At 39.4% G+C, this 922,746-nt stretch carries 869 protein-coding genes, 13 tRNA genes, 11 pseudogenes, 1 riboswitch and 2 other annotated features (2 of these 896 only partly in view); of the genes and pseudogenes, 358 read left to right on the top strand and 535 right to left on the bottom strand.

What is annotated here, in order from left to right; translation table 11 throughout:
- Together P3L40_RS11335 and ydeE are read left to right on the top strand one after the other, a co-directional pair.
- Positions 1–882 carry the 3' portion of an iron-containing alcohol dehydrogenase gene (locus P3L40_RS11335; protein WP_136134949.1) on the top strand. The gene continues 276 nt to the left of window position 1, outside the view, so the window shows 882 of its 1,158 coding nt (coding positions 277–1,158); its start codon lies beyond the left edge, outside the window; its stop codon occupies positions 880–882.
- A 303-nt stretch (positions 883–1,185) separates the two neighbouring features.
- Entirely contained in the window at positions 1,186–2,376 is a 1,191-nt protein-coding gene (ydeE, locus tag P3L40_RS11340; RefSeq protein ID WP_136134950.1) for an efflux MFS transporter YdeE, read from the top strand.
- A 48-nt stretch (positions 2,377–2,424) separates the two neighbouring features.
- Here the strand turns inward: ydeE and P3L40_RS11345 are convergent, their stop codons facing one another.
- On the bottom strand, positions 2,425–3,576 hold the full coding sequence (locus P3L40_RS11345) for an MFS transporter (protein ID WP_210852502.1): 1,152 nt from the start codon (positions 3,574–3,576) through the stop codon (positions 2,425–2,427).
- Between the two features lie 527 nt (positions 3,577–4,103).
- Between P3L40_RS11345 and P3L40_RS11350 the strand changes: the two genes are divergently transcribed.
- Positions 4,104–5,351, top strand: coding sequence for an MFS transporter (locus P3L40_RS11350; protein ID WP_136134951.1), 1,248 nt, complete (start codon positions 4,104–4,106; stop codon positions 5,349–5,351).
- Between the two features lie 112 nt (positions 5,352–5,463).
- On the opposite strand, the gene ada is transcribed toward P3L40_RS11350, so the two are convergent.
- Positions 5,464–6,540, bottom strand: coding sequence for a bifunctional DNA-binding transcriptional regulator/O6-methylguanine-DNA methyltransferase Ada (gene ada / locus P3L40_RS11355; protein WP_036957739.1), 1,077 nt, complete (start codon positions 6,538–6,540; stop codon positions 5,464–5,466).
- Positions 6,541–6,717: 177 nt separating this feature from the next.
- A complete protein-coding gene (locus P3L40_RS11360) occupies positions 6,718–7,638 on the bottom strand; it encodes a helix-turn-helix domain-containing protein (RefSeq protein ID WP_228677015.1) in 921 nt (306 codons plus the stop codon).
- Positions 7,639–7,726: 88 nt separating this feature from the next.
- Between P3L40_RS11360 and P3L40_RS11365 the strand changes: the two genes are divergently transcribed.
- The 3 genes from P3L40_RS11365 to P3L40_RS11375 all read left to right on the top strand — a co-directional run bounded on the left by P3L40_RS11365 (position 7,727) and on the right by P3L40_RS11375 (position 10,878).
- The gene (locus P3L40_RS11365; RefSeq protein WP_196731505.1) at positions 7,727–8,269 is read left to right on the top strand and encodes a GNAT family N-acetyltransferase; all 543 of its coding nucleotides are present in this window, start codon (positions 7,727–7,729) and stop codon (positions 8,267–8,269) included.
- A 176-nt stretch (positions 8,270–8,445) separates the two neighbouring features.
- Positions 8,446–9,873, top strand: coding sequence for a Na+/H+ antiporter NhaC family protein (locus tag P3L40_RS11370; protein WP_004254427.1), 1,428 nt, complete (start codon positions 8,446–8,448; stop codon positions 9,871–9,873).
- 15 nt (positions 9,874–9,888) lie between these two features.
- The gene (locus tag P3L40_RS11375) at positions 9,889–10,878 is read left to right on the top strand and encodes a D-cysteine desulfhydrase (protein WP_004254429.1); all 990 of its coding nucleotides are present in this window, start codon (positions 9,889–9,891) and stop codon (positions 10,876–10,878) included.
- 85 nt (positions 10,879–10,963) lie between these two features.
- On the opposite strand, the gene yqfB is transcribed toward P3L40_RS11375, so the two are convergent.
- Positions 10,964–11,293, bottom strand: a complete 330-nt coding sequence (yqfB, locus tag P3L40_RS11380) for a N(4)-acetylcytidine aminohydrolase (protein WP_004254432.1) — start codon at positions 11,291–11,293, stop codon at positions 10,964–10,966.
- A 184-nt stretch (positions 11,294–11,477) separates the two neighbouring features.
- Between yqfB and P3L40_RS11385 the strand changes: the two genes are divergently transcribed.
- Positions 11,478–12,260 carry a GNAT family N-acetyltransferase gene (locus P3L40_RS11385; RefSeq protein WP_210852500.1) on the top strand — a complete coding sequence of 261 codons (783 nt, stop codon included), beginning with the start codon at positions 11,478–11,480 and terminating at the stop codon, positions 12,258–12,260.
- Between the two features lie 137 nt (positions 12,261–12,397).
- Here P3L40_RS11385 and P3L40_RS11390 read toward each other — a convergent pair whose 3' ends face one another.
- Complete coding sequence (locus P3L40_RS11390; RefSeq protein WP_136134957.1) at positions 12,398–13,321, bottom strand: alpha/beta hydrolase; 924 nt, start codon at positions 13,319–13,321, stop codon at positions 12,398–12,400.
- Between the two features lie 145 nt (positions 13,322–13,466).
- Between P3L40_RS11390 and P3L40_RS11395 the strand changes: the two are divergent.
- The 5 genes and pseudogenes from P3L40_RS11395 to P3L40_RS11415 form a co-directional block, all read left to right on the top strand.
- Positions 13,467–13,733 (top strand): annotated as a pseudogene (locus P3L40_RS11395) (inositol monophosphatase family protein); the annotation flags it as partial.
- Positions 13,734–13,746: 13 nt separating this feature from the next.
- Positions 13,747–14,907 carry an MFS transporter gene (locus P3L40_RS11400; protein ID WP_004254467.1) on the top strand — a complete coding sequence of 387 codons (1,161 nt, stop codon included), beginning with the start codon at positions 13,747–13,749 and terminating at the stop codon, positions 14,905–14,907.
- Positions 14,908–15,093: 186 nt separating this feature from the next.
- Positions 15,094–15,282 carry an FAD-binding oxidoreductase gene (locus tag P3L40_RS11405; RefSeq protein ID WP_247605792.1) on the top strand — a complete coding sequence of 63 codons (189 nt, stop codon included), beginning with the start codon at positions 15,094–15,096 and terminating at the stop codon, positions 15,280–15,282.
- A 3-nt stretch (positions 15,283–15,285) separates the two neighbouring features.
- Positions 15,286–16,059 (top strand): GNAT family N-acetyltransferase, encoded by a 774-nt coding sequence (locus P3L40_RS11410; RefSeq protein ID WP_112307091.1) that lies wholly within the window; start codon positions 15,286–15,288, stop codon positions 16,057–16,059.
- A 117-nt stretch (positions 16,060–16,176) separates the two neighbouring features.
- Positions 16,177–16,728, top strand: coding sequence for an adenylate kinase (locus tag P3L40_RS11415; protein WP_196731508.1), 552 nt, complete (start codon positions 16,177–16,179; stop codon positions 16,726–16,728).
- A 47-nt stretch (positions 16,729–16,775) separates the two neighbouring features.
- Here P3L40_RS11415 and ddlA read toward each other — a convergent pair whose 3' ends face one another.
- Together ddlA and P3L40_RS11425 are read right to left on the bottom strand one after the other, a co-directional pair.
- Positions 16,776–17,879 carry a D-alanine--D-alanine ligase gene (ddlA, locus tag P3L40_RS11420; RefSeq protein WP_036957745.1) on the bottom strand — a complete coding sequence of 368 codons (1,104 nt, stop codon included), beginning with the start codon at positions 17,877–17,879 and terminating at the stop codon, positions 16,776–16,778.
- Positions 17,880–18,012: 133 nt separating this feature from the next.
- Entirely contained in the window at positions 18,013–18,897 is an 885-nt protein-coding gene (locus P3L40_RS11425; protein ID WP_136134960.1) for a LysR substrate-binding domain-containing protein, read from the bottom strand.
- A 149-nt stretch (positions 18,898–19,046) separates the two neighbouring features.
- On the opposite strand from P3L40_RS11425, the gene P3L40_RS11430 reads away from it, so the two are divergent.
- On the top strand, positions 19,047–19,661 hold the full coding sequence (locus tag P3L40_RS11430; RefSeq protein WP_136134961.1) for a LysE family translocator: 615 nt from the start codon (positions 19,047–19,049) through the stop codon (positions 19,659–19,661).
- A gap of 29 nt (positions 19,662–19,690) precedes the next feature.
- Here the strand turns inward: P3L40_RS11430 and P3L40_RS11435 are convergent, their stop codons facing one another.
- Entirely contained in the window at positions 19,691–20,164 is a 474-nt protein-coding gene (locus tag P3L40_RS11435; protein WP_036957747.1) for an NUDIX hydrolase, read from the bottom strand.
- Between the two features lie 351 nt (positions 20,165–20,515).
- Positions 20,516–21,157, bottom strand: a complete 642-nt coding sequence (gene leuE / locus P3L40_RS11440; protein ID WP_272693255.1) for a leucine efflux protein LeuE — start codon at positions 21,155–21,157, stop codon at positions 20,516–20,518.
- 473 nt (positions 21,158–21,630) lie between these two features.
- Here leuE and P3L40_RS11445 point away from each other — a divergent pair, with 473 nt between their 5' ends.
- The 5 genes from P3L40_RS11445 to P3L40_RS11465 all read left to right on the top strand — a co-directional run bounded on the left by P3L40_RS11445 (position 21,631) and on the right by P3L40_RS11465 (position 24,303).
- Positions 21,631–22,332, top strand: a complete 702-nt coding sequence (locus tag P3L40_RS11445; RefSeq protein WP_004254495.1) for an AzlC family ABC transporter permease — start codon at positions 21,631–21,633, stop codon at positions 22,330–22,332.
- Positions 22,329–22,643, top strand: a complete 315-nt coding sequence (locus tag P3L40_RS11450; RefSeq protein WP_004254498.1) for an AzlD domain-containing protein — start codon at positions 22,329–22,331, stop codon at positions 22,641–22,643. The genes P3L40_RS11445 and P3L40_RS11450 overlap by 4 nt, the downstream gene beginning before the upstream one ends.
- 187 nt (positions 22,644–22,830) lie before the next feature.
- A complete protein-coding gene (locus P3L40_RS11455; RefSeq protein ID WP_036957750.1) occupies positions 22,831–23,298 on the top strand; it encodes a DUF1456 family protein in 468 nt (155 codons plus the stop codon).
- Between the two features lie 88 nt (positions 23,299–23,386).
- Positions 23,387–23,848, top strand: coding sequence for an antitoxin Xre-like helix-turn-helix domain-containing protein (locus tag P3L40_RS11460; protein WP_004254502.1), 462 nt, complete (start codon positions 23,387–23,389; stop codon positions 23,846–23,848).
- Positions 23,845–24,303 carry an RES family NAD+ phosphorylase gene (locus P3L40_RS11465; RefSeq protein ID WP_110591697.1) on the top strand — a complete coding sequence of 153 codons (459 nt, stop codon included), beginning with the start codon at positions 23,845–23,847 and terminating at the stop codon, positions 24,301–24,303. Before P3L40_RS11460 ends, P3L40_RS11465 begins: the two co-directional genes overlap by 4 nt.
- On the opposite strand, the gene P3L40_RS11470 is transcribed toward P3L40_RS11465, so the two are convergent.
- The 6 genes from P3L40_RS11470 to P3L40_RS11495 form a co-directional block, all read right to left on the bottom strand.
- Positions 24,304–25,194, bottom strand: coding sequence for a LysR family transcriptional regulator (locus P3L40_RS11470; protein ID WP_136134963.1), 891 nt, complete (start codon positions 25,192–25,194; stop codon positions 24,304–24,306).
- A 45-nt stretch (positions 25,195–25,239) separates the two neighbouring features.
- Entirely contained in the window at positions 25,240–26,199 is a 960-nt protein-coding gene (gene accA, locus P3L40_RS11475; RefSeq protein WP_094960599.1) for an acetyl-CoA carboxylase carboxyl transferase subunit alpha, read from the bottom strand.
- A 105-nt stretch (positions 26,200–26,304) separates the two neighbouring features.
- On the bottom strand, positions 26,305–26,727 hold the full coding sequence (locus P3L40_RS11480) for a helix-turn-helix domain-containing protein (protein WP_210852494.1): 423 nt from the start codon (positions 26,725–26,727) through the stop codon (positions 26,305–26,307).
- Positions 26,728–26,757: 30 nt separating this feature from the next.
- Entirely contained in the window at positions 26,758–27,321 is a 564-nt protein-coding gene (locus tag P3L40_RS11485) for a GNAT family N-acetyltransferase (RefSeq protein WP_004254518.1), read from the bottom strand.
- A complete protein-coding gene (locus tag P3L40_RS11490) occupies positions 27,302–28,762 on the bottom strand; it encodes an AMP nucleosidase (protein WP_409373457.1) in 1,461 nt (486 codons plus the stop codon). The genes P3L40_RS11485 and P3L40_RS11490 overlap by 20 nt, the downstream gene beginning before the upstream one ends.
- Before the next feature lie 104 nt (positions 28,763–28,866).
- Positions 28,867–29,775: an AEC family transporter gene (locus tag P3L40_RS11495; RefSeq protein WP_094960602.1), complete on the bottom strand. Its 909-nt coding sequence runs from the start codon at positions 29,773–29,775 to the stop codon at positions 28,867–28,869.
- A gap of 298 nt (positions 29,776–30,073) precedes the next feature.
- Between P3L40_RS11495 and P3L40_RS11500 the strand changes: the two genes are divergently transcribed.
- The 4 genes from P3L40_RS11500 (at position 30,074) to P3L40_RS11515 (ending at position 33,019) form a co-directional block, all read left to right on the top strand.
- Positions 30,074–30,841 carry a basic amino acid ABC transporter substrate-binding protein gene (locus P3L40_RS11500; protein WP_004254527.1) on the top strand — a complete coding sequence of 256 codons (768 nt, stop codon included), beginning with the start codon at positions 30,074–30,076 and terminating at the stop codon, positions 30,839–30,841.
- Positions 30,842–30,906: 65 nt separating this feature from the next.
- Complete coding sequence (locus tag P3L40_RS11505) at positions 30,907–31,671, top strand: amino acid ABC transporter permease (protein ID WP_004254530.1); 765 nt, start codon at positions 30,907–30,909, stop codon at positions 31,669–31,671.
- The gene (locus P3L40_RS11510) at positions 31,658–32,380 is read left to right on the top strand and encodes an amino acid ABC transporter ATP-binding protein (protein ID WP_004254533.1); all 723 of its coding nucleotides are present in this window, start codon (positions 31,658–31,660) and stop codon (positions 32,378–32,380) included. Before P3L40_RS11505 ends, P3L40_RS11510 begins: the two co-directional genes overlap by 14 nt.
- 99 nt (positions 32,381–32,479) lie before the next feature.
- Complete coding sequence (locus tag P3L40_RS11515) at positions 32,480–33,019, top strand: NADAR family protein (protein ID WP_094960603.1); 540 nt, start codon at positions 32,480–32,482, stop codon at positions 33,017–33,019.
- A 105-nt stretch (positions 33,020–33,124) separates the two neighbouring features.
- On the opposite strand, the gene P3L40_RS11520 is transcribed toward P3L40_RS11515, so the two are convergent.
- Entirely contained in the window at positions 33,125–33,583 is a 459-nt protein-coding gene (locus tag P3L40_RS11520; RefSeq protein WP_094960604.1) for a GNAT family N-acetyltransferase, read from the bottom strand.
- 103 nt (positions 33,584–33,686) lie between these two features.
- Here P3L40_RS11520 and P3L40_RS11525 point away from each other — a divergent pair, with 103 nt between their 5' ends.
- Positions 33,687–35,174 carry a PLP-dependent aminotransferase family protein gene (locus P3L40_RS11525; RefSeq protein ID WP_210852490.1) on the top strand — a complete coding sequence of 496 codons (1,488 nt, stop codon included), beginning with the start codon at positions 33,687–33,689 and terminating at the stop codon, positions 35,172–35,174.
- Positions 35,175–35,267: 93 nt separating this feature from the next.
- Positions 35,268–35,849, top strand: a complete 582-nt coding sequence (locus P3L40_RS11530) for a YebB family permuted papain-like enzyme (protein WP_136134968.1) — start codon at positions 35,268–35,270, stop codon at positions 35,847–35,849.
- Positions 35,850–36,046: 197 nt separating this feature from the next.
- Here P3L40_RS11530 and yajD read toward each other — a convergent pair whose 3' ends face one another.
- From yajD to P3L40_RS11575, 9 genes are all read right to left on the bottom strand, one after another.
- Positions 36,047–36,394 (bottom strand): HNH nuclease YajD, encoded by a 348-nt coding sequence (gene yajD, locus P3L40_RS11535; protein ID WP_004254555.1) that lies wholly within the window; start codon positions 36,392–36,394, stop codon positions 36,047–36,049.
- Positions 36,395–36,566: 172 nt separating this feature from the next.
- Positions 36,567–37,598 carry a methionine synthase gene (locus tag P3L40_RS11540; RefSeq protein WP_004254558.1) on the bottom strand — a complete coding sequence of 344 codons (1,032 nt, stop codon included), beginning with the start codon at positions 37,596–37,598 and terminating at the stop codon, positions 36,567–36,569.
- Between the two features lie 29 nt (positions 37,599–37,627).
- Positions 37,628–38,605, bottom strand: a complete 978-nt coding sequence (locus tag P3L40_RS11545; RefSeq protein WP_136134969.1) for a DUF1852 domain-containing protein — start codon at positions 38,603–38,605, stop codon at positions 37,628–37,630.
- A 502-nt stretch (positions 38,606–39,107) separates the two neighbouring features.
- Positions 39,108–40,682, bottom strand: a complete 1,575-nt coding sequence (ahpF, locus tag P3L40_RS11550; RefSeq protein WP_210852489.1) for an alkyl hydroperoxide reductase subunit F — start codon at positions 40,680–40,682, stop codon at positions 39,108–39,110.
- Positions 40,683–40,799: 117 nt separating this feature from the next.
- Complete coding sequence (gene ahpC, locus P3L40_RS11555; protein WP_004254784.1) at positions 40,800–41,363, bottom strand: alkyl hydroperoxide reductase subunit C; 564 nt, start codon at positions 41,361–41,363, stop codon at positions 40,800–40,802.
- Between the two features lie 189 nt (positions 41,364–41,552).
- On the bottom strand, positions 41,553–42,677 hold the full coding sequence (locus P3L40_RS11560; protein ID WP_187710820.1) for an ABC transporter permease: 1,125 nt from the start codon (positions 42,675–42,677) through the stop codon (positions 41,553–41,555).
- Positions 42,678–42,682: 5 nt separating this feature from the next.
- The gene (gene rbbA / locus P3L40_RS11565) at positions 42,683–45,439 is read right to left on the bottom strand and encodes a ribosome-associated ATPase/putative transporter RbbA (protein WP_096863711.1); all 2,757 of its coding nucleotides are present in this window, start codon (positions 45,437–45,439) and stop codon (positions 42,683–42,685) included.
- Entirely contained in the window at positions 45,436–46,506 is a 1,071-nt protein-coding gene (locus P3L40_RS11570; protein ID WP_036957769.1) for an HlyD family secretion protein, read from the bottom strand. Before P3L40_RS11570 ends, rbbA begins: the two co-directional genes overlap by 4 nt.
- A gap of 370 nt (positions 46,507–46,876) precedes the next feature.
- Positions 46,877–47,353 (bottom strand): GNAT family N-acetyltransferase, encoded by a 477-nt coding sequence (locus tag P3L40_RS11575; protein WP_036957770.1) that lies wholly within the window; start codon positions 47,351–47,353, stop codon positions 46,877–46,879.
- A gap of 412 nt (positions 47,354–47,765) precedes the next feature.
- Between P3L40_RS11575 and P3L40_RS11580 the strand changes: the two genes are divergently transcribed.
- Positions 47,766–49,511, top strand: a complete 1,746-nt coding sequence (locus tag P3L40_RS11580) for an ABC-F family ATP-binding cassette domain-containing protein (protein WP_210852488.1) — start codon at positions 47,766–47,768, stop codon at positions 49,509–49,511.
- Positions 49,512–49,735: 224 nt separating this feature from the next.
- Here the strand turns inward: P3L40_RS11580 and P3L40_RS11585 are convergent, their stop codons facing one another.
- The 5 genes from P3L40_RS11585 to P3L40_RS11605 all read right to left on the bottom strand — a co-directional run bounded on the left by P3L40_RS11585 (position 49,736) and on the right by P3L40_RS11605 (position 55,347).
- Entirely contained in the window at positions 49,736–49,939 is a 204-nt protein-coding gene (locus P3L40_RS11585) for a hypothetical protein (protein ID WP_004254804.1), read from the bottom strand.
- A complete protein-coding gene (locus P3L40_RS11590) occupies positions 49,932–50,483 on the bottom strand; it encodes a PadR family transcriptional regulator (RefSeq protein WP_004254808.1) in 552 nt (183 codons plus the stop codon). The genes P3L40_RS11585 and P3L40_RS11590 overlap by 8 nt, the downstream gene beginning before the upstream one ends.
- 279 nt (positions 50,484–50,762) lie before the next feature.
- On the bottom strand, positions 50,763–51,911 hold the full coding sequence (gene tyrP, locus P3L40_RS11595) for a tyrosine transporter TyrP (RefSeq protein ID WP_310889348.1): 1,149 nt from the start codon (positions 51,909–51,911) through the stop codon (positions 50,763–50,765).
- A gap of 80 nt (positions 51,912–51,991) precedes the next feature.
- Positions 51,992–53,932, bottom strand: coding sequence for a pyridoxal phosphate-dependent decarboxylase family protein (locus P3L40_RS11600; protein ID WP_210852546.1), 1,941 nt, complete (start codon positions 53,930–53,932; stop codon positions 51,992–51,994).
- Positions 53,933–54,336: 404 nt separating this feature from the next.
- Positions 54,337–55,347, bottom strand: coding sequence for an NAD(P)H-quinone oxidoreductase (locus P3L40_RS11605; protein ID WP_210852487.1), 1,011 nt, complete (start codon positions 55,345–55,347; stop codon positions 54,337–54,339).
- Between the two features lie 364 nt (positions 55,348–55,711).
- Between P3L40_RS11605 and P3L40_RS11610 the strand changes: the two genes are divergently transcribed.
- Both P3L40_RS11610 and uspE read left to right on the top strand, forming a co-directional pair.
- Positions 55,712–56,467, top strand: a complete 756-nt coding sequence (locus P3L40_RS11610; protein WP_004254821.1) for an FNR family transcription factor — start codon at positions 55,712–55,714, stop codon at positions 56,465–56,467.
- A gap of 125 nt (positions 56,468–56,592) precedes the next feature.
- The gene (gene uspE / locus P3L40_RS11615) at positions 56,593–57,540 is read left to right on the top strand and encodes a universal stress protein UspE (RefSeq protein ID WP_136134974.1); all 948 of its coding nucleotides are present in this window, start codon (positions 56,593–56,595) and stop codon (positions 57,538–57,540) included.
- Positions 57,541–57,603: 63 nt separating this feature from the next.
- Here uspE and P3L40_RS11620 read toward each other — a convergent pair whose 3' ends face one another.
- Positions 57,604–58,227 carry a TetR/AcrR family transcriptional regulator gene (locus tag P3L40_RS11620; protein WP_136134975.1) on the bottom strand — a complete coding sequence of 208 codons (624 nt, stop codon included), beginning with the start codon at positions 58,225–58,227 and terminating at the stop codon, positions 57,604–57,606.
- A gap of 169 nt (positions 58,228–58,396) precedes the next feature.
- Between P3L40_RS11620 and P3L40_RS11625 the strand changes: the two genes are divergently transcribed.
- On the top strand, positions 58,397–59,593 hold the full coding sequence (locus P3L40_RS11625) for an MFS transporter (protein ID WP_004254829.1): 1,197 nt from the start codon (positions 58,397–58,399) through the stop codon (positions 59,591–59,593).
- Between the two features lie 131 nt (positions 59,594–59,724).
- On the opposite strand, the gene pntB is transcribed toward P3L40_RS11625, so the two are convergent.
- Both pntB and pntA read right to left on the bottom strand, forming a co-directional pair.
- Complete coding sequence (pntB, locus tag P3L40_RS11630) at positions 59,725–61,113, bottom strand: Re/Si-specific NAD(P)(+) transhydrogenase subunit beta (protein WP_094960629.1); 1,389 nt, start codon at positions 61,111–61,113, stop codon at positions 59,725–59,727.
- Positions 61,114–61,126: 13 nt separating this feature from the next.
- Positions 61,127–62,656: a Re/Si-specific NAD(P)(+) transhydrogenase subunit alpha gene (gene pntA / locus P3L40_RS11635; protein ID WP_004254837.1), complete on the bottom strand. Its 1,530-nt coding sequence runs from the start codon at positions 62,654–62,656 to the stop codon at positions 61,127–61,129.
- A gap of 385 nt (positions 62,657–63,041) precedes the next feature.
- Between pntA and ydgH the strand changes: the two genes are divergently transcribed.
- On the top strand, positions 63,042–63,992 hold the full coding sequence (ydgH, locus tag P3L40_RS11640; protein WP_004254841.1) for a DUF1471 family protein YdgH: 951 nt from the start codon (positions 63,042–63,044) through the stop codon (positions 63,990–63,992).
- Positions 63,993–64,344: 352 nt separating this feature from the next.
- On the top strand, positions 64,345–65,685 hold the full coding sequence (locus P3L40_RS11645) for a basic amino acid/polyamine antiporter (protein WP_004254844.1): 1,341 nt from the start codon (positions 64,345–64,347) through the stop codon (positions 65,683–65,685).
- Positions 65,686–65,963: 278 nt separating this feature from the next.
- Here P3L40_RS11645 and hrpA read toward each other — a convergent pair whose 3' ends face one another.
- A complete protein-coding gene (gene hrpA / locus P3L40_RS11650; protein WP_136134977.1) occupies positions 65,964–69,863 on the bottom strand; it encodes an ATP-dependent RNA helicase HrpA in 3,900 nt (1,299 codons plus the stop codon).
- A 215-nt stretch (positions 69,864–70,078) separates the two neighbouring features.
- Here hrpA and P3L40_RS11655 point away from each other — a divergent pair, with 215 nt between their 5' ends.
- Positions 70,079–70,678 carry an FMN-dependent NADH-azoreductase gene (locus tag P3L40_RS11655; protein ID WP_136134978.1) on the top strand — a complete coding sequence of 200 codons (600 nt, stop codon included), beginning with the start codon at positions 70,079–70,081 and terminating at the stop codon, positions 70,676–70,678.
- A gap of 79 nt (positions 70,679–70,757) precedes the next feature.
- Here P3L40_RS11655 and P3L40_RS11660 read toward each other — a convergent pair whose 3' ends face one another.
- The 3 genes from P3L40_RS11660 to P3L40_RS11670 are packed head-to-tail and all read right to left on the bottom strand — an operon-like array spanning position 70,758 to position 73,905.
- Positions 70,758–71,087: a YdbL family protein gene (locus P3L40_RS11660; RefSeq protein WP_210852486.1), complete on the bottom strand. Its 330-nt coding sequence runs from the start codon at positions 71,085–71,087 to the stop codon at positions 70,758–70,760.
- Positions 71,084–71,296 carry a YnbE family lipoprotein gene (locus P3L40_RS11665; protein WP_050763751.1) on the bottom strand — a complete coding sequence of 71 codons (213 nt, stop codon included), beginning with the start codon at positions 71,294–71,296 and terminating at the stop codon, positions 71,084–71,086. The genes P3L40_RS11660 and P3L40_RS11665 overlap by 4 nt, the downstream gene beginning before the upstream one ends.
- Positions 71,297–71,307: 11 nt before the next feature.
- Entirely contained in the window at positions 71,308–73,905 is a 2,598-nt protein-coding gene (locus P3L40_RS11670) for a YdbH family protein (protein WP_228677019.1), read from the bottom strand.
- Between the two features lie 234 nt (positions 73,906–74,139).
- Here P3L40_RS11670 and P3L40_RS11675 point away from each other — a divergent pair, with 234 nt between their 5' ends.
- Positions 74,140–75,138: a 2-hydroxyacid dehydrogenase gene (locus P3L40_RS11675; RefSeq protein WP_094963091.1), complete on the top strand. Its 999-nt coding sequence runs from the start codon at positions 74,140–74,142 to the stop codon at positions 75,136–75,138.
- A gap of 14 nt (positions 75,139–75,152) precedes the next feature.
- Positions 75,153–75,590 (top strand): META domain-containing protein, encoded by a 438-nt coding sequence (locus tag P3L40_RS11680; RefSeq protein WP_094963074.1) that lies wholly within the window; start codon positions 75,153–75,155, stop codon positions 75,588–75,590.
- Positions 75,591–75,667: 77 nt separating this feature from the next.
- Here the strand turns inward: P3L40_RS11680 and grxB are convergent, their stop codons facing one another.
- Positions 75,668–76,306, bottom strand: coding sequence for a glutaredoxin 2 (gene grxB / locus P3L40_RS11685; protein WP_136134979.1), 639 nt, complete (start codon positions 76,304–76,306; stop codon positions 75,668–75,670).
- 688 nt (positions 76,307–76,994) lie between these two features.
- Between grxB and P3L40_RS11690 the strand changes: the two genes are divergently transcribed.
- The gene (locus P3L40_RS11690; protein ID WP_004254881.1) at positions 76,995–77,306 is read left to right on the top strand and encodes a helix-turn-helix domain-containing protein; all 312 of its coding nucleotides are present in this window, start codon (positions 76,995–76,997) and stop codon (positions 77,304–77,306) included.
- A 191-nt stretch (positions 77,307–77,497) separates the two neighbouring features.
- Here P3L40_RS11690 and P3L40_RS11695 read toward each other — a convergent pair whose 3' ends face one another.
- The 4 genes from P3L40_RS11695 to P3L40_RS11710 form a co-directional block, all read right to left on the bottom strand.
- Positions 77,498–78,493, bottom strand: coding sequence for a fimbrial protein (locus P3L40_RS11695; RefSeq protein ID WP_096863701.1), 996 nt, complete (start codon positions 78,491–78,493; stop codon positions 77,498–77,500).
- Positions 78,484–80,967 carry a fimbria/pilus outer membrane usher protein gene (locus P3L40_RS11700; protein WP_096863700.1) on the bottom strand — a complete coding sequence of 828 codons (2,484 nt, stop codon included), beginning with the start codon at positions 80,965–80,967 and terminating at the stop codon, positions 78,484–78,486. Before P3L40_RS11700 ends, P3L40_RS11695 begins: the two co-directional genes overlap by 10 nt.
- A 9-nt stretch (positions 80,968–80,976) precedes the next feature.
- Complete coding sequence (locus tag P3L40_RS11705) at positions 80,977–81,678, bottom strand: molecular chaperone (RefSeq protein WP_004254911.1); 702 nt, start codon at positions 81,676–81,678, stop codon at positions 80,977–80,979.
- A 119-nt stretch (positions 81,679–81,797) separates the two neighbouring features.
- Positions 81,798–82,418 (bottom strand): fimbrial protein, encoded by a 621-nt coding sequence (locus tag P3L40_RS11710; RefSeq protein ID WP_036957782.1) that lies wholly within the window; start codon positions 82,416–82,418, stop codon positions 81,798–81,800.
- Positions 82,419–83,214: 796 nt separating this feature from the next.
- Here P3L40_RS11710 and P3L40_RS11715 point away from each other — a divergent pair.
- On the top strand, positions 83,215–83,352 hold the full coding sequence (locus tag P3L40_RS11715; RefSeq protein ID WP_164561036.1) for a hypothetical protein: 138 nt from the start codon (positions 83,215–83,217) through the stop codon (positions 83,350–83,352).
- A gap of 671 nt (positions 83,353–84,023) precedes the next feature.
- On the opposite strand, the gene P3L40_RS11720 is transcribed toward P3L40_RS11715, so the two are convergent.
- The 7 genes from P3L40_RS11720 to P3L40_RS11750 form a co-directional block, all read right to left on the bottom strand.
- The gene (locus P3L40_RS11720) at positions 84,024–84,257 is read right to left on the bottom strand and encodes a DUF333 domain-containing protein (RefSeq protein WP_094963079.1); all 234 of its coding nucleotides are present in this window, start codon (positions 84,255–84,257) and stop codon (positions 84,024–84,026) included.
- Positions 84,258–84,564: 307 nt separating this feature from the next.
- The gene (locus P3L40_RS11725) at positions 84,565–84,774 is read right to left on the bottom strand and encodes a hypothetical protein (RefSeq protein ID WP_094963080.1); all 210 of its coding nucleotides are present in this window, start codon (positions 84,772–84,774) and stop codon (positions 84,565–84,567) included.
- 324 nt (positions 84,775–85,098) lie between these two features.
- A complete protein-coding gene (locus P3L40_RS11730; protein WP_004254926.1) occupies positions 85,099–85,221 on the bottom strand; it encodes a hypothetical protein in 123 nt (40 codons plus the stop codon).
- Between the two features lie 30 nt (positions 85,222–85,251).
- Positions 85,252–85,692 (bottom strand): YcgN family cysteine cluster protein, encoded by a 441-nt coding sequence (locus P3L40_RS11735; RefSeq protein WP_096863699.1) that lies wholly within the window; start codon positions 85,690–85,692, stop codon positions 85,252–85,254.
- 20 nt (positions 85,693–85,712) lie between these two features.
- Positions 85,713–86,369, bottom strand: a complete 657-nt coding sequence (locus tag P3L40_RS11740; protein ID WP_110591685.1) for a fumarylacetoacetate hydrolase family protein — start codon at positions 86,367–86,369, stop codon at positions 85,713–85,715.
- A 19-nt stretch (positions 86,370–86,388) separates the two neighbouring features.
- Positions 86,389–87,477, bottom strand: coding sequence for a lytic transglycosylase domain-containing protein (locus tag P3L40_RS11745; RefSeq protein ID WP_196731518.1), 1,089 nt, complete (start codon positions 87,475–87,477; stop codon positions 86,389–86,391).
- Between the two features lie 48 nt (positions 87,478–87,525).
- The gene (locus P3L40_RS11750) at positions 87,526–87,795 is read right to left on the bottom strand and encodes a YcgL domain-containing protein (RefSeq protein WP_004254941.1); all 270 of its coding nucleotides are present in this window, start codon (positions 87,793–87,795) and stop codon (positions 87,526–87,528) included.
- A gap of 129 nt (positions 87,796–87,924) precedes the next feature.
- Here P3L40_RS11750 and minC point away from each other — a divergent pair, with 129 nt between their 5' ends.
- From minC to minE, 3 genes are read left to right on the top strand one after another with little or no spacing between them, the layout of a single operon-like run.
- The gene (minC, locus tag P3L40_RS11755) at positions 87,925–88,626 is read left to right on the top strand and encodes a septum site-determining protein MinC (RefSeq protein WP_136134786.1); all 702 of its coding nucleotides are present in this window, start codon (positions 87,925–87,927) and stop codon (positions 88,624–88,626) included.
- Positions 88,627–88,649: 23 nt separating this feature from the next.
- Positions 88,650–89,465, top strand: a complete 816-nt coding sequence (gene minD / locus P3L40_RS11760; RefSeq protein ID WP_004254944.1) for a septum site-determining protein MinD — start codon at positions 88,650–88,652, stop codon at positions 89,463–89,465.
- Positions 89,466–89,468: 3 nt separating this feature from the next.
- Positions 89,469–89,750 (top strand): cell division topological specificity factor MinE, encoded by a 282-nt coding sequence (gene minE / locus P3L40_RS11765; RefSeq protein ID WP_004254951.1) that lies wholly within the window; start codon positions 89,469–89,471, stop codon positions 89,748–89,750.
- A gap of 125 nt (positions 89,751–89,875) precedes the next feature.
- Here minE and P3L40_RS11770 read toward each other — a convergent pair whose 3' ends face one another.
- From P3L40_RS11770 to P3L40_RS11810, 9 genes are all read right to left on the bottom strand, one after another.
- Entirely contained in the window at positions 89,876–90,649 is a 774-nt protein-coding gene (locus P3L40_RS11770) for a TonB family protein (RefSeq protein WP_210852485.1), read from the bottom strand.
- Positions 90,650–90,714: 65 nt separating this feature from the next.
- Complete coding sequence (locus P3L40_RS11775; RefSeq protein WP_172767230.1) at positions 90,715–93,726, bottom strand: TonB-dependent receptor domain-containing protein; 3,012 nt, start codon at positions 93,724–93,726, stop codon at positions 90,715–90,717.
- A gap of 18 nt (positions 93,727–93,744) precedes the next feature.
- Positions 93,745–95,157, bottom strand: coding sequence for a surface lipoprotein assembly modifier (locus tag P3L40_RS11780; RefSeq protein WP_094963086.1), 1,413 nt, complete (start codon positions 95,155–95,157; stop codon positions 93,745–93,747).
- Positions 95,158–95,244: 87 nt separating this feature from the next.
- On the bottom strand, positions 95,245–95,988 hold the full coding sequence (locus P3L40_RS11785; RefSeq protein WP_196731519.1) for a Slam-dependent surface lipoprotein: 744 nt from the start codon (positions 95,986–95,988) through the stop codon (positions 95,245–95,247).
- Between the two features lie 442 nt (positions 95,989–96,430).
- Positions 96,431–97,552, bottom strand: coding sequence for a ribonuclease D (gene rnd / locus P3L40_RS11790; protein WP_210852484.1), 1,122 nt, complete (start codon positions 97,550–97,552; stop codon positions 96,431–96,433).
- Positions 97,553–97,636: 84 nt separating this feature from the next.
- Positions 97,637–99,325 (bottom strand): long-chain-fatty-acid--CoA ligase FadD, encoded by a 1,689-nt coding sequence (gene fadD, locus P3L40_RS11795; RefSeq protein WP_210852482.1) that lies wholly within the window; start codon positions 99,323–99,325, stop codon positions 97,637–97,639.
- A 430-nt stretch (positions 99,326–99,755) separates the two neighbouring features.
- A complete protein-coding gene (locus P3L40_RS11800; protein ID WP_004254971.1) occupies positions 99,756–100,358 on the bottom strand; it encodes a Slp family lipoprotein in 603 nt (200 codons plus the stop codon).
- A 245-nt stretch (positions 100,359–100,603) separates the two neighbouring features.
- A complete protein-coding gene (gene tsaB, locus P3L40_RS11805; protein WP_272693254.1) occupies positions 100,604–101,302 on the bottom strand; it encodes a tRNA (adenosine(37)-N6)-threonylcarbamoyltransferase complex dimerization subunit type 1 TsaB in 699 nt (232 codons plus the stop codon).
- Between the two features lie 94 nt (positions 101,303–101,396).
- Positions 101,397–103,322 carry an ATP-dependent DNA helicase gene (locus P3L40_RS11810; RefSeq protein ID WP_196731522.1) on the bottom strand — a complete coding sequence of 642 codons (1,926 nt, stop codon included), beginning with the start codon at positions 103,320–103,322 and terminating at the stop codon, positions 101,397–101,399.
- A 149-nt stretch (positions 103,323–103,471) separates the two neighbouring features.
- On the opposite strand from P3L40_RS11810, the gene P3L40_RS11815 reads away from it, so the two are divergent.
- A complete protein-coding gene (locus tag P3L40_RS11815; protein WP_004254978.1) occupies positions 103,472–103,819 on the top strand; it encodes a RidA family protein in 348 nt (115 codons plus the stop codon).
- 304 nt (positions 103,820–104,123) lie between these two features.
- On the opposite strand, the gene mdtI is transcribed toward P3L40_RS11815, so the two are convergent.
- The gene (gene mdtI, locus P3L40_RS11820) at positions 104,124–104,456 is read right to left on the bottom strand and encodes a multidrug/spermidine efflux SMR transporter subunit MdtI (protein WP_004254980.1); all 333 of its coding nucleotides are present in this window, start codon (positions 104,454–104,456) and stop codon (positions 104,124–104,126) included.
- A 1-nt stretch (position 104,457) separates the two neighbouring features.
- A complete protein-coding gene (gene mdtJ, locus P3L40_RS11825; protein ID WP_004254982.1) occupies positions 104,458–104,886 on the bottom strand; it encodes a multidrug/spermidine efflux SMR transporter subunit MdtJ in 429 nt (142 codons plus the stop codon).
- Positions 104,887–105,520: 634 nt separating this feature from the next.
- Here mdtJ and pdxK point away from each other — a divergent pair.
- On the top strand, positions 105,521–106,369 hold the full coding sequence (gene pdxK / locus P3L40_RS11830; protein ID WP_004254983.1) for a pyridoxine/pyridoxal/pyridoxamine kinase: 849 nt from the start codon (positions 105,521–105,523) through the stop codon (positions 106,367–106,369).
- Positions 106,370–106,474: 105 nt separating this feature from the next.
- Here pdxK and zwf read toward each other — a convergent pair whose 3' ends face one another.
- Positions 106,475–107,950, bottom strand: coding sequence for a glucose-6-phosphate dehydrogenase (zwf, locus tag P3L40_RS11835; protein WP_004254987.1), 1,476 nt, complete (start codon positions 107,948–107,950; stop codon positions 106,475–106,477).
- 472 nt (positions 107,951–108,422) lie between these two features.
- On the opposite strand from zwf, the gene P3L40_RS11840 reads away from it, so the two are divergent.
- Complete coding sequence (locus P3L40_RS11840; protein WP_004254990.1) at positions 108,423–109,268, top strand: MurR/RpiR family transcriptional regulator; 846 nt, start codon at positions 108,423–108,425, stop codon at positions 109,266–109,268.
- Positions 109,269–109,468: 200 nt separating this feature from the next.
- Positions 109,469–110,911, top strand: a complete 1,443-nt coding sequence (pyk, locus tag P3L40_RS11845) for a pyruvate kinase (protein WP_094962974.1) — start codon at positions 109,469–109,471, stop codon at positions 110,909–110,911.
- 128 nt (positions 110,912–111,039) lie between these two features.
- Here pyk and P3L40_RS11850 read toward each other — a convergent pair whose 3' ends face one another.
- The 8 genes from P3L40_RS11850 to znuA all read right to left on the bottom strand — a co-directional run bounded on the left by P3L40_RS11850 (position 111,040) and on the right by znuA (position 120,654).
- Positions 111,040–112,056 carry a fimbrial protein gene (locus tag P3L40_RS11850; protein WP_196731523.1) on the bottom strand — a complete coding sequence of 339 codons (1,017 nt, stop codon included), beginning with the start codon at positions 112,054–112,056 and terminating at the stop codon, positions 111,040–111,042.
- 8 nt (positions 112,057–112,064) lie between these two features.
- Entirely contained in the window at positions 112,065–114,551 is a 2,487-nt protein-coding gene (locus P3L40_RS11855; RefSeq protein WP_210852481.1) for a fimbria/pilus outer membrane usher protein, read from the bottom strand.
- 11 nt (positions 114,552–114,562) lie between these two features.
- Complete coding sequence (locus P3L40_RS11860; RefSeq protein ID WP_112307022.1) at positions 114,563–115,225, bottom strand: molecular chaperone; 663 nt, start codon at positions 115,223–115,225, stop codon at positions 114,563–114,565.
- Between the two features lie 57 nt (positions 115,226–115,282).
- The gene (locus P3L40_RS11865; protein WP_094962970.1) at positions 115,283–115,804 is read right to left on the bottom strand and encodes a fimbrial protein; all 522 of its coding nucleotides are present in this window, start codon (positions 115,802–115,804) and stop codon (positions 115,283–115,285) included.
- A 186-nt stretch (positions 115,805–115,990) separates the two neighbouring features.
- Positions 115,991–116,848 (bottom strand): LysR family transcriptional regulator, encoded by an 858-nt coding sequence (locus P3L40_RS11870; RefSeq protein ID WP_210852479.1) that lies wholly within the window; start codon positions 116,846–116,848, stop codon positions 115,991–115,993.
- A 393-nt stretch (positions 116,849–117,241) separates the two neighbouring features.
- The gene (lpxM, locus tag P3L40_RS11875; RefSeq protein WP_136134777.1) at positions 117,242–118,216 is read right to left on the bottom strand and encodes a lauroyl-Kdo(2)-lipid IV(A) myristoyltransferase; all 975 of its coding nucleotides are present in this window, start codon (positions 118,214–118,216) and stop codon (positions 117,242–117,244) included.
- A gap of 117 nt (positions 118,217–118,333) precedes the next feature.
- On the bottom strand, positions 118,334–119,674 hold the full coding sequence (gene mepM / locus P3L40_RS11880) for a murein DD-endopeptidase MepM (protein WP_094962968.1): 1,341 nt from the start codon (positions 119,672–119,674) through the stop codon (positions 118,334–118,336).
- Positions 119,675–119,694: 20 nt separating this feature from the next.
- Positions 119,695–120,654 (bottom strand): zinc ABC transporter substrate-binding protein ZnuA, encoded by a 960-nt coding sequence (gene znuA / locus P3L40_RS11885; protein ID WP_110591670.1) that lies wholly within the window; start codon positions 120,652–120,654, stop codon positions 119,695–119,697.
- A 76-nt stretch (positions 120,655–120,730) separates the two neighbouring features.
- Between znuA and znuC the strand changes: the two genes are divergently transcribed.
- Positions 120,731–121,498 (top strand): zinc ABC transporter ATP-binding protein ZnuC, encoded by a 768-nt coding sequence (gene znuC, locus P3L40_RS11890; RefSeq protein WP_004255015.1) that lies wholly within the window; start codon positions 120,731–120,733, stop codon positions 121,496–121,498.
- Positions 121,491–122,276 carry a zinc ABC transporter permease subunit ZnuB gene (gene znuB / locus P3L40_RS11895; RefSeq protein ID WP_094962966.1) on the top strand — a complete coding sequence of 262 codons (786 nt, stop codon included), beginning with the start codon at positions 121,491–121,493 and terminating at the stop codon, positions 122,274–122,276. The genes znuC and znuB overlap by 8 nt, the downstream gene beginning before the upstream one ends.
- Before the next feature lie 104 nt (positions 122,277–122,380).
- Here the strand turns inward: znuB and ruvB are convergent, their stop codons facing one another.
- The 6 genes and pseudogenes from ruvB to aspS all read right to left on the bottom strand — a co-directional run bounded on the left by ruvB (position 122,381) and on the right by aspS (position 127,958).
- Positions 122,381–123,391, bottom strand: a complete 1,011-nt coding sequence (gene ruvB / locus P3L40_RS11900; protein WP_004255021.1) for a Holliday junction branch migration DNA helicase RuvB — start codon at positions 123,389–123,391, stop codon at positions 122,381–122,383.
- 16 nt (positions 123,392–123,407) lie between these two features.
- Positions 123,408–124,025 (bottom strand): Holliday junction branch migration protein RuvA, encoded by a 618-nt coding sequence (ruvA, locus tag P3L40_RS11905; protein ID WP_004255023.1) that lies wholly within the window; start codon positions 124,023–124,025, stop codon positions 123,408–123,410.
- A 162-nt stretch (positions 124,026–124,187) separates the two neighbouring features.
- On the bottom strand, positions 124,188–124,709 hold the full coding sequence (gene ruvC, locus P3L40_RS11910; protein ID WP_136134776.1) for a crossover junction endodeoxyribonuclease RuvC: 522 nt from the start codon (positions 124,707–124,709) through the stop codon (positions 124,188–124,190).
- Between the two features lie 268 nt (positions 124,710–124,977).
- Entirely contained in the window at positions 124,978–125,721 is a 744-nt protein-coding gene (locus P3L40_RS11915) for a YebC/PmpR family DNA-binding transcriptional regulator (RefSeq protein ID WP_004255032.1), read from the bottom strand.
- 30 nt (positions 125,722–125,751) lie between these two features.
- Positions 125,752–126,183 (bottom strand): annotated as a pseudogene (nudB, locus tag P3L40_RS11920) (dihydroneopterin triphosphate diphosphatase).
- Between the two features lie 5 nt (positions 126,184–126,188).
- Positions 126,189–127,958, bottom strand: coding sequence for an aspartate--tRNA ligase (gene aspS, locus P3L40_RS11925; RefSeq protein WP_004255040.1), 1,770 nt, complete (start codon positions 127,956–127,958; stop codon positions 126,189–126,191).
- Between the two features lie 512 nt (positions 127,959–128,470).
- On the opposite strand from aspS, the gene P3L40_RS11930 reads away from it, so the two are divergent.
- The 5 genes from P3L40_RS11930 to cmoB all read left to right on the top strand — a co-directional run bounded on the left by P3L40_RS11930 (position 128,471) and on the right by cmoB (position 131,710).
- Positions 128,471–128,794, top strand: a complete 324-nt coding sequence (locus tag P3L40_RS11930; protein WP_004255044.1) for a DUF4377 domain-containing protein — start codon at positions 128,471–128,473, stop codon at positions 128,792–128,794.
- Positions 128,795–128,901: 107 nt separating this feature from the next.
- Complete coding sequence (locus P3L40_RS11935) at positions 128,902–129,306, top strand: NUDIX hydrolase (protein WP_004255045.1); 405 nt, start codon at positions 128,902–128,904, stop codon at positions 129,304–129,306.
- 150 nt (positions 129,307–129,456) lie between these two features.
- Entirely contained in the window at positions 129,457–129,855 is a 399-nt protein-coding gene (locus tag P3L40_RS11940; protein ID WP_004255048.1) for an MAPEG family protein, read from the top strand.
- Positions 129,856–129,986: 131 nt separating this feature from the next.
- Positions 129,987–130,736 carry a carboxy-S-adenosyl-L-methionine synthase CmoA gene (gene cmoA / locus P3L40_RS11945; RefSeq protein WP_004255051.1) on the top strand — a complete coding sequence of 250 codons (750 nt, stop codon included), beginning with the start codon at positions 129,987–129,989 and terminating at the stop codon, positions 130,734–130,736.
- Between the two features lie 2 nt (positions 130,737–130,738).
- Positions 130,739–131,710, top strand: a complete 972-nt coding sequence (gene cmoB / locus P3L40_RS11950; protein WP_096864852.1) for a tRNA 5-methoxyuridine(34)/uridine 5-oxyacetic acid(34) synthase CmoB — start codon at positions 130,739–130,741, stop codon at positions 131,708–131,710.
- A gap of 55 nt (positions 131,711–131,765) precedes the next feature.
- Here the strand turns inward: cmoB and P3L40_RS11955 are convergent, their stop codons facing one another.
- The 5 genes from P3L40_RS11955 to P3L40_RS11975 all read right to left on the bottom strand — a co-directional run bounded on the left by P3L40_RS11955 (position 131,766) and on the right by P3L40_RS11975 (position 137,405).
- Positions 131,766–132,542: a dimethyl sulfoxide reductase anchor subunit family protein gene (locus P3L40_RS11955; RefSeq protein WP_136134774.1), complete on the bottom strand. Its 777-nt coding sequence runs from the start codon at positions 132,540–132,542 to the stop codon at positions 131,766–131,768.
- A gap of 1 nt (position 132,543) precedes the next feature.
- Positions 132,544–133,161, bottom strand: a complete 618-nt coding sequence (locus tag P3L40_RS11960; protein WP_096864850.1) for a DMSO/selenate family reductase complex B subunit — start codon at positions 133,159–133,161, stop codon at positions 132,544–132,546.
- 10 nt (positions 133,162–133,171) lie between these two features.
- Complete coding sequence (locus tag P3L40_RS11965) at positions 133,172–135,595, bottom strand: DMSO/selenate family reductase complex A subunit (RefSeq protein ID WP_136134773.1); 2,424 nt, start codon at positions 135,593–135,595, stop codon at positions 133,172–133,174.
- A gap of 312 nt (positions 135,596–135,907) precedes the next feature.
- A complete protein-coding gene (gene cutC / locus P3L40_RS11970; protein ID WP_004255070.1) occupies positions 135,908–136,669 on the bottom strand; it encodes a copper homeostasis protein CutC in 762 nt (253 codons plus the stop codon).
- A 181-nt stretch (positions 136,670–136,850) separates the two neighbouring features.
- Positions 136,851–137,405, bottom strand: coding sequence for a VOC family protein (locus P3L40_RS11975; RefSeq protein ID WP_136134771.1), 555 nt, complete (start codon positions 137,403–137,405; stop codon positions 136,851–136,853).
- Between the two features lie 165 nt (positions 137,406–137,570).
- Here P3L40_RS11975 and argS point away from each other — a divergent pair, with 165 nt between their 5' ends.
- Positions 137,571–139,301 (top strand): arginine--tRNA ligase, encoded by a 1,731-nt coding sequence (gene argS / locus P3L40_RS11980; RefSeq protein WP_004255076.1) that lies wholly within the window; start codon positions 137,571–137,573, stop codon positions 139,299–139,301.
- A gap of 20 nt (positions 139,302–139,321) precedes the next feature.
- Here the strand turns inward: argS and P3L40_RS11985 are convergent, their stop codons facing one another.
- From P3L40_RS11985 to rimJ, 4 genes are all read right to left on the bottom strand, one after another.
- Positions 139,322–139,894: a helix-turn-helix transcriptional regulator gene (locus tag P3L40_RS11985; protein ID WP_004255079.1), complete on the bottom strand. Its 573-nt coding sequence runs from the start codon at positions 139,892–139,894 to the stop codon at positions 139,322–139,324.
- Positions 139,895–139,937: 43 nt separating this feature from the next.
- Positions 139,938–140,174 (bottom strand): hypothetical protein, encoded by a 237-nt coding sequence (locus tag P3L40_RS11990; protein WP_136134770.1) that lies wholly within the window; start codon positions 140,172–140,174, stop codon positions 139,938–139,940.
- Between the two features lie 360 nt (positions 140,175–140,534).
- On the bottom strand, positions 140,535–142,073 hold the full coding sequence (murJ, locus tag P3L40_RS11995; RefSeq protein ID WP_094962954.1) for a murein biosynthesis integral membrane protein MurJ: 1,539 nt from the start codon (positions 142,071–142,073) through the stop codon (positions 140,535–140,537).
- Between the two features lie 83 nt (positions 142,074–142,156).
- A complete protein-coding gene (gene rimJ, locus P3L40_RS12000) occupies positions 142,157–142,744 on the bottom strand; it encodes a ribosomal protein S5-alanine N-acetyltransferase (RefSeq protein ID WP_094962953.1) in 588 nt (195 codons plus the stop codon).
- 835 nt (positions 142,745–143,579) lie between these two features.
- On the opposite strand from rimJ, the gene mdtH reads away from it, so the two are divergent.
- Both mdtH and P3L40_RS12010 read left to right on the top strand, forming a co-directional pair.
- Positions 143,580–144,785: a multidrug efflux MFS transporter MdtH gene (gene mdtH / locus P3L40_RS12005; RefSeq protein WP_004255096.1), complete on the top strand. Its 1,206-nt coding sequence runs from the start codon at positions 143,580–143,582 to the stop codon at positions 144,783–144,785.
- Between the two features lie 38 nt (positions 144,786–144,823).
- The gene (locus tag P3L40_RS12010; protein ID WP_094962528.1) at positions 144,824–145,384 is read left to right on the top strand and encodes a lipoprotein; all 561 of its coding nucleotides are present in this window, start codon (positions 144,824–144,826) and stop codon (positions 145,382–145,384) included.
- Positions 145,385–145,538: 154 nt separating this feature from the next.
- Here P3L40_RS12010 and P3L40_RS12015 read toward each other — a convergent pair whose 3' ends face one another.
- A complete protein-coding gene (locus tag P3L40_RS12015) occupies positions 145,539–146,090 on the bottom strand; it encodes a molecular chaperone (RefSeq protein ID WP_096864844.1) in 552 nt (183 codons plus the stop codon).
- 137 nt (positions 146,091–146,227) lie between these two features.
- Entirely contained in the window at positions 146,228–147,169 is a 942-nt protein-coding gene (ghrA, locus tag P3L40_RS12020) for a glyoxylate/hydroxypyruvate reductase GhrA (protein ID WP_136134769.1), read from the bottom strand.
- A 337-nt stretch (positions 147,170–147,506) separates the two neighbouring features.
- Here ghrA and P3L40_RS12025 point away from each other — a divergent pair.
- Positions 147,507–147,594, top strand: a tRNA-Ser gene (locus P3L40_RS12025).
- Between the two features lie 8 nt (positions 147,595–147,602).
- Here the strand turns inward: P3L40_RS12025 and P3L40_RS12030 are convergent.
- The 5 genes from P3L40_RS12030 to P3L40_RS12050 form a co-directional block, all read right to left on the bottom strand.
- Entirely contained in the window at positions 147,603–149,123 is a 1,521-nt protein-coding gene (locus tag P3L40_RS12030) for an alanine/glycine:cation symporter family protein (RefSeq protein WP_210852589.1), read from the bottom strand.
- Positions 149,124–149,211: 88 nt separating this feature from the next.
- Positions 149,212–150,696: an aldehyde dehydrogenase gene (locus P3L40_RS12035; RefSeq protein WP_136134768.1), complete on the bottom strand. Its 1,485-nt coding sequence runs from the start codon at positions 150,694–150,696 to the stop codon at positions 149,212–149,214.
- A gap of 8 nt (positions 150,697–150,704) precedes the next feature.
- A complete protein-coding gene (dapA, locus tag P3L40_RS12040; protein ID WP_136134767.1) occupies positions 150,705–151,571 on the bottom strand; it encodes a 4-hydroxy-tetrahydrodipicolinate synthase in 867 nt (288 codons plus the stop codon).
- Between the two features lie 17 nt (positions 151,572–151,588).
- Positions 151,589–152,836: an NAD(P)/FAD-dependent oxidoreductase gene (locus P3L40_RS12045; protein WP_210852588.1), complete on the bottom strand. Its 1,248-nt coding sequence runs from the start codon at positions 152,834–152,836 to the stop codon at positions 151,589–151,591.
- A gap of 9 nt (positions 152,837–152,845) precedes the next feature.
- Positions 152,846–153,796 (bottom strand): 4-hydroxyproline epimerase, encoded by a 951-nt coding sequence (locus tag P3L40_RS12050; protein ID WP_004255115.1) that lies wholly within the window; start codon positions 153,794–153,796, stop codon positions 152,846–152,848.
- A 153-nt stretch (positions 153,797–153,949) separates the two neighbouring features.
- Between P3L40_RS12050 and P3L40_RS12055 the strand changes: the two genes are divergently transcribed.
- The 6 genes from P3L40_RS12055 (at position 153,950) to dauA (ending at position 161,338) form a co-directional block, all read left to right on the top strand.
- Positions 153,950–154,753 (top strand): helix-turn-helix domain-containing protein, encoded by an 804-nt coding sequence (locus P3L40_RS12055; protein ID WP_094962522.1) that lies wholly within the window; start codon positions 153,950–153,952, stop codon positions 154,751–154,753.
- A 239-nt stretch (positions 154,754–154,992) separates the two neighbouring features.
- Positions 154,993–155,616: a CDP-alcohol phosphatidyltransferase family protein gene (locus P3L40_RS12060; protein ID WP_153673470.1), complete on the top strand. Its 624-nt coding sequence runs from the start codon at positions 154,993–154,995 to the stop codon at positions 155,614–155,616.
- A gap of 9 nt (positions 155,617–155,625) precedes the next feature.
- A complete protein-coding gene (locus P3L40_RS12065; RefSeq protein ID WP_210852587.1) occupies positions 155,626–157,392 on the top strand; it encodes a bifunctional alpha/beta hydrolase/class I SAM-dependent methyltransferase in 1,767 nt (588 codons plus the stop codon).
- A gap of 180 nt (positions 157,393–157,572) precedes the next feature.
- The gene (locus P3L40_RS12070; RefSeq protein ID WP_210852585.1) at positions 157,573–158,916 is read left to right on the top strand and encodes a phosphatase PAP2/dual specificity phosphatase family protein; all 1,344 of its coding nucleotides are present in this window, start codon (positions 157,573–157,575) and stop codon (positions 158,914–158,916) included.
- An 8-nt stretch (positions 158,917–158,924) separates the two neighbouring features.
- Entirely contained in the window at positions 158,925–159,314 is a 390-nt protein-coding gene (locus tag P3L40_RS12075) for a hypothetical protein (RefSeq protein ID WP_247605797.1), read from the top strand.
- A gap of 290 nt (positions 159,315–159,604) precedes the next feature.
- Complete coding sequence (dauA, locus tag P3L40_RS12080; RefSeq protein ID WP_210852581.1) at positions 159,605–161,338, top strand: C4-dicarboxylic acid transporter DauA; 1,734 nt, start codon at positions 159,605–159,607, stop codon at positions 161,336–161,338.
- A gap of 50 nt (positions 161,339–161,388) precedes the next feature.
- Here the strand turns inward: dauA and P3L40_RS12085 are convergent, their stop codons facing one another.
- Genes P3L40_RS12085 through hemA form a run of 7 tightly spaced genes read right to left on the bottom strand, consistent with a single transcriptional unit; the run spans position 161,389 to position 168,000 of the window.
- Entirely contained in the window at positions 161,389–162,123 is a 735-nt protein-coding gene (locus P3L40_RS12085) for a tetratricopeptide repeat protein (protein ID WP_210852579.1), read from the bottom strand.
- 20 nt (positions 162,124–162,143) lie between these two features.
- Complete coding sequence (locus P3L40_RS12090; RefSeq protein ID WP_094962515.1) at positions 162,144–163,046, bottom strand: TIGR01212 family radical SAM protein; 903 nt, start codon at positions 163,044–163,046, stop codon at positions 162,144–162,146.
- Between the two features lie 12 nt (positions 163,047–163,058).
- Positions 163,059–163,913, bottom strand: a complete 855-nt coding sequence (kdsA, locus tag P3L40_RS12095) for a 3-deoxy-8-phosphooctulonate synthase (RefSeq protein WP_004255137.1) — start codon at positions 163,911–163,913, stop codon at positions 163,059–163,061.
- A gap of 45 nt (positions 163,914–163,958) precedes the next feature.
- Positions 163,959–164,768, bottom strand: a complete 810-nt coding sequence (sirB1, locus tag P3L40_RS12100; protein ID WP_036958727.1) for an invasion regulator SirB1 — start codon at positions 164,766–164,768, stop codon at positions 163,959–163,961.
- A gap of 22 nt (positions 164,769–164,790) precedes the next feature.
- Positions 164,791–165,624, bottom strand: a complete 834-nt coding sequence (prmC, locus tag P3L40_RS12105; RefSeq protein WP_004264138.1) for a peptide chain release factor N(5)-glutamine methyltransferase — start codon at positions 165,622–165,624, stop codon at positions 164,791–164,793.
- Positions 165,624–166,706: a peptide chain release factor 1 gene (prfA, locus tag P3L40_RS12110; RefSeq protein WP_004264135.1), complete on the bottom strand. Its 1,083-nt coding sequence runs from the start codon at positions 166,704–166,706 to the stop codon at positions 165,624–165,626. Before prfA ends, prmC begins: the two co-directional genes overlap by 1 nt.
- A gap of 31 nt (positions 166,707–166,737) precedes the next feature.
- Entirely contained in the window at positions 166,738–168,000 is a 1,263-nt protein-coding gene (gene hemA, locus P3L40_RS12115; RefSeq protein WP_110591650.1) for a glutamyl-tRNA reductase, read from the bottom strand.
- A 623-nt stretch (positions 168,001–168,623) separates the two neighbouring features.
- Between hemA and lolB the strand changes: the two genes are divergently transcribed.
- From lolB to prs, 3 genes are read left to right on the top strand one after another with little or no spacing between them, the layout of a single operon-like run.
- On the top strand, positions 168,624–169,280 hold the full coding sequence (lolB, locus tag P3L40_RS12120; RefSeq protein WP_004264131.1) for a lipoprotein insertase outer membrane protein LolB: 657 nt from the start codon (positions 168,624–168,626) through the stop codon (positions 169,278–169,280).
- Positions 169,277–170,152 carry a 4-(cytidine 5'-diphospho)-2-C-methyl-D-erythritol kinase gene (gene ispE, locus P3L40_RS12125; RefSeq protein ID WP_136134760.1) on the top strand — a complete coding sequence of 292 codons (876 nt, stop codon included), beginning with the start codon at positions 169,277–169,279 and terminating at the stop codon, positions 170,150–170,152. The genes lolB and ispE overlap by 4 nt, the downstream gene beginning before the upstream one ends.
- Before the next feature lie 56 nt (positions 170,153–170,208).
- Positions 170,209–171,156: a ribose-phosphate diphosphokinase gene (prs, locus tag P3L40_RS12130; RefSeq protein WP_004910604.1), complete on the top strand. Its 948-nt coding sequence runs from the start codon at positions 170,209–170,211 to the stop codon at positions 171,154–171,156.
- A 303-nt stretch (positions 171,157–171,459) separates the two neighbouring features.
- On the opposite strand, the gene ychH is transcribed toward prs, so the two are convergent.
- Positions 171,460–171,732 (bottom strand): stress-induced protein YchH, encoded by a 273-nt coding sequence (gene ychH / locus P3L40_RS12135; protein ID WP_136134759.1) that lies wholly within the window; start codon positions 171,730–171,732, stop codon positions 171,460–171,462.
- 300 nt (positions 171,733–172,032) lie between these two features.
- Between ychH and pth the strand changes: the two genes are divergently transcribed.
- From pth to P3L40_RS12185, 10 genes are all read left to right on the top strand, one after another.
- Positions 172,033–172,623: an aminoacyl-tRNA hydrolase gene (pth, locus tag P3L40_RS12140; RefSeq protein ID WP_094962512.1), complete on the top strand. Its 591-nt coding sequence runs from the start codon at positions 172,033–172,035 to the stop codon at positions 172,621–172,623.
- Between the two features lie 102 nt (positions 172,624–172,725).
- A complete protein-coding gene (ychF, locus tag P3L40_RS12145) occupies positions 172,726–173,817 on the top strand; it encodes a redox-regulated ATPase YchF (RefSeq protein WP_094962511.1) in 1,092 nt (363 codons plus the stop codon).
- Positions 173,818–174,759: 942 nt separating this feature from the next.
- Positions 174,760–175,098, top strand: a complete 339-nt coding sequence (locus P3L40_RS12150; RefSeq protein ID WP_004264112.1) for a helix-turn-helix domain-containing protein — start codon at positions 174,760–174,762, stop codon at positions 175,096–175,098.
- A 92-nt stretch (positions 175,099–175,190) separates the two neighbouring features.
- Complete coding sequence (locus tag P3L40_RS12155) at positions 175,191–175,724, top strand: fimbrial protein (protein ID WP_004264109.1); 534 nt, start codon at positions 175,191–175,193, stop codon at positions 175,722–175,724.
- 72 nt (positions 175,725–175,796) lie between these two features.
- Positions 175,797–176,327, top strand: coding sequence for a fimbrial protein (locus tag P3L40_RS12160; protein ID WP_136135201.1), 531 nt, complete (start codon positions 175,797–175,799; stop codon positions 176,325–176,327).
- Positions 176,328–176,365: 38 nt separating this feature from the next.
- Positions 176,366–178,891, top strand: a complete 2,526-nt coding sequence (locus tag P3L40_RS12165; protein WP_004264101.1) for an outer membrane usher protein — start codon at positions 176,366–176,368, stop codon at positions 178,889–178,891.
- A 46-nt stretch (positions 178,892–178,937) separates the two neighbouring features.
- Complete coding sequence (locus tag P3L40_RS12170; RefSeq protein ID WP_231135957.1) at positions 178,938–179,681, top strand: fimbria/pilus periplasmic chaperone; 744 nt, start codon at positions 178,938–178,940, stop codon at positions 179,679–179,681.
- Positions 179,682–179,714: 33 nt separating this feature from the next.
- Positions 179,715–180,338 carry a fimbrial protein gene (locus P3L40_RS12175; protein ID WP_196731556.1) on the top strand — a complete coding sequence of 208 codons (624 nt, stop codon included), beginning with the start codon at positions 179,715–179,717 and terminating at the stop codon, positions 180,336–180,338.
- Positions 180,339–180,387: 49 nt separating this feature from the next.
- A complete protein-coding gene (locus tag P3L40_RS12180; RefSeq protein WP_004264095.1) occupies positions 180,388–181,287 on the top strand; it encodes a hypothetical protein in 900 nt (299 codons plus the stop codon).
- A 63-nt stretch (positions 181,288–181,350) separates the two neighbouring features.
- Positions 181,351–181,881 (top strand): fimbrial protein, encoded by a 531-nt coding sequence (locus P3L40_RS12185; protein WP_004264094.1) that lies wholly within the window; start codon positions 181,351–181,353, stop codon positions 181,879–181,881.
- 439 nt (positions 181,882–182,320) lie between these two features.
- On the opposite strand, the gene P3L40_RS12190 is transcribed toward P3L40_RS12185, so the two are convergent.
- Positions 182,321–183,934, bottom strand: a complete 1,614-nt coding sequence (locus P3L40_RS12190; protein WP_196731557.1) for a GMC family oxidoreductase — start codon at positions 183,932–183,934, stop codon at positions 182,321–182,323.
- A 266-nt stretch (positions 183,935–184,200) separates the two neighbouring features.
- Entirely contained in the window at positions 184,201–185,097 is an 897-nt protein-coding gene (locus P3L40_RS12195) for a LysR family transcriptional regulator (RefSeq protein ID WP_196731558.1), read from the bottom strand.
- A gap of 125 nt (positions 185,098–185,222) precedes the next feature.
- On the opposite strand from P3L40_RS12195, the gene P3L40_RS12200 reads away from it, so the two are divergent.
- Positions 185,223–186,872 (top strand): alpha-keto acid decarboxylase family protein, encoded by a 1,650-nt coding sequence (locus P3L40_RS12200; RefSeq protein WP_196731599.1) that lies wholly within the window; start codon positions 185,223–185,225, stop codon positions 186,870–186,872.
- A 38-nt stretch (positions 186,873–186,910) separates the two neighbouring features.
- Here P3L40_RS12200 and P3L40_RS12205 read toward each other — a convergent pair whose 3' ends face one another.
- Positions 186,911–187,891, bottom strand: coding sequence for a Gfo/Idh/MocA family protein (locus P3L40_RS12205; protein WP_196731559.1), 981 nt, complete (start codon positions 187,889–187,891; stop codon positions 186,911–186,913).
- A gap of 465 nt (positions 187,892–188,356) precedes the next feature.
- Between P3L40_RS12205 and P3L40_RS12210 the strand changes: the two genes are divergently transcribed.
- Genes P3L40_RS12210 through P3L40_RS12220 form a run of 3 tightly spaced genes read left to right on the top strand, consistent with a single transcriptional unit; the run spans position 188,357 to position 192,345 of the window.
- Positions 188,357–189,079 carry an IclR family transcriptional regulator gene (locus P3L40_RS12210; RefSeq protein ID WP_153673480.1) on the top strand — a complete coding sequence of 241 codons (723 nt, stop codon included), beginning with the start codon at positions 188,357–188,359 and terminating at the stop codon, positions 189,077–189,079.
- A gap of 25 nt (positions 189,080–189,104) precedes the next feature.
- The gene (locus P3L40_RS12215; RefSeq protein WP_050763789.1) at positions 189,105–190,520 is read left to right on the top strand and encodes a YfcC family protein; all 1,416 of its coding nucleotides are present in this window, start codon (positions 189,105–189,107) and stop codon (positions 190,518–190,520) included.
- A 4-nt stretch (positions 190,521–190,524) separates the two neighbouring features.
- Entirely contained in the window at positions 190,525–192,345 is a 1,821-nt protein-coding gene (locus tag P3L40_RS12220) for a CocE/NonD family hydrolase (protein WP_196731560.1), read from the top strand.
- Positions 192,346–192,420: 75 nt separating this feature from the next.
- Here P3L40_RS12220 and P3L40_RS12225 read toward each other — a convergent pair whose 3' ends face one another.
- From P3L40_RS12225 to P3L40_RS12260, 8 genes are all read right to left on the bottom strand, one after another.
- Positions 192,421–193,563, bottom strand: coding sequence for an ABC transporter substrate-binding protein (locus P3L40_RS12225; protein ID WP_196731600.1), 1,143 nt, complete (start codon positions 193,561–193,563; stop codon positions 192,421–192,423).
- 21 nt (positions 193,564–193,584) lie between these two features.
- On the bottom strand, positions 193,585–195,708 hold the full coding sequence (locus tag P3L40_RS12230) for a TonB-dependent receptor family protein (protein WP_196731561.1): 2,124 nt from the start codon (positions 195,706–195,708) through the stop codon (positions 193,585–193,587).
- A 237-nt stretch (positions 195,709–195,945) separates the two neighbouring features.
- The gene (locus tag P3L40_RS12235; RefSeq protein ID WP_110591637.1) at positions 195,946–196,800 is read right to left on the bottom strand and encodes a dimethyl sulfoxide reductase anchor subunit family protein; all 855 of its coding nucleotides are present in this window, start codon (positions 196,798–196,800) and stop codon (positions 195,946–195,948) included.
- 11 nt (positions 196,801–196,811) lie between these two features.
- Entirely contained in the window at positions 196,812–197,354 is a 543-nt protein-coding gene (locus P3L40_RS12240; RefSeq protein WP_004264054.1) for a DMSO/selenate family reductase complex B subunit, read from the bottom strand.
- Between the two features lie 13 nt (positions 197,355–197,367).
- Complete coding sequence (locus tag P3L40_RS12245; RefSeq protein ID WP_210852577.1) at positions 197,368–199,950, bottom strand: molybdopterin-dependent oxidoreductase; 2,583 nt, start codon at positions 199,948–199,950, stop codon at positions 197,368–197,370.
- Positions 199,951–199,979: 29 nt separating this feature from the next.
- Complete coding sequence (locus P3L40_RS12250; protein WP_210852575.1) at positions 199,980–200,669, bottom strand: molecular chaperone; 690 nt, start codon at positions 200,667–200,669, stop codon at positions 199,980–199,982.
- Positions 200,670–200,679: 10 nt separating this feature from the next.
- Complete coding sequence (locus P3L40_RS12255) at positions 200,680–202,023, bottom strand: radical SAM protein (protein WP_110591634.1); 1,344 nt, start codon at positions 202,021–202,023, stop codon at positions 200,680–200,682.
- 658 nt (positions 202,024–202,681) lie between these two features.
- The gene (locus P3L40_RS12260) at positions 202,682–203,161 is read right to left on the bottom strand and encodes an Lrp/AsnC family transcriptional regulator (protein WP_004264035.1); all 480 of its coding nucleotides are present in this window, start codon (positions 203,159–203,161) and stop codon (positions 202,682–202,684) included.
- Between the two features lie 155 nt (positions 203,162–203,316).
- Here P3L40_RS12260 and P3L40_RS12265 point away from each other — a divergent pair, with 155 nt between their 5' ends.
- Positions 203,317–203,928, top strand: a complete 612-nt coding sequence (locus P3L40_RS12265) for a LysE family translocator (RefSeq protein WP_094962493.1) — start codon at positions 203,317–203,319, stop codon at positions 203,926–203,928.
- Here P3L40_RS12265 and P3L40_RS12270 read toward each other — a convergent pair.
- Together P3L40_RS12270 and P3L40_RS12275 are read right to left on the bottom strand one after the other, a co-directional pair.
- Positions 203,925–204,491 carry a HutD family protein gene (locus tag P3L40_RS12270; RefSeq protein WP_226616984.1) on the bottom strand — a complete coding sequence of 189 codons (567 nt, stop codon included), beginning with the start codon at positions 204,489–204,491 and terminating at the stop codon, positions 203,925–203,927. The two genes, P3L40_RS12265 and P3L40_RS12270, sit on opposite strands and share 4 nt — an antisense overlap.
- 95 nt (positions 204,492–204,586) lie before the next feature.
- A complete protein-coding gene (locus tag P3L40_RS12275) occupies positions 204,587–206,011 on the bottom strand; it encodes a PLP-dependent aminotransferase family protein (protein ID WP_004264022.1) in 1,425 nt (474 codons plus the stop codon).
- Positions 206,012–206,258: 247 nt separating this feature from the next.
- On the opposite strand from P3L40_RS12275, the gene P3L40_RS12280 reads away from it, so the two are divergent.
- The 5 genes from P3L40_RS12280 (at position 206,259) to zinT (ending at position 210,648) form a co-directional block, all read left to right on the top strand.
- A complete protein-coding gene (locus P3L40_RS12280; RefSeq protein ID WP_140170537.1) occupies positions 206,259–207,596 on the top strand; it encodes a cytochrome ubiquinol oxidase subunit I in 1,338 nt (445 codons plus the stop codon).
- Positions 207,586–208,596, top strand: a complete 1,011-nt coding sequence (gene cydB / locus P3L40_RS12285; RefSeq protein ID WP_210852573.1) for a cytochrome d ubiquinol oxidase subunit II — start codon at positions 207,586–207,588, stop codon at positions 208,594–208,596. Before P3L40_RS12280 ends, cydB begins: the two co-directional genes overlap by 11 nt.
- A complete protein-coding gene (locus P3L40_RS12290) occupies positions 208,553–208,732 on the top strand; it encodes a DUF2474 domain-containing protein (protein ID WP_050763788.1) in 180 nt (59 codons plus the stop codon). The genes cydB and P3L40_RS12290 overlap by 44 nt, the downstream gene beginning before the upstream one ends.
- Before the next feature lie 214 nt (positions 208,733–208,946).
- Positions 208,947–209,786 (top strand): siderophore-interacting protein, encoded by an 840-nt coding sequence (locus P3L40_RS12295; protein WP_094962487.1) that lies wholly within the window; start codon positions 208,947–208,949, stop codon positions 209,784–209,786.
- 217 nt (positions 209,787–210,003) lie between these two features.
- On the top strand, positions 210,004–210,648 hold the full coding sequence (zinT, locus tag P3L40_RS12300) for a metal-binding protein ZinT (RefSeq protein WP_136135202.1): 645 nt from the start codon (positions 210,004–210,006) through the stop codon (positions 210,646–210,648).
- Between the two features lie 74 nt (positions 210,649–210,722).
- Here zinT and phoH read toward each other — a convergent pair whose 3' ends face one another.
- The 4 genes from phoH to P3L40_RS12320 all read right to left on the bottom strand — a co-directional run bounded on the left by phoH (position 210,723) and on the right by P3L40_RS12320 (position 214,528).
- Complete coding sequence (gene phoH, locus P3L40_RS12305; RefSeq protein ID WP_094962486.1) at positions 210,723–211,508, bottom strand: phosphate starvation-inducible protein PhoH; 786 nt, start codon at positions 211,506–211,508, stop codon at positions 210,723–210,725.
- 494 nt (positions 211,509–212,002) lie between these two features.
- Positions 212,003–212,956: an endonuclease gene (locus P3L40_RS12310; RefSeq protein ID WP_226616991.1), complete on the bottom strand. Its 954-nt coding sequence runs from the start codon at positions 212,954–212,956 to the stop codon at positions 212,003–212,005.
- A gap of 298 nt (positions 212,957–213,254) precedes the next feature.
- A complete protein-coding gene (locus P3L40_RS12315; RefSeq protein WP_112307410.1) occupies positions 213,255–213,725 on the bottom strand; it encodes a threonine/serine exporter in 471 nt (156 codons plus the stop codon).
- Positions 213,716–214,528, bottom strand: a complete 813-nt coding sequence (locus P3L40_RS12320; protein ID WP_004263992.1) for a threonine/serine exporter ThrE family protein — start codon at positions 214,526–214,528, stop codon at positions 213,716–213,718. The genes P3L40_RS12315 and P3L40_RS12320 overlap by 10 nt, the downstream gene beginning before the upstream one ends.
- A gap of 198 nt (positions 214,529–214,726) precedes the next feature.
- On the opposite strand from P3L40_RS12320, the gene P3L40_RS12325 reads away from it, so the two are divergent.
- Positions 214,727–215,368, top strand: a complete 642-nt coding sequence (locus P3L40_RS12325) for a TetR/AcrR family transcriptional regulator (protein ID WP_094962483.1) — start codon at positions 214,727–214,729, stop codon at positions 215,366–215,368.
- On the opposite strand, the gene P3L40_RS12330 is transcribed toward P3L40_RS12325, so the two are convergent.
- Positions 215,365–215,766, bottom strand: a complete 402-nt coding sequence (locus tag P3L40_RS12330; RefSeq protein ID WP_050763787.1) for a hypothetical protein — start codon at positions 215,764–215,766, stop codon at positions 215,365–215,367. The two genes, P3L40_RS12325 and P3L40_RS12330, sit on opposite strands and share 4 nt — an antisense overlap.
- 243 nt (positions 215,767–216,009) lie before the next feature.
- Between P3L40_RS12330 and P3L40_RS12335 the strand changes: the two genes are divergently transcribed.
- Positions 216,010–216,303 (top strand): DUF5339 family protein, encoded by a 294-nt coding sequence (locus P3L40_RS12335; protein WP_036958707.1) that lies wholly within the window; start codon positions 216,010–216,012, stop codon positions 216,301–216,303.
- A 53-nt stretch (positions 216,304–216,356) separates the two neighbouring features.
- On the opposite strand, the gene P3L40_RS12340 is transcribed toward P3L40_RS12335, so the two are convergent.
- From P3L40_RS12340 to P3L40_RS12375, 8 genes are all read right to left on the bottom strand, one after another.
- A complete protein-coding gene (locus P3L40_RS12340) occupies positions 216,357–216,794 on the bottom strand; it encodes a universal stress protein (protein ID WP_004263984.1) in 438 nt (145 codons plus the stop codon).
- 168 nt (positions 216,795–216,962) lie between these two features.
- Positions 216,963–217,298 carry a hypothetical protein gene (locus P3L40_RS12345; protein WP_004263981.1) on the bottom strand — a complete coding sequence of 112 codons (336 nt, stop codon included), beginning with the start codon at positions 217,296–217,298 and terminating at the stop codon, positions 216,963–216,965.
- A 125-nt stretch (positions 217,299–217,423) separates the two neighbouring features.
- The gene (locus tag P3L40_RS12350) at positions 217,424–217,852 is read right to left on the bottom strand and encodes a universal stress protein (RefSeq protein WP_004263978.1); all 429 of its coding nucleotides are present in this window, start codon (positions 217,850–217,852) and stop codon (positions 217,424–217,426) included.
- A gap of 114 nt (positions 217,853–217,966) precedes the next feature.
- Positions 217,967–218,404 (bottom strand): hypothetical protein, encoded by a 438-nt coding sequence (locus P3L40_RS12355; protein ID WP_004263976.1) that lies wholly within the window; start codon positions 218,402–218,404, stop codon positions 217,967–217,969.
- A gap of 80 nt (positions 218,405–218,484) precedes the next feature.
- Positions 218,485–219,414: a Gfo/Idh/MocA family protein gene (locus P3L40_RS12360; protein ID WP_140170545.1), complete on the bottom strand. Its 930-nt coding sequence runs from the start codon at positions 219,412–219,414 to the stop codon at positions 218,485–218,487.
- Between the two features lie 330 nt (positions 219,415–219,744).
- Entirely contained in the window at positions 219,745–220,524 is a 780-nt protein-coding gene (locus P3L40_RS12365; RefSeq protein WP_136135188.1) for a YaeF family permuted papain-like enzyme, read from the bottom strand.
- Between the two features lie 221 nt (positions 220,525–220,745).
- Positions 220,746–220,934: a stationary-phase-induced ribosome-associated protein gene (gene sra / locus P3L40_RS12370; RefSeq protein WP_004263968.1), complete on the bottom strand. Its 189-nt coding sequence runs from the start codon at positions 220,932–220,934 to the stop codon at positions 220,746–220,748.
- 254 nt (positions 220,935–221,188) lie between these two features.
- A complete protein-coding gene (locus P3L40_RS12375; RefSeq protein WP_175427121.1) occupies positions 221,189–221,530 on the bottom strand; it encodes a hypothetical protein in 342 nt (113 codons plus the stop codon).
- Between the two features lie 356 nt (positions 221,531–221,886).
- On the opposite strand from P3L40_RS12375, the gene P3L40_RS12380 reads away from it, so the two are divergent.
- The 3 genes from P3L40_RS12380 to catA all read left to right on the top strand — a co-directional run bounded on the left by P3L40_RS12380 (position 221,887) and on the right by catA (position 223,981).
- Positions 221,887–222,582, top strand: a complete 696-nt coding sequence (locus tag P3L40_RS12380; protein ID WP_112307412.1) for an aspartate/glutamate racemase family protein — start codon at positions 221,887–221,889, stop codon at positions 222,580–222,582.
- A 324-nt stretch (positions 222,583–222,906) separates the two neighbouring features.
- Entirely contained in the window at positions 222,907–223,149 is a 243-nt protein-coding gene (locus P3L40_RS12385) for a helix-turn-helix domain-containing protein (protein ID WP_004263957.1), read from the top strand.
- Between the two features lie 190 nt (positions 223,150–223,339).
- Complete coding sequence (gene catA / locus P3L40_RS12390) at positions 223,340–223,981, top strand: type A chloramphenicol O-acetyltransferase (protein WP_136135187.1); 642 nt, start codon at positions 223,340–223,342, stop codon at positions 223,979–223,981.
- Between the two features lie 85 nt (positions 223,982–224,066).
- Here the strand turns inward: catA and P3L40_RS12395 are convergent, their stop codons facing one another.
- The 3 genes from P3L40_RS12395 to P3L40_RS12405 all read right to left on the bottom strand — a co-directional run bounded on the left by P3L40_RS12395 (position 224,067) and on the right by P3L40_RS12405 (position 226,570).
- On the bottom strand, positions 224,067–224,207 hold the full coding sequence (locus tag P3L40_RS12395; protein WP_004263953.1) for a hypothetical protein: 141 nt from the start codon (positions 224,205–224,207) through the stop codon (positions 224,067–224,069).
- Positions 224,208–224,435: 228 nt separating this feature from the next.
- Positions 224,436–225,359 (bottom strand): nucleoside hydrolase, encoded by a 924-nt coding sequence (locus P3L40_RS12400; RefSeq protein WP_004263951.1) that lies wholly within the window; start codon positions 225,357–225,359, stop codon positions 224,436–224,438.
- A 23-nt stretch (positions 225,360–225,382) separates the two neighbouring features.
- The gene (locus P3L40_RS12405) at positions 225,383–226,570 is read right to left on the bottom strand and encodes a NupC/NupG family nucleoside CNT transporter (RefSeq protein WP_240704992.1); all 1,188 of its coding nucleotides are present in this window, start codon (positions 226,568–226,570) and stop codon (positions 225,383–225,385) included.
- A gap of 1,233 nt (positions 226,571–227,803) precedes the next feature.
- Here P3L40_RS12405 and ttcA point away from each other — a divergent pair.
- Positions 227,804–228,718, top strand: coding sequence for a tRNA 2-thiocytidine(32) synthetase TtcA (gene ttcA / locus P3L40_RS12410; RefSeq protein WP_004263945.1), 915 nt, complete (start codon positions 227,804–227,806; stop codon positions 228,716–228,718).
- Positions 228,719–228,978: 260 nt separating this feature from the next.
- Here ttcA and zntB read toward each other — a convergent pair whose 3' ends face one another.
- Both zntB and P3L40_RS12420 read right to left on the bottom strand, forming a co-directional pair.
- Complete coding sequence (gene zntB, locus P3L40_RS12415) at positions 228,979–229,962, bottom strand: zinc transporter ZntB (protein ID WP_004263941.1); 984 nt, start codon at positions 229,960–229,962, stop codon at positions 228,979–228,981.
- A 346-nt stretch (positions 229,963–230,308) separates the two neighbouring features.
- On the bottom strand, positions 230,309–231,931 hold the full coding sequence (locus P3L40_RS12420) for an ABC transporter substrate-binding protein (protein WP_136135394.1): 1,623 nt from the start codon (positions 231,929–231,931) through the stop codon (positions 230,309–230,311).
- A gap of 722 nt (positions 231,932–232,653) precedes the next feature.
- Between P3L40_RS12420 and tpx the strand changes: the two genes are divergently transcribed.
- Complete coding sequence (gene tpx / locus P3L40_RS12425) at positions 232,654–233,157, top strand: thiol peroxidase (RefSeq protein WP_004263934.1); 504 nt, start codon at positions 232,654–232,656, stop codon at positions 233,155–233,157.
- Between the two features lie 79 nt (positions 233,158–233,236).
- On the opposite strand, the gene P3L40_RS12430 is transcribed toward tpx, so the two are convergent.
- The 7 genes from P3L40_RS12430 to pspA all read right to left on the bottom strand — a co-directional run bounded on the left by P3L40_RS12430 (position 233,237) and on the right by pspA (position 239,862).
- Entirely contained in the window at positions 233,237–233,611 is a 375-nt protein-coding gene (locus P3L40_RS12430; protein ID WP_136135395.1) for an ATP-binding protein, read from the bottom strand.
- 325 nt (positions 233,612–233,936) lie between these two features.
- Entirely contained in the window at positions 233,937–235,496 is a 1,560-nt protein-coding gene (tyrR, locus tag P3L40_RS12435; RefSeq protein WP_004263923.1) for a transcriptional regulator TyrR, read from the bottom strand.
- A gap of 239 nt (positions 235,497–235,735) precedes the next feature.
- Positions 235,736–236,791 (bottom strand): YcjF family protein, encoded by a 1,056-nt coding sequence (locus P3L40_RS12440; RefSeq protein WP_094961775.1) that lies wholly within the window; start codon positions 236,789–236,791, stop codon positions 235,736–235,738.
- Positions 236,788–238,185 (bottom strand): YcjX family protein, encoded by a 1,398-nt coding sequence (locus P3L40_RS12445; protein ID WP_110591624.1) that lies wholly within the window; start codon positions 238,183–238,185, stop codon positions 236,788–236,790. The genes P3L40_RS12440 and P3L40_RS12445 overlap by 4 nt, the downstream gene beginning before the upstream one ends.
- Positions 238,186–238,529: 344 nt before the next feature.
- Positions 238,530–238,886, bottom strand: a complete 357-nt coding sequence (gene pspC, locus P3L40_RS12450; protein ID WP_004263899.1) for an envelope stress response membrane protein PspC — start codon at positions 238,884–238,886, stop codon at positions 238,530–238,532.
- Positions 238,886–239,116, bottom strand: a complete 231-nt coding sequence (gene pspB, locus P3L40_RS12455) for an envelope stress response membrane protein PspB (RefSeq protein WP_004263897.1) — start codon at positions 239,114–239,116, stop codon at positions 238,886–238,888. Before pspB ends, pspC begins: the two co-directional genes overlap by 1 nt.
- An 80-nt stretch (positions 239,117–239,196) precedes the next feature.
- Positions 239,197–239,862: a phage shock protein PspA gene (gene pspA / locus P3L40_RS12460; protein WP_004263893.1), complete on the bottom strand. Its 666-nt coding sequence runs from the start codon at positions 239,860–239,862 to the stop codon at positions 239,197–239,199.
- A gap of 278 nt (positions 239,863–240,140) precedes the next feature.
- Between pspA and pspF the strand changes: the two genes are divergently transcribed.
- The 7 genes from pspF (at position 240,141) to sapF (ending at position 247,940) form a co-directional block, all read left to right on the top strand.
- Positions 240,141–241,157 carry a phage shock protein operon transcriptional activator gene (gene pspF / locus P3L40_RS12465; protein WP_004263890.1) on the top strand — a complete coding sequence of 339 codons (1,017 nt, stop codon included), beginning with the start codon at positions 240,141–240,143 and terminating at the stop codon, positions 241,155–241,157.
- A 488-nt stretch (positions 241,158–241,645) separates the two neighbouring features.
- The gene (locus P3L40_RS12470; protein WP_004263883.1) at positions 241,646–242,251 is read left to right on the top strand and encodes a hypothetical protein; all 606 of its coding nucleotides are present in this window, start codon (positions 241,646–241,648) and stop codon (positions 242,249–242,251) included.
- A 365-nt stretch (positions 242,252–242,616) separates the two neighbouring features.
- Positions 242,617–244,302, top strand: a complete 1,686-nt coding sequence (gene sapA, locus P3L40_RS12475) for an ABC transporter substrate-binding protein SapA (protein ID WP_094961772.1) — start codon at positions 242,617–242,619, stop codon at positions 244,300–244,302.
- Positions 244,299–245,264, top strand: a complete 966-nt coding sequence (gene sapB / locus P3L40_RS12480) for a putrescine export ABC transporter permease SapB (protein ID WP_094961771.1) — start codon at positions 244,299–244,301, stop codon at positions 245,262–245,264. Before sapA ends, sapB begins: the two co-directional genes overlap by 4 nt.
- On the top strand, positions 245,251–246,141 hold the full coding sequence (sapC, locus tag P3L40_RS12485) for a putrescine export ABC transporter permease SapC (RefSeq protein ID WP_094961770.1): 891 nt from the start codon (positions 245,251–245,253) through the stop codon (positions 246,139–246,141). The genes sapB and sapC overlap by 14 nt, the downstream gene beginning before the upstream one ends.
- Positions 246,141–247,136, top strand: a complete 996-nt coding sequence (sapD, locus tag P3L40_RS12490) for a putrescine export ABC transporter ATP-binding protein SapD (RefSeq protein ID WP_094961769.1) — start codon at positions 246,141–246,143, stop codon at positions 247,134–247,136. Before sapC ends, sapD begins: the two co-directional genes overlap by 1 nt.
- A complete protein-coding gene (gene sapF / locus P3L40_RS12495) occupies positions 247,137–247,940 on the top strand; it encodes a putrescine export ABC transporter ATP-binding protein SapF (protein WP_004263864.1) in 804 nt (267 codons plus the stop codon).
- A gap of 58 nt (positions 247,941–247,998) precedes the next feature.
- Here sapF and P3L40_RS12500 read toward each other — a convergent pair whose 3' ends face one another.
- A complete protein-coding gene (locus tag P3L40_RS12500; protein WP_136135398.1) occupies positions 247,999–248,865 on the bottom strand; it encodes a DUF817 domain-containing protein in 867 nt (288 codons plus the stop codon).
- Between the two features lie 306 nt (positions 248,866–249,171).
- On the opposite strand from P3L40_RS12500, the gene gstA reads away from it, so the two are divergent.
- Complete coding sequence (gene gstA, locus P3L40_RS12505) at positions 249,172–249,777, top strand: glutathione transferase GstA (RefSeq protein WP_136135400.1); 606 nt, start codon at positions 249,172–249,174, stop codon at positions 249,775–249,777.
- Between the two features lie 115 nt (positions 249,778–249,892).
- Here gstA and pdxY read toward each other — a convergent pair whose 3' ends face one another.
- From pdxY to anmK, 4 genes are all read right to left on the bottom strand, one after another.
- Positions 249,893–250,756 carry a pyridoxal kinase PdxY gene (gene pdxY, locus P3L40_RS12510; protein ID WP_112307414.1) on the bottom strand — a complete coding sequence of 288 codons (864 nt, stop codon included), beginning with the start codon at positions 250,754–250,756 and terminating at the stop codon, positions 249,893–249,895.
- Positions 250,757–250,990: 234 nt separating this feature from the next.
- Complete coding sequence (gene tyrS / locus P3L40_RS12515) at positions 250,991–252,265, bottom strand: tyrosine--tRNA ligase (RefSeq protein WP_094961766.1); 1,275 nt, start codon at positions 252,263–252,265, stop codon at positions 250,991–250,993.
- 161 nt (positions 252,266–252,426) lie between these two features.
- Positions 252,427–253,080: a pyridoxamine 5'-phosphate oxidase gene (gene pdxH / locus P3L40_RS12520; protein ID WP_036958675.1), complete on the bottom strand. Its 654-nt coding sequence runs from the start codon at positions 253,078–253,080 to the stop codon at positions 252,427–252,429.
- A gap of 20 nt (positions 253,081–253,100) precedes the next feature.
- On the bottom strand, positions 253,101–254,222 hold the full coding sequence (anmK, locus tag P3L40_RS12525) for an anhydro-N-acetylmuramic acid kinase (protein ID WP_153673491.1): 1,122 nt from the start codon (positions 254,220–254,222) through the stop codon (positions 253,101–253,103).
- Between the two features lie 531 nt (positions 254,223–254,753).
- On the opposite strand from anmK, the gene P3L40_RS12530 reads away from it, so the two are divergent.
- Positions 254,754–255,221, top strand: a complete 468-nt coding sequence (locus P3L40_RS12530; protein WP_036958672.1) for a glycine zipper 2TM domain-containing protein — start codon at positions 254,754–254,756, stop codon at positions 255,219–255,221.
- Positions 255,222–255,658: 437 nt separating this feature from the next.
- Here P3L40_RS12530 and slyA read toward each other — a convergent pair whose 3' ends face one another.
- Both slyA and P3L40_RS12540 read right to left on the bottom strand, forming a co-directional pair.
- Positions 255,659–256,093, bottom strand: a complete 435-nt coding sequence (slyA, locus tag P3L40_RS12535; RefSeq protein WP_094961765.1) for a transcriptional regulator SlyA — start codon at positions 256,091–256,093, stop codon at positions 255,659–255,661.
- 535 nt (positions 256,094–256,628) lie between these two features.
- Complete coding sequence (locus P3L40_RS12540) at positions 256,629–256,868, bottom strand: DUF1289 domain-containing protein (RefSeq protein ID WP_004263835.1); 240 nt, start codon at positions 256,866–256,868, stop codon at positions 256,629–256,631.
- Positions 256,869–257,036: 168 nt separating this feature from the next.
- Here P3L40_RS12540 and gloA point away from each other — a divergent pair, with 168 nt between their 5' ends.
- Both gloA and rnt read left to right on the top strand, forming a co-directional pair.
- Positions 257,037–257,444, top strand: a complete 408-nt coding sequence (gene gloA, locus P3L40_RS12545; protein WP_036958666.1) for a lactoylglutathione lyase — start codon at positions 257,037–257,039, stop codon at positions 257,442–257,444.
- A 144-nt stretch (positions 257,445–257,588) separates the two neighbouring features.
- Entirely contained in the window at positions 257,589–258,233 is a 645-nt protein-coding gene (rnt, locus tag P3L40_RS12550) for a ribonuclease T (RefSeq protein WP_004263830.1), read from the top strand.
- Between the two features lie 100 nt (positions 258,234–258,333).
- Here rnt and P3L40_RS12555 read toward each other — a convergent pair whose 3' ends face one another.
- Positions 258,334–258,681: a Grx4 family monothiol glutaredoxin gene (locus P3L40_RS12555; protein ID WP_004263827.1), complete on the bottom strand. Its 348-nt coding sequence runs from the start codon at positions 258,679–258,681 to the stop codon at positions 258,334–258,336.
- A 481-nt stretch (positions 258,682–259,162) separates the two neighbouring features.
- On the opposite strand from P3L40_RS12555, the gene sodB reads away from it, so the two are divergent.
- On the top strand, positions 259,163–259,741 hold the full coding sequence (gene sodB / locus P3L40_RS12560; protein ID WP_004263823.1) for a superoxide dismutase [Fe]: 579 nt from the start codon (positions 259,163–259,165) through the stop codon (positions 259,739–259,741).
- Between the two features lie 441 nt (positions 259,742–260,182).
- Entirely contained in the window at positions 260,183–261,208 is a 1,026-nt protein-coding gene (gene purR / locus P3L40_RS12565; protein ID WP_004263819.1) for an HTH-type transcriptional repressor PurR, read from the top strand.
- A gap of 9 nt (positions 261,209–261,217) precedes the next feature.
- On the opposite strand, the gene punR is transcribed toward purR, so the two are convergent.
- Positions 261,218–262,123 (bottom strand): DNA-binding transcriptional activator PunR, encoded by a 906-nt coding sequence (gene punR, locus P3L40_RS12570; protein WP_210852569.1) that lies wholly within the window; start codon positions 262,121–262,123, stop codon positions 261,218–261,220.
- Between the two features lie 123 nt (positions 262,124–262,246).
- Here punR and punC point away from each other — a divergent pair, with 123 nt between their 5' ends.
- From punC to P3L40_RS12585, 3 genes are all read left to right on the top strand, one after another.
- Positions 262,247–263,473 carry a purine nucleoside transporter PunC gene (punC, locus tag P3L40_RS12575; RefSeq protein WP_094961763.1) on the top strand — a complete coding sequence of 409 codons (1,227 nt, stop codon included), beginning with the start codon at positions 262,247–262,249 and terminating at the stop codon, positions 263,471–263,473.
- 316 nt (positions 263,474–263,789) lie between these two features.
- Entirely contained in the window at positions 263,790–264,548 is a 759-nt protein-coding gene (locus P3L40_RS12580; RefSeq protein ID WP_004263811.1) for a helix-turn-helix transcriptional regulator, read from the top strand.
- 24 nt (positions 264,549–264,572) lie between these two features.
- Positions 264,573–264,845: a putative quinol monooxygenase gene (locus tag P3L40_RS12585; RefSeq protein WP_004263806.1), complete on the top strand. Its 273-nt coding sequence runs from the start codon at positions 264,573–264,575 to the stop codon at positions 264,843–264,845.
- A 213-nt stretch (positions 264,846–265,058) separates the two neighbouring features.
- On the opposite strand, the gene P3L40_RS12590 is transcribed toward P3L40_RS12585, so the two are convergent.
- Positions 265,059–265,724: a riboflavin synthase gene (locus P3L40_RS12590; RefSeq protein ID WP_004263802.1), complete on the bottom strand. Its 666-nt coding sequence runs from the start codon at positions 265,722–265,724 to the stop codon at positions 265,059–265,061.
- Between the two features lie 274 nt (positions 265,725–265,998).
- Here P3L40_RS12590 and P3L40_RS12595 point away from each other — a divergent pair, with 274 nt between their 5' ends.
- From P3L40_RS12595 to P3L40_RS12620, 6 genes are all read left to right on the top strand, one after another.
- On the top strand, positions 265,999–267,372 hold the full coding sequence (locus P3L40_RS12595; protein WP_094961762.1) for an MATE family efflux transporter: 1,374 nt from the start codon (positions 265,999–266,001) through the stop codon (positions 267,370–267,372).
- Positions 267,373–267,530: 158 nt separating this feature from the next.
- A tRNA-Val gene (locus P3L40_RS12600) sits at positions 267,531–267,607 on the top strand.
- Positions 267,608–267,637: 30 nt separating this feature from the next.
- A tRNA-Val gene (locus P3L40_RS12605) sits at positions 267,638–267,714 on the top strand.
- A 30-nt stretch (positions 267,715–267,744) separates the two neighbouring features.
- Positions 267,745–267,821, top strand: a tRNA-Val gene (locus P3L40_RS12610).
- Positions 267,822–268,239: 418 nt separating this feature from the next.
- Positions 268,240–269,652: a pyruvate kinase PykF gene (gene pykF / locus P3L40_RS12615; RefSeq protein ID WP_110591618.1), complete on the top strand. Its 1,413-nt coding sequence runs from the start codon at positions 268,240–268,242 to the stop codon at positions 269,650–269,652.
- 425 nt (positions 269,653–270,077) lie between these two features.
- Positions 270,078–270,314, top strand: coding sequence for a major outer membrane lipoprotein (locus P3L40_RS12620; RefSeq protein WP_004263789.1), 237 nt, complete (start codon positions 270,078–270,080; stop codon positions 270,312–270,314).
- 96 nt (positions 270,315–270,410) lie between these two features.
- Here the strand turns inward: P3L40_RS12620 and P3L40_RS12625 are convergent, their stop codons facing one another.
- The 9 genes from P3L40_RS12625 to P3L40_RS12665 form a co-directional block, all read right to left on the bottom strand.
- Entirely contained in the window at positions 270,411–271,475 is a 1,065-nt protein-coding gene (locus P3L40_RS12625) for a L,D-transpeptidase family protein (protein ID WP_094961761.1), read from the bottom strand.
- A 228-nt stretch (positions 271,476–271,703) separates the two neighbouring features.
- Positions 271,704–272,120: a cysteine desulfuration protein SufE gene (gene sufE, locus P3L40_RS12630; RefSeq protein WP_096863970.1), complete on the bottom strand. Its 417-nt coding sequence runs from the start codon at positions 272,118–272,120 to the stop codon at positions 271,704–271,706.
- Positions 272,121–272,153: 33 nt separating this feature from the next.
- Positions 272,154–273,392: a cysteine desulfurase SufS gene (sufS, locus tag P3L40_RS12635; protein ID WP_094961760.1), complete on the bottom strand. Its 1,239-nt coding sequence runs from the start codon at positions 273,390–273,392 to the stop codon at positions 272,154–272,156.
- A gap of 5 nt (positions 273,393–273,397) precedes the next feature.
- Entirely contained in the window at positions 273,398–274,705 is a 1,308-nt protein-coding gene (sufD, locus tag P3L40_RS12640) for a Fe-S cluster assembly protein SufD (protein ID WP_110591616.1), read from the bottom strand.
- Positions 274,680–275,426 carry a Fe-S cluster assembly ATPase SufC gene (sufC, locus tag P3L40_RS12645; protein WP_196731572.1) on the bottom strand — a complete coding sequence of 249 codons (747 nt, stop codon included), beginning with the start codon at positions 275,424–275,426 and terminating at the stop codon, positions 274,680–274,682. Before sufC ends, sufD begins: the two co-directional genes overlap by 26 nt.
- 45 nt (positions 275,427–275,471) lie before the next feature.
- The gene (gene sufB / locus P3L40_RS12650) at positions 275,472–276,971 is read right to left on the bottom strand and encodes a Fe-S cluster assembly protein SufB (RefSeq protein ID WP_004263774.1); all 1,500 of its coding nucleotides are present in this window, start codon (positions 276,969–276,971) and stop codon (positions 275,472–275,474) included.
- Positions 276,972–276,987: 16 nt separating this feature from the next.
- Entirely contained in the window at positions 276,988–277,356 is a 369-nt protein-coding gene (sufA, locus tag P3L40_RS12655) for a Fe-S cluster assembly scaffold SufA (protein WP_004263773.1), read from the bottom strand.
- Positions 277,357–277,766: 410 nt separating this feature from the next.
- Entirely contained in the window at positions 277,767–278,183 is a 417-nt protein-coding gene (menI, locus tag P3L40_RS12660) for a 1,4-dihydroxy-2-naphthoyl-CoA hydrolase (protein ID WP_004263771.1), read from the bottom strand.
- Entirely contained in the window at positions 278,183–281,236 is a 3,054-nt protein-coding gene (locus P3L40_RS12665) for an FAD-binding and (Fe-S)-binding domain-containing protein (RefSeq protein ID WP_004263769.1), read from the bottom strand. Before P3L40_RS12665 ends, menI begins: the two co-directional genes overlap by 1 nt.
- Positions 281,237–281,492: 256 nt before the next feature.
- On the opposite strand from P3L40_RS12665, the gene ydiK reads away from it, so the two are divergent.
- Positions 281,493–282,608 (top strand): AI-2E family transporter YdiK, encoded by a 1,116-nt coding sequence (gene ydiK, locus P3L40_RS12670; protein WP_004263767.1) that lies wholly within the window; start codon positions 281,493–281,495, stop codon positions 282,606–282,608.
- A 707-nt stretch (positions 282,609–283,315) separates the two neighbouring features.
- Here the strand turns inward: ydiK and ppsA are convergent.
- Positions 283,316–285,694, bottom strand: a complete 2,379-nt coding sequence (ppsA, locus tag P3L40_RS12675; protein WP_004263765.1) for a phosphoenolpyruvate synthase — start codon at positions 285,692–285,694, stop codon at positions 283,316–283,318.
- Positions 285,695–285,955: 261 nt separating this feature from the next.
- Between ppsA and P3L40_RS12680 the strand changes: the two genes are divergently transcribed.
- The 5 genes from P3L40_RS12680 to P3L40_RS12700 all read left to right on the top strand — a co-directional run bounded on the left by P3L40_RS12680 (position 285,956) and on the right by P3L40_RS12700 (position 292,658).
- Positions 285,956–286,819: a pyruvate, water dikinase regulatory protein gene (locus P3L40_RS12680; RefSeq protein ID WP_004263762.1), complete on the top strand. Its 864-nt coding sequence runs from the start codon at positions 285,956–285,958 to the stop codon at positions 286,817–286,819.
- A 123-nt stretch (positions 286,820–286,942) separates the two neighbouring features.
- Entirely contained in the window at positions 286,943–287,992 is a 1,050-nt protein-coding gene (locus P3L40_RS12685; RefSeq protein WP_004263759.1) for a 3-deoxy-7-phosphoheptulonate synthase, read from the top strand.
- 367 nt (positions 287,993–288,359) lie between these two features.
- Positions 288,360–290,504, top strand: a complete 2,145-nt coding sequence (locus tag P3L40_RS12690) for a TonB-dependent receptor domain-containing protein (RefSeq protein ID WP_210852567.1) — start codon at positions 288,360–288,362, stop codon at positions 290,502–290,504.
- A 115-nt stretch (positions 290,505–290,619) separates the two neighbouring features.
- Positions 290,620–291,669, top strand: a complete 1,050-nt coding sequence (locus P3L40_RS12695) for a hemin-degrading factor (protein WP_210852565.1) — start codon at positions 290,620–290,622, stop codon at positions 291,667–291,669.
- A 617-nt stretch (positions 291,670–292,286) separates the two neighbouring features.
- Positions 292,287–292,658: a helix-turn-helix domain-containing protein gene (locus tag P3L40_RS12700; protein ID WP_004910390.1), complete on the top strand. Its 372-nt coding sequence runs from the start codon at positions 292,287–292,289 to the stop codon at positions 292,656–292,658.
- A 78-nt stretch (positions 292,659–292,736) separates the two neighbouring features.
- Here P3L40_RS12700 and P3L40_RS12705 read toward each other — a convergent pair whose 3' ends face one another.
- From P3L40_RS12705 to btuC, 11 genes are all read right to left on the bottom strand, one after another.
- Complete coding sequence (locus P3L40_RS12705) at positions 292,737–293,753, bottom strand: lipoate--protein ligase A (RefSeq protein ID WP_136134755.1); 1,017 nt, start codon at positions 293,751–293,753, stop codon at positions 292,737–292,739.
- Between the two features lie 63 nt (positions 293,754–293,816).
- The gene (locus P3L40_RS12710) at positions 293,817–294,302 is read right to left on the bottom strand and encodes a C40 family peptidase (protein ID WP_036958662.1); all 486 of its coding nucleotides are present in this window, start codon (positions 294,300–294,302) and stop codon (positions 293,817–293,819) included.
- A gap of 82 nt (positions 294,303–294,384) precedes the next feature.
- A complete protein-coding gene (gene arnF, locus P3L40_RS12715) occupies positions 294,385–294,792 on the bottom strand; it encodes a 4-amino-4-deoxy-L-arabinose-phosphoundecaprenol flippase subunit ArnF (RefSeq protein WP_210852563.1) in 408 nt (135 codons plus the stop codon).
- On the bottom strand, positions 294,789–295,136 hold the full coding sequence (gene arnE, locus P3L40_RS12720; RefSeq protein WP_004263742.1) for a 4-amino-4-deoxy-L-arabinose-phosphoundecaprenol flippase subunit ArnE: 348 nt from the start codon (positions 295,134–295,136) through the stop codon (positions 294,789–294,791). The genes arnF and arnE overlap by 4 nt, the downstream gene beginning before the upstream one ends.
- Positions 295,133–296,791 carry a lipid IV(A) 4-amino-4-deoxy-L-arabinosyltransferase gene (arnT, locus tag P3L40_RS12725; protein WP_181489627.1) on the bottom strand — a complete coding sequence of 553 codons (1,659 nt, stop codon included), beginning with the start codon at positions 296,789–296,791 and terminating at the stop codon, positions 295,133–295,135. The genes arnE and arnT overlap by 4 nt, the downstream gene beginning before the upstream one ends.
- A 7-nt stretch (positions 296,792–296,798) precedes the next feature.
- A complete protein-coding gene (gene arnD, locus P3L40_RS12730) occupies positions 296,799–297,692 on the bottom strand; it encodes a 4-deoxy-4-formamido-L-arabinose-phosphoundecaprenol deformylase (protein WP_004263737.1) in 894 nt (297 codons plus the stop codon).
- Positions 297,692–299,677, bottom strand: a complete 1,986-nt coding sequence (gene arnA / locus P3L40_RS12735) for a bifunctional UDP-4-amino-4-deoxy-L-arabinose formyltransferase/UDP-glucuronic acid oxidase ArnA (protein WP_096863958.1) — start codon at positions 299,675–299,677, stop codon at positions 297,692–297,694. The genes arnD and arnA overlap by 1 nt, the downstream gene beginning before the upstream one ends.
- Positions 299,677–300,669 (bottom strand): undecaprenyl-phosphate 4-deoxy-4-formamido-L-arabinose transferase, encoded by a 993-nt coding sequence (gene arnC, locus P3L40_RS12740; protein WP_004263733.1) that lies wholly within the window; start codon positions 300,667–300,669, stop codon positions 299,677–299,679. Before arnC ends, arnA begins: the two co-directional genes overlap by 1 nt.
- Positions 300,669–301,814, bottom strand: a complete 1,146-nt coding sequence (gene arnB / locus P3L40_RS12745) for a UDP-4-amino-4-deoxy-L-arabinose aminotransferase (RefSeq protein WP_136134753.1) — start codon at positions 301,812–301,814, stop codon at positions 300,669–300,671. Before arnB ends, arnC begins: the two co-directional genes overlap by 1 nt.
- 119 nt (positions 301,815–301,933) lie before the next feature.
- Positions 301,934–302,710: an ATP-binding cassette domain-containing protein gene (locus tag P3L40_RS12750; RefSeq protein WP_096863956.1), complete on the bottom strand. Its 777-nt coding sequence runs from the start codon at positions 302,708–302,710 to the stop codon at positions 301,934–301,936.
- A 2-nt stretch (positions 302,711–302,712) separates the two neighbouring features.
- Positions 302,713–303,717 carry a vitamin B12 ABC transporter permease BtuC gene (gene btuC / locus P3L40_RS12755; protein ID WP_176489292.1) on the bottom strand — a complete coding sequence of 335 codons (1,005 nt, stop codon included), beginning with the start codon at positions 303,715–303,717 and terminating at the stop codon, positions 302,713–302,715.
- A gap of 108 nt (positions 303,718–303,825) precedes the next feature.
- Between btuC and P3L40_RS12760 the strand changes: the two genes are divergently transcribed.
- Positions 303,826–304,938: a RhoGAP domain-containing protein gene (locus P3L40_RS12760; protein WP_136134752.1), complete on the top strand. Its 1,113-nt coding sequence runs from the start codon at positions 303,826–303,828 to the stop codon at positions 304,936–304,938.
- A gap of 51 nt (positions 304,939–304,989) precedes the next feature.
- Here P3L40_RS12760 and ihfA read toward each other — a convergent pair whose 3' ends face one another.
- The 13 genes from ihfA to fos all read right to left on the bottom strand — a co-directional run bounded on the left by ihfA (position 304,990) and on the right by fos (position 315,545).
- Positions 304,990–305,286 (bottom strand): integration host factor subunit alpha, encoded by a 297-nt coding sequence (gene ihfA / locus P3L40_RS12765; RefSeq protein WP_004263721.1) that lies wholly within the window; start codon positions 305,284–305,286, stop codon positions 304,990–304,992.
- A 4-nt stretch (positions 305,287–305,290) separates the two neighbouring features.
- Complete coding sequence (gene pheT, locus P3L40_RS12770) at positions 305,291–307,678, bottom strand: phenylalanine--tRNA ligase subunit beta (RefSeq protein ID WP_136134751.1); 2,388 nt, start codon at positions 307,676–307,678, stop codon at positions 305,291–305,293.
- 14 nt (positions 307,679–307,692) lie between these two features.
- Positions 307,693–308,676 carry a phenylalanine--tRNA ligase subunit alpha gene (gene pheS, locus P3L40_RS12775; RefSeq protein ID WP_136134750.1) on the bottom strand — a complete coding sequence of 328 codons (984 nt, stop codon included), beginning with the start codon at positions 308,674–308,676 and terminating at the stop codon, positions 307,693–307,695.
- Between the two features lie 123 nt (positions 308,677–308,799).
- Positions 308,800–308,929, bottom strand: a sequence feature (Phe leader region).
- Complete coding sequence (gene pheM, locus P3L40_RS25145) at positions 308,879–308,923, bottom strand: pheST operon leader peptide PheM (protein WP_136134757.1); 45 nt, start codon at positions 308,921–308,923, stop codon at positions 308,879–308,881. (Overlaps the previous feature by 45 nt.)
- Positions 308,930–309,018: 89 nt before the next feature.
- On the bottom strand, positions 309,019–309,375 hold the full coding sequence (gene rplT / locus P3L40_RS12780; protein WP_004263714.1) for a 50S ribosomal protein L20: 357 nt from the start codon (positions 309,373–309,375) through the stop codon (positions 309,019–309,021).
- A 46-nt stretch (positions 309,376–309,421) separates the two neighbouring features.
- Positions 309,422–309,619: a 50S ribosomal protein L35 gene (rpmI, locus tag P3L40_RS12785; RefSeq protein WP_004263702.1), complete on the bottom strand. Its 198-nt coding sequence runs from the start codon at positions 309,617–309,619 to the stop codon at positions 309,422–309,424.
- A 95-nt stretch (positions 309,620–309,714) separates the two neighbouring features.
- On the bottom strand, positions 309,715–310,254 hold the full coding sequence (gene infC, locus P3L40_RS12790) for a translation initiation factor IF-3 (protein ID WP_071524539.1): 540 nt from the start codon (positions 310,252–310,254) through the stop codon (positions 309,715–309,717).
- 420 nt (positions 310,255–310,674) lie between these two features.
- On the bottom strand, positions 310,675–311,214 hold the full coding sequence (infC, locus tag P3L40_RS12795; RefSeq protein WP_071524538.1) for a translation initiation factor IF-3: 540 nt from the start codon (positions 311,212–311,214) through the stop codon (positions 310,675–310,677).
- Between the two features lie 3 nt (positions 311,215–311,217).
- The gene (gene thrS, locus P3L40_RS12800) at positions 311,218–313,146 is read right to left on the bottom strand and encodes a threonine--tRNA ligase (protein ID WP_004910357.1); all 1,929 of its coding nucleotides are present in this window, start codon (positions 313,144–313,146) and stop codon (positions 311,218–311,220) included.
- A 257-nt stretch (positions 313,147–313,403) separates the two neighbouring features.
- A complete protein-coding gene (locus tag P3L40_RS12805; RefSeq protein WP_136134749.1) occupies positions 313,404–313,991 on the bottom strand; it encodes a hypothetical protein in 588 nt (195 codons plus the stop codon).
- A gap of 85 nt (positions 313,992–314,076) precedes the next feature.
- Entirely contained in the window at positions 314,077–314,526 is a 450-nt protein-coding gene (locus P3L40_RS12810; RefSeq protein ID WP_096863950.1) for a methyltransferase family protein, read from the bottom strand.
- Positions 314,527–314,629: 103 nt separating this feature from the next.
- The gene (locus P3L40_RS12815; protein WP_094961745.1) at positions 314,630–315,028 is read right to left on the bottom strand and encodes a hypothetical protein; all 399 of its coding nucleotides are present in this window, start codon (positions 315,026–315,028) and stop codon (positions 314,630–314,632) included.
- A gap of 103 nt (positions 315,029–315,131) precedes the next feature.
- On the bottom strand, positions 315,132–315,545 hold the full coding sequence (fos, locus tag P3L40_RS12820) for a fosfomycin resistance glutathione transferase (RefSeq protein WP_004263671.1): 414 nt from the start codon (positions 315,543–315,545) through the stop codon (positions 315,132–315,134).
- 466 nt (positions 315,546–316,011) lie between these two features.
- On the opposite strand from fos, the gene P3L40_RS12825 reads away from it, so the two are divergent.
- On the top strand, positions 316,012–316,716 hold the full coding sequence (locus P3L40_RS12825; RefSeq protein ID WP_004263665.1) for a MarC family NAAT transporter: 705 nt from the start codon (positions 316,012–316,014) through the stop codon (positions 316,714–316,716).
- On the opposite strand, the gene P3L40_RS12830 is transcribed toward P3L40_RS12825, so the two are convergent.
- Positions 316,710–317,336: a transglycosylase SLT domain-containing protein gene (locus P3L40_RS12830; protein ID WP_153673696.1), complete on the bottom strand. Its 627-nt coding sequence runs from the start codon at positions 317,334–317,336 to the stop codon at positions 316,710–316,712. The genes P3L40_RS12825 and P3L40_RS12830 overlap by 7 nt on opposite strands.
- A 309-nt stretch (positions 317,337–317,645) precedes the next feature.
- Here P3L40_RS12830 and P3L40_RS12835 point away from each other — a divergent pair, with 309 nt between their 5' ends.
- Genes P3L40_RS12835 through P3L40_RS12850 form a run of 4 tightly spaced genes read left to right on the top strand, consistent with a single transcriptional unit; the run spans position 317,646 to position 321,195 of the window.
- Positions 317,646–318,557 carry a metal ABC transporter substrate-binding protein gene (locus tag P3L40_RS12835; protein WP_144140122.1) on the top strand — a complete coding sequence of 304 codons (912 nt, stop codon included), beginning with the start codon at positions 317,646–317,648 and terminating at the stop codon, positions 318,555–318,557.
- A 1-nt stretch (position 318,558) separates the two neighbouring features.
- Positions 318,559–319,449 (top strand): manganese/iron ABC transporter ATP-binding protein, encoded by an 891-nt coding sequence (locus tag P3L40_RS12840; RefSeq protein WP_109911242.1) that lies wholly within the window; start codon positions 318,559–318,561, stop codon positions 319,447–319,449.
- Positions 319,446–320,336 carry a metal ABC transporter permease gene (locus tag P3L40_RS12845; protein WP_004263652.1) on the top strand — a complete coding sequence of 297 codons (891 nt, stop codon included), beginning with the start codon at positions 319,446–319,448 and terminating at the stop codon, positions 320,334–320,336. The genes P3L40_RS12840 and P3L40_RS12845 overlap by 4 nt, the downstream gene beginning before the upstream one ends.
- A complete protein-coding gene (locus tag P3L40_RS12850; RefSeq protein WP_004263651.1) occupies positions 320,329–321,195 on the top strand; it encodes a metal ABC transporter permease in 867 nt (288 codons plus the stop codon). The genes P3L40_RS12845 and P3L40_RS12850 overlap by 8 nt, the downstream gene beginning before the upstream one ends.
- A 123-nt stretch (positions 321,196–321,318) precedes the next feature.
- Here P3L40_RS12850 and P3L40_RS12855 read toward each other — a convergent pair whose 3' ends face one another.
- Genes P3L40_RS12855 through P3L40_RS12870 form a run of 4 tightly spaced genes read right to left on the bottom strand, consistent with a single transcriptional unit; the run spans position 321,319 to position 331,459 of the window.
- On the bottom strand, positions 321,319–322,671 hold the full coding sequence (locus P3L40_RS12855) for a hypothetical protein (protein WP_136134745.1): 1,353 nt from the start codon (positions 322,669–322,671) through the stop codon (positions 321,319–321,321).
- The gene (locus P3L40_RS12860; protein ID WP_210852559.1) at positions 322,668–328,976 is read right to left on the bottom strand and encodes a protein kinase domain-containing protein; all 6,309 of its coding nucleotides are present in this window, start codon (positions 328,974–328,976) and stop codon (positions 322,668–322,670) included. The genes P3L40_RS12855 and P3L40_RS12860 overlap by 4 nt, the downstream gene beginning before the upstream one ends.
- Before the next feature lie 16 nt (positions 328,977–328,992).
- Positions 328,993–329,625 carry a 4Fe-4S single cluster domain-containing protein gene (locus P3L40_RS12865; RefSeq protein WP_197701515.1) on the bottom strand — a complete coding sequence of 211 codons (633 nt, stop codon included), beginning with the start codon at positions 329,623–329,625 and terminating at the stop codon, positions 328,993–328,995.
- Between the two features lies 1 nt (position 329,626).
- Complete coding sequence (locus P3L40_RS12870; RefSeq protein ID WP_272693250.1) at positions 329,627–331,459, bottom strand: AAA family ATPase; 1,833 nt, start codon at positions 331,457–331,459, stop codon at positions 329,627–329,629.
- Between the two features lie 277 nt (positions 331,460–331,736).
- On the opposite strand from P3L40_RS12870, the gene P3L40_RS12875 reads away from it, so the two are divergent.
- Complete coding sequence (locus P3L40_RS12875) at positions 331,737–332,606, top strand: fructosamine kinase family protein (RefSeq protein WP_004263637.1); 870 nt, start codon at positions 331,737–331,739, stop codon at positions 332,604–332,606.
- Positions 332,607–332,903: 297 nt separating this feature from the next.
- Here P3L40_RS12875 and P3L40_RS12880 read toward each other — a convergent pair whose 3' ends face one another.
- Complete coding sequence (locus tag P3L40_RS12880; RefSeq protein WP_110591598.1) at positions 332,904–333,443, bottom strand: YniB family protein; 540 nt, start codon at positions 333,441–333,443, stop codon at positions 332,904–332,906.
- Positions 333,444–333,738: 295 nt separating this feature from the next.
- On the opposite strand from P3L40_RS12880, the gene hxpB reads away from it, so the two are divergent.
- The 4 genes from hxpB (at position 333,739) to P3L40_RS12900 (ending at position 337,381) form a co-directional block, all read left to right on the top strand.
- Positions 333,739–334,404 carry a hexitol phosphatase HxpB gene (hxpB, locus tag P3L40_RS12885; RefSeq protein WP_004263628.1) on the top strand — a complete coding sequence of 222 codons (666 nt, stop codon included), beginning with the start codon at positions 333,739–333,741 and terminating at the stop codon, positions 334,402–334,404.
- Positions 334,405–334,596: 192 nt separating this feature from the next.
- Positions 334,597–335,172 (top strand): metal-dependent hydrolase, encoded by a 576-nt coding sequence (locus tag P3L40_RS12890; RefSeq protein WP_210852557.1) that lies wholly within the window; start codon positions 334,597–334,599, stop codon positions 335,170–335,172.
- Positions 335,173–335,353: 181 nt separating this feature from the next.
- On the top strand, positions 335,354–336,745 hold the full coding sequence (locus tag P3L40_RS12895; protein ID WP_004263624.1) for an L-cystine transporter: 1,392 nt from the start codon (positions 335,354–335,356) through the stop codon (positions 336,743–336,745).
- Positions 336,746–336,991: 246 nt separating this feature from the next.
- A complete protein-coding gene (locus P3L40_RS12900) occupies positions 336,992–337,381 on the top strand; it encodes a YkgJ family cysteine cluster protein (RefSeq protein ID WP_094961737.1) in 390 nt (129 codons plus the stop codon).
- A 95-nt stretch (positions 337,382–337,476) separates the two neighbouring features.
- Here P3L40_RS12900 and P3L40_RS12905 read toward each other — a convergent pair whose 3' ends face one another.
- Complete coding sequence (locus tag P3L40_RS12905) at positions 337,477–338,481, bottom strand: luciferase-like monooxygenase (RefSeq protein ID WP_110591596.1); 1,005 nt, start codon at positions 338,479–338,481, stop codon at positions 337,477–337,479.
- Between the two features lie 179 nt (positions 338,482–338,660).
- Between P3L40_RS12905 and P3L40_RS12910 the strand changes: the two genes are divergently transcribed.
- From P3L40_RS12910 to P3L40_RS12925, 4 genes are all read left to right on the top strand, one after another.
- The gene (locus tag P3L40_RS12910; RefSeq protein WP_153673505.1) at positions 338,661–339,056 is read left to right on the top strand and encodes a hypothetical protein; all 396 of its coding nucleotides are present in this window, start codon (positions 338,661–338,663) and stop codon (positions 339,054–339,056) included.
- A gap of 608 nt (positions 339,057–339,664) precedes the next feature.
- Positions 339,665–339,943, top strand: a complete 279-nt coding sequence (locus P3L40_RS12915) for a DinI-like family protein (RefSeq protein ID WP_272693249.1) — start codon at positions 339,665–339,667, stop codon at positions 339,941–339,943.
- A 127-nt stretch (positions 339,944–340,070) separates the two neighbouring features.
- Complete coding sequence (locus P3L40_RS12920; RefSeq protein ID WP_272685896.1) at positions 340,071–340,298, top strand: DNA polymerase III subunit theta; 228 nt, start codon at positions 340,071–340,073, stop codon at positions 340,296–340,298.
- A 29-nt stretch (positions 340,299–340,327) separates the two neighbouring features.
- The gene (locus P3L40_RS12925; protein ID WP_272693248.1) at positions 340,328–340,828 is read left to right on the top strand and encodes a hypothetical protein; all 501 of its coding nucleotides are present in this window, start codon (positions 340,328–340,330) and stop codon (positions 340,826–340,828) included.
- 33 nt (positions 340,829–340,861) lie between these two features.
- Here P3L40_RS12925 and P3L40_RS12930 read toward each other — a convergent pair whose 3' ends face one another.
- The 46 genes and pseudogenes from P3L40_RS12930 to P3L40_RS13155 form a co-directional block, all read right to left on the bottom strand.
- Positions 340,862–342,352, bottom strand: coding sequence for a hypothetical protein (locus tag P3L40_RS12930; RefSeq protein WP_272693247.1), 1,491 nt, complete (start codon positions 342,350–342,352; stop codon positions 340,862–340,864).
- A 231-nt stretch (positions 342,353–342,583) separates the two neighbouring features.
- Positions 342,584–343,675 (bottom strand): hypothetical protein, encoded by a 1,092-nt coding sequence (locus P3L40_RS12935; RefSeq protein ID WP_272693246.1) that lies wholly within the window; start codon positions 343,673–343,675, stop codon positions 342,584–342,586.
- Positions 343,672–348,387: a DUF1983 domain-containing protein gene (locus P3L40_RS12940; protein ID WP_272693245.1), complete on the bottom strand. Its 4,716-nt coding sequence runs from the start codon at positions 348,385–348,387 to the stop codon at positions 343,672–343,674. Before P3L40_RS12940 ends, P3L40_RS12935 begins: the two co-directional genes overlap by 4 nt.
- A 59-nt stretch (positions 348,388–348,446) precedes the next feature.
- A complete protein-coding gene (locus P3L40_RS12945; RefSeq protein WP_272691161.1) occupies positions 348,447–349,043 on the bottom strand; it encodes a tail assembly protein in 597 nt (198 codons plus the stop codon).
- The gene (locus tag P3L40_RS12950) at positions 349,040–349,750 is read right to left on the bottom strand and encodes a C40 family peptidase (RefSeq protein WP_272693244.1); all 711 of its coding nucleotides are present in this window, start codon (positions 349,748–349,750) and stop codon (positions 349,040–349,042) included. Before P3L40_RS12950 ends, P3L40_RS12945 begins: the two co-directional genes overlap by 4 nt.
- Complete coding sequence (locus P3L40_RS12955; protein ID WP_272693243.1) at positions 349,747–350,490, bottom strand: phage minor tail protein L; 744 nt, start codon at positions 350,488–350,490, stop codon at positions 349,747–349,749. The genes P3L40_RS12950 and P3L40_RS12955 overlap by 4 nt, the downstream gene beginning before the upstream one ends.
- A complete protein-coding gene (locus P3L40_RS12960; protein WP_110591993.1) occupies positions 350,487–350,828 on the bottom strand; it encodes a phage tail protein in 342 nt (113 codons plus the stop codon). Before P3L40_RS12960 ends, P3L40_RS12955 begins: the two co-directional genes overlap by 4 nt.
- A gap of 44 nt (positions 350,829–350,872) precedes the next feature.
- Positions 350,873–354,400: a phage tail tape measure protein gene (locus P3L40_RS12965; protein WP_272693242.1), complete on the bottom strand. Its 3,528-nt coding sequence runs from the start codon at positions 354,398–354,400 to the stop codon at positions 350,873–350,875.
- Positions 354,401–354,460: 60 nt separating this feature from the next.
- On the bottom strand, positions 354,461–354,919 hold the full coding sequence (locus P3L40_RS12970) for a hypothetical protein (RefSeq protein ID WP_110591995.1): 459 nt from the start codon (positions 354,917–354,919) through the stop codon (positions 354,461–354,463).
- Between the two features lie 107 nt (positions 354,920–355,026).
- Positions 355,027–356,292 (bottom strand): translesion error-prone DNA polymerase V subunit UmuC, encoded by a 1,266-nt coding sequence (gene umuC, locus P3L40_RS12975; protein WP_110591996.1) that lies wholly within the window; start codon positions 356,290–356,292, stop codon positions 355,027–355,029.
- Positions 356,292–356,705: a translesion error-prone DNA polymerase V autoproteolytic subunit gene (umuD, locus tag P3L40_RS12980; RefSeq protein ID WP_110591997.1), complete on the bottom strand. Its 414-nt coding sequence runs from the start codon at positions 356,703–356,705 to the stop codon at positions 356,292–356,294. Before umuD ends, umuC begins: the two co-directional genes overlap by 1 nt.
- A 140-nt stretch (positions 356,706–356,845) precedes the next feature.
- A complete protein-coding gene (locus tag P3L40_RS12985; RefSeq protein ID WP_181420508.1) occupies positions 356,846–357,082 on the bottom strand; it encodes a DUF1799 domain-containing protein in 237 nt (78 codons plus the stop codon).
- 50 nt (positions 357,083–357,132) lie between these two features.
- Complete coding sequence (locus P3L40_RS12990) at positions 357,133–357,447, bottom strand: phage tail assembly chaperone (protein ID WP_164528721.1); 315 nt, start codon at positions 357,445–357,447, stop codon at positions 357,133–357,135.
- On the bottom strand, positions 357,440–357,646 hold the full coding sequence (locus tag P3L40_RS12995; protein WP_316927973.1) for an Ig domain-containing protein: 207 nt from the start codon (positions 357,644–357,646) through the stop codon (positions 357,440–357,442). Before P3L40_RS12995 ends, P3L40_RS12990 begins: the two co-directional genes overlap by 8 nt.
- 56 nt (positions 357,647–357,702) lie before the next feature.
- The gene (locus P3L40_RS13000; protein WP_110592001.1) at positions 357,703–358,362 is read right to left on the bottom strand and encodes a phage tail tube protein; all 660 of its coding nucleotides are present in this window, start codon (positions 358,360–358,362) and stop codon (positions 357,703–357,705) included.
- A gap of 46 nt (positions 358,363–358,408) precedes the next feature.
- The gene (locus tag P3L40_RS13005; RefSeq protein ID WP_272693241.1) at positions 358,409–358,810 is read right to left on the bottom strand and encodes a phage tail terminator-like protein; all 402 of its coding nucleotides are present in this window, start codon (positions 358,808–358,810) and stop codon (positions 358,409–358,411) included.
- Positions 358,807–359,388 carry a hypothetical protein gene (locus P3L40_RS13010; RefSeq protein WP_272693240.1) on the bottom strand — a complete coding sequence of 194 codons (582 nt, stop codon included), beginning with the start codon at positions 359,386–359,388 and terminating at the stop codon, positions 358,807–358,809. The genes P3L40_RS13005 and P3L40_RS13010 overlap by 4 nt, the downstream gene beginning before the upstream one ends.
- A gap of 1 nt (position 359,389) precedes the next feature.
- Complete coding sequence (locus tag P3L40_RS13015; protein WP_272693253.1) at positions 359,390–359,704, bottom strand: hypothetical protein; 315 nt, start codon at positions 359,702–359,704, stop codon at positions 359,390–359,392.
- A gap of 41 nt (positions 359,705–359,745) precedes the next feature.
- Complete coding sequence (locus P3L40_RS13020) at positions 359,746–360,225, bottom strand: DnaT-like ssDNA-binding protein (RefSeq protein ID WP_196718800.1); 480 nt, start codon at positions 360,223–360,225, stop codon at positions 359,746–359,748.
- A gap of 41 nt (positions 360,226–360,266) precedes the next feature.
- Positions 360,267–360,509: an Ig-like domain-containing protein gene (locus P3L40_RS13025; protein ID WP_316927974.1), complete on the bottom strand. Its 243-nt coding sequence runs from the start codon at positions 360,507–360,509 to the stop codon at positions 360,267–360,269.
- Positions 360,510–360,556: 47 nt separating this feature from the next.
- The gene (locus tag P3L40_RS13030) at positions 360,557–361,510 is read right to left on the bottom strand and encodes a major capsid protein (protein WP_164528715.1); all 954 of its coding nucleotides are present in this window, start codon (positions 361,508–361,510) and stop codon (positions 360,557–360,559) included.
- Between the two features lie 12 nt (positions 361,511–361,522).
- Complete coding sequence (locus tag P3L40_RS13035) at positions 361,523–362,287, bottom strand: hypothetical protein (RefSeq protein ID WP_164528714.1); 765 nt, start codon at positions 362,285–362,287, stop codon at positions 361,523–361,525.
- Between the two features lie 110 nt (positions 362,288–362,397).
- Entirely contained in the window at positions 362,398–363,519 is a 1,122-nt protein-coding gene (locus P3L40_RS13040) for a hypothetical protein (RefSeq protein WP_272693239.1), read from the bottom strand.
- Positions 363,516–364,886 (bottom strand): DUF4055 domain-containing protein, encoded by a 1,371-nt coding sequence (locus tag P3L40_RS13045; protein WP_272693238.1) that lies wholly within the window; start codon positions 364,884–364,886, stop codon positions 363,516–363,518. Before P3L40_RS13045 ends, P3L40_RS13040 begins: the two co-directional genes overlap by 4 nt.
- Positions 364,886–366,460, bottom strand: coding sequence for a terminase (locus P3L40_RS13050; protein WP_272693237.1), 1,575 nt, complete (start codon positions 366,458–366,460; stop codon positions 364,886–364,888). The genes P3L40_RS13045 and P3L40_RS13050 overlap by 1 nt, the downstream gene beginning before the upstream one ends.
- Positions 366,457–366,945 carry a DUF2280 domain-containing protein gene (locus P3L40_RS13055; RefSeq protein ID WP_272693236.1) on the bottom strand — a complete coding sequence of 163 codons (489 nt, stop codon included), beginning with the start codon at positions 366,943–366,945 and terminating at the stop codon, positions 366,457–366,459. Before P3L40_RS13055 ends, P3L40_RS13050 begins: the two co-directional genes overlap by 4 nt.
- 30 nt (positions 366,946–366,975) lie before the next feature.
- Positions 366,976–367,605 (bottom strand): putative metallopeptidase, encoded by a 630-nt coding sequence (locus P3L40_RS13060; RefSeq protein WP_272693235.1) that lies wholly within the window; start codon positions 367,603–367,605, stop codon positions 366,976–366,978.
- 126 nt (positions 367,606–367,731) lie between these two features.
- Positions 367,732–368,298 (bottom strand): hypothetical protein, encoded by a 567-nt coding sequence (locus P3L40_RS13065; RefSeq protein ID WP_272693234.1) that lies wholly within the window; start codon positions 368,296–368,298, stop codon positions 367,732–367,734.
- 30 nt (positions 368,299–368,328) lie between these two features.
- Positions 368,329–368,490: a hypothetical protein gene (locus P3L40_RS13070; RefSeq protein WP_272693233.1), complete on the bottom strand. Its 162-nt coding sequence runs from the start codon at positions 368,488–368,490 to the stop codon at positions 368,329–368,331.
- Between the two features lie 11 nt (positions 368,491–368,501).
- Positions 368,502–368,972, bottom strand: coding sequence for a lysis protein (locus P3L40_RS13075; RefSeq protein WP_272693232.1), 471 nt, complete (start codon positions 368,970–368,972; stop codon positions 368,502–368,504).
- A 1-nt stretch (position 368,973) separates the two neighbouring features.
- Complete coding sequence (locus tag P3L40_RS13080; RefSeq protein ID WP_164565498.1) at positions 368,974–369,456, bottom strand: TIGR02594 family protein; 483 nt, start codon at positions 369,454–369,456, stop codon at positions 368,974–368,976.
- Positions 369,453–369,821 carry a hypothetical protein gene (locus P3L40_RS13085; RefSeq protein ID WP_262960376.1) on the bottom strand — a complete coding sequence of 123 codons (369 nt, stop codon included), beginning with the start codon at positions 369,819–369,821 and terminating at the stop codon, positions 369,453–369,455. Before P3L40_RS13085 ends, P3L40_RS13080 begins: the two co-directional genes overlap by 4 nt.
- Positions 369,821–370,234, bottom strand: coding sequence for a putative holin (locus P3L40_RS13090; RefSeq protein ID WP_147675574.1), 414 nt, complete (start codon positions 370,232–370,234; stop codon positions 369,821–369,823). Before P3L40_RS13090 ends, P3L40_RS13085 begins: the two co-directional genes overlap by 1 nt.
- Before the next feature lie 133 nt (positions 370,235–370,367).
- On the bottom strand, positions 370,368–371,549 hold the full coding sequence (locus P3L40_RS13095; RefSeq protein ID WP_272693231.1) for a hypothetical protein: 1,182 nt from the start codon (positions 371,547–371,549) through the stop codon (positions 370,368–370,370).
- A 140-nt stretch (positions 371,550–371,689) separates the two neighbouring features.
- Positions 371,690–373,093, bottom strand: coding sequence for an AAA family ATPase (locus P3L40_RS13100; protein WP_206276644.1), 1,404 nt, complete (start codon positions 373,091–373,093; stop codon positions 371,690–371,692).
- 112 nt (positions 373,094–373,205) lie between these two features.
- Complete coding sequence (locus P3L40_RS13105; RefSeq protein WP_272693230.1) at positions 373,206–373,886, bottom strand: bacteriophage antitermination protein Q; 681 nt, start codon at positions 373,884–373,886, stop codon at positions 373,206–373,208.
- A 32-nt stretch (positions 373,887–373,918) separates the two neighbouring features.
- A pseudogene (locus P3L40_RS13110) lies at positions 373,919–374,257 on the bottom strand (DUF968 domain-containing protein); the annotation flags it as partial.
- A gap of 197 nt (positions 374,258–374,454) precedes the next feature.
- The gene (locus P3L40_RS13115) at positions 374,455–374,841 is read right to left on the bottom strand and encodes a RusA family crossover junction endodeoxyribonuclease (protein WP_110592026.1); all 387 of its coding nucleotides are present in this window, start codon (positions 374,839–374,841) and stop codon (positions 374,455–374,457) included.
- Positions 374,826–375,230, bottom strand: a complete 405-nt coding sequence (locus tag P3L40_RS13120; protein ID WP_110592027.1) for a hypothetical protein — start codon at positions 375,228–375,230, stop codon at positions 374,826–374,828. Before P3L40_RS13120 ends, P3L40_RS13115 begins: the two co-directional genes overlap by 16 nt.
- Positions 375,231–375,401: 171 nt before the next feature.
- The gene (locus P3L40_RS13125) at positions 375,402–375,725 is read right to left on the bottom strand and encodes a hypothetical protein (protein ID WP_272693229.1); all 324 of its coding nucleotides are present in this window, start codon (positions 375,723–375,725) and stop codon (positions 375,402–375,404) included.
- Positions 375,722–377,683 (bottom strand): phage N-6-adenine-methyltransferase, encoded by a 1,962-nt coding sequence (locus tag P3L40_RS13130; protein WP_272693228.1) that lies wholly within the window; start codon positions 377,681–377,683, stop codon positions 375,722–375,724. Before P3L40_RS13130 ends, P3L40_RS13125 begins: the two co-directional genes overlap by 4 nt.
- Complete coding sequence (locus P3L40_RS13135) at positions 377,683–377,931, bottom strand: hypothetical protein (RefSeq protein WP_226616963.1); 249 nt, start codon at positions 377,929–377,931, stop codon at positions 377,683–377,685. The genes P3L40_RS13130 and P3L40_RS13135 overlap by 1 nt, the downstream gene beginning before the upstream one ends.
- Entirely contained in the window at positions 377,928–379,061 is a 1,134-nt protein-coding gene (locus P3L40_RS13140; protein WP_272693227.1) for a replication protein 15, read from the bottom strand. Before P3L40_RS13140 ends, P3L40_RS13135 begins: the two co-directional genes overlap by 4 nt.
- Positions 379,062–379,075: 14 nt before the next feature.
- Positions 379,076–379,258: a DUF4222 domain-containing protein gene (locus P3L40_RS13145; protein WP_048608719.1), complete on the bottom strand. Its 183-nt coding sequence runs from the start codon at positions 379,256–379,258 to the stop codon at positions 379,076–379,078.
- Between the two features lie 282 nt (positions 379,259–379,540).
- Positions 379,541–379,999, bottom strand: coding sequence for a YmfL family putative regulatory protein (locus P3L40_RS13150; protein ID WP_125892341.1), 459 nt, complete (start codon positions 379,997–379,999; stop codon positions 379,541–379,543).
- 76 nt (positions 380,000–380,075) lie between these two features.
- Entirely contained in the window at positions 380,076–380,312 is a 237-nt protein-coding gene (locus tag P3L40_RS13155; protein WP_096865218.1) for a transcriptional regulator, read from the bottom strand.
- Between the two features lie 120 nt (positions 380,313–380,432).
- Between P3L40_RS13155 and P3L40_RS13160 the strand changes: the two genes are divergently transcribed.
- Complete coding sequence (locus P3L40_RS13160; RefSeq protein ID WP_272693251.1) at positions 380,433–381,122, top strand: XRE family transcriptional regulator; 690 nt, start codon at positions 380,433–380,435, stop codon at positions 381,120–381,122.
- On the opposite strand, the gene P3L40_RS13165 is transcribed toward P3L40_RS13160, so the two are convergent.
- Positions 381,108–381,992, bottom strand: a complete 885-nt coding sequence (locus P3L40_RS13165; RefSeq protein WP_272693226.1) for a BRCT domain-containing protein — start codon at positions 381,990–381,992, stop codon at positions 381,108–381,110. The genes P3L40_RS13160 and P3L40_RS13165 overlap by 15 nt on opposite strands.
- Positions 381,993–382,147: 155 nt before the next feature.
- Here P3L40_RS13165 and P3L40_RS13170 point away from each other — a divergent pair, with 155 nt between their 5' ends.
- The 5 genes and pseudogenes from P3L40_RS13170 (at position 382,148) to P3L40_RS13190 (ending at position 385,179) form a co-directional block, all read left to right on the top strand.
- Positions 382,148–382,357, top strand: coding sequence for a hypothetical protein (locus P3L40_RS13170; protein WP_272693225.1), 210 nt, complete (start codon positions 382,148–382,150; stop codon positions 382,355–382,357).
- 34 nt (positions 382,358–382,391) lie between these two features.
- Positions 382,392–382,580, top strand: coding sequence for a carbon storage regulator CsrA (gene csrA / locus P3L40_RS13175; RefSeq protein WP_071548870.1), 189 nt, complete (start codon positions 382,392–382,394; stop codon positions 382,578–382,580).
- 147 nt (positions 382,581–382,727) lie between these two features.
- Positions 382,728–383,642 (top strand): annotated as a pseudogene (rdgC, locus tag P3L40_RS13180) (recombination-associated protein RdgC).
- A gap of 84 nt (positions 383,643–383,726) precedes the next feature.
- The gene (locus tag P3L40_RS13185) at positions 383,727–384,203 is read left to right on the top strand and encodes a hypothetical protein (protein ID WP_272693224.1); all 477 of its coding nucleotides are present in this window, start codon (positions 383,727–383,729) and stop codon (positions 384,201–384,203) included.
- A gap of 760 nt (positions 384,204–384,963) precedes the next feature.
- Positions 384,964–385,179, top strand: coding sequence for a hypothetical protein (locus tag P3L40_RS13190; protein ID WP_196719043.1), 216 nt, complete (start codon positions 384,964–384,966; stop codon positions 385,177–385,179).
- Here P3L40_RS13190 and P3L40_RS13195 read toward each other — a convergent pair.
- The gene (locus P3L40_RS13195; RefSeq protein ID WP_272693223.1) at positions 385,148–386,356 is read right to left on the bottom strand and encodes a tyrosine-type recombinase/integrase; all 1,209 of its coding nucleotides are present in this window, start codon (positions 386,354–386,356) and stop codon (positions 385,148–385,150) included. The genes P3L40_RS13190 and P3L40_RS13195 overlap by 32 nt on opposite strands.
- 182 nt (positions 386,357–386,538) lie before the next feature.
- On the opposite strand from P3L40_RS13195, the gene P3L40_RS13200 reads away from it, so the two are divergent.
- Positions 386,539–386,727, top strand: coding sequence for a YegP family protein (locus P3L40_RS13200; RefSeq protein ID WP_094961253.1), 189 nt, complete (start codon positions 386,539–386,541; stop codon positions 386,725–386,727).
- Positions 386,728–386,871: 144 nt separating this feature from the next.
- Here P3L40_RS13200 and P3L40_RS13205 read toward each other — a convergent pair whose 3' ends face one another.
- Both P3L40_RS13205 and P3L40_RS13210 read right to left on the bottom strand, forming a co-directional pair.
- On the bottom strand, positions 386,872–387,189 hold the full coding sequence (locus tag P3L40_RS13205) for an AzlD domain-containing protein (protein WP_172767286.1): 318 nt from the start codon (positions 387,187–387,189) through the stop codon (positions 386,872–386,874).
- 2 nt (positions 387,190–387,191) lie between these two features.
- Positions 387,192–387,857 (bottom strand): AzlC family ABC transporter permease, encoded by a 666-nt coding sequence (locus P3L40_RS13210; RefSeq protein WP_094961251.1) that lies wholly within the window; start codon positions 387,855–387,857, stop codon positions 387,192–387,194.
- 82 nt (positions 387,858–387,939) lie between these two features.
- Here P3L40_RS13210 and P3L40_RS13215 point away from each other — a divergent pair, with 82 nt between their 5' ends.
- Both P3L40_RS13215 and P3L40_RS13220 read left to right on the top strand, forming a co-directional pair.
- On the top strand, positions 387,940–388,500 hold the full coding sequence (locus P3L40_RS13215; protein ID WP_136134741.1) for a helix-turn-helix domain-containing protein: 561 nt from the start codon (positions 387,940–387,942) through the stop codon (positions 388,498–388,500).
- Between the two features lie 67 nt (positions 388,501–388,567).
- Positions 388,568–388,744 carry a DUF2526 family protein gene (locus P3L40_RS13220; RefSeq protein ID WP_180311999.1) on the top strand — a complete coding sequence of 59 codons (177 nt, stop codon included), beginning with the start codon at positions 388,568–388,570 and terminating at the stop codon, positions 388,742–388,744.
- A 127-nt stretch (positions 388,745–388,871) separates the two neighbouring features.
- Here the strand turns inward: P3L40_RS13220 and P3L40_RS13225 are convergent, their stop codons facing one another.
- The 6 genes from P3L40_RS13225 to dalD form a co-directional block, all read right to left on the bottom strand.
- Positions 388,872–390,056, bottom strand: a complete 1,185-nt coding sequence (locus P3L40_RS13225) for an amidohydrolase (protein WP_180312000.1) — start codon at positions 390,054–390,056, stop codon at positions 388,872–388,874.
- A gap of 56 nt (positions 390,057–390,112) precedes the next feature.
- On the bottom strand, positions 390,113–391,348 hold the full coding sequence (locus tag P3L40_RS13230; protein WP_136134739.1) for a Zn-dependent hydrolase: 1,236 nt from the start codon (positions 391,346–391,348) through the stop codon (positions 390,113–390,115).
- A 6-nt stretch (positions 391,349–391,354) separates the two neighbouring features.
- On the bottom strand, positions 391,355–392,578 hold the full coding sequence (locus P3L40_RS13235; RefSeq protein ID WP_004263585.1) for a hypothetical protein: 1,224 nt from the start codon (positions 392,576–392,578) through the stop codon (positions 391,355–391,357).
- A 640-nt stretch (positions 392,579–393,218) separates the two neighbouring features.
- Entirely contained in the window at positions 393,219–394,508 is a 1,290-nt protein-coding gene (locus tag P3L40_RS13240) for an MFS transporter (RefSeq protein WP_004263579.1), read from the bottom strand.
- Positions 394,509–394,598: 90 nt separating this feature from the next.
- Positions 394,599–396,068, bottom strand: a complete 1,470-nt coding sequence (gene xylB / locus P3L40_RS13245) for a xylulokinase (protein ID WP_144140106.1) — start codon at positions 396,066–396,068, stop codon at positions 394,599–394,601.
- 11 nt (positions 396,069–396,079) lie between these two features.
- Positions 396,080–397,468, bottom strand: a complete 1,389-nt coding sequence (gene dalD, locus P3L40_RS13250) for a D-arabinitol 4-dehydrogenase (protein ID WP_094961246.1) — start codon at positions 397,466–397,468, stop codon at positions 396,080–396,082.
- A gap of 177 nt (positions 397,469–397,645) precedes the next feature.
- Between dalD and P3L40_RS13255 the strand changes: the two genes are divergently transcribed.
- The gene (locus P3L40_RS13255; protein WP_112307453.1) at positions 397,646–398,596 is read left to right on the top strand and encodes a sugar-binding transcriptional regulator; all 951 of its coding nucleotides are present in this window, start codon (positions 397,646–397,648) and stop codon (positions 398,594–398,596) included.
- A 1-nt stretch (position 398,597) separates the two neighbouring features.
- Here the strand turns inward: P3L40_RS13255 and crcB (P3L40_RS13260) are convergent, their stop codons facing one another.
- From crcB (P3L40_RS13260) to P3L40_RS13285, 6 genes are all read right to left on the bottom strand, one after another.
- Positions 398,598–398,978: a fluoride efflux transporter CrcB gene (crcB, locus tag P3L40_RS13260; protein WP_004910278.1), complete on the bottom strand. Its 381-nt coding sequence runs from the start codon at positions 398,976–398,978 to the stop codon at positions 398,598–398,600.
- A gap of 133 nt (positions 398,979–399,111) precedes the next feature.
- Positions 399,112–399,182: riboswitch (Fluoride riboswitch) on the bottom strand.
- A 382-nt stretch (positions 399,183–399,564) separates the two neighbouring features.
- A complete protein-coding gene (locus P3L40_RS13265; protein WP_004263559.1) occupies positions 399,565–400,527 on the bottom strand; it encodes a sugar-binding transcriptional regulator in 963 nt (320 codons plus the stop codon).
- 159 nt (positions 400,528–400,686) lie between these two features.
- The gene (gene dhaL, locus P3L40_RS13270) at positions 400,687–401,340 is read right to left on the bottom strand and encodes a dihydroxyacetone kinase subunit DhaL (protein ID WP_136135527.1); all 654 of its coding nucleotides are present in this window, start codon (positions 401,338–401,340) and stop codon (positions 400,687–400,689) included.
- A gap of 10 nt (positions 401,341–401,350) precedes the next feature.
- Complete coding sequence (locus P3L40_RS13275; protein ID WP_094961242.1) at positions 401,351–402,352, bottom strand: dihydroxyacetone kinase subunit DhaK; 1,002 nt, start codon at positions 402,350–402,352, stop codon at positions 401,351–401,353.
- 11 nt (positions 402,353–402,363) lie between these two features.
- The gene (locus P3L40_RS13280) at positions 402,364–403,635 is read right to left on the bottom strand and encodes an MFS transporter (RefSeq protein ID WP_004263544.1); all 1,272 of its coding nucleotides are present in this window, start codon (positions 403,633–403,635) and stop codon (positions 402,364–402,366) included.
- Positions 403,636–403,764: 129 nt separating this feature from the next.
- A complete protein-coding gene (locus tag P3L40_RS13285) occupies positions 403,765–404,877 on the bottom strand; it encodes an MDR/zinc-dependent alcohol dehydrogenase-like family protein (RefSeq protein WP_036958649.1) in 1,113 nt (370 codons plus the stop codon).
- A 323-nt stretch (positions 404,878–405,200) separates the two neighbouring features.
- Between P3L40_RS13285 and rpiB the strand changes: the two genes are divergently transcribed.
- Together rpiB and tkt are read left to right on the top strand one after the other, a co-directional pair.
- Positions 405,201–405,653, top strand: coding sequence for a ribose 5-phosphate isomerase B (gene rpiB, locus P3L40_RS13290; RefSeq protein ID WP_004263541.1), 453 nt, complete (start codon positions 405,201–405,203; stop codon positions 405,651–405,653).
- A 36-nt stretch (positions 405,654–405,689) separates the two neighbouring features.
- The gene (gene tkt / locus P3L40_RS13295; RefSeq protein WP_136135526.1) at positions 405,690–407,699 is read left to right on the top strand and encodes a transketolase; all 2,010 of its coding nucleotides are present in this window, start codon (positions 405,690–405,692) and stop codon (positions 407,697–407,699) included.
- Positions 407,700–407,861: 162 nt separating this feature from the next.
- Here tkt and P3L40_RS13300 read toward each other — a convergent pair whose 3' ends face one another.
- Positions 407,862–408,623 carry an SDR family oxidoreductase gene (locus P3L40_RS13300; RefSeq protein ID WP_136135525.1) on the bottom strand — a complete coding sequence of 254 codons (762 nt, stop codon included), beginning with the start codon at positions 408,621–408,623 and terminating at the stop codon, positions 407,862–407,864.
- A 466-nt stretch (positions 408,624–409,089) separates the two neighbouring features.
- Between P3L40_RS13300 and fetA the strand changes: the two genes are divergently transcribed.
- Both fetA and fetB read left to right on the top strand, forming a co-directional pair.
- Positions 409,090–409,743 (top strand): iron efflux ABC transporter ATP-binding subunit FetA, encoded by a 654-nt coding sequence (fetA, locus tag P3L40_RS13305; RefSeq protein WP_136135524.1) that lies wholly within the window; start codon positions 409,090–409,092, stop codon positions 409,741–409,743.
- Positions 409,744–409,752: 9 nt separating this feature from the next.
- Complete coding sequence (gene fetB / locus P3L40_RS13310; RefSeq protein WP_094961238.1) at positions 409,753–410,532, top strand: iron efflux ABC transporter permease subunit FetB; 780 nt, start codon at positions 409,753–409,755, stop codon at positions 410,530–410,532.
- A 48-nt stretch (positions 410,533–410,580) separates the two neighbouring features.
- Here the strand turns inward: fetB and P3L40_RS13315 are convergent, their stop codons facing one another.
- Complete coding sequence (locus tag P3L40_RS13315; RefSeq protein WP_112307457.1) at positions 410,581–411,615, bottom strand: substrate-binding domain-containing protein; 1,035 nt, start codon at positions 411,613–411,615, stop codon at positions 410,581–410,583.
- Positions 411,616–411,849: 234 nt separating this feature from the next.
- Here P3L40_RS13315 and P3L40_RS13320 point away from each other — a divergent pair, with 234 nt between their 5' ends.
- Positions 411,850–412,578 carry an SDR family oxidoreductase gene (locus tag P3L40_RS13320; protein WP_014657463.1) on the top strand — a complete coding sequence of 243 codons (729 nt, stop codon included), beginning with the start codon at positions 411,850–411,852 and terminating at the stop codon, positions 412,576–412,578.
- Between the two features lie 44 nt (positions 412,579–412,622).
- A complete protein-coding gene (locus P3L40_RS13325; RefSeq protein WP_004263510.1) occupies positions 412,623–414,251 on the top strand; it encodes an FGGY-family carbohydrate kinase in 1,629 nt (542 codons plus the stop codon).
- Between the two features lie 124 nt (positions 414,252–414,375).
- Here the strand turns inward: P3L40_RS13325 and P3L40_RS13330 are convergent, their stop codons facing one another.
- Positions 414,376–414,765: a hypothetical protein gene (locus tag P3L40_RS13330; protein WP_004263505.1), complete on the bottom strand. Its 390-nt coding sequence runs from the start codon at positions 414,763–414,765 to the stop codon at positions 414,376–414,378.
- Between the two features lie 1,057 nt (positions 414,766–415,822).
- On the opposite strand from P3L40_RS13330, the gene P3L40_RS13335 reads away from it, so the two are divergent.
- Positions 415,823–416,110 (top strand): hypothetical protein, encoded by a 288-nt coding sequence (locus P3L40_RS13335; protein ID WP_004263500.1) that lies wholly within the window; start codon positions 415,823–415,825, stop codon positions 416,108–416,110.
- Between the two features lie 70 nt (positions 416,111–416,180).
- On the opposite strand, the gene P3L40_RS13340 is transcribed toward P3L40_RS13335, so the two are convergent.
- A complete protein-coding gene (locus tag P3L40_RS13340) occupies positions 416,181–417,074 on the bottom strand; it encodes an endonuclease/exonuclease/phosphatase family protein (RefSeq protein WP_136135004.1) in 894 nt (297 codons plus the stop codon).
- Between the two features lie 260 nt (positions 417,075–417,334).
- A complete protein-coding gene (locus P3L40_RS13345) occupies positions 417,335–418,369 on the bottom strand; it encodes a LacI family DNA-binding transcriptional regulator (protein ID WP_004263493.1) in 1,035 nt (344 codons plus the stop codon).
- A gap of 371 nt (positions 418,370–418,740) precedes the next feature.
- On the opposite strand from P3L40_RS13345, the gene P3L40_RS13350 reads away from it, so the two are divergent.
- Genes P3L40_RS13350 through P3L40_RS13360 form a run of 3 tightly spaced genes read left to right on the top strand, consistent with a single transcriptional unit; the run spans position 418,741 to position 420,765 of the window.
- A complete protein-coding gene (locus tag P3L40_RS13350; protein WP_004263485.1) occupies positions 418,741–419,187 on the top strand; it encodes a PTS sugar transporter subunit IIA in 447 nt (148 codons plus the stop codon).
- Between the two features lie 22 nt (positions 419,188–419,209).
- Complete coding sequence (locus P3L40_RS13355; protein WP_004263481.1) at positions 419,210–419,497, top strand: PTS sugar transporter subunit IIB; 288 nt, start codon at positions 419,210–419,212, stop codon at positions 419,495–419,497.
- 11 nt (positions 419,498–419,508) lie between these two features.
- Positions 419,509–420,765, top strand: a complete 1,257-nt coding sequence (locus P3L40_RS13360) for a PTS ascorbate transporter subunit IIC (RefSeq protein WP_036958647.1) — start codon at positions 419,509–419,511, stop codon at positions 420,763–420,765.
- A gap of 52 nt (positions 420,766–420,817) precedes the next feature.
- Here P3L40_RS13360 and P3L40_RS13365 read toward each other — a convergent pair whose 3' ends face one another.
- Together P3L40_RS13365 and P3L40_RS13370 are read right to left on the bottom strand one after the other, a co-directional pair.
- Positions 420,818–421,624, bottom strand: coding sequence for a DUF4239 domain-containing protein (locus P3L40_RS13365; protein ID WP_004263474.1), 807 nt, complete (start codon positions 421,622–421,624; stop codon positions 420,818–420,820).
- Positions 421,625–421,979: 355 nt separating this feature from the next.
- Positions 421,980–422,924 (bottom strand): SPFH domain-containing protein, encoded by a 945-nt coding sequence (locus P3L40_RS13370; protein WP_004263460.1) that lies wholly within the window; start codon positions 422,922–422,924, stop codon positions 421,980–421,982.
- A gap of 429 nt (positions 422,925–423,353) precedes the next feature.
- On the opposite strand from P3L40_RS13370, the gene P3L40_RS13375 reads away from it, so the two are divergent.
- The 5 genes from P3L40_RS13375 (at position 423,354) to P3L40_RS13395 (ending at position 427,883) form a co-directional block, all read left to right on the top strand.
- On the top strand, positions 423,354–424,307 hold the full coding sequence (locus P3L40_RS13375) for a 2-keto-3-deoxygluconate permease 1 (protein ID WP_094961229.1): 954 nt from the start codon (positions 423,354–423,356) through the stop codon (positions 424,305–424,307).
- Positions 424,308–424,317: 10 nt separating this feature from the next.
- Entirely contained in the window at positions 424,318–425,592 is a 1,275-nt protein-coding gene (gene dtnK, locus P3L40_RS13380) for a D-threonate kinase (RefSeq protein ID WP_004263457.1), read from the top strand.
- 16 nt (positions 425,593–425,608) lie between these two features.
- Entirely contained in the window at positions 425,609–426,565 is a 957-nt protein-coding gene (locus tag P3L40_RS13385; RefSeq protein ID WP_036958696.1) for a D-threonate 4-phosphate dehydrogenase, read from the top strand.
- Positions 426,566–426,568: 3 nt separating this feature from the next.
- Positions 426,569–427,345 carry a DeoR/GlpR family DNA-binding transcription regulator gene (locus tag P3L40_RS13390; protein WP_036958646.1) on the top strand — a complete coding sequence of 259 codons (777 nt, stop codon included), beginning with the start codon at positions 426,569–426,571 and terminating at the stop codon, positions 427,343–427,345.
- Positions 427,346–427,451: 106 nt separating this feature from the next.
- Positions 427,452–427,883 (top strand): carboxymuconolactone decarboxylase family protein, encoded by a 432-nt coding sequence (locus P3L40_RS13395; protein ID WP_004263450.1) that lies wholly within the window; start codon positions 427,452–427,454, stop codon positions 427,881–427,883.
- Between the two features lie 66 nt (positions 427,884–427,949).
- On the opposite strand, the gene map is transcribed toward P3L40_RS13395, so the two are convergent.
- Together map and P3L40_RS13405 are read right to left on the bottom strand one after the other, a co-directional pair.
- Positions 427,950–428,720, bottom strand: coding sequence for a type I methionyl aminopeptidase (map, locus tag P3L40_RS13400; protein ID WP_209101374.1), 771 nt, complete (start codon positions 428,718–428,720; stop codon positions 427,950–427,952).
- Positions 428,713–428,919, bottom strand: a complete 207-nt coding sequence (locus P3L40_RS13405) for a ParD-like family protein (RefSeq protein ID WP_036958645.1) — start codon at positions 428,917–428,919, stop codon at positions 428,713–428,715. The genes map and P3L40_RS13405 overlap by 8 nt, the downstream gene beginning before the upstream one ends.
- Positions 428,920–429,244: 325 nt before the next feature.
- Here P3L40_RS13405 and P3L40_RS13410 point away from each other — a divergent pair, with 325 nt between their 5' ends.
- A complete protein-coding gene (locus tag P3L40_RS13410) occupies positions 429,245–429,670 on the top strand; it encodes a universal stress protein (RefSeq protein WP_004263436.1) in 426 nt (141 codons plus the stop codon).
- Positions 429,671–429,802: 132 nt separating this feature from the next.
- Complete coding sequence (locus P3L40_RS13415) at positions 429,803–430,234, top strand: hypothetical protein (protein WP_094961226.1); 432 nt, start codon at positions 429,803–429,805, stop codon at positions 430,232–430,234.
- Between the two features lie 5 nt (positions 430,235–430,239).
- On the opposite strand, the gene P3L40_RS13420 is transcribed toward P3L40_RS13415, so the two are convergent.
- Positions 430,240–431,013, bottom strand: a complete 774-nt coding sequence (locus P3L40_RS13420; RefSeq protein ID WP_210852554.1) for a nucleotidyltransferase domain-containing protein — start codon at positions 431,011–431,013, stop codon at positions 430,240–430,242.
- A gap of 6 nt (positions 431,014–431,019) precedes the next feature.
- The gene (locus P3L40_RS13425; protein ID WP_210852553.1) at positions 431,020–432,225 is read right to left on the bottom strand and encodes a nicotinamide mononucleotide deamidase-related protein YfaY; all 1,206 of its coding nucleotides are present in this window, start codon (positions 432,223–432,225) and stop codon (positions 431,020–431,022) included.
- Positions 432,226–432,447: 222 nt separating this feature from the next.
- Between P3L40_RS13425 and P3L40_RS13430 the strand changes: the two genes are divergently transcribed.
- On the top strand, positions 432,448–433,005 hold the full coding sequence (locus P3L40_RS13430; RefSeq protein WP_196731601.1) for a toxin-antitoxin system YwqK family antitoxin: 558 nt from the start codon (positions 432,448–432,450) through the stop codon (positions 433,003–433,005).
- A 106-nt stretch (positions 433,006–433,111) separates the two neighbouring features.
- On the opposite strand, the gene fabV is transcribed toward P3L40_RS13430, so the two are convergent.
- From fabV to P3L40_RS13515, 17 genes are all read right to left on the bottom strand, one after another.
- Positions 433,112–434,311 (bottom strand): enoyl-ACP reductase FabV, encoded by a 1,200-nt coding sequence (gene fabV, locus P3L40_RS13435; protein WP_004263421.1) that lies wholly within the window; start codon positions 434,309–434,311, stop codon positions 433,112–433,114.
- A 476-nt stretch (positions 434,312–434,787) separates the two neighbouring features.
- Positions 434,788–435,348, bottom strand: a complete 561-nt coding sequence (locus tag P3L40_RS13440) for a hypothetical protein (RefSeq protein ID WP_004263412.1) — start codon at positions 435,346–435,348, stop codon at positions 434,788–434,790.
- 124 nt (positions 435,349–435,472) lie between these two features.
- A complete protein-coding gene (locus P3L40_RS13445; RefSeq protein ID WP_036958643.1) occupies positions 435,473–435,625 on the bottom strand; it encodes a hypothetical protein in 153 nt (50 codons plus the stop codon).
- 270 nt (positions 435,626–435,895) lie between these two features.
- Positions 435,896–435,982, bottom strand: a tRNA-Leu gene (locus P3L40_RS13450).
- A gap of 126 nt (positions 435,983–436,108) precedes the next feature.
- Positions 436,109–436,195 (bottom strand) — tRNA-Leu (locus P3L40_RS13455).
- 7 nt (positions 436,196–436,202) lie between these two features.
- A tRNA-Cys gene (locus P3L40_RS13460) sits at positions 436,203–436,276 on the bottom strand.
- Between the two features lie 23 nt (positions 436,277–436,299).
- Positions 436,300–436,375: transfer RNA gene (locus tag P3L40_RS13465), tRNA-Gly, on the bottom strand.
- Positions 436,376–436,541: 166 nt separating this feature from the next.
- A complete protein-coding gene (pgsA, locus tag P3L40_RS13470; protein ID WP_004263394.1) occupies positions 436,542–437,090 on the bottom strand; it encodes a CDP-diacylglycerol--glycerol-3-phosphate 3-phosphatidyltransferase in 549 nt (182 codons plus the stop codon).
- A gap of 57 nt (positions 437,091–437,147) precedes the next feature.
- Positions 437,148–438,980: an excinuclease ABC subunit UvrC gene (gene uvrC, locus P3L40_RS13475; protein WP_004263390.1), complete on the bottom strand. Its 1,833-nt coding sequence runs from the start codon at positions 438,978–438,980 to the stop codon at positions 437,148–437,150.
- Positions 438,947–439,633, bottom strand: a complete 687-nt coding sequence (locus P3L40_RS13480; protein WP_210852551.1) for a LuxR C-terminal-related transcriptional regulator — start codon at positions 439,631–439,633, stop codon at positions 438,947–438,949. Before P3L40_RS13480 ends, uvrC begins: the two co-directional genes overlap by 34 nt.
- A gap of 176 nt (positions 439,634–439,809) precedes the next feature.
- On the bottom strand, positions 439,810–441,060 hold the full coding sequence (gene pepT, locus P3L40_RS13485) for a peptidase T (RefSeq protein ID WP_196731587.1): 1,251 nt from the start codon (positions 441,058–441,060) through the stop codon (positions 439,810–439,812).
- Positions 441,061–441,123: 63 nt separating this feature from the next.
- On the bottom strand, positions 441,124–442,677 hold the full coding sequence (locus P3L40_RS13490) for an AbgT family transporter (RefSeq protein WP_004263378.1): 1,554 nt from the start codon (positions 442,675–442,677) through the stop codon (positions 441,124–441,126).
- Positions 442,678–442,971: 294 nt separating this feature from the next.
- Complete coding sequence (psiE, locus tag P3L40_RS13495) at positions 442,972–443,379, bottom strand: phosphate-starvation-inducible protein PsiE (protein WP_172412229.1); 408 nt, start codon at positions 443,377–443,379, stop codon at positions 442,972–442,974.
- Between the two features lie 183 nt (positions 443,380–443,562).
- On the bottom strand, positions 443,563–443,976 hold the full coding sequence (locus P3L40_RS13500; RefSeq protein ID WP_094961219.1) for a GFA family protein: 414 nt from the start codon (positions 443,974–443,976) through the stop codon (positions 443,563–443,565).
- A 74-nt stretch (positions 443,977–444,050) separates the two neighbouring features.
- Positions 444,051–444,320, bottom strand: coding sequence for a hypothetical protein (locus P3L40_RS13505; RefSeq protein ID WP_094961218.1), 270 nt, complete (start codon positions 444,318–444,320; stop codon positions 444,051–444,053).
- A gap of 167 nt (positions 444,321–444,487) precedes the next feature.
- Positions 444,488–445,975, bottom strand: a complete 1,488-nt coding sequence (locus tag P3L40_RS13510) for a DUF3999 family protein (protein ID WP_004263365.1) — start codon at positions 445,973–445,975, stop codon at positions 444,488–444,490.
- Entirely contained in the window at positions 445,972–448,845 is a 2,874-nt protein-coding gene (locus tag P3L40_RS13515; protein WP_196731590.1) for a DUF2339 domain-containing protein, read from the bottom strand. Before P3L40_RS13515 ends, P3L40_RS13510 begins: the two co-directional genes overlap by 4 nt.
- A 584-nt stretch (positions 448,846–449,429) precedes the next feature.
- Between P3L40_RS13515 and P3L40_RS13520 the strand changes: the two genes are divergently transcribed.
- Both P3L40_RS13520 and glpX read left to right on the top strand, forming a co-directional pair.
- Positions 449,430–450,353, top strand: coding sequence for an AEC family transporter (locus tag P3L40_RS13520; protein WP_004263353.1), 924 nt, complete (start codon positions 449,430–449,432; stop codon positions 450,351–450,353).
- Positions 450,354–450,515: 162 nt separating this feature from the next.
- Positions 450,516–451,493 (top strand): class II fructose-bisphosphatase, encoded by a 978-nt coding sequence (glpX, locus tag P3L40_RS13525; protein WP_377145956.1) that lies wholly within the window; start codon positions 450,516–450,518, stop codon positions 451,491–451,493.
- 75 nt (positions 451,494–451,568) lie between these two features.
- Here glpX and dtpA read toward each other — a convergent pair whose 3' ends face one another.
- Positions 451,569–453,035 carry a dipeptide/tripeptide permease DtpA gene (gene dtpA, locus P3L40_RS13530; protein WP_094961215.1) on the bottom strand — a complete coding sequence of 489 codons (1,467 nt, stop codon included), beginning with the start codon at positions 453,033–453,035 and terminating at the stop codon, positions 451,569–451,571.
- Positions 453,036–453,982: 947 nt separating this feature from the next.
- On the opposite strand from dtpA, the gene P3L40_RS13535 reads away from it, so the two are divergent.
- Positions 453,983–455,011 (top strand): tetratricopeptide repeat protein, encoded by a 1,029-nt coding sequence (locus tag P3L40_RS13535; protein WP_196731591.1) that lies wholly within the window; start codon positions 453,983–453,985, stop codon positions 455,009–455,011.
- 113 nt (positions 455,012–455,124) lie between these two features.
- On the opposite strand, the gene dpiA is transcribed toward P3L40_RS13535, so the two are convergent.
- Positions 455,125–455,805, bottom strand: coding sequence for a two-component response regulator DpiA (gene dpiA / locus P3L40_RS13540; RefSeq protein ID WP_004263346.1), 681 nt, complete (start codon positions 455,803–455,805; stop codon positions 455,125–455,127).
- Position 455,806: 1 nt separating this feature from the next.
- Positions 455,807–457,435 carry a sensor histidine kinase DpiB gene (dpiB, locus tag P3L40_RS13545; RefSeq protein ID WP_094961213.1) on the bottom strand — a complete coding sequence of 543 codons (1,629 nt, stop codon included), beginning with the start codon at positions 457,433–457,435 and terminating at the stop codon, positions 455,807–455,809.
- Positions 457,436–457,803: 368 nt separating this feature from the next.
- Here dpiB and citC point away from each other — a divergent pair, with 368 nt between their 5' ends.
- From citC to P3L40_RS13585, 8 genes are all read left to right on the top strand, one after another.
- Positions 457,804–458,880 carry a [citrate (pro-3S)-lyase] ligase gene (gene citC / locus P3L40_RS13550; protein WP_164560979.1) on the top strand — a complete coding sequence of 359 codons (1,077 nt, stop codon included), beginning with the start codon at positions 457,804–457,806 and terminating at the stop codon, positions 458,878–458,880.
- The gene (gene citD / locus P3L40_RS13555; RefSeq protein WP_004255457.1) at positions 458,877–459,173 is read left to right on the top strand and encodes a citrate lyase acyl carrier protein; all 297 of its coding nucleotides are present in this window, start codon (positions 458,877–458,879) and stop codon (positions 459,171–459,173) included. Before citC ends, citD begins: the two co-directional genes overlap by 4 nt.
- On the top strand, positions 459,173–460,069 hold the full coding sequence (gene citE, locus P3L40_RS13560) for a citrate (pro-3S)-lyase subunit beta (protein WP_210852549.1): 897 nt from the start codon (positions 459,173–459,175) through the stop codon (positions 460,067–460,069). The genes citD and citE overlap by 1 nt, the downstream gene beginning before the upstream one ends.
- 10 nt (positions 460,070–460,079) lie before the next feature.
- Positions 460,080–461,606, top strand: a complete 1,527-nt coding sequence (citF, locus tag P3L40_RS13565; protein WP_096865105.1) for a citrate lyase subunit alpha — start codon at positions 460,080–460,082, stop codon at positions 461,604–461,606.
- Between the two features lie 2 nt (positions 461,607–461,608).
- Entirely contained in the window at positions 461,609–462,148 is a 540-nt protein-coding gene (gene citX / locus P3L40_RS13570) for a citrate lyase holo-[acyl-carrier protein] synthase (RefSeq protein ID WP_110591571.1), read from the top strand.
- Positions 462,135–463,016, top strand: coding sequence for a triphosphoribosyl-dephospho-CoA synthase CitG (citG, locus tag P3L40_RS13575; RefSeq protein ID WP_094961209.1), 882 nt, complete (start codon positions 462,135–462,137; stop codon positions 463,014–463,016). Before citX ends, citG begins: the two co-directional genes overlap by 14 nt.
- Before the next feature lie 256 nt (positions 463,017–463,272).
- Positions 463,273–464,706 (top strand): anion permease, encoded by a 1,434-nt coding sequence (locus P3L40_RS13580; RefSeq protein ID WP_094961208.1) that lies wholly within the window; start codon positions 463,273–463,275, stop codon positions 464,704–464,706.
- A gap of 1,109 nt (positions 464,707–465,815) precedes the next feature.
- Complete coding sequence (locus P3L40_RS13585) at positions 465,816–466,868, top strand: 4-oxalomesaconate tautomerase (RefSeq protein ID WP_136134987.1); 1,053 nt, start codon at positions 465,816–465,818, stop codon at positions 466,866–466,868.
- 46 nt (positions 466,869–466,914) lie between these two features.
- Here P3L40_RS13585 and P3L40_RS13590 read toward each other — a convergent pair whose 3' ends face one another.
- The 4 genes from P3L40_RS13590 to P3L40_RS13605 all read right to left on the bottom strand — a co-directional run bounded on the left by P3L40_RS13590 (position 466,915) and on the right by P3L40_RS13605 (position 471,376).
- Complete coding sequence (locus tag P3L40_RS13590) at positions 466,915–468,054, bottom strand: AAA family ATPase (protein ID WP_210852661.1); 1,140 nt, start codon at positions 468,052–468,054, stop codon at positions 466,915–466,917.
- Positions 468,051–468,761 carry an RNA ligase family protein gene (locus tag P3L40_RS13595; RefSeq protein ID WP_210852675.1) on the bottom strand — a complete coding sequence of 237 codons (711 nt, stop codon included), beginning with the start codon at positions 468,759–468,761 and terminating at the stop codon, positions 468,051–468,053. The genes P3L40_RS13590 and P3L40_RS13595 overlap by 4 nt, the downstream gene beginning before the upstream one ends.
- A gap of 226 nt (positions 468,762–468,987) precedes the next feature.
- Complete coding sequence (locus P3L40_RS13600) at positions 468,988–469,842, bottom strand: VanW family protein (protein WP_228677028.1); 855 nt, start codon at positions 469,840–469,842, stop codon at positions 468,988–468,990.
- A gap of 217 nt (positions 469,843–470,059) precedes the next feature.
- Positions 470,060–471,376 carry a CitMHS family transporter gene (locus tag P3L40_RS13605; protein ID WP_112308153.1) on the bottom strand — a complete coding sequence of 439 codons (1,317 nt, stop codon included), beginning with the start codon at positions 471,374–471,376 and terminating at the stop codon, positions 470,060–470,062.
- Between the two features lie 542 nt (positions 471,377–471,918).
- On the opposite strand from P3L40_RS13605, the gene P3L40_RS13610 reads away from it, so the two are divergent.
- On the top strand, positions 471,919–473,010 hold the full coding sequence (locus P3L40_RS13610) for an NADH:flavin oxidoreductase/NADH oxidase (RefSeq protein ID WP_004255488.1): 1,092 nt from the start codon (positions 471,919–471,921) through the stop codon (positions 473,008–473,010).
- Positions 473,011–473,068: 58 nt separating this feature from the next.
- Here P3L40_RS13610 and P3L40_RS13615 read toward each other — a convergent pair whose 3' ends face one another.
- Both P3L40_RS13615 and P3L40_RS13620 read right to left on the bottom strand, forming a co-directional pair.
- Positions 473,069–473,389, bottom strand: a complete 321-nt coding sequence (locus P3L40_RS13615) for a hypothetical protein (protein ID WP_004255491.1) — start codon at positions 473,387–473,389, stop codon at positions 473,069–473,071.
- A 230-nt stretch (positions 473,390–473,619) separates the two neighbouring features.
- Positions 473,620–474,492 carry a DMT family transporter gene (locus P3L40_RS13620; protein ID WP_036957835.1) on the bottom strand — a complete coding sequence of 291 codons (873 nt, stop codon included), beginning with the start codon at positions 474,490–474,492 and terminating at the stop codon, positions 473,620–473,622.
- Between the two features lie 332 nt (positions 474,493–474,824).
- Here P3L40_RS13620 and P3L40_RS13625 point away from each other — a divergent pair, with 332 nt between their 5' ends.
- On the top strand, positions 474,825–475,031 hold the full coding sequence (locus tag P3L40_RS13625) for a 3-oxoacyl-ACP synthase (RefSeq protein WP_226617192.1): 207 nt from the start codon (positions 474,825–474,827) through the stop codon (positions 475,029–475,031).
- A gap of 87 nt (positions 475,032–475,118) precedes the next feature.
- On the opposite strand, the gene P3L40_RS13630 is transcribed toward P3L40_RS13625, so the two are convergent.
- Complete coding sequence (locus tag P3L40_RS13630) at positions 475,119–476,591, bottom strand: anion permease (protein WP_210852660.1); 1,473 nt, start codon at positions 476,589–476,591, stop codon at positions 475,119–475,121.
- A gap of 636 nt (positions 476,592–477,227) precedes the next feature.
- Here P3L40_RS13630 and cutA point away from each other — a divergent pair.
- Positions 477,228–477,575 carry a divalent-cation tolerance protein CutA gene (gene cutA / locus P3L40_RS13635; protein WP_094961204.1) on the top strand — a complete coding sequence of 116 codons (348 nt, stop codon included), beginning with the start codon at positions 477,228–477,230 and terminating at the stop codon, positions 477,573–477,575.
- A gap of 337 nt (positions 477,576–477,912) precedes the next feature.
- On the opposite strand, the gene betA is transcribed toward cutA, so the two are convergent.
- Genes betA through betI form a run of 3 tightly spaced genes read right to left on the bottom strand, consistent with a single transcriptional unit; the run spans position 477,913 to position 481,735 of the window.
- Positions 477,913–479,592 (bottom strand): choline dehydrogenase, encoded by a 1,680-nt coding sequence (betA, locus tag P3L40_RS13640; protein ID WP_210852657.1) that lies wholly within the window; start codon positions 479,590–479,592, stop codon positions 477,913–477,915.
- A 39-nt stretch (positions 479,593–479,631) separates the two neighbouring features.
- Positions 479,632–481,110 carry a betaine-aldehyde dehydrogenase gene (betB, locus tag P3L40_RS13645; protein WP_210852656.1) on the bottom strand — a complete coding sequence of 493 codons (1,479 nt, stop codon included), beginning with the start codon at positions 481,108–481,110 and terminating at the stop codon, positions 479,632–479,634.
- A gap of 22 nt (positions 481,111–481,132) precedes the next feature.
- Positions 481,133–481,735 (bottom strand): transcriptional regulator BetI, encoded by a 603-nt coding sequence (gene betI / locus P3L40_RS13650; RefSeq protein WP_094961277.1) that lies wholly within the window; start codon positions 481,733–481,735, stop codon positions 481,133–481,135.
- A 209-nt stretch (positions 481,736–481,944) separates the two neighbouring features.
- Here betI and P3L40_RS13655 point away from each other — a divergent pair, with 209 nt between their 5' ends.
- A complete protein-coding gene (locus tag P3L40_RS13655) occupies positions 481,945–483,987 on the top strand; it encodes a choline transporter (protein WP_004255510.1) in 2,043 nt (680 codons plus the stop codon).
- A 52-nt stretch (positions 483,988–484,039) separates the two neighbouring features.
- On the opposite strand, the gene P3L40_RS13660 is transcribed toward P3L40_RS13655, so the two are convergent.
- Together P3L40_RS13660 and kdgR are read right to left on the bottom strand one after the other, a co-directional pair.
- On the bottom strand, positions 484,040–484,399 hold the full coding sequence (locus tag P3L40_RS13660) for a hypothetical protein (RefSeq protein ID WP_228677026.1): 360 nt from the start codon (positions 484,397–484,399) through the stop codon (positions 484,040–484,042).
- Between the two features lie 176 nt (positions 484,400–484,575).
- Positions 484,576–485,358 carry a DNA-binding transcriptional regulator KdgR gene (gene kdgR / locus P3L40_RS13665; protein WP_004255519.1) on the bottom strand — a complete coding sequence of 261 codons (783 nt, stop codon included), beginning with the start codon at positions 485,356–485,358 and terminating at the stop codon, positions 484,576–484,578.
- Positions 485,359–485,560: 202 nt separating this feature from the next.
- Between kdgR and P3L40_RS13670 the strand changes: the two genes are divergently transcribed.
- Both P3L40_RS13670 and P3L40_RS13675 read left to right on the top strand, forming a co-directional pair.
- A complete protein-coding gene (locus P3L40_RS13670; RefSeq protein ID WP_136134982.1) occupies positions 485,561–486,520 on the top strand; it encodes a sugar kinase in 960 nt (319 codons plus the stop codon).
- A 12-nt stretch (positions 486,521–486,532) separates the two neighbouring features.
- Positions 486,533–487,150 (top strand): bifunctional 4-hydroxy-2-oxoglutarate aldolase/2-dehydro-3-deoxy-phosphogluconate aldolase, encoded by a 618-nt coding sequence (locus tag P3L40_RS13675; RefSeq protein WP_094961198.1) that lies wholly within the window; start codon positions 486,533–486,535, stop codon positions 487,148–487,150.
- Between the two features lie 298 nt (positions 487,151–487,448).
- On the opposite strand, the gene P3L40_RS13680 is transcribed toward P3L40_RS13675, so the two are convergent.
- From P3L40_RS13680 to cbpA, 8 genes are all read right to left on the bottom strand, one after another.
- Positions 487,449–487,955: a contact-dependent growth inhibition system immunity protein gene (locus P3L40_RS13680; RefSeq protein ID WP_210852652.1), complete on the bottom strand. Its 507-nt coding sequence runs from the start codon at positions 487,953–487,955 to the stop codon at positions 487,449–487,451.
- Positions 487,956–488,396, bottom strand: a complete 441-nt coding sequence (locus tag P3L40_RS13685; RefSeq protein WP_210852650.1) for a hypothetical protein — start codon at positions 488,394–488,396, stop codon at positions 487,956–487,958.
- Positions 488,375–488,881: a contact-dependent growth inhibition system immunity protein gene (locus P3L40_RS13690; protein ID WP_210852648.1), complete on the bottom strand. Its 507-nt coding sequence runs from the start codon at positions 488,879–488,881 to the stop codon at positions 488,375–488,377. Before P3L40_RS13690 ends, P3L40_RS13685 begins: the two co-directional genes overlap by 22 nt.
- Before the next feature lie 10 nt (positions 488,882–488,891).
- A complete protein-coding gene (locus tag P3L40_RS13695) occupies positions 488,892–489,326 on the bottom strand; it encodes a hypothetical protein (RefSeq protein WP_210852646.1) in 435 nt (144 codons plus the stop codon).
- Positions 489,305–489,811 carry a contact-dependent growth inhibition system immunity protein gene (locus P3L40_RS13700; RefSeq protein ID WP_210852643.1) on the bottom strand — a complete coding sequence of 169 codons (507 nt, stop codon included), beginning with the start codon at positions 489,809–489,811 and terminating at the stop codon, positions 489,305–489,307. Before P3L40_RS13700 ends, P3L40_RS13695 begins: the two co-directional genes overlap by 22 nt.
- A gap of 9 nt (positions 489,812–489,820) precedes the next feature.
- A complete protein-coding gene (locus P3L40_RS13705) occupies positions 489,821–495,472 on the bottom strand; it encodes a DUF637 domain-containing protein (protein WP_210852641.1) in 5,652 nt (1,883 codons plus the stop codon).
- A gap of 559 nt (positions 495,473–496,031) precedes the next feature.
- Positions 496,032–496,325, bottom strand: a complete 294-nt coding sequence (locus tag P3L40_RS13710) for a chaperone modulator CbpM (RefSeq protein ID WP_004255543.1) — start codon at positions 496,323–496,325, stop codon at positions 496,032–496,034.
- A complete protein-coding gene (gene cbpA / locus P3L40_RS13715) occupies positions 496,325–497,263 on the bottom strand; it encodes a curved DNA-binding protein (protein WP_094961196.1) in 939 nt (312 codons plus the stop codon). The genes P3L40_RS13710 and cbpA overlap by 1 nt, the downstream gene beginning before the upstream one ends.
- A gap of 209 nt (positions 497,264–497,472) precedes the next feature.
- Here cbpA and P3L40_RS13720 point away from each other — a divergent pair, with 209 nt between their 5' ends.
- On the top strand, positions 497,473–497,922 hold the full coding sequence (locus tag P3L40_RS13720) for a GNAT family N-acetyltransferase (protein WP_004255552.1): 450 nt from the start codon (positions 497,473–497,475) through the stop codon (positions 497,920–497,922).
- A gap of 254 nt (positions 497,923–498,176) precedes the next feature.
- Here the strand turns inward: P3L40_RS13720 and P3L40_RS13725 are convergent, their stop codons facing one another.
- Positions 498,177–498,890 (bottom strand): RNA polymerase sigma factor FliA, encoded by a 714-nt coding sequence (locus P3L40_RS13725; protein WP_080544464.1) that lies wholly within the window; start codon positions 498,888–498,890, stop codon positions 498,177–498,179.
- A gap of 618 nt (positions 498,891–499,508) precedes the next feature.
- Between P3L40_RS13725 and P3L40_RS13730 the strand changes: the two genes are divergently transcribed.
- Positions 499,509–500,687, top strand: coding sequence for an MFS transporter (locus P3L40_RS13730; RefSeq protein ID WP_210852638.1), 1,179 nt, complete (start codon positions 499,509–499,511; stop codon positions 500,685–500,687).
- 184 nt (positions 500,688–500,871) lie between these two features.
- Here the strand turns inward: P3L40_RS13730 and P3L40_RS13735 are convergent, their stop codons facing one another.
- Positions 500,872–501,978, bottom strand: coding sequence for a FliC/FljB family flagellin (locus P3L40_RS13735; RefSeq protein WP_136135511.1), 1,107 nt, complete (start codon positions 501,976–501,978; stop codon positions 500,872–500,874).
- A gap of 367 nt (positions 501,979–502,345) precedes the next feature.
- On the opposite strand from P3L40_RS13735, the gene fliD reads away from it, so the two are divergent.
- Genes fliD through fliT form a run of 3 tightly spaced genes read left to right on the top strand, consistent with a single transcriptional unit; the run spans position 502,346 to position 504,582 of the window.
- On the top strand, positions 502,346–503,782 hold the full coding sequence (gene fliD, locus P3L40_RS13740) for a flagellar filament capping protein FliD (RefSeq protein ID WP_004255559.1): 1,437 nt from the start codon (positions 502,346–502,348) through the stop codon (positions 503,780–503,782).
- 22 nt (positions 503,783–503,804) lie between these two features.
- The gene (gene fliS / locus P3L40_RS13745; protein WP_004909969.1) at positions 503,805–504,203 is read left to right on the top strand and encodes a flagellar export chaperone FliS; all 399 of its coding nucleotides are present in this window, start codon (positions 503,805–503,807) and stop codon (positions 504,201–504,203) included.
- Positions 504,193–504,582, top strand: coding sequence for a flagellar protein FliT (gene fliT / locus P3L40_RS13750; protein WP_136135512.1), 390 nt, complete (start codon positions 504,193–504,195; stop codon positions 504,580–504,582). Before fliS ends, fliT begins: the two co-directional genes overlap by 11 nt.
- Positions 504,583–504,635: 53 nt before the next feature.
- Here fliT and def read toward each other — a convergent pair whose 3' ends face one another.
- Entirely contained in the window at positions 504,636–505,145 is a 510-nt protein-coding gene (def, locus tag P3L40_RS13755) for a peptide deformylase (RefSeq protein WP_004255567.1), read from the bottom strand.
- A gap of 698 nt (positions 505,146–505,843) precedes the next feature.
- Here def and P3L40_RS13760 point away from each other — a divergent pair.
- Positions 505,844–506,779 carry a YadA C-terminal domain-containing protein gene (locus P3L40_RS13760; RefSeq protein ID WP_228677244.1) on the top strand — a complete coding sequence of 312 codons (936 nt, stop codon included), beginning with the start codon at positions 505,844–505,846 and terminating at the stop codon, positions 506,777–506,779.
- Between the two features lie 135 nt (positions 506,780–506,914).
- Here P3L40_RS13760 and P3L40_RS13765 read toward each other — a convergent pair whose 3' ends face one another.
- Positions 506,915–507,415: a hypothetical protein gene (locus P3L40_RS13765; RefSeq protein WP_136135513.1), complete on the bottom strand. Its 501-nt coding sequence runs from the start codon at positions 507,413–507,415 to the stop codon at positions 506,915–506,917.
- A gap of 460 nt (positions 507,416–507,875) precedes the next feature.
- On the opposite strand from P3L40_RS13765, the gene P3L40_RS13770 reads away from it, so the two are divergent.
- The 3 genes from P3L40_RS13770 to aes all read left to right on the top strand — a co-directional run bounded on the left by P3L40_RS13770 (position 507,876) and on the right by aes (position 510,211).
- Entirely contained in the window at positions 507,876–508,343 is a 468-nt protein-coding gene (locus P3L40_RS13770; protein WP_196731677.1) for a DUF1097 domain-containing protein, read from the top strand.
- Between the two features lie 551 nt (positions 508,344–508,894).
- Positions 508,895–509,026: an entericidin A/B family lipoprotein gene (locus tag P3L40_RS13775; protein WP_004255580.1), complete on the top strand. Its 132-nt coding sequence runs from the start codon at positions 508,895–508,897 to the stop codon at positions 509,024–509,026.
- Between the two features lie 219 nt (positions 509,027–509,245).
- Positions 509,246–510,211, top strand: coding sequence for an acetyl esterase (gene aes / locus P3L40_RS13780; RefSeq protein WP_136135206.1), 966 nt, complete (start codon positions 509,246–509,248; stop codon positions 510,209–510,211).
- A gap of 93 nt (positions 510,212–510,304) precedes the next feature.
- Here the strand turns inward: aes and cspA are convergent, their stop codons facing one another.
- From cspA to fliE, 3 genes are all read right to left on the bottom strand, one after another.
- Complete coding sequence (gene cspA / locus P3L40_RS13785) at positions 510,305–510,517, bottom strand: RNA chaperone/antiterminator CspA (protein WP_036957846.1); 213 nt, start codon at positions 510,515–510,517, stop codon at positions 510,305–510,307.
- Positions 510,518–510,798: 281 nt separating this feature from the next.
- Entirely contained in the window at positions 510,799–511,011 is a 213-nt protein-coding gene (locus P3L40_RS13790) for an AAA family ATPase (RefSeq protein WP_071585855.1), read from the bottom strand.
- A 455-nt stretch (positions 511,012–511,466) separates the two neighbouring features.
- The gene (gene fliE, locus P3L40_RS13795; protein ID WP_004255594.1) at positions 511,467–511,778 is read right to left on the bottom strand and encodes a flagellar hook-basal body complex protein FliE; all 312 of its coding nucleotides are present in this window, start codon (positions 511,776–511,778) and stop codon (positions 511,467–511,469) included.
- A 247-nt stretch (positions 511,779–512,025) separates the two neighbouring features.
- On the opposite strand from fliE, the gene fliF reads away from it, so the two are divergent.
- The 13 genes from fliF to fliR all read left to right on the top strand — a co-directional run bounded on the left by fliF (position 512,026) and on the right by fliR (position 522,980).
- Positions 512,026–513,711, top strand: a complete 1,686-nt coding sequence (fliF, locus tag P3L40_RS13800; protein WP_136135207.1) for a flagellar basal-body MS-ring/collar protein FliF — start codon at positions 512,026–512,028, stop codon at positions 513,709–513,711.
- Positions 513,708–514,700 (top strand): flagellar motor switch protein FliG, encoded by a 993-nt coding sequence (fliG, locus tag P3L40_RS13805; RefSeq protein WP_004255600.1) that lies wholly within the window; start codon positions 513,708–513,710, stop codon positions 514,698–514,700. The genes fliF and fliG overlap by 4 nt, the downstream gene beginning before the upstream one ends.
- On the top strand, positions 514,693–515,421 hold the full coding sequence (fliH, locus tag P3L40_RS13810; protein ID WP_136135208.1) for a flagellar assembly protein FliH: 729 nt from the start codon (positions 514,693–514,695) through the stop codon (positions 515,419–515,421). Before fliG ends, fliH begins: the two co-directional genes overlap by 8 nt.
- Positions 515,418–516,782 carry a flagellar protein export ATPase FliI gene (fliI, locus tag P3L40_RS13815; protein WP_094961183.1) on the top strand — a complete coding sequence of 455 codons (1,365 nt, stop codon included), beginning with the start codon at positions 515,418–515,420 and terminating at the stop codon, positions 516,780–516,782. The genes fliH and fliI overlap by 4 nt, the downstream gene beginning before the upstream one ends.
- A gap of 11 nt (positions 516,783–516,793) precedes the next feature.
- The gene (fliJ, locus tag P3L40_RS13820) at positions 516,794–517,237 is read left to right on the top strand and encodes a flagellar export protein FliJ (RefSeq protein WP_094961182.1); all 444 of its coding nucleotides are present in this window, start codon (positions 516,794–516,796) and stop codon (positions 517,235–517,237) included.
- Positions 517,238–518,605, top strand: coding sequence for a flagellar hook-length control protein FliK (locus P3L40_RS13825; protein WP_136135210.1), 1,368 nt, complete (start codon positions 517,238–517,240; stop codon positions 518,603–518,605).
- Between the two features lie 162 nt (positions 518,606–518,767).
- Entirely contained in the window at positions 518,768–519,247 is a 480-nt protein-coding gene (gene fliL, locus P3L40_RS13830; protein ID WP_136135211.1) for a flagellar basal body-associated protein FliL, read from the top strand.
- Between the two features lie 5 nt (positions 519,248–519,252).
- Positions 519,253–520,260, top strand: coding sequence for a flagellar motor switch protein FliM (gene fliM, locus P3L40_RS13835; protein ID WP_004909898.1), 1,008 nt, complete (start codon positions 519,253–519,255; stop codon positions 520,258–520,260).
- Positions 520,253–520,669 carry a flagellar motor switch protein FliN gene (gene fliN, locus P3L40_RS13840; protein ID WP_004255621.1) on the top strand — a complete coding sequence of 139 codons (417 nt, stop codon included), beginning with the start codon at positions 520,253–520,255 and terminating at the stop codon, positions 520,667–520,669. The genes fliM and fliN overlap by 8 nt, the downstream gene beginning before the upstream one ends.
- A gap of 22 nt (positions 520,670–520,691) precedes the next feature.
- Complete coding sequence (gene fliO, locus P3L40_RS13845) at positions 520,692–521,150, top strand: flagellar biosynthetic protein FliO (protein WP_196731681.1); 459 nt, start codon at positions 520,692–520,694, stop codon at positions 521,148–521,150.
- 12 nt (positions 521,151–521,162) lie between these two features.
- A complete protein-coding gene (gene fliP / locus P3L40_RS13850; protein WP_180312019.1) occupies positions 521,163–521,906 on the top strand; it encodes a flagellar type III secretion system pore protein FliP in 744 nt (247 codons plus the stop codon).
- Positions 521,907–521,928: 22 nt separating this feature from the next.
- Complete coding sequence (fliQ, locus tag P3L40_RS13855) at positions 521,929–522,198, top strand: flagellar biosynthesis protein FliQ (RefSeq protein ID WP_004255630.1); 270 nt, start codon at positions 521,929–521,931, stop codon at positions 522,196–522,198.
- A 2-nt stretch (positions 522,199–522,200) separates the two neighbouring features.
- Entirely contained in the window at positions 522,201–522,980 is a 780-nt protein-coding gene (fliR, locus tag P3L40_RS13860) for a flagellar biosynthetic protein FliR (RefSeq protein ID WP_136135213.1), read from the top strand.
- 141 nt (positions 522,981–523,121) lie between these two features.
- Here fliR and P3L40_RS13865 read toward each other — a convergent pair whose 3' ends face one another.
- The 16 genes from P3L40_RS13865 to flgB form a co-directional block, all read right to left on the bottom strand.
- Positions 523,122–525,278 (bottom strand): peptidase domain-containing ABC transporter, encoded by a 2,157-nt coding sequence (locus P3L40_RS13865; RefSeq protein ID WP_210852636.1) that lies wholly within the window; start codon positions 525,276–525,278, stop codon positions 523,122–523,124.
- A gap of 16 nt (positions 525,279–525,294) precedes the next feature.
- Positions 525,295–526,254 (bottom strand): HlyD family secretion protein, encoded by a 960-nt coding sequence (locus tag P3L40_RS13870; protein ID WP_316927975.1) that lies wholly within the window; start codon positions 526,252–526,254, stop codon positions 525,295–525,297.
- A gap of 230 nt (positions 526,255–526,484) precedes the next feature.
- Positions 526,485–527,327 carry a hypothetical protein gene (locus tag P3L40_RS13875; RefSeq protein ID WP_136135215.1) on the bottom strand — a complete coding sequence of 281 codons (843 nt, stop codon included), beginning with the start codon at positions 527,325–527,327 and terminating at the stop codon, positions 526,485–526,487.
- Entirely contained in the window at positions 527,320–528,501 is a 1,182-nt protein-coding gene (gene xyeB / locus P3L40_RS13880) for a cyclophane-forming radical SAM/SPASM peptide maturase XyeB (protein ID WP_210852632.1), read from the bottom strand. Before xyeB ends, P3L40_RS13875 begins: the two co-directional genes overlap by 8 nt.
- Before the next feature lie 54 nt (positions 528,502–528,555).
- Positions 528,556–528,708 (bottom strand): hypothetical protein, encoded by a 153-nt coding sequence (locus P3L40_RS13885; protein ID WP_210852630.1) that lies wholly within the window; start codon positions 528,706–528,708, stop codon positions 528,556–528,558.
- Between the two features lie 415 nt (positions 528,709–529,123).
- Positions 529,124–530,059 carry a flagellar hook-associated protein FlgL gene (gene flgL / locus P3L40_RS13890; RefSeq protein ID WP_036957851.1) on the bottom strand — a complete coding sequence of 312 codons (936 nt, stop codon included), beginning with the start codon at positions 530,057–530,059 and terminating at the stop codon, positions 529,124–529,126.
- 28 nt (positions 530,060–530,087) lie between these two features.
- On the bottom strand, positions 530,088–531,731 hold the full coding sequence (gene flgK / locus P3L40_RS13895) for a flagellar hook-associated protein FlgK (RefSeq protein ID WP_094961176.1): 1,644 nt from the start codon (positions 531,729–531,731) through the stop codon (positions 530,088–530,090).
- A gap of 141 nt (positions 531,732–531,872) precedes the next feature.
- The gene (gene flgJ, locus P3L40_RS13900; RefSeq protein WP_094961175.1) at positions 531,873–532,853 is read right to left on the bottom strand and encodes a flagellar assembly peptidoglycan hydrolase FlgJ; all 981 of its coding nucleotides are present in this window, start codon (positions 532,851–532,853) and stop codon (positions 531,873–531,875) included.
- Positions 532,853–533,956 carry a flagellar basal body P-ring protein FlgI gene (locus P3L40_RS13905; protein WP_210852628.1) on the bottom strand — a complete coding sequence of 368 codons (1,104 nt, stop codon included), beginning with the start codon at positions 533,954–533,956 and terminating at the stop codon, positions 532,853–532,855. The genes flgJ and P3L40_RS13905 overlap by 1 nt, the downstream gene beginning before the upstream one ends.
- A gap of 35 nt (positions 533,957–533,991) precedes the next feature.
- Positions 533,992–534,774: a flagellar basal body L-ring protein FlgH gene (locus P3L40_RS13910; protein ID WP_375373117.1), complete on the bottom strand. Its 783-nt coding sequence runs from the start codon at positions 534,772–534,774 to the stop codon at positions 533,992–533,994.
- 69 nt (positions 534,775–534,843) lie between these two features.
- A complete protein-coding gene (gene flgG, locus P3L40_RS13915; RefSeq protein ID WP_004255657.1) occupies positions 534,844–535,626 on the bottom strand; it encodes a flagellar basal-body rod protein FlgG in 783 nt (260 codons plus the stop codon).
- An 18-nt stretch (positions 535,627–535,644) separates the two neighbouring features.
- Positions 535,645–536,400, bottom strand: a complete 756-nt coding sequence (locus P3L40_RS13920) for a flagellar basal body rod protein FlgF (RefSeq protein ID WP_109911160.1) — start codon at positions 536,398–536,400, stop codon at positions 535,645–535,647.
- A 15-nt stretch (positions 536,401–536,415) separates the two neighbouring features.
- Positions 536,416–537,675 (bottom strand): flagellar hook protein FlgE, encoded by a 1,260-nt coding sequence (flgE, locus tag P3L40_RS13925; RefSeq protein ID WP_210852626.1) that lies wholly within the window; start codon positions 537,673–537,675, stop codon positions 536,416–536,418.
- Positions 537,676–537,702: 27 nt separating this feature from the next.
- The gene (locus P3L40_RS13930) at positions 537,703–538,560 is read right to left on the bottom strand and encodes a flagellar hook assembly protein FlgD (RefSeq protein ID WP_094961172.1); all 858 of its coding nucleotides are present in this window, start codon (positions 538,558–538,560) and stop codon (positions 537,703–537,705) included.
- 12 nt (positions 538,561–538,572) lie between these two features.
- Entirely contained in the window at positions 538,573–538,977 is a 405-nt protein-coding gene (gene flgC / locus P3L40_RS13935; protein WP_096864712.1) for a flagellar basal body rod protein FlgC, read from the bottom strand.
- A 5-nt stretch (positions 538,978–538,982) separates the two neighbouring features.
- Positions 538,983–539,396: a flagellar basal body rod protein FlgB gene (gene flgB / locus P3L40_RS13940; RefSeq protein WP_004255669.1), complete on the bottom strand. Its 414-nt coding sequence runs from the start codon at positions 539,394–539,396 to the stop codon at positions 538,983–538,985.
- A gap of 237 nt (positions 539,397–539,633) precedes the next feature.
- Between flgB and flgA the strand changes: the two genes are divergently transcribed.
- The 3 genes from flgA (at position 539,634) to P3L40_RS13955 (ending at position 541,338) form a co-directional block, all read left to right on the top strand.
- A complete protein-coding gene (flgA, locus tag P3L40_RS13945; RefSeq protein WP_210852673.1) occupies positions 539,634–540,272 on the top strand; it encodes a flagellar basal body P-ring formation chaperone FlgA in 639 nt (212 codons plus the stop codon).
- Between the two features lie 313 nt (positions 540,273–540,585).
- Positions 540,586–540,888, top strand: coding sequence for a flagellar biosynthesis anti-sigma factor FlgM (gene flgM / locus P3L40_RS13950; protein WP_210852625.1), 303 nt, complete (start codon positions 540,586–540,588; stop codon positions 540,886–540,888).
- A gap of 9 nt (positions 540,889–540,897) precedes the next feature.
- A complete protein-coding gene (locus P3L40_RS13955) occupies positions 540,898–541,338 on the top strand; it encodes a flagella synthesis protein FlgN (protein WP_004255682.1) in 441 nt (146 codons plus the stop codon).
- Positions 541,339–541,384: 46 nt separating this feature from the next.
- Here the strand turns inward: P3L40_RS13955 and P3L40_RS13960 are convergent, their stop codons facing one another.
- The 3 genes from P3L40_RS13960 to flhB all read right to left on the bottom strand — a co-directional run bounded on the left by P3L40_RS13960 (position 541,385) and on the right by flhB (position 545,139).
- Positions 541,385–541,663 (bottom strand): helix-turn-helix domain-containing protein, encoded by a 279-nt coding sequence (locus tag P3L40_RS13960; RefSeq protein ID WP_210852623.1) that lies wholly within the window; start codon positions 541,661–541,663, stop codon positions 541,385–541,387.
- A gap of 232 nt (positions 541,664–541,895) precedes the next feature.
- Positions 541,896–543,995, bottom strand: a complete 2,100-nt coding sequence (gene flhA / locus P3L40_RS13965) for a flagellar biosynthesis protein FlhA (protein ID WP_004255687.1) — start codon at positions 543,993–543,995, stop codon at positions 541,896–541,898.
- Positions 543,988–545,139: a flagellar biosynthesis protein FlhB gene (flhB, locus tag P3L40_RS13970; protein WP_165879716.1), complete on the bottom strand. Its 1,152-nt coding sequence runs from the start codon at positions 545,137–545,139 to the stop codon at positions 543,988–543,990. Before flhB ends, flhA begins: the two co-directional genes overlap by 8 nt.
- A gap of 263 nt (positions 545,140–545,402) precedes the next feature.
- On the opposite strand from flhB, the gene P3L40_RS13975 reads away from it, so the two are divergent.
- The 3 genes from P3L40_RS13975 to P3L40_RS13985 are packed head-to-tail and all read left to right on the top strand — an operon-like array spanning position 545,403 to position 546,511.
- Positions 545,403–545,630, top strand: a complete 228-nt coding sequence (locus tag P3L40_RS13975) for a type II toxin-antitoxin system CcdA family antitoxin (protein WP_004255691.1) — start codon at positions 545,403–545,405, stop codon at positions 545,628–545,630.
- Entirely contained in the window at positions 545,630–545,938 is a 309-nt protein-coding gene (locus P3L40_RS13980; RefSeq protein ID WP_004255694.1) for a CcdB family protein, read from the top strand. Before P3L40_RS13975 ends, P3L40_RS13980 begins: the two co-directional genes overlap by 1 nt.
- Positions 545,939–545,953: 15 nt before the next feature.
- On the top strand, positions 545,954–546,511 hold the full coding sequence (locus P3L40_RS13985; RefSeq protein ID WP_210852622.1) for a hypothetical protein: 558 nt from the start codon (positions 545,954–545,956) through the stop codon (positions 546,509–546,511).
- 42 nt (positions 546,512–546,553) lie between these two features.
- On the opposite strand, the gene P3L40_RS13990 is transcribed toward P3L40_RS13985, so the two are convergent.
- From P3L40_RS13990 to flhD, 13 genes are all read right to left on the bottom strand, one after another.
- On the bottom strand, positions 546,554–546,871 hold the full coding sequence (locus P3L40_RS13990) for a helix-turn-helix transcriptional regulator (protein WP_004255698.1): 318 nt from the start codon (positions 546,869–546,871) through the stop codon (positions 546,554–546,556).
- A gap of 86 nt (positions 546,872–546,957) precedes the next feature.
- Positions 546,958–547,596, bottom strand: a complete 639-nt coding sequence (locus P3L40_RS13995; RefSeq protein ID WP_094961165.1) for a protein phosphatase CheZ — start codon at positions 547,594–547,596, stop codon at positions 546,958–546,960.
- Between the two features lie 24 nt (positions 547,597–547,620).
- Complete coding sequence (gene cheY, locus P3L40_RS14000) at positions 547,621–548,013, bottom strand: chemotaxis response regulator CheY (protein WP_004255705.1); 393 nt, start codon at positions 548,011–548,013, stop codon at positions 547,621–547,623.
- Positions 548,014–548,054: 41 nt separating this feature from the next.
- Complete coding sequence (locus P3L40_RS14005; protein WP_094961164.1) at positions 548,055–549,122, bottom strand: chemotaxis response regulator protein-glutamate methylesterase; 1,068 nt, start codon at positions 549,120–549,122, stop codon at positions 548,055–548,057.
- On the bottom strand, positions 549,122–549,958 hold the full coding sequence (locus tag P3L40_RS14010; RefSeq protein WP_094961163.1) for a CheR family methyltransferase: 837 nt from the start codon (positions 549,956–549,958) through the stop codon (positions 549,122–549,124). The genes P3L40_RS14005 and P3L40_RS14010 overlap by 1 nt, the downstream gene beginning before the upstream one ends.
- A gap of 133 nt (positions 549,959–550,091) precedes the next feature.
- Positions 550,092–551,660: a methyl-accepting chemotaxis protein gene (locus P3L40_RS14015; protein ID WP_136135228.1), complete on the bottom strand. Its 1,569-nt coding sequence runs from the start codon at positions 551,658–551,660 to the stop codon at positions 550,092–550,094.
- A gap of 116 nt (positions 551,661–551,776) precedes the next feature.
- Positions 551,777–553,462: a methyl-accepting chemotaxis protein gene (locus tag P3L40_RS14020; RefSeq protein WP_136135229.1), complete on the bottom strand. Its 1,686-nt coding sequence runs from the start codon at positions 553,460–553,462 to the stop codon at positions 551,777–551,779.
- 104 nt (positions 553,463–553,566) lie between these two features.
- Entirely contained in the window at positions 553,567–554,064 is a 498-nt protein-coding gene (gene cheW / locus P3L40_RS14025; RefSeq protein WP_004909833.1) for a chemotaxis protein CheW, read from the bottom strand.
- A gap of 16 nt (positions 554,065–554,080) precedes the next feature.
- A complete protein-coding gene (cheA, locus tag P3L40_RS14030; RefSeq protein WP_136135230.1) occupies positions 554,081–556,138 on the bottom strand; it encodes a chemotaxis protein CheA in 2,058 nt (685 codons plus the stop codon).
- A gap of 103 nt (positions 556,139–556,241) precedes the next feature.
- Positions 556,242–557,159 carry a flagellar motor protein MotB gene (motB, locus tag P3L40_RS14035; protein WP_210852621.1) on the bottom strand — a complete coding sequence of 306 codons (918 nt, stop codon included), beginning with the start codon at positions 557,157–557,159 and terminating at the stop codon, positions 556,242–556,244.
- Between the two features lie 7 nt (positions 557,160–557,166).
- On the bottom strand, positions 557,167–558,054 hold the full coding sequence (gene motA, locus P3L40_RS14040; protein WP_036957858.1) for a flagellar motor stator protein MotA: 888 nt from the start codon (positions 558,052–558,054) through the stop codon (positions 557,167–557,169).
- A 97-nt stretch (positions 558,055–558,151) separates the two neighbouring features.
- Positions 558,152–558,742 (bottom strand): flagellar transcriptional regulator FlhC, encoded by a 591-nt coding sequence (flhC, locus tag P3L40_RS14045; protein ID WP_004255732.1) that lies wholly within the window; start codon positions 558,740–558,742, stop codon positions 558,152–558,154.
- Positions 558,739–559,089: a flagellar transcriptional regulator FlhD gene (flhD, locus tag P3L40_RS14050; RefSeq protein ID WP_036957860.1), complete on the bottom strand. Its 351-nt coding sequence runs from the start codon at positions 559,087–559,089 to the stop codon at positions 558,739–558,741. Before flhD ends, flhC begins: the two co-directional genes overlap by 4 nt.
- A 1,648-nt stretch (positions 559,090–560,737) precedes the next feature.
- On the opposite strand from flhD, the gene P3L40_RS14055 reads away from it, so the two are divergent.
- Both P3L40_RS14055 and P3L40_RS14060 read left to right on the top strand, forming a co-directional pair.
- Positions 560,738–561,175 carry an antitoxin HicB gene (locus P3L40_RS14055; RefSeq protein WP_004255743.1) on the top strand — a complete coding sequence of 146 codons (438 nt, stop codon included), beginning with the start codon at positions 560,738–560,740 and terminating at the stop codon, positions 561,173–561,175.
- A gap of 557 nt (positions 561,176–561,732) precedes the next feature.
- Positions 561,733–562,731, top strand: a complete 999-nt coding sequence (locus P3L40_RS14060) for an acetyltransferase (protein WP_136135481.1) — start codon at positions 561,733–561,735, stop codon at positions 562,729–562,731.
- A gap of 186 nt (positions 562,732–562,917) precedes the next feature.
- Here P3L40_RS14060 and P3L40_RS14065 read toward each other — a convergent pair.
- Positions 562,918–562,993, bottom strand: a tRNA-Lys gene (locus P3L40_RS14065).
- Between the two features lie 255 nt (positions 562,994–563,248).
- Here P3L40_RS14065 and cycA point away from each other — a divergent pair.
- Positions 563,249–564,649 (top strand): D-serine/D-alanine/glycine transporter, encoded by a 1,401-nt coding sequence (gene cycA, locus P3L40_RS14070; RefSeq protein WP_096864671.1) that lies wholly within the window; start codon positions 563,249–563,251, stop codon positions 564,647–564,649.
- A gap of 75 nt (positions 564,650–564,724) precedes the next feature.
- On the opposite strand, the gene putP is transcribed toward cycA, so the two are convergent.
- Complete coding sequence (putP, locus tag P3L40_RS14075; RefSeq protein WP_004255751.1) at positions 564,725–566,209, bottom strand: sodium/proline symporter PutP; 1,485 nt, start codon at positions 566,207–566,209, stop codon at positions 564,725–564,727.
- 499 nt (positions 566,210–566,708) lie between these two features.
- Here putP and putA point away from each other — a divergent pair, with 499 nt between their 5' ends.
- Positions 566,709–570,692: a trifunctional transcriptional regulator/proline dehydrogenase/L-glutamate gamma-semialdehyde dehydrogenase gene (putA, locus tag P3L40_RS14080; protein WP_136135480.1), complete on the top strand. Its 3,984-nt coding sequence runs from the start codon at positions 566,709–566,711 to the stop codon at positions 570,690–570,692.
- A 220-nt stretch (positions 570,693–570,912) separates the two neighbouring features.
- Here putA and fliZ read toward each other — a convergent pair whose 3' ends face one another.
- Positions 570,913–571,431 carry a flagella biosynthesis regulatory protein FliZ gene (gene fliZ, locus P3L40_RS14085; protein WP_004255757.1) on the bottom strand — a complete coding sequence of 173 codons (519 nt, stop codon included), beginning with the start codon at positions 571,429–571,431 and terminating at the stop codon, positions 570,913–570,915.
- Positions 571,432–572,478: 1,047 nt separating this feature from the next.
- Here fliZ and P3L40_RS14090 point away from each other — a divergent pair.
- Positions 572,479–572,790, top strand: coding sequence for a DUF5339 domain-containing protein (locus P3L40_RS14090; protein ID WP_004255760.1), 312 nt, complete (start codon positions 572,479–572,481; stop codon positions 572,788–572,790).
- 159 nt (positions 572,791–572,949) lie between these two features.
- Here the strand turns inward: P3L40_RS14090 and mgtA are convergent, their stop codons facing one another.
- The 4 genes from mgtA to cspE form a co-directional block, all read right to left on the bottom strand.
- Complete coding sequence (gene mgtA, locus P3L40_RS14095; RefSeq protein WP_110591504.1) at positions 572,950–575,652, bottom strand: magnesium-translocating P-type ATPase; 2,703 nt, start codon at positions 575,650–575,652, stop codon at positions 572,950–572,952.
- Between the two features lie 149 nt (positions 575,653–575,801).
- On the bottom strand, positions 575,802–576,500 hold the full coding sequence (locus P3L40_RS14100) for an MgtC family protein (protein ID WP_004255789.1): 699 nt from the start codon (positions 576,498–576,500) through the stop codon (positions 575,802–575,804).
- Between the two features lie 393 nt (positions 576,501–576,893).
- Entirely contained in the window at positions 576,894–577,085 is a 192-nt protein-coding gene (gene dsrB / locus P3L40_RS14105; protein WP_004255792.1) for a protein DsrB, read from the bottom strand.
- Between the two features lie 102 nt (positions 577,086–577,187).
- The gene (gene cspE, locus P3L40_RS14110; RefSeq protein WP_004909801.1) at positions 577,188–577,400 is read right to left on the bottom strand and encodes a transcription antiterminator/RNA stability regulator CspE; all 213 of its coding nucleotides are present in this window, start codon (positions 577,398–577,400) and stop codon (positions 577,188–577,190) included.
- A gap of 479 nt (positions 577,401–577,879) precedes the next feature.
- Between cspE and P3L40_RS14115 the strand changes: the two genes are divergently transcribed.
- The 3 genes from P3L40_RS14115 to P3L40_RS14125 all read left to right on the top strand — a co-directional run bounded on the left by P3L40_RS14115 (position 577,880) and on the right by P3L40_RS14125 (position 578,925).
- Positions 577,880–578,383: a YlaC family protein gene (locus P3L40_RS14115; protein WP_004265669.1), complete on the top strand. Its 504-nt coding sequence runs from the start codon at positions 577,880–577,882 to the stop codon at positions 578,381–578,383.
- Between the two features lie 135 nt (positions 578,384–578,518).
- Positions 578,519–578,594, top strand: a tRNA-Asn gene (locus P3L40_RS14120).
- Positions 578,595–578,849: 255 nt separating this feature from the next.
- Positions 578,850–578,925: transfer RNA gene (locus P3L40_RS14125), tRNA-Asn, on the top strand.
- Between the two features lie 111 nt (positions 578,926–579,036).
- Here the strand turns inward: P3L40_RS14125 and P3L40_RS14130 are convergent.
- Positions 579,037–579,522 carry a LysR substrate-binding domain-containing protein gene (locus P3L40_RS14130; RefSeq protein WP_228677251.1) on the bottom strand — a complete coding sequence of 162 codons (486 nt, stop codon included), beginning with the start codon at positions 579,520–579,522 and terminating at the stop codon, positions 579,037–579,039.
- Positions 579,523–579,816: 294 nt separating this feature from the next.
- On the opposite strand from P3L40_RS14130, the gene P3L40_RS14135 reads away from it, so the two are divergent.
- The 4 genes from P3L40_RS14135 (at position 579,817) to P3L40_RS14150 (ending at position 582,432) form a co-directional block, all read left to right on the top strand.
- Positions 579,817–579,892, top strand: a tRNA-Asn gene (locus P3L40_RS14135).
- Positions 579,893–580,104: 212 nt separating this feature from the next.
- On the top strand, positions 580,105–581,154 hold the full coding sequence (pyrC, locus tag P3L40_RS14140) for a dihydroorotase (protein ID WP_136135479.1): 1,050 nt from the start codon (positions 580,105–580,107) through the stop codon (positions 581,152–581,154).
- Positions 581,155–581,374: 220 nt separating this feature from the next.
- Positions 581,375–581,629, top strand: a complete 255-nt coding sequence (bssS, locus tag P3L40_RS14145) for a biofilm formation regulator BssS (RefSeq protein ID WP_004255804.1) — start codon at positions 581,375–581,377, stop codon at positions 581,627–581,629.
- A gap of 209 nt (positions 581,630–581,838) precedes the next feature.
- Positions 581,839–582,432, top strand: a complete 594-nt coding sequence (locus P3L40_RS14150) for a LuxR C-terminal-related transcriptional regulator (RefSeq protein WP_153673605.1) — start codon at positions 581,839–581,841, stop codon at positions 582,430–582,432.
- Positions 582,433–582,579: 147 nt separating this feature from the next.
- On the opposite strand, the gene P3L40_RS14155 is transcribed toward P3L40_RS14150, so the two are convergent.
- Together P3L40_RS14155 and P3L40_RS14160 are read right to left on the bottom strand one after the other, a co-directional pair.
- Entirely contained in the window at positions 582,580–583,038 is a 459-nt protein-coding gene (locus tag P3L40_RS14155; protein WP_036957864.1) for an Hsp20 family protein, read from the bottom strand.
- A 328-nt stretch (positions 583,039–583,366) separates the two neighbouring features.
- Positions 583,367–584,413: a rhodanese-related sulfurtransferase gene (locus P3L40_RS14160; RefSeq protein WP_004255839.1), complete on the bottom strand. Its 1,047-nt coding sequence runs from the start codon at positions 584,411–584,413 to the stop codon at positions 583,367–583,369.
- Between the two features lie 253 nt (positions 584,414–584,666).
- Between P3L40_RS14160 and P3L40_RS14165 the strand changes: the two genes are divergently transcribed.
- Together P3L40_RS14165 and P3L40_RS14170 are read left to right on the top strand one after the other, a co-directional pair.
- Positions 584,667–585,302 carry a DUF1007 family protein gene (locus tag P3L40_RS14165; protein WP_210852620.1) on the top strand — a complete coding sequence of 212 codons (636 nt, stop codon included), beginning with the start codon at positions 584,667–584,669 and terminating at the stop codon, positions 585,300–585,302.
- Positions 585,293–586,300 (top strand): nickel/cobalt transporter, encoded by a 1,008-nt coding sequence (locus tag P3L40_RS14170; RefSeq protein WP_247605803.1) that lies wholly within the window; start codon positions 585,293–585,295, stop codon positions 586,298–586,300. The genes P3L40_RS14165 and P3L40_RS14170 overlap by 10 nt, the downstream gene beginning before the upstream one ends.
- Before the next feature lie 168 nt (positions 586,301–586,468).
- Here P3L40_RS14170 and ttrA read toward each other — a convergent pair whose 3' ends face one another.
- The 3 genes from ttrA to ttrB are packed head-to-tail and all read right to left on the bottom strand — an operon-like array spanning position 586,469 to position 591,301.
- Positions 586,469–589,543, bottom strand: a complete 3,075-nt coding sequence (gene ttrA, locus P3L40_RS14175) for a tetrathionate reductase subunit TtrA (protein ID WP_136135475.1) — start codon at positions 589,541–589,543, stop codon at positions 586,469–586,471.
- Complete coding sequence (ttrC, locus tag P3L40_RS14180) at positions 589,536–590,564, bottom strand: tetrathionate reductase subunit TtrC (protein ID WP_206077559.1); 1,029 nt, start codon at positions 590,562–590,564, stop codon at positions 589,536–589,538. The genes ttrA and ttrC overlap by 8 nt, the downstream gene beginning before the upstream one ends.
- On the bottom strand, positions 590,564–591,301 hold the full coding sequence (gene ttrB / locus P3L40_RS14185) for a tetrathionate reductase subunit TtrB (RefSeq protein ID WP_036957869.1): 738 nt from the start codon (positions 591,299–591,301) through the stop codon (positions 590,564–590,566). The genes ttrC and ttrB overlap by 1 nt, the downstream gene beginning before the upstream one ends.
- Positions 591,302–591,555: 254 nt before the next feature.
- Between ttrB and ttrS the strand changes: the two genes are divergently transcribed.
- The 11 genes from ttrS to P3L40_RS14240 all read left to right on the top strand — a co-directional run bounded on the left by ttrS (position 591,556) and on the right by P3L40_RS14240 (position 603,879).
- Positions 591,556–593,313 (top strand): tetrathionate respiration histidine kinase TtrS, encoded by a 1,758-nt coding sequence (ttrS, locus tag P3L40_RS14190; RefSeq protein ID WP_036957871.1) that lies wholly within the window; start codon positions 591,556–591,558, stop codon positions 593,311–593,313.
- 125 nt (positions 593,314–593,438) lie between these two features.
- On the top strand, positions 593,439–594,035 hold the full coding sequence (ttrR, locus tag P3L40_RS14195) for a tetrathionate respiration response regulator TtrR (RefSeq protein WP_004255863.1): 597 nt from the start codon (positions 593,439–593,441) through the stop codon (positions 594,033–594,035).
- Between the two features lie 58 nt (positions 594,036–594,093).
- A complete protein-coding gene (locus tag P3L40_RS14200) occupies positions 594,094–595,038 on the top strand; it encodes a Kdo(2)-lipid IV(A) acyltransferase (protein WP_004255866.1) in 945 nt (314 codons plus the stop codon).
- 263 nt (positions 595,039–595,301) lie between these two features.
- Positions 595,302–596,528, top strand: coding sequence for a multidrug efflux MFS transporter MdtG (mdtG, locus tag P3L40_RS14205; RefSeq protein WP_140170737.1), 1,227 nt, complete (start codon positions 595,302–595,304; stop codon positions 596,526–596,528).
- A 383-nt stretch (positions 596,529–596,911) separates the two neighbouring features.
- A complete protein-coding gene (locus P3L40_RS14210) occupies positions 596,912–598,441 on the top strand; it encodes a peptide MFS transporter (protein ID WP_004255871.1) in 1,530 nt (509 codons plus the stop codon).
- 153 nt (positions 598,442–598,594) lie between these two features.
- Positions 598,595–599,383 carry a PhzF family phenazine biosynthesis protein gene (locus P3L40_RS14215; protein WP_247605802.1) on the top strand — a complete coding sequence of 263 codons (789 nt, stop codon included), beginning with the start codon at positions 598,595–598,597 and terminating at the stop codon, positions 599,381–599,383.
- A gap of 274 nt (positions 599,384–599,657) precedes the next feature.
- Positions 599,658–601,076 carry an NAD(P)/FAD-dependent oxidoreductase gene (locus P3L40_RS14220; RefSeq protein ID WP_004255876.1) on the top strand — a complete coding sequence of 473 codons (1,419 nt, stop codon included), beginning with the start codon at positions 599,658–599,660 and terminating at the stop codon, positions 601,074–601,076.
- 110 nt (positions 601,077–601,186) lie between these two features.
- A complete protein-coding gene (locus P3L40_RS14225; protein WP_094960759.1) occupies positions 601,187–601,543 on the top strand; it encodes a hypothetical protein in 357 nt (118 codons plus the stop codon).
- Between the two features lie 207 nt (positions 601,544–601,750).
- Complete coding sequence (locus P3L40_RS14230) at positions 601,751–602,158, top strand: acyl-CoA thioesterase (protein ID WP_004255881.1); 408 nt, start codon at positions 601,751–601,753, stop codon at positions 602,156–602,158.
- A 514-nt stretch (positions 602,159–602,672) separates the two neighbouring features.
- Positions 602,673–603,242 carry a tetratricopeptide repeat protein gene (locus P3L40_RS14235; RefSeq protein ID WP_004255883.1) on the top strand — a complete coding sequence of 190 codons (570 nt, stop codon included), beginning with the start codon at positions 602,673–602,675 and terminating at the stop codon, positions 603,240–603,242.
- A gap of 199 nt (positions 603,243–603,441) precedes the next feature.
- The gene (locus P3L40_RS14240) at positions 603,442–603,879 is read left to right on the top strand and encodes a universal stress protein (protein ID WP_004255887.1); all 438 of its coding nucleotides are present in this window, start codon (positions 603,442–603,444) and stop codon (positions 603,877–603,879) included.
- Positions 603,880–604,073: 194 nt separating this feature from the next.
- On the opposite strand, the gene P3L40_RS14245 is transcribed toward P3L40_RS14240, so the two are convergent.
- Together P3L40_RS14245 and agp are read right to left on the bottom strand one after the other, a co-directional pair.
- Positions 604,074–604,568 (bottom strand): GNAT family N-acetyltransferase, encoded by a 495-nt coding sequence (locus tag P3L40_RS14245; RefSeq protein ID WP_226617109.1) that lies wholly within the window; start codon positions 604,566–604,568, stop codon positions 604,074–604,076.
- 90 nt (positions 604,569–604,658) lie between these two features.
- Entirely contained in the window at positions 604,659–605,912 is a 1,254-nt protein-coding gene (gene agp, locus P3L40_RS14250) for a bifunctional glucose-1-phosphatase/inositol phosphatase (protein WP_210852618.1), read from the bottom strand.
- 221 nt (positions 605,913–606,133) lie between these two features.
- Between agp and P3L40_RS14255 the strand changes: the two genes are divergently transcribed.
- Both P3L40_RS14255 and P3L40_RS14260 read left to right on the top strand, forming a co-directional pair.
- Positions 606,134–606,580, top strand: coding sequence for a GNAT family N-acetyltransferase (locus P3L40_RS14255; protein WP_210852617.1), 447 nt, complete (start codon positions 606,134–606,136; stop codon positions 606,578–606,580).
- Complete coding sequence (locus P3L40_RS14260; protein ID WP_096864194.1) at positions 606,577–607,143, top strand: GNAT family N-acetyltransferase; 567 nt, start codon at positions 606,577–606,579, stop codon at positions 607,141–607,143. Before P3L40_RS14255 ends, P3L40_RS14260 begins: the two co-directional genes overlap by 4 nt.
- A gap of 79 nt (positions 607,144–607,222) precedes the next feature.
- On the opposite strand, the gene fdnI is transcribed toward P3L40_RS14260, so the two are convergent.
- From fdnI to P3L40_RS14285, 5 genes are all read right to left on the bottom strand, one after another.
- A complete protein-coding gene (gene fdnI / locus P3L40_RS14265) occupies positions 607,223–607,879 on the bottom strand; it encodes a formate dehydrogenase-N subunit gamma (protein WP_004255903.1) in 657 nt (218 codons plus the stop codon).
- Positions 607,872–608,759, bottom strand: a complete 888-nt coding sequence (gene fdxH / locus P3L40_RS14270; protein ID WP_187367838.1) for a formate dehydrogenase subunit beta — start codon at positions 608,757–608,759, stop codon at positions 607,872–607,874. Before fdxH ends, fdnI begins: the two co-directional genes overlap by 8 nt.
- Before the next feature lie 10 nt (positions 608,760–608,769).
- On the bottom strand, positions 608,770–611,817 hold the full coding sequence (gene fdnG, locus P3L40_RS14275) for a formate dehydrogenase-N subunit alpha (protein ID WP_117162065.1): 3,048 nt from the start codon (positions 611,815–611,817) through the stop codon (positions 608,770–608,772).
- A 411-nt stretch (positions 611,818–612,228) separates the two neighbouring features.
- A complete protein-coding gene (locus P3L40_RS14280) occupies positions 612,229–612,552 on the bottom strand; it encodes a YnfA family protein (RefSeq protein ID WP_196731691.1) in 324 nt (107 codons plus the stop codon).
- A 63-nt stretch (positions 612,553–612,615) separates the two neighbouring features.
- Positions 612,616–612,882: a DUF2798 domain-containing protein gene (locus tag P3L40_RS14285; protein WP_004255963.1), complete on the bottom strand. Its 267-nt coding sequence runs from the start codon at positions 612,880–612,882 to the stop codon at positions 612,616–612,618.
- Positions 612,883–613,117: 235 nt separating this feature from the next.
- Between P3L40_RS14285 and P3L40_RS14290 the strand changes: the two genes are divergently transcribed.
- From P3L40_RS14290 to P3L40_RS14305, 4 genes and pseudogenes are all read left to right on the top strand, one after another.
- Positions 613,118–613,654, top strand: a complete 537-nt coding sequence (locus tag P3L40_RS14290; RefSeq protein WP_210852615.1) for a dihydrofolate reductase family protein — start codon at positions 613,118–613,120, stop codon at positions 613,652–613,654.
- A complete protein-coding gene (locus P3L40_RS14295) occupies positions 613,651–614,250 on the top strand; it encodes a TetR/AcrR family transcriptional regulator (RefSeq protein WP_210852614.1) in 600 nt (199 codons plus the stop codon). The genes P3L40_RS14290 and P3L40_RS14295 overlap by 4 nt, the downstream gene beginning before the upstream one ends.
- Positions 614,251–614,358: 108 nt before the next feature.
- Entirely contained in the window at positions 614,359–614,490 is a 132-nt protein-coding gene (locus P3L40_RS14300) for a LysR family transcriptional regulator (RefSeq protein WP_369100239.1), read from the top strand.
- A gap of 60 nt (positions 614,491–614,550) precedes the next feature.
- Positions 614,551–614,974, top strand: a pseudogene (locus tag P3L40_RS14305) (NAD(P)H-dependent oxidoreductase); the annotation flags it as partial.
- Positions 614,975–615,039: 65 nt separating this feature from the next.
- On the opposite strand, the gene P3L40_RS14310 reads toward P3L40_RS14305, so the two are convergent.
- Positions 615,040–615,330, bottom strand: a complete 291-nt coding sequence (locus P3L40_RS14310) for a putative quinol monooxygenase (protein ID WP_004255970.1) — start codon at positions 615,328–615,330, stop codon at positions 615,040–615,042.
- Positions 615,331–615,641: 311 nt separating this feature from the next.
- Positions 615,642–616,670 (bottom strand): adenosine deaminase, encoded by a 1,029-nt coding sequence (gene add / locus P3L40_RS14315; RefSeq protein ID WP_196731692.1) that lies wholly within the window; start codon positions 616,668–616,670, stop codon positions 615,642–615,644.
- Positions 616,671–616,805: 135 nt separating this feature from the next.
- Here add and P3L40_RS14320 point away from each other — a divergent pair, with 135 nt between their 5' ends.
- Entirely contained in the window at positions 616,806–617,474 is a 669-nt protein-coding gene (locus P3L40_RS14320) for a Crp/Fnr family transcriptional regulator (protein ID WP_181489573.1), read from the top strand.
- A gap of 50 nt (positions 617,475–617,524) precedes the next feature.
- Here the strand turns inward: P3L40_RS14320 and P3L40_RS14325 are convergent, their stop codons facing one another.
- From P3L40_RS14325 to P3L40_RS14345, 5 genes are all read right to left on the bottom strand, one after another.
- Positions 617,525–617,953 carry a molybdopterin-binding protein gene (locus tag P3L40_RS14325; RefSeq protein ID WP_004255976.1) on the bottom strand — a complete coding sequence of 143 codons (429 nt, stop codon included), beginning with the start codon at positions 617,951–617,953 and terminating at the stop codon, positions 617,525–617,527.
- Positions 617,954–617,969: 16 nt separating this feature from the next.
- Entirely contained in the window at positions 617,970–618,728 is a 759-nt protein-coding gene (locus tag P3L40_RS14330; protein ID WP_110591491.1) for a YnfC family lipoprotein, read from the bottom strand.
- 191 nt (positions 618,729–618,919) lie between these two features.
- A complete protein-coding gene (locus P3L40_RS14335) occupies positions 618,920–619,813 on the bottom strand; it encodes a pirin family protein (protein WP_096864199.1) in 894 nt (297 codons plus the stop codon).
- A 27-nt stretch (positions 619,814–619,840) separates the two neighbouring features.
- Positions 619,841–620,119 carry a GNAT family N-acetyltransferase gene (locus P3L40_RS14340; RefSeq protein ID WP_409373453.1) on the bottom strand — a complete coding sequence of 93 codons (279 nt, stop codon included), beginning with the start codon at positions 620,117–620,119 and terminating at the stop codon, positions 619,841–619,843.
- 204 nt (positions 620,120–620,323) lie between these two features.
- Positions 620,324–621,007 (bottom strand): hypothetical protein, encoded by a 684-nt coding sequence (locus P3L40_RS14345; RefSeq protein ID WP_187367839.1) that lies wholly within the window; start codon positions 621,005–621,007, stop codon positions 620,324–620,326.
- A 1,044-nt stretch (positions 621,008–622,051) separates the two neighbouring features.
- Here P3L40_RS14345 and tssB point away from each other — a divergent pair.
- Genes tssB through P3L40_RS14425 form a run of 16 tightly spaced genes read left to right on the top strand, consistent with a single transcriptional unit; the run spans position 622,052 to position 643,391 of the window.
- Entirely contained in the window at positions 622,052–622,552 is a 501-nt protein-coding gene (gene tssB / locus P3L40_RS14350) for a type VI secretion system contractile sheath small subunit (RefSeq protein WP_004908059.1), read from the top strand.
- A gap of 20 nt (positions 622,553–622,572) precedes the next feature.
- The gene (tssC, locus tag P3L40_RS14355; RefSeq protein WP_210852613.1) at positions 622,573–624,051 is read left to right on the top strand and encodes a type VI secretion system contractile sheath large subunit; all 1,479 of its coding nucleotides are present in this window, start codon (positions 622,573–622,575) and stop codon (positions 624,049–624,051) included.
- A 5-nt stretch (positions 624,052–624,056) separates the two neighbouring features.
- The gene (tssE, locus tag P3L40_RS14360; protein WP_004255990.1) at positions 624,057–624,488 is read left to right on the top strand and encodes a type VI secretion system baseplate subunit TssE; all 432 of its coding nucleotides are present in this window, start codon (positions 624,057–624,059) and stop codon (positions 624,486–624,488) included.
- Between the two features lie 7 nt (positions 624,489–624,495).
- On the top strand, positions 624,496–626,271 hold the full coding sequence (gene tssF, locus P3L40_RS14365) for a type VI secretion system baseplate subunit TssF (RefSeq protein WP_004255992.1): 1,776 nt from the start codon (positions 624,496–624,498) through the stop codon (positions 626,269–626,271).
- Entirely contained in the window at positions 626,235–627,272 is a 1,038-nt protein-coding gene (gene tssG, locus P3L40_RS14370; RefSeq protein WP_036957881.1) for a type VI secretion system baseplate subunit TssG, read from the top strand. The genes tssF and tssG overlap by 37 nt, the downstream gene beginning before the upstream one ends.
- A 5-nt stretch (positions 627,273–627,277) precedes the next feature.
- The gene (tagH, locus tag P3L40_RS14375) at positions 627,278–628,543 is read left to right on the top strand and encodes a type VI secretion system-associated FHA domain protein TagH (protein WP_004908049.1); all 1,266 of its coding nucleotides are present in this window, start codon (positions 627,278–627,280) and stop codon (positions 628,541–628,543) included.
- A gap of 1 nt (position 628,544) precedes the next feature.
- Positions 628,545–629,096, top strand: coding sequence for a type VI secretion system lipoprotein TssJ (gene tssJ / locus P3L40_RS14380; protein ID WP_004908047.1), 552 nt, complete (start codon positions 628,545–628,547; stop codon positions 629,094–629,096).
- A 1-nt stretch (position 629,097) separates the two neighbouring features.
- A complete protein-coding gene (gene tssK, locus P3L40_RS14385; protein ID WP_004908045.1) occupies positions 629,098–630,456 on the top strand; it encodes a type VI secretion system baseplate subunit TssK in 1,359 nt (452 codons plus the stop codon).
- The gene (icmH, locus tag P3L40_RS14390) at positions 630,449–631,204 is read left to right on the top strand and encodes a type IVB secretion system protein IcmH/DotU (RefSeq protein ID WP_004256004.1); all 756 of its coding nucleotides are present in this window, start codon (positions 630,449–630,451) and stop codon (positions 631,202–631,204) included. Before tssK ends, icmH begins: the two co-directional genes overlap by 8 nt.
- Positions 631,205–631,212: 8 nt before the next feature.
- Positions 631,213–633,834 (top strand): type VI secretion system ATPase TssH, encoded by a 2,622-nt coding sequence (gene tssH / locus P3L40_RS14395; RefSeq protein WP_210852612.1) that lies wholly within the window; start codon positions 631,213–631,215, stop codon positions 633,832–633,834.
- Positions 633,831–634,619 (top strand): helix-turn-helix domain-containing protein, encoded by a 789-nt coding sequence (locus P3L40_RS14400; protein WP_004256008.1) that lies wholly within the window; start codon positions 633,831–633,833, stop codon positions 634,617–634,619. The genes tssH and P3L40_RS14400 overlap by 4 nt, the downstream gene beginning before the upstream one ends.
- A gap of 1 nt (position 634,620) precedes the next feature.
- Positions 634,621–635,271: a type VI secretion system-associated protein VasI gene (gene vasI, locus P3L40_RS14405; RefSeq protein ID WP_210852611.1), complete on the top strand. Its 651-nt coding sequence runs from the start codon at positions 634,621–634,623 to the stop codon at positions 635,269–635,271.
- Positions 635,272–635,276: 5 nt separating this feature from the next.
- Positions 635,277–636,725 carry a type VI secretion system protein TssA gene (gene tssA / locus P3L40_RS14410; RefSeq protein ID WP_210852610.1) on the top strand — a complete coding sequence of 483 codons (1,449 nt, stop codon included), beginning with the start codon at positions 635,277–635,279 and terminating at the stop codon, positions 636,723–636,725.
- Complete coding sequence (tssM, locus tag P3L40_RS14415) at positions 636,725–640,273, top strand: type VI secretion system membrane subunit TssM (RefSeq protein ID WP_247605801.1); 3,549 nt, start codon at positions 636,725–636,727, stop codon at positions 640,271–640,273. Before tssA ends, tssM begins: the two co-directional genes overlap by 1 nt.
- 45 nt (positions 640,274–640,318) lie before the next feature.
- A complete protein-coding gene (locus P3L40_RS14420) occupies positions 640,319–641,662 on the top strand; it encodes a VasL domain-containing protein (RefSeq protein ID WP_247605800.1) in 1,344 nt (447 codons plus the stop codon).
- The gene (locus P3L40_RS14425) at positions 641,655–643,391 is read left to right on the top strand and encodes a type VI secretion system baseplate subunit TssF (RefSeq protein ID WP_094960745.1); all 1,737 of its coding nucleotides are present in this window, start codon (positions 641,655–641,657) and stop codon (positions 643,389–643,391) included. Before P3L40_RS14420 ends, P3L40_RS14425 begins: the two co-directional genes overlap by 8 nt.
- 501 nt (positions 643,392–643,892) lie before the next feature.
- Here P3L40_RS14425 and P3L40_RS14430 read toward each other — a convergent pair.
- The 11 genes from P3L40_RS14430 to P3L40_RS14480 all read right to left on the bottom strand — a co-directional run bounded on the left by P3L40_RS14430 (position 643,893) and on the right by P3L40_RS14480 (position 654,474).
- Positions 643,893–644,072 (bottom strand): GAD-like domain-containing protein, encoded by a 180-nt coding sequence (locus P3L40_RS14430; protein ID WP_144140139.1) that lies wholly within the window; start codon positions 644,070–644,072, stop codon positions 643,893–643,895.
- A gap of 18 nt (positions 644,073–644,090) precedes the next feature.
- Positions 644,091–644,720, bottom strand: coding sequence for a GAD-like domain-containing protein (locus P3L40_RS14435; protein ID WP_210852609.1), 630 nt, complete (start codon positions 644,718–644,720; stop codon positions 644,091–644,093).
- A 94-nt stretch (positions 644,721–644,814) separates the two neighbouring features.
- Entirely contained in the window at positions 644,815–645,207 is a 393-nt protein-coding gene (locus P3L40_RS14440; protein ID WP_210852607.1) for a thioredoxin family protein, read from the bottom strand.
- Positions 645,200–646,489 carry a HEAT repeat domain-containing protein gene (locus P3L40_RS14445; protein WP_096864296.1) on the bottom strand — a complete coding sequence of 430 codons (1,290 nt, stop codon included), beginning with the start codon at positions 646,487–646,489 and terminating at the stop codon, positions 645,200–645,202. The genes P3L40_RS14440 and P3L40_RS14445 overlap by 8 nt, the downstream gene beginning before the upstream one ends.
- Before the next feature lie 25 nt (positions 646,490–646,514).
- Positions 646,515–647,477 carry a hypothetical protein gene (locus P3L40_RS14450; protein ID WP_094960741.1) on the bottom strand — a complete coding sequence of 321 codons (963 nt, stop codon included), beginning with the start codon at positions 647,475–647,477 and terminating at the stop codon, positions 646,515–646,517.
- A complete protein-coding gene (locus P3L40_RS14455) occupies positions 647,477–649,060 on the bottom strand; it encodes a PAAR-like domain-containing protein (protein ID WP_140170760.1) in 1,584 nt (527 codons plus the stop codon). The genes P3L40_RS14450 and P3L40_RS14455 overlap by 1 nt, the downstream gene beginning before the upstream one ends.
- Positions 649,061–650,080, bottom strand: a complete 1,020-nt coding sequence (locus P3L40_RS14460; RefSeq protein WP_196731695.1) for a 3-oxoacyl-ACP synthase — start codon at positions 650,078–650,080, stop codon at positions 649,061–649,063.
- Position 650,081: 1 nt separating this feature from the next.
- Positions 650,082–651,134 carry a DUF2169 domain-containing protein gene (locus P3L40_RS14465; protein WP_210852605.1) on the bottom strand — a complete coding sequence of 351 codons (1,053 nt, stop codon included), beginning with the start codon at positions 651,132–651,134 and terminating at the stop codon, positions 650,082–650,084.
- 14 nt (positions 651,135–651,148) lie between these two features.
- Positions 651,149–651,679, bottom strand: coding sequence for a DUF6484 domain-containing protein (locus tag P3L40_RS14470; RefSeq protein ID WP_094960737.1), 531 nt, complete (start codon positions 651,677–651,679; stop codon positions 651,149–651,151).
- A gap of 2 nt (positions 651,680–651,681) precedes the next feature.
- The gene (locus tag P3L40_RS14475) at positions 651,682–653,871 is read right to left on the bottom strand and encodes a type VI secretion system Vgr family protein (protein WP_210852603.1); all 2,190 of its coding nucleotides are present in this window, start codon (positions 653,869–653,871) and stop codon (positions 651,682–651,684) included.
- 84 nt (positions 653,872–653,955) lie between these two features.
- A complete protein-coding gene (locus tag P3L40_RS14480; protein ID WP_004250011.1) occupies positions 653,956–654,474 on the bottom strand; it encodes an Hcp family type VI secretion system effector in 519 nt (172 codons plus the stop codon).
- A 794-nt stretch (positions 654,475–655,268) separates the two neighbouring features.
- Here P3L40_RS14480 and P3L40_RS14485 point away from each other — a divergent pair.
- Positions 655,269–656,279: an FUSC family protein gene (locus P3L40_RS14485; RefSeq protein WP_210852601.1), complete on the top strand. Its 1,011-nt coding sequence runs from the start codon at positions 655,269–655,271 to the stop codon at positions 656,277–656,279.
- A gap of 407 nt (positions 656,280–656,686) precedes the next feature.
- Here P3L40_RS14485 and P3L40_RS14490 read toward each other — a convergent pair whose 3' ends face one another.
- From P3L40_RS14490 to P3L40_RS14580, 19 genes and pseudogenes are all read right to left on the bottom strand, one after another.
- Positions 656,687–657,064, bottom strand: coding sequence for a CrcB family protein (locus tag P3L40_RS14490; protein ID WP_110591474.1), 378 nt, complete (start codon positions 657,062–657,064; stop codon positions 656,687–656,689).
- Positions 657,065–657,076: 12 nt separating this feature from the next.
- On the bottom strand, positions 657,077–657,457 hold the full coding sequence (crcB, locus tag P3L40_RS14495; protein WP_004256057.1) for a fluoride efflux transporter CrcB: 381 nt from the start codon (positions 657,455–657,457) through the stop codon (positions 657,077–657,079).
- A 149-nt stretch (positions 657,458–657,606) separates the two neighbouring features.
- Positions 657,607–658,206 carry an ATP-binding cassette domain-containing protein gene (locus P3L40_RS14500; protein WP_004256058.1) on the bottom strand — a complete coding sequence of 200 codons (600 nt, stop codon included), beginning with the start codon at positions 658,204–658,206 and terminating at the stop codon, positions 657,607–657,609.
- A gap of 18 nt (positions 658,207–658,224) precedes the next feature.
- On the bottom strand, positions 658,225–659,460 hold the full coding sequence (locus P3L40_RS14505) for an SLC13 family permease (protein ID WP_110591473.1): 1,236 nt from the start codon (positions 659,458–659,460) through the stop codon (positions 658,225–658,227).
- A gap of 100 nt (positions 659,461–659,560) precedes the next feature.
- Positions 659,561–660,736, bottom strand: a complete 1,176-nt coding sequence (locus P3L40_RS14510) for an ion channel (RefSeq protein WP_004256060.1) — start codon at positions 660,734–660,736, stop codon at positions 659,561–659,563.
- 30 nt (positions 660,737–660,766) lie between these two features.
- Positions 660,767–661,756, bottom strand: a complete 990-nt coding sequence (gene yut / locus P3L40_RS14515; protein ID WP_004256061.1) for an urea transporter — start codon at positions 661,754–661,756, stop codon at positions 660,767–660,769.
- 170 nt (positions 661,757–661,926) lie between these two features.
- Entirely contained in the window at positions 661,927–662,892 is a 966-nt protein-coding gene (locus tag P3L40_RS14520) for an urease accessory protein UreD (protein ID WP_004256062.1), read from the bottom strand.
- A 2-nt stretch (positions 662,893–662,894) separates the two neighbouring features.
- Positions 662,895–663,527, bottom strand: a complete 633-nt coding sequence (gene ureG, locus P3L40_RS14525; RefSeq protein ID WP_036957900.1) for an urease accessory protein UreG — start codon at positions 663,525–663,527, stop codon at positions 662,895–662,897.
- Between the two features lie 29 nt (positions 663,528–663,556).
- The gene (locus P3L40_RS14530) at positions 663,557–664,243 is read right to left on the bottom strand and encodes an urease accessory protein UreF (RefSeq protein ID WP_210852599.1); all 687 of its coding nucleotides are present in this window, start codon (positions 664,241–664,243) and stop codon (positions 663,557–663,559) included.
- A gap of 29 nt (positions 664,244–664,272) precedes the next feature.
- Entirely contained in the window at positions 664,273–664,935 is a 663-nt protein-coding gene (gene ureE, locus P3L40_RS14535; RefSeq protein ID WP_196731699.1) for an urease accessory protein UreE, read from the bottom strand.
- A gap of 68 nt (positions 664,936–665,003) precedes the next feature.
- Positions 665,004–666,722, bottom strand: coding sequence for an urease subunit alpha (locus tag P3L40_RS14540; RefSeq protein WP_004256069.1), 1,719 nt, complete (start codon positions 666,720–666,722; stop codon positions 665,004–665,006).
- Between the two features lie 61 nt (positions 666,723–666,783).
- Positions 666,784–667,209, bottom strand: coding sequence for an urease subunit beta (locus tag P3L40_RS14545; protein WP_004256072.1), 426 nt, complete (start codon positions 667,207–667,209; stop codon positions 666,784–666,786).
- Positions 667,210–667,227: 18 nt separating this feature from the next.
- Positions 667,228–667,530 carry an urease subunit gamma gene (locus P3L40_RS14550; protein WP_004256079.1) on the bottom strand — a complete coding sequence of 101 codons (303 nt, stop codon included), beginning with the start codon at positions 667,528–667,530 and terminating at the stop codon, positions 667,228–667,230.
- A 205-nt stretch (positions 667,531–667,735) separates the two neighbouring features.
- Positions 667,736–668,521: an ATP-binding cassette domain-containing protein gene (locus P3L40_RS14555; protein ID WP_004256080.1), complete on the bottom strand. Its 786-nt coding sequence runs from the start codon at positions 668,519–668,521 to the stop codon at positions 667,736–667,738.
- Entirely contained in the window at positions 668,521–669,327 is an 807-nt protein-coding gene (locus P3L40_RS14560; RefSeq protein ID WP_004256081.1) for an ABC transporter permease, read from the bottom strand. Before P3L40_RS14560 ends, P3L40_RS14555 begins: the two co-directional genes overlap by 1 nt.
- Complete coding sequence (locus tag P3L40_RS14565; RefSeq protein ID WP_210852597.1) at positions 669,324–670,292, bottom strand: ABC transporter permease; 969 nt, start codon at positions 670,290–670,292, stop codon at positions 669,324–669,326. The genes P3L40_RS14560 and P3L40_RS14565 overlap by 4 nt, the downstream gene beginning before the upstream one ends.
- Entirely contained in the window at positions 670,292–671,881 is a 1,590-nt protein-coding gene (locus tag P3L40_RS14570) for an ABC transporter substrate-binding protein (protein WP_004256085.1), read from the bottom strand. Before P3L40_RS14570 ends, P3L40_RS14565 begins: the two co-directional genes overlap by 1 nt.
- A gap of 103 nt (positions 671,882–671,984) precedes the next feature.
- Entirely contained in the window at positions 671,985–673,229 is a 1,245-nt protein-coding gene (locus tag P3L40_RS14575; RefSeq protein ID WP_125892694.1) for an ammonium transporter, read from the bottom strand.
- A gap of 966 nt (positions 673,230–674,195) precedes the next feature.
- Positions 674,196–674,387, bottom strand: a pseudogene (locus P3L40_RS14580) (IS3 family transposase); the annotation flags it as partial.
- Positions 674,388–674,718: 331 nt separating this feature from the next.
- On the opposite strand from P3L40_RS14580, the gene P3L40_RS14585 reads away from it, so the two are divergent.
- Positions 674,719–675,912, top strand: a complete 1,194-nt coding sequence (locus tag P3L40_RS14585) for a tyrosine-type recombinase/integrase (protein WP_272693220.1) — start codon at positions 674,719–674,721, stop codon at positions 675,910–675,912.
- 42 nt (positions 675,913–675,954) lie between these two features.
- Here P3L40_RS14585 and P3L40_RS14590 read toward each other — a convergent pair whose 3' ends face one another.
- The 6 genes from P3L40_RS14590 to P3L40_RS14615 all read right to left on the bottom strand — a co-directional run bounded on the left by P3L40_RS14590 (position 675,955) and on the right by P3L40_RS14615 (position 681,353).
- Entirely contained in the window at positions 675,955–676,293 is a 339-nt protein-coding gene (locus P3L40_RS14590) for a hypothetical protein (protein WP_272693219.1), read from the bottom strand.
- A gap of 250 nt (positions 676,294–676,543) precedes the next feature.
- Positions 676,544–676,672: a transposase gene (locus P3L40_RS14595; protein WP_272693218.1), complete on the bottom strand. Its 129-nt coding sequence runs from the start codon at positions 676,670–676,672 to the stop codon at positions 676,544–676,546.
- Between the two features lie 455 nt (positions 676,673–677,127).
- Positions 677,128–677,991: a reverse transcriptase family protein gene (locus P3L40_RS14600; protein WP_272693217.1), complete on the bottom strand. Its 864-nt coding sequence runs from the start codon at positions 677,989–677,991 to the stop codon at positions 677,128–677,130.
- Positions 677,992–678,636: 645 nt separating this feature from the next.
- Entirely contained in the window at positions 678,637–679,308 is a 672-nt protein-coding gene (locus P3L40_RS14605) for an inovirus Gp2 family protein (RefSeq protein WP_272693216.1), read from the bottom strand.
- A 303-nt stretch (positions 679,309–679,611) separates the two neighbouring features.
- Positions 679,612–681,105, bottom strand: a complete 1,494-nt coding sequence (locus P3L40_RS14610) for a YfjI family protein (protein WP_272693215.1) — start codon at positions 681,103–681,105, stop codon at positions 679,612–679,614.
- Positions 681,106–681,122: 17 nt separating this feature from the next.
- Positions 681,123–681,353 (bottom strand): helix-turn-helix transcriptional regulator, encoded by a 231-nt coding sequence (locus P3L40_RS14615; RefSeq protein ID WP_272693214.1) that lies wholly within the window; start codon positions 681,351–681,353, stop codon positions 681,123–681,125.
- A gap of 98 nt (positions 681,354–681,451) precedes the next feature.
- On the opposite strand from P3L40_RS14615, the gene P3L40_RS14620 reads away from it, so the two are divergent.
- Positions 681,452–683,458 (top strand): hypothetical protein, encoded by a 2,007-nt coding sequence (locus P3L40_RS14620; RefSeq protein ID WP_272693213.1) that lies wholly within the window; start codon positions 681,452–681,454, stop codon positions 683,456–683,458.
- Between the two features lie 159 nt (positions 683,459–683,617).
- Here the strand turns inward: P3L40_RS14620 and P3L40_RS14625 are convergent, their stop codons facing one another.
- The 10 genes and pseudogenes from P3L40_RS14625 to P3L40_RS14670 form a co-directional block, all read right to left on the bottom strand.
- Positions 683,618–683,851: a lysis system i-spanin subunit Rz gene (locus P3L40_RS14625; RefSeq protein ID WP_161729449.1), complete on the bottom strand. Its 234-nt coding sequence runs from the start codon at positions 683,849–683,851 to the stop codon at positions 683,618–683,620.
- Between the two features lie 34 nt (positions 683,852–683,885).
- Positions 683,886–684,073: pseudogene (locus P3L40_RS25150) on the bottom strand (hypothetical protein); the annotation flags it as partial.
- Positions 684,074–684,287: 214 nt separating this feature from the next.
- A complete protein-coding gene (locus tag P3L40_RS14630) occupies positions 684,288–687,323 on the bottom strand; it encodes a type I restriction endonuclease subunit R (RefSeq protein WP_272693212.1) in 3,036 nt (1,011 codons plus the stop codon).
- Positions 687,316–689,262, bottom strand: coding sequence for a DUF262 domain-containing protein (locus P3L40_RS14635; protein WP_272693211.1), 1,947 nt, complete (start codon positions 689,260–689,262; stop codon positions 687,316–687,318). The genes P3L40_RS14630 and P3L40_RS14635 overlap by 8 nt, the downstream gene beginning before the upstream one ends.
- Complete coding sequence (locus P3L40_RS14640; protein WP_272693210.1) at positions 689,259–690,635, bottom strand: DUF262 domain-containing protein; 1,377 nt, start codon at positions 690,633–690,635, stop codon at positions 689,259–689,261. Before P3L40_RS14640 ends, P3L40_RS14635 begins: the two co-directional genes overlap by 4 nt.
- Before the next feature lie 49 nt (positions 690,636–690,684).
- Positions 690,685–691,215 (bottom strand): annotated as a pseudogene (locus tag P3L40_RS14645) (hypothetical protein); the annotation flags it as partial.
- A gap of 9 nt (positions 691,216–691,224) precedes the next feature.
- The gene (locus P3L40_RS14650; protein ID WP_272693209.1) at positions 691,225–692,637 is read right to left on the bottom strand and encodes a restriction endonuclease subunit S; all 1,413 of its coding nucleotides are present in this window, start codon (positions 692,635–692,637) and stop codon (positions 691,225–691,227) included.
- Positions 692,637–695,072: a class I SAM-dependent DNA methyltransferase gene (locus P3L40_RS14655; protein ID WP_272693208.1), complete on the bottom strand. Its 2,436-nt coding sequence runs from the start codon at positions 695,070–695,072 to the stop codon at positions 692,637–692,639. The genes P3L40_RS14650 and P3L40_RS14655 overlap by 1 nt, the downstream gene beginning before the upstream one ends.
- A 113-nt stretch (positions 695,073–695,185) precedes the next feature.
- A complete protein-coding gene (locus P3L40_RS14660; protein WP_272693207.1) occupies positions 695,186–696,109 on the bottom strand; it encodes a WYL domain-containing protein in 924 nt (307 codons plus the stop codon).
- Between the two features lie 388 nt (positions 696,110–696,497).
- A pseudogene (locus tag P3L40_RS14670) lies at positions 696,498–697,565 on the bottom strand (IS3 family transposase); the annotation flags it as partial.
- Positions 697,566–697,779: 214 nt separating this feature from the next.
- On the opposite strand from P3L40_RS14670, the pseudogene P3L40_RS14675 reads away from it, so the two are divergent.
- Positions 697,780–697,920, top strand: a pseudogene (locus P3L40_RS14675) (YgjP-like metallopeptidase domain-containing protein); the annotation flags it as partial.
- A 201-nt stretch (positions 697,921–698,121) separates the two neighbouring features.
- On the opposite strand, the gene P3L40_RS14680 reads toward P3L40_RS14675, so the two are convergent.
- From P3L40_RS14680 to P3L40_RS14705, 6 genes are all read right to left on the bottom strand, one after another.
- Positions 698,122–698,397: a YkgJ family cysteine cluster protein gene (locus tag P3L40_RS14680; RefSeq protein ID WP_272693206.1), complete on the bottom strand. Its 276-nt coding sequence runs from the start codon at positions 698,395–698,397 to the stop codon at positions 698,122–698,124.
- Positions 698,394–699,965 carry a cobalamin adenosyltransferase gene (locus tag P3L40_RS14685; RefSeq protein ID WP_272693205.1) on the bottom strand — a complete coding sequence of 524 codons (1,572 nt, stop codon included), beginning with the start codon at positions 699,963–699,965 and terminating at the stop codon, positions 698,394–698,396. The genes P3L40_RS14680 and P3L40_RS14685 overlap by 4 nt, the downstream gene beginning before the upstream one ends.
- Before the next feature lie 70 nt (positions 699,966–700,035).
- Positions 700,036–701,118 carry a chemotaxis protein gene (locus tag P3L40_RS14690; RefSeq protein ID WP_272693204.1) on the bottom strand — a complete coding sequence of 361 codons (1,083 nt, stop codon included), beginning with the start codon at positions 701,116–701,118 and terminating at the stop codon, positions 700,036–700,038.
- Between the two features lie 37 nt (positions 701,119–701,155).
- The gene (locus P3L40_RS14695) at positions 701,156–702,016 is read right to left on the bottom strand and encodes a helix-turn-helix transcriptional regulator (protein WP_272693203.1); all 861 of its coding nucleotides are present in this window, start codon (positions 702,014–702,016) and stop codon (positions 701,156–701,158) included.
- Positions 702,017–703,129: 1,113 nt separating this feature from the next.
- On the bottom strand, positions 703,130–704,152 hold the full coding sequence (locus tag P3L40_RS14700; RefSeq protein ID WP_272693202.1) for a Kiwa anti-phage protein KwaB-like domain-containing protein: 1,023 nt from the start codon (positions 704,150–704,152) through the stop codon (positions 703,130–703,132).
- A gap of 2 nt (positions 704,153–704,154) precedes the next feature.
- A complete protein-coding gene (locus P3L40_RS14705) occupies positions 704,155–704,769 on the bottom strand; it encodes a hypothetical protein (protein ID WP_272693201.1) in 615 nt (204 codons plus the stop codon).
- Between the two features lie 346 nt (positions 704,770–705,115).
- Between P3L40_RS14705 and P3L40_RS14710 the strand changes: the two genes are divergently transcribed.
- The 8 genes from P3L40_RS14710 to P3L40_RS14745 all read left to right on the top strand — a co-directional run bounded on the left by P3L40_RS14710 (position 705,116) and on the right by P3L40_RS14745 (position 710,514).
- Complete coding sequence (locus tag P3L40_RS14710; protein WP_272693200.1) at positions 705,116–705,988, top strand: GTPase family protein; 873 nt, start codon at positions 705,116–705,118, stop codon at positions 705,986–705,988.
- Between the two features lie 91 nt (positions 705,989–706,079).
- Complete coding sequence (locus tag P3L40_RS14715; protein WP_272693199.1) at positions 706,080–706,505, top strand: antirestriction protein; 426 nt, start codon at positions 706,080–706,082, stop codon at positions 706,503–706,505.
- Between the two features lie 61 nt (positions 706,506–706,566).
- On the top strand, positions 706,567–707,403 hold the full coding sequence (locus P3L40_RS14720) for a DUF932 domain-containing protein (RefSeq protein ID WP_272693198.1): 837 nt from the start codon (positions 706,567–706,569) through the stop codon (positions 707,401–707,403).
- A gap of 40 nt (positions 707,404–707,443) precedes the next feature.
- Positions 707,444–707,632, top strand: coding sequence for a hypothetical protein (locus P3L40_RS14725; RefSeq protein ID WP_154598322.1), 189 nt, complete (start codon positions 707,444–707,446; stop codon positions 707,630–707,632).
- 397 nt (positions 707,633–708,029) lie between these two features.
- Positions 708,030–708,764, top strand: coding sequence for an outer membrane protein (locus P3L40_RS14730; RefSeq protein ID WP_272693197.1), 735 nt, complete (start codon positions 708,030–708,032; stop codon positions 708,762–708,764).
- Between the two features lie 142 nt (positions 708,765–708,906).
- A complete protein-coding gene (locus P3L40_RS14735) occupies positions 708,907–709,770 on the top strand; it encodes a hypothetical protein (RefSeq protein WP_272693196.1) in 864 nt (287 codons plus the stop codon).
- Entirely contained in the window at positions 709,763–710,155 is a 393-nt protein-coding gene (locus P3L40_RS14740) for a hypothetical protein (RefSeq protein ID WP_036967295.1), read from the top strand. Before P3L40_RS14735 ends, P3L40_RS14740 begins: the two co-directional genes overlap by 8 nt.
- Positions 710,152–710,514, top strand: a complete 363-nt coding sequence (locus P3L40_RS14745; protein WP_214208557.1) for a hypothetical protein — start codon at positions 710,152–710,154, stop codon at positions 710,512–710,514. Before P3L40_RS14740 ends, P3L40_RS14745 begins: the two co-directional genes overlap by 4 nt.
- Positions 710,515–710,732: 218 nt before the next feature.
- Here P3L40_RS14745 and P3L40_RS14750 read toward each other — a convergent pair.
- Positions 710,733–710,820: transfer RNA gene (locus P3L40_RS14750), tRNA-Ser, on the bottom strand.
- A gap of 182 nt (positions 710,821–711,002) precedes the next feature.
- Between P3L40_RS14750 and P3L40_RS14755 the strand changes: the two genes are divergently transcribed.
- The gene (locus P3L40_RS14755; RefSeq protein ID WP_004256090.1) at positions 711,003–711,332 is read left to right on the top strand and encodes a TusE/DsrC/DsvC family sulfur relay protein; all 330 of its coding nucleotides are present in this window, start codon (positions 711,003–711,005) and stop codon (positions 711,330–711,332) included.
- Between the two features lie 7 nt (positions 711,333–711,339).
- On the opposite strand, the gene P3L40_RS14760 is transcribed toward P3L40_RS14755, so the two are convergent.
- Positions 711,340–711,618: an acylphosphatase gene (locus tag P3L40_RS14760; protein WP_004256093.1), complete on the bottom strand. Its 279-nt coding sequence runs from the start codon at positions 711,616–711,618 to the stop codon at positions 711,340–711,342.
- Positions 711,619–711,838: 220 nt separating this feature from the next.
- Between P3L40_RS14760 and hspQ the strand changes: the two genes are divergently transcribed.
- Positions 711,839–712,159, top strand: a complete 321-nt coding sequence (gene hspQ, locus P3L40_RS14765) for a heat shock protein HspQ (RefSeq protein WP_004256095.1) — start codon at positions 711,839–711,841, stop codon at positions 712,157–712,159.
- Positions 712,160–712,242: 83 nt separating this feature from the next.
- Here the strand turns inward: hspQ and P3L40_RS14770 are convergent, their stop codons facing one another.
- The gene (locus tag P3L40_RS14770; protein WP_004256099.1) at positions 712,243–712,656 is read right to left on the bottom strand and encodes a CoA-binding protein; all 414 of its coding nucleotides are present in this window, start codon (positions 712,654–712,656) and stop codon (positions 712,243–712,245) included.
- Between the two features lie 114 nt (positions 712,657–712,770).
- Between P3L40_RS14770 and P3L40_RS14775 the strand changes: the two genes are divergently transcribed.
- Positions 712,771–713,229 carry a methylglyoxal synthase gene (locus tag P3L40_RS14775; RefSeq protein WP_110591470.1) on the top strand — a complete coding sequence of 153 codons (459 nt, stop codon included), beginning with the start codon at positions 712,771–712,773 and terminating at the stop codon, positions 713,227–713,229.
- A gap of 56 nt (positions 713,230–713,285) precedes the next feature.
- Here the strand turns inward: P3L40_RS14775 and helD are convergent, their stop codons facing one another.
- Positions 713,286–715,337 carry a DNA helicase IV gene (gene helD / locus P3L40_RS14780; RefSeq protein WP_136134711.1) on the bottom strand — a complete coding sequence of 684 codons (2,052 nt, stop codon included), beginning with the start codon at positions 715,335–715,337 and terminating at the stop codon, positions 713,286–713,288.
- Positions 715,338–715,459: 122 nt separating this feature from the next.
- Between helD and yccS the strand changes: the two genes are divergently transcribed.
- Positions 715,460–717,610, top strand: a complete 2,151-nt coding sequence (gene yccS / locus P3L40_RS14785; protein ID WP_172767335.1) for a YccS family putative transporter — start codon at positions 715,460–715,462, stop codon at positions 717,608–717,610.
- A 98-nt stretch (positions 717,611–717,708) separates the two neighbouring features.
- Here yccS and P3L40_RS14790 read toward each other — a convergent pair whose 3' ends face one another.
- Positions 717,709–718,323 (bottom strand): TfoX/Sxy family DNA transformation protein, encoded by a 615-nt coding sequence (locus P3L40_RS14790; RefSeq protein WP_136134709.1) that lies wholly within the window; start codon positions 718,321–718,323, stop codon positions 717,709–717,711.
- 231 nt (positions 718,324–718,554) lie between these two features.
- Here P3L40_RS14790 and sulA point away from each other — a divergent pair, with 231 nt between their 5' ends.
- Together sulA and ompA are read left to right on the top strand one after the other, a co-directional pair.
- Positions 718,555–719,076: an SOS-induced cell division inhibitor SulA gene (sulA, locus tag P3L40_RS14795; protein ID WP_036957904.1), complete on the top strand. Its 522-nt coding sequence runs from the start codon at positions 718,555–718,557 to the stop codon at positions 719,074–719,076.
- A 354-nt stretch (positions 719,077–719,430) separates the two neighbouring features.
- The gene (gene ompA, locus P3L40_RS14800) at positions 719,431–720,522 is read left to right on the top strand and encodes a porin OmpA (protein ID WP_004256113.1); all 1,092 of its coding nucleotides are present in this window, start codon (positions 719,431–719,433) and stop codon (positions 720,520–720,522) included.
- 171 nt (positions 720,523–720,693) lie between these two features.
- Here ompA and matP read toward each other — a convergent pair whose 3' ends face one another.
- The gene (gene matP, locus P3L40_RS14805; protein WP_004256123.1) at positions 720,694–721,161 is read right to left on the bottom strand and encodes a macrodomain Ter protein MatP; all 468 of its coding nucleotides are present in this window, start codon (positions 721,159–721,161) and stop codon (positions 720,694–720,696) included.
- Between the two features lie 173 nt (positions 721,162–721,334).
- Between matP and P3L40_RS14810 the strand changes: the two genes are divergently transcribed.
- The 3 genes from P3L40_RS14810 (at position 721,335) to fabA (ending at position 724,071) form a co-directional block, all read left to right on the top strand.
- A complete protein-coding gene (locus P3L40_RS14810; RefSeq protein ID WP_071585857.1) occupies positions 721,335–721,511 on the top strand; it encodes a GhoT/OrtT family toxin in 177 nt (58 codons plus the stop codon).
- A gap of 208 nt (positions 721,512–721,719) precedes the next feature.
- Entirely contained in the window at positions 721,720–723,456 is a 1,737-nt protein-coding gene (locus P3L40_RS14815; protein WP_136134707.1) for a Lon protease family protein, read from the top strand.
- Between the two features lie 96 nt (positions 723,457–723,552).
- Positions 723,553–724,071, top strand: a complete 519-nt coding sequence (gene fabA / locus P3L40_RS14820) for a bifunctional 3-hydroxydecanoyl-ACP dehydratase/trans-2-decenoyl-ACP isomerase (protein ID WP_004256129.1) — start codon at positions 723,553–723,555, stop codon at positions 724,069–724,071.
- Between the two features lie 130 nt (positions 724,072–724,201).
- Here the strand turns inward: fabA and rmf are convergent, their stop codons facing one another.
- The 6 genes from rmf to rlmKL all read right to left on the bottom strand — a co-directional run bounded on the left by rmf (position 724,202) and on the right by rlmKL (position 732,255).
- A complete protein-coding gene (gene rmf, locus P3L40_RS14825) occupies positions 724,202–724,372 on the bottom strand; it encodes a ribosome modulation factor (RefSeq protein WP_004256131.1) in 171 nt (56 codons plus the stop codon).
- Positions 724,373–724,722: 350 nt separating this feature from the next.
- Positions 724,723–725,277 carry a membrane integrity-associated transporter subunit PqiC gene (gene pqiC, locus P3L40_RS14830; RefSeq protein ID WP_004256133.1) on the bottom strand — a complete coding sequence of 185 codons (555 nt, stop codon included), beginning with the start codon at positions 725,275–725,277 and terminating at the stop codon, positions 724,723–724,725.
- On the bottom strand, positions 725,277–726,926 hold the full coding sequence (gene pqiB, locus P3L40_RS14835) for an intermembrane transport protein PqiB (RefSeq protein WP_004256135.1): 1,650 nt from the start codon (positions 726,924–726,926) through the stop codon (positions 725,277–725,279). Before pqiB ends, pqiC begins: the two co-directional genes overlap by 1 nt.
- Positions 726,923–728,149 (bottom strand): membrane integrity-associated transporter subunit PqiA, encoded by a 1,227-nt coding sequence (gene pqiA, locus P3L40_RS14840; RefSeq protein WP_004256137.1) that lies wholly within the window; start codon positions 728,147–728,149, stop codon positions 726,923–726,925. The genes pqiB and pqiA overlap by 4 nt, the downstream gene beginning before the upstream one ends.
- 78 nt (positions 728,150–728,227) lie before the next feature.
- Positions 728,228–730,135: an ABC transporter ATP-binding protein gene (locus tag P3L40_RS14845; RefSeq protein WP_004256139.1), complete on the bottom strand. Its 1,908-nt coding sequence runs from the start codon at positions 730,133–730,135 to the stop codon at positions 728,228–728,230.
- Positions 730,136–730,146: 11 nt separating this feature from the next.
- Positions 730,147–732,255 carry a bifunctional 23S rRNA (guanine(2069)-N(7))-methyltransferase RlmK/23S rRNA (guanine(2445)-N(2))-methyltransferase RlmL gene (gene rlmKL / locus P3L40_RS14850; RefSeq protein ID WP_210852595.1) on the bottom strand — a complete coding sequence of 703 codons (2,109 nt, stop codon included), beginning with the start codon at positions 732,253–732,255 and terminating at the stop codon, positions 730,147–730,149.
- A gap of 98 nt (positions 732,256–732,353) precedes the next feature.
- Here rlmKL and P3L40_RS14855 point away from each other — a divergent pair, with 98 nt between their 5' ends.
- The gene (locus P3L40_RS14855) at positions 732,354–733,469 is read left to right on the top strand and encodes a YcbX family protein (RefSeq protein ID WP_036957909.1); all 1,116 of its coding nucleotides are present in this window, start codon (positions 732,354–732,356) and stop codon (positions 733,467–733,469) included.
- A gap of 124 nt (positions 733,470–733,593) precedes the next feature.
- Here P3L40_RS14855 and P3L40_RS14860 read toward each other — a convergent pair whose 3' ends face one another.
- The 3 genes from P3L40_RS14860 to pepN all read right to left on the bottom strand — a co-directional run bounded on the left by P3L40_RS14860 (position 733,594) and on the right by pepN (position 738,365).
- Positions 733,594–734,139, bottom strand: a complete 546-nt coding sequence (locus P3L40_RS14860; RefSeq protein ID WP_004256145.1) for a cell division protein ZapC — start codon at positions 734,137–734,139, stop codon at positions 733,594–733,596.
- Positions 734,140–734,410: 271 nt separating this feature from the next.
- Positions 734,411–735,421, bottom strand: a complete 1,011-nt coding sequence (gene pyrD, locus P3L40_RS14865; protein WP_036958164.1) for a quinone-dependent dihydroorotate dehydrogenase — start codon at positions 735,419–735,421, stop codon at positions 734,411–734,413.
- 325 nt (positions 735,422–735,746) lie between these two features.
- Positions 735,747–738,365 carry an aminopeptidase N gene (gene pepN, locus P3L40_RS14870; RefSeq protein ID WP_210852593.1) on the bottom strand — a complete coding sequence of 873 codons (2,619 nt, stop codon included), beginning with the start codon at positions 738,363–738,365 and terminating at the stop codon, positions 735,747–735,749.
- A gap of 544 nt (positions 738,366–738,909) precedes the next feature.
- On the opposite strand from pepN, the gene pncB reads away from it, so the two are divergent.
- The 4 genes from pncB (at position 738,910) to P3L40_RS14890 (ending at position 745,295) form a co-directional block, all read left to right on the top strand.
- Positions 738,910–740,124, top strand: a complete 1,215-nt coding sequence (pncB, locus tag P3L40_RS14875) for a nicotinate phosphoribosyltransferase (RefSeq protein ID WP_136134705.1) — start codon at positions 738,910–738,912, stop codon at positions 740,122–740,124.
- Positions 740,125–740,614: 490 nt separating this feature from the next.
- On the top strand, positions 740,615–742,015 hold the full coding sequence (asnS, locus tag P3L40_RS14880) for an asparagine--tRNA ligase (protein ID WP_036957910.1): 1,401 nt from the start codon (positions 740,615–740,617) through the stop codon (positions 742,013–742,015).
- 568 nt (positions 742,016–742,583) lie between these two features.
- Positions 742,584–743,693: a porin gene (locus P3L40_RS14885; RefSeq protein WP_272515372.1), complete on the top strand. Its 1,110-nt coding sequence runs from the start codon at positions 742,584–742,586 to the stop codon at positions 743,691–743,693.
- A 411-nt stretch (positions 743,694–744,104) separates the two neighbouring features.
- Positions 744,105–745,295 (top strand): amino acid aminotransferase, encoded by a 1,191-nt coding sequence (locus P3L40_RS14890; protein ID WP_094960698.1) that lies wholly within the window; start codon positions 744,105–744,107, stop codon positions 745,293–745,295.
- Positions 745,296–745,396: 101 nt separating this feature from the next.
- On the opposite strand, the gene P3L40_RS14895 is transcribed toward P3L40_RS14890, so the two are convergent.
- The 8 genes from P3L40_RS14895 to cmoM form a co-directional block, all read right to left on the bottom strand.
- Positions 745,397–752,635 (bottom strand): anthrax toxin-like adenylyl cyclase domain-containing protein, encoded by a 7,239-nt coding sequence (locus tag P3L40_RS14895; RefSeq protein ID WP_247605799.1) that lies wholly within the window; start codon positions 752,633–752,635, stop codon positions 745,397–745,399.
- 356 nt (positions 752,636–752,991) lie between these two features.
- Positions 752,992–753,639, bottom strand: a complete 648-nt coding sequence (locus P3L40_RS14900) for an MBL fold metallo-hydrolase (protein WP_196731706.1) — start codon at positions 753,637–753,639, stop codon at positions 752,992–752,994.
- A 39-nt stretch (positions 753,640–753,678) separates the two neighbouring features.
- Positions 753,679–754,227 (bottom strand): YcbK family protein, encoded by a 549-nt coding sequence (locus P3L40_RS14905; protein WP_004256173.1) that lies wholly within the window; start codon positions 754,225–754,227, stop codon positions 753,679–753,681.
- Positions 754,228–754,616: 389 nt separating this feature from the next.
- Entirely contained in the window at positions 754,617–756,368 is a 1,752-nt protein-coding gene (gene ldtD / locus P3L40_RS14910) for a L,D-transpeptidase (protein WP_136134702.1), read from the bottom strand.
- A gap of 413 nt (positions 756,369–756,781) precedes the next feature.
- On the bottom strand, positions 756,782–761,224 hold the full coding sequence (gene mukB, locus P3L40_RS14915; protein ID WP_210852592.1) for a chromosome partition protein MukB: 4,443 nt from the start codon (positions 761,222–761,224) through the stop codon (positions 756,782–756,784).
- Positions 761,224–761,949: a chromosome partition protein MukE gene (mukE, locus tag P3L40_RS14920; RefSeq protein ID WP_004256187.1), complete on the bottom strand. Its 726-nt coding sequence runs from the start codon at positions 761,947–761,949 to the stop codon at positions 761,224–761,226. Before mukE ends, mukB begins: the two co-directional genes overlap by 1 nt.
- Positions 761,930–763,255: a chromosome partition protein MukF gene (gene mukF, locus P3L40_RS14925; RefSeq protein WP_136134700.1), complete on the bottom strand. Its 1,326-nt coding sequence runs from the start codon at positions 763,253–763,255 to the stop codon at positions 761,930–761,932. The genes mukE and mukF overlap by 20 nt, the downstream gene beginning before the upstream one ends.
- On the bottom strand, positions 763,252–764,040 hold the full coding sequence (gene cmoM / locus P3L40_RS14930; protein WP_210852591.1) for a tRNA uridine 5-oxyacetic acid(34) methyltransferase CmoM: 789 nt from the start codon (positions 764,038–764,040) through the stop codon (positions 763,252–763,254). The genes mukF and cmoM overlap by 4 nt, the downstream gene beginning before the upstream one ends.
- 354 nt (positions 764,041–764,394) lie before the next feature.
- Between cmoM and elyC the strand changes: the two genes are divergently transcribed.
- Positions 764,395–765,222: an envelope biogenesis factor ElyC gene (gene elyC / locus P3L40_RS14935; protein WP_210852590.1), complete on the top strand. Its 828-nt coding sequence runs from the start codon at positions 764,395–764,397 to the stop codon at positions 765,220–765,222.
- Positions 765,223–765,309: 87 nt separating this feature from the next.
- Here elyC and kdsB read toward each other — a convergent pair whose 3' ends face one another.
- The 14 genes from kdsB to seqA form a co-directional block, all read right to left on the bottom strand.
- Positions 765,310–766,056, bottom strand: coding sequence for a 3-deoxy-manno-octulosonate cytidylyltransferase (gene kdsB / locus P3L40_RS14940; protein WP_136134699.1), 747 nt, complete (start codon positions 766,054–766,056; stop codon positions 765,310–765,312).
- Positions 766,057–766,061: 5 nt separating this feature from the next.
- Positions 766,062–766,241, bottom strand: a complete 180-nt coding sequence (locus P3L40_RS14945) for a Trm112 family protein (protein ID WP_136134698.1) — start codon at positions 766,239–766,241, stop codon at positions 766,062–766,064.
- A 139-nt stretch (positions 766,242–766,380) separates the two neighbouring features.
- A complete protein-coding gene (locus P3L40_RS14950) occupies positions 766,381–766,596 on the bottom strand; it encodes a cold-shock protein (RefSeq protein ID WP_004256206.1) in 216 nt (71 codons plus the stop codon).
- A gap of 402 nt (positions 766,597–766,998) precedes the next feature.
- Positions 766,999–767,997, bottom strand: a complete 999-nt coding sequence (lpxK, locus tag P3L40_RS14955) for a tetraacyldisaccharide 4'-kinase (RefSeq protein WP_004256210.1) — start codon at positions 767,995–767,997, stop codon at positions 766,999–767,001.
- Positions 767,994–769,739, bottom strand: coding sequence for a lipid A ABC transporter ATP-binding protein/permease MsbA (msbA, locus tag P3L40_RS14960; RefSeq protein ID WP_004256213.1), 1,746 nt, complete (start codon positions 769,737–769,739; stop codon positions 767,994–767,996). Before msbA ends, lpxK begins: the two co-directional genes overlap by 4 nt.
- Positions 769,740–769,775: 36 nt before the next feature.
- Complete coding sequence (locus P3L40_RS14965; protein WP_247605798.1) at positions 769,776–772,169, bottom strand: DNA internalization-related competence protein ComEC/Rec2; 2,394 nt, start codon at positions 772,167–772,169, stop codon at positions 769,776–769,778.
- 188 nt (positions 772,170–772,357) lie between these two features.
- Positions 772,358–772,573, bottom strand: a complete 216-nt coding sequence (locus P3L40_RS14970; RefSeq protein ID WP_316927977.1) for a hypothetical protein — start codon at positions 772,571–772,573, stop codon at positions 772,358–772,360.
- Between the two features lie 34 nt (positions 772,574–772,607).
- On the bottom strand, positions 772,608–772,895 hold the full coding sequence (ihfB, locus tag P3L40_RS14975) for an integration host factor subunit beta (protein ID WP_004256221.1): 288 nt from the start codon (positions 772,893–772,895) through the stop codon (positions 772,608–772,610).
- Between the two features lie 56 nt (positions 772,896–772,951).
- Entirely contained in the window at positions 772,952–774,625 is a 1,674-nt protein-coding gene (gene rpsA, locus P3L40_RS14980; RefSeq protein WP_004909559.1) for a 30S ribosomal protein S1, read from the bottom strand.
- A 173-nt stretch (positions 774,626–774,798) separates the two neighbouring features.
- Entirely contained in the window at positions 774,799–775,482 is a 684-nt protein-coding gene (gene cmk / locus P3L40_RS14985) for a (d)CMP kinase (RefSeq protein WP_094960688.1), read from the bottom strand.
- Between the two features lie 187 nt (positions 775,483–775,669).
- A complete protein-coding gene (gene aroA, locus P3L40_RS14990) occupies positions 775,670–776,947 on the bottom strand; it encodes a 3-phosphoshikimate 1-carboxyvinyltransferase (RefSeq protein ID WP_112308211.1) in 1,278 nt (425 codons plus the stop codon).
- Positions 776,948–777,068: 121 nt separating this feature from the next.
- Entirely contained in the window at positions 777,069–778,160 is a 1,092-nt protein-coding gene (gene serC / locus P3L40_RS14995; protein ID WP_036957913.1) for a 3-phosphoserine/phosphohydroxythreonine transaminase, read from the bottom strand.
- A 287-nt stretch (positions 778,161–778,447) separates the two neighbouring features.
- Positions 778,448–780,082, bottom strand: a complete 1,635-nt coding sequence (pgm, locus tag P3L40_RS15000) for a phosphoglucomutase (alpha-D-glucose-1,6-bisphosphate-dependent) (protein WP_136135518.1) — start codon at positions 780,080–780,082, stop codon at positions 778,448–778,450.
- Positions 780,083–780,138: 56 nt separating this feature from the next.
- Positions 780,139–780,684 carry a replication initiation negative regulator SeqA gene (gene seqA / locus P3L40_RS15005; RefSeq protein ID WP_004256238.1) on the bottom strand — a complete coding sequence of 182 codons (546 nt, stop codon included), beginning with the start codon at positions 780,682–780,684 and terminating at the stop codon, positions 780,139–780,141.
- A 325-nt stretch (positions 780,685–781,009) separates the two neighbouring features.
- On the opposite strand from seqA, the gene ybfF reads away from it, so the two are divergent.
- From ybfF to P3L40_RS15040, 7 genes are all read left to right on the top strand, one after another.
- Positions 781,010–781,786 carry an esterase gene (gene ybfF, locus P3L40_RS15010; RefSeq protein WP_136135519.1) on the top strand — a complete coding sequence of 259 codons (777 nt, stop codon included), beginning with the start codon at positions 781,010–781,012 and terminating at the stop codon, positions 781,784–781,786.
- A 242-nt stretch (positions 781,787–782,028) separates the two neighbouring features.
- Positions 782,029–784,134 (top strand): peptidase domain-containing ABC transporter, encoded by a 2,106-nt coding sequence (locus tag P3L40_RS15015; RefSeq protein ID WP_210853561.1) that lies wholly within the window; start codon positions 782,029–782,031, stop codon positions 784,132–784,134.
- Entirely contained in the window at positions 784,131–785,459 is a 1,329-nt protein-coding gene (locus P3L40_RS15020; RefSeq protein ID WP_140170792.1) for an HlyD family type I secretion periplasmic adaptor subunit, read from the top strand. Before P3L40_RS15015 ends, P3L40_RS15020 begins: the two co-directional genes overlap by 4 nt.
- Before the next feature lie 3 nt (positions 785,460–785,462).
- Positions 785,463–787,394 (top strand): type I secretion system permease/ATPase, encoded by a 1,932-nt coding sequence (locus P3L40_RS15025; protein ID WP_196732988.1) that lies wholly within the window; start codon positions 785,463–785,465, stop codon positions 787,392–787,394.
- 197 nt (positions 787,395–787,591) lie between these two features.
- On the top strand, positions 787,592–787,861 hold the full coding sequence (locus P3L40_RS15030) for a hypothetical protein (protein WP_210853619.1): 270 nt from the start codon (positions 787,592–787,594) through the stop codon (positions 787,859–787,861).
- Positions 787,839–788,051, top strand: a complete 213-nt coding sequence (locus P3L40_RS15035) for a helix-turn-helix domain-containing protein (RefSeq protein ID WP_210853563.1) — start codon at positions 787,839–787,841, stop codon at positions 788,049–788,051. Before P3L40_RS15030 ends, P3L40_RS15035 begins: the two co-directional genes overlap by 23 nt.
- Positions 788,052–788,171: 120 nt before the next feature.
- Positions 788,172–788,402: a DNA polymerase III subunit theta gene (locus P3L40_RS15040; protein WP_210853615.1), complete on the top strand. Its 231-nt coding sequence runs from the start codon at positions 788,172–788,174 to the stop codon at positions 788,400–788,402.
- A gap of 27 nt (positions 788,403–788,429) precedes the next feature.
- On the opposite strand, the gene P3L40_RS15045 is transcribed toward P3L40_RS15040, so the two are convergent.
- The 5 genes from P3L40_RS15045 to P3L40_RS15065 all read right to left on the bottom strand — a co-directional run bounded on the left by P3L40_RS15045 (position 788,430) and on the right by P3L40_RS15065 (position 791,143).
- Positions 788,430–788,831: a type II toxin-antitoxin system death-on-curing family toxin gene (locus P3L40_RS15045; RefSeq protein ID WP_210853565.1), complete on the bottom strand. Its 402-nt coding sequence runs from the start codon at positions 788,829–788,831 to the stop codon at positions 788,430–788,432.
- A 6-nt stretch (positions 788,832–788,837) separates the two neighbouring features.
- Positions 788,838–789,050: a hypothetical protein gene (locus tag P3L40_RS15050; RefSeq protein ID WP_210853567.1), complete on the bottom strand. Its 213-nt coding sequence runs from the start codon at positions 789,048–789,050 to the stop codon at positions 788,838–788,840.
- Positions 789,051–789,133: 83 nt separating this feature from the next.
- Positions 789,134–790,186, bottom strand: a complete 1,053-nt coding sequence (locus tag P3L40_RS15055; protein ID WP_210853569.1) for a KilA-N domain-containing protein — start codon at positions 790,184–790,186, stop codon at positions 789,134–789,136.
- A complete protein-coding gene (locus tag P3L40_RS15060) occupies positions 790,183–790,995 on the bottom strand; it encodes a phage antirepressor KilAC domain-containing protein (RefSeq protein ID WP_247605852.1) in 813 nt (270 codons plus the stop codon). The genes P3L40_RS15055 and P3L40_RS15060 overlap by 4 nt, the downstream gene beginning before the upstream one ends.
- Positions 790,973–791,143: an Arc family DNA-binding protein gene (locus P3L40_RS15065; protein ID WP_006661955.1), complete on the bottom strand. Its 171-nt coding sequence runs from the start codon at positions 791,141–791,143 to the stop codon at positions 790,973–790,975. Before P3L40_RS15065 ends, P3L40_RS15060 begins: the two co-directional genes overlap by 23 nt.
- 112 nt (positions 791,144–791,255) lie before the next feature.
- Between P3L40_RS15065 and P3L40_RS15070 the strand changes: the two genes are divergently transcribed.
- Positions 791,256–791,693 carry an Arc family DNA-binding protein gene (locus P3L40_RS15070; protein WP_210853572.1) on the top strand — a complete coding sequence of 146 codons (438 nt, stop codon included), beginning with the start codon at positions 791,256–791,258 and terminating at the stop codon, positions 791,691–791,693.
- Between the two features lie 180 nt (positions 791,694–791,873).
- Positions 791,874–792,434 (top strand): serine O-acetyltransferase, encoded by a 561-nt coding sequence (locus P3L40_RS15075; RefSeq protein WP_210853574.1) that lies wholly within the window; start codon positions 791,874–791,876, stop codon positions 792,432–792,434.
- A gap of 34 nt (positions 792,435–792,468) precedes the next feature.
- Here P3L40_RS15075 and P3L40_RS15080 read toward each other — a convergent pair whose 3' ends face one another.
- Complete coding sequence (locus tag P3L40_RS15080; protein ID WP_210853576.1) at positions 792,469–794,625, bottom strand: hypothetical protein; 2,157 nt, start codon at positions 794,623–794,625, stop codon at positions 792,469–792,471.
- Positions 794,626–794,840: 215 nt separating this feature from the next.
- Here P3L40_RS15080 and P3L40_RS15085 point away from each other — a divergent pair, with 215 nt between their 5' ends.
- Entirely contained in the window at positions 794,841–795,278 is a 438-nt protein-coding gene (locus P3L40_RS15085) for a hypothetical protein (RefSeq protein WP_210853578.1), read from the top strand.
- Between the two features lie 71 nt (positions 795,279–795,349).
- Here the strand turns inward: P3L40_RS15085 and P3L40_RS15090 are convergent, their stop codons facing one another.
- The 8 genes from P3L40_RS15090 to P3L40_RS15125 form a co-directional block, all read right to left on the bottom strand.
- Positions 795,350–795,976 (bottom strand): hypothetical protein, encoded by a 627-nt coding sequence (locus P3L40_RS15090; RefSeq protein ID WP_210853580.1) that lies wholly within the window; start codon positions 795,974–795,976, stop codon positions 795,350–795,352.
- Between the two features lie 2 nt (positions 795,977–795,978).
- On the bottom strand, positions 795,979–796,803 hold the full coding sequence (locus P3L40_RS15095) for a hypothetical protein (protein ID WP_210853582.1): 825 nt from the start codon (positions 796,801–796,803) through the stop codon (positions 795,979–795,981).
- Positions 796,804–796,805: 2 nt separating this feature from the next.
- Entirely contained in the window at positions 796,806–797,120 is a 315-nt protein-coding gene (locus P3L40_RS15100) for a hypothetical protein (RefSeq protein ID WP_210853584.1), read from the bottom strand.
- 156 nt (positions 797,121–797,276) lie between these two features.
- Entirely contained in the window at positions 797,277–799,751 is a 2,475-nt protein-coding gene (locus P3L40_RS15105; protein ID WP_210853586.1) for a host specificity factor TipJ family phage tail protein, read from the bottom strand.
- On the bottom strand, positions 799,738–800,130 hold the full coding sequence (locus P3L40_RS15110; RefSeq protein ID WP_210853588.1) for an NlpC/P60 family protein: 393 nt from the start codon (positions 800,128–800,130) through the stop codon (positions 799,738–799,740). Before P3L40_RS15110 ends, P3L40_RS15105 begins: the two co-directional genes overlap by 14 nt.
- Positions 800,130–800,597, bottom strand: coding sequence for a DUF1833 family protein (locus P3L40_RS15115; RefSeq protein ID WP_210853591.1), 468 nt, complete (start codon positions 800,595–800,597; stop codon positions 800,130–800,132). The genes P3L40_RS15110 and P3L40_RS15115 overlap by 1 nt, the downstream gene beginning before the upstream one ends.
- Positions 800,594–801,076: a hypothetical protein gene (locus P3L40_RS15120; protein ID WP_006661951.1), complete on the bottom strand. Its 483-nt coding sequence runs from the start codon at positions 801,074–801,076 to the stop codon at positions 800,594–800,596. Before P3L40_RS15120 ends, P3L40_RS15115 begins: the two co-directional genes overlap by 4 nt.
- A gap of 9 nt (positions 801,077–801,085) precedes the next feature.
- Entirely contained in the window at positions 801,086–804,313 is a 3,228-nt protein-coding gene (locus P3L40_RS15125; protein WP_272515379.1) for a tape measure protein, read from the bottom strand.
- A 122-nt stretch (positions 804,314–804,435) separates the two neighbouring features.
- On the opposite strand from P3L40_RS15125, the gene P3L40_RS15130 reads away from it, so the two are divergent.
- A complete protein-coding gene (locus tag P3L40_RS15130; RefSeq protein WP_210853598.1) occupies positions 804,436–804,822 on the top strand; it encodes a hypothetical protein in 387 nt (128 codons plus the stop codon).
- 1 nt (position 804,823) lies between these two features.
- Here the strand turns inward: P3L40_RS15130 and P3L40_RS15135 are convergent, their stop codons facing one another.
- From P3L40_RS15135 to P3L40_RS15295, 33 genes are all read right to left on the bottom strand, one after another.
- The gene (locus tag P3L40_RS15135; RefSeq protein WP_210853600.1) at positions 804,824–805,510 is read right to left on the bottom strand and encodes a DUF6246 family protein; all 687 of its coding nucleotides are present in this window, start codon (positions 805,508–805,510) and stop codon (positions 804,824–804,826) included.
- A gap of 49 nt (positions 805,511–805,559) precedes the next feature.
- Positions 805,560–806,315, bottom strand: a complete 756-nt coding sequence (locus P3L40_RS15140; protein WP_210853602.1) for a phage tail tube protein — start codon at positions 806,313–806,315, stop codon at positions 805,560–805,562.
- 68 nt (positions 806,316–806,383) lie between these two features.
- Positions 806,384–806,752 (bottom strand): hypothetical protein, encoded by a 369-nt coding sequence (locus P3L40_RS15145; RefSeq protein WP_210853604.1) that lies wholly within the window; start codon positions 806,750–806,752, stop codon positions 806,384–806,386.
- Positions 806,749–807,186, bottom strand: coding sequence for an HK97 gp10 family phage protein (locus tag P3L40_RS15150; RefSeq protein ID WP_117162099.1), 438 nt, complete (start codon positions 807,184–807,186; stop codon positions 806,749–806,751). Before P3L40_RS15150 ends, P3L40_RS15145 begins: the two co-directional genes overlap by 4 nt.
- A 1-nt stretch (position 807,187) precedes the next feature.
- Positions 807,188–807,556 carry a hypothetical protein gene (locus P3L40_RS15155; RefSeq protein ID WP_210853607.1) on the bottom strand — a complete coding sequence of 123 codons (369 nt, stop codon included), beginning with the start codon at positions 807,554–807,556 and terminating at the stop codon, positions 807,188–807,190.
- Positions 807,553–807,861: a hypothetical protein gene (locus P3L40_RS15160; RefSeq protein WP_210853609.1), complete on the bottom strand. Its 309-nt coding sequence runs from the start codon at positions 807,859–807,861 to the stop codon at positions 807,553–807,555. Before P3L40_RS15160 ends, P3L40_RS15155 begins: the two co-directional genes overlap by 4 nt.
- The gene (locus tag P3L40_RS15165; RefSeq protein ID WP_210853611.1) at positions 807,858–808,229 is read right to left on the bottom strand and encodes a hypothetical protein; all 372 of its coding nucleotides are present in this window, start codon (positions 808,227–808,229) and stop codon (positions 807,858–807,860) included. Before P3L40_RS15165 ends, P3L40_RS15160 begins: the two co-directional genes overlap by 4 nt.
- Complete coding sequence (locus P3L40_RS15170) at positions 808,213–808,422, bottom strand: hypothetical protein (RefSeq protein ID WP_210853613.1); 210 nt, start codon at positions 808,420–808,422, stop codon at positions 808,213–808,215. Before P3L40_RS15170 ends, P3L40_RS15165 begins: the two co-directional genes overlap by 17 nt.
- An 8-nt stretch (positions 808,423–808,430) precedes the next feature.
- Positions 808,431–809,507 carry a major capsid protein gene (locus P3L40_RS15175; protein ID WP_272515380.1) on the bottom strand — a complete coding sequence of 359 codons (1,077 nt, stop codon included), beginning with the start codon at positions 809,505–809,507 and terminating at the stop codon, positions 808,431–808,433.
- Positions 809,508–809,517: 10 nt separating this feature from the next.
- Complete coding sequence (locus tag P3L40_RS15180; protein WP_117162104.1) at positions 809,518–809,958, bottom strand: hypothetical protein; 441 nt, start codon at positions 809,956–809,958, stop codon at positions 809,518–809,520.
- 3 nt (positions 809,959–809,961) lie between these two features.
- Positions 809,962–811,353: a DUF2213 domain-containing protein gene (locus P3L40_RS15185; RefSeq protein WP_272515381.1), complete on the bottom strand. Its 1,392-nt coding sequence runs from the start codon at positions 811,351–811,353 to the stop codon at positions 809,962–809,964.
- A gap of 12 nt (positions 811,354–811,365) precedes the next feature.
- Positions 811,366–812,376, bottom strand: a complete 1,011-nt coding sequence (locus P3L40_RS15190) for a phage minor head protein (RefSeq protein WP_272515382.1) — start codon at positions 812,374–812,376, stop codon at positions 811,366–811,368.
- Positions 812,330–813,772, bottom strand: coding sequence for an anti-CBASS protein Acb1 family protein (locus P3L40_RS15195; RefSeq protein WP_272515383.1), 1,443 nt, complete (start codon positions 813,770–813,772; stop codon positions 812,330–812,332). Before P3L40_RS15195 ends, P3L40_RS15190 begins: the two co-directional genes overlap by 47 nt.
- 11 nt (positions 813,773–813,783) lie before the next feature.
- Positions 813,784–815,259 (bottom strand): DNA-packaging protein, encoded by a 1,476-nt coding sequence (locus tag P3L40_RS15200; protein WP_210852807.1) that lies wholly within the window; start codon positions 815,257–815,259, stop codon positions 813,784–813,786.
- The gene (locus P3L40_RS15205; protein WP_210852809.1) at positions 815,243–815,815 is read right to left on the bottom strand and encodes a terminase small subunit; all 573 of its coding nucleotides are present in this window, start codon (positions 815,813–815,815) and stop codon (positions 815,243–815,245) included. The genes P3L40_RS15200 and P3L40_RS15205 overlap by 17 nt, the downstream gene beginning before the upstream one ends.
- Positions 815,816–815,869: 54 nt before the next feature.
- Positions 815,870–816,061, bottom strand: a complete 192-nt coding sequence (locus P3L40_RS15210) for a hypothetical protein (protein WP_272515384.1) — start codon at positions 816,059–816,061, stop codon at positions 815,870–815,872.
- A gap of 166 nt (positions 816,062–816,227) precedes the next feature.
- Positions 816,228–816,419 (bottom strand): hypothetical protein, encoded by a 192-nt coding sequence (locus tag P3L40_RS15215; RefSeq protein WP_272693268.1) that lies wholly within the window; start codon positions 816,417–816,419, stop codon positions 816,228–816,230.
- Between the two features lie 32 nt (positions 816,420–816,451).
- The gene (locus P3L40_RS15220) at positions 816,452–816,982 is read right to left on the bottom strand and encodes a Rha family transcriptional regulator (protein ID WP_210852815.1); all 531 of its coding nucleotides are present in this window, start codon (positions 816,980–816,982) and stop codon (positions 816,452–816,454) included.
- Positions 816,983–817,892: 910 nt separating this feature from the next.
- Positions 817,893–818,270: a hypothetical protein gene (locus P3L40_RS15225; RefSeq protein ID WP_247605814.1), complete on the bottom strand. Its 378-nt coding sequence runs from the start codon at positions 818,268–818,270 to the stop codon at positions 817,893–817,895.
- Position 818,271: 1 nt separating this feature from the next.
- Positions 818,272–818,754, bottom strand: a complete 483-nt coding sequence (locus P3L40_RS15230) for a TIGR02594 family protein (protein ID WP_210852817.1) — start codon at positions 818,752–818,754, stop codon at positions 818,272–818,274.
- Positions 818,747–819,076 carry a phage holin, lambda family gene (locus P3L40_RS15235; protein WP_210852819.1) on the bottom strand — a complete coding sequence of 110 codons (330 nt, stop codon included), beginning with the start codon at positions 819,074–819,076 and terminating at the stop codon, positions 818,747–818,749. Before P3L40_RS15235 ends, P3L40_RS15230 begins: the two co-directional genes overlap by 8 nt.
- Before the next feature lie 190 nt (positions 819,077–819,266).
- The gene (locus tag P3L40_RS15240; protein WP_210852821.1) at positions 819,267–819,650 is read right to left on the bottom strand and encodes an antiterminator Q family protein; all 384 of its coding nucleotides are present in this window, start codon (positions 819,648–819,650) and stop codon (positions 819,267–819,269) included.
- A 3-nt stretch (positions 819,651–819,653) separates the two neighbouring features.
- Complete coding sequence (locus P3L40_RS15245) at positions 819,654–819,938, bottom strand: hypothetical protein (RefSeq protein ID WP_210852823.1); 285 nt, start codon at positions 819,936–819,938, stop codon at positions 819,654–819,656.
- Positions 819,935–820,393 carry a hypothetical protein gene (locus tag P3L40_RS15250; protein WP_210852825.1) on the bottom strand — a complete coding sequence of 153 codons (459 nt, stop codon included), beginning with the start codon at positions 820,391–820,393 and terminating at the stop codon, positions 819,935–819,937. Before P3L40_RS15250 ends, P3L40_RS15245 begins: the two co-directional genes overlap by 4 nt.
- A 68-nt stretch (positions 820,394–820,461) precedes the next feature.
- Positions 820,462–820,836 carry a hypothetical protein gene (locus tag P3L40_RS15255; protein ID WP_210852827.1) on the bottom strand — a complete coding sequence of 125 codons (375 nt, stop codon included), beginning with the start codon at positions 820,834–820,836 and terminating at the stop codon, positions 820,462–820,464.
- 145 nt (positions 820,837–820,981) lie between these two features.
- On the bottom strand, positions 820,982–821,428 hold the full coding sequence (locus P3L40_RS15260) for a recombination protein NinB (protein ID WP_210852830.1): 447 nt from the start codon (positions 821,426–821,428) through the stop codon (positions 820,982–820,984).
- 249 nt (positions 821,429–821,677) lie between these two features.
- A complete protein-coding gene (locus P3L40_RS15265; RefSeq protein ID WP_210852832.1) occupies positions 821,678–821,863 on the bottom strand; it encodes a hypothetical protein in 186 nt (61 codons plus the stop codon).
- A complete protein-coding gene (locus P3L40_RS15270) occupies positions 821,863–822,072 on the bottom strand; it encodes a DUF551 domain-containing protein (RefSeq protein WP_210852834.1) in 210 nt (69 codons plus the stop codon). The genes P3L40_RS15265 and P3L40_RS15270 overlap by 1 nt, the downstream gene beginning before the upstream one ends.
- Before the next feature lie 34 nt (positions 822,073–822,106).
- On the bottom strand, positions 822,107–822,394 hold the full coding sequence (locus tag P3L40_RS15275; protein ID WP_210852836.1) for a hypothetical protein: 288 nt from the start codon (positions 822,392–822,394) through the stop codon (positions 822,107–822,109).
- Between the two features lie 230 nt (positions 822,395–822,624).
- Positions 822,625–823,299 (bottom strand): replication protein P, encoded by a 675-nt coding sequence (locus tag P3L40_RS15280; protein WP_210852838.1) that lies wholly within the window; start codon positions 823,297–823,299, stop codon positions 822,625–822,627.
- A complete protein-coding gene (locus tag P3L40_RS15285) occupies positions 823,296–824,237 on the bottom strand; it encodes a replication protein (protein WP_247605815.1) in 942 nt (313 codons plus the stop codon). Before P3L40_RS15285 ends, P3L40_RS15280 begins: the two co-directional genes overlap by 4 nt.
- Positions 824,238–824,305: 68 nt before the next feature.
- Entirely contained in the window at positions 824,306–824,650 is a 345-nt protein-coding gene (locus P3L40_RS15290) for a hypothetical protein (protein ID WP_210852842.1), read from the bottom strand.
- A gap of 105 nt (positions 824,651–824,755) precedes the next feature.
- Positions 824,756–824,965 carry a helix-turn-helix transcriptional regulator gene (locus P3L40_RS15295; RefSeq protein ID WP_006657610.1) on the bottom strand — a complete coding sequence of 70 codons (210 nt, stop codon included), beginning with the start codon at positions 824,963–824,965 and terminating at the stop codon, positions 824,756–824,758.
- Between the two features lie 107 nt (positions 824,966–825,072).
- Between P3L40_RS15295 and P3L40_RS15300 the strand changes: the two genes are divergently transcribed.
- From P3L40_RS15300 to P3L40_RS15315, 4 genes are all read left to right on the top strand, one after another.
- Complete coding sequence (locus tag P3L40_RS15300; protein WP_210852844.1) at positions 825,073–825,717, top strand: LexA family protein; 645 nt, start codon at positions 825,073–825,075, stop codon at positions 825,715–825,717.
- A gap of 339 nt (positions 825,718–826,056) precedes the next feature.
- Entirely contained in the window at positions 826,057–826,902 is an 846-nt protein-coding gene (locus P3L40_RS15305; protein WP_210852846.1) for a BRO family protein, read from the top strand.
- Positions 826,903–827,291: 389 nt separating this feature from the next.
- Positions 827,292–827,606, top strand: coding sequence for a hypothetical protein (locus tag P3L40_RS15310; protein ID WP_239407253.1), 315 nt, complete (start codon positions 827,292–827,294; stop codon positions 827,604–827,606).
- A gap of 14 nt (positions 827,607–827,620) precedes the next feature.
- Positions 827,621–827,752, top strand: coding sequence for a hypothetical protein (locus P3L40_RS15315; RefSeq protein WP_272515385.1), 132 nt, complete (start codon positions 827,621–827,623; stop codon positions 827,750–827,752).
- 21 nt (positions 827,753–827,773) lie between these two features.
- Here P3L40_RS15315 and P3L40_RS15320 read toward each other — a convergent pair whose 3' ends face one another.
- The gene (locus P3L40_RS15320) at positions 827,774–828,277 is read right to left on the bottom strand and encodes a hypothetical protein (RefSeq protein ID WP_210852848.1); all 504 of its coding nucleotides are present in this window, start codon (positions 828,275–828,277) and stop codon (positions 827,774–827,776) included.
- 424 nt (positions 828,278–828,701) lie between these two features.
- Between P3L40_RS15320 and P3L40_RS15325 the strand changes: the two genes are divergently transcribed.
- The 23 genes and pseudogenes from P3L40_RS15325 (at position 828,702) to P3L40_RS15435 (ending at position 840,679) form a co-directional block, all read left to right on the top strand.
- Complete coding sequence (locus P3L40_RS15325; RefSeq protein ID WP_210852850.1) at positions 828,702–828,905, top strand: hypothetical protein; 204 nt, start codon at positions 828,702–828,704, stop codon at positions 828,903–828,905.
- 231 nt (positions 828,906–829,136) lie between these two features.
- Complete coding sequence (locus P3L40_RS15330) at positions 829,137–829,376, top strand: hypothetical protein (protein ID WP_210852851.1); 240 nt, start codon at positions 829,137–829,139, stop codon at positions 829,374–829,376.
- A 220-nt stretch (positions 829,377–829,596) separates the two neighbouring features.
- Entirely contained in the window at positions 829,597–829,911 is a 315-nt protein-coding gene (locus P3L40_RS15335) for a hypothetical protein (protein ID WP_210852852.1), read from the top strand.
- A 79-nt stretch (positions 829,912–829,990) separates the two neighbouring features.
- Positions 829,991–830,173 carry a hypothetical protein gene (locus P3L40_RS15340; RefSeq protein ID WP_272515386.1) on the top strand — a complete coding sequence of 61 codons (183 nt, stop codon included), beginning with the start codon at positions 829,991–829,993 and terminating at the stop codon, positions 830,171–830,173.
- A gap of 127 nt (positions 830,174–830,300) precedes the next feature.
- On the top strand, positions 830,301–830,453 hold the full coding sequence (locus P3L40_RS15345) for a hypothetical protein (protein WP_210852854.1): 153 nt from the start codon (positions 830,301–830,303) through the stop codon (positions 830,451–830,453).
- Positions 830,446–830,799 (top strand): hypothetical protein, encoded by a 354-nt coding sequence (locus P3L40_RS15350; protein ID WP_210852855.1) that lies wholly within the window; start codon positions 830,446–830,448, stop codon positions 830,797–830,799. The genes P3L40_RS15345 and P3L40_RS15350 overlap by 8 nt, the downstream gene beginning before the upstream one ends.
- Positions 830,800–830,814: 15 nt before the next feature.
- A complete protein-coding gene (locus P3L40_RS15355; RefSeq protein ID WP_210852856.1) occupies positions 830,815–831,687 on the top strand; it encodes an ATP-binding protein in 873 nt (290 codons plus the stop codon).
- Positions 831,688–832,140 carry a single-stranded DNA-binding protein gene (locus tag P3L40_RS15360; RefSeq protein ID WP_210852857.1) on the top strand — a complete coding sequence of 151 codons (453 nt, stop codon included), beginning with the start codon at positions 831,688–831,690 and terminating at the stop codon, positions 832,138–832,140.
- A gap of 35 nt (positions 832,141–832,175) precedes the next feature.
- Positions 832,176–832,304, top strand: a complete 129-nt coding sequence (locus P3L40_RS15365) for a hypothetical protein (protein ID WP_272515387.1) — start codon at positions 832,176–832,178, stop codon at positions 832,302–832,304.
- Between the two features lie 45 nt (positions 832,305–832,349).
- Entirely contained in the window at positions 832,350–833,204 is an 855-nt protein-coding gene (locus tag P3L40_RS15370; RefSeq protein WP_210852858.1) for a hypothetical protein, read from the top strand.
- Positions 833,205–833,244: 40 nt separating this feature from the next.
- Entirely contained in the window at positions 833,245–833,505 is a 261-nt protein-coding gene (locus P3L40_RS15375; RefSeq protein ID WP_210852859.1) for an antitoxin, read from the top strand.
- Between the two features lie 410 nt (positions 833,506–833,915).
- Positions 833,916–834,236, top strand: coding sequence for a hypothetical protein (locus P3L40_RS15380; protein ID WP_210852860.1), 321 nt, complete (start codon positions 833,916–833,918; stop codon positions 834,234–834,236).
- Complete coding sequence (locus P3L40_RS15385; RefSeq protein ID WP_210852861.1) at positions 834,236–834,496, top strand: hypothetical protein; 261 nt, start codon at positions 834,236–834,238, stop codon at positions 834,494–834,496. Before P3L40_RS15380 ends, P3L40_RS15385 begins: the two co-directional genes overlap by 1 nt.
- Before the next feature lie 261 nt (positions 834,497–834,757).
- On the top strand, positions 834,758–835,009 hold the full coding sequence (locus P3L40_RS15390) for a hypothetical protein (protein WP_210852863.1): 252 nt from the start codon (positions 834,758–834,760) through the stop codon (positions 835,007–835,009).
- 343 nt (positions 835,010–835,352) lie between these two features.
- Positions 835,353–835,898: a phage N-6-adenine-methyltransferase gene (locus tag P3L40_RS15395; RefSeq protein WP_196731842.1), complete on the top strand. Its 546-nt coding sequence runs from the start codon at positions 835,353–835,355 to the stop codon at positions 835,896–835,898.
- A 7-nt stretch (positions 835,899–835,905) separates the two neighbouring features.
- Positions 835,906–836,130: a hypothetical protein gene (locus P3L40_RS15400; protein ID WP_196731841.1), complete on the top strand. Its 225-nt coding sequence runs from the start codon at positions 835,906–835,908 to the stop codon at positions 836,128–836,130.
- The gene (locus tag P3L40_RS15405; RefSeq protein ID WP_165568275.1) at positions 836,123–836,431 is read left to right on the top strand and encodes a hypothetical protein; all 309 of its coding nucleotides are present in this window, start codon (positions 836,123–836,125) and stop codon (positions 836,429–836,431) included. Before P3L40_RS15400 ends, P3L40_RS15405 begins: the two co-directional genes overlap by 8 nt.
- Positions 836,335–837,381 (top strand): tyrosine-type recombinase/integrase, encoded by a 1,047-nt coding sequence (locus tag P3L40_RS15410; protein ID WP_125892492.1) that lies wholly within the window; start codon positions 836,335–836,337, stop codon positions 837,379–837,381. The genes P3L40_RS15405 and P3L40_RS15410 overlap by 97 nt, the downstream gene beginning before the upstream one ends.
- A 39-nt stretch (positions 837,382–837,420) precedes the next feature.
- Positions 837,421–837,645, top strand: a pseudogene (locus tag P3L40_RS15415) (type I secretion system permease/ATPase); the annotation flags it as partial.
- A gap of 169 nt (positions 837,646–837,814) precedes the next feature.
- A complete protein-coding gene (gene ybfE, locus P3L40_RS15420; RefSeq protein WP_004256256.1) occupies positions 837,815–838,108 on the top strand; it encodes a LexA regulated protein in 294 nt (97 codons plus the stop codon).
- A gap of 154 nt (positions 838,109–838,262) precedes the next feature.
- Positions 838,263–838,790, top strand: a complete 528-nt coding sequence (gene fldA / locus P3L40_RS15425; RefSeq protein WP_004256261.1) for a flavodoxin FldA — start codon at positions 838,263–838,265, stop codon at positions 838,788–838,790.
- Positions 838,791–839,059: 269 nt separating this feature from the next.
- A complete protein-coding gene (gene fur, locus P3L40_RS15430) occupies positions 839,060–839,509 on the top strand; it encodes a ferric iron uptake transcriptional regulator (RefSeq protein WP_004256285.1) in 450 nt (149 codons plus the stop codon).
- A 636-nt stretch (positions 839,510–840,145) separates the two neighbouring features.
- On the top strand, positions 840,146–840,679 hold the full coding sequence (locus P3L40_RS15435; protein ID WP_226616972.1) for a polymer-forming cytoskeletal protein: 534 nt from the start codon (positions 840,146–840,148) through the stop codon (positions 840,677–840,679).
- A gap of 175 nt (positions 840,680–840,854) precedes the next feature.
- On the opposite strand, the gene chiP is transcribed toward P3L40_RS15435, so the two are convergent.
- Both chiP and ansB read right to left on the bottom strand, forming a co-directional pair.
- Positions 840,855–842,252, bottom strand: a complete 1,398-nt coding sequence (chiP, locus tag P3L40_RS15440) for a chitoporin ChiP (protein ID WP_136134456.1) — start codon at positions 842,250–842,252, stop codon at positions 840,855–840,857.
- A gap of 537 nt (positions 842,253–842,789) precedes the next feature.
- Positions 842,790–843,833: an L-asparaginase 2 gene (gene ansB, locus P3L40_RS15445; RefSeq protein ID WP_136134455.1), complete on the bottom strand. Its 1,044-nt coding sequence runs from the start codon at positions 843,831–843,833 to the stop codon at positions 842,790–842,792.
- A gap of 194 nt (positions 843,834–844,027) precedes the next feature.
- Between ansB and ycaO the strand changes: the two genes are divergently transcribed.
- The gene (ycaO, locus tag P3L40_RS15450; RefSeq protein ID WP_210852864.1) at positions 844,028–845,782 is read left to right on the top strand and encodes a 30S ribosomal protein S12 methylthiotransferase accessory factor YcaO; all 1,755 of its coding nucleotides are present in this window, start codon (positions 844,028–844,030) and stop codon (positions 845,780–845,782) included.
- A 67-nt stretch (positions 845,783–845,849) separates the two neighbouring features.
- On the opposite strand, the gene P3L40_RS15455 is transcribed toward ycaO, so the two are convergent.
- From P3L40_RS15455 to P3L40_RS15465, 3 genes are read right to left on the bottom strand one after another with little or no spacing between them, the layout of a single operon-like run.
- Positions 845,850–847,445, bottom strand: a complete 1,596-nt coding sequence (locus tag P3L40_RS15455) for a UxaA family hydrolase (protein ID WP_136134454.1) — start codon at positions 847,443–847,445, stop codon at positions 845,850–845,852.
- Positions 847,446–847,469: 24 nt separating this feature from the next.
- A complete protein-coding gene (locus P3L40_RS15460) occupies positions 847,470–848,783 on the bottom strand; it encodes an MFS transporter (protein ID WP_004256294.1) in 1,314 nt (437 codons plus the stop codon).
- A 51-nt stretch (positions 848,784–848,834) separates the two neighbouring features.
- The gene (locus P3L40_RS15465) at positions 848,835–849,728 is read right to left on the bottom strand and encodes a dihydrodipicolinate synthase family protein (RefSeq protein WP_112308220.1); all 894 of its coding nucleotides are present in this window, start codon (positions 849,726–849,728) and stop codon (positions 848,835–848,837) included.
- Between the two features lie 345 nt (positions 849,729–850,073).
- Between P3L40_RS15465 and P3L40_RS15470 the strand changes: the two genes are divergently transcribed.
- From P3L40_RS15470 to pflA, 4 genes are all read left to right on the top strand, one after another.
- On the top strand, positions 850,074–850,847 hold the full coding sequence (locus tag P3L40_RS15470) for an IclR family transcriptional regulator (protein ID WP_094960677.1): 774 nt from the start codon (positions 850,074–850,076) through the stop codon (positions 850,845–850,847).
- Between the two features lie 462 nt (positions 850,848–851,309).
- Positions 851,310–852,167, top strand: coding sequence for a formate transporter FocA (gene focA / locus P3L40_RS15475; RefSeq protein WP_004256299.1), 858 nt, complete (start codon positions 851,310–851,312; stop codon positions 852,165–852,167).
- 70 nt (positions 852,168–852,237) lie between these two features.
- The gene (gene pflB / locus P3L40_RS15480; RefSeq protein ID WP_004256301.1) at positions 852,238–854,520 is read left to right on the top strand and encodes a formate C-acetyltransferase; all 2,283 of its coding nucleotides are present in this window, start codon (positions 852,238–852,240) and stop codon (positions 854,518–854,520) included.
- Positions 854,521–854,804: 284 nt separating this feature from the next.
- Complete coding sequence (gene pflA, locus P3L40_RS15485; protein WP_004256303.1) at positions 854,805–855,602, top strand: pyruvate formate lyase 1-activating protein; 798 nt, start codon at positions 854,805–854,807, stop codon at positions 855,600–855,602.
- Positions 855,603–855,649: 47 nt separating this feature from the next.
- Here pflA and P3L40_RS15490 read toward each other — a convergent pair whose 3' ends face one another.
- Positions 855,650–856,072 (bottom strand): DUF2000 domain-containing protein, encoded by a 423-nt coding sequence (locus P3L40_RS15490; protein ID WP_136134452.1) that lies wholly within the window; start codon positions 856,070–856,072, stop codon positions 855,650–855,652.
- A gap of 149 nt (positions 856,073–856,221) precedes the next feature.
- Between P3L40_RS15490 and P3L40_RS15495 the strand changes: the two genes are divergently transcribed.
- The 3 genes from P3L40_RS15495 (at position 856,222) to P3L40_RS15505 (ending at position 858,892) form a co-directional block, all read left to right on the top strand.
- Positions 856,222–856,689, top strand: a complete 468-nt coding sequence (locus tag P3L40_RS15495) for an Lrp/AsnC family transcriptional regulator (RefSeq protein ID WP_004256307.1) — start codon at positions 856,222–856,224, stop codon at positions 856,687–856,689.
- Between the two features lie 346 nt (positions 856,690–857,035).
- Complete coding sequence (locus tag P3L40_RS15500; RefSeq protein ID WP_004256309.1) at positions 857,036–857,842, top strand: BPSS1780 family membrane protein; 807 nt, start codon at positions 857,036–857,038, stop codon at positions 857,840–857,842.
- A 156-nt stretch (positions 857,843–857,998) separates the two neighbouring features.
- On the top strand, positions 857,999–858,892 hold the full coding sequence (locus P3L40_RS15505; protein ID WP_210852865.1) for a LysR substrate-binding domain-containing protein: 894 nt from the start codon (positions 857,999–858,001) through the stop codon (positions 858,890–858,892).
- Here P3L40_RS15505 and P3L40_RS15510 read toward each other — a convergent pair.
- The 6 genes from P3L40_RS15510 to lrp form a co-directional block, all read right to left on the bottom strand.
- Positions 858,878–859,606, bottom strand: coding sequence for a sulfite exporter TauE/SafE family protein (locus P3L40_RS15510; protein ID WP_094960675.1), 729 nt, complete (start codon positions 859,604–859,606; stop codon positions 858,878–858,880). The genes P3L40_RS15505 and P3L40_RS15510 overlap by 15 nt on opposite strands.
- A 183-nt stretch (positions 859,607–859,789) precedes the next feature.
- Positions 859,790–861,082, bottom strand: coding sequence for a serine--tRNA ligase (gene serS, locus P3L40_RS15515; protein ID WP_004256329.1), 1,293 nt, complete (start codon positions 861,080–861,082; stop codon positions 859,790–859,792).
- 108 nt (positions 861,083–861,190) lie between these two features.
- The gene (locus P3L40_RS15520; RefSeq protein WP_196731837.1) at positions 861,191–862,534 is read right to left on the bottom strand and encodes a replication-associated recombination protein A; all 1,344 of its coding nucleotides are present in this window, start codon (positions 862,532–862,534) and stop codon (positions 861,191–861,193) included.
- An 86-nt stretch (positions 862,535–862,620) separates the two neighbouring features.
- A complete protein-coding gene (lolA, locus tag P3L40_RS15525; RefSeq protein ID WP_004256331.1) occupies positions 862,621–863,241 on the bottom strand; it encodes an outer membrane lipoprotein chaperone LolA in 621 nt (206 codons plus the stop codon).
- 88 nt (positions 863,242–863,329) lie between these two features.
- Positions 863,330–866,959 carry a DNA translocase FtsK 4TM domain-containing protein gene (locus tag P3L40_RS15530; RefSeq protein ID WP_316927979.1) on the bottom strand — a complete coding sequence of 1,210 codons (3,630 nt, stop codon included), beginning with the start codon at positions 866,957–866,959 and terminating at the stop codon, positions 863,330–863,332.
- Positions 866,960–867,383: 424 nt separating this feature from the next.
- On the bottom strand, positions 867,384–867,878 hold the full coding sequence (lrp, locus tag P3L40_RS15535) for a leucine-responsive transcriptional regulator Lrp (protein WP_004256338.1): 495 nt from the start codon (positions 867,876–867,878) through the stop codon (positions 867,384–867,386).
- 535 nt (positions 867,879–868,413) lie between these two features.
- Between lrp and trxB the strand changes: the two genes are divergently transcribed.
- The 7 genes from trxB (at position 868,414) to infA (ending at position 876,228) form a co-directional block, all read left to right on the top strand.
- A complete protein-coding gene (gene trxB, locus P3L40_RS15540) occupies positions 868,414–869,373 on the top strand; it encodes a thioredoxin-disulfide reductase (protein ID WP_004256339.1) in 960 nt (319 codons plus the stop codon).
- Between the two features lie 182 nt (positions 869,374–869,555).
- Positions 869,556–870,233, top strand: a complete 678-nt coding sequence (locus P3L40_RS15545) for a hypothetical protein (RefSeq protein WP_247605816.1) — start codon at positions 869,556–869,558, stop codon at positions 870,231–870,233.
- A gap of 83 nt (positions 870,234–870,316) precedes the next feature.
- Complete coding sequence (locus P3L40_RS15550) at positions 870,317–871,234, top strand: DUF4153 domain-containing protein (RefSeq protein ID WP_410482063.1); 918 nt, start codon at positions 870,317–870,319, stop codon at positions 871,232–871,234.
- 413 nt (positions 871,235–871,647) lie between these two features.
- Positions 871,648–873,414: a heme ABC transporter permease/ATP-binding protein CydD gene (gene cydD / locus P3L40_RS15555; protein WP_210852867.1), complete on the top strand. Its 1,767-nt coding sequence runs from the start codon at positions 871,648–871,650 to the stop codon at positions 873,412–873,414.
- Between the two features lie 2 nt (positions 873,415–873,416).
- Positions 873,417–875,159, top strand: a complete 1,743-nt coding sequence (cydC, locus tag P3L40_RS15560; RefSeq protein ID WP_004256352.1) for a heme ABC transporter ATP-binding protein/permease CydC — start codon at positions 873,417–873,419, stop codon at positions 875,157–875,159.
- A 7-nt stretch (positions 875,160–875,166) separates the two neighbouring features.
- Positions 875,167–875,868, top strand: a complete 702-nt coding sequence (gene aat / locus P3L40_RS15565; protein WP_004256353.1) for a leucyl/phenylalanyl-tRNA--protein transferase — start codon at positions 875,167–875,169, stop codon at positions 875,866–875,868.
- Between the two features lie 141 nt (positions 875,869–876,009).
- On the top strand, positions 876,010–876,228 hold the full coding sequence (infA, locus tag P3L40_RS15570; protein ID WP_004244560.1) for a translation initiation factor IF-1: 219 nt from the start codon (positions 876,010–876,012) through the stop codon (positions 876,226–876,228).
- A gap of 60 nt (positions 876,229–876,288) precedes the next feature.
- Here the strand turns inward: infA and clpA are convergent, their stop codons facing one another.
- Complete coding sequence (clpA, locus tag P3L40_RS15575; protein ID WP_210852868.1) at positions 876,289–878,571, bottom strand: ATP-dependent Clp protease ATP-binding subunit ClpA; 2,283 nt, start codon at positions 878,569–878,571, stop codon at positions 876,289–876,291.
- A 31-nt stretch (positions 878,572–878,602) separates the two neighbouring features.
- Positions 878,603–878,938, bottom strand: coding sequence for an ATP-dependent Clp protease adapter ClpS (clpS, locus tag P3L40_RS15580; protein ID WP_377145624.1), 336 nt, complete (start codon positions 878,936–878,938; stop codon positions 878,603–878,605).
- Positions 878,939–879,316: 378 nt separating this feature from the next.
- Here clpS and cspD point away from each other — a divergent pair, with 378 nt between their 5' ends.
- Positions 879,317–879,562: a cold shock domain-containing protein CspD gene (cspD, locus tag P3L40_RS15585; RefSeq protein WP_004256359.1), complete on the top strand. Its 246-nt coding sequence runs from the start codon at positions 879,317–879,319 to the stop codon at positions 879,560–879,562.
- Positions 879,563–879,635: 73 nt separating this feature from the next.
- On the opposite strand, the gene P3L40_RS15590 is transcribed toward cspD, so the two are convergent.
- From P3L40_RS15590 to P3L40_RS15610, 5 genes are all read right to left on the bottom strand, one after another.
- Positions 879,636–880,586 (bottom strand): DUF1177 domain-containing protein, encoded by a 951-nt coding sequence (locus P3L40_RS15590; RefSeq protein ID WP_094960668.1) that lies wholly within the window; start codon positions 880,584–880,586, stop codon positions 879,636–879,638.
- A gap of 251 nt (positions 880,587–880,837) precedes the next feature.
- Positions 880,838–881,590, bottom strand: a complete 753-nt coding sequence (locus P3L40_RS15595; RefSeq protein ID WP_004256362.1) for an IclR family transcriptional regulator — start codon at positions 881,588–881,590, stop codon at positions 880,838–880,840.
- A complete protein-coding gene (locus tag P3L40_RS15600; RefSeq protein ID WP_004256366.1) occupies positions 881,587–882,420 on the bottom strand; it encodes a nitrilase-related carbon-nitrogen hydrolase in 834 nt (277 codons plus the stop codon). Before P3L40_RS15600 ends, P3L40_RS15595 begins: the two co-directional genes overlap by 4 nt.
- A gap of 10 nt (positions 882,421–882,430) precedes the next feature.
- Complete coding sequence (locus tag P3L40_RS15605; protein WP_004256368.1) at positions 882,431–883,777, bottom strand: purine-cytosine permease family protein; 1,347 nt, start codon at positions 883,775–883,777, stop codon at positions 882,431–882,433.
- A gap of 436 nt (positions 883,778–884,213) precedes the next feature.
- Entirely contained in the window at positions 884,214–884,909 is a 696-nt protein-coding gene (locus P3L40_RS15610; protein WP_036957917.1) for a FadR/GntR family transcriptional regulator, read from the bottom strand.
- A 201-nt stretch (positions 884,910–885,110) separates the two neighbouring features.
- Here P3L40_RS15610 and P3L40_RS15615 point away from each other — a divergent pair, with 201 nt between their 5' ends.
- From P3L40_RS15615 to P3L40_RS15625, 3 genes are all read left to right on the top strand, one after another.
- Positions 885,111–885,794: an RraA family protein gene (locus tag P3L40_RS15615; RefSeq protein ID WP_004256386.1), complete on the top strand. Its 684-nt coding sequence runs from the start codon at positions 885,111–885,113 to the stop codon at positions 885,792–885,794.
- 67 nt (positions 885,795–885,861) lie between these two features.
- Complete coding sequence (locus tag P3L40_RS15620; RefSeq protein WP_004256389.1) at positions 885,862–887,124, top strand: MFS transporter; 1,263 nt, start codon at positions 885,862–885,864, stop codon at positions 887,122–887,124.
- A gap of 29 nt (positions 887,125–887,153) precedes the next feature.
- Positions 887,154–888,218 carry a mannonate dehydratase gene (locus tag P3L40_RS15625; protein WP_004256393.1) on the top strand — a complete coding sequence of 355 codons (1,065 nt, stop codon included), beginning with the start codon at positions 887,154–887,156 and terminating at the stop codon, positions 888,216–888,218.
- Between the two features lie 63 nt (positions 888,219–888,281).
- On the opposite strand, the gene macB is transcribed toward P3L40_RS15625, so the two are convergent.
- The 3 genes from macB to P3L40_RS15640 form a co-directional block, all read right to left on the bottom strand.
- A complete protein-coding gene (gene macB, locus P3L40_RS15630) occupies positions 888,282–890,225 on the bottom strand; it encodes a macrolide ABC transporter ATP-binding protein/permease MacB (protein ID WP_004256395.1) in 1,944 nt (647 codons plus the stop codon).
- 2 nt (positions 890,226–890,227) lie between these two features.
- On the bottom strand, positions 890,228–891,334 hold the full coding sequence (gene macA, locus P3L40_RS15635; protein ID WP_004256397.1) for a macrolide transporter subunit MacA: 1,107 nt from the start codon (positions 891,332–891,334) through the stop codon (positions 890,228–890,230).
- Between the two features lie 214 nt (positions 891,335–891,548).
- Positions 891,549–893,213 carry a DUF2813 domain-containing protein gene (locus P3L40_RS15640; RefSeq protein WP_004256400.1) on the bottom strand — a complete coding sequence of 555 codons (1,665 nt, stop codon included), beginning with the start codon at positions 893,211–893,213 and terminating at the stop codon, positions 891,549–891,551.
- A gap of 402 nt (positions 893,214–893,615) precedes the next feature.
- On the opposite strand from P3L40_RS15640, the gene P3L40_RS15645 reads away from it, so the two are divergent.
- The 6 genes from P3L40_RS15645 (at position 893,616) to artM (ending at position 899,055) form a co-directional block, all read left to right on the top strand.
- The gene (locus tag P3L40_RS15645) at positions 893,616–894,515 is read left to right on the top strand and encodes a lysine exporter LysO family protein (RefSeq protein WP_004256402.1); all 900 of its coding nucleotides are present in this window, start codon (positions 893,616–893,618) and stop codon (positions 894,513–894,515) included.
- Between the two features lie 51 nt (positions 894,516–894,566).
- Positions 894,567–896,048 carry a DUF2867 domain-containing protein gene (locus P3L40_RS15650; protein ID WP_004256403.1) on the top strand — a complete coding sequence of 494 codons (1,482 nt, stop codon included), beginning with the start codon at positions 894,567–894,569 and terminating at the stop codon, positions 896,046–896,048.
- Between the two features lie 98 nt (positions 896,049–896,146).
- Positions 896,147–896,875 carry an arginine ABC transporter ATP-binding protein ArtP gene (artP, locus tag P3L40_RS15655; RefSeq protein ID WP_004256404.1) on the top strand — a complete coding sequence of 243 codons (729 nt, stop codon included), beginning with the start codon at positions 896,147–896,149 and terminating at the stop codon, positions 896,873–896,875.
- A gap of 18 nt (positions 896,876–896,893) precedes the next feature.
- Complete coding sequence (artJ, locus tag P3L40_RS15660) at positions 896,894–897,637, top strand: arginine ABC transporter substrate-binding protein (RefSeq protein WP_004256405.1); 744 nt, start codon at positions 896,894–896,896, stop codon at positions 897,635–897,637.
- 12 nt (positions 897,638–897,649) lie between these two features.
- Positions 897,650–898,390: an arginine ABC transporter permease ArtQ gene (gene artQ / locus P3L40_RS15665; RefSeq protein WP_004256406.1), complete on the top strand. Its 741-nt coding sequence runs from the start codon at positions 897,650–897,652 to the stop codon at positions 898,388–898,390.
- Complete coding sequence (artM, locus tag P3L40_RS15670; protein WP_136134444.1) at positions 898,387–899,055, top strand: arginine ABC transporter permease ArtM; 669 nt, start codon at positions 898,387–898,389, stop codon at positions 899,053–899,055. Before artQ ends, artM begins: the two co-directional genes overlap by 4 nt.
- A gap of 59 nt (positions 899,056–899,114) precedes the next feature.
- On the opposite strand, the gene rlmC is transcribed toward artM, so the two are convergent.
- From rlmC to P3L40_RS15685, 3 genes are all read right to left on the bottom strand, one after another.
- Positions 899,115–900,248 (bottom strand): 23S rRNA (uracil(747)-C(5))-methyltransferase RlmC, encoded by a 1,134-nt coding sequence (rlmC, locus tag P3L40_RS15675; RefSeq protein WP_136134443.1) that lies wholly within the window; start codon positions 900,246–900,248, stop codon positions 899,115–899,117.
- Between the two features lie 9 nt (positions 900,249–900,257).
- The gene (locus P3L40_RS15680; protein WP_096864157.1) at positions 900,258–900,773 is read right to left on the bottom strand and encodes a YbjN domain-containing protein; all 516 of its coding nucleotides are present in this window, start codon (positions 900,771–900,773) and stop codon (positions 900,258–900,260) included.
- Positions 900,774–900,912: 139 nt separating this feature from the next.
- Positions 900,913–901,239 carry a YbjC family protein gene (locus tag P3L40_RS15685; protein ID WP_004256421.1) on the bottom strand — a complete coding sequence of 109 codons (327 nt, stop codon included), beginning with the start codon at positions 901,237–901,239 and terminating at the stop codon, positions 900,913–900,915.
- A gap of 160 nt (positions 901,240–901,399) precedes the next feature.
- On the opposite strand from P3L40_RS15685, the gene P3L40_RS15690 reads away from it, so the two are divergent.
- Complete coding sequence (locus P3L40_RS15690) at positions 901,400–901,663, top strand: GrxA family glutaredoxin (protein WP_210852870.1); 264 nt, start codon at positions 901,400–901,402, stop codon at positions 901,661–901,663.
- Positions 901,664–901,910: 247 nt separating this feature from the next.
- On the opposite strand, the gene P3L40_RS15695 is transcribed toward P3L40_RS15690, so the two are convergent.
- Entirely contained in the window at positions 901,911–902,339 is a 429-nt protein-coding gene (locus P3L40_RS15695; protein WP_094960656.1) for a secondary thiamine-phosphate synthase enzyme YjbQ, read from the bottom strand.
- Between the two features lie 197 nt (positions 902,340–902,536).
- Between P3L40_RS15695 and ybjG the strand changes: the two genes are divergently transcribed.
- From ybjG to P3L40_RS15710, 3 genes are all read left to right on the top strand, one after another.
- Positions 902,537–903,145 carry an undecaprenyl-diphosphate phosphatase gene (gene ybjG, locus P3L40_RS15700; protein ID WP_136134442.1) on the top strand — a complete coding sequence of 203 codons (609 nt, stop codon included), beginning with the start codon at positions 902,537–902,539 and terminating at the stop codon, positions 903,143–903,145.
- Positions 903,146–903,996: 851 nt separating this feature from the next.
- Positions 903,997–905,313, top strand: coding sequence for a serine/threonine transporter (locus P3L40_RS15705; protein WP_004256437.1), 1,317 nt, complete (start codon positions 903,997–903,999; stop codon positions 905,311–905,313).
- Positions 905,314–905,388: 75 nt separating this feature from the next.
- Positions 905,389–906,756, top strand: coding sequence for an L-serine ammonia-lyase (locus tag P3L40_RS15710; RefSeq protein WP_210852873.1), 1,368 nt, complete (start codon positions 905,389–905,391; stop codon positions 906,754–906,756).
- Between the two features lie 80 nt (positions 906,757–906,836).
- Here the strand turns inward: P3L40_RS15710 and P3L40_RS15715 are convergent, their stop codons facing one another.
- A complete protein-coding gene (locus P3L40_RS15715; protein WP_094960653.1) occupies positions 906,837–908,042 on the bottom strand; it encodes a serine hydrolase in 1,206 nt (401 codons plus the stop codon).
- 219 nt (positions 908,043–908,261) lie between these two features.
- On the opposite strand from P3L40_RS15715, the gene P3L40_RS15720 reads away from it, so the two are divergent.
- Positions 908,262–908,885, top strand: coding sequence for a glutathione S-transferase family protein (locus P3L40_RS15720; RefSeq protein ID WP_136134441.1), 624 nt, complete (start codon positions 908,262–908,264; stop codon positions 908,883–908,885).
- Here P3L40_RS15720 and P3L40_RS15725 read toward each other — a convergent pair whose 3' ends face one another.
- Complete coding sequence (locus P3L40_RS15725) at positions 908,886–909,713, bottom strand: SDR family oxidoreductase (protein WP_112307694.1); 828 nt, start codon at positions 909,711–909,713, stop codon at positions 908,886–908,888.
- Between the two features lie 268 nt (positions 909,714–909,981).
- Positions 909,982–910,109: a sequence feature (His leader region), on the top strand.
- Positions 910,110–910,163: 54 nt separating this feature from the next.
- Between P3L40_RS15725 and hisG the strand changes: the two genes are divergently transcribed.
- The 8 genes from hisG to hisIE are packed head-to-tail and all read left to right on the top strand — an operon-like array spanning position 910,164 to position 917,240.
- Complete coding sequence (hisG, locus tag P3L40_RS15730; RefSeq protein WP_004256451.1) at positions 910,164–911,063, top strand: ATP phosphoribosyltransferase; 900 nt, start codon at positions 910,164–910,166, stop codon at positions 911,061–911,063.
- 6 nt (positions 911,064–911,069) lie between these two features.
- Complete coding sequence (gene hisD / locus P3L40_RS15735) at positions 911,070–912,386, top strand: histidinol dehydrogenase (protein ID WP_196724526.1); 1,317 nt, start codon at positions 911,070–911,072, stop codon at positions 912,384–912,386.
- A 3-nt stretch (positions 912,387–912,389) separates the two neighbouring features.
- A complete protein-coding gene (gene hisC / locus P3L40_RS15740) occupies positions 912,390–913,460 on the top strand; it encodes a histidinol-phosphate transaminase (RefSeq protein ID WP_094960650.1) in 1,071 nt (356 codons plus the stop codon).
- A 13-nt stretch (positions 913,461–913,473) separates the two neighbouring features.
- A complete protein-coding gene (gene hisB / locus P3L40_RS15745) occupies positions 913,474–914,541 on the top strand; it encodes a bifunctional histidinol-phosphatase/imidazoleglycerol-phosphate dehydratase HisB (RefSeq protein WP_210852875.1) in 1,068 nt (355 codons plus the stop codon).
- Positions 914,541–915,134: an imidazole glycerol phosphate synthase subunit HisH gene (gene hisH, locus P3L40_RS15750; protein WP_110591383.1), complete on the top strand. Its 594-nt coding sequence runs from the start codon at positions 914,541–914,543 to the stop codon at positions 915,132–915,134. Before hisB ends, hisH begins: the two co-directional genes overlap by 1 nt.
- Positions 915,135–915,139: 5 nt before the next feature.
- The gene (gene hisA / locus P3L40_RS15755; protein ID WP_136134438.1) at positions 915,140–915,877 is read left to right on the top strand and encodes a 1-(5-phosphoribosyl)-5-[(5-phosphoribosylamino)methylideneamino]imidazole-4-carboxamide isomerase; all 738 of its coding nucleotides are present in this window, start codon (positions 915,140–915,142) and stop codon (positions 915,875–915,877) included.
- A complete protein-coding gene (gene hisF, locus P3L40_RS15760) occupies positions 915,859–916,635 on the top strand; it encodes an imidazole glycerol phosphate synthase subunit HisF (protein ID WP_136134437.1) in 777 nt (258 codons plus the stop codon). The genes hisA and hisF overlap by 19 nt, the downstream gene beginning before the upstream one ends.
- Positions 916,629–917,240, top strand: a complete 612-nt coding sequence (hisIE, locus tag P3L40_RS15765; RefSeq protein ID WP_136134436.1) for a bifunctional phosphoribosyl-AMP cyclohydrolase/phosphoribosyl-ATP diphosphatase HisIE — start codon at positions 916,629–916,631, stop codon at positions 917,238–917,240. The genes hisF and hisIE overlap by 7 nt, the downstream gene beginning before the upstream one ends.
- 34 nt (positions 917,241–917,274) lie before the next feature.
- Here the strand turns inward: hisIE and P3L40_RS15770 are convergent, their stop codons facing one another.
- Together P3L40_RS15770 and P3L40_RS15775 are read right to left on the bottom strand one after the other, a co-directional pair.
- Positions 917,275–918,249 carry an ABC transporter substrate-binding protein gene (locus P3L40_RS15770; RefSeq protein WP_409373454.1) on the bottom strand — a complete coding sequence of 325 codons (975 nt, stop codon included), beginning with the start codon at positions 918,247–918,249 and terminating at the stop codon, positions 917,275–917,277.
- Between the two features lie 67 nt (positions 918,250–918,316).
- On the bottom strand, positions 918,317–920,494 hold the full coding sequence (locus tag P3L40_RS15775) for a TonB-dependent receptor (protein WP_210852877.1): 2,178 nt from the start codon (positions 920,492–920,494) through the stop codon (positions 918,317–918,319).
- A 349-nt stretch (positions 920,495–920,843) separates the two neighbouring features.
- Between P3L40_RS15775 and P3L40_RS15780 the strand changes: the two genes are divergently transcribed.
- Positions 920,844–921,320 carry a YbaK/prolyl-tRNA synthetase associated domain-containing protein gene (locus tag P3L40_RS15780; protein WP_210852934.1) on the top strand — a complete coding sequence of 159 codons (477 nt, stop codon included), beginning with the start codon at positions 920,844–920,846 and terminating at the stop codon, positions 921,318–921,320.
- A 49-nt stretch (positions 921,321–921,369) separates the two neighbouring features.
- Here the strand turns inward: P3L40_RS15780 and P3L40_RS15785 are convergent, their stop codons facing one another.
- Positions 921,370–922,011 carry a CatB-related O-acetyltransferase gene (locus P3L40_RS15785; RefSeq protein ID WP_136134434.1) on the bottom strand — a complete coding sequence of 214 codons (642 nt, stop codon included), beginning with the start codon at positions 922,009–922,011 and terminating at the stop codon, positions 921,370–921,372.
- A gap of 301 nt (positions 922,012–922,312) precedes the next feature.
- On the opposite strand from P3L40_RS15785, the gene P3L40_RS15790 reads away from it, so the two are divergent.
- On the top strand, positions 922,313–922,746 hold the beginning of the coding sequence (locus P3L40_RS15790; protein ID WP_210852879.1) for a M66 family metalloprotease. Its footprint extends 2,716 nt past the window's final position; the window shows 434 of its 3,150 coding nt (coding positions 1–434); it begins with the start codon at positions 922,313–922,315; its stop codon lies beyond the right edge, outside the window.

Raw genomic sequence — 922,746 nt, forward strand, 5'->3', positions numbered from 1 at the left:
GGTGGTGGGTCCGTCATTGATGGTGTTAAATTTATCGCGGCAGCGGTAAATTACCCAGGCGATAAATGGGAGGTGGTCACAAATAGAGGCACTACTATAAAAACGGCGCTGCCCTTCGGTACAGTGTTAACATTACCTGCTACTGGTTCCGAAATGAACAAGGGTTCTGTAATTACTCGTGAAGAACTGCATTCTAAACTTGCTTTTATGAGTGACCATGTATTTCCTCAATTCTCTATTCTTGACCCAGTAAAAACCTATACTTTACCGACTCGCCAAATAAGTAATGGTGTTGTTGACGCTTTCGTTCATGTTATTGAACAATATTTGACTTACCCAGTGAATGCTTACGTACAAGATGCATTCGCAGAAGGCTTATTGAAAACATTAATAGAGATTGGACCTAAAGCGCTTGAGACTCCAAAAGATTATGATATTAGAGCCAATTTAATGTGGACAGCCACCTTGGCTTTAAATGGTTTAATTGGTGTTGGGGTACCACAAGACTGGTCTACTCACATGTTAGGCCATGAAATCACTGTGCTGTATGGTTTGGATCATGCACAAACACTCGCTATTGTTCTACCATCCATGCTGACGGAAAAATTAGCCCAAAAACAGGCCAAATTAGTGCAATATGCAGAACGAGTTTGGGGAATTACGTCAGGTTCTGACCAAGAGAAAGCATTAAATGCCATTGAGTTAACTCGAGAGTTCTTTGAAAAAATGCAAGTAGGTACTCGTTTTAGTGACTACCAACTGACCCAAGAGGTTATTGAACCATTAGTTAATAGTTTAGCTGCACATAATATGGTGAAATTAGGTGAGCACCAAGATATTAGCTTAGATATTAGTCGTCGAGTTTATACGGCCGCTTTATAATCTCCACCTCTCTCGAAAAGGTGCATACTTGCACCTTTTTCTTTTTTATCACCCAAAGTCCTTTTCCTTATAACTCATTTAAATTTATCGGTTATTATAACAGCATATAACGTTTAATTGGCTAGATTGTATTTCATATTGCCAGATTTTTAATTGATAATGGCACATTAGCATCAGCAAAATATTGTTTTCAATTTTGAGCATTAATCACCATATCTCACCACTGTAAATTTAGGTATTTTATAGCTTACAGATAGTCCGAAACAAATATATAACAACAATTAATAAGTTAGGTTGTGAGCCATGTTATCTAGATTTAATATATCAAACAGTGCATTACTTGCATCGTCTCTGCTCTTAACGATTGGGCGTGGTGCAACATTGCCCTTCATGGCTATTTACCTAACCCGTGAATATAAAATGGCTATTGATATTGTCGGTGTTGCAATGTCAATGGCTATGGTGGTTGGTGTTTTATTTAGTATGGGCTTTGGTATGTTAGCAGACCGCGTTGATAAAAAACGCTGTATGCTATTCGCAGTTATCGCCTTTATTTGTGGGTTTATTGCGATACCTATCGTTAATAATGCTATTTTAGTCATTATTTTCTTTTCGTTAATAAATTGCTCTTATTCCGTGTTCTCAACGGTACTAAAAGCCTATTTTGCAGATACCCTTACGGTTGCATTAAAAGCAAAAATATTTTCCTTAAATTATACCTTCATTAATATAGGCTGGACTGTTGGTCCTCCCATTGGCACCTGGTTATTAATGTATAGTATTAACTTACCATTCTATTTAGCTGCAATTTCAGCCGCTTTTCCAATCTTTTTTATACAACGGTTTGTACAGAGCATAAAACCGATACCATTAGAAGAAGACCAGACCCGCAAATGGAACCCTGTCTCTATGCTACGAGACCAAGTGCTGGCATGGTTTATTTTATCAACTTTCTTAGGTTCATTAGTTTTTGGAACTTTTACCACTTGGATATCCCAATATGCCATCACCGTTGCTAACAGTGATTTTGCCCAAGTAGTTATCGGTGTTATTTTGCCCGTAAATGCTATTGTCGTAGTGACGTTACAATATACAGTCGGCAAACGTATCACTCCAGATAACTTAAGAAAATTGATGACATTAGGTAGTCTATTTTTTATTTTAGGGTTGGCAACCTTTATGTATGCCCATGAAAACTTATACCTATGGGCTCTTGGCGCCTTTATTTTCACTTTAGGTGAGTTAATCTACGCCCCTGGCGAATACATGTTAATTGATAGTATTGCCCCAGACGGAATGAAGGCCAGTTATTTTTCGGCTCAATCTTTAGGGCTACTTGGCGGTGCATTTAATCCGATGTTAACAGGAGTTGTATTAACTGAACTTCCCCCCTATTTTATTTTCATTATTCTTATGTTTATTACATTTTTAGCCTGGCTATCCATGCTAAATGGAATGCGTCTAAGAAAAAAACAATTATTAGTTACCCAATAGCATTTTTTCTCCACTGAAAAACATTTTCGGTGGAGAAAAATGACCAATCTACTGCCTTTTTATTCTCTGTCTTATCGGTAAAACTAAACAAATAGCTGAACTCAATAATACAATAGTCATGATTATAGAAACCTTAAGATAATTTTTCGAAATGAGTAAAGAAAATATTGGTAATGCAGATAATAAAATCAAGTTGTTAACACTCTCGGATATAGACAAGACAAAACCTTTATTCTCTGCACTTTGCCTTGCTAACATTGCGGTGCTTATCGGAGAGGCCAATCCTAACATCCCACCAATAACAGTTAAGCATAATCCATGACCAATTAACGAAAGCCATCCACTAAGAAATAAGATAATCGTTACTATGATTATTAAAATAATAACCACGAGTTTTGTATTATTTGATACTTTAATTTTTTCAATTTTTGCAACTAAGCCATTGCCAAATAATAATCCCATCCCAAATAATCCCATTAAGCTACCAACCTCCGCACTTTCTAAGTGGGATCGTTGCCTTAATATTTCACCTGCAAGCAAGAATATACAAACTGATACCCCATTCCATAAACCTTTCGCTAATATGAGTCTGGTAATACCTACATGTTTAATCGCTTTAAAAGATAATTTTTTTCCGACAGTTTTTTGAGAGTGCGGCAGTGTAAATAGCCCTATAATGAATACGACTAAGCACCCTATCGCAGTATAAATAAAAGGGGCGTACCAAGCAAAATACTGGACTAATATCCCTGCAATAATTGGCCCCGTAATAATACCGACAGTCATTCCCACCATAATACTCCCCATTGCTGTAGCTTGTTTACTTTCACTAATTACATCAGCAATAAGTGCGAAGATAACGGGAACAAGTGCAGCAGAAGCCAATCCTCCTAAGCCCCTTAAAACAAGTGCAGTCAATAGATTAGGTGAAAAAATAATGACTAAACTATCGAGTGATAATAGCAAAAGAGCCATAAGCACAATTTTTCGTCTATCAATTCTATCTGATAAAAAACCAATAATAGGAGCTGCCAAGGTATAGGCCAACGCATAAGCCGATACCAACCACGTAATTTGGTCAGCTTGAACATGAAATACCGTTGCTAACGGCGATAAAATAGCCGACAACATAAATTCTGCGGTACCAACAAGGTATACCGCTACTGCCGACAAAAGCAGTAAGTAATGAGTAGAAGTCATAGTTTTCTCGTTTTGATATATATTGCATTATCCAATCAGTGCTTATGATTGGTATCGATATGGTTTGATTTTAAAAAAATTAGGGAAGTTTTTTGGCAGTGAGTAGCTAGTTGTAAGTAACGTTTAAATACTGGAAGTATTGAGATGATTAATTAAGGTAACAAACTGGAAGATAAGAGCGAATAGAGGTCTATTAAATCTTAATTTTTAATTAAATTCAAGAGATTCCTGCAAAGTTAAATATATATTAACAAATATTCCATCATCTTAAATTTAGCAAAAATAATTACTACCTGATTTCCTTGTTCCTATGCATTTAATACGTAATATTACCCATTCAAATACACTAATTCCTGCTATTAATCGACTATTAGCCACTTCTATGTCAAAAAAAACTCTCATTATCTATTTTATAATGTACAAACAATAACATGATAGTTGCTTCCATATTTGGTTATTAAATCAATAGAATAGTTTATTTAATAATCACATTAAAGCATGTTTAGGCTAACGGAAGGTATATAAACATGAATATTATCACTCGGCTTAAATTCGTTTCATTTCTACAATTTTTTATCTGGGGATCATGGCTAGTTACTTTTGCATCTTACCTCTTCAATACATTACATTTCAAAGGCGGTGAAATCGGCTTAATTTTTAGTACATTAGGTATCTCAGCCTTATGCTCACCGATTATCATCGGATTTATTGCAGATAAAATTAATAACAGAAAACTTGTATACACTACGTCACATATCATTTCTGCTGTATTTCTAATCGTAATGGCTCATAGTGATTCAATAACCCTACTATTTATTGTGACATTAGTTCATCTAATGTTTTATATGCCGACTATTTCTGTTTGTAATAGTATTGTTTTTGAAATGTTGAGCGCTGAAAAGCTCGATTCTGATGTTTATTTTCCTAAAATACGCGTTTACGGTACCTTAGGCTTTATTGTCGCTATGTGGACAATTAGCTTATTAAAATTGGAAATGAGTTTTTATCAATTATATATTGGTGCTATTGCATCGATTGTACTCAGTATTTTTTCTATTTTCTTTATTTCAACACAGAGCTGTAAAATTGAGAGAAAAGAAGAAAAACCCAGTTTTAGTTGTCAAAATATTATTTTTCTCTTTAAAAAAGGACGAGTTGCAGTATTTCTATTCTTTGCCATGTTATTAGGCTCTGTTTTACAAATTACCAATACCTTTGGCGTTCCCTTTTTACAAGATATGGCATTAATGCCTGAAGCTAGAGGCTCGGTTTTTTCTGAATATCCCACAATCTTTTTATCAATATCGCAATTTTCAGAAATTATATTTATTTTGCTTTTACCGCTATTACTCAAAAAATTCAAAATTGAAGCTATCCTATTTATGAGTATGATCGCGTGGATTTTACGATTAGGTTTATTTGCTTACGGTGATTTCACTGTGATTGGTACTATCGCTTTATTTTTATCCATGGTTGTATACGGCTGTGCATTTGATTTCTTTAATATCGCGGGAGCACTATTCTTAGAAAAAGAAATTGCCCCCGAATTTCGTTCAACAGCACAAGGTGTATTCACCACATTAGTGAACGGTTTTGGCACATTTTTAGGCGCGGTATTATGTGGATGGGTTATCGAACTTAATACGGTCAATGGTGTGGTGGATTGGAAAACTTTCTGGATGATCTTTACCGGCTACACTGCGAGTTTTACACTTCTCTATGTCATTTACTTGTTCTATCCTAAAAATAGTCAACCGAAAACTGCCATTCAATGACTCGTATTCCCCTTATTCATGAGTCATATATACAGAATAAGGGGGTTATATTATTTCAAATGTGTGATTTTGAAATAATCATATTAGGGTTACTCTTCATTTTTAGTGCAATTTAATTATTATCTGCCTTATACTTCGCCTCTTTTAGCAATAACGCTTGTTTTCGGTCAATACCCCAACGGTAACCAGAAAGATCACCATTACTCCTAACAACACGGTGGCACGGTATTGCTACCGCTAACATATTTGCACCACAGGCATTAGCTACCGCTCTGACTGCACTAGGCTGGCCAATTTTTTCTGCAATATCACTGTAACTCTTTGTTTCCCCAACTGGGATATTACGTAAAGCTTGCCAGACGCGTTGTTGAAATGCAGTACCTTGAATGTCTAATGGTAAATTTAAACCAATTTCAGGCGCCTCAATAAAACCCACCACTTGAGCGACTAGTTGTTCAAAGTCGTCATTTCCTCCAATGAGCTCTGCGTTCGGGAATTTATCCTGTAAATTATTCAATAACTGCTCAGGGTCATCCCCTAACAAAATGGCGCAAACCCCTATCGGACTTTGTGCAACTAATAATGTTCCCAACGAGCAAACCGCAAGAGCAAAATAAATTTTACTGCCTCTTCCTCCTGATTTCCATTCACTCGGCGTCATGCCTAGTCGTTGAGATGAGGCTTCATAAAAGCGACTATTTGATTGATAACCTGCATCATAAATAGCATCCGTAATTCGTTTTTTTTCTTGAAGCTGTTGCTGCAATGTTTTATGGCGAAATGCATCCGCATATGCCTTTGGTGTTAACCCTGTCTGTGCTTTAAATAAACGGTGTAAATGATAGCGACTCATACCAATATAATCAGCTAACTCTGCCAAGCTCACCGTTTGTTCCTGCTGCTCAATATAACGACAAGCCTTTTCAATTTGTTCTTGATAAAATTGGGTTAATTGTGACGTTTCTGTCCGAAAGCGTTTTCCAGCACAGTAGCCTTGTTCAATAGCTTGCTGTTCATTATCGAAAAACTCAACATTATCTCTATTTGGTAAACGCCCCGCCGCAGATGGATGGCAATAAATAGCAGAGGTTCTTACACCGTAAACAAAATGACCATCTGCGGATTTATTCCTTTCAACCACCGCTTGCCACCTCTGTTCTGGCGTTTTCCACAAATTTTTAGTTATCATCATGTCGCCCTTCGCTGGTTAATTACATTAATTATGACAAACTTCAGCCCTAAAAAACTCCGAACATTGCTTTTTAATTCTAGCTTTATCCGTCCAGCACAATGCCATAATTACATGAATTCCAATGTGTTATTGCGTTTATAAAAAGTACTCAACAAAAATTGAATCGCATTAGTATTATTTGTTTTTCAGCTCTTTTTGTGCAATGCGTTTTTTAAATCCTGTTAACGTCATTCCTGTATGCCGTTTAAAGTAACGGCATAAATAAGATGTATCTTCAAAATTTAATTCATCAGCAATTTGCTTAATGGATAAATTACCAATTTCTAATAATGCTTTTATTTCTAAAATAACTTGCCTATCTATTAATACTTTTGGTGGGTCATTAAAAAAATTTTGACTAATTTTGGACAAGTAGAATGGTGTAATAGACAATTGTTCAGCATAAAATTTCACTTCTTTATGCTGCTTACAGTGAGTTGTAATTAAGTCCCAAAAACGCCAACACAGCTGCTCTTGGCGGCTTTTATTTTCTGTTTTTATAGAAATGTGTTGTGCATGATTACTGATTTCTAAAAATAAATTTTGTAAATGGTTTTTTAATTGTAATACCCCATATTTAGCCCAATTAGACACTATAGCTAAAAGAATATATCTCCAGCTTTCAAACAATGCGACTTTTTCTAATGGCATTGAAATAACAGGAAAATCATTAAAAAAAGCAAATAATTGATTTGGTAATACATAGGCAATTTCTGTTGCTAGATTTTTATCAATCAACCAATATTCCAAACGAAATTTACGTGATTTGGCTTGCAGCATTGCAAAAGAATCATCGTATAAAATGATAATATCGTTTTTGCGTATCAGATGCCGTTTGAAATTAATATTGAAGACTCCATATCCTTGCTTGCATACACAAACCGCCACATAAGACGTTTTAATCGGTTTAAATTGCATCTCATCCATATTACTTTCACCAATCCGAATGGCTTCAGGTAAATCAATTTGATAATTTTTTAAATGCTGCATGATTGTTGTGTTTTGATTTGCTTCATATAACGCAATCATAACAAAAAAGTTGTCATAAGTACCCATAATGTACAAGTTATGCCCTTATTCTATTTTCATAAATACCTAAAATAGCCTTCAAATTAAGGGATACCATAACGGGGGAGATTAGAAAATGGTACTTGCAACAAATAGGTTAGTATTGCGTCCTTGGCAAGAAACAGATGCCGCTGATTTATATTTCTATGCAAAAGATGAAAGAATTGGCCCTATCGCAGGTTGGCCTGCTCACAAAAATGTAGAAGAGAGTCTTTCTATCATCAAGAATATTTTTATGCGAGATGAAATTTACGCGGTAACGTTAAAAAATGAAAACCAAGCTATTGGCCTGATTGGATTATCATTTAGCCATGAAAGTAATTTTCCCATTGGGGAAAATGATGCAGAAGTCAGTTATTGGATTGGTGTACCGTTCTGGGGTAAAGGCCTTATACCAGAGTCAATTAACGCCATCATGTACCATGCATTCACTAATTTGAAATTAGATAATTTATGGTGTGGTTACTTTCAAGGTAACGAGCAATCTAAAATTGCCCAAGAAAAATGCGGCTTCAAATACTATGCAACTCTTGAACCACAATTTATTGAATTAATTGGTGAAACTAAGACAGAAGATATTAGTAAAATAACCGCTAAAGAGTGGCAGGCTCGACAGTAATATTTGATTCTATCTATACATGTGGCCAGCATTTATCTGTTTGGCCTTTTTCTTATTAATTTATTGTCACAACTCATTTCAATGATGAATAAAATTATTCTACCGTGTTCCTATTAATGCTATGATTTTTCAATAATTATAAAATTCATACTTTCACTAGGATCACAGGTAAACACATGCAGGACTATGGTATTTGGACCGTTATCACTCCCATTGTGACTATAATTTTGGCGATATTAACTCGCCAAGTCATGCTTTCATTAATGCTAGGAATATTCGTTGGTTTTACTGTCATTAACGATCACAACCTATTATTAGGTGTGCAAGGTACCGTTGATGGTATTATTGATACATTTTCATCTGCAGGGAATACGCGAACAATTGTCTTTATGGTCATGATCGGAGGGATAATGAGGCTTGTTGTTGTGACAGGCGGAGTTCGAGCATTAGTTCAGCTACTAACCAATAAGACAAAACTGATTAAAAACCGTAAATCTACCCAGTTTCTTGCCATTATCATTACTTCTCTTATTTTTATTGAAAGCTCAATTAACCAATTAGTCGCTGGCGCCTCAACTAAAAATCTAGCACGACAATATGGTGTTGCTCCTGAAAAAATGTCCTATATTATCCAAACAGCATGTGTTTCTGTTTGTTCCTCCGCCATCATCAATGGTTGGGGTGCAGTAATAATGGGATTAATCGGGGTACAAATTTCCCAAGGTCTGATTCAAGGCGAGCCCTTTGATATTTTAATTACTTCGATTGGTTACAATTTAATGGCATGGTTATCTATTATAACTATCCTATTCTATGTATTTACCAATATTTCATGGGGTCCCATGAAAAAAGCTGAAGATAAATATCAACAAAATTTTATTGAGGGGAATATTTCCCAGTTACAAAGCCAAGATAATGAAGAAGAGATTATTGATCACCCTAACGCTCATTCTTCATTAAACTTCTTTATTCCTATTTTATCTACGGTGTTAATGGTCCCTATCGCACTATATATCACTGGTGACGGTGACTTTAGCAAAGGAAGTGGTTCGACATCCGTATATTGGGGAGTCATGTTTGGTACTGTGGTATCTTTCTGTTGGTTTATCGGTCGGCGGTTACTAAATATTGATGAATTCTTTAAAGAATTATTTATCGGCTACGCCAATATGCTAAAAATCAGCTCAATTATGATCTTAGCGTTCTTGATGGGAAATGTCTCTGCTGAGTTAAACACGGGAGCCTATATTGCTGAAGTCACTCAAGGAGTTATGGCCCCAGGTTTTTCTATTGGATTTATCTTTATAATTAGCGCCATTATGTCTTTAGCAACAGGCACCTCTTGGGGAACTTTCGCGATAATGATACCTATCGGGGTTCAATTAGGTTTATCTGTAGGAATGCCTGTTGAATATATGATTGGTGCAGCAATTTCTGGCTCAATATTTGGCGATATGACCTCCCCAATTTCTGCGGATGCTATTGTTGCTTCAATGGCGACAGACTGCGAACATATTGAGCATATTCGTACTCAAATGCCTTATGCGTTAGTAACTGCCAGTATTGTTCTTGCTATTTACCTTTACCTTGGTTTTTCTTATTAATTATTGGGAGTTTAGATGTCTATCCAACAACAACTAACACAGTACGCAAAAATAGATTTACTTAACTCGTCAACTCCACTTAATCGATTGAATAATTTATCGCATAAGTTTGGTCGTGAGATTTATATAAAACGTGATGATATGACTCCCCTTGCTATGGGGGGAAATAAACTGCGTAAACTAGAATTTTTAATGGCTGATGCATTAGCCAAAAAAGCAAAAATTATTGTTACCGCGGGGGCAATTCAATCAAACCATGTCCGCCAAACTGCAGCTGTTGCTGCCATGTATGGGCTTGAATGCGTTGCGTTATTAGAAAATCCAATTAAAAGTGATAACCCTAACTTTCTGCATAATGGTAATAAATTATTAACTGACTTATTTGCCACCCGTTGTGTGATGTGTGATGAATTAACCGACCCACAATCCCAAATGGAAGCGCTAATTAAAACACTTTCTCTTAAAGATGCCTATATTGTCCCTGTGGGTGGGTCAAATACATTAGGTGCTTTAGGCTATGTCCAATGCGCTATTGAGATAGCTCAACAGAAACCAGAACATATTGAATTTGATAAAATTATTGTTGCTTCAGGAAGTGCTGGAACCCATGCAGGGCTTGCCATTGGTTTACAAGAATTACTACCACAGAGCCAAGTAATTGGCGTGACAGTGTCACGAAAGCAACAAGACCAAGCCCCTAAAGTTGAAAAATTGCAATCCGAACTGGCTCAATGGTTGGGTCTAGCTAAAACACCTGAAGTACAATTATGGGATAACTTTTTTGCTCCCATGTATGGAATGCCAAACCAAAAAGGCCTCGCCGCAATCAACTTATTAGCGCGGCAAGAAGGTATTTTATTAGACCCAGTTTATACCGGTAAAGCCATGGCTGGGTTAATTGACTACTTGGAAAGCTCTGAAGAAAAAACTCCCGTTCTGTTTATTCATACGGGTGGAGCCCAAGCATTATTTGCTTACTCAGATATTAGCCAAACAATTAAGTAATCATCATCAGATAAAAGGGCCAGATTGCCCTTTTATCTTCCTTTGTAAAGCTAAAATACTCGACTTCCCTCTTTATTATTGTTGATTAGTCTGTACTATCCAATAATTGGTAAGTGATCACGTATAAATATTGCTCGTTTGGGTAAATCTCTTTGATAAGCGCTTTCAACGTCTCTAGGCTCATGGCTTCTTGTTTAGCATGGTATTCAGAAATGTCATCATAAGAAATGGGCTCTACCGACAATATTTTAATATCAGTATAATATTCACCTGTTTCCAGCGCGTATACCTTCACAATACTCCCAGGAACATAATGGCTCTCGCTTTTATCACGAATAGTGATAATTTTTTTACCGGAAACCACCAATGGAAGTAAACGCTCAAAAAAGGTTATCGTGTCTGGTGCGTTATTCATAATAATTCTCTTATTTTTATACAATCTCTTTTCTAGGAAGACCTATTTTCTTATAAATCCAATAAATTGCAATAAAATGGTTCTTTTTGTGCTTTCAATTATACGAACACTATAGCGATCATTCCGTTTTATATACAATCAGGCCATAAAAAGATTATCTACGTCTATAAACTGAGTACACATAATGGATAACAATGAAAATTTGTTCTATCAACAAGAATACTATTTTTGGTCTGCGATATGTGCAAATACGGTGAAAATTAGCAACCAAACTAGTGCTTATTTTTCTGAGCTACCATTGCCTATATTTAATTATATTTACCTCCACCAAGGCACACTCATTTCAGATTACGAGAAGGCCGAAGCGCTATTCAAACAACAAGCTAAGCCTTATGCACTGGTTGTTCATGACCAAATACTTTCACTATTTGAGTCAAAAATAATAACACGGAGATTAGTCTTTGATGGTGAATCAACCGCAATGATTTTGCCACAAGGGGCTCTGTCTCAATACAATTCACCACCACCGCTTAATACTGATTTTCAGATAATACAGAGTAATGATCGACTCGAAGATTGGGCTCAGCCGTTAATTACAGCATTCCATGTCGATTCTGATACAGATGAAAGTGACTCAACTGTTACTGACGAGTATATTCGTTATCACCAAAGAGCACTTGATAAACAAACTAATATGGTGCATTTAGTCTTATTTGCAGATCAGCAACCAGTCTCAACCTTAACTATGACATTTAATAATGAAACAGCTCGACTTGATGATATTGGTACTGATATTCAATACCAAGGTAAAGGGCTCGCGACTTCACTTATTAAACATGCGCTATACCTTTGCCATCAACAAGGGATTAAACAGTGTGTATTGGAGTCATCCAGTGAAGGGTTATCTATCTACAAAAAACTGGGTTTTGAACCTATTTTTAATTACTACAGCTATATTTCGGAGTGATTTTATTGAATGCATCTTAATAATCAAGATGCATTTTACTTTACCTAAAAAAATAAGGTTTAATGTAATCACTAATCGCAAAACTACACCTAGTGACACAATCATGGGGATTAATATAATGATAACTCCCAGTATATTTATTTTGTCACCGTTTGGTACCAATGCTGAATATCTGTCACAATTTGTTCAGTGTGCAACTGCCCATCTTTATCTTTGAAATAATGGTCTAAATCTTCATAAGAACGGTAACTAACATGGGTATTACGAACTTGTTTCATCATATTATCTGTACCATGAGCATCCACGTTGGTATCCGCCATCGTTTGTATCACCAAATGTGGGGTTTTAACTGACTGGATAAGTTTTAAATTGTCAATGGTGAGCATCTCATACCACCATTTCGAGCCATGGCCGCTGACAAATTGGTCGTTATTTAATTGCTTTTGTTTTACCGCTTCTGCAAATTGTTTAAAACCTTCCTTTGAGTTAGCAATTTCTTCTTTTTTAGGTGTATTATTTTCAATACTATATAGAACATCATTAATGAAGTATTGGCCGCCAACATTCAATGCAAAGGATGCGGTAATAAAGTTTTCTTGTGCAACAATTAAATTAGTTACCAGCGCACCTTCACTTCCGCCTAATAGCACTATGTGTTGGTAATCATTTTTTAATTGCTTTAATACTGCTACATAATTATTGGCGCGTTCTAATGGCGAGTCTTTCGACATGTAGTCAACAGGACATTCTTCTTCTGAAGCTTCTTCGCCATTAACCCCCACTTGGCTGTTTAATCCTGTTTTTTCAACTAATAAAATATCATTATGAGGAAATACAACCCCGAAATTTTTCAACATATTGGGGTTATTAATGACGCTTTTACAATCTGAGCCTTGTAATAAAACTAATAAATCCTTTGATTTTTTGGCTTGTTTTTGGATTAAATAATAATTTATATCTTTGCCTGCAAAGTGCATAGTTTGCATACTCACAGGTAAATTCTGTGCAAATACACTTAATGGATAAATTGAAAACAACAAAGGCGTAATTTTTAGTTTCATTGCACACTCATCATGTTCTATAAGGACCTTTCGACAATATTATATTGAGTTTTTTATAACAAATAGCGCCTAAAATTCCCTCGTAAAACAAGATTAAATATAGATATACGGTTTAGACCTGTACAATTTTTTTATGGCGCTTGAGAAACAAGTATTAATGACTCGCTATGGGGGAGAATGCTATGCAATGGCAATGTTAGCAGCGGGTAAAATCGATATTTGTGTCGAATTCGCACTGGAACCTTATGATATTGTTCCATTAATCCCTATTATAGAACGTGCTATTGGCAAAGTGACTACATTAGATGGTTGCTGAGCTGAAATTGGTGGTACGGTTGTAGCAACAGGCTACCCAAACCTTCATGAACAAATTCTGGCTATCTTAATACAGGTAGTTAATTTTATCTTTTAAGAAGTATTATAAAATGCAATCTACTCAACAAGTTAATAGTCATGTTTCCTTTATGCCTGCGAAAAGGGAACAAGTTTCTACTCGAATTATTTTTTTTATTGCCGGTTTTGTTACCGCGGCCTGGGCAGCCATTGTTCCTTATGTCAAACTTAACACAGGGGCAAATGATGCCACCCTTGGCATGCTACTATTATGTTTCGGTGGAGGAGCACTTATTGCTATGCCAGTAACTGGTGCATTAGCTGCCAAATTTGGTTGCCGCCGTTTAATGGTGTTTTCTACCATCGCCTTTAGTTTGTTATTCCCCATTTTATCCTCTTTATCGCAAATTAACTTTATTATCATTGCCTTATTATTATTTGGAATTTTCATTGGCTTAACAGATTGCGCGATGAATGTTCAAGCGGTGATTGTTGAAAAATCATCTGATAAGCCAATTATGTCCGGCTTTCATGGTTTTTATAGTGTCGGGGGGATAGCTGGTGCAGGTACCATGAGTTTGATCTTGTTGCTTGGTGTTTCCGCGACAATGGCATCAATCATCGTTTCAGTTATTGCCGTAGTTTTATTAGCTATTTGCTATAACGGTTTAATCCCTTACGCTAACACCCCAACAGGCCCTCTTATCGCTATACCGAAAGGCATTGTTTTGGTTATTGGGGTTGTTTGTTTTGCCGTTTTTCTTGCTGAAGGTGCAGTTCTTGACTGGGGAGCTGTATTTTTAATTGAACACCATGGATTAGAAGAAACTTTAGGCGGCTTAGGATTTGCTGCTTTTGCCACAACTATGACGATTGGCCGATTACTAGGCGACAAAATTGTTATGCGAGTCGGTTCCTCTCGCGTCGTATTTTTAGGTGCTTTACTCGCTTGCCTCGGTTTTGTTATTGCTGTTTTATCTCCTCATCTTATATTTGCCATCATGGGTTTTGCATTAGTCGGTGCAGGTTCATCTAATATAGTACCGGTGATGTTTTCTGCTGTAGGGAAGCAAAAAACGATGCCAGAGGCCCTTGCCGTACCTGCAATTTCAACTTTAGGCTATTTAGGTATTTTGGCGGGACCTGCAGCTATTGGTTTTGTTGCTTTTCAACTGTCCCTGGCAACTGCATTATTATTAATTTCTGCATTATTAGTTATTATTGCTTTTGTGACTCGTTTTATCCGTGTGTGATTTTTTGAATCTCATAAGGCAGCCCTTGCAGGTTCAGGTAAAATACTCTGTGTTGAAGATTATATTGATGATAAGCCTGAACACAACGCGTTAGCTATCGCACAAAACGCCCTTACAACAATTAAAAATTCATTTATAGGTAGTAACACGCTAAATCTTGAAAACGCTTTCACAGGAATGCGACCTATGCCTAAAGATGAGATGCCAATTGTCGGAAAAGTTGCTGAATTCGAAGGTTTATATATTATCAGTATGCACGCTGCGATTACGCTAGCGCCTTTGATATGCCAATTGGCTCAAGATGAAATCTTGCATGGGATAGAACAAGCCGCATTAGGTCCATATCGATTAACTCGTTTTGTATCAGGTAACTGACAAATGAATATTCCGTTGTACTATTTAAGACATTATCAATCAATTGAAAAAACATTCTGGACATCTATTTGTGAACATAGTATCCAGATTGCACAACACACAATTTGCTATTTAACGCCCCTTAATTCGCCAGCGTTTAACTTCATTTATTTGCAGCCTGACTCAACCAGTCACGCCTTTATGCAGGCTCACAACCTGTTTGTTTCACAGAAGAAAAACCATACCTTAGTGATCCCCGAAGAGATGCTCCAGCAGGTGGTAACTGAGGCTGAGTCATTAGGGTATAAACGTGACAGCGTCACGACTGCAATGGCACTGACCTTAGTAAAGCAAAATGAAGTTGAACTGCCTGATAACCAAGTCGATATCGTCTTAGCCAATCACGATTTGTCTTTGTGGGCAAAGCCACTGGTTTCTGCGTTTTACCTGTCTGAAGAGCACGATCAGGTTATTCAGGAATATGTGCGTTATCATGAGGATGCATTACAACAAGGCGCCCCGCAGTTTCACCTTGTGTTACTCGTTAATGGTGAACCAGCGACCTCCATGACTGTGACGATCGAAGGTACGTTAGCGCGTTTTGATGATATTGGTACCGAGCCAAGCCATCAAGGTAATGGTTACGCTTCACAACTTATTGATTATGCGTTAGCATTTTGCCGCCAACAAGGTGTAGAACACTGTTTCCTAGATGCGTCTGAAGCGGGATTTGATTTGTATAAAAAATTTGGATTTGAACCTCTCTTTCGCTATATCAATTATGTTTGGTGCAAATAATTTATAACCATAATGTTATTTGTAGAGCTATCTGAAGTGGGATCATTGTTCACACAATGGTTCCAAGCTCAGTCATTCCAGATTAATCATAATGACAAAATTATCTAATATTTACATATGAAAATTAATATTATTGGCACTAGTGGTAGCGGTAAAAGTACCCTTTGCCAACAACTTTCGCTGTTGTTAAACGTCCCTTCTATCGAATTGGATAGCTTATATTGGTTAGCGAATTGGCAAGGTTCTTCGGATGATTCGCTTAACCAGAAACTCACCACTGCATTAGATAAAGCGGTATCTGGATGGGTTCTTGATGGAAACTATACTCGAACCCAACCCATTAAATGGAAAGAGGTTGATATGGTGGTATGGCTGGATTACTCCTTACCAAGAACGCTTTATCAGTCGATTACGCGCACATTGTCGCGCATTCGTTCAGGGCAAGAGTTGTGGGCAAATACAGGTAATAAAGAACGTTGGAAAAATGCTTTTTTCAGCCGTGATTCGATAATTCTGTGGCTATTAAAGACTTACTATCCAAATAAGAAAAGAAATCTAAGTCATATGGCAAATATCAACTTACGCCATATTCAGTTTGTTCGACTCACCTCACCAAAAGAAACAAACTTATTTTTACAACAAATGAAAGCTCAAGTTCAGGGTAAATAAACATCTCGGTAGCCATAAAAACTACCGAGATAGTATTTTTTCAGCAATTAAAGCTCATCACATGCCGTTTTCAACATCGCAGTTTGTTGGAATTTTTCAATTCCTAACTCAATCAAGCGGCTGATTAATTGCGGGTATGTCATACCCGCTTGTTGCCATAATTTGGGGTACATACTGATGTTCGTAAAGCCAGGCAATGTGTTGATTTCATTGATGACCACGTCGTTGTTTTCCGTTAAAAAAACATCCACACGGGACATTCCACTGCAATTTAATGCGCGATACGCGGATAAGGCAATCTCGCGTATTTTATCACTCACCGCAGCATCTAACTGTGCAGGAGCCACGACAGAGGCGCCATTTTCATCAATATACTTAGTGTGGTACGCATAGAAACTATCGTGTAATACGATTTCACCACAAGGGCTGGCAAGAGGTTCTTCATTACCCAGTACGGCGCATTCAATCTCACGCCCTTTTACTGCACTTTCAATAAGGACTTTCATATCAAATAAGAAAGCAAAGTCCAGTGCTGCGTAAAATTCTGATTCAGTGCTGACTTTACTGATCCCGACAGATGAACCTTGATTTGCTGGTTTAATAAAAAGTGGTAAACCTAATTGCGCCACGGTCGCTTCATATTCAGTTGTTGCGCGCTCATTTTTGAGCACTGTTATAAACGGAGCAATATTTAAGCCTGCATCTCTAAGTAATCTTTTGGTAACGTCTTTATCCATACAGGCAGAGGAACCTAAAACCCCCGGACCGACAAATGGTAAATTCGCCATGCGCAATAAACCTTGTAACGAGCCGTCTTCACCTAAGTTACCGTGAACAATAGGGAAAATAACATCGATTTGTGGCAATGGCTTAGCATCTTCTAACGAAATAAACTGTTCGCTTGTTTTACCTGGAACAAGTGCGATAGCTCGCTTAGGCGTATTCAACGCAATACGAGAGGGATCATCACCATGCAATAAAAAATCAGATTCGTTATATTCATGCCATTGCCCTTCTTTATTAATCCCTAAAAGGCATACATCAAATTTATTGCGATCTAACCCATTGATAATATTTTTAGCAGACTGTAGTGAAACTTCATGTTCTGTTGATCGGCCACCAAAAATAACACCGACTCGTATTTTGCTCATTATTTGCTCCGACATAAAACACCAAACCTAGCCGAGAAATATAGCACGCAAAGAAAAGGTTATGGCATAAATTATTTATTTTTCATTAAGATTAGCTGGCTTTATGACCAAACCTTCTTTTTTTGATAGCTAATTATCTTTTATCTATCAGAGTTTCAATACTGATATTCACCTGTTCAATTAGCCACTGCGTAAAAATAGCCGCTGCACTGCCTTGCTCTACAGGTTTAGATGACAATAAATAATATGCTGAATTATCTTCAATAAAGCCATATGGCGCGGTTAATTGTTTCGATTTTACTTCATCCGCAACCATCAAAAATGACGCAAGCGCCGCCCCTTGCCCAGCCAAAGCCGCTTGTATACACAAATAAAAGTGTTCATATGTAATAGTTTTACTATTTTGAAACACTATTTCTTTTATATTTTGCCAAGTTTCCCATGCAGTTGGCCTAGATAGAGTTGACAGTAGCGTTATATGACTAAAGTTTTCTTTAAAATCAAGTTCAGGCCGAACCACGATGCCCATACGTTCTGAGCACACTTTCACCGCGCAAAGGTTGTCATTCCATTTGAAATCATTACGCCTCAATGCTAAATCAACATTCGTTTTTGTGAAATCGATAACACCACCTGCCGCCACTAAATGCACTGTAATATGGGGATATTGTTGATAAAAATGTGTAAGCCGAGGAATTAACCACTTCATTGCGATTGTAGGTTCACAAGACAAACTAACAACATCAGGAAAGGTACTGTTTTTTATCTTTTCAACACCCTCCTTGAGCTGTTCAAATATTGCACTGGTTGTTTGTAACAATATTCGTCCATTCGCCGTTAAAAATACAGCACGGTTCCTTCGTTCGAATAGCTCAACACCAAGGTGTTCTTCTAATAAACGAATTTGTCGGCTAATCGCACTATGAGTCACATTCAGCTCTTGAGCCGCTTGCACAAAGCTACCTGCTTTCGCAGCAGTGTCAAAAAAACGTAATGACGTTAACGGTGGTAGTTTCATATATAGGTAATAAAAACTGACAGATTTATGTCAGGATAAATCGCTTTTTAGTTTTATTCAATCTATTGATAATAAAAACAATAAATGAACAAACAATTTCAGAATAAATCTGTTTTTGGTCTGTTTTCATTACCTTTTAGGAAATTAATATGAATGAAATTATTGCAGTTGCAACTATTACCATTTTAGCAGTCATTAGTCCGGGGCCAGACTTTGCTATGGTAACTCGTAATAGTTATACCTATGGCATTAAAACAGGCTTACTGTGTGCGCTAGGTATTGCTATTGGTGTGCAGGTTCATGTGTTTTATACCATTTTTGGCATCACTTTGGTCATTATGAGTTTACCCGCATTATTCTTAATCGTTAAACTTATTGGGGTGTTTTACTTGGTATACATCGGATTTAAATCATTGACCAATAAAGTAAAAATATCCTCAGATAAAGCCGTATCAAAGCCATTATCGGCCCTAAACGCGTTTAAAAATGGTTTTCTGACAAATGCATTAAACCCAAAAACCATGTTTTTTGTGGTTTCTGTGTATAGCCAAGTTATCAGTACACAGAACTCAATTTGGCTAAATTTGAGTTATGGCCTATTTATTTCTTTCACTCATTGGCTTTGGTTTAGTCTAATTGCTATTTTCTTTGCAACGCCGGCAGTCAGAAACAAAATTCTTAACTACCAATTTATTATGGACCGAACGATTGGAATTCTACTGATTTTATTGGGATTATCTCTACTATTCTTTAATATAAACTAACTCCACATTCACATTCACATTCATGGTAGTTATTTACCCTGCAATCGATAATATTCATTGACCACTTTCGCCAACTCAACCACATCGGTTGGAATATTGAGTTTGGCGAGTTGGTCAAATGGCACCCATTCAAATGGGGCAAAAGGCGATTGTGATGAGGGTAATAGCTCACATAAGTAAATCATATCAATATGCCAATGGTTCCCTTTCTTTTTATCCGCAATAAATTCTTTCAAGATAGCGATGGGCAACGGTAATACTTGTGTATGGGATGAATCCTGCACTTGCGATACAAAGGGGAAACCGCAACTGACCACTTGGCACTCTAATCCAGTTTCTTCAAGAACCTCTCGGAAAACAGCATGTTGTGGTTCTTCATTTGCTTCAATGTGACCGCCTGGAGGTAACCAAAAACCAAGTTTTTGATGTTCGTGTAATAAAAACTCACCATGCTCATTACGGATCATTGCTGTTGCCGTAAAATGTTTAACTTCCTCTCTCATCTCACCACATCCCTTTTTTATTTTGTTATTCTTACATTGTATTTCTGGTGTTGAGCCTAACACCTTGTTGCCTTCCAGTCACGGTAACCATTTCAACTTACATGAGGCATTTAAAGCGCAGTCAGCGGAAAGAAATTATCATATGCTTAGCTGATGGCGATTGGTTATTAACTCAGGTGGTTAAATTGAAAAAAGAATTTGATTTTTATAAGCAACAAGCTATGAACTTTGAGAATGGGGAACAAAATAAAAACCCATGAGATTTGTTATTGTTCATCATAAAGATGCGCAATAAATTGAACAAATTAGAGGAATAGCCAGCACATAGACTGGCTATTTCTGATAAAACCATTACGCGGTTAATGCAAGTTTTGCTCCAAACATCAAGAATACAGCACCAATACAGCTATTAGAGAACTTCGAAAGCTTTTTATTATGTTTAACCATATTCGTTACGGCAACAGCACCAAAAATTAGCAGTGATAAATAAATCATACTACAAGTTTCTAAAATTAGGCCAAGTATGAAAAATGGCACACCTGCACTTGGGTAAGCTGGGTCAATAAATTGGATAAAAAATGAAACATAGAAAATGATCATCTTAGGATTTAGTAAACTTAAAAAAACGGCTTTCTTATAGGTGCCCTTGGTTTCTAAGATAATTGAATCAACATCACCTGTATTTTCTTTCTTATGCAATACGCTATACAGGGTTTTAATCCCTAAATAAAATAAATAAGCCGCCCCTACGTATTTTATAACACTAAAAAAGATAGGTGATGTTTTTACTAAAGATGCAACGCCTAAAAATGATAGAAAAATGAGCACAGCATCCCCGGTAAAGACACCTAATGCGGCTTTATAACCTTTTTTCACACCATATTTTGCACTGCTAGTTAAAACAAATAAAGAATTAGGGCCTGGTACCAATGTAATAAAAATAACACCGATAAGATAAGTCCATAAGTTTGTAATACCAAGATTTTCAAGCATAGGAAACCCGCTAACTCAATAAAAGTTATAACAAAAAATTCACATCATTTATTTATGACTATATGATACAGGCTTTACATTACTTATAAAAGATATCACCACATAATAATGCCAATATGAAATATAAATCCAAATAATATTAAAACACCAGATAAACAACAATGAATGAAGATCAAAAAACAGAATAACAAACCAAAACAAGCGCCTTAGTTAGAAGTTAACTATAAATAGCTAATCAAGTAGCTATAAATGCCAATATAAACAATCAAGTCAGCATTTAATTTTATAGAATAAATAAAAGTAGTAGTAGTGATTTGATTAAGGTTTCGCGTTATAACATAAAAGTTCGTGCTATTTAAAAGTAAAATTGGATAAAACCTGTATAAAGCTAAAATAGCTCATTACTAATATTTCATCTCTTTAAAATCAATCAAGTTATATAAGTGTTCAAAATTACAATAAGGTTAGCGTAAATGGTGTCACAACAAAGTAATCAATGGCAAAAAGCAATGATGGCAGGCGCTGTTCATACCGCTCCTCTTAATCTTGCTGTTATTCCTTGGGGAGTTTTAGCAGGTTCAATGGCGGTCGAAACTGGTCTCGATTTCTGGCAAAGCGTGGCGATGTCCGCGATGGTATTTGCAGGTGCGGCACAATTAGTCACTCTTGGGTTGCTTAACTCGGGTGCTGGCTATATCACGATTGTTATTTCTGTTTTTTTTATCACTTCCCAGCATTTACTTTATGGACTGACATTACGCCCCCAAGTTAAAGACTTTACAACTCCTCAGCGCCTTAGTATCGGTTTCTTATTAACAGATGAATTATTTGCGATTAGCGCTGCTAAACGTCAGAGTTTAAGCTTTCCTTATTTGTTTGGTGCGGGGTTTAGTTTTTATCTCGTTTGGTTAATTACTAGTCTTTGTGGGATTGCAATGGCCAATATTGTGGGCGATTTGAGCCGCTTACATCTCGACTTTTCTGTCGTGGCAACTTTGCTTGCAATCGTCGTTCCATTAACAAAAAAAATAAGTACGTTGTGTGGCGTGATCTTTTCACTCGTTGTCGCTATCGTACTTTCAATGTACTCCTTCAGTAGTGCTATTGTTATCGCAGGTGTGGGTGGGATGTTTGTTTCGGTAGCCGTTTCACGTTTATTGAAGGAGGAAAAATGATTTGGCTTTTAATTATTACCTTAACAGCGGTTGTTTTTACTCTACGTTATATTTTTCTAATACCACAGTTGCCAATACGCCTTCCTCTTGTGGTTCGTCAAGCACTAGGGTATTCAGCACCTTGTTTATTAACCGCAATTTGTGCCCCTGTTATCCTATTAGAAAACCATGAATTGCGATCCTTCCCTGATAATCCTTATTTATGGGGGGCGCTATTCTGTGTCATCGTGGCTTCTGTATTAAAAAACATGCTGCTAACTGTCGGCCTTACCTTAGTATTTTTCTATTCTCTTATTTATTTTATCGGTTAACTTATTATTTAAGATAAAGCATCGTTCAGCGCTTTGCTTTATCTTGGTTAATCCCTCATAATATGGCCCTCTCAAAATACATTCCTTTTCAATTTCACCCTGTCATTGATTGTCATAGTGAATACTTTATTGGCCTTACTCAATAAATAGCCAATTAACCTTTATAGATAATGGATAATACAATACCATGCTTAATAATTATGTTTTACGCAGCGTTCGCTATATGTTGGACTTAAGCGACGCCCAAATGGTTAAAATCGTAAAACTCGCAGATTTGGCTGTAACAAAAGAAGAAATGGTGGCTTGGTTAAAAAAAGATAATGAACCTGAATATGTTGAATGTAACGATAATGTAATGGGTCATTTTCTAAATGGCTTAATCTATCACCGCCGTGGTAAAGATGAAAACCACCCCGCTCCCGAAGTCGATAGCCGACTTAATAACAATATTATGCTCAAAAAATTACGCGTGGCTTTTGAATTAAAAGATACGGATATGATTGAAATTTATCAGCTTGTTGATTTTCGTGTATCCAAGCCTGAGCTTAACGCAGTTTTCCGTAAACCTGGGCATAAAAACTATCGCGAATGTGGAGACCAATTACTGCGTTACTTCCTAAAAGGCCTGACAATTCGCCTACGTGGTGATAAATAACCGTTATTTTTGTTTGTTTTTTATTCATTAATTTTGCATTCTCCTGACATTTGTCTATAATAGAAGTGACAAATGTCAGGAGGTTCAAATGAGAAACTATATCCCCACAACCCCACTTCAACCGACTGCTTCATCCTTTAAACCACTGTGGCGCCATGTAGGGTTACCCGCAGAACGTGGTATTGAGTTAACTCATTTCTTGCGTCAAGGCCTATCTGTCTCTGTCTTAGACAATATCCAAGAATGGTCAGGAATGAGCAAAACTGAATTATTGCGAATATCCGGCATTAATGAGCGCAATATTGCTCGACGTAAAAATGCTGGCCAGCCCCTTAATGCTGATGAAAGTGAGAGAATTGCTCGTCTAGTGCGGGTATTCGATGCTGCGGTGCGTTTATTTAATGGAGATAAGCACGCGGCTAGTGATTGGCTTAACCACCCAGTTAAAGGGTTAGGACATTTACGCCCTATTGAGCTTATTGCGACAGAAAGCGGAGCCATTGAAGTGATTGATTTGATTGGCCGTATTGAACATGGCGTATTCTCATGATTTTATATCGATTGGTTAAATCCAATTTTGCGCATGATGCATGGTCGGGCCAAGGAGCTATGCTCTACGGCGGGCGTTGGAATCATAAAGGGACTCCTGCTGTTTATACTTCAACGAGTATTTCATTAGCGACCCTTGAAGTACTCGTTCACATCAATCAAGACATACTATTGAGCCAGTTCAGCTTACTATCCATAGATATCAATGATAAGTACGTGATGAAATTGTCGTTAGATCACCTTCCGACAGATTGGCAACAAGACCCCGCACCAACCTCCACCATGGATATTGGCACTATATGGCTTAATAACCAAGATAGTCTAGCATTATTAATTCCCTCTTGTATTGTTCCCTATGAATACAACGCAATTATTAACCCGTTACATCCGCAATTTCAAAAAGCTTTACATACCGTTAAACCACTAGATTTTAGTGTTGACCCGCGCTTAGCATAATTAGATATTTGCTAATAAATACTGTAAAAAAGCATCTATTTTCGGTGATAATGCACTACGGCTCGCATAAACCGCGCGAAGTTCTATAGGCGCTGGCGATACTTCATCGAATGCTATCCGCACTAATTTCTTCTGTTTAATCTGTTCTTCGCATGCATCTAACGCCAAAATAGCATAACCTACCCCATTCACTGCAGCAGTATGAGCCAAAATACCACTATTCACTCGGTAGCTGCTGTCAATTATCACTTTTTTCTGTAAGCCAGATGAATCAATAAATATCCACGGTTGCCCCTGTAATGCACTCAAGCTCGAAATGCACGGCATATTGGCTAAGTCAGAGTATGAACACGGTTTTCCTACTTTTTCAATTAATTGGGGTGATGCAACAACAACGCTTTGCCATGATTTGATCAGACGTGAGTGATAGCTACTGTCTTCAAGATGACCACGATGAAAAGTGAGTAACAAATCAATATCATCACTAATAACATCTTGAGGTATTAATTGTGTATCACAGTGAATATTCAATTGTGGGTGAGATAATGCAAACTTCGCTAATAAATCTGCTAATAATAAACTACCGGATTCACTGGGAATAGTTAGCCTTAACGTGCCTGTAATTTGTTGTGGATGACATATTTGCACTACAACTTGCTCTAATTCACTGACTAGTTTTTGGCTTTGTTCAAATAAAATATTTCCTGTTTCCGTTAGCCGCATTTGCCGGGTTGTACGTTCAATTAACTGGCTGTTAAGTTGTTGTTCCAACTGTTTAATATAACGACTCACATTCGATGTTGGCATTGAAAGTAACTTTGCCGCATTAACAAAATTTCCTTGTGTCGCGACGGCAATAAACACTTTCAATAAATTCAGGTCAACAGCCATTTCTAATTCCTATAGTTCACGCGCTATTAACTTGCACTAATAGCATTAGCAGTAACCAAAATCCATTATTTTTTGATACCGCTGTGCCAGTAATACGTCTATGTCTAATTGAGTTAGCTCATTTAAATCAGTGAGTAACTGTTGTTTTAATTGTTGTGCAGCTAACTGATAGTCGCAGTGAGCCCCACCCAAAGGCTCAGAAATAATGGTATCGATAATACCTAACTCTTTTAACCGTGGAGCGGTCATTCCCATTACTTCCGCTGCAATTTGTGCCTTCTGGGAATCTTTCCATAAAATAGAGGCACAACCTTCTGGAGATATCGCCGCATAAGTACTGTATTCCAACATATTAATACGATCCCCCACACCAATCCCTAATGCACCACCAGAACAACCTTCACCTGTAATGACACAAATAATAGGGGTTTTTAAATGAGACATTTCTATAATATTGCGTGCAATAGCTTCTGCTTGCCCGCGCTCTTCAGCACCAACACCGGGGTAAGCCCCAGCAGAATCAATAAATACCATCACTGGTAAGTGGAAACGTTCCGCCATTTTCATTAAACGAAGTGCTTTACGGTAGCCTTCTGGCGATGGCATCCCAAAATTACGCATAACTTTCTCTTTTGTTGTCCGCCCTTTTTGTTGCCCAAGCACCATAACCGGCCTACCATCTAAACGAGCAAGGCCACCCACCAGCGCTTTGTCATCAGCAAAAGCTCTGTCACCCGCTAATTCCTGAAACTCAGTAAATATTAATGGAATATAATCAAGGGGATAAGGCCTTAATGGGTGTCTCGCTAATTGGACAATCTCCCATGCCCCAAGCGATGCAAATATGGTTTTCGTAAGCGAATGACTCTTTTTTCTCAAGAGCTGGATTTCTTCTTCTAATTTAATCTCTGATGGATGTCCTTTTTGCTTGAAGGCAATAAGCGCTTCAATTTTGTCATTGAGTTCAACGATAGGTTTCTCAAATGCAAGAAAATGATTAGTCATAACGTTCCTAAAATGGTAACAGCAATCTTAGGAGTGTAATCAGAGAATAAATCCCATTCTATGCTTAAAAATAGGATTAATTGTTATCAAGAATGGGATAATGTTTTAACGCTGACTTTTCTTTAGCAAATTTGATTTTAAGCTGTTTTCCATAATCTTTTGAAAATTAGAGCATAAAAAGTGATTTTCTTCAGGGCAATTCGCAATATGCAAAATACCCTTTTTTAAGGCTAATAACCCCTGTATGGTTTGCTCAATTTCTTCTGCTTTTTCAAGTAGGCTCGCACGTTCAATATTAGGGCCATCCTTATGGTTGAGCATGCTAGCAATTTCATCGAGTGAAAATTTAGCTTCTTGCCCCAATGCAATTAAAGACAAACGGGTTATTACGTCTTTCCCGTGATAAACCCGTTTTAACCCTTTACGCCCTATCGGCTTAATCAGCCCTCTCTCTTCATAATAACGTAGGGTTGATGCTGCTAAACCTGATAATTGGCTAACTTGAGAAATATCTAACTCATCATACATGAAATACTAACCCGCTATAATACTCGCTAATCAGGCTAATTGTTGGCGCAGTAACACCGTAATCGTGCCATTCATAAAAATTTCACGGTCAACAACGTAACCTAACTTTTCAGCCACACGTAAAGAAGCTAAGTTCCTCGGTTCAATAAAACAAATAGATTGCCGATACTTATTTTCTTTCGTCAGCCAAGACAGTGCAGCCTGCATAGCCTCTGTTGCATAGCCTTTTCCTTGATGTTCAGGTGCAATGACCCAACCCGCTTCTGGAATGCCTTTAACATGGGGTTCGACCATACGATGAAAATCCGCGAAACCTAAATCACCAATATATTGACCACTCGCTTTTTCACGGACAGCCCAATAGCCAAAGCCTAATAATGGCCATAAACCACCATAAGCTAACATTCTCATCCATGATTCGCGCTCACTAGAAGGCATACCACCAATGTAACGAACCATTGACTCAGTCGCCCATAACTTCGCAAGTGCAGGAAAATCACTTACTTGGTGTTTATTTAATATCAGTCTATCTGTTTCAAGTTCAGGTATTACAGCCATTGATTGCTTCTCCTTGCTATCTAAATGGGGGTTCATCGAACGTTCTTAATTTCCTTGAATGCAATTTATCCCCTTCTTTCCTCAATAAATCAATAGCACGAATACCTATTTGCAAATGTTCTGAGATTGCACCTTCATAAAAACTGTTTGCTTGACCGGGCAATTTAATTTCACCATGCAGAGGCTTATCAGAAACACATAACAGCGTGCCATAAGGAACCCTGAAGCGATACCCCTGAGCTGCAATTGTGGCACTTTCCATATCCACGGCAACCGCGCGGCTTAAACTAAAACGGCGAGCCGTTGCAAAAAAACGTAATTCCCAATTTCTGTCATCTGTTGTAACAACGGTTCCAGTTCGTAGACGTTGTTTTACCAATTCCCCAGGCATATTGCTAACTTGTTTTGTAGCGTCATATAGCGCACGCTGGACTTCCGCAATACTTGGAATAGGAATATCTGGCGGTAATACATCATCAAGAATATGGTCATCACGCAAATAAGCATGGGCCAGAACATAATCGCCAATTTTTTGGCTTTCTCTTAACCCGCCACAATGGCCAATCATCAACCAAGCATGTGGTCGTAAAACGGCTAAATGATCGCAAATATTCTTTGCATTTGAAGGCCCAACACCGATATTTACTAAAGTAATTCCTGCCCCATCTCTAGCGATTAGATGATAGGCAGGCATTTGAAATCTTTTCCATGTCAAATCTGATGTCGCTATTTGTGGGTCTGCATTCTCAGCGGTTAAATAATTATGTCCAACACAAGATAATGCAATATAACGACTTTCAGGATCACGTACCTGTTCACATGCCCAATTCACAAATTCATCGACATAACGGTTATAATTAGTGAAAAGAATGTACGGTTGAACATGTTCAGGTGGGGTTCCTGTATAATGCTTTAATCGCGCTAATGAAAAATCCACACGTAATGCATCAAAATGAGACAGCGGCATTTCATCCGTAGCAGAGTTCAAACCATCTGTAATATCATCACTGATATGAGATAAATCGGTTATCGGAAAATGTGCAGCTAAATTACTGCTCATACTCCTATCTAATGCTAAATCTGAACCATCAATGACAAAAGGATAAGGAATTTCAATTTTTGAAGGGCGAACGGAAAAAGTGACATCATAATCCTGTTGTAGGATAGATAATTGCTCAACTAAATAAGCACGGAATAGTTCTGGCTGAGTCACCGTAATGGTGTAATCACCCCGTTTAACAAAACGTGCATAAGCACGGGTTTTTTCGCAATGATCAACTTTGCCTTCCCATGTAACACACAGTTCGGGATAAGCAAATAACCCATTTTCCCTTTCTGTAATATCGGGTATGCGGCCTTCTTTTACATAAATAGCGATAGCATCTCTTAATGAATCAATCGCATTGCTATATAACAACGAAAGTTTATCTAAAACATCTTCAATAGATAAGTTTTCATATTTCTGGCATTTTTCCAAAGACACACACAACTCCTTATCATCAGATAAAATTATCTCCGATAACATAGAGTATCAATGTGACAGTTGCAAAATATATCGCGATTAACGTACTTATATCACAGTTAATGTACTACAAAGGATAAAACAATTGGTAATGTGAATACCGCAGCCACGGTTTGTAATGTAATTATACCTGCCATTAGTTGGCTGTCCCCATTTAACTGACGCGTTAAAATATAAGCGGTTGGCGCAGTAGGAATAGCAAAAAATAGTACTAATAGAATTGTTTCAAGGTTTGGCAAAGAAAATAAGCCCGCCACTGTTAATGCTAAAATAGGCATAAGAAGTAAACGTAACAATGTTGACGCCATAATAGGCTTAAATTCATTTCTTAGTGTTGAGGTTTGTAATGCGGCTCCAATACAGATTAAGCCTAATGGTAAGCTGGCAGCTGCGAGTAGTTTTAAAAATTGGTCCGAGCCAAAGGGTAATCCCACTGGGGATATATTCAATAACACGCCAACGACACAGGAAATGATCAATGGGTTTTTTATGATTGGTAATAAAATTTGCTTAGCTGAAACCTTTTGTCCTGAAGATAACGAAAGCACAGCAATGACATTACAGCTTGGTACTAAAACAGCCATAATTACCGCAGCAATAGCGATCCCTTCTTTGCCAAATAAATCAGCAACAATAGCCAACCCTAAATAAGTATTAAAACGCGTGATTCCTTGGATATGCGCGCCAAATCTCGGGATAGGTATTTTGAATAAATATTTACAACCTAGAACTAGCACAGAACTAATTGCTAAAACACAAAGGATGGCGCTCGCTAAATAGGGTAATTTAGGGTTGTCCAAAGGTGCAGTTGCGAGACTGTTAATTAATAATGCAGGAAACAAAATAAAATAGTTTAATTTTTCAGCACTCGGCCAAAAATCAGTGGTGAATATTGTCGAGCGACGCAATACAAATCCCATTGCAATCAGAGCAAATAATGGCCACAAAACTAATAGAATCTTATCCATGAGAACGTAATCTGTTTTTATTTGAGCATTAAGTGAGTTTGTTAATCAGTCTATCGTTAAATTTTTGTAGCTGATAGGTAAAAAAAGCGCTATTCCTATGTTTTGCTTTTCTTAGCTTATTTTCGATTAAATCGAGATTGCATCGACTTTCTCTTATTTATATTTAAATAATATATTTTTCCGCCCTTAAAACACAAGCTCCTAAACTTATCTCACTTCGACATATAAAAATCATTTGCTTAGGAGTTCAATATTATGTATTTTTATTCATTATAAATGCATAATTAAAGAGGTTAGTATGTTTAAAAAATTAGTTTTTGCTGGCTGTATGTCATTGGCAGCCTTCGCCGGGAATGTTTACGCAAAAGAAAGCTATACCGTTGGTGCTGGTGGGACTTACCGTCCGTTTGAATATGAAAATAGCCAAAAACAGCTCGAAGGCTTTGATATTGACATCATTAAAGCAATTGCAGAAGCAGAAGGTTTTGACGTTAAACTTGTCAATACCCCTTGGGAAGGAATTTTTGCGACCTTATCGTCTGGTGATAGAGATATTTTAATTTCGGGGATCACAATTACAGATAAACGCAAAAATATGGTTGATTTCTCTAACCCCTATTTCCCGGCTGAGCAAGCGATCGTCATCAGTGAAACATCTGATGTTAAAGACTTAAATAGCTTAAAAGACCTGAATGTAGGTGTTGTGAACTCCAGCACTGGTGATATTGTTGTTTCTGATGTAATAGGTAAAAACAGTACAGCAATCAAACGTTTTGACAATACTCCTCTTTTATTACAAGAACTATTCGAAGATGGCATTGACGCTGCAGTTGGTGATGTCGGCGTAATTAAATATTATATAAAAACGCACCCTGAGAAAAAATTTAAACTGATTTACGATAACCATTTCGAAAAACAATATTTTGGTATTGCTGTCGCTAAAGGAAATAGTGAATTACAGCAAAAAATAAATAATGGCTTAGATAAGATTATTGCAGACGGTACATACAATAAAATTTACCAAAAATGGTTTGATGAAAATGTTCCTCAATTACCAAAACAATAATTAAATTTAACTTAAAGCCATCTATGGATGGCTTTTTCACGTTTTAAATCAGGGTGAAAATTAAGATGTCTGCGTTTCGTTGGGAAATAATTGAAGAGTATGCTCCATTATTTGCTGAAGGCGCAATGATGACGATAAAAGCAACCATCATTTGCGTTATTTTAGGCTCACTATGGGGATTAACCCTCGGTTTAGGCAGAACGGCCAAAGCTGAACAAGGGATTTGGAAACCTATTTTACACTATTTTGTACAGTGGCCAGTTCGCTTCTATGTCAGTGCCTTTCGTGGTACTCCACTATTTGTTCAAATAATGGTTGTTCACTTTGCCTTAGTGCCACTGTTTATTAACCCTCGTGATGGCTTATTTGTTACATCAGGGTTAATGTCTGTTGATACCGCTAAAATGCTCCGCTCCGATTACGGTGCTTTTCTATCTTGCGTCATTGCAATTACTTTAAACTCAGGAGCTTATGTCTCTGAAATATTCCGTGCGGGTATTCAATCCATTGATAAAGGGCAAATGGAAGCCTCTCGTGCGCTTGGTATGAGTTGGGCAAAAACAATGCGCAAGGTGATTCTTCCGCAAGCTTTTCGGCGCATTCTTCCCCCATTGGGAAATAATGCCATCGCAATTGTCAAGGACTCCTCCCTCGCTTCCGCAATTGGTTTGGCCGATCTCGCCTATGCAGCAAGAACAGTCTCCGGCGCTTACGCAACTTACTGGGAACCCTACTTAACAATATCTGTGATTTATTGGATGCTGACATTTATACTTGCTCAGTTGGTGCAATATATGGAAAGAAGGTTGGGCAGAAGTGATTTACGTTAATAATTTACAAAAAAAATTTGGTGATGCTCATGTACTTAGAGGCATTTCTTGTGAAGTTAAACCTCAAGAAGTGATTTGTGTCATTGGCCCTTCTGGTTCAGGAAAAAGTACCTTTTTACGTTGTTTGAATGCGCTAGAACGCCCTGACGGGGGCGAAATTCAAGTCAATGGTTTTAACGTTCATGATCCTAAAACTGATTTAAATAAAATGAGAGAAAATGTGGGGATGGTGTTTCAGCGTTTTAACCTATTCCCCCATATGACCGTGTTAGAAAACTTGATGATGGCGCCAACCTTAGTGAAAGGAATAAAAAAGGAATTGGCACTTAAACAAGCAGAACAACTTCTGATCAAGGTAGGGTTGTTAGATAAAATTGATGCATGGCCAGCCAGTTTATCCGGTGGGCAGCAACAACGAGTCGCTATTGCTAGAGCGTTAGCCATGCAACCATCCATTTTGTTATTTGATGAGCCGACATCTGCACTTGACCCCGAATTAGTTGGTGAGGTTCTTTCAGTGATGAAAACCCTTGCAAATGAAGGTATGACAATGGTTATCGTCACCCATGAAATGGGGTTTGCACGTGAAGTTGCCGACCGAGTCTTGTTTATTGACCAAGGTATTATTCAAGAAGAAGGCACGCCAGAACAACTCTTTACTGCACCTAAAAACCCACGGACTGCGGAGTTTCTAAGTAAAGTACTTTAATTTTATAGCCTGCTTAGTATGCTAAGCAGGTTTTTCTGATAGCCAGGTCTTTTTATTATCGATACGCTAAGAATATTCGCTCTTAATAAAGATTAATTTATGGATATCAAAAGCCTCTGCAAACAATACCGCTCAGGGAAAAAATTTAAATATGTTTTCTTCTGGGGCCACCAAACCAAACAAAATCAAATTACAAAAAGCTGCTTCAGCCAATGGTACCCTTCCCCATTTATTGTTAATAACCACCGCTTTGCCAGTGCAGAACATTTCATGATGGCCGAAAAAGCACGCTTATTTGGTGATTTAGAAACATTGGATAAAATCATTCATGCACCAAATCCCGGAGCGGCTAAAGCATTTGGTCGTGAAGTTCGTGGGTTTAAGCAAGATGTTTGGGATGAAAACCGTTTTGCTATTGTTGTCAGCGCTAATATGGCAAAATTCTCTCAACATGAAGAATTAAAACAGTTTTTACTCTCCACAAACGAACGTGTTCTAGTTGAAGCTAGCCCCGTCGATAAAATTTGGGGAATAGGCCTTGCCGAAGATAGTGAAAATATTGAAAACCCATTAACATGGAAAGGGTTAAACCTTCTCGGTTTCGCATTAATGGATGTTAGAAGTCATCTAGCCAATTAACTCTCTAATTTTTGCTTATTTTCTGATAAAATGAAAAACCCGTTGTTATTAAACAGCGGGCCCGTCATTATTTTATCAAAATATAGAATATACTACTGAGCTTTATTATAAAGGCATTCTGTATTCAATTACCCCAGGCTTTTCTGCCACCCAGTTATACAATTTTTGGCCTCGCAAATTGGTTTCTTGTGTATGCCAATATAGACGGCCACATTGTTTCTCTTGCGCTTGTGCGTGTACAAATTCAATTAATTGTTTTCCTACATGACGTCCTCTCATTTCTGGCGTCACATATAAATCTTCAAGGTAACAAAAATCATTTTCAGCCCATGTTGAGCGGTGAAATAAATAATTCACAAAACCAACAACTTTTCCATTTTCCAACGCAACAGCACAGTACATCGGCTCACTCTCATCAAAAAAGCGCTCCCATGCTTTTAAGGTAATTTCTTCACTTAAATCTACCTGATAAAATTTCTGATACTCTAACCAATACACTAACCACTCTGGGTAATGTTCTGGCGCAACAAATTCCACTGTAACTGGTAATGCTGTTTTATTCATAATAACCCTTCCATTTGTAGACATATTACATAATGGCGCTATAGTACCTAGCAATCTGGCTCTATATAAGAGACACTTTTGTTATTTATTTAGGATCCACTTTATGCGACGCCAACAGCATGCCCAGTTCCCATTACTATTACTTGAAAAAGGTTACATTAAAGAAAATGTTTATCACACAATACGTAATGCCATCTTAGATGGACGTATTGCTGCTGGAATTAAACTTCCTTCCTCTAGAGCATTAGCAGAAATGATGGCGATCTCACGAAATTCGGTAATTGCTGGGTTTGAACGACTAATTGATGAAGGATACCTTTATTCCCAAAAAGGCTCAGGGACTTATGTTTCCCCCCATATTCCTGATGAGTTAATTGGTGCCATAAGTAGCACTAAACAGGGTGACCAATCTGGATATCCTGCATTAAATCTGAATCCTAGAGTTTCCACTTTATCGAATTTATGGGAAAAATCACGTCCAAATACCAACAAACACCAAATGTTTAATATCGGTATTGGTTGTGTGGACCAATTCCCGCATGAATTATGGGGAAGATTATTAGGTCGAGTTTGGCGTAAGTCCAAACAAATTATTACGCATTTTAATCACCCTGATGGGTATACACCACTAAAAGACTTATTGGTAGATTACGTCCGTTCGACTCGGGGAGTTCATTGTAAACAGCAGCAAATTATTATTGTTAATGGAACACAGCAAGCCATTAATTTAGCGGCAAAAGTCTTATTACAGCAAGGGGATAAAGTATGGTTAGATGACCCTGGCTATGATAGTGCGAGAGCTATTTTAACCGCTGCTGGTGCTGATATTGACGCTATTCCATCCGACAAAGAAGGAATGGATATTATATATGGTGCGAAACACCATAAAACAGCAAAATTAATTTATACCACGCCTTCTCACCAGTTCCCTCTGGGCACAACTCTCAGCTTACCTCGGCGTTTAGCATTATTGGATTGGGCGCAACAAAATAACGCATGGATTTTTGAGGATGACTACAATAGTGAATTTCGCTTTTTATCAAAGCCAATTCAAGCATTGCAAGGCTTAGATAATCATCAACGTGTTATTTATGCAGGGACATTTTCTAAAATGATGTACCCCGGCTTTCGTTTAGGTTTTTTAATAGTGCCAGAAATTCTGAGTGAGGCATTCACCATGATGAAATATTATAGTGATAGCCACTGTGGTTATTTAGAACAGGCCGCTTTAGCTCAGTTTATCCAAGAAGGCCACTATGCACGCCATGTCAGAAAAATACGGAAGATATGTTACGAGAGGCAAAATACTTTTATCAGTGCCATCAATCACTATCTCCCTCACCTATTTAATGTACAGATGACGGATTCAGGCATTCATACTGTTTGTTGGGTGAAAGACGGTTATGATATTAACGTGATCCTTAACCAATGCCGTCTGTTGGGCTTTGGCGCACAACCGTTATCACGCTACTGTATTCAAAGTACTCACCAAAATGCAATTCTATTTGGCTATGCTGCCCATTGTGAAAACGAGATAATTAGCAATATAAAATTACTCAGTGAACAATTGAGTAATATATACCCTAGCTAAACAAAAATGATTTTCAGCGTTTATCCGATAGCGAGAATTTTTCTAATCTTTATAACTGTACCTTAATAGCATTGTTTATATTGAGGTGCTTTTATGACAAAAATAAATTATCCCCATGAGTACGAAGTTGGCGATGTTGTCTTTACCAGTATTGGGACTGAGCTATTTCGCCAAATAGCCTCGGCATCTTTATGCTGGAGTAACCATGTTGGCATGATTGTAGGTCATAATGGTGAAGATTATTTAGTTGCAGAAAGCCGCGTTCCCCTTTCAACAACCACGACCTTATCGCGGTTTATTGCCCGTTCGTCTGACAATCGTTACAGTGTACGCCGATTTTCCCATACATTAACAAGTGAACAAAAATCCGCATTAGTCGCCGAAGTTCCTGCTCGTTTAAATAAGTTTTATCACACGGGATTTAATTATGAGTCTTCTAGGCAGTTTTGTTCAAAGTTTGTTTTCGATATTTATCAATCTGCGTTATCAGTTCAAATAGGGGAATTAGAAACCTTCAAGGAATTATTAACTAAAAACCCGAATGCAAAATTAATTTTTTGGAAGTTATGGTTTATTGGACAAATTCCATGGGAACGTAAAACAGTTACTCCTGCAAGTTTATGGCATCACCCTGAATTATCATTAATTTATCGCAGCCATGATGACATTCATTAATTAGCGATATTGATATTTGACTAAGCCACTCAACGTTTATAAGAGTGGCTTAACATGATGCCTTAATCTTTATCAATCAATAAGCATTACATCACCATTAAGCAAATTTGCTGTAATAGCCAGTTATTATAGTAAAGCCTCTTCTATTAGAGACTTTACTTTGCTTACCTGTACCGGAATTGCGTGGGTTATCGCGATTATTTTTTCTTATTTAGCATCGATTTCAAGTCAGCAAACGGGTTATAAGTTGCTGCTTCAATATCATTTTGTGCATCTTCCCCTGCCACGACATTAGTGCCATACATTTCAGCTTCTGTGTACTTCGAATGCTCATGATCATGGCAAAATAAACACAATAGCTCCCAATTGCTGCCATCTTCAGGGTTATTGGTATGATCATGGTCGATATGATGCACAGTCAATTCACGTAAATTTGAATACACAAATTCACGAGTACAGCGTCCACAAACCCATGGGTAAATTTTAAGTGCTTTTTCACGATAGCCACTTTCTAATCGCGCATAGTTTTTAGGGATCAAAGCCATTGCCGATATTCCTATTAAAAATAGTAATTTTGAGATAATACGCCTAATATACCTCAATTCAGAGCAAAAAAAGAAACTCAAAACAACAAAAAACCCAGATATGATGACATCGCCAACTTTATAGGGCATGTCATCAACTCCAGGCTAATTTATTAGTTAGTTTTTACTTAGATTACTTATTCAACAATTCTCTACGGATAATCTCAGCCCCTGCACTTAATGCATTAAGTTTACCCGTTGCGACCCGTCGAGATAATGGTGCCATACCACAGTTTGTTGATGGATAAAGTTTATCAGCATCCACAAATTGCAGCGCTTTTCGTAACGTATTGGCGACTTCTTCTGGTGTTTCGATGATATTGCTAGCCACATCAATCGCCCCCACCATCACTTTTTTACCGCGAATAAGCTCAATTAAATCCATAGGAACATGGGAGTTATGGCATTCTAAGGAGATAATATCAATATTCGAGGTTTGCAGTTTTGGGAAAGCCTCTTCATATTGCCGCCACTCAGAACCCAGTGTCTTTTTCCAGTCAGTATTAGCTTTGATGCCGTATCCATAACAGATGTGAACTGCTGTCTCACATTTCAGCCCTTCAATGGCTCTTTCTAACGCAGCCACCCCCCAATCGTTTACTTCATCAAAAAACACATTAAAAGCCGGCTCATCAAACTGAATAATATCAACGCCCGCGGCTTCAAGCTCTTTTGCTTCTTGATTCAATATTTTAGCGAACTCCCATGCCAGTTTTTCACGACTTTTATAATGGTTATCATACAGTGTATCAATCATCGTCATCGGCCCAGGAAGCGCCCATTTAATCGGCTGTTTTGTTAGCTTACGTAAAAATTTAGCATCTTCCACAAAAACAGGTTTTTGGCGTTCAACCGCTCCAACTACCGTCGGCACGCTCGCATCATAACGATCACGAATTTTAACCACTTCACGCTTTGCAAAATCAACACCACTGAGGTGTTCAATAAATGTCGTCACAAAATGCTGGCGTGTTTGCTCGCCATCGCTAACAATATCAATCCCAGCACGTAGTTGATCTTCAAGGGATAAGCGCAATGCGTCTTGTTTTCCCTCGATGAGTTCTTCATTTTGCAGCTTCCAAGGAGACCAAAGCGTCTCAGGTTCAGCAAGCCAAGAAGGTTTTGGTAAGCTGCCCGCGGTAGATGTTGGTAATAATGTTTTCATAATAATTGACCTTAAATTTTTATAATTAATCAAAGCGCGTAGTTAGCAGACCATTGCTCTAGAATATGCTTATAGGGTTCAATAAAGTGTTCTTCCGTATATTTCCCTTGCTCAATAGCCAATCGGCTACGTTCTTCGCGGTCATAAACAATTTTTGTTAATGAATAATCTTGGTTCGTCAAACTCGGTTGATAGCATGGTCCCGCAACGGAGTTCGCATTGTAAATCTCTGGCCGATAAATCTTCTGGAATGTTTCCATCGTGCTAATTGTGCTAATTAATTCAATATTGCTGTAATCGCTCAGCAGATCTCCCGTAAAATAAAATGCCAGCGGTGCAACACTATTTTGAGGCATGAAATAACGAACCTGTAATCCCATCTTTTTAAAATATTGATCCGTTAATGAAGCCCCATTTTGCTGATATTCAATACCCAATATAGGATGTTGATTCCCAGTTCGGTGATAAATGTCTTTATTGGAGACGCTTAAACATATTACTGGCGCCTTACTAAAATGCGCTTTATATTCGCTAGAATTCACAAAATATTTAAAGATATTCCCATGCAAGTCACCAAAGTTTTCTGGAATACTAAAGCTTACTTGGTTCTTATTGTGGTCTAACAATAAAACACTAAAATCATAATCACGCACATAAGATGAAAAGTTATTTCCGACAATACCCTCAGTTCGTTCACCTGTTTTATGATCAATAATATTGGTTTTTAATATTTCAATCACAGGGAACCTATTACTATTTTCCTCAACACTCATCTCGACAGAAATAATTTCCAACTCGATTGAATAACGGTCGCTTTTAGGGTTATCCCAATAGGCTAATGTATTGAAACGGTTGTTCATCATGACAAGCGTGTTACGCAAATTTTCTTGGCGATTTTTCCCTCTGGCTAAATTAGCAAAGTTAGTTGTAATACGTGTATTTTCAGAAGGATTATAATTTTCATCAAAAAGACTACTTTTAATCGTAAATGTAAAATTTTTGTTCATTGTCTCGTCACACCCTAAATTCCAAGATGGAAACTCAATTGACTTCTTGATTTTCTAGAAGTTTTAGTTGTCCATTCATCAATCTTTATGTTGTAAATACGTTAATTCGTTTGCGTTATCTAATTTATGCCAGAGCTATTGATTGAGTGAAAGCGACTTAATTTCATTTCGAACATGAACGATTTTCATGATCATCTATTTCACTTATTTTAATTATGCGACAAAGAACCAAGAAATATTATTTTTCATTATAATTCATAATGTTAAGTGCATTATATGGACAATTTCCAAGAAGGGATGAATATTCGACTCGAAGACTTAAACATTGGTTAGTGAAATAAATTTATTTAGTACATATAGAAAACACTAGGTCATACAGTCAAAGTCATTAACTAAAATTAACTGCAATAATAAAAAGTGGCGCAGTATTATGCACAAAAAAAAGGCACTCGCCCCCGAGTGCCTTTTGACTACAACTCACTGAATATAAAGTAAATTACACCTATTCAGCGGTTCTGGTACTTGTGCGGATCAGGTAATCAAATGCGCTAAGTGCGGCTTTGGCCCCTTCTCCAGCTGAAATAATAATTTGTTTGTATGGTACCGTTGTACAGTCACCGGCAGCAAAAATACCTTTAATACTGGTTTCGTTACGTGCATCAATCTCGATTTCCCCCATACGGTTTCTAGCGACTGTGTCGCCTAACCAATTGGTATTAGGCAATAAACCGATTTGCACGAATGCTCCCGCCACTTCTAATAAATGTACGCTATCATCAGTGCGGTCTTTATATTCAAGACCCGTCATTTTACTGCCATCGCCTTTTACTTCTAAGGTTTGCGCATTGACGATAATATCAACATTCTTTAGGCTACGTGCTTTTTGCTGTAATACAGAATCTGCTTTCAGTTCCGGAGCAAACTCCAGAACGGTCACATGCTCAACGACACCGGCTAAGTCAATAGCCGCTTCAATACCCGAGTTACCACCACCAATAACGGCAACACGTTTACCTTTAAATAACGGACCATCACAGTGTGGGCAGAATGTTACACCCTTAGTACGATATTCTTGTTCCCCCGGAACACCCATATTTCTCCAGCGAGCACCTGTTGAAATAATAATACTGCGTGATTTTAAGATCCCACCCGATGCAGTTTCGATTTGGTGTAATCCACCTTCTTCTGCCGCAGGGATCAGTTTTGCAACTGATTGGCCATCAATGACATCAACATCATAGCTGTCCACGTGGTTCTTCAATGCGCCTGCAAAAATAGCCCCTTCCGTTTTGATAACTGAAATATAGTTTTCAATATCAACCGTGTCCATAACTTGGCCACCAAAACGCTCGCCAATTACGCCAGTACGGATCCCTTTACGTGCGGTATAGATTGCTGCTGAAGCTCCTGCTGGGCCACTACCAATAACAAGGACTTCAAAAGGCTCACGCTCTGTGAGTGATTTCGCTGCACGCGCATCTGCGTTGGTATCAACTTTGCTAACAATTTCACTTAACGTCATACGCCCTTGGCCAAACTCTTTTCCATTCAGGAAAACCGCAGGAACGCCCATCACATTACGTTCATCAATCTCATTTTGGAAAAGCGCACCATCAATAGCCGTATGGCTAATATTTGGATTTAAAACTGCCATTAAGTTCAACGCCTGAACAACATCTGGGCAGTTATGGCAAGATAAAGAATAATAAGTCTCAAAGTGGAATTCGCCTTCAAGGCCTTTAACCTGCTCTAATAACTCTTGCGCTTCTTTAGATGGATGACCACCGATTTGCAATAATGCCAGCACAAGAGAGGTAAATTCATGTCCCAAAGGTGAGCCTGCAAAACGCAAACCACTATCTGTACCTGGGTTAGTAATTAAAAAAGACGGTGTTCTTAGTGCGCTATTGCGCTCTTCACGTACAGTGACTTTATCTGACAGAGATGCAATTTGTTCTAACAGCTGCCTGATTTCATTTGATTTTTGGCTGTCATCTATATTAGCAACTAATTCAACGGGTTTAGTTAAACGTTCTAAGTAGGCTTTCAACTGTGCCTGTAAATTATTGTCGAGCATGTAATCCCCTTTAATTTTTATCATAAAATCGGGTACATATACCCGTCATGATCCAAGTTGCAGGCCTAAACACCTGCAACCTGAATTATTCAGTGTTAATCAATTGGGTTAGATTAATTAGATTTTGCCGACTAAGTCCAAAGATGGAGACAGTGTTGCATCACCTTCTTTCCATTTAGCTGGGCAAACTTCACCTGGGTGGCTTGCAACATATTGTGCTGCTTTAACTTTACGTAACAGGTCAGCTGCATCACGACCGATACCTTCAGCAGTAATTTCGATTGCCTGAATGATACCTTGTGGGTCAACAACGAAAGTGCCGCGGTCTGCTAAGCCTTCGTTTTCACGCATATTTTCAAAGTTACGTGTTAATGCGCCAGTTGGGTCACCGATCATGGCATATTTGATTTTACCGATAGTTTCTGAACTTGCATGCCATGCTTTATGGGTAAAATGTGTGTCAGTAGAAACAGAGAAAATTTCAACACCTAATTTTTGGAATTCTTCATAATGGTCAGCAATATCACCCAGTTCAGTTGGGCAAACAAAGGTAAAGTCAGCTGGATAGAAGAAGAAAACGCTCCATTTACCTGCAACATCTTTTTCAGAAACTTCGATGAACTGGCCATCTTTAAATGCTTGGTTAGTAAATGGTTTGATTTGAGTATTAATTAATGACATATGATGTTCTCCTGTTTGGTTGCCTATTAAGTTACTGTTTTACAGCAGCTTAATCCAATCATTACCCACTATCGATTTGATAGGCGCAACCTAATCATGTGCCAATAATTAATAGGTGAAGCATTAGAACGCTTACTGAAAAATTCAGCAAGCGTTTTATGCATTAATGGATGTTTTATGTACAGTAGGTTATGCCATGGTGGCAATCGTTTTGCGAAAACGAATGAGTGCGAGAGAAAAGAATACAGCACCAATAACAACAAGAACCGCAAATTGAGGCCAAACAATTTGGAAGCCAGCTCCGCGATATAAAATCGCTTGAGCAAGGCTAACAAAGTGCGTTGTCGGCATGGTTAACATAATGTCTTGAACAAGCTGAGGCATACTTTCTCGCGCTGTCATCCCGCCAGAAAGCATATTTAATGGCAATAACACTAAGATCATCAACAAACCAAACTGAGGCATGGAACGTGCAATCGTCCCCATAAAAATACCAATCGACGTTGTCGCAAATAAACTCAAAGCCACCCCACACATAAACAATAAGATAGAGCCTTCGATTGGTACTTGTAGCAATGTTTTTACGACCAAAATTAAGGAAACACCAGATGCAATCAATACCACCAGCCCCATTGACCATATTTTCGACATCATAATTTCAAATGGCGTTAGTGGCATGACCATCAAATGTTCGACTGTACCGTGTTCCCGTTCGCGGATTAGTGCAGCCCCCGTTAAAACAATCGATAACATCGTAATATTATTAATGATTGCCATAACAGAACCAAACCAGGACTGTGTCAAGTTAGGGTTAAAGCGCATCCTCACTTCCAAATCAACAGGTAAACTCGAATTACTACGGTATTTTGCTAAAAATTCATTCACTTCCCCTAAGGTAATATTTTGAATATAACTATTTCCTAAGAAAGCTTGGCTCATCCTTGTTGCATCAATATTTACCTGAATTTCTGGGTGCCGTCCGGCAAGCACATCACGTTGAAAATTAGGCGGAATATCTAGCGCAAAAGTATATGAACCACGATTTAACAAACCATCAATTTGATCTGGTGTGATATCCGCGGGTGGTAAAAAATAAGGCGCATAAAAGCTATTGATTATCCGATTTGATAACTGTGACTTATCTTGGTCAGCAATCGCAATGGGCGCATTATGTAAAGAGCCGGGAGTCACCGTTGCCGACGAATAAATCGATACCGTAAAAGCAAAGACAATCAACGCTAGCATTGCTTTATCGCGGCCTAAACTGCGTAACTCTTTGACTCCTAGGTTAAAAATATTCTGAATTTTACGTATCATCGCTATGCCTCCTGCTTTTTCAGGAATAAAACACTGAGCCCAATAACCAATGGAACAGTGATCAGTAATGGGATAAACGATGACTGTAAATCGAATAAATTTAGTCCCTTAGAGAAGGTTCCTCGCGTGATAGTTAAAAAGTGTGATGTTGGATAAACCATCCCAACCCAGCGGCCAATACCTTCCAATGATGAAACTGGGTCAATCATTCCTGAAAATTGTGTTGCTGGTATCAGAGTGATGATAGAAGTACCAAAAATTGCTGCAATTTGGCTTTTCATAAAGCATGAAATTAATAACCCCATTCCTGTTGCAATACTGATATACAAAAATGCGGCCAAGGTTAACGTCAGAAAACTACCTTTAAATTCAACACCAAATATATAGACGGACAGTATGCAAAGTAATACAAAGTTAAACATGCCTAATAAAATATAAGGGAGCTGCTTTCCAAGTAAAAACTCTAATTTGGTGATCGGGGTGACATAAAGATTGATAATCGAACCAAGCTCTTTTTCCCGAACAACACTCAACGCGCTAAGCATTGCGGGGATCATCATTAATAATAATGGAATAACTGCGGGAACAATCGCCGGTAAACTACGAACATCAGGGTTATAACGATATCGGGTTTCAATGTCGATAGCTGGCATACCAGCAACGCCAACGGGTTGGCGAGCAGCCATCGTACTTAGCCATGCTAAGTGCATCGCTTGCACATAGCCACGCACAGTTTCAGCGCGGTTTGGCATCGCACCATCAATCCACACGCCAATTTTAACGTTATTGCCGCGTGCAACGTCCCTTGCGAAGTTAGGCGGAATTTCAATCGCAACGGTAATCTTACCGCTACGCATACCAGCCTCTAAATCATCATAATCCTTGATTGGTGGTTGTTCGATAAAGTAACGTGAACCTGCTAAGTTCAGTGTATATCCCTGACTTAACCCTGTTTGGTCGCGATCTAGTACGGAAAAACGTAAATTTTCGACATCCATACTAATACCGTAACCCATAATAAACATAAGAATTACAGTCCCTAATAACGCGAGTGTTGAACGCACTGGGTCACGACGTAATTCCATCCCTTCTCGAATGGAATAACTGAATAACCGGCGTAAACTAAAACGTTTTTTTAACGCTTCGGTCGCTTGTTCTTTCAGTTCAGGGTCAACATGGAACTCAGGGGCAGTTTCTTGCCCTTGTCCTGCATCCCCCACAGCATCTTGTAAATAGGCAATAAAGGTTTCTTCAAGCGTGCCAAGGCCTCTTTTTTTGGTCAGGTTAGCAGGGGTATCACAATCTAAGACTTTACCTGCATGCATGAGTGAAATACGGTCACAGCGCTCTGCTTCATTCATAAAGTGCGTAGAAATAAAAATTGTGACACCGTCACGTCTTGATAGATCGACCATCAAATTCCAGAACATATCTCTGGCAACGGGGTCTACTCCCGAAGTTGGCTCATCGAGGATTAACATTTCAGGTTCATGAATAACTGCGACAGCTAAAGATAACCGTTGCCGGATCCCCAAAGGTAAATCGTCAGGCATTACGTCTCGCACATCATCAAGTTCAAAACGCTGGCACATTTCGTCCACTCGCTGGGGAATTTTGTCCTCAGCTATATGAAAAAGCTTGGCGTGAAGTACGAGATTTTGCTCAACACTCAATTCACTATATAGTGAAAATGCTTGCGACATGTAGCCGACACGCTTGCGTGTTTCGATATCTTTCGGATCTATTTCTTGACCAAATAGCCATGCTTGCCCTTCACTGGCTTGTAATAAACCCGTCAACATTTTCATAGTGGTTGATTTACCACAGCCATTAGACCCTAAGAAACCAAAAATCTCCCCTTTTGGGATCTTAAAATTCACATGGTCAACAGCGACGAAGTTACCAAAACGCATAGTGAGGTCTTGGGCTTCAATAGCAATAATATTGTCTTCTGTGGTATCACGTGGAGGGATCACGACTTTTTTGTGGCCACTGCGTTTTTCTTCAGGTAGTAATTCAATAAACGCAGCTTCAAGATCATCACATTGAGTTTGGGCTTTTAATTCAGATGCATGACCTGTAGCGAGCACCTTGCCATCATCCATTGCCACTAACCAATCAAAGCGTTCGGCCTCTTCCATATAAGCCGTTGCGACCAAAACGCTCATATTGGTTTGTCGCAAACGAATGCGGTCAATTAAATCCCAAAATTGCGCACGAGATAACGGGTCAACCCCTGTAGTAGGTTCATCCAAAATTAATAAATCGGGATCATGAATTAGCGCACAGCATAACCCAAGCTTTTGTTTCATCCCTCCTGATAACTTGCCTGCTGGACGGTCTTTAAATGGCGCAAGCCCTGTACTTTCAAGCAAATCCTGAATCCGATATTCACGCTCAGCTTTTGATTGGCCAAATAAGCGGCCAAAAAAGTCGACGTTTTCATAAACAGATAACGTATGGTAGAGGTTCTTCCCTAAACCTTGCGGCATGTAGGCGATGCGAGGGCAAACAGCTCTACGATGCTCAATATCACTCATATCACCATCAAGTACCGTTATTTGGCCTTGTTGAATCACTCTTGCCCCTGCAATCAGGGAGATCAGGCTTGATTTTCCTACACCATCAGGGCCAATCAACCCAACCATTTTTCTTGCTGGGATGGAAAGTACAATGTCATCCAACGCACAATTGTCACCATAATGTTGGCTGACATGTTGTATATCGATAATCACATCATCCATCAGTTTATTGGTCATTGTGGTAATCTCACCTCTAATTCAGCAGGCCAAGATTCATTAGGGTCTAAACGCACATAAGCTTTTCCGGGCAGCCCTGTTTTCACATATTCTAGATGTTGCTCTAATAATTCAGGCGAAATTCGTGCACGCACTCTGAACATTAATTTTAGGCGTTCATTTTGTGTTTCTACGGTTTTCGGTGTGAATTGAGCAACACTCGCCACGAAAGTGGTTTTGGCTGGGATCACGATATTTGGTGCAGCGTCAAGTATGATGTGAACATCACTGCCTAAGGCAACTTTTCCTGCATCTTCAGTCGGTAAGAAAAATGTCATATACACATCACTTAAATCGACCATGTTCAAGACTCGTCCGCCAGCGCCAAGTACCTCTCCAGGCTCAGCGACACGATATTGAATACGCCCGTTTCTTGGCGCTTTTAGAATACTGTCATCTAAGTCCGCAATAATACGGCGTTCCGTTGCTGTCGCTGCATCAACACGGTTTTTCGCTTGGACTATACCAGCGCTTGCAGAATCAATGGCTGATGTCGCGGCGGCAACTTGAGCTTTTGACGCTTCCAGTGCTGCACGAGAGCCTTGCATCTGTGCTGTATCATCATCGACTTGTTGCTGAGATACGGCGTTGGTTCTCACCAAAGCTCTAGAACGATTTAACCGTTTTTGCGCTGCGTCTAACTCCGCTTCACGTTGACGAACAACAGCCTGGGCTGCAACTTTTTCGCTTTTACGTTGCGCTAAAGCAGACTCGGCAGTGGTCACTGCACTGATGGCTTGGCGTAATTGTGCCTGTACTTCATGGAGTTGCTCTTGGAGTGCTCGCGTATCCATGCGAGCAAGTTCTTGCCCTTCTTTAACAAAATCCCCTTCTTTTACATTAATCGTTTCAATACGTCCTGCCGTCTTAGTGGCAATATCAATTTCTGTTGCTTCTATACGGCCGTTACTTTGAGCGAATCCAGCGGGTAGACCACCTGAATTAACATTCCAGTAATAGAAACCACCCGCAACAATAATTAATATTAAAATGATGTAAAAAGATACTTTTTGTTTATTTATTTTCATACCATCCCTTTCCATTAAATGAGAAAACAAGGAACAACAATTATTTTGATTATTAACCTGGTGATTATTAATAAAATGACATAACTGTCTCTATACGAAATAAATACCCTTAAAACTAAAAATATTATTTTTATTTAAAACTTGGCCAAGTAAGTGTTAGCACTACCATTAAATTGGCTATCTATTTAATTTAATGGCATTTTATCAACATTTGGTTTAAGTTTAGTTGCCTTATGTCACAAAAAAACAGAATAAACTCACAAAAATCAGGATAAGGCATTAATTGTACATATTTAATTCAAAATAAAAAAATAAAGCCAGCAACTTAATTTACTGGCTTTATTTAACGATGTTTGAATATGAATAAATATTAGCTTGCGAATGCAGCAATCACTTTTTCATCCATTCGGTAACGAACCCATTCATCTTGCGGTTCTGCGCCAATACTTTTATAAAAATCAATTGCTGGCTGGTTCCAATCTAAAACACTCCATTCCAGCCGTTGGCACTTTCGTTCTACGGCTAACACTGCAATATGCTTGAGTAGCTTCTTTCCTGCACCCGCGCCACGAAAATCTGGGGAGACATACAAATCTTCTAAATAAATACCATTATTCCCTAACCATGTTGAATAACTCGTAAAAAATACGGCATACCCTGCTGGCTGACCATCCACATAACAGATTAAGGCTTCTGTGCTTGAATTCGCTCCAAATAAGGAATTTTCAATATCAGCTACCGTGGCTTTAACTTCGTGACGTGCTTTTTCATAATCTGCCAATTCAATGATCATATCTAATATCAAAGCAGCGTCATCACATGTTGCGGGTTTTATTTCTACGTTCATTTGGGGCTCTCTTGTTTTTTGAATCATGATTTTAAACGCTACATAGCAAGAACCCAATTCACAGCAATATTATTCATTTCTTCGCGCATGATATAAGTAACATTTATACCTGTATATGCTTTTTCCTATAATAATCAGAGAGCGCATTTTCGGACCTTGTTGGTTAAATAACATATTAGCTATAATTCTCTCATCGATTAACTAAATGAATATTAAGGAGGCTAATTTATGTTGTTGTGTGATCTTATTGAATATTCACACTTCTTTGGTAATCGCCAGAGCTCAGGCTTTCACAGTTTTATACTGCGATAACCCTGCCTGAGCGAAGCCACTAAAGAAAATCTTCCCTCAGCTTACTGGGTTGTCGTTACGACTATACCCTGGCGTTTTTCGCCTAAAATTTGAGTAAGCTATGAGCACTTTATTAACTGTAAAATCATTAAATTACGATACTTCAACCTCTACCTTATTAAGCGATATTTCTTTTACCATCCAACAAGGTGACCGCATTGGTTTAATTGGCCATAACGGGAGTGGAAAAAGTACATTATTGAAGCTAATAACCCAACAACTGTTTCCTAATAGTGGCAGTATTACCTATGCAAATCATTGTGTTACTGCTTATATTGAACAACATTTACCCGATGAAATCGCTTGTTTGACTCTGATTGATGCGCTTGTTCAAAAACTCCCTGAACAAGATAAAGTCACTGAGCGCTGGCGGGCTGAAGTTTTATTATCAGAATTAGGTTTTACACCTGAACAATGGGAACAAAAAGCGAATGCCATCAGTGGAGGACAACATACACGTTTGCTGCTGGGGCGTGCTTTAATTGAACAACCCGATTTACTGTTACTCGATGAACCTAGTAATCATTTAGATTTGCCCACACTGATTTGGTTAGGTAATTTCTTACAGTCATGGAAAGGGAGTTTTGTGCTAGTTTCCCATGACCAATCGTTATTAGATAAAGTCAGTAACTGTACTTGGATTTTACGAGATAAATCATTACATTTTTATCGGTTACCTTGCAGTGCAGCACGGCAAGCATTAAGTGAAAAAGACATCACTGATGCACGCCGTAATCAAGCAGAGCAAAAAGAAATTGACCGTATTGCATCAAGTGCCAAGCGTTTAGCGATTTGGGGGCATGTGTATGACAATGAAGCCTTATCACGCAAAGCCAAACAGATGGAAAAACATATTGACCGTCTTAAAGATGCCCAAACCGAATTAACTGAAGGCTATCAATGGAAGCTTGCTTTAAATGGCAAAGCTATTCCTGCAGATAGAGTTTTAGAGTTGGAAAACACCGTTGTTTCAACACCGAATGGAAATCAGTTATTTAAAACGGCATTTCATCAAGTGAAAAGTGGTGATCGTATCGCTATCATGGGAGCCAATGGCTGTGGTAAATCAACACTATTACGTCTACTTTGGCAACATTATCAACAAAATTTACGCTATAGCTCACAATTGAAGTTTCATCCAGCAATTCGTGCTGGTTATTATGACCAACAATTAGAGCAGTTAAATGATAATGATAGCCTATTAGATGCACTACGTCATTTTTCACCTTTAACCGATGAACAACGAAAAATGGCATTGATTGGAGCGGGGTTTGCCTATAATCGTCACCAACAGAAAGTGGCAACACTGAGCGGTGGTGAACGCGCTAGATTATTGTTTATTGGTTTAAGTTTAGCTCAGTATGAGTTGATTTTATTGGACGAACCTACCAATCACCTTGATCTAGAAGGCAAGGAAGCACTTTGTGAACAAATTAGCTTATTTTCTGGGGCATTATTGGTTGTAAGCCATGATAAATGGCTCATTGAAAATAGCTGCCAACGCTTCTGGTTTATCGATGATAATCGGCTAGAGGAATACCTTAATGCTGATGATATTTATCATAAAATCGAGCAGCAATCCCAGCAAGTGTTAACGTCTACGCTTGGGGAAAATGCCCCTTCTAAATCAACGATTGAAATTCTCAGTAAGGAAGCTACTCATGAAGATGAGTTGTTAGAAACATTGCTGATATTGGAGCAAAAGCTACTTGCGGATCAAAAACGCAAATTAAGCCACCAAAAACCGCAATTACAGCAGCAGTGGATCAACGAAATAGCCCAAATACACGCTAAATTGGGCTTGTAACCGATACCCCTGGTTACGTTAAGTGATCAGGGGATTTTTTATGAAGTTATATATTGATATAGGATCATAGCTAAAGTTTACAAAATAATTATATGCACCCTAAAATTTACCTTATTGATGGAATAATAGAAGACTGAGTCGCGTTATTCATCAATAAGAAAATAAATAAGGTTTATTCTTTATGTCTTTTAAGTAAATAAAGATTTTGTAAACTATCTAATTGGTTATTTTATTTTTTGTTTCTTTGCTCGCTTAAAATATGAAGTTGGCACATTAGGGCATACAACCTCTTTAAATTTAACGTCTTTATTCGTCTTCACAGACGGTTCATTTTCAGATGAAACCGGGGCGTTGCTCTGTGGTATTTTGCTTGTCTCTTTCATATATAAACGCTCTTTTGCTTGTATAATATCATTCGTTTTAGCCATTTGATTTTCCCTCTGCCACTAACACTGCATTGACTTGCTCAATACGTTCCACTGCTCGGTTAATGATCTCAACGACTCTTGTTGTCTCTTCTTTCGTCAACTGTTGTATCACGATTTGGTGTCTCAACAATGACTTAAATTTATCTACAGCGCATTCAATTTCATTAGCGAATTGATTACCTGCTTTTAATTCCTGAGCATATTTTAATTTTAGTTGAACTTCTGCCAATATTTCAGCTTTGAGTAATAAAAAACAGCGACCTTCTGGCGTTATGACATAACACTTACGCCCTTTTCCATTATCTTTACCCGCCGAAATAAACCCTAACTCCTCTAATAACGTCAGAGTTGGATATATCACACCTGGGCTTGGGCAATAAAAACCTGCCGTTTCTTCTGCAATTTTTTTTATTAGCTCATAACCGTAATTAATTCCCCCTGTCAGTAAATGTAGGATATAAATCCTTAACTGTTTAGGGTTAAACATACGACTGACACTTTTACCGTTGCACAAACACGGCTCGAGTTGTTGTTCATTTGCCATTAAAATTCTCAGTGGTTATTTATATAAAAACCGATATATCTAATATGATAGTTACTTTTACAGAAAATGCCAGCTTTAGATATATCTATTTTTATGCATAACGTGCTAATGATAATCATTCTTATATGGATTATACCGACTAAATGTCGACACAACAGTAAAAAATGTGCGGTAAATTGTCTAACTGAGTAAAGTTGGCAATAGATATGAAATTAACCTATTTTTGAAGTGATAAAGCCAGCCGTCGGTATGTTGGCTGGCTATAGAAGCGAAGTACAATTACCCAATATTAGGTAATATGTTGAAAACAATCCCTAACTGAACACCAATGACTATAATTCCACAAATAAATACTAATGAAAGACCTAATCCACCGCCTAACACTTGATATTTCCGTTGGTTTAATGTTCTTGATTTAAATGCCATAGCACTAGGTAATAATAAAGCCAGTATTGAAAGTGCGATTGCGGCATACCCTAACGCCATCACAAACCCTTTAGGATAAAATAAAGCAAAAACTAGTGGTGGTCCAAAGGTGAGCAAACCTGTTTGTAGACGCCCTGACGCATTATCTTGACGTTTAAATAAATCCGCTAGAAAGTCAAATAACCCCAAAGCAACACCAAGGAAAGATGTCGCAAGCGCCAAACTCATAAACATTTGTGCAATTAACTCTGTTTTTCCTGATTGAGCCACATCTTTAATTGCATCTAATAATCCATTAAGCCCTGCGTTTTCCGCCAAAATACCAACAAATGTGGTTGTACCAATACTCCCTAATGTTGCGATTTGCCATAAAATATAAGCAATCAACGGGATAGCACTTCCGATAATAAAAATAACCCGCAATTTTTTGACATCTCCCCCCATGTATTTAACGATACTTGGGACGCTACCATGAAAACCAAAGGAGGTAAAAAACACCGGTATAGCAGATAAAATAAGTACTTTTTCAGTTGGGGCAGCTAATAAATTTTGTTGCTCAACATGCGGCATCATTAATGCCAATATAATGACTAAGAAAACAATTTTTGCAGCAAATAAAATACGGTTGATAAAATCTACGGATGAAGTCCCGAAACATACAACTCCCCCACCAATGACGGTAAATACAACAATTCCCATCCAATCTGCCATTTCAATAGCAAAACTACTTTTCAAATTTGATGTAATGATTTCCCCTGCTCCACTGACATAAGCTGCTGTCAATGCATACATCAGGAACATCATACTAAAACCCGTAATAAATTTGCCACTAGAGCCTAAGTACCGTTGTGCAACACTACCGATCCCAGTTTCGTGAGATTCATGTTGATAAACTTCAACCAAAAGTAACGCCGTGTAGCACATCAATGCCCACAACACTAATAACATAGCGAGGCTCACTAAGAAACCATTACCCGCGGCAGCGATAGGCATGGCTAACATACCTGCGCCAATCGTAGTACCTGCAACAATAAATACACTACCAAGTGTGCGATTTTTCATATTGAGATCCTAACAATCAATTAAATATTAATTTTATAATTAGAGTGATTTAACTTATTTTCTTCATTAATGAGTTGTTGTAATTTGTCTTCAAAAATATTTTTTAACTCTGCCCAATAGGTTTCAAAATGTGCCCTATCACGCAGGCAATGTGTCATGACTGCCGCCCGTAGCACATAAATCGACCGTACTTTATGCCATTCACTATCAGAGAATTGTGCATCTCGACATAGATTCAATGGGTTATCGCCATATTCTTCATAAGTTAGCGAGGTTGATGAGGTGAGAAAATCATTAGAATAACTCCGGCCTGCCGCATAAGAGCATAATTCATATAACCGTTTATTTAATTGATTTTGTTTCTCTAAAGAGGTGTTGCCAATTTCACGAAACATAAAGTTAATCATGTGAAAATCGGGCGTTGGCATCGCTATAATTGAAAATTGACGTTCCTCAATAATAAAAGACTCACATTGATTAATTTTATCAATCATCCAATTGGCAGTGATGACCCCAGCCGCAATCACTTTTCCATACCCTAAAACATTTAACGGAACTAAGCGATGTGCAGCCCATACCGCTGCTGCGGTTGCGCCCGCTTTTGACCCTTCCATAATAGATGAGCCCAATAATACATTTTGTGTTTTTTCTGTTTTACGCTGCTTTTCTTGAACCTCTTCAAATACATAAGCGGCATGGTAAGAAACTAAATCCACAATCCGCTTATCTTTCATACAAATTGCACCTGCCGCATAAGGAATAAACCCCACCTTATGAGGGTCAACGGTAATCGAGTCCGCTTGGCTTAATGCTTTAAAGCTTTCATAAACATCACGTTTTGGCCACAACATATTTTCAGGAAAAATCCCTTCACTATGATAGCGTTGGAGTAAATTCTCATACTCCATAAATTGGTTTTCTTCATCGCGAAACATCGCACAAGCGTATCCCGCGTAAGCAGCATCGATATGCACATAAAAAGAAACCCCAAAACGTTGCTCGCATTCACGTCGTAGCTCAATAACTTCTCTGACATTGTCTATTGCGCCAGTTTCTGTGGTACCAACAACGGCAACTACCGCTAAAATTGGCTCCCCTTGCTCAATTAATGTAAATACCGTTTCACGCATTTTACGTACATCTGTTCGATAACTTGCATCAACGGGTAATTGCACAATATTCTGTTGGCCTAAACCAAGAATATCCATCGCTTTCATCCATGAATAGTGTTTAGACTGCGGTACCAATAACTTACCGAGTTTTCCTTGTTCTATTCCAACACCACGGCAGGTTAAATCACGAATTTCCTCAAAAATTTGTTGTTTCTTTAACTCGTCAATTAAATCTAGAACCGCGGAAACTGAGAGATTGAGTAACTCTTTTTCAGTTTTATCCTTTAGCAAGTATTGGGATTTTGGATGCTGCATAATCGCTAACGGCAACGTTTTAATATTTCTAGCTACCCATAAACCTTCGTAGTTAGCAACCGTTCCACCAGATGTAATATGTCCCCAAGCATGTTGTACGTCATAACCAAACATGGCACATAAATCTAACCCGGCTTCTATTTCTAAAACTGTTGTCGTTGGTGAAGATTCTTGTGCACAATTATTGGGGTTGTACATCATCGCCATGACATAAGCCAAATTAGAAATCATTAGTGTATCTGCATTCATATGCCCCATATAACGGGGGGAGAACCATGGAACCGATGTTGTTTTTAATTTTGAAGAGAGTTGATTAAGAATGCCTTCAGTACGATAAAGCGTATCTCGGTACTCGGGAGCATAACGGTCAACAGTAGAGATAAGATCAGGATCTTCAGGATGATAGCTGGAACGCCAATGCATATGTTCACTAACTGAATACTCCATCATTTCTTTGAAAAAGACAGCATTTTCAGATTTAGGACCTAAAAATAATGCATCTACATTTATTTTTGAATTTTTAAAATTATTTATCATTACTACACCTTCAAACTACAATTAACGGGTGCTAATTGCACTTAAGTTACTTAACTTAATATCATTGGAAAGTGCATAACGGGCTGTGTTTATATAAAAGATATCAATATATTAATGATATACATTTAAAAATATCATTTAAGCATTAATTATTGATAAACAAACCGTTAATGGCCAACTTATTTATAGATATAATCTATTTCTATTAAATTATTAATAAACTAATGGGAATTTCATTCTGATTTGTGGACAAGCACAAAAAAACAAAATTTATTCAACTGTAAAGAGATTTTTACGCTGAAAAAGCTTGAACATGTAAAAAATTTGTTATAGATGGTGCGATTTTCACTGCTCTTAAAGAACTAAAGTGAAATAGTGAAAACCGCAGAAAGTAAATCCAATTAACTGTTTAGCAAAACAATTTTCCCAACAAGATCACCTGATTCCATATATTCATGGGCACTCCGCACCTGAGACAAGTGATATGTTTTGTTAATAATAGGTTTTATTTCACCATTTTGTAACAATTCCCAGACTTGCTTCTTTAGTTCTTGGGCAATCACTGCTTTTTCCTCAATAGTTCGAGAACGCATTGTTGATCCCGTATGAGTTAATCTTTTTACCATTAAAGGCATCATATTTAACTCTTTAGGGTTACCTTTCATCATACCAATTTGAATTATTCGTCCAAATTTAGCAGCAACTTGATAATTTTTCGCAACATAATCACCACCGATAATATCTACGACCATATCAACACCTCGAGAAGAGGTATAATTGAGTGTTGCTTCAACAAAATCATCGTTTCTGTAGTTAATAACACAATTTGCGCCTAACGATTTTGCAACTTGAACTTTGTCTTCTGAACCAACAGTAGTAATCACTGTTGCGCCAAAGGCTTTTGCTAACATAATCGCCACGCTACCAATTCCCGATGTTCCACCGTGAATAAGTACCGTTTCGTCTTTTTTAAGTTTGCCTATTTGAAAAACATTTGCCCAAACAGTGAAAAAGTTTTCAGGTATCGCTGCACCCTCGATAAAAGATAAATTCCCTAACGGTAAGGCTATGTTTTTATGCACTAAACAATATTCTGCATAACCTCCCCCGGCAACCAGTCCACAAACTTTGTCTCCGAGCTGCCATTCCTCTACATCATCCGCCTTGGCAACTATAGTTCCTGCAATTTCAAGCCCCATAATCGGAGAAGCATCTGCCGGTGGAGGATAAGACCCCTTACGCTGAAAAATATCAGGGCGATTAACCCCCGCAGCTTCCACCTTAACGAGCAAATACCCTGCAGAAATTCTAGGTAACGGTATATCAATTAATCGCAGCTTTTCTGGTCCACCAGGTTCTATAATGTCTACAACTGTCATCGAGGTGGGTAAAGACTGTTGGATAAGTGCCATTATATTCTCCTTTTTGAGGTTAATTTGAAAAATTGATATTCCTAAATTTATTTTTGTGTTAAATTAATGCTAATTAGTTTAATATTTCGTGCTTAATTACGACAGTTTAGAGTAGTAACTACTATGATGATGTAAGTCATCTTTTTATCGTTTAGAGGCTAAAATTTAATCTATATCAAATTATATACTTAGTAATCTTCTTTAATTTAGCATGAATATCTAAATTCACTAATTTCTCACATGCCTTCTGATTGGCTTTTTTGTTTATTAAGTCGATTCTGTCATACATTACTACTTACTAGTTGCATTATCTTATGTTAAAATTGACTCATATCAATAATTTTAACTTGATTGAGCCTTAAATATGATCCCAGAAAAAAGAGTTGTTCGTCGCATCCAGTCTGGTGGTTGTGCTATTCATTGTCAGGATTGCAGTATTAGCCAGCTTTGCATTCCTTTTACGCTGAATGAACATGAACTGGATCAACTTGATAATATCATCGAACGCAAAAAACCAATTCAAAAAGGCCAAGCTTTATTTAAAGCAGGCGATGAATTGCGTTCATTATATGCCATCCGCTCAGGTACAATAAAAAGCTATACAATAACCGAAGAAGGCGATGAGCAAATTACTGGTTTTCACTTAGCAGGAGACCTTGTTGGCTTTGATGCTATCATTCATACACAGCACCCAAGTTTTGCACAAGCACTTGAAACCTCAATGGTTTGTGAAATACCTTTTGAAACCTTAGACGACTTATCAGGCAAAATGCCTAATTTACGTCAGCAAATTATGCGTTTAATGAGCGGTGAAATTAAAGGTGATCAAGAAATGATCCTTTTATTATCTAAGAAAAATGCGGAAGAGCGTTTAGCTGCATTTATTCTTAACCTCTCTCACCGCTTTGCGGAACGTGGTTTTTCACCAAGAGAATTTAGATTAACCATGACTCGTGGAGATATCGGTAATTATCTTGGCTTAACAGTTGAAACCATTAGTCGCCTTTTAGGACGTTTCCAAAAAAGTGGCATGCTAAGTGTTAAAGGTAAGTACATCACTATCGAGGATATGGCTAAACTGACTGATATCGCTGGTAAAGTTTCAGCAATTACATGCTAATATCCCTAAACGGATCACGTTATCAGTGATCCGTTTTCATTTTTTTCTCCAGATTTCTTGCCTATTTAATCTCAATATCATAGTTTATCTATATGGAAATATCCGTGTATCGAGAGGATTTCAATATGGCAAACTATAAAAACCTGCTAGTTGCAATTGACCCAAATCAGGATGATCAACCTGCATTAAGACGTGCTGTCTACATCGTGCAGCGTAATGGTGGACGGATAAAAGCGTTTTTGCCTATCTACGACCTTTCCTATGACATGACAACCTTACTTTCTCCTGAAGAACGTAATGCCATGCGCAAAGGTGTAATAAGCCAAAAAGCAGCGTGGATCAAACAACAAGCTCATTTCTATCTTGAAGCGGGCATTGATATTGAAATTAAAGTTATTTGGCATAACAAGCCATATGAGGCCATTATTCAGGAAGTAATAAATGGTGAACATGACCTGTTACTGAAAATGGCGCATCAAACCGATAATTTTGAGTCGATTATTTTTACCCCACTAGACTGGCATTTACTCCGAAAATGCCCTGCTCCCGTTTGGATGGTAAAAGACAAAGTATGGCCTGATCACGGTTCAGTGGTTGTAGCCGTTAACTTATCAAATGAGGAATCTTATCACGATGACCTCAATATCAAATTGGTCGAAAAAACAAAAGATTTAGCAACTCGCATTATTAAGGAACAGGAAATCCATTTAGTGAGTGCATATCCTGTTGCTCCTATGAATATTGCCATAGAGTTACCTGATTTCGACCCGAGCCTATATAACAACGCACTACGCGGCCAACATTTAATTGCTATGAAAGAGTTGCGGCAAAAATTTGGGATTGATGAAAAATATACCCATGTCCGTGAAGGCTTACCTGAAAAAATTATTCCAGATATGTGTGAAGAATTGCACGCTGGGGTTGTGGTACTGGGTATTTTGGGCCGTACAGGCATTTCAGCGGCTTTTTTGGGGAATACCGCGGAGCATGTCATCGATAAGCTAAAATGTGATTTATTAGCGATTAAACCTGACGGTTTTGTTTGTCCTATCAGCCCTACCGATGATGATTAGCTAATCATCTAAAACTTATTAAGCCCAATAACATTTATGTTATTGGGCTTAATTTAATCATGGCTAAGTTATTGCTGAACTTTGACTAACTATCGGCCAAGCTTGCATAGCATTAAAAATAACTTGATTAAGTCTTTCAAGATCAATTCCATCACAAGCTTGTATGGTAAAACCATCAATTACCGTTATATAAAAATCAACGATAGCTTCAATCGGCGCATCTGGAGCAACATCACCATCATCAATGCCTTTACGCATACGTGCCAGTAGAATTTCCTGATAACTTTTCCGTTTTTCTTGGACGTTTAATTGCACATCTTCGATTTGCTTTGACCCATTCATTGTCGCTGTAATCAGCATACAACCTGCAGGCTTGTTTGGCTGAATTAGCCTTTTAGCGCTTTCATACATCAGCAATTCAATTGCAATTTTCGCTGTTTTGGCTTGCTTTACAATAGACAAAATAGGACAAGCTTCATTCATCAAATAATAATCAATACATTGATTAAACAACGATGCTTTATCACCAAAAGCACAGTAAAGGCTAGGCGCTGTGATACCTAGCTCTTGAGTTAAATCGCTAATTGAGGTTGCAACATAGCCATTTCGCCAAAACAATAGCATGGCTTTAGCTAGTGCATCTTGTTGGTCAAAGCCTTTAGGCCGCCCGCGTTTTATTTGATTCATATTCTCACTTTACTCGCAGTCAATTCACTATACCACAACTATTTTATAGTGATCATTATAAAAATAATTGACAACGTCTAAATTCACATAAACAATAGCGCCATGATTTTATAGCGGTCACTATAAAATCATTCTTTTTTGTAAACTACTTAACTTTCACGGAAAGCGCATGACAACAACTCATATTTCTTCGCACAATGGTAACTGGCTTTCACTATTATCTGCAACTTTTGCTTGCTTCATTATTGTTACTGGTGAGTTTTTAGCCATTAGTGTGCTAAATAACATCGCTTATGATTTTCAAATATCAACAGGTACCGCAGGACTTACAGTCACTGTCACATCTATCGCAGGTATGGCATCCTCCCTATTTGTCCCCATTTATGCAAAGAATATCGATAGACGCCAAGTTTTACTTTTCTTAGTTGCTCTCATGATATTAGCTAATGCAATTACGGCTTTCGCGTCTAATTTTAGTTTGGTTTTATTAGGTCGATTCGCATTAGGAATTGCACTAGGGGGTTTTTGGGGAGTTGCAGCAGGCTTAGTGATACGTCTAGCACCTAAAAATATGTCAATAACCACATCCGTAACAATATTCTTTTCAGCCGTCACATTAGTCACCGTGCTCGGAGTACCTCTAGGCGCTTGGTTATCTGATAATTATGGTTGGAGAATGCCTTATATTGCGCTGGTTATTGCAGGTGCTGTCGCGTTTTTAATGCAGTATTTCTCTTTACCATCATTAAAACCTTCTTCGTCTATGCAATGGAAGGAATTGTTATTGATGCCATCGCACCCTATTGCGCGTAAAGGGTTAATTATATTCACACTGATTTTTTTAGCACATTTCTCTGCGTATAATTATTTTACGGTGTTCTTTAAACAAACCGCAGGTTTTATCGAAGGACAAATTTCAGCATTATTGCTCTTTTTTGGGGTGGCCAGCGTAGTTGGCAATATACTGGCGGGTTATGTCGGAAAATATAATGTTCGTTATAATTTCGCGATTAGTGCACTTTTATTAGCCTTAGCTTTTCTCGCATTATCTGTTTTAGATTTTAATTGGGCGACCAGTATCATATTTGTTTTTTCATGGGGGATCGCTGCGGGTATGGTTCCTGCAACAATCAATATGTGGATGCACGTTCATGTTCCGGAATTAACTGAGAAAGGTTCCGCCCTTATTACCTTTATGTTTTTAATTCTAATTACTATTGGCAGTCTAGTAGGAGGATACGTCATGGACCATTTCAATGGCGGAGTTCTCATGATGAGCATGCTCATAATATCAACACTAGCATTTTTATTAGTGTTTACCTTTGCTCGAGGGCTAACCAATTGCGCTCGATTTTGCCTCAAATGATGCGTTTATAAGGCTGCATCACATAAACTGATTTAACTCTCAAATATCAAGAAGGGGTGACTGGAATTAACCAATCACCCCTTCTTATTTACTTTACTAATTATTTTGAAATGAATTAGTAACTCATTAAATTACAATGCACGTAAGATTGCATCAACGCTATCTTTCGCATCACCAAACAACATCTGTGTATTTTCTTTGAAGAATAATGGGTTTTGTACCCCAGCATAGCCTGTATTCATTGAACGTTTAAATACAATGACATTGCTTGCTTTCCAAACTTCAAGAACTGGCATACCTGCAATTGGGCTGTTTGGATCTTCTTGAGCCGCTGGGTTAACCGTATCGTTAGCACCAATAACAAGAACGGTATCGGTATCAGAGAAATCATCATTAATTTCATCCATTTCCAATACGATATCATAAGGTACTTTAGCTTCGGCTAATAATACGTTCATATGGCCAGGTAAACGCCCAGCTACAGGGTGAATACCAAAACGCACATTAATACCACGTTCGCGTAATTTAGTGGTGATATCCGCAACAGGGTATTGTGCTTGTGCTACCGCCATACCATACCCTGGAGTGATAATTACTGATGTTGAGTTTTTCAACATTTCAGCGACTTCCTCTGCGGTGCTTTCGCGATACTCACCCATTTCTTCTTCTGTGCCTGTTGAAGAGCCATCTGTACCGAAGCCTCCTGCAATAACACTGATAAACGAACGGTTCATCGCCTTACACATAATATAGGACAGAATCGCACCTGAAGAACCGACCAATGCCCCTGTGACAATCAGCAAGTCATTGCTTAACATAAAACCTGCCGCTGCAGCAGCCCAACCTGAATACGAATTCAGCATTGAAACGACCACTGGCATGTCCGCTCCACCAATTGAAGCGACTAAATGCCAGCCAAAAGCCAAAGCTATCGCGGTCATAATTAGCATCAAGAAGACTTGCAAGCCGACACTTTCTGTTTTAACAAAAATCACTAACAGAATAAATGAAACCACTAACGCCGCTAAATTCAGTTTATGGCGATTAGGTAACATCATCGGTTTTGATGACATTTTCCCTGATAATTTACCATAAGCGACTACTGAACCGGTGAAGGTAACTGCACCAATGAAGATCCCTAAGAAAACTTCAGTTAAGTGAATGTTTTCCATCACAACATCAGCGTGCCCTTCACTTGCGATAAAGCTGTTAAAACCAACCAGCACTGCAGCTAAACCGACGAAACTATGTAAAATAGCCACCAGCTCAGGCATTTCTGTCATTTCAACTTTTTTCGCTAAGCGAATACCAATGACAGCACCAATGACCATCGCAACGATCATCCAGCCCACATTAGCACTGTGAGGACCTAAAATAGTGGCTATCAAGGCGATAGCCATCCCGATAATGCCATAAGTATTCCCACGTTGGGAACTTTCATGACGGGATAGCCCCGCAAGGCTGAAAATAAATAGGATAGCAGCAACTATGTAAGCTGCTGTCACAATTCCACTCGACAACATAAGTTACCCCTTACCCTTTACGAAACATTTTTAACATGCGTTGAGTTACAGTGAACCCACCGAAAATATTGATACTCGCGATCAATATGGCGATAAAGGATAAGAAGCTTACCCAGCCACCGCTGCCAATCTGGAGCAAGGCGCCCACGACGATGATCCCTGAAATAGCGTTAGTGACTGACATTAACGGTGTATGCAATGCATGAGTCACATTCCACACCACGTAATAACCAACCACACAAGCTAAAGCAAATACAGTAAAGTGCGATAAAAACTCTTTTGGTGCTGAATTAGCAAACCAACCAAACAAGATGATAGCTAATGCCATCAAGCCATATTTTACCGTCGGTGACATCTTTTTCTCAGGTGCTTTAACTTTTTCCACCGCTTGCGGTTTCGCCTGCGGCTGAGCAGATACCTGAATTGGGGGCGCTGGCCAAGTGATTTCACCTTGTTTAATCACAGTGACCCCTCGAATTACCAGATCTTCAAAATCAATATCTATTTCACCATTTTTCTCTTTGCACAATAACTTCATCAAGTTAACGAGGTTTGTTCCATATAACTGTGATGACTGTGTTGGTAAACGGCTTGGTAAGTCGGTATAACCAATGATTTTTACACCATTGTCAGTCACAACCAGCTTGTCAGCTTGGGTTAACTCACAGTTCCCCCCAGTTTGCGCCGCTAAGTCAACAATCACACTCCCCGGCTTCATTGATTCAACCATTTCCTTGGTAATCAATTTAGGTGCAGGCTTACCTGGAATCAGTGCCGTAGTTACAATGATATCGACTTCTTTCGCTTGTGCAGCGAACAGTTCCATCTCAGCTTTAATAAATGCTTCTGACATTACTTTGGCGTAGCCATCGCCACTACCGGCCTCTTCTTTGAAATCTAATTCAAGGAATTCAGCCCCCATACTCTGAACTTGCTCTTTCACCTCAGGACGAGTGTCAAAGGCACGCACAATGGCACCTAAACTACCAGCAGCGCCAATCGCAGCAAGGCCTGCAACCCCAGCCCCGATGATCATGACTTTCGCTGGAGGAACTTTACCTGCGGCCGTAATTTGCCCCGTAAAGAAACGACCAAATTCGTGAGCAGCTTCAACAATTGCACGGTAGCCGGCAATATTCGCCATTGAGCTAAGCGCATCAAGTGATTGAGCACGTGAAATGCGTGGTACCGCATCCATCGCCATCACGTTAATTTTCCTAGCTTTTAAAGCTTCCATTAGCTCAGCATTCTGTGCTGGCCAAATGAAACTCACCAGAGTCGCTCCTTCTTTTAATAGAGGAATTTCATCATCCAGTGGCGCGTTGACTTTAAAAACGATATCCGCAGCAAATGCAGTATCACGATCAACGATTTCCGCCCCCGCTTGTTCGTATGCTACATCGTCAAAACTGGCTAAATGACCCGCATTTTGTTCTACACAGACAGAAAAACCTAACTTAAGAAGTTGAGTTACTGTAGATGGTGTAGCTGCAACACGCGCTTCATTGGCAAGTCGTTCTCTTGGTATACCAATACGCATAATGTTCCCTTTTTAATGCCTAACGTAATGTTGTTAATAGAGTGTTTGCTAAAATAATGACTGTCATCACAGAGAAAAGTCTTATTTTGTGCCTAAACAGATTTTTAATGTTCTAATAACCTACTGAAAATAAGCTTCTTGATCCATAATTGATCACGATTCTTAGACAGTAAATGGAATTCGCAGTGAAAATCTTAGTTTTAGGTCAATAAAATACTGGATACTTTAAAAAATCTGGTAAATTTAACTAGTCAATAATTATTTATTTCTCATAAAAATAAAATCATGAGACAACAGGTTCCGTTACGTGTAATAATCACGTACATGTGATACAACTAAGATTCAGCATGTTTATAATAAATTGCGCAAGGCGGAAGGATTTTGTATGAAGCTGAAAACTACGGTCATCGCAGCCGCGGTGTTATCATTAACTAGTATAACTGCTACTCAGGCGGCTGTTGAATTGACGCCAAAACAGGCTACTGAATTAAAACCTTATGAGCGTATAACAGTCACCGGGCGCTTTAATGCTATTTATGAAGCATCCGATGCAGTCTCCCGTAGGGCTGATAAAATGGGGGCATATGCCTTTTACATTCAAAGCCTTGATGATGTAGGTGATAGCGGCAACATGCGTGTTGTTGCTGATGTCTACGCAAAAGATGCACCACAAGTTGATACACCAAAACGTCGTGTATTCGGTGGTGTTGAGGAAATGTCAAAAACTGACGCAACAGAATATGAGCCTTTTGATACTGTTACTGTAAGCGGTTTTTACCCTTCTCAACCAGACCTATATGAGGCTATCGCCAAAAAAGCACTTGAGAAAAATGCTGCCTCGTTCTATGTGGTTCGTAATATCGCAATGAATGATGGTGGAAATACATTAGCAACTGCTTATATCTATAAGAAAGATGCACCGAAACGACAAGTTCTTAATGAAGACGCAGTGGTTCCTGCCGATTCTGACGCTGGTCGTGCTCTATTAGCAGAGGGCGGTGAAGCGGCTAAAAAAGTTCGCATTCCTGGTGTTGCATCTTCTGAAGAACCAACAACCGCAGTCGGACGCTTCTTTGAAACCTCTAGCAGTCAACCGGGTCGTACTAGTGTGACTCTGCCAAGTGGTTATGTTATCGAAGAGGTCAACAAAACAGCAGCTGCACAAATGGTCCCATTTGACTCTATTACATTCTCTGGATATTACACCAATACGCCTGAAGTACGTTACCAAATAGCAAAACGTGCGGAAGCGAAAGGGGCTAAATATTTTCATATTACAAGAGAATGGCAATCTAATGGTGGCAGTGTCACTATCAGTGCTGACTTGTTTAAATAGTCCTAATTTATGTGATGTTAAAACCAGCCTACTCGGCTGGTTTTTTTATTTTTAGACTCTCACTTTAGGTTATATCTCGTCTTTGACTCTATTCATCCTCACTCTTTTGAAAAAGTGCATAAAACATCTTAAAAAATGCATACATTACCATTGCATATCTGTCATTTCGTTCGTAGAATCCACACTCTGAAAACATGCAGTCATTCTATCTGCTTTTTTAATGGCTACTAGTTAAACTCATTATTGTAATGGCACTTTAACGTCATTTTAACTTTTGATTTCTGAACGTTCAGGATTTACTTTGAAAAATACTTTGAGTCTTACCGCACTAACTGCGCTAGTTCTTAGCTCAATGGTTGGCGCCGGTGTTTTTAGTCTCCCTCAAAATATGGCTGAAGTGGCTAGCCCTCTCGCATTAATAATCGGTTGGTCAATTACTGGTGTGGGCATCCTTTTTTTAGCATTTGCCTTATTGTTGCTTTCTCGCATACGACCTGACCTTGACGGTGGGATATTTACTTACGCCAAAGTCGGCTTCGGGGAATTAATTGGTTTTTGCTCGGCGTGGGGTTATTGGCTATGTGCGGTAGTTGCCAATGTGTCTTATCTTGTTATCGTATTCGCAGCAATCAGTTTTTTTACAGATACTCCTGACAACATTATTTTTGGTGATGGGAATACATGGCAAGCCCTAGTCGGAGAATCAATACTCCTCTGGTTTGTTCACTATTTAGTTCTTCGTGGAGTACAAACAGCCGCTGGGATTAATAAACTTGCTACAATGGCAAAACTGGTTCCTCTTGGCTTATTTATTGTATTGGCTTTTTTTGCGTTTAAACTTGATATTTTCAATGCAGATTTTAGTGGTATCGAATTTGGTGTTCCTGTTTGGGAGCAAGTCAAAGATACCATGCTGATTACACTATGGGTATTTATTGGTATCGAAGGTGCCGTTGTCGTCTCTGCACGAGCGAAAAACCGCCGCGATGTTGGCTTAGCAACAATTTTCGCTGTAAGTTCTGCTTTAATTATCTATATTCTAGTGACCTTACTTTCTTTAGGTATTATGCCTAGAGCTGAACTTGCAGAAATAAAAAATCCATCCATGGCCCCACTCATGATAAGTTTAATTGGTTCGAGTGGTGATATTATTATTGCAGCGGGCCTAATTATTTCTGTTTGTGGAGCTTACCTAAGTTGGACTATTATGGCCGCTGAAGTACCTTATATTGCAGCCCAATACCAATCATTTCCTAAAATATTCAATAAATTAAATAAGAATGATGCCCCATCATCTTCTTTATGGCTCACTAATGGTGCAGTACAGCTATCTTTAGTTCTTATTTGGCTTAGTGGGAGTAATTACAATACATTGCTTACCATTGCCTCTGAAATGATTTTAGTCCCCTATTTCCTTGTTGGTGCATTTTTAGTAAAAGTAGCTTTTGAACGTCATAATAAGGCATTACTTGCCGTTGGAGCTATTGCCAGTCTTTATGGTCTATGGTTGCTTTATGCATCAGGGTTAATCAATTTACTATTATCCGTCGTTTTATATGCCCCTGGTATTTTGGTATTTTTCTATGCTCGCCAGCAGCAAACCAACCAAATGCCATTAAAAGCGATTGAAAAAATCATGGCATATGCCATTGCTATCGGCGCTATCCCAGCGCTCTATTATTTGGTTGCCTAGTTTTAGAAACGAGGGCTTAATTTTAACCCATAAATTTAAGCCTTCATTTACTGCAACATCCTGTTTTTTTGATTACTAAATCACTCCATAATTTTCTAGTCGTAATTTCCTTTACAATTTCCCCTCTCCTTTGCTGGTTAAAATTTCTGTTGTATGAGCTTCGATGCTTATATTTTTATCATTCATTAGTATGTTGTAACTAAATGATTAAGGCCAACTAAAAATGAAAAGCGCTTCATATACAGAATACGTGAAGCGCTAATTAGTCAAAATAAAGCTTACAGTTGTTGAGATAACTGTTCCATCGCCTGCATAATTCGCTTATCCGAAATTGGATATGGCGTTCCAAGCTGCTGGGCAAACAGACTGACTCTCAGTTCTTCAATCATCCAGCGAATTTCTTGGACTTCTGGCATATTTCTCTGAACTGGAGATAATTTTACTAACCATTGCTGCCACATATTCTGAACATGCTCTACTTTACTCAGTTGTGCACGATCTCGGTTAGGATCAATAGCTAGTTTTTCTAATCGCCGCTCTATTCCATTTAAATAACGAAGAATATCAGGTAAGCGTTTCCAACCATGAGTAGTCACAAAACCTTTAAACACTAAGTTCGACATTTGTGTTTTTATATCCGATAACGCTATTGCCATCGAAAAATCAACCCGCCCTTTTAGACGTTTATTGATTGCAAACACCACCGTTAATATTTGTTCAACTTGCTTAGCAATATTAACAACCACATCATTTAATTCTGCCCGTGCAAGCTCTTTCAGTTTTTCAAACTGTTCTTCATTCCATACCGCGCCACCAAAATCAGAGATTATTTGGTCGACACCACAAGCAATACAATCATCTATTAACTCCAATACCTTGCCATAGGGGTTAAAGTACAAACCCAATTTTGATTTATTGGGTAGTTTTTCATGTAAATACTTAATTGGCGATGGAATATTTAACAGTAATAATCGACGCACACCAGCCCACATTGCTTGCTGCTGTTCTAATTCTGTTTCAAACACCTTGATACCAACACTATTTCTTTCATCGACTAATGCAGGATAAGCTTTAACGGAATATCCGCCTCTCTTTTGCTCATAGCGTTGAGGTAATTCACCAAAACTCCAAATATGTAACCCATGTTGCTCAATACCGTCATCTACAACTTCAGACAACGTTTCTTGCACTTTTTCTTTTAGGCTATTTTTTAGCTCATCAAGATTTTGCCCTTCCGCAACGGTTTTATTTTTGTCGCCTACAACACGATATGTCATTTTTAAATGAGCGGGAAGTTGCTCTAATTGCCATGATTCACGTTCAACAGTGACGCCTGTCATACGGCGTAATTCACGTTCAAGTTTATCCAATACACTCCCCTCAGGCTCAGGGACTCGTTCTAAAAATGCAGAAGCATAGTTAGGTGCAGGAACAAAATTTCGCCTAATTGGTTTAGGTAATGATTTAATTAAAGCAACGATCAACTCATGACGCAGTCCCGGAACTTGCCAATCAAAGCCAATATTCTGAACCTGATTCAATATCGCAAGTGGTACATGGACAGTCACTCCATCTGCATCAGTTCCTGGCTCAAATTGATAACTCAACCGAAATTTCAAATCCCCTTGATACCAATAGTTTGGGTAATCAAGAGCCGAAACATTACTCGCATCCTCCTTGATCAGCATACTTTTTTCAAAGCTTAACAAGTCAGATTGTTGCTTAGATGCCTTTTTCCACCAATTATCAAAATGACGAGAGGAAATCACATCATTCGGGATCCGTTGGTCATAAAATGCAAATAACGTTTCATCATCAACTAAAATGTCACGCCGACGTGATTTATGCTCCAAATCTTCGACTTCAGATAGTAATTTCAGATTTTCTTTAAAGAATGCGTGGCGTGTGACCCAATCCCCTTCAACCAATGCATGCCGAATAAATAATTCACGGCATAATAACGGGTCAATATTCCCATAATTAACCTGCCTTGATGCAACAATGGGTAGCCCATATAAAGTCACTTTTTCTGACGCCATTACCGCGCCTTCAGATTTTGACCAATGAGGCTCACTATAGCTATGTTTAGTCAAATGTTCTGCTAAGGGTTCAACCCACTCAACATCGATTGATGCGGCAATTCTTCCCCATAATTTCGACGTTTCAACAAGTTCCGCAACCATTGCCCATTTCGGTGGTTTTTTAAATAAACCCGACCCAGGAAAAATAGTAAAACGTGCATTTCTAGCCCCAGTAAACTCGTGTTTATCTGCATCTTTTTGTCCAATATGTGAAAGCAGCCCAGCCAATAACGAAACGTGAATGCTCCGAAAATCAGCCTCCGCACTATTAATGGCAAAACCTTGCTCTTTTACCACTTGCCTCAATTGGGTATACAAATCTTGCCATTCCCGAATACGCAAATAATTAAGAAAATCTTGGCGACACATTTTTCTAAATTGAGCGTTAGAAAGCTGTGTTTGTTGTTCTTTTAAGTAATCCCAAAGATTTAAAAAAGCTAAGAAATCTGATTGCTTATCATGGAAACGACGATGTTTTTCATCGGCAGCTTGCTGTTTGTCTAAAGGTCTCTCCCTTGGGTCTTGAATTGATAATGCAGAAACAATCACCATTGCTTCACGTACTGCCCCGTGTTTACGTGCTTCAATCACCATACGAGCAAGTCTTGGGTCAACAGGAAGCTGGGCTAGTTGTCTACCCGTATCCGTTAGTTGATACCCTTTATCCGCCTGTTTATGGGACTTAATTGCACCTAGCTCCTCCAGTAATTTCACACCATCTTGGATATTGCGTTTATCTGGAGCCTCCACAAATGGAAATGCAGAAATATCACCAAGACCAATAGAAGTCATTTGTAATATAACTGACGCTAAATTCGTCCGTAAAATTTCAGGGTCCGTGAACTCTGGGCGTGATAAGAAGTCATCTTCTGAGTATAAACGAATACAAATCCCGTCAGAAACACGGCCACAGCGCCCCTTACGTTGGTTAGCTGAAGCTTGAGAAATGGCTTCAACAGGAAGACGTTGTACTTTGGTACGGTAACTATAACGACTGATTCGCGCATAACCGGTATCAATGACATATTTTATACCCGGTACAGTTAATGATGTTTCTGCTACGTTTGTTGCAAGAATGATCCGCCGTCCCCCATGAGGATGGAAGATACGATTTTGCTCACTATTCGAGAGCCTTGCGAAAAGAGGTAAGATTTCAGTGTGGCGTAAAGAAAGTTTTGATAACGCATCGGCGGTATCACGAATTTCCCGCTCACCGCTCATAAAAATCAATATATCGCCATTACCTTCAACCGATAGTTCATTTACCGCATCAATTATCCCATCAATTTGGTCACGGTCACTATCGTTCTGGTCTCCCATGATAGGACGATAACGAACTTCAACAGGATAGGTACGCCCAGACACTTCAACAATTGGGGCATGACTAAAGTGCTTCGAAAAACGCTCAGGGTCAATGGTTGCTGATGTAATAATAACTTTTAAATCAGGACGTTTTGGTAATAATTGACGTAAATAACCTAAAATAAAGTCGATATTCAGGCTTCTTTCGTGAGCCTCATCGATAATAATAGTGTCATATTGCAGCAGCAATTTGTCATTTTGTAGTTCTGCAAGCAAGATACCATCAGTCATCAATTTGACTTGAGTCGTTTCACTCACTTGGTCACTAAAGCGTACTTTATAACCAACATTTGTACCTAATTCACATTCAAGTTCTTGAGCTAAGCGTGACGCAACTGAGCGCGCGGCTAAACGTCTTGGTTGAGTGTGACCAATAAACCCTAGAACCCCTCTGCCAAGTTCAAGACAAATTTTGGGGATTTGCGTTGTTTTACCTGACCCAGTTTCACCAGCAATAATAACAACTTGATGTTTTTTAATGGCATCTAAAATGACATCTTTCTTCAGGCTGACCGGTAAATTATCCGGATACACAATTTTAGGCGCATTTAATCGTTTAATTTCAACCTTTTGCTTTGCCTTTTCAATATCTATTTTGATAGCATCAAGTACCGCAGAGCGCGATTTTTCGTTCTGGATCTTTGCAATACCTTGCACTCTTTTTTTCAGTAACCATTGGTCACGTAATGAAGTTTGTCCAATATCAGCGGTTAATGCTGTCAGTATGGATTTCACCTGTTGAATCCTTATCTTTAATAAATTTCAATACACGATAGCCAATCAGCTTCGCAATTTGTGAGGGCTAAATTTCGCTTTTATTTTTAATTGTTGTTATCACATAAAAATACCATCAATTTTTTTGAAGAAAGCTATCTAATATTTTTCCTATCAATCAGTTACACATCACGTATTATTACCAATAAAGTTTTACCTAAAAAATAGAGGAACACATGAGTAAAGTATTACTATTGAAATCAAGTATTCTGGCTGACTATTCACAAAGCAATAAAATGGCAGATTACTTTATTCAACAATGGCAGGAAAAACACTCAGCAGATACAGTAACTGTACGAGATTTAGTCAAAGAGCCAATTCCAGCGATTGACGGTGAAATTTTAGCAGCTTTTGGTCCAAGTGACACGAAAACAGCACAACAACAAGCACATTTAGACCTGTCAAATGCGTTGATTGAGGAAATTAAAGCTCACGATGTGATTGTTATTGCAGCTCCGATGTATAACTTTACGATTTCTTCTCATTTAAAACACTATTTCGACTTTATCGCTCGCTCAGGGCACACGTTTAAATATACAGAACAAGGTTCTGTTGGCTTATTAAAAGACAAGCGCGCATATGTATTAACGAGCCGAGGCGGTATTTATAAAGACACACCAACAGATACCATGGTGCCTTATTTAACACTATTTCTAAATTTCATTGGTATTACCGACGTTGAGTTCGTTTTTGCTGAAGGCACGTCGTTAGGCCAAGAATCAGTCGAAAAGGCACATCAACAAGCACAAAGCCATATAAATACCATTGTCGCTTAAAATATATCCATTTAAGCAAGATATTATTAAAACCCAAAGCTACCATTGTTAAATTTTGCGCACTTTCTGAGTGCGCTTTTTATTTCTTTTGTAACCATTGACCATTAATTCCACGCACAAACTCCCCAGGACTAGCCCGCTCTACAAGTTTTTGTCCTGCTATCCTTGCGATATCATTTGTTTTTAGGTTATTTTTTGCAGCAATTTCGCTGTATCTTTTTTCCCGTTCTTGGTTGATTTGTGCCGCTAGTTTAGTGGCCTCTAGATTACTCGTATTAATTGGAGCTAAATACCCCGATAACGTTTCCCCTAATAGACCTGTTTCTTTGGCCTCATCAACCGTTATTGCTATAGCCTGAAAGGCAGTCAATAACGAACACAGGGCAAATACTTTGATTATTCGATTCATTTTGGGTTTACCTCACCGAACAAATCACTATTTTCTTTCAATAATTCTTCTACTTGCCTATCCGCTTTTATTTGGATTTCATGTTCAATTTTTACATTCATATTAATATTGATGGGCTTATCCGGTGTTGCGACCTCAACTCGCAAGCAAGCTGATAACAGCAACACAATCGATATAGCTGTAGTGAATTTTAATATTTTCACGTTCATTCTTATGCTCATTATAAATTTTTTTCCAACCACTCTTCTAAAGAGCTACCAAATCGTAAACTACGCCATAATTGAAAGATATTTTCTTCATGTTGATAATGCAAATGAACTTCGCGTTTTTTCTTTTCTTGCGTGTTATACCCTTCAAGGATTGTTGTCATCTTTAACAGCCCTAAATTTGTGACATTAACATCTGTACGGCTGCGTTTTATTTCCAAATATTGTAACCACCCCATTGCGGATCCCGCAGATATATTATCTTCTCGAATAGAGTCAACAAATTGGGTATCTAATCGTAATGTTAATGGCCCACTATTTTCTAACCACCCATCTTTAACTATCCATTCTGGGTTATTTAAATAAAAAGGTAATTCTCCATTAACTTTACCAGAGACAGCAAATTGCGACACTTTTAGTATGGTAAATAACTGGCTAAGTTCAATCTGCTTTAATTTTATCGTAGAGGCTTGAGTTTGTGGCCAGCGCAGTAAATCCATCGATATTTCACCTCCTAATGTTTTAAAGCCTACATTAGTCAGTTTTAATGGCGAATTTTCCGTTGGCGGATAAGAACCAGAGAGATCAGCTTTAATATCCGTTAATTCAAATAAATTATTGAGCTGTTTAATACGCAACTCAACGGGTGCTTTTCCCCCCAAAGTCCAGGTACTTTGTTTTAAACGCCACGGTAAAACAAAATCTAATCCTGATAATTCGCCATCTTTTAACCAAAGGCTAGTATTCTCGACACGCCAATGTCCTCCAGCAATAAAACCCTCTTCCGGTGTTATTGAAAAAGCGGCTTGAGAAAATAATTTGCCTTGTTTTAATTCAATTCCAAGGTCAGCAGGAATTAACGTTTGAAAAGCTGTGACCGACTGTTCAGGCCAACGAGCCTCCCCTCTTAATCTTTCACCGTCCCAGCGCCCAAAGATGACTATTGGCCCGACATCTTTAGTACTTAAATCGCCTTTAAGTTGAAACTCAGCAGGAGATTTTCCCCTAAGATCTGCGTTTAATGTGATCCTTGGCAGATAACTTTCAGTGCCGAATTGCATCCGTTCACTGGTAAGCTGTAATTTTCCATTAAAACTGGCTTTATTCTGATCACGTTGCCAAATCAATGGGTTACTTAGCTGTAAACGTGGAGCCCTCATCGATAAAAGCCCATATTGTATTTGGTCAAACCCTGTATTTAAGCTATTTAATGTAATTAAAGTGTCCTGCCAACTCCCATTTCCCTTAATATCCCAATTAGCTGATAATGAGGGTAAATTGGCATTTCCCCAATAATTCCAAAACCATTTTCCCTTATCTAAGGTAAATTTATTAGCTTTGCCATCCAAATGAATATCAAAACTCCCCCAATATTGCTCTTTAATTTTTAGAATAGCTTGTAAACGTCCTGAAATACCCTCTTCACCTAACGATGTTCCTGCAAGTGGTAATCTAGCTTCATTAAGAACCAGTGTTTCCGAAAGACGGCCATAAGCTCTTAATAATGAACTGGATAAAAAAGAAATTTTGGGGGCAGCTAACTGGCCTGAAACCTTTGCAGGCAAATTAATATCCAGCACCATATCATCATATTTAACTTGGCCATGTAACCTAAAATTAATATCAGCATTGAGTAAATTTATCTGAGTAGATGGCACAGCTAAGACAATATTGGCTTTCCCTTTCTTTGCTTGTGTGAGCATATTAATACGCCCAGAAAATACCATTTCACTTAATGTATTATCCCAGTTATCAACTTGAAAGCTGATACCGCCTTGTAAAGGGATATCTGCTTCTTTCCATTGCCACTTACCTTGCGCTATTTGTATTCGAGAAGGCGATAGTGACCATGGTAAATAAAGCAATTCTTTCTTTGTGTCTGTATCCATGACGCTAAAGACACCTTGGTCATTCAACCAACTGAATTTAGCTTGTAAGAATTTTTCTGGGTTGATTAACTTAAAATAAGCATTCAACTCCCCTTTTTCTGGAAGCTGATTTGCCATTAAGGGAAGCTGCACATCACCAAATAATTCTATTGTTTGCTTTTGTTCTGGTAGAAATGCTAAAAAATTTTGAATGACTAATTGGTGTTCCGTATTAATTAAAGATGACAACCTTAAATTGTCGCCCCTAAAATCAAATTCTAGAGGGTTAACCTGATTTTTACGCAACCAAATACTGCCTTGGTAATCACTCCATGGCTGTATATTGGTATTATTGATAACTAATGAAAAAACCGGAATATTATCGATAAGTTCTGCAATATTAATCGGTTCATTATCCATTTCATTCGTTGGCTCAAGAGCACTCAAACATTCAGTTTTAACATCAAGGTCATCCACAATAGCGTGTAAGGGAAAGATAGAAAGTCTTGTGCTATTCAACTGAACTAATGTGCAATTATTTGCTGTTATACTGATATTTGCTATATCCAACTGGCCATGGCTAATTCTTGGTTCTGAAAACGACAGTTTAAATGGCTTAGGAAGATAGTGTGATGCAACAACTGGAGCCCAATGGGATATCGTTATCCATAAAAGTATTAAGAGAGCAATGCTTCCACCCAAAAAGCAGAGTAATATTCTGAATGCTCTTTTCATTAACTGCATTACTACGTCCCTTGTTTGAATTGTTCTATAGCGCAAGTGATAAATTTCAACAAAATTTCCTCATTAAACACGATACTAACAAAGATAAACCACATTCAATCGTAAACAGATACCTATTTTCTTAATTTATAGGTGATTTACAAACTTAATTGTCTTATTCTGAGTTTATATTTTGTAGGTACACCTTTTTACCTACTCTTTTCTAATTGGTTCCTAAAAATTGGAGTCTTCATGATGAAAATTGTTTCTTATAGTACCAAACAGTATGACCGCAAGCACATGGAACAAGTTAATCAAAATTCTGGATTTAATTTTAGTATTGAATATTTTGATTTTCCATTGACCGTTCAGACAGCTAAAAATGCTGTTGGTGCAGATGCTATCTGTATTTTCGTTAACGACGAAGCTAATCGTGCTGTTTTAGAAGAACTTGCCGCACTCAATATTCGAATTTTAGCTTTACGTTGCGCTGGTTTTAACAATGTTGATTTACAAGCTGCTAAAGAATTAGGTATTCAAGTTGTCCGAGTTCCCGCTTATTCTCCTGAAGCCGTTGCCGAACATACTGTTGGTATGATGCTCTGCCTTAACCGTAGGATCCATCGAGCATACCAACGTACTCGAGATGCAAATTTTTCTCTCGAAGGATTAACAGGTTTTAATATGCATAACCGCACTGCTGGAATTATTGGTACCGGAAAAATTGGCCAAGCGACGCTACGTATTTTAAAGGGATTTGGAATGCGCTTACTCGCACACGACCCATACCCGAACCAAGCTGTTTTAGATATGGGCGCTGAATACGTTGACTTGGATACTTTATATGAACAATCAGATATTATTTCCCTTCATTGTCCATTAACACCTGAGAATCATCACCTACTCGATGAAAATGCATTCAAAAAGATGAAAAATGGGGTCATGATCATCAATACAAGCCGAGGCGCGTTAGTCGATTCTGTTGCAGCAATCAATGCACTAAAATTACAGAAAATTGGCGCTTTAGGTATGGATGTATATGAAAATGAACGTGATTTATTTTTCGAAGATAAATCTAATGATGTAATTCAAGATGATGTTTTTCGTCGTCTTTCTTCTTGTCACAATGTGTTATTTACCGGGCATCAAGCGTTTTTAACGGAAGAAGCATTAACAAGTATCAGTCAAACTACGCTTAATAATATCCGTCAAATTAGTCATGGGGAAACTTGCCCTAATATTGTTAACGCATAGTTGGATCGGGAACTATGAAACGCCTAATTCCACTTACTATTTTGGGTTTATTGCTAGCAGCATGCCAAACTCATCAAGTCAATGCGCGTAATGATGACCAAGCACTTGAAAATAAGTTGATGCATCATCGTTTTATTTTAACTGAAGTGAATGGTAAGACGATTAGTAGCAAGCAAACTGTACCTTCCCTTGCTTTTGGCGAGAAAATGTTTGTTTCTGCATCAATGTGTAATGATTTTAACGGATTTGGCAATATCAAAAACGCAAAAATCACCGTAAAAAACTTAAGTAAAACTGAACTCGAATGTGTTGATGAAGATTTATCTAAATGGGATTCAATGATAAATCGAGTACTGTCTGATGGCGCAGTTATTTCATTAAACAACAACCAGCTAGTATTAATTCAAGGTCATTACAAATTAGTTTATACACTACGTGACTACGTCCATTAATGAATTATCCTGTACAACCGCCTCTTTTAGAGGCGGTATACGTTTGCCATAACCCACTGAACTGGCAGCCAAATAAGCTATTTCGCCTGATCAAATAGCAAGTTAATATTCGAGGTTTTTGCAATTCGCTCCATATAATCCCGAATATTTGTGCTAAACGATAAGTGCTCAACTATGCTCAAACTACGTAAGGTTGGAAAAATAATAAAATCATTAATATCAATGTGTTCACCACGTGTTTCTAACCACGCATCTAATAAAGACAATTGGGGCTCTAATTCAACTAGCAACGTATGAGTTTCTTTTTTAAACTCGTTTAAGTCACCATAAGATTTTGATGTTCTAGCGATATATGCCGCCCTCGCTTCTGCTGTACTAATTTCAGGGAAATCAGTTTGTGTAAAACGTGGTGTCACAAGCTTATATACCACAGCAGAAACCGCTTTAGACCAAGACTCTACTTCAGGGGTTATGTTTCCTCCTGCATATTTAGGTTCATTAATGCTATCTACATAATGAACAATATCTAAGCTTTCAGGTAAATAACTTCCATCGTCTTTTTGTAAGATAGGTAACATTTTTCGACCTATCATTTTTTTTGGCGTTTCTATGTCATCATCGAATAAAACGATTTGCTCTACTGCTAACTTTTTTAAACCAAAAATCATTCTAGCTCTAACACAAAATGGGCAGTGGTCATAAATATACAATTTCATTGTGGACCTCACTAATTTGGTAATGAAAGTGCCAATAGGTTTTATACAGTATACTTGAGTACCCACATTTATGCCTTATCACGCTTGTAAAAATTTGTTTAGCGCGAGGAAAAATATATATAATAAAGTGCACAATATCTCAATAATAAAATCTAGGTCGTGGCATAATATGTCTGATGAAGATGTTCCATTAACAGAGTAATCATTTAAGATGATTTAAGCATTGAGTTAATATCAATTAAATTAATATGTCATAAATATCATTGATTTATTTTTTACCTTTAATTTTAATAACTAAATACTTTAAGTAAAAATTAAGTAAAAAAACAAAAAGTTAACATTCCGTAACGATATATTAACTTTGCTTCCTGATAATTTTATCACAACAACAAGGATGCAATAATTTGATTTTAAAGAAAAATAAAACAAAATAACTATAAAGGAAATTTAAAATTTATATTTTTCGCTATGAAAAGTAGTAACGATAGATATTTTTACTTATTCAACAACAATAACCACATTAAAAGTAATGCTATCTTATTGCAAATAACCAAACTAAAAATAGCGATTTTCATCATAATTATGTTCATTAAAACTTTTAAATCTATTTATTTTTTAATATACTATGAAACGTAATTTGAATTAAGTGCATTAAATAACAACTTTTCATATAAATTGAGGATGTCATATGGACATTCATACTATAATTGGTATAAAAATAAAAAACCGGAGAAAAGAGCTCGGTCTATCAGGTGCGAATTTAGCTGATAAATTAAATTTAAGTCAACAGCAAATATCTCGTTATGAAAATGGTATTAACAAAATTCCAATTAATCATTTAGTGGATATTGCTGAAGCATTAAATTGCCCTATTGAATGGTTTTTCCAAGGTTATGTAAGCAATTCAAAATCAAATAAAAATGAACCATCTAATGAACTCAACCAAGAGCTAATATATACAGCTGAAAGTGTCATTGCCCCCTCTAAAGATAACTTTTAATGTAAATAAAAAATTAATTTATATAAATAAAATGCAAGTAACATAGACATTTCTATCCCGTGTTATTTGTACTTCACTTTCTTTAGAACTATAAAAGTAAAAAGGCTAATCCTCTATATGAAGATTAGCCATACATTTAAATTTCATAAAATTAACTAATGGTTTTAGCAATAAATTTTATATATAATATTTTAATCATAGGTAATATTGAAAACCATTTTAGAATTCACTTCTCCAGCAGAGATTGTTCGTTCATACTGGTAATAACGAGCTTTATAATTTAAGTCAAGATATTTTGTTTGCCGGTCAACTAAATTTCCAACTTTATATTTTTCATTAAACATAAGTGATTTATTAGTCTTACGCTCTAAAACTTGTATACCAACTCCCGCAGCTCCACTGGTGGATTTATTTTGATTAACCAAAACACCTTGTCGATTATTCATGTTTTTTGGAATATCACCACTAAAAGTCATATTAACATTTGCAAAACCAGAAATACTGACACCACCGCTGCATATTAAGCGAATATCAAAATCTTTTTCACCTGCCGTTGTTCCAATACCATTTAATTGTGAACGTTTAATTGGATCAAGATAAACATTTTTTTCGCTTCCCCCTTCAATTTGGCAAGACGGAGAAACTATTGTTATCGCTTCAGCATCTAATTTAGTGATCAAAAATGGGTTATTATTTGGAATGTACCCATAAGATGTATAAAGGCCACTAGCTATAGTTCCTGAGCCTGTAACAGGAGCGGTTTTCACTAAAGTTAAAATAAACTTTGATCCCGCAAGATAATAATTACTTGATCTAGGGGCATAAAATGTATCCGGATACGTCATTCTCACTGCACCTTCACGGTGGAATTTCATGCCAATTCCAGGAACGTTTGTCTGGTAAACCTTATTTCCTACTGGAACTAAACTTGGCATAGTAACCGAAGCCGTTATCGGTGTATTTCTTGTACAATATGCATATATTGCACTTGAATTTTCCCGCATATCCCAAGTTTGCTCCGCAATAGTATCCCCAACCTTTAAGTTAGGGTCTACCACGACCCTCCCCATCTGCATATTTAATACATATGTCCGAGTTGAGGTTCTATCACAATACGCAGAAACGTAACTAGCGGTAAGAAACACACCAACTCCGATATACAAGCGAATTTGTTTCGTTATTGACATAAAATTTCCTTACTATTGCTAGCTTCTAAAGAAAATGAACACTGCCCATTATCCCATTTTATAATTGCAACGTTTGCAGTTTCACTACTAATAAATACGGTTCCACCTTGACCAACGATACCTATGGATTCACCATTTATATCAGTAACGTTAGCCCCAAATGGCAATGGTTTATTTCCAGGCCTTACAACATTAAATGCAATATTTTTTTCGACTTTAGTACTAAATTTAACCTTAACGATACTTCCTTCATAAGGAACGACTTGTGTGGCCGTATTTTCAAAAACAATATCTTCAGGACTTCCTTTCGGATCAATTTCTACATTATTAATACGATAAGCCCTAACATAAGGAGCAACAGCATAACCATTTCCATCGATACGAGTTCCAGGTGCACCCATGATTGATGCGCCTTCCGCTCCTTTCGCTTCGATCAGAGCTATCGTTGTTGAAGTATTCGGTGTTAATGTTACGCCCTCAGAATGCACAATAACCGAACCATTTGCGCCAAGACCGAACTGACGATATCCCTGACCTTGGCTATAATTCGCATTCGTATTAACAAATGGTGTACGGTAACCTGTGTTCAAACCAATATTCTTCTGTCCACCGTTTGCAACAGAGGTATTTACGCCATAAGTCCAATTATTATCCCTATCGAATGCACCACTCGCACCGATTTGGCTAGAGCCAAATTTTTCATTATTGAATGTCGTATTTGAGGTCAGTGTTGCACTCTGACTTTCGCCAAAATACAGTGGGTAACTAAAGTTTATGTTAATGCGATCATCTTTTTTATTATTCGTATTATCTGCATAAACTCTCATAAATGCGACACCATAAGAAAGACGGTTAAAGTTATTGTTATAACTTAATTGATATTGCTTTTCTGTCCCCGACTTATCCCAATAATTAGAAATACGTCCCGTAAAATAAATCCCACCGTAACCATCAGGAAGATTTTGATTTACTGTATAGCTGAAACCATTTTTCTCACGTCCTAAAGTATTCTCTACGCCACGCTTATCATTATCTATCGCATATAATGCATTGCTGACGTTATAGTAATCCTTCGTTGAATACCTATAAGCAGCTAGCACTAAGTTAGTATCAGTTTGAGTAAATAAACGACTAAAAGTTAAACGGTAGCTTTGCCCATTTTCTGTTTTATATTTGAATGCCGTTCTCGACTGAGTTAAATCTACAGCAATTGCACCAAACCCTGTGTTAACACCGGTACCTACTAAGTAGGCTTGATAATCATCAAATGCAGTGACGCCGCCATATAGCGTAAATGTATTATTTAAACCATGCTGAATAGTACCCTGCATAATAAATGGACGATTTCTCAGTCCATCCGCATCCGCTTTACCACCAGAAACTTGATAACGTGTAAAACCAGGACGTAATAACTGTGCTAATGAAGAATATGGCACGCTAAAGCTGCTTTCACTTCCATCAGCTTCTTTTACCGTTACAACTAAATCATTTCCGTAACCTGATGGATAGACATCCGTTAAGCTGAAAGGTCCTGGCGCCACTGTTGTTTGATAAATAATAGAATTATTTTGCGTTACCGTTACTAAAGCATTACTTTGTGCTATTCCCCTAATCTCAGGCGCGTATGTTGACATTCCATCAGGATACATATTGTCATCTGTTGCTATTTTTGCGCCCCGTAAACTAATACTGTCAAAGAGATCACCATCTGTATAAAACTGTCCTGCTGTCGCTTTTGACTTTAGTTCGGTTATTGGTTTTTGCAGATATGTTTGATTACTATTCCAATTCGTTCCATCGTGACGTTGCCAGTTAAGATTTCCAATATGTTTAAGCAACCATCCATCAAAGCTTAGACCAGCATTCAGCCCCAAATAAGCACTGGCGTTATTAGTTCCTTTTGAACCACTAGTATGGTTATCATAATAGTTAGCCATATAACCGATATTTAGTGCAGGAATTCCCGTTTCCCAAAATTGGGGAGAAACATAACCACGGGAAATTCTCTGTTCATATATTTGCGGAACAGAAATATCTAAACGCAATGTAGAAGAATGAAATGTATCAACGACGTCTTTTTGGTCATTCCAGTCTTTTAATGGTAAACAAGCATTACTATCTTTACTAACTGTAGGGTTTAGTTTTTCAATATTAATACCAAAATCAGATAGCATTTGTGGTGTATAACAGACTACTAATTGACCACTTTTCTCTTCTTCAAAATTAAGGTCGTAGCGTCCCTTCCAATTGTTATTTGTATATACGTCAACTGAATATTTTCCGGGACTGATCCCTGAAGAATTGAAACGTGTTAAATCAACATCTTCTTTACTACCTATAATAAAACCACTATTAAATTCATAGGTTGTATCTTCTTCACCCCAAGCATAAAACGTAGGCACTATGCATGCAGTGACAAAGCAAGTCACAGAGAGCGTATTGCTATATTTATTTATTAACTCTCGCTGTTTCATTATATATTCCTATTTAACGGTGGTTTTCACCGAAATATCTGAACCATAATCATTAATATTATTAATTACGATATGACTTCCTGACCTTACGACTTGTTTTAATTCAACTATCATTTGAGATTTCGGTTCTAATAAAATTGTTTTTTCATTCAACCCAGATTTACCATCCGTTGAAATTTTTGTAATAGTAATATAATAAGGTGTCGGATTATCTATAATAATACTCTTCCCATTTGCTTTTATAACAAGTTGCTCTGGCGCTAATTCACGGCTACTCAGGCCTGTTGGCCGATAAAAGAATTTAAATCTAGAGCGGATCGCTAATTGCAATACATTCTGACTATCGCCTTCTTTAGCTTTAGCCATAGGAGGAATATCTAATATATTCAACCACCATAAGCTTTCGCGATCCTGAGGAATGCTTCCTTTATCCATTAATTTAATTCGTAAAGTTTGTCCACCTTTAGCTTCTACACGAGAGATTGGCGGTGTAATCTGAAATGGTGTTTTTATCGTATCCGGTGTTTCTGACGCATCACCTGTATCAAGCCACGCCTGTGCAATTGCAGGACGGTCGGCAGTGTTATTTAATTGCACGGTAATTTCTTTTTCATTTCCAGGATAAATAAACCGTGTACCATTAACGATAATATTATTAGCAAATGAATGCGTACTGAAAATGAAGCAGAAGATAAATACTATTGCTTTCATTTGATCCTCAAAATAAAAGCGGCAGTATACCTACCGCTTATCATAGTAAAGCTGATTAAGTTAATATTTAAAGATTACTTACGTAACTAAAACTAATAAGAAATTAGCTTATTAAGTTATTATTGGTAAGTGATTTCATAAGTTGCATAACTTTTAACTTCACCTGTTGTTACATCTTTAGGTGTAGAAGTTGCGTAACCAACGTAATATTGGAAACGAGCCCCATTTTCAACTTTAGTCAAATCACCTTTAACTTTTTTCTGAGATGGATTGCCAGGAATAATTTTACCTGACAAGTCAGAGCTATCATCAGTTGAAAGTGCTAATTGAATATTTTTAGCACCTGTAGTTTCAGTATTTGCTAAGTAGCCTTCTGAATTACCTGATGCACCTTGCAGTAAGTTACCACCAGTCCAGTTAACGTTTAATAGTGTTTTATCAATAGCGGAGTCATTAGCAACATCTTTAACATCTGCTGCAACACAGTTTGTTACGTCAATAACAAAAGATTTCGGTTTTAACAATGCATCTGCACCACCGTCACGTACTTCTGTTAATGATACTGGTGCTAAGTAAACACTAGCATCACTACCTTGTCCATCAACAGAAACAGTACAAGAAACATCCGTTACTTTACCGTGAAAGTTAACTTGGCCGCCACCAACGTTGGTGCTTGCAGCGTTAGCTGTTGATAACCCAATAATAGTTGTTGCAACTGCAGTCAGTAGTACTTTCTTCATTTTCATTTCCTAATATGAGGGTAATTATTTTTTACATTAAAAAGAACTGATTAAGTTTTTGTTTTATTGTTAGGTAAAAAATACAAACAAAAGCCTAATCATACATGGAGTATGACTTATGGCTTACGTTTCACTTTGAACCATTCGTTTAATGCAAATAAATATATTTCTTAATTAGTCCTATTTAGAATTTATAACCATATGCTCTATATGATTTCGAAGAGAGGATACATAATAACTTAAGTTTTATTAAATCGTTTTTTTCATCGCTAATTTATTTTTTGATAGTTACAGACTATTAAATAACAAGCATTGATTGAGTATTTTGATTTTCAATATTCACTAATTTACTCGTGAAAAGCCTAAGATTTAGTTTTTAATATCTAATTTTTTTTAAATATAAAATTAAAAACCAACAAAACTCAAAAATACAGATTATCAAAAACAGCAAAATTCATTATATTTAGATTTAATATATGTTTTCATTTACATTTTGACACTTTATCTCACATTATCACTATAAAATTAATCCATTACAGAGTATCTAATTAGGGCAAAATCATTAATTAAATTAATGATTATTGATCTGTAAAGATATGTCACTCCAAACAATTAAAAATATTGAATTCCGAATTATTATGCTTGAATATCAATTTCACTCATTATGAGTGTATAGATATTCTTTTATATCAACAATCAACTTTAGTCATTATTTTAATTTTAAAATATGTTTTTAAGCGAGGTAAATATCGATTTTAATCTAAATTAAAAAATAAATGGAGTGATGGAAATAAATATGAAAGAAGAAATAGTGATAAAATCGCAATATAATCCTTTATTCATTCAACTTCTTATTGAAGTAAAAAATAGAATGTCAAATCATTTAGTCGAACCTATGTTAAAAAAAATTATCATTATTTTTGATATAGAATAAGAAAACATGATTAACTGTACAAACTATAGCCTGTGTTATGTCAATTTTCTCATTTTCTAACCATATGAAAATAAGAGTGTTTTCTTAAAACGAACACTCTATGAAAATGTGATCTATACGGCAAATTTTAACATTAAGAATATTCCTAAATCACTCACTATGAGTGTTAAAGTGTGATCTAAACCAAAAAGCCATCGATAAAAGGCGCTTTATCTGCCTATTATTTTTCTATTCACGGACAGTTTAGCGCCGTTTTAGTAAATCAATCGCTCTAATAAGCCTAATTTATTTAGCAATTACATAACATAAGGTAGCTGTTTCTATTTTAGTACCACAAATTATCGATTATGAGACATTAATAGATAAAAATATTTTATATCAATAATTTGCCATAAAAATATGATGACACCCTTACAAAATCCATATAAGGCCATCAAAATATGCCCCCCCCCCGCATAATGTGTCTACGAAGAATTTCACGTGTACATAAACATAGGTATCTAGTTGATCAGCTGATAAAAGCACATATATTGCAGGTAGTAATATCGGCTAATTTCAAGAAATGATTAAGCTAAAATAGAAAAATTGTTGGATTGGGACTGTTAGATTGGAGCCACAGCAAAAATCTTGCAAAAGATTTTTGCTGTGGTAATCAAGAAGTGAATGATTGATTAGTGTTTTTTCTGACGGTATAGAGCCCATTCTTCAACTTTTTCACCTGATGGTAAAATACAGTAACCTACCTGCCCTTGTGCTGTATCTACAATTTCCAGAGTCCCTCCAATTTGTTCGCAATATACTGATGCTGGATTTGCCATGCCTACAGCCTTAGGCTCTATTTCGGTTTTATTGGAAACACATCCAGAAATGAGCACTAAACTAGCTAATACAAGTACTTTCTTCATAAGAAATATTTTTTAGGTCAGTTTGGAATGTTTGTTTATTATAACGGAATGAAACTAATATAAACTGTTTTTTATTCATAAATAAAACAACATCGCATTTAATGTTCAAAACTTCATCAACAGCAGTCAATAAATTACTTTAGTCTATCAGCATTATTACTTAAAATTTCAACTGTCAGCCTGCCATGTTTACCTCTAAGAGTAATTATTGGCATCTTACTTATATCTATCAATATCTGGATTATATCAAATAATACTAGCTAACATTTTATGACTATATATCTATTTGTAAGCCATAAAGCCTATTTTACTTCCGTCTTTTATTGTCAAATAGGACAATTAAAACACCACAAAATGCGACTAACAAACTACCAATAATATAATTCTGTCTATCAAATGCCAGGCCCATATCTTTCACACTTTCCCCATAAACAATAGGAATGCTTACATCCATATTGTAAGAAATAATCGCAGTAACGAGGCCAATAATTGTGAGTACCACACCGAATGTTTTCATTTCCATCCCCCTACATTTGTATTTACTAAAAATAGATTAGCGAAGTATCTTGAGAAAGGCAAAATGAGAGGTCACAAATTACAATATTTTCTTAAATAAAAAATATTGTAATTTAAGCCATAGCGGGAAAATACTGGTTAATGATCAATTATAAAGATAATTTTTTATGCACTTAAAGTTTTAAGTCAGAAAAACTCGTAATTAGATGTAATATGAAGTATTAATTATAAGTATTCTTATTATTAATAGGATAAATAATCACACCCAGTTTTAACATGATGATTATTACTGTCTACTTTTATTCAAAGCACTATAATACATTGATTAAAACGTATAAAACATCATCAATGCCGCTTGGCTAAATTTTTCAAAAAAAGAAATCATCGCAGGCAAAATAGCAATATTTAGAATGGCAGCTAAGCCTACTGTTAGTAACGAAATTTCCATAATAATTTATTGTATATTGAGGATTTATTACTATCCCTTACCCATAGGCCTATTCATTATGTGTTCTTCCCAGTCCACCACATCAATTTCTCTGACAGCAATATGGCGAACGGACACACCTTCATTATGCATAGCCGCTTTGGACCCTGTTTTTAATGGATGCCAAGCTGGGAGACTTTTCCCTTCTAATAACAAACGGTAAGCACAAGTACTTGGCAACCATCCAAACGTTTCTAAGTTATAGCGATTAAGCTTTATGCAATCCGCTTCATAACTGAAGCGGTCTTCATAATGCTTACACTGGCAAGTTTTTAGATTTAGCTGATTACAAGCGACATTAGTGAAATAGATTTCATCAGTATCTTCATCCATTAACTTGTGCAAACAGCACTGCCCACAACCATCACAAAGAGATTCCCATTCTTCATCCGTCATTTCATCTAAAGTTTTAACTTGCCAGAACTGCGACATAATACTTATTAATCCTATACTTAAATAACCCGAGTAGTCAGCGAGTGATCATTAATTGATAATTTTAGCATATCACCAGAAGCTAATGGGCCAACACCTTCAGGTGTTCCCGTTAAAATAACGTCCCCTGCACGCAATGTGAAAAAACGGGACATATAGCTAATCAGTGGTAAAATTGGGGTGATCATATCACGCGTCGAGCCCTCTTGGCGAACTTCACCATTAATTTCTAAAGAAAGCTGAATATTTTGTAAATCATTCGGGCTACTAACAGGAATAAAACCCGAAATTGGGCATGACCCGTCAAATGATTTGCTTTTTTCCCATGGCTGACCAGCTTTTTTAAATTTAGCTTGTAAATCACGTAAGGTTAAATCCAATGCAACTGCATAACCTGCGATAGAGCGTGATACACGGTCTTCATCCGCATTTTTTAATGGCATACCAATTAAAATTGCCATCTCAATTTCATGATGAACAGAACCAAAGTCTTTTGGAATAACAATTGATTGAGTAATGTCACACAAAGCAGTTTCTGGTTTAATAAAAATAACGGGCTCTTCCGGTGTAGCAGACCCCATTTCTTTTATATGCTTTGCATAATTACTACCAACACAAACAACTTTATTTGCAGGAAAATCAAGTAACGCACCTTGCCAGTCACGATGTTGATACATAATAGTACTCCTATTATCGTTATTTTATTTTATTAGCGATACCATCTGCCATCATGCATACGCTCAATGCAAAATAATATGAGCGGTTCCAATGCATAATGGTACGGAAATTTTCAGTCACTAAAAATGCCCTGCCTTCAGGGTCATCAGGGATAACCACCCACGTTTTTACGTCTGAAGGTAACTGAGCAAATGCAGGTAATGCCACGCCTAGTTCCTGCCATTCACTGACAGATTTCCCTTGTTCCGCTTTTACGCCTTCCAACGTTTTATTAAAATCTGCAGGTAAATTAACTTGGTAACCCCATGGCAATTGTGCTTGCCAACCTTCTGTTGACAAATAATTAGCGATGGATGCAAATACATCAGATTTATTATTCCAGATGTCCATTTTTCCATCACCATCACCGTCCGCTGCGTAGGACAAATAGGAGGTTGGCATAAATTGACTTTGGCCCATAGCACCAGCCCATGAACCTTTAAGTTGTTGATCTTCTGGAATATAGCCTTTATCCATTATCTCAAGCACAGCTAAAAGTTGTTTGCTAAAAAGCGCTTCTCTTCGCCCCTCAAAAGATAATGTCGCAAGTGCTGAAACCACATCCTCTTTACCCTGTGAACGTCCAAAACCACTTTCTAGTCCCCATAACGAAACAATGAACTGAGGTGGAACGCCATATTTATCACTGATAGCATCTAGAATGGATTTGTTTTCTAAATATTTGTCATAGCCCGCATTGATACGTGATTGTGGGAGTACATTTTTTAAATAGCTTGCTAATGTAACCGTCGCCCTTTTCTCTGGTTGGCCTTTATCTGCTTTCACAACACGCTCAATAAAATGAACATTAGCAAAAGCACGTTCAATGGTGTCTGGCTTAATCCCCTGAGTAATAGCATGTTCTTTCAGTAATTCCACATAAGCAGGAAATTGTGACGGTTCACGTTGTTCAATAGGGAATGCTTTGTCTAAAGCAACGACTTCTTGGGCTATAGCCGCATTTTGTTCTACTGTAATCGGTTGAGTAACAACTGATTCGTTCTGCGTTGCAGAACAACTTGTTAAAAACAAACCAGCGACTAATGTATATAATAACGTTGGTTTCATTCGTCTCCTCCAGAGTGTTATTGCTTTTCAGGATTTTCTTAATTTGCTCTAGTTATTCAGTTCTTTGTGTTCTGAAAGCAAATTTTCCACCGGAGGTGGGAATTGTAGGTAATAACCAACCTCTATGAGATCAGATTTAACCTTTGCCAAGTCAGCATTGGCAAGCTTTTCACGCTTATCTAATGAGACGAGCATAGCAAATTGAGGTGTTCCAAATTGGGCTAATAATTCATCAGGAACACGTGAAAAATCATCTTTCTTCTCAATATAAAGATAAGTTTGGTCACGCTTAGGGCTTCTATAAATTGCACAAATCATTATATTTAACTCTTTTTCTTAGTTCATTAGCTTGCTTGAAGTATGCAGTAACTATAACATGCTATTGTTTTACAGAATATCTTCACCCGAGGATTGTTTCGGAAATTTTAATTTGCTGAGTCTGGATAGATGCCACAATCGCCAATAGAACTTAAAGGCAGCAGTTTTACTCTTTCAGTTATTCACTTATACAGTGAAGAGCCTAAACTCATCAAAAAATCGCTGCAAGATAAAGTAAATCAGGCTCCTGATTTCTTTAAAAATGCTCCTGTCGTGATTAACATCGCTGAATTATCCCCAAATGCAGATTTACAGAGTATTCATAAATCTGTTATTTCTGCGGGATTACGTATTGTTGGTATCAGTGGGTGCACTGACCCACAAATGCGACAAAAAGCAAACGATGCGGGTTTACCAATATTAAGCGAAGGTAAAAGCCAAAAACCTGTTGAAATTCAGCCTGCCCCCCCGGCTGCTGTAGTTCAAGCTGAACCTTTATATCGTAAAACTCGTATTATCAATACCCCTGTTCGTTCTGGACAACGTATTTATGCACCAAATAGTGATCTGATCGTCACAAGCAATGTTAGTGCAGGTGCAGAACTATTAGCAGATGGTAATATCCATATTTATGGCGTGATGCGAGGCCGTGCATTAGCTGGAGCCTCCGGCGATATTGAAAGTCAGATTTATTGTACTCATTTGCAAGCTGAGCTGGTTTCAATTGCAGGTGAATATTGGCTGAGCGATCAAATCCCTGCTGAATTTCTCGCCAAAGCAGCTAAACTTTGTTTAGTTGATAACAAACTTAACATCGAATATTTAAATTAGACCTTATTTACAAGGAATTATTCATGGCACGCATAATTGTAGTGACTTCAGGTAAAGGTGGCGTTGGTAAAACCACTTCAAGCGCGGCCATAGCTACTGGCCTGGCACAAAAAGGGAACAAAACTGTAGTGATCGATTTTGATATCGGCCTACGTAACCTTGACCTTATCATGGGGTGTGAACGTCGAGTAGTCTATGACTTCGTAAACGTTATCCAAGGTGATGCAACCCTTAATCAGGCTTTAATCAAAGATAAGCGCACCGAGAATTTATTTATTTTACCTGCTTCGCAAACACGCGATAAAGACGCATTAACTCGTGAAGGCGTTGGCAAAATTCTTGACGAATTAAGTGACGATCTTGGTTTTGATTTTATTGTTTGTGATTCCCCCGCAGGTATTGAAAGTGGCGCCTTAATGGCACTATATTTTGCTGACGAAGCTATTATTACTACCAACCCAGAAGTTTCTTCTGTTCGCGACTCAGACCGTATTTTGGGTATTTTAGCGTCAAAATCACGCCGCGCAGAAAAAGGTGAAGCACCAATTAAAGAACACTTATTGCTAACACGCTATAACCCAGGCCGTGTAACGCGTGGTGATATGCTAAGCATGGAAGATGTTCTGGAAATTCTGCGTATTCCTTTGATCGGTGTTATTCCTGAAGACCAATCTGTACTGCGCTCTTCCAACCAAGGCGAACCCGTTATTCTGGATACAGAGTCTGATGCAGGCCAAGCCTATGATGATTGTGTTGCACGTATTTTAGGTGAAGATCGCCCTATCCGTTTCATTGAAGAAGAGAAAAAAGGTTTCTTAAAACGCCTATTTGGGGGGTAAATAATGGCTTTATTGGATTTCTTTCTGTCGAGAAAAAAAACGACAGCGAATATCGCAAAAGAGCGATTACAGATCATCGTTGCAGAACGCCGCCGTGGTGATAGCGAGCCCCCATATCTTGCAGATATGAAAAGAGATATTTTGCAGGTTATCTGTAAGTATGTCCAAGTTGACCCTGAGATGTTATCAGTGCAATTTGAGCAAAAAGGGGATGATATTTCTGTTCTTGAACTAAACGTTACGTTGCCAGAAGGTGACGACATAAAAACGACAACAGAAAAATAATTCGTGAAAGAAAGCCGCTGTCTAACTTTTGTTTCATGCAATAGCTTGCGGCTTACTTTTTATGATTTAGCCCAATTAATCAAATGGTTACATGATGATTTCGCTAAAGGAAAAACCTATTCCTTTTATAATTCAAATTTAATTTCCATTGTTATCAGTTTTTTTAAACCTTCTGGCGGTGCTCCTACTGAGCGGCTTTTCTGTACAGCTGATAACGCAGCTTGGTCGAGCGTATTATGTGTTGAGGAATTAACTATACGCACCATCGTAATTTCCCCTAATGAGGAAAGTTGAAAACTTACTTTTACAACTCCTTGGATATTGGTATTTCTCGCTTTTCTTGGGTAACGTTTATGTCGTTCAATTTCACTACGTAATTTATCAATATAGCTTTGATAAGTTGAATCTATTGCATTTCCTACCGAGGTCGTCCTTTGTGCTCCCTTCTGGCCTGCCGCATTAGATTGATTATCGTTTTTCCCCACATGCTGCTCTTGTTTTACATCATCATTTTTTTCACTTTTTTGTTGCGGCTCTTTCTGCTGAGTAACCTTTTTATTAGTTTGTTTTTCCTCTTTCTGTTTGATGACTTTTTTCTGATCATCAGAAATTTTATTTTCATCGCTATGTGAACTTTTTTTATTAGCAACTTTAATTACTGCATTTTCATTTTGTTGTGATTCAGCAAGTAAGCCCCCTGATAGCTTATTATTTAATATTATATCGTTTACTTGCTTTTCAATTACATTTTGCATCAATGAAACAGAAACAATAGCTGCTTGTATTGGTGTATAAATTTGTGCAGAACGTGTTTTTTCTATACTTAAACAATAAAAAACGATGCCAAAATGGAATAATAAAGAAACCATAACAGCAAAATTAAAACGTAGAGTAAGCATTTTAATATCCCTAACAACCCTTCGCCAATACCAAAATACAGCGGCATCAGCGAAGGGGATCCCTTTTAGAAGCGACTTGTTACATTGAAACGCACAGTCCTACCCGGTGCAGGCATCATACTGCGGGTTAATGGGTCTATATAATATTCATCAAATAAGTTTGTGGCTAATAATTCAAATGATAGGTCTTTATTAAACTGATAATTAACATAAGCATCAGCGGTAAAAACGGCATTCCAACTCATCGGGTCATTGTTTAATGGCGCATACTGGTTCGGGTATTTATCCATCATTTCCGCTTCATCTTCATTTTTTGCTTTGCTGTGATAACGCATGCGGCTACCCACTTCTAAACGTTCATCTAAGAAGCGCAAACCTAGGTTGGCATGAATGCTGTACTTAGGTTGCAATTGAGTACGCAAATAGCCGCCAGGGAACCCTGCTGTTGTACACTCTGAGCCACCAAATTGGTTATAGGGATCCATTACCATCAATGAAACTTCATCACAAACCTCATTTTTTAAGCGGTAATCCACACCTAAGTCACCGAATACCCAGCCATTATCATAACGCGCCAACAGTTCCAAACCGGCCGTGTTATGTTTATCAACCTGCGTAAAGACTAACCTGTAGTTCCTATCAAATGCGTTTGTAACAACCGTGTTATAGTAGTTTATGCGTAAATCAGCATGGTTTTCTGCCGCGACGAGACCTTGGAAATTACGCACATATCCCAGTTCTATCGTATGGCTGCGTTCTGGCAAATAAACAGGTGGCGTGTAATTCGGCTCTCTTCCCCCCGAAAAACCAATAGTGTCTTCAAAGATACTTGGCATCCTAACGGTTTCTAAATAACGCCCAAATATTCGATCGTTCTCTGTTAAATAAATTGTTGCCCCTAATGCCGGAGCCCAAGCTGATTCTTCATTTCTTTTTGGCGCTTTAAATTTTTGTTTATTGGAATACTTCACTTCATCATACCCGTTATTAGTAATATCTGCTTTTCGGTATTTTTTTGCTTTTAAGCCTGTTACGGGGTCAATTATTTCTTCTTTTAAATCAATCTCGCCATTATAGAATGGATTATTTTTTCGTATAAACCGGTTATTTTCATCCACCTTCCATTTTACTATATTGTTTCTTTCTGTAATTCTAAACTCAAATTTTTTTTTATTTACATCCATTCGATAGTGAGCATACATTAATGAATCTGCTTTCATATTTAGTGCTTTTCCGATAAAGATTCGCCTTTCATAAGATCTTTCTGCTGTATCTTTAAATGTCTTCCCTTTATCATCAACATACTCTTGTATGACTTGGTACTCTTTCTCACTTAATACACGAGAGAGTCGAAAATTTCTCGCCGTTATATGGCTATAAGGTGCATAATTTATATCTTTAGCCGCAATACGTCTCTCTTTTAATAAATCCCTTGACCAGTAGCTAATATATTGAGCCCCCGCATTCAGACTTAACCAATCAGTAGGCTGCCAATCAAAGCGAATAGTCCCATTATATTCTCGACGCTTACCTTCCCTTGGGATAGCTCGGAACATGTTACCCTTTGGGCTAGAGTCCGAATTAAAGATATCTTCACGGCTACCAATAGTTTCATCAATTAAGCTTCCCATTAAAGTCACTTTAAATTCAGGTGTAATTTGAAATTTATTGGATAATGAAACACCATAGCGATCGTTTAGTTGGTTTAATTTAATCCCATCAACTAAGGTGCCATTGATAGCAGGATTTTTAGCTACATTTTTATCTCGACCAAATTCATAATTCCAATCCCTTTCCACTGGTTCCCTAGGTTGGCCACCTGCGGTATTTGAGTTTAAATTAGTTTTTGTCAACCAATAGCCTAATCGAAAGTCAATCCAACCAATGGATTCGGGTTTGAACGAATAATTGGCGTAAAAAGTATTTAACGCCAAGTTAGCTAAAGGCCATTGTGGAATTTTTCCCTCTAAATCATGATAACGAATTTGCGATGGCATGATTTCGCCATAATGACTTGATGTATGCATATAACCAAGGGATAAGTCCTGTGAATTAGGTAGCATTAAATTTAATTTAGCTAACCATGTCGACATTTCATTTGATGTATTCGCCACCTCTTTATTTGGCCCATAAATCCTAGCTACGAAGGGCATATATGGGTCTATCGCTTTATTTGAGTTATTAGGGTCATAAGTAATGATGTCGTCATAAAATTTACCCGCCCCTCGGCGCCCAGCAAAATAATTACCTTGGTTGCGATAGCTGTATGCTAGCATCAAATCAAACTTTTCTTGCCGTGTCCCAACGGCAATACGCGCTGCGTTATCTTGCAGATTAAAGAAATTAGCGTTACCTTTACTGCGAGGATCAACAAGCATTTCGTGATCTTTAAAATAAATCCCACGAAACTTCTGCATGTCTAACGTATTCAATAGCCGCTTATCATCACGGTAATCTATACCGTGGCTTAATTGATTAACCCTCGGTTTTGTCGAGTTACTCGATGTTTCTAATTTAATATCAAAACCAAACTTGTCGTATTTATCCACAACGTCATCAATGCCTAGCGTTGTTATAGCAACTCCTCCCCCCGTCGATGTACGCACATTGCGGTCTAGCGTTGCACTTTTCATTACCTTAATGCTACTAATCATATTCGGGTCGATATAATTACGATTATTCGCCCCATTATAACCACGCCAAACAGTGATAGCTTGCTCTGTACCGTCTACAGTCACCGGGACACGCCCTTGCCCCTGTATACCCCGAACATTGGGGTCTATTGCCCCGCTATTACGGGCATCTCCACTATATACCCCTACCGCATGGTTAATAGTGTCTGCGGGGTTAGTACCTTTATAACGATCAATTTCTTCTTTACTAATGTAAATATTTGATTCATCTTTATCATATTGGTCATCCGCCCCTTTTCTATCACGCTCTTTGATTGTGGCCGCTTTATCATTTACCACAATAGAACCGATGTTTTCACTTTGTTGTGCATAGACTAAGTTTGTAATATTGCCAATAGATAACCCTGTTGCGATATTAATGGCTATCACTGTTTTGATTTTCATTATCTGTTCCGGTGAAAATTAAAATTTCTTGGTGAAATTGACACCGACTTCACTTTGCTTAAAAGAATAAATAATATCTGCAGTACTTTTATTCACTTGGCTATTAAAATAAATAGAAGGCGTAAAAGTTAATATTTTATTTTTATCAAATGTTAATTGGGTATTTAAATACCCATTATGATCTTTTCTTTTTACATTCAAAAATGCATCAAACTGTTCAAAATTTGTTTGCTTATAACCTATCGCAACAAGTAGATCACACAGTTCGGTTACTTTTAGAAAACCCGCCCTAACCCCATACTGTACATAGCTATCACTATCGTATTGCTTTTTTCTATTGGCTCCATAAAAACTGCCAAAAACCATTAATCGAGGGTTCATTAAATAGGTACCAGTAACTGAATAAACCCATTTATCGCCGTTATTAAAACTATACTTATAAGGGTAAGTTTTATTTTTATATTCAATATTACCTAACAAGGTTACTCGATGATTTAACATGTATTCTGTCGCTATTTTTCCTCCTAGGCTTAAATTATAGTATTGGTTATCGTGCCATTTAGCCTCAAGGGTGGGCTGTATATGGAACGTTGTATTCGCGTTATCAAATTGATACCCCCCAGTAACATATATATTCGTTTTTCTAGCCGTGACTGTTTTCATTGGCTCCACCCCAACCACACCTAATGAGAGTACCGTTGAGTGGTTTCCTACTAGAGGAAAACGCTTTGATAGTTTAGTATAATAATGCCACTTTCCACCAGCGATAGACTGGTTACTACTATTCATACATTTACTACGAAAACAGTACATCTCACGGCTATTTGATGCTTCATTTAAATTAAAATCATAACTTGAGCCTAACTTAATCGTACCTTGCCAACGATTTTTATTTTCTAAATCTATTATTTGACTTTTAATAAATTTAGTTAACCCATTGGATATTCTTTCTTTATATTTAACTTTGATATTTTGATATATTGATAATGCTGATTCATAGTGCTTAACATAAGTCAGTGCTTGTGCAAGTTTTAACTCAACCAATAACATATTAGGCTTGTGAATTAAAATCTCATTATATAGGCTAATTGCTAAATCATACTGTTTATTTAAAACTGCCCTTTCTGAATGAATATATTTAACCAATTCTTTATCGTGGTCTTTATGGTCAACGTAATTACCAATAATTTCATTTATTTTGTCAAAATCTTGTCTCTGAATGAGATCATAAAGAATAAAACCAAGTTCGTCGATATTTTTTTCACTATATTTAACATTATTTATTTCTGATTGATGTTTTTTGTTACTATAATCTTTTAAATTACCGATAACTCCTCCTTTTAGCTCTTGAGCTGACAATACCGAAGGGAGAGAAAAAAGTAATAATAAACTCAAATATATTAAATGTGTTTTTTTATTAAAAAATAACATGATTAGGCTACCATTTTAATGACAAAAATAAAAAAGTAGACAAAATCACTTTTGCCTACTTTTTTTAGCTAATTATATGTTCAGTAATTATTCGTCTTTCTGGCCACCAAATGCCGTGTCTAACTCACGGTTATTCTCATAAGAGAGAATACCTGCCACTTGTTCTGCATTATCACCAAAGAGTTGCCCCATACTATCACCTTGGTGTATTCCATTGGCAATGGCAGTACCACTAAATTTACCGTCTTCTTCAATAGCCCCTTCCATGGAGTGGCTATTCGTTCCTTCTAATGCACCTGTATATGATTTATCCGCGAAGTCAGCATTAAACCAACCTGCCTGTTTTTCTTCTCCTGCAAACTGGTTAATACCCGCTATAGTATAAGTTGCTTGGCCACTGGTTGGCACTTCTGTCGTTGCATTCTCACCAGAGAAATAAACCGTGTGCATTGCATCATCAGTTTCCCCAGTTTGTGACCAATCACCGAAATATACCTCGGCATCTGCAACCTGGCTAAATTGGAACTTACCCATTCCACCGTGCGGGCTACCGCCACTTTCCAAAACATACACGTTGTTTGGTTTTTGCGTGACTAAGTTTTTTAAGCCTGAAAACGATATCATCATTCCCCCCATTTTATGTCGAGAACCGATACCCGGTGCACCAATACTACCACCGTGTGGCCCCATGGTTGATTGGGTTTTACCAACAATAATATTTGTTAGGCCATCACTATAATCTAAACTCTGATTTGATACCGTTTCTGCCATAACACCAACAGAAAATATAGACAAAGATACTGCGACTGTAATTAGTGATAATTTTTTCATTTATTCATCCTCTTCAATAGAAGTTTGAATTAGATTGGTTTATTAACGAAACACATTAAATAAAAGATTATTCTTTCCTTTAATGTTCGAGATTCAGTATATGAAAATTATTTTTATTTACAAATTTAAGGAATATAATTCAATTTTTTATTATTAAACCATAAAAATAAAATAATCTTTTATTTTTTAGCTGGTTAATTAAAGACCCTATAATGGATAGTTTTATTTATTGCGTTTTACATTAAAGATTAATTGAATTTTTAAGAGTAATTACAAATTTTGAGTTAAAACAAGATAAATATACCCATAAATATATGTGACGTATATTTTTATAAGTTTATTGAATGGATAATAAATAAAAATGAAGATAAGATTGAGGGTTATAAATAAGCTAAGCTATTTAAATAAGGTACAAGAAACTCTCTTCTTGTACCTTAATATATTACCCGTTTGCTAATAACTTTGTAATGGGCTCGGCGAGTAATCGCCCTCTCCACCCCGACAACAGCTCAGGAGGTGTAACCGAAGATTTTAACCCCCAATGAATCGACAGTAATTGGTTAATTTGCCGCCTAGAAGCCAATAGTTCAGCATTAAATTTTTCATTTTCAGCAATATCTTTGACCACCGCTTTAATTTCTTTAAATAAGCTTTTGTATTGGCTCTGTTCAGTAATATTCGCTACAGGTGTTGGGTATTGGCTTTCATCAAGTTGCTTTGCTTGCTCGACAATGGCTAACAAGCGCTTGCCATGGCAACGAATTTCCTGCCCAGTTAAGCCAAGTACATCAAGTTCACCCAGAGAGCCCGGTAAATAACGAGCCACTTTCCACAGGTGCTCTTCTTTTACTACAAAGTTAACGGCCATATCGCGGGCTTTAGCTTGGTTTAAACGCCATTCGGCTAATAATTGCAAACAAGCGAGCTGTTCATCACGTAGCTGCCATGCATTATGGATATTCATGTAGGCTTTTTCTGGCTTTAAGGCTTTTTGCCGACGAGCCACAACACGTTGACACTCATCTTTGGCATCTTCCAAGTAGCCCGCTTCAGTCACTTTTTCCATTAGAATTTCAGCTAATGGCAGCAAATACAGTACATCTGCGGCTGCATAATCGCATTGTTTTTCACTCAGAGGACGCGCAAGCCAGTCTGTTCGTGATTCACTTTTGTCTAGTTCAATACCTAAATGTTCAGCAACCAATGATGCAAAACCACAAGAAATTGGATAACCTAAAAATGCTGCCACAACTTGCGTGTCGATCATCGGCTCAGGGACACAATCAAAATCATGCATAAACACTTCTAAGTCTTCACTACCTGCATGTAAAAATTTAAGTTGCTCAGGATTCGTTAAAAGTGCTTTGAACGGGCTAAAATCCGTCATTAATAATGGGTCAATTAACGAAACTTGCTTTCCATCATATAGCTGTAGCAAACCTAGTTGTGGGTAATATGTTCGGGTACGAACAAACTCGGTATCCAAAGCGAGCCATGGTGCATTACTCGCCTCTTGGCATACTTGGGCTAATTCGCTATCTGTAGTTACTAAACGATAATTCAAAACAAGTTTCTCTTTGTTATTTTCATCACAATGACGCCGGCTAAAACCGGCGTCATCTATTTATAATTTAAAACTAAACCACAATCATACTTGTGATTTTTCTCTTTGCAATTTTTCTTCATCACGTAGGTCTTTACGTAAAATTTTACCCACGTTAGATTTTGGTAATTCATCACGAAATTCAAATATCTTAGGGACTTTATACGCGGTTAATGAACGGCGGCAAAAGGTTTTTAGCTCATCACCCGCTAAATTCGCATTTTTCGTTACAACGAAAACTTTAACCGCTTCGCCTGTACTTTCACTAGGTACACCAATTGCAGCGCATTCTATCACGTCCGGATGTGCAGAAATGACATCTTCAATTTCATTTGGATAGACGTTAAAACCTGAAACGATGATCATATCTTTTTTACGATCAACAATACGAATATACCCTTCGCTATCAATTTCAGCGATATCCCCTGTCGCTAACCAACCATCCACTATCGTATCCGCGGTAGAATCAGGCCGGTTCCAATACCCTTTCATGACTTGCGGGCCTTTTACCCACATTTCGCCAGGCTCACCAATAGCGACTTCGTTGCCATCGTCATCAAGGAATTTAACATCTGTTGACGGAACAGGTAAACCAATACTTCCGCTATAACTGGTTAAATTATAAGGGTTACCTGTAACTAGTGGCGCACATTCCGTTAACCCATACCCTTCGAGTAAATGTTTCCCTGTAAGCTTTTGCCATTTTTCTGCAACGGCTTTTTGAACGGGCATCCCCCCACCAACCGAAAGACGTAAACGTGAAAAATCCAACTTTTTGAACTCTTCATTATGCAGCCACGCATTAAATAACGTGTTAACACCAGTAATTGACGTAACGGGATAACGTCCTAGTTGTTTTACGGTGTCAAGTACATCTCTAGGGTTGGTAATCAATAAGTTAACGCCCCCTACAGTGATAAACAGTAAGCAGTTTACTGTCAATGCAAAAACATGGTACAGCGGTAAAGCGGTGACAACAAATTCAGCACCAAATTTCAGTACAGGCCCGTAAGCTGCCCTTGCCTGCTCAATATTTGCTAACATATTGCGATGAGTTAACATCGCCCCTTTAGCAACACCGGTGGTTCCACCTGTATATTGCAAAAAGGCCAAGTCATCACCAGTAATGTTAGGTTTAATATATTGCATACGATAGCCATAATGCATGGCACGGCGAAAGGAGATGGCGTCTGGTAAGTTATATTTAGGGACTAAACGTTTTACATATTTGACAACAAAATCAACAATCGTGGCTTTAGGACGTGAAAGCTGGTCACCCATACGAGTTAAAATGACGTGTTTCACTTTGGTATTGAAAACAATTTTTTCCAGTGTATGTGCAAAATTCGACACAATTACAATTGCGGTTGCACCGCTATCATTCAATTGGTGCTCTAGTTCTCTCGGGGTATAAAGTGGGTTGACGTTGACTACCACCATACCTGCTCGCAATATCCCAAACAGGGCAATCGGATACTGTAATAGGTTTGGCATCATTAATGCGACACGATCCCCTTTTTTAAGACCAAGTCCATTTTGTAAGTAGGCGGCAAAAGCGCGACTTCTCTCTTCAAGTTTCCGATAAGTCATCACTGCTCCCATATTAATGAATGCAGGTTGGTCGGCAAATTGAGAGACCGCATCTTCAAGTAACTCTGCTAGAGAAGCGAAGCTATCAGGATTGATTTCTTCCGGCACATCAGCAGGGTAATTTTTTAGCCAGATTTTTTCCAAAATGTTACTCCTGAATTTAGTGAAGTTATTATACTCAACATCTCTTTTAACAAATTATTAACTCAGCGTACCAGTTTGAAAAACAGACAATGTCAAGGTTGAGAGGTCTATCACTAAATAAATTTTGTTCCTTCAAGAAAAAACTAGGCGGACTAAGCCGCCTAGTTTGTCTTAAATTCGTTAAACAGATGTAAATCTATACAAGATTGCCTGATTATACATGATTTTACGCTATTTTTGGAAAGGTTATCTCGCACTTAAGAAGGGATTTAATCTATTACATTAACCAAAGTCACTTTTGCTGGGATTAAATTTTAGCTAATACTTTTATTAAACACTCTTATTTATTAGCTCTTATTTAGATAATCTTTTTATGGAAAACAAAAAGGCCCCGCAATAATCGGGGCCTTTAAATAAAGAAAAATAATCGTTATTCTGTTAGATAAGTTTGTACGGGTACTGGGCCTCCTGGATAACCGTACCCATAACCATAACCCCATGGGTGGTTATAAAAATACGGGTCGCCATAATAACCATAACCCCAAGGGCCAGACGGCGGGATCATAACACTTTGTGCGACATTCCAGCGTTGGAAACCTGTTACATCTAACGTGACATACTTATAAGGAACTTGCCCTACTTTCCCTTGCTGTTCCCCCGTGATTTTCCCCACCACAGTGATATAACGGTTAGTAAAATCACTTGGCTCACGAAAACCATTTAAGTACGCATAAATGCGGCCAATTGAAGGGGAATTAAGCTCTGGTGCTGCATCATATTTATTCAATGCCATCACCGCAATTTCTAAACGTGTTCTTGCTGCTTCGTTTTCAACTGCAAGGACTTTCCCACCAAAACGCGCCTCTTGGCCAATATACATTTCAGGAGCATTTTGTACCGATGTTAAGTTATCTGTTGGGTTTTGAACCGAGCCTTGAATTGAAGCAGGTATTGAAACACACCCTGTCAGCGCTAATACGCTTGCAATAAAAAGACCTTTAAGTGCATTACGGCAGTTTAATTCAATATTCATAGACCACCTCCGATTAGCGATATTATAAATTCAGGTAATACAATTTTAAATAGCATTTAGTAAACAAAACACGATATGTTAAAAGTAGCCATAAGAATTATCTTACCACCTAATAATATCCTAAATTATTGAATGATTCGATTTGTATTTTTATTATTCAATATTTGATTTGTTTTGTGTGTAATATAAAAAATTGGCCATATCACCTGATATAGCCAATTCAACATCAATTAATTTTCTGTGTATTATTCACGACCAGGCAATTTTTTCCATGTAACTTCATTACGCAGGTAAGTAGGTTCAACATTTTCAACGGCAACCACTTTTCCCTGTTGCCATAATTGAGCAGCAATGGGTAACATATCTTGCGCATCAGGCAGCGTAATATGACTGTTAGCTAATGTAATTGATGCATTCAACAATGAGGGATATGCCTCCCACCCAGTACCTGCATAACCCCACAGCCCTGAAAGCCCTGTCACTTTGCCCTTAAAATCGTCGGGAAGTAGAACTGCTTCAGTTTCTTCACCTAACCATTGGCCTGCGGATGTTCGCTGATATTGGGCACAATAGATTTCTGACATCCGTGCATCAATAGCCACTAATACCTGATGATGCCCCATTATACGAAAGGCGCCTTCAGCAAGTGTCATTAAAGAGGAAACGCCAATCATGGGCAAATTAGCCCCTAGTGCTAACCCTTGTGCAATACCAACACCAATACGAACCCCCGTAAAACTACCAGGACCACGCCCGAAAGCCAATGCATCTAACTGGTTCAACCCCATCCCAGCTTCTGCAAGAACTTCCTCAACCATCGGTAAAATTTTTTGTGTGTGCTCTCGAGGAGAAATCGCGAAACGCGAAATAATGTCACCTTCACACCAAAGTGCGACTGAACAGGCTTCTGTTGCTGTATCAACAGCAAGAATACGACTCGACATGCCTAAACTCCGGCAAATTAATAGTTTCTGATTAAAAGATGCCGATTATATTAACATAAACGGCCGTAGGAATAGCAGAAAAACAAGGTGGGATTTACCTCACTCTATTAACTTCTTGCCTTTTCTCTTCAAGAAATGCAATTGCTTTTTGTATACTTCTTGTTCGTGGTGATGGCGGAAGGCTACGTAAAAAAACCTCACCATAAGGGCGAGTCACTAAACGGTTATCACAAATAACGATGACACCATAATCACTAGTGTCTCGAATTAGCCGCCCTACACCTTGCTTTAAAGTAATAACTGCATCTGGTAATTGGACATCCGAGAATGGATCTCCACCCCGTAATTCACAATCTTCGATGCGCGCTTTTAATAGCGGGTCATCAGGGGCAGTAAATGGGAGTTTATCGATAATGACACAAGTTAATTCATCACCTCGCACATCAACCCCCTCCCAAAAGCTACTAGTGGCAACTAAAACAGCATTCCCCGCAGCAATAAACTGAGATAACAGTTTGTTTTTACTGCTTTCCCCTTGCATTAGAACTGGTAATGTCAATGAAGATTTAAATTCCTCGGCCAATTCACGCATCATCAGGTGTGATGTACATAAAAAGAAGCAACGTCCCTGATTTTTTTCAATCATAGGTCGTAGCATGGTTGCCAATTTTTGCGCGAGGCCTCGTTGATTGAGTTCAGGTAAAAAACGCGGAACGCATAATAAAGTTTGGCTTTGATAATCAAATGGGCTGGCTAATAATAGTGTTTTTGCTGTGGATAACCCTAAACGGTCAGTGAAGTGACTTAGTTTTTCATTTACCGACAAAGTTGCTGATGTAAATACCCAACTGGCTGGCGTACTTGCGATCATTTCGCTGAATTTATCTGCAACCGTTAATGGCGTTAGTGCCAGTAAAAAATGGCGACCATAACTTTCAAACCAATAGCTGTAGCCTGCAATTGTCACATCTTTTAAACGGTTCAAACGATTTCGGTAAATAGTAACACGCTCAAAAATAGAGTCTAAGCTCTGTGAACGGCCCAAAGTGGTTTTGATCACTTCATAACAAAGTTCAAGAGAATCATCAAGTAATGTCAATGCCCTTTGTACTTCAGGGCGCTTTAGTAAATCACGTAAATTGCCACGAAAACTGTTTTCCCCCAAATTGAGCCGGAAATCTAGCGTACTTTGAGTGAGCCTATCTGCACTTTTTTGCAGTTGCACTTGGTCTTTTAACTCAGTTCGATAGGCCATAATCATATCACGTGCCAGATCAAGCAATTGGCGACTACTTAGTTGCTGACCAAAATATTGGCTGGCTATATCAGGAATTTGGTGCGCTTCATCAAAAATCATGACCTCTGCTTGGGGAATTAATTCTCCAAAACCTGTATCTTTCACGACTCTATCAGCCATAAATAAATGGTGATTCACAACGACAATATCCGCTTCTAAAGCTTTACGTCGTGCTTTTAAGACAAAACATTCTTGATAACGTGGGCAATCACTTCCAAGACAATTATCATTGGTGCTAGTCACTAACGGCCAAACAGGGCTGTCCTCCGCAATATCATGACAAGTGCTCGTATCACCTAGCTCAGATTCAATGGACCAACTGCGTAACCTCACAACAGCGGACAATATTTCCGGCTCAAGACTACCACCACCAAGGGATTGTTGGTCTAATCGCTCTAAACATAAATAATTCGAACGCCCTTTTAATAACGCGGTCCGTCCAGTGTAATTCATCGCATCAATAATTGTCGGTAAGTCTCGGTGATACAGTTGATCTTGTAAGGCTTTTGATCCCGTTGAAACAATGACTTTTTTTCCACTACGCAATGCAGGAACTAAATAAGCATATGTTTTTCCTGTTCCAGTACCCGCTTCCGCCACCAGCACATGCTGCTGCTCAATCGACTCGGTTACTGCATTCGACATCGTAACTTGTGCTTCTCGAGGCTGAAAACCAGGAATTGTTCTGGCTAAAAAGCCATCCGCAGAAAAATCGTCGTGCACTACATGACCTATTTATTAGGAATAATGAGGGCACACTTTACCATGAGTTTCTTAACCCTGCTTAGGTAATTATTACTTCGTTGAACAACTGATTTTCATCCAGCCTGCAAACTGTTATTCTTGAGCCACATGTATAATAAGGAATAATTATGACTATCAAACGTATTGACCCTGATAATCGTTGGTCTGAAGCTGTTATTCACAATAATGTCATTTACTACACCAGTGTGCCTGAAAACCTTGACGCTGATATTGTTGCTCAAACAGCAAACACGCTCGCGGCAATTGATGTGATGCTTGAACGTGTTGGTTCAGACAAAAGTAAAATTCTTGATGCCACCATTTTTCTTGCTGATAAAGCCGATTTTGCTGGTATGAACCAAGCATGGGATGCTTGGGTTGTTGCTGGAAGTGCGCCTGTCCGCTGTACTGTCCAAGCATTGTTGATGAAGCCAGAATATAAAGTTGAAATTAAGATTGTTGCAGCAATTGATTGATTAAACAGGTTTTGCTTTGCATAAAAATGGGCGCCAATTATTAGCGCCCATCCATGTTCTAAATAGTTTGTGATGTCGCTAGGCAGCAAGTGAGTTAATCCCTTGGGGCATACAAAAGTATGTGACTAGGGTTAACGAATGCAGCCAACAACGCGACAGTGCTAAATATGACGTTCACTCATGCTCTAAATAGTTTGCAGTGTCGCTAGGCGGCAAGTGAGTTAATCCCTTGGAGCATACATAAGTATGTGACTAGGGTTAACGAATGTAGCCAACAACGCGACAGTGCAAAATGTGACGAGCATTACGACATCTTGATGAGAACCATTCCTAGTAGCAATAACACAATCCCTCCCCAGCCTTTATAATTTAGCCGTTGATTGAAAAGTATCCAACCTGCTGCTACTGTCGCGATAATCCCGAATGCTCCCCATAATGCATAGGCAATTGAAAGTTCAATTCCTTTTACTGCTTGCGCTAATGCACTGAAGGCTCCGAGTACCGCAATTAGGGAGAGAATACCTATCCAATATCGTTTAAATCCATTCGACATTTTTAACAAAATGTTGGCTGCGATTTCTAATATGACTGCTAGGATCAAAAACGCAGCATGCCACCATTCAAAATGACTGGCCATATTACGCCTCCGACTTAGCTTCGCGTCCAACTAAAGCATTTGTTTTGGCTGCATTGACCGCGTTTTGTGTAACTTGTTTTACTTTTTGTGCAGATTGACGAACGGTGGTTTTCTTGGTGCCTGATTTAATCAGTCCAATACCGGTGATCAGTAATACTAACCCCCCAATTTTCATCGGTGATAGCGTTTCTCCAAACCACATGACACTAAATGTTGTGATAAAAAGGATACCGATACCCTCCCATAGTGCATAGGCGACACCTAATGCCACTTTTTTAACTGCAACAGCAAGTAAAATGTATGATGTTGCTATCATCACATACATCACGACCATACCAGTAAAATCTCCACTGACGCTGGCATGTTTCATTGATAGTGTACCGATAACTTCAGTTACGATAGCTAATACTAAAAATATCCAGTAAATCATTATAATATCTCTCTATATACAGCCACGTAATAGTCTATTTTTTGTACAGATAAAAAATACAGATTACTATTGCGTAGTTGTTGAAAATTCAAATAAATAACAACGTGTTGCTGAGTTTATTCAGCGAAATGAATAATCGAGAGAGACGCTATAATGCACCACACCAGTAGTGTTCACTGGAAAGGATAGCTGAAAGGAAAAGCCTGTGTGTCGTTCTTTTTTGGGACTTGCTGATCTTGCCGCTAGTTGAGCTAAGCATGATATCTTATTCTTTTCATCAGGTAGACATCTACCCAATTTACTCCGAACCCTCATGTTGATAGTTAATTTCAGTTTATTTTTAACATGCCAAATTTATTAAGTCAATGAATATAAACATTTTTTGTATTGAATAAAAATATGCATAACTATTCATTAATATGCTAATCAACCCTTGAGCTATCAACTATTGCGCGAATAAACAAGCGATGATGATAAATTTTTCACTGGAATTATTTTATAAAAAAATCTCTTTTTTCCACTTTTTATACTCTCATCACGCCTTAATTAAGCTATTCGATTTTTAGCATTGACAACCTGATTGAACAAGCTTCTTATAGTAGCTATATGATTGTAATATGCCGAAGAGAGAGCCATGAACGCCTTTAGTCTTACCTCCAATAGTTTCCAAAATTCCACTGATGCAACACCATTACCTTATGATGTTGTTTCAATTCAGTCGCAAGTTATTTATGGCAGTGTTGGAAATAGTATTGCCGTTCCAGCCCTGACAAAACAAGGTTTACGTGTTGCGGCAGTACCTACTGTAGTACTCAGTAATACGCCTCATTATACAACTTGCTATGGTGGTGAGTTGCCTGGTGAGTGGTTTCGTGGTTATTTAAACGGTTTTGTTGAGCGGGGTAGCTTAAATTCTGTGAGAGCTATTTTGACTGGTTATCTAGGTTCCCCAGAAAAAGCCCAAGACTTAGCAAACTGGTTAACTCTAGTTCGTAAAGAAAGAACGGCACTACCGGTTATTGTTGACCCAGTCATGGGAGATGAAGACAGCGGTTTTTATATTCCACCCGAAATTGCCGAGGTATACCGAGATAAAGTCATTCCTTTAGCTACAGGTATTATTCCAAACAAATTCGAGCTCATGACGTTAAGTGGCAAACAAGTCCATAACTTGGATGATGCTACGGCTGCAGCCCGTAGCTTATTAAAGGGAAATACACAGTGGGTAATCATCACAAGTGCTTTCCAGCCTGATGACGACAACATTGAAGTCGTTTGTGTTACCCAAGATAACGTGGCCGTAATCCGCCACAAACGTTACCCTGTCACACCAAAAGGAACGGGGGATTTATTTGGCGCTGAACTCACCGCTCAGTTATTAGCGGGACTATCCGTTCCTGATGCCGCTAAAATGGCATGTTTACGCATCGAGCAAGCGATTATTCATATGGCAGCGACAGGACGTAGCGAATTAATCCTTTAATATCCTATGTAGCCATACCTAACAATATGATAAGCATAGATAAATGGCGGGATTACCCCGCCATTTTAGTCAATATACTACCTAATATTTCAAATATTGATAATATTATTCAAACTCATTCCATGAACGGCCATCGCGTGCGATCATCGCAACAGATGCAATCGGCCCCCAAGTCCCTGCTTGATATGGCTTAGGCGCTTCATTGTCCATTGCCCATGCATCTATAATAGAATCAACAAATTTCCATGCTTCTTCTACTTCATCGCGGCGAACAAACAGTGCTTGAATGCCACGCATGGCTTCAAGTAATAAACGCTCATAAGCATCTGCAAGGTGAGTCTGGTTGAAAGTTTCAGAGAAACTTAAATCCAATTTAGTGGTTTGTAAACGGTGTTTATGATCAAGGCCTGGTGCCTTATTCATAATTTCAATATCAATCCCTTCGTCTGGCTGCAAACGAATAGTTAATTTATTCTGAGGCAGGTCTTGATAACTTTCAGAGAAAATATTCAATGCTGGTTTTTTAAAATAAACAACAACTTCAGAACATTTTGCAGGTAGGCGCTTACCCGTACGTAAATAGAAAGGTACACCTGCCCAACGCCAATCATCGATATCAACACGCAAAGCAACGAATGACTCGGTCATACTTTGCTTGTTCGCACCCTCTTCTTCTAAATATCCAGGGACTTTTTTACCTTGAACAAAACCAGAGGTATATTGCCCTCGTACTGCCTTTTCACGCACATTTGTATGGTCGATACGACGTAAAGAACGTAAGACTTTCACTTTTTCATCGCGAATACGGTCAGTGGTTAAATCTGCCGGTGGTGACATGGCAATCATCGTTAAGATTTGCAATAAGTGGTTTTGTACCATATCACGCATTTGGCCTGCTTGGTCGAAATATCCCCAACGACCTTCGATTCCTACTTCTTCTGCAACCGTGATTTGGACATGATCAATAGTGCGGTTGTCCCAGTTATTGATAAATAACGAGTTTGCAAAACGCAATGCGAGTAAGTTTAAAACGGTTTCTTTACCAAGATAGTGGTCAATACGATAGACTTGGCTTTCATCAAAATACTTAGCCACTTCATTATTAATTTCTTGTGACGACGCTAAATCCGTTCCCAGTGGTTTTTCCATGACAACGCGATTTGGCTTTTTATTTAATTTAGCATGACCCAACCCTTGACACATAGCACCAAAAGTACTCGGTGGCATAGCAAAGTAATGGATAGCGGGTTGTGCATCTTGTTTTAACATTTCAGCTAAACGCACAAAACTTTCAGTCTGGTTAACGTCTAAGTTACAAAAATCCAAGCGAGCGCTTAGTTTTTCCCACAATGCTGAATCGAGATCTTCTTTTAAGAACTTATCTAACGCTTCTTTGACAAAGTGGACATAATCATCTTGACTCCATTCAGCACGACCAACACCAATAATGCGCGTGTCTGGATGAATGTAACCTGCTTTTTCTAACTGATAAAGCGATGGCAGCAGCTTACGACGAGCGAGGTCTCCCTTGGTGCCAAAAATAATTAAGTCACAAGCTTGAGCAGCATTATGTACCGCCATATTGGTTCTCCTCAATTTGCGGAATGTAAGACCTAACTAGGATAGGCCTTATTGTAATTTTGTTAAAATTAGCCCTAATTCCGCTAATGTACCCTGTTGCTAGTGCCCAGTAAATGTTCATGATACCGATCACAGTTTTTATGATGAAAAAAACAACATATTGTCTGTTTAATCTTATGTTACACACTGAATAATTTTTAGTGTATTAAAAAGATGCGATTTAACTGAATGGAGACAGCTTCCGTAAAAAAATAACAAAATAAGTAGGATGTTTACTATTCTGAAAATTAGATACGGGTCAAAGTTTCATAAAAAGCTGCTACTTATCACCTGTATTCAGATAGCTTACATATCATACATAGTATATTTTCACTCTCTATTACGACATCACAGCAAGAAATTTAAAATCAATAATAGGATAACGTGATGACTCAAAAATTTCTCCTTTCGATGAAATAGGCGCTTTTGCTATATGAATATTTTAGAACAAATGAAGACAAGTCTCGATTTTTTAAGTAAATCAGAAAAAAAGGTGGCTGAGGTTATTCTAGGTATGCCACAAAATGCCATTCATCTCAGTATCGCCACACTCGCGCAATTAGCTGATGTTAGCGAGCCAACAGTAAACCGATTTTGTCGAAAAATGGATACGAAAGGATTCCCTGATTTTAAATTACGATTAGCACAAAACTTAGCCAACGGCACCCCCTATATTAACCGCCATATAGAAGAAACCGATACAGTAAATACCTATACTCATAAGATTTTTGAATCTGCTATGGCAGGATTAGATAATGTAAAACACACGTTAGATATCAGTGCAATAAATCGTGCTGTTGATTTATTAACTCAAGCTCGGAAAATCAGTTTTTTTGGCTTTGGAGCCTCTGCAGCTGTTGCGCACGACGCAATGAATAAGTTTTTCCGCTTTAATATTCCTGTCATATACTTCGATGATATTGTCATGCAACGTATGAGTTGTATCAATAGCAATGAAGGAGATGTTATCGTGCTCATTTCCCATACAGGAAGAACCAAAGCATTAGTTGATATGGCACGTTTAGCACGGGAAAATGACGCGACTATAATTGCAATTACCTCAGAAAACTCACCTCTCTCTCAAGCCGCTTCCTTATCTATCATTATTGATGTTCCTGAAGATACTGATATCTATATGCCAATGGTATCAAGAATGGCGCAGCTCGCTGTCATTGATGTACTAACAACGGGTTTTACGTTAAGAAGAGGTGAAAAATTTAGAGATAACTTGAAGCGCGTCAAAGAAGCATTACGTGATTCGCGGTTTGATAGCATCTAAAGGCAATAAATTGGCTGTATAAATGCTTTTCTTTGCTTTTCAGGCTTTAATAGTTTTACAGACCTGATAGCATTAAGAAATTGGCTGTATATAATAGCTGTGCTCGTGTCAGCATCCCTATTTGCAGTAAACAGGTTTCGAAATGGAGTGAAATGGTTTCACTCTTTTATCAACACCATTACAGGTCAACGGAGTAATACATGTCTAGACGGCTTAGAAGAACTAAAATTGTTACAACTCTTGGTCCAGCTACAGATCGCGATAATAACCTTGAAAAAATTATCAACGCTGGCGCCAACGTTGTTCGCCTTAACTTCTCCCACGGAACTCCAGAAGACCATCTATTACGTGCGAACAAAGTACGTGAGATTGCCGCTCGTTTAGGACGTCACGTTGCGATCCTCGGTGATTTGCAAGGTCCTAAAATTCGTGTTTCCACTTTTAAAGATGGCAAAGTTTTCCTAAATATTGGCGATAAATTCATTCTTGATGCCAATTTAGGTAAAGGTGAAGGCTGCCAAGAGAAAGTAGGTATCGACTATAAAGGCTTACCTGCCGATGTCGTCCCAGGTGATATTTTGCTTCTTGATGATGGTCGAGTACAATTGAAAGTCCTTGAAGTCAAAGGGTTACAGGTATTTACAGAAGTTACTGTTGGTGGCCAACTATCTAACAATAAAGGTATTAATAAACTCGGTGGCGGTCTTTCAGCTGAAGCATTAACAGAAAAAGACAAAGAAGATATAAAAACTGCTGCAAAAATTAATGTTGATTACTTAGCTGTTTCATTCCCTCGCTCAGGTGAAGATTTAGATTATGCACGCCGATTAGCTCGTGATGCGGGCTGTGAATGCCAAATTGTTGCTAAAGTAGAACGTGCAGAAGCCGTTGCCAATGATGAAGTGATGGATGAAGTTATTCTCGCTTCTGATGTCGTTATGGTTGCTCGTGGTGACCTCGGAGTGGAAATTGGCGACCCTGAATTAGTCGCTGTCCAGAAAAAATTGATCCGCCGCTCTCGCCAATTAAACCGTGTTGTTATAACCGCAACACAAATGATGGAATCGATGATCACTAACCCAATGCCAACGCGAGCCGAAGTCATGGACGTTGCGAATGCGGTGTTGGATGGCACTGATGCCGTTATGCTTTCTGCTGAAACTGCTGCAGGCCAGTACCCAGCAGAAACGGTAGCCGCGATGGCGCAGGTTTGTTTTGGCGCAGAAAAAATGCCGGGCCTAAATGTGTCTAAACACCGTTTAGATGCGGAGTTTAATAGCCCTGAAGAAGCAATTGCAATGTCAACAATGTATGCTGCTAACCATCTTAAAGGGGTTAAAGCTATCATAGCAATGACTGAGTCTGGCCGTACTGCTCGCATGATGTCTCGGATCAGCTCTGGTTTACCTATTTTTGCCATGTCTCGTCATGAAAAAACCCTTAATCAATGTTCTCTCTATCGTGGTGTTACACCTGTTTTCTGTAGCACCCATACAGATGGTATTGCGGCTGCCAATGAAGCTGTCACGCGTTTACGTGATAACGGCTATTTAATGAGTGGTGACGTGGTTCTTGTCACCCAAGGTGACTTAATGGGCACTGTAGGTAGCACGAATACTTGTCGTATTCTAGAAGTTGAATAATCTTTTAGCCCTCGCCTATGGGTGGGGGCTTTCCTTTATATTGAAACGCTATCTAACTTAAAAAAGAATTAACACAAGAAAGTATAGCTCTGCATCACTTGCGTAAAATAATAAAGAGAAAATAGCATTTAATGATATTGTAGGTTAAATTGTAGCGTACCATTCGCTTTCCCAGCTGTCGTTGCAGATTGAGTTTGGATATACGCGGCTTCCAACGGAATGTTGTATTGCCCTATGTCATTTTTATTGGCGAGCGGTATTAATTGATTAAGCTTAATGAGTATACCGTTGTGCTTTACTTGGATGGCATAACCTTTCGCTGTATTTTCATCGGCTAAATTATTAAGTGCGATTGCCCCTGGTGTTTGACTTGAATCTTGAGTTCCAATAAACGTAATTTTTATCGGAGATATAGGGTCACAATCTAATTCAATTTGAAAATTTTGCTTGCTCTCAGAACTCGTTGAACCAACACCTGTAAATGACAATTTACTAACGTTACCGAATGGTACGTCTATTGATTTATTTTTGACTTCACAACCACTCGAAATAACATTGATTGGCCCCATATTTACTTTGGGTTCGAACCTCCCATATAAATCTGTAGTAATGAAACCATTGTGGAATAAAATCAACATCGCAGCATTAGATATTGGTAAAGTTTGGCTTTTAACATTATTACCAACTTTATAAAAATCCGCCCTTAATTTTACAGTATACGTTGCTGAAGATGCATTAGAGCCACATATAAATCTATTATTATTATTTCCATCTTTCGTATTTACCCCATCAACATATGCAAAACCAGAGCAAGGGCTCATTACTGTACCATGCAAAGTATAACCAACGCCTGAACTATTAATTTCTCTAACATAACCTATACCCGGAATATACCTTGAATTTCCTGGTTCGATTGGTACGTAAATTCCAACTTCTGTATTACCCGTCACATTCCACCACGTCCATGGAGAGTGGGTTCCTAAATCAATAGAACCAATAAAGGTACCTGCTGGTAAAGTTCGTGATACATAAAGTGTTTTATTCGGATTAACTAATTGGCTGGTAAATTCAGCCCTAAATTCAGCAGCCCCGAATTGTGAATATAAAAGGAACGAAATGCCTATTTTTAGACCTAAATTTTTCATGATAACTCCTATTCACAAACTCGTTCTATAAACTGAATTTTTTCATTCTCTAATGATAATAAAAGTAGAACTGTACATTGTTGATTATTACCGTTGCCCCATTTCACTATTATCTTGCTTTGCTCTGGAACGCCACTTAAATAAACTTCCCCATCATTTGCAACAATACCGCCTGTAACTTGTTCCTCACTTTCCATAACAGAAACTTGTGTACCAAATGCAATTGCTTTTCCCGCATACTTGAGTTTTAATAAAACTCTAGCACCCCGTTTTGCTTGGAAATTAGCTAATACAATCGCACCTTGAGTAGGAACGACTGTCGTTGTATTAATCGCAACATCATTATTGCCACTTAATGTTGCAGTATCGACACTAATTTTATTTCGTTCATAACGAGTCACTGTGGGAATTACTGCATAACCTGACGAATTAGTGTAAAGTGATTGCGCGTTATTTACTTTTAAATTGTCTATATCTTCTGCTTTAACGAGCACTGCAGAATCATAGATAGTACGAGAGGTCGTTAACCCGCCAGAATGCAATAATAGTGCTCCCGTTGCACTGAAATCGATAGCATGATATTTAGGGTCATAGTTATAACCCAAACTGTATTCTCCTGATGAAACTATATAGTTTGCACTAACGGAACTGCTAAATTCATTACGGCTATGGTTATATCTTTGCGTAAGGTTATACTGCAAATTATTATCTACTAATTGCATACCATTAAAACTTAATGAGCTAATCGAATCTCCATTTTTGCTGGTACTATAGCTATAGTTAGCCCAATTATTTTTTCGACCCAAATCAAAAGGAATACTCAAATTGAATGACAGCATTTGGTCATTTGTTTTTGAATAGTCTTGTTTAATATAAGAATAAGCAACGCTGTAATTCAATGAATTATAATTAGAGCTAAAACTCATTGTTAAACTTTTATCAGAACCACTTTTGTCCCAATAATATTGCTGGTAACCATTCACCGATAAATAACCGATTTCGTCAAGTGACTGAGAGACTGATGCTTGAAACTGTTGTTTTTTTCGCCCCATATTATAAAGATAATTATTCGAATCAGAAAAATCATAATAGTTTTTTGTTGAGTAACGATATGACGCTAAAGAAAAAGAAGTGCCTGTATTTGGAATGTATTTGGAATATTGAATTCGATACGCTTGCCCTTTCGCACTCTTTTTATCAATCAATTGTACCGATGCTTCTGTAATATCTGTTGATATCGCGCCAATATTACCTAAATTTACTCCAGCACCTATTGTGTAGGCTTGATAGTCTTGAGAAACTAAGAAACCTCCATAAGCGGATAAGTTATATGGCAAGCCGTAAATTGCTGATGCTTGCGCAAAATTAGGTTTACGTCGTGCACCATCAACATTATATTTACCAATATCTACGCTATATTTTAATGTGCCGGCTCTTTGCATCATTGGCACTGCAGAGAAAGGCTGAATAAAAGACCTTACCGTGCCATTAGCTTCTTCAATTGTGACCTCAAGATCACCACTATATGACGTTGGATACAAATCATTAATCGCAAACCTACCCGGCGGCACGGTGGTTTGATAAATCACGTTGCCATTTTGGCTGATAGTAACAATCGCGTTTGATTGTACAAGACCAGTCACTGTAGGTGCAAAACCCCTTTCACTTTGAGGTAACATACTTTCATCAGATACTAGCTTCACTCCAAGATAAGGGGTGCTCTCTATTACGCCATTATCAGAGGATATTTCACCAATCGTTAAGCGGCTTTTTAAGCTACGAATATCACGTTCTACATAAGTTTGTAGATTATTCCAATTCGTTTCATATGTCGTTTTACTGTAGGTACTATGATTACGGAAACGCCAAGCGCCCATATTAATACCACTTCTTAAACCTAAGAACGAGTCATCTCTATTATTCTTATTTTGGTACCAATGTTTATTAAACCGAACTGTGTAGTTAACAAATGTAGCGGTGATTCCATCGTCCCATTCCTTTGGTTCAATATAGCCTCTACTCGTATTTTCTAATCCAATTTGTGGGATACTAATTTGTAATTGTTGGGTTTCAAATCTGTATTGATAATTAGCACTGGGAATAATTTTACTAATGTCATTCAAATATTCGTCCTCTCCACTTGCTGAAAACTTTTCACTTGCTGAGTTTTTCACGCCCCAGTTTAGCAGCATTTTTTTTGTTATTTCAGGAGATAATTTTTTAGCTTTATCATCAAATAAAAACCTTATATTCTTGTTATCAACCAATTTATCATTTATATAGATATCAACAAAATAATCTCCTGGCAATTGCCCTCCCGCAGATGATAGGTAGCCTAAACTATTTATATCTGCGACTTGGTTTTCCATTCCGGAATTAATTGCATTAATATCAAAAATATCTTTAGCAATTGTATTATTGATATAAAATATTAAGCTAATCGCAGTAAAAACATTAGAATACATAAGCGTATTTTTTTTACAAAAAACTGGCATCTTAGAGACTCTTATTTGGTTTTTTTCTCTATAATAGCGCCATAGTCATTGATAAATTGAACAACTATTGAGTCACCATTATTTATTTTTTTCTTAATGATATAGTCATTTTTGAATGGATATATTAAACTAGCACCGTCAATGACCCTGCCATTGTCAAGGATATTTTTGATTGATAAGTGATATGGAGTTTGGTTATCAATCATAATCCCATCTGGTTTCTCAACTAAAAAAATTTTTTTAAAGTCGAATGGCTCTATATCTTTCGACCTTAAAAATAATTTAAACTGTGAATTTATGATTATCTGTAGTTCATTCTCAATACTATTATTTTTTGGTGGTATTGATTTGATATTAAGCAAATAAATTTGTTCAGTATTTGAACCGATAGGCTCACCTATATAAGAAATTCTAGCTGAACCATTTGTATCTGGCTCAATACGAAATAATGGTGGTATGGCAATAAATGGTGCTTTCCCCTCTCCGCCAAATGGTGATACCCAGCTTTGAATTAAAAAAGGTTTTTCTTTATCACTATTGAAAATAGGAATATCAATTTCACGTTTATTTTCTTCATAGACAAAACGTGTTCCACCTACACTAATCCCTGAGGCTTGAGAGGTGTTAGCTATAGAAAAAAAACATATACAGATTGAAAAAAATATTTTTTTCATAAAACAACCATTATATTGAAATAAGAAGGAGAGTAACCATTGTCACTCTCCAATTAGTTAATGATATTGAATACTGTATACTGCACTGCTATTAGCAGGCCCTGCAGTTACTACACCAGTCGCTTTATAACGAGCAACATAGTCTAAGTCTACTGTTGTACCATCGAATTCAATTTGTTTTGAATCTTCAAACAACTTAATTTGCGTTATTGCATCTTTTTCAAATAAAGCAACACCGACATTATTTGCAACGCCTACAGCTTGGTTAATTGCAAGAATATCGTTGTCTGCGGTATCACGTGTGCCACCGAAACGTACAGTTACTTTGGAGTTTGTTGGACAATCAACAAGTTTAATAGTGAAGTCTTTTAAACCCGCCACTTCTCCTTGTGCAGCTAAACTTTTAGCTGATACCTTTCCAAGGTCAACATTTAAATTTTTTGAGTTGCTATCAACTGTACAAGCTATATCAGTTATTTCCCCAGTAAAGTTAATTGTACCTGAAGCAAAAACAGTTGGCGTAGATGTTACAGCTAAAGTAACCCCTATTACAGTTAGGGATTTTTTTAGAATACTCATAATAGTTCCTATAATATAGATTTTTAATTATTAATTACTACATAAACAAATAAATCACTCATATTTTTAGTTCATAAGAAATATATCATCTACCTTTAGTTAAGTTAACCAATGGATACATTGAATTTTTTAAAATTGCATCTAAAATATTAATGTTTTGTTTTTATCATTTATGAACTGGCTCTTTTATTTAGATTTTTTATTAGCAATTAGATAGTTTTTTAAAACTTCATTTGCCATTGAACTTTTATTAATATACATATAAAAATTATAGAACGACTTTTTATTTACTGTTTTCAGCTCTTTTAATGAATTATTATTTAATTCTTTCTGGATTAAATTTTTCGGCAACCATAAATAACCAACCGAATTTTCGGCTAATTTAATTGCTAATTCCACATTAGAAATATGGATAGTTTGGATGCTTTTGATCCCATTCATACCTGTAAGCTTCAAAGAAATTGAGGCTGTTTTCTCCATTATTTTCAGTATATTGTCAACTGAACAATGTTGCAGCTTATGATTTGGGTTGGTTACAAGCACCGCTTCAACCTGTTCAAGAAATATGGGATTTAACGACTCAATGTAATGATGAGTAATTAGTAAATCATAATTTTTAATTGTAAAAATATCTGATTTTCTTAGTGAAATCTTCTTAAGATCAATATCATGATCCTTTCTAGAGCAGCTTAGCTCTCCAATTTTTTTAAGTATTTCATCACTTTGATATAGCGAATCTATAACTATATTAATTTTATTATTTCCCTCATAATTTAATGACTTGGCAACCTCTTCTAATGAAATCGCTTTATTTGTTATTTCTCTTGATAACGCTAATAACTGTTCTCCTTGTTTAGTTAATACTGCACGACGTTTTTCTAAAGAAAATATTTCAATTTCTAACGTTTGCTCTAATTTACTGATGGTATAACTAATTGATGATTGTGTTCTATGCAAGATTTCAGCTGCTTGAGCAAAACCACCGTAGTCAACCACCGCTTGTAGGGTTATCCATTGGTCTAACGTAGTTCGGGTTTTAACCATAGAGTCTCCAAATTATTAACCTGGGAGATATATTTTATTTATCGTTAATAAATACTTTTACATACCATTCCTTATTTACTCATATATTTAAAAGTTTTTAAGTTATTTATTTTGATATATCGATAATCATTTTTAATAGGGGATATTTTTTTATGTAAAGCTATCAGTTCTCTTATACTCTCGAAAAGATCAATACAAGGAACTAAAAACAGCCTAATAATAAAACCAAGAAATATAAAAATAAATTAAATAACTATACACCATTAATAATGGTACCCAGCTTTTCAAAATTATGGGGATTAAGTGTATATTTCTATGATGAGCACACTTTTAGACAAAAAAAGCCATTACTCAAAAGGTAATGGCTCAAAAATTATTCTGTAGATCTGGACACTAACGGTAAAGATCTTTTCGCTGATAAGGTTCTATTTCTCCCTCTTTTCGCGTTTTTAATAGCTTTAGTATCCATGTGTATTGTTCTAAGTTCGGGGAAACCAGATATTCCAGCTCCTCATTCATTCTTCGTGCAATATACTTATCGTCCTTACCATCGATATCATCCATTGGTTCACGGATAAAAATATGCAATTGATGCGTTTTATGGTCATAAACGGGAAATAGTGGCACAACTTTCGCTTTACAAACTTTCATTAACCTACCGATTGCAGGTAATGTTGCCTTATATGTACCAAAAAAATCAACAAATTCGCTATGCTCCTCACCATGATCTTGGTCTGGAAGATAAAACCCCCAATATCCTTGTCTAACAGAAGCAATAAAAGGCTTAATACCCGCTTCTCTTGAATGCAAGCGCCCCCCGAAATGGTATCTCGCTTTATTCCATAAATAATCTGCAACTGGGTTCTTTTGGTGATGAAACATTGCAGCCATTTTCTGGCCTTTTGCTGCTAATAACATCGCTGGTGCATCAACGGCCCAGCCATGAGGAACCATAAAAATAACATTGCTTTGCTGCTGTTTTAAGCGCTCTATAATTTCTTGATTATGCCAATGCGTTCTAGCTAGCGTTTTACTTGCACCACGAAGACATAGCTCTGCCAACATAACAAAAGACTGTGGTGCGGTTTCAAACATACGATCAACTAATTCTTCTCGTTGTTGTTCTGTCAATTTAGGAAAACAATAAAGTAAGTTAATTTTGGCACGACGACGGCTACTTTTAGCCAATCGCCCAACCCATTTTCCTATTTTAGCGAGTAAAGGGTCACGGATTTTAACCGGAATGAAAGCCAATCCTGCCAAAATACCCGCTCCTAACCATACCCCCCAATATTTAGGTAATAGATAAGAACGGTGAAAAGTTGGCACATAGCCTTTTTTACTATCAGTGTCTTGATCTTTATTCATGCTGTACTCAAGTGAATATTAGCTATCTCTCTATAGCTTATAATAATAGTTTACGGGAGCATTACAAAGAAAACTGGCAGATACAAGTACCTGCCAGCGATAAAATAGAAACTTAAGTTACTGTAGTTTAAGTTGTGGTTTCGTTTCTTTTACTAGCGCTAAATATTCTTTACGCTCTTTTCCTGTTAAACCACCAGAACTTGGTAATTTCGCAGTAAGTGGATTTACTGCTTGTTGATTCACCCACATTTCAAAATGTAGATGAGGCCCGGTCGAACGCCCAGTATTACCTGATAGCGCAATTCTATCACCACGCTTAACTTTTTGCCCAGGCTTAACTAATAATTGGCGTAAGTGCATGTAACGAGTGGTATATTGACGCCCATGACGTATAGCAATAAAGTTGCCTGCAGCACCGCTGTATTTTGAAACAATCACTTCACCATCACCAACAGCAAGTACTGGCGTGCCAACAGGCATTGCGAAGTCCACGCCTTTATGTGGTGCTACACGCCCAGTAACTGGGTTAACTCGGCGAGGATTGAATTGTGAAGACACTCTAAACTGCTTAGCGGTTGGAAAACGTAAGAAACCGCGTTCTAAGCCATTCCCTTCGCTATCATAATAGCGCCCATCTTCAGCACGAAAAGCATAATAGCTTTTTCCATTAGTTTGCAGACGAACACCAATGAGTTGGCTCTGCTCACTGCGCCCGTTAAGCATTTCCCTGCTCATTAACACACTGAATTTATCGCCTTTTTTCAATTTTTTGAAATCAACCTGCCATTGTAAAGCTTTAATCACCTCACGGCCTTCATTACGTGTTAAGCCCGCTTTGTTTGTACTTTGTGCAAATGAACCGTCAACCGTACCTTTTAAAACACTGTTAGTCCATTCACCTTCGCGAATTTGCTTAGTTTCTTCAAATTTATTTGTCGTTCCTACGCGGGTAAAAATACGGGTCTCACGGCGAGAAACATCCCAAGTCAATGATTCTAACTCACCCTGTTCTGTTAAAGACCAATTTAAGGATTGGCCTATTTTAAGGTTTCTCAATGACTTATGTTGGTTAGATAGCGTTGCAACATCCCCAGCTTCAATACCGAATTGAGTTAAAATAGTCGTTAAGTTATCACCACTTGCAACAACATATTCATGGGGGAGAGGCGCAGCTTCTCCCCCTGTCTCTATTGCTTCAGCTTCGGTATCAGCAAGGCCTTCATCAGGTAGCTGTTCACTACTGTCTTGAATTATATCGTCGGTAGCATCACTTGCAGGTAATAATGAGAGCGGTATGATGGTATCCGGTGTGCCATCATTTTCAGTTGTCGTTGGTACATGAACTGGCCGCCAAATTGCGACGGCCATAGTCGCTACAGTGAGCGTACTTAATACAATTTTATGTGTCCTAGACAGGCTACCGTATACCTGAGCCAGACTTTTGGCCATTTGCTGCACTTAAACAATTCCTTCTATTTTTAATCCAGGCAGCTGGCGTATTGCTCTGATAATTGAGTCAAAAACTGCATGTAGCTATCTGGCCCTATCGCCAGCCCAATTCCTAGTGGGTCGAGAGTTCCCATTTTCACCCCCGTATTTCGTGCTACACTTTCAATCACAGCAGGCCTGAATTGTGGCTCAGCAAAAACACATTGCGCTTTGTGCTCAACCAATTGTGTTCGTATTTGATGTAATTTCTGCGCGCCAGGTTGTATTTCTGGGTTTATCGTAAAGTGCCCTAATGGAGCTAATTGATAGTGTTTTTCAAAGTAACCGTAAGCGTCGTGAAAAACAAAATAACCCTTATTTTTAGCTGGCTGCAAAATATTAGCAATTTTCTGATCATTTTGCGTCATATTTTCTTTGAATTTACGAAGGTTTACGTCTAGCTTATTTTTTTGTTCAGGATAAAGCTCTACTAAACGCTCATAAATGTCTTGCGCAGCGTAATTTGCAATTTCTGGGGATAACCAGATATGCATATTATACTCACCATGATGATGATGTTCGTGATCGTTGTCATGGTTAGCTTCATCTCCATGTTCGTGATCATGTTCATCTTCATGTGACTCCGCCATAAGTAGTGGCTTAATGTTTTTCTGCTCAGCCAATGCTAGGCGTTTATTCTGTGGTAATGTATTGATTGGCTTCTGTAAAAACATTTCCATATCAGGTCCAACCCATACGAATAGATCAGCCTGTTTAATTTTTTTCAAATCAGAGGGTTTAAGTGCATAATCATGAGGTGAAGCACCATCTGGTAATAAAACTTGTGTCTCAGTGACACCGTCTGCAATCCCTGCGGCAATAAAGGCCAGAGGGCGAATTGACGTTACAACATCAGCATTAGCAGTTGATACCATAGTTGCACTTAATACGGAGGTCGCCACCGCCCCGAAAAGAAATTTGCAGGCAATGTTTTTCGATTTATGTATCATAGCAGTCTTTTTCCGTGATTTTGATTTTGAAATGTTATAATATAACACAAAATGAATTCTGCAAGATGTTTTTCATATGCAACCATTACTGACTTTAAATAAAATTTCTGTTTCATTTGGTGAAAAACAGGTCCTTAACGATGTTACCTTTGAACTGAATAAAGGTGATATCGTAACCCTTTTAGGCCCAAATGGCGCTGGAAAATCAACTATTGTACGTGTTGTACTCGGGTTACTTGCCCCTACATCAGGTACCATTACGCGTCCCTCTTCTCTTGCTATTGGCTATGTTCCACAAAAACTTCATCTGGATACCACGCTACCTCTTACTGTTAAACGTTTTATGTTATTAAAGCTCGGTGCTCGTAAAGAGCATTTGTTACCTGCACTCGAAAGAGTCAAAGCAACGCATTTACTCGAGCAACCGATGCAAAAATTATCAGGCGGTGAAACTCAACGTGTTTTACTGGCTCGCGCCCTACTCAATAAACCTGACCTGTTAGTGCTCGATGAACCCGCTCAAGGTGTTGATATTACAGGCCAAGTTGCACTATATGATTTAATTAATCAATTAAGAACTGAGCTTAATTGTGCTGTATTAATGGTTTCCCATGACTTACATCTCGTGATGGCAAAAACAGATAAAGTACTTTGCATTAACGGCCATATTTGCTGTTCTGGCGCGCCAGACGTTGTTTCAAACCACCCTGAGTTTGTAGCAATGTTTGGTTATCGCGGTGCTCAACAACTCGGTGTATACCGTCATCAACATAATCATCAACATGATTTAGAAGGCAATATTATTGTTGGTCACCAACACAGCAAGGACTGCAAACATGATTGAGTTACTATTACCCGGCTGGGTAGCAGGCATGCTACTTGCCATTGCGGCAGGTCCGTTAGGTTCTTTTGTTGTGTGGCGCCGAATGTCCTATTTTGGCGACACATTAGCTCATGCTTCATTGTTAGGTGTCGCATTTGGGCTACTATTAAATATCAACCCATTCTATGCCGTTATTGCTGTAACTTTGCTATTAGCCTTGATCTTAGTTTGGCTAGAAAAGCGTCCACAACTTGCCGTTGATACTTTACTGGGTATTATGGCGCACAGTTCACTGTCTTTAGGTTTAGTCGTTGTTAGCTTGATGGCTAATGTCCGTGTTGACCTAATGGCTTACTTATTTGGTGACTTACTCTCAGTCAGCTATGAAGATATTATAACGATTTTTATTGGCGTTATTGTCGTTTGCGGGTTGCTTTTTTATCGTTGGCGGGCACTTTTGTCCATAACGGTTAGCCCTGAACTTGCTTTTGTTGATGGCATTAATATTCAAAGACTGCGTTTATTACTAATGTTAGTTACCGCACTAACAATTGGCATTGCAATGAAGTTTGTCGGGGCGTTAATTATTACGTCTTTATTGATTATACCCGCGGCAACGGCTAGGCGTTTTGCTCGAACACCTGAGCAAATGGCCTTTATCGCTATCTTAATTGGTATGATTGCTGTAACTGGTGGATTAACACTTTCTGCTTTCTACGATACCCCTGCTGGGCCGTCTGTCGTATTGGTATCGGCTGTTCTATTCGTACTTAGCTTAACAATAAAAGCGAAAAATTAATTTAAGCTTTAAGCTATGCATTTTAGTCATCACGCGCTGTTTTTAGCACAGATGGCCCCAATATTGATAACAATATTGGGGCCATACTTATTTATTTTATATAATCAAATTTCTTTAGGGGTTAAACCAAAGTGGTTATATGCATGAACTGTCGCCATACGGCCTCGAGGGGTGCGCTGAATAAAACCTTGCTGGATAAGGTAAGGCTCTAATACATCTTCTATGGTTTCACGCTCTTCCCCGATAGCTGCTGCAAGGTTATCAACCCCAACTGGGCCACCCATAAATTTATCAATAATAGCAACTAAAAGCTTTCTATCTAAATAATCGAAACCAGCAGCATCCACATTTAACATGTCTAAAGCTTGGTTAGCTATTAGCCCATCAATTGAACCATCACCTTTCACTTGAGCAAAATCCCGCACACGACGTAACAAACGGTTGGTGATACGTGGAGTTCCCCTCGAACGCATAGCAACCTGTAAAGCCCCTTCTTCGGTGATATCTAACCCCATGTATTGGGCACTACGTTTGACAATATGTTGTAAATCGTCAACTTGATAAAATTCTAAACGTTGCACAATACCAAACCGGTCACGTAATGGTGATGTGAGCGACCCTGCCCGAGTCGTTGCACCAATTAACGTGAAAGGCGGGAGATCAATTTTAATAGAGCGCGCTGCGGGCCCTTCGCCTATCATGATATCTAGCTGATAATCTTCCATTGCGGGATAAAGTATTTCCTCAACAACTGGGGATAATCGATGAATTTCATCAATAAATAGGACATCATGGGGCTCTAAATTAGTTAACATGGCAGCTAAATCGCCAGCCTTTTCTAATACAGGCCCTGAGGTTGTACGTAGATTAACGCCTAATTCATTCGCAACAATCCCTGCCAACGTTGTTTTACCTAACCCTGGAGGGCCAAAAATGAGTAGATGATCAAGTGCATCGCCTCGCATTTTCGCTGCCTGAATAAATATTTCCATTTGGTCTTTAACCTGAGGCTGACCAATATACTCATTCAATAGCTTTGGCCTGATCGCACGGTCAATAGCTTCTTCATCTGACTGTAATACTTCAGCAGTTATTAGGCGATCGGCTTCAATCATATTAAAAATCTCTCAATCAAAGTGCTGCACGAAGGGCATCACGGATCAGTGTTTCAGAGTCACTATCCGGTTTTGCGACTTTACTCACCATACGGCTTGCTTCTTGTGGTTTATACCCTAAAGCAATCAGTGCGGCGGCGGCTTCCGCTTCAATATCAGCCATATTTGGTACTTTGCTATTTACACTTGGCAGATTAATATCGCTATTTTGATTAAATAAATCCCCATTAAGGCCTTTGAAGCGGTCTTTCATTTCGACCACTAAACGTTCTGCAGTTTTCTTACCAATTCCAGGTAATTTAACCAGTGATGCAATAGCTTCTTGTTCAATAGCAGACACAAATTGTTGAGCAGACATACCGGATAAAATTGCGAGGGCTAATTTGGGGCCAACACCATTTACTTTGATCAGCTCTTTAAATAGCGCCCTTTCTTGCTTATCATTAAACCCATATAGTAATTGAGCATCTTCACGAACAACAAAGTGAGTAAACACAATTGCTTCTTGACCAATTTCGGGCAACTCATAGAAACAAGTCATTGGCATATGGACTTCATAACCAACACCTTGTAGTTCTAATAATACGATTGGAGGTTGCTTTTCTAAAACAATACCACGTAAACGACCTATCACATTGAAGCCCTCTATTGCTATCTAAACCCTGAACATACTATCTAAACCCTGAACAGGTTGATTTATTATCATTAATACCGTTGTTTATACCATAAAAAATGCTGGATGCATATCCAGCTGCGCGCTATTTATTAATAAGCAATTCTGTTTAAGATAAACTCGCTATCTTAAACGACCGCGAGTTAAAACTAACCGTGGGTCGCCAACTTTTAAAAGGTTTTGATTGAAATGGCAATGTGTTATCGCAATTGCCAAAGCATCTGCTGCATCAGATTGTGGGCTCGCTGACAACTTCAGAATCGATTTAACCATATGTTGTACTTGGCTTTTTTCTGCGGCTCCTGTGCCTACCACCGTTTGTTTGACCTGACGTGCTGCATATTCAAATACGGGTATATTCATGTTTGCAGCGGCGACAATCGCAACTCCCCGAGCTTGCCCAAGTTTTAATGCTGAATCCGCATTCTTCGCCATAAAGACTTGTTCAATGGATAATACATCCGGTTGATATTGAGTGATAATTTCCGAGACGCCCGCGTAAATTCGTTGCAGACGACTTGGTAAATCATCAATTTGAGTACGAATACATCCACTGCCTAAATACAGTAGTTGTCGGCCTTGTTGGCGAATAACACCGTATCCCGTAACACGAGAGCCAGGGTCAATACCTAAAATAATCGCCATATAAATTTACTTATGCCTCTTTATATTAATCATGTTGTTCTAATAAGCTTCATAATACTATCAATTTCAATCAAATAGCTATTTGAATATCAAATCCAACATTCAGAATAGTGATAATAAAGGCGAGTTATGGCACTGATACTTAGCCAAGTATAGCGAATAAAAGGAAGGAAAGCATCGAAGGCGTTAGAGAAAACAGGCTGCATCAGCCCGCTTTCTCTACGCGGATTATGCTAAATGACTAGGCCGCCATTTAGTGCCTCACAACTTACAGTGTGGCAGCGACTTCGTCAGAAATATCACCATTGTGGTAAACTTCCTGAACGTCGTCTGAATCTTCTAACATATCGATAAGACGTAACAATTTAGGCGCTGTTTCTGCATCTAACTCGGCTTTAGTTGATGGGATCATTGAGACTTCTGCAGCTTCACTGGTGAAACCCGCAGCATCTAATGCATCTTTCACTTCACCAAAAGTTTCTGGCGTTGTGTAAACATCGATTGCGCCATCATCATAAGTTTCAACATCATCAGCACCCGCTTCTAATGCCGCTTCCATGATCGCATCTTCATCAACACCAGGCGCATAGGTGATTACGCCGCGTTTAGTAAATAAGTAAGAAACAGAGCCGTCTGTACCCAAGTTACCACCCGTTTTAGTGAATGCATGACGCACCTCAGAAACAGTACGGTTACGGTTATCACTTAAACATTCAACCATAACAGCCGTTCCGCCCGGGCCATAACCTTCATAAATGATGGTTTCCATATTATCGTTATCATCATTACCAACACCACGAGCGATAGCACGGTTTAAGGTGTCACGAGTCATGTTGTTAGATAATGCTTTATCTACCGCTGCACGTAAACGTGGGTTTGTTGCGGGATCACCACCACCTAAACGCGCTGCAGTCACTAATTCACGGATAATTTTAGTGAAAATTTTACCGCGCTTAGCATCTTGTGCCGCTTTACGGTGTTTGGTGTTGGCCCATTTACTATGACCTGCCATGAAATATCTCCAAAAAACGTCAATAAATAATTAAACAGCAAATTCTAAAATAGCCTGACTGTTGCTCCAGGATTTCGTTAAGCTCGCCGCTTCATCTGGTGCTAGCCAACGATATTCGCTGTGTTACGTCAGTAATGGCATTTTTTCTTCACTTTGCACCATTTTAAACCAATGTTCTTTGCAATGCGTAACATCGGGTGCATAACGATGCCTGAAATGTGGGAAAATTTCAAAGATGATACTGTGCGACAAATCTTGCAGCTGGTTCTGTTCAACCTCAAAACCTGTTTCTTCTTTAATTTCACGACACGCCGTTTCATACGGTTTTTCATCAGGCTCCAAACTTCCAGTCACTGATTGCCAAAAGTCTGGGTCGTCTTTACGTCGTAACATAAGCACCCGTCCACTATTTTGAGCCACAATAATGACTAATACTGATTCCGGGCGCTTATATTTTTTCATTGAACTTACTCTTCGTCTTTCGCAACTACAGCGATAGCAAGTTCCGTTAATGCATCCGGGTTAGCATGGCTCGGTGCATTCGTCATTAGACACGCGGCCGCTGTTGTTTTCGGGAAAGCAATAACATCACGAATATTATCAGTTCCTGTTAACAGCATCACTAAACGGTCAAGACCAAATGCTAAGCCTGCATGTGGTGGTGTACCATATTTCAATGCATCTAATAAGAAGCCAAATTTTTCGCGTTGGTCTTCTTCATTAATACCTAAAATACTAAATACTGTTTGTTGCATTTCGTTGCGGTGAATACGGACTGAACCACCGCCAACTTCGTAGCCATTGATGACCATATCATACGCATTAGCAACGGCTTCTTCAGGTTTACTCGCCAGTTCTTCAGGTGAGAAATCTTTAGGAGACGTAAATGGATGGTGCATCGCAGTTAACCCGCCTTCACCATTATCTTCAAACATTGGGAAATCAATCACCCACAGTGGCTGCCAGCTATTTAAATCGGTTAATTCAAAGTCACGACCGACTTTCAAGCGTAGCGCACCCATTGAATCGGTCACCACATTTTTCGCGCCCGCGCCGAATAACAAGATATCGCCATCAACGGCACCAGTACGGTCTAATAACTGGTTAATCACGTCTTCACTCAAGAATTTTGCAACTGGACTTTGAATACCGTCAAGGCCTTTAGCTCGCTCGTTGACTTTCATCCAAGCCAAGCCTTTCGCACCATAAATACCAACAAATTGACCATATTCGTCGATTTGTTTACGGGTCATAGCTGCGCCACCGGGGACTTTCAGAGCCGCAACACGACCTTTCGGATCGTTTGCTGGGCCTGAGAACACCGCAAATTCAACATCTTTTACGATATCCGCAACATCCACCAGCTCCATTGGGTTACGTAAGTCTGGTTTATCTGAACCATAACGACGCATAGCTTCCGCAAAGGTCATGATTGGGAAGTTGCCTAAATCAACCCCTTTTACCTCTAACCATAAATTACGGATCATACGTTCCATAATTTCACGCACTTGCTCTGCGGTCATGAACGAGGTTTCAACATCGATTTGGGTGAATTCAGGTTGACGGTCCGCACGTAGGTCTTCATCACGGAAGCATTTTACGATTTGATAATAACGGTCAAAACCTGACATCATCAGCAATTGTTTAAATAATTGTGGTGATTGTGGTAATGCGTAAAATTTACCTTTATGAACACGGCTTGGTACTAAATAGTCACGAGCACCTTCTGGCGTTGCTTTGGTTAGCATTGGCGTTTCAACGTCCAAGAACCCTTCTTTATCCATAAAGTTACGAACAAAGCTGGTGATTTTAGCACGCGTACGCAGACGGTCAGACATCTCTGGGCGACGTAAATCTAAATAACGATATTTTAAACGACGCTCTTCTGTATTTGTTTGGTTGCTATCTAACGGCAGTGGCTCTGACTTATTAAAAACATTCAGTTCTTCAGCAAAAACTTCAATTTCGCCCGTTGCCATGTCTTTATTTTTTTGGCTATCTGGACGTGCGCGTACTGTCCCTGTGATTTGGATACAGAACTCATTACGCAGCTCTGACGCTTTTTCAAATATGTCTTTACGATCGGGATCGAAGAAAACTTGCACGATACCTTCACGGTCACGCATATCGATAAAAATCAAACCACCTAAATCGCGGCGGCGGTTTACCCATCCACTAAGAGTGACCTTTTGGCCTTCGTGAGCGATGTTTAACTGCCCACAATAATTAGTACGCATACAATATCCTTTTACTCAGCTGTTGTGCTTTTGCTTGCTGCGGGATTTTGGCATTTTGCTGAACCCTATTTATTTGCGAAACACGGGCTGAAAATTCAGAATGTCAAAAAGGCAGACATTATACAGGAAATTCTGTTAGACAAATAGTTACGTATTCTACATAACGCGTAAACCATTTTGTTTTTAATCATATTTTCATCAATTATTGTTTTACTAATCAACAATAATAAAATTGAATAGCGAGATAGACGTCTATCACGATGATCCTATCGATTTTAAGGGACTATCCGCACCATGTACATATTGCAGCAAAGGTTTATTTCATCAGTTTGAAGCCTTTTTGAGCAAAAAAATCACCACTTAATGCATTCCAATTCAATTATTGATTAATAAATACCTCTTTAATCATTAATCTTTCTATTTCAGAATCGTTACCTTTTTCAGTTTGCTATAATCAAAAATATATAGATATAACGCTGAATTAATCATCATCTGCAGTTTAAGGATTGCCCATGAAAAAATTTTTACTTGCCACTTCCATGTTCGTACTACTCGCTGGATGCCAAAACATGAAACCCGCAGAGACTGATAATACAAAAACTTTTTATATTGATTCTTCACTTGCTGATTGTATGGGCGTTGCCCCAATGAAGTGTATGAAAGTGAAAGAAAACCCAAGTGATGACTGGCAACTTTTTTATAGCTCAATTCAAGGCTTCGAATATCAACCAGGCTTCTCTTATACTGTACAAGTGAAGCAATTCGATGTACCTAACCCACCGGCTGATGCCCCAAGTATTCGTTATGAATTGATAAAAATCGTTGAAAAGAAATAGCATTTAAAAATTTAATTTAAGTCATTAAGTAATTTTATCAGTTTACTTAATGACTCACTTATAACCATAATTATTTTATCATCAGTAAATAATAGAGTGACCCTATTATGAGTGTTAAAATCATCGATAAGCTTGGGTTAATCACCCTATCAGATCACAAAATTGCGATGGTGCGTTCCCATAATAAAAGTTTGTTTTATATACCCGGTGGAAAACGCGAACAAGGTGAGACGGATGTACAAGCACTCTGCCGTGAGATTGCCGAAGAATTAAAACTCGACTTAGTTATCAGTTCTATCCGGTTTTATGGCGAGTTTATTGGCCCTGCTGATGGAAAATCAGATGGAACGCAAGTCCGTATTCGTTGCTACTTTGCGGACTATAGAGGCGAACCCCATCCTGCTGCTGAGATTGCCGAATTGGATTGGTTTAGCATTAACGATTTACCTCGCTGCTCAAGCACGGCAGTGACCATTCTGTCACAATTAAAAAAAGACGGATTAATTCAATAAAGCATATATGATTACTTAAAAAAGTTGTGATTTCATTTGTCGAACGGCTTTTTAGGATTTACAATTCACCAAATATTGTTAATACCCATTACTATAACTTATATTTTTAGGTGTTTTCATAGTTTGATTCGTTTTATGGTGGAGTAAAAAATGGTCAGCTCTTTGTACGCTGTACTGGGTGCCTTACTGCTGCTTAGATTATCCTTAAATGTTGTGAAGCTGCGTAATCAATACCGTATAGCTTATGGTGATGGCGGTTTTTATGAGTTGCAAACCGCAATCCGCGTTCATGGTAATGCCATCGAATACATTCCCATCTCTTTAATTTTATTGCTTTTAATGGAAATGAATGGCGCACAAGTGTGGATGATTCATATTTGTGGCTTGATCTTAATTGCAGGGCGAATACTGCACTCTTATGGTTTAAAAAATCACGACTACTCATATCGCCGTTCAGGCATGGTAGCAACTTACCTTGCTATGGCGCTGATGGTTATCGCCAATACTTATTACCTACCTTGGCTACAAATCGTTTCATTTAATCTTTAGCTTTTATTCTCTGTAACGGCACGAATTATTAATGTGCCGCTCATTATTTCATTGCTTATGGATTGATTTTCAGTAGACTGCCTTTCTGATACAATCCTTCCCTACTTTTGTTTTTGATTAATACAGAACTTATGTCAAACTCGGATCCAACCTCAAAAGACCGCCTTTTCTCTGCGCCTATCGCTAACCTTGGTGACTGGCAATTCGATGAAAAAGTTGCTGAAGTATTCCCTGATATGATCCAACGCTCCGTGCCAGGGTACTCTAATATTATTACGATGATTGGCATGCTAGCGGGTCGCTTTGTCAAACCCAACAGCCATGTTTACGATTTAGGCTGCTCTTTAGGTGCAGCAACCTTATCGATAAGGCGTAATATTACAGTAGAAAAAAGCAAAATTATTGCTGTTGATAACTCCCCTGCAATGGTTGAACGTTGCCGCCGCCATATTGATGCCTATCGTGCTGACACACCGGTTGAAGTTATAGAAGGTGATATTCGTGATGTAAATATTGAAAACGCCTCTATGGTTGTGCTCAATTTTACTTTGCAGTTTCTCAACCCAGAAGATCGCCAATTATTACTCAGTAAAATTTATCAAGGGCTACAACCCGGCGGTATTTTAGTCCTTTCTGAGAAATTTAACTTCGAAGATAAAGAAATCGGTGAGTTATTATTCAATATGCATCACGACTTCAAACGGGCGAATGGCTATAGCGAATTAGAAATCAGCCAAAAACGTAGCATGTTAGAAAACGTGATGCTCACAGATTCTGTTGAAGCACATAAAGCGCGTTTAAAAAATGCAGGTTTTACTCACTGTGAAGTTTGGTTCCAGTGTTTTAATTTTGGTTCACTGTTAGCGGTTAAAGAGGCCTAAGCATGATTGATTTTGGTCGTTTTTACCAACAAATTGCGGTTGGCCCCCTAAGTCATTGGCTTGAAACGCTTCCGGCACAACTTTCAGCATGGAAAAAACAAGGGTTACACGGTGGTTTTTCTTCATGGGAAAAAATGCTAGATAACCTGCCAGTAATGGTCCCTACTGATTTGGATTTACGCAACAGCGTGACTGCTACACGTGAACCCGAGCTCACAGCCGGTGAAACTCGGCGCCTGAATAATATTCTTGAACAATTAATGCCATGGCGTAAAGGCCCTTTTTCTCTCTATGGTGTGAATATTGATACCGAATGGCGCTCTGACTGGAAATGGGATCGCGTATTACCCCATATTTCATCACTAAAGGACCGTTATGTCTTAGATGTCGGTTGCGGCAGTGGCTATCACATGTGGCGTATGTTAGGGCAAGATGCCAAATTTGTTGTCGGTATCGACCCAACTGAATTATTTTTATGCCAATTTGAGGCGGTGAGAAAATTATTGGGCGATGACCAACGTGCGCACTTATTGCCTTTAGGTATCGAACAACTGCCAGAGTTAAAGGCATTTGATACTGTGTTTTCAATGGGTGTACTTTATCACCGCCGTTCACCTCTTGACCATTTGTGGCAACTTAAGAACCAATTAGTGAGCGAAGGTGAATTGGTTTTAGAGAGTCTAGTTATTGAGGGGGATGAATTTCAGTGTTTGATCCCCGGTGACCGTTATGCTCAAATGCGTAATGTCTATTTTATTCCCTCCGCTAAAATGCTCAAAGTTTGGTTAGAAAAATGTGGTTTTGTTGATGTCCGGATTGTTGACCAAGAAGTGACCTCTTTGGAAGAGCAACGCCGCACACAATGGATGAAAACAGATTCATTGGCTGAATTTTTAGACCCTAATGATAAAACCAAAACTATCGAGGGCTACCCTGCACCATTACGCGCTATTTTAGTTGCTCGTAAACCATAAAAAAATGCCTATGGCAATTACGTCGTAGGCATTTTATTTCATTTTTATCAAGATATTACATTGTTATTTGCCATAAATTATAGAAGGCAATTCGGCCAGCTAACTCCGCTAAAATAACGGCTAGCGCACATAAGCCTAATATTACAGATGAGTTTCTTCCGCGATATAATAGAGCCGGATAAACGAACAGCATCACCGCTAATACGACTAACTGGAAGCTCCAAAAACCAGCTTGTTCAGCGCTAATCTCTGGTCCTGTTTCGCCTAAAAATGACACATAAGCGGCACGAGTGGCAAAAATAATAATTGAACCAATCAAAAATGTCATCGCCCCTAACCGCTGAGCACCGAATAGAATAGCCAATGCGCCACCAGCAACTAACAGAGTCATCCACATTTGTACGGTTGTGAAAACAGTAAACCAATTGGCTACCGTCGCAATATTATACACTTGAGGAATTGACCAGACGAATGCCAAACCAAAAATAACCGTGGCAACATTGCACAGTTCACTTAGCGCTTTATTTTTAATAAACAAGGTGAATAATAAAGTTGCAGCCCCAAAAGCAACAAAAATACCACTAAGCAAAGCTTCATTACTCATTGGTGAACGGCCTACACCTAAAAGCATATTAAAGAAGCGCAGAGGCTGCCCAACGTGTAGCCCACCGATGACTAGCGCAATGATCATAATGACAAATGCCGCTATATTGGCATGACGCAATTGGGTTTCGCTCAACATGCCCAGTTTTCGGCTCGCATATACCAATAAATATAAACCTGCTGCCGACTGCCCCAATACGGTGAAAAAAACGAGTGGAAGTTCGTGCATGTTATACCTCTGCTGGGTTTTGTAATTTACCGCTCTTGTCACCACAAGGTTTAGCATCCTTGTGCGGCTTAATGACAATATTAGGATTAGTAAGAGCTGGGTTTGGCATGGGGGCAATCCCACTAATATTGCCATGGCGCTCGCGAAGAATGTTGATATCGTCAAAGTCCAATGCGCGTTGTGGACAAGATTCAACACAAACAGGTTTCATCCCTTTTTCGACCCGCTCATAGCACCCATCGCATTTACTCATCAATTTTTTCTTTTCGTCATACTGTGGTGCGCCGTATGGACAACGTAGTTCGCAGTAACGGCACCCGACACAAATGGTTTGGTCTACTACTACTAACCCATCTTGTTCACGTTTATGCATTGCACCGGTTGGGCAACCTGCAACACAGGTAGGGTTAGAACAATGATTACAAGAAATTGATAGATAGTAACTATAAACATTCTGTTGCCATATCCCCTCTTGCTGTTGCCAACTTCCACCACCAAACTCGTATACCCGACGGAATTTAGGCCCTAAATCAAGGTCCTTTTCATCCTTACAACTCACCTGACACGTTTTACAACCTGTGCATTTTGTTGAGTCAAAATAAAAACCATACTGTTTCATTCGTCACTCCTTATGCACGTTTCACGTCAACTAAGTTAGTATGTTGCGGATTTCCTTTAACGAGAGCGGAAGGCTGCTGTGTGGTGAGTGTATTAATACAGCCACCAATATCGACCCCCTCTTCATTGACTTCTCGCCAAGCACCTTGCGGAACTGCAATCACACCGGGTAATACGCGTTCTGTCACTTTTGCTTTAATATGCATACATCCACGGTCATTGAAAATTTCAGTCACATCACCATCTTGAATACCACGAGCAGACGCATCAATTGGGTTAATCCAATACTGGTGCGGAACGGCTTCGCGTAGCATCGCAATATTAAAATATGAAGAATGCGCATGGCCTTTATCGTGATAGCCAGTCATTTGCAGCGGGTATTTTTGTTTAGCTTGCTTGTTTTCGACGCCTTCAGTATTTACACAATATTCAGGCACAGCAGGTATTCGCTGGTCAGCAGGGTAATCCCACTCTTTCGCTATCTTAGCGAGCCTTTCTGAATAAATTTCAATTTTACCCGATGGTGTTGGTAATGGTGAGGTTTCAGGTGAATCTCTGAATGGTTTTAAAGCAATATAATCTGCACTATTCGCCAATTTTCTATCAACAATTCCCATGTCATTCGTTTCTTCGAACGTTGGCAAATGTGGATTTTTTTCTCGCATCAAGTTATAGCAATGTTCTATCCACTGCTCATGTGTACGGCCTTCGGTAAATTGGTCTTTAATACCCAGTTTTTCAGCGATATCAGTTAAAACATCATAAGATTGGCGACATTCCCATAATGGCGTAATCGCATTTTGTAGGCGGATAGCATAATGGTAAGCACCACTGGCATACGAGTTATTAATTAAATCATTCGATTCAACACTGGTCACATCAGGTAAAATTAAATCCGCATATTTAGTCGATGGCGTCATATGCGTATCCCAAACCAAAATAAATTCACATAGGGACTCATCCGTTAGAATTTTGTGGGTTTTATTTAAGTCAGAATGTTGGTTACCCGTGACATTACTCGCATAGTGCCATAAAAACTTCACATTGGTTTCAAGTCGTTCTTTACCGAGCAGTGTCGAGTTTGTCGCGGTCATTTCGGTACCGCGCGCTATCGCATCTGTCCACATAAAACACGGAATTTTGGTTTTAACTGGGTTTGGAATAGCAAAACCTGGCACAGAATACGCCACGTTTCCTCCCCATCCTCCGGCATTCGTTCCTGGGCGTCCAATATGTCCCGTGACAATGGGTAACATCATCACAGCCCGTGCAGCTTGTTCACCTGATGCCGTTCTTTGTAACCCCCAACCTTGAGAAATCCACGCGGCTTTTGCATTACCCAGCTCACGAGCCAGTTGAATAATACGAGCTGGTGAGACGCCTGTAATTTGGCTAGCCCACTGCGGCGTTTTTTCAATACCATCATCACCGAGCCCTAAAATATAATCCTTATAGGAACCATTTTTTGGTGCGGACTCAGGGAGTGTCTGACTATCCCAACCCACACAGTATTGAGCTAAAAAGGCTTCATCCGTTAATTGTTCTTTAATTAATGTATGGATAATCGCAGCGACAAGCGCACCGTCAGTGCCCGGATAAATCGGGATCCATTCAGCACCTAGTGTTGTCACGCTATCAGTACGACGTGGGTCAATAATAATGACTTTAGCTTGGCTTTTTTCCAACGCTTTTAAGGTTTCGTAGAATTGCCCACCACCGGACATCCGTGTTTCCGCGATATTATGGCCAAACATGACGACTAAATCGCTATTGGCTATTTCAGATAACAGCGAATCATCCAACTTGCCATAAACATACGGAATAACACCGTTTATTTGTGCGGTTGAGTAGGTTCCATGTTGGTCAAGAAACCCACCTAATTGGCTTAATAACCGCTTGCAAGCATTACGTCCTTGTAAATTAGCACCGGTAGATCCTGAACCATACTGATAATAAATCGCTTCATTGCCATATGTATCAATAGTTGAGCGCAATTTTTGTGCCACTATCGTCGTCGCTTCATCCCAACTGATCCGTTTAAACTTGCCTTCTCCCCGTTTACCTGTACGTAATAATGGGTATTTCAAGCGGTCTGGGTTATAGGTTTTCCAGCGAACAGAGCGCCCTCTCAAACAAGGACGTATTTGATGTAAACCAAACTGAGTGTCGTCATACATGGTTTCATTCGATATACGAGTAATGACGTCATCTTTCACATGTACTTTAAGTGGGCAACGACTGCCACAATTAACTAAGCATGCGCTGTATTTGATTTTTTCACTGACTTCATCTGGTTGAATTGTGATGGTTGGTGTTGCTTGAGCGGAAAAAGGTAGTGAGATGGAGCTGGCGATAGCCGTTGTTGTAGCGATAGAGGCAGAAGTTTGGATAAACTGTCGCCTACTCAGCGCTTTTTCCCTGATTTTATTGATCATTACATTGCTACCTTATTAATTATTATAAATTGAATTACTTAGTATTCTTATAGTAATTAGATAGTAGCCTTATAAAAAAAGTGGTTAATTGACATGCATCAACACAAGCAATAATTAAGCTATTAATGATAAATAAATCATATTATTAGTATTTCTATCGACTATTTTAGCAATAATTAACTGCATGGTAGCTAATAAACACTAAGAAAAACCAACTAATTGATTTTCCTTAGTGAATAACAATCTATTTAAAATTTCCATATCAAAGCCGTGCAGGTAAATAGTAAAGCTGCGTATTATGGCTAGCGGCAATTAAACGGAAACTTTTTCTGTAATAGAAATAAAGTCCTTCATCGCTTCTACTGTAGGGCCATCCACACAATAGTGAGTAAATTCATCGGTTTCGCTATTAGAAGCCATTGTAACGCCTACTTTGCGGTAACTCATGGTTGATGGTACCGTTTTCCCTGCGGAACTGTGTACCTCAGATAAACCGATTTCCATGAATTTACTGAGGTTAGCTAAACGTACGCCCGCACCCGCCATAATTTGTGGGCCATTGATTTGCTGGCTTTTTTCATGTAACTCTTTCAAGAGAGGTAAGCCCAACTCCGCGCTTTGTTGCTGCCCAGAAGTTAAAATGCGAGCCACGCCGAGTTCCTTTAATTGTTCTAAAGCTAACGATGGGTTAATACACATATCAAATGCGCGGTGGAAAGTAATATTCATCCCTTGAGCTATTTCCATCAACGTTTGCATCCTGTTGATATCAATACGCCCTTCGCTATCCAATATACCGATAACGGCACCTGAAAAGCCCATTTCCTTAATCATGATTAAATCTTCACGGATCACATCAAACTCACTGATGTTATAGCAAAAATCGCCACCACGAGGACGAATAATAGGATGAACTGGAATATGTAGTTTCTCTTTCGCTAATTTCAGGTAACCATAACTGGGTGTCAGACCACCATCAGCGGCGCCAGAGCACAGTTCGATACGATCTGCACCATATTCTTGAGCCACTTGGGCACATTCAATTCCGAAACAACAGATTTCCAGTTTTGCCATGACAACCTCCGAAATAGAGCAATAAAACACTGGCTTTATGTGCCCAAAAAATAATGAAAGATTTAATGTTAAACGTTAACAATTCGCCTAATAATGCCATTTATCAAAAAATGTTATCGGATAGATATCACACCGCCAAAAGTTAACGGGTACTATTGATCAATAACGTTAATTACATCACTTATTTTTCACTTTCAATTATCTTTTTTAGCGGGAATGGATGGTATTTAACTGTTATCTCACCATTTGACACTGCTAATGTTGGATTTGGCAACCTTTCTTGCTGCCCTTTGGGTTGGCTCATTTTAATGCTATACCCTTGGGGTAAAGGTTCAGGTAACAACTGCAATGCTGCGGTTTCTAGCTGATTCGGCTCAACATCTATTACCATTTCGATGTGTTCCCAACTTTCTTTCGAGTAAATTTTGTCCTTTGGAAAAGGCAACTCAATGATAAATACATCTTGACCCGCGATATTTAATGGCTCACTTAGCTCATATAAACGAATCGGTCGGCCATTAATTATATTATCAGATAAAAGTTGGGCACATTGCATTAACCCTTGGTGCCAACGTTCTGCAGTTGTAATATGATGACAACGCACTGAAATATGGTCAATCGGAAAGGATGACAATAATACGTTTATCTCTTGCGCCATCTGTTGTAATTTACCTATGAATATAGGTAGGTCATCCCATAAATCTTGTAATTGCGAAATTTTGCTAAACTGTGGCACTTAACGCCCCCTTTACAAAAACTTATCTGCTAAACAGTGGCGCAGACTGTAGCATGAGAGCCCCAAAATGTGGTATAAAACCTGCCGATTTTTCTCTTCCACCTTTTAGTTATGCGCATGTGATGGCACAATGCGGTAACTATGTTCGTAATTTAAGGTAATTCGGTGAATATTCAGGCGATTCTTTCAGATAAAATTAGTGCTGCGATGTTAGCAGCGGGTGCTCCAGAAGACAGTGATGCACTTGTGCGTCAATCCGCTAAAGCTCAGTTTGGTGATTACCAAGCCAATGGAGTGATGGGCGCTGCTAAAAAGATGGGGATAGCTCCGCGACAACTGGCTGAACAGCTTGTTAATCACTTAGATTTGGAAGGGATTGCCAGCAAAGTTGAAATTGCAGGCCCCGGCTTTATTAATATTTTCCTTGAGCCGGCTTGGGTTGAAAAGCATGTTGAAGAGGCATTGGCTTCCCAGCGCTTAGGCATCGCGCCCGTCAAGCCTGAAACGATTGTCATTGACTATTCTGCGCCTAATGTCGCGAAACAAATGCACGTAGGCCACTTACGCTCCACCATTATTGGTGATGCTGCGGCACGCACTCAAGAATTTATTGGTCATAAAGTCATCCGTGCCAACCACGTCGGTGATTGGGGTACGCAATTTGGTATGTTAATTGCCTATCTTGAGAAAGTTCAAAATGAAGATGCCACAGATATGGCACTTGCCGACCTCGAAGAATTTTATCGCGAAGCCAAAAAACACTACGACGAAGATGAAGAATTCGCAGTCCGCGCTCGTGGCTACGTTGTGAAACTGCAATCCGGTGATGAATATTGTCGTCAAATGTGGCGCAAATTAGTGGATATCACTATGCAGCAAAACCAAGAAACCTATCGCCGTTTAAATGTCACTTTAACCGAAGATGACGTGATGGGCGAAAGCTTATATAACAGTATGCTACCCGGTATTGTTGCAGACTTAAAAGCCAAAGGTTTAGCTGTCGAGAGTGAAGGCGCGACGGTTGTTTTTCTCGACGAATTTAAAAATAAAGAAGGCGAACCAATGGGCGTGATCGTCCAGAAAAAAGATGGTGGCTTCTTGTACACAACAACTGATATTGCCTGTGCGAAATACCGTTATGAAACCCTTCATGCTGACCGCTCACTTTACTATATTGACTCTCGCCAACATCAACATTTAATGCAAGCATGGACCATCGTCCGTAAAGCAGGTTATATCCCTGAATCAATGGCACTTGAGCACCACATGTTCGGTATGATGCTAGGTAAAGATGGCAAACCATTTAAGACTCGTACAGGTGGTACCGTTCGTTTATCAGACTTACTGGATGAAGCGGTTGAACGTGCTCAAGCGCTGATCCGTGAGAAAAACCCAGATATGCCTGAAGATGAATTGCTCAATGTCGCAAATGTTGTCGGTATTGGTGCCGTTAAATACGCTGACTTGTCCAAAAACAGAACGACAGATTATATTTTCGATTGGGACAACATGTTAGCTTTCGAAGGAAATACCGCTCCGTATATGCAGTATGCGTATACTCGAGTGGCTTCTATTTTCAAGAAAGCCAATTTAACCCATGCAGACTTAACTCTGCCTATTTCATTACAAGACCCACGTGAAATTGCGCTTGCGACACGTTTGTTACAGTTTGAAGAAACCATTCTAACTGTTGCTCGTGATGGTACACCTCATGTGATGTGTGCTTATTTATATGAACTAGCTGGTTTATTCTCAGGCTTTTATGAGCACTGCCCTATCTTGTCAGCCGATGACGAAGCTCAGCGCCAAAGCCGCTTGAAATTGGCTGCATTAACGCAAAAAACACTAAAAACGGGCTTAGATACTCTAGGTATTGAAACCGTTGAAAGAATGTAATCAAATCAATAAATAGTCTATTAACGGTTCACTTTGGTGAGCCGTTTTTGTTTGCGCTGTTTCGCTAATTTTGTTGTTCGTTTTTGTAATTCATCGATATATTCATTTGCGCAATTACGGAGTACTAAGTTCCATTTACAAAGTATTTTTGCTTGTTCATAAAGTTCAGGGTTATTCGACAAACGGTTATTCTGTTGTAGCCAATCAGCAACACTCGCCCAGTCCCATAACGGGGATGTCCCTTTCAAACGTTGTACGGGTGTAGGGAAATGGCCTTTACCTCGAGCCCCATCTTTCAGCAAAGCCACTGCTTGACGGGTTAGCCCTGTCAATTCTGCAATATCACTTAACCCAACCAAAGCGGAATCAATAGATTCCACTTTTATATTCAGCGATGTACTTTCAACATCTGTAATCGCAGTTTCAATTGCAAGATCAAAAGATTCCGCTTCCCTATCAAATTCTAAATAAACCGATTTACCATAAAAGCACACCAATGCATCGCAACAGCCTGCGGCGAATAAGGTATCAACTAAGCCTTCCGTATCAGCAGTCACACCCGATAGTGTTAATGTGAAAGTAAATAGCGCCATAATTTCCCCATCTTACATAAATAAGCGGCCTAAGCCGCTTGGATTAACCTAAAAGAGCAATGCAGTGATTCACTTTACGTATTATCTGTTTAGCATGCACTTCCATAACTTTTGGCGTTGACCAGACAGTCATCATATGTGTTTTGTGTTCACCCACTGCGTTACCACAGCGTAACTTGCAGAAAGTATGTGATGAGTTTCCTGCTGTAACCCAGACCCAGCCATTTTCTATCGCATATTCAATAGCTGCCTGAACATGCTTATTTGGGTGTTTTTTCATCGACCTCCTTGATACATAACATAGCCATTCCGTTGACATCAGTCAACAAATAATATTCAATAAATTGAATACTCCCCTGAAATTAATTGCTGTCACAACAACCCAGTAAATATACCCCAGAAATAGAGCCGGATATTATTTTTATCAATGAAAACAATTAATTGAAATTTCATGAAATAATTTTGAAATTAATAATTCAGTTATAAAGAGAATAAATTTGAGTAGATAATTAGAAATTGAAGGGAAAGGATTTATGCCTGCTGGCACCTTAACTACGTAGATTACAGAGATAAAAAAGCCCAATTTTATGAGCTCTCCTCATTAAAATTGGGCTTTTAAGGTCATTGACATACTTATTAATTAGGCAATACTGCGTTTCATAAAATCACGAGGGCGGAACCCGAGCACGTATAAAGCAACAAAATAACTTCCCGCACCAACAATCACGACGCCTATCAAACGTAGCATACGCATCAGCATATTACCTTCTTGCCAAGACGGCATAAAATGTAAGACACCAAATAGCACGGCACCCATTACAATTAACGCTATCAATAGTTTAACGATAAACCCTTTCCAGCCCGCTAAAGGCTGAAAAATATCTTGCTTGCGCAATTGCCAATAGAGAACTCCCGCATTAAAACAGGCAGCTAACCCAATGGATAAAGCTAAACCTGCATGTTGTAATGGCCCGATAAAGGCTAAGTTCATCAGTTGCGTTAAGATTAACGTGACAATCGCAATTTTCACTGGGGTACGAATATCTTGGCGTGAATAAAAACCTGGTGCCAAAATTTTCACCAAAATCATCCCAGTTAACCCAACACAATAGGCAATTAAGGCATATTGTGTCATAAGTGAGTCATGCGCCGTAAAATTACCGTATTGGAATAAAGATACGGTTAATGCTTCAGAGAGTATCGCCAACCCTAACGCACAAGGTAGTGCCAGTAGCAGACAAAGGCGTAACCCCCAATCCATCAAGTGACGATATTCGTTTTGGTTGCCACTCGTAAAGCTTTTCGCAAGTGATGGCAATAAAATCGTTCCAAGAGCTACTCCAAGTACCCCTGATGGTAACTCCATTAGCCTATCGGCGTAGTACATCCATGATACTGAACCAGATTGTAAAAAAGAGGCAAATATCGTATTGATAATCAAAGAAATTTGCGCGACAGAAACCCCGATAATAGCGGGACCCATCATTTTCATTACACGCCAAACCCCACTATCACGAAATGATAAGCGCGGTAGCACTAACATGCCCACCTTTTTAAGGTGTGGTAGCTGATAGACCAGTTGCAAAACACCGCCAACCAGCACTGCCCATGCTAATGACATTATGGGTGGATTAAAGTATGGGGCTGCGAAAGCGGCAAAAATGATCATACTGACATTGAGCAATGTTGGCGCGAATGCAGGGACTGAGAAACGGTTCCAAGTATTCAGGATAGCCCCAGCGAGAGAGGCCAGAGAGATCAGAAAAATATAAGGGAATGTGACTCGTAAAAGATCTGTCGTCAGCGCAAATTTGTCAGCATCGTCAGTAAATCCAGGTGCAGTAACATAAATGATCCAAGGGGCGGCAATCATACCAAGGATAGTTACGATCGCTAAAGCGAGGGTTAGCATCCCAGCAATATAAGCGACGAATGTACGAGTGGCCTCTTCTCCCTGCTGATTTTTGTATTCCGCCAGTATTGGGACAAAAGCTTGTGAAAATGCACCTTCGGCAAAAATTCGACGTAAAAGATTCGGTAGCTTAAATGCGACAAAAAAGGCGTCCGCCGCGGCTCCTGCACCAAAAACTCGAGCGATAATGGCGTCGCGAATAAACCCAAGCACACGAGACATCATGGTCATGGAGCTTACTGCCGCCAACGATTTTAATAAATTCATGATTGATAGACTAAAAGAATACAATCGCATCAGTTTAACAGCGAGCGCTGCAACTGACTACGATTGAAAAGTAAATTAGGAATTTAGGCTTTATTCAGCGCCCAAGTGTTATCTGTCAATGCCGTCAATACATGGTCACGCCACTCACCATTAATTTGTAAGTATTGCTTTGCATAGCCTTCACGTTCAAAGCCAAGCTTAGTCAATAAATGACCACTACGCATATTATGAGGCATATAATTTGCCATAATTCGGTGCATTTTTTGGTGTTGTTGCATATAACGAATCGCTTGGGTTAGCGCTTCATACATTAGACCTTGTCCTTGCCATTTTTCACCTAGTGAATAGCCTAAGTAACAGGCATAAAATGAGCCGCGCAATACATTACTAAAGTTCGCTACCCCCATAACTTCGTTTTCTTCTTTATCTAATAGTAAGAAATGGAAAGCACTTCCTTCTCGATGCATTTCATTCATGACTTGTAACCGATTATGCCAGCCAGCGGGCTGGTAATGAGAGTTGTCCCTGATGGGTTCCCACGGAATTAAAAAGTCTTTATTCAGACTGTAATAATCAGCTAGTCGATAATTATCACGTTCGTAAGTCAAACGAATAACCATTCTATCAGTGACAAGACGCACTTTCGGTACATTTGAACGATAACCAAACATCGTTAACCCTTAATTAATAAAAAGCCAGATATTTTCTTTAGTTCTAAGCCAATAACTTAGAACGTTAAAGTGTAGCTTACAATTCATTCACGAAAAATATGTTACGTAAATTAAAATATGAATACATCACTAGATGCCTTCATTGTGAAGCATACTCAAGTATGTGACCCAAGGAGCCAAACGCAGTCAACACCGTCACAAAGTGAAGTATGGCCCCCTATCAATATTCTAAATAATTCGCTCTGTGACTAGGCGACCAGAGAGGATAGCTTGGGGAGCATACTCAAGTATGTGACCCAAGGAGCCGAACGCAGTCAACACCGTCACAAAGTGAAGTATGGCCCCCTATCAATATTCTAAATAATTCGCTCTGTGACTAGGCGACCAGAGAGGATAGATTGGGGAGCATACACTAGTATGTGACCCAAGGAGCCGAACGCAGTCAACACCGTCACAAAGTGAAGTATGGCCCCCTATCAATATTCTAAATAATTCGCTCTGTGACTAGGCGACCAGAGAGGATAGCTTGGGGAGCATACTCAAGTATGTGACCCAAGGAGCCGAACGCAGTCAACACCGTCACAAAGTGAAGTATGGCCCCCTATCAATATTCTAAATAATTCGCTCTGTGACTAGGCGACCAGAGAGGATAGCTTGGGGAGCATACTCAAGTATGTGACCCAAGGAGCCGAACGCAGTCAACACCGTCACAGAGTGAAGTATGACGAATATTTATCGATAAAAAAATATCATCTATCAAACCTCAATATACTGATATTATTAATAACTAATTTTAAGCATCATTCCCTCTTTGCTATTTTTCTGATGGTGTCTCATGGCGCAGGTGTCACGGGCAAGAAGCCTTGGTAAGTATTTCCTTTTGCTTGACAACATGTTGGTTGTCCTCGGCTTTTTTGTTGTTTTTCCACTTATTTCCATTCGTTTTGTTGATCAACTGGGTTGGGCCGCCGTGGTGGTGGGCTTTGCCTTAGGACTTCGTCAGTTTGTTCAACAGGGTTTAGGTATCTTTGGCGGTGCTATCGCTGACCGGTTTGGTGCGAAACCCATGATTGTTATTGGAATGCTATTACGTGCCAGTGGTTTTGCGGTGATGGCAGTGGCCCATGACCCTTGGGTTTTATGGTTATCTTGCGTCCTTTCAGCACTGGGTGGAACCTTGTTTGATCCCCCACGAACCGCATTAGTTATTAAATTAACTCGCCCTTATGAACGCGGCCGTTTTTATTCTTTACTCTTAATGCAAGACAGTGCTGGAGCCGTTATTGGCGCGTTGATTGGTAGTTGGTTATTACAATATGACTTCCATTATGTCTGCTGGGTTGGCGCTGCTGTTTTTATTATTGCTGCTATCTGTAATGCTTGGTTGTTACCTGCTTATCGAATATCAACCATCAGAACCCCTATTAAAGAAGGTATGGGTCGCGTACTAAAAGACAAACGCTTTGTGACTTATGTAGTCACTTTAGCTGGCTATTTTATGTTGTCAGTACAAGTGATGCTTATGTTTCCTATTGTTGTCAACGAGTTAGCGGGTACGCCAACTGCCGTCAAATGGATGTATGCGATTGAAGCAGCGATATCCTTAACATTGCTTTACCCTATTGCACGTTGGAGCGAAAAACATTTTCGCCTTGAGCAACGGCTCATGGCCGGGCTATTTTTAATGAGTCTCAGCATGTTTCCAATTGGCATGACAACCTCACTCAACACGCTATTTGCCCTTATTTGCCTATTTTATTTAGGTACTGTGACTGCCGACCCCGCTAGAGAAACACTAAGCGCATCACTTGCTGACCCAAGAGCCAGAGGGAGCTATATGGGCTTTAGCCGCTTAGGCCTTGCTTTAGGCGGAGCTGTCGGTTACACCGGTGGCGGCTGGATGTACGATATTGGCCACCAATGGAATATGCCACAATTACCTTGGTTCTTATTAGGGATCATCGGTTTTATCACTTTATGGGCACTGCATAAGCAATTTAACCGTAAAAAAATTGAAACAGTCATGTTGAGTGGGCAGTAATGCGCTAAACTAGCGGTATTACTGTAAAAGGAGTCTTTATGAAGAAGTTTATAATCGCCGCTATGGTGGGCTTTCTCACTCTCTTATCGGGTTGTAGTCAATTATCTGAGTTTAGTATTAGTGAATCACAAATTAATGATTATCTTGCTAATAAAGTAAAATATGACCACAAGGTCGGCATTACTGGCTTTGCTGATGCGGATATTCAACTCGCTAATTTAAAATCAGAAATCGGCCGCAGTGAGCCTGGAAAAGTCGCGTTGACAGGGGATGCAAGCGTTAAATTAGACTCGCTGATTGGTAAAGCAGAAGCACAAATTAACCTGACCCTCACTGCTCGTCCTTATTTTGACGCCAAAACCGGCTCAATTTACTTAAAAGAATTAAATATTAGCAGTTACAAGGTAACACCCGAAAATATGGATACGGCTATGTCAGCTGTTATTCCTTACTTAAATAGTTCCCTTGAAACTTTCTTTGAAACTCAGCCTGTTTATGTGTTAAATCCAGATAATGGTGCTGCTGAAGCAACCGCAAAGAAATTGGCTAAAGGGCTTGAAATCAAACCGGGCAAACTTGTCATTCCATTAGTTGATTAATTTTAACCATAAATTATTTCGATTGATAAAAGCATGAAAGGCAACAAAAAATCTGTTGCCTTTCTAGCTTATTCAATCTTCAAACAAAATTATTAATCAATACCGCTGACTAAAACATAAGTAACATCATCATAAAAAAGTGACGGCGTCACAACTATTCGGTTTCTGAGTCAAGCTCATCACGCAGAGCAATAACTGCATCACGCGTAATTTGGGCTAAAGTACGATAAAACGTGGTTGTAGCATGCGCTTCAACTTTACCTAAAAAGCTGCCATACCAGCTAAGAATATAGCTATCAAATAATTCTTCTTGGGCGGCTGTTTCATCTTCTGCCGCTTGGTCTTCCAACCAAGAAGCCGCGAGTAGTAACGCACCAAAAGCATCCGCAGGTGCATTCGTCAGGGACATTCCTCTCACAGTTAAAAATTCGCGAACTTCTGCTTCTGTAATTTCAGAATCGTAATCATTCGCTAGCATTGAAACTGCTGGGGATTCACCTACAAACAGGGCTTGGTAATCCGCATTAACCGCATTGATATCGAGATCTTTTGCCATGCGCGACCATAATTCATCTTGCTCCAATGGCCATGATCCTTTTAATTTATCTTGAGCAATCATATCAATAAGCGGCTTTACGAGGCTATCAGAGGGACTACGTTGAAATAGTGTCCCCAAAATACGGCAGACGATTGAAAATTCGTTCATATATTATCCTATTTTTCAGATTCAGTAGTCACACCTCGTGACCGAAGCAGTTACTTTCAGTATATCGAAAAAATAGGAAAGATATTAGGGGTGATGATTGCGAGTGTTCATAAAGACCACTCGCAACAAAGAAGTGACTAATAACCGCGTTGCATATCAACCACACCAATAGGAGCTTGGCCAGCTTCGATGCGCTGGATATTACTGACAATCATATCCATGGCTTCTTTCGGTTTTGTAAAGGCGGCAACATGGGGCGTGATAGCGATGCGTGGATGCGTCCAGAACGGGTGCATTTGCGATAACGGTTCACTCGCAAAAACATCAAGCGCAGCACCTGCAACTTGCCCTGATTCAAGCGCTAAAAGCAAATCTTGCTCAATCAGATGAGCACCACGTGCAAGGTTGATAACATATGCCCCTTGCTCTAATTGGCTAAATAGTTGCTGGTTTAAAATTCCCACCGTTTCTGGCGTGCTTGGCAGAAGATTAATAATCACACGGGTTCCAGAAAGAAAGCTAGCTAATTGGTCATTACCAAAATAGCTTTTTACGTTATCAAGTTGTTTTTCAGAGCGACTCCATGTTCTTACATGAAAACCAAAGCTGACTAAGCGTTTTGCAACCGCTTGCCCTAATGCCCCTGCTCCCATAACACCAATGACAAAATCTTCGTGTTGGTAGGCTGGTAATTGCTTCCATTGTCGCTGTGATTGTAATTGCCGGTATTCATCCATGCGACGAAAGTAGCTTAACACTTTTGCACAAGCGTATTCTTCCATTTGAATCGCCATTCCAGTGTCTTCCAAACGCATTACAGGAACGCCTGCCGGTAAGGTCCCAGGTTTGTCTTGCTCTTGCTTTAAAATAGCATCCACACCCGCACCTAACGCGAAAATACCTTTTAAATCACTGCGACCAGCGAGACATTCATAAGGCGGTAACCAAACCATAGCGTAATCTGCACTTTGGTTATCCCCTTTTTCCCATTGGCGAATATTCACTTGGGGTAATCGCACTTTCATGCCCTCAATCCACTGTTTTGAATCAAAAAATGGATGGTAAAATAAAATATTCATGGCAACTCCTCTTTAGTTTCTAACAGAGTGTGCCGAATGGCATTTCTTTTCAAGTTAATCAAGCCGATACACTGTATTCAATCAGAATTTTGTTAACTAGCTAACGCTTTTTATCTTCACGACTTGCCGTTTCAAATTAACATTAAACGTATTATTTACCTTAGCTGATAACATTTAAGATTAGATAATAATCAAATTGTTTTTTATTTAGCTAAACAGCAACAAAAGTCGGAAAAAGGATAAATAGGGAGTTGACGTTAGACGCTATTTTCCCTATAGTAGCGCCCCGTTGCAGAGCAGGTTTTTATTCCCTACTCCACAACAGATTTAGAAAAACGGTGAGGTGTCCGAGAGGCTGAAGGAGCACGCCTGGAAAGTGTGTATACGGCAACGTATCGAGGGTTCGAATCCCTCCCTCACCGCCATTTTTCTTCTAGTTTTTCCTCTCTTCTTCTTGATATGCCATCCCTTGATTTTTTTTCTCTTTCGGTTCTATACCAATTTCTTGTTCGTGATATTCGCGGCTTATATCTTCCCAGAGTTCTGCATTTTCTATCCCAGCGACTTTCGGGTCAAACACCGGATCAACGCCTAGTTTTTCCTGCCGCTCAAAGTCACGCAGTGCTCGTAATGCAGGTTTTGACAGGAAGACTATGGCAATAAGATTAAGGTAACTCATACTACCGAACCCAATATCGCCAAGGCTCCACATTAAGCTCACTGACTGGACGCTTCCCATGAAAACAATAATCAGAAATACAAACTTAAGTATCAATTTCAAAATGGGGTAACGCAATTTTCTATCGAGATAAACAATCGTGGTTTCTGCAATATAGTAATAGGCCATCAAGGTTGTGAAAGCGAATAAAAATACGGCGATTGAGACAAATCCCGACCCTGCAGAAGTGAAGACTGTTGATACCGCCATTTGTGTCCATGCGGTCCCCGCGGCAACCCCGGGAACATATTCGACTAAGGCAGTCGCCGAACCATCTGGAAAAACGTTATACATATTGGTGACAAGGATCATCAAACCTGATGCTGTACACACAACGACAGTATCGATATAAATAGAAAACGCTTGAATTAACCCTTGTTTTACAGGGTGGCTTACCTCGGCCGCCGCAGAACTAAATGTGGCTTCACCCGCACCTGCCACGTTGGAAAAAACGGCACGGCGCACACCCCATGAGACAGCCGTACCAACAATACCACCGAATACAGCGTCCATTCCCATCGCACTACGGAAAATTAAACTGAACATACCCGGCACTTGTTCGTAATGGCTACCCAAGATGATCACCATCATGACGATATATGCCAATGCCATAATTGGCACGATCTTGTCTGCTGCACTCGCAATACGTTTTACACCACCAAAGATTAACCATGCCATCAGCACTGTCACAATGCCGCCTGTCGCAATTGGGGGTAAGTTAAATGCAGTTTGAAAGGAATCAGCAATGGTATTGGCTTGAATACCCGGAACCAGTACTCCATAAGATAGGCAAATAACCGCAGCCACTACAATGGCAAATGGTTTCAGTTTTAACCCTTTCTCGATATAGTAAGGGGAGCCTCCGCGGTATTGGCCATCAGAGCGCTGTTTGTATACTTGAGCAAGTGTGGATTCGATAAATGCGCTTGCTCCTCCCAATAGCCCCATGACAACCATCCAGAAGATTGCACCGGGGCCGCCTGCGGCAATGGCTGTCGCCACCCCCGCGATATTACCTACCCCTACACGCCCTGATAATGCTAAACAGAATGCTTGGAAGGAGGAAATTCCTTCTTTTGACGCTTTATTTTCCTTTAACAAACATACCATTTTAATGAGATAGCGAAACTGTACACCGCGAGTCGCTAATGTAAAATAGAGCCCAACACCTAGCGATAACACCACTAATGCATTACCCCAGATGTAACCAACGATTGTATTAACGATGGCTTCCATTTTGTACTCCTTCGTTATTGTAATTGTTTATTTGTATTTGCAGGGTAAAAAAAAACCTGAGTCCAATAAGGTACTCAGGTCAACGTTTTTATTGATGAATAAACCAGATAACCTTGGTTTGAGTGTATTGTTCAAATGCCTCTAAACCGTTGTCTTTACCGCCAAAGCCTGATTGACGAAAGCCACCAAACGGCGTTGTAATATTGCCTTCACTAAAACCATTGACTGAAACGGTACCTGCATTAATGCGCTGTGCAATTTGCATGGCTCGGTGAATATTTTGGCTATAAAATGAAGCCGCTAAACCATATTGAGTGTTATTGGCCAAAGCGACCGCTTCATCATCAGTTTTAAAAGACGTAACGGCTAAAATAGGGCCGAAAACTTCATGCTTAAATAGTGACATTTCAGGAGTGACTTCATCAAAAATTGTCGGTTCGATATACCATCCAGCACCCAATTCATGATGGATCTTCCCTCCAGCAATGAGTTTTCCGCCCTCCTTTAATGTGGCATCTAAAAATGATTTCACTTTCTCAAAGTGAGCTTGTTCGACCATTGGCCCAATTGAAATATCCGCATGCCTTGGGTCGCCGACTTTCCATTCTTTAACGGCGACGGCAAGTTTCTCTAATAGTGTTTTTTTGATGCTTTCGTGCACAATTAAGCGAGAACCGCAGCTGCAATTTTCACTCATATTCCAAAAGGCAGCCGCCATAATATGCGGAATTGCCGCCTCAATATTGGCATCTTCAAACACCACTTGAGGGCTTTTTCCCCCACATTCGAGTACAATTTCTTTTAAGTTACTTTCTGCTGAATATTTTAAGAATAAACGCCCTACCTCTGTTGAACCGGTGAATGACACAACATCCACATCATGATGGCGGCCAAGGGCTTCCCCGACTTTTTCACCTAACCCACAGACTAGACTTAATGCGCCTTTAGGGACTCCTGCCTCATAGGCCAGTTCCACCATACGATAAGCACTTAATGAGGTTAATTCGGCAGGTTTCACAATCACCGAGTTGCCTACCGCGAGAGCGGGTGCCACTTTCCATGCAAACATCTGAGCAGGGAAATTCCACGGCAACACTGCACCAACCACGCCAATAGGCTCATGCACTATCAACCCCAATTCTTGATGGCTTGTTGGTGCAATTTTACCAAACAGTTTGTCAATCGCTTCGGCATACCAATAAAAGGTGTCAATCGTTGCGGGTAAATCCGTATTTAAGCATTCAGTGATAGGCTTACCTGCATCAATACAATCTAGCGCAGCAAGTTCTTCACTGTGTTTTTCAATGAGATGAGCCCATTTAAGCATGATAACTTTACGTTCTTGAGGCGATAATCCGCGCCATTCACCTTGATTAAATGTGTTACGCGCTACCTGTACCGCGGCATTAATATCGTTCGCATCACCGTCAGCAATAAAACCAATAACACTATTATCGATTGGGGTACGGTTTTTTAATTTATTTTGCTGTTCTGGGTGCCCTGCAATCAAATTGCCTGCCCACAGTTTTCCTTGTTTCGCACGTTCAAACACCTGCTGTTGGGTCATGGTCATATTTCCCCCTAGCGTTTAATTAATTTAATGAATTCATCGCGTTCTTGAGACGCTAGATTTGACAGAGGCAAACGAACCGGGCCAACATTGAACGTTCCATTCAAGCAACCCGCCTTAGCTTTTTGGTTATAGTTCCCTGACTCCATTGAGTAAATTGCAGGATAGATTTCAGTCATAATTTGCTTCGCTTGTTGCCAGTCACCTGCCTGTGCTGCATTAAAAATAGCAACTTGCTCTGCTGGGAATACGTTCCCCGCCCCCGCTATCCAACTTTTCGAACCCCAAAAGAAGAAATCCACAGGTTGGTCATCACAGCCACAAATAACCTCGAAATTTTTGAATGGTGTTTGTAATAGATGCAATGCTCGGCTAAAGCTACCGCTGCTTTCTTTGATGGCGACAATATTGTCAATTTCAGCTAACTTAATGACCGTTTCAATGTCGATTTCAATACCAATCCGAGCGGGAAAATTGTACATAATAATGGGTAATGGTGTTGATTTTGCGACTTTTTCATAGTGGGCATACACCCCTTGCTGGTCCGGCAGACTATACGGCGGAGGCGATAACATTAACCCTTCATAACCGAGCTCTTGAGCTTGTTTCGCGCGTGCGATTGCCCCCTCGGTTGATAAGTCGTTAATGCCCGCAATTAATGTCACTCGCCCTTTTGCAATCTTGCAAACGGTAGATAACACGGTTTTACGTTCATCTTCATTTAATGCGTAATATTCCCCTGTTGTTCCACAAACTACTAAACCGGTAACACCTCGCTCAATAATTTTTTCAGTTAATTCAGCAAGTGCACTGACATTTAGTGTTAAATCATCATGAAACGGGGTCACTAAAGGAACAAGAATGCCATGGAAATTCATTTGAATTCTCCTCAAAATTAAAGAAATCGTTCAATGGAAAAAGGGGTACAGTCGATACTTGTCGGCTTCTGATGTATAAAACTATTTACAATATCTGCGGTGATCGCCGCTTGGGTTAACCCCAAGTGTTGGTGACCAAATGCAAAAATATAGGGACCTTTGTGGTCTAAAACTGGCAATGAGTCTGATGTGGATGGGCGAAACCCCATCCATGATGTCGATTGTTGGCTGTTTAATGTTTCCTTGAGCATTGGTTGTGCTAACGGAAGAAAATGTTGAGCACGCTGCATATTTGCGGGGCGCTTTAGCCCTGCGTATTCCACGGTTCCTGCAAGGCGTAACCCTTGAGACATTGGCGTCATAATAAAACGCCTATCCATACTTGATACAGGTATTGATAAACGGCTTAATTCATTAGGCAACATCAGGTGATAACCACGCTCTGTTTCAAGTGGCACTTTGATGCGGCTGACCATTTTGACTAATGATTTAGAGAATGCGCCACCTGCAATAACAATTTTTTGTCCTGTGAACTGCCCTTGGGTCGTTGTCAATACGGCTTGTTGATTCGATGTTGATGTAATTTCTGTTACTTCACAGTGGGTTAATGCCTGCCCACCCGCTTGTAAAAACGCCTCGGTCAACTTTAGGTGTAATGCACATAAATCCACAACATGGCCTGTATCTGGATAAAAAATGCCCCCGATTTGGCTTTCAGATAAAGCAGGTTCGCGTGTGAGTAGCGCATTTTGACCAATCAATTGATTTGTCACACCAATACTTTGTAGGTACTCACTGTGATGACTTAACTTATCGAGAGTTTCTTTTTTCTCAGCCACCAACAGTGACCCCTTCATTTTGACAAGGTCACTTAATTGCCATTTTTGAATAAATGCTTGCCATGAATCAAAAGCGGCACTATTTAATGTCGTCAAAGTGTGATGAATATGGGTAAAAGGCTTATGGCGCATATTACCCAATAATTTTATTAACCAAGGGGTTAAGGGTAATAGATAACGCCAATCCAAGCGCAAAGGCCCTAATGGGTCAAGTAGCATTTTCGGAAGTGATTTTAAGACACTCGGGTCAGCAATCGGAAAAACTTGTTCTGTCGCAATATGCCCTGCGTTGCCAAATGAGGCGCCTTGGCCAATTTCATGTTTATCAAGCAACAATACGTTTGACCCATTAGCTTGAACTGTCAGCGCAATACTCAGGCCAATAATACCGCCACCCACTACAATCACTGGATATTTGCGTTCCATTTCATTCCCCTATGCCACCGAAATTCCAAACCGAAATGGGTCTTGTTCATCTATCAATAAGGTATTTTTCCCACTGATATAGGCATGTCCGCGAATAGTAGGAATAATGCCGTTTTCATCTGCCTGCTGAAAACTGGCTTGAAATTGGCTACCAATAACACTGGCTTGATGCCAGATTTCACCAGCTGCCAGTTTTTTATCTGCCGCTAAGCAGGCAAGTTTGGCGCTGGTTCCTGTTCCACAAGGCGAGCGGTCATAAGCGCCACCAGGGCACAAAACAAAACTTTGGCTATTAGCATTGGGGTGTGAACCGAATAATTCGATATGGTCAATTTCTTGGTCATCTTTACCGCAAACACCTTGATCAGCTAAGGCTTGTTTAATCTTTAAACTAATTTCTGTCAGTACTTTAATGTTTTGGTAATCAATGGCGACTGGTGACTGTTCAACAAGAAAAAACCAATTTCCACCCCAAGCAATATCCCCAGTAATGGGGCCGAGATCTGGGACATTAACTTGTACCGCTTTGCGATAACGATATGAATAAACATTCTGAATGCTCACGCTACCATCTTGGTGTAGTTGCGCCGTCACATCTCCTACCGGAGTTTCAATAAGATGTTTGCCATAAGTGATATGACCGAGAAAATGCAACGAGGCCACTAAACCGATAGTGCCGTGGCCACACATTCCCAGATAACCTTGATTGTTAAAAAAAATCACACCGGCTGTTGCCGCTGGGTTTTGTGGTTTGCAGAGTAATGCGCCAACAAGAATGTCATTGCCACGTGGCTCTAAAATGGTGGTTTTACGCCATACATCATGTTGCTTGCGTAATTGCTCCAATCTCGATGCCATGCTTTGTTGCCCTAAATCAGGGAATCCATCAATGACTAGCCGAGTTGGCTCGCCTGCGGTATGGGAATCGATAACTTCAATTTTGGTATATTGAGATTGCATCAGTTAGCATCCTATTTATTATCATTGTTAATAGAATGCTTGATTTTTGTTAACAACTCTTGATATCTTTCTAACAAACTTATGCGGTTTTCTGCACAATCTCAAAATATTTAACAGAATTAGTAAGATTAATTTAATATTTCGGAGCGCAGCATGATCAATCTAAATAAATTGCTATTGATTAGCCAGGAAAATATGCTGTTTCCCGTTGATAATATTGACGTTTTATTAAATCATTTAGGTTTAATCATGCCTCTAATTAATACCTTGCCTAATGTGACTTTTTTTATAAAAGACCATAATGCAAAGTATTTATTGGCTAATGATAATCTAGCTACTCGTTGTAAAATCGACAGTGTTAATCATCTTGTTGGTAAAGGCGCTGAGGATATTTTTCATTCGGAACTCGGCCAAACTTATAGTTCTCAGGACTATTTAGTGATGGAAAAGAAAATTAGCGTCATTAATAAACTAGAGCTTCACCTGTATAAAGCGGGTTTGTTGGGATGGTGCTTAACGACTAAGGTTCCTATTTTTAATACACGTAACCAGGTTATTGGGGTTGCAGGAATTTCAGTGGATTTACAAGATGTAAAATCTGTCAGTCCTAAGCTGAACAACCAGCTTAGCCGTGTTGAACGCCATATTAGTGAACATTTTGATACCGCTATAAAAATGACAACTCTTGCTGAAATATCTGGCCTCTCCCTTTCCCAATTAAACCGCCAGTTTAAAGCTATTTTTTTGATAACCCCTCAGCAATATATTCAAAAAATGCGGCTTGAACATGCTATTGAACTGCTCGAAGATGATTTTTCAATCACTGAGATTTCCAGTAAATGTGCCTACGCTGATCACAGCGCTTTTTGCCGTAAATTCAAAGAAATGACCACAATGACACCCAGCCAATTTAAACGAATGCGTTCAAAAATCGATAAACAAAAGATATTGACGTGATCGGGTATCATATTGTTAATCTGTTTTCCTCAACGTGAATAAATCCATTTCATTTAATTTCATTAAATATTTTTAGTTAATTATTCAAATAGTTAGAATAATTTTTTTACTAAAATAACACGGCTATATTCCTTGGTTATTTTCTAACTTAAGATAGCTCTTATTGCAGACATCAATCAATCGGGTATTGATATATCCCAAAGCTGCATCATTGTGCAGTGACGAGAAAGGAACACTCAATGACCATTTACGATCTGAAACCTAAATTTCAAGATCTGCTTCGTCCAATTGTTCATAAGTTATTTAGTGTGGGAGTTACCGCCAACCAAGTCACCTTGGCGGCTTTACTTTTATCCGTGATCAGCGGAATGCTATTACTGTTCATTCCAAATCCGCACCTGTTTATTTTATTACCTTTCGTTCTGTTTATTCGTATGGCACTCAATGCGATTGATGGCATGTTAGCAAGAGAACACAACCAGAAAAGCCATCTGGGTGCAATATTAAATGAGCTTGGTGATGTCATTTCAGATGTCGCACTCTACTCACCATTTGCCGTTATTTTCCCTCAAGCATTTTGGCTTATTTTATTAATTCTATTTCTTGCGCTACTCACTGAGTTTATTGGCGTTATCGCTCAATCAATTGGTGCATCTCGGCGCTATGACGGCCCTATTGGTAAAAGTGATCGAGCCTTTATTTTTGGTACGCTAGGACTGCTCGTTAGCATTTTTCCACAGATTATCTTTTCTAGTTGGGTAAATTATCTGTTTATCCTTTTAACTTTGTTGCTGTTTTATACTTGCTATAACCGTATTCGCCGTGCTCTTTGTGAATTATCTACACCTGCGAATAATAATTAAGGAAGAATTATGAACGTTCAGACAGATTATCTGACGCAACGTCCCGTTATTGAGTCCCAATTTACCACCAGTGACCATACTTCTCTTTTTTATCGACATTGGCCAACAGAAACGCCGACCAACAAAGCGATTATTTTATTTCATCGAGGCCATGAACATTCCGGCCGAGTCGCCCATTTAGTCGATGAACTCAATTTACCTGACTATGCTATGTTTGCATGGGATGCCCGTGGCCATGGTAGAAATGATGGCCCTCGAGGTTATAGCCCTTCACTAAGCACATCCATCAATGATGTCGATGAGTTTGTGCGTTACATTTCCGCTGAATATAATATTCCGTTAGAAAATATCATTGTCATTGGGCAAAGTGTTGGTGCCGTTCTTGTCTCCGCTTGGGTTCATGACTACGCCCCCAAAATTCGAGGAATGGTACTCGCCTCCCCTGCATTTAAAGTTAAATTGTATGTTCCATTTGCCCGAACAGGGCTTGCTTTAATGCAAAAGGCTCGAGGCTTGTTCTATGTAAATTCGTATGTTAAAGCTAAATTTCTCACTCACGATGCACAACGAATTGATTCGTTTAATCGCGACCCATTGATCACTCGCCCTATTGCCGTCAATATTTTACTTGAGCTGTATAAAACGGCTGATCGCATCGTTGCTGATGCGGGTGCAATTACTTTGCCCACTCAACTATTTATTTCGGGTAGCGACCACGTTGTTCACCACCGGCCTCAACATCAGTTTTTTGAAAAATTAAACACCCCAATAAAAGAAAAGCATATATTACCCGGTTTTTATCATGACACTTTAGGTGAAAAAGAACGCCATATCCCACTTGAGAAAATCCGTGAGTTTATTGGCAAATTATTCGCCTTACCGTGCTACCAACATAATTATCAATATGAAGATACGTGGAGTGTCAGCGCTGAAAAATATCGTTCACTCATGACTCCATTACCTAAATGGTGCCCCAAAAATCTTGCTTATAAAATTATGAGCAAATCAATGAGCACACTTGGCAAAGCTTCTGAAGGTATTCGTATTGGTTATGATAAAGGGTTTGATTCAGGTTCGACCCTTGATTACGTATATCGGGATAAAGCGCAGGGGAAAGGCTTGTTTGGCCGTGTGATTGATAGGCAATATCTCAACAGTATTGGCTGGCAAGGAATACGCCAACGCAAAGTCAATATTGAAAACATCATTCGGCAGGCTATTCGTGACCTAACAGAGAAAGGGACTCCCGTGCGAATTATGGATATTGCCGCAGGCCAAGGTCGTTATATTTTTGATGCGATTAATGACTATGGAAAAGTCGAGTCCGTCCGGCTAAGAGACTATAGCCCTATCAATGTTGAGCAAGGGCGATTACATATAAAAGAACGTTACCTTGAAGACAAAATCCAATTTACTGAAGGTAATGCTTTTGATGCCGATGATCTAGCTGCGGTTTCACCATCGCCAACAATTGGCATCGTCAGTGGTTTGTATGAGCTGTTCCCCAATAATGAAATGATAAAGGCTTCATTAAATGGGATTTCTCGGGCAATTCCATCTGGCGGGCTATTAATTTATACCTGTCAACCATGGCACCCTCAAGTTGAAATGATTGCCCGGGTACTCCCAAGCCACCAAGGTGGGCAAGCATGGGTTATGCGTTGCCGTAGCCAAGGCGAAATGGATGCTTTAGTTGAAGAAGCGGGCTTTGAAAAACTAAACCAATCAATTGATAACTGGGGCATATTCAGCGTATCTATAGCTAGACGGCGTTAATCTAGTTATCCTCCAGAGTGATTGGTGACACATTATTGCCATCAATCACTTACTTCAACTTTAGATGATAGCCGTTGTTTATTGTTAGCAAAGCACCTATGCTGCTTAGCGTTATTTGTTTTCCCAATCATTTACTAATATCACCACCAGTTCGTTGACATTTAAGGAATAGGATAAAGGATGATAACTGCAACCCGCGAACCTCAACAGGTTGTACCTCGACGCAAAATAATACTGTCTGGTTTGCTATGGTTAGTTTTTCTAGCACCTTTTTTCTTCTTAACTTATGGCCAAGTCAATACCTATACCGCAACGTTAGACCAGGTTCCCTCTATCGTTTTTTCTTGGGAAACACATATCCCATTTCTTCCTTGGACTATCATTCCCTATTGGAGCATTGACTTATTCTATGGGTTATCATTATTTATTTGCACGACCCGTAAAGAACAAACCATCCACGGCTTACGGCTGATCACGGCTTCTCTTGTTGCTTGTATTGGTTTTTTACTATTTCCACTAAAGTTTAGTTTCCCTCGACCAAGCACTGATGGCCTATTTGGCTGGATGTTTAACAGCCTAGAGCTATTTGATCTCCCCTTTAACCAAGCCCCTTCATTACATATTATTTTATTGTGGATCCTATGGTTACGTTTTCGAGCACATACACCAACAAAATGGCGCTGGTTGCTTCATAGTTGGTCTGTTTTAATTTTAATTTCAGTTCTAACCACATGGCAACACCACTTTATTGATGTCATCACTGGCTTTGTCGTTGGCCTATTAATTAGCTATTTACTTCCTATACAAACCCATTGGCAATGGCATTACACAGGTTCTCCTCGCAGTTTTAAAATGAGTAAAAACTATGGAACCAGTTCTCTTGCTTGTTTTATTCTTGCTTTTACCTTCCAAGGGTTCGCTTGGTTACTATTATGGCCTGCTATTGCTCTCTTTTTTATTACCCTTGGCTACTTAGGAGCCGGAGCCAGCGTTTTCCAAAAAACACCGGAAGGTAATATTTCCCCTTCAGCTGCTATTTTATTACTGCCATACCGGCTGATTGCTTGGGGAACCTATCATTACTTCGCTAAGCACTGCGCACAACCCAGTATTGTCAGTAAACATATTGTTTTGGGAGGGCGCCCGCTTTACGCTTTGCAAACTCAAGCTGTTTTAGATATGACTTGCGAATGGCCTCGCAATTCTTACAGTAAAGGGCTGAAATATTGTAGCCAACCGCAAATTGATTTGTTACCTCTAAGCGCGGAAGATATCGAAAAGTCAGTCCATACTATGGATGAGTTGGTAAAACAGGGTGCGGTATATATTCATTGCAAATTAGGTTACTCACGAAGTGCGACTGTGGCTGTTGCATGGCTGGTACATCATGGTGATGCTAAAAATATAGAAGGGGCCGTAGTATTAGTTGAGCAAACTCGCCCACAAGTGATTTTAAATACAGCAACGATAGAGCAGCTGAATTATTGGTATACCCATTACCACCTAAACCGAGTGAAAAAATGAATACATTGATGAATAAACAACAAGGTGAAGTCATCACTATTTTGACTCATAGTTGGCGTTATTTCGCTGTAGGGTCTGTATTAGCATTATTTTGCCAATTAAGTTTATTTTTGGGTTCTAATTACCCTAAATATATTTTATTCGTCAATGTGATTATATTTATAATTTGCCAGTATTATATATATCGCCTATGGCTAGATAATCATTTCTTTAAAATTATCTACACACATAATGAAACAGAACATTTTGATAATGCTTTAAATTTTTTATTTCCAAGCAAAATTAAACATTGTACGATGCAGCAAAGGTGGTCTGGGACTAAACGTCTTTTCATACGTGCTCTTGGGCTAGTACTACTGCAATGGATAGGATTATTGGTAGCAATCATAACAATCTAGCCATTATACGTGTTGACTAATTATTTATTTATAATGATTTATAATTACTACTTAAAAAATAAAATTACGATTACATCATTCACATATACAGTCTAAAAAAGAAAAATAGCCATATAAAATGTACTCTAACTATTTTTCTTTATAATATAACGGTTTTTTACTTTTGTTACTGAAAACGTTATGATAATTGCAGATTCATTGATACATAACAGATTTTTTTTAGATTGCTAAGCGTATCCTTATAGGTACATCTTTCGTTTATTTTTCACCCTGTTATTTGGTAGGGTATAATGAGTACAAAAAAAATTAATAGGTTGCGCCCTTTTAGTGCGCTAATAGATTCTTGTTGGAAAGAAAAATATACGGCTACCCGCCTTATTAAGGATTTAATCGCGGGTATTACCGTGGGTATTATCGCTATCCCCCTCGCAATGGCTTTGGCTATCGCTAGCGGTGTTCCGCCTCAATATGGGCTTTATACTGCCGCGATTGCTGGGATCGTCATCGCGGTAACTGGTGGGTCACGCTATAGCGTTTCAGGCCCCACAGCGGCTTTTGTGGTGATCCTCTACCCTGTCTCTCAACAATTTGGGTTAAGTGGGTTATTAGTCGCCACATTGATGTCAGGTGTTATACTTCTTGCGATGGGGTTTGCTCGCTTTGGTAAGTTTATTGAATACATACCCGTTTCTGTCACCTTAGGCTTTACTTCGGGAATTGCTATCACCATTGCTACCATGCAAATTAAAGATTTCTTTGGCTTGCAAATGGCGCATGTCCCAGAAAACTATGTTGATAAGCTCATTGCTATTGGCAATACCTTCCCCACTTTTCAGTACAGTGACACACTAATTGGTCTTTCAACCCTTTTGGTGCTTATCTTCTGGCCTAAACTAAAATTAAAACTTCCCGGCCATTTGCCAGCCCTTATTGTCGGGACTTTCGTCATGTGGGTACTTTCATTATTTGGTATGGAAGTCGCGACTATCGGTTCTGAATTTAGCTATTTATTGCCTGATGGTACTGAAGGTAATGGTATTCCCCCTATCCTACCGCAGTTTATTTTGCCATGGGAACTCCCCGGAAGTGCGCCAATCAACTGGGCGATGATCACCGCATTAATGCCTGCAGCATTTTCTATGGCGGTACTTGGCGCAATTGAGTCACTGTTATGTGCTGTAGTATTGGACAACATGACAGGAACCAAGCACCATTCCAATAGTGAACTTATTGGCCAAGGTGTGGGGAACATTGCGGCGCCTTTTTTTGGTGGGATCACAGCAACCGCTGCAATAGCACGCTCTGCAGCTAACGTCCGTGCAGGTGCTACATCCCCCATTTCTGCGATTATTCACTCAATACTGGTGATACTTACATTATTAGTTCTTGCACCAATGCTCTCTTATCTGCCATTAGCCGCAATGTCTGCATTACTATTGATTGTGGCTTGGAACATGAGTGCTGCGGGCAAAGTCGTTTACCTGATTAAACGTGCGCCAAAAGATGACATTATTGTATTAGTACTATGTATGTCTCTAACTGTTCTATTTGATATGGTTATTGCTATCACTGTCGGGATTGTTCTCGCGTCGTTATTGTTCATGCGGCGTATTGCCAATATGACCCGTTCAACACAACTCGCAGAAACAGACGAAGAGCGAAGCCGCTTAGTCGTAAGAATAAATGGCCCATTATTTTTCGCAGCTGCTGAACGTATTTTTGATGAATTGCGCGTCAAAAGCGCAGGTTATGAAACCATTATTATGCAATGGGACGCAGTGCCGGTTTTAGATGCAGGTGGTTTAGAAGCTTTCGAAAAATTCATAGATGCCGTACGCAAAGATACCCATGTCTTAGTTTGTGACATTCCGTTCCAGCCATTAAAAACTTTGGCAAGAGCGAAAGTGACACCTATTGAAGGCGTATTGAGCTTTTATAATTCAATGGATCATGCACTTGAAGCCGTTAAAGCTATCGAACAGGCAAGTTCTATCGACACAGAAAAACCAACAACAACGCCTTAACTTAGGTATCAAAGCAAACCGCCATGCTATTTCACATGGCGGTTTAGCTATCACTCACTAAAACAAAACATCTCATTCCCTGCATTTTTTCCTTTTTCGCAGGCTATTTCCCTTAATTTTTTTGCTTTAACTTGGTCGATGGTCACCGTTCCTGTGTTATCTTCAGAAAATCTAAACGCAGCCATCCACTCTGCATAGCCTGGATAAGTCATCTCATTTGCTTTATCAAACCATTGCTGTGCTTGCTTTTCGTCTTTTGCAACGCCTTTGCCATCTAAATAAATAACACCAAGCAAAATTGGAGCAATAAAATAATCCGGGTTATTTAACGCATTAACTTCATTAAGAAGTTCTATAGATTGTTGATAATCCGTTTTGCCTGCAATTGGGTTTATCAATGACTCTGCCAAACTGATTTTTCCTCGCGTACTGCCCATTTCAACCGCTTTTGTCGCGTATTTACGGGCATCAGCCAATTCCTGCGAAAAGTAACTATCACTTAATAGATTGATATCCGCCAATAATGCATAACCATCCGCATTACCGTTTTTTGCCGCTTCATTTGCCCATAAACGCGCACTATTAAAATTTTGTAGGACACCTAAACCGGAAAAATACATTTGAGCAAGTTGGTACTGAGCAAGGGCATCTTTCTTGACTGCTTTTTGGTGAGTTTGTACAAATTTTTGTTTATCTCCAGGAGTAATATCAAGTTGAGCGGCAGCTTGAAAAGAAAACGTAATTAAAGATGAAACGATAATAGCTTTATAAAAATTTGATTTCATAGTTGTTCTCATTAAAGAAGTCAAAGCGCGGAGCCTTGCCCTCCCCATTTTAAGAAATATTGATATAAATTATTCATTCCCACCCAATGATTTTCACACCAGTTCGGGGCGAGCAAAGTTGGCTTTCTTGCACTAGCACTGATACGGTGGTAGACAATGTCAGTCGGAGTATGACGTACCATTTCACCAGCAGTTTGGGTATATTCATCAAGAGAAAGCGTTGCCAAGCGCCCTGCTCGCCAACTTTTGGCCATCACACTGCCTTCAACAATATGTAACGGATGTAATTTGATACCATCCGTTCCGCATTCAAGCACTTTATCAAGTGTTTCCATGTTCATTTGGCCATTTTCCCCGGGTAATCCACAAATCAAATGCGTACACACTTTTAATCCAAGGCTACGGGCTTTTTGCGTTGTTTGTCGGTATGCATCAAAACCATGGCCACGATTAATACGATGTAGTGTTTTATCATGAGCACTTTGTAAACCTAGCTCAAGCCATATTTCATAGCCTTTCTGTTGATACTGGCCTAACAAAGACAAAACGGATTCAGGGACACAGTCAGGGCGAGTTCCTACGCATAAACCAACAATATCGGCTTGCAGTAAGGCTTCTTCATAAAGTTGTTTTAATAGGCTTACTTCGGCATAAGTGCTGGTATAGGCTTGAAAATAAGCTAAATAACGTTTTGCGCGGGAAATTCGGGTGATCTGTTGGTGAATTTGTTCACTAATAGTTTGAGATGACTGACTTTCATCAGCAAAAGAGGCCACATTACAAAAAGTGCAGCCTCCTCGCCCAAGGGTGCCATCACGGTTCGGGCAATTAAAGCCACCATGTAAGGTGATTTTATAGATTTTTTCACCATATCGGCGCTGTAAATCAGCGCCGAACATAGAAACGACTTCAGTGAGTTGCATAAACCGCCTAACTTAGCGACTTGTATCTAACTCTGGGAAGCTTTTTACAACTTCGTCAATTGCTTTCATTTGTTTCAGGAATGGTTCCAGCTTATCTAATGGCAGTGCTGATGGGCCATCGCAACGTGCGTTGTCTGGGTCTGGATGCGCTTCAAGGAATAAACCTGCTATTCCAACCGCCATTCCAGCTCTTGCCAACTCAGCAACTTGGCCACGACGGCCACCAGATGCTGCACCGAACGGGTCGCGGCATTGCAGTGCATGGGTTACGTCGAAAATGACAGGACAGCCTTTTGATGCTTGGACCATGACATTAAAGCCAAGCATATCAACCACTAGATTGTCATAACCAAAGTTCGCACCGCGGTCGCAAAGAATAATTTTATCATTACCGCCTTCGATAAATTTCTCGACGATATTCCCCATTTGCCCTGGGCTGATAAACTGTGGTTTTTTAATATTAATTACTGCATCTGTTTTAGCCATTGCCGCAACTAAATCTGTTTGGCGTGCTAAGAACGCAGGTAATTGGATAACATCAACGACTTCAGCAACAGGGGCGGCCTGTGCTGGCTCATGAACATCCGTAATGATTTTTACGCCAAATGTTTGTTTCAACTCTTGGAATATTTTCATTCCTTCTTCAAGACCAGGGCCACGATAAGAGTGGATTGATGAGCGATTTGCTTTATCAAATGACGCTTTAAAAACATAAGGAATTCCCAGCTTTTGTGTCACCGTGACATAATGCTCACACACTTTCATCGCCATATCGCGGGATTCTAATACATTCATTCCACCAAATAACACAAACGGCAAGTCGTTCGCGACATTGATATCACCAATATTGACTACTTTCTGTTGCATACTCTTACCTTAAATATTAAAACAGGGGATAGGCCTGTATGTTAATTAATGTAATACGACCGGATGGTTATCCAGCGAATAAATTTGTATTTTAATCATTTCAGAAACAGGGTCTTCTGGGCAATGCTCAATAAAATAATTGAGATCGCTCAATGCCACATGATTACAGTCTAAATGTGCCAGAATTAACCCTCGGTCACGAATTTCGTAAGGGTCTTCAGGGTCAAGAGTCAGAAGCGTTTCACAAACCCGCAACGCTAATTCCATCTTTTTCTCTTCCATTAATGACGCTTTTAATGTGTCAAAAATTTTACGAATGACAACGCTGTTTTCTGCTACATCCAGTTGGTCATGGTAAAATTCAGAAAAAGGATCAACTGTTCCTTTGAGCCATAAATTTAATGTGTGTAATGATAAAGACTCGCCATTAACAGGGTTAATTACCCATTGGCTGCCATCATTTCTTTCACTGATAAATAATAATTGCGTAGGAAAAATAGCGGGATAAATCGCAATACCAAGGCGTTCGGCAACATACAAGAAGATAGCACCGAGTGTCACTGGCGTGCCTTGCTTAGATGACAATACTTTATCTAACCACAGCATATCCGATAACAAATAAATTCCTTCAGCTGGACCAAACGACCATTCTTGGTAGAAAAGTGAAGTCAATTGCTGAATTTTTGTTTCATTATCAGCAGTTAAATCGATACAAGACTTGGCTGATGATACTAAGCTATCTAACTGAGCTTGCACTTTCATCAGCGGGAAATCATGACGGATACATTGTGACACAGTCATGATCCCTTCACTTAAAGGGAGTTGATTAAACTCTATATTCGCTATGGTTTTCATTACATTCCCACTGCTACGCCACTTAACCATTCCATTGACCGAGTGAAATTCGCTCTCTTCCACCATAATCAAGACAAGTCTCAATTTTGGTGTACCCATGTACTTTAAATAAATCACGCACCGCAAGACCTTGTGTCCAGCCATGCTCAAGAAGCAACCACCCTTGATTTTTAAGATACTTTTTAGATTCTTTAATGATATGCATTAAATCAGCTAAGCCTTCATCCTTCGCCACTAGAGCGGTTAACGGCTCAAATCGCACATCACCTTCACTGAGGTGCATATCATTTTCATCAATATAGGGTGGATTACTGATAATCATATCAAATTGTTGAATTGATAGTGAAGAAAACCAATTACTTTGTATAAATTTGACATTTGAAATATTCAAACGCTGCTGATTTCGTTGTGCTAAAGCAACTGCATCAGGGTTAAAATCAACACCAATAACCTGACTTTGTTGCATCTCTGACGCCAAAGCCAATGCAATCGCCCCTGTCCCAGTGCCTAAATCTAAAATTTGATTTTTTTGCTCTGTTAGCCTAGATAAGGCTTGTTCAACAATGCATTCGGTATCTGGCCTAGGTATTAGTGTTGCAGGAGAGACATAAAGAGGAAGAGACCAGAACTCACGTTCACCGATAATATAGGCGATAGGCTCACCTTTCTCACGGCGTTGTAAAAGTAATTCAGCTTGTTGGAATTCTTCGGCTTTGAGTTCTGTTTCACCAAAAGCAAAAAGATAGGTACGACTGCGGCCTGTGACATGTTCCAGTAAAATTTCAGCATCTCGCTTCGCACTGTCACTTGCAGACAGCCGATTCGCTGCCTGCTTGACCCATTCGATATATTGCATTATTCCTGCTCAGACAACGCAGAAAGTTGGTCTGCTTGGTATTCATTGATGATAGGTTGGATAAGTGAATCCAGCTTTCCTTCCATTACTTCATCCAAACGGTATAACGTTAAGTTGATACGGTGGTCAGTCACTCGGCCTTGAGGGAAATTATAGGTACGAATACGGTCAGAACGGTCACCAGAACCCAACAGGTTACGACGTTCAGAGGCTTCCGCGGCTTGGCGTTTATCCATTTCTGCTTGGCGAATACGCGCACCTAACACAGACATCGCTTTCGCTTTGTTTTTATGTTGTGAACGTTCATCTTGGCACTCAACAACGATACCTGTTGGAATATGGGTAATACGAATTGCAGAATCTGTGGTGTTAACGTGCTGACCACCCGCTCCCGATGAACGGAAGGTATCAATACGTAAGTCCGCAGGGCTGATTTCAGGTAACTCAGCTTCTGGCAGTTCAGGTAAAATAGCCACAGTACAAGCAGAAGTGTGGATACGGCCTTGAGATTCAGTTTCAGGGACACGTTGAACACGATGACCGCCTGACTCAAACTTTAAGCGACCATAAACGCTATCACCGGAAATTTTCGCGATAACTTCTTTAAAACCGCCATGTTCACCATCACTCGTGCTCATTAATTCAACGCGCCAGCGGTTGTTTTCTGCATAGCGGCTATACATACGGAATAAATCACCCGCAAAAATTGCCGCTTCGTCTCCCCCTGCTCCCGCACGGATTTCAACGAAGCAGTTATATTCATCATCAGGATCTTTCGGAAGCAATAACAATTGTAATTGCTGTTCGAGCTCTTCATTGCGCGCTTTGGCTTCTTTAAGCTCTTCTTGAGCCATTTCTTTCATTTCAGGATCGTCTAACAACATTTCAGCTGTTTCGATGTCATCCTGTACTGTGCGCCATGCGCTAAAGCATTTAGCGACATCAGACAATTGAGCATATTCTTTTGATAAAGCACGAAAACGGTCTTGATCGGCAATTACACCTGCATCAGCAAGGTGCGCTTCAATTTCTTCGTAGCGTTCTTGTAATGCTTCTAGTTTTGCGACAATAGAAGGCTTCATTCGTTATATAAGACCTATGATTAAAATGTGGTTATTGATGGTCCAGCCCTAAGCTGTCCCTAAGTAGATTTAGACGCTCTACATCCCCATTTCCTGCAGCTTGCTGCAAAGACTTGGTTGGAGCGTGAATAAGGCGGTTGGTTAATTGTTGCGATAATTGCATGATCACTTGCTCAGGGTCTGCACCTTGACGGATAGCCGTCAACGCTTTTTCAGTCATATTTGCCCGAATGGCCTCAGCTTGTTCTCTGTAATCGCGAATTGTAGACACTGCCGCTTGTGAGCGCAACCAATCCATAAAGTGGCTACTTTCTTGCTCAACAATGTATTCAGCTTCAACGGCTGCGGCTTTTCGCTGAGCAAGGTTCTGTGCAATGATAGATTCCAAATCATCCACAGTATAGAGATAAACATCTCTTAATTTTTCAACATCTTGTTCGATATCACGAGGAACGGCAATATCAATTAACAACATCGGCTTACTACGACGTACTTTCATTGCACGCTCGACCATCCCTTTCCCTATAATGGGTAAAGGACTCGCCGTTGAACTAATGACAATATCCGCTTCAGCTAAACGGTTATCAATATCCGATAACGAAATAACTTGTGCATTGACCTCATTGGCCAATAGTTCCGCCCGTTCACGTGTTCGGTTAGCTATCATCATTTTTTGTACGCCGTGTTCGCGCAAATGACGAGCCACAAGTTCAATAGTTTCCCCTGCGCCAACTAACAAAATATTTAAATGCTTAAGTGATTCAAATATTTGACGAGCAAGTGTACAAGCAGCAAATGCCACAGAAACTGCATTCGCTCCTATATCGGTTTCTGTACGCACACGTTTTGCAACAGAAAATGATTTTTGGAAAAGACGCTCAAGTTCGCTTGATAACGAATGGTTACCTTGCGAAAGTGCAAACGCCTTTTTTACTTGCCCTAATATTTGTGGCTCCCCCAAAACTAATGAATCCAAGCCACTCGCCACACGCATTAGGTGGCTCACCGCTCGGTCGTCTTGGTGCCAATATAAACTTGGCTGTAAATCTTTTTGGGTTATACCATGAAAATCACACAACCATTTTACTAGCTGTTCTTGAGCTCGTTCTTGTGATTCAAGGCTCAAGTAAAGCTCAGTTCTATTACAGGTAGACAGCACAACGCCACCATTCACTTGAGGCTGTTTGAGAAGTTCCTCAAGTGCATGGTCAATTTTTTCAGGACCAAATGTCACCCGCTCACGCAGGGCTACTGGTGCTGTTTTATGGTTGATGCCTAAGGCTAATAAGGTCATTGTGCTTTACGACTTACTCACATTGCTTACAGTGCTAATTATTTTCAGTAATGCTCGATGGGTATTCCCCATCAATTTAGCAATACTGTTATTTATATTGTTCTATTGTAGATGATCCGCGTCTCTCTTTCTACGGTTTGCATAAGGCTATCCTTCAGAAAGATGACCCACGCCAAAAAATAAACCGAAAAAAACAGACGTAATGGTTATTTTACCAATCACAGCTGATCGTAATTTTATCGTTTATTTATGCTATATGAAACTGATTATCAGCCATATCATTATTTACAATGATAAATTAACTACAATAAGATGCATAGAGAATGCAATTATTTCGCACAGAAAGCAAATGGTGACTGGTGAGGTTTATCCTGATAACTTAACGACACATGAACCCAAACTGGATTGGACTAATAACATTTTTAGGGAACCATTTTCCCTGTCAATACACTATGTTATTTGTATACAAACGGTAAATCACTTACAGATTTTTATCCGCAAGGTATATCATCTAGTGTAATAGATGACTCTGATGGCCTTAACGCGCTAAACTGAACTTCTTTAAATGCAAGTAACTCAATTAGAGACTGCTATCAGCGCCCAATACAACTTTGAGATTTGATATGCAATTAACTCAAACTTTGCCCTTTATGCACATAAATAAGCATTTTTTTCGCCTATTGCCACTTTCATGCGTCTTGCTAACCGCATGCGTGACAACGTCACAAACGACCACAAAAGGAACCAGCTCCGCATCCGATGCGAAATGGAAAGCACATCAACAGGAATTAAGTCAGTTACGTGACTACCAAACCCGTGGATCATTTGCCTATAACGGCGGAGAAACAAAAACGTATGCTAAGTTTTTCTGGCAACAATATACACCTGAAAAGTACCGTTTGTTGCTGACCAACCCATTAGGTAGCCGCGAACTTGAGCTTACCGTTGAACCTGATTTAGCTCGGTTAACCACTAAAGATGGCCAAACCCATATGAGTGACGTTCCAAGCGAGCTTATCTATCAACTTACTGGTATGGAAATTCCAATTGATGACCTAACTGCATGGTTAACAGGCTCACCGGGACGTGCAACAGACTTTACCTTAGATGAAAACCACCTGCTGAAAAGTGTCACGTTTAAAAGCAATGGTGAAACTTGGCAGCTCAACTACATTTCGTATGACAGCAAAACGGTACCTATGCTGCCAAACTACCTAGAGCTACGCCAAGGGGACAGGCTTATCAAATTAAAAATGGATAGTTGGACACTGAAGAAATGACGTTAACATGGCCATCTCCGGCAAAATTAAATCTTTTTTTGTACATCACAGGCCAACGCTCTGATGGCTACCATGAATTACAAACTCTATTTCAATTTGTTGATTATGGCGATGAAATCACCATTACAGCACGTGATGACGACCAACTGAATTTATTGACTGACATGCAAGGGGTTCCCCCCGAAAAAAACCTAATTTTACGGGCAGCTAAATTATTACAATCCTATTGCCGCGATACCTTACAGCACGATGGCCCATTAGGGGCTGATATTTGTATTCATAAAGTATTGCCCATGGGCGGTGGTATTGGTGGGGGCTCATCAAACGCAGCAACAACCTTAATTGCGCTTAACGAACATTGGAAAACACAGGTTTCTGATGAAGTCCTTGCAGAATTAGGTGCATCATTAGGTGCTGATGTTCCAGTGTTTGTTCGTGGACATGCCGCTTTCGCTGAAGGGATTGGTGATATTTTAACCAAAGCTTCCCCTGAAGAGAAATGGTATCTCGTCGCTCATCCCGGAATTGAAATATCAACCCCGATGATCTTCACAGATCCACAATTAAATCGAAATTCTCCAAAACGCTCCCTAGCCGCATTATTACTGGCTCCGTACGCAAATGACTGTGAACCAATCGCAAGAAAACGTTTTCGTGAGGTTGAACAGCTTGTTTCTTGGCTGTTAGAATATGCTCCGTCTCGCCTTACAGGAACAGGCGCATGTGTTTTTTCTGAATTTGAAACACAAGCGGATGCCCTGCAGGTGTTAAATAAAGCCCCATCGTGGGTGCAAGGGTTCGTCGCTCAAGGCGTTAACGTTTCCCCACTGCACAAGTTCCGCGCTGGGATAACCCGTGTATTGCACCAATAAGCCTTGTCGCTATTGGTCAACAATATCTCTCTGGACGCAAGCCTGAGGTTTTTCTCGTGCCCGATATGAAGCTTTTTGCTGGTAACGCTACACCGGAACTAGCACAACGTGTTGCTAACCGCCTTTACACTAATCTTGGAGACGCGGCTGTTGGTCGTTTTAGCGACGGCGAAGTCAGTGTTCAAATTAATGAAAATGTTCGCGGTGGTGATATTTTTATCATCCAGTCAACTTGTGCACCAACCAATGATAACCTGATGGAACTGGTTGTTATGGTCGATGCGCTACGCCGTGCATCTGCTGGTCGTATTACCGCTGTTATCCCTTACTTCGGTTATGCAAGACAGGATCGTCGCGTACGTTCTGCCCGTGTACCAATCACCGCTAAAGTTGTTGCCGATTTTCTGTCAAGTGTAGGTGTAGACCGTGTGCTCACTGTCGATTTACACGCAGAGCAGATCCAGGGCTTCTTTGATGTTCCTGTGGATAATGTATTTGGTAGCCCTATTCTTCTGGAAGATATGTTACAGAAGAATTTGGAAAACCCAATCGTTGTATCTCCAGACATCGGCGGCGTGGTACGTGCTAGAGCTATCGCAAAACTCCTGAATGACACTGATATGGCCATTATTGACAAACGTCGCCCACGTGCGAACGTTTCTCAAGTTATGCATATCATTGGTGATGTTTCAGGTCGTGATTGCATCTTAGTGGACGATATGATTGATACCGGTGGTACTCTGTGTAAAGCAGCTGAAGCACTGAAAGAACGTGGTGCTAAACGTGTATTTGCATACGCAACACACCCGATTTTCTCAGGTAATGCTGTAGACAACATCAAAAATTCAGTCATTGATGAAGTCATTGTTTGTGACACTATTCCTCTTTCTCCTGAAATCAAAGCGCTGAGCAATGTTCGCACCTTAACGCTTTCAGGTATGTTAGCTGAAGCTATCCGTCGTATCAGCAACGAAGAGTCAATTTCAGCAATGTTTGAGCACTAATTCTCCAATATTGGGTTTTAGCGTTCAACCATAATGAAAAAGTCACAATAAAAAATATAAGCCCCTGCAATGTAATTTGCAGGGGCTTTATGATTTTGGCAGGAAAGAAACCATCGATGCCTATGTTTATATTCTATCGCCAATCATAGTGGTGATTTCACGTAATAAAACGATAAAAATAGCCATCTAAAATAACTCACAATCTTCACGACAAAAGAGCAAAATTCTTTGGAATTTCACTCTTCTTAATGCCTAATTATCAAACTTGTTCACCATTATCAGCAATTAATTGCTCTAGGCTATTTATGGATAGTGGTGATTATCTCTGCGTGAATGATATTGTTGTTTTAACTGCCAGTAACGGTCTGCAACTTTTTCACGGCCGCCGATCCTTGCACCGACTAACCATACCATCGCACCGATAAAAATGCCGAATAAGGAACCATTGGTAATAAGTTCTGAAAGGCCTAAGTTAACAATATGAGAGAATAAGTTGACACCAATACTCCCGATCATCAACACCATTCCGATTCCCATGAAGACATTACCAAGAAGATGAGCGCTTTTCCGTTTCATATATACCTCCAGTACCAGTAAACTGATAAGCAAGCATGTGTAAATAAATTCGGTCATACTTTATATTTATGTAATGATTATAGTGCATTAAGTAAAATTTTTTGCGATAGACATCACAAGGAAGGAAGTTAGCAAGAATATCTGTACAAAAAGTGCTTTTTATCAAAAACCCAGAAAATCCGAATAGTTTATTCGGCAATTATAATCATAGTGACTTTTATCTATCACAATTTTGTACATCCTGTATTTCACAAGGTAAACTAAGGCATTATTTTCATAACTGATAGTGAAATCATCGCCGTGAGCAAAATTAAGTTAATTGTTGGACTTGCCAATCCAGGTGCTGAATATGCACAAACGCGCCATAATGCAGGTGCATGGTATGTTGATTTACTGGCTGAGCGCCATAATCAGCCATTGAAAGAAGAAGCTAAATTTTTTGGTTATACCGCTCGCATTAATATGAATGGTAACGATATCCGTCTGCTGGTTCCAACCACCTTTATGAATCTAAGTGGTAAATCTGTTGCCGCTATAGCTAATTTTTATCGCATCAATCTCGATGAGATCTTAGTCGCCCATGATGAGCTCGATTTACCACCAGGTGTGGCTAAAATGAAGTTAGGTGGCAGTAATGGCGGGCACAATGGGTTGAAAGATATTCAAAGCAAATTCGCCAATAACCCGAATTTTTATCGTTTACGCATTGGTATTGGTCATCCGGGTGATAAAAATAAAGTTGTTGGTTTTGTTTTGGGCAAACCGCCTTTATCTGAACAAAAGCTCATTGATGATGCGATTGATGAAGCAGCTAGGTGCACAGATATTCTCCTGGCTGATGGGATGGACAAAGCCATCAATCGTTTACATGGTTTTAAAGCAACTTCATAAGAGTTCATTTCATCCGAATCAACTTTTTGTGTATAATCAGCGCCAATTTCTAAACATTGGGTGCAGCGTGAGGCTGCCCCTTGCTATTAAGGTGAGAAACATATGGGTTTTAAATGCGGTATCGTTGGTCTGCCTAACGTGGGTAAATCCACCCTATTTAATGCATTGACCAAAGCCGGCATCGAAGCAGCCAACTTCCCTTTCTGTACAATTGAACCAAACACGGGTGTTGTGCCAATGCCAGACCCACGTCTTGATCAATTAGCTGAAATTGTGAAGCCACAGCGTATATTACCAACGACTATGGAATTCGTTGATATCGCGGGCTTAGTGAAAGGTGCATCCAAAGGTGAAGGCCTAGGTAACCAATTTTTAACGAATATCCGTGAAACCGAAGCCATTGGTCATGTTGTTCGTTGTTTTGAAAACGACAATATCATTCACGTTGCAGGCCAAGTTGACCCTGCCGCAGATATTGAAGTCATTAATACTGAATTAGCACTTGCTGACCTTGATACTTGTGAGCGCGCTATTCATCGTGTCCAAAAACGTGCAAAAGGCGGCGATAAAGACGCAAAAGCGGAATTAGAAGCATTAGAGAAATGTTTGCCGCACTTAGAGCAAGCAGGCATGTTACGCACATTAGATTTATCTAATGAAGATAAAGCGGCTATCCGCTACTTGAGCTTCTTAACATTAAAGCCAACCATGTACATTGCTAACGTTAATGAAGATGGTTTTGAAAATAACCCGTTCTTAGATGTGGTGTATAAAATCGCAGAAGCCGAAGGCTCTGTAGTTGTTCCTGTCTGCGCAGCGATTGAGTCTGATATCGCAGAACTTGAAGACGAAGAACGCGATGAATTTATGGCGGATTTAGGTATTGAAGAGCCGGGTCTTAACCGTGTTATTCGTGCTGGATATCAGTTATTAAACCTGCAAACCTATTTTACTGCCGGTGTTAAAGAAGTGCGTGCGTGGACTATCCCTGTTGGTGCAACTGCGCCACAAGCTGCGGGTAAAATCCATACTGACTTCGAAAAAGGCTTTATTCGCGCGCAAACTATTGCATTTGATGACTTTATCCAATACCGTGGCGAACAAGGTGCTAAAGAAGCAGGTAAAATGCGCGCAGAAGGAAAAGATTACATCGTGAAAGACGGCGATGTGCTCAACTTCCTGTTTAATGTGTAAGCCTATATTTTAGATTTGCACCCAACTAAAAAGTATCATTAATCAAAAACAGCATAATATTTAATTTATAAATATAATACTATGCTGTTTTCCCTCCTGTTATATCATAAAAACTCACTATTGGTTCTCCTTCTCTTTCTAAATAAATAGAATCTAGCTTACTTTCATAACAATTTGAATTTACAGGCTAACAAAGCCAAGTTAAAAAATATCAGACTAATGACCGCCCTAAGTCATATCTTAAAATAAAACATTATGGTAAAAAACGACACATATCCGTACTTGTTTACTACTCTGCAGTAACTCTCTTACTAGATATGAAATAAGCTAGAAGAGCCCGTAACAAAAAATTTAAGCAGATAGAACCCTATAGTGTCTCGGCTATGGAGGTATAAATATTTAGATAAGTAAGGCTATTGATGTAATGATAAGAAGCCACACATCATCTCTGCTAGCTACTATAATGATTTAATTGTATTTTTTTGTAGATTTTTACTCCAAATGAGAGTATTAATTAATCACTTGATTTTACTGTCTTTTTTCTAAAGTCTTTCGTTTTTCAAATTACATAATCACTCCTTATGTGTGTGTTTTTGATTGAAATCAAGTTATTTTGTTACAATCTAAGAGGATTTATTAAAATTTGTTAATTTCAGATAAAAATACTTTTTTTTATGTCAAACCAAGCCTAATAAACTAACAAGCTAACTTCTAAATTTGATTTTAAAAAAATTGTTAAAAACTTTAAATGTTTATAACTTATTGTTAGATAAGAAAAACAACTGAATTGTAAAAAGTGTAAATATAGCCAATTAAATAGACTCTATTCTTTTTCGTGGTTTGATTTAAAAAATACTACTCATTATAATTGTAAGCACTTAAAGGGAATATATAAGAGCACAACAAATTATAAATTATTAAACTGAGACCTTGTTATTAATTATGAGTAAAGTTAATAGAGTCATATCCAAATATGAAACACAAGATAATCTATTTTCTATTTACTGTGGATTAGTTATAAGAAAAATACGTAAAGAGAATGGTATTTCTGCTTGTGAACTAGCAAAACAAGTAAATGTTTCACAGCAACAAATGTCACGTTATGAACGTGGAATAAATAAAATTAGTATTGATATGTTATTTAATTTAAGCGTAGCACTCGATTGTCCATTTGAAAGAGTCATTAAGCTTATTATTGCTGAAGTTCAAAAATCCCCTTCGGATGATGTAATTTCTTTAAAAAATAAGATATCAGCCTCTGATACAATTTATTTTTATTAGTCCATTTAAATATATTTTATTTAAATATTTTTTATTAAAAAAATGCATATAAATATTTATATGTATATCTATACTTATCGTTTGAGGAAAAAATGAAAAAAATTATTTTAGCAACTATGATTTCTGGTTTAATGAGTACATCTGCTTTAGCTGTTGATGCAGGGAGTGGTACGGTAACATTTTCTGGTTCTATTATTGAAGCGCCATGCTCTATTGCTCCTGGTGAAGAGAATCAAGAAGTTCCATTAGGCCAAGTATCTAATGTGACTTTAGATAACGGTGGTGAATCATCAGCACAACCATTTCAGATTAAATTAGAAGGCTGTAACCTAAAAGGTGATAATCAAGTTGCGGTAACTTTCAAGGGAACTGAAGCGGGGAAAGATACAGGTTATTTACAGATTACAGGTGATGCTACTGGTGCCGCAGTGAAGATTATGAATTCATCGGGTACTCAAATTAAAGTTAACTCTGGCGCAAAACAAAATTATGTTGAAGGGAATAACACATTAAAATTCCAAGCATCATTAATTGGACTTCAGCTAGTTGATTCGCAAAGCAAAGTTATTCCAGTAACACCAGGGAAATTCCAAGCAGTTACTAATTTTACATTAGCATATAATTAAATAAATTTTTATAAGATGCTATCTCACCACGGGGTTGATAGACCTCGTGGTGTATATTTTAATGGTTATAATATGATAACAAAGAAAAAAGAAGTTATTTTATCATTGTGTTTTTTTTTACTATTACCTTTTTTAAAAAGTGCTTCTGCAAATAACTCAATGGATCTGATAATGCAAGGTAGCATTATGGATACGGCATGTAGTATTGATACTGGTTCTTATGAACAATCCATTGATATGGGAATTTTACCACTATCATTAATACAGCAAAAAGGACAAGGACAAGCACATGATTTTTTTATTACATTAATTGGTTGCAAACTAACATCTTATACAGGTGAACCATGGAAAACATTTGAAGTTTCATTTGATGGGCCTGTTAATGGGGATTTTTTTTCAGTATCGGGGTCAGCACAAGGTATAGCACTATTATTAACTGATTCGAAAGGAGTACATATTTACCCAGGAAAAAAAACACTACCGAACGATATAAAAGCTGGGAAATATATTTTGAATTATCAGTTAAAAGTTATTTCAGATAAAACACCTTTACGTGCTGGGCAGTATCAAACATCACTGCGTTTTAAACTAGATTATTACTAAATAATAAATAAATTATTGTTAGATTTTAGGAATGTTTTATGTCTTCGTTACCTATTTATACACCAAAATTAAAATGGTTAAGTATTCTTATTGGATTAACAATCAGTTGTGTGACTTTAACTATCAATGCAGATAATCATATTGAATTCAATACTGATGTTTTAGATTTAGAAGACAAAAATAACATTGATTTAAACCAATTCTCTCGTGCGGGTTATATTATGCCCGGAGTTTATAACTTTACGCTAAAAATCAATAACGAACAAATATCTGACATTAGCATCCCCTATTATTCTGGTGAGTATGATCCTGATAATAGTCAGCCTTGTTTATCTCCAGAAATAGTTAAGCTACTCGGGCTTACTTCTGAGTCGCAAAAAAAATTAACATGGTGGCATGAAGGGCAATGCCTTAATGAAAACAGCTTGCCAGGATTATTGCTGCGCGGTGATTTAGCTACGTCATCTCTATATGTCAGTATTCCACAAGCGTACCTAGAGTACACATCAGAAAACTGGGATCCCCCTTCTCGCTGGGACAATGGAATATCAGCATTACTTATTGATTATAATGTGAATGCTAATGCCACTAATTCCTATAATGGAGGAGCAAATTCATCCTCAGTAAATAGTAATGGTGTTGCAGGTATCAATTTAGGTGCTTGGCGATTTAGAGCTGATTGGCAAAGCCGCTATAACCACACAACAGGAAGCCAAGGACGTGACCAATCTGATTTCACATGGAACCGTTTTTATGCATACCGAGCTCTATCTGAATTAAAGGCTAAACTCGTACTGGGTGAAGACTATTTGGCTTCAAATATTTTTGATGGCTTTAGATTTATTGGTGCAAGCTTGCAATCTGAATTAAGCATGATGCCACCAAACTTGCGTGGATATGCCCCTGAAATAACAGGGATAGCACAAAGTAATGCTACAGTGACGGTCATGCAACAAGGACGGATACTGTATGAAACACAAGTTGCGCCGGGTCCCTTTCGTATCCAAAATTTAAGTGATGCCATAACAGGAACTTTAAATGTTGCCATTAAAGAGCAAGATGGTTCAATTCAAGAGTTTCAAGTTGATACCGCAAATTTGCCATATTTAACAAGACCTGGGCAAGTTCAATATAAACTTGCGCTAGGCCAGCCAACGAATACCGAGCGCCAAAGTGAAGGAGAAAATTTCATTACAGGTGAATTTTCTTGGGGTATTAGTAATGGTTGGTCTTTAATTGGCGGTAGTTTGAATAGCCAAAATTATAATGCGCTATCAATGGGATTTGGGCGGGATTTACTCGCATTCGGTGCACTTTCATTTGATGTTACTCAGTCTATCGCCCGTTTATCCGGTGAAGGGACATTAAGTGGGAGCTCATACCGAGTTAACTATTCTAAACGATTTGAAGAGTTCGATAGCCAGATACAATTTGCAGGTTATCGTTTTTCAGAACGAAGTTATATGAGCATGAGTGATTTCTTAAATACCCAACGAACAGGGCTACGCAATTATGGAAGCAAAGAGCTATACACTATATCTGTAAATAAGAATTTCCAGGATATAGGGTTATCATTATATTTAAATTATAACCATCAGACGTATTGGGATAAAAAAGATAATGATTATTACAGTTTAATGCTATCGAAATATATGGATATCGGTCCAATAAAAAATATGAGTATTAGCTTATCTGCAAATCGTAGTTTTTATAATGGTGTGACCGATGATAGCGCTTATGTATCATTATCTTTCCCACTAAGTAATGGGGCAAATGTTGGTTATTCGATGAATACAAGCCGCTATGATACGACTAATCGTGTTTCTTATTATGACCGATTGGATGATAGAACAAATTATCAGGTAAGTGCAGGTGCAAATCGAAAAGGTGGAACCGCAAGTGCTTTTATTTCACATCAAGGGGATAATGCTCGTTGGTCAGCCAATGCGAATCATATAAATAACCAATATAGTGCTTTTGGCCTTTCCACTTCAGGTGGCTTGACCTTAACAGGAAAAGGTACGGTTGCACATAGAATAAATAATCTCGGGGGAGCACGCATATTAGTTGATACTGATGATGTTCCAAATATTACGATTCGTGGTATTGGTGTTCCTGTTGAATCAAACCGATTTGGGAAAGCAGTTATTTCAGATGTCAGTAGCTACTATCGAAATAAAGCGCAAATTGATTTAAATAAGCTACCTGATGATATAGATGCCCAACAATCTGTTATTCAAGCAACATTAACTGAAGGTGCTGTTGGATATCGTTCATTTTCGGTTATTTCAGGTCAGAAAATTATGGCTGTTATCGTACTTACTGATGGTACTCATCCACCATTAGGAGCTCAAGTAACAAATCATAAAAAGCAAAACGTAGGGATTGTAGGTGATTTAGGTAATACTTATATAAGCGGTGTTCATCCTTCAGAAATAATGAATGTCACATGGGGTAAAAATATGTCATGTGAAATAATTTTCCCCTCTGAATTAATGAATCGAGAAATTCAAGATAATTTATTACTTCCATGCAACGAGGTAGTAAAAGCAATAGTCAAATGATTATTTAGTTTAAATAGATAAAAGTAATATGAAAGGTAATAACAAAATGAATATCAAAAAGACATTAATGAGTATTTTTTTAGGGCCTTTAACCCTAAGTGCTTTTTCAGAGGCTGCGGTATCATTAGATAGAACAAGAGTCATCTTTGATGGAGAGAACAAGTCAATCTCTTTAAACATTAACAATAATAATAAGCAACTTCCTTACCTTGCTCAAGGTTGGATTGAAAATGAAGAAAGTAAAAAAATAACATCACCATTAATTGTATTACCACCAGTTCAACGATTAGAACCAGGAAAATCTAGTCAAATGAAAATTGAAGCTCTACCTGATGTAAAAAAATTACCTCAGGATAGAGAGTCTTTATTCTATTTTAATATGCGTGAGATTCCACCTAAGAGTGATAAACCAAATACTTTACAGATTGCATTACAAACAAAAATAAAATTATTTTATCGTCCAGAAGCAATTGCACCACAGCAAAACAGTGCGCCATGGCAAGAAAAAATGCAGCTTGAAAAGAAAGGAAATCTTGTTTTTGCCAAAAACCCAACACCTTATTACATCACAATAATTAATGCAGGGGCCCATGCAAATACAGATGCGAAAGAATTTAATCCAATTATGATTGCGCCCTTTAGTGAGATCAATATTGGAATGACAAATGAGCAATTAGGTAATACCCCCGTGATTACTTATATTAATGATTATGGTGGTCGCCCCAAATTAACCTTTGATTGTAAAAATACAATCTGCTCTGTTATTACAAAAAATTCATTAAATAAATAGTAAAGGAATATAAAGCTAAATGGGGACATATTTATGAGCTCAAAAATATATCGTTGGTTACGTTCAAAATATATGGTCATTTCACTTTGCTTAGCCACAGTATTGCCGGCTGTTGCTGACAATAATAATCTATTCAGGCCTACAGATGGTTGGGAGGTTGATGGCCAGCATGGGGTTATCCATGTTTCAGGCTCTTTAACTGAAAACCCATGCGAATTAGCTATGAAATCTAGTAATCAATCCGTTTCGCTAGGAAATTTATCATTTAGTGATCTAAATTCTTCTGAGCAAGTGATGCAACCTATTCCATTCCAAATTGAGTTGTTAAATTGCTTGCAAGTTCAAACTGAACTTCAAAATTTCCAAACTGGAAAAACAGTATGGAGTAGCACACAGCCTGCGGTCAAAATCAAATTTTTAGCGGCAAGTGAACCTGAACATTCAAATATTATTCAAGTCAATGGGGCATACGGCTTTGGGTTGCAAGTAGCAAATTCAGCAGGAGAAATATTACCAATAGGTAAAGAAAGTAACCCAACGTTAATTGCATCGGGCCAAAATAGCCTAATTTATTATGTCTCAGCTATAAGAACGTCCGGTCCACTCATACCTGGTGCTTTTTCTGCTTTAATTGCTTTTGAAATGCTATATGATTAACGTCATAGCATCACGATAATAATTTATAAAATTGATAGGTAATAGCGTAATGCTAAAAAGTAAAAATATTTATTTTTTTAAAATAATGATGCTAGCTTTACTATTTATAATTAATAATAAAACTAGTGCAAGTCCATTAAATCCTAACAGTATATACACCACAAGTAAGTTACATAATCTTATTAATGATGCATACTATACTATACCAAAAACGTTAGGCCCTTATTTTTTATATATTCCAGATGAGATAAAAAACAGCACGAATACTGAGTGTAATATTACAGTTATTGCGACTGGACGCTCATCGACAGGCTCTATAACCTCTATGGCAACACCAAGTATTTCTCTACTAGTTGGATTTAGTAGTATATATAATGTAGGTGTTGTTAAATACTATTCAGTTACACGAAACACACCTAAGCACTGTAGTGAAGTATTACCCGACTTCGGCGTTAAGTTTGGGCAGTTTGATGTTAGATATATAAATTTCTTCGATTACCATGCATCAGCAACAGGTTATGCTGATACATGCTTACAAATAATTGTGAATGGAAAAGATGTAGGAACAACCTGTTCAGTTAATGTCCCTGAGATCCCAGTATTGCCTTCTTGCAATGTATCTATGCCATTGACGATATCTCATGGCAATGTCAACTCAAATAATATAAATGGAAATATAGCAAAAATTAATGGGGATATATCGTGTACTGGCGATATGAGTGCCACATTTCAATTTTTACCTGAAAATGAAGTTGATTTATTACATGGTGTAAAAAGTCAATTAGATGTATGTGTCTCAGGAAAATGTATGTTGAATAATTTAGTTCAAGCGGATATTAAAAAAAATACAAACTTAACCTTTTCCGTTAGTTCAACTCTATCTTCATTAGGAAATCCCGAGCCAGGTTCGAGGGTAGGAAATGCTATTTTATCTATTGTAATTAATTAAAAAATTAAATCTAAGTTACTTGAAATTAATTTATTTGATTTATCGATTGGAGTATAAATCATTATGATATTTTTAACTCAAATAATAAAAAAAAGATTACTTTTACTATTTGTAACTCTCACTAATATACTGATTATTTTTTTTAGTAGCTTTTGCCTTGCCGAAACCTATACATTAACAATTAAAGTGGATGTGATTGAAAGTACTTGTGATGTGTATGGTGAAAATGGCCCTGGACAACCTATTGAAGTCTCATTTGGTGAAATAAATCTACACAGATTTACCAGTGAACGTTATACAAAAAACATTGACTATCATTTGGATTGCGGAAGTAAATCATCCAGTAATCCAAATCTTAAATTAAAGCTTGAAAGCTCTAGTGCAAGCTTTAATACGGATTTGCTTGAAACATCTAACCCTAATTTAGGACTAAAAATTCAAGCAGATAATACGCCTTTATTACCTAATGAATATCGTAATTTTACTTACTATGCACAGCCAGTATTAACGGTGTCCCCAGTTTTTCATGAAGGGAAAGAAATTGAACTAGGTTTATTTACCGCTTCTGGAATATTGAAAGTGGAATATCAGTAATAGTTTGTTTAGCTTTCAAATGATTATGCACGGTCGAAATTTTTATCGTGAAGGTAAGGTTTATCTACATCATCCCAAGCCAATCAAGTCAGCTTCACCTATAACGCTCTTTGGCATATTATCCAAAAAAGGGAAATACGACTTTATGTCACTTTATAGTAGTCATTGAGAAGTAAATTTATTGTATGAAATTATTTAACTTTAATAAAAGTACGCTATTTTATTTGATGGATTTAATTAAATGAATATACCGCGAGTACAAAATAAACCATTAAATATAAAAATACTATAAATCAATAAAGCAAAATAACGGTTTAATATATAACACCACAACTTAATGTTAGATCGTTCTAAGTACCGTAAGATTATTGAAACAGCATAAAGTTTGGGTGGTTGCCTTGATTTTATGCTGTTTTTCTATTATTACCTTATCGCAAGGCTAATTTGCGTTCCTATCTTCTATAATCATCGCTGCTGCGCGTTCTGCAATCATGATCGTTGGGGCATTTGTGTTTCCACTTGGAATTTCAGGCATCACAGAACAGTCCACGACACGTAAGTTTTCAATACCATGTACACGTAACCGCAAGTCAGTCACTGATGTTGTAGTATCCGTTCCCATACGGCAAGTTCCCACAGGATGGTAAACCGTTTTACAAAAATTTCGGACAAACTCTTCAAGTTGAGCTTCATCATGGCGCACCGACGCTGGCGGCATTAGAATTTCTTTGCTTAATACTTGTAATGAAGGGCAATCCAATACTTCCAGTCCAAATTTAACTGCCCGTTTGCAACCTTCCATATCTTCAGGTGACGCAAGATAATTAGCATGTATCTTTAGTGGTGCTTGTGGGTCTGCGCTGCGCAATAAAACTTCACCACGGGACTTAGGTTGCAGGTACCCGACCTTTAAAGAAAAGCCGTGGGCGGCGGGTAGAGGTTCGCCAGGAACATCATCCCAACTATCTAAAATAGGTAAAAAATGAATTTGTACATCAGGACGACCTTGGCTGCAACTGTCTTTAAATGCAGCGCCTTCTAAAACATTAGAGGTGAGCAGTCCACTGCGAAATGCTATGCACTCTACCCCGTGTTTAATCGCATTTAGACCTTGGTCTGCGCCGAATAAGCTAATTGGTTGCTTAGTCGTGACGTTAATTGACATATGTAGGTGGTCGTGAAAATTTTGGCCAACAGGCAGATTCACATGAGTATCAATCCCCAACGAAGATAGGTGCTCCTCTGGCCCGATTCCTGACAGCATCAATAATTTTGCAGAGCCCATCGCACCAGAACAAACCAATACTTCGCAACTAGCGAATGCCTCAACTTCATGGCCATTTTTCCCTTGATAAGCAACACCAATCGCGCGGCCATCGCGAATTATAATACGGTTCACTTGAGTACCAAGCTTTAATGTCAACTTATCACTCTTTTCCACTGATTTTAAATAAGTTCTTGATGTACTAGCTCTTTCTCCATTATGCGTTGTCGTCTGGTAAAAGCTTGTTCCTTGCTGGCTTTCCCCATTAAGGTCATTGACATAAGGAAGACCATGCTCTTGTGCTGCACGAATAAATGCCATTGATAATGGGTGCCGGTATCTATTTTCACTGACAGGAAGTGGGCCTTCTGTTCCATGATATTCCCCTGTCAGGCTTTCATTGTTCTCTGCTTTTTTAAACCATGGCAATACATCCGCATATCCCCAACCTTCACAACCATAGTTTAGAGCCCAATTATCATAATCTTGTTTCTGTCCTCGGATATAAATCATTCCATTGACAGAACTACTTCCCCCCAATACTTTCCCTTGGGCAATTTGCATTTTACGGTTATTAGCATGAGGCTCTGGCTCAGTTTCATAAGGCCAGCTCTTTTGGGCGATAATTTTCGCTACACCTGCAGGCATACGAATAAACAAATGGTTATCGCTATCGCCCGCTTCGATAAGTAATACTCTAGATTGCGTTTCTTGGATCAACCGAGCAGCAAGAACACAACCGGCAGAACCCGCACCTACAATAATATAATCATATTTTACTGCGCTCATTTGTCACCCCGCTAAATAAAATAAACAATTTATTTTCATTTGGTTAACAATAGCGCTTTTAATTCATTAATGTATGAACAATATTCCGCATATGTGATTTAAATCAAAAATAATTTCTTATGTAATTATTTTATAATCTCAATAGATTCTGTTTATTAAAGAAAATTTTTAATTAAGATAAATATTTAAACCTTAGCAATATTCATTAATAAATGAATATTTCTGGGAAGTTTAATGCAAGACTTAGCAATACAGGACTAACTGCCTCATCTTGCCCTATTGGCCTTTAATATAGTTAACGCCAAATCATGCCATGCTTTGGCACGATGGCTTTGGTGGTGGTTTTTTACTGTCGCTAAAGCAATATCGTAAGCCAATATTGGCTCAATAACTGGAATAACGGATAATCCCACTGAACTGGTATTCTGCCACATACTATCTGGCAGTAGCGTTACCCCTACCCCAGCTCTTACCATGGCAGTTACCAAATCTAAATGACTACTGCGTCCGGAAATAGTGGGCTTTTTGCCATAAACACCGCAAGCGCTGGCAACCAGTTCATTAATTAGAAAATCATCAGAAAAGAAAATAAAAGGCTCATCGACTATTTCACTAAATTTAACAAATTCACGGATTGCGAGTGGATGTTGTTTGCTGACTAATAGCATTAATCGGTCCGTTGAAAAGGGGTGTACTTCAAAGCGGTCATCAGCAAAAGGTAACATCACAGCGGCAGTTTCAACTTCACCATTTAACATTGCCTCACGCATTTTTCGGGTACCTAACTCAAGAATTTTCAGTTCCACCTGTGGGTAACGTTGGCTAAAAGCCATAATAATGTCAGCAAAATAGGTCGATGCTATCACGGGGGGTAGCCCCACAGGTAGCACACCAGATATAGGACCCGACCTTTCCTGTAACGCTTTCTTCATACAGCCAAACTGTGAAAGAATTTGCTTCGCATGAGCCAATAAAATGTCCCCTTCCTCCGTTAATTTAACGCCATCGACTTCCCTAATCAGCAATGTATATCCAAGCTCATCTTCTAATTTTTTAATACTGCGGCTAATCGCCGGTTGCGTTACAAATAAACTGTCTGCCGCACGACTAAAACCATTGAGCTGTACGACTTCAACAAAATAACGTAATGAACGAATGTCCATTCCCCCCCCCTATGATTTTTAGTTATAGATAGAATGAGTTTAAGTGATTTCCTTTAAAGCACAATAAACGATAAAAATAATTCAATTTAGAATTATTAGCTAAGCAATTAATGGAGATCAGCATGATGAATAAGACGGTTATCGAATACGTATTGGACAGACTTTACCAAATCGGTATTCACGATATTTTTGGTGTTGCTGGTGACTATGCATTCCCTATTGAAGATGCAGTATGTGAAAGTGAAAAAATGCGCTGGATTGGCAACTGCAATGAACTTAATGCCTCATATGCTGCGGATGGCTACGCTCGCGTAAAAGGTGTAGCAGCATTATCGACGACTTTTGGTGTCGGCGAACTCAGTGCTTTAAATGGTATTGCAGGCGCTTATGCTGAACATCTTCCCATTTTTCACCTTGTTGGTATGCCAGCAAGTGGGGTACAAAAAAACCACCGCTTAGTTCACCACACTCTTGGAAATGGTGATTTCGATGTGTTTTATCAAATGAGCCAACACTTAAGCTGTGCTCACGCTATTTTAACGCCTGAAAACTGTATTGCCGAAACAGAACGTTTAATTACAACCGCTTTACAAGAATCTCGACCCGTTTATTTAGGTTTCCCTTCTGACTACGCTGTTATGCCAATTAAAGCAGATAAAACATCTGAAACTATCACTATAAATAAAAGTCATAGCGAGTCATTATCAGCTGCCGTTACAGCTATTGTCGAAAAGCTCACATCGAGTACAAAAGCCTGCATTATTCCTGGAATTTTAACAGCACGTTTCGGCTTAACGACTGATGTTGAGGCTATTATTCAGAAAACTGGCCTACCCTATGCCACTATGTTTATGGATAAAGGGATCTTAAGCGAATCTAACTCTCGATATATGGGTATTTATAACGGAAAACTAATGAATCCTGAAGTGAGAGAATTTGTCGAGAGTTGTGACTGTGTTATGGGGATCGGTGCAGTATTAACGGACTTCAACTCCGGCAGCTTCACGGCAGCTATTGCCCCTGAAAGCTGTATTAACATTCTTTCTGACCACGTGAAAGTGGGCTCTGCTATCTATCCAAATGTATTGATGAAAGATGTGTTACATAAATTAAAAGAACTTGTGCCCTCACTGAACCATGTTGGGATCAAAGCCCAAGATTTAGGATCTCCACAACAAGGTGAAAATGGCCAAATTACTGCCTCATATTTGTACCCTCGCCTAGAAAAAATGTTCCGTAAGGACGATATTATTATTGCAGAAACGGGAACTGCATCCATGGGGTTAGGTTTTGCTTTATTACCTGAAAATGCACAGTTTCATAACCAAACCTTGTGGGGCTCTATCGGTTGGGCCACTCCTGCTGCATTTGGTGCAGCAATAGCTGAGCCACACAAACGGGTGATTTTAGTAACTGGAGAAGGTTCTCACCAACTCACTGCCCAAGAGATTAGCCAGTTTGCCCGTTTTGGCTTAAAACCCATTATTTTTGTCCTAAATAATGACGGCTATTTAATTGAGCGGCTTTTGTGTAAAAACCCTGAAGCCTATTACAACGACTTACCCCAGTGGAATTATGCACAGCTTCCCGCGGCATTAGGCTGTAAAGATTGGTATTGTCAGCGTGTTACCAACTGTATTGAATTAGACAATGCGATTAAACAAGCCGAGCTATCGAACCATGCGGCCTATATTGAAGTGGTCATGGATAGATATGCGGCATCTGAGCTTGCTGAAAAGCTAGGTAAATCAGTAGCATCTTTATATTCATTTTAAATTGACAAATTATGGCAGCCATAGCGCTGCCAATGTATTTATGATTCAAATACCAGCCCTACATCGTCCCGTGATTGATGCAATATTTTTGAAACAATTAATGCTAATTCAAGCAATTCATTACATTTAGCATAGCTTTTAGTGCCAATTTGCTCACGAAAGAATGCAAACTCATAGACCATATGATTGATTGTTGTATCCCGAGATACGCTGGATATTTCCCCGTCAATGCAAACCTCGACTGACTGGCAAAGACTTGGAGCCCCCTTGATACAAATATACCCTTTGGTACCTTGAATAATAAAGTAACCAGGGCTCGCCGAATCTTTCGCTCCCACGCACGATGCAACTGAACGCCCAAAATGGGCGGTTAATATCCCTGATGTATCAATTCCATTAAACCCTTTATTACAAATATAATGGCTACTATCGGGTGCTCCCATCAAGGCCGATAACAAATAAATGTTATATAGATTAATATCATAGAGTGCACCGCCTGCTTGCTGTGGGTCAAAAGCGGCATGAATACGGCCTTGTAAATAGTCATTGTATCGACTTGAATATTGGGAGTAATTACCGTGAATCACTTTGATTTCACCAATTTTATCAATATGTTGTTTGATAAAATGAAATTCAGGAGTATGAATAGACGTAATGGCTTCAAACAAAAAAAGCCCTCTAGTCTGTGAAATGGAAATTAACACCTGCAATTGTTGCCAATTTGGTGTAAACGGTTTTTCGCATACCACATGTTTGTCGGCCATCAATGCATCAAAGGTATACTGAAAGTGCAAATGATTTGGCAAACCTATGTATATCACCTCAACATCAGGGTCTTGCAGGAGTTCTTGATAATCAGTATACAACTTTGCTATACCAAATTGTTGGCAAATAACCTGCCCCTTTTCAATACTTTCCGCCCGAACACACAGTGCAACTAGCTCTATCCCCTGCACCTGTATTAAAGCATCAAGAGCCGACATGATTATTTTTCCAGAACCAACTAGCGCGAGTTTCATCTCTGTTATCCATTAAAGAAAGTGAATTTCATTCTGCCATAAGGCTCATTATTTAAGAAATGCCTTCGATGCTTTTTTGATAACCTCTGCCATTTCCGAATTTTCCCCTTAAAAAATCAATAAAAGTGACGCATTTTTTCGCTGAAGGTTCTTTTATTTATTGCTGGTGTACGAATCAATTTCACTAGGTGAACCAAATAACCGCCATAAATGACGATTAGCTTCCCATTTACAATCATTTCTATTCGCGTTGTCATCAAAATTTTCTTATTTTACATTTCCTATAACCAATTGTTTTATATTAAAAATACTCCACTTTCATTTTTATCACTGAAAAATACCTTTTTAAAACCCTAACTCACCTCACAATTTATTAACAACTTTCTTGAATCATTTTTTATTATTCTCCATGCTAATTTTATTAAATAAACCAATGGTTTACTGTATGAACCAGTCGAGGTTGATATGAAAGAAAATATTGTCACTGCCGTTGATGATGCTTTATTGTTATTGATGCTATTAGGTGAAAAAAACAATCTTGGGTTAAGTGAACTTGCACGCTTATCTGGCATGAATAAATCCAAGGTATACCGCTTATTATGCACACTGGAAAATCGCCATTTCGTACAAAAAAACGAAAATCCGGTTACTTATCATTTAGGCCATCAATTATTAAGCTTGGGGAATTGCGCTCGCCAACAAATTAACTATATCCAAGTCGCAGAAGTTGAAGCAGAGCAACTACGTCAACGTTTTGATGAAAATATTCAAATGCGTATACGTGACAACGATGAAATTTTACAAGTTCTTCATAAGCCATCAGGACAATCACTTCAAGTGCGCAGTGAAGCTGGTAATCGCCGACCGTTAGGATCTGGGGCTTCAGGCAGAGTGCTATTGGCTTACTCACCTAAAGATGTTCAAGCACATTTTATTGAAAAGAACCCCTCTATTGAAAAATCTATTGTAACCATACGCTCACAAGGTTTTGCAATTACCCGAGGTGAATTAACCGCAGGTATTGGTGCGATCGCCGTACCTATCTTTTCACAACATGGGGAATGCATTGCTTCACTGAGTATTAGCTTACCTCTAAGCCGTTTTTCTGATGAAAAAGAACAAGATATGACTGAGCAACTGCTTCTGTCTGCTTTACGTATATCGAGGCAGCTCGGTTACGACTCATAATTAATACAATAAAAGAGACAACATCATGCAACCAACAAACAGCACAATACAAAGCCCATCTTCACCACCAGGCTGGCAAATGAACCCGGTTTTAGTAATGTTAACTATAGTTATCATTGCCTTTTTAATGACTTATTTTGTTAATTCAGGCCAATATGAGCGTGATGGCAAAAAAGTTATTCCTGATTCTTACCAAACTATCACTAAAGACATTACGTTAGAGCAATTATTAGGCACTGAGAAATCGGAGGAAGGTACTGCCGCTCCTGTCAGTTTGCCTCAACTATTTAAAGCGATCCCCGAAGGAATTGTTAAGCAATCGCCACTTATATATATGGTGCTATTCATCGGAGGAATGTTTGGTATTCTCAATAAAACAGGGGCTATAGAATCAGGGCTAGAGCGATTGCTCCATGTTACCCGAGGCAATATCTACTTGTTAATCCCTTTCTTAATGATTGTATTTTCTATGGGAAGTACCTTTATGGGGTTGGCCAAAGAGTATCTTTTGGTTATTCCCATGGTTATAGCCTTAGTGAAACGCGTTGGGTTGAATGAACTTATTGGGCTTGCCATTGTAGCTATTGCGGTTAAGGTAGGATACCTCGCCTCCATCACCAACCCATATGCACTTTCTATCGCACAACCGCTTGTTGGTTTACCCGTGTTTAGTGGTTTAAGTATGCGAATTGCGGCGTACCTTATTTTTATTACACTCGGTATTTTATTCGTTTTCTATAGCATTCGTAAAACGACGCTCACAAACTATGTGGTTGAAGAACATAATCAAACCACACAATTAACCCATCGCCATAAACTTATGTTAATTGTCTTAGCTATCGGTGTTGCATTTTTAGTCTATGCCTCTAATCGCTGGCATTGGAAAAATAATGATTTATCTGCTTACTATTTATTCTTAAGTGTTATTTTAACTTGTTGTAGTGGTTTGACCGCAAGTGCCGCCGCTAATGCATTTGTCAGTGGAATGAAAAAAGTCCTCATCGCAGGGGTGTTAATTGGGTTAGCGACTGCTGTCGAAATTATTCTTTCTCAAGGTAAAATTCTTGATACCATTATTCATCAATTAGTTGGGCTTGTCGGTAATCACGGTCCTTATGTTTCATCATATAGCATGTTTATTTCCCAACTATTATTAGACATTGCTATTCCATCTACTTCTGGGCAAGCCGCTGTCACAATGCCAATTTTAGGCCCCGTTGGTGAAATTTCTGGTGTTTCCCCTCAAACAACGGTTTTTGCATTTTTAATGGGTAATGGGCTAACCAATATGATCACACCAACATCTAGTGGGTTATTGATCTTTTTAGCTACAGCCGGTGTCAGTTGGACCACCTGGGCAAAATATATTTTACCGCTTTTTATCATTTTTATGGCAATCAGCATTGGTTTACTGAGCGTCGCCGTTACCATAGGGTATTAGTAAGATGGATATGAAGAATTACCGAATAGAAATGCGTGATGGAATAATGCTATCAACCGATATTTACTTTCCACAAACTCAATCAACTGCATCTTTTCCCGTTATTATAGAGCGAACCCCCTATGATAAAACCGCACCTTCTCGTTCGGAAAAAACGGTATCAGGCCAGCAAATAACACGCCAAGAAATGGCGAAATACTTCAATAAACATGGTTTTATTGTCGTGTATCAGGATTGCCGCGGGCGTTATGAGTCCGAAGGAAAGTTCACAAAATATATTAATGAAGCTGAAGATGGTTTTGATACATTACAATGGATTATGGAACAACCCTGGTGTAATGGCAAAATAGGCTCAATGGGTCTCTCTTATGCCGCTCATACACAATTAGCAATGGCGTGTTTAAATCCACCAGGTTTACAGACGATGGTGCTGGATTCTGGCGGTTTTGCCAACGCCTACCAATGCGGGATCCGTCAAGGGGGGGCTTTTGAACTCAAACAAGCCACTTGGGCGTTTAAGCAAGCTAAACTAAGCCCACTCGCCCAGCAATCTCCCGAAATTTTAGCCGCACTCGAACAAGAAAATATCCATGAGTGGTTTACGACAATGCCATGGCATCAAGGACAAACATTACTTAAACATGTTCCTGAATATGAATCGTATTTATTTGAACAATGGGAAGAAGAGTGTTTTTCCGATTATTGGCAGAAAATAGGCATTTATGCCGAAGGCTATTATGACCAAATACCGGATATCCCAGTGTTATTTATGTCTAGTTGGTACGATGCCTATGTCAGTTCAACATTAGATAACTACTATGCATTTGTTACCAAAAAACAATCACCGCAAAAATTAATCATGGGGCCTTGGCTACATGGTGACCGTAATATCACGCATAGTGGTGATGCAGAGTTTGGTGATATCGCAGCATTTGACCACAATGTTAGTGAAAGTTGGTTATCTTGCCGTTTAAATTGGTTTGAAACTCACTTAAAGGATAAGAGCGCCAAAAACCATCGTGACGAAGTAACAATATTCATGATGGGTGGTGGAAGTGGTAAACGCAACCAACAAGGACGTATAGAGCATGGGGGAAAATGGCTTAGCCACCATCAGTGGCCTTTGCCAAATACTGAGAAAACTGCGTATTATCTGTGGCCAGATAACAAATTACATCATCAGCCCTACACTAAAACAACCACAATATCCTATTGTTATGACCCTAAGAATCCAGTGCCTACCATTGGCGGTGCCTTAACCTCAGGTCAGCCTATATTTTGGGGTGGGGCTTTCAATCAATGTGAATTACCCCAGTTTTTTGGTAGTAAACAAAATAACTTACCCCTTTCTGCCCGTTGTGATGTATTAGTTTTCGAAACCGAGGAATTACAAGCAGATGTCTGTTTAGCAGGTGAAATTGAAGTGTCGCTTTGGATAAGCAGTGATGCATTAGATACAGATTTCACCGCAAAACTTATTGATGTTTACCCTCCCAGTGCCGATTACCCTCAAGGCTATGCCATGAATATTACTGATGGCATCATACGTTGCCGTTTTCGGCATTGTTATGAACGGAAGGAATTATTAACCCCAAATGAAATTGTCGAAGTAAAAATTAAGCCGTTTGCCTGTGCAAACCGTTTCGCAAAAGGACATCGTATACGATTAGATATTTCTAGTAGCAATTTCCCTAAATATGACTTCAATACAAATACAGGTAAAACTATCGCGGGTGATAGAACCTGGAAAATAGCTTGTAATAGCCTACATATTTCTAGCGAATACCCGTCAAAAATCATTTTGCCCGTGCTCAACGAAACTTAAAAATAATATAATTAACCAATAAATTTGCCCGCTTTAACTGCCAACACCACTAAAGCGGGCTATATGAGAAGATAATTATTCCGCTTGAACCCAAAACACACCATCCCCCTCTAGGGCAGTGAAAGTTTTGTGTAAGTAATCGCTATCTGCTTGCGGATCAAGGTCTGCAAACAACTCTGGGTGGATAAATTTTGCAATCGCTTCCACCGCAATAATGTTAAATGGCGTATCGTAGTATTGCTGGTATAACGCTAATACTTGCTTGTTTTTGTAAGCAGATAATGAACGAAACTTAGGGCGATCCATTAGCTTACTCAAGCGGGCTAAAGACTTTTGTTTATCCCCCGTATAACCTAACGGCACAGAAGCACTACCTTTACGGGTACTATCCCAATCAGCTGCGGTCATTAAATAATAATCAGGGTTGCTGTGAATCAATTGTTCTTCACTGATTTCCCCACCCATTCCAATACTAAACCATTGTGAACCAAGGTTATTCCCGCCTGCCGTTTCAACAAATTCGCCAAAATTACCATTACCGAACGTTTTACAGCAATAATCTTCCCCTTGGATACCAGCAGCTCGTTCAATGAATACGCTTGGACGCTGCTCTTTGCTAAGTTTAGCCACTCTTGAACGGATTAAGTCTAACTTTTGTTGATAAAACTGATTAAATGCTTGTGCTTGTTGTTCCTCACCGAATACTTGGCCAAGTAATGCCATACTCGGCATGGTATTTTTTAATGGATATTGCCTAAAGTCGATAAAAATAACGGGTAAACCACTTTTTTCCAATAACGATAAGGTGCCACTTTCAGCAAGCTTACTTTTTAAGCCAATATCAAAAATTAACAAATCAGGTTGAGCTACTAAGGCCTTTTCAACACTAAAATCTGTCGTATAAGGGTTGGGAAAAACAGGTATTTGACTGAGTTGTGGAAATTTTTTGCTGTACGCAACACTCAAATCAGGCGCTTTTTTAATTAACGCATCATCCCAAGCAATAATCCCTTTTAATGGGTCTTGCGGATGTAATATATTTAACGCAACTAAAACACGGCTGTCCGCCAGCATCACTCGAGATACAGGGGCATTAACCGTCACATCCCTACCCGCAATATCCGTCACAGTGATAGGTGCCGCCAAACTATTAGTTGAAAATAGTAGGCTAACAGCACTAAGAATCAGCACGAATGCATTGATAAGTTTTCTCATCATCATTGTTCTGCCTTATTTTTATTAAAATTTTACGGATGCTTGAACATAGTAAGTTCTTGGCTGCCCCACATAGATACCATAATTGTTATCCGTAGAACGTGTAAAATAAGTTTGATCAAAAAGATTTTTAATACCAGCAGATAGCGTTAAATCAGACAAACTTTTTCCAAAATGGTACTCGCCTCGTGCGTCCCACACCATATAACCGGGGATTGTTCCGTATCGGCCATCAGCACTTGGTTTTGTTATATAATGGCTTGATGTTCCTGGCGATTCTTGGGTAGATTGTGCATAAGTATTTAAGTTCCATACCCAATTACCAATTTCATAACGGCTACCTGCGGTAAAGACTTGCCGTGAATAAAACGGTAAATCCTTATGAGCGAAATCCCCTTTTTTACTTACCGCTTTAGTGTAGGTATAAGTACTATACACACTTATACCATCCAATTTATCGCTCAGCTCAGACAGGTTATACCTTGCCGCCAATTCCACACCTTGATGAGTTGTGGCTCCCAAATTTGTCCAACCCGTTGTATTTTCAACGTAAAGTAATTGGTCATCGAAATCGATATAAAATAATGTCGCTTCAAGAGATAGCGCAGTATTATCGTATTTAGTCCCCACTTCATAGTTATGTGCTTTTTCTGCACTTAACCCATTTGCGGGTGAATTCCCTACCCCTTTCGTATTCAACTGAAAATACTGCAAACTGCCAAATGACGTACTGGCATTGGCAAATAGTTTCCATTCATCATCAATGTGATAGATCACCGCTAGCGCAGGAAGCGGTTCGCTATATCGCTTACTTCTGTTTTGGTTTTTAAAACTGTCATTTAAATGAATATTAATGTTCTCATAGCGGATCCCTGGGATCACCGTCCAATTACCAACATCAATGGTGTCATCAAGGTAAATAGCATGGGCTTCTGTTCCACCTGATGTGTGTTGGTAATAATCATTAGTACTCGGCCGCGAACTTTGAGTGCCGGCTTGGTACCAATTTGAACGGTAAGCTTTTTCGTCTGCGGTTTCATTTAAATAACGGTATCCCACCGTCACTTCATGTGAAATATCATTAAAACGGAATAATTGTGAATAACTCGGTTCAATTGCATACGCGGTATAGTGACGAGGGTAAGAAACTAACCGTCTTTCATTCGCTTTATCTTTATGGTCACTTTCTATATAACTCCCCCGATAACTTTTACTAAACCATGTCATTAACTCAAATTGTTTATCATCTTCTTCATGTTTATATTTCAATGACATGTCTTGTCGATTTCCTTCAAAACGGTCATAAGGCCGTGTTGATTGGAATGGGTCAGCCTTATATTGCGCTTGAGTTAGCCCACCTGGCATACCTGACATTGCATGATAATAATGAAAATTAGCCAGTAACTCATCGTTATCGGTTATGGCATAACGTGTTTTTAAAATCAGGTCATCAATATCTGTATTATCATTGCTTTTACGGTAGCCCTGCCCATGTAACCCTGAATACAGCAGTATCGCTCCCGCAGAGTCATCGGCTTTTGAGCCCCCCACGGACGCATCGACTAGGGTTTTGAGCCCTCCTGTTTTAGCCCCTTGGGTTTGTAACGAAACACCACCAGAAAAGTCTTTCGGGATAGGTTTTGTCACAAAGTTAATGACGCCACCCACATTTTGTGGCCCATAACGTACGGAAGCTCCTCCGCGGATCACATCAATAGATTCAATACTCCCTAGTGATAATGGCGACATCGACAGCTGAGGTTGGCCATAAGGAGCTGCCGCTAGTGGCATACCATCGAGTAAAATCGTTGAGCGGGGTGAAAGGCGTGAGGTTAACCCACGAACCCCAACATTCAAGGAAACATCGCTCCCACCTGTCCCGTTACTTTCTCGTACCTGCACACCGGGTATCCCTTTCAATGCATCAGCAATGGTTTCACTGCCTGATTCTTTAATTTGTTGTTGCGTTTTTACCGTTCGAGCACCTGGGTGATTAAATACCACCTCACCATCTTCAGTATTTTCAAGCCAATTGCCTGTAACTGTAATCTGATCATTTTTTGGATTATCAACAGCAAATACATGATAAGGCGCTAATGCCGCTGAAATAGCTAATGATATGAGTAGCTTGCTAGTTTTTAAATTCATAAGGAATAAGCAATAAAGGAGATTAAGAGAGATAATGATAATTATAATCATTACAGACAATCAACTTAATTTACTATTTATTTTGAAATTATTCTGTTTTAATTCCTTATTATATAAAGGGTTATTGACTCATTGAGAGTGAAGAGAACTAAAAAAACCGAGGGAGCTTCCCCTCGGTTAACATTATTGGTAAACATGATATAATTAGAGGTAAATATCATTTTGCCTCTAAAGGCATTAACCACCCAGTGAGAAAAATACCACTCGGCCAACCCCTTCTCCGACAAAAATACAGAGTGTTGCCAGTGACATAACGAATGTTGCATTCACATTGCGCCCATTTTTTTGGCACAGTAAACGGCCAACAAACAAGACTCCTAATGCAATAAGTATGACTCTAACAATGCTTAAGTTCACTAAACCCTCAGGTAGTTCACGCGGCGTCATTCCCATATAAATAGGCTCCCCGATATTTCCGAGTAGAGATAATGCGCCCAGCAGCATAAGTAAGATCCCAATAACACCAATACCAAGTGTAATTTTAACCACGCGCTTTAATTGCTCTTCTTTATCATTGCGACGTAAAGAACCTACCAGTAATAATGCCGCTATCACGCCACCAACCAGTAATACCGCCCCAAAGAAACTGGCGTAGGTAAATAAGCCATTCCAGAGATTAAACAAGGTGTTAGCATACAATGCTGACATTGCGTACATATAGATAATACCTGCTAACGCACTAAGCAACAGTAGCAGCGCGTTCGCTTTTTGTTTCAGCAATAGCAGCGCGACACTGAAAAATAATAGCGCCATATAAATTGCAGTCGCCCACACTTCGCGACTCATCCATGAGGTCGATACATGCAACATGGTATAAAACATGTGTAGCGGGTTACCCATATGAAATAATGAACCCAATAACCCAACACAGCCCAGAACAAAACTAGCTAGAACAGGCAGTTTAATAAACTGGACGCTTTGTAGGTTATTTCCGCCTTCAAGCACACGAAAATAGCATACTAATGAAACTAACAAGCACCCCACAGAAGCTTGCATAAATAAGGTGAAAATCACCAACGGAAATTCATGCATGATAATTCTCCTTATCCTTTTGTACCGACAACTAGGTTCGGTTTGGTAATACTTGAGCTAGGTAGCCCGGCAATATCTGCATTCGAGCCATATTTTTTACGTAATTCGCTAATTAGACCGAACTCAATCGCACGCATAGGGCAAGAATCAACACACATTGGATTTCCTCCTTTTTCACGGAGATCAAGACAAGTGTCGCACTTAGTCATCATTCCAATACTGGCATCAAACTGAGGTGCTTCATATGGACAAGCCCACGTACAATAGCGGCAACCCACACATTTATCATGGTCGACTAAGACAACGCCATCTTCCTCTCGTTTGTGCATTGCGGTGGTAGGACAATGACTTACACATTGCGGATCATCACAATGGTTACAGGCAATAGACAAATGCCAAGTCCGAGGACGTGGATACTCCCCCACTTCAATATCATACACACGGCGAAAGTTGCGCCCGACTTCAAGGTCATTTTTGTCTTTACATGCAACAACACAGGTCTTACAACCAATGCAAGTGGCAACATTAATATAAAATCCGACTTGTTTATCCATTTCTTATTGCCCCCTAAAATATAATACGCTGTGGAATTGCTGCATCTGGAACTAACTGGTCACCATGCCATTTTTCGATATTACATAGCATCGTGTTCCACCCTGATGTACCAAGCCCTGTAGGGACTTGAATGGTTAGCGTATTGTCGGCCCCCGCCATATCTATCCCTGTTTTTTCGTCAACATCGATCCAACTGCCATGGGGTAGTGCGACCACACCCGGCTTCATCGTTTGTGTCACCAATGCAGGGCGCACAATCTTCCCTTGTGGGCTCGTTATCAACACAGTTTCACCGTGTTTAATACCTAAACGTTTCGCATCAGACGCATTGATATAAATTGGGCTTGGCCACTGCTCACGTAACCAAGGCACATTATCAAGCGTGCTGTGAGAGCGGCGTAAATAGTGTGGATTATAGATTTGGAATGGGTAATCCCCTTTCTCCTTCTTCGAGAAATCGCTAAAGCTAGCCTCGTAACCACTTGCAGACGGAATATACTCAGGAATTGGTGGTAATTTAGTCCAGCCACACTCATCGGCTTTTTCGACTAATGTTTGGCAGTAAATTTCAAATTTGCCACTTGGTGTTGGTCGTGGATTGGCCTGTGGGTCGCGAATGAAATCTTCATAGGCAATATAGCCATAGTTATCACCAGCAGTCCGTTTTACTTGGTATTTCCCAACAGTAAGAAATTCATTGAGGGTAATTCGCCCCTGTTGTGGCTTGCCTGTTACTTGCCATTCATCAATATCCGCTTGAGTGATTGTGATTAATGGTTCTGTTGTCTTACCATCTTCACCAATGATTGTTGCACCATTGAGTTTATTGAAAAATTGTTGTTTTTCCGAAACAGGAAAAACTTCATCGACATTAATACCTAGACGCTTACCTATTTCTTTGGCGATCCATTGGTCACTTCTCGCTTCATAAAGTGGTGGCGTTACATTCACCGCAGCTATCATAACTTCACGGTTACTTGGATTTAATATGGTTCCTTCACGCTCCCATTCAGTCGTCACCGGTAAGACAATATCCGAATATTTGGCGCAAGTATGCGGAACATACGCTGCGGTCACAACCAATTCCACATCTTTACGGTAGGCCTCAACGCTTTGCGAAATATTGGCTCGTGTTTGTAACGTGGCATTGAATGGATGAATGATCATTTGGATATTTGCATCGACATCTCCCACACCACGTTGGCGGAATTTTTTCTCTAATAATGCACGGTTAAGCTCATTGTGATTGATTTTTAAACTGACTGGGTTTGGTACTGAAGGTAGCCCACTTGCTCCCGCCATAACGAGCCGCGTGCCATTATTTCCAGCAGCGAAATGGCAACTAACCCCTGTCATCCGGCCAGGCCTTCCCATATGGCCAGTCATAAAGCCTAAGGTTGAGAATGCTTGCACCCACCCTTCACCATTATGAATTCGAGCAGGTGCCCAACCTGTAAGCAATGCGACTCGGTTAGTGCCACCGATTTCACGTGCCAAAGTGCGAATATCACTCACTGACAGCCCACAAATATTAGAGGCCCACTCAGGTGTTTTTGGCTCTCCCGTATAGGTGCCTAATAGATAATCTTTGAAGTTCCCTTTCGGGTCTGCGCCTGCGGGCATATTACTTTCATCAAAACCAACTGTGCAACGGCGTAAAAAATCCCAGTCAATCAACGGACTGTCAGGGCTATCCATTTCTAATAGTGCGTACATAATACCCAGTGCTAATGCATGGTCAGTACCCGGATTGATGGGGTACCAATCTGCATCCATTAACTCTGCCGTCGTCGTATAACTTGGGTCAATGCTAATGAAGCGAGCCCCAGCTTTTTTTGCCTGATAATAATTATAGGTTGGGCTACCCGGGCTACTCCACGCTGGGTTTGCCCCCCACATCACGATCAACTGGGAGTTACGCATATCAAAACGGTCATTGGTACCAAAGGTATAAAATCCTTCAAGTAATCCTAAATGGGCTGGTGTTTCAAACCATGCTCCCCACGAAGTTGTTCCCCAATCCCCAACAAAACCCCCCGCTTTGGCGTAAACGTTTTGGATATCAACACCGTTACCACCCGTGATCCAAATAGACTCGTTACCATATTTTTCTTTAATACGTTTCGACTCTGATGCCACAATATCTAATGCTTCATCCCAACTGATGCGCACCCATTGGTCCCGTCCTCGTAAGCTTTTGTCCCCACCACCCGGGGCCCAGCCTTTACGCTTCATGGGGTATTTCAGACGATCCGCCCCAAAAACTTGTTTACGTTGTGAACGACCACGTAAACAACCTCGCTGTTGTGGGAAATCAGGAGAATCTGCAACCACATCATCTGTTTTTTGTCTAACAACGACACCATCGACCACCAATGCTTTATTAACACAGCGGCCACCACAGTTATGCCAACAGGCTACGGGTTTCCATTTCCCTTGAGTCACTGCATCAGTGGCTTGTGCAACTGCTTTTTCCTCCTCTGGTGTTGCCGCATATAATTGCTTACTCAGCGGTAACGTAGCCATTACTGATGCCGCTGATGTCCAAGCTATAAATGAACGGCGACTTAAGGCTATTTTCTGTCTTTCTGACATTGCTCTTACCTCTTCATTTTGTTTTATTATTATAAATTGACTAATTCATTGATTTTTTTAATATCATTGCGTAAAAAAAGTTCAAGTAATGAACTTAATTGACGATAAAATACGGTTTCTGCATGGTTATGCATTGAGCGGCAAAATAGCGTAATAAAAGCCAATAAATGGGTATTCAGGAATGTCGCAGACCCGAGCAATAATGCGTTTACTTTAGTCCAATCAACATTTTCAGTTTCTCTATCAATAACTTCAGTAATACGCAGACTTAAATGCCACATAAAATCTAACTCATAACCAATATGGTCAGCGGCTTCCATATCACCTTCTGGCAAGTGAACGCCATACTGTTCATAAAAAGACTTCACTGCTAAGGTACTTTCTTGAAATAACAATTTGTCACGAGAAACATACGTTGATTCCCATGGCGCTGCCGGCGGGGCTTCTGGGCCAATAAATAAGCGAGTAAAATCCCAATGCAAATTTTCGAAATCTTCGTTATTGGCTTGTATCCGCCTATTGTTTAAGTCTTTATGCATCTCATTTATCGCATTTTTCATTGCAGGTAATGCTTCATCACAGGGGAATAACAACAACCCTGAATCACTTAAATAACTTAATAATTCTGGCGTCGGTTCTTCCATAAACAAGCGCCGTAATACGTCATAAGCAAATTGACGCGCATAAAGAAAATCTAAAATTTGGTCATCATTGGTCATAAATGTTTCCCTACAGGTCAGTCAATAAAAATTCAGTGGGTGTGGTGAGTTCAACTCGCACTTCTTTAATTAAAGGATTGCCCTGTTCATCGGGCTCAATAATGTGGGAAGTCAATGCAATAGGTAGTTTGGCTAGCGGGGTTAATAAGCAAATTGCTTCAGGATTAAACTGCAAAAATCCATGCAACAATTCTTGATGATAAGAAACGCCTGCGTTTTTCAATAAAACCGCCACTTTTTCACAATCGTCACCAAAAACTTTGGCGCTTTTAAAAAAATAATCCCGAGAGGAAAAAATATAATGCTTTCCTATTATTTGTTCGTTGTGTTCAAAAAAAGCATTGCTTTGGTACACTTGCCCAGTATGCTTATTTTCTAAAGAGCAGTAGTGCACTCCAATAGATAACTGATTTTCTAGTGCAAATTTAAGAACACGGAGGCAGGCTAGTTCACTCTGTGCGACAGCTAATCCACCTGCATACCAATAGTTGTAATACACCTCATAAGGTGGGTTTTTAAGCATGAACCCGCGAGTTTGATAAGCCTCGCTATTTGTTAGTGGAAAGCAAAACTCTAATAAATTGATACCATCAATACCAATATCATCAAGCTGAGTAAGTAATTGATACATCTGCGGTTCTGTACCGGGGATCACGGGCATTTCCACCATTACAGTTGGAAAAATTTCGCGAGCTAAAGTAATGCGATGTAAAACTTTAGTAATTCGTTCTTTAGGATCATCAATTTTGATACTAAAGCGGATTTCTTGTAGACCAGCTTTAGCTAGAGCTAATGCCGTATTACGGTCTAATGGATCACCTGCTGTATATAAACGGCTATGAGCTAAAGGTAATTTCTGTTGGACTGCTTGGAAAAACGCAATGCTTTCTTGGCGAAAAAGTAAAGGTTCCCCTCCTGTTAATGCGATATGGGTAAGTGGATAGCCTTGTTCTGCTATCGCATCAACTTCACCAATAGCATCACGCATTTCCTCTTGAAATTCCTGATAATTTTCTTGATTTGGGTTAAAGCAAAAGTAACAATCGCGGTGGCATTTTAAGGACAAAAATGTCGTGTGGCTCCCTTCCCCTGTACGGCATTGTACACAAGCACTTGATAACCAATTACAATGTATACTCTTTCCATTATTCGCAAAAATTGCGCCTTTACTTTTTATATCTAGTTTGAGTTGTTCAATCTCATGTTGCTGTGCAAAAGGGTCTTCAAAATTAAGTCCATATTCGATAATTGCCTGCTGTGTTTGCTGTTCAATATCCAAATAGCGAATAGCATAACGCTTAAACTTTTGGTTATTTACTGTAGAGATTGTTCTATCTGTAATAGGATAGATCATAAATTTACCTTCAATTTATGAGCAAATAGTTCCTATTATTCGTTGAATTTTCAATTGGACTCAGATCGCAAATAATCAATTAATAGACGGGTATGACAATACCTGTGACAATTAGAAAAATGCTTATAAAGACTCACATCATTACCGATTAAATTGAAAATATTTTTTAAATAAGAAATATTCGCATTATTTTATTTTGATTTAGTATTAATGGCAGTATAAGTTAGTGGCATTATATGATGTTGCGCAAGATCAAAAAAACTTTCCTTTCATTATTTATATATCAACCAATTAGCTGATACTGCCAGCATAGCCAAATTATTACTCAGCAACGTTCTCATTATATGAGAATAATCTCATCAAATAAGTCGCTATATAAAAACTAAATAGCCAATTAGACAACACTTAAAAATAAAATAAAACTAACCTGTTAACATTAAAATAATCATAATAATATTTCAATTTGTAAAATTAAAATTCAAAAAATGTTCATCTATTCATTTTTGTATTATTATTTATTTTTATCTTATAAAAATAAATCTCCCCAACAAATAAAGCATAGTGACTATTTATCCTTTTTATCATATTTAATTTATATAATTAAAATTAATCGTTAAGCATTTTCAATTTGTCACTATCGTTCTATTAGCTATTATCATCAAAGTGGTAAAGCATAAGTAACCTTAACCGTTTCCATTGGTACCTCCGTCTTAATACTTTGAATACTACTAATTTGTGTTAAATGATCCGCATGGAAACGACGATATGAAGCTAAGTCTTCCGTCACAATACGGATCAGTGCATCACATTCCCCAGCCATTAGATGGCATTCGACGACTTCAGGCATCTGTTTAATGTCTTCAACGAATTGGTTGATGGTTTTAGCATCCTGTGTTTTAAACCAAATACGAGCAAATAAAGAAAGGCCAGCTCCAATTTTACTGCCATCCAACACCGCTACATAACGTTTGATAACCCCAGCCTCTTCAAGTAATTTCACGCGACGTAGGCAAGGTGACGGGGAAAGCCCCACTTCTTTAGCTAATTCAATATTCTGAATTTTTCCATCTCTTTGTAATACTTGTAAGATATGCCTATCAATGGCATCCAGTTTTAGTCTACTTTCCTTCATTGGCATTCCACCTCAATTTTATATTAATTAATGATATTAAATACCAATTTTTGTTTGTTTTAAAGCAATAAAAAAATCCAATATCATTGGATTATCGCTATAATTTTATCGCTACTGGCCAGTTGCGTGAAAATAACAATGAACAATAATGAGGAATTGAAATGGAGTTACAGAACTTACTCTTATTTAGCGCAACCGTGATCCCTTTAGTCTGCACACCAGGCCCAGACATTCTATTTATTTCCGCACAAGGATTATCAGGAGGAACCTCAGCGGCCTTGAAAGCGAATTTGGGTATTATATTGGGTTATGTGGCACATGCGATTCTGGCTGCACTTGGTTTAGCGGCGATTGTTGCAGCTTCACCCATGATTTTCCACACCATTAAATGGGTTGGGGTCGCTTATGTCACTTACCTTGCTATTCGCATGGTGTTATCTGCAATGAAAGCCGGAGACTTAAGAATTCAAACTGTGTCAACAAAGGCGGTCGTGGGTAAAGCATTTTTAACTAGCTTTCTTAACCCCAAGGGGTTACTGGTGTATTTTGCTATTTTACCGAATTTCATTAAGCTAACAGAAAGTGTCGCTGTCCAATCCTTGATACTTTCAGCCACTTTTATACTTTCGTGTGTCTTGATCTACGGCGTAATAGGTGCATTATTTGCATCCATGCATAATAAACAAGCTTATAATGATAAAAAACGTCGTATAACCGAAGGTGTTGCAGGTGGAATGCTAACGCTAGCCGCTATCGGTTTAGCAACCAGTTAGCGGGGTAATAACTCAATCCAGATTAACTTGCTATCGGTGCTAAGTGGTTTTATATCTCCTTCACCGATATCAGGTAACCACCACGCTCCCTGTCCTTGCGCCATATGATGGCAATTTGCCCCTGAAATTTCCCATTCGCCATTGAGCACGTAGACTAACCCCGCTTGGTTGGCGGGTAATCTACAATCTTCAGTGATGAAATAGTTTATAGCCACCCACCTATCATCTCGAAAAATAAAATTCATTAACTTAACTGATGGCTCTGAGACTTTTACCGCGCAAAATTGCTGAGCTGAAAATTGGGCGTGATCACCTGCGCGCTCTAGGCGATGCTCAAACGCTTTGGTATCGGTTAAAAGAAGCGGCTGGTCATTCAACAATACCACCAGCCTTTCCCCTTCTGCATAGCGCTTTAAATAGCTATCTTGGTTAATGGTTGCAATGCTTGCGCGTAATGAATAATCCGATGCAACCGGCCAGCAAAACACTTCTTGGCTGGCCCCCGCACCATCATTCCAATCAAGGATAGGTAATTCCATTATGTCAAAACATTTTATTTTCACATTACCTCCCGTCTGTTGCTGCTAACACATTTAGATTTATACCTAGATTGGCAAAGTTAATCTTTCAGGGCAATGAATTAACGATGATAATGTGACTAATCACGCCTCTCATTGATTAAAAAGTGACATAAACGACCTAAAGTTTTCATTGCTTCCTCCACCCTCTCATTCCATGTAAACGATGCATTAAGACGAAATGCATGATTAAACTGGTCACTTGTGGAAAACATGCTCCCCGGCGCGATACTGATACCTTCTTTTAGTGCGAGTTGATACAACCGAATTGCATTAAACGGCGGTTCAAACTCTAGCCATAAAAAATACCCACCTTTTGGTGTATTAACTTTTACTGACTGAGGCATGTATTTTGCTATTGCACTCAACATTTGGTGCTGACGCTGTTCCATCGTTAAACGCAGTTTACGAAGGTGGCTGTCATATCCCCCTAATGATAAGTACTCCGCAATAGCTAATTGCGTGGGAACGCTGGCAGAAACGGTACTCATCATTTGTAAATGTTGAATTTTTGTCGCGTGTTGGCCTGCAGCCACCCAACCCACACGATACCCCGGTGCTAAACATTTCGAAAATGAAGAACAATGAAAGAAATTACCTTTAGTATCAAGTGCCTTTGCGGGTATTGGCTGTTTGCTACCAAAATAAAGTTCCCCATAAACATCGTCCTCAATTAAAGTAATTTGATGCTTATTAAGGATATCGACCAGACGTCTTTTGTTTGTTTGCGGCATCGTTCCGCCTAACGGATTTTGATAATGCGTCATTAGCCAACAGGCTTTAATTGGATATTTGCTCGCAATATCCTCTAATGCGTCAAGATCAATACCAAATAACGGGTCTGTTTTAATGGCAATGGCCTTAAGTTTTAACCGCTCAATTGCCTGAAGTGAACCATAGAATGCAGGAGATTCGATAACGACCCAATCCCCGGGCTGAGTCACCGATTGTAAACTCAAAACTAAAGATTCCATTGCCCCTGCTGTAATCACGATTTCATCCGGAGCGACATGGATCCCTTGGGTTGCATAACGCTGAGCAATGTTACGACGCAGTTGTTCATTACCAGGAGGCAAATTAGCCGGGGTATTAAATTTCGATAAGCGCCTAGCAACAGACGCAAGAGACTTCGCGAGTTTTGGATCATCCAATAAGGCGGGTTCTGGAAATGCAGAGCCAAATGGGATAATATTCGGGTCCTTACAAGCTTGTAGGACACCAAAAATAGAGGCATTAATCTCTACATTTTCATTCAAATGTAGCCCTTTTCCTCCTTTTGCGGCAGCAAATGCATTATTGCGGTTTGCCACGTAATACCCTGATTGCGGCCGAGCAACGACCCATCCTTGGCTTTCAAGTAACTGATATGCTTGCACAACAGTCATTAAACTTAAACCAGACTGTTTAACACTTTCCCTCAATGAAGGTAATCTGTCGCCCACTTGCCAGATATTGTCTTCAATTTGCTGACGAATTTGCGCTGCTAATTGTTCGTATCTCGTCATAGCCGCCTCAACTGTTATAGTTAATATCCCAATAATTGTTACTATTATAGTTTATCGTCTCATGTTCTACTTATCCACACATTCACCTGACTTTTTTTTAACTATAAGCACAAAAAATTTTTCGTTGAATTGCGGTTATTTTGCATTCAGGTGTGAGCAATTCCTTTTGCTAGGGATTAGCGCCTCAATTGCTCTCATCAAAACGTTAAATATTGCGTGCCATTAACATATCCACTCAGGGGTCAATATGTTTGGACTAACTGCGCTGGAACTTGCCCGTATACAATTTGCTTTTACGGTCTCGTTTCATATTATTTTTCCAGCCATTACTATTGGGCTAGCAAGTTACCTTGCGGTGCTACAAGGTCTATGGCTTAAAACTCGTGACGAGGACTATATAAAACTGTTCCATTTTTGGTCGAAAGTTTTTGCGGTTAATTTCGGAATGGGCGTTGTTTCTGGATTGGTGATGGCATACCAATTTGGTACCAACTGGAGTTTCTTTTCAGATTTTGCGGGTGGAATTACCGGCCCATTGCTCACGTATGAGGTATTAACCGCGTTCTTTCTTGAAGCCGGTTTCCTTGGTGTCATGCTGTTTGGCATGAACCGAGTGGGTGAAAAACTGCACTTTTTTGCCACCTGCATGGTTGCATTAGGTACCATCATTTCCACTTTCTGGATTTTGGCATCTAACAGTTTTATGCAAACACCGCAAGGTTTCGAAATCATCGATGGTCGTATCGTCCCCGTTGATTGGTTGGCCGTCATTTTCAACCCATCGTTTCCATACCGTTTATTGCACATGACCACGGCTGCTTTCCTTGCTGCGGCATTCTTTATTGGTGCTTCTGCGGCATGGCATTTACTCAAAGGCAATAAATCCAGTGCCATGAAAAAAATGTTTTCCATGTCCCTGTGGTTGATTTTAGTGTTAGCCCCTGTCCAAGCTTTAATCGGTGATGCTCACGGCCTAAACACACTTAAACATCAACCAGTTAAAGTTGCCGCAATGGAAGGTCACTGGGAAAACAAACCCGGAGAAGCCACCCCGCTAATCTTGTTTGGTATTCCAAACCAAGAGAAAGAAAAAACCGAATATGCCATCGAAATTCCGTATCTTGCGAGCCTGATATTAACCCATAGTATTGATAAACAAGTGCCTGCATTAAAAGAATACGCGCCAGAAGACAGGCCGAACGTGTTTATGGTGTTCTGGTCGTTCCGTGTAATGGTCGGGCTGGGCTTATTAATGATAGCGGCTGGAGTCTGGGGTTTATGGCTGCGTTATCGTAAAAATCTGTATGAATCCAAAACCTTCCTGCGCTTTATGTTCGTCATGGCACCTTCTGGGCTGATAGCCATCCTTGCAGGTTGGTTTACAACAGAAATTGGCCGCCAGCCATGGGTTGTTTATGGGCTACAACGAACCTCTGATGCGGTCAGTGCACATGGTGAAATGCACATGAGCATCAGTTTAATCGCCTTTTTTGTCGTTTATGGCGGTGTTTTCGGGATTGGCTATATGTACATGATGAAATTAATTCGTAAAGGTATCGCGGAGGACGCAGCTCATGGGCATTGATTTACCTCTCATTTGGTTTGTCATCATCGTATTTAGTATGTTGATGTATATTGTTATGGATGGTTTCGATTTGGGGATCGGTATTCTCTATCCAGCCCTAAAAGATAGCCAAGACCGTGATCTGATGATGAATAGCGTTGCCCCTGTGTGGGATGGCAATGAAACTTGGTTGGTTTTAGGTGGGGCCGCTTTATTTGGCGCCTTTCCTCTCGCTTATGCGATTGTCCTTGATGCCCTGTCAATTCCGTTAACTTTCATGTTATTGGCCTTGATTTTCCGTGGCGTCGCCTTTGAGTTTCGCTTTAGAGCGGACGAATCACACCGCCACCATTGGGATCACGCCTTTATTTGGGGTTCAATTTTTGCCACCTTTGTTCAAGGTGTGGTAGTTGGTGCCTTTATCCAAGGCTTCCATGTGGAAAACCGTGTTTACATGGGGGGTTACTTCGATTGGTTCGCACCTTTCCCACTATTTTGCGGATTTGGCCTCGTGGTCGCTTATGCACTACTAGCTTGTGGCTGGTTAATCATGAAAACTGAAGGCCACTTACGTAGCACAATGTATCGCGTTCTAAAACCATTAACATTACTGATGTTAGCGGTCATTGCGGTAATCAGCTTCTGGACCCCAATGTTAAATGAGGCAATCTTTGAGCGTTGGTTCTCACTGCCGAACCTGTTCTTCTTTTTACCTGTTCCGCTACTGGTATTAGCCTGTACTTGGTTGATCCTAAAAAACGCTAAGCGCCAACAACATGACAGCGTGCCATTCTTAGCGGCTTTAATGTTAATTTTCCTTGGGTTTACTGGTCTAGGTATCAGCATCTGGCCAACGCTCATTCCACCTGCAATAAGTTTCCGTGATGCCGCAGGCCCATCCGAAAGTTTAGGCTTTATGTTAGTGGGTGCGTTATTCATTATTCCTGTTATTTTGGTTTATACCTATTGGAGTTACTATGTCTTCAGAGGAAAAATTACCCCAGAACAAGGCTACCACTGATAACGTGGCAGCCTCCCCTTGGTGGAAAAAACTCGGTTGGATGGCCATTATCTGGTTCGGAAGTGTACTTGCTTTATTTGCATTTTCGTCAGTGTTTAAATTGATGATGACAGCCGCTGGAATGAAAGTGAAGTAATTTACCGTTCGATATGCCGTATGCTAAAAATCATACGGCATTTTTATTAAAATTAACGATTCATCACCGTGAATTGCCCTCTCTACTGCTGAGAATCTCTCTATATAAATATCCGCCCCCAATCATCCGCTAGCGGTTGCAACTTGCAAGTTTATTCATGATAATGATAATAATTACCATATAATAAAATTATCATTAATAAAGGAGATCGTCCGTGGCCACTGAACAACCTGTTGAAAAAAACATCTACCGCCCGGCTCCACCACAGCTCATTCAAGTCAAATCCATAACCGATATCAGCCCATCTATTCGTAGTATTACTTTCACCGGTGAAAGACTCAATACATACCCAACAGATTGTGAAGGTGGGCACCTGAAAATATTTTTAGCCCCTGATTTAATCAGCCAGCCCGCACTCCCTATCCTAAGTAAAGAAGGCCGTAGCTGGCCAGAAGACAAACCTCGCCCATTTGTTCGTACCTATACCGTCAGAGCCATCCGTCCAGAAGTTAGCGAGATAGATATTGAATTTGCTATGCATGATGGCGCAACTGGTCCTGCATATCTATTTGCTCGGGATGCAAAACCAGGAAATTGGATGGGAATTACCAACCCAGGTGGCCCAGACCCATTATTACCTGCCAGACAACATTACTTCATGGCTGGTGATTCAAGTTCCCTACCCGCTATCGCCGCATTATTAGAAAAAATGCCAGCGAATGCCCAAGGCAAAGTTGTACTACGATTAGATAACCCAAAAGACGTAAGAGAACTAAAAAAACCTGAACAAGTTGAGGTGATTTGGGTTTGTGGTGATATCACCAAAACCGCTGAATTAATTAGCACATTTAAGTCTTGGGACATCCCAAGCAGCGACTGCGCTTTCTGGATTGCGGGTGAAGACCAAATTATTCGTGATTTGCGTCGTTATATTCGTCGTGAAAAAGGTTTTGGTCGTGATGATATCTATGCGATCCCTTACTGGCGATATGGCTATGATGAGGAAGGTTACCATCATGAGCGCCATGCTGTAATGGATAATCCTGACGATTAACTTCACTTCAAATATTTAGTTCGCTTATTGGTTTATAAATTCTAATAAGCGAACTTATTTCCTGATCTTGCCTGTCTTCATCAAGTTGTTAGCCATTATATTCCTCAACAATAAACGCCCTAAAATACTTTTCATACCCATTAATGTTATGTTATAACGTAATGGTTTTTATGGTCGTTATATTCACTACAAAAATAGGAAAACCACTGTGTACAAAATGGCAATTTTAAAAACTAGTCTTTATATTGCATTAGCTCTCACTAGCTATACTGCTGTTGCTCATGGCTCACATAGTCACTCCCATCCACAATCAGAGAAAGCGCTACAAGCTTCAAAAGGGATTTTTGAAGATACTGACGTCAAAGACAGATCTCTTAGTGACTGGCAAGGCATCTGGGAATCTGTTAATCCATTACTATTAAATGGAAAACTTGATGAGGTTCTAGAAAGTAAAGCGAAGAAAAATAAAGACAAAACTGTTGAAGAGTATCGTGAATATTATAAAAAAGGTTATGCCACTGATGTTGACAGTATTGGTATTGAAAACGATGTTATTGAGTTTACTCAAAATGGTACTGTAAGTAGCTGTAAATATGACTACGCCGGTTACAAAATTCTTCATTATACTTCAGGAAAAAAAGGCGTTCGTTACTTATTTGAATGCAAAGATACAAACTCAAAAGCGCCTAAATTTATCCAGTTTAGTGACCATATTATTGAACCACAAGCCTCGGGGCATTTTCACCTATATATGGGAAATGAATCTCAGGAAAAATTATTAAGTCAGCTAGAAAATTGGCCAACTTATTACCCATATACCCTCACAGATGAGCAAATCGTACATGAGATGCTCTATCACTAATCGGCTTCCTATATAGGAGTCTAACCTATGCCCCGTGGGTAAATCGCGGGGCATATAGTTAATAGCAATGCTAATTAGTGGTTATAAGCCAATAATGCCTTATGGCATAATTGTGATCTCACACAATCCTCTATAGTAAAATTCACCATTGAAACCATTTCATCACTACTAAAACGTTGTAATGCATCAGCTAACCCTGAAGACACACCTTCTGGTAAATCACACTGGGTCACATCACCATTGACTATCACCGTCACATTTTCACCAAGCCGAGTTAAAAACATTTTCATTTGAGTGACTGTGACATTCTGAGCCTCATCTAATATCACGACGGCATTTTCAAATGTTCGGCCTCGCATATAAGCAAATGGGGCTATTTCCACTTTAGCAATTTCGGGACGCAAACAATATTGCAAAAAAGATGCGCCGAGCCTTTTCACCAAGACGTCATAGACTGGGCGAAAGTAAGGCGCAAACTTTTCTGACATATCCCCCGGTAAAAAACCGAGATCTTCCTCCGCTTGAAGAACGGGCCTTGTCACAATGATCTTATTGATATCTTTATGAATTAACGCATCAGCCGCAAGTGCAGTACTGATGTAAGTTTTACCACATCCCGCTTCACCATTCGCAAAAATTAATTGCTTATGTTTAATGGAATTAATATAGAGTTTTTGAGCTTCATTTCTGGGCAATATAGGGGATTCATCACGCCGTTCTTTTGCCATACCGATAGCTTCAATGCCAGTAAATTCAGCAAATGATGCGACGTTATTGATATCAAAACGACCTGAGCGATCTTTGCGTGATGAACGTTTCATTTCACGGCGTGCCTTTGTTGCAGCTTTCTGTCTACTCATAGTATTAACCCTTCCAGGTATCAGTGATGTCAATTCAAATGACGGACTATTCAAAACAGAGGCGAGCTCCCTTCAAGCTCAAAGTTAATATCAAATATCTATTATGTGGCTGTAACTCCATGCCATAACTCGGCTAATAAAAAAACCGGTTACCAATCTCACCATGGAAATCTCATGATGGAGTGGTAACCGGCTTTGTATTCTCGTGTACAAACACTTATTTCCCATTAGTTTCTCCTGTAACAGCGATACTTTTAAACTAATGAATCTATGTGACAGTAATATGACGAACTGCAATATTTTTTGTGCCTCAATGAGTCCATGTTTTTATTGCAGTTTTCACTGCTTTAAATATAGCGTCATTTTTTTTGATAAAGCAACATTTTTCTAACAAAATTTTGGGCGTTTATTAAATTTTTCGTTATCACACATAAAAACAAAAAAAGTAAAACCACAATAATCAGTTAGTTAACTATTGTGGTTTGAAAGGATAATTAGCGTATTTTACAATTTCCCGCTAACTCAAAACCTGCGGCTTTAGCCGATTGTTCGTCAGTGAAGATGACGGCATTTTTATCAGCGATGGTATTGAAGCTAGCGCAATGTGAAAAATGATATTTTTTAGAATTACGATTACCTTTAATTTCAACCGCATCTGATACAATAGATTTATCTTCTATTACTTGAGGCTGATTTAAGGGTGAGACTGGTGAAATATTAACTCCCTCTGCACTATTTTTATGATTTAAATTCCATTTTTTCTCCCCTGTCACAAATGGGTTATGATGCCCCATTACCTTAGCGATTCGATTATCTCGCTTGATTTCCCAAGAGGTTGGAGGATATTTATTATCCCAAGCCATCAATAACTGTTGTTGTTGACGTGACATAGACAAGTTATAGCGGTCATGCATATAAAAATATACTCGGGCTACCTGCCCTTTGGCTTCATCTCTTGGCTCAAAGACTTTTTGTTTAAAATCAACTCGGCTACGGCACATTCCGTATGGATACGGTGTATTAGTGGATAATTGCCCAAAACTAAAATTGCTTCTATCACCATTCACTTCACCAATAGAAGGCGCTAAATTATGCATATCTGCTTCCATTCGGCCAAAAATAGGGTCACTAGACACACAGTTTTTCCGCCCCCCTTTTTGCCAGCATTGCCTTTGATGACCAAACACCCATGCTGGAACAATATGCTCCCATTCAATACGCTCAGCTCGGTTCTGTTGTTTACGCACTTGGTAGCCACAAGAGGCTAAGTCAACCTTTCCCCCGCTTTTTCCTACCCATTCCCACTGGCAACCACAATATATTGTTCCCTCTCCTTGATGATTTTGATCTGCATAAACCTGCGTTTTACTTAGCACTTTAGCTTCTGTAAACGAATTTGGTGCGGAAAATGAAAAAGCAGAGAAAAGAAATAATAGAATCGAAAAAATGAATTGATAATATTTGGACAAGCTAAATTGTTTCAAAATAACACCACTAATAAGAATATATGCGAAGAATTAATATAAATGCATTAGTTTTTCCTCTAACACATTAATGCATAAGAAGAAATATCACATATTCTAATCAAATAGTAGCATAAATGATATCAGAGATGACCCAATTTTATGGCTCACCATCCATATCGGAATTTATGCAGCTTTAATAGGATATCTAAGTCTTATTAGTAAAAAGTAAAGTATGACTTACTCACATAACGAGAATGCCAGTAAGCCACGCCATTAAAAATTACACGCTTGGTCTTTTGCGATATAACCATAAACCAGGTAAAGAAATACCAATAGACAAGGCTCCAACAATGAAAGAGGCTTTTAAGAAATTAGTCACTAGAACTTCAACTAATTCAGGGTCATAGCCAAATTGCGATATTTTAACGACTGAAATCATTGCAATATAGGCACTAATACCTGGAAACATTGGGATCACGGCAGCAACAGTAAACACTTTAGGATGAGCTAACCACCAACGCGACCACTGAATACCGATAATACCGATTAAAATTGCAGCAAGAAAACTTGCCCACTCAATTTGCAATCCTAATGTCATCAGTATCATTCTAAAGCCATAGCCAATAGCACCCAATAAGGCACAATATTTCAATGCCCTTACAGGCACATTAAATACCATAGCAAACCCTGCAGCCGGTATAGCGGCTAATAGCATTTTCTCACATAAAGAGAATAGAAATTCTATGCCCATTCTTTTAAACCCCAGATTGTCATTGCTAACACAACCCCAATACAGGTAGCCAAAGTGAGAAGGCTCGCCATTGTCCAACGCGCTAATCCTGTATTAACATGCCCTTTAAACATATCAGCGACTGCATTAATTAATGGAAAGCCGGGAACTAAAAGCAATACACTGGCAGCCATCGAAATTGTTTCAGTCACAGCCAAATACGGTATTTTCAATAATAAACCTGAGACCGTGGTAGCAACAAAGGCAGTAATACAAAAATTAATTAACGGATTCATTTGATGGGAAGTTAACACTTGCCGCACATACATTGCACAACCGCTGGCTAAAAATGTAATTAACGCACTCTCCCATCCACCTCCATTCAACCTACTAAAACAAGCACAAGATAGTGCCACCATCAGCACCATTAACCATCGAGGATAACGCAACGGTTTAATTGATAATAATTTCTTTTTTAATTGTTTTCGGTCTAACAAATGATGTTCGACTAGGATGACTGCATGCTGAACTTCAGTAACAACATGCATATTTATACCGCGGTCAATAATGCGTCGTGTTGACGTTAAGCAGCGACCATCAATTATAGTGGTTAAAACTAATGAATTAGATGAAATAGCACTATCGACTTGGCTTGCTCCAAGTGCAATACCCAAACGGGTCGTCAATTGTTCAACGAGCATACTTTCAGCGCCATGTTGCAATAACAATAAACCACACTCAATACATAGCCGAGTTACCTCACGTTGCTGATTAACAGGATCATCTTGGTCTGTTTTTTGCTCATTTAATACATGCTCTGTCATCTTGCCCCCAACATTGTGACAACCATTCAGATATCTACCTAAACATGTTAATCTTTATAAATATCATAAAGACAAATATCAGCTTAAATGATGATCTCTTTCAGGTAAATCTGTGATTGAGGTAACGTGATTTAAACTATTTCGTAAAATTTGTTATGTTATTTTCTTATTGAAGACAAATTGTAGGATTAACCATTCATGAATAGCCCTCTAACAGCTAAAACCCCAAAAGGCCAACGTCGGCATCAGGCGTTGATCACTGCAGCAACTGAAATTTTTCTGCAGTATGGGTTTGAAGGCGCAACTCTGGATATGATTATTGAACGTGCTGGGGGCTCTCGCTCAACCTTATATAAAAATTTTGGTGATAAAGAAGGGTTATTTGCTGCGGTTATTGCATCAATGATTGATGATATTTTTCAAGAGCCCGACGAAAAAACACCACCACTGGATACGATTGAGTCCATACTTTCTTTTTATGGTTCTCGATTTTTATTGAATGTGCTTAAGCCTGAATCCATTGGGTTATACCGGTTAATTTTAGGTGAATACAACCGTTTCCCAGAAATAACTCACGCATTTTTTGAGCAAGGTCCAGTAAAAAGCTATCGTCTGTTGACACAAAAATTGGCTTTGCTTCCTGACGTTAAAGTGGATGAAAAAACATTGTTAAGCATTTCTTCACGCTACCTAGAAATGCTAAAAGCAGATGTGTTTATCACCACTTTCTGTATTGCTGATTTCAAGCCCAGCGATGAATTTATTCAACAGCAAATTGCTATGTCTGTCGATATCATCGCTAGTTATATCCGTAAAATCAGTAAAACCACAGCCGACTAAGCTAGAACTGATTGGGCTTGTTCTTTGGCTGCCATGGAATTATTTGCGATTAAAACTTGAGGGCCGTACAACGCAGACAGCATGGGTGCCATTCGTTCCATTTCTTCTTGATCTCGCCCGTCAGGTTGTAGGGTAACAACCAGAGCACGACAATGTTGCTCCATCGCTTCTTTTGCATCTTTTAACCAACGACGTATATATTTCATGCTTTCCATATCTTCTAAGGATGGTTTTTCTTTTTTAACCACCGGAGGATATATCAATACAAACTCATTTCTTCTTGCCAATAGCATATCCATTTCCTCTAACCATAAACGGGTTTCATCCATCGTTGAAGGAAATACATTCATCTCACAGATTGGCCAGCTTTCTGTTTTTATCATCTTTTTGTTCATCATAATCATCTCTTTTGTCATCATTACTCAAAGTGTACTCAAATGTACACTTTTACATTGAACACAGTCAAGAATGATTATCATTTGTGTTTTGCAAATTATGCTATTACCGCGAGTTACTAACAGTAATACTCTCAATATGCAGTAAAAATTTATCAATTAAAAACATTCACGTGTTCGAGTGATGCGTTTTTGAATATGGGATGTTATTCTGACGATATTATGAATTTTAAAAGCGAAAATATGATGAAAAAAACTCTTCCAATTGCATTTAGCCTTTTAATGGCTTTCACTGCATTTAATGCAAATGCAGGTGCTACCTGTGATACTTATTTCAAAGAAATGAACGACCTGGTTAAGCAAGCTGAAGAACAATATAAAGATGAAGCCAATGCAGGTGAACAAATTGCATTAATGAAGTCACAATTAGAGGAAGCGAAAAAAGCCCTTGCTAGCTACCCTGATGATGCACAAGAGCAAGCTTGTAGCCAAGCACTTAAAGCAATTGAGCAAGCCAAAGAAGCGGTTAAAACACCCTAGATTTGTTCGCTTTTAATAGACAAAAAATAGCCTGCTAAGCAGGCTATTTTATCTTATCGAACCACAAGAACTGAAATCTTAGCATAGGAAACAATCCCAGAGGCATTTGAACCTAATAAATGCGTTGAAATACTTGGATTGCGTGAGCCGATAACAATAAGATCAGCATCAATAGCTTCAGCTTCTGATAAAACTTTGTCTCTTGGTGAACCAAACTCAACCTTATAAGAGATTTTGTCTGACGGATAATCAATTTTTTCAATGATTTCTTTTAACTGTTCTTCTGAACGTTCAAGTGCTTTTTTAGCAAATGAGGACAATAAATCATAATGATAACTGTAGCTCATTGAAAATCTTGAAACATCCGGAACTGAGTGAAATAAGTGAATTTTCGCATCTGAAATTTTTGCTAAATAAATAGCATGTTTTAATGCATTATCTGTTAGTACATCTTCAGATATATCCACAGGAACCAAAATTGTTTTATACATATGATGCCCCTTATTAGTTATGTTTACATTTTTATTCAAGCTGTATTGTTGTGTATTTTTACAACTTGGTTATTAGGCGTAGCGGGTGAATATTGTCCTTTTAGTCTTCTAAGTATAGTCTTACTACACTAAAAAAAGCTGTGAAGCCCCTTACTATTACAACAAAAATTATTCTTCTAAATGCCATTTATGCAAAACGCGATGAATAAAAGGAGTTACGATTAATCCAATACTGATAATAAAAACGCTTTGTAAAAATAGACCATAAATAGCAATAAAGAAACGACCTCCTCGTGTAATAGGAGCCGGCTCAATAGCTTGTCCACTCAACATAGACAACGCATTAAGCATTGACTCAACAACTGAGTGACCTTCAATAAAATAAAAACCAACTATACCTGGTAATAAGCCAAGAAAAAAAATCAAAAGTGCGAGTAAATAAAAACGCAAAACTCTCAGAACAAAGTGTTCAACACGCAGTAATTCTTGCGAAAACTTTTCCATATTGACTCAAACTCACCTTGTTATAAGTAAGATCAATTAACTTGAGTACTAAAATTAATTAAATTGGCAATATAAATAATCAAATAACAAAGAACCCACCCGATAAGCAGGTTCTTCTCTAATTATTAACGTACAACCAGTACTGATGTTTCCGCGTAGCGCACTATTCCCGCGGCTGTTGACCCTAAAAGATGAGTTGTAATATTTGGACGACGAGAACCAATAACAATAATATCTGCATTAATGTCTTTTGCTGTATTAATCACTTCATCTCGCGGGGAACCAAACGTTATAGTATAACTAACATCATCATGAGGTAAATCAATTGAATCCATTAACATTTTCATGTCTTCTTCCGCTTTCACCGTCGCACGGTCTTTGATTTCCATGTAACCTAAGGCGTACGCATTAATAATTGCTGAAGAAATGGGTAAAACATGAATAAGATGAATTTTAGCACCGGATTGCTTTGCAAGATTAACCGCGTGACGGACTGCTTTACTGGTTAATTCATCTTCTGTTAAGTCGATAGGGACCAGAATCGTTTTATACATAACCCCTCCTAAAATAGTTAAAATGAAGTTCTACAACAAAATTATAAACAATTACTAATAAATGTCTCTTATCCACAAAGATAAATGAGATCTCTAACTACAAATAAAAACAAGCTATTCCCTTAGCCATGGCGTTACGGTTAAACCAACTAACATACCTTCAGGACTTAATAACCTTGTGACTGTTTGCCCCCAAGGTTCCATTCGGTTATTAACTAATAAGACATAACCTTCTTTAAGGCAAATTTTTGTAATTTTTTCAATGTCTGAAACCTCAAACTCCATCCAGCTTTGCGGAGTAGGTATGTTTTTAGGCCATTCACCTTGACCAAAACACGATTGAGCGGCTTGCTCTATAGGCCAAAGTGCAAAATGTTTGACACCTTCTAGCCCTTCTTGCTCACAAGTTAAATATTGGCTCCCTTCTTCAATTGGTTTTAAAGGTAGCTTTAACAACTCAAGATAAAAAGAGTGACTTTTTTTATAATCTGTAACTATTGGTCCAAATCCTGCAACAAACAATACATCAGAACTATCTTGTAAATGTATCATCTCGCGTTCCTATAAAGTAATGAGATACTAAAAATTTACTGCTTAATAAAATAGATAATGACTTTTAACATAGAAGATAATTAATCACTGATTGTATTCGCTGTAGATATCATCTTTTCAACCATTCTTTGAGCCTTCAAGCCCTCTTCGCCACTGACCAACGGTTGAGTTTGATTTGAAACAGAATCAATAAAATGGCGAATTGCACCATCAAAGCCGCGTTGAACTAAAATCGAATCCCAATTAGCCGGTTTTCTCTCGCTAATCCCAATGGCATTTTCGTTCCACCAATGGTTCATATTGGTTATTTGGTGAATACTGTCTTCAGCCACCACAATAAGTTGCTCTTGTTGGCTTCCTGCTTTGCGATGCATCGATGTTGTTAACCAACTTTGGCCAGCTTGCATATGGTGCTCTGCATAAAATAGCTCACCAGCATTTGTGTTATGAATACTACCACTGATTAATTCTACATTTTTTTGCGCTATCCACATTACAGTATCAACAACATGCAAATAATCATCTAATAACGTAAATCTAGCGTCATTCGGCCCTACGCTGTTCATACGGTGCTTATCCATACGAATAGACGTGATATTTTTAATATCCTGTTTAACTGCCAAATAAAATGGCGAGAAGCGGCGGTTAAACCCAACCATTAACATTTTCTGGCGTCGCGCTGCAAACTCAATTAATTGCTCGGATTGTTCAATTAATTCAGTCAATGGCTTATCAACATAGATATGGACGTTTGCCTCTAATAGCCGCTTGATTACTTCAAAATGGCTTTTCGTCGCACTATGAACAAAAATAGCATCACATTGCTGTGCTAGTGCGTCAATATTGCTAAACAGGGGGATTCGATAACTATCACAAACTAATTTTGCCTTTGATTGATTAGGAGAAAAAGCGCCAACTAACTCCCAATTTTCTTCTTTCGTTAAAACCGGTAAATACGCTTTTTGTGCAATAGAACCTAAGCCAACTACACCTAACTTTAATTTTCGCATCGTAAACACGCCTATTAATGATTAATCTGAGCAAGAATAATCTCATTAATATCAATTAAAAAATTTTTTTTTGGGTAATAACGTAATTTTAATTAGAAATAAATATACAACATTTTGTTTTTTATAAATAAAAAACAAAATCAAGTGAAGAATGAGAATGAGTAACTACATAAAAAAAAGGGTTGATTTCTTAAATGAGAATGGTTATCTTTTACCTCGTGAATACTTGAGTAAATCACTCAGGTTTATCACAAACGACATTGCTCACATTGCTTCCAGTTTAGCAGGCCAACTTTATATGTTGGCCTTTTTTTTGTTTAAAATTACACACTATTTTCTGCGTATTGCACTACTAAAGCTCCATGATTTCAAATGCCCAACATACGCTAGACGCTGGGTTGGCATGAAAGTTGGCACATCACCTGTACGCATATGTAATATATCCGCAGGTGTTATCCACGATGAGTTACCTTCAAATAAGGGAATACCTGCATATTTATAAGCATCGAGGACAAACTGTGAACAAAAGAAACCATTAGCTTGGTCTATATCATCGCCTAATTGAACTTTAGCTAAGGTTTTTAAGCAAAAATTACGTATCGTTTCACCAATTAATGGAAGCTCACATACCCTTTTTGTGATCATCCAAGGCGCTATCATCACAATACCTTTATAATTATATTTATTTCCATTATTTTGAACTGAAAACTCGCGTAATTTTTCTGCATGCAATGATGTTAAGCCTGTTTGCCTCAGCACTACCATGTTGTTAGAGTCTCTCACTGCTTGGTCTAATGTAATGATCCTAACGCCACTTCCAACAGACTCAGCTACTTCCCCCAAACCCAAGTAAATAGATGCGTGGCTTACCCCACTAATACTAAATAACCGAATTCCCCATGAATTTAACCCTGTAGCAGAAGATAAAAGAATATCGCCTGGCAACATGTCAGAAACCGCCAACGGCTCAACAGAATCCTTGATAGGAATCGTGTTTGCGTGTTGAATATTAAACTTTAAGCGATTAGTTTCTTCATCTGATTTGAATTGAGTTGAACACCCTGAAAGAGAAAAACAAAATAAAAATAGCAGGAAACAATAAAATTTCATTCAATAACACCCGATAGTCATCTTTCTTTTTAGTTTTTAATTAATGAGATAATATCGCTTAATCTATTTTATGACTACTGTTTATTTCTATAATAGAAGAGTTAGAATATTACTCATATGAGTGGTGCATATTGAAATGAGCTAACGTAATCTAATGAAAATTAGTTTTAACAACTTAAATTTAACCCTCTAGTAAACACTAGAGGGTTACATACATTCAATTAACTAATAACATATTCTGGGTAAAAAACGGTTACTGAATGATATGTCTTCTTTTCTGTCGCTTTATTCTTTTGTACTGCAACTGTAGTATTATCTTTAGAACCAAGCGAAACACGTATGTTTTTTTTAGAGCGACTTAATTTATAAGGCATACCTAATAAACGACGTGCATTATTATTACTAACCATTATCGACTCCTTAAACTACTAAATTAAAATTCATTAAAAAATGAACATCAAAAAATATAGTCATCGTTGACCACAAAGGCTTTTTGTTTCATAAAATGACAAAACAAAATGTAACTCTTTTAGTATAGCACTAAATCACCAATATATAATCCAGTTTTATTTATTAATTTCCATCAGTTATCATTTTGCTGGTTACAGCTCTTCATAAAACAATCAAATTATAGTGCGTTAAAAATATTAGCATACGTCGTTCCCTACTCTAGTGGTGAAGCAGGACTCGAGCATTTATCTTTCCAAATTTGGTTAACCTGTTCAGGCAATAATATTTCATGTCCTCCATCAATAAATGGAATTGAAATATCCATGCGACCTTCATCATTAGTATAAGCTTTAACAATAAAACGCTTAAATCCGTCAGGCTTATCATTTTTATATCGATAAACCTCCCCACAAACATAACCTACCTTACCATTATCTGCAGTGTAACGAGAAAAATGATATTCAATATTTCTAAACTTTGCTGCTTGTGGGTACGCTAGAACGTCATAAACATTCTTTTTCACTTGCTCAACTAAACTTAATTGAGTTGGTTTCATATATAGTGCTCCTAACAAAAATGCAGCACCAAAAATGAGTATCGCAATGATTACTTTGAAGAAATTCATTTTTATTCTCGCCATATATGACCAACTTTTTAGAAATAATATTTTTTACGATGATAACCAGATATCAATTAAAATCCATCTTTAAAACGTAAATGTTCTTATATTTATCCTTTTTTAATTTAAAATATGTTAAATATAAAAACCCTTCAAAAAGTAATGTTAAGTTGTGTTTAATATTACAACTGTTTTTTACTTTTAATCATCTAGAAAATTTTTCTCATACTATTGTGTTCTTTTAGAAACTATCAGTATAGTAAGGAAAACATTACAATAATAGGAACTAAAAAATGAAAACAATAGGCCTTATTGGCGGCATGAGTTGGGAATCAACGTTACTTTACTATCAACAGCTTAACGAAGGTATCAAACAACAACTAGGTGGCCTGCATTCGGCTAAAATTGTTTTATATAGCGTTGATTTTTCTGAAATAGAACAATATCAATCTAGCGGGCGATGGGATTTAGCCGGCCAGTGTTTAGCTGATGCAGGAGAGAGTTTAAAGCTTGCAGGTGCTGATTTCCTTGTTCTTTGCACAAATACCATGCATAAAGTTGCACCACAAATTGAATCTCAAACAGGTCTTCCTTTATTACATATTGCTGATGCGACGGGTGAACGCATTATACAATCAGGTATAAAAAAAATTGGACTCCTAGGTACCGCTTTTACTATGGAGCAACCCTTCTATAAGCAAAGATTAATTGAAAAATTTAACGTGGATGTACTAATACCTAACCAGCAAGATAGGAAAATAGTTCATGATATTATCTATAATGAACTATGTTTAGGGGTAATAAATGACAAATCTAAAAAAGAATATCAGCGTATAATGGCATCCCTTGTAGAAAACGGGGCTGAAGGTATTATTTTAGGCTGTACCGAGATAACATTACTAGTTAATCAGAATGATACGACCGTAGGAATATTTGATACTACTGCCATTCATGCTCAAAAAACAGTAGAAGTCGCACTATCTGTTTAACCAACATTAAATCCTTTCTTTAGTAACTATTGTTAAATATAGCCATTGTTAAAGAATAGTATCAAAATTAACATATTATCTAGTGCAAAATTTCATTTAATACTATTAAAAAGAATTTTGCACCCATTAAACTTCATATTTAGATCATAATGTATAATAATATCTTTCCCTGTTGTTAATTATACTTGAGCTAATCTTATAAATATCATTTATACTTATTCACCTTACTTCATCTATCTTAAATTTACAGATTATTACCCATTGAATATTAATTTTCATCTAAGATAATAAAAAAATTTATTATCGAATTGACAATGGATCACTATGAATAAAAATAATGTTGGTAATGCCGTGTTGGGCAAATTTATTAAACAAAAACGTATAGAGCATCAAATTACGACAAAAAAAATGGCAGAATTAATATCTATCTCTGAAAAGTCATACATAAAATATGAAGATGGGAGTCTTTCCATATTCATTGAACATCTTATGGTAATATCTAACACATTGAATGTAGATGTTAAAACATTATTTGATACCTACGTCAACGCACAACCATGTACATAAGTATATTTCACTATCGTGCAAATTATGTTTTACATTGAAAGAGTAAGGTATAGGCCTCGACAAGCAAAAATAAGCTAGATAACATACAAACATAACTTCAACACGAGATAAGAAATCACTATGAGCCAATCAAAAGCGGAGAAACCTCCCTTCTAATAACAGTAACATTAACTTATTAGAAGGGAAAATTATGAATTATACTAAATTTAATATAGAGACATGGTTACGTAGAGAACATTACAATATTTACGAAAAAACCATAAATTGTGGGTTTAGTTTAACAACTAAGATAGATATCACAAACCTAAAAAAATATATAAATTCAAATGGTTATGAATTTCATCCATCAGTGATTTATTTATTATCACGGGTAGTTAATACCTATAAAGAATTTAGGTTTGCAAAAAAAAATGATGAACTAATTTTATGGGATGAAGTGCACCCTAGTTTTACTATCTTCCACAAAGATACCGAAACTTTTTCTTCATTATGGTGCAAGTATTCTTCAGAAATAACAACATTTATGGAGAACTACCACCAGCAATTAACGTTGCATAAAGATAATCTCGATTTGCACCCTCAACCACAGCAAGTTGAAAATGTCTTCTATGTGTCATCTTTGCCTTGGGTTTCATTCGACAGTTTTAATCTAAATATTGCAGATATTACTAATGTTTTTACCCCGATTTTCACTATGGGAAAATACTATAGTGAGAATAATAAAATGTGGCTTCCTCTAGCTGTACAAGTGCATCATGCAGTTTGTGATGGCTTCCATGTAGGTCAGTTTTTAACTACTTTACAAAAGCTATGTGACGAATTAACCCATTAGCCTAGATTACTCTCAGTCATGAAGGAAGCTAGCCTTCCTTCATTTATAGGAAATTAACCTCGTTAAATGGATACTCTCATCATCTTTAATTCAAAAATAATAAGCTTATGTAAATGGCATCCCCAATAGCGTCACTTTGAATAAGATATTCCGTTGGAGTAATCACCATTTTAATGGTGTTGGCGAGTAAAGAAAAAATCAATTCAATAGGATCAGTTGCAGGCATGTTTCCTCCATATTTTTCTATACATTAAGTTCTCATTGGCGCTTATACAATAAGATAAAGGCTATAGCGAAGACACTATCCCCTAACAGATTTTCATCTTTTGATAAATCTCACTGATTAAAATTTAAGCATAGAATAATCATAACTTAAAAAACTGGGTCATTACCTATGGTAAGCTCCATTATATTAAATAATTATCAACCGAGGCTCTAGTTGGTACTCTTTACCTCAAAGATTTATAATACGTTCTGTAATTAAAGATATTAATTTCGATGTATCAACGTCAGTAATAATTTTGCATTTAGCTTCATTATACTTAGCTTTTGGGTCATGATTAATGGAGGTAGATGTGTAAGCAAAACTATGACCGAATAATTTATTAGACTCATATTCGATAGTAATTGAACCGTCAATACCTGAAAAAATTTCAGGTTTAATGAGGTATGCAATAACGCAGGGATCATGGAGAAATGGGTCAAACTCTGCATATCTTCGACACATTTCTGCAACAGTCTGAGCGATAAGGCCACCTTTTTCCAAAGGACTACACAAACCAGCCCTTATATCAGCCTTACTTGTTACATCCAAACCAAGCATAGTAATATGGCGTGCACTATCAAAAACGATATGAGCAGCATGAGGATCCACATAAAAATTAAACTCAGCAGCTGGCGTTATATTCCCCTGTGTAAATGCAGCTCCGCCCATGACTACAATGTCTTTTACATTATCAACTAATTTTGGTTCTTTGATGATAGCGACTGCGATATTAGTAAGAGATGCTATTGTGCATAATGTTATTTCACCTGGATTTGACATTACCGTATCAATAATAAAATCTACGGCGTGACCAGAATAATTTGGATAATCTGATGCGGGAAGCAATACTCCAGCTAGACCATCAGTACCATGAACATGAGTTTTACTCCCACTTTTGGACATTAGTGGACGCTCACAACCTTTCGCTAGAGGAATATCCTGCCTATTTGCTAACGCAAGTAATTGTCGTGCATTATTGTGAACCTTTTCTAATTCTACATTACCTGCAACTGTGGTTATGCCTATTAATTCTATTTCTGGAGAAGCTAAGGCTAAAAAAATAGCCACAGCATCATCTACACCAGGGTCACAATCAATTATTATTTTGTTCATTCTATTACTCCTTGATTTATATGTTATACAAAAATACCAACAATAGTCGCTGATAAACAACTGACTAAAGTTGAGCCAACAATCAATCTAAAACTATTTGATGCAATCATTTTTCCATGTTCTCGGCTTATACTTGTAACGCAACCGATAATCATTCCGATAGAGCCAAAATTTGCAAATGATATTAAAAATACGGACATAATTGCATCCGTTCGTGGTGTAATGCTTGTTAATTTCATATAGTCAATCATAGCAACAAACTCATTCGATAAAATTTTAGTCGCAATAATTGTTCCAAAAGTAACACTTTCATCCCATGAACTACCCAAAATGAAAGCTAAAGGTGAAAAAATATAACCAAGAATTCCTTGAAAACTAATTCCTAAAATATTTAAAAAAACATCATTCAGCATACTAATTAAGGCGACAAAACCGATAATTATGGGAACAATTGCAAGAATAAGCTTAAAGGCATCCTGCATGTGATCTGTCAACACCTCAAAAAATGAACCCCTTTCACCTTTATTTGCCCCCAAAGGACAAGTTGTGATATTTGTGGGTTCATTTGGATTAATAATAGAAACAATAATAAAAGTACTAAAAAAATTGAGACTAACACCAATAAAAACATAGCGTGGCTCTATCATTTGTGTATATGCGCCTAGCAATGCAATATCTACTGTTGAGATAGTACATGCAGCAATAGTATACATCTGTGCTTTAGATAGCCTTGGAATGTAATCTTTAATTGATACATAAGCAGGCATCATTCCCACTATCACAGCACTAATAGCGGCGAAAGACTCTAATTTTCCAACTTTAGATATTTTGTTAATTAGAAATCCTATAGTATTAATAATTAAATCTAGCGCACCGATATATTTAAATATTCCAATTATAGAGCAAATAAAAATCAAAGGTAAAAGAGCTACAACAACAAAAACCATAGAAGTTTTACTGCTTATATCTCCAAAAACAAAATCAATCCCCTTATTAGCATAATTAATTATATAATGAATACCTGATGCTATACCGTCAAGAGTAGCAAGCCCAATGGTAGTATTTAGCATGGTAGACGCGACAATAATCTCCATTGTTAACAATGTTAGTATCGATGGAAGTTTATGCTTTATGTTTTTTTTACTAAAACTAAGCAAATATGCTATAAGAAAAACAAAAATTAGACTAAAAAAGAATATAAGGTATTTCATAAATATCACCATGTTAATAGATTTTAATTATGATTAGTTAATTTAATGTCTCCTTAACCCACTAATTAAAAGCAAAAAAAATAATTTTTAATTTCAATATATATGACCTTGCTTAAAAGGTACGATTTTAAGCATTTACATTCAATTTATAATTATATTTATAGTTCAAGCGCCAAACACCCAGGAACATAATAATTCAAATAAACTCTCTTAGTTTGTATTTTTAAACATATAATTCTTAAAATGTGAATCATGTCGCACTTGTAAGCTATACTTTAAATAAAGCTTTTTCTTTTCACAAATAACTCAGAGCGTTAGTTACCTTATAATTTTTTTCAATATCTTATTGTTATTAAGAGTTAATTTCGAATGGTCCTGCAATTATACATTCACTCTATCTCGCTCTCTTTACCACTGCACTGGAAAACTGGCTAAGTTTAAATAGATGAATATATTCTATCTAAATATTATAAATATAGGCTTTATAATGCCCATATAATTCTTACCGTGATTAACAATTTATTAAGTTACTAAAATTTCTAGTGACTACTAAAAATATAAAATAGCTAGTGGGATAAATATTTATTACTTATTTACCCTGCTTATACTAAATAAGAATAAGAAAGACTCAATACAGCTATATTATTTTAGCTCAAAAATAGATACTTTAGCCCCCAAAAAATGGAAAGTAATAATTGAAAAATTTATTGGTTCTGTATCTAGGCATAAAAACAATAGTATTGTTAACTCACATCTGAATAAGGCAGCTATAATTAGATTTTCTGACCTAAAATTTGCAGATGTCATGATGAAAAAGCTCAAATACTCAAGGGGCATTAGGTTTCATGCACGAAAATTTATATTGCAGTAAATACGTTAAAACACTCAATATTATTAATGAAGAAACACACGAATGCTTAGCGCATTTTGGTTGATACATCATTGCAGGCTAAAATATCATCAGAGCACTTGAAAGTTTAAATCAGCTTCCACCGGAGGCATATCGTCAACAGTTAGAAAACTCTAAGTTTGTGTGTCTCTATTAAAGTAGGATGGACACCAATTTTCACCTATTTTATCGAACTGGTATCACTCTTCCCTCATGTTCTGCTATCATGAGCCTCTTTTTATAACTCTCGCTGATTAGGCTTTAAGCATAAAACAATAATAATTTAAAAACCAAATGTACAATTATCCATCAGCAACATAAACCCCAGTAGCAGAACCTATAGAATGACGACCAATAAAGAACAGTACAACTTAAATAAGTTGCAAAAAAGAATTCGCCGCGATGTTGGCCAAGCAATCGCTGACTTTAATATGATTGAAGACGGTGACCGGATAATGGTTTGCTTATCTGGAGGTAAAGATAGTTACACACTACTTTCCATCCTGCAAAGCTTGCAAAAAAGTGCCCCAATCCAGTTCTCATTAATTGCGGTTAATTTAGATCAAAAGCAACCCGGGTTCCCTGAGCATATCTTACCTGCATACCTTGATAAACTTGGTGTAGAGTACAAAATTGTTGAAGAAAATACCTATGGGATCGTAAAAGAAAAAATTCCTGAAGGGAAAACAACTTGCTCATTGTGCTCTCGTTTACGACGTGGAATTCTGTATCGTACAGCAACTGAATTAGGTGCAACTAAAATTGCACTTGGTCACCACCGTGATGATATTTTACAGACCATGTTCCTAAATATGTTTTATGGCGGTAAGTTAAAAGGCATGCCTCCTAAATTAATGAGCGATGACGGAAAACACATTGTTATCCGCCCACTCGCTTACTGCCGAGAAAAAGATATTGAGCGCTTTGCGCAGGCTAAAGATTTTCCAATTATTCCATGTAACCTATGTGGTTCTCAACCAAACCTGCAACGTCAAGTTATTAAAGAGATGCTACGTGATTGGGATAAGCGCTATCCCGGCCGTATCGAAACAATGTTCCGTGCTACTCAAAATATTGTACCGTCTCATTTATGTGATACCGAATTATTTGACTTCAAAAATATTTCTCATGGAGATGAAGTTATCAATGGCGGAGATCTTGCGTTTGACAAAGAGGAGCTACCGCTTCAACCTTTTATAGATGAAGATGATAAGCCCGACTTTACAGCAGAACGCCTTGATATTATTGAAGTTAAATAAACATTTATTGATAACCTCCTCGTATGGAGGTTATTTTTGCTCGGATTAGATGCAAAAAAAAGCCGATGTAAAATACATCGGCATTACAGTGGTCAATTATTCTGTATAAGAACTCAATATGAGAAAAACTACAATTATGGAGCACAACGTTCATCGCTCAACGTTGCATTCACCTGCAGGACTAATACTGCACTAAAACCTCAGTAGTTTTATTGATTTATCTCAAACTAGGTCCGGTTATCGCAAATAAGTCATCAATATTAGAGCCATCGGCTTTTTCTTAACCACCACAAAACGGTTCCAATTAAAACGGCTAATAAAACACAAAATACACTAAAGGCAAAACGGAACTCATTACCAGGGATCCCGCCTAAATTCACACCAAACAGCCCCGTTAAAAAAGTTGTTGGTAGGAATATCATGGCCATTAATGACATTGTATAAATGCGCCGATTCATCATCTCAGTCATCATATTCGTTATCTCGTCAGAAATAATCGCTGTACGTGCAATAAAACCATCGAGATCTTCAATACAACGTCCTAATCGGTCAGAAATCTCTTGAATTCGACGACGATTGGTTTCATCTAACCAAAGCAATTTTTCTGTTGTTAAACGGGAAAACATATCTCGCTGTGGAGCCATATAACGGCGTATCACAATAATTTGTTTACGAAGTAATGCTAATTCCCCTCTCTCAGGAATTTGGCTATTTAATATGAAATCTTCCATATCAATTAAACGCTCATGCAAAGAATCCGTAAAATCACTTATTTCATCTGTAATAGAATCAGCAACCTCAACTAACCAGTCACCTGTACTTTGGGCCCCGACTCCCTGCTTTAAATCATCAATAATAGAATCTAAGGAATTTACTTTTCGATGACGACTAGAAATAATTATCCGATTATTAATAAATACCCTAAACGCAACTAATTGCTCAGGCCGCTGGCCAGCATTGGTATTTAATGTTTGCAATGTTAATAAAATACCATCGCCAACACGAATCAATCGCCAACGTCCTGAATGCCCAGATAAAGCAGACTTAACTTGGTCATTAAAGAGATCTGATTGCTGAATCCAATTAAAACTTTGTGGGTCCTTATAATCATAATGAAGCCAAAACGGTGATTGCTGGTTTGCGCTAGCATTCACGTCAATAGGAAGTAACCCACCGTCTCCATTTAACTGAAATGCATGTACAGGATTTGAATTTTGGAATAAAGAACCATAAATCAGTCCCATGCAATATCTCCCTTTTATAATCAATACGGTATTTTTAGTCGAATAGTGACATATTTGTCATTATTTCAAGAATCGTTCTCACGATACATAAAATAACAAAAAAAAGATTGAGATTAATATCTCATAAAAACAGACAATTTCCCATAAATCACAAAATATCGCCATTTTTGCTAAATAACACTACATAATTGACACAAACGAGCAATAAAGTTCATGATGATTTTTTTATTATGAAAAGGTAGTGTTTATTCCTTTTTTGGTCCTCCTTCCCATTCTCCAGAGGAAGGAGCTTTTTTTCTTTCCTTTAGAAAAAGCAGCCCGTACCTTGCACAGGCTGTATCCTATTTTAATGTTTAATGATATAAAAACTGTGGCTATAAGCGACATCTTCGGGGTTGTTTATCGGGTACCCCTTCAGCCAAGGCTTAATTAAGCGTGCATTGGTATATTGGTAAATAGGCGCGATTGGAGCTTCTTTTGCAATGATTGCTTCCGCATTATTATAATAACGGTTGCGTAATTGTGCATTCGTTTCAATACTCGCCGACTCAATAACGCTATCATATGCAGGGTTATTAAATTTTGGTATATTGCCAGTATGTTGAGATGTAAGCAGAGACAAGAATGTTGAAGGCTCATTAAAATCACCTATCCATGATGCACGTATAACATCAAAATTTCCTGTATTGCGGCTATCTATATAAGTTTTCCATTCTTGATTAACTAATTTGACTTCAGCGCCTAATTTTTTCTTCCACATAGAAGCAATTGCAATCGCAATTTTCTGATGATTTTCTGAACTGTTGTACAACAATGTTAATTCTAATGGGTGATTTGGACCAAAACCTGCTTGCTGTAATAACACTTTTGCTTGCTGGTCTAATTCTTTTTGTGTGTAGCTATTGTAAAGCCCTTTTTCAGGTTTAAAGCCATCGGTGACATCGGGAGTAAAATAATTTGCAGGTTTTTCCCCTGTACCTAATACTTTATTAGCAATTAATTGGCGGTCAATCGCCATGGATAAGGCTTTTCTAACACGAACGTCATCCGTCGGTGCGCGTTGGGTATTAAATGCATAGTAATAGGTCCCTAATTGGTCTGGTGTAAAGACTTCATTAGGAATATCTTTCAATAATTTTTGATAGCGTTGTTTTGGAAATGATTCGGTAATATCCAAGTCTCCCGCTAAATAACGATTAGTTGCATGAGACTCTTGGTTAATCGGGACAAAAGTGACTTTAGTTATCACTGTATTTTGATGATCCCAATAATTTTTGTTTGGAACTAAAACAATTTTTTCATTAACCACTCTGTCAGATAAAACAAAAGCGCCATTTCCGACTAAATTACCTACTTTTATCCAGTCATTACCAAACTTTTCAACGGTTCCTTGGTGAACAGGAAATAAACTAAAATTAGCTGCTAATGAAGGGAAATAAGGTACTGGTTTATTTAAAGTAATCTTTAATGTATGCGCATCAACCGCTTCAACACCTAGCTGTTCAACAGGCAGTTTTCCATCAATAATAGCTTGCGCATTGTTAATACCTGCTAATGCTGCAAACCAAGCAAATGGTGATGATGTTACCGGTGAAACCAGTCGTTGCCAGCTATAAACAAAATCTTGAGCCGTGACAGGGTCACCATTCGACCAACGAGCATCAGTCCTCAGTGTAAATGTCCAAATCCGGTTATCTGTTGTATTCCAATTTTGGGCTACACCTGGGATAGGCTTTCCATGGTCATCCTGGTTAACAAGCCCTTCAAATAAATCACGCATGACTTGCGCTTCCGTTAACCCCACTGACTTTACCGGGTCCAAAGAAGCCGGCTCGTCTTTTAAATGACGCGTAACTTCTTGGTTTTCAGCTAAAACTGTGCCAGTGGGTATCACCGCACTAATAGCTTGTGTAGTAAAAATAACTGAAGAAATCAAAACAGCTAAAGATGTGAATGAATGTTTATGCATTTTATTTTCTATCTTGTTAGTATAAATAAAGTTAACTAAAAGCCTAGTTAAATGATTTCAAGTGAAGGTGCTATTGTTAGCAATATTACTGCATTTACGTCTTAAGTTTCATTTAGGTAAATTAATTATTGAAACATATTTCCGTATATCCATAAAAAACAATAGATTATAGAGCAAAAACTCACTCAGTTTAGATAATATCAAACAGCGATACACTTGAGTTATTCTGTAGTTTATCTTAATTTATCATATGCTGTCATATTTCAGAAATCTACATTTCTCTTGTAATCAATTGATTTACCTATCTAAATATACATAAACTAATACTCGCATTATACAATAATAGCTATGCCCATATCCTTGTCATTTTTCTGATCAGTAAATAATGACTAAAGAAATCAATACAGACAGATTTCCTTTTGTTACACTCCATAAGGCAATTTAAAAAGGTGCATAACAGAAAACGCAAGCATTGAAAAAGCTTAGCTGTTATATAATGATAATGCACCATACCCTAATAAAAAGTATGTAATATTACCTTACTTTGCCCCATGTAGAACTCAAAGTAAGTGATAAGGTTTCTGTATGAAATTTGGTCATTAGTAGAATGTAAAACTCAGCACTGTATAACTACTCATTAAAAAACCTTTAATCGCAAAGATTTTTTATTAGAAGTTAGATTAAGTTAACAGTGAATCACTTTATGAACGGGAGAAAAATTCATGTCGCAAACAGTTAAATTAAAAGGTAATGACATCACAGTTAATGGTGTTTTTTTACAAGCGGGTTCAAAAGCTAAGCCCCTTACCCTTGTCACCAAAGATCTCAGCGAAGCAACGCTGGAAACTTATGAAGGTAAAAGAAAAGTTTTAAATATTTTTCCAAGTGTAGACACTGGCGTATGCGCGGCATCAGTTCGCAAATTTAATAAGCTCGCAAACGAATTGGACAACACGGTTGTGTTATGCATTTCTGCTGACCTGCCTTTCGCACAAGCACGTTTTTGTGGTGCAGAAGGTTTAGATAATGTCGTTATGCTATCTTCTTTCCGTAGTGATTCATTTGCTAATGACTATGGTGTTGCTATCGCTAGTGGTCCATTAAAAGGCTTAAATGCACGTTCCGTTGTTGTCTTAGATGAAAATAATAACGTTATTTATAGCCAATTAGTTTCTGAAACTACTGAAGAACCTGATTACGACAGTGCATTAAACAGCCTTAAATAAGCTTTTTATATCATTTAACTCACTGTAATTAATAATGAAGCGGGAATTTCCCGCTTCATTACTCAATATAAAAACCACACTAATCTACGTGAGCCCAGTACAATGGCTGGTGGTTCTTCGCATTAACAACATTCGCAAATAACTTATTGTCACTCATTATAGAGATCAAAGTATGAGAAAGCGTACTCAATATTTTTAAGGCTTGATCCTGAGTGACAGGGCAACAAGATGTCAAAATATCAATAATAAGGTCTCGAGGCTTATAACCATTTTTCACCAATGCCTCCCACGTGAAACGATTTTTCTTCGTTAAATATTTTACTGCGGCTTTATTCATCAGATAAAGTTCGGCAGCTGAGGCAGCAGACTCAAACATATCATTTTTATAATGACTCTGGCTCATGTATTCGCGTAGCTTACGATTTACAATGAAATTAATAGTGAATTGGTCCATGGCAACTCCTTGTAGGCTGAAATCCATCAGATGAGATTACGATACCCTAAAACAGTAGCTGTCTTTGTTATATAGCAGGAAAATTCACCAATTAGCAATAGTATTAGTAAGGTTTTGCCATACTAAACACGAGCTAAAAAAGGTACGTCTTTAAAATAACATTGAATTAGTGCCCTATTCTCATAGATTTTACCGACTGTTCGTACTACAACATCTCGGCAATACTTATTCAAACCGTGGGTCGGTATTGTCGTTGCAATGTCAGAACCACTAAAAAACAAACCTATTGCTGTTAACACATAGGTTATTGTTTTGTTCATTTAAATTAGTTTTGCTCTTTTTTCGTATTGAGACCATATTCTCTCAATTTATTGGCAATTGCCGTATGAGAAATATCCAAGCGTTTAGCTAATTTACGGGTGCTCGGGTAATCACGATACAAGCGCGCTAATACTGACGCTTCATAGCGTTTAGTAATTTCATCTAGCGAACCATTGAGCGAATCTAAAGCCAGTGCGGGAGGATTTACTACATCAGGTAATTGGATATTCTCTGCTTCCAATATATTGCCATTAAGTTGAGTTAACCCTTGATAAAGGGCATTTCTCAGTTGCCTTACATTACCCGGCCAATAATAACTGCTTAAAAATTCGATTAGCGAAGGCGCCAATTTAGGCTCTGCAATATGAAGCTCTTTGGAAAAACTGGCTACAAATGTCTTGGTTAGCGGTAGAATATCTTCTTTACGTTCACGTAATGGAGGGATGGTTAATGTGAGTACATTTAAACGATAATAAAGGTCCTCTCTGAATTTTTTTTCTGCCACCAATTCAGGTAGATTTTTCTGTGTTGCACAAATTACACGGACATTAACCTTAACTTCTCGTTCCTCGCCAACACGCCTAAATGTTCCATCATTTAAAAAACGTAATAACTTAATTTGCATTTGAGGTGACATTTCAGCAATTTCATCAAGCAATACTGTTCCGCCATTTGCTTGTTCAAAAAAACCTTTTTTACCTTCAACTGCATTTGGATACGCCCCTGCTGCATAACCAAATAATTCACTTTCTACGACATCATCCGGCATCGAAGCACAATTTAAACCTAAAAACGGTTCTTTTCCTCGCGCACTATGCAAATGACAAGCTTTCGCTAAGATATCCTTCCCGGTCCCTGTTTCACCAACGAGTAATAATGGCTCATCCAGCATCGCAACACGTTTAGCCCGTTCAACTACATTTGCCATGACAGGGCTAACAGCAATAATTTGTTCAAAACCACTGCCATCTACCTCAATAACTTGTTTACGTTGCTTATCTAAAATTTCAGCCGATTTTAACAGCAACACAGCTCCTGTACAATGGAGTTTACCATTTTCATCTGCCAAAATAATAGGAGTCACTTGCATCAAATAGTCTTGGCCTTTAATGACGACTTTCTCTGTATAAGCTTCTGGTGACTCTCGTTCAAACCAACGTACCAGCCCTTGGCTACTGACTAACTGAGAAAAGGTTTTTTCTCGAATTTTTGCCTCATCATAACCAAATAATTGCAATGTCATTGGGTTAACCAACTCAATATTTAGCTTATTATCAATGGACAAAACAGGTTCTGGAAATGAGTTTAATAGCGCCCAAACAGCTTTATGCTCTCTTTCTGAAGGCATAAAATAAATTCGGCGAACATCAATAACACCATTGATACGCCGTATTTCTGCCATCAATGTGCTGAATACCTGAAAATCTACAGGTGTAAAATTTAGGTAAATCCTACGTTGAGGAGATATTTCAATACCTTTTAAATCAATATTTTGTAGGACTAAAAGATCAAGTAATTCACGCGTTAAACCGATACGGTCTTGGCAGGTCACTTCGAGGCGCATGGATAGGAACCTTCATCAAAAAAGCCGAGAGAATAAAGGTATTTTAGCCTTAAACATTAAGGGAATACAGTGTTTGTGTCACAAATTGTTGACAGCTTGTAAGCTTCATAGGTATTAACAAATAAAATCACTGCTTTCCTTAATTTTTTAAGGCTTGAAATAACAATAAGCATATTAATCAACAAATGATGCTGCTGAGTGAGTGAAAACTGTCAACTCACTCTGCCAGCGATATTTCTTTACGCTTTATCTTTTTTACTGGGAATAACATTCTTTAATTGGCCAATTAGCTGATGACGAAAATCGGCTAAACGAGGCTTGTTTTCAATCCAAGGTAGTGGTCGGCATAATTCCATCGCCTTAATACCTAAACGTGCAGTTAACAAACCCGCACCAATACCTTGTGCTGCACGTGTTGATAACCGTGCGGTAATGTCTTGAGATAACCAATCCATCCCCACTTCACGAATTAATTCAGATGCACCTGCAAAGGCAATATTAATGAGCACCATACGAAATAGCCGAATTCGGCTGTAATAACCGAGTTCAATACCATAGATTGCCGCGATCCGATTAATTAGACGAATATTTCGCCAAGCAATAAATGCCATATCCACCAGTGCTAACGGGCTCACTGCAATCATAATGGCCGATTCAGCAGAACAACGACTAATTTCTTTACGAGCTTGTTCATCAAGAATGGGCTGAACCATTCGACTATATAATTCAACAACTTCTCTATCATTATGAGAATCATGGAGAGTGGCTTGCCAATTAACAATCGCAGGATGTTGCATTGATAACGCAGATTGTTTTGCCAATTTTTCACAAAAAACCTTTCCTTGCCCCATTCCATGACTGTGCAATAATTCGCGAGCAAAGTCTCGTTCCTCTGCTCGTTCTCTTAAGCGATACAACCGCCGCCATTCACCAACGACTGACCCTACACCCGCCACAACTATTAAACCACCCGCAGCAGCAACACCTAACGCAGTCCAATCTTGTGTTACCCATGATTGATGGATCCAAACGCCCAATTGAGCAACGACACTGACCCCAAAAATCCCTGCTGCAGCGCCAACTAACTTTCTCCAAAAACTCCGTTTTGGTTTTAACGCTTCGTTAATCAGGCTTTCAACCTCACCCTCTTGGCTATCTTGTTCTGCTTCCAAAGAAACTGGAGTGAATTTTTCGAGTTCTCGTTCATCAAAAACTTGGGCTTTTTTTAGCGATTCTTTCGTATCATTTTCACTACTTTCAGCGAAATCTAAACGCTGTTTTAAAGGTTCATTCATTTCAGTTTATCTCCCAACAAAAATTCAAGCGCACTGTCCATACGAATATGTGGCAATGGTTGATCCATTGGCGTTGGCCTTGGTCTGAAATCTTCAAATTGAAAACCTTGAGTTTGCCAGAATTGCTCATTTGGCAACCGTTTTGGGACTTCACCAGGATAAAACATTAGCGGTTGTCCATCACTTAACCGATTCCCTTTTAACGCAGGTAATTTTTCACCTTTATAATCCACAAGGCCACTTTCGGTTGCTTGTATTGATGCTAAACCAACACAATCCATGCTGATCCCTTCAAATGCAGCATGCTGCCATGCCTCTTGCACTAATTGTTGCAATAAAGCCACTAAATTTGCATGCTGATCTGGTGTTACATGGTCTGACTTGCTCGCCGCAAAGAGTAATTTATCAATACAAGGTGAAAATAAACGCCTCAATAATGTGCGTTTACCATAATGAAAACTACGCATTAATTGAGTTAACGCCATTCTCATATCATTAAATGCATCAACACCACTATTTAACGGTTGCAAACAATCAACTAAAACAATTTGTCGGTCAAAACGTTGGAAATAATCACGATAAAAACCCTTTACAACATGCTCACAATAATATTGATAGCGTTGCTGTAATGCGCCAATATTGGTGTTTTTTCCTGCCTGTGCGAGCTTTTTATCACCATATTTGGCTACATTTGGCCATGGGAAAAATTGGAGTGCGGGTGCTCCTGCTAATTCAGCCGGTAAAACGAAACGACCTGGTTGAATAAAATGTTGCCCTTGGGCCTTGCATTCAACTAAATACTGGGTGTAGGCAGCAGCAATTTCAGCCAGCAAATTTTCGTCAACAGGCGCTAAAGGGTCACATTTTTCACACAATGTCAGCCATGGTTGGGCTAAATGTGCACGCTCTCCCTTTATTAAGGTGTTCATTTGTTCAGACCATGCTAGATAATTTAAATCTAGCATGGGTAAATCCAACAACCATTCGCCGGGATAATCCACAATCTCTAAATATAATGATGAGTTATCGACAAAATGGCGCAAAAAAGAGTCTTCTGAACGGTAATGCAATTTAAGGCGTATTTCACTGACACCCCGTGTTGGTGTTGGCCATTGCGGTGGTTCCCCATAAAGGGATGCAATACCTTCATCATACGCAAAGCGTGGTACTGACAAATCACGGTGAGGTATCCGTTTCACCCCTAACAACCGCTTATCACGCGCGGCAGAAAATAAAGGGAGCCGTGCGCCCGCATTCACATTCAATAATTGGTTCACCAGTGAAGTAATAAATGCGGTTTTTCCACTACGGCTAAGCCCTGTTACTGCGAGCCTAACATGACGATCAACACTTCTATTCATCAAATCAGTTAATTCACTGTGCAGTCGTTTCATGCTCCTCCCAAGACTTATCCTTTCAATTTAAACTCATTTTACGTCATATTGCGTTCTATAATTTAGCATAAAACAAATTGTATTAGGTTAACCGTTTAATTAGTACATTAAGCAACCATTTACTTGTCAATAACTTAATAAGTTTACCTATGAACCCTGCTGGGCCATACGTCATAAGCAACACTGCGGCGAATCGAATACCTTTTCGTAGCAAAAGTTTCTTTGCAAATTTTTTAATTCGATAACGAACGTTGTTTGCCATATTTCACTCACTTTTTTATCAAAAACAAAAGGGATTTGGTTTTGAAACCTAATCCCTTATCATGTGATGGTGATGCGATTTATTATAGATTTCGAAATTTACTGTTCACTGTATAAGTATCTGACGTAACGTATCTTTCAATCTGGCGTAGCTTCATTTCACCTGATTTTAATTGTGTATCGATTTGGTTAATAAGACTACTGACTTCTGGGCCAATATCTTGCTGTGAACGGTAGCCACTTGGTGCCGTTTCTACGACAAAGCACATCACGATATACAAAATCAAAGTAATACCAAAACTGACAAATAGAGCCAATACGGCTAATGCTCTAACCAAAGCAACTGGAAGTTCTAAATACTCAGCAATACCCGAACACACACCACCGAACACACGTCTATCCGTTAAACGGTAAAGTTTGCGGTTGCGAAATTGAGTCATTATTTTTGCCTCCAATTTGGGTGTTCTGCATCCAAAATATCTTCAAGCGTTTTAATGCGTTGCTGCATCTGTGATGCTTGTTCTGCTAATTGCATCAAACGTTGTACTTCATTTTCAGTTAGCTGACTCCCCTGCCCACTGTTTTTTTTGCTGTAATGTAGCCACAACCAAATAGGCAGAATAAAAATGAGAAAAATGATTAATACGAGAGACAGAAAAACGTAGCCCATCACATATCCTTATACATATGGTTAACCTATCTATGGCACTGATACGATATTACTAACGTACCAGTGCATCAAAATAACTGTTACTGATCTTTATTGATTTTAGCTTTAAGTGCCGCTAATTGCGCACTTATTTCGTCGTCTGCTTTTAACTCTGCAAACTGTTGATCCAGTGATTTTTGTTTCCCAATACCATAACTTTGGGCTTCACCTTCCATATGGTCTATACGGCGCTCAAACTGTTCAAAACGCGCCATTGCTTCATCCAGTTTGCCGCTATCCAGCTGACGACGTACATTACGACTAGATTGTGCGGCTTCCATACGAACAACCATTGATTGCTGTTTCGCACGAGTTTCTTGCAGTTTGTTTTCTAATTCAGTGATTTCACCTTTCAAACGAGTCAAGGTTTCATCAACAATAATCAGCTCGTGTTTTAAGGTATCGACCATTGCACTCACTTTTTGCTTTTCAATCAGTGCCGCACGCGCTAAATCTTCTTTATCTTTCACCAGCGCTAATTCTGCTTTTTCTTGCCAATCAGCAACTTGTTTTTCGCCCATCTCAATGCGACGTTCTAAACCTTTCTTTTCTGCTAAAGTACGTGCTGATGTTGACCGGATTTCAACTAACATATCTTCCATTTCTTGAATCATCAGACGGATCATTTTTTGCGGATCTTCTGCTTTGTCTAACAAAGAAGCGATGTTTGCATTAATGATATCGGCAAAACGTGAAAAAATACCCATTGTTTATATCCCCTTGATGGATTTAATCATTCTGTAGCGCCTCGACCTGATTTGGCTTCCAACCCATACCTGACGCTCCGTAAGTCTAACAACAATTCGCATGTTGCTGTATTTAGCTATTGCTATTACATATTTTAAATAGCAATTCGCGTGCCAACTTTTAAATTAATTCATATTGATATGATTTTAAAGAGAATAATTATAAGCTTCCCCTGAAAATCATTTTAGTCTATAGTTCAAATATCGGCATTTTAAACCAACTATTGGTGAAAAAAACCATGAAAGAAACCAATGAACCTATTCTTGGCGTTTCAAGTAACTTTCTCGATGTACTCGAACAAGCCTCTGAACTCGCACAACTCAATAAACCTGTTTTAGTTATCGGTGAACGCGGCACGGGTAAAGAGCTTATCGCAGATAGACTCCATTATCTTTCCCCTCGCTGGCAAGAAGCTTTTATCTCTCTCAATTGCAGCGGACTCAATGAGAATTTGCTGGATTCTGAATTATTTGGACATGAAGCGGGGTCTTTTACGGGAGCCCAAAAACGCCATCAAGGGCGCTTTGAACGAGCTGACAAAGGTTCTCTTTTTCTTGACGAACTCGCGACTGCACCTATGTCAGTTCAAGAGAAACTCCTGCGTGTCATTGAATATGGCGAGCTTGAACGTGTCGGTGGAAGCCAAGCTTTACACGTAGATGTGCGTTTAATCTGTGCCACAAATGCCAATTTACCCGAACTCGCCAAACAAGGTCGTTTTCGAGCCGACCTCTTAGATAGACTGGCTTTTGATGTTATTCGCCTTCCCCCATTACGTGAACGGCAACCTGATATATTATTATTAGCAGAGCATTTTGCTATTTTAATGTGTGGTGAATTAAAACGTTCGCACTTTACAGGTTTTACACGACATGCCCAACAAGCCCTGCAAAACTACCCATGGCCAGGTAATGTACGCGAATTAAAAAATGTCATTGAGCGTTCAATATACCGCCATGGAAACCATGCTGAACCCGTTGATAATATTATTTTCAATCCATTTGGTGAAAAACTTGCTGAGCTACATGAATCACCAAGCCCCCAACCCATACAGCCTTCCCAACAAGCAAATACCATTTTACCTTCACTACCTTGTGACTTACGTCAGTGGCAACAGCAATCTGAAAAAGCACTATTAGAACAAGCGCTAGCAGATTGTCATTTTAATCAGCGTAAAGCAGCACAACGGTTATCTCTAAGTTATGACCAACTGCGTGGTTTAATTAAAAAACATCAAATAAATATTGAAATTTAATAGTCATTAGTTCAAACAATCCAAATTTATTGTTTGAACTAATGCAATATACTTAGAGATAAAAAGTTTAAATTTGAAAATCGTGGGCTTTATTATTACTAAATGTTTCCAATTTCACATTGCACTTTTAAATATTACTTATCACTTAATTACTAACAGCATCAGTAAAAAACCAAATAAAATAAAAACAATAAATAACAATTAGTTAAAAGATAACTTCATCATAAAAAATTAAGCCAAATTACACTAAAAACCATTTTGACACCCCCAAAAAAAGTGATAATTAGTAATTTCCACTAGCTATTATATAAAAAATATAATTTTCTTTAGCACGTTTAGTTAATTATATATAGATAGATAATTCTATTTTAATATGATTAATGCTGTTTTATTATTTGTATTTACACCTTGTCATATTTAACTACTGTGCGAAATATATTTATATGATATCTCTATTAATATAATTCTTATTATATGAGGAGCCTATTATGAAAAATATAAATGTACTAGCGATCACCTTTTTTCTTCTAGGGTTATCTCCTACGGTTAATGCGCAATCATTGATGAAAACATTTTCTTACTGTGATGCCGCTTTCTTCAAGAAAATAAAAGATGACCCTGTTTTAAACGATATTTCTAATGCATTGAAAAATAACCAATTAGGGACCAATGAACACGTTTCTGTTAATCTCAATTTTTCACCAACCGGTATTGTGACTTTTAACCGTTTTTTTGTTAGTCATAGTAATTTTGATAAATATGATGGCTTCGCCTATTTAGGCTTGCGTGGTCAATACTATTTTTGGGGATTTGAAACAACACAAAGCCTTGAAGAGGTTGTCCGCTATACGTCATCAAGAATTGCGATTATAAAGGTAGGAAATACTTATATCTACTCACCGATGATCCGCCATAATTTGCAAAGTAAATGGGTATTTAACGAACACGCAACGCAAGATTACAACTTGGAACCAAATGCTGCTGAAAAAATGCTGATTATTGAAAAAGATGAGCAAAGAGGTGTTGTTCGTTTCTTATGTACCCTTCAAGGCAACGTAACCGATGAAGACTTACACTATGTGGGTTTAAAATAATAGCTAGAAATTAAGCTAAACAAGCTCATCTATTTCTCCATAAAAAAAAGCCAGCACCCAAGCTGGCTATCAAATAAAACACTGGAAGCAATGTGAGCAATGTCATGCCTTGTCTACATAAGCACTCGGCTTAAGTGACAAAACGAATGATAATCGTTATCAGTGTCATTTGTAAAGCTTTTTAATGAGATTTTTTCTCATTAAGACATACTTCAATGATTAATATAATAATTTAAGTTAATTATTATATTTACATCATCCCTTTTAGCTTAATTTTCATACGTTATGAGGCTAAATTTTGCTTATACCCTGTATCCCCATTTTTACGCTACAATAGGTCAATTCTCGTTAACGATGTCAGTGGTATGCGCCTATTAACTGTTTGGTTTTTATTTATCATTTCTGTGTCTGCACAAGCGCTTAATAACCAAGAGCGCTTTACCGATATTGTGGCTAACGAGGTCCCTGCAGATATACGCCAAAAAGGCTTTATTTACTGTGTAAATGGGGTCGTTACCACGTTTAACCCACAATTAGTTAGTAGTGGGCTAATTGTCGACCCTCTCGGTGCTCAAATTTATGATCGGCTATTAGATGTTGATCCGTTCACTTATCGCTTGGTTCCTGAACTGGCTGCTAGATGGGAAGTTTTAGATAACGGTGCAACTTACCGTTTATACTTGCGTAAAGATGTAAAATTCCAAAATACAACTTGGTTTACACCTACACGCAATATGAATGCTGATGATGTTGTGTTCAGCTTTTCCCGCATGTTTGAGGTGAATCACCCCTATCACTACATCAATGGGGGGCATTATCCTTATTTCGATAGCTTACAGTTCGCCAACAGCGTACAAAGTATACGTAAAATTAATAACCATACAGTGGAGTTTCGTTTGAACTCTCCTGATGCGTCTTTTTTATGGCATTTGGCGACACATTATGCTCCTATTCTTTCATCCGAATATGCCGATTTCCTTTCAAGCATAAATCGCCAAGAGCTGATCGATTGGCGGCCAATTGGTACGGGGCCATTTCATTTAGATGACTACCAAGCAGGGCAATTCGTTAGACTTCTTAGAAATGACAATTATTGGAAGGGCTTGCCTCGTATGGAAGAAGTGGTTGTTGACATGGGAGCAGGTGGAACTGGCCGTATTTCAAAATTACTCACTGGGGAATGTGACGTTTTAGCTTACCCTGCCGCAAGCCAGTTAAAGGTATTACGCGATGACCCGCGTTTACGAATTTCTATGCGTTCTGGGATGAATATTGCCTACCTCGCATTTAACACCAGCAAGCCGCCATTAGATAAGCTAAAAGTACGCCAAGCAATTGCGTATGCAATTAATAATGAACGTCTAATGCAATCAATTTATTACGGCACGGCAGAAACAGCTGCATCTATTTTACCAAGAGCATCATGGGCTTATGACAATCAAGCAAAGATCACCGATTATAATCCCGAACTTTCTAAGCAAATGCTCAAAGAGATGGGATTAGAAAATCTAAAACTAGATTTATGGGTACCAATCGCCTCCCAATCATATAACCCAAGCCCACTTAAGATGGCAGAGCTTATCCAAGCTGATTTAGCGCAGGTCGGTATTGTGATGAATATCCGTTCTGTCGAAGGCCGTTTCCAAGAAAACCAATTAATGGATAGAAGCCATGATATGACATTAGCGGGTTGGACAACTGACAGTAATGACCCAGACAGTTTTTTCCGTCCGCTACTGAGTTGTGCAGCAATTGGTTCCCAAACCAATTTAAGCCATTGGTGTAACCCTGCCTTTGATGAAATCTTACATAAGGCACTATTGACACAGCAATTAGCCGCACGTATAGATTATTACCACCAAGCACAGCAAATTTTAGGGGAAGATTTACCCGTCTTACCCCTCGCCTATTCTTTACGTTTACAGGCCTACCGCTATGATATAAAAGGCCTAATGATCAGTGCGTTTGGTAATACCTCATTTGCTGGCGTGTATCGTGAAATGGAGCAGCCTGAAAAAGTTTCTCCGAAAAAACAGAGGCAGAAACCATGATTATTTATTCACTGCGTCGTTTTTTACTTTTATTAGTCACGGTGTTCTTCTTATCGCTAGTCAGCTTTAGTTTAAGCTATTTTACGCCTAATGCACCTCTGAGCGGCGCATCACTTATCGATGCCTATATTTTTTATTTTGAAGGCTTACTCCATTTTGATTTTGGTGTTTCAAGTATCAACGGGGAACCCATAACAGAACAATTAAGGGACACATTCCCTGCAACCATGGAGTTATGCATTTTAGCGTTTATTTTTGCTTTAACGACAGGTATACCACTCGGCATCATTGCTGCATTTTGGCGTAACAAGCCTGCAGATATTGCTATCAGTGTCTTTGCTTTATTAGGATTTTCTGTCCCTGTATTTGTACTTGCACTGGTTTTAACTCTCTTTTTCTCATTACATCTAGGATGGCTTCCTGTATCTGGCCGAATTGACCTATTATATAATTTAAAAACGGTGACTGGCTTTGCCTTGGTTGATGCATGGCTTTCTGACTCCCCCTATCGTAAAGATATGATTATCAATGTACTTGAGCACATGGTATTACCTGTCCTCACTTTAGCACTCGCACCAACAACCGAGGTTATTCGGTTAGTACGTAATAGCACCGAAGAAATCGCCAGTGAAAATTATATCAAAGCAGCCGCTATTCGAGGGCTTTCACGGATTAAAATCATTCGCCGCCATATTTTTCATAATGCTATTCCACCGATTATTCCTAAGCTTGGCTTACAGTTTTCTACGATGTTAACACTGACCATGGTCACTGAACTCGTTTTTAACTGGCCGGGGCTTGGTCGTTGGTTGGTTACAGCAATCCGCCAAGAAGACTACTCTGCGATTTCTGCTGGGGTGATGCTAATTGGTGCGCTCGTGATTACTGTAAATGTGCTGTCTGATATTTTAGGTGCCATGATGGACCCATTAAAACATAAGGATTGGTATGTCCTCAGATAATTTTTATCGTGAACAAAAAATGCCATCCCCAACTCGAGTGGTATGGAATATCTTCTCATCAGATGTGACCTCTATGGTGGGGTTTGTTGGTGTGTTGGTTTTATTAATTTTATGTTTTGTTGGCTCTTATCTAGCACCTTATGCACTAGATCAACAGTTTCTAGGTTACCAATTAACGCCGCCGTCTTGGTCTCATTATGGTGAAGTGGCATTCTTCTTTGGTACAGACGATCTGGGCCGTGATATTCTAAGTCGGCTATTGATTGGTACTAAATCGACATTTGGTGCCGCTATTTTAGTCACACTGATTGCGACACTTATTGGATTAGTTCTCGGCTGCTTAGCTGGGATGACTCGCGGGTTAAAATCTGCAATTTTTAACCATATACTCGATACGTTACTGTCAATTCCTTCCTTATTACTGGCAATTATTGTTGTCGCCTTTATGGGCGCTAGCCTACAAAATGCAATGTTAGCTATTTGCCTTGCATTAATTCCACGAATGGTAAGAACTATCTATGTCGCTGTACATGATGAGTTAGATAAAGAATACATCGTTGCCGCACGCCTTGATGGCGCTTCAAACATTTTTATTTTATGGTATACCGTACTTCCTAACATTACCCCTATTCTCGTCACTGAACTGACTCGAGCACTTTCTATCGCTATTTTAGATATTGCTGCTTTAGGTTTTCTTGATTTAGGTGCGCAACTTCCCTCTTCTGAATGGGGTGCAATGCTAGGTGATACTTTAGAGCTTATCTATGTGGCTCCTTGGACGGTTATCTTGCCAGGTGCTGCCATCATGATAAGCGTGCTTTTTGTTAACCTTTTAGGTGACGGGTTACATCGTGCCATCAACGCGGGGGTTGAATAATGCCACTTCTAGACATCCGCAATTTAACTATCGAATTTATGACTGCAAATGGCCCCGTCAAAGCGGTTGACCGCGTTTCAATGACGCTATCTGAGGGGGAAATAAGAGGTTTAGTTGGCGAATCAGGTTCCGGAAAAAGCCTTATTGCAAAAGCTATCTGTGGCGTGACTAAAGATAATATTCGAGTAAAAGCTGACCGTTTTCGCTTTCAAGACATTGACTTACTAAAACTCAGCCCACGTAAACGCCGCAAACTAATTGGCCATAATATCTCGATGATATTTCAAGAGCCACAATCTTGTCTCGATCCAGCTGCTGATATTGGTAAACAGCTTATCCAAGCTATCCCAGGGTGGACTTATAAAGGCCGCTGGTGGCAACGTTTTAATTGGCGTAAACGTCGTGCGATAGAGCTATTGCACCGTGTGGGGATAAAAGATCATAAAGATATCATGCGCAGTTATCCTTATGAATTAACCGATGGTGAATGTCAAAAAGTCATGATAGCGATTGCCATCGCTAACCAACCCCGGTTATTAATCGCTGATGAACCCACCAATGCGATGGAGTCAACTACTCAGGCTCAAATTTTCCGTTTATTGGATAAATTAAACCAAAACAATAATATGGGAATTTTACTCATTAGTCATGATATGGAAATGATGTCGAAACTTGTTGATCGCATCAATGTACTCTATTGCGGGCAAACAGTGGAAAGCGCAACTCCTGAAGATATTCTACAACGGCCACGCCACCCTTATACTCAAGCACTAATCCGCTCAATCCCTGATTTTGAAAGCCCTCTTCCCCATAAAGGGCGGTTAAATACGTTACCTGGTGCAATTCCTTCACTTGAACATTTGCCCATTGGTTGTCGCCTTGGACCTCGTTGCCCCTATGCACAACGAACTTGCATCAACGCGCCACAATTACGTAATATTAAAGGCCATCTCGTTGCTTGCCATTACCCGCTAAACACCGAGGAACAACCCTAAATGGAAACCTTACTTGAAGTCCGTAATCTCACAAAAACCTTCCGTTTTCGTGAAGGGTTATTTCATCGACACGAATTACAAGCCGTCAAACCCGTTAGCTTTAACTTACAGGCAGGCCAAACATTAGCTATTATTGGCGCCAATGGCTCAGGAAAATCAACCCTTGCGCGAATGTTATCAGGCGTTGTAGAACCCACCAGCGGCGATATTTTCATTCGTGGACAACGCCTGAATTTTGGCGATTATAGCTACCGTTGCCAGCGTATTCGCATGATTTTCCAAGATCCAAGTACATCCCTAAACCCAAGGCAGCGTATTGGTCAAACGCTTGAGCTCCCTTTAAAATTAAACACTGACTTAACTGGAATAGAACGTGAAAGGCGTATTATTCAAACGCTTCGCCAAGTCGGGTTACTCGCCGACCACGCTGAATATTATCCACACATGTTAGCATCTGGGCAAAAACAACGTATTGCATTGGCAAGAGCACTTATTCTACAACCCGAAATTATTATTGCTGATGAAGCGTTAGCTTCGTTAGACATGTCCATGCGCTCGCAAATCATCAACTTAATGTTAGATTTACAAGCAAAACAAGATATTGCATTTATCTATGTTACCCAGCACTTGGGGATGATGAAACACGTCAGCGATAAAATGCTTGTCATGGATAAAGGCGAAGTTGTTGAGCGTGGTAATACCGCAGAGGTTTTAGCTGCCCCTCTTCACGACGTTACCCGCCGGTTAATTGAAAGTCACTTTGGTGAACCCCTGTCGATTGATGCTTGGCGACAAGACTTGTAACTGTTATTCAGTTGTCTGTGGGTAAACACCTTCACAGACAACAAATTAAACATCTTATTTAACGTGCTATCGTCACATTGGCTTTAATATGTTTAAGGTGAACGACTATCGTAAATGTGACAATCACCAACAGTGACCATGCTCCCCACTTACCTGCATGTACCATTGACCAAGCACCAATTTGGTTTGGATACTGCCAAACACCAAAAAATGTCCCAAAATTCTCAGCTAGCCAAATAAAAAAACCAATTAGCATAAATGCAAGTAATAATGGCATTTTTCGCTCTTTATCTAGCGGAGTGTAAAAAACCATACTGCGCGCATACAACCCCATAATAAACGTCGCTAAATACCAACGATAATCATCAATATAATGGTGGCTAAAAAAATTAATATAAATAGCCAGTGCGACTAGTGTCGCCATCCAATAAGGTGGATAGTGTTCAATTCTTACTTTAAAAAATCGCCAAGATTGAATGATATAGCTCCCTACGGCGGCATACATAAAACCAGTAAATAGAGGAACTCCCCAAAGCTTCGTATAGGCCTCATCGGGATATTGCCAAGAACCTATCGTTGCTGAAGTTTTAAATAGCTCCATCATAAAACCGACTAAATGGAAAACACAAATAGCCTTTAATTCATCCCAAGTTTCTAACTTTGACCACACTAACAAAGCTTGAAAAGCAACGGCAAAAATTAGTAACAGGTCATAGCGAGGGATACCTATTAATCCTTTAGCTGGGACTAAGAATAGTGCCAAAAAGAAAAAACCAGCAAATAAACAAGAACGAGCATTAATTAAACCGAAAAACCAAAACTCTAATAGAAAGCGTTTAATTCCATGGCTATTATTCGGCCGGTGAGCCATTAAAATTTGGTCTAACTTTCCTAAAAAATTCAATTTCTGACACAAACTGGTCATCTATTCACTCACCTATTCTTTTATTATTCGGTTTGTTTTCTTTCCGAAGATTATGCGAGGAGTTTAGCAAAATCGAATTACTCTACATAAGGTAACTATCTTAAATTTATGCATTTTTATTATTAATAGCTTTAATCACTAGATTTACACTACCTATTAATATTGACGATACTTTCCATCCAATTATTGGTTTTATTGTTTAACTCGCACCTGATGGCAATTCGTTAATAGAAAGTAATGATATACTTAAGCAATATGTGTTTATTTGCTATATGAATGCCAACTCAACAATTTAGGAGTTTTATGATGAAATTATATTACGCTCCCGGTGCTTGCTCACTTTCTCCTCACATCATTCTGCGTGAAACAGGTTTAGATTTCAGTATTGAACGAGTAAATATAAAAGAGAAAAAAACCGAGAAAGGTGAAGACTTTTTAGCAATAAACCCAAAAGGACAAGTACCCACTTTAGTGTTAGATAATGGCGAACAACTCACAGAAGGTGCTGTTATTGTCCAATATATTGCGGACCAAAAACCGGATCGTAACCTAATCGCACTTCCAGGTTCGATGAAACGTTATCACCAATTAGAAACTTTAAACTTTATTTCGACAGAACTACATAAAAATTTCTCACCTTTATTCACTCCAGGAACACCAGAAGAGTATAAAGATACTGTCCGTAATGTATTGTTTAATAAGTTTGCGTATGTTGATAACGTGCTCGCTAAACAGGCTTTCTTTGCTGGAGATACTTTTAGTGTCGCAGATGCCTATTTATTCACTGTGAGTAATTGGGCAAAACACGTTGGGCTCGATTTGACTAGCCTGACCCACCTGCAAGATTACAGTGCTAAAATAGCTAAACGCCCTAATGTTCAAGATGCATTAAAAGCGGAAGGACTAATCTAATCTGTAAAATAGCACGCTTTCAGTAGTGCGCTGTAAGGTTGTTGATAAAGCGGGATAAAACATAGTTTTTCCCGCTTTATGTTATCAACTAAAATTTTATCAGCTGAAAAGCAGCTTAATCTAATTGTGTTGCACAGAAGTTATGTTCTGGGTTAACCATTTTGTCTTGAGCAGCGACGAGTTGTAATTCGTACTCCCCCATCTCTTTGGTTTTTATCATCACTTCATATACTGCAGCAGCAACGTGCTCTAACCCTTTATCTAAAGGCTCACCTTTCAATAAGTTAACCAACATTAAACCACTGGTCAAGTCACCGACACCTACAGGTTGTTTTTCACCAAAGTCAACAAGAGGACGGCTAACATGCCAACTGTGCTCTGCTGTTACAAGGATCATTTCAAAACGATCTGCGCGATACCCTGCTCGGCTTAAATGTTTAACAAGAACGATTTTAGGGCCTTTGTGACACAATTCACGTGCAGCTTGGGTAGATTCTTCAACATTTTTAATTGTTCTACCCGTTAATGTTTCTAATTCTAGTAAATTTGGTGCGATAACATCACTCGCGGCCAATGCACGCTCACAAAGGAATTCAGCAACTCCCGGAGCAACAATACAGCCTTTCTCCGGATGCCCCATTACTGGATCACAAAAATAGAGGGCTTGCGGATTAGCTACTTTGACCCTTTCCACGATAGCAAGAATATCATTTCCTTGCTCAGCTGAACCGATATAACCGCTTAATACAGCATCACAAATTTCTAATTTATGGATTTTAGCTAAACCATCGACGATGTCGGTTAAGTGTTGTGCGGGAAAAACACTTCCGGTCCATTGTGAATACTGTGTATGATTCGAAAACTGTACGGTATTGAGTGGCCACACATCTACGCCCATTCGGCACATAGGAAATGCGGCAGCACTGTTTCCTGCATGGCCGAAAACAACATGGGATTGAATTGATAATACGCTTTTCATTGAAAACCCAAAGAATTGTTATGTCGAATGAAGAGAAATCAGTGATTATCCGTTGCTAATATGGATATACTCCAAATAATCCTAATTACATGTAAGCGGCTTGAGAAAATAGCTCGAATTATATACATCGATATATAATTCGAAGAGCATAGCACAATTAACACCCATGCAACTTGAAGTATGACGAGTATAGCCCGGAAAATTCCGGGCTGATATTACAAAGGTTAGTCAGAGCTATTTCCAATTAATTAAACAGTCGTTTTTCTTACCACGACGGATCAAGGTATAACGACCAAACAAGCGATCTGCGTCAGAGAACACATACATTGGCTCTGTTTGTTTTTGGCCATTAATTGATACCGCATTAGAACTAATTGCCGTTCTTGCTTGCCCACGAGAAGGCACTAACTCTGAATCAACTAAAGCTTGCTGTAAATCCGCACCTGCTTCCAAAGTGATACAAGGCATGCCATCTTGAGCCAATTGCTCAAAATCAGCTTCAGTTAAATCAGATACTGCACCAGAGAATAAGCTTTCTGTAATACGTTTCGCTGCTGCTAACCCTTCTTCGCCATGTACCAGTTTAGTGACTAATTCCGCTAATACATATTGAGCTCGAGGTGCCTTTCCACTGTTTTTATCTTCTTCTTCTAGCGCATTGATTTCATCTAGTTCCATGAATGTGAAGAATTTTAAGAAGCGATAAACATCCGCATCTGCAGTGTTGATCCAGAACTGATAGAATTTATACTGGCTGGTTTTCTTGGAGTCTAACCAAACTGCACCACCTTCAGTTTTACCGAATTTAGTGCCATCTGCTTTAGTAATCAAAGGAACCGTCATACCAAATACTTGGTTTTGGTGTAAGCGACGTGTTAAATCGATACCGGAAGTAATGTTACCCCATTGGTCAGAGCCACCAATTTGCAGCTCTACACCCATCTCTTTGTTCATATTTGCGAAGTCATAACCTTGTAAAAGGTTATAAGCAAACTCAGTAAAAGAGATACCAACGTCATCACGATTTAAACGTTGCTTAACAGACTCACGGTTAATCATTTGGTTAACCGAAAAATGTTTACCAATATCGCGCAAGAAAGTCAGCACATCCATTTTGCCAAACCAATCATAGTTATTAGCAAGGCGTGCACTGTTATCACCACAATCAAAGCTTAAAAACGGTGAAACTTGGTTACGGATTTTTTCTACCCACTCTTGAACGGTTTCTGTGGTGTTTAATTTACGCTCAGTAGCTTTAAAGCTCGGGTCGCCAATAAGGCCCGTTGCACCACCGACCAACGCCACAGGCTTGTGCCCGGCTAGTTGGAATCGTTTTAAACACAGCAAAGGAACCAGATGTCCCAAATGCAAGCTATCAGCGGTAGGATCGAAGCCACAATAGAGAGAGATAGGGCCCTGCGCCAGTCTCTCTGCTAACGCATCCTCATCCGTTACCTGGGCAACGAGGCCCCGCTCTTGCAATTGTTTAATCAGGTTATTGCTAGACATCAATGACTCCATCAGTTGTATTTTGTCTATCTATTTTGGTTTGAATGACCAGTAAGTTTGAGAGGCTTATCAAAAACTCACCAGTGTAATTTGTCAATTTACTTAAATGAGGCTATAGCATAAAGCGCATATCAATTAAGTGCCAGCTAAAAAACATGATCCTAAGGGGCTAATCTATCAATTTTCCAGCCATCACCTTCTCGCTGGTATAAAAAACGGTCGTGCAAACGGTGTGCACCGCCTTGCCAAAATTCAACACTATTAAATACCACTCGATATCCCCCCCAAAAACTAGGCAATGGGACGTCACCGTTCTTAAATTTTTGTTTTAGTTCTAAAAATTTCCCTTCTAAAATACCACGCGCTGAAATTTTAGAAGACTGTGCTGATGCCCATGCTGCAATTTGGCTATCTTTCGGCCTACTATGAAAATATTTTACAACTTCAATAGGGTTCAAACGCTCAGCAACCCCAGTGAAATTGACTTGGCGCTCTAATGGGTACCATGGGAAATGTAGACTAATTTTATTATTTTTTTCTAAATGCTGTGCTTTTCGGCTACCTAAATTGGTATAAAATACAAGGCCTTTATCATCAAAATGTTTTAAAAGTACAATACGCTGGTAGGGTTGCCCGGTTTCATCCACAGTAGCAACACACATTGCTGTTGGGTCACTCAAGCGAGCTTCACACGCCTGCTTCATCCAGAGTTCGAAAAGCGTCAGTGGGTTTGGCGTTAAGTCATTACGTCTTAACCCACCTTTTGTGTATTCACGACGTACCGATGCAAGATCTATTTCACCTAGCTCGTTCATTTTTATGTCCTTTACCACAGTTATTTTTTATCGGTATTTTTAGGGTATATTGCCCCAAGCACAGTCTCTTTACTTGCCCCAGTAACAGAGGCTAAATTTCCAGGAAGACCAGATACCGTTCTAGCAGCTAGCCATGCAAAAGCCAAGGCTTCCATGTCATCACCACTTAAACCAAATTTATCACTTGGTGCCACTTCAATTCCCGGAAGCAAGGCTGCCATCCGTTGCATTAGAAAAGTATTCTTTGCCCCTCCACCACATACTATTAAGCGCTCACAACCGCCACACAGTAATACTTGTTCTGCGATAGAAGCTGCGGTTAATTCGCACAGAGTGGCTTGAACATCGTCAGCTGAAATTGATGGAAAATGAACTAAATGCTGCTCTAACCATTGTGTGTTGAAATACTCACGCCCCGTACTTTTCGGTGATGAACGTCTAAAGTATGGGTCACTTAGCATCGCTTTTAGTAATGCATGATCAACTTGACCTCGACTTGCCCATTCACCGTCTTTATCATATGCCTGTTGCTTTATACGCCAGCTCCATGTATCCATTAACATATTTCCCGGCCCTGTGTCATACCCCTTAACATAGGCACCAGGTAATAAAGCTGTGACATTAGCTATTCCACCAATATTTAGTACAATTCGTTTTTCTGTAGGGTGCCCTAAAACAGCTAAGTGAAATGCAGGAACTAAAGGTGCTCCCTGCCCCCCATAAGCCATATCTCTTCTGCGAAAATCACCTACCGTCGTGATCCCTGTTAAAGCGGCAATACGGTTGTTGTCGCCTAACTGCATAGTAAAAGGCTGTTCGCCATCGGGCTCATGCCAAACAGTTTGCCCATGGCAACCGATAGCAATGATATCTTCAGATGTTAAACCAGTTTGAATAAGAAGTTGGTTTACCGCATCTGCATATAAAGAGCCTAACTCTCGATCAATTTTACCAACCTCTGATAGCGTTGTTGTTTGCCCTTGGCATATATCTAAAATTCTTTTTTTTAATTCAATGGGAAATGCAACACTCAAACTGGATTGCTCTGCGACAAATTTGTCACTAATTGCGGCAAGAACGACATCAACACCATCTAGGCTAGTTCCTGACATAACCCCTATGTAACGACCTGATTTCATCATTATTCTTGTTCCTTTAGAGTGCACATTAACTTTACAACGCTCAGCTACAAAAGATTGTGCTTTGATGATAAATTTTGTCAACAATTCGATGCAATTTCTCGGAGCGCTTCGCAGGAATAATAAATAAATGCACTAAAACTAAAAATTGCTAGACAACCTAACTAAAAAAGACGTTTTGTAATATCTGAAACTTTCATTTTCAATATAATGATACATAATACATTTATCAGCTCAGCATTACTGTTTAGTATTTCAGCTAAAGTTTTAACGACTATTCTTTTAGCAACTGGTGCGAAATGATGCTCATAAGCTGACTACCCTATATGAATATTTAACAAAGAGTGCCTTATTGAATGAAATCATTTCGAATTTGAGATATTTTACCTAGTGTTTACACTCTATTTAAATCAAAATCGGTAATCTAACCATCGCTTTTTAATATCATTATTTTGATACTTGTTGTGTTTATGGTGAAAACAAATATACGATGCTATGTTAGTGCCACAGACAGCAAATCTCATAGGAGTTCTTATGCTTAAGAAAGTTTTTGTAGGTGTTGTAGCAGTTGCAGCTTTATCAGGCTGTGTCAATACCAGTACGCTTTCTGGTGATACTATTTCAGCCAAGGATGCGAAACAGGTACAGACTGTGACTTATGGTACTGTTCTGAATGCTCGCCCTGTGACTATTCAAGCTGGTGAAGACGGTAACGTGATTGGTGCAATTGGTGGTGCTGTTCTTGGTGGGTTATTAGGTAACACCATCGGTGGTGGTACAGGTAACACATTAGCAACTGCCGCAGGTGCTATTGCAGGTGGTTTAGCTGGTCAGGAAGCTCAAGGCGCATTAAATAGAAGCCAAGGTGTTCAATTAGAAATCCGCCTCGATAGCGGTAAAAACATTGTTGTTGTTCAAAAACAAGACCCAAGCACCTTCCGTAATGGCCAACGTGTTATGATTGCGAATAGCGGAAATACTGTTACTGTGTCTCCTCGGTAATCATACAGTACTAAATTAGGCATGCTCACCGGCCATGGCCGGTGAGCATTACTTACAAATAGTATTGCTGAATGATATCGTTACTTTATGGTAGATAATCATATTTTTTATTTATTGTGCATGGCTTTTGAATGACACAATTTCTTGTTTACATATAAATGCCTTGCATTCAAATCAATAAATTTATTTTAGCCTATCTCCTTTAATAAAGTATTTATTAGTATCTACCGATAAATTAGCTAGCTAACAATTAAAAATGAAGGTATCACAGCGAAAAAAATAATTAATAGCCTTAACTATATTTCATAATAATAATGATTTAATGAAAATTATAACCAAGTGTAATTACTATTTCATTAAAAAATCATATACTAAATTATTTTAAACACAAATTTAATAATTAATATGTCATTCATTAGCTAGGCATATTTTTTACATCAAGAGTCATTTTGTAGCCTCAAGATATTTTTTTCAAGTTTCATAAGTAACTGTGATAGTTGGTAAAGTTCATCTTTACTAATGTTGTTCAATATTTCTATACGCGTATTATTTATGACTTGGTCTACCGTTTTAATAAAGGGTTCAGACTCTTCCGTTAATTTTATTCTTTTAGCTCTCCTATCATTTGTACAAGTATGTCTAGAAATCAATTTTTTTTCCTCTAATTGATCTAGAGTCCTTACTAATGAAGGCTGTTCAATACCAATCGCTTTCGCTAACTGTATTTGAGATTGCTCAGGTGGTAGTTGACTTATATTATGCAATGTAACCCAATGTGTCTGTGTAAGCTTAAGAGGCTTCAAACGATAGTCGATTAATGCTCTCCACATGCGAACAACACGTGATAACTCTGTCCCAATTTGTGATTCCAATTTACCCTCCTTTATATAATTATAATGTCTAAAAAATATACCGTCCTCATATTATTTTTTGAATTATATATTAATTTCCTTTTATATTTACAGCTTTTTATTTATACATTAGCTATTAAATACCTATTCCTAGTTATAGTAGCTGTTTTATTATGCGATATATCTCTAATTAATACATCACTGATTCATCCATTATCTCAATCTAGGATTAATCAGATAACCTATCAATTATCTTATTAATAAGAATAGCCGCACTCTCCTTTTTGATCTATCTATTTTAGCTCTTATAGTAGCCATGAATAACAATAAAAAAAGTAACGCCAAATAACTCTTTAAAAAACAAATAAATATAGTTAATCTTAAAATCATGTTAATTACAGTCATTTTGATTCAACCTATACCTATTTTGAATAAATAAAATTTTATTGAAATATAAACCAAGAAATAAATATTTTGCTAATAATTCAACCTGAATTAGTTTACATTAGAAATAAAACATTTGATTTATTTTTATGATTATATTTAAAACTGTGAACTAAAATAGTTGTTGTTGTGTATCTATGATTTTTTCTTGTTCTGTTTTTTTATTTAATATTCTTAAATAACGTTGACGACATAAACGAAGTACATTTCGTTTTTCAGTATCAGAGAATTTTAGCCAATTAAAACGCTCATCACGAGTGCGATAGCAACCTCGACAATAGCCTTGTTCATTACTTTGGCAAATACCACGGCAAGGGCTGGGGATCTCAAAAAATTCAAGTTGTTCCGCCATAAGTTTCCCCTTCAAAAGAAAAAATCACTGATAAATGTATGATATACTCCTGAAAATGAGTATTACCATTATTTGTTCAAAAAACAAACTGTAATCATTGTATTTATTAATTTAAGCACGTTATATTAATAAGTAAATCGATTCAGGCTGATTCTAAGAGGTTTAAAAATGCGCTTACTCCATACTATGTTACGTGTTACTGATATGCAGCGTTCTATTGATTTTTACACGAAAGTGTTAGGCATGCGTTTATTAAGAACTAGTGAAAATACAGAGTATAAATATTCTCTCGCATTTGTTGGCTACAGCGATGAAAGTGAAGGCGCTGTAATCGAGTTGACCTATAACTGGGGGGTTGACCAATACGATATGGGTAACGCATATGGTCATATCGCTTTGGGCGTCGATGATGTTGCAAAAACATGCGATGATATACGTAGTGCAGGAGGTAACGTAACACGTGAAGCCGGCCCGGTTAAAGGTGGAACAACAGTGATTGCTTTTGTTGAAGACCCTGATGGCTATAAGATTGAGTTGATCGAAAACAAAAGCGCAAGTAAAGGGTTAGGCCATTAATTAACTATATAATTTAAAAGTACTATATTATTTAAAGTTTAGGTGCCAAATCTAGCGCCTAAACTTTTATCACTGTTTACCTGCAAATTTTTACTGGTTTTGGCATAATGTTACCTAACCAGAAAACTAAAATTGAAAGTCCTAATGTCTGAAAAAAACAATCCAAATGCCCTAGTGAACCGTTTCAGGGGATACTATCCTGTCGTTATTGATGTTGAAACAGGCGGGTTCAATGCTAAAACTGACGGCCTATTAGAAATTGCTGCCATCACCTTAAAAATGGATAAAGACGGCTGGCTCTCCATGGATGAAACATTACATTTTCATGTAGAACCTTTTGAAGGTGCTAATCTTGAGCCATCTGCTCTTGCCTTCACAGGGATTGATCCAACAAACCCTCTACGCGGTGCTGTTAGTGAATATGAGGCTCTTCATGCGATATTCAAAGTCATTCGCAAAGGAATGAAAAATACAGATTGCAATCGTGCAATTATTGTCGCTCATAATGCAAATTTTGATCACAGTTTTGTGATGAATGCAGCCGAACGAGCAGGTTTAAAACGTAATCCTTTCCATCCATTTGCAACCTTCGATACTGCGGCACTGAGCGGCTTAGTATTCGGTCAAACAATTCTAGCAAAAGCTTGTGTTTCCGCAGGTATTCCATTTGATGGTAAACAAGCTCATGGCGCACTGTATGACACCAATCGAACGGCTCTGCTATTTTGTGAGATCGTTAATAAATGGAAAAAGCTGGGTGGTTGGCCAATTATTGAAGAATCCCAATAATTTTTTAATTAATCGCTATTACATAAAAAAACCGTGTTTGATAAAAAGTAATAAGTGCTTTCATCAAATACGGTTTTTACGTTTTTATTTATGGCTTAATTTAGTCTGTGCTAGCTTCATCTGCTGGACGATACTTATCAGCAGTTTCTTTAATTAGAGATTGGAGCTCACCACGCTGGAACATTTCCATGATGATATCACAGCCACCGACCAGCTCACCGTCAACCCATAGTTGAGGAAACGTTGGCCAATTTGCGTATTTTGGCAATTCAGCGCGGATATCTGGGTTTTGTAAGATATCGACATATGCAAAACGCTCACCACAAGAAGACAGAGCTTGTACTGCTTGAGCAGAAAAACCACAGCTCGGAAGTTTAGGAGAGCCTTTCATATATAATAAAATTGGGTTTTCTTTAATTTGGCGCTCAATTCTTTCAATAGTTGTCATTTTTTAACTTCCTTAAAACAAAGATGCAGGTTTTGCAGTCAGCCGGTAACTGAGAGTCTACCGCAACTTAACAGAATACATTGACTGATATAATAGGAAACTGAATTGTTTCATACAATATGCCAGTTTTATAGGGGCATTACTATAGCATTCCAAAAAACAAAAAGGCACCTTTTCTATCTTCTCTCTACTTAAGTCAAACAAGTAGCTATTTCTAGATAAAAACCGAAACTTAATATCTTTAGATTTTTCGATTACAATATCTATATGATTTTTATGTGTAATATCTCTATTTATTTGTTAACATCTTAGTAACACTATTACCTTTATCTTTGTATGGTTTATCGTGTTATCATTAATGTATTAAGTATCATATCGCCAATAGGCGAAACTGTAATGATAAGCTGTCACATATTATTTCGCTCATTTTAAGAGCAAACACCCTAAGTATATTGATATAAAAGCAATCAAGGAGTACGCAATGTCATTTGAACTACCCGCTTTACCGTATGCAAAAGATGCTTTAGAACCTTATATCTCTGCTGAAACCTTAGAATATCACTATGGTAAGCACCACAACACTTACGTTGTTAACTTGAACAACCTCATCAAAGGCACTAACTTTGAAGGAAAATCTTTAGAAGAAATCATTAAAACTTCTGAAGCAGGCGTTTTTAACAACGCGGCACAAGTTTGGAATCACACTTTCTATTGGAATTGCTTAGCACCAAACGCTGGTGGCGAGCCAACAGGTAAAGTCGCTGAAGCTATCAATAAGGCATTCGGTTCTTTTGCTGAATTTAAAGCTCAATTTACTGATGCAGCAACCAAAAACTTCGGTGCGGGCTGGACTTGGTTAGTGAAAAAAGCAGATGGTAACCTTGCTATTGTAAATACTTCCAATGCTGCAACACCTATTTCTGGTGATGATAAGCCTGTGTTAACTGTCGATATTTGGGAACATGCTTATTATATCGATTACCGTAACGCTCGCCCTAAATATTTAGAAAATTTCTGGGCGCTAGTTAACTGGAAATTTGTGGAAGAAAATTTAGCATAACAATTTCTGCTTATTGCTAGGTATAGATACAATAAGGGCGAGATATTCTCGCCCTTATTAAATTCACCCTATTCGAGGCTGAAATAAAATCAGAAAATATGTGCAGCAAGAAATATAATCAATGCTAATGAGCCCAACGCAGCAAGCAAACCATATTTAACATCTGTATCCATGAGTTCCTCTCATCCAAACGTAGTTAAACAACTAAATAACCATACAAAAATCAATGTTATTCAGTATACATATCTAAAAAAGTAAAACTAGTGTCTATATCACATGTTATAACATCAATTATTTCTTTCGTTTTTGCGCTAGATCAGACAAAATCGACAACAAATCGCTAAATTATTGCCAGCAAAGGATCAATGCATCAATATGCAGGTAATTTTTTAACAAGAATTCTTATAGAGACCGGTTATTGGTCAGGAGTTTTTTTCCCCCATGGCAACGATTAAAGATGTGGCGAAACGCGCTGGCGTATCTACCACAACCGTATCCCATGTTATTAATAAAACGCGCTTTGTAGCTGATGACACTAAAGCTGCGGTTTGGGCTGCAATTAAAGAGCTCAATTATTCGCCAAGTGCGGTTGCCCGTAGTCTAAAAGTTAACAACACAAAGTCGATTGGGTTGTTGGCAACCTCATGTGAAGCTCCTTACTTCGCAGAGGTAATTGAATCAGTTGAAAATAGCTGTTATGAAAAAGGTTATACGCTAATCCTTTGTAATTCTCATAATAATTTGGGAAAACAAAAAGCGTATTTGCAGATGCTGGCACAAAAGCGTGTTGATGGTTTACTCGTAATGTGCTCCGAATATCCTGACCCCTTAATCAGTATGCTGGAAGATTACCGCAATATCCCAATGGTAGTGATGGACTGGGGAACTTCCCGTGGCGATTTTACCGATAGTATTATTGATAACTCATTCCACGGTGGCTATCTTGCAGGACGTTATTTGATTGATAGAGGGCATCGTGACATCGGAGCCATCCCTGGCTCTCTTGAAAGAAATACGGGTATTGGTCGATTAACTGGCTTTAAAAAAGCGATGGAAGAGGCCAAAATCACCATAAAAGATGAATGGATTGTTCAAGGGGACTTCGAGCCAGAATCTGGCTATAAGGCAATGATGCAAATTTTAAGCCATAAGCAACGCCCTACTGCCGTTTTCTGTGGCGGTGATATTATGGCAATGGGGGCAATTTGCGCCGCTGATGAGATGGGATTGCGTGTCCCACAAGACATTTCAATCATTGGCTATGATAACGTGCGAAATGCGCGCTATTTTACCCCGGCATTGACCACAATTCACCAACCAAAAGAGCGTTTAGGCCAAATGGCTTTCACAATGCTGCTCGATCGTATTGTAAATAAGCGCGAAGATGCTCAAACAATTGAAGTCCACCCTCGCCTTGTAGAACGCCGTTCCGTTGCTGACGGCCCATTTATCGATTATCGTCGATAATACGCATAATTAGTTTGAAAGCCACTCGGCATTGAGCGTTTCGTTATCGCTAAGGTAATCCAATAACCAATTCAACGCTGGTGATGTATTATTTTCCACCCAAGTTAGACAACAAGGACTGGGTGGAAATGGCTGTGCTAATGCTAGTTCAACTAATAAGCCTTTTTCGCAAAACGAAGCCGCACGATGCTCTGGCACCATTCCGACACACAACCCGTTAACCAAACAAGCTAGACCATTTTCCCAAGAAGGTACAACAAGACGACGTTGATTATCAAGAGCCCATGTATCACGTTTTGGTAGATTACGAGAAGTGTCTTCGAGACATAAACTTGGAAACTCGCGCATTTGGTCGTCTGTTAGCTTGCCGCTTATATTCGCTAATGGGTGTTTAGGGCTCGCCACACACATCCATGACATAAAACCCATATCACGGAAACTGTATCTTTCACCAATCGGTGAGGCTCGAGTAGCTCCAATAGCAACATCTACACGCCCATCAGCAAGTGCATCCCAAACACCATTAAATACCTCAGGATGAATGAAAAGTTCAATATCTGGAAAGTGACGATAAAAATCCAGTATCAATTGCTCTGCTCTCTGTGGTTTTACAATGCAATCAACAGCAATACTAAATTGCCCCCGCCAACCATTAGCAACCTGCTGGCATTGATGCCTTGTATCTGTCATTTTTTTGATAACAGAACGACTTTCCTTAATAAATATCGTTCCAGCTTCTGTAAGAACAACATCGCGATGTCGACGCTCAAATAGGGGAACCGCAAGCCATTCTTCAACTTGCTTGACGGTATAACTGATTGCAGAAGGTACACGGTGTAACTCTTCAGCAGCACCACTAAAGCTCCCAGTTCGGGCAACAGCATCAATCACTTCGAGTGCATGCGCAGACCACATAACCTCTCCTTTCAAAAATTTTGATAGCAAGATCCAAATATTACCGTTTCACAACCTAAAAAAATAGCCTATACAATGGCATCATCATTAACATTTTTTTTAAATATCAGATAAGTAATAATTATGTCGAATACTGTGAAAAAAAATTCCCCTGGATTTATGGTTTACCTTGCAGGACTTAGCATGCTGGGGTTTTTAGCTATTGATATGTATTTACCTGCATTCGGTGCTATGCAAGACACCCTGCATACATCAGAAGGCGCTATCAGTGCTTCTCTCAGTATATTTTTAGCCGGTTTTGCCTTCGCTCAATTGTTATGGGGGCCATTGTCAGACAAACTTGGCCGTAAGCCTGTGCTCATTGTGGGCTTAACTATTTTCATTATCAGTAGCTTAGCTATTTATTGGGTGGAAACCGCAACACAGTTATTAACACTACGATTTTTACAGGCTGTTGGTGTCTGCTCCGCTGCAGTTTTATGGCAAGCTCTTGTTATCGACCGCTATGATGAAGCAAATACCCAAAAAGTTTTTGCTTCTATTATGCCGTTAGTTGCGCTATCCCCTGCTTTAGCACCATTATTAGGAGCATGGGTACTAGAACACCAAACATGGGAAGCAATTTTCCTGATCCTAATGGCTGTGGGTATATTACTTTTATTGCCAACACTCTTTTTGAAAAATGTTTCAGTTAAAACAATAATTGATGACAGCCAACCACAAGCTAAGATTTCTTTCTCAAACTTACTCAGTTCGCCAGTTTTCAGCGGTAATGTGCTCGTTTACGCTTCATGCAGTGCGGGTTTTTTCGCTTGGCTAACCGGCTCGCCTTTTATCTTACGTAATATGGGTTTCAACCCTGCGGATATCGGTTTGAGTTATATTCCACAAACTTTAGCCTTTATTGTTGGTGGGTATGGCTGCCGTATTTTATTAGCAAAAGTCCGAGCAGAAACAATATTTCCATTGTTACTTGTTGGTTATGCAGTAAGCATGTCTATTTTATTCATCATGGCTATTTATACCACACCATCATTAACTATGATCTTGATCCCATTCTGCTTTATGGCAGCTATGAACGGAGCCTCTTACCCAATTGCAGTATCCAAAGCACTAAATGCATTTCCTAGCGCCAGTGGTAAAGCTGCCGCATTACAAAATGCCTTACAACTAGGTTTATGTTTTTTAGCCAGTCTACTTGTTTCTGCTCTTACTTTCGACCCATTGTTAGCAACAACTGGGGTGATGGCAGTAACGATCATTCCAATGGCCATTGGCTATTTTATGCAACGCTGTGCAAGCAAAAATAACCAAACTATTAAGCAGGTTGATTGCCAAACGAATTCATAAAGTATAGCTTACCGACTCAATCATGCCGAATCTTATCGGCATGATTTTTATTTTAGCAAATTCATAAAAATTTCCTTCAGTGTATAGCACTAGTGACCATACGGTAATATATGTTCAGTATTTTGCTATATAACCAATAGCCGATTATTCTTGGCTGGTAAAACCTTACCTTTCTCATCAATTTTCTTAATTCAAAGCGGATTTCACTAAAAATTAAAGTTTTAATTTTGTCATCTACTAAGATATAGATATTTCATGGTTAATTTTCTTGTTAAAAAACGTTATCATTGCGACATTAAATAATGAGTGCTCAAGAATGATGTTAAAACAGTACTATCCACCAGATGAATTAAAATCCTTTGTTAGTTCTATTTTGATAATCAAAGAGTTTACAGAAGCAATTAAAATTTTCCCTGGAACAGGTGCTGAAATCTGGGTTTCATCAGATGCATTTCGCATGACAACTGATAACGATTCAATAACAGACCCTTACCAGCTGATTATTCCTAGGGTTAATACATTTACTGCTAGCCCTAATCATTCAAAAGTCATGGTATTACGTATTCGTCATGATGCCTTACGTTTTCTACTGCCTCAAAGAACATTAAACTATACTGACACCCCAATCGCACTAAATGAGATATGGAAAGACCGCTGGTTTGAAGCTTTAGCTAATTCTTCATTTAAAGAGTTGTTAGATTGCTTTAATAGGACTAAAGCTAAGAAAAAGCCTCACTTCATTGATGAAGTTTTAGAATTACTGTATCGAAATCCAACAAAAAAAATCACAGAAATTGCTGAAGAGACAGGATTACACGTCCGAGTCATTCAAAAAGAGTTTTTGAAAGAATACGGCATTACACCAAAAAGGTACCAGATCAATTGCCGCTTAGAACATGTTTTAAAAAGTATGGTAGTAGAACAAGACACCTACCGTTGGTTTGAAACAGGGTATTATGATCAATCCCACTTTTACCGTGATTTTAAAAGATACTTTACTATGACGCCGTCGGCATTTTTAAAATCGAGTTATTCGCTTTTTTACAATACAAAAACTAAGTACCCATTAAGATAGTTCTTAATACATAAGGAGAACGGAATGAGTATTGTTGTGTATGCCCAAATTACAACAGAAAGGACAGATGGGTATTTAACGAAAGAAATCGTTCGCGACTTAGCAAAACTGAGCCGCCGAGAGAAAGGATGCATTCAATATGATCTTATGGCTAAAGAAAATGGTTATATTGTTTTTGAGGAATGGGAAGACACTCAAGCATTAGAGATGCATAAAAATAGTCCGCATTTCAGGCGATTAGTTGAAGCAATTGAACGTGATAACGCCAGCTTCTCTGTCAACTTCAGTGAAAAATGATCTATTAATATTGAAAACCGGAACTAGTCATATTTTTTGATAATGTTAATTTTCATTATTTAATAGAACTTCATGACAGACATTCAATAAACAAAGACTAACCATATTTTATTTAGGCTATAGCATAAATCATTATAGCTATAGCCTACTTGGCTGTTTCTTCTGCTATTTTTCTTTAAAGTAAATAACGCGGTTATCACCTTTTACGTCTGTTTACTCTGTTTTCGCTATGTCCGCCATCTCTTCTGCTTGCTGTAGTAATTTTTCTTGTTCTTTTTGATTTAAAACACGCTCAACGGTATCAACAATAGCCTGAGTTTGAGGGTCTATCTCAATATTTATTTTATCACCCAACCGTTTTTTACCTAATGTTGTTCTCTCTAATGTTTCAGGGATGAGATGTACGCAGAACCGATTGTTGATTACATCTCCGACCGTTAAACTGATACCGTCAATCGCGACAAAGCCTTTATGCAAAATATATTTCATCAAAGATTTATCACGAATTGATAACCAAATCTGGTGGTTATCTTCAGATGTGAAGATCTTACTAATTTCAGCTGTTGTCATAATATGACCTGAAACAACATGGCCACCGATTTCGTCACCATATTTTGCAGCCCGTTCGATATTAACAACATCACCTTCTTGTAATTCCCCCAAGTTAGTTAATCTCAGGGTTTCTTTAATTAGATCAAAACTAACTCTTTCACCATCAATCTTTGTTACCGTCAAACAACAACCATTATGTGCAACGGAAGCCCCTGTTTCTAAACCTATAAGTAATTCTGGGGTAAATTTCATTACATGAGTTCGAAAGTTGGCCCTTTCTGTAATTTCAACAATAGGAGCAGTCGCTTGAACAATGCCTGTAAACATAATGATTCTCAGTGTAGTGGATTAATAGGCTCAGTTTACATCAGAATTGTTAGAGATCTATCCTATTTGAGTGATAAACAAAACGATAATAAACCTAGTATGTAGCAATATATTAGGTTCTAAAATGCTCTTTTATAGTTTGTTACCATATCATTATTGGAATCCATTTAGAAACGGGATAGAATAAGCGGTTTTTAGCAATCGATGTGTTTTTAGTAACTCATTTATTTTTCTAGTTTTTTCTCTTACTTGCTTTTATTACAAAGGTGTATGCGTGCAGAAATATTTTACAGAAGCGCGTAGCTTGTTGGCACTTGGTATTCCTATCGTTTTAGCTCAATTTTCACAAACTGCAATGGGGTTTGTGGATACGGTTATGGCTGGAAGTGTTAGTGAAATTGAGATGTCCGCAGTTGCAGTTGGGTTTTCCATCTGGCTGCCAGCTATTCTTTTTGGCCAAGGAATTTTGATGGCATTAACCCCAATCGTTGCACAAATGAATGGGTCAGGCCGTCGCAACCTAATAGGCGACCAAATTCAACAAGGTCTATGGTTAGCGCTACTTTTAGCCTTAGGCATTATGTGCCTTCTTTATAACAGTCAGCTTATTATTAGCAATATGCCCCATATTGATAAAGAATTGGCAGATAAATCTGTCCGTTTTTTACATGCCATTATGTGGGGAGCACCAGGCTACTTATTTTACCAAGTATATCGTAGCCAATGTGAAGGGCTTTCAAAAACCAAGCCGGGGATGGTGATTGGTTTTCTTGGCCTAATGATTAATATTCCTATTAACTATATCTTTATTTATGGTCACTTTGGTGCACCTGCTTTAGGTGGTGTGGGTTGTGGTGTCGCCACTGCATCAGTGTATTGGGCTATGTGTCTGATGATGAGATGGTATGTGAAACGTGCTACTGCGCAGCGTGATATTCGCCCTACACTCTCTTTCACATCGCCAAATCCATTAATCTTAAAGCGAATTATCGTGTTAGGTACGCCTATTGGTCTGGCACTTTTCTTTGAAGTCACTTTATTTGCTGTCGTTGCACTGCTAGTCGCCCCATTAGGGGTTGTTGCAGTAGCTGGTCACCAAGTTGCGTTGAATTTCAGTTCTGTGATGTTTATGTTCCCATTATCATTAGGAATAGCAGCAACCATTCGCGTAGGTTATAACTTAGGACAGAAATCGACTGAAGCTGCTAAAGTTTCATCTTATACTGGTATTACTGTTGGCTTAATGGTCGCTTGTTTTACTGCAGTTCTCACCGCCGTTTTCCGTGAGCCGATTGCAATGATGTATAACAAAAACCCAGAGGTCGTTGTTTTAGCAAGCAGCTTAATGTTATACGCCGCTATTTATCAGCTGTCAGATTCTGTGCAAGTTATAGGTGCCGGAATTTTACGTGGTTATAAAGATACGCGTTCCATTTTCTTTATTACCTTCACCGCATATTGGTTACTTGGCTTGCCTTCTGGTTATATTTTAGCGTTAACTGATTTCATCGCACCGGCTATGGGGCCTAAAGGCTTCTGGATTGGCTTCATTATTGGTTTAAGTGCTGCTGCAATAGGAATGGCTACACGAATTATATGGATCCATAAGCAGACAGAAGATGTTGTTTTACTTCGCTCAGCTCGCTAATTGACGGTTTTTTAAGCTTTTTATTATGGGAGAAGATGTATTTCGCACCAGATAGTTTTAAATACGAACAAACTATCGCGAAAATACATTTTCCCCTTGCCAGATGAACTTCATAACGTTAATATTCATCCCCGTTGTCACCTAGATATCTTTTAGATGCGTCCGTAGCTCAGTTGGTTAGAGCACCACCTTGACATGGTGGGGGTCGGTAGTTCGAGTCTACTCGGACGCACCATTTCTAGTGAACACAATGTTAATTTTCAGCGCGTCCGTAGCTCAGTTGGTTAGAGCACCACCTTGACATGGTGGGGGTCGGTAGTTCGAGTCTACTCGGACGCACCATTTCAAATTAACACAATCAAATTTTCCAGTGCGTCCGTAGCTCAGTTGGTTAGAGCACCACCTTGACATGGTGGGGGTCGGTAGTTCGAGTCTACTCGGACGCACCATTTTATTTATCTCCCTGCTACCTAAAATTTCTCTTGATTGTCTATTATTATTCCCTTAATTTGTTGCGCAACAAATTAACTTCCTTAATTTTAAATGAATTTTTGATCTGAATGGTCTCTTCTCTCAATTTAGTAAAATTTGATTTGTCTCACAGTTTTTTGTTGTCTATAATACTCACGCTGGCTGAAAGGTTTCACCAGTAGTAAATCAATACGTTAGCTTTAATTGAATTTGTCATCTACACTATAATAAGAAACAAAATGTGACAAATTTAAGTGTAATAATGCATTAAACACCAGACTGTCGCCTATTCTTATAAATGAGTTGCGCAACAAAATTTACCATGCGTACGATTTATAAAATGTACTAAGCATCGGCGACAATACCGATTTCCTTTATAACATTAGATAGACTGCCATGAAAAAAACCAAAATTGTTTGTACTATCGGTCCAAAAACCGAATCAGAAGAAAAACTGACTCAACTTCTTGATGCTGGCATGAATGTCATGCGCCTCAACTTTTCTCACGGTGACTATGAAGAACATGGTCAACGAATCAAAAACCTTCGTTCTGTTTGTGCCAAAACCGGCAAACAAGCAGCTATTCTGCTAGATACCAAAGGCCCTGAAATTCGCACCATGAAATTGGAAGGTGGTAACGATGTTTCACTCGTTGCGGGTCAAACTTTTACATTTACTACCGATACCTCTGTTGTAGGCAATAAAGATAAAGTTGCCGTGACCTACGCAGGCTTAACTTCAGATTTAAAAGTTGGCAATACCGTATTAGTTGATGATGGCTTAATTGGCATGAAAGTGACTAATGTCACTGCAACTGAAGTCGTTTGTGAAGTTTTAAATAACGGTGACCTCGGAGAGAAAAAAGGGGTTAACCTGCCAGGCGTTTCTATTGGCTTACCTGCATTAGCAGAAAAAGATAAAGAAGATTTAGTTTTTGGTTGCCAACAAGGTGTTGATTTTGTTGCTGCTTCATTTATTCGTAAACGCTCAGATGTCGAAGAAATTCGAGCTCACCTGAAAAAACATGGTGGTGAGAACATCCAAATCATTTCTAAAATTGAAAACCAAGAAGGTTTGAATAATTTTGATGAGATTTTAGAAGCCTCTGACGGCATCATGGTTGCTCGCGGTGACTTAGGGGTCGAAATCCCGGTTGAAGAAGTTATTTTCGCCCAAAAAATGATGATTGAAAAATGTGTTGCTGCGCGTAAAGTCGTGATTACTGCTACACAAATGTTAGATTCAATGATCAAAAACCCACGTCCTACTCGTGCAGAAGCGGGTGACGTAGCCAATGCTATTTTGGATGGTACTGATGCAGTTATGCTTTCAGGTGAAAGTGCGAAAGGTAAATACCCTGTAGAAGCCGTAACTATTATGGCGACTATCTGTGAGCGTACTGACCGCATCATGCAAACTCGTATCGATAATCAAAAACCAAGCCAACGCCTACGTGTCACTGAGGCTGTATGTCGTGGTGCAGTGGAAATGTCTGAAAAATTAGATGTTCCACTAATCGTTGTAGCAACCTACGGCGGTAAGTCTGCTAAGTCTGTTCGTAAATATTTCCCTACTGCACCAATCCTCGCGTTAACGACTAATGAAGAAACTGCACGTCAGTTATTGTTAGTAAAAGGTGTGATCCCAATGATAGTTGGTGGATTTACATCTACAGATGACTTTTATCGTGAAGGTAAACGCGCAGCTCTAGAAAGTGGATTAGCGGTTCCTGGTGATGCTGTTGTGATGGTTTCCGGTGCGTTAGTACAAAGCGGTACAACCAATACCTCTTCAGTTCACGTGCTGTAATTAAATTTTATTTGTCTTTTAAAAGGCCGATAGAGATCACTTCAAGATCACTTCATCTATCGGCTTTTTAATTTAAATTTAACATATAGTGCTGCCCTGATGTAACTATTCATTTATTTCATTTTCTCTAGTAAATATCTTATTGCTATTTAAGCGTAATATCATAAAACGCACTCAAATTGGTCAAATAACAACCTTCATTGATCTTAATTTAAATTTTTCTTCTTTTTCCTAGTACTAAATATAAAGTATTTCTAGCAAAACTTTATATTTAGTACTAGCATAAGACATAGTAAGTGCCATACCCTAATTTTCATTAGGTTGTTTTAAAGGGATATAGCAAGCTGTAAATAACAGTCTTAGCTCTATTGTTTGGTGACTTGCTTTTTATATTTTCAAGATAAATCAATCTAGAGGGTAAAATAATGATTCGTACTAAAATTGTACTGGGCTCTATCGTATTAGCTTCAGCATTACTAGCGGGTTGTTCTAACAGCACTGAAGTGCAAAAACTCTCTTCAGACGTACAAACTCTGAATGGTAAAGTTGATCAACTGAGCAACGACGTTCAGTCTCTGCGTTCTGACGTACAGACAGCTCAAGAAGAAGCAGCACGTGCTAACCAACGTTTAGACAACCAAGTTCGTACTTACAAAAAATAAGTTAGATTTGGTCGTTGTCTAGTTGAAACGGCGCTTCTTTGAAGCTAATAGTATTTATGAGGGCCTATGAAAATAGGCCCTTATTATTTGGAGTAGTTATTCAACTACAGAGGAAGAGCGATATTTAGTAGGAAGCACTGCGCTGACTTTATGGTCATAGATAGGCTGTGGCTGTGAAATAGTAAAAGGTTCAATAGGCACTAACCCTTCGTGCTGCGTTTCAGAGTCTGAAGAACTATTACCCTGATCATTATTCACACGCACAGGCATCCCAGAACGCCTTGCTAGCTCTTTTTCTACTAAAGCCTTATCAACCCCTTCATTTTCCAGAAAACGCTTGAAATCGTCAGTCAGTTTGATTGGCATTGTTTGTGGGTCATCATTATTTGTCCGAGATAATGGCTGATGCACCTCAATGTAATAACTGCCATCAGTTTCTTTGGAGTATTTTACAGGCTGATCAATAACTTGGACACGAGTTCCTTTTGGTACTGTCTTGAATAACGCTTCAATATCATCAGGACGTAAACGAATACAACCGGAGCTCACCCGCATACCAATACCAAAATCTGCATTAGTACCGTGGATCAGATATTCACCACGCCCATATGCTAGTCGTAATGCATACAAACCCATTGGGTTTTCAGGACCTGCTGGAACGACTGCAGGAAGCGTTATACCTTCTTTAGCATAATTTTTACGGATGTTCGCCGTTGGCGTCCATGTTGGGTCTTTAATTGATTGGCTTACTGAAGTTACCATTTCAGGTGTATCACGACCTAATTGGCCAATACCTATAGGGTAAACAATCACTTCTTCGCTGTTCGCCGGATAATAATATAAACGCAGCTCTGCTAAGTTAATCACAATTCCGGTTCTTGGCGTTGACGGTAACAACATTTGTGCTGGAATGATAAGCTCTTTTCCAGCTTCAGGAAGATACGGGTCCGTTCCAGGGTTTGCTTCAAGCATGCCTAGTAGCCCAATTTGGTGCTCACTGGCAATGGCTTCCAGTGGACGCCCGTCATTGGGTACGATATACGTGTAATTTTCCCCGATAAGTCGAGTGTTACTGTCAGGTAATGGATATTCTTTTGCTTGAGCTGGAGCCAATAAGGCGCTCATGACAAACAAACTTGCCACCGTCAAAACTCTTTTCATACCTACTCCAAGGAAAATAATGTTCTTACAATAATTCAATGATTATTGTTCATAATAGCAACTATCTCTCATATCTTTAATACTAAATAAATATTTTTATTAAGTATTAATATGGAAGTAGTCTTTTTATGATAACTAAATACGATGACTTTAATGAATTGCTCGGATAAAGAATAATACCCAAGAAGTAAAATATAAGAGAGGGAGCATAACGCTCCCTCGGTAAGATTATACTAATTGTGCCGCTCGCGATAAAATTGTGCGGATCATCGCATTCAAACCTTGAGTACGTGAAGGTGTTAAATGCTGCTCTAATGCTAATTGTTCAAAAAATGACTTCACATCGAGTGCTAATATTTGTTGCGCTGTTTTACCTTGAAAAAGAATAATAACAATTGCAACTAGCCCTTTAACGATGGCTGCATCGCTATCACCTGCAAACGTAATTGTACCGTCCGCTTGTTTTTGCATATCAATCCACACTTGGCTTTGGCATCCAGCGATTAAATTATTATCGCTTCTTTGTACCTCAGAGAGTTCAGGTAAACGCCCCCCTAGCTCTATCATATAGAGGTAACGCTCCTCCCAGTCCTGACAGCGAGAGAAATTACGTAATAACTTACTTTCATCGGGTAATGCGGGCATGCTCAGTTCCTTTACCATCTGTTTCTTATGTGCTTAGCCTAACAATTTTTTGATGCGCTGTAACGCATTGCATAAAGAATCGATTTCTTCTTTAGTGGTGTATATCCCTACAGAAGCGCGGCACATAGCGGGAACTTGGTAATGTTCCATTAATGGTAAAGCACAATGATGCCCAGTACGGATTGCAATGCCATACCTGTCAAGGAAAGACCCAACATCATAAGCATGGTGCTTGCCTAAATTGAAAGCCAGAACACCTTCCCGTTGGTCATTGCCATATAATATAACTGAAGGTATTTCTTGCAATTTCTTAGAAGCATAAGCCATCACTTCAGCTTCATGAGCAAATACATCAGATAAATTTAGTGCATTTAAATAATCAAATGCCGCCCCTAAACCAATAATTGCGCTTACATTCGGTGTTCCCGCTTCAAAGCGCCAAGGTGCGTCAGCAAAAGTGATCCCTTTGGTCAGGCTGACTTGGCGGATCATCGCCCCACCACCTTCCCATGGTGGCATCATATCCAAAATAGCTTTTTTACCATAAAGGATACCAATACCCGTCGGGCCATATAGCTTGTGACCTGAAAACACATAGAAATCACAGTCTAAAGCTTGTACATCAACCTGCTGATGCATTGCACCTTGCGCACCATCGACCAATACCGTGATTTCACCGCCTTTTGAGGCAGCAATTGCTCGTGCTTGCTTGATTATCTCCTGTACGGGATTAACTGTTCCCAATACATTAGAGATATGTGTAAAGCTCAATAATCGCGTACGTGAATCAATGACATCATTTAATACCTCTAACTGTAGCCTACCATCATCAGAAATTGGGATAACTCGGATTTCAAAACCAATTTCTTCAGCTAACATATACCAAGGTACAATATTCGCATGATGTTCCATTTCAGTGATGACAATATTGTCCCCTTCATGGAAATACTTTCGACCAAAACTATTTGCTACCAGGTTAATACCTTCCGTTGTGCCTTTAACAAACACAATTTCTTCATTTGAAGCTGCGTGAATGAAAGCGGCCGCTTTTTGACGAACCTCTTCCATCATTGTTGTAGCATTTGCGCTGAGAGTATGTATACCGCGGTGAACCGCGGCATATTGATGCAGCGTAAACTCACTTTCTTTTTCAATGACTTGCAAAGGCTTTTGTGCACTTGCTGCACTATCCAAATAGACTAATGGATGATTATTGACAGACTGAGATAAGGCAGGGAAATCCTGCCTGACTGAAGCGACATTGAATAGCATGGGGATTAAACCTCCGCTAAGCGCTGGCGGATGTTTGCCATCACAGCGTGTTTTAACTCTTCCGATTCAATAGATTCTGTAAGTTCTGCAGCAAATGCGATGATAATCATATGTTTTGCTGCTTTACCCTCAATGCCTCTTGAACGCAGATAAAACAGTTGTTCGTCATCAATACGGCCGACCGTTGCACCGTGACCACACTTTACGTCGTCCGCATAAATCTCAAGCTGAGGTTTAGTATCAATTTCAGCTTTTTCACCTAACAACAACGTATTGTTAGTCATCTGACCATCTGTTTTTAATGCATTCGGCGCTACTTTAATCATGCCATTAAAGACAGCTTTACTGCTATCCATCGCAATGACTTTATGTAGTTGGCGGCTATTACAGTAACCCTTATTGTGCTCCAAATACGTACGAGTATCTGCAATTTCATTGCCTTTAGGCAGCAATAAACTGTTAAGTTCAAATTCTGTATTTTCACCATCAAGGCGAGCACTGGTATGGTTTCGCGTTAATAATGCGCCAAGTAAAAAGCTCGTACTTTTCACCCGACTATCACGCCCAATAACAATATCATTGTGAGCAAAATGCTGAGCCTGACCATTTTCAATATTTAACTTAAAGTGACTAAAATCTGCATTATCACCGACTTCAACCGTTAAACGGCTGCCCGTCATGTGCATTTGGTCATTCAAACTGACATAATGCTCAATCACTTGAGCTTTGCTGTTCGCATCTAACGTTAAATGGTAGCGATACTGGCTAATATTCGTAGCCTGTTTATCGCTGCTACCCGTTGAAATATTCAGCAGATACAATGGTTTCTCTGCTATTTTATTTGCAGCAAGATGAACAACTAACGGTTGTACCGCCAAGCTTTCTGTTAAATGCAAGAAAATCTCGCTATTTACAGGCGAAGGAAGCAAGTCTTGGTTATCAAGCAAAGACACTTGGAATGGCCCCATATCAATGGAGCTTAGTGCTGAACTATAGCGCCCATCAATTAAAACAAGGCGATAGGCGTCAATCGGCAGAGCCAATGCTTCACAGTCTTTTGCTTCAACATCGCTATCACTAAAACGATATTGAGCCTCAAGTACCGTATTTAATGGTGTATAGTGCCAATCTTCATGGCGAAACGCAGGCAAGCCAACTTGTTTTGCCATTTCCCAATGCGTTTTAGCATGTTGAGAATTCACACCGTGTCGTTGCTCAAACAATTCAGAAAAACGTGACATTGCTTGCTCATTGAGCTTTGCAACTTCAGCACGTTTTTGTGCTCTTTCACTGTTGGTCAATAAGCCAGCCATAACCCTGCTCCTCCAGTTTTTTCGCTAAACTGAAATCACCTGATTTGATGATTTTCCCTTGATATAACACGTGGACAAAGTCAGGCTTTACATAATCCAAAATACGTTGATAGTGGGTTACGATAATAAATGAACGTTCAGGCGAACGTAATGAATTCACACCGTTAGCCACAATTTTCAGCGCATCAATATCTAAACCGGAGTCAGTTTCATCAAGAATACACAATTGAGGCTCTAGAGCTGCCATCTGCAGGATATCGTTACGTTTTTTCTCACCACCGGAAAAACCCACGTTAACAGAACGAGCAAGTAAATCTTCTGGCATTTCTAATAATTTGATTTTATCTTCAATAAAATCTTGGAAATCAAAACGATCTAATGCTTCTTGCTGGCGATATTCTCTGACCGCATTAACGGCGGTTTGTAAGAAAAATTGGTTACTGACCCCTGGAATTTCAACAGGGTATTGGAATGCGAGGAAAACGCCTTCCCCTGCACGCTCTTCTGGATCTAATTCAAACAGGTTTTTACCTTTAAACGTCACTTCACCGCTATCAATTTCATACTCTTCGCGGCCAGCAAGTGTGGCTGATAATGTACTTTTACCAGAGCCATTTGGGCCCATGATGGCGTGAACTTCCCCTGGTTTTACTTCCAGAGATAACCCTTTTAAAATCTCATTACCTTCTACACTCACGTGTAAATCTTTAACACTTAACATATTTACATGCCTTTAGCGCTTTAGCGCAAATAAACTCGATTAGAATCAGCCAACGCTGTGCTCTAAGCTGATTGCCAGTAATTTTTGTGCTTCTACGGCAAATTCTAATGGAAGCTCCGAGAACACATCTTTACAGAAACCATTTACAATCATTGATATCGCATCGTCTTCGCTGATACCACGTTGTAAACAGTAAAATAACTGGTCTTCTCCAATACGTGAGGTTGTCGCTTCATGTTCGAGCTGTGCCGTATTATTTTTAACTTCCACATACGGGAAAGTATGTGCACCGCACTGTGTACCAATTAACATAGAGTCACATTGGGTAAAGTTACGAGCATTATGTGCACTTGGTAAAATTTTCACTAAACCGCGATAACTGTTTTGGCTCTTACCTGCTGAAATACCCTTAGAAATAATCGTTGAACGGGTGTTTTTCCCGATATGGATCATTTTCGTTCCGGTATCTGCTTGCTGATTACCATTTGTTAATGCAACAGAGAAAAACTCACCGACAGAGTTATCCCCTTTAAGGATAACGCTTGGGTATTTCCATGTGATGGCAGAGCCAGTTTCTGACTGCGTCCATGACATTTTTGAATTTTCACCTTCACACAATGCACGCTTAGTCACAAAGTTCAGGATCCCACCGGCTTCGCTATCTCCACCGGAGAACCAGTTTTGGACAGTCGAATATTTAACTTCGGCATCTTTATGAATAATCACTTCAACAACCGCCGCATGGAGCTGATAGCTATCACGAACAGGCGCAGAACACCCTTCGATATAACTGACATAGCTACCTTCATCGGCAATTAAAATCGTACGCTCAAACTGGCCTGTTTTGGCTGCGTTGATCCTAAAATAAGTTGATAGCTCCATTGGGCAATGTACGCCTTTTGGTACATACACAAACGTACCATCTGAAGCTACCGCCGCATTTAATGCCGCAAAAAAGTTATCATGGCTCGAAACGACTGACCCGAGATATTTCTGCACCAGTTCAGGGTACTCTTGAATAGCCTCACTGAACGAACAAAAAATAACCCCATGTTTGGCTAAGTCATCACGGTAAGTTGTAGATACCGAGACCGAGTCAAAAATGGCGTCAACCGCAACAGCCTTCCCTTCACGTACAGGAACACCCAATTGGTTAAAAGCTTCTTCAACTTCAGCCGTTAAATAATTATTGGTTTCCGCTACACCTGTGCCTTGGGTTGCACCAGATTGCGAACCACAGGTATCATCACATGAGCCACAAGATGGCGCAGAATAATAGCTATAGTCTTGATAATCGAGATTTGGGTAATTCGCTTTAAGCCAATGAGGTTCTTCCATGCCTTTCCAGTGATTAAAGGCATCAAGACGGAATTGGAGCATCCACTCAGGCTCATTACGTTTTGCTGAAATTGCGCGGATCACATCTTCGTTGATGCCTTTCGCCATTTCATCAGTCGCGACTTCGGTAAAGAAGCCTTCTTTATAACGCTGGTCATCAAGCCAGCTTTGAACATCATCGCCAACTTCTACATTGCTCTGTGACATAATCTGACTTCACATGTTAAACGCCGAAGCTTTCACCACACCCACAGGCATGTTGGGCTTTCGGGTTATTGAATTTGAAAATTTGATTCAGCCCTTCTTGGACAAAATCAACGACTGTGCCATCAATAAATGGCATTGCTTCTTTTGGCACATAAAGATGTGCGCCATCGAGTTCAAATAACAGGTGTTGCTCTGTTGGGTTTTCGATCATTTCAAATACATAACCAAAACCCGCGCAGCCGGACTGTTTTACGCCAAGTGAAAGCCCTTTAGTGTTTGGGTTTTGCACCATCAATTTTTTGATTTGTTTTGCAGCGCTTTGTGTCAGGCTAACTCCCTGCCAATTGTTTTCATCAAATGAAAATGTCTCTACACCGTCAGTCATATTGACCCCACATTTCTTATGGCTTTTCAGCCTGTTATCAGGAGATTAACTCTGCCTACCCTATGGTAATGATTAGCTAATTGACTTCAACCATTTGTTTTAAGAGGTTATAGCTATTTTAGCTCTTTTCTTGCTCACTATCAGGTTAAAAAACAAGCAACCCCCTAGTAAAATAAGATTAACCCATTGATAAATAATGAATAAGTAGAGTTGTGTTTTTTATTCAAATTTGTACTAAATAATACACTTAAATGACACAAATTAATAAAGATGCATTTATTATACAACTTAATTAACTTGATAAAAAATGAATTTATAGAAAGAATGGCCATATAACCATACAAGAATAAGGGTTTTATAGGGTGTTCTGGCATTTAATTAGCCAAAAAACCCTATATATAGAATGGTTATTATTCAAATAATACCGCAGTTGTCAGGCGAGAAGTACAACACAATTTGCCTTGTTCATTGAAAATTTCAATATTCCACACTTGCTGGCGACGTCCTAAATGAATAGGCTTACAAATACCTTTTACAACCCCTGAGCGAGCAGCACGAACATGATTTGCATTGATTTCCAACCCGACCACCTTTTGTTCCCCTTCCGAGCACATATAACCCGCAATTGAACCCAAGGATTCGGCTAACACAACAGAAGCACCGCCATGCAATAACCCAAAAGGCTGTTTGGTACGATGATCGACAGGCATTATTCCCTCTAAATAATCATCTCCAATTGCCGTGATTTCAATGCCAAGATGCCCTAACATGCAGGTTTTTGACATTTCAGTGAGTTGTTGCAAATTAAATTGACGTTTCCAAATCATTAAACTATCTCCAACAGTGCTTGAATCGGATGTTTTATCGATACATTTTCCATTCGCTTAACTTGGCTACGGCAAGAATAACCTGAACTTAAACAGCGATCTTTTGGCAAAGAAGACATCGCGCCTTTCCACGATAAATCATAAATTCCTTTTGAATTTTGAAGATTGGCCACTTCGTGCCCATAAGTCCCTGCCATGCCACAACAGCCAACACTAACATTATTTAATGTTTGCCCAAAGCGAGCAAATAACGCTGCCCATTGATTCGCACTATTAGGTAAAGCCGTTGATTCCGTACAATGACCGAAAAAATACCATGGTTGTGTCGAAGCCACTTGCACATTGTGTGGTTCAGGCAATGTCATTAACCACTCATGCGCCAACATCACCGTAAATTGGCACTGTTCTTTACCTAAAATTTCATGGTATTCATCGCGATAACAAAGTACCAGTGCAGGGTCAACACCGACCATTGGTAACTGTAATTTTGCCACTCGATTTAAAAAGTCCGCTGTCTTGCGAGCTGTTTTAGCAAATTTCGCTAAAAAACCTTTGATGTGTTGCGCTTTTCCATTCGGTGAAAACGGTAACAATACAGGTTTAAGACCTAACTTTTCAATTAAGCGGACAAAATCTGCCACCACTTTGGCATCGTAATAGCTAGTGAAAGGGTCTTGAACCACCAGCACATATTTTTCACGCTGTGAATCCGCCATACTTTCAAGTTGTTCAAGCGTAACAGAAACCGCGGCATGGCCTGAAAGTTCTTGTTTTAATGTGGGTTGAGAAAATAACGGTAAATCCACCATACCAATGGTGTGTTGGCTCAGTTTTTGCACCACCGGTTGACGTAAAAAGAAATTAAATACGCTAGGTACCTTGGAAAGTATTGGTGCACTCGCTTCGACGTTTGCAACAATATGGTCCCGAATAGGTCGCAAATAACGCCCATGATACAATGCTAAAAATTTAGCTCTAAATGATGGCACATCAATTTTAATCGGGCATTGTGTTGAGCAGGCTTTACAGGCGAGGCACCCAGCCATTGAAGCTTTCACTTCATGAGAAAAATCATAATCCCCTTGCTTCGCACGCCAAGTATTACGGGTTTTCTCGATTAAGCCTCTTAATGAAGGCTGGTTGTGCGTAATTCCTTTTTCAAGGTGTTCTGGTGTAACGCCTTGTTCCGCTAGCAACCTTAACCATTCACGAACAAGTGTTGCACGGCCTTTCGGAGAATGGACTCGTTGACCACTCACCTTCATCGATGGGCACATTGGGCTCTTTACATCAAAATTGAAACACAGCCCATTGCCATTACACTCCATAGCACCACGGAACTCTTGGCGCATTTGGACTGGAATTTGCCGGTCATACGTTCCTCGCTTGATGTCATCAACCTGCTTCATCGGTGCATCCAACCCCGCAGGTGGGCAAATTTTACCTGGATTCAAACGGTTATCGGGGTCAAATGCCGCTTTAATATTCCGAAGCTCACCGTATAATACATCGCCAAAAAATTCAGGACTATATTGCGCACGGAAACCTTTCCCATGTTCCCCCCACAAAAGCCCACCGTATTTAGCGGTTAATGCCACAATTTCATCAGAAATTTGTTTCATCAATACTTCTTGCTGCGGATCACACATATCAAGCGCAGGACGGACATGTAATACCCCTGCGTCCACGTGACCAAACATGCCATAATTCAAGTTGTGACTGTCTAATAATGCACGGAATTCCACTATATAATCAGCAAGATGCTCAGGAGGAACACAAGTATCCTCAACAAACGGAATTGGCTTTGCAGCCCCCTTGCTGTTCCCTAACAGCCCAACTGCTTTTTTACGCATGTTATAAATGCGCGTAATATCTTCAAGGTCATGACAGGTTTGATAACCAATCACGCCGGCTTGGTTATTCGCCATTAACTCATCAAGCCGCTGACAAAGGCTTTCAGTTAATTGGTTAATTTCCGCTTCATCATCACCACTAAACTCAACAATATTCAGCCCCAACATTTCCTTATTTGGAATGTCAGTAATCAATGCTTTAACTGAGTGCCAAACAATATCTTCACGCGCTAAATTCAATACTTTCGAGTCAACTGTTTCAACAGACAAGGCTTTTGCATCAACCATAAAAGGTGCATTACGCAATGCGGACTCAAAAGAGTCATATTTGACGTTTACTAAGCGGCGTACTTTTGGCAAAGGTGTGATATCAAGCGTCGCCTCGGTAATAAAGGCTAAAGACCCTTCAGACCCAGTCAAGATACGGGTAAGGTCAAATTCTGTTAGTTCATCATTAAATACATGACGTAAATCATACCCTGTCAGGAAACGATTTAACTTGGGAAATTTTTCTTCAATTAATGGACGTTGCTCTAAACAGCGTTCTAATACTGTTTTATATATACGCCCCACTGTTGAATCTTCTGACGCAATCGTTTGGGCGAGTTCGATAGGCATAGCACGTGTATCTAGGCATTCTCCACCTAACACCATGGCTTTAACGCCTAACACGTGATCAGAGGTTTTACCATATACTAATGAGCCTTGACCAGATGCGTCAGTGTTGATCATTCCACCTAATGTTGCTCGGTTGCTGGTAGATAGCTCCGGCGAAAAAAAATAACCGTAAGGTTTGAGGTATTGATTTAATTGGTCTTTGATGACCCCAGCCTCAACTTTAACCCAACCTTGCTCTGGGTTTATTTCTAAAATCCTATTCATATAACGGGACATATCCACAACAATCCCTTCAGTTAAGGATTGCCCATTAGTTCCCGTCCCACCACCCCGAGGTGTAAAGCTGAGCTCACGAAATTTCGCTTGCCCCGCAAGCCGAGTGATAATTTGTACATCTGCACTCGAACGCGGAAATACAACCGCTTGGGGTAATAGTTGGTAAATACTATTATCTGTTGCCATGGATAAACGCTCAGCATAGCTGGTGCCGTTATCCCCAGTAAAACCCTGTTCTTGTAGCTCATGCAAGAACTCAATAACTAGATGACTAAGATGAGGAGCTTCTGATATACGCGGGATCATTATTAACGATGACTCTTGTTGTTTAGTGTTCGCATTACTCGTTATGTACTATCTTTATTTTAAGTTGCACAATAGTGTCTTAGGTCTATGATGGGTTACCTTCACAGCCTGTAAAGACAGCACAGCCGCTGATGACATTGTCATTATGAACCATATCACAATATTGTTTTTTTTAACCGTGAAAAAAAATTACGTTATTTTCACCTAAAAATTTGCCACAGACACAGAATTTTCATTTGTAAAGGACCAGTCATTAATGGAAAAATCGCAAAAACGCTTGGATCTTCCCAAACTTATTTTCGGCCTATTATCCATCGTTTTAATGATAGCAGCCTGCTTTTGGGTACTTAATCCATTTATTCTTGGCTTTGTATGGGCTGGAATGATGGTAATTGCTACTTGGCCACTATTATTAAGACTGGAAGCTCGCTTATGGCATAAGCGCTGGTTAGCTACATTGGTGATGGTTCTTCTTATATTACTGCTGTTCGTTATTCCATTGGGTATTCTAATTGGCAGTATCATTGAAAATAGCACACCACTTATTGATTTAGCTAAATCACCATCAAGCCTAACGCTGCCTGATTTAGAATGGCTAAATACTATCCCGATGGTAGGTGAAAAAATTTACTATGCATGGCATAGCTTAGTTGCCAGTGGGGGTAATGCTTTACTTGCCAAAATTCAACCCTACTTTGGCCAAGCTGCTGGCTGGTTTGCTACACAGGCCATTAGCGCAGGAAGATTTGTTTTTCACTTGATGCTAATGCTGCTATTTAGTGGCTTGCTCTACCTTAAAGGCGAATCTGTCATGGTTAGCATCCGTCACTTTGCGGTCCGTCTCGCAGGGATCCGTGGGGATGCTGCCGTCGTGTTAGCGGCACAATCTATTCGAGCTGTTGCCCTTGGTGTCGTCGTCACCGCGCTAATTCAAGCCATCGTCGGAGGAATTGGACTTGCCTTGTCGGGTATTGGTTATGCGGCCATCTTAACTGTCTTGTTGTTTATATGCTGTGTGGCGCAATTGGGGCCTCTACTCATCATGGTGCCATCCGTCATTTGGCTATTTTGGACAGGTGATACGACATGGGGAATTATTCTTGCTATATGGGCCGCCGTTGTTGCCACTATGGATGGCGTTCTTCGCCCATGGCTCATTAAAATGGGGGCTGACTTACCAATGGTTCTGATCCTTGTTGGTGTTATTGGTGGAATTTTATCATTTGGCATGATTGGTTTGTTTATTGGCCCTGTTGTATTAGCCGTTTCATATAGCTTATTAAAAGCTTGGATGAATGAGGTTGCAGTTCCAAGTGAAGACTTAACAGAAACTGAAAAATTTCTAGAAGAAGAGTTTTCGATTAAAAAGTAGTACGTAGTTGATTAGTAGCAGGCATGTTCAAGCAAGACATGCCTGCTAACTTAATAAGTATTGCTCCATTAATATTTAGAAACAATATTTAACATTCTAACGTTAGTATTTAGTCTAATTTATGTTAACATAAATCTATTGAATTAATTCTCTTTAAGTAACAATGAGTAATATTAATATTGAGAGTGTTCTTAATGATTGTATAATATGAATAGTTTAATATTCTATTATTGAATCATATGGATATAAAAAGCTATGCCCCTCCCTTTTTAGGCGTCGCTTTATTTAACTGAATTGCTGTGTGTAGTCTTTGCCTGTCAGCCCATGATAGGCTTTTTTTTTATCTTCATTTAATATGAATATTATTCATATCGTAATCAGAACATCACTTTATAATTATTGATTAATATCAATTTTTGACATAACTAGCAGTTTTCATACTCCTTTAGCGTTATATAATTAAATAAATTTCGTTATTTCTATTTAAGGTATATTTTCTGCCCAAACTAAATACACAAAATAAGAGTAATTATATTCTTTTTTTATTTATACCTAAAAAGTATTATATGAATATTTATTTAGAACTGTTTGCTATCAACCTATTAATAATAGTATTAATCAATTTCTGTAATAGGTAATTTTAATCAAATAAATGCGAAGGCTGAATGTTATTCACATTCAGCCTTGATGATTAAAAAACGAGATAACTATTGATTCTCAGCTATCGTCAGCCATGTTTGTACCACGGTATCTGGATTCAAAGATAAACTATCAATACCTTCATCTACCAGCCATTGAGCAAAATCTTGATGGTCGGATGGCCCTTGACCACAAATACCTACATATTTGTTTTGTCGTTTTGCAGCCTGTATAGCCATAGATAACATGGCTTTTACCGCATCGTTTCGTTCATCAAATAACTCAGAAACAACACCAGAATCCCTATCAAGACCTAATGTTAACTGAGTCATATCATTCGAACCGATAGAGAAACCGTCGAAATGTTCGAGGAATTGATCTGCCAGTAAAGCATTTGATGGAATTTCGCACATCATAATGACTTTTAGACCGTTTTCACCACGTTTCAAATCATGTTTAGCCAGCTCAGCAACTACAGACTCAGCTTGTGCAACTGTCCGCACAAATGGGATCATAACTTCAACATTCGTTAACCCCATAGTGTTGCGAACACGTTTAACCGCTTCGCATTCCAATGCAAAACAGGCACGGAAGCTGTCAGATACATAGCGCCCTGCACCACGGAAACCTAACATTGGATTTTCTTCTTCAGGTTCATAAATATCCCCACCGACTAAGTTGGCATATTCATTAGACTTGAAGTCAGATAAACGGACAATAACGCGTTTTGGCCAGAAAGCAGCGGCTAGAGTAGAAATCCCTTCAGTTAATTTACCGACATAAAATTCAATCGGGTCATCATAGCCCGCCATCATTTGGCGAATTTCTGCTTGTAACTCAGGAGATTGCTGATCAAATTCCAGTAATGCCCTTGGGTGAACACCAATCATACGATTGATGATAAACTCAAGTCTAGCTAGACCCACGCCTTCATTAGGTAAGCAAGCAAAATCAAATGCACGGTCAGGGTTACCGACATTCATCATGATTTTGACATCTAGATTTGGCATATCACTCACTTCAGAACTGTGAATTTCAAACGCCAGTTTACCTTCGTACACAAAACCCGTATCACCTTCTGAACAAGAAACTGTCACTTCTTGGCCTTCTTGCAAACGGTCAGTCGCATCACCACACCCCACAACCGCAGGAATGCCTAATTCACGAGCGATAATCGCAGCATGGCATGTACGTCCACCACGATTCGTAACAATCGCAGCGGCTTTTTTCATGATAGGCTCCCAATCAGGGTCTGTCATATCGGTAACGAGTACATCACCCACTTGAATTCTATCCATTTCACTCAAGTTATGTATGACTTTAACAGCCCCAGAGCCAATACGATGACCGATTGCACGTCCTTCAACTAAAACTTGTCCTTGTTGTTTTAATTGATAACGCTCCATCACTTGTTGATTAGAGCGAACGGTTTCTGGCCTTGCTTGGACAATATACAAACGCCCATTATGACCATCTTTTGCCCACTCAATATCCATTGGGCGACCGTAGTGCTTTTCAATCTGTATAGCTTGGCGTGCAAGCTCTTCCACTTCGAGATCAGTTAAAGAGAAACGATTGCGTAGTGCTTCTGGCACATCTTCAATTTGTACTTGTTTACCGTGCTCTTTACTGTTGGCGTACACCATTTGTAATTTTTTAGAGCCCAGGGTACGGCGCACAATTGCAGGACGGTTATTGGCTAACGTTGGTTTATGGACATAAAACTCGTCTGGATTCACGGCGCCTTGCACCACCATCTCACCTAAACCATACGCAGAGGTAATAAATACGACTTGGTCGAAGCCCGATTCAGTATCAATCGTAAACATAACACCCGATGAGGCTAAATCTGAACGTACCATGCGTTGAACGCCCGCGGACAGTGCTACACCGCGGTGGTCATAACCTTGGTGAACACGATATGAAATCGCACGGTCATTAAACAATGAAGCAAAAACGTGTTTAATCGCAACTAATACAGCGTCAATTCCTTGAACGTTAAGGAATGTTTCCTGTTGCCCTGCAAACGAAGCGTCAGGCATGTCCTCAGCAGTTGCCGATGAGCGGACAGCAAATGAAGCTTCCGCTTCACCTTCTGACAGTTGTGCGAAAGCATCACGAATATCTTGTTCCAACTCCTTCGTCAATGGTGTATCAATCACCCATTGACGGATCTGAGCACCTGCTACAGCCAGTTGGTTCACATCATCAATATCCGTTTCATCTAGCAGGTTATAAATACGTTGATTTACACCGCTCTGCTCCAGAAAATCATTAAACGCCTGTGCGGTTGTCGCGAAACCGTTAGGTACGGATACTCCCAGATCAGATAAGTTAGTGATCATTTCACCGAGAGAAGCATTTTTGCCCCCGACACGGTCAACATCATTCATCCCTAATTGGTTATACCAAAGTACATTACACGGAGTGAGGCCATTTGTGGACATTGAAAGCGATCCTTTTATAGCAATTTAGTGACAGAGTACAAATCGTAAAAAATCTCGTTGGCGAAATTTCGCCTCGTGAAATAGACTAGCACAGACGCTAAGAGAAGATGGACTGGTGAATCGTTCCATCACTGAAGAAAACTTTTTTGTTCTAAAAATCGTTCAAAAAATGGCTATAGTTTCCCCTATAAACTAATTTTTAAACTTTAAACAAAGATAATATTTCCCAATATCCAGTGATAAATACAATAGAGACGAATAATGATGAGCGAATTAGGAGCAATGAATAATATGGTAAGCCAAGTTCAACGTACTGTTTTTTTTATTTCTGATGGAACAGCGATAACCGCTGAAACTTTGGGGCACGCCGTACTTTCTCAATTTCCTCTGTCATTTATTTCTTATACTCTGCCGTTTGTAACAAGCGAAGCTCGTGCACATGAAATTAAGCAAAAAATAGATATTATCTTCGAAGAAACCCAGTTGCGTCCTTTAGTGTTCTATTCGATTATCTCCCCTGAAGTTAAGCAAATCATTACCCAGAGTGCAGGTTTTTGCCAAGATATCGTCCAAAGTCTAGTCGCCCCAATTCAGAAGGAAGTCGGCCTAGAACCTGAGCCAAAACTCAACCGAACCCATGGCCTATCTATGCAAAATATGAATCAATATGATGCACGTATAGCTGCTATTGAATACACACTGGCTCACGACGATGGGATTTCTTTACGAAATTTAGACCAAGCTCAAGTGATACTAATTGGTGTTTCACGTTGTGGCAAAACGCCAACAAGCCTCTACTTAGCGATGCAATTTGGTATCCAAGCGGCAAATTACCCATTTACGGCTGATGATATGGATAATTTACAATTACCTGCAGCATTACGCCCATATACACATAAATTGTTTGGTTTAACTATTAGCCCTGAACGGCTAGCAGCTATCCGCGAAGAGCGCCGTGAAAATAGCCGTTATGCATCCATAAGGCAATGTCGTATTGAGATAGCTGAAGTGGAAGCTTTATTTAGACAAAATAAAATCAACTACTTAAATACAACTAACTATTCTGTTGAAGAAATTTCAGCAAAAGTGATTGATACCATGGGCTTACAAAGACGAATCTTTTAATGAATACAAATAAAAAAAATATTCATTCCTGCTAAGTTGGAGGTTGAAATTAAGCCATATTCGTTTATTGTGATCTTAATCACTTATAGGGCATATGCCTATTAAAGTTCTTTGAGAAAGAAAATGCACAAAACTGATGAATTACGTACTGCGAGAGTGGACAGCTTAATTACCCCACAAACTCTTGCTGATGAGTTTCCTATTTCCCAAAAAGTCGCTGAAAACGTGACAGCGTCACGAAAACGCATAGAACAGATATTATCCGGCCAAGACCCACGTTTACTGGTCATTGTCGGCCCTTGTTCCATTCATGACATTGATGCCGCTATTGAATACGCTAAAAAACTAAATGTGTTAAGAGAGCGTCATCAAGACCGTTTAGAAATCGTCATGCGAACTTACTTTGAAAAACCACGTACTGTCGTTGGTTGGAAAGGGTTAATTTCTGACCCTAACCTCGATAATTCTTGCCAAGTCAACACTGGTATCCGGTTAGCTCGTAAATTATTGATTGAAGTTAACCAGTTAGGGTTAGCCACGGCAACCGAATTCCTTGATATGGTCACGGGCCAATATATTGCCGATCTCATTAGTTGGGGAGCAATTGGCGCTCGCACAACAGAAAGCCAAATTCACCGTGAAATGGCATCCGCATTGTCCTGTCCGGTAGGTTTCAAAAATGGCACCGACGGCAATATTAATATTGCTATTGATGCGATAAGAGCTGCAAAGGCGCAGCATATGTTTTTATCGCCGGATAAGAATGGCCAAATGACCATTTACCAAACCAGTGGTAACCCGCATGGCCATATCATTATGCGTGGCGGTAAACAGCCTAATTACACAGCTGGTGACTTAGCCGCAGCTTGCGATAAACTACGTAAATTTGAATTACCAGAGCATTTAGTGGTCGATTTCAGCCATGGTAATTGCCAAAAAATTCATCGTCGCCAACTCGAAGTTGCACGAGATATTGCGGAGCAAATAAAAGATGGCTCGACCGCTATCAGTGGAGTGATGGCAGAAAGCTTCTTAGTTGAAGGCACACAAAAAGTGGTTTCTGACCAACCGTTAGTTTATGGCCAATCTATTACCGACCCATGTCTTGGCTGGGAAGATACCGAACAACTTATTGAAATTCTTGCTCAAGCTGTTGAGTCACGCTTTAAATAAGCCAAATCATTCCAATTTTTTTATTATGAGCCCTTTAGTGAACATAGAAACTAAAGGGCTTTTATATTTACAAAAAAAATAATTATCATTTAATGCATAATTAAACAATATAATAATCTAATTAATAAAATAAATACAGAATTTTAATCCAAAAAATCCTTGACCCACCTCGCACCAACGATAATAATTCTCACTACAAACTAATTTATCCGTTAGAACTTCTGTAGCCTAGCCCATTATTCGCTACGACATTACAGGGCTAAATAGTTCTAATAAATAAATGAGTTACATAAATATTTATTGCATGCCACCCAGATTATTTATCCAGGCAGCCAGCAAATTCTGAAACCAAAGGAAAGGATTTCCTATGCTGTTTAAATCGATGCCTGCATCAATCCATCAAGATCATAAAATATCACTCTCAGCTATTGCTGCCACCGTTGTAATGACCGGGTTTAGCAACACCGCTTTAGGTGAAAACTTATCGACTACAAAAGCGAATACCCGCGACATTATTCACGTTTCGACCTCACCTCTTAGTTTAGAAAATATCGCTGTAGCAGAACAAGTCGATGTAATTGATGCAAAAGCGCCTGAATATCAATCTGCGACATCCGCCTTAGATTTACTAAAAGGCCAAGCTGGAGTATTTGTTTCTGGTTCCAATAGCACTTATGGCCAGGGCATTCAAATGCGGGGTTATGATTCACGAGGTGTTAAAGTCACCGTTGATAATATCACCCAAGACTTTTATTCCGGCTTATATGAAGCTACATTTATTGACCCCACCTTAGTAAAAAAAGTCTACGTCCATAAAGGCGCATCATCTGTACATCATGGCGGCGGCGCGTTAGCCGGAGTCGTATCATTCAAAACAATAAATGCAGCTGACATATTAAAACCAGGGCAAAAAATCGGTGGTCAGGTCTTTAGCGGTATTAACCGTAATGATCACGGTTACTATGCAGGTGCAACGCTATTAGGCAGAACTGAATCAACAGATACTCTGTTTACCTATAGTCAACGTAAAAAGCACCTACTCGGCTCACCCGAGTTTGAAGAGATTGATAATACTGAACAGCTAAGCAACTGGATGCTCAAAAGCAGCTGGCTTGCCCACCCTTCATATAACTTGACGTTACAATTAAAAGAATACCGCAACAACAGTTTAGGGGTAAAACAACCCGCTAAACCTTCAGAAAAAAATAGATATCCAAATACACTGCATGAAAGACAAAGCCATCAGCGAGATGTTGCCATTAGCCAATTTTTTACACCCAAAAATGAGGTAAATTGGCAAGCCCAGTGGGATATTTATTATACAGATTTATATTTAGATCAAACTGATACAGTTAAGGTCAAGAGCAAACCAAAAGAGTATGGCTCTGAAACGCGAAATCAATATACCTATGGGACTAAATTTACTAATAGCTTCACTTTACCTATGTATAACTGGGTAAATCATCATATTCAAAGTGGTTTCGAATATTATCAGCAAAAGCAAACGTCAAATCAGTATGCAATAAGTTATCCACCAGCAGAACTTGATAACCTGTCTGGCTGGTTAGTCAATGACATGACATTGCATCAATTACCGTTAACTTTATCAATTGGAACGCGCTTTACACAATACCGTGCATCGAGGAATAATTTCCCTGAAAATAAACATATCAACTTGTCATCCCGTATGGCTGTTAGTATTACTCCAACCCATTGGCTCAATCTTTACTCATCATACGCTGAAGCATACCGTACTCCACGTATGTCCGAGCTTTATAACAATTCAAACCATTTCACTATACCCTTTTTTGGCACTCCCTCGAACTTTCGCCCATCGCCTGATTTACGTCCAGAAACGAATAGAACCCTCGAAACAGGTATAAAAATCAGTTTTGATGGGATATTTATTGATAATAGCGACCTTCAATTCGGTTCAACCTACTTTAAGACCAAAGCTAAAAACCATATTGCCCTTGAAGGTCTTTATACGCCAAGATATGGCCAATGGTTCCCAGATGAACTTTATTATATCAATATACCCAGCGCATCCATTTATGGCATCGATAGCTTTATAAGCTACAGAACACGGTGGTTTGAGTTAAATATCAATCACAATAAAACCACAGGTAGAGAAGACGGCTCACATTATTCTCTTTCGTCTATACGCCCTGAGACACTAACGGCTCGATTCAATGTACCGGTTGCTAGTACTGGCTTTACTCTAGGTTGGATAGGGGAATTCTCTGCAAGAACGCAACTTCAAGGTAACGATAAATATAAAAAGTGGCATCACAGGTCTGATAAAGGCTTAGACCGCTATCATAAAGAAGTCATTCAATATGCGGGCTATAGCATTCATGATTTCTATGTGAATTACCAAGCAGATCAATTCATAAAAGGGTTAAGTTCGACTCTCACAATGAAAAATGCATTTGATAAGCCATATCTATCTTCCACTGGTGTACCCCAAGAAGGTCGGAACTTTTATCTCAACATGAATTACAACTGGTAGTTAAGTAGTAAAAAACCATGTTATCAACTGATTTTATTAAATTTATCAGCAGTATAAAAAATAAATCAGTTGATAACTTTTCACTATGTCTTTTAATTTTATTAAGGAAAAATTTGTGAATTCAAACCTCTATAATGATTACCTGCAAGCTAAGAAAACGCACTCTGATAAGCACTTCCAAGAAATAGCGGCCTTACTTGGCGTATCGGAGGCCCAACTAATTCATTGTCGTGTCGGTAAAGATAATGTTCAACGATTGGTCAGTAAACCTATTGATATCTTGCAAGATTTAACCACAATAGGCAAAGCTATAGGGATCACTCGTAATCAGTACGCTGTTAGTATTCAAACGGGTGCATACAATAACCCAAAATTTAGTAACCACGGTGGGCTATTTCTAAACCCTAAAGCATTAGACTTACGCATGTTCTTTGCGCAGTGGAGCTCAGTTTTTGCACTCACTGAAAAAATGCCAGAGGGAACTCGCCACAGTATTCAATTTTTCGATAAATATGGTGATTCGTTACACAAGATCTTTTCCACCGACAACTCTGATATAGCTGCTTGGCAAGCCATGATAGAGCGCTACAGCACATTAGAGAATCCGCCTATCGAACCTAAAACAATTTCGCCATTTTCAGAACAGAAAATTAGCGAAGAACTCGCCTCTCAATTAGAGCAACAATGGCGTGAGATGACCAATGTTCATCAGTTTTTTGGTATATTAAAGAAACACAATTTAAGTCGTCAGCAAGTTTTTCGTGTCGTTAGCCAAGAATTAGCATGGCAAGTCCCTACTACGGCTTTATCTGAATTACTCTCTCTTGCATACCATGCAAAAAATGAAGTTATGCTCTTTGTAGGAAACCGTGGGTGTGTGCAAATATTTACAGGAAAAATAAATGAACTATCATCACTCTCTGTTGAAAGTTCTCAAACTGATTGGTTAAATGTTTCAAGTACAAACTTTAAACTTCATATCATTGAAAATGGCATTTCTGAGTGCTGGGTCACACGTAAGCCAACTAAAGATGGCTTTGTGACAAGTCTTGAGGTCTTTGATACCCAAGGTAACCAAATTATTCAAATGTATGGCCAGCGTATTGAAGGCACTCCCGAACAAATAGAATGGAGCAAGCAAATTCTTTCGATATCTCGCATATAATAAAAGAATAATAAGAAAGTAGATAATCTGTCATGGTAATTTTCTAAATACTTTTCAATCAGAAATTGTGGTTTGAATTAGACATGAAAATTGCCATAGACCCTTTACCTCATTAATTCACGCCACTTTTTGATATAGAAATAGAATAATCATCCATCTCTCGCATAAAGTATTTAACTTACCGCATATATTAGTTATTCATACTACGAAAACTTTAGTTACAAGCACTTTCAATCATAACAATTACCTCGGAATTTCCTGTTTATTGTTATAGAAATACGATTATAAATGAAGCAATAATATTTCAATTATTTACTTGGTTAATAATTTCGAATGGCTTGAACAATTTTTTTGAATATAATGAAAATTTTCTCTTTTTCTTACCTAAAAAAATGACATAGCAACATAGATACTTGAATTAAAAGAATTTTAAACATACAATATTGAATGTTTAAAATGTTAATTTTTTCAACATCTATTGTACTGATAGTTATTATCATTAAAAAACCGCACGTTTAGCCTATCGATATATCGGAAAAACAGGAAGAATAGACCCTAATTTCGTGAGTTATTATTAGTTATTAATGAACAATAGCCTACTTGAGTAGGAGGTAAATATGTCAGAAAGTGTAGTCAACGATATTGTTAAATGGCTTGAAAGTCAGTTGCAGCGCAATGAAGGCATCAAAATCGACACAATTGCCGATAAAAGCGGCTATTCAAAATGGCATTTACAGCGTGTTTTCAAAGAAATGAAAGGCTGCACGCTTGGTGAATACGTCCGTAAACGTCGTTTATTAGAAGCAGCTAAATCATTACGTGAAGGCAACTTACCTATTCTTGATATCGCATTGCAATATGGCTTTAGTTCACAGGCGACATTTACCCGCATCTTTAAAAAGCACTTTGATACAACGCCTGCAAAATTTCGCCAATCAGGTGAATTACCTGAATGCAAAAACTTTATGACTTGTAGCTGTCATAACTGATTATTTTAGAACATCCCTTCCTATTAGTTATTTGCAATTTTGAAGTCTATGTCTGAGCCGACTATGTCGGCTCTTTTTTTAACTTAATTCATGGACTAGCCAGTTTTCCAAATCAGCTAACTGCTCCTGCAATTGAGGCCATTTTACGGCCATTTGTTTACCTAAAGAGCGTATTGTTTCTGTCTGATATGTTTTACCCGTCAATTGCTCACTTAACCACTCCAAAGGAGATGGATCTAAGCTATCTGTAAAAAACTGACAGCGATTTATCACGCCTTTTTCGATATCAAAATGAAACTCAATTCCTCCCCAAGAAAAACGTGTATCTGAATAGTGAGTAAACGCTGGTGCTTGCCCAAAATTCCATTCCCAACTACTTTGCTTAGCAAAAGTCTCTGGAAAATTTGGCAAATCAGGTAATTTTTCAGGGGAAATATACTCCGCTTCGACCGTTTCACCGAAGTAATTAAAAAAACTTTTAATTATTCCCTCACAAACAGTTTCATGAGAAATATTAGGAACAAGCTCAGACAAGTTAGCCACACGAGAACGCACTGACGTAATCCCTTTTGCCTGTAATTTTTTAGGATCTGGATTCAGGTAATTAGCTAAACGACTTAAATCTGCATTAATCAGCAAGGTTCCATGGTGAAAACCTCTATCTTTCGTTTCTCGGTATGCAGAACCGGATATTTTTCGCGGACCACTTTCTGTATCTAAAACCAAATCATTGCGACCTGAAATTTGTGCGTTAATACCGACCTGTGCTAATCCATCAACAATGATTTGTGTAGAAACTGTTTTATCATATTCTGGCTTTCCCGCCATAAATGTGAAACAAGTGTTACCTAGATCATGAAAGACAGCACCACCGCCACTACTACGCCGAGCTAAACGAACATTATCTTCTTCCATCCGCCGTGTATTACATTCTTTCCACGGATTCTGAGCGCGCCCTATGACCACGGTATCCGCATTTCTCCAAAGAAACATAACACGTTGGTCGGTTGGCATTTGTCGGAAAATAGTTTCTTCAACCGCAAGGTTAAACCAAGGGTCGTAGGATTCTGAGATGAGTAAACGTACTGTTGACATTAAGCTATCCTTAAAACAAAACTTGCCCTTAAGATAGCATAATCACTGAATAAAATAGTGAATTTAGATACGTCTTGCTTGCCAAAACACTTTTCGCCAATAAACGTTATCCATTGATGAACGAATTACTCCTTTACTCGTTGATGCGTGAATGAATGTATTATCGGTATCGTAAATCCCCACATGCAATCCATTCTCCCCTGAACCTGTTTTAAAGAACACCAAATCCCCTGGCATCAAATCAGATTTATCAATCCGTGTGCCTAATTGAGTTTGATCTACTGTTGTTCGAGGTAACTGAATGGCAAAACGGTCGTTAAATGTGCGATAGACAAAACCGGAACAATCCACACCATTTTGATTCATTCCACCATAATGATAAGGCGTACCATACCACTGCTCTAGCTGGTCTTTTAATTGCGCTATCGTCATGATTGGGTCTGATAATTGTGTTTTTAATGGCGGCGGCGTTCTTTTAACGGATGTCGATGAACAACCAATTAAAACTAAACACAATAATAGTGGTAGGTGTTGTATTTTGATAACCATAAAGCACCTTATTTATCTATCTTATTGCGATAACTTGCTTATATTATAGTGCGTGAAGACTATAATATAAGCAACTAAGAAATTATTCCGTTCTATCACTTGGTGATTTATTGGGCCGGCTAATTAGCCATACCCCTAATAAAATAAAGCCAATTCCAATGGCCTTTAGTCGTGTCGCAGGTTCATTAAACCAAGGTAAGAAAACTGCTAATAAATAAACGAAAACATAGCTTAAGCTAATAAGCGGATAAGCTTTATTCAATGCTATGTGTTTTAAAGCTAATAGCCAACATAACATCGATAACGCATAACAAACTAATCCTAAAAAAATAATTCCTAAGCTAGTAATATTTGCGAGTAACCACTCTAATTGTAGCCAATGCCAGCCAAGTGTGAATGAGGGTAGTTCAACTACCCCGGCTTTTAAGCTCAGTTGAGCGGCTGTGACTAATAAAGCACTGCTAATCACCCACAAATAACCCTTGTTCATACGCCGATACTCATTAGCAAAATACCAAACATAATGGCAGCAACCCCTAGCCAGTGGTTAAGCCCAGTTTGCTCTTTATAAACAAACTGGCCAATTAAAGTAATTAATACAAAATTAATACTTAACATTGGATAAGCGATACTCAGCGGCATGGTTTCCAATAATTTCAACCAAAACAACATGCCAAGGCCTAGCATAAAAACCGCCAGCACCAGCCACCGAAAGGCTGATGCTGTTTTATTGGTTTTATTACTCTGCCAATTGACGACGGCTTGCTTTTGAGCCACTTGCCCAACGCAGGTCAAAACGCTAACCAGCAATAACAGCAGTAGTTGTGCAATCATTGTTGATGGTAAACCACAATCGCCATACGTGAATTTTTAATGACTTCATCTGGCTTAGGAATATCCGGTAACCCTTCTTTACGGCCTAATAAAAAGACAACAGTTACCTGCCCTTCTTTGCGTGCTTTTTCTAGCCACTGTGCAAATTGATCCGGTTTAACTAAGCGATGTTGGCTATCTGGGTATTCCAAACCGTAACTTAGCTCTCCACTACTATTGTATAAATAGATATTGGAATTTTGTGTTTCCCACGCAAGGCCTGCTGCGACCCCAACATTACTTGCCATCAAATATTTGCTATTCATCAGTAAATCATGATTTTGATGAATAAAGTTTTGAGGTAATTTAGAATCGATGGTGTTGTTCGGCAGAGCACTACCAATACACAAACTCACGGCCAAAGAGCACGAGGCTGCCCATAACCAATATTTAGCATTTAATACCGTACATAGGTAACCGATAATCGCCCAAATAGAAAATGCAACGACACCTAACACCATTTTTGACCATTCATCAGGTTCGTATAACGGTTTTTTGATCACCGTGCTCACGACAATTACCGCTATAACCGCAGCGACCCCTAATACAACATTAATGATCCCATTGGCTTTCAATGCTTTCATTTTACCATTACGAACGCAATCAACCCCATACTTCGCCATAAGCAATGCCAATGGCGCCATAAACGGTAACATATACGTTGGTAACTTACCGCGGGAAATACTGAAAAAGATAACAGGAACAACAAACCAGCACAGTAAGAAAAACATATCGGGGCTAGATTTACGTTCTTTCCAGCCTTTCATTATCGCACCTGGCAACAGCCCTGCCCATGGAATAGCGCCAAGAATGATAATTGGAATATAATACCAAAACGGTGCAATATGCTGCGCATCATCTGCTGTGAAACGCTTAATGTGCTCAATCCAAAAGAAATAGTGCCAATAGTCTGGTTCTTGTTTTGCAACCGCCAAAGCCCATGGCAAACTGATAATAACCGCCGAAATTATTGCAAGCGGCCCGTACTTAAGTAACTCAAGGAACCGCTTTTGATAGATTGTGACAGGAAGCATGACTATCACGGGGATCGCAAGGGCTAAAAAGCCTTTAGTCATAAATGCCATGCCACAAGCCAGCCCAAGACAAAGCCATGCCGCTAGTTTAGATTTTACTTCTCTCGATTTCATTGCCCACAAACAACAGAACATGCTTGCCGCTATCCATAAAGACAACATTGGGTCGAGTACACTGTAAGTTCCGATGGAGAATACCAAGAACATTGAGATATAAATGAGGCTAGCAACATAAGCAACGTGGTTATTACGCCACATCATTTTTGCCATACGGTAGACAAGTAATGCACTGAGGAAAATACAAAAAACCGAACCAAAGCGAACAGCAAAATTAGTTTCACCAAAAATCATTTGGCTAATATTGTTTATCCAGTAACCTGCTACTGGTTTTTCGAAATAACGTACATCCAGCATGTAAGGAACAATCCAATCCCCACGCTGTAACATTTCACGGCTAATTTCCGCATATCGTGTTTCATCTGGTTGCCAAAGTAAACGGCTATCCAACGGCAATAAATAGGTTAAGATAAAAAAAAGAGCCAGCAGAGAGGCTCCTACTTTGCTCGCTCGGTTATTCAACATAGGTTGCTTATTCCTCTTCTTGGCAGCCTAGCCAGCCTTCACGCCCAGGGAATGGTGCCCTCACCACACGCCCTTTTGGCAATGAATTCAAATCGTCTGGCAGTAATTCACTCAATGTACAGAATTGGATATCTTCTTGTGTAATTCGTTCCAATAATTGTGAAAATTGTTCCGATTTAGACATCCCTTCCACTTCAGTGTGAATAGTATAAACTGGAATGCCTTGATCTTCTTTAATTGCTTGAAGAATAAAATCATTAAATGCCTCATCACTCACGACTGTTCCCACAACTTCATCGTAAGTCGGCAGTGTTACAGGAATTTGAACTGTCCCTAATGAGCCATCCGCTAAAATTGGCCTAAATGGATATTTACCACGGCAATCACTGTTGTAGTCAAAGTTAAACGTTTGTTTAACTTCCAATACGCGCTCATCGCCTCGCCAACCAGCGACGGCTGAACAAGTCACACGATGCCCAATAGCTTGCTCCAATGCATCAACACCTAGCTTAACCTGCTCTGTCAGTTGCGGTTTGCTCCATTTCGCAACCTTAGCCTGCCAGCCTTGATGATCCCATGCATGTAAGCCAACTTCATGACCAGCATCCAAGGTTTGTTTCATCAAGTAACCTAAATCCTTAGCAATTTTTTTACCCGGCCATGCTGTGCCCGCTAATAAGATATCTAACCCATAAAGGGATGCTGCATTAGACCTAAGCATTTTCCACAGAAATTTAGGACGCAAAAGGCGCCATAAATGGCGCCCCATGTTATCGGGTCCTACGCTGAAGAAAAAGCTGGCCTGAATATTATGCTCTTTGAGCACTTTGAGTAACTGTGGAACCCCTTTTAATGTACCTTGGTAGGTATCCACATCAATTCTCAAGCCAACTTTTTTCATTAGTCTTTATTACCTAACTCTTCAACAGCACCTTGTAAGAAGAAATCTAATGTTTCTTCAATGGTATCTTTCATATCGATAGTTGGAACCCAGTCCAGTAAACGACGTGCGTTTTCAACACTTGGTTTACGGTGTTCAACGTCTTGATACCCTTGGCCATAATAGCTGCTGCTTTCGATTTCACGGAAACCTGCAAATGGAGGGAATTTTCCACGTTGTGGGTGTTTTTCGAAGCTTTCCAGCAACATTTCCGCTAATTCACGAATACTGGCTTCATTCGTTGGGTTACCGATATTGATGATTTGGCCGTCACACTTACCATCTTTATTTTCGATAATACGGAACAGTGCTTCAATACCGTCTTTAATATCTGTAAAACAGCGTTTTTGTGCACCACCATCAACCAGTTTAATCGGAGAACCTTCAACCAAGTTCAAGATCAACTGTGTAATTGCACGAGAACTACCAATACGCGCAGAGTTCAAGCTATCTAAACGTGGTCCCATCCAGTTAAATGGACGGAATAAGGTGAACTTCAGACCTTCTTTTGCACCGTATGCCCAAATCACTCGGTCAAGTAATTGTTTAGATACTGAGTAAATCCAACGTTGTTTATTGATTGGTCCTACGATCAGGCGTGATTCATCTTCATCAAACTCTTTATCATCACACATACCATAAACTTCAGAAGTTGATGGGAAAATGATGCGTTTGTTGTATTTCACACAGTAACGTACAACTTTTAAGTTTTCTTCGAAGTCTAACTCGAAAACACGCAGTGGGTTACGGGTATATTCGATTGGCGTCGCGATCGCAACCAAAGGCAGAATAACGTCACATTTTTTGATGTGATATTCAATCCATTCTGTATGGATGCTAACGTCACCTTCAATAAAGTGGAAACGTGGGTTACCAATAAAACGTTCAATTGCGGAAGAACCGATATCCATACCATAGATATCGTAATTACCGTCTTTTAACAGGCGCTCAGTCAAGTGGTTACCGATAAAGCCGTTAACACCAAGGATCAGAACACGTGTACGACGTTTTACTTGTGCCGTTGGTTTTGCACCAACACGAACATCTGTCACGATACCCATTTCGTTAGCAAGGCGGCTACCTTGCATATATAAACCCGTCTCACTTTGGCCGCTAATCACTTCGATAGCACCTTGACCACAAGCGATACGCAGTGGGTCACTCGAAAGTACCGTACCTGCTGGTTTACCTTGGTTATCATCTAAAACGCGTGCGCGCCAAATAACCATTTTGCGCGCACCTAAATAGGTAAACGCACCTGGGTAAGGTTCAGTCACTGCACGAATCAAGCAATTAACGTCTTTTGCACTGTCGTTCCAATTAATCAAACCATCTTCAGCGGTACGACGACCAAAGTACGTTGCTTGACTTTCGTCTTGTGCAACGGCTTTGTAGCTACCAGTTTCGATTAATGGCAGTGTTTTATCCAGCAAAACTTCCGCCGCTTCACGGACTTTTGCATGTAAAGTTAGGCTAGTGTCTGTATCGGTAATAACCACTTTTTCTTGAGCAATGATATCGCCAGCGTCGGCTTTAGCTACCATTTTATGTAAGGTTACACCTGTTTCGCTTTCGCCTTTTAATAATGCCCAATTGATAGGCGCACGACCGCGATATTTAGGGAGTAATGAACCATGTAGATTAAACGCACCTTTAGGCGCGATAGCTAACAGCTCTTCACTCAACATATCACGATAGTAGAAGGAGAAAATCACATCAGGTTTCATTTCGCGAATACGTTCAATCCACAATGGGTGATTAACGTTTTCAGGCGCAAAAACAGGAAGCTCCATGTCAGCACTTAAACGCGCAACAGAGGAGTAAAAGTGGTTTTCATTTGGGTCATCAGTGTGGGTAAACACTGCTTGGATATCAAAACCTGCTTTTTCAAGCGCTTTTAGCCCTACGCAGCCAATATCATGATAGGCAAAAACAATAGCTTTCATTAGTCTTCTTCCTGATTTTTGTCGGATTTCGCATCTGCTCCAACGACTTTTTGAATAAAATAACGGGGTCTCGCGCGCACATCATTGTAGATCCTACCAATGTATTCGCCCAATAAACCCATGGCAACAAACTGTGCACCAATAAACATAAAGAGTACTGCAAACAGCGTGAATACGCCATCTGCGGCCCACTCTGCGCCAAAAATTAAACGCAATGCAATTAACAATACCGCTAATAAAAAACCGCCAGCGGCGATAATACTACCGACAACACTCAATAAACGCAGTGGTGCCGTAGTCAGGCATGTTAATAAGTCATACATTAAATTAATCAGCTTCATAAAGCTGTATTTAGAATCACCAAACTCGCGTTCTGCATGCGCTACATCAATTTCAATGGTTCTACGTGCAAATGTATTTGCTAAAATAGGAATAAATGTACTTCTTTCATGACATTGCAACATAGCTTGAATAATATGACGACGGTATGCACGTAACATACAGCCATAGTCACCCATAGAGCGGCCTGTTGCTTTGGTGATCATCGCATTAATCATTTTAGACGCTGTTTTGCGAAACCAAGAATCTTGGCGATTCGCACGGCGTGTACCAACTACATCATAACCTTGCATCGCTGTTTGCACTAAACGAGGGATTTCCTCTGGCGGATTTTGCAAATCCGCATCCAAGGTAATTACTAAATCGCCATCCGCTTGGTTAAAACCTGCCATAATAGCAGAATGCTGCCCATAATTACGGTTTAAAATAATTGCAATAACGTGGTTTTCTGGATTTTCCGCTGCTTCTGTAAGCATTTGTGCTGAACGATCGCTACTACCATCATCAACTAAAATTAATTCATAAGATTGAGTTAATTGTTTACATGACTTGATAGTACGTTCTAGTAATTGCGGTAAGCTCTGCTCTTCATTATAGACAGGGATTACCACTGAGACTTTTTTTATCTCATCAAATTCATCTGCGTGTGACACTATTTTGACTCCAAAAGAACTGCTTCTACAGCTTTGACAACCCGTTCAACATCTGCATCTGTCATATCAGGGAATAATGGTAGCGAACATAATGTCGCACTATTCCATGTTGATTCAGGTAAGGTTAATTCAGGATATTTTTCACGATAATATTTTTGTGTGTGGGCAGCACGAAAATGTAGCCCTGTACCAATATCGTGCTCTTTCAATTTTTCCATGAAAGTATCACGGTCAATACCGCATTGTTTTTTATCAACACGCACCATGAATAAATGATTAGCATGTAAATGTGGGTAATCAGGTACGGTAAGCATCTGTAATGGGGATTTTTTTAGCAATTCACGATAACGCGCCGTCAGTTCAGCACGACGCTGGTTTAACTGCTCGACACGAGATAATTGCACAACCGCTATTGCAGCATGGATATCAGACAAATTATATTTAAAACCAGGTTCAACAACCTCTGCTTGCGGCTTACGGCCTTGCATTTGTCTATCAAACGCATCAACGCCTAGACCGTGAAACTTAAGCGTACGTACACGCTGAGCGAGCTTGTCATCATCTGTTGCGACTAATCCCCCTTCCGCACAGGTGACATTTTTGATGGCATGAAAAGAGAAAATAGACGTTCCCTTTTCGCCAATCCACTCATCTTTATAACGAGTACCCACGGCATGTGCTGCATCTTCAATTAAAGCTACACCGGCTTTTTGAGCAATCAAACGCAATGCGTCAAGATCACAAGGAGCCCCCGCATAATGAACTGGGATAATGGCCTTTGTTTTTTCTGTTAACGCTTTTTCTACGGCATCAGGTTGGATCATTAATGTGTCACGATCAACATCAATCATCACAGGGGTTGCACCAAGCAATTCAATCATGTTAATCGTAGAAACCCATGTTTGTGATGGTGTAATAATTTCATCACCAGGGCCAATACCTAATGCCATTAAGACAACATGCATCCCCGCTGTTGCAGAAGAAAGTGCAATCGCATGCTTACAGCCATAACGCTTACAAAAATCTTCTTCTAATTGATGATTCTGTGGGCCTGTAGTTATCCAGCCTGAACGCAGAACTTTTTCAACTGCCTTGACCTCTTCATCACCGATTGCCGGTTTTGAAAATGGTAAGAAATTGCTCATATTGTTTATAGCCTAGTTTTCATTGTGAATAGAATATTCTAGTTAATTATACTTTAACCGAACCTCAACACCTGCAAACATTGCGGGATTATCATGCAAAAATAAGTGATAAAAACACCTTATTGCTTATCCGTTAAATTTATAACCTGCCACACCCGGTGAGATGCACTATGGCTTAACTTAATTTCAGACATAAATATGTCAGATAAATTTTTTTCTGTCATTATACATTCTGGTTTCCCTACTGCGACTAACTGTCCTTGTTTTATCATCCAAATACAAGATGCATTTTTATACGAATGGCTAAGATCATGACCACTCATTATAACGGTTCCTAAGCAATCACAAAAATATTTAATCCATTTATCAAGCATTGCTTGCTGAATAATATCTAAATTATTGGTCGGCTCATCCAATAATATAAATTTCCCCTCGCATTGCTGTTTATCCCAGACCTGCAAAAATGCTGCTACAATTCGGACTCTTTGCCATTCACCACCCGAGAGTTGGTTAATAGGTTTACTTAATAATGATGTTAGTTGAAAATCGCTACATAAACGCTCAAAAACACCAGCAGAAAACACTGTGTTAGGTGAAAACAGGCCAACATATTGAAAAACTTTGAGTATTGGAATGTAACTAACTAATTGTGAAAGATAAGCACGTTGTTGGCTCAATTGAGCAATATGATATTGCCGTATACTTCGCCCACCAATTAAAATATCGCCACCTACAGGCAAATAACCGCTTATCGCAGCTAATAATGTACTTTTCCCGGCCCCATTGGCACCCAATATATGAATTTGTTCACCAGTTAGCACTTGAGCTGAAACATTGACCAAGCGTGTATCGATGGTAATATTTTTAATATCAATAATTAATTTATTTTCCATCATTTCTACCGCCATTGTTGGTGACGGATTAACAAGAAAATAAATACCGGGGCCCCTAAGGTTGCCGTAATAACACCAATGGGAACTTCCGCATTGGCGATTAATAACCGAGACAGAATATCTGCTGTTAATAACCCTAATGCCCCTGCCACTGCAGAACCAACCAATAATACGCGGTTATCTGTTAAACCACTTAATCTCAATATATGAGGAATAACTAAGCCAATAAAGCTAATCGCCCCCGCAATAGCAACACTGAGGCCAATTAATACACCGCTAATAATAATCAATATAACGCGCCATTTATGGATTGATATACCTAATTGATAAGCTTGTACTGTTCCTAATGAAAGGTAATTCAGTATATTTCCTTGGAAAAGCACCCAAATTAAAAATGGCAAGCAACCAATAACAAGACCAAATTGTCGCCAATCAACCCCACTAAAACTCCCCATCATCCAATAGAGTAACTGTCGCAAATCAAGGTTGCTGCTCATGTACACCATCCATGTCATACAGGCACCACTAATCACGCCTAGAGCAACACCAACAAGCAATAAACTTGAATTATTCAAGTTTTTACGGCGAGCAAAATAGAGCAATATGGAGGTAAAAAATAGTGCTCCCATAATTGAGCTAATACTTAATAGCCAATAATGCGTCACGCCTGAAGACAACAATACAGCCAGCACCACCGCAACACCCGCTCCATTACTTACACCTAATAACCCAGGCTCAGCTAGTGGGTTTTCAAATAAAGCTTGCATAAGGGCCCCAGTAACAGCTAACGCTGCACCAATAACTATCACGGCTAATAGGCGTGGAAAACGAATTTGCCAAACAAAAAGCTTGGCACTTTCTCCGACCCATTGATTCGGCCAATACCATATTTCCCCAACACAAAGGTAAAAAACGGACACGATACACAGACTGATAACCAATATAACAATCAAACGTAAGTCCGTTGCCTTTTGTTTATTTTTCAAATGCTCAAGTTGGTTAGCTATCATGATAATAAATGTTTTTTCATTAAGTTAATGAATTATAGCTTTTTATGTAAGAGATAGTATACGAATGAATCTAAACTTCTTTAGTTTTTTTACTTTGGAGTAATACATATGAACTGTTCTAAAATATATTCGTCTACAAATCAGATACACGATAATAAAGCGAAATCATCTGATGAAAGACAAAACACGTCTTTTATTCATTCACTAAAAGCCATTAAAAATACAGTAATGCAGTCCCTTGATTCTCTGTATCATGAACTCAAATTTATGGTAAAACATAAGTTTGACAATATTAAGATTATAGATAACCCCGCATATATTAAAAGTACAACTGTCTTACCTCCATCTGCCAATAACCAACCTACTAACAACTTTGTAAATCAACCTATTGAACCAATTCATGCGAAGCAGCTTCAGAAACAATATGAACTTGAAGCGAGTGATTTGTCAGCTCAGTGCCCAACTGAAGAATGGGCAAGTGCAGCCAACAAGATCTACTTAAAAAATATTGAATTAATCAACCAGTATCCTGATATATCTGAGGGTAAAAAAGCAGAGCTTCATTCCATGAATACGATTATTTTAGCTTTGCTGAGTAACCCAACATTTATTAAACAAGAAGGTATCTTAAGGATAAGCGGTGTTAACTCTAAAATTTCTGACCTCTTAGTAAAACTAACTGATAATGCAAGCTTTAGTCAAAAAATAAGAGAAGATAATAGTTTTACACAAAATGAACTTACCGGCGCCATTAAAGAGTTACGAAACAAAATAATAACCAAGCATTCAAATGAAGAAGACAAACTCAAAAAATTAATAAATAAATATGAAAAATCAATCGATAAAGAAAATAAAACAAAAAAAAATGTTAAAAATATGGCTCCAAACAAGAGAGATAAAACTTTACAGATAGCCAAAAACAACGCGGATGAAAGATTGCCTGAGCTGCAAAAACTACCATTGCATTTACAAATTTGTATGCCGCTGTTTGTTAAAATCGCGATACATTCAAAAGAAAACAAAATGGAACCAAAGAATATTGCCATAGCTGTTGGTGGAGGGTTGTCATCAACCAAAATAACAACTGACGAATATAATAATTTCAATAAGTTAAGTGAAAAGAAAAAACATAAAGTTATGATGAAAGAAACCGCTTTTAAGAATTCCGCGAATGAACTTCTTATGACGTTAATAGATAGAGAGCTCAAACAATTTATGTGACAAAAAAACAAAAGACCGCCTAGGCGGTCTTTTTCATATCGAACGATATAATTACTCTTTCGGCGTTGCTTTTTCTACACGGCTTTTTAATTTTTGGCCTGGGCGGAAGGTAACAACACGGCGGGCAGTAATTGGAATATCTTCCCCAGTTTTTGGGTTACGTCCGGGACGTTGATTTTTATCACGTAAATCAAAGTTACCGAATCCAGATAATTTTACTTGCTCACCATTTTCTAAGGAAAGGCGAACCTCTTCAAAGAAAGTTTCGACAAGGTCTTTAGCATCACGTTTGCTAACACCCAGTTTTTCAAACAAATTTTCTGACATTTCAGCTTTAGTAAGCGCCATAGGTTTAGTCCCTCAAGGAGGCTTGGAATCGCTGTTTTAACGCAGCAATACACAGATCAACGGTAGCAGTGATCTCTTCTTCTTCCATAGTACGCTGGGTATCTTGGAAGACAAGACTGATAGCAAGGCTCTTATAGCCATCCGCTATTCCTTCACCACAGTACACATCAAATAAGTTTATGCCAACTATATGATTTATGCCAACTTTTTTACACTCTGCTAAAACTTCAGCAGCAGCCACATCTTCTGGCACGACAACAGCGATGTCACGGCGGTTCGATGGATAGCGCGAAATCGCCTTAGCTTCAGGGATGACACGTTGTGCTATCGCATCACTACGAACCTCAAACACCACCGTACGACCATTTAAATCGAGTTTGTGTTCTAATTCTGGGTGAACTACACCAATAAAGCCAATGTGTTCATTTTCCAGATAAATCCCAGCACTTTGACCTGGATGCAATGCAGGATGTGCCTCAGATTTAAATGTAATTTGATTTAGTTTCCCAGTCAATTCAAAAACAGCTTCAAGATCACCTTTTAAGTCAAAGAAGTCAACAACTTGTTTATCTAATGACCAATGTTCTTCAAATCTGTTACCTGTAATGACCCCTGCCAACATAGGTTCTTGGCGAATTCCATATTCTGCTTGATTATCAGGAATAAAGCGCAGACCTGTCTCAAATAAACGAATTCTATTTTGTTGACGATTTTGATTATAGACAACCGTTCCTAATAAACCAGTCAGTAACGATAAACGCATCGCTGACATATCAACAGAAATAGGGTTAGGTAAAAGCAACGCGTCTTGTTGTGGATGCAGTAAAGCTTGAACTTTAGGGTCAACAAAACTATAAGTGATTGCTTCTTGGTAACCACGGTCAACTAACATTGCTTTAATACGTTTTAAAGGTAAGTTAGCTTCTTTGTGGTTAGTCATGGTCAAATCAGCACGTAATGGCACATCAGGGATGCTGTTATATCCATATACACGAGCAACTTCTTCCACTAAGTCTTCTTCGATTTGCATATCGAAGCGCCAACTTGGGGCGACAACATCCCATGTATTAGCAGAAACCGTGACTTTGCACCCTAAACGCGTCAAAATATCAGTAACTAACTCATCTTCAATAAAGTGACCAACCAAACGGTCTAATTTATTGCGTGTCAGTTTAATATTTGCGGCTTTTGGTAAATGCTGTTCACTGGTTACATCAATAATTTCACCGACTTCACCACCACAAATCTCAACAATTAGCGCAGTAGCACGTTCAATCGCTTTAAACTGTAATTGAGGGTCAACACCACGCTCAAAACGGTGAGATGCATCAGTGTGCAAACCGTAATTACGTGCACGACCTGTGATCGATAATGGGTCGAAGAATGCACACTCTAATAAAATATTTTTGGTTTCCGTATTAACACCTGAGTGTTCACCGCCAAAAATACCTGCAATCCCCAGTGCTTTTGATTCATCAGCAATCACTAATGTGTCTGATTTTAACGTTGCTTCACTGCCATCAAGGAGAACTAGTTTCTCCCCTTCTTTTGCCATGCGAGCAACAATAGCACCATCTAAACGGTCTAGATCATAAGCGTGTTGAGGCTGACCCAATTCTAATAAGACGTAGTTGGTAATATCCACAACCGCGTCAATAGAACGGACGCCACCACGACGCAACTTTTCTTTCATCCACATTGGCGTTGGCGCTGACACATCAATATTTTTGATCACACGACCTAAGAAACGTGGGCAGGCATTAGGTGCTTCTACTCGAATTGGGAAAGTATCTTTTGTGGTCACAGATACTGTATTAATAGCAGGCTCATTTAGCGCTAATTTATTAATAACAGCGACATCACGTGCAACCCCAAGAATACTTAAGCAATCTGCACGGTTAGGTGTAATGCTGATTTCAATTGCATTATCATCAAGTTTTAGATATTCACGAATATCGGTACCGATAGTGGCATCTAGTGGCAATTCAATAATGCCACTGTGGTCATCAGAAATACCCAGTTCAGAATAAGAACACAGCATACCTTCAGAAGGCTCGCCACGTAGTTTTGCCGCTTTAATTTTAAAATCACCCGGTAATACCGCGCCAACCGTTGCAACAGCAACTTTTAGGCCTTGACGGCAGTTTGGTGCACCACAGACGATATCTAATAAACGCTCACCGCCTACGTTAACTTTTGTAACGCGCAGTTTGTCTGCATTTGGGTGTTGACCACACTCAACCACTTCACCAACAACAACGCCGTGAAATTGCCCAGCAACTGCATCTACACCATCAACTTCCAAACCCGCCATCGTGATTTGGTCAGATAATGCTTCACTACTGATCGCCGGGTTTACCCATTCGCGTAACCATAGTTCACTGAATTTCATGAGATAACCCCGCCTTATTTAAACTGTTTGAGGAAACGAAGATCATTTTCGAAGAATGCACGTAGGTCAGAAACACCGTAGCGTAGCATTGTTAAGCGCTCCATCCCCATACCAAAGGCAAATCCAGAGTAGACTTCAGGGTCAATACCTACATTGCGCAATACATTTGGATGCACCATTCCGCACCCTAATACTTCTAACCATTTACCATTTTTACCCATAACATCAACTTCCGCTGAAGGTTCGGTGAATGGGAAATATGATGGTCTGAAACGTACTTGAACTTCCTCTTCAAAGAAGTTATTCAAGAAATCATGCAATGTGCCTTTTAGATTGGTAAAGCTGATATCTTTATCAACAATCAGGCCTTCTGTTTGATGGAACATTGGTGTATGCGTTTGGTCGTAATCATTACGATATACACGACCAGGAGCAATGATACGAATCGGTGGTTGTTGGCCATTCATTGTACGGATTTGTACACCCGATGTTTGCGTACGCAGTAAGCGTTTTGCATCAAACCAAAAAGTATCATGGTCAGCACGCGCGGGATGGTGAGCAGGTATATTTAACGCATCAAAGTTATGATAGTCATCTTCGATTTCTGGACCAGTTTCAACAGAGAAACCTAATTCGCCAAAAAACTCTTCAATTCGCTGAATTGTACGGGTCACTGGGTGTAACCCACCATTTTCCATACGACGCCCAGGTAATGACACATCAATTTTTTCTGATACTAGACGTGCATTAAGAATTTCAGCTTGCATCGTGTCCTTACGGGCGTTCAGTGCATCTTGAACCTGTACTTTAGCTTCATTTATCACAGCCCCTGCTGCTGGACGTTCCTCAGCAGGCAGATCACGCAACGTTTTCATCTGTAGTGTGAAATGGCCGCTCTTGCCTAAATATTCAACACGCACTGATTCCAACGTAGCAACATCTTGGGCCTGTTCAATGGCTGCTTTTGCCTGTGCAACCAACTCAGCGAGATGTGGCATTGTTTCCCCTTTATGACCACTTGGTCTTTTTGCTAGTTATTCACTATATATATTAAGCTTCACATTCTATTTGGTAATGAATGAATACTTAACTGATTTTACTGTACTTAATCTAAAACTAGAAATGAAAAAGCCTCCCTAAGGAGGCTTTAGCGTAACTTTTCATTTCTTTTTTCTATTTACGCGAAAAAGCCCCCGAAATTCAGGTGCTAAAGTAAAAAAAGAAACGAAAAATCACAGAATGCATGTAGTAAACTCTCAATAACTAACTGTATCTAAAGTATTAACACAAATAGCTATAAATGAAAAGAGGAAGTTTCCCTCCTCTTTCCAAGCAAACAATTAAGCTAAAGCGCCTTTCGCTTTTTCAACTAAAGCAGTGAATGCTGCTTTATCGAAAACTGCGATGTCTGCTAAGATCTTACGGTCGATTTCAATTGAAGCTTTTTTCAAGCCATTGATGAAGCGGCTGTAAGACAGACCGTTCTGACGAGCCGCAGCGTTGATACGTGCGATCCACAGTTGACGGAACTGACGTTTACGTTGACGGCGGTCACGGTAAGCGTATTGACCAGCTTTGATTACCGCTTGAAATGCTACGCGGTAAACACGTGAACGTGCACCATAGTAACCTTTCGCTTGCTTCAGAATTTTTTTGTGACGTGCACGGGCGATTACACCACGTTTTGCGCGAGCCATAAGCTATCTCCTATCGTCTTTATCTTATATTAACTAAATTGTTTACTTATGCGTAAGGCAGGCAAGCAACTACCAGACCCAGATCGCCCTTAGATACCATTCCTTTCGGACGTAAATGGCGTTTACGCTTAGTTGACTTTTTAGTCAGGATGTGACGAAGGTTTGCATGCTTACGCTTAAAGCCACCGCCTGCAGTTTTTTTAAAGCGCTTTGCTGCGCCACGTACAGTTTTAATCTTTGGCATTTCTTTTATTTCCAACTTCGCATTGTGATTAACTACGAATTAATTAGGCGAATAACATCTATATTGCTATAAACGAGTATTACTTGCAGGCCTAATTATTTCTTCTTCGGTGCCAGCACCATGATCATCTGACGTCCTTCAATTCTTGAAGGGAAAGACTCCACGGATGCCAGTTCTTCCAGATCAGCTTTGATGCGGTTAAGCATTTCCAGACCGATCTGCTGGTGAGCCATTTCACGACCGCGAAAACGCAGTGTAACTTTAGCTTTATCACCATCTTCCAGAAAGCGAGTCAGGTTGCGTAGTTTGACCTGATAATCACCTTCATCTGTACCAGGGCGGAATTTAATTTCCTTCACCTGAACAACTTTTTGTTTCTTTTTTTGCTCTTTTTGAGATTTGCTCTTCTCATAAAGGAATTTGCCGTAATCCATGATACGACAAACTGGCGGTTCAGCATTTGGGCTGATTTCTACTAGGTCTACACCTGCTTCTTCAGCTTTTTCAAGCGCTTCGCGTGCGCTCATGATGCCTAACTGTTCACCGTCTAAACCCGTTAAACGGACCTCTGGAACACGAATTTCATCATTAATACGATTTGGACGTGTTGTTGGGATTCTTTTTCCGCCTTTAATACTTCATTCCTCCAATTGGATAAAGAGATTTGCTTCTCTCAAGCAAATACACTCGTCACTCAATAGTTAATACCTGACGTGTGTACGATATTCTGTGTTTGTCTTCATGCGCTATGCACTGACAAAGTGATTCGACCGCGGATTTTAATGCTTATTGCCGGATTACTCAAGTAAATCTTGCAATAAATCACACTGAACTGTTTGAAAACTTGGCTATTGAGGCCAAATATTGCTTTGACGTAATTATCTTTATTCATTAATGAAGCAAATAACAAGACATAAAATACACCCGTATCTTAGCTACTATGAGATTACTTTCATCATTAATAAAAAGAAAACTCGGATAAAACAGAGAAGCAGCGCCCAAAATGAGCGCTGCTAGACTCTAGCAATTACTTCGCTATAACCATACTGGCTTAATTATTTTTTCTTTGGTGCCAATACCATGATCATCTGGCGTCCTTCAATCCTTGATGGGAATGATTCAACAGATGCCAGTTCATCCAGATCGGTTTTGATGCGGTTAAGCACTTCCAAGCCAATCTGTTGGTGAGCCATTTCGCGACCACGAAAACGCAGTGTCACTTTAGCTTTGTCACCATCTTCCAAAAAGCGAATTAGACTACGTAATTTAACTTGGTAGTCGCCTTCGTCTGTTCCTGGACGGAATTTAATTTCCTTCACTTGAACAACTTTTTGTTTTTTCTTTTGTTCTTTCTGAGATTTGCTTTTCTCATAAAGATATTTACCGTAATCCATGATACGACAAACCGGTGGTTCAGCATTTGGGCTGATTTCGACTAAGTCAACACCAGCTTCTTCTGCTTTAAAGAGGGCTTCACGCACACTCATAACACCAAGTTGCTCACCGTCTAAACCAGTGACACGGATTTCTGTTGCGCGAATTTCATCGTTAATTCGATTTGGACGCGCTGTTGGGAGTTTTTTTCCGCCTTTAATACCTTATTCCTCCATCTGATTGAGTTGACGACTGCGGATCTCTTCAAGCAGTTTTGTCATGAATTCGTTGACATCAAGGCTGCCTAAGTCTTTACCACGACGGGTACGAACAGCGACTTTACCTGATTCAACTTCTTTATCACCACATACTAACATGTAAGGGACGCGACGCAGTGTGTGCTCACGGATCTTAAAGCCGATTTTCTCGTTACGTAAGTCCGCTTTCGCACGAATGCCAACACTTTGCAGCTTGCTTACTAATTCTTGAACATAGTCTGCTTGGCTATCAGTAATGTTCATTACAACCACTTGTTGTGGTGCTAACCATGTTGGGAAAAAGCCTGCATACTCTTCTGTTAAGATACCAATGAAGCGTTCTAGTGAACCTAACACTGCACGGTGGATCATAACAGGAACGATACGTTCGTTGTTTTCACCTACATAGGAAGCTGTCAAACGACCCGGTAAGAAGAAGTCTAACTGGACAGTACCACATTGCCATGCACGGTCAAGGCAGTCATACAGTGTAAACTCAATTTTCGGGCCATAAAATGCGCCTTCACCTGGTTGGTATTCAAACTCAATACCTTTTGATTTCAGGGCGTTGGCTAAGTCTTCTTCCGCTCTGTCCCACATCTCGTCAGTACCGATACGTTTTTCAGGACGGGTTGATAGTTTTACAACAATTTTTTCGAAACCAAAAGTTGCGTAAACATCATAAATCATTTCAATACAGCTAGTGACTTCACTTAAGATTTGCTCTTCAGTACAGAAGATATGTGCATCATCCTGAGTAAAGCCACGCACACGCATTAAGCCGTGCAATGCACCTGATGGCTCATTACGGTGACAGCTGCCAAATTCTGCCATACGCAATGGTAAGTCACGGTATGATTTCAAACCTTGGTTAAAAATTTGTACGTGACCTGGGCAGTTCATTGGTTTTACACAATATTCACGGTTTTCAGATGACGTCGTGAACATAGCGTCTTTATAGTTATCCCAGTGACCTGTTTTTTCCCATAATACGCGGTCCATCATAAATGGCCCTTTCACTTCTTGATAATTATAAGCTTTCAGTTTAGTGCGTACGAAGGTTTCCAGTTCACGGAAAATTGTCCAACCGTCATTATGCCAGAATGCCATTCCCGGCGCTTCTTCTTGCATATGGTATAAATCTAACTGTTTACCAATTTTACGGTGGTCACGTTTAGCTGCTTCTTCTAAACGTAATAAATAGGCTGCCAATTGTTTTTTATCAGCCCATGCGGTGCCGTAAATACGTTGCAGCATTTTGTTATCGCTGTTACCACGCCAGTATGCACCAGCCACTTTTTGTAGTTTAAAATGGTGGCAAAAACGCATATTCGGTACGTGTGGACCGCGACACATATCAACATATTCTTCGTGATGATATAAACCAGGGCGGTCATCTTGACTAATATTTTGATCTAATATTTCAACTTTATAGTCTTCGCCTCGAGCCACAAATGTTTCACGAGCTTCGCTCCAAGAAACACGTTTTTTCACCACATCATAATCTGTTTTGGCAAGCTCAAGCATGCGCTTTTCAAGCTTTTCCAAGTCTTCCTGGGTCAGCATGTGGTCTAAATCAACATCATAGTAAAAACCATTGTCGATAGTCGGCCCAATCGCCATTTTAGTGTTTGGCCATAATTGTTTGATTGCATGGCCTAACAGGTGAGCACAAGAGTGACGAATAATTTCGAGTCCGTCTTCATCTTTGCTCGTAATAATGGATACATTTGCATCATGTTCAATTATTTCACATGCATCAACGCGTTCGCCATTAATTCGACCCGCGATACAGGCTTTAGCTAAACCCGCTCCGATGTCTCGAGCAACATCCATCACAGAAACGGGATGGTCAAACTGACGCTGACTTCCATCAGGAAGAGTAATAACAGGCATTAAAAAATCCTTATCAGCAGTGGTGACCCACACGAAAGATCACTTGCTTGATTATTCCAAAGTTATAAATCAATACGTTACTAACGATTTCTCACTTCACTATGCAAGATATGTACACAAATATGGGAAACTTAAAACGCCCTATTTCGTTACATCGTGAGCAACTCAACTGCTAATGATAACACAGACCTATTTTATGGTGATAGCGTAATACCGTGAATTGTTCTTCTTCATATGAAAAATCAACACCTTCCCGATTAAATGATGAATAAGTTATCCAATGCAGGAAATAGTTTTTCTTTTTGCTTGAAAAACACACGATACCAACGGGATCCACTAGGTGCGATTAACTCTTCACTGATTATCTTATTTTGTTGAAGAATAATAACCGATTGAATTGATTTCCATAAAGAGTAAATGATGTAGAAAGTGGCTATTAACGAGAGTAATAGTACATAAGTATTATCTAATTTCTCTATTTGCCAAAGTAAATAAATACAAAAGATAATTTGAATTAACGCCCGAATAATAAAGGCAATACTAAAGAATGACTTCGCATGCTGTATCGTTGCAAAACAGGGATTGGAGAGAGTTTGTCTTCTTTCTTGGACTGGAATACCATTCACATATACCATCCAATCAGATGTATCGCTATTTTTTAAGACTATTCCTTTTTCCTTCATTCCATGAATTTTAAATGAGACTACGACAGCCCAAACAACCCCGATGGTAAATAAATAAAGTATAAAACCACTTACCGAAAAAAAAGCAAAAAATACGCTGAACATTATAAAACATGCGAGTTTACTGGAATATATCCAAAATGGCGCCACCTGATAGTTCATGATTATCCTAAATATGTTTTGCGTAAATTCTAAATTTGAAGTGTACAAAACAGATTAAATGATAAAGCGTCTCATTTCCACCAATCTATAACCAACGTCTCGTTTGTTTGCTATATTTTTCCCACTCATTCTTAAATGATGCAGATAAAAAACGTTCTTCCTGTGGGATCGTGTATAAATCAGTAATCAGCCAAAATACTAACCCTGCGACCAAAAAATAAGGAGAATGTGAAAAGAAAGCTAAAGCCAGGCTCATTGATGTAAAAGCTAAATACATTGGATTACGTGAAAATCGGTAAGGCCCGTTAGTCACTAAATGCGTTGCCTTAACCGTAGGATTTGGTGATGTTTTATGTTTATAAAAGTAGTAAAGACTCGTCGCGACCCAACTCACACTCTCCAGTGCAATTAATATACCTAAAATTCCCATCCAACCAGAAAACGTCCAGTCTAAAAGACCTTGCTTGGAAAGAAAATATACAGCGACCCCATTAGCGACTAACCAATTCAATAATGGCAATTTAAATATATTCATTGCGTTACCTGTAAGCCAAAATGATGCTATTAGCATACCATAAATGAATATATAAATTTGAGTGGAGGAACATATAGAGGAGTGATATTAACTACAAAAATAATTAGTTATTGGGAGTTAAGGAAAACACACTCTTTAAACCTTCTAATTTACTATACTCTTGCTGGCAAACTAAATTTCGTACATCACTGGGCATAGAATCAATTCTGGTTTGAATATTGGCAAGTTGTTCATCTAAACTATTCATTCCCTTTACATCAACAATGTCCTGATTCACTTTAAGATAATCAGTAAAACTTTGCAGGTTATCCTCTAGACTATTACAAATATCATTACTGGCTAAACTCTGCGGTAAAATAGCACTGAGCGATGTTGGTAAGACTTGGGATATATTCGGATAAATGCTTTGCTTCCACTGCTGAGGAAAAACGATTAGTAACATGGCGGCAGCCAAAACTAATAGCATCGACGCCCCGGCTAATGTCGCTATAAGTTTTTTCATTCTTTTTCCTATTACTCAAAATTAACTGAAAATAGGATAACCAACTCTGCGTAAAGCTATTTTTAAAACTAAAAATCCTTTGTAAAGAAATCCATAACTCTTTTTAATAAAATTTCATTTCTTCATACGGTTTTTCTTGGCAGCTCTTTAAGCGCTGTAATAAGCCGCCTACATGCAATTCTAATTTGTGGCCATCTGGATCAAGAAAGTAAAAAGAATCTCCTTCACTTTTATTTTCTTTCCAGACAATGACATTTGCTTGCATTAGCCTATCAACAACGATAAGAAAGTCTTTCGCATCAACGTTAAAGGCATAGTGTGTGTAATCCGTTTTTTCTGGGGACGAAAATTGGCGAGTTATATCTAATGATAAACATAACCATAAATCGCCACAGGAAATATAGGCGCCCTTTTTCCAACTCGCATGTAACTTCATACCAAGTAGTGATTGATAAAAACCAATACTTTTTTCTAAATCAGTTACAGCTAAAGTTAAATGGTTGATTCCGTTTAACATATTTTTTTACCCTTTACTTGTCTGTCACAGTGAATTCTTTTAATGAATTTACATAAATTATCAGTAAATAACATTGCAGCAGATATACTACATTCCATATCAACTTAAAGACAACCTGTTACGAAATGCCCTTAACCTTTTTATCCCCCATAAAAAGGTTTTTTTTTGCCTTTAAAAATTGAATACTTTTACCACAATCACTCATCTTACTGTTATTTAACAAATAAAATAAGTTATTCACAGATGAAAGCCATTGTTATCCACAATTAATGTGAACAACTCTTATTATCTACAAACTAATAAATGATAGTTAATATTAACTCTTACTCATCAGTATGCTAACCACCTCCTACCATAAAATATCTCACTAGATATAAATGCTAACCTACAGATCTATAAGAAATTTTGCTATCATTTGAGATAAGGTATTTTATTCACATTAATCAGGAGCTTGAATCTAACTTCCATGACAAATTTTCTTGAGCTATTTCAAGCCGTTGGTATTGGTCTGGTACTGTTACTTCCTCTCGCCAACCCTTTAACTGCAATTGCAGTCATGTTAAGCATCTCTGCTAATATGACAAAAGAGCAGCGTGACCATCAATCGTTATTGGCCTCTATTTATGTATTCGCAATCATGACAATCGCTTTTTATGCAGGCCAATTAGTCATGAACACATTTGGAATATCAATACCAGGACTGCGAATTGCAGGCGGGCTAATTGTGGCATTTATTGGATTTGGCATGCTGTTTCCTAGCAGTGATGTTGGGGAAGACCCAACCGCCAATGCCCTTGATGATCCAAATGTCCCTAAAAAACGCCAAGAATCACCTAGCATTGCCTTTGTTCCTCTTGCTATGCCAAGTACCGCAGGCCCTGGTACTATTGCTATGATCATCAGCTCCACTGCATCATTACAAGGTAATGTTAGTTTTGCCCCATGGGTTTTAAAAGTCGCCCCCGTAATTACCTTTTTTATTGCAAGTCTCATCGTTTGGATTGGTTTAAGAGGCGCAACTTCTATTATGAGGTGGCTAGGAAATAGCGGTATTGATGCAATCGCACGGGTGATGGGATTTTTATTAATCTGTATGGGAGTGCAATTTGTAATCAACGGAATTGTTGAAATTGTCGCGCAACTCCCACACTTAATGCGTGAATATCAATAAGACATAGCTAATGCATTGTAAGCATTTTTAACTTTCCACAAATAGCGTGGGGCTTGCGGTGCAGGATGTTTTGTTTGTACATGTTGATAAAATTCTTCCGGCGATAAGCTGTTAATCATTGCAATCGCCCTACCCTTATCATTATCAAATGTTCTTAATAACGCTCCAGCCCCGTTCACATAAGCGACAACAGTTGCATAATATAACGTCTGAGGGTGGCTTATTCCAGCAAGGTGCTGTTCCCTTAAAATACGAATATAGGCTGTGCCAATATCAATATTTTTTTGTGGATCTTTTAGGTCACGAGTACTCGGCTCCCCTGGCTTTCCTTGGTAACGGTATGCGTCACGCCCCGCTGTCGAAGCTTTAATCTGCATCAAACCTATTGCGTTGGATTTACTGACAACTTCAGGCCTAAAATTGGATTCGACCTCAATAATAGCCCTAATTAAAGCTTCATCAACACTATAACGAACCGCAGAGTCACGAATAAATTCATCAAAAGGCGTTCTTGGAAATGTCGTATTTTGTGTGGCTATTGGCCCTGTAGGCTCTAACATTCGCTGTTTTGTTACAGGCCTATCTGGCTCGCTTGAACAACCTGCTAGTAGCAGTAGCATAAAAGTACCGCCAATTATTTTTCTCACTGTCGAATCCTCTACGATGGAAGCCGATGGCAGAATAACTAATCCTAAGAAAAATAAAATAATTTTTACTTAACTTTTACTTCAGGACGTGTTTTAGTCGTACAAATAGCCATGGGACTTAGAAGCCTATAATGACGAATAATGCTATTCCACACTGTTTGTATTTATTTTTCACAATTGATATTGATAATCATTATCAGTTGAGATATAAAATATAATTGTTATAAACCTTAACAACTGTATGTTAAAAACGCTAAACCAATAATGTCAGGGTCACTTTTTATGAAGAAGAACGTATCTCGATTATCTGCACCTTTACTAACCAGTATGTTTGCTTTGGTAGCAGTCATCTTTTTTAGCCAACCTGCTTTTGCTAAAAAGTTTAAAGTCGTAACCACTTTTACCATTATTCAAGATATCGCTCAAAATGTAGCTGGAGATGCAGCAATTGTCGAGTCTATAACGAAGCCTGGTGCGGAAATTCACGGTTATCAACCAACTCCTAAAGATATTATGAAAGCCTATGATGCAGATTTAATCTTATGGAATGGGATGAATTTGGAAGTTTGGTTCCAACGTTTCTTTGAAAATTTCAAAAATGTTCCTGCAGTCGTAGTCACTGAGGGTATTGAGCCAATGCCAATCCGTGAAGGTGAATATAAAGACAATCCAAACCCACATGCATGGATGTCTCCTGCCAATGCTAAAATTTATATTGAAAATATTCGTCAAGCTCTGGTCAAATATGATCCTGAAAATGCAGAAACATATAATGCCAATGCTAAAAAATATGCGCAGCAAATTGCTGAACTTGATGCCCCTTTACGTGAACGTTTAAATCGTATTCCAGAAAATGAACGTTGGTTAGTCTCAAGTGAAGGCGCATTTAGCTATTTAACAAAAGATTACGGCTTTAAAGAAGTGTACTTGTGGCCAATCAATGCAGAAGAGCAAGGCTCTCCTCAACAAGTGAAAAAAGTGATTGATACTGTCCGTAAATACAAAATCCCTGTGGTATTTAGTGAAAGTACCATTTCTGATAAACCTGCTCGCCAAGTCAGTAAAGAAACCGGGGCAAAATACGGTGGCGTGTTATATGTTGACTCATTATCAACTGCCGATGGCCCAGTACCAACATATATAGACCTTTTAAATACGACTGTAGACACGATAGCGAAAGGATTTTCACAGTAATATGAATCACTCAAGTCAATTCGAACACCCGAATCTTATCGTCGATGATGCGACTGTGACATATAATAACGGTCACACCGCTATCTATGACGCAAGCTTTACTATCTCAGGTGGCTCTATTTGTGCCTTAGTTGGCGTAAATGGTAGTGGCAAGTCAACGTTATTTAAAACCATTATGGGGCTTGTCACCCCATCTTCTGGCAGTGTGACATTAAATGATCAGCCGATAAAAACCGCGCTTAAAGAAAATGTGATTGCATACGTCCCACAAACAGAAGAAGTTGACTGGAATTTCCCCGTTCTCGTTTCTGATGTTGTGATGATGGGCCGTTACGGCAAAATGGGGTTTTTCCGCATCCCTAAACAAGCCGATAAAGATGCTGTCAAAATGGCATTAGAACGGGTTGACCTTGCAGGGCTTGAACATCGCCAAATAGGCGAGCTTTCAGGTGGTCAGAAAAAACGGGTTTTTTTAGCGCGAGCGCTCGCACAAGAAGGTAAAGTTTTACTCCTTGATGAACCCTTTACTGGGGTTGATGTTAAAACTGAAAATGCCATTATTGACTTGCTGCGTAGTTTGCGTGACGAAGGCCATCTAATCCTCGTTTCAACTCATAACTTGGGTAGTGTGCCTGAGTTTTGCGACCACGTTATCTTAATCAATCGCACTGTTTTAGCGAGTGGACCTACAGAAACAACATTTACGCAACGAAACCTGCAGCAAGCTTTCGGCGGCGTATTGCGTCATATTAACCTGTCAGGTCAAGAGCTTCATGACGATGATGACCCTCGCTCTGTCACCGTCATTACCGATGATGAAAGAGCGGCTGTATTCTATGGTCATGACCATGATGCCCCCGTTCGAAAAAACCAAGCTAAGGGTTCCGAATGATTGAGATGTTATTACAGCCCTTTGAATATGATTTTATGATAAAAGCTATTTGGGTCAGCGCCATTGTTGGTGCTGTCTGTGCGTTTTTATCGGCGTATTTGATGTTGAAAGGCTGGTCATTAATGGGAGATGCGCTCTCCCACTCTGTTGTTCCTGGGGTGGCTGGTGCTTATGCTTTAGGTTTGCCCTATGCGGCTGGCGCCTTTTTTACTGGGATCCTCGCGGCACTGGCCATGACATTAATAAAGCATCTAACTCGTTTACGTGAAGATGCTGTCATTGGCTTTATTTTCTCTACTTTTTTCGCAGCAGGTTTGTTGATTGTTTCATTGAACCCAACATCTGTGAATGTACAAAGTATTATTTTTGGTAATATTTTAGGTATTGCGGATTCTGACGTATTACAAGTAGAAATTATTATTGGCATTTCATTCATTGTACTGCTGTGCTTATGGAAAGATTTATTAGCCGTTTTTTTCGATGAAAGCCACGCTCGTTCAATTGGCTTGAACCCATTACGCCTAAAAATTATTTTCTTTACATTATTAAGTGCTTGTACTGTTGCAGCCCTACAAACAGTTGGTGCAATCCTTGTTATCGCAATGGTCGTCACTCCGGGGGCAACCGCCTATTTATTGACCGACCAGTTTAAACGTTTACTCATTATTTCAGTCACAATTGGCACCGTAACCAGTGCTGTTGGTGCTTATATCAGTTATTTCCTCAACGGTGCTACAGGTGGGTTAATTGTTACACTACAAACTATTATTTTCCTGTTGGCATTTTTCTTTGCACCTAAGCACGGTATTTTTGCCTCAAAACGTAATGCAAAAAAGGAAGTAGCTCGGCTGCATCAGTCACACCGACAAGGAGCATCTCATGAGTGATTTCATTGACTTACTGATGGCTCCGTTTGCTTTTCCTTTTATGCAAAAAGCATTGATTACCGCCATTGTTAGTGGGACCGTATGCGCTATCCTTTCTTGCTTTTTAGTATTGAAAGGTTGGTCATTGATGGGTGATGCAATTTCCCATGCCGTTCTGCCGGGGATCATTATTGCTTCTTTACTCGGTATCCCATTGGCGATAGGGGCCTTCGCATCTGGCTTATTCTGCGCTGTCGCTACAGGGTATTTAAAAGAAAATAGTCGGATAAAAGAAGACACCGTCATGGGGATTGTGTTTTCTGGGATGTTTGCTATCGGCTTGGTTATGTTTGCTAAAATAGATACCGAACAACACCTTACACATATTTTATTTGGTGATATTTTAGGGATCACGGATAGCGAGTTTAAGCAAATATTGCTATTTGCAGGGGTCACTATTGCAATTATCTTACTGAAACGTAAAGATTTTATGCTCTATTGTTTTGACCCAAACCAAGCCCGTGTGATTGGCCTCCCCGTCAAGCTGATACATTATGGTTTACTGTCTTTACTTGCATTAACCATTGTCGCTTCACTGCAAGCTGTTGGGATCATTTTAGTTATTGCCATGCTGATCTCCCCGGGAATTATTGCATTTGTCCTATGCCGGAGCTTCGGCAAAATGCTCATCGTCGCTATCATCGCTTCTGTAACATCAAGTGTTATTGGAACCATCTTGAGTTTTCACATTAATGCGACGACTGGGCCAACCATTGTTGTTACGCAAGCGGTTTACTTTGTAATAGCCCTGCTCTATAGCAAGCTAGTACTGGCACGTAAAAGAAATCAGACTAACCCACAAAGTATGCATACCGCATAATAAATGGCAGATATAACAAAAAAGCTGAATTCACGCATAACGAATTCAGCTTTTTTATTTTCAATAACACCCTAGCTATGCAACAAGATCTTTTTTAGTAACTTAAGCATCTGCATTAATTAGCTATCTGCTGCGTGTTTTTAACTGGTTCACCGCAATATTACGACGTTGCTCTTCAGATTGGGTTTCATGCACTTTCATTTCCCCACTTCCCGCTGGTAACGCCTGCTCAACAACAAGTTCTGCATCTGTCTGAGCAATAATATCTTGTAATTGTTGATGTTGATTACACCAAATTGCATCAACATCCTGGTCTCGTGAATTATCCCGCCTTGCAGAAAAAGCCACTGTACGCGCTTGAAAACGCGCTTGTTTTCCACCTAATTCTAGTCCATACCCCGGCGTTGCAGGGTGTGTGACGACCACTTTGCCATCATCCAGCCATGCTTTAACATCAGTATCTTGAACTTGATAACCGAGTTTTCCTAACCCTTCTAATACCGTTTTCCTTTGTGCAGTGGCAACAACCTGTTGTTCTGCAGTACTTACGGCATTATTCAGCTTATCTATCCATGCAGTTAACACTTCTATCGAGCTTGATTGTATACTCGCTAACGCATTCGAAATCATGGCTTCATTTTCATTACTCGCAAAAATAGCCAATTCATCACAAAGTTGTTCAATTTTATCGATAAGTTCAATTCGTTGCTGACTTAACTTCAATTGCCCAGCTAATGTCATGATCAATGAATCGGCACGTAAATGGCGCTGTGTGCCTTCTTTAAATTCTTGAAGCTCAACCAGTTGTTGTTCCGCACGCTGAGCTTCATCAGAAGAAGCGATTAATTTCAGTTTTTCAATCATCAATAGTAGCTGTTCACGTTGCTTGGCAAACGGCGTTTGAGGTAAACCTGATTGCCAAAATTGCTTCACGCCTTCAGATTGTGCTTTTAGCTGGCTCAATAATGCCGCTGCCGATGGTGTTAGTGAAGTTGATTGTGAACTCAATAAAGCTAATACTTTAAAAATTAATTTATTAGATTGGTTTTCATCCAGTTCACTAGCCGAAATTAATTGCGTAAGAAGTTCGGTCTCATTTGGCAGTTTTTCATGTACCAGTGCGATTAATTCAGCCAAATTATGTTCTCTGTACTTTTTTGTTCGGGCTAATAACGCTTGTTTTTCAAGTTGTTGCTCACGAACTTCCTGTACTTCGTTATTCAGTGTCCCAGTAAACTCAACCAATTGGTTATTTAATAAACTTAAATTGCGTGCTGACAATGTGGCAACCTGTGCCTCATTTTCCATTAACTGCTGGTATGCTTGTTTGATTTGTGCAATACGCGGCTGATGATATTGGCTGCGGTTTGCCAATGCATTCCACTGTTTAAATCGACGTTTAACTACCGCAAGCTGACGCCGACACTGAATTTCATTCATTTCCCTAACAGTTATACGATGAACCGATGAACTCATAACGCACCTTCTTGCGGATTTTGGCTCTCTATTTGAGAGAGGGATGAGGTTAATAAAGCCTGAGAAATGGCATCATGCAGTTGTTGCTGTGCCAAATCACGATTTTGATACCATTCGATAATAGAAACCCGGTAGCGTGCTGGTATCACTCGTGCCAGAACAGCACTGCGCCATAGCTCCCTAGAACGCGCTGTTTTTAATAGTGGGTGTGATGGTATGTCGCATTCAATACCGATGAGCAAACGGCCACTGGTTCGGTCCTCAACAATGCCATCAAAATGGAATACCCCATTTTGGCTTGCGGTGGTCACCTGCCAGCCACTTTGTCGAATAAAACTCATTACCGAATCGACAAACGCATTTTGCGGGAGCGTTTCGTTATCAACCGCTGACTGTGTATGACACATGCGACTAAGTAATTTTTTATTTTCTTTTTGCATTAATGGGTTACACGCATTTAACGCATAAGCCAGATAACCTTGTAAATAATCTCTTGGAATTTCCGGTTTGCGGTAAGTGGCTAGTAAATCAGAAATTTCATCTATTGGCATTGATGACATTATTACGACTTGCTGACGAGCACGAGTGATGGCGACATTTAAACGCCGTTCACCACCAGTTTGCCCTAATACCCCGAAGTTACGCCTGAATGTCCCCTGCGCATTGCGACCAAATGTGGTAGAAAATAAAATCACATCGCGTTCATCACCTTGCACATTTTCCACATTTTTCACAAAAAATGACATATCTTCGTCATTGTGAGTGCGTTGGTTTTCCTGCGTATACGCCTGAAGAAAATCTTCATCCTGTGCTGCACGTAATTGAATTATTTGATTAATTAACGTTGCTTGCTTTTGGTTAAACGTGACTACCCCCACAGAGGGTCGTTGTTCGAAAGGCCGTTGCCACATTGAAGCTAAATGATCCACGATAGCGACTGCTTCAGCTTCATTGCTTTGGTTAACATATGTACCATTGACTTGAATAAGCTGTAATGGCTTAATTTTGCTGACCATTTTAGAAGAAAACTGCGCTGGAATATTAAGCCTATTTTCGTAGAAAGCAAAATTGGAGAAATTAATCAGCTCTCGATAAGCAGAACGGTAATGAATATCCAATGTATGAATAGGCAATACTGTACGTGCTAAATGTAATAAATCAGGGCAATCACTAATTTGCCGGTAATCCCATTGCTCTCCTGCCAATTCTTGTTGGTCATCGTCTTCTTCATCAATATCGTCTTCAATTTGCTTGCCTGTGAAAAATTTTGAAGGTGGCATTTGCTTTTCATCGCCACTAACAATGGCCTGTTTGGCTCTAAATAAAGTCGATAAGGCAAATTCAATCGGCATCTGTGAAGCTTCATCATAAATCACACTGTCAAACATGGCACCTTCAAGAGGGAGCACCTGGCTCGCTACATCGGGTGTCATCAACCAAACCGGCCGTAGTTGCATTAACCCAATATCTCGACCTTCTTGTATAAATTCCCTTAAACGTCGCGCTCTTGGCCCTGCTAAACGAGTAATTTCTTCCCATTCTCGGCGGTTCCCTAACGTTTTGATATCTATATTGGTCGTCAATGCCAATTTATTGAATTGTTGTAATTGTTTTTGAGCATTTTCTAGTTCAGCTAGGTCTGACATCAGCTGGCCGTGATTAGTACTTAATGCAGGCAATGTTGCCTGCAATTGAGCTTTAGTAAACAGACAGAAATAATAGTTAATTGTTTGAATTAATTGATCTCTCCATTGCGTTGTGCCCCCTTCAGTTGCGATAAGTTGTCCAATAGCCGGTTTTAATAGCGTTAAGATCCCCCAATGCTGCTCGGTAAAATGTTGTGTTTCTTCCCGAAACGATTGGTAACGCTGTAAATTTTCTTTCTGTTGCGCTATCAGCACCAGTTCAGTCGTATTTGACTCACCGTTTACGATGGCCATCTTAAACCGTTCAACGGTTTCTGATGAAAATACGCTATCTAGCCGACTTAATTGGTTTAAGCTTTCCGTTTTTGCACGTAACTTAGCTATTGCCGCCCTGACTTCATGACATTGATGGATAAACCCGGCTTTTTGTTGCTGAGTAATCGCGTCTATAAAATGCAAAGGTTCAGGGTACTGAGTGAGAAGCTCAGCCATATCTGCCACTCGTTTTAATTGCATGACCAACGGTTGCAATGTGCTACGCCACTGGTGGTTTGGCTGAAGCTCAAGGCCAAGCTGTTGATATAATGGTTGTAATTCCCTTTCAAGTAAACGCCATTGTTGTTCAACGGCAATGGTATTAAGCACTGAAGTCTGTTTTTCAGTCGTAGGCGCTAAGCCACTAGCCGCCATAAATGACTGCAATTGGTTTTGCCGACGGTAGTAATACGGGTTCAAGAAACGTAACCATGACCCTTGCATTGTTTCCATCAATGCTCGCGATAATTGGGAAAGATGGTCATTATCAATCCCCCTAAACACAGGGAATAATAACGGGTCGATATTTTCTTCATTAATCGATAATAAACGCTGATACAACAGCTCAAGTTGGTTAATAACTAAATTTCCCGTTTCACTGCTAAATAGCGTTAACCAACGGGAGAAACCCTGCCATTGTTCAGCCGTTAATTGGCTAAATTGTGCTTCATGCTGTGATAACCATTGCTCATGAGTCGATAATTGAGTCAACGTAATTTGCTGATATGGCGTTTTATAAGCTTCATCACGTTGCTTTTCAGTATCGATCAATCCCATAATAGATTGATTAAACAATAAATATTGAGGGTCATTCACCGTAAACTGCGATAAGGCTTTTAGTGCATTATTTTCATAATCCAATTGCCACCAAGTATACGCATGTGACTTCAAATCATCCGTTAGTTGCTCAATCGTATGGCTATCAAATTGCGCTAATGAAGGCTTAATGTGCTGTTCATCAATATCAAAATGAGGAAGCTTTTCAAGTTCAATCAATTGGCTTAATACTTGTTTATAAGAAACTTGAAACTTTTCGTCGATATTATTGAGTGAGTGAAAATACCTATCTATTTTTTGTTCAAATAGCTGAACGCGATTTACAAGATGAATTCTCTCTCCCTGCCAATCAAGCTCAACGAGCTGGCTTTTTTCTTGTCCCCAAAGTTGCTCAATTTGTTCTCTCACCGTCAAAATAATCTCACGGCCTTTTTGGCTTTGGCTGATATATAGTGCTCTATCCCCTAATCCATTAGCAATCAAACGCTTATAGACTACTTCTAGTGCAGCAGGTTTTTGACACACCACTAAAACGGTTTGCTGACGCCCTATCGCATCTGCAATCAAACTCACGATGGTTTGGCTTTTCCCTGTCCCTGGCGGCCCCTCAATCAGCAGCCCCGTGTTAGCTTGTACAGCTTGAACAACTTGTTCTTGTGATGGGTCTGCCAATGACAATGCATACTGGTTAAGTAAATTATCTGGCTGTGTTTCACTCGTGCTATTGAGCGGTGAGACTTTTAGCATTGTCGCTAAGGCTGTTTGGGAAATAGGTAGCCCAGCAATTTGCTGTAAATCGCTACTCATCGCCTGTCCAATAAACGAGGTATGGAAGAGTACCGCTGAACAACAGATTTGTGCACTATTCTCTGCAATTGAAGTAGTGATCGACGGAAGTGGCGCGAGTTCTGTACTTTGTATCGGTAATAAAGACGTAAGTGTCTCCATCATATCTTCAATGGTTAAACCTGCTTTAGATAATAAATTATCTAATATTGTTTGCCACTCACTCACCGGAGGTATCCCCGCAAAGCTTGCCAGTGCTGGATTTAAGCGTATTGCCGCCCTCTCATGATCAAAACTAAGCTGTATAGGGCTGTTTTGAGCTAAAGAAGTCCGTAATGAAACGGGCCATAAAAATAAAGGTGCAATTCGTGGTTTAATTTGATTCGGCTGTGTGTGCAATAATAAGAATGGGAAACCAAGGTACATGCCATCAATACCTGTATCCCGTTGATATAACTGCGTATCTGATTGTAGGATCCGTAATCGGCCATTGACGCCTTTATGCTGTAATAGCAAATCACTATCAATGGTAACCGTGCTTTTTTTGCGGTTCAATAAATGTTCAAGTAATGCACTTGCAGGGCGAACGGGGCTATCGCATTCCATTAAATCGACTCGCCCAGTATTTTGCGTTAAACGCATACGTACCAGGTTTCCACGTTGTGTCACTGACGTGAGCTTTTGTGTAAAAAACCTTAGAACTTCAAGAACATATTTTTGTGATTCGGGTACTTGCCAGTGTTCGAATGGAATAGCCAGCAATACGAGAATTTTGACTAACGGCAAGCGACGCATTAATAAAAAGTCATCAACCCAACCATCTAATTCAGGGATCCCTATACGTTTGAAATCACTGACTCGGTGGTTAATGAGCTGGTATAGTTCCCCTCTTGGTAACAAAAGTTGGTTTTTGGCTATTTCGCTATCAAAATTGTGGATATCATTTTGTTTTGCTAATTCAAAAGATTGCTCGACTAATGCAGTCAATGAAATAAATTGCCCAATATCAGCGCTTAGCAATAAAATATAATCAATTTCTTGCAGATTTTGTCTATCTAATAAGGCTTGTAGGCTTTCATTATGTGAGTCAGGAAATTGGCTATGCAGTAATTCCCAACGCGCAGCGAGCTGGCTTATTGATGTAATTAGCAAATACAGTTTCAAGCTTTCTTCATTGAGTAATATATTCAATTGTTCAGCGCGTTGGCGTACTAAGCATTGGCGGTGGTAGAGCTGCACTAACCAATGTTGTGGGTCGATATTCTGAATATGTTGAGTTAATGGCTCACTAATTAGTGCGTAAGCAAGGATAGGCTGTTCTAATAACCACGCCGGTGTGATGATTTCACCACGGTAAATAAATGGCATATTCGGGTTTAGGATTTTTAAAGCTAAAGTGAGTTTAATATCTTGATTAATTTCACTTTGTAAGGCTCCATCTAGCGTTTTTGGACTATCTAAAAAAGCCTGAAGTTGTTTGAGTTGTTCCTGACTATTATCAAACTTTGCTAACCACGACGTTAATTCCCCGCGTAGCAAAAATTGGACTGCACCATCCCAATGAGCTTGTTCACCAGCAACCATGGCAAAAGTATCTGGCTGAGAAAATTGCTGACCGGCAAACTGGACTTGATGGTATTGAGTTGGCGAGCCTGCTATCGCACTTTGCGGTGCTTGGACCGCTTTCCCCTCTAGCCATGCTGACACCTGCGGCCATTGCCAACGTAAAAAACGATCCCGGCACAATAACCCGCGCAATAATAGTTGTAAGTTGGGGTCTAAATCATCAGGAAAATCAACGCCATTAGTCATGACTTGGATTAAGAACGCATTATCATGAACTTGAGCAAAACACTGCCCTTGGGTCAGTTGTTCTAATAAAATAACCCCAAGACTCCACCAGTCTGATGCGGCGCTCACACCGCCTGCTAAGGTTTCTGGTGCGCTATAACGGGAAATATCTAAGGGTGTTACGATATCAAGGTCAAATTCAGACAAACTCGCAGAGCCATATTCAATTACCACAATATCTAAAGGCTCACGGCTGCGGATCAACAAATTAGCGGGACATAGATTACGATGACGTAAGCCATGCTCAGTAAATGCCGCTATCGCTTGCCCCATTTCTTCAACCAATTTGGGGATTTCATGTAACTGCCAAAATTCCCCTTGCTGAATAAATTGGCTCAATGAGCCACCTTCCAATAATTCAGTCACATGCCAAGCGCGGTTTTCCCAGCGTCCCGTTTCATAAAACTCAGGCACATGGTCTGTTGGGATCAATTGAAGTACTTGATAAATCGTAGGATCAGGTTCTTCACCTTTTTGATATAAGGTAAGCACACCATTTTTGTCGTTTTCAATATGTGTAACTAAATAACGTTCCCGTGGGCTATCGTTTTGGTTAATACGTCGTTCAAGTCGCCAATTACCAATCAGTCGTTGAGATTGCTCCTCAATATTGCTTAGTTCAAGAGCTGCATCCGCCCCACACTCAAGGCAGATAAAATCCCCCTCATCCATGGAATGCCCATTCACACAAACTCTTTGTTCAATAATTTGGTTATTTTGATTATTCTCATCAATACTGAGTTTTGGGCTCTCCATCGAGGTATTGTGCTCATCAATGGGGCGCCAACCCGTTTCATGAATAGCTTCAGGGGTTAAATCCCAGCCACAAAACTGATTATCTCCTTGTGGTGTTTTAATTTGCCCAGCACAAAAAATTTCAGTTAACGGTCGCTCTGTTTGGCAATGTGGGCAAAAACGTATCATGGTCATCCATTCATCCAATTAATTATTTTTTTAGTTGTCGCAAGGATTGATCTTGCTGTTCAATCAAGGTCCGCAAACGCAACATATCGTTACGTTCAGGAACCCCCGCCAAAAATAGCCGCCCTGTTTCATCAAACGCTAAATCCAGTACTTTATCTTCTGGTGTTATCGAGCGCTGATATGCCATAAATCGCGCTTTTCCTAATGGCGTTAACATATGCAATTGCTGATTATCACTGCCTTTGAGCATCTGGGTTTGCGGAAGATCCACAATAAATGGCTCACTAATTAAGGCATCAATATTGGGAGCCATTTGTAAAACACGCTCTTCAATGTGTTCCCATTGATAACCGCTATAGACTAAAATATCCGCATCGGTTAGCTGTTTAATCCCTTTCACTAATGCGGATAAGGCTTCAGGCTGTTCAAACGGTTCTCCCCCTGAAATCGTGATGCCATCTGCGAATGGTAACCACTCCGTTATCTGGTCCAGTAATTGTTTCACCGTGATGCTATTGTCTTTCACTTGCCATGTATCAGGAGAAAGACAGCCTTTACAACGTAATGAGCATCCCTGAAACCAGATACCAATACGCTTTCCGGGGCCTAGGGCCGTAATGGGAAAATGAACTCGTGAAATATTAACATTCACCACATCAATTACTCATCGCTGCTAACGTGATTTGCGTTGTTTCACCTGTGGCAATTTCGACAATTTGATAAGCCGAATTAGGTTGTAAATCTTGGTCGAAAACAGCGCGAGATAATGGGTTAATTAAATAGCTTTCTAATTGGTTACGTATACCTCGACCGCCATTAGATAAATCAGCTAAGCAATGTTGTTTTAACGTTTCTTTGGCTTGTGGTGAAATTGAAATAGTCAGTGATTGCTTTTCCAAACCAGAAAGAATATTTCCCACCATTTGTTCGAATATTTGTTGTGCCACATCGGGGCGAATAAAATCAAAAACAATAATGTTTTCCCCAATTCGGTTGAGCAGCTCTGGTCTATTTAACACTAATTTAAAGTGACGTTCGATTTCACTTTTCACGTTACGCGTCACCGTTTCGAAAGGTTCACTCGGCTGGACATTCGCTACCCGCTCACCATTTGCATCCAAACGATAAATGCCAAGATTTGACGTAAAAATAATCAACGACTCTGAAAAATAAACGCGATCACCACGTCCTGAGGTCAATACACCATCATCAATAATTTGTAGAAATTTATCCATTAAATGAGGGTGTGCTTTTTCTATCTCATCAAACAACACCACACTAAACGGCTTTTCACGAATGGCATTCGTCAATTCACCACCAGAATCATAACCGACATAGCCAGGAGGAGCGCCAATTAAACGTTGGTCTGCATGTTCTGCACTAAATTCAGACATATCAAAGCGGATATACGCACTTTCATCACCAAATAGCAATTGAGTGACCGTTTTCGCCAGTTCCGTTTTCCCGACACCCGTTGGCCCCGCTAGAAACAAAACGCCTCGAGGTCGCCCACCTTTATGCCCCCCCACTCCGGTCATTGCACGTTTAATAATGTCCAATAAATGAGTGACGGCATGTTGTTGTCCTTTAACTCGGCGAGAAATAATCTCTGGGGCGTTATGTATTTTCTGCTTATCAATTTTTTTCCAAGGGTCTTCCGTTATGCCTACTTTATAACGTCGTACCGCATCACTAATACGTGTCACAGGGACATTTTCAATCCGTGCGAGCTGCACTATCGCCGTTAAGTCCAGTAACAAGAGTCCTTCTGTTTCATCAATAAAGTCATTAAATAAGCTGTCTTTATCCGCTTGTTCTATGCTATTAACATCAGATAATGAAGCTAACAACATTGGCGTAAGAACCCGACGAACTTGGCTGTCAGGCTTCGCAACAGGAATGGCTCTCACTCGTGGGTTATTAACTAAAAACCAATCAGGTAAATCGGTTTCTTTCTCCACAATCCAAAAAATAGAATTGTAGAACGGCTGGTTATTTTCCCCTGCTGGTCGCGTTTTTGCTTGGTGAGAAACCACCAGAGCCCGAGTAAATAAGCTGTGCTCAGCGGGAGTCAGGTTATCGCGATGGGAAATCAAGCAAAAGGCGAAATCAATACATAATGCAATTGGCTGCTGCTTATAGTTAATAAATTTTTCCAGCAAATGATTCAACATATCAATACCACCAGCGGCTTTATCATCAGCCATATGCAAACCTAAGTTTTGCATCAATGTGGCACTCGCTTGCGAGTTTTCTGTGGGGCTCGCCACGCATTGAAAACCAATCAGTGGTGTATAGGTAATAACATAGGCATACCCTGCCTGAAACAAGTTATTAAAGAGTGCTTGGTTAAACGGCAGTGGTGTCACTACCCTAGGCGCAATTTCGCTGGCTTGTAGGTCTCGAACATTGCCAAATAGAACAAACTGACTTTTCAGTGGAATAAATCGCAGTAAGTCTCTTAACCAGCGCGGTTTTTGAAAATCCATGTTCATAGCACCCCTTGAGTATGAAAGTATTCTTTGCAGTTTACCTGAAATCACTAGCAAATGGCGTCAAGATCTTGAACTCATACCGTATTATCTGAACATTCTCATTTAGATAGAAATAGGCTAAATTTAAAGCAGAACAGGTTTGTGTTTATTGTCTGATAATTGTTCAATAATTTCGTGATAGCTTCTTCTTTTTAAACAATTATCACTGTTAATTCCTAAACTGTCGCTATAGTATTGTATTAATGAAGACCAAAGCAGAGCGAGGTGAGTCATGTGGCAAGCAATGTGTCGTTTATTAAGTGAACACTTAGGTGAGGCGGAGCTACGTAACAAAGTCATTCTGTCTGGTGGTGATATTCACCATACGTTAAGAATTGACTATGGCGAACACACCGTGTTCATTAAACAAAATCGGCGTGAGTTTTTGCCTTTATTTAAACAAGAGGCTGAGCAACTTGAAATGCTCGCTAAAAGCCAAACGATAACCGTTCCTAAGGTTTACGGTGTTGGTAGTAATAAGCACCACAGTTTCCTTCTGCTCGAATACTTCCCTCTTAAGCCTTTCGACAACACCAATGCATGGCATTTTGGCCAACAATTAGCGCGTTTACATCAATGGGAAGAGCAGCCTAGCTACGGGTTTGATTTTGATACTATGCTAAGCACAATTGTGCAACCTAATGGCTGGGAAAAGCGTTGGAATTCATTTTTTGCAGAAAAGCGTATTGGCTTGCAATTACAACTCGCTTCCGAAAAAGGAATGGTATTTGCTGATATTCAGCAAATTGTCGATATTGTTAAGGAGAAACTTGCTGGGCATCAGCCACAACCCTCTTTATTACATGGTGACTTATGGCCAGCTAACTGTGCTATCACTCAAAATCTTGAAGGTGTGCTATATGACCCCGCATGTTATTGGGGTGATAGGGAGTGTGATATTGCGATGTTGCCATTATATCAAGATCTTCCGATCCAAATTATTGATGGCTACCAAAGTGTTTGGCCGCTCCCCAATGGCTTTTTAGATAGACAACCAATATACCAACTTTACTATTTACTTAATCAAGCCCATATCTTTGGTAACGAACAAAGCTACCAGCAAGCACGCACGATTATTGATAATCTACTCAACGAAAAATAAGCTCCTGTTTTTTAGCATTTAGCACGACAAATAATTAATTTTCTAAATAATTCGAGCTGTAGCAAGGCGGCAATTGAGGATAGTTTGGGGAGCATACACAAGTATGTGACCCAAATAGCCGAAAGAAGCCAACACTCTCATAGCATGGAGTACGACGAATAATTAATTTTCTATATAATTCGCATTATGAGTAGGCGGCAAGTGCAGATATCTCGGGGAACATACACAAGTATGTGACCCGAGTAGCTAAACGCAGCCAACACCCTCATAACGCGAAGTATGACGAAAATTCGAAAATTACCAATTAAGGAAACATAGAAGAAAATACAACGCTAGCCCCAATACAATTGGCCAAAAATAAAGAAGAAAAAATTGAGTGAATATTGTATGACGTGGAATAGTCACCTTAGCTTCAAGCTCTTCTTTTGAGATGTCTATCCCTTTTGCTTTTTCTATGATCACGTGGTCTTCTAAACTTTCACGAATAAACTTAATTTGCCGGTACATACGCAAACCTGATGCACTAAGCGCCAGTCCAACAAAAATAAAAATAAAGATGATGATAAAGCTGATATTACTACCGGAAAACCCATTAGCAACTTGAGGTACTGGTGAGTTATTCCAAAAGAAATTTAGGAATGGTGTACTTTGACGGGTCATTTCCGCCATTAATTTAATAAAATCATTAGCGACTGCATTAATCCCTTCTCCTGCGAGCCCCTTCATGCCTGCCAGTTTAATTAAAGACGCCAATGTCGAAATTAATGCTAACAGAAAAACAACCCAACCCAGAATACGTTTGCCGATTGCGACATAATTGGCATTATGGTAATTCATTACTGCTTTTCCTCAGCGTTATGATTTTTGATAAATTTTTACAATGATTATTCAACGCTAATCATAGCTGAAAATATTCATTGCCTCCAAATCTCAATTCACGATTAATAATAATATATAGACTTTCAGACTAATCAAAATAGTGAGGCTATTCATTACCATTATACTTTTACTTCATACTGTCCGAATATTCCTCAATATTAGACTAATACTGATTTCAAGTAATACGCTTAAAGTCAGTTTACTGATATCATGACTTCTTCGTTAATAAATACGACATGAATGGAGTTTTGACATGTACCATAATCTTCCCATCCAATCGGTCATTTTTGATATGGATGGTTTATTGATCGACTCGGAACCTTTTTGGGCACAGGCTGAACTTGAGATTTTTTCACAATTGGGTGTTGACGTTTCAATTGCGGATACCCTGCCTGATACCTTGGGTTTACGTATTGACCATGTGGTGGAGCTTTGGTACCACGCCTCTCCTTGGCAAGGATGCAGCCAAGAAGAAGCCACACAACGCATTATTGACCGTGTTGTTGGCTTAGTTGAAGAAACTCGCCCTATTCTACCTGGAGTGCAGCATGCCATGGAACTTTGCCGTTCAATGGATTTAAAAATTGCACTGGCTTCCGCCTCTCCTTTATATATGTTGGAAAAAGTATTAAACCTTCTGGATATTCGTGACTATTTCTCTGCGGTTATTTCTGCGTCTGACTTACCTTTGAGTAAACCTCATCCTGAAGTTTATCTTAAAGCAGCAGCTGAGTTATCGACTAAACCCGTCAATTGCGTTTCATTAGAAGATTCATTTAACGGTATGATTTCTGCAAAAGCCGCCAGAATGCGTTCAATTGTGGTGCCTGACAGCAAGCATTTTAATGACCCGCGCTTTGGTTTGGCGGATATCAAATTAGCCTCACTGAATGACTTAAAGGCTGAACATTTACGTTAAGAATACCTTGAGTGTCTAATAAGTGTTCTCCCCTATCTAATTTAGGTAGGGGTATTGTGTTAAATTATAAAATACTTCCCTTATTTGCTAATAAATAAGAGTTTTTTTATCTTTCTACCACTATCATATTCTTTTCAAACACTTTATACTGCCAATCAACTGTATAGATAAACAGATGGTATTTTATCCACCATGACAGCTGAAGGGCATCTGCTTTTTTCCGTCGCCTCTTTAATAATGGCTCATAAACTTCAAATCACCCCAGAGATTGCTCATGGTGATTGGCTGCACATGGTTCCAGGGGCCTTATTAGGCGCATTATTGCCCGATATTGACCACCCCTCTTCAATTCCTGGTCGACTACTACGGATTTTTTCATTACCCATTTCCAAATTGTGTGGGCACCGGGGGTTTACTCATAGCCTAGTTGCATGGTTACTTTTGATGATTTCTTGTTATCAATGGATACCAACCGAATGGGCAATTCCAAATGATATTATCCAAGCTTTTTTATTAGGTTATATCAGTCATCTAGTCGCTGACATGCTCACCCCTTCAGGAGTACCATTCCTATGGCCACTCCCTCAACGCTTTTGTTTTCCCATGATCCGCGGTAAAAATAGCCAACGAGGGGAACGCTTTATTGCCATTATTTTGACTGTTTGTGCCTGTTTTTTACCTGCAGGTTATCAATTTGATTTTTATAGCCATGTTGATGTGATCTTAAAATATATTCATAATCAAATAGATACATATCTCCCCACATAAATTATAGTTTTGTAATATAATGTAAGTATGAATAATACTATATTATTACTTTTTGATATAAGAAATGTGTTTTATCAACTGATAACATATAACCAGTTGTTTGAAGCAACTAAATCCTTATAACCAATAAGGACTAAAGGGCAAGTAACATACCTTATAAAAATATGATTTGGAGTTCGGAATGAATATTCCTCTAATTATTAATGTGCTCGGCTTTGTAGCACTACTAATACTGTTGGCAAAACTAGGGGCTAAAGGCTGGAGCCTATCTAAAAAAGTGTTAGTCGGTCTGGTTTTCGGTGTTGCCTACGGGGTAGTACTGCACCTCGTGTATGGTAGTGGCCACCAAACGGTAAAAGACTCCATTCTGTGGTTTAATATTGTCGGAAATGGTTATGTGCAGCTATTACAAATGGTGATTATGCCATTAGTATTTGCTTCAATACTAAGTGCAGTAGCAAGGCTACATAAAGCTTCTTCGCTAGGTAAAATTAGCTTTTTAACAATTGGCACTTTGTTATTTACCACAGCTATTGCGGCGTTAGTTGGTATTTTAATTGCCAATTTATTCGGCCTGACTGCCGAAGGTTTAGTGCAAGGTCAATCCGAAACAGCACGTTTATCAGCAATAGAAAGCAACTATATTGGGAAAGTTTCTGACTTAACCGTGCCTCAGCTAATCTTATCGTTTATTCCAAAAAATCCATTTGCAGATTTAACGGGTGCAAACCCAACGTCAATTATTAGTGTCGTTATTTTTGCTGCTTTCTTAGGTGTTGCCGCACTGCAACTGTTTAAAGATGATAAAGAGCGTGGTGAAAAAGCCTTAGCAGCGATTGATGTTATGCAAGCTTGGGCAATGAAATTAGTTCGCTTGGTCATGCGTTTAACGCCATATGGTGTGATGGCGCTGATGATTAAAGTCGTAGCAAGTTCAAACTTGCATGACATCATCAACCTAGGCACTTTTGTTATTGCGTCCTATGTTGCGTTAGGCATTATGTTTGTTGTACATGGTATTTTAGTGGCGACGACTGGCTTAAACCCTATTAAATTCTTTAAGAAAGCGGGCCCGGTTCTGACATTTGCATTCACTAGCCGTTCAAGTGCTGCAAGTATTCCACTAAATATTGAAACACAAACACGTCGTTTCGGTATTCCTGAATCGATTGCTAGCTTCTCTGCATCGTTCGGAGCAACAATTGGGCAAAATGGTTGTGCGGGTATTTACCCTGCAATGTTAGCCGTGATGGTCGCACCGACAATGGGTATTAATCCATTCGACCCGCTGTGGATTGCGACATTAGTCGGTATCGTGACAATCAGTTCCGCAGGTGTCGCGGGTGTTGGTGGCGGTGCAACTTTCGCCGCGTTAATTGTACTACCAGCGATGGGCTTACCAGTTACATTAGTTGCTCTGTTAATTTCAGTTGAGCCATTAATTGATATGGGTCGTACTGCATTGAATGTCAGTGGTTCAATGACAGCAGGCACAGTGACTAGCCAGTTGATGGGTGAAACAGATAAAGCAATATTCAATCAAAATGATGACGCTGATTTAAAACATGTTTAATTTATCATTATGATTCAAACGAAACCTGCCTTCTGGCAGGTTTTTTTATGATTATGATAAGTATGTGAAATTTATTTACCTTGGGGAATATCAAAAAAATCAGTTTTTTGTGCTGAATAATATTGCAATAAACTGGAATAACGTAAGATAATAAAGCCTGAGCAACGTTTTCTTGAGCTTCCTGCTTGTGTTGCGTCAACCCATTTTCTATGGGTATTTTATCAACATCATTTATGGTTTTTTAATATGACTAATAATGTCCATATCCTAAAAACTGATCCTTCAGATAACCCTTGTGTAAGCTGCGGTGCATGTTGTGCCTATTTTCGTGTCTCTTTTTATTGGGCTGAGGCTGAAAGTGGGGGTGGTGTTGTACCACAACATTTAACTGAGCAAATAACCCCATTTATGAGTTGTATGCAGGGAACAAACCAAAAACATAATACGCGTTGTAGCGCTTTAGAGGGCACCATTGGAGAGTGTGTGTCTTGTTCGATATACACACAAAGGCCAACACCTTGCCGCGAGTTTGAACAATCTTGGCAAGATGGTATTTATAATGAGGCGTGCGATAGAGCACGTGCTGCTCATGGTTTACCCCCTTTAGAGCCTCATCAACCACAAATAGCGTGCTAGCCGTCAATGACCCAGATTTTTCTGGGTTATCTCTTTTTTGAGCCAAATCTGAAAAATGCGTCCTTGCACACGTGTTAATCATCCAGCTATTTAAATTACATAATTTCGTTCATTACCTGCATCGCCAACTCAAAAGAGTATAAACGAGCTTGATGATCAAAAATTTGGCCATTTACCATAATTTCATCCGCTTGAGTTTGCCGTAATATCGTATCCAACCCATGACGTACCTTGGTTTTATCCCCTACCAATGACATGCCTAATGCTTGTTGAACACCAAATTTTTCAGCGGGTGACCAAATATTTTCCATACTCTCAACAGGTGCAGGCAATTGAGAAGGTTGACCACGACGTAACATAACAAAGGCTTGCTGCATCGACGTAAATAAAAACTCTGCTTCACGTTGAGTATCCGCGGCAATGATATTGATACAAACCATCGCATACGGCTTAGAAAGCCTCTGCGATGGCTGGAAATTAGCACGATAAACTTCCAACGCCTGTAATAATAAATCAGGGGCAAAATGAGAAGCAAAAGCAAAAGGAAGCCCCATTTGCGCGGCTAACCTTGCACTGTATAAACTCGAACCTAACAACCAAACCGGAATTTTTTCGCCAAAGCCTGGCACTGGGCGCACTGCTGGGTCTGGGTTTATAGCATCAAACCAATTAATGATTTGCGCAACATCTTGCGGGAAATTATCGATATCCGTATTCATATGGCGGCGTAAAGCTTGCATCGTTCGCTGATCACTTCCAGGAGCACGCCCTATGCCTAAATCAATGCGTTCAGGGTAAAGTGTGTTTAGTGTGCCAAATTGCTCTGCGATCACCAACGGTGAATGATTCGGCAACATGACGCCACCAGAACCTAAACGTAAATTGTGAGTATTTGCGGCAAGATAGCCTATTAACACCGAAGTCGCCGCACTAGCAATCCCAGTCATATTATGGTGTTCCGCAAGCCAATAGCGGTGGTAACCGAGTTTTTCTGCTAATTGAGCAATATCAAGGGAATGAGCAAAGGCCTCTTTCGCCGTCGAACCCTGAATGATTGGCGCAAGGTCGAGTAAAGAAAGGGGAATTTTTTTATCTGACATACACACTCACTTTGTTAGAATTTTGTTGAACCTAACTTACCATCCTAGACTATCCCCTTTGATGTCTCCAGCACTGAAATTTGTATTAGCACAAGTGGTCTAAAAATGTAAATTACCGTCTAATAAGCCACTGTTTTATATAAATTATGGTTCAAGCTTGAATAAAAAGTGCAGTAATTATGGAGCTTCCGTCAGGGGAGGTAAAAGCGATTGCGAGACAATATGAATTGATGAATGATTTGCCCATCACCAATACAGAGGATACTGAAATGAAAAAATTAAATACCGGTTTATTAGCTTTAGCATTATTAACCGTCGGCTTTACCGCAGCAGCAAATGGCGTTAACCACAAAATGCCTCGTCAGCACATGGGTAATCATCACAATATGGTATATAGCGTTGCGGAACAAACGATGACACCAAATGAAACTGCAAAAAAGCTGGCCAATAATGCGCCAAAAATTGAAGATGGCAAACGCTATGTAGTCAAAGTTACAGTGATGGAAGTCCCTGAATATAAACCAATGAATGCTATGCCAACACCAGAGCCAATTCGTGTCCCAGCTACACAGTAATAATTGGTATCAATGAAAATTAATTAAGTTATCGGCAAAACCTTTTATATTGATAAGTACAACCAGATAGCACCTATCAATAAAAGCCGATATCTTATCCAGACAATAAAGAGTTCTACACTCTAAATAATTCATGGTGCAGTTAGGCGACGAATGAATTCAGTCAACAACGCTGTAACTTGAAGTATGACGAGTATATATATCCTACGATTGCCTCTGTATACCAGAGGCTTTTTTTTTAAAAAAGTTTCTCTGAATTGGACCTTCCTCTCTAGTAATAATACCTAATAGCGACTACTCTTAATTCAAGCAGATTGTTAATAACTGTAATTTATTAACACTTTGTTTGACATCCCTTAAATAGAAAATCAGGAGCTTATCATGGGGTATTTTGAATTATAACATAACATAATATATTAAAATTCAAAATATTCATATAGATAAAACCATTAGTATGATTAAAATTAATTATTATGCACACACGCATGTACACATTTATTATGACAACACATGATTATTTCTGACTGTACTCCTTGCCAAAAATAAAAATACTGGCTATAAATACACTGTATATAAACCCAGTCAATTAACCTGCGAAGGAGTGTTTTATGGTTACTATCAAGATCCGCTTTAACCGCAATAAAAAAGGTCAGTTACCTACAGGTACTTTTGAAGCATTAAGAAATGAAATCACCAAAAGATTAAGCGCCAAATACCCCGATCTAAATATTGATATAAACTGGGGGACTCAAGATAATGTATCTATTGACGGTCTTGGGAAGAATGATAAGAAAACATATATTGAAGAAACACTGGAAGAGATATTTATCGATGGTGATTGGCTTCCTGAAACCCAAGAAGCCGAAGTGGAATATTTTGATAAGTGATCTAAGTGCGCCAGCTACTCGAGCTGGCGCATGAATTTGAATCTTTGTGTCACAATTTCTGCATAGCTCGTCACAGTGGTTTTCCCTTCCATGCTATACTCGTTTCATTGTCCCCATGCAGAAAACCATCATGCACAATCTCGCAGAACTACCGAAAGAAGATAAAGACAAAGTGAATGTCGATTTAGCCGCTTCCGGTGTCGCTTATTGCGAAAGACTCGGCAAGCCAGTTATCGATGTTGAAGTCGAGCGACAGCAACCCGAACACTTGCGCGAGTACTTTCGTGAGCGTTTAGTTTATTACAGAGAGTTGAGCAAAAGATTTCCGCAGGGGTATGAGTATAATAAAGAATAATCACACTCTTCATTTTATCAGGTATAAAAATGAGCATTACCCTCAAAGATATTTTTGAATTAATCCAACTTTGTGCTGACACAAAACCCCAAGTAACTAACCGTGATTTACGCTGTCTAGTAACTAAAGTGTTTAATCGAGTTTTAAAGAATCATACAACATTCACGGGTTATGTCTCAGAAAACGCTGTGGCAGCAATTAAAGAAATGAACGGGATTTACCAAAAAAATAAAGTAGTCAGAGAACACCACCAAAAAATCCATAAAAGTATTACAGCTTTAATTGGAAACATGAGGGAAACAAATCAGTGGAATTATCATCTATTTGAGAAGAAAATTATTGAGTTTTCTTCAGTAAATATTACTACGACAATAGAAAATGAACAGCTTATTGCTAAAAATTCGACTTATCAATCTGTTGGTATCAAACTTGTTCATTGGCATGAGTTAGACCTAGTAGTAAAAATCATAATATACGAACATCTTTTACGCTCTGATATCGCAAACAGGTCTGATTGGGTGGTGGCATAAATGCGCCAACCACTCGAGCTGGCGCATTAGTTTTTATTGTTGCTCTACCTGTTCCGCAGCGCCCTGCTCTGCCCTTTCTGCTTCCTCTGCTGCACGTTTAGCTTCTTCTTGTGCTAATCGCTCTGCTTCTAGCTTAGCGAGTCTCTCTGCTTCAGCTTGCTTTTGATTGTAGAGGGAGTTAGGTGGCATTTCGACACGCATGTCTATCCAGCGTGATTCAGGTACGTCGCAAGGTTCGTAGTTTTCGAAGTAAACAGGCACGCCTTCTTCATCAAAGTGCTTAATGCGCTTGTTCTGGAAACGTTCTGGCATATCTGCGTTCTGTTGGTGGAAAACAAAAACTTCAATATCCCCATCAGGTCTCACCTCGTAATCAATGAGAACCATGTTTTTACCGTTATGGTCTTGAGGAATGACAAAGCCGTTATTGATACCCCATGCACCATCTGCATTAAAACCCACAACACCTTTAATGAGGTAATGGCCAATACCAAGGTGCTCCATTTCAACGCCTTCAGATTCTTCGTTTAACTCAATGTCATCAGCGAAGAGTTTTACCACCGGAGAAGCGGCTTTTAAGTTGCCGTTAGCGTCTTTAGTTGTGTTTTTGTCTGAGTAAAAAATACATCTCTCTGGTTTTGAGCCAGTACTGCTCTTTCGTATCATTTGAAGCCAGCTATTACTATAATTTGGCAACAGCAATACTTGTGAATTACTCCCTGCTGAATATTTTGCAATAATACTTGAGCCATAAAAATCAGTTATACCAAGCTCTGCCATACCTTCAATTGTGTGTGTAAGGCTATAGAACCCAACTTTATTTTTACTAAAATCACTAACACTTGGTAAAAAACCGCCATTTTCAGCACCGCCTAGCCCAAAATTACCAACTTGCATTGCTGTTCCCATGGACTTAGGAAACGAAGTGCTGTATTTGATTTTCCCATCAGGCCCACGCTCATATAGCTGAGCCATGACGGATTGTTCGTCAGGCTTAGCTTCTAAGTAAAGAGTTGAGCCATCATCTTTTTTCAGTCTTAAAGTTGGATAATTCATCCCTTTTTTATATACCGTTATTGACTCCATTTCCCCTGTAGTTTTATCAACCTTTCCATCTAGCAACTTATCCTTTTCATTTTCAGTGCGTAATTTAACTTTCTGCCCATTAGGTAATTCAAAATCGAGAGTGCCTGTACCTGTCATCAGCTCTGTGAAAATATCAGTGAATATCTCGCTAGCAATGACTTGTGCAGTCGCTTTATTAACCCCATCTGAAATGGAGTCAATCATCGTTGTTAGAATGATATATTTCGCATTAGTCAGCTTTGCTGAAACAGGGAAGGCCAATGTTAAAGCCGTGTTACTTTCAATGGAATAAATGCTATTGATAAGTAAATTGGAATCATTTTCAATCAGCACAACCTGACCGACTGAGACAAGCGTAGTGTTATCTTTCCAGCGTGTGCCTGTCCCTGTTATTTTTGGACTATTTGCTGTGGTGCTGACGGTACCGATATTATACATAGGATTAATTCTCCGAAATTTAGACGTAAAAAAACCGCATTTAAGCGGCCTATAGGTATTCGTTTACTTACTTCATACAGTGATGTTGCTTGAATTCGTTTGTGTCAGATTGTGCGATCACAAACAGCCCTTCACATACTTCGTGCGTGACTGTTACGGGTGATTTGCACGCAGCAATAAGCACGACGATCCCTGCGAATATCGCATATTTGATTTTTTTCATCTGGTTACCTATGGAAAAGGAAAATAATCTGCAGCGTCTAGAAAAATAGCCGGTGTTGCGGTTCGGGCTATCGTTTGATTGCCGTGATAACCACGCTGTTGAGAGGTACTGGTTTGAAATAAACTGATTTGAGACTCTCCTAAATTACCGATATTTAAGTCTCGCCACCAGCCTAAACCACCATCACTGCTGAATATCTCCCCGACCTTTGTCGGTGTGTACATGGGCCGACGAATGGGTTCAACGTTAATGCCTGAACCTAGCGGTATTTGATTGCCCGGAATGGTAATAGGCCGTGTCATTACGCCCATTTGAGAGTTAAATGTGACTTTCCCTTCAAGGTTGCGGATTTTTAAGCCAAAGCCGGGCGTATCCAGTTGGGCGGGTTGCACATTCGTAAAAGCAACAACCCAATACCACGCGGGTGAATAGGCGGTAATATTGGTACTGTTTCGATTTCGACTGACATAACGCCACCACTTTAACTTTTCCCAGCTTTGTACGTTTGAAGGCTCCAAGCGGATAAACGATTTGTTATCGTCGGTGTAAAAGAAAAACACAGCATTTTCAATTGTTAGCCCGGGGAAGGTGCTTTCAATGTTAAAGGCGTCCGTAATGTAGACCTTGGCTTTATGAGTCGCATAGGCATAACCAAGAGGTGGTGTATTTTCCAAAAAGATAGAACTCCCCATAACTTTTAGCCCAAAACCACTCGCGGCTTTTTGTGATACGATGGTTGGAAACGCGATAATTTTTGTATAATTAAAATTATGCGTATCACTAAACCCCATTACCGTGACTTTTCGACCATCGGAACTATAGGCGATCTTATCTTGGGTCCCCGATACATACCGCCTATCCCCGCTTTGCGTAAACGTGACTTCTGCCGCCGTCAAAGAAACCACCTGAAAGCCATAACCCTCTGGAATTTCGTTCGGGCATGTCCATTTTGATGTTAGCCACCCCCCATCAGGGGAGAGGCCATCATTCGCCCTAACGTAACGAGTCCAAAGATTGGTCGCAGGGGCGGTTCGTTCATTAAACACAAACTCACTGCCGTCTAAATTCCGAATTTTCAAGCCATACAAACTATCAATCATAAGAACCACCCCAATTCAATAATGTAGGTGTTTTTATACTTAAAGTAGTCGCCTTTACTGTTTCGAATAACGGAGTAATCCCCCTCATTACTGTTTGTCTCAAACACACTGTTTTGCATATCAATACGCATACCCGATTTACCCGGCACATAGTTAGGTGAGCGCATATCCGTTTGCACAACAATACTGCCAATCATAGCTTTGTTAATCAGCGCTTCGCTAATAACCACTTGCCCGTTAACGACAACAAATGCCGGATCTAACTTGCCGCTTGCAGGGTTAAAAATACCAAATGTGTCAGCACTGAAACCAATTTGCGTTGTCACTTTTCCATTTTTGACAATAGCGCCAATCATCATTTGTGCCTCATGGTACTGACCATTGAGCATAACCGCTGATTTGATGCTAAATACCGATGATGCATTTCCCTTATGATCAACTGACGTCTCCGCCCGTTTTTCAATTTCCGCTTTGGTGTCCTTAAGTTCGGAATGAATTAGCTCATTAGCGGCCGCTTGAGCCTTTTCATTGTCTGAAATCGCTTTTTCAATACGAGTAAAGCGAGCATTGCTTTGTTCGTACTGTGCATTCAACTGGATAAATTTTTCAGCATGGGCTTTTTCATTTGTCGCAATCAGCTTATTGGTCTCAATGATGCTAGCCTTAATTACTCTTGCATCATTGCCTTGCTTCATATTTTGCACAGCAAGCTGTAAGAGCGTTTCCGCTTGGGAAGACTCTTTGTCTGTTTCTGTTTTCTGCATATGAGCAATATCAGCTTCATTACCCTCAAAGCGACTGCTTGTTTTCTCCTCGTTTTCTGCAACGGTTTTATTGGTATCCGCTATCGCATTAGTGTTTTTAGTTACCGCTGAACTGACGTTAGAAAGGTCTTTACCTTGCTTATCAATGACCTTTCCTTGTTCATCGATTTGCTGGCCTTTCTCATCAATGTTTTTCTGTAACTCCGCACGAGTTTGCTCGGTATGCTGGGTTTGGGCTTTATCTACCTCAGCGATTGATTCAGTGACGCGAACAAATGCCGCTTCCGTTTCTTCATTCAAAGCGGAAACTTTTTCGGATAACTTCGCTTGGGCTTTTTCCAGTGTGGCTGTTGCTTCTTCCGTACGCTCAACTTGTGCCTTGATTTTGCGATTATCATTACGGACTTTACTTACTTCCGCTGTAGTTTGAGATGTCGACTCCGCTTGTGATAATGCTTGATCTGCTTGCGTTTTGCGTACCTGTGCAAAGTTAGCATGCATTTCTTCATAGATACTTTGCTGATTTTCTTTCGTTTCTGTTGTTGTTTCTTCCAAATTAGCAATAGCCGTTTTTTGAGAATCAACAACACTACTCACATCCGACAGTTCGCGCCCCTGTTTATCAATATCCTCCTTCAGTTGGCCATCACCCGCTTTAATATCCGCAGTGAGCTGCTCTCGGGTTTGGGCGAGTGCCTTATCTTGTTCAACCTGAACCTTTTTGATATCAGTGATATTTGCCGCAGTATCATCAATATGCGCTTTAAGCTGAACACCCGTTTCCGCTATCGCTTTGTCAGCCGTCGCTATCGCTTTTTCATTCCGTAAAATGCTGGCTTCAGAGGTTCGCAAGCGGTCAGTCATCTTGCTAAAGCTAGCAATGGTCTGCATTGCTGTTTCAGCTTGGGCGATTTCCTTGTTGGTGTTCGCAATTTCCATGCGAGTGAGCGCACCGTAAATATCGCCAAATTCTGCAATTGTGGACTGCTTGAACTCGGCCTGTGCTTTTTCCAGTGTCGCAGTGGTTTTCTCAACCGTTGTAATACGTCCTTTGGCTGCGTCAACTTCCGCTGTTACTTGGTTGATTTTCTCCGCAGTGGCTTCTTCAAGCGTGACTTGAGCATGTTCAACGCGAAGAATCGCAGAAGCGTTGTAATCCACTCTGGCACTGATTTGCTCTTGAAAACGCGCAGCTGCAGCATCTTGCTGTGCATTAACCTCTTCAAGTCGGAATATTTTACCTTCGGTTCTGACTGTCTCGCGCTTGAATTCATAACTCAATTTCGTTGCATAAATTTGATTTTGCAATGCTGTTTCATTGACGATTGCTAAATCGGTATTAAGATTTAATACCTTGTTATCAAGTTCAATTGTCTTGCTATCAACATCAACGATGTCATGTTTGATATTGACTTGCTCTTCTTCAATATCCTCAATTCGAGACTCCATTCGCTGGCCAGCTTCATTGCTGAGGAAGTTTTCACCCGCAACAGTCAGTATCCCTTCAACATCTGCCGAAGACTCACCTAACGCCAGCCCTGTCCATTCTGATTGGTTACCGCTTTTATCTACCAACCTTGCACGAAAATAGAAGCGCACACCCGCTTTAAGGCCAGACATACGATAGGATTTCAGGGGATAAGGCACATCCGCCAGCAACTGCATAGAATCAGCGGTATTTTCAGGTGAATACTGCAGTTCTGTTTTGAGTGAGTCACTGGTATTTACATCAAAGCCCCAATCCAATGTAATACCCCAAACCTCTGAGGTCGCACGTAGATTAAGCGGCTTCGGTGGATTACCTTCTTTGCCGTTGAGTTGGGTTTCTTCCGCACTAGCCCACACGCTAGAAATTTCAGATGCATTAATTGCACGTACGCGAACTTGATAACGCCCGGCATAAATACCATTGACCTCAAAACCCAGCGTTGATGTACGCGGGGCATTTATCCAGTTACCATTATCACGACGCCACTCGGCTTCATACGCAATCGCACTTTCAGCAGCTTCCCAATCAACACGCAATGTGGTGAATGCAATACCTTGTTCTACTTGTGAATAGGAGGAAATACGCACGTTTTTCGGTGCTGGCTGCACATTGGGCGGGATAACTGTAATTGGCCGCTCATCAATACGCGCCCCTGAATCAATGTGGTCATAATTGTCAGGGTTATGAATGGTACCGTTAATGGTGTAGGTATTATCACCATTGTCGCTGATATTAATCACTCGATACAGTTGAACGGCTAAGTCGTCAGAATCCACTACCCACACGGCTTCTTTTTGTGGTACCTGTGAATATTCAACAGAAACCGTGACCACCTTTTTATTCACCGTCGTGACTGTTCGCCCCTCAGAACCCCCGCTTGGTAAATTTACAATTAAGCGATCACCCGCTTTAATGGAGGTCGTTCTGTCGAGGGTAATTTTACGTCCCTCTACTAATGAAATACGACCACCCGTATTGCGACCCGCTAGTGATGAATCAGCAACCGCAATAATATGACCAGGAGACGGTATTGCCCCCTCTAAGCCTGTCGCAAAGGAAATCATGCGGTCGTTGGCATTGGTTAATAACGCCCAGCGTCCACGACGATTGGCTTCAGTTCGACGAGTACACCCAATAGCGGATAACTCCACCTTACGCACAGTCTTGTAACGTCGCTGAAGCTTTAAATCGACTACGGGCTCAATATCATCATTGCTGTGGTTATTAATATCGGTAAAAGAAACTAGTGCTTGTGTATAGCGATTCTGAGTACTGCCACCTGAATAAGAGGGTTTGCCGCCCACAATATTTGCATTGGTAAAAGTACGGAAAATACTGGCAGGCATATCAGCAACCGCTTTGACTTTATTGTCCGCCCAGAACGTCATGCCACGGAAAATTGCGGCGATATCACGCAGGACGGTATAAGCAGACTCTTGCGATTGAATATACACATCACACAAGAAACGGGGCTCTTTACCGTCACCACCATGTCCATCTAGGACTAATTCGTCACAATATTGTGCAATTTTATACAAATCCCATTTATCAATTTGTGACGCCTTGATACGGTCACCACAGCCGTAACGGTTATTGAGTACCAAGTCATAAAATACCCATGCTGGGTTATTCGTTGCAGCCAGTTTAAACGTTCCATCCCACACACCCAAATAGGTCCGATTAATGGGGTCATAATTTGTTGGTACCTTAATCAACAAGCCCCCTTGTGGGCGCACACTGACTTTAGGAATACGGTTATTAAATTGACGGGCATTAAAGGTAATGAATAACAGAGCCGTATTTGGATACCGCAATTTGGCGTCTATCACTTCCGCAATCGCGGCGATATTAATCCGATCCGCAATGCGTGCATTATTCTGGTTTTTCGTTAAACGGCGAACACGAACTTGCCAACCTGTAGAAGCCTTGGGTAAATGAATACGATGCGTTCTTGGGTACTCGCTGGTGGTCTTACCGTCAAAGGCGGATTTAACCACGTCTTTATAGCCAGCCCCATCCGTGGAAAGCTCAATGACATAATCGACACGATAACCTGTGGTATCGCCGTTATCGTGTTGCTGGAGAAATTGAGGCACAGACAAGCGAATGCGGATCGCCGATAACTGGGTATTATTGACCGTTCTTACATATGGCTGATCGTCTTTTAACTCCATCCCCACCGCAATTTCATTATCAACAGAAGGGATACCTTGAATATATTCCTGATGTTCACTACCGGCACGAAATTCCCACGTCACACCTTCAAAGTTTTTAGAGCCATCTGCATTACCGATTGGGGTATCATCAAGAAAAATACACGTATCATCTAACCCACCAGCAATTTCCCCTTCAGAAATAGCAAGCAGTAACTTTGCCGTTGATTCTGCTAATAGGCTGTCTTTTTGCTCTACGGGTGTCCGAGGTTTTGAACTCCCACCTTTCGCGCCTTGAATTCTCATATTTCACCCATAAAAAAACGGCAATTAAGCCGCTATTTAACATTGAAAGTTGATGTAGTTTATTGCTGATCTTCGGTGTATATCCCAGCAGAGATAATTGCGCCCCCGATTTCACGGCGGCCTAGCCCGTAAAGTAGTGGTACTGGATTGCCTTGAGCTGTTGTATTGACTGCGCCACCAAAAGCATACGATGGTTTATTATCCGCATCTTGGCGTATGGATAAACCACGCGGTTGGGGGGATAGCATCTGAACGACACCGCCAATTGCCATTGCCGCCCCGCCTAGCATTAAAGCGCTATTGGTGGTAGCTGACATAGCTAAAAAGGCAGGGTTCCAGACCGCAAGCCCAATCATAGCGATACCCAGTACTGTTTGGAAAAATCCCCCGCGCTTACTCCCTTTTATTACCGGTGCAATGCGAATTTCTTCGCTGGTATCTAAATTCAGCTCATCTTCGCTGATATTGCGCTTACCTTTAAATACCGCGAACACCAACCCTTTAAGGTGTGCATTTGCAAGGAATTGCTCAAAGCCTTCATAGAGCACTGATAAGGCTTTTATGGCTTCACGAGGAGAGTTAATCGCTAATTTATGCTCCCGTCCAAACAACGTACCGAGTTGGCCATACAGCCGAATAGTTTTGAGCTCATTCATACCAATTCTTTCCTCCGAACAATTTTAACCGTTCGATCCCGCCAATAATCGCTGTAGGGAACAAGTCGACTCAGTTGGCCATATAGATGATGAAGTAACATGCCGTCGGCTATTACCCCCGCATGGTTGGGAACATCGGCTTGCACTTGCATAATCACCATGTCACCTTCTTTAGGCTCACCAGGAACGTCGACAAACCCCGCTTTCTGGTAATTATCCATATACAGGTTTTCACCTTCTTCCCACCAGTGCCTATCGACGCTGTAGTTATACAGCTCAATACCGTGTTTTTGTCGGTAGTAATCCATAATTAAAGACCAACAATCTGCATGGCCCAGCACAAAGGGACGCCCTTCCAACTCGCGTTCTACTCGAGGCTGAATGAATCTAACATCCCCTTCTGGCCATGATGCAATAACCCACGGCAACCCCGTTGCATCACACTGTAATTTATCGATTTCGCTCGGTTGAGTCGTAGCGCCATCCCCGCAATGGCTGTGTACAATTGCAATAGGCTCCCCCCAATCTTCAGCAATGGCATAGTCTTCGGATGAAAGTTCAAAATGTTCGTTGGGATTATCGGAAAGGTTACTGCAGGGGAAGTATTTTTTGACTCGGCTTTTTTGGCAAATAACACCACAGGCCTCTTTGGGATATTCCAACTTAACATGCTGAAATATCGCCTCGGTTAATTTCTTTGTGATCATCGTATTAATCCTGCTGCAGGGAACCCTCCAAAATCTAAAGGCTCATTTTCACCAAAACGTTTTTTACAATCACTGATAAGTCCACCACATTTGTCTAACGCAGGATCATCAACAGGCTCTCCCCGTTCATCGAAATACTTGTTGCCCGTATAGTTACACCCTCGACCACTACGATAGTCACCTTTCATACACCAGAAACAGAGATTATGGATTTGCCGAACAGGTATCATCATCCCCTGCAAATCGAACGGACTCGCTAATCTGAACTCAACCGCATCTCCAGCAACTTCGCTGGTTTTTTGTTCAATATAGTAAACCTGTGAAAAATGCTCATCGGGGTTAGCCGTTGGGTTTTCTTCAGCGTAATTTCGACTATCTAAATAATGCGAAAATGTTTCGTAAATCGTTACTTTCGCTTGTGTCATATCGTCAAACTGCAAACAAAGCGAAGAGACCAACCCGTCAATATTTGAAACTTTTAATAGAGGTTTCGTTGGACTTCCATCACTGTTTTTGGCAACACCTTTAATTTCATAAGCCCAAGCCGCATATTCGTTACCTTGCCACCAAATTGATTTGGGCCGTATATCATCCGTGATTGCTTCAAGCTCTGCTTCCGTGTGTGGTAAGTTATAAGCATGAAAACGAAGAATGGGACCGTCAAATTCGCTGCCATCGATTTCAACTAATTGAATGCGGTTGCCGGGCTCTAATTTTTGTACATCAGAAGTGATATTCATGCACTAAACGCCTGTTCAAATGTTGCTGATATCGTAATAGTTCGACCACCAGCGGGTTTCATTGAGATAGAGTCAGCTTTCACTCGATACAGCCCTTTCTCACCTAAGGGTGATATCCAGATAAAAGACGTTGTTGTGTGTTGTCGAATGAAAGTTAAAATAGGAATAACATCAACTTTTAGCCCTGTATAGGTAATGGGCCATGACTGCGATTCGGGGTTAATGCCATCCCCCGCAACCTGCTTATACCCGTCGCCAAACACCACCTCTCTAACTCGATGCCTAAACTCACCTACGGGTGAATCCTGAACCTGAGTTCGCCACTTAAATTCATCCATCACATATGCCTCAATAAAAAAGCCACCGTGCTGGTGGCTCTTAATTAATATCTGTTACCTGTAATGGCTTTGACTATTTTATACAGATCGCCACCTTCCTGCCCTTCACTGACCAAAAGCTGCTTAATCTTATTTGTCAGGGATCTTTCAATAGAATTTAAGTCCATATTAGAAAAAGTATTTTGTTGCTGCTGCACTTGCCCCGCCTCAACATTAATACCGCCAAGATTAAGGTTTACATTAACGCCACCAGCGCCTTGCATTCCATACATACGCTGAACAGGCACATTCGCCATAGGATGATTGTTTCCAACGTATCCACCAGAAGCATAACCCTTTTCGGCACTTTTCATTAATGACATTAGCGAGGTAATACCTAAACGACTTGTGGCTTCTTTTGTGAAAACAAACTCACCTTTATGGACAACGCCTGCTGGTTCGTACTTGTCACCTGACCCCGTAAAACCACCACGCGCAAAGCCCGGCTTCATACCTAAGAAGTTACCAAAGCTAGTACCACCAAATGCTGCTGTCATCGCCTTTAGTGCTGCAGCCTTTATCAGCATATCGGTAACCATCCGAGCAAACGAACGCCCAAAATCACCAAAATTAGCCTTGCCTGTCATAGCCCAATCCGTAAGAGAATTAGTCATTCCAACAAAAGCAAACTGCGAGGCTTGGGCGACTTTTCCATAAGTATTGGTTGCATCTTCTTCAAACTCCGCAAAGCCCTTTTTGATACCGTCACGCCAGTTTCCCCGAAGTTCATCTTCCTCACGGTAAAACTCTTCTAACTTGGCTTTTTGCTCGGGTGAATCCGCCTTTTCTAATGCGATATTACGCTGGTATTGTCTATCGGTTAATCCTGCGCTACCGCGTAACGCTCGGATCCGGTCTTCAATTTCAGCAACACGCTTAGCTCTTTCCTCAAGCAGCTTGTTTTCGCGGTTTTGCTTTTCTAAAGCATCACCTTTAACTGCTAGTTCACGCTGTCCAGATAAAATAGACTCGCGTCTCATTAGCAGTGATTTTTCATCAGCCGTTAATTGACGTTCACCATTTTTAACAATCCTATCCAAGATAGTGAATTGGGCCTCAGTAAGCATAAGTTGCTTTCGTTCATTACTCACAATGCGGTCACCTGTTTGTGAGAAATCACGAGCCACTTTTGTTTGCGCCTCGAGTGCTAAAAGCTGCTTTTGGAGATCTTCATCATGGCGGGTACCGTAATCAGGGCGGGTACCGTAATCAGGGCGGAAAGATGAGCCTTTAGGCGTTTTTTTGTCTTTATTTCGTTCCTGAATCCCCCTCCTAGCAGCCTCAATATCTTCTTGAGTAAAAAGAGACGCTCGACCTTCTTTAGCGTCGCGTTTATTTTCTAGGATTAGTCGATTAAGCTCTTTTTCTTCCTCATTGCGGCGCTGAGCAGCTGTTTGGCCTTGCCTAACTTTAGCGTTGAAAAGCTCTTGGTTCTTAATCGCCCTTTCTTCATCTTGTCGAGCCAATCGCTCACGCTCAACTTTTAGCCCATCTGCTGCCCACGCTTTGTCAATAAGTTCGTAGGCTTGTGTTTTGAGTTCAACTTCACGCTCAGCTTCCTTTAAACGCTCTGCATCTCTCCTTATGCTCGGATTATCTCCTTTGTATCCTTCGCTATAGCTTAAGTTTTGAGCTCGCCTTTTGTACTCTTTTTGCGCTTCCTGTAATTCAGTAAAAGCGGTCTGCCTTTCGAGTGCAAGACCCGGATTTCGTCCTACACCTAACATAGCATCCCAACCTTTAGTCGCGGCGTTCTCAATCCAATTCCACGCACGTTCTAAAGTACCAAGGTTATCCACAATAGACATTGAGCGCTGATTCATTGCCTCGGCATAGGCTTTCGTAGCTAGTTCAGCCGCTTTTTCAGTGCGGCCTTGCGCTTCTGCTGCCGCAATTTGCTCATATTGCTTAGCGGTTAAAAAATGCAACGAGTTATTTAACTCTGTTACCGCTTTAACTGGATCATCTTTAAGACGTTTAAAGTGCTCAATCGTTTTATCAATATCCTGCCCGACTGCTTTTTCCATCTTCGCAGAAATATCAGCAACAATACCGACTTGATTGCCTGAGAATGCACCAGAGCCAACCACTTTCGCTAATGCATCGGCCATACGATATTGCGTAATACCATTACCAGAAAGCTGTTTAGCCAATGAATCAAGTTGCGAAGCGGTTTTTCCTGCATAACTCCCGGTCAAAATAAGCTGCTTATTGTACTCAGTGAATTCTTTCGAGCCTTTATAAGCTGCAATTGCTAATGAACCAGTCACTCCCACCAGCCCTAACATTGCAATACGCATTGGTGTAATTAATGACAATACCGCTTTAAATGAATTCCCAACACCACCAAAGGAGTCTTTAATCTGCCCGCCTTGCTGAACCATGACCAACCAAATAGGCATGCCGGAAGCTAATGACGTCACAATATCCGTCATTTGCATCGGTAATTGCCGCATAGCATTACGATACTGCCCTAATGTAATAGCGCCATTGCGGTAGGCCTGATCTTGCTGTTTTAACTTCGCTAAATACGGTTCAGCCTGTTGACTCACACCTAATTGAGCCGCTTTCATTTGTAGCAATTCAGATTTTGTTTTACCTATTGCGTCCGCTTCATTTTTCAACGCTTGAATAAAGTTTTCTTTAGTTTGAACCTCCCTAGCTTCAGCCGCTGCGACCAGTTGTTGTTCTCTGGCTAGCTCTCTTGCGGCTTGCGCCGCTTGTTTTTGCTCGGAAGCCAGCCTTGCTGTGCGTTCTTCCTGCTTTTTCATCTGGGTGATGATGGGAGCTGCTTCTTTTGAAATCCCCATTTGAGCGGCTTTGTACGACAACATTTCAGTTTTACTAGCGCCATACAGAAAAACTTGCTCATGCATTTTTCGTAGGAAAGAGTCCTTTAGTACAGAAAGCTCTTTTTCAGCAACAGATAATCCACTGGTACGATTAGTGATATCTTCAAGTAATGCCTGATACCGCTCGGTATCAATGTTGCCTTTTTGGTATACTTGGGTCAGATTTTCTCTTATTGCGGTCAGTTTTGCTGTAGAACCCGATACTTTTTCAATGCTTTCAATTTGCCTCGCGAACGAATCAGCAACTTTTGTATTCCCGGTTTCGGTCTCTCTGACTGCTTTTTTAATCTGATTTTCCAGTATGGCAAAATGTACTCCGCTAATTCTTCCACTTTCATACTGGCTGTTCAGTCTTTTTAGGATCTCTGCAAATTGGTTACTTGCATCACCGGCTTTCTTTATAGACTGAATCTGATCTCGCAGTGATGAGGCATTTTCCTTATACTTCGCATTCATAGCCTCAACAGCTACAGCAGTTTCCTTTTGCCTTTGGGTTAACTCGGAAATAGAACGGGCTGCCGCTTTATGTGCGGGTTCAGATTGTTTAAATGTACTATTTAACTCATCTATGGATTGGTCTGTTCTGCTGGCGGCTTGTTGTAAATCATTTAGTGCTTTAGAGCCTTTTTCGAGCTCGCTAGTGCTGACCTTAAATGAAATACTGGCTATTTCTTGTGTCATAACTTTCCTCGGGTACAAAAAAACCACCCGAAGGTGGTTATATGTGACTGTGGATGATTGTTACATCAACCATTTTAGTTTATTGGGTTCGTACTTAAATTGCATCATGCCTTTGCCAAATACAGGGACTTCTATGTAGATAGTTCGTGAATCGGCTAAATCATTTGCAAATTTAAAAGCGCCAATTATTGAAGCCTCGGATTGTCGAACTTTATCAACTTCGACAAGCAGCTCTTTGATTTTATGATTATTAATCTTTATAAGGCCTGAACACAGCTTACCCAATTTGCAATCAAAGTCACCACCTTCTAGTTCAAAATGGAAATCATACACCTCTTGATTATTTTGGCTTTCAGCTTTAATTATTAACTTCACACCTTCGTTTTCTTTTTCAGGTGCTAAGCTTGCAAAGTACTGAGTAGTTCCCCGCATTTCATCAACTTTCTCCGAATACTTCCAGTCAGCAACAGCCCCAAATCCAACAGAGCAAAGTAAAAGTCCTAATAATAGTTTTCTCATCTATCCATCCCACCTGTTAGTTTCAGTAATGTTAGCTTAGCGAGGATGCAAATTGAAGCAAAAGGGATTTTTTGGAGAAATACAACCATAATAATAGTTGAAGTGGATTACTTTGCTTTTACTACTGGTAACTCATTGAAATTTGTTGTGTATGCTGGTGATAACATTTCTCGCTTCATCTGATATCCACGATCACCACCTTTCGCAGCAAACCAGACTTTGCCTAGGCCTCTATTGTTTATTGTGTCTAATGTTTTCATCAGTTCATCACTGTTTTTAAATGGCTTTTGAGTCGAAAACATATCGAACTGAGTAATGTCTGAATCTGTGAAGTCAGACAACATTATCCCTGCTTTATAGTAGCGGTAACCATCTCGCCATATGGAATCTAATCCACGCATGGCAGCATTGATGATGTCCCGCGTGTCGCTGCTAGGGTATTCAAGCCTAATGCTGACGCTGTTGGCATAATCATCGCCTGATGCATGGCGACTTGTTTGTATGAATAGGCCAATGATTCGGCATCGCTGCTTTTCTTCGCGTAGCTTCTCCGCTGCACGCTCTGCGTAATCACAAACTGCCTTGCGCATAGTTTCAATATCTAAAACTTTCTTACCGAAAGAACGTGAGCATAGTATTTGCTGCTTAACCTTCCTGACTTCTTCAAGCTCAATGCAAGACTCGCCATTTAGTTCGCGGAGCGTCCTTTCTAGCGTTACGCCAAAGGTTTTACGTATTGTGGCCACTGGCGCATCGGCTAAGTCTAAAGCAGTATAGATACCCATAACTCTTAACTTAGCTGAGATTCTACGACCAATGCCCCACACTTCCTCAATCGGAATAAGTGACAGCAACTTTTTTTGCCGATTTCTATCAGATAGCTCGACCACACCGCCAGTTTTCTTCCACGTTTTAGATGCGTGATTAGCAATCTTAGCCAGAGTTTTAGTTGGGCCTATTCCAACGCCCACTGGCAAATGTGTTCGCTGCAATATTGTTGATTGAATCTCTCGCCCGTATTCTTCTAGATTAAATGTATGAGCCATACCAGTGAAATCAAGGAACGCCTCATCTACCGAATATATCTCCAAGCGTGGAGCATACATTGATAACAGCGACATCACTCTATTGCTCATGTCAGCATATAACGCATAGTTAGAACTAAATATGTTGATGTTATTTTGTCGGTAATAACTTCTTCGCTCATAGTAAAGCTCACCCATTTTTACACCGAGTTTTTTTGCTTCCGCTGACCGGGCAATCACGCAACCATCATTGTTACTCAGGACGATTACTGGCTTTCCCGCTAAGTCTGGCCTAAATACTTTCTCGCAGCTCGCATAAAACGAATTAACATCAACAAGCGCGAACATTATTGCGCCTTATGGATGATGAACGTTACGACACCAAATATCTGTAAGTCCTGTGTGTCACCTATGTGTATAGGTTGAAAGTCAGGGTTCATAGGCATTAACATAGGTGGATGAGACTTCAGTCTCTTTACTGTGAATTCACCATCAACGCTAGCGATAACAATATCCCCATCCTTTGCAACAAGCGCGCTATCAACAATAACAACGTCACCATCATTGATATTCGCATCAATCATCGAATTACCTTCGACACGCAACATGTACGTACTGTCAGGGTGCTTAATCAGCGTACTGTTAAGGTTTATCCTCTCTTCCATATAGTCAGCCGCAGGTGATGGAAATCCCGCAGGCACACGGTCTAGGAAAAGTGGAATATTGATAATTGACTCGGAATCGATAAGTTCTAGCTTCATGATGCACCAAAATATAACTGTATTTATATACAGTATATTCTAAGCATTTAAATTGTAAAGATCATTTTTAGGAACTAAAACAATACATGCATACACAATAAAACCTGTTTAGTGCACATAAATACTAGGGTATCACCGCACTATTTTTTATGGATCAATTCTAAAGCTTTTGACTCCATCAGTTGAATATCTTTAATCACGGTTGCCAGATCACAAATACCGTAAGCGCTGGCCAGCATGGGAATAACGGTATAATCAATCCCAGTAGGACCATCCATACTGACCCGCCATTGTGTTGATAGCGCTTGGAATAGCGTGACTGAAGCTTCAATATCTGGGGTAACCTCAATGTCATCATCATCAAGATCCCCCAGCAAATCTAATTCAATCGCTGACAGTGGCTTACTGTAAAGTGCCTGCGCAACCGCTAGGAGTTTTTTTCCCGAATACCTAAGAGCGCTTGGCGATAGGAAGTAAAAATTTCGAAAGCTGCCCCTGGGTAGTTATCGAAAAATTCTGCCACATTATCGTGGTTAAACTCGCGATCTTTAAATCCCCACCCTTTCGCAATCTGAAGCAAGAATCCTGTATCGGTTAGATCGTCAGCTTTCCCCATCTCATCCAGTTCACTCATTTTTTTGTGAACGAATACAAACGGTAAATCACCTTGTTTACCGTCAGGTGTTGTGATTTTGACGGTGTGTTCAAATGTCGGTGTTGGGTTGTAGGTTAACTTAGCCATTATTCGCCTTTTCATTGATTGTAATAACTGAATTGACTGTCACACCGTCAACAGTGGCAGTGATAGTCACTTTACCCGCGGCTTTTAGTGTAACTTGACCTGTGCTATTCACAGTCGCTTTTGCGGTATCAGAGCTCTTCCACATCGCATTCTGATTGGATGTATTGGCAGGTGTTAAGGTGAGGTTGAGTAAAATCACCTCTCCCACAACACCTGTGGCAATCGGTTTATCAATGGTGAGCTCAGATACCGGGATTACTTTGCGTGGGCGTAGACAGACTGTTTAGAACGCAAAGAGAAGCGAACAGTCGTTGTTTCAATTTCGTTCACCGCCGTATCAGGGATTTCTTTATACGAGGTCGATGCCAAATAATAGCGATCTTGCTCGGCGCGTTTATTATAAAAACGCACAGCCACCAGCGATTTACTTTCATCATAATCCAGCAATAAGGCATGATGTTTAGCATCGGCGTTATAAGCTAATGTGTAAGTAATGATGTACGGGTTCTTAAAGGTATCAAGGCTGATTGCCTGATCATCCTCAAGAAACTGAATGCTGGTGGACTGCTGGTCGCCCCCTTCAATGCCCACCGTCGTCACACGTTTGATTTGCGTCCAACCCGTGACCTTCTTGATAGTGCCCATTGCTTCTTCTGCTGGATATTTAGATTTATCCGTACTGTCAAAGCCTTCAATGGTGATATTGCTGGCTGCAACCGTTTTAACCCGTTTAGGGCCATTTAAATTACTCCAGCTGTCACTGATAATCACAACATCACCCGCTTTAATATCGCCCGCGCTTGCAACAGTAAGAACAACCTCACTGGCATTCGATGCGGCAGTAATCGCGATTGCTTCACCATATCCACTGGAAACCGAAACAGTAGAACCATTAGGAATGCTATATTCCGCCATAATGAACCTCTTTATTTATGCATAAAAAAACCGCCAGCTGGCGGTGTTATCGAACTGAATCACATCGATAGGATGTGCGTATGGGAATGGTGTAGTGGGTATCCCCCACGAGAGGGGGTAATTGATTTGGCTCACTGTTGAGATAAAGGGTTTTGGTCAGTGTGAGCCCATTTTCAAGCTGAGCTTTAATGTTATCCGCAATCAGGCTTAAGTGTTCATCACCGCTCCCCACCTTACCCACAATATTAATTTGAATGATCCCTTTTAAAATCGGCATATCGAGCGCTAGCCCCATATTCTCAGTTGCCGCGGGTAAAATATGCATTTGCAGATAAGGGGAGTTAATTTCATCAAAAGCCATATTAGGCCATGCCACCTTTAACCCCGCTTGCTTCGCAATTTGAGCCACCAGCGCACGTATTGACTGATTAATTTCGGATTGCTTCATGATTTCACCTCAGCCATGGCCTCTCTAAAAAACTGACTCACATTCTGTGCAGTGATAGCCACCATACTATTCGGGGCTTGCTTTGAATGGCCCATTTCTAACGGGTAAGCATAGGGCACATTATTGGTAAAGTAGATGGCACTCATACCTACCTTGAAGTGCTCAAGCACATAGTTCCCCATAGAGACGGTCATGCGGCCTGATTTATCAATTCGTCCTGTCTCACCGTCTGCAGGTGTATCAAACGTCACTTGCCAGTTACCCCGAAACCGCCCACCGGTATAACCCGGAGGGGCTTTGATATCCATGGAATCATTGACACGAACGCGTTTTTTTAGCTGACGTTTCTTCGGGGTAAGGTTATTAGGGTCTTTCCTAAGTTCTTCATTGTGTTCAAATACTGCTTGGTTATAACTGACTGCCGTCTGGTTGACTTCCCAGAGTTCAGGATTACCGACAGGTGACATTTGAACCAGCTGGGCCAAAATTTTAAACCCCGTTTTCTTAACAACCGCTTCCATGTCTGCTTGGGCACTATCAACAAACAGGTTAATTGAACGCATAAATGATTGTGACATGTCACGCCCTCAATTGAGATTGATAGCAAATCACGAGTTCAGCAGGTTGAATCGGGTTAGGCTCTTGAACACGTAACCACACGCCGTCAACGAATACCCGATCCCCTTTCTGAATAACCGAGGCGGGTGAAAAGACCATTTTGATATCCGTCGCCAGAATAAGCGTCCCGTCAATATCATGGGGTTTGTATTGCACCTTAACTCCTGTGGCAAGAAACTCGGTTTCAGCCTCGTGGTGCTCTTTTCCCGTCTCATCATCAACCCAATGCTTGCCATCCCGTTTAACTGGGTATGAAGCACCGTATTTCTTCAGCATTCGCAATGCTGTGTGGTGACCACGCTGATAGATATTCATAGCTACCTCATTGCAAACGTATTAATGGCGAACCCCTCAGAGATATCAATCAAGCCCGATAACAAACCTTTCAACCAAGCGAAATTCGGTGCGCCGGTATTGGTGCCTTCCGCGTATTTCAAATCAATTGCGCCCTCAATGCGTTCCGCAATGATTTCCCCGCCTAAAGTGGGTTGCAGGTCGTTTTCTTGAGATTCAATCGCTAAGCGGCATTGGGCTTGGATAACTTGCTGAGGGATAACCTCACTTGAAACCGCAATACCATCGCGAATTAATCCCGTGCGTGGAAAAGACAGCGGCTGATGAACATCGGTTCGCTTACCTAACCACTTTTGGGATTCGAGATAGTCCATGGCAACAATGAGCAATCCCTCTAATCCCTCATTAGGGAGTGTTAACTGCCTTGCTGAAGCATAGGCCTTTAAATCCGCTACGCTGGCATAGCTGTTAAAGGTCAGGGAGGTTTTATCTGAATCAATCATAAGCCCCTCAAAATAAGAAAGGGGTATTACACCCCTTTAAATTATTCACCACTTTCAGGTGGCTTAGCCGTAAATGTAATTTCATCCGTTGACTGAGTCACTCCATCGACTGTTGCCGTGACAATGAATTGACCGTCGGTATCAGAGGTCAGTTTCACTGTCGCGCCTCCCGCTTTGCCCGTCTTAGAGGATGTCACGCTCAAATTACCACCCGTTGTTGACCAATTAACGGTAGCCCCCTCAACTGGCGAGCTTCCCTTGGTGTAATTGAGTGTAACAGTCACAACATCGGCACTGTCAGCGATAGCAGACGTTTTATCCGCTGACAGAGTTACTTTCCCGCTTCGGTGGTCAGTTTAATCATCACACCTGCAGTCATCTTGTCACTCTTAAAATGCTTCTTCCAGTTACCTTCTGTGCCGAGTTTAGTTAAATCAGGGTTCTCACCCTTAGTTTCATCCCAGCTATAGCCTAGAACACCCACATTTACTGTGCCCTCACCACGATAGCCAATTTCCAAGTTTTCCTTATCATTAATGTTAAATGAGCGGAAAGTTGGCTCTTGAGATTCGGTGATAGTCACCGCACCAGGAACAAGACCAAAAATAGCATCCACTGGCGCGGTATCTGTCACGAGAACAGGTTTCCCCAGCGTGCCGGGCTGACCACCATAGATAACCACACCCGCTTCTTCATACACTTTGTTATCAATAGCCTGATCAACAATGTCAAAATAGGTCGTTGAGTGCATGACAAACAAATTAACACGGTTGAATTTATCACCGTATTTACGTAACCCTTTGGTCAGTGTTTTCTTACCGTCGGTGGCAATATCCGCTGTAACAACCATTGCTTTATTACTCCCGATGGCTGCTGCCAATGCCGCCAGCGAGTATTTAATGTAACCCTCAAGGGAAGCATCTGCTGCATCCGTGCCCACCAGCTCTGAGAACTCAGAGACATCGCGACCACGTCGTTTAAATGCCTCTTCGGTTGTTGCGTATGGACCATATTTCCACGGCGCTTTGACATCAACCGATTCACCCGCGCCGATTTTTTTACTATCCACTTTTTCCGTTGAGTTAACATCACGGTGCTCAATGGATCCGCCGATTTGATAGAAAGCACGTTTACGGAAATCGCCTTCAATAAACAGGTTATCTAGCACAATGGCACCATTCGATGCTTGGTTGAATACCGCTAAATTATCTTGGCGACGCTCTAAGAACGCGGTTTGTGCCAAATCGTTATAAATCACTAAATCACTATTCACTGTTGTTGTCATTGCTGCCTTTCCTTACTCTTTTGGAAGTCTTAAATAGGTGTCACGGCCATAGCGGCGAATATATTCAGCCTTTTCGCTGGCGGACATTTGAGAACGTTTAAGGTGTGCACCACCTTGCTTATGTTTCCCTGCGTCTGTACCTGATGCGGCAGGGAATAAGTGTGGTGCGCTTTCTTTCAGGGATTCAATCCATTCAATAGGGGATAGCGGAGTTCGCCCATCTTTGCCCATGATTGGATCCCCATCTTCATCAACAGCGACGGCCTGACCTTCGTCGTTGATTTGAAAAATGCCTTTGGCACGTAGAATTAAATCTTCTTGCGCACTGCTTAATGCGCCAGCTTTACCCGCCGCTGAACGAATTTCATCGCCCAACACACGTGCGCGGAATTTATTGGCAAAGGCTTCCGCTTTTTCCACTCGGGTATTAGCCTCTTTTAATTGCTTATCAACATCACCCCGCATACGCTCGGTACGCTTATTAATGACTTCATCAATCTTGCCATCTGCAATGAGTTTGGCTTCTTCGTCATTTTCAAAGCGTTTAAGCATCCCTTTCACAGTGTCAGGATCGATACCATCAAAGCGTTTTAGGTTGTCGCCCTGCTCTTTGATTTTGCCGAGTAACTCGGTGTTCTTGGCTTTTAGTCCAGACACTTGCTGGTCGATAAGGGTTTGAATTTCAGGTGTGATTTCGAGTGCGCCACCCGCACCGCCCCCTTTATCCTCACCACCCGCCTGTGAATAGTATTTGCGTTCGATATTCATAAATAACATGTGATTCCCCTTGGGATTGATGCGCCTAGCGCGTTGAGTTAGTTCAGCCCTCAGCTGAATTTAGGTATTAAAAAAGGCCACCGAAGTGACCTTGTTAAATAGTGTATTGATTAGCTATAACCCGCCTCTTTAAATGCGCGTTCATCCAGTGCTTTTAATTCAGATAACAGAATAAATTCGCCTTTATCGGTATAAAACTCAGAAGGGGTCATGCCGCCCTCTTTCATTAACCTAAACCGTACTTCACCAAATACTTGTCGCTGTCGCCATTCGGGCTGCCTTTGGATCCACTCTAAATACGTCGTTTTAGCGGGAACTTGCCCATCCATTGACGCACGAGTCCCATCGTCCATTTCATCGGCATCAATACCTAAATCACGCCACGATTTAAGAATGAGTGTTTCCGTTGAGCGGCATCCCCAATGGATTTTGCCGGGGCCGCGCTTATAGGGAACCTTATGACCAATCGGATGACCGTTTAAAGTATATTTCAGCCTGTCACGCACAATACAATCATGAGAGGTTTTGTTATCCAGTGTTGAAAGCCACTGTTTACAATCAATAATGTCTTTATTGGCGTCCACTAAATGTTCACGTGCAGTGGCTTGCACATGGTTAATAGCCGTTTTGGCTAGGGTGGTGGCATTCGCACGACTCATCTGTAATGCGCCGTCTTTATAATTTTGCTTCGCATGACCACGAATTTTTCGCCCGATTTGAACGGCGCTATCCCCATTGAGATAACCATGACGCACGGTGTTGCTGATACGGGTCATACGGTCTTTTTCTAACCCTGATGCCCACTCAGACAATAACTTCCCTTGGAAAGGTCGAGACATCGCTGAGGCGTATAACATCTCCTCGCTGATCCCCATAAAGGGATAATGGCGTAATATGGCATCAGGCAGCAGCGCATTGAACAGGGAGGGATAAAAACTGACTTCATGAAAAGCATACGCCTTCATTTCATCCGATAAGAACGCAAACGCACGATCTACCGCTTGCCGATTGATTCGCTCGACGCTGGACAGTAATGACTCCAACCGCCTAACCGTAAAGCTATTAATATCAATATCTGCATCATCCAGCGCGGTAATTAATGTTGCCGTGAGCTCAGCGTCAAACGCATTCAATACCTTGACCATGCGTTTAGCGACGCTGGTGGAATAGCGACCTGAAAAGAGTGAGTGCGCAATTAACTCATCCATTAACTGCATATTCACCGATTTCACATTTCACCTACCATCGTGGGCTGCTGGCTATTCAGTTCATCCACCACCACCTCAATATCATCAGCAGGGTCGATGACATCGTATTTTTGCAAACTACGAACTAAATCAGACTTGCGTATTGCGCTGGATTGCCATGCCGATACTATTTCGCGGATCATCGCACTATCTGCAATGTGATTAACGAGGTCTTTGTTAATTTCAAATGAAATATCCGTCGTATCAAGTCCTAAATATTCGGCGCACCACGTTAAGGCTTTACTCAGTGCTTCAGACACGTTTGAGCAGCAGATACTGAGAATGGAGGTTTGGGCGTTCTGTTCACCGACAGACTGAATAACCGTTTTGACCTTACTATCCGCAGATACCAATTGAGCGCCCAGCGCAACCATGTAATCGCGCTTACTGTCCATCGCCTCTTTAGCCAGCATGTTGGGCTGTGCCTGTATATAACCACAGGTACTGTTTTTAGGTAGCAAAAAAGGTGAGCGGGAGCCCACCAGCATGCCGTTCTTTTCCAAATAATCACGCCACTCTACATCTAGCCCTGCAATATAGGGTTGAACTTGACCGCAGAAGAAAACAGAGTCCTCATAATCTGCCGAGTTTCGATAGTGGCCTAGGTTAATCTTCGCAAGCCCCAGTAATGGCGCTTCATCTATCGTGTGATCATTATTCTGAGCACCAATAAACGTAAACGGGATTTCATCCCACACGCCATTGCCCGCACGCTCAGGCATGTATTCAGAATCGATTTGAAATACGCTTTGCCCTGCTGCCTTGCGATAAACACGGCAAATGAAATGACCGTCTTCCATGGCTAATACGCGGTATTGAACCGCATCCTTAAAACCAAATCCATCCTCTTCTTCAACAGTTTCACGCAATACCACCAGCGTTAACATTGTTCGACCATTAATCCGCGCTGTACGCCAATTAATGATATCTTCAGCTTGGTATTGGAAAATGTACGGCAATTTAGAATCACTGTTGTAATCCACATACAGGCCGTGACGCCCCACTTCCAACACTGATTCAAGTGAGGATTGCGCCAATTGGTAAATGCTTGAGCCCGCGCCATCTGCATCGTCTTTTAAGCAAGCGAGCTTGTCGGTGACTGCAACGAGCGGATCCTTTTTAAACGCCATCCCTATCATACCGTTACGGGTGTTACCTGTTATTGGGTAAAACACCGCGCGGTCTTGATAGTCCTTATTGCGTTTCTTTTTGCGAGCATCATCTTGTTCAATAAGCTCAGGCAAATAGGTGTTTATATCCTCACCACCTCGACACACATCACGGACTAGCTTCCATTGAGGTGCCGCCGCTTTGTATTCAGGGCGAGTAAAATCGACAGTATTTATACTCATCAGAAAGTGGTTCCTAAATTAATGCCAAAGGCTGGTCGAACTGGCTTATGAAGAACGCGATAACGTGTACTATCCCAATCATGATCTTCTTGCTCGGTATCTACATCATCAGGGTTTTTAGAGTCTCGAACTAAAACAGGGACTCGACTGATCCACCCTCGGCAATAGTCAAACACATAAAAGGCGGGCTTTTCCGGCATACCTGTTTCTGTTTTTTTACCTTCAATCACTGCCTCGAGCATGTCGGCAAATAGTGATGCTCCATTGATACGGGAGCCGGGGTTTTTATTCGCTTTCATCCATTCGACACCTTGAGCTTCCATTTTTTGTGCAATGGAGTCCTCATCATCGTTTGGTGTGTAAATCGAATTATCTGCAGGGCCTTTAATCACCTTTTTACAGATATTGGGCATGATGTTCATTTGCCCCTGAGTTAGGCCATCTTTGACTATTTCTTGCGGAATAGCAGAGTCCAGCCCTGCCAAGCGCTGATCAATCCACTTAATACCTTTAGCCACGTTGGTGGATGACATGTTCAGACCTTTGTTAAGCTCATCAGGGGGACAACCGTACCATTCACCGATTAAGATTAAAGATCCGGCTGGTGGACAAAATTTACGACCATCGGGTAATGTGGCTTCGGTACCATCCGATTGTGCCCACCACAAGTTAGAAAATGGCTTTGACTCCCCCCAGTCATGTGAGCGGTCAACAATCCAACTGTCGGGGATCTGAAACGGCTTAATCACATGGTGTGTTGCATTCCAAAGATGGTCAAAACGCCCACCGCTCGTCACATCCCAAGAACCTTCCACCCACGCCTTTTTGCGGTTTGGATCTTTAATGCTCATGAGCGTTGCGATGTATTGGGGATCTAAGTACGGGTTTTCTTTAAATGAACCGTGGATAGCGACGCGAGTTAATGTGATTTCTTCATCACGCTCAGTTTGTGGGTTAAACACTTTCTGTGTTTCCCGAATAACCGTTCCTCGTGGCTTTGGTTCGATAAAACGCTTTTTCACCCATGTATGACCAATACCAAACGGGTTGGTCGTACTGAAAACCTCAAGCGGAATAGGCTTTAGTAATGTGCCATTTTCAAGGGGGTAATCTTTTGGCCTAAATGATGAACGTCGACAAGAGAACATCGCTTCATAAAAATCGGCTGATTTTTGCTTGGTTAATTCGTTAAAGCCAATAAAGGGAAACTCTTGGCCATGGTAATCCCAATAATCATCCGCTTCTTTACCAAAACGAAATAGTAGCTCTTCGCCTGTGGGCCATACCCACCTCAATTCTGAGGCTGAAGCAAGAAAGCGAGCGCCATCTTTAAACAACCGATACATACGTTTTGATTGCGTGATGATGTCAGCAAGGTTTTTGTATTCCGTATCAAATATGATACCGCGCCAAAATGAGCCATAGCCAATACCCACATTGCGCCTAAAACGGGCAAGTTGTGCCGCTGTTTTACCGGGACCTCGCGTGCCTTCATACAGTATTTCATTGCACGGGCAACTTAAGGATAACGACTGCGAACCGGGTAAAGGCTTCCAAACTACGTTGTAATTCATTCACCTAATACCCCGCCCTGTTGCTGTTGTGCGACTTTCTCCCAATCATCCACGCTGTCACAAGCAGGAACAGGCATAATGTTGTGCGTCGTCTCAACTTTCTGCTCTACCTTGTGTCTGTTGGTATAAACATCCCCACACTCTTTTGCAGCTTGTTCAGCCAATTGTGCCGTTAACGCAAAATTACGCATGTTCTCAGCTTTAACCGCCATTCGGTCTAGCATTCTCAAACGGTAGGCTTTATTCGCTATGGGAATGTCTGTTATTTCGGTTTGGAATCGTTCACGGGTTTCATTAAAAAGCTCTACCCACTTTTTCGCTAATTTACGCCCACTTGACTTTGTTGGGTCATGAGATTCAACTTGCTGGCGGCTCACTTTTAACCCAAATTCATTTTTGACGGACTCAACCACTTGAGAGGGGGTGTCATAGCAGGCAAGGGATTGAATAATATAAATTTTAATCTCTGATTTTAACGCTACCATAATCAATACCTGTCAAAACTAGTCAAAAATTTAAGCCAGTTTCATTAAACAGGTTCCGCACGCTCTGGATATATTCAACCTAGCCACTTCTGGCTTTTCGCTTGCGGCATCAATGATTGCTTGAACCTCTTCACTAGCGCCATATCGACGAACAACGCCGACAAACTCTTCTACATCATGCCCTCTTAATTTCAGCTTGGGCATACCTTCCTGTGTGAACTTGGGTGAGCCAAATTCATCCATGTCTTGTGCTATATGGTAAAGCTCATGCTCAATCAATGCACAAAACTCGGCATCCGAACATTGAGCGCAGTAATCAGCTGCTAATGTGATAACAAACTTTGGTATACGACCAAACCATTCATACATTTGTTGTTCCATTCTGGCTTTCTGCCAGCCACCAGCACGCATCATGACTTCTTCACATTGACCTAACACATACCGACCTTTCTTACTAAATGAGTTTGAGGCCCACATAAAACAAATATCCGCATCAATTAAGTGAATATGATCAGGATTATGAATATCACCGTCATCATTGAGTAGGTGTTGCTGTACCCACTCATTAACCTCAGGAGCAGTCGTTATTTTTATGTGCGGAGAAAATGATTCGATAAACTCATGAGGTGGATATGGCCTAGCAAATGCTTCATCACTCATAATTTCCTCAATCAGAATATTTAACTGGACATATCAATATATTTTCGGGATCCGTTGTGAAGCTAAACCATGAGAACCTATATAAAACTCTATCAACGCCACTCAGTGAATGACGTTTGAAGAATTTTATAAATCAAGTTGTTCTTTACGTTGAACCTCAGCGCGAACTTGCTCAATAGCATTCGCACTCGCTATCTCAGAGTTAGCTTGCGTATGCTGTATGGCTGTAATTGAAGACTGCAAATAATTAAACTTATCCTCAATCAGTTGCTTAAACTTTTCGAATTCTGACTGCTCGCGAGAAATAACTTCACTTGTTTGGCTAATTTCAGCGGAAGCTTTAAGAGCCATTTCAGCAGGTACTTGAACACTGTTATCATTAATGCCTGTGGTTGTTTCAAATCGCGCTTGCTCGGCCCCCTTTTTAGCGCCTTCTTGTACTGCTTGCCGAAGCGCACCATCTATTACTAGGTCTTGTATCTTTGCGCTTGGAATCAATGCTTCATCAATAAACACCTGACCATTTTTAAAAATAAACATATCAGCACTAAAACCTACGCTTGTTGGCTCCTTCAGCCCAGTGCTAACCATCAGCCCTTCAATACGCTTTAGTTGCGCTTCTAACTTATCTAAGTCAGTACTATCGACTGATATCTTTATAGATAGGGTGGCTATTTCTTTTTTATCTGACATGACTGTCTCCATAAATGAAGAGGCCCCTAACTAATTAGAGGCCTTTTGAGTAATATCTTCGGCTATGTTTGTGAATGCGACTATGCCAGCCTCATAATCTGAGTTAATAACTTCCCTGAGCTTCTTTTCAGCCGCATCAACTCTATCTCTATACCCGGGCACTGCATCAACTAACTGATTAAGTTCAACCATTTGGTTATCCATTAGCGTTTACACTCCGCAAAGTACCAATCTCTCAAGCCAAGGTATTGCTTTTCGAGTGTTTCAAGCTGTTTAAGGAGATCGAAATAATCCTGTTCAGCGTCTCTCGCCAAGGAGGGGGATCCGCTAGCATCCACGCTGGAGGTGGAACCGTTTTCGGGCTTTGGACATTCGGCTTTGACCCGCAGGCGCTTAGTGCCATTGATAACATCAATACGCAACTGGTCAATTTCAGCTTTTGCATTTGTGAGTTCCGTTGTGTGTTTGGTGTCGAGTTCGTGAAGGGAGTTAATGCGCTTTTCGTAGTCTTCATTAATAGCAACCTGCTCATTAAAATCACTATTTAACTTAGAGAAACTACTTTCTAACTTAGTGTGTTTATCATTCAACTTGTCAAAGTCATCAGCAACCCACCAGAGCCAAAATAGCAAAATGACACAAGCGGCCATTAATGCTTTAGTTAGCGAACCCATGTCACGACTCTTTCACTGACAATGCGGCGTCACCGATTGGCAGAGGTCGGTTATCAATTTCCACCCCATCTGGCCAGCGGTACGAAAGAACACGCTCTTTTGGGAATGCTTTGATATTAACTGCATCTGATTGATTACCGCCCAGCAACAATGGATTGCCAGATTTATCCATACCAACAACAAAACCAACATGCCCACCGCCAGTACGCTTGCCAACACAAATACAACCGTATTTTGGTTCATTCAGATTAATACCAAATGTTAGATAAGATTGTGAAGAGTCTGAACGAGGTGAGCGGATACCAGCTCGTTCTAGCATTGCATTAGCATAGCCAGCACACCAAGGAACATCTTTGGCGGTACCAACTAAGCCACGCAACTTACTATCAATCCACATCTGATCTACAGCTTTCGAGCCTGAATCGGTATGCTCAGACACACCGATTTCTTTTTTAGCCTCAATTAACCATTTAGGATCTGTCATTTTTTCACCATAAAAGTAAAAGGCCGCTTAATTAGCAGCCAGATTGATTTGATTCGGGACATTAACTTACTAATGACAACAATTGACATGATGTTGCCACCAGCGGAAAAGATAACGAGGAAAAAGACACCATCAAATACAACATCAGATGGTGCTGACACTCGTTCGCCACCTAATGTTTCCCATATCTGGTAAACCCAACAAATAATTAAAATAGTGCCTACGACAGAATCTCTTCGCTTCTCATAACGACAAAGAAATACAGTCGCGGCTGAAACAAGCATGAATGAAATATCAGCAGCATCCAGCGGGTGAACCTCCACCCAGCTTGTTAAATCCATGAAGATAGTTAAGAAGGTTTCCATCAGTTACCCCCTTTATTTCGCCAATCTTTAATGGCCTGTACGATACTGCTGAAGTTTCGGTCTATTGATGCTGCAATACGACTAAACAACTTTCTAAGGTTGTCTTTGTTTGCAGCGAGCACCAGAACGGGGATTAATAATGCCGAAATAATAATGGCTGTAATCTTAGGGCTAATTTCCCATGACCAGACTTGAGCGATAAATTCAGAAGCCTCTTTAGCAATGAGGATCCCCGCACCGAGCGCCAAAATAAAATGGAATATCTTTCGTCGGTTATTATCTTTGGATGCAATGACGGAAACTGAAGCGCCAATAACTGCCCCTAGCACAACACCATAGTCAGCACCAATAAGGAAGCCGCCCATCGCGCCACCGCCAGCAGCACCGAGGGTTATCCCTATTGATGTGCTCATAAATGATTTGTTCTCTTGATTTAATAGAAATCCACCAGCTACAGAAGCTAGTGTGGGTTAATGAATTCAGTTGAAATTTGGGTAACAAAAAAGGCCACCTGAGTGACCTATTATTTTTCATTTTACGAAAATATTATTTATTACGTTTAGTAATTGATTCGATAACTGATGCAAGCTGCTCAAGCCCATCAAATGTTGATGGTATATTATTTTCATTAGGCTGTATATTTGAGAATATAATATTCTCAAATTTTTCTAGCGCCTCTCTATTATCCTTACTCTTAGAGAAATCAGAATAATTATCAATAAACATGCATAAATTCATTCTAAGCTTTATTTGAGTAAGCTCAGCTTTAATTGAGTTGTAATTTAAAAGTGAGACTCTAAAAAAATAAAGAACTATAATAGTTAATGCCGTAAACCCTAAATAATGAACCACATTAACATCAGATGCTTTAGTTGCAGTTTCATTAATTAACTTAAAACTTAGTGGCACTAAAGACAAAAATGCCAGCAAAATAAGAACAAATAAAGAAATCCATCTTTCTCTGTTTTTCGCACTATAGAAATCGGAATACCCCTTTGTTAATCCAGCAAAATTATACTTCACCCCCAGATTTTCCAAATAGTTTTTCAGCTCTATAATTTTATCTTCTTTTATCTCTAAATCATCATGTATTTTTTTTGATTTTTCTTTATAAAAACTATCAATTTCAGATTTATAATCCACAATCTTACTTTCAGCTATTATGCATTCCTGATGCTTTTCTGTAATGTTGTCTTCTATTTTATGGAATTCAGCCCTTACATCATTAAATTGCTCAACTTTATTTTTTAAATCATATATTAACATGCTAAATATATGGTTTTTATATTCATATACAGAATATTTAAGTTGTTTTACAAAATCATCATCTAGCAAATAAAAGTATTCTTCATTTCTTTTTATAAAATAAACACTTCTAATAAAAAGATTATAATAAAACCCATTAGGTTGAACTGTTAAATATTCAATAAAATACCTTAAAATCACCACAAACGAAAATAAAATTTCCATTCTAGTGTTAGACCTAATAAGTAAGTCTTCTTTATTTGAAATAATACAAACCTCATAAATTTTACTTTCGTTATTAACGAATAATTCAAAAGATTCTTTAATTATTTCAAAAAAATCCAATAAAAAATCAACTTCATCTTTTTTTAAACTTTGATTTTTTATTGCTGGAAATAGTTCATTAACTGCCCCTTCACGCGATAATGCTCTTGAAATATTTCTTAAAGAATTAGTTCTTAGACTTTCAGCTTCATTAGTCATTGGATTCCTTAAATCATGCCAAGTTATGAATCAATTTTCTGATTCTAAACCAAACAACTAAGGTATCCAAATAAAAACCCCGCACAAATGGCGAGGTTTCATTTTATGAGCTAGGTGGTAACGTAATAACTCTTATCGTATCAGCGATTTCTTTTCGCATATTCTTTTGATAGTTCTTTTAGAAGCTCTTTTTCTTGCCTTTGTTGATAATCCACTTCAGCTTCAACCTGAGAAAAACTTTTACTAAACCTACTGTTGACCCTTGAATTCGCAGTTGGCTCATTGCTAGTAAAATTCTTCTGGAAGTCTAACTTAATCCCTCTAACTTCAGCATGCATACGAACATAACCTCTCAGCATATTTTCATTAAAGCGGTACCAGCCCTTCCTCTTACCAGCGAAAGCTGGAATTACAACGCCTCCATATTCTTCCTTTTTTAAATAAGAAAGTATTCTGCTGAATGCGGAGTCAGTCAAAGGACTAATTTTTAATTGCTGACACACATCTTGATATGACTGCCAAACGTCACCTTTTTTCCTTTGTAGATCTGCAGAGTCAGCAACAGCCCACAATACATATGCATACTGGGCATCTCTAGCCTCAGTAGCCTGATTATAGGATGACTTCAAACTTTGCTCAACCGACCTTACTGCACTATCTAATCCTTCAATAAACATTGCATAATTAACTTCTCTGATATCTTCTTCTCTATCAAAAATGTTAAATAATATTTTTTCACATATAATATGGACATAATGAGGAAAGCCATCACTTAAACCAGAAATTCTAAATTTTAGATCTTCAGGGATAAATATTCCAAACTCAGTAAAAGCTCTTTCAATTATATTAGCTCTTCCATCCCATGGTAGTGGCTCAAGCTTCAACTCGTGTATTTGTCTAGCGCTTGAGGCGTGCCCATGCAAGACCTCCTGAAATGACTCAGCTATGCCTGTAAATAATATTTTCACCTTGCATCGCCTATCACCAAGCTGCTTCAGCAACGTCCCAAACTTTTCTCTTTCTTCAGAAGCTTCTATACGGTCAAATTCATCAATAACAATATAAGGAACTTCTGAATGGATTCTCTCTAGGTGCTGTAAAGCATATACAGCGGAAGAAACATCGTAAATTTCGATATTCGTGACTTCTTTTGTGTTTTTATGCTCGAACTTTATTCCATTTCCAGCGAAACCAAGAGTAATAGTTGCAGACCAATCACTCTTTTTTTTATGACCATCAATAGCTCTACGCAATGCTTCGGAAATTATAGATTCTAATGTAGATTTAGAATCACAGCTCAATAAAATAGGATCGGCTTCTTCTTGTAATTGATATGCAACAGAATGAGCTAAAGATGATTTGCCAACTCCTCTGCTACCATAAATAAATGAATGTCTTCCCGGAGCCATTAGAGCATCCGTTATTTCATTAATTTGTTTATTGCGACCAAAGAGAAACTCAGGGCTATCAATAGGCGTAGACGGCCTAACAACCTGATACAAACGATTAAGGAACTCACTTCGCGATAACGATCCGATAGCCATTAAATCTCCTTGATAACAATATATGAGCCAAAGAGATAATAACAAAAAACCCCGCAATTGCGAGGTTTTATATATAATTTTGGCAACATACCAAATTGGCCTTAAATATGGCCTATTTTGTTGACTTTTGCAAGTTATGGTACCTATTTTTATTGATTTGTTTAAATCGCATACGCCCCATAGAAAGCAGTGCACATTTATCTAGTTCATAACATATTTGAAGCATGTCATCCCAATATGCTTGATAATTTTTACTCCAATTGTCACGTTCAACACCCACCAGCCGCGCTAGGTCAGTTTGTAAGTAATCACGACCAGTACAAACCTGAACAGATAACCAAACCAATGACCTCAATCTCTCTTTGACCTTTTTGGTTATTTTCTTACCTTTATGCTGTTTTTCAAATTCAGACCATATGTGAACACTAATATTAACCTGATGCTCAAATTTTAAACTATACCCATAACAATACTTTATCCATGAGTGTTGCTCTTCACTTAACGCATTGATAGCCCTACGCCATGAACACAGTAAGAAATCTTCATGGTCTATCATCGGCTTTGGAGTTCGGCAACTGCGAGTTTCCAATACATAAACTGGATCCGTATCACGGCAAACAAGGCGGCCATTTAATTCCAAATCCCTTTTTCTAATTCTTGGGGTTGTCCTAGTATCTGTTAACCCAAAATCTTCAAATGCTGCAAGTTGCCCCTTCGTTGCTACTCTTAAATTTGATGTAGCTACCCATGCCATATCGCTTAAATATTCCAAGTCATGCGCATAAATTGGCATATAAAACCCTCCACTGCGTTCCGCACAACGCATTAACCAAAAACACCCAGTGCCGCTGAACGGTCTAGGAATCGAAATAACAAAACCAACTGACTTCCGTGCTCCCTTTCCCATCCGTTTGGATCCTTATGCAACTCGCTGTGGTGAATGCGACATAATGGAATAGTGAACAAGTCATGGGCTTTAGTACCAGTTCCACCTTGCCCGTAACCTATTAAATGGTGAGCATCATCCGCTGTGGTGCCACAAACACAACACGGCTGTGATTTAACCCACTTAAGGTATTCATCGCTTGTCCAGCGTTTAAACTTTGGCTTTAGCATTAGGCTTGCTGGTGGCTCAGGATCGACGGTTAAATTTAATGCAGGTTTTGATATCTGTTCATCACCAACCAAATCGCTGAGGTATTGACCAGAAAAAGAGATAAGACCCGATGGTTGATGTTTTAATTCATCAGGTAATGTCGAGATCAGCATTCTGCCATTAAACAAATTTAGGCTTACTCCTGGTCTAAACATCACAGCATTAACTTCAGGAATAATGATGGGGGTTAATATCCATTGGTGATTCATGACATTTTCTCCACTTCTGCATTGAGGGGCCTTATTTCAATTTCAAATCGACCACCTTTTACTACTTCACACCATCGTATATCTACATGCCTTACTTGCTTGTCATCTTTCCATACGTTCGCATAGGTAAGGGCATCAAATGGCGCTTTTAAAAAATTATCTATGTCTCTTCTGTGATTAGTTGGAGGGTACATTTTCACAATGACAGATACATTTTCTTCTATCGCCACAGGTCTTTTGCGTAATTGCTGATATACCGCTGCTATTGCATTAGCCCGAAACGCACGCCCTTTCTCACTGATGATCATAGTGCCACGAACAGTCCGCCAGCACGCATTAACACTTGGAGGAAAAGGCAGTACGAGGATTAAAGATCTAGGCATATTTGGCCTCCCCCTGTAACTACGGAAAATGCCCTGCCATTTGTATTTAAATATTTACCCCAGTGTGCTTTTCGGATGATTTCAGCTTGTTCGATAGTAAAGCTCGCTTCACGCAAGCCACCCTTGTGACGTCGAACCATAAAGCCTTTTGCGTATAATGATTGGCAAATTGGGCAATAATCCACGGTATCCATAAATCCAGCGGGGCCAGAAAAAAAGATATTGCTCTGCCATGTTGCACACTCACGACACACTGGAGCATCGCAGGTATGATTTTTCCTTAGCGTTATCATATTGCCGTTTTCATCCTCATCGGCATCAAAACCAAGAACAAAATCACACAGCAAGGTTGCTTTACCACCACAGAACATGCATTTATTGCTAGCCATTCGTCACCACCTTATTCCAAATTGCTACTGCTGATGGCTTATCATTTACTGCAGGGCCTTTCGCCCCACAGCTATGACAATAAACATAAAACCAAGTGCGGTATTCGAGGGTTTGAATGTGCAGATCCTCGCTGCCACATTTACACTGGTGAATTTCTGGCATTTTGTTTTTCACTGCCTAACCCCCGTCAGCAATTCATCAAATTTCTGAACTAACGTGGATAACTTTGTCTCAGTAATAAAACTCGCTGAGTCGTTGTGGGAGCGAAACTTGCCCTCTTTTAGCATTTGCTCGCTATCCTCAGATACACGATAAAGTCCTTTTTCTACCTGATAAATCAAACCATAATTCAGCAATGACTTGATTATCGCTGTTGCGCCAGAGTGTTTTTTCATATTGAACTCGCTGAACAAATCATCACGACCAAAGGTTCTACCCTTAAAATGGGTAGTAAACTCCATATAACGACGCTTCTGTGAAGAATTCCCTATCATGCTGCCACCCCCATTTTTTTAGCTAACCATTGCGCTTGCTCTATAAACGCCTTACCGCGCTGTTCCAGTTCTTCTCTGCTGATGTAATCAAATGCTTTTCCATTCCATGTTTTATCGAATACAACTATTGCCCCGGCAAAGAATGCACCGGTTGGTTTTTGTTTTTCATCTGATGGGACAAACCACTTCGGAACGTCAAAACCAATCCGCCCACGGATAAAACAGATGTGATCTGCATTTTCTGGCCACCACACCTCACTCGTTGCCGCTTTCAATAAAAAGACATAGCGACCACCTAGCTCCCGCATTGCTGAAGCATGAGACATAATGTGACGAACACCTGTGATTGCCTGCTTTTCGTGATATGAGCTACGGGAGTACGGAGGGTTAGCAAAGGCAACACCACCAACTTCTTTTAACTTCGCTGACCAATCTTGAGTAAGCGCGTTATCTTCAGCAGTGTAAAAATGGGGAGCCTTACTATTTTCACCGTCAGTGAATAGGTCTAGGGTGAATGGGCCATAGATTGAATTAATGCCACACACGAGGTTTTCGGGTGATTGCCACTGATCCCCAATTTCATTTAATTTGTGTGTAGGCTGTAACTTCAACGCATTGAGCTTTTTAACGTAATCACTTTGCGGAATGGCCTGCGCTACAGCATTGCAAATACGCTCACCAATCCAACGCATGACCGGTACAGCCATAGAATTACCTAGAGCACGGTAGCGGTGACCATCTGGGCAATCATCAATAGATTTGTCTTTGAAAGGTACTTTGGTGTGATTGTCGGGGAAGCCTTGCAAGCGCTCACATTCAATAGGGGTTAATCTGCGTACGATGTTATTAACGCTAACACCGTGGACATCTATTTTAGTTAATGTGTATGAAATATCATCTTCATTGAAGCCGCTTCCTGCGGGTCCATTTTCAGGCTTGCGACCAATTGTATTGCCAGCTAATGCAATAGCGGGTTGCTGAGAGGCCTGTAAACAACCTACAGTTTCTGAACTAGCGCCAAGTGTTGATGATGTTTTTCCACCAGCTTGCGGGTTAAAGACAATTAAATCAGTCGCGCTTTTATCGTCACGGCTTCTTAACGTTGACGCTGAATCATCTGGGGTATATTGACCAAATGACTGTAAACGGAACGTATCAACCACATGAAAATCGCCAGTGAATGCTTCTTGGTTGCCTAACCAGTGTTTAGCACCACAATTTGCTAAGATGGCTCCTGTTACTTGATTGCCGCTTGCAAGGCATTCTCCAGCATCACTGGTAATTGCTTCTGCCTGCGTTCTGCTCGTCTCAATATCCCCTCGCATGCCTGCTTGCTCAAATAATATTTCTGGGACACTGATGTCTTTTCTAGCAGTTGCGACAACGAAGACACGACGACGTCGTTGGGGCACTCCGAAATATTGAGCGTCAAGGATCCGCCAGCTGATAGTTCTTTGTGGTCCAGACACAACACCAGCGTTTGACCATTTTCCCCCTGTTGGCTTAAGTTCTTCACTTTCTCCGGCAAGTCCAGCAAGAAAACATCCAAAGGCATTATCTTTACTACTGAGGACGCCAGGGACATTTTCCCAGACGATGATTGCTGGCTCTTTGCCTTCGTTTTTTCTGATTTCATCAATACAGTCCGCTAATTCAACAAATGATAAAGTTAATTGCCCACGCTCATCACTTAAGCCACCGCGTAAACCAGCGACGCTAAACGCTTGGCATGGAGTGCCACCCACAAGCACATCTGGCGCAGTTACTTCACCAACTTTCAATTTGTCAGCAATAGTGGTCATGTCGCCTAGGTTTTTAACTTCTGACCAGTGGTGATTTAATACAGCGCAAGGGAATGGCTCAATTTCACTAAACCACTCAGGTTTCATGCTTAATTGTTCCCAAGCAACGCTTGCCGCTTCAATGCCAGAGCACACAGATCCGTAAGTTAATGACATTAGATAGCACCCCGCTGCTGGTGGGATTTAACATACTCGCGCATATGCTTATAACGCTGCTGAACTTGAAAATGGTCAGCATGATGGTTTAAGTGGCGAAACTTCCTGCAAGTCACTAAATCACGACGGGATTGATTCCATCTGTTACGAAGCTTGCGAATAGTGCGCCATTTACGTAGTTGTTTGAACATGGCGATCATGCCTAGCACATCAACGCCATAGATTGTTTTAGTTTCACTACGCATCATGCTGTCACCTCTTTCGCTGCTTGTTCTGCTGCCTGTTGCCAAATACCTACCCACGCCTTGCGACCTACAAAATCCGACATGTTACGAACACCCTGCTTGCCCGCTAATTCAGCTGCAATTTCTTCAATGCGGTTTTTAGGAGTTAGCCTTGAACCAATGATCCGTGTGTAAGCATTGTCACGTTCTACGGGGTCAACACTCACTTTTTGTCCACTAGCGAACTTAACAATAACTTTTTCCCATTGCTCACGAAGCTTGGAGGGGCATAAAATGACTGAATGCCAGAAATCATCGAGGGTAATGCGCTTGTAAAGTTGGCAAATTTCCTTGTGGCTGCGCCCATCAATTTCACGCATCAGTCGAACTGTATTCGCCCATTCAGTGAAGTTAGGCTTATCAGGCTCACCAATGCCACGCTCTTTGAATAGCCATTGTTTCCGCTCAAATAGCCATTGGGCGCACTCTAGGTCTTTTTCCGTTCCCCATTTTTTGAAGTTAGTGCTGTAAATCACCGCCTCTGGGTAACGATTTAAAAAATCAATTTTTGACTGGTCGCTGGATTCGCTAGAATTCTGCGACGAAAGGGATTTATTGATCTGTAAGTTATTATCTGAGTTAAGATCTGTATAAAGATAGGAATCCGTATTTTCGACGTTTCCATGATTCTGCATTTCTGCGGTTTCCATTCCGCATTTTCGACGATTGGATTCGTCGATTTCGACGTTTCCATTCCTCACTTTCGACGTTTCAGAAATTGCAGGAAAAATCATTGAGATAAGTGCATCACCATCTAATCGATAGTGCGTTACTGGAGTGCCGTTTACTTTCTTAGTCTTAGTTTCAATGATGCCGGGGAAGTATTTTTTACGTAATTTATCCACCAGCCGACGAGACTGTTCTTCACCTGATAGCCCTTTAATTTCATCAGCAAGATCTTCATGGCTCTTATAAAACCAACCATCATCCGCACTCGATGCAACACCAGACCAAAATACCAATTGGTTCAGTATTGCAGCCAATGCATGGGCTTGCTGATCGCCCTTAAAAAACTCAAGGTAAGGCACAGGAATAACAATTACGTTTTTATGCCCTGACATTGCTTGCACAACATCAAATGTGTTAGTTGCCATACCTATCACCACTTTTAATCTTCGACTTCTGTGTAATCACGTTGAAATAACCAAAGTGGAACAAAGCACCGATGTGGATAATTGCCCCACATGAAAATGACCCGTTTTTGGTACGGATCCCACTCAATGACTTTAACGACGATGCCGCGCCTATCTCGGAAGTAACGGTTAAGGTTTTTATGCTTTTCATTGCTCACTAACCTCTCTCCCACTGCGGAAATAGTATTTAGCCCAGCTATCTCTTAGGGCTTTGCTATCTACAAATTGTTGTTCGGTCTGGTAGTTGCCCGACTCGTCAGCTGACGTTATGATCTCTACATATTGAAACGGACCACATTTTGATATTGGTAAGCAGCGAAATTGCTTTTTATGTTGAAATTGGTTTAAACTGCTCATGCTAGTTACTCCACACAAGTTGTTATTAGCACCCGACGCCTCGGAGCGCATATCTGGGGCGTCAACCTTTCTAGCTATGCTCATCATCGTTTAATCCCATAAACCGTTTTTAATGACTCAATAAACCCTGCAGCATACCCAAACACCTTTGCTAACTTGCGATCTATTGCCTTAATTTCCTCGTCAGTAAGAACGCCATCAGAAATGCTGTTTTGAATCAGTACAGATAACGCACCTTGCATAGCGCCAAGATTCATGCGTATTTCAAAAAGTTCGACTGTATCTAAATTCTCAGGCTCAACTTTAGTTGCAGGAACCATCGAGTGACGATCCATGTGATATTCCACCAGCAACTTAGTGCCTGATAATTCTTCAATCGCTTCAAGCTCATCATTTTCAAAGAAACGACAGCCGTTTTTCTCATACAACTTGTTATTGAATGTGGTTTCAGAAATACCTAATGCACCAGCCATGGCTGAACGACCACCAGGGAATGCTTTACACATTTCTTTCACGACTTCTTTTAATGTTTGTTTGCACATATCTACAATTCCGTTGTTATTCTTGTAGTTAACTTAGCGACTTTCCTCTGATAAATTTGATAACAACTTTTAATTGTTATGGATATAAATCAGGGCGTAATTTACTTCTTGAAATACCTGACGCCTGCTCGACAACAAGCACTTTATCGGCGGGAACTCTTTTATTTCTGTTGAGCCAATTCCATATTTGTTGTTGTTTTACTGGTTTATTTAGAAGCTCGCTAATACGCTTTGCTAACTGCGTTTGTCCACCAGCTGCATTTATTGCGGCCTGCAATCCAGTAATGCATGATTCATTGGTTACGTGCACCATAACTCCCCCTAAGTTGTTATTAACAACTTTATATTAATCCAGAATAACAACTTTGACAACTTTTAGATGTTGGAAACTTCAACACTTAAAGTTGTAAAATACAATTACGAGGGAGGGAATATAATGTCGATAGCTAAAAGGTTGTTAGAGGCAAGAATAAAAGCAGGAATGAGCCAAGCGGATCTTGCTGAGAAAGTTGGTGTTAGCCAACAATCAATACAAAAAATCGAATCAGGCCAAACTAACGCTCCTAGGAGAATTGCTGACATTGCTAAGGCAGTAAATGTTTCCGCTCATTGGCTTCAATTTGGTGTTCACGACGAAAATGGAAAGAAGACCGACTTTGAAGTAAAAGAATGGGAGGATGTTTCTGTATATAGTGATGCTGATTTTGTGGATATACCAGTGCTAGATATTGAACTTGCCGCTGGTTGCGGGGCTAATGCTGAAGTTGTTGAATCGGAAGAGTACACATACCCATTCCGTAGGGATGAGCTACGTAAATACGGTGTTAGTGCTAGCAACGCTAGAATCGTTAAAATAATTGGCAATAGCCTTTACCCAGTACTAAATAGCGGTGATCTGGTAGCTATTGATATTAGCAATAAAAAGATTAAAGATGGTGATCTTTACGCTATAAGGGATGGGGTGCTGTTGCGTGTAAAAATTCTCGTATATAGACCCGACGGCGGGCTTATCATACGGAGCTTTAATAAAAATGAATACCCTGACGAGCAGGTACCTAGAAGTGAGTCTGTCGTCAGAGTTCATGTAATTGGCAGGGTTTTTTGGTCATCAAGAAGCTGGTAAGTATTTCATTAAGATATCTTCAGTCGTAATTTTCACGCTGGACTTACCGCTATCTCTATCATCAATGGCTTTTTCTATTTTTCTTCCGTGTGTTGAATATCGCCAGTCTCGTGAGGATAACCCTCCGATTACTAAGTAATCTGTAGACTGGGTCACCCTATCAGTAACGGAGCCTCCAGCATCTTCTATCATTTTTGATACAATAGACCTTTTGCCTAAAACAAAGTTTCCTGTTAGGCAAAAAGACGCTCCGTATAGATCTAGGGAATCAATTTCGTCGCATGGTAATTGACATGATAGCCCATCAACAATCCCAGTATTTAAATCCGTGCCTGAAAAGTCAACTAAAGCTTTATATAGCAAATCGCTTTCATTTTGATCTATAACCCCATCTTCCTTGATTGTTTTAACTAGTTGATATAAATGCTTTCCGGGATAATTTCTTTTCAACATCCCATTTTGAGTTAACCACCAATCTAAGTAGTTAATTTCATCTATACTTAAATCTTTGTCTGCCACAATCCCTTTGCAGAGCCCATTTAACAGATTAATATCTGACTCTTTAGAATACAAATCAACATTAGGCATGTCCATTATAGCCCGCTGCACATCTAATAGCGTCTGCTTTATCTCTTGCCTTTCTTCGGCCGTTATCACTCCATCCTCTAAAACCCTTGATATCCTCTCTTGTAAAAGCATTACAAATGGATTGCTAGAAATCACTTCAGAATCGGAGAGCCATGTCGTGATATATAAAATCTCAGAATCTGATAGTTCGCAATCGGACAAAACACCATCAATAATCGAAATCAGGTTAGCAAATAACTTGTCTCGATTTCTTTTGTAGTTGAAAGCCGGGTTGATGTTCATAGTTTCTCCTATTTATTTGTATATCCTTTAATTTTCTTTAAATTAAATCAAACAACATAAAGTTGTTGACAAGGACATTAAATACAACTAAATTACAACTTAAAGATGTTTAGGTGAAAACAATTAATAACAACTTTCATTAATAAGGTCAGATTATGCAAACCAATTCAAATGAACCAATCGTTACTTTTAGTGTGCCAATGTCGCAGGATGATGTGCGCGAGTGGATACTAGAAAAAGCCAAACAAATTAATAACCTGCAAAAACTACGCAACGAGCGTGATGAGCTGCAATCTAAACTCGAAAAGCTCGACGAAGAAATTGCAGAGTGCATGGATATGTGTGAGGTTACTGTTAGTGCTTAACAGGATTCAATTGTGTGGAGTACTTAGTATGGGAATGCTTATTTTAACTCGTCGAGTCGGTGAAACTTTAATGATTGGTGATGATATTAAAGTCACTGTTTTGGGGCTTAATGGAAACCAAGTGCGGATTGGTATTGAAGCACCAAAAGATGTTGCTGTACATCGTGAAGAAATTTATCAGCGTATCTTAGCTGAAAATAGTATTGCCACTGCTAGTGATTGACCCTTGTAGTTTTTGGCGGTGTTGTGCCGCCCTTTTTCATAATACATAAGGCCACTGATATTCAGTGTTCATACTAGGTAAATATATTCATTATTTCTCAGTGGTCTTATTTATTGTGTGGAGTTAATTATATTTAAGGATTATCACATGAGTGCTTTTAATGTTAAAAACCTAATTATTTATCGGATAACTCGCGATATTGATTTTAATAATATCGAAGAGCAGTTATCAAATTTAAAATATGAGCCTTGCGGTTCACTTGATATGCAACGTTTTGGTTTTATTCCACCGCTTGGCATTGGTAATTCTGATTGTTTGACTCATAAAGTTAATGACCAGATGCTTATATCTCTTTTTAAAGAAGATAAAATGCTACCAACTCCTGTTATCAATAATGAGTTAAATAAAAAAATTGAGAAGCTAGAAGCAGATCAGGGTAGAAAATTAAAGAAAGCTGAACGCCAAGCCATTAAAGATGAAGTTATTCAGGAACTGCTACCTCGTGCATTCTCTAAGCATACCCGTTTCGATGTGTGGGTTAATCTTACTGATGGCTTTATTGCTGCGCTAGTATCGTCACATCGACGTGCTGAAGATTGTTTTGCAATGATACGTAAGGCTCTTGATTCTCTGCCTGTCGTACCGTTAACGATGAAAGACCCTATTGAATTAACGCTAACAGAATGGGTTAGAAGCGGACAATTACCAAAAGGCTTTGTGTTTGGTGAACAATAAGAAATGAAAGCCATCCTTGAAGAAGGTGGAATTGCTAAATATACTAAACAAGACTTAATTTCTGATGAAATTCAAACGAATATTGAAGCGGGTAAATTAGTCACTAAATTATCATTAGGTTATGAAGATAGAACTACTTTCTGTATTGATGATAGTTTTGTTTTATCTAAGATTAAATTTGACTCTGCATTTTTAGAAACTAATGATGATATCGAACGAGAAGATTATAACCAACGCTTTGATGCTGATTTCTTCTTAATAGTCTCAGAATTAAATATTTTAATAAAAGCATTAATTGATTCACTTGGCGGTGAAGCCAATATTTAAATAACTTAACCAACACCAAGGAATTTAATTCTCTTTATTAAGAGACAGACTCTTATTATCTAAATTTTGTGTGGAGTATTAATTATGCATATTAATCAAATTGATTTAATTGCTGCAATATCGAGCGAAGTTGAAAAACAAATACCCGGCATACCTGCTGAACCTCGTTATATGAATGCCATTATTAAGGCCGCAAATTTGGTTTGTTACGAATTTAAAAAACCACTCGTTAAGGTTTCTGATGGTATGGGGCTTACTGCATGGCTTGCTAGTGACGATGTAGGGGCGAGTTCAAAATATATGGCTTCCGTTCTTTCTGGTCAATTTAGCGCTCCACATCATTACCCTTGGGATGGTGCTGATTTAGGCCGCTGCATTCGATTACTAGAAGCCGTACCTGAGCTAGCAAGCCAATTACATGAAATGAAAGCATGCTCACCCCAATGGTCTGCTGTTATCGATAATTGGGATAAATGGAAAGAGCTTTACGATGCTGGTGAAGGTACAAAACTTTATCAAGAAATGAAATTAACTTACAAATCATTAAGGGGCTTGCCATGAAAACTCTACATGGACGCTGCATTCGTCGCTGTAAATTACAATTCAATCGGTTATTTGCCAAAATGAATTAAAAAAATACCGCCATGACGGAGGCGGTAAGGGAATCTTGATGAGTGATTTAATTGTAATAATAAGTATCAGCTTTTTAGCATAGTTAATGAACATAAATCAATATCGAGTGTTTAATAAAACAGAGGTGGTAATAAAAAATTGCCGCCACAGAGCGGACGGCAAGGGGTGTCTAGATATGTTTATAATTTATCTGTGTATGCAGTTTAAGAATAGTTAAGGCATGGAATTTATCAAGGATAACCAGATAAAAAAATGCCGACGCAGGTAGGTCGGCTAACTCATTCAAAACTTGGAAAGTTCAAATTAACTATAGTCGATAAATTTAAAAGACTGATGAATTGTTTTAATCGTTTGGATTACTTTTACTTCAATCCGTAAAACAGTGCTAAGAGCACCAAAACAGAAAGCATGATTATAGCCAAAGCACCGATGAGACAGCTAATGCCTCTAAATAGACAAGATGCCACATCAACCCAGGTTGTGTTATCTCTATTACGTCTCATTTTAGCCTCCTTGGCACAAGTTACTAAATCAAATAACTGTAATTTTAATATACACCCCATAGATAAGGACTAGCAATGAAATATAAACACTTAATGGTGAGCATTATCCACCAGCATTTAATTAAACCAGTTAACGACGATATTTAATTTTTAAATCTGTATGCGGCAGATATGTGGAGGTAATTATGGTAAGTGAAAACGAGAGCACCAAAAAAGAACATGTTTATATAAAGACAGATGAGCTAGCTAGTAGATACGGATTAACCCCTCATGCTATCCGTTTATGGGCGGGTAACGGGAAGCAAAGGCGTGAAGGCTTCCCAAAACCAAGATTTAGGGCTGACCAGCTTAGCTGGTTAATGCAGGATATTATTGATTGGGAGAATGGTAAACAATTTTAAGTACCTTATCCCACCACTTTTCATATGCCTCATGTTGCTGTTTTAAATATGTGAATTTATCATAGGTTTGCCAAACACCCGGTAATTTATGGCCAACCATTATCTCAGCAACATGAGGGTCTGTAAGTTCTGATATCCCAGTTCTCATTGTTCTACGTAGGTCATGGATTGACCATGTTTTATAATTTTCAATACATTTTGACATTCTTACATTCATAACCTCAACGATTCGCCCATGCCCCCCATCCTTCATTTTTCTTCCGGTAGATATAGTAAACAAATACTCTCCTCTACTTATATCCATAGCTCTTTCAATTAATTCTTTAGCTGCCGGTATAATAGCTCTAATTAAAGGTCGACCTGAGCGTCTGCCACGCTTGTGGTTTTCAGGTGGGACGGTCCATATATTGTTTTCCAAATCAAAATCAGTTTTTTTAGCCTTTAATAGTTCACCTACACGGTTTCCAAATAATAAGCATAGTTTTAATAAAATTTCATTTCTAGGGTTATAGTTTTTTTGATCAATAAATTTAAATAATAGGATTAACTCTTCATCTGTTAAAGTACGCTCACCTATACTTTGCTTTACTCCCAAAGATGAAGAAGTCATGCCATCAAGAGGTCTATTTTTGATTACTCCTCTACTATACCCCCAAAAATGAGCCTTTTTGGCATTATTCAAAATAACTACAGCAATTGAGGGGGTTTTTTCCGTTATACCCTCAAGCAAGCTAAGCCATGTTTGTAAGTTTACTTCGTCATGTGGTAAGTCACCAATTTTTGGGTATACATGTAATTCAAATGAACGGTGAATTTCATCAGCTTTTATCTGTGCCGATTTAAGAAACTTTTCATACCAAAGAGAAATAATTGATCTCACTGTGTGAGCGGTTATTGCATCGCTTTTTTTTATTGCTTTGACTACTCTTGGGTTTCTATTTTGTTCAAGCTCCCCTTTATAAATTAACGCAGACTCTCTTGCGTCTTTTAGCGATGTGGCCGGATAACTTCCTATATCAATCCTCTGCCCTTTCCCGTCCCATCGATAGCGAAACTGGAAGATAATTTTACCTTTTGGCGTTACTCTTACTGATAGCCCGTCACGATCAGATTTTGTCATCATTTTTTCTTGTGGCTTCCCGTTTGTCGATCTGAGCCATGAATCTGTTAGCGCCATTATATTTCCTTAAATGTAATACCCCACAAATTATGTACACGATTATGTACATAATTTTTATGATTGCAAGTGACTACTTATGACAGCCGCTGATATGAAAACACAAGAAACCAGAAATAACATAATGATTATTAAAGATAAAAATATCAACCAGTGACTAAGAGTGATACTTAGTGACTGCTATGTATTATTATGAATTAAAAAAATCCACTAAAGACGTTGCTCAGCCTTACTATTTCGTTTTAAAAGCAGCAAATCACGAAGTGATTGCAAAAAGTGAAATGTATGCATCTAAGCAATCTGCGCTTAAAGGGATTGCCTCTGTCCAAAAAAATGGCTCTTCTGAAACAATTAAAGATCTAACTGAGTAAGTTTCTGTGGCCCCAGCCTTCTGCGAATCGGGGCCACTTTTTTATCTGTTGGCTTATATAACTTACATAAATACACGCTATTGCAAGTAACACAATTTAAATTAATTGCTATTCAATTTAAGCACTAAGTAGATTAGCCGCTAATCAAATGAACCTAAGTAACGCAGTAACAACCGCTGCTGACAACACAATGATAATAAATGGTTTTTTAAACCAAGTCAGTACACCTGCCACTAATACCCCTACAATTTTAGGCCAATCCGAAACTTCATCACCTGAAAATAACGTAGACGTTGCCGCAACTGAAAATAAAATAACAATGGCTGCTGCTGAAAATAATACTTTGCTATTCTCCGAAAGGACTACTCGACCGCGTAGCAAAGCCCCTGATGCTCGCATTAAATAAGTACCAACCGCCAACAGCAGTATTCCGCTAATAATTAACCACGGGTTATTTGTCACTATTATTTCCTTATATAAACAACCAAGCTCAATAATGCCAGTAATACAGGGATCCCCGCTGGTAGTATCGGTGTCGTTGCAACAGCGATAACTGCACCGATAACGGCGGTTAACCGCAGGCGTTTATCCGATAACGCAGGCAATGAAAGCGCTAAAATAATCGCAGGAAACATCGCATCCATGCCATATATATGAGTATCATTAATAAAGCTGCCCAATACCTCACCTATCACAACACCAATTGGCCAACACAATAGAATACCTATCCCACACAACCAAAAAGCCGCACGTTTTTCTGATTCAGTTTCTTGAGCTAAGCCAAACACAACACTCTCATCGTTCATAATATGATAGCCCAGTAGCGACTTTGCTCCCTTCCCCGTTAAATCACTAGTCGCAAAACTAAAGGGGATATGTCGTGAATTGACTAATAGCCCCGCGAGTGCAGCAGAAAACGGGCTTCCACCAGCAAAAATCACGCCGATAAACAAAAACTCGGACGCCCCTGCGAGCACTAAAATAGATAAAGTCACTGGTATCCACCAGTCAAATCCCTGTGAAAGCGCCAATGCACCATAAGAAATGCCAACAATTAAGTCAGCAAAACAGACAAGAGCTATATTTTTCACTGTGCTATGATTTAGCTTTGAGCTTATTGAAGTTAGCATCCCTAGACCGTTCGATATATAATACGTTTGTTCATTATGTCGATAGATAGTATAAAGTGCAATCTAAATAGGAAAATTAAAATTGAATCTACCTTCACCTCCCATTGAGTTGATTTCAAAAGCCCTTGTTCGTGAAAGACAAAAAAGCGGGCTATCCCTATCAGAGCTATCTCGCAAAGCGGGTATCGCTAAATCTACACTTTCTCAATTGGAATCGGGTAGTGGTAACCCAAGTATTGAAACCTTATGGGCACTTTGTGTAGCGTTAGATATTCCTTTCGCACGATTAATTGAAGAAAAGCAAGAAGCTGTCACTGTGATCCGCCATGGGGAGGCGATACCGATCAGTGCCGAACACGCGAATTATTTGGCCTTTTTACTCTCATCAGCCCCCGCAGATTCGCGACGTGATATTTATACTGTGGTTGCCCAGCCCGGTCGTGATCGTATTTCAGAACCTCATATGCATGGCGTCAGCGAGCACATCATTATTATGTCTGGCAGAGCGTTAGTCGGCCCATTGGATAACCCTGTTGAGCTACAAGTTGGGGACTATATTCACTACCCCGGAGATGAGCCACATATAATGCGAGCCTTAGAACCGAATACAATGGCAGTTATGGTGATCGATAAACAAAATTAATCGCCTATCCAGCCCAATAGATTTTGCGTTATTATAGTTTTAGTGAATATTAATTGGAGCCTGTGTTATGCCCTACTATGATGAAATTGTTGAAAAAGTAAGCCAATTGATTGATGAAAATTCAGTTCATAAGATGAATGAAATGCTGATGCAGCTATCCCATGACCCGCAAATCAACCAAGAACAACGTTTTGAACAACAACAGCGCTTAAGAGAAGCTATTTTTATTCATCACAACGAATAGCAGCCAAATATGTGGCCGCTACTCGCACTCTTAACTTATCTTAATAACCAAAATAAATAGGCAGTAGGGTTAGTGGTAATCCCGGTATTGGTAAAATAACTAGCCCTAATAGCATTAACATGCTCAATTAAAACTCCTGTTGCTGTAAATAACTCCACGCATATTGGGCATGAAGTTCAGCACCTGTTGCCATCGTGTCTTCATCAATATTAAAGCAACCATGATGATGCGCCCATTGAGTGTCCTTTTCGGCATTTCCTGTGCCTAACAGAGCAAAGCACCCCGGGATGTTTTCAATGTAGAAGCTGAAATCTTCACCACCCGGTGTTGGTCTTTCGTTAATCAGAGCTTGCTCACCAAAAGCTTGTGAAATGACTGATTGAGCCAGTAGCGCACTGCGCTCCTCATTGATAACCGGTAATGTCCCATAGATATAATCAACCTGTGCAGTCGCCCCATAAATAGCCGCAGTGTGCTCGGCATAACGGCGGATCGCAGCTTCGATGCGGTTACGAGTTTCGATATCAAAACAACGTACCGTACCATCCAATACTGCATTTTCTGCAATAACATTGAAGCGTGTCCCGACATCCATTTTACCTATCGTGACCACGGCTGAGTCTAAAGATGAGGTTTCTCGGGACACAATCGCTTGTAAATTCATGACAAATGCTGAAGCAACAACTGCTGCATCAATAGTTGCTTCTGGCATAGAACCATGACCACCACGGCCTTTAAAAGTGACTTTCAGTAAATCAGCAGAAGCAAAAGACCCACCCACATTACAAGATACTTTTCCTGATGGTGTGGTTGTCCAAATATGCATACCAAAAACGTTATCCACATTTTCGATTGCGCCTTGTTTGATCATGGCTAATGCGCCTTGAGCAATCTCTTCTGCAGGTTGGAAAATTAAACGCACATTGCCGGCTAATTCTTCTCGCACCTCATACAATGCTTTGGCTGCCGTTAATAGCATTGCCGTATGTGCATCATGACCACAAGCGTGCATTTTGCCTTCAATAGTCGATTTATATTCTAATGAATCATTCAACTCCAAAACTGGTAATGCGTCTATATCTGCACGCAGAGCAACTGTTTTACCTGGCTTACCGCCTTTAATTTCCGCAATAACACCGGTAGGCTCGGTTAGCCGATACTCGATTCCGATTTTGTCTAATTCTTCAGCAATACGTTGCGTGGTGCGTACTTCTTCAAACGGTAGCTCAGGGTGAGCGTGTAGATCTCGACGAAAAGCAATCATTTCAGGTGTATATTTTTTGATTGCGGCTGTAATTGTTTTATTAATCATTTTTCTACCTTTTACCCTATTGCTCAACCAGATACTGAATCTGGCTCACTTATTAATTAACATTCTATTAATGACTTAACGGTAGCAAACATCACATCTGCTCCTCGCGCGATTTGTGCATAATCCGTCCATTCATCTGGGTGATGGCTTAACCCATTACGACTTGGCACAAATATCAGTCCCGTTTGAGTTATGCCTGCAAAAATCATAGTGTCATGCCCCGCGCCACTGACCATTGAACGAAAACGTAAGTTTTGGTCGCTGGCATGTTGTTGCATTAGTTGATGAATATCACTATTGAGCTCCGTTGGCTGAACATATAACGGCTGAACAATATCGCTTGAAATCGCTAACGAATTGCTAACCTGTTCTGTTAATTCGATTATTTGTTCAATCACTTTACGTAACGAAATGTCATTTTTAGAGCGAATATCGACGCTAAAAGTGACTTCGCTTGGGATGACATTCGCCCCATTAGGTAATACTGATAACCGGCCTACGGTCGCAACCGTATTATCCCCTGCCGCCTTTGCTAGTTCAGGAATATGACTAATAATTTGGCTTGCACACACTAATGCATCGGCTCGCATATTCATCGGCGTAGTACCTGCATGGCCTGCTTTACCTGTCAGTTTAATCTCTAACTGACTGATACCTACGATAGTTTCTACGATCCCTATATCTTCATTTGCCTGTTCTAACACCGGACCTTGTTCGATGTGTAATTCTAAAAATGCTTTGACCTTTTTAGGGTCGAGCACAGCTTGTGATGCATGATCAGCATTGAACCCTGCCTCTGCCATACGCTGCGCCGCACTTACACCCTGCCTATCTTTGAGTTGGTATAATTCTTTTGTACCAATCAAACCCGTTATCACACTTGAAGCCATCAATCCCCGGCCAAAACTGGTCCCTTCCTCTTCAACCAAGGCAATGACTTCTAAGGGATATTTCGGAGTTAAGTTTTGTTCGCGAATACGCGCTACGACATCCAAACCTGTAACAATCCCTGCCGGGCCATCAAATGCCCCGCCATGAGGAACAGAGTCAAAATGAGAACCCACAATCACCACAGGCAAATCAGGTTGCTGGCCTTCTAAGCGCCCATAAATATTACCAATAGCATCTTCTCGAACTTGTAATCCTAAAGCGCGCATTTCTTGTTTTAGGTAATCACGCGCTTGTTTATCTTGTTCGCTATAGCTCATCCGAGTAGTGCCCTGCCCCGGTGTTGCGGTGTATTCTGCTAACTGTTCTAAATGACGCTGAATTCTTGAAGTACTTGTTTCCATTATTTTTTACCCTGCAATTGGAACAATATAAGCCACCATAATACCTGCTAATACAACAGAAACCATGGTCACAGAAATAAAGCCACCAACTAGCATCGGCCCTAACATATGGCTAGTTAATACTTGGCGTTCTTTTTCATCTTTCGTTAATGCGTTGATCGCTTCGTTAGTAATGATGTAGTCAGCAGGGAAACCATATAAAGCCGTTAGAGCAACAGCAAACGCCATTTCTTTGGTAACGCCTAATATTTTACCAACCACCCATGATGCAAGGTACATTCCAATAACCGCTGCACTAATTAACACCACCATCGGATAAACTAGACGCAATAACATATCAGGAGTCGCATGGTTTAATGTATCGAAGATAAATAACATTAAGGCCATAATGGCGAACCCAAAACCATTGGCTTTTTGTAATGGTTGTCTTTCTAAGAAACCTAACGAAGAGGCAATAACACCAAATAATAAACACAACACAAATGGGCTAATACTCACATAAGGGGCTGCAAAAGATGAGGCTAAATAAGCCAAATACCCTACCGCAGCTAAGCGTAAGAATTTAAAATAGCTGGTGTTATAGTGGTTAGGGATTTTCTTGAACATACGTGGCATTTCATCTTCAGATACCACTGCTTTAACTTCAACATCTTTTGCGCCATCAACAGATAATGTTTCTTGCCATTGGCCATTGCGATATTTTTCTAGAACTCGACGCCCTTCTTTTTTTAACATCACGGCAGTGAGTGGATAACCTGCAAACCCCTGCATAACGTAAATTAAAATAGCGAAAACCGAAAGGTCAACTAAACCTGCCTCAGCAGCACCTTTTGACATAATTAGCGAAGAAACGATTCCACCAACTAACGGAGGAACTGCAACTAATACAGTATTTAAATCAAATAAGGCAATACCGACAATAAAGGTCAAGAAAATAATGCCTAAAATCCCAGCTAAGGAGATAAGAATAGTTTTCCATTGGCGCAACAATTCTTTTAACGATAATAAGGTTCCCATATTTGTAATTAACAAATACATTAAGGTAACCGCAACGACTTGAGGAATACCGGCAATACTCACAATATCTTTTGGGAAAATAGTCCAATAACCTAAAAGAAAGAGCACTGCGCATACAAATACGGAGGGGATCCAAGCCTTAGTTCTAACGGCTATAGCATCCCCAATATATAATATCCCCACTATCAGAAACAGAGCTAACATCTGTGACATAACTTTTTCCCCGCACTTATCTTTTTTTATTAGATTATTTTTTGGTATTGAAAACTATTAATTTTAATTAAGGTTAGATTATAAATTTTATTTGGCGCAACAAAACACCAATATAGAGAGTATTTCGCTACAAATACACGAAATTGCAACAAAATTCATCATAACACCGAAAATTTAGATGTATAGAGAGCCAAACAGGATTTAAACAGCTTGGAATAAAGGTATGCAGTGAACTAAATAGTCAGATATAACATTGAAAGGGGTCAAGCACCTTAATATTCTCTAAATGCAGGTTTATAAGCTAATATTTTATGTCATTTAACTTATTATTTACAAACAAATCAACTATAGTTGATTTTTTAATCTATGAAATTATATTCTATTGTCCATGGCTGTATTTTCAATAAATATCGTAATAAGATGAAAAATCACCTTATAAATATGACCAATATTTCTATTTATAGGAAATATTCTACTTTATTTTATTTTTAAACCGTTTCTCTTTATATTGCTGTTGAAAAGGATGATATCCCTTCATCTCCAATTTAGTTTGTTTTGGCAATAAAGTTTATTTAAACAAAGAAAAACCCCATAGATAATTCACTACCTACAGGGTTTAATGAGTAATAGATAAAGTAATTTAATGACTAGTTTGTTGTTCAGCCGCTACCTTAGCTGGTTTTATTTTGCGATTATTTTCAAAGCCGGGTTGTGGCACTTTAATAAAGAATGTCAGTATTCCTGCAAAGATATACAAACCTGTATATGCCCAAACAACACCCACAATATCAAAGAAAGGCAATACTAAACTGGCTATTGCCGGTGCAGCAAAATTACTCAGCCCCGCTGAAAGGTTATAAATTGAGACCGCAGCACCTTTATGGTGTGGCTCAATACTTGGGAATACCGCCGTCATTGGAACAAATGCAGCCACAAAAATACCTAATAAAATGGCGGGTATTAATGCGATGGCAAAATTATGACCAAAATAAACCGGTAAGTAATAAAACATTAAGCTGGATATTGCCATACCTAGGCACCCAAACCACCTAACTTGGCGGATCCAACCAATATGTTCACCAACAATTCCCCAAAAAATATTCGTAAAAATAGTGACAAAGAAGAAAACCGCCCAAATCTGTAACCATTCAGAGATGGTGAATCCTAATCGGTCAACAAAGAGTAATGGCATGATGATTGCAAAACCAAACAACGAAATAGTGTTGATAATGCGGATTAAACTTGCCATAAAGATGTCTTTGTTGGTAAATAAAATGGTGGCAGCCCGCGACAATTCAGCCATTTTATCTTTCATGGGTAAATTAACTTTGGAGCGATCAACTGGAATGTTACGTAGGCTAAAATAAGCAATTGCGCCACCAATAGCGACCCAACCGATAGCCATCCATAATGTTCCTGTTTCACCCATCATTGGGATTGAAAAACTAGGCAGATAACTGCCGATAACACCAATGCCTACCGAGTACATCGCCCAGAACCAACCCGTAGCCGCAGCAAGATGCGCTCGAGGGATGACTTGCACCAGCATCATCATAAATGAATAAATAAACAATGGATAAGCCAGCCCACGAATACCATAGAATAACAGCATCAAGGTATAGCTTTTCATACCGAGACCAAATGCCATAAATAAGGCATGCATGACAATCCAGAGAATAAACCCGATCATCATGGCTTTTAGGGGGGTGATAATTTCAGCCACAACACCAGATGCCCACGCCGCAACGGCTGCCATTAAACCATAGACAGTAAATACCATCGCGGATTGCGCCGGTGTAAACCCTAAATCAGTAATATGTTTTGATAAAAAAGCCATTTCAAAGCCATCACCACTCATAAAGATAGCGATGGCAATAAAACCCCAAAACAAATGCTTAGGTAGACCAAGCCAATACTGCTTCTGTTCCATTGCAGTTTCCTCATTTTAATTTTGTTATTTTAATCAATCGCGAAGAGATAACCGTGGCGGTGATATGTAGGGAAACACCGCCACACTCGCCTACTGCGGCAATAATTCCCTTGCTTGTTTTTGCTGTTGGTATAATAAACGGAAAACATCAAGCCGTTGATTTAACCAAGTTTGGCACTGTTTTTGTGGTAAATAGGTACTCAGCACTTCTGGTTTTTGGCACACGGTTTCTGTATTACCGCCGTCCGCCAGCCATGCCAAACGAGCCGCACCTAAAGCCCCCGACGAACTCGCCGGGTGAGTCACAATCGGTATATCGATAACATCAGCAATAAGCTGCGCCCAAACAGGACTACGTGCTCCTCCCCCTGTTAAGCTACACCGGCTAATTTGCGTTCCCGTTTGCGTTAAAACCTGCATGCCATCCGCCAGAGCGAAGGTCACGCCTTCAATCACCGCATAACCAAGCTGAGCACGCGTTGTTTCATTTTTTAACGCAAAGAATGAGCCCATTGCGTAAGGGTCATTATGGGGTGTTCTTTCCCCTGATAGGTAAGGCAAAAATACTGGCGCTTGCTTCTTCTCGTCATCGGTCAATAGCCCCACTTCATCCATTAGCTGGTTTTCCGTTGTGGAAAGAAGCTGGCAAAGCCAACGCAAACAGTTGGCAGCACTTAACATCACACTCATTTGGTGCCAACGATTTGGCAATGCATGAGCAAATGCATGGACGCCTTGGTGTGGTGCTGCTTGTAGCTGATTATTAACCACAAAAATGACGCCAGAGGTGCCCAAAGAAATTAGAGCATCACCGTCATTAACCGCACCAACACCAACAGCAGAAGCCGCATTATCACCGCCTCCACCAGCGATAATTACATCGGCGCTAAGCCCCCATTGGGAAGCTAAATCCGCCCGTAACACACCGCTTTTTTCAGCGCCTTCAACTAAAGAAGGCATTTGTTCACGAGTTAAATTAGTTGCAGCCAATAGTTCATCAGACCAATCACGCTTAGCCACATCTAGCCATAATGTGCCCGACGCATCAGACATATCACTGGTAAATTGACCAGTCATTTTCCAACGTAAATAATCTTTAGGAAGCAATACCTTAGCAACTTTTTTGAATATTTCTGGTTCATGGCGTGCGACCCATAATAACTTGGGCGCCGTGAAACCTGGCATCACTAAATTAGCACCAATCGTTAGAAACTCAGGGTGATTTGCCATTAACCATTCACATTCCTTCGCACTGCGGGTGTCATTCCATAAAATACAGTCACGAAGTACTTGGTGCTCGCTGTTTAATAATACTGCGCCGTGCATTTGGCCCGATAAACCAATCGCTTTCACCGCTGCCCATGCTTCTGGGGCTTTTTGGCGCAAGGTAGCCGCAACCGCGTTAGTGGCTTCCCACCAACTATCTGGTGATTGTTCTGCCCACTGAGAATGTGGCCTTTGTACTGTTAATGCCATATGACTTGAGGCAACAATTTCGCCCTGAGCATTAATTAATACGGCCTTAAGTTCTGAAGTGCCTAGGTCAATTCCGAGGTACATCGCCTTTCTCCTTACAGAGGTTGTTGAGGTGACTTGAGCCAATTTTCAACTTTTTCAACCGTGTTGCTCATCAATTCGTGGAATTCAGTAGAATGAGCGAGTGAGCCGAACAACATTTCACTTGAGACAAATTGCGACAATGCGTCACTGCTATTCATCATTTTTTGATATAGTGCCACATCCAACACACCATCCTGATATTCATAAGGTAATTCACCACGAGCCCAGCGCTGTAAAAATACGAAAAATAAAGCGGGCAGCACAGCCGTCGCAGCCGGAGTCTGCTGACGCTGATAGCATTCTTGGAGTGTTGGCGTAATAAAACCAGGTATTTTTGATAAGCCATCTGCGGCTACACGTTGGTTAGTATCCTGAATATAAGGATTACTAAAGCGTGCGAGTACCACATCACGGTATTGTTCTAAATCGAGAGGACTCGGCGATAATGACGGGATCACATCTTGTGTCACATAATTCCATGCCATTTGTTTGATAGCAGATTGGCGGGTGCTTTCATCAATAAAGCTCAAACCGATTAAGGTGCCTGCCCAAGCAATGCAACTGTGGCTTGCATTCAGAATACGAATCTTCGCTTCTTCCCAAGGTAAAACGGACTCAACCATTTCTACATCGACATTTTCTAATGCAGGACGTCCATTAATAAAGTCATCTTCAATCACCCACTGAATGAATGCCTCTCCCATAACAGGTGCTTTATCATCCCAACCAGTATGCTGTTTTACACGTTCAGCCACATCTGGGGTTGGGCGAGGCGTGATCCTATCAACCATGGTATTCGGCGAACGCGTATTTTCTTTCACCCATTGGTACAGCTCAGTTTCACCTTTTAATTGTAAAAACGATAAAAAGCCGTGTCTAAAGCGTTCGCCATTGTGGCGCAAATTATCACAATTTAACAAGGTCACAGGTTCACCATGAGCCGCTAAACGTGCACGTAAAATTTGTGTTAATGCACCATATATCGTGCTCATTTTGCCCGTTAAATCCGCTTTAATGTCTGGCTGTTCTGCATCTAACTCATGCTGTGGGGTTAAATAATAGCCCGCTTCTGTGACTGTAAAAGCAATAACACGTGTTGCTTTATCACAACCTTGTTCCACTAACTGGCTTAAATTCTCATCCCAATGCAATACTTTGCGCACTGAAGTAATTTTTTCATAATGACGCTCACCTTCAGGTGAAACTGTTTCAAGGGTATATTCCCCATTTTGCTTGGTTAAGTTATCAAGCAATGCATTCGCATCATTGCGAATATTCCCTAAGGCAATTGACCAACTATCATCCCCTTGTTGACACAAGCGGTGCAAATACCACGCTTGGTGAGCACGATGAAATGACCCAGCACCGATGTGCATCCACACTGATTTCTGCTTTAGCATTGTGACTCCTTACCCTAAAATTAAATAATTGCTATTTTTTTGGGCATATGCCCGTTTGTTATATTTTAGTTTCAATCTGATCACAATTACTGCGATAATGCTCACAGTATTGACTTTTGCCCTTTTAATAAACAATTGCCCAGAATTACAATAAGCGAAACCAGCAGGAGAATGTCCATGCAGAAAGAATTAAAAAAAATGGAACAAGCTGCACGTGCGGCATGGCTATATTTTGTGGCAGGCAAAACACAACAGGAAATTGCGCATGAACTTGGGCTATCAAGACAAGTCGCCCAACGCCTTATTTCATTAGCAAAAGAACAAGGTATGGTTCAGGTGCAAATCACGCACCCGATTACGGAATGTTTAAGACTCGCTAATGAAATCCAGCAAAAGTATCACCTAACACATTGCTTTGTCGTCCCGTCAGGACAACTAGATACAGAAGCGACACTCGACATGATTTCAGTGGCAGGTGCTGAGCTCATGGAGCAATTAATCGAACCCGATAAACCTCAAGTTATTGGTATCGGTTCTGGCAGAACCTTACGCAGTATTATTGATGCCCTCCCTTACCTAGAAACCTCGCAGCACCAATGTGTTTCATTAATAGGTGCTATTGCCCGTGACAGCTCAGCAACACGTTATGATATTCCATTACGTTTTGCAGAAAAATTACAATGCCGACACTATATTCTACCTGCACCACTTTATGCTGATAGCCCAGAAGATAAAGCAATGTGGTGCCAACATCGCGTGTATAAGGAAGTCACGGAAAAAGCCCTGAATGCAGATATTACCTTTATTGGTATTGGCGAAGTCGGCAAAGGATGCCCACTCAATTCTGAAGGTTTCGTCACGGATGAACAATTGGAAATGTTGTTAGAAAAAGGTGTCGCCGCAGAGCTATTGGGGCATTTTATTCAAGCTAACGGTGAGCGACTTTCTACGGCTTTGGATGACACACACACCAGTGTCCCACTGTTCCCTTCCCCAAATAAGCCTGTGATCGCATTTGCGGGTGGCGCGCACAAAACAAAAGCCATTCAAGCCGTTATGAATGGCGGTTGGGTAACAGGTTTAGTGACCGATGAAGCCACTGCGCATCATTTATTAGCTAATAAATAAATTATCCCTGTGTTAGCCAGTTATGGCATAACATTCCAAGCAAGGTAAATATTAAGGCCCCAATTACGTGGATGGCAATGGTACTAATGGCGAAGCCCAATTTACCTTCTTGGATTAGCACCAGCACTTCGAGTGAAAAGGTCGAAAAGGTGGTAAATGCGCCGCAGAAGCCAGTCACAATGAATAATTTATAGGCAGGGCTAATATTTGCATTGGCAAAGTACGAAATGGCAAAGCCAATGACAAAGCCACCAAGCAAATTGACTGCGACAGTGCCTAGTGGAATGTTTGGGTAAAGGTGATTGAGTCTTAGGCTAACAAACCATCTTAGCCATCCGCCAAGCACTGAACCAATCGCTATTGCAAATAATGAGGCATACATAGAAACTTCCTTTAATGTTTGGCGGGATAAATGAAAGGAAAGTCTCCCAGTTATACTCGAAGTATGACGAGTGTAGATCATTTATGCCCTAAATTAGGGCACATAATACCTACGTACCCTATCTAATCAACAGGTTAACGTAGGCATCATTAGCCCTCTACGGGCGGTTTTGTAAAAAGGAGGAATGCCATCTCCCATATATATTTTAAAATAATAAGGTAACTCATTAGGTTATGTAAACCCATTTTATAATAGATGGCATGAATGATTCTAATTACAGCTAGGTAACAAACAAATGAAGCTAGTCAACAACGCTACAGCTTGAAGTATGACAAATAATAGCTCTAAATAATTCAAGTTGTCGCTAGGCGACAAGTAAATGAGTCATTAGGAGCATACACAAGTATGTGACTAATGCGAATGAACGTAGTCAACAACGCTACAGCTTGGAGTATGACAAATAATAGCTCTAAATAATTCAAGTTGTAGCTAGGCGACAAGTAAATGAGTCATTAGGAGCATACACAAGTATGTGACTAATGCGAATGAACGTAGTCAACAACGCTACAGCTTGGAGTATGACGAGCTATTGGGACATCTTCAAAATCGTCCGCACATTACTCGCACTCGTTGCAATAATATCAATCGCCCCCGTACGCAGCGCCCCCATGATAGCCATGGCCTTGGAGGATTCGGAAGCAATCGCTATTACACAAGGAATTTTCTTGAGTTCTTCTATGCTTAGGCCAATTACTCGGTCATTCATCACCGTATCAACATGTTGCCCTTGCGCATTAAAAAAATCATAACCCGCGATATCGCCAATCACCCCTTGATTCAAACTCGCATCAACAATTTCACGCGGTGTAAACCAGCCTAGTTTGACCATATAGCTATCTTCATTCATATCGCCAATACCAATTAAGGCAATATCCGCTTTACGGGCGCGATCTAAGGTTTCCTTAATGGTCCCATTTTTCATAAAAGATTGCTTTAATTCGTTATTTTCAACATAAGCAGGGGCGTATAGGGTTTCACTGGTTCCGCCAAATTTCTTCGCTAAGCGACGGCTGATATGGTCCGCATTGATAGAGTCGCCAGGCCGGTGTGTTCCGCCGATTCCGCAAATAAAACGGCAATCTTTTTCAGGAACAGCCCCGCCGCTATCAGCTACCACCGCGACATTTCGCCCCTGACCAACAGTGACTATCATGTTGTCGCGTAATGTTGTCGATAAATAATTAGCGACGAGTGTGCCAACTTGGTAGCGTTGTTCTTCTTCATCGGGATGATCGAGGGCAATTAACGCACGGGAAATCGGAAAGCGAGAAAGTAGCTGTTGCTCTAACTGAGTGCTGAAAATAGGATGATAGCGAACATTTATCTCAACAATACCTTCTTCTTTTGCTCGCTTAAGTAAGCGCCCCACCTTAATTCGCGATATACCAAACTTATTGGCGATCTCTTCCTGAGTAATTTCATCGCGATAATAAGCTATCGCAATTTCAGTCAGTAGCTCGATTTCGGAAGATGTTTGTGATCTATCCATAAGATAGTGGTTTCCTCTTTATTGGTGTTAATCGCAACAAGGATGATAAGGTTTTAGTATAGCGTTTCTAGTGGCAATTAATAAGTGAGTTATAAAAGAGAGTGGATATATAGCAATGGTTTTTGACTATATATCCACGAAAAGAGTTATATAAAACAATTATGCATTGGTTAATGCGCTCTGTTTTTCAACACTTTGCGCTAATTGGCATAATAATAAACAACAAGAAGTCGCGCCTGCATCTAACACGCCTCTTGAACGCTCACCAAGGCGGCTTGCACGGCCAATTTTAGCCACTAAATCTACCGTGGAATCACGGCCTGCAACTGCAGCGGCCTGCATCGCATCAAGCGCTTGTTTAAAGTTTTTCCCTGCTTTTGTTGCCTCTTCAAAGGCATTTACCGCAGGGATCAATGTATCCATTAGGCACTTGTCACCCACTGTTGCACTGCTGATGTCTTGCAGTTCAGATAGCCCATTTTTCAACATAGCAAGAAAATCTTGCTGCGATAACTCATTTTTCCCTGAAATGCTGTCTGACATTCCCATAAAGAAACTGCCATAAAGTGGCCCCATTGAACCGCCAATACCTTCCATCAAGGCATCAGAAATCTCTTCAAAACCTTCACTGAGTGATAATTCTCGGTCTGCGATTGCTTTAGCGCATAGGTTAAAACCTTTTGCCATATTGATGCCATGGTCTCCATCCCCTATTGCTCCATCAATTTCGCTGAGGTATTCACGGTTAGAAACAATAATGTTCACTAGATCAAGGGTAATTTCCTTGCCGTTGCCCGTTGAAATAACTTGCATAGTTGTCTCCTTATTTGACCTGTGTTAGACCCAATGAATATGCAGGGACATCCATCAATGCTTTCAATTCATCATCCACTTTCATTAATGTCAGCGTTACCCCCATCATTTCTAATGACGTAAAATAGTTACCAACATAGTTACGAACAATACGCACGCCTTTTTCGCTGAGTTGTTTTTCAACCTCTGCATAATAGATATACAATTCCATTACGGGTGTGGCACCTAACCCTGAAACCAATACGACAACTTCATCACCTTGTTTTGCCTGCATATCATCTAAGATTGGCGTTAACATAGTTTGTGCCATTTGCGCTGCAGACTGGATTGGCATGATTTCAATGCCTGGCTCACCATGGTGGCCAATACCGAGCTCCATCATCCCATCTTCAATATGAAAATTTGGATGACCCACCGCTGGAATGGTACAAGACGTTAGCCCAACACCAATAGAATGGCAGTTATTAATCGCTTTTTGTGCCGCATTAATCACGCCGTCTAAATCATAGCCTTTACTTGCTGCGGCAGAACCCACTTTCCACATGAGTATTTCACCCGCGACACCACGGCGCTTTTCTTTCTCGCTCGCAGGGGCTGAAGCGACGTCATCGGTAGCAACCACGGTTTTAACTTTCATACCCGCTTTTTCAGCTTTTTTCATCGCCATTTTGACGTTCATGTTATCGCCTGCATAATTACCATATAAACAAGCAACGCCCGCCCCACTGTCTGCGGCTTTGAACGCATCTAAAAATGCCCCAGCGGTTGGTGAGGAGAAAATTTCACCAATTGCCACCGCATCTAACATGTTTTCGCCCACATAGCCTAAAAATGCAGGTTCATGGCCGGAGCCACCACCAGTAACAATGCCCACTTTCCCTTGTATTGGTGCTTTTGGGTATTTTAATACGCGCGCATTATCAGTCTGCGCAAAATATTCAGGGTGCGCTTTCAAATAGCCTTGAATGGCATCTTCAACAACAAGATCAGGTTCATTAATGATTCTGTTCATAATTCCCTCATTTACTTATTTTCTGGTGTTAGCTGCATCTCTGCCGACTTTTCAAGTAATTCCGCCGGCACAGTAATAAATTTCATCAATATCGCACTAAATAAATAGAGCCCCGAGAAAATCCAAATCACGCCAAAAGCACCTACACTACTAATAAAGAGCCCAACTAATGCAGGACCGACAAAAGTGCTTAACCCTGCCCCTAAATTAAGGACTGACATTGCTGCACCTTTATTTTCAGGCGCTAAACTCGGCATGATGGCTGAAAGTGGTACGTATCCAGCGAGGCATGCACCAAATAAGCCAGCGGCTATCATCATCAGGGTATAATTGTGCCCAAAATAATAAGGCACGTAATAAAACATTAAGGTACAAACCATACAGCCGACACAACCAAACCAAATCACAATATTGCGCCAACCGATACGGTCACTGACAACGCCAAAGATCAGATTAAAAGCGATGTTTACTGTCCAAAGTGCTGCGTAGATATGTAACCATTCTGTGCGGGAAAAACCAAAGTCGGCAAGAAACATTGGCATGAAGATCACAAAACCATACGCTGCAGAGGTATTAATAGTACGAACAATGCCACCTAAACCAATTTTTGGGTTTTCAAACGCAATCGTGATCCCTTTAAACACATAGCTAAGTGAAACTTTTTCTTTCGGTGAGTCCGGTGTATCTCCCGCTTTGTTGCGGTTAAGCGCGATAGCAATAAATGCCCCGATAGTGACAAAAATTAGTCCACTCCATAACGTTGCCATTTCACCTAAAATTGGCAGCGCATAACTCGAATACATCACCCCTAAAACACCGAGTCCGCCACTATAAACAAACCAGAAGATCCCGACAGCAGAGCCCAATTTTTTAATTGGCGCCTCATAGGCCACCCAAACTAAGAAGCCGTAGGCAAACATTGGATAACCAAAACCACGCAACGCATAGGTTGGGATCATGATAGACAGGCTGTTACTCGGTAAACCAACAGATAAGAAAATAACCGAGCCAATCACAAACATCACAAAACCAAAAATCATCACACGACGAGCAGTATAAATTTCAGCCAACACACCGGATAACCACGCGGCGACAGCAGCAAAAAAACCATACACACTAAACAGTAATGAAGACTCTTCAATACTCATTCCACGGCTAATAATAAAAGGCGACAACCAGCCTTGTTCAAGCCCTTCCCCCATCATAAAGATCAGGACGCCAAAATAGCCAAGTAGTAACTTTGGTGAAAACCCCGTTACTTTAGACAGTTTATTGATTATCATATTGTTGACCTCAGTGCTTGTTCGCTGGGTTAGGACCTGAATAACAAGCCTTGGTAGGGTGACATTTATTCAGGTCCAATTTTTATCGTTATATTTTTAATTTCGTATTTTTTTCAACCCACTACAGCACTACAGGTTTGGGTCGAGAACCACTTTAATGTGCGGGTCACCTTTCGCCATCATCGAAAAACCTTCCGCAAATTTATCTAAAGGTAAGATATCCGTCACCACCCCTTTAGTTGGGAAATCACCATTACCAATGCCTTCAATCACTAACGGGTAGCAATATGGGCCAAGGTGAGAACCTAATAAATCCAGTTCTTTGCGGTCACTGATAATGCTCCAATCCACGGTCACAGGGTCTTTAAATACAGAAAACTCAACAAAAGTACCTAATTTACGGATCATCTTAAGACCTTGCTCTACCGATTTAGGGGCCCCAGTCGCTTCAATGTAAATGTCACAGCCATAACCTTCAGTCATCTCTTTGACAATTTTGTCTACATCATCACGTTTAGGGTTTAATACGATATCAGCACCAAATTCTTTTGCTAATTCAAGACGTTTATCAAATAAATCTAGAACGACTAACTTGCCTGCACCGGATTTTTTAATTGCTCCAATCATGCCTAGGCCTAATGTTCCCGCCCCCGAAAGCACGACGACATCACCCAATTTGACATTGGCACGCTGCACCGCATGTAAAGAACAGGCGTAAGGTTCAATTAAAATAGCGTCTTCAATTGGCATCTCAACAGGTACATGGTAGTTAATGGCCTCTTTGGTGAACTTCATATATTGCGCCATACCGCCGTTCACGTTGTTTTGGAAACCATACAAGTCATGCTTCTCACACATCCAGTATTCACCGCGTTTACAGAAACGGCATTCCCAGCAAGGTACGATTTGCTCAGAAATAACACGGTCACCTAATGCAAAACCTTCAACTTTTGAACCAAAGCCTACGACATGGCCAATAAATTCATGCCCTGGGATCATCGGTGCCTTGATATAAGCGGGCTGCTCTGCATCCCCCCAAAAGCTTGGCGCACCTTCAAAAGCCTTCACATCACCCGCGCAGATACCACAAGCTTCTACGCGAACCAAAATTTCTTCTTCACTAATTTTAGGGACATCGACAGTTTCTAAACGGTAGTCTTTTGGTGCATAAGCAACCACGGCTTTCATTTTTTCTGGAATGCTTTCGCTCATCGTTGCTTTTGAATCACAGTGTTCACACATAGTTCTATCCTCGGCGGTTTGTAAAATGAACATAAGTTCAATGAAGATACAAATTAACCATACCTTCTTTTCTTCATGCTTGCCCATAGTCAGATTGTCAAAGTGTGATTCAGTGCAAACATTCTTATAAAATCGCCTTAAAACGCCTATTTTTTACATTTTTGGCAAAAAAAATTAAATTTGAAGCTGTAGATCACAGAATTCATCATCACAAAAATAAAAACATATGTTCACCTATTGATTATTTGTTCATAAGATCCTATTTTCTAAATAGTACATTTGATTGATTAATGAACTTTTGTTCAACAATAAGGATCTCTATCATGCTATCTATTGCTATTGGTGCAGATGATGCTGCATTTGAAATGAAAGATTTGATTAAGGCTCACTTAGCAGAATTAAACATTGAAGTGACTGATTACTGCTTAAATACTGGGGTTGCAGATGAAATGTATCCTGATGTTGCCCACGCTGTTGCAACTGCAATCGTACAAGGTAAACACCAGCGCGGTATTTTAATTTGTGGTACCGGAATTGGTATGTCCATTGTTGCCAATAAAGTCACAGGCATTCGAGCAGCACTGTGCCATGACACATACTCCGCTGAACGAGCACAAAAAAGTAATGATGCACAAATTATTACCTTTGGTGCCCGTGTGATTGGCCCTGAACTGGCTAAAACCATTGTCGACACATGGCTGGCTTCCCATTATGAAGGGGGACGGTCAGCGCCGAAAGTGGCTCGAATCAGTGAGTATGAAAATGGGGAACGTTAGTTTTACTTTAGGCGCTTTTACTTTGGGAGCTTTGTAATGTCCACTCAACCACAAAATAAATTAGCCAATGCCATTCGATTTCTTTCAATAGATGCCGTACAACAAGCCAACTCAGGCCACCCCGGCGCCCCAATGGGAATGGCTGATATTGCCGAAGTCCTATGGCGAGATTACTTACAGCACAACCCTGCTGACCCGAATTGGCCTAATCGTGACCGTTTCGTCTTGTCAAACGGCCATGCATCAATGCTGCTCTATAGCTTGCTTCATTTAACGGGCTATGATTTATCTATCGACGATTTAAAACAGTTCCGTCAGCTCCATTCCAAAACACCGGGTCATCCTGAATTAGGCTATACCCCCGGTGTTGAAACCACTACAGGTCCTTTAGGCCAAGGCATTGCCAACGCGGTTGGTATGGCAATAGCAGAAAAAACGTTGGCTGCTACATTTAATCGCTCTGGCTTCCCCGTTGTCGACCACTATACCTACACATTTTTAGGTGATGGCTGCTTAATGGAGGGGATCTCTCATGAGGTGTGTTCATTAGCAGGAACGCTAAAACTCAATAAACTCATTGCCTTTTATGATGATAACCGTATTTCTATTGATGGTAATACTCAAGGTTGGTTTACTGATAATACCGCAAAGCGTTTTGAAGCTTATGGCTGGCATGTTATTCGCCAAGTCGATGGACATTCTCGGCCTGCAATCAAAGCGGCCATTGAACAAGCTCGACAACAAACCTCGAAACCAACCCTCATTATTTGCAGAACCACTATTGGTTATGGGTCTCCCAATAAAGCTGGGACAGCCGATTCTCATGGTGCTCCATTAGGGCAAGATGAAATAGCACTGACTCGTCAACAACTCGGCTGGGAATACCCTCCTTTTGTTATTCCTGATGAAATATACCAGCCTTGGAATGCCCTAGAACATGGTGCTGAACAGCAATTACGTTGGGAGCAAGCATTACGAGAATATGCCAAACAATACCCAGAACTTGCCGAGCAGTTAACGCAGCGATTATCCAATCAACTCCCTGAAAAATTTACGAATGTCATTGATAACTTCATTCAACAATTAAATGAAAACCCTGCAACGATAGCTACACGTCAAGCGTCACAAAATACACTCAATATTATTGGCCCTGTTTTATCTGAATTAATCGGTGGTTCCGCAGACTTAGCACCAAGCAACCTCACCTATTGGTCTGGGTCACTGCCGATTAATGAACAGCCTTCAGGCAACTATATTCACTATGGCGTCAGAGAGTTTGGTATGACCGCCATTGCTAATGGAATTGCATTACACGGCGGTTTTCGCCCTTACACAGCAACTTTTTTGATGTTCTCTGAATATGCGCAAAATGCCGTGAGAATGGCCGCATTAATGAAATTGCCCCAAATACTCATTTATACTCACGATTCCATTGGATTAGGTGAAGATGGCCCAACGCACCAACCTGTTGAGCAACTTGTTTCACTACGTGCAACACCTAATTTGTCAGTATGGCGCCCTTGTTGCCAAGTAGAAACAGCGGTGGCTTGGCAACAAGCTATCTTAGCGAAACATACGCCAACCGCCTTAATATTATCGCGGCAAAACCTAATACAGTATTCGCGAACAACTGAACAACTCGCCAATATTGCACATGGTGGATATATTTTGCGCAGTAATAGTGAAAACCCTGAATTACTATTAATTGCCACAGGCTCTGAAGTCACATTAGCGGTTGAAGCTTGGAAACAACTGACTGAACAAGGGTTTAATGTGAATGTTATTTCGATGCCTTCAACAGATACCTTTGACCAACAACCCTTAGAGTACCAACAGCGCGTTTTACCCAATCACGTTCGGCACCGTATTGCTATCGAAGCCAGTATCAGTGATTACTGGCGTAAATATGTAGGAATTGATGGATTGGTCATGGGAATGAATAGCTTTGGGGAGTCAGCTCCTGCAAACCAATTATTTGAATATTTTGGTTTCACCGTAGAAAAGCTTATTACTATGTCGCTTTCATTATTAAAACCTAATGATTAATTGATATAGCAATAATTAGTATCTGTTATCCTACTTTGTAATTTTCTATTACAAGCCAAATAATACCTATATTATTTGGCTTATTTTTTATTTAAATAAAATCATCAATAATAAATAAAGCGAGTCGCTACTAATACTCACTTTATTCATTATTAAATATCACTATTGGATACTGTAGCCACCATCAATAACCAAATTATGTCCGGTGATCATATCGGATGCATCACTGGCCAAAAATAATGCACATGCGGCAATTTCAGACGGTTCCGCAAAACGCCTTGCAGGAATTTTTTCTTTCATTTCATCACCTTTTTCACCTTCCCACGCTTTTTTGCCCAGTTCTGTCATCACAATAGTTGGTGAAATGGCGTTGGTTTGTATCCCTTTAGGGCTCCATTCAAGTGCTAATACTTGGGTTAAACCAATAATCGCTGCTTTACTCGCACAATAGGCGGCATGTTGGTCTAAGGCAATCACGCCTGCTTGTGATGCCATATTAATAATCTTCCCTTTTCCATTATTAATCATGATATTACCTGCAGATTGGCAAACCAAAAAAGTCCCTTTTAAATTCACGTTCATGGTTAAATCCCAGTCTGACTCACTTAAATTTTCAGCGGGAGCAAGCGCTACAATTCCAGCACTATTGACGACAATATCTAATGTACCATAATGCTCAACAACCTGTTTTACCATCTGAGAAACCGCCTCAGAATTTGTGATATCACATTGAATACCAATTGAATTTTCTAATGCTTCCGCAATTTTCACTACTTTATCTGACTTATCAATTAAGGCAATTTTAGCCCCTTTTTCAACATACAGTTGAGCAATCGCCAACCCAATGCCTGCAGCTCCCCCTGTAATTAAAGCGACCTTGCCATCAAGTGAAAAGTTGGTGTTATAGCCACTAAATTTTTTCATTTTAATTCCTTAATGTCATGATGTGATATTTAATATATAGATGAAATAAATATAGTGTTGCCTTAGAGAGACAACAAAATATTAAGTGCAGATTAGATTACTTGGTATTATTAATATAATATTATCACTAGTTAAACTCTATATTATTTATGTAAAAAAAAGAGATATCTCTCAAATTAAATACCATCCTAAATTCTGAATGCACATATGTTCAAAATAATAATTTGAATGAATATTTGTGCTTTATTTTCAACTGTACAAATCTTTCCTAGAACTCATCTACGTTGTCCTACTTCATTAGAAGTGTATTTTTTCTTCCCCTATAATTTTTCAATTAATTGGCGCATAATATTAGTTATATCTAAATTGATATTGAACAATATCAGCGCTGTATTATTGAGTAAGATATTGAATGAATATCATTTACACTAAATGCTGCGCACTTAATTTATAGGTCATTGATAATATGGAACAAAGCAACTTGCTATTACAACTTAGTAACATTGGCTATAGCATTGAGCAAAAAACAATTCTTGATAATGTGCAGATTAACTTACAGGCAGGCGACTTTAAACTGATTACGGGTCCTTCCGGGTGCGGTAAAAGTACCTTATTAAAAATAGTGGCCTCGTTAATTTCACCTACTCAAGGAACGATTAAGTTTCAAGGGAAAGATATCAATGCCATCCTCCCTGAAACTTATCGTCAGCAGGTTTCTTACTGTACTCAAACACCCACTTTATTTGGGCAAACTGTGTATGACAACCTCGTTTTTCCCTATCAAATTCGAAAGTTGCCATTTAATAAAGACAAAGCCATCAGTGATTTGCACCAATTTTCTCTACATGAATCTATTTTGGATAAAGGGATCAATGAACTCTCTGGAGGAGAAAAACAGCGTATTTCTCTTATTAGAAACTTACAATTTCTTCCGCAAGTCTTGCTATTAGATGAAATCACCAGTGCCCTTGATGAAGAAAACAAAATTATAGTGAATGAATTTATCCATCATTTAACGAGTGACAAAAAAATAGGCGTGCTATGGGTAACTCATGACCAAGATGAAATCGCTCATACCAATGAAGTTATCACCCTTCCTGTTCATCACAACGAATCATAGGATATCACTGTGCATCAACCAACTATTTCCAATGAATCCTTAACCTTTTCAATCCTGTTAGTCCTCGTGGCTATTTTTATTAGCCATAAAGAAAAACTATCCCTTGAAAAAGATATTATCTGGAGTACTTGCCGAGCGATTATTCAACTATTGATCGCTGGCTACATTCTAAAATATATTTTTAATGTTGATCACGAATTGCTCACGATTGCATTGGTGATGTTTATTTGTGTCAATGCTGCGTGGAACGCTAAGAAAAGAAGCAAATATATTGATAAAATTTATGTTACTGCATTAATTGCCATTACCTCTGGCACATTTCTTACATTGTTAATTCTGATATTAACCAATGCCATTGCATTTACGCCTATGCAGGTAATTCCTATTACTGGAATGATTGCGGGTAACGCCATGATTGCGGTAGGGTTATGCTTTAATAACCTTGGTCAACGGTTTTCAAGCCAGCAACAACAAATTCAAGAAATGCTTAGTTTAGGGGCAACGCCCAAAGTTGCTTCCGCTGCTATTATTCGTGACAGTATCCGAGCATCATTGATCCCAACGGTAGATTCTGCCAAAACAGTGGGAATTGTCAGCTTACCGGGCATGATGTCTGGGTTGATTTTCGCTGGAGTTGACCCATTACAAGCTGTTAAATACCAGATTATGGTGACTTTTATGTTGTTAGGTACAGCAAGCCTTTCAACCATACTGGCTGGGTATATGACCTATACAAAATTCTATAACCAACGCCACCAATTATTGGTTACAACTCTGAATAAACAATAACCTTCCGCCGCTTATTGGTCATCAACGATAAGTGGCACTTTCTTAATATCACTCTTTAACCACCCCCACAGGTAACACTTCAATTAATTGTGCTTTGCTATTTTCATTATCTATCAACTTAAAAATATGATTTAACATCGTTGGCACATCCTGTTTAACCATTTCGATGTCATTACCTAAAAGTGCAACAAAAGGATCCCAGTCAAAACAGCCTAAGTGGGGTTGCTGTGAGCCGATATAGCCCTGTTTACCTAACCAATCAATAACCCCTTCTAATGAAATAGTTGAATTAATAAACAAACCGCATTTCACTATTTTCTGTGGATCATCATTATTCTGTTCAAAAAACTGTGAGAGTGCTCTTTCAGCTTTTTCGGGGGCATAACCACAAGCCAAAATATTTTCTTGTGGAACCGTGATACCTTTTTCATTATGCGCATCAATAAACCCACGAATACGTTCACGTGTATTGTGGTCATGTTCACGACCACCAATAAAAATTAAGGCTTCATTTATTGATGTTTGAGACTTATTTTTGCTTAAAATACGTTGGGTTAAATTTTTTGCGCCAAGATAGTTATTTGAAATAACCGAAGGCGCCAACGAGCCCGGTAAGTCTAAATTTAAGGTCGAAACCCCCGAAGCTTGGCAAATTTCAGTAATTTTATCTGGGTTCGTTGCCCCTGTTGAAATCAACCAATCAACCTGATAAGAAATCATTGCGCGTGCAGCTTCTATTTCTAACTTTGGGTCACGCCGCGTACAAGTAATAATAGGAAACAGTCCCCTTTCACGCGCCATTTCTTCAAAATGCTCGACAATCGAACCAAAATAGCGGTTGTCATACTTCGGAACCAACATACCAATTATTTTGGATTTATTACTGCGCAATAAGCTGGCTTGCTTGTTAACTGCATAATTTTGTTCTTCGGCGATGCGGATCACTTTTTCCGCAAGTTGTGCGCTAATTCGCCTTTTTTGCCAATTACCGTTGAGTATTGCACTCACTGCACTAGCTGAAACTCCAGCTAATTCGGCAAGGTCATAGATCGTTGTTTTCTTATTTTGTCTGATCTTTGTCACAGATTCTTATCTCCATTTTTTACTAGCTTGACACCAAAGTCGAAAAGTCGCAATACTGCTACATCGATTGAGCAAAATTGGAATTGATGATGTATGAGTTGATAAACTGCAAAATAAATACTATCAATCCATCGCATGTAGCCACCTATCCATTGTTGTGACTCATTGCTATTCCATTAATTTCAGACGCTTTTCATTCTTACATTTCGCTAAAATATCCGATTGGAGTAAATTATGGCTATTTCTATTGAGAACAAAGTCGCAGCAATTACCGGAGCTGCCTCAGGTATCGGGCTTGAATGCGCACGTACACTGATCAAGGCGGGTGCAAAAGTCGTTCTAATTGACCGTGCTGAAGAGCGATTAAACCAACTTGTTGAGGAACTAGGTGAAAATGCGATTCCATTAGTAGTCGATTTAATGAAGCCAGAACAAGTTGATGGAATGTTAGATGCCATCTTACAAAAAGCAGGCGGCTTAGATATTTTCCATGCTAATGCCGGTGCTTATATTGGCGGCCCTGTTGCTGAGGGTGACCCAGATGTATGGGATAAAGTTTTAAACTTAAACATTAATGCGGCCTTCCGTTGTGTTCGCGCAGTGCTACCTCATTTTATTGCCCAAAAATCAGGTGATGTATTATTCACCAGCTCAATTGCAGGTGTAGTCCCAGTGATCTGGGAGCCAATTTACACCGCATCAAAATTTGCTGTCCAAGCCTTCGTCCATTCAACTCGCCGCCAAGTTTCTGAACATGGTGTCCGTGTTGGTGCGGTATTACCTGGCCCTGTAGTGACAGCCTTACTCGATGATTGGCCGAAAGAAAAAATGGAAGAAGCTCTGGCAAATGGTAGCTTAATGCAACCGATTGAAGTCGCTGAAGCCGTATTATTTATGCTAACTCGCCCACGCAATGTCACTATTCGTGACCTTGTTATTGTGCCAAACAGTGTTGATCTCTAACTTGTCACCTCGCAATTCATTGCAGTTAGCACCTTGGAGGGAAAATGAATAATTCACATGCACGATTAAAAGATAACGATAAAGTCGTTATTGGTATCGATGTTGGCACAGGCAGTGCACGCGCCGGGGTCTTTGATATGTCCGGCAATATGTTAGCATCTGCCAAACGCGATATTACGCTCTTCCGTGATAACGCCAATTTCGCTGAGCAATCAAGTAACGAAATTTGGGAAGCGGTTTGTTATTGTGTCAAGCAAGCGATAGCATCATCAACAGTAAAACCACAACAAGTTGCAGGTATTGGCTTTGATGCAACCTGCTCACTGGTTGTCATTGGTTCAGATAAACATCCTATTACGGTTAGCCCATCGAATGACCCTGAGCGCAATATTATTGTTTGGATGGATCACCGTGCAACAGAACAAGCTGAGCGCATTAATCAATTAAAGCACCCTGTTCTAAACTATGTTGGCGGTAAGATTTCGCCCGAAATGGAAACGCCTAAGATTTTATGGCTAAAAGAAAATTTACGTCAATCCTATGATAACGCATGGCAATTTTTTGATTTAGCCGATTTTTTAACTTGGAAATCAACTAACTCCTTAGCTCGCTCAACTTGCACAGTCACCTGTAAGTGGACATATCTTGCCCATGAAAAACGTTGGGATGCAGGCTACTTTCAACAGATTGGTCTATCTGAACTTGCCGATGAAAACTTCGCACGTATTGGTCAGCTTATTGTAGAACCAGGAACGCCTTGTGGTGAAGGCTTAACGGAAACCGCAGCCCAACAAATGGGATTACTAGCAGGGACACCTGTCGCTGCAGGCATGATAGATGCTCATGCAGGCGGTATTGGTACCGTTGGCGTAAATGGTGATGCAACCGCTAATATGGCATACGTATTTGGCACATCTTCATGCACGATGACAACGACTAAAGAACCCGTATTTATACCGGGTGTATGGGGTCCGTATTTCAGTGCAATGGTACCGGGCATGTGGCTAAATGAAGGAGGCCAAAGTGCGGCTGGTGCTGCAATTGACCAGTTACTTTCCTTACATCCCGCTTCAGTACAAGCAAAACTTACGGCAAAAGAGCAAGGTAAACCCTTGCCTGTGATGTTAGCGGATTTAGTATTAGAAAAATCATCGTCACCATCACAGTCTGTTGAACTAGCTGAAAAAATACATGTGGTTCCTGAATTTTTAGGGAATCGAGCACCTTTTGCTGACCCTCATGCCAGAGCTGTCATTGCTGGATTAACCATGGATAACAGCATGGAAAATTTACTTTCTTTCTATGTTGCTGGTCTGTGTGGAATTGGCTATGGATTACGACAAATCATTGAAGCACAAGCAAAATCTGGTGCTGCTATTGAAAATATTGTTGTTAGTGGCGGTGCAGGACAGCACCCGTTGATCCGCCAGCTACTTGCTGATGCTTGTGGCGTTCCTGTGATTTCAACACAAGCCAGTGAACCAGTATTGCTAGGTTCTGCTATCCTTGGTGCCGTTGCAGGGAAAGTCTGTGAAGATGTCTCGCAAGCTATGGACCAATTTAGTGCTATCGACTTAACCTACCAAACCAATGAAGCATATAAAAACCGCCATGATACAAGATTCGCCTCTTTCTTGCATTTGCAACAATGTGCTAGAGAATTAAAAGGTTAATCACGTTGATATGACACTCAAGTAATATTTGGACTAAAGAAAGCCGTAAACCGGCTTTCTTTAATAGAATTCGTTTTGCTTATCGAGCTTAATTTAATAGAAAAACCTGCGCTATAGCTCACTTTTAGAAGCAATATCTTGTCCATAACGAATCGACCATTTCCTTTGGTACCAAATCGTAATCTCCCTCGACCATTGGAATAGACAAGGAGACCTTCCCTTGTTTATCACTGTAAGCTTTCACAATGAATTTTTTATAGCCTTCTAGCCTTGCATTCTTAACTCGAAACACTTCGCCACATACATAACCTAAATCCCCTTTATCCGCAGTTTGGCGAATAAAATTATATTTCACATTTTTAAATGAAGCAGATTCTGGATAAGATAAATAGTCTTCAACGCTACTCTTAGCCATTTTCACAAGATCAGGTGTAGGGGTATAGTTCAATGTCACACCTAAGATAAAAGAGCCCCCAGTTAACAATAAAATTGTGAGCAACTTTATGATATTCATATTACTAAGCTCTCATTTATTCAATAACAAGCCAATTGACCAAAATGACCTAATAATTTCGCCCCAAAATATACTTAAGCAGTTATCTTCAGCCAATTGTAAATAAATAATAATTATTTTAATAACAACCAACCTTATCTATATAAGAATACCTTATTAGATAACTTGTTTTTCTAATTATTACCCCAGATAACTGCTACCAACAAAGCGAATAAGTACAATTAGATTGATATGGGCTATTCGTATTTATACTTTATTTTACACATCTAATGAGTAAGTATACCAGTATTAAACTAAGAATATAAATAGTACTCGAAACATTAACTGTTTCAATTTGTATTTTTTTAACTAAAATAGTTTCAATTACCCAAAAACAGAAACAATAATAAGCCTTAACTGTTTATCATAACTTAACAAAAATAAACAAAAATATGTAATAAAACAATTCAATTCAATAATAGTCATGTCTAAATGTTAATTAACCCACTTAATGAGTATTTTCACTCAATATAAGCGTAAAATAGAATTAATTAATAATAAATCCGTTATTTTCAATTAAAATTCATCTAGCTTATTTAGATATTATAAAAACAAAAAATACCTAAAATTCAATTCACTACGAAATAACATATTAATTTGCATCATCTCTTAGCTTAATTTTTAGCATATCGTTAACGAGTATCTTTATTTCAGGCTAAATTAGCAATTTTATAGTACCCGTTAAAATGCAACGCAACCTAATCAATTGATTAATAAAACAAAAATAACAAATAAATTGATTAAAACGACGTTAACCATATGATAAAAAATAGTTAAAACCATCAACCCACCTTAAGAAACATAAGAATATTTAACTATATGCATATTGTAATTTACCATTGAATGCCTCTATATCTCTTCTTTTACACAATTTTTGATATATCTGACCAATCAAAATTACAGAATATTCCTAGGATAATTGATGCATTTAACCAATACATAAAATTATCCGGCTAAATTTGACAAAATATTTTTTTTATCTCATGTAGCATTGCTTTCCAAAGAAAAAGGGTTAACCATGACAAATACTCAATTACTATTACTTGCAACTAATAACATCAGAAATAACGTAGATCTAAGCCACTCTCAGGAATCTTATGTATACCAGTTTTACTATGCTAACGTCGTAGGTCACTTCGACAGCATTCAAAATTTTCTTACTGTATTTAAACAGCAGACGAGCGCAATATTAGATACATCACAACAATTAGCAGAACAGCGGCAGCAGATATACTCAACAGTTGAGTATTATTTAGAAATAGCTGAAAAACGCTATATTGAAAGGAAAAAAATACTAGGCAATTAACTTAACATTACAGTTGGAAAGGCCTACAAACCAAATTAGGCCTTTTATCGAAAATTTCTCTGTTAAGTGTTTATTGCTCTTGTAGCTCTAATTCAGCAATTATAGGTAGGTGGTCGCTAACACTTGACCATTGAAACTCTTTACTATCCGTTGGAATTTCCATTTTTTTCACATCCCAAACTTGCCCTTTAAATGTAAAAATATGGTCGATGTCTATGGCTGGGTTTACCGCTGGCCAACTACGATAATCAACACCTTTAAGCTCAACTGGGTTCCACATATAACGAATTTCTTGGATAGGCTGTTCATTAGCTGTTGAATTGAAATCTCCCGCTAATATTTTTATTGAGGCCGCAATATTATCAAACCCCGTATCTGTATCCCCAATACTCGCATCTAAAATATGGCGCACTTGCCCAATGCGAATGGTTGGATCTTTCTGCCAATCCAGATGTGTTCCCATCACAATAATTGGTGCATCAAAACCTGGCTTTGATATTTGAGATATTAATACAACCCGTTGTTCTGCATCACCAGAAGGTAAATTAATTACTTTAGATTTATCAATTTTATATTTTGATAAAATTCCTACACCGTACTCTCCACCATCAAAATCTAATGCCTTACCAAAAGCAAAATCCATCTTATTGGCTTTAGCTATTTCTTCTAGCTGGTGAACTTTTTTACTACGAGCGGTTTTATTATCAATTTCAGTTAAAACAATCACATCAGCATCTATTTTCGCAATCGCCTTATTTAGCTCATCAAGATTACTGACATCTGGTGACAACTCATTTTTACCAATGTTATACGTTGCGACTTTAATGGTCGGCTTGTTCGAAGTGTAAACTTTATTCGGAGTTCCTCCATCCTGTACTTTCAGAATTTCGGAACCCGACATTGTTGCCATCGCACCACAAGAAACTAGAATTGTGGTGGAAATAACTGTTTTTAGTAATTTCATTGTTTTCCCCTGTTAATGACTAATACAACAGAATAGTGCAAGTATTTAATAAAATTCTCGCGGAGCTAACCCCCGTTAACTTGCAGTTTTCATACATTAACAGAGAATAAAAAAGATATAGTGACCCAGTCTACAATCTTATTTCGAGAGAAAAAAAAACATCTTTTTGACCGTCAAAATAGAGAGCTATCGCACTCCTATTCACTTAAGGATAAGCAAGAAATTCAAGAAAACGTGATCAACATACGATAAATTATATTTCACGCACTTTGTCTTGCTTCAAATTTATATGGGAAAACAACCCCTTCTTTACGTTCAACAAAGTCACAATCGACATCTGCAAGCCATTTTTGTAGCCTTTTCGCTGTTTCTCGTGCCATTTTACTGTAATCAATTCGCACAGATGTCAGTGACGGATGGATATGATCACAATTTGAAGTACCTTCAACACAAGCAATTGCTAACATTTTTGGTATCTGAATTAAACGTCTTTGGCACTCAAAAATGACACCAAGTGCAATCATTTCATGACTGCAAATCACAGCTTCAAGCTCAGGTTGGCGGGTCAACATCTCACTAATTGCCTGACGACCAAAATCCATCGTTGCGACATACGGAGTTGTAATACTTTGATCTGCACTTTGGTTATACGCCAGCATCGCTCGGTTCCAGCCACTTAATTGCTGACTTTGCATTTTACTGTCCATTTGAGCACCAATATAACCTATCTTCTTATACCCTTTTTGTAACATATAGTTGGTTAAAAAATTAACCGCATCTCCAACGTTACTTTTTATGTTCAACGTGACTGGATGATTAGATTCCCCCGCAACACTGACTACAGGGATATCTAAATTCTTCAAATAATTCGAAACGCTTTCTGAGTTTATCGCCCCAAAAACAATCAAAGCTGCGGGGTTACTCTGCAATAATGTCGATAAAACCTCAGACTCTTTTTTTTGCTGGTAATCATGGCTACCAATAACAACTTGATAACTATTTTTGTTCAGTGCTTCTTGTAAAGATTGCAGAAAAACTGAACTGGCATTATCACGCAAAGACGGAATTAAAACAGCAACGGTACGGCTTTGGCCTGACGCTAAAATACCTGCTGCGGAATTAGGTATATAACCAAGTTCTTCAACAGCAGCATTAATTTTTTCACGTAACTTATCAGACACTAATTCGGGTGTACGCAAAGCCCTAGATACCGTCATGGACCCAACGCCTGCGAATTTTGCAACGTCCTGCAACGTGACTCGCCCTGTATTTTTTCTTTTTCGTATTTTTTGCATGTAATACTTTTACTTAGCCTAAACTGATTATTAACCCTAAGGTTATTGATCTTTGATGGTCAATTTTCATTCGAATCAAGCATGTTTTTTGCTTTTTCTCATGTTCTAGATTAAATGCGCTAAAAATAGCCAATATGGTTCTATTAAATCTAAAGAAACAGTCAATATCACCAGTCCTAGTTAACTTACCACAGGTTGAATTTGTTAATCAGCAGAGAAGTGTGTTCATTTCATATTTGCTCGCTATATTTTTTTAAAATGATAGCGCTATCACGAAAATGAAAGATTCAACTAGATAGCGCTACCATAGAACACTACTATTCATTCAACCATTACAAAGATAATAATTTCACTCTACCAGGAGCAACCCGATGCTAACGACATTACTGACCCCTAACGTCATTCAAGTCGTCGACAGTGCCAATAATTGGCAAGAAGCGATAAAAATCGCCTGTAACCCATTAATTAATAATAAGTTCATCGAGCCAAGATATATTGATGCAATAATTCAATCACACGAAAAAATCGGCCCTTACTATGTATTAGGCCCAGGTATTGCCATGCCGCATGCACGTCCAGAAGACGGAGTAAACCAATTATCTCTTGGGTTAACCGTTATCAAACAAGGTGTTGAATTTGGCTCCGATGGCAATGACCCAATCAAATTATTAATTGTACTAGCAGCCACTGATAGCAATAGCCATATTGGTGCTATCGCGAAACTCGCAGAACTATTTGATAATCAAGACGATGTAGATAACATCATGCAATCAGAAAACGTAGATGACATTCTAAAAATCATCGCTAAATACGAATAAGCTAAATATTAAGGTAAACATTATGAAAATTACTGTTGTTTGTGGAAATGGTTTAGGTACTAGTTTGATGATGGAAATGAGCATCAAAAATATCTTAAAAGATTTGCAAGTTAATGCAGATGTTGACCATGTTGATCTAGGCTCAGCAAAAGGCACTGTGAGTGATATCTTTGTTGGTACAAGCGATATTGCTGAACAATTAGTCGCTCAACAAGTTGGTGGCGAAATCGTTGCTCTCGAAAATATGATTGATAAAGTTGCAATGAAAGAACGTCTCACCATTGCTTTACAAAAACTCGGCGCGATGTAAGCGGAGGCACTATGTCATTTTTTCGTTTTCTGATGCAGGATGTTTTATCTGAACCAGCCATTCTTGTTGGTCTAATCGCACTTATTGGTTTGATCGCACAGAAAAAACCCGTCACTGAATGCATTAAAGGCACCATTAAAACCATAATGGGTTTTGTGATCTTAGGCGCTGGTGCTGGCTTAGTTGTCAGCTCTTTAGGTGATTTTTCCGCTATTTTCCAACATGCTTTTGGTATTAATGGTGTGGTACCAAATAACGAAGCTATTGTTTCTATTGCACAAAAAAGCTTCGGTCGTGAAATGGCAATGATTATGTTCTTTGCGATGCTAATCAATATCTTGATTGCTCGCTTAACACCATGGAAATTTATATTCCTCACTGGGCACCATACGTTATTCATGTCCATGATGATAGCAGTTATCTTAGCTACCGCTGGAATGGAAGGAACTCTATTAGTCACTGTTGGCTCACTGATTGTTGGCTTTTGTATGGTATTTTTCCCAGCAATTGCCCACCCTTACATGAAAAAAGTGACAGGCTCAGATGATGTTGCGATTGGGCATTTTTCAACGATTTCCTATGTCCTAGCAGGGTTCATTGGAAGCAAATTCGGTAATAAAGAACATTCAACAGAAGACATGAATGTCCCGAAAAGCTTACTGTTTTTAAGAGATACACCTGTCGCTATCTCTTTCACCATGTTCATTATTTTTATCATTACATGCTTATTCGCAGGCGGTGATTTCGTTCGCGAAGTCAGTGGTGGTAAGAATTGGTTCATGTTCTCATTAATGCAATCCATTACATTTGCTGCAGGCGTATACATTATTCTGCAAGGTGTACGTATGGTTATTGCAGAAATCGTCCCTGCGTTTAAAGGTATCTCAGACAAATTAGTCCCTAATGCGAAGCCTGCTTTAGACTGCCCAGTGGTATTCCCATATGCACCAAACGCCGTATTAGTCGGATTTTTAAGTAGTTTCGCTGCTGGTGTTTTGGGAATGTTCGTTCTGTATGCATTAAATATGACGGTTATTATTCCAGGCGTTGTACCGCATTTCTTCGTAGGTGCTGCTGCCGGTGTTTTTGGTAATGCAACAGGCGGTCGTCGTGGAGCTATCTTGGGTGCATTTGCTCAAGGGCTGCTTATTACCTTCCTACCAGTATTCCTATTACCTGTTCTTGGGGATATTGGTATTGCTAATACTACATTCAGTGACGCTGACTTTGGCGCAATCGGAATTTTATTAGGCATTATCGTCCGCTAAAACAGAACTCCCCATGGCAAATTTGCTAGTGGGGAGTTTTTTTACAACGCCCCTACTTTCCCAACCAAGCACCATCCCTAAATAAGAATTCCTGTAATAAAATTAAATCATCAGGTGTTACGTGGATCATACCTTCACCAGGAACATCAATTTCTGCAATCATAAATAGAGCCAACGTGGTTAATGACGGCAATATGAGTATCAACCAATTTTTCCCTTTTGTCCCGCGTATATTGTAACCAATAAGAATATTTGAACAGATAGCAAAAAAGATCAGTAAAAACCAAGTTGCATTTGGAATTTGGTGTCGCCAACTTGCCATCGTTTTTTGTTGAGAAAGATAAAGGTCGCTAAATGCACTGAGTACAGAAGCCACAATAGGGTTTGGTGTTTGACTTGCTTCTTTTACCGCGATTTCCCATAATTGACTCTGCTTTTCCAAAGAAGTCATCCGCCATTGGTTATTTTCGTCACTGATACCTGACTTAAAAAACTCAATCCGAGCTTCCAAGTATTGTTGAATAAGCTGAGAGGCTTTTCCTCTATCATCAGTGCTCAATAACTGTGCTCTCTGATATGCCGTACCAATAGCAATAGCTTCATTTTCTTCTGTTTGCTGACGGTTGTTATAGCCATTAATCGAAATTGATAAAACAAACCCTATCAATAAACCCAATAAAGATAAAATCGCCCCTAAAATAATTTTAGCTTCATCATCCGTCGCTTCTTCGTGGGCTGATTTACGCTTAAAAATATATTTACCAACGTAGGCAGAAATAACTAACAAGATAAATGTGATAACAAATAAAAGAATGGAATCGATTGGAGAATCATTGATCAACTCAGAAATATTAAACATCGTATAAACTCATGAAATTTATTTCCTGATGATATAACACAACTGCAATACAATTATCTAGACAGTACTATTTTTTTGCTAAATTTCAGATAATAACAACAATCAGGCATCATAATACGACATCCAATTAGCTAACAATAAAGCACAACCCCCTAATACAGAATTCACTCACTATATTTACCTTAAGTTGATTATCAAAATATATTTTCATTACATTTTTTCGAAATAACCCCTAATTTTCATGATTAAATCAGGTGAGTTCTCATCCAATATATCAATATGGTGCACATAAAAATAAAAACCCATGCTAACTTAATAGAATAGGTTTTAACTGCGGTAATTCTTTTAATTAATATTACTGGCTATTACGCATATCCATAATCATTTTACCATCGTAATCTGCACCAACAACAATATTAGGTACCTCACCTTTATATTTATGAGCTTTAATCTGCTCAATCTCTAACTGTTTCCAATTGATCATTTCACGGGTAATAGTACGTTGTAATATCGCATTCGCTTCAGCTTCTTTCTGAGCAGCATACAATTTTGCATCTGCTTCTTGGCGCATCGCAAATGAACTTGCTTGTGCGTTACGTTCTCTGGCGATGGCTTGTTGTTCAGCAGACTCTCTTTCCGCTTCAGCAATAACAACCTTTTTCTGAGCTAATTCACGCTCTTTTTCTGCCTCTGCTTTTGCTTGGTTGATTTGCTCTTGGCGCATTTTGGTATTAACCACTTGCTCTTGTACAACCTCAGGCAAAGTAATATCTTGGATCATGATTTCTTTTATTGTATAGCCATAAGGGGAAGCATACCCTTGAATAGCATCACGAATAGATTCTTGTAATTTTCTTTGTGTATCTGCAGTATAAAGATCTTGTGCATTAGCAACATCTTTACCAAATTCTAAAATCGTTGAGATCAGCTTTTGGCGTACATATTTATCTAAAGCTTCACTTTCTGTACCACCATTAATACGTAATACAGGAGCTTTCGCACCATCAAACTGAAGCATTACCGTAATATCAACAATAGATTTTAATTTATCTTGCGAAGGTACTCTTAGCTCTTTTAGTGATACTCGAATATCTTTTGTTGAGTACGTATCAAATGTTGTAAACGGATTAATTGGAAAATGTAAACCTGCATCATAAGCAACTGGGTCGACTTTTCCTAAAAATGTCCCCACCTTAACCGAGCCATCTTGTACAATAGTATATGAATTGATCCCTACGAGACCAATAACTAGAAGTAATGCAGCACCGACAACCAATTTAATCATTGATTTAAATTGCATGAGTTAATCCCTATCAAATTAATAATTATAATAAAGCGCCTTATTGTCACCACTTATTTTCTAACTACAAGTCTAATAATCCTAAATTTAAAAGCACTAAATCTGCTGTTTCTATCTTGATAAAAATGAATCGCTGACCCATTACAGATAATTTTGTTATAAACCTAGTTTTATCCTTTTAAATTATTAGTGCTTATTTTCAATCATAAAACACAGGTATGATTATTTATAATCACTCTCTCGATCAGTTTAAACAACATCCACTCCATCAAAAAGCCAAATCATCATTATTTTAAGCCAAGTTAGTGATGAAAGTTAGAGTATAATTTCAATTAATGGTAAATGGAATTATTGCGATCTTGATCACTGTTGTTTTTAATTGATTAAATATAATCATAATGACTAAAATAAATCATGGCGGAGAAAACCATGCAAATAAAAAAATCGATTGAACGTATACCTGGTGGCATGATGGTTGTGCCATTAGTACTCGGTGCCCTAATCAACACCTTTGCTCCTCAAGCCCTCGAAATCGGTGGCTTTACAACATCACTGTTTAAAAATGGTGCCCCTGCTCTTATTGGTGCATTCTTGCTTTGTATGGGTGCAGGAATTAGTTTTAAAGCGGCGCCACAAGCTTTATTACAAGGAGGTACAATTACCTTAACAAAACTAGTCGTTGCGATTGCTCTTGGTCTAGGCGTCGATTATCTCTTTGGAATGGAAGGGATTTTTGGTTTAACTGGTGTTGCAATTATTGCAGCAATGAGCAATTCAAATGGTGGCTTATATGCCGCTTTAGTTGGGGAGTTTGGTAATAAACGAGACGTTGGTGCTATCTCAATTTTATCTCTTAATGATGGGCCTTTCTTTACCATGATTGCGCTAGGCGCAGCTGGTATGGCAAATATCCCTTTAATGGCATTAGTTGCGGTTCTTGTTCCGTTAATTGTTGGCATGATCTTAGGAAATCTAGACCCACATATGCGCGATTTTCTAACAAAAGGTGGGCCAATATTAATTCCTTTCTTCGCTTTTGCACTAGGCGCAGGGATCAACTTAGAAATGCTATTACAAGGTGGACTCGCAGGTATCTTGCTCGGTGTGCTGACTACGTTTGTTGGCGGCTGGTTTAATATTCGAGCAGACCGTCTAGTAGGAGGTTCAGGTATCGCAGGCGCTGCTGCCTCAAGTACCGCAGGAAATGCTGTAGCAACACCACTCGCTATCGCACAAGCCGACCCATCCTTAGAGGCTATCGCGCTTTCTGCTGCTCCTTTGATTGCTGCATCCGTGATCACCACCGCTATTCTAACCCCTATCCTGACCTCTTGGGTTGCTAAACGCCAACAAGCAAGACAACCCCAACAAACTGAAGAGTAAGGAGTTATTTATGAAGCTATTAGTTATTGCAGATGACTTTACAGGGGCAAATGATACCGGTGTTCAATTTGCTAAAAAGCATGCGCGCACAGAGATACTTCTTGATAATACACAAAAACATTCTTGGTTTGCTGATGTCGTTGTGCTTAATACAGAAAGTCGCGCATTAAATGCACAAGTTGCTTCAGAAAACCTACGAAATAGCCTGAAACCTTTTTTATCTCAGAAGGATAAACCTGTCATTTATAAAAAAATTGACTCAACATTTCGCGGTAATATCGGGGCAGAAATAGAGACAATTATGTCAGAAACAGGCTTAAAACTTGCTATTGTTGCCGCAGCTATTCCTGCGGCAGGACGTGTAACGTTAAATGGTGAATGTCTCGTTCATGGAAAAGCACTTATTGAAACTGAATTTGCTTCTGACCCTAAAACACCAATAGTTTCATCACGTATCCAAACTATTCTCCATCAGCAGACTACCCTGCCCGTTATTGAAGTGAATCTAGACCAAATACGTTCAGGGCGATTCGCAACATGGTTACAAGCACAAGCGCCAACGCAAGGCAGTATCATCGTCACGGACGCTGAAAATGATGAAGATTTAGCACTAATTGCTGAAGCCGTATTTTCAATAGATCAACCTTGCCTACTCGTTGGAGCTGCGGGCTTTGCAAATGCATTGCCTGAGAATATTTTCATGGATAAAAAGCAAGGGCTACCGTTATTTATTGTCGCTGGCTCAATGAGCAGCGCAACAATTGAACAGGTAAACTATGCACAAACACATTGTGATGCCAGTGTCATTGATGTTGATGTCACACAAGTACTTGCAGCCACTACACAAGATAACTACATGGCTGCGCTCATCAAAGAAATTAGTCAAACATTAAACCAACAAAAACACACCATCATACGAACCAGCCGAGATGTGCAAGATAGGCATCATATTGATGACCTATGCAATACCTACGGTATGACTCGTAATGAATTGGGGAAAAATATCAGCGACTTTATTAGTTTGCTGACCTTAAATACGCTGTCTGTTGCCAGCATCGGGGGACTTTTTTTAACAGGTGGAGATATTGCGATTGCGGTTGCCAATACTTTGGGAGCAAAAGGTTATCGAATTCAATCTGAGGTACTGCCATGTATACCTTGCGGCACTTTTATTGACAGTGAAATTGATGACTTACCCGTGATCACCAAAGCGGGAGGGTTTGGTCAAATAACCACTTTATGCGAAGCCATCAAATATATTGAGGAAATTTATTGTGAAAAATAATGTTGTTGCTATTACCATGGGAGATCCTGCAGGTATTGGCCCAGAAATTATCGTCAAATCCCTTGCAGAAGGTGAACTGGCAGGAGCCTCTGCCGTTGTTATCGGTTGTGCATCAACAATGCAGCGATTAATTAAATCAGGGGTAGTTCCTCAGATAAAAATCAATGTGATACAAAATATCAAAGAAGCTCAATTTTCAGCGGATACCATCAATATTATTGATGAACCCCTAGCCGACCCTAGCGCACTTATTGCGGGGAAGGTCCAAGCTCAAGCTGGTGACTTAGCATTTCGTTGTATTAAACGTGCGACTGAACTAGCTCTCGCAGGTGAAGTGAAAGCGATTGCCACTGCACCTTTAAATAAAGAAGCATTGCACCTTGCCGGGCACAACTACCCAGGTCACACTGAACTACTTGCCCAGCTAACCAATACCAAAGATTATGCCATGGTGCTTTATACCGAAAAATTAAAAGTCATCCATGTCACAACACATATTGCATTGCGTAAATTTTTAGATACATTAAATAGCGAGCGTATCATAACCGTGTCTCGTATCGCATCAGACTTTTTAAAACGCGTTGGCTATGAAAAACCACGTATTGCGATCGCTGGCGTTAATCCTCATGCTGGGGAAAATGGTTTATTTGGTGATGAAGAAATCGTATATTTACAACCAGCTATAGAACAGGTAAGGTCTGAAGGTATTAATGTTTATGGCCCTTGTCCTCCAGATACTGTATTTTTACAAGCCTATCAAGGGCAATATGATATGGTCGTTGCCATGTATCACGATCAGGGTCATATTCCTTTGAAATTATTAGGTTTTTATGATGGTGTTAATATCACTGCGGGCCTTCCGTTCTTGCGCACTTCAGCCGATCACGGAACCGCATTTGATATTGCTTGGACGGGTAAAGCAAATCCTGAAAGTATGGCCATCTCACTTAAACTTGCGATGAATGTAGTATAACTAATGAGCACAATGGATAGATTAGATTTAATACTTGAGTATCTTAAACAGCATAACCTCGTCACTGTTGAAGAACTAGTACAAGCATTATCCGTGTCAGCGGCCACTATCCGGCGTGATCTCATTAAACTTGATGAAACTGGGGTTATCTCTCGCACGCATGGCGGTGTAACCCTAAACCGTTTCATTCCTGTTCAGCCCACTACGTCCGAAAAAAACCAGCGTAATCTAAGAGAGAAACGGGCTATTGCGAAAGCGGCAGCCCGTTTAATTGAACCAGGTAGCACGGTTCTACTTGATGCAGGAACAACCATGCTTGAGCTAGCGCGAGAGCTCACTCATATGCCCCTGCGTGTTATCACCTCTGACCTCCATATTGCCCTTTTTCTTTCTGAATTCAAACAAATTGAAGTCACAATTGTTGGTGGAAGAATTGACGATAGTAGCCAATCTTGTATTGGTGAGCATGGGCGTGTTTTATTACGTAGCATTTATCCTGATATCGCATTCATTAGTTGTAACTCTTGGAGTTTAGAAAAAGGAATTACAACACCAACAGAAGAAAAAGCAGGTCTAAAACGTGACCTAATAACAAATGCTACACGCTCTGTTATGCTTGCTGATAGTAGTAAATACGGTAAATGGTCATTATTTCGTGTCGCTCAAATAGACGAATTGACAGATATTATTACAGATAACCAACTTCCACTCGATATTCAGCAAAAATTTATAGATTCTTGTCGTACTAATCTAATATTGGTTTCCACAAATGCCACTTAATGCTATTGAACTTGATTTCTTTATAAAATAAAGTAGCGCAACCTTCCAACCAAACCGCACCAAACATTGCATTTCATCTGACAACAAAATATGTAAGGAACCACTCATGAGCGAACTGAGATTAGCTTATAACAATTTATCACCTGAAGCGTATAAAGGGCTTATTGAATGCAAAAATGCATTGGATAAAAGCGGGTTAGGTAAAGAACTAATAGAGCTTGTTTATTTAAGAGTTTCACAAATCAATGGCTGTGCATTTTGCCTAGATATGCATGCAAGCTCATTACGTTCAAATGGTGTCAGTAACAAAAAAATAGACACACTCGCTGGCTGGCAGGTTAGTCATCATTTTAATTCATTAGAGCGCGCTGCATTAGCTTGGACCGAAGCTGTCGTTAATATAGCTACCAGTGGTACATCAGATGCTCTCTTTAATGAATTAAAACACCATTTTTCTGATGAACAAATTTCTGATTTAACTATCGCTATTGGTTTAATGAGTGCCTTTAACCGTATAGCAATAGCACTGAGACAATAGTAAAAATTTGTATAAAAAAAGCTTGCTACCTTTATGGCAGCAAGCTTGTAAATTCTACTTTTAACACTATTTTTCTTCATCACGTAATGTTAAAACTTCATACCCATCTTTAGTGACTAATACCGTATGTTCAGATTGAGCAGATAATTTTTTATCTCTTGTTACGACCGTCCAACCATCTTTTTTTGTTTTAATTTTCATCCCACCCTGGTTAATCATTGGCTCTATCGTAAATGTCATTCCTTCTTTTAATTCAACCCCTTTCCCTCGTACGCCGTAATGAAGAACTTGCGGATCTTCATGCATTTCACGGCCAATACCATGCCCACAATATTCGCGTACGATACTGTAACCTTTAGATTCCGCATAATGTTGAATAGCGGAACCAATATCACCCAATGTCGCACCCGGTTTAACTTGTTTTATTCCTTCCCACATAGCAGCATAAGTATCTTTAACTAATTTACGTGCTAGTGGTGAAGCTTCTGGCATTACATACATTTTACTTGAATCAGCGATAAAGCCATTTTTCTCTAGCGTAATATCAACGTTAATGATGTCTTTTGCTTTTAAAATTTCATCTGTTTTTGGAACACCATGACAAACGACTTCATTCAACGATGTATTCAAAACATATTGGTAGCCATATTGCCCTTTACTAGCAGGCCTTGCTTGTAATTCATTAACGATATAGCTTTCAACTTTATCATTAATCTCCATTGTGGAAATACCCGGTACAATAAATGAATCCAACATCTTAAAAACGCTAGCCAAAAGTCGTCCAGACTCACGCATCAGTTCAATTTCTTCTGCTGTTTTAATTGTAATATTATTCATGAACTTTTCCTTTTAATTCAATTGACTCTTTTTCTAACATTTCATTGACTAACATAGTAAATGTCTTATTCGGGTTTAGTTCAGCTTGCATACCAATTTTAATCCAAAACTCTGCCTGTGAATTAATCGAACGGGACATAACCTGGCTCGCATGGCGCAGATAATCATGCAATTCATCTGAAATTTTTACGATACCCAAAGCAACCTCAACAATATGATGTGTATACAAATCATGTATAGATCATATAACAGGAAGATGATGATTCAAAGCATTCACGTTTTGTATAGCACAAAGCGCATGAAAAACAGCCCATAAATACTACTTTAAGTTGCTTAAGTTGATTCCGCCGTCAAAGTATTTGAATCGTTGATCCGCTATCATAAATTCCGAAAAATGTAATGATTATACGTAAATTAGCATTATTTTGATTAACTCGGCCATGTGCTGGTTTAACTGCCGTACTATTAATAAACTAATGATCCGATTACAACATGAGCTCAATAAATAAAAGCTGGAGAAAAACATGTATAATAAAATTTTAGTTCCTATTGATATAACAGAAAAAAGCTTAGCACATTTAGTTATGGCTCATATTCAATACCTTGCTGAATATGAAAAAGCACATATTCATTTTTTGGCAATTATTCCTACTGTTCCTTTCTATACCACAATGGGATTTGGTTTTGCTGAAAAAGCTGATAGTGAACAAGAAAACGTCACGAAGCAGCTCGCTGAAATAATTAAAGAATTTAATATTCCAAATGATAAATACAGTGCTCAAGTTTTAATGGGAACACCAAGAGATGAAATCTTACGTGTTGCAGAGGAAATTTCTGCTGATTTAATCGTTATTGGGTCAAGGCGCCCAGGTATGTCCACATACTTTTTAGGTTCAACAGCATCAATGGTTATTCAAAATTCAAAAATTTCTGTTTTGACTGTCCGATAGCCGCTATTAATTATAGTAATCTAGGTAGCCTATTATTGGGTTACCTTGTTTTTTCGTGTTAATCTTACATACATGGATTATTCACTCCACTAAGCTATGTATTGCAGATTTATTTTTCACTCAAGGAATGTAATGAAAAAACACTTACTCTGGATCAGTATTAGTATCAATATAATTTTAGCTATCGCTTTAATTACAGTTATCTACTCGTTTTTAAATATGAAAAATCAGGTGATGACTATAGTTGAGCAAGCAAAGTCAGGAAAGTATATCGAGCAAGTACAACAGCATACGAAACAACTTATTCCAAATACTCTTAATGAACTAAAAATCTTAGAAACGGGTGGCAACTCGTGTGACCAGTTTTATCAAAAAGTCGATGTAGTTATTGAATACTTACATAATAATCCAGAGATTATTGGAGCACAAACCTACACCGAACAATTATCTTCAGTAAAAATGGCCATTGATAAAACCCCGATTGTTTTAAAAAATAAAGCTTGTAAGAGTGGAGTTTCAAGTATTAATTATATCATTGAGGCACTACAACCGGATGAGCCATAATTGGCTCATTTATTAACAACATTAGAATGCTCAACATCCAACCAGCTGATAAACTGGGCTAAATATTTCAAAAATTCCTCATCAGCAAAAGGCTCTATACTTTGACGTAAAAAATAATTTATTTCATTTTGTCGTTCTGGATAATATTGAACGAATTTTTGTATATATTCAAATAATGTTTCTGGCCAGTCACTATCATTTTTCCAACGTAATATATTAGTGGAACGAATGAGCTTTCTCGATGCCGCCCGATATAATAACTTTAGCTCAGAGTCATCATGACAATGATTAATTTGATCGATATAATCATTCAATACATTAACAAAATCGCCATTAACTGCTTCTGCTATTTCTCGCGAAGGAACAAATTGGCTAAAATGTGTTGCTAAGTCATCTCCATAAATGCAACGGCAATGATGCTTAATCCAATATCCCCAACTATATAGATTAGCCTCACTCATCACATCCGTAAGAATACCAATATCAAAATCAATTTTGCTGACCTCAATGTGATTAACTGTTAATTGAACTTGTATTTCATTCAATCTGGTTGTTTCTAATTGAGTAAGGGCACCACATAATACAATGCATAGATCTAAATCTGATTGCTGTGGCTTCGCACAGCCTTTTGCAACACTACCATACACATAAATGCTATGGAGCTTGTCTTTTAATATGCAACTCAGCCAATAAATAGATTCTGTTATTATTGACTGAAATTCTGGTTGAAACGGCCTCTCTTCAGGAACAGGAATATACTTATAATCTTTTAACTTCATAACCACCTAACTCTCAAAAATAAGTGTTTCTGTTTGTACTAACCATTCATAGTAGCCAATAACCTCGCGACCATTTAACCAACGAGACAACATATCTAATATTAACATTACACTGACTTCTTGCTTTTCTTTCTGTGAATGATTATTTGGTAAATAATGAATTCTCTGCGCATAACACATATCTGGTGTTGATAGAGCAACGTTTAAATATTGCTCATTATATTCGCCAACCACTAAACCAATAGATAGAGGATGATTAATTGCTATATATTGAGCTCTTTGCGCTAAAATTTTCAATGTTTGTTCCACGTTAGATGGCAAAATTTGACTGGAAGAAATAGCGATCCCCGCTGAATCTAATGTCCAACTTAACAGCCCTGCGCTAAATTGTTCACTGACTATTATTTGTAATTTCCTTTCTCTTAGGGATTTGCCAATTTTTTGCGCTAAACCTTCTGTCCCTTCAAATATCAAGTTGTCCCCTACTCCTTGCTTCACTAATTGCCAATCTCTTTCCATCAATTCTTTTTGTGACGCAGGTCCCGTTAGCTTTAATTCAATAATAGGCATTGAAGAACGATAGCCTAAAACACAGTTTTCAGGTAAAGGTAAGCTATCAAATTGCTTCGCAAGACTACTTTCACTACGGCCAAAACTGGTTAGGCGTAAACAAACTGGTGGCTCTGGCAATGTAAAATGTGCTCGTAACCTTGGCAAAATTTGCTCATTCACCATAACCTTAAATTCAGAAGGAACACCAGGAGTAAAAAAAATCAGACAATCATTCAAGACTAAAGAAAAGCCACAAGCCGTTCCTACAGGGTTATCAATTAATTCAGCATTTTCAGGGAGTAGTGCTTGTTTACGATTCGTTTCAGGCATAACCCGCCCTCTGGCAATAAAATAACGCTCCATGACTTCAACCCACTGAGAATGTTCAACTAATGGAACTCCCGCAGCTTTAGCCGCCGCCAAGGCGCTTAAATCATCACTTGTTGGCCCAAGCCCGCCGTTAACAATGAGAATATCTGCAGATAAACTACGCTCAAGGAAAGTAGCGACTAAACAATCTAAATTATCACCAACCGTTGTTCTGCTACTCAAAGGGAGACCTTGTTGAAAAAAACAGTCTGCCAACCAAGCGGCATTTGTATCAATTATTTGTCCGTATAAAACCTCATCGCCGGTACTCAACATTTCAACAACTAACATCTATGACTCCCTGATTATATAAATCACATTAACTGACTAAATTACCTTATTATCAAGATGACTAACATCAATTTTTATTCACCTGAGTTCCCCTTTTAAAATATCCAGAACTCATTAAAAATAAATGGTTTAGGATAATTCTCACCCTATATGGTCATAAAAAGGCTATAGTTTTATATGCAATTGAATCCATTATTTTTTCACAGCAATAATAGAGGCTACATGTTCAAACTAAAACCAATTAGATCTGTTGCATTATTTTCTTTAGTTTTATTAGTTTCTGGGTGCCAACTTGGAGGATCTCCAAATTCTAATTCAAACTCAGATTCAAAATTTGGAGATTTAAGTGAATTAAAAAGAATAGACTTTCCTTCCACAGAGGCACCTAAAGGTATTTCTGAAGGAGCATTTGAAGTTGAGTACGATAATGGTCAGCCCAAATTTAAAACATGGGTATCTAAAGGATGTTTTGATAAATATATCAAAACCTACTATGAAAATGGCAAGCCTGAATCCCATATTGAACTCAAAGACTGCAAGGTACATGGAACTGTCCGCACTTACCATGAGAGTGGCCGTAACGATATCGAAGTCAACACACTGCAAGGTAAATTATCAGGGCCATTTATAATTTATCACGACACACCTAGTAATAAACCCAATATTACGGGCACATTTAAAAATGAAAAACTCGTTGGAATAGTGACCGAATTTGATGAAAATGGAACGGTTATTTCTAAAGCTCTCATCCGCGATGGTGAAATTACCGTATTGCAATAATTCAACTAACAAGATAAAACAGATGCGTATGATTTACAAAGATAGCTAAAAATAGAAACCCGCAAGTAGCGGGTTTCTAATAAATTGAAAATGAAGACGAATATAACTAAATTAACTCTTTCACTTCAAAATTCACTTCACCGCTGAGATCAGCATCATAATCAACACCATTTAGGCCAAAGCCAAACAGACGGAGAAACTCAGCTTTATAGCCTTGGTAATCCGTTAATTCATTGATGTTGTTATCATTAAGCTGCTGCCAAATTTCACGGCATGTGTTTTGTACGTCATCACGCAATTCCCAATCATCTAAACGTAGACGATGTTTTTCATCGGTCTCTGGCACTGCGTCATTGAATAACTTAGTGGCAAATAAGCGTTGAATTTGTTCAATACAGCCTTCATGGATCCCTTTTTCTTTCATAATCTTAAAGACAATAGAGATATATAACGGCATGACAGGAATTGCAGAGGAAGCCTGTGTTACAACAGATTTTAATACAGCAACATACGCTGCCCCACCCTTAGCTTGCAATTTTTGATTGATTGCATGAGCCGCACGGTCCAAATCTTCTTTTGCTTTACCCAATGTACCATGCCAATAAATTGGCCATGTTAAATCCGTACCAATATAAGAATAAGCCACAGATTGTGCGTTATCGGCTAAAACACCCGCTTCATCTAACGCATTCATCCACAGTTCCCAGTCTTGGCCACCCATGACTTTCACTGTATCTGCGATTTCCTGTTCATTGGCGGGTTCAACAACAGCTTCAATCAACACATCTTTGTTGGTATCCAGCGCAACAGATTTGTACGGTTCACCAATAGGTTTCAAGGCTGAACGTACAATTTCACCTGTTTCAGGCATTTTACGCACTGGTGATGCCAGTGAATAAACCACTAAATCAATTTGGCCTAAGTCTTGTTTAATCAAGTCAATAACGGTTTGACGGCATTCATCAGAAAAGGCATCACCATTAATGCTTTTTGCATACAGGCCTTCTTCTTTCGCTGCTTTGTCAAAGCCGGCGGAATTGTACCAGCCCGCAGAACCTGTTTTACTTTCACTGCCTGGTTTTTCAAAAAATACACCAATGGTAGCGGCTCCGCTGCCAAATGCGGCGTTGATACGAGAAGCCAGACCGTAACCGGTGGATGCACCAATAACTAAAACTTTCTTAGGGCCATTTTTCAGCTCGCCACGTGATTTCACGTAGGCAATTTGCTCACGAACATTGGCTTCACAGCCTGCTGGATGAGCTGTAGTGCAGATAAAACCACGAATTTTAGGTTTGATAATCATAGTAATTTTTTCTTGGTAGCTAACAATCAGGGTCTAATATACCTGATATTATCCATTTACTTAAGACAGAGTGAAAATAAATAGGGTGAACAGACCAGTTTATTGGTTACTTTCCCACTAATTACCTATTTTAAATCATTGAGAGTTTCAATAACACGGCGTAATAAATCTAACTCTCGCTCAAGGTTAGTTGCTTTCTCTCTAGGATAATGACCATATATTTTTGTGACGCCAAGGCGACTGTCATTATAGCACTCATCACCCCAGCAAATATAAGACATTGAAATATAATTTTTTAAATATCTGCTGTTGAGATTAAGGAACGTATCATCATGTTCCCAGAGCAACCCTATGACGCATTTGGGAAATACTGCAAGATATTAAAGAACTCATCCAGAGGTAAAGGATATGCCTAAAACCATTACCAAGAGAAACAATAAACAACCATAACCTGTACTAAATAATTTGCTAGCCGCTTATTGCGGCTTAGGGGGGATTAAATTATGTATAACCATCACTGAGTAAACAATATCTTTTTTATTGTGAATTTTGCGAAAATGAGCATTACTAACAATACCGACCATAATCTGCATGCCATCTTTCTCATAAACCCGCTTAAATGGTGTTGTTTCGTCATCAGATATTTTATCTAAGAAATAAACATTTCGTTTATAGCGTTCAATTGTTTGCTTTGGCAAACCATATACTTCAAACATTTTCTGGTTAATCGCATCATACTCAGCCAAAATGACTGATTGGTCACGGCTATCTTTTCCTTGGGAGGAAACGAGCATTAGCGTATTTTTTTCCCGAGAAAACATCAATAAAAACAGTTTATTTGCTATTTGAGGAGAGTTTGCTGATGAACATAACGCACCTCCTTCTTGAAACTCAGTACATTGCAATCCTTTTAACTGTAATTTTTTTATATCTTCAGGGGTTTGCCCCCACTTAAACCCATAAGGGGCATCTAGCTTTTTCGTTGTGCAGCCAGAAGCGAGTACGAGTATTAACGTAAACAAAATTCCTTTTATCATCACTTCTCAAATTCCAATTAAGTCATCTAATTTGATACTATCAAAAATGAATAATTAATCAAAAATTAACTTTTCTATCATCATATTAAATGACTCGATTGATTTCTGTACCGTTAAAGCTGCCTTACTCTTCTTTGTTCTCCTGTTGTTTAGCCTCTGCCATAGCAATTTCTTTCAACCAATCTGCTAATAACGGTTTTGTTTTTACTGTATCTAATAACGCTCGTTCATGTTTAGTTAATCGTACAACTACAACTTCAGTTTTCATGTTAGACATAGCCTGATCCTCTTTAAGAATCAGAATAGTGACACAAAACACTAACAGAACGGTCTGACTTACGGTTTTTTACACGAATTTCGCGTTAGTTGACACAATCAAAAATACTTATGCTATTTCAAAAGAAACACATTGAATATAAAGAATAAATACACCTAATTAAACGACATCAGTTCAGCAGATACTAAATATTTGAAGGGAGTTAGATACAAAAAAACCACCTAAAGGTGGTTAATTGCTAATTTTAATCATTTCTGATTAAAATTGAGATGGTGCCCAGGGCGGGACTTGAACCCGCACAGCCTAAAGGCCGAGGGATTTTAAATCCCTTGTGTCTACCGATTTCACCACCTGGGCTAAATTGTCTTTCTCAAAAACTTGGATAAATTATTAATCTACCCGACTAACCCATGCATTTAATAAAACACATCGTGATTAGCTAACTTAAAATAAAACACTTAATAGCGTTTAATTACTTTAAGATGGTGCCCAGGGCGGGACTTGAACCCGCACAGCCTAAAGGCCGAGGGATTTTAAATCCCTTGTGTCTACCGATTTCACCACCTGGGCTAAATTTTGGAGGCGCGTCCCGGAGTCGAACCGAGCTACACGGATTTGCAATCCGGTGCATAACCGCTTTGCTAACGCGCCTTATCCGAATTTCTTTCGAAATTTGGAGCGGGAAACGAGACTCGAACTCGCGACCCCGACCTTGGCAAGGTCGTGCTCTACCAACTGAGCTATTCCCGCGTAAAGCTTCACTTTTCAGCTTATGCTTTTCAAACTGGCTGATTTACTTATTTATTTTCGTAAACCATGTTGCCGTTCGATGCGTTGCATTCTACTGATTTCACCTATCGAGTCAATACAATTATTGAAATAATTGGATCGTTCGCTGTTTTTTCAATCATTTCGATCACGCTTCGCTCAAATCACCCCATGCAGCCTTTAAATATTGGAACATTGACCAGAATGTTAAGATAGCTGCAACATACATTAGTGCGATTGAAAGGTTTTCAATCAATGGCGTTGGACGCCACAATAAACCGACCAGTGACATCATCTGAGCAGTGGTTTTAAATTTACCAATCCAAGAAACAGCCACACTACTACGTTTTCCTATCTCTGCCATCCATTCACGTAAAGAAGAAATGATAATTTCACGTGCAATCATGGTTGCTGCTGGCAAAGTCACATACCAAACATCGTAACTTTCAGTGACTAACACTAACGCTGTAGCAACCATAACTTTATCAGCAACAGGATCTAAAAAAGCACCAAACTTTGTAGTCTGCTTCCACAGTCTTGCTAAAAAGCCATCAAACCAATCAGTTACCGCTGCGATAACAAAAATAAGCGCGCATGCAAACGGCCCCCAAGTAACAGGGAGATAAAAGGCTAATACAAAAAACGGTATTAGGATGACGCGAAATAATGTCAACCACGTTGGTATGTTTAATTTCATCACGCTCACTAACTTTTTGACCAAGTTGGATATTATGAATATGTTGCCCTAAGACACTCACTGTTTCAATGCATTATAAATCTTTTCTGCAAGGGCGTATGAGATCGAGGGCACTTTTGCGATTTCTTCTATACTTGCATTACGTAAAGGTTGTAACCCGCCCATATATTTTAGCAACATCTGCCGACGTTTCGGGCCAACCCCCTCAATTGACTCTAATGCACTAGTACTTTTGACTTTTGCTCGTCGTTGTCGATGCCCCGTAATCGCATGATTATGTGATTCATCTCGGATGTGTTGGATTACATGCAAAGCTGGGGAATCAGGTGGTAATGAAAAACCTTCGCCTTCTGGTTTTAAAAATAAGGTTTCAAGCCCCGCTTTACGGTCGCTACCCTTTGCAACGCCAATCAGCAATGGGTGTTTTTTATCCCAATCAACCTCTAGTGAATTAAACACATCCCTTGCCTGCCCTAATTGGCCTTTACCCCCATCAATAAAGATAATGTCAGGAACTTTGCTTTCATCAATGTGTTTACCATAACGCCGTGTTAAAACTTGATGCATAGCCGCGTAATCGTCTCCAGGGGTGATCCCTGTAATATTATAGCGCCGATACTCTGATTTCACCGGGCCCGATTTATCAAACACAACACAAGAGGCGACTGTTTGCTCCCCCATCGTATGTGAAATATCAAAACACTCCATACGATTAATGTTTTCTAAATTAACCACTTTTGCTAGTGCTTCCATACGTTGTTGCACCGTCGAGTGTTGCGCTAATTTTGTTGAAAGCGCAATTGATGCATTCGTTCTCGCTAATTTTAAGTAACGAGCCCTCACACCACGTGGCTGACTTTGAATATGAATTTTACGTCCCGCGATCTCAGAAAGAGACTCAGCTAATAATTCTTTTTCTGTTAATGCAAAATCTAATAAGATTTCGCCAGGTAGAGTTCTATTTTCACTTCCTTGCAAATAAAACTGACCTAAGAAGGTTTGAACCACTTCCTCAAGCTGTGTATCTGCTGGAATTTTAGGGAAATAACTGCGACTACCAAGGACTTTGCCTTGACGAATAAAAAGTACATGCACGCAAGCAAGACCAGATTCAAAAGAAACACCAATAACATCTAGGTCATCGCTATCACCAGATACATATTGCTCTTCCGTGACAGCTCTTACCGCTTGGATTTGATCTCTAAAACGCGCTGCATCTTCAAAGCGTAGTTCTAAACTTGCCTTTTCCATACGGTCAACTAAACCAGCCAAAACTTGTTTATCTTTACCCGTTAAAAATAAACGTACATATTCCACTTGTTGATTATAGTCTTCATCGGAAACCAACCCTTTAACACAGGGACCTAAGCAACGACCAATTTGATATTGTAAACAAGGCCTTGAGCGATTTCGATACATGCTATCTTCACATTGACGTATCGGAAATAACTTCTGCATTAACGCTAATGTTTCCCTTACCGCATAAGAACTCGGGAAAGGGCCGAAGTACTCGCCTTTAGCATGTTTCGCCCCTCGGTGCATCGAAATTCGAGGATGAGTTTCACTGCTTAAAAATAGATATGGATAAGATTTATCGTCACGTAACAATACGTTATAACGTGGCTGGTACAACTTAATATAGTTGTGCTCAAGTAATAGCGCTTCTGTTTCAGTATGAGTCACCGTCACATCAATAGAGGCGATTTGCTTTACCAACTGCTCTGTTTTGCGGCTACCCACATTTTCACGAAAATAACTTGCTAAGCGTTTCTTAAGATCCTTTGCCTTTCCTACATATATAACCGTTTCCCCAGCGTCATACATACGGTATACACCAGGTTGATTAGTAACTGTTTTTAAGAAAGCTTTCGGTTCGAACTGTTCTGACACTCGAGTAAACCCTGTTTTGCTGTGATTAAACCATAACTGATAGCTATATGAGTTAATTCTACATCACTACAGATATTAAGTTTACTAAACATTCGATATCGATAGGTATTTACTGTTTTAGGGCTTAAGGAAAGGGACTCCGCTACCCGTTTTATAGGCATTCCCTGAGTGATCATTAACATGATTTCTAACTCACGCCCCGATAATAAATCATATAAATCTTGTTGATTACTATAAACTAACCGCTGTAGAGCAAGGTCTTGGGCAATATCCGGCGATATAATTTTCCGTTTAACACTTACAATTTGTATAGCTTCAATAATGTCTTCTTCTGTCACATTGATACTCAATAAACCGAAAATGCCAATATCTAATGCTTTTAAAAAAAATGCAGGGTTATTTCTTACATTGTAAATAATGATCCCAACATCTGGTTGAGTTCGACGTAATGTCTGGATTGTTTTTAGTGAGTCATAACGAAAACTATCACTACTGACTAAAATCATATTTGCTTTTTGGCATCTATTCCATGTAATCACGTGTTCTAGTGATGAAAAAGAAGCAACAATTTTATAACGTATTTGACGTGAAAAAATAGCCTCAAAACCACGAATTACAATATTACTGTCGTCAATTATTATAATATTAATCAATTAATACCCCTATTGGATTTTAAACCTAATAGTGAAAAATAATAAATGAATAAATAAAAAAGTCATATACACTTTTTTATTTATTTTTGTTTTATTAAAAATAACTAAATTATAATTTACATGAATGAATTATGGGTATTAATAATTAAAGGCCACCTTATTGAGTGGCCTTTATATTAAGAATAAAATGATATGTTATTTTTTCCAACTAAACGACAAATGGTTTCTGATACTAAGTAGCTTTTCTCAAAAGAGCTGATTGGTAAAAACTCAAAACATGAGTGGAAATTAAGTGCACCAGTAAAATAATTTGGGGTTAAGATACCTCTTGCTGATAAAGCAGAGCCATCCGTACCACCGCGCATTGGGATCACCTTAGGTTCAACCTCTTGAATTTTCAATGCATCAAAAATTAAATCAATCGCTGTACGGTCATCTCCTAATGAGTCGCTAATATTGCTATACACATCTACAATGTTGCACTCAATTTTTGCACGCGGATGACGCGCTTTTATTAACTCAATCGCTTGTTTTATAAAGTGTTTTCGAGCTGAAAAACTATGACGGTCAAAATCACGGATCGCCATTTTAATTTTAGCATTATCAGGGTTTGCTATTAAATCTGTCACATAAAAGTAGCCTTCGCGATGCTCTGTATGTTCTGGGGTATCAAAACGATCAAAGCAACCAATAAAATCATGAGCTACACGAATAGGATTCAACAATACATTCTTAGCTGACATAGGATGTGCGGTAATACCTTTAATTGAAACTTCAATAGAAGCAGCATTAAACGTTTCGTACACAACCTCACCAAGAGCACAACAGTCAATGGTATAAGCAAAATCAACGTTAAAACGGGATAAATCCATAATTTTAGAACCGCGTAGGCCAATTTCTTCGTCAGGTACAAACGCAACGTAGATATCCCCACAATCAAAATCGGCATATTGCAGCTTATTCATTAATTCCATGACAACCGTTACAGCGGCTTTATTATCTGCGCCAAGTACGCTAGTTCCATCACTAAAAATAATCGCTTCACCGATATAAGGTGCAGCTTCAGGGTGCTCATCTGATTTAAACCAAATATTTTCTTTTTCATTTAAACATAAATCTTTGCCTTCATATCTTAAGGTTTGAGGCTTAACGATGGGAGATAACCCAACATCAACAGTATCTAAATGAGTCACAAAACCTATTTTTGGCGCTGAAGGCTTATTGCCTGGGCGCATTGCATATAAGATGGCATGGTCATCAATATAAACATCTTTCAAGCCATAACTTTCAAGCTCTTGCGCTAATAATTTTGCCAGCTCACGTTGCCCTTCTGTGCTTGGAACAACCGTGCTTGCTGCGTCACTTTGGCTTTCAATAGCGAGATAGCGGTAAAAACGCTGCTCTAATTGCTTACCTAATTCGTTCATTTTATATTCCTTGCATTAACTATATTTACCCTACCTATTTAATAGGTAGGGTATTGGCCCTACTTATGGTGCAGGATGCCATGTGTAACCACTGTCGAAACCAATTGGGATATCAAAAGCCCAGAATAAATATAATGTTGAAGTTAAAATAATTAATAGCCCAACGGTGAATGGGATCATCATTGAGCACAATGTTCCTATTCCTGCATTTTTATAGTATTTCTGGCAATACATCAGGATTAACGGATAAAACGGAAACATCGGTGTGCTCACATTCATTGCAGAGTCGCTGACACGAAATGCAGCTTGTGTTAATTCAGGTGAAATTCCGACTGCCATTAGCATAGGCACTAATACTGGCGCCATAATTGCCCATTTTGATGTCGCAGAAGTAATCATAATATTTAAGATAGCCGTTAATAGAATAACGCCAAAAACGGTCATTCCAGATGGCATATCAAGTGTACGTAATAACTCTGCCCCTGAAAGCGCTAATAATGTGCCTAAATTAGAATGTTGGAATGAATATAAAAATTGGGCAGCAAAAAAAGCAAAAACAATAAATGGGATAAGTGACTTAGTAATATTTTCCATTGCCTTGACAACATCTTTTGTTGATGTAAAAGATTTCGTCATATAACCATAAACAATGCCTGGCAAAGCAAAGAAAATAAATAATAAAGGCACAACAATTTGCATGATAGGTGCTTTAGGGCTAGTTAAGCTACCATCAGGCCCACGTAATGGAGAGTTCTCTGGCCATAATAGTGCAAATAATCCGATACCTAAAGCAATTAGTACTAAACCAGAAATACGAAAAGCACGATTCTCAGCAGCAGTAATTTTACCTAAATTTTTTTCAGAATCAGTATCAACTTCGTTTGAACTGATTGGGCAGTTTTTATTTAGCCATGGTTCAACAATCTTCTCAGTGATAAACCAACAGGTAAAAATAACCCCGAATGTACCACCCAAACTAAAGAAATAGTTACATAAAACATTTACGCTATAACCCGGCGCTAGCATTTGTGCAGCATCTTGCGTAAAACTTTGCATTATTGGGTCAATAATTGATGGCGTATAGCTTGCAGTAAATCCCCCCGCTAAGCCTGCAAATGCAGCAGCAATCCCAGCTAATGGATGACGACCACTCGCATAAAACATCATTGCTGCAACTGGCATTAAAATGACATAGGCAGAATCTGAAGCAATATGAGAAACAATCCCCACAAACACCACTGTAGGCGTTAACATTCTTGGTGAAATAAACGACAACATTTTTTTCAATGCGGTATTAATGAAACCACTGCTTTCAGCAATACCAATACCTAATGTTGCCACTATCGTGATACCAAGAGGAGGGAAATTAATGAAGTTTTTAACTGCCGCAGTGATAAATAATATGATTTCCTCATACTGAAACATATTAACTATAGCAATTTTTTCTTTTGAAATAGGATGGTAATAACTAAAATCTACGAAAGAAAGCAGATAAGATAAAAACCAACATATAATCAGGGCGTACACAAACAGCATAGTCACATCAGGCATAACATTACCGATGCGCTCGACACGGTTTAAGAACCCTTTTTTCTTGGGAAGTGTTTTTGTTGTCATATTTACAAGCTACTTATGTTATTAGAATAGAAACTTTATAACAGTAAATAACCTATATATAAAAGTAAAATATTTTTGTGATTAGTTTTTACAGGATAAACCAGTTACAAAATAAAATATTAGAATTATTTATATTAATTTTAATTACCAAAAATTACATATCTTAAATTTTATTAACTTATAGATTTAAATGCAGGGTATATCACTTAAGTATTTGACTTCGAGTCTGCGCATACAAAAAAAGGAATAATAATTACACTTTTTTTGTATGCAAGTAAATTACACTAATGTATGTTATTCACGCTTTAATTTTTCAGTATTTGCAATATAAAGTGCAACGACTAGTACCAAAATCGCCCCTGCATGCAACAAAGTTGTCATAGGGTCACTATGATCAACGATAATTAAACGAATAATCGCAGTAATACCAATATAGATAAAATACCTTAACGGGAAATGATAGCCCGACATAAAATATTTTATTATCAAGGCAATAAACTCAAAGTATAAAAAATAAATGACAATGCCTTCTAACAACTCATAGGCCGTCGCCCCTTTTGAGCTACCAAACATTAATGAGGCCATTGTCACCGTTTCTTTAGCTAAAAAGAATACAAGTACGGCAGCGAGTGAGATCAAGCCAATATTTAATATCCATTGTAGTACCCACGCGATATTACTCGCATGACGCATTCCTTTCATACTATTCATTTGTTATTCCTCTGAACAACTTCTAAACCTAGTCATTACCTTAATTGTAAAACAAATTTAAGTCGACCGCATGACAAATAAGAGGTCAATTTAACGAATAGAATCAAAAAATATAGTCTGATCGACTGCCACTGCATTCCTTATTACTTACTATTAAATCTATAGCCACAGAGTTTAATCCGATGATGGGGACATCATTTCCATAATATCTTTCTCTGTCAACATGGGTGTTCTTTCAACAAAGTTATAATATTTGGGCTTACTATCTATGTAAATTTGCATACTCATTTGCGCATCTTTACTCTCTTTAAATAAAGCTGCTGATGCATAATATGTTGAAGGTGTGAGTAAATGATAAAAAAGGTGTGAACCACAATTTTTACAAAATGCACGTTCTCCCCATTGAGATGATGCAAAAATTGACACAGACTCTTGCCCCTCTACCATTAAATCGTTACCACAATCAACACTAAAGCCTGGGCCGCCATTCCATTTTTGACACATTCCACAATGGCATACACTGACATGACTAATATCTTTTGCTGTTGTGATTTTTACAGAACCACACAAACATTGGCCTTGATGTATAGAATTTCCTTTATGTAGGTCGTAGATTTATTACTCAATATAAGCATATTTACAGCAAAAAATTCAGATATGACTTACTTTTCATGTATTCTGAATTGTCGGCCAGTAAAACGTTTATCGTTAACAATATTACGCAACTGAGAACTATCAAGTTCTTTCGCTTCCCGTTCAAACTCTATATCTGCTTCATTTTGGTCTGTATTTTGTAACACATACTCATACGCTACTTTATTGTGCGCTATAATTTCTGTTAATACTGTATTATTCGCAGCTTGAGCCGCTATTGAAAAGCCAGTCAAAATAACGATCATAATAAATATACGAGCTAGTAATGTTTTTTTCATCATTATCTCCTATTCCGTTATGACTGTTTTAGCGCAAATCCCTGTCAGAAAAAACAGGCTATAAGTAAGTGTTCTCATGATTAAGTAAAGAGACGTCAGAACTGTCAATGACGTAAATCGAAACCAAATAGGGTACTATTCCCTATTTGGTTAATACCAATATCTAGTTATAATTCTTCATGATTCGCCTTATCTGTAGAATTGACTTCTCTTAACAAATACCAGCAGAAATATATTAGTACTAATATTCCAACAAATAACAATACCCATAAGGTAATCGTCAACCAGTTAAAACTACCGTCAACCACTTCCGTTATAGTTAGCCTATCTACACCACCCAACTCAATGATTGTATTATCAAGAAATAGCTGAGGATAATTTGTCATTAACTCATCAACGCTATCTGGTTTCCCTACAAGCTGGCTTGTGGTCAATTCATCAAAACTAGCTTGTTTATTCCCCCAAACAAGTAAATACGGAGCGGGACCTTGCAAATTAAAAATAAGGTTATAAGCATCTCGTTTTCCCGTTAGCCTTGGTGGCTGATCTTCCCAACTCCCTTTGAGGGCTGAAATTCTTACTTTCCCCACCATTTCACCATAGAGCGCTGTGCTCGGATTGCTAATTAAATCACCATCTATTGTTTGATTATATGCAACAATGTTAGTGAGTAATTTCCAGCTTTCACCTCTATCAGATGAATACTCTATTTTTAGTGGGATCACGCGGTTTGATTGTTGCAATTGTATTTGTAATTCACTCAGTGGCTGTGCTCTTGGTAATTGATAGATTATATGATCTTTTGAAACACCATCATTCGTCATCTCAAAATGAAATAGTTCTTGACGATAAGTTGAATTAAGCACGCTAGAGGTCGCATTGACCTTTAATAAGTCAGGTATAACAATATCTGGACCACTTACTATTACAGCCATAAGATAAGGTGCATTCAATGCCTTTGAGTTGCCATTTAATAACTCAATATTATTGCTTGCAATAGTTTCTGAATTTAACTTCAAATTCATAATCGGCTGATTTGTTGCTATATTTAGCCAATTTTCTTTGTCGTCACTGGCAAAAACAAATACCTTTGCCTGCCATTCTTTCTCGCTTTTAGCCCAGTCTAATACTAGGTTTTTAATTGGCGTATCTTTAGTTTGACTTTGATTTTTCGTTAATAAATAAGCCTGATAAGCCACGTTGTCTTTAACTTGCATACTAGGCAACTCAATTCTATTCACTTTGCCAGGGATAGATTCTACTAATAGATGTTGCTTTTCTCTACGCACATCATCATGGGAGTTAACGCTATCAACCTGAGTGACCAAACGCTGTGGTGTAAAAATGATCTTTTCATTTGAAACGGATTTTTCCGTATCTGAAAATAATACTGAAGGTATTTCATTACCAGTACCATTAAAGACTCGAACATCTTGCAACGTTTTGGGGTACGCTGAGTTCATATACGCATTTACGGGAAGCTCTAACCAGTAAAAAGGAGCCGATGAATCAAGCACATTTATTTCTGAGCCTTGATAAAAACTATAAGGAGTAACCTCTTCTACTGCCTCTGCATTCAAATGACTTGAAAACAATAATGACAATGAGAAGACTGCAATGAGCCTTACTAGTCCTGTATTTTTAATTAAACTCATGGTTGTATCTCCTTATCAACTTTCCCTTTTGTATCTTTTGGTGGTAATGGCGAAAAATACCCAACAATTAAAATTAATAATGCAACACCAATAAAAGAAATTGCACGAGAAATACCACCTTGCCCGTATATATCAATTAAGAATAACTTGGCAATAACACAAGCAAAAATACCAGCCCCCATAAACCACCAAATTCGATTTTTCTTAATAGAGGCAATAATAATACAGACTAAGGCAGCCAGTGCCCAACTGATAGAAAGTACAGTTTGCACTAAGCGTGAATCATAAAGTGTGTCATAGTTCCAATTTAGCTCAGCAAAATCTGCTATTGCACGAATTAAAATACCGTTAAACCAATAAGCAGAAAGTGCAATTGTGACTACTAACAAACTACGTAAAACCCAAAAGTTAACCGCTGTTACTTTACGTATTTTTTGAGAAAGCCCTTTACGTATTAAAACTAACGTAGCGATACTAAATAACCCAGCTTCATCTAATGGATTGATTAGCGGTATATAATTCCAAAATGTCAATTTACCATCTTCTAAATTAGCATAGCCGGACAATATAATTAGCCCGATAGCAACAGGAGTCATCGAATACCAATAAATCAGTCCATTACGTTTCATCGGCGGCATTCTATTTTGTTGTAGCCAATAGAGAACAATAACAGTTAGCGTTATGGCCATGACATAAATAAAATATCCCATTTCGTGCATGCCCCAAGGTAAAATGGAGACGAACCAATTCACTTGAGTGGCAATAAACGCAAGAATTAGCCATAAATTGGCGCTATGGAGTATTCTTTGCATCCAACGGTCACGAAGCTTATATGCATGAATAACAAATAAAATAGAACTACCTAAAACAACTGGCCATATGAGAGAACCTTCACCACGCCCCATTGGGTTTTGGTCGTTTAAGAAATCTAAACCAAGATAATAATAACCTGCAATCCATAGAATAGACTGGCAAAGTAGCAAAGGTACCCAATTAATATAGATAGCATATAAACGCCAGAACCAAACTGAAATAACAACCAAGACTAGAATAATAAAGCCTTCAGACTCACGGCTCCATGATAAAATATCAGTAAATAACGGTAACCAACACAACCAAGTCACCAAACCAATAATTAAGAAACCATAACTAAATAAAGTAAAGTTACTGTCTTCTTTACGACGAATATGGAAAAGCCCACCAGCCATAAAGCAGGCTATTAATAGCACTGGAACCATATAAGTACTACTACGACTCCAATATAAATAAGGATAATCACTTAACAAAGTGATTGCGCTAATAACAATTAATAACGAGCCGATAGCCGCCATTTTTTTCTGGTTTTGCTGTAAACCGAACCAGAGGATTAACAACCCTTCTAATGACCAAATAATCGAGGTCCACTCAAATGTTAGCGCTAATGGAATAGCTAAAGTGATAAACCCAGCACCGATAATAATATTTGCTAACGCCATATTCTTGCCAGCGGATTTATAGCGTTTATGCACTTGTAAACCAGTAATCAGATATAACAAACCTACTATCAGTGAAATAAAGGCTGGTAGTAAACCTTCCCCTTCTGAAATAAAGAATTGAAGTGCAATACTGATAAAAGGAGGGACAAATAGAAGTGTATTATCAACAACCAATTGCTTACTATGTTCAAAGCGTAGTGAGAATAGCTGTGTTAAGGCATTAAATACCACTAAATTAGCGATAATAAAAAGTTGGCAAGATAAATAATAGTCTGACTGGTAATTATCTAGCCCCCATAAAATGGCAACACCATAAGTCATCACCATACCAACTAAATTTAAAGGTCGCCAAGCTTGCCACACACTAATAACTAAGATACCAATTGATAACATCAAATAATAAGAAAATAAAACAACATGGCTTCCACCGCCAGTCGAAAGCAATATAGGTGCTAAATACCCACCTATCGATGCAAGAACAGCTAAACTAATTGTGCGTTGCAATAATGCCAAAGCAATACTTGCCGCGCAAATAAGTAACATAAAGGCAAATGCCATCCCATAAGGCATCATCGTATACAGTTTAAAGGCAGCAAAAATAGTGATATATAAGCACCCGATCGCTCCCCCTTGTAAAATCAACCCAAATAATGCCTTTTTATTCCGTAGCCACCAGCCAGTACCTAATAAAGCTAAGCACCCTACTGCGCTGAAGATTAAACGCATTTGAGGTGAAATAATTTCATTTTGCACACTGTAATTCAGCAAATATGCGACACCTAGGAATAACAGTAGGATACCAATTTTAGCAACCGGGTTTCCTTTCATTAACCAACTAAAGAAATGATTGAATATTGATTTATCGTCACTGGCAGTATTTTGCTTTGTCTCAGGTTGATTTTGATTAAACCGATTTGCGTCTACTCGCTGTGCTTGCGTGTTATCAAACCTATTCGGATTGATACTTTCATTACTTAAAGGATGATTAAGGGAATTTTCATGGGTAGTTTGTTCCCTAATGAGAGGCGAGTTTTCTGTATCCGATAAATCATGCTCTTTTTCAACTGGCAGATAAGTCACATGGCTCATTGAGGAAATTTCTTGCTGTTTGTCTTGTTTAGCATCAACACCCGAAAGAGATTCGCTCCCCTCTTGCTCTATGTGCGTATTTTGTATTTCATCTAAACCTGATTGGGAAGACGTCACACTATCGACAGATATACTTGGCGTGTATTTAGCGTTTAAAAGCTGGGCTTCTAATGAAGAAACCTTCTGATTTAACAGCGAAATTTGGTACTGCATCCGACCTGTTCGATTGATGGCAATGATAGCAAGTATCGGAGCTAGCACTAGCAGGAAAACGAATACAAGTCCTATTAGTATCCAAGTGTCCACAAATAGGTTTCCTCATAAAAAAATTCACAATTTAGAATCTGGAAAATAAAGGCTGTGATTACTGCTAGTGTAGATAGCATTGATCCCCTTGCCAACCAAATGTAATAAACTGTTACAAAATAATTCATTACATCCTGCTTTAGGTATACTCCTGGTAAAAGAAACAATACCTTTCTTTGATGATTTATTAATACTCTCATTAGTCATTTTAGTAACTAAGAAAACCCTTAATCATCGTTTAATGACTATTTCGCTCATAAAAAAACAAACAATTGATTAAGCGCCTATATTTTTTGATATTCTGTTTTTGATACTCATAATAGTACTAATAAAATTTTATTAGTACTATTATTTTTATTATGTTATGTATACAACACCTTTAACATCAATATATTAATCTAATAATTACTATCCTTAAATGATTATAGTTATTTAAAATTACATTAATTAGTTTCTTTATTAAACATTGCTAAAAACATATGTTCTTTAATTTAAATAAAAGTAACCACAAGGGAAAATATTAACTGTCATTTTACTGATTTTTATAAAGCAAAACCTACCGAAAAATATCAGGAGAGTTTTTAATGCTAATTCACATTATACTTGCCGCTTTAGGGCCCATAGTTCTTGGATTAGCCGTTGGTTGGCTATCGGGTAAATATGGGTTTATCAAACGAGAGTATTCCCAAGCCTTTGCTGACTTTGTGGTTAAAATAGCATTACCGTTTGCATTATTTCTTGCAGCCGCACAAGCACCGCCTTCAGTATTACTCAATATTGACTATTTATTAGCGCTAGCCGTAGGACTAATTGCAACGTATGTGATTGGTTTTATTTTTGGTAAGTTTATTTTTCGCCACACTAAAAAAGATGCGGCTATGCAAGCATTATCGGTGTCTTTTCCTGATATGGCCTACTGTGGGCCACCTGTATTACTTGCAACTGTCGGGTCATCAGGCTTGATAGCTATGGTATTAGGTAACCTGATTTATACCGTTATTATTATCCCATTTACTCTATTAATGATCAGCGGATCACAGCAAGGTAACAGTATCTTAAAATCAGTTGGTAAAGCCATTGCTCAACCCTTAGTTTTTCTCCCTATTCTAGGCGCAATACTAGCTATTTTAGGTGTTAAATTACCTGAAATATTACAAAACTCGGTAAACGAATTGGGCAAAACCGCGGGCGGAGTCGCTCTATTCTTCCTTGGTCTGCTCCTTTCAGGGATCAAACTTACAATTAGTAAGGAAATTATATTTAACGTCTTTATTAAAAATTTTGTTCAAGCCGCACTCATTTTAGGCACTGGACTCGCCTTAGGTTTACAAGATGATTTACTTAAAGCCGCATTTATCATTGGTGTACTACCCACGGCGACCGCAGTTCCCGCATTGGCAATTAGCAACCAAGCCTATACTGAAACCTCAGCAGGAACCGTGTTATTAAGTACATTAGCTGCCTTAATTTCGATTATCGGTGGTATCACTATCGTCGAAATGCTTTAATTATCAAATAAATAGTCGCCTATATTTAGGCGACTATTTCATTATGGCGCCAAATTCTCTGATGATTTAATCACCCATTATTTGCCAGACAGATCACAAAAAACGTATCATAGTGATAGGTACTTTTCTTTTATACATCTGGGATATGAACAAAAAATGAAAATTAGTGATGAGTTAGCTTCTGCTATCGCTTCCGTTACCGAGGTTGCAGCAGTGGCTGCCTTCGATTGGGTGGGAAAACAAGATAAAAATGCCGCAGATAAAGCCGCTGTAGAAGCGATGAGAAATCGGCTAAATGAAATTGATTTTCACGGTAAAATTGTCATTGGTGAAGGTGAAATCGACGACGCTCCCATGTTATATATTGGCGAACAAGTTGGCAAAAAGTCAGGTTCTATTGGCTTAGATATTGCGGTAGATCCTATCGATGGAACACGTATGGTAGCGTGTAATGAAAAAAATGCCATTGCCGTACTTGCCGCGGCTCCAACAGGAACACTACTTCAAGCACCTGATATGTATATGGAAAAACTTGTTGTTGGGGCTGCCGCTAAAGGGGCCGTTCATCTGGCAAATCCCCTAGAAAAAAATTTAGAATTCCTTTCTTCTGCACTTAATAAACCCATTTCAAATCTTTCAATCGCAGTGCTTGATAAACCTCGCCATCAACATATTATTAAAACTATCCGTAGTTTTGGTGCTAATGTGATTACCATCCCTGATGGTGATGTCCTCGCCTCATTACTTACTATCCTTCCTGAACATCCCATTGATATGATGTATGGAACTGGCGGCGCTCCTGAAGGCATTATCAGTGCAGCTATCGCTCGTGCTTTAGGCGGTGATATGCAAGCAAGACTAATTTCGCGAGATAAAGCCAAAGGAGATAGCGAAGAAAACAAACAACTCGCGGCACAAGAAATATTGCGCTGTCAACAAATGGGGTTAGAAATTGGTGAAGTGCTATCTTTAGACCAGATGGTGAGTACTTCTGATGTCATATTTGCCGCCACAGCTATCACACCAACCATCTTGATGGATGGTGTATCAATAGATGCGTACAGCCGTATTTCAAATACCATTTTGGTTAATGGTAGTGACCGCTCGCTAAAACTGATTAATAATCGCTATTTTAATTAATACGTCTATTACCGTATGTCACATATATCAAAAGGGCTTTTTAGCCCTTTTGATTACTGCGATTTAAGATGAAAATTAACGCTCAAGAGTCATACGATTTAACATCGGAGCGGTTAAAACCATCAAAATTGCAATCACACCAGTCACTAAACCAATCTTCAAGAATACGTCACTGTACACAGCCAAAGATTCGACTTTGCTGGTAAGTTCACCTTCTGGTGCTGCTGCCATTGAAGCAACGTACCCTGCAATAAATGCGGCCGCTGAGTTTGTTAAGAACCATGCGCCCATAATAAAGCCCATTAAACGCTGTGGAACTAACTGAGCTACCATCGCAAGACCAAGGCCTGAGATCATCAGCTCACCAATACTTTGGAAACCGTAACAAATAACCAGCCATTCAACAGAAACAATCCCCGCTTCATTTGCAAATTTTGCACCTAATGGCAAAACTAAGAATGCAGCAGAACATAACAACATACCAATCGCGAATTTATGTGGCATTGGTAAGTTATCGCCCATTTTATTATAAATCGCGGCTAAAATTGGGCTTCCAATCATGATCCATAATGGATTCAGAGCTTGGTATTGTGCGGGTTCAATAGAAAAGCCAAAAACCTCATGCTCTACGTTATGTAATGCAAAGAAGTTTAATGATGTCGGCATTTGACTATAAAGAACGAAGAATACTATCGCTTCAAGCATTAAAATTAATGCAACAATCATTCGACGGCGAGCCGTACCTTTCAGTGCTAATGTTTCTTTGATAAAGATAACTAGAATACCCAAAGAAATAATCGCTAATGCTGTACGAGCGATACCGAGGTTATGCAATAGCCATGTAGAAATCGCGATTAATGCAATAACCCCTGCTACTGTAGCAACTAATCTTGAAAGAACAACAGGAGCAAAGTCAGGTTTTGAGCCATGTTGAGAAACCCATTTTTTACACATATAGAAGTTAATCAATGTGATAATCAGGCCCACAACACTAAGAGAGAACGCGACATCCCAACCATAATGTTTTGCTAACCATGGCGTTGCAATCATTGAGAAGAATGAACCAATATTAACGGACATATAATACATGGTAAATGCGCCGTCTAACCGTGGGTCATCTTTTTCATAGCAGGTCGATAAGAGTGATGATGGATTCGCTTTAAATAAACCATTACCAACTGCAATGGTTGCTAAACCAACATAGACCATCGATACATCATGCCCTGAGAAAGCAACAAATGCATACCCTGCAATCAGAGTGATTGTTCCAAGGACAATGACACGTTTTGTTCCAAGGACTTTATCCCCTAACCAACCGCCAACTGCAACAAAGCCATAAACTAATGCTGCAAACGCTGAGAAAAGTGTAATTGATTCTGTTTCTGACATACCCAGCACTTGGCTTAGGTATATTGGAAGGATCCCTTGAAGACCGTAGTAACCAAAACGTTCCCAGAGCTCGATAGAAAAAATAAGATAGAATGAGCGAGGTTGCTTAAACGCGTTAAGACTAACTTCCTCTTTGTTATTTGTTGTGGACACAAGTTACCTCTAGTACAACCTGTACATATGCAAAAAAACCACGGAACGCTCTATGCGCTCTCGCATTGTTATGATCTCAAGAATTCAAAGTTGAAAAGATTCACTTTTGGTAGGAGGAGTATCATTCCCTGACCTCAAAACAAACAAAACTGTGTGTAGACTTGTTTATGGATCTCAAACATAAATTCAATGAGTTAAAGCATATTTGATTATTTATTCAACATTAACTGACAGATAACCCGCCAAGAACCCAATAATCAATTAAGCCATATACGTTATTTATGCACCAAAATTAAAGAATTAGCTAGTATTAATTACTACTTGAATTGAATTTAATCGTGATTTACTTCAATTTTTTACAAAATTGCCAAATTATTATCGATTACTAATTAGTCATTTGTTTATTAAATGTTAAGAATATTATTCTATAGTGAAACTATAACGCCCTATTTATAACCCTATGATTTATTGCTGTAAGCATTATGGGAAACTAAAAATATCCATAACAAATGAGCACTTTTTTCTTTTATGATAAGAAAGGATTTAGAGAATAGCAGCTGAATAGACATTCAAACTGGAATTTTGGATAAAAAAAAGCCCAGTAACAAACTGGGCATAATGCATTCTACTCAAGGATCTTTTGCTAAATTCAAACTATCACTACGTAGGTGCATTATTACATTACTTCGTGTAAAGAAATGAATGATGAGGGTAAATATATGAATGTTTACGCAAGCAAACAGTATATAGATACTAATAAGACTGGCTAAGAAGGAAAAAAGTTCATCTTTTTTTAAAATTTTTATCTGTTCTTTGCCCAATGTGCTAATAGCAATAATTAACCATTTGATTTATTAGAATTAATTATAAAATATCTTTCATATCATTGCAGGAACTTATCTAACAAGATAACGTAGCCATTAAGAGCTTAGTCCAAAGGATGTCATGTGAAAAAAATATTTTTATTGTGTTTTGTCTTTATTAACGTATTTTTCCTCCCTGCTTTTGCAGAAGAAACAACGCCACTAATAAATGAAAAAACGCTAATTGCACTTGCGGAACAAGGCCAAGCCGAAGCTCAATTTAACTTAGGAATGTTTTATCAGTCTCATCAACAGTTTGACCAAGCTTTACACTGGTACCTTCTTTCTGCCAATCAAGGCTTTACAAAAGCACAAATTAACCTTGGCCTGATGTACCAGCAAGGAACTGGGGTAGAGCTAGATGAAAAACAAATGCTGCATTGGATGAAAATAGCAGCCGAAAGTGGTGACCCTATTGGCCAGATGAATATGGCCGAATATACCTTATATGGCATCAATGATTTATTAGAGAAAAACCCAGAAAAAGCTGAACGGTGGCTAAAAAAAGCGGCTGAACAACATTTTCAACCTGCGATGCTCACCCTCGCCTATTGGTATGAAGAGGGAAAAGCTATCACAAAAGACCCGCAAAAAGCCCAAAAAATATATCTTGCTCTTGCTGAAGAAAACCATCCACAAGCGCTGTATTTATTAGGCTACCAAGCAGCAGTAGGTATGTATGACAAGGTAAACTACCCTCTCGCGTTTCAATATTTTACCCGTGCCGCAGAATTGGGCTTTTCCCCCGCTCAAAACAGCTTAGGTATGTTGTACTTAACTGGACAAGGTACCAAAAAAGATATCCAATCAGCTATAAAGTGGCTAACCCTAGCTGCTGAACAAGGTGAAGCTTCAGCTCAATTTAATGTCGCGCTTATCTATGCGCGCGGCGATGGTATCAAAGCCGACCAAGCAAAAGCCTGTCACTGGTTTATCAAAGCCGCTCAGCAAAATAGTGCCGATGCGCAATATGCAGCAGGAGCTTGCTACCAATATGGTATGGGTGTTGAAGCCGATGATAAAAAAGCCCTACGCTGGTATCAACTCGCAGCCGCTAAAGGCCATGAGCGGGCTGAAAAGAAAGTGTTAATTTTAAAAAACCAGCAGCAATAAACTCTATTTTTCCAACTTACTGTTGTACCACTGATATGAGTAAGATAAAGAAAATCTGCATTGTTTATAACCAATGCAGAGCTTCTATCGATATATACTATTAATTCAAACACTCACAACTTGGCACGGTAAATCCGTTGCGGTCGGCCAACTTTGCCATACTCAATTTCAGCTTCAATTTTATCTTTCGCTAAACAATACTCCAAATAACGTCTTGCTGTAGTACGACTAAGTTTGATGGTTTCAGCAATACTTTCTGCCGTATATTGCACATCAGGTTCAGTAAACAACGCGAGTATTTTTTCAAGTGTAATGATATCAATACCTGTTGGAAGTTCTTCCTTTGATTCCCCTCTCGCATAAGTATTAAACATATCGTCAATTTTACTTTGATTGGTTTTGCTATTTTCCTGTACAACAGATTTACGTTGAATATACCTATCCAATGTTTGGCCTAAACGTTCATAAGCAATTGGCTTCACTAAATAGTCAAAAACGCCTAAACGAATAGCTTCAGAGACTGTGTCCATATCACTTGCGGCCGTCGTAAATACAATGTCTGCATTATTTCTTTCTTGTATTAACTCATGAACTAGGTCAATACCTTTTCCATCAGGTAAATAGTTGTCTAACAAGATAAGATCTGGCTTCATGTATTCAATCATTTTTCTCGCTTCCGCAAGATTACCTGCAAGCCAAACTTTGTCACATGCAGGATAGGCTTTTATATATTCGCTGTGCATTTCGGCAAGCAGCAACTCATCTTCCACTATGAGGATTTTTATCTTGATCATTTTATATCTTCACTTTCGGAATAAAAATTGAAAATACTGTACCATGCGGTTGATTTTCTTCAATAATCACTGCACCATTACAGCGTTTAACATAAGATGCAACGAGATATAACCCGATACCATGGCTATCTGCTATATCTGTTTTCGTTGTGACACCACGCTCAAACCATTTGTCTTGAATTTCTGACGGGAAACCACATCCCTGATCAGCGACTTCAATGACTATTTCCTTTCCTTCATCTGAAAGGTATAACTCAACTTGCTTATTGCCCTGATTATTTTTCAAACTTGCTTCAAACGCATTATCGAGTAGATTACCCAAAATGGCACAAAATTCAGTACTATTTAATGAATCAGGTAATTCATGTAACTGACTACCCGCAGTAAATTTTAATTGTAAGCCTAGTTCTTTGGCTCGGTGGTGCTTACCAAATAATAAACCAGCAACTTGCTTATCAAAAAACTGCCCACGGAGTGTATCAATTAATTGTTGCTGAGATTCTGACTCCCCTTTAATTAGCGCCAACGCTTGGTCATATTCTTTCATTTGCAATAAACCGCTTAATGTTGACATCCAATTAAGGTGCTCGTGCCGTAACGTACGTAAACTTTCTATATATTGGCGAACTTGAGTCAACTGAGAGTTTAGCGATTCAATATCATTTTGGCTACGAAAGCTAATGACCGCCCCCACAAGATGTTCCCCATCACGAATTGCCACCCGATTTGCAATCACGTTTAGGCCATTAAATTCGCAAATCACATCATGCTTAGTCGTTTCAATATCGGTAATAAAAAAGTCAGCTGGCGAGATATGCTCCGACACAAAAGTCCCTGTTAACTGCCCTAGCGGCTTGCTTAGAGATAACATTTTCCGGGCATTAGAGTTAATATTAATAATCTGCCCTTGTATATTCACTGCGATAACACCTTCAAAAACAGCTTCAAATATCCCTTTTTGTACTAAGACTAATTGGGTTATTTCCTCAGGTTCCATACCCAACATTTGTTTTTGAATTAAACGTGAAAATGCCCATGATAAGAAGAGCAATATAATCAGTATCCCTAAAAAAGTGGCTCCTGTTTGTACGAATAACTCACTGAGTGATGTTTCTATTTTGTTGGATAGATAGCCAATAGAAACAACACCGATCACTTTACCTTGCTCATCAAAAATGGGGGTTTTTGCTCTAACAGCATTCCCCATTGAACCTTCGCCATTGATAAAATAGCTTTCCCCTTTCTCTAAAGCTCCTGGTTTGTTCCACTGCATTTGAAAACCAATTTTTTGACTATTTGGGTGATACAAACGAATCGAATTTTCATCACCAATAACAACATAATCGTAGTTAGAATCTTGGTTTAGTTTGTCAGCGATAACCTTCAACCCAGGAATATCTCTATACTTTACGGATTGAACAACACCATCAATAGAAGCAATCAGCTTTGCTTGGCTCATTGCTAACGATTGAATGTTCGCAATCAATCGATTTTCAGCTGTGTCCGTAAAATATTTACCCAGCCCGAGAGTTAAAAAAACAGAAACTATTAATAACAGAAAAAATACTCGTACTGAAAATGAAACTGAATTTACTTTTTTCAATGAGGAGAACGTATATTCTTTTTTCATGTTATATCTCGTTACTGGCTGAAAAGTAAAAATTTTGTTAACTCAAAAATGGTAGGATAACCGATAAATCGGATTCAAGCCAAAGATATAATACACATATTAATAATTAAACACATTAAAACCAAGCAATAAAAAACATATTCAATAATTAAAAACTTTAAAACCATTAAACAAATACAATCTCATTTGAGAAACATGAAATAGGTCAAATATATTAAATACAGTATCTTTAATATAAATATCAGAGAGGGTAATTAAATAAAAATTTATATTTGTTTTTATAAAAACAACCTAAGAGAATTTATTTAATTAACTTTAACATTAGCAACATTTTAAAAACATCTCTAAATGAGATGCAGGATACTATTATGTTCGAAAACATAACGTTTAACCAAGTAAAACGTCATGAGAACAGGAAACTTGCTGAAATAACTCAGTTTTTAAAGGAAAACGATTTAGAACTTGATTCAAGTATTGACGTTTTTATTACGATTTCTCGCAATGAAAAATTAATTGCGTGTGGAGGATTAGCAAAAAATGTTATTAAATGCGTTGCTATTAGCGATGATGCTCGAGGTGAAGGCCTTGCATTAAAATTAGCAACAGAACTGGTTAATCTTGCTTACGAAAATAATACAACTCATTTATTTATTTATACCAAATTTCAAAATGAAAGCTTATTCCAACAATGTGGTTTTCATACCATTGCCACAGTTCCTGATATTATGGTATTGATGGAAAATAGTTGCTGTTATCTAAAACGTTATATCGAAAGTTTAAAAGCACAACGTAAGGAAGGAAAAAAAATTGGCTCAATCGTTATGAATGCCAACCCCTTCACTCTTGGGCATCGTTATTTAATAGAGCAAGCTGCGAAGGCCTGTGATTGGCTACATCTATTTGTTGTCAAAGAAGATACCTCACGTTTTCCTTATAAAGTTAGATTAAATTTAATTGAAGCAGGAACCAAAGGAATAGAAAATCTTACTATTCATAAAGGTTCGGAATATATTATTTCTCGAGCGACTTTTCCTTGTTACTTTATTAAAGATAAAACAGTTGCTAATAACTGTTATACCGAAATCGATATTAAGATTTTTCGTCAATATATTGCCCCTGCTTTAGGGATAACCCATCGATTCGTAGGCTCGGAACCTTTTTGCCAAGTCACCAACCAATATAACCAAGACATGCGCTTTTGGTTAAAAACCGATGCTATGAATTTTCCACCTATAGAACTCATTGAATTTCCGCGAACAATCATCAATGGAACGGCTGTTTCTGCCTCACAAGTTAGACGATTGCTCGCTAAAAAAGATCTTGCGGCGATTAAGCCGATTGTGCCTGAGGCAACCTATCAATATTTACAAGAGATGGTCGCCAATCAAGTCGCATCTGCTCAAAGCCACACCGAAAGTTCTGAATTAGCCATAGGTGAAATATGAAGATAAAGCACGCAGCAGTAGCTGGCACACTTGAATCAAGTGATGTCATGGTTCGCATAGAGCCACTAGAAGACACTCAAGAGGTCTCAATACAAATTACCAGTAGTGTTGAAAAACAGTTTGGGGATGCTATCGCAAAAATCGTACAAGAAGTTATCCAGCAACATGATATTCAAGGGGCACAAATCATTGTAGATGATAAAGGTGCACTAGAATGCGTACTCAAAGCCCGCTTAGAAGCCTTATTGGCTCGCGCTTGTGATATCGACTATCTGCCTTGGGAGGATAAGTAATGACTCCAGAACAAAAATCACGCACACGCAGAAGTATGCTGTTTGTTCCCGGCTCTAATGCAGCTATGTTGAGCAATTCCTTTATTTATAAAGCGGATGCTTTAATGTTCGACCTTGAGGACTCCGTCACTTTGCGCGAAAAAGATACGGCTCGTCGCTTGGTTTACCATGCATTGCAGCACCCGCTTTATCAAGATATTGAAACCATTGTACGGGTCAATGCATTAGATTCCGCTTTTGGTGTTGCTGACCTTGAAGCCGTTGTTCGCGGTGGTGCGGATATCGTCCGCCTTCCTAAAACGGATACGGCACAAGATGTTATTGATATTGAAAGTGAAATCTTGCGTATAGAAAAAAGCTGTGGCCGCGAAGAAGGCAGCACAGGTTTGCTAGCCGCTATTGAATCACCAATCGGCATCACTCAAGCTGTGAATATTGCTCATTCATCACCAAGACTTATAGGCATCGCATTAGGTGCCGAGGACTATGTCCGCAATTTGCGCACCGAGCGGTCTCCAGACGGCGTAGAACTCCTCTATGCTCGGTGCGCCATTTTACAAGCCGCTCGATCAGCAGGTATTCAAGCGTTTGATACCGTTTATTCTGATGCTAATAATGAAGAAGGTTTCCTACGCGAAGCCGCTCACATTAAACAGCTCGGCTTTGATGGCAAATCATTAATTAACCCAAGACAAATTGAGTTACTTCATAATTTATATGCACCAACTCAAAAAGAAGTCGACCATGCGCAGCGTGTTGTTGAAGCCGCTGATGCCGCAGCCCTTGAAGGTAAAGGCGTAGTTTCATTGAACGGAAAAATGGTCGATGGCCCAGTTATTGACAGAGCTCGCCTCGTATTATCACGAGCAGCATTATCAGGAATTCGGGAAGAGTGAGGCAATAAAAATGACAAATAATACTCAGCGCCAGGCTCGCGTATCAGCCTACTTACAACCAAATACTGACGATGTACTACGTGAATTTAAAGATATTGGTAAAGTACAACAGCAGGTACAAAAGCCGAGAAATCGCAAATTGTGTGATGACTTGCAAGTCGCTATTCGCCGTTCTGGTCTTAAAGACGGTATGACCATTTCTTTCCATCACGCCTTTCGTGGTGGAGACCTTACGGTCAATATGGTGATGCAAGTCATTGCAGAGATGGGCTTTCGCAACTTAACACTTGCATCCAGTTCATTAAGTGCTTGCCATTCGCCACTTGTTGAACATATTCGTCATGGGGTTATTCGTAAAATTTATACCTCTGGTATCCGAGGCCCGCTCGCTGAAGCCATTTCACGTGGTGAGTTAGAAGAACCCGTACAAATCCATTCGCATGGTGGAAGAGCCAATCTAATTCATAGCGGTGAGCTAGTTATTGATGTGGCATTTATTGGCGTGCCATCATGTGATGAATACGGTAATGCAAACGGATATACCGGAACGGCCTGCTGTGGCTCTTTAGGTTATGCCAAAATTGATGCTGAAACTGCGAAAAAAGTGGTGATGTTAACGGAAGAAATACTCGATTACCCCCATAACCCATCCAGTATTAAACAAGATGAAGTCGATTATATCGTCAAAGTTAAACGCGTGGGTGATGCGGATAAAATCGGGGCAGATGCAACTCGTATGACATCGAACCCTCGTGAACTTCTGATTGCGCGTACCGCAGCGGATGTTATCGAAAAATCCGGTTATTTCAAAGATGGTTTCTCATTACAAACCGGTACTGGTGGCGCCTCTTTGGCCGTTACTCGCTTCCTTGAAGATAAAATGAGACGCCATAACATTCAAGCTGGTTTCGCACTTGGCGGTATTACCTCAACTATCGTTGATTTACATGAAAAAGGGTTAATTCGCAAATTATTAGATGTTCAAAGCTTTGATAAAGCGGCAGCTGAATCACTTGCTCGCAACCCGAATCATATTGAAATCAGTGCTAACCAATATGCCTGTTTTGATTCGAAAGGTGCTTCCGTTGATATGCTTGATGTCGTCGTACTCAGTGCGTTAGAAATCGATACACGCTTTAATGTCAATGTGTTAACAGGGTCTGACGGTGTTATTCGTGGTGCATCTGGAGGTCATAGTGATACTGCTGTAGCCTCAAAACTGTCAATTATTGTTGCTCCGCTTGTCCGAGGACGTATTCCAACGTTAGTGGATGAAGTTCTCACTTGTGTTACACCAGGTTCCAGTGTCGATATTCTTGTCACTGACCATGGTATTACGGTTAACCCTGCACGCCCTGAATTAAAACAGCAACTTGAAAGCCAAGGTATTAAAACCGTTTCAATGAGCTGGTTAAGAGAGCGAGCACAATTATTAACCGGTACTCCTAACCCAATTGAATTTACAGATAAAGCTGTTGCGGTTGTCCGTTATCGTGATGGTTCAATCATTGATGTTGTTCATCAAGTGAAGGAGTAAATATGTTTTACCCACTGCCTGATACTCAAGAGCAATTTGAAATTTCTTTACCTGAACTGTTGGATAGCCGTGATGCCCGTCAGGCTCGCCAACAAGCATGGATTGGTCTCCATCAGGTAACCTTGATTTCATTTACTGTCGTTTTTCCTGGAGCTGTCAAAGACAATTCTCTTGTTAGACATGTGTTTAATCAGGGCTTAAATGCGCTTGAACAAATTGCTTCATGCGGGCAGTGGGTGTTTTTATCACAACAATCTTGGGCATTCAAAACGGGGCCGGAATGCTTGGTCGCCGTTGATGGTGATGCTATCGAGATAAAAAAAGCGTTAATTCACCTAGAAGGATCGTCTGCTGTTGGTCGGTTATGGGATTTTGATGTGTTTGATGCGAATGGACAGCAATATTCGCGATCTCAATTAAATTTTCCACCAAGACGATGCTTAATTTGTGAAAATGAAGCAAAAGTTTGTGCTCGTCAACGGACACATTCATTGGTTGAGATACTTGATCGTATCGAGGAGTTAGCAAATGCAACCTATTAAACAACTCAGCCATATCAATGAAAAATTAACTCGCTATTACAGCCAATTAGCATGGCAAGCGATGTTGGCCGAAGTGAATTTAACCCCTAAGCCCGGGTTAGTTGATAAACACAATACCGGTGCCCATAAAGATATGGCACTGACTGACTTTCATTTAAGTGCCAATGCCATCGCGACACATTTTCCACGATTTTTACAGGCAGGCGCTCAATATAAAAATTGCCCTATAGCGCAGCTATTACCTTACATTCGCCCTATTGGTATGGATTGCGAAAGGTCGATGTTCCGTGCAACAAAAGGCGTTAATACCCATAAAGGCAGTATTTTTTCCTTAGGTTTAGTCTTAACCGCAATAGGCCGTTTGATTGCACAACAACAATGTGTCTCACCGGAAAATGTCAGCTTATTGGTTGCTAGTATGTGTAAGGGAATTACCAATGAACTTAAACAAAAAACCGAAAAACCCACCGCAGGCCAGCGTTTATATCAGAGCCATGGGCTAACCGGTGCAAGAGGTGAAGCCGAAGGCGGTTACTCGTTAGTAATCAAACATTCACTTCCTTATTATTTACAGCAACTCGCTAAAGGCAAACTAGCCGATATTGCCCTACTTGATACCTTGATTCTATTAATGAGCCTGAATGACGATACGAATATTGTCAACCGTGGGGGTGTCAACGGCTTAGCATGGGTAAAACAACGGGCGGAACAGTTATTAATTGCTGGTATCAATACCCGTGATGACTTAGTTAAAGTTAAACATTTTGATAATGAATGTATTCAGCTAAATGTGAGCCCAGGGGGAAGTGCAGACTTATTAATTCTAACTTGGTTCTTTGCGCGATTACCCAATCATTCTTTTATTTAACATTAAGTGATTTTTTAATTCTAATAAAATAGGAATAATTTAAAAATAAAAAAATTTAACCAAATAAAAACCAATTAACTATTTAACTAAATTATATACCTTAGGGTGAATTACTAATGAAGAATTAAAATCATTTTATTCACTCAAGATACAGCCATATTTAAAATATCGTCATTTTAACAAATTCCTAATATTAAAGTTCATTCAATTTAATATTAAATAAATTTAATATTGATTTAATCAAGGAAATTGGCTTATGCAAAAAGAAAAAATATGGAAGCTATTCGTGTTAATAGCCATTCCAATTATTATTGCTTTAATACCAACACCAGCGGGTCTACCACATATTGCGTGGTTGCTATTCGGTCTTTATCTTGCCGCCATTGTTGGGCTGGTACTTAAACCATATTCAGAGCCTGTTATTTTATTAGCCACGATTGCTGCAAGTGCGGTAATTATTGGGGTAACGGGTACTAAAGATGTCAAAGCAAGCGAAGTTTTAAGCGGATATGCATCCGGTACGACATGGCTTGTATTTGCTGCATTTACTCTGAGTGCTGCCTTTGTTATTACTGGTTTAGGTAAACGTCTTTCTTATATTTTGATTGGTAAATTAGGCGGTACAACATTAGGGCTCGGTTATGTAACCGCAATCCTTGATTTAATTATCGCTCCTGCGACGCCATCGAATACAGCACGTGCTGGGGGAATTGTTTTCCCAATTATCAATAGTGTGGCCGTTGCTTTAGGGTCTGATCCAGAAAAAAGCCCACGTAAAGCAGGTCACTACCTCCTCGTCAACGTGTATATGGTGACCAAAACCACCAGCTATATGTTCTTGACAGCAATGGCGCCGAATGCACTCGCCCTTGCCATGATGAGTGACATTATGGGCATCCATTTAAGTTGGGGCGGATGGGCACTTGCCGCCTCTGTACCGGGTTTAATCATGCTGATTTTGACGCCGTTAATGATCTACAAACTGTATCCGCCTGAGTTGAAAAAGGTGAATAACAAAGAGATCGCAGCTAAAGGCCTTGAAGATTTAGGCCCAATGACTATGCGTGAAAAATTGCTGGGGATTGTCTTTGTTATCGCGCTGTGCGGCTGGATTTTCTCTGACCTTATCGGTGTTAGCGCGTCTAGCGTCGCGATTGCGGTCATGGCATTAACCCTGATCCTCGGTGTTGTAACTTGGGATGACGTACTGAAGAATAAAGGCGGCTGGAATACCCTGATTTGGTACGGTGGTATTATCAGTATGTCAGGCGTACTCACAAAAGCAGGCTTCTTCAAGTGGCTCGCTGATACCATGAGCCAATACCTTTCTTTCGGTGACCAAGCGATGCTGGCGTTCTTTGTCATCATGTTCATCAGTGTTGCCATTCGCTACTTATTCGCCTCTGGTGGTGCCTACGTTGCAGCCATGGTGCCGGTATTTGCCACTGTAGGTATGGTTGCAGGGGCTCCTCCGATGTTGCTCGCTCTGGGCTTACTGTTCTCGAATGCTTATGGCGGAAGCGTAACGCACTATGGCGGTGCAGCAGCACCTATCGTATTCGGTGCAGGTTATAACGATATCCGTTCTTGGTGGATCATCGGCGGGTTAGTTGCCTTCATTAGTTTATTCGTTCACATGACTATCGGTTTAGGTTGGTGGGAAATTTTAATTAGTACTGGATTAATTTAATTCTTCGTTAATAAACCGACACGACGGGCACAATCATGATTGTGCCCTATTTAACAACAAAATTATTAATTTCTCGCTGTTCCAGAGTTATTTGCAGTCTTGGCGCTATAACGTGAACTTTATTGGAGCAACCTTAATTCAGACTTAAGTTTACCCTAATAATATGAGTTAGGTTTACCGTAATAATACTTGACGGGTTTAACCTAATCGAATTCATAGGGTTACCTAATAATATTAAGCCAGTTTACCCTAAATAGTTCGCGTTGTAGCAAGGCGGCAAAACGAAGACATCCCATGGAGCATACATCAGTATGTGACTTGGGGGGCTGAGTGCAGCCAACACAGCTACAGCGTAATACTTAACAGGTATTCCTAGATATATCTAGCGGGTTTACCCTAAATAGTTCGCGTTGTAGCAAGGCGGCAAAACGAAGGTATCCCAAGGAGCATACATCAGTATGTGACTTGGGGGGCTGAGTGCAGCCAACACAGCTACAGCGTAATACTTAACAGGTATTCCTAGATATATCTAGCGGGTTTACCCTAAATAGTTCGCGTTGTAGCAAGGCGGCAAAACGAAGGTATCCCAAGGAGCATACATCAGTATGTGACTTGGGGGGCTGAGTGCAGCCAACACAGCTACAGCGTAATACTTAACAGGTATTCCTAGATATATCTAGCGGGTTTACCCTAAATAGTTCGCGTTGTAGCAAGGCGGCAAAACGAAGGTATCCCAAGGAGCATACATCAGTATGTGACTTGGGGGGCTGAGTGTAGCCAACACAGCTACAGCGTCATACTTAACAGGTATTCCTAGATATATCTAGCGGGTTTACCCTAAATAGTTCGCGTTGTAGCAAGGCGGCAAAACGAAGGTATCTCAAGGAGCATACATCAGTATGTGACTTGGGGGGCTGAGTGTAGCCAACACAGCTACAGCGTCATACTTAACAGGTATTCCTAGATATATCTAGCGGGTTTACCCTAAATAGTTCGCGTTGTAGCAAGGCGGCAAAACGAAGGTATCCCAAGGAGCATACATCAGTATGTGACTTGGGGGGCTGAGTGTAGCCAACACAGCTACAGCGTGAAATATGACGGGTAAACAGATGAAAAAAATTCCTTGTACACTAATGCGTGGCGGCACCTCGAAAGGCGTATTCCTTTTAGCGGACTCTCTCCCTAAAGACACTCAACAACGGGATGAACTGATCCTTGCTATTATGGGTTCTGGTCATGCTTTGCAAATTGATGGTATTGGTGGGGGTAGCCCACAAACCAGCAAAGTCGCTATTATTAGCTCTTCAACTCATCCTGATGCTGATATTGATTATTTATTCGCTCAGGTTTCTATTACTGAACGTATTGTTGATACCGCACCAAATTGCGGAAATATTCTTTGTGCCGTGGGTTCCTTTGCGATTGAAAAGGGGTTAGTTCCTATTACTGGTAAAACAACCACTGTCAGGGTCCGTAATGTCAATACGAACACTTTCGTCAACTCTACGGTGCAAACGCCTGATGGCCATGTGGATTATGATGGTGATACCGAAATTGCTAGTGTACCCGGCCATGCCGCGCCTGTTGCCCTGACATTTTTAAATGCGTGTGGAACAAAAACAGGAAAATTGCTTCCTACTGGTCATGCTATTGATACCATTGAAGGCATTGATGTCAGTTGTATTGATATGGCAATGCCTGTGGTATTAATTGATGCTCCTCAGCTCAATAAAACTGGTTATGAAACTGCGGAGCAACTTGAATCCGATACCGAATTTATGCAAAAGCTGGAAACTATTCGTATAAAAGCCGGGGCAGCGATGGGGCTTGGTGATGTGAGCAAAAAAGTTATTCCTAAACCCATATTGATTTCACCCGCCATTCACGGTGGAACCATTAATGTCCGCTATTTTATGCCGCATAAATGCCATGGCGCTCTTGCCGTGACGGGTGCTATTGCCATTGCCACAAGTACTATTGTTCCTAATAGTATTACCCAGCAATATGTTCACTCTGTTGATATGAAAAACATTGCTATTGAGCATTTAAGTGGCAAATTTGACGTGTCGTTAAACCAACAAGGCAACTCACCGGAAGAGCTTCAAGCTTCAATTATTCGAACTGCAAGAAAACTCTTTGAAGGCGATGTCTACGTTCCTTAAAACTAATATCTTGGCCTGCCTCTTATCTAGAGGCAGGTGATTAATTTTATTTTTCTGCAAATAATGGTTCAAAATTGCCATCAATATAATAGGAAACTTGATGTGCCTCATCTGGCGTTGGCAACTCCAACTTCCCTGCCATTTTTTCCATAACTTGCTCCGGCACTGCATACTTACGTTGTTGATTTTGTTGCCGCCACTGTTTAAATGGCACTTCCAAGTAAACTAAATGGATTTTGGCTTGATAACGTTCAAATAAGCTGATCATGGTTCCCCGTAAAGAGGCACTTAATGATGTCGCATTCCAAATAAAATGCGTTTTAGTGCGTAACAATCGTTTTGCTTGCTCTTTAGCTTGCTGAGCCACCCACCCTTGTGCATTTTTATCTGCTGGGTTGATTTTATGTTCTCGGCGAATATCATCTAAACACACGACTGCCGTTTGTGGGTAAAACTGTTTGATAAAATGGTCTTTTCCCATCCCCGGCAAACCACATAGCATCATCACTTCGCTCCCTATCTCTTCAAAAGGTTGGTAATCCGTAGTGCCCTTTTGATGATGAAAATAATGGAAGCGCCCAGCTGGTGAAGCGAATGATTTAGGTTTGTCCCAACAGCCCTGCTCACGACAAAATAATTCAAATAGCTCGATTCTAACTAATAATTCCGCTTTATCTTCACATGTACGCCCTATCGCATCGGCTTTCGCTAACATGCACAATAAAGGCATTTCAACACGCAATGACGCCGCAAATAAGGTACGTTCAGGATCTGGCTTTTCCATTAACCAAAGCGGTAGGCCATGAAATCGAACTAAAGCCGCAATCTGTTCACGAATAGCAAAAGGTGTTTCTATTTGTCCAAATAATATATTCCGTACAGATAACTCACCTTTTTTAGCATGTCCAGGCGAATGAATCCGCCCCTCTTCATCTTCTTTTGTCGTACTACGTTTTTCAACATCATGCAGCAACGCTGCCGCCCAAACGATTTGTTGTTTAAGTTCTGTAAGCTGTTGATATTCAGGTAAATCTTCCAAAGCCGCTAACACCATTTGAGTGTGAATGGCCACATTACCTTCCGCATGGTGCAAACGGTCTTGCGGCACATATTGCATATCACGCACAAAATCGAACTGTTTTTCAAGCTGCGCCCAATCACGACATTGGGTTAATTGCCAACTCATGGTTGTTCTCCTTGTAATTCAAAGGCCAGCTTGGCTCTCTGCCAATGCCGCTTCCAGTGGATATCTGTTTTGACATGGTTTTTACGCACATATTTAAAAACATGCGCCATAAAATCATCCACATGAAACCCTTGGCTATCACGGCTCACAATCCCTTCCATGCTACAGGCTTTCCCTGTATGTGTATCACGCGCAATAAATTGACTATCTAATGATGCCGCAGTAATTAATGAACTTGTATACTCTTGCTTATCCATCTGTTTACTGAGTGATAAATCTAATTGTGGGACAGTTGGAAAATCAAATAAAACTGCATAAAATTGCACCTCTTCCCAACTAAGCCAATACTCCCCTTGCCTAACAGCAAACACATAGAAATAATCTTCAATATGTTGATATTCAATGGAATGTACTGCATAAAGGTTTTCACCGAAGAGTTCGATATCCCCTAAATCATCTTTAATCAGCTGCCAACGTTGGCGAATTTGCTGGCTCCATGCCGATTGGGTTGGGGCACCATGAGAGCGTGCAAAAACTCCATGGCGGTTTAAGCAATTATTTTCACCATCCAGTTTTTCTGTGTGAACCAGTTTGTTTATATTTTGGATGTGCGACCACCAATCGCTATTGATGCGATCATCACTAGTCGTACCAGGGGAGAACGGATAGTGATACGTTCTACCATACTTTCTTGATTGCATATTCATCATGCTTTCTCTAAAGAAATAGAAATAACCACAAATCTTTTGTTAGATTTGCGTCTTTAATTGTTGAGAAATCAAGAGTAGGTATTACATATCTATTCCGAGTAACGGCCTCATTTTTGCTTGGCTAATAGTTAAAATTAGCGAAATTGAAGGAAAACAGTTGAATTTTAGTCTAATTGTCAAGAAAAAGGCTATCAATTTATTCCCAATCTCATTACTAACGCAACTATTCAACTGTTATACAATTTTCATCTAGGGAATATTTCACTACCACTTTATTACGATACAAACAATTATCCTGCAGAGTGATAGGTTCTTGTCCTTTGGTTGTTACTTTTTGCCAAATTTCATTATGGCGGTATATAACTTCATTCTCTCGGGTAAATTTATGGTTTTTCTCATAAATATGGTATTTGTGTTCACGAGGAGTGCAGCTCAATAACTCCCCTTCGAGTTGATGTTCTGCAATATTAAATACCAACTGAAAAGCACTTTGTGTCGGATTATAAAAAACCAAATCGATATAATTATAAAAAATTGCCGCCCCAGAACCAAAAGGCAATACCCGCCCTTCATCTGGAAATGGGTCAAAACTATGATTAGCACGCTCAACCACTTGTAATGGAGAATGTAATACCATCCAATGAATTAAATTACTCAGTTGACAAATTCCCCCGCCAATCCCTGAACGAGCCTCACCAAACGAAAGTTCCATACCTTCAAGAAAACCTCTACGCGCAGTTGGTTTTCCAACGAGCCGACAAAATGAGAAGTATTCCCCTGGGTAGATGATGACTCCATTAATCGCTTCTGCAGCAATACGTAAGTTTGTCACTTTGTTGTATTGTAAACGTAGGTCTGACTCACCTAATTTACGGATCAGCTTAGATGTGTGCTTGTTGTAGCGATACTCAAGACGTTCATTGGATTTTAATTTCGCATAATATTTGGCGGAAAATGCCCAATGCAATCGTCGAGCTAAACGTTTTTGGGTGACACGCAGCCAATAGAGAATAGGATGATAAGAAGAAAGCGGCCTACGCATAACAAACCTTATTGATATCATTAACCAATAAATCATGTCATAGCCCTTCGCTTTACGACATAGTAACTATCTGATAAACCCAATAATTGATAAAAGAAAATAATCCAGCACGCAAAATAAAAACCATTTGTTCTAAATATTTCATGTCACAGCTAGGCGGCAAAAAAGTAAATCCCTAGGCGCATACACAAGTATGTGACTAGGGTTTACTTTTGAAGCCAACAACGTTGTGGCGTTAAAGCCGACGAGCAAATTAATACAAGCCGATTAACGCCCCAGCAGCTAATAAAAAGAAACTAAACAACCAAATCCAACCAAACGAATAACGTAGGTGGCGGCCCATATCAATTCCAGCCAACCCCATAGCTAGCCATGCCGCTGGAGAAAAAGGACTCACGAAGGTCCCTGCGTTGTTACCTATCGCCATGGCGTAAACAACGGAAGATGGGTCAACACCAACTGTGGCGGCAATTTGTTGAATTATTGGTAGTAAGGCAAAATAGTAAGCATCGGTACTGGTAAAAATATCCATCGGCACACCTAAAATACCGACAAAAATATGGACTTTAGAAACCCATTCGGTAGGTAAGATAGCCGTTAAGTCTGTTGCGATTGACTCAAGCATGCCACCTTCCGATAAAATACCCAAAAATGCTCCCGCCGCTAATATAATAGCAACCATTCCCAACGCTTGTGGTGCATGGGCGGCCAAAATTTTCATTTGGTCTCTAGGATTAGGGAAATTCACCATCAAGGCAATGGAAAGTGCAATCATAAAAACATAAGGTGCAGATAATAAACCAAATGCTAAACACACAACGGAGGCAACAATTAACCCACCATTGATGAGTGGTTTCTTAGGTTTTTGAACCGTTTCTGTTATATCTGCAGTGTCGTCACTGACAGGTAACAAAGAATCCATTTCATATGGCGTAGTTCCTTTCAAACTTGCCGCTGCAATACGTCGTTTCTCACGTAACCCCATCAGAATAGCAAATACCACTGCGCCACCCATACCAATTAGTTGTACTGGGATCAAGTGTTGCCAAAGGGTCGAAGCATCAATTCCGGTTACAGCTGAAGCTCGGCCTAATGGCCCGCCCCAAGGTACCATATTCATGACACCCATACTGGCGCACATCAGTAGCAACATTAAATAGGGGCTCATACCAAGTTGACGGTATAAAGGTAACAATGCAGGAATAATAATTAAGAATGTCGCAGCGCCTGACCCATCGAGATGGACAATACCCGCAATTAACGTTGTCATAATACAAACAACAATAATATTTCCACGAGTCATTTTAACCATTAAACGGATCAACGGGTCAAAAATATGCAGGTCTTTCATTAAGCTAAAGAATAAAATCGCAAATAAAAACATAGCTGCGACTTTTGAGACTTTATTAATGCCGCTTTCAAAGAATACTGAAATTTCAGCAACAGAATAACCGGCAAATAAAGCACCAATAAAGGGGATACAAGACATTGCGATAATTGGGCTAACTTTTCCCATCATCAATAATGTTACTATCGATATAATGATTAAAATACCAATAATTGTCAGCACATCAATTTCCTTCTTAGAATTATATTTTTCAGGTGAACACAAAGCTTAGGATTAGCTAGTATCAGCTTAATAAGCTTGTTTCTTATATAAACCATTTAATATAACCGCAAGGAATATTTTATATTTTTGCCTCACAAACAATGCATTAACGCTTATTTAAATTATCATTTAAAATAAAAAAATAGTTTTATTCACTATTAGAACCATTAAAACCATAAGCAGGCATTAACGCCATTTTATATTGGTGATTATTAATTTTATTTATAAGTTACAGAATTATAACAATCAAAAAATAATAGTTATTATTATATTTTATTTTTTATCTCATTTTTTTATATTTTTTCCCTCTTTTTGCATCATATTGCTAGGGAAATATACTTTTTATGGTATTGATCAAATCTGTAAAAATTTACTTGATTTTCCTTCAATAATTCGCTGTAAAACAAATTTTCCCCCTTAATACCACACCATCTCACAAAAAAATTTTGGCTAACTGGGTATAATATTAAAATAATTTAAGTTTGCTAATAAGGAAAGTTCCAATGAGCCACCTTTTTTCACCCGCATCAATAGGCCAAGTTTCGCTGAAAAATCGTATTATTGTTCCCCCAATGTGCCAATATTCTGCAGAAAATGGTATGCCAACAGCATGGCATAAAGCCCACTACATGAACCTTGCTTTATCAGGTGCCTCTTTAGTTATTGTAGAAGCCAGTGCTGTTGTTCCTGAAGGTCGTATTACCTACAAAGACCTAGGCTTATGGAATGAAGAGCAAATGACAGCAATGCAACAAATGCTCAGCGATATCCGGCAATATTCAGATGCACGCTTAGGAGTACAAATCGCTCACGCTGGTAGGAAAGCATCAACAGATTTACCTTGGTTAGGAGGTAATAGTATTCAGTCCACACAACCTAATGGCTGGCAGACTGTAGCACCATCAGCACTGGCTTTTGGTAATAATGCAATTCCACATGCATTAACTATTGAAGAAATTTCGCAGCTCAAACAGCAATTTATTGAGGCAGCAATTCGGGCAGAAAAAGCAGGTTTTGACGTTATTGAGATCCATGCTGCTCATGGATATATACTGCATGAATTCCTATCGCCAGTTTCAAACTTACGACAAGATGAATATGGTGGATGCTTTAAGAATCGTACTCGCTTACTGATTAATATTTTCCATGAGATGAGAGAAGCCATTAGCCCTAATGTTGCAATTGGTGTACGGATCTCCGCAACAGATTGGCTTGAATCGGGTTGGAGCGTACCTGAATCAATTGAGCTAACAGAATTATTAGAAGATTTAGGTTGTGACTATATCCACGTCTCATCTGGCGGGTTATCAACTGAACAACAGATACCATTGAGCCCAAATTACCAAGTCCCTTTAGCACAAGCTATTCATGAGAATACTATGATGCCTGTCATTGCTGTCGGTCTTATCACTGAACCTTTACAAGCAGAAGCCATTGTGGCAACTCACCAAGCAGATTTTGTGGCAATCGGTAGAGGTATATTATTTGAACCACGCTGGCCTTGGCGAGCAGCAAGTGAATTGAACGAACAAATAGACGTTGCACCGCAATATCTACGCAGTGCCCCACACCAATTCAAACACTTATTTAAGTAAAAATAATAAATTCGCAGCTATTGTTGCTTGATAATCAATAGCTGCGAGTAATAAATAATTAACGTGCGTTAGTCGAGCACTGTTGAACGAATTCAATCATGGTTTTTTGGAATTCAGGCTCTGCGGTACCTGATTTTTCTAATTCCGCATCCATACGTTTAAACTCAGCTAAACCATATTTTTCAATTGTTTTATCGTAGGCACAACCACAAATTGCGGTAACTGCTTTTGCTGTTTCACCTTGAGGATTACCAGATGCAACGACACAAGTATTAACAAAGTTGTCTTTGTATTCAGCAATTTCTGATTTTTCATCAGAACATGCAGACAACACAACCATTGCTCCTGCCATACCTAATATTAATGCTAATTTTTTCATTTTATGCCCGTTTCCTATTCAGCTTTAACTAAGGTGATAATATTAAACCGCTATTATTCCTAGTTCACGCCATTTTGGATATATCGTTTATGTTTTCAATACCATTAATCTTAATGTGCTAAATAAGAGGCTCTTATTAAGATTAATACCCCTATCACTGACTATGCATATTAATCATAGCTGTTTTCTTATAAAAAATCTGTATTGGCCCATTGTTTATTATGTGTATTTTACCTTGGTAATGAATTAGAACAACGCCATCGGTAATAGAATAATGCCGATAAAATTAGCACACAACCAACAATTTGGACAAAAGGCATTCTTTCATTGTACCAAATAGCCGCTACAAATACGGTCATAACAGGTTCAAGGATCATAATAATTGCAGCATTGCCGGCAGTAGTATTTTTTTGACCAATAAGTTGCAATACAAAGCGTAAACTCGTTGCTATTACAACACTAGCAATAAACCACATCATGGTAGGTACGGTGATGCTACTTGGCCACTCTTCTAAAAAAAATGACAAAACTAACCCAGTCATTCCTGTACAAGCAAGCTGAATGGTCGTTAACGGCAAAAGAGGGATTGTTCGAGTATATAAACTGGTATAACAAAAATAGATAGCTTGGACAATTGCCGCACCAAGAAACCACAGTTGGCTTGCTTTAAATTCAAGCTGTGCCTTAAATAGTGTTAAACATGCCAACCCTAATACAGCGACCGGAAGTGCCTCCCAGAAATAACGTACAGGTTTATTTTTTAAAATAACCCATGCGACTAGCGGGACAAACAACATAGCAAGGCTCATGATAAAAGCCCCTTCACCAATTGAATCTGTTATCGCAACTGCGTGGATCCAGAGCACCATATTTAATGACATCCAACCGCCTGTCATTAATATTTTTGGTAATTGCTTCGCCGTTATCCTATTTTTTTTCCCTCGACAAAAAGGGGCTAAAATGATGGCTGCAAATAAAAAACGGCTACCAAGAAAGGCAAAAATAGGCATTCCCTGCACTGATTCTCGGGAAAATACCCACCCCCAAGCCGCGATTATCGTGGTAAGCACCAAGAAAAATTCTGCCTTTCTTTGTGAATACATGTGTTCCTCTGGATAAATTAACTGACTCGCAGATACATCATACTGGCTTTTGTATGTAAGCCAATCACATTTATGGCCTTTCTCTCCGACTTCCCTAAATAAAAAATATCTCGCCAAAGAACGATAAATATGACCTTAAATTAAGAGCCATTTCCTCTTAATAAAGATAATTTTACTTCTTGGCTGCCTTTTTTCTTATTAACTAGACTAAGTCTGATTTTAAACGCGATAAATGGGGAAGTTTGCATAGAATCTCATCAATTTATCTTCTTACATAGCCTGAGATAATCAAGGGTAGACAAACAATGCACAACTTGATGAAAGGTTATATCATGGTTATTCAAAAAACATTACTGATAGATAATGATAAAATCAAAAAAATTAAGACTGCGATCAATAAGAGAAAATATGCACATGCCGATGAAATAAGTTTGTTATGGCAGCACGCTTTAAAATCATCGTCAGTCTTCAGTTGGGGAAAAGTGATGCTAATTTCTATCATTAGTGGTCTTGTTATCACAATAGCCACTTATTTGTAGGATGAGCTTTTAAAAAGAAGAAATCGAGCCTATCGCCCGATTTCTATTAACTTTCTTTGATATAGCTAAAATAGCTAATTCAACTAATTACCAGTAACCTAAGAATTTCCACCAAACGCTACCAATAAAAAACCAAATGGCTAAGTTAACTACGCTCATCACGAAACCTGTTTTCCACCATTCCGCAAGGGTTGCATAACCCGAACCAAAAATAATAGGTGCAGTCCCCGTACCATAGTGTGTCAATGACATCATTAGTGACGATGAGAATGCTAATGTTAAAGCTAATAACATTGGTGGAGCGCCAAGGGCTAAACCTGCCGAGAAAAATGCTGCATACATCGCCGTAATATGCGCGGTTGTACTCGCAAAGAAATAGTGAGAATACACATAAATTAAAACAAGAATTAGCATTCCCCATACCCAGCTAATACCTAATCCATCAATAGTTGCACCGACGGTTAATGACATCCACTTTATGAGACCGAGCTTACCTAAAAAACTCGCCATCATGACTAAGGCAGAGAACCAAACGACAGTATCCCATGCCCCTTTGTTTTTCAGAACATCATCCCAATTAATAACCCCTGTCGCTAATAGAACACTCAACCCAATAAACGCCGCGGTGGTTGCATTAACACTATATGCAGCCCCAAAAATCATGGCAGGAACACCAGCCCACAACAAAAGTAACAACCCAAAAACACCGAGAGTTATTTTTTCAGGTAATGAAACTGGGCCTAATTGTTGTAAACGTTCTTTGGCAAAATTTGGTGCATCCGGTGTTGAAGTAATTTCCGGCTTATACATCAAATAGATCACCAAAGGCATTAATATTAATGACACGATGGCAGGAACAAACGCCGCAATCGCCCACATACCCCAAGTTAATTCATTTTCTTGGCTTGTTTCACTAATAATCAAACTGACAATTAATGGGTTTGGCGCTGTCGCCGTAATAAACATTGCAGAAGTGATTGGGTTAATATTGTAGTTAACGAGCGATAAATAACGCCCTATCTTACCTGCGGTTCCATCTTCAGCCTTTGACCCAAAACTATCCGAGATCGAACGCATAATTGGGTGAATAATTCCCCCACCTCGAGCCGTGTTACTTGGTGTCACAGGTGCCAATATTGTTTCTGCTATTGCCAATGAATAAGCAATACCCAATGTTTTTTTACCGAATAAAGAAATGACATAATAACCTATCCTTGCCCCCAGGCCTGTTTTATTCAAGCTCATGGAAACCATGATAGAAATACCAATTAGCCAAATTAGATCATTAGAAAAGCCACTTAAAGCATCCGCAATTGCCCCTTTAGTTGATTCAGGGTTAGTGACCCCGGTTACTGCAACTAATGAAATAGCGACAATAGATACACCTCCTATTGGTAAAGCTTTACCAATAATAGCAGCGATTGTACCTACAAATAATGCTAAAAGATGCCACGCATTTGGATTAACACCTTCGGGAACAGGAATTAAGAACCAAATAATTAATGTTATTGCAACTGCGATTAGAGTTGGTACAGGTTTTAAAGGTGTTAGTTTATTCATAAGGTTATCCATACACGTATAAAGATGGAAATACAGAGTAATTTCAGTTATATATTCTAATTTTATCTTTAGATTAACAATATATAGCTCAAAAACCTTGATATTTATCAGTACGTGAATTCTTTTATGATAAATTTTAAGCCAGTTTGTAACGATGTGTAATATATTATTTCAGATATCAATCGTTCCATATTTCTTGCACAAAAAGATAAGCCTACACTTACATTAATAAGAGTAAGAATAAAACTGGGATTATTATTTGCTCTGTTACTAGGTTAACAGCACACAATCACATTTGTCACATAATCAAATTTGGTTAGTAATATACTAAAATTTCAATTTTTTTTATAGTTCATCCTCAATTTATGATTGCTGAATCGAATTAATAAAATAAAACCAAGAAATATTCAAAATTATATTGAATGTATAAAAAATTATAACAATGACAACATTGATTAAAAAACACGCACATTACTATTAAATTAATACCTCTGCTTAATTAACATTAGTTATTATCTTATCTGATAATTTAAAAAAACACTTATAGTGATTATGCTCTGTTCTCAATACCATTTTTATCTCTAATCTAAATGTGAGTAATCAAACTTATCAAAATATGACTAATAAGGAAACGAAATGCCCACTGATAACATTTACATCACAAATTCTCAACAACCATGTATTGTATTATGTACAACCAATAGCCATGAAAGTGCAATTAAAATTACCCAACACTTACTCGCTAATCGCTTAGCAGCATGTGTTTCCCTACTGCCTGAAATAACATCTGTTTATCTATGGCATGGTAATATCACGCAAGATAAGGAGGTTTTACTCTTGATCAAAACGACCCAAGGAAACCAACTTAATCTATTTAATGCAATAAAAGAAATACACCCATATGAAACCCCAGAACTCATTCGCTTAGACCCAAGCCAAGTTGAAGACAATTATCTGCAATGGCTGATTAACTCTGTCAAATAATAGGTATTAATCTGAATTTAATAACTATAGCGTTATAAATTGTGAGCTAATATCATTTTTGTATAAATTAATTCAACTGGTCGGCTATGGTTTACCGTAAATTAGTGCTATATAAATAAGCTCGCTTTATATTTATTTTCCCTCCTTAATATTTGGAGGTTTTTTTTGTCTAAAATTGACTAGCGTATATTCCTTCAACCTGCTAAAAGTCCGATTTATTCGCCCCTTTGGCATTACATGGTTAGACAGCTATTATTATTATCGGCATTCTCCTTAAAGAAAAAAGCGACTGATATTAATATCAATCGCTTTGTGTATAAAAAACAGCCTGAATAAGCTAATCTCGTAATGGCGGGTTTCTCACTTGCCTATCACCTGCTACATAATAATCTGCATCGCTTGTGGGTAACGGAGGACGGTTTCGAATTTTATCGGCAATTTTCTCTGCAATCATGATGGTCGTTGCATTTAAATTCCCTGTAATGATCAACGGCATAATCGATGCATCGATAACCCGTAGATTTTCAATACCGTGAACTCGCCCTGCACCATCCACGACTGCCATATCATCGTAACCCATTTTACAGGTTCCACACGGATGAAAAGCGGTTTCTGCTCTCTCGCGCACAAATGCATCTAGCTCTTCATCAGTGCTAATCTGTTTGCCAGGGCTTATTTCATCCCCACGATATGGGTCAAGTGCTGGCTGAGCCATAATTTCACGAGTAATACGAATAGCGGCACGAAACTCTTCCCAATCTTGCTCCGATGACATGTAATTAAACAAAATACTTGGATGCTGCTTTGGGTCTAGGGATTTCAAGCGAACACGCCCTCGACTAGGCGATCGCATTGAGCCTACATGGGCTTGAAAACCATGCTGATTGACTGCATTACTACCATTATAGTTAATCGCCACAGGCAAAAAGTGGAATTGAATATTTGGCCATGCGAATTTTTCGCTAGTGCGGATAAACCCACCTGCTTCAAATTGGTTGCTTGCGCCAATTCCAGTCCCTTTAAATAGCCATTCAGCGCCTATTTTGGGTTGGTTTATCCATTTTAAGGCTGGATATAATGAAACTGGTTGTTTGCATTCATATTGCAAATACATTTCAAGGTGATCTTGCAAGTTTTGCCCAACACCAGGTAAAACGTGCACAGCTGGAATATTGAACTCAGCCAAAACATCCTCAGACCCAACTCCAGAACGCTGCAAAATTTGCGGTGAGGCGATCGCACCTGCACATAAAAGAACCTCTTTACGCGCCTTCACCACCGTAGGCGTAGTGCTATTACCTTGATAATATTTAACACCAACCGCTTTTTTCCCTTCAAACTCAATGGTATCTGTCGTGGCATGGGTAAGAATAGTCAGGTTATTACGCTTTTTCGCTTGGTCTAAATACCCTCTTGCTGTACTTGCTCGTCGCCCTTGCGGTGTAACTGTACGGTCCATTGGGCCAAAACCCTCTTGTTGAACCCCATTTAAATCATCTGTTTGCGGGTACCCTGCTTGTACGCCTGCTTCCACCATCGCATGAAATAACACATTATTGCCATTTTTCGGTGTTGTCACACTGACGGGGCCATCTCCGCCGTGATAATCATTCGGGCCAATATCACGTGTTTCCGCTTTTCTAAAATAAGGTAAACAATCAAGGTAACGCCAGTCTTCTAACCCAGGCGCTTCCGCCCAACCATCAAAGTCTAGAGCATTCCCTCGGATGTAACACATCCCATTAATTAATGATGAGCCACCAAGCCCCTTTCCACGACCACACTCCATGCGGCGGTGGTTCATATGCGGTTCAGGGTCAGTTTCATAAGCCCAATTATAACGTCGCCCTTGTAACGGGTACGCTAATGCCGCTGGCATTTGTGTGCGAAAGTCGAACCGGTAATCCGGTCCTCCTGCTTCAAGGAGCAGCACAGTAACATCAGGATCTTCTGTCAGGCGGGTAGCAAGAACGTTACCGGCTGAACCAGCACCGATAATAATATAGTCATAGACCATTGTTATCTCCTCTGTTTCAGTCAAATTAAAATGATGTGATTAAAAAACGGATGCAAATTCCCCCAGTTCCACTTGAATGGATTTCACTTGCGTATAATTTTGCAGTGTCATAACGCCATTTTCACGGCCAACGCCGGAATGCTTATATCCACCCACAGGCATTTGTGCTGGCGATTCACCCCATGTATTAATCCAACAAATCCCAGCCTCTAATTGATGAATAACACGGTGTGCACGTGTTAAATCTTGTGTCACCAATCCTGCTGCTAACCCGTACACACTATTGTTCGCACGAGCAATCACTTCGTCTTCCGATTGATAACTCAAAATACTCATAACAGGGCCAAAAATTTCTTCCTGTGTGATTTGCATTTCATCGTGGCAATCGGTGAATACGGTTGGTGCAACATAAGCTCCCTGAGCAAAATCGCCATCCATTAAGCGTTCACCACCGCACAATAATCTCGCGCCTTGTTGTTTGCCTAACGCAATATAACGCAACACGTTTTCCATATGAGCAAAACTGACTAATGGCCCAAAGTTGGTGTTTTCGTCAACGGGTGAACCTATTTTAATGCTAGCCACACGTTCAGTGATCTTATCCTCAAACTGTGATTTAAGCGATTCAGGCACAAAAACCCGTGTTCCATTGGTACACACTTGGCCTGAACTATAAAAATTCGCCATCATGGCAATATCCGCAGCTTTATCTAAGTCTGCATCATCAAAAATAATTAGAGGCGATTTACCGCCTAGCTCCATCGTCACCTCTTTTAAAGAAGAAGCTGATGCATTCGCCATCACTTTTTTACCGGTTACGATCCCCCCTGTGAATGAAACTTTGGCAATATCAGGGTGCTCCGTTAACCATTGCCCCACTTCACCGCCTTGGCCTGTCACTACGTTAAATACCCCTGCTGGCACGCCCGCTTCAGTGTATATTTCAGCCAACTTTAACGCTGTTAACGAAGTGACTTCACTGGGTTTGAACACCATGGCATTACCTGCTGCTAGTGCAGGAGCTGATTTCCATAACGCAATTTGGATAGGATAATTCCATGCCCCAATGCCTGCCACGACTCCCAGAGGTTCACGACGAGTATAAGCAAACGAGCTATCACGCAAAGGGATTTGCTGCCCCTCCAGCATCGGAATTAAACCTGCATAGTATTCAAGAACATCCGCCCCTGTAACGATATCCACATAACGAGTTTCAGAAAGCGGTTTGCCCGTATCAAGGGTTTCGAGGTAAGCCAATTCGTCGTTACGTTCTCGTAAAATATCCACCGCACGGCGTAAAATACGTGAGCGTTCCATCGCAGTCATTGCCGCCCAGACTTTCTGGCCTTGTTTAGCGCTTTCTACCGCCCATTGGATATCTTCAAGGGTCGCAGATTGCAGATCCGCGATAGTTTCCCCATTGGCAGGGTTGATTGCAGGAAATCGCCCGCATTCAGGTTGTGAACTGTCGACATAACCACCATGAATATAAAGCTTATGTATCGGTGGATGTTGCATATTATCTCCTCTGAATTGGTTATTAGGTTCCTAAAACCTCAGCACGTTGTAGTTGCATATCGATGTATTCGTTAGTGATTTTGAGTGCATCCTTAACAGGAAATTGTTCATTACTCAAAGCACTACGTAGCCATAGGCCATCAATTAAAGCAGCCAGCCCCTTCGCTGCCATCCGCGCATCTGCCTTGTTTAATACCCGCCCAAACTCATAGCTTAAGTTTGAATACAAACGCCGGTCATTAACCTGTTGTAAGCGGTTTAAATTCGGTTGATGCATACTGCTAGCCCAAAAGGCTAGCCACGTTTTCATCGCGGCCTCACTGGTTTGCGTTGGATCGAAGTTGCCTTCAACAATCGCCTGAATTCGTAGTTTTGCCTCCGCCCCTGTTAACATGCGTAAACGCATTGCCACCGCAAAACCCAACTGGTATTGAATATGGCGCATAGTGGCTTCAAGCAAGCCATTTTTATCACGAAAATAATGGCTGATGATCCCTGTAGAAACCCCGGCTTTACGGGCAATTAACACAAAACTGGCTTCCTGCATTCCAACTTCATTAATCACAGCCAATGTGGCTTGAATTAACTGTTGTTTACGTATCGACTGCATTCCTATCTTCGGCATGGTATTTGAACCTAAAAAATACATTGATCCCTTTTATTAAACGTTTTTTTGATTGAATGTTCAATCAATATTAACTATTGTTTACAACAATTCATTCACAATTAACATAAGAGAGAAGATAACAAAAACCAAATCTTTGCTGATAAATCAATAGATTAGCTTAGAAAGTAATTTTAACCTGTTAAATAAATAAAAATGTGGAATGTCCAATGACAACTCAAAATAGCCCAAAAAATAAGCAGAAGGATAAATTGAATTCTGTGGTTTTTTTTACTTCCGCCGGTCTTATTCTGGCGTTTTCTTTTTTCACCATCTTGATGACTGAAACAGCAAATCAGTGGATCGTTGCCGCGCTTGGGTGGGTATCTAAAACCTTTGGTTGGTATTACCTGCTAGCAGCAACGCTTTATATTGTTTTTGTCATTTTCGTTGCTACCTCACGCTTTGGTAATATCAAACTCGGCCCTGAACAATCTAAACCTGAATTTAGCGTGCTCAGCTGGTCTGCGATGCTATTCGCGGCAGGAATTGGTATCGATTTAATGTTTTTCTCTGTCGCTGAGCCGGTCACCCAATATATGCTGCCGCCAACGGGCGAAGGCGAAACCTTAGAAGCAGCTCGTCAGGCGATGGTGTGGACACTGTTCCACTATGGCCTAACGGGCTGGTCTATGTATGCCTTAATGGGGATTGCACTGGGTTACTTCAGTTATCGTTATAACTTACCGCTAACCATTCGCTCCGCACTCTATCCTATTTTTGGTAAACGGATTGACGGCCCAATTGGCCATACAGTAGATATTGCGGCAGTACTAGGGACGATTTTCGGTATTGCAACAACTCTTGGGATCGGGGTTGTTCAGCTGAATTATGGCCTCAAAGTATTATTCGACTTACCTCAAGGGCTCCCCGTGCAAAGTGGGTTAATTCTGCTATCAGTGATTATGGCCGTGATTTCTGCCACATCTGGGGTAAATAAAGGTATTCGGGTGTTATCAGAGCTCAATGTGCTGTTGGCATTTGGCTTGATTTTATTTATCTTATTTGTCGGCGATACCGAGTTCTTACTCAATGCCTTAGTACTGAATGTGGGGGATTATATCAACCGCTTTATGGGTATGACCCTCAATAGCTTTGCCTTTGACCGCCCAACGGATTGGATGAATAGCTGGACGCTGTTTTTCTGGGCGTGGTGGGTAGCATGGTCGCCATTTGTTGGGTTATTCCTCGCTCGTATTTCTCGTGGTCGGACCATTAGACAGTTTGTGATCGGTACTTTAATTATTCCGTTTGTTTTCACACTATTGTGGTTATCTATTTTTGGTAATAGTGCATTGTATGAAATCATTCACGGCAATAGCGAACTTGCCAAAACCGTCCTCGACGCCCCCGAAAAAGGCTTCTATTCACTACTTGAGCTTTACCCTGGCTTTGGCCTAACCGCTTCTGTTGCAACCATTACTGGGCTGTTGTTCTATGTCACCTCTGCTGACTCCGGCTCATTAGTATTAGGTAATTTCACCTCAAAACTCAGTGATATTAACAACGATGCTCCTAATTGGTTGCGAATTTTTTGGTCTGTCGCAATTGGTTTACTCACCTTAGGGATGTTAATGACAGATGGCGTCGCTGCTTTACAAAATACAACGGTGATCATGGGCTTACCATTTAGTTTTGTGATCTTCTTTATTATGGCTGGGCTATATAAATCATTAAAAGTTGAGGACTTTAGACGCGTTAGTTCGCTAAATACCAATGCGCCTGCACCGCTGTATGGCAATGGAACACTCAATTGGAAACAGCGTTTGGGACGAGTGATGAATTTCCCGGGAACGACTTATACCCAGCGGATGCTTGATTTGGTGTGCATTCCTGCTATGCAAGAAGTGGCAAAAGAGCTCAGTTTAAGGGGAGCGAAAGTGGAATTTAACACCTTACCACCCATTGCTGATGAGCGCTTAGACCATTTAGAGTTAACTGTTGACCTTGGTGAAGAACAAAGCTTTATTTACCAAGTGTGGCCACAGCGCTATTCCGTTCCCGGTTTTACCTATCGCGCACGTTCAGGGAAATCCCATTATTACCGCTTAGAAACCTTCTTATGGGAAGGCTCACAAGGGAATGATTTAATGGATTACACCAAAGAACAAGTGATTAGCGATATTCTAGACCAATATGAAAAACATATGAATTTCATTCATTTAAGCCGTGAAGCTCCCGGTGCAACCTTAACATTCCCTGAATCTGTATAATTTGACCTCTAAGGGGGCGATGCTCCCTTAGAGTCAACAAATGAACAACTTATCAATAAGGGCGGCCCGCTTGCTCTAGCATTTTTTTCATTTGCTGGCGATCATTCATCCAAGCCATTGAATTAGGGCACCCTGCTCCCGTCGGGTTAACATCACACACATTAAAATGTTTTGAAAACGCATTTTCATCTGCATTTCGCTGCTCTAACAAAGCTTGATAACTTTGTTCTTCTTGTGGAAGTTTCTTTTTGGGATCAAAGACAAACTTTTGTTGTGTCTGTAATTTTTTAATTCCTTGGTAGTCTTGATTAAACTCGCGATCAGCGGGTGACTTTTCTTTAAATGTAAAGTCGCTGGCAAAGCCATAAGAAGTAAAACAAAGAAAAATAGCAATAATAACATTTTTAAACATATCAATTTCCTGCTGTATCCATAAGTAAATATTATATGTCAGCAGAAACACATGGTGTTGAATAATAATAAGTGAAATTTATAAAATCCTTAATATTCAAATAAATAATTTACATATGTTATTAAATCAATTGATTGATACATCATTGAAATTGGCTTAGTCTTATTATATCAACCCTATGATGGATATTGGTGATAGCCCATTTTCTCTGAAATATTACGCCCCGCCGTTTTCAGTAATTGGACATAGTCATCAATACGCTGCTCATCAAAACGAATCGTTGGGAACGAAATCGATAGCCCTGCAACCACATGACCTAAGCGGTCATACACTGGTACAGCAATACAGCGCAGGCCTAACTCTTGCTCTTCTCTGTCTTGTGCATAATGGCATTCACGAACTGTGGCTAATTCCGCCAGCAGGTCTTCTATCGTTAAAATTGTTGTTGCCGTTTTTTGACTAAAAGTTTCATCTTTCAATGCCAAACGAATGGATTCTTCATCTTGCCAAGCGAGTAAAATCTTACCGATTGCGGTGCAATACAATGGGTTACGACGCCCAACCCGTGAATACATGCGTAAATTATAACTCGAGTCGATTTTATGGATATAAATAATGGCATCTTCATCTAATGCACCCAAATGCACCGCTTCATGGGTTAATTGGCCAATACGGCGCATTTCTTTATCTGCAATTTCTATCAGGTCAACATACTCGAGGGATTTTGCCCCTAATTCGAAGAGTTTTAAGGTCAGTGAATACTTATCTGCTTCACCTTCTTGATCCACATATCCTAACTGTTTCATCGTTTGCAGAAAACGAAATGTCGTGGCTTTTGACATCAATAAACGCTGTGAAAGCTCAGACACACCAATCTCTTTTTGCTCACCAAGGGCGCTAAGAATGCTAAATACCTTAACCACTGCTGAAACAGCATCCGTTTGAGTCGTTTTATCCATTATTTTCCCATCATCCTATAAATTGATATCGACATTACACCCTAACTAATAGCATAAGTGGCTATCATGATAAAAACAAGAACGTCGATTCTATATTTTTAAAACGGCGTTTCATTTTTATTGAAGTTCTATTTAAAATGGGTTTTAATAGCATCATTAAGTAGCAATAGTTTACTAAGTCGTAATCGCGCAGGTGGTGAAAATGAATACACATCCGCAAGTTGCCGTTATTGGTGAATGCATGGTTGAGTTGCAAAAATCGGGTGAACTTTATAGACAAACATTTGGTGGGGATACACTCAATACCGCGCTATACCTGTCTCGTTTAACTAAAGATCACGGTGTGACAACCCGTTACATCACCGGTTTAGGTCAGGATCCATTCAGCCAGCAAATGCTAAGCAGTTGGCAACAAGAAGGCATCAATACTGAAGAGGTCTTTATTTCGGACAAACATTTGCCTGGGATGTATTTAATCGAAACTTCTGCTGATGGCGAACGCCGCTTTTTCTATTGGCGAGATAATGCCGCGGCAAAATTTTGGCTTGATGCCGTTTGTCTTGACCACAACAGCAAAGCCCACACACAGCAAATCCTAAATTCGCAACAATTTATCTATTTAAGTGGCATCAGCCTAGCCATTTTACCTAGCGCTTCACGCCAGTTGTTATTTGAAATGTTACAGCAAGCTAAACAGCATGGTGCCCAAATTGTGTTTGATAATAACTATCGCCCCGCACTTTGGTCTTCCAAACAAGCGGCACAACAGGCTTATCAGCAAATTTTAAGCTTAACCGATATCGCTTTTCTGACCTTTGATGACGAACAACTGCTTTACGATGATATTGATGAAACTGATGCAATTGCACGTACCCAACAATATGGTGTGAACGAAATAGTGATCAAGCGCGGTGCTGGTGCCTGCTTTGTGATTATCGATAACGAACGTATTGAAGTCCCTGCGAATAAAATCAACCACGTGGTTGATACCACTGCAGCAGGGGATTCTTTCAGTGCCGGCTACCTTGCTTGCCGTATTTTAGGTGGCAACCCATGCGAAGCGGCAAAAACAGGTCATTTACTGGCTGGAACCGTCATCCAACACCGGGGAGCGATTATTCCATCCGAAGCCATGCCAACCACTGCTTTAGAAACATGTTAAGAGGCTTTAACCATGAATCAATTACTTGAAAGAATTAAGAAACTCAATGTTGTTCCTGTTATCACCATTAATAATGCAGAGCATGGTGCACCATTAGCAAAAGCTTTAGTGGAAAATGGCCTGCCATGTGCAGAGGTCACCTTCCGCACCCCTGCCGCGGTACAAGCGATTAAAAATATGCGTGCTGCTTACCCTGAATTACTGATTGCCGCAGGTACGGTATTAACCACAGAGCAAGTTGACCAAGCCATTGAAGCGGGTGTAGATTTTATCGTCAGCCCGGGTTTTAACCCAAAAATTGTGGCTTATTGCCAACAAAAGAACGTGATTATTATTCCTGGGGTGAATAACCCAAGCTTAGTGGAGCAAGCCCTTGAATTTAATCTCACCACGTTGAAATTCTTCCCAGCCGAAGCCTCTGGCGGAGTTGCCATGCTCAAAGCACTCAGCGCCGTTTACCCGGTTAAATTTATGCCAACTGGCGGTATTGGTATGAAAAATATAAAAGAATACACCGCATTACCGTCTGTATTAGTGTGCGGCGGTTCATGGATGGTACCGAATGAATTAATTGACAGTGAAAACTGGCAAGAGCTCGGCAAACTCATTGCCGAAGCCGCAACTATTTAATTAACAATAAAAATCTCGTTGTCGTTATTGTGCCCTTACTGGATGGTAAGGGCTTTTTTGTTGTTCGTGTTCATTAAAATATTGTTTAATTATTAGCTTTATCAAATTAGTCAAAGAATATAATACAATTTACTAATAATTTAGATTATAGATTTACTTAAATAATTTATAAATAAATAAGAGTTGAATGAAACTGCATACATTTTATTTTCGCAGAAGAAAACCAATAAAGTTTATTTTATTAATACTACTTATATACCCCATTAAAAATATTATTAACTATCTAATAATATAAATTTCAAATAACACTTCGGCAACGAGATATAACTTCCTTTATCGCTTCACCAAGTTCTTCATCAGAAACTCTATCCGGCAAAACAATATAGTCATCCTTAGTAAACCCATCCCCCGTCCATGTTTCTAGTTTTTTATGGAGTGTTGGCGTAATTATTATATGATCACCCTCTCGACAAATGTGGCATAACATCATTTTTAATAAAAAACTTTTACGGTTTTTCGACTTGCATATTTTTTTCCCATCATCAATCCATTTTTGATAGGCCAAAGATACACCATCACGACTAAAAATATCCTCGGGCGTATTTATATCAATTATTCTACTATTATCCAGCGCTAAAAATATTGTTTTGCCTAACTCCCGCGTATCAACCTCTTTCGAAAGATGATAAATAGGCATTTTATAGTCCAAAACACGGAGATTATAACGCGAAATGGTATGTATAAAATAATACTCCTCATTAAAGTAAATGCTTACCCAAGACTCTTTAGTAGAAGAATTACTCATCTATCCTCCTTGCTTTACAATTATTACTCTAAGACTTATATTCTTTTCTGCTGCATATATTATTGACTGATTGATTTCCAGCCATTGTGATGCTGTTGTTTTATCTGGAACTCCTAGCTCTATTGTTTTAGTTTTTATATCTGAGCTTTTCAATTCAACGCCGGACTTACTAGCACCTTTAAAATCATTTACTTTATTAATGTAACTGTTAAGTACTCGATTTATTTCATTCTGCTTTTGGTATGTCTTTGCACTGGTATTTAAGGTTTTCACACTTACAACTTCTCCCTTTGAAAAATAATCGAAAGTTTCAAACCCATATGGCATTCTTTCTGCTTTCTTAAAATTTCTATGTACACCAATATAATCTTCAAATGGATAGCCTTGCTTGTAAACGCCTTCACTACAGCCTAGACATTTTACTTGACCATACTTCGGCAACGAGAAAGCACTTCCTTTATGGCTTTACCTAATTCTGCGTTTGTTACTGTATCCGGTAAAATAATATCATCATCATCACTATATCCATCTCTCGTCCAATCTTTTAGTTTTTTATGCAAACTAGGTTGCAATATAATGTTACCATTAATTCGTTTAATACTGCATGACATCATATTTAAAAAAAGTGATTTTATACTTTTAAACTTACATTTAATTAACACATCACCAACCCACTCTTTATAGTCTTCATCAATCCTCTTTCTATCAAAAAAATCAGAATTTTCATACGGATCTATAATTCGACACTGACTTAATGCTAACTTTAACATTTCACCTAACTTTTCTTCAGCAGTATCTTTTTCCAAACAATAAACGGGCGTCTCATTATCTCTAACAAAAAAATGATATCCCGAAAGAACAAATATAAAATAAAATCGTTCGTTAACTCGGATTGATACATTATCCCCAGAATCATAATCAAGCATATATTGTTCCTTACTTAACAACCGTTATATTAAGTTTTATGTTTTTATCATTAGCGTAAATTATTGATTTATTAATTTCAATCCATTGTGCTGGAGTAGTTTTACACGGTATAGCTAACTCTATCGTTTTATTTTTTACACTTGACTTTTCAAGCTTAAATTTAATGCTGTTTATTCCTTTGAAATTAACCACATCATTTATATATCCGTTTATTTTTGAACTGATCTTAACTGGGTTTTGATATGTTTTAGCTCCCGTATCTAATGTTTTTACACTTATCGCTTCTTTATTTTTTGTAAAATAGTCAAATGTTTCCGTCCCCGCAGGTAACCTTTCACTATCCGCTAGTTTTCTAGATTTACCAATATAATCTTCAAATGGATAGCCTTGCTTGTCAACACCTTCACTACAGCCTAGACATTTTACTTGACCACACTTCGGCAACGAGAAAGTACTTCCTTTATGGCTTCACCGAGTTCTTCATCAGAAACACTATCCGGCAAAACAATATAGTCATCCTCAGTAAACCCATCCCCCGTCCATGTTTCTAATTTTTTATGGAGTGTTGGCCTTAATGTTAAAAAACCATTTTTCTCTCTAATATTGCATAACATCATTGATTGATAAAATTTTTTTTTATTTTTGAAACCAAGAGAAGATAAGTTTTCACTGAGCCATTTTTTTTCACACTCTGCAAGGCGATCTCTATTAAAAAAAAAGCTATCTACATGAGGATCTATAACTCTACATTTTTTTAGAGCAACTTTAGATAATTTACCTAGCTCACTATTTGTGACTTTTTTATTAACTGATACTATAGGAACCGTATCATCTACTACAAATAAATGATACCCTGACAAAACCATAATAAAATAAAAAAAATCATTTACTCGAATGGATATATTATTTCCAGAGTCATAGTTTTCCATCTCTCCCCCCTATTTTACTACTGTAATTTTCATATTAATATTATTCTCTATAGAATAAGCTATGGATTTATTAATTTCCACCCATTGAGCTGAAGTTGTTTTACTTGGGATTGCTATTTCTATAGTCCTTAGTTTGATATCTGAATTTAATAGTGTGAGCCTTGATTGATCTATCCCTTTAAAATTAACCACATCATTTATATATCCGTTTATTTTTGAACTGATCTTAACTGGGTTTTGATATGTTTTAGCTCCCGTATCTAATGTTTTTACACTTATCGCTTCTTTATTTTTTGTAAAATAGTCAAATGTTTCCGTCCCCGCAGGTAACCTTTCACTATCCGCTAGTTTTCTAGATTTACCAATATAATCTTCAAATGGATAGCCTTGCTTGTAAACGCCTTCTCCAAAAGCCATATAGGTTTTTCTACCGTCCGGCTCAATTCTATATATTTCTTTGATATCTATAATAGGCCAAGATTTTTTACCATTCAATAGCGCATCAACATAACGACCTGAATTCGCTGATATGCTAGCAGCACTTTTAACAGTAACAATATATCCTGCTACCTTAGTAAATAGTTGACCAGTTTCTAAACCCGCATTAAACGCACCATCAGCTCCAGCTTTCTGATATTCGATTTCAATTTTATTAATTCGATTTAGAATATCTTGTTTTTCACCCTCAGCTATATCACTGAACATTGTTTCACTTGTTAATAAAGCACGTATCCCATCCCATGTTTCTTCATAATTTATTGTTCCATTTACAACATCTTTTAATGTATCCCATAACTCTGCAGGAACTCCCGCAACGAAACCGGCAGCAAAAATACCATCCTGATGACTACTGGCTAATCCCCATTTGATATGGATCCCAGCACGCTTAAAAAGATTAGGCTCAGCAGCTAGCTCTTTTTCCATTAACTCACGTTGCTTGTGAGATAAATAGTTATAACGAAAAGTATTCTCAGCACTATTTGCTGCGCTATAAACCCCTCCGGGTTCGCCAGTAAATATCGCACCTGCAAATCCGCCAAAAGCTTTCGCCATTTGAGCTTTTTGTTCTGCTTTCTTTTTCCATTCATGCGCCTGAATTAAATTATCATCTAGAGCAATCGCTGCAAATTCCGCAGCGAGAGCACCAACAACAGCACCTTTTGTATTGTTACCTGAAAGCTCAGCAGCAAGCCCGCTCACAGCAGCGTGACTGAGCATTTTCCCTGATTGACCTAAAATTTGCCCATTATCGCCAATTAGCCTAGCACCCTCTGCATTCAGTTGATTAGCGACATTACCTAAAAATGCATTTTTTAAATTTTGAGTAAAACTGCCACCTTGAATTGATGTATTAATGCTTGAACTAACAACAGATTGTGCCGCAACACGTTGTGCCACATTACTCCAATCACCATCACTCAATAAAGGTAGCTTCGCTTCAGCCCCAGTTCCTGCTCCCCACTCCATATGAACATCTAAACCACTGAGTGCGCCGGAAACAGCCATCTGGGTAATAATCGATTTAACCGTTTCGCTCCGGCCTAATGCATTAAATGTTTTTGTTAAATCTCCTTTATTTTCAACCAATGCATTAGCTGTTTGAGCTGATAAAGCCATCACGCCACTATAAGCCGCTCCGGATATTGCACCTCCTGTCACACCACTAGATCCGGATGATGCCCAAGCTGCAAACTCGGTTGCCGTTCCGTGAGTCATTGCTGCAATTGAAATCATAATCAATGCTGACACTACAGGGTTTAAATGCTGACTTTCATAATCCCATTGCTCATAAGCATCTTTAACAATATCCCATTGGATATCTTTACGATCTTTTAAACTGGCTAGCCATTTAGTTTCATCCCTTTTCCCTAATTCATTAAGGACACTTTCTAAATTTTGAGCATTTTTAGCTTTAACATCTGCACTCACACCATTCGCGGCACCAACAGTCAACGCACCACCAATATGTAATGAGGGTAATCCCCATGAGTCCTCTTTATATCCCTTATCCCGGTGAGTAATATAAAAGCCAGTTGAATTAGAAATGACTTGCTCAAACTTACTATTTTTAACTGCTTTAAAATTCACCTTACCAGTCTGGCTAGTTATCTTTGCATTTTGTCTGGTGTTGAGTTTTGTAGCTTCTAATGTGATATCGTCTTTGGCAAATAAGTTGATATCTTTATTTGCGACAAATTCAGAGACTTTATTCGTAGCAGATTGAAAGTTTTTTATTTCATGGGTCGAACCCCAGAAGCATGATTTTATACCTAAAAAACGATTGCAATATTTGCGCTCTTCCTCCCACTTAGTCGTTTCAATCATAGATTGTGCGTAAAGGATCCCCCCCTTAGCTGCAATATCAATAAAGCCTTTCGCTGCAAGTTTTGTTGCTTGAAATAATGTACTACCATTTGACAATAAAGTGATATTTTTCCCGCTATGAATTTCTGATCTACGTTGTTCCCTTTTATCTGTATTATTTTTTCGACTTTCCTCTGTTAATGCTTCAAACTTGATATTGTTATCACTTGTAATTGTGATATTTTTACCTGCTTCTAACTTAGCGCCTCGACTAACAAAATCTCCAGCAGAACTTAAAACAATATCTTTACCACTCTCTATTGAAGTGACTAAATTTTTCCTTTCATAAAAATTCCTAGTTGGAAAGTCAGTCAAGGAATATGATGTAGAATCAAGAGTAAGTTGTTTGCCCGCTGATAGTGTGATGTTTCCCCCACTCGAAAGGTTAGCTGAAATAATCCCCATATCTTCACCACTCATCATAGTGAGATCTTTTTTAGCGGAAATGGGAGCAATTAGTTTCTGTATTTGTGAATGAGATAATACTCGCGTTAATTCATTCGCTTTTTCTGGTAAAAAATATGCATCTAGTGTGTCCGTAAGAACAGCATCATATTCACCAGACGAGAATCGAGGTCTAATTGAAAGCTCAGAGCCATTTATAAAATTAATGTTATTATTAGAATAAAAACCATAACCTGATGAAAATAAATTACCACCCGCTTGAAGCAATAAGTCTTTATTTGTTTGTATTTTCCCTCTATTGTTAAGAAAGTTATTAAAATTAGTTTTATATTTTTCACTATCCCATAACTCTTTAACTCGTATCTTAGGGGTATTTATATCGTTTTCCAAAAACAATATATTTTCACCTGCATTTACAGAGAAATTATTTAGAGGTTTTATCACTGAATCGAGGAAAATTACATTTCCTTTTGCTTGCACTAAGATATCATTTTTAACTGAAATATTTCCTTCATATGCTTTCCCATTTTTATTGTAATATCTTTCAGGCGTGTCATTTGAAATCAACACACTGCCTTGTAAAGATTTTATAAACGCATTATTTGCATTTACTTGACTATTTTTCCTTACTTCTATATTTTTATCAGCTGAAAGAATAAAATCATGCTTTGTATCTATTTCTGCATTTTCTAAATCAATATTTGTATTAGAAAATATGTATACATCCTGTTCGGATTTTAACCCATGATTAATTTTAACATTTCCCCCCTTGATAAAAACATTTTTAGCAGTAACAATATTAGGTACATCCTGAATGATTTCTTTATCTTTTGGTAGAACGATGAAAGGTTTATCATCATAATAATCAAGGTGAGAATAGCGATTAGATGGATATAGCTTACTTGCTTTTGAGTTGCCATAATCAGGTTTATTAATAATGCCTTTAACAAAGCCATTACCTAGTGATATTCTATCATTGGATGTATATCTAAAATCCACATCCTCTAAGAAATCACTCATAAAATTATTACCTGCGAAAATACTGGCAGGAGCATAAATAGGGTAGTCTATTTGGCGTAATGCAAAAGTCTCATCAGGTAGTCTATACCCAGTAATACTATAATCTATAAATTGATTGCTAATGGCAGGGCTATCTGTGAATGTTAATTCATTCCGCATGGCATTTGGTGTAAACCTATAATAACGCTCATGTTCGTTTTGAACTAATAAACTACTATTTATGAAGCTCCTCCCTGTCAATATCATATTTTCTTTTGATTTTATATTACTACCATAGTTTAATAATTCATTAGCGGATATATATAAGTTCTTACCAGCCAAGATATCACCTGTTTTACCAATGGTTTTATAGGCATATTTATAATTTCCTAGATTAATAACAGGTAGGGAAGAAATGGGAACTGTACCACCAAGCAATCTATTTAAAAACTCTAAGTTTCTTTTTGGGTCACTAATCCCAGAATTGACAAAATAACTATTTTGCCAGTCTCTAAAATCATAGGCGGGCACATCATAATTATGTGTCAGAAAATAAAGAACTCCATCATCTGTTATTCCTTCTTTTATCGGGTTTAAAATAATGGGATTTTTAAATTCCTTACCCACTGCATCATTGGAAAAAACAGATTTTTTATCATCACTACCTTGAGCGGTAAAATATAGTCCCTCTAAGCTTCGGTTATTTGCAACCTCTTTCGCTCTAACAACCAAGTCTCCCTTTTCTGTTTTAATCGTTGCGGACTTGTTTACGATAGATTGACTTAAATCTCCAATTGCATTTTTCTGTATCCACAAATTTTCTTTCGCTTGAACAAGTGCTTTTTCACCCGTATTTTTAATTGTATTAGAAAAAATACGCATGTCCTTACCTGCTATAATCTCGCCTTCATTGATTAAAGAATTTGTCGCAAGGGTAATATCATTTTCCGCATTTAATTTTGCATTTTTCTTAATATAGAGTTCTTTACCACTAACATTAATTTCATTTTTTGATTGAATATTACCATTTGTTGTAATTTTCCCATCAGCAGTTAGTATTAAGCTTCCTTGAGTGGTGTAAATGTTATTTAAATTGACTCCTATACCTGATGCTGTACTCGTTAATTTTATTTGGCCAGCATACATGCCTCCAAGTGCTTTTGTATCAATAGCAATAATAGGGCTTTGTATTTCGCCATTAATTGATGTTACAGTTCCTTTTTGGAAATCAATACGATTATTCCCATGCATCAATGAGACATTTTTCCCTTTAATTTGTCCATTAAGAACCATTGCTTGGCTAATAATATCCGTATAATTTGGGGTTTCGGCATTCATTCCTTTATTGCCAATGGTGATCGTCCCTTTTTTTACTTCAATAGCAGATAATTGACCGTCGCTACCAAGAAATGGTTTTCCTGTTATTAGGGTGAGCGCGGGAACATTGATAAAGCTACATCCATTGCACGTTATTCCATTTGGATTTGCTATAATCACATTCGCAGATTTTCCCGCCACTTCCAATTTTCCAAGTAACTGGGACTGACTATCACCTACAACTTCATTAATAATCAGTTCTGCATTAATTCCTCTTAACTTATTGTTTCCATTTATGTCCCCTGCGAGTTGAGTTTTTACTGTATTCTTTGAATTATTTAATATAATACCTTTTTCAAGTACATTAAATTGTTGGTATTTATTATGCGAAATACCATTTTCATTTGGAGTAGCTATATTAACAATAGTGGTGCTGTTTTTTTGATAAACTGAAGAGTCATTCCCTGAAACTAAAATATTACTACCCCAAGATGGATTAATCGGAAATAATATAAATAAACACATCAGATAGTAGATAATAAAACGCTTCAAACGTGGTATTTTATATTCAACCATAAACTTCTCCTACACAGATTATGGGTTAGCTTGAATATTCCAATGTAATGACCAATTATTTACCTTTAATTTCGATGGGTAATACAAAGGAGTGCTAGAATTCCTTGTGTTCTAACTTCATTAACTAAAACATATGATGAGTTTGATTCCATTTTTCTAATACTATTTTCATTTCTTCCTTATTTTTTAACGGCAGGTTTTATAATTCTTTTCTTTGATTTAATTCTGATATCAATCTTTGATTTTTCTCTTGAGCATGGATATCCCTGAAAATTGATAGTGATGTCAAAAAAGAATAAGCACATTTATTAAAATGTGAATACCAAGCCAATTATTTTCATGAAAATGATAATAGTATTTTTCATGTATATATCCCTATGTGTTCCAACATGAAAAAAAAATAACAGTGACATATATATCCAACAAGCATCAAATTTATTATATGTCTTATAAAAATTAAAAACATGATTAGTTTAAAAAACAAATAGCAACTATAACCACCACAAACCTAATTTACTTATTAAGGCTTGTGGTGGTAAATAATTAAATTATTGGCTAACTAACCAATAAAACGTTTTAACTGTAAACGCAACATCTCATTTTCGCGTCGGAGTATTTCATTTTGATCCATTAGGCTCATAGCCATTGCGATGCCCGGCCAGTCAATTTCTAATTCATGGTAAAGACGCACGGCTCTTCTCACAATGACTACCGCTTGGTCGTCAAACAACCATTCATTAGTAGTTTCAATAGGTTGAATTATCCCAAGGCCGACAATTTCCTGTAATTCATCTTCAGCAATACCGGTATGAACGCAAAAATCAATAACGGTTAATGTGGTTAACTGTTCCATTATTTTCCTCCCCAATTTTTACGCGGGTCAAAGTGCGTATGGCTCTCAGCCAACTTCTGCCATAGCGCATCCGACTCTGCATTACTGCTATTCGGCATCACGATTTTTATAATCGCATACAGATCCCCAGCTGTGCCTTTATGTTTCAGCCCTTTACCTTTAAGGCGTAATTTTTGGCCAGCTTGGCTATTAGCAGGAACGGTGATCACAATCGGGTCTTTTAATGTTGGAATGGTGACTTTAGTTCCGAGGGCTGCCTCCCATGGCGCAAGCGGCACGACCACTTCTAAATCATGGCCTTTGATATCAAATAATGGATGTGGTGCAATGCGGATGGTTATCCATAGATCGCCATTTTCACCGCCATTTTCCCCCGCTGTGCCTTGCCCTTTTAAGCGAATACGTTGCCCATCAATCACCCCTGCCGGGATAGTCACATTAAGTGTTTTGGGAACTTCATTTTCGATAAAACCAAAAGCGTTATAGACAGGTAAGTTATAGCTAATGGTACGTTTATGTGGTTCTTGGGTTTCTTCAAGGAAAACAGCCAGTTCAACTTCTAAGTCCTGTCCGCGGTGACTATGTGCTTGCCTTGTGCCACCACGTGCACGTTGGGAAAACATCGATGAAAAAATGTCATCAAAACCACCCGCATCAAACCCTTGCTGAGAATATGTGTGGCTTTGTTGACCTTGGTTGGCTTGGTTAAAATAGGGGTCATTTCTGTGCTCCCACATTTCATCGTATTCCGCGCGTTTTTCTTTGTCGCTGAGTACCGCCCACGCCTCTGCAATTTCTTTAAATCGCGCTTCTGCATTTGGCTCTTTACTGACATCGGGGTGATATTTTCGCGCTAAACGGCGATACGCGGTCTTAATGGTTTTTAAATCATCGGTGCGCTTAACACCCATGATGCTGTAATAATCCTTTAGTTCCATAGTCATATCTCGTTCACTTATCTGTTGAATAGAATTCTTATGGTATTTACCCAATTGGGTTAAACATCACAACGACCTTGAATTTAACTTAGGACATTTACGCAGTAATTGGAATAGCTAGGCCATGATAAAATTCCACAAAAAACAGGAAATTTACGCTATTTCAGGCTAAACCTATAAGAGTGCCGTTTGATTAATAGGGGAACTCTATGGATGCTCTTGCCAATCGCCTGAACTATAAAGTCAATTTTGCCATATCTATTGAGGATTTTATTCGATTAATTCGCCAGTCACCATTTAAAGAAATGGTGCCAACCGATAATCTCACTCAATTAGATGCAATGTTGAATAACGCGGATTTATTGGTTAGTGCATGGGATGAGGAACAGGTGGTCGGTTTTGTCCGCACGGTGACGGATTTTAGTTCTTGCTGTTATATCTGCGAACTGGCCGTTGATATGCATTATCAAAAACACGGTATCGACCGCCAATTAATGCGCCTCGTCGCTGAAGAACTCCCCGCCGACTGCCAGATTTTATTTTTCTCCACCGACAGCAACCTCACCGAATATTTAAAACTGGGGTTCACCCAATCCCCAAGAGCATGGCACACCACGGCAGAGAATTTTTTGGTTAGATCGGCAGAGCTGGATGAATAATAGAAAGTAAAATTACTAAAAACGTAGAAAATGATAGAGTGATAAGCAACTCATCTCGTTAGTAAAAGACTGACATAGACACATAAAAACAAATTTAATTTAAATGAGTATTAAAATATCTCAATACTGATGCTCTAAATAATTCGTGCTACAGCTAGGCGGCAAGCTAGTTTAGCCCTAGGAGCATACATCAGTATGTGACTAGGGTGAACTAGTGAAGCCAACAACGCTGTGGTGCGAAGTATGACGAGCATCTATCTGAGGCGGCCGCGGAGGCGCTTAATAGCCTGACTATGCAGCTGACTCACCCTTGACTCCCCCACCTCCAACACCGCGCCAATCTCCTTCAAATTCAGCTCTTCTTGGTAATACAGCGTCAGCACCATTTTCTCGCGCTCAGGCAGCTGCTCAATCGCCGCCGCAATTTGGTCACGCAAGCTGGAGTCCAGCAACAAGCTCAACGGGTTACCGCCGTCATCTTCATCCATTTGTGGCTCACAGCTTTCCCCGTGAATTTCATGCCACTCATCATAGGAAAACAGTTGGCTATTATTGGTGTCTAGTAGCGCTTGGCGATACTCAGCAAGGTCAATATCCAGCGCTTTGGCGATTTCCGGCTCAGTCGCACTTCGCCCTAAAGATTGTTCCAGCGCACCAATGGCTTTGGTCATTTCTCGTGCTTGGCGGCGCACACTACGCGGCACCCAGTCACGACTACGCAATTCATCTAGCATTGAGCCACGAATACGCTGCACCGCATAGGTAGCGAACGATGCCCCTTGAGTCACATCGAAACGTTCCAATGCATGCAATAAACCAATGCCCCCCGCTTGAATTAAGTCGTCGATATCAACACTGGCGGGTAGTCTGACTTGCAGTTTTAGGGCTTCATGGCGTATTAGAGGGTAATAACGCTCCCATAGGCTATTTTTATTAATCACACCTTCGGCAGTATACAAATCACTCACAACCTGAATCACCCTTCAAGCTCTATAAAAGTTATTCATTATCTGTGTTGGTTTTGAATTCAATCCGTAGAGTAAGGCACTAAATGTGGCTTTATTTGCCTTATCCTAAATAGGTAAAATTTGAATGATTGCAATGTTAACTATTGTTTTAACACAATTTTTAGGGAATTTTACTGGTAATACAAGAGGGAGTAGTTGTTTTGTTGAGATGTGATTTTGTCATTAAATTGCAGATTTGGGCTTTAGACTTTGTTATTGACTAAGTTAGCCTTCTTAAAGCAAGTAAAGTTATCGGTAAGCAGCAAGCTAGCTTAACACTAAGCATGAGAACCAAAGTAAACATAGCACTAGATATGGAAAATAATGACAATGAAAATAATCAGATTAATGGATTATATATAAATAATATCATTATTAAATACAATTAATATTAATTAAACATTAAGTTAATTCGGACTAACAAGGTAAACAACTTATTATTTGACAGATTTAACTTATATAATGTATTTTTACATTCACTAATGTAATAGCATATTAGTTTAATTAAAAAGTAAAATGACATATAGATATTTTGAAGTTATTATCTTTTAATTTAAACTTAAATAATTAAGAAGAAAAATGATATACAAAATATATTTCTTTTATTTTTTCTTTCTTTTCCCGATGAGGATATCCAAAACATTACAACCCATCTATTGGGAACAGCAAGCGCAATTAACGTTATTTTCAATTTCGTACGTAATGATGGCAATTGCGGGGGCCTGCTCACTACTTTATGCCAAAGGGCTATCCCGATTTGGTACTAAGACTGGTTTAATTGTGGGCTTTTTACTGTATGGGTGTGGCCTTGTTCTTAGAGCCTATCCCACTGGGATGGCTATCGCCTTGACTTCAGGTTTGATGGCTGGGATGGGTGCGAGTATTATCGCTATTGCACTTAAATCACTGATTTTTAATATTGATAAACAGGAACAAAATAAAGTCCTGCTACACACCGATAATTTAAGCACAATTGCACAAAGCCTTGGGGCTTTTATTGTAGGAGGGCTAGTGACGATTTTATCAATTATCGATCAAACTCCATATCGTTCCGCCTTATTGATTAGCGGGGTCATGGTATTAATCGCCATTGTAGCCATTCCTTCATTAAAAATACCAAAAACTGAGAAACCATTAGTAAAAAAAGGCTCCCAAAAAGGCACTTCATTTTTTCATTTTCTCAATAAAGCAGATTTAGTTTTATTTATTGCATTTATTCTCAGTGGCACCAGTTGGGCGTTGATCTTACCCATTATCCCAGTGTATTTAAAAAACATGCATTTTTCAGATGCGAATGTTGGCCTTGTGATGTCATTAGGCATTATTTCTGGGCTAGTACTCAAAAACCTTTTTATGTTTATTTTTTCTGACAAAGATAAACCTATCTCATTACTTGTTTTTTCTGTTTTATGCATGCTGATGCTCTATGGCATGTTCTGGTCAATAAAATATGGTTCTCCGGTTATTTTCGCCATCTCGATTATTGCCATGTATATGTTTAGAACCGTTTGCTCACTGCTGATCAATTTGGTTGAGATGGAGATTGCACGCAAAGGGAATGCCGAACATATTTTTGGTTTAATACAAACCGCATTTTTGACAGGGGATATCTTTGGCGGAATTGCCCTACCCTATGTTTATGAGTCTGGTTTTCTGGTTAATTATCCTTTGGTTATTATTATATTTATTCTGTTATCAAATATATTAATTTACAGCTGTGCCAAAACCAGCGCTAAAAGCCATACAGAACTTGTCTGAAAATGCTTAAGCGAGCCCTAAATAATTCGTGGTGCGGCTAGGCGACGAAGGAGATTATCCCGATGAGCGTACATAGGTACGTGATTCGGGTGAGCGACTGAAGTCAACAACGCTGCGGCGCGAAGTATGACGGGCAAAGAAAAGGCCAGCAATGCTGGCCTTTAATCAGGAATACAAGTCTAAATTAACGTAACAGACTTAAAACACCTTGTGGAACTTGGTTAGCTTGCGCTAACACAGCAGTACCTGCTTGTTGCAGAATTTGACCACGGCTCATGTTAGAAACTTCTGTCGCGAAGTCAGCATCTTGAATACGGCTACGTGCTGCGCTCAGGTTGTTAACAGAGTTGTTCAGGTTGTTGATAGTAGATTGGAAACGGTTTTGAATCGCACCTAATCTAGAACGGCTTTCATCAACTTGATTGATTGCGTTGTCTAACGTTGCTAAAGCATCATCTTTAACATCTAAAGATTTTACATCTTTACCTGCATCAGCTTTAAACTCAGTTGTTTTAGTACCTGTATATTCGACTTCATCTGTAGTACCACTTTTGATTGCAAAGTCAGATTTATTGACTACATAATCTTTAGTACCATCATTGAGAACAACTTTATCTGTAGATTTTACACCATCAACTATGTAATCTTTTACAGACGTCACGCCTGTTGCATATGAAGCACCACCAGTTACACCAATCTTGTCTGCTGTAATATTAGCAGTACCTGCTTCAATTGCACCTTTCTTAGTTGTAGTTTCAGTAAATAAATTATCGCTTGCTACACCTAACTCTGCGGTATCAACTTTATCTAATTTAAATTTGATAACTTCGTTATCATTCGTACCTACTTGGATACTCATATCTGTTTTTTCACCACTAAGCACTTTAACGCCGTTAAACTGGGTTTCTTTAGAGATACGGTCGATTTCAGCTAAACGCTCTGTCACTTCATTTTGAATTGAAGTTAAGTCAGAGTTAGAGTTAGTCCCGTTTTTAGCTTGAACAGTCAGTTCACGAATACGCTGTAAGTTATCATTGATTTCGTTCAATGCACCTTCAGTCGTTTGCGCGATAGAAATACCGTCGTTAGCATTACGAGATGCTTGGGTTAAACCTTTAACGTTTGAAGTGAAACGGTTAGCAATCGCTTGGCCTGCTGCATCGTCTTTAGCGCTGTTGATACGTGAGCCAGAAGATAAACGCTCAATTGCAGAACCTAATACGCCTTGTGAACGGTTTAAGTTGTTCTGAGTCGTCAGAGACAGAATGTTAGTGTTGATAACTTGTGCCATGATGTGATCCTTATTATTCAAATTAATGCGTTAAGCCAAAAATGCTTAACTTGATGAATTTCGTCAGCAACTAGGTTATCGGCTACAAAAAAGTCCCCTTTAGGCTTTTTAATGAAAATTTTTATCTGCAAGGGGGCAAATGGCTTTACAGCCCGCTTTTAATACCGTTTTTTTTTAACAAACTTATTGGTTTTTATTAATTTTCTTATTATTTAATTTCAATAGTGATAATTAACGGCTTTTACCTCATCAGCTCTCGCCATTACTCTTTTTCAGAATAGTCTAAAATTTTGCTCCATTTTGCCGATAGCACTCTAAATAAATTTTATTTCAGAGTTTATGTCACAGACATAGAATAGGAGAAAACATGGCAGGAATATCCACACTCGGTATCGGGGCAAACTTAGATTTAAATGTGCAAATGGACCAAATTGAGGCAATGGAGCGTCGTCGCCTTGACCCATTAACCACTCAAAAAGCCAGTTATGACGCACAAATTAGCGCCTATGGCAAAATGCAGTCCTCATTAGAGAAACTGAAAAAAGCCGCCGAGGACTTAAAAAAATACGGCGATATTAGTACCACCAAAGTCACTGGTGAATATAAAGCCTTTGACGTAAAAACCGATGGTAAAGCCGTAGCTGGTGTGCACGATGTGTTAGTGACGCAACTTGCTAAAGCACAAACTATCGCTACTAAAGGCCACGCTGATAATAAAGAATTGCTCGGTAGTAGTGCCAAAGAACGGACTATCACTATTACCCAACCCTCACAGAAAGAAGAAAAAGATAAAATCGTTATCAAATTGGATAACCAGAGTACTTCTTTAATTGAGCTGGCAGAGGCCATTAATAAAACCGATAAAGGCGTGACAGCCTCCGTCATTAAAGATAAAAATGAACAATATCACCTTGTTGTAACATCTAAAAAAGAAGGCACAGATAACCGTATTAGCATTAATGTTGAAGGTGATGATGAACTGGCTGCAATCTTAAACGTTGAATCAGAGTTAGATGCCAGTAAAAATGTCGTGCTGAAAAACCCTACCGGCATTGGTATGGAGCAGAAAGTCGCCCCCCAGAATGCACATTTAACTATTGATGGATTCGAACTTGAGTCTCAAACCAATGAAGCCAAAGATTTGTTCCCTGGCTTAACGCTGACACTGAAAAAAGAAAGCGAAGACAATAAAGCTGACCATTTAATGGTTTCAGAGGATATCGAGCCCGCTAAAGGTAAAATTAAAGCATGGGTAGATGCCTATAATGAATTCCAAACTTTAGCCAAAGAACTCACCAAATATACACCAAATGAACGCGGCACAACCCCAGATAAAACCAATGGGCCATTAATCGGTGATTCTACTCTGCGCGTTATTCAAAGCACCCTACGTACACAAGTTCGTTCACCACAAAATAGTGGTGAAATCGATACGCTCAATAAAATGGGGATCAAACAGAAAACAGATGGCACCTTAGAAATTGATAACAAGTTGCTGGATAAAGCCCTCAAAGAGAACCCATCGAGTGTCAAAGTTTTTTTTGCCGGTGATGGTGAAAAAACGGGTTTTGGCACTGAAAATTTTAACTTTTTAAAAGGGACTTTAGATACAAAAGATGGCTCATTACACAATGCCACTGATGGTATTCAGAAGAAAAAGAAAAGCTTAGACAAACGTATTGAGCAGACCAATAAACAAATCGAAAACACCATGGATATGCATCGCCGTCAGTTCCAAAACCTCGATAAAATGATGAGTTCGCTCAATAGTACAACGAATTCTTTAGGCCGGTTATTAGGCTAATAAATACTTTTAGGTTAAAAATATGTATCAACGACACGCACAGCAAGCCTATCAGCAGGTCGATTTGGAGAGTGAAATCACCAACGCGACCCCATACCAACTGATTCAAATCCTGTTTAAAGGGGCGCTAAGTGCCCTAAAACGCGGGGAAATTTTTATGCAGCAGGGTAAGGTGGCGGAAAAAGGTAAAGAAATCTCAAAAGCTATCGACATCATTGACACTGGGTTAAAGCAGTCGTTAAATTATGAAGCTGGCGGCGAACTTGCAGAAAATTTAGCAAGTTTGTATGAGTATATGACTATGCAGCTACTCCGTGCCAACCTCGAAAACAACGTGGCTTATGTCCAAGAAGTTTACCAATTACTCTCCGATATCGCCTCTGCGTGGCAACAAATCGGTGCAAATGTGGATGAAAGATAATCAGGTGGACAATAAAAATCCTATCGATTTACAAGAAATATACCGTAATGTCTTAGTATTAAGTGAAAATTTAGTTGCCTTAGCGCAATCCGGGGAATGGGAGACGTTGGTCTCCCGAGAGACAGAATATGTCCTTGCGGTGGAAAACCTCACCAAGTTAACGCAAGCGTTCGAAGAACAGCAGCCCATCACTGAAGAGTTTATTCAGTTACTGCATAAAATTATCGAAAATGAACGTGTTACTAAAGAATATTTACAACAGCATTTAAACTTTTTAAGCAAAGAAATTAAGCAATTAGACCAAAAACGGGTACTCAATAATAGCTATGGCCAATTTGATGAGCCAGACACCCCGTTAGTCGTTCGCCCCATGGAATGAATTTAAGTGTCAGGCCAACAAGCCTGACACCCTCTTCCCTTCGGGATTACAGCCTATTGTTGCTGCTTTAGACGTTGCTGCTTTTTCAGTTTTTTCAACAGCATATTGCGTTTTAACGGCGACAAGTGGTCAAGAAACACTTTACCGTGTAAGTGGTCAATTTCATGTTGCATGACAATTGCTAAAAACTCGTCACTATCCACTTCAAACGCTTTACCGTGCCTATCGTACGCTTTCACTTTAACGCGCAGGAAACGGTCTACATCCGCATAGATTTCCGGCACAGACAAGCACCCTTCTTGATAACTGGTTTCCCCTTCACTTTCGACGATTTCAGGGTTAACAAATACCATGGGCTCATCACGGTTTTCTGAAATATCAATCACCATAATGGATTTAGTTTCAGCAATTTGCGTGGCAGCAAGGCCAATGCCGTTATCCGTGCTGTACATGGTATCTAACAAATCGTCGATTAAGGTTTGTACCGCAGCGAAATCCGTCACTGGGCTGCATTTAATACGCAGTCGTTCATCTGGAATTTCAATAATTTCTCTTACTGCCATAATTTAAACCCTATAAATTCGATTACTTTTATTCAAATATCAATAATTCAAAATATTTTAAGCGGCAGTAGCGATATTCGATAGCCGCTAACTGCCATCACAACTCTGCCAGTGAAGTATGACGAACAGATAAAATATTATCGTCTTTCTATTTCATCAACAACATGCAAAAAATGGCATTATTAATCCGAAAGAAAATTTCACTTTAAACATCAATAAATTATCACTAAGCTGTTTAGTTTAAACCCTTATGCCACACAAGGTACATAAAATTTCACAGAAAAATAACACGTTATTTGGAAAAAAACATCTAAAATAGAAAAATGGTGCTCCTTTGTAGGTTTCCAACTGTTTTTATTTTTATCGGCTAGTCGCAGTTATTTGCCTATGGATATTTAATTTTATGTTTTTTCATCATAAAAATACAGTTGGGCCACATTCAAATTATTTTCAAATTAATATACAACAAATAATAAGCAGAGTATCTTATAATTTAATTAATTTAAAAATTCAGATATATTTATAATAAAAATTTCACCGTCTTTATTCCAATCAAACACGAATATCCCGAATAATTATAATTTAAAAAATCGATTTTACCCGCCAGAAAAATGACCCTATTATAAATAAGTTGAGAAAAACAAATCCCCTCTTCATTCTTCTTTAGATAATATTTTAAATAATACGGAAATTAATACATGGAAAAGAAAGCATTAGCTCGTTATTTAGCTGTTATATTACTCAGCGGTTTGTCTTTCACTGCAGTAGCCAACACTACACATTCAAAGCCCGCACCAATATTAAGTGATATCAATGCACAAGGGATTAGTAATAATACTAAAGGTATTCATAATAATACTAAAAGAATCATTTATATCAATAAAAAAATCGGTGAGATTGATAGCGAAATTAACCAGATGACCTCAAATTTTAGTAATGATATTGAAAAATTAAATATAAAGCATCTTAATCTTAAATTAGAAACGGGAGATATACGAAATGAGTTAGTGGAGTTACAAAACACCGTAGACAGCTCTATACTCACTTCTTACAACATAAACGCCGAAAAAATACAAAACAATACTGATTTAATTAATGACCAAATCACATCAATACAAAAAGATAATGAAACAGAACACCATGCACTTGACTCAAAATTAAAAGAAGTCGAATTATATGTACAGGATGCATTAATTGGTGTAAATGCGGCGGACCAAGTCACCGAACAATTAAATACCAATATTCAGAATCTTGATAAAAAAGTTATTGGAAACACCTCGTCAATAAAAACCCTAAAAAGTGACGCGGCCAAAACGCAAAAAGGAAACGAAGTTAAATTCACAAAGTTAGAAAATAAATTTGACCATGAGGTCAGCCAGCTTGATAGCAAAATAGATAAACGTGCCCAAGAAGCCAATGCGGGTATTGCCTCCGTTGCTGCAATGAGCAATATCCCTTATGCAATAAATACCCGCTTTAGTGCCGGGGTTGGCGTAGGTAATTACAAAAATGGTTCTGCGATCGCTGCTGGAGCTCAATATCAATTAAAAGAAAATATTAACTTACGCAGTTCTGTTTCTTGGAACAATTCTGATGCTGCCGTTATCGGAGCGGGTGTCGCCTTCGGTTGGTAACTCTCTAACTCCTATTTTTCATATAACCTTTATAAATTATTTATAAGCATTAACCAATAGTACCAATGATACATTGGTACTATTTTTAATCGACCTAATCGGCCAATATCTAAATTAACTAGCTCTGAGTTGTAATTAATCTTGGTGATAAGTCACAATCGCAATTGGTGTTGGGTTAATGGTAACCCAAAGATTAGACATACCAACATGAGTTGGCGATGACTCACTTACTTTATTACAACTGGTTTCAGATTGGCATTTCGAGAGAAACCCACTGGCGACTTGCGGACTAAGCCCTTGCTTTGTCAAATAACCCATTTCATTTTCTAACTTTTGTTGGAAGTCTGTAAAATCTGGTTTTGGCGAGGTATAATCTTCAACCCCAACAAGTGTAGTGGCAACTTGAATGAGTCCGCCATCATCAAAAGTGAGTTGATTTTCATAGCTCCAATCATTAAAAGGTTTTTGCTGCCCAAAAGTACAAACTGTTTTACTGCCATTTGCTTGGCATTTCCCCGCCTTAATAAAACTGATGCTATCCATACTTTGCCCCCAGTTTAAGCCAAATGGTGCGGTCGATGTGGTATCACACCCTACTAATAGCAACGCAGCAACCCCAGCTATCATCCATTTCATACTCTCACCTCACTAATCAATTTATCTCATGCTACAGGGTGAGGAGGCTAAATTGAAGTAAAAAAGTCATCAGCTATTAACTCAATCAACATTAATATTTTAAGTTATTTATTTAACACTAAATTTACATACAATTAATTATTATCAAAAAGATAAAGTTAATACAGATAAATCATCGTATACAGATTGCCAGATTTACTTTGGGTCTATACAATGCTCTGCTTTACACGATCTCAGTACCACTGCAATACAGATAACTATCATATTATTAGTCAGTTACCCCTCTAGCAATACTTGAAACTCTCTAGATGGTTCTTGAATAACAAGATAGCTGAATCGTTACAACTTAGCTTTATAATTAATTGCTTTTGTAACGAGTGGATTTTGTAACTAACTGGTGGACTAACAGGCATTCACCAATCTCATTGTTAACAAATAACCATAACGTAAAGTACAAATTGTGAAATTATTATTCTCTCTTTCTTTAACAACCGCCATTCTCTCTGGTATATGGGCTTGGGTTGCAGATAGCTTAGGGTTAATCGGTTGGGCCGGATTTTTAGGCTGTACCGCATATTTTGCTTACCCCAAAGATGGGCTTAAAGGACTAGGTATTACTGCACTAACCGTCAGTAGCGGCGTGGTTTGGGGGTTGGTGATCCTGCATAGCGGTGACTACCTGCAACACTTACCTCATTTTGTTGGGTACTTCGTGACGGGTATTGTTGCCTTTTTGATGTGTATGCAAGCCAAAAAGCAGTGGCTTTCTTATATACCGGGCACTTTTGTCGGCACCTGTACTATTTTTGCGACTGAAGGTGCTTGGTTGGTAACGATGCAATCACTACTCATCGGTGTGCTATTTGGTTTTGCAATGAAAAAAAGTGGACTTTGGTTATTTGAAAAGTACTTATCGGATAAAAACTAAAAAAAACCGCCAATATGGCGGTTTAAATAAATCAATGAAACCAAGGGAATTTCAAACAGATTCGATATTACATTAAAATTGTCTAACAGCAATATATAACATTTTGATTTAACTAGTAATTAATCAAACATTAAACTAAGTACCCTTACTTATACCCACAAATATAATAATGATAAGTTTGTTAATAAAATGATAAAATTCGGACTTAAAATTCCAATTTAGATTAATAAAGCTTATATAACTGGTCAAACATCAGTCGAATTAATTCTTTTTAATATAATCATATAGTGAAATTCAGATTTTTCTGCATCCTTATATTATCAATAAAAAAGTAAAACCTTTTCTAAGTACCAATATGTTTTTCTTTTATTAATTTATAACTTAGAATATTATACCAATCAAAAGTGAAATAAAAGCGTAATAAACCAATTAAATTTACATGGCTAGAACGTAAAATCAGAATCGTTTGAAAAACGCACTTTCATTCCTCTGCTATACTTGAATAAGAATATCTTAAGACCTATAACTGAATGTAACGAAAGGAAGAAGATATGATTAAAAAAATTTGCTTTTTAGCCTGTTCATTAGCTGTCGTATTCTCTTTAAGCGCATGCAACACCACCAAAGGTGTTGGTGAAGATATAGAAGCAGGTGGCGAAGCCATACAAAGAGCAGCTAAATGATGGCTAACAACCATCATCCTTAAATATTAGCTACCTCGACTAGAACTGACATATATACCAAACGGTGACAGTTTCGCCGTTTGGTATATAAATTAAAGAGCCTATAAATTCCTAAACCTTACTCTATTGAAATACAGAACATTTTAATATTGGCTAACAGGATCACAATTTAATTATGCCTCTCTTTTACAATGGAAGCCATCCAGCTAGGAGAGCATAATGAACCCGAAAAATAAAATTAATGTGTTAGACCACATTTCACCTGAAATGCAATCTGTAATGCAATTTTATGCAGAAAACCCATCCCCTTCCCCTATTGACACCAGCTATTACGGAATGCGACAAGCGTATATTGAAGATAGAAAATATTGGAATGCAGAAGCGCCAATGATGCACAATATTTACGATATTCAAGTACCAACTCAATATGGCAATATTTTGACTCGTCTATTTCACCCCCTGAAGTCACCACCAGCAACTTTATTTTATATTCACGGAGGCGGGTTTATTTTAGGTAATTTACAAACTCATGACCGCATAATGCGATTACTAGCCTGTTATTCAGGCTGTACCGTTATTGGAATAGATTATTCGTTATCCCCTGAAGCTCGCTACCCCCAAGCCATTGAAGAAATATCCACCGTTTACCAGTATTATCAACAAAATGCCGCAGAGCATAATATCAATATGCAACAAACTGGCTTTGCAGGTGACTCAGCTGGCGCAATGTTATCTCTTGCTTCTATACTTTGGTTGCGTGATAACACTATAGAAAGTGCCAATATTAAATCCGTTTTATTGTGGTATGGGCTTTATGGCTTACAGGATTCAATCAGTCGGCGGCTATATGGTGGGGAATGGGATGGGTTACAAAAAGAAGACTTAGAAAATTATGATAATGCCTATCTCGGGGAAAATGGTGATAGAGAAGCCCCTTATTACTGCTTATTCAATAATGACTTAACCTATGATATTCCACCTTGCTTTATTGCTAGTGCAGAATTTGACCCTCTATTAGATGATAACTTGGCTTTATTCCGAACACTCGACGCTAACAATATACCTTGTGAATATAAAATGTACCCAGGAACTTTGCATGCTTTCTTACATTACTCTCGCATGATGCCAATATCAGATGAAGCAATTCGTGATGGTGCGAATTATTTTATCAAACAACTTTTATAATATTAACTCTATATTTATTGAAGATAACAGACGATAAAACGAAAAAACCTCGCATTTAGCGAGGTTTTTGAATGCTTAGCGATTCGTTTATCGTTATTTAGCGATAACGTTAGCTGCTGCAGGGCCTTTAGCACCATTTTCAATGGTGAATGAAACTTGTTGGCCTTCTGCTAATGATTTGAAGTTATCACTTTGAATTGCAGAAAAGTGAACAAATACATCTTTGCTGCCGTCTGCAGGAGTGATAAAACCAAAACCTTTATCATCGTTAAACCATTTTACTGTACCAGTCATTGTATTAGACATAGAATTTCCTTTAATTTTTTAAAATTGCCATAAGGCATGTTGCGGTTTGTTCTTGTGGTACTTATGGGAATTAATTAGAAGGAATTCGCAATGAAGTGGTATCTGAGATAACGCTTAATGGTGAACATCTTAAAACTGACTAACATAAATAGGCCTGTACTTCCAAACCAGTGAGCATATTAAGCCACACTTATAACCAAATGGCAAATTTTATTTTCACATCAATTCAAGAAACAAATAGTTTGCTATTTATCCGAACCTAAAAGAAAACATCTTCAGGTTTAATACCTATCAAAAACACCATAATCAGGCCTTTCGCCCCTCATCACCGCTCGCTGTTGCTCATGTACCGCTTCTCTATCGGCTCTTTTTTGTTCGGATGAACGGGCGTCTTTATGTGGCTTTGGCCATGTTGGTTTATCAGGCTCGAAAGAAGGCGTAAATGTACAACCCGTAATTAAAAATAGACAAAATAGCGAAGAGATTACTTTCATAATGGCCTTTATTTTTCCAATACAGTAATTAAGTAAAAACACTTAATCATGATACCGATATTTATCATTTATCTAAATCATTATTTGGATACTACTTTGGTAAAATGACCATTGATAATTCACAATAACAATATATAAAGTAGGATTTAAGATAACAAAAAAGCCGCATCACGCAGCTTTTAAATCTTGTAATCCATTACAGTTATGATTGACTACTTTTTTCAGTTGGGTCAAACGGAAGCCCACCAGCAAATACAAATGATAACCCAACAATAACGAACGAAACCATAACAAAATACTTATCAATAAATCGTTTCATACTGTTATTCCTATGCTCAATCATCGAATTAAAATATGCGAACCGATTATTATTGGCAATAAAAAATTACCCCATTACTTTCCCAACAGAGTACTGAAAAATCAATTAATTTATTACATTCGAATAGATAGTAAAATCATACTGGCATAGACATAATTTCTTGATACGCCGCCACGAGCTTATTACGTACTTGAATTCCCATTTGTAAACTTAAACTTGCTTTTTGCATATCAACCATCACGTCATTTAAGGAAATATCTTGCTTTCCTAACGTAAAGTTTTCAACTTGCTTAGCTGAATCATTACGTGTTTTATTAATTTGATTTACGGAAGCAACTAGGTGATCAGCAAATCCAACTGGCTCTATTACGGGTTTAATTGGGTTAGTGGCTTGGGTTGCCACGACATTTAATTGTGAAATAACCCCTTCAATCGCTTGAACTGTCATTCGATTCTCTTCTTATTAAATTAATGTGAATTTATCAATAACCTATATTGGCTAGCTTAGCCTACCACACCCTTTTTAACTTGAAGCCGATAAATAACACCAATTTTATAGGCTGATTCCGTCATTAGAACCCCTTAAAACAAGAAATAATAGCAAAGTGAAAAAGTGACGTTACGAAGAGGGAAATAACATTGTTTCACCAAAAGTATTTTCATCCGTCTAGTAGTCTGCCAAGCAGGGAATATTTATGAGTGCCGCATCTAAAGACACGGGGGAGGCCAAAAAGGGTTTTGCCTCTATAGTTGAAAGGATTAAAGCTGATCCTAAAATACCGTTAATGATTGCGGCGGCTGCGGCTGTTTCAATTATTGTCGCCCTTCTCCTCTGGCTACGCAGCCCTGACTACCGTGTACTTCTTAGCAATTTAAGTGCTAAAGATGGTGGCGATATTGTTGGCCAGCTAACTCAGATGAATGTGCCATATCAAATTGCTGATAATGGTAGCGCTATTTTAGTTCCTGCAGATAAAGTGCATGAATTACGTTTAAAGCTCGCTCAATCAGGTTTACCTAAAGGTGGCAATACTGGTTTTGAATTATTAGATAAAGAACAATTCGGTATCAGCCAATTTAGTGAGCAAATCAATTACCAACGTGCATTAGAGGGTGAACTCTCTCGTACTATTGAATCCCTTAGCCCAGTACAAAGCGCTCGGGTGCATTTAGCAATTCCTAAACCCACCTTATTTGTGCGTGAGCAAAAGCTACCAACGGCCTCTGTGACGGTCGGTTTACTACCGGGAAGAATGCTTGATGAAGGGCAAATCAGCGCTATTGTCCATATGGTATCAAGTAGCGTAACAGGCCTAACCTCTAGTAATGTCATTATTGTTGACCAAGCGGGTCGCTTACTCACCAATAACGATAATAGCCAGCAATCGGCGAACAGCGCACAAATCAAAATGACTAAAGAGATGGAATCCCATCTCAAACAGCGCATTGAAGATATTCTGTCACCGTTAGTCGGTCGTGCCAATATTCATGCCCAAGTCACCGCACAAATGGATTTCTCGAAAGTCGAACAAACTTCAGAGGAATATAAGCCTAACCAAACGCCAGATAGTGCGGCCATTCGTTCCCGCCAAAACAGCCAAAGTATGCAAAATAACAATGGCGGAACCGGTGGAGTGCCAGGTGCGCTTTCAAATCAACCCGTTAGTGCACCAAGTGCACCTATTGAAACCAATAAAGACAATAAAGATGGCGCTCAAACGGCGAATAACCGTAATAGTGTCTCGAACTCGCAAAGCGATGAAACCACAAATTACGAAGTAGATCGCAAAATTAGTCACACTCAACGGCAAATTGGTGTCGTCGATAGGCTCTCGGTCGCAGTTATTGTCAATTACCATTCACAAGATGGTGAAAATGGCCCAGAAATGAAGCCATTGCCACCAGAGATGCTGCAACAAATTGAAGCATTGACACGCGAAGCAATGGGCTTTTCCACTGCACGTGGGGATTCTCTCAACATTACTAATTCATTGTTTACCAATGAGGCTCCGGTTGAAGAAGCACCTTCGTTGCTTGAAAGCCCACAATTTATTGCTCAGTTACTGGATTACGGAAAAATACTGCTTATTGCCATTATTGCTTGGTTTATGTGGCGTTTCGGTATCAAACCTCAATGGGTTAAATACCGAAAAGCACAACAAGCCCAAGCTGAAGCCGAGGTTTTTGTTGCCACACAACTGAAAACACCGCTCGTGGTTGATGAAGCGATTGATGAAGAAATGGATGAGCAAACACGCCGTCGCCTGACTCGTCAACGTGTTAGTGCTGAGATCCAAAGCCAACGTATCCGTGAAATGGCAGAAAAAGATCCACAAATCGTGGCAATGGTTATCCGTCAGTGGTTAGGAAAATCCCAATGAGTTTAAGTGGAACAGAAAAAAGTGCCGTGATGTTAATGACGCTCGGTGAAGACCAGGCTGCGGAAGTATTTAAGCACCTGAATCCTAAAGAAGTTCAGCAATTGAGTATGGCAGTGTCAAACATGCGCCAAATCTCAAATAATGAATTGGCAGAAGTATTAACTGAATTTGAAGAGTCAGCGATTCAATTCGCGGCACTCAATATCAACACGAATGACTATCTGCGTTCTGTATTGGTGAAAGCACTTGGCGAAGAACGCGCCGCAAGCTTACTTGAGGACATCTTTGAAAAACAAGAAACCACGTCAGGGATCGAAAGCCTCAACTATATGGAACCCCAAACCGTTGCCGATATTATCCGTGATGAACATCCGCAAATTATCGCGACTATTTTGGTTCACTTAAAACGCAATCTTGCAGCGGATGTCCTCGAATTATTCGAAGAGCGCCAACGCAACGATATTATGCTACGTATCGCCACCTTTGGTGGTGTCCAACCTGCTGCATTGGCGGAATTGACCGAAGTGTTGAACAACTTACTGGATGGCCAAAACCTCAAACGCAGCAAAATGGGTGGCGTGAGAACTGCGGCAGAAATCATCAACTTGATGAAAAGCCAGCAAGAAGAAAGTGTTATCGATGCAATGCGTGATTACGATGGTGAGCTTGCTCAACGTATTATTGACGAAATGTTCCTATTCGAAAACCTTATCGAGGTGGACAACCGCAGCATTCAACGTATTTTGCAGGATGTTTCGACAGACTCGCTGGTTATTGCCCTCAAAGGCAGCAACCAAGCACTACGCGACCACTTCCTCAACAATATGGCCGCTCGCGCTGCAGAAATCGTGCGCGACGATTTGGAATCACGTTCTCCTGTGCGTATGTCTCAAGTGGAAAACGAACAAAAAGCCATTTTGCTTATCGTTCGTCGTTTAGTCGAAAAAGGCGAAATCGCTATAGGTGGTGGAGACGACGTCTATGTCTAAGTCAACAATTCCAAATGACCAATGGCAGCCTTGGCAGCTTCGTGAGCTTAATCAATGGGATCTCAACTCAGGCATTCCTGCATTAAGTGATGTTCCTGAGCCTGACGCGCCAAAAGTCCCGTGCCTTGAACCAAAAGAAGTGTTAGAGCAAATTAATTTGCTCGATAACATCAAGGAAGATGCACAGCGGACGGGTTACCAACAAGGGCATGAAAAAGGCCAGCAAGAAGGTTACCAAGCTGGTTTTGAGCAAGGCTTACGAGCTGGAGAAGAACAAGGGCGTGAGCAGGCACTTGCTTTGCAACAACCTGTGATTGAAACATGGCAAAAACTGCTGTCTGAATTCAATTATTCTCTCGATACCTTTGATACGGTGGTGACCACTAAACTGTTGCAGATAGCGTTGACTGCGGCTAAGCAAGTTTTAGGTCAATCCACCGTTTGTGATGGCACTGCATTGTTGGAGGAAATCAGCCAGTTACTCCAACAAAAACCGATTTTTGCTGGGCGGCCTGAACTACACGTCAACCCAAATCATTTTGAATTGATTGAACAGCACCTAGGTTCCCTACTCAACTTGAACGGCTGGCGCTTAGTCGCTGATCCTAAACTGCATATCGGTGGCTGCCGAGTCGTCGCTGAAGACGGTGAAATTGATATGACTGTGGCGACACGTTGGCAAGAATTGTGTCGTTTATATGCACCGGAGAGCTTTTCATGACGGCACGATTGGGACGCTGGATTGCTTCGTTGGACGATTTAGAATCGCGGATGAAAGGGATCCCGATGGTGCGTCGTTATGGCCGCCTCACAAAAATCACTGGCTTAGTGATGGAAGCCGAAGGCATTAAAATGCCTTTGGGGGCAACCTGCTTTATTGAACGCTCAATTAATGGCGGCTCAGATGAAGTGGTGTGTGAAGTCGTCGGTTTTAACGGCCCAAGAATGTTATTGATGCCATTAGCCGACCTCGAGGGGATCGCCCCGGGTGCCCGTGTTTATGCACAATCAACCGGTGATGACGGACAAACTAGCCGCTTACTCCCTATTGGTAATGAATTATTAGGCAGAGTACTTGATGCCCAAGGTAATCCATTAGATGGAAAAGGCCCCTTAGAGGTAAAAACACGCGCGCCATTAATTACCCCACCAATTAACCCATTAGAACGAACGCCTATTAGTAATGTATTGGATGTCGGTGTTCGTGCAATCAATGCATTATTAACCGTCGGTCGCGGCCAACGTATGGGGCTATTTGCTGGCTCTGGTGTGGGTAAAAGCGTATTACTTGGCATGATGGCACGCTTTACACAAGCCGATATTATCGTAGTCGGGTTGATTGGTGAACGTGGTCGTGAAGTCAAAGATTTCATTGAAAATATCTTAGGGGCTGATGGCTTAAAACGTGCCGTTGTCGTTGCCGCACCAGCCGATGTGTCTCCTCTATTGCGCATGCAAGGCGCCTCTTATGCCACTCGTATCGCAGAGTATTTTCGCGATAAAGGCTTAAGTGTGTTGCTGATTATGGACTCACTCACTCGCTACAGCATGGCACAACGGGAAATTGCGTTAGCCGTGGGTGAACCACCAGCAACGAAAGGCTATCCACCTTCTGTATTTGCCAAATTACCAGCATTAGTTGAGCGTGCAGGGAATGGGAAAAATGGTGGGTCAATTACCGCTTTCTATACCGTTTTAACGGAAGGGGATGACCAACAAGACCCAATTGCTGACTCGGCTCGCGCCATTTTGGATGGCCATATTGTTCTTTCCCGTTCACTGGCTGAGTCAGGGCACTACCCTGCCATTGATATTGAAGCTTCCATCAGCCGAGCAATGACGGAGCTCATTCCTAAAGAACATTACCGAAAAATTCAACGTTTCAAGCAGTTAACGTCTAGTTACCAACGCAACCGAGATTTAATTAACGTCGGTGCTTATGCAATGGGCAGTGATCCTATGTTGGATACGGCTATCCAATATTACCCACGCATGTCGAAGTTTTTGCAGCAAGATATTGATGAGCGATGTGATTATCAAACCGCATGCGAACAGTTGACACAAGTGGTTCCCAACGAATAACGAGGGGATAAATGGCCAAAAATAATGCCTTAACAACATTACTCACCTTAGCTGTTGAAGCCTCGGAAGAAGCAGCAAAAGTGTTAGCTCAAGTGCGCCAAACCCACACCCAAATGGCGCAGCAACTAAATATGTTGGAAAACTACCAATCCGAATATCGTCAAAAACTCAACCAAACCTTGCATACGGGTATGGAATCGGATAAGTGGCAGAATTATCAGCAATTTTTGGTCACATTGGAACTGACCATTGAACAACAGCAGCAACAACTGAATTTATGGGAGCAACGCGTTAACGAAGCTAACCGCCATTGGCAAGAAAAACAACAGCGTGTCAACGCGTTCGATACGTTAATTCAACGTGCTGAACATACTGAATACCAACGTCAAAACCGCTTAGAACAAAAGCAAATGGATGAATTTGCTCAACGAGCGACTTTACGGAGACCTCAATAAATGGACATCAACGCCCTGAATGTGCCAACCGCATCATCGACTAAAAATGGCAATATACAACAAAATGAATCGCGCGCTGATGAAAATCAAGCCCCTGCACTCCCCTTTCAAGCCATGCTTGATAACCAGCAACCGATTGAAAAACAAAATGTCACTAATCAACCGATCAATGAAGAAGCACTTAACAAAGATATTGTTGACAACAAACTGGCAATAGCGAGTAAAGAAACGATTGAACAAACCAAGGTTGGGCAAAAAACGGCTGAAAATGCCATTGAGCAACTGAACTTTAGCCGTAACTTACGTTCTGATAGCGTGCAAACTGCACTTAACACTGAGTTATTAACAGGCAAAGATGCTAACGAGCAAGCGTGGCTAGAGAGCTTAAAACAGTCATTAACTGGCCAAGTACAAGCAACGACAAATACAACTATTAAAACAGAAGCACACCCGGTTTTAGGCGCATTTACCCAAAAAATGCAGCACCTAACGGATAATGCGAATGGCATCATTAATGAAGATGATGGCAAGCATCTTGAAGGTTCACAGTTACAGTTAGCGGGCGAAGAAGACAGCCCAGAGCTTGGGGTATTTATTAAGAATGAAAAAGAAGAGCGTCGTGACCAGTCTCTTTTTCCCCTTGATAACCCAAAAGATATACGTGGCAAAAATTTAACTGCTGATTTCATGCCATTAAATAAGAAAGTGAGTGATAAAGAACCCGTATTAAACCTACAAAATGTTTCAAGCGATACCCTAAACCAAACCACAAAAGGTGCGTTTACCTTACAAACTGAAACTGGTGCTTTTACCACCACATCGTCACAACATACAACAACTGCGCCGGTTAGCATGATGCCAATGACATCAACAGCCCAAGCGGCAACGATGAATGCGCCAACGGCTACACCAACCCTGCATTTAGCCAGCCAATTAGGTAGCGAAGCATGGCAGCAGCAATTAAGCCAACATATGCTGTTTTTCTCTCGCCAAGGGGTTTCTCAAGCGCAAATTCGTTTGCACCCTGAAGAGTTAGGTTCACTAAGTGTGCATTTACGCATCGAAGATAACCAAGCAGTAATGCATTTTGTCTCTCCACATAGTCATGTACGTGCTGCCATGGAATCCATGATGCCAGTGCTACGCAGTGCGCTACAAGAAAGTGGTATTCATCTTGCTCAAGGCTCTGTTGGCCAAGATAACTTGAACCAGCAATCCGATAGCTCTCAGCAAAATGCGCACCAAAACGATGGCCAAATTCAAGCGACACATCCATCCGTTGGTGCTGTTGGTATCAGCGAAGCAAATGCCACTGTTTCACCTAAAAATGTAGCATCAAGACAAGGTGGCATTAACACTTTTGCATAAAAAACAAACGAATCGCGGTAATTTCCTAGCTAAAGCGCCGAGTTACCGCCTTTTTGTTTCGTTTTTCACTCCTTTAACTCTTGGCAACCAAGCCATAATGCTAGAGATCATAACGTAAAAACCCATTTGGGTTTAGCATCCAAGAAACAGGAATTCAGCTAAATGTCGTCGAGCAAAAAATCAAAAAGTTCCAACAAAGGGTTGCTTATTCTATTTGCCCTTCTTGCCCTTGCTGGCGCAGGGTTTGGGGGTTATACCTGGTGGACGACACAACAAGGCACGCAAACGGCGAGTGAGGAAGAAAAGCGCCCGAACATGCCACAACCCATTTTTATGGAGTTAGAGCCATTTACCGTCAATTTGGCAGGTGCTGCTGATGCGCCGGATCGTGTGCTTTATATCCATGTGACCTTGCGACTGGCGAATGAAAAATCGCGTAAACAACTTCATGAATACCTCCCTGAAGTACGTAGCCGTATGTTACTGCTGCTTTCAGAGCAAAAAGCAAAAAATATCGAGACGCATGAAGGTAAGTTGCAGTTAATGAAAGATATCAAGCAAACTCTTACCCCTACCCTGATCCCGGGGGATACCGATCAGGATATTTCTGATGTGTTATTTACTACTTTTATTCTGCGGTAATATTCATGAGCGATAATATTTTATCTCAGGCCGAAATTGATGCGCTGCTTAATGATGATACGCCATCAAGCAGTACGCCTGTGCCAGAGACTCAAGGGAAAGATAATGTTCGCCCTTACGACCCGAACACTCAACGTCGGGTTATTCGTGAGCGAATGCAGTCTCTCGAAATCATTAATGAACGTTTTGCTCGCCAGTTCCGTATGGGTTTGTTCAATATGTTACGTCGCAGCCCAGATATTACGGTGGGCGGTATTAAAATTGAACCTTACCATGAGTTTGCGCGTAATTTACCCGTACCAACTAACTTAAACTTAATCCATATGCCGCCTTTACGAGGCACGGCACTGTTTACCTTTGAGCCCGCATTAGTTTACATCGCTGTCGACAATCTATTTGGTGGAGACGGCCGCTTTCCTGTACGACAAGAAGGTAAAGAGTTTACCAATACTGAACAACGCATTATCAATCGCATGCTCAAGTTAGCTTTAGGGGCTTATCGCGATGCTTGGAAGCCAATCGCTGATATTGAAGTGGAATATGTACGTTCTGAAATCCAAGTCAAATTCACTAATATCACCACCTCCCCTAATGACATTGTCGTTACCACACCGTTTTTAGTGGAGATAGGCAATACCGTTGGTGAATTCAGTATTTGTATTCCGATCGCCATGATTGAGCCATTACGTGAACGTTTAATAAACCCACCAATGGAACAAGGCCACCAAGAAAATGAAACTTGGGTCACCAACCTTGTCACCCAAGTGAAACGTTCTGAACTTGAGTTGGTTGCCAACTTTGTTGACATTCCAATGCGAATTTCTCGCTTACTGCAACTGCAAAAAGGGGATGTGATCCCAATTGAGAAACCTGACCGCCTCATCGTTAATGTTGATGGCGTTCCCGTATTAACCAGTCAATACGGTACTCAAAATGGCCAGTATGCATTGCGTGTAGAACATTTGATTAACCCTGTATTAAACACTCTAGATGAGGAAAGTACCAATGAGTGAGGCGAAGAACTCTCCTGATGCATCAACCAATCACGACAGTGAAGACCTATGGGCTGAAGCGCTGGAACAGCAAAAAAAAGCGGAATCCGCCTCAGCTGGTGCACAGGCTTTCGACAACTTTGATGGACAAAACCCGCTAAATCAACTGTCTGATATCGATATGATCATGGACATTCCTGTCCGTCTTTCAGTTGAATTGGGGCGCACTAAAATGACCATTAAAAAACTACTGAGCTTATCCCAAGGTTCTGTAGTTTCTCTGGATGGCTTAGCGGGTGAGCCACTGGATATTTTAATCAATGGCTATTTAATTGCGCAGGGGGAAGTGGTCGTGGTTTCAGACAATTACGGCATTCGTATTACTGACATCATTACGCCTTCCGAACGTATGCGCCGTTTAAGTCGTTAATTAACTTCGTGAGTCGCTGATAATGGCAATACCCAATCAAACTGAGCAGGCACCGATATCTGTGCCTTTTTTATCAACAACCGTTTCCTCTGGTGAACCTAATACTCCTGCTATTGACCACAATGATAGCTTAACGCAGACATCAGGGGCTTTAGGGGGGATCATTTTATTGATACTAGCAGGTGCTTGGTTGGTGAAAAAATTAGGATTTGCTCCCCAAAAAATGGGCAAAGAGCAAATCGTAAAAGTCAAAAGCCGTTGCTCATTAGGTAATAAAGAACGCGTTGTGGTTATTGAGGTGAATAATGAGTGTTTGGTATTAGGTGTTACGACACAAAATATCAGCCTCTTACACCAATACCCGGCTGCACCTGAAGTCGCTGAGATATTGCCAACCGAACCGCTCACCTTTCAGTCTTTATTAAAGAAAAAACAAGAGGCTGCAAAATGTGCGGCTTCAGTTACACTTATGCATAAGTAATCGGAAGCGCTCATGTTACCTCTAAAATCTTTACTCACGATTACTACCCTCTTGTTTTTATTGCCAAATCCCGCTTCTGCGGCACTACCAGCCGTTATCAGCCATTCAATGGCTGATGGTGGACAAACTTGGTCTTTACCTGTTCAAACGCTTTTATTTTTGACCTTATTAGGCTTTATTCCCGCCTTATTATTAATGATGACCAGTTTTACCCGCATCATTATTGTTTTAGGTTTATTGCGTAACGCGCTCGGAACGCCCTCCGCTCCCCCGAACCAAGTCTTATTGGGTTTAGCACTGTTTTTGACCTTTTTTGTGATGTCACCCGTTGCCGACCAAGTGTATCGTGAAGCCTACCAGCCTTTTAGCGAAGACAAAATTAGCCTCGAAACCGCTTTAGAGAAAGGGACAGCACCGTTAAGAACCTTTATGTTAGGGCAAACACGCGAATCCGACTTAGCCCTATTCGCAAGAATAGCCAAGGTAGGTGAAATTCAAGAAGCGAAAGATGTTCCATTACGTATTTTAGTCCCAGCCTTTATTACCAGCGAACTAAAAACCGCATTCCAAATTGGTTTTACTATTTTTATTCCATTTTTAATCATTGACTTAGTGGTTGCCAGTGTCTTAATGGCATTAGGGATGATGATGGTTCCACCTGCAACAGTTTCCTTGCCATTTAAATTAATGTTGTTTGTATTAGTTGATGGTTGGCAACTATTGCTTGGCTCATTATCGCAAAGCTTTTTTAATTAGGATTATTTTACTCGGAGTAGTTATGACACCTGAATCAGTAATGGCGATGGGAACTGAAGCGATGAAAATTGCGCTGATGCTAGCTGCCCCTTTGTTATTAGCCGCTTTAGCTGCGGGTTTAATTATCAGCTTGCTGCAAGCCGCCACGCAAGTGAATGAAATGACGCTGTCTTTTATCCCTAAAATTTTGTCGGTTATTTCTGTGATTATTATTGCAGGGCCTTGGATGCTGAATTTGCTTACCGACTATATGCGGTCATTGCTTAGCAACTTACCGTTTATTATTGGTTAACAATGCTAACCATTACCAGTGAAACGCTCACATTGTGGCTCAGCCAAGGTTTCTACCCTTTCATACGCCTTTTGGCGCTGCTTGGTACAGCGCCCTTTTTTAATGAAAAACAGGCGATTACCAAAGTTCGCGTTGCATTGGCTTTTTTTGTTGTGTTGATTGTTTCCCCACAACTTCCTGTCGTGAATATTCCCCTATTTTCTGCCATGGGATTATGGGTTATCGTGCAGCAAATGGTGATTGGTATTGCGATGGGGCTAACAATGCAAATGGCATTTGCTGCCGTGCGTCATGCGGGGGAAGTGATTGGTTTGCAAATGGGGTTATCTTTCGCCACCTTTTTTGACCCAACTGGCGGGCCCAATATGCCAATTTTAGGTCGCATATTTAACGTAATTACTATTTTATTGTTTCTCGCTTTCGATGGGCACTTGTGGCTTATTTATATTGTAGTCAATTCATTTGAACTGCTCCCAATTCAAACCGCGCCATTAAATCGCGATGGTTTTTGGGTATTTGCTCAATTTGCTAACACCATATTTATTAATGGGTTAATGTTGGCCTTACCGTTTATCACCTTATTTTTAATTCTAAACCTTGCTTTAGGTATTCTAAACCGCATGACTCCGCAGTTATCGGTATTTGTAGTCGGTTTTCCTTTAACGCTCACCATTGGAATTAGTATGTTAGGGCTGATTATTTCTATCCTCCCGCGCTATACCGAGCGTTTGATTCACCAAGCTTTCGAGCAGCTATCGTTGATGTTTAATTTGTTTGTTTGAGTATCGATACTTAATTATATAGCAACGGTCTTCTAAGCCACCTATGTGGTAGTGGATCTGCATTTAAACAGCCGTCACTGATGTTTAATTTGCTTTAGTGTTTATTCAAGATAATCATAAAGCAATTAAATTAGTTTACCCTTATAATTCACTTGGATATGAATAATTATTAATTTTTAAAGAATAAAAATATTTCTGTGGTGTCATCAGAGTTCCAGTAGCCATATCAAAAACTCTATCTGCGACAGAAATAGCATCTAGACGATGTGCAGCAAATAAACGGGTTATCTTCATGGCCTTAATAGATTCATTTATATTTCTTTCATTTTTTATATCGAGGGCTGAGGTAGATTCGTCTAAAATGAGTATTTTAGGTTTTCTATAAAGTGCACGCGCAAGGAAAACTCTTTGTTTTTGCCCTCCAGAAAGTATACTCCCCATGTCACCAACAATAGAACCATACCCATTAGGCATATTAATAATATCATCATGAATAGATGCAATCTTTGCACACTCATGCATAAATTCAATATCTACCTGTTCAGAAAAACAGGTAATATTATCCATTAATGTTCCGGAGAACAAAAAATCATCTTGTTGAACATAAGAAATGTTTTTACGATACACTTCAATTCCTATATTTGATATTGGAATTTTACTAAACCGAATTTCTCCTTTTGTCGGTGTAAGTAAAGATGCTATAACATGTAGCAATGTAGATTTTCCACATCCGGATACACCAACAAATGCAACACTTTCTCCTTGCTCAACAGTAAAAGATACATTCTTAAAAATAAAAGGCTCATAATTTGAGTAAGCGAAATACAATGAAGATATTTCTAATGTACCGTCAAAATTTTCAGAAATATCCTCAGTATAATTCATTTCTGAATATTCACTTTCCGTAAAAACCACATCACTAAGTCTATCTATATGTATAGTCAACATTTTAAATTCATATATTACATCACATAAGTTTATAGTTCTCTGTATGAATGTATCTGCATATACCATAAAAGCAAATAAAATACCCATAGTAAAAAAACCATTTTCAATTAATTGTGACCCACCATAAATAGCAGTACATGCAACTAACCCAGTTATGCCCCCACTGATCAACCGAAAAATAAGCTCAATACGAAAAAGTTTGATACTTGCTGAAATACTCTCTGTAGAAAGCCTTAGCCATTTTATTTTTCTATTTGTACTCAGAGATAACATTTTAATTGTTGATATACCACGGACTGTTTCTATAAAATGAGAACTTTGAGCTGCAGTTTTACTAATTAATTCAATTAAAGCCTTTTTATACACCCCAAAAAAAGCCCATTTAATCAAAGCATAAATCAATGCAATAAATACGATCATCATACATAGTGTAATACTGTAAAAGCCCATAGCTAAAAGAAGAAAAATTGTAATTATTGCATCAAGAGTTGCACCAATCATACGGGCTGTAAATGCCTCTTGAATTTCATTTAATGACTGTAAACGAGAAACCACATCTCCTAAATAACGTTTTTGATAATAATTTATAGGAAGGCTAATTAACTTATTTAAAAAACTTTCAGACCAAATCAATCCAATTGTATATTTTGCTGCTGTAATATTCCAATCTCTAAACCACGTAAACAACATCCTCACAAATATCATAATGATAATAAAAGAGAAAATAATATTAAGAGCAATTAAGTTTCCTGTATTAAGGATATTATCCAATATAAACTGAGATGATGCTGGAATCAAAAGAGTCATAATTTCTATAACTGCTGAAAATATAATAACCTTTACTAATACTGATGTTTTCCCTTCTATTCCAGCGAACATATCTTTTAGTGTTAGTATCGTGGATTTTTCAATTTTTTCAAATGTTGAGCTAGGTGACATTTCAAGTACTATTCCTGTGAAACAATTCGATAGCTCAGAATGAGTAATACTTCTTTCCCCTATACTTGGATCATGTATAATTCCGCCATTTCTAGATAATTTTTTAAGGACTACAAAATGATTAAAAGACCAATGCAAAATACAAGGTAGCGATAAAGACCTCAGCTCATCTAATTCTACCCTGACAGGAGAAGAAGTCATATTTAATTTTTCGCCTAAAACTATTATATCTTTAAGACTCATTCCATTACTTGATACTTCAAAGCGTTTTCTAATTGAAATCATATCAATTTTGAAACCGTGATAATTCATGATCATTGCCACACAAGCAAGGCCACACTCAGCGGCTTCAGCTTGAAGAATCACAGGAAGAGATTTCTTAAAAATAGAAGTTATAGATAAGAATTTCATGCATATCACCGTTTTATTAATTAGTCATTCTAAATAACCATTTATATAACTCTTTTTTCTCTGACAAGATTGATGCCTCAACTTGCATTCCTTGCTTTAAAGGTAAACCAATGCGATTTTCCGGAGATACAGTCACAACAAAATATTTTCCATTTTCTTGATGAACTACAGCTTCTGAAACTGAGATTATTGTAGCAATAAATTTTCCATATCGTTTCCACGGATAAGCGGCTACTCGTAATTTTACTTTTTGTCCAATTTTAATTTCGCCTACTGATTCTGCACCAATTTGTAACCTAATAACAGGAACCGCACCTTTAGGTATAACTGAAGCTACAATATCTCCTTGCCTAACCTTATTTCCACGTATTTTATTTATGCCAACAACATTCCCACTAATTGGACTAACTATTTCTAAACTTTCAGAAATATCAACTTCTATTAATTGTTGGGAAATTTCAATCATAGATTGCTTTACATTATTAATCATTTCATCCGTACTAAAACTCAATATATTAACTTCCTTTTCCAAATTGATTAAGTCAGATTTAACTCTAGTCAAATTAACTAATGTATTTTTTAATTTTTCATCATTAAGCAATACACTTTCTCTTGATTTATATAACATCATTTCAGAAATAACCCCCTTCTTTTTATAACTAATAAAAGAATCATACTTATCTTTTGAATAAGAAAGAATCAATTTATTAACAGACAATAAATCTTCAACATTTCTCAGTTCATTTTTCTTATTCAAAATAGCTTCTGACAACTTTAATAAGTTTACATCTCTTTTTTTATTTAATAGAATAATTTTTTCATTAAATAGTTTCATTATATTATTTAGATTTTTCCTTTTCTCTTTTGAAACTATTCCTGATGCACCTTTAATTTTATTATTAATAAACATTATTTTTTCGTTCACACTAACATATTGCCCGTCAATAACTTTTACTCCTTCGACCATACCATCCATAGGTGAAATTAGAGAATAAGCATTAGGATTAAAAGCAACAACCCCAGAAGCTTCGACATTAATGCTATAAGTACCTTTAATAATTAGACATAACAGTATAAAATAATTATAAAACTTAGGAAAAAAGGTATTCCATATGCTTTCGGGATACTTCTAGAACTTCTGCCGATCCAATTACTTTTATTACTAGCAATAGCTTCCTTACGAAATATACCCATAAGTAATAGCTCTTATTTGTTATTTTTAGGAAGACTAATCAATATCTGTTCATCTGTTATAACTAGTATTCTATTTGATAAATAATCATGACCAAGCAGCCCATCAAAATCTATCCTACTATCTTTAACTTGAAATAATAATGCATTAATATTAGTAGAGTCTGGTGTTGTAATTATTTTTTTTGGACAAGATGTTGAAACATTAACACAGCCTTTTTCAGTACCAGTAAAGATAACTGAATGACTGGCTCCTGTATCAATTACCATTCTATATTTTTCATTACTATCAGATATTACATCAACCATAACCCCTTGTTTTGTCTTAATGTAATTTAAAGAATACCAATCATAACCTCCAAGAATTTTATTTAAATCACTTGTTATTATTAGAGCATTTGAAATATAATCGACAACCAATATTTTATTGCCATTCATAATACCTAACCCTAACACTCCATTAATAATATATTCTCCGTTTTCATCCATCATTCCTTCACCCCATGGTTTTAATATTTCCATATTCATGTCTTTAAATATTTCACCATTAATTTTAATATCAATCCCTTTCGACATAACCGTTGAACTTTTATGGCCAAAAACATCAATAGAATTTTGTACGACTGCCTCACGTTTATTAAAATCAGGAATAATTAAATCAAAGATAGTTTTAGGAAAATAAAAAGAATTCGATGCTCCTGTATCAATAGATATCCGGTCAATTTCATGGCCATTAATATTCATAGATATTAATGGCATGTTCTTTTCATCAAAGGTAATAGGAGTACGAATATCAGCCCAAACAAATTTCATTGATGAAGTAAGAGTAATAAATAGAACAAATAAAAATTTATGCATTTTTATCAATCCCTATATTTTTTGCTATTTCATTCGAATTTATACCTAGATTTATAAGATATGCAGCTCCACGACTGAGGAATGACTGCATTGCATCACAGTAAATTGTTTTATTCTTGAAAGCATTATCTTGTGAATATCTATTAATAGGTCTTCCACCTGCACAAACTGCTTTCCAGATACAACCATGACAATCGTCAGGTAAAAAAGACTCTATTTTACTCAATTCTCGCATCGGAAAACTGGTAATAATTTTTTGATAGGAAGCATCTCTAATGTGACATATTGGAACAAAAATGTCTGAAAGTGTTGAACGTAATGTATCATCAACATATATATAACCTGTAGAGGTCACTGTTATAGCTATTGTTTGATGTAATTCATTTTGCGGAGTAACACCTAAGACTATGTAGTCCTCAGCTCCAGTTAAAATTCTGAGGTAGGCTGATAAAATTCGTATATCACACTCAGGATCATTTTGCGCAAACCAAGCATCACAAATATCAACTAGAAAACGTTTGATTCCTTCTGTATCTACTGTATTTACATAGTTATTATCCGGAAGGAGAAAATCAAATTTTCTACATTTCATGTCATGATAAAAATATTCGAAAAGTTCTTTTCCACTAGCGTCCGGATTAATAACGGATAATATTGGCGGTGTGGGAATAATTTTTCTATTTTCCGCTGCTGAGTATAATGCTTGATATCCATTCATTGTTGCTTCATATGAGCTGCGCCCTTTATGATCTAAACGATATCTATCATTTATATGTTTTGGTCCATCAATAGAAATACTTACTGATATATTGTATTTTTCAAAAATTTCGAGCCATTCATCATCAATCAATGTCGCATTAGTCTGTAACCCAATACGAAACTCAGCCCCTTTATAGTCTCCAGATCGAAGAGTTTCGCAAAGGTAAATAAATCGCTTTTTTTTGAGCATCAAAGGTTCACCTCCATGCAGGTCAACTTGTATTACATTGTGCTCAACTTCGTCTGCCACTCGTTCTAAAAAATTTTTAAGTTCTACTATTGTAGTATTGGATATAACTGGAGCACTATTTAGCGCTAATTCACTTCCCATGTTAAATATATAGCAATATGTACAGTTTAAATTACAACGTTCACTAATTTTAAGTATAACTTCAAAATGTTTAATTTTAAGCATAGTAACTAACTATTGAATTAATTAATTGAAAATGCGGCCATAGCCGCACTCGTATTACCAAGAATTTTTCCATTGAAAATTAACCCATCCACCAGCAGCTTCAGACTTCCCTCCTCTGATATGTTCAAGTAGTTTAGATACATCACTATCTTTTTTAATTTTTAAATTTGCGGAATTTTCTTGTATAACCGTTTTAAATTTTTTCATAACCCTCTCTTAAAAAGAAAATTTTAGTTTATAAAACCAAAAGAATTATTTAATTTACTCTATGGCAAATTGATAATAATCTTATATAACTAATTCTGTCCATCTCTTTTTTTTAATATCCATATATTATATTTCACTCCAAAACAAATAATAATCACACAGATAAACTATAAAACTTTAATACATTCAAAAACGTTAAGTTATGATATAATAAAATAATCAGCCCACAAAAAATGAGTAAAAAATTATTTAAAATAATACCACCATCAATTTAAATTATATTGAATAGTATTTCCTTAAATATAACAATATTAAATAATGAAACTTTAATTTAATAATCTCGGCAACTAATTAAAACAAAAAAACCGCGCTTGAATGGCTCCAAAGCGCGGTGAGTAAAAAGAATATTAAATAATTAACGGCTGCCGAAAAGTGACATGCTGTTTAAGTCTTTAAAAATACTTTGTGAGGCTTCAAACATCGCTTTTTCTTTATAATAATCTGTGGTGGTGCCAGTCCAGTTAGTTTCTAACAACTCACTTTTGCGAGCCGCATTTTGAATCGAGCGCGTATCCGCTAAAAAATCTAATTTATCAATTTCTTGTAATTGTAAGCCTTGCTTAGCTTCAATATTAGAAATTTGATCTAATGCGGACTTGATGGCTCGGTTCGCTTCACCTAACTCAGCTTGCGCTTGGTCTAAATCTGCTTGTGGTGCGCCTTGCAATGGCTTTTTCAGTGATTCTATACCTGTGTTCAGCGCTTTAAAAATATTGACCACATTATTGCTATCGGTTTCAAACACTTGTGCGCCAGTGAAATAAGTCGTCATCTCACGGTCACTCGCCACATTCTGCATAATCGCTTTATCGCCACCGTGATACAACACATCACCGTTAGCATCAATTTCAAATGGCGGTTTATCTGATTTAAAACCTGCGAAAATATACCGACCATTTCCATCTGTCGAGTTACCTAACGCCACTAATTGTTCTTTCAAACCCGTGAGTTGCTCAGCCAAAGTATTACGGTCTTTATCGCTTAAAGCACCTTGGTTTGATGCCTGAATAATGGTGGTATCAATTTGCGTCGTCACATCTGTCATCTGAGTCAAAATACTCATCTGCAGCGTCATTCCTGTTTTGGCAAACCCACGACTAGCAACATACTGTTGATTTCGGTTCTCTGACTGGTTAATCCGCACCGCTTGCGAAGACGCTTGCGGGTCATCAGAAGGCTTGCTTACACGCTTACCAGAAGCTAATTGACTTCCTGCATCCATCCAACGCGCTTGCGCACTGTTCATGTCTTGTAAGCGTTGGTGATAAATCATATTGGTACTTAAACGCATCGCTAAGTCCTTATCCTATCGCTAATATTTAGAATGCACGCATTAATGCGTTAAATAAATCATCCACCGTTTTTAATACTTGCGCATTGGCATTGAAAAACTGTTGGATTTTCTGCATCTGAATACTTTCTTCATTCATATTCACGCCCGAGATAGCTTGTTCTTGCTCATAGAAGCTCTCGGTCATTTTGTTCTGTGTTTCAGAATCAATTTGCGCTTGTTTAGTTTTACTGCCCACATCATTAACTAACGTTGCATAGAAATCAGAGAACGTAGAACTACCATCAATCAATTTTTCGTCTTGCAGTTTAACCAGTTGTTTAATGTTTTCATTATCACCTGGGCCACTGTCTTTACTTCCAGCCGCCGCAAAATCGGATGCATTGCTGACCAAGGTCTGCATACCGTTGATTACACCACTTACTGGTTTTACCAAGAATGAGTCACCTTTTGACATACCAGTACTGTTGCTGATTTTGATCTCTAAACCATCAAACTTCAGTGTACCTGCCGTATTTGAATCCACAGGAACATTAATACCTTCTGGCAAACGTGTGACATTCCATTCATTGCCGTCAAAGCGCATTTCGTAGTTATTACCTGTGACTTTAGACACATCGCTATAACTGAGATCAAAGTCTGCTTTACCACTATTATGAGTGTTGCTAACAACAGAGCCTTTACCAATTTCAAAGAAGTCTTTACCGGTGTTGCCGTTGGCATCGTACCCCTTGCTGTGCACTTCATTGAATTTGGTCGCAAAAACCAATGCTAATTTATTGAGTTTTTGATAAGCCGGGTCCATAACTTCTTGACGAGAACGCAAGATACCGCTGAGTTCCCCACCACGGAATGACTCATCAGGAATTTCCCGTGCTTGGCCATTCGCGCCCACAAAGCCAATGCTAAAACGGCTATCATCTTTAGAAGAAGGGACGGCTTCTAAGCGATTCGCTTTTTCACCCGTGACTAACGGTAAGCCATTAGCAAACGTCACGTTATAGTTACCGTTTTGTTCGATAACTTTGACACCAACTAATGAGTTAACTTCATTAACTAAACGGTCACGCACATCTAATAAATCGTTAGGTTCAGAACCACTCACAGAACGGATCCGCGAAATTTGCTGGTTTAAACCCGCAATTTTTTCAGCGTAAATATTGATATCTTTCACTTTATTTTCTATCTGGTGATTAATATCCCGTTCCATTTCCTGCAAACGACGATCCGCTTCTTTAAACTGGCCTAATAATGCATTTGAGTTTCCTAAGAAAACGTCAATCAAGGTTTTGTCACTTGCATCGCTGGAGGCAGCGTCTAACGCGGTGAAGAAGCTACCAATATTACTTGAAATATCTTCAATATCATTAGTAAGCAAATCATCAACTTTATTGCAGTTCTTAACGTATGCCTCATAGTCACCGCTACGTGCGCGGGATTGGCTGTACTGCGCATTGATAAATTCGTCAAACTCACGGCGAACATGGCTGAAATAAGTGCCGTTACCAAAATAGCCATTAGGTGTCATCGTACCGGGATTCTCCCCGAAAACAGCACTTTGGCGATGATAGTAACCCACACCTGCGTTAGCTAAGTTGTTAGAAATAACACTTAACCCGCCTTGTGCAGCATTCACACCACTGAGCGCATTATTCATTACATTGTTCAGCATAAGCTTTTCCTGTTCTGGATGCTTATCGCCATCATTGGCTGACACAATGAAAGCGATAGCAACGCAAATTATTTAGAGCATATTTGGTTATCGGAAATTCAGCGTAATTATTTAGTCCAAACGCGCAATAATTCCGGATTTTTAGAAAATATCGTTTAAGTCTATGGTATATGCCTGAACAGCCCTTGATGCAGAGGTATTCGCCGCGGGTTGATGACCACGTATCTGGTTAATCAAGGTGATCAGTTTGTCCGAATAACCTGGGTCTGTGGCATACCCGGCTTGATGTAAACGGCGCGCAGCAATCTCTGGTGTCGGCGCTTTTTTGACGTCTTTGTAACGCGGGTTTTCCGTCAATAAATTGATATAATCGGCAATCGCCTCTTCATAAGAGCCATAAACGCGAAAATCATCCCGCATTTTGATGGTTTTTCCGTTGATCACTTCTGTTGTCATAATATTCGTGACGGGCCCTTGCCAGTTTTTTCCCGCTTTTATACCAAACAGGTTATGGCTGGTTTTTCCATCTGATTTCAGAATTTCTCGCTGGCCCCAACCACTTTCTAATGCCGCTTGTGCCAATAGCAGAAAATGTGAAATACCACTGTTTTGGCTTGCCGCTTTTGCAGGTTCAATTAAACGGCTAATAAAATTACTGCTATTAAGCGATAACGCTTTGATTTTTTGGAATGGTGCCGATAATGCATCGCCCATTGGTGTAAAATGGCGCATCATTTGTTCCATATTAAATGGCGGTAATGATTGCACTGTTTTTTCATCTAACGGCAACAGGCTATTGGATGTGGGCCCACTTGACGTGTGTTGGTCTCGTGTAAGCTGCTGGTACATCATTTCCCCGAAACCTAAACCTTTTTGCGACAGGTCCTGGGCGATTTGCTGGTCATACATACTGGTGAGCATGCGTGTTTGGTCGCTGGAAAATAAGCCATCTTGTGGGAGTGCGTCACGCATACTTTTTAGCATCAATTGAACGAATGTTGCCTCAAGTTGCTGCGTGACATGGCGCAGCCCTTGCTCCGAATTCTTATTCAGTTCACCTTTTAACTGTCCCAGTGACTGTAAATCAAATGCGGCACCTTGCAATAGCTGCATGTCACTCATTAGATGATCTCCAGTTTTGCACGTAAACAACCCGCACTTTCCATCGCTTGCAGTATCGACATCAAGTCGTTTGGCGTTGCACCGAGTGTATTTAGGGCTTGAATAACTTGGTTTAATTGCACACTTGCGTTGACTTTTTGGAGTGCCCCACCCTGATCACGTACCCCAACATTCGTATTACGAGTGACTACGGTTTGCCCACCTGCAAATGGGGTGTCCGGTTGGCTCACTTGAGTTTGTCTTTCGACTGTGACCGCTAAACTGCCATGTGCAACAGCACAGCTGTCTAGTGTTACACTGCGGTTAATCACCACAGAACCGGTGCGTGAATTGAGGATCACTTTCGCTTCAGCCACTGGCGCACGTACATTAAGCTCCTGTACCCGTGCTAAAAAGCGCACTTGGTCGCGATTATTGGCAGGAACCAGTAATTGCACTGTCCGAGAATCTAACGCAGACGCCGTCCCCATACCGCCCATACGGTTAATTGCATTCGCAATATCTTGTGCCAATGTGAAGCTATCTTCGTTTAATTGCAGGTTAATTGCCCCGTTTTGCCCGAAACTGCTCGGTAATTCGCGTTCAATAGTTGCTCCACCGGTAATACGGCCGCCATTGAGTTGATTAACCTTAATACTACTGCCGCCGCCACTGGCTCCCGCACCACCCACTAAGATGTTACCTTGAGCCATCGCATAGATTTGTCCATCAACCCCTTTTAAGGGAGTCATCAACAACGTACCGCCACGTAAGCTTTTCGCGTTACCCATTGAGGAAACCACAATATCCACGGACTGCCCAGTACGCGCAAAAGGCGGCAATTTCGCGGTGACCATGACCGCCGCCACATTTTTTAATTGCATATTGGTACCCGGCGGCACCGTAATCCCCATTTGCGACAGCATGTTATTCAAACTTTGAGTGGTAAATGGAGTTTGCATGGTTTGGTCACCTGTCCCATCCAGACCAACGACTAAACCATAGCCAATCAACGCGTTATCTCGTACACCTTGTACGGTAGTTAAATCTTTAATACGCTCACTGTATGCTGAATAAGTGAAGCAAAAAAATAGTGATAGCAAAATTAATACTTTGTTTTTCATTGAATTCTCTCGGCTGTTTTCTCGCTAATGTTTAATTAATAAGGCGAAACATTTAAGAAAAAGCGTTGTAGCCATCCCATGTTTTGCGATTCGTTAATATAGCCGTCACCCACATATTCAATGCGTGCATCAGCGACTTGTGTCGAACTCACATGATTGTCTGAGCCGATAGTGCGCGGGTTAACCACTCCTGAGAAACGAATCGACTCAGTACCTTGGTTTATCGCGATGCGTTTCTCACCAACCACATGTAAATTACCGTTCGCCAATAATTGGTCGACTGTGACAGTGATGGTGCCTTTAAAGGTGTTATTGGCATTGGCACCGCCTTTGCCGCTAAAGTCACTGTTACCTTTAATATCTAATTCTGTGTTTTTACCGCCAATCCACCCTTGCATGAAACCCGGTAATATCGCGGCTAAGAAACCTGTTTTTCCACTACGGTTGGCATTCGCTGAGGAGTTTTTGCTCGCGCTAACGTTTTCTTGCAAGTTAATGGTTAAAATATCCCCAACATTACGAGGGCGCCGGTCTTCAAATAATGGCTGATAGCCATAATAAGCGGGTTGCGCACTTTGAAATATCGAGCCATTGGGTGCTGGTGCTGTCGGTGCTGTTGGGATTGCCGTGGTTTGTGTGTCCACTAATGGACGCGATTTGATTTGTGCACAACCGCTGGTAACTAAGACCAAAATGGCAAGTAACCCTGCCTGTTTAGGTGTTATGAAACGTGTTAGCAACGCTGCTTTTTGCTGTTGAGAAATCGTGCCGCTTTCAATCATCATGTTACTCTTTTGCTGCTGTGTACGTTTTATCATCACGAAGAGATCCCTCTCATTAATAACTCATCACTATCGCAATGAGTTATTTTTACGTATTTTTACCCATTACAATTGCGTTAAGCGCTGTAACATTTGGTCAGAAGCGGATACCGCCTTACTGTTGATTTCATAAGCACGTTGAGTTTGGATCATATTGACCAACTCCTCTGCCACATTGACGTTAGAGGTTTCTAACATGTTTTGATAAAGTAAACCGGCGCCATTGGTCCCCGGTGCGCTCTCATTTGGTGCGCCCGAACTTGCGGTTTCCATATACAGGTTTTCACCCATACTTTCCAAACCAGCATCATTAATGAAGGTGGTTAATGTAATTTGGCCAATTTGCTGTGGTTGGTTATCGCCATAGACGGTAATGGTCACGGTACCATCGCGCGCAATCGACAAGCTATTCGCGTTATCGGGGATCATAATCGCAGGAACGATTTGGTAACCACTTGAGGTCACTAACTGGCCATCTTGGTTTGGCTGCAATGCGCCATCACGGGTGTAAGCATCCGTACCATCAGGCATTTGCACATGTAAAAAACCTTGGCCTCGGATAGCAATATCGTTGGTATTTCCCGTTTTATTTAATGCGCCTTGCGCATGAATACGCATGGTGGCAACAGGGCGCGAACCCGTTCCCATTTGTAAACCGGATGGTAACGAGGTTTGTTCTGAACTCATGGCACCCGGCTGACGAATATTTTGGTACATTAAATCTTCAAAAACAGCGCGTTGGCGCTTGAAACCATTGGTACTAACGTTGGCTAAGTTATTAGAAATAACATCAAGGTTAGTTTGTTGAGCATCAAGCCCTGTTTTAGCAATCCATAATGAGCGGATCATAATAATTCCTTACTGTATTTAGCTAACCGCGAGCAGTTGATTGGCGCGTTGTGCATTTTCATCAGCACTGCGGACAACTTTCATTTGCATTTCAAAGTGCCTTGCATTGGCAATCATCGAAACCATGGCTTCTGCGGCATTGACATTACTGCCTTCAATCACCCCCGCAGTGACAATGCCTCGTTCGCTTTGTGGCAAAGCATTGCCATTTGCCGCTTGCCCTTGTGGTGATAAATGAAACAAACCGTCTTCGCCACGGATCAAGTCTTGCGGCTGTGCTTCAACCACTTTCAAGCGCCCGATTTGCCCTAACATCGTTGGCGGGTCAGTCGCTAAAAGCGCGGTAACGGTACCGTCAGCGCCAATAGTTAACTCCGCATTTGGCGGAACGTTAATCGGCCCGCCATCACCTTGTAAGCGGCGCTCACCAATAACAAGCTCACCTTCACTAGACACTTGAATGTTACCGTTACGGGTATAAGCTTCTGTGCCATCCGCTAATTCAACAGCCAAAAAATGCTTATCATTTAACGCAACATCGGTTTGCTTACCCGTATAATTGAGTGGCCCTTGGCTCATATCAGCGCCGGGAGTAGATGCCACCACCAGCGTTCTGGTTTGCTCGCTGTCACCATTTATCGGCACGGCACGCATTGCGGACAATTGCGCTTTAAAGCCTGCGGTTGACACATTGGCAATGTTATTTGAAACAATCGCTTGGTTTTCCAGCGCATGACGCGCTCCTCCCATCGCGGTATAAATGACGTGATCCATGGCCACCCTCTTGTTTTATCGTAAGTTAACCAGCGTCTGTAACATCTGATCTTGTGTCTTGATGGTTTGCGCGTTTGATTGGTAATTACGCTGCATCACAATCATGCTAATTAACTCTTGGCTCATATCCACGTTAGAAGACTCCAACGCACCGCTGGTTAATTTACCGAACTGACCGACACCCGGAACGCCGTCCATCGGGTTACCTGACGCATTAGAAGAGGCCCAAACGTTGCCACCTTGGGATACCAGACCATTTGGATTTGCGAAAGCAGATAATGCCACTTGACCAACCACACGTTTTTGTTGGTTAGAATAGTTAGCAGTAATTAAACCGTTATCTTCAATTTTGAAGGTGGTGTATTCACCGGCAGGATAGCCATTCACATCAATCGCACTAACGGAAGACTCGCTGACTTTTTGTTGACGAGTTTTATTTAGATCAACTCTAAGAACACCATCATTTGCGCCATTTAACCCTTTATAATTAAAGTCAAAAGTGGCATCTGTAGGGGCTGACAAACGGCCATTACCATCAAAAATTAATTTATTATGAACAACAACGGTATCGTCTACATCCTCAGTATTGATTAATTGCGTTGCAACCTTGTCGTTCGCATCTTTAGCATACACTTTCCATTCATTATCCGCGCTTTTTACAAAGTACACGGAGATTTCATGCGTGTTACCTTGGCTATCATACGCCGTCATGGTCGTACTGAAATTGTAGGTTGCTGAATCATCAGGGTTATTAACATCAAATGGTTTATCTTTGATTTTATCTTCAGAATTAAGGTTTATCGTCAGTTTCGCTAACTCAGATTTTTTCGCATCCATCATATCCGTTGGGATATTCAAACCAGCAGGAACTCCACCGCTTTGAATGGTGACATTTCCTTTCTCATCAACACTCGCCGGATAGCCTGTGACCACCATACCTTGGTTATTCACTAAATTACCGCTTTTATCACGTAAGAATTGACCATCACGACTGTAATAAGTATCACCGTTTTGGTCTTGTACGCGGAAAAAACCATTGCCCGAGATGGCCACGTCTGTCGCTCTATCCGTACGCGTGATTGGACCATCTTTAAAATTTTGTGTCACCGCGGCCACATTAACGCCTAGGCCAACACCTGAACCTGCAAACATATCTGCAAATGAGGTCGTCGCCCCTTTAAAACCATTTGTTGCGGAGTTGGCAATATTATTACCAATTGAATCAAGCCCCGCTGAGGCTGCATTTAAGCCACTGACTGCTTGTGAAAAAGACATATTTTCTCCATGAGTATTGGGGGTAAATTAAGAAGATGGATAAACTTTGAAAATGCTGCTCAGCGGGACGCTTTGCCCAATGCCAACATCAAGTAATGGTGCGTCAGCTCCAGGAGTCACACCGTTAACACGGGTATACCCCAGTTTGGTCACTTCGATTTCAGCTCCTGAACTAACAGCTTTCACATCAAAGTAATATTTTCCTGTTGTATCGGTGACTAAGTTCCCGTTGTTATCACGGCCATCCCATGCCATATCATAGATATCGGGTTTAACTTCCGTATCATAGGTAATGGTTCGCACAACCATTCGGTTTTTATCGCGAATGGTAATTTCAACATTGTCCGCCAATTTCGGCAAAAAGAAGCCAAACGGCGAGGAAATATATTCAGATTGCGGCTCTTCAGTGCCCTCTTCACCTTCAATGGCATCTTTGTTACTTAATCCAAACATTGAAGGGCTATTTGGGCTGATGCCTTCGTCTGGAAGCGGGTTTGATGGCTTAATCACATTGCTGTCTTCACCTGTGCTCGCTTTTTTGAGCGGCGCTAAGATGATTTCATTGCGCGGAATAAGCACACCTTTACCTACCAACTGAGTGGCTTGCAATGACTGACCTGAACCAATTTGTTGGGAAATACCACTCACGCTATCACTGAGTTTATTCATACTCTCAAGTGTCGCTATTTGCGCCAATTGGCTGGTTAAATCCGTATTTTCCATTGGTTTTGTTGGGTCTTGGTTTTGCATTTGCGTGACAATCATTTTTAAAAAAGTGTCACGCATATCGTCACTTTGACTTTTCTTTGGCACATTACTCGCAGCTGGCTGAGGGCCAGCTGTCGTATTATCCAAAGAGTCGTACATTGTGGCTGCAACTCCCATGAAAATGCTCCCTTACTGGCCTATAGTCAGTGTCTTTTGCAGCAATGTTTTTGCTGTATTCATCACTTCTAAGTTAGCTTGATAGCTACGAGAGGCTGAAATGGTATTGATCATTTCACCAACCATGTCGACATTTGGCATTTGCACATAGCCTTTTTCATTCGCTGACGGGTGACCGGGCTTATATTCCATACGGGGTGGCGTAGGGTCTTCTATCAGCTCACTCACACGCACGCCTCCCACTTCGTGACGCCCTTGCGGTGCCATTTGAAAAACAACTTGTTTTGCGCGATATGGTTGGCCATCTGGCCCCACGATACTTTCTGCGTTGGCCATATTGCTCGCACTGACATTCAAACGTTGAGATTGCGCGGTCAATGCCGATGCGGAGATATCAAAAATACTTAGTAAAGCCATGGCAATTACCCTTGCTGTAAGACAGCCAACATACTTTTGACGCGGCTATTGATAAATGTAAGGTCGGCCTGATATTTCAGGGTGTTATCTGCGAATTGGCTACGTTCAATGTCCATATCTACCGTATTACCATCCATTGAGGTTTGGTAAGGAACACGATATTTCAGGTCAATATTTGGCGCTTTGCCCCCTCGGCCTTCAATATGCCCTTTCGAAGTGACAGCAAGAGTCACACCTTTTCCCCCTACCACACCTTTATCCATGGCTTGTTGAAGTTGACGATTAAAGTCAATATCACGTGCTTGGTAGCCGGGTGTGTCGGCATTAGCAATGTTTGAAGCTAATACAGTCTGCCTTGCTTCGCGTATTGACAAAGCCTGTTGCTGGAAAGCAAACGTGGCGTTTAATTTATCAATCATAGTGGTCCTCAATGGAGATAACGCGATCCCTGAATTTGAACGTTCGCGAGTAAAAATTAAAATTCGACCCGCATATCTTAGCGGCCTACTAAAAAATCTAATGGCGGGATAAAGGCAAAATAATTGACCTATTTGGCTCATTCATTATTACGCAGCTGCGTAAACTGCAATTGTGAAAAAGTTTGCTTACTGGGGGGATAAAACGGGATGTATTACACTAAAAAATTGCCTTTATATATGGTAATCAGTTTGTTAGGTCTTACTCCAGCGCTTTCTCAAGCGTCATTACCCCAAGATATTAACCATTATTTTCGCCAAATTCATGGCAAGAAAACCCACGTTTCAATCGAAATCAAAACACCAATTGAACGTTGGCCTATTTGCGAGAAGCCACAAATCAACCCACCTATTGGCGGGCGTAATATGGGGAATGTGTCCCTTCTTGTGCAATGTGGTAAAAAAAAGCAATTTATTCAGCTAACAGTGAATGTGACAGGCCAGTATTACGTGGCAACACGCAATATAAATAGAGGGGAACCCATACAATTTGTTGATATCGGAACCAAAAAAGGCTTATTGCATAAACTCCCCGCAGGCGCAAGTACAGACAAAATTGCACTTCGCGGAGCAGTAGCCCTGCGTAATATTCCAGCAGGTCAAACATTCACAAAATCAATGATAAGGCAGCCTTGGGCAATAAAAGCAGGGCAAACTGTATTTGTATTCGCTAGTGGTGATAATTTTTCAGTGAAATACGAAGGAAGAGCAATAAATAATGCTACTGCCGGCCAAAATACCCGTGTACGATTGTTAAATGGGCAAGTTGTAAATGGGGAAGCGCTAGAAAATGGCAGCGTTCAAGTGGCATTAAAATAAAGCGCTCTCCACTGATAGGCCGATGAGCATACATAATCTATGATTCGGCTAGCGAAGCGCAGTCAACAACGCTGCAACTTGAAGCATCACGAGTATATACTCTAAATAATTCGAGTGGCAGCTAGGCGACAAGTGAAGAGAGGCCGATGAGCATACATGAGTATGTGATTCGGCGAGCTGAGCGCAGTCAACAACGCTGCAACTTGAAGTATGACGAGTAGTGCAATATTTTGTAACACTATATACACTAAAGATTCATAAACATAAGCCGATAACTGACATATGAAAAAAATCGGAAATAGGAAAATACATTATGGCTATTGAGCAAACATCTGCAATTTCTGCACTGACTCAGGTGACAAACCGCGATCCGCAAGATGCGACAGTCCCGATGCGGGATAAAAAAGTATCTGCCGATGAAATCGTTAAAGAGAGTTCTTTTGCTCCTAGTGAGCTACAAAAAAAATTATTGCAACCTCAAGCAAGTGATATTAATAGTGCTAAAGTTGAACAAATTAAACAAGCAATCAAAGATGGCACCCTAACAATGGATGCTGAAAAAATTGCTGATGGAATTTTGCGCGATGCCCATGAATGTATGTTATCAATGAAATAAATAACGATTATGACTGACGAATTACTGATATTACTTGAGCAACAACTCGCTCATTTGCAATCATTACAAATAGTGATGAAAAATGAAGAGCTATTACTAGGTTATCACCGTGTGCCGCCTTCGCCTTTTCAAGAAACCACTGAGCAAAAACGGTTTTTAGTTGCTGCTATCGGCCATGGTGAAACAAACCGCTTAGCGTTAGAAGCACAAGCTGAAATCAGCGCACCTTATGAAGGAAATAATGCACTAACGGGTGTATGGGAAGCCATTAAAAGCTTAACAACTGAGCTAAAAGAGCTGAATTATCGTAATCACCAAATGCTGCAACTGCATATTGAGCTGAATGCTCAGCGCCTAAACTTTGTGAAAAAACATAATAACCAATCCACTTATGGTGCTGATGGTTTAGAGTCAAAGCGCCCTGCATTAGGTAAGAAAATTTCAATTTAAGGTGTGTTTTGCCTTTTTAAACTAAAAAGGATTATCCTTGCATTTATTAGATAATAAACACCTTTTCATCAATTAATGTGAGTAGCCTTAATGCTGCACCATTTGGTTTAATTTCCCCTATTTCCCATTTGGAAACACTTTCCTTGGTCATATTTAATATCAAAGCGAGAGAAGACTGAGAAATATTATTTTGCTCACGAATACGTTTAATATCCTCTCCTGTCATAGGCTTAGGATTAGTGAATTTTTTCTTGAGCTCTTGTGCTTTTATCCGCACCTCGATACGGCGAGCCTCAGTACCATCAGCAGCACCAATTGCTTCCATTCTTGAGAAAATTTCAGTAACTCATTTATTTTATTACTCATAATGAATCCCCACCAACAGGTTAGCTTCAGCCCACCATAATTTTTACTATAGTAAAAATTACCATGTACAAGAAAAAAATATATCCTAATTAAGCAAACCCATGGAATAAAAAAAGAGGAAAATCACACATCATGTTGGCGATTTTCCTCTTTTTAATACTGTACCTAAATGTCAAATAATACCGATAAAATTAACTACCACTGATCATCGACGTCATTCTTATCTTACGGTGGTCCGTCATTTCTAAATTCGACATGACCACCAGCTGCGGCAGACTGCGCCGCAAGAAACGCGATAAAATCAAGCGTAATCCATGGTTAACTAACAGCACTGTAGGCGCGCCCATCGCTTCTTGGTGAGCTACAGCTTGCTCCGCTTGAGTTTGAATAAACTGCGCCAAGTTCGGCTCTAACCCACCGCCGTTCTTCGCGGCTTGCAGCAAAATCTGCTCAAGGCTAGCCTCTAAACCAATCACTTGAATTTCTTCTGCATTACCAAACCACTGCTGTGTAATTGCTCGCCCTAATGCAATGCGCACTTGGGATGTTAAGTAATCGGTATCTTTGTTTTCCCCATTTTCTCCTGCCATTTCAGCCAAGGTTTCAATGATGGTACGCATATCGCGGATCACCACATCTTCCATTAATAAGTTTTGTAAAACGCGGTGCAAAATCGTTAATGAAATCGTATCTGGGATCAGGTCATCTGCCAATTTTGGCATCTCTTTTTTCACGCGGTCATACAACATTTGGGCTTCTTGGCGGCCAAATAAGGTACTGGAGTTTTGCAGTAAAATTTGATTAAAGTGAGTTGCCACCGCGGTACTCGCGGATACCACAGTATACCCTTGGATTTGTGCTTGCTCACGCAAATCATCATCAATCCAAATGGCGGGTAAACCAAATGCTGGCTCTTTAGTGACATCCCCTTGTAACGACCCAGCCGCATTACCTGGGTCAATAGCCAGACTACGCCCTGGCTGTGCTTCCCCCCGCCCAACTTCCGCGCCTTTAATTAGAATTCGGTATTCACAAGGGGAAAGCGCTAAGTTATCGCAGATATGCACCACGGGTGGCAAATACCCCACTTCTTGAGCAAATTTCTTACGTAAACCACGTAGTCGCCCTAATAATTCACCTTGCTGGTCATTATCGACTAATGGGATCAACCGATACCCCACTTCCATCGCCAACAAGTCTTCTAATTGAACGTCATCCCACGTGGCTTCAACCACTTTATTGGCTTCTTGAAAATGCTGAGATTGGCTATTATCCCCCGCACTACTTTCGGGTTGTTGGGATTTGCGGACTAAATACCAACCAAGGGCAGCCAGTGCCGCGGTAAACAGTAAAAATACAAAGTTAGGCATACCCGGTATTAAACCGATTAAACCTAGAACCCCAGCGCTCAACCACATCACTCTTGGGTTATTGAATAATTGAGTGACCATTTGTTCACCCACATCTTCATCTGTTGCCACACGAGTGACAATAACCCCAGCAGCGGTGGAAATAATCAAAGCTGGAATTTGCGCGACAAGCCCATCACCAATAGTCAGCAAGGTATAGGCACTGGTGGCATCTCCCAAAGACATATTGTGCTGGCCTACACCAACGATTAACCCGCCAACCACGTTGATCACCATAATCATGATCCCCGCGATAGCATCTCCTCGCACGAATTTACTCGCACCATCCATCGAACCATAGAAATCCGCTTCTTGCGTAACCTCCGCGCGGCGTTTTTTCGCTTCATCATCATTAATGATACCCGCGTTCAAGTCGGCATCGATGGCCATTTGCTTACCTGGCATGCCATCTAACACAAAGCGAGCGCCCACTTCCGCGATACGCCCCGCCCCCTTAGTGATAACCATAAAGTTAATCAGCACAAGAATAATGAATACCACAATACCGATGGCGAAGTTGCCACCCACCAAAAAGTGGCCAAAGGCTTCGACAACTCTCCCGGCAGCATCTGGTCCTGTATGGCCATCTAACAGGATAATTCGCGTCGAGGCGATATTCAAAGAGAGGCGCAATAAAGTTGCAAATAGCAAAATGGTAGGAAATGCCGCAAAATCTAATGTGCGTTTTGTGAACATCGCCACTAATAACACCATAATGGAAAGTGCAATATTAAAGGTAAACAGTAAATCCAATAAAAAAGCCGGTAATGGCAATACCATCATCGACAGGATCATTAATATCAGAACCGGGCCGGCCAGTATTTGCCACTGCGTTCCTTGTAAATTTTTCGGCAATTTTAATAATGAAGCCAAATTAGCCATCTCGATTGTTATCTCCAGCAAAGTCCAGCGTCGGTGGCACTGGTAAATTTTTCGGTTTTTTGGGTCTGAGCCCACCTTCTCGGCGCCAGCGGCGCAATTGGTAAACCCATGCTAAAACTTCTGCAACCGCGGCATATAATGCAACAGGAATGCTTTGTCCTATCTCCGCATGGCGGTATAGCGCACGAGCAAGAGGCGGTGCTTCTAACTGTAATATTCGGTGCTCTTCACCAATTTCTTTGATGCGCTGAGCTAATACTCCAGCTCCTTTCGCTAATACTTTGGGTGCCCCCATTTTTTTGTCATCATATTTAAGGGCGACCGCATAGTGTGTTGGGTTAGTGACGATAACATCTGCCTTCGGAACATCCGCCATCATTCGGTTACGCGCAATCGCACGCTGCTGTTGGCGAATTTTGGCTTTAATCTGCGGGTCACCCTCTTGCTGCTTGAATTCATCTTTAATTTCCTGACGGCTCATGCGTAATTTTTTCAAATGGGAACGAAACTGATAGAAAACATCAAAAGCCACCATTGGGATAAGCAAAAATACGATTAAATATCCCGCAAAAATCACTTTTTGCAGTGCATTACTTAGCGCCGTAACGGGTGATTCCATCACTAAATGCAGTAACGATGGCCAACTTTGCCAAAGAAAAATAAACGCGCCCAAACCAACAAATAAGGATTTCAAAATCGCTTTAAATAACTCAGATAAGGCATTCATCGAAAAAATACGTTTTAGCCCTTTGATTGGATTTAACTTTTTCAAATCAAATTTAATCAACTTGCTATTAAAAACGAGCCCACCGACTAATGATGATGCAGAAATGCCAACCAAAGCTAACCCGCCAATGACTGGTAATAAGGCAAATAACGCCTCACTGACCACACGCCCTAAGTAACTGATCATCAAGCCTGTATTTTGTAAATAGTGGCCATCAAAAATAAAACCCTGACGAGTAATTTGCCGCAATTGTGCCGCGAGGTGTCCACCACTTAGCCATAGCAAGCTCACGCCTGCTAACATCATCATTAGCGAGCTAAGTTCTTTTGAACGAACGATTTGCCCATCATCTTTGGCTTTTTGCTTTTTATGGGGCGTGGGCTCTTCGGTTTTTTCTACATCACTCTCGTCGGACACCGCGGTTCCAAAATGTAATGAAAATACGAGTTATCGCTATAGCATGACAGAGTGTAAAAAAATCAATGGTGGAAAATAGACGCAGTTCAAGGGGGTTATTTGGCTATTGAACAATAAGGCGGCAACTTTGCGAAGGGTTTCGCAAATAATCGCAATAAATTAAAGATACTCTGATAATGGCAATATTTGTTGATAAAATCCCTATCGTGATCGATGAGCTGTGCTAAAGTACACGTGTCATAACACGTGTATAAGGGGCATCTATGAATAGAACAAAAAAAACCGTCAGTGTCACTGTCGCGCCTGAACTCTACGAACAAGCAAGGCGGGCTAAACTTAACTTATCAGCAATACTGGCTTGTGCCTTACAAGCTGAATTAAAACGCCTCGAAGCGCAAAAATGGAAAAATGACAATGTCGAAGGCTTTAATGAGTTAAACAGGATAAATGAAGAATATGGATTACTCTCAGATAAATACAAGGATTTTTAATGCAATATTGCCTCTATCAAAACCGAGAAGATACAGTCAAATACCCATATTTACTGGATATTCAAAGTAACATTATTGATATATTGAATACTCGTTTAGTCATCCCGTTATTCGATAGCAGGCTAGTTAAAAAGCCATTACCTGTACGCTTAAATCCACAATTATCAATCAACGGGCAGGTTTTTATTTTAATGACTCACCAAATGGCTTGCGTCCCTCATTCATTATTAGGGAAAGAAATCGTTGACTTAAGTAGCCAGCGAGACACCATTAAACACGCAATTGACTTACTGATTGATGGCTTTTAACAATGAAGGGTTATTATGGATACTTGCCACCTTGTTGCCCCAGATATCACTTTAGAAGATGCCCCAAAAGAAGCCTTACGTATGCTTAATTGGCTAAAACATCAAGGTATTATCGACCCTGACTTTCAAAGTATCGAGTATGGTGAAGTAATTTATCGTCCTACGCCTGCTCACAAAGAACCCATTTTGTACGTAATTAATGATGAAATCGTCCCAACTCAACTTCCTGAAGATACGCTAAAAAACTACCTGTCTATCGTGACAGAACGAACAGTTTTTCATGCAGGGGGAAATGGCCTTGGTATTTATTGCCCACAATGTAATCAGGAACAAAGTGAGCATAGCCATGCATGGAGTGATACTGTTACGGATTGGTATGAAGGAAAACCAGAAAATCTCGCTTGTTTTTATTGCGATTTTCATGGCTCACTTAATGAATGGCAGTTTGACCCTCAATGGGCATTCGGCAATTTAGGTTTTAGTTTTCATAATTGGGATATACGCGATAATTTTATCGAGGAATTTGAGCAAATACTTGGTAGTAAAATCATTGCTGTTTATCAACATGATTAGCAATTAAATTGTTCAGCTGAATACTCATAGGCTCTATATAATTCAAGGTTTAGAGGAAAAATCCAAGGTAATCCGCATCCCCACCGCTTCTGCATATTTTAATAATGTGCCTAATTTTGGGTCGAACTGCGCTTTTTCCAAACGGGACACGTTCTGCTTCTGAGTTTGCATTTTTTCCGCAATTTGAATTTGGGTTAAATTATTGGCTAAACGTGCTTTTTTGAGTTGATTAATTAACGCCTGTCTCATCTGTAATTCAGTAGAGCACTCATTAATATCTCCATCATTTTCTTGAACTATTTCTTTTGGTTCTTTTTTTTCTTTAATCACAAAAGTAGAAATTAAATCGTTATTTATCATTGCAATCCTCTCCTTGTAACGCAAATACAATAAAACTACCCTAACCCTATGTAATTAGAGTAGTTGAATTAAAAACTTGTCGGCGATTAGAAGCCCAGTTCATCAAGCAAATCATCAACTTGAGACTGTGATGCCATCACATTTACGCCTTCTTTATTGATTTGTGGGCCATTGAGCAAACTTTCGTTTTGCGTTTTCGCACGCATTTCAGGTGGTGTATTTTCCATTAACAGTGCGAGCAGTTGCTTTTCAGCTTCTTCAACCACTTCCATCATTTTTTTGATGACTTGCCCTGTTAAATCTTGGAAATCTTGCGCCATCATGATTTCTAACAGCTCTGCTTTGGTGGTTTCGCTGTCTTGGATCACTTGCCCTAAAAAAGCTTCTGTTGACTCACGCAATTGTGCAGGAACCCCATCTCCAGCGGTTTCTTGCCACTGCTGTTGCAATACCTGCGCATTTTTATTCATTTCCACTTGCAGTGGTTTGATGACATCAATACCATTTAAGGTTTTTTCTGCCGCTTGCGCCGTCATTTGGGCGATATAACGCAGCCTATCTTTTCCGTCTGGAATACTCGCCACTGCCTGTTGAACGCTTTTTTCTAGCCCCAATTCGCGCATACTTTCACGCAGCGTTCTCATTAGCGTACCAATGCGCGTAATGACTTGTTTTAAATCATCATTACCATTGCGAATACCTTCCATACCCACTTGCTCAGTCATGAAAATCTCCTTTGGCACGCACTGTTATTGCAGCCCCATTTTTTCAAATACTTTATTCAGTTTTTCTTCTAAGATAGCGGCAGTGAACGGCTTAACGACATAACCACTCGCACCCGCTTGTGCAGCGGCAATAATATTTTCTTTTTTCGCTTCTGCTGTCACCATGAGTACTGGGATATGCTTCAAGGCATCATCACCACGAATGGTTTTAAGCAACTCAAGGCCATCCATGTTTGGCATATTCCAATCAGCAACAACAAAATCGATGCTGCCTGTACGGATTTTTTCTAAAGCATCAACACCGTCTTCTGCTTCTTCTATTTTGTTAAATCCGAGCTCTTTTAATAAGTTACGGACGATACGTCGCATTGTAGAAAAATCATCGACAACCAAAAAACTGAGATCTTTAGCGGCCATAACCACTCCTTCAAAATACAATTGTGAATTCCTGTCACGGTTTAAACCGTGACAGAAGAAAGTCTTGCTAAAACACTTGGGGCAATCTTGAGAATATCTTGCACCTCATCCGCAGCCCCCAATTCAATCGCCGCGCGAGGCATACCAAACACCACGCAACTACTTTCGTTTTGTGCGTAAGTGATTGCCCCTTGCTTACGTAAATTTAATAGCCCTTTCGCGCCATCCATCCCCATCCCTGTCAATAAAATGCCAATACATTTTCGCCCAACACATTGAGCGACTGAATCAAACAACACATCAACAGAAGGACGATGCCGGTTAACAGGTTCGCTTTGTTGCAAAATAACTTGAAATCCCTTGCCTTTATCCGCAATCAACATGTGCGAATCGCCTGGGGCAATATATGCATGGCCTTTTTGTAATAGTTCGTTGTGTTCAGCTTCTTTTACGGTCAATACACAGAGCTTATTTAAGCGATCAGCAAAAGAACGCGTAAAACCCGCTGGCATATGCTGAGTGATCACTACCGGAGGGCATTCATGAGGTAACATTTCCAGAAATTGCCGTATTGCCTCCGTTCCTCCGGTCGATGCGCCAACCGCAATCACACGGCTATTGCAAACATAGGGAGAGAGTGCTTTCGCTTGAGAAACTGGCTCATTAACCTTTTTGTCAGGGCGGGCAAAGCGGCTGCGCTGAGTAATTTTAGACATGGCTGCTGCGCGAATTTTCTCACCAATAATATCTCGATAACTCATCATGGTTTCACGAATACCAATTTGTGGTTTCGTGACAAAATCCACAGCACCTAATTCCAACGCTTTTAATGTCACTTCCGAACCTTTCGACGTTAATGTTGAAACCATTACCACAGGCATTGGATGTAAGCGCATTAATTTTTCTAAAAAATCAATACCATCCATTCGCGGCATTTCCACATCTAACGTGATCACGTCCGGTTCATGCTGTTTGATTAAGTCACGTGCAACATAAGGGTCTGGTGCAGTATCAACCACAATCATGTCTTCGTGACTATTAATAATTTCGCGCATTAATTGGCGCATCAGTGCTGAGTCATCCACACATAGCACTTTAATCTTTTTCATTACCCCCTCCTCGCCGCTTGCAAGCTGTAGACGGTTTGCCCTTTAATAACGAAACTTTGTGATAACTGCGATAAATTTTCGGAATGCCCGATAAACAGTAATCCGTCTGGCTTAAGCAATGGAGCAAAACGCTCTAGCATTTTTATCTGCATCTCTTTATCAAAATAAATCATGACATTACGACAAAAAATCGCATCAAACCGATGTTGCATCTGCCAGTCATGGTCACTCAAGTTTAAGTAACGAAATTCAATCATTTGGCGCAATGCAGGTTTGACTCGTGCATAACCGTCAAATTCACCAACCCCTTTCATGAAATAACGTTGTCGCTGTAATGCCGTTAATGATTTCAGCTCTTCTACGCGGTACACGCCTTGTTTCGCTTTTTCTAGCACTTCCGTGTCAATGTCACTGGCAATCACTTTGGCATTGATGGCATTCGGCCCAAGCACATCACTTAATGTCATTGCTATCGAATACGGCTCTTCTCCCGTTGAAGATGCGGCACACCAAATATTAATGGCACTATTTTTACGCGTACGAACAAAGTCCGCTAACGTCACAAAATGGTGCGGTTCACGAAAAAACGCAGTTAAATTTGTCGTCAAAGCATTCACGAAAGCTTGCCACTCTGCATGGTGAGGCTCACGCTCTAACATCCGCAAATAGTCGGAAAAATTGTCGATATTACAATCACGTAACCGCTTTAACAGCCGGTTATAGACCATATTTTTTTTATTCATGGTGAGGACAATGCCTGATTTTTTATGAATAAATCGACAAACCCGACCAAACTCATCATCAGTCAGTGGTTCTACCTGTGGTACAAAAAGCATCGTACTTGTCGTCCTATTCAATAAAAACCCAGAGGCAGCCAGTTATTTGGCTGCCTTTTAGGATGGATAACCTAAGGAAAAATAACCTGTTACGGTTATCCACCGAAAATTCAGAAACGAATTTTCACAACACTTAACGCCGATTACGATTTAAATGACTTTCGGGTAATTCAAAGAATGCAACCGTATCAACTAAGTTGTTTGCTTGGTCTTCTAACGCCGCCGTCGCACTGGTCGATTGTTCCACTAATGCCGCATTTTGTTGTGTCACTAAATCCATTTGGCTTACCGCTGTGGCGACTTGCTCAATACCACGGCTTTGTTCATTGGAAGCAGAAGCAATGTTGCCCATTAATTCAGTAACTTGGTTAACAGCTGCAACTAACTCACTCATAGTTTCCCCCGCTTCATTAACAAGCTGAGAACCTTGGCTCACTCTACCGACAGACTCATCAATCAAGGTTTTAATTTCTTTTGCCGCTTCCGCACTGCGCTGAGCTAGCGCTCTAACTTCACCAGCAACCACAGAAAATCCGCGCCCCTGTTCACCTGCTCGAGCGGCTTCAACGGCAGCATTCAATGCTAAGATATTGGTTTGGAAAGCAATCCCATCAATCACACTAATAATGGCACTGATTTTTTGTGAGCTATTAGAAATGGAAGTCATGGTGTCAATCACGTCTTCGGTGATCTCTCCACCTTTCGTTGCGGTTTTCGATGCACTAACAGCAAGTTCACTGGCTTGACGTGCGTTATCCGCATTTTGCTTAACGGTTGCTGTCAACTCTTCCATACTAGCCGCAGTTTCTTCGAGTGATGCTGCTTGCTGCTCAGTACGTGAAGATAAGTTATTATTACCTAAAGCAATTTCACGAATACCGGTATACATTTGGTCAGTATTTGAACGCAAGGCGGTCACTGAAGTCACTAAAGACTCCTGCATATCCTTTAGCTTGCCAAATACCTCACCGATTTCATCACGGGTCGTCACTTCAATTTTCTGATTGAGTTTACCATCAGCCACTAATGCAAAGTGCTCTCCCATACTCTTCAGTGGGTTAATTACTTTACGTTTCATCCAATAATGAGCAAATGCAATAACCGCGATGATAATGACGATCACTGAGCAAAATGAACTCCAAGCGAAGGTGTTATACATTCTTGCTACCGCAAGAGATTCGTCGCTTTCAGCATTCAGTAATTCAAGGTATTCCTCGACAACTTGCTCCAACTGATCCTGGTTTTCTTGGGCAGGAAGTTCAATATAGGCTGCAATATCTTTATTATCTAAATGTGTTTTTAATGCTTTGAGTGTCAATACAAAGGCTTGATACCGAGCCTCAAGAGCGGCGAGATTTTCTTTCTCACTCAAAAGAGGCTGGTTTTTAAACGTGGTGTAATCTTTCTCAGCTTCTTCGAGTAATTTATCAAAAGTTACTCTCGTTTCTTCAATCAACGGTTCGTTACCACCCACTTTATGCAGCAAAGCAATTTGCGTTAAGCTGTTGCGTGCTTGCATTAGGTGTTTACTGGTTTCTTCAAGCATCGCTCGCTTATCAGACCCCAAATCAATACGCTCTAAAGATTTTAATTCACTTACAACAATCCCGACAGAAACCCCGCTAGACACAATCTGCATCCCACAAAATAAAATGAGAAGTAGATACAAACTCACCGAAATTCGGATATTTTTACCAAACATAGAAATCCCCACTTGTGCCAGCTAAGAGAACTGAACCTCTGAAACATTGCCTTGTTTTCTAATGCACAGAAACGCTGCAAAACCAAAGCCTTGCAGCGAAAGACTGAGCTTAACCGTTAGAAAGTTTCCCAATTGTCATCATCTTTATGTTCTTTCGATGACAGTTTTGTCAGATCCGGCGTTTTAACGATATTTGAAACCGTTCTTGCTGCCGGCTGAATATTGCGTATTTCGCTTTGTTTTAATGGTGGTAAACGGAAGATGGAAATCAATTGCGACAGTTTTGCCACTTGTTCTTCCAATACATTGGCGGCAACCGCAGACTGCTCAACCAGCGACGCATTTTGCTGTGTAACCTTATCCATTTCTGCAACAGCGATGCTGACCTGTGCAATTCCTTTACTTTGCTCGTCTGATGCAGTTGCAATGTGCGTCATAATGTCAGTGACACGTGTGACAGACTCGACAATCTTGGTCATTGTTTCGCCCGCATCTTCTGCTTGGCGAGCGCCTGTCCCAGTTCTTGACACTGAATCTTCAATTAACGTTTTAATCTCTTTAGCCGCATCAGCACTGCGTTGTGCTAAATTACGCACTTCATCAGCCACCACAGCAAAACCACGACCATGCTCACCTGCCCTTGCCGCTTCAACTGCCGCATTAAGCGCTAAGATGTTAGTTTGAAAAGCGATGCTATCGATAACTGCAGTAATATCAGAGATTTTCTGTGAGCTATCCGCAATATTCAGCATGGTGCTAACGACATTAGATACCACTTTGCCGCCTTCTTTTGCTATCACTGACGCTTGGTTTGCAAATTCACTCGCTTGGTGAGCGTATTCGGTATTTTGTTTAACAGTGGCAGTCAGTTCACTCATACTGGCTGAAGTTTCTTCTAAGCAAGCGACTTGTTGCTCAGTTCGTGCTGACAAGTCATTGTTACCTGCTGCAATTTCGGTTGTACCTTGGTAAATAGTTTCGCTACCATCTAGCACACCTCGAACCGTATTAATCAGCTCTTGTTGCATGTGTTGAACACCATTGGCCAATTCACCAATTTCATTCTTGGCAATTGTTGTCACATTCGGTGTTAAATCCCCTGAAGCAAAGACTTTAATACGTTCAATTAAGATACCGAGTGGCTCGATAATACCTTTACGAACATAGCGATAACTGAAGAAACCAATCAAAGCGAGTACGATAGATAACGTCACCAACATATATAACGATTGGCGATAGTTATTATCTGCGTTAACGACTTCGGCCTGGAAATCAGCAGAGATATCCGCAAAATAAGCGTTAAATTGCTCTTCAAATTTCACTTGGTGCCCTGAGGTTCTGTGTGCATAAAAACCTTCAAGGTCACCTTTTTCAGCGAATTCACTTAGCTTAATTAACGCATCACGATAGGTTTCATAGGTGCTAAACAGCTTTTCAAATTTGGCTTTATCATAATCTGAACTTTGCATCAGCTTGTTATAACGTGCGTAAGCGTCATCCGCTGATTTAAAGTTACGTTTAGCGGCTTTAATCAAGTCTTCTGTCGTTGCATCGTCTTGAATTTTACGACCTTCGAGCAAATAGGCATTGATAGAGCGGTTTAAGTTCGCCCGGGCTTGTAACAAATTAACCCAACTTTCTGTTAAGACTTGTCTTTGGCGTTGTAAGGAATTCAAATAACTAATGCTGTCGCTGTTATCGCCCAGTTTGGTAAACATCAACCCACTGGATACCAGTTGCAGTAAAATAAAGATAAAAATGACGGACAAAAGTCCCGATACGATTTTAATTCGACTGTACATGACGTTTTACTAACATAATTTTGTTGTATTTTGGATATCGGTCATCCAACCAAAAACTTTAGTTAATGACTTATTATTATTTGAACAATTATTGAGGCTGAGAATTACTCAGCCATGCTGTCAATCAGCGCCATTTCATCGCTAGTTAATAATTTTTCGATATCGACTAAAATCAACATACGGTCATTTAATGTTCCGAGCCCTGTCAGATATTGGGTCGATAATGTCACCGCAAAATCAGGTGGTGGCGCAATTTGCTCTTCATTCAAGACCAGCACATCCGAAACCCCATCGACGACAATACCGACAACGCGATCTTTTAAATTCACCACAATAACGACCGTGTTATCGTTATACACCACGTTTTCATGGGAAAACTTCACCCGTAAATCAATAATTGGAATGATGACTCCACGTAAATTAGTCACACCTTTGATAAAATCAGGGGTATTCGCGATACGAGTCACTTGTTCATAGCCACGAATTTCCTGCACTTTTAAGATTTCAATGCCATACTCTTCTTCACCCAAGGTAAAAATGAGGTAGCCTTCGCCGTTTTTTTCTTCTTCGTGTTTATTTAAATCATCATCTAACATAGACATGGTGTATGGCCTCTATTTAGTGCACGACAGGTTGAGAAACCTGCTGTTTCTTTTTAATCAAAATGCTGTTATTCATTTTTTGCAGCTCAGCCACATCTAAAATCAATGCAACAGAGCCATCGCCCATAATCGTTGCTGCGGAAATACCAGGGATTTTGCGATAATTACTTTCAATGTTTTTCACCACCACTTGCTGTTGCCCGACGAGCTTGTCAACTAACAACGCAAAACGGTGGCCTGCATTTTGAATAATCAGCACAATACTGTTATCTAAATTTCGCTCGGCTTCTTCGATGGAAAATACTTGGTGTAATTCAACAAGTGGCAAATATTCCCCTCGCACAAGCAGCATTTTTTCTTCTCCCGCTAAGCGATAAATATCCTCTTGCCGAGGCTGCAAGGTACTGATAATGGCACTCAATGGAACGATAAAAACATCTTCCGCTACTTTCACAGACATACCATCCAAAATGGCTAAAGTGAGCGGTAATAAAATGCGGATAATGGTACCTTTACCTTCGGTAAAACCGATTTGAATACGGCCGCCCATGTCTTGGATATTTCGTTTCACCACATCCATTCCAACACCGCGTCCCGAAACGTCTGTCACTACCTCTGCGGTTGAAAAACCCGGTGCCATAATCAGCATCGCAACTTCATCATTGCTCATCCCATCATGCACATTCATGCCTTGTGACTTCGCTTTTGCCAAAATACGTTCACGATTTAGCCCTGCGCCGTCATCACGCACTTCAATGCAAATATTGCCACTTTGATGTGCTGCCGCTAAGGTTAATGTTCCGGCTTCCGACTTACCATTTGCCACACGAACTTCTGGCTTTTCAATCCCATGGTCGAGGCTATTGCGAACAAGGTGATTTAGTGGATCAACAATGCGCTCAATCAAGCTTTTATCGAGTTCAGTCGAACTTCCTTCTACTTTCAGTTCAATTTTTTTACCTAATTTGGAAGCGATATCGCGTACCATGCGCGGGAAACGGCTAAATACGTAGTCCATTGGCATCATACGAATTGACATGACGGATTCTTGCAAAGCGCGGGAATTACGCTCTAACTGTACGATTGAGCTTAACAAATCACTGTATTCGTTCTGATCGACATGTTGACTATGTTGGGTCAACATTGATTGAATAATCACCAGCTCACCCACTAAGTTAATCAGCTGGTCAACTTTCTCTACAGCCACACGAATGCTGCTCGAATCCCCTTTCGGTTTAGCGATTGCCGTTTTTTTAGCCGTGGTGGGTGCAGCAGGTTTTGCCGAGCTTTGCGGAGTATCTACTTGAGGCTCTGTGACTTCATTCGCTGCAACTTTATCATCATTTAATAACGTTTCTTCCTTTGAAAAAGCGAGGCAATCGGCAAATGAAATTACTTCATGGCTAATTTGCGATTCATCCACCACAAAACATAGCACCCCACTAATATCATCAATATCCGTATTAGTTCCTACCCATGCTTGTAAACTATTTGCTGTTTTTTCAGTATGATATAAATGCCCAAATAAACTGAGCTCATCCGCCAATAAATCAACTTCATTTTCTTTGAGCTGATTTAACGAGATCATAAAGCAGTGTGAATATTCACCTTGCTTCGCGGGTGTGTCTTCAACAACCGCATCTTCAACTTTAGTTTCAGCTATCGCAGTACCTGTCTCAGCGACCTCTTCCGCTCTATTTTCAACCCGGCTAAGCACCTCACAAATACGCTTAAAGGTATCTTCATCCGGTAAAGAGTCATTTTTATAGGCATCTAACTGTGATGCCATGACATCCTTAGCATCAAGAAAAACATCAATTATGTCAGGCGTGAGGGTTAACTCATCATGACGCGCCTTATCTAAAAGGTTTTCCAATGTATGAGTTGTATTCTGCAACTGAGTGAAACCAAAGGTTGCAGCCCCTCCTTTGATTGAGTGGGCACTGCGGAAGATGGCATTTAGCTGCTCGCTATCCGGGTCAAAAGGATCAAGCTCAAGTAAATGTTGTTCCATATCCCTGAGCAACTCATCAGCCTCATCGAAAAATGTTTGATAAAACTCGGTAATATCCATGGTTTTTATCCAATTTCGCTTAAGTTTCACTTAACGCTGACTGCCGGAACCCCCGGCAGACAACTAAACAAGTTATGTAATAAATTCAAATAACAGCAATTCATCACGATATTTTCACCGCAGCGACAACACCCACAGCCGTTTCTTGCATGGGTTTTTGCGGTTTATTCAGCACATCATTGATCGGCTTGGCGCCATCGTATTCGCGGAGAATTTGTTTGGTTTCTTCATCATTTAACACAATGATACTTATCCGGCGGTTGATCGGGGCAAAACCATCTTCTTTGTCTAAATGAATGGCTGAAGCCATCCCAACCACGCGTAATACTTTATTTTCATCCATTCCACCGCGAATCAATTCACGGCGCGAAGCATTTGCACGATCTGATGAAAGCTCCCAGTTGCTGTAATTGGCGCCGTTGGCATAAGCGAGATCATCAGTATGACCGGAGATACTAATTCGATTAGGAACATCATTAAGAAGTGGTGCTATTGCACGCAAAATATCGCGCATATACGGTTCAACCGTTGCCGAACCGACTTTAAACATTGGGCGATTTTCACTATCAACAATTTGAATGCGTAGCCCATCATTAATCATATCAATCAATAAATGTGGCTTTAATTCATTCAAACGGGGGTCTTTTAAAATAGCCTGCTCAAGGGACTCTTTTAATTTTTCAAAACGATAGTTTGCATTTCCATCAATAATATTATTGGGCTCTGGCATCACATCCCCATCACGGAAAATCGGGTCTTTACCTCCACCAGGAATAGGGTTTGTGGCATCACCACTTTTACTTCCCGGGTTGATAGCTGTACTCAAGGGAGTACGGAAATACTCAGCAATTTGTGTTAATTCTTGAGGACTTGAAATTGAGATCAACCACATCACTAAAAAAAACGCCATCATCGCCGTCATAAAATCGGCATAAGCAATTTTCCATGAACCGCCGTGTCCGTTTTGATGATGTGAACTGCGCTTTTTAACCCGAATAACATGAGGTGTATTGGCTGCCATTCGTTTGTTACTCCTCAGTTGTTTCTTGTGAGCGAGCACCTACTTTCACTTCTCGAACTTTATCTTCAAGTTCAACAAATGAAGGTCTATCTGCGCTGAATAACACCTTACGGCCAAATTCAACCGCAATTTGAGGAGCATACCCTTGCAATGCAGAGAGGAAAGTCACTTTAATACATTCCATCATTTTCAATTGCTCACTACTGCGCAACCTAATCAGCGCAGCTAAAGGCAAAATAAAGCCATAAGCCACTAAAATACCTAAAAATGTACCAACCATTGCATGAGCAATTAAAGCACCAAGTTCACCTGCGGGACGGTCTGCTGAGCCCAAGGCATTCACGACACCCAAGACGGCCGCAACAATCCCAAATGCAGGCATAGAGTCACCGACCATGTTTAGCCCCGAAGCAGGTACTTCATTTTCTTGACGAAAAGTTTCTAATTCTTCATCCATTAATGCTTCAATTTCATGACTTTGTAAGTTACTACTCACCATCAGACGTAAATAGTCCACAATGAACATCATGGTGGACTCATCTTTTAAAATACGGGGATATTGGGAGAAAATTTCACTTTCACTTGGATTGTCAATATCTTTCTCAAGTGCAAGTAACCCTTGTTGGCGCGATTTATTAAGTAATTGAAATAACAATGCCATTAAATCCATTGACATTGTTTTATTGTAAGAGGAACGACGAAAGAGTTTTGGTAATACTTTGCACAAGGCGACGATGGATTTGCCACTGTTACCAACAACAAAAGCACCTAAACCTGCCCCTAAAATAATGACAAATTCAGCGGGTTGATAAAGCGCACCTAAATGGCCGCCGACCATTATATATCCGCCAATAACCGCAACTGTAACAATGATATACCCGATGAGTATTAACACAATATTCCCTTTCACTCCGTTGGTTAACAGATGGCAGTCAAAGGGAATATTAGGAGTGACAGGCAAAAAATTTTGCCTGCTAACCAAATCAATCCAATTACATTACCGCTTTAGTAATGCCATCCTGTCGATATACCGTAATATCGGCTAGATGTTCGGAAAGTTTACGTTTTTTTATTGCGCGTGATGGCGGTTGGCATAAACTACAAGTGAAGCTATTTTCAGGAATATGTGCGTAAGTAATAAAAGAGCCATGGCAACAACTACATTGTGAACTTTGTAACATGCCACTTTCCACAAAACGGACTAGCGTCCAAGCACGTGTTAAAGCCAACAAAGGTTCTTCGCCGGGTTCTGGAATACACTGTTCAAGGTATAACCTATAGGCTTTTAATATAGCGTCAACACCACGACATTGGCCGCTTTTCAGTAAAAATTGATAAGCATTATAGAACATGGATGAATGAATATTCTGTTCCCATGTCATAAACCAATCTGTAGAAAAAGGTAACATTCCTTTCGGTGGAGGGCTACCTCTTAGCTCTTTGTATAAACGAACTAAACGACCGCGACTGATTTGCGTTTCACTTTCTAACATTTGAAGGCGAGCGCCCAAAGAGATCAATTCCATGGCTAGTCGAATGTCATTCGCTTCTTGGACTATACTTTTTTCAGCTGCGGTACTCATCTTTTTCTCGCTATTTCAGTATCGCCCTCATTATGCGTTTGCAATAATCGGGTCGAAAGTAAGATACCTGTATGAATTTGTTGTAATTCATCAACTCTTGAATCACGAGTTAGTTTTTCAATTGTTTCACTATTATCAAATCTAAACTGGCAGATTAACTGGTTTGTCTCTGCTAATTTGACTAATTGAGGGAGTGTAAGGTCTGCTAAAGTAGTTGCCATTGCATCAGAGATACCTAGACGAAACATCGCAGAGGCTTTCTCTTGAGAGATGAGTTTTTGGGCTAATAGCAAATATGAGAGGTTAATATCGTATATATGCTTCAGAAAATCTGTCGTCGAGCTCATTTTTTTTCCTTTCCGAATATTATCAACATCTGTGCGATCTGTGTGCAAAAAGAACAAATATGAATTTAAAAGTATTGTGTATTCAAATTATTAAATTAAAAAATTAATTAAATTGGGTAAATGTAATTCCATTAATTTCCCCATGTTATCCATTAAAAATACCCAATTTGGAGTACAAATACACAAGCTTCCAAACTTAAATTAAATATATTTCCTGAATACCTACAACAATAAAGAATGACTAAAAAATTAGCGGTTTCCATAAAAATCAGAAATTGCTGATGTCATTATTAGTCGCCAATTATTATGCACCACTAAATTAACTATTCAAGGTACTTATGTTTCTTTTTGTATCAATAGGGTGATTACCCATTAATTCATTAAATAATCTTCATTATTTCTTTATCTTCTATTACCTTATCCTAAATATCCACAACATTTTGAGTCAACCTAAGCAAAATGCCAGGATTTTAATCAAATCAATCACTCTTTACATGTGATTATTAAGCCTAATAAACCAAGCATAACATCAAAAACAATATATTGATCCAAATCAATTTTTAGTATTAAGAAACTGAGTTATACATTACTGTATTAAGGCTTTATCGGCATTATTGGAATAAAATTTAATCATTAATTTTCAATAAGTTTGATATATATTACAGCCATCGTTCAAAATTATTCAATCGCAGTTATCATATAAACAACCATTATATTGTCATACATATTAAGTATTCACTTCCATTTTCATTAGAATCATTAAACTATAAAATAAGTATCATCACCCTGTAATATTAATAAAACTAATAAAATTTACGTCGATTACCAATAATGAAAGTTTATTCAGCTTAAATATTTTTGTAAGATATTTTTGCATATTTATTATTTCAAGTGATCATTTTGTTATTAATTCATTAGAGTAGTTTTTTTGGGTTAATTAATATTTATTTTTTATGTAAAATGGCAAAAAATTCATTTTTTTTTAATAAAAAGATCAACCTACGCTAACCTATCACTTTTGTGTTAAGAGCAAAAAATGTAGGTTTCAATTAAGAACATTCTATTTTCCAAATATTTTTTATATCATTTTTAAAATATTCAGTTGGTGCTCAAAATAAAAAGCACTAAAGGTATTATTAATTGTCTTCGTACTTATCATTTTTAGCCATTTTCACGTAACCATAATAATTTTAATAACTCAATGTTATAATAACAAATGATTACTATATACTTTTATTTTAACAAAACCCCCTAACCATCAAGTTACCTTAAGTAAAATTGCTTAATCAGATAATGAAAGATTAAAAAATAAATAACTTTTAGTTAAAATAATTCAGTGAGACATTTGCTTATAAAAGAAGCTAATTTATTAGGATTTTTATGGAAAAAAATATTTCTCAATTTGAGACAAACTTCACACTTGTTTTCTTTGTTTCTCAATAATTTCCGAATAAAGCGATTCTCACATTGCTGAATTTATGTTAGGAAAATCACATTAATTGTACTAACAACCCCCTCATAACAACATGTAGGATCAATAGATACAAAAATGGAGAAAGAAATGGCCACATAAGTTAATTGATAAACTTGTTTTCCTCATGCTCCAGTGCAACACTGAGCACTCTGAAATATAATTTGAAGGAAAAATATGTTCAATTATCAGGCAACAATAGAATTTATTGAGGAAGAAAACGTATATGAGATCAATTTTAGTGATTTTCCTGACCTTCAAGGAGTTAGCTATTGTAAAGAAGATGTTGAATTAGAAGCCCAAGAAATTTTGCTAGCCTCTTTTGCAGAACATATCGAACTCAGAAAACCAATTCCATTAGCAACACAACAAAAAAATAGTGAAGCATTTACGGTTTATTTACCCATAATCTGTTGCTTAAAAATTGCCTTGCATAACGCTATTCTCAACTCTGCAATGCAACGCGTCGATCTCGCTCGCAGATTGAATATCAATGCACAACAGATAGAACGCTTACTGGATATTCATTACACATCTAAAATTGACCTTTTAGAACAAGCCTTATACATATTGGGCGTCGAGCCTTCAATTACAGTGACTCAAAAAAATATTTGATAACAATATAAGCTAATCATCATCCAAGGACTATATAATAAAGTTATCACTGAAATAGCCCTAGAATTCTTGATTTATTTTTTGCTGATACTAAAAAGTATCATTAGATTCTTATGTAATAGCAGAGACTTGAGTTAAATTTAGCTCCCTAGCTTCTCATCCTCTGCTGCTATTCAATCGTTTTCCCTGTACATTTCACGTGCTAAAGAACAACTGCGTTCTATTTCAAACATCCCTCCCCTAACTGGTTAAATTTCAATCAAATCATACTTTACCCAATCAAAAATAACTCTGCTTTCAGTTATCTCTCATTTTTTAGTTCTTAGACCTAAAAGTTTGTGATTCTTATCTTGCCATTAAGTGATACAAAATTGTGCAATAAACTTATATTCAATTCCTAAATCATGTTCCCTCTTACAATAAGAATAAAATATTAACGGAAAAAGACTAATCAATATTAGACTTATTATCTCTCATTTCGTAATTACTAAAATAATTTCTTTTAAATTATAACCCCAATGAGGTACAATAAATTAATTTTTATATAGGGCATATATATGAAAAAAGAAAATCACTTAATCTTGAATATAAAAAACGTTGGCCAACCATATTGGCCAACGCTAAAATTAATATTAAGTTCATTAATTGTTTTTAATTTTTATTTAAATTTAGTTGATAAAAACAAATATTCGTTGCTTATTACTGTTTTTGACTTAACATTAATTCCTATGTTTGTATTTATAGTCGCATTTATAACAAAAAATACAACATGGAAAGAGTTAAAATCTCACCTTCTTCCTGCCTTTATAATTTATTTTACGTTTCAAACAATCGACATGGTTCCACTTTACTTCACCGGTGAGTTAACTTTTAAAAAATACTTGTTTTCTCCTCAGTACGGGGTTTGGTTCTTTTTAGCAACACCTATATGGCAAGCTGTTTTTTTATTATTACCAGAGAGCTTTAAATCAAACAAATTTAACCTATCTGCAATCTTAATCACATCACTAATAATATCATTTATAACAAAGAATTACCTAATGCCGATTTCTAGCTTTTTTTCAATTATTTTATATTTCCCATTTTTTGTCATTGCTTATTTTATCCATAATCAAAATATATTTTCGTTAAGGAAAAAGCCTATTATCACTATTTTTTGTATAGCATTTTTAGCGATTACCTTTCTTAATTATCGAAACGATTTTTATGAGATAATTTTCGGTGCAATCAAGACTAATTTAATTCTAAACTCATTCATTATCTATATTTTCGATTTTGTAATAAGCCTAATACTGGGTTCGATTATTATTTACTTTGCTTTATCAACTCAAAAATATGCAAAAATATCAAATAATGCTTTAGGTGTTTATTTAATCCATCCAATTATTTGTTTTGTAATATTACAAACATTAAGTTTTTTAGATATGGAACTAAATTTATTATTAATAATAGCATTTACTCTATCTACAATTACAATTGCACTTTTACTAGCATCAAACTCAATTATTCATTGGTTTATTGAACCAGTATTGAGATCTAATAAATTGAAAGAATAGCTTTATGATAGATATGATAGCATAGTCTCTAAATATCAAATATATTATTGATATAAACAATGAGAACGGATGTAATGTATCAAACTTAATAACTGAACACGCCAAACAAATTGATGCAGTATTTAATGTTCACGTCCCAAATGGTCGCATAAGTAGCGCAACTAACACCTAACTCACTGAAAATATTGGTGGGTTGTGTGGGGATCGAACCCACGACCGAGTGATTAAGAGTCACCTACTCTGCCAACTGAGCTAACAACCCGATACAAAATATTTAACGCCTAACAATTGCTACAGTCAATATGATTCTGCTATTTTTATTACCTAAGTTAATTTTAAGTTGCGAATGTAAAATTTAAGAAAACTAATGCTTGAATAAACATCACTTCGCTCCTAACAAGATAACTTTTCCTTACTCTAATTGAGATTTGTGTCACAATATTTCACGCAAACATAACCACAAAATTAAAAAAAAGACTGTGGCTAATTATCACAAACCACTACGGACATCTTTAGTATGGAAGAAAATGCGAATTCACTATCAACACAACCCAATGCTGATCGTAATCAGCTAAAACGCAGCCTTAGTAACCGCCATATACAACTTATTGCGATTGGTGGAGCAATTGGAACAGGCTTATTTATGGGGTCTGGCAAAACCATTTCACTCGCAGGCCCATCGATTATCTTTGTGTATATGATAATTGGTTTTGTGCTATTTTTTGTGATGCGCGCAATGGGTGAACTGCTACTTTCTAATCTGAACTACAAATCATTCAGTGATTTTTCTGCTGACCTTATCGGTCCATGGGCAGGTTTTTTTGTCGGTTGGACGTACTGGTTCTGCTGGGTTATCACCGGTATTGCCGATATCATTGCCATTACATCCTATGTGAGCTTTTGGGTGCCTGATTTTCCTGAATGGGTAACCTCATTTATTTGCGTGGTCACCTTATTAACGCTTAACCTAGTTTCTGTCAGGCTTTTCGGTGAGCTCGAATTTTGGTTCGCCATGATAAAAATTGTTGCCATTGTGGCTCTCATTGCAGTAGGTGGCACATTAATTGCCATGAATTTCCAATCCCCTACGGGTCACACGGCATCTTTAAGTAACATTTGGAATGATGGCGGAATGTTCCCTATGGGGATCAGTGGTTTCTTTGCTGGCTTTCAAATTGCTATTTTTGCGTTTGTGGGAATTGAATTGGTGGGTACGGCAGCAGCAGAAACACGCGATCCAGAAAAATCTTTGCCAAAAGCTATCAACGCGATCCCTATCCGAATTATTGCATTTTATGTCTTATCTTTAATTGTCATTATGGCTGTTACACCTTGGCGAACCATATTGGCCGATAAAAGCCCATTTGTAGAGATGTTTGTCTTGATAAGCCTACCCGCAGCGGCAAGCATTGTTAACTTTGTGGTGCTAACTTCCGCAGCCTCTTCCGCAAATAGTGGTGTATTTTCCACCAGTCGAATGCTTTTTGGGCTTTCAAAAGAAGGGGATGCGCCAAAGCAGTTCAGCCAATTATCAAAAAAAGCCGTGCCGGCTACTGGGCTAATTTTTACTTGTATCTGCCTCAGCTTTGGTATTGTTCTGATCTATTTTATTCCTGATATTATGCATGCATTCACGCTAGTCACCACCGTGTCTGCTATTCTCTTTATGTTTATTTGGAGCATGATTTTATATAGCTATTTAAATTTCCGTAAAAAACGCCCTGAAATGCACAAAGCATCTCATTACAAAATGCCTGCTGGAATTGTGATGTCATGGCTAAGCCTCGCTTTTTTCGCTTTTATGGTCGTGCTATTGGCATTCCAGCACGATACAAGACAAGCCTTAATTGCCACACCAGTTTGGTTTATTTTACTATTCATTGGTTACCAGTTCGCTAAGCGCAGAAAGAACCAATAATGATGAATAATAAATAGCAAAAAGGCCGAATAACAGTATCGTTACTCGGCCTTTTTCGTTTATAAACTTGCTCGATTAGCTTGCTTTATATTCTGCCTCAGCCTCATCAAAACGAGCTTGAGCTGCTGCACTTGGTGCTTTAGTCATTAAACTCACAACAACAATAGCGATTGTTGCTAATAAGAAACCTGGGATGATTTCATACAAATCAAACCATTTGTATTTTATCCAAACTAATACTGTCACAGCACCGACTATCATTCCTGCAAGTGCACCTGTACGCGTCATTCGTTTCCACATTACAGAAATTAAAACAACAGGACCAAATGCAGCGCCAAAGCCCGCCCATGCATTACTCACTAAAGCCAAAACTTTATTATTTGGGTCACGAGCAATGTAAATGGCAATTGCAGCGACTAATAACACCATAAAACGCCCTACCCAAACTAACTCTTTTTGGCTGGCACTTTTACGGATAAAAGGCTTATATAAATCTTCCGTTAGCGCACTCGCACAAACTAATAATTGGCAACTTAGCGTACTCATTACCGCTGCTAATATAGCTGACAATAAAATACCGGCGATCCATGGGTTAAACAAAATTCCCGTTAGTTCCATGAATATACGCTCATTATTTTGCATTACCGAACCCGCTAAAGCCGGGTTATTTTCAAAATAAGCGATACCAAAGAAACCGACCGCAATCGTTCCGCCTAAACATAACACCATCCATGTCATACTAATACGTCGAGCAGAACGAATAGTACGAGCAGAGTCCGCCGCCATAAAACGCGCTAAGATATGGGGTTGACCAAAATAGCCTAATCCCCAACCTAATAATGACAGAATTGCGATGATATTCATGTCTTTAAACATATCAAGATATTCAGGATTCTTAGCCTTAATCACTTCAATAGAGGTATCTATTCCCCCTAAAGAAAGGATTACAACAATAGGTGTAAGAATCAATGCGAAGATCATTAATGAAGCTTGAACAGTATCGGTCCAACTTACGGCTAAAAAGCCACCTAAAAAAGTGTAAGCAATAGTCGCTAATGCCCCTAACCACATCGCTTTCTCATAACTCATATTAAATGTGCTTTCAAATAACAAACCACCAGCGACCACACCTGAAGCACAATAAATCGTAAAGAAAACTAAAATCACAACAGCAGAAATAATACGTAAAATCTTACTGTTATCTTCAAAACGGCTAGTAAAGTAGTCTGGCAATGTCAACGCATTATTATTTTTTTCTGTTTGGACACGTAAACGCCCAGCAACAAATAACCAGTTAAGATATGCACCGAGACTCAAACCGATAGCAATCCAACTTTCAGAAATCCCGGCCAAGAAAATCGCACCTGGCAACCCCATGAGTAACCAACCGCTCATATCTGAAGCACCAGCAGACAATGCAGTTACAACACTGCCTAAACTTCTTCCACCCAGAATATAATCGTCAAAGTTTTTCGTTGAGCGATAGGCCATATAGCCAATTAATAACATGCCAGTAATGTATACGACGAACATAATGATCATCGGAGTGCTTACAGTCATCCTGTTTTCTCCATTGAGTAGCTTTAAAATTGTTAGTTATCTTTATAAGTTTCCGTTGATAACTTGTAACTTCATAGTGTTGCACTTTATTGCACATATTTAATTTATCTGTGCGAACACCAAATAGGTTGTGATTGTTTGTGTTGCACTAACTTAATATCTTAGCTACCCCATCCTAGACAGAGTCGTATTAAATTAACAAGAAATTAACTATTTTTTATTGCATAAATAGAATCCATATCACAAATGTTAAAATTTAAACTTAAATTCACAATCGAATGTTTAACTATTCCACCTAAAACAAAATAAATATAACTACATGTAAAATATAATAAATAAATCAAAAATGATTTATTTGAAAATATTAAAACTTAAAAAACCCGATATGTTTCACATTTTCTTCAGAAATCACGCTTAACAATGTTGCACAAAGTTGCAACATTAAGATAATGTGGTGTAACTTTTTGATTAAAATGACTCGTGACCTAGAGGAATTAAGATGAGTAGCACAACAACTATGGGTGTGAGACTTGATGAAGCAACTCGTGAACGCATTAAAAATGCCGCTCAGCGTCTTGACCGCACATCACACTGGCTTATCAAACAAGCTATTTATAATTACCTAGAACAACTCGATAATGGCCAAGCCTTTCCAGAGCTCGCACCGGGTATCGATGTAAAAGAAAATCAAACTTCTGATGAAGACACCACCGTTGAATCTAACTATCAACCATTCTTAGATTTCGCAGAGCACATTTTACCACAATCTGTAAAACGCTCTGCAATTACTTCTGCTTACCGAATTCCTGAAACACAAGCCGTACCAATGTTGTTACAACAAGCACAGCTCCCTACAGAACAAGCTGAAGCTGCTCATAAATTAGCTTATTCAATCGCTGAAAAACTGCGTAATCAAAAAAATGGTATCGGCCGGTCAGGTTTGGTTCAAGGCTTACTTCAAGAGTTTTCACTTTCATCTCAGGAAGGTGTCGCATTAATGTGCCTCGCAGAGGCCTTATTACGTATTCCTGATAAAGCAACTCGTGATGCACTTATCCGTGACAAAATCAGCAATGGAAACTGGCAATCACACCTCGGCCAAAGTAGCTCAATGTTTGTTAATGCCGCAACTTGGGGTCTGCTATTTACGGGGAAATTAGTTTCTACGCATAATGAAGCTAAACTCTCAACCTCACTTAATCGCATCATTAGTAAAAGTGGTGAACCACTGGTGCGTAAAGGTGTTGATATGGCGATGCGCCTTATGGGAGAGCAATTTGTTACTGGCGAAACTATCTCCCAAGCACTCGCTAACGCACGAAAGCTCGAAGATAAAGGCTTCCGCTATTCCTACGACATGCTGGGCGAAGCCGCATTAACGGAAAAAGATGCACAAGATTACATGGTGTCTTACCAACAAGCTATCCACGCGATTGGTAAAGCATCAAATGGCCGCGGCATTTATGAAGGCCCTGGTATTTCAATTAAGCTATCTGCATTACATCCACGTTATAGCCGCGCACAATACTCTCGTGTGATGGAAGAACTTTATCCACGCCTATTATCCCTTGTATTACAAGCGCATCAATACGATGTAGGGATTAATATTGACGCAGAAGAAGCCGACCGCTTAGAAATCTCTTTAGATTTACTAGAAAAACTCTGTTTTGAGCCACAACTCGCGGGTTGGAATGGGATTGGCTTTGTAATTCAGGCCTATCAAAAACGCTGCCCATTTGTGATTGACTCAATCATAAATTTAGCTGAACGCAGCCAACGTCGCTTAATGATCCGCCTAGTAAAAGGTGCTTATTGGGACAGTGAAATCAAGCGCGCACAAATGGATGGGCTAGAAGGTTATCCAGTTTATACGCGTAAGGTGTATACTGACGTTTCTTATATTGCCTGTGCACGAAAACTGTTGTCGGTTCCCAATTTAATTTACCCGCAGTTTGCAACACATAATGCACATACTCTCTCTGCTATCTACCAAATTGCAGGTAAAAACTACTACCCTGGTCAATACGAATTCCAATGCCTACATGGAATGGGTGAGCCACTTTATGAACAAGTGGTTGGTAAGGTTGCTGATGGCAAACTAAACCGCCCTTGCCGTATTTATGCACCAGTCGGTACTCACGAGACGCTACTTGCCTACTTGGTGCGTCGATTGTTAGAAAATGGCGCAAATACTTCATTTGTAAACCGTATCGCTGATGCCACTATTCCTCTAGATGAATTAGTTGCCGACCCAGTTAAAGATGTTTTAGAACTGTCTAAAACTGAAGGACAAATTGGCTTACCGCATCCAAAAATTCCGTTACCACGTGATTTATATGGCCAAGAGCGTGTGAATTCGATGGGGCTTGACCTATCAAACGAGCATCGACTGGCTTCGCTATCAAGTGCCCTACTGAGTGCGGCTATGCAGCAAAAAATGGCAGAACCACTGTTAGGGGGCGACTTCCAAGCTTCGCAAGCATTGCCCGATGCGACACCAATTATTAACCCTGCCTGCCACAAAGATATTGTCGGCCACGTTCGTGAAACAACAGAACAAGAAGCTGAACATGCATTAAATACCGCTAACGATGCGGGTACTATCTGGTTCGCAACGCCTCCTTCTGAACGAGCGGCCATCTTATTACGAGCCGCTGATCTCATGGAGCAACAGTTACAGCCACTGTTAGATATTTTAGTGCGTGAAGCTGGTAAAACCTACAACAATGCAATTGCGGAAGTTAGGGAAGCGGTAGATTTTCTTAATTACTATGCAACCCAAGTCAAAAACGATTTTGATAACAACACGCACCGTCCTTTAGGGCCTGTGGTCTGTATTAGTCCGTGGAACTTCCCGTTAGCAATATTTTCAGGCCAAATTGCTGCCGCTCTCGCAGCAGGTAACACCGTACTCGCGAAACCAGCTGAACAAACACCATTAATCGGCGCTATCGCGGTGTCTATTTTACATCAAGCGGGTATTCCACGCGATGTACTGCAATTTTTACCGGGTAAAGGTGAAACCATCGGCGCTCAACTCGTTGGTGATACTCGTGTTCGCGGGGTCATGTTTACAGGGTCAACAGAAGTCGCAGGGTTACTTCAACGTAATATTGCAGGGCGCTTAGATGCACAAGGCCGGCCTACCCCGCTGATTGCAGAAACTGGCGGATTAAATGCAATGATAGTTGATTCTTCTGCACTCACAGAACAAGTAGTCACTGATGTCGTCGCATCTGCTTTTGATAGCGCGGGCCAACGTTGTTCGGCACTGCGCATTTTATGTATCCAAGAGGATGTCGCAGATAGAACGATTCGTATGTTAAAAGGCGCAATGGAAGAGTACCGTATGGGGAACCCTGAGCATTTATCAACCGATATAGGCCCTGTGATTGACCATGAAGCAAAAGAGAATATCGATCAACATATTCAAAAAATGCGCAGCAAAGGGAAATCGGTCTTCCAAGCAGCATTTGAGAACCATGATGATCAGCAAGAGCAACAGGAAGGAACCTATGTTAAGCCAACATTAATAGAACTTGATGATGTTAGTGAGCTGAAAAAAGAGATCTTTGGTCCTGTTCTGCACGTTGTACGTTTTAAACGAGATGAGTTAGAAGCACTTGTTGAACAAATTAATGCAGCCGGTTATGGACTGACACTTGGTGTTCACACTCGTATCGATGAAACTATCAACCAAGTTGTTTCAAAAGCTAAAGTTGGCAATCTGTACGTAAACCGCAATATGGTTGGTGCCGTTGTTGGGGTGCAACCTTTTGGTGGTGAAGGTTTATCTGGAACTGGGCCTAAAGCAGGTGGGCCATTATACCTTTACCGTTTATTAAGCGAACGTCCAGATAGCGCAGTTTCAAATACCTTAGAGCGACAAGATAGCCATTTACCCATGGATGCCAGTGCTAAAACTATTTTACTTGAGCCATTTGAAGCACTTACACAATGGTCTGAAAAACAAAACTCGGTTATTTCGCCTTCCGTGATTGAGCTATTTACACGCCATAGTCAAACAGGAACCACCCGTGTATTACCGGGCCCAACAGGAGAAAGAAATACCTATACCTTGCGCCCGCGTGGTTTGATTTTATGCCTTAGCGATAATGAACAAGATTGCTTAACCCAGCTAACAGCTGTACTTTCTGCGGGTTGTCAGGTGTTATGGCCAGATAGTGAGCTCCATCAGAAGCTGTTTAAGTCACTACCTGAAAAAGTGAGAAAAACCATATCGATAACCAAAAACTGGATAGAATCGAAAGAGCCAATCGAAGGGGTTATTTATCATGGTGACAGCGATCAGTTAAAAGAAGTTTGCGCGGTGGTTGCACAACGTAAAGGGCCAATTATTTCAGTTCAAGGCTTTGAACGTGGTGAAACTAACTTGCTGACTGAACGCCTACTTCATGAACGCTCATTGAGTGTCAATACCGCTGCAGCAGGTGGTAATGCTAGCTTAATGACGATTGGGTAATAAGTAAAAGGCCTGGCTTCGTTATCTACGAAGGCCAGGCCATACATGATTACATATTTATTTAAAAATACACTTATCTCATAAGAATAACTGTCGTGCTTCCTATCAGATAAGTGCTATCCCAAAGAGCTGTCAGCTAAAAACATAAAAGGTGTCCACGAGGACACCATTACTTAAAAACAACAAAGAAAATAGCAATGCTTATTTTCAATATGTCATTCTAATTATTGCACTTTTCTGATTCCCAGAATAAATATTGTTCATATTTACGTAATGCAATATTGTAATTACTAAATGCAGAATCTGTCATTTTTTCACTCAACTCTTCTTGAACTTTACTCGCAGTAAATTCTTTCATAGAAAAATTAGAGGAAGATAACAATTCATCTAAACGGCGTAAGCGAACAACATATTCACGAACCGTACTATGGCTCATCTCAGTCTGTAAGAATAAATACTGTTTAAATGACATAATATCAAAATAATCAGTATTACTATTGCAATAAATTTCACTACAAAAACGACAAAGTGCAGTAAATTTATCTTGCAGCTCCCCCCAAGTGCCTTCATCAACCAATTCAGTCATGTCAGCGATAGCTTCTTTATTTAAGATGTCATCGTTGAAAACTAAAGAGATGCGATCAAGGGTTTTGTGACAGTGTGCACAATGAGTTTGGCTGTGTTTAAAATCTTTGATGTAACGACTCAGAGGCCGTTTCTTTACAATAGAAGCAGACATAATGGTAAAGCCCTGTGTGTAAGTCTAAATATAAAATTGTAACCAGATAAGTCAGGCTACATACATTGTATGCCCATAGCATTAATATAATATCTGCTATGTTGCATTGCGATATGGTGAACCCATATCATATATCCTTACTTTACCTTTAGAGAACTCATCATTCTAAAAATGTACAGTAAGAAAAGTTATCGCCCTTTGTTAAAAACATTCTAACCCGTCTCTCGCTCTTTGGCGAATTTCTACGGTGAGTCAATTTTGGTATGAATTTGAGTTAGCGTCAACAAAATTAACTTAATTGTCGTTAACCCTGTACACTTATCATTAACCATAAGTTAAGCGATATTTCTTCATTAGTTCGCTTAAAAACAAAGACTCTACCTGATAATTTCATCTTCGTACAAAGAAAATTTAATTTAAAAATCAAACTGGTACCTATACAAAGGTTTTATTCTTAAATTTGTGAACTAGCTCACCTTTCACATCTATAATTGCATCTTAAATGAACAGCCATTAATTCTATAAATATTTCATAGTGAAAACTTATCATTCGCCCGTAAACATTTTGTTACAAATAAACGATTTTTTAATATATTTAATCGCATATAAAAAAACGTTATAACGATATTAAAAAGGCTTATATAGGCATTTTTATAGGTAAATACACGTATGTCGTATTATTCTATCTTGGTAGCTAAAACATAATTTTCGTCAAAAAATATATTTATTAAATTAACTAACCATTATCCCCTTACCCTAATAGCCCTCATACTTCTTTTATCTGCTTTCCATTTTTCTTCCACTTACCAATTACTCTAGACAAACATAGAATAGTTAAAGGAAATCTATAACATAATGATAAAAAACAACTTATTTATCTCCGTGAATTTATGTAACGGAAATGAGCTAAAACAAAATACGATAGCCCAATTAAATTGAAATTTAATTAATTAACCGATGTATTATTTTAGGATTTGTCACGTTTGATATTAAAAACATCTCTTATATACTCAATTCGCTATATAAATAATTTTAATAAGGTTGATTATGAAAAAGTTGATTTTAGCTTGTGGTATGGGTTTATTGGCACTGACAATCACTGCTTGTTCAGAAGAAGAGAAAAAAGGTGAAGTTGCTGGCGCAACTGAAACTTGTAACGCTTACTTCGCTGAAGTTGATAGCTTAATTGCTAAAGCTTCAGAAAACCCGCAAGCAAAAGCTCAGTTAGACGCAATGAAAGGTCAGCTGGAAGAGGGTAAAAAACAGGTTGCTGCACTACCTAAAGACCAGCAAGATAAAGCTTGCCAACAGGGTATTGATGCAATGAAACAGATGAAAACTGCTTTAGGCCTGCAATAAGCCCTATTCTTTTTATTCTGTAATCAAAAAGAGCCATTATTATTGTGGCTCTTTTTATTTTATGAATATTAATGAGTTACAATGAATATCAAATACCCCATACGATATAGCTACCCAAAGGTGCAAGACTCCTTTAGCCTCACACCTTTTAACATTATTTTATAACCACGTTCCAAAACGTTTAATATAAAATTGCTTCATTAGTTGAGCTACAACACAATAACTGACTAATGTGAGAGCGAGCCATGGGAAATATTCTATTGGTAACGGTTGTAACCCTATCATTTCACCAAATGAAGAAAATGGAATATATAAACCAAGAGCCATAATTAACCCTGTTGTTAACATAACAGGTAATGCGGCAGTGCTTTGTATAAACGGTATTTTTTGTGTTCTTAACATATGAACAACTAACGTCTGTGAAAGTAAACCTTCAACAAACCAACCTGATTGGAACAGCGCTTCATGAGCGACACTATTCGCTTGGAATACATACCACATTAACGCAAAAGTTGTGATATCAAAGATAGATGAGGTTGGTCCAATCCAAATCATAAAGCGGCCAATATTTTTCGCATCCCATTTGCGAGGACGTTTTAAAAACTCTTTATCCATTTTATCCCAGGGTAATGCAAGCTGGGAAATATCATACAGTAAGTTTTGAACGAGCAAATGAATGGCTAGCATCGGTAAGAAGGGAATAAATGCACTGGCAATTAATACAGAAAATACGTTACCAAAGTTAGAGCTCGCGGTCATATTTAAGTATTTAATAATATTACCAAAAGTTTCACGCCCTTTAATTACCCCCTGCTCTAATACCATTAAGTCTTTTTCAAGTAGGATAATATCCGCAGATTCCTTAGCAATATCCGTCCCTGTGTCAACTGAAATTCCTACATCAGCATCACGTAATGCGGGCGCATCGTTGATCCCATCACCGAGAAAACCAACGGTATGTCCATTTGCTTGTAACCGCTTTAAAATACGGGATTTTTGCAATGGTGTTAATTTACAAAAAACTGAAACTTGCTCAACTTTCTGGCTTAACTCTTCGTCTGTCAGTTCTTCAACTTCTAAACCCGTCATGATTTCGCTGATGTTTAAGCCAACATCATGACAGATTTTTTCGGTAATAATGGCATTATCACCCGTCAACACCTTAACCGTAACGCCATTTTCACGTAGTGCTGCAATGGCTGAAATTGCGCTTTCTTTTGCTGGGTCAAGAAAAGTTAAAATGCCTTGTAGCTCTAACTGATACTCGGCTTGAGCAGAAAGCGGTAAGCTGGCTTCTGCATCATTCAAACGACGAGTTGCAAGTAACAATACACGAAATCCTTGTCTGTTGTAATCACTCACTAGCTCAGTAATTTTTACCCTTGCTTGGTCGTCAAGTAAATGCAGCTCACCATCTTGTTGGTAACTTTGGCAGACAGCTAACATTTCCTCCGCGGCACCTTTACAAATAAGTAGAGCTTCGCCTTTCGGTGTTCGTACTGTCACTGACAATTTGCGTCGAATAAAATCAAAGGGTAACTCATCAATTTTTTGGAATGCTTTTAGCTGCTCAACTTCACTGTTCCCTCTACCACGACGAATAATTGCCTGATCCATCATATTTTTAGCCCCACTTTGGTGGAAGCTGTTTAGCCAAGCTAGTTGCAAAATTTTACTATTTTTTTGCCCATTGCTGTCCAAATAATGTTCTAAAATAATACGATCTTGCGTCAATGTTCCCGTTTTATCCGTACACAGCACATCCATTGCGCCAAAGTTTTGGATAGCATTTAACCTTTTAACAATCACCTTGTGCTTTGACATGGCAATTGCACCTTTGGCTAAATTCGAGCTAACAATCATCGGTAACATTTCCGGTGTTAAACCCACGGCAACCGCCAGTGAAAATAGTGTTGCTTCGAACCAATCTCCTTTTGTAAACCCATTGATAAGTAAGACGATTGGTACCATGACTAACATAAAGCGAATCAATAACCAGCTTACGCTATTCACACCACGATCAAACGAAGTTTGCGCACGACTCCCCACAATAGATTTGGCCAACGAGCCTAGATAGGTTTTCCCGCCTGTTGCCACCACAATTCCACGCGCCGTCCCGCTGGTAACATTGGTTCCCATTAAACAAATATTTGAAATTTCTAACAATTCATTTTCAGTTGGCGATACCGGATCTAAATTTTTGGCTGAAACATCACCTAATGTGTCGTATTTTTCTACGGGTATTGATTCCCCTGTTAGAATGGCTTGGCTGATAAACAAATCTCTTGATTCGACTAGCTTTAAATCAGCAGGAACCATATCTCCAGCGGATAACAACACAATATCCCCAGGTACTAAGCATTTGATCGGTACCTCTTTTCTAACAGAACGCCCCGTTTTATTATCACGACGAAATACAGTAGCCGTCGTACGAACTAAGGATTTCAATGCTTCCGCAGCTTTATTGGTACGATACTCTTGCCAAAAACGTAAAAAACCACTCAATAAAACCATTGTGACAATAATAATCACGCCGGTTAAATCTGTTTCTTCGCCTTGGCGTTCAGGAATAACATAATCCGTAAAAAAGCTAACAACAGCTAATACAATCAGTACGAATATAAATGGATTTTTAAAAGAAGTGAGTAGTTGCTTCCATGCTGGAGGGGCTTTTTCATGAGCAACTTCATTTTCACCTTCAGTCACAAGACGGTCCATCGCCTCATTCTCTGATAAGCCTAATAGATTTGTTTGATATTCATTGAGCACTTGCTCAATATTTTTACTCGCTTGTTCGCCAACAATAAATTTTTGGCGTGCAGCGGCTTTGACGCTTTTGCGCGGTTGTCTTATTTCAGTCATAACGTTGTCTCGAATACAACACTCGTGATTTTAACGCTATCCAACTGAAATAAAATTAGTTTATTATCAGTTAGATAGCTCCAATTTACTACTCCATGACGGAGGGTGGTCGTCCATTTCAGCTCCTATAGTGAGTTAATTTAAAGTCATCAGGCCGGTAGCTCTGATGCCACTTTCCAATTGATAGCACTAACACTTTGCTCAAGGCTTATTCTGCATACCAATGCTTCAATTTCTTTTTGCTCGGCAGGTGTCGCAAGAAATTCAGCACACACTTCTAGCTGCTCAGGCTTTAGTGTGTCTGCACTACTTAACGATTGCAGCCGAATATGCAGTCCATTAATTGCTTGTAAAATAAGAGTTCTTACTAAAATTTCATCCGTTTGATGGCACATCACGCGAATTTTATAACGTTGCTCTACATCAAGTGCTTGCTGTTGTGGTTGTTTATTAATTCGTGAAGCCGCTTCTCTTAATAAAATATTGGCGCATAAAATTAATAACGTTGCCATCAAGGCCAAAGAATACTGGCCTAATCCACATAAAACACCGATTCCCGCGGAACACCAAAGCGTTGCCGCAGTATTTAGGCCTCGGATGTTCATGCCTTCACGCATAATCACTCCCGCACCGAGAAAACCAATTCCTGACACCACTTGGGCAGCAATACGACCAGGACTATCAGGTGATGTTGTTACAGAACTTAAAATAAATACCGCCGCTCCGGTTGCAACCAGTGCATTAGTTCTCAAGCCCGCCATTCGTTGACGCCACTGGCGCTCAGCACCAATTAATGCACCAAAACACATAGCAGACAGCAAATTTAAAATATCAGGGGAAAAAAGCATGATAATCCCTCCAAAAATAACTTGGATAATGATTTATATGCTTAATAAAAAGCATATAGCCATATTTTGAGTAAAATAATTACTCAAAAACCATTAGCTATTGCCTGGAGGAAATAAAGAATAAATATAGACCAACATAATACACACTCAATACAGCTATAATACGCTATCTAATGAAATACAATTATAAGGGAGTAGTATGATGAGGAGACATCAGACACCGCCCGCCGTTGTGGCAAGCAGTGAAAAGAAAAGACGATTACTGGCTTGCCATTAAATTAAGTTTTTATTCCAACTCTGACTGTCCAAGTAATAATCTCCTAAGTAAAAGATGGAAGGAGTATAAGTGGGGAAAATTATTAAGTAAAGGACAAAGTGCCCATTAAATTGAACTTATCTTTCAATTGGCGTAACAAAAATCCCTTCATCGCCTTCTTTTTCATTAAAGAACCAAATACCTTCAGGGTAATCAGGTAATGCAATTAAATACATTACCCCTTCATTGAAGGGTTCAATAAGTAAAATAGTTCCTTCTCGACGCTCTTCTCCGTCTGTTTTTACATAAACACGGTCATTAATATTCATAACATTCTTTTCCAGCAAAATATATTAACCATAAATGTAGCGCATACGAAAAAGCCCGTCATTAAAAATGACGGGCTTTAGAAAATCAGTTAAGCAATTAGCTTAGATAGCAGTTACGTTAGCAGCTGCTGGGCCTTTTGCACCGTTTTCAATGGTGAATTCAACTTGCTGACCTTCAGCCAGAGTTTTGAAACCATTGCCCTGAATGGCAGAGAAGTGGACGAAAACGTCTTTGCTACCATCAGCTGGAGTGATGAAACCGAAGCCTTTAGACTCGTTGAACCACTTAACTTGACCTTTCATTTTGTCGGACATTTGACTTTTCCTATATAACATCAAAAAAACTTGCCTTTTGGCATATACGGGCCAGAGTCAACTATTTAATCAGGGAAACACCAAGATGAAGCGTCACGGTCAAAGGCTATCTGTGATAACTTTCTTCTTTAGAACACACTAACTCAGTAATCATACATCAAATAGGACTGCTAAACAGGCCGACACTCATTAACTCATGACTTAAAGATAATAGCAACTATTTTATACGAGCAAACCTCAAAAATATGCTGTTTTTTCGATTGCGTCACTTTTATCGGCTATAACGTTAACAAAAACGCTGCATTTAGTTGATAGTTTAAAGAAAACTTTAATTTAAAAAGCCAACAACCTAATAAATGTCAGTAAGAATTATCCGATACGATGACAATCTGTGTAAATATTTTTTTTAACTGATATATAACAATCTCAACGGCTCGTGATACCCTCCTAGTATAGATATCTGACAAAGAGTTATACACATGGATATTATCAAACAAATACTCGTCGAAGATTTGGATGCCATCAATAAACGTGAAAACCGTGATGGGAAACCTTATTTTAATAGCCAATTTCTCGCCAACCACCCTTATTTATGTATTGGTATGGTTGCGGCTTATGTCCCCCTAGCCATTATTCTTTGGTATGCCCCTTATTTTGGTCCTTATTGGGCTCTGGGTATCACCATTCTTTTTATTGTATTAGCAAGTGTACTACTTTTTGACATCAAACCTGTTTATCACTTTGAAGATATTGGCGTCTTAGATTTACGTGTCTGTTATAACGGGGAATGGTTTGTTACTGAACCAGTTTCTGATAATGCGATAAGCAAAATCATTGATTCACAAGATGTTAGTTCTGCTATAAAACAAGAAATATCGCGTTTAATTGCATTAAAAGGAATGATTTCCTTTTATGATATCTATCATGTCGCTTATCCTGAAGTTTCTACGCAATTACCTGGTACACTTGCAACTCAAAATTAATTCAATATCAATTAACTAGAGTAAAACTTCGTCATAATGTGCATTGAATGAGCAGTTGGATGTTTTTTCTGTTTTTATGATTGACAGCCTGAGATGATATCGTTAATATGCGCCTCGTTCTCAGGAACAAGCAATTCCTCCATAGTTCAGTCGGTAGAACGGCGGACTGTTAATCCGTATGTCGCTGGTTCAAGTCCAGCTGGAGGAGCCAAATTTAAAAAGCCCGCTCAATGCGGGCTTTTTGCTATCTGCTAAATATATATCACCATTATATCATTCATCTCTACTATCAATGATCCCCTAGCACCTCTCATATCCATCTGGTATGCATTACGCATCATATATTAGGATAGATAACCACCAAATCGATTACTTAACGCCCACTTGGCTATTTTTTTTCATTTTTATACTTTACAACAGTGAACAGGATGGGTAATATGCGCCTCGTTCTCAGGAACAAAGCAATTCCTCCATAGTTCAGTCGGTAGAACGGCGGACTGTTAATCCGTATGTCGCTGGTTCAAGTCCAGCTGGAGGAGCCAAATTTAAAAAGCCCGCTTAATGCGGGCTTTTTGCTATCTACCTAAAAATCACTCTTCTTAGTATTACTTTACTTACGGCAAATACAAGAGTTCCCACGATAAAATAAATTCTTACTCTTTCTCTAGAAAAAATTGTTTAATCGTCTGGCGTAACCATTGATGCGCAGGGTCCCTATCTAACCTTGGGTGCCATGCTTGCACGATAAATATAGGCACCAATCCCAAAGGAAGTTCAATTTCAACCAATGGCAAATTAACACTCTTTACCCCTTGCAGTACATGACGAGGGAGCGGCAAAATATAGTCAGAGTTCATGGTTAACATCATGGCTGAATGAAAACTAGGCAAAGTCAATGCAACATTACGCTGTAATTGAAGGTCGCGTAATGCGTCATCAATTGGCCCCAATGTACGCCCTCGGCGCGATACGCTAATATGTGGGTAATGTGTTAAGCTTTCAGGCGTCACCTGCCCGATAATTGGATGCCCTGGGCGAACTAATGCCTGAAAAGTACTATTAAATAAGCTCTGAGCCTTTATTTCAGGGTGCCAGTCTCGAGAGGAACCGATAACCAAATCCACCTTGCCACTGCGCAAGGAATCATCTTCAGTATCACTTTCCGCGATAAAAATTAAACTACTTTATATCCATCCATGACTTAGTAGTGATTAACTACGATTAACCACTAAACTTGAAATAATATACCGCTCATCAACTCAGATTTGTCTTAGTCTTTTCGTTAGTGTATGACCTTGATTAATCACCACTACTCTATTTTCGATCAAACTTCCGACAGTTCGCACAGATAACAGGCAAACAAACAATTTTTTCGATATTCTCCTTTGACAATGCGGTGAGAGAAAGCTAATATCCTCTGCGTACCAAGGAGTTCCTCCATAGTTCAGTCGGTAGAACGGCGGACTGTTAATCCGTATGTCGCTGGTTCGAGTCCAGCTGGAGGAGCCAAAATTTAGAAAAACCTGCTTAAGGAAACTTAAGCAGGTTTTTTGCTATTGAACGAACTAAATAAGCCACCTATTTACGTTATTTGCGCGATCTATCCCTGAAATAAGCTATAATCGTGATTTCTCATAGCTATTTTTTTACTTTACCTTTATCATTCTATTCCGGCTTGAGCACTCGCTCATCATTCACTCTTCCCCTATGGAGCCGGTTTAATGACAACTGTAACTACCCTAACGATCCGCCGCCCTGATGATTGGCATGTTCATTTTCGCGATGATGATATGTTAAAAACGGTCGTTCCCTATACCAGTGAATTTTTTGGCCGTGCAATTGTCATGCCGAATTTAGTGCCACCAGTCACAACGATTGAAGCCGCAAAAGCTTATCGTGAACGCATCCTAAAAGCGGTTCCAGAAGGGCATCAATTTACCCCTTTAATGACCTGCTACCTTACTGATAGCACAGATCCTGTTGAAGTGGTTCGTGGCTTTAACGAAGGGGTATTTACTGCCTGTAAACTCTACCCGGCTAATGCAACAACAAACTCGAGTCATGGCGTATCTGATATTAAAAAAATTTATCCCGTATTAGCTGCGATGGAACAAGCAGGAATGCCATTGCTGGTCCATGGTGAAGTCACCGCAAGCCATATCGATATTTTTGACCGCGAAGCGTTATTTATTGAGCAAGTTATGTTTCCATTACGGGCACAGTTTCCAAAACTCAAAGTCGTTTTTGAACATATAACCACCAAAGAAGCGGCGCAATATGTCCAAGAAGCAAATGAATTTACAGCTGCAACTTTAACACCTCAACATTTGATGTTTAACCGTAACCATATGTTAGTTGGTGGTATAAGGCCGCACTTATTTTGCTTGCCTATTTTGAAACGTAATGTACACCAAGAAGCATTACGTGCAGCCGTTGCTTCAGGTTGTGACCGTTTCTTCCTTGGTACCGACACCGCACCACATATACAATCACGTAAAGAGTCTTCCTGTGGTTGTGCTGGGGTCTTTAATGCTCCCACTGCATTAGCGGCTTACGCGACTGTTTTTGAAGAGCTTGGTGCTTTGGCACATTTCGAAGCTTTTTGTTCACTAAATGGTCCTAAATTCTATAACTTACCCGTAAATGAAGGAACCATTACGCTAACTAAAGAACAAAATATTACTTGCGAATCGATTGATTGCTGTAATGATAAATTAGTTCCTTTCTTAGCAGGGGAAGATGCTCGCTGGAGTGTTGCTCTGGGTCAGTAGTTTATACACCAATGGGAAGTTCAAAATGCTTCCCATTCTATTTTTACAATCCTTATTATCTGTTTTATGCATTTTCTGCTATATAAACAAAAAAAATGTTTTATTTGCTTTCTTATTAGCGAAATCTCCTTATACTAAAAGTGGACTCATCACGAGGTCATTGCTCTTAGTCAGTTATAGATATTTATTATTTATCACGATGTTTGATTAGGAGGTTTATATGAATAAAAAAAATGATGTCATTCAAACCCACCCAGTAGTTGGCTGGGACATCAGCACAGTCGATGATTACGACGCTATGATGTTGCGTTTGCACTACCTCCCCGAGCAAGATAAACACACAGGTGATGCTATTGTGGATAAAACCATGTGGCTAACGACTGATGTGGCTAAACAACTTATTCATATTCTCCAAGCAGGCGTAGACAAGATAGAATCAGGGGAATATGTTGAGTTTGATTTTAAAACACACTAGGAAAATAAATGGATATTAGTGCCACTAATATCCATTTAATTTATTCATCTATATAGATAATTATATGTCTTTATATAATTACCTTATTAATTAATTACTAATTAGCAATTTCAAATAAGAACACTATTTATTGTTTTTATTAATCCTTGGTTGACTTCTCTATCAATTCCAATTTATTGTAAGCCATCTTCTTGAACAAGGATGTTCCAATGCGAATATTAGTTATTGATGAATGTTATTATACACGTCTTGGCATTACAGAATATTTATCTAAAAATAAAAAACTCGAATTTATTAGTACAGGATGTATAAAAGAAGCCATTGGTTTTATGAACACAAACCTACCAAGCATTATACTGGTGAATCTAACCTACTATTGTAATTACTCTGATTACTGCCCTACTCTACAGCAGTTATTAAGTAATACTAATAATGCACGCTTTTATATTTATATTAATGCTCCTTATCCGCAAACAAACAACCCATTATTATTAAAAGACAATTACTTTATTCTATCAAAAAGCATTATTATTCAAACGCTTGATAAAGTTATTCGTGACCATGAACAAATAGAAAAAATCACCAAACTTGCTAATAATATTGAGTCATCCATTTTCACGATTAAAGAACAAAATATTATTAATAACTGGATGAATGAGACACCCAATCATATTATTTCTCGAAAACTAGGAATTAGTAATAGTACTGTCTATTCACAGAAAAGACATATCGCATCTAAAGTTTTCGTCAAAAATAGAATTGAGTTATTTTTTATATATAATGTATTTAAATATTTATATTAAAAATGTTTTAATTTAAATCGACTGAAACAAAACTAAAAGGCCTGACTCCATTTAAATAACGGAATCAGGCCTTACAAACCGGTCAGCAAAAGTGTCCAATATTATAAAGTCACTCTAACTGCTGCTGACGAGTCATAAATTTTAGTTCTATGATTTTATATCTTTATTTTCAATAGCGATAACTCGAGGTTTTTCTTCATCCGGGATTTCATATTCAATATCCAGAGTTAGTAAACCACTAGATAACTCAGCACTTTCTATCTTCACATTTTTACCGAGATTAAATTCAAGGGAAAACTTATTTTGCGTTATTCCTTGATGGATCCATTTCTCAGAATCATTAACTAATTCTGCTGATTGCTCACCTTGAACATACAATTTCCCGCCTTTTAGGGATACGCTTAAGTCCTCTTCCTTATAACCTGGAACACTAACCGTTAATTGATAGCTTGTTTCATTTATTTGTTTTAAATTATACGGATGCTCTGAAGTTAAAGGCCTATTACCTGTTAGCTGGCTAAACAAACGATCCATTTGGTCAAATCTGTTAGAAAGTAGGCTATCGGATAATGTTGGGAATAATGAAAAAGATCTAATGTTAGACATAATTTCTCCTTCAATATTTTTATATCAAACTAAACACATACGACTATGCACCATTACCTGTGTACCTAGTATGGGATAATGCTCTTTCTTGGTGCAATTCTTATATAGTGCCAGTTACGCGTATTTCAAGTCTTAAATTACACTTCTTTACAAAATGGCGTTACCTGCTGTAAACCATAAACAAATACCCCATGAATTTCATACGAAATGTATGGGGTATAAGCAACGTAATGACATCGAATGAAATAAATTTTTTATTTCAATTAATTTTATCTTGCTCTAATCAGCCCTAATTACAGGGCTTTCTTATTATAGAGAACATCAATAATTAGTTATCTTTATTTAATAACCCATCGGATAAACGGTGACGTGACTTATTAAAGATTTTATTACTGACTTCGCGACCTGCACGGCGTGCGCGTTGTTCTTGCTCTGGAAGTTTCATTTCTTCAGTGCAAGACGAACTGCAGCAACCTTCGTACTTTTCTGCACAGCTAGGGCATTGGATAAACAGCAAGTGACAGCCATCGTTACGGCAATTGGTGTGTGTATCACAAGGTGCACCACATTGGTGGCATTGTGCTAATGTGTCTTCTGTAATACGCTCTCCCATTCGGTTGTCAAAAACAAAGTTTTTCCCTTTAAACCTCAAAGGCAACCCTTGTTCCTTCGCCTTACGTGCGTATTCAATAATCCCACCTTCAACATGGTAAACATTTTTAAAGCCATTATGCAGCATATAAGCACTGGCTTTTTCACAACGGATCCCACCAGTACAATACATTACGACATTTTTGTCTTTTTGCTCTTGCAGCATTTCCACCGCCATTGGCAGTTGCTCTCTAAATGTATCTGAAGGTATTTCAATCGCGTTATCAAAACGCCCTACTTCGTACTCATAATGATTTCGCATATCGACGAAAACAGTATTTGGGTCATCAATCATTTCATTCACTTCGTGAGCTTTTAGATATTGACCTGTATTTGCAGGGTTAAATGTTTCGTCCTCAATACCATCAGCCACCACGCGCTCACGGACTTTCATACGCAGCACCCAGAACGATTTACCGTCATCATCAATCGCAATATTTAAACGTAAGTTATCTAATGCAGGGTCTGTCGCATAAATAAGTTCGCGCAATGCGCCCACATTAGATTCCGGCACACTGATTTGCGCATTAATACCTTCTTTTGCAATGTAAACACGTCCAAAAACGCTTAATGCTTTAAATTGTTGGTACCATTGATTACGAAATTCGTTTGGGTCTTGAATATTAAAATACTTATAAAAAGAGATAGTGGTGCGCGGCTCAACCTCTGCCAACATACGTTCTTTTAATATTTTATTTGAAATTTGGTTATGTAACACTGGCATGGTGTTCTTAATCCTATTTAACTCATTGATAATATTTTAATTTAAATAAATTCAGGCGAGCTGCCACCCTATTTAAATCTTGGTGAGTATTATCCCTCTTATTATGTTAATAAAAAACCCTTTATTTGTAGGGTTATCGTGATAAAAGTATTAACCAATCGTTTTAGGTTGAATTTTAAATCACTACGAGATATTTTAGTTTGCATTTCGTTATGTTATAACATTGTTTTGATAAACCAATTTAGCTGACTGAATGATGCGATTTTTTCCTTTCTATTTTCTATTTCTGTTTATGGTTACTCCACAAGTAGCGGCACACCCTCATAGTTTTATTGAAATGCAAATTTCCCTTGAAAGTAAACAAGATAAATACTCAGGGATTAGCTATGTTTGGAAAATGGATCCAATGACATCAGCGGATATCGCGTATGAATTAAAAGGCATTAAACCGGATGACCCGCGTTGGAAACAGCAAGAAGCTATTATTATGGCGAATATATTAATGCAAGATTATTTCACTGATTTTTATTATCAGGGGAAGAAAGTCAGTTTTAAACGTATTCCTGATAGCTACCATTTAGAAAAAGATGGCTTTTCTTTAGTTTTCTTCTTTACCGCTTCATTTATGCAACCCCTGCCTATAGCAGGTTCCCATGTGGAAATTCAAACTTACGACCCAACATTCTACGTCAGCATGACTTACCAAAATAAACAGCAAGTTAACCTACCTTTAGATATTGCAGCAAATTGCCAGATGGAACTACAAGAAGCAAATGTGACCGATTCAATGCGCGCCTACGCTTTCTCTTTAGACAAAAGTGATAGCCCAGAAGAAGATTTGGCACTTGGCAAACAATTTGCACAACGGGTTGATATTCAATGTCCATAATGCCTTTACGTACGCAAAGACTAATAATTACTGCGCTGTTTATGGGGCTTATAACCTATGCCGCTTGGCAGCTATACACCCACTGGGGATCATGGTTACAACTTAGCCTAGCTTGGCAAAAACAGTTAAACCAAGGGCTATCTTACCTATTGCAAGAAACCACCTCTCGCCCATGGTATGCAGGTGGGTTACTGGTAGTTGCCAGTTTTGCGTATGGTTTTTTGCATGCCCTTGGGCCGGGGCATGGCAAATTAATTATTACCACTTATATTGCCACCCAAGCGACTCATTTAAAACAGAGTGTTATCATTAGTTTACTTGCCTCGCTCTTACAAGGGCTTGTTGCGATTACTTTAGTTTCCTTAGTCTTAATCCTATTCCAACTCTCTACTAAGCATCTCAACCAAGCCAGTTTATATGCAGAGCAAACGAGTTATCTATTTGTCATTTTGCTGGGTAGCTATTTATGCATCAGCGCATTGCGTCGTGGCTGGTCAATCCGCAAATCAAGGCACTTGGCACCACTCAAGATAAAAAGCATTCAACCACTGAATTCATCAACGAAAGCAATAAGTAAAACAAAAGCCCATAGCCACTCGGACAACTGTGGTTGTGGGCACCAACACGTTATCCAGTCCCATCAATTACAATCCAGTTTTAAAAGTAAGCTATTGATTATCCTATCGATGGGTATCCGCCCTTGCTCTGGGGCAATTCTTGTATTGCTGTTTTCTTATGTCATTGAGGTCTATGCGTGGGGGGTTATCGCTGCCTTAGCAATGGCAATGGGGACTGCATTAACTATTTGTTTAATCGCTCTTTTTGTTCATTTAATGCGTGATAATGCGGTTCGCGTATCTCGCTTAAAAGGAAAGTCATTTTCCCCATATTGGGCAATCACACTGAAAATTTTGGCCGGTATTTTATTTATTTTGATGGGGGTTTTGATGCTACAAAGCATCGGCTTAGAACAGTCGGTTTCGCCACTCTTGCGATAAACCATTAAAAAAGGGAGGGCTCCCCCTCCCAGGCATTTGCCGAAGTCACGGTGTGGTAACACACCGTTTTATGCGCAATGTCAACTGCTTACTACTTATTGCCAACTACCAGATGGCTAATGGTGAAGCTATGCAGGTCCCCACCACTAGCCATCCTTACTACTTCATTTAACCAATTAACTCAATGCGAGCAGGTAAGCCTTGGCGTACCGATGCCCCCGAAACCCAATCTAACCACGTGTTAGCGACTTCACGTGTTGGGTCAGCAAACCCAAGGTCATTTAAGTTAATTCCTGAACCATTTGCCGCATTCATTGGCATAGGTTGGCCATCCAGATAATGCTGTTTCGCTCCCATCTCGGTATGCCCATAGCCATGCTCAATCGCAAGCACTCCAGGCATTACGCCATCAAGTACGCTTACTTGGGCTTCAGCATGACCCCCCGGTGTGGTGATCCTAATCCAATCTCCATGTTTTACCCCCATTTTCGCTGCATCATCGGGGTGGATAGCAACAAGATTCGTCGGTTTCACATGGCGGAGCCGTTCAATAACGGTGGTTGAGCTGCTCATCACATGGGATTTAAATGACATCAGCTTCAGCGGCCACTCTTTTTCTGGGAATACTGCATTCACATCATCCCCATTCGCCATACGAGGCGGGTAATACGTCGGGCAACCGCTATAACGTTCACCGGTTATGGCATGGCGATTAACGGCCACCGTTGGGTTCCAAATTTGTAAGCCTTTTTTCCATTGAGGACCTGTTGCATCGCCATCCCACGCTTTTTCATAAGGCGCAAAACGGCCACCTCGTGTGAAAATATAGGCAACACGGCGAACTTCCTCTGGTTTTAAAGTCCGTGTAATAGCCGGTAAAATACGCTCCACTCCACTGATTTGGATATCTTCTGTTACGGCCTCAGGGACTGGTTTTTCCCCTAACCACGCCATATTTGCAGCAACTCTTAAGTAATAGTCTTCCGCTGTATTGAGTGAATGCATGTTGCCATCCATATCCTCAATCACGTTATCGCCAAAGCCGGGTAAATTAAGTTCTTTCGCTACAGCAATGCAGAAACTCTCCATCGAAACTGGCTGGCCGTCCGCTGTTTTCGCAGTACGTGACTCAACAATCGGCCAACGTGCTGTGCTGGCTTTGACCTGCACGCCAGACCATGGTGCACTAAACCCCCAACTTTCGAAGTTATGGGTATCTGGAACAATGTAATCTGCCAATGCCGTGGTTTCATTCATAAAGGCATCAATACCAATAATCAACGGCAGGTGTTTAGGATCTTTCAGTTTTTCTTCCATCACCTGACGAATACCTGCAATACCATATACAGGGTTAGTCATATTGGTGATCCACGCTTTCAGTGCGTAGGGGTATCCCATCAAGGCAGATGCTAACTGCTCTGTTAATTGACCTTTAGCAAACGGGTACCAAGGGGCTTTTGCTGGGTATGGATTTTCACCCGCTGCCTGACGTGCTTTGAACTCATCTGATTTTTCATACACTTCATTACTGCGCGACAGCACCACACCTTTAGGTTTCACTTTGCCTTTATAGCTGGCAATTTTATAACGCGGCCCATCGTTTTCCCCATTGAATTTACCACCACCAACAGAAACACCGCCTTTCAAGTTCAGGTTACCAATCAATGCGTTAAGCATGATAACTGACCATGCAGTGTAGAAACCATTACCCCCCATCATACCGCCATGAGAGATGACGGCGGCTTTTCTATCATAAGAAGTTAATGCTTTACCCAACGATTCAATCGTTTTCACTGGAACATGGCAACGCTGACTGTATTCTTCCAAAGTCATACGATTTGCCGCTTCTTTTAAACATTGGAAGCTAGATTTAACGGTCACTTCACTGCCATCGTGCAAGGTGACTTGGCGTGTCACAAAGAGCTCGGCCGTAGGCGTTTCATCAGCCAGTTTTAATTCACCCGCAGCATCTTGCACTAAATAAGCTTTCTCATTGTCACCTTCCCCTGTGATATAAGAAGAAATTAACAATTTACCTGCTAATGGGTGGTTATCATCCGTGATCACTAAATGTGTTGAGTTAGTCCAGCTTTTCTCCCCCACGGCTTCCATGGATTTCTCACTTGGCACACTGAGGTATTTTGCGTTGTAACGGTTATTTTCAATGATCCAGCGGATCATCCCCATCACCAATGCCGCATCCGTACCCGGTTGCACAGGAACCCAATGACCGTGGTCATTCGCTAAAGTGGTTGTTAATGGTAATGCAGGTGATACCACCACATAGTTAAATGAATCACGTAAACGCGCTGTGGCTAACTGGCGGCCTTGGCGCTTAAATGGGTTACCTGATTGTGCAGGTGATGTCCCTAGGAATAGCGCGAAACGGACATTATCCCAATCGGGTTTAACGTGGGCATTTTTGTCCAAATCATCCATTAATGCACCGGAACCCGCACGGTAAGCCAGTCCACAATAAGAACCGTGAGCACCGAAGTTTTTACTGCCAAAGGCATTTTGTGCAAAGCGACGGATAAAGCCATCACGGCCATCATCACCTGCGTTGGTCACTAATAATTGGTTAGCTTTTGGCCCCAGTTTAGGTTGAGATGGGTCTAAAGGCGTTTCTAAGTCACGAATCGCCCGTAAGCCATCCACATGCCCCTCACCAAATAAATCGCCCCCTTCAACCACTTCTTTAATCAGTTGTTCAAAACTGATGCGCTCCCATTTACCTTCGCCGCGTTTACCCACACGTTTCATCGGTTCAAGGATACGCAATGGGCTCGTCAAACCTTCCATTAACGTCGCACCACGAGCACAGGCTGTCGAACGGTGTTCAAGGCCTGATTCTCCACTCATTTTATTAAATGCCGTTTTCAATGGCATTCCATAAGGAAAGTGCTCTTCATGGGAAAGTGGATGATAAGGGTTCCCCGCGATACGCAATACTTCATTTTTTGCTGTATCGACGCGAGCACGAATACCACACTGGGTCCAACAACCAAAACACTGGGTCATCGCAACCACTTGTTCTGGGTTTTCTTGCCAGCCTTTCAGTGCCTGCCCTTCAGGGCGTAAAGAGTTTCCATTAAGCCTATCAAGAGTGACTTTACCTGACGTACCATTAACCAGACCATCGACTGCACGTTTGGCAACATCACGGTAGCTTGCACCAAATAATGCGATACCACCGACAACCAAACCACCTTTAAGCCATTGACGTCTTGAGAATTTAGCCATGTTGCACTCTCCTCGCAAACCAGCGAACACCTTCACGAACAATAATTGTTAACGCAATCCATAAACCGAATGTACCGACGATGGCCAGTAATCCATCTGTTCCCAGTGGGAAATGGTATGGGTTCGCGATAATGTTATATTTTGGAACCGCTTGAACTTCCATCAGAAAAATCCAACGTAATGACCAAGCAAAAGCCATTGAAATTAAAGCTAGAATAGTAATATATGGAACAGAACGGGTCGCTTTTAAATTACTGACGGACATTGCAAAAGTGATTAACCACAGTGCACAAACCCCCATTAGCATCCACCAGCCTGCGCTTGCCGTATCTAACTGTTGGCGTACTGCAATACCTGAAGTGGTGTCACCTGATAACCACAACGCAAAGCACACCGCAAACAATAATAATGTCACAACTTGAAAACGCGCTAAGCGATTTTGATATTGAGGTTCACGGCGAGCCCCTAAACTAATCAATGCAGGTAATGCTTGCAGAGCACTAAGGAACATCAATACCGGTATCCACCAGCTAAACCAAATTGGACGCGCGTTTAACACTGAGGCTTCACGGCCGGTATATAACAATAAACCGATGGCTGAAAATGCAGCTAACAAGGCAACCCAACGCGTTGCTTTGAATTCTTTTTTCCAAATCAGTTTCACCACTAATGCAACAAAATATAAACCAATAAATGTGGTGAATAATGGTAGTAATACAGAGCCCCACCACATCCAAGACCATATTGTTGGATGAGCGTAAAAATGCCATACCCTTGCGGTTTGGTGTAAATCTGCGGTTAGCGCTAACGGCGCGGTGATCCCCATTGTGATAGCAATAAATACGGCGATCATTTCTAAACGGCTGTTTTCAGGTTTGTTTCTCCAATGAAGATAGCACGCGTACAGAACCGCACAAGACGCAATCCCAATGAAGAAGAAATATTGTACCGCCCAAGGAAGCCAAAAGAATTCTTGTGGCTGAGCCATTATTTCTGAAATATAAGTCACTTGGCCATTCATCAGAACACCTCCTGCCATAATGCGGGCTGCCCTTTGCCTTGCAGCGGCTGCACGAATGCGTCATCTAAACCTATATAGAAAACTTGTGGTAATGTGCCACTTTCCGGTTTGAGTACTTTGATTTCAGCCTCGTGCTCTGTCAGCATTTTACGAATAGTACTGTTCGGGTCTTTTAAATCCCCAATAATGCGCGCACCACCGACACAGGATTCAACACAAGCAGGTAATAAACCCACTTCTAAGCGATGAGCGCAGAATGTGCATTTATCTGCAGTTTGCGTAGAGTGGTTGATAAAGCGAGCATCGTATGGGCAGGCTTGCACACAATACGCACACCCAACACAGCGTTCGTTATCAACGACAACAATGCCGTCTTCACGTTGGAAAGTCGCTTGAACTGGACATACAGGTACACAAGGAGGGTTATCACAGTGGTTACATAAACGGGGTAACAGTACGTTGGTGAACCCTTCTTCACCTTTCACTGCGACTTGATATTGATTCACTGTCGTTCTAAATTGACCTTGTGGGGTTTGGTTTTCAACCGAGCAGCTTACCGTGCAAGATTGACAACCGATACAACGGCGCAAATCAATCAACATTCCATAGCGTTTTTCTGGATTGCCTTCTCGACGTGTCGGGGAAAAATTGAGCCCTGCTTCTGCAATGGGAATCAACGATGCCCCCGCAGTTACGGCTCCAATTTGTTGTAGAAATTTTCGTTTACTCAGATCCATAATTGGCTCCAGTATTGACATTGCTAATGCGAAAATAAAAGTTATTAATCAATATGTTATTTGTATTACATGCGTTATTGACAATGGGTACAGTCTCGTTAAGATAACCACTGAAATTGTTATTTCTCTTTAAACCCGATGGGTTATCTTGATAAAGCTTGTAGTGCCATTGTAAGAAGAGTGGAGCCACTGCCCTATTGTGGTTTACCACATACCCGTAGCTAAATTGATCTAACGCAACGAATAACTCAAATATGTTAAAAAAATCGTCTAGACCGTTGTATCACATACTGTTAATCATGCTACTGACGTGGTCTTTGCCAGCAATTTCGGCCCAGTGGACTATCGGGGTATTGGCCTTACGTGGCCCCAGTTCAACCCAATCTCATTGGCAGCCTTTGATTGATACACTCAATGAGTCGATTCCTGGGGAGCGTTTTACGTTACAACCTCTCAATTTAGATGAGATGAAAGAGGCGATTTCCAATCGCAAGATAGATTTTTTGTTGACGAATCCTGCCCAATTTATTCAGTTAGATAACCGCTATCATTTACGTTGGTTGCTCTCCCTTCGCTCAGACGTGGAGCCCAACAGCACAACGCGTAATGTTATTGGCAGCTTGATATTAGTTCGAAAAGACAGTGATATTTCAGAAGTTAAAAACCTAATAGGCAAGAAAGTCGGAGCAATTTCACCAGATGCTTTTGGTGGCTATTTGTTAGGTTACAAAGTGTTGAGGGATATGGGCTACGACGCTGCCAAAGACTTTAAGATGCAATTTTTAGGCTTCCCTGCAGATGCATTATTATACGCACTGCGTGATGATTCATTATCCGCAGCTATAGTTCCTGTCTGTTTATTAGAAAACATGCATAGCGAAGGGTTGATTGATAAAACACAATTTCGCCCATTGATTCAACATCCAAGCTCTCTCTCTTGTTTAACTAGCACAGAACTGTATCCAAATTGGTCTTTTGCCGCCTTAAGTGAAGTGCCGGACAATTTAGTCGACAAAGTCACCAAGACATTATTATCAACAGATAAAGCCGCTATGCGTTGGGGAGCTCCCGCGTCGGTGACTCAAGTCGAAACCTTACTCAGAGACGTTAACCAACATCCGCAACAGCGTCAAATCTGGCAGGATATCGTCAGTTGGACCATTCAAAACCAAATCACTATCAGCCTTGTCGCTTTATTTTTTGTATTACTTGGGATAAATCATGTTTGGATTGCCTTTTTGGTGAGACGTCGCAGCCGCCAATTAGAAGAAGCGCATAATCGCTTGCGAGAGCAAGAAGCCAATTTACAAAAGGCACAACGGTTAAATATTTTGGGGGAAATGGCATCTGGGTTTGCCCATGAATTGAACCAACCGCTGTCTGCAATCCGCCATTATGCCCAAGGGTGTATTCTACGCCTGACTAAAGAGTCTGAAAGCCACCCATTAATTAGCGCATTAACTAAAATCGACGACCAAGCTCAACGTGGAGCCGATATCATTCGCAATTTGCGTCTCTGGGCGGGTAAACCAAGCCATGACCCCGCAATCACATTGAGCCAGCAATCTGTTAAACAGGCTATTAATCATATTTGGCAATTATTGCGTGCAGACCAGCACTATCCCAATTCGAGGTTAATTTTACCTGAAACCCCTGACGTCTCCCTGATGTTGCCAGACACGTTACTAGAACAATTACTTTCTAATTTAATCAGTAACAGTTTGCAAGCAGGGGCAACCCTACTGCGTTTCGAGTTTCATTTTTCGCAGCAACATTTTTTACTTGTTTTACAGGACAATGCTGGAGGGATGCCTGCGGGTCAATTAGAGCAAGGTATCACGCCATTTGCGACAACTAAAAAAGAAGGTTTAGGGTTAGGTTTAGTGATCTGCCAGCGTTTGATACAAAGCCAAGGCGGAGACATTCGTATCGAAAATAACCTAAGTGATGATGGGTTACATGGCTTAATGGTCACTCTTATTTTCAATTATCACAATAAAATCGTAGATTAAGCATGTTTTGCCACGTAATTGATAACATTCACATTAACTATATGTGACAATGGCTTTATTGCGATAATCAATGCTCATTATATAAAGCACCTTATTTGTCACCCTCTACACGACGAGGTATATGTATGCCAGTAATCCATCTCGTGGATGATGACCCCGATGTGACGGATGCCTGCCAATTCTTACTAGAAACATTGGGCTATAGCGTTACCGTTTGGAATGACAGTGAAACATTTATCCAAAATGCGGCATTACACCAAGAAGGTGTGGTGTTATTGGATATGCGCATGCCTAAATTAGATGGACGACAAGTTCACCAATACCTTAGGGAACAACACAGTACATTGGCTGTGATATTTTTGTCTGGCCATGGCGATATCCCGATGGCGGTGGAACAAGTGAAACTTGGCGCTGTTGATTTTCTACAAAAACCCATTGATAGCCAACAACTTGCTAAGACCTTAGAACAAGCTCAATCACAAACCACCAAAGCCACTGAGGGGCATTTAATTAAGCAGCGCTATGAAACGCTCACCCCTCGTGAAAAAGATATCTGTGGTTATGTGTTGCAAGGCTTAATTAACCGTGAGATTGCTGAGGCAACCTGTGTTTCTGTACGCACTGTTGAGGTTCATCGCTCTCGCGTCATGGAAAAAATGGCGGTTCGTAACTTAGCTGAGTTAATGAGCACCATGCAGGCAATTAACGCTTTAAACGAATAATTTGATATAGTTTAATCATGCCTTTTTATTAATTTGTGACTAATATATTCGGATAACAATGATACTAGCTCCAAAATTTCAAAAACGGTTTCTCCACCCTCGTTACTGGCTAACTTGGCTAGGCATTGGCGTGTTATATCTTCTTGTATTATTGCCTTATCCTCTCATTTATTGGATGGGAACGCGTTTAGGGTTATTTTCTAAACGCTTTTTGAAAAAGCGGGTGAAAGTCGCAGAGCGAAATTTGCAATTATGTTTTCCAGACATGAGTGAGCAAGAACGGCAACGCTGTGTTGACAAAAACTTTGAGTCTGTCGGCATGGGCTTATTTGAAACGGGCATGGCTTGGTTTTGGCCTGATTGGCGCGTTCGTCGCTGGGTCAAAGTCATTGGGGAAGAAAATGCTGTTGCTGCCCGCCAAACAGGTAGAGGCATTATCGCGCTTGGTGTTCATTTTTTAACCTTGGAAATGGGTGCGCGTGCCTTTGGCATGTTAAATCCGGGCATTGGTGTATATCGCGCCAATGATAATGACCTCCTCGATTGGCTACAAACCCGTGGGCGGTTACGTTCCAACAAATATATGTTGGATCGCAAAGATATGAAAGGCATGGTTCGTGACTTAAAAAATGGTGAAATTTTATGGTATGCCCCCGACCATGATTACGGCCCTCGCAATAGTACATTTGCGCCTTTGTTCGCCGTAAAAGATGCAGCGACAACCAATGGCTCGCAAATTATTTTACGTCTGGCTTCCCCTTTAGTGGTGCCTTTTACACCAAGACGTTTACCTGCGGGTAAAGGTTATGAATTAATCATTCAACCTGCCATTGATGATTTCCCAATTGAAGATAATGTGGCTACCGCAACCATGATGAACCAAGTTATTGAAAAAGAAATCCTCAGAGCACCAGAACAATATATGTGGCTACATCGTCGTTTTAAAACGCGTCCTGAAGGGGAGCCTTCGTTATACGGGGATTTAGACAAAATCCATCATTAATAATTAGTGTAAGCAGATAAATTATGGCGTGGTTTTTCAACTGTTTTTTATGATGCTTTTCTTACTGTTTTTTATACTGTTTTCTCTAAATATATGGCGTGATTTTTCAACTGTTTTTTATGATGCTTTTCTTGCTGTTTTTCATACTGTTTTTCCTAAATAGTTGGGTCTACAGCTAGGCGGGAAAATGAAGACATCCCAAAGAGCGTACATTAGGCAAATAAAGCCAACAACGCTGTAGAACTGAATATAACGGGAAAATTATGACGGGAAAAACAGAGTATTGGAAACGTAACCTATACGTCGTGTGGTTCGGCTGTTTTTTAACAGGTGCCGCCTTTAGCCTGATCATGCCTTTTCTCCCCCTCTATATTGAAGAACTAGGCGTTAAAGACCATGCCTCTTTGAACCTATGGACAGGGGCAGTTTTTAGTATCACCTTCTTATTTTCCGCGATTGCTGCGCCATTTTGGGGTCGATTATCCGACCGTAAAGGCCGTAAACTCATGCTGCTGCGTTCAGCACTAGGGATGGCTATCGTGATGGTGCTTATTGGTTTTGCACAAAATATTTGGCAGCTCTTAGCCTTAAGAGCCATATTAGGTTTATTGGGTGGTTTTGTTCCCAATGCTAACGCGCTGATTGCAACTCAAGTTCCCGTGAAAAAAAGTGGTTGGGCTATGGGTGTCCTCGCTACTGGTGCAGTAAGTGGCGCACTTATTGGCCCACTCATTGGCGGTTTTCTTGCTGACCAGTATGGCTTACGTCCCGTCTTTTTTATTACCGCAACGGTGCTGTTTATCTGCTTTTTTGTCACGCTTTTTTATGTTAGAGAACGCTTCACGCCTGTTTCTCGCAAAGATGCATTAACGAGCAAACAAGTTTTTGCCTCTTTACGTAATAAAAACTTAGTTATCAGCCTCTTTTTTACCACCATGATTATTCAAGCTGCTATGGGCTCAATCAACCCTGTCATCACGCTTTATGTACGTGACTTATCTGATTCCCTTGAAAACTTGGCCTTTGTCAGTGGTGTGATAGCTTCCATTCCTGGTGTTGCGGCTTTAATCAGTGCGCCCATGTTAGGTAAACTCAGTGACCGAATAGGCCCTGAAAAAGTTTTACTCGCCGTGCTGGGCGCATCTATTTTTGTATTATTCCCAATGGGGCTGGTAAGTAGTTATTGGGAGCTAGGCTTTCTCCGATTTATGCTTGGGGCTCTGAATGCTGCGCTATTACCCGCAGTACAAACGTTAATTATCTATAATATTTCCCATCAAGTAACGGGACGTATTTTCAGCTATAACCAAGCATTGCGAGATGTTGGGAATGTGACAGGGCCATTGATGGGATCGTTTGTCGCTGCAACTTACGGTTTCAGAGCCGTATTCTTTTTCACCGCTGCGTTAGTTCTCTTCAACTTAATTTATTCATGGTTAGTCATCAGGCGCCAACCCGATGGCCTGCGAGCCTCCCCTACCGACCAATAAGCCTCTTGCTATTTTTTGTACAAAAACCTGATGATTTATAAGCTTTATTGCCTTACTTTCCTTAAAATCAAATTTTAGTACACATAACCACTTGATTTTAAATAACTTAATCGATTCAAAATTCTTTCTTTTATTGTCAACTAAAATCCTGTATCTTCCCCTAGCTTATCGTGAGAAATGAGAGTTATATCGACTTTTCACCTTAAAAACACACCTTTTACAATAAATTCATTCTGTATATAGGTGATTCTATAATAATGTATGTTAAAAATATGTTTCATATATTCATGTTAACATATCAATAACAATTGGCACTCAGGCGCACGGCTTGGTGTTTTATATCATGCACAACCTCTCAAGAGAGTATTTATGGGAGTTCACAGATGAATAATTCTGCGACTAAAACAAAAACTTTTTTTGGGCATCCATACCCATTGAGTTCGCTTTTCCTCACAGAAATGTGGGAACGCTTCTCTTTTTACGGAGTTAGACCGTTACTTATCTTATTTATGAGTGCGGCATTATTACAAGGCGGAATGGAATTACCTATTGAACAAGCTTCGGCTATCGTCGGTATTTTCGCTGGAGGGGTTTATATCACCTCGTTACCGGGTGGTTGGTTAGCCGATAACTGGTTAGGCCAACGCCGCGCCGTTTGGTACGGCTCATTAATCATTGCGTTTGGCCATTTATCCATCGCAATGTCTGCATTTTTATCAAATACTTTCTTTTTCGTCGGCTTATTGCTCATCGTATTAGGTACAGGGTTATTTAAAACCTGTATTACCGTGATGGTAGGAACCCTGTATAAGAAAGAAGATACACGCCGTGATGGCGGTTTCTCCCTGTTCTATATGGGTATCAATATGGGGTCATTTATTGCCCCGTTAATTATTGGCCCACTTCATGAAAAATATGGGTGGCATTTAGGTTTTGGCCTTGGTGGTTTAGGAATGTTAATTGCCCTGTTAATTTTCCGCTTTTACGCCATTCCTCAAATGCGCCGTTATGATAAAGAAGTTGGCCTTGATTCCACTTGGAACCGTCCAACGGTTGAGCGCAAAAACGTGGGGAAATGGGTTACCTTTGCCATGGTGCTATTAGCCATACTGGTTATCTTGATTGATAATGGTACGATCCCATTTAATGCCTCAATAATTGCAAAAAGCTCTGCTTATGTTATCTCGACCTGTGTGGGCATCTATTTCTTATTTATGTTCTTCCTTGGCGGTTTAAACAGCAGCGAACGTTCTCGTTTACTGGCATGCTTGATTTTACTGATTGCAGCCGCATTCTTCTGGTCAGCCTTTGAGCAAAAACCCACTTCATTTAATATCTTTGCTCGGGACTATACTGACCGCCAAATGGGGAGTTTTGAAATTCCAACCATTTGGTTCCAATCAATCAATGCCTTGTTCATTATATTGTTAGCCCCAGTATTTAGCTGGTTCTGGCCTTCGTTGGCTAAACGCAATATGAACCCAAGCAGTATGACCAAGTTCGTGATTGGTATCTTATTTGCTGCGGGCGGCTTTGCTATCATGATGGTGGCAGCAAACCAAGTACTCGCAACCCAAAGTGGCGTTTCACCTTTCTGGTTAGTTGGCAGTATCTTATTGCTGACATTAGGAGAACTGTGCTTAAGCCCTATCGGGTTAGCAACCATGACCTTGCTCGCACCACAAAAAATGCGCGGCCAAGTGATGGGGTTATGGTTCTGTGCTAGCGCATTGGGTAACCTTGCAGCTGGTATCATGGGGGGTAACATTCGCAAAGACCAATTAGATTCGATGCCTGAGCTATTCTCCCACGTCTCTATTGCACTGGTGATCTGTGCGGTCGTATTAGCAGCGTTGATTATCCCTGTTAGAAAAATGCTTAAAAATGCAGACAAAAATGAAGCTAATGCTTAATAGCGCTGATTAATTGTCTTCTATCCGGTAGCAGCCCACACGCTACCGGATCCTCCGCATCATTCCCCACTTAATAGTTTGCTTATTATTTCTGATAAAATAGGCGCTATACTGCTCTCTCATCATCCCATAATGACTTTAGGAAATCATACAATGAGCCTTTCCGCCCCTATTTACTATGTTGATGCTTTTACAGATACCCTTTTTCGCGGTAACCCAGCAGCGATTGTATTACTCGATAACTGGTTACCAGATGAACAGCTCATTGCCATTGCCGCAGAGGTTAACTTGTCAGAAACCGCATTTTTAGTCGGCCATCATATTCGCTGGTTCACCCCTAAAGTTGAAGTAACACTCTGTGGCCATGCAACACTTGCCGCTGCTTTTGTGTTAAATCAAGTGCTCCAGCAAGACATTCATCCTTTAACATTTAATTCTCTGTCGGGTGACCTCGTTGTGACACAGAATGCACAAGGATTTACACTTGATTTTCCAATTCTTGAATCCGAACAAAGCCATCCAAAGCATTATCCACACCTCGTCGATATCCTTGGTGTCAAAATCAAAGATCTTTGGATAGCAAAAGACCGTTATCTGTGTTTTCTTGAAAGTGCAGAGCACGTTCAAAACTGTCAGCCAGACATGTTAAAACTTTCGCAGCTTTCTCTACCCGGGTTAGCAATTACAGCAGAAAGTGCTAATAGCGATTGTGACTTTGTTTCTCGTTACTTTGCTCCCGCCAAAGGGGTTGACGAAGACCCTGTAACAGGCACCTCACATTGTGCCATTGCTCCAATATGGGCCAAACAGCTGAATAAATCGCAGTTAATAGGCCAACAGATTTCATCGCGCGGAGGGGTAGTTCAATGTGAGCTAACCTCTGACCGAGTAAAATTAACAGGTAAAGCCGTTTTATTTTTAACAGGCCAAATCCACATTTAAATATTACAAGTCAAAGAGATAGGTGCAAAACTATTTATTTTCCTATCTGTTTCTCTATCCGAATTCTACCAGCGCCATTATTTTTCTCGAAATATTGGCGTCCATTCCTTATCTAAAAATAAATTTTTTTAACATTTAAACAAATCTTTTAATTTCAACTCAATTTGGTTTACAATTATAATTATTATTAAAGATATAATTACAATTATAAACATTTCTAATTGAAGCTTTGGTCAATTGTTAAAAACTCATTCGATATAAGGAACTTAATAAGATGGCTATAACTAGAAGAAAATTTTTGATTGGCGGTGGTGTTGTTGCCGTTGCTGCAGGGGCTGGAATTTTAACTCCAATGTTAACTCGTGAAGGTCGATTTGTTCCTGGTAAGCCACGACATGGCTTTGTTGCAGGAACTGAAGGCCCTCTACCACAGCAAGCTGACGTCGTTGTTATTGGTGCTGGAATTCTGGGGATCATGACCGCAATTGAGCTGGTTGGACGTGGTTTAGATGTTGTTATTGTTGAAAAAGGTAACATCGCAGGCGAGCAATCATCCCGCTTCTACGGCCAAGTTATCACTTATAAAATGCCAGATGAAACCTTCTTACTCCACCACTTAGGCAAACAACGTTGGAGAGAGATGAACGCGAAAGTCGGTGCAGATACAAGCTACCGTACTCAAGGCCGCGTTGAAGTGCCATTCGATGAAGAAGATCTTGTCAATGTTAGAGAGTGGATTGATACTCGCAGTAAAAATGTCGGTTCAGATATTCCATTCAAAACACGCATTATCGAAGGTGCTGAACTCAACCAACGTTTAAACGGTGCACAGTCTAAATGGACAATCGCAGGTTTTGAAGAAGACTCTGGTAGCTTAGATGCTGAAATTGCAACCTTCGTCATGGCTGATTACGCGAAAAAATTAGGAATAAAAATTTATACTAACTGTGCAGCAAGAGGTTTAGAAACTCAAGCAGGCGTAATTTCTGATGTCGTCACCGAGAAAGGGCCTATCAAGACCTCACGTGTTGTTGTGGCAGGTGGCGTCTGGTCAAGGCTGTTTATGCAAAACTTAGGTGTGGATGTCCCAACATTACCGGCTTATCAATCTCAACAACTGATCACCGGTTCACCAACTGCACCGGGGGGTAACGTTGCTTTACCGGGTAATATTTTCTTCCGTGAACAAGCAGATGGTACCTATGCAACATCCCCTCGTGTGATTGTTGCACCGGTTGTTAAAGACTCCTTCGTCTATGGCTATAAATACATTCCACTGCTATCTATGCCTGATTTCCCTGTGCATATTTCATTAAATGAACAATTAATTAATTCATTTACTGAGCCAACAAGCTGGAAACTGGATGAAGTTTCACCATTTGAAAAACACAGAAATATGACGGCATTACCTGATTTACCAGAGCTGAATGCATCATTTGAGAAATTAAAAACAGAATTCCCTGCATTTAAGGACTCTAAACTGATTGACCAATGGAGTGGTGCTATGGCCATCGCACCAGATGAGCACCCAATCATTTCTCAAGTCAATGAATATCCTGGTCTAGTTATCAATACTGCCACAGGCTGGGGGATGACCGAAAGCCCAGTTTCTTCCGAGCTCACAGCTGACTTGCTATTAGGCAAAGAACCCTCACTGAATGTGAAACCATTTAGTCTGTACAGATTTAGTTAATACATGTTTGTAAAATTTGCTCACAAAAACCCTTCTCTATGAAGGGTTTTTTTATTGCCTATTGTGGCTCTATTGCTTAGTATTCGAAACTTAAATCAAATGGAGTGATTATGAATAAATTACTATTAGCAATAACGATTTCACTATTAAGCGCCACTGCTTTCGCTGAAAAAACGTATACCGTAGAGCAATTAGAGGACATGATTGCTGACAACAATAAACCACAAATTGCCGTGCCGGTTTTAAATGGCTCAATAGCAAAAGACGACTTTCCAACGTGTAAATCAGGGTTAATCGAGTGGCTTGAGGGCGTTGAAAAATACCCTGTTACCATTGAAAAAGATATTGATGGCGAAGATTTTTCTGCCACTATTTGGGCTGAATCTAATGCGTTTTTAGTTTCTTGCGTTAAAAGTGGCAGCAATGCAAAAGCAGTTCGCATGAGCGCCGAATATTTAGATAATTAACCCCCATCTTTTTTCAGCAATTTAAAGGCTCATTGTCTAGTTTTGAGTCTTTAATATTTCCCCCTATTTTTCCTAAATACGAAAATATGAAAAAACTTTTCAACTGGAACGATTCACTTCACATTTATTGCTGAATTAAATTGAGAGGAGTATTACACTTGGTCTTTAACATTTCTAATACACCCAGTAACAATTGTAAGGCAGACCATGAGCTCCATCGCTGACGATGTCATCGCACAAAAAATTGAGCAATCCATTTCTCGCGTCTCTAAAGTCGTATTTCCAACAACGACTAACCACCACAGTACTTTGTTTGGTGGTACCGCCCTAGCTTGGATGGATGAAGTTTCTTTTATTACCGCAACACGGTTTAGCCGTAAACGCCTCGTTACGGTATCAACTGAGAAAATTAACTTTACCCACCCAATCCCTTCAGGGACCATTGTTGAGTTAGTAGGTAAAGTTATTCGAGTCGGAAGAACCAGTTTAACGGTCAACGTATCGATTTTTCTAGAAGATATGTATTCAGATGGTCGTGAAGAAGTAATACATGGCCAGTTTAATTTTGTTGCAATTGATGACAACGGAAAACCCACGCCATTATTTGAGTCATAAGCTTTCTTAAGCCGTTAAAGTAAAAATTTTTCGCATATTGCTGAAGGTGTGAATTCTGTAAATTTCGATTCACACCTTTCTTATAGCACATACTATTTAATTTATTTTTTCACTTTTTATGTGTTTTATATCGAGATTTTATTAGCATAAGATATTTTTCTAAAATAATCACCCAAAGCTTACTTATATTACCACCTGATTTATATGATTTTTCAACCACTTTCTTTATTAAGATCTTGTTACAATAAACACATAAAATGACTAAGAAACATTAAATTTCATACTTCAATATATTGTAATTTTTAATACATATTGATATTTTTCAATTAAAATCGTAGAGTATAGAAGTAATCAATTATCCTAAAAATGCGTAAAAAGATGAGCGTGTAGCTTATTTTACATTACGTATTTTGATGTAAATTCTCTTTGTATAATATACTTTGTTGACAGTAAATCTCATCGAGACATTTTATTAAAAAATAGAAATAAACAACGCTAATATAAGACATCAATCATGCTTAGAATTCTCTCATTTATTATTTTATGTGCTTTTTCAATTAACCTAAGTGTTGCTGCAGTTCCCAAAGAAACCATCAAACGTATCGAACAGGAGGCACAAAAAGGGGATATAAAAGCGCAAGTCATGTTGGGAATTGGCTATTACCTTGGGAATGAGCTTAAACAGGACTATGGTAAAGCAAAAAAATGGCTAACAATGGCATCAAATAAAGGTAATTCTGATGCTCAGTTATTTTTAGGTGATATGTATTTAAACGGTAATGGTGTTGAAGCCAACCTCGAAACTGCCATGGATCTGTTTGAGAAATCAGCCAATAAAGGCAATGTTGAAGCTCAGAATTATATGGGCCAATTTTACTATCAAGGTATTGGTGTAAAACAAAACTATATTACGGCTTTTGAATGGTTCAAAAAATCTGCTGATAAAAAATTCCCACCAGCGCAATATCAAGTAGGTAAAATGCTAGAAAGTGGTGAAGGAATTGAAATAAACGAAAAATCTGCAGCTGAATATCTAGCTCAAGCCTGTAAAGCTGGTTTAAAAGAAGCCTGCGTAAAAAAATAAATCTGACTTAGTATTTCCCCACCATTTGCCTGATGTCGCTCATTATAATGACATCGGGCACTTCTATTTTTTGATAAAAAATCTTATTACGGCTACTTGCTCACACCCTTTCACCAATAAATTCATTACTATTAATAATCAAATTCACAATGTATGATATTGGTCTAAGCTTATAATATAAAAGAAAAAGGGAGATATTATGTACAATACAATTTTAGTACCGATCGATGTAACCGAAGATGCTCTCACTAATTTATTAGTTCCTCATGTTAACTCACTACAAAAATTGAACGATGCAACAGTACACTTTCTTGCCGTAACCGCACCAATTTCAAATTATTTGCGCTACGGTGGCACAATCTTACCAGGGGACTTCCCTGATGATGAAAAACAAGCTGAAATCATTCTTAGCGAGTTAAAAGAAAAAATTAAATTATTTGATATCCCTGCAGATAAAGTAAAGGCAAAAGCAACCGTCGGTTCTGTTAAAGACGAAATTTTGGCAACAGCAGAAGATATTAACGCCGATATAATTTTATTAGGTTCGCGCCGCCCGAGTATGTCAACCTATTTGCTCGGTTCTAATGCCGCATCAGTAGTTCGCTATGCGAAAACTAGCGTATTAGTCGTTCGATAATAAAGGCTAAAGTGCTATTTTCTGCCAAATAAACGCATTTTACAAATAAAAGGTTTAGCCTTAATGATTGTTACAAAAAACAGCAAAGACACACACTTTATGAGGCTATTTATGCACTCATTTAGGGTAAATTAAAGACTCATAAACATTTTCGTGACTTTCACGCCCTGCTTTTTTAGCAGGGTTTTTTTATGCTATAAAACTGATGAATGTTTTAATCTAAAACGCTTAAAAGGAATACCGTCAAAATCAACGATGGCTTCCTCAATAAAACCATAACGCAAAATTGCTGATACTTTCTTACGTGTTAACGGTAAGTGTATCGTGACTGACTCAACCTTCAATGATGTAAATGCCTTATTAATTATATTATTAACAATATATTTTCCCTTTCCCCAAAACTTAGGATGTAAAACTAAAGCTAAATCCGCATCGCCCGCTTCATTTTGTAGCCCTCCCCAACCAGCAAACTGGCCATCAACTATAATGGCCCATACGCCATAGCCATATTGCTCCCAATGCTGCTCTTTTCCTATGACCCACTGACGGCAGGCCTGTTCATCGAATTGATTACTCCCTAAAGGCATATGTTCGAGTACGGCTGGATGAGTATTTAATGCGATAAGATCTGCAATACTAATTTGATTTAGCTGTAAAAACTGAATAGGCATCGTGACTGTTTTGTCCACATAAGAGATTCATAAACCGAAAATATAATTTAGCTATCATCCCAAAAAATAATGCCCCACTCAAGTTAGCGGGGCACTTAGGCTTTGTTATTACTGCTCTAGGGCTGTCGCCATGACTTTTTGGAAATCCTCCCAAGAACAATAGCCGCTTTTATCAATTGGACACCCTTTTAGCTCTAATGTGATATGTTTAGGAGGGGTCTGTAATGATAAATAGGTGTTATCCCTCAGCTGATCTGCTGTTTGATAAACATATTCTACTTTCATAAAATCTTTATTAGCTTGCTTATCCGTCCAGCGTTGGAATACTAATTTCCCCCCAATCGGGGTATGCTCATACTGCTCTGGTAATTGATATGGCTTAAAATCCATTGCTGACATCAATGACGCAATATTCGAATCATGACCGACTAAGAATATAAATTTTGCAGTTTCTCCTTTATCGGCCGAAACAAAACCTTTATCGATATAATTTAATATTGGATGCGCGACATTTTTGGCAATAATTTTTGGTGTAAATAACGTTTCTTGGTAAGCATTTTTTAACGTATTCAGTTTTTTCCATTTTTCAGGGGTATTCACAAGCCCCCAAGCGACTTCATTTGCAGGAAAACCTTCATAGTATTGAAGGTCTATTGCATCCACCGCTGAATTTGCAATTTTTAATGGACCACTGACGCCCGGTTCTTTTTCTGCTTCAATAATAAAACTGTTTTTTTGACTATTTAAATTACATAACTTATCTGTTTTACATTTTTGAGAATCTTTAATGTTCAATACACTATCTAATTCTTCATAACCCGCAGTTAGTGATAAACCTTTAAAAAATTTTTCCATCTCAGCGAGTGCCTGTTGCTTAAATTCAGGAGAGGCATTCGTAATAATTGGGTTAAAAACAGGGTCCATCTTACCAATTTCAGGCTGATGATGAATATTTACTTTGCATCCAGGAAAGGCTCCTGCTGCAAAAAATTGGGCAGTTGCTATCGTCCTTTGTAGACTATTTGTATAAAGGTATATATCTTCGTTACTCGTTGGACACAGTTCATCTGCAAGTAATTTATTTTGGTCTATCCATTCCCTAAAATAATGCCCCATATAGACTTCAAGTGCGCCACCTTTCGTTGTGAGATATCCACTTTGTGCATCCCAAGCAGGCCATTTTTTATCAGTTACTTCAGTAAGAATACCGGTATTTACAATAGGTGTACGTAAATTATGGCGACTAAGGACTAAAACTTGATCCAAAACCATATCTGCTTTGGTCTCTGTATTCGCCAATACAGGTGCAATAGGTGTTAATAATGCCGCGGATAAACAGAGAGTTAGTAATTTATATTTCATTAAGATACCCCTACGATTAAATCAACAAAGAAAAATACGTTTATCGCTATATAAAAAATTTGGCGAGAAAATTACGCCGTAACTTATCTAATAATGACGAAGTTGACTTTTTTTTCTGCGATAAATATCTCAAAAACAACCTTAAAGTAAATTTAAAACCAGCGGTTGACATAAGAAAAGCAAAAGTTAATATTTTCCAGTCAATATACGGAGACAATATAATGATAGTCCAAAGCGCTACACGTGCACACGATGATGATATTATTCGTGTTTGGGAGTCTTCAGTGAGGGCAACTCACCATTTTTTAACTGAAGAAAAAATTGCTGAACTAAAAATTGCTATCAAAGATATTTATTTACCACATTTAGCTGTTTTTGTGACATTCGATAGCGCAGGCAATATGACCGGTTTTCTAGGGTGCGATAAACACCGTCTTGAAATGTTATTTATTTCTCAAGAAAATAGAGGCCAAGGCACAGGGAAGAAACTTCTTCAATATGCTATTGATACCTTAGATATTACTGAGTTGGACGTTAACGAACAAAACCCTCAAGCTATCGGGTTTTATCAGCATATGGGTTTTAAACAATACGCACGTTCTGAATTAGATGGTGAAGGCAATCCATTCCCTATTCTGCACATGCGCCTTAATAAAGAGTCGGCATGAAAATCACTGGATTAGAAACTGCACGTTTGCGGTTACGTGGCTGGCAAGAAGAAGATAAGCAACCACTTTACCAAATGAATAGCCACCCCGATGTCATGCGCTATTTTCCTTCAGTACTAAATGAGCAGCAAAATGCACAATTTATGGAAACCATCATAGATAAATTTGCTCAACAAGGAGGATGGGGACTATGGGCTGTTGAATTGAAATCCAACAAACAATTTATTGGGTTTATTGGTTTAAATATTCCTGCTGCTAATCTGCCCTTTTCCCCTTGTGTTGAAATTGGCTGGCGTTTACTTCCCGAGTATTGGCGTCACGGCTATGCGACTGAAGGGGCTAACGCCGCGATCAAATTTGCATTTGAACAACTAAAACTAGAAGAGCTCGTTGCGTTCACCGCTGTGGTCAATTTACCATCAGAATCCGTAATGCAAAGACTTGGTATGATAAAACACCCAAATAATTTTTATCACCCTGCACTCCCTGATGGCCATTGGTTACAAGAACATGTGCTGTATCGCATAAAGGCAAGTGACTATTTAAACCCGTCTCATCAATAAAAACCAAATTCGCCAATATCCCCACAAAAAAGCCATCACAATGTGATGGCTTTAAGTTATTTAGCGTCTGCTGCGTAAATTATTTTTTACTTTCAGCTTCCGCTTTAGCTTCTTTCGCTTCGACATCACGGTACCAACGAGGGTGATGTTTTCTCGCCCAACGGCGGCTAACTTTCCCTTCGATCATTCCGTTGATTGAACCTTTAACCCAAAATGCCATGTACATATGAATTAAAATGGCATGGATCAAGACAATCGCAGCAACAGCATGGATCAACAGCCCCCAACGCACCATCCACATTGGGAATAAATGTGCGAAATAAGGGCGCCAAATAATAATACCGGTGACCAAGAGCACAAAAATCAGGCTCATGATACTCCAGAACATCATTTTTTGGCCGGCGTTATATTTACCGACATCAGCCACTTCATGTTCATTGCCCTTCAATACTTCGACAATATTTTTGATCCAAGGTAAGTCTTGCTTATCTGGAATATTGTGCTTCACAAAGCGAACAAACATAAACATCAGCACGACGAAAATGAGTACGCCAAAGAAAGGGTGTAAAATCCGCCCCATTTGTGGTGTACCAAAGGTTTCCGTCAACCATTTCAGTGTTGGGAAAAATAACGCTATCCCCGACAAAGCAACCAAGAAGAAGCTGATGACAACCGTCCAGTGACACGCGCGGTCAATAAACTTAGTCCGCACAATCATTTTGCTTTTCTTACTCATGGTCATCTTTCTCCTCTTCATCACTCACTTCTTTGTTCGGACCAATTCCCACATAGTGGAAAATCAACCCTGCAAAGGTCGCGATAAATCCAACGACAGAAAGTGGTTTCAAGATGCCCTGCCACAGATTGATTGGCGTATCAATTTGTGGGTCTTTAGGCAGGCCATGATACAGTTCAGGTTTATCAGCATGGTGAAGTACATAAACAACATGCGTACCACCAACGCCTTCAGGATCATAAATTCCCGCTTTCGCATAACCCCGGTTTTGCAATTTCGTTACGCGCTCTGCACCGTATTCCAACATTTCTTTTTTCGTACCGAAACGGATAGCACCCGTTGGACAGGTTTTCACACATGCCGGCTCTTGGCCTACACTCACCCTATCAACACACAAGGTACACTTGTACACTCGATTGTCTTTCGGATTTAATCGAGGAATATTGAATGGGCAACCTGCGATACAATAACCACAACCAATACAGTGCTCTGATTGGAAATCCACAATACCATTTGCGTACTGAATGATTGCTCCTGCTGATGGGCAAGATTTCAAGCATCCAGGGTCGGTACAGTGCATACAGCCATCTTTACGGATCAACCATTCTAGCTTACCCATTTCAGTGGTTTCACTAAAACGCATCACCGTCCACGATTTTGCACTTAAATCCGTTGGGTTATCATAAACCCCAACACAGTGGCCAACTTCGTCACGGATATCATTCCACTCAGAACATGCCACCTGACAAGCTTTACAGCCGATACAAGATGACACATCAATGAGCTTACAGACTTCAAGTTTATCATCACGCGCTTGTGGCGGAGGCGTAATGCTATTGGTCGCGGAACGTTTAATAATGTCTTGAGATTGCATGGACATGTTCCCTCCCTTACGCCTTCTCAATGTTAACTAAGAATGCCTTATACTCAGGTGTCTGAGAGTTAGCATCGCCGACAGACGGCGTTAACGTATTGGTGATAAACCCTTTTTGAGTCGCGCCTTCAAAGCCCCAGTGAATCGGTAGTCCAACAGTTTCAATTGGTTTTCCATCCACCATCAGCGTTTGTAATCGAGGAGTGACAACCGCAACTGCCTTGATAAAACCACGTTTACTACTGACTTTGACCTTATCGCCTAACGCAATTCCTTTAGCTTTAGCTAGTGTCTCGCTGATTTCAACAAATTGCTCTGGCTGAGCAATCGCGTTCAAGCGAGCATGCTTGGTCCATGTGTGGAAATGCTCTGTTAGACGGTATGTGGTACCTACATAAGGGAAATCTTTGTGGTCGCCAAGACGTTTTTTGTCTTCATCAAAAATTCGCGCTGCTGGGTTAGAAACCACATTCGGGTGCAACGGGTTAGTGCCAAGTGGTGTTTCAAATGGCTCATAATGCTCAGGGAATGGCCCTTCTGCCATCTTATCGATAGCAAATAAACGACCTAAACCTTCTGGTTGCATGATGAATGGCCCCGTTCCCACTTCAGGTGCAGAAGCATTGAAGTCAGGGATATCATTACCGACCCATTTTTTACCATTCCACTCGATAAGCACGCGGTCTTTATTCCACGGTTTACCTTGGGTGTCACAAGAAGCACGGTTATAAATCACACGGCGGTTCAAAGGCCATGCCCATGCCCAACCTAATGTGTTACCGATACCGGATGGGTCGCTGTTATCACGATTAGCCATCTGATTGCCTTTCTCGGTCCAGCTACCAGTGTAAATCCAGCAAGAAGATGCCGTTGAACCATCCGCACGTAATAAGGCAAATGAGCTGAGCAGCTCGCCTTTTTTCGCTTGTAAGTTACCGTCTGCATCATAGAGATCAACCAGTGCAACACCGTTGTTTTCTTTCGCCACTTCTTCTGATTCAGGATGGAACTGTTGTTTATAATTCCATTTCATTTGCATCAGAGGATCTTGGCCTTGCCCACCTTCTTTCTCATACAATTCCCGGATCTTATACAGAATACCGGTTAAGATTTGGCCATCGTTACGCGCTTCGCCTGGGGCATCTGCGGCTTGCCAGTGCCATTGTAACCAACGGCCTGAGTTGGCTATCGAACCATCTTCTTCTGCAAAACAAGTTGATGGTAAACGGAACACTTCGGTTTGAATCGAAGCCGTATCAACGTCATTCATCTCACCATGATTTTGCCAGAAATTCGCTGTTTCAGTGACTAATGGGTCAACGACAATCAGGTATTTCAATTTACTGAGGCAGCTAACCACTTTATTCTTATCAGGGAATGAAGCCACTGGGTTAAACCCTTGACAGATATAGCCCGTCACTTGGTCTTTGCTCATCATGTCAAAATACTTCATCACATCATAAGCTTGGTCCCATTTAGGCAACCAATCATAACCCCATTGGTTTTCTGCTTGTGCTGAATCCCCATAGAAAGACTTCATCAAACTCACGAAGAATTTAGGATAATTACTCCAAAAATTCACCTGATTTGGCAAGGTCGCTTTCGGTGTATTCGCAGTCAGGTAGCTATCAATGTTCTGATGTTTTTCAGAAGGTAATGTCAGGTAACCCGGTAAACTAGTTGATAGTAACCCTAAATCGGTTAAGCCTTGAATGTTCGAGTGCCCGCGTAACGCGTTCACTCCGCCGCCAGCAACCCCCATGTTACCTAGCAGTAACTGGATCATCGCCATAGTGCGAATATTTTGTGCGCCAACAGTATGTTGTGTCCAACCTAATGCATACAGGAAAGTCCCAGCTTTATCTGCTGCACTTGTTGTTGCTAAAATTTCACAGACTTTCAAGAAATCGGCTTTTGGTGTTCCACAAATTTGCTCAACGATATCAGGCGTATAGCGTGATACATGTTTGTGAAGTAAATTCCACACACAACGCGGATCTTGTAATGTGTCATCGCGTAATGCGTGACCATTTTCATCAAACTTATAGTTCCAGCTGGTTTTGTCATAGCTACGCTTATCAGCATCATAACCACTAAATAAGCCATCGTTAAAGTCAAAATCGTCTCTAACAATCAATGACGCATTGGTATAGTTCTGAACATACTCAGCATTGATTTTTTGGTTTTCAATCAGGTACAGCAAAACGCCCGATAAAAAGGTAATATCGGTTCCTGAACGGATTGGCACATAATGGTCAGCAACTGATGCAGTACGCGTAAAACGCGGGTCTATGACAATCAGTGTGGCATCATTATTATTTTTCGCTTCAATTGCCCAGCGGAACCCAACAGGGTGTGCTTCCGCAGCATTACCGCCCATTACGACGACAACATCGGCATTTTTGATATCAACCCAGTGGTTGGTCATCGCACCGCGACCAAATGTTGGAGCAAGACTTGCTACCGTTGGTCCGTGTCAGACACGCGCTTGGTTATCAACTGCTAGCATTCCTAGCGATCTAGCGAATTTTTGCGTCAACATTCCCGTTTCGTTACTGGCAGCTGATGCACAAAGCATCCCTGTTGATAACCAACGGTTTACTGTTGTTCCTTCCGCATTTTTTTCAATGAAATTTGCATCGCGGTCATCTTTCATTAAGCGTGCAATGCGTGTGAAAGCATCATCCCAACTAATGCGTTCCCATTTATCAGAGCCTGGTGCTCTATATTCAGGATAACGTAAACGATTTTCGCTTTGGATATAATCGAGTAGGCCAGCCCCTTTAGGGCATAAAGCACCACGGTTTACCGGGTGGTCTGAGTCACCTTCGACATGGAATATCGCGGACTTAGCATTCATGGCGCCATCGCCCATGCTATATATTAGTAATCCACAACCGACAGAACAGTAAGTACAGGTATTACGCGTCTCTTTAGAACGAAGTAATTTATATTCACGTACATTAGCTATTGCCATTCCAGGCATAAAACCTAACGCAGCTACAGTTGTACCTGCCATCCCGCCAGCGCAGATTTTAAAAAACTTTCTGCGACTAACGTTCATTGCTACCTCTTTATATTTTTTGTATAAATCGGTGAGAGAATAGCAGTCTAATATGATTAGATATTGCCTAAAATCAATGAAAGTGAAAATAAAAGTTTAATTAATATTAACTGAGTAGTTAAACATCAATTAAAATTACTACCAATAGAGTACTTATTGTTAAATTGATTTGGATCAAATGTTACATTTTAAAAATTTAAGTTAAACATCATTTTAATTAACATTTCGTAAAAGAAAATAATGTTATTTCTTAGAAAAGAATAACCCTTAAATTTAATTTGAAATTTAACTATGGATTTAGTAATTATTTACTTAAATCCATATAAAGAAATAATTCTGTTGTCGGCTTAAATTCCACGTCACTTTAAAATAAATAATTAATTTTTTAAGGTGACGTGATAACACTGAATTCTATTTCCAACCACTAATAATGATACCGGCTCCGATCAGTACGACTAAAGCACCAACCCAGTCAGTCACGGTAAGAGAAACACCATCAACCACTTTTAGCCAAGCTAATGCCGTGACAATATAAATTCCACCATAAGTCGCATAAATTCGTCCGCTTGCCTCTGGGTGTAATGTGAGTAACCAGACAAATAGCGTTAAACTTAAGGCTGCCGGGATCAATAGCCAAGCCCCACCTTGCTTTTTCATCCAAAGATAAGGAAAGTAACAGCCTGCAATTTCAGCCAACGCAGTGATAAAGAACAAACCAATAATTTTTATCGACATAGCAACCCATTCAAAATAATACCCATAAATTCACTATTATATTAGCAACTTTTATCAACACGGTTATGTGGTTTTCACTAACATCAATGAAATACGCCTTGCAATTGGTAAAACAAAAAATACGGTTGGGAAAGCTATCATCCAAGAAAGCATCCACGAGCTCAACCAAGGTGAAAACACGTCACTCGTGAAGCCCAAGGCTCTTATGGTACTAATCAGCGAAACAATTCCACTCATGACAAGGGATAAAAAGAAAGGAACAAGAAAAATCATCGCCCGAGCAGGTAACTTTGGGATACCTAAAATATAATTACGGTCTTGATGTGACATAAAAGACTCCAAGGTTAACAGACACACAAAGCACATAACCTATGTGTGGCCAAAAGTTATATGCGTTGGTTAACGTAAACGCTTACGAGTCCTATGACCAATTCCTTCTTATTCTATAATTTGTAAAACTTTTATCAAAAATTCAACAAAATATATTCAAGAGCACAATATCCCCTGTATTTTTACCATCAAAACCATTATTATACATCGTATAATAAGTTTAAAAGGCATTGGTATGATTTCAGGACACGTATTTATAGCAGCCAGCTTAGACGGCTATATCGCTCGAAAAAATGGTGATATTGATTGGCTTTTACAGCAAGATTCTCCTGAAGAAAATCACGGCTACGGAAACTTCATCAGCAACATCGATGCAATAATTATGGGACGAGGAACATTTGAAACAGTTTGTCACTTCACACCTTGGCCCTATGAGCAACCTATTGTGGTTCTTTCCTCCACACTCGCACTACAGCCCGTTCCTGAACATTTAATCGGTAAGGTACGCTTTTCAAACCAGACTCCAGAGCAAATCATGCAAATATTAGAGTCTGAAGGCTGTAAACGTGTTTATATCGATGGCGGACAAGTTGTTCAATCCTTTTTAAAACAAGGGCTAGTTCATGACCTTATTATCACTAAAATTCCTATTTTATTAGGTGAAGGACGTCCGCTATTTGGCCCACTCCCTCAAGATGTCTGCCTTAATCACTTGAATACTCAAAGCTTTCCTTCAGGGCTTATTCAATCCCATTATGAGATAGTAAAATGACGGTGCGAAAACCAGGTCGTCCTAAAGCACAACAACTCAATATTTCATCTGAAAATATTATTGCAAAGGCAATAGAGATATTAAATGAAAAAGGGATTGAGCAATTATCTATGCGACTGATTGCCAAAGAAATGGTCATCACACCGATGGCTCTTTACCATTATTTTGCTGATAAAAATGCGTTAATTAAGGCCATTGGCAACACGCTTTATCACAGTATAAATGCTACTGATGTAATAGGCGCTTGTTCAAAAATAGAAATCCTTTTACTCAGATACCGAGAAAAGGTAATTCAGTACCCACAGATTACGTTAGCTATATTTAATACCTCCGTGTTATTTCCTGAGCAAGCCATTCGCATAACTAAGGAGTTAATTCAGTTATTAACTGAGGTAGGGTTATCAACAAAACAAGCAACACAATGGGGACATATTCTAATTGACTATACTCACGGTGAAGCATTAGCGACATCGACTCTTTTACACAATGAACATCAAGTGGATGAAAAAATAAGATATGCACAAGAAAATTATACTGAAGCACTAAAAACTCTTTTAGAAATATCGATAGGACAAGACCCAATAGGATCAGGTTAAAAACCTAATAAAACTCCATCTTTTAAACTTTAAGTTTAAATTTTAATGCCTATCTTTGTTATTATAATAACTACCTTTTCTATCACCTTATTGGCTAACAAAATCATTATGAGAGCAACATCTGAAGAAGCCCGTGTATTTATTGAAGTGGTAGAACAAAAAAGTTTGAGTAAAGCGGCTGATAAACTTAATTTAGCAAATTCCTCGGTAAGCCGAATAGTCAAAAAACTGGAAGAATAACTGGATGTCAATTTAATTAACCGCACCACAAGGTAAATTGACCTAACTGCTGAGGAAAATGAGGTTAAAAAATTTTTTTGGGCAGATGCGATTATTACCAAATGTCTGGCTGGTGGATGATGATGCCTTGGATGGTAAAAAAATATATGGATGACGTTTATACCCTCGGTCACGGCTATTTATATGCAAATGATGGTCGTACCCGCCAAAATCCAAGCAAGCAATATGGTACTGGGGGCCTACTTCATGGAAAAAGTATATTCTTTCAGTGACTTGGAATGCCCCTATCGATGCATTTGATGAATTTGATAATTTTTTTGACGGTCGAGGTGTAGATGGTGTCTATTTTGCCTTTCATAAATCACAACAATTTCTCGGATTGAAAAAATTCCCAACCTTTATGGTTAACGACGTGATCAAAGAACCTAATATTGAAAAATATATCAATGATTATAAAATACATCTCACTGAAATTTTTAATTAATCCATATTCAAAAAGGAATACATTTGTATTCCTTTTTATTATTATTTAGTAATCATTAATTAATATTATGCAATTTTACTTATTAATTTCACATCTAATGAATCGACTTTACCTTCTATCTTCTTAATAAAATCTTGCAAATGCTTTGTAACATTATGTTTATCTAATGACTCCTGATCCTTCCAAATTTCAAAGAAAATAAAAATATTTGGATTAGCATTATCTTGATGTAATTCATATTGAAGACAACCTTCATCCCTATTACTTGGCTCAACGATTGATTTAGTTGCTGCTTTTACAAATTCGACTTCATTATCTTTTGCAATTACTGTCGCAACAATTCTTATTTCTGGCATAAGCTCATCCTGTTATAAATAGATAATTTCAACTCATCTATTTATAACATAATTCTAAGTTAGAATTTAATCTTTATTATTCTATAAATTAGAAAATATTTTTCTAATTTCAATTATATCACCATATTGCAAAAATAGTGTAAAATCAAAATATAATATGATTGGTTTTTAATTACATTATATTTTATCCTAATAATGAGCATGAGATAAATCTCAGTCAATCGTAATGTGGCAAATTTTAATTTATGCTCATTATTATCTGATACTAATCGGAGAAGGAAGATAAAATCCTCCTTCTCTTTCATTCTACCCTATTGATTTAATACCTTTTTAATCAATAGGGCTTTTTTTTCTTCCTCAATAAAGCTTGCCTGTAATGCATTTATATTACACTCAGTAAAATCAGCAATACCCCAACAAAATATATCATGCAATAATTGGTATTCTTTATTTAATGTTACATTCGCCACTGTTCGCGCATCAGTATTTATATTTAATTTAACGCCCTGCTTCTTCAACTCATTAATAGGATGGTTTTCAATACTGTCAAAGACATTGCACACTAAATTGCAACTTGGACAAACTTCAAGTAATACATTTAACGCTTTGAGCTTTTTAATCGTATTTGAATTTTCAATACTTCTTACCCCATGTCCAATACGTGACACTTTTAATATATCCAATGTTTCAATCACACTTTCATAGCCTAAAGCCTCACCAGCATGTGCGATAACATTCCCTCCATGTTCCCTGACATACTTAAATGCCATTTCATGATTGTCTAGTGAAAAACGAGCCTCATCTGCCGCTAAATCTAGCGCTACAACACCACGATATTGATACTCCACAACTAAATTTGCCGTTTCAAGACTTTGAGAGGCAGTAAAATGCCTCAAGGTACACAAAATCAAGCCAGCTTCTATTTCATACTTTTTAACTGCTGAATTAACCGCATCTAATGTTATATCAACAACTTCTCGGCTTGAAAGGCCTTGCTGAGTATGTAATAAAGGAGCAAACCGAATTTCGGCATAAATCACATTATCCATTTTTAATTGCTCAAACAAATCATCAACAGCCAATACTATTGCAGATTTTGTCTGTAATATATTAAGTTGCGGTTCAATACAACGTAGAAAATCGCCAAGATCCTCACACCTCGTTGGCGCAATAAAACCTTGTTTGAATTCATTAAACGTGAGTGTCGGAATAGCTTGTTTAACATAAGAAAAACTTAAACACGTATCTAAATGCACATGTAGTTCCACTTTTGGCATAGCATTAATTGCTGTTTTTATACTTTTAGTAAATCCGCTTAAAGGTTTTAAAGACGCTTTCATGTTAGTATCCTGCGAGTTATTTTTGAATAAGCTTGCAGAGTTATTGCCATTTTAAAAAGGACATATGTCCTTTATTGCATACACCAATTTATGTCATACTGTTCTCCGAAAAGACCCATACTGAGAGAATAAATAGTGAAAAAAATTACCTCTTCTGAAAAAATTGAAGAATATTTTACTCTCTATCAGCTTGATAAAATTCTATCTGAGGAAACAATAAAGTCTGCAAAACTGCTTAAAATAGATACGTCTGAATACTTAATATCACAAAATGACAAAATTAATTTTATTTACTTTCTTGTTGCGGGAAAACTACAGGTTGAACGTTATGAAATAAACGGTGAACATGTTATTTTTTCATTTGAAAATGCCTTTTCAGTTATTGGTGATTTAGAGTTATTTCAGAATAATGACAGCAAAAAAAACCGTATCTATAGTACAATACAGGCAATTACTGAGTGTTATTTACTGGCATTTCCGTTACAGGTTATTCAGAAAAAAGAGCTTAACTCCCCTATTTTTTTACAGTTTATCTGTCAACATCTTAGCAAAAAGCTTTTTAATGCATCACAGCTACACTCTTCCTCTTCATTCTCTGCTGAATATAAATTGAGGCGCTATTTAATTTTTGCCGAAAGCCAGTATGGTTCTGAATTTAAATTGGAAAATCGCGATTCATTAGCTGCTATGCTCGGTGTATCTGTCAGGCAATTAAACCGTACACTAGTGAAATTAATTGAAAGGAAACTTATTGAACTTAAAGGTAAACACATTAAAATTATTGACCTAGAAAGCGCGTCATGATTACAAACGAATTACAAAAGGCTGCCATGACAGCCCTTCAATATTTTGCACTACTTCTTAGTTGCCAAAATAACACTAGAAGCTTTGATAATCGCAGTCACTTTACTTTTAACATTTAACCCCAACTCTACGGTACTATTATTTGTCACCACCGCAGATAACAAAGTTCCTGCAGTGGTTTTTAAATTTACCACAGAATTAACGCTTCCTTTTTCAATGGATTCAATTACACCATTAAATTGATTACGAGCAGAGAAATTATACTCTTCAGCGTTAGATACTAATACAACCCAAGGCGCTTTTATTACTGCTGTCGCCAGTTTACCTTTTTCTAAACCGAGTTGTTTAGTACTATTTTTGGTAATCACTGCCGCAATGCTTTCACCATGACCTAAATCGAGTATAACTTCATCATTTACCGCTCCCATTACAATTGAATCAACAACACCTGACAATTGGTTTCTTGCAGAAATAGCCATTGAATATCTCCTATACTTAATAAAAGTCGACTTCAGTAGTACTGTTTTTTAGTAGTTTAATCTCATTGCCATTCGAATTAAGACTTAAAATAAAGTCACATTTATAGGCAATATTCTTAGCGTTATAATCACACTTAGAATTGACGAGTAATATTGTTTGCCCCAACGCGCGTATGTCCATCATGTGATCAAACGGCTTACTCATATCTTTCCCATAAGTTACTATAGTCTCTGATATGATTGCATTATCTTTAAAATATTTTATCGTTGTTGGAAGTTTAAATTCATTATAATCATTTTTGCTATATTGTTTTTTCGTGTCAGCAAGCAGTGAGCCAGCAATAATGCCATCTTGGTTATATTGGTAGATTAATTCACCATTCGAATCTTTTTTAGACATTATTTGACAGTTATCACCTATCACCATTTCGACAGGCCCACTAACATCTCGACCAATCAATTTATTTTTAACTCGCTTTACAAAAAGATAGTTATGAGCACCATTTAAATACTCATCTTTCTTTTGATCAAAAGAAAAACTTTCCACACAACCATCATGACCAATTTTTAACATTGATTCATAATTAATTGATTTATCCTCATTATAAACAACTGATTTTATTTGCTTAACAGCACCTCTAACAGGATTGAAATCATAAAGCTGAGCCAGATTAAACACCACTGGGTTATATTGCTGTTCTTGAAACGCTAATGATGCAAAAGAAACAGGGAATAAACTTAAATAAATGATTCCCAATAGGTATTTTTTACTCATTTTTATCGTCTACCTCTAACGGCTACGGCTTGTTTTGACTTAAAAATAGCCTTTTGTATACATATTATCAGTTTTTCGATAAAAGTCAGGTTATGAACTCATAAACTTAGTACTAAAAACGAGCCTTAAATTAAATTTAAGGCCATTCTCGGTTTGCTTAAAATAAATAACAAAGAAGTTACTTAAATTGATTATGGCATAATTGGAGCCAGTGTAGGGTTGCGTTCATCATTAAAAACACGGCCAAAACGTGGGTTTCCTTGGTTCCATTCCTCAACAGCAGCATGAATATCAGCTTTAGTTCGACCAATAAAATTCCACCACATTAGTACAGATTCATTTAAAGGCTCACCACCGAGCAATAAAATATGACTATCTGAAGCTAGCTCTACAGAAATTTCAGTGATACTTTTGCCTAAATAAATTAATTCATTACTATTCACTTGCTGCCCTTCAATAACGGCACTTCCACTTACAACAAAAATACCGTATTCAAATTCAGAGCATAACGTTAAAACTTGTCGAGCGGTTTTCTTAGCAATAATATCGAGCCCGACCAAAGGGGAAAATGTCAGTGTTGGTGCTTTATAAGTACCATATTCCCCAACTAATAAGTTGAAATGCATTTCTCCTTCAGACCATCGAGGTAGCGTAGGATAATGGTCAAAACGTGGAGAAATATCTTTAACTGCTTCCGGTAAAGCGATCCACAGTTGTACAGCATGTAATTGGCGACTTTCTCCGTAGGTATCTTCGGAATGGCTGATCCCATAACCTGCCGTCATTAAATTGACCTGTCCTGGCCGAATAACCTGTTCATAACCAAGACTATCTCGATGTAATACTTCACCTTCAATCATCCAAGTGAATGTTTGTAAAGCGGTATGAGGGTGAGGTGATACCTTCATTCCCTCTGAATCTCCTTTAAAAACCGTAGGTCCAGCATGGTCAAGAAAGCACCAAGCACCTATTAGTCTACGTTCTCTTGTCGGTAAAACTCGTGCAACAGGAAGCCCACCAACATCTTTTGAGCGTGCTGTAATTAACTGTAAATTAAGTATTTTATCATTATTTTGAATACTCATGCTGACCTCATCAGTAATTAGCAAATATTATTGGCGGATATCATTGTATTCAGGTGTTCTATCGAATATTGCTTTTGCAAAAGGGCATAACGGAATAATTTTTCGACCCTCCTCTCTCATTCGCTCAACAACCTTAGCAACTAGTAACTTTGCAATGCCTTGTCCTTTTAAGCTTTCATCAACCACTGTATGGTCAATAATCACCAGCTCATCGCCAGTATAAACAAAGGTTATCTCAGCAATGCGAGTTTGCTTGTCATCAGATAAAATAAAAAAGCTATGGTGATCAGATTGGATATTCATCATAAATAACGCCCTCTAAATTAAATCAATTTAACTTAGAGTATGTAACGTATGCTAAAAAGACAATATTCTACAATTGTCGATGTGATCCAAATATTTTGAAGTTAGAATGTGGATAAAAGGAGAAAAAATGTTGCGACAGCGCTTAACTAGAGATTAAATTTAGTTTAACGCTGTTTTTCAATTGGTTAATTAATGTTCAGCACATTAATTTTCAGAAAAATTACTTATCACTGTATAGGTTAATGAGTTTTCTGAACTATCGATAACTTTTAATTTTACATTTCGATAAGAAATAATATCGCTATTCTTGAGGTTATACTGAATAGTATCGCCAAACCCTTGATTCTCAATATTCGAACCTATTTTCTGATAACTAACATCAACAACATGGCCATTTATCCCATTGAAAATTAAGGCTTCTTCAAATGAGTTACCATCAGTATTATTTAGTTTTACTTGTTCGATTTGTGCTTTATCACTACAAACAGCAACATTAACATCTGTTACGATACAAATCTCATTAGGAGTAGAGTCTTTTTTAATTAAAAGTGAATTCCAAGGCTGCCCTAAAACCTCAACAACGACCGAACCAGAGTCAACTATTTGGTCTGGCATATAAAAATCGCCTTTATCACTTGACCCCACTTTTTTGAATACACCTGGAATAATTTTGTAAGCCAAATCTATCTGCACAGGGTTTAATATTTTAATTCCGTCTATTTCGCTAATGTTGCCTTCTCTTACTAAGGGTTGCCCTACTGTAATATGGTTCACCTGACCTATTCGGGGTTCACTAATTTTCTGTGATTCAGGAACATAGTTATACTCAGTCACTGCACATCCAGATAAAGAAACAATACAAAAAACTGGAACTAATAATTTATTCATCTTGATAAAATCCATGGCATTAAGATATTAAATATTATCTTTATAAAACAATTTCAACAAGTTACTAATTATGTTCCTGCCAGCTAATAGATAGGAAACCTTCGGCTTATCATTCACTTTGAAATTTTTCCATTTTAATGAAGCCGACAACTACAATAATAGAACTGATACATTGCCCACAAATGATTATGATAATCATTTGTGATAATAAATTTACCTTAAGGTGTTAAAAAAAAAAGAGTTATTGAATTTATAGTCCAGGCTCTTCCATTGGCTGAATAGGGTTTGTTACAAATAATAAAATATTTATTTTTATAACTTGTTGAAATTTGTCTTTTACCTCATAGAGTTTCCCAATCATCCTAATTTATGTGATTTACAATTTCATTTCTTACTCAATCAAGAGGTAATTATGACTTCATCATGTCAACATTAATACTTCCGTTCATTTTCAAACTTTTCATATAAAAACATAAGATGATCCCCCTATAAATTTCATACTAATTTTGTAAAAAAATAAATCTCATTTCTCTTTAATAAAATTAAATAGATAATCAAATTAAATTATGTAAGAAAAATATATGAATATGTTACATGCTGTAAAAAATTGATTTACATCACAGACTTTTCATACTTAATTTTCTTAAACAAGATTTATCTAGCGTGCAAAAATACTTATACTTATCATTATTCTGATAAAAAATCGCCATATAAACTATGAATACGCATTATGAGATTATGAGTAAAATTTTCAACTAAAATACCTCATGAAAATAGAATACATTTCAAACTAAATATCACGAAATTATATTCAAATAACAATTTACATGTTGATCCTAAGTTAAATTTGTATATTATTAACAAACTAAAAAATACAACATAAAAATTTGATAGTTTAAACACCTTTCTGGGAAAAAAATTCTTAACATAGAATCTGTTCTGTGTAGGGAACTGTATGCTCTAAATTTATTATTAATTTTTAATTTAGGCATTTGAATTTATGGAATGAAGTTATCGTATACTCATACAAGGAGATTCACTTAAATGAGTAAGAAAAATCTCGGTAGTGTTGCCCCTAAAGAAAGAATTAATATCAAATATACACCTAATACAGGTGGAGCTCAGGCTGAAGTTGAACTTCCTTTAAATATGCTGATTGTGGGTGATATGACAGGTAAAACTGAAGATACCCCAATAGAAGAACGAAAAGCAATTTCAATTAATCAAAACAATTTCAATTCAGTTATGGAAAGTGCAGGTATTAATTTAAATATCAACGTCCGTAATACACTTGAAAACACCAGTGATTCTGAGCTTAATGTCAATCTAGATGTAAAATCTCTACAAGATTTTTCACCAGATAATATTGCTCGCCAAGTTCCTGAGTTAAACAAACTTCTTGAATTACGAGAAGCTTTAGTTGCATTAAAAGGTCCTCTAGGCAATGTCCCTGCTTTTAGAAAGCGTCTTCAAGAATTACTTGAAAATAAAGAAACACGCGAACAACTTCTAAAAGAACTCGATATTGCCGCTAATCAAAAATAATGTTTATAGAGGATTATTTCATGTCACTAAATACAGAAGCTCTAGGCCAACAAGCCCCAGCATCTAACGGTTCTCTTTTAGATGAAATCATGGCTCAGTCACGTATGTCACCTGAGACTGAAGCGTATGATATTGCAAAACAAGGCGTTGCAGCTTTCATTAGTAATCTTTTCGCAAATGAATCAGAAGACCAACAAATCAATAGATTATTAATTGATAAAATGCTGGTTGAGCTTGATAACAAACTAAGCGCCCAAGTTGATGAAATTATTCACGCGCCTAAATTTCAAGAAATTGAAGCATCATGGCGCTCCCTGAAATTACTCGTTGACCGTACTGATTTTAGAGAAAATATCAAAATCAATATTCTTCATGCAACAAAAGAAGAGTTATTAGAAGATTTTGAATTTTCTCCTGAAATTGTTCAGTCTGGTTTTTATCAGCACGTTTATTCTTCAGGTTATGGACAATTTGGCGGCGAGCCAGTTGCAGCAATTGTTGGGAACTATACATTTAACAACACAGCGCCTGATATGAAGTTAATGCAATATGTCAGCACTGTCGGAGCGATGGCACATGCGCCATTCTTATCATCTGTTTCCCCTAATTTCTTCGGCATTAATAGTTATGCTGAATTACCTGCGATTAAAGATCTTAAATCTGTCTTCGAAGGCCCTGCACATACGAAGTGGCGCTCTCTGAGAGAAGCAGAGGATTCGCGTTACTTAGGATTAACAGCACCACGTTTCTTATTACGCTTACCATACTCCCCAACAGAAAACCCAGTGAAAATGTTTAACTATTCCGAAAATGTTAAACAAGACCATGAGCACTACTTATGGGGTAATACCGCATTCTTACTCGCAAGCTGTATCAATGATAGTTTTGCACAATACCGTTGGTGCCCAAATATTATTGGCCCACAAAGTGGCGGTACCGTCAATGACCTCCCTGTACACATTTTCGAAGCGATGGGTGAATTACAAACTAAAATACCAACCGAAGTTTTAGTTACTGATCGTAGAGAATTTGAACTGGCAGAAGAAGGCTTTATTACCCTAACAATGCGTAAAGGTAGTGATAACGCGGCATTCTTCTCTGCAAACTCAGTTCAAAAAGCCAAAACCTTCCCAAATACCCCAGAGGGTAAAATGGCAGAAACTAACTATAAGTTAGGAACCCAGCTGCCATACATGTTTATTATCAACCGATTAGCTCATTACATTAAAGTGCTACAACGTGAGCAAATTGGCTCTTGGAAAGAGCGCCAAGACCTTGAGCGTGAACTGAATATCTGGCTTAAACAATATGTTGCGGACCAAGAAAACCCGCCAGCAGATGTTCGTAGTAAACGCCCTCTTCGTTCAGCTGAAATTAAAGTGCTTGATGTTGAAGGTGATCCAGGTTGGTATCAAGTCGCAATTCAAGTTCGTCCACACTTCAAATATATGGGCGCAAACTTTGAATTATCACTTGTTGGTCGCCTTGATAAAGAGTAACAGTGATGTCATTCAATCATGGCTGGTCCCCTAACAGCGGAGCCAGCTTATTCGATCGAATTAAGAGGAAAAATGCGAGTTTTTCCTCTCGTTCACGCACAAATACACTCATTGAATCAATTAAACAAAATTTAAATTATGTCCTGAATAGTCGGCCGAATGGTTGCCAAGGCTCACCATGTCTAGGGATACCTGATTTAAATGATGCGACTCAATCTGCGGTTGATTTTAAAGCCGAATTAGAGAATAGCATTGCAAGTTGCATCCTCACTTATGAACCTAGGATCACAAGTGTTGATGTGCAATTCATTGAAAATGATGCAGATAGTTTATCTTTACAATTCAGTATTAATGCTTGTATTGACTTAGATAATCAACAGCAACTCATTGAGTTTAATATGTATTTGGATAGTAATCGTAGATATCAGTTAAAGTAGCACTCTTATGTCATCAAAAAACTATTTTACGAATGAATCAGAATACTTAAAGGATTTGGCAGAACAAGTTGCGCAAGAAAAACCGCAGCTTGTTAATCTGTTATCCAATAAAATTCAAGATCCTGATAGTGCCCGTATTATCGACGGATTATCATATTTATCGGGTAATTTACGGCAGCAAATCGATAGGCAATTCCCTGAATTAACCAATAGCTTAGCAAATATGCTATGGCCAAATTACGCACGTCCTGTGCCTAGTATGACAATTGTTGAATACCAGCCTAATTATTCTGAATGCCACCACGCGATAAAAATTTCAGCAGGCCAACTCTTTAATGCAACACCTATTTATGTACAAAATGAAAATACCAACCAAGAAACTTTATTTCAATGTCGATTTAGCCAAAGTCGTGATCTCTGGTTAATACCAGCGAAAATTACGCAAACTTTACAAAGAACAACCGCCATTGAAATAACATTTGAATTGGATGGAATACAACCTCTCGCAAACATTGGTTTAAATAAATTATGTTTTTATTTAAATGGTTCTCCATTTACAACAAATCAGCTTTATTTTTTATTAAGTCAGCATATACAGAATGCCTCACTAGTCACAGATGAGCATGTATTGCCACTTAACCAGTTTGCAGTGAAACCTGTCGGTTTTCAAAAACAGGATGCATTACTCCCTTACCCAAAAAATAGTTATGATGGCTACCGCATCTTACAAGAGTTTTTCTGTTTTCCTGAAGCCTTTCTATTTTTGGATATTCAAGGAATGGATGACATTCCCTTAGCTATCCAAACCAAGCAATTCAAACTTGTTATTAATTTTGATAAAGAAATCCCCGATGGGGTTATTCTTCATAACGATAGTATTAAACTGAATTGCACTCCCATAGTGAATTTATTCCGTGCTGACAGTGAAGCAATCAATCTCACAGGAAAAGATGAGGAATATGTATTAAGCCCTAATTACCAATACGCCCACTGTTTTGATATTTTTTCCGTTAATGAAGTTTATGGATTACGCTATCCATCTGAAGCTAAAGCTTACCCGGTCACCTATACCGCATTTGAAAGTTTTTATCATCAAAACCATCACGAGCAAAATGATGGATATTATCGTTTAAAAATAACTCAAAAAGAGCGTACCTATGGTTACGCCCATCGGCTTTCTTTTGTTCGTCAACACGAACACCAATTACAACAATGCGAAGAAACGGTTTCGATTTCGCTCAATTGTACTAATCGCTATATCGCATCCCAGTTATCTACACGCTCAATTGATTTAGACCGTTCATTTATGCCTTATGGGCCTTTATCAGCTAAAAATTTATTCAAACCAACAGTTCCCTTATACCCACTGCTCGATAAAACGTTGTATTGGTCAGAACTAACTAATTTATCCCTAAATTATCAATCTTTACTGAACCTAGATTCATTAAAAAAAATATTACAACTTTATGATTTACCTTCAGTTTATGACAAGCAGACCGCAAGGCAATCCCAAAAGCGTTTAGATGCATTAGTTGATTTACATTCAGAGCATATCGAACGTATCTACAAAGGGCTGCCAGTTCGTGGTTTAAAAACAACCTTGGTAGTACGTCAGAACGCTTTTCTTTCTGAGGGAAGCTTGTTCTTGTTTTGCACTGTTATTGCTCAATTTTTTACCTTGTATACCAGCATTAATATGTTCCATGAGTTAGAGGTTCTTAACCTTGATAATAAGGAAATTTATCAGTGGCCAGCACAAATCAACCAGCACATACTGAAATAATCGATCGCTGGCTGGAACAAGCTGGCCCATCGGTTACAGAGTATAATTTTTATCAACTTGTTGAATTATTAAATAAAATGATTCATCAAAACATGGATATCACTCGTGATAGTAGCGATATTATTCGCTTTAAATCACACTCTAATGTTGCGTTCCCAACGAGAGATGTCGTGTCTTTTGAAAAAAATGCCACTCATCAATATGAGCTAGAAGTTGCTTTTCTCGGGCTACAAGGAAGCCAGTCACCACTTCCTGGTTATTACCTTGATGAATTTGCTTGGGAAGATGCACAGCAAATCCCAGGGATTTCTGATTTTTTAAATATCTTTAATCATCGATTGCTCTCATTGCTCTATCGTATCTGGCGAAAATATCGCTACTACATCTGTTTTGAGAATGAAGGCCAAGATTCCTTCTCCCAATATATGTTTTCTCTTGTTGGTTTAGGAAATGGAGTTAATCGCGGACGGATTAAAATCAATCACAGCAAAATGCTCGCTTATGCAGGGCTTTTAGCGAGTCCGAGCCGTTCAGCAGATGTCATTAGCAGTCTAATATCCCATTGTTTTGACTTAGAAAATGTATCGGTTATTGGTTGGGAAACGCGCCGTGTTCCTATCCCAGAATCACAACAAAATAAGTTAGGTATTATTTCTCATCAACCCGGACAAAAATCTCGCCCTCGAATGTTATTAGGTGAAAATTTTAGTCTTGGATCTCACATACATGATTGCAACGGAAAATGCACTATAGAAATTAGTGAGTTAACTATAGAGCGTTATATGCGTTTTTTACCTAACGGTAGTGATTTCGCTCCTCTCGTCGCCTTCGTTTCTTACATTTTTCATGAGCAATTAGCTTGGGATTTACGTCTTAGTATTGCCGAAGATCAAGCTGAAGGTTTCTGTTTAGGTAAAAAAAATCATAACCAATTAGGTTGGCAAAGCTTTTTAGGGAAACCGGCTAAAAAGCCAAGTGTCACCATTACGGTATTGGAATAAAAGACATGGATAAACATCAGCCAACAATTTCATTTAGCATAACGAATAGTGAACAACTAGAAAGTGGTTACCTACCGAGTGCAACATTGACCCAACATGGCGGCCTAATTGGTAGTGGCAATCAATGTGACTGGAAAATTCAAGACGGTGATGGTGCTATCTCTGCCAGCCAGTTTACTGTTTTCTGGAAAGATCAGCATTTTTGTTTAAAAGTAAACTCAGGCTCTGTTTACATTAATCACGCGATTATACCGTTACATCTTGATGCGGTGAAGCTTGCCCAAGGAGATCAAATTAGAGTGGGCAAACTGGTTATTACAACCAATATTAGTTTAACTGGGCAGCCTGTACAAAATATGATGGCAGCGACACCGCAATCTATTGTTGCAAAAGATCATAATCCTTTAGATTCATTATTTGATATTGATACGGTAAATAATGAAAACAAAGAGTCCCCATTTGTTCCAACTGTTCAAGGTGCTCTCACTACAGATCCCTTACAAGCGCTAGAAAATGAAAATCTCAGTTTAATTTCTAAGAGTCAATCCGTCGTCTCAGAACCTTCTTTATTGAGTGACCCACTCTCTTATTCACCTGCCCTTGCGATATCAGATAATCAAGAGAATACCATGGTACAAGAATTTATTGATTTACCCAAAATTACACCTTTCGAAGATGAACACATGACCGATATTGATCATGTTGCAATTAACCCTCTCATGAATGGTTTAGGTATCCATCTTAATTTAGCGAGCTCTCAACAAGCTAATGACTTTCTCATAGAACTCGGTAAAACAATGAAAGCTGCTGTTGAAGGTTTACTCGCTTTGCAGCAACAGCAGGAGAGTTTACAGGATAAGCAACTTCGCCCTATTGAAGATAACCCGCTACGTCTAAACAGTAGTTATGAAGATACGATGAAATTGATGTTTACAGATGAACGTAGCCCTGTTCACCTTTCAGCACCTTCCGCCGTCACTGAAAGTCTGCACAATATGCAGTTACATTACCATGCAAATCAAGAAGCGATATCGACAGCTTTAGCAACAATGCTTGCGGCTTTTTCTCCAGAACATTTATTAAACCGTTTTTCCCAATACCGACGTGCTTCAGATAACACGCCAATGACTGATGGCTGGGCATGGGAAATGTACAGTAACTATTACAAAGAGCTTTCTTCATCGCGGCAGCAGGGTTTTGAAAAATTATTCTATGAAGTTTATTCCCATGCTTATGACCGAGCATTAAGAAAAGGCCTAGAGGAAGCTTAAAATGCAGCTTAGAACTTTCTCAGTGTTACTGTTATTTGCCTCATTTTTCATTTTGAGTGGGTGCAGTAAAACGTTACAGACAGCGTCAAAAGTGGGGCAAATTCTATTGGACCCGTCGATTCCCGTTGGCTATCCAAAAGATCAGCCATCCACTGTTGATTTAACCATCCTCGCTGAACCCTATATTAATCCTAATCAGGAAGATGAAGCTGCACCGATAAATATCCAAATTGTTTATCTTAATGAAGATTCTTTATTTGGCTCTTTAGATCATGACCAGATAGAAGCTAAAGATGGGGACTTAGAGAAAGTTCTGAAGAAAAATTATATAGACCACCAAGATTACACTATCTTGCCGGGCCAATATAAGCCCTTCCCGACGATGACACTACAGGCATCTAATCGTTATATCGGCATTATTGCCTATTATTCAGACCCTGATAATGCGGAATGGAAAAAAATAGTTAAAGCCCGAGGAAAAGGACGACACTACTTTATTTTAGCTCACATTAGAGAAAACGAAATCGAATTTAGACAAGAAGAGGATGATTAATATGTCGACTAAAAATAGAGTAATTTGGCGTGAAGGGCTATTTATCAAACCTCAACATTTTCAGCAACAGCAACGTCATCAAGATTACGTTACTGAAAGTATTTTAAAGAGCTTTATCTCTCATTTTTGGGGATTCAGTACGTTATCGTTAAGTAACGATTTATATTCGTTAGGTCGTATTGGTATTCAAGAAGCTTCTGGCGTTATGCCAGACGGCACAATTTTCTCTATTCCAAACCAAGATTTATCACCACAACCAATTGATATAAAAAACATTACTGATAGTGATAGTAATGTCATCTACCTTGCCTTTCCTTTAGCTAATGGGAACGTTGGTGAAATCTCAAATGAGCATAATGGGAGCCGTTTACTTTCACGTTATAGTGAAAGTACAGAAAATGTTCGTGATTTACATACTGAAAATGGTGATTTAAGTACTATCCACGTTGCACGATTAAACCCTATCCTCAAGCAAGGTAAAAGTGGCTTAGACGCTTACGTGGCATTGCCCATATGCCGTATTAGAGAACGTAATGCCAACGGAAGCTTAACGCTTGATAACGATTATATTCCAAGCCTCCTGAATATTCGGGCATCGCTATTACTCAATGAATTTCTTACTGAGATTGAAGGCACTTTGTATGAACGAGGTAAACAAATAGCCTCCCGAATTGGTGCCCCTGGCCAGCAAGGTGTTGCGGATGTCGCTGAATTTATGATGCTACAAGTACTCAACCGCACCTATCCACTTTATTCACATTATGCGCAAGAGCCAGTCATTCACCCTGAAAAGCTTTTTCGCGATTTATTGGAACTTTGTGGCGAGCTACAAACATTCACGAATTCGTCTCGCTTACCCGATACCATTGCAAAATATAAGCACTTTGATTTAACAGATAGTTTTCTCCCATTAATAAAAAGTATCCGTGAAGCATTAAGTGTTGTCTTGACGCCGCGTGCAATTCCTATTCCGTTACAAATCCAAGAACACGGTATTCGAGTGGCGACTATTCATGACAAACAACTACTCCAAAAAGCGGAATTTATTATTGCAGTTAAGTCACAGATGCCACAGGAACAACTACGCCGGCAGTTCCCACAGCAAACTAAAGTGACCACGGTAAATAATATTCGTAGCTTGGTCAGTGTTCAAATACCGGGAGTCCCTTTATCCCCTCTTTCAACTGCTCCACGGCAATTACCTTATCATTCTGGGTATAACTACTTCCATTTTGATCAACAAGGTAATGAATGGAAGGGGATCCAGCAGGATGGCAATATCGCCTTCCACGTTTCTGGCAATTTCCCTGATTTAGATATTCAGTTATGGGCAATAAGAGATGGAGCACTCTATGACTGATAATATTTTGCTTAATCACGATGTTGATAGCGGTATTTCACAGAAGAATTACCAAATCCCACTTAGGGGTAACAACATTAACCCAATGATCGATGCTGCAACGCCACTTTTAGGTATGGTTTTACGAATGAAAGCGATGTCTGAAACGCCACTTTCAGAGAAACTTTACCAGCAAGTGGTCATGGACATCACGTCTATTGAACAGCAACTGCAAATACAAGGTTACGAGCCTGGGGCCATTGTTTCGTTTCGTTATGTCTTGTGCACTTTTATTGATGAAACAGCTCTTGGATTGGGCTGGGATCAAGAAAATGGCTGGGTAAAACAGTCATTACTTGTCCACTTTCATAATGAGTCATGGGGTGGCGAAAAGGTCTTTATCTTAATTGAAAGATTATTAGGTGAGCCCAAACGTTACCTCGACCTCATTGAGTTTATCTACCTTTGTCTCTGTCTTGGATACCGAGGTCGTTACAAAGTATCTGCGGGGCAAAATGATGAATTTAACCATTTGCTTAGACGCTTACAAAAACAAATACAACAACTTAAAGGCGATGCAAAACCGATTATCCTGTTTGAAAAAGGGGATAACAAGCAGAGCCGCTACCGTTTAGGTAAGCGGTTAGGCGTACGTTACATCATCATTGGTGCGGCAATATTAGCATTTATTATTTATCAGATTTACTCATCCCAACTGAATTACCAAACACTCAGAATTGTGGAACAACTTAATACTTTACTCGGCTAGGACGCATTATGATCCAAATTGATCTCTCAACACTTGTTAACCGATTACACCCGATTGCTAAGCATGCGTTAGAAAGCGCAGCAGCCTACTGTGTAAGCCATCAACAACCTGAAATTACGATTGCTCAGTTTCTTCAGAAACTCATTGAAACGCCATTAACTGACATTCGCCTAATCAGCCAGAAGAGCACTTTGGATATTAATAAGCTGTCAGAATTATTAGATATTCAAATTCCACCTCATCAAGCCATTACACAGAGCTATCCGAGCTTCTCTCCTTTATTGGTAGAGTGGATGAAAGACAGCTGGTTACTTGCATCGACAGAATTCAACCACAGTGAACTTCGCTCAGGTGTTCTCTTTCTCACATTATTACAAATGCCGTTGCGTTACCTCCCAAAACCGGTTGCAGACATGCTTTCACAAGTTAATCGAGAGCGATTAAAACTCAGTTTTGATAAGTGGACAGAAGGGTCTGCTGAATCGCCTTTTGACGAACAAGCACCTCAAAATAACGGCAAAATCGCGTCGGACTCATTGTTAGCAAAATTTACGCAAAACATGACCGAACAAGCTCGAAATAATGAGCTCGACCCTGTTTTATGTCGCGATCATGAAATCGACCTTATGATTGATATCCTTTGCCGCCGTCGGAAAAATAACCCTGTCGTCGTTGGGGAACCAGGCGTTGGGAAAAGCGCGCTTATTGAAGGCCTCGCATTGCGTATTATCGCCGGTGAAATCCCTGAAAAATTAAGAGGATGTGAACTTCTAACCTTAGATTTAGGTGCATTGCAAGCTGGTGCAGCGGTTAAAGGTGAATTTGAGAAACGCTTTAAAGGCATCATGCAAGAAGTTTCTCAATCTCCTCACCCCATAATTCTATTCATTGATGAAGCGCACACATTGATTGGTGCAGGTAATCAACAGGGTGGCCTAGATGTTTCCAATTTATTGAAACCTGCATTAGCGCGCGGTGAATTGAGAACAATCGCCGCAACCACCTGGAGCGAGTATAAAAAATACTTCGAAAAAGATGCTGCACTAGCCCGCCGTTTTCAATTAGTTCAAGTTAAAGAACCCACATCTGCGGACGCAATTATCATTATGCGTGGTTTACGCGGTATTTATGAAAAAGCACATAATGTTTTTATCGATGATGAAGCACTTCGAGCCAGTGCTGAACTCAGTGAACGTTATATTTCAGGACGTCAATTACCTGATAAAGCCATTGACGTATTAGACACTGCATGTGCAAGGGCAGCGATCAATTTATCTTCGCCGCCAAAAATGCTCTCTTCATTAAAAACAGATCTCCAGCAAATAGAGATGGAGACAGCGATATTAAAAAGAGAACATCATCTTGGCTTGGATAATCACTCAGAACGCCTTGAGGAATTAGCATCAAAAGCAAATGAGATTGAGCAAAAAGCTTCCGATATACAACAAGCATGGGAACAACAACAAGCGCTTGTTTCGCAAATTATTACTTTGCGCTCAACGTTATTAGACGATGAGAATACTGAGCCCCAATCTGAAGAAACTTGCCAAGTTGATGAGCTGAAACAGGAATTGCAAACATTAGACCAGCAACTTGCTCAACTACATGAAACACATTTGCTTGTTTCGCCACACGTCGATAAAAAACAAATTGCAGCCGTTATCGCAGAATGGACAGGCGTACCATTAAACCGATTATCGCAAGATGCTTTATCTATTGTTACAGACCTTCCCAGCTATTTAGAAGAAAGCATTAAAGGGCAATCATTAGCAATACAGTGCTTACATAAACATTTGTTAACGGCACGCGCTGATTTACGCCGCCCAGGTCGCCCTCTTGGTGCATTTTTATTGGCAGGGCCAAGTGGTGTCGGTAAAACAGAAACCGTGATCCAAATTGCACAATTAATGTTTGGTGGAACTCAATACCTAACGACTATTAATATGTCTGAGTTTCAAGAAAAGCATACGGTATCTCGTCTCATCGGTTCGCCACCAGGTTATGTCGGCTATGGTGAGGGGGGGATATTAACAGAAGCTATTCGTCAGAAGCCTTATTCTGTTGTACTACTTGATGAAGTCGAAAAAGCCCATCCAGACGTTCTAAATTTGTTCTATCAAGCATTTGATAAAGGCGAGATAGCCGATGGTGAAGGACGAGTCATTGATTGTAAAAATATCGCATTCTTCCTAACGTCTAATTTAGGTGACCATGTGATTACCGCGTATGCGGACAAGCCTGATGAGCTGCAAGATGCACTTTATCCTGAGCTCACCACATTTTTTAAACCCGCCCTACTGGCCCGCATGGAAATTGTTCCTTATTTACCTCTTTCGGCTGATATTTTACGGCAAATTGTTGATAGTAAGCTGACGCGTCTTATGATCTTATTGAAACAACGTTTTAATGCAAAAATCCAGTTAGAAGATAGCGTCCCTAATGAAATTTTACGTCGAGCTTCTCGCGCTGAAAATGGTGCTCGTATCTTAGAATCAATTATTGACGGTGCCTTATTACCGCCTCTTTCTTTGTTGCTCCTTCAATTCAGTGCCCGTAATGAAACCATCTCCCATATTCGTTTAACAACGGAAAATGATGAATTTATTGCGGAGGTTAACAAAGAAAAATGAAAGCAAGACTAAAAAATGCACTTGCTCTTCTTGAGTGCCGTGACGTAGAAGCGCTAGCCGTTCAATTTTTGACATATAGTTTTTCGCGTAGCGTATTCAGCGGGCTAATTATTTCATTGGTCAATAAAACCGAAAATAGATTAGAAAGCTGGAACATTGACCACTCACTCCAAGTTCAAAGCCATTTTTTAGACACTGATATTACTGATGCCGATCACCCTTTAATTCAACTTGTATTAAAGGGTGAACCCACATTTTGGAAGAATTTACAGCAAGGTAGCTACATTAATAACGCGTCATTACGTGATTTTATTTCGCAGCTTCCTGTTAATACTGGGCTGTATAGCTTACCACTGCATGATCTGAACCATAAACCATGCGGTGCCATTATTCTTTTAGGGCAGGCCAAAGAGTTAGAAAATTTCGAGCAAGGCATTTTCCCTATTTATTGCGAGCTCTTTCATCAGCAATTAAAACGCATTCTTGAATTGGCAAATACGCAACAAAAAATTTCGCACTTGCAATATCTCAATCAGTTGCAGAAAGAAAAGGAAGTAAGCCTCAATGAGGCCTTAAACATATTAACGGCATCAATCACAAGTATGGAACCAATAACAAATAACCCAAAAGATATTAATGATTTAGAGGCTGCTGTAGAGAGCTATGAAAAAGAAATTTTATTAAACAAGCGGCGTGAGCTAAAGGGAGATATCAACGCAATGGCAGAACATCTCAACATATCTAAGCGTGCGCTGATATATAAATTGAAGAAGTACGGAGTATAAAATGAAAATACTGAAACTCTTTTTTTGCTCTTTGATGCTAGTTTTCTTCGCTTTGTCTGGAAAAGCTGAAAGCAATATTAGCCGGAAGATCGCTGAAGAACTCACCCAGTGTCGTCTAGAATCTTCTCAGCTTATTCGCTTAGATTGCTATGACAAAATAGCGCTGTCCTCGACGCCTGCAGCAAATACTTCACCTAATATTGCTCAAATGGGGAAAACTTGGCGCCAAGCTTATGAACACGAAATGAAACGTGTCGAAAATAGTGCGGGTTTCTTAGTCTCAGTACCTGAAAATGGTGATTACCCCGTCATTATGACTATCCCTGCCATTGGTTTTCAACCTCCGCGCCCTGTTCTCATGTTGAGCTGCATCGACAACATTACCCGTATGCAGATTATTTTACCCAATAAACAAGATGCAGGCAGTGTCATGGTCTCGACTGATAGAACGCAATTCACTGCAGAATGGTTTTTACGCGAAAATGGCTATGTATTGGAATCAAGCCGTGGTTTACCTGGCATAGATGAAATCAAGCGTTTATTAAATGGCGAAAAATTGACTTTAAAATTAACTAATAACGAAAAACTAACGTTCAATATTTCAGGGATGTCCCAAGAAATTAAACCATTAAGAGCCGCTTGCCACTGGTAAAAATAATGACAAACAATACCCCTTATTCTTGGAAAGAACAGTTACTTGCCCATCTTGATGAACAGCTGGTGTGTAGTGCTGTGAACGATAGTGACCCCGACTGGGAGTATATCGATAGTGAAATGATAAAATTCGGCTCTCTCAGTCACAGCCAATTAGATGTTAAAGAAATTCAACGTCGGTGTTTGCGGTTGCTTGAAACACAGACAAAGGATTTCCGCTTAATCGTTCACTTATTACGTACCTTACAGCATGCAGGTGAACCTAAAGAATTAGTTTTAGCAGCGCAGATCCTTTCTGATTTTACGCGCCAATATTGGCATGTCTGCTATCCAACGAATATTAAGCTCAAGCTACGCTTAGCGAACCAAATTATAAAACGCTTCGAGTCAGTAAACGATATTTTTTGCCGTTCTGCTAATAGCAAAATGCGTGATGATATCCTGGGATCTTTTGCCTATTTAGCTCAATTTTGGCATGAACAGAGCCCCGAACTTTCTGAACAAATTGATGCATTGAGCCGAGGTTATCAGCGAATTGAAGAAAGCGAACAGCCCATAGTGTTAGCTTCAGCACCAAAAGAAGCCGCAATGCCTATTACTGAAACTGTACAACCACCAGCAAATAGCTTTGTCATGCCAGCAATCAATATAAATCAGCATGACGAAAGACAATGGAAGCAAACGCTACTCCAAGTTTCAGAAGTTATTTGTTTACAAATGCCTGAAAGTTCAGTTGGTTATCGCTTACGACGTTATGCTATCTGGCATTCCATTACAATGTTGCCCCAAGCCGATCGTCAAGGTAAAACCCCCTTAGCGCCGGTTTCGATGGATCGCATAATGGATTACAAAGCCCAACTTTCTCAACCATCAAACTCCCTATTAAATAATGTAGAGCAAAGCTTATCACTATCGCCTTATTGGCTAGAAGGCCACATGCTCGCAGCACAAGCAGCAGCTAAACTGGGTTATTCAGAAGTCGCGAATGGTATCGCAGAAGAGTTACGTCTTTTTTTAGCTCGCCTTCCAAACCTCGTCAATTTGCATTTTTCTGATATGAGCCCTTTCGTCCCCGACAGCGTGAAAGAATGGTTAGAAGATTGTCGCCAAACAGAGAGTGGCCAATTATCTCATTCAAATACCACATTATTACAGCAAGACGTTTTACTGTGCTATGAACAACAAGGGCTTGAAGCCGCATTGAAGCTCATTGAATCAAGCCTTGTAACTGCAATAGAGCCTAGAGATAAATTTTATGGGCAATTATTGTCAGCGCAACTATTCGAGCTCTCAGGAATGGGCTATATGGCGGCCCACTTATATCAGCAACTTTATACCGCTACTTTACACTTTTCACTCGAGGATTGGGAACCCAGCCTCGTAAGACAACTCGTTCAAAAAACAGACAAAATACCAGAAACAACAATGACTATGGATAGGGATCTACAATAATGAAATTACCGTTTTTCTCCATTTCAAACATAACCAATTCGGTAAAAAAACTGTTTTTTGCTGATAGGCCAAAAATTGCCTCCTTTTTCCTATTTTTATTAGCGTTACTCCCTGCGCTCGTCATTGTGTGGATTTGGTGGTGGGGGCCGACATTCACTTATCAAGACTCAATGCCATTTAGTACACTCACCTCACGCTGGCTTGCTACGCTAATTATTATTTTGCTTGTCGTCAGTTGGATAGGTTTAGTTACATGGCGTCGAGTAAAAAAACTTGAAGCGTTAAAACTCGATGTTGAGTTAACCGTTGTTGACCCCGTTAGGCAGGATATTGACTTCCAAAATCGTTATTTAGACTATTGGAAATCTCAATTTACTCGTCACTTAAATGGCCATTCTAAGGCTGTTTATTTGCGCCCTTGGTATTTTGTTTTAGGTGCAAACCAAAGCGGAAAACATAGCTTATTGAAAAATACGCTGAATCCATTGGATATAGCGCCAAGTGACAATATCGTTAATGAACAAAAGCTGCCTTTAAATATTGAGTGCTTGTTGACGGATAGTGCCGTTCTTTTTGTTCCTAACGGCAAGCTATTGACTCAACCAAATGAACATAATGAGAAACCTCAACTCTATCATCGGTTGTGGGAAGAGTTACTTAATTGGATAAAGACTAATCGCTCAAGACAACCCATGAACGGGATTATTTTAACGGTAGATACCTTATCCCTACTCACCAATACGAAAGAGCAAAACAGCCAATTGATTGCTGACCTGCAAATGCGTATTGAAGAAATTAGAATGACTTTTAATAGTCAACTACCATTATATATCGTATTAACGAAGCTCGATTTACTACGTGGTTTCGATTCAATGTACCAGTCATTGGATGCGCAACAACGTAACCAAGTACTGGGTGTTTCTTTCGACCTTAAATCTCAAAAAGATTGGAAGACGGGTTTAACGCACTTCTGGTTACAGTGGGTTAACCAAATGAATAGCGCACTACCTGAAATGATGCTACAACGAGCAGAAGGTAATCAACGTAGTGATTTATTCAGCTTTGTACGTCAAATAGAAGGGTTACAGAGCCACGTTATAACATTAATTAATGCACTGTTGATTAATAACGAACAACATAACATTTGTTTAAGGGGTGTTTATCTCACCTCTGCATTACAGATTGGCCAAATAGACGATGTCTTTAGCCAAACGGCATCCGTGCAATACCATTTACCGACAGCCCCACTAACAACTTGGCCAATCAATGATAGCCACCCTTACTTTACACATAATTTATTTGACCAAGTCCTTTTCAGTGAGCCCAATTTAGCAGCTGAAAATCAATATTGGGTCAAAAAACACCGTTCTCGTCTCTTAGTCACAACACTGGCCAGTTTTGCCGGTTTAATTGCGCTTTGGAGTGGTTGGAATCACTATTATGATAAAAACTACCGCGCCGGTGAGAGTGTGCTTAATGAGGTTAAAGCCTTTAGAACGATAGATAATAACGTCCAAAAAGATACTGATGGTAGCTTACAACTTCCCGTCCTCAACCCATTGCGTGAAGCGACACTTGCCTATGGGAACCACCGCGATAAAAATGCGCTGTTTTCTGATATGGGGCTGTATCAAGGCCAAAAAGTCGGCCCACAAGTTGAGCAAGTTTATCTGCAATTACTGACCGAACGTTTCTTACCCGCAATTATGTCAGGGCTTTTAATTGAACTTAATAATGCAGATAAGGGCAGTGAAGATAAACTCGAAATTTTACGCATTATGCGCATGTTAGAAGATAAAACAGGGCGCAATAATGGCATGGTTGAAGACTTTATGGCGAATTATTGGAGCCATCTCTTCACTGGGCAACGTGAAAAACAAATGCTATTAAAAGCACACTTACGTTATGCGCTTGAACACACGGATTGGAAAGCGGAACGAGACAACGGTCTGATGACTGCGATTAAGGCCTTCACGCCTTTTGCGACCCCCATTAAAAATGCCCAGAAAGAACTCAGTGTGTTATCGCTTTATCAACGTGTGTACCAGGCATTACGGCTAAAAGCCAACCAAGAACTTTCAGCGCCTTTAAATTTGCAATATCAGATAGGCCCAAGTTTTAATACTGTTTTTACCGCTATTGATGAGGATAAATTAGAAATCCCACAGTTTTTAACACGTTCAGGATTATTAAACTATTTTATTCGCCAAAATGACAAATTAGTTGAACTCACGTTGCTTGATGCTTGGGTGCTCAATCTCACATCAAATACCCAATATAGTGAGAATGACCGTAAAGAAATTCAACGTCAAATCAGTGAGCAATATATCAGTGATTATATCGCTCAATGGCGTAACGGAATGAGTAATTTAGAAATTCGTGAATTTGACTCAATCCAAGATGAAATCATCGCTCTTGAACAAATCATCAGCGGAGAACAGCCTTTACGTCGTGCCTTACAAGTTTTGCGTGATAATACGGTCATTCCATCCATTGATGAAAACTTACCTATTGAGAAACAAAAAGCCTTGATGGCAGAACCTTCTTACCGTTTATTAACTCGTTTAGATAGAGAATTCACACCCCAAACAGAAATACTGGTCAGTAATCAAGGAGAAAACTTACAGAATCTCAATCAAAAATTGAATGATTTGCATCGATATTTGTTGGGAATACAAAACTCTCCAGTACCGGGCAAAGCGGCACTTAAAGCAGTTTCCATGCGACTCAATGATAATAATAAAGATGCCATATTTGAACTATCACAAATGGCTAAAACATTGCCTGAACCGCTCAATCGTTGGGTAGATGAACTTGCAGAACAAGCCTGGAATGTTGTCCAGAAAGAAGCTATTCGACATATGGAAGTTGAATGGAATGAAAATGTTGTAAAACAATATAATACCTATATTGCTGGTCGCTATCCGTTTAATCCAAACTCAAAACAAGATGTTCCATTAAGTGAGTTCGAACGCTTCTTTAAACCTAATGGCACACTCGATAGCTTCTATCAACAGAACTTACGTTTATTTGTTGAAAATAACTTAGTCGATAATAGGGATAGTCAATCACTGATCCGCTCTGATGTTTTAGCGCAAATTGAAACTGCAAATCGCATAAGAGAAACCTTCTTTAATGCACAAGGTAATTTAGAAGCACAATTTGCAGTTGAACCCCTTTCATTAAGTGGCAATAAACGCCGTAGTATCTTAAATCTTGACGGTCAGCTTATTGATTATGCCCATAGCCGCAGCCATGTCACGCATCTCGTTTGGCCAAACTCGATGCGTTCAAATATTGAAAGTAAACTGACTCTAGTTCCGCTTTCCGGCGATAAATCGCCTCGTTCAATTAGTTTCTCAGGACCGTGGGCACAAATGCGCTTAGTCGACAGTGCGAAGTTAATGAATATCAAATCCAATTCATTCGATATTCGTTTCACGATTGATAGCGGAGATATGACTTATCGAGTACTCGTTGATGAGTCTAATAATCCTTTCTTCGGAGGATTATTCACAAAGCTCCGTTTACCTGAAACCCTTTACTAATGTGATTGCCTCCACTTTATGTGGGGGCATAGGATATTCAACGAGATGAAATCAGAACATTTAGTCATTAAAATCGGGAGCTCCCCTTTAGATACTCCTGAATTTATTGCTCTTAAAACAGAATTTAACAAGTTAAGTCATCCTGCACGTCCGGAGGTCAGTTGGACGCTTATTGAATCACTTTGTTTGTCTCTTTTTAAAAATCATGGTATTGACCTACAAAGCGGTGCTTATTACACAATTGCACGACTACAACGCCATGGACTCAGTGGCTTTACTGAAGGCTGCGAATTATTAGCGAGTGTTATTGTTACTCATTGGGATGCGTTATGGCCTGAAAAACCGAATCAACGAACAGAAGCACTCAACTGGTTTAATACAAAGGCTAGCGCCCTGCTACGCCAGCAAACCTATGAAACAAAAGACCTCCGTTTGGTTTACCGCTCAGAACGCGCGCTACAATTAATCATTGATAAACTGGCTAAAACAACGTGGGAAAAACTGCCTAAAATTGAAAACTTGTTATGGTTCTTTCAAAATCTAGCCAAACAACTTGAAAAACAGGAAGAATATGCAAAACAAAATACATCCGAATCTGTCACGCTCCCGCCTTTAGTGTATATACAACAACCTGCTAAACAGGTAGAGCAACCATCACCAACATTTATTTTTGACCCCCCAGAGCCCGCATCAACATTAACAGTAACAACTAAAAAAATGAGCGCTACCCGTGGTTTTATATGGGGTTGTGTGCTCAGTAGTGCACTCTTTTTAGTCAGTGGATTTAGCGCCTATGTTTATTTTAAACATGAGATGGAGGCTATAACGTCCATTCCTGAAGGTGCTGTTGCCAAATGGTTATTTAAACCCGAAATAAATACCTATGAATATCATTTAGCTTTGCTCGAAAAGCGTTCCCCTCTCGCTAACTTGAAACTGATCGAGAACATGCAAGAAAAAGCAAAATCTTATTGGCCTGCGGATGCTGATCAGGCTTACTTCAGCCGAAATTGGCAAAACCAATATGAGGCGCGTTTAGAAAATATGCCTATTAATGATAGTTGGTCTGAAACAGCAATGTTGTTGCAGCAACTTTCAAATAAAATTATTCAACAAGAAAAAAACCGAGGTAGTTTTACATTATCCTATTTAAAAACTGCCATCTATGACATTCAAAAGCAGCACAATAAAGTGGAGCCTATTGAAGAAAAGCTCCGTCAATTATCGCTACAAATTAAAAATGGGCAACCGGTTCCCCCTGCCACACTCATCAATATTGATAATAAAATTAATGGATTATTAGCTCGTTACTATGAATTACAAAAACAAGCAGAGCAAAAAGGTTTAAAACCCAGCTCATATTCATCTTTTGGATTAAGTCATGAGTGAAATAAAATATATTAAAGAAAAGCAATACTTACAAAAGCTATATAGTGAATATGCAGATAAAAAGCCACATTTAGCTGATGTATTAGATCCTCAAGATCCGCAGACAAGCTACCTATTAGAAGGGTTTGCTTTTTTATCTGCGCGTTTACAGGATAAAATTGACGATGCATTTCCTGAAATTACATTGCCCCTACTGCAACGACTAGACTCCCAAGCTATAAAAGGGCTTCCAGCAACGACTATTGTACAAATTGACCAAAGTGAATTGCTTTCTTTTCCAGTAGAGATAAATAAAGACCATCTTGTCTTAGGTAATAATGGGGCTCGCTTTAGTTTTTGTCATGAATTCGTCGTAGCACCCTATAGCCTTCTCGCTAGAAAAGTGATTCAGCACCCAAATCGTTCTTGTATTTCACTTGAATTACAGTATCGAGGTGAAACTAAATTTCATTCAACAAGTTCACTTGATGTTTTTTTAGGAGCCAATAAAAAAATATCAGAAACCTTACTACTCGCATTTAGCCAGTATTTTGAAAAAATTGAAGTCATCCATAATCATATTCGCTATGAGGGAGATCCCCTTAACTACGCTTTCGAGCCCAAAATCGGAAAACCCTATAAAATTTTCCCACAAGAAAATGCATCACTCAGTGCTCCACAGCAATTATTGGAAGGCCTTTATTTACCTCATGTTCATCATTTTGTTGAGCTCAATATTCCCCAAGTTGTCACTGAGTTAGATTGGGAGCAAGAAAGGCGTTTTACAGTTAACATCTATTTCAATCAACAGCTTCCTTTGACACAAGAGGAATGTGAAAATAGCTTTTATTTAAACTGTGCTCCGGCAATGGATACCGAAGCACAACACACCTTGCTAATTGATTTTAAAGAAAATAAATCAAGTTATTTGCTTCCTATCCCTAGCCATCACTACTTGGCTGACCTCTTTGAAATTCAACTTTCACTTGAGCCACATGAACAAGAGAGAGGCATATATTGTCATTTTTATCCTACGACAGAATTGACGGCATCTTCACGCCTTATGCCTCAATACCATAAAACCCTTTTTTACTCCTTAACGATGGAGAAAAATATCACGGGGCATACCCTTTATTATTTAAACTTTTTTGATAATAAAGGCGCCCCTATGGTAACACCGCCCAGCTTACATTTTTCATGTGTTTATATAGGCTTTGAACGTAACCAAAAAAACGAAATTGGCTTATTAAACCAACACAGTGAAAAAATGCCTGACGGAATTAAAACAGGAAATATCACATTATTATCACCTTGCTATCCTCCCATCGTTAATAACCACCATTTTTGGCAATTACTATCCCATTACAGTGCTAATGCCTCAATGCTAATGTCATTAGAAAGCGTAAAACACTTAATTGCTGATTATATTCTCTATCGAGATACTGATAGGCAAGTGACACGAAGATGTGAGCGATTATTATCTGGGCTCATTGAGCTGAAAACACATTTATATGACCATATCTTAAAAGGTAAACCCTACCGGTGCTTATCTTTATCTCTACTACTTGATAACGCTCAATATGAAAGCGAAGGTGAAGCCTTTGTATTTACCACTCACCTCTATCACTTTTTCCCATTTTGCCTATCCGCGAATATGTTATTAGAGATGTCGGTGACACTGAATAACGAGAAAAAAACAAGGTGGCATTTATCCCCATCCCCCCTAAAAGGACATAAGTCGATGATTTAACTATCTCTTAATGAGTAACTAATTAAAGTATCCCAAAGACTACCTCAATATAGTAAAGGGGAGCATAAAAAGTGTGGCGCAAAAACGCTTCAATTGCATCCCCACCCCATGAACCTATGAGGCAGCGTTGCCTGCTTTTAAAGTTTCAAGGTTGCAGTGACTCGCTGTTGTAACGAGCGAATAATCCTATCTCTGTTTAATGGCTAGAATTCATAAAACCCATCTCACTGCGGCGAAGGTATTCTTGCCCAAACTCATTGTTCAGCTCGCAATCACAAGAACTCAGTCTATTATTTAATTTATATTATTTCAGTAAATATATCATAGAAAATAAGAATGATATTTTAGATAAACTTGATTACAGGTGTAATTATTTTCCTTAATTCTAATAAATAATCAATAGCATTTACTTTGTTAGATGCATTAAAATTTAATGTTTCTAGTTTTTGGATAATGGGATCAAAGCAATAAATTTCATTTTCATTTAATCCCCCATATTTTTCAACTAAAGAAAGAAAAAAGACCATATTGATAACGACTCCAACCTTCATTTACCCAACAATTAAGTAAGTTATCGGGTAAAATAGTTTTCCATCTCACAATATATTCAGGTGAAACATAACGAGAAGTTGTTGCTTCACCAAGACTATCGATTATTGATGCGAAGTAAAGATCTCTCATTATATTTTCTCTTTGAATCTAAATATTAATTTCATTAATTTCTGGTTCAGCCAATTGGGCTAAAATAGACAAATGAATACGTGCATCGACTTTTTGTATGTATTTAATATCAAGTTCCCCACCTAAAATAATCGCAGGTTCAAAACCAAATATTTCATTATCACCAAGAGGCCCAAATTTTTTTACCGCTTTTTCAAATAGGCCTTTTTTGTTATAGTCATCAATTTCAGATAAAACAAATAGTGACTCTATTGTGTTATTTTTAAATTTCTCCATATTGATATTATTGATCGTTTTTTTCTGCACAAAAATCGTATTATAAATTGAACTTATATCTATACAATGACCTGTTCTTTCACCGCATAAATAGATATTCCCAAATCCATTAATGGCAATCGCATGAAAACTATCAATTTCCTCTAAATAGGTGTTTTCCAGCCACTCATCGACAATATCCTCATAGTCATCAGGATCTACAATTGTAAATAATCCATTATAATAACTACTCCATCCTTCATTGTGCCAATAAGTTAAGAGTAATTCAGGTAACTTTCCTCGCCACTTATCGATTTCTTCCTCAGAAACAAAACGAGATATAGTGGCTTCTCCAAATTTTTCAACAAATAATTCAAAAGCTTCATCGCGCATTTTATTTTCCTTTTCCTCGGCAGACTTCTAATTCTATCGTTACTTTTATTAAATTGTTTGATTTACAGTAAGGCAAGGTATCCTGATAACCATATTAATACGGTGTTCTCTGTTGGAAATCAGGTGCACTTAAATACTCTCTTACGCCAGGATCAAACTCAACATCCATCGCTTTATCTGAGTTTAAGATACTTATGATGGCGTCTAGTCCTGGCCTAATGGGACCTAAAAAATGAATATTTTGTTTCTTTTGTATCAGTACCACCGGAATTACATCTAGATCAATTTCACTCACTAATTCAGGATATTCATCGATATCAATCCAAATAAAACAATCATCAACAAATCTTTCAGACAAAAGTGTGAAAGTGTCTTTCCATGATTCACAATTATGGCACCAAGAAGCACAAAAGCTTATCACCAGTTTTTTTCCAAAGGCTGATTGATAACGAATATTATCTTTATTTAAATCTGGATAATTAATCACCTCTACTCCTTATATTTATTCGATTAAAGTAACAAATATTATTGTATTTAATTTTATTACTCAGATGAAATAAGTGCCAATTTGCTATATGTCTTTCAAGCTGACAACCATTTTGAATAACCGCCTCACAATGAGAAATAGAAATAGTTTTACCTAAAAGTACTTTCCCTTTAAAATTCAGTGATAGTACTGTCCTTTTTACTGCTTCTTGATTAACTTGATTAACACTTGATGAAAGAAAACGAACTCGGCTATCAACCGCTAATTCGGCCTGTTCTACAGAGGCAAATGTCAATTCAGGTGAATTCACATCAATGCCTGTAATCAAACAAATACCTTTAAATGCTAAGCGCGATAATTCAGGGACATCAAGATAACCAATAAGGTTTTGAAGATAAGCGGTATTACCGGAATTAGCATAATAAACAATCTTTAAGTAATCAGGCAGTAATTGTATTTGTTCTGATAATACAACTCCATCAAGCATAGAAGATGTATAACCCATCAATCTAGCGATATTCTCTATTATTTGTGAATGAATTAAACCTTTACTTCCTTTTAAGCTATTTTCATTTAAATACAACTGAATGAGTTGAATTAATGCGGAATAAATACGATTATAGTCATCTGAAAGCCAACTAATTGCCTCTATAGCGGCATATTTTATTGTAAGGTCTGTTTCATGATTAAAGAGCTGCCATAGGTCTTCAGATACGCTATTTAGTCCCATATTTTTCGTATAGTCACATAGCGCTATTTTGACCTCTTTTGATGGGGAACTTAAATACTGTAAAAACGTTTCGTATTGAATAACCTCAGCATCATATGCTTTTATTTTCAATAGCGCGATATAAAACATAAATAAATCAATATCTTTAAGTATTGCTAATTGCGCATTTCTAGATGTGATTTCCACCCGAACTAGAGCATCTATAGCACCAATAAATGCATCAAAGCCTAATGTTTTTATCGTTCGCCAAAAATTATCAACGTCTTTCTCATTATCTAACTCATTAAAAAGCGAAGCATAAATAAAGGCATCCTCATAACCTTTCCAACGTTTTAATGCGGACAATGCTTCATGTAAACCAAGCTGCCCGGCATGATATAAACCGTCAAGGTTCGCGTTTAATAGTGCATTAAAGTGATTAAATCGCTCTACATTAATTAATGAAGAATAACGGCTTTCATGTAGCGTTTTATAATAAAACGTCGCATTATTCAGATGCTGCCGAATAATCGGAGTTGGATTTAGAAAATCAATAGAGATTACTGTTGACATATTTTTATCTACTAAACATGTTTTATTAACTATAAGGCCTAACAATCTTATGCCATACCGTTCCATCATACAGGTCTACACTATAATCACCCGCTACCACTAAAATGCCGTCACGCACATCCATATGGCCAGACAGAAGAACAGATTCATCACCATCCATCGGGCGTACCATTTCATTGCCGTCCCAACACTGTAAACGATAGTCATCACAAGCCCAGACTTTATCTTCAAACCAGCGCAGTTGATTCAGTAAAATCGTCGAGCCCCCGTGGTACAATTTTTCCCATTGGAATTGACGGCCACGCCATAGGCTGCCGCCTTCACCACCGATATACACATAACCATCTGGGGCGCACAGCACTGCGCTTAATTGTTCATTGGAGGGAAAGCCACAGGGGATCCATTGTTCACCATCATAGTGCCAGACATCCCCTTCACCGCCAACGGCATACATATCTTGCTCTGAAAAACCATCAAGATCCGTGAATCCCATATCGGTATCTGTTTCTCCACCTGGAATACCTTTTTGAAGTCGCACCCATTTTCCAATGTCGACACGTTTATAAATTTCACGTGCAGAGCCGACATAATAGGCATAACCTTCAATGCATTTGATATTTTTAGGATTTGCAAAATCACCTTCCATGACCTTTTCTAAGGGAAACTTAGAACCACTACCCATAGATTTTACAAACCCATCATCCCCTCTAGAAGCAAGCATCCCTTGTTCTTTTGGTTTGAAACAAACTCCCACTTTAGGACTATCAAACCCCTCAAATCTAATATAATCAATCGGGTCATCTGGTGTATCTAAATAAATACATAACAACTGTGAAGGTATTTCACTATTCCAGAGATTTCTGGCTTTTTCATAGGGAACATCTTTGCGTAAGCAAAAATACACGATATTTTTATCTCGGATTGCACATCCAGTAAAAATATACCCTTTGATATATTTAGCCCAATGTTCTTTAGTAACATAACTCATTATCTTTCTCTCTCTTTTTCAACTGTTATTGGATTACCTCGAGAGTCTTTGGCAGGCAATCGTGCATTCTTACACATCGGCAAGTAGTAGCCCTTAAGTTGTTCTCTTATGCAATGATTAGAACAGTTGGCATATGGAAATGTTTTTTTGTGGGAACGTACCGCCGCATCAATCGCCTGATCCATACTCAGTGTATTATTATCTAATTTATTATTTTTAACTAAGCGGCTAAGTTCATCATCCATCGCCGTATGAATACGCCCATGGCTTCCACCATGCCAAGAAGTTCCTTCGACACAAACAGTTGGGGCAATTGACGCATCATAATTTGGACAGGCGTCTTTTATCATATTGGAATAAATTAAATGATGCCCCGTTTGCCCTTTGCAACACCCGCCGTTGTTGGCCGGCTCCGTTTTACTCCCTCTAGCCCCCTTAATGGCATTTTTTACAGAATAGGGCACTAAATTGCATTTTCTTGCCCGTGCGCATGCATTTAATGAGGCTAATATTTCTTGCGTGTCTTCGGCTAACTTTTGGGCTCTTTTTATTTGTTCTTCAGGTGACAGATTTTTATAACTCTCCGCTTCTTTCATCAATTTCTTGATGTCTTCGGCTTTTTCGGATAACACTTTGATTTGCTCAAGCCCTTCTTCAGCCGCTGATTTAATAGAACTAATCTCAAAGCCAGAATAAGCAAGGTCGCCCAATGTCCAAATGGCCATTGCCGCATTTCCCCACGCTGGAACAGCACTACCCACAGCTTGTTTTGCAACTGCTTTCGCCCCTACTTTCCCCAAGGCTTTCATTGCTGCATTTTCAGCCATGTCCGTTAGCTTACTTTTTAATGCATTAACGTAATCCAACTCACTCTTTAATGTCTGTATCGACTCAGACATATCATCCATGTATTCTTTCGCCATTTCCTGCATTTCTTCAGGGGTATTTCCTGATACTTTTATTTCAAGCCCAGCACAATGGTCATCCGTCCAATGCCATTTTTTGCTGTTCTTTTTATTTTGTCGTTGCTTTTTTTTTGCTAAAGCTTTTCTGAGCTTGCTCTCTTTTTTGAGCGTTTGCTGTGTCTCTGAATTATCTTTATCCGGCTCACAACGTTTTTCAACTTGCGTATTTTCTTTATCACACGCTTTTAATCCCCCAAAAACACCGCGGGAAACATAAGGAAAAGTCGGTGTATTAGACGGAAAAGAACCATGGTTGTGTGTCATTAAATCTTGATGGCGGGCAACGCCATATCCTTCAAATTTCACATTCAATGACCATGAACGGAAATAAGCCTTACCTTTGATTACTCCCGTCATCACCCCTTTAGCTAACCCATAAGTGGCAGGTTCATCGCCAGTACTAGTAGAAAAAAATGAACGATCTTCCTGGGCTACCATGGTATTTTGAATAAACACCGTTGCGGTGCCATTTGATAACGCATCCGCTTTTGACGTATTTGGATAAGGAACTACACTTGGCCCTGGAGACCAGCAAGGGTCTGGAAATGCGGCCGTTGATACGCCATCAGATGCCTTAGAGCATGCTTCTCGATCATTAACATAGACACGTGTATCCATCTATTTAACCTCTTGATATTGTAAAATAATCGCCGTTCTTTCCCCGCTATCTGCGCTAGATATCACCAATCCGCTATCTCCGGGTCCTTCTGGATGTTTCATCCATTCAAACAAGGTTGCCAACATCATCACACTGCTTGCTGCTCCTGTTTCACCTAGGCTTTTAGCAATTAAATAATGAGGATAATGTGCAACTTTTTCTTTTAACGTACGAGTTGTTGCCAACGATATTTCTTTAAAATAAAAAGATTCGCCATTAGCGTCGCTAATGTGAAATTGAGTATCACTTAATGAAAGATATGAGCCTTGGCAAGCATGCTCAATTGCCTCTGATAAACTTTTTACTCTTAAGGGTAATTTAGTTTGAAGAATATGTGCCGCTTCTAGCTGAGTATCAAAACCAAGAATATTTACATGACTGTGCCTATTGTCTGCTAATGTCAAGGCGACTGAGGCTGCACCTTCCCCAGGAATAAAACCATCTCTGTTTTCTGAGTGTAATAACCGATGTGTGTCCATATAATGGCGAATAGTTTCTGCGTTAAAATAGCTATCGCACCCAATTAGTAATGCCACGTCAGCTGTTTGAGTTGACAATATTTCCTGTACAAAAGGCAGGGCTTCACCGATCCCGGCTTTACCTCGGTTAAATGCTATCGAGTTAGTATGAAAAGGCTGTAAGACTGTCTCTGAAATCATCTTAAGCCATTGAGGGAACATTCCTGGCCTATCTTCTTCCGGTAATAATAAACACACTACAATGTGTTCTTTATCTACCGTGATGGTTTTTAGTGATTGCTCAATGACATCGTTAATTAAAGCAATAAATCGTGCAGGTCCCCATATTTGGCAGTCATATAACAGAGAGCCAATGATTGGGTGATTTAGTGTGTCTCGAAAATGAGTTTCCCGGAAATGGTCTAGCCCCGCTCGAATAGCCGCGGTAGCAGAAAATAGGTCCGTTCCCACAGGGGTACATAGTCCAGCAGAAATAATTGACAAATATGGTTTATCTTTCATCTTACCCCCGACATGTCGACACTGGTGCTTGGCGAGATACGTAACTATCTAATAATGGCCCTACAAGCACTTGTTCAACATCTTGAATAGTACGGATCTGATGATGACAACGCCAAATAACAGAGAAATAATTCTTTTCGGGTTCAAAATAGAGGGTATCTACCTTAGGTGTTAGCAATACTACCTCGCCATCACGCTGATATAATCGTACGGGGACATTATTTAACCTTGGAAGCTTGAAATGAATTTCTGGACGAGTCGGATGTATATTGGTTAACGTAATCACTTCATTACCGACAGGAAAATCAATCTGTTGGTCATCTGGTACAGATTGGAAATAACATTCATCAAAATCATCCGGTAGAAACGGTGCCGTTTCATTACGCCATTTATCATCGAAAGTTCCCGCGTATTTCACACGCTCCCCGTAATGGCGGGGTAATACTGAGAGGGCAATAGACTTAACATCATTATCAGGTGCATCGACTAGTTCTTTTGGGTTTTCTAATTGGGGCATCATCATCTCCCCATTCGGTTTTTCTAAAGAAAAATAACCTCTTCCTAATGGATTAATAGAGTGAGAGATCATCTCATCTTGGAAATGATACTGCCCACCAAAAGCAAAACCATAATGTAAAGGAACGGTTGTAAACGGAGTCACATCACCTGCCGTATAATGTTCAGTTCCCTGTTGCCACTGTCGGTAACCAATGACAGAGAGACTTTTTTTCATTTCACCGACCTGTACCGATACCATTAAATGCTGAGTCGGTTCGGCATTCGGTGCAAACGCGTTAGCATTAAAGATCACATCACACTTATGCTTTCTTAAGACAAAGTCAGCATCATAAAGAGGAACAGAAGTTCCCACTTCACCAGTATATGTATCCGTATAAGCCAGTGCTTTAGGAGGAATAATTGGACGTGCAAGTTGATTATCATCAGGTAAATGGTAGCTAGCTTTCATCACCACAACCAGATATTCAAATCCCGCTTTATCAATCATCACTGTCGCTTTAGCCGTCGTATGTTTAGCGTTATTTATCAACTCCATATTCCTAGTCCCCTTCAATTAACTTGCACTGAACCGCCCTTAATACGGTTCGTTGCTGAAGCATAGTTATCAATATAAAGCGCTTTTATTTGCACAAAACCATCCGCAGTAAGAGTTAAACTCGACTCACCACACTGTAATGTAATAGATTCACTTGCTTGAATATGTAACTGCCCATGCTCTGGAGACGAAAACATCATGTTATTTAACGGAGTTTCTGGCAATATCATCGAATGATTGTTTTGTTGGATCAGCCCCATGATTAGTGGGTTCTGCTTATTACCATTGATAAATTGAATTGCACAAATTTTACCTATGTCTGACTCCACTATCGGCGCTAAACTCAACGCTAAAATAGGTGTATCAATCTCATTTAATGCAATAAATACACTTTTCTCACTGTAGCTAACAAGCCGAGCTAATTGAATCGATGGAAGTCTTGCTTGCTCTTCAGCCAAAGAAAGAGGTTCTGTTTGTTCAATGATTTCATCTAGAAGTGATGGATCATTTGGTCGTATTTCATTGGTTATGGATAATTTTGTCATGACTAATTACCTAAAATAGTTTTAGCTTTAAATGTAATATCGCCATTAGCTTTAAGGAACTGATCACCTGACGTTTCAATAATAACTTCATGACCCTGAATACGAATATATCCGTCTTTATCCATTCGCAATATCGATTTTCCACACACTATTTCAAATGAATCGCCCGCAACATATTGGATATTTTCCTTGACTATCGACGTCTTATTCGCACCAACCCTTTGTTGATAATTTTCATTGACGTGCAATTTTTTACTTTCACCCACTTCTTCATCTTGGTTTAGGGTCACTTTGACCATTTGATTTTTTTCAACCACCTCTAAATGATCAGCCAACACATGCGTAGTCCGATTATTCAACACTTTGGTATTCATATCCTTCTGGGCATGTATAAACACTTCCTGTTTGCCGTTTTCATCCTCAAAGCGCAGCTCGTTAAATCCTTCCCCTTTATGGGTTTTCGTCCGAAACGTGGTGCGGGTTTTATTTTCAGGAAAACTGATTGGAGTCGCATTGCGACCATCATAAGTACAGCCCGTGATAATCGGCCTATCAATATCCCCATTGAGGTAACTAATCTGAACGACCGTTCCGATGCGTGGAACCGCAGAAAAACCATAGCCGCCGCCACTCCATCCCATCGCAACACGCACACAGCACGAGGCACTGTGGTCAGGCTCTCCACGTCTGTCCCAGTGAAAATGGACTTTCACCGCACCATGTTCATTGACATAGATTTCTTCACCCGGAGGGCCCACGACAGTCGCAACTTCATCACCATCCGCGGTGGGTTTATAACGATAAGGTGGCCGCCACTCTTGCGTACCAGGGATAAAAGAAACACTGTTCGACAACTGAGTACCTTCTCCGCCACCATTGTCTGCCAGAGGTTGAACACCATGATGGCTCACGCTAATAACTTGCCAACTGTTATTCATCGGGAGGTGTGGATGATTCGATAAGGTAAAGATTTTACCCGGCATCAAGGCAAAGCAGTTTGTTGTGGCATTGCCCACCTTGCTCCCATTACGTAACTGTTCAAAACGAATTTGGGTGAGTGGCTTACCCTCTTCATCTAATTGAAAACGGCCGTAACTTTCAAAGACGCTGTGTTGCCCACCCTTTTCCAATTTATTTTCATGTTGAAGTGGGTAGGAAGGGCGAATGAAATTATTGTCTTTATGAATGGTTTCATCCACACACAAGTATTCACCATACTGCCATGTCATGGCGGTACTGTCGCTGATATCCGTATCCGTTTGGGGGTTATACATCAGGTTAATTCCCGCCGTCATCCCCATGTGTTCGTCACTGTAAAACAATTGGTTTTCTTCAAACCAAAAGTTAATCCCTTCCTCAAAAGCGAGGCGACACCAAAAATCAAAGGCGGATTCTCGCTTTTGGGTGGTGTAAATACGTTTGGGATGTAAGTCATCACGGTAAAACTTGCAGTCCGACTTCACATGCGCTTCATCCAGCAAGGTTTTTAATATGGTCGGTACGTTTTGATTTTGAAAAATTCGGCTATCTTGATTTAGGGTCATCACCCACATTTCTGGACGAATATCAAAGTGATACCACGTTTTTACGCCATCCGTATTCCCTTGAACCGCCCCTGCTAAAATGCCATTCACTTTACGGACTTGGGCACCATCACGCTTGACTGTTAAAGAAGAGGCGACGCCAAGGTGTTTCTGAAAATCAATAAACGGTAAGGCACTAACAGCACTAATTGAAAGGGAAAATAACGAAGACAACCCTTCCGTTAAATTAAATTCGGTAACTTGAAAAGTTTCATCGGGTAGCCCAGCAATTGAGCATGTAAACACCAAGCCACTTTCCAGACTTCCCATGCCTAGTGCATCTAGCAATGCCCCGTGAGCGGCTTGTAATGCCTGACTTTCTGAAAAAGTTTGTCCACCACCAAGTTTTAATCCACCACCAAATCCACCGCCATGGATAAGCGGGTTATTGGCTACACTGTTCAATTGTGATGTCACCTGAGTTGCCATAGATGCCGCAGTTGATGCCAAAGCCCCCCCTTGCTGTGCTAATGCTGTCGCTTTTTGGACTTTACTGGACACCAACTCATTGACTTTAGATTGCACTTTATTTTTAACTTGATTTACCGCTTCATCTTTGACAATAGAAACGGGGTCAATGGTGGTTTTTTTGGGGTCTTTGCTAAACATCACTAGTCTCCATGACAAAATGGATAAGAAGCGGGGAACGAAATAAAAGCGATGACGAGCCCAAAAGAGCCCGTCAAAAAGGTATTACGCTTCGAGCGGTGCGCGCCAGTCATCAGCACCCGATGTGCCTGCAACCGTGTGCTCCCAGTCCACTTTGCGGTAAGACAGAGATACTTCGATTAACTGCGTGAAATCGGCTTTTGCAGGGTCTTGGCAGTGAGGCATTTGGCAGTCAATATTGACGATGGTTGCATCGGTTAACGTGGTGGTGAAGAAATGCTCTTGTTTACCTTCAACTGAGGTGCGGTACCATTTCAGTTCCACTTTCGGCAGCATTTCGCCTGATGCTAAGGCGTTATACAGTAGCGGAACGGCTTTATTTAACGCAACAGTAAAACGGAACGGCTTGTGTGCACGTTGGCCTGAAGGTTGGCCGGATTGTGGGTCTGTCGGCACAGTCACAACGTGAGAAAATTCTTGCACTAACATTTGGTCTTCATGACCTTGTACATAGATGTTACCCACAGAATCCGCAGTAAATGCACCGGCAGTGATGTTGCCTTGGGTTTTTCCTTCAATGGAAATATAGCATGGAGTTGGCATAGCGATATCCTTTATCAAGAATGACAAATTGAGTTAAGTAAATATAATTAACTGTTAATTTCCGTCATCTCAGCCAGTGCGCACGGTAAGATTTGAGTTAAGGATAATAAAAGCTTATGGATAGACTGTAAACCTAGCGGCCTTTTTGTATCTCCCTAGGATAAGTGACTTAGCGTAAACTGGTTGAAATATCGCTATATAATTTCAGAAAAACACTAAAAATGAATCATAACCGAATTATCATCGAACAAAAAATAGACCAAACTGCGATAAGCCTAGTAAGTTCTAATGTACATAGAAATAAACTATGTAACCAAATATTTCAATCTACAAAACCATCATAACTATATGATTTTATATAAATAAAACAAAAAACTCAAGTTATCTTCACTACTAATAAAATTATCAGCTTAAGCTGGCAGTGTAATTATCTGCTAATCTCAAATTAATAGTGATTAGTTTCACTTAAGGTGTAACAGATAATTTTCATCGGTGAGCAGCCAATTTGCCGATGAGGAAAAAGGAATTCTAATCTTATTTATCCCATTCAATACCCTGTGAATTTTATCGCATTCAACTAGCAATCTGTTCCGATTATAAGAAAGATGGCGTTGATTGTGGCCTGCCCGTCACTTGTTATTCTCGATCTTCCTCAGAGCCAATATTTATAATCTTAAATCCCCGTATCTCATCAGATTCTAAATATCTTAATATATAAAAAATGCATTAGCCTATGATATAATTCGATTAAAACATGATAAAAACGACTAAAAAAGACAAAATGAGCGACCAATATGAAAGTTATAAGTAAAAAAAATAAATATATCAGTTTTAGAAATAACGGAGTTTTTTTGATTACCGCAATAGTCAATTCAACTGCCTGCTTTTTTTTATTTGGTGTCATTGGTGGAACATTTGGTCTTTTAACAACTCTATTCTCTAATATCGTTTATGATACAAAACCTGATAGTAGTAATATTTTTTATGTGTTTTTTTTATTATGTTTGGTCATCGTTGGTGGGGGCATTGGCTTTATACTAAAGTTAACAGTTTATTTTTATATATACTTATTTATCTTATCATATTGCTATTATCTATTTTATAAAAAAGATGATTACTTAGACCGTACATTTCCATTTTTAATTATCTTTTCTTCCATGGGAACAACACTTGACTCTATTAGCATTGACCTGCCAATGGCCTATATCTCAGGGGTTGCTATTAGTCTAACTATTTTTAGCTTACTAAAACATAAAAACTTTGAAAGTCATGCATTTAAAAACGGATTATTTTCAAAAGAAATATATCATAGTGACGAAAAAATATATATACGAGCTTTCTTGTTCAGTTTTTTCCTATTTTTAAGCCTTTCAATACCTGACTATCTAAATTTATATAAACCTTATTGGGCTCCCCTTACATTCATTATGTTACTCCATCCAAAAGAAATGCATATAATAAAGGCTACTTTACTTAGATTTTTAGGAAGCCTATTGGCGGCTGTTTTTGTCATTTCCATGTTTAGCATAACAAAATCAAAGGAAACTTATATTTACTTAGCAGTTTTAGCTTTAATTGTATTTTTAATTCCAACACTTTTTCGTTTAAATTATCTACTAAAAACATTTTCTATTACTGTTTTTGTTCTGCTTCTTCTTGAAGAAACTCAATTTTTACATGATCCAAGTTACTTACTACCGATATCAAGGGCATACGAGACATTTATTGGTGGTGCTATTGCAATCCTTGCTAGTTTAGTTTTAAACATTTTTAGAATTATAAAGAAAAGTGAAATTATAAATTAATAGCAAGGAAAAACAGGGAAGCTTCTTCTTAATAAACTATGAAGCTTCCCCTCTTTTTAGACCATAACAAACGCAAGTTATGATAAAAAAGCGAATGTGGTTTTATCAAATTGTCGCATATACATTATTTATTTTCACGTCTCTTACAATACCAATGGCTAAACCAACGTGTAATGTAAATATAAATCAAAATAACTAATGTAACAATAAAAACATCCATATCTAGAGTTTTAGTATCAAATCCAATTATACTTATGAAGATCACGGGTGATAATATTAAAAGCATTATATCAAATAATAATTGTAATCTATAAGGCTTTGAAGTGATCCCATGCCATATTGATTTACCTATTTTCATATCAAAAACCTCTTACTCACTTATAAATTTTAAAATATCAGCATGAGAGCTAACTGTATTGTCTATTACCTACTGAATATCCGATATAAATAGCAACAAATCCAATAACGATACTTAAAACCAAATAACTCATTCCAACCAATAAAAACTGCGGAGACTTCATTATTTCTACTGCACCGTAAACGAAGCTAGAAAATGTCGATAATCCTCCCATGATCCCCGTAGCTAAAAAGGCATTCATCCCTTGGCTTATTTTATTTCTCATAAGTAAGCCTGCAACAACACCCAATAATAAGGAAGCAACAATATTTGCTACAAATATGTCAAGAGGGAAATGATTATTCATGGTAGGAACAGACACCATCAGTAGTTCTCTGGAAATTGCCCCAATTGCACCACCAATAAAAACTAAGATCATAATATTCATTTTTAGCCCCTGTTAGTTTGCTAACCAAGCACCAATAAATGCCGCAGCTAACCCAAATAAAACCGAAAGTAATAAGTAAAATAGTGCGAGTAATTTCTGTTTAGTTTGAGTCAATTTTAAAGCATCAAGTTGCATACTACTGAACGTCGTATAGCCACCGAGTAGCCCAGTTAAAACCGCTGATTGAAGAAATGTCCCATAACGGTCATCCCAATCGATCGCAAAATAACGGCTTAAAAAACCAATAACAAATGCGCCAGAAATATTAATAATGAATGTGGATAATGGAAACGTCCCATGATAACGTTCCCCCACCAGGCGACCAATCCACCAACGAAGTAGTGAACCAATACCGCCACCTGAGCCAACTAATAAAATATCAATAGCTACCATTGCGGTCCTCTCTATTTAATATCATAAATTAAAGACATCATTTTTAAAATAAAATTTAAATTACACACATTAATTCAACATTATTAATCACTAGTCGTTAAATGATAATATTAAATGACCCGTAATTTTATTTAGCCTTATAAAACAGTTCATTCTGATATGGCCATATTCCAAATCGAGGTACACACCTTTTCCAATAGAAATTTATTATGGCTAAAAACAATCATCGATAATGGTCTTTCTTCAGAAAGTTGAATTAAAAACTGCCATATATCTTTCTGCAGATGCGCATCTAATTGTGCAGTAATTTCATCTGCAATTAAAACTTTTGTTCTTGGGTCTAATGCTCTTAATAAGGCAATTCGAGCAAGTTCACCACCAGAAAGTTCACTGGGCCTTCTAGCCAACCACTCTGATTTAATAAACAACCGTTCAAGGTAGTATGGATCAGGCTCCCAAGCATCCTTCACGCTTTCACCGACTGTTCGATAAGGGTTAAAACATTTTTCAGGGTGCTGAGGAACTAACTGAATAGGGCAATATCCTTTTTGAGTTAATTTTTTTCCATTAAATAGCACATCGCCTTGCGTAGGCATTTGCCATTGGGCTAATACACGACCTAATGTTGTTTTACCAAAACCACTCGGTGCTGAAATCCCTAGACGCTCATTTTTATTCAGTGAAAATGACACTGAATCCCATAATGTACGGTTATCTTGCTTTATACATAAGTTTTTGACTTCAAACATACTGAAACTCTCTATAAGCTAATAGATGGATAACCAAACAACAGCAATAAAAATACAAATAATGGAAATAATACCACCTGATTTTGTAAACTCTAAAAACGATATTTTAATACCATGAGCTGAGGATTGCTCAACAGCAATAATCCCAGCAATGCTGCCAAATATAAATATATTACCTGCAAAACAAGCACCTAAGATTAAAGCAGCACCTAATAAATCAACATTTCCATGGGGGTAAACAAACTGGATTAATAAAATCACCGTTGGTGTTGTCCCTACAAAAATACTCATCACGATGGTGACCAAAAATAACGTAATAGGACTATTTAGATCGATACCTTTACCCAATAAGTAGTGCAATACCTCCTGAGGGATACCTGTATTGGAAAATGCGGTATTAATAATAAATAGGCCCATCATTAGAAGAATTAAGTCACCATTAACATGCTTTAACATGTCACTGGATGCTATTTTTCTGTTTAACAATAAAAAACAGGCTGCCGATAATGCAACAAGCTCACGCGGAAAATCACTAAATAAAAACGCCAAAATAACAATAAATAAAACCGTAGCGGCTTTTATCGTTTCCCACCAATTGAATTCAATAATCGAAGGCTCAACATTGGGCATTAATGACTTTTTGTCTTCAGATAAATACCAACGATTACGATAAAGCAAGGTAATCACACACCATACAATAGGAACTGAAAATAAGACTGGAATGGCTGTAATATTGAGTATTCCAATAAAAGATAAATCCAATCCTTGTGCCACAACCATATTTTTAGGGCTACCAATTAAAGATCCTGCAGCACCGTTATTGGCCGCAAAGCAAAAACCAAGTAAAAATGGAATAGGGTTAAGCCCACGGGATAATGTGACGGAAACTAATAAAGGTGTCATCGCCACCACCACAATATCGTTTGTAAGTACCGAAGCAAGAAGTGCCCCAACAATAATAAAAACAGCCATTAATTTAGGAGGGCTAATATTTAAGCTCGCCACTTTTTGTGCCGCTTGGTGATAAAAACCGGATACTGTAAATGATGCAGATACTACCATTAAGCCAAATAATAGCCCAATTGCACTATAATCAATTGCATCCCAAGATAATTTTGGCGAGATAATCCCAAACCCTATCATGGCTAATGCACCCGCTACAGATGCGCCAGTACGGTCAATTTTAATCCCTGGAAAAGTCCCAAAAGCCATTGCGACATACACTAAAATAAAAATAATAACGGTTAGATCCATAATAAACTCTCTATCTCTTATCTATATTTTTATTTCTTCGTATAAATGATAAAACTGTAGATACTCAAGTAGCAATTTTACCATTGGGCCCCCCAGCATATTACGAATCTAATATGTTGTTTGAAAAAATAATATTCTCCATCACTTGGTTATTAATGTTTTCACCAAAGATCATTTTAATCAAAACTTCACTTCCTAAAGATGAAAGCGAAATAAGTAAATCTGCATGTAATAGCTGCATATTTTCGTAATTTTTATCATCATTTACAGCAATGACGCTTTTAATATTTCCACCGACAATTTCTTTCGCAGCTAACATAGAGATGGTGTTTTCCGAATCAGAACCACCAAGAATAAATAAGGCTTTTGCCTGACCTAAGTTAGCACTATTTAATGCATGTTTATTGATTTGTTCCGTGGTAATAACTTGCGCATTATCTGGATAGCTCTTTTTTTGATCTTCATGGCAAAGTACCATGACGTCTAAGTCACGCTTTCTTAATCCGTGGTAGGTGTTTAAAGCTAAAGGGCTTGCGCCAACAATAATATAGTGGTTTTTCATACGGAATAATCTCTTCTTAACAATTTCTTGTGTGCTTTTTGCAAATACCCCTAGAAAATACACAATAGAGGTTGTAAAAATTGTAATACCTAAAATAACAATCGAAATTGTAAACAGTCTTGCCTCAACACTAATCGGAATAATGTCACCAAAGCCCACCGTCGTCATACATACCAAAGCAAAATAGAATGCAGATGAGATGTCAGTAACATGGGGTTGAAATTGCTCGCCTAAATATAAAGTGCCAAATACAGAATAACCCAATAGTACGCTTAAGCTCATGAAAGCAACAAAGCCTGCACCAGATAAGCTATGGCGATTAAATGCTTTCCAATTTGCAACGGCAATAATCAGAACGATTAGTGAAAAAGTTCCAGTCAGGACATTTTCTCTTGCTAATACCAAGTTAATTAACATGATAATGAACAGCATAAAACAGCTAAATAACCAACCGATACGTAGACCTAAGTAAATAGGAATAGCAAGAATAATGAGCACAACGCCAATAGCAAACCTTGGAATATCTAATAATTTAACCAGCCCTAATGATTGTAGCCAATCAACAAAACCTAGATGTTGAGGGTATAAATGAAGATCATAAGTTGAGATGATGGGGAGAATAATCAATATCCCATCAGCAAGTATTAATAATGCGAGCACTAAGCGTAGCATTCTCATATTTTGAATATATTTATATATTGCATTTTTTTTCATAATTGAGTACCAAAAGTTTTAGTGCCAATATTACTGTCGATGCTTAGGCATAATATCTTGGTTCGGTACTAGAAATAACCATGATGCGAGAACAAATGGCATCGTTAAGGTCGGAATACCAAATGGTTCAAGAATTATGTCGAGTGCCCCTTGAACAAATACGGTAAATATCACACCAACGATAGCATAGACGACCACGCGATAGCTTGGCTTGTTAAAGGTAGAACCTAAAGCAATTGCGGTTAATACAGCACTAAACGAATATAACCCTGTATGAATACTCGCAAAGTCACCTTTTAAAAGAGTTGCAACAATAAAGGCAAGAAGAGAACCAAATACCGCAAATATCGCTGCCCATATAGAACTAACCGCTAAGCCAATGACAAAGATGATGCCAACAATCATGCTACTAAGTAAAAAAACTTCAGAAATACCACGGAAAACATCAGCAACCAGATCGCTATGCGGAATTAACCCAATAGGTTCAATAAGTTGTTTAGGTAGTGCAGGAGTCGGTAATGCAACGCCTTCAATACCTAAGAAATTGTAACTCGCGAGCAAAATAATCCATGATACTAAAACAAAAGGTGCTGTTAATGCTGCAACTTTCCAATTCTTAAGAAAATCCATTAAAGAGATAGTCGCTATAACCGAAACGATGCTCCCCAATACGATAGTTACCCAAACAAATGGGGTATTCTCTAAGAAAGTCGGTAATGCAACACCCACTAAACAACCATTGTAACCATAAAGCCCCGAGCGCAACGATTCAGTATCTAATTTACTAATATAAGCTGTCAGTGTAGCGACAACGGTACCTAACAAACAGCCTAAAGCGACTTGTGGCATTCCTTCTAAAAACGCACCGATGAAAATCGCAATAAAAAATAGAAGTCCGGTTAGTGCGTTATTTTGAAACATAACTTGAGCACATCCACGCAAGACGACATCAATAAATTGAATCGTCATATTTTTGCTGGCTAACTTATTCCAAGCGTTCTGATTTATTATTTTTTCCATCGTGAAATTCCTTAATAGGAATATCAGTAGAGAATTTATAAAAATCACTCTACTGATAATATATTAATAAATTACCTTGATAACCTAGCAGGTTATTTCAGTCATTTTATGACAATCATTACCACATTGTATTAAATGCAATAAGATACATTTAATACATCGAACCATATTTAACGCCATAAAAAAGGCTCTTGTAGCGAAATACCTAATATTTCTTCTCTCGCTATTTGCCAAAAATACCTAACAGCATCCTTTACTTTTGGACTATCAACACCCAACGCTTTAAATATTAATCCACAATCATTCGGTAATTGAGTTGCACCAAAAGCAATTTCATTTTTCGGGTCATATATCGCATCTAGACGTTCTAAAATACGTTCATGGTGAATTTTAGGTGTCAATAAAATCACATTGCCAAACGTATCGAAGCTATCCATAACTGCGGTAATGTTTAGCGGTGATTTTTTTGGCTCTAAAATGTATTTCTCAACAAATAATTCTTTATTGGACGATGACTCCGCTCGAATATGTGATGAGAAAACATCAAAGCCAAACTGTTCGTCAGGATGATGATACTTTCGTCCTGACATCAATATTTCTGAGTAAATCATCGTTGCACTTGGGTGAATATTAATCCGCGTGTCAGTAATAAACCGAGAATTACGGTGAGGAATGATAGGATCGGGTAAATATTCTAAATACCCGTCCTCCTCAACAATAATATTTTGGTACTGAGTAGCATAGTTCGCTTCCATCATATGAACTTTGGTCGCAGATTGCGTTGTCACATGAGCACAAGCACCCTTTTCAACTATAATATCAAGGGCTTGCCTATCACCTTGTAATAAGCTGCCAGAGGTAGAGATCATAGTGACGCAGGGTAGCTGGGGCATCAATTCATCCCAATACAGTGCTTTTTGCACTAAAGAGGGAACACGACGCTCCATTTCCACCAGCTCACTACGATATTCTCCCTGAGCAAACCTTAATTTTAGGTAACCACTTTTACCCACAGCACCACTTTGCATTTGCTTCGGTTCATCTTGATATGCGGCGAGTTCAGGGGCATTGCAGCCTAAAATATGAGCTTTAACACGCGTTGGAGTATTTGCTATATCTGCCCTGAAATTCGTCATCTTTACCCCCTTGGAACTTGGTGCGTAAAGAGGAATTTATCCATGATCATATCAACTAGCTCAACAACCCCTTCCCCTGTTTTACAGTTAGTTAGTACGTAAGGACGCTCCCCACGAACAACTTTAGTGTCATGCTCCATCACTTCAAGGCTAGCACCAACATAAGGAGCTAAGTCAATCTTATTAATAACTAAAATATCAGCTTGTACTAAGCCTGGGCCATTTTTACGTGGGATTTTTTCACCTTCAGCCACATCAATAACATAGATGTAAAAGTCCGCGAGTGCAGGGCTAAAGGTCAATGTTAAGTTATCTCCACCGCTTTCAATCATGATCACGTCGCTATCAGGGAAACGTTCTTCCATGTCTTCAACTGCAGCAATGTTCATACTTGGGTCTTCACGTACCGCAGTGTGAGGACATGCCCCGGTTTCAACACCTAAAATTTTCTCTTCATCAAGAATACCTTTCAAGGTACGTTTTACTTGTTTCGCATCTTCGGTCGTCACAATATCGTTTGTGATGATTAGTGGTTTAATTCCTCTTTCAATAAGGATCGGGGTGATCACTTCAATAATGGCTGTTTTTCCTGAACCAACAGGCCCACCAATTCCGATCCGAGTCATTTTTTTCATCATTTTTCCCCAAAATTTTTAGTTGTTCGCTAATTCATAAATAAACGAACAAACGATTTAGTGTGTACCGCAGCTAAGACATCAATAACAGGAACATATGAGGACATTTGCTCTATATCACCACAGGCTGCGATGTCACAAAAAGCCTTAATTTCTTCATTTAATTCAAAAAGAATATGCTGTGTTTCATAGTGTGTGATACGCATTAATCGCATCGCGGCACTTAAGATTGTCATGGCAATACCATATTGGTGCATCACAACAACATCTCTTTCGGTGATCCCTTGTACCGCCATAACAATGGCTTGTATGACTGGCTGGGTCCCTGGAACCTCATTGGCTTTGATTTTCGCAAGCCACCCACTCACTTGTGGGTCATCAAAAATATGAACTGAGATTTCAGCGAGTTTTTTTCCCATTCGAGTCGTCATTATTCGCGCTTCTTCATTCAATTTGCGATTATGCACTGCCCAATCAATCTTCACTAATGCGTCATGATCTTGTGCAAGAACGGCACGATGTGCCGCCACAATCGCAATGCAATCTGAATGTGCTGCGACCTTCAAAGACGTGTGAACAAAGGATTTCAGCGTTTCTTTGTCGTGGACAACACCTTTTTGAATGGCGGATTCAACCCCATTTGAAAATGTGAACGCACCAATTGGCAGCGCTGAATCACCAAACTGCATAATTCTAATTAGGTCAGATGCTTCCATATCACTTTCCTTACTCATGGACACGAACGTTATTTGTGTGTATGAGTGTGCCCATGGTCATGATGGTGATTATGACTGTGATCGTGTCCATGGCCGTGATCATGACTGTGGTTGTGTCCGTGGATCTGTCCTAACTCCACATGAACATGCGTATCCGTTTCCTCTGCACCACCAAATAATAAGCGTGCTTCAGAGTGGCTCAATTCAGGTAAAATGCTTTCACCCTTCACAAAGGCAAATGTTTCTTCACCGAACCCATGTGTACGCATCACTGATCCCATCACTTTTTCACTTACCGTTAATGGCACGTAAACAAGATCACCTTTTAAAACAGCTTTCCAATGTTGGTTTCCTAAAGCATGCCCTAATTCAAAACTAATACGAATATGCTCTTCTGTGCTCAAGTTTTTCAGGTGGGATAAATTGACCATCATGACGTCACGTAAAGAGATCTGAACTACCGTCATTGTGTTGGTGGCTTCATCAAATAGCAGAACGTCGCCATCAGATAACAAGACGTTTCTGTCCAGCGCGATACCCAAGTCTTGGCCTTTTTCCGTATTTTTTCGACAGCGGCTTTTCTGTGCTTCTCGTTGATCGAGGATCAACGTATCAACATCGGCATTTTTCTGGCGTGCTTGCCACACTGGGTCTTTTTTAACATTGCCAAGAATATGTTCAATAATGATCATAATATTACCTTTTATGTTAATTCTGCCCACCACTGGCAGGCAGATAATCCAAACATGTACAATTAGCTTTAGCTAAAGAAATAACGTTGGTTCATTGCGGCTTCGCTAATCGGCTGGCAAGTTGCATGTTCACCATTCACTTTTACAGCAAAAGTTTCAGGATCAACTTCGATATTTGGTGTTTCACCGTTACGCACTAAATCACGCTTCCCGATCGCTCGGCAGTTATTGACAGCAATCACTTGGCGTTCAAGGTCTGCTTTTTCTTTAATGCCATCATCTAATGCGGCTTGTGAAACAAAAGTCACACAAGTGTCATTAACAGTTTTACCCATCGCACCAAACATTGGGCGATAGAAGACTGGCTGTGGTGTTGGTAAGGAAGCATTTGGGTCGCCCATTGCAGCCCAGTTGATCATGCCACCTTTGATAACCAGTTTAGGTTTAGCCCCAAACATACGCGGGTCCCATAATACGAGATCGGCCATTTTCCCAACTTCAATCGAGCCTAAGATATGGCTGATACCTTGAGCTATTGCTGGGTTAATAGTGATTTTTGCCACGTAACGTAGAACACGGAAGTTATCATTGCCCGGTGCATCTTCAGGTAGCTTGCCACGAGAAGCTTTCATCGCGTTGGCAGTCTGAACAATACGTAACCAGTTTTCACCCACACGCCCCATCGCTTGTGAGTCACTTGAGAACATCGAAATAGCACCCATATCATGTAGTACGTTTTCTGCTGCAATGGTTTCAGGGCGAACACGGCTTTCTGCAAATGAAACATCCGACGGAATATTTGGGTTCAAGTTATGACATACCATAATCATGTCAAATAACTCTGATTGACTGTTAACACCGAACGGTAATGTTGGGTTTGTTGAGCTTGGTAATACGTTAGGTTGGCTAACAACTTTAATAATATCAGGGGCATGTCCACCACCTGCACCTTCAGTGTGATAAGTGTGGATAGTTCTGCCTTCGAATGCTTCGATGGTATCTTCAACATAACCACCTTCATTCAAACTATCTGTATGCACAGAAATTTGTACATCAAACTCATCAGCAATACGTAGCGCATGGCGGATAGCGTTCCCTGTTGCGCCCCAGTCCTCATGCACTTTCAGACCCGCTGCACCCGCAACCAATTGCTCTATCAATGGTTCGCGCGTATAAGAGTTGCCTTTCCCTAAAATACCCACGTTGATTGGTAAGCCTTCGATTGCACGTAACATAGAACGCATGTTCCAAGGACCTGCGGTTACTGTTGTACCGTTAGTTCCATCGGTTGGACCAATACCACCGCCAAAGAAGGTTGTTACACCGTTTGATAACGCCGCATAAGCTTGCTGCGGAGAAATTAAATGGATATGAGTATCAATACCCGCAGCTGTTAAAATTAAGTGTTCACCAGAAATAGCATCTGTTGATACCCCAACAACCATGCCCGGTGTAATGTTATCTTGAATATTTGGGTTACCACTTTTACCGACACCAACGATTTTACCCGCTTTAATCCCCACGTCCGCTTTAATCACGCCTAAACGCGCATCGACGATGGTGACGTTAGTAATTACTAAATCTAAAACACCATTATCGCTAGTAAAAGTATTATTCGCGCCCATACCATCGCGTAAAGATTTACCACCACCATAGACAGACTCTTCGCCATATCCACGTAAATCTTTTTCGATTTCAATATATAAGTCAGTATCGCCTAAACGAATTTTATCGCCAACTGTTGGCCCGAATAAACCGTTGTATTCTTGTCTAGAAATTTTTGGCATGTTATTTACCTTAATGTGAAGAAGGTGAATTGTTATTTATCATTACTGACATCTAACGCGCTTACTGTTCCTTATGCTTAAAACCACGAGCAATTGCTTTATTTAAGGCGATTGCTTTAGCAGGACGTTCAGTAGCGGCAACGTTATCACCCGCCCAACCATCAACAAGGTTATTAAACCCATATACACTTTGTTTTCCGCCGTAAGGGATCAGTGAAACTTCAACTTCATCACCTGGCTCAAAACGAATTGCCGTTGTAGAGGCAATATTTAAACGCTTACCGTAAGCCGCTGCACGGTCGAACTCTAATGCATGGTTAACTTCAAAAAAATGGAAGTGGGAACCAATTTGCACTGGTCTGTCACCCGTATTACGAACTTTAATTTTTGTTTCAGGTTTACCGACGTTGAACTCAATAGGCTCATCAGCAAAAATAACACCACCTAAAGGAGTCGGAACTTTAATGTCTGCTTTTGAATTACTCATGATTCACCTCTCCTTCATTTATTTAATCGGATTGTGGACTGTCACTAAGCGAGTACCATCAGTAAAAATCGCTTCAACCTGCACATTTGGAATTAAGTCCCCTACGCCATCCATAACGTCTTTTTTTGTTAAAACAGTCGCCGCTTCTTTCATTACATCTTCAACAGTTTTACCATCACGAGCCCCTTCAAGTGCCGTGACTGTAATAATGGCAACAGCTTCTGGATAATTTAATTTCACACCACGTGCACGGCGTTTTTCAGCCACATCTGCGAGTGTATAAACCATCAATTTTTCAATTTCTCTTGGGGTTAATTGCATAACGCCTCCTCAATTGATAAAACTTAACATTGTTAATATTGATAAATAATCATTTTCCGAGCTAATACTCGCTTTGTTTATAAAATATAAATTGAGTTAAACATCTAATAACGACAAATTAAATAAAACTCTAACCAATAAATATTCCAATTTAATTAATCAAAATAAGACTGGATATACATTGGCTATTCCTTATGTTTAATTTTTAAATAGTATTAGTCCAATTCATAAATTGTTGTTCAGGCAAAGAATTCCATAGAGATTGAAACCATTTCCCGCCTCCGCCTTGCTTTAATCTTTCACTACTGAGTACTTCTTCTAAAACACCATTACGTAATAACGCAATGCGATCAGCGAAACGAACAGCCATTGCAAGGTCGTGAGTAACCCACAAAACACCTTTACCATCAAAGCAAAGAGACTTGATATGTTGTAGAAGTTGCATCGCATGTTCATCGTCTAGCCAAGATGAAATTTCATCCGCAAGAATATATTCAGCTTGGGAAAGTGTCGCGCTACAAGCCAGAACTCGTTTTGCCATTCCCCCGGAAAGCTTATTGGGATAACTATGGATTAAATCTGCTTGTAAATTATATTGTTGTAAGTGCAACGCGACGTCGTGCATTTGAATATGCTGCCCACTTAAGACAGCGGCACGTTCAAGTTGAGGCCCTATCTTAATGAGAGGGTTTAATGCGCTAACTCCTTGAGGGATATAGCACAATGAATTGCCGCGATATTGCTGTTTTGACTTTTCTGTTAACTGACTTCCATTTAACACAATATCACCACGGCAACGCATATTTTCAGGTAACAAACCTAAACTGCTTTGCAGTAGTAAACTTTTCCCTTCCCCGCTTCCTCCTACCAATGCAACCATTTCACCTGGAGCCACATCCAATGAAATATCTTGTAAAAGCGGAGACCACTGTTTTTTGCCTAGCCAGCGAAATTTCGCTACATCAATCGTAAGGTTATCAAAACTTAGCATCAATCGCTCCTCAACCATAATTGTTGTACTGCTTTAGCAAATTGATCGAATAACAGCACTAAACCAACTAATGCAATGCCCGGAAACATGGCTAACCACCATGCTCCTGTGCTCAAGTAACGCAATGCATCGGAAAGCAAAATACCTAATGATGCTTCATGTGGAGACAAACCAAAACCCAAAAAACTCAGTGCTGCACTGTGTAATATCGCATGTGGGAACATCAATAATGTCCCCACCAACCATTGTGAAAGGATCATCGGTAAATAGTCATACCGGCATCGGTAGAGCGCACTATTTCCAATCCGTTTCGATAACATGATGTAATCTGTTTGCTGCACTCGGAGCAACTCGGAACGTAAGATCAACGTCAACTTTGGCCAATGTGTCAACGCAACCGCCCAAATTACACCCACTTTGCCACCACCTAATGTAAAGCAAATCAATATCAGCAATAACAAGTGAGGTAGTGCTAATAACGAATCAATACATCCACGTATAACATAATCCATTGTCTTACTAAATGAGGATAAACTTGCCATCACGAGTGCTATCGCTCCGCTCGATACGGCTGCTATGGTGCCAATTTGTAAGCTGGTCGCTATTCCTTGGAATACTCTGTCCCACAAGTCTCGACCTAAATTATCAGTACCAAATAAATGTATCCACGATGGCGCTTGTCGACGGTCGAGTAAATTCACTTCTACATCTGTTTGGGAAAGCCATGCTGCATATGCCCCTAAAGCGAATAAGCACAACAAGGATATAACTAACTTAATTAAAGCCTTATTTGGGTTATAAGTCATGGCTCTCGGAGTACCCCTTTATTCACGCTCTTGAGCATAATGTCAGAAATACTATTACTAAAGAAAATCACTACCGCACATAACATCACAATCCCCATTAATAAAGGGATGTCACCCCGCAAACCCGCATCAATGGTTGCTTGTCCTAAGCCTGGGTAAGCAAACACCTTTTCTGCTAGCAATGCGCCACTGAGCAATTCTCCCATTGAGGCAAACTGTAAACATATTGCGGGTGTAACCGCATGTTTTACTACATGAAAGCTGACCATCGGCCACCCTTTATCCCCTTGTGCTTTCGCATAGTGGATAAACTCGCTGTTCATCACCTCAGCAACTTTCGAACGAGTATGCAGAGCTATATTACCAATGCCTAACATCCCTAAAGCCACTACAGGTAACACAAGATGATGCACTTTTTGTGACAATGTTGATGTTTGTTCATCTAAGCCTATCGGCCAAGCGCAACAAATTGGCGCCCACTGTAATGAAACAGCAAAAAGTGACAATAAAAGTAAGCCAACCCAAAAAACAGGAATTGAAGCCAATAAATAAGACAGTGTTGAAATGACTTTATCCGGCCATCTATTTAGGTAACGCCCGGCTACCAACCCCAAACAAAAACCCATCGCCCCAGAAAATAGCCATGCCGATAATAATAAAGCTAATGAAGGCGCTAACCTATCAGCAATCACCTGTGAAACAGGGGTGTTATAGAGCATGGAGTACCCCATATCACCTTGTAATAACTGAGAAAACCAATACCAGAACTGCATCCATAATGGCTGATCAAGCCCCCAACGAGCTGCAATCAATGGATATTGCTCGGGGGGAACATGCATTAAATCATTGCCAATGTAGGCTTTAATTGGGTCTATTGGTGAATAGCTTAGGAGAATAAAAACCCCAAATGCTGTCACTAATAATAAACAGACAAACCGCAATAAAAGCCCGATGGTTGTCCGCATTATTTACAAGTCCACGCCCAATCATCCACATTATTCAATACTGACCATGAACCATGAATTTCAGGTGCCCCCTTACCTAGTTCAACACAGTTATTCAATAAATAAAGATGTTGTACGTTCATTAACCAAGCCCAAGCGGCGTCACCTTGGATACCTGTTCCTGTTTTGCCATCCCAATCCACTTTTTGCCAAAATGGAATTGCCGCATCTTGGTCTGGCTGACGAAGTGCTTCTTCTATCACCTTATCGACTGCTGGATTTTTGTAGTAACCCGCGTTATAGAACCCCACACCAGCGGCTTTGCTGCTGTAGTTATGAACAAGCTCCATTGGGTCAAGACTCCCCCACCCAAATAATGTTGGGTTGGCATGCATGTACTTTTCCACGGTTTCCCAGCTGCCTGATTTTAAATCCATCTCAATACCAATTGGCTTTAAGCTAGCCCTTACGGCTTGAGCTAAATCACGACGAGTGCTATCCCCACTGGCGTACCAAAGCGTCAGTTTCGCCACTTTGCCATCTTTTTCTCTTAAGCCGTCTTTATTCAGCTTCCAGCCAGCATCTTCAAGTATAGTTTTCGCTTTTTCGACATCCCCATCTTTAAATGAAGATTGAGGGTTATTCCAAGGTAGGCCTTCAACGCCAGTATATGCAGGGATCGCAAAACCTTCTAATACCGCGTCTGCTAATAGCTTACGGTCAATGGCGTAGTTGATCGCTTTGCGAATAGCAACATCGGAAGTAATGTCGTTACCAATTGGGTCGCCTGACGCATTTTTCTCTCCCGCAGGTGGAATTGGGAAGGAAATCCCTCGGTTTTCAACACTGTGGCGCTCAATCAATCTCATGCTTTTCACATCTTTCGCATTACTCGCCACGGCAGCAGGAATACGAACAATATCTAATTCACCACTTTGAGCGGCAGCAAAAGCACCATCTTCATTCAAGAAAACAAAAACCATTTTATCGAAATCGTTTTTAGGCCCCGCATAAAATGGGTTTCTTTCAACAATTAATTGCTGACCTGGTTGGAAGTTCACTAAGCGATAGGGACCTGCTCCGATAGGATTATGAGCGTATTTTTTCGCATCATATTTATCCGCAGAAACAATCCCTAATGAACCTAATACGTTAATAAAGGTACTTTGCGGAGCAGATAAAGTCATTCTAACAGTAGATGGGTTGATTTCCTCTGCTTTAGCAAAGTTCCCCATATCGACTTTTCCACCACTTGCGGCGGCGTTGTTATAGGTAAAAACAACATCTTTTGCGGTTAATGGGGAGCCATCGGAAAATTTTAGTCCGTCTTTTAATTTTAACGTCCACTCTTTACCATCATCTGAATGCTCATATTTTTCAAGCATATAGCTATGCCAAGATAAATCAGCTTTTTGTTTTAATAATGGACTATGTAAAAGTAAATAGCTGCCGTGGCTCCAGCCTAACATCGGGTCAAACCCTTCAGTTGGCTCAGAACCAATCGCTAGACGCAAAGTTTGTGGTTGCTGTGTATCGGTCGCAGCATTTGCCCCCATCGATAGCCCCATAAAACAAATAGCCTGAATAGCTATTGCTATCTTCTTTTTCATATACCCATCCTAAATTACCAGCTGTATTTAGCAGCTATCCCAACCGGTAGTTCAAATAAACCCACCAATTAGGATAAACTGCAAGAAATAATATATTTGATAACTAATCTGCTTTTTCTCGATATGCGTCTTCATCAAATTCAACGGTATCTAAATTGTCACCAACAGCACTTTGGTCAACTCTGACTGGCGTAAATTTATTGATTATCCAAAGAATTAAGATTGTAAAGACAAAGGACCAAATACTGGTAAAGACAACGGCCACAGTTTGCTTCACAATTTGCATCCCGTTTCCTTCAATTAACCCTGCTGGCCCTTTCGCATTCCAAACCGTTGATGCAAATACACCGACTAAAATCGAGCCTGTAATACCACCAATACCATGCACACCGAATACATCTAATGCATCGTCTAAATGGCGTCGGACTAAGAAAACACAGGTATAACAGACGATACTGGCAATAACCCCGATAATTGCCGCAGAACCAATTGAAACATAACCTGAAGCAGGTGTAATAGTGGCTAAACCAGCTACTGCTCCTGTTAAAAAACCGACAAGTTTAGGTTTGCCTGTATGTAAGCGTTCAATAATAAACCAAGTAATTGCCGCAAATGCAGCCGCAATATCGGTAGTAATAAACGCCGAAACGGTTACGGTGTTGACTTGCAGTTCAGACCCAGCGTTAAAACCATACCAACCAAACCACAATAAAGCCGCGCCAAGTGCAATATAAGGAATATTATGAGTACCATCTGACTTAACGACTCTTTTACCTACATATAACGCTGAAGCTATTGCAGCGAAACCGGCTGTTGCGTGAACGACAATACCACCCGCAAAATCAACAACTCCCCACTTAGCAAAAATGCCATCTGGGCTCCAAACCATATGAACGAACGGTGCATAGACAAATAATGTCCATAAGGTTAAAAAGATGAGATAAGCAGGGAAATTAACTCTATTTGCGAAAGCTCCTGTAATCAAGGCTGGGGTAATAATCGCAAACATCATTTGATATCCAAAATGAACCAGTATTGGTAAGCCGCCATCATTACCGGTATACATCGTTTGAGGGCTTATGTTATTCAAGAATGCATAATAAAATGGGTCGCCGACAATCCCATTAATCGAGGGACCGAACGATAATGAATAACCAACCACGAACCAAATAATTGCCACCCACCCCATAGAAAAGAAACTCTGGGACATAATGGTAATAACACTTTTACGAGAGACTAATCCACCATAGAAAAAAGCAAGTCCAGGAGTCATTAGCATAACAAGACTTGTACAAAGCAGCATAAATGCTGTATTTGGGACATCCAATACTGCAAGTATATTATTCATTAATTAATACTCTCCAATGAATGTATTCATATTTAGAATATCGAAATAGGAAATGATTATTTCATATATATAGCAGTTTAATAATTGATTTATATATTTACAGTTCAATCACATAGTTATCTTTTTTCATAATATAACATTCAGTGAGATAATCAATAGAATTATTAACCAAAATAAAAATAATGGATTATTCATTTTAACGTTAAAAATTTAATATAAAATAGTCAATAATAAATAGTACTGGTAGATTAAATTTTAACACTGATGAAGTGTTAAAATTTAAATTAGCTCTTTAAGACTAAACGCCGCCGAGGTTCAGAGTGGCACATGGATAGAGATTTTGAGTTCGCTTATCAAACAAGCGCAACGCGGTGTTATTAAAGAAAAAATGATTAAAAAACTCACAATCACCACAGTTTGTCACTTTATGAGGATCTGCCGTCAAGCCTATTACAAACGACAAGATACATCTGATAAAAAGAGAAGTCAGATGATATTATTATCTATTCAGTGAAATCTGAGCACATTTTTCATGTCTCTATTAAGTGTTCGTAGTTGCACTTTATTTTCAAACAAAAACAATTAATTATTGGACGTGAACGATTATTTTCTTTATTTAAAAAACATCGATTATTGGTGCCAACTAAACGAAATTATCATCTAACAACATTAAATCATCATTGCTTTCATCAGCATCCAAATTTAATTAAGTCAGGATTTACTCCCACGCAACCAGTACAATCTTGTGTCGCTTATATTACCTATTTATAAACTCATGAAGGCAATACTGATTTAAGTTTAATTACAGATGCTTATTCATAAAAAATTTGGGTTATCATTTAGATGACAACATGAGAATGAAGACGGTGAAGAAATCGTTGCTCTATGCATTAAAAAACGACATTCAGAAATACCATTGTTCCATCATTATGATCGTTGAAATGATCAACAAATTCAGTAGAAGATCTAAGCGGCATCTTTGAATTCACAATATTTTTGATGTGGTGTTAAATAACCAATCTTTGAATGGCATCGATAATAATCGTAAAACTAAACGTAATTTTCAACCTCATCGATAACAGATTGATGATTCATAAACGATAAATGATTGAGTCTTTCTATCTTTAAACTCCTAAAAATTTTTTCCATCACCGCATTGATGTACCCCTATATGTGCCACCTAAAGGGGATAGTTTTCAATAGACGTTAGTAGATATTGGAATAATGGGATTTAGTTGGAATGCTTGTTTGCTTGTTTGTTTGTATAACTTAAGGGGATTGGAAGACTTTAGAAAATGTTGCTAGAAGTGAAGATGGCGGAGGAGGAGTCCGCTTAACATAAATCCAACCCCATCCAGAGTTATTCAATTAGTAACGTAATATCAATAGATTATTCAAATACAAATCCAAGCATGTATAATGACCTCCATACAAAACCTAACAATAATGGCATACCAGATGGCATACCCAATCTTAGGATAAATTCACCATGGCTTTATTAACCAATACGAAAGCTAAGAATATACAACCTGGGGATAAACCATTACCTCATGGTGGTATCACGGGCCTCACTCTACATCCATCATCAACAAAAGGAAGAGGAAAGTGGGTACTTCGCTATATGAGCCCAGTAACACAAAAACGCCGAAATGCGGGTTTAGGTAGTTACCCCGAAATCACAATTTCAGAAGCATCAAATATTGCTTCAACAATGAGAGAGCAAATAATCAAAGGTATTGATCCCCTTGAGTTCAAAAAATCAATTTCTGAGAAGCCATCAATCCCTTCTTTTGAAGATGCTGCTCGTAAACTTCATACAGAATTACTTCCTGGCTGGAAAAATGAAAAGCACGGTAAACAATGGATCACTACACTTGAACAATATGTATTTCCGTTTATCGGCTCAATGACATTAGATACCATTGCACCCGCTGATATAGCGGACACATTACGCCCTATCTGGTTAACTCGCTCCGAAACCGCCTCTCGCGTCAAACAACGTATCCATGCGGTTATGCAATGGGCATGGGCACATAGTTATTGTTCTGCTAACCCTGTCGATGTGGTCGCCCATTTATTACCACAACAAATCAGCGTTAATGTCCGTACAGAACATCAACCTGCAATGCCATGGAAATCACTCCCTCTTTATATTGCAACCTATGTATCCACAGATGAACGATACAATGTCACTCGTGCCTTACTCTTATTTGTCATACTCACCGCCTCACGTTCTGGAGAGGCTAGAGCCATGCGATGGGGAGAAATTGATTTTAAACAACGAGTTTGGACTATCCCAGCCGAAAGAATGAAAGCTGGCATGCAGCATCGAGTTCCCTTATCGGATCAAGCTATGTCGCTACTCCATAGCTTAAAAGGGCTACATGATGAATTGGTTTTTCCTTCCCCCAGAAAACAAGTTGTCCTTTCTGACATGGTGCTCACTGCATTCTTACGGCGTACGAAAGCCCCTAGCGATAATCCTAATCGCGTTGCAACAGCACATGGCTTTCGTTCAACTTTCCGGGATTGGTGCTCTGAGCATGGCTATTCTCGGGATTTAGCTGAAAGAGCACTTGCTCATACAGTGAAAAATAAAGTGGAAGCAGCTTATCACCGAACGGACTTATTAGATCAGCGACGCCCTATGATGCAAGCGTGGGCTGATTATCTCTTGCCTTAAACTTAAGAGCTAGCCAATATGGCTAGCTCTTTTTATCTATTATTAACAATACGCCCACCATTTTCCTGTCCAAATATACGTCACATCGCCACACCACACTTGATTGGGGACAGTGACAGCAAATTGGCGGTTGAGTAAATTAGGAATGGTGACATGTTCTTTTGCTCCGTGTTTATAGCGATGTTTCACATGCTGGCAGCTCGTAATCTCGATTTCTTTCATTAAATTACTGGCAATATAACAGCTCATTTTCACACCATACTGCGTCGTGACGATGGTGGCGATCGTCCTTGCGCCTGCAGAGCCGCCACTTAAGTTCCAAGCCTCTTTGACTAAACTTCGTTTAATTGCCCACCCTCCGTCTAGTACAGCATTTTTCATTCGATGATGCCAATGGTGATAGCTACTGCGATGACATTCAAAAAGTTGGCAGAACGTTGCGACGGGATAATGCGCCCTTAGTTTGTCGATTATCGCGAGTCCCTCAATGAGTCCGACATTAAGAGCTCCGTAGTTTTTTTAAAATTTAGTTTTCCATTTCAAGGCGTTGTATCTTTTTTTTCATCTCACGAAGTTCAATCTGCTAGGGCGTAAGCGGAAGTCCCGTCGGGGTTTTGTCTTGTCGCTCTAATCATACCCATCGATTAAGAGCGACAAGACTCACGCCCATTGCCTGTGCGGCTTTAGCTACGGAGTAATGATGGTCAACCACTATTTTAGCGGCTTCGAGTTTAAATTCAGCTGAATATTGCTTAACCATACGCTCACCTATGAAGTTATTGAGGCAAAAATATTACCTCTAGTCAGGTGGCCAAATTAACTATGCCACTTCAGAGATACCAACTATCATTATGAGGGGTTATTTAAAAAGGTGGAGTTAATACAGTAAAATGTTAAGAAATACAACTCCTACACCATTGAAACCAAACAGATACAGATGAAGAAATGAAAATTTTACTATTAATATTAGTTTAAAATTATTCCATGAATACCAATAGGGTTCCAAGGAAAAATTAATAGTAGTTAACATACCTATAGTTTTTTGGTATGCTAATAGCGTGATTAGCTTGAGATATATTCATTTGAACAATGATATGGCGTGATGTACCGTCCGCTGAATTATCCGAAACCATCGTCACTTCGCTTACGCGTAACACATGAGGCGCATAGCGCCTTGCAGGGACGTGCCGTAATCACAGGTAGCGGGGAAACCCGCTACCTTCCTATATAATCTATCCAATTAAATAACCCTATAGCATTGTTGTAACGTGCATTATATATAGCTGATCTCAGCTTCCGCTTAGTTTTTCGTGACGCCTTGATGACTGACTTACTAACTGCAACGCCTGTAATAATCCTAAATCCATTACTTTCAAGTTGAACAGAAGTTTTTTTGCTATTAATTTTAAATCCTATAATATTACACTCCGATGTTACGGAATTGATAATATCATTTATCAATTTTTTCTTTGATTTTTTGTCTAATTCCGGATTAAGATTCAAACTAATAGTAATATCATCAACATACCTAGTATATTTATAATTTATGATTTTGCTATTTTTAACGACGCTAGAAGCATAAAAAAGGCTACTTGCATCTATTTGACAATTCGAGCCAAATGCTATTTTTTTTAAAAGGTAATTTATTTTTCTATCTAATTTAATCATCGCTAAATTAGATATTACTGGACTAGTTAAAAGGCCTTGAGGCAGTATTTCATTTATAAAACAAAGATACCGCTGTTCAGCGGTTAGATACTCATCAACCATTTTTTGATTGATGCTACTAAAATGATTTTTAATGTCTAAGGAAATTGTAACATCATAATTTTTATGTGCTTTAGCGTTAGTTAATGGGTTTCTACCTTTAAAAAAACCATGAGCTATATCTCGTATATCTTTATTCTCTTTCATAAACACTGTGTTATAATATACTTTACAAAGTTCTGAATTTATTTTTTTGAACAAAATCTTCGATTTATCATCAATTATATATATCTCTCGTTCTTTCTTACCTTTTACTATTACTTTTTTAAAGAATATAACATCCTGATTTTCAATCGTTTTTATTAAATACATTTAATATCCTTATATGCTTTTATTTTCCTTTTTATTTCTAAAATTGTCTTCAAAAAAAATGCTTTACTCGACCTGCTGATAGTATAATCACTACATATTATTATAGTTTTTTTATTCTTATTAGGTATTTTGAGATGTAAAACTATCTGAATCAGATGTAACCCTCGATTATAACTTGTTTTATGCTCGACAAACATAAATTTTGAAAGACCTGAATGAAGAATAGCCTTTGACATTAAATTTACTTCCTTATGAACTTTGACTAAGTAATTTGCTTTATCTCTCTCTACCTTCATTAACCCCACCTATGAAAAACCCAGCTATGAGCAATTTTAAAATTTATAATTGTTACAAGCTAGATTATAGGCATTTAAAGTACTTTAGCCAATCTGCAATACTCATGAAATCTAAATACTAGGTTTTCTGAATGTTAATCAACGATGCATCCCCCATCCCCTAGATAGTCTAAGCTAATGTTGCCACATCACGCTCGTTGTATAAAGGTCGTTCATCACATCATTAAAAACAGCAACCTTATATCCCCCCTCTACCTTTCCTCATTCTTCGCTCAGACCAGCCGGTCAGGCTTAGTTATGTTCTACCCAACAAAACCTGTTAGTTCAAGTCTGAGCTAATACCTCTCAATTAAACCTGACTGGTTCCAAAGTTTCTAAAGTCAGCAATGAGCTCCTTGGTATTCATTTTAGCCAGATACGTCATGCGTAATAGGAAATCAAAATAATTAGAATTGCGAGTCAGAGCATCTCGTCTATCAAATCGAAATACGGGGTTCTCTGGAAAGTTAACTAATGGTGCATAGTCTGGGTACGCTAAGCCAATGGCGCTACACCATGCCCGTTGTATTCTAGTCGCCATATTATTGGCATCATCTTGTAAATAGTTGCCTAAATAGCCGTATATATCTCGATTAAATAACAAAACTAAATGGTAGTGAGGATATTCACTTTCATTACGTTCTCTTACCCAAGCATAATAAGGGAGTGCTGGTGTACCTGAACGCCCCGTACGATGATGTGCGGCTCTCAGTTGGCTTTTTAGTGACTCGATAAAACGGGTAATGGCTCGCTCATCCGTGCGTTGAAAACATATAGGCATATCCGGGGCATCAGGACTACTATCCTGAGCGAATCGTAAATCAACTCGGATTGCAAATACTCGGTTATGGTGTTCTAGTGTATTCTCAACCACTGCCAGTAATCGACGAAGGATATAATACGATATCGAGGAATCATAGCGATCACTCGCGATAGTTATCAGTTGATCCAATTCTGTTTTAGTTAATGCATAAGCTGACATTTTTATTACCTTACTATCATAGAAATAGCGATATCTGTATTCGTGTTTATGTACCTATCGCATCCATAACACTATAAGTTATAGGCACAATAGGTACGGTGATTAAATAAACATTGCTTTGTTGATTGATAGGTGTTATTGTTATAAACTAATATTGTATTTAGTAAAATGGTATATATTACCTATACCGACATCATCCATTTAATAAAAGACAGACTCAACCCTCACCAAAGCCGCAATAAATCTCGCTTGGTGATATAATCCTACTCACTGATATTATTAAAAATAACTCTGAAGTTATCCTTATCTTGGTGAGTTATTGAGTATGAATACTCCTCTGCTACTCAACGGAATATTCAATCGTTCGGCTAGCTCTTCAGGCGTCATTCTTGCCCCCGTAAACTTGACATAGTTAATCCCATTTTTTTCGAATAATTGAACTTTAGCTTCCTGCTGTAGTTTTTCTAATGCAGGCCGCAAACGGTCAGAGCGTCTCAGTGAATAGGGGCCATTTTTAATGATGTCATTTCGCCTAAAATCATAAGATTTATTACTAACAAGATGCTCCTCCAACCATAACAGGAGTTTTTCAGCATCACTGACTTCCTTAAAATCATCTATTTTTTTGATAAAATGATTAAGATGCCACTGAGTAATATAGACTGCCGACTCCAGCGTTTCCAACGTAACAACAGTGGAATCGGGTGTCATAAACATTTGCATCACCCCAGCAATTCGAGAAGCATGCTCCATAAAGCGCGATGCGTAATCATCATAAGCATGTAATTCCCCACCAGGCTCCATCATCTTTTTAACAGCTTGATAATAGCCATTCCACGCCCCTTGGGCATCGAGTGCTAAAGTAATACAATGGCGTTCTTCGTCATTTTCCCGACGTTTTATTCCTTTTTGTAAATGGTTTATCAACGTAGCCGATAAATCTGCTAGACTTAATTCAGTTGAATGTGAAACATTTTTTATCTCACATAATTGCTGAATTTGATCTAGATCCACTAATAAGCTGCGAGCTAAAAAACCTGAACTCTTTGCTTTCTTTCCTTTTTTATCCATAAAGCTGTCAAATAACGCTGGCTGGACCATAAGTAACAGACTAAAACGGCAATCTTTGATGACATAGTTATCTCTAGATGCTCGGCTTACCGATTTCCCCTCTGCGCACCAAAGCGAATTTAGTAATGGTGTTTTTCGCAATAAACTACTTTCAAACAATTCACCCGCCTCATCTGACATCAGCGACAATACGGGATATCCATCCCCCAACTCCTGAGCCAGACCTTCACTTGTTGAATCATTGATTACTAAACGTTTTTTTATTGGTGCTACTGGTTTTTGAACAAGGCACTCTTCTAAATTCAAAAAAGCTTCATTCACTTTTATTCCCTGATTCAGCGCTTTTTGATAGCATTTATTTAATGCGCTAAATTTTATATTCCATAGCACCAGACACCGCTCATAATTATCTTTTTCAATATAGAAATCCTGTTCGAGTTGTTGCTCAAATTCTGAAATTGCTTTTGTGAGCAGTTTATAAACAGTAGATTTTCGGCACCCCGACCTCGCCAAAACAACATGATAAAGTGACAGTGGATATTTTCGTCCACTTATCGGTTCAATATCAAAGCTATCCTGACACGACAGGGACATCACACTTAACAGAGTAGGAAAAATAATTTCAGCCGCCGCTCCTGTTTTTATATGTACTTGCTCAATCATGCGTTGAAAATAATCTGGTAATTTCTCTATGTTTAAATATAACTCTTCATTTTTTTGTGACATTTCATCCGCCTTATTGATTAAACAATTCTTGAAGTTAACCATTTTTCAACTGAAGCATATTGCCAGCCAACTGATGAGGCGCCAAGCTTGATAGGCTTAGGAAAATTCTCATCGTAATACTTAGAGCGAGGGTTCAATTTTTCATAAATGCTCGATCTGGATATCCCTAGCATTACCGTTAACTCGGTCATACGTAAAATACGTATAGGCAAATTATTCTGACTCATATTTTCGTTTAGATGATGCATTTGATTCTCCATTGATTCACGTTCTTAAGAGATATTCATTTTCCACATCATCTGGCAATATGTCCTCGTAGAAAATTGGAAACCAACTGGAGAATGTCATGTACACCCATATTTTTGCTAATATCATGTTAACAGCCTACGACATAACAGTTTTAAATAAGGATAGAATAGAAAAAATCAACACAAAAGAAAGGAAAAATAAAAATAAAAAATATAAAGCGCTAAATCTAGCTAACCAGAGAAAAATTGAAAATTTTTCATTACATCAAGATTTTTTTGCAAAAACAGGTAATCTGAAAACGCAGGAATATGGTGATGACAACATCAATACTAAAGAAACTTATCAAAAACTGATTAATATCATCGATAGCAAAGCAGTCTTTACTCAGACAGAAAGACAGATGTTTTTCTATAAATATGAGCAACTGTATAACGCATTGATTGCTCAATACGTTGTGTCTAATTTAGAAAAAAAAGAAATATTAAGAAAATATACAAAAGCCACCATACCCGCCATTGTGGCATTAGATATGTATAAAACGCTGAGTCTTTCCGTCGATAAAGAACAATTACATTTTTACAGTCATATCCATCATTTTATACTGAGTGAATACTACGACAATCATCACAATAATCTCGAATCGCTCTGTAAGGGTGTGAGAGCCTATCTCAAATACTACATCAAGACATTAGCGTTCAACCCCATTGTTAATCTTTTTGAAATTACAACCTCAATTAACAACATAAGAACCTCATCATTCACAACAATTTGTAACATCGATACGATTATTGATGCTTGCAAAAAAGAAGCGAGCGAGATAGGTAAACCACACGATACCCAATTTGAGCAATTGAGAGTCGCTTATACTTCTCTTAGTGTCCTGCTCGCCTTTCAAAAAATCACTCACCTACTGACGCCACTTGTATCAAATTATAAAAAATTACTTGAAGATAAACTTGAAGCGCCAGATCCTCTCTTCTATTTAGAACAGTATCTTTACCAAAATGTTAAAAATGATCCTATTTTTTTTGGGGAAAATGCACTGTATGAGTATATCGATGTATTAATTTCTCACGAGAAAATAGATATCTCTAGTTGTGAAGATGACTATGATTGCGGCCAAGGCCCTGAATGTGAGTGTCAATGTATCCCTAGTTATTGTTACGGTATTCTTAATATTTTAGAAAACTTTATATTTGAAAATAAATCTCATCTGCCTTTACCTACTCTTGTGCCTTCCATAAAATTATCTAAGTTTTCCCCCCCAAAAAAAATAAGCATTTTTGAATTATCATCACACTTAGATGAGCTCTGTGACGAAGTGCCATCTCTTAAATTATACAAAGAAATCCCTTATATTCTTGAGCTACTTTACGCTAACGAGTTAGATAACATAAGAGAGGTTATTAACGAAATCTCATTTGAAGAATTCCCATTAGGTTTTTTTACATCTACACTTGCTATTATCAATCTCGCATTAAAAATAAAGTTTGAACCAAAATCGATTCGATACGGATCATTGCTCTCCTATATCAATCCTATTTTAACAAATCAAGGTGTATATACTGAATATATCATTGTTACACACGACATTAAAAATCCTACTCAGTCAGTTTCTGATATAGAAGAAAACCCTGTAATTAATGATCCCAACAACCAAACAGTTCTGCATTCAATCATGATATATAATAGAATGATAAAAAAAATGATTATTTATGACAATGATCACTCCGAACTAATTCCCTCACAATCCGTTTATGGGCTTCTCGATTCGGTTGAGCTCGCCCTTAAAAAATTAAGGGAAGCTTTTTTTCAGGAGAAAATGTTGCTTACAGATAAAGAACTGGCAAGCCTTATCATTCAAAATAAAGTATTAACGAAACACGAAACCAATGATAATCTGATAGGTATACTCAATGAGGCTACATTATATAATTGCCTTGGTTGCCTTTCTTATTTATATAAAAATCTAGCGGGTTATGGCGAATCACTTCCAAACATATTATCATTCACAGGAATATCAAAATATGAATATGAAGAAAGAGAAACATTACGCCGCGCATTACTCATCGTGAAAGAAAAACAGACTAATAAAGATAACTAAACACCTTCACTCTTATTCATGTCAATCAATGCACCTGCAACAGCTGCTACATGTAGCAGCTGTTGCAGGGTATACCTTCTATTTTTATATTTTATTGGCTAGTGGGCGGCCCGTTAACTTGTTATTAATTCGTTTTATGATTTTTAAGTTGGGCAATACCTACTTGATGGCAGAGAGGAATATTATAGAGCAAAAAAATATCATCGGGTTACGCAACTTATCAATTTGAATTTTTGCATTAGCTAATTCCTGAGTATGTTTTGTATCGAGTTGATGGAGGGATTGGACGCGTTCTTGATAATCTGCATTGATTTTGACTTGTTCGGTCAGCTCAACAAGCAATTCGGCATTCTTAGTGTTTAGCTCACCTATCCTTTCGTGTTGTTTCCACATTCCCCATATGGCTAGGCTATAGTCAGTACTAGAAGCTGCTTAGGCAGGTAGTGGGCGCTATCTGCCTTTTAAAAGGGTTCCACTGATAGCCGCCATCTTCGTCTGTTAGGGACTAGTCTGATACGGGCTAATATCATGGAACAAAACGCCGAAGGCCGCTGCAACACGCCACCTTGGTTCAAGCTCTTTTATCTCAACAGGTGTGCCACTGGTGTCAATGATCTTCAAAAAATCACCAAATCAATTTCCACATGCTGACCTCATATCAGACACTATTCATGATTTGAGTTTTTGACAAACGTATCCTGGTGTTTGTGAAGAAACGAGTTCACTTGTGACTTATCCAGCCCCAGCTCCTTGGCAATTTGACGTCCTTTCAGGCATGGTGACCCACCTAATAACTCTGAGACTGCCTTCAGCAAACCATCACTCCTTTCTACCTACCTACCATTCGTTGCATACTTTTCGTCCACGACGCTTTAAATGCTGAATCTCCTGCGAACAACTTGTAGAGCTCAAGTTCATCTTTACGGCGTTGCAGCATGATTTCCTTGAGCATTTTTTCGAAGGCCAAATCTCGATTATGGGGATCTGGGTTGTTTTTGTATTTCGATTCGAAGTCAGGGTGATTGCGGATACTTTCAGCGATGTTCACGAACTTAACCTTTTGCTCTTCAGGTGTGGCACTCCAGCCCTGGAACCATCGCTCATTAAATGTGCGAATGATTTCATCCAGCGGGTCAGTTTCTTTTTCACCGCCATGCGCCCCACGTGGGTTCGGATTTTGAGGATCAAGCTCCGCTTCTTGGTCACTAAGTTTAATGCTGTGGTTAAGCTTCACACGTTGCAAACCGTATGAACTCAGATCGACAGAATCGAGAAGCTCATCAATAGCATCAGCATCGGGATCTTCCACTTTCAATTTCGGTATTAAAAACTTCAGGAACCAAAACAGTTTTTCCCAGCTGACCATTTCATAAGGCATGATAGAAGCCATCTGCCCATAGATTTTAACGAACTGTTTGGCTTTAATCTTAAAGTCCACTTTAGCTTCAGCTTCAAGATCTAGTTCATGGTCAAACCGCGCTGCGGCAATATCAATGATTGGACTGAGTGTTTGGGCGTCTTCATTCTTGAAATAACGCGTCACAAAGTCTTCAACTTCATACCACTCGTACACACCGACATCGTCCATTTCATCTTTCAACTCGTGCAGTACGTTTATATCTGTAGCTTGGGACAATGACGTTGCTGTATAGAAAGGATCGAATGCTGATTGAATATCTTCAACCGAGTTGAAAAAATCCAGGATAAACAAGTCTTCTGTTTTCTTCCCTAGCTTAGGTGCACTGCGATTGAGCCTAGATAGCGCCTGAACACACAAGACACTGGCGAGCTTCTTATCTACATACATGGCGCAAAGTTTAGGCTGATCAAACCCAGTCAGATACTTGTTCGCAACCACTAAAAGTCGATACTCATCGGTATCAAACATATCTTTGGTATCTGACTCGGCAAAACCATTAATATCTGCTTCGGTATATTCAATACCATCAACTTCTTTGGTTCCTGAGAAAGCAATGGCAACTTTAAAGGGGTTCCCTTGCTCCTCAAGTATTCGCCTTATCGCTTTGTAGTATCGAATGGCCGTCTCAATATTTTGAGTGACCACCATTCCTTTACCTTTACCTTTGAGCTTTTTCGTATTCACGACATGCGGAACAAAATGCTCCAGCATAATCTCTGCCTTGGTATCAATTGTTTGCTGGCTTCGTTCTACATAAGCTCTGAGTTTTTTCTGCGCCTTTTTGGTATCAAACTCAGGGTTATCAGCAATTGATTTCTCAATCTCATAATAACTTTTGTACGTCGTATAATTTGCCAGCACATCCAAGATGAAGCCTTCTTCAATGGCTTGTTTCATCGAATACAAGTGAAACGGCTTGTAAGAGCCATCTTCTTGGCGTTGACCAAATTTCTCCAAAGTGCTGTTTTTTGGTGTCGCTGTAAATGCCAGGTACGACGCATTCCAGCGCATCTTACGCGATCTCATCGCCTGAAGGATTTTATCCTGAGCATCTTCTGCATCTTCGACTTCAGACTTGCCCATCGCTCGGTTCATATTGTCATGCGCCGAACCAGACTGTGAGCTGTGTGCTTCATCGATGATCACCGCAAAGCGCTTGTCACTAAGATCGGCGATACCATCAATAATGAACGGGAATTTCTGAATCGTCGTTATAATGATCTTTTTGCCATTCTCCAGCGCCTGCTTAAGCTCAGAAGACTTGTTCGCCGGGGCAATAATGTTCTTTACTTCAGAAAACTCTTTAATGTTATCCCGCAGCTGCTTGTCCAATAGGCGTCTATCGGTAACCACAATTACAGAGTCAAATAACGGCTGCTCCAAGCTTTTTCCGTCAGCTACATCAGACGAAGCAGGATAGGTTTCAATTAGCTGATAAGCTGCCCAGGTAATCGAGTTAGACTTACCTGAACCGGCTGAGTGTTGAATTAAGTAAGTCTGACCGACACCGTGCTGGGCGGCATGGTCTACTAATTTTCTCACCACATCCAATTGGTGGTATCGAGGAAAGAACAGGGTTCGCTTTGGTAATGGATCTTTGCTTGACCCATCCAGACGCACAAAATGCTGAATAATATTCGCCAAGCTTTCTTTAGTGAATACTTCTTGCCATAGGTATGCCGTTTTATGGCCAGATGGATTCGGCGGGTTGCCTTGTCCAAGATTGTGACCTTTATTGAACGGCAAGAAGAATGTACTGCTACCTGATAACTTGGTGGTCATATACACTTCGTCGGTATCGACCGCCATATGCACTAGGCAGCGGCCAAAGGTCAGCAATGGCTGAGTTGCATCCCGATCATCTCGATACTGCTTTTGGCCGTGATAACGTGCTGTTTGCCCGGTCCATGCGTTCTTCAACTCCAGCGTTATCAAGGGTATTCCGTTGATAAACAATACCATGTCGATTTCTTGTAGGGGATTTACCATGGAATAGCGCACTTGGCGAGTACAACTAAACACGTTATCTGCAAAGCTTTGCTTTACCTTCTCACTACTGCTTGCCAAAGGGGCTGGATAGAGCAAATTGAAATGAGCATCGTCTACGCTTAGCCCTTTCTTAAGTAAATGAAGAATGCCATGCTTCTTAATCAGTCGGTCAAATCGTTCGAGTAACTTACGCTGCCAATCTGAGGGGTTGTTCTTTTGCAGTTTGGCCAACTCTACTTCTTGTGTCTTTTGCAGAAATTGCCAGAAAAAACGTTCATCAATGGCATATTTTATATTGAAATCAGATGGGGAACCTGATGAGTAGCCGCAATGGCTCACTCTATATGGCATAACAAGACCATCCGAAATGCCTGTTTTTTGATCTTCAAGGCAATGACCAGTGAGTGCTCTTTCAATACTAGCCTCTAACGCCTGCTCGTTAGTGTTACTAACCATTGATAACTCCTTGCATGTAATGTTTTTCTAATAATTTCAACATCCTCTGCTGATGTTTATCTATTTCGATAGCAGACCATTGGTTATTTGATTGTGTGTACGTCTCAAAAATATCTTTCAGCTTCAACGCGTCGTAACGCGGCTTAGAATCAAAATCAGCTTTTTTCTTTGCTACCGTTTGGTTGCTATACGAAGAGTTTTCACCTGGACTTAGAAGCACTAAATTTCCAAAAGAATTTAGTGAGCTATTTTCTAGCTCACGATGGTACTCTTCTTTTTGAGGGTGAACATGTTCAACCGAATTTTTCGAAGTAATCCGATAACGTTTTAACTTATCATCATTGGCTTTTTCACTGTTTTTCCAGAGCAAGTATTCCAGCTTCTGAAACCAATAATGCTCGAATCGAGTTCCTAAAGGGCTTTTAAGATATGTGGCTTGTTCTTCCCAGGGTATCGTTTGTGGCGATATGTCTGATGCAAGTTTAAAGCTGGCTTCTTTTTGCGTTTCCCTAGTAAGTGACATTTTGTTATCGATGCTCTCCAATAGCGTAACTACGTCTTCATCTTTCACTTTCGGATCAGCAACCAATCGACTTAGAAACGCAGTTAACCAATACTGGGCTGAGTGATCACCGGTAAAGTTACGTACGGCTTGCAATTGTGCCAGTAAACCAAGTTCTTTGGCTTTACGGTTGATATAGGTTTTATTCTTGCTAATCGAGGTTAAACGTAACTGAGCATCTTCTCTATCATCATGCTCTACCCATTTCACAACCCAAGTGTCGAACTGATACCGAACCTGCCATAACAACTCGATAAACGATTTAATGGTTCGTTCATCTTGTTGTAGTAACCTTTCAAAACACGACATCAAATTACTAGCACGGATACGAGGAGCAAGATCATCCCACGATTTTTGGGTGCAAAAAATTCTGAGCGTATGAATCAATAGCAACTCAAAACTGATTATTGAACGACAATAAACGGTCTCATCATCAAAATCATCGCTTTGATTTTGAGTTTGTTCGGGGTCGACATCAAAGTCTTGTAAACCTGATGCTATCTCAGCAATTGATTTACCGACTCGTTGAATATAGTGACTAGAACCGACTAGAGGAAATAGCCCTGCCTGATATTTGGCAAGATCTGAATACTCCAGCGTTTGCCAGTCGGCATTTTTGAATATCTGCCTCAGATTGCGTTCAAAATAGTTGTCTGTATGTTCACAGGCTTGCCAAATACTACTATAAACGTCCTTATCTGTTATTATGTGTTTGAACAACTTTGCCTTCAATAAATCGACCGGTTCTAGCTGTATGCCACCCGTATTAAAACTCGAAAACATCCGGTTCAGATCCATCGATGCTGGAACAATATTGTTGACCCATTGCACTTGCTCAAAAATGTATTTAGCAAAATCATAAATATCGAAGTGGGGCTGTTTTGCTAACTTATCAACTTGCTGCTTCAAAATGGTAAGGTTAGCTTCTAGATGTACTAAGTACTCATCTTTGCGAATATCTTCTTCAGCAGGTTTCGTAATCTTTTCCAGTCCCGCATAACTGCCAAGTAAGTTGCGAACCGACTCTCTAATTTCAAACGTTAACCTCGGATTTTCACCTTTGATACTCACATGAGCCAACTGAGTCTCGATCCCTACCGACTTGAAAGCAAGTGATAACAACATCAATGTTGTGGTTCTTTGCTGCCCATCGATCAACTCATATTCGCTTTTATCACCATTTAACGCACTCAAAACACTACCAATAAAGTAATGGGGCTCTTTAGCTAAATAAGCATCACGAATATCGTCAAATAACTTGATAACTTCTTCTTCACGCCAAACGTAAGGACGCTGATAGCAAGGAATAACGAAGCCCAAATCTTTTGACGCAATAGCTCGTAATGAGAGCAGCTCCGTTTCAACTTTTGAACTCATGTTTTCTCCGTCATTTTGGTGATATTGAAGGTTAATAAGTTAGCAAATGAAGTCGCGTACTGTTCTGGCGACAAAGCCAGTTGGAAATGCTTACTTACTTCTGTAATAAAGCGCTTCTTAACACTATTGGTATCTGAATCTAAATTGCTAGGATCGACGGCCAAATCAAAAGCATCAAAAAAAACAAAGCACTGCTTAGGCGTATAGCTCAAGGCAATCCAATCCAAGACGGGATAGTCCTTCACAAAACGTGAAATTGAATTTTCTCTCACTGCTTTCTGATTACTCACTCTGCGTGAGTAAACGACTCTGAATATTTTTTTCGCGGCCAACTCCAACTGATATTCACCAAACTGGCTGATATACATCATCAGACATGCTTCATATAAACCTTGTAGATAACCACATCCTTCCAACCCCTTAAGCCAGCAAACAAAACGGTTGTAGCCTTCTTGATGGGGCAAAGTTGGATGAACCCAGTATCGCTGATACAGGTTTTGAAAATACGCCAGATAACGAATAGTGTTGACACCAGCATTAAGTGGTTGTCTGATTTCGTATCCTTGTTGCGCGGCTTTTTGAACAACATCCCCACCAATCCCGGTTAACCGCAGTACTTGGCCATAAGCAATGTCGTCACCATCAGTCGTTTGTTCACCTAGTTCGGAGACAATTTGATCCCTTACCACTTTTGTCTGCTGATGTGGTGCAAGATCTCGCATATTCAACAGTTGCCAATATCGTCCTTTCAAAAGAAATTTTACGGAGCTATCTAAATTACCCAATCCTTCCCATTGGAGCGCAAATCTTGATTGATGAACCTTAGGAACAGCTCTTAAATGATGAGCTTTGATGATGTCGGGACCACCAAGTCTCACACCGCCAGTATTTTGCGTTTCAAAAAAGCGGTATGCATCATCTTCTGACTCAGTGACCACCAATGAAAATTGAATACGCTCAAAATTGATAAGCTTCGCCCATTTCGACTTATGATTTTCTAACCAATCAAGATTTGTCTTAATTTGTTGTTGGCTACGGGGAGACTCAAAACGTAGATCAAGCTGTTGGTGTTGTTGAGATAGAAAACTGAATAAAGCTAATGTCGTAATACGCTGTTGACCATCGATAATTTTCAGCTGTTGTTCATCGTGGTGAAGAATAAGGCTACCCAAATAATACGATAGCTCATTATGCTTACGAAAATGCGCATCTAAACCTTCTAGCAAGCTATCAATTTGCTGGCTTTGCCAACAATAAGGCCGCTGGTATTCAGGAATAACTAACTCTCCAGTAATCTGTTTGCCATTATTTCCCTGTATTTTCTGGCCTTCAAAAAGTTGTTGCACCGAGCAGGTTGCGACACTTACCGTCATTTCATTTCCTTATGTTTTAATCTGTTAGAAGCTTACAGCAGTGGTGCCTTAACCACAGTGCGGTGCTGGTCACTTCTTTGCGAAAGTTTGCCGCAATTAATATGATGCGCTGGCTATTTCCTCGGTTGAGTTTTAACTTATCCAGGTCAGGCGTATCCAAAAACTCACAAATTCTACCCGAAGCACTTGCAGGAGCATTTAATAGGTCAAATTCTCCTGTTACGGGCTCATAGCGATCTAAGTACTGCTGGTAAATCTCGACGACTTGCGCTTTGGTCAAACTGGCGCAGTAGGAGGCATATTTAAGCGCCTGCCACACCACATCTCGGCCACGGTCGTCCAGCTTGTTTTCAATAATGATCAAGTTGCCATCTTTATCCAACGCCAGTAAATCTAAGCGCTCACGGGTATCATCAAAGCCATCAAACTCCTTTTGAACAATCAGTAGCTCTTCACCCAGTGCGGAAGACTCGTGTGCCAACCATTCCTGAAGATGTTTGCGCTCAGTAAAGCCCAACTCACTGAACTTCTTTGTCCTAATAGGACTAACCCTGTTGGTTTGATGATTTACCGTGAACATATTCGCGTCCTATTGCTCAACCATTTCTGGGGTGATCTTGATTTTTCCTGTCACGGCGCTGTTGATCAGGGTGGTTTTGTATTCTTTAAGTTTTTCGATTTGCATTAATTGAATTTGTATCGCCGAATAAAATTCCTTTTCAAGCTCATCAATGTACTCAGCAATTTCTACCTGTTGGGCTTCTGGAGGCAACGCGATATAGAAGTTTTTTAACGCTTGAAAGTTAAGCCCCTCTCTACCTCCGCCTTGCTGAAAGTACCAAATTTGGCCCTGACCGATTTCTGATGCCAATACAGCATTTAGAAAGACGGTTTTAATTATCTTATTAGGCCTCACGATACATACATGTTGATTCACATTCATTTCGTCGCTTGAATCGACGTAATAGCAACGACCAATTGACCCCCCAGTAATATTGAGTAACACATCACCCTTTTTCACCTTGCTATTGCTCATGCCCTCATGTGTTTTATTGGAAATTCGAGCAACATCTGTGAGATCTATTCGATCAAAATGTATGTTTTGGCTTCGTAAAAGTGGGATTCCATCATCTAGATATGTAGAGCCTCCCCCAGTTGGAGTAACGCCGCTTCCAATTTTTGATGTCACATGCTTTATTTTTTTTAAAACCCAATGCGCTGGAATCTTACCAATCCAATCTACACCGGAGTCTTTCATTGGCACATTGGGATCAAGCCCTTGGGTCACCACCTGTTGTATGATGATCTGCTTACGCTCTTTCAGCAGGCTAATTTGCTGCTCTTTGATCGCAATAGCTTCGTCGATTTGAGCGGTTTTCATGTCTAGAAAGTTGGCAATAAGGGTTTGCTCTTCGAAAGTCGGAAAAGGTAGATATAGTTGCTTGAACTGCTCCTTATTAAGACTCTCCCTTAACTCCATAATGCCTGTACAATACCTTATTAGTGATTTGTAGAAAGGCTCATTATGAAATAAGTAGGCATAGTACCTAATATTAAAGCTTTTCGTTTTAGGTCTAAGAACTATATAAACTTGGCTAAGAGCTCCAAAGTACTTACTCAAGCCAAGCGAACCAATAACGACATTCATCTTGTTTATAACAAGATCATTTTCATAAACAAGTTTATACCGCTCTATATCTTCGGATTTATTATTGCCTATTGCGCCTTTTTCATCATAAGGAATAACACCTCTATCCCTTGTCACAGACAAAATATGGTCTGTTTTTGGCCCTGTATTTTTCTCGTTTCTTTCCTCAAAGATTGCGCGGATAGGAATTAACTTCCATTCACAAGGGATTAAGCCTGAGTAATCTGAATATGAATCTTTATAAGCCTCATATCTCGGCATCAACGCTAAATCTTTACTCGGGCTGTCCATGCCCTCGCGCTTCGAGCCAACGGCTGAGCCATTGTTCAAATTTATTCCCGATAAATTTGTCATTACGCTTCTCCCTGAGCTTCCGCCACTTTAACACCCAATATCTGCGCAATAAGACCTTCGGCTTTTTGTTCTAGGTTGATGATGTCGGTTGCGACCTCTTCTAAACTACGCAGCGGTTTATGACGGTAGAAATACTTATTGAAGCTGATTTCATAGCCAATTTTCACCGTTTCTAGGTTTATCCATGCTTCATCGACATGAGGCTTCACTTCGTCTAGGAAGTACTGGTAAATGCTTTGCGTCAGCGGGACAGATTCTGTATCACGCAGGTCTGAATTGGTCTCGTAAGTGATATACTCGCCTTTTTTACTGCCTTCTGTGGTAGGAACGGGGTAATAACCAAAATCGGGCAGGTCAGCGACTTCACACTCATAGCGCTCCAGCAGGTCGTTTAATTTATCACCGCTTAACTTAACTACTTTTTTAACCACTTTCTTGGCGGTTTCGTCATACCAGCTCACCGCGCTCAGGATGGCATTTTTCTCAGGTGCTGAAAGCTTGATGGCATGGTTTTTTAGTGATTTATCAACTTGAGTTTTAAAGCTATTGAAGTCATCAAATTCAATGCTACCTATGTCAGCCATCAGCGTTTGTGCAGTTTCAAGCAATGCGTTTAGCGCCAGCCAGTGTTTCACATCAAGCAGTTTGGCCTTAGCCTTAGCATTGAGACTGATGTCGTTTTCTTCACACCAAGAAAGAATGTCCTTCTCAATGGATTTCAAGAAGCTCTTTTTCTGATCTGAACCATAGCCAGTTTTTTCATATACACGTTCGCCATGCTCTGCATAAACGTACTCCATCACTTCACTAAGCAGCCTATCAAAACGCAGTGGGGCTATGGCATCTTGAGTAAGCTTGGCTTTGCGGCGATCTGGGCGCTCGATAGTGACTTTGTAGTAGCCAAAATCTTCATTGCTGAATACCTTACTGGCGATGCCAACAGGATCATTGTTTGCATCCAGTACTCTTTCAATATCCTTACACGCGAGGTAGGTATCGGTAATTTCCGTGATGTGCTCAGGCGCAAATTCGCAGTTTTTATTACCTAAGTTCTTACGCAATTTACGGTATAGCAAGCTGGCATCAATTAATTGCACCTTACCTTTACGCGCCTCAGGTTTATTGTTGTTCAACACCCAAATGTAAGTGGTAATGCCAGTGTTATAGAACAGGTTATTAGGTAACTGAACGATGGCATCTAGCATGTCGTTTTCAATGATGAAGCGACGAATATTACTTTCGCCACCGCCCGCATCACCGGTAAAGAGCGATGAGCCGTTATGAACAGAGGCAATCCGGCTGCCTAATGGACTTATGCTCGGATCTTTCATCTTGTTGACCATCTCCATTAAGAAGAGTAATTGGCCATCACTCGAACGTGGCGTGGCATCCACCACTTCGAGATTTCCCCAATAGTCTTCCAGGTTAACCTTAAAACGCGAGTCAATCACATCACTGCCATCTTTTATGTATTTCTGTTCGGACGCCCAACTCTTACCGTATGGCGGGTTAGACAACATAAAGTCAAAGCGTGAAGCCGCAAACTCGTCGGTAGACAAGGTTGAGCCTACTTTGATGTTCTCAGGGTTGTTTCCCTTGATCATCATGTCCGATTTACAAATCGCGTAGGTCTCGTCATTGATCTCTTTGCCGTAAAGATACACATCACGGTTATTACCAAGACTTGGATATTTTTCTTCAATAAATTTCTGAGATTCAGTCAACATACCTCCGCTACCACAAGCAGGGTCGTAAACGGTCATGGTCAATGGTAGCTGCTCTTTCACTGGGTCAAAAACCAAGTGTGTCATCAGCTCAATCACTTCCCTAGGTGTAAAGTGCTCACCGGCTTCTTCGTTATTCTCCTCGTTGAACTTACGGATCAACTCTTCGAACACGTACCCCATACCCAGGTTAGTAAGGGCTGGCATCTTGTTGCCATCTGGGTCTTCGACCGTTTCATGAGTTAAGTTGATGTAAGGGGAAACAAACTTTTCGACGACATCAAGAAGGACTTGCTTTGAGGCCATATGACGAATTTGCGATTTGAGATTAAAGCATTCAATGATTTCTTTAACATTATCGCTAAAGCCAAGCAGGTACTCTTCAAAGTTGGCGAGTAATATCTGTTGGTTATTCGTTGCGGTGTTGAACAGGGATTTCAGGGTCCATTTAGATGTATTGTAAAAAACATAACCACTAGCCGCCTTCAATGGTTCATCATCAAGCTCCGTGGCTTGCATCTCTTCTTTTTGGAACTTGACCTCTTCAAGCACGGCTTCTTTGGTGGGTTCAAGTAACGTATCTAAACGTCGTAATACCACCATAGGTAAAATCACATCGCGGTACTTACCGCGAACGTACACATCACGTAAACAGTCGTCGGCAATGTTCCAAATAAATGAGATGAGCTTGTTATGTACACTATGATCCATTTTCTTTTCCTGTTCAGTGTTGGTTGCACCCCACAAAGTTGCTGCAACGGCTTCACTATAAATTTAAAATTCTGTTCTTTCTGTAACGCCTAAATGGCCGCTACATCGTTCTATTAACTTGTTCTGCCCGGCGCAATGCTTAAGTTTGTGACACCATAAAGTGCCTGGCTGTTTCGCAACCAAAGCTGATACTCAAAGCCCATTAATGAGTGTTCCGTAGAACAATCCACATGCCATTGGCGTAGCAAATAGCCAGCGGTAGCTGCTCTAATCTCAACTTTCATCACGCCACCCGTCATGCCATAGTCTAGCTCAATCGCTTCGCTGTGCTCTATACGTGGGTGTGGCACTAACTCCAGCTCTACAAATCGGTTCCATTGCCGATCTTGGGGTTCGAGCTCCGTTTCAGACAAAGTGGAGTCTTCAAGCACAACCGCAGCTTTAATTCGAGTCAATACAAAGTCACGGAACTCACTATGCTCGCGGTCAAAACCACGAACATGCCAACGCAGCCCATTGTCTACCAGCGTATGCGGCACAATTTCACGTATTGTTTCACCGCTCGATAACGACACATAGGTGATACGCAAGGCTTTGCCTTTGTGGATGGCCTCGGTAACTTTCGCCACTATCGATAAACTCGGTTTGTTAAGATGATAAGGCGCTTCACACGCAAAAGGCGGTTTTACCTTGCCAGTAAAGCCATCTCCGTACCCTTGGCTAATCGTCGCCAGTGTTCGAACGACGTCGTAGTCGAACAAGGGCTCAAATGCTTCACCTCGCTTATGCAGCTTGAGCTTTTGGTCATACTCAATGTTACCTGGTGCAAGCACTCTGTATAGCGTGAAATCTTTCGTTGCTTGTGTAGCAGCTATGCTGAAGCGATCGACTAAATCTGCCCGTACCGCTTCTCCCTTAAACAATAAGGTGAAATCGATGTGAGCAATGCGATCCCGGATTGCTTGTGGCAACTGTGCTATCTCCGAAAGCCTATCTGACTTCGCCCCTACCGTTTGTTTCAGCCCATCATTTGTCATGCGTCTTGTTTATCCCATTCAAGCAATGTCTTAATACTCTGTTTATCAAATCATGACTGGCATCGCATAATAACATTAAACTGATCCGCTCAACGCGGTTATTCATCCACAATGACTCAATCATCTCTACGGGTTGAAGCTGGACTGATGGATATAAAACACGGAATAGGCTCCAACCTAATTAATTTTATTAGACCTTATCCTATCATAAATTATTTTGTAAGGAAGACTAAAAACCTACCCCAGAAGGGATTGTCAGAATGTCGTAACGGGCAATTTCTGAAGGTAAAATATGACAAGTAGCAAATGACGGATCAGCGATGAAATCTGAAAAAAATAGCACTGCTTATTCCTGAGCACAAAACTAATCATCCGCTCGGCACTCACCGTAAACGAGTTGATACGCGATAACATCTTCTTTCATCTGTTTCCGAGTCGGCTGTCGGATTTTCAGTACCCAATCGTGTTTTAAACTGCCAAAAAATCGTTCTACAACGGCGTTATCCCAACAGGCTCCAACATCGCCCATACTTGCTCGAATACCATAACTTGTCAGTAAGTGACGATAGTACTTACTCGTATATTGTGCTCCTCTATCACTATGAAAGACTAAGCCTTTTTCGGGCTGGCGTAAGTTATACGCTTTCATCAAGGCTTTACTGACTAAATCTGCCGTCATTCGTTTATCGATGTGCCAACCCACAATACGGCGTGAGTATAAGTCCATCACGATGGCTAAATACATCCAGCCTTCCCCTGTTTTTAAATAGGTCACATCACCCGCCCACACTTCGTTAGGTGCGTGAGGATTAAAATTTTGATTGAGCAAATTATCGGCTACGGCATCACTGTGTTTGCGTTTTGTGGTGACTTTGTAAGCAACGCGCTGAGTGACAACTAGGCCAAGCTGAGCCATTAGCTTCTGAACGCCATAAGCACTTACGCTAAAGCCCTCTTTGCATAACCGTTTACGTAACGTTCTGTAACCTAAGCTATTTCGACTATGTTCAAAGATGGCTTTGGCTCTACGGTACAGACTAAGTTGTCTGCGGTAATCAATTTTGCTGGGCGTTTAAGCCACGCATAGTAGGCAGAACGACTTATTTTCATTAACTTGCAGAGCTTCAGCACGGGAAACTGTGAAGATAATTGCTTAATCGTTTTAAACGCTACTTGGTTTCCTTTAGCAGGGGAGCGCTGGCTTTTTTAAGATCTCTTTCTCCATCCTAAGTTATTTATTTTCCTTTCGAAGTCTTAATAACTCAGCTCTCTCATCGGAATTCATGCTGCTACCAGATTGCTCAACGTCGAATTTTGCTTTCCAGTTATAAAGTAATTTATCGGTGATCCCTAAAGAAGCTGCCGCTTTTGGCACGCTATAACCTTGCTCGGTGACTAATGCGACCGCCTCTTGCTTAAACTCAGCGGTATAAAATCTATTTGTTCGTTTTTTCATTTAACACCTCAATAATTGGATTATATTCCATTATTAAAGTGTCCTGTTTGATTAAAGCAGATCACTCTCTTCATTGAACGTTTAGAAGCACAAATGTTATTGCCTAAGCATCAGCGGCTCTCTGCCGTCCGGCATTTTGAGTGGTTATGTAGTTTTGGGTTTGAAGGGAAATATCCTTATGTATCACGTTTTATTAAAGGGGCCAGTCTACCAAGTTCATGAGTTAGTTCACCTACTTGAACGTAAACATAATGAACTATTTAAAGCCTATATGGATAAGCTACATCCTGATTGGCAAGAACGCAAAGAATTGCTGAATAAAGCACCGTTAGCCTACAGTCATTGGTTGTACTAACTTTGGCCCTTATGAAGCCTTAACCAATACGTTAAATAATAATTTAATTAAAATATGCTATTTTCTAACAAATTGAAGGTATGGTGGACATCAAATGAATAAATCGATAGAGACGCTCACCATACCTTTGCAAAAAAGACCACAACCCTTAGCAAAAAAGACCACAACTTGAAGCATGATGAGTATAACTCTAATGTGGCACTATTCACTGTTCACTATTATTTCGCAAGCCACTCTATTAAGCTCAACAAATTCATCCCATGTATATAGATTGGCATAGTTAAGTGCATACTGTTTATCCACTCTACATATATCAGGTCGCTCATGATAAATAGTGCATAGCAAATTCGTTTCATTATAGTGCTTACAGATACCATCACCACGATCTAGAAACTGAGTTTCCTCCGCGCGGTCTACATGGCGGCAGCAAGCACCACATTTATCACAAGGAAAGCTATATTCAAGCGTTAGCGTCATAAGGAATCTAACCATTCGTCGAATGAATCTTCATTATCGACATCATAAGGCAAAGTGATATTATTTCGCTTAATTTCCTGAACGAGGATAATTTTACGTTCATATTCTGAATTTGTCGTTTGTAATCCATTCACAAATAACCGCATTTCAACGACATTAAAATTAAATTCCAATTGTGACAATTCAACTAGATATTGATCTAAAGCTAAATTAACCTGTTGATAATACTGCAATGTCAGCTCAAATTTATCACGAAATTTATTTAAAAAACGCCAGACCTTATTCATTAACTCACTGTGCTCTAAAAAATAACACAGTGCTAATGTAACTAATCCCGAAACTAACGCCCCTATAAATATCGAGACATCATTTCCAAAAGGAAATGTTAATATACCATTTAGCCATGTTGTCAGCGCTGAGCCTAATATGACAGATATACTTACTGAGATGATTTTTATTGCTGATTTTAACAAATCACCTAACGCTAAATTTTCTGGGTTAAAAAACAGCAACTTAACTGCTGAAACTAAGCTATTCCAAGATTCACGGATTAATTTACCCACCAGCTTTGTTGAGGTGAAAAATATATTTAATAAAGTGTTAGTGATGCTAGCTAATAAACCACCAAATAAACCATTTTTAAATTCCGTAAAAAAATCTTTAAAACGAACTTTCAATCTTTCCCAAATGTTAGTAACTACATTTCCCAAATCTTCTAAAAAAACGTTAAATTTAAAATTTGATTTATGGCTATTGACCAATTTTGGGATAGCATCTTTTAATTCAAACCAAAGCTCTGCAAATACAATCCCTAGCATCTGCCTAGCCCCCATTCTGATGCCTGTATTGACAGCAGACAGGGCTGTATTAGCAAAAAATTTACTACTGCCATAATACTTACTGCTAACTTCAGCGTCATATTGCTTTCTAGCTGATTCATCGACAGCCTTCATCGCATCAAAATTGGCCTTTTCTTTATTCTTCAGCGTTCTTAATTTTTTTAATTCAACATCGGTCAGTTGCCCTTTATTTTCTAATGCACTTATATCTGCTTTTACTTGAGCTTGCTGAGATTGCATACGCAAAATAAAATCAGCCATTTTGCTGGCTTTTTTCGATTTATTTATTGTTTCATTAGTAAATGTTAAATTAGAATCGCGATTAGCTAAATCAGCGCCATTAAGCTCCGCTAAAACCCGAGCTGGGTCATTATGTACTTCATAAGCAGCAATGATATGGTCAAGGTTAGTCACATCATGTTGACTAAATGTCTCACCGGTATAAGCGTCCTTTAGCTCACCTTCAAGCTTTTTTTGCTTTCCCTGTCGATTTGTTTCTTTGTAATTTTGATGGCTATGATATTCATGGGAATCATATTCTCCGCGATTTTCATAGCGTTCTTGCTCTGCCTCTGTTGCCCAAATATTCTGCCTAACGTTATGTATGGTATCAACATCCCCACCTTTTTTATCCTTTAATAATAAAAAATCCAGACCAAAAGAAGTGACTAAACTTTGAACAATTGTATCATTAATTTCTTTTTGCCAATTATAATTTGACTGTTGCATATACCTTACCTATAAAGTAGCCGCCTAACACGGCTACTTATGATTTACTACGCGTCATCAATATGAAGCATTAAGAGAGAGTGAATCGTTCTGTTTTATCTAATTGCTTATCCAGACTATCCTGATTTAGTACTTTTAATCCATTGCTATCAGTTTCAATTTCAATGACTCCATCGACAATAGTCGCTTCATTATTTTCATTCAATTTTGGTTTAAATAATGGAGTTGTTATTAGATTGGTCATAATTGACGCAAGGCTATAACCATTTTGAATGATGAGTTTCAAATTTAAGTCACTATTAATAACGCTACTAACTGATTGCCCTGATGCTTTAGTACGTTCAATGAGTTCATTTGCTTCAGTCAATTTAGATAAATAAGGCTGGAATACTGTAAATTGCGCTTCCAAGACTTGATAAATAGCAGCGACATATTCTTTAGTTTTGGTTAAATTTTCTTTAGCGAGTGTCATTTTATATACAGCATCACTAACTTCAGAACGAATTTTTTGCGCATTATCTAATGCTTTTTCAGCATGAGAGTTATAAGCCCATCCCGCAATTGCCAGAATAGGTGCAACAACAGCTCCACCTAAGACCATCGCTCCTCCAGCCATCCCCCAACCGCCAGCAGCTAGCGAACCGCCACCTATCGCGGCCATTGTCGCATTATAAGCTGCGGCACCAGATAAGGCTGCGATTGGTGTACCTGTAGAAGCCGCAGCAAATGCCATCACACCACCATAGACAGCAAAGCCTGCAGCAGCACTTGACGCGCCAGCGCCAACTACTGTTCCGAGATACTCTGTCGCTGAAATCGCTAAATTTTGAATTTTATCAATTTCGTGACGTGGAATAGAAACTGTGATGTCTTTACCAGACTCATTAAGCTGCTTTAAAATTGCTTGAGCAAGAATGTTGAATTTATTAAAACTCTCACCAATGTTTAATTCTAATGTACCAAGTTTTTCTAATTCAGCTGTTGTGCTGACATTGACTTCCTCTAGTACTTCTTTATTTTCATCGTAACGATGCTGTGCTTTGCCTAAAATATCCTCAGCTTCTGATTTAGTTTGATATCCGTCATATGCTTTTTTTCCGCCAAATGCAGCTGCCGCAATAGCAGCCCCAGCAATAATAAATGGAATAGCCATAGTACCCTCTTAACTTTTATGACATTGAAATAATCGACTATAAACGTGTAATATAGTCGTGTAGATTTTGTTCAAGTTTTAACTTTAACCATTCAGGCTCTAATATCTTAATATTAGGTAGCCAGTATTGAATTAAAGGTAATATTTGTTTGTCACTCATTGCTACACATGAAATAGTAAAATAATTTTCATTCTCCTCAATAATAGATTGTCGAGGAAAGACATTTCTCCTTTTAAAATATTCGGCTACCGAAGATGAAATCTCCATTCTCACATTAAAGTGGCGATTTGTTGTCCATGGGTCTTCGCTATTTAATAACATATCAGCAACACTAACATCAAATTCAAATGACTCTTTACTTACATCTAACCATTCAATTCTATTTAATGAAAATGACTTTAATTGATTATCTTCAGTTGCTTTCAGGTACCAAATCGTATTATGGCAAACTAGTTTATAGGGAGTTAAAATACGATTTTTACCCTTATATAGAACTTGTAATTTTCTTTTGTTATCAATTGAATATCTGATTTTTTCATAGTATTTGCTGAGATAACTTTTAACCCTGTGTTCAATACCATTAAACTCAATGAGAACACTTTTACTTTCAATTGTTTGTGGGATACTTCTCAAAAATGACTGATTAAAATCAGGGAGGTATTTATCTATCCCCAAAAAAGAAATCATTTTGTAATATTCGACAACCATCGAAAATCCATAATTAGAATTACCTTTATGCTCAAGAATTAAGCTTAATGAATTTAAATCTCGATAAATCGTTCTCTCGCTAACTTTAAAACGAGTTGCCAATTCAAATTTATTTACTTCACCATAAAGATATGTATCAAGAATGATTGTTGCTAATCTGACTCCCTGATTTTTTTTGTAATCATCCATGTTTATCTCACGTAAATTTAAGTTAAGAATAATTGTACATAGAATAACAAATCAAGTGACAAATGGCGTCAGTACCAAACAAATTTACTAATAGGATAAATCTTATTTTTAATAATTGTATATTTCTTGATTAATTTAAGGCCTGTTTAATTCGCAACTATAATTAGCCATCTAATGAGTTAAACACATATATGGCCCATTCGTTGGCTAATAAGCGACAGATTCCAATTCTATATATCAAATATAGGCTCTCAAAGACCTATCGTAAATCTAGTCAAATTAACAATGCCACTTCAGACTTTCTTAGCCCAGCATTTATAAATCAAAACTAGGAGGAGAAAACTGGTAATTAACAATATATGCGCCAATAGGCCCAGTTTTTGTTGTTACCCATACGATTCCTGTGTTTGTCTGAGTTTTCGACTTTGGATCGCTAATACAAAGTAATTTCCACTGTTCAGTATAGGTTTCTTTTATCCATATACCGTGATCACATCGGCTAAATCAGCTAGTACTAGGGCCCGACGATGTGATTTCATATTCAGTTTGGTAGCAAATAGTTTTGGTTGTTAGTAAATACGCCCACACATCAAACGCAGGCATGAGTAATACAAGCGTCATAAATCCAGACTGAAGAAAGTTTTTAAATGTGTACTTGAGTGGGCGGCGTAAAATGCTCAAAACTCCACCAATCACACTTACAATAGCTGCAAACGTAATAGAAATAGTCCATTTTGAAAACCATTCAAACATAACAGTTCTATGGCCTAATATTAGTGACCAACACATGAATGCTATCCAGATGACAACCGAAACAACAATCCAGTAAATAAACATTGTTTTGTTCTTGTTGACCCGACTGTATGATTTGAATTGATATTTCATAATACCTCATATGGTCTGAGAAACTTATTTAAATAGCTCTTATTATTTTTACCATTTATGTCAAATGGCTAAATGACAATACACTTTTATAATTTAAGAATTACTATTTCTCACAATCCACCCTTCAAAAATTATATTTTTAACATAATTTACCTGTTTTATTTCTAATAACACCAAAAAACAGGTAAATATATATTTTAAAAAATAAACTCTATTCTAAAAATAGTTTTACTTCTTAACGGGACTAACTACATTTCCACTATCTGTACCATAATATTTTTTTGTTGTCATTCCTTGTTTGTAGTAATCATTTAGAAGTTTTAGAAAATTTCGTCCCTGCCTCTCATTTTCAATCACTATTTTTCCATTCTCATTAAATATAAACTCTTCTCCTTGAAACATTTTTAAAACACCATTGATTGATTTAACCCCATTCTCATCTAAAGTAGTATGATTTCCTTTCTCCGCAATATGAGCTAGAGTTTTCCTCAATGATGGTTTATGTAAAATCGCCTGTTCAATAATATCTAGACCTTCAACAAGGTTAAAATCTTTAATAGTATTTAATGTTTTTTGTGCTGCTGCTGTAAATTCAGCTTCTAACCCAACAATAGATTCAAAACTTTTTTTATGGAAAACATAAAACTGTTCTTTTATATAAATACAATCTATTTTATCGTCAAAGTTTACTGCACTACCATCAAATGTTCTTAATTCTTTATCCGATTTATCAAACAATGCAAATATACGTTGAGCAAAGTCTTGTGGTTCATTCGTTGTAATCTTACCCTTACTTATTTTACGAAATGAATAAGTAAGCTCTGACCCTTTTTGGACTTTAATACAGTAAGCCCATAATTCTTCCTGTATATTTGTTAATGATGTGAGAACATCTAGTTTATCACTCTTAATATCCTCATTTATTATTTTCGCAAAAGAAATAGCATTATTCATTGCATAAGTGTATATTTTATTATCAATATCATCATCAATTACTGTATAGTTTTTCATTTCAATATCATCTTTTGATGCGTGAGAAATAATTTGATTTGACAATGTTTGTTTGAAGAAATTAGCAATATCAGGAGCTATAGGTGCTTTAGTGACTTTGAAGTCATATTTATCAGTGACTTTTGCATTTTTATTCATACCTGCTTTAAGATGTCTTGTTACAAAATATAAAGAAATCTTAGCTTTCTTACTGTCTTTTAATTGTTCAGCATACTCTAATAACTCTTCAAGTTTTAACATCATCATTCCTTTTGCAGTTCAGCATAATAAAGTTTAGGCCCAACATCTTCAATATCTAAAATATCATCCTCTTCTAAATATTTAGATTTCGTTAAAATCATTCCACTTCGTTTTTTATTGCTCTCTATATCCAAATAAGTAATCTGATATAATGTATAATAAATACTTATAGTAGGGTTTATAAGTATCATACTAGAATTAATATATATTAACCCTGTCACTATTAATAAAATAGCGATAGGAACAACATTAGATATTATTGATAAGTCTTGAAACACAAAGGGTATTATATAAGTAAACAAGTAACTTATTGACTCATTATTTTTATTTTCTATATCTAGTATTTTAACTGTTCTTCCACTTGTTTGGCATCTACGTTTTACATTACTTAAAAATATTTTCAAACCAACAACACCAAATATAGATAATGATATCAATACACTCACTGTGCCGAAGTATTTAAGAAAGATCAACACTGATTCAGTATGAAATCCTTTCCAGTGTAAATAGTTTCTATAATTATAAATTTGAACAAAGCACATAATAAAAAATAGGGGTAAATAAGACACTATAAATAATGAGATTCTAGCTCCTAAATGTAACTTGTTTATTCTCATAATCCCCCCTCCCGATTTAATTCATTAAATATTCTAATACATTCAAAACAGTAATTCATCTACTTTCATCATATCCTGTATTACATCGCTTATAGCTTACAGAAAACCACTGTTTATTGACACAGTATTTTTCTTCACATTCACTTTCAACTAAACACATAAAATTATTTCTATTTATAGTTGTTTACAAAAACGCTTGACACAAGGTGAAACTCATTACACTTACATGTTATTTATCAATAAGATAACAAAATAAAGGCATTAAAGATTTATAATATACCACTACAAAAAATCTCAGATATATATCATCTCTTTGAATGACTATAATTTTATTTCAAGGAGTAATATGCATCCTCACTCTCACTTTAAATCCACATTATCTGTTCTACCTCACTCATTCCAAACCTCTTTTTTCAACCGACTAAACCAACTAATCAACTACTCGCCCACCATCGGCCTGATGGGTAAAACAGGGGCTGGCAAATCCAGTCTCATCAATGCGCTGTTCCAATCCTCACTATCGCCTGTGAGCGATGTTTCAGGTTGTACGCGCCAAACCCAATACTTCAGTATGAAGATGAACAACCACACACTTACCTTTGTTGATTTGCCGGGTGTGGGGGAAAGTATCGAACGAGATAAAGAGTACCACCAGCTATATCATAACTTATTACCAGAACTGGATTTAATTATCTGGGTACTCAAAGCAGATGACAGAGCATGGTCTTCTGATGAACAGTGTTATCGCTTTCTTACTGAGCAATGTGGTTACCAATCTGAACGATTTCTATTTGTCTTGAACCAAGCCGATAAAATAGAGCCCTGCCGCCAGTGGGATGAACATAACCACCAGCCATCCTCAGAGCAAACTGCTAACTTGGAATTGAAACAACAAGCCGTAGTAACAGCTTTTAAGCCGTATCACCCTGTGATGGTTATATCTGCAATCGAAAGCTATCAACTCACTGAATTAGCAGAGCAACTCATACAGGCGTTACCGGCGAAAGCCAGTAGCGGTGTAGCTAGGCAACTGAACAGCCCTTACCGGACGCAATCGGTGGAGAACGCCGCACGTAACGATTTTGGTCAATGTGTCAGTGATATTGTGGATACCTTAATCGATATCATTCCCTTGCCGCCATTGATAAGAAGTACGGTTAGCACCGTTAAAAACAGTATCGTCTCCATCGCTAAATCCCTGTGGAGCCTGTTCTTTTAACCTCTTACATTACCCCATTAATTATCACTCTCAGCGTCAGTCCTTAACAGGATTGGCGCTTTTTTATTTCTTTTTCTTGGAATATCAACTAATGAATAATTCAACTGAATGTGCAATTACAATGACACTCGTTCCCGATGAGCAACGCCTGGATTTTTGGATCAACCACTTCGGAAGCGTGAAAGGCTGGATCACCTTTGAAGTGGTCATCTTTACCACTATGGGGCAGTTTTGTGATGACTATCAGGGTGGGTATTGGGAATATTGCACCTTATCCAATGGTGGCGCTTTTATTTATCCCGATTTACCTCAAGATACACTGACGCTGTTCAACCCATATAACGGTAACGAAGCCAACGTCAGTTGTGAAGCGGCAGGCATTGCCGTGTGTTTGATGATGTACAGTTTATGGTCATTTCAAACGGAAAGTGACACCCTAGTCGATCGTTTTTATCAATTGCGTGATTATGCAGCGCAACATCCTGAAAGTTTAGCTATTTTTCATCTTATCGATTAACACCTTTCTTAATTCACTTTTTCAGTTTTACCTATCGACTTTATTTTCAAGGAAATTGATTATGACTCGTTTAGCTTCCCGCTTTGGAGCGGCGAATAGTATTCGCCGTGACCGCCCATTAACCATCGAAGAATTGTTTCGTACTGTACCGAGTGTTTTTTCAGAAGACAAACATGAATCTCGCAGCGAAAAGTACACTTATATTCCTACTATTACCTTACTCGATAGTTTACAGAAAGAAGGTTTTTACCCGTTCTTTGCCTGTCAAACTCGTGTGCGAGATGACAGCCGTCGTGATCATACTAAGCATCTGTTACGCCTCAGACGTCATGACCAAATTACGGGCAGCCAAGTGCCTGAAATCATCTTGCTCAATAGTCATGATGGGTCGAGTAGCTATCAAATGTTACCGGGCTTTTTTCGCTATGTTTGTCAAAATGGGCTGGTTTGTGGCGATACCTTTGGGGAGGTCAGAGTTCCACACAAAGGTAATGTCGTCGATAAAGTGATTGAAGGGGCTTACGAAGTGTTAGGTACGTTTGATGCTATCGCTGAAAAACGTGAGCAAATGCAGACCTTACTATTACCGCCACCAGCACAACAGATCTTCGCCCAAGCCGCTCTCATGTATCGTTATGGCGAAGAACATCAACCGATCACTGAAGCCCAAGTGTTACAACCTCGCCGCTTTGAAGATAAAAAAGACGATCTTTGGACTGTTTACCAACGTTTGCAGGAAAATTTAATCAAGGGCGGATTATCAGGCAGGAATGCCAAAGGTAAACGCGCTCGCACGCGTTCAGTGAATGGGATTGATGGGGATATTAAGCTCAATAAAGCGTTGTGGGTACTCACAGAGCAAATGCATGTGCACTTTTCTGGACGCGAACGACTATAGCTACAGTAAACATTAAATAATCGAATCTTACGGCGAACTTATGAAACTATCAGAACGTCAACTAAAAACCTTGGGTAATGTGAAACTCAATTATGGCTCACTCAGCAACAAAAGGACGCTCAACTCGCTGGAGAAAAAAGGCTTAATCCACTGGCATACATCAAACCATTGGGTCTTAACGGAGTTCGGTTTTCATATCTATAACATGAGTAAACGGCGTTGCTTATAAAGCGTTAGCGCTAACATAAAGACTTATCCCGTATTTTGGTACTTGATGATATCGAGCACACTAATCTATTCAAGAAAGGAGAGCATTCTTTAAACATCCTTTTATTCCCTTCCATTTTGACTAACTCCCTCATCAACTCTTTTTCTTATTTAAGCACCAAAACAACAGTTGATCGATTACGCCGATCGATAACCGTTTATTGATAGTTATGATCGATATTACCGATCGTATTTTAATTATTGATAGGTAAAACAGATCGATTGAGTTAAACTATCTCACGCTAAATTATCTTTATGTCAGTGATATTAAGGTGATTGAGTCAAATCTTTCATGCCTTCCACTGACATAACGCGATTCAACCATACTTAATGTGATATTGATTAAAAGGAAATCAATCATGAAAAAAGCGTTTATTGTTCCCGCACTAATGGGGTGCATTTCATTACCGGCATTCGCTAACACGGATGACAGTAAAACGGGGATTTATGTCACGGGTAAAATGGGCCCATCCATTGTGCAAATGTCCGGCCAGCAGTTTGTCTACAGCGGCTATGCTGATGCCGGTGATAATGGTACAAAAAATGGAGATAGCCATCGTACGGGAGTATTTGGCGGTGGACTTGCGTTGGGTTATGACTTTTCCAATCAGTTTGATATCCCTGTTCGGGCTGAATTGGAATTTATGGCGCGTGATAAAGCGAATTCAACCTACAACATCCGCGACCGTGTGCGTAATGGCGTACATCAAACTCGTGATATTAAAAACCAAATCAAACTCAATACGTTAATGGTCAATGGGTATTACGACATTAAAAATAGCTCAAATTTCACGCCGTATATCTCTGTCGGGCTAGGCTATGCGGCCGTGGATTTTAAAACCACCCGCGCTGATGCTTATACCCCAGGACTCTCTCTGCATGATACTCACACGCATACCGCCAATAACTTTGCCTGGAGTGTCGGTGCGGGGGTGAACTATGCCATCAATGACGATTGGGATATGGGTCTAAGTTATCGCTATTTAGATGCCGGAAAAGCGGACATCACGACAGCGGTAGGCGATGGGGAAAACACCTCAAAAATCAAAGTGAAGGCCAACGATATCATGCTTGGTTTGACTTACCGATTCTAATCTCTGGCATTCAGCCTTAAAGATTACCCTCAACTTACCTAGCCAACATACCTTTTTGATGTTGGCTATTTTATTAATTAAACAAAAAAAATAACAACGATTAAATTTTAATCACAAAAAATTGTAATAAAAAGAGGTAAAAATGAATTCAATTAATCATATTCGTTTAGGTGTTGAACGAATTTTTTTCATCATTAGCTTAGTGCTAGTATTCGGTTTTACAGTCATCATCGCCAATCACTATAATATCGACCCATTTATTGGTAAGCCCTTAATGTATCTACTGTATTACCTTATCGCGATGTTAGCTCCACTCTTGATTTCTCAAATATTGTTGTGGGTCATTTATGGGTTTAAGGGTATCCCTTTCCGTTTAATGCTAACGCGGAAAATTTTGGCATTCGTCTTCGCTTTCATCGCCTCTTTATGTGTTATCTACTTATTGCTCATCGGGATTATTCCTTTTATGGTTTTTGACCATGCTTTAATTTTTATACTTTATGAATACTTTTTTATTTTCCTCCTTTTCGCCTGCCTTATCGGACTGAGCGCTGGCGTTATTGTCTATATCCATACCGTTAAAAATGTACCCCATCCATTTCAATACCCGCATCCTATTTTCCGTTTAATGACATTCTTAGCGCTATACCTTGTCATTATGAATGCCTTAGCGATAGGCATTGGCAACCAAATCAATCTCAATATCATGGTGATTCTAGCGGGTACTATCGCAGGTTATGTGGGGTATTGGGGATATGGCGTCCTACAACAATACACGGCAACGCGTTCTCGGAAACTCAGGATAACCCTGTCAACAATCATTTCCCTTGCTATCTTAGCGCTACTGGCACTCCTTAACGTTCTATTGCCTAACCGATTAAATATGTTCGGATTATTCCTGCTATTTTTTATCGAACTGGCTATTGCAATCACATTAGGTCGACTCACCTATCAGAAAAACAACCATCAGAAAGACGGTTCAACAATGAGGATAAATCATGACTAAATACGTATTTATTTTCATGGTGTTTTGCCTCAATTTTACCGCGAGCGCCTTTAACACGAATGTATTTGATACCGCCATCGATAAAAGTGGTTTTACACCAATGTGTAATAACCAAGCGATTGCCGATAAGGATTGTCGTGTTGACGATTACCTCGAGGGACGTTATGTCGTCACGAGCACAGTGAATCTGGGCGCTAAATGTGCCTTCGTAATTGCCGAAGTGATTGATAGTCAAACCAACCAACTATTTAGTACATCAACTGGCGATTGTGAAGACGGCCCTCTCGATACCTATTACCGCTTATCCCGTATTAACAAAAAAGTGTGGCTGGATGCTTACAGTCAAGGAAAACACATTGACCATGTGGAGGTTATCTTTCAATGAAAAATCGCACATTAAACAGCCTTCCTTTTGTGGGAATTATCGCAATCGTCACATTGGGGATTTATTTCGGCAAACAACCTAAGCCAACCTATCGAGATTGTGTTGAGTTCAGCTCATCTCCTGCCAATACGCTTCAGATTTATGATCAACCCGATAGAGCTTCCAAGTCTATCAACTATCAGCCCACATCAGGAAAAGAACAATTCTGGGTCGCAAAACGAACAGCTGATGAACAATGGGTACAACTCTACCATGCCATAACACTTTTTGATGATTTACCTGAATCAGCTAAACTCGGATGGGTTAGTACCACGAACATAAACACATTGGGGATATTTGAGTGCATGACTAAGAATTAGCACTCATGATAAAATAATAATTGAAGGTGGGTATTGTTACCATTACTTCACCTTTATTATTTTACTAGTCTCAATTCGAACTCGTTATATCCAAATTGAGTCCAATACTAGCCAATACAATCGGAGGGAAGCCAAAATAAAATGGCATACTGGATGGCATACTCATAAAACCTAAAAAACAAAAACGCCATGCTAATCAATAGCATGGCGTTGAATTCTGGCGGAGGAGGAGAGATTCGAACTCTCGGATGGTTTCCCATCGGCGGTTTTCAAGACCGCTGCCTTCAGCCGCTCGGCCACCCCTCCGCAATGACGTGCACTATAAACATCCTCTCATTGGATGTAAACCCCTAATTTGATCATTCGCTTTAAAAATATACGCCTTTCATACTGTTGGGTGAAAATATCGACATTCTAACGACTTTACTTGGGTTATATCTCGATTTTTGCTAAATTTACGTTCTAATTTTATTTGGGTTGAAAAGAGTATGTTGGTTTTTAATAATCAAGAGATAGAAACAGACGCGCAAGGTTACCTGCTTGATAGCCAACAATGGAGCGAAGAATTAATTCCTTTGCTAGCGCAGCAAGAAGATATTGAAATTACCAATGAACACCTAGAGATTATCCGTTTCGTCAGGAACTTCTATTTGGAATTTAATACCTCACCTGCTATTCGCATGTTGGTTAAAGCAGTTTCTCAACAATTTGGCGAAGAAAAAGGCAATAGCCGCTATCTATACCGGCTATTTCCAAAAGGGCCAGCTAAGCAAGCCACTAAACTTGCTGGCCTGCCAAAACCGGTGAAATGTATTTAATTTTTCACTAATAGCGGACACTAAAGTCCGCTATTGGCTCGGTCTTCCAGTTTTCTGTGAAAAAATGGTCTACTTTTGCTCCCGGTGGTCCCCCAGCTTTTAGCCACTCATCAACAAATTCAATATCTTGCTCTGTTCCGTAAACGGCTAGCTTAACACTGCCATCATCTCGGTTACACACAAAACCTTTTATGCCGTTCTGATTAGCCCAATGATAGGTTTGGTAACGAAACCCAACCCCTTGAACACGACCATAAATATAAAAATATCGACCTGATGCAGTCATGTGAGCCTCCGTTGTCAGAGCATAATGTATTGATACCTTCTTTTTAACAGTTGTTTTTTATTCATTGAACAGATAATCTGCTAAATGAGGCACTGCTTTTCATAGTTGCGTATAAAGACAGTGTATTGCGTTATTAATAATTGTCCATATATTAGCTTGAAAACGCGTAGCACTGCCCATATATAGTTTGAAGTATAAGCAAGGCTTTTAGGAGGTCGCTATGATGATCACCAGTAAATATGGAATCGGGCAACAAGTTAGGCACAAACTTCTCGGCTACTTAGGCGTCGTTGTAGATGTTGACGCTGAGTATTCGCTCGAACAACCACATGATGATGATATTGCCGCTAACAGCACACTACGCGATCTACCTTGGTATCATGTTGTTATGGAAGATGACAATGGGGATGCAGTTCATACATATTTGGCTGAAGCTCAAATTACTTATGAAACCGTAGAAGACCATCCAGAACAACCATCAATGGATGAACTAGCGGAATCCATAAGGTCTCAGTTGCAAGCTCCTCGCCTTCGCAACTAACCTTCAAATATCTATATTGTTATTTATGAACGCAACCGTAAAGCAGCTCACTAGCTGCTTTACTTTTTAACGCTAGAAATACTTTATTTTTCAAGACCTAAAGCGGGTATTTCTTGTTTTGGGCATTTATCCATAACAAACTGTAAACCAGCCTGCAAAGCGATTTGCTGTGCTTCTTCGCTAATCACTCCTTTTTGTAACCACAAAACTTTAGCTTTAATTTCCACAGCTTCTCTGGCCACTCCTACCGCAGCTTCTGCATTACGAAACACATCGACCATATCAATAGGCCCTGGTATATCACTAAGCTTTTCGTATACTAGCTGCCCTAACAAGGTTTGACCTGCCAATTTAGGGCTCACAGGAATAACGGTATAGCCTTGATGTAAAAGATATTCCATGACTTCATAACTCGGCCTATTTGCCTTATCACTCGCTCCCACTAAAGCGATTGTCCGGACACGCTTTAAAATTTCAGCAATTTCTTGATCTCTCATCAAAATATCTCCCAAAACCTATAAACTATTCATTAGCATTATGATATATGTTGTATATCTTTGCTCATTCAATTTTTAAAGATGTCTATCTCGCATCTTATTTAAGGGAATATCATGGAATCAACTACCCGTAAAATTACAGCCTCAAAAAATATTGCTTTGGTTGCCCATGACCACTGTAAACCTTCATTATTATCTTGGACTAAGAAAAATAATGAACGGCTTCAAGCTCACAATTTATACGCAACAGGAACTACAGGCAATTTAATCCACCAGCACACTGGGTTGCCTGTTAAGAGTATGCTAAGTGGCCCAATGGGGGGAGACCAACAAATAGGCTCAATGATTGCGGAGCAAAAAATTGACCTTTTAATTTTCTTCTGGGACCCTCTTAATGCTGTGCCTCATGACCCAGATGTTAAAGCACTACTACGTTTAGCCACCGTTTGGAATATTCCTGTCGCAACCAACTCTGCAACCGCAGATTTTTTAATCACCTCACCCTATTTTGATAATACGATAGACGTCGTTATTCCTGATTACGAAAGCTATTTAACCAAACGAACTAACTAATTCTATCTCTATTAAGCGCCAGAGTATTCTGGCACTTAATAGATCATAATATAGCTTTAAGGTTTCTTTTGTTTTGGAACGCCCAATTGCTTGAGTTCATCGACAAATTCTGACGGTTTTTCTGGGTTATAAAGCAACCAAACTTGCTGCTTAGCCCGTGTTAATGCGACATATAGCAAACGCCTTTCTTCTGCATGGTCAAAATCTTCGGGCTTAGGCAATAATGCTTGCTCAATAACTGATTCGCGCGCAGGAGCAGGGAAACCATCCTTTCCGCTATTCAGCCCACAAATTATCACATGATCTGCTTGCTGCCCTTTTGAGGCATGAATAGTCATAAACTGAATATTTAATTTTGGCCAACGAGTTTTGGCTTTATCTAAAATATTAGGTTTTAAATAATGGTAGCGGGCTAGTACTAATATCGTTTCATCATCAAGGACATAACCACTCATTTTATCCAATAAGCGTTCCAAGGCATCTTCATAAAGAAGAATAACAGATTTTTTATTCCCTTTAGTTAAACTATTCAATGGCTTATCTAACTGCATAGGGTTTTGTAAAATAAACTGATTTGCAACCTCACCAATGCGTTGGTTAAAACGATAAGTCGTGTCTAAAGCGCAAAGTTCCCCAATACCAAAGTTATGTTCAAACGATGTCGTTAAGTCTAATTCTGCACCACTAAACCGGTAAATGGCTTGCCAATCATCTCCAACCGCAAATAATGTGGTTTGCTTATTCTGCTGACGTAGTGCTTGCAGTAACTTCGCCCTGAGAGGTGAAATATCTTGAAACTCATCAACTAAAATATGTTTCCATGGGCTAATAAAACGTCCTTTTTCTAAAATATTAATGGCTTGATGAATTAATCCAGAAAAATCAATTGCACCTTCATCTTTCAAAGCGCTTTTCCATACTTTCAATAGCGGCGCCATTAAACGAATACGTTTTTGAAAAAGATCTCTTATTTCTTCCGACGTATTATCAATCATGTCCTTCTGGCTACCGCCATGCATACGCATTAAACTTAGCCAACGGTCTAAACGGGCAGTGACTTTAGTGCTAATTTTTTCGTCTTTCCAGAATTCACCGTCTGGAATTTCCCATTGCAACTCTTCAGAAAGCCATTCTCGCCATCCTTTTGCCTGCGCTTTCTTTGCTGAACATTGTTCTCGCCATTCGTTTAATAACAGTGTTTGTCGTTTTTGAGTGTCTGTTTCTAACTCGCTAATCACTGGCGATTTTTTGCTACCTTCACGAATGATATGTAGAGCAAGCGCATGGAAAGTTTTAGCTTCAATATCTTGTTGTAAACGTAAATGAATACGCTCATTCATTTCATCTGCAGCTTTACGGCCAAAAGCCAACAAAAGAATTTGTTCTGGTTTTGCCAAACCTCGCAAGATTAGCCAACCCGCTCTTGCAACTAGGACTGATGTTTTACCACTTCCAGCCCCCGCCAGTACTAATACATTATCCTCACCATTAATCACAGATAAGGACTGTGAATAATTGAGTGGTGATGTTTCTACTTGCTGGAAAAAATCGTGATAACGAACTAATACAGACTCACACCAGTGATCGTTAATTTGTTTTCGGCATTCTTGACCACTATTCAGCCAATTCAGACATTCGTGATATTGTGCTGCACAATTTTCATACAATGAAATGCGCGCCAAAGGCATAGGCAGAGACGAAAAGTTTTGTGATATTTTATCTTTTATTTCAGATAGATGACGTAATGTTAGCCACCTGTCTTGTTGTGTCAATTGTTCAATCGAATTAACTAATTCAGTCAATACACAAGCACTGACTTGACTCATTTCAGTGCTCCATTGTTGCCATTTTTCATTCAAATAATGGTAAAAGCGCTGAGTTTGCTTCCATTCAGTACCATGTAAACGAACAACTTGTTCATTCACAATTTCAAATTCTAACTCCCCCCAAACAATCCCTCTCTTACAACGAAGATCGATAAGTTCATTAAATGGGATAAGATATTGGTGGTTTTCACCACTCACTTCAATACCTGCGTTGAGTAAGCGAACCCGATTGTAGGGATGCTGAGCCAGACGCTGTCCAATCTGTGTTGATTTCAGTTCCATACGTCCTGCACCTGAGAAAATCAATGACAAAATACGGTTGGCTTGATTCCAAACGGTTTTTTATTCCTGGCAAACAAGCTATCCTATATAGATTAGGGCTTGTCTTACCTTTGAGGTACTTTGTGTTAACACTGCTTACCAGTTATCGTCGTGTGCTATATAACAGCCATTTTTTATATTATATCCGAATATTTATAGCCCTGACAGGCGCAACCTTAGTGCCGTGGTTGTTAAACCAAGAGCCTAAAATCACCATCCCACTGACATTGGGTGTGGTTGCTGCAGCACTAACTGACTTAGATGATAGGCTAACTGGCAGAATAAAAAATTTAATTATTACACTTTTTTGTTTTTTTATTGCATCAGTTTCTATTGAACTACTTTTTCCCTACCCTTTATTTTTCTTTTTTGGCCTCGCATTTTCTACCTGTGGCTTTATTCTTCTTGGCGCTTTAGGGCAGCGATACGCAACCATCGCATTTGGTGCGCTGTTAATTGCCATTTATACCATGCTCGGCGTACCCATTTTTGATACTTGGTACCAACAACCTGCATTATTACTCACAGGGGCAATTTGGTATAATATTTTAACCTTGATTGGGCATATCTTATTTCCTGTTAGGCCATTACAAGATGCAATAACCCAATGCTATCAGCAACTTTCAGCTTATCTAGATGCAAAAGCCAACTTATTTGACCCTGACTTAGAAGATGACTACCAACGCTCAGTTTATGATTTGGCATTAGTGAACAGTCACTTGGTCAGTACCATGAACCAAGCAAAAATTGCATTACTGAGTCGGTTAAAAGGAGACCGGGGACAAAAAGGTACCCGAAATTCGCTACAATACTATTTTGTTGCCCAAGATATTCACGAGCGAGCAAGCTCATCTCATATACAATATCAACAACTTAGCCGTACTTTACGTCATTGTGATATTTTATTTCGTTTCCAACGCCTATTAACTATGCAAGCGAGAGCCTGCCAGCAAGTTGCTCAATCTGTTTTATGGCGTAAACAATACCAACATAACCCTCGTTTTGAGCGTACTTTCACTTACATTGAAAAATCGCTACAGCTACTAAAACAGCAATCGCCTGAGCTTCATGAAATTAAGGCCCTATATAACTTACTTAAAAACTTAAAAGGAATTGACGTCCAACTGAAAGGCCTAAGCCTTGAGCAGAGTTCATGGCAGCAAAATAATAAACAAATAGAACAGTTATCTGACGAATCGTTATCAGGTATTAGTGATATTATTTCGCGAGTTAAGCACCATTTAACACCAAAATCCTCTTTATTTCGCCATGCAGTAAGAATGTCAATTCTCCTTTGTACTGGCTATATCATCATCCAACTATTTGATATGGAAAGAGGATATTGGATATTACTCACGAGTTTATTTGTATGCCAACCAAACTACAGTGCCACTAAACGGCGCTTAGCCCTTCGCATAATAGGAACTATCGTTGGTATTCTTATTGGCTTACCTTTGCTGAATTTAATCCCCTCAATGGAAGGGCAACTTACGCTAATCGTTATTTCTGGTTTACTGTTTTTTATGTTTCGCAGTAGTCAATATGCCCAAGCAACATTATTTATCACACTTCTCGTTTTGTTTTGTTTTAACCTACTGGGCGAAGGGTTTGATGTTGCACTTCCACGGATCATTGACACATTAATTGGTTGTTTTATTGCATTACTTGCAGTGAGTTTTATTTGGCCAGACTGGAAATTCCGCCAACTTCCCCAAGTCATTCAAAAAACTATGGATAGCAACTGCCGCTATTTAGATGCTATTTTACAACAATACTATCAAGGTAAAGACAACCGCCTTGAGTACCGAATTGCACGTAGAGATGCACATAATAATGATGCAGAGTTCGCTTCTATTGTGTCCAATATGGCTTCTGACCCTAAGTCTTATCGAATCACCCAAGAACAAGCTTTTCGCCTACTCTGCTTAAACCATACCTTACTCAGTTATATTTCTGCATTAGGCGCACATCGTGAAAAAATGCAAAATGAAGGTAACCTTTCATTACTCAACGACGCAATTTGCTATGTTGAATCGTCGTTACAAATCACCACCATTGACCCACTAGTTATTGATAAAAAATCAGATGAGCTTCGCCATAGTTTATTAAACCGAATAGATAACATTTCAACTAGTGATGACGAAAAAACGTTACTTATCATGGAACAAACTAAGTTATTACTCGAATTAATCCCTGAGATAAAACAGATAATTCGAACCATTAGTGCATCATAAATATACCGATGAGCGGGTATTAAAACTCTAAATACCCGCCCATTTCATATCGCGTAATGTAATATTAATTCTAATAATAACAGTCGCTTTCCGCAGGTTTAGGCTGACGTCAACTCAAAACTATTATACCAAGCAATTAACTCTTGTTTGATATCCTTGGGTAAAACAGCACTATGACACCCTTCTATTGCAGCAGCTAAGCCAATGAGTAACTTAATACTTGGGTTATTCCTACCATGTTTTTTTAGCTTCATAAAACAAGCCTTTGCCCCCATCATACGCAGCTCATCAACATGCGATACCCCGATTTTCCCTAGTGCGCGCTCAACCGACATATTCATATTAGGCAAATCTTTTATACGCATAGTCATTGATTGCTTTTGTTTTAATTCCTCGATAGCTGAACGGTACGCCAACTCAATATATTGGAGAAACAAGGACTCGTCATGCCAAACTTGTTCCGAAAGTAGATAGTAGCGCATTTCTAATGGAATGCCTTTTTTACTATAAACTAACCGATTAAACCCTAACGCTTCAAAGTGACTTCTTGCCACTAAGCAGCCACGCAAATAAAAACAACCATCGAGTACCAACCCTACAATGGCATCATCGACTAATAGACAAAATCCACCAAAATGATTTTTACGTTTTAGCTCGCCAAACTGACTTAACAAACGAGATAAATAAAAAATTTTTTCTTCTTCTAACAACATTACCAAACTCCTTTTTGGGTATGCTCAATTTTCATCCTTGAGAAAAATAATTTTATAACTTCTTTTTTTACAGATAATTACGCATAACTAATTTTGAGAGCTTCCATAAAAAATGCCAAGAAGAATGCAGAAAAAAACAACAAAGTTGCGAAGCGCTTTGAAAAAATAGTCTTGATATTGGATGGATATACAGTTACTGTATGTTCATACAGCATTGTAACGAGGTAAATTATGAGCATCTATTCTTGGAACAACTCAACAGAACATTCTCTTAATAATTACGCACAATCAATCCCTGCGACAGGGCTTACTAACAGCTCTATGCAACAAGGTATGGTGAGCGAGCTTGTTTACGATGAAAAACACCCTATTATGGATTACATTTTGTTGCCAATGCTTCGTCAGTTTGGGGTTCAATCACGCTGGTTGCTCTGGTTAAGCCCTAATAAGAAACTCAGTAAGCATTGGTTAGAACAATCAGGAATACCAACTCATAAAGTTATGCAATTAAACCATATGGAAGATATCACTACGATTGGCGCCATGGAAAAAGCACTAAGAAGTGGTAATTACAGTGTGGTTTTAGGGTGGCTACCTGAAATAAGCGAGCAAGATTTTGTTCGCTTGCAATACGCAGCTCAAGAAGGCCGTTCTATCGGTTTAATTATGCGCCCACAGAAAACGTTTAATATGATTAATACACTAGCAGGACAGCCAAACCACTTAAAAATTCATTCAAATCATTACCACTAGCCAAGATTAAGAATTTTCTTACTAAATTTAACCTTTAGAAATATTTTCCTCTAAAGTTAAATTAAATGTATTGTAGATCAATCAGATAGATAAAAAATAATCATTACAGAAAATATACATATCTCTCTGATTTATACACTAAAAAAATACTTTTTTTAACGATTATTGCTCACTCTACTTGTATCTTTTTAAGTTCGTTGTAGACTTTAGCTTGTTCGGCTTATGGCATTATTTTTTACTTTTATTATTTTTTTGTAGATAATGTCTGCGAAACCTAGCAAGTAAATTAAACCAATGGCATATAATAAGGCTCAGCGAAGCCAAGCCAATATTGGATGATAACGAGGCGTAAAAATGAAAAAAACAGCTATCGCAGTAGCAGTGGCAGTAGCAGCTTTTGCAACCGTTGCACAAGCAGCTCCAAAAGATAACACTTGGTATACCGGTGCTAAATTAGGTTGGTCTCACTATGAAGACACTAGCCTGAATCCAGCAAAAACTGGTACAGACTATGCAGGTTGGGGCACTGTTGGTAACAGCACTGACCGTGACACAATCGGTGCAGGTGCCTACGCTGGTTACCAATATAACCAATACTTAGGCTTCGAGCTTGGCTATGATTGGTTCGGTAAAATGAAATACAAAGGCGCTGGTAACAGCGGTGACCTGAAATCTATGGGTGTTTCATTAACTACCAAATTAAGCTATCCAATCATGGATGACTTAGATGTTTACACTCGTTTAGGTGGTATGGTTTACCGTACAGAAGCTAAAGCTCACCAAAATGGCCAACGTTTCAAAGAAACTGACACTGGCGTTGCACCTGTATACGCATTAGGTCTTGAGTATGCAATCACTCCAGAGTGGGCTACTCGTTTAGACTACCAATGGGTTAGCAACTTAGGTGATAAAGACAACATCGGTACTCGTCCAGACAACGGCATGCTGAGCGTTGGTGTTGCATACCGTTTCGGTCAAGCTGATGCTCCAGTTGTTGCTCCAGCTCCAGTTGTTGAGCCAGCAGCTCCAGTTGTTGAAAACAAACGTTTCACACTGCGTTCAGACGTTCTGTTTAACTTCAACAAAGCATCTCTGAAACCAGAAGGTCAGCAAGCTCTGAATGAACTGTACAACGAACTGAGCAGCATCGACCCAACTCAAGGTCGCGTACTGGTAGTTGGTTTCACTGACCGTATCGGTTCACAAAACTACAACCTGCCACTGTCACAGAAACGTGCTCAGTCAGTAGTTGACTACTTAGTATCTAAAGGCGTTCCAGCTAGCGCAATCGCTGCAGAAGGCCGTGGTAAAGAAGATCCAGTAACTGGTAACAAATGTGACAACGTTAAAGGCCGTGCAGCTCTGATCGAGTGTTTAGCGCCAGACCGTCGCGTTGAAATCGAAATCCAAGGTACAACTGAAGTTGTAACTCAGCCAGGTGCTTAATTCTTAGCCCTAGTTTGAATTTCGAACTGAAATACAAAAACCCCAATTAATATTGGGGTTTTTTATTACTAAAAATAATAGACACGATACAAAAATTCATTTTTAAAATTAAACTTCCCGCAATCATGTCATATAGCTTGAATTACCAGCACGGATCCTCACAGATCTTCATTAATTATCTTTTTCCTTTGGTGTTCCAAGGATCGCTTGCAAATCTTGTTTTAATGAGCTCATTTGGCTTTCATATTTATCTTTGTGTTCCGCATCTTCAATCAACTGAATAATAGTTTCAGACAACGTTTTATTACGCTTCACAGCAAGATTAGACAAACGCTGCCATACTGAAAAATTTAAATCTATTGATTTCTTACGTGTATGTGGATGCTCGGCATTGAAATGACGCTTACGCCTCGCCCGAATACTCTGTTTCATTCGGTTATCAAGCTCTGGATTCATATGCTGAGTGATCCACTTTAGTACATCAACCGGTCTATTTTCCATTTTTAGCAGCAAGTCTATGGCTTCTTTTTCTGCGCTTCTTTCTATATAGCGGGTAATTGCTTCGCCACCTCTTGCTTTATTGACGAGGTATTCCCATTTCCAGCCACATTCAAGATTTTCAAGCTGCTGATATTTCATAATTTTTCCTGAAGAAAATTGAACCTATTTTTATATTAGCAAGATTATAAACAAAATACTCATGCAGATATTCGATTTAGTGGAATATTCACTTTTTCAATAAAGAAGGTAAGCCTACCTTGTAAAAATAGTGTACAATCCGCTCCTATCTGTTAACAAATTAATAAAACTGCATGTCCACATTTGAATACATACTCGTCATCTATGGGATTGGCGGTGTATGCGCAATGCTATTTACCCTACTCGTAACAAAAGATCCAAACTTTTTTATGCGCCTACTGAGCGCCATACTTATTGGCTTAACTTGGCCAATGACACTACCCATTGTATTTATGTTTTCGTTATTCTAGTCGATAATTCAACAATTATTGCTGCAAGATTGCCTATCAAAGGCTAATATAACAAGCTTGCCCATTGGGTAATGAATTAGCCTGAAATTTGTTTATAAAACAAACAATGCTATTTAGCAAATTTATTAAATAAACCTTTTTCAGGCATATACGCCCAGCTTACTGGCAGGCATTTTATTTATAACTCTATTAATAGCAGATAATTATAGTGATCAGTCAAGAACTAACATGGCAAGGCCTAATTCCTAACTTATCGTCATTTCAGACGAAATTTGTATCTTCAGAAACGTTGACCCCTGCAATTTTATCAGACATTCAGCCTAGGCTATCTGATGGCATACAACATTTTGTTGATGAATTTGCCCAAACGCGCTTTATGTTTATCAAGTCTGATGAAAGTGAGACATATCTTAGCCTTTATGCTAATGCAATTACCCCATTACTGGCAGAGATAAATACTATTGATGGTGACTATCAATTATCTGAAGATAACCGCGTTTTCCAGTGGGAAAATGGTGTTACAAGCCGTTTTTCTTCTCGTGATAAAATCGCTTACCGTAATTGGATAGAACCCGAACAATTATTTGGCTATGTTACCCCTTCCTTGAATTTAGTCCCAGGCTTACTTCACCAAATCAATGGTGGCATATTAGTTATCGCTGCTAGCACATTAATTAATCAACCTTTAATGTGGGCTCGCCTAAAAAATATGGTTAACCGTCAACAGCTTGAATGGCTGCCTTATTCGGATAATCAACCTTTACCCATTGAAATTGAGCCACAGCCTTTAGAACTTAAAGTCATAATTGTTGGTGACCGACTCGCTCTAGAAGAATTTGAATTTACATCACCAGAGTTATTTAGCTGCGCTATTTATGGCGAATATGAGCCTGTTATGTTCTTCGAAGATGAAGAACAATTGGCCTTATGGATGCGTTATATTAAATCCATTATTGATTCCAATAAATTACCGAATATTTCTCCTGATGGGTGGCTTCCTTTTATCCAACAAGCTGTACGTTACTGTGAGGATAAATTTAATCTTCCTCTTGATAATCTTTGGTTAGTTCGCTCCCTTGTAGATGCCAGCCATTACCATGTCAACCATTTGCTCACTCAAGAGTCATTTAACCAAGCTAACGAAAATCGCCAATGGCGCCATAGTTTCCTAGCAGAACGTACTCAAGATGATATTTTGCAAGAACAGATCTTTGTTAAAACCGAAGGCGAAGTTATCGGCCAAGTTAATGGTTTATCTGTTTTGCAATACCCAGGGCACCCTGACGCTATTGGTGAACCTTCTCGAATTACCTGTGTCGCCCATTTAGGTGATGGCGAATTCACTGACGTAGAACGCAAAGCAGAGTTAGGTGGTAATATCCATGCCAAAGGCATGATGATCATGCAAGCCTATTTAAATTACGAGCTTAAATTAGAGCAACCTCAACCTTTCTCAGCCTCTATCGTCTTTGAGCAATCTTATGGTGAAGTTGATGGTGATAGCGCATCACTCGCAGAGCTGTGCGCTTTAATTAGTGCATTAGCACTACAGCCTATTGACCAGCAAATTGCTATCACTGGTGCGGTTGACCAATTTGGCTATGTCCAACCTATTGGTGGGGTGAATGAGAAAATTGAAGGTTTCTTTGATATCTGTGAAAAACGCGGGTTAACTGGCAACCAAGGTGTCATCATCCCAATGGCAAATGTCCGCCATTTATGCACCAAATCTGCTGTCGTTGAAGCCGTAAAAGAAGGCCAATTCCATATTTGGCCCGTTGAACATGTCGCCCAAGCCATTACTTTACTCACTAAACAACCTTACTTTGAACAGCAAGCTGAAGAGGAAAATGTACACCTGTTAGCTTTAATTCAAGAACGCATTAATCAAGCAAATTCACCGGATAAGGCTAGACTTCCTTGGTTCTTAAAATGGATGAGTTAAGTAAAGATTGCGTAAAAAATAGCAGATCGGAGTTGTTCAGCGTACAAGTGTAAGCTATCCTGTAGCCCTACACATAATAAAGGCTATCTTAAGAACATGGTTGATAAACGCGGATCCTACACAAAAGATGATTTAATTGCTTCTGGTAAAGGCGAATTATTTGGAGAAAATGGTCCTCCACTGCCATCAGGAAACATGTTGATGATGGATCGCATCGTCAGTATGACTGAAGATGGTGGCACATTTAATAAAGGTTATGTGGAAGCTGAACTGGATATTAATCCAGACCTTTGGTTCTTTGGCTGCCACTTTACAAACGACCCTGTCATGCCTGGCTGTTTAGGCCTAGATGCCATGTGGCAGTTAGTTGGCTTCTATCTTGGCTGGCTTGGCGGTGAAGGAAAAGGACGTGCTTTAGGCGTTGGCGAAGTTAAATTTACAGGCCAAGTCCTCCCTACTGCGAAGAAAGTCACTTACCGCATCAGCTTTAAACGCGTGATCAACCGTAAGCTGATCATGGGGTTAGCAGACGGTGAAGTCTTAGTTGATGGTAAATTAATTTATACTGCAACAGACTTAAAAGTGGGTCTTTTTAAAGACACGAGCGCATTCTAAGCTTTGAAATGCAAACCTCCGCAATGGCGGAGGTTCTTAAATTGATTGATATCTTTAACTTAAAAACCCGAAAATACTCAAATAAACGAGTACAGGCTATTTAACCTAAAAGATTAAAAGAATGTGGGGGTTACACTACCGCTATGGTTCGATCCTCCATCGCCTTTCGCCAACCACCTAGCCAATGCGACCGAGCATCTACTGCTTGATATGGGCACAGTTCTTTAGAGCGCCCTGCTAAACCTGCTTGATAACCTCTTGATAAAGCTCTTTCTAAACGGTCTCGCTTCTGTCTTTTCATGCCTTACTTCCCTCATCATTTAAATGGAAAAGAAAACAGCACCTACTATTTTTTAATAGGTACACTATAGAAATAGCGCCCGTTGATAAAAAAATCAAGTAAAGATTTTCATATATTTGTCATAAATAGCATAAATGTGACTTGTATGTGGCAATTAATATAATCTATTGATTTTAATCATAAATAAAAATATCCTTTTATTTATCATCATATTAGAGAACAAAAGAATTTATCATTCACTAATATATAAATTAAAAAGATATCTATATTTAATAAAAATAATAATGCACCTAAAATATATAAACCATATATATTAAAGGTGCATTTAATATAAAATACTTAGGTAATAACTAGTATTTATCTATCTCTTTCGCAATACTCTCAGCCACTTGCTGCCAGCCCATCGATAACGTACGGACCAACTCCGGGTAACCATCTTCATTTTGATCTAATTGCACATCAAAATTACGGCGGATCACGTTGTTATTATGAGAGTAAGTCCAAAAGCCTTGAACTAATACTTTACCGTCATACCGCCCATTAAAGGCCGTTAAAGTGATATCGAGCGTATCCGGCGAGTTTTGTAATGGCTGCAAAGAAACTAGTTTTTCAGGTAATGCCGCAGATAATTCTCTCACCATCGACTGCCCAAGCTGTTGTTCTAATGGGCTAGCCCATAAGTGTGTACTCGCATTGGTATAACTGACATCTGTCGTTTGGTAAGTAATACCATTTGACGTCAATACATCCGATAACATGATGCGCTGTAACCATACTTGGCCTTTATCCATCACCTCTGCAGATTGTGTCTGAGGAGTTTTCATTGGCAATTGATAGTACTTTTTCTCAGGAGTACTACTACAAGCCGCCAACAATAAAACAAATATCGATAATAAATATCTCATTATTTTTTCACTCCTTTAGGCTCAACATCCTTCGTTGGCTCAGCTTCAAAAACTAATGCGTTACTCTTATTATTTAAAGTACGTAAAAGTGGCTGAACTTCTCTCAATACTTGGTCTAAACGCTGCATGTTATCCACCATTTTATTATAGGCTGGTGAACCAGGTTGGAAACCTTGCATTGCACGGTTCATTTCTTGCAGTGTTTTTTGCAAGTCATGAGGTAAATTTTGGAACTCTTTACTCGCCATCACTTTGTTGAGCTGTGCCAACATGGCATTAGCTTCTTTAACAACTTTCTGCCCTTCTGCCAATGTTTGTGTGGTTTGATTAAGCATTGGTTCAATTGGCATATTGTTAATTTTATCTAACACTGCAATGACTTTTTGTTGAATTTGCGCTAACCCTGCACTGGTTGTCGGGATAATTTTATAACCAGCAACTACAGTTGGGCCTTTATAAGGCTCTGCATTTTGCACAAAATCCAAATCAACAAATAATGCGCCAGTTAGCAAGTTTCCTGATTTTAATGATGCCCTTAAGCCATCTTTCAAGGCTAAATTTAATTCATTTTTCAAATTAAAATTCTTACCGACATCTTTAGAGAAACGCTCTGGCTCAATGTGAATCAAAACCGGAATTCTAAAGTCATTATCCAGTGATTGGTCTAAACCTTCCGTATAAAAAGGCACTTGTGCAACGGTACCTAAACGAATACCACGGAACTCTACTGGCGCTCCGGGTTGCAGGCCTCGCACTGAGTCTGAGAAAAACAAAACAAAATCTTGATACTGCGTATACAAGGAATTTTGAATACTACTTTGGTTATCAAACAGTTGGAATTCAGTATTTTCCTTCACATTTGCACCTGGAACCCACCCTGTTGGAACATCAAAACTCACACCACCGGTCAGTAATGTGGCTATTGAGCCCATTTCAACGTGAACACCTTGGGATGACATATCAAAAGCAATACCGCTGTCTTTCCAGAAACGTACATTTGAACTAATCAATTTGTCATAAGGCGCATTGATAAATAATTGGTAGCGCATATCACGCTTGTCCATATCAAAGTCACTAGTTTCAACAGAACCAACTCGGTAACCACGGAATAAAACTGGGTCACCTGGGTTTAGTTGCCCTGCCTTATCGCTCACCAATACAACACGAATTCCCTTAGCATCTGGTGATGCAAGAGGCGGAGTATCCAATAAGGTGAACTCGAAATGTTCTTTTGCCGCTAACCCCGGTTGAAGCTCAATGTAAGCACCTGAAAGTAATGTGCCAAGCCCAGTGACGCCATCACGCCCAATTGTCGGTTTTACAATCCAAAACGCGGAATCGGTACGCAACAATTCTTTCATTTCATTATTCAAGCGCGCTTTAATAATCACTCGACTAAAGTTGTCATCAAGTGTCACGCTTTCTACAACGCCAATATCAACGCTGCGACTTTTAATTTTCGTTTTACCCGCTTCTATTCCTTCAGCATTGTAAGTGATTAATGTCACTTCAGGGCCTTGGTTGCTAAAGTGGTAAAATAAAACCCAAGCACCAAGCAAGAGCGTCACTATTGGGATCACCCATACAGGCGACCAACTTTTTAGCTTGCTAATTTTGGCATTGGCCTGCGGTGTTTCTTTTTCAGTCACCCGATGACTCCTTCTTGTTCAACAGTATTTACTGCATTTTTTCTTTCACAGCGATCCCAAGTTAATCTAGGGTCAAAGGTCATCGCTGCAAACATTGTGAGAATAACAACCACACCAAAGAAAATAATCCCCATCGCAGGGACAATATTCATCAACTGCCCCATTTGAACCAAAGAGGCTAAAATAGTGATAACAAATACATCTATCATTGACCAACGACCAACATATTCCACCAACTCATAAATAAAATGCATACGATGTGGGTCACGATTACCGTACCCCTTGGAATCTAGGCAAAGCCATGCAATTCCTATCATTTTCAATGTAGGCACCATGATACTGGCCACAAAAATCACCATGGCAACAGGGTATGACCCGTCTTCCCACAACAAAATGACTCCGTCAATAATGGTCGAGTTTAATGCGGTTCCCAACGTATTTGTGGTCATCATTGGCAGTACGTTAGCAGGGATATACAACATAATTGATGTCACTAAAAGTGCCAAAGTCCATTGTAAACTTTGGTTTTTCCGTACACTACCATGGGAGTGACAACGTGGGCATTTTGATTGTTCGGCAGGTAAAATCGCCGTACACACAAGACATAAACGTACATCTTGTTTAATACCCGTCTGGCCCACGATTAACGGCTTATCTAATTTCGGAGCCGCTTCAATTCGGTTCCATAGCCAGTGACGATCTAAGCATTGAAAAGCCCTTACTTGCAGCATGCAGTACGCGCAATAAGGTAAAAAGCTTAACCCGATGCCAATATCGCCGTAAGCTATCAATTTAACAAAACTGACTAAGACCCCCGCTAGAAAGATCTCAGCCATACACCACGCTTTCATTTGGAACAGTATACGGGTGATCACCACTTTAATACCTTTAGGAATATGAACTTGCAACCCTAAAAGGATAATGGTGACCATACAAAATGCAGGAATAATCAATGAAAAGAATAGAAAAAATAGTGCCAGACCGCTATAACGCGTGGTTGCTATAATTTCAATGATTTGGAATAGTGAAATTTCATTTTCAATCCCTGCGGCGCCCATCTTAACAAAAGGGAACAAGCAGGCAACAAACAGCATAATTAATGCACTGAATGCATATGCTGCCGGCTGCTTATACGGATATCGCCACTTTGAGACCAATGTGGTTTCGCAGCGTGGACACGTTGCCTTGCTCCCTTGTTCCAACTCAGGAACTGCAACCAACATGTCACACTGAGGACAAAGCACATGTTCATGAGACGCATGGTTGCACAAAGTGTATTTGCTCCTTTAATTAAAACGTAATTAGCCGTTCTTCAGCAATTCAAGCTCTTGCCAACGGTCAAATGCTTGCTCTAGTTCAGCTTCTTTTGCTGCTAGCTGACTCAGCGTTTTTTCTGTTACATCATGTGGTTGATTGAAAAAATCGGCATCACCAACTTGAGTTTGCAATGTTTCAATTTCACTTTCAAGTTGTTCCAATTTTGCTGGCAATTGTTCCAATTCACGTAATAAATTGTAACTGAGCTTATTTGAACGTTTTACCGTTTCTTTCGGTTTCGTCTGTTTATCTTGGGCAGTCACTTTACCCGTTTGTTCTGCTTTCAAACTCACTGTTTGTGCTTTTTGCTGCTGAGCATCGTAATATCCGCCCGCAAAACGCTTAATAACCCCATTACCTTCGAAGATCCAACATTCTGTCACACTGTTATCAACAAACTCTCGGTCATGGCTAACCAATAAAACCGTTCCTTGGTAACCATCAACTAGCTCTTCGAGTAACTCTAAGGTTTCGACATCAAGGTCGTTAGTCGGTTCATCGAGGATCAATAAGTTACTTGGTTTTAGGAATAAACGCGCAAGCAACAAGCGGTTACGCTCACCACCAGAAAGCGCCCTAACAGGAGTCATCGCACGTTTTGGTGGAAACATAAAGTCTTGTAAGTAGCCTAAAACATGGCGTGGCTTGCCATTGACCATGACTTCTTGTTTTCCTTCTGCCAAGTTATCCATCACGGTTTTATCTGGGTCCAATGCCGCACGGTGCTGGTCGAAATAAGCAACTTCCAACTTAGTCCCACAATGAACTCGTCCGCTATCTGCTTGTAAATCTCCTAGCATTAAGCGCAATAATGTTGTTTTACCACAACCGTTTGGCCCAACTAGCGCGATTTTATCGCCACGTAATACTTGAGCTGAAAAATCTTTTACCAGTACTTTATTATCAATCTGGTAATTCACATTTTCCATTTCGAACACAATTTTGCCAGAACGGGCTGCTTCACCCACTTGCATTTTCGCTGTGCCCATCACTTCACGACGCTCTGAACGCTCTACGCGTAGCGCTTTCAGCGCACGAACACGACCTTCGTTACGAGTACGTCGCGCTTTAATACCTTGGCGGATCCACGTCTCTTCTTGGGCTAATTTACGGTCGAATTCTGCATTTTGCATCTCTTCAACACGCAATGCTTCTTCTTTATTCACCAAGTAGTCATCATAATTACCCGGCCAAGAAGACAGCTGCCCACGGTCTAAATCAATAATACGTGTTGCCATATTACGGATAAACGAACGGTCATGGGAGATAAATACGATGCTGCCTTGGAAATCTTTTAGGAAGTTTTCCAGCCAAAGAATTGTTTCTATATCTAAGTGGTTGGTTGGCTCATCTAAAAATAGTACTCGTGGGTTACTCACTAACGCACGGCCCAAAGCGGCTTTACGTAACCAACCACCTGATAATGAAGACAGTTCTGCATCCGCAGGTAAACCGAGTTTTTTCAGCACATCACTGATACGAGAGTCCAGCAACCATAAATTACGATTATCTAACACCTCTTGTAATTCAGCTAATTTATTTAGATTTTTTTCACTCGGGTCGGTTTCGACCTCTTTTGCAACATGGTGATAATCTTTGAGGTACTGAGCCTGTTCTGCAACACCTTCAGCCACAAAATCAAAAATAGTGCCTTCAATATTACGCGGTGGGTCTTGCTGCAAGCGTGCAACAACTAAATCTTGCTCATAAACCAATTGGCCATCATCTAACGGCTGTTCTTTCGTTAACACACGCATTAACGTTGATTTACCCGCACCATTGCGGCCAACCAAACATACACGTTCGTTATCTTCGATATGAATTTCGGTATTATCCAGTAATGGGGCATCACTAAACGAAAGGTATGCACCCGACAAATTAATTAAAGCCATTGATTCTATCCTTACTCTGCGTGGCTAATTAGCCAGCAGTTATGTATTTGGCGGTTACGAGCAAAATCTTCTGACAGTGTTTTAGCTGTGATTTCTTGTGCTTGTAATCCTAATTCTTTAATTGCTTCAAGATCCATTTTGAAACCGCGTTTGTTATTAGAGAACATTACGGTTCCACCACGGCGTAATAACCGCTTTAGGTGGGTAATCAATTGGATATGATCTCGTTGTACGTCAAACGTACAATCCATGCGTTTTGAATTTGAGAATGTTGGGGGATCAATAAAGATCAAATCAAATTGTTCCCGGCTATTCGCCAGCCAACTCAAGCAATCCGCTTGAATTAAACGATGTTGGCGACCTGTTAGCCCATTCGCTTGTAGGTTTTTTTCAGCCCACTCAAGATAAGTACGTGACATATCTACGGAAGTGGTGCTTTTCGCGCCGCCAAGCCCTGCATGCACAGTGGCAGTACCGGTGTAACAAAACAAGTTTAAGAAATCGGCATCTTTACTCATCTGGCCTAACATTTTACGGGCAATACGATGGTCAAGAAATAACCCTGTATCCAGATAGTCCGTCAAATTCACCAACATTTTCGCATTGTATTCTTGCACTAAAAAGAAATCGTCTTTTTGCGCTAATTTCTCATACTGCTGCTTGCCTTTTTGGCGCTGGCGCGTTTTTAACACTAGCTGATTCGATGTCAGTTCTAATACATTCATTGTTGCAGTGATCACATCAAATAGGCGTTGACGAGCTTTGCGTTCATCAACAGTTTTCGGTGGCGCGTATTCTTGGATCACCACTTTATCGCCATAAATATCAACCGCAACATTGTATTCAGGTAAATCAGCATCATAAACACGGTAACTATCAATGCCTTGTTGTTTTGCCCATTTACTTAATTTCTTGATATTTTTACGTAAACGATTTGCAAAATCAGGTGAAATTTCCGCTATCGTTTCTGATGGCGTAGCCGCTAGCTGGTAGTTTTTCTGGACACAATCTAAAGGACCATTCTTAGCTTTAAATTCACGCTCTGAACGCAGTTGCAAACAGCTGAGTAACTCAGGAGAAGCACTAAAAATCGATAAACGCCAACCAGGGAAGCGTGCCTTCACGATCCGCCCTAACTGGCTATGTAGCGCAATTAAAGCAGGCTCACTTTCTAAACGCTCCCCATAAGGGGGATTGCTAATAATCGTGCCTAACGCATCGGCCTTAACTGGGTTTTCCAATGCAGCGGCATCACCTTGCTTAAAGGTGATTAAATCTTGTAACCCTGCACGGCGCGCGTTCGCACGAGCCATTTCCAGTACGCGCTTATCGATATCAAAACCATAAAAACGCGATGTCGTTTCTTTCAAACCTTGGCGGAAACGCACTTGCGCTTCCGTGGTTAGTTCACGCCAAAGTTCCGCGTTAAATTTCGACCATGCATAAAAGCCCCAATGCGTACGGTGTAACCCGGGGGCTTTATCTGTTGCCATCATTGCAGCTTCAATTAACAAGGTTCCTGAACCGCACATCGGGTCGACCAAGGGGGTTCCTTGCTGCCAACCTGAACGGTTGATAATTGCTGCCGCCAGCGTCTCTTTTAAGGGTGCTTGACCTGCCAAATCACGGTAGCCACGAATATGTAATGAATCACCACTTAAATCGAGTGCTACACTGGCTTTTTCTTTATTAAGGTAGACGTTGATGCGGATATCCGCTTGCTGGCGGGCGACATCAGGGCGCTGGTCTAGCTTGCGTACGAAGCTGTCTACGATAGCATCTTTCACTTTCAATGCACCGTATTGGCTGTTGCGAATTTCTTCGTTAGTCCCTGTAAAATGAACAACAAAGGTATCATTGACGGAGAAAATCTCACTCCAGTCGATTGCTTGTACACCGAGGTACAAATCTAAGTCACTGTAGACGTCAAAATCATTCAGTGGCAATAAAATACGCGATGCCAGCCGACTCCACAGTAGGCTTTGGTACATCACACGTTCGTCGGCCTGAAAATAGACACCCCCTTGGGCCACTTTGCATTGGCTAGCGCCAAGCGATTCTAATTCCGTTTTCAGTAGTTCTTCAAGGCCGCGAGCTGTGCTGGCAAACAGAGAATTCATAGTATTTATTACCAATTTGGATGAAAAATTGTTGCGCATTATAGCTAATCTTATGCAGTTGTCATAAAGTTGCTACGCACAATTATAAGGATTAAAAAATGATAACGCTTTCGCGCCTTTACACACACCCAGTAAAATCTATGCGAGGAGTTCGTTTATCCCACGCCTTCGCTGATATTAGCGGTTTGACTTTTGATCGTAATTTTATGGTAACCACGCTGGAAGGTAAATTTATTACAGCGAGAAAATATCCACAAATGTTACTTTTTACACCGGTAATGCTCAATAATGGTCTTCACTTGCGAGCACCAAATGGCGAAAGTGCGACGGTATTGTATCAGGACTTTGATGAGAAGCAGAGCCCTACTGAAGTTTGGGGCAATCATTTTCATGCACTTATTGCACCTGAAGCGATAAATAGCTGGTTAAGTACCTTTTTTGACGAACCGGTACAATTACGCTGGCTAAGCCCGCAGCTTTCTCGTCGCGTCAAAGAACACCAAGATGTGCCGATGTCTTTTGCTGACGGCTACCCTTTCTTACTGATCAACGAAGCTTCTGTCCAAGAACTGCAACGCCGTTGCCCTGCCAGTATTAAATTAGAACAGTTTCGTGGCAACTTAATTATTACAGGCGCCAAGCCTTTTGAAGAAGATACATGGAAAACCATTCAAATTGGTGATGTCATCTTTACATTAGATAGGCCATGTAGCCGATGCATTTTAACTACTGTTAGCCCAGAGAAAGGGATCAAACATCCCCACAGTGAGCCACTTGCGACATTACAAACCTTCCGTTCAGATGAAACAGGTGATGTCGATTTTGGCCAAAATGTGATTATTAAAAATACCGGTGTTATTCGTGTTGGCGATACCCTGACGGTATTAGAAACTAAACCAGCAAAACAGTATTTAGTTCAAGAGCGGGAAAGTGACCTAGCAGCTAATAGTTTAAATACTCAAGCCAATAAGGTCAGTTTAGTTTTTGGAGAAACAGAATATACCGGTGATAACCAAAATGTGATCCTGGAGCAATTAGAATCCAATGGTTTAACTATCCCTTATTCATGTCGAGCTGGCATCTGTGGTCGCTGTAAAATTAAGCTTATTTCTGGGGAGGTCACCCCGTTAAAACAAAGCGCCATTAAAGAAAACGGTTATATACTCGCCTGTAGTTGTATCCCGAAAACATCCGTTAAATTAGCGTTTAATTAAGCGTTGATTTTGCTTTTTAACACCATCAAGGTTTCAATTCTACGATGGTGTTAAACGCTCAAAACTAGATTAATTAGCAAAAAAACTTTTGTTTCACTATTCTTTTTTGATCTCTAGCGATCATTTAAATAGCATTACCGTATAATTGACGTTTCACTTTAGATGAATATTCAAGCATGCGATCGTTCATGATCTTAATTGGATCGCAAAATCGTAAAGTTCGATCGGGTAATTCTAAAATTGGTTCCGCTAATAAACATAAACTCGCAGAAGGGCCAGCCTCAGCAATAATAAATGTGGAATAATGGTTCGTATTTTCTAAACACACTTGAATTATTTGCCCCTGCTTAGGCTCATTAATATAGTGAAATGAAGAAAAGTACCAACTCTTTGGCATCTGTGGCTTTAAAAAACGAAAAGCAACTAAACTATTTAAGACTAATTCAGCTCTTTCTTCTTGAGTAATATTTAGCCTTTTAGCCTGCTCATCAAATAAATAATATTCACCTGCATCTTCGATACTAAAAGGCATCTCATTACGAGCAAAAACCGTTAGCATCTTAGCAGGAAAACATGAACGAAATATCATGCCGTTGGCGAGATCTAACATCACCCTATTATGGTCATGATCAAAATACCAACGCCAATGATCATCAGGTTTAATATTCATAAACGATCCTTTAGCGATTTACCGGTAAATAAAGTAGAAATGATCTCTATAATGATCCTTTCTAAATTTACTCTAAGGCTATTTTTATATGCTAAAAATTGGATCTGCTAAATAAGAAGATGCGTTAGAAATAACTGGATAATATTGTTATCTAAATAGCAAATCTACTGAAAATTGAGTTCAACTTGATACAAAAATAGCCACTATTAGCAATATAGTTTAAAAGGGGGAATAAATAAACCCCCTTGATACGTAAATTTACAATTTATTACTAGATATGATTAACAATATCTTTAATTAATTTTGGCCCATGATAAATAAAACCAGAATAAATTTGAATTAAAGAGGCACCCGCTTCCATTTTTTCACGCGCCGCGGTAAGGGAATCAATTCCACCTACTCCAATTATTGGCAGCTTTCCATTTAACTCACGTGAAATAATCTTAATAACTTGTGTACTTTTTAATTGCACAGGACGGCCACTTAACCCACCAGCCTCATTACAATGATTTATCCCTTGAACCAAAGAACGATCTAGCGTGGTATTCGTTGCAATAACGCCATCAATATTATGCCTAACTAGGCTATCTGAAACTTGGATAATTTCCTCTTCAGATAAATCAGGCGCAACCTTTACAGCGACAGGTACATATTTTTGGTGCTGTAATTGTAATTCCAGTTGTTTTGCTTTTATACTACTTAATAAATCATCTAGTGCTTCGCCATATTGTAATGTACGCAAGCCTGGCGTATTTGGTGAGGAAATATTAATAGCAATATAACCTGCATGAGCATAGACCTTATCCATGCAAATTAAATAGTCATCTTTACCTTGTTCAACAGGTGTATCTTTATTTTTGCCAATATTGATACCAATGACCCCGCCGTAATTCGATTTTTTAACATTCTCAACAAGGTTATCGACACCTTTATTATTAAAACCCATCCGGTTAATTAAACCTTCTGCTTCTACAAGTCGAAATAACCGCGGTTTGTCATTACCAGACTGTGGACGAGGAGTTACCGTACCAATTTCTATAAACCCAAAACCCATTGCACCAAATGCATCAATACATTCACCATCTTTATCTAAACCCGCGGCGAGCCCTAGTGGGTTTTTAAAGGAAAGCCCCATGCATTGAACGGGTTTAGTGGCAACAGATTGGCGAATAAGACATTGGAAAGGGGAATGGTTCAAACGTTGAAGCTGGCGAAAAGTCAATTCATGAGCTTTTTCAGGGTCGAGCTGGAACAGTGCCTTGCGGGCAAGATGATATAACATATCCAATAACCTATTTTTACTAGTGCGTTTCAATAAAATAGACATTATGTCGCGCACCAAAACCCTCGCCAAAGACTGATTGCCGAGTTTTCACTGTGCGAACTATTTTTCGTCGGATAAAACGCGCTATAGATTACCCTATCTCACCGCCTTTTTACCATGAAAAAATCAATAAAAATTCATTTGCCTGATTTTTTTGGGGGAAAACAACCACTTTATGGCAGTTATCTCTCATTTAATATTCCATTATTGTCATAAACAAATAAGCCGCTAAATTAAATTTTAGCGGCTTATTAAAACCAATAATTGGTTAGCTATATATAAATCAGCTTTCTAACGCTTTGGTAATTTTTTCAAATAGATCACCAGAAAGGTTATCGAGCGCTTTTAATTGCTCAAGCACTTTGCGCATCTGTGCTTGGCGCTGTTCATCATAACGTTTTAAACGGATCAACGGCTCGATCAGCCTCGAAGCCACTTGCGGGTTACGTGTATTCAGATCGACTAAAATTTCATACAGGAATTGGTAACCACTGCTATCTTTCGCATGGAAATTAACGGGATTCCCTGCTGTGAAAGCACCGACAAGTGAGCGAACACGGTTCGGGTTACTCATACTAAATGAGCGGTGATTCAATAATGCACGTACATTGGCAAGCGCTTCTTTTGCAGGGTTCGCCCCTTGCAATGTAAACCACTTATCCATGACTAACCCGTCATGGTGCCAACGCTCATCAAAGTCTGCCATTAACTGTTCTTTACAAGCTAACTGTGATTCATTTGCTGCGGTCAATGCGGCCAGCGAATCAGTCATATTATCGGCAGATTGGTATTGTTCCAGCACTAAATTGTTCGCCAGTTCGCTATCATCACCCGCCGCTAAGTATTGCAGGCAAATATTACGCAATGAACGTTTAGCAATATCTTGGTGATCAACACGATAGCCATCAATATTAATGGAGCGATAAACGGTGAGAAGCTCATCATGCATTTCTACTGCTAAATGATGATGGATAAAATTCACCACTTCGTGGATCGCTACCGGGTCAATAACCGTAAATAATTCTGCAAGCTCATTTTCGGAAGGCAACGTTAAGATCAAGGCGACTAACGCAGGGTCAATCGAATCACTTAATAATACACCGCGGAAAGCATCAACTACTGGCTCAGGTAAAACTAAAATCTCACCATTTTGATAGTGAGCCACGTTAATTTTTACATAATTATTAATGAGTTGCTGAGCAGCATCCCAACGAGCAAATTCATTGCTTGCATGCTGCATCAAGAAAGCTAATTGCTCATCTGTGTAGTTGTAATCTAATTTTACAGGGGCTGAAAACTCACGCAATAAGGAGGGAACTGGGCGACTTGTCACCTCATCAAAAACAAACGTTTGAGTTTCTTGCGTAATGTTTAGCACTGAATTTACCACACTACCACCACGTTTTAGCGTAATAATTCCACCTTGCTCATCATAGAGCTCAATATCCAATGGGATATGTAATGGCAGCTTTTCAGCTTGATCCGCTGTAGGTGGCGTCATTTGGCTAACATGTAGCGTATATTGCTGTTTTTCTGGTGAATATTCATCACGCACAGTTAAAACTGGCGTCCCTGATTGGCTATACCAACGACGAAATAGTGATAAATCAACATTTGACGCATCTTCCATCGCCTGCACAAAATCGTCACAGGTTGCCGCACTGCCATCATGGCGATGAACATAAAGTTGTATTCCCGCTTGGAACATTTCCTCACCGAGCAGCGTATGGATCATGCGAATGACTTCAGACCCTTTTTCATACACTGTTAAAGTATAGAAATTGTTCATTTCAATGACTTTGTCAGGACGGATTGGATGCGCCATTGGGCTTGCATCTTCAGCAAACTGGGCTGAACGCATCACTTTAACATTGTTGATACGGTTAACAGAGCGAGAGCCTAAATCAGAGCTAAATTCTTGATCGCGGAAAACAGTTAACCCTTCTTTTAAGCTCAATTGGAACCAGTCACGGCAAGTGATACGGTTACCAGTCCAGTTATGGAAGTATTCGTGACCAATCACAGATTCGATATTCAGATAGTCTTTATCCGTCGCTGTCTCACTTTTAGCTAAAACATATTTAGAGTTAAAGACATTCAGTCCTTTATTTTCCATGGCTCCCATGTTGAAGAAATCAACGGCAACAATCATATAGATATCAAGGTCATACTCTAAACCAAAGCGTTCTTCATCCCATTTCATGGCATTTTTCAGTGACTGCATTGCCCAAGGAGCACGGTCTAAATTGCCTTTATCGACAAAAAGTTCTAATGCAACTTCACGGCCACTACGAGTGACAAATATGTCTTTTAAAACGTCAAAATCGCCTGCAACTAAGGCAAATAAATAACTTGGTTTTGGGAATGGGTCTTCCCATTTCACCCAATGGCGGCCGTCTTCTAACTCACCTTCTGCGATACGGTTACCATTTGATAATAAATAAGGATAACGTGATTTATCCACTGTAATTGTGGTGGTATAGCGAGCCAACACATCTGGTCGGTCTTGGTAATAGGTAATATGGCGGAAACCTTCCGCTTCACATTGTGTGCATAACGCCTCACCTGAAACATATAGCCCTTCTAACGCTGTATTTTTTTCAGGGCTAATTTCATTCACAATCCGCAGTGTAAAAGATTCAGGTAATGATTCAATAATCAATTTACCTTCAGATTCTTTATAGTTTTTCCACGCTTTGCCATCGACTTCAATACTGACTAGTGATAAATCTTCGCCATTGAGTTCAAGTGTTGATGACTGAGAGTTAAGGCGTTTTACCTTGCTTATTGCGGTAACGACTGTCTTCACTGGGTCAAGATTAAAATCGAGGTCAATTTCTGTAATTGTGTAATCAGGTGCTTGATAATCCTGACGATATTTCGCTTGTCTTAGCTGGGTCATAAGTAACCTTTTAATTCGTTATATTCAATATCGTACTGCTTTATTACTTATACAATACTATAAGCCACAATAATGTGAATGGATTTGAGAAACATTTTCATCAAAAAATGTTATCTATTTTTATGGCAATGTTAGCTTTGTATGTCATACCCTGCTTAACTTTGTTAAAAATTCGTTTGTTTGTTGGTGCTATAGTACTATTAAATATTTTATAGCGTGTTAGTATCTTTTCGTGATTAATGCTTTTTGTCTATTTCTATGGAACATAATACGAATAAAACGTATTTATTTGATTTTATAGTAATACAAAAAGGCAATGCGCGAATTTAGGTTGCCGTGCTCCTTGAAACCAAGTGGTAGAATAACACTTCTATCTTTTGCTAAAGTGGGTATACTTTTGCAACTTTAACGATTTAGCTAACGACTATTGCTGCTTTTATCTCATTGTGACTTTTTGAAAAATCAAACAGGTTTCAAGGGAAACAAGAGTAAAAATGAATAGCATTAGTGGTAAAGATAAGCTCCGCGAGGATGTCTGCGTGCCATGAATTTAGACGCTACACCAATTATTACATCACTGCTTGATACCGATGCTTACAAGCTTCATATGCAGCAGGCCGTTTTCCACCGTTACCACCAGGTACCGGTTGTCGCTGAGTTCCGCTGTCGTAGCAGTGAGATCTTAGGTGCTTACGCCAATGAAATCAGGCAACAAATTCAGTTGATGGCTAACTTATCACTTTCTGATAATGAACTGAATTTTCTCCGCCGCTTACCTTTCTTCCAAGAAGACTATCTTACGTGGTTAAAATCATTCCGCTTTAACCCTGAACAAGTCGTTGTCAGTACCACCGACGAAGGCCAATTGGCTATTCGCATTAGTGGGCCTTGGCGTGAAGTGATCATGTGGGAGGTACCACTCCTTGCATTGGTCAGTGAAATCATCCAAAAAGATAGGCACCCAAACATTTATCCGAGTGATGCTGTTCAGCAACTTAAAAAGCTGTTAAATGTTTTTTATCAACAAGCTGATGAGCACCAACTCGACTTGTCTAATTTTAAGCTCATGGACTTTGGGACACGCCGCCGTTTTTCCTACGATGTGCAATCCGCCATTGTTTCGATGCTTAAACAAGAATTTCCTTATCTTGTGGGGACTAGCAATTACAAACTTGCTCACGAGTTAGACCTAGCCCCTGTTGGCACACAAGCCCATGAGTGGTTCCAAGCCCACCAGCAAATCAGCCCTGAATTGGCAAATAGCCAACGCGAGGCATTGCAGAGCTGGCTAGATGAATACCCTAATCACTTAGGTGTCGCATTAACTGACTGTATCACCATGGATGCCTTTTTGCGTGATTTTGATGCTAACTTTGCGAACCGCTACCAAGGGTTGCGTCATGATTCAGGGGACCCGATCGAATGGGGCGAAAAAGCCATTGCTCATTACCAAAAATTGGGTATCGACCCTATGAGCAAAACACTGGTGTTCTCTGACAGCTTAGACTTACAAAAAGCACTTGAATTATATCGTTATTTCCACCAACGGATTAACCTTGTTTTTGGTATCGGCACTCGTCTAACCTGCAATATTCCCAATGTTACGCCGCTAAATATTGTGATCAAATTGGTAGAGTGCAATGGTAAGCCTGTCGCTAAGCTCTCAGATAGCCCAGGAAAAACCATTTGTGAAGATGATGAGTTCGTCAATCAACTCAGAAAAGCGTTCGACCTACCTAAAATGGAAAAAGCCAGCTAATTAAGTCGCTTTTCCCTAGCTCTGAGTAAGAATTTGCACTTTTCTTGCCCAGAGCTTCAAAACCCCCTTTTTCTTTTATTCACTTACTATTACTATAGCTTTTAAGCTCAATAACCACGCTTCGCTTCAACAGAAATGTTTTATCGCGATTTTTTACTTGTTTCCTAATAAATGGCAAGTAACATAGAGCTTTGGCCCCTGAAAAATGGGATTTCGTTAATATCCCTACTTTAACTATTTTAATCGCCATAAACCGATGACATTTTTTGAATAATATTCATAGATATAAGCGGTCGAATGGATTTAAAACAATTTGAATTACATCCTAAATAATTCGAGTTGTAGGAAGGCGGCAAACAAAGTGAGCCCTAGGAGCATACATAAGTATGTGACTAGGGTCGGTTTGTGAAGCCAACGCATCTACGGCTCGAAGTATGACGGATTGAGATAGTCGAAGTAGATATCGTTAAATATGAAGAGAGTGAATTATATGATAGTAGCGCCTGTAGTCGACGTACTGCAAGGCCGAGTGGCGGTAGGCACAGAAGTCACCGTTCAAGGCTGGGTACGTACAAGGAGAGATTCAAATGCTGGTTTTTCTTTCCTCGCCGTTTATGACGGTTCTTGCTTTAATCCGTTACAGGCTATCATTAATAATAATTTACCGAATTATAATGACGAAGTCCTGCACCTAACAACGGGTTGTTCTGTTGAAGTTACGGGTACCGTAAAAGAATCCCCAGGCCAAGGTCAATCATTTGAGCTTGAAGCCACTGCTGTAAAAGTTGTTGGTTGGGTTGAAGACCCTGACACCTACCCAATGGCAGCGAAGCGTCATAGTGTTGAGTTTTTACGTGAAGCCGCACACTTGCGCCCACGTACTAACTTAATTGGTGCCGTTGCACGTGTGCGTCATACTTTAGCGCAAGCTATCCACCGTTTCTTTGATGAGCAAGGCTACTTCTGGGTTTCAACTCCAGTGATCACGGCCTCAGACACCGAAGGCGCGGGGGAAATGTTCCGTGTTTCTACATTGGATTACAATAACCTGCCACGTGATGACAAAGGTGAAGTCGATTTCAGCGAAGATTTCTTTGGTCGCGAAGCTTTCTTAACCGTTTCAGGCCAACTGAACGGTGAAGCCTATGCAACAGCGATTAGCAAAGTTTACACTTTCGGCCCAACCTTCCGTGCTGAAAACTCAAATACTAGCCGTCACTTAGCTGAATTCTGGATGGTCGAACCTGAAGTGGCATTTGCTTCTTTAGATGATGTCGCAGGCCTTGCAGAAAAAATGCTGAAATTCGCCTTCAAAGCCGCTCTTGAAGAACGCCGTGATGACTTAGAATTCTTTGCACAACGTGTTGATAAAGACGTTATCAACCGCTTAGAAAGCTTTGTTAACTCAGACTTTGCACAAGTTGATTACACGGATGCCATTAAAATCCTAGAAACTTGTGGTCAAAAATTCGAAAACCCAGTTTATTGGGGTGTCGATATGTCGTCTGAGCACGAGCGTTACCTTGCTGAGCAACACTTTAAAGCCCCTGTGGTTGTGAAAAACTACCCGAAAGACATCAAAGCGTTCTATATGCGCCTCAATGAAGATGGCAAAACCGTTGCTGCGATGGACGTATTAGCACCAGGTATTGGTGAAATCATTGGTGGCTCACAACGTGAAGAGCGCCTTGATATGCTCGATGCACGCCTTGAAGAAATGGGTATGAATAAAGAAGATTACTGGTGGTACCGTGATCTGCGCCGTTATGGCACCGTTCCTCACTCAGGTTTCGGCCTTGGTTTTGAACGTTTAGTGGCTTACGTCACTGGTGTGGGTAACGTACGTGAAGTGATTCCATTCCCACGTACCCCAAGAAATGCAGCGTTCTAATAACTGCTTTTCTATGTTAACACCTTAATATACGGGCCAACTAATGTTGGCCCGTTACTTTTCAGTCCTAATATACTTTCACTATACAACTATCTCATCTTGTTACATCAAATTACAGCCACATGATAACCAGATCACAATTTTTACGTTATCACCTTATTATTCTCCGTAAACAGCCAGCAATCTGCTACCGCTAAGAATAATCTGCTTTTTAATCTCACTATTCTCTTTTTACTGGTGATAAATAACCGCTTTGCATTCGCTAAACTGCTCAAAAAAAACTCAATTTGTCTTTTGAAAAAGTTCCCTAATTTTTGTAATATTTTTTAAACTGGTACGATGAGTGATTGTTTATTGATCTATTTTTTACATTTTGAAACATCTAGTTACCATTTGTTTCAGAATCTTTGATTTTGTAGCACTTTGAGGGTAGATAATTTTATTTAGCAATGGAACACTGGTCGCCGACATAGACGACACTAATCTCTCATAAATAGTTCCAATTATTTTTTGCGAATTATTTTTGGCAGTGGCAGGTGTCCGAATAACACCAATGAGGGTAATAATAATGATGAAACGCAATATTCTTGCAATGGTTATCCCAGCTCTGTTAGCTGCTGGTGCAGCAAACGCAGCTGAAGTATACAACAAAGACGGCAACAAATTAGACGTTTACGGTAAAGTTGACGTTCGTCACTACTTTGCTTCTGCAGATAAAAAATTCGCTGATGGCACAGCTAAACCAAGCCAAGACGGTGATGATTCACGTGTTCGTTTAGGTCTGAAAGGTGACACTCAAATCACTGATCAACTGACTGGTTTCGGTCGTTTCGAGTGGGAAACTAAGACTAACAAAACTGAAACTAACAACGAAAACAAAAACCGTTTAGCATACGCAGGTCTGAAATTCGCTGATTTCGGTTCAATCGACTACGGCCGTAACTACGGTGTTAACTATGATGTGAACGCATGGACCGACGTTATGCCTTTATGGGGCGGCGACACTATGGCTCAGTCAGACACATTCATGACTAGCCGTAACCGTAACCTGTTAACTTACCGTAACAACAACGCGTTTGGTTATGTTGATGGCCTAAGCTTTGCCCTGCAATACCAAGGTAAAAACGGCGATAACAACAAATCAGGCGGTAAAAATGCTTGGGAAAATAACGGTGACGGCTACGGTTTAGCGGCTGCTTATGACTTAGGTTGGGGCGTAACACTGGGTGGTAGCTATGCTAACTCATCTCGTACTCCATCACAAAAACTCTCTGATGCTGGTGGAAACAAAGCTCAAGTATGGAACGTTGGTGGTAAATTCGACGCTAACAATGTTTACTTAGCAGCGATGTACGGTCAAGCACTGAACACTACTCACTTCGGTAATGACGATACTATCGCTAACAAAACTGAAAACGTTGAGTTAGTTGCACAGTACCTGTTCGACTTCGGTCTGAAACCATCTTTAGGTTATAACCAATCTAAAGCTAAAAACGTAAACGGTGAGAACGGCGATATCGTTAAATATATCTCTGTTGGTTCTTACTACTACTTCAACAAAAACATGTCTGCAGTTGTTGATTACAAAATCAACCTGTTAAAAGACAACGACTTCAGCAAAGAATACGGTCTGATGACTGACAACGTTCTGGGCTTAGGTTTAGTTTACCAATTCTAATTATCAGTTAACTGATAAGTTAGAAAACGGTAACATGTTTTTGCAAGCAGCGCTTCGGCGCTGCTTTTTTATTTCGCTCTCCCCGCCTCAAACTACCTCCTCCTAAAAACTCCCAAATTATCGGTAAGACAGACTGATTCACCGCCTTTATAGATATTTATGGTTAGATTACATGCAATTCCTACCTAGTTCACAAGATCTCGCCGATTTTTGGTAAAACGGTTGGCAAAAAGCCTTTATCACGTTACCCTGAGAACTCGACTCGTTCGACTAAACCCGTTTTCAGCTACACCCGCGAGTTTCGTATGGTATGGGCAGATTACAAGCAAGGATAGCCAACCGCATTCTCACTTATGCCTTCATACCTTAGGAACTGTGTGGGTACCACTACAGAGCTTTGGAATCGACAACATGTTTGAAAAAATTACTTCTGCCCCTGCTGACCCAATCTTAGGTCTTGCTGATAGTTTCCGTGCTGATCCCCGCGATAATAAAATCAACTTAGGTATTGGCGTCTATAAAGACGAATCAGGGAAAACCCCTGTGCTTGATACCGTTAAAAAAGCAGAAAAATTCCTGCTGGATAACGAAAACACCAAAAACTATCTTGCGATTAGCGGAATGCCAGAGTTCGGCCGTGTAACACAAGAACTGTTATTCGGTGCACAACATGAAATTGTCACCTCAAAACGTGCACGTACAGCGCAAGCACCCGGCGGTACTGGTGCCCTGCGTATCGCAGCTGATTTTATTGCGAAGCAAACTAATGCAAAACGCGTTTGGATCAGCAACCCAACTTGGCCTAATCACAAAAATATTTTTGAAGCGGCTGGCTTAGAAGTGCTGACCTACAATTACTATGATGCAGCCAACCACGGTATGGATTTCGACGGTATGCTTAACAGCCTGTCATCCGCTGTTGCTGGCGATGTGATTGTTCTACACGGTTGCTGCCATAACCCAACGGGTATTGACCCAACTGCTGAGCAATGGACAAAGCTGGCGGCATTATGTGCGGAAAAAGGTTTATTGCCGGTTTTTGACTTTGCTTACCAAGGTTTCGCAAAAGGCTTAGATGAAGATGCCGAAGGCCTGCGTATTTTCACCAAAAACAACCCTGAAATGATTGTTGCGAGCTCATTCTCTAAAAACTTCGGTCTATACAATGAGCGTGTTGGTGCTTGTACAATCATTGCCAAAGACAGCGATAACGCCGAGCGTGCATTTAGTCAAGCGAAAGCGGTTATTCGCGCAAACTACTCAAACCCACCAGCACACGGTGCTGCAGTGGTAACAACCATCCTTTCTGATGACGTATTAAAAGCTGAGTGGATCCAAGAGTTAACCGCAATGCGTGAGCGTATTAAACGCATGCGCCAACTGTTAGTGAAAACATTGGAAGAAAAAGGCGCTAAACAAGACTTCAGCTTCATTATTAACCAAAACGGTATGTTCTCCTTCAGTGGCCTAACAAAAGAGCAGGTAGAGCGTCTACGTAGCGAATTTGGTATCTATGCCGTAAGCTCTGGCCGTATTAACGTGGCAGGCTTAACATTAGAGAACATGGTTCCATTATGTGATGCCATCGTTAAAGTGCTGTAATCATTCAAATGTGTTAACGCTTAACCTTTGAAAATAATAAAACAGCACCTTTAATATCATGCCAGTCAGTCCCATTTCTGACTGGCTATTTTTATAACCAACTATTTAAGGTGGCTAAGAAAGCGCTCAGTTATTTGTACCGCCCCCCAATTCTTTCTATAATTACTGTTATTTATACTAAGGTCGAGATTGCTTTCATAATCAATGCGTTCCTCAACAAGTAACTGAACCAAACGGTCGATGGTTTGCTCTATATATTGTTCTGATAATTGCTGGTAACTATTGAGATGACGCACTTGCATGACACTATTCATTGACCCAATATGGTTGTTATGAGATAGCGTCACTTGCCTGCCACTCTTTGAGCGATATATTGTTTCAGCAACCTTAGCTGACAATTGTTTATAACTGACTTCTTCAGTATCAAAATCAATTAGAGCCACCTGATTGCGTCCCTCAAAATCAGTGATCTTCACATCGCCTTTACCATGGCCGCTAACAATATAGAGGTCGTCCCCTTGAGCTGCTGCTAATTGGTCTTTTCCATCTAAAGAGATAAGCACATCTCGATACATGCCTTGCGCCCATAAAATATCATCACCTTGCCCACCATATAGCACATTTTCACCACCATAAGTTATCAGCTTATCGTGACCACTATCACCTTTGATAATACGACCATGTTGGGTCATATCCGTGACGTTATCATTGCCTGATAAAGTATCAATAAGCCAATTATTTCTAGGGCTATCCTGCTGTAATAGAATGCCATCATCTCTCAACGTTAGTTTTAAAGGCCTTGCTACACCATCAACTACCACGCCATTTAATGTGCTTGCAAGCTCATCAACGGGTTTCCAAGTGGTGAACGCCCCTGACTGTTTGGCTTTATGGAGTTTTTCAGAGAGATAATTAACGAGCGGAGTCATCCCGTGTCTCGTGGAGGAGTTAAATTTTTCGTCCAGCCGCTCATAGTGGTGAATATTGAAGTTCCCCTCACCATCATCGTTAGAAGCCTTAATTTTTACCAGTTTACCAGCGGGTGAAGCATAAAATTGGTATATTGAGTCACTTTCTTCAATTAGTTGACGTTTAAAATTGACCAAATGAATATGGTTATTGCCAATCTGGTCTTCAATATAAACGACACCTGCCTGATGACCATCAATTAAATAGTGATCATCACCAGCCTCGCCCATTAACGTATCGTTTCCTAGACTGGATAACAGCAAATCATCCCCCGAGCCACCACTAATAAAGTTGTCCCCAGCACCACCATATAAGAGATTATTTCCACCGCTGGCTTTAATATTATCATCACCATCCCCTCCCAAGAGGACATAGCTTTCTAAGCCTTTATTGATAATAGTATCATCGCCATTTTGAGCATCAATGACATGTTTTTCAGATTGATAGCCCATTGGCAATATAATTTGATCGTCACCCGCACTACTTTCTTTAACTGGGTTTACTGGTGTTAAGCGGTTTTCCTGTAAGTTGACTTTAAATAAATTGCTATGCTTGTCTTGAATTAAAACAACATCACAGAGCTTATTGCCTACATTAGTAAACTTAATAGTCAATTGTTTTTGCCCGAATTTATCTAAACGGTATAGCTGCCCATCATCCATATACAGCGAATAACCATTTTCTGTAGGCAACAATAAGCACAGGCTGTCCTTATCCGTAAAACTGTCATTGACTTTAGAAAAATCAAATTCGACCTCACCATATTCCTCTTTATTTTGTACAATTTGGTAGGTATCGATTCCATGGCTAACTTCAATATAACTACCTAATTTTATTAGGGGTAATATATTATTTTGACTATTTCCACGGTAGGTTAAGTGTTCAGCACGGCCTATGGGCGTAAACCATCCCCAATTAGGCTCCTTATAATGACGTGATTGGTTTATCGTTATGGTACCCATTGACTCATCTATTTTGACAGATTTTCCGTCTATAGATGATAATTGATCCCCTTCTTGTATATAGCTTAAACTAAAATACTTGTTAGGATATTTTTCATCTATTACCGTTGTTATCATCCAACCATCAAGGGTTTGTAATCGATAGACATGATGTGGCACCTTCGAATCTGCATCTTGAATATTTTCGAGGACAATATTGACTTCACTTTCTACATTTTGAAAAAAGTGGCCATCAATACTATTTTTGGGTTGTCTGATTGTTAAAACCAAGTGGTTGCCGTCCAGCTGAACTTGCTTTATTTCATCTAGAAAATACTCTAAAGCGACTCTGCTTTGTTGGTAATTAGGTTCTTTAATAACCACTTTCGCCTGAAACTTGTGGTTATTTTGTATATAAATAGGGTTTAGGTATTTTCGCGTTTTAACTGATTTTTCTTTTCTATCAAAATAGCGCTCTGTTAGGTACAAATCGTCAGCATGGTCAAGCCACTCATAACGGCGAATATGATAACTATCATTACCGTCACCACCAGCTGCAATACCTTGAGTTAAAATGAGTTTATCATCCCCCCCTTTTCCTTCTACGATGTCTTTTCCTAACCCGCCATCCAATATATTCGCCGTATCATTTCCCCGTAAATGATCATTGCTATTCCCTCTTATCATCACATTTTCCATACTTTGCAAATGGGCAACGGGAATAAAAGAATGATTTCGCTCTCGCTGATAAAGCACCGTATTTTTGTTTAAGTTTACATATACACGGTGGCTATCTGGTAGATTATCAATAATAATTGTGTCCTGCCCGTCTTGGCCATCTAGATACTTAGTCGGCTTCTTTCCCCCTCGTGAAGTTAACGATGCTAAACAGCTATCTCGAATAAAAAATAGATCATCTTTATCTCCCCCTGCAAAATACTTTTCACCTGATAATACTTGAAAGGCATTCTTCTGTGATTTTTTACCGATTACAACGTCATTACCATTAGCCGTATTCCAGCTAGTCCCTTCACTATTGGTATTTTCAATATATAACGCTGTCCGTTGTCTGTTATTCACTAAATGTTCACTGAAAACACGTTCATTTTCCCTTAGCATTTGTTGCCCTAATACACCAAATTCCGTTTTTTTCGAATAAAAACTAATTTGTTCCGGGTTAGAATTTATTAACTGGTCTTGAAGAGGCTGTGATAATTCATCATCTAAAATTTGGTGTCGTACTTTAAATTCATCTAATAACGAGTTATTATAGGTAGAATTTAAAGAATAACGCTCATGAGTCGCTATGCTACCGGTATTTTTAAGGTCAAATATCTCTTTCTCTTTTGCTTTCAGACGAAAGCCATGCTGAATAGACCATCCCATATTTTCATAAAGGTGTTTTAAATTTTTAAACCACGCCGTCGTTCTGGCAATTTTATTTTGTAAAAGAAACTTAACTTCATCAGCAGTAAACGAAGGTGCCTCTTTACGTAAAAAACGCACCGTCGTATTTCCCGCCCCTAGATATAGATTTCCCAACTTACCGTAAAAATAATTATCATAATTATCAACCAAGTAGTATCGAGGCTCATTTTCATAGGTCGGCTTTTCAATGACACTAAGATGGTGAGCAAATCCTGCCTGCATAATATTATTTTCAAATAAAACGAGATCCATATTCCAATCTTGCTCTTTAAACGCATTAATATAATGTTGTATATTCATTTCTTGCTGGCTACGTATGGTTGGGTCTAAACCTACAGCCCCCCGGATCCCCTCTTCTAATTCACGATCCCAGTCAATATCAATAACTTCTTTGATGTTTTGAACCGCACGAACACCGCTATAAGCCCAGCCCCCAACCAGCAGTATACCTCCAATAACTAACCCAGCGACGGGGATAACGGAAGAGCCCACTAAGATGCCAATAACAGTGACCCCATTGATCACAGCACTAGCAATAGAGAAAGATGCATTTACGATAAGATCTTGGCGTTGTTTCGGGTCTGTGACACTGTCTAATTTAGATAAGCTGTCGTAGGCTTGGTAAACATCAATTCCCATCCCTACCAAATTGAAAATCACCACCGTCCCCGAAGCAATCCTCGCACGGACTAACGAAGTTGCTCCCTTACTGGATGCAATATTTAATAGCATCGGTTGCACTATCATATCGCCATAATTAAACAGGGCTGACGCAGCAAGTAAATAAAACTGTTTTTCTAACTCTTTAATTTCCTCATCACTAATATCGGGGTTATCTAGTTTATCTAAAATGGCATATGCACTAATTAGGCTTTGAATAGCCCCAGCGGCTCCCATTGCTTGCCCAGAACGATTTGCCAAACGTCGAAACTGCGGAAGCTTCTTACCTGCTTGACGAATCTTGAGTAAGATTGGTGATGGGATGGTATTTTGCTGAACATCAATATTATTCGCTAAATATTTAAGCTGTTTTTTTAGCACTCCCGACTCAGCAAAGCTAGCTTGGTAATCAACTAATTGGTGGATATCCGCTGACTTTAATTGTTCATGGAATACTTTAATGAAAGAGAGATCTTCTTTCCCACCTTCCATCAACGTAAAATACATTGTTAGTTTATCTGCGGAAAAACGAATTTTATTATGTAGATCAGCCGTATTGATATCACCCAAAGAAATCGGTTTTCCATCAATAGTGGCACCTAATTGTTGTAATTTGGCAAAGGCAATTTTTTCACCGTTAATAGTGATCCAACCGTTTTTTGGTAACGTAAATTCAATTTGTTCAATAATTGATTGTCGCTGGCTACGTAAAGAAGACAATGCGCTTTTAAAGCCAGCTGAGTCTAAGTCAATACGCTGAAAGTCTGCTCTAAATTCCCCTTCAGAAAGTTGGTTATTTTCACTAAAGTAATGCTTAATTTGCTGTTGAAATTGCTGTAGAGCTTGTTGAGAAGAGCTATTTTTCACATTAAGTTGGAGCCCATGGGGATCAAATAAGCTGATTTCATAACCGCCATTACGTTGTACATAAGTTACGGTATAAGTGACCGATTTCCCCTTTAAGAAGATTATTGCGTTATCCACTTCGCCAAGTGTTGCGAATAGACTACCAAGTGATTGATCCGCTATTGAAATCCCATTTTTGTGGAGTTCAGTATTAATATCTTGGCTGTACTGCTCCATCTTTATCAGCAGTGAGTTTTCTGCTGATGTCGATGCATTTTTCACTGTGGCTTGCTCTATTTGCCCTTTACGTTCAATAAAATCTCGTGCTGAATGGCTTTCCCCTAAATACAGTTCAACCGCGTATATTCCCCCCAAAGTTTGATCCATTTCTCGGCTTTGAGCGCCTGAACGAATAACTCCATGATCTACTAACTCAACTTTATTACCATCAATTAATTGTTGGTTAAATTTAGCTAATCGCTGTGCTTGGTTATCTTCATAAAGGCTAAATGCATCTGCAAAAAAGTATTGTTTCAAAGGTGCATTTTTCCCAATAAAATTGGCTGAGGCTAATTCACTAAATTCTATTAATTTATTACTAAATAAAATATATTCATGATTATCCGTAACTAACGCTAAAATTTTGCCTTTATCGATTCCACTACCAGCAGGAAATAATTTCATTAATAACTTTTGTGAACGTTCACTTAAATGATTTAGTATCGAGATGTCATTTCTTATCGCAGACAATAATATCTGGATATCACTCGCTTGTTGTTGATAAGGACTTGATATTTCTAGTTCTAAAAATGGCTCTAGTAATAGTGAATTAGCTTCAAATTTTTGACTTAACGTTGCATTTAATTTTCGATTTACTAACGGATCAGAGACTGCAATTTTTAGTTTTTTAACATCAATATTGCCATTTCCATCAGAAAAATACTTCAATAAATAGGTGTGTTCAGTCTTATTAATATCTTGAATAGAAATTTCTTTTAGTGCTATTTTTTCTAATGTATTAATAATAGAATGATGTGAATTTTCAACTGCTTCCAGTCCTTTTATTTTTTTGTTTTCATTCAAAGCGTTATCAAAGAGATCGGCATTCTTGATTTCTGTTCCGTGCTCTTCGGCAAGAATAGTTTTACGCTTATTGTTATCTAGATGAATATCTTTAAATTCATCGTCAGTATCTAGCATAACGTTCTCATTAGATTGCTGCTTGTTTTCTTTATTTTCAGCATTGTCGTTAAGGCTTTTTTTTCGACTAATTTCTGCTAGTCCTTTTAAATAGGTATCTGATATTTTTCTTTTGGGTTCAAATAATTCTCCATTATCACCTTCACTCCATTTTTTATTTAACGGAGCACGATACCCCTGATTAATTAATAATTGCTGGAAATTAGATAGTTGTTCTACATTATCAATAATAATAGAACCATTAGAATTCATTGGAAAATACGTCTCAATTGATTCCGTTGACCCTCTAAGTTTATTTTTCCCCTTCAGGTTTTCAGGTAAGAAAAAAGTTATCGGAAAATTTTCACTCATCACACTGGCAGGGTTGGCATCATCAGCACCGTGGTGAACCAGTTCAAACCCATTTTCACGGCCTAGCTGGCGGTTCATCTTATCTTTGAGTTGTTTTATTTTCTTATTGCTAACACCGTTATCCTGCCCCTCATAACGATCATATTCCGCTTTATTATTAAATAGTTTTTTTTCCTTTGCTGATAATTCATCATAATTGACACTTGCTTTCCATGTTTCCCAAGATGGCATTTCTCTCACATTGATATAATGCTCTAAATCTGACATTGGAAATATAATGCTAAATAAATCATAATCTGCCGTGACAGGCTTGCCTGTTTTAGTATCCCCAATAACCAAAAAATCAGTCAATTGTTCATTTTCCAGATAGTAAACTTTCCAGTTATCTAATGTGCTATCAGCACTTTTTTTCAGGAAAAAGACTTTCTCACTGCCATCAACAATGGATGTAGTACGATAATAGCCCTCATCATTAATAAGTTCTAATGGTGAGATAGCACTAAATTGACGTAATTCATCTATTCGCTGAGTGCTAATCTCTAAATGGACACTCATTGCCTTACCGGATTGAAATAGCTCTTGAAGCTGGAGATTAAGTTTATCACTGTTAGTTCGGCCTGATTTTTTAGCAAATTCCTGTTGTACCGGAATAAAACCACTATGAGGCCCCCAATCTGCACTTTTACCTTTAATGGCTAATCCCTTACTACTGTACTTTCCCGATTCAATTAAACTCGTTGATTTAGCATCTATTGGCCGTATACCAATAATAATATTTTCTTCACTAGCTATTTTCGTAAAAATGCGTTGATGGCTAGCTGGAATACCCGTTTTAACCTGCGGGCTCGTTTCTGCCAACGGTTTAAGTTGTAAATTGATACTCGAATAATCTCGCCCTGTTTTACCATTACTTTGAGTTATAGCGTTAACATCCTTATCATTCATGTTCTTATTTCCCTGAAAATTACAAATTCACTAATTATTTCAATTAATTATTTGTTTATTATTAAAACAAGCAATTATTTGTTCGATAGGAAAATAGCAAAATTCGAGGTGTTCCCAAACTAAGTTGGGAACAATTAGGACATAGTGTTAACTATTATTTTTTTTATGACATGATTAATATCGAGCTATAAAAACCCCCTGTTATTAAGGGGGTTAAGTTATACTCGTCATACTTCAAGTTGCAGTATTGTTGACTGCACTCATTCGCACTAGTCACATACTGATGTATGCTCCTAGCGACTCATTCATTTGTCGCCTAACTGCACCATGAATTATTTAGAGTATAGATTAGATAATTACCAGACTGGTTGTTCATCTTGTAAGAAAGGGTTTGTTTTTCGTTCAAAACCGAGATTAGACATCGGCCCATGACCAGGAATAAATTGATAATCATCGCCAAGCGGTAATACTTTGTTTTTAATTGATGAAATTAAATCTTGATGATTACCTCGTGGGAAGTCACTACGACCAACACCACCTTTGAATAATACATCACCCATGGAAATTAATTTATCAGCATGGTTCACAAAAATAATATGACCGGGCGTATGGCCAGGACAATGCAACACGTCAAATGTGATATTGCCACAAGTTACTTTATCCCCTTCTTCTAACCAGTAATCTGGCGTAAAATCAGGGCATTCGCCAATGTAAAACATCGCATTTTGCTCTGCGAGGTTTTCAATCCAAAAAGCGTCTTCTTTTTGTGGGCCATAAATCGGCACTGAAAAGTGCTTAGAGAGGATAGCTGATGCACCGATATGATCAGAATGGCCATGAGTTAACAGAATTTTAGTTAACTTCAACCCAAGGTTTTCAATAGTAGAAATTAATTTTTCCGCTTCTCCGCCGGGATCAACAACAACTGCATCTAACGTATTTTCATCCCAAATAACTTGGCAGTTTTGCATAAACGGTGTTACTGGGATAATAGTATATTTCATCGAGCAATTACTCCGTAATCTATGTCACCTATGCACAGATTACCACGTTCTTGCTGGTCCTGTATCGATATGTATAAAATTGCTTCGAGGATAATAACCAACGCCACCCGCTTTCATTTTCAATGCGGCCTTACGGATATTGCTCAACTGTAAACCTTCAATATGGAAATCCATTGCCTGCCCGCGTGTGTGGTAGCTTTTTTTCGCCACACCAGAGCTTTTACTGCGTAATTTATTATTAGTCTCTAAAGAACGATAACCAGAAATAAGCTGCACAGGTTTATTTGTTCCCATCATCATTTGTAATAAATAGATTTGATCAAACAGTTTGGGGTCAATGGTTTTCACTTTGTCACAACGATAGTCACGGAAAAAATGATTTAAACGTGCTAGTTCAGACTTATTGTAGCGGCGCCCATCAAAAAATTCAGTTTTTAACGATTCGCCTGTATTAATGTTTTGAAAACGTAAAATACGTGGTCGAGGGGTCGTCATTGCAGCAAATACATGGCTTGGTAATAAACTAAGGCCAATCGTTGCGGCCCCAATACCTAACCATTTTCTGCGGGATTGATCAATTATATCCATAGGTGATAGCTCAGACTCTAATAAATTCAGTATTAATCGATAAAATTTTGGCAACCTATTGAGTCTAGCAAATCATGCTTAGCTTTAATGTATAATTATGTAAAGATATGCATACTTAACAGGAATTTTATTGCAGTTTTCGTCAGTAATAGAGTTTTGTCACTCAAACTGCTCGAAACATGCAATCTTAGACACAAAATATGCTGCCTTTATCAAAGTAAGTAAAATAGCCATAGCTGAATAACTATAAAACAATGGAATAAACAGGATAAAAACGGAGAATAGAGGAAACGTCACGGAATGAAAATTTACGAAGAACTATGTTCAGGCCGTTAATACGTAAAATAATTAAGGGGAGAAAACTCCCCCTTATAAATTAAAACTCACAATTAGTGTAAAATCTTTTTCAACATTGGCAAATATTTATCTGCATTATCAATAGAATTATCATACTGATAAATATCTGCTCGATATTGTGGCTGTTGGTCTTTATCTACCCAAGCCGTTTGGTAGTACAGAAAAACTGGGATCCTATCTGGTATATTCACATACCGTGTTGACCCCTCTTTCAATGCACCGTCAATTCGTTTTTGTTCCCAACCTGCATCACCTAACAAAATACTGGCTAACTCACTTGCTTTATTCACACGCACACATCCAGAGCTTATTGCACGTGCATTACGATTAAACAAACTATGGTTTGGTGTATCGTGTAAATAAATCGCATCTGAACTCGGCATATTAAACTTATAGCGCCCTAATGAGTTAGTTGGGCCCGGAGCTTGTCGAATTCGATATGGGAAATTAGCTGGGGTGATATTATCCCAGTCAATAGCATATGGGTTGATTTCATATGAATCAGCCCCCCAACCAGAATAAACCGTATAGCCTTTTCGACTAAAATAACTTGGGTCTTGCTTCCCTTTTGGGGCGATATCTTTACGTGCCATACTGGTTGGCACACTCCAAGGCGGGTTAATTACCACGTTATTTAGCGCACTGCTCATGATCGGTGTTTTGCGATCTGCACGACCAACAATCACTTTAGAATCTAAAATGACTTCGTCATTTAAATAGAAATCTAAAGAGTAGCCAGGAATATTAACTAATATTCCTGTACCACTACTTGCAGGAATAATACGTAAACGTTGGATATTAAGCGCCATTAAACCTGCTTTTTGTTTTGGCTGCATATTTAACCAAACACGCGTGCCTTTTCCAACTACACCGTCGGCCTCTAAACCATATTGTAATTGGAATTTTTTTACAGCATCAACGAGTTCTTGGTCATATACTTTGGACACGGTACTTGCAAGTGCATCACTTGGCTCTGTTGGTTCGACGGTTTGTTCAACTGCCAGTTCTGCAACTTGAGCCATTGTTTCAGGAGGGGCAACTTCTTCGGTTACATTTCCACCCTCAAGTAACCCTTCACGTTGTAAGATTTGACGTAACTTAACCACATCATCGCTAGACTGCCCTGGCTTTAATGCTTTTGTTCCTACTATTTCTAGGTTATCTTCAGGCATCGCCAATAATTTCAGCATTTCCTTGCGCATTGGCAAATACATTGGATGATTCGGTGCCTGTGATTTTACCCAACTACTTAGGTTATTAGATTCAACGGCGTCTATCCATGGTTTCATTTGAGCCGTTGTTGGAGCAATAATTTTATATGGCCGATTAGTATATAGCCAGTACTGCCCGCTCGCCTCTATTGATGATAAATACTGTAAATAGCCAAGCATGGCATCAGATAAAATAACGTCACGGCCCAGTTCATTTAACTGGTTATTTTCCAGTATTGCCAACCATTCCCCAAATTGAGGCTGAACCCCAGCAAGGGATAATTCTGCCAATTGTTGTTGAAATTGGCTAATTGCCGTTTCATCTTGCCACAATAGCTGCATTTGCCTATCAGCATATAGTTTTGCTAATTGCGTAGAAAAAATAGGTTTCACATCCGTAGGAAGTGATTGTGTTATTTTTACTAAACTTTCTGTTGGTGTAACTGGAGCTACCGTTTGAACTTCAGAAACACTTTGCTGCGTATTTTCTTCATTTGAAAATGCAGGAAACTGTAACGCCATCAACCCGCATATTACTGAGACTTGCAGAGCTCGCACTCTTCTCTTTGCCATACATCCACCTTAATTAACTACATGGATAACAATATTTTTTATTATAATTACAATTTTATTGTATTTAATTTTAGCAGTAATGTTATAGGAATAGACTAATTTTCCTTTTTTCGGATTATAGACAGATAACCACTTAATGAGAAAAAGAATTATTTTCATTATTAGTGGGTATTTATTGGTGCTTTAAACATAGATGAATTTTATTTTAATTAAAAGCTTTAGCTAACGCTTTCTTTCTCACTTAATTTCCATATAGAAAAAGAGGTTTTCATCATGAAAAAATATGTTTTAAACATCGGGTTTTATTCAAATTAATTAATAATCTTGTTAAATTGCATTTGCACTATTTGTTAAATACAAGAAAACCGATATTTATTCCTAAATACCGGCTTTCATTTCATTCACAAAAACTATTACTGCAATGTTGGTGCTTGTACGTTCGGGGTTTCTTGCCCGAAGCCTTTTAAGCCAACCACATGCACATGCTCATGATTACCAACCACTTTACGAACTAGCTTATAGGTTGTGCCCTTCTCAGGGCTAATATTCTCAGGCGCCGCAATAATTAGCTGCATTTCTAACCTGTCACACAGTTCAAATAAGGTTGCAATTGATTTAGCATCTAATCGCGCAGCTTCATCTAAGAATAATAACCGGCAAGGAATAATATCTTTAGCACGCAGACGGCGAGACTCTTCTTCCCAGCTTTGTACTACCATCACTAAGATGGACATACCTGTACCAATAGCCTCACCAGTGGATAACGCACCACTTTCTGCTTTTAACCAGCCATCTGAACCTCTATTAACCTCAACTTCTAATTCTAAGTAGTTGCGGTAATCGAGTAATTCTTCACCGATGGTTTGTGGCAACCGCTGCCCAACATCCACTTGAGGGTTAAGGCGTTGGTATAATTTCGCCATCGCTTCAGAGAAAGTTAACCGTTGGCTGGTAAACAAGTCTTGGTGCATTTCACTTTCTTCGGAAAGGACACTGAGTAACAGCGCATGGCTTTCTCGAATATTCACATTGAGGCGAACCCCTTTAACCTGACCAAATGCCACGGCTTGCAGCCCTTGGTTTAGCATACGAATTCGATTCTGTTCGCGCTGAATGGTTTTGCGAATAATATTCGCCACACTTTTTGAACTGATCGCCAATTTTTGCTCACGTGCCGTTAGCTCTTCCGTTAAGCGCGCCAGCTCAATTTCCATTTGCTCGATTGCATCAATCGGGTCATCTGTACGAATGATGTCTTGGCGAATACGTTCACGTAGGTGTTGATATACCGCGATAAAGAATTTGATCTTCCGCTCAGGGTGTTTTGGATCTTCGGACAAACGCAGTACATCACGTAAATGTTCGTTATCCGCAACCGCTAAACGCAACGCACCTAAGGCTTTATCCGACATGGAACGTAAGCTGTCACCGTCAGTATAGGCCAGCTCACGGCGATGTAAACGACGCTCGACGCCATTGTCTTTCACCAAGCGCATTACCGCACACCAACCTGCTTTTGCCGTCACTACCTGCTCACGCAGCATATAGTAGTCTTTTTCTAACTTACGAAGGCGCTTCTGTAAGTTATCCATTTCAGCTTCACATAATGTCAGCTGTTTTTCTAACTGGTTAATACGGCTACGATTTTCCATGACGCGCTGGTGCAGCTCATCACGTCGAATACGAGCGCGCTCTTGAGCATCAGGATCAGCTTTTACGCCGATCTCTTGCATCTCAACTTCGAGCTCTTTCAACATTTCTTGTTTGGTATCGAAAGAACTGCGTAACGAGGCGAGAACTTGATGGAATTGTGCACTTTGTGCTTGGTGCTGACGCAGCTGTTCGCGAGCGCGTGTACGCTCGGTTTCTGCCTGCTCTAAACGCTGACGTAATTTTTCATTCAAGTCCGCGTTTTCATTCACCATTCCTGTTGAGTCACTGTAACTAAAGTGAGCACGACGCTGAACAACCTCAACTAATGCAAAGGCTTGCTGTTTTGCATTTTGTTGGCTGTGTTTTGCTGACTCATAATCTTTGCGTAATTGTTCATGTTGTTCAGGATCACTGAGTAACACTGTCACAATCGGTTCTAACTTTTCTAACGCATGACCATGTTTATTCAGGAAATGTGCCGCTTCTTCTGCTTCCGTTAGTTCTTCGTTTATCTCTTCGACTCTGTCCGCCAATGTTTCATCGAGTAATAACCCCATTTGAGGTAATAAACGATTAAGAGCCGCAAGGCTTTCTTTGCCTTGTGCAAATTGTTGGCGTTGCTGCTGAGTTTGCTCTTCAAATTGTGCCAAAGCACGTTCAATTTCCGTGCGTTTCTGGTTAAGCGAACGAATTTCAGCTTCAGGATCATCTTCAAAGGCCACGGAAATATGTTGGCCTATAAACCGACTGAATGCTTGGTGCGAACGCTGAATTTTCTGCACATCAAATGACAGGTTCGCGTAACGCTCAGCAAGCTCATCACGTTCAGCAGTTAATGACTCTAAATGACTTTCACGAGCAGCACGACCAAACAAAGGTAATTCAGGATAACGAGAGTAACGCCATTGACGCTCAGACGAACGGACTAATACCGCATTTTCAAATTCCTGCGCATCAAAAACGCTGTCATCGAACGATTGAGGATCCCCCTCGATAAAATAAACATCGTCAGGGCAATCTTGTAATGTTTCGAGCTGGCTACGAACCACAGATAAGTCTTGAACCACAATACCATGACGAGCTGGGCCATATAACGCAGAAAAATAAGCCGCATCTTCGATGGTAATGTCATCATAAATTTCTGATAACAAAACACCATTAAAACGCTCAGCCAACGCTAACATGCGGCCATCTTCCGCACCACTTGGCTGACTTAACCGCTCAATTTGCTTTTCGAGATCTTTACGTTGCGCAGCAACTTCATCTCGTTCAACCGTTATTTCCCTTTCTTGTTCAAGGAGTTGCTGCATAAACTCAGTCACAGCAGTACTTGACTCAAACGTTTCATGGGATTGCTCATTAAGCTGCGTTAGCGCTTCTTGGGCCATAATCCATGCAGGGGCTTTAGATGAAAGTTGGCTAATCCGCTGGCGAATTTGTTCCAGTTCTTGGCGCATTTGCATTCGTCTTTCGCCACTCTCATTCACACCAATACTGAGCTCTTCTTGTTGCGCTTCCAGCTCAGCCATCAGTGCATCAAGTTCATCTGGCTCATAGCTTTGGCCATAACGTTTACAGAATTCCGCCAATAAGCGTTCTGCATTTTGCTGGCTATTCAGACGTTGTTGCAATTCAGATAGCTGCATACGCAATGGTTGTACACGATCCGCTAAATGTTGTTGTGATGACCAATCACGTAATAATGCACGCGCTTGTTGGTATGCATCACTGCGGCTAACTTCCCCTACCATATTTCTAACTAATTGATAGGCTTGCTCAAATTGGCTATGTGCGGCATCCGCCACACTCATTTTTTGCTCAAGCGCTAATAACGCTTGGGTAGCTTGTTGTTCACGCGCTTCGAAGGTATCTAGCCATTCATCTGCGTTATCAATGGATAATTCAGGAAGCTGGCACAATTCACGAGCACGCGTTAAGGCATGCAAGGCTTGCTGGTACTGAATAGCACGAGTTTGTTGTACATCTAGTGCTTGTTGGTAGTCAGCTAATTGATTTTTTAATTCATCAACTTCAATTTCAGCAGCTTCAGCTCGTGCTTCATATTCTTCTTGAGTCTCAGTCGCTTCAGCAACAACTTCACTTTGTTCTTCAAGACGATAAGTCAGTTCTTCGATATCTGCTTGATAGCGATCGATTTTTTCTTGTTGACGCAGCGCGGCTTGCACTAAATTTAAATGGTCACTGGCAGCTTGGTAGTCAGCTTCTAATTCTGTAGATGCCCCATTTTGCTCATTCAATTCACGCGCCATTTCGACGCTACGAACTTGTTCAACACGTAATTGTTTACGGCTAGCTAATAGCTCATTGCGCGCAGCCAGTGCTGCATCAAGGTGAATCCGTCTTTCATTGGAATGGCGCATATAATCCGCAGAAACATAATCAGTCGCCTGGCTAATCAAATGCTTGAATAAGTCGCGGTCTGATTGAGTGACACGAATGGCTTCTAATGTTAAACGGTTTTCACGCAGAGCCGCTTCCATATCTTGGAATGCTTTACGTACCCCACTGTTTTCTGGCAACAAATAATCACGTAATGAGCGAGTAATGGCACTAGAAATACCGCCATATAGTGACGCTTCAATCAGTCGATAATATTTGCTTCGGTCACTCGCAGAACGTAAGCGTTTCGGTAACACGCCTAATTCAAACAGTGTCGAGTGGTAATCGGTAATTGAGCTAAACTGCTTAAACAAAACGCCTTCCTGTTCTTCAAGACGTTCTTTTAGCTCATTGAGTGGGATCACTTTTGCTTGGCGGCCATCGATAATTTCCGTCAATATTTCCGTTGGAACTGTCGCTAATGGAATGCCTTGTACCATAAATGGCTTAATATCGACTTTTTTATCGCGCCCTGCGACTTGCTGTAAACGCACCCCCACCATGACGCGCTGATGCTTCGAATTTAACACATCCAAAATAGCGTAACAGACACCAGGACGTAACTTACCATGCAAGCCTTTATCACGAGAACCTGAGGTCGCGCCGGCTTCCGTTGTGTTACGGAAGTGAAGTAAGGTTAAATCTGGGATCATCGCGGTAATAAATGCTGCCATGGTTGTTGATTTACCCGCACCATTACCACCCGATAACGTGGTCACTAATTCATCAAGGTCAAAAGTTCGGGCAAAAAAACCGTTCCAATTCACCAGCGTCAGTGAGCGAAATTTTCCGCGTTCAATCATTATTCTTCATCCTCATCACTTTCTGCCGGTTCTTGACTCTCTTCGCCATCCTCTTCATCACTATCTTTTAGTGATAATTCACCGTCAAGAGAGATAGCTTCACCATCACGGATCATCCGTAACTGTGCATCTTGTGGGTTATCGCCACTGCGCACATCGGCGCCAAAACGGAATACAGATTCACTAATAATAAATTTACTCGAATCATTTTGCAGAAAATGCACCATTCCCAAGCGACGTAAACGGTTGAGTGATGTTCTTAATTTTTCCTGCAATTTTTGTTTGTCTAGGTCAGAACCTGTCGAACGTTGATTAACAAATTTAAGTAGTTTGCTTTCATCCGCTAATGATAATAATTCTTCAAATAACTCTTGTGAGGTAAAAATACCTTGGTTACTCAAGCGTTCCGGGCTGAGATAGAGATAACAAAGAATTTTCCCAACCATCATATCTAATTCAGATAACACAGAGCGAGGTATTAAGGTTGTTGATCGCGGACGTAAATAGAAGAACCCCTCAGGGGCACGAATTAATTCTACGTTATATCGTGCATAAAATTGTTCTAATGCTTCCTGAAAATCCATTAAAAATGCGTGGTTATCAAGGTCATCAACACTAATATGGCGACCTGAACGCAATTGGCTGTCTAGCTCTGGAAAAATCGGGTTAGCTAATGCTTGAGCCAGTTTAACTGGCATAAATTGTTCAATATTTGTCGATGACATGTGCCTGTACCTTGGCTCCGTGATCATTAATAGCTTGCCATTCTGCCGGTAATCCCGCCAAATCAGCCTCTGCGATACCTAATTTAACAGCTTGGTCGATAATAATTCGAGCAACATCAAAATGACGTTTTTGCGGATATTGCAGTAAGTACTCATGCAACACCCGGCCAACATCGAGCGGCCGTTGCTCTGTTTTATAAATGGCTAACTCAACTTCCATTAGCTCAGCAAGCTTGTCATTTAATTCACTAAACTCTTCAAATTCAAGCTCTGGTGGTAATTCACCCATGACCTCTTCATCATGCAACGCGAGCTCTTCATCACGCATATCGAATAACCGATCCGCATTAGCGTACGTGAGTGCCCAAGGGCTATCAAGGTAGTGCTGAACGGATTGACGTAACCGTTGAGAAAATATTCTATTTTTATCCATATCAATAGCTGTACGGATAAACTTATGAACATGACGGTCATAACCAATCCATAAATCGATAGATTGTTGACCCCAGCTAACAATACGGTCTAGTTTATTTTGCAGGTCAAAAACTAGCCTATCCACTAAGTCAGAGAACGCCGGCGCATTCATGTTGGCTTCTTGAATACGTAATAAATTCGCTTGCAGTTTATCCCCTGCGGCTTCTAATGTGTCTTGCAACTCACGCAATGTACCTGATGTTTCTGATAGTAATTGCTCACAGTTAGCGATAGCTGCCTGCCAGTCTTGATTTAATAATGCGGCAATATCTTCTTTTACTGAATTTTGCTGTTCATCCATAATACGTTGGGATAAATCAATACTGTCAAAAATTTCAGCAACTGAATATTTTAGTGGGGCAAACACGTAACGATGCCAATAAAATTCATCACCACCTTCCTCTGCGGCTTCAGCGGCACGTTGCAGCTCTCCTGCAACAATAGAAAGTTGCATGGAAAGTCTTAATGTTGAGAACTCTCTCTGACGAATATAATAATCGCTGATGCCAATCCCCAAAGGGGTTAACCGGTAAATTGCATTACCTTCAACAATGTCACTGGCAAAACGGTTAAAAATCTTCTGGCGAACCATATCATTGATGGCATTATTGGCCCTTACTGCCAATGATTCAGTTGTCTGCTCAAACCCTTTGCAAACTTCACGAAAGGCATCAACCAGTTCCCCTTCACTCATTTCACCATTGACTCTTTCACTATTTAATACCGCCACCGCAAGCAAAAATGCTAAACGTTCTGCGGGAAGTGAAATCGAAAAATCATTTTTTCGTGCCCAAGACACAAGTTCAGGGACGGTCTGGGAAAAATCACTCATAAATCGTCCTTTTGTATTTGTTTGCGTGCCATGACATGAACATAACGCCCCATGCTAATATAGGGTTCTTCACGGCAATACTGCTGTTCTAATGCCAACAATGCCGGAAAATCTTTTTGCTGTAACTGCCGACTTTGTAAATAGTCATGGAATACCCTGACACCACTTTTACCGATGATTTGCATATTACACTCGCCCAACCAAGCATCAACCTGATGAGGAAAAAGCGGGTTTTGTGGTGATAACGAGCGTTTACGACGACGTTGAATATGTGGCGTTGCAAGATGAAAATTTCCTAAAATTGCATTACGCATCACCAGACCATTTGCATTATAGAACATGACAGAAAATACGCCTTCTGGTCTAATTATATCTACCAGTTGTTCAATTGCATATTTTTGATCGCTAATCCATTCAAGTACCGCATGAAATAAAACAAGGTCAACAGGTTCATCAATATATTGTGCGATATCTTGCACTGCACAATGAATAAAACGCATGTTATCGCTAATACCTTGTTCCTTGGCAAGCTCACTGCCTCGTTCCAACATCTCTTCAGATAAATCGCAAAGTATCACCTGATGCCCCATTTCGGCGAGTTTGCGTGAAAAGTGTCCTTCACCACCACCTGCATCAAGTATTTTTAGAGTTTTACCCTCAAATTGGCTGCTTAATAATTGAGTTAAATCTTGCCAAACTACCGCTTCTCGTATTTTTCCTTTTGTCGTTCCGTAGATATTTTTTGCAAATTTATCGACAATATCATCAAAGTTGCGGTCTGCCATGTGCTATCCGGTTGCCTATCATCTATTATTTAAAGCGGTTTATGAGCCAATTTGTCGCGAAAAAACGTAAAATGGTTGATTACATCCTGATATTGAGAAAATTAACTCTAACCAGAAATATTCTCACATTGCAGCGTATTTATCACATACAATGCGAGGCGACTGTTAAAACAGGAATTATAACAGATAATAGCTATATTTTTGCATAGTACTTCATTGTGCTCAGCAAATTTCAGTTTGCTACTATTAAACACTATTCTGTTATTTTCCCTCTAATTTCGCTGCGTTATTGCATATTTTTCCGTAGATACTGCCACAATGATTAATCGATAACCCTTAAGAATAGGCTTAGTTATGTTATTTATTTTAAAAAAATATATTGGTTCTCTATTGATGCCATTACCATTATTACTCATCATCGGGTTTATCGGATTGCTTTTGCTTTGGTTTACACGCTGGCAGCGTTGTGGAAAGGCGTTTACTACCCTAAGTTTAGTTTTAATAACTCTGTTGGGGTTACAGCCTGTTTCAGATACTTTACTTGCCCCAGCAGAAAAACAATTCAATAAGCGCTATGAATTAATTACTGAGAATCCACCTCAAGATGTACGTTATGTTGTTGTTCTCGGTGGCGGTTTTACATATAACCCTGATTGGAGTCCAAGTTCCAATCTGTTGAATAATAGCCTACCTAGAGTGACTGAAGGTGTTCGTCTTTACCTTAAACACCCTGGTAGTAAACTAATTTTCACTGGCGGTAAAGCGAGTAGTCCTATCAGCAGTGCCGAAGTTGCTGCACAAGTTGCTCAATCCTTGGGTGTCCCCGCACAAGATACTATTCCACTCACTGAACCCAAAGATACACAAGAGGAAGCTTATGAAGTTGAAAAAATTATTGGAAAATCTCCGTTCTTATTAGTAACGTCTGCTAACCATTTACCTCGAGCGATGACTATGTTTACTCAACGAGGAATGAACCCTTTCCCTGCCCCCGCAAATCAGTTGGTTATCACGAGTGAAATTAATCCATGGGAGAAATATATCCCTTCCTCTTATTACTTTGGCCATAGTGAACGTGCTTGGTATGAATTTCTTGGTACGCTTTGGTGGCATTTAAAACCCAATAATACACAGGCATTAGAAGAGCAACTTGCTACGCCTGAGTCAGTTACCGCTGAATAGTAGCAAAAAAGGTGTAATCTATTGAGATTACACCTTTTGTTTAGCTAAATCGCATATTGGCTATTTGAGCTATTAGGAAAATGTGGGCTACTGAATAAATTGGCTTCTAACGAGTTCAAGATCTTCAGGGGTATCAACACCAGCACCTGGCGTAGTTTTCGCGACATCCACATGAATTTTCTCGCCATACCAAAGCACCCTAAGTTGCTCTAGCATTTCGATTTTCTCTAATGGGCTTGCTTCCCACTTAATATAACGACGAATAAACCCTGCTCGATAAGCGTATATACCAATGTGACGCAAAAAGGTATCCCCTATTACATCATGGCTTTTCGCAAAGTTGTCTCTATCCCAAGGAATAGTTGCCCGAGAAAAATACAATGCATAACCTTCGTGATCAGTAACAACCTTGACAGTATTTGGATTAAACGCTTCATGAGCATCATTAATAGGTACAGCTAGCGTCCCCATTTCAGCTTTACTCCCCTGAAGATTACGAGCAACTTGGCTGATAATCTCAGGTGGAATTAAAGGTTCATCACCTTGCACATTCACGATGATTTCATCGTCAGAAAAAGCATAGGTATCAATAACTTCAGCTAGTCTTTCTGTCCCAGACTGATGATTTGGGTTAGTCATACAAGCTTCACCACCTGCTTCAATCACCGCTTTAGCAACATCAGAGTGATCTGTCGCAACTATCACTCGTCTAGCCCCCGATTTAACAGCTTGCTCCATTACTCGAACAACCATTGGCTTGCCATGGATATCAGCCAAAGGTTTACCTGGTAAGCGTGTTGAGGCATAACGAGCAGGAATAATAACCGTAAACATGAGGATTACTGACCTTCATCTAATGAAACGGAACGCGCTTCATTTTCTAGTAATACAGGGATGCCGTCACGAATTGGATAGGCTAAATGATCAAACTTACAGATAAGTTCGAGGTTTTCTTTGTTATAACTTAATTTGCCGTGACATACAGGACAGGCAACGATTTCAAGTAAACGGTGATCCATGTTTTCTCCCGAATGGATTTTAACTCACTTGGAGTCAGGATATCACATGCAGATATCACCGTTAACTTTAATCTTCCTGAATAAGATCTCCTGCGAGAGATGAGAGGATAAAAGCAGGAGAAATTGTTCTGTTTATTATCTAATAAGCAATAACGTCAGCTGCCGTTATGCCATCCGAATTACGAGTAACAGAGAACTCAACGTTTTGACCTTCGAATAATGATTTGATTTTTTTATTAGCAATTGACTTTGTTGTCACAAATACATCATCACCACCATTGAATGGTGAAATAAAACCGTAACCTTCTTTTGCGTCAAACCATTTAACTCGACCCATATGTAATTGAAAATTCATATTAAAACTCCTTTTGTTCTGAGAACAATATTTTTTTTATCTTTGTATCATTACTCTTTCTTGCTTCCCATTTATAAAATGCCGATCTATTAATACATCAAAGAGTAATTAAACTTTACCAATTCATGCGCACAAATCATTGCGCATATTTTATAACGCCCATATATATAGATTTCAGACACCGCTAATCTACTGCGAAGTTAACAGTCTATTTTGACATTATGATGACAAAACGCAGTGACAGCGACTTTACAATGTAGATTACGCGAGGATATGAAGACTAACTAAAGAACGGGGCGTGAAATTTAAGCTAGTATAAAATCCAATTATCAATGTATTGTATCTAGATACATAATAAGTAGATCTATATCACATTGGAGATATTATTATCACAGAGGAACGTTATAGACAAGTTTTTTTGTTATTTGTGATAAGTTTTCTTATTCCGCTTAAGATTTTTTCAGCATCAATCGGCTGCAATTGTGCTTGTACTGGAAGGAACCACCAATTTGGTTGTGCAAAAGCACGGCATTTCACCGCGTCTTTTTCGGTCATTAATAAGTTTTGCTCATTTTTAACTAACGGTGAAAGCTGTTTTAATTCATACGATTGGTGATCAGCAAAAGCATGAGTGTTAATAACTTCGACCCCTTTGTTTTCTAATGAGGTAAAAAAACGAGGAGGATGACCAATACCTGCCATTGCGACAACCGCAGGTAACTGTGTAACTGCACGTTTTTCACCAGTCACCAAGTTATAAGCAACATCGCCTTCAAGGGCCATTACGGCTTCATTTTCTTGAGCTTCACCACCGTTAACAATGACAGCATTAACACGCTTTAAACGCCCAGCCCTTTCACGCATAGGCCCTGCGGGTAGCCACCAACCATTACCAAAACGACGCTGGCCATCAATAACGACAATCTCATAGTCACGTTGCAATGCATAGTGCTGCAACCCATCATCAGTAATAATCACATCTAATGGGAATTTTTCCAATAACGCTTTAACTGCATCACTGCGCTTAGGCGCAACAGCCACGGGGGATTTAGTACGATGAAAAATTAGTATGGGTTCATCCCCAGCAACTTCAGTTGTCGTCGTTTCATCGAGTATCAGCGGGTACTTTTCAGCTTTACCGCCATACCCTCGAGAAACAACCCCCACGCGGTAGCCTTCTTTGGTGAGTGATTCCACTAACCAGATAACAACAGGGGTTTTACCATTTCCCCCCGCTGTCAGGTTTCCCACCACTACCACTGGAATTGGCGCTTTCCATGAACGTTTCAGCCCGATTTTATAAGCTATATCCCTAATTACCGTTACCAACCCATAAAGGAAAGATAACGGCAGCAATAAAAGATACAGCCATGACTTGCCAGACCAAATGCGTTCTATCATTGTTTAAACTGAATGCTATGTAACTGTGAATATGCGCCATCTTGAGCTAATAGCGATTTATGGTCACCACGCTCAATGATTCGGCCATCTTGTACAACTAATATCTCATCTGCATTTTCTATCGTCGATAACCTGTGGGCAATGACCAAAGATGTTCTATTTTTCTGTAACTCATCAAGGGCAGCTTGAATAGCACGTTCAGACTCTGTATCTAGCGCGGATGTCGCCTCATCAAGAATAAGAATTGGGGCATCACGTAGCAGTGCTCGAGCAATCGCTATTCTTTGACGTTGCCCGCCAGAAAGCATAACACCATTTTCACCAATAACCGTGTCCAAGCCTTTTTCAAGTTTAGCAATAAAATCCATTGCATAAGCCATTTCTGCAGCTTTCTCTATTTGCTCACGGCTGTAGCTGCCGTCTGTTGCATAGGCAATATTATTGGCTATCGTATCGTTAAATAGATAAACATGCTGAGAAACTAACGCGACTTGACTACGTAATGAAGATAACGTGTATTCACGAATGTCATGCCCATCAATTTGAATAGACCCCTCGTCGATGTCATAAAAACGTGTAATCAAATTTGCAATTGTGGACTTACCTGAACCTGATCGCCCAACCAGAGCAACTGATTTCCCTGCTGGCAAAGTAAACGAAACATCGTCTAACGCAGGATGTTCTTTGGTTGCATAGGTAAAGGTAACATGTTCAAATTTAATATCTCCTTTAACCTCTTTAAGTACTTTATTTCCGTTATCTTTTTCTTGTTCGGAATCTAAGATAGCAAATAAAGTTTGGCAAGCCGCCATACCACGCTGGAATTGTGAGTTAACGTTAGTTAATGATTTTAAAGGACGCATCAGTGCAAACATTGATGAGAAAACAACTGCAATTGTACCCGATGTTAATTCATCACGAATTTCAGGAAAACTCGCTGCATAAAGGACAAATGCTAATGCAAATGATGCAATTAACTGAACAATAGGGTCTGAAATTGCTGAAGCGGTTACCATTTTCATATTTTGGCGGCGCATGTTGTTACTGACTTTATTAAAGCGTTCAGTCTCAACTTTCTGTCCCCCAAAAATTAAAACTTCTTTATGGCCTTTTAACATCTGTTCAGCACTTGCCGTCACATGCCCCATACCGGTTTGCATGTTTTTACTAATCTTACGAAAACGTTTAGAGACGATACGAATAGTGACTGATACAATCGGGGCAATTACGATTAAAATAAGAGAAAGTTGCCAGCTATAATAAAACATCATCGCAAACAACCCGATGATATAAGCACTTTCACGAATAATTGTAATTAATGCTCCAGAAGAAGAAGATGCAACTTGTTCTGAATCATAGGTAATTCTAGATAATAGTGTTCCTGTCGATTGCTGGTCAAAAAAACTAACAGGCATTCCCATCATATGACCAAATAATTTACGCCGCATGTTCATCACGACTTTACCTGCAACCCAGGAAACACAATAGGTTGAAACAAAGCTAGACCCACCTCGAACAACCATTAAACCTAACACCGCAAGCGGAAGCCATTTTAAAACGTCATTATCTGCTTTATCAAAGCCCTCATCCAATAAAGGTTTTAATAAAGAAATCATAAACGCGTCACCCGCTGCGTTTATGATAAGTGCTATTGCTGCAACGATTAAACCCGCTTTAAAAGGCGCAATTATCGGCCACAAGCGACGAAAAGTTTGTTTTGTCGAAAGGTCTTTATCATTCATACTTTTAATTACCAGACTTAATGTAAGCGCACTATTCTACTCGGGAAATAGCGGTAAGCCAAACCACAGATGATACCAGCGGGGCTGAATTTCATAGCGATAACGTGAAATTTTAATTTTTTCCTTTTTAAACCATATAGTTAACTGGCCATCTTCCGCTGTATTTAACCATTTAATATTATTATTTTTATACCGAAAATAGACTTTTGGCGATGGAATTTTCCATGCACTATACCTTGCTGATGAGACTACCACCATTGAAGGTTGAACATTTCTTAATAATAAATCAGTTGATGACGTGCTGCTTCCATGATGTGGAGCGAAAAGAAGAGTCGAACGTAACCGATTCTTGTACATTGCGACCAGTGATTTTTCCCCTTGTTTTTCGATATCTCCTGTTAATAAAATTTTATGAAATCCATCCGTTAATTGAATAACACAAGAATCATCATTATGTGATATTGGTGCTAGCTTTTCAGGCCATAATACTTCAAAAGTTAATATCCCCCACTGCCATTTTTGGCCTTTAAAACACGGAAGGTGTTCCATACTTTTTATATTATTAGTTTTTTCCCTATTTACCGACGTTTTTTGTGGGCCAAAGCTACTTCTTACACTTAGCCATGGATATTGCTGGATTAAATAATTTGCACCACCAGTATGGTCTAAATGATTATGGCTTAAAATGACTCCAATTGGGGTTATATCGTGATATTTAAGGAAAGGAATAATTTGACGCTGTGCATTGCTATCCCCTTTCCATGCATTACCTGTATCATAGAGTAACGCTAAATTGTTTTGTTCTATCACAACAGCCAAACCATGCCCGATGTCTAATACCGTCATTCTCCAACCTTCTTTGGATTGTTTACCGTTCCCCTTTTCTAAGAAAATTGAAATAACTACACAGCTAATAAGCCCGAAATAGCGCTTGTACCACTTAAATAAAACGACAATGATACTTAGCCAACATATTAAAAATAAATAATAAGGAACATTGATAAATTCTGACCAAAAGGTACTTAAATAAGGTAATGGTTCTAGCCCCATATCTATAACCCTATCTATCGTATATAAAATAGGTTGCTGAACCACTTTTATTGGTACTAAAAACAAGAGCAAAATAGCAGGAACAACACACCAAGAAACTAACGGGACAAACCAGATATTTGCCACTAACCCCATTACATTAATACCATTAAATAAACTAAGTTGCATTGGGATCAGTAAGACTAGTAAGCCAATTTGTAAATGGGTTAACCCTATAATTTTCCCCTTTACACCTTTAGATAAATGATATGGTAGTGGAAATATGGTTAACCAATAAAGAATGGCTAGCACAGCGAAACTAGATAACCAAAAACTATCTGACAAAATAGCTAATGGGTCTAATAATAATATTCCTGCGATACTCCACAGTGCCCATTGCCAAGCAAAATACCTTGCAGGCTTATTTCTGATATATACCCATAATAGTAGGGCAAATAATGCTCGAGTCGCAGGGATAGCAAAGCCAGAGATCCATGCATAAAAAATTGCTAGCCCTATACCAATTACTACTGGTAGTGTTTCATTGACATACTTTATTGGTAAAAAATATTGAATCACTCGAGTGATAAGAAAGCCAAACAAGTAAGCTAACCCAATATGCAAGCCTGATATAGCCATTAAATGTGTCAAACCTGTTCTCTGTAGTAAATATGTTTGTTCTACTGCCAACAAACTTCTATCTCCAAACATTAGTCCATAAATAATCCCTTTATTAGATAATGAATTAATTAGCTCCATATAATTATGGATAACTTTTTGTCTTACAGAACAATCCTTTTTTAATAATTCTATTTTCTTACTTTTCAAAACTCCAATGATTCTATTAGCCAAATAATAACGTTGTAGGTTAAATCCTCCTTCATTTAGTGAGCTGTGTAGTGGCTTTACAGTGCCATTGATTCGCCACAACTGCCCAGCGCAAACAGTTTCCTTTGTTTTCCATGTAGCATATAACGGAGGAAAAACAATGCGATTGTTAATTTTATCAATACGCACTTTGATTTTTTGCTCTTTGCTATTCAAAGGAATACCAACAATAACCACATCAATATCGTTATTTTTTTTAGATAGATAATTAATATGATTAATGATGTTAATTCCATGCCAATTAGCCCATAAGAAAAACATAATAGTTAATGCAAGGAACTTTCCTAACTTACCCAATAGAAAGAGCATTATTAACAGCACCATAAATAACACGATAAAGAATAATTCACTCAACATTAGAATTTCAGGTATAAATAAAAGTGGTAACGTACCTAAAATCAAAGCAATAGAAGCCAACGTCATCGAAACAGGTGAGTTTTTATTAAAGATTAAATTATATTTTTTGAGTGGATTATTTAGCCATCTCATTATGTAGATGATATTTTTTATCAATTTTTGTATCCCTACATAGATTTATTAGCTCTAGTTTAATTATCTATACTAAATTTTTTAAGTTTCTATCTTCTCTTTTATGTAGCCCTTCCCGAAATATTTTTTCTTTATAAAAAGGTACATATTAGTTTGCGAAGCGCTTCGCAAAACATATATATATCTCTAAAAGTAGTTTTGAATTTGTTTTATTACATTAAGAGTTTAGAAATATATTGGTGTTGGTGTTGGTGTTGGTGTTGGTGTTGGTGTTGGTGTTGGTGTTGGTGTTGGTGTTGGTGTTGGTGTTGGTGTTGGTGTTGGTGTTGGTGTTGGTGTTGGTGTTGGTGTTGGTGTTGGTGTTGGTGTTGGTGTTGGTGTTGGTGTTGATCAGAAATAAAAAACAGTGCCGTATAAAATACAAGCACTGTTTTGATGTAATAATTAAGATTTACAGCCCGATTATTGGCCGTAAATATTTACACGATCACGTAATTCTTTACCTGGTTTAAAGTGAGGAACATATTTACCTTCTAGTTCCACTTTATCACCAGTTTTTGGGTTACGGCCAACGCGTGGAGCACGGTAGTGAAGAGAAAAACTGCCGAAACCACGGACTTCAATACGCTCACCGTTAGCTAACGTATCCGCCATATGCTCAAGAATTTCCTTTACAGCTTCCTCAACGGTTTTTGCTGAAAGATGAGACTGCTGGCTAGCCAGTCTTTCAATTAATTCAGACTTGGTCATAGTACCTCCCTAAACTACCGTTACAAAGGGGCAACGCTACTGTTGCCCCCACTTAATTATTCGCCTTTAGCTGCTTTGAAAGCTTCAGCCATAGCATTGTTGCCGAATGCTGTATCTTCTTGTTTGTTCACAGCTGCGACAGCGTCTTTCTCATCAGCTTCGTCTTTAGCGCGAACAGACAGGTTGATTACACGGTTTTTACGATCAACACCAGTGTATTTAGCTTCAACATCATCACCAACGTTCAGAACCAGTGTTGCATCTTCAACACGGTCACGTGAAGCTTCTGATGCACGCAGGTAACCTTCAACGCCCAGTGTCAGTTCAACAGTTGCACCTTTAGCATCAACTGCGATTACTTTACCAGTTACGATTGCGCCTTTCTTAGTTGCTGCTAAATAGTTATTGAATGGATCTTCAGCTAACTGTTTAACACCTAAAGAAATACGTTCACGCTCTGCGTCGACTTGCAGAACAACAGCTGCGATTTCATCACCTTTTTTGTATTCACGAACTGCTTCTTCGCCTGCAACGTTCCAGGAGATGTCAGACAGGTGAACCAGGCCATCGATGCCGCCGTCCAGACCGATGAAGATACCGAAGTCAGTGATAGACTTGATTTTACCTTCAACGCGGTCGCCTTTGTTGTGAGTTTCTGCAAATTGCTGCCATGGGTTAGATTTGCACTGTTTCAGGCCCAGTGAGATACGACGACGTTCTTCATCAATATCCAGAACCATAACTTCAACAACATCACCAACGTTAACAACTTTAGATGGGTGGATGTTTTTGTTAGTCCAATCCATTTCTGAAACGTGAACCAGACCTTCAACGCCTTCTTCGATTTCTACGAAGCAACCATAGTCAGTCAGGTTAGTAACGCGACCAGTCAGTTTAGTACCTTCTGGGTAACGTTTAGCGATTGCGACCCAAGGATCTTCGCCCAGTTGTTTCAGACCCAGAGAAACACGAGTGCGCTCACGGTCGAATTTCAGAACTTTAACATTGATTTCATCACCAACGTTGACGATTTCGCTTGGGTGTTTAACACGTTTCCAAGCCATGTCAGTGATATGCAGCAGGCCGTCAACACCGCCCAGATCAACGAATGCACCGTAGTCAGTAAGGTTCTTAACGATACCTTTAACTTCCATGCCTTCTTGCAGATTTTCCAGCAGTTGATCGCGCTCAGCGCTGCTTTCAGATTCAATTACAGCACGACGAGAAACAACAACGTTGTTGCGTTTCTGATCCAGCTTGATTACTTTGAACTCAAGCTCTTTGCCTTCCAAGTGAGTAGTATCACGAACTGGACGTACATCAACCAGTGAACCTGGTAAGAACGCACGAATACCGTTCAGCTCAACAGTGAAACCACCTTTAACTTTACCGTTGATAACACCAGTTACAGTTTCAGCTTCTTCGTAAGCTTTTTCCAGCATCAGCCATGCTTCATGACGTTTAGCTTTCTCACGAGACAGGATAGTTTCACCGAAACCATCTTCTACTGCATCCAGAGCTACATCGATTTCATCGCCAACTTGGATTTCTAGCTCACCCTGAGCATTTTTGAACTGTTCTACTGGGATAGCAGATTCTGATTTAAGACCTGCGTCAACAAGGACTACGTCTTTATCGATGGCAACAACAGTACCACGGACGATAGAACCAGGACGAGTTTCAATATTCTGCAGGGATTCTTCAAAGAGTTGAGCAAAAGATTCAGTCATATTAATGATCTTCAAGAGTTTTAAATTAACGTCCACTTAGCTTCCCGCCAAATGGGGTTGTTTCACATACCCCACAACATTCCATGTCGCAAGGTTGATGCTATGCTAATAATATAATCACATAGCGGTAACTGCGTATATTATCTAATTATAAGCTAAAATAAAGCCTATTATCACGATAATTGTAGAATTTTTTTTGCATAGGTGTGTGCTTTTTCAATAACTTCCTCAATAGACATACTTGTGGAATCCAGCACTAATGCGTCTTTCGCGGCAATAAGAGGTGCAACAGAGCGATTACGATCACGAAAATCCCGCTCTTCAATTTCGCTTAAAAGACGTTCAAAATTAACATCAAAACCTTTTTCTTGCAACTGCTTCATCCGCCGATGAGCCCGTTCTTCCGCGGAGGCATCAAGAAAAATTTTTACCGGTGCATCGGGAAAAACCACCGTTCCCATATCACGGCCATCAGCAATTAGCCCAGGATGGGTTCTAAATGCACGTTGGCGTCGGAGTAAAGCTTCACGTACGCGAGGAAAAGTGGCTGTTTGGGATGCAGTGTTTCCTACTGTTTCGGTTCTAATTTGATTTGAAACATCTTCCCCTTCCAGAATAACTTTCAGTACATTATCTTCAGGAACAAATTTCACATCTAAATTTGCAGCCAAGGGAACTAACGCATCTTCGGATTGGATATCAACATGGTGATGTAACGCAGCTAACGCTAATACACGATAAATTGCGCCCGAGTCTAAAAGTTGCCACCCAAACTCGTTTGCTAATGCTTGGCAAAGCGTACCTTTACCTGCTCCGCTTGGTCCATCAACGGTGATTACAGGGGCTATCGCCACCATAAAAAATCTCCTTTTCTGCAAATAGCCTAGCTACCCGCAATTAAAATCTGTGAAGGTATTATACCAATTCAGTAGATTTGTGAAATAAGCAGGTTCTGATGATTGCTAAAAAATAAGAAAAAGTTGATATTTGAATCGTCAAAATCAGGTTGATATCAAAGAAAATAATATCAACCCAATCAATAGATTAATGACTTAGACGTGCCAACTGTTCGAAGTAATCAGGAAAAGTTTTTGCAGTGCAGCCCGGATCCAAAATTGTTACTGGTGTATCTGATAATGCAACTAACGAAAAACACATTGCAATACGATGGTCGTTATAGGTTTCAATTTCAGCATGTTGTAATTTTTTCGGTGGAACAACACGAATATAATCATGCCCCTCTTCCACTTCAGCGCCAACTTTTCGTAACTCTGTCGCCATCGCATATAACCGGTCGGTCTCTTTTACCCGCCAGTTATAGATATTACGAATAACCGTTTCGCCTTCAGCAAACAGGGCAACCGTTCCAATGGTCATTGCCGCATCAGGGATCGCGTTCATGTCCATATCAATACCTGTCAACGTTCCGCGTTCACATTCAACGTAGTCGTCACCCCAACGAATAGTCGCGCCCATTTTTTCTAATACGTTGGCAAATTTAGTGTCCCCTTGCAAACTATTGCGCCCAATTCCTGTTACACGCACTACGCCCCCCTTAATGGCGGCCGCAGCGAGGAAATAAGACGCTGATGAAGCATCACCTTCCACTAAATATTCGCCTGGTGATTGGTATTGTTGCTGCCCTTTGATAACGAAATATTCATATTGATGATTTTCGACATTAACACCGAACGTTTTCATTAATGCTAATGTGATATCAATGTAAGGTTTGGAGACTAACTCGCCAATAATTGTAATTGTTGTGTCTTGCTCTGCACGCGGTGCCGCCATTAACAGCGCAGTTAAAAACTGGCTGGAAACAGACCCATCAACTGAAATTTGGCCACCGATAAAACCACCTTTTAAACGTAATGGTGGGTAATTCTCTTGTTCCAAATATTCAATCTCTGCACCGCCTTCCCTCAGCGCATCAACCAAATGCCCAATTGGGCGCTCTTTCATGCGAGGCTCACCCGTTAAAATAATATTATTACGGCTTAGTGATAGTGCTGCAGTCAGTGGGCGCATTGCAGTTCCCGCATTGCCTAAAAAGATTTCTGTTTCATCTGGATGAGATAAATTTCCACCTAAACCTTCCACACGACAACGTGTTTTATCTTCAGACAATTGGTAGTTAACACCTAGCTGGCTTAATGCATTCAGCATATGGCGAATATCATCACTGTCCAATAAGTTAGTGAGTGTGGTCGTTCCTTTAGCCATCGCTGCTAATAATAGTGCGCGGTTTGAGACACTTTTTGACCCTGGCAAATTAATTGTGCCGTTGATTGAAGAGATAGGTTGTAATGTCAGGGATTGCATAAAAAGCAGTTTCTCCAGTGAAGTTTTGCAAGTAAATAAAATCTGGCTCCATTTTCTTTTAAGTCAAATAAGAAGAGCACAGATAACCGACTGAACATCCTATTTCAGTCGGCAAATCTCATTATTGAGCGTTATGGCGTTCGAAATCAGCCATAAAATCAACCAAAGCCTGTACACCAGCTAATGGCATCGCATTATAGATTGACGCACGCATACCACCAGCCACTTTATGGCCTTTTAGAGAAAGTAAGCCTTGCTCTTTGGCTTCTTCAATAAATTTCGCATCAAGTGCCGGGTTTTGCATTTGGAACGGTACGTTCATCCAAGAACGGTTTTCAACCGCAACACGGTTAATATAGAACTGGCTATCATCAATTGCATTGTAGAGTAATTGTGATTTTTCATAATTACGCTTAGCCATTTCTTGCAAACCACCTTGCTCTTTTAACCATTTGAAGACCATCCCCGCGAGATACCAAGCAAAAGTCGGTGGAGTATTAAACATTGAATCGTGTTTTGCTAATACCGTGTAATCAAATACAGATGGAGTCTGAGGCGAAGCTTTACCGAGCAGGTCTTCTCGAATAATAACGATAGTTAATCCAGCTGGCCCAATATTTTTTTGAGCTCCCGCATAAATTACACCATAACGGCTTACATCAATCGGTTTAGATAAGATAGAAGAGGAATAGTCAGCAACAATAATTTTATCTTCAGGGAAATCAGGTTCCTCATGAATAGCTAAGCCACCAATGGTTTCATTTGGGCAATAGTGAACATAAGCGGCATCATCACTTAATGGCCACTCTTTCATAGGTTTTAAACTAACAATGCCATCTTTTTCTTCAGTAATTTGAATTACATTAGGTGTACAGTATTTTTCAGCTTCTTTTGCTGCTGACTCTGACCAATAGCCGCTTACAATGTAGTCTGCGGTCGTTTTATCACCTAGTAAATTCATTGGTAACGTTGCAAAATGGGCTCGAGCTCCACCGTGACAAAATAAAACTTTATAGTTATCAGGGATGTTTAATAAATCACGTAAATTTTGCTCTGCTTCTGTTGCCACTTCGATAAAGTCTTTTCCGCGATGGCTAACTTCCATGACAGAAACGCCTAAACCCTTCCAATTACAAAACTCTTGTTCAGCACGACGCATGACTTCAACAGGTAGCATAGCTGGACCTGCACTGAAATTATAAACCTGACTCATTGACCTCACCCTATCCATCTTCAATTATGGTTAATAAAATTCACTCAGATAGTTAAAGTTGTACCACTCCAAGCCTTTAGCTGCAACGGTTATTGTCAGCAATCCCAAAAATGAAAGGGGGGTTATTTTTTGATAATGGGGAAAAGAATTTTGTTAATCTTGTCACACTCTCGACAAGCACCATTTTATGGAGAAATTAACAATAAATAAGCGATAATATCCCGAATTACATCATTGCGCTGTGTTTCGGGATATTCATTGAAATGTCTTTTATTGAAGATTAAAAATTAGCGAATAACTTTGCTTACGATCTCAATCGCTTCTTTTTCTATTTGGCGTAAATGATCTTCTCCACGGAAGCTTTCACAATAAATTTTATACGCTTCTTCCGTACCTGATGGCCTTGCTGCAAACCAGCCATAATCACTCATGATTTTTAAACCACCAATTGGCGCATTATTACCGGGGGCTGCGGTTAAACGCTGTGTAATTTTATCTCCTGCCAATGTATCTGCTGCAACCATTTCCGGTGATAATTTACTTAGCTTCGCTTTTTCTTCGTGAGTAGCTTTCGCTTGAATACGGTTGTAAATCGGTGCCCCAAATTTTTTGGCAAGGTTATTATAACGCTGCTGCGGGTTTTCACCAGTAACCGCCGTAATTTCCGCAGCTAGTAAGCAAAGAATGATGCCATCTTTGTCTGTTGACCAAGGTGTGCCATCGAATTTTAAGAATGATGCCCCAGCACTTTCCTCACCGCCAAAACCTAGTTGTCCACTGAATAACCCATCAACGAACCATTTGAACCCTACAGGCACTTCAACTAATTCACGACCGATATCATTAACAACACGGTCAATCATCGCACTTGAGACAAGTGTTTTCCCTACCGCAACATTTTTTCCCCACTGAGGGCGGTGTTGGAATAGGTAGTCGATTGCCACAGCAAGATAGTGATTTGGGTTCATTAAACCATCGGGGGTAACAATGCCATGACGGTCATAGTCAGGGTCATTAGCGAAAGCTAAATCAAATTTTTCTTTCATCCCAAGCAAACCCGCCATTGCCCAACTTGATGAGCAATCCATACGGATAACACCATCATGATCCAAAGGCATAAAACGGAACGTTTGGTCTAATTGGTCATTTACGATTTCAATATCTAATTGATAATATTCAGCAATTTTTTTCCAGTATTCAATACCGGAACCGCCTAGTGGGTCAACACCAATTTTCAAACCAGACTTAGCAATCGCTTGCATATCAACAACTTCGCCTAATGCAGAGACATAAGGCATAACCAAATCTTGCTGAATAACGTATTCACTCGCCATCGCTGTATCAAAATTGACTCTTTTAACCCCTTCCAGGTTATTGACTAGCAATTGGTTTGCATTTTTTTCAATAACAGAAGTTAAATCGGTATCAGCCGGCCCGCCATTCGCAGGGTTGTATTTAATACCGCCATCTTCAGGTGGGTTATGTGAAGGCGTAATCACAATGCCATCCGCAACATCTTGGTGTGATTGGTTATAACTTAAAATAGCGTGAGAGATAGCTGGAGTTGGCGTAAAACCATTATTTTCCTGAACAATTACATGAACTTGATTTGCCGCTAACACTTCAACCACTGTAATAAACGCCGCTTCTGATAACGCATGGGTGTCTTTCCCTACAAAACAAGGACCTGTTACACCTTGCTTTTTGCGTAAATCGGCAATTGCTTGTGCAATGGCTAATATGTGGTTTTCATTAAAATTTTTACGCAACGAACTACCACGATGCCCTGATGTACCAAACTTAACAGCTTGAGATGTATTACCGGGTTGTGGTTGCTGCGTATAATATTGAGCGGTTAATTGAGCGACATTGATCAAGTCACTTTGAAACGGAAGCTGCCCTGCACGTTCATGTATTGTCACTTGTTTTCTCCCAAAGCACTGATGCTTTGTTATCAACATCAGTGGCCTTTCAGTTTTTAAATAGTATTACAAACTTTTTCAATCACATTGGTTGGAAATTGCATTTCCTGCATGATCGCATCAACCATGCTACGTTTACGATTCGTATTCGTATTCGTGATCACCCAATAGGGTGTTCCTGGTATATGACGCGGCTTAGATTGCTTACCAGCTGCAAGTAATGTTTGTTCATCACCAGCAAAATAAATACGAGTTCGGCCATGCATTAACTCTGTTGCACTCGCAAAACGATTCGCATCTAAACTATATAAAGTAGACAAAATCAACATAAAGCGGTCAATCGCTTTACTTTTTTCTGCATAAGCGTCAGATAACAGAAGCTCTCTAATGACTCTAACAGGGTTTAATGCAACAGCAGGTGTACTCATCGCAGGTTCAGCCTTAATAACAGCATGTTCCTGACTAATTTCTTTTGCTTGTACTGGCTGCCCGGATTTGAAATTTAACATACGGCGCAAAATATCCGATGCACTTTCACCGATATGCTGTGTATGGCTCGCAATATAGCGGTAAAGCTCTTCATCAACTTCTATCGTTTTCATTTTTTCCCAGTACTTTTTTAACTAAAATTTGCGGTGTGATTATAAGACAGATTTAAAAAAAACAAAACAATTAAAATTTCAATAACTTAAAGTAAACATTATTCTAAGTTCAAAGATAATTCAGTGGGTTATCATGCCATGACTTCCAGTATTTTGCCTCAGTGATCAACTTCAATTTTCTGAAATTCATTGGCTAAGGATATTTTGATTATCGACTCATTGACTTACCTCAGCCAAAATCGCAGCTTATTTGACCATTTGGATTTTATTCATAGCCGTGACATGATAAGACCACATGTACCGCTGACGAATTGATCAAACAAATATGACTGTGTTACTTAACCATACTATCCATAAACCTGAAAATCCAATCTCAAATAGTCCTATTGTACTCATACATGGGTTATTTGGTGACCTCAATAACTTAGGTGTTTTAGGACGTAATCTACAACAATATTTCGATACGATTCAAATTGATGTTCGTAATCATGGTGACTCATTTCGTGATGAGCAAATGAGTTACCAACAAATGGCCCAAGATGTTATTACTCTAATAAAGTCTTTAGGTTACGAAAATGCTATTTTAATTGGTCACTCTATGGGGGGCAAAATCGCTATGGCGGCAACAGCAATAGCCCCTAATTTTATTAATAGTATCGTTGCTATTGATATGGCGCCTGTCGCTTACCAAGTCCGTCGTCATGATAAAATATTCGCGGCGCTTGATGCCGTCACAGCAAAAAATGCAAAAACTCGCCAAGAAGCTACTGTGATTATGCGTGATTACATTAATGAGGATGGTGTTATCCAATTTCTGCTTAAATCCTTTAAACAGGGTGAGTGGAAATTTAATATACCTGCCCTAAAAGCTAATTATGAAAGTATTATTGGTTGGGAAATAGTACCCGCCTGGAATAAACCCGTGCTGTTAATCCCAGGAGGAAATTCCCCTTATGTACAAGCTGAATATAAAGAACAAATCGCACAACAATTTCCGCAAGCCAAAGCGTGGGTTGTTGCTGATACAGGGCACTGGGTTCATGCAGAAAAACCAGACCATGTTTTAAGAGCCATTCATCGTTTTTTATCTATCCCTGAATAATTGTTCACATTTAAATATAGATATTGAAAAGATATATAACTTTTCAATATCTTTAAATATATTTGTAGTTAAATATAATTACTTTATTAATTACATAATAAGACTAACTTCAATACACAGCGAATTACAAACCCTGTATTATCCAAATTCTACTCCACCTTATTACTATCTAGTGCATATTTTATCAATGCAAATTTGGAATTAAAAATTCAAATAACTTAAGGAATTTATTAATATAGAAAATGGATAGTCTCAAATCAAAATCAACATTATACTTCATTAGTGTTATTGCTAAGTTATCAGGGCAAGTAAATCCTAAAGAACTAGAACAAACACTCAATCAATCTATTGGTTATAATGAAAAACTTAACATTATTAAATCGAAACATGCCATTCGCTGTAGGAATAAATATCAGAAGAATAAAAATGTAACTAAAATCGTATGCCCTGCTATTTTATATAATACCAAAGGAGAAGCCATTCTATTAGCTAACTGCAATCAAGAACAAGTACTCATTCAGCAATTTGGGAATACGCCGCCAGAGATATGGAGTATTGATGAGTTAAATCAACAATGGAATGGTCATTGGTTAGAAGTAAACCTTAAGCAGGGTCAATTTGACATTACCTGGTTCCAAGTCGAATTTATGAAATACAAACCCATTATTTTGTGGGTTTTATTCTTTTCATTTATATTGCAAATACTCGCATTAGTTTCCCCTATTGTTATGCAAGTTATTATGGATAAAGTACTCGTTCATAATAGCTTAGTCACATTGGACGTTTTAATTTTTGGGTTAATTATTGCAGCGTTGATCGAAGTGACATTGAAAGGATTACGAGAGTATATTTATCATCACACTGTTAATCGCATTGATATGACACTCGGCTTGAAGCTGGTAAATCATTTACTGAGACTGCCTATTCCCTTTTTTAAAAGCAGGCAAATAGGCGCAATTGTCACCCGAGTAAAAGAACTCGAAACTATTCGTGAGTTTTTAACCAGCAGCTTTTTTACCCTATGTGTCGATGTGCTATTTTTATTTGTATTTATTTTTGTGATGAACTTGATCTCCACAACACTCACAATAATATTTTTGTGTTCTATTCCTTTTTATCTTTTATTAGCTTGGTGGTTAACGCCTAAAATTGAATCTGCTGCACAGCAACAATTCACCAATATTGCCATCAATACCTCTTTTTTGACCAAAAGTATCAATGGGATCGAAACAGCCAAAAGCTTATCCGTCGAACCAAATTTCACTCGTCGCTGGGACGGCCAAACCGCTGATATGAGTCAAACTAACTTTGTATCAGGGCAAATAAGCTCCCGCTCTGAACATCTAGTGATGGCTATTGAAAAAATCACCAGTGCTATTGTTTTGTGGGTTGGTGCTTCTGAAGTTTTAGCATTGCAGATGACGATTGGCCAGCTTATTGCCTTTTACATGATGGTTAGCCACGCTAACCAGCCCCTCATCAAACTAACTAAATTATGGGGGGACTACATTCGAACCAGTGTCGCTATCGAAAAGCTCTCCCAAATTATTAACTTACCTACCGAACAATCACAGCAAGAAAATAAGTTATCTCTTCAAGGGCATTTAAATCTAAAAAATATCTCGTTCCGCTACCAACCTAACATGCCATTTGTTCTAAAAAACTTTAATTTAAATATTAAAGCGGGAGAAACTATTGGTATTGTTGGGACATCAGGGTCAGGTAAGAGCACCCTCGCTAAATTATTACTACGGCTTTATACCCCTGAAAGTGGTGCTATTTTTGTGGATGGAACCCCCATGTCTGCGATTAACTTGCACTCCCTTAGACAACAAATTGGTATTGTTTTACAGGAAAATTTCTTATTCAGCCAATCTGTTTTTCACAATATCGCTCAAACCTCACCGGATGCCTCCATGGACGAAGTCGTTCATGCCGCCAAAATGGCGGGAGCACACGATTTTATTTTGAAATTACCAAAAGGTTACGACACCGTTCTTGCCGAGGGGGGAACATCACTTTCTGGCGGCCAACGCCAACGTATTGCTATTGCTAGAACACTGCTTTCCAACCCTAAAGTGATTATTTTTGATGAGGCAACTAGCGCTTTAGATGATGAATCCCAAGCCGTTATTCAAGAAAATATGCATATTATTGCAAAAGGAAGGACCATCATCACAATTGCTCACCGCCTATCAACTATTCGCCATCACCAGCGGATCATTGTGATGCAAAATGGTGAAATTATCGAGCAAGGTAGCCATCAGCAACTTATTGAACAAGGTAATTTTTATAAACATTTGTGGACTCTACAACAGTCTCTGAAATCAGACATGGACGTAAAATGAAACATCGATTAGACAAAAACCGTTATAACAGCTTTTTGCCTTCACACTTGGCGATATTAAAAACACCACCGTCTTACTTGGCACTATACGTCGCTATTTCTATTAGTGTAGGCGTTTTTCTTGCTGTGACTTGGTCATTTTTTGGTAAGTTGGATATTCAAGCAACCACGCAAGGTAAACTTATTGTTTCAGGACGAACACAGTTAATTCAAGCGTTTGAATTAAGTCGTTTAGAACATATTCATGTCACTGATGGGCAAGTAGTAAAACAAGGGGATCCTTTAATAACTGTCAATGTATTAGGTGTTGACCAAGATATCCTAAGTTTAAATTACCAACATAACTTCCATGTAGCCGAAATATTAATTTATCAAGCATTGATTTCACAACAGCCTATTGAGCAATTACCCTTATTTAACCAATTAACTGAACTAGAACAAAACAATACACGGGCTAGCTATCAAACACAAAAAATAGAATTTGATTCATTAATTAATGAACTTAATAATGAAATTCAATTAAATACTGTCAATCAGCAAGCTAGAAAAGACGAATTACTCACTATCAATTCCCTCATCGTAAACATCAAAAAGCGCCTCGATGCACACCATTCGTTAACTAAAAAGCAGTTGATCAGCCAGAAGGAATTTTTAGAACAAGAGCGAGAACTATTAATCGCTAAAAAAGAAAAAGTCACCAAATTATCTGAGCTTTCCATTCTGAAAAGCCAGTATCAAGCCTTAAATGAAAAGGTAGACAGAATTAAAGCCCAAAAAAACCAAGAGTGGGATGAAAAATACAAACAAGCTGACTTTAAGCGGGCTTCCCTTGAGCAAGAACTATTAAAAAATAAAGAAAGAAACCAATTAGAAATCATACGGGCTCCCGTTGATGGCACGATACAACAACTTGCTACACACACTATAGGTGCAGTGTTACAACCCGCACAGCAGTTAATGGCTATAGTACCTAATAATCATGTTCAACTAGCTGAAATTAAAATCTTAAATAAAGATATTGGTTTCATCCATGAAGGGTTAAGAGCAGAGGTGAAAATAGATGCTTTCCCTTACACTCGTTATGGCACAGTTGAAGGGGAAGTGATTTCCGTCTCTCGTGACAGTACTCTCGATGAAAATCTTGGATTAGTGTTCTTAGGGCAAATCGGTCTTAAGCAAAAAGAACTAGTAGTTGATGGTGAGTCTATTGAATTGACACCCGGTTTATCCATTGTGGCAGAAATAAAAACAGATAAACGCCGTATTATTGATTACTTACTTAGCCCAATCAATGAATACACCTCAAACGCGATGAGAGAAAAATAATCGATGGAACAGTTAAATAATCATGGCTTGGATGCCTTAGTTTGGGTGGCTAAATATTATCAAAACAATGTTTCATCTGACCAACTAAGACATGCTATTGGCATGCAAACTTTATCCCCTACTGAGTGGGAAATTAGAGAATGCGCACAGACATTGGGGTATGAAACCGAGCTTATTGCAGCACAATATACACAATTAAGTACGCTACCTTTGCCCGCTTTAATCTATATAAATGGTTTCTGGCAAGTGATTAGCCAAGAAAATGAATTGGTACTCATTAACCCAACTAATGATGAACGAGAACCTATTTATAATTCGATTGGGTATCAACAAGCTAAATTTGACGTATTACTCATTAAGGAGCAATTAGAGCCGGAGCAAAAAAAGGCCTTTGGCTTTAGCTGGTTTATTCCCTCTATTTTGCGACAACATGTTAAATTACGAAATATTTTTATTCTCTCGGCCATTATTCAGCTTTTCGCCTTAATTAGCCCGCTGTTGTTTCAAAATTTAATCGATAAAGTGTTAGTTGGCCGCAGCCTCTCAAATTTACACGTTATTGCATTGGCGATTTTTGCCATTGCTGTTGCAGAGCCGATATATGGTTTTATTCGTAATAAGATTTTTAGTCATAGTAGTAGCCAGATAAGCGCTGAATTATCAGGGAAAATTTATCGCCATTTAATGGCCTTACCTTTAAATTATTTTAAGCTAAGGCCAACAGGGAAAATTATCGCAAGGATCCGTGAATTAGCTCATATAAGGCAGTTTTTAACGGGCTCGACACTGATGCTATTCATTGACTTTATTTTTGTTATCCTTTTTGTCGCGGTTTTATTTTCCTACAGTAGTTTGATGGCTTGGATTCTATTGGGCTCTATGGGGGTATTTTTTGTTTTATGGATGATTTTAGGCCCAATCATTCGCCAACAAACTCAAAAATCTTACCAAGCCGATGAAAATGGTCTCACTTTTCTCACCGAAAGTATTACTGGGATTGAAACCATAAAAACGACAGCAACAGAAAAATACTTTAATCAACGCTGGAAAAAAATATTTAGCAAGCAGCTAACTCAAAGCTTTAAAGTCTCAATGCGCAGTGAAGTTGCCTCTCAGTTAATGACACTTGTGAGTAAAATAACTACCGCAATTCTTTTGTGGGTTGGTGTCAAGGAGGTATTAAACGGTGGGATTTCTCCTGGCGAATTAGTGGCATTTAATATGCTAAGCGCGCATGTTACACAACCTGTATTGCGATTTGCTCAAGTTTGGCAAGATTTCCAACATACCATCATTTCATTGCGTCGGGTGGGAGATATTCTTGATGAACCTGTAGAAAATGAACGTAAAGGGATTGCAAACACTTCAAATATTCACGGAAAAATAGAGTTTCAAAACATCCGATTTCGTTATCAACCTGATACGCCTGAAGTTATCAATAATTTGTCATTAATGGTTAATTCTGGTGAATTTATTGGGATTACTGGCCCTTCTGGTTCTGGAAAAAGCACCTTAACGAAATTATTACAACGACTTTATGTACCACAACATGGGCAAGTTATTGTTGATGGCATGGATTTAGCTGTCGCAGATACTGTGTCATTACGTCGAAAAATGAGCGTTGTATTACAAGAAAGCACTTTATTCGTCGGTTCTATCGCAGAGAATATCCGTTTAAGCCACCCGCAAGCGACTAACGAACAAGTTATTCACGCAGCAAAATTAGCTGGAGCATATGACTTTATTATGGCATTGCCTGATAATTTTAATTATCCCTTATCAGAAAAAGGCTTGAACCTTTCAGGTGGTCAACGTCAAAGAATTGCACTTGCGCGCGCTTTACTCACCGAACCAGACATTTTAATTCTCGATGAAGCCACTTCTGCGCTCGATTACGAGTCACTGGATGTGCAAATATTGATTAACGATTTTTAGCTAGCAAAGCCGCTCTACAAGCCAGCCATCATTTTTGCGATTTGCTTATTTTTGTCTATTTTTATCCATTCATATTATTTTTGTGACACAATTTTGTCACAGTCACTTCTTTGTCCGCTTTCAACATAATTCCGACCAATATAGATATAACCCTCCCTGTTGTTGGAATATCATACGACCTCACAAACGGAGGTCACATGAATAACACTCAGCTACTTTTGCTTGCACTAAATTGCATTAACGAAAATAGAGAGATATCTCACACCGAGCTATCAAAAATTTACGTTTTTTATAGAACTGAGATAGATTACAAAGGTATTTCAATTGACGAGTTTATGCTTAGTCAAAACTGGCAACTCATTGATGATAAAAGTATTCATAAAGTGATGAGCTTTATTGAAACATATCTTCATCTTTCATTAAAAAAGGCTAAAGATAGAGAAAATGTCGAACAAAACCCTAGGTGAATTTATTAAGGAATTGCGCTTATCAAAAAATATATCAACCTCAGAAATAGCAAAAAATCTCACGATTTCAGAGGCTGAATATATAAAGTGCGAAAACGGTGAGGCATCTATCTACGTAGATGATTTGAAGAGCATTGTTGATATGTTATCAATTAAAGAATCAACCTTGATAGAAAAATACATTGATTAGGCCAAATTGCTTGGCCTTTTGCTTGCTCTCTCATTTTTGTGTCACAATTTCGGCACAGCTCGTCACAGTGATTTTCCCTCCGTGTTATACTCGTTTCATCATCCCCCCACACAGAAAACCATCATGCACAATCTCGTAGAACTACCAAAAGAAGATAAAGACAAAGTGAATGTCGATTTATCCGCTTCAGGAGTCGCATATAAAGAAAGACTCGGCAAGCCAGTTATTGATGTCGAAATTGAGCGACAACAACCCGAACACTTGCGCGAGTACTTTCGTGAGCGTTTAGTTTATTACCAAGAGTTAAGTAAAAGATTTCCGCAGGGGTATGAGTACAATAAGGAAAGTTAAAAGCAAAAAGAGGCCGCAGCCTCTTGTCTAAATATATCCGCTTCTTGTTTCTTCAACTAAATCATCTCGATAATCAGATAGAATACGCAATGTAGCTGATGCTTGCTTATAATCAAACTCACCCATAGCTGATAAGATTGTTAACTTTACTAAGTAAACAGAAGGGAATAATTTAATATTGTTTAACTTCAGAAATATTGTTGCAGCCTGGAATGCCGTCCGCTTATTTGCATCATTGAAGGCGTGCGCCTTAGCTATGGCAACAAGGTACATTCCCGCTAAATCAAATAAGTCATCACAATTTTCATAATCAATAAGTGATTGAACGCGACCAAGGGCGCCTGATAGTTTATCTATATTTGGCTCTCCGCTTTTAGGTAGCGTTGATTTCTGTATTCTTATCACTTCATCTACAGTTAATAGCCTCATGACTTATCACTTATCTTCTAAATCTTTAATTATCTGAGCATACTCTAATTGTGTATCTTTAAGTGCCTGCTCAAAGTCAGAGGTTGTAGTAATTGAACCTATGCAACGCTTTATAGTGCTGCTAGATGTCCCAACAATACCTGAGTTAGGGTAAGAGACTCTATCATGCTTTTTTACTGTAGGTGATGAGCCAGTTTGATTTGCTTTCTTTATAGCCATGATAATTACCTCCCAACTATCTATATGTATAGAATAGCAGTAAATCATCAGGTTTTACTAGCCCATCCTTGGGCTATGTGTGGTTAGGCAATTAGCCGTTCTGAAATTTTGTCGGTGATGAACCTAAGTTCACTTATAGCATCGGTTACAGCTTGATTGAATGGTACGGCACTAGGTACATCCATCCGTATTAAGTTACGGCAAAGGTTGTCTTTCCATAGTGATAGCGCCTTATCAAAACGGTTACGAACAACTAAGAGCCTACTTAACTCACCGTCACTCATGCTGGAGTTTAATTTGCGAGTGTTTACTTCATAGTTATGCTTTAGCACTCTTAGATGCAGCCACGCAGCGTCAACGTTTACACCTGCATCAGATAGTTTTGTTAGCATTTTTCCTAATGGGTTTGGGTATTCAGCCATATTTTTAAGCATTTTTTGAGGGTACTTATAAAAGCTAGATAATGCTTCGTCTTTATCTGTTCCTTCAAGTTTAAACAGCCAATCATATTCATCAAAGAATGACATTGGCATCGCAAGGCTTTCAAGTCCAACCTGTGGCAATTGCTGTTTAGGTATGTATTCACCTTCAAGGGCATCAAGAAATGAAATGGCTTGCGGTATCTGTTCAGGCAAAAGCTCGTTGATATGCTCAACGCCGAACTCCTTGTGAACATACTTCCAGATATCAGGGTAAATATTACCAACACCTGTAGCAATTAAACGCTCGGCTGTTTGGCGTAGCGGAGTAAGTTCTTTTGCTGTCGATTGCACAAATGTAGCTTTTACCTTAGCAGCACTAGTAACTAAGTTGTCATATGCTCTTATAACTTTTAAGGCAAAAGCTGCGCTGATCCACATAGCATAAGAATAAACTAATTCTTTGCAGACGTAGGTTCCACCATAGCGACCGCTTTTTGATACGACAGGCTTAAAATCAGAGTCTTGTTTTTTAACTTCTCGATTGTGAGCAATTAAAATTTCATCAATTAATTCAACGGTTTTCTCTGAACGCAACCAGTTTGCTGGCTTATCTTTATCTTGGTTGCCTGACGCTTTATGTAGGTCATTCAGCGAGTAACGTCCAATAGAGTCTTTACGAATTGAGGTGTTAGAAATAATTAATTGGTTATTCATGCTGCCACCTCGACGCTCAGTAATTTTGCTAATTTAGATAAACCTTTTGCAGTAACACGAACTTGTGATACTTGCTTATCCTCACCTGTTGAACTTTTTACCACGGTAACCTTATGCTCAAGTAAGCCTTGCTGGATTTTATCTTGATAACCAATCCAAGCAGTACCAAGGCGACGATAAATCCACTTGCTATGGCTCATTAAGTCGAATAATGACTTAGGCTTAACTTGCAATTGCTTAGCGGCATCAGTAACACACAGAGAGCCTTCTGCTTTAGCGATACGGTTTAAAGCATCAACATCAGGTTTCATTTCCTCGACTTGATGCTCGAGGTGGATAACCTTTTCGGTGTAAGAAATTAAAGCATCACGTAAGAAAGCAGGGTCATTAAGCGCGACCATTGGATCAATGGATGGTTTTTCCAGTGACTTCAATTTTTCAAGAACTGAACGGCGAACAGCTTTTGACTCACGCATGCCTACTAAGGTCATTTGCTCCATAGTTAAGGTGGTGTAATGAGTTTTATGGCCTGTTTTGCCAACTACGAAATTTTCGTAGTTTAAAATATCATCAATTTCATCATTAACACGAGCATGGAAATCAGCTGGTCTTACAGGTTTCTCACCAGCTGACTCACGAGCTGGGTTGATGATGTTGTTTAAGAAGTCAATACTAGACATAGTGACAACTTGGTTAGTAGTTGTTAAAGTATTCATGACGTTATTTCCTATGGATGATTTGACGTTATCAGAAGCTCCGAAGGCTGCAACCGACGGGGCTTCGTCCTTATACTGCTGCGTTACTATCATTTTTTTCATCTCCTTGTAGTGATTGTACTAATCGCTGAATAATCGCGGCATTTATTGATAATCCTTCCTTATCTGCTTTTGACTTGATCGCCAATTTAATGTTTTCAGGCATTCTTAAAGGGAATACGTTTGGCTTTGCTTCTTTCATTTTCATTTCTCCATTGGCATCAAAATGATGTTATGGCATCAATATAACATCATTGAGCGTACTGTCAATATGATGTTATTCTCTTTTTCAAATTAATTTTGAGAATGAGTTTATGAGCGAGCAAGACGGAAAAGAATTTATTGAAAGGTTCACCGTTCGAATGCCAATGGGTATGCGAGAGCGCATAGCAGCTCGGGCTGAGAGAAATGGCAGGTCAATGAACTCTGAAATTGTTCAGATACTTCAAGATATTCTTGATGGTAGGGTTCAGTGTGATCTACCTGATGGAGTAAGTGACTCAGGTATAAGCGGAACGGTTGATATTCTTAGTGCAAACAAAGAGCTTTTGCATGAGCAGGCAAGTAACTATCAAAAGCAAATTGCTGAGCAAAGATTAATGATAGAGCAACTAGAGCAAATGAAGAAAATTGCACTAGAGCAGAAACAGTTACAAGAAGAAATAAATAAATACAAAGACACCTTTGATTTGCAAAAAGAATTGATAGAGCAAAATAAAAAACTTATTGAAGAAATCACTAAGAATAAATAACGATTTGCCCCCAATTGCGGCACCACTGACCTACCAAAAACCCCAAGTGTTAGCTTGGGGTTGGGGGTTTAGTTTATGCATTGATAATTACAGCTTATATGTTAGAAAGAAAATAATGATTTTTTCCTATTTATTAATATAATCACTCACTCAAAATACTTAGATTGACACGGAGGTAGCATGGGAATGCCACTTGAGTATATAAAAAGTGATTTAGGTAGATATATTGGGCAAGATAACGTTAATATTAAAAATATAGTCAATTACTATATTAGAAGTATAAGCTTTCGTTTTTCTTTTTGGTTTAGGCTATGTCAATCAAAAAATAAAATAATAAAGGTTATTGCAATATTTAATCACCGCAGGTTATCTAGGAAGTACATGTTAGATATACCTAGGAATACAAAAATAGGGTATGGCCTGTATATTGGTCATGGTGGTTCTATTGTCGTGAATCCAACAACTGTTATTGGTGATAATGTTAATCTAAGTCAGTTTACAACTATTGGGTCTAACTACGGCAAAGCTGCAACCATAGGTGATAATGTATACATAGGTCCTAGTGTGTGTATTGTTGAGGATGTTGTTATTGGCAATGAGTCAAAGATAGGTGCTGGCTCAGTAGTAACTAAAGATGTGGACTCAAATTCTGTATATGTTGGCGTACCTGCTAAAAAAGTTAAAACAATTGAATATAATGATTTAGTGGTACGCCGCTACACTAGTAAAGATAAAAAATGATGCAAACCATCTGGATAACACCAGATGGTTAATTTTAAATGCTAAATGATATACCACTTCCGTCTGTTGATGTGAATCTAACTGAAACTATGAATTCCCTATCCACATCAGGAGTGCTATCAATGACACCAATAACACCGCCGCCAGATGGATTATCAAAAGCCCAATCTGATTGAGGTGACCCCATTGACCCATGTAAAGATATTGACCCATTCACCTTACTTGATACCCACTGCCTAGCAACTGCCGATTTTGTTCCTGTTTTTGTCACTTCTGTGATATCGATAACAACAGTAAAGTTGTTTCCTGTAGTTGAGAATATTGACACGTTTTGCTTGCCCACGGTTCTCACGATAAAATCACGTTTGATAATTGTGTCCTGAATACCTGTCGATGACGGGGTTATACTTGTACCACTACCCACATGCAAGACGTTGCTATCTCGCTGATACCCTCTATCTTGACTTCTCCCTACAGCAAAGCTGAATATTTCAGGATATCGGTAATAACCCTCTGGGGTTGCTTTTTTGAAGCCGATTTTATTACTTCTGATACTGTGATCTAAAAGTACAACACTTTCATTACCTGTCGCATTTGATACATAGATTAAATATTCATACTTATCATCAAACTGATTTACAGGAGCAAAACCCGAGAACGTAGCATCAAAACCACTGCCGAGCTCAATGCAGTAATCAAGTGTTGTGGTTGTTGAACCTGCGTTTGACATTTGCATTCCGTTTACAGTAAGACCACGGAATGAATCCACTTTCATTAGTTTTTCTGTTTGCTCTGCACCGATACCTGACAGCACAACCCCTTTTGCATTTTTTAGATAATACCCAATTTGAGTCCGTTTTGTTGGCAATCCATCGCACCCGCAGGAGCTCCACTCGGAATACCAAAGCTCATTGCTTACACTATATCCATATCGGCCAGACGCCCTAGACCAGCAGTCTATCAATGATAATGACGTGGATGTTCCGCGATCAAATCCACCGTCAGTTAATGGGCCACCGAATGCAAATCCATCCTGCCCATTGTTATTTGCAAAAACTCTTTTAAAACTAGACATGTACATTGAGACATGAATGCCATCAAGTACAGCGTCCTCATAACAGCCGCCATTGAAATCATTTTGAGCATACCAAACGTCTACACCGCTAATTACATAATTTAGTTTATTCCCCGCACTTACACCTAGTCTTTCAATTGACATCCCCCAGTCGCTTCTTGCTGCTATAAGCTCAATGAGAGAGCTTCCTGACACGGATCCAGTGTACTTAATGCTGCTATTTCTATCTCTGCCCCCGTAAATATTAATATTCCTCGGGTTTGTGATAATTAAGCAATGTTTGGCTGGATATAGCGGATGAAAGCTATTAATACCAAAGTACTTATTGTCTGCTGAGCTATCGGTATACATTTCGGATTTGCACCATTCCATATACTCAATAGCGCGCTGGATATTCAATCTATTATCAGTAATACCATTATCATCAACACATCCGAAATCAAATAATGAATGACTGCCAATAGGCATTGTTGCATTACCTACGCAAATCCAGTCGTTATTTGGTGCTGAATTGGGGTTAATAGTGATAGGAAGTACACTTTCATTTTTTACAGCGTAGTAAAATCCTTCGTATTTTAGAGCCTCGTTCCACTTTGTTATAATCGCACCTTTCTCAAAGCTACCTACTCGTAGATATTTTGTCTTTGAAATAGAGTAAATAACATCATCACCATTACTCGTTAATAACTCCCCTCTCAAACTCGCATCCCCAACGCTAACCCAAGCACCTTTACCGATGCCTCCTGTTGATTGCGGAGTTGAGCCTGCTGGGACTTGCTTAGGTAAGTCACCATCCCAACGGTAATGGTCACCATCGCCGTCAGGCAATTTCCATAACAATGTTTCATTTCTATTGGCTAACTCTGCACCCTCTTGGAATGTGCCAACTGGTACGTATCCAGCGACTAAAATCGCCTGCTCCATTTCAACTTTAAATCGCTCAATTAGCTGAGTTGCAACCCAGTTAATTCCCTCGATAGTTCGGTGGCACTGTCCGAATCTATCTTTATATTCGTGCTGTAATGATGTAACGAACTCATCAATTCTTTCTGCGTTATAAGCTAAATCACGCATTTCTTTACTTGGTACAGGTTTGTTTGTTGGTACAGTAGACATAAGTTGTCCTCTCCTATTAGAAGATGTGTTATTGTTTAATTTAGATTACTGAACAGAGTGGTTAATAAGAATGAAGCAATATGAATAAAGTATGATTTCTTTAATTGAACAGATTATATTTACCCCCACCAACCTTTTATCTTGTTAAATCCACCAAGAATAAATCCAGCAATAAATGCTATAGTAGGAATAATAATAAAAATCAGGTGCTCTATATGCATGCCATTGTCTCCTTAATACAAGAAAGCATAACGATAAAAATAATACTAAGCCTAACTTGGACTGCGCTTAGCTTTTTCTGTGGAGCATATGTTGGGCATAAATTTAATCTATCCCGAGATAAGCGCAAAGAGTTTAATGATGCTACTGATATTGTATACAATAAGGCCATCATTGAAAGGAAGTTACTTACTGACGATAACCCAACCAGATATGAAACTATTCAAGAAAACGATATATTGATGCTGGTTCGCATTGCACCTAAAAGAAAAAAGAAACGCATATGGTCAGCGTGGAAAAACCACTCAGTTGCAAAAGAAAAGTTCATACCAAAACTTACCGGTCGATACAGTGATGAGATAAATGCCCCATATAACCTTACACCTATAATCAAAACTATTGATGCGCTAATTAAGGAAATTGATAGGCAATGAATAAAACTTAGGCTACGTTCAGGCAATAAAAAACCCACTCATGTGGGTCAAGTTTGATAATGAATGTTTTATTATAAAACAGTTACCATCTCACAGAGTGTTCTTTTTATTATTATCAAATCATGACTACTACACCCTGCATTGTACTCCAAATCCCAATGTCGCCCTCTATGTTTTGGGTTGCAACCATTTCCATCGCATTTTTTGGGGCTTTTCCTGCGTCCTTTACTATTTTTGGTTTCAGTAAAGCTTACATAAGTTCCAAATAATTTGACATTATCTGCTGATAGATTCATTGATTGATTAAACTTACTCTTATCTAAAATAACAGTAACCCTGCAATTTTTAACTTCAGACAGTGGTATCCTCTTATCAGAATCATCTTTCACATACTGAGATATTAAGCACAAAAAATCGTCATTCAATTTATCCTTGTCACCATTGAAACCCATAGAAAATACGCTTACTGTTTTTTCAGGTGGAGTCAGATGTAAACGAAGGTCAAACAATTCATCCTTGACAGTTTTACCATCAACATTTGGCGCAGGGTCAGCCGCTCTATGCTGATGAGTTGTACCCATCCTGCACAAAAGCACATCATCTTTGCATCCAATCTGCTGGCTATAGTAATCAACAAGTTCCACTTTCTCTGATTCATTATTCTCTAATAATTCATCAAGCAATTCACTATCATCCATGCCTATTTCACCATGTTCAGTAATATAGATATTTTATGTCCGCTAGTTATTTTTTTTGTGAAAAATGAGGTTCCAGAAATTCTTGTAAGCCCATCTTCATCTTTATCTTCAAACAAAAAATTCACATGACCATCTTTTGTAAAATATAAATCTAAAGTTTTATTCTCGTTAGAAAGGGACACTTTCATTTCATCTAAATCAAAATCATAACCTATTGACTTATCATCAGCTACTGCCTTCAACTCAATGGAGTATTTCATGAAATTAATTATGGACATATAATTAATTTCCTTTAACTTCAGCACCGGTTTCAGAGTCGAGTGATAATCAATTATCTCTTTTATCCTTTCATTGAAAGGGATAAAACTTGTAATAGAATCTCTGAGAGTATTATGGCGCTCATTAATTTTTACATCTTTTATGGTTCTAACTAGAGTTATTACTTCATTTTTTAGCTTCTTGTATGTGTCATTTGTTGAGTACAAATGGAAACCAGAAACTACATCTGCTGACTCATAGTGATCAAGTAAGTATGGTGATGTACGCTCTAATGATACTGAGTGAAAAAACTCTTTATAATAGTTATTTATGCTATGATCAAGGTCAGCATCTCGCATGTTCATTCTCAAGAAGTCACAAGCATTCTCTGTAATATTATGTTCTGCATCGAGGATTACAACATATCGACTGCCAACATCTTTATGAGCATTGATTGCGCCAATCAATCTGGGCTTCGTATTATAATCTTTATTAGCAGTAGCTTTGGCAACCCCTCCCCGTCCTGAAGAGAATCTTGTTATAGGTAGTGGAAAAGTAGATTTATTCATGCTTATTCATCTGTATCGGATTGAATGAATTTAGAAATCATTTGTTTTGCCCTTTCCAATTCTTCCTTGTTGCCAATGCTTTTCAATACTTCAATAGAGGCATCTATAAGCACCAATGACATACGCTCATCCAATATGATACTTGCAAATGCTTTTGTATTTTTAATGTCATCATTGTTTGATGGCAGCGATAAAAAATCGACGATATTATAATTACCCACTTGATGCATACCTATGCCAAAAGGAACTGTTGGCTCCATCTTTCTTTCTATACCGGCCTGAGGGGTCTTTTTTTTGCTACCTGATTCGTTAGCCATTTTCATTTTCCTTTGAATGCTAAAAATATAGCAATATTTAATAATATACTATAGAGGTATCATAGATTATAAACAATCAGCCATCAACATTGGCTAACATTAACCATAATACATCTTATTCTTATTATACTATGAGCCCATCACTCAGGATGGGCTTTAAATGTTATAGTCTGGTTTGGCGTCGAAATACTCAGTTGCGGTTATTGTGTAACGTTCGCCGCCGAGCGGGCGTTTATCTGTTATCACCCATTTGGTCATTTCTAACTCATCTGAAGTTGCAATGATATAACGTGATGCAACTTGTTTGTTGTTCCCATCATAGAAATTAAGTTCGATATCTTCTGGCACACTAGCGATAAAGCCGAACTCAGTATCAATGCGAGGCTCCGCTTTGAATTTCTGCGTTGTGTAACCCATACTATCAGTGAGATACACCCACATTTCATCGTCAAATTTAATTTTCTCACTAGTTGTGAATACCTCTCCGTTTCGCTCAGTGATGTAACCTGCCTGCTGGTTGGAGTCGTAAGTGTCCGCTATCAGTACCATGTCTGATGGGTACACATTCCCGCCATCTGCAAGCGTCGTCAGGCTGATGCTTGTTCGTTGGTGAATGAGTCGGTTAGCTTCTAACAACGCCCTATCTAGTGCTTGGTAATGATTTCTACAACCTTGCAAAACTATCTTATTCGGCGTGCGCGATAGCCCTTCCGTGATGCCGCTTTCATCTACTCGAAAGCGGATATAGTCTTTCTTGTTGCGAACCGGTTCGACATATTCAAGTTCAATACCGTCATATCCCGATGGCATAGACATGTCATACGATATCTTCATGTCATTACCTGTGATATTTGAACGGTTGAATGTGGTCATCGGAAATTCGCTAGACTGTTCACGAGAGAATGTGAGGACTGCATTATCGAAATAAGCAGTTACTCGCGCGGCATTACAGATAGTTTCTATACGTTGCCCAAGTGAGATGTCTTCATCGTCGAATGTGTAATCGAAATACCCAAGGCGTTCATCAGGTAAGCTATCGTAAATTCGATATAGCCCATCAATGTCGATATTCTTCTCGCTTTCACCTGCAGTAATTAGCCAAGTGTGCAGCACTGCATCAGCAAAACTTCGTGATGGCCTAAGTGTATAATCAACTTGCTTTGATACTCGGTCATACGAAATATGCATGCGTGTGGCCAACAAATTGTATTTACGCTCTCTCGCTCCTGTTGGCGCTTCCGTTGCTCTCACTGACACATTAACTATCGTGTCATTCTCAAAAACAACATTCTCACGCACTCTAACAATGTGAGCGTTTTCTATTTTCATCACACTTTGGTCGCTACTATTTTCTAACCGAGTTAATTGTACTGCGTAACGTCCTTTTCCAGCTCTCGGAGTTATCTTCTCGGTCTTGTAGTAAACTCTTGCACCACTAGTCTCATATATTTTAGTTGTAACTCGCTGTCTAGTGCCTGATATTTCGATATTATTAATATCAATCTTCCAAACCTCAACCCTAGCGCTACAAGCTTGACCGTTACCTAATTGTGCTTGTGTGTGCACCCATAACTGGTCACCTTCTACAGGTGAAAAGAACGGACCAACTGTTAGAAACTGATTATCATACAGAATGAACTTAGTCGTGTTCACTACAGCATTGGGCGGCAAGGTGCTTAAGTCATTACCCGAAAGATTGGCAAAAAAGAATTCGTAATACTCAACAGGGTTAATTAACGAACCGTCGTCACTAATTTTTGCGTCAACTAATTGAGCGTCAATTTTCACATCTTTAGTTACCGAACCCTGAGGAGTGTCGTAACTCACATTCACAGTCATTGAAATAGAGCGCGGCTTTGTAAGCTCATAGAAGTATTCAAACTCATCTTGCTTAACGATTTTTATTGCTGCTTCACCACCTTTTATCTCGCCTGAAACCACTTCGTTTGCGGTCGCTGTTTGCTGCGGGATATCCTTGCTTTCATTGGGCCCCGGCAATTCTTGACCGTCGATGTCTGGAAACTCGAAGCCTTCATTAATAAGCGGGATAACTTCCTTGGGCTTGTATATTTTGTAGCTTGCCCCAGCCATCGCGGTAAAATCAGATTCGGCAAATCGAATACTTTCTGTTTTATATTCGCCAATACCGATATTTAGCCACTCAGTAACTGTTTTGAGGTTGTTGTTGTACTCAAACATTGATTGCTGAATGAGGTCAGGAAACGCCCTTACTTGCCCGTGTATTTCTGGTCTTGCCTGATATGCTCGCGCAACGTTTGTTTGCCCTGTTAGCCTATTATTCGGGCTATCTTTGACATTCGATTCAGCCGCAGAAAATGATGGCGTCTTTGGTGCAAGAAACGAAAACACTTTCGTGACCAAGTTAAACACTGGATTCAGGATATCGCCGATAACGCCCTTTGGTTGGTCAAACACTTGAATAAAGTGAGTCGGTGTTATCTCGAAATCTAATTCGTCATCTTCTTGCAGTTCACGTCCGTTAACGATAATTACCACATCGGTATGCAACTGCTGATGCACTAGAAAATCGCTATAAAAAAAAGAGCCGACTTTTAAATCGACTCTTTCTTTAGGTGTTCCCGCTATTCGCTGAATTTCAACTATCGGCATATTTCATAAACTCCAATTTCGTGAATTTCTTCTCAAGCACAATGAGCCTATCCATTCTTACAGCGCCGTTTTCACCTCGGCTATGAAATGCATTACCATCGATAATTAATCCGATGTGAGCTGGTTGAGAGCCGAGATAACCAATGAATATCCCATTATCTACTGGATGCTCGGTGCGCTGCCAGAATTCGACCTCATTCTCATAGCAAGTTACAAAATCACGGTCCGATTCATAGCCAGCGTCATGATGAATTTCCGTACCTAGTACGTACCTATAGTAAAGTACAACCAGCGCCCAACAATCACACGCCTCAAACGTACACGCCCGATTCTTCCACGGCTTGCCAATCATCCGATTAATAAACTCTAATTTCGTCATTAAACAGTCTCCAAGCCTGTGAATTCTTCCATTGTATAAATTCGCCCAACGTTTTTATTCAGCGGGTTATTCATCGACAGCGTGACAGTGACCGACTCGGCATCAAGTGAGCAGTCTTTCACGTACAGCGACCATTCGCTTATCGGGTTATCTTTATCGGCTGAATCAAACAATCTAAACGTTGCGATAATTGGCTTCATTCGAGTGTTTGACCGCCATAACTTGAGCTGCTGCTTAAAGTCCTGCGCTACTCGGCTAAACTTAACAGAAGCATCGATAATCGGCGTTTTACTTTGCTGGCTTTCAGCAAGTTCAAAGTTACACGGCTGATACTCAACACCGCCCAATACCTTAGGCTCTATCGGTAAGCTGACTAAATGAATGTTTCCGAATGATGGGTGATAGAATTGAATGGTCTCGTAGAATGTGCGCATCGGTCGTTGCGCTCGGTACTCTCTTAACTTCATTCGCCCCCCTTGCACCTAGGCAATCGCTCAGTGACGACAATATCTAGTAGACCCCAATCTCTCGGCGGTATCTCAACGATTAAATCGCCAAACTCGTCGTCTTCATTAAATAGCTTGCGACAGATAACCGAGCCTGTCCAAGTTACCACGCTGCCATTAATCGACGTTTGAACCGGATAACTAACAAAGTGAAGCTCCTGTGGTTGCAGCCCAGAACCACCAAGATTAATAGGCATCCTGAACCACTTAGTGCAGTTGTCCAAATAGTTAGGGCTTCTCAACCATTGCTGAAAAGCCCTTTCTTCACCTAGCTGAAATATCCACTTAACATTCCAAACTGTTTTAATGTCATCCGTTAGCTTCTGGAATATCGGCGCTCCAACTTGAGGCTGATCCGTTCGAAACCCAGTATCAAACGTCATGTTCTTATCCGCTTTTTGTGGTAACGGAAACCATTCAGGGTAGTCGATTATTTCCATGGATAGCCTTTACAGTCTGGTTGTTGCTGTGGTGTTTTGAGTTATTGAACGGTGCATGGGTCCCTTTTCTTGCATATCAGTTAAGAATGCCTGAACTGTCAACGTATCACCGTTTTGTGATGCCTGAGCCTCAAATTGATGCTTGCCCGATGAGTAGTCGTTGAACTCAATGTTCAAGGTGATTCCATTACCACTGCCCTGCATATCCTTATTCGAAATAACTCGCCCATTGTCACCCGGTATCATGTATTGCTTTCCGGTGCTGGCTTTGAAGATTTCAGGTTTACCATGCTCACCGACTTGATACATTTGACCAGCGCCAACAGGTCCACCATTATATCTAGCACCTGCAACAGCTAAGCCTTTTGCCATACCAACAGTTCCAGCGATAGCTGTGTTAGCCGCGGCAGCATTTGCTCCTAATGTTGCTAGTGATGATAAGGCGGCGGCAGGAGCCCAAGCTGTAGCAACCAATGCAGCTTGACCAGCGGAAGCAGCTGCGGCAGCACTCCCCATAGTTTGACCAATGATGAAGTTTTTCAGCATCTCAACGCCAACCTGAACAAGCGAGTTAACGATACTGTTTAGCATGGTGTTACCCAATGAGCGTGCTGCATCTGCTGCTGACATCGTGCCTGTTACTAAACCAGTAATTACATTGGATGCATTACCACCAAAGGAATCTACAGCTGATGTAAGCATGTTGTAGCCTAAACTAGCATTGCTTAGCTCTTGCCACTGTGCATCCATCCTCTTCTGGCGATACTGCTCCTCGATTTGAGAGCGTAATGCCTCAGCCTCAGCAATGCTTTTCGGGTAAAGTTGCTTGTATTGGTTGATTTGCTCCATTTGTTTGGCAAATTGGTTATCAATTGCTGTCACTGGTGAGGCGCTTTCCTGAAGAGAGGTGAAGTTTGCCTGACTATTCTTTCTATCTTCCTCCGCTTTAGTTGCCGCCTTGGTTGCCGCCTGTACTTCCCAAATAGATTTTGCTCGCTCTTTTGCTAATGCTATTTGTTCTGGTGAAGCTTTAGCGCCCAGTGCCTGTGCAGCATCATACTGCGCTAGCTCAAGAGAGCCTTCTGCATAACCTTGGTTGAGTCTGGTTAGTTCGGCTTGTAAGCGTTTAAGTGCTTCTCCTGCCTCATCAGTGGTTTTTGTTGATGTTTTTGCTGCCTTAGAGCTTTCGCGCTCAGCTTCGGTTAGATCATAGTTTGCAGTTGCTTCGGCAACTAATGCCTTCAGCTGTTTTGGATTTTTAGTGAGTTTATTTGCCTCTATCTCTGCTTTTCTGATTGCCCTTAAGCGCTTATCTTTAATCCCTAACAGTTCATTTTGCTCTTGAAGGCTTAATAATGCTTTTTTCCCATCATCAGTTTCTGGGTTATCACGCATTTCGTTATTTAATCTGGCTTTCTCATCGGCAGCAGCTTTAATTCTCTGTTGCAATGCACCTAAAGCGGCCCCCATTTTTCCAGCTGCTCCAGAGGCATTATTCATAGCATCGTACAAATCTTTATTTCTATCAGCCAACTCACCCGTAACATCAGAAACATACTTAGTCGTTTTGGCTAGCTTATCTTGCGCCTCTTCCAGCTCCTTGGTTTTGATGGCTATGTCACGCTGAATTTTTTCTAAGTTTTCTGACCTATTTTGATATTCGGCTGTATTTCTGGCTGTATAACTGTAGTTATCTTGTAGTATTTCCAGCTCATCTTTAAGGTCTTGTATTGACTCTTTTTGAGCATCAATGGATTTACTCGCCTCAGCAATATTACCCATCAAGGCAACATCAGACATATCTTTCATCTTATTTTTCAATTCTTCGATTGAATCAGCGAAAGCTAATGCCTCTTGCTTGGCTTCTTGGCTCTTTTGATAGAAGTAAAAAATAGCACCAGCAGCCAAGGTAGCTGCCCCCATAGGTCCACCTATTAATGCCAGACCTCCTCGCAACATATTGGCACTAGCAGCATATGCCCTATTGGCAATCGAAGCCTGATTTGTTGCGGCTGCTAACTGTGTTTTAGCTGTGGCCATTTGCGTATCTATCGCAGCTATTCTGGCTGCATTAGCTTGGTATTCTTTTTGATAACTAACACTTAGCCCATACTGTTTGTTAACTACAGACTGTGTCGCCAGCCACTGATTCCTAGCCATTACCTGAGCTTTCTCTGCGCTTAAATTATTAATTAAGGCTTGAGTTTCTTCCTTTGTCGCTTGAGCTACATTTCTCACCCCTAGAGCATAGTTAACTGATGCTGACGCAGCTGAAACTTTCTTTTTAATCGATTCTGATAATGCGCCAACATATCTTGCACCGATAACCGAAGTAGCAATGACAGCCGCAGCCGCAACCTTATCAAAGTTCTCAGATAAAACAGCGAATCCAGCAGATATATTTCTTGTTATCCCTAGACCTTGGTTTAGCTCGCCAAAATAAGCCTTGGCTGAATTAGTTAGTTTTGTGAACCCATCAGCTACAGTGTTATCCATGCTATCAGCCATTGCATTATTGGCCTCTTTTGCTCTGATAACTGCATCGGCAAATAACTGGAAAGAAATTTTCCCATCTGCTGCTAGTTTCTTAACATCTTGCTCTGTGACTTTCACACCGCCGCGCATGATAGATAACTGCTTAGCGATATCTCCAATCAATGTCGGAGTGGCATTCATTATTGAGTTCCAGTTTTCACCCGCAACTTTCCCCGAAACCATTGCCTTATTAAGCGCGTTGATCATCGATTGGGTTTCATTGGCGCTGGATGCGTTAGCTGTTAAAGAAGATGAAAGGGATTCAATGTAATCAATTGTTTGTTCTGTGTTATATCCAAGTTCCTGCATTGATGTAGCTGCACCAACATACAATAATTGAGTATCTTCAATGGCCTTACCGTTACGGTTACTTATTTCTAGGAATCGCTCTTGGATGGAGCCATATTTTTCAATATCACCTTCAACTGATTTGAGAGCCATTTTAATACGCGCTGCGACCTGCCCCCATTCATCCACCATATTGACTATGGCACCTACACTTATCGCTGACGAGACAGCTAGAGCAGCCTTTGAGAAGGACAGCATAGATTTCTCGGCGCTATCAATAGATTTAGATGCCTTATTAAAGTTTCCTTCCATTCTATCTAAGCTTGAGCCAACCTGACGCTCGCCTGATAGCATTGGTTTAACATCCATGGCAACATCATAATGAATGCCGCCAACATTTTGACTTTCTGCCATATCTGACCTCTTTAAAAAAAGAAAGCCCACACAAATGTGTGAGCTTTTTAAACTTTTTAGTTAACTAGCCGATATATGCAAAGAGTAGTTAACATCCATTATTATATTTAACTGGTGACAAGATGAGCGTCATATCGTCAGCAATTTCTTTACTAGTTGGTGCTTTTTTAGGCAATAGACTCAGCTTAAGAAGAGAGAAGAGGAAGGAATACAATGAAAAATTCGATATTGTATTCAAGCAAATTCATACGGAAAAAGAGCTATGGTCATATATCCCATTAGAACCAGTTCGCGATAGAATTAAACACAATGACATGAGAATGTTGATTTTTTTATCTTCTAAAAATGATAAAAATAAACTAAATGAAGCATGGATGAATTATCTAGCTGCAATCGAATATGGTGACCCTTTTTCAGACCCTCATGAGTATCACAACTTAAATTACAGTAGAGTTCCATTAATAAAAAACAGTCTAGATGACCTACTAAATGTCATGAAAAGAAAATAGGCTACTTCCGACTCACCAACCTACGCTTACCTGTTGCCAGCTCATCATTGCGCTGGTCATCAGTTTTCATGATCTCGTCGTATTCTTCACGAGTGAAGCCTTTCTCGTCTGGATACTTGGCTTTTAACATCATGACGAACTCAGTCATTGTTAATTGTTCGGCTTCCTCGCGATTCATACCAAAATGAGCACGAGCAGCGGTAATATATTCGATAGCATTAAAGCTATCTGTAAATTCGTTTTTACCTTCGTTACGCTGAAGCTTTCTTACTTTTGCCTTTCCGATAATTCCGTGGGTCATTAACTCACGAGCTAACACGATGATATCTGTTATTGGCATCTTTCCCAGCTTGTAGATAACGCCATTTTTACTGGGTTTCCACTCACCAATAAGCTCATCGCAATCATCATTACAGCAAGCTTGCATCACCATCATTGAAGTTGATAAAACACCGCGCCCGTATGTTGGCTTTTTTAATGCTTTAAATAGCCACTCAGGAACAGTGCCATAAGCCTGTATAGCACGAGCAATTAACACTTGAACTTCTACTCCACTTAGCAAAGTAAATGCGTTAACAATCTGCTCTGGCGTTCCTATTCTCGTCATTGCATCAAATGATGGTCTAAACAAATAATCTTTATCAGGCGTTGATATTATGAATTCGCCATATTCCTTTCTTGCTGTCATATTTCCCCCTGAATATTATCAAGGGCACTCGTAAGCACCCTTTGTAATATTAAGCAGCTGTGACAGTGACTACGCACTTAGCAGTTTTTGCACCATCTTCAGATGTGACAGTTACGTTTGCTGTTCCTGCCGCTACACCTGTGACAGTGACAACATTCACCAGCTTACTAACTGTTGCAAAGTTGGTCTTATCACTTACAACCGTGTAGTTCTTGTTGGTTGCGTCTGTTGGCGCGAAGTTAACTGTGAACGTGCCTGTTTCACCTTCTTTTACGCTTAGCGTTGTTGGTGTAACCGCTACGCTAGTCACTGGAACTTCTTCAACTAGCCACTCAACCGTATCAGCATCTGAAACTTTAACCTCGCCTGAGTAAGTGGCAATTTCTGACGCTGGGAATTCAGATGACCAAGAAGTGAAAACGAAATAGCCTTGCAGCACAATTGCATCTTCGCCAGTGAAATCCATCTGAACCCAATATGACGGCTGGCGACCTGCTTGAACTTCTTTAGGGATTTCTTGAAGCAATAACAATGGGCCAAAGTCGTCATCTTTATCACGCTTGCGGTATTCACCATCAAATGAAATGGTCATATCTAAGTTGGTGACTACGTTTTCGACTAGGCCTTTGGTGTCATCTGCTTCCGATGTGATGGAGTTTGGCGACAAGTCAAATGACTTAGTGGTCAATGCCCCAATGCGTTTAAATGCTGACTGGTCTGGAACCTGATCGGGGCAACCTTTCGCAATACGAATAATCGCATTACGCCCAATCAGCTTATTGGTTTGTACTGGGCAATCTGCCATGTGTTTACCTCTTTCTATAGAAAATAAAAAAGGCCGCACATTGGCGACCTAGTTTGAGATTTGTTTGTTTATGATAAGCAGCGGAATGAGAGTCTGAACATCGTTCGGTTTTCCGTGGTTACAATGCCAGATGGCAATCCACCCATGTTAAAAACTGAGTTGAGATTACAGTCACTGGGGTTTGCTGCGACATACTTGAGTATTTCATCAGTGCGAGTTAATGCGGGGATTGGGTCATCTTGTGCAGACACGAGAATAACATCGATATAATCATCAGCACTTAACTCACCTAGTCGACCAGTGCCACTGGAGGGACGGACAACAATATACTGCTGAATTTTGGTATCTGTACGCTCCTTCCAATCTAAACGCTGAATAATGAAGCCATTGGTTAGATTTCCACGTTCCAAATAATCGAGAAAGTCGTCAATAATCATCGCCTCATCTCCCGTTTAATTGCGTCGTCGATTTCCTGCCTTGCCTCTTCGAACCCAACTTGCAGGAATTTAGGTTTCGCGTTAGGGTCCCAGTAATTACCCTTTCCAGTTCCCCCACCGAAAGAAACGCCATCACGAGTTTTACCAAAGTCCTCTCTTGGCTGCCCTTTGAGCTTGCCTGATGCATTGTGAACATAGACGGCATAATTAGCGGTATAACCAACTCTACCAGTTATCATGACGCCATTGACTCTTACATCACGATACTGCGAGTTAATTAGCGTTGATGTATCGATAGGCGTATACCTTGCCGCGTGTGAAGCACCAACAATTAACCCAGCAGTTACAGCCCTTACCGCTCTGCGCTCGACATCACCAACAAAGGCCTGAGTATTGCGTCGACATTCACTGATACCGCGAACACGTTTAGCCATATCATGTCCTTATCTCATAGTCTGACTCTTCACCGAAAAAGCTCATATCATCTTCTTTTACAGTGATGATAATGTCAGCTCCTGCGACTCTCGGGTCAGATTGAGAAGTGGTATCACCTTTGGCCATGTAGAAGCCGCGCTCTGGCCTTTGCACATCGACACCGTTACGCTTCAACTCAGTGTAAAAAACGTTATTGGTGACAAACTCCTTCCCCATATCGTCTTTCACAACTTCATTGCTAGATTGCCATGTGCAATCGATAAGATAAGGCGCGCCGTAGATAATCTCATCGCCGTATCGACCACCGCCACGAGTGACAGGGTAAATTGTTGCTAGTGCAGTATATGACCAGTTAGCGGTAGTGCTCATAATGCATAGCTCTCAAATTGATAAGGCTCGCACTCCTTGCAACCAACCACCGTAAACCCAGTTAATTTATTGTTGTCAATTAGAGCAGCGACAACACCAGTATTTGGCGACGCCATGCCATTAAGAAGCCCAACAACACCCATTGTAATTACGCCATCATTTGACTTTGCACACACAAAAGGAACATTTTCAGCCTCTAAGTTATTGTTAAATTCAACTCTGTGACTGATTAATTTCTGCGTACCTTCTTGGTCAAGTTCAAGTAAGCGATTTAACACATCCGCTAGTTTTTTTGCTTCTATCACGAGTAACCCCCTACTACACCAAAGAAACCAACCGATTTACTCGCCAGTGGCAACGTAGATAAACACCCTGCCGTATCCCATACTCTCAGTTGTTTAAGTAAATAATCCGTACCAGCTGAGTCATAAGTAAACGAGCGTGACGCCCCGTTAGGAGCACCTTGTGATGATATCTTTCGAGCGCCAGATAATGAGGCGAGGCGAACCATTGCGTAAACTAGAAGCAGCTTTTGCAGTGATTCATCATAGTTAGCCGCCAAGCATTCAGATTTTGCATTCACTTGTTCCAGTAGCAACAACAGCACGGAATCAGGCAATGTAAACCCAAGCTCGGCTATCATTGGCTTTACGTCATCAGGTGTTATCACCATCTGATTTACCTTTACCCTTTTTCTTCTCTGGCGTGGCGACTTCGAGTTTTCGTTCTTCGATTCGCTCTACCAGACCAGCCTGTAGCCATGTTTCAGCAGTTTCTTCTGAGACATCCAGCTGAGCGCCAACCTCTTGCTTTCTGAGGTCGGCACCAGCAAAGAAGTTACTTGAAATAACCTTTACTAGTGCCATGAACCCCCCTATGCGCCTTTAGCGTGGATAACTGAGAAGTGACCCGCGATGTCTTGCTTAACCATCAGACCAGCAGCACCCCATGTGCGCCATACATAGTCTGAGTTGTAGAACTGACGAGGGTCAGCAACAGTACCGAACGCCTGACCGACGATAGGAGCGATAACACCAGCGCCCAGCGGAACAATCAGAACTTCGTTACCTTTCAGCTCATAGTCTTCTTTGATGTCTTTAATGCCCGTGATTTTCTTGATTTCTTCAAGAATGGTTCGGGTTTGGTTAACATCGAAGTAGACAGATTCCCAGTTAGACAGAATTTCGCCTGAGACATACCAAGTTTGCTCACCATATTGCAGGTTTTGCAGTTTCAGTACGTCACGTAAGTTAATCACTTCTTTGCGAATAACTTTACCGTCTTGCTCTTTGTCTAAATCAACCGTTAGAACAATTTGAGCCACTCGCTCATCAGCACGGAAGCCTTTCCACGTTTTACCATCAAACGTAATGAAATTACCCGCAGCATCACGGAAGCCATTCCACATGAAATCAATGTACTTGCGACGAACGGTATCAACAGAATCCGCTTGAGCATCTGCCAATGAAGCTAATGCAGAACCTTTAGCGAAAATAGGGTCACGCCAGATGAATTTAAAACCCGTGTCGTGAACTGGCACCATTGTTCCATCAAAGCTGTAAGCGCCAGCATTTAACAGCGCACCAATTTGACCAGACATTGACGTATGAGCCTCACCGCCACCGCCTTTACGTGCATATTCATACACTGACTCTTCTAAACGAACGGAGCGAGACAGCCCCATTAAGTCATTTAACAGAGTGTAAATAGTGTTGGGCTGAAACTCTGCTAACACTGTTTGGTCATAAGAGCGATATAAACGCTTAATATCATCAATGGCATTTACTGCATTGAGCGTTGGAGCATCACCACTACGGTAACGCGCGCACGCGATAAAATCAGCCACAGCTTGAGCAGATGAATTACGCGCTAACTGTAATTCGCTGAACTGCGCTTGGTTGGCTTCGAGGTTTCCTGTTTCGGTTGCTCGACTAGTTGAAAAATAAAACATTCAGTTCTCCTTACTTGAACACAACACGAACCAGATCACCCGCCGCAGCGGTTAATGCTGTATCTTCTTCGACATAGGCAAATACCGCTTCGCCTTCTGCACCTGTTGCCAGTGTGATTTGACCATTAGCAACAATAACCGCTTGGCCTTTCTTGTAAGTGCCAGCGGCGGCACGCACGTTTAGGAACAGACCTTGCATTGGCTGAATTGCAACAACCCAATCACCCGCCTTGATTACATCGTCAACCGTCTGGCAGCGCAGATAATCAAAGTTGGCCACATACAAAATATTCGCTTCTTTACCATCAACTGATGGCGTGAATTTAGCGGTAGTTTCATCATAGAAACCGATAATACCCGCCTTGGTATCAACTGCTGCCGCACCTTCACGGTGTAGCAATGGGTTAGTGAATACACCACCCGCATGAATTACACGTTTTTTATTCGCCATGTTTTACTCCGGCATATCTGAAACTGATTGAGAGGAATTGACTTGCTGGAATGAACCATTCAGGCCATGTGATACATTGCATTGAGCATATAGCTCTTTCAGTGGGTCACCACTTAACGCATTAACAGCCGTATCGGACATACCGAATTTAGCTTTCACGGCTTCACGCATCGCATTTACTTCTTTATTAGCATTAGCGTTTAGCTGCTCTTGAAGTGGAGCGATTGCAGCATTTACAGCGGCTGTGATTTGCTGCTGTAGTTCACTGTTGTTCGCGGTGTCGGATTTATCCTTTTCCGCTTTCTCTTTTTTCTCACGCGCAGCTTTCTCTTCTGGCGTTTCCTCTTTCTTTTCTTCGGCATTCATTTGGTTGTACGCATTCAGTAATTCAGCATCAGATTTACCTTCTGTTTCGATGCCTTTCGCCTTCAGCGCATTCGTGATGATTTCTTTCATCGGGTTAGTTTCCTTATTGGTTTTAACTTCGTACTCTGTTGGCTTGCGCACAACTTCGATAGGCTCACCAACGAGTTCGGCGTCTCCGTCATCGTTCATGAGGTATTTTTGCTGGTAGGTTTTACCTGATTTGTAGTAAATGAATTTATCGGGCCATACCATTTCGGGATAAGGCCAATCATCGCCACTGGAAGCATTACGCAATGCCGCACGTAATGCGGAGTAGATATCTTCAAATGAGAATGAATTGTTAGCGAAAAAGAACTTGGCTTTGTTGAATAAGCCTTCTTGTGTGCAGTTTGCTGCATCAATAAGCTCTGCTGTTTCAGTTTCTAGCTTCTCACCCTCGCTATTCACAAACATTCCCACGCCATCTTCTGGCGTAGCTGCTCCTGGTTCTGATGCTGGTAAAATAGCGATGTGATCAAAGTGCATGTTTCTGGCGACCCATGTATAGGCTTTACCCTTTGACTTGCCTTTGTTCTGTTCGCGCTGTAGCAATAGCCCTGTTGATACATGAATGGGGTCGGAACTATTACCCGCTATAATGTTATCGATGCGAGATAAGAATTCTTTCCCCTTCTCGCAGCCATCAGCAAATCGACGGTTTACTTTCACATCCATGATGACCTTTTCGCCATCCTTACGGACGTTTTCAGCCCATGCCCCAATGTGATATTGGTTTACTGCCCGAGGCATGTCTGCAGATACATAATCAGTGCCGATTTTAGGGTGACCATATGGACACTGACGCCCCTCCATCGATTTAAAACTACTGTTAATCTCACTGGCTGGATATAAGCCCCCATTCATCACAACATCATCGATGACAGGCACAACGCCGCGAATGACGATATGCTCATCACCATCGATAGTTTCAGTTGAGATATTGGAGGAATTGACAGCCAGTGATTTAACATGAATGCTGGATAGCTTCATGTGTTGGCCTCTTTATGAATTGCTAGTTGATTCCTGTTGCTTTTCTTCCCACTCATCACGCGACTGAATGAGCCTGTCTAGAATGCTAGGGTTATGCAGTGTGCCATCTTCATTCAGCAATACTGGCTGATTGCCACAGTAGCAGTTATAGCGATTCCCGTTGATTGAGTAGAAATACTCCACCTCTTCAACAGTGAATATCTTACCGCTACGTGCTGCATGACTCGGTCTTGTTGTTGGCTTAAGCGCTGATATCCATAAGATGCCAGTTTTCAGACCTAACCTTTCGCTAGCCCATGTCGTTTCATTCCAGTTTGCCCTACGAAGTGCGCCAACTTGTTCAGTCTGTGCGATAGCCTTTGCTCTGGTCATCGATACATCTAACCGCTGGCTAACTATCCTCGCTGTTTCGCGTGGGTTTATGCCTCGTGCTATTGATGTGCCGATAACATTTGCTAAGTCAGTGCGTGCAGCATCAGACAAGCCGCGCCAATCGCTATAAGTAGAGATAAACGCCGCTGCAACCTGATTTTGGTAAGCAGGCTGTGACAGTAGATAAGTGAGTGTTGTTTGCTGTGCGTAGACTTCGGATTGAACGGCTAAGTTAGTGTAAGCATTCAAGGTGCCTCGCTCATACTCATCAGATACATACCCAAAAGCCCACAATCGCTCGTCGCCACCTTCTAGAAGGTAGTCATCAAGTATTGATTGCAGGCTTTCAAGGAACCTAGCGTACTCTGTAGGACGTTCCGCTAGGTCATACACATAAACGCCAGCGTTAATCTTAAAAATCGTGTCAGGCTCATCCTGTGAGTTTTTAGCGAGTATGTAGCTTTGAGTGGGTGATTGCGTTTTCTCTCTGCCAGTAAATGACAGGTCGAATAGTTGCTTGAGTGCTTTCTTGAGTTCGTAATATCGATTATCAATATCACGGAACATCTTTCTAACTTGCCGTCCTGATTGTGTTGGGTCAGCCTTATTCCTTGGTATTATCGGCGACCCTATCTTTTGATTCTTCATCATCGACTAATGGGTCTCCTTTGGGGCCTGACTCTGGCGGCTCGCTGTTCTCAAATTCAGGCAACGTTGGGTACTCGCCAAGTGCCCTAATCTCGTTCTCCATTAGAACTGAGCGCCCGAATGAGTTTTGCGTCTTCATTGCAACATCAGCAGCTTTACTCATGTTATCCAGCTTTTCAGATTGACTAGGCGCAAGCAAATCAGACCAACTTACTGTTATCTCATCTTTTTGCTCAATAACGCCAAGTTTTCCAAGTTGATGAATTAGGTCGGTGATGACTTTTGCGAGAAACCCTTCACGCCTTGATTTACAGGTTCTAGCCCAATCCTTCATATCCTCAGTTGAGGCACGCTCACCTGTAATTTGACCGATAAGCACCTTAACTGGCATGTTGATTGATGCCGCAAACTCAGCTAACAATGTACGCCATGTTGGCTCAGGGTCAGCAGCGGCAACCGATAACACCGTAGCAGTTCCCTCTTGCATAAATGAAGCTGAGTCAATGCTTTGGTTTAAGCGCCTTACTTGCTCATCCAATGCGTCAGGTAGGCCATCTAGATTAGTCCCCAGCGCCTCTGCTAGCGCACCAAAGTCAACATCCTTACTAAAGCCGTAGTTAAGTTGTCGGCTAGCGTTCTTAAGGAATCCCTCTGCGCTACCTCCAGAAACCTTTTCGATGTCGAGTAGCTTGTTATAACCTTTTCTCAGTAAAGATACGCCGGATGACATTTTTCCATCAGCAGCGCCTTCGATAAGCGTTATAACTCTGTCAGGATGAATATCAATTATTCGAGATGGTGACCCGTCACTATCATCCCCCACAGCCATTTCAGTAAACGAATACATCGTTGGCATGGAGTAGTTTTCGCTTGCTTGGTCTTCATCCCAAGTTTTAACATCAAGCTGCGCTTCCCATGCAGGGATTAAGCGAACAATAGCCTTATCTTTTAGTTTTTTAACAATGCCAGTATCGACTGGCTCATTCCAAGGCCTGTTATCTTTGATTTGGATGATTAAACCAGAGTATCGACCAACTAAATTGCGCTTATCAGCCTCTACAACCTGTTCCCAGTGTTTTTTGAGTAGCTTATTAAGGCCTTTATCCCATTCAGTTGAACCGTCTTGATCTGCTTCTTCGTCACCTTCGAATATTTCAGGGTAATCAATCCAGCATCCTGATATATATCTATCAACCGCAGCGCCGCCTAGCGCATTGCGATCATATAGCCTATAGAAATCATCAAAGCTTAGATTTTCAGGCCAGCCAAACTCATTCCATATTCGAGGTCTTTTAGTGTTGCCAGTTCCTAGCGACTGAACGTAGGACATTCTAGCTCTTTGTACGGCTTTCAATGCGTTATTAACCGCTAATGATAGCCGTTGTTGATTTACTTCCATTCTTGCCCTCATTAACGTTTTCTAACTAGCATTCCGACAATTACTGGCTCACTCAGCTCAGTCAATGCATAAACTGTGGCATCCATTCTGTCGGGTGACTTCTTGGCAGTTTGCGGCACGTATTCCATCATCTGGTTTTCCAGTGTGAATAAGTTACCTCTGTGCCCAACCCTGCCCTGTGCATATAAGGCTGATATTGGCTCAGCTCTGGCGAACTTACCCTTGCTAGCATGGATGCGAATAATGCGACCTTTGAAACCTGCATTCTTCAGGGTGTCTTCAGCCATATCGCCCCCTTGGTTGGTTTCAATGACTATTGCGTCAGCCTTATGATGTTCATAGGCCCATATCGCTTTTGTCGCCCAACCATTCGGAGAGTATTTGCCGCTGTAATCACCATCGACCGTAAATTGGCGTTTATCACCACCACCATATGCGCTAGCCACTGCAATTCCGCTTTCGTCACTCTCGTCTGAGTTTGTCGCTTGCGGGTCAATAGCTACTACCGTTCGAGCTAATGGCTCTATGATATTCAGTTCACGAGCCGCATTAATCATTTGCTCATTCCACAGCGCTCCTTCCTCATTAAATCTGCGAGGTCGTTGCATATACTGTGCTTCAAATGTTCTGCGGTGTGACTCTAAAGCCGTTCGGTGTGATTCATTGTGCTTGAATTCCCACAGCCAGCCATCATCAAGACCATGCTCAATAGGTATAGCGTGAGAGTTTTCAGGGAATAACTCTTGATACGATTGTGAATTATCAATGACTACGGGTAAGTAAAGGTGATGCCACTTCTCACCAGAGCCGCCACGCAATAGGTAGCCGCTCAAATCGTGATAATGAATACGCTGCATAATCACAATCATTGGCGTGGTTTCGATAGCCAATCGTGATTTGATTGTTTCGTTAAATCGATTATTTACACCATCACGAACGGTCTCACTGTATGCATCATCTGGCTTGACTGGGTCATCTATAACCAATGCACCCTGCCACCCTGATTCCATGTGGCCAGCTCGAAAGCCTGTCACCTGACCTGCGGCTGACGAAGCATACACGCCACCGCCAAACTCATTCCACCACATAGCCTTACTATCGGCATCATCGCGCAAAGTCATTGGCCACATAGATTGAAAAGCTTGAGACTTAACCATGCTTCGAGTTGTCGATGAGTTAAGCAATGCCAAGTTATGGGAGTATGAAAGGTGCATGAAACGGGCGCGGTTATTTATCGCCATTCCTCGACCCATCATGTTAATGGTTGCGAGTTCTGTTTTTGTATAGCCTGGAGGAACATTGATTATCAGTCGGGTAATCTCACCACTAATAACCCTATCAAGCGCATCCTGTATTGCATGATGATGAGGCGCGACAATCATCTTGCCGCCAGTACGTTGCTTGAAGAAGTATCGAGAAAAGTATAACCCGTCCTCTTCGCACTCTAATTTACGTGCAAAGTTTTTTTGCTCAACAGTCGTCCTCATTTAGCATCTCCTGTCGAGCGTTCCTGTATTCTTCTTTTGTTAGCGTTGCGGTTTCTATTGGCCCACCGTTTTTGCCAGTAAGCTCTGTTTTACTTAATTCAACAAACGCGCCAACGCTTCTATGCCTACCTATCATTTCTAGGTTCTTAACTTTGTCAGGCCATTTGATTTTCTTCATGACGCCAACCAAATCACGTTCGCCATCTTTAGACTCGAACATTTCAGCTAAATCCATACCGCTTAATGACGTACGCCAAACTTTAGGCCACTCATGAATAGGCTTTATGCCTCCATCATCGTGGAGAATGTCCAGTACATCCATTTGGTCTATATCGACTAAACGCTTAAGCACGTAATCAGCATCGACATCCAGCCTATCACTGCGGTTATTCATTAGTTCTTGAATTCGTTTTTCAATGTCAACATTTGTCAACAGGCGGTTAGCTTGTGACCGCGCGGTTTTATCGCTGTACCCCGCACGAATAGCCGCCTGTGTAGCGTTCAAATCAACGAGGTACTCACGACAAAACATTTTCTGTTTATCTGTGAGTGCCATTCTTTTTTCCTCATAACAAATTAAAAAACTCACCATGATGAGCTTTGTGATTGGTTATTCTGCTACTTCAACCACAGGCACATATTCAACGCTGCTAATCTCATCAGATGAAATGTATATCCATGCACCGTCAGCTTGTGCAATTGCGATTAGGCCATTAGTCACGCGAGGCTCTTTCGTTGTCATCAAGCCTTCGTATGTTGTGCCGTCTTTCTTTGTTGCTGTTACTGTGTATGTTCTTGACATTTGATTGCCTTATTCACAACGAACCCATGCTTAGCGATGAACTCACCTACCTTGTCGTAGTTGGGCTCAATACCAAGCGTTAGGCAAAATAGTTTCAAAGTGGATATGTATGGATTGACCCACCATTTAAATTTCACTGAAATCTGTAATGCTAATGTTCCTGTTTTCATACCCCACCTTTCAGTGCGTTATAGAATGTCTTAGCGATAGTTTTAATCTGCCGTACATTGCCGCGACCAGTAACAGTGATGCGCCTTACCTCTCCAGCCTGACGCAAACAAGCTGTTAGCTCACCATCGGTTACATCTATCTTTGTTCCGTATCCTGTAGCCTTGGCGTCTATGTTGTATTTCTTCATATTCCACCCAATAAAAAAGGCCGCTGAGCGACCTATTCATCTACAAATAATAATTTTGGCTGAGTGAGGGAAAGTATTTGCTCATATTCCAATTGCAATGCTTTCTTCTCTTTCTTCCTCCCATTCATTAACTGGCTGCCTAGTCGACCTTTTAATTCTGACTTTGCTGCTTTTAATGCATGCCGATGCTGGGCTTCTTCGCCTAAATCTTTCCAGCGATTAATTTGCTCTGCCATCCAGTTAAATGCTTGAATGAATTTTATCTTAATAAGCATTGCTGCCTTACCTGTAAAACTCATAACCAAGAGCATGTACCCGTCTTTAGATAACTTGTACATTGGCTTAATGTCGCCATTTTTATCAATGTAATCAGTGGGCTCAAAATTGAGCTCAGCAAATTCCTCGGGGCAATCATTGATTGTTTGCTTTATTTTCCTCAGTACGTTCTTGTGAGTTTTACCGAAATAGTCGGCAATCTTTTTACTGGTTGTGAATACTTGCCCGTCGGATGCCATAACCATCTTCTGGAAATTAAATTCAGGAATAACGACTGTATTATTCATAGTGCTTACCTTACTTAGTAATGAGCCTTTGCCACATAGGAAAATCAGCCCATCGAAGCGCACCAGCTATAACTGATTACCTCAAAGACTCATTACCTAAATATTGGCTCGATGTTTTTAGATGTGTGTGCATGTGGTGCACAGGGTGAAATGCGTACTACTGATTACAAAACTTGAATAAATGTAACTTTCTTTTAACTTTACTTTCGTAACGTAACATTAAGAGGGGTATGGTTATTACATCGCTAAGTTATTAGTTTCATATATATTCCTACACTTTTAAGCCTCAACACCAGGGGCTATTTTTTTGCCATTAAAAAGCCCCCTAATTGGAGGCTCATATTTGTAATATCCGTTTGAGATTACTACCTTTTTAAGGTTGTGGTCATTCACGATTAACGTATAGTTGCGTTACATTCATGAACTATTATTCTCGCTTCGCCCCGATATCTGGGGCATTTCTTTGTTGTTCAATTTCCCGTATTGTTTTCTTGCCAAGATTGTCTTTAACTAGTGGGAAAATTTCCTATTGCCCAATTTAAGAACCCATACACATGCATAATCAACCAATTAATGTCTTACTCATAATCATCCCTATCCTTGTATGTATCCTAATTGTTGTTTTTAAAGACAAAAGAGAACCAAATACAATGACAATTTTTGTAAAATTCTCTATCTATTTATTAAGCGTTCTTGTCTTAATCAATTTAGTTTTTTTTGCAAGAGCGCATACGGGTTGGTATTAACAGGCCACTCGCCTCAATGTAATTTTAAATTACTTCTAGCCGCTTCAATCTCTCGAATGGCGTTCTTGTCTAAATTGCACTTTGCTATTGATTTCATCGCATCAACTAGAAGTTGCGGCATATCACCCCAATCAACATTCTCAGGAATATCAGGCTGAGGGCAATCAGCGGTTAGTTGTGCCGGTATCGGTGGCGACTGAACGGGAATCAATACCTCTTTTGTAGTTCCGCAACTCGCTAACAACATCATCAGGAACAGCAGTATTAGCGCACTCATTGTCTTTGAGTACTGTTTTGATAACAGTCTTAACTTTGACATGTTCTGAGTCCTCTAATTGCTTTGCTTTGATGTTGGCTTGTGAAATTCGGTCAAATATAGAGAGCGCCCGATAGGCATTAAAAACTATCAGGTTACTCTCTATGATTTTTTGGTCTTTCTGGTCGCTCAGCTCTTTCTCATGAGCTAATGCAGAAAGAATCCAGAGGGAAAAAAATAGAAACGCAGCAAGCCAACCAGTTATTGGGCTAGTTATCCATTTCATATCACGACTCTTTCACTGACAGCGCAGCATCACCAATTGGTAGCGGTCGGTTGTCTACTTCAACGCCATCAGGCCAGCGATAAGCAACAACTCGGTCAGTTCCAAATGCTTTAATATTTACTGCGTCTGATTGATTGCCACCCAAGATAAGAAGTGAACCATTTGCAGTTTTACCAACACAGAAACCAACATGGCCACCGCCTGAGCGTGAAAAGCGAACAATACATCCATATTTAGGCTCTGTTAGCTTTTGCCCGAAATTATCGTATGAACTCGAAGCATCTTTGCGAGGAGATTTAATACCAGCACGCTCTAACATGGCATTGACGAAACCAGCACACCAAGGAACTTTTCTCGCGGTTCCGACTAGTCCACGCAGCTTGCTATCAATCCACATTTGGTCGACTGCTTTCGAGCCCTCAGTGGTATGCTCAGACACTCCAATTTCTTTTCTGGCTTCAGTTAGCCATTTAGGTTCAGTCATTATTCACTCCCGCCTTACCTTTAATCATGTTGCTGACTTTCTCAACGCCCCAATATCCAATCATGACACTAGCGATATAAGCTAAATCAGGATTCATACCCATAAGCGCTAATAAGTCCTTTGCGAACCAACCAAGGAATGCACACAGCACACCATCCAGCAATGTTTTCTTCCAACCGCCGCCGCTATACATACTTCTAAGTACAGCCACAGTACCAGCAAGACCAGCTGCTACCCCCTGCTCTTTGTATTGAGTGAAGATGTAAGATAGGGAGTTGGATAGCTGCTCCCAAAATTCAGGGGTTTCTTTCATATTTTGCATACTCACCCCCTACGTTGGAGGAATTTAGTTAATAAATAGCCGCGCACAGTTCATTAGTGATAGTAAAAGGTTAGCAGTCGAATCTGTGGCGGCGTATACGAAAAAGCCCCACCGAAGTGAGGCTCTATAAGCTGCTGACGTTGTTGTCACTCTTATCACATTAACAGCTATTTTACGTACGTAAAGTGATTTAATGGATTTTTTCTACATATTTATCCATTTCCAAGGTTATATCTAACCACATCAACATTCCGTCGATTTGCCCCTCCGCTTTTTGTAGCTTTTTCCCAATATGGCCATCAGAGCATTTGTGCTTTTTAGCCAACTGAATGAATGTCATACCAAACAGATAATAATCGAGTAGCAGGTCATGCATTTCGCTATCTTTCCTATTTAGTTGAGCCATGCATTCGGAGATAATCATTGCATCATCTTCGCAACACTGGTCTCGTGACTTCACCTTACTTGGAATTAAACTACTGAACCCAGCCGCTACGGAATACCATTGCACTGATTCTGTATTATCCGCCGCCCAAGCTCCCCATCGTTCCAACACAAGTTGAATATCGCGCATTGTTCACCTCATGTTAATTTGCGAGCTTTTGCAGGTAGCTTCAGGTTTAATACATTTCACAATAGAAACGGCACTATCTAATTCTTTGGCGAGACTGGACGTGCCTTTCACTCTTGTTTTATATATCGTCATTAATCGACCATTAATAACCACATGACCTTCTGCATTAACATCTTTCGAGTATTTTTTTACTGTTGCTCTATAGCATCCTAGGTATCGAGATACTTCAGCCATATTCCCGTACGTTTTGATGAGTAATTCTGGAATGGTTGTTATTTCAGTCTTCATAAATCCCCCATCTGATAAGTTATGCCGTGCTGATACCAATCAGGAAGCGTGAACTCAATCCGACCTGTTACACCTTCACTACGCAGCTCTTGAAGCCGTTTAAGCTCACCTTTCATGTGCTGGTATAAATCATCCATCTGCCACGGTTTTAACTTTACCGATGTTCCAGCCAAACGAGCCACGCTATCAATAGTCATCTCGCTGTAAGTAATAACAGCATGAGCATTAAATTCGTGTGGGTCTTCGCCTAGTTTTCGGTGACAGCCAGCGCAGTGTGAGAAGGCATTGAGAGGATGATATCGAGTTGCTTTGTGTCGTCGTGATTTGAAGTGTGAGCAGTGAAGTTTTGAAGGTTCGTGTCTAAAGTGTCTTCCGCAGTAGTCGCATTCGTAATCTGTTCGTTCCCTGACTAACTGCGAAAATACAATATCGTATTTATCGCGTTTTAGTGCCATCTATGCCCCCATAAACCCCATCGCTAAAGTAACAATCGAAAAGAATAGAATTACGTGTCGCGTTCTAATCATGCCCTCACCTCACTCAACAAAGAATCCATGCGTTTTAGGAGTGTGCTACCCATACCTTGCACATTAGCCTTTTCGACATAGACCATTCCACGACCTACTATTTCATCGTCTATTTTCTTAGGTGCTGGCTTGAAAACTTCGGTAAACTCACGTTTAACAATCTGCACAGCATCAGGTGATATTCTATATCTCAATGTACCTTTGCTTTTCCCTACAACTGACACAGCCGAAAATTTACGCATTAGGCTGATAATGTAACTTGCCGTTGAGTAAGGGATTCCTGTTATGTTTTGCGCTTGTTTTGTGGTGAAATATTCAAGCTCTCTAACCGCTTTGATTATTTCAATCGCATTCTTACCTTGCTGAGTCATAACTTCTCCTTGTTTAGATTGTGACGATTTATTAACTCCCTGCGGCACTCATTTAGATAAATGATTAGCTTATGCACTTCATCTAAACGTTCATCTAGTTGCTTCAGTTTTTCTTCAGGCGTCATCTCTCTTGCTGCTCCTTGAGTTATTCCCTGTGACCGTAGTAGTTATATTCATAACGAGTTGTACGCAGCTTTACGCCACTTTCTACCGCCCAAGCTGTCGAGTATTCAATTAAGCTACTCATGCGCTTCTTGCCCATCTGAGACGTGCTCTCGCGTATATTTAACAGCTCACCTTCGATACCCTGAATTAACGGTGATTCTTTCGCCCCTGTAGTAACCATCCAGTGACCTGACACAAATACATTCTTCCACTGCCATAATTTCAGTGGTTCATTGTTGAGTGTCATTTGCTTTGATACATCACCACATAGCGCATGAAACATATCGTTCTGCGGTAGTGTTCGGCTGGATTCTGAGATTTTTACTTCTAGGGGAAATTCTTCGTTGAGGGGTAAGGCGTTTAGTGCTGCTATCAGGTTATCTCGTATTCGTTTATTTCTTAGAAGAAACTTTGTGGCTTTCTCCAAGTTAACCTCCTATTCAATTTTTCAGAAACACGTGGTTGAATAAGAAAAAACAAATGTAAGCCATAGATATTAACCAGAGGATTATCGCGGCTGCTGATATGACCTTCATCGTGATAACAAACCAGTTATTATCCCCGTCAAATATCTTCAGCATGATAAATGCCATTGCAAAGCCTAATCCGCAAAATAGGTTCATGCTGATTTTATACATCAATGTTATTGGGTCACTCACTGTTAGCTCTCCTGTTCCTACATGCACGCTCTAGCTTCATCAACGGCTTCATGTGCGTTATTAGCTCGATAACCTTCGTAGAAGTACAAATCCCAATCATGCATTGTGTACATAGCATTCCACTCGCTTTTGTATCTGAGCTTGCAGATGGCTTTAATTTCATCTTTAAATTTTACAAGCTCATTTATTTTTACGTTATCCATCATTCACCCTCTGGCATTGGTGGGAGTGGCAGGTTGCACCAATGACTTACTTCTGTTTCATCAAACCATTTGCCGCTCTTAATATCGTAAAACTCACCGCCTAAAATCAGCATCCAGCCAGCGCGAGTTTTACCTCCTGCACAAAATAAAATGAACTCACAGTTATTTGGATATTGTTCGCTCACCTTAACCCAATTAGTTCCCTGCATTAGATGCCTCCCTCTGTTAACGTTGTTCCTTTCATCACTCAACACCTCGCTTAATTGCCCGCTTAGCTTCTCTGCGTATTGCTATTCCCATCCGTTCTAGCCAGTCTGCGTATTTCAGCATTGCGTCTAGTTCGTTTTCGATGCGAGGGAAATCGTCAGTGCTAATATCAACTTCAAACCGACCAAATTTGTCTTTTTTTACTGTTAATTCTTGCTCTAAACTGGTGTCGCCGTTGTGGTGAGTAACTTTAAATCGCTTTAGTTTGTAGTCGTCTTCAAGTCTGAATAGCGTTAACTTCATCTTAGTTTGCTTGGTTTTCATCCTAGAATCCCCGCTTGCTGAAATACTCAATTCGTTCAAGGTTTCGGTATGCCTTGCCTCTCGGGTAGCAATTGCGAATTTTACGAAGGAGATGTTTTTCCTCTGGCATCGCTATAACTTTCCGCTTGCTCCACATTAATCGACCTGCGTCTATGTAGTGAGGTGTTTGAAGCCAATTTCTATCCTTGTGAAATAATACGCTCATCTAGAAGTCCTTATGATTTGGTGTGTTACTTGAACCCGTGTTTATTTTTCAGGTCAGCAATGATTGATAGCGCTTTGTCGCGCTTGGTAGGTATGACTGCGCTTTCAAGCTGCAATATCGGATCGGGTATCTTCTCGCCTGATTTGATTTTGTTGGCCATGACTTTTAACTCAGATGCACAAAGTTTTATAACTTCTGAATCTGATAGGTTGCGGCTTCGCATTTCTGAGTAAACTTTAGTGACAATCCAGTAACAAGCATTTGATGGCCAATTAAACCTACGCCAGCCTCGCTCCGAGCAATACTTTTTGAATACTTCGTATAGTTCGGCTTCGGTGGGTAATCCAAGCTGAGTGAAGTCTTCCTGTTTGCACCACTGAACAAACTGACCAGGAGATGGTAAAAACGGGCTAGTTTGTTGCCTTGCAATTTTCATCCCGACGTTTATTTGCTCAAGTGTCCTAATTCCATTTTCAATGAATGCGATAGTCCATTGACGTTTAAATTCGTCAAGGTCACTTTGTTCTTTGAAGTTGGCTATTGCTGCTGGGAATGTTGCTTTGAGCTGTCTAAAGAGTTCATTAAATACTTGGGCTACTTGCTGCTTTACCGCTTGCTTCTGCTGTGTCGGCGCATGTGCTGCCATTGCTTGCAGTGCTGTTGAATCACGCTGCTGGATTGCTGTAACTAGTGATTTCATACATCGATACCCTCCATCCATTCAGTGCTTTCGTAGTCTATCGATTGTCTTGCTGGCTGCTGGCTTCCTGACGCTCTTTGCGTGCGGTTTGGCTGCTGACTTTGAATAACCAGTGTTGGCCACTTCTCACGGAGTTTTGCTGGCGATAAAACATTGCTACACCAGAACGAATCTTTGTTCGCCCATTTGAACATTTTGCAAATGTCTTGGTGGGTGTGTCCGTCTAGCTGTCTCATCAGTCGAACATCGTTAGCCCAAGTTGACCAGTTGGGCTCTTTTGTTGTTGGGCTGACTATCAGGACTTGTGAGTAAATCCATTGAGCCGCTTTCAGGTCATCAGCATTTCCCCACTTGTTACCTTTGGGCGAGCTAACAACCGCATCAGGCTTAACAGCTAAAACTTTTTCAGATGGTCGGTCAGAGGATTCGTTAGAATTCTCGGACGAAGATTTATTAATATCTTTTACTGTATTTGAAATAATGTCTTTGGTGATCCCCTTTTTCGGGGATACCGCTACACGTTTTCGGGGATGGTTATCCCTGTTTTCAGGGATAGTTTTCCTTGTTTTCGTGTATACCCATTCTGAGACGTTTTTATTGATAGAAATGTATCGGTTTTGGCCTATTCGTCTAACGTGAATAATCCCTCTAATTTCAAGCACTCCGACTGATTCAGATACAGGATTTCTACCTAGCTTAGTTTTCTCTTCAATCAAGATGTTTTGTATTCTGTCCTCTTTCTTTTGCCACCCCCACGTTAAGCGAATAATGGCGTTTAATACCTGCCATTCCCTACCCGCTAGTTGGAGGACGCACAGAGCATCTTGAATTTCATTTGCTACCCGAAGGTAGCCATTATCAAGATCAGCCACCTTAACCTCTGGTTTGTCTGGTATCAGTTGTTTGTTAGCAAAGTCCACATGCTTAACAACGTTCATAACGACCTCCATATCGATTTGTTGTGTAATTAATATTCATGTATAATTACTCCCGATAATTAGTTTCTTTAAATTAGATCCAATTGAGCCTCGCTTCGTGCCAGATTTGAGGCTTTTCTTTTTACTTTCCCTTGCCCTTCAAGTACCTGAATTAACCTTTCTGCATAGTCACCTTCAATCACTACGCTTCTAGACTTTTCAGGCATTGATACAGCTTCAGTAGGTAAGCCATAACGAGCTATAGCCTTACAAGCCAAGCTGAATATGCGACTCTTCTCTCTACTAGCTGAACTCGGGTGAATACCCATTGCTTTAGCGAATCCGTCATTTCCATCTTTAAACATCATTTGAAAGAAATAGGTTTCGAGTGTTTCTGGTTTACATGTGATTTTGATATTTTTTGCTGTGTCCATTTGTTAAATTCCTTTTGACGTAGTTAGTCCGTTGCTCACGATCCTGTGAGTTAAGTTTTGTATTGATACCCTTTTTCAGGGTTGAAGATTTAAAGAGCGGTAAAGTTATGCGGCTTGCGGTGGGAAAACGTCATCTAATGAACATTTCGCACCAAGTTTTTGTAATGCCTCAACGATTACTCGACAATCATTAAGACTAGGCGTTCTAATACTTAGCTCGTAGTTTGCAATACGAGATTGACCCCATCCGATTGATGAAGCCAAAACAGCCTGAGAAATTCCTAATTTTTTTCGCTGTTCTGCGATGTTATTCATTGTGTGTATCCTCCATGTCTACAACCCCTATTACACACAATATGTGATTAACTGTCAATCACGAATCGTTTAAATACTTACATCACGTTTTGTGTTAAAAGATAAGCATGAAAAAAATAAATGAAATTATCGGCGAAAGACTGAAGTCTATTCGTGAATCTAGAGGTTTAAGCCAAGCGCAACTTGCAAAGCTGTGCGGTTATTCCGCGGCTTCTAGAATTGGAAATTATGAACTTGGGGAAAGAAAGATAAGTGCTGATGATGCTTTAGTTATCAGTGAGGCTTTAGGTGTTTCACCTGCGGAATTGATGTTTGGTGATAGGAGCGATCAAGTTGTTAGCAATTATGAGTACCCTCTATTTTCCAAGGTGCAAGCAGGTGCGTTTACTGAGAATAGCAATGCATATACTAGAAGCGATGCCATCGCATGGATACCAACAGCCAAGAAGGCAAGCGATAGTGCATTCTGGTTAGAGGTCGAAGGTCATTCCATGACAGCCCCTCAAGGCGGTCGTCCTAGCTTCCCTGAAGGGATGCTGATACTTGTTGACCCTGAGCAAGAGGTTAAGTTTGGGGACTTTTGTATAGCTCGCCTGATGAACGATGAGTTCACTTTCAAGCGTCTTATTCGAGAAGGTGAAAAAGAATACCTTGAGCCATTAAACCCACGGTTCGAGATGATACCGATTAATGGTAACTGCCAGATTCTCGGCAAAGTGGTTAAGTCTCAGTGGCCTGACGACACGTTTTAATATGAAGAGACTGTTAGAGCTGATATCCAACGCTAACATAATGATACTGCTAATTGTTATTGCGGTGCTGGATATCATTCTATTGTTACTGATTGCATTTGATAGCTAATGACAAACTCAAATGAAATGGTTATGGAAGGTTATGTGTCATCATAAGTTAGCGATACTGTATTTTATCGCTTTGGTGATTATTGCTTTCTTAATTGACATTGATGACAAAGACTTCTGGCAACTGTTGTCGATGATTTTTTGAGGTATGACGAGACGTTTTAGGGTGTGTAAATATTGTAATTAATTAATGATGGCAAGCGTTTTTTATACTAAAATAAAGGATCAGTCATGAGTAAATTTGGGTGCGATATGAGCGAACAACTATCAGTATTTAGTGGAACATCAGAAATTACATTTGATGATTTTGCTCAACAGAACGGCATTACTTACTGGCTTGCCTCAGACCTTGCCATGATGCTTGGATATACTGGAATGGATCAGATACACAAAGCCATCAATAAGGCTACAGCCGTGTGTATAAACCTAAACATTCCTGTGTTTGAAAACTTTATCCAGACTCCATCAAAAAACTCTCAGAATGATTTCAAGCTAACTAGATTTGCTTGTTACCTGACTGTAATGAATGGAGATATTAGCAATACAAAAGTAGCTAATGCACAAGCTTATTTTGCTCAGCTTGCAGTTGAAATAGAGGCTGCCTGCCAAGATTATAACTCAGTTAATAGAGTTTACTTGCGCGGAGAGATAACCTCTAGAGAAAAAAGTCTAGGTCATGTAGCCAAAGCCCATGGTGTAGTAGATTACGCGCTTTTCCAGAATGCTGGATATAGGGGCATGTATAATATGAATCTTAGCCAACTAAAAGCACGCAAAGGGATGGGTGGAATTAAAGACACTATTTTAGATTATATGGATAGTGAAGAGTTGGCTGCTAATATATTTAGAATTACCCAGACAGAAGCTAGGATAAGGAATCAAAATCTAAAAGGTCAGGGTCAGTTAGAAGATGCAGCACACACAGTTGGCAGATCTGTAAGGCAAGTTATGATAGCTAACACAGGAACAGCGCCTGAAAGCATACCTCTATCGCAAGAAAAAATTAATAAAGTCAAAAGCAGCATCAAGAAGACAAGAAAAGCATTAGAAAAACATGACAAGCCAAAAAATAAGTAACCAATGAATTACATCCAGCCCTCCCCGCGAGGGCTTTTTTGTGCCCGCAATTCCCCGCCTGTGTGACTCCTGCCACAAATCGTGTCTATAAATAAAATATTTTCCATTTCAAATCATCACGTTAATTCAATAATAATCAAATAAACACATTTTGTGGTTGACATTAAAATCACAATTTGTGAATATACTATCCATCGAAGGCAAGGAGCCATAGATAAACAGGATGTTAGCTCTTTAAGCAGATAGCGCTGAGAAAGCGCAAACCAAAGACAGTATGTTTTGGGATTGGTGTAGATGATTGGCGTGACATAAGCCAACTTCCGAACGCCGGATCATGATTTAGTCACATGACTATGCCAATCACCAAAGCAAACTGAAAGGGGAAAACTATGTGTAACTTTCACGGCTACAACAACGCCAGATCACGCAGAATGGAACGCAGAAAAGCATTGCAGGAATCTTACGAGATAACTAAAAGCTTAAAAGCCGCAATCCATGGCGAACCAGTAGAAGAAACAAAGCGCCCTACCTTATCACTAACACGCAAACCAATTAGCCGAGTTGAGAAAGCAATTTCAATTCGCAGCACTAAAGTTTATGACTCAGCAGATAACACCTGCTTGCCAAATTCTAGTATTTACTCAGCTAAATATCGTAAGACAGGAACGTTATTAGAGTCTGGTGAAGTAACGGCAAGAGCCTAAATAAGAGGTATTTGATGGAAAATAAAGCAGAATTACAGCGCGACTATGCTGAATACAAGAAAAGAGCTAAATCAGCGAAAAGCATGAGTGTTCGCATGATGTATATCTCTATGGCTCTAACGTTAAGAGCAGAATTGAGAAATTAAAGCCCACGGATGGGCTTAGCGCTACAAGCCTAATTTACTCTTGGCTGCTTCCATAAATAATGCAGCAGCTATTCCAGCATTAGCAAATACAGTATCTACTAATTTACCAACAACAGCTTCAGAGCCTTTTTCTTTTACCAGTGAAAGTAAGGATTTTTTATCTTCATCTGGGATGTTAGCTGAGCGGATCATTGCCTCTAGGTTATCAATGGTGTTTTGGTGAATCTTAATTGTTACGGTGTTTATTTGGTTTCCTATTGTGTCCATGTTGGCATAGTCAACACCAGCAGCAGTTAGTGACATGCTTCCTGTATTAAAACCATAACCACCGTCAATTCCAAATCGAATTGCATCATAGTTAATCAACCCTATGTTAACTAAATATCTAACATCATTTGCCAATTGATCCATGCCCAGCTTATCGACAAGCTCTTGAAAAACTTCATCACTAATAGGCTGCATGAGCTTTTCCCTGTCATTCATCATTCGAATAATCATATTGTGTCTCTCTAAAAGAGTTGCCATGTGGTTTCCTTTTCTTTTGGTGGGGTGAATACATTATAACCGATTTCTTTGGTGGGGACTAAAGAAACCACTGGCGCCCTAAGTGGATAAATAAACGGGCACAGTTAACTAATTACAGTCCATTGCGGTGGGCTGTGGTGAGTTGATTAATAGGAGAGTAAGCCAATGGTTCAGTAGCGCGGATAGGCCGCATTTATATGCTGATGTCATGATTCAGCCCCGAGTCGCGTAGTGGCGAGCAGGTTTAGCAGGCCGTTGTGAGGGTTAATAAGCGAATATGCTCTGGTAAAGCAGCGTACAGGCCAAATACGCACCAGTTATTAGCGGCTATAGGCGACATGAACTCAAGGGCATGAGCGCGTCCACTGCGAGAGTGTGGATTATCAATAGGTTGGTGAGTTGATTAATAGATAGGAGATAGAGAGTGAAAACATTCAAAAACGTAACGCTACTCGGAAGTCCTTGTGAAAAATGCGGTGCAGAACAAGCAACGGTGGAAACTAAAAAAGGTAGTGATAATTGGTTTTACGATGGTGACAAAGTGACCTGTGAAATTTGCGGTCACTCTGGGTTAATTGAAACCGATGGCGAATCCGCATGGTGTGTTTGGGATGAAGTTGAAGACTAGCACCGTGTTTAGTTAATAACGGAGGGTTTGTGTATTTATATAAAATAAAAAAAGAAAGTCAGGTCGCTGATTATATAAATCAACGTGGAACAATATTCGTAAGTAAATACTCCTGCAGTCATAGCAGACTAAGGAAAATAACTCGCAGGATGTGCAAGGATGGGAAAATAACAATGAAGTCAATGCTCAAAGATGGCTTCATTTACTGTGCGATTTAATAACGAAGGGAGTATGACAGATAAGTATTTGTGCTTTTCCTGTGATAAAGAATTAAGAGATTCAACTAAGGCATTCATTTTTGATGTTGATTATAGCGATAACCCATGCGCTGAAAATTCAGGTCATTGTAGTGAAGAATGCTTTTATCATTCAACTGGCAGGTTCGATGAATATCGTGATTTGCTGGATAGAAGAGAGTTTATTACTAATAACTCCACCATGGCAGGTGCAATGTTAAAGGCTAGGGGGTGATACGTGACGTACAAAGCAAGAGTCTGGCACTCAATTCTCACAAACCAAATATACTTTGGTAATGTCAACACTGATACGAACAAGGCCACGAAAAACAGGATAGCTATCACAAATGATGCCGTCAATGCTGTGGCTGAGTATTTACTAGCTGTAGATAAGAGCGTGGAATTTACGCTTGAAAGTGGCGAAAAAATAACATTGAGTGTTACTAAGGGGTGATATGGAATTTAAAGGGAGCAAATCGCCGTGGAAATATAATAGCAACATCACTGGCGATGTAGATGACTCTACTGGAGCTATGGTTGCTTGTGTTTACCCTATCTATGATGAAAACGCAGAAGAAATGAAGGCCAACGCCCATCTAATCGCAGCAGCACCGGAGTTATTAGAGGCTTTGATTGAGCTAGTTCAATCTTACGATAAATGCAGCATAGACCATAACGGATTATGTCAAGAACACTTCTTGCAAGAAGCGAATGACTGCACATTCAAAAAAGCCAATTTAGCAATCGCAAAAGCCCTCTGTCAGCAGTAACCCACCGCACCAACACCAGAACCTAAATAACAATCGCTATCAATCGATAAGTGAGGGTTTCGCACATCCAGAGGTAAGCATGAATATTGATAAATACAAACTTTGTTTAGCTCAATCACAAGCTGGAATTGCACGTTATCTCAAGGATGAGAGCGGATGGAGCGAGGCAAACGAAACATTAAAAACAGCATACGGAGTACAGCATGAACGCAAAGCAGAAATACATAAAACAGCAAATATTCGCTCTACTACGCGAATCTGACATGACTGATAAACAAATAGACGAATTAGTTGCTGACTGGAAATTTAAGAAGCAATGCGAAAAGACAAATCGCATTTTACGTCAGGTTGATACTCGCGGAGCGTACGCATTCACGTAAGGATGAGACATGAAAACTTCAGAGCATGAAATCAAGCAACGGCAGGATGCCGAAAGACGACGCAGGGAACGCGAGGAAGAAGAGCAATGGGAGACTAATTTCTCACTAGGTATTCCTCAAGAGTCAACGCCTAGCAGATGGATGAGAGGTGAATATGAGTAAGTATTTAATACCTGCATTCCCTAGTCATAAAAGCAAGGATGCTGCCCTGAAATATGCTTTATCAATGATTGATGAAGATATCGAAAAGCGAAGAGTGCGCGACCTAACGGGCAATGAAATTCAACCAGTTGAAAGGATTTCAACACTAGAATTAGCTCTCGCCGCACTAGTTAAAAGTCAAAACTTAGAAATGTCTCAATTCTACCCTCCTCTACCTGAACATATTAAAGCGCAACGAAGACAGGCTGACTTGGAGCGATATGCAAGGCATTTATTCAAAGATAACTTTGACCCTTACCGTGGCGTCACAGAGTTGCCATTAGGTGGCAGGGTTGTGGGTGACTAATTTTCGGAGGTAATTATGAAATTTGCAAAAGCATTGCGGAAAAAAGCAAAGCTACGACTTGCATTAACAGGCCCTAGTGGCTCAGGGAAAACGTATGGAGCACTAGAAATAACCAAAGGACTTGGCGGCAAAACAGCAGTGATAGATACCGAGAAAGGGAGCGCCTCACTCTACTCTGACCGATTTAATTTTGATGTATTAGAGCTGGACCCTCCATTCACGCCAGAGCGATTTATTGAAGCCATCGGAGCTGCGCAGGAAGCTGGCTATGACAATTTAATAATCGACAGTATCACCCATGAATGGAGCGGATCAGGTGGGTGTCTTGAATTACTGGACGGCCTAGCAAAGGCCAAGTATCGCGGTAATACGTGGTCAGCATGGAGCGAAATCACACCTCGCCACAACGCATTTCTCGACGCAATTCTACGGTCTGACCTGCACATCATAGCAACAATGAGAAGTAAAACGGAAACTGCTCAAGTTGATAAAGGTAACGGCAAGAAAGGCGTAGACAAGCTAGGTATGAAGTCAGAGCAACGGGATGGTGTTGAGTATGAATTTACTACAGTTCTCGATCTAAATCACGAAACTCACACGGCAATGGCAAGCAAGGATAGAACAGGATTATTCAGCAATGCCGAAGTCACCCAGCTAAATGAATTAACGGGCAAAAAGCTAATGGATTGGCTTAATGATGGGCGCACGAAAGCCGAGGTGGATTTATCACACTTCACTGATATTGCAATGGAAACACAAGACATGGATGTACTTAAAAATGCGTTTGGTGAGGCATATAAAGCGCTCAGGGATACACCAGAACAAGCGGAAGCTCAGAAACTATATGAGCTAAGAAAAGAAGAGCTAACTAAACAAGAGGTAGCATAAATGGCTGACATGAACCAATGTAACTTTACTGGCAGGATTGGCAGCTTGGAGTTGCGCTACATTCCTAATGGCTCAGCAATAATGCAATTTTCACTAGCTATTGGCGAATCTCGAAAAGACGACAACGGGCAATGGATTGATAAAACCACTTGGGTTCGCTGTGAAGCTTGGGGAGGTTCAGCGGAATACATGGATAGAAACGCACAGAAAGGAACTCAAGTGCGTATCACTGCCAAAGTTGAAGTTAAGGAGTGGGAAGATAAGCAAACAGGGCAAAAGCGTAGCTCTACTATTTTTAAAACAAAAGAAATCCAAATTCTAGGCAATAGAAAAGAAAGCAACAGCAATCAGGCAGGAAGCCAGCAGCCAGCACGACAACCTCAGCAGTCACAGCAACAAACGCCACAGAATGAGCCACCGATGGATTGGGATGACCAAGAAATCCCCTTCTAACCCTTCCCTATGTGATTTAACCAAAGGATATAACCATGGACATTCTGACACGAATAAAACGTATTGAGTGGAAAATAAATAATGGCCTTCCATTAAATGACTATGACATTGAAGAAATTATGGAAATCTTCAGTGAAGTAAAAAACATGCTACCAACTCAATAATCATTCAAATCCCCGCAAAAAGCTAAACCAATCAGGTAATAAATCATGGTGTTATTCAATGATAGACCATCCTTTGAAAAGGCATGGTTCGCTACCTCATTCCGCGTAGTCATGGGTGGAATGGGTGATGATACGGCAATGCTCATTGCTGAAATGTACAAGCGAGGTTATGAGCCTGACGAAATTGTATTTTGTGATACTGGTTCTGAGTTCGAACACACCTATCATTTCATCGGCTGGCTAAGAAGTTGGTGTAATGAGAAAAAATGGTCAAAAGTAGTAGTTCTGCGTAAGTGGGATAAAGATGGAAATCCACTTAGTGTTATTGAAAACGCAGAGAAAAATAACACACTACCTGCGGCGGCATTTGGCAGTAAATCATGTTCACTTCGCTTCAAAGTCGAGACAGCTGATAAGTATTTCAATAATCATCCAGAATGCCATAAAGCATGGGGAGCTAAGGGTAAAGGAGAGCCGCTTGATTCACACACTGGGAGTATTTTACGTGTTATTGGTATTAATGCCGATGAGCCACAGCGTGCAGATAAATGGAAACCAGAGCATAAATGGACGCAAGTTTTCCCTCTTGTAGATTGGAATATTGGTGAAAAGGAGTCGCTCTCAGTTGAAGAGGTTGGCTTGTATTACCCCGGTAAATCTTCATGCATTTGCTGCCCTCATTTGACTGGCTCTGAGTTAGTCATGCTGCGAGATACTTATCCAAGTGATTTTGGTCGAATTATAGCAATGGAAAATAACTATATTCGTCACGAACTCAGACCCGACTCAACGACAAAGGGAATGTGTCGCAGGAAAACAATCAACCAAAAAATCGAAGAGTATGAGCAAGGCCAGTTGGATATTGCCGAAGGCCAATGCCAACTATGCTTATTACAGTAACCCAAAGATATATTTGCAAGGATGCAAACAGGAGATAGATATGAAAACAGAATACATTTACATCTGCGCTCAAGCTTACTGTAACGACCAAGGCAGCGGCATTAATTACTACACAGACTATCAAAGGTTCGATAACCGTAACGATGCCATTAAAAACGGATGGCAACAGCGTGAATCTGATGATTTTAATATCGGTGTTTTAGTTAATGGTCGTCTGGTATCAGTTGATTGGATGGCCAAACCTGTCACTACCAACCCTGAATCATTGCTAAAAATTGAAGATGAATTGGGATTAATTTAACTCGCAGGGATGCAGTGAATAAAAAAGCCGCCACGGAGCGGACGGCAAGGGGACGTGCAGGAATGAAACTTATAATTTATCTGTGTAAGCAATTTAAGCATAGTTAAGGCATGGAATTTAGCAAGGAAGCTAGATAAAAAAATGCCGACACAGGGAGGTCGGCGAAAATTGCACAGCTTGTTACTACTCTTTCGGGGTTAAGTGTAGAAGGTAAATAAGTGTTTGCCATGAAACGTTTTAATCCTAGCGATTAAATGGATGCAATGAATAAAAAAATGCCGACACAGGAAGCATCGGCGAGGACTACAAAAATAATTAGAAAGTTCAAATTAACTATAGGTTATAAATTAAAAACAATGATGAATTATTTTAATCGTATCGATTAAATACACGCAATAAGAGGAATGAATATGAACGATTTTATGTACCAAGGACAAATTATGAAATTTATCGTACCAGAGCCAGACCCTAAGAATGTTTGCAATCTTTGCGGTGGAAATGTCGGTAAAGATAATTTAATTAAAGGTCAGGCAGCAAATATTTGTTTTGACTGCTCGGATTTAGCAAAGGAAATAGCAGACAAGGAGCGCGAAAGATTATCGAAAAAAGAAATAGAACGCATAGCAGCTATTATTTCCGCTGACGATAAAGGTTTAATTGATATGGGTATGGCAAACGCTTATATGTACGCCGAGCGCTTATATAAAGCTGGATATAGAAAGGTGGAGTGATGGATAAATCAAGGCAGCAATTTGAAGAGTGGTTTAATGACGAATATAAAACAACAATGAAAGTCTACGATGAACCCTTAGCCGAGTTCGTTAGGAAACAGCTATTTATTGTATGGCAAGCATCACGCGAGAGTTTGGAGGTTGAATTGCCATATAAACATCAACCTAAATTTTACTCATATGAAGATGGTATAAATACAGGTCTTAATATGTGCAGAGATATATTAATCAGCAACGGAGTGAAAATAAAAAATGAATAATGAGTTCGCAATTGACTTTAAATTTGTGTATCTCGACCATTTTGATATTCCACATGAAATTAAAGTCAGGCACTTTATGTTTGATGATGATAAAAAGTGGTACAACGAACCATTTAAAACAGGCCGCACAAAACGCAATTTAAAAGTCCAGCTATTATGCAGGTGTCGCTCAAATGACTGGCGAGACAATGGCCGTGACACTAATGAGTTCGAATGCAACCAATGCGGCATGTTTATAATAGTAACTGGAGACCTCATAGAATGAATAATGAGATATTGGAAATAGCGAAGTATTTAAAAAATAAAATAAACGCTGGTGAGGGTATTGATGAATATAACTGGCAAGACATAATTGATGTATGTAATGAGATTGAGCGAATTAACAACTTACATCCTGTTGCATTTATCACGCAAGAAGCAGCAAAAAGAATGAATGACGGCATTGTATCAAACGTTTACGTATCTAAAGATAAATCTCCAGCATTCAACACTCCAATATTTATTTTAAAGTAAATAACCATGCAAATAATCGGATATGTATAACTCATGCTAATACAGGGTTCTGTTGTGCCTGTTACAGAGAAAATATACACACAGCAAGAATGCGAGAGCCGTGCTATGCAGATAATGCAGGTTAGGGATGTTGAGATTAAATGTGGTGAGGTATTCAGATGAGAGTCAATCTAACGCTAAATAGGCCAGATGAGATAGGGTTATTAATTTACGCTAGCAGATGTATAGCGGATTTTATTGAAAGAGGTCATAGTGATTGCGTTTACACAAGACCGAAAATGAAAGTATGGGTAAAGAGAAATAAGTTAGGTAACATTTCAGCCAGCGCCCATAGGTTATAGCCATGAAAACTGACTACGGAGGTAGCCATACACCAAAGGAATTGCGTGATAGATGGCAAACTCCCCTGCCTTTATTTACAGCATTGGACGCTGAATTCGGTTTCTATTTAGATGCCGCTGCCGATAAAAATAACCACCTTTGCACTCATTACCTCACCGAAAAAGACGACTCGTTAAATTGCGACTGGGAAAGTTACGGAGCCATTTGGATTAACCCGCCCTACTCCGATATTCAACCATGGATTAATAAAGCTGCCGAGCAATGTAAAAAACAATTGCAGCCTATCGTGATGTTAATTCCGTCTGATACTTCTGTCGGCTGGTTTAATTCTGCATTAGAAACTGTTGACGAGGTGAGATTAATTACAGGAGGAAGAATATCTTTTATTAATGCAGGAACAAACAAATCCGTCAATGGTAATAATAAAGGCTCAATGCTTTTAATATGGCGACCATACATTAAACCACGAAAGATAATTAGCACTGTCGATAGAGACGAGTTAATTAATATCGGCAATAGAATATTAAACGAATGGAAAATAGCATAGGTGGCCTATGACACCACAGGAAATGGAGAATGGACGCAGGGCTGTTGCAAGGGAGTGCAGAGACAAATTAAAGCAACTAAAAAAACTCAGCGATAAACAAAGCACAGCAATACTCAAAGATTACCTACCTAAGTTTCAATTAACACTCAGCGAAAAGCATAAGAAATTCCCACCTATTATGTGGTTGATTTGGTATGTCAACTCTATAGATAAGGAGATTAATAGTGGATGACCAATATTACACAGTAGAAGAATACTCAAAACTCTTAAATCTATCAAAAGGCACTATCTATAGAAAGCCATCGAAATACTACATGTTTAAAGTCGGCGGCTCATGGAGAGCAAACAAGGAAAGCCTAAAAAAGTTTGAACAGGCGCAGTTTAACGACAATAATGTCTATCGGCTGGCTTTGGTCGGTAGTAAGAGGAAAACCAAATGCCAATATACAAAAGAGGCAGCAAGTATTGGGTCGATGTATCCACCCCAACTGGCGAGAGAATTAGACGCTCTACTGGCACCTCAGACAAAATAAAAGCACAAGAATATCACGACAAACTAAAGCATGACCTGTGGCAGCAGGACAAGCTTGAGAAGCAACCAGATCGGATATTTGAGGATGCAATTATTTTGGCTCTTAAAGATGCCAAGGGGCAAACAAGTTTTAAAACTAAGCAAGCTTACTCTAAGTATTTTATCGCTATTTTAGGCGGAAAAAAGCTCTCATCAATCACTAGTGATGATATTGCAAATGCAATACCGGATTATAGCCCCATTACTAAGCGTAAGTTAACAAGTGCAACAAAGAATAGATATCGCTCTTTTGTTTTAAGGGCTTTTTCACTGGCACACAAAATGGGATGGCTAACCAAGTCATCCTATATACCAAGAATGAAAGAGCCCACTGTTAGGGTTCGATGGCTAGAAAAGTGGGAAGCTGAACTGCTCCTATCTAACATCAAAGTTAAGTGGATGAAGGATTTTGTTTCCATTGCTATTTTAACAGGCATGAGAAAAAGCGAGATATTATCGCTTAAATGGAAAAGTGTAGACCTAGTCAGAAGAGTTGCTCATGTAACTGCAGATAATGCAAAGTCAGGACGAGCCAGACCGGTTCCGCTAAATGACGTGGCCATTGAGATTCTAAATGGAATTGAAAAAAATGGTGACTATGTATTTTCCAACGAAGGAAAGCGAAGGAGTAACTATTATCGTGAATGCTATTACCAAGCATTGGATGATTCTGGCATAACTGATTTCACTTTTCACGACCTCAGACATACATGGGCGAGTTGGCACGCACAAAGTGGAACTCCACTCATGGTACTTAAAGAAATGGGAGGATGGGAGACATTAGAAATGGTTCAGAAATACGCACACTTTAGCGGTCAACATTTAACCAAATATAGTGAGCATGTCACAATATCGACACAGTCGAAGAACGAAGCCAGTCAAAAGTCACATCTAACACTTTTAACTGGCTGATGTAAAACGATTAATTTCACACATCCAAAATTCAAAATCACTTCGACTTTAGATTACGAGTCAGAAGCTGCCATTATGGAAAATATGCCTTTAATTACGCAAGGAAGAACAGTCATTAGTATTGCTCACCGACTCAACACGATTATGCATGCTGATAGGATATGTGTTATTTGCCAAGGAGAAGTACACGAAATGGATACACACGAAAACTTGCTCAAATCAAATGGCTTATACGCCAATTTATGGCGCCAACAAACGCAATAACACGGATAAAAAAGCATCACACCTATAGCAAGTGGTGCTTTTTTACTAAAAGCGCTCATTTTACAACCGATTAAACCAAATCATCGTAGATGAAGCTATAGCACAAGGGGATTAGCTAGGGTATCATGGCGCGCTGAATTACTGGCACACCCTTTTAGCAGTTATAGACATGGCAAAAGAACAAACGGATCGAACTACACTAGATTTGTTCGCTGAGGAACGAAGGCCTGGGCGACCTAAAACAAGCCCGCTATCACGGGATGAACAACTGAGGATCAACAAACGCAACCAACTGAAACGAGATAAAGTGAAAGGATTGCGTAGAGTTGAATTGAAACTGAACGAAGAAGCTGTCGTGATATTGAATCAGTTAGCTGAAGATAAAAATATAAGCCGTAGTGAATTGATCGAAGAAATTTTGATGTCACAACTTGAGCATGTTAACACATCAATACTCAAATAACGTTATCTTGATAAATCACACAAATTTGACAGACTTAGCATCATTTTTTCGCCAGAATAAGGCGTAATATTCTATCTATTTTCGTTCTAAGTGGGCTCTAGAAGGCGAATTTTCACTTCTAGTCCTCTTAGAAAAACAAGAGGTTAATCACTTTATGGCAGTCATAGGCATTTTCTTCGGAAGTGACACAGGTAACACAGAAAATATTGCCAAAATGATCCAAGAAAGATTGGGCAAAGATGTAGCAGAAGTTCACGATATCGCAAAATGCAGTAAAGAAGATATTGAAGCTTTTGATATTCTACTTCTCGGTATTCCAACTTGGTATTATGGTGAAGCTCAATGTGATTGGGATGATTTCTTCCCTACTCTCGAAGAAATTGATTTCGAAGGTAAACTTGTCGCCTTATTTGGTTGTGGAGACCAGGAAGACTACGCTGAATATTTCTGTGATGCTATGGGTACGATCCGCGATATTATTGAGCCTCGTGGTGCTGTTATTGTTGGTCATTGGCCAACAGAAGGTTATCACTTTGAAGTATCCAAAGGTATGGCAGATGACAACCACTTTATTGGTTTAGCTATTGATGAAGATCGTCAACCTGAGCTAACTGATGAACGTGTTGATGCATGGGTAAAACAAATCTCTGAAGAAATGTCTTTAGCTGAAATTTTAGGCTAATAGGTCATATAAAGAAACCTTACCCATAGATTGCACCACTGTCTTGTACAAAATGAATCACTTAAGCCAGTGGCGTAATCTAAAATAACCGATAAGGTATCCTAATAGGATAGGTTCTCAAGAGATTATCAAAATAATGAGACAATGCATGGTTTCTATTTTTATTTTCCATGCCTATAATTGTAAATCAGTTTAGAAGACAACTGTATTGATGTTAAAAATGTCTCATTATTGTTAAATTTATGATTTAAGATACAGGACAAACCCGCATGACAGACAACAACAAAGCATTGAAAAATGCTGGACTCAAAGTCACTCTTCCAAGATTAAAAATTTTGGAAGTACTTCAAGAGCCTGAGTGCCACCACGTCAGTGCGGAAGATCTCTATAAAAAGCTGATCGATATGGGCGAAGAGATCGGGTTAGCAACCGTATACCGCGTGTTAAACCAATTTGATGATGCAGGTATCGTAACCCGTCACAACTTCGAGGGTGGTAAATCTGTATTCGAGTTAACTCAGCAACATCACCATGATCATTTAATCTGTTTAGATTGTGGAAAAGTGATTGAGTTTACTGACGAATCCATTGAAACTCGCCAAAAAAATATCGCTGCTCGCCATGGCATTAAACTATCTAACCATAGTTTATATCTATATGGTCATTGCGCAGATGGTGATTGCCGTGATAATGCTGACGCACACGAAGCAAAAGAGTAATAGTATTCAACCATCGCTGATAAAACGTAATGGTTAAAAATACCAAAACCCTGATAATAAACTTTATCAGGGTTTTTTATTTTAAATATCCATATTTTTTTCACTCAATTAGTGATAATTTATGATGAATAACTTAAATTTAACTATTTATCACTACAATTTTTAGTTAATAAAAAATTTTCCTAGAAACTATAATAGTTGCAATTCAAATCAAAACCCTTATATTATTTCACTGATGAATATATTCTATCATCTAGAATTATACTTATATATCAAAGTGGTATATAAATAACATTATAGATGTTTTCTAATTTTTCATACTATATAAAAATTATTTTATTTCCTTTCTATTATTTTAACTATAATTTAGAAAGTTGATGATTCAAATGTAGCCATAAAGTTAAAATACACTTTAAATGCACAATTACATTTATTGACTAAACTAATTACGTATTTTAGTAATTTGTAAGAGATTATCTGATGAAAAAAACATATCTTTTTCTCAACACAAGTTTTTTCTTCTGGTTTCTTACTTTAATAGGGTGGTTTTTTAGCTATTTATCTATCACCTTATTTTCGTTCGTATTATCAGTGCTATTCTTGATCTTATACTTCAATCAAAAAAAGGTAAGTAAAATGTTCACCAAAAGACAAAACAAGCCCACGCCTACATCGACGTCCCCTTCTATAAGTAATGAGCCTGAAGTGACTGCAAAGATAGAAGAACAAATTACACTATCAACGCCTACTATTAGTGAAGAAAAATCGAATACGGTTATCTCTAGGGACGTTATTTTTGAAGGGAATATTACCTCTAATGAGCAAGTACATATCTATGGAAAAGTCATTGGAAATATAACAGGAAAAGATAATACTGTTAAAGTCATGTTAAACGGCCAAGTCACGGGAAATATTACCTGTAAAGAGCTGGTAGTTAATGGGCGTATTGAAGGTGAGTGCTTATCTGATACTATTTGTATTGAAAATAATGGCGAAATCCACGGTACTATCCATTACAGTAGCTTATCGATTAAAAAGGGTGGGGTTTTATCTGGCCATGCTCAAATTAAAAATCCTCCTCATCAATCGGAAAAAGTTACCATATTAAAAGATAAGTTAAAACAAGACGCTATCATACCCAATGAAAGTGTAAATAACGCTTCTTTGTAGTCTCCATAAAAATAAGGTGAATATACCCACCTTATTTTCAATTTTCATATCAGTATTTACACCTATTAAAACATCTCATTAATATTAAAATATATAGCAAACCTCTTTCCTATCTAGGCAAATGACTGCCATAGTTCCCCTATAGCAGTCATTTGTTACTAAAATATTTTCTACTCTAGAATACAGTAAATGGCATCATTACCATAAACTTAATATCTTTTTCATCTTGGAAAATATTTCCATAACCACCACCATAACTCGGAATATCTGTATGATTATCATATTTGGTAAAATGTAGCTTAAATAGCGTATCTTTTGCTCTACCTGACTGCACGGTATATAAAATATCAAAGTTCCATGCACTTTCTTTTAAGCGTACATCTTGAGCATATTGGCTATTCGTACTTGGTTTAGCATCCCAACCATAAATATATGAGGTTCCGACTTTCCATCCAGCTAAATCCCAATTTTTTAAATCATACATAACACCAGCCATAACGGCTTTTTCATTATTAGCATTCCAGTCTGAACGGCCATCCCACCAGATATCCATGCGGCCATTTGATGTTGCCCAACCAGGGGTCATACGCTGTAGGAAATAACCTTGATTACCTTTAGCTTTTACATAGGTTCCCTCTAATTTAAAATCAAATTCATCGTAGGTATAACCTAATGTCATCGCTTGCAACCAAGCTAAACCGTCATAAACATCATTAACTCCGCCGTCTGAAACCTTGTCTTTTGCTCCATAAAATTGATAAGACATACGTAAATCACGGTCTACAACAGGAACAGCATAGGAAACCTTGGCAAAATATTGGTCCATATAGCTTTTTGCTTGCCCATATGCCCCTTCAAGAACTAAGTTGTTTTTAAAGTCATATTTGAAACCAATTGATTGTAAATAGCTGATCCCAGTTTTACCATCCGCTTCACGAAAATCATACATACTGCGGTACCAAGGTGCTTTATAGCGGTCGGTCCACATATAGGACATGCTGAGTTCACCATTTTGCTCAAAATCAAACACCCCGCCCACCTCTAATCCACGGTATGTTCCAGGCATATAACTCCAATGGGATGCTAATAGCGTTTGTCCCGTTGGTTGAATATAGCCACCTCTCCCCCAGAAAGGGCCATATTTCAATTTTGCGGCCGCTTTATAAAAAGTCACACCACTACGATCCCCTGTCCATTTTTCATCCCAACGTGATTTTGCGTCACTAAAACCAATTTCATTTGGTGCAGCAGGCCCACTGTTCGATAGCTCAATAGCTGTAAAACCCGCTAAATCAAGCCCAATAATGTCCTGAAAATAGCCGGATGAGAAATCTAGGCTGGCATTAAACGTTGAGTGTTTAAGATTATCCGCATACTTTTTATATTTATCACTATTAGGGTCTAAATCTTTACGTGAACGATCTCGTTGCCAGTAGTAAAGGCCACCAGTAAGTTTTGAATCTTCAAAAAATTGCTCCGCATGCATGATTGGCTGGTAACCAATAGGTAGCATCGCTATTGCGATTTTTAAGACGAGCAATTTCCTGCCAGTATTGACATTTTTATTAACCATTCTTGTATTCCTCTAATATTTTTTAATTTTATTTTTCGGCCGAAATACGATTTAACTTTCCATTTAAATCTAAATATTCACAATGAGTTATGCCTCTTGCGATGTATTTAGCCTATTTTTTGCAACGCGAATTATCAACACAGATACAGGCTTTGTTGCCAAAATATGATCAACGACACATTAATTTTAATTAATTGCCATTATCACCAGTGATGACCTTGCTAAAAATAAAATGTAATGAATTGATAAATATAAAAAATATGTAGGGAATACACATAAGAAAGGGTTTAAGATAAAATCAATAAATTAACTGTTTGTACCTTAATTTTTCCTATTTTGTAGGAATTCTCAAAGTTCTATCACCACATTGACCTAATTGCCTTAAAAAAGCTCAGATTACTGAGTCAAATAATTAGGATAAATGTTGTTGTACTGAAAAATAACATACGTAAGTATAAAATTTCTTAACAAACAATAAAGCTAACGGGGTACAGGCTACTGCACCCCGCTGTATTAAATTAACACTTGTTTTGATAATTAATATTTTTCGAATAATGCCTGAATTTGCTGAGGATCTTTAGTCTGAGTTAAGGCTAACTGAAGCAATACACGCGCTTTTTGCGGGTTCAACCTTTCTGAAGCAACAAAACCATATAAGTTATCATCCACTTCAGCATTTCTTGTCGTATAACCTGTTGGTACACGGCTTGAACGAACGACAACCACGTCTTCTTTCGCTGCTTTTGCTAAAGCGTCAAATACCACTTTATACATATTACCGTTACCCACACCCGCGCTTACAATCCCTTCAACCCCTTCTTCTCTCAAAGCTTTCACCGGAGCCGCTGATGCATTGGCATAATTGTAAACAATGCCTACCGCAGGGAGCTTTTCGAGTTTACTGACATCGAATGCCGCTTTGTCATCACGAGGTTGCGCTGCTTGGAAATAAGTGACTTTACCATCATGAATAAAACCTTCTGCCCCACCATTAACTGCATCAAATGCCTGTACTTCAGTGGTGCTCATTTTCATCACATTACGGCCTTGCACGACTTTATCGTTCATTGCCATCAGAACACCGCGCTCTCCAGCAGACTTATCCGTCGCTAAAACTACTGCATTATACAGGTTCAAAGGACCATCAGCGCCCAAAGCTGTTGAAGGACGCATTGCACCAACCAAGACAATTGGCTTTTTACATTGCGTGGTTAAATCAAGGAAAAATGCCGTTTCTTCTAAAGTATCAGTACCATGAGTGATTACAAAACCATCTGTTTTATCGCAATCTTGGTTAATTTTTTTCGCGAGGGTCAGCCAGACTTGGTCATTCATATCTTGTGAACCAATATTCACCAATTGCTCACCACTTAAATTGGCAATTTTTTTGGTTTCTGGCACTGCATTAATTAAAGCATCAATCCCTACTTTACCCGCTTGATAACTGGAAGATGTGGCTGAATCACCGCCACCTGCTATCGTTCCCCCTGTCGCCAATACCGTAATATTAGGTTGAGCGATAGCGGATACGGCAAACAGTGAAACCAATGTCGCCAAAAGCGCTTTATTTCTGTTTTTCATCCTATTTTCCTTTCATTAATAAACTTCAGTTATTATGTGGAATTATGCTGAACTTTATGTGACCTATACAATTATTTTAGGATAAATAATGAATTTTAAGATGATTTATCTGTGAATAAATAAAAAGCGTGAGGCTTGCGACAAAAATCCGTATCATAAGCCGTTTGAAACACTCTATTCACAAGTGACTGACAATGAGCCAAACTTTTATTCCCGGCAAAGATGCCGCTCTTGAAGATTCCATCGATGCATTTCAAACCAAATTAAAGAAATTAGGATTTGATATTGAAGAAGCCTCTTGGTTAAACCCTGTACCCAACGTTTGGTCTGTACATATCCGCGATAAAGCGTGTCCCCTTTGCTTTACTAATGGTAAAGGAGCGAGCAAAAAAGCCGCATTAGCCTCAGCGCTTGGTGAGTATTTTGAGCGTTTATCAACGAATTACTTCTTTGCGGACTTTTACCTTGGTAAATCTATCGCAGAAGGGGATTTTGTTCATTACCCTAATGAAAAATGGTTTCCACTAACCGAAGATGATAGTTTACCTGAAGGGTTATTAGACAATCGTTTGATTAAATTTTATGACCCCGACAACGCCTTAGCCGCCAGCCAATTAATTGACTTACAATCCGGCAATGAAGAACGTGGTATCTGCGCCCTGCCATTTACCCGCCAATCAGACAATCAAACCGTATATATTCCAATGAATATCGTTGGCAACCTATATGTTTCCAACGGAATGTCTGCGGGAAATACCGCCAACGAAGCGCGTGTACAAGGCCTTTCCGAAGTCTTTGAACGCTTTGTTAAAAATAAAATCATTGCTGAAAGTATTAGCTTACCGGCTATCCCTGCTGACGTCATGGCTCGTTATCCTGCGGTAGTTGAAGCCGTTGAAACCTTAGAAAAAGAAGGTTTTCCAATTTTCTGTTATGACGCATCACTAGGCGGCCAATACCCTGTAATTTGTGTGGTGTTGTTCAATCCACAGAACGGGACTTGTTTTGCCTCATTTGGTGCTCATCCTGACTTTGGTGTTGCCCTTGAACGTACAGTCACCGAACTGCTACAAGGCCGTGGCTTAAAAGACCTCGATGTATTTAATGCACCGACCTTTGATGACGAAGAAGTGGCTGAACACACAAACCTTGAAACTCACTTTATTGATTCAAGCGGTTTAATTAGCTGGGATTTGTTTAAAGATGATGCCGATTATGCCTTTGCAGATTGGAGCTTTAAAGGCACAACTCAAGAAGAATTTGCAACGCTTATTAGTATTTTCAATACATTAGATGCTGAAGTCTATATTGCAGATTATAACCATTTGGGTGTCTACGCTTGCCGTATTTTAGTCCCAGGTATGTCTGATATTTACCCAGTAGAAGACTTACATATCGCCAATAACGCGATGGGTGTTTATTTACGTGACACGATTATCAACCTACCTGATAGCCAATGGGAAAAACAAGATTATCTTGCCCTTATTGAGCAATTAGATGATGACGGTTTAGATGATTTTACCCGTGTTCGTGAATTACTTGGTTTGGCTGTAGGTAAAGACAATGGGTGGAGTAACCTGCGTATTGGCGAACTAAAATCCATGTTGGCACTGGCTGGTGGTGATCTCGAGCAAGCACTTGCTTGGGTTGAATGGACACAAGACTTCAATAGCTCCGTATTTACTGCTGAGCGTGCAAATTATTATCGTTGCTTGCAAACCCTGTTGTTGTTATCCCAAGAAGAAGAGCGTGACCCTGCGCAATACTACAACGCATTTGTACGTATGTATGGGCAAGAGGCAGTAGACGCAGCATCCGCTGCTATCGCTGGGGAATCATGCTTCTATGGTTTGTGGTCGATTGACGAAGAACTGAAAGCACTTCCTGCACACCAAGCCTTGCTGGCAGCTTATGAAAAGCTGCAAAAAGCAAAGCGTGATAATGCATAATGTGAATTGAATCGTTGACGGGGAAATTACCCCGTCAACATTTTCACAATTTATTGGTTTGTGTTAATTATAAATCCAATGAACGTTTCCATAATAAGAAATCAAACTGTTCTAATCGATCCGCTTGAACTTGATAGTCACCGCTTGCCGTTTCAATCACCCGTTCAAATAACCCTTTACTAATTGTTGGTAGTGGAACCCCATCAATAATTGGCCCGCAATCATAATCAATTATGTCTGACAGACGCTCTGCAATGGCACTATTCGTCGATATTTTTAAAACTGGCACAATCGGGTTCCCTGTAGGAGTTCCAAGTCCTGTTGAAAAAATAACCACATTACACCCCGCAGCAACAAGGCCGGTAACCGCATCAACATCATTACCCGGCGTGCAAACTAATGATAACCCGCTGTCAGGCATAGGCTCCGCATAGTCACACACCGCACTAATCGGCGACGTTCCGCCTTTTTTAGCCGCTCCCGTCGATTTAATTGCATCTGTTATTAATCCATCTGCAATATTACCGGGACTCGGGTTATCGGCAATCGTAGTATTAAAGAAATTTGCTGTCTTTTCATAACGCTCCATCAAGTCTAAGAATTTTCTCTTATCCTCAAAAGACACGCACCGTTTCACCATGTCCCCTTCTGCACCACACAATTCAGGGAATTCAGCTAAACCTGATGCGCCCCCCAAGGTCACTAACCAATCAGAAACTAGCCCCATCGCAGGATTACCCGAAATACCAGAAAAACCGTCAGAAGCGCCACATTTCACACCGAGTTTTAAATGAGACAACGGAACATCCACACGGGACTGTGGTTCGGCAGCCTTCATGCACTCATAAGTTTGCTTCAAAGCGGTTTGCATCATTTCTTCTTCGCTATTCCATTCTTGCTGGCGGAAGTAAAGTGCAGGCTTATTAAAATTGGAGTTTCGAGCAGCAAGTGACTCTTTAAACATTTTGCGCTGTGCTTTTTCGCAGCCCAAACTAAACACCGTAATACCAATCACATTAGGGTGATCTGCATAGGCAGCAAGCACATCACACATTGTCTTACTGTCAGAAGTCGCCCCACCACAACCACTCGTGACCGTAATGCAACGCACACCTTCTATATGTGGGAATAATTTAGGTTTTGCGGCTTCCCTTTGCTCGCCTGCGGTTAAATCTAACGCAAAGTTTTTCAAACTATTATTGGTATAACCTAATGCCTCATTTAAGGCATCAGTGAGCTTTGTTACATTGCGGTTTTCACAAAATACTAATGGAAAGATTAACCAATAGTTTGCAGTTCCCACTCGCCCATCTTCACGTATATAGCCTTTAAATGTACGTCCTTGATATGCCGATACATCTGGCGCATTCCACTCATATGGCGCATCTTGCTCTAAAGAAACCGGAGCTGCATAGTGGCGAATATTATCGACTGTGATAACTTCACCTTTTGCGATTGGCTTTGTGGCTTTTCCTACTGCAGTACCATACATCGAAACAATACCATCAACGGGTATCGCTTCCATGGCGAACTTGTGTTTTGCTTTCACATCGGTCACTAGGGTCACTTCTTCACTTCCCCAGTGGTAGATATCGCCTGCTTGCAGGTCTTTCAAAGCAACAATTAGGTTGTCGCTCTCATCAATTTTGAGAATTTTTTGCATGTCACACCTTCCTAAAAATTGTCATTAGTTAGATGACAATGCTTTGAGGTTGTTGTTATGAGTGTTTTTTTTAAGTAATGCGATTAAAACGGCACAACCGACGGTGATCACCGCTAATGTCACGATACCTGCGGTATTGCTATTCATCATTTTATCGACTTCCACGCGAATGATTGGTGCGAGGAATGAACAGAATGCCCCCATGGTGGTACAGAAACCAATTCCTGCTGCTAATGCAGGGCCACTTAATAACTGAGGTGGAAACGTCCAAAACACCGGTTGAACGGATAAAAAACCAACAGCGCTTAAACATAACGCCGCAATAGCAAAAACAGGGCTCGCAAATGCTGACAATGCCAAACCTAATGCTGCGGCTAACATACACAGAACTGAGATTTCGATACGACGAGTTGGATGACGGTCGGCAAAACGAGGAATGTAATACACTCCAAATGCAGAACAAGCCCAAGGTATTGCCGCAACTAAGGATTGTTTAAAGCCTAAGCTTTCCCCCATTAAGGACGCAACTTGGGAAGGCAGAAAGAACATCAAACCGTATACTGAAATTTGGATCGTGCCGTAAATCAGTGCAAGGTGCCAAACTTTGATATTTTTTAGTGCAGATAATACTGATGTGGTTTCAGTTTTTGCATTTTCTTTAGCTAATTGTTCAGTTAGGGCTTTTTTCTCTTCTTCGGTTAAAAAACGGGCTTTTTCAGGGCTATCATCCAAATAAAAGAAGGCAAAAATACCAATCACAACAGCGGGAAGGCCTTCAATGACAAACATCCAGAACCAACCCGGCCGACCTAACCAACCATGCAATTCCAGTAACGCGCCGGATAATGGCGAGCCCAGTGTCAACGCCAAAGGTACGCCTAAAACAAAGATTCCAATTACGGACCCGCGTACATTATTGGGGAAATAAATGGAAGCTAATAATAGAATACCTGGATAAAAACCGGCTTCCCCCAACCCCAATAAGAAACGTAAAATAATAAATTGCGTCTCATTGGTGACAAAACCTGTCATTGCAGACAGAACGCCCCAGATAACTGTCGTAATACTTAGCCATTTTTGCGCCCCTATTTTGTTTAAAATTAAGTTAGCGGGAATACCAAATAACGCATATGCCGCAAAGAAAATACCTGCACCAAAAGCAAAAGCAGAATCGGATAAACCAATGTCGACTTGCATCGCATCTTTAGCAAAACCGACATTCACACGGTCAATAAATGCAACAAAATACAAAATAAACATCAGAGGTACTAAACGTTTCCACGATTTGGCTATCGCAGAATTTAAAACAGGATTGTTATAAGCTTTCGTTGTCGCCATGATATTTTTCCCTGTTGGTAAGATGTTCTATTGTGTTTGATTCAGGAAAGGTCAGAGCGGTGAATCAGCAAGGGTTAATAACTGCTGAAGTTGCTCAATCTGTATATTGTTCAAGCCAATAAATGGCGCTGTACAATAGTCTGAATTAACCACACCTTTTAGCTGCAATGCTTTTTTAAAGGTTGGGATAAATGGTGCATTGACACCATATATAGCCATCAATTGGTCTACTCGTTGTTGGTGTTTTGCCACTAATGCTAAATCACCCTGGATAAACGCCTGCATCCACGATGCAAAAAACTGTGGAACAATATTTGAAAGCCCACCAATGCAACCATTTCCCCCCGATAAAACCACATGAGCAAAGTTATTATCGTAACCTGCATATACCTCAAAATGAGGTAAGCGGGTTTTCACCGTTTCAATCACTTGGGCGGTATGAGTCGTGTCAGGAATGGTATCTTTCAACCCGATGATATTGGGATATTTATCCGCTAAACGTAGGCAAACATCTGGAGAGACAGAATAACCTGTTCGTTCAGGGAAGTTATAAATGAAAATGTTAGCAGATGTTTTGGCTGCTATCGTGCTGTAAAAACGGAAAACACCTTCATCATCCAGCGGAAAATAATATGGGCTAATGATCATCACCCCATCGATTCCTTTTTCATATGCATAGTTAGCCAATTCAACCGACTCTTGCACATCAAGGCGGCTTGCTCCTGCATAAACACGCATTTCCTCCTTTGGGTAACGACTACATAGGTCGATTAGTGTTTTTGAGCTCTGCATATTAAGCGCAAAAAATTCCCCCGTGCTTCCCATTGTGACAAAACCGGAGACTTTGCCTTTCAATGAATCATAAACACGTATGTTTTGTTCTATATCCACTCGACCTTTGTCATCAAAGATGGTCACTACTGGAGTGATATAACGACTTTCCATACCGGTAATCTCCTTATATATTATTGTTCATATATACAAACCACATTCATAAATAAAAACAATAAACAAGAAATCATGAATTATGGATTGAGTCAAATTCATCCAATTTATATATAAATCTCACATAATTATTTGATTAAAAAGAATTTAAAGAAAAGAAATAGCAATTAGGCTGGCTAAAAAATGATTTTTTTATTACTAAATTTTGAACAGAGTCACGTCTTTATTGCGACTTGAGCCATTAACAGGTATGACCAATTTGAGATTAAACGTATTCCTGAGATGATTTACATAGTGGTATTTTAAACCTAGAATAGCGACAAAATTAATCAGTGAGGTGGTTTAATGTCTACGGGGCACATGCCGACAATTCGGGTATTAGAAATACTGCAAGTTTTATCGGCTGAAAATACTGGGCTTTCTTTGACACAACTTTCTGATAAAACACAAATCTTAAAGGGGACTATTTATCCTATCTTAAAAACGTTGGTTGAACATCGATATATTAATTATGATGACAATAGCCAGCTGTATTATTTAGGTATCGCCTGCTCACTCCTTTCCCGCTCATTTTTCGAAAAATCCTATTGGCTAAAAATGGTTCATCGGGAAATGGTACATATTGTTGATGAATGCAATGAAGTGTGTCAAATGGGGATTTTAGACGGTGCCGATGTACTATACATTGATAAAGTCCAATCAGCCCAAAAGGTCCAATTAATCTCTAATATTGGTACTCGTTTGCCTGCTATTTACTCGGCACTTGGTAAGGCCATGATTTTTAACTACAGTGACCAACAAATTTCCGAGCTTTATCCTTCAGGTTTTACCCCGTTAACCCAATACAGTGTGCAAACTTTGGCTGAACTGCGCCTACAGCTTAACGCAGTTCGTGAAAATAATTATGCCGTTGATAATAAAGAAATAAATGAAGAAACGACCTGCTATGCTGTTGCATTGCGTCAGCGGGATAAAATCATAGCTGCAATTAGTGTGTCTATCCCAACTTTCCGCATTGATGAATCCAAAGTGAACCAAGTCATCAAAACACTTTTAGCAAGTCGTGAACGTATTGAGCAAGAATTGAACACACTCGAAGATATTGAGTTTTATACCTAGCCATAACATTAAAAGCTGTTTGATTAGTTAACATATATCACTTTCATTTGTAGATTCATTTATACGAATCTTTTATTATTTACATTATTGTTAGATAAATATTGCAGAAATACGGTTTGGCTAAGGAATATATATCGGAATCCCCCTGAATTAAATAGGGTATTATGCAAACATAAGTTAAATTATATGCCAAAAGGATCATATTCATCTTAAATAGTTAACATTTACGCGTATATTTTTACTTATTTTAATGCTCAAAACTGACTTTATAAAAATTTTCAATAAATTTTAAAAAATATTTAAACCTTATATATCAACAAGATAGATTCAAATTTAACAATTTACTAACCATTTTTACCGCTCTCTCTAGAGAGTTCATGATCCATATCAAATTTATCAATTCACCCCTTTGTTACTATTATTGCGTGCTATAATTAATCAACTTTGTAAGAGAGTGTTGGTATGAAAGCTGACAACCCTTTTAATTTATTGCCACCTGCTGTAATGGCGCAAGTCGCAGATGATGCCTCTTTTTATAAGGCAAATAAACATCCTGCAATTACTTACTTGTCAGCATTCACTGCCGGTATTTTTATCTCTATCGCGTTTGTATTCTATATCACAGCAACAACCGGGGCAGCTGAAGCGCCTTATGGTTTCACTAAACTTATTGGCGGGATTTGTTTCTCCTTAGGTCTGATGTTAGTGGTTGTATGTGGCGCAGATCTTTTCACCTCCACCGTACTCACTATCGTCTCAAAAGCCACAGGAAGAATTACTTGGGGGCAAATGTTCCGTAACTGGTTTAATGTCTATATTGGTAACTTAATTGGTGCGTTATTCTTTGTTGCACTGATTTGGTTTGCAGGACAATACACCGCAGCCAATGGTCAATGGGGGTTAAATGTCTTACAAACCACCAGCCATAAATTACACCATACCTTTATTGAAGCGGTTACATTAGGAATTTTAGCAAACTTAATGGTTTGCCTTGCGGTTTGGATGAGTTACTCCGGCCGTAGTTTAACTGATAAACTGGTCGTTCTAGTGTTACCTGTCGCGATGTTCGTAGCGAGCGGTTTTGAGCATAGTATCGCAAACATGTTCATGATCCCGTTAGGCATTATGATTAAAGAGTTCGCCCCCGCTGAATATTGGTCTCAAATAAATATGTCTCCTGACCAATTTTCACACCTAACGGTTGGTAACTTTATTACAGATAACTTAATTCCAGTCACTATCGGAAATATTATTGGCGGTGCGATTTTAGTCGGCCTCATTTATTGGTTTATGCATTTACGTAGTGGCCAAAAACATTAATAGCCACTGACACACACGAAAAGATTTATTAAGATCCCTAAAAGATCCATTGTTAAAAGGTAAAAGTATCATGTCCGAGTTAAATGAAAAATTCGCTTTAGCATGGCAAGGTTTTAACCAAGGTGACTGGCAGAATAACGTCAACGTACGTGACTTCATCCAGAAAAACTACACTCCATATGAAGGTGATGAATCTTTCTTAGCAGGCTCTACTCCAGCAACTGACACGTTGTGGGATAAAGTCATGGAAGGGATCAAAATCGAAAACCGCACTCATGCGCCAGTTGATTTTGACACTGATGTCGCTTCAACCATCACTTCTCATGATGCAGGTTACATTACTAAAGAATTAGAAAAAGTCGTTGGCTTGCAAACTGACGCACCTCTGAAACGTGGTCTTATCCCATTCGGTGGTATCAAAATGGTTGAAGGCTCATGCAAAGCTTACGACCGTACTTTAGATCCAGAAATCAAAAAAATCTTCACTGAATACCGTAAAACTCACAACCAAGGTGTTTTCGACGTTTACACGCCAGACATCTTAAAATGCCGTAAATCAGGTATCTTAACTGGTCTACCTGATGCATATGGTCGTGGTCGTATCATCGGTGACTACCGTCGTGTTGCACTGTACGGTATTGATTTCCTGATGAAAGACAAATTTAACCAATTCACCTCTTTGCAAGAAAGATTAGAAAAAGGTGAAGACCTACAAATGACTATCCAACTGCGCGAAGAAATTGCTGAACAGCACCGTGCATTGGGTCAAATGAAAGAAATGGCTGCAAAATACGGTTACGATATTTCTGCACCAGCAACAAACGCACAAGAAGCAGTACAGTGGACTTACTTCGGTTACTTAGCCGCTGTTAAATCACAAAACGGTGCTGCAATGTCATTTGGTCGTGTTTCTACCTTCTTAGACGTGTATATCCAACGTGACTTAGAAGCAGGTAAAATCACCGAACAACAAGCGCAAGAATTGATTGACCACTTAGTCATGAAACTGCGTATGGTACGTTTCTTACGTACTCCTGAATACGATGAGCTGTTCTCTGGTGACCCAATCTGGGCAACTGAATCATTAGCAGGTATGGGCCTTGATGGCCGTACTCTGGTAACGAAAAGCACATTCCGTTTCCTGAACACACTGTATACCATGGGCCCATCTCCTGAGCCAAACATGACTATCCTGTGGTCAGAAAAACTGCCAATGAATTTCAAAAAATTCGCAGCTAAAGTGTCTATCGATACCTCATCAGTTCAGTATGAAAATGATGACCTGATGCGTCCAGACTTCAATAACGATGACTACGCAATTGCATGTTGCGTCAGCCCAATGATTGTTGGTAAACAAATGCAGTTCTTCGGTGCTCGCGCAAACTTAGCGAAAACCATGCTGTATACCATCAACGGTGGTGTTGATGAAAAACTGAAAATGCAAGTTGGTCCTAAACATGCACCAATCATGGACGAGGTCTTAGATTTCGATACTGTGATGAACCAAATGGACCACTTCATGGATTGGTTAGCAACTCAGTACGTCACTGCACTGAACTGCATCCACTTCATGCACGATAAATACAGCTATGAAGCTTCACTGATGGCGTTACATGACCGTGATGTTTATCGCACCATGGCTTGTGGTATTGCGGGTCTATCTGTTGCTGCTGACTCACTGTCTGCAATCAAATATGCGAAAGTTAAACCAATTCGTGATGAAGACGGTATCGCTATCGACTTCGAAATCGAAGGTGAATATCCACAATTTGGTAACAACGACTCTCGTGTAGATGATATCGCGTGTGACTTAGTTGAACGTTTCATGAAGAAAATTCAGAAACTGCCTACTTACCGTAACGCGGTACCAACTCAGTCAATTCTGACCATCACATCTAACGTTGTGTATGGTAAAAAAACAGGTAATACACCAGATGGCCGTCGTGCAGGTGCACCATTCGGACCAGGTGCAAACCCAATGCACGGTCGTGACCAAAAAGGTGCGGTAGCTTCACTGACTTCTGTTGCTAAACTGCCATTTGCTTACGCGAAAGATGGTATTTCATATACTTTCTCTATCGTACCGAATGCGTTAGGTAAAGATGATGATGTTCGTAAAACTAACTTAGCAGGTCTGATGGATGGTTACTTCCACCACGAAGCGTCTATTGAAGGCGGCCAGCACCTGAACGTTAACGTTATGAACCGTGAAATGCTGTTAGATGCAATGGAAAACCCAGAGAAGTACCCACAACTGACTATCCGTGTATCTGGTTATGCTGTACGTTTCAACTCACTGACTAAAGAACAACAGCAAGACGTTATTACTCGTACTTTCACCAGTACAATGTAATAATTAGCTCATTAAAATAAAGTAAATTAAAGACCCCGCTTTACGGGGTCTGAGGTTGTTGACAAAGCGGGATAAAAACGTGGTTTTTCCCGCTTTGTGTTATCAGCCGAAAATCAATAAATTGATTTTCCTAGTTTATTTTCAAAACCTATTAAACTTGCCGCCAAACATAATATGTTTGTCAGCAGTCTGAGACCCCGCTTTACGGGGTCTTTTTATCTATACCAGCAACGATATTTTTGCTCTAAAGTTTGCGGTATGAAGGATATTTTGGAGTGCCTGCTATGTCTATCGATGATACTAAAACCAAAACAATAGCGACGACTAATGTGACAGAAACCCCAACCACACTCGGCCGTATTCATTCATTTGAATCATGCGGAACCGTTGATGGTCCTGGGATCCGTTTTATTGTGTTTTTCCAAGGCTGCTTAATGCGCTGCCTGTATTGCCATAACCGCGATACTTGGGATACCCACGGTGGCAACATTGTTACCGTTGAAGAATTAATGAAAGAAGCCGTAACCTATCGCCACTTTATGAATGCGACTGGCGGAGGTGTTACCGCCTCAGGCGGAGAAGCTATCTTACAAGCTGAATTTGTACGTGACTGGTTCCGTGCCTGTAAAAAAGAAAATATTCATACTTGCCTTGATACCAATGGATTCGTGCGCCGCTACGACCCAGTGATTGATGAACTGATGGATGTCACTGACTTAGTGATGTTAGATTTAAAGCAAATCGATGATGAAATTCATCAAAAATTAGTGGGTGTTTCTAACCATCGTACTTTGGAATTTGCTCGTTACCTTGCCAAACGCAACCAGAAAACTTGGGTACGCTATGTTGTCGTGCCGGGTTGGAGTGATGATGACCATTCAGTACATTTACTGGGCGAATTTACCAAAGATATGAGCAATATCGAAAAAATCGAATTACTACCCTACCACGAACTCGGTAAACACAAATGGGAAACCATGGGTGAAGAATACAAACTAGATGGCGTTAGACCACCATCAAAAGAAGTGATGGAGCGAGTTAAAAGTATTCTAGAAAGTTATGGTCACAAAGTAATGTACTAACCAATTTGAGGCTCTTTATAGAGCCTCTGCTTTATCTGCCATTATTCCTATCTAAACAAAGGTAAGTGGCCAATAAGCTGCGTCACTACCTTTTTATTTCCTACCAACCCAATACCAGCTAACTGAATATTTTTATATTCGTGTTCTAATAATTTTTGCTGATACTCATCATAAGTCCGGCACGATTGTGCCAATAAGCTAAAAGGAATAATGTATATTTCATTTACCTTTAATGCAGCCACTTCAATCTCTTTAATATACTGCTCCGGTGATTTTAAAATCGGTAATGGCGCATAAATCACACCGGGGTAATTGATATTATCCGCACTGTTCAAATCTTCCCCTACTATATTGTTAACTTTATTTCCTAAACTCACGCCAATCACACTAGCGGCATTCATTGCCAACCCGTTAGATAAATCCTGATTAACGACGATAGCACAACGATGCTCAGCTGGATTAAATATCATTCCTGTCCCCTATGATTTTATGTGTATTCAATTTCCCAATAATTATGGCATTTAAAGAAAGAAATAGGCTTTCTAACTCAGTCATTACACGCTAAGATTTAGGTAAATTTATCCCATTTAAAGCATTTTTAAGGTAGAGATTTTCATTTATGGCAATAGATAAGACAGAAATAAAAATACTAAAGTTACTACAAGATGATGCTCGAATAACTAACCAAGTGCTTGCCGAAAAAGTAGGCATGTCAGCCTCTCCCTGTTGGCGAAGGGTTAAAAAATTAGAAGAAGAAAATATTATTCAAGGATATCGCGCCATTCTCAATCGTAAAAAGATTGGCTTAGGTGTGATGGTTTTTGTTCGCGTCATTATTGATAGTGATAGCGAGGCTGAAGCACAAAAATTTGAACAAGAAGTGACTGAGCTAGAAAATGTCGTCGCTTGCTACAGTATTGGTGGTGATACTGACTTTTTATTACAGGTTGTATCCCATGATTTAGACTCCTATGCCGACTTTGCTATGACGGTTATTCGCCGGTTACCGGGTATCAAAGAAATGCAAAGTATGTTTGTACTTAAAGAAATTAAGCCGTTGGATGCTTACCCAATATCACTTATTTAGCTTTTAAATTAAATAAAATCTTACTTAATTATTATGAATCGTGATTATTTAATTGACGATTTAACCTTGTTGATAGAACCAAAAAATAGCTTTTTTCACTAAATATACTAAATATTCGTATTTTATTCAGTACATTAAGGAATAGATAACCTTCTTATTTCGATAGAAAATATTTTATACAAGAAAATTTTAATCAAAAATACCTTACCAGAATAGTCTGCTTTATAATAAGCTAACTTATCTGCATACTACTGCCGATAAGTTACAAGAATGAGTATAAGCTCAAAAAACTTATTAATAATAATATATCGCTAATTCACTACGACTAACAGGTTCCTTTTTTATCATGAATAATGAAAACTTCAGTGCAGATAACAATCCTGCACCTACAATTAACGCACAAACTCAAGCCGATACATTCGTTTTTCACGCAGAACCTCGCGCAGTAGATGCAGGTGAAGGTGTTAACTGGATCAGCCAATCATGGTCTCTCGTTAAAGAAAAACTGGGAATGTGGATCCTAATTAACATCGTTCTGTTTGCGGTGATCTTTATCATTTCAATGATCCCATTCTTGAACTTACTGATTACTTTTATTACACCTATTTTTATCGGTGGTATTATTGCTATCAGTGAAAATCAACGTAAAACAGGCCAAGCAGAAATCGGCTTATTATTTGCAGGCTTCCAAAATAAATTTGGTACCCTATTTGCCGTTGGAGCCATCAACTTTGCTGCTAACTTAGTAGGAATGATCATCGCATTTATTATCGGTGGTTCTGCAATGTTCGGTTTACTGATGGAAAGCAACCAATACGGTTCGCCATCTGACGCGGCTATCCTTGCGTCTTCAGGTACATTCTTCTTTGCAATCATCATAATGGCCATTGCAGCATTAGTGGGTACAGCCTTAACTTGGTTTGCTCCTGCATTAGTGATGAACCATGATTTCACTGTTGGCGCTGCAATCTCAGCAAGCTTACAAGCTGTTAAGAAAAACCTCCTACCAGGTATCCTGTTCTTTATCGTTTTATCAATCTTAATGATAATTTCAGTTATCCCATTAGGTTTAGGTTTATTAGTTTCTATGCCAATTATGTATGTTTGCTATTACAGCAGCTATCGCAGCCTGTTTTTCTCACAAGTAAAATAAACCAAAATCTAATGATTTGACGACTTTGTTAAATCATTAAATTAAATCTAAAAAAAGGAAAGCAATTGCTTTCCTTTTTGCTATTCCGAAAAAATTCACATATATTCCTTTAAGTGATAATTTCCCTCTTCTTTTCATAATTTGGAGTTGTTTTCCATGTATTTCGATACCACTGATTTAAAACTGTGTGTTAATGTCGCCAATGCAGGAAGCATCACCCAAGGAGCGAAACTAACTTATCTTACACTGCAATCTGCAAGTGAACGAATACGTGGGTTAGAAAATGAATTAAACATCGATATATTTATTCGTTCAGTGAAAGGGGTTTCATTATCGAATGCAGGTCATGCATTTATTGAGCATGCGAAAACAATTTTGCAGCAAATTGAATTAATGCAAGATGAACTGCGAAAATATAGTCGACACCTGCGTGGGCATATTAATATTCTTTGTAATACTTCAGCTCAAATGGAATTTTTACCCGCCCGTGTTAGCGCTTATTTACGACAACAACCCACTATGTCTGTATCTGTGAAAGAAATGCCAAGTGCTAATATCGTCACTGCCATCAAAAATAAAATTGCAGATATTGGTATTATCGCAGATTCTACTGACCTCACTGGTCTGGATATTCGTCCATTCAGCTCAGATGAATTAGTCGTTTTTGCCCATAAAGATAGCCTTTGGGTAAGCCAAAAAAGCGTTCTATTTTCTGATATTATTGATGCTGAATTTATTGGTTTAATGGAAGATAACCCATTACAAAAGCATATTGATAATAACGCCAAACAGCAAGGCAAGCGGCTCAACTACCGGGTACGCATGCCAACACTAGATGCGGTAATGCAAGGGGTTAACGATGGAATTGGCATTGCTATTATTCCCAAACAAGCGGCACAGCGTAGTCAATTTTCGACTAGTAAAATACTGCAATTGACCGAAGATTGGGCATACCGAAAATTAGTTATCTGCGCACGAGATTTCAGCCAATTACCTGATTATACCAACGAGTTTATTCATTTTTTAATTAACTGGTCATCTGAAAGCTAATTTTGCCGTCATGTAAATCCCTAATCCGATTAACCCAATAAAAAAGCAACGACGGAATAATTTCTCGCTAATAATCTTGCGTAAATATTGACCAAGGTACATTCCACCAATAGCAGGTATTAAGGCAAAGGCAGATAAACTCCAATTAATATCATATTGTTGATGGTCAATGGATAACTTGATGGCTAATGCAACTGTTGATGCGGTAAATGCTAACCCTAGAGCCTGAATAAGCTCATCTTTATTTAATTTTAAGGTTTGCAAATAAGGAACTGCTGGAATAACAAATACTCCTGTAGCTGCTGTAATTACACCTGTAATATAACCCACTGTTGGCGAAAGCCATGTTTCATGTTTCTCGAAAGATGGCGTTTTTTTAGCAATTAAGCCCCAAATTCCATAGATAATAAGCACGATACCCAGTGCAGGTAGTGTCCAACGAGATGCCGAGGTTAAAGAAGGTAAAAAACTGAATAATGTGCCAAGCATGACCCCAATAATAAAACCACTGAGCCGTTTGATTAGTGCCATAAATTGTGGGCCAATCAATAATTGCCATATATTAGTAATTAATGACGGAATAATTAATAAGCTCGCAGCTGCAGCAGGCTCCATTGATGTGCTTAATAACCCCATCGCGATTGTTGGTAGGCCTAGCCCGATCACCCCTTTTACAATACCTGCTAATAAGAAAACACCAATAATTACACCCATCAATATCACCCCGATAAATTTACTTTACCATAGATTAATGTCATGCATTGAATGCTGCTATTTGGAAAATATTGAGGGGGGATCAGGTTTAACCTGAGGATGCTTTTTCCAGAACACTTTAAATTTACACAAAAAAACGCGACTGTCGTCAGTCGCGCTTTATGTTTGAAAGAGTAACGGAAATTAACCGATGAACTCTAGCCCTTTCATATATGGGCGCAATACTTCTGGAACTTCAATACGGCCATCAGCTAATTGGTAGTTTTCTAAAATCGCCACCAATGTACGACCAACAGCTAAACCAGAACCATTCAGGGTATGAACAAGTTGTGTTTTCTTATCACTCTTACCGCGGAAACGCGCTTGCATACGGCGCGCTTGGAAGTCCCACATGTTTGAACAAGATGAAATTTCACGATAAGTATTTTGCGCTGGTAACCACACTTCTAAGTCATAGGTTTTACGTGAACCAAAACCAATATCACCGGTGCACAAAATCACTTTACGATAAGGCAAGTTCAGTAATTGTAATACTTTTTCTGCATGACCAGTCAGCTCTTCCAATGCATCCATAGATTTTTCTGGATGAACGATTTGTACTAACTCAACTTTGTCGAACTGATGCATACGGATCAAACCGCGTGTATCACGGCCATAAGACCCTGCTTCAGAACGGAAACAAGGCGTATGTGCCGTCATTTTCAGAGGAAGTGAGTCTTCATCTAAAATTTCATCACGAACCAAGTTAGTCACTGGAACTTCTGCGGTTGGGATCAACGCATAAGTACTGCTGTCTGCTTCTTCTTCCAGTGGTTTAGTATGGAACAAATCTTCACCAAACTTTGGTAATTGGCCAGTTCCGTACAGTGTGTCATGGTTGACTAAATATGGAACATACAACTCTTGGTAACCATGTTGTTCAGTATGTAAGTCAAGCATAAATTGAGCCAAGGCACGATGCATGCGAGCAATTTGCCCTTTCATGACAACAAAACGTGCTCCTGTCAGTTTTACCGCAGCAGGGAAGTCTAAGCCACCAGATAACTCACCAAGGCTAACATGGTCTTTAACTTCGAAGTCATACTGGCGAGGTTCACCCCAACGAGCAACTTCAACGTTGTCAGAATCATCTTTACCATCAGGTACTTGGTCATCAGGAATGTTCGGGATACTCAAGGCAATATCACGGATTTCTTGTTGCAGCTTATCTAGCTCTGCTTTTGCAGAATCCAATTTTTCGCCTAATTGGTTAACTTCCAGACGTAATGGTTCGATATCTTCACCACGTGCCTTCGCCGCACCAATAGTTTTCGATCGCGAATTACGGTCTGCTTGCAGGGTTTCAGTTTCAACTTGTAAAACTTTGCGGCGTTCTTCTAATTCACGCAGCTTTTCCACATCAAGGGTAAAACCCCTGCGAGCCAGTTTTTCAGCAACCGCGTCTAGCTCCGTACGCAGTAAATTGGGATCGAGCATGCTTATCCTGTGATTATTGTTAGTAATTAATGATACTTTTTGAGGTGCATTCCAGCACAACAAATAAAGTAAAGTATTTCGCTATATAACCTTACCGCATTGCCTAGTTTAGCGATAGCGTTTTGTAATGCTAATTTGATCCTGTTGGGCTAACCAGTCTAATTTTTCAGCAAACTTGCCTTCTTGGCCCCGTTTAGTAGGGTAGTAATAACGTGTTGTTTGCATAGGTTCAGGAAAATAATTTTCTCCCGCAGCATATGCGTTAGGTTCATCATGCGCATAACGATATTCTTTCCCTGCCCCCATTTCTTTTAATAGTTTAGTTGGGGCATTTCGAAGATGTTCTGGCACATCGTAGTCCGGTTGCATTTGTGCATCTTTAATCGCTGCTTTATAGGCGGTATAAACCGCGTTACTTTTCGGCGCACAAGCTAAATAAACAATCGCTTGGGCAATTGCACGCTCGCCTTCGGCTGGCCCCACTCGCGTGAAGCAATCCCAAGCTGAAATGGCGACTTGCATCGCACGAGGATCCGCATTACCCACATCTTCTGATGCAATTGCAAGTAGCCGACGGGCAACATACAGAGGGTCACCACCCGCAGTAATAATCCTTGCAAACCAATACAGTGCAGCATCTGGTGCTGAGCCTCTAATCGACTTATGCAGAGCAGAGATTAAGTCGTAATAACGGTCGCCTTTATTATCAAACCGTGCAGTACGTTCACCGCTAACTTCTTTTAACAGATCAGCGGTTAAAATACGCTGCCCTTGGCTATCAGCCTCTGCCATATCTGCCATCATTTCCAGCAGATTTAATGAACGCCTAGCATCCCCATTAACCAACTGAGCGACCATTTTGCGCGTGTTATCAGGCAGAACAATATTTTGCCCACCAAGGCCACGAGATGAATCTGCCAGTGCTTGTAACAAGACCTGTTCAATATCATTTTCTTCAAGGGATTTAAGCAAATACACCCTAGCACGTGATAACAATGCGGAATTTAATTCAAATGATGGGTTTTCAGTTGTTGCACCAATAAATGTAATCGTGCCATCTTCTATATGAGGTAAAAATGCATCTTGCTGGCTTTTATTAAAACGATGAACCTCATCGACAAATAAAATGGTTCTCCGCCCCGCGCTGCGATTTTGCCGGGCTTTTTCGATGGATTCTCGAATTTCCTTAATACCAGAAGTAACTGCTGAAATACGTTCAATATCGGCTTGTGCATAATTACCAATAATTTCGGCAAGGGTTGTTTTACCTGTTCCAGGGGGCCCCCATAAAATCATGGAGTGCAGATGACCCGCTTTAATCGCACGTGGCAACGGTTTCCCCTCAGCCAATAAATGCTTTTGGCCAATATACTGTTCAAGGGTTTCAGGCCGCATTCTTGCTGCTAAAGGTTGAAATTCATTCTGCGAAAAATCAAGAGACAGGTTACCCACTATATCCTCTTTTTTACTTCTTAAAATATCTTATATATTAACCAGCAAATATGAATACTGCTGGCTAATATTTTCTCTAATCAAGCTTATTTAGCATTTGAACGCTGGTCATCTAAAGTGACGCCTTTTGGTACTGTAAACTTGAATTTACTCGCATCAACGCGACCATTTTTTTGCTCTTTTAATTGATAAGCACTGGTTTGGCCATCTTGTTCAACCGCTGAAAACTGCTCAATCGTCCCTTCGGGAGAAACCGTAATGGAGAAACGTTTTAAAGTCCCATTAGTTTGTTTTGGTTTTAAATCAAACGTATTTCCCTGCTGAATGATTGAGTACTGTTTCCAATCTTTCGGGTCGTTACGTGTAATTAGTAGAAATGGCGTATCCTGCGTAGCATCTGCTAAATTAGTCACCGTCACTTGTTCTACGAACGGGTTATAAAACCACAAATCTTTACCATCTGACACCAATACGCTTTCATCAGGTGATGTCATGTTCCAATTAAATAAATTTGGGCGCTCAAGCCATAAATCCCCAACACCTTCTTGAACCAAATCCCCTTCAGGACTCGTCACCTTTTGCGAGAAGCTAGCTTGGAAGCTATTGACCTTATTCAAACGTTCTTGAAGGTCTTGGCTTGCGTCCGCCAATACTTGGCCAATATGTAAACTCAGGGCTAACGCACCCAATAACATCATTTTTTTCATCGATGAGAGACCTTAAAATTATTACCATAAGAGGTGTTACGTCTTTATACACCCCTTAAATTAAACCAGCAATTAGCACACTAAATTATTAATGCCCCATTGACGGAGGAGCAAGAACTTCACGGTTACCATTGTGCCCTTGCTCACTGACAATACCTTGGAGCTCCATTTGCTCAACAATCCTTGCAGCACGGTTATAACCTATCCTAAATTGGCGTTGAACCCCAGAAATGGAAACTCGTTGTTTCTCAACAACAAACTCAACTGCCTGGTCAAACAGTGGGTCAAGCTCTTCACCTCCGCTATCATAACCACCACCTTCGCTATCGTCACTACAGGTCGTGATGCTATCAATATATTGTGGTTTACCGCGAGCTTTCCAATCATTTACAACTGCATGAACCTCTTGGTCACGAACAAAAGCACCGTGTACACGCACAGGAATTGAAGAGTTTGGTGGTAAATACAGCATATCCCCCATGCCTAGTAAAGATTCAGCGCCGCCTTGGTCAAGGATCGTGCGCGAGTCAATTTTACTGGATACCGTAAATGCAATCCGCGTTGGAATATTTGCTTTGATTAGTCCAGTAATAATATCAACCGATGGCCGTTGAGTTGCCAATACCAAATGAATACCCGCGGCACGTGCTTTTTGTGCCAACCGTGCAATTAACTCTTCCACTTTTTTACCAGCTGTCATCATTAAGTCGGCAAATTCATCAACCATGACAACAATGTAAGGTTCTTTTTTCAGCATTGGGTGTTCTACATCCATGCTATCACCGGGTTTCCAATGTGGATCAGGAATTGGCCGCCCCATTTCTTCTGCTGCTTTAATGCGGTCGTTATAACCCGCTAGGTTACGTACCCCTAATGCAGACATGAGTTTATAACGGCGTTCCATTTCATTCACGCACCAGCGCAAGGCATTCGCCGCATCTTTCATGTCAGTAACCACTTCAGTCAATAGATGCGGAATACCTTCATAAATGGATAACTCCAGCATTTTCGGGTCAATCATGATAAAGCGAACATCTTCGGGTTTGGCTTTATACAAGATACTGAGGATCATTGCATTCACCCCAACCGACTTACCAGAGCCGGTTGTCCCCGCAACGAGTAAATGAGGCATTTTCGCTAAATCCGCAACAACAGGGTCACCTTCAATATCTTTACCCAATACAATAGTGAGAGGAGATGGGTTTTTGCGGAAATCATCGCAGTCTAAGACTTCACTTAGGTAAACGGTTTGCCGTTTCTCATTAGGGAGTTCGAGGCCTACATAAGGTTTACCCGGTATCACTTCTACAACACGTACGGCTACGGTTGATAACGAACGAGCAAGGTCACGTGACAATGTGGATATCCGTGCAGCTTTTACTCCCGGTGCGAGGTCAAGTTCAAACCGAGTAATGACAGGGCCTGGAGAAAAACCAACCACTTCAGCTTTAACGCGGTAATCATTAAGCCTTGCTTCAATCAACCTTGCTGTTTGTTCTAGTTTGAACATATCCACTGGCTCTTCTTGTGCTGGCGGACTTGCCAGCAAATCAAGAGACGGCATTGGCGTTGTTGGTTTTGGTAATGGTTGGTCATTACGCACTAAGAACGGGTGGAATAAGCTATCTTGCTGTGGCTGCTGTGGCTGCTGTGGCTGCTGTGGCTGCTGTGGCTGCTGTGGCTGCTGTGGCTGCTGTGGCTGCTGTGGCTGCTGTGGCTGCTGTGGCTGCTGTGGCTGCCCAAAAGTTTGTGTTACTGATGGTGAGCTAGCAAGCCCTTCAGCGATATTATTTTGTGGGGTACCTGCTGTAACAGAAGTCGCGCTAAATGACGGCATAAATAATGGGTCAGCTGGCTCGTTGTCAACCAAATCATCAACAGGGGTAAAACTATCCAGCACAGAGAACTCTTTTCTTAAATCAATTTTGGGCTCAAAGTCTTCTTGCTCTTGTGTAAACTGAGATTGATAGCCATTATCCACGACTGGCACGGCCTCATCAGGCTCTGGAATTGTATGCGTATTATTGGATTGTTGTGAAGCTGACGCCCAACGGTGTTCAATTTCGGGCTGCGTAAATGCGCTGACTCTATTTTCAGTCATTGGCTCATTTTGTAATTGCTCATCATGCGAGTGCAGGCTATTAAGCGATACATCATAATCAGTTTCATCAACTTCACCATAACGTTCACGTTGCTGTTCTAAGAACTGCACTCGTAATAATTCGTCTTGTTGTGCCTCATCATCAGTTTCAGGTTGGTCAGACTCACTCGTAGACCACTGCTGATATATTTGTTCACGTTTAGAAGCCTCTTCTTCGCGCCGCTGTAATTCCGCATCACGTAACGATGGAATGCGAATACCATATAACTCACGACGAGTCGGTAAACGAACAGGATTTGGCCGTGGAAGCTCCGGCTCCATATTTTGTTTAACCTGAGCATGGCGCTCCAGTGCAGCGACTGAAATACCCGCAGCCGCTAATGCAGCTGGATTAGAAACCCTTTCAGTAACTGATGATGGAATAAAACTTTCTGTTGTATTTGAAGAGATAAGTGGGGGCGTGGATGTCGCTTGAGCTTCAAACGCAGCTTGATTAACAGATGTTTCTTGTTTATCCGAATATTCTTTATAAGCGGTATTATCTTGTTTTTGTTGTTCTATTTGTTGATTATGCTGAACACTAAATATCGGTTCTTCTGGTGCAACATACGGTGACGCTTGAACTAACGGCTCATTAACGGTATCTGATGTTGAATCAAAACTTGCACCGAGCTTAGGCTGGTAATCTTCTGGTACTTCAAAATGATATGTGCTCGGCTCATCCACTGCAGAGAAAGCAGGTACCGAATCTTGCTCTGATGTGTTTTGATTCACTGAAGGAATTGGGTTTTCTGTAGTAACAACCGCTTCACCCGTATTTTTTTCCGTTGTTGGAGCGACTTCAGTGACTAATTCAGCCACAGTGGGTGCGGAAAACAAAACATCATCCGCATCAATATTTTCTAGGCTGTCATTGGCTCTGTGCTCAGCTTCTTGCGCACGCTGTAAAGCTCCTTCAGTTTCTTCAACGTCGTAATCATAGTTATCTAAATCGTCTCCCCTCGCTCGATTTGTTAGCAAAGTAATAGGGAGAAGTACCGCTGCACCAATTTTTTCTGCGATTGTAAGCCATGACCATCCCGTAAACAGCGTAAAGCTTATCGCCCATAAAAACAGCAATGCTAACGTAGCACCTAATGAATTGAACCACGGCATAATTGCATTACTAAATACACTGCCAATCACACCACCAGAGGCGAAATTAGGTAAGTCGTCAAAATTGAGAGCCGCAAGTCCACAAGAAGATAAAATAAGTGCTAAACCACCTATTAATCTTAACGATAAAGAGAAAAAATCAATATATCGGCGCCGACTTTCATATTGGAAAATCGCCCAGCAGCCTAGGAGTAATAGTGCAGGAATGGCAAATGCAAGAATACCAAAAGCAGAGAAAAGAATATCTGCACTCCATGAACCTACACTACCCCCTAAATTCTTCACTGGGGCATTCCAAGTGGTCTGTGACCAGCTTGGATCTGAAGGGCTGAAGCTCAATAAAGCCACCATTAAGAAGAGTGCGCTCAAGCATATTGCGAGCAAAATAACCTCTAATAGCCGTCTTCCGCTACTTAGTTTTTTAAATTTGATATGTTTATCTTCTGTATATTCTTGGCTCATTATTATTTCTTTGCTAACTGATGTTCTTGACTAACCTAGGTTTATTCTACCATTAAACGCCTGACTCTGCCTGTTTTACAGCGACTAAGAGATATCAAGGCTTCACAAAAGCACTAAGGTGCAGTATTCCATCTAATGTATGATGATTCAATTTCTATTTCTCGTCAAAAATCCTAAATATTTATAGCTTTAGAATCAATAAATTGGAAATAAAACTTATCAGTTGCTAAGTAATTTACGTAAAACGAGGTAGAAAGGCATGGATAGCAGCCAGTTGAAGCTGTGAAACAGCAAAATATTACGTTTTTATAAAGCAACAAATGAGGTGAGAAAAACGGAACAACGCTGAGTAAACTCAGCGTTGAAACTGCAGTGCGGCAACAAAGCTGAAATGCTGTGCTGAAGCGAGGTTAAAAAGCACTAATTAGCGAGTTTTGATCACTAAGCGGTTGCTTTGTTTAACTTCTTCCATAACTACATAGGTGCGAGTGTCGTTTACGCCTGGTAAACGTAACAGAGTTTCACCTAACAGTTTACGATATGCGGACATATCTGGCACACGCGTTTTCAACAGGTAGTCAAAGTCACCAGAAACCAAGTGGCATTCCTGAATTTCTTCCAGTTTTTGAACTGCTGTATTGAATTGCTCAAATACATCCGCAGCACCACGGTTAAGTGTGATTTCAACAAACACGAGCAATGATGCATCTAAGTAGTGTGGATTTAATAACGCAGTATAGCCAGAGATAAATCCTTGTCTCTCAAGGCGACGTACACGCTCTAAACAAGGTGTTGGAGATAAACCAACTCGTTTAGATAACTCTACGTTAGAAATTCGCCCGTCTTTTTGTAGTTCGTTTAATATATTCCTGTCGATACGGTCAAGGTCTTTGCCAGGACGCTTTTTATTGTCAATCATCTCTTTATCTCTCTTTCTCTAATTGTTATTTTCTACATCTAAAAATAAGCACCTTAGCCACCACCTTTTTTATTTAGGAATTCGTGTTCAGGAGCAAATTTTATTCATAATGCTGAAGTTAGTGTGAATGTAATTATCATCCACAATGTTTACTTGTATTTTAAATTTGTAAGTAGTGTAAAGTTAATTTTCCAGCAAGAACAAAAATGCGCCATTTCCATTGATCAGCTAGATAATTAACTCTTACACTGATGTTTTCGCAAATGCGCAGCCGATTGTCAAAGCAAATGAATAAAAATCAGTACAAGATTTCGCTTTTTTTTCCAGTAAAACGTTTCGCAGCCTTAATTCAAGATAATTCCTAAAAATTGTGATGCGTGACACAAGCAACTTTTTGTCATATTTTTTTACATTTTGTCGGTATTACCTATTGATGAAATAAGCCAAATGAAACTAAGTCGCACTTAAACCACTTTTGTTAACCTCTTATTTCTCCTACAATCTGATAAATGCTTTTTAGATTAAAGAGGAATTCATGAGCACAACAACACATCGCAAGTTAATCATTCTTGGTTCTGGCCCTGCGGGCTATACTGCGGCTGTCTATGCTGCACGTGCAAACTTAAACCCAGCATTGATTACTGGGGTGGAAAAAGGCGGTCAATTGACCACCACAACTGAAGTTGAAAACTGGCCTGGTGACCCAGAAGGTTTAACCGGTCCAGGGCTTATGGAACGCATGCATGAGCACGCATCAAAATTTGACACCGAAATCATATCTGACCATATCCAAAAAGTGGACTTAAAACAACGTCCTTTCCGTTTAATTGGCGATGAAAATGAATATACCTGTGATGCATTAATTATTGCAACAGGGGCTTCCGCTCGTTATATCGGCCTACCTTCAGAAGAAGCGTTCAAAGGCCGTGGCGTTTCAGCTTGTGCAACTTGTGACGGTTTCTTCTATCGTAACCAAAAAGTCGCTGTCGTTGGTGGCGGAAACACTGCGGTAGAAGAAGCATTGTACCTTTCTAATATTGCTTCAGAAGTTCATTTAATTCATCGTCGTGATAGTTTCCGTGCAGAAAAAATCCTGATTAATCGTTTAATGGATAAAGTTGAGAACGGTAATATTATTCTGCATACCGACCGCACATTAAATGAAGTATTAGGTGATGATATGGGCGTGACGGGTGTGCGCTTAGAATGTACTAAAACACATGCAACAGAAGATATCCCTGTTATGGGGGCATTTATTGCCATCGGCCACAGCCCAAATACAGCTATTTTTGAAGGCCAATTAGATTTAGACAACGGTTATATTAAAGTGCAATCTGGCACCCAAGGCAATGCAACTCAAACTTCTGTTGAAGGTGTGTTCGCGGCTGGTGATGTCATGGACCATATATACCGCCAAGCAATTACCTCTGCGGGCACAGGTTGTATGGCAGCCTTAGATGCAGAACGTTATCTTGATGGCTTAGCATCAAAATAATCAATAAGTGATTGTCATTTAGATAGGCTTCGATTTTTCCTCAATTGAAGCCTTTTTTATTAGCTATACACCCCATCCTAACTATTGGTTTTGCATATATTTTTAAGACCAAGTTTATATTGTACTTTTTTAATACTGCCTATACTGTTTTTACATAACATTAATTAATATAAGGTGTAGGTATGGGGCAACAATTAGAACGTGATGCCATTCGCGGTTATTCTTATTTTATTATCGTCATATTTGCCGTGATTCAAGGCATCGTCATCACAGCCACTACCGATTACTCTACCCGTCTAGAAAGCCAACTAAGCGCCACCACCCTATATCTGCCTATTTTGCTCGCCATTTTTGTTCCTTCAGCAATCAGTTACCTAATTACCAATGCAAAATCCGCTATTTTTTATCTCAACATTGCGGTCATTATTGGGTTAATTTTCTGGCTCAATTACTGGCATGCTCAAGACTTTCTAAATCCTGCAGATGCAGACCCATTCTTCGCCTTTATCACCCTAACCGTCCTGCTCTTTTTTATACTTCCTTGGATGCAATCGTGGCAAACCACAAGAACATGGAAGATTGATTACGGTTGCTTAATGGGGCTATATATTAAAAATACCTTTCTGGGTATTCTCGCTTCTATAATCGGTGGGTTGCTAACATTAATCGTAAAAATAGCCAGTTTTTTATTTGGCATTGTTAACCTGACTTTTTTGAGTGAAGCTCTTGATAACGACGTTATCTATTGGGTGAGCTTTGCCCTTGGGTTCAACGTGAGTTTAGCTTTTTTACGCACAGCACTGAATGTACAACTCAGTAATTTTGTTAGCTTTATTGCGCGTTTTTTTTACCGCTCTTGAATATTGTTGCTGTTATTTTCTTAGGCGGTTTCGTTGTTTCCTACTTTTCAGGTTTGACCTCTGCAGGCTTAGGCTCCGCAGTGATGCTATGGTTTTTAATTTTAAACCTTATTTTTATCAATTTCGTGTATGGCGATGGCACAACTCAATATCAATTCCGTGCGGGCCTCAACGGTTTTGTCTTAATTAGCATTATTTTACTTAATGCATTTTCAGTGCTTTCTCTCTATGGCATTTTGGTACGAGTTAACCAGTATAGTTGGAGTGTTGAGCGCCTATACGCCTTTACTATTGCCCTATTCCTATTTGTATTGGTTTTTGCTTATAGCATCGCAATTATCTATAAAAAATCAGCTTGGATGTCCTATTTAGGCCCTATCAATAAAGCGGGAATTCTGGCTCTAATTGCCATCATATTAATTATTAACAGCCCTATTGCTGATTTTAAACGTATCACACTGAACAGTATTCTTGCGGGTGTTGAAAATGGCAAAATCAAAGTCAATAGCTCGCTTGCTTATGACTTAAAACAATTAGGTGAAAAAGGGCAACAAGCTTTTGAAAAACTCAATAACAACCCTGAATATCAAAAACTATTCCAAACCAGCCCTTATGAAGAAGAACAGCGCAGATCGTTAAAATCAGTATTAATTCAAGCTCAAAATAGCCCTGCAATGCCGAAGAGTTGGTTCGACCTCGGGGAAAACCTTAGCAGTGCTTGGTATTGTACCTCACAATACGACCCATACCCGTGTGTGGGCTTTATGGCCGATGTTAACCAAAATAATCAAGATGATGTGGTTATGTGCTATTCCTATCCAAGTAGTTCTAGTATTGATTGTAATGTATGGCAACAAACGGAACAAACCTGGGAGTTAATGGATACGCAAACTCGCTCATTTAATACCATGAAAGAAAAAGATCAGGCTTGGGATAATTTATTAAAAGGAAACTATGAATTAAAACCCAAAGAATGGTTAATGATAGACCCCACATCCTAATTGTCATTAAAAATGCCGATGGCTTAACATTTCTTTGTTAAGCCACCTTTTTATTACGTAAAAATACAGTAACATCCCAATATCATTACATCTAAAAATTTACTGAAATATTAAATTTACCTTTATAAAACAATTTAATAACAAAGCACAACTCACTTTAAATAACCCACTTTTATTAGGTAACATATCGTGATGAAGCTGTTATGATGTACTCTAATACTCGAATTTATGGGTAAGATCAAAAACGCAGATTTTCTTATAATCACCAATTGCGTTACCAGATCAAAAGTTATCGTTCTCATGCGGTTTAAAACAGGTCAACTGCAATATCACGCATGGTAAAAACAACGTTAGGGTGATATTTCCTAACTATACTCAATGACATTAAAACTACACCTGCTAACTAAATCATTATGGATAAATCAAGACAGACTGAATTGGTACGTTGGTTAAAACAACACAGTGCCCCTGCCAAGCGCTGGTTGCGGATCTCTATGTTACTAGGCATTTTGAGTGGATTACTGATTATTGCTCAAGCTTGGTTCTTAGCTGTTATCTTACAAGCATTGATTATGGATAACGTTCCTCGAGAACAGTTATTAACCCCTTTTGTTCTTCTGATTTGCGTTTTTATCTTACGCGCAATTGTCACTTATGTACGAGAACGCGTTGGCTTTCGTTGTGGCCAAGTGGTGCGCCAAGAAATACGTACCATGGTACTCGATAAACTTCAAGAACTCGGCCCTGTGTGGGTTAAAGGTAAGCCAGCGGGTAGCTGGGCTACAATTATTCTTGAACAAATTGAAGATATGCAAGACTACTATTCGCGCTATCTTCCTCAAATGTATTTAGCTGGGATCATCCCCATTATGATCCTGATTGCTATTTTCCCCTTTAACTGGGCTGCAGCACTTATTTTATTCGTCACTGCCCCGCTGATTCCTATCTTTATGGCATTAGTCGGATTAGGCGCTGCGGATGCTAACCGTCGTAACTTTATTGCCTTAGGTCGTTTAAGCGGGAGTTTTCTCGATAGACTACGAGGCCTTGATACCTTACGGTTATTTTTTCGTGAAAAAGCAGAGATTAAGCAAATTCGTGAATCAACAGAAGATTTTCGTTCCAGAACGATGGAAGTATTGAGGATGGCATTTCTGTCTTCTGGCGTACTTGAATTTTTTGCATCGATTTCTATTGCTGTTGTTGCTGTCTATTTTGGTTTTTCCTACCTGGGTGAAATGAACTTCGGTAGCTATGGTTTACCTGTCACGCTATTTGCGGGTTTTCTTGCCCTAATACTTTCACCAGAGTTTTTCCAACCATTACGTGACCTTGGCACCTACTACCACGCCAAAGCGCAAGCTGTTGGTGCCGCTGAAACACTCGAAACGCTATTAAACAGTGATGGCGAACAAAAAGCTCAACAAGGAACCCAAACACTGAGTGATGAGGCTATCTATATTCAGGCTAAACAATTAGAAATTTTATCCCATGATGGAGTGCGCCTTGCTGGGCCATTAGATTTCAATATTGAGCCACAACAACGTATTGCAATTGTTGGTCAAAGTGGTGCGGGAAAAAGCTCATTACTGAATTTATTGTTAGGCTTTTTGCCTTATCGCGGTTCCATCACCATAAATGGTGTTGAACTTCGTGAATTATGCCCTGATAAATGGCGTGAATTACTCGGTTGGGTTGGGCAAAACCCTCACCTTCCAGAGCAAACACTGGTTGAAAACATCTGTTTAGGCAAGCCAAATGCTACAGAAGCGGAAATTCAACAGGCGATTGATAATGCATATGTTTCCGAATTCTTAGCCCATTTGCCTGATGGCCTAAATACCAAGCTGGGTGACTATGCCGCTCGCCTTTCGGTCGGGCAAGCTCAGCGAGTTGCCGTTGCACGAACCCTGTTGAAACCCTCTCGTATGCTCCTTCTAGATGAGCCTGCTGCGAGCTTAGACTCCCACAGCGAACAACGTGTTATGCAAACACTTAACCAGCTATCAAGTCAGCAAACGACCCTTTTAGTCACCCATTTACTGGAAGAAACCCTTGATTATGACCAAATTTGGGTAATGGCTAACGGGCAAATCATTCAACAAGGTAATTACACACAGTTAAGCCAGTCAGAAGGCGCTTTTGCCCAGTTACTTGCCCATCGCAGTGAGGAGCTTTGATAATGAAAATTTTATTACCTTTCTTAGCCCTTTACCGCCGCCATTGGTTTTTAATTACATTAGGCATTATCTTGGCGATTGTGACCTTACTGGCAAGTATTGGCTTACTTACCCTTTCTGGTTGGTTTTTAGCCGGAACCGCCATTGCTGGTTTTCCGGGTCTTTACTATTTTAATTACATGTTACCCGCTGCGGGTGTCCGTGGTGCCGCTATTTTTCGTACCGCTGGCCGCTATGGAGAACGCCTAGTTAGCCACGATGCTACTTTTAAAGTACTTGCTCATTTACGGGTTTTTGCTTTTAGTAAAGTATTGCCCCTTTCGCCGGGTGGTATCAGTCGTTTTCGTCAAGGGGAGTTACTCAATCGTCTGGTCGCTGACGTAGAGACCCTAGATCACCTCTATTTGCGTGTTTTATCGCCGATCATTACTGCATTTTTTGTTACCTTTGTCCTTATTTTTGGTTTAAGTTATCTCGACCCTCGTCTTGCTTGGACACTGGGTGGCATCATGCTGTTCTTGCTATTTACAATGCCATTTATATTTTATCGTGCAGGAAAACCCATTGGCCGTGAGCTAACCGAATTACGTGGAAGTTATCGCACTATTTTAACCTCCGCACTGCAAGGACAAGCTGAGTTAACATTATTTGGCGCCACTGAACGCTTTCGCCAAAACTTGCTTAATATCGAAAATAAGTGGCAAGTGCGTCAACAACAGCAAGCGGCACTCACTGGGTTATCTCAAGCCATTATTTTATTTGCCTCTGGTGTTACAGCAACACTGCTTCTTTGGATGGCTGCCGACCATGTAGGGGGCGATACAAAACCGGGAGCACTGATTGCTTTATTTGTATTCTGTGCGCTAGCGGCTTTCGAAGCATTAGGCCCTGTTGCTGTTGCCTTCCAACATATGGGTCAAGTGATTGCATCTGCTACTCGCGTTTCCCAATTAATGACCGCAAAACCAGAGGTAACTTTCCCAAGTGAAAGCCCTTCAATCGCAACATTGGAAAACCTGACTGTCGATAATATTTCATTTACCTATCCAGAACAGCCATTTGCCGTTCTTCAAAATGTGTCTTTAACATTAAATAAAGGCCAACACCTTGCTTTATTAGGTAAAACAGGTTGTGGTAAATCCACTCTTCTGCAGTTATTAACCCGTGCTTGGGATGTTGATAGCGGAACCATCTACTTAAATGGCACGCCTATTAACGAATTTAGCGAAAAATCGTTACGTAATATGATGTCTGTAGTACCACAACGGGTTCATGTCTTTAGTGATACATTGCGCAATAATCTGTTGCTCGCCAATGAACAAGCGACGGATACCGAATTAAGCGAAGTATTGCAGCAAGTTGGTCTAGGTAATTTATTAGAAAACGAATTAAAGCTTAATGCGTGGATGGGTGAAGGCGGCCGACAACTTTCTGGAGGGGAACAACGCCGCTTAGGTATTGCCCGTGCTTTATTACATAACACACCATTAATTCTAATGGATGAACCAACGGAAGGGCTTGATGCACAAACTGAACAGCAGATTTTAGCACTGTTAAAAGAAAAATGTGCCGATAAGACGTTAATTGTCATTACTCACCGTATGCAGGGCTTAGAGGAAATGGATAACATCTGTGTGATGGATAATGGTAAAATCATCGAACAAGGTACCCATCAAGCGCTGTTAGGTATGCAAGGCCAGTATTATCAGTTCCGCCAGCGCCACTGGGCACAACAACCGCTCTGAGGCGTATATGTACCAATTAGATGATGACTCCTATTTATTCCCTCCCGTGTCTGAAGCCATGCGGGAGCCCAATGGCTTATTAGCGATTGGCGGAGATCTTTCATCAAAAAGGCTGCAAGCTGCCTATTATGATGGTATCTTTCCTTGGTTTAATCCTGGAGAGATGCCTTTATGGTGGTCTCCGGACCCTAGAGCAGTACTCATGGTTGGTGAACTCCATATTAGCCGGTCAATGAAAAAAGTTTTAAAAAAGCAGACTTATCGCATTACTGTTAACCATGCATTCAAGCAAGTTATTGAAGCTTGTTCTGTACGCCAAGAAGGCACATGGATTTTACCCGAAGTTCAAGCTGGGTATTTAGCGCTACACCAAGCAGGTATGGCGCATTCCATTGAAGCTTGGTATGGCGATAAACTCGTTGGAGGCCTGTATGGCGTGAACATGGGGCACCTATTTTGTGGGGAATCTATGTTCAGTAGAATGAATGATGCATCCAAATTTGCTTTTATTACATTCTATTTTCATTTTTTGCGCTATAATGGGCAACTTTTTGATTGTCAGGTACTTAACCACCATACCGCCTCAATGGGCGCAAAAGAGATATCCCGTAGGGATTTTTTACATATTCTTTATCGGTGGCGTGACAAAGCGATTGACCCCGCCTGCTGGATACCGCAATCGATTGAAATACCGCCAATTTTCGATTAATGAATTTTGGTTTTACAGTAATTTTATTCCTTCACTTAAAAATAAAGATCGCGTTAAAATGCGACACTTCTTTACTTAGTGCGGGTTTTTGGGCATTATCTTGCCCGTTAAAAATCACGGTTATTAAACTTAGAGGATTAGATGGCCAAAGAAGACAATATTGAAATGCAGGGCACAGTTTTAGATACCCTGCCAAACACAATGTTCCGTGTTGAACTGGAAAACGGTCACGTGGTGACTGCTCATATTTCTGGAAAAATGCGTAAAAACTATATCCGCATCCTGACAGGCGACAAGGTAACTGTAGAGTTAACACCTTATGACCTGAGCAAAGGCCGAATCATTTTCCGTAGCCGTTGATATTCTCTTCAGGCAAGGCCTGACAACCACAGGTGCATTGATACACCTGTGGTCTATTCGTCAGAATACCGCATCCTCCGGAGAGGCCTTGTGCACGCTACTGAAGCTGTATGTCAGTGTGTTACTTTTTTCATCAAGCCCGATACTTACAGAGCCACCATTGGTTAGTGAACCAAATAACAACTCGTTTGCTAATGGTTTTTTCAGGTTATCCTGAATGGTGCGAGCCATAGGTCGGGCACCCATCGCTTTATCATAACCTTTTTCACACAACCAGCGGCGAGCCGCGGCGCTAACTTCAATTGATACACCCTTTTCATCAAGCTGAACTTGTAATTCCACAATAAACTTATCAACGACTTGCGTAATAATTTCTGGAGTTAATGAGTTAAACCAAATTATACCATCAAGGCGGTTGCGAAATTCTGGTGAGAACGCCTTTTTGATTTCAGACATCGCATCAGTGCTATTATCTTGCTCAGCAAAACCAATAGAACGACGCTGAGTTTCTTGCACCCCAGCGTTGGTTGTCATTACCACAACAACATTACGGAAATCCGCCTTACGACCGTTATTGTCTGTTAACGTTCCGTGGTCCATTACCTGTAAAAGAATATTAAACACATCTGGATGCGCTTTTTCGATTTCATCTAACAGCACCACTGAATGCGGATGTTTGATAACCGCATCGGTCAGTAAACCACCTTGGTCAAAGCCAACATAGCCAGGAGGCGCACCAATTAAGCGGCTAACCGTGTGACGCTCCATATATTCAGACATATCAAATCGCAGCAATTTGATATCCAACGCTTTCGCTAACTGGACGGTCACTTCGGTTTTACCCACCCCTGTTGGACCAGCAAATAAGAAAGAGCCCACAGGTTTATTTTCTAACCCTAAACCTGCCCGATTCATTTTGATTGCCTCAGACAATGAATCTATCGCTTTGTCTTGTCCAAACACTAACATTTTCAAACGAGAGTCGAGTGTCTTGAGTTTATCTTTATCGCTTGAGGAAACCGTTTTTTCAGGAATACGGGCGATACGCGCCACAACTGTTTCAATTTCAGGCACACCAATGGTTTTTTTACGCTTACTTGGTGCAACCAGTCGCGTTCGCGCCCCGGCCTCATCAATCACGTCAATGGCTTTATCTGGCAAATGCCTGTCGGTGATATATTTAATGGATAAATCCACCGCCGCTTGGATCGCTTTTGCGGTATAACGAACATCATGATGAGCTTCATACTTAGGCTTCAACCCATTGATGATACGAATTGTTTCTTCGGGAGTTGGTTCTACAATATCAATTTTCTGGAAACGACGAGCCAACGCTCTATCTTTCTCAAAAATACTGCCAAATTCTTGGTATGTTGTTGAACCAATAACACGAATTCGACCACTTGATAGCAACGGTTTAATTAAGTTCGCTGCGTCAACTTGCCCACCAGACGCGGCTCCTGCACCGATGATAGTGTGAATTTCATCAATAAATAAAATGCTCTTCGGATCTTTTTCCAGCATTTTTAATAATGCTTTGAAACGTTTCTCAAAGTCACCACGGTATTTGGTTCCAGCCAATAATGAACCAATATCTAATGAATAAATTGTGCAGCCTTTCATTACGTCAGGTACATCATCTTGCTCAATACGCCATACTAGCCCTTCAGCAATCGCAGTTTTACCGACACCTGACTCACCAACTAATAGCGGGTTATTTTTACGACGGCGGCACAATACTTGAATCGTACGCTCTAATTCAGCCTGACGTCCAACCAGAGGGTCGATATTCCCTTTCTTGGCCTGCTGGTTCAAGTTGGTCGTAAAGTTGTCCATATGGTCTTCTGGGACCGGCTGCTCTTCGTTTTGCACACTATTAGAGGAGATATCTTGTTCTGATGACGACTCTTCGCCTTTTATCGTGCCATGAGAAATATAATTAACTACATCTAAACGGCTTACATCATGCTTACGTAATAAATACGCAGCTTGGGACTCTTGCTCACTAAAAATCGCGACCAATACGTTTGCACCGCTGACTTCGTTGCGCCCAGATGATTGCACATGAAAAACAGCGCGCTGTAATACACGCTGAAAACTCAACGTAGGCTGGGTGTCTCTGCTATCATTTTCGGGTAACAAAGGTGTAGTTTGCGCGATGAAGTGTTCAAGTTCTTGACGTAATGCAACAAGATCAACCTTACAAGCATCTAAAGCTTCGCGAGCAGAGATATTACTCAGTAACGCTAGCAATAGGTGCTCTACAGTCATAAACTCATGGCGACTGTCTTTCGCTTTCGTAAAAGCTACGTTTAAACTAAGCTCCAGTTCTTGATTGAGCATAAGCACCTCCCAAAATTGATATTAAGCCAAATTAGACTTTCTCTATAGTGCAAAGCAAAGGGTACTCATGTTCACGAGCAAAAGTATTGACTTGCGCCGCTTTAGTTTCAGCAACCTCTGCAGTAAAAATTCCACAAACTCCCTTTCCTTGAATATGGACATCTAACATTATCTGTGTAGCGCGTTCTTCATCAAAAGAAAAGTATTTTTGTAACACTTCGACAACAAAATCCATCGGGGTGTAATCGTCATTATTTAATAGCACCTTATACATCGATGGTGGCTGTAAGGTTTGTTCTATTTCATCTTTAAAAATGACGTCAGTTTTAAATGTGCCCAGAAAATCACTCATTGCTTTCTTGCTCAGTGTTTAACTTCAATTTAAGCATAGTCTTTATTATCAACGATTTCTATCAATCATATTGATAACATCATAAAACTATACCATTTAGTTACTATGCTGTTTTTTGTCTATATTGCATCAAGCGACAGTGTATCATGGGAATCACCTTTGCTTCCATGGTTAGCAATCTGTGAGCCATATCAAATATTATAGAAAATGAGCGCTATTGATTAGCGAATTCTTAACACTTTCCAGCAATTCCTGAACCGTACCTCTTGACCTTAGAAGGTAATTTATTACAGTATATTTTACGAACAAATAACATCGTATTTATACTTATTTTGTATGTGTTTTTTATACATCGTTCTAAATGCAAATACTGGTAAATTTGAAGGATAAAATATGGAGACGGGTATCGTTAAGTGGTTCAATAACGCAAAAGGCTTTGGTTTTATTTGCCCGGCTGATGGCGGAGAAGATATTTTTGCTCATTATTCCTGTATCCAAATGGACGGTTACAGGACACTAAAAGCAGGCCAGAAAGTTCAATTTAGTGTGACTATTGGCCCAAAAGGTAATCATGCAGACCTCATTGTTCCTATTGAAAATGAGGATGTTCCAGACAACACAACAGAATCGAATTTATAGCTCACCAATAGAGCACAGTTAATTATTTTAATAACACTGACAACGCTAATAATTAACTGTGACTATTTATAAATTAATCATTTTTTGCTGCATTATTACCTGCTGTTTGCAGGTGTGACATATCACCATACAATGATGTCAATAAATCATATTGTTCAACATCATAAAACGCACATTGTTTTCCTGTGAATGCTTTAGCCACTTCTATCATAAATTTTACAGTAGCCGCAATATCAACCTCATGGCTAGCCCCTGTAGAGCAACCTGGTACTACCGTTTCTGAGCAAATAGCGACACCAACCACTGGTGCAGATGTTGATACCGCAGGTTGTAATATACTGTTGATATGATGTAAACCATTACCATATGGCGTGATGTCTTGAATTGATAATGGAAATGTCACCGCTTTTTGGCCACTACTCCACTCCATCAAACGAATTAAATCCTCTGATACAGGTAAAATATAACCATTTTTTACTGTTGGAGACAGTGCATACCCTTTATGATTGAGTAAACGATTTCCCTTCGTGGTATCTACGGACAAAATAGCATCCGCTTCAGGGATCGCCTCATGTTGATTCATCGTGGCATCTTCAAGGGGCGAGTCCATAAAATCAACAGGTGTATGCGGACGTGTTGGCGCATTTGGGCAAATATGGGTCGTGACCACGACATCACCGAGTAACTGGTCACCCTTTTCATGCATTTGTGCCAGTTTAAGCGCTGCTGCAAGTGCGGCAATCGCACCATCTGCATCAGACACAACACCTATTCGAGAAGGTCTAGCACCAATTCCACCTAAACGCCCGATAATTCCCAGTGTTGGCGCATCTTTATGCTGTGATTTACCTTGTGTTCCTGGAATAAGAATGCGAACAAAGTCACTTTGTCCTTTGTGATCCTTAACCGTTTTAGACATGACTTCAATGTGTGGGAAATCTTGGAACAATGCAACAATGTCTTCACCTTTAACACTAGCGCAATCGATTAGATCATATACGCAAAGAGTTTGTTTTAGACTCATTGTACTTCCTTTAATTTTAATTATTTTTTATGAGAGTAAAGAGCTACTTTGAGATTAACTCGCATAGAATAGCGAGTTAATCTCATTTCACTCTAGATGGAATCTCACGTAATAGAGGTTCCATTTTTCCTGATGAAGGCGTATTCACGCACTTAAAATGCTAACAATATTAAATATTTATAATTTACTATTTACTTCAACTACTTACTTCAACTACTTACTACTTTTTGCTTTTATAACATGAAATAATCTCATGACTTATTCATGCTTTTTTGCAACCAATACGGGTCACCCACCATACACCCAAGATAAGCGGCTTTATGACAAAGGCTCTTGGATAACTGCACCATAACCTCATCATTCATTTGTGCAGCAGGCAAACTTAAACACAAGGCATATAACGTATTTTGTGCAGGGTCGAACACCGTGCTGGATATGGAAGCGACTCCGGCAACGGATTCATCCATCGAAAATTCCCAGCCACGATCTGCCACTAAGTCCAAACGCTCAACTAATTTACCCCGTTCTTCTTTTGGCTCACGGTCAATAATTTTTGACCGCTCATTTAGCGGTAACCTTGCTAATAGTGCACGCCCCGTTGACGTTCCCAGTATGGGTAAGCGGGTACCCGGTTGAGTGATCACTTGCAGCATGCTATTACCAAAGCGTGCATGAACAACACGAACCATATCATCATCAAGTGCTGACACATAACTGGTAAACCCGCTATCTTTCGCAAGTTCATCAAGTGCTTCAAGCATCATATCGATTAGCGGGTTCATCCCCCTTGCCCGATGAGCTAATTCCATAATCAGCAAACCAGGTCGATATATCGGTGCATTGTTTTTCTTTTCCAGCAATCCGAGTTCAGCCATTTGCTTTAAAAGACGGGAGGCCGAGCTTTTTGGCATACCTAATTCATTAACCAACGTTGTCACCGTCAGTTCGTTGCCTGAACGTAAGAACAGTTGGTAAACATCAACCACGCTAGATAAAATACTCATGACCCTAAACCTTGGGTTAATACACTGTAGCTTTGTGGCTTTCTGTCTCTCAGATAAGGCACTTTTAAACGTGTATGGGCTTGGTTTAAAAAATCAACCTCACCGATTAATAGCTCTTCGCCCTCACAGCTCGCTTCACAAAGTACTTGGCCGCGAGGACCTAAAACCTTGCTACCACCAAATAAATGCAGATCTTCTTCATGACCCCAACGGTTCACTGCAAGTAAGTGAGTTCCATTTTCTAGTGCTCGACAGGCGCTATTAATATCCCACACATCTCGGTCTTGAACACACCAAGCTGAAGGGGCTAATAACAATTCCGCGCCTTGTAATGTTAAAATTCGTGCGACTTCTGGAAAACCCATGTCATAGCAAATCATGATACCGATTTTACCGATCGGCGTTTCAAACACAGGGAAACTATCACCTCGTCCAAACCATTGTTTTTCTATGCCGAAAGCATGAACTTTACGAAAAACACCACTAATACCCTCACACCCCGGGTTCCAAACACCGACAGAGTTATAGATATCGCCTAAATATTCACCGCGCTCAACAAAACCGCTAACAATAGTGATATTTAAACGAGTAGCAAGTTCGCTAAATAGCGTATAAGTTTCACTTCCGATGGAATCGCTTAAATCCCACAACTTAGTGGTCAGTAAGTCACCACGGTAACCCGTTGTCGCCAGCTCAGGGAAACAAATCAGTTTTGCCCCTGAATCTGCGGCTTGTTGGCACAACTGTGCCATGCGTTGTAAATTATTGGTTTTATTGCCAAGTTCTGAATCAAACTGAGCCAGAGCAACTTTAACTTTTGTACCTGACATTGTTTAATCCTTAATCTAAATGAGAGACTTTGCGAAAGTGTACCGTTTCAACACCTCTCGCTTTCGCCTGCCAGCGCATGCCTATCCAATAAGCAACTGCACCAGTAATCAAAGAGTTAAGCGCTGGGATACCGTAGTCTGCATGAAGCGGGCCTAACTCTGATGTCCCCCACCCAACCAGTACTGCGATCACCCACACCACGAGTGTTACTGGGTTATATGCTTCACAACTCGGTGGTAATATGCCTTGCTCTCGAGTGATATCTAGTTCTTTGCGATCACGTTTTAACAAGTAATAGTCAACAACCATAATCCCTGCGACAGGAGGAATGGCTATTCCTAAGTAAATTAAGAAACCGATAAAGTTATCTAAGATCCCTAACATTGAAGCGATTGTGCCAAAGATACCAATCACCCACGTTAAATAACGACGGTCAAAACGCTTATTAAATATGGCATTTAACAGTGTTGAAAAACCTAACGATGATGAATACAAATTGATATCATTCATTTTTATTGTTGAGAAGATAACAATCGATGCACCTAATAGGCCTGTCAGCGCCATCATTAAATCAAATACTTGGCTTGTACGTAATGACAGCGCCATTAGTACCGCTATCATATTGACCAGTAACTCACCAAAAAATGTGCCGATAAGCGTCATCCAAAACACATCTTTAGGCCCTTTCATGAAACGGCTGATATCGGGTGTTGTCACTGCTGCAATAATAAAACCACCAGCAACCATTGTGATGGCCGCAGGCATAGTCATTAATGGCCCGGCGGGTTCAGTGTCATTAATAAGCGTACCAATATCTTGACCTGATAATAAATTATATGTCGCCCAGCCTAACGCGAATAAAAATAGCGGCGTTGAGATATTGGCAGTAATAGATAAAAATCGATACCCATATACTGTTATAACCGTCACCGCAATACCTGTAATAAGTGACCAAGTCCCTGGTGTTAGCACATTAGTCGCTTTATACATTCCATCCGCAAAGAAACCATTTTGGACGCCAAACCAGCCCATTAAGGAGATAGCAATTGCGCCACCAATGAGTGCTGAGCCTAACTTACCAAAACCCGCCCACCGAGACAGTAGGCTGATTGACATTCCTTCGCGGCACGCAGCCGCTCCAAGCCCCCAGCTGACAACCTGTAAAATTACAGATCCAAGCATCGTTGCCCAAAACGCCTGCCAAAAAGTTAACCCATACCCAAGAGCCGCACCTAACATAACTTGTGAAACACAAGCTAGTGCGCCAATTCGTAGAATTAACACTTCATAGAACGGCCTACGAGCACTTTGGGGTACCCGAGCCAAAGAATAATCTTCACCTGCTTTATTCGCCATATCGCACCTGCTGTGTGGTTGTCTTTGCTTAGTTTTTTACTGGCTTTATTATAAGTTCCATTATATGGAACTAGGTTTCATTTATTCTACAAGGCAAATCATATCCATGATCGATACCAATTCGCAAGTAGAATTTATCTTTTCAGACAGTTTTTTATTATGAAATATTTTAAGAAACGAGGGAATATACAGACTGAAAAAAATATTATCGGGAAATGAAGGAGTTAAAAATAACGCATTTAATTAGCAGAATTTAATTGAGGAACTTGGTTCCGAAAAATGGGACTATCCCTAAATCAAATTATTTACAAGCAGATGATTCACATATTGATAATTGACCTTAAAGCTGAGTTACACAGAAAGTAGAGCGAAGGAATTTAGCTTATCCTTCGCCACTCAAAAATCTCACTAAGAAAAATTATTATGGGTGGCTGATCTAAAAACTATCCATGGTTAACTTAAAGTGAGTATCCATCTTTAACCCAGTTGCCACAAAGTCTTGTTTTTCAATTGACTCTAAAATATCAAAATGAATATCAATGATCTTTTTATGTTCATCATGGTTGTTTTGGTTTAATAAACCAGCTGAAATAGAACCACCTAATGCGCCTCTTAATGCTTTTAGCATCAATGCATATAACGGATTTTGTGACATTTCAGCTAATGTTAAGTGAAAATCAATATCACTTTCGATGAACAAATCCCAATCATTAGAACTCAACAAGGACTTCCTCATTTTATCTGCAATTTTTCTTAACTTGATATAATCATTTTTATTTCCATGCATTGCAGCCAACACTGCAGAATCAACTTCAATCGCACGTCGAAGGCCTAAGATTTGCTGATAATTAACCTGCTGAGTCACAATGGCATGGTTAAAAATAGTTTCTAACGGGTTTGAGTTAATTTTTTGTATTTTAGGCTTTTTGCCACTACTAATATCTAAAATACCTAATATAGAAAGGCTTTGAAAAGCCTCTCTAACCACCCCCCTGCTCACCCCTAAACGTTCAATAATCTCTTTTTCACTTGGTATTTCATCACCTGGATTTAGATTTGATTGAGATATTAAAGATAGAACATAGCTTCTAACTTGTTCTGAAAGTGTTTGTTTTTCAATTAAAGGATGCAATCTAACCCCCAAAATTAGCAATATCCATTTGATTTAAAATCAAAAAAATAATCTTCCTGTGATTAAAACAATAATAAAACTAGAGTCGTATCACAAAACCTATATTAACCCTCTTTTAATATTAAGGCTAGACTGTTAGCCTGTATGACAGGTTGACAGCCAAACAGGAAGATTAAGACCTTAGATACATAGGAATATGAAATGAATAAAGATAATGATTTGTTTGACAAGATTAAAAAGGAATTACCCGTAGCTCTTCTAGGGGATATTTTAGATGAAATAGGATTACACCATCAGTTCTTGCCTCCTATACTCAAACCTTTATCTGAGGATATGAAGATTGTAGGTCGAGCAATGCCTGTACTAGAAGCTGATTACATGTTACCGCCTGACGCTACATCTAATGGGCCACTAGGAAATAAAGATTTCGGTATTATGTTTGAAGCACTAGATAGCTTAAAGGAAGGTGAAGTTTATATCGCTTCCGGTTCTTCGCATAATTACGCCCTGTGGGGTGGATTAATGTCGACAAGAGCTAAAAAACTTAACGCTGCGGGCGCTATTATTTATGGCTATTCAAGAGATAAGAGAGAAATACTAGAACTTGATTTCCCTGTATTTTCATTAGGTAGTTATGCTCAAGATCAAAAAATAAGAGGTAAAGTATTAGATTATCGAGTTCCAATCAAAATCAATAATATTTTAATTGAACCAGGTGATTTAATTGTTGCCGATGAAGAAGGCGTATTAATTATTCCTAAAAATGTAGAGTCTTACGTTATTGCAAATGCATTTGAAAAACAAAAAATGGAGAATAAAGTACAAAAAGAAATAGCAAATGGAATGGGTGCTGTAGAAGCATATAATAAATTTGGCGTCATGTGATAAACATAAAAATAGATATGTCTTATTAAATTTAATAATAAACATATCATTATATCAAAGGTGATTTATGTTTAAAAAAATAAGATGGAATTTAGTTTTATTTATTTCTCTTGGAGGAATGATAAACTATATGGATCGCTCTGCATTTGCTATTGCAGCTCCTGTTTTTTCTAAAGATTTAAACTTAACACCAAGTGAAATGGGTATACTTTTCAGTAGTTTTTCTATTGGATATGCTTTATTTAATTTCATTGGCGGATACGCATCAGATAAATATGGTCCCAAAAAGGTTTTTGCCGTAAGTATGGCTCTTTGGTCTATCTTTTGCGGCATGATCGGGGTAACTGTTGGTTTTATCTCTATGCTTATTATCCGAACTTTATTTGGTGCAGCTGAAGGCCCCTTTGCAGCAACACTCAATAAAATGGTTAATAACTGGTTCCCTAAAAAAGAAGTTGCTACTGCTATAGGTATAGCAACTGCTGGTAATCCAATAGGTGGAGCTATTGCTGGCCCTATAATGGGAATATTAATAATTACAACTGGTTGGCGTGTTGCATTTTTTATACTTGCTGCAATAGGCTTTATATGGCTAATTGGGTGGTTAAAAATAGCTAAAGATAAACCGGAACAACATAAGAAAATATCAAAAGAAGAATTAGAATATATTTTATCTGACGATAATAATGTAGAATCAAATACCACAAATACTATATCTAAACCATTATCTTTTTATATAAAAAGTCCGACTATATTAGCAACAACTCTTGCATTCTTCAGTTTGAATTATATTTTATTTTTCTTTTTATCATGGTTTCCGAGTTACTTATCTAATGTTCAAAATCTCAGTATAAAAGATATGAGTATAGTAAGTATTATACCTTGGCTATTAGGTGCTATTGGAATGGCTTTAGGGGGAATACTTTGTGACTTTGTTTTAAAGAAAACAAATAAACCATTATTCTCCAGAAAAATCGTGTTGGTTAGTTGTCTAGGAGTATCGGCAATCCTTGTCTTTCTTGTCGGTAATGTTACTCGTGTTGAAAGTGCCGTAGCACTCATGGCATTCGGAATATTTTTCTTATATTTATCTGCTACAACCTATTGGGCAATTCTACAAGATACCGTTGCAAAAAATAATATTGGTGCGGTTGGTGGATTTGTACACGCAATGGCAAATGTTGCCGGAATTTTAGGTCCTATTATTACAGGCTATATCATTGAATGGTCTGGAATGTATAGCATCGCATTTTTTGTGGCAGGTGGAATCGGTATTGTTGGCGCAATCAGTGTCGCATTATATGTAAAACCACTAAATCTCACTAACTAAGAAATTTTCAAATTAAAAGGTTAATAATTATGAAACTAGGATTTGGTTTATATCGACATATGCTTAATGATGAACATTATGCTTTTGCAAAACAATGTGGAGCAACTCATATCGTTGTTCATATGGTCGACTACTTTAATAGTAATGAACGATTTTCACGCAGCGACCAGCCAATTGGCGATAATGATGGCTGGGGAACGGCTGTTGGTGATGTCTGGACAGTAGATGAACTAATAAAAATCCGTGACCGGATGCAAGAGTTTGGCTTAACATTTTATGCAATTGAAAATTTCGACCCTTGCCACTGGGATGATATTTTGTTTGACGGTCCTAAAAAATTAGAACAGCTTGAAGTCGTCAAAAACATTATTAGAAATGTAGGGAAAGCAGGTATTCCTGTCTTTGGATATAATTTCAGTCTGGCAGGAGTCGCAGGGCGAGTTATCGAAAACAAAGCACGAGGAGGTGCTCAAACTGTTGGTTTATCTGGCATCAACGAAGACATTCTAGAACCAATGCCGGATAATATGGCATGGAATATGAAAATCAATAACCATAGTGCTGGTTATCGTCCTGAAACAACAACAGAGCAACTCTGGGAAAGGTTAACCTGGTTCTTAAACCATATTATCCCTGTCGCTGAAGAAGCAGGCGTTCGCCTAGCTGCTCATCCAGACGATCCTCCACTAGAGTTTGTCAGAGGTCAGCCAAGGCTCGTCAATCAACCTCACTTATATCAAAAATTACTAGATATAAAACCAAGTAAATCAAATGCGCTAGAGTTTTGTCTTGGAACCATTGCCGAAATGTCTGAGGGCAACGTTTACGAAGCAGTGCAACAATATGCAAGTCAAGATGCGATGGCATACGTCCATTTTAGGAACGTTAAAGGTAAAGTGCCACACTATCATGAAACCTTCATTGATGAGGGCGATATTGACATGTTGAAGGTATTAACAATATTAAAAGAAAATAATTATACAGGTGTATTAATCCCTGACCATACGCCACAAATGTCATGTGATGCGCCATGGCACGCAGGTATGGCTTATGCGATGGGATATATGCAAGCATTACTTAAAGTACTGAAATAATATATAAATAATGCTCCATGCACTATTTTGATAAATGTGCATGGAGAGCTTTATACGAACAATTTATTCCCTCGCCAACGCATCAATTGGGTTCAAGCGAGCTGCATTTCGAGCAGGTAAAAAGCCAAAAATAATGCCAATGGCTGTTGAACAAACAAAGGCACTGACTAATGCCACCGGGTCAAAAGAAAAAGTCCAGCCTGGTAGTGCCATTTGAGCCAATAAACTAATCCCATACGATAGGCCAATCCCCATCAACCCGCCCATTAAACAGACTAGTACGGCTTCGATAAGAAATTGCTGCATCACATCGCTAGTCCTAGCCCCTACCGCCATGCGAATACCAATTTCTCGCGTCCTTTCGGTAACAGAAACCAGCATAATATTCATCACACCAATACCACCAACCACCAGCGAAATAACCGCGACTAATGTTAGAAACAGTTGCATAGTCTGGGTGGTTTTTTCCGCTGTTTTTACAAAAGTATCAAGGTTATAGGTGAAAATATCCTTTTTACCATGGCGCAACGTGAGTAAGCGGGTCAGTTGCTGTTCTACCGTTTTCGCATCGTAACCGTCTTTCACCCTAACAACAAAGCTCTCATAGTATGGACGGTTCAGAATTTTACTATTCACCGTAGTATCCGGTAACCAAACCGATAGCGACTTACTCGAACCAAAAGTCGATTTTTTCTCTTCAAGCACACCGATAATCGTTACAGGCATATTACCAATGAGCAAAGTTTCGCCAATAACATGTTCTTGTTTAGGGAAAAAGCGGCGTTTAGTATTGGCATCAATAACCACCACTTGTGCGCGCTTATCCACCATATCTTGCGTGAAACTCATACCTTCTGAAAATTTAGAGGCATAAACATTAAAATAATCCCGCCCAACACCAGTGAGCTGTGCCGAAGCGTCAACATTCCCTTTTCTTAAGCGTGTTGAGTGGTTGAGCTCGCCAGAAATCGCGTACACATAAGGCTGTTTTGCTAATGCATCAATATCTGAGGCTCTCAAGGACTGACGATTTTTTGCATCATCGTACCCAAAGTCTTCCCCTGGATAAATTGAAATGGTATTCGTCCCGATTGATTTTATATCATTAAGGACCATGCCTTGAGCAGCATCACCGATCACCATTATTGATACCACCGACGCAATGCCAATGATAATCCCAAGCATAGTCAGCAATGTACGCATCTTATTAACGACCATGGCACGCCAAGCCATTAATAAGGCCTCACTAAACCGCCCATACGCCTGAGCTAAAGAGAATTTTCGTGGGGGAGCTTTTGGTAATGAATTTGTTCGTTTCGTGGCTTTGCTACCCGAGTCATTCAAAATCTCGCCATCTTTAATTTCGATAATACGTTCCGCTTGTTGAGCAATTTCAGGGTCATGCGTGACAATAATTACGGTATGCCCTTGGGCACAGAGGTCTTTTAAAATATTCATGACCTCTTCCCCCGAATGGCTATCCAGTGCTCCTGTTGGCTCATCCGCGAGAATTATCTGCCCACCATTCATAAGAGCGCGAGCAATACTCACGCGCTGTTGTTGCCCACCAGACAACTGACTTGGGCGATAATCAACTCGCTCCCCTAACCCTAGACGCTGTAATAGCTGGGCTGCTCGCTCACGACGTTGGTTTTTACCCGCCCCTGCATACACCGCAGGCACCTCAACATTTTGTTCCGCACTTAAATGACTCAGTAAATGGTAACGTTGAAAAATAAAGCCAAAATGCTCTCGGCGCAGTTCTGCCAATTGGTCGTTATCTAACGTTGCAACGCTTTGACCATCAATGCAATAATTCCCTTCAGTTGGTTTATCTAAGCACCCAATAATATTCATGAGCGTGGATTTACCTGAACCAGAAGCACCAATAATCGCCACCATCTCACCTGCATTAATTTGCAGTGAGACATTTTTTAAGACTGTAACTTGGTTTTCGCCTTCCCCGTAGCGGCGAGTGATCCCTTGAAGATCAATTAACGCAGACATAGTTAGTATTCCGTCTCGCTATGGCCAATGACCACTTTGTCACCTTCATTTAGGCCTTTGGTAATTTCCACATACACATCATTTCGACCACCAATTTCAACGTGTTTTTTCTCGACTTTATTGCCTTGAAGGATATCCACTTCATAGGTTTGTGGTGAAATTTCATTGCCTAATGCAGATAGCGGTAGTAACAGAACATTTTTACGTGACTCTAATTCAATAGTGACCTGAGCGGTCATTTGTAATTTCAATAAATGTTGCGGATTGGGTACCTCAAAGCGCGCATAATAGAAAATGGCATCATTGATTTTTTCAGGTGTTGGTAAAATATCTTTTAGTTGCCCTGAGAATTTTTTATCTGGAGCGCCTAAGACGGTAAACGAGGCATCTTGCCCAGGCTCCAAATAAATCACATCGGCTTCAGAAACTTCCGCTTTTACTAGCATCGTGTCTAAATCCGCAAGTGTTAAAATCGTTGGTGCTTCCTGAGCAGCAATAACCGTCTGCCCTTGTAATGTTTTAATAAAGGTGACAATGCCATCCATTGGAGCCGTAATTTGAGTGTATTTCAAATTTGTTTTTGCCGAATCTAAAGTGGCTTGGTTACGCTTAATTTGCGCTTGATAAGTGGCAACTTGCGCTTTTTTCACTTCTACATCGGTTTTGGCTTTATCAAGTTCTTGCTGAGAAACCGCTTGTTGCTTTGCTAGGCTCAAATGACGTTGATAAGTCAGTTGAGCGAGACGAAGTTCCGCTTGAACTAATGATAGATTCGCTTCAAGTTCACGAGTCATCGCTTCAGACTCAGTCACATCATTCTGGGCTTTTTTCGGGTCAATAACGGCTAATAAATCACCTTTTTTAACATAATCACCCTCTTTGACATACAGGGTTTGTAGTTGCCCACTCACCTGAGCCCCCACATCGACTTTACGTACAGCGTCAAGTTTTCCCGTTGCCAGCACTTGTTTATCTAAATCGCCTCGAGTGACATCTACGGTTTGAAAAACCTCTACTTCCTCACGATTAAAAAGAAACCCAGCAGTGACTAGGGCAACAATAATGATTGCCAAATAAATCGGCCACTTTTTCTTAGGCTTTGCCTTCATGTTTATTCGCTTCCTATGAACAAAAAGAGGGCATTGCCCTCTAAGATCGCTGACAACTTGTAAAAGAAAGTAACTTTCCAATTTGTTGCCAGCTAAAAACTAATGATCAAATTATATATCACTTAAGTTATCAATTGATTCAACATGAGATAAACCTAAGAGTGCGATTTCTCAATAATCCATCAACAACCCGTAAAATTTATCGATATCACCATTAATTTGCTTTACCCCTTGCCAACCATGCCACACGAGAAAACATACTTTTCAACTGTAGCGGGATACTATCTGGACCTAACTCAGCCGCCCGATTAACAGTAGCTAATGCTAAATCCGGCTTCGATGTACGTGAAATCGCCTTAATAATCACTCGCCTTGTTGAAACCTTTGCATTATCTGGAATATCAGCAATTTCATGATAAAGTTTTCGAAACCCTTCACGATATAGGAAATGTTCCATATCTGGTGCGGGTAGCATCGTTAGCCTATCTCTATCTGAGGAATTAATTTTATTAGCATAATGCGTCGCTGTTGCCGCATATTTACGTCCTGCTTCATCACCATCAGTTAAAACATGCCATTCAATTCCCATTTTATTGGCAAACTTTAGCAGTGGTTTCAAACCACTTTGCGCAAATGCAATAACTTTTATTCCTTCTGTTTCAAAGTAATAGTTACACTGGCGCGAGAATTCATTCATCAGCCAAATTTCAGTTTCCCCTTCAACTAATAACCAACAGCGAGCGAACAAGGCTGACGGACGATTAAAGCGAATATGGAAAGAAATTTTACGTAATTCTTCAGCACTCAAATCATTTTCATTTAAACGATAAGCTGAAACTTTATTCGTATTACGAACCAGACGACATAAATCCTCCAAAGGCGCTAATGAAAGTAGCTCCCCTGAATTCGTCGTGGTGATCCTCTGTAGAGAAAATAAGCTAAATAAGCCCCATGCAATGGAAAGCATAATTGGGTGCAAACGCGTTTCAGGGTCTTCAACAATAATCAATGGCCGAGCGTATTTATCTAAATGAATATTACCCTTTGATTGTAATAAAGAAGAAAACATCCCTAAAATAATTAACCGAATATTACGTTGATTTGGTTTGGCAATTAACCGGTTAATATTATCAAGCGCTTTCCAACCGCGTTTACGCGGTTCTATTTTAACCATTGAATTATCTGAACGAATAATATGGGAGCTTTGCCCAGAGAAGTAATGGCTAAGCAACTGTTGCATGGCATCAACCCCATCACAGAGATCTTCATCACTTAAGCGTTCAGGGTTGTTGACCAATGCGCTAGTGAGTTCCTTAATACGAGCATTAAATAAGTCACGTACATCTTTTTGCCCTGAAACAATCGTTTCTGGATTAAGTGAGTGTAAAAAACGCGCATCACGAAGGCGAATAACAGGATACAACCGAATAATTTCTTTAATATATTTACCGACGTTGTCCAATGAAAGTTTATTACCACCTGCATTTAAAAAGCTTTTATCGACAACTATCGTGTCATCATCTTTAAGCTCTGCACTAACACGATAAAAAATATGTTTAAGGTCATCACCGTTATCTACCCAAACTGAGGCTAAGTTATGAAAACGATAGGATTGATGACGCCCTTTGCGGCGTTCACAAAATTTTAAGACTATCTGCAATGAACGGTAACGTGACTCATCATTCCCTGCGGGATAGTGAAAATCATGAAGACTGAACTGGTAATCTATATGTTCAGGAGAAAGAAGAAGGTCAAGAGCATCAAGTAAGCTCGACTTTCCCCATGAATTCTCGCCAACTAAAACTGTACTGTTATTCAGTTCTAATGAAAGGCGGTTAATCCCTCTAAATCCGTATATTTCCACACGTTCCAGGTACATATCACTCTCCTTGGAATATTTTTAGTTCACCCTAAATATTATTAGTTTTCATTACATATCGGGTGATTCCGTCAATTGGATATACTAAAGAACAATATTTAGAGCTTACCGATTAACCTTCTTTATTACTATAACTATGTATGTAAAATAAAAATTCTTCATAGCAAAATAGCAAACTATGTTGAGCATCTAATTGCAGTGTTATAAAATAGTAAAACTTTTATTTTTAGTGTTTTTGACCTATTTTTTATTAGTTAGCCAATAAAAACATTTTATAACAAAAAGAACTTTTAGCACGGGGCGTTAAATCGGGTTTGTACTTCAATAACCTAAATAAATAAAATTGTATAACCCTTTGTTTATATTTAGCTAGTCGATGGGATAACCTCTAAGGATGCGGCCATGTATTCAGGACTCTTAATTATTCTTCTACCATTAACGCTTGGTTATCTTATTCCTATTAAAAACAAGCAAATTCTCCATCGAGTACACCAATCCTTGAATTCAATGGTGTATGTTATTTTATTTTTAATGGGAATTACTCTTGCACTTCTTGAAAATTTAAGTGTTCACTTATTTTCTATTTTAATTTATGCAGTTACCTTTTTTGGTTGCATATTTTCATTGAATGTAATCTCACTGTTATTGCTGGATAAATTTGATCCTTGGAAAATTCCGCAACATAAACAAGAAAAACCACCTTCACGAATCAAAATGGTGCTCGAATCCTTACAACTATGCGGAGTGTTACTACTCGGATTTGTCGTTGGCCTAACTCATTTTGATTTTCTGCACTATGCCGACAAAGGGAGCCAATTGGCGTTAATGCTACTGCTATTACTCGTCGGTATCCAGCTACGTAACAGCGGCATGAGCATCAAGCAAATTTTAATCAACCGCCGCGGTACAACCATTGCGTTTGTCATGGCGGTCAGTGCATTAGCGGGTGGTGCGTTAGCCGCGTTCTTACTAGACCTTCCCGTGAAAATGGGGTTAGCGCTGGCTTCTGGCTTTGGCTGGTACTCATTAACAGGGATTGTCCTCACCGATGCTTATGGCCCAGTCATGGGGAGCGCTGCTTTTTTCAATGATTTAGCAAGGGAACTTGCTGCAATCATGCTTATTCCAATTATTATTAACCGTTACCGCTCAACCGCTCTTGGCATTTGTGGTTCAACATCAATGGATTTTACACTGCCTGTTTTACAACGTAGTGGTGGGGTTTCAATTGTCCCTGCCGCTATTGTTCACGGCTTCGTACTGAGTCTTATTACGCCAATTCTCATGGCCTTCTTTACATAGGTAAAATTTCAGTCACAATAGCTGTTAATTTGCGTGAATCAGGAAATTAACATGACAGATAAACAACGTGTTTTAGTGTTGGGCGCTAGTGGTTATATTGGTCAGAATCTGATCCCTAAACTCATTGAGCAAGGATATGACGTAACAGCAGGTGCACGTCGTGTTGATTGGATGTTATCTCAAGGCTGGCAAGATACCCAATGCATTTATGTGGATCTTCACGACCCTGAAACACTAAAAGGTGTCATGGAAGGCATCGATATTGTTTATTTCCTCGTTCATAGCATGGCCGACCAAGCCAATTTAGTCGAGCGTGAGCGTGCAGCCGCTCGCAACGTGCAACAAGCCCTTGAAGGCTCAAGCGTTAAACATGTTATCTATCTCAGTGCATTACAACACGGGCATACCTATTCACCACACCTAATTGCTCGACGTTTAACCGGTGATATTTTACGTGAAAGCCAAATCCCTGTTACCGAAATCCGCTCATCAATTATCGTTGGGTCTGGTTCTGCCGCATTCGAAATTATGCGTGATATGGTCTACAACTTAGCGATTTTAACGCCACCACGTTGGGTTCGTTCTAAATCGTCACCTATCGCCCTATCGAATATTTTGTATTATTTAACGCAACTGGCAAAAATACCAACAACTGAGAATCGGATTTTTGATGCAGGTGGCCCTGAGTTTATTAGCTACCAAGAGCTATTTAAGCGCTTTATTAAAGTCAGTGGTAAGCGGCGTTTACTTATTCCTATTCCGATCCCCATTAGTATGATTTCCGTGCATTTCATCAGTTTGATCACCTCCGTACCACCGTCAATCGCTAAGGAGTTAATTCAAGGCTTGCAGCACGACCTTCCCGCGGATGATAAAGCGTTACGAGAACTGATCCCCCAAACCTTAATTTCTTTTGATGATGCCGTTAGAACGACTTTAGCAGAAGAAGCCGATGCCGTTGATAACGCAGATTGGGGTTATGACCCAGAAGTCAGAAAACGCTGGCGTCCCGGCTATGGCTATTACCCAAAACAAGCGGGAGCAACCCTTGGAACAACAGCCAGTTCAGAATCGCTTTGGTATACAGTGCAACAAATCGGCGGAAAAAACGGCTATTTCTATGCCAATGGCCTGTGGAAAACTCGCGCCATCATGGACGATATGATGTTAAATAAAGTGAAGTACGGCCGCCCCGATCGTGAACAGCTCCAACTCGGTGATGAAATTGACGGCTGGCGCGTGATTAATCTTGAGCCTAATAAACAACTTAGCTTGTTATTTGGTATGAAAGCGCCAGGACTTGGCCGCCTAACTTTTACTATTCATGATAGCGGAAACCGCCGTTCAATCGATGTTCGGGCATGGTGGCACCCAGCTGGCTTTTGCGGCCTACTCTATTGGTTTGCCATGATGCCCGCACATTTATTTATTTTTAAGGGAATGGCAAAACGCATCAGCGAACTGGCTTATGAGCGAGATAAACAACTCGCTAAAGAACAGCAAGCAGAGCAACTGACCGTTAAATCGGAATAATTTTAGCGTAAAAACCAAATTTTTATGCAGAAATTATTGCATAAATATGCTCATAGGATTAATATCGCGGGTAGTGAAATAAGATATTATTGGTACACATGAGCATTCAATTAAAAAACATCAACTGTTTCTATGGTTCCCATCAGGCACTCTTTGATATCAATCTAGAGTGTTCTGCTGGTGAGACTATGGTATTACTTGGGCCAAGCGGGGCTGGTAAAAGCTCATTGTTACGTGTCCTCAATTTATTAGAAATGCCACGTTCAGGCCACTTGAATATTGTGGGTCAGCAATTTGACTTTTCTTCAGCTCCAGATGCGAAAGCGATTCGTGAGCTGCGTCAAAATGTAGGGATGGTATTTCAACAATATAATCTGTGGCCTCATCTGAGCGTTATGGACAACTTAATTGAAGCACCTTGCCGCGTATTAAAATTATCAAAGCAAGAAGCGCAAGCAAAAGCGTCTAAGTTATTAGAACGCTTACGGTTGTCGCAATTTGCTGATCGCTACCCCTTACATTTATCGGGTGGTCAGCAACAGCGTGTTGCGATTGCAAGAGCGCTAATGATGGAACCAAAAGTTTTATTATTTGATGAACCAACCGCGGCACTTGACCCAGAAATCACCGCTCAAGTTGTTGATATTATTCGTGAACTATCTGCAACTGGGATTACACAAGTCATCGTCACTCACGAAGTGGAAATTGCTCGCAAAACCGCTAGCCGTGTCGTGTATATGGAAAACGGCCATATAGTAGAACAAGGGGATGCAAGCCATTTCACTGCACCTCAAACAGAAGCATTTGCAAATTATCTGTCACATTAATAGATATAGGATTAAGCAATGAAAAAAATTATATTAGCTGCACTACTGGGCGCTGTAACCCTATCTGCAACTGCTGCGGAAAAAGAAACCATCCGTTTTGCAACAGAAGCGACTTACGCACCTTTTGAAATGTTCGATAAGAATAACCAAATCGTTGGCTTTGACGTTGATTTAGCCAATGCAATGTGTGAAAAAATGAATGCAACTTGTACATTTACTCACCAATCTTTCGACAGCTTAATCCCTAGCTTAAAATTCCGTCGCTTTGAAGCATTAATGGCAGGTATCGATATTACCCCTGAGCGCCAACAGCAAGTGGATTTCACTGAGACTTACTACCCTAACTCAGCAGAATTTATTGCTGTAAAAGAAAAAATCAGCTCAGTAGACCAATTAAAAGATAAAAAAATTGGTGTTCAAAACGGAACCACTCACCAAAAATACATCATGGAACAACATAAAGGGATGACAACCGTTCCTTATGATAACTACCAATCTGCTATTTTAGACCTACAAAATGGCCGTATCGATGCCGTCTTCGGTGATACCGCAGTTGCTGACGAATGGTTAAAAGCTAAAGGTAACGAAAACTTAGCTGCTGTTGGTGAAAAAGTGACTGACCCACAATATTTCGGTATTGGTTTAGGTATTGCGGTTCGTAAAGGGAATAAAGAGCTGTTGGATAAAATGAATAAAGCCTTAGCTGAAGTTAAAGCAGACGGCACTTATGATGCTATCCACAAAAAATGGTTTCAACAGTAATTGATATAATTAATGAGCAACTTTCTATTTTTAACAAGTGCCGCCGGTATCACCGTCGGCCTTGCTGTTTCTGCACTGGTTTTGGGGCTGATCCTCGCCATGTTATTTACTGCGTGGGAGTCCGTTCGTTTTAAACCTATTGCCTTTTTAGGGACCTGCTGGGTTACCTTGATCCGCGGTCTACCTGAATTATTGGTCGTATTATTTGTCTACTTCGGTACATTACAACTGATCAATTTGTTTGGTGATGGGTTCGATATAAACCTCGGTTTTTGGCAAACCACTATTCAAATCGACCCCAGCATTTTCTTTGCTAATAGTGGCGAATTTGACTATACCCCATTTGTTTGTGGTGTTATTGCCCTTGCCTTGTTGTACGCCTCTTATGCATCACAAACATTAAGAGGAGCTTTAAAAGCAGTACCTTATGGCCAGTGGGAAGCAGGTTTTGCATTAGGTTTAAACAAACGCACTATTTTCTTTCGGTTCATTATGCCGCAAATGTGGCGCCATGCGCTTCCAGGCTTAGGCAACCAATGGCTTGTATTATTAAAAGATACCGCGTTAGTTTCACTCATCAGTGTTAATGATTTGATGCTACAAACAAAAACAATCGTCAATAGAACTCACGAACCATTCACATGGTACGCCATTGTGGGTTTGATTTACCTTGCCATTACGTTAGTCAGTCAAGTTATCTTAAAACGTATTGAATTGCGTACTACTCGCTTTGAGCGAGGTGAATCAAAATGATGGATTTAATTTTAGATATTCTTCCAGGGCTACCAACCAGCTTATCACTAACGTTTAGCGCACTCATTGTGGCTTTTATCTTAGCGATATTATTTACTTTAGTTCTCTCGCTGAAAACCCCTGTGGTTTCTCAAGCCGTTAAAGTCTATATCACGCTTTTCACTGGTACGCCGTTATTGGTACAATTTTTCTTAATTTATAACGGTCCAAGTCAATTTAAATCATTGCAAGATTATCCCATGTTGTGGGATATTATTTCCACGCCTTGGGTCTGTGCAATGGTTGCATTGGCCTTAAACAGTGCGGCTTATTCCACTTTGTTATTCCACGGCGCAGTTAAAGCCATTCCATCAGGTCAATGGCAGTCTTGCCAAGCGCTTGGCATGAGTAAAATGCAAACCATGCGTATTATTTTGCCTTATGCCTTTAAGCGTTCGTTATCGTCCTATTCCAATGAAGTCGTCCTGATTTTCAAGAGTACGTCACTTGCCAGTACGATTACAATGTTAGATGTCATGGGCTACAGCCAACTGATCTTTGGTCAAAGCTGGAATGTGATGGCGTTTGTTGCTGCGGGAATTATTTATTTAGTGGTCAATGCAATTTTAACAGTGCTAATGCGTTTAATTGAACGCAAAGCGTTGGAATTTGAGCACAGAGGCTAGTTTTATCTCACTTTAATAGAAAGCTTGGTATTAAAACCAAGCTTTTTTTATATTATCTATTAATGAGTTAACCGTTTTAATAAAGTCAATACCTCATAATGCGCCGTATGAGGAAATAAATCAAACAATCGTGCCTTACAGACTTGATAGCCAGCCAACAGTTGTAAATCTTGCGCCATGGTTTGTGCATTACAGCTAGAATACAAAATATATTCAGGCTGCACATGGGAAAGGAAATCGCATAACTCTTTACCAATTCCTCGGCGTGGCGGATTGACTAAAATAAGCTGAGGGATATCCTGATTCGCCGTGGCAAAACGCGTTGAATCAAGGGCTTTAAACTCAACATGCTTTAATCCAAGTTCATCCGCGGATTGCTGTGCGCTGGCAATCGCTGGCGCACTGATTTCTATCCCTGTTAAGTGAGTGTCTTTTTCAGCACAGTGCAGCCCAAAGCCGCCCACGCCACAAAACAGATCCCACAAGCTATGAATATCTAACGCTTTAACCCATTCCCTTGCAGTTTGGTATAACTTTGCCGCCACAATAGGATTGGTTTGAAAAAAACTTTGCGGGCGGATAAACAGAGGAACTTGATTAAATTCTTCACGTAAAACGTGCTGCTCAGTTAGAAATACTTCCTGTTCCCCTTCCAATATTGCCATATGTATAGGTTGAATATTGGCGGTGATCACCTCAAGCTGTGGCAACTGTACTTGTAGCCATGGAAGTGCGTTTCTTAACTGCTCAATTTTTTTCTCTGAGCGCAAAACAAACCGCAGCATGAATTTCCCAGAGTAATGACTTTGGGTTAATAATAGGTATTTTAATTCACCGCGTTTGCGCTCAATGTTATAAGGCGTCAACCCTGCCCTTGCAATAAAAGGAATAATGGCACTAAACACATCAGAAAAGGCATCTGGATACAACGGGCAGTCCGTTAAATCTACACCTTGCCCATCTCGCCCAACAATACCTAAAATTGGCTTCTCAACACTACCACTAACGACCATTTTGGCTTTATTACGAAAAGCCGTTTGCGGCCCTGTCACTGGAGGCTGAAATAAAGAAGTATCAATAGCAGGCAAAAGAGCCTGTAGTTGGCTCTGCTTTTCGGTAATTTGCTGTTCAGGCGTTAATGTTAGCCATTGGCATGAATGGCATTGCCCTGTGGCATATTTTTCACAATGCATAGCAAAAACTTAGTGGAGAATAACTGAAGGTTTGTCATCAAGAGAAAGCTCAGAGCCTTCTTCAGAGCTGTCATCATCTTCACTAAAGTCATCTTGATTCGCATATAACAAATTATTGCTAAAGATTTCAAAGACAATAGCTGAAATTTGCTCTTCCGCTTGCTGTAAAAAATGGCAGAATTGACGATACGTCATTCCTGCTTCTAATGAAAATGATTGGCTAACAATCAATTTAGGCAAGTTTTCATTGTTTATTTCAAGGAAAACTTTTGCCGTTAATGAGCTGGCATTAATTTGGCTGATATTCGCCACTAACGTCACAATCGCTGTCGGTTTGAGTTCAGCTAATGCAGACAACACCAAAACATTATTTAAAATATCGAGCTTTGCATCAAAAATACCGTCTATATTTTGCATATGAGGTAAATGTAATGCAGAGCAGGAATCACACTCGAAATAAGAGGTTTTGAGTTGGTCTAACCATTCACGTAACTTAGTGATGTCAGGGTAACAAATAGAATCCATGGATAGTAACCTTCTTCAACTCAAAATAGTCGTGCAATATCGATTTGTTAGGGTTCTGGCACATTTTCCCCCTAACTAAAAAACGAATAATTCTCACACATTGTAGAGCGAAACACCAGTAAAACCACGCTCAATCTACTTATTCATCTGGTTTATTATCTGTAGAGTCTGGCTTTTTAGATACATTCTTTTCTGGTTGTTTATTATCAATGCCCAAAAAACTCAGGCCATGAATTGCTCGCCAGACAATATTGACCATTGCGGGGACCAAACAGCCAATGCCGACCATAATCATGCTCACGATCGCCCCTGGCTGCATTAAAGGCTCCGGCAATGTGATATAGTCATTTGTTGCTAACAAAACAATAATAAGCAGAATGATACCCACACCTTCTAACACGATAATGGGCTTTGGCATGTCCGCTAGTGAACGCATTGTCCCTTTAGACTGAGGTTTATTGCTCATTCTTTTTCTCCTCTCATTATTGTGTCACTTTCTCAAACTGAGAATTATATGTCATACCTATAGGTATAACAGGAAAATTCGACTTTTATTTCATAACTTATGTAGGCATAGTATTGAGCATTGCAATTAGAATCTGAGCTCAAGATAAAAAGGAGATACTATGTATACTGTTATTTTTGGTCGTCCTGGCTGCCCATACTGTGTTCGTGCAAAAGAACTCGCTGAAAAACTGAAAAATGAACGTGAAGATTTTGACTACCGCTACGTTGATATTCAAGCTGAAGGTATTTCTAAAGAAGATTTATCTAAAACTGTTGGCAAACCTGTTGAAACCGTTCCACAAATTTTTATTGATGAGCAACATATTGGTGGATGCACAGATTTCGAAGCTTACACAAAAGAAAATTTGAATCTATACAAATAATTAGCCCCTTCTGTTTTTCATCTCAACAAGCAAAGTTGTTCACTTATTTATAGGTGTTAACACTTTGCTTGTTCTTTTTGTGCTATTTAAGCCAAATTTAATAAAAATATTGTACTTTTTTTCATCTAGGTGAGAACTTTCTTTTTTAGACGGGGTCTTAATTAGTGCCACTGCTTTTCTTTGATGTCCCCATATTGAGGAGCCCGATAGCCAACTATTTGTTTTCATGCTATCGGGTTTTTTGTTTCTAACGGCTGGGTTCGCCTTGCAATGTAATGATTAATCTACGTTTTCCACCATAATTTCGGTGCTCACATAAATAAATCCCCTGCCACGTCCCCATGTTTAAACACCCTTTAGTAATTGGAATAGTCAAACTTGCACCCAATAAACTGCTTTTTAAGTGCGCAGGCATGTCATCACTTCCTTCATAATCATGCTTATAATAAGGTTCATTTTCAGGAACGGCCTGATTGAAAAAGCTCTCGAAATCTTCCCTGACAGTGTAATCTGCATTTTCATTGATTGTTAAAGATGCTGATGTATGTTGAATAAAAATATTCGCTAAACCAACCTTGATTAAGCTAAGTTCAGGAAGTTGCTTGAGAATTTCTTCTGTCACTAAATGAAACCCTCTCGCTTTTGCGCTAAGTTGTATCTCTTTTTGCCACCACATCACTTTTTCTCTCTTGACTTATCTAAACTCATTACTGCACTAAATAATTATTGAGTAAATGTTAAACCGCAAGTAAATTTGTCGCATATAGCTTTCAATAATAAGACAAAGGGACTTTACCTGCTCATTAAGAAACTTTAATCTCCCCCTTTTATATCTATTCTGTCTCACTAACCATCTGACCGAGGTACTGAACTGTGCTGGAACAACTTAACCTTGATCTATTCAATTTGATCAATGCGACTCCAGAAACCGCTAGTGGAACCATTGCTGTAGCGAACGTGATTGCGAAACGCTTAATTCTATTATTTCCACTATTTACTGTTGCTTGTTGGTTTTGGGGCGTCCAGCCAAATATGACTCGCCAACGTGCCTTTGCTTGTAAAGCAGCCATTGCTATCGTCATTGGCTTAACCATTTCATGGCTAGTGGGCTATTTCGCGCCGCATGACCGCCCATTTGTCATGGGAATTGGCACTAATTTCTCCGAGCATGAAGCCACGCCTTCATTCCCAAGTAACCATGGCACGATTGTCTTTACATTCGCTTTTGCATTTCTTTTCTGGCTAAGAACTTGGGTTGGCCTCGTGATGATGATCCCCGCTGTCGTTATTGCTTGGTCACGTATTTACCTCGGTGTTCATTGGCCTTTAGATATGGCAGGTGCCTTTATACTGGCGATTGTCGCATGCGGTTTGGCCCAGATCCTCTGGTCTGTTGGTGCGTATAAAATTCAATTACCTATCACTCGGCTATATAGTTTTATTTTTGCCTCTCTTATTCGTAAAGGTTGGTTTCAACCATAACAACGTATATTCAAATACTGGCATTAATTAATGCCAGTATGTTTAGCATTATAAAAATTGCGCTAAATCAAAGTTTCTGTTTATTTCCATTCTCATGATTAAAACTTTTTTGAAGTTATCAATAAAATTATTAAAACAATTACTTAACAAATATCTTGTTACCTATTTTAATTATTTTTTTCGTTGCAAAAAAAGTGGCAAATATAAGCACAAAAAAAACGTAAAATAATTAATATATAGTTATCTTTCCTCCAATTTTTAAACTAATTAGTTACGCAATAAATCAATCTAAAAAATAAAAATATTTTATTTATTTTCAATAACTTATATCACAACCCTAACAATTAACTTGTACTATTGTTACAGTACAGTTCAATATTTATATTGATATGGATGATATTTTAATCAGCTCAATTTTAATCATTAATATAATAATATTTTTCTAACAGAATTTAATTCTGCTCACATTTAAGTAAAGCTTAACTTATTCACCCACTATTTAATTGCTAATAAAAACAAACTTAACACAAATTTATTTAACATTTTTATAAAATATAATTATATCTCGCAATCTTGGGGGATATTTCTCTTTTGAGATAATGATCACGGCATTTTATTCTGGTAAACTATAAATTCACACACTCAAAATCCAATGTTAAAATTTAATGATAAAAATACAAAACTGATTGAAAATCAATTTACCGTCAATTTTAGTTTTATTTCCAATCAGATTGTTACGCAAAAGAAAACAATTGTTATTGAGTAATTGTTCGTACCAAAAGATTAAAAGGTCGTAACGCATTTGCAGTTACGCTAAATGATTTTTTTGACTTATATTTTCGGAGACTATTATGGATGCAACAAAAGTTGGTTCCATCGACAAAACGGCCTCGCAAACAGTAAATAGTAGTGCTTGGCGCAAAACTGACACAGTATGGATGCTGGGTTTATATGGTACAGCTATCGGTGCTGGGGTATTGTTTTTGCCAATCAATGCAGGTATGAGTGGTTTATTACCTGTTTTACTGATGCTGGTATTAGCCTTCCCAATGACATTTTTTGCTCACCGTGGGTTAACACGCTTCGTTCTTTCTGGTTCAAAACCTGATGGTGATATCACTGAAGTTGTAGAAGAACATTTTGGTCGCACAGCAGGAAACTGGATCACCCTACTCTACTTCTTTGCTATTTACCCTATTCTTCTTGTTTATGGTGTTTCCATCACCAATAACGTCAATAAATTCTTAACCGAATTATTGGGCGTTGGCGCACCACCACGCTGGTTACTTGCCTTGATCCTTGTAGGCGGAGTGATGGCGATTGTGGCATTCGGTGAAAAATACATCGTAAAAGTCATGAGTATGTTAGTGTTTCCATTTATCGCCGTGCTGGTTGCATTCTCACTGTATATGATCCCACATTGGTCTGGTGATGTACTAAATACATTAACTTGGGAAGGTATCACTGAAGCAACAAAAAATACCGGCGGACAAAGCATCTGGGTCACTATTTGGCTAACAATCCCAGTGATGGTATTCGCATTTAACCACTCGCCAATTATCTCCGCTTTCTCCGTTGCAAAACGTGAAGAATACGGTGATGCAGCTGAACAAAAATGTTCACGGATCCTTGCTTCTGCACACATTCTGATGGTGCTGACAGTTATGTTCTTCGTGATAAGCTGTGTCTTTACCTTATCTTCAGCGGATCTTGCACAAGCTAAAGCACAAAATATCAGTATTCTTGACTACCTGTCTGGCTATTTTGACCAGCCATTCATTAAATATGCAGCTGCAATCATTGCCTTTATTGCAATTATTAAATCCTTCCTTGGTCACTATTTAGGTGCTCGTGAAGGTTTCAATGGTCTAGTTGAACGTGCTTACCGTGCAAAAGGTAAAACAATTGATGTTCGCAAGTTAAACCGCGGTACTGCAATCTTCATGTTAGTCACAACTTGGTTAGTGGCAACATTGAACCCAGGTGTGCTAGATATTATTGAAAGCCTCGGTGGCCCAGTTATCGCTATCTTACTGTTCTTAATGCCAATGTATGCAATTAGCAAGGTACCAGCAATGCGTAAATACTCAGGTAAAATCAGCAATGTATTTATCGTAATTATGGGTCTGGTCGCTATCTCTGCGGCAACATATAAGTTATTCTTCTAATTGAAGCCACTAGGTAGCGACCAACAACGGAAGCTACCTAATTTCAATGACTTTCTACAAAAGGAAGCACTGAATATGATTAGTGTATTTGATATCTTCAAAATTGGCATCGGCCCTTCTAGTTCCCATACCGTCGGCCCAATGAAAGCGGGCAAACAGTTTGTTGACGACCTTATCCAGCAAAAATTACTCTCTCGCACAACACGAATTGCAGTTGATGTATATGGTTCGCTCTCTTTAACGGGTAAAGGCCATGCAACGGATATGGCGATTATTATGGGTCTTGCGGGTAACTTACCGGATACCATTGATATTGACGCTATTCCTGCTTTTATGCGTAATGTTGAGCAAACTGAAAGGCTCTCCCTTGCACATGGGCAACATGAAGTTGATTTCCCTACTGAAGGGGGGATGAATTTTCATACAACCAATCTCCCCCTCCATGAAAATGGAATGAGTATTACGGCATTCAGTGGTGATGATGTTATTTACAGCAAAAATTACTATTCTATCGGCGGTGGTTTTATTGTCGATGAAGAACATTTTGGCCAGTCAGACGAAAATGCAGTTCAAGTCCCTTACCCATTTAAATATGCGGCCGACCTGCAAAAACATTGTAAAGACACAGGGTTATCACTTTCCGCACTCGTGATGCAGAATGAATTAGCGTTACGCAGTAAAGAAGAAATTCAGCAATATCTCTCGTCCGTATGGGATGTCATGAAATCCGGTATTGAACGGGGAGTGACAACCGAAGGTTTACTACCAGGCCCATTACGTGTGCCACGTCGAGCAGCAGCGTTACGTCGTCAACTCGTAACAACCGATAACACCAATATGGACCCAATGGCCGTCATTGATTGGATCAATATGTATGCGCTTGCCGTTAACGAAGAAAATGCAGCGGGTGGTCGTGTTGTAACGGCACCAACGAATGGAGCCTGTGGCATTATTCCTGCGGTATTAGCTTACTATGACAAATTCATTCGCCCTGTGAATGAAAATTCCTATACCCGTTATTTTCTAGTTTCCGGTGTCATTGGTGCATTATATAAAATGAATGCGTCAATTTCCGGCGCCGAAGTGGGCTGCCAAGGAGAAGTGGGTGTTGCTTGTTCGATGGCCGCTGCGGGGCTCGCCGAATTAATGGGCGGTAGCCCTGAGCAAGTGTGTATCGCAGCAGAAATTGCCATGGAGCATAACTTAGGTCTCACCTGCGACCCTGTTGGAGGGCAAGTTCAAGTACCTTGTATTGAACGTAACGCCATTGCTTCCGTTAAAGCCGTAAATGCAGCACGCATGGCATTACGCCGTGTCAGTGACCCACGTGTTTGCCTCGATAAAGTCATTGAAACCATGTATGAAACTGGTAAAGATATTAACGCTAAGTATCGTGAAACATCCCAAGGGGGATTAGCGATTAAATTGGCTCACTGCGAATAGCATTTGTTTATCTATCGTCTCTATAAAAATGCCTGCTAATGCAGGCATTTTTTGTTCACATCATTTTCATTTAATCATTATTAACCGAAAATGGCACTCCACCAGCCACTAATCGTTTTCATGATGTAATCCCAAATACGACCGAAAAATCCCGCTTCCTCAACGGCACTTTTTGCAACTAGAGGATGCTGTTCGACGATTTCATCATTCAGAATAAAGTTAATCGTTCCTACCGCTTGGTTTTTAGCAAGAGGCGCTTCAAGTGAATCGTTAGTTAGTTGAATATCCACTTTCAAGTTTTGCAATTGCCCTTTAGGAATCGTAATTGAAACATCATCGGCAACCCCTAAATCAACTTCTGAAGTATCACCAAACCAGACACGCTGCTTTTTCAGTGTGGCATCTGCCTTAATTGGCGTGACTGTTTCAAAGAAACGGAAACCCCAAGTGAGTAATTTTTCGCTTTCAGAAAAACGCACACGGTCACTTGGCGCTCCCAACACAACTGAAATCAAACGCATATCGCCTTCTGTTGCAGAGGCGACTAGGTTATGGCCTGCTCCACTCGTGTGCCCAGTTTTTACGCCATCCACTTTTAAATTTTGGTTCCATAACAGACGGTTACGGTTTGGTTGACGAATTTTATTAAAGGTAAACTCTTTTTCCTTGTGCAGTGCGTATTCATCGGGAACATCACGGATCATTGCTTGGGTTAACAATGCCATATCCCGTGCAGTACTATATTGCCCCTCTGAATCGAGGCCATGAACGGTTTTAAAATGGGTATTCTTTAAACCAATCTTTTGCACGTATTGATTCATTAAACTCACAAATGAGTCTTGGCTACCTGCAACATAATCGGCAAGAGCAATACTGGCATCATTCCCTGACTGGATCACGATCCCTTTATTTAAATCCAATACGGAAACACGATCTTTTGGCTTTAAAAACATCAAAGAAGAGCCTTTAAGAACAGGGTTTCCCGTTGCCCATGCATCTTCACCTACCGTAACCATATCCTGTGGGGTAATTTTCCCTGCATTCACCGCTTGCCCAATCACATAGCTGGTCATAATTTTTGTTAAACTTGCGGGATCTAAGCGTTCATCTGGATTCCCAGACGCTAAAATTTTACCGCTATTATAATCCATCAAAACAAACGCTTTTGCATCGACTTGAGGAGCAACCGGTGTCTGCGCCGCATAAGCACTGGTACTTACGGCAACCAAAAGGCTCAACCCAATACCAGCTCGGCGGGTTTTTAAAGACAACATTTTCTTACTCATCGGTTATTCCTTCACTTAATTCTACACATTTAAATTACTGTCATTGACTCAACATCACTAAACGAGAACCCATCGCTGTGACAAAATTTGATAACTAGACCTAATATAAGACTTTAATTTCACTGAGGCCACTGATAACAAATAAACATTTGCCTCTGAGTAAATTTAATCTATCTTAACCATGGTCGATGCCAAAAAATCAAAATTTAGGAGACTGCCATGTTAACTGTTTGGGGACGCGTCAACTCTTCCAATGTCAAAAAAGTACTTTGGTGCTTAGAAGAATTAAATATCGCTTACAATCAAAAAGATGTGGGTGGCCCATTTGGTGGGCTAGATACACCTGAATATATAAAAATGAATCCAAACAGCACAATTCCAACTCTACAGGATGATGACTTTGCGCTGTGGGAATCGAATGCGATTTTACGTTACCTTACGGAAAAGTTTGATCATTCTCACTTATTGCTCGCACAAGACCTACAAGAACGAGCTGCCGCAGATAAATGGATGGATTGGAGTGGTGCTAATTTATTCGACCACATTAAACAGATGATGAACAAAATTGTTCGTGTCCCAGAAGCGGATAGAGACCCAGAACAAGCTAAAATTATTTATGGCAATATCAATCGGTTACTAACCATTGCTGATAATGCATTAGCTAACCAAGCTTATTTTAGTGGTGATAAATTTGGTATCGCTGACATTGCTATCGCACCACTATTTTACCCTTGGCATGAAATTGTCACGCAGCGCCCCGAATTTAACAATTTGGAACGCTGGTACCAGCAACTGACCACACGCCCTGCGTTCCAAAAAATTGTCATGATCCCGATTAAATAATCACAGGGTCATATTCATCAAACTTGGGTTTGGGTACTGGTATTCAAACCCGAGTTCTTGGCAAATTCTATTACCGTTAATGGTTTTCCCCACTAATGCACTCTCTTCCTCAATAAACTGAGGCGGAACTAACCCGATAGATTGTGCTGCATGAGTATAAAATTCGGCTCGTGTTGGGTGGACTGGCGCACAGAGGTTATAAATATGCCCCCCTTGCGGTTGCTGGAGCAATAATAAAATGGCAGCAATCACATCATCTTGATGAACCATATTCACAGGCTGGTTTGCCCCCTTTACCCCGGTTTTCCCCGCTAAAAAACGCCCTGCATGGCGTTTTTCACCGACTAATCCCGCTAATCGCAGAATATCCACCGATATGTTCGGTAACTGATGCAACCACTGTTCTGTCGCCACCAAGGCTTTAGCCGAATCCGTCACCCCATCCAATAGGCTGTCTTCGGTCATTTCACCATTTTGTTCCCCATAAACCGCAGTAGATGACGTGAAAATAACTTTAGGCACCTGAAAGGCTATTGCGCTATTCACCAGTGTTTCAATCGCCATCACATAGTATTCGGTATTAATTTTAGAGGGCGGAAGCAAGATAACGATAGCATCACTTTGTTCCATCAACTGCGCTAAATCGTCGTCATCACATTCAAGTTCTGGGGTTAATTTCAATGCATAACACTCAATTCCAACCGCTTGAGCGGCTTCAATACCATCTGGTGTCGTTTTAGTTCCAACCACATGAATGCCTTGAGACAATAAGGCTTGGGCGAGCGGTAACCCAACCCACCCTAACCCGATGACAGTGACTTTTTTCATATGAAAACTCCCCAATCGTTCAACTGACTGAAATTAATCACAGAGTAGCTGAAAACCATAAAACTTCCGAATACAATTTCTGAGGGATTTATCACTATAAAAAGTGAACAACTAATTATTATTGGTTATTTTTTAAAAAAAGGTTGCATTCATAGGGGGAAATCGGATAGGTTGAATACCAATGAGTATTTAGTTAGCACAATGAATGTTTAGTCATTCACTTAAATAACAGAACGGAAGACATTATGAATCGTATTTCACGCAACCATCATCACCACCATCATCCTGACTAGTCTTTCGGGCGATGTGTGCTGGAAGACGTTCAACGAATCTTCCGGTGGCTGAAATGCGAATTGAGAGAACCCTCGGAAGATAATCTTCCGAGGGTTTTTTTATTCTTGAACAAAGAGTTACTAAACAAAAAATTTTAAAAGGGATAAGGGTAAAGTCATGTTGGATAAATCACGTTTACGTATTGCAATACAAAAATCAGGCCGTCTGAGTGAAGAATCAAGAGAATTGCTTTCTCGCTGTGGCATCAAAATCAATTTACAACAACAGCGTTTGATTGCTTATGCAGAAAATATGCCTATTGATTTACTCCGCGTTCGCGATGACGATATTCCGGGGCTGGTCATGGACGGTGTCGTTGACTTAGGGATCATCGGTGAAAACGTTCTTGAAGAAGAGTTATTAAACCGCCGTGCTCAAGGGGAAAACCCGCAGTATAAAACCCTGCGTCGTCTTGATTTCGGTGGGTGCCGCTTATCTCTCGCTGCCCCATTAGATTTCAACTATACTGGTGCTGAGTGCTTAAATGGCTCACGCGTTGCAACTTCCTACCCTCACTTGTTAAAACGCTATTTCGACCAAAAAGGCATTCAATTTAAATCATGCTTGTTAAATGGTTCAGTCGAAGTTGCCCCGCGTGCTGGCCTTTCCGACGCTATCTGTGACCTCGTCTCTACAGGTGCAACACTTGAAGCAAACGGTCTAAAAGAAGTGGAAGTTATTTATCGCTCTAAAGCCTGTTTAATTCAACGTGATGGCGAGATGTCGCCGGAAAAACAACAGCTTATTGACCGCATGATGACCCGTATCCAAGGTGTTATTCAAGCACGTGAATCCAAATACATCATGTTGCACGCGCCAAGTGAAACACTGGAAGAGATCATTGCCTTGCTGCCGGGCGCTGAACGCCCAACAATTCTACCGTTAGCAGGCGAACAAAGCCGTGTGGCGATGCACATGGTGAGCTCAGAAACGCTGTTCTGGGAAACCATGGAAAAACTCAAAGCTTTAGGTGCAAGCTCTATTCTTGTCCTGCCAATTGAAAAAATGATGGAGTAAGCCGTCATGAAAATGGGATTTAACCAACCTGTTCGCTGGTCGGCTTGTAACCAAGAGCAACAAAGCGCTTTATTAATGCGCCCCGCAATAGCGGCTTCTGGTAGCATTAGTACTGCGGTTAGCCAAATTATTGACCAAGTCCGTAACGAGGGCGATATCGCTCTCAAAGCACTGAGCCGTCGTTTCGATAAAACTGAAATCGAAACAGTGCGTGTACCTGCAAATGCTGTTGACGCGGCAGAGGCTCGTCTTGGTGATGAAATCAAAACAGCAATGAAAACCGCCATTGGTAACATTCGTCGTTTTCACGAAGCCCAAAAACCCACTCCGATTACAGTAGAAACACAGGCAGGCGTCGTGTGCCAACAAGTCACACGCCCAATAGATGCGGTCGGTTTATATATTCCGGGAGGGTCTGCTCCCTTGTTATCAACGGTCATGATGTTGGGAACCCCTGCGAATATCGCAGGCTGTCGCAAAATTATTTTGTGTTCGCCCCCACCTATTGCCGATGAAATTTTGTATGCTGCGAAACTGTGTGGCATCAGTGATATTTTCCAAGTAGGCGGTGCGCAAGCGATTGCTGCAATGGCATTTGGTACCCAAAGTATTCCTGCAGTTGATAAAATTTTTGGCCCCGGTAATGCCTATGTCACTGAAGCAAAACGCCAAGTGAGTCAAAGCCATGATGGAGCCGCTATTGACATGCCTGCGGGGCCTTCCGAAGTGTTAGTCATTGCTGATAACGGTGCAAACCCAGCATTTACCGCATCTGATTTGCTATCTCAAGCAGAGCATGGCCCTGATTCACAAGTTATTTTATTAACTGATGATGAAAACTTTGCCCAACGCGTGATCGAAGAAACAGAAAAACAATTAGCGCAACTTTCACGTGCAGAAATTGCTCGAGAAGCATTGAGCGCCAGCCGTGTCATCATCGCTGATTCCATCGCTCAATGCGTTGAAATTAGTAACCGTTATGGCCCTGAGCACTTAATACTGCAAACTCGCAATGCAGATGATTTAGTAGATGCAATTACTAGCGCGGGCTCGGTGTTTGTTGGCGACTGGTCACCGGAGTCGGCTGGCGACTATGCATCAGGCACAAATCACGTATTACCCACTTACGGGTATACCGCAACCTATTCAAGCCTTGGCCTCGCCGATTTTATGAAGCGAATGACAGTTCAAAAACTGTCGAAGCAAGGTTTATTAGGCTTAGCCGACACCATCGAAACCTTAGCCCAAGCAGAGCAACTCACCGCTCACAAAAATGCCGTTACCTTACGCGTTAACGAACTAAAAAAACAAAATCAGGAGTAAGTCATGAGCCAACCATTTAATGCCGCCAGTCTTGCACGTGAAAATGTTAAAACCATGACGCCTTATATGTCTGCACGACGTTTAGGGGGAAATGGCGACGTTTGGCTCAATGCCAATGAATACCCAATTGCACCTGATTACCAATTCAGTGAACGCAACCTTAACCGTTATCCTGAATGCCAACCAGTTGCGGTGATCAATAACTATGCAGCTTATGCCAAAGTTAAACCAGAACAAGTGCTAGTTTGCCGTGGGGCCGATGAGTCCATCGAGTTGTTAATCCGCGCATTTTGTGAGCCGGGGAAAGATGCGGTGATGTTTTGCCCGCCAACCTATGGCATGTACAGCGTCAGTGCAGAAACCTTTGGTGTTGAACAAAAGAAAATCATGGCGTTGCCAGACTGGGCATTAAACGTTAACGCGATCCGTGAAAATCTATCCAATACCAAACTGATTTATATTTGCAGCCCGAATAACCCAACAGGCAATATCATCGACAATAAAGATTTACGCGAAGTGCTAGATATGGCTGCGGGCCGTGCATTAGTCGTTGTCGATGAAGCCTATATTGAGTTCTGCCCACAATACAGTGTGGCAAGCTGGTTAGCACAATACCCAAACTTGGTAATTTTAAGAACCTTATCCAAAGCCTTTGCATTAGCAGGTTTACGTTGTGGTTTTACTTTAGCATCCCCTGAAGTGATTGAAGTGCTATTAAAGGTTATCGCCCCTTACCCGTTATCAACCCCTGTTGCGATGATTGCAGCTCAAGCCCTTGAGCCCCAAGGTATTGAGACGATGAAAAGCCGTGTAGAAACGGTAACAGAAAACCGTATTGCACTTCGTGAAGCGCTACGCGACTTATCAGTGGTTGAACATGTTTATCCAAGTGAAACCAACTATATTTTGGTGCGTTTCACTGATGGAAATAAAGTCTTTAAAGCCCTGTGGGACCAAGGCATTATTTTACGTGACCAAAGTAAACAACCCGGTCTCATTAATTGCCTGCGTATTACTATTGGGACAGAAATAGAAAATACCCGTGTTATTGAAGCTATTGCAGCACTTTGCTAATTAGGAATGATTCATGAGCCAGAAAATTTTATTTATCGACCGTGATGGAACATTAATTACCGAGCCGCCAACTGACTTTCAAGTTGATAGTTTAAGTAAACTCGCCTTTGAAAAAGCAGTTATTCCTAGCTTACTTGCTCTGCAAAAAGCCAATTACCGTTTAGTGATGATAACCAATCAAGACGGCTTAGGCACCGATAGCTTTCCAACAGCAGATTTCGAACCCCCTCATAATTTAATGATGCAGGTATTTGAGTCCCAAGGCGTTAAATTTGATGAAGTGTTAATTTGCCCACATAAGCCCGAAGATAACTGCGCTTGCCGTAAACCTAAATTGCAGTTAGTTGAGCGCTATTTAGACAGCAACGTATTAGACAGCGAAAACAGCTATGTGATTGGTGACCGTGAAACAGATATTCAATTAGCTAAAAATATGGGTATCAAAGGGTTACGTTATAACCCAACAGAACTTGACTGGGAGGCCATCACCCAGCAATTAACCAAACGCAACCGCCATGCACTGGTGAAGCGTGTAACAAAAGAAACCAATATCCAAGTTGAAGTGTGGCTGGACCAAGAAGGCGGCAGCAAAATTAGCACTGGCGTAGGCTTCTTTGACCACATGTTAGACCAAATCGCGACTCACGGCGGTTTCCGGTTAAACATTGAAGTGAATGGCGATTTATTTATCGATGACCACCACACGGTTGAAGACACCGGTCTTGCACTAGGTGAAGCATTGAAAGTGGCACTGGGTGATAAACGCGGTATCGCACGTTTTGGTTTCGTTCTGCCAATGGATGAATGCCAAGCGCGCTGTGCACTGGATATTTCAGGTCGCCCGCACCTTGAATACAAAGCCGAGTTTAAATACCAACGCGTCGGTGACTTAAGCACAGAAATGATTGAGCACTTCTTTAGCTCACTTTCCTATGCCATGGGTTGCACATTACACCTGAAAACCAAAGGGAAAAACGATCACCACAAAGCCGAAAGTTTGTTTAAAGTTTTCGGCCGCACATTGCGCCAAGCAATTCGTGTTGAAGGGGATACGTTACCTAGCTCGAAAGGGGTTCTGTAATGAACGTTGTCATCCTTGATACCGGCTGTGCAAATTTAGCCTCCGTGGCTTATGCGGTGAAACGCCTAGGCTATAACCCTGTGGTGAGCCGTGATACCAATACTATTTTACAAGCTGACAAAGTCTTTTTGCCGGGGGTTGGTACTGCTAGCGCAGCCATGGAAAAGCTCACTGAACGTGAATTAGTTCCGTTAATCAAAGCACTTACCCAACCGGTGTTAGGTATCTGTTTAGGCATGCAGCTACTCGGCTCTTTTAGTGAAGAAGGCCAATCTACAGTGCCACTACTGGGGTTAATTGATAGCCCTGTACAAAAAATGGATGCCAATGGGCTTCCAGTTCCTCATAGCGGTTGGAACCAAGTCAAAGCCTTAGCAGGAACCCCCTTGTTTAGGGATATCCCTGATAATGCCTATTTCTATTTTGTACACAGTTATTCGATGCCTATTTCCAGCAATACCATCGCGCAAACGCAATATGGCAATCCGTTTAGCAGTGCCGTGAATTGCGATAACTTCTATGGTGTCCAATTTCATCCAGAACGTTCTGGCGCAGCAGGTTCACGTTTGATTCAAAACTTTTTGGAGATGTAATTACCATGATCATTCCCGCATTAGATTTAATCGATGGCACTGTGGTGCGATTGCATCAAGGGGATTACGCCAAACAAACTGATTATGGCAATGACCCACTCCCACGTTTGCAGCAATATGAAAAAGAAGGGGCAAAACTATTGCACCTCGTGGATTTAACGGGTGCGAAAGACCCGCAAAAACGCCAAATTCCACTGCTCAAAAAATTATTAGCTGGCGTGAGTGTTCCCGTACAAGTTGGTGGTGGTATTCGTACCGAAGAAGATGTTAGAGCCTTACTGGAAGCCGGAGCGACCCGTGTCGTCATCGGCTCAACGGCAGTGACCAAACCGGAGCTAGTCAAAACATGGTTTGAAACCTATGGTGGGGAAGCCATTGTACTTGCGTTAGATGTACGAATTAATGACAAAGGCGTAAAAGAAATTGCCATTAGCGGCTGGCAGGAGAATTCAAATTTAACCTTAGAGCAAGCCATTGAAATATATCGCCCTTATGGCTTAAAACACGTCCTTTGTACTGATATTTCCAAAGATGGAACATTGGCGGGTTCTAATGTGAATTTATACCAAGAAATTAGCCAAAAATTCCCTGATATTGCCTTTCAGGCATCAGGGGGAATTGGCGATCTAGATGATATCGCGGCTATTCCGCCATCTGGTGCAGCTGGCGTGATTGTTGGTCGTGCACTATTAGAAGGTAAATTCACCGTTACGGAGGCAATCAAATGTTGGCAAAACGCATAATTCCTTGCTTAGACGTCCGTGATGGGCAAGTGGTTAAAGGTGTCCAATTTCGTAATCACGAAATCATCGGTGATATTGTTCCATTAGCACAACGCTATGCCCAAGAAGGCGCAGACGAGCTGGTGTTTTATGATATTACCGCCTCTTCTGATGGCCGAGTGGTAGACAAAAGCTGGGTTGCCAAAGTCGCCGAAGTGATTGATATTCCTTTTTGTGTTGCAGGTGGGATTAAAAGCGTTGACGATGCCGCGCAAATTCTGTCTTTTGGTGCAGATAAAATTTCCATCAACTCCCCGGCATTATCCGACCCTACATTAATCAGCCGTTTAGCTGAACGCTTTGGCGTACAATGTATCGTTGTCGGTATTGACACTTGGTTCGATGATAGCTCAGGTGAATATCTCGTTTACCAATTTACTGGCGATGAAAAGCGTACCACACAAACCACGTGGAAAACCCTTGATTGGGTAAAAGAAGTACAACAACGTGGCGCGGGTGAAATTGTGTTAAATATGATGAACCAAGATGGTGTACGCCAAGGGTATGATCTACAACAACTCAAAAAAGTCCGTGACGTCTGCCAAGTGCCCTTGATTGCCTCTGGCGGCGCAGGTGAAAAAGTACATTTTCTTGATGCCTTCACTAACGCAGGTGTTGATGGTGCTTTAGCCGCTTCTGTATTTCATAAACAAATTATTAATATCGGTGACTTAAAACAATACCTAGCCGAAAACGGAGTTCAAATTAGAGTATGTTAACCACAGAACAATGCAGCCAACTTGCATGGCAAAAAGTCGATAACCTGATGCCTGTTATCGTACAACACGCAGTTTCAGGTGACGTGCTAATGCTTGGGTATATGAACCCAGAAGCATTGCAAGTCACCTTAGACAGCCGTAAAGTCACTTTTTTCTCTCGCACAAAACAACGTTTGTGGACGAAAGGCGAAACCTCCAATCATTTTCTAAATTTGGTGGATATCTACCCTGATTGTGACAGTGATACGCTACTGGCTCTCGCACTGCCGGATGGCCCAACTTGCCATAACGGTACACAAAGCTGCTTCGCGCCCGCACAAAGTGACTGGGGCTTTTTATTTGAGTTAGAAACATTACTCAAAGAGCGAAAAACCGCTTCTCCTGAAAGCTCCTATACCGCGCGTTTATATGCTAGCGGTACTAAACGTATTGCTCAAAAAGTGGGTGAAGAAGGTGTTGAAACCGCTCTGGCGGCAACCGTCAATGACCGCGCTGAATTGACTAACGAAGCCGCGGATTTGATGTACCATTTAATGGTATTGTTGCAAGACCAAGACCTCGATTTAAGCACAATCATCAAGCGGTTAAAAGAGCGCCATCAGTAATCGATAAACTGCCAGCCTCGCTGGCAGTTTTATTTTATGGATGCAAAATATTATCGATTTGTGCATCGCTCAATGAAATACCAAAGAATTTCAGATAGAAATCAGCCGTTTCTTGTTTCATATCGATATCCACAAAGCGCTCTGGGTAAAGAGTTTGTGCTAACCAAAGAAATTGTAAGGCCTCTTCTGAAGTTTCACGGCACCACCAAAACATCCCTTTTGGGTTTACATACACCTGTTGGTTTTTTACTGCGCTCATTGCCTTCCATTGGGAAGATGTTCGTATGATATTAGCATCTTCTTTATTCATCGCCACAATCACATCAGGGTTTGCGCTAATAATGGTTTCTAACAAGACTTCACCAGAGTTATTTTTTTTGTCAGAAAACCAGGTTTCTGCCACGTTTTTCGCCCCTGCTAAATCCATCCAATCTTGATTTAATGATGGGCGGCCAGACGTAAATAACACGTTCCCCATACTGTGGTATACCGTCCGTTTTTCTGCATTAGTGAGCCCTTTTAGTCGTTCATTAACTAATACGATATTACGGTCAAAATAGCGTTGATATTCAATAGCTTTACTTTGCGCATCAGGGCCCAGCTCTTTTGCTGTGGCTTGAACCCTTTCTTGTAACGATTTTAATGAATTCGCTGGGTATTCAACCACTTTCACCCCTGCATTTTCTAATAAATCACGTTGTGGGACTTCCATTCCTTTAGCAATGAACAGTAACTCCGTACGTAATGAAATGATTTGTTCTGGGTTTAATTGATTGCTAATACTGATCACTGGAACATCATCAATATTGGGTAACATTTGGCGAAATAATGGAATTTTTTTCGCGATCATCGATGTGCCGACAATTTGCTCACCGTAACCTAGCATCATAATAATAGTATTTTGTGCTGGCCACGGTGTTGCAATACGCAATTCGGGGTTATCTGTCTTCGCCTGTATTGCGCTACTCATTAGTAGTCCAAACAGTAAAATGACCGATTGCAGAAAAATGGTTTTTCTCATATTTTTCACGCCGTTTCACCTTAACGTAAAACGGCATACTCCTAGACTGTTATAATTAGAAATCAAACGTAACCGTTGCGCGAACTTCACGGCCTGAACCTAAAAAAGCACTACCCCCTTTCCCTTCTCCATTGATACCCGATGGAAAAATGGAAGCCCAATAGCGCTCATCCGTTACGTTATTGACGGATAATCTGACTGTCGTTGGCACTTGATTGATTTTTGTACTATAACGAGTCCCTAGATCCAATGTTGTGTAGCTACCTGCCCAACTAGTATTAGTGTCATTAGCGGCTCGTTTTCCTGTATAGTGCACATTAGCGCTGTACACCAGTTCTGGCATCGTCGGTAAACTGTATTCCACTAACATATTCGTTTGAACTTTCGGCACACCAACAACACGTTTATCACGCGTTGTCGTTAACTTGGTATCTTTGAGTTTTGGATCTAAGAAAGTCACGCCGCTATAGACATTTAGTCCTTGCCAAACATGGCCGGTTGCCGTGAGCTCTAGCCCTCGGTTTACTTGTTCACCTTGTTTGCGGAACACGTTGTCATCCCCCGCGTAGGCAAATGGCCGCTCCAAATGGAATACTGCAGCACTAAGGTTTAAATCGGCTACATCGGCTTTAATACCCAATTCATATTGTTTGCTACGATAAGGGTCTAAAGTCTGCCCTTCATTTTTCAGGTTTTGATTCATCGGTGCGGTATCACCCTCTTCTAACGAATCAGCATAGCTAATATAAGTCATCACTTGAGGAGTGATTTTATACATCAATGCTGCTTGAGGACTGAGACCATGGTCATTGGTCTGGCTGGTTTTGTGGTTTTGTTTATCAAAGCTACGGCTTTCAATCCAACTTTGGCTGAGATAAAACATGGCTGACCATTGTGAATCAAACGTGATTGTGTCACCGATAGTGATACTTTGTTGGCTATTTTCAGCTGATTTATAACGTGAACCTCCCGTATGAATTTTGCCATCCGATGGCTCTTCCATTGGCGACGGGCGGTGCATATTGGTTTGCCCTAAATCACGTCTCACGCTCTTGTCTTTTGCACTATAAATCGACCAAACATAGCCATTCGTCGCTAATGATAAATCATGACCAATAGAACCTGTGTCTACATGACCATTAATTACCACTGAATTACTCAACACACGAAAACGTCCCGATGCGGGGGAATCACTTAATGAGCGGCTAATGTTCCCATTGTTATCTTGAATGGTACTGGTCACCGTACGCATCGCTCTATCCGCCTGCTGATAGCCAATTGCCGCTTTTAGTGTCCAATCCTCATTAAAATCATGAATTAATCGAGTACTAACGGTATCAGTGGTTAAATCATTTCCTGCGGTATGCAAAGCTAAATTTTTATCTTGTGGATTAGGTGCTTTTGGTAATTTAATAGCAGAGCCATAACTAAAACTACCCACATAGCCTTTTTGCACAAAATTATAGTGGCTGGCATTAAACTGAAGCTGTGTACCCGGTTGAATATTCCAATCAAGCGCCACAGAGGCTAACTTACGGCGTAATGTGCTCTCTTTAAGGCTGCCTGTTCCCTCTTCATCCAACAAATTAAGGCGATATCCAAAACGTTTATTAGCATCAAAATAACCGCCTAAATCAGCATGCCCACTATAGGCATTACGGCTTTGGTAACCTAAAGAAAAACGCTGAATATCCTCTGGGCGTTTTGTGGTGAAATTAAACTGCCCTGCGGGACTTGCAGGGCCATACAATGCTCCCGTCAAGCTATTAATAATGTCCACTCTATCCAACATTTCCACGGGGAATGCCGTTGTTGACACCATATACAGGTCATCAATCCGGCTATTCGTCACCACGCCACCTTGCATACCTCGGCTTTGTGGACGCCCTACATCCATCCCTCCACGGGCTTGCATTTGTGTACTTGGCGCATATTTCAATAACTCACTCAAACTTTTAGCTTGTTGATTATTAATCATTTCGCGGCTAATCGTGGTTGTAGAATACGGCGTATCAATCCACTCACGGTTGCCTAATGGGCCAATATCAATTTGCGATGTGAAAAAGCCAGCACCAGCCTGTGCTTCCATGGTTACATCACTTGGTGCTGCGGTGACTAACATTCTATCTTGCCTAGGTTTAGCCAGTTGCTCAGAAACTTGTGCTGCAACAATAGACGGTGCGATCCCTGCAATAAGCGGCATAATGAGATATAAATTAAATTTACGAGTCATATTATCTTTTCGTTATATAAATTTTTATATTACCTATAATAAAATGCAGCGTAAATGATCAAACTCAATTCTTAATAAGATGTATTCTCAACCATGATAAAAAAAAGGAAAAATAACTCATTGATTTTATTTTGAATAATTAATTCACCAGAAGATATGACAATAAAACCCAAGAATAGATTAACAATATAGTTAAAAACCGCATCTGATATGCAATTTATAATATTTCCCAAATTTATGTTTTTGACTCGCTATATTTCACGGTTGTATCTCTTAATTAACTTGTTATCATTTCTTATTATTGATGTGGTTTTAAAGGGAAAAAACAGTGTCTGAAAATTCTATTTTTATGCTACTCACACAATTACTTGATAAAAATAATGCAAAATATCGTGTGATGGAGCACCCCACAGCAGGGAAATCGGAAGAAGTGGCAAAAATACGTGGCACACAGCTTGGGCAAGGGGCAAAAGGACTAGTATGCCATGTAAAAGGAAATGGCGTTCGCCAACATGTACTGGCGATTTTACCCGCTGATAAACAGGCTGATTTAAATAAGGTTGCCACGGCCATTGGTGGAACCCGCGCATCTTTAGCAAGCCCAAAGGAAGTCGATGAGCTCACTCAATGTGTGTTCGGGGCTATTCCGCCTTTTAGTTTTCACCCTAACTTAAAGTTAATTGCTGACCCACTATTATTTGAACGTTTTGAGGAACTAGCTTTTAATGCCGGTACATTAGAGCGCTCTATTATTTTAAATACAGAAGATTATCAAAGAATAGCCGCACCGACTTTAGTTGAGTTTATTCGCACAGAAGAAAAATAGTTTTGTATTAAAAAAGGGTATTCCACAGAATACCCATCAATAAGTAAAATTAACCAATCAATCGCTGATCATATTCCTGACTGGCATTTTTTAATGCCACAAAATCTGATCCACAAATAAACCGCTTTAATGCGGTAAATTTTTCCTCCGACCAATCATAGATTTTCAATGCTAATAGTTCAGTAATTACATCGTGTGAGAAGCGGTAGTTAATCGGCTTTGCAGGGTTCCCTCCCACAATGGAGTAAGGCTCGACATCTTTGACCACTACACTATTAGCAGCAATTACAGCTCCTTCACCTATTTTAACTCCGGGCATGATAAAGGCTCGCATGCCTACCCATACGCCATCACCAATGACTGTATCCCCTTTTCCTACATAAGCTTCTTCAATAAATTCAAGAAAAGGATATAAGCAAAACCAATCCATTCGGTGAGTATGATTCCCTCCCATTAATATCACAGCTTCGCTACCAATACAGACATAATCACCGATATAAAGTTGGTCAACATTCCATGCTAGCTGCCAATCTCGGCTTTGTTCATCACCTTGTAGATAACGCACAACTGACCGCTCAAACCCGTTATCCCAGCAGTCGCTATAATAACTATGCTTACCTTTAATATGGATATTGGGATTTTGTACAACCTCATGAAGGAGCTCGTATTTTGACCAATGCTTTTGATTCATGGTACTAAACCTTTTAATTCGTTTATATTTACCATAGAACGCATTCTATGGTGATGTATCCGCGTTCAAAATACATCACACTAAGTAATCATTGGCTTTTTTAGTAATGAGTTATTCATTTTAACCTCACTAGTTCAAATAATATTAATTTCCTCACTCATGGTGAGCTTTCCAATACTTAGAGTATCATTTAGGAGTAACTATTAAACAATTCATCTTTTTTTTAAAGATATTTTATCTTACCATCAACTAAAAATTTGACCAGCTTCTACGAAACAACAAATAGATAAGATAATATTTTATGCCAAATAAAAACTTAAGTACGACTTCACCATCATTATTGATTAACAGTTTAAAAAGCCATATTTTATCAATAGGAAACAATGATTATTATATAGATACTATAAATAAGTCTAACTCCATTCTAGATTATTGGCATTTAATAACAGAAATAAACAAATCCTTCGGTAATCTCTCATTTTTTGAAAATGGGAAAACCAATCATTACTTTAATAACAACCAGCACTCTAGTGATGTAGATGGTGAATTAAAAGGAAATGTATTTTTCGCCCAAGCTAATATTATTCCATCTAAACTCCATATAGATGGAGATAGTAAGCCAAAACTAGTTAAGGAACGTAAGACTTTAATTATGTTTAAACCGCATACTCATATCCCAGAAGAAAATCCAATTCAATTAAACATTTATGATAAAAATCATAATTTAATCATGCA

Origin of the sequence: Providencia sp. PROV040, from assembly GCF_032706145.1 — a bacterium.
GTDB classification, from domain to species: Bacteria; Pseudomonadota; Gammaproteobacteria; order Enterobacterales; family Enterobacteriaceae; genus Providencia; species Providencia hangzhouensis.

What these genes read in the sequence shown, in the direction of transcription:
- murJ (WP_094962954.1), bottom strand. Translation starts at nt 142,073, where the DNA reads ATGAATTTATTAAAATCGTTGGCGGCAGTAAGCTCCATGACCATGATG.
- P3L40_RS14215 (WP_247605802.1), top strand. Translation starts at nt 598,595, where the DNA reads ATGAGCCTTTCCGCCCCTATTTACTATGTTGATGCTTTTACAGATACC.
- P3L40_RS13020 (WP_196718800.1), bottom strand. Translation starts at nt 360,225, where the DNA reads ATGATTGATTCAGATAAAACCTCCCTGACCTTTAACAGCTATGCCAGC.
- P3L40_RS12815 (WP_094961745.1), bottom strand. Translation starts at nt 315,028, where the DNA reads ATGAAAAAACTTATAGCGACATTAGCCGGGGCGTCGATGCTATTAGTT.
- P3L40_RS14585 (WP_272693220.1), top strand. Translation starts at nt 674,719, where the DNA reads ATGGCTTTATTAACCAATACGAAAGCTAAGAATATACAACCTGGGGAT.
- P3L40_RS14470 (WP_094960737.1), bottom strand. Translation starts at nt 651,679, where the DNA reads ATGACAAAATTATCCATAACCAATGAAATACGACCAAATGATCCATCA.
- P3L40_RS14725 (WP_154598322.1), top strand. Translation starts at nt 707,444, where the DNA reads ATGAAACTATCAGAACGTCAACTAAAAACCTTGGGTAATGTGAAACTC.
- P3L40_RS12230 (WP_196731561.1), bottom strand. Translation starts at nt 195,708, where the DNA reads ATGAATTTAAAAACTAGCAAGCTACTCATATCATTAGCTATTTCAGCG.
- P3L40_RS11870 (WP_210852479.1), bottom strand. Translation starts at nt 116,848, where the DNA reads ATGGTTAAAACCCGAACTACGTTAGACCAATGGATAACCCTACAAGCG.
- P3L40_RS12970 (WP_110591995.1), bottom strand. Translation starts at nt 354,919, where the DNA reads ATGAGAAAACTATTATTAGGACTTTTACTTTGCTCTGTTGGATTTGGG.
- P3L40_RS14690 (WP_272693204.1), bottom strand. Translation starts at nt 701,118, where the DNA reads ATGGCTATTCCATTTATTATTGCTGGGGCTGCTATTGCGGCAGCTGCA.
- P3L40_RS12395 (WP_004263953.1), bottom strand. Translation starts at nt 224,207, where the DNA reads ATGCCTGCAACTGATCCTATTGAATTGATTTTTTCTTTACTCGCCAAC.
- P3L40_RS12530 (WP_036958672.1), top strand. Translation starts at nt 254,754, where the DNA reads ATGCTTAAGAAAGTTTTTGTAGGTGTTGTAGCAGTTGCAGCTTTATCA.
- P3L40_RS14575 (WP_125892694.1), bottom strand. Translation starts at nt 673,229, where the DNA reads ATGAATAATATACTTGCAGTATTGGATGTCCCAAATACAGCATTTATG.
- P3L40_RS14620 (WP_272693213.1), top strand. Translation starts at nt 681,452, where the DNA reads ATGTACACCCATATTTTTGCTAATATCATGTTAACAGCCTACGACATA.
- fliI (WP_094961183.1), top strand. Translation starts at nt 515,418, where the DNA reads ATGACGGCACGATTGGGACGCTGGATTGCTTCGTTGGACGATTTAGAA.
- aat (WP_004256353.1), top strand. Translation starts at nt 875,167, where the DNA reads ATGTACCAATTAGATGATGACTCCTATTTATTCCCTCCCGTGTCTGAA.
- betA (WP_210852657.1), bottom strand. Translation starts at nt 479,592, where the DNA reads ATGGTCTATGACTATATTATTATCGGTGCTGGTTCAGCCGGTAACGTT.
- flhC (WP_004255732.1), bottom strand. Translation starts at nt 558,742, where the DNA reads ATGAGTACCGCAGCTGAAAAAAGTATAGTCCAAGAAGCGAATGACATT.
- P3L40_RS14200 (WP_004255866.1), top strand. Translation starts at nt 594,094, where the DNA reads ATGATACTAGCTCCAAAATTTCAAAAACGGTTTCTCCACCCTCGTTAC.
- P3L40_RS15695 (WP_094960656.1), bottom strand. Translation starts at nt 902,339, where the DNA reads ATGTGGTGGCAAAAAGAGATACAACTTAGCGCAAAAGCGAGAGGGTTT.
- pyk (WP_094962974.1), top strand. Translation starts at nt 109,469, where the DNA reads ATGTCTAGACGGCTTAGAAGAACTAAAATTGTTACAACTCTTGGTCCA.
- cycA (WP_096864671.1), top strand. Translation starts at nt 563,249, where the DNA reads ATGGAAGAAAATGCGAATTCACTATCAACACAACCCAATGCTGATCGT.
- P3L40_RS13425 (WP_210852553.1), bottom strand. Translation starts at nt 432,225, where the DNA reads ATGTTAGTTGTTGAAATGTTGAGTACCGGCGATGAGGTTTTATACGGA.
- trxB (WP_004256339.1), top strand. Translation starts at nt 868,414, where the DNA reads ATGAGCACAACAACACATCGCAAGTTAATCATTCTTGGTTCTGGCCCT.
- ttrS (WP_036957871.1), top strand. Translation starts at nt 591,556, where the DNA reads ATGTTAAAAAAATCGTCTAGACCGTTGTATCACATACTGTTAATCATG.
- prfA (WP_004264135.1), bottom strand. Translation starts at nt 166,706, where the DNA reads ATGAAGCCTTCTATTGTCGCAAAACTAGAAGCATTACAAGAACGCTAC.
- P3L40_RS15640 (WP_004256400.1), bottom strand. Translation starts at nt 893,213, where the DNA reads ATGTACCTGGAACGTGTGGAAATATACGGATTTAGAGGGATTAACCGC.
- P3L40_RS15590 (WP_094960668.1), bottom strand. Translation starts at nt 880,586, where the DNA reads ATGAGTCTAAAACAAACTCTTTGCGTATATGATCTAATCGATTGCGCT.
- P3L40_RS12580 (WP_004263811.1), top strand. Translation starts at nt 263,790, where the DNA reads ATGATGTTAAAACAGTACTATCCACCAGATGAATTAAAATCCTTTGTT.
- anmK (WP_153673491.1), bottom strand. Translation starts at nt 254,222, where the DNA reads ATGATGAAATCAGGTCGTTACATAGGGGTTATGTCAGGAACTAGCCTA.
- P3L40_RS15075 (WP_210853574.1), top strand. Translation starts at nt 791,874, where the DNA reads ATGGGAATGCCACTTGAGTATATAAAAAGTGATTTAGGTAGATATATT.
- hisG (WP_004256451.1), top strand. Translation starts at nt 910,164, where the DNA reads ATGTTGGATAAATCACGTTTACGTATTGCAATACAAAAATCAGGCCGT.
- P3L40_RS14945 (WP_136134698.1), bottom strand. Translation starts at nt 766,241, where the DNA reads ATGGATCACCGTTTACTTGAAATCGTTGCCTGTCCTGTATGTCACGGC.
- cspD (WP_004256359.1), top strand. Translation starts at nt 879,317, where the DNA reads ATGGAGACGGGTATCGTTAAGTGGTTCAATAACGCAAAAGGCTTTGGT.
- P3L40_RS13340 (WP_136135004.1), bottom strand. Translation starts at nt 417,074, where the DNA reads ATGAAATTACTAAAAACAGTTATTTCCACCACAATTCTAGTTTCTTGT.
- arnA (WP_096863958.1), bottom strand. Translation starts at nt 299,677, where the DNA reads ATGAAAGCTATTGTTTTTGCCTATCATGATATTGGCTGCGTAGGGCTA.
- P3L40_RS15360 (WP_210852857.1), top strand. Translation starts at nt 831,688, where the DNA reads ATGGCTGACATGAACCAATGTAACTTTACTGGCAGGATTGGCAGCTTG.
- umuC (WP_110591996.1), bottom strand. Translation starts at nt 356,292, where the DNA reads ATGTTCGCGCTTGTTGATGTTAATTCGTTTTATGCGAGCTGCGAGAAA.
- P3L40_RS15220 (WP_210852815.1), bottom strand. Translation starts at nt 816,982, where the DNA reads ATGAATAATACAGTCGTTATTCCTGAATTTAATTTCCAGAAGATGGTT.
- ghrA (WP_136134769.1), bottom strand. Translation starts at nt 147,169, where the DNA reads ATGAATATTTTATTTTACCATCCATTTTTTGATTCAAAACAGTGGATT.
- cheY (WP_004255705.1), bottom strand. Translation starts at nt 548,013, where the DNA reads ATGGCCGCTAAAGATCTCAGTTTTTTGGTTGTCGATGATTTTTCTACA.
- P3L40_RS12915 (WP_272693249.1), top strand. Translation starts at nt 339,665, where the DNA reads ATGGTTACTATCAAGATCCGCTTTAACCGCAATAAAAAAGGTCAGTTA.
- P3L40_RS12195 (WP_196731558.1), bottom strand. Translation starts at nt 185,097, where the DNA reads ATGGACATTCGTTCATTACGTTATTTTGTTGAAGTCGTACAGCTCAAT.
- P3L40_RS12290 (WP_050763788.1), top strand. Translation starts at nt 208,553, where the DNA reads ATGTCTTCAGAGGAAAAATTACCCCAGAACAAGGCTACCACTGATAAC.
- P3L40_RS12250 (WP_210852575.1), bottom strand. Translation starts at nt 200,669, where the DNA reads ATGACCAATGATGACCAAATTTTAGATTTTCTTTATGCGCGTCAATTT.
- P3L40_RS15120 (WP_006661951.1), bottom strand. Translation starts at nt 801,076, where the DNA reads ATGGAAATAATCGACTACCCTGAATGGTTTCCGTTACCACAAAAAGCG.
- P3L40_RS13705 (WP_210852641.1), bottom strand. Translation starts at nt 495,472, where the DNA reads ATGGTTGAATATAAAATACCACGTTTGAAGCGTTTTATTATCTACTAT.
- P3L40_RS12430 (WP_136135395.1), bottom strand. Translation starts at nt 233,611, where the DNA reads ATGGACCAATTCACTATTAATTTCATTGTAAATCGTAAGCTACGCGAA.
- P3L40_RS13660 (WP_228677026.1), bottom strand. Translation starts at nt 484,399, where the DNA reads ATGTTTAAAAATGTTATTATTGCTATTTTTCTTTGTTTTACTTCTTAT.
- P3L40_RS13090 (WP_147675574.1), bottom strand. Translation starts at nt 370,234, where the DNA reads ATGAGCACATCAATAGGGATAACCCTCGGTGCTGCTGGCGGTGGCGCG.
- P3L40_RS15015 (WP_210853561.1), top strand. Translation starts at nt 782,029, where the DNA reads ATGGATAGTCTCAAATCAAAATCAACATTATACTTCATTAGTGTTATT.
- P3L40_RS15780 (WP_210852934.1), top strand. Translation starts at nt 920,844, where the DNA reads ATGCTACTCACACAATTACTTGATAAAAATAATGCAAAATATCGTGTG.
- P3L40_RS15720 (WP_136134441.1), top strand. Translation starts at nt 908,262, where the DNA reads ATGTTAACTGTTTGGGGACGCGTCAACTCTTCCAATGTCAAAAAAGTA.
- ttcA (WP_004263945.1), top strand. Translation starts at nt 227,804, where the DNA reads ATGACGACCAATAAAGAACAGTACAACTTAAATAAGTTGCAAAAAAGA.
- arnF (WP_210852563.1), bottom strand. Translation starts at nt 294,792, where the DNA reads ATGAACAAGGGTTATTTGTGGGTGATTAGCAGTGCTTTATTAGTCACA.
- P3L40_RS13030 (WP_164528715.1), bottom strand. Translation starts at nt 361,510, where the DNA reads ATGACAACAACAGTGAATAGTGATTTAGTGATTTATAACGATTTGGCA.
- P3L40_RS14520 (WP_004256062.1), bottom strand. Translation starts at nt 662,892, where the DNA reads ATGACGAATTTCAGGGCAGATATAGCAAATACTCCAACGCGTGTTAAA.
- fos (WP_004263671.1), bottom strand. Translation starts at nt 315,545, where the DNA reads ATGTTAAACGGAATCAACCATTTAACTTTAGCTGTAACTGATTTAGAA.
- P3L40_RS11350 (WP_136134951.1), top strand. Translation starts at nt 4,104, where the DNA reads ATGAATATTATCACTCGGCTTAAATTCGTTTCATTTCTACAATTTTTT.
- P3L40_RS11460 (WP_004254502.1), top strand. Translation starts at nt 23,387, where the DNA reads ATGAGAAACTATATCCCCACAACCCCACTTCAACCGACTGCTTCATCC.
- fliN (WP_004255621.1), top strand. Translation starts at nt 520,253, where the DNA reads ATGAGTGAGGCGAAGAACTCTCCTGATGCATCAACCAATCACGACAGT.
- P3L40_RS15090 (WP_210853580.1), bottom strand. Translation starts at nt 795,976, where the DNA reads ATGGATGATAGTGAATTGCTTGATGAATTATTAGAGAATAATGAATCA.
- P3L40_RS13055 (WP_272693236.1), bottom strand. Translation starts at nt 366,945, where the DNA reads ATGGTAGCGTTAAAATCAGAGATTAAAATTTATATTATTCAATCCCTT.
- fliP (WP_180312019.1), top strand. Translation starts at nt 521,163, where the DNA reads ATGTTACCTCTAAAATCTTTACTCACGATTACTACCCTCTTGTTTTTA.
- P3L40_RS15715 (WP_094960653.1), bottom strand. Translation starts at nt 908,042, where the DNA reads ATGAGTAAGAAAATGTTGTCTTTAAAAACCCGCCGAGCTGGTATTGGG.
- P3L40_RS14445 (WP_096864296.1), bottom strand. Translation starts at nt 646,489, where the DNA reads ATGTCAACAGTAATCTCTATTGATTTTCTAAATCCAACTCCGATTATT.
- P3L40_RS12840 (WP_109911242.1), top strand. Translation starts at nt 318,559, where the DNA reads ATGAATCACTCAAGTCAATTCGAACACCCGAATCTTATCGTCGATGAT.
- punC (WP_094961763.1), top strand. Translation starts at nt 262,247, where the DNA reads ATGTCGAATACTGTGAAAAAAAATTCCCCTGGATTTATGGTTTACCTT.
- ahpC (WP_004254784.1), bottom strand. Translation starts at nt 41,363, where the DNA reads ATGTCATTAATTAATACTCAAATCAAACCATTTACTAACCAAGCATTT.
- rimJ (WP_094962953.1), bottom strand. Translation starts at nt 142,744, where the DNA reads ATGTTTGGTTATCGTTCAAATGTACCGAAAGTGCGTCTTGTCACTGAT.
- P3L40_RS13675 (WP_094961198.1), top strand. Translation starts at nt 486,533, where the DNA reads ATGAATCAATTACTTGAAAGAATTAAGAAACTCAATGTTGTTCCTGTT.
- rpsA (WP_004909559.1), bottom strand. Translation starts at nt 774,625, where the DNA reads ATGACTGAATCTTTTGCTCAACTCTTTGAAGAATCCCTGCAGAATATT.
- P3L40_RS11645 (WP_004254844.1), top strand. Translation starts at nt 64,345, where the DNA reads ATGGTTGGCGCCGGTGTTTTTAGTCTCCCTCAAAATATGGCTGAAGTG.
- P3L40_RS14335 (WP_096864199.1), bottom strand. Translation starts at nt 619,813, where the DNA reads ATGAGTATTCAAAATAATGATAAAATACTTAATTTACAGTTAATTACA.
- citX (WP_110591571.1), top strand. Translation starts at nt 461,609, where the DNA reads ATGTTTTACCCACTGCCTGATACTCAAGAGCAATTTGAAATTTCTTTA.
- pheT (WP_136134751.1), bottom strand. Translation starts at nt 307,678, where the DNA reads ATGAAATTCAGTGAACTATGGTTACGCGAATGGGTAAACCCGGCGATC.
- motB (WP_210852621.1), bottom strand. Translation starts at nt 557,159, where the DNA reads ATGGCAGCCAATACACCTCATGTTATTCGGGTTAAAAAGCGCAGTTCA.
- P3L40_RS13825 (WP_136135210.1), top strand. Translation starts at nt 517,238, where the DNA reads ATGGACATCAACGCCCTGAATGTGCCAACCGCATCATCGACTAAAAAT.
- P3L40_RS15645 (WP_004256402.1), top strand. Translation starts at nt 893,616, where the DNA reads ATGTATTCAGGACTCTTAATTATTCTTCTACCATTAACGCTTGGTTAT.
- P3L40_RS11620 (WP_136134975.1), bottom strand. Translation starts at nt 58,227, where the DNA reads ATGAATCAAATAAAACGCGGGCGGCCTAAAGGCTTTGACCAACAAGAT.
- clpA (WP_210852868.1), bottom strand. Translation starts at nt 878,571, where the DNA reads ATGCTCAATCAAGAACTGGAGCTTAGTTTAAACGTAGCTTTTACGAAA.
- P3L40_RS11665 (WP_050763751.1), bottom strand. Translation starts at nt 71,296, where the DNA reads ATGAACGTGAAAATATTAAAATTCACTACAGCTATATCGATTGTGTTG.
- P3L40_RS15215 (WP_272693268.1), bottom strand. Translation starts at nt 816,419, where the DNA reads ATGAAGAAATACAACATAGACGCCAAGGCTACAGGATACGGAACAAAG.
- P3L40_RS13415 (WP_094961226.1), top strand. Translation starts at nt 429,803, where the DNA reads ATGAAAAAACACTTACTCTGGATCAGTATTAGTATCAATATAATTTTA.
- P3L40_RS12330 (WP_050763787.1), bottom strand. Translation starts at nt 215,766, where the DNA reads ATGATGAACAAAAAGATGATAAAAACAGAAAGCTGGCCAATCTGTGAG.
- P3L40_RS12055 (WP_094962522.1), top strand. Translation starts at nt 153,950, where the DNA reads ATGATCAATCTAAATAAATTGCTATTGATTAGCCAGGAAAATATGCTG.
- P3L40_RS15180 (WP_117162104.1), bottom strand. Translation starts at nt 809,958, where the DNA reads ATGGCGAATAAAAAACGTGTAATTCATGCGGGTGGTGTATTCACTAAC.
- P3L40_RS13505 (WP_094961218.1), bottom strand. Translation starts at nt 444,320, where the DNA reads ATGAAAAAAACATTACTAGCTCGTATATTTATTATGATCGTTATTTTG.
- P3L40_RS13585 (WP_136134987.1), top strand. Translation starts at nt 465,816, where the DNA reads ATGAAAAAAATTCCTTGTACACTAATGCGTGGCGGCACCTCGAAAGGC.
- matP (WP_004256123.1), bottom strand. Translation starts at nt 721,161, where the DNA reads ATGAAATATCAGCAGCTTGAAAATCTTGAATGTGGCTGGAAATGGGAA.
- P3L40_RS12835 (WP_144140122.1), top strand. Translation starts at nt 317,646, where the DNA reads ATGAAGAAGAACGTATCTCGATTATCTGCACCTTTACTAACCAGTATG.
- P3L40_RS15460 (WP_004256294.1), bottom strand. Translation starts at nt 848,783, where the DNA reads ATGGCGACAACGAAAGCTTATAACAATCCTGTTTTAAATTCTGCGATA.
- rlmC (WP_136134443.1), bottom strand. Translation starts at nt 900,248, where the DNA reads ATGCATTGTGAAAAATATGCCACAGGGCAATGCCATTCATGCCAATGG.
- P3L40_RS14810 (WP_071585857.1), top strand. Translation starts at nt 721,335, where the DNA reads ATGTCCACATTTGAATACATACTCGTCATCTATGGGATTGGCGGTGTA.
- lpxK (WP_004256210.1), bottom strand. Translation starts at nt 767,997, where the DNA reads ATGATAGAACGCATTTGGTCTGGCAAGTCATGGCTGTATCTTTTATTG.
- P3L40_RS12850 (WP_004263651.1), top strand. Translation starts at nt 320,329, where the DNA reads ATGAGTGATTTCATTGACTTACTGATGGCTCCGTTTGCTTTTCCTTTT.
- P3L40_RS14590 (WP_272693219.1), bottom strand. Translation starts at nt 676,293, where the DNA reads ATGAAAAATGCTGTACTAGACGGAGGGTGGGCAATTAAACGAAGTTTA.
- mdtG (WP_140170737.1), top strand. Translation starts at nt 595,302, where the DNA reads ATGACGGGAAAAACAGAGTATTGGAAACGTAACCTATACGTCGTGTGG.
- P3L40_RS11670 (WP_228677019.1), bottom strand. Translation starts at nt 73,905, where the DNA reads ATGCAGTTAATGAAAAGAGCATTCAGAATATTACTCTGCTTTTTGGGT.
- betI (WP_094961277.1), bottom strand. Translation starts at nt 481,735, where the DNA reads ATGCCGAAGATAGGAATGCAGTCGATACGTAAACAACAGTTAATTCAA.
- P3L40_RS14165 (WP_210852620.1), top strand. Translation starts at nt 584,667, where the DNA reads ATGATGCGATTTTTTCCTTTCTATTTTCTATTTCTGTTTATGGTTACT.
- P3L40_RS13720 (WP_004255552.1), top strand. Translation starts at nt 497,473, where the DNA reads ATGGATGCTCTTGCCAATCGCCTGAACTATAAAGTCAATTTTGCCATA.
- pykF (WP_110591618.1), top strand. Translation starts at nt 268,240, where the DNA reads ATGAAAAAAACCAAAATTGTTTGTACTATCGGTCCAAAAACCGAATCA.
- P3L40_RS14505 (WP_110591473.1), bottom strand. Translation starts at nt 659,460, where the DNA reads ATGGATCTAACCGTTATTATTTTTATTTTAGTGTATGTCGCAATGGCT.
- P3L40_RS14695 (WP_272693203.1), bottom strand. Translation starts at nt 702,016, where the DNA reads ATGGATGATTACAAAAAAAATCAGGGAGTCAGATTAGCAACAATCATT.
- aspS (WP_004255040.1), bottom strand. Translation starts at nt 127,958, where the DNA reads ATGCGTACTAATTATTGTGGGCAGTTAAACATCGCTCACGAAGGCCAA.
- flgC (WP_096864712.1), bottom strand. Translation starts at nt 538,977, where the DNA reads ATGGCTTTACTAAGTATTTTTGATATCTCCGCATCGGCATTGACCGCG.
- P3L40_RS11865 (WP_094962970.1), bottom strand. Translation starts at nt 115,804, where the DNA reads ATGAGTATTCTAAAAAAATCCCTAACTGTAATAGGGGTTACTTTAGCT.
- P3L40_RS12750 (WP_096863956.1), bottom strand. Translation starts at nt 302,710, where the DNA reads ATGATGGAAAATAAATTAATTATTGATATTAAAAATATTACCATCGAT.
- tyrS (WP_094961766.1), bottom strand. Translation starts at nt 252,265, where the DNA reads ATGTCTAGCAATAACCTGATTAAACAATTGCAAGAGCGGGGCCTCGTT.
- P3L40_RS14540 (WP_004256069.1), bottom strand. Translation starts at nt 666,722, where the DNA reads ATGCCAAAAATTTCTAGACAAGAATACAACGGTTTATTCGGGCCAACA.
- P3L40_RS11575 (WP_036957770.1), bottom strand. Translation starts at nt 47,353, where the DNA reads ATGAACGTAGAAATAAAACCCGCAACATGTGATGACGCTGCTTTGATA.
- fliF (WP_136135207.1), top strand. Translation starts at nt 512,026, where the DNA reads ATGAGTGCCGCATCTAAAGACACGGGGGAGGCCAAAAAGGGTTTTGCC.
- P3L40_RS12350 (WP_004263978.1), bottom strand. Translation starts at nt 217,852, where the DNA reads ATGTATAAAACGATTCTGGTCCCTATCGACTTAACAGAAGATGAATTA.
- P3L40_RS11605 (WP_210852487.1), bottom strand. Translation starts at nt 55,347, where the DNA reads ATGGCACTTATCCAACAGTCTTTACCCACCTCGATGACAGTTGTAGAC.
- P3L40_RS14475 (WP_210852603.1), bottom strand. Translation starts at nt 653,871, where the DNA reads ATGTTTAGCAAAGACCCCAAAAAAACCACCATTGACCCCGTTTCTATT.
- P3L40_RS12930 (WP_272693247.1), bottom strand. Translation starts at nt 342,352, where the DNA reads ATGTATAATATCGGTACCGTCAGCACCACAGCAAATAGTCCAAAAATA.
- P3L40_RS11470 (WP_136134963.1), bottom strand. Translation starts at nt 25,194, where the DNA reads ATGGCTGTTGACCTGAATTTATTGAAAGTGTTTATTGCCGTCGCGACA.
- P3L40_RS11785 (WP_196731519.1), bottom strand. Translation starts at nt 95,988, where the DNA reads ATGAAAAAATTATCACTAATTACAGTCGCAGTATCTTTGTCTATATTT.
- P3L40_RS15145 (WP_210853604.1), bottom strand. Translation starts at nt 806,752, where the DNA reads ATGATTATTGACGACTTTCTCGATTATTTGGAACGTGGAAATCTAACC.
- P3L40_RS13775 (WP_004255580.1), top strand. Translation starts at nt 508,895, where the DNA reads ATGATTAAAAAAATTTGCTTTTTAGCCTGTTCATTAGCTGTCGTATTC.
- add (WP_196731692.1), bottom strand. Translation starts at nt 616,670, where the DNA reads ATGAAAGCGTCTTTAAAACCTTTAAGCGGATTTACTAAAAGTATAAAA.
- ansB (WP_136134455.1), bottom strand. Translation starts at nt 843,833, where the DNA reads ATGAAAAACAGAAATAAAGCGCTTTTGGCGACATTGGTTTCACTGTTT.
- P3L40_RS13985 (WP_210852622.1), top strand. Translation starts at nt 545,954, where the DNA reads ATGGATACTTGCCACCTTGTTGCCCCAGATATCACTTTAGAAGATGCC.
- P3L40_RS14510 (WP_004256060.1), bottom strand. Translation starts at nt 660,736, where the DNA reads ATGAAAAAAAATGCAATATATAAATATATTCAAAATATGAGAATGCTA.
- sufE (WP_096863970.1), bottom strand. Translation starts at nt 272,120, where the DNA reads ATGCCCGCATTACCCGATGAAAGTAAGTTATTACGTAATTTCTCTCGC.
- P3L40_RS12705 (WP_136134755.1), bottom strand. Translation starts at nt 293,753, where the DNA reads ATGTCAACAGTACGTTTACTCATCTCAGAATCCTACGACCCTTGGTTT.
- fliL (WP_136135211.1), top strand. Translation starts at nt 518,768, where the DNA reads ATGTCGTCGAGCAAAAAATCAAAAAGTTCCAACAAAGGGTTGCTTATT.
- P3L40_RS11480 (WP_210852494.1), bottom strand. Translation starts at nt 26,727, where the DNA reads ATGTATGATGAGTTAGATATTTCTCAAGTTAGCCAATTATCAGGTTTA.
- P3L40_RS13680 (WP_210852652.1), bottom strand. Translation starts at nt 487,955, where the DNA reads ATGAGTAATTCTTCTACTAAAGAGTCTTGGGTAAGCATTTACTTTAAT.
- ttrC (WP_206077559.1), bottom strand. Translation starts at nt 590,564, where the DNA reads ATGAATGGCCAAGTGACTTATATTTCAGAAATAATGGCTCAGCCACAA.
- P3L40_RS12050 (WP_004255115.1), bottom strand. Translation starts at nt 153,796, where the DNA reads ATGCAATCTCAATATACCAAAATTGAAGTTATCGATTCCCATACCGCA.
- ispE (WP_136134760.1), top strand. Translation starts at nt 169,277, where the DNA reads ATGACGTTAACATGGCCATCTCCGGCAAAATTAAATCTTTTTTTGTAC.
- P3L40_RS12825 (WP_004263665.1), top strand. Translation starts at nt 316,012, where the DNA reads ATGACAAATTTTCTTGAGCTATTTCAAGCCGTTGGTATTGGTCTGGTA.
- P3L40_RS14860 (WP_004256145.1), bottom strand. Translation starts at nt 734,139, where the DNA reads ATGAATATTAAACCTGATGATCATTGGCGTTGGTATTTTGATCATGAC.
- P3L40_RS15125 (WP_272515379.1), bottom strand. Translation starts at nt 804,313, where the DNA reads ATGGCAGAAAGTCAAAATGTTGGCGGCATTCATTATGATGTTGCCATG.
- fliZ (WP_004255757.1), bottom strand. Translation starts at nt 571,431, where the DNA reads ATGTCTGCTTCTATTGTAAAGAAACGGCCTCTGAGTCGTTACATCAAA.
- xylB (WP_144140106.1), bottom strand. Translation starts at nt 396,068, where the DNA reads ATGTACCTCGGAATTGACCTAGGCACTTCAGAACTTAAGGCCGTATTA.
- P3L40_RS13375 (WP_094961229.1), top strand. Translation starts at nt 423,354, where the DNA reads ATGCAAATAAAAAAATCGATTGAACGTATACCTGGTGGCATGATGGTT.
- fliJ (WP_094961182.1), top strand. Translation starts at nt 516,794, where the DNA reads ATGGCCAAAAATAATGCCTTAACAACATTACTCACCTTAGCTGTTGAA.
- P3L40_RS12445 (WP_110591624.1), bottom strand. Translation starts at nt 238,185, where the DNA reads ATGAAACGACTGCACAGTGAATTAACTGATTTGATGAATAGAAGTGTT.
- P3L40_RS12235 (WP_110591637.1), bottom strand. Translation starts at nt 196,800, where the DNA reads ATGCATGAATTTCCGTTGGTGATTTTCACCTTATTTATGCAAGCTTCT.
- P3L40_RS15210 (WP_272515384.1), bottom strand. Translation starts at nt 816,061, where the DNA reads ATGTCAAGAACATACACAGTAACAGCAACAAAGAAAGACGGCACAACA.
- P3L40_RS12540 (WP_004263835.1), bottom strand. Translation starts at nt 256,868, where the DNA reads ATGGCGGAACAACTTGAATTTTTTGAGATCCCCAGCCCTTGCCGTGGT.
- fliG (WP_004255600.1), top strand. Translation starts at nt 513,708, where the DNA reads ATGAGTTTAAGTGGAACAGAAAAAAGTGCCGTGATGTTAATGACGCTC.
- cmoB (WP_096864852.1), top strand. Translation starts at nt 130,739, where the DNA reads ATGATTGATTTTGGTCGTTTTTACCAACAAATTGCGGTTGGCCCCCTA.
- P3L40_RS12060 (WP_153673470.1), top strand. Translation starts at nt 154,993, where the DNA reads ATGACCATTTACGATCTGAAACCTAAATTTCAAGATCTGCTTCGTCCA.
- P3L40_RS11985 (WP_004255079.1), bottom strand. Translation starts at nt 139,894, where the DNA reads ATGGCGCTATTTACTTTCACATTAACACTATCGGGTGTGACTGCTGAT.
- P3L40_RS12160 (WP_136135201.1), top strand. Translation starts at nt 175,797, where the DNA reads ATGATAACAAAGAAAAAAGAAGTTATTTTATCATTGTGTTTTTTTTTA.
- dhaL (WP_136135527.1), bottom strand. Translation starts at nt 401,340, where the DNA reads ATGCAAGTTATTTCAACGGGCAACGGCAAGGAAATTACCCTTGATCTA.
- P3L40_RS14300 (WP_369100239.1), top strand. Translation starts at nt 614,359, where the DNA reads ATGAGAGCAACATCTGAAGAAGCCCGTGTATTTATTGAAGTGGTAGAA.
- P3L40_RS12035 (WP_136134768.1), bottom strand. Translation starts at nt 150,696, where the DNA reads ATGACCATGACCCAACAGCAGGTGTTTGAACGTGCGAAACAAGGAAAA.
- P3L40_RS15690 (WP_210852870.1), top strand. Translation starts at nt 901,400, where the DNA reads ATGTATACTGTTATTTTTGGTCGTCCTGGCTGCCCATACTGTGTTCGT.
- fabA (WP_004256129.1), top strand. Translation starts at nt 723,553, where the DNA reads ATGGTTGATAAACGCGGATCCTACACAAAAGATGATTTAATTGCTTCT.
- ydeE (WP_136134950.1), top strand. Translation starts at nt 1,186, where the DNA reads ATGTTATCTAGATTTAATATATCAAACAGTGCATTACTTGCATCGTCT.
- P3L40_RS11775 (WP_172767230.1), bottom strand. Translation starts at nt 93,726, where the DNA reads ATGAAAATCAAAACAGTGATAGCCATTAATATCGCAACAGGGTTATCT.
- P3L40_RS13335 (WP_004263500.1), top strand. Translation starts at nt 415,823, where the DNA reads ATGACAAATACTCAATTACTATTACTTGCAACTAATAACATCAGAAAT.
- purR (WP_004263819.1), top strand. Translation starts at nt 260,183, where the DNA reads ATGGCAACGATTAAAGATGTGGCGAAACGCGCTGGCGTATCTACCACA.
- putA (WP_136135480.1), top strand. Translation starts at nt 566,709, where the DNA reads ATGAGTAGCACAACAACTATGGGTGTGAGACTTGATGAAGCAACTCGT.
- P3L40_RS15710 (WP_210852873.1), top strand. Translation starts at nt 905,389, where the DNA reads ATGATTAGTGTATTTGATATCTTCAAAATTGGCATCGGCCCTTCTAGT.
- P3L40_RS15080 (WP_210853576.1), bottom strand. Translation starts at nt 794,625, where the DNA reads ATGTCTACTGTACCAACAAACAAACCTGTACCAAGTAAAGAAATGCGT.
- P3L40_RS11520 (WP_094960604.1), bottom strand. Translation starts at nt 33,583, where the DNA reads ATGAATAAAACAGCATTACCAGTTACAGTGGAATTTGTTGCGCCAGAA.
- P3L40_RS15020 (WP_140170792.1), top strand. Translation starts at nt 784,131, where the DNA reads ATGAAACATCGATTAGACAAAAACCGTTATAACAGCTTTTTGCCTTCA.
- P3L40_RS14700 (WP_272693202.1), bottom strand. Translation starts at nt 704,152, where the DNA reads ATGTTAAAACTTGAAGAGTTATTAGAGTATGCTGAACAATTAAAAGAC.
- P3L40_RS15355 (WP_210852856.1), top strand. Translation starts at nt 830,815, where the DNA reads ATGAAATTTGCAAAAGCATTGCGGAAAAAAGCAAAGCTACGACTTGCA.
- P3L40_RS12210 (WP_153673480.1), top strand. Translation starts at nt 188,357, where the DNA reads ATGAAAGAAAATATTGTCACTGCCGTTGATGATGCTTTATTGTTATTG.
- P3L40_RS11660 (WP_210852486.1), bottom strand. Translation starts at nt 71,087, where the DNA reads ATGAATCGAATAATCAAAGTATTTGCCCTGTGTTCGTTATTGACTGCC.
- P3L40_RS13730 (WP_210852638.1), top strand. Translation starts at nt 499,509, where the DNA reads ATGATATACAAAATATATTTCTTTTATTTTTTCTTTCTTTTCCCGATG.
- flgJ (WP_094961175.1), bottom strand. Translation starts at nt 532,853, where the DNA reads ATGAGTGACATGCAGCTATTGCAAGGTGCCGCATTTGATTTACAGTCA.
- P3L40_RS11410 (WP_112307091.1), top strand. Translation starts at nt 15,286, where the DNA reads ATGAATATTCCGTTGTACTATTTAAGACATTATCAATCAATTGAAAAA.
- cspE (WP_004909801.1), bottom strand. Translation starts at nt 577,400, where the DNA reads ATGTCCGACAAAATGAAAGGTCAAGTTAAGTGGTTCAACGAGTCTAAA.
- P3L40_RS12165 (WP_004264101.1), top strand. Translation starts at nt 176,366, where the DNA reads ATGTCTTCGTTACCTATTTATACACCAAAATTAAAATGGTTAAGTATT.
- bssS (WP_004255804.1), top strand. Translation starts at nt 581,375, where the DNA reads ATGAATAAAAAAAATGATGTCATTCAAACCCACCCAGTAGTTGGCTGG.
- P3L40_RS13035 (WP_164528714.1), bottom strand. Translation starts at nt 362,287, where the DNA reads ATGTTATTTATGAATATCGAACGCAAATACTATTCACAGGCGGGTGGT.
- pgsA (WP_004263394.1), bottom strand. Translation starts at nt 437,090, where the DNA reads ATGAAATTAAACATACCAACGTGGTTGACATTATTTCGCGTCATCCTA.
- msbA (WP_004256213.1), bottom strand. Translation starts at nt 769,739, where the DNA reads ATGAATGATAAAGACCTTTCGACAAAACAAACTTTTCGTCGCTTGTGG.
- fetA (WP_136135524.1), top strand. Translation starts at nt 409,090, where the DNA reads ATGGAACAAAGCAACTTGCTATTACAACTTAGTAACATTGGCTATAGC.
- P3L40_RS15135 (WP_210853600.1), bottom strand. Translation starts at nt 805,510, where the DNA reads ATGACAGCAAGAAAGGAATATGGCGAATTCATAATATCAACGCCTGAT.
- P3L40_RS13190 (WP_196719043.1), top strand. Translation starts at nt 384,964, where the DNA reads ATGGTAAGTGAAAACGAGAGCACCAAAAAAGAACATGTTTATATAAAG.
- P3L40_RS15680 (WP_096864157.1), bottom strand. Translation starts at nt 900,773, where the DNA reads ATGGATTCTATTTGTTACCCTGACATCACTAAGTTACGTGAATGGTTA.
- P3L40_RS12890 (WP_210852557.1), top strand. Translation starts at nt 334,597, where the DNA reads ATGACAGCTGAAGGGCATCTGCTTTTTTCCGTCGCCTCTTTAATAATG.
- P3L40_RS14500 (WP_004256058.1), bottom strand. Translation starts at nt 658,206, where the DNA reads ATGTTTGAAGTCAAAAACTTATGTATAAAGCAAGATAACCGTACATTA.
- P3L40_RS13870 (WP_316927975.1), bottom strand. Translation starts at nt 526,254, where the DNA reads ATGGATGGTATGGTCGAAGGAGTAAAAGTTATTGACGGGCAATATGTT.
- P3L40_RS15490 (WP_136134452.1), bottom strand. Translation starts at nt 856,072, where the DNA reads ATGATATTTAATCCAGCTGAGCATCGTTGTGCTATCGTCGTTAATCAG.
- P3L40_RS11815 (WP_004254978.1), top strand. Translation starts at nt 103,472, where the DNA reads ATGACTATCAAACGTATTGACCCTGATAATCGTTGGTCTGAAGCTGTT.
- P3L40_RS14545 (WP_004256072.1), bottom strand. Translation starts at nt 667,209, where the DNA reads ATGAGTAATTCAAAAGCAGACATTAAAGTTCCGACTCCTTTAGGTGGT.
- P3L40_RS12440 (WP_094961775.1), bottom strand. Translation starts at nt 236,791, where the DNA reads ATGAATGAACCTTTAAAACAGCGTTTAGATTTCGCTGAAAGTAGTGAA.
- P3L40_RS14255 (WP_210852617.1), top strand. Translation starts at nt 606,134, where the DNA reads ATGATAGTCCAAAGCGCTACACGTGCACACGATGATGATATTATTCGT.
- P3L40_RS13885 (WP_210852630.1), bottom strand. Translation starts at nt 528,708, where the DNA reads ATGAAAAAATTTAAAACGGTTATACAAGAAAATTCCGCAAATTTAAAA.
- P3L40_RS14090 (WP_004255760.1), top strand. Translation starts at nt 572,479, where the DNA reads ATGAAAAAGTTGATTTTAGCTTGTGGTATGGGTTTATTGGCACTGACA.
- cydB (WP_210852573.1), top strand. Translation starts at nt 207,586, where the DNA reads ATGGGCATTGATTTACCTCTCATTTGGTTTGTCATCATCGTATTTAGT.
- P3L40_RS12935 (WP_272693246.1), bottom strand. Translation starts at nt 343,675, where the DNA reads ATGATTGATAGTTTGTATGGCTTGAAAATTCGGAATTTAGACGGCAGT.
- pqiA (WP_004256137.1), bottom strand. Translation starts at nt 728,149, where the DNA reads ATGTTGGTTGCAGTTCCTGAGTTGGAACAAGGGAGCAAGGCAACGTGT.
- P3L40_RS13960 (WP_210852623.1), bottom strand. Translation starts at nt 541,663, where the DNA reads ATGGAAGCAATTGGTGCTGCTGATGGTACTGAGGCTCGCCGTATCGAG.
- P3L40_RS11735 (WP_096863699.1), bottom strand. Translation starts at nt 85,692, where the DNA reads ATGTCGCAGTTCTGGCAAGTTAAAACTTTAGATGAAATGACGGATGAA.
- P3L40_RS15785 (WP_136134434.1), bottom strand. Translation starts at nt 922,011, where the DNA reads ATGAATCAAAAGCATTGGTCAAAATACGAGCTCCTTCATGAGGTTGTA.
- P3L40_RS14790 (WP_136134709.1), bottom strand. Translation starts at nt 718,323, where the DNA reads ATGTTGTTAGAAGAAGAAAAAATTTTTTATTTATCTCGTTTGTTAAGT.
- P3L40_RS12090 (WP_094962515.1), bottom strand. Translation starts at nt 163,046, where the DNA reads ATGCAACTCACTGAAGTCGTTTCTATGTTCGGCGCTGATTTACAGCGC.
- P3L40_RS13150 (WP_125892341.1), bottom strand. Translation starts at nt 379,999, where the DNA reads ATGTGCAAACAAACATTAAAAGAAGTCGTGAAAGAAATGTGTAAAGCA.
- pspF (WP_004263890.1), top strand. Translation starts at nt 240,141, where the DNA reads ATGAAAGAAACCAATGAACCTATTCTTGGCGTTTCAAGTAACTTTCTC.
- P3L40_RS15310 (WP_239407253.1), top strand. Translation starts at nt 827,292, where the DNA reads ATGTGTAACTTTCACGGCTACAACAACGCCAGATCACGCAGAATGGAA.
- umuD (WP_110591997.1), bottom strand. Translation starts at nt 356,705, where the DNA reads ATGAAGCTAGAACTTATCGATTCCGAGTCAATTATCAATATTCCACTT.
- P3L40_RS14280 (WP_196731691.1), bottom strand. Translation starts at nt 612,552, where the DNA reads ATGTCGATAAAAATTATTGGTTTGTTCTTTATCACTGCGTTGGCTGAA.
- P3L40_RS11720 (WP_094963079.1), bottom strand. Translation starts at nt 84,257, where the DNA reads ATGAAGAAAGTACTTGTATTAGCTAGTTTAGTGCTCATTTCTGGATGT.
- P3L40_RS14755 (WP_004256090.1), top strand. Translation starts at nt 711,003, where the DNA reads ATGTTGGTTTTTAATAATCAAGAGATAGAAACAGACGCGCAAGGTTAC.
- P3L40_RS11345 (WP_210852502.1), bottom strand. Translation starts at nt 3,576, where the DNA reads ATGACTTCTACTCATTACTTACTGCTTTTGTCGGCAGTAGCGGTATAC.
- P3L40_RS12895 (WP_004263624.1), top strand. Translation starts at nt 335,354, where the DNA reads ATGAATATTCCTCTAATTATTAATGTGCTCGGCTTTGTAGCACTACTA.
- dapA (WP_136134767.1), bottom strand. Translation starts at nt 151,571, where the DNA reads ATGAATTTCCATGGCATTCTTGTTCCTTTAGTGACCCCGTTTCATGAT.
- macA (WP_004256397.1), bottom strand. Translation starts at nt 891,334, where the DNA reads ATGAAGGCAAAGCCTAAGAAAAAGTGGCCGATTTATTTGGCAATCATT.
- mukF (WP_136134700.1), bottom strand. Translation starts at nt 763,255, where the DNA reads ATGAGTGATTTTTCCCAGACCGTCCCTGAACTTGTGTCTTGGGCACGA.
- P3L40_RS11695 (WP_096863701.1), bottom strand. Translation starts at nt 78,493, where the DNA reads ATGTCAATAACGAAACAAATTCGCTTGTATATCGGAGTTGGTGTGTTT.
- P3L40_RS11680 (WP_094963074.1), top strand. Translation starts at nt 75,153, where the DNA reads ATGAAACGCCTAATTCCACTTACTATTTTGGGTTTATTGCTAGCAGCA.
- uspE (WP_136134974.1), top strand. Translation starts at nt 56,593, where the DNA reads ATGGCAAACTATAAAAACCTGCTAGTTGCAATTGACCCAAATCAGGAT.
- putP (WP_004255751.1), bottom strand. Translation starts at nt 566,209, where the DNA reads ATGACTGTAAGCACTCCGATGATCATTATGTTCGTCGTATACATTACT.
- P3L40_RS14715 (WP_272693199.1), top strand. Translation starts at nt 706,080, where the DNA reads ATGAATAATTCAACTGAATGTGCAATTACAATGACACTCGTTCCCGAT.
- P3L40_RS11525 (WP_210852490.1), top strand. Translation starts at nt 33,687, where the DNA reads ATGCGACGCCAACAGCATGCCCAGTTCCCATTACTATTACTTGAAAAA.
- P3L40_RS11965 (WP_136134773.1), bottom strand. Translation starts at nt 135,595, where the DNA reads ATGATCAATAAAATCAGGGAAAAAGCGCTGAGTAGGCGACAGTTTATC.
- P3L40_RS14550 (WP_004256079.1), bottom strand. Translation starts at nt 667,530, where the DNA reads ATGCAATTAACCCCAAGAGAAATTGAAAAATTGATGGTTTATACACTC.
- citF (WP_096865105.1), top strand. Translation starts at nt 460,080, where the DNA reads ATGACAAATAATACTCAGCGCCAGGCTCGCGTATCAGCCTACTTACAA.
- P3L40_RS12375 (WP_175427121.1), bottom strand. Translation starts at nt 221,530, where the DNA reads ATGAAACCAACTCAATTAAGTTTAGTTGAGCAAGTGAAAAAGAATGTT.
- P3L40_RS13130 (WP_272693228.1), bottom strand. Translation starts at nt 377,683, where the DNA reads ATGTCATTAACTTACGGATCTGTGTGCTCTGGCATTGAAGCGGCAAGC.
- P3L40_RS13240 (WP_004263579.1), bottom strand. Translation starts at nt 394,508, where the DNA reads ATGGAACAGAAGCAGTATTGGCTTGGTCTACCTAAGCATTTGTTTTGG.
- P3L40_RS13595 (WP_210852675.1), bottom strand. Translation starts at nt 468,761, where the DNA reads ATGAATATGCAATCAAGAAAGTATGGTAGAACGTATCACTATCCGTTC.
- ompA (WP_004256113.1), top strand. Translation starts at nt 719,431, where the DNA reads ATGAAAAAAACAGCTATCGCAGTAGCAGTGGCAGTAGCAGCTTTTGCA.
- ddlA (WP_036957745.1), bottom strand. Translation starts at nt 17,879, where the DNA reads ATGAGCAAAATACGAGTCGGTGTTATTTTTGGTGGCCGATCAACAGAA.
- P3L40_RS13105 (WP_272693230.1), bottom strand. Translation starts at nt 373,886, where the DNA reads ATGCCAATTTATGCGCATGACTTGGAATATTTAAGCGATATGGCATGG.
- tyrR (WP_004263923.1), bottom strand. Translation starts at nt 235,496, where the DNA reads ATGCGCCTCGAAGTGACCTGCCAAGACCGTATCGGTTTAACGCGTGAA.
- P3L40_RS15165 (WP_210853611.1), bottom strand. Translation starts at nt 808,229, where the DNA reads ATGGTGATAACACCTGATGACGTAAAGCCAATGATAGCCGAGCTTGGG.
- thrS (WP_004910357.1), bottom strand. Translation starts at nt 313,146, where the DNA reads ATGCCTGTTATTACTCTTCCTGATGGAAGTCAGCGTCAGTTTGACCAT.
- P3L40_RS11960 (WP_096864850.1), bottom strand. Translation starts at nt 133,161, where the DNA reads ATGAAACAGTATGGTTTTTATTTTGACTCAACAAAATGCACAGGTTGT.
- P3L40_RS13590 (WP_210852661.1), bottom strand. Translation starts at nt 468,054, where the DNA reads ATGAGTTGGCAATTAACCCAATGTCGTGATTGGGCGCAGCTTGAAAAA.
- fabV (WP_004263421.1), bottom strand. Translation starts at nt 434,311, where the DNA reads ATGATTATCAAACCTAAAATTCGTGGTTTTATCTGCACTACAGCTCAT.
- P3L40_RS14330 (WP_110591491.1), bottom strand. Translation starts at nt 618,728, where the DNA reads ATGAGTAAAAAATACCTATTGGGAATCATTTATTTAAGTTTATTCCCT.
- P3L40_RS14295 (WP_210852614.1), top strand. Translation starts at nt 613,651, where the DNA reads ATGACGGTGCGAAAACCAGGTCGTCCTAAAGCACAACAACTCAATATT.
- P3L40_RS15395 (WP_196731842.1), top strand. Translation starts at nt 835,353, where the DNA reads ATGAAAACTGACTACGGAGGTAGCCATACACCAAAGGAATTGCGTGAT.
- P3L40_RS15370 (WP_210852858.1), top strand. Translation starts at nt 832,350, where the DNA reads ATGGTGTTATTCAATGATAGACCATCCTTTGAAAAGGCATGGTTCGCT.
- P3L40_RS14530 (WP_210852599.1), bottom strand. Translation starts at nt 664,243, where the DNA reads ATGGAAGCATCTGACCTAATTAGAATTATGCAGTTTGGTGATTCAGCG.
- P3L40_RS14760 (WP_004256093.1), bottom strand. Translation starts at nt 711,618, where the DNA reads ATGACTGCATCAGGTCGATATTTTTATATTTATGGTCGTGTTCAAGGG.
- P3L40_RS15085 (WP_210853578.1), top strand. Translation starts at nt 794,841, where the DNA reads ATGCATGCCATTGTCTCCTTAATACAAGAAAGCATAACGATAAAAATA.
- rmf (WP_004256131.1), bottom strand. Translation starts at nt 724,372, where the DNA reads ATGAAAAGACAGAAGCGAGACCGTTTAGAAAGAGCTTTATCAAGAGGT.
- P3L40_RS15030 (WP_210853619.1), top strand. Translation starts at nt 787,592, where the DNA reads ATGAATAACACTCAGCTACTTTTGCTTGCACTAAATTGCATTAACGAA.
- P3L40_RS11625 (WP_004254829.1), top strand. Translation starts at nt 58,397, where the DNA reads ATGACAACAACTCATATTTCTTCGCACAATGGTAACTGGCTTTCACTA.
- P3L40_RS14400 (WP_004256008.1), top strand. Translation starts at nt 633,831, where the DNA reads ATGAAAGCAAGACTAAAAAATGCACTTGCTCTTCTTGAGTGCCGTGAC.
- P3L40_RS14100 (WP_004255789.1), bottom strand. Translation starts at nt 576,500, where the DNA reads ATGCTTTTTTCCCCTGATATTTTAAATTTGCTGTCTGCTATGTGTTTT.
- P3L40_RS15390 (WP_210852863.1), top strand. Translation starts at nt 834,758, where the DNA reads ATGAATAATGAGATATTGGAAATAGCGAAGTATTTAAAAAATAAAATA.
- P3L40_RS12155 (WP_004264109.1), top strand. Translation starts at nt 175,191, where the DNA reads ATGAAAAAAATTATTTTAGCAACTATGATTTCTGGTTTAATGAGTACA.
- P3L40_RS12710 (WP_036958662.1), bottom strand. Translation starts at nt 294,302, where the DNA reads ATGGTTATCAAAATACAACACCTACCACTATTATTGTGTTTAGTTTTA.
- P3L40_RS12180 (WP_004264095.1), top strand. Translation starts at nt 180,388, where the DNA reads ATGCTAAAAAGTAAAAATATTTATTTTTTTAAAATAATGATGCTAGCT.
- cutA (WP_094961204.1), top strand. Translation starts at nt 477,228, where the DNA reads ATGCCCACTGATAACATTTACATCACAAATTCTCAACAACCATGTATT.
- P3L40_RS15065 (WP_006661955.1), bottom strand. Translation starts at nt 791,143, where the DNA reads ATGAAAGAAGCAAAGCCAAACGTATTCCCTTTAAGAATGCCTGAAAAC.
- znuC (WP_004255015.1), top strand. Translation starts at nt 120,731, where the DNA reads ATGCAACCATTACTGACTTTAAATAAAATTTCTGTTTCATTTGGTGAA.
- P3L40_RS15115 (WP_210853591.1), bottom strand. Translation starts at nt 800,597, where the DNA reads ATGAAGTTAAGAGAGTACCGAGCGCAACGACCGATGCGCACATTCTAC.
- ihfA (WP_004263721.1), bottom strand. Translation starts at nt 305,286, where the DNA reads ATGGCGCTTACTAAAGCTGAAATGTCAGAAAATTTGTTTGAAAAACTG.
- P3L40_RS12240 (WP_004264054.1), bottom strand. Translation starts at nt 197,354, where the DNA reads ATGGATAAACAAGTCGGATTTTATATTAATGTTGCCACTTGCATTGGT.
- P3L40_RS14770 (WP_004256099.1), bottom strand. Translation starts at nt 712,656, where the DNA reads ATGAGAGATCAAGAAATTGCTGAAATTTTAAAGCGTGTCCGGACAATC.
- znuA (WP_110591670.1), bottom strand. Translation starts at nt 120,654, where the DNA reads ATGATACATAAATCGAAAAACATTGCCTGCAAATTTCTTTTCGGGGCG.
- P3L40_RS11570 (WP_036957769.1), bottom strand. Translation starts at nt 46,506, where the DNA reads ATGAAAATAAATAAACAAAAAGTATCTTTTTACATCATTTTAATATTA.
- P3L40_RS13365 (WP_004263474.1), bottom strand. Translation starts at nt 421,624, where the DNA reads ATGTTTAATATTTCTGAGTTGATCAATGATTCTCCAATCGATTCCATT.
- P3L40_RS11940 (WP_004255048.1), top strand. Translation starts at nt 129,457, where the DNA reads ATGGTCAGCTCTTTGTACGCTGTACTGGGTGCCTTACTGCTGCTTAGA.
- sirB1 (WP_036958727.1), bottom strand. Translation starts at nt 164,768, where the DNA reads ATGAAAACCATAGCGAATATAGAGTTTAATCAACTCCCTTTAAGTGAA.
- P3L40_RS11500 (WP_004254527.1), top strand. Translation starts at nt 30,074, where the DNA reads ATGTTTAAAAAATTAGTTTTTGCTGGCTGTATGTCATTGGCAGCCTTC.
- P3L40_RS11780 (WP_094963086.1), bottom strand. Translation starts at nt 95,157, where the DNA reads ATGTTATTTTTTAATAAAAAAACACATTTAATATATTTGAGTTTATTA.
- P3L40_RS13670 (WP_136134982.1), top strand. Translation starts at nt 485,561, where the DNA reads ATGAATACACATCCGCAAGTTGCCGTTATTGGTGAATGCATGGTTGAG.
- P3L40_RS13225 (WP_180312000.1), bottom strand. Translation starts at nt 390,056, where the DNA reads ATGATTAATAAAACAATTACAGCCGCAATCAAAAAATATACACCTGAA.
- P3L40_RS15685 (WP_004256421.1), bottom strand. Translation starts at nt 901,239, where the DNA reads ATGAGCAATAAACCTCAGTCTAAAGGGACAATGCGTTCACTAGCGGAC.
- P3L40_RS13790 (WP_071585855.1), bottom strand. Translation starts at nt 511,011, where the DNA reads ATGAAAGTAATCTCTTCGCTATTTTGTCTATTTTTAATTACGGGTTGT.
- aes (WP_136135206.1), top strand. Translation starts at nt 509,246, where the DNA reads ATGAACCCGAAAAATAAAATTAATGTGTTAGACCACATTTCACCTGAA.
- P3L40_RS13350 (WP_004263485.1), top strand. Translation starts at nt 418,741, where the DNA reads ATGCTAACGACATTACTGACCCCTAACGTCATTCAAGTCGTCGACAGT.
- hspQ (WP_004256095.1), top strand. Translation starts at nt 711,839, where the DNA reads ATGATGATCACCAGTAAATATGGAATCGGGCAACAAGTTAGGCACAAA.
- kdsB (WP_136134699.1), bottom strand. Translation starts at nt 766,056, where the DNA reads ATGTTTACGGTTATTATTCCTGCTCGTTATGCCTCAACACGCTTACCA.
- P3L40_RS12170 (WP_231135957.1), top strand. Translation starts at nt 178,938, where the DNA reads ATGAATATCAAAAAGACATTAATGAGTATTTTTTTAGGGCCTTTAACC.
- P3L40_RS13430 (WP_196731601.1), top strand. Translation starts at nt 432,448, where the DNA reads ATGTTCAAACTAAAACCAATTAGATCTGTTGCATTATTTTCTTTAGTT.
- P3L40_RS12400 (WP_004263951.1), bottom strand. Translation starts at nt 225,359, where the DNA reads ATGAACAAAATAATAATTGATTGTGACCCTGGTGTAGATGATGCTGTG.
- P3L40_RS12215 (WP_050763789.1), top strand. Translation starts at nt 189,105, where the DNA reads ATGCAACCAACAAACAGCACAATACAAAGCCCATCTTCACCACCAGGC.
- fliQ (WP_004255630.1), top strand. Translation starts at nt 521,929, where the DNA reads ATGACACCTGAATCAGTAATGGCGATGGGAACTGAAGCGATGAAAATT.
- P3L40_RS13510 (WP_004263365.1), bottom strand. Translation starts at nt 445,975, where the DNA reads ATGAGTTTAATTAAAAATACAGGACTAGTAAGGCTCATTGCAGTCTTC.
- P3L40_RS15170 (WP_210853613.1), bottom strand. Translation starts at nt 808,422, where the DNA reads ATGGCACTAGTAAAGGTTATTTCAAGTAACTTCTTTGCTGGTGCCGAC.
- tpx (WP_004263934.1), top strand. Translation starts at nt 232,654, where the DNA reads ATGTCGCAAACAGTTAAATTAAAAGGTAATGACATCACAGTTAATGGT.
- menI (WP_004263771.1), bottom strand. Translation starts at nt 278,183, where the DNA reads ATGATTTGGAAACGTCAATTTAATTTGCAACAACTCACTGAAATGTCA.
- P3L40_RS12955 (WP_272693243.1), bottom strand. Translation starts at nt 350,490, where the DNA reads ATGAATATCACTTCTGATGTACAAAAATTAGAGCCCGGCAACCGCATT.
- mgtA (WP_110591504.1), bottom strand. Translation starts at nt 575,652, where the DNA reads ATGACTGAAATAAGACAACCGCGCAAAAGCGTCAAAGCCGCTGCACGC.
- pepT (WP_196731587.1), bottom strand. Translation starts at nt 441,060, where the DNA reads ATGAACGAATTAGGTAAGCAATTAGAGCAGCGTTTTTACCGCTATCTC.
- P3L40_RS12950 (WP_272693244.1), bottom strand. Translation starts at nt 349,750, where the DNA reads ATGATCACAAAGAAATTAACCGAGGCGATATTTCAGCATGTTAAGTTG.
- arnE (WP_004263742.1), bottom strand. Translation starts at nt 295,136, where the DNA reads ATGATTGCACAACTACTGCTGTTATTGCTGGTTAGCGTTTTGACCTGC.
- hisF (WP_136134437.1), top strand. Translation starts at nt 915,859, where the DNA reads ATGTTGGCAAAACGCATAATTCCTTGCTTAGACGTCCGTGATGGGCAA.
- P3L40_RS15550 (WP_410482063.1), top strand. Translation starts at nt 870,317, where the DNA reads ATGCTATGGTTTTTAATTTTAAACCTTATTTTTATCAATTTCGTGTAT.
- P3L40_RS15365 (WP_272515387.1), top strand. Translation starts at nt 832,176, where the DNA reads ATGGACATTCTGACACGAATAAAACGTATTGAGTGGAAAATAAATAAT.
- P3L40_RS15055 (WP_210853569.1), bottom strand. Translation starts at nt 790,186, where the DNA reads ATGAATAACCAATTAATTATTTCTAACACCTCAATTCGTAAAGACTCT.
- hisD (WP_196724526.1), top strand. Translation starts at nt 911,070, where the DNA reads ATGAAAATGGGATTTAACCAACCTGTTCGCTGGTCGGCTTGTAACCAA.
- P3L40_RS13005 (WP_272693241.1), bottom strand. Translation starts at nt 358,810, where the DNA reads ATGAAGCAATCCGAAATTAATCAGTCAATACGTGCGCTGGTGGCTCAA.
- P3L40_RS13360 (WP_036958647.1), top strand. Translation starts at nt 419,509, where the DNA reads ATGTCATTTTTTCGTTTTCTGATGCAGGATGTTTTATCTGAACCAGCC.
- P3L40_RS15725 (WP_112307694.1), bottom strand. Translation starts at nt 909,713, where the DNA reads ATGAAAAAAGTCACTGTCATCGGGTTAGGGTGGGTTGGGTTACCGCTC.
- flgM (WP_210852625.1), top strand. Translation starts at nt 540,586, where the DNA reads ATGGCTATTGAGCAAACATCTGCAATTTCTGCACTGACTCAGGTGACA.
- sufS (WP_094961760.1), bottom strand. Translation starts at nt 273,392, where the DNA reads ATGCTATTCAATGTCGCTTCAGTCAGGCAGGATTTCCCTGCCTTATCT.
- P3L40_RS11750 (WP_004254941.1), bottom strand. Translation starts at nt 87,795, where the DNA reads ATGATTTGTGCAATTTATAGAAGCCCTAAGCGTGACCAAACTTATCTT.
- P3L40_RS14290 (WP_210852615.1), top strand. Translation starts at nt 613,118, where the DNA reads ATGATTTCAGGACACGTATTTATAGCAGCCAGCTTAGACGGCTATATC.
- P3L40_RS12015 (WP_096864844.1), bottom strand. Translation starts at nt 146,090, where the DNA reads ATGAACGAATTTTCAATCGTCTGCCGTATTTTGGGGACACTATTTCAA.
- P3L40_RS12900 (WP_094961737.1), top strand. Translation starts at nt 336,992, where the DNA reads ATGACTAATAATGTCCATATCCTAAAAACTGATCCTTCAGATAACCCT.
- P3L40_RS15240 (WP_210852821.1), bottom strand. Translation starts at nt 819,650, where the DNA reads ATGCGCGATATTCAACTTGTGTTGGAACGATGGGGAGCTTGGGCGGCG.
- P3L40_RS14220 (WP_004255876.1), top strand. Translation starts at nt 599,658, where the DNA reads ATGGCTATAACTAGAAGAAAATTTTTGATTGGCGGTGGTGTTGTTGCC.
- P3L40_RS13625 (WP_226617192.1), top strand. Translation starts at nt 474,825, where the DNA reads ATGGTTATTCAAAAAACATTACTGATAGATAATGATAAAATCAAAAAA.
- P3L40_RS15140 (WP_210853602.1), bottom strand. Translation starts at nt 806,315, where the DNA reads ATGGCAGATTGCCCAGTACAAACCAATAAGCTGATTGGGCGTAATGCG.
- P3L40_RS15455 (WP_136134454.1), bottom strand. Translation starts at nt 847,445, where the DNA reads ATGCAAAAAATTCTCAAAATTGATGAGAGCGACAACCTAATTGTTGCT.
- P3L40_RS11465 (WP_110591697.1), top strand. Translation starts at nt 23,845, where the DNA reads ATGATTTTATATCGATTGGTTAAATCCAATTTTGCGCATGATGCATGG.
- sapB (WP_094961771.1), top strand. Translation starts at nt 244,299, where the DNA reads ATGATTATTTATTCACTGCGTCGTTTTTTACTTTTATTAGTCACGGTG.
- P3L40_RS14005 (WP_094961164.1), bottom strand. Translation starts at nt 549,122, where the DNA reads ATGAAAAAGATTAAAGTGCTATGTGTGGATGACTCAGCACTGATGCGC.
- pepN (WP_210852593.1), bottom strand. Translation starts at nt 738,365, where the DNA reads ATGACCCAGCTAAGACAAGCGAAATATCGTCAGGATTATCAAGCACCT.
- icmH (WP_004256004.1), top strand. Translation starts at nt 630,449, where the DNA reads ATGACTGATAATATTTTGCTTAATCACGATGTTGATAGCGGTATTTCA.
- P3L40_RS13420 (WP_210852554.1), bottom strand. Translation starts at nt 431,013, where the DNA reads ATGAAGTTAAAAGATTATAAGTATATTCCTGTTCCTGAAGAGAGGCCG.
- cbpA (WP_094961196.1), bottom strand. Translation starts at nt 497,263, where the DNA reads ATGGAACTAAAGGATTATTACAGCATCATGGGTGTTAAGCGCACCGAT.
- P3L40_RS15615 (WP_004256386.1), top strand. Translation starts at nt 885,111, where the DNA reads ATGAATAAAGATAATGATTTGTTTGACAAGATTAAAAAGGAATTACCC.
- P3L40_RS12175 (WP_196731556.1), top strand. Translation starts at nt 179,715, where the DNA reads ATGAGCTCAAAAATATATCGTTGGTTACGTTCAAAATATATGGTCATT.
- citC (WP_164560979.1), top strand. Translation starts at nt 457,804, where the DNA reads ATGTTCGAAAACATAACGTTTAACCAAGTAAAACGTCATGAGAACAGG.
- P3L40_RS15605 (WP_004256368.1), bottom strand. Translation starts at nt 883,777, where the DNA reads ATGGCGAATAAAGCAGGTGAAGATTATTCTTTGGCTCGGGTACCCCAA.
- P3L40_RS13630 (WP_210852660.1), bottom strand. Translation starts at nt 476,591, where the DNA reads ATGAATAAACTAACACCTTTAAAACCTGTACCAACTCTAATCGCAGTT.
- P3L40_RS11390 (WP_136134957.1), bottom strand. Translation starts at nt 13,321, where the DNA reads ATGAAACTAAAAATTACGCCTTTGTTGTTTTCAATTTATCCATTAAGT.
- P3L40_RS15775 (WP_210852877.1), bottom strand. Translation starts at nt 920,494, where the DNA reads ATGACTCGTAAATTTAATTTATATCTCATTATGCCGCTTATTGCAGGG.
- P3L40_RS14060 (WP_136135481.1), top strand. Translation starts at nt 561,733, where the DNA reads ATGAAAAAAGAAAATCACTTAATCTTGAATATAAAAAACGTTGGCCAA.
- P3L40_RS14635 (WP_272693211.1), bottom strand. Translation starts at nt 689,262, where the DNA reads ATGAGTTCAAAAGTTGAAACGGAGCTGCTCTCATTACGAGCTATTGCG.
- P3L40_RS12065 (WP_210852587.1), top strand. Translation starts at nt 155,626, where the DNA reads ATGAACGTTCAGACAGATTATCTGACGCAACGTCCCGTTATTGAGTCC.
- P3L40_RS14170 (WP_247605803.1), top strand. Translation starts at nt 585,293, where the DNA reads ATGTCCATAATGCCTTTACGTACGCAAAGACTAATAATTACTGCGCTG.
- hisH (WP_110591383.1), top strand. Translation starts at nt 914,541, where the DNA reads ATGAACGTTGTCATCCTTGATACCGGCTGTGCAAATTTAGCCTCCGTG.
- P3L40_RS13995 (WP_094961165.1), bottom strand. Translation starts at nt 547,596, where the DNA reads ATGACTGAGCAAGTGGGTATGGAAGGTATTCGCAATGGTAATGATGAT.
- mukE (WP_004256187.1), bottom strand. Translation starts at nt 761,949, where the DNA reads ATGTCATCGACAAATATTGAACAATTTATGCCAGTTAAACTGGCTCAA.
- P3L40_RS13410 (WP_004263436.1), top strand. Translation starts at nt 429,245, where the DNA reads ATGTATAATAAAATTTTAGTTCCTATTGATATAACAGAAAAAAGCTTA.
- P3L40_RS11365 (WP_196731505.1), top strand. Translation starts at nt 7,727, where the DNA reads ATGGTACTTGCAACAAATAGGTTAGTATTGCGTCCTTGGCAAGAAACA.
- leuE (WP_272693255.1), bottom strand. Translation starts at nt 21,157, where the DNA reads ATGCTTGAAAATCTTGGTATTACAAACTTATGGACTTATCTTATCGGT.
- tagH (WP_004908049.1), top strand. Translation starts at nt 627,278, where the DNA reads ATGGATAAACATCAGCCAACAATTTCATTTAGCATAACGAATAGTGAA.
- P3L40_RS13065 (WP_272693234.1), bottom strand. Translation starts at nt 368,298, where the DNA reads ATGTCAGATAAAAAAGAAATAGCCACCCTATCTATAAAGATATCAGTC.
- sulA (WP_036957904.1), top strand. Translation starts at nt 718,555, where the DNA reads ATGAGCATCTATTCTTGGAACAACTCAACAGAACATTCTCTTAATAAT.
- helD (WP_136134711.1), bottom strand. Translation starts at nt 715,337, where the DNA reads ATGGAACTGAAATCAACACAGATTGGACAGCGTCTGGCTCAGCATCCC.
- P3L40_RS15470 (WP_094960677.1), top strand. Translation starts at nt 850,074, where the DNA reads ATGTCTACGGGGCACATGCCGACAATTCGGGTATTAGAAATACTGCAA.
- P3L40_RS14425 (WP_094960745.1), top strand. Translation starts at nt 641,655, where the DNA reads ATGAGTGAAATAAAATATATTAAAGAAAAGCAATACTTACAAAAGCTA.
- P3L40_RS13210 (WP_094961251.1), bottom strand. Translation starts at nt 387,857, where the DNA reads ATGCTAACTTCAATAAGCTCAAAGCTAAATCATAGCACAGTGAAAAAT.
- P3L40_RS12220 (WP_196731560.1), top strand. Translation starts at nt 190,525, where the DNA reads ATGGATATGAAGAATTACCGAATAGAAATGCGTGATGGAATAATGCTA.
- lpxM (WP_136134777.1), bottom strand. Translation starts at nt 118,216, where the DNA reads ATGAATAAAGATCAAGACACTGATAGTAAAAAAGGCTATGTGCCAACT.
- P3L40_RS13655 (WP_004255510.1), top strand. Translation starts at nt 481,945, where the DNA reads ATGACAACTCAAAATAGCCCAAAAAATAAGCAGAAGGATAAATTGAAT.
- P3L40_RS14450 (WP_094960741.1), bottom strand. Translation starts at nt 647,477, where the DNA reads ATGAGTTATGTTACTAAAGAACATTGGGCTAAATATATCAAAGGGTAT.
- P3L40_RS13230 (WP_136134739.1), bottom strand. Translation starts at nt 391,348, where the DNA reads ATGGAAACAAGTACTTCAAGAATTCAGCGTCATTTAGAACAGTTAGCA.
- P3L40_RS15495 (WP_004256307.1), top strand. Translation starts at nt 856,222, where the DNA reads ATGGCAATAGATAAGACAGAAATAAAAATACTAAAGTTACTACAAGAT.
- yqfB (WP_004254432.1), bottom strand. Translation starts at nt 11,293, where the DNA reads ATGAATAACGCACCAGACACGATAACCTTTTTTGAGCGTTTACTTCCA.
- ureG (WP_036957900.1), bottom strand. Translation starts at nt 663,527, where the DNA reads ATGAAAAAAATGACTCGGATCGGAATTGGTGGGCCTGTTGGTTCAGGA.
- P3L40_RS11730 (WP_004254926.1), bottom strand. Translation starts at nt 85,221, where the DNA reads ATGGAAATTTCGTTACTAACAGTAGGCTTAGCTGCCATTCTAAATATT.
- btuC (WP_176489292.1), bottom strand. Translation starts at nt 303,717, where the DNA reads ATGATAGCTAACCAACTTGAGCATTTGAAAAATAAACAAAAGGCAACG.
- P3L40_RS14740 (WP_036967295.1), top strand. Translation starts at nt 709,763, where the DNA reads ATGACTAAATACGTATTTATTTTCATGGTGTTTTGCCTCAATTTTACC.
- P3L40_RS15375 (WP_210852859.1), top strand. Translation starts at nt 833,245, where the DNA reads ATGAAAACAGAATACATTTACATCTGCGCTCAAGCTTACTGTAACGAC.
- ychH (WP_136134759.1), bottom strand. Translation starts at nt 171,732, where the DNA reads ATGAAACGGAAAAGCGCTCATCTTCTTGGTAATGTCTTCATGGGAATC.
- P3L40_RS15595 (WP_004256362.1), bottom strand. Translation starts at nt 881,590, where the DNA reads ATGAGTATTTTATCTAGCGTGGTTGATGTTTACCAACTGTTCTTACGT.
- P3L40_RS14855 (WP_036957909.1), top strand. Translation starts at nt 732,354, where the DNA reads ATGATAACGCTTTCGCGCCTTTACACACACCCAGTAAAATCTATGCGA.
- P3L40_RS13050 (WP_272693237.1), bottom strand. Translation starts at nt 366,460, where the DNA reads ATGAATTACAACGTAGTTTGGAAGCCTTTACCCGGTTCGCAGTCGTTA.
- P3L40_RS13355 (WP_004263481.1), top strand. Translation starts at nt 419,210, where the DNA reads ATGAAAATTACTGTTGTTTGTGGAAATGGTTTAGGTACTAGTTTGATG.
- P3L40_RS11505 (WP_004254530.1), top strand. Translation starts at nt 30,907, where the DNA reads ATGTCTGCGTTTCGTTGGGAAATAATTGAAGAGTATGCTCCATTATTT.
- P3L40_RS14430 (WP_144140139.1), bottom strand. Translation starts at nt 644,072, where the DNA reads ATGAGAGATCTTTACTTCGCATCAATAATCGATAGTCTTGGTGAAGCA.
- P3L40_RS13910 (WP_375373117.1), bottom strand. Translation starts at nt 534,774, where the DNA reads ATGATAAAACGTACACAGCAGCAAAAGAGTAACATGATGATTGAAAGC.
- P3L40_RS15285 (WP_247605815.1), bottom strand. Translation starts at nt 824,237, where the DNA reads ATGAACGTTGTTAAGCATGTGGACTTTGCTAACAAACAACTGATACCA.
- P3L40_RS14160 (WP_004255839.1), bottom strand. Translation starts at nt 584,413, where the DNA reads ATGCCAGTGTTACATAACCAAATTTCAAATAAAATATTAAAAGAACGT.
- pncB (WP_136134705.1), top strand. Translation starts at nt 738,910, where the DNA reads ATGAATTTAGACGCTACACCAATTATTACATCACTGCTTGATACCGAT.
- cmoM (WP_210852591.1), bottom strand. Translation starts at nt 764,040, where the DNA reads ATGGCAGACCGCAACTTTGATGATATTGTCGATAAATTTGCAAAAAAT.
- P3L40_RS12150 (WP_004264112.1), top strand. Translation starts at nt 174,760, where the DNA reads ATGAGTAAAGTTAATAGAGTCATATCCAAATATGAAACACAAGATAAT.
- P3L40_RS13280 (WP_004263544.1), bottom strand. Translation starts at nt 403,635, where the DNA reads ATGATAATCAATAAACTGTCTAAAGTAACGGGGTTTTCACCAAAGTTA.
- P3L40_RS11405 (WP_247605792.1), top strand. Translation starts at nt 15,094, where the DNA reads ATGCCTAAAGATGAGATGCCAATTGTCGGAAAAGTTGCTGAATTCGAA.
- rlmKL (WP_210852595.1), bottom strand. Translation starts at nt 732,255, where the DNA reads ATGAATTCTCTGTTTGCCAGCACAGCTCGCGGCCTTGAAGAACTACTG.
- P3L40_RS11860 (WP_112307022.1), bottom strand. Translation starts at nt 115,225, where the DNA reads ATGAAAAAAATATTTTTTTCAATCTGTATATGTTTTTTTTCTATAGCT.
- P3L40_RS13390 (WP_036958646.1), top strand. Translation starts at nt 426,569, where the DNA reads ATGAGCACAATGGATAGATTAGATTTAATACTTGAGTATCTTAAACAG.
- citD (WP_004255457.1), top strand. Translation starts at nt 458,877, where the DNA reads ATGAAGATAAAGCACGCAGCAGTAGCTGGCACACTTGAATCAAGTGAT.
- P3L40_RS12875 (WP_004263637.1), top strand. Translation starts at nt 331,737, where the DNA reads ATGTGGCAAGCAATGTGTCGTTTATTAAGTGAACACTTAGGTGAGGCG.
- P3L40_RS15320 (WP_210852848.1), bottom strand. Translation starts at nt 828,277, where the DNA reads ATGGCAACTCTTTTAGAGAGACACAATATGATTATTCGAATGATGAAT.
- sufC (WP_196731572.1), bottom strand. Translation starts at nt 275,426, where the DNA reads ATGTTAAGTGTTAAAGATTTACACGTGAGTGTAGAAGGTAATGAGATT.
- flgA (WP_210852673.1), top strand. Translation starts at nt 539,634, where the DNA reads ATGGTAATCAGTTTGTTAGGTCTTACTCCAGCGCTTTCTCAAGCGTCA.
- P3L40_RS12085 (WP_210852579.1), bottom strand. Translation starts at nt 162,123, where the DNA reads ATGAAATCAAATTTTTATAAAGCTATTATCGTTTCATCTTTAATTACG.
- P3L40_RS15025 (WP_196732988.1), top strand. Translation starts at nt 785,463, where the DNA reads ATGGAACAGTTAAATAATCATGGCTTGGATGCCTTAGTTTGGGTGGCT.
- P3L40_RS13600 (WP_228677028.1), bottom strand. Translation starts at nt 469,842, where the DNA reads ATGATTTATTGGTTAATGATATCAATAAGGTTTGTTATGCGTAGGCCG.
- P3L40_RS13155 (WP_096865218.1), bottom strand. Translation starts at nt 380,312, where the DNA reads ATGGTGCACGTAACCAATGAATCATGCATTACTGGATTGCAGGCCGCA.
- P3L40_RS12880 (WP_110591598.1), bottom strand. Translation starts at nt 333,443, where the DNA reads ATGAATTACCATAATGCCAATTATGTCGCAATCGGCAAACGTATTCTG.
- flhD (WP_036957860.1), bottom strand. Translation starts at nt 559,089, where the DNA reads ATGAGCTCGACGACAGATTTTCTGAAGCATATATACGATATTAACCTC.
- csrA (WP_071548870.1), top strand. Translation starts at nt 382,392, where the DNA reads ATGCTTATTTTAACTCGTCGAGTCGGTGAAACTTTAATGATTGGTGAT.
- rnt (WP_004263830.1), top strand. Translation starts at nt 257,589, where the DNA reads ATGTCTGAAAAAAACAATCCAAATGCCCTAGTGAACCGTTTCAGGGGA.
- P3L40_RS13140 (WP_272693227.1), bottom strand. Translation starts at nt 379,061, where the DNA reads ATGGCAACTAACACATTTGATGTTGTGCAAGCAATGTCAGGGCATAAA.
- flhA (WP_004255687.1), bottom strand. Translation starts at nt 543,995, where the DNA reads ATGGCTAATTTGGCTTCATTATTAAAATTGCCGAAAAATTTACAAGGA.
- P3L40_RS12805 (WP_136134749.1), bottom strand. Translation starts at nt 313,991, where the DNA reads ATGAACTATCAGGTGGCGCCATTTTGGATATATTCCAGTAAACTCGCA.
- P3L40_RS14605 (WP_272693216.1), bottom strand. Translation starts at nt 679,308, where the DNA reads ATGTCAGCTTATGCATTAACTAAAACAGAATTGGATCAACTGATAACT.
- P3L40_RS12590 (WP_004263802.1), bottom strand. Translation starts at nt 265,724, where the DNA reads ATGTTTACAGGCATTGTTCAAGCGACTGCTCCTATTGTTGAAATTACA.
- rpiB (WP_004263541.1), top strand. Translation starts at nt 405,201, where the DNA reads ATGCTATCTATTGCTATTGGTGCAGATGATGCTGCATTTGAAATGAAA.
- P3L40_RS13735 (WP_136135511.1), bottom strand. Translation starts at nt 501,978, where the DNA reads ATGGCACAAGTTATCAACACTAACATTCTGTCTCTGACGACTCAGAAC.
- P3L40_RS15155 (WP_210853607.1), bottom strand. Translation starts at nt 807,556, where the DNA reads ATGAGCACTACCGCTAACTGGTCATATACTGCACTAGCAACAATTTAC.
- P3L40_RS11700 (WP_096863700.1), bottom strand. Translation starts at nt 80,967, where the DNA reads ATGAAACAGCGAGAGTTAATAAATAAATATAGCAATACGCTCTCTGTG.
- vasI (WP_210852611.1), top strand. Translation starts at nt 634,621, where the DNA reads ATGAAAATACTGAAACTCTTTTTTTGCTCTTTGATGCTAGTTTTCTTC.
- P3L40_RS12200 (WP_196731599.1), top strand. Translation starts at nt 185,223, where the DNA reads ATGAATAAGACGGTTATCGAATACGTATTGGACAGACTTTACCAAATC.
- ruvC (WP_136134776.1), bottom strand. Translation starts at nt 124,709, where the DNA reads ATGGCGATTATTTTAGGTATTGACCCTGGCTCTCGTGTTACGGGATAC.
- P3L40_RS11545 (WP_136134969.1), bottom strand. Translation starts at nt 38,605, where the DNA reads ATGAACAAAAATTTTACATTTACGATTAAAAGTAGTCTTTTTGATGAA.
- P3L40_RS13255 (WP_112307453.1), top strand. Translation starts at nt 397,646, where the DNA reads ATGCAGAAAGAATTAAAAAAAATGGAACAAGCTGCACGTGCGGCATGG.
- P3L40_RS13120 (WP_110592027.1), bottom strand. Translation starts at nt 375,230, where the DNA reads ATGGCTAGCAATAAATGCATGTTCTGTGGTGGTAAAGCAACCTTGCTG.
- arnB (WP_136134753.1), bottom strand. Translation starts at nt 301,814, where the DNA reads ATGAGCAATTTCTTACCATTTTCAAAACCGGCAATCGGTGATGAAGAG.
- P3L40_RS14240 (WP_004255887.1), top strand. Translation starts at nt 603,442, where the DNA reads ATGTACAATACAATTTTAGTACCGATCGATGTAACCGAAGATGCTCTC.
- P3L40_RS15345 (WP_210852854.1), top strand. Translation starts at nt 830,301, where the DNA reads ATGAAAACTTCAGAGCATGAAATCAAGCAACGGCAGGATGCCGAAAGA.
- tssC (WP_210852613.1), top strand. Translation starts at nt 622,573, where the DNA reads ATGTCACTAAATACAGAAGCTCTAGGCCAACAAGCCCCAGCATCTAAC.
- hisIE (WP_136134436.1), top strand. Translation starts at nt 916,629, where the DNA reads ATGTTAACCACAGAACAATGCAGCCAACTTGCATGGCAAAAAGTCGAT.
- P3L40_RS15380 (WP_210852860.1), top strand. Translation starts at nt 833,916, where the DNA reads ATGAACGATTTTATGTACCAAGGACAAATTATGAAATTTATCGTACCA.
- P3L40_RS12205 (WP_196731559.1), bottom strand. Translation starts at nt 187,891, where the DNA reads ATGAAACTCGCGCTAGTTGGTTCTGGAAAAATAATCATGTCGGCTCTT.
- grxB (WP_136134979.1), bottom strand. Translation starts at nt 76,306, where the DNA reads ATGAAATTGTATATTTATGACCACTGCCCATTTTGTGTTAGAGCTAGA.
- P3L40_RS15175 (WP_272515380.1), bottom strand. Translation starts at nt 809,507, where the DNA reads ATGTTTTATTTTTCAACTAGTCGAGCAACCGAAACAGGAAACCTCGAA.
- P3L40_RS14235 (WP_004255883.1), top strand. Translation starts at nt 602,673, where the DNA reads ATGCTTAGAATTCTCTCATTTATTATTTTATGTGCTTTTTCAATTAAC.
- P3L40_RS14895 (WP_247605799.1), bottom strand. Translation starts at nt 752,635, where the DNA reads ATGAATGATAAGGATGTTAACGCTATAACTCAAAGTAATGGTAAAACA.
- rpmI (WP_004263702.1), bottom strand. Translation starts at nt 309,619, where the DNA reads ATGCCAAAGATTAAAACTGTACGTGGCGCAGCAAAGCGCTTTAAAAAA.
- P3L40_RS11675 (WP_094963091.1), top strand. Translation starts at nt 74,140, where the DNA reads ATGAAAATTGTTTCTTATAGTACCAAACAGTATGACCGCAAGCACATG.
- serS (WP_004256329.1), bottom strand. Translation starts at nt 861,082, where the DNA reads ATGCTCGATCCCAATTTACTGCGTACGGAGCTAGACGCGGTTGCTGAA.
- P3L40_RS14435 (WP_210852609.1), bottom strand. Translation starts at nt 644,720, where the DNA reads ATGCGCGATGAAGCTTTTGAATTATTTGTTGAAAAATTTGGAGAAGCC.
- ybfF (WP_136135519.1), top strand. Translation starts at nt 781,010, where the DNA reads ATGACTGTGTTACTTAACCATACTATCCATAAACCTGAAAATCCAATC.
- sodB (WP_004263823.1), top strand. Translation starts at nt 259,163, where the DNA reads ATGTCATTTGAACTACCCGCTTTACCGTATGCAAAAGATGCTTTAGAA.
- P3L40_RS14710 (WP_272693200.1), top strand. Translation starts at nt 705,116, where the DNA reads ATGCATCCTCACTCTCACTTTAAATCCACATTATCTGTTCTACCTCAC.
- kdsA (WP_004255137.1), bottom strand. Translation starts at nt 163,913, where the DNA reads ATGCAACAGAAAGTAGTCAATATTGGTGATATCAATGTCGCGAACGAC.
- P3L40_RS13080 (WP_164565498.1), bottom strand. Translation starts at nt 369,456, where the DNA reads ATGACAGATCCTAAATGGTTAATTGAGGCTAAAAAAGAAATCGGTGTG.
- cydD (WP_210852867.1), top strand. Translation starts at nt 871,648, where the DNA reads ATGGATAAATCAAGACAGACTGAATTGGTACGTTGGTTAAAACAACAC.
- P3L40_RS14225 (WP_094960759.1), top strand. Translation starts at nt 601,187, where the DNA reads ATGAATAAATTACTATTAGCAATAACGATTTCACTATTAAGCGCCACT.
- P3L40_RS14950 (WP_004256206.1), bottom strand. Translation starts at nt 766,596, where the DNA reads ATGAATTTTCAATTACATATGGGTCGAGTTAAATGGTTTGACGCAAAA.
- P3L40_RS14565 (WP_210852597.1), bottom strand. Translation starts at nt 670,292, where the DNA reads ATGCGGACAACCATCGGGCTTTTATTGCGGTTTGTCTGTTTATTATTA.
- P3L40_RS14735 (WP_272693196.1), top strand. Translation starts at nt 708,907, where the DNA reads ATGAATTCAATTAATCATATTCGTTTAGGTGTTGAACGAATTTTTTTC.
- minC (WP_136134786.1), top strand. Translation starts at nt 87,925, where the DNA reads ATGCCACAATCGCCAATAGAACTTAAAGGCAGCAGTTTTACTCTTTCA.
- betB (WP_210852656.1), bottom strand. Translation starts at nt 481,110, where the DNA reads ATGCAACATCCACCGATACATAAGCTTTATATTCATGGTGGTTATGTC.
- citE (WP_210852549.1), top strand. Translation starts at nt 459,173, where the DNA reads ATGACTCCAGAACAAAAATCACGCACACGCAGAAGTATGCTGTTTGTT.
- pdxK (WP_004254983.1), top strand. Translation starts at nt 105,521, where the DNA reads ATGAACGCCTTTAGTCTTACCTCCAATAGTTTCCAAAATTCCACTGAT.
- ldtD (WP_136134702.1), bottom strand. Translation starts at nt 756,368, where the DNA reads ATGGCAAAGAGAAGAGTGCGAGCTCTGCAAGTCTCAGTAATATGCGGG.
- ureE (WP_196731699.1), bottom strand. Translation starts at nt 664,935, where the DNA reads ATGATCATTATTGAACATATTCTTGGCAATGTTAAAAAAGACCCAGTG.
- ttrB (WP_036957869.1), bottom strand. Translation starts at nt 591,301, where the DNA reads ATGGATCTGAGTAAACGAAAATTTCTACAACAAATTGGAGCCGTAACT.
- P3L40_RS11930 (WP_004255044.1), top strand. Translation starts at nt 128,471, where the DNA reads ATGAAAAAATTTTTACTTGCCACTTCCATGTTCGTACTACTCGCTGGA.
- sufA (WP_004263773.1), bottom strand. Translation starts at nt 277,356, where the DNA reads ATGACTGACGGTGTAGAGACATTTTCATTTGATGAAAACAATTGGCAG.
- lrp (WP_004256338.1), bottom strand. Translation starts at nt 867,878, where the DNA reads ATGATTGACAATAAAAAGCGTCCTGGCAAAGACCTTGACCGTATCGAC.
- P3L40_RS13000 (WP_110592001.1), bottom strand. Translation starts at nt 358,362, where the DNA reads ATGGCGGAATATAGCATTCCTAATGGTTCTACTGTTTCGGTTTCCAGT.
- lolA (WP_004256331.1), bottom strand. Translation starts at nt 863,241, where the DNA reads ATGAAAAAAATGATGTTATTGGGTGCGTTAGCCCTGAGTTTACATATT.
- fliO (WP_196731681.1), top strand. Translation starts at nt 520,692, where the DNA reads ATGGCAATACCCAATCAAACTGAGCAGGCACCGATATCTGTGCCTTTT.
- P3L40_RS12665 (WP_004263769.1), bottom strand. Translation starts at nt 281,236, where the DNA reads ATGATCCCGCGTATATCAGAAGCTCCTCATCTTAGTCATCTAGTTATT.
- P3L40_RS15335 (WP_210852852.1), top strand. Translation starts at nt 829,597, where the DNA reads ATGGAATTTAAAGGGAGCAAATCGCCGTGGAAATATAATAGCAACATC.
- P3L40_RS13070 (WP_272693233.1), bottom strand. Translation starts at nt 368,490, where the DNA reads ATGGTTGAACTTAATCAGTTAGTTGATGCAGTGCCCGGGTATAGAGAT.
- P3L40_RS15465 (WP_112308220.1), bottom strand. Translation starts at nt 849,728, where the DNA reads ATGGAAAGTCGTTATATCACTCCAGTAGTGACCATCTTTGATGACAAA.
- sapD (WP_094961769.1), top strand. Translation starts at nt 246,141, where the DNA reads ATGCCACTTCTAGACATCCGCAATTTAACTATCGAATTTATGACTGCA.
- P3L40_RS15190 (WP_272515382.1), bottom strand. Translation starts at nt 812,376, where the DNA reads ATGATGAAGAATCAAAAGATAGGGTCGCCGATAATACCAAGGAATAAG.
- P3L40_RS15235 (WP_210852819.1), bottom strand. Translation starts at nt 819,076, where the DNA reads ATGCAAAATATGAAAGAAACCCCTGAATTTTGGGAGCAGCTATCCAAC.
- P3L40_RS11400 (WP_004254467.1), top strand. Translation starts at nt 13,747, where the DNA reads ATGCAATCTACTCAACAAGTTAATAGTCATGTTTCCTTTATGCCTGCG.
- zwf (WP_004254987.1), bottom strand. Translation starts at nt 107,950, where the DNA reads ATGGCGGTACATAATGCTGCTCAAGCTTGTGACTTAATTATTTTTGGC.
- P3L40_RS11915 (WP_004255032.1), bottom strand. Translation starts at nt 125,721, where the DNA reads ATGGCAGGTCATAGTAAATGGGCCAACACCAAACACCGTAAAGCGGCA.
- P3L40_RS13920 (WP_109911160.1), bottom strand. Translation starts at nt 536,400, where the DNA reads ATGGATCACGTCATTTATACCGCGATGGGAGGAGCGCGTCATGCGCTG.
- P3L40_RS12245 (WP_210852577.1), bottom strand. Translation starts at nt 199,950, where the DNA reads ATGTCAGAAAGACAGAAAATAGCCTTAAGTCGCCGTTCATTTATAGCT.
- elyC (WP_210852590.1), top strand. Translation starts at nt 764,395, where the DNA reads ATGTTATTTATTTTAAAAAAATATATTGGTTCTCTATTGATGCCATTA.
- P3L40_RS13875 (WP_136135215.1), bottom strand. Translation starts at nt 527,327, where the DNA reads ATGCATAAATTTTTATTTGTTCTATTTATTACTCTTACTTCATCAATG.
- P3L40_RS11990 (WP_136134770.1), bottom strand. Translation starts at nt 140,174, where the DNA reads ATGAAAAAACACCCAAATAAGCATGTTCAGGCAGCTATTGAATATGCG.
- P3L40_RS15435 (WP_226616972.1), top strand. Translation starts at nt 840,146, where the DNA reads ATGTTCACCAAAAGACAAAACAAGCCCACGCCTACATCGACGTCCCCT.
- pspA (WP_004263893.1), bottom strand. Translation starts at nt 239,862, where the DNA reads ATGGGTATTTTTTCACGTTTTGCCGATATCATTAATGCAAACATCGCT.
- ttrA (WP_136135475.1), bottom strand. Translation starts at nt 589,543, where the DNA reads ATGGCTAAATTCTCAAGACGTCAATGGCTTAAAGGTGGTTTGGTTGTC.
- pflA (WP_004256303.1), top strand. Translation starts at nt 854,805, where the DNA reads ATGTCTATCGATGATACTAAAACCAAAACAATAGCGACGACTAATGTG.
- P3L40_RS13440 (WP_004263412.1), bottom strand. Translation starts at nt 435,348, where the DNA reads ATGATAAAAGGAATTTTGTTTACGTTAATACTCGTACTCGCTTCTGGC.
- P3L40_RS12940 (WP_272693245.1), bottom strand. Translation starts at nt 348,387, where the DNA reads ATGAGAATTCAAGGCGCGAAAGGTGGGAGTTCAAAACCTCGGACACCC.
- P3L40_RS14485 (WP_210852601.1), top strand. Translation starts at nt 655,269, where the DNA reads ATGAAAGTTATAAGTAAAAAAAATAAATATATCAGTTTTAGAAATAAC.
- P3L40_RS12585 (WP_004263806.1), top strand. Translation starts at nt 264,573, where the DNA reads ATGAGTATTGTTGTGTATGCCCAAATTACAACAGAAAGGACAGATGGG.
- P3L40_RS15250 (WP_210852825.1), bottom strand. Translation starts at nt 820,393, where the DNA reads ATGGCACTAAAACGCGATAAATACGATATTGTATTTTCGCAGTTAGTC.
- P3L40_RS11430 (WP_136134961.1), top strand. Translation starts at nt 19,047, where the DNA reads ATGAATGAAATTATTGCAGTTGCAACTATTACCATTTTAGCAGTCATT.
- map (WP_209101374.1), bottom strand. Translation starts at nt 428,720, where the DNA reads ATGAATAATATTACAATTAAAACAGCAGAAGAAATTGAACTGATGCGT.
- P3L40_RS12385 (WP_004263957.1), top strand. Translation starts at nt 222,907, where the DNA reads ATGAATAAAAATAATGTTGGTAATGCCGTGTTGGGCAAATTTATTAAA.
- fdnI (WP_004255903.1), bottom strand. Translation starts at nt 607,879, where the DNA reads ATGAGTAAGAAAAGCAAAATGATTGTGCGGACTAAGTTTATTGACCGC.
- P3L40_RS14460 (WP_196731695.1), bottom strand. Translation starts at nt 650,080, where the DNA reads ATGAAAGATAAACCATATTTGTCAATTATTTCTGCTGGACTATGTACC.
- P3L40_RS15545 (WP_247605816.1), top strand. Translation starts at nt 869,556, where the DNA reads ATGGGGCAACAATTAGAACGTGATGCCATTCGCGGTTATTCTTATTTT.
- ppsA (WP_004263765.1), bottom strand. Translation starts at nt 285,694, where the DNA reads ATGTCCACAAATGGCCTCACTCCGTGTAATGTACTTTGGTATAACCAA.
- P3L40_RS14730 (WP_272693197.1), top strand. Translation starts at nt 708,030, where the DNA reads ATGAAAAAAGCGTTTATTGTTCCCGCACTAATGGGGTGCATTTCATTA.
- P3L40_RS13085 (WP_262960376.1), bottom strand. Translation starts at nt 369,821, where the DNA reads ATGGAAACCTTCTTAACTATCTTCATGGATTTAACAAGCTGGGTGGAG.
- P3L40_RS12925 (WP_272693248.1), top strand. Translation starts at nt 340,328, where the DNA reads ATGAGCATTACCCTCAAAGATATTTTTGAATTAATCCAACTTTGTGCT.
- mdtJ (WP_004254982.1), bottom strand. Translation starts at nt 104,886, where the DNA reads ATGATTTACTGGATATTTTTAGTATTAGCTATCGTAACTGAAGTTATC.
- pyrC (WP_136135479.1), top strand. Translation starts at nt 580,105, where the DNA reads ATGACAACTGTAACTACCCTAACGATCCGCCGCCCTGATGATTGGCAT.
- P3L40_RS13930 (WP_094961172.1), bottom strand. Translation starts at nt 538,560, where the DNA reads ATGGGAGTTGCAGCCACAATGTACGACTCTTTGGATAATACGACAGCT.
- dpiB (WP_094961213.1), bottom strand. Translation starts at nt 457,435, where the DNA reads ATGAAAAAAGAATATACGTTCTCCTCATTGAAAAAAGTAAATTCAGTT.
- P3L40_RS15650 (WP_004256403.1), top strand. Translation starts at nt 894,567, where the DNA reads ATGACAGATAAACAACGTGTTTTAGTGTTGGGCGCTAGTGGTTATATT.
- P3L40_RS11770 (WP_210852485.1), bottom strand. Translation starts at nt 90,649, where the DNA reads ATGCTTACTCTACGTTTTAATTTTGCTGTTATGGTTTCTTTATTATTC.
- tkt (WP_136135526.1), top strand. Translation starts at nt 405,690, where the DNA reads ATGTCCACTCAACCACAAAATAAATTAGCCAATGCCATTCGATTTCTT.
- P3L40_RS12870 (WP_272693250.1), bottom strand. Translation starts at nt 331,459, where the DNA reads ATGGATTTTCAAAAACCGCGCTGGTTAAGAGACTTACTGCGATTTATT.
- P3L40_RS14600 (WP_272693217.1), bottom strand. Translation starts at nt 677,991, where the DNA reads ATGTATTTAATAAAAACGATTGAAAATCAGGATGTTATATTCTTTAAA.
- P3L40_RS13990 (WP_004255698.1), bottom strand. Translation starts at nt 546,871, where the DNA reads ATGATAAATAACGATTTAATTTCTACTTTTGTGATTAAAGAAAAAAAA.
- fliR (WP_136135213.1), top strand. Translation starts at nt 522,201, where the DNA reads ATGCTAACCATTACCAGTGAAACGCTCACATTGTGGCTCAGCCAAGGT.
- P3L40_RS14115 (WP_004265669.1), top strand. Translation starts at nt 577,880, where the DNA reads ATGGATATTATCAAACAAATACTCGTCGAAGATTTGGATGCCATCAAT.
- rplT (WP_004263714.1), bottom strand. Translation starts at nt 309,375, where the DNA reads ATGGCTCGCGCAAAACGTGGTGTAATCGCCCGTGCACGTCACAAAAAA.
- P3L40_RS15270 (WP_210852834.1), bottom strand. Translation starts at nt 822,072, where the DNA reads ATGCAGGGAACTAATTGGGTTAAGGTGAGCGAACAATATCCAAATAAC.
- P3L40_RS13265 (WP_004263559.1), bottom strand. Translation starts at nt 400,527, where the DNA reads ATGGATAGATCACAAACATCTTCCGAAATCGAGCTACTGACTGAAATT.
- pheS (WP_136134750.1), bottom strand. Translation starts at nt 308,676, where the DNA reads ATGCCACATCTCGCTGAGTTGGTTGCACAGGCAAAAGCAGCCATTGAA.
- P3L40_RS14020 (WP_136135229.1), bottom strand. Translation starts at nt 553,462, where the DNA reads ATGTACAGTCGAATTAAAATCGTATCGGGACTTTTGTCCGTCATTTTT.
- P3L40_RS11425 (WP_136134960.1), bottom strand. Translation starts at nt 18,897, where the DNA reads ATGAAACTACCACCGTTAACGTCATTACGTTTTTTTGACACTGCTGCG.
- P3L40_RS14570 (WP_004256085.1), bottom strand. Translation starts at nt 671,881, where the DNA reads ATGAAAAAGAAGATAGCAATAGCTATTCAGGCTATTTGTTTTATGGGG.
- P3L40_RS12010 (WP_094962528.1), top strand. Translation starts at nt 144,824, where the DNA reads ATGAAGAAGTTTATAATCGCCGCTATGGTGGGCTTTCTCACTCTCTTA.
- P3L40_RS12380 (WP_112307412.1), top strand. Translation starts at nt 221,887, where the DNA reads ATGAAAACAATAGGCCTTATTGGCGGCATGAGTTGGGAATCAACGTTA.
- gstA (WP_136135400.1), top strand. Translation starts at nt 249,172, where the DNA reads ATGAAATTATATTACGCTCCCGGTGCTTGCTCACTTTCTCCTCACATC.
- cmk (WP_094960688.1), bottom strand. Translation starts at nt 775,482, where the DNA reads ATGGTGGCGATAGCCCCTGTAATCACCGTTGATGGACCAAGCGGAGCA.
- P3L40_RS13700 (WP_210852643.1), bottom strand. Translation starts at nt 489,811, where the DNA reads ATGGAAAACTATGACTCTGGAAATAATATATCCATTCGAGTAAATGAT.
- dsrB (WP_004255792.1), bottom strand. Translation starts at nt 577,085, where the DNA reads ATGAATATTAATGACCGTGTTTATGTAAAAACAGACGGAGAAGAGCGT.
- tssA (WP_210852610.1), top strand. Translation starts at nt 635,277, where the DNA reads ATGACAAACAATACCCCTTATTCTTGGAAAGAACAGTTACTTGCCCAT.
- serC (WP_036957913.1), bottom strand. Translation starts at nt 778,160, where the DNA reads ATGAGTCAGGTTTATAATTTCAGTGCAGGTCCAGCTATGCTACCTGTT.
- P3L40_RS13075 (WP_272693232.1), bottom strand. Translation starts at nt 368,972, where the DNA reads ATGGGTTCGCTAACTAAAGCATTAATGGCCGCTTGTGTCATTTTGCTA.
- P3L40_RS12500 (WP_136135398.1), bottom strand. Translation starts at nt 248,865, where the DNA reads ATGACCAGTTTGTGTCAGAAATTGAATTTTTTAGGAAAGTTAGACCAA.
- P3L40_RS14900 (WP_196731706.1), bottom strand. Translation starts at nt 753,639, where the DNA reads ATGAAATATACTATTATCCCAGTAACACCGTTTATGCAAAACTGCCAA.
- P3L40_RS11710 (WP_036957782.1), bottom strand. Translation starts at nt 82,418, where the DNA reads ATGAAGAAAGTACTACTGACTGCAGTTGCAACAACTATTATTGGGTTA.
- P3L40_RS13395 (WP_004263450.1), top strand. Translation starts at nt 427,452, where the DNA reads ATGAGCGAACTGAGATTAGCTTATAACAATTTATCACCTGAAGCGTAT.
- P3L40_RS14150 (WP_153673605.1), top strand. Translation starts at nt 581,839, where the DNA reads ATGCGAATATTAGTTATTGATGAATGTTATTATACACGTCTTGGCATT.
- P3L40_RS14260 (WP_096864194.1), top strand. Translation starts at nt 606,577, where the DNA reads ATGAAAATCACTGGATTAGAAACTGCACGTTTGCGGTTACGTGGCTGG.
- P3L40_RS15600 (WP_004256366.1), bottom strand. Translation starts at nt 882,420, where the DNA reads ATGTCAGGTACAAAAGTTAAAGTTGCTCTGGCTCAGTTTGATTCAGAA.
- P3L40_RS12260 (WP_004264035.1), bottom strand. Translation starts at nt 203,161, where the DNA reads ATGCCAATGAAGGAAAGTAGACTAAAACTGGATGCCATTGATAGGCAT.
- P3L40_RS11955 (WP_136134774.1), bottom strand. Translation starts at nt 132,542, where the DNA reads ATGCACGAACTTCCACTCGTTTTTTTCACCGTATTGGGGCAGTCGGCA.
- cutC (WP_004255070.1), bottom strand. Translation starts at nt 136,669, where the DNA reads ATGGCAAAACTGGAAATCTGTTGTTTCGGAATTGAATGTGCCCAAGTG.
- P3L40_RS11850 (WP_196731523.1), bottom strand. Translation starts at nt 112,056, where the DNA reads ATGAAAAATTTAGGTCTAAAAATAGGCATTTCGTTCCTTTTATATTCA.
- P3L40_RS14230 (WP_004255881.1), top strand. Translation starts at nt 601,751, where the DNA reads ATGAGCTCCATCGCTGACGATGTCATCGCACAAAAAATTGAGCAATCC.
- ycaO (WP_210852864.1), top strand. Translation starts at nt 844,028, where the DNA reads ATGAGCCAAACTTTTATTCCCGGCAAAGATGCCGCTCTTGAAGATTCC.
- P3L40_RS15150 (WP_117162099.1), bottom strand. Translation starts at nt 807,186, where the DNA reads ATGGCTAAACGTGTTCGCGGTATCAGTGAATGTCGACGCAATACTCAG.
- cmoA (WP_004255051.1), top strand. Translation starts at nt 129,987, where the DNA reads ATGTCAAACTCGGATCCAACCTCAAAAGACCGCCTTTTCTCTGCGCCT.
- accA (WP_094960599.1), bottom strand. Translation starts at nt 26,199, where the DNA reads ATGACTAATCATTTTCTTGCATTTGAGAAACCTATCGTTGAACTCAAT.
- P3L40_RS11740 (WP_110591685.1), bottom strand. Translation starts at nt 86,369, where the DNA reads ATGTATCAACATCGTGACTGGCAAGGTGCGTTACTTGATTTTCCTGCA.
- P3L40_RS14745 (WP_214208557.1), top strand. Translation starts at nt 710,152, where the DNA reads ATGAAAAATCGCACATTAAACAGCCTTCCTTTTGTGGGAATTATCGCA.
- P3L40_RS13975 (WP_004255691.1), top strand. Translation starts at nt 545,403, where the DNA reads ATGAATAGAACAAAAAAAACCGTCAGTGTCACTGTCGCGCCTGAACTC.
- P3L40_RS11590 (WP_004254808.1), bottom strand. Translation starts at nt 50,483, where the DNA reads ATGGCAAATGAACAACAACTCGAGCCGTGTTTGTGCAACGGTAAAAGT.
- P3L40_RS13580 (WP_094961208.1), top strand. Translation starts at nt 463,273, where the DNA reads ATGCAAAAAGAAAAAATATGGAAGCTATTCGTGTTAATAGCCATTCCA.
- P3L40_RS14010 (WP_094961163.1), bottom strand. Translation starts at nt 549,958, where the DNA reads ATGCTTTTTGTACCACAGGTAGAACCACTGACTGATGATGAGTTTGGT.
- P3L40_RS12685 (WP_004263759.1), top strand. Translation starts at nt 286,943, where the DNA reads ATGCACAAAACTGATGAATTACGTACTGCGAGAGTGGACAGCTTAATT.
- P3L40_RS13300 (WP_136135525.1), bottom strand. Translation starts at nt 408,623, where the DNA reads ATGAAAAAATTTAGTGGCTATAACACCAACTTTTCACTTGATGGCAAG.
- P3L40_RS12325 (WP_094962483.1), top strand. Translation starts at nt 214,727, where the DNA reads ATGAATAGCCCTCTAACAGCTAAAACCCCAAAAGGCCAACGTCGGCAT.
- kdgR (WP_004255519.1), bottom strand. Translation starts at nt 485,358, where the DNA reads ATGGATAAAACGACTCAAACGGATGCTGTTTCAGCAGTGGTTAAGGTA.
- flgG (WP_004255657.1), bottom strand. Translation starts at nt 535,626, where the DNA reads ATGATCCGCTCATTATGGATTGCTAAAACAGGGCTTGATGCTCAACAA.
- P3L40_RS11530 (WP_136134968.1), top strand. Translation starts at nt 35,268, where the DNA reads ATGACAAAAATAAATTATCCCCATGAGTACGAAGTTGGCGATGTTGTC.
- P3L40_RS13195 (WP_272693223.1), bottom strand. Translation starts at nt 386,356, where the DNA reads ATGGCGCTAACAGATTCATGGCTCAGATCGACAAACGGGAAGCCACAA.
- agp (WP_210852618.1), bottom strand. Translation starts at nt 605,912, where the DNA reads ATGAAATATAAATTACTAACTCTCTGTTTATCCGCGGCATTATTAACA.
- P3L40_RS13370 (WP_004263460.1), bottom strand. Translation starts at nt 422,924, where the DNA reads ATGCAATTTAAATCAATGATTAAATTGGTTGTCGGTGCTGCATTACTT.
- P3L40_RS15290 (WP_210852842.1), bottom strand. Translation starts at nt 824,650, where the DNA reads ATGGACACAGCAAAAAATATCAAAATCACATGTAAACCAGAAACACTC.
- P3L40_RS14890 (WP_094960698.1), top strand. Translation starts at nt 744,105, where the DNA reads ATGTTTGAAAAAATTACTTCTGCCCCTGCTGACCCAATCTTAGGTCTT.
- P3L40_RS13275 (WP_094961242.1), bottom strand. Translation starts at nt 402,352, where the DNA reads ATGAACAGAATCATTAATGAACCTGATCTTGTTGTTGAAGATGCCATT.
- P3L40_RS15185 (WP_272515381.1), bottom strand. Translation starts at nt 811,353, where the DNA reads ATGAAGCTATCCAGCATTCATGTTAAATCACTGGCTGTCAATTCCTCC.
- P3L40_RS12265 (WP_094962493.1), top strand. Translation starts at nt 203,317, where the DNA reads ATGGAGTTACAGAACTTACTCTTATTTAGCGCAACCGTGATCCCTTTA.
- P3L40_RS15505 (WP_210852865.1), top strand. Translation starts at nt 857,999, where the DNA reads ATGTATTTCGATACCACTGATTTAAAACTGTGTGTTAATGTCGCCAAT.
- hisC (WP_094960650.1), top strand. Translation starts at nt 912,390, where the DNA reads ATGAGCCAACCATTTAATGCCGCCAGTCTTGCACGTGAAAATGTTAAA.
- flgL (WP_036957851.1), bottom strand. Translation starts at nt 530,059, where the DNA reads ATGCGTTTAAGTACCAATATGATTTATCACCAACGCTTACAAGACATG.
- P3L40_RS13955 (WP_004255682.1), top strand. Translation starts at nt 540,898, where the DNA reads ATGACTGACGAATTACTGATATTACTTGAGCAACAACTCGCTCATTTG.
- tssM (WP_247605801.1), top strand. Translation starts at nt 636,725, where the DNA reads ATGAAATTACCGTTTTTCTCCATTTCAAACATAACCAATTCGGTAAAA.
- P3L40_RS15205 (WP_210852809.1), bottom strand. Translation starts at nt 815,815, where the DNA reads ATGGCACTCACAGATAAACAGAAAATGTTTTGTCGTGAGTACCTCGTT.
- pntA (WP_004254837.1), bottom strand. Translation starts at nt 62,656, where the DNA reads ATGCGTATTGGTATACCAAGAGAACGACTTGCCAATGAAGCGCGTGTT.
- P3L40_RS13320 (WP_014657463.1), top strand. Translation starts at nt 411,850, where the DNA reads ATGGCTATTTCTATTGAGAACAAAGTCGCAGCAATTACCGGAGCTGCC.
- mukB (WP_210852592.1), bottom strand. Translation starts at nt 761,224, where the DNA reads ATGATTGAACGCGGAAAATTTCGCTCACTGACGCTGGTGAATTGGAAC.
- P3L40_RS12470 (WP_004263883.1), top strand. Translation starts at nt 241,646, where the DNA reads ATGAAAAATATAAATGTACTAGCGATCACCTTTTTTCTTCTAGGGTTA.
- P3L40_RS12030 (WP_210852589.1), bottom strand. Translation starts at nt 149,123, where the DNA reads ATGGAAGCCATCGTTAATACAATCGTTGGTTACATCTGGGGTAATGCA.
- P3L40_RS12075 (WP_247605797.1), top strand. Translation starts at nt 158,925, where the DNA reads ATGAATAAACAACAAGGTGAAGTCATCACTATTTTGACTCATAGTTGG.
- yut (WP_004256061.1), bottom strand. Translation starts at nt 661,756, where the DNA reads ATGGAAAAAATAATAAATCAGAACGCTTGGAATAAGTTAGCCAGCAAA.
- P3L40_RS13385 (WP_036958696.1), top strand. Translation starts at nt 425,609, where the DNA reads ATGGGAGATCCTGCAGGTATTGGCCCAGAAATTATCGTCAAATCCCTT.
- sufD (WP_110591616.1), bottom strand. Translation starts at nt 274,705, where the DNA reads ATGGCTGGCTTATTGACCAACAGTGAAAGAGCACAAAAACGTGCTGAA.
- P3L40_RS12960 (WP_110591993.1), bottom strand. Translation starts at nt 350,828, where the DNA reads ATGGATGAATTTAAGTGGCGAACTCAGGTTCAGGATTCACCCGTAGGT.
- P3L40_RS14345 (WP_187367839.1), bottom strand. Translation starts at nt 621,007, where the DNA reads ATGAATAAATTATTAGTTCCAGTTTTTTGTATTGTTTCTTTATCTGGA.
- P3L40_RS15510 (WP_094960675.1), bottom strand. Translation starts at nt 859,606, where the DNA reads ATGGGTGTAATTATTGGTGTTTTCTTATTAGCAGGTATTGTAAAAGGG.
- P3L40_RS12700 (WP_004910390.1), top strand. Translation starts at nt 292,287, where the DNA reads ATGTCAGAAAGTGTAGTCAACGATATTGTTAAATGGCTTGAAAGTCAG.
- tssE (WP_004255990.1), top strand. Translation starts at nt 624,057, where the DNA reads ATGTCATTCAATCATGGCTGGTCCCCTAACAGCGGAGCCAGCTTATTC.
- P3L40_RS12255 (WP_110591634.1), bottom strand. Translation starts at nt 202,023, where the DNA reads ATGATCTATCCTATTACAGATAGAACAATCTCTACAGTAAATAACCAA.
- xyeB (WP_210852632.1), bottom strand. Translation starts at nt 528,501, where the DNA reads ATGCTTAAAATTAAACATTTTGAAGTTATACTTAAAATTAGTGAACGT.
- ihfB (WP_004256221.1), bottom strand. Translation starts at nt 772,895, where the DNA reads ATGACCAAGTCTGAATTAATTGAAAGACTGGCTAGCCAGCAGTCTCAT.
- P3L40_RS12345 (WP_004263981.1), bottom strand. Translation starts at nt 217,298, where the DNA reads ATGGAAAAGTTTTCGCAAGAATTACTGCGTGTTGAACACTTTGTTCTG.
- catA (WP_136135187.1), top strand. Translation starts at nt 223,340, where the DNA reads ATGAATTATACTAAATTTAATATAGAGACATGGTTACGTAGAGAACAT.
- P3L40_RS14015 (WP_136135228.1), bottom strand. Translation starts at nt 551,660, where the DNA reads ATGTTTGGTAAAAATATCCGAATTTCGGTGAGTTTGTATCTACTTCTC.
- pdxY (WP_112307414.1), bottom strand. Translation starts at nt 250,756, where the DNA reads ATGAAAAGCGTATTATCAATTCAATCCCATGTTGTTTTCGGCCATGCA.
- macB (WP_004256395.1), bottom strand. Translation starts at nt 890,225, where the DNA reads ATGTCTGCGTTAATTGATCTTCAAGGGATCACTCGCCGCTACGGGGAA.
- P3L40_RS13445 (WP_036958643.1), bottom strand. Translation starts at nt 435,625, where the DNA reads ATGTCTAACATGAAAACTGAAGTTGTAGTTGTACGATTAACTAAACAT.
- P3L40_RS15110 (WP_210853588.1), bottom strand. Translation starts at nt 800,130, where the DNA reads ATGACGAAATTAGAGTTTATTAATCGGATGATTGGCAAGCCGTGGAAG.
- P3L40_RS11855 (WP_210852481.1), bottom strand. Translation starts at nt 114,551, where the DNA reads ATGCCAGTTTTTTGTAAAAAAAATACGCTTATGTATTCTAATGTTTTT.
- P3L40_RS15035 (WP_210853563.1), top strand. Translation starts at nt 787,839, where the DNA reads ATGTCGAACAAAACCCTAGGTGAATTTATTAAGGAATTGCGCTTATCA.
- crcB (WP_004910278.1), bottom strand. Translation starts at nt 398,978, where the DNA reads ATGTATGCCTCATTATTTGCAATAGCGATTGGTTCAGTGCTTGGCGGA.
- P3L40_RS14845 (WP_004256139.1), bottom strand. Translation starts at nt 730,135, where the DNA reads ATGGCTTTAATTAATTTGTCGGGTGCATACCTTTCGTTTAGTGATGCC.
- P3L40_RS14650 (WP_272693209.1), bottom strand. Translation starts at nt 692,637, where the DNA reads ATGACAAATTTATCGGGAATAAATTTGAACAATGGCTCAGCCGTTGGC.
- lolB (WP_004264131.1), top strand. Translation starts at nt 168,624, where the DNA reads ATGCAATTAACTCAAACTTTGCCCTTTATGCACATAAATAAGCATTTT.
- flgK (WP_094961176.1), bottom strand. Translation starts at nt 531,731, where the DNA reads ATGCTGAACAATGTAATGAATAATGCGCTCAGTGGTGTGAATGCTGCA.
- fur (WP_004256285.1), top strand. Translation starts at nt 839,060, where the DNA reads ATGACAGACAACAACAAAGCATTGAAAAATGCTGGACTCAAAGTCACT.
- P3L40_RS13520 (WP_004263353.1), top strand. Translation starts at nt 449,430, where the DNA reads ATGCTAATTCACATTATACTTGCCGCTTTAGGGCCCATAGTTCTTGGA.
- P3L40_RS15400 (WP_196731841.1), top strand. Translation starts at nt 835,906, where the DNA reads ATGACACCACAGGAAATGGAGAATGGACGCAGGGCTGTTGCAAGGGAG.
- P3L40_RS13135 (WP_226616963.1), bottom strand. Translation starts at nt 377,931, where the DNA reads ATGATGCGTAGTGAAACTAAAACAATCTATGGCGTTGATGTGCTAGGC.
- P3L40_RS13060 (WP_272693235.1), bottom strand. Translation starts at nt 367,605, where the DNA reads ATGAGTGATGAAGCATTTGCTAGGCCATATCCACCTCATGAGTTTATC.
- artJ (WP_004256405.1), top strand. Translation starts at nt 896,894, where the DNA reads ATGAAAAAAATTATATTAGCTGCACTACTGGGCGCTGTAACCCTATCT.
- ahpF (WP_210852489.1), bottom strand. Translation starts at nt 40,682, where the DNA reads ATGCTCGACAATAATTTACAGGCACAGTTGAAAGCCTACTTAGAACGT.
- punR (WP_210852569.1), bottom strand. Translation starts at nt 262,123, where the DNA reads ATGTGGTCTGCGCATGCACTCGAAGTGATTGATGCTGTTGCCCGAACT.
- P3L40_RS11840 (WP_004254990.1), top strand. Translation starts at nt 108,423, where the DNA reads ATGAATATTTTAGAACAAATGAAGACAAGTCTCGATTTTTTAAGTAAA.
- tsaB (WP_272693254.1), bottom strand. Translation starts at nt 101,302, where the DNA reads ATGTCGAGTCGTATTCTTGCTGTTGATACAGCAACAGAAGCCTGTTCA.
- P3L40_RS12860 (WP_210852559.1), bottom strand. Translation starts at nt 328,976, where the DNA reads ATGACCATGATACGTTTTTGCCCACATTGCCAAACAGAGCGACCGTTA.
- P3L40_RS13220 (WP_180311999.1), top strand. Translation starts at nt 388,568, where the DNA reads ATGCCCTACTATGATGAAATTGTTGAAAAAGTAAGCCAATTGATTGAT.
- dtnK (WP_004263457.1), top strand. Translation starts at nt 424,318, where the DNA reads ATGAAGCTATTAGTTATTGCAGATGACTTTACAGGGGCAAATGATACC.
- P3L40_RS13345 (WP_004263493.1), bottom strand. Translation starts at nt 418,369, where the DNA reads ATGCAAAAAATACGAAAAAGAAAAAATACAGGGCGAGTCACGTTGCAG.
- P3L40_RS12045 (WP_210852588.1), bottom strand. Translation starts at nt 152,836, where the DNA reads ATGGAACGCAAATATCCAGTGATTGTAGTGGGTGGCGGTATTATTGGC.
- def (WP_004255567.1), bottom strand. Translation starts at nt 505,145, where the DNA reads ATGGCAGTAAGAGAAATTATTGAAATTCCAGATGAACGACTGCGTATT.
- P3L40_RS11705 (WP_004254911.1), bottom strand. Translation starts at nt 81,678, where the DNA reads ATGAAAGCAATAGTATTTATCTTCTGCTTCATTTTCAGTACGCATTCA.
- pflB (WP_004256301.1), top strand. Translation starts at nt 852,238, where the DNA reads ATGTCCGAGTTAAATGAAAAATTCGCTTTAGCATGGCAAGGTTTTAAC.
- psiE (WP_172412229.1), bottom strand. Translation starts at nt 443,379, where the DNA reads ATGAAAGGAATGCGTCATGCGAGTAATATCGCGTGGGTACTACAATGG.
- fliM (WP_004909898.1), top strand. Translation starts at nt 519,253, where the DNA reads ATGAGCGATAATATTTTATCTCAGGCCGAAATTGATGCGCTGCTTAAT.
- P3L40_RS13710 (WP_004255543.1), bottom strand. Translation starts at nt 496,325, where the DNA reads ATGGAACAGTTAACCACATTAACCGTTATTGATTTTTGCGTTCATACC.
- P3L40_RS11415 (WP_196731508.1), top strand. Translation starts at nt 16,177, where the DNA reads ATGAAAATTAATATTATTGGCACTAGTGGTAGCGGTAAAAGTACCCTT.
- P3L40_RS14685 (WP_272693205.1), bottom strand. Translation starts at nt 699,965, where the DNA reads ATGCAACAGTCAAATTATAATTGGCAAAAAGAAATTAATGATACAATT.
- P3L40_RS12625 (WP_094961761.1), bottom strand. Translation starts at nt 271,475, where the DNA reads ATGAAAAGAGTTTTGACGGTGGCAAGTTTGTTTGTCATGAGCGCCTTA.
- P3L40_RS15105 (WP_210853586.1), bottom strand. Translation starts at nt 799,751, where the DNA reads ATGCCGATAGTTGAAATTCAGCGAATAGCGGGAACACCTAAAGAAAGA.
- P3L40_RS15265 (WP_210852832.1), bottom strand. Translation starts at nt 821,863, where the DNA reads ATGGATAACGTAAAAATAAATGAGCTTGTAAAATTTAAAGATGAAATT.
- phoH (WP_094962486.1), bottom strand. Translation starts at nt 211,508, where the DNA reads ATGAGTAGACAGAAAGCTGCAACAAAGGCACGCCGTGAAATGAAACGT.
- minE (WP_004254951.1), top strand. Translation starts at nt 89,469, where the DNA reads ATGGCTTTATTGGATTTCTTTCTGTCGAGAAAAAAAACGACAGCGAAT.
- P3L40_RS15625 (WP_004256393.1), top strand. Translation starts at nt 887,154, where the DNA reads ATGAAACTAGGATTTGGTTTATATCGACATATGCTTAATGATGAACAT.
- P3L40_RS14705 (WP_272693201.1), bottom strand. Translation starts at nt 704,769, where the DNA reads ATGAGAATAAACAAGTTACATTTAGGAGCTAGAATCTCATTATTTATA.
- P3L40_RS11745 (WP_196731518.1), bottom strand. Translation starts at nt 87,477, where the DNA reads ATGAAACCAACGTTATTATATACATTAGTCGCTGGTTTGTTTTTAACA.
- P3L40_RS14660 (WP_272693207.1), bottom strand. Translation starts at nt 696,109, where the DNA reads ATGACAAATGATGGGCTGAAACAAACGGTAGGGGCGAAGTCAGATAGG.
- P3L40_RS13615 (WP_004255491.1), bottom strand. Translation starts at nt 473,389, where the DNA reads ATGAAAAAATTAGCATTAATATTAGGTATGGCAGGAGCAATGGTTGTG.
- P3L40_RS15305 (WP_210852846.1), top strand. Translation starts at nt 826,057, where the DNA reads ATGAGTAAATTTGGGTGCGATATGAGCGAACAACTATCAGTATTTAGT.
- P3L40_RS14905 (WP_004256173.1), bottom strand. Translation starts at nt 754,227, where the DNA reads ATGGATATAATTGATCAATCCCGCAGAAAATGGTTAGGTATTGGGGCC.
- P3L40_RS11585 (WP_004254804.1), bottom strand. Translation starts at nt 49,939, where the DNA reads ATGGCTAAAACGAATGATATTATACAAGCAAAAGAGCGTTTATATATG.
- sra (WP_004263968.1), bottom strand. Translation starts at nt 220,934, where the DNA reads ATGGTTAGTAATAATAATGCACGTCGTTTATTAGGTATGCCTTATAAA.
- P3L40_RS11360 (WP_228677015.1), bottom strand. Translation starts at nt 7,638, where the DNA reads ATGGGTACTTATGACAACTTTTTTGTTATGATTGCGTTATATGAAGCA.
- dauA (WP_210852581.1), top strand. Translation starts at nt 159,605, where the DNA reads ATGAGTACAAAAAAAATTAATAGGTTGCGCCCTTTTAGTGCGCTAATA.
- pyrD (WP_036958164.1), bottom strand. Translation starts at nt 735,421, where the DNA reads ATGTTATATCATCTTGCCCGCAAGGCACTGTTCCAGCTCGACCCTGAA.
- P3L40_RS12945 (WP_272691161.1), bottom strand. Translation starts at nt 349,043, where the DNA reads ATGAATGAGCTCAAAACTATTCGGCTGTATGGCCAACTCGGTACGTTG.
- P3L40_RS12335 (WP_036958707.1), top strand. Translation starts at nt 216,010, where the DNA reads ATGAAAAAAACTCTTCCAATTGCATTTAGCCTTTTAATGGCTTTCACT.
- P3L40_RS14775 (WP_110591470.1), top strand. Translation starts at nt 712,771, where the DNA reads ATGGAATCAACTACCCGTAAAATTACAGCCTCAAAAAATATTGCTTTG.
- P3L40_RS13125 (WP_272693229.1), bottom strand. Translation starts at nt 375,725, where the DNA reads ATGATAGGGAATTCTTCACAGAAGCGTCGTTATATGGAGTTTACTACC.
- P3L40_RS15255 (WP_210852827.1), bottom strand. Translation starts at nt 820,836, where the DNA reads ATGACTCAGCAAGGTAAGAATGCGATTGAAATAATCAAAGCGGTTAGA.
- P3L40_RS15350 (WP_210852855.1), top strand. Translation starts at nt 830,446, where the DNA reads ATGAGTAAGTATTTAATACCTGCATTCCCTAGTCATAAAAGCAAGGAT.
- P3L40_RS14615 (WP_272693214.1), bottom strand. Translation starts at nt 681,353, where the DNA reads ATGCATCATCTAAACGAAAATATGAGTCAGAATAATTTGCCTATACGT.
- P3L40_RS12845 (WP_004263652.1), top strand. Translation starts at nt 319,446, where the DNA reads ATGATTGAGATGTTATTACAGCCCTTTGAATATGATTTTATGATAAAA.
- P3L40_RS13865 (WP_210852636.1), bottom strand. Translation starts at nt 525,278, where the DNA reads ATGAAATTCTTATCTATAACTTCTATTTTTAAGAAATCTCTTCCTGTG.
- P3L40_RS11725 (WP_094963080.1), bottom strand. Translation starts at nt 84,774, where the DNA reads ATGAAAACATTCGGTGTGGTACTCACAATTATTGGCCTCGTTACTGCG.
- pqiC (WP_004256133.1), bottom strand. Translation starts at nt 725,277, where the DNA reads ATGAGATATTTATTATCGATATTTGTTTTATTGTTGGCGGCTTGTAGT.
- P3L40_RS12555 (WP_004263827.1), bottom strand. Translation starts at nt 258,681, where the DNA reads ATGACAACTATTGAAAGAATTGAGCGCCAAATTAAAGAAAACCCAATT.
- minD (WP_004254944.1), top strand. Translation starts at nt 88,650, where the DNA reads ATGGCACGCATAATTGTAGTGACTTCAGGTAAAGGTGGCGTTGGTAAA.
- P3L40_RS13765 (WP_136135513.1), bottom strand. Translation starts at nt 507,415, where the DNA reads ATGAAATGGATGATAGCTGGGGTTGCTGCGTTGCTATTAGTAGGGTGT.
- P3L40_RS15500 (WP_004256309.1), top strand. Translation starts at nt 857,036, where the DNA reads ATGAATAATGAAAACTTCAGTGCAGATAACAATCCTGCACCTACAATT.
- P3L40_RS12620 (WP_004263789.1), top strand. Translation starts at nt 270,078, where the DNA reads ATGATTCGTACTAAAATTGTACTGGGCTCTATCGTATTAGCTTCAGCA.
- sapC (WP_094961770.1), top strand. Translation starts at nt 245,251, where the DNA reads ATGTCCTCAGATAATTTTTATCGTGAACAAAAAATGCCATCCCCAACT.
- znuB (WP_094962966.1), top strand. Translation starts at nt 121,491, where the DNA reads ATGATTGAGTTACTATTACCCGGCTGGGTAGCAGGCATGCTACTTGCC.
- fliE (WP_004255594.1), bottom strand. Translation starts at nt 511,778, where the DNA reads ATGACAGTTCAAGCGATTGAAGGGGTTATTTCACAATTAAATGTCGTG.
- asnS (WP_036957910.1), top strand. Translation starts at nt 740,615, where the DNA reads ATGATAGTAGCGCCTGTAGTCGACGTACTGCAAGGCCGAGTGGCGGTA.
- P3L40_RS13490 (WP_004263378.1), bottom strand. Translation starts at nt 442,677, where the DNA reads ATGACAACAAAAACACTTCCCAAGAAAAAAGGGTTCTTAAACCGTGTC.
- P3L40_RS15280 (WP_210852838.1), bottom strand. Translation starts at nt 823,299, where the DNA reads ATGAAATCACTAGTTACAGCAATCCAGCAGCGTGATTCAACAGCACTG.
- P3L40_RS14680 (WP_272693206.1), bottom strand. Translation starts at nt 698,397, where the DNA reads ATGACGCTAACGCTTGAATATAGCTTTCCTTGTGATAAATGTGGTGCT.
- fliH (WP_136135208.1), top strand. Translation starts at nt 514,693, where the DNA reads ATGTCTAAGTCAACAATTCCAAATGACCAATGGCAGCCTTGGCAGCTT.
- P3L40_RS12315 (WP_112307410.1), bottom strand. Translation starts at nt 213,725, where the DNA reads ATGGGCATAGAATTTCTATTCTCTTTATGTGAGAAAATGCTATTAGCC.
- P3L40_RS15530 (WP_316927979.1), bottom strand. Translation starts at nt 866,959, where the DNA reads ATGAGCCAAGAATATACAGAAGATAAACATATCAAATTTAAAAAACTA.
- mdtI (WP_004254980.1), bottom strand. Translation starts at nt 104,456, where the DNA reads ATGGCCAGTCATTTTGAATGGTGGCATGCTGCGTTTTTGATCCTAGCA.
- P3L40_RS12905 (WP_110591596.1), bottom strand. Translation starts at nt 338,481, where the DNA reads ATGTCAGATAAAAAAATTCCCCTTTCTTTACTCGACCTTGCGCCAATC.
- P3L40_RS13325 (WP_004263510.1), top strand. Translation starts at nt 412,623, where the DNA reads ATGAATAATTCACATGCACGATTAAAAGATAACGATAAAGTCGTTATT.
- P3L40_RS15070 (WP_210853572.1), top strand. Translation starts at nt 791,256, where the DNA reads ATGAGCGAGCAAGACGGAAAAGAATTTATTGAAAGGTTCACCGTTCGA.
- P3L40_RS12810 (WP_096863950.1), bottom strand. Translation starts at nt 314,526, where the DNA reads ATGAATATATTTAAATTGCCATTATTGAATTGGTTAGTCGCTAATGGG.
- P3L40_RS13285 (WP_036958649.1), bottom strand. Translation starts at nt 404,877, where the DNA reads ATGTGTGAACACTGTGATTCAAAAGCAACGATGAGCGAAAGCATTCCA.
- P3L40_RS14210 (WP_004255871.1), top strand. Translation starts at nt 596,912, where the DNA reads ATGAATAATTCTGCGACTAAAACAAAAACTTTTTTTGGGCATCCATAC.
- hemA (WP_110591650.1), bottom strand. Translation starts at nt 168,000, where the DNA reads ATGACCTTATTAGCCTTAGGCATCAACCATAAAACAGCACCAGTAGCC.
- fdxH (WP_187367838.1), bottom strand. Translation starts at nt 608,759, where the DNA reads ATGTCCATGCAATCTCAAGACATTATTAAACGTTCCGCGACCAATAGC.
- arnD (WP_004263737.1), bottom strand. Translation starts at nt 297,692, where the DNA reads ATGAAAAAAGTTGGCTTGAGAATTGATGTGGATACCTACCAAGGTACA.
- P3L40_RS15410 (WP_125892492.1), top strand. Translation starts at nt 836,335, where the DNA reads ATGCCAATATACAAAAGAGGCAGCAAGTATTGGGTCGATGTATCCACC.
- P3L40_RS15100 (WP_210853584.1), bottom strand. Translation starts at nt 797,120, where the DNA reads ATGGCTAACGAATCAGGTAGCAAAAAAAAGACCCCTCAGGCCGGTATA.
- ada (WP_036957739.1), bottom strand. Translation starts at nt 6,540, where the DNA reads ATGATAACTAAAAATTTGTGGAAAACGCCAGAACAGAGGTGGCAAGCG.
- P3L40_RS13045 (WP_272693238.1), bottom strand. Translation starts at nt 364,886, where the DNA reads ATGAGTATAAATACTGTCGATTTTACTCGCCCTGAATACAAAGCGGCG.
- P3L40_RS12225 (WP_196731600.1), bottom strand. Translation starts at nt 193,563, where the DNA reads ATGATGAGAAAACTTATCAATGCATTCGTGCTGATTCTTAGTGCTGTT.
- P3L40_RS15300 (WP_210852844.1), top strand. Translation starts at nt 825,073, where the DNA reads ATGAAAAAAATAAATGAAATTATCGGCGAAAGACTGAAGTCTATTCGT.
- P3L40_RS15045 (WP_210853565.1), bottom strand. Translation starts at nt 788,831, where the DNA reads ATGAGGCTATTAACTGTAGATGAAGTGATAAGAATACAGAAATCAACG.
- chiP (WP_136134456.1), bottom strand. Translation starts at nt 842,252, where the DNA reads ATGGTTAATAAAAATGTCAATACTGGCAGGAAATTGCTCGTCTTAAAA.
- P3L40_RS13015 (WP_272693253.1), bottom strand. Translation starts at nt 359,704, where the DNA reads ATGCTGAAGAAATACGGTGCTTCATACCCAGTTAAACGGGATGGCAAG.
- P3L40_RS13905 (WP_210852628.1), bottom strand. Translation starts at nt 533,956, where the DNA reads ATGAAAAACAAAGTATTAATTTTGCTATCACTATTTTTTTGCTTCACT.
- sapF (WP_004263864.1), top strand. Translation starts at nt 247,137, where the DNA reads ATGGAAACCTTACTTGAAGTCCGTAATCTCACAAAAACCTTCCGTTTT.
- artP (WP_004256404.1), top strand. Translation starts at nt 896,147, where the DNA reads ATGAGCATTCAATTAAAAAACATCAACTGTTTCTATGGTTCCCATCAG.
- P3L40_RS12355 (WP_004263976.1), bottom strand. Translation starts at nt 218,404, where the DNA reads ATGATACATTTACAAGATAGTTCTGATGTATTGTTTGTTGCAGGATTT.
- P3L40_RS12910 (WP_153673505.1), top strand. Translation starts at nt 338,661, where the DNA reads ATGGAGCTTCCGTCAGGGGAGGTAAAAGCGATTGCGAGACAATATGAA.
- P3L40_RS12185 (WP_004264094.1), top strand. Translation starts at nt 181,351, where the DNA reads ATGATATTTTTAACTCAAATAATAAAAAAAAGATTACTTTTACTATTT.
- P3L40_RS11435 (WP_036957747.1), bottom strand. Translation starts at nt 20,164, where the DNA reads ATGAGAGAGGAAGTTAAACATTTTACGGCAACAGCAATGATCCGTAAT.
- P3L40_RS12990 (WP_164528721.1), bottom strand. Translation starts at nt 357,447, where the DNA reads ATGGCTAAGTTAACCTACAACCCAACACCGACATTTGAACACACCGTC.
- hisB (WP_210852875.1), top strand. Translation starts at nt 913,474, where the DNA reads ATGAGCCAGAAAATTTTATTTATCGACCGTGATGGAACATTAATTACC.
- P3L40_RS14155 (WP_036957864.1), bottom strand. Translation starts at nt 583,038, where the DNA reads ATGTCTAACATTAGATCTTTTTCATTATTCCCAACATTATCCGATAGC.
- P3L40_RS13610 (WP_004255488.1), top strand. Translation starts at nt 471,919, where the DNA reads ATGAGCCACCTTTTTTCACCCGCATCAATAGGCCAAGTTTCGCTGAAA.
- P3L40_RS15295 (WP_006657610.1), bottom strand. Translation starts at nt 824,965, where the DNA reads ATGAATAACATCGCAGAACAGCGAAAAAAATTAGGAATTTCTCAGGCT.
- P3L40_RS11495 (WP_094960602.1), bottom strand. Translation starts at nt 29,775, where the DNA reads ATGGATAAGATTCTATTAGTTTTGTGGCCATTATTTGCTCTGATTGCA.
- P3L40_RS12830 (WP_153673696.1), bottom strand. Translation starts at nt 317,336, where the DNA reads ATGCTACTGCTACTAGCAGGTTGTTCAAGCGAGCCAGATAGGCCTGTA.
- P3L40_RS13980 (WP_004255694.1), top strand. Translation starts at nt 545,630, where the DNA reads ATGCAATATTGCCTCTATCAAAACCGAGAAGATACAGTCAAATACCCA.
- P3L40_RS11540 (WP_004254558.1), bottom strand. Translation starts at nt 37,598, where the DNA reads ATGAAAACATTATTACCAACATCTACCGCGGGCAGCTTACCAAAACCT.
- P3L40_RS15705 (WP_004256437.1), top strand. Translation starts at nt 903,997, where the DNA reads ATGGATGCAACAAAAGTTGGTTCCATCGACAAAACGGCCTCGCAAACA.
- P3L40_RS12320 (WP_004263992.1), bottom strand. Translation starts at nt 214,528, where the DNA reads ATGACAGAGCATGTATTAAATGAGCAAAAAACAGACCAAGATGATCCT.
- P3L40_RS11715 (WP_164561036.1), top strand. Translation starts at nt 83,215, where the DNA reads ATGAAAGAAGAAATAGTGATAAAATCGCAATATAATCCTTTATTCATT.
- P3L40_RS12405 (WP_240704992.1), bottom strand. Translation starts at nt 226,570, where the DNA reads ATGAAATACCTTATATTCTTTTTTAGTCTAATTTTTGTTTTTCTTATA.
- P3L40_RS13620 (WP_036957835.1), bottom strand. Translation starts at nt 474,492, where the DNA reads ATGTATTCACAAAGAAAGGCAGAATTTTTCTTGGTGCTTACCACGATA.
- hxpB (WP_004263628.1), top strand. Translation starts at nt 333,739, where the DNA reads ATGTACCATAATCTTCCCATCCAATCGGTCATTTTTGATATGGATGGT.
- P3L40_RS12690 (WP_210852567.1), top strand. Translation starts at nt 288,360, where the DNA reads ATGCTGTTTAAATCGATGCCTGCATCAATCCATCAAGATCATAAAATA.
- citG (WP_094961209.1), top strand. Translation starts at nt 462,135, where the DNA reads ATGCAACCTATTAAACAACTCAGCCATATCAATGAAAAATTAACTCGC.
- P3L40_RS15315 (WP_272515385.1), top strand. Translation starts at nt 827,621, where the DNA reads ATGGAAAATAAAGCAGAATTACAGCGCGACTATGCTGAATACAAGAAA.
- tssF (WP_004255992.1), top strand. Translation starts at nt 624,496, where the DNA reads ATGTCATCAAAAAACTATTTTACGAATGAATCAGAATACTTAAAGGAT.
- dpiA (WP_004263346.1), bottom strand. Translation starts at nt 455,805, where the DNA reads ATGATCAAGATAAAAATCCTCATAGTGGAAGATGAGTTGCTGCTTGCC.
- P3L40_RS12965 (WP_272693242.1), bottom strand. Translation starts at nt 354,400, where the DNA reads ATGACACAAGAAATAGCCAGTATTTCATTTAAGGTCAGCACTAGCGAG.
- P3L40_RS14625 (WP_161729449.1), bottom strand. Translation starts at nt 683,851, where the DNA reads ATGTGGAAACAACACGAAAGGATAGGTGAGCTAAACACTAAGAATGCC.
- seqA (WP_004256238.1), bottom strand. Translation starts at nt 780,684, where the DNA reads ATGAAAACGATAGAAGTTGATGAAGAGCTTTACCGCTATATTGCGAGC.
- P3L40_RS14455 (WP_140170760.1), bottom strand. Translation starts at nt 649,060, where the DNA reads ATGGATACACGTGTCTATGTTAATGATCGAGAAGCATGCTCTAAGGCA.
- tssB (WP_004908059.1), top strand. Translation starts at nt 622,052, where the DNA reads ATGAGTAAGAAAAATCTCGGTAGTGTTGCCCCTAAAGAAAGAATTAAT.
- tssK (WP_004908045.1), top strand. Translation starts at nt 629,098, where the DNA reads ATGTCGACTAAAAATAGAGTAATTTGGCGTGAAGGGCTATTTATCAAA.
- tssJ (WP_004908047.1), top strand. Translation starts at nt 628,545, where the DNA reads ATGCAGCTTAGAACTTTCTCAGTGTTACTGTTATTTGCCTCATTTTTC.
- yajD (WP_004254555.1), bottom strand. Translation starts at nt 36,394, where the DNA reads ATGGCTTTGATCCCTAAAAACTATGCGCGATTAGAAAGTGGCTATCGT.
- zntB (WP_004263941.1), bottom strand. Translation starts at nt 229,962, where the DNA reads ATGGGACTGATTTATGGTTCTTTATTCCAAAATTCAAATCCTGTACAT.
- cspA (WP_036957846.1), bottom strand. Translation starts at nt 510,517, where the DNA reads ATGTCTAATACAATGACTGGTACAGTAAAATGGTTTAACGATGATAAA.
- P3L40_RS14720 (WP_272693198.1), top strand. Translation starts at nt 706,567, where the DNA reads ATGACTCGTTTAGCTTCCCGCTTTGGAGCGGCGAATAGTATTCGCCGT.
- P3L40_RS12360 (WP_140170545.1), bottom strand. Translation starts at nt 219,414, where the DNA reads ATGCGAAAATTAAAGTTAGGTGTAGTTGGCTTAGGTTCTATTGCACAA.
- P3L40_RS11450 (WP_004254498.1), top strand. Translation starts at nt 22,329, where the DNA reads ATGATTTGGCTTTTAATTATTACCTTAACAGCGGTTGTTTTTACTCTA.
- P3L40_RS11655 (WP_136134978.1), top strand. Translation starts at nt 70,079, where the DNA reads ATGAGTAAAGTATTACTATTGAAATCAAGTATTCTGGCTGACTATTCA.
- P3L40_RS13185 (WP_272693224.1), top strand. Translation starts at nt 383,727, where the DNA reads ATGCATATTAATCAAATTGATTTAATTGCTGCAATATCGAGCGAAGTT.
- flgB (WP_004255669.1), bottom strand. Translation starts at nt 539,396, where the DNA reads ATGATTGATAAATTAAACGCCACGTTTGCTTTCCAGCAACAGGCTTTG.
- fliS (WP_004909969.1), top strand. Translation starts at nt 503,805, where the DNA reads ATGTATCAACGACACGCACAGCAAGCCTATCAGCAGGTCGATTTGGAG.
- P3L40_RS15225 (WP_247605814.1), bottom strand. Translation starts at nt 818,270, where the DNA reads ATGAAATGGATAACTAGCCCAATAACTGGTTGGCTTGCTGCGTTTCTA.
- pdxH (WP_036958675.1), bottom strand. Translation starts at nt 253,080, where the DNA reads ATGAACGAGCTAGGTGAAATAGATCTTGCATCGGTACGTCGTGAATAC.
- artM (WP_136134444.1), top strand. Translation starts at nt 898,387, where the DNA reads ATGATGGATTTAATTTTAGATATTCTTCCAGGGCTACCAACCAGCTTA.
- ybfE (WP_004256256.1), top strand. Translation starts at nt 837,815, where the DNA reads ATGGCAAAAGAACAAACGGATCGAACTACACTAGATTTGTTCGCTGAG.
- cheA (WP_136135230.1), bottom strand. Translation starts at nt 556,138, where the DNA reads ATGGATATTACCGAGTTTTATCAAACATTTTTCGATGAGGCTGATGAG.
- zinT (WP_136135202.1), top strand. Translation starts at nt 210,004, where the DNA reads ATGGCAATTTTAAAAACTAGTCTTTATATTGCATTAGCTCTCACTAGC.
- P3L40_RS14555 (WP_004256080.1), bottom strand. Translation starts at nt 668,521, where the DNA reads ATGCTAAGTTTTGATAACCTTACGATTGATGTAGCGAAATTTCGCTGG.
- P3L40_RS12280 (WP_140170537.1), top strand. Translation starts at nt 206,259, where the DNA reads ATGTTTGGACTAACTGCGCTGGAACTTGCCCGTATACAATTTGCTTTT.
- flgE (WP_210852626.1), bottom strand. Translation starts at nt 537,675, where the DNA reads ATGTCTTTTTCACAAGCAGTCAGTGGCTTAAATGCAGCCTCAGCGGGG.
- gloA (WP_036958666.1), top strand. Translation starts at nt 257,037, where the DNA reads ATGCGCTTACTCCATACTATGTTACGTGTTACTGATATGCAGCGTTCT.
- P3L40_RS12340 (WP_004263984.1), bottom strand. Translation starts at nt 216,794, where the DNA reads ATGTATAAAACAATTTTGGTTCCTGTGGATATATCTGAAGATGTACTA.
- P3L40_RS13200 (WP_094961253.1), top strand. Translation starts at nt 386,539, where the DNA reads ATGTATTATTATGAATTAAAAAAATCCACTAAAGACGTTGCTCAGCCT.
- P3L40_RS11610 (WP_004254821.1), top strand. Translation starts at nt 55,712, where the DNA reads ATGATCCCAGAAAAAAGAGTTGTTCGTCGCATCCAGTCTGGTGGTTGT.
- P3L40_RS15230 (WP_210852817.1), bottom strand. Translation starts at nt 818,754, where the DNA reads ATGACTGAACCTAAATGGCTAACTGAAGCCAGAAAAGAAATTGGAGTG.
- P3L40_RS13330 (WP_004263505.1), bottom strand. Translation starts at nt 414,765, where the DNA reads ATGAATATCATAAAGTTGCTCACAATTTTATTGTTAACTGGGGGCTCT.
- P3L40_RS14655 (WP_272693208.1), bottom strand. Translation starts at nt 695,072, where the DNA reads ATGGATCATAGTGTACATAACAAGCTCATCTCATTTATTTGGAACATT.
- P3L40_RS15050 (WP_210853567.1), bottom strand. Translation starts at nt 789,050, where the DNA reads ATGGCTATAAAGAAAGCAAATCAAACTGGCTCATCACCTACAGTAAAA.
- fldA (WP_004256261.1), top strand. Translation starts at nt 838,263, where the DNA reads ATGGCAGTCATAGGCATTTTCTTCGGAAGTGACACAGGTAACACAGAA.
- P3L40_RS11375 (WP_004254429.1), top strand. Translation starts at nt 9,889, where the DNA reads ATGTCTATCCAACAACAACTAACACAGTACGCAAAAATAGATTTACTT.
- sapA (WP_094961772.1), top strand. Translation starts at nt 242,617, where the DNA reads ATGCGCCTATTAACTGTTTGGTTTTTATTTATCATTTCTGTGTCTGCA.
- P3L40_RS14340 (WP_409373453.1), bottom strand. Translation starts at nt 620,119, where the DNA reads ATGATGAATATCCAATCTGATCACCATAGCTTTTTTATTTTATCTGAT.
- P3L40_RS14490 (WP_110591474.1), bottom strand. Translation starts at nt 657,064, where the DNA reads ATGAATATTATGATCTTAGTTTTTATTGGTGGTGCAATTGGGGCAATT.
- cydC (WP_004256352.1), top strand. Translation starts at nt 873,417, where the DNA reads ATGAAAATTTTATTACCTTTCTTAGCCCTTTACCGCCGCCATTGGTTT.
- tssH (WP_210852612.1), top strand. Translation starts at nt 631,213, where the DNA reads ATGATCCAAATTGATCTCTCAACACTTGTTAACCGATTACACCCGATT.
- aroA (WP_112308211.1), bottom strand. Translation starts at nt 776,947, where the DNA reads ATGCAATCCCTGACATTACAACCTATCTCTTCAATCAACGGCACAATT.
- cheW (WP_004909833.1), bottom strand. Translation starts at nt 554,064, where the DNA reads ATGTCTATGTTAGATGATGATTTAAATAAACACGAAGAAGAAAAAAAC.
- P3L40_RS15275 (WP_210852836.1), bottom strand. Translation starts at nt 822,394, where the DNA reads ATGAAAACCAAGCAAACTAAGATGAAGTTAACGCTATTCAGACTTGAA.
- P3L40_RS15620 (WP_004256389.1), top strand. Translation starts at nt 885,862, where the DNA reads ATGTTTAAAAAAATAAGATGGAATTTAGTTTTATTTATTTCTCTTGGA.
- pspC (WP_004263899.1), bottom strand. Translation starts at nt 238,886, where the DNA reads ATGACTCAATTTCGCAACCGCAAACTTTACCGTTTAACGGATAGACGT.
- P3L40_RS12680 (WP_004263762.1), top strand. Translation starts at nt 285,956, where the DNA reads ATGATGAGCGAATTAGGAGCAATGAATAATATGGTAAGCCAAGTTCAA.
- pspB (WP_004263897.1), bottom strand. Translation starts at nt 239,116, where the DNA reads ATGGGCTACGTTTTTCTGTCTCTCGTATTAATCATTTTTCTCATTTTT.
- ruvB (WP_004255021.1), bottom strand. Translation starts at nt 123,391, where the DNA reads ATGATTGAAGCCGATCGCCTAATAACTGCTGAAGTATTACAGTCAGAT.
- crcB (WP_004256057.1), bottom strand. Translation starts at nt 657,457, where the DNA reads ATGGTAGCTATTGATATTTTATTAGTTGGCTCAGGTGGCGGTATTGGT.
- P3L40_RS15385 (WP_210852861.1), top strand. Translation starts at nt 834,236, where the DNA reads ATGGATAAATCAAGGCAGCAATTTGAAGAGTGGTTTAATGACGAATAT.
- P3L40_RS15130 (WP_210853598.1), top strand. Translation starts at nt 804,436, where the DNA reads ATGAGCGTCATATCGTCAGCAATTTCTTTACTAGTTGGTGCTTTTTTA.
- P3L40_RS14310 (WP_004255970.1), bottom strand. Translation starts at nt 615,330, where the DNA reads ATGCCAGAAATAAGAATTGTTGCGACAGTAATTGCAAAAGATAATGAA.
- P3L40_RS13115 (WP_110592026.1), bottom strand. Translation starts at nt 374,841, where the DNA reads ATGCCTAGATCTTTAATCCTCGTACTGCCTTTTCCTCCAAGTGTTAAT.
- P3L40_RS11370 (WP_004254427.1), top strand. Translation starts at nt 8,446, where the DNA reads ATGCAGGACTATGGTATTTGGACCGTTATCACTCCCATTGTGACTATA.
- P3L40_RS12760 (WP_136134752.1), top strand. Translation starts at nt 303,826, where the DNA reads ATGAACTGTTCTAAAATATATTCGTCTACAAATCAGATACACGATAAT.
- P3L40_RS15095 (WP_210853582.1), bottom strand. Translation starts at nt 796,803, where the DNA reads ATGAATAAATCTACTTTTCCACTACCTATAACAAGATTCTCTTCAGGA.
- prmC (WP_004264138.1), bottom strand. Translation starts at nt 165,624, where the DNA reads ATGCAATATATCGAATGGGTCAAGCAGGCAGCGAATCGGCTGTCTGCA.
- P3L40_RS13760 (WP_228677244.1), top strand. Translation starts at nt 505,844, where the DNA reads ATGGAAAAGAAAGCATTAGCTCGTTATTTAGCTGTTATATTACTCAGC.
- infA (WP_004244560.1), top strand. Translation starts at nt 876,010, where the DNA reads ATGGCCAAAGAAGACAATATTGAAATGCAGGGCACAGTTTTAGATACC.
- P3L40_RS14595 (WP_272693218.1), bottom strand. Translation starts at nt 676,672, where the DNA reads ATGGTTAAGCAATATTCAGCTGAATTTAAACTCGAAGCCGCTAAAATA.
- P3L40_RS14055 (WP_004255743.1), top strand. Translation starts at nt 560,738, where the DNA reads ATGTTCAATTATCAGGCAACAATAGAATTTATTGAGGAAGAAAACGTA.
- P3L40_RS12275 (WP_004264022.1), bottom strand. Translation starts at nt 206,011, where the DNA reads ATGACGAGATACGAACAATTAGCAGCGCAAATTCGTCAGCAAATTGAA.
- ychF (WP_094962511.1), top strand. Translation starts at nt 172,726, where the DNA reads ATGGGTTTTAAATGCGGTATCGTTGGTCTGCCTAACGTGGGTAAATCC.
- P3L40_RS11485 (WP_004254518.1), bottom strand. Translation starts at nt 27,321, where the DNA reads ATGAACCCCCATTTAGATAGCAAGGAGAAGCAATCAATGGCTGTAATA.
- P3L40_RS14560 (WP_004256081.1), bottom strand. Translation starts at nt 669,327, where the DNA reads ATGACTTATAACCCAAATAAGGCTTTAATTAAGTTAGTTATATCCTTG.
- ttrR (WP_004255863.1), top strand. Translation starts at nt 593,439, where the DNA reads ATGCCAGTAATCCATCTCGTGGATGATGACCCCGATGTGACGGATGCC.
- P3L40_RS15245 (WP_210852823.1), bottom strand. Translation starts at nt 819,938, where the DNA reads ATGAAGACTGAAATAACAACCATTCCAGAATTACTCATCAAAACGTAC.
- P3L40_RS14885 (WP_272515372.1), top strand. Translation starts at nt 742,584, where the DNA reads ATGATGAAACGCAATATTCTTGCAATGGTTATCCCAGCTCTGTTAGCT.
- artQ (WP_004256406.1), top strand. Translation starts at nt 897,650, where the DNA reads ATGAGCAACTTTCTATTTTTAACAAGTGCCGCCGGTATCACCGTCGGC.
- P3L40_RS14480 (WP_004250011.1), bottom strand. Translation starts at nt 654,474, where the DNA reads ATGCCAACTCCATGCTATATTTCCATTGAAGGAAAAACCCAAGGCAAC.
- P3L40_RS14630 (WP_272693212.1), bottom strand. Translation starts at nt 687,323, where the DNA reads ATGGTTAGTAACACTAACGAGCAGGCGTTAGAGGCTAGTATTGAAAGA.
- P3L40_RS12070 (WP_210852585.1), top strand. Translation starts at nt 157,573, where the DNA reads ATGATAACTGCAACCCGCGAACCTCAACAGGTTGTACCTCGACGCAAA.
- P3L40_RS12855 (WP_136134745.1), bottom strand. Translation starts at nt 322,671, where the DNA reads ATGAGTTCATCGGTTCATCGTATAACTGTTAGGGAAATGAATGAAATT.
- sufB (WP_004263774.1), bottom strand. Translation starts at nt 276,971, where the DNA reads ATGTCACAGAGCAATGTAGAAGTTGGCGATGATGTTCAAAGCTGGCTT.
- P3L40_RS11385 (WP_210852500.1), top strand. Translation starts at nt 11,478, where the DNA reads ATGGATAACAATGAAAATTTGTTCTATCAACAAGAATACTATTTTTGG.
- P3L40_RS11935 (WP_004255045.1), top strand. Translation starts at nt 128,902, where the DNA reads ATGAGTGTTAAAATCATCGATAAGCTTGGGTTAATCACCCTATCAGAT.
- P3L40_RS14420 (WP_247605800.1), top strand. Translation starts at nt 640,319, where the DNA reads ATGAAATCAGAACATTTAGTCATTAAAATCGGGAGCTCCCCTTTAGAT.
- P3L40_RS15200 (WP_210852807.1), bottom strand. Translation starts at nt 815,259, where the DNA reads ATGAGGACGACTGTTGAGCAAAAAAACTTTGCACGTAAATTAGAGTGC.
- rbbA (WP_096863711.1), bottom strand. Translation starts at nt 45,439, where the DNA reads ATGACCAATAAACTGATGGATGATGTGATTATCGATATACAACATGTC.
- P3L40_RS14325 (WP_004255976.1), bottom strand. Translation starts at nt 617,953, where the DNA reads ATGGCTATTTCTGCAAGAAACCAATTGTCAGGTGTTGTTGATTCAATT.
- P3L40_RS15330 (WP_210852851.1), top strand. Translation starts at nt 829,137, where the DNA reads ATGACAGATAAGTATTTGTGCTTTTCCTGTGATAAAGAATTAAGAGAT.
- mdtH (WP_004255096.1), top strand. Translation starts at nt 143,580, where the DNA reads ATGGCGCAGGTGTCACGGGCAAGAAGCCTTGGTAAGTATTTCCTTTTG.
- P3L40_RS14465 (WP_210852605.1), bottom strand. Translation starts at nt 651,134, where the DNA reads ATGGAGTTGATAAATAACGCTAAACATACGACGGCTAAAGCGACAGTG.
- focA (WP_004256299.1), top strand. Translation starts at nt 851,310, where the DNA reads ATGAAAGCTGACAACCCTTTTAATTTATTGCCACCTGCTGTAATGGCG.
- P3L40_RS13690 (WP_210852648.1), bottom strand. Translation starts at nt 488,881, where the DNA reads ATGCTTGATTATGATTCTGGGGATAATGTATCAATCCGAGTTAACGAA.
- ydiK (WP_004263767.1), top strand. Translation starts at nt 281,493, where the DNA reads ATGGAAAAATCGCAAAAACGCTTGGATCTTCCCAAACTTATTTTCGGC.
- P3L40_RS11445 (WP_004254495.1), top strand. Translation starts at nt 21,631, where the DNA reads ATGGTGTCACAACAAAGTAATCAATGGCAAAAAGCAATGATGGCAGGC.
- P3L40_RS13100 (WP_206276644.1), bottom strand. Translation starts at nt 373,093, where the DNA reads ATGGCTATCGGATCGTTATCGCGAAGTGAGTTCCTTAATCGTTTGTAT.
- P3L40_RS14640 (WP_272693210.1), bottom strand. Translation starts at nt 690,635, where the DNA reads ATGACGGTAAGTGTCGCAACCTGCTCGGTGCAACAACTTTTTGAAGGC.
- dalD (WP_094961246.1), bottom strand. Translation starts at nt 397,468, where the DNA reads ATGCTAAAGCAGAAATCAGTGTGGATGCACATCGGTGCTGGGTCATTT.
- P3L40_RS12365 (WP_136135188.1), bottom strand. Translation starts at nt 220,524, where the DNA reads ATGAAATTTTATTGTTTCCTGCTATTTTTATTTTGTTTTTCTCTTTCA.
- arnT (WP_181489627.1), bottom strand. Translation starts at nt 296,791, where the DNA reads ATGTTGAATAACCGAGCGAGCAAAGTAGGAGCCTCTCTGCTGGCTCTT.
- P3L40_RS15195 (WP_272515383.1), bottom strand. Translation starts at nt 813,772, where the DNA reads ATGGAAGTAAATCAACAACGGCTATCATTAGCGGTTAATAACGCATTG.
- P3L40_RS12190 (WP_196731557.1), bottom strand. Translation starts at nt 183,934, where the DNA reads ATGAGCGCAGTAAAATATGATTATATTATTGTAGGTGCGGGTTCTGCC.
- P3L40_RS11515 (WP_094960603.1), top strand. Translation starts at nt 32,480, where the DNA reads ATGGATATCAAAAGCCTCTGCAAACAATACCGCTCAGGGAAAAAATTT.
- P3L40_RS11690 (WP_004254881.1), top strand. Translation starts at nt 76,995, where the DNA reads ATGGACATTCATACTATAATTGGTATAAAAATAAAAAACCGGAGAAAA.
- P3L40_RS14285 (WP_004255963.1), bottom strand. Translation starts at nt 612,882, where the DNA reads ATGTCACATCAAGACCGTAATTATATTTTAGGTATCCCAAAGTTACCT.
- P3L40_RS11455 (WP_036957750.1), top strand. Translation starts at nt 22,831, where the DNA reads ATGCTTAATAATTATGTTTTACGCAGCGTTCGCTATATGTTGGACTTA.
- P3L40_RS13235 (WP_004263585.1), bottom strand. Translation starts at nt 392,578, where the DNA reads ATGTCACAGATGTTAGCTCTGTTTCTGATAGTGGGGATATTATATATT.
- P3L40_RS15060 (WP_247605852.1), bottom strand. Translation starts at nt 790,995, where the DNA reads ATGATAGTAACGCAGCAGTATAAGGACGAAGCCCCGTCGGTTGCAGCC.
- fliD (WP_004255559.1), top strand. Translation starts at nt 502,346, where the DNA reads ATGGCAGGAATATCCACACTCGGTATCGGGGCAAACTTAGATTTAAAT.
- P3L40_RS11580 (WP_210852488.1), top strand. Translation starts at nt 47,766, where the DNA reads ATGAGCACTTTATTAACTGTAAAATCATTAAATTACGATACTTCAACC.
- P3L40_RS14610 (WP_272693215.1), bottom strand. Translation starts at nt 681,105, where the DNA reads ATGTCACAAAAAAATGAAGAGTTATATTTAAACATAGAGAAATTACCA.
- ydgH (WP_004254841.1), top strand. Translation starts at nt 63,042, where the DNA reads ATGAAGCTGAAAACTACGGTCATCGCAGCCGCGGTGTTATCATTAACT.
- P3L40_RS13010 (WP_272693240.1), bottom strand. Translation starts at nt 359,388, where the DNA reads ATGTCACAATCATTTATGCGTTCAATTAACCTGTTTGTTGATAGTGCC.
- P3L40_RS13170 (WP_272693225.1), top strand. Translation starts at nt 382,148, where the DNA reads ATGCAAACCAATTCAAATGAACCAATCGTTACTTTTAGTGTGCCAATG.
- P3L40_RS15340 (WP_272515386.1), top strand. Translation starts at nt 829,991, where the DNA reads ATGAATATTGATAAATACAAACTTTGTTTAGCTCAATCACAAGCTGGA.
- P3L40_RS13095 (WP_272693231.1), bottom strand. Translation starts at nt 371,549, where the DNA reads ATGACTAATGAAGCTGAAAGTCTAAGAACTAATTCTTTAAGAAATATT.
- P3L40_RS12420 (WP_136135394.1), bottom strand. Translation starts at nt 231,931, where the DNA reads ATGCATAAACATTCATTCACATCTTTAGCTGTTTTGATTTCTTCAGTT.
- P3L40_RS13165 (WP_272693226.1), bottom strand. Translation starts at nt 381,992, where the DNA reads ATGAACATCAACCCGGCTTTCAACTACAAAAGAAATCGAGACAAGTTA.
- P3L40_RS11800 (WP_004254971.1), bottom strand. Translation starts at nt 100,358, where the DNA reads ATGAATATTGAATTAAACTGCCGTAATGCACTTAAAGGTCTTTTTATT.
- tyrP (WP_310889348.1), bottom strand. Translation starts at nt 51,911, where the DNA reads ATGTTAGCCATGCCTATCGCTGCCGCGGGTAATGGTTTCTTAGTGAGC.
- fliT (WP_136135512.1), top strand. Translation starts at nt 504,193, where the DNA reads ATGAAAGATAATCAGGTGGACAATAAAAATCCTATCGATTTACAAGAA.
- hisA (WP_136134438.1), top strand. Translation starts at nt 915,140, where the DNA reads ATGATCATTCCCGCATTAGATTTAATCGATGGCACTGTGGTGCGATTG.